Source organism: Streptomyces sp. NBC_00620, from assembly GCF_026341825.1.
Taxonomy (GTDB): domain Bacteria; phylum Actinomycetota; class Actinomycetes; order Streptomycetales; family Streptomycetaceae; genus Streptomyces.
In genome coordinates this window covers 2568173-3490918 of the sequence record NZ_JAPENY010000001.1, presented here as the reverse complement: position 1 = coordinate 3490918, position 922746 = coordinate 2568173, and the positions used below count along the sequence as shown (strand labels likewise).

General features: G+C 69.8%; 826 protein-coding genes, 11 tRNA genes, 3 rRNA genes, 1 other RNA gene, 10 pseudogenes and 3 riboswitches (1 of these 854 running past the window's edge). Of the genes and pseudogenes, 402 read left to right on the top strand and 449 right to left on the bottom strand.

The window, feature by feature from the left end; all coding sequences use genetic code 11:
* Positions 1-140 precede the first annotated feature (140 nt).
* Positions 141-413 (top strand): DUF1876 domain-containing protein, encoded by a 273-nt coding sequence (locus tag OG246_RS16145; RefSeq protein WP_266462051.1) that lies wholly within the window; start codon positions 141-143, stop codon positions 411-413.
* Between the two features lie 141 nt (positions 414-554).
* Here the strand turns inward: OG246_RS16145 and OG246_RS16140 are convergent, their stop codons facing one another.
* The gene (locus OG246_RS16140; protein WP_266462049.1) at positions 555-1202 is read right to left on the bottom strand and encodes a TetR/AcrR family transcriptional regulator; all 648 of its coding nucleotides are present in this window, start codon (positions 1200-1202) and stop codon (positions 555-557) included.
* A 107-nt stretch (positions 1203-1309) separates the two neighbouring features.
* Here OG246_RS16140 and OG246_RS16135 point away from each other — a divergent pair, with 107 nt between their 5' ends.
* Together OG246_RS16135 and OG246_RS16130 are read left to right on the top strand one after the other, a co-directional pair.
* Complete coding sequence (locus OG246_RS16135) at positions 1310-3508, top strand: efflux RND transporter permease subunit (RefSeq protein WP_266462047.1); 2199 nt, start codon at positions 1310-1312, stop codon at positions 3506-3508.
* A gap of 139 nt (positions 3509-3647) precedes the next feature.
* Positions 3648-4673, top strand: coding sequence for a TIGR01777 family oxidoreductase (locus OG246_RS16130; RefSeq protein ID WP_266464245.1), 1026 nt, complete (start codon positions 3648-3650; stop codon positions 4671-4673).
* On the opposite strand, the gene OG246_RS16125 is transcribed toward OG246_RS16130, so the two are convergent.
* Positions 4635-4707: transfer RNA gene (locus OG246_RS16125), tRNA-Arg, on the bottom strand. The two genes, OG246_RS16130 and OG246_RS16125, sit on opposite strands and share 39 nt — an antisense overlap.
* A gap of 311 nt (positions 4708-5018) precedes the next feature.
* On the opposite strand from OG246_RS16125, the gene OG246_RS16120 reads away from it, so the two are divergent.
* Together OG246_RS16120 and OG246_RS16115 are read left to right on the top strand one after the other, a co-directional pair.
* Positions 5019-6626 (top strand): dynamin family protein, encoded by a 1608-nt coding sequence (locus OG246_RS16120; RefSeq protein ID WP_266462043.1) that lies wholly within the window; start codon positions 5019-5021, stop codon positions 6624-6626.
* A 5-nt stretch (positions 6627-6631) separates the two neighbouring features.
* Positions 6632-8671 (top strand): YfjP family GTPase, encoded by a 2040-nt coding sequence (locus OG246_RS16115; RefSeq protein ID WP_266462040.1) that lies wholly within the window; start codon positions 6632-6634, stop codon positions 8669-8671.
* Here OG246_RS16115 and OG246_RS42890 read toward each other — a convergent pair.
* Entirely contained in the window at positions 8640-8747 is a 108-nt protein-coding gene (locus OG246_RS42890; protein ID WP_353962475.1) for a pentapeptide repeat-containing protein, read from the bottom strand. The genes OG246_RS16115 and OG246_RS42890 overlap by 32 nt on opposite strands.
* A 176-nt stretch (positions 8748-8923) precedes the next feature.
* On the opposite strand from OG246_RS42890, the gene OG246_RS16110 reads away from it, so the two are divergent.
* The gene (locus OG246_RS16110) at positions 8924-9370 is read left to right on the top strand and encodes a single-stranded DNA-binding protein (protein ID WP_266462038.1); all 447 of its coding nucleotides are present in this window, start codon (positions 8924-8926) and stop codon (positions 9368-9370) included.
* A 286-nt stretch (positions 9371-9656) separates the two neighbouring features.
* Positions 9657-11069: a Cys-Gln thioester bond-forming surface protein gene (locus OG246_RS16105; RefSeq protein WP_266462036.1), complete on the top strand. Its 1413-nt coding sequence runs from the start codon at positions 9657-9659 to the stop codon at positions 11067-11069.
* Between the two features lie 21 nt (positions 11070-11090).
* Here the strand turns inward: OG246_RS16105 and OG246_RS16100 are convergent, their stop codons facing one another.
* Positions 11091-11435 carry a helix-turn-helix domain-containing protein gene (locus OG246_RS16100; RefSeq protein WP_266462035.1) on the bottom strand — a complete coding sequence of 115 codons (345 nt, stop codon included), beginning with the start codon at positions 11433-11435 and terminating at the stop codon, positions 11091-11093.
* Positions 11436-11489: 54 nt separating this feature from the next.
* Positions 11490-11770: riboswitch (cobalamin riboswitch) on the top strand.
* Positions 11771-11797: 27 nt separating this feature from the next.
* On the opposite strand from OG246_RS16100, the gene OG246_RS16095 reads away from it, so the two are divergent.
* Positions 11798-12901 carry a HoxN/HupN/NixA family nickel/cobalt transporter gene (locus OG246_RS16095; protein ID WP_266462033.1) on the top strand — a complete coding sequence of 368 codons (1104 nt, stop codon included), beginning with the start codon at positions 11798-11800 and terminating at the stop codon, positions 12899-12901.
* A gap of 75 nt (positions 12902-12976) precedes the next feature.
* Here the strand turns inward: OG246_RS16095 and OG246_RS16090 are convergent, their stop codons facing one another.
* Together OG246_RS16090 and OG246_RS16085 are read right to left on the bottom strand one after the other, a co-directional pair.
* A complete protein-coding gene (locus tag OG246_RS16090; RefSeq protein WP_266462031.1) occupies positions 12977-13714 on the bottom strand; it encodes a YcnI family protein in 738 nt (245 codons plus the stop codon).
* 30 nt (positions 13715-13744) lie between these two features.
* A complete protein-coding gene (locus tag OG246_RS16085; protein WP_266462029.1) occupies positions 13745-14326 on the bottom strand; it encodes a hypothetical protein in 582 nt (193 codons plus the stop codon).
* A gap of 127 nt (positions 14327-14453) precedes the next feature.
* Between OG246_RS16085 and OG246_RS16080 the strand changes: the two genes are divergently transcribed.
* The gene (locus OG246_RS16080; RefSeq protein ID WP_266462025.1) at positions 14454-15413 is read left to right on the top strand and encodes a D-2-hydroxyacid dehydrogenase family protein; all 960 of its coding nucleotides are present in this window, start codon (positions 14454-14456) and stop codon (positions 15411-15413) included.
* 43 nt (positions 15414-15456) lie between these two features.
* On the opposite strand, the gene OG246_RS16075 is transcribed toward OG246_RS16080, so the two are convergent.
* Complete coding sequence (locus OG246_RS16075; protein ID WP_266462021.1) at positions 15457-15999, bottom strand: DUF2087 domain-containing protein; 543 nt, start codon at positions 15997-15999, stop codon at positions 15457-15459.
* A 174-nt stretch (positions 16000-16173) separates the two neighbouring features.
* Between OG246_RS16075 and OG246_RS16070 the strand changes: the two genes are divergently transcribed.
* Positions 16174-16449, top strand: coding sequence for a chaplin (locus OG246_RS16070; protein WP_266462018.1), 276 nt, complete (start codon positions 16174-16176; stop codon positions 16447-16449).
* Between the two features lie 155 nt (positions 16450-16604).
* Here OG246_RS16070 and OG246_RS16065 read toward each other — a convergent pair whose 3' ends face one another.
* From OG246_RS16065 to chpG, 9 genes are all read right to left on the bottom strand, one after another.
* Entirely contained in the window at positions 16605-17471 is an 867-nt protein-coding gene (locus tag OG246_RS16065; RefSeq protein ID WP_266462016.1) for a tyrosinase family protein, read from the bottom strand.
* Positions 17455-17988 (bottom strand): tyrosinase family oxidase copper chaperone, encoded by a 534-nt coding sequence (locus OG246_RS16060; protein WP_266462014.1) that lies wholly within the window; start codon positions 17986-17988, stop codon positions 17455-17457. Before OG246_RS16060 ends, OG246_RS16065 begins: the two co-directional genes overlap by 17 nt.
* A gap of 154 nt (positions 17989-18142) precedes the next feature.
* Positions 18143-18661: a hypothetical protein gene (locus OG246_RS16055; RefSeq protein ID WP_266462012.1), complete on the bottom strand. Its 519-nt coding sequence runs from the start codon at positions 18659-18661 to the stop codon at positions 18143-18145.
* A gap of 101 nt (positions 18662-18762) precedes the next feature.
* On the bottom strand, positions 18763-19347 hold the full coding sequence (locus OG246_RS16050; RefSeq protein ID WP_266462010.1) for a vitamin K epoxide reductase family protein: 585 nt from the start codon (positions 19345-19347) through the stop codon (positions 18763-18765).
* Positions 19347-19844: a DUF5949 family protein gene (locus tag OG246_RS16045; protein WP_266462008.1), complete on the bottom strand. Its 498-nt coding sequence runs from the start codon at positions 19842-19844 to the stop codon at positions 19347-19349. Before OG246_RS16045 ends, OG246_RS16050 begins: the two co-directional genes overlap by 1 nt.
* A 217-nt stretch (positions 19845-20061) precedes the next feature.
* A complete protein-coding gene (locus OG246_RS16040) occupies positions 20062-20256 on the bottom strand; it encodes a chaplin (protein ID WP_266464243.1) in 195 nt (64 codons plus the stop codon).
* A 174-nt stretch (positions 20257-20430) separates the two neighbouring features.
* Complete coding sequence (locus OG246_RS16035) at positions 20431-20733, bottom strand: hypothetical protein (RefSeq protein ID WP_266462006.1); 303 nt, start codon at positions 20731-20733, stop codon at positions 20431-20433.
* A 255-nt stretch (positions 20734-20988) separates the two neighbouring features.
* Positions 20989-21801: a hypothetical protein gene (locus tag OG246_RS16030; protein ID WP_266462002.1), complete on the bottom strand. Its 813-nt coding sequence runs from the start codon at positions 21799-21801 to the stop codon at positions 20989-20991.
* 237 nt (positions 21802-22038) lie between these two features.
* Positions 22039-22278, bottom strand: a complete 240-nt coding sequence (gene chpG / locus OG246_RS16025) for a chaplin ChpG (protein WP_266461998.1) — start codon at positions 22276-22278, stop codon at positions 22039-22041.
* Between the two features lie 250 nt (positions 22279-22528).
* Between chpG and OG246_RS16020 the strand changes: the two genes are divergently transcribed.
* The 9 genes from OG246_RS16020 to OG246_RS15980 are packed head-to-tail and all read left to right on the top strand — an operon-like array spanning position 22529 to position 33305.
* Positions 22529-23629: a DUF3344 domain-containing protein gene (locus tag OG246_RS16020; protein WP_266461994.1), complete on the top strand. Its 1101-nt coding sequence runs from the start codon at positions 22529-22531 to the stop codon at positions 23627-23629.
* Positions 23630-23669: 40 nt separating this feature from the next.
* A complete protein-coding gene (locus OG246_RS16015) occupies positions 23670-24866 on the top strand; it encodes a glycosyltransferase family 4 protein (RefSeq protein WP_266461992.1) in 1197 nt (398 codons plus the stop codon).
* Complete coding sequence (locus OG246_RS16010; protein WP_266461987.1) at positions 24863-26299, top strand: exopolysaccharide biosynthesis polyprenyl glycosylphosphotransferase; 1437 nt, start codon at positions 24863-24865, stop codon at positions 26297-26299. Before OG246_RS16015 ends, OG246_RS16010 begins: the two co-directional genes overlap by 4 nt.
* 31 nt (positions 26300-26330) lie before the next feature.
* A complete protein-coding gene (locus tag OG246_RS16005; protein WP_266464240.1) occupies positions 26331-27680 on the top strand; it encodes an O-antigen ligase in 1350 nt (449 codons plus the stop codon).
* Positions 27677-29647, top strand: a complete 1971-nt coding sequence (gene murJ, locus OG246_RS16000) for a murein biosynthesis integral membrane protein MurJ (RefSeq protein ID WP_266461983.1) — start codon at positions 27677-27679, stop codon at positions 29645-29647. The genes OG246_RS16005 and murJ overlap by 4 nt, the downstream gene beginning before the upstream one ends.
* A gap of 49 nt (positions 29648-29696) precedes the next feature.
* Positions 29697-30389, top strand: coding sequence for a polysaccharide deacetylase family protein (locus OG246_RS15995; RefSeq protein WP_323178319.1), 693 nt, complete (start codon positions 29697-29699; stop codon positions 30387-30389).
* Entirely contained in the window at positions 30389-31501 is a 1113-nt protein-coding gene (locus tag OG246_RS15990; RefSeq protein ID WP_266461976.1) for a glycosyltransferase, read from the top strand. The genes OG246_RS15995 and OG246_RS15990 overlap by 1 nt, the downstream gene beginning before the upstream one ends.
* 17 nt (positions 31502-31518) lie before the next feature.
* Positions 31519-32178, top strand: coding sequence for a lipopolysaccharide biosynthesis protein (locus OG246_RS15985; protein ID WP_266461974.1), 660 nt, complete (start codon positions 31519-31521; stop codon positions 32176-32178).
* Positions 32175-33305, top strand: a complete 1131-nt coding sequence (locus tag OG246_RS15980; RefSeq protein WP_266461972.1) for a GNAT family N-acetyltransferase — start codon at positions 32175-32177, stop codon at positions 33303-33305. The genes OG246_RS15985 and OG246_RS15980 overlap by 4 nt, the downstream gene beginning before the upstream one ends.
* A gap of 31 nt (positions 33306-33336) precedes the next feature.
* Here OG246_RS15980 and OG246_RS15975 read toward each other — a convergent pair whose 3' ends face one another.
* Entirely contained in the window at positions 33337-34497 is a 1161-nt protein-coding gene (locus tag OG246_RS15975) for a glycoside hydrolase family 26 protein (protein WP_266464238.1), read from the bottom strand.
* Here OG246_RS15975 and OG246_RS15970 point away from each other — a divergent pair.
* From OG246_RS15970 to OG246_RS15960, 3 genes are all read left to right on the top strand, one after another.
* A complete protein-coding gene (locus OG246_RS15970; protein WP_266464391.1) occupies positions 34400-34639 on the top strand; it encodes a hypothetical protein in 240 nt (79 codons plus the stop codon). The two genes, OG246_RS15975 and OG246_RS15970, sit on opposite strands and share 98 nt — an antisense overlap.
* 182 nt (positions 34640-34821) lie before the next feature.
* Positions 34822-36084 (top strand): ATP-grasp domain-containing protein, encoded by a 1263-nt coding sequence (locus tag OG246_RS15965; protein ID WP_266461970.1) that lies wholly within the window; start codon positions 34822-34824, stop codon positions 36082-36084.
* A complete protein-coding gene (locus tag OG246_RS15960) occupies positions 36084-37331 on the top strand; it encodes an NAD(P)-binding domain-containing protein (RefSeq protein WP_266461966.1) in 1248 nt (415 codons plus the stop codon). Before OG246_RS15965 ends, OG246_RS15960 begins: the two co-directional genes overlap by 1 nt.
* 46 nt (positions 37332-37377) lie before the next feature.
* Here OG246_RS15960 and OG246_RS42780 read toward each other — a convergent pair whose 3' ends face one another.
* The 3 genes from OG246_RS42780 to OG246_RS15935 all read right to left on the bottom strand — a co-directional run bounded on the left by OG246_RS42780 (position 37378) and on the right by OG246_RS15935 (position 39280).
* Positions 37378-38232 (bottom strand): chaplin, encoded by an 855-nt coding sequence (locus OG246_RS42780; RefSeq protein WP_323178299.1) that lies wholly within the window; start codon positions 38230-38232, stop codon positions 37378-37380.
* 137 nt (positions 38233-38369) lie between these two features.
* Entirely contained in the window at positions 38370-38627 is a 258-nt protein-coding gene (locus OG246_RS15940; RefSeq protein ID WP_323178298.1) for a chaplin, read from the bottom strand.
* Between the two features lie 242 nt (positions 38628-38869).
* On the bottom strand, positions 38870-39280 hold the full coding sequence (locus tag OG246_RS15935; RefSeq protein WP_266461963.1) for a rodlin: 411 nt from the start codon (positions 39278-39280) through the stop codon (positions 38870-38872).
* Positions 39281-39532: 252 nt separating this feature from the next.
* Here OG246_RS15935 and OG246_RS15930 point away from each other — a divergent pair, with 252 nt between their 5' ends.
* The gene (locus tag OG246_RS15930) at positions 39533-39943 is read left to right on the top strand and encodes a rodlin (RefSeq protein ID WP_266461959.1); all 411 of its coding nucleotides are present in this window, start codon (positions 39533-39535) and stop codon (positions 39941-39943) included.
* A 222-nt stretch (positions 39944-40165) separates the two neighbouring features.
* Complete coding sequence (locus OG246_RS15925; RefSeq protein WP_266461957.1) at positions 40166-40573, top strand: rodlin; 408 nt, start codon at positions 40166-40168, stop codon at positions 40571-40573.
* Between the two features lie 71 nt (positions 40574-40644).
* Here the strand turns inward: OG246_RS15925 and OG246_RS15920 are convergent, their stop codons facing one another.
* Entirely contained in the window at positions 40645-42564 is a 1920-nt protein-coding gene (locus OG246_RS15920) for a long-chain fatty acid--CoA ligase (RefSeq protein ID WP_266461953.1), read from the bottom strand.
* A gap of 83 nt (positions 42565-42647) precedes the next feature.
* Positions 42648-43475 carry an SDR family oxidoreductase gene (locus OG246_RS15915; RefSeq protein WP_266461950.1) on the bottom strand — a complete coding sequence of 276 codons (828 nt, stop codon included), beginning with the start codon at positions 43473-43475 and terminating at the stop codon, positions 42648-42650.
* Between the two features lie 173 nt (positions 43476-43648).
* Here OG246_RS15915 and OG246_RS15910 point away from each other — a divergent pair, with 173 nt between their 5' ends.
* Positions 43649-44224: a TetR/AcrR family transcriptional regulator gene (locus tag OG246_RS15910; RefSeq protein WP_266461946.1), complete on the top strand. Its 576-nt coding sequence runs from the start codon at positions 43649-43651 to the stop codon at positions 44222-44224.
* A gap of 1 nt (position 44225) precedes the next feature.
* On the opposite strand, the gene OG246_RS15905 is transcribed toward OG246_RS15910, so the two are convergent.
* The 3 genes from OG246_RS15905 to OG246_RS15895 all read right to left on the bottom strand — a co-directional run bounded on the left by OG246_RS15905 (position 44226) and on the right by OG246_RS15895 (position 49489).
* A complete protein-coding gene (locus tag OG246_RS15905; RefSeq protein WP_266461944.1) occupies positions 44226-45818 on the bottom strand; it encodes a VWA domain-containing protein in 1593 nt (530 codons plus the stop codon).
* Between the two features lie 153 nt (positions 45819-45971).
* The gene (locus tag OG246_RS15900; protein ID WP_266461941.1) at positions 45972-46835 is read right to left on the bottom strand and encodes an ABC transporter permease; all 864 of its coding nucleotides are present in this window, start codon (positions 46833-46835) and stop codon (positions 45972-45974) included.
* Positions 46832-49489, bottom strand: coding sequence for an alpha/beta fold hydrolase (locus tag OG246_RS15895; RefSeq protein WP_266461938.1), 2658 nt, complete (start codon positions 49487-49489; stop codon positions 46832-46834). Before OG246_RS15895 ends, OG246_RS15900 begins: the two co-directional genes overlap by 4 nt.
* A gap of 116 nt (positions 49490-49605) precedes the next feature.
* Here OG246_RS15895 and OG246_RS15890 point away from each other — a divergent pair, with 116 nt between their 5' ends.
* On the top strand, positions 49606-50016 hold the full coding sequence (locus tag OG246_RS15890) for a GNAT family N-acetyltransferase (RefSeq protein ID WP_266461935.1): 411 nt from the start codon (positions 49606-49608) through the stop codon (positions 50014-50016).
* Between the two features lie 22 nt (positions 50017-50038).
* On the opposite strand, the gene OG246_RS15885 is transcribed toward OG246_RS15890, so the two are convergent.
* From OG246_RS15885 to iolC, 6 genes are all read right to left on the bottom strand, one after another.
* Complete coding sequence (locus tag OG246_RS15885) at positions 50039-51448, bottom strand: APC family permease (RefSeq protein WP_266461932.1); 1410 nt, start codon at positions 51446-51448, stop codon at positions 50039-50041.
* Between the two features lie 305 nt (positions 51449-51753).
* The gene (gene mmsA, locus OG246_RS15880; protein ID WP_266461930.1) at positions 51754-53256 is read right to left on the bottom strand and encodes a CoA-acylating methylmalonate-semialdehyde dehydrogenase; all 1503 of its coding nucleotides are present in this window, start codon (positions 53254-53256) and stop codon (positions 51754-51756) included.
* 14 nt (positions 53257-53270) lie between these two features.
* Positions 53271-55193: a 3D-(3,5/4)-trihydroxycyclohexane-1,2-dione acylhydrolase (decyclizing) gene (gene iolD, locus OG246_RS15875; protein WP_266461927.1), complete on the bottom strand. Its 1923-nt coding sequence runs from the start codon at positions 55191-55193 to the stop codon at positions 53271-53273.
* A gap of 8 nt (positions 55194-55201) precedes the next feature.
* Positions 55202-56059, bottom strand: a complete 858-nt coding sequence (iolB, locus tag OG246_RS15870) for a 5-deoxy-glucuronate isomerase (protein ID WP_266461925.1) — start codon at positions 56057-56059, stop codon at positions 55202-55204.
* Between the two features lie 7 nt (positions 56060-56066).
* Entirely contained in the window at positions 56067-56942 is an 876-nt protein-coding gene (locus OG246_RS15865; RefSeq protein ID WP_266464231.1) for a deoxyribose-phosphate aldolase, read from the bottom strand.
* 107 nt (positions 56943-57049) lie between these two features.
* Positions 57050-58018 (bottom strand): 5-dehydro-2-deoxygluconokinase, encoded by a 969-nt coding sequence (gene iolC, locus OG246_RS15860; RefSeq protein ID WP_266461922.1) that lies wholly within the window; start codon positions 58016-58018, stop codon positions 57050-57052.
* Positions 58019-58140: 122 nt separating this feature from the next.
* On the opposite strand from iolC, the gene OG246_RS15855 reads away from it, so the two are divergent.
* The 3 genes from OG246_RS15855 to OG246_RS15845 all read left to right on the top strand — a co-directional run bounded on the left by OG246_RS15855 (position 58141) and on the right by OG246_RS15845 (position 60353).
* Positions 58141-59082 (top strand): sugar phosphate isomerase/epimerase, encoded by a 942-nt coding sequence (locus OG246_RS15855; RefSeq protein WP_266461919.1) that lies wholly within the window; start codon positions 58141-58143, stop codon positions 59080-59082.
* 344 nt (positions 59083-59426) lie between these two features.
* Positions 59427-59627, top strand: a complete 201-nt coding sequence (locus OG246_RS15850; RefSeq protein WP_266461912.1) for an AlpA family transcriptional regulator — start codon at positions 59427-59429, stop codon at positions 59625-59627.
* A gap of 135 nt (positions 59628-59762) precedes the next feature.
* Entirely contained in the window at positions 59763-60353 is a 591-nt protein-coding gene (locus OG246_RS15845) for a GNAT family N-acetyltransferase (RefSeq protein ID WP_266461909.1), read from the top strand.
* Here OG246_RS15845 and OG246_RS15840 read toward each other — a convergent pair.
* Together OG246_RS15840 and OG246_RS15835 are read right to left on the bottom strand one after the other, a co-directional pair.
* A complete protein-coding gene (locus OG246_RS15840) occupies positions 60334-61377 on the bottom strand; it encodes a zinc-dependent alcohol dehydrogenase family protein (protein ID WP_266461904.1) in 1044 nt (347 codons plus the stop codon). The two genes, OG246_RS15845 and OG246_RS15840, sit on opposite strands and share 20 nt — an antisense overlap.
* An 88-nt stretch (positions 61378-61465) precedes the next feature.
* Positions 61466-63754: an MMPL family transporter gene (locus tag OG246_RS15835; protein ID WP_266461902.1), complete on the bottom strand. Its 2289-nt coding sequence runs from the start codon at positions 63752-63754 to the stop codon at positions 61466-61468.
* Positions 63755-64045: 291 nt separating this feature from the next.
* On the opposite strand from OG246_RS15835, the gene OG246_RS15830 reads away from it, so the two are divergent.
* Entirely contained in the window at positions 64046-64699 is a 654-nt protein-coding gene (locus OG246_RS15830; RefSeq protein ID WP_266464229.1) for a TetR/AcrR family transcriptional regulator, read from the top strand.
* Positions 64700-64702: 3 nt separating this feature from the next.
* Here OG246_RS15830 and OG246_RS15825 read toward each other — a convergent pair whose 3' ends face one another.
* Positions 64703-65902 carry a cation:proton antiporter gene (locus OG246_RS15825; RefSeq protein WP_266461899.1) on the bottom strand — a complete coding sequence of 400 codons (1200 nt, stop codon included), beginning with the start codon at positions 65900-65902 and terminating at the stop codon, positions 64703-64705.
* Positions 65903-66111: 209 nt separating this feature from the next.
* Between OG246_RS15825 and OG246_RS15820 the strand changes: the two genes are divergently transcribed.
* From OG246_RS15820 to OG246_RS15810, 3 genes are all read left to right on the top strand, one after another.
* Positions 66112-67062: a PrsW family intramembrane metalloprotease gene (locus tag OG246_RS15820; RefSeq protein WP_266461897.1), complete on the top strand. Its 951-nt coding sequence runs from the start codon at positions 66112-66114 to the stop codon at positions 67060-67062.
* Between the two features lie 95 nt (positions 67063-67157).
* On the top strand, positions 67158-67397 hold the full coding sequence (locus OG246_RS15815; RefSeq protein ID WP_266461894.1) for a heavy-metal-associated domain-containing protein: 240 nt from the start codon (positions 67158-67160) through the stop codon (positions 67395-67397).
* A gap of 101 nt (positions 67398-67498) precedes the next feature.
* Positions 67499-69748, top strand: a complete 2250-nt coding sequence (locus tag OG246_RS15810; protein WP_266461891.1) for a cation-translocating P-type ATPase — start codon at positions 67499-67501, stop codon at positions 69746-69748.
* A 542-nt stretch (positions 69749-70290) separates the two neighbouring features.
* Here the strand turns inward: OG246_RS15810 and OG246_RS15805 are convergent.
* Together OG246_RS15805 and OG246_RS15800 are read right to left on the bottom strand one after the other, a co-directional pair.
* Positions 70291-71580 carry a citrate synthase gene (locus tag OG246_RS15805; RefSeq protein ID WP_266461889.1) on the bottom strand — a complete coding sequence of 430 codons (1290 nt, stop codon included), beginning with the start codon at positions 71578-71580 and terminating at the stop codon, positions 70291-70293.
* Between the two features lie 262 nt (positions 71581-71842).
* A complete protein-coding gene (locus OG246_RS15800) occupies positions 71843-74071 on the bottom strand; it encodes an ATP-dependent RecD-like DNA helicase (protein WP_266461886.1) in 2229 nt (742 codons plus the stop codon).
* A 169-nt stretch (positions 74072-74240) separates the two neighbouring features.
* On the opposite strand from OG246_RS15800, the gene OG246_RS15795 reads away from it, so the two are divergent.
* From OG246_RS15795 to OG246_RS15760, 8 genes are all read left to right on the top strand, one after another.
* A complete protein-coding gene (locus tag OG246_RS15795) occupies positions 74241-75257 on the top strand; it encodes a LacI family DNA-binding transcriptional regulator (protein ID WP_266461883.1) in 1017 nt (338 codons plus the stop codon).
* Between the two features lie 62 nt (positions 75258-75319).
* Positions 75320-76843, top strand: a complete 1524-nt coding sequence (locus tag OG246_RS15790) for a sugar ABC transporter ATP-binding protein (protein ID WP_266464226.1) — start codon at positions 75320-75322, stop codon at positions 76841-76843.
* Positions 76833-78779, top strand: a complete 1947-nt coding sequence (locus OG246_RS15785) for a substrate-binding domain-containing protein (RefSeq protein ID WP_266461880.1) — start codon at positions 76833-76835, stop codon at positions 78777-78779. Before OG246_RS15790 ends, OG246_RS15785 begins: the two co-directional genes overlap by 11 nt.
* 100 nt (positions 78780-78879) lie before the next feature.
* The gene (locus OG246_RS15780) at positions 78880-79782 is read left to right on the top strand and encodes a ribokinase (RefSeq protein ID WP_266461877.1); all 903 of its coding nucleotides are present in this window, start codon (positions 78880-78882) and stop codon (positions 79780-79782) included.
* Positions 79779-80168: a D-ribose pyranase gene (rbsD, locus tag OG246_RS15775; RefSeq protein WP_266461874.1), complete on the top strand. Its 390-nt coding sequence runs from the start codon at positions 79779-79781 to the stop codon at positions 80166-80168. Before OG246_RS15780 ends, rbsD begins: the two co-directional genes overlap by 4 nt.
* A 229-nt stretch (positions 80169-80397) precedes the next feature.
* Positions 80398-80778: a DUF937 domain-containing protein gene (locus tag OG246_RS15770; protein ID WP_266461871.1), complete on the top strand. Its 381-nt coding sequence runs from the start codon at positions 80398-80400 to the stop codon at positions 80776-80778.
* A gap of 206 nt (positions 80779-80984) precedes the next feature.
* The gene (locus OG246_RS15765) at positions 80985-82487 is read left to right on the top strand and encodes a subtype B tannase (RefSeq protein ID WP_266461868.1); all 1503 of its coding nucleotides are present in this window, start codon (positions 80985-80987) and stop codon (positions 82485-82487) included.
* 176 nt (positions 82488-82663) lie between these two features.
* The gene (locus OG246_RS15760; protein ID WP_266461865.1) at positions 82664-83653 is read left to right on the top strand and encodes a helix-turn-helix domain-containing protein; all 990 of its coding nucleotides are present in this window, start codon (positions 82664-82666) and stop codon (positions 83651-83653) included.
* Between the two features lie 198 nt (positions 83654-83851).
* Here OG246_RS15760 and OG246_RS15755 read toward each other — a convergent pair whose 3' ends face one another.
* From OG246_RS15755 to OG246_RS15745, 3 genes are read right to left on the bottom strand one after another with little or no spacing between them, the layout of a single operon-like run.
* A complete protein-coding gene (locus OG246_RS15755; protein ID WP_266464224.1) occupies positions 83852-84649 on the bottom strand; it encodes a sugar phosphate isomerase/epimerase in 798 nt (265 codons plus the stop codon).
* Between the two features lie 26 nt (positions 84650-84675).
* Complete coding sequence (locus tag OG246_RS15750; RefSeq protein ID WP_266461862.1) at positions 84676-85830, bottom strand: dihydrodipicolinate synthase family protein; 1155 nt, start codon at positions 85828-85830, stop codon at positions 84676-84678.
* Positions 85827-86978 carry a Gfo/Idh/MocA family protein gene (locus OG246_RS15745; protein WP_266461860.1) on the bottom strand — a complete coding sequence of 384 codons (1152 nt, stop codon included), beginning with the start codon at positions 86976-86978 and terminating at the stop codon, positions 85827-85829. The genes OG246_RS15750 and OG246_RS15745 overlap by 4 nt, the downstream gene beginning before the upstream one ends.
* 302 nt (positions 86979-87280) lie before the next feature.
* Between OG246_RS15745 and OG246_RS15740 the strand changes: the two genes are divergently transcribed.
* The 5 genes from OG246_RS15740 (at position 87281) to OG246_RS15720 (ending at position 93254) form a co-directional block, all read left to right on the top strand.
* Positions 87281-88330, top strand: a complete 1050-nt coding sequence (locus tag OG246_RS15740) for a LacI family DNA-binding transcriptional regulator (protein WP_266461858.1) — start codon at positions 87281-87283, stop codon at positions 88328-88330.
* 312 nt (positions 88331-88642) lie between these two features.
* On the top strand, positions 88643-89677 hold the full coding sequence (locus OG246_RS15735) for a S9 family peptidase (protein ID WP_266461856.1): 1035 nt from the start codon (positions 88643-88645) through the stop codon (positions 89675-89677).
* Between the two features lie 331 nt (positions 89678-90008).
* Positions 90009-90947 carry a GNAT family N-acetyltransferase gene (locus OG246_RS15730; protein WP_266461853.1) on the top strand — a complete coding sequence of 313 codons (939 nt, stop codon included), beginning with the start codon at positions 90009-90011 and terminating at the stop codon, positions 90945-90947.
* A gap of 17 nt (positions 90948-90964) precedes the next feature.
* Positions 90965-91765 carry a sugar phosphate isomerase/epimerase gene (locus tag OG246_RS15725; RefSeq protein WP_266461851.1) on the top strand — a complete coding sequence of 267 codons (801 nt, stop codon included), beginning with the start codon at positions 90965-90967 and terminating at the stop codon, positions 91763-91765.
* A gap of 166 nt (positions 91766-91931) precedes the next feature.
* Positions 91932-93254 (top strand): MFS transporter, encoded by a 1323-nt coding sequence (locus OG246_RS15720; protein ID WP_266461849.1) that lies wholly within the window; start codon positions 91932-91934, stop codon positions 93252-93254.
* 15 nt (positions 93255-93269) lie between these two features.
* Here OG246_RS15720 and OG246_RS15715 read toward each other — a convergent pair whose 3' ends face one another.
* On the bottom strand, positions 93270-93854 hold the full coding sequence (locus tag OG246_RS15715; protein ID WP_266461846.1) for an alpha/beta hydrolase: 585 nt from the start codon (positions 93852-93854) through the stop codon (positions 93270-93272).
* A gap of 50 nt (positions 93855-93904) precedes the next feature.
* Here OG246_RS15715 and OG246_RS15710 point away from each other — a divergent pair, with 50 nt between their 5' ends.
* Positions 93905-94843: a LysR family transcriptional regulator gene (locus OG246_RS15710; protein WP_266461843.1), complete on the top strand. Its 939-nt coding sequence runs from the start codon at positions 93905-93907 to the stop codon at positions 94841-94843.
* On the opposite strand, the gene OG246_RS15705 is transcribed toward OG246_RS15710, so the two are convergent.
* Positions 94836-95480, bottom strand: coding sequence for a GNAT family N-acetyltransferase (locus tag OG246_RS15705; protein WP_266461840.1), 645 nt, complete (start codon positions 95478-95480; stop codon positions 94836-94838). The genes OG246_RS15710 and OG246_RS15705 overlap by 8 nt on opposite strands.
* 106 nt (positions 95481-95586) lie before the next feature.
* Entirely contained in the window at positions 95587-96108 is a 522-nt protein-coding gene (locus OG246_RS15700) for an AAA family ATPase (protein WP_266461837.1), read from the bottom strand.
* A 56-nt stretch (positions 96109-96164) separates the two neighbouring features.
* Here OG246_RS15700 and hemC point away from each other — a divergent pair, with 56 nt between their 5' ends.
* On the top strand, positions 96165-97100 hold the full coding sequence (hemC, locus tag OG246_RS15695; RefSeq protein WP_266461834.1) for a hydroxymethylbilane synthase: 936 nt from the start codon (positions 96165-96167) through the stop codon (positions 97098-97100).
* 95 nt (positions 97101-97195) lie between these two features.
* Here hemC and aroA read toward each other — a convergent pair whose 3' ends face one another.
* Positions 97196-98431: a 3-phosphoshikimate 1-carboxyvinyltransferase gene (gene aroA / locus OG246_RS15690; RefSeq protein ID WP_266461831.1), complete on the bottom strand. Its 1236-nt coding sequence runs from the start codon at positions 98429-98431 to the stop codon at positions 97196-97198.
* Positions 98432-98435: 4 nt separating this feature from the next.
* Positions 98436-99356: an EamA family transporter gene (locus OG246_RS15685; RefSeq protein WP_266461828.1), complete on the bottom strand. Its 921-nt coding sequence runs from the start codon at positions 99354-99356 to the stop codon at positions 98436-98438.
* A gap of 111 nt (positions 99357-99467) precedes the next feature.
* On the opposite strand from OG246_RS15685, the gene OG246_RS15680 reads away from it, so the two are divergent.
* From OG246_RS15680 to OG246_RS15670, 3 genes are all read left to right on the top strand, one after another.
* Positions 99468-100403, top strand: coding sequence for a LysR family transcriptional regulator (locus OG246_RS15680; protein WP_266461825.1), 936 nt, complete (start codon positions 99468-99470; stop codon positions 100401-100403).
* Between the two features lie 474 nt (positions 100404-100877).
* Entirely contained in the window at positions 100878-102713 is a 1836-nt protein-coding gene (locus OG246_RS15675; RefSeq protein ID WP_266461823.1) for a glycoside hydrolase family 3 protein, read from the top strand.
* Positions 102714-102957: 244 nt separating this feature from the next.
* Positions 102958-103521, top strand: coding sequence for a hypothetical protein (locus OG246_RS15670; protein ID WP_266464222.1), 564 nt, complete (start codon positions 102958-102960; stop codon positions 103519-103521).
* A 63-nt stretch (positions 103522-103584) separates the two neighbouring features.
* On the opposite strand, the gene OG246_RS15665 is transcribed toward OG246_RS15670, so the two are convergent.
* The 5 genes from OG246_RS15665 to OG246_RS15645 form a co-directional block, all read right to left on the bottom strand.
* The gene (locus OG246_RS15665; RefSeq protein ID WP_266461820.1) at positions 103585-105033 is read right to left on the bottom strand and encodes a S28 family serine protease; all 1449 of its coding nucleotides are present in this window, start codon (positions 105031-105033) and stop codon (positions 103585-103587) included.
* Between the two features lie 127 nt (positions 105034-105160).
* Entirely contained in the window at positions 105161-105550 is a 390-nt protein-coding gene (locus OG246_RS15660; RefSeq protein WP_266461817.1) for a hypothetical protein, read from the bottom strand.
* 88 nt (positions 105551-105638) lie between these two features.
* On the bottom strand, positions 105639-109358 hold the full coding sequence (locus OG246_RS15655) for an ABC transporter ATP-binding protein (protein ID WP_266461815.1): 3720 nt from the start codon (positions 109356-109358) through the stop codon (positions 105639-105641).
* An 87-nt stretch (positions 109359-109445) separates the two neighbouring features.
* Positions 109446-110477, bottom strand: coding sequence for an esterase-like activity of phytase family protein (locus tag OG246_RS15650; protein ID WP_266461813.1), 1032 nt, complete (start codon positions 110475-110477; stop codon positions 109446-109448).
* Between the two features lie 84 nt (positions 110478-110561).
* Positions 110562-111413, bottom strand: coding sequence for a serine hydrolase (locus tag OG246_RS15645; protein ID WP_266461810.1), 852 nt, complete (start codon positions 111411-111413; stop codon positions 110562-110564).
* 207 nt (positions 111414-111620) lie between these two features.
* Between OG246_RS15645 and OG246_RS15640 the strand changes: the two genes are divergently transcribed.
* The 3 genes from OG246_RS15640 (at position 111621) to OG246_RS15630 (ending at position 115482) form a co-directional block, all read left to right on the top strand.
* Positions 111621-113921 carry a glycosyltransferase family 39 protein gene (locus OG246_RS15640; protein ID WP_266461807.1) on the top strand — a complete coding sequence of 767 codons (2301 nt, stop codon included), beginning with the start codon at positions 111621-111623 and terminating at the stop codon, positions 113919-113921.
* Positions 113922-114163: 242 nt separating this feature from the next.
* Positions 114164-114967, top strand: a complete 804-nt coding sequence (locus OG246_RS15635) for an endonuclease I family protein (RefSeq protein ID WP_266461804.1) — start codon at positions 114164-114166, stop codon at positions 114965-114967.
* Positions 114968-114993: 26 nt separating this feature from the next.
* On the top strand, positions 114994-115482 hold the full coding sequence (locus OG246_RS15630) for an ATP-binding protein (RefSeq protein ID WP_266461800.1): 489 nt from the start codon (positions 114994-114996) through the stop codon (positions 115480-115482).
* A gap of 38 nt (positions 115483-115520) precedes the next feature.
* Here OG246_RS15630 and OG246_RS15625 read toward each other — a convergent pair whose 3' ends face one another.
* From OG246_RS15625 to OG246_RS15615, 3 genes are all read right to left on the bottom strand, one after another.
* Entirely contained in the window at positions 115521-117206 is a 1686-nt protein-coding gene (locus OG246_RS15625; protein ID WP_266461797.1) for a thiamine pyrophosphate-binding protein, read from the bottom strand.
* Entirely contained in the window at positions 117203-118171 is a 969-nt protein-coding gene (gene speB / locus OG246_RS15620; protein ID WP_266461794.1) for an agmatinase, read from the bottom strand. The genes OG246_RS15625 and speB overlap by 4 nt, the downstream gene beginning before the upstream one ends.
* A gap of 63 nt (positions 118172-118234) precedes the next feature.
* Positions 118235-119698 carry a sodium:solute symporter gene (locus OG246_RS15615; protein WP_266461791.1) on the bottom strand — a complete coding sequence of 488 codons (1464 nt, stop codon included), beginning with the start codon at positions 119696-119698 and terminating at the stop codon, positions 118235-118237.
* 202 nt (positions 119699-119900) lie between these two features.
* Between OG246_RS15615 and OG246_RS15610 the strand changes: the two genes are divergently transcribed.
* Both OG246_RS15610 and OG246_RS15605 read left to right on the top strand, forming a co-directional pair.
* On the top strand, positions 119901-121409 hold the full coding sequence (locus OG246_RS15610) for a PucR family transcriptional regulator (protein WP_266461788.1): 1509 nt from the start codon (positions 119901-119903) through the stop codon (positions 121407-121409).
* 244 nt (positions 121410-121653) lie between these two features.
* Positions 121654-122442 (top strand): phosphatase, encoded by a 789-nt coding sequence (locus OG246_RS15605; RefSeq protein ID WP_266461785.1) that lies wholly within the window; start codon positions 121654-121656, stop codon positions 122440-122442.
* Between the two features lie 21 nt (positions 122443-122463).
* Here OG246_RS15605 and OG246_RS15600 read toward each other — a convergent pair whose 3' ends face one another.
* The 4 genes from OG246_RS15600 to OG246_RS15585 form a co-directional block, all read right to left on the bottom strand.
* Positions 122464-123441 carry a cation diffusion facilitator family transporter gene (locus tag OG246_RS15600; protein WP_266461780.1) on the bottom strand — a complete coding sequence of 326 codons (978 nt, stop codon included), beginning with the start codon at positions 123439-123441 and terminating at the stop codon, positions 122464-122466.
* A gap of 10 nt (positions 123442-123451) precedes the next feature.
* A complete protein-coding gene (tesB, locus tag OG246_RS15595; RefSeq protein ID WP_266461776.1) occupies positions 123452-124318 on the bottom strand; it encodes an acyl-CoA thioesterase II in 867 nt (288 codons plus the stop codon).
* Positions 124319-124353: 35 nt separating this feature from the next.
* Positions 124354-125511 carry an acyl-CoA dehydrogenase family protein gene (locus OG246_RS15590; RefSeq protein ID WP_266461774.1) on the bottom strand — a complete coding sequence of 386 codons (1158 nt, stop codon included), beginning with the start codon at positions 125509-125511 and terminating at the stop codon, positions 124354-124356.
* A 170-nt stretch (positions 125512-125681) separates the two neighbouring features.
* Positions 125682-126275 (bottom strand): TetR/AcrR family transcriptional regulator, encoded by a 594-nt coding sequence (locus tag OG246_RS15585; RefSeq protein WP_266461771.1) that lies wholly within the window; start codon positions 126273-126275, stop codon positions 125682-125684.
* 86 nt (positions 126276-126361) lie between these two features.
* On the opposite strand from OG246_RS15585, the gene OG246_RS15580 reads away from it, so the two are divergent.
* Genes OG246_RS15580 through OG246_RS15565 form a run of 4 tightly spaced genes read left to right on the top strand, consistent with a single transcriptional unit; the run spans position 126362 to position 132047 of the window.
* Complete coding sequence (locus OG246_RS15580; protein WP_266461768.1) at positions 126362-127981, top strand: carboxyl transferase domain-containing protein; 1620 nt, start codon at positions 126362-126364, stop codon at positions 127979-127981.
* A 13-nt stretch (positions 127982-127994) separates the two neighbouring features.
* Positions 127995-129923 (top strand): biotin carboxylase N-terminal domain-containing protein, encoded by a 1929-nt coding sequence (locus OG246_RS15575; protein ID WP_266461765.1) that lies wholly within the window; start codon positions 127995-127997, stop codon positions 129921-129923.
* Positions 129920-130876: a hydroxymethylglutaryl-CoA lyase gene (locus OG246_RS15570; RefSeq protein WP_266461762.1), complete on the top strand. Its 957-nt coding sequence runs from the start codon at positions 129920-129922 to the stop codon at positions 130874-130876. Before OG246_RS15575 ends, OG246_RS15570 begins: the two co-directional genes overlap by 4 nt.
* A 4-nt stretch (positions 130877-130880) precedes the next feature.
* On the top strand, positions 130881-132047 hold the full coding sequence (locus OG246_RS15565) for an acyl-CoA dehydrogenase family protein (RefSeq protein WP_266461759.1): 1167 nt from the start codon (positions 130881-130883) through the stop codon (positions 132045-132047).
* Between the two features lie 431 nt (positions 132048-132478).
* Here the strand turns inward: OG246_RS15565 and argG are convergent, their stop codons facing one another.
* A complete protein-coding gene (gene argG / locus OG246_RS15560; RefSeq protein WP_266461756.1) occupies positions 132479-133927 on the bottom strand; it encodes an argininosuccinate synthase in 1449 nt (482 codons plus the stop codon).
* 353 nt (positions 133928-134280) lie between these two features.
* Here argG and OG246_RS15555 point away from each other — a divergent pair, with 353 nt between their 5' ends.
* The 7 genes from OG246_RS15555 (at position 134281) to OG246_RS15525 (ending at position 143487) form a co-directional block, all read left to right on the top strand.
* Positions 134281-136062, top strand: a complete 1782-nt coding sequence (locus OG246_RS15555; protein ID WP_266461753.1) for a tannase/feruloyl esterase family alpha/beta hydrolase — start codon at positions 134281-134283, stop codon at positions 136060-136062.
* A 223-nt stretch (positions 136063-136285) separates the two neighbouring features.
* Positions 136286-137335 (top strand): ABC transporter substrate-binding protein, encoded by a 1050-nt coding sequence (locus tag OG246_RS15550; RefSeq protein ID WP_266461750.1) that lies wholly within the window; start codon positions 136286-136288, stop codon positions 137333-137335.
* Between the two features lie 42 nt (positions 137336-137377).
* Entirely contained in the window at positions 137378-138256 is an 879-nt protein-coding gene (locus OG246_RS15545) for a siderophore-interacting protein (protein ID WP_266461748.1), read from the top strand.
* A gap of 159 nt (positions 138257-138415) precedes the next feature.
* Positions 138416-139858, top strand: coding sequence for a lysine decarboxylase DesA (gene desA, locus OG246_RS15540; RefSeq protein ID WP_266461745.1), 1443 nt, complete (start codon positions 138416-138418; stop codon positions 139856-139858).
* Positions 139842-141125: a lysine N(6)-hydroxylase/L-ornithine N(5)-oxygenase family protein gene (locus tag OG246_RS15535; RefSeq protein ID WP_266461742.1), complete on the top strand. Its 1284-nt coding sequence runs from the start codon at positions 139842-139844 to the stop codon at positions 141123-141125. Before desA ends, OG246_RS15535 begins: the two co-directional genes overlap by 17 nt.
* Positions 141126-141130: 5 nt before the next feature.
* The gene (locus OG246_RS15530; RefSeq protein ID WP_266464220.1) at positions 141131-141718 is read left to right on the top strand and encodes a GNAT family N-acetyltransferase; all 588 of its coding nucleotides are present in this window, start codon (positions 141131-141133) and stop codon (positions 141716-141718) included.
* Entirely contained in the window at positions 141715-143487 is a 1773-nt protein-coding gene (locus tag OG246_RS15525) for an IucA/IucC family siderophore biosynthesis protein (RefSeq protein WP_266461738.1), read from the top strand. The genes OG246_RS15530 and OG246_RS15525 overlap by 4 nt, the downstream gene beginning before the upstream one ends.
* 56 nt (positions 143488-143543) lie before the next feature.
* Here the strand turns inward: OG246_RS15525 and OG246_RS15520 are convergent, their stop codons facing one another.
* Positions 143544-145130 (bottom strand): beta-N-acetylhexosaminidase, encoded by a 1587-nt coding sequence (locus OG246_RS15520; protein ID WP_266461734.1) that lies wholly within the window; start codon positions 145128-145130, stop codon positions 143544-143546.
* 62 nt (positions 145131-145192) lie between these two features.
* Between OG246_RS15520 and OG246_RS15515 the strand changes: the two genes are divergently transcribed.
* Positions 145193-146053: a DUF4429 domain-containing protein gene (locus OG246_RS15515; RefSeq protein WP_266461730.1), complete on the top strand. Its 861-nt coding sequence runs from the start codon at positions 145193-145195 to the stop codon at positions 146051-146053.
* Between the two features lie 67 nt (positions 146054-146120).
* Here the strand turns inward: OG246_RS15515 and OG246_RS15510 are convergent, their stop codons facing one another.
* On the bottom strand, positions 146121-147683 hold the full coding sequence (locus tag OG246_RS15510; protein ID WP_266464218.1) for a metallophosphoesterase family protein: 1563 nt from the start codon (positions 147681-147683) through the stop codon (positions 146121-146123).
* A 164-nt stretch (positions 147684-147847) separates the two neighbouring features.
* On the opposite strand from OG246_RS15510, the gene OG246_RS15505 reads away from it, so the two are divergent.
* On the top strand, positions 147848-148105 hold the full coding sequence (locus OG246_RS15505) for a hypothetical protein (protein ID WP_266461726.1): 258 nt from the start codon (positions 147848-147850) through the stop codon (positions 148103-148105).
* Positions 148106-148132: 27 nt separating this feature from the next.
* Positions 148133-149950, top strand: coding sequence for a glutamine--fructose-6-phosphate transaminase (isomerizing) (glmS, locus tag OG246_RS15500; protein WP_266461722.1), 1818 nt, complete (start codon positions 148133-148135; stop codon positions 149948-149950).
* Between the two features lie 198 nt (positions 149951-150148).
* On the opposite strand, the gene OG246_RS15495 is transcribed toward glmS, so the two are convergent.
* A complete protein-coding gene (locus tag OG246_RS15495) occupies positions 150149-150718 on the bottom strand; it encodes a GPR1/FUN34/YaaH family transporter (RefSeq protein ID WP_266461719.1) in 570 nt (189 codons plus the stop codon).
* Between the two features lie 208 nt (positions 150719-150926).
* Positions 150927-151454 (bottom strand): universal stress protein, encoded by a 528-nt coding sequence (locus OG246_RS15490; RefSeq protein ID WP_266461716.1) that lies wholly within the window; start codon positions 151452-151454, stop codon positions 150927-150929.
* A 324-nt stretch (positions 151455-151778) separates the two neighbouring features.
* Here OG246_RS15490 and OG246_RS15485 point away from each other — a divergent pair, with 324 nt between their 5' ends.
* The 5 genes from OG246_RS15485 to OG246_RS15465 all read left to right on the top strand — a co-directional run bounded on the left by OG246_RS15485 (position 151779) and on the right by OG246_RS15465 (position 156180).
* Entirely contained in the window at positions 151779-152234 is a 456-nt protein-coding gene (locus tag OG246_RS15485) for a hypothetical protein (RefSeq protein WP_266461713.1), read from the top strand.
* 377 nt (positions 152235-152611) lie between these two features.
* Complete coding sequence (locus OG246_RS15480) at positions 152612-153853, top strand: helix-turn-helix domain-containing protein (protein ID WP_266461709.1); 1242 nt, start codon at positions 152612-152614, stop codon at positions 153851-153853.
* 123 nt (positions 153854-153976) lie between these two features.
* Positions 153977-154579, top strand: a complete 603-nt coding sequence (gene orn, locus OG246_RS15475) for an oligoribonuclease (RefSeq protein WP_266461705.1) — start codon at positions 153977-153979, stop codon at positions 154577-154579.
* A 117-nt stretch (positions 154580-154696) separates the two neighbouring features.
* Positions 154697-154769, top strand: a tRNA-His gene (locus tag OG246_RS15470).
* Positions 154770-154890: 121 nt separating this feature from the next.
* Positions 154891-156180 carry a site-specific integrase gene (locus OG246_RS15465; protein WP_266461702.1) on the top strand — a complete coding sequence of 430 codons (1290 nt, stop codon included), beginning with the start codon at positions 154891-154893 and terminating at the stop codon, positions 156178-156180.
* Positions 156181-156264: 84 nt separating this feature from the next.
* On the opposite strand, the gene OG246_RS15460 is transcribed toward OG246_RS15465, so the two are convergent.
* Positions 156265-156573: a hypothetical protein gene (locus tag OG246_RS15460; protein WP_266461699.1), complete on the bottom strand. Its 309-nt coding sequence runs from the start codon at positions 156571-156573 to the stop codon at positions 156265-156267.
* Positions 156574-156760: 187 nt separating this feature from the next.
* A complete protein-coding gene (locus OG246_RS15455; protein ID WP_266461696.1) occupies positions 156761-157210 on the bottom strand; it encodes an XRE family transcriptional regulator in 450 nt (149 codons plus the stop codon).
* A 261-nt stretch (positions 157211-157471) separates the two neighbouring features.
* On the opposite strand from OG246_RS15455, the gene OG246_RS15450 reads away from it, so the two are divergent.
* The 24 genes from OG246_RS15450 to OG246_RS15335 all read left to right on the top strand — a co-directional run bounded on the left by OG246_RS15450 (position 157472) and on the right by OG246_RS15335 (position 171965).
* Complete coding sequence (locus OG246_RS15450; protein ID WP_266461693.1) at positions 157472-157768, top strand: helix-turn-helix transcriptional regulator; 297 nt, start codon at positions 157472-157474, stop codon at positions 157766-157768.
* Positions 157765-158043 (top strand): helix-turn-helix domain-containing protein, encoded by a 279-nt coding sequence (locus tag OG246_RS15445; protein ID WP_266461690.1) that lies wholly within the window; start codon positions 157765-157767, stop codon positions 158041-158043. The genes OG246_RS15450 and OG246_RS15445 overlap by 4 nt, the downstream gene beginning before the upstream one ends.
* An 81-nt stretch (positions 158044-158124) precedes the next feature.
* On the top strand, positions 158125-158889 hold the full coding sequence (locus tag OG246_RS15440; RefSeq protein WP_266461687.1) for a hypothetical protein: 765 nt from the start codon (positions 158125-158127) through the stop codon (positions 158887-158889).
* Complete coding sequence (locus tag OG246_RS15435; protein ID WP_266461684.1) at positions 158886-159452, top strand: hypothetical protein; 567 nt, start codon at positions 158886-158888, stop codon at positions 159450-159452. Before OG246_RS15440 ends, OG246_RS15435 begins: the two co-directional genes overlap by 4 nt.
* A complete protein-coding gene (locus OG246_RS15430; protein ID WP_266461679.1) occupies positions 159449-159757 on the top strand; it encodes a hypothetical protein in 309 nt (102 codons plus the stop codon). The genes OG246_RS15435 and OG246_RS15430 overlap by 4 nt, the downstream gene beginning before the upstream one ends.
* A complete protein-coding gene (locus OG246_RS15425) occupies positions 159748-160359 on the top strand; it encodes a hypothetical protein (RefSeq protein WP_266461676.1) in 612 nt (203 codons plus the stop codon). The genes OG246_RS15430 and OG246_RS15425 overlap by 10 nt, the downstream gene beginning before the upstream one ends.
* Positions 160356-161165 (top strand): hypothetical protein, encoded by an 810-nt coding sequence (locus OG246_RS15420; RefSeq protein ID WP_266461671.1) that lies wholly within the window; start codon positions 160356-160358, stop codon positions 161163-161165. The genes OG246_RS15425 and OG246_RS15420 overlap by 4 nt, the downstream gene beginning before the upstream one ends.
* Positions 161165-162046, top strand: coding sequence for a hypothetical protein (locus OG246_RS15415; RefSeq protein WP_266461668.1), 882 nt, complete (start codon positions 161165-161167; stop codon positions 162044-162046). Before OG246_RS15420 ends, OG246_RS15415 begins: the two co-directional genes overlap by 1 nt.
* Entirely contained in the window at positions 162043-162876 is an 834-nt protein-coding gene (locus OG246_RS15410) for a hypothetical protein (RefSeq protein WP_266461665.1), read from the top strand. The genes OG246_RS15415 and OG246_RS15410 overlap by 4 nt, the downstream gene beginning before the upstream one ends.
* Positions 162873-163100: a hypothetical protein gene (locus OG246_RS15405; protein WP_266461661.1), complete on the top strand. Its 228-nt coding sequence runs from the start codon at positions 162873-162875 to the stop codon at positions 163098-163100. The genes OG246_RS15410 and OG246_RS15405 overlap by 4 nt, the downstream gene beginning before the upstream one ends.
* Positions 163097-163669, top strand: a complete 573-nt coding sequence (locus OG246_RS15400; protein ID WP_266461659.1) for a hypothetical protein — start codon at positions 163097-163099, stop codon at positions 163667-163669. The genes OG246_RS15405 and OG246_RS15400 overlap by 4 nt, the downstream gene beginning before the upstream one ends.
* 122 nt (positions 163670-163791) lie before the next feature.
* A complete protein-coding gene (locus tag OG246_RS15395; RefSeq protein WP_266461655.1) occupies positions 163792-164421 on the top strand; it encodes a hypothetical protein in 630 nt (209 codons plus the stop codon).
* A gap of 24 nt (positions 164422-164445) precedes the next feature.
* A complete protein-coding gene (locus tag OG246_RS15390) occupies positions 164446-166044 on the top strand; it encodes a hypothetical protein (protein WP_266461652.1) in 1599 nt (532 codons plus the stop codon).
* A complete protein-coding gene (locus tag OG246_RS15385; protein WP_266461648.1) occupies positions 166044-166409 on the top strand; it encodes a hypothetical protein in 366 nt (121 codons plus the stop codon). The genes OG246_RS15390 and OG246_RS15385 overlap by 1 nt, the downstream gene beginning before the upstream one ends.
* Positions 166406-166870 carry a helix-turn-helix domain-containing protein gene (locus OG246_RS15380; RefSeq protein WP_266461644.1) on the top strand — a complete coding sequence of 155 codons (465 nt, stop codon included), beginning with the start codon at positions 166406-166408 and terminating at the stop codon, positions 166868-166870. The genes OG246_RS15385 and OG246_RS15380 overlap by 4 nt, the downstream gene beginning before the upstream one ends.
* On the top strand, positions 166867-167394 hold the full coding sequence (locus tag OG246_RS15375) for a hypothetical protein (RefSeq protein ID WP_266461641.1): 528 nt from the start codon (positions 166867-166869) through the stop codon (positions 167392-167394). Before OG246_RS15380 ends, OG246_RS15375 begins: the two co-directional genes overlap by 4 nt.
* Complete coding sequence (locus tag OG246_RS15370; RefSeq protein ID WP_266461638.1) at positions 167391-167627, top strand: hypothetical protein; 237 nt, start codon at positions 167391-167393, stop codon at positions 167625-167627. The genes OG246_RS15375 and OG246_RS15370 overlap by 4 nt, the downstream gene beginning before the upstream one ends.
* Positions 167624-168487 carry a hypothetical protein gene (locus OG246_RS15365; protein WP_266461636.1) on the top strand — a complete coding sequence of 288 codons (864 nt, stop codon included), beginning with the start codon at positions 167624-167626 and terminating at the stop codon, positions 168485-168487. The genes OG246_RS15370 and OG246_RS15365 overlap by 4 nt, the downstream gene beginning before the upstream one ends.
* Positions 168484-169095 carry a hypothetical protein gene (locus tag OG246_RS15360; protein WP_266461632.1) on the top strand — a complete coding sequence of 204 codons (612 nt, stop codon included), beginning with the start codon at positions 168484-168486 and terminating at the stop codon, positions 169093-169095. The genes OG246_RS15365 and OG246_RS15360 overlap by 4 nt, the downstream gene beginning before the upstream one ends.
* 9 nt (positions 169096-169104) lie before the next feature.
* Complete coding sequence (locus OG246_RS15355; protein ID WP_266461629.1) at positions 169105-169428, top strand: hypothetical protein; 324 nt, start codon at positions 169105-169107, stop codon at positions 169426-169428.
* A complete protein-coding gene (locus OG246_RS15350) occupies positions 169425-170375 on the top strand; it encodes a hypothetical protein (protein WP_266461626.1) in 951 nt (316 codons plus the stop codon). Before OG246_RS15355 ends, OG246_RS15350 begins: the two co-directional genes overlap by 4 nt.
* 2 nt (positions 170376-170377) lie before the next feature.
* The gene (locus OG246_RS15345) at positions 170378-170803 is read left to right on the top strand and encodes a hypothetical protein (RefSeq protein WP_266461623.1); all 426 of its coding nucleotides are present in this window, start codon (positions 170378-170380) and stop codon (positions 170801-170803) included.
* Positions 170804-170856: 53 nt separating this feature from the next.
* Positions 170857-171300, top strand: coding sequence for a hypothetical protein (locus tag OG246_RS15340; protein WP_266461619.1), 444 nt, complete (start codon positions 170857-170859; stop codon positions 171298-171300).
* On the top strand, positions 171297-171965 hold the full coding sequence (locus OG246_RS15335) for a hypothetical protein (RefSeq protein WP_266461616.1): 669 nt from the start codon (positions 171297-171299) through the stop codon (positions 171963-171965). The genes OG246_RS15340 and OG246_RS15335 overlap by 4 nt, the downstream gene beginning before the upstream one ends.
* A gap of 11 nt (positions 171966-171976) precedes the next feature.
* On the opposite strand, the gene OG246_RS15330 is transcribed toward OG246_RS15335, so the two are convergent.
* The 4 genes from OG246_RS15330 to OG246_RS15315 form a co-directional block, all read right to left on the bottom strand.
* Positions 171977-172225, bottom strand: a complete 249-nt coding sequence (locus OG246_RS15330) for a hypothetical protein (RefSeq protein ID WP_266461613.1) — start codon at positions 172223-172225, stop codon at positions 171977-171979.
* 98 nt (positions 172226-172323) lie between these two features.
* Entirely contained in the window at positions 172324-172731 is a 408-nt protein-coding gene (locus OG246_RS15325; RefSeq protein ID WP_266461609.1) for a DUF6233 domain-containing protein, read from the bottom strand.
* 62 nt (positions 172732-172793) lie between these two features.
* Positions 172794-173030 (bottom strand): hypothetical protein, encoded by a 237-nt coding sequence (locus OG246_RS15320; protein WP_266461606.1) that lies wholly within the window; start codon positions 173028-173030, stop codon positions 172794-172796.
* Between the two features lie 73 nt (positions 173031-173103).
* Positions 173104-173379 (bottom strand): helix-turn-helix domain-containing protein, encoded by a 276-nt coding sequence (locus OG246_RS15315; protein WP_266461604.1) that lies wholly within the window; start codon positions 173377-173379, stop codon positions 173104-173106.
* A gap of 181 nt (positions 173380-173560) precedes the next feature.
* Between OG246_RS15315 and OG246_RS15310 the strand changes: the two genes are divergently transcribed.
* The 10 genes from OG246_RS15310 (at position 173561) to OG246_RS15265 (ending at position 179443) form a co-directional block, all read left to right on the top strand.
* Complete coding sequence (locus tag OG246_RS15310) at positions 173561-173866, top strand: hypothetical protein (protein WP_266461601.1); 306 nt, start codon at positions 173561-173563, stop codon at positions 173864-173866.
* Positions 173866-174309: a hypothetical protein gene (locus tag OG246_RS15305; RefSeq protein WP_266461598.1), complete on the top strand. Its 444-nt coding sequence runs from the start codon at positions 173866-173868 to the stop codon at positions 174307-174309. The genes OG246_RS15310 and OG246_RS15305 overlap by 1 nt, the downstream gene beginning before the upstream one ends.
* Entirely contained in the window at positions 174306-174524 is a 219-nt protein-coding gene (locus OG246_RS15300; protein ID WP_266461595.1) for a hypothetical protein, read from the top strand. Before OG246_RS15305 ends, OG246_RS15300 begins: the two co-directional genes overlap by 4 nt.
* Positions 174524-174931 carry a hypothetical protein gene (locus OG246_RS15295; protein ID WP_266461592.1) on the top strand — a complete coding sequence of 136 codons (408 nt, stop codon included), beginning with the start codon at positions 174524-174526 and terminating at the stop codon, positions 174929-174931. Before OG246_RS15300 ends, OG246_RS15295 begins: the two co-directional genes overlap by 1 nt.
* A 75-nt stretch (positions 174932-175006) precedes the next feature.
* Positions 175007-176353, top strand: coding sequence for a hypothetical protein (locus tag OG246_RS15290; protein WP_266461589.1), 1347 nt, complete (start codon positions 175007-175009; stop codon positions 176351-176353).
* On the top strand, positions 176353-176526 hold the full coding sequence (locus OG246_RS15285) for a hypothetical protein (RefSeq protein WP_266464389.1): 174 nt from the start codon (positions 176353-176355) through the stop codon (positions 176524-176526). Before OG246_RS15290 ends, OG246_RS15285 begins: the two co-directional genes overlap by 1 nt.
* The gene (locus OG246_RS15280; protein WP_266461585.1) at positions 176523-176840 is read left to right on the top strand and encodes a hypothetical protein; all 318 of its coding nucleotides are present in this window, start codon (positions 176523-176525) and stop codon (positions 176838-176840) included. Before OG246_RS15285 ends, OG246_RS15280 begins: the two co-directional genes overlap by 4 nt.
* 102 nt (positions 176841-176942) lie before the next feature.
* Entirely contained in the window at positions 176943-177101 is a 159-nt protein-coding gene (locus OG246_RS15275; RefSeq protein WP_266461581.1) for a hypothetical protein, read from the top strand.
* 11 nt (positions 177102-177112) lie between these two features.
* On the top strand, positions 177113-177280 hold the full coding sequence (locus OG246_RS15270) for a DUF6257 family protein (protein WP_266461578.1): 168 nt from the start codon (positions 177113-177115) through the stop codon (positions 177278-177280).
* Between the two features lie 87 nt (positions 177281-177367).
* Positions 177368-179443, top strand: a complete 2076-nt coding sequence (locus tag OG246_RS15265; RefSeq protein ID WP_266461575.1) for a cell division protein FtsK — start codon at positions 177368-177370, stop codon at positions 179441-179443.
* Between the two features lie 421 nt (positions 179444-179864).
* Here OG246_RS15265 and OG246_RS15255 read toward each other — a convergent pair whose 3' ends face one another.
* Positions 179865-180407, bottom strand: coding sequence for a hypothetical protein (locus OG246_RS15255; protein ID WP_266461569.1), 543 nt, complete (start codon positions 180405-180407; stop codon positions 179865-179867).
* Between the two features lie 5 nt (positions 180408-180412).
* Entirely contained in the window at positions 180413-180643 is a 231-nt protein-coding gene (locus OG246_RS15250) for a hypothetical protein (RefSeq protein WP_266461566.1), read from the bottom strand.
* A gap of 120 nt (positions 180644-180763) precedes the next feature.
* Between OG246_RS15250 and OG246_RS15245 the strand changes: the two genes are divergently transcribed.
* The 33 genes from OG246_RS15245 (at position 180764) to OG246_RS15085 (ending at position 205276) form a co-directional block, all read left to right on the top strand.
* Positions 180764-181018 carry a hypothetical protein gene (locus OG246_RS15245; protein WP_266461564.1) on the top strand — a complete coding sequence of 85 codons (255 nt, stop codon included), beginning with the start codon at positions 180764-180766 and terminating at the stop codon, positions 181016-181018.
* Between the two features lie 294 nt (positions 181019-181312).
* Positions 181313-181717 (top strand): hypothetical protein, encoded by a 405-nt coding sequence (locus OG246_RS15240; protein WP_266461560.1) that lies wholly within the window; start codon positions 181313-181315, stop codon positions 181715-181717.
* A gap of 5 nt (positions 181718-181722) precedes the next feature.
* A complete protein-coding gene (locus tag OG246_RS15235) occupies positions 181723-182013 on the top strand; it encodes an HNH endonuclease (protein WP_266461557.1) in 291 nt (96 codons plus the stop codon).
* 2 nt (positions 182014-182015) lie between these two features.
* Positions 182016-182444 carry a hypothetical protein gene (locus OG246_RS15230; protein WP_266461554.1) on the top strand — a complete coding sequence of 143 codons (429 nt, stop codon included), beginning with the start codon at positions 182016-182018 and terminating at the stop codon, positions 182442-182444.
* Positions 182445-182446: 2 nt separating this feature from the next.
* Positions 182447-182692, top strand: a complete 246-nt coding sequence (locus OG246_RS15225) for a hypothetical protein (RefSeq protein ID WP_266461552.1) — start codon at positions 182447-182449, stop codon at positions 182690-182692.
* A gap of 2 nt (positions 182693-182694) precedes the next feature.
* Positions 182695-183030: a hypothetical protein gene (locus OG246_RS15220; protein WP_266461551.1), complete on the top strand. Its 336-nt coding sequence runs from the start codon at positions 182695-182697 to the stop codon at positions 183028-183030.
* A 3-nt stretch (positions 183031-183033) separates the two neighbouring features.
* Positions 183034-183369, top strand: a complete 336-nt coding sequence (locus OG246_RS15215; protein ID WP_266461549.1) for a hypothetical protein — start codon at positions 183034-183036, stop codon at positions 183367-183369.
* A gap of 6 nt (positions 183370-183375) precedes the next feature.
* A complete protein-coding gene (locus OG246_RS15210; protein ID WP_266461547.1) occupies positions 183376-183576 on the top strand; it encodes a hypothetical protein in 201 nt (66 codons plus the stop codon).
* 2 nt (positions 183577-183578) lie between these two features.
* Positions 183579-183926 (top strand): DUF6221 family protein, encoded by a 348-nt coding sequence (locus OG246_RS15205; RefSeq protein ID WP_266461545.1) that lies wholly within the window; start codon positions 183579-183581, stop codon positions 183924-183926.
* A gap of 17 nt (positions 183927-183943) precedes the next feature.
* Positions 183944-184384: a hypothetical protein gene (locus tag OG246_RS15200; protein WP_266461543.1), complete on the top strand. Its 441-nt coding sequence runs from the start codon at positions 183944-183946 to the stop codon at positions 184382-184384.
* Positions 184385-184668: 284 nt separating this feature from the next.
* Positions 184669-184956, top strand: a complete 288-nt coding sequence (locus tag OG246_RS15195; protein ID WP_266461541.1) for a hypothetical protein — start codon at positions 184669-184671, stop codon at positions 184954-184956.
* Positions 184916-186523 (top strand): terminase, encoded by a 1608-nt coding sequence (locus tag OG246_RS15190; RefSeq protein ID WP_266461538.1) that lies wholly within the window; start codon positions 184916-184918, stop codon positions 186521-186523. Before OG246_RS15195 ends, OG246_RS15190 begins: the two co-directional genes overlap by 41 nt.
* Positions 186520-186762, top strand: a complete 243-nt coding sequence (locus OG246_RS15185; RefSeq protein ID WP_266461535.1) for a hypothetical protein — start codon at positions 186520-186522, stop codon at positions 186760-186762. The genes OG246_RS15190 and OG246_RS15185 overlap by 4 nt, the downstream gene beginning before the upstream one ends.
* Complete coding sequence (locus OG246_RS15180; protein WP_266461532.1) at positions 186759-188084, top strand: phage portal protein; 1326 nt, start codon at positions 186759-186761, stop codon at positions 188082-188084. The genes OG246_RS15185 and OG246_RS15180 overlap by 4 nt, the downstream gene beginning before the upstream one ends.
* On the top strand, positions 188081-189328 hold the full coding sequence (locus OG246_RS15175) for an HK97 family phage prohead protease (RefSeq protein ID WP_266461528.1): 1248 nt from the start codon (positions 188081-188083) through the stop codon (positions 189326-189328). Before OG246_RS15180 ends, OG246_RS15175 begins: the two co-directional genes overlap by 4 nt.
* Positions 189329-189394: 66 nt before the next feature.
* Positions 189395-190639 carry a phage major capsid protein gene (locus tag OG246_RS15170; protein ID WP_266461525.1) on the top strand — a complete coding sequence of 415 codons (1245 nt, stop codon included), beginning with the start codon at positions 189395-189397 and terminating at the stop codon, positions 190637-190639.
* Between the two features lie 67 nt (positions 190640-190706).
* The gene (locus OG246_RS15165) at positions 190707-191111 is read left to right on the top strand and encodes a hypothetical protein (protein WP_266461520.1); all 405 of its coding nucleotides are present in this window, start codon (positions 190707-190709) and stop codon (positions 191109-191111) included.
* Positions 191111-191785 (top strand): hypothetical protein, encoded by a 675-nt coding sequence (locus OG246_RS15160; RefSeq protein WP_266461518.1) that lies wholly within the window; start codon positions 191111-191113, stop codon positions 191783-191785. Before OG246_RS15165 ends, OG246_RS15160 begins: the two co-directional genes overlap by 1 nt.
* A 10-nt stretch (positions 191786-191795) precedes the next feature.
* Complete coding sequence (locus OG246_RS15155; protein ID WP_266461515.1) at positions 191796-192611, top strand: hypothetical protein; 816 nt, start codon at positions 191796-191798, stop codon at positions 192609-192611.
* Entirely contained in the window at positions 192611-193075 is a 465-nt protein-coding gene (locus OG246_RS15150; protein WP_266461512.1) for a hypothetical protein, read from the top strand. Before OG246_RS15155 ends, OG246_RS15150 begins: the two co-directional genes overlap by 1 nt.
* 14 nt (positions 193076-193089) lie before the next feature.
* On the top strand, positions 193090-193308 hold the full coding sequence (locus OG246_RS15145; protein ID WP_266461509.1) for a hypothetical protein: 219 nt from the start codon (positions 193090-193092) through the stop codon (positions 193306-193308).
* 3 nt (positions 193309-193311) lie between these two features.
* Positions 193312-194298 carry a phage tail tube protein gene (locus OG246_RS15140; protein ID WP_266461507.1) on the top strand — a complete coding sequence of 329 codons (987 nt, stop codon included), beginning with the start codon at positions 193312-193314 and terminating at the stop codon, positions 194296-194298.
* A gap of 7 nt (positions 194299-194305) precedes the next feature.
* On the top strand, positions 194306-194818 hold the full coding sequence (locus OG246_RS15135; protein ID WP_266461504.1) for a hypothetical protein: 513 nt from the start codon (positions 194306-194308) through the stop codon (positions 194816-194818).
* A gap of 9 nt (positions 194819-194827) precedes the next feature.
* Positions 194828-195421, top strand: coding sequence for a hypothetical protein (locus OG246_RS15130; RefSeq protein ID WP_266461501.1), 594 nt, complete (start codon positions 194828-194830; stop codon positions 195419-195421).
* Positions 195422-195488: 67 nt separating this feature from the next.
* Positions 195489-199322 carry a hypothetical protein gene (locus OG246_RS15125; protein WP_266464216.1) on the top strand — a complete coding sequence of 1278 codons (3834 nt, stop codon included), beginning with the start codon at positions 195489-195491 and terminating at the stop codon, positions 199320-199322.
* Positions 199323-199326: 4 nt separating this feature from the next.
* Positions 199327-201777, top strand: coding sequence for a hypothetical protein (locus OG246_RS15120; protein WP_266461498.1), 2451 nt, complete (start codon positions 199327-199329; stop codon positions 201775-201777).
* Positions 201778-201786: 9 nt separating this feature from the next.
* On the top strand, positions 201787-202236 hold the full coding sequence (locus OG246_RS15115; protein WP_266461495.1) for a hypothetical protein: 450 nt from the start codon (positions 201787-201789) through the stop codon (positions 202234-202236).
* Positions 202233-202730 carry a hypothetical protein gene (locus OG246_RS15110; RefSeq protein WP_266461492.1) on the top strand — a complete coding sequence of 166 codons (498 nt, stop codon included), beginning with the start codon at positions 202233-202235 and terminating at the stop codon, positions 202728-202730. The genes OG246_RS15115 and OG246_RS15110 overlap by 4 nt, the downstream gene beginning before the upstream one ends.
* Before the next feature lie 61 nt (positions 202731-202791).
* The gene (locus tag OG246_RS15105) at positions 202792-203055 is read left to right on the top strand and encodes a hypothetical protein (protein WP_266461490.1); all 264 of its coding nucleotides are present in this window, start codon (positions 202792-202794) and stop codon (positions 203053-203055) included.
* Complete coding sequence (locus OG246_RS15100; protein ID WP_266461488.1) at positions 203055-203981, top strand: N-acetylmuramoyl-L-alanine amidase; 927 nt, start codon at positions 203055-203057, stop codon at positions 203979-203981. Before OG246_RS15105 ends, OG246_RS15100 begins: the two co-directional genes overlap by 1 nt.
* Before the next feature lie 60 nt (positions 203982-204041).
* Entirely contained in the window at positions 204042-204356 is a 315-nt protein-coding gene (locus OG246_RS15095) for a hypothetical protein (protein WP_266461486.1), read from the top strand.
* A gap of 12 nt (positions 204357-204368) precedes the next feature.
* Positions 204369-204632: a hypothetical protein gene (locus OG246_RS15090; protein ID WP_266461484.1), complete on the top strand. Its 264-nt coding sequence runs from the start codon at positions 204369-204371 to the stop codon at positions 204630-204632.
* On the top strand, positions 204629-205276 hold the full coding sequence (locus OG246_RS15085; RefSeq protein ID WP_266461482.1) for a collagen-like protein: 648 nt from the start codon (positions 204629-204631) through the stop codon (positions 205274-205276). The genes OG246_RS15090 and OG246_RS15085 overlap by 4 nt, the downstream gene beginning before the upstream one ends.
* Positions 205277-205356: 80 nt before the next feature.
* Here OG246_RS15085 and OG246_RS15080 read toward each other — a convergent pair whose 3' ends face one another.
* Both OG246_RS15080 and OG246_RS15075 read right to left on the bottom strand, forming a co-directional pair.
* A complete protein-coding gene (locus OG246_RS15080; protein WP_266461473.1) occupies positions 205357-205803 on the bottom strand; it encodes a GNAT family N-acetyltransferase in 447 nt (148 codons plus the stop codon).
* The gene (locus tag OG246_RS15075) at positions 205766-207022 is read right to left on the bottom strand and encodes a helix-turn-helix transcriptional regulator (RefSeq protein WP_266461471.1); all 1257 of its coding nucleotides are present in this window, start codon (positions 207020-207022) and stop codon (positions 205766-205768) included. Before OG246_RS15075 ends, OG246_RS15080 begins: the two co-directional genes overlap by 38 nt.
* 88 nt (positions 207023-207110) lie before the next feature.
* Here OG246_RS15075 and OG246_RS15070 point away from each other — a divergent pair, with 88 nt between their 5' ends.
* Positions 207111-207515, top strand: coding sequence for a hypothetical protein (locus OG246_RS15070; protein ID WP_266461469.1), 405 nt, complete (start codon positions 207111-207113; stop codon positions 207513-207515).
* A gap of 279 nt (positions 207516-207794) precedes the next feature.
* Positions 207795-207944 carry a hypothetical protein gene (locus OG246_RS15065; RefSeq protein ID WP_266461466.1) on the top strand — a complete coding sequence of 50 codons (150 nt, stop codon included), beginning with the start codon at positions 207795-207797 and terminating at the stop codon, positions 207942-207944.
* Positions 207945-207994: 50 nt separating this feature from the next.
* Here the strand turns inward: OG246_RS15065 and OG246_RS15060 are convergent, their stop codons facing one another.
* Together OG246_RS15060 and OG246_RS15055 are read right to left on the bottom strand one after the other, a co-directional pair.
* Positions 207995-208234, bottom strand: coding sequence for a helix-turn-helix domain-containing protein (locus tag OG246_RS15060; protein WP_266461463.1), 240 nt, complete (start codon positions 208232-208234; stop codon positions 207995-207997).
* Between the two features lie 480 nt (positions 208235-208714).
* Entirely contained in the window at positions 208715-209218 is a 504-nt protein-coding gene (locus OG246_RS15055; RefSeq protein ID WP_266461460.1) for an FxLYD domain-containing protein, read from the bottom strand.
* Positions 209219-209450: 232 nt separating this feature from the next.
* Here OG246_RS15055 and OG246_RS15050 point away from each other — a divergent pair, with 232 nt between their 5' ends.
* Complete coding sequence (locus OG246_RS15050) at positions 209451-210434, top strand: alpha/beta hydrolase (protein ID WP_266461455.1); 984 nt, start codon at positions 209451-209453, stop codon at positions 210432-210434.
* Between the two features lie 13 nt (positions 210435-210447).
* Here OG246_RS15050 and OG246_RS15045 read toward each other — a convergent pair whose 3' ends face one another.
* Positions 210448-211503 carry a LacI family DNA-binding transcriptional regulator gene (locus tag OG246_RS15045; RefSeq protein WP_266461451.1) on the bottom strand — a complete coding sequence of 352 codons (1056 nt, stop codon included), beginning with the start codon at positions 211501-211503 and terminating at the stop codon, positions 210448-210450.
* A 393-nt stretch (positions 211504-211896) separates the two neighbouring features.
* Here OG246_RS15045 and OG246_RS15040 point away from each other — a divergent pair, with 393 nt between their 5' ends.
* The 5 genes from OG246_RS15040 (at position 211897) to OG246_RS15020 (ending at position 217975) form a co-directional block, all read left to right on the top strand.
* On the top strand, positions 211897-213213 hold the full coding sequence (locus tag OG246_RS15040) for an ABC transporter substrate-binding protein (protein WP_266461448.1): 1317 nt from the start codon (positions 211897-211899) through the stop codon (positions 213211-213213).
* A gap of 5 nt (positions 213214-213218) precedes the next feature.
* Positions 213219-214235, top strand: coding sequence for a carbohydrate ABC transporter permease (locus OG246_RS15035; protein ID WP_266464214.1), 1017 nt, complete (start codon positions 213219-213221; stop codon positions 214233-214235).
* 11 nt (positions 214236-214246) lie between these two features.
* Complete coding sequence (locus tag OG246_RS15030) at positions 214247-215152, top strand: carbohydrate ABC transporter permease (RefSeq protein WP_266461445.1); 906 nt, start codon at positions 214247-214249, stop codon at positions 215150-215152.
* 112 nt (positions 215153-215264) lie between these two features.
* On the top strand, positions 215265-216692 hold the full coding sequence (locus OG246_RS15025) for a GH1 family beta-glucosidase (RefSeq protein ID WP_266461443.1): 1428 nt from the start codon (positions 215265-215267) through the stop codon (positions 216690-216692).
* Positions 216693-216886: 194 nt separating this feature from the next.
* Positions 216887-217975, top strand: coding sequence for a hypothetical protein (locus tag OG246_RS15020; RefSeq protein WP_266461440.1), 1089 nt, complete (start codon positions 216887-216889; stop codon positions 217973-217975).
* A 155-nt stretch (positions 217976-218130) separates the two neighbouring features.
* On the opposite strand, the gene OG246_RS15015 is transcribed toward OG246_RS15020, so the two are convergent.
* Positions 218131-219606, bottom strand: a complete 1476-nt coding sequence (locus OG246_RS15015; protein ID WP_266461438.1) for a cellulose binding domain-containing protein — start codon at positions 219604-219606, stop codon at positions 218131-218133.
* Positions 219607-219838: 232 nt separating this feature from the next.
* Between OG246_RS15015 and OG246_RS15010 the strand changes: the two genes are divergently transcribed.
* Together OG246_RS15010 and OG246_RS15005 are read left to right on the top strand one after the other, a co-directional pair.
* Entirely contained in the window at positions 219839-220519 is a 681-nt protein-coding gene (locus OG246_RS15010) for a TetR/AcrR family transcriptional regulator (RefSeq protein ID WP_266461435.1), read from the top strand.
* Positions 220520-220537: 18 nt separating this feature from the next.
* Complete coding sequence (locus OG246_RS15005) at positions 220538-221755, top strand: NAD(P)/FAD-dependent oxidoreductase (protein ID WP_266461432.1); 1218 nt, start codon at positions 220538-220540, stop codon at positions 221753-221755.
* 29 nt (positions 221756-221784) lie between these two features.
* Here OG246_RS15005 and OG246_RS15000 read toward each other — a convergent pair whose 3' ends face one another.
* Positions 221785-223161 (bottom strand): HAMP domain-containing sensor histidine kinase, encoded by a 1377-nt coding sequence (locus OG246_RS15000; protein ID WP_266461430.1) that lies wholly within the window; start codon positions 223159-223161, stop codon positions 221785-221787.
* A 28-nt stretch (positions 223162-223189) separates the two neighbouring features.
* Positions 223190-223894: a response regulator transcription factor gene (locus OG246_RS14995; protein ID WP_266461427.1), complete on the bottom strand. Its 705-nt coding sequence runs from the start codon at positions 223892-223894 to the stop codon at positions 223190-223192.
* A 178-nt stretch (positions 223895-224072) separates the two neighbouring features.
* On the opposite strand from OG246_RS14995, the gene OG246_RS14990 reads away from it, so the two are divergent.
* Positions 224073-224594, top strand: a complete 522-nt coding sequence (locus OG246_RS14990) for a hypothetical protein (protein WP_266461425.1) — start codon at positions 224073-224075, stop codon at positions 224592-224594.
* Between the two features lie 21 nt (positions 224595-224615).
* Here the strand turns inward: OG246_RS14990 and OG246_RS14985 are convergent, their stop codons facing one another.
* Both OG246_RS14985 and OG246_RS14980 read right to left on the bottom strand, forming a co-directional pair.
* Positions 224616-225536 (bottom strand): spermidine synthase, encoded by a 921-nt coding sequence (locus OG246_RS14985; protein WP_266461423.1) that lies wholly within the window; start codon positions 225534-225536, stop codon positions 224616-224618.
* 68 nt (positions 225537-225604) lie between these two features.
* Positions 225605-226042, bottom strand: coding sequence for a hypothetical protein (locus OG246_RS14980; protein ID WP_266461420.1), 438 nt, complete (start codon positions 226040-226042; stop codon positions 225605-225607).
* A 300-nt stretch (positions 226043-226342) separates the two neighbouring features.
* Between OG246_RS14980 and OG246_RS14975 the strand changes: the two genes are divergently transcribed.
* A complete protein-coding gene (locus OG246_RS14975; RefSeq protein WP_266461417.1) occupies positions 226343-227851 on the top strand; it encodes a hypothetical protein in 1509 nt (502 codons plus the stop codon).
* Between the two features lie 21 nt (positions 227852-227872).
* Here the strand turns inward: OG246_RS14975 and OG246_RS14970 are convergent, their stop codons facing one another.
* Complete coding sequence (locus OG246_RS14970; RefSeq protein ID WP_266461415.1) at positions 227873-228469, bottom strand: histidine phosphatase family protein; 597 nt, start codon at positions 228467-228469, stop codon at positions 227873-227875.
* 286 nt (positions 228470-228755) lie between these two features.
* Here OG246_RS14970 and OG246_RS14965 point away from each other — a divergent pair, with 286 nt between their 5' ends.
* The 7 genes and pseudogenes from OG246_RS14965 (at position 228756) to OG246_RS14935 (ending at position 235396) form a co-directional block, all read left to right on the top strand.
* On the top strand, positions 228756-229781 hold the full coding sequence (locus OG246_RS14965) for a phosphatase PAP2 family protein (RefSeq protein ID WP_266461413.1): 1026 nt from the start codon (positions 228756-228758) through the stop codon (positions 229779-229781).
* Entirely contained in the window at positions 229732-230937 is a 1206-nt protein-coding gene (locus OG246_RS14960) for a hypothetical protein (RefSeq protein WP_266464212.1), read from the top strand. Before OG246_RS14965 ends, OG246_RS14960 begins: the two co-directional genes overlap by 50 nt.
* Positions 230928-232520, top strand: coding sequence for a hypothetical protein (locus OG246_RS14955; RefSeq protein ID WP_266461410.1), 1593 nt, complete (start codon positions 230928-230930; stop codon positions 232518-232520). Before OG246_RS14960 ends, OG246_RS14955 begins: the two co-directional genes overlap by 10 nt.
* The gene (locus tag OG246_RS14950) at positions 232517-233866 is read left to right on the top strand and encodes an AAA domain-containing protein (RefSeq protein ID WP_266461407.1); all 1350 of its coding nucleotides are present in this window, start codon (positions 232517-232519) and stop codon (positions 233864-233866) included. Before OG246_RS14955 ends, OG246_RS14950 begins: the two co-directional genes overlap by 4 nt.
* Positions 233867-234025: 159 nt before the next feature.
* Positions 234026-234418 (top strand): hypothetical protein, encoded by a 393-nt coding sequence (locus tag OG246_RS14945; RefSeq protein WP_266461406.1) that lies wholly within the window; start codon positions 234026-234028, stop codon positions 234416-234418.
* A gap of 305 nt (positions 234419-234723) precedes the next feature.
* Positions 234724-235332: pseudogene (locus OG246_RS14940) on the top strand (bifunctional DNA primase/polymerase); the annotation flags it as partial.
* Positions 235323-235396: transfer RNA gene (locus OG246_RS14935), tRNA-Lys, on the top strand. The pseudogene OG246_RS14940 and the gene OG246_RS14935, both read left to right, overlap by 10 nt.
* 72 nt (positions 235397-235468) lie before the next feature.
* On the opposite strand, the gene OG246_RS14930 is transcribed toward OG246_RS14935, so the two are convergent.
* Positions 235469-236854 (bottom strand): M6 family metalloprotease domain-containing protein, encoded by a 1386-nt coding sequence (locus OG246_RS14930; protein ID WP_266461403.1) that lies wholly within the window; start codon positions 236852-236854, stop codon positions 235469-235471.
* Between the two features lie 354 nt (positions 236855-237208).
* Here OG246_RS14930 and OG246_RS14925 point away from each other — a divergent pair, with 354 nt between their 5' ends.
* On the top strand, positions 237209-239185 hold the full coding sequence (locus OG246_RS14925) for a bifunctional diguanylate cyclase/phosphodiesterase (RefSeq protein ID WP_266461400.1): 1977 nt from the start codon (positions 237209-237211) through the stop codon (positions 239183-239185).
* 27 nt (positions 239186-239212) lie between these two features.
* Here the strand turns inward: OG246_RS14925 and OG246_RS14920 are convergent, their stop codons facing one another.
* The 3 genes from OG246_RS14920 to OG246_RS14910 all read right to left on the bottom strand — a co-directional run bounded on the left by OG246_RS14920 (position 239213) and on the right by OG246_RS14910 (position 242135).
* Entirely contained in the window at positions 239213-240307 is a 1095-nt protein-coding gene (locus tag OG246_RS14920; protein WP_266461398.1) for an LLM class flavin-dependent oxidoreductase, read from the bottom strand.
* Positions 240308-240612: 305 nt separating this feature from the next.
* Complete coding sequence (locus OG246_RS14915; protein WP_266461391.1) at positions 240613-241344, bottom strand: decarboxylase; 732 nt, start codon at positions 241342-241344, stop codon at positions 240613-240615.
* Positions 241341-242135 carry an aspartate/glutamate racemase family protein gene (locus tag OG246_RS14910; protein WP_266461388.1) on the bottom strand — a complete coding sequence of 265 codons (795 nt, stop codon included), beginning with the start codon at positions 242133-242135 and terminating at the stop codon, positions 241341-241343. The genes OG246_RS14915 and OG246_RS14910 overlap by 4 nt, the downstream gene beginning before the upstream one ends.
* A gap of 221 nt (positions 242136-242356) precedes the next feature.
* On the opposite strand from OG246_RS14910, the gene OG246_RS14905 reads away from it, so the two are divergent.
* Together OG246_RS14905 and OG246_RS14900 are read left to right on the top strand one after the other, a co-directional pair.
* Positions 242357-243304, top strand: coding sequence for a D-2-hydroxyacid dehydrogenase (locus OG246_RS14905; RefSeq protein ID WP_266461385.1), 948 nt, complete (start codon positions 242357-242359; stop codon positions 243302-243304).
* A 50-nt stretch (positions 243305-243354) separates the two neighbouring features.
* Entirely contained in the window at positions 243355-244764 is a 1410-nt protein-coding gene (locus OG246_RS14900) for an amidase (protein WP_266461384.1), read from the top strand.
* Here OG246_RS14900 and OG246_RS14895 read toward each other — a convergent pair.
* Positions 244761-245276, bottom strand: a complete 516-nt coding sequence (locus tag OG246_RS14895; RefSeq protein ID WP_266461382.1) for a DUF3830 family protein — start codon at positions 245274-245276, stop codon at positions 244761-244763. The genes OG246_RS14900 and OG246_RS14895 overlap by 4 nt on opposite strands.
* 100 nt (positions 245277-245376) lie before the next feature.
* Here OG246_RS14895 and ehuB point away from each other — a divergent pair, with 100 nt between their 5' ends.
* From ehuB to OG246_RS14865, 6 genes are all read left to right on the top strand, one after another.
* Positions 245377-246309: an ectoine/hydroxyectoine ABC transporter substrate-binding protein EhuB gene (ehuB, locus tag OG246_RS14890; protein ID WP_266461380.1), complete on the top strand. Its 933-nt coding sequence runs from the start codon at positions 245377-245379 to the stop codon at positions 246307-246309.
* On the top strand, positions 246306-246965 hold the full coding sequence (ehuC, locus tag OG246_RS14885; protein ID WP_266461371.1) for an ectoine/hydroxyectoine ABC transporter permease subunit EhuC: 660 nt from the start codon (positions 246306-246308) through the stop codon (positions 246963-246965). The genes ehuB and ehuC overlap by 4 nt, the downstream gene beginning before the upstream one ends.
* Entirely contained in the window at positions 246962-247612 is a 651-nt protein-coding gene (ehuD, locus tag OG246_RS14880) for an ectoine/hydroxyectoine ABC transporter permease subunit EhuD (RefSeq protein ID WP_266461368.1), read from the top strand. Before ehuC ends, ehuD begins: the two co-directional genes overlap by 4 nt.
* The gene (gene ehuA, locus OG246_RS14875) at positions 247602-248387 is read left to right on the top strand and encodes an ectoine/hydroxyectoine ABC transporter ATP-binding protein EhuA (protein ID WP_266461364.1); all 786 of its coding nucleotides are present in this window, start codon (positions 247602-247604) and stop codon (positions 248385-248387) included. The genes ehuD and ehuA overlap by 11 nt, the downstream gene beginning before the upstream one ends.
* 226 nt (positions 248388-248613) lie before the next feature.
* On the top strand, positions 248614-249372 hold the full coding sequence (locus OG246_RS14870) for an IclR family transcriptional regulator (RefSeq protein WP_266461361.1): 759 nt from the start codon (positions 248614-248616) through the stop codon (positions 249370-249372).
* Between the two features lie 99 nt (positions 249373-249471).
* Positions 249472-249545, top strand: a tRNA-Lys gene (locus OG246_RS14865).
* Positions 249546-249612: 67 nt separating this feature from the next.
* Here the strand turns inward: OG246_RS14865 and OG246_RS14860 are convergent.
* The 8 genes from OG246_RS14860 to OG246_RS14825 all read right to left on the bottom strand — a co-directional run bounded on the left by OG246_RS14860 (position 249613) and on the right by OG246_RS14825 (position 259560).
* On the bottom strand, positions 249613-250923 hold the full coding sequence (locus OG246_RS14860; protein WP_266461357.1) for a M18 family aminopeptidase: 1311 nt from the start codon (positions 250921-250923) through the stop codon (positions 249613-249615).
* Between the two features lie 201 nt (positions 250924-251124).
* Positions 251125-251769 carry a response regulator transcription factor gene (locus OG246_RS14855; RefSeq protein ID WP_266461354.1) on the bottom strand — a complete coding sequence of 215 codons (645 nt, stop codon included), beginning with the start codon at positions 251767-251769 and terminating at the stop codon, positions 251125-251127.
* Entirely contained in the window at positions 251763-252956 is a 1194-nt protein-coding gene (locus OG246_RS14850) for a sensor histidine kinase (RefSeq protein WP_266461351.1), read from the bottom strand. The genes OG246_RS14855 and OG246_RS14850 overlap by 7 nt, the downstream gene beginning before the upstream one ends.
* Before the next feature lie 665 nt (positions 252957-253621).
* A complete protein-coding gene (locus tag OG246_RS14845) occupies positions 253622-255319 on the bottom strand; it encodes an AMP-binding protein (RefSeq protein ID WP_266461348.1) in 1698 nt (565 codons plus the stop codon).
* Between the two features lie 49 nt (positions 255320-255368).
* Positions 255369-255884: a DUF3592 domain-containing protein gene (locus OG246_RS14840; RefSeq protein WP_266461345.1), complete on the bottom strand. Its 516-nt coding sequence runs from the start codon at positions 255882-255884 to the stop codon at positions 255369-255371.
* Between the two features lie 152 nt (positions 255885-256036).
* On the bottom strand, positions 256037-256654 hold the full coding sequence (locus OG246_RS14835; protein WP_266461342.1) for a lytic polysaccharide monooxygenase: 618 nt from the start codon (positions 256652-256654) through the stop codon (positions 256037-256039).
* A gap of 197 nt (positions 256655-256851) precedes the next feature.
* Positions 256852-258048, bottom strand: coding sequence for an SPFH domain-containing protein (locus OG246_RS14830; RefSeq protein WP_266461339.1), 1197 nt, complete (start codon positions 258046-258048; stop codon positions 256852-256854).
* Between the two features lie 84 nt (positions 258049-258132).
* Positions 258133-259560 (bottom strand): peptidoglycan-binding protein, encoded by a 1428-nt coding sequence (locus OG246_RS14825; protein WP_266461336.1) that lies wholly within the window; start codon positions 259558-259560, stop codon positions 258133-258135.
* A 177-nt stretch (positions 259561-259737) separates the two neighbouring features.
* On the opposite strand from OG246_RS14825, the gene OG246_RS14820 reads away from it, so the two are divergent.
* The 3 genes from OG246_RS14820 to OG246_RS14810 all read left to right on the top strand — a co-directional run bounded on the left by OG246_RS14820 (position 259738) and on the right by OG246_RS14810 (position 264110).
* Positions 259738-259811, top strand: a tRNA-Lys gene (locus tag OG246_RS14820).
* Between the two features lie 406 nt (positions 259812-260217).
* Positions 260218-262176, top strand: a complete 1959-nt coding sequence (locus OG246_RS14815) for a glycosyltransferase family 2 protein (protein WP_266461333.1) — start codon at positions 260218-260220, stop codon at positions 262174-262176.
* On the top strand, positions 262173-264110 hold the full coding sequence (locus OG246_RS14810; RefSeq protein WP_266461330.1) for a kelch motif-containing protein: 1938 nt from the start codon (positions 262173-262175) through the stop codon (positions 264108-264110). Before OG246_RS14815 ends, OG246_RS14810 begins: the two co-directional genes overlap by 4 nt.
* Before the next feature lie 65 nt (positions 264111-264175).
* Here OG246_RS14810 and OG246_RS14805 read toward each other — a convergent pair whose 3' ends face one another.
* Complete coding sequence (locus OG246_RS14805; RefSeq protein WP_266461327.1) at positions 264176-265180, bottom strand: glycoside hydrolase family 6 protein; 1005 nt, start codon at positions 265178-265180, stop codon at positions 264176-264178.
* Positions 265181-265346: 166 nt separating this feature from the next.
* Here OG246_RS14805 and OG246_RS14800 point away from each other — a divergent pair, with 166 nt between their 5' ends.
* A complete protein-coding gene (locus OG246_RS14800; RefSeq protein WP_266461324.1) occupies positions 265347-266114 on the top strand; it encodes a GAF and ANTAR domain-containing protein in 768 nt (255 codons plus the stop codon).
* Between the two features lie 291 nt (positions 266115-266405).
* Here the strand turns inward: OG246_RS14800 and OG246_RS14795 are convergent, their stop codons facing one another.
* From OG246_RS14795 to OG246_RS14750, 10 genes are all read right to left on the bottom strand, one after another.
* Entirely contained in the window at positions 266406-267071 is a 666-nt protein-coding gene (locus OG246_RS14795) for a class F sortase (protein ID WP_266461320.1), read from the bottom strand.
* 1 nt (position 267072) lies between these two features.
* Positions 267073-267615, bottom strand: coding sequence for a hypothetical protein (locus OG246_RS14790; RefSeq protein WP_266461317.1), 543 nt, complete (start codon positions 267613-267615; stop codon positions 267073-267075).
* A 123-nt stretch (positions 267616-267738) separates the two neighbouring features.
* A complete protein-coding gene (locus OG246_RS14785; protein WP_266461315.1) occupies positions 267739-268518 on the bottom strand; it encodes an HAD-IIA family hydrolase in 780 nt (259 codons plus the stop codon).
* 108 nt (positions 268519-268626) lie between these two features.
* Positions 268627-269709 carry a 2-aminoethylphosphonate ABC transporter substrate-binding protein gene (locus tag OG246_RS14780; RefSeq protein ID WP_266461313.1) on the bottom strand — a complete coding sequence of 361 codons (1083 nt, stop codon included), beginning with the start codon at positions 269707-269709 and terminating at the stop codon, positions 268627-268629.
* Positions 269710-269755: 46 nt separating this feature from the next.
* Positions 269756-270553 carry an ABC transporter permease gene (locus tag OG246_RS14775; RefSeq protein WP_266461309.1) on the bottom strand — a complete coding sequence of 266 codons (798 nt, stop codon included), beginning with the start codon at positions 270551-270553 and terminating at the stop codon, positions 269756-269758.
* Positions 270540-271388 carry a 2-aminoethylphosphonate ABC transporter permease subunit gene (locus tag OG246_RS14770; protein ID WP_266464210.1) on the bottom strand — a complete coding sequence of 283 codons (849 nt, stop codon included), beginning with the start codon at positions 271386-271388 and terminating at the stop codon, positions 270540-270542. Before OG246_RS14770 ends, OG246_RS14775 begins: the two co-directional genes overlap by 14 nt.
* Positions 271389-271629: 241 nt before the next feature.
* The gene (locus tag OG246_RS14765) at positions 271630-272682 is read right to left on the bottom strand and encodes an ABC transporter ATP-binding protein (RefSeq protein ID WP_266461306.1); all 1053 of its coding nucleotides are present in this window, start codon (positions 272680-272682) and stop codon (positions 271630-271632) included.
* Complete coding sequence (locus tag OG246_RS14760) at positions 272679-273338, bottom strand: HAD family hydrolase (RefSeq protein WP_266464207.1); 660 nt, start codon at positions 273336-273338, stop codon at positions 272679-272681. The genes OG246_RS14765 and OG246_RS14760 overlap by 4 nt, the downstream gene beginning before the upstream one ends.
* A 92-nt stretch (positions 273339-273430) precedes the next feature.
* A complete protein-coding gene (locus OG246_RS14755) occupies positions 273431-274555 on the bottom strand; it encodes a TIGR03364 family FAD-dependent oxidoreductase (protein WP_266461302.1) in 1125 nt (374 codons plus the stop codon).
* A 131-nt stretch (positions 274556-274686) separates the two neighbouring features.
* Complete coding sequence (locus OG246_RS14750) at positions 274687-275280, bottom strand: TetR/AcrR family transcriptional regulator (RefSeq protein WP_266461298.1); 594 nt, start codon at positions 275278-275280, stop codon at positions 274687-274689.
* Between the two features lie 98 nt (positions 275281-275378).
* On the opposite strand from OG246_RS14750, the gene OG246_RS14745 reads away from it, so the two are divergent.
* Positions 275379-275801, top strand: a complete 423-nt coding sequence (locus OG246_RS14745) for a nuclear transport factor 2 family protein (protein ID WP_266464205.1) — start codon at positions 275379-275381, stop codon at positions 275799-275801.
* Entirely contained in the window at positions 275801-276673 is an 873-nt protein-coding gene (locus OG246_RS14740) for an NAD(P)H-binding protein (RefSeq protein WP_266461295.1), read from the top strand. Before OG246_RS14745 ends, OG246_RS14740 begins: the two co-directional genes overlap by 1 nt.
* Before the next feature lie 28 nt (positions 276674-276701).
* Here OG246_RS14740 and OG246_RS14735 read toward each other — a convergent pair whose 3' ends face one another.
* The 3 genes from OG246_RS14735 to OG246_RS14725 all read right to left on the bottom strand — a co-directional run bounded on the left by OG246_RS14735 (position 276702) and on the right by OG246_RS14725 (position 279848).
* Positions 276702-277460 (bottom strand): GntR family transcriptional regulator, encoded by a 759-nt coding sequence (locus OG246_RS14735; protein ID WP_266461292.1) that lies wholly within the window; start codon positions 277458-277460, stop codon positions 276702-276704.
* Between the two features lie 168 nt (positions 277461-277628).
* Positions 277629-278477 carry a hypothetical protein gene (locus OG246_RS14730; RefSeq protein WP_266461289.1) on the bottom strand — a complete coding sequence of 283 codons (849 nt, stop codon included), beginning with the start codon at positions 278475-278477 and terminating at the stop codon, positions 277629-277631.
* A gap of 192 nt (positions 278478-278669) precedes the next feature.
* Positions 278670-279848 carry a DUF6183 family protein gene (locus OG246_RS14725; protein WP_266461284.1) on the bottom strand — a complete coding sequence of 393 codons (1179 nt, stop codon included), beginning with the start codon at positions 279846-279848 and terminating at the stop codon, positions 278670-278672.
* An 82-nt stretch (positions 279849-279930) separates the two neighbouring features.
* Here OG246_RS14725 and OG246_RS14720 point away from each other — a divergent pair, with 82 nt between their 5' ends.
* Positions 279931-284451 carry a DUF6531 domain-containing protein gene (locus tag OG246_RS14720; protein WP_266461281.1) on the top strand — a complete coding sequence of 1507 codons (4521 nt, stop codon included), beginning with the start codon at positions 279931-279933 and terminating at the stop codon, positions 284449-284451.
* A gap of 93 nt (positions 284452-284544) precedes the next feature.
* On the opposite strand, the gene OG246_RS14715 is transcribed toward OG246_RS14720, so the two are convergent.
* On the bottom strand, positions 284545-285723 hold the full coding sequence (locus OG246_RS14715) for an ROK family transcriptional regulator (protein WP_266461278.1): 1179 nt from the start codon (positions 285721-285723) through the stop codon (positions 284545-284547).
* Positions 285724-285770: 47 nt separating this feature from the next.
* Here OG246_RS14715 and OG246_RS14710 point away from each other — a divergent pair, with 47 nt between their 5' ends.
* The gene (locus OG246_RS14710) at positions 285771-286895 is read left to right on the top strand and encodes a Gfo/Idh/MocA family oxidoreductase (protein WP_266461273.1); all 1125 of its coding nucleotides are present in this window, start codon (positions 285771-285773) and stop codon (positions 286893-286895) included.
* Positions 286892-287353 carry a heme-degrading domain-containing protein gene (locus tag OG246_RS14705; protein ID WP_266461268.1) on the top strand — a complete coding sequence of 154 codons (462 nt, stop codon included), beginning with the start codon at positions 286892-286894 and terminating at the stop codon, positions 287351-287353. Before OG246_RS14710 ends, OG246_RS14705 begins: the two co-directional genes overlap by 4 nt.
* Before the next feature lie 64 nt (positions 287354-287417).
* Here the strand turns inward: OG246_RS14705 and OG246_RS14700 are convergent, their stop codons facing one another.
* From OG246_RS14700 to OG246_RS14685, 4 genes are all read right to left on the bottom strand, one after another.
* On the bottom strand, positions 287418-288275 hold the full coding sequence (locus OG246_RS14700) for a fumarylacetoacetate hydrolase family protein (protein WP_266461266.1): 858 nt from the start codon (positions 288273-288275) through the stop codon (positions 287418-287420).
* A gap of 140 nt (positions 288276-288415) precedes the next feature.
* Entirely contained in the window at positions 288416-289135 is a 720-nt protein-coding gene (locus tag OG246_RS14695; RefSeq protein ID WP_266464204.1) for a YidC/Oxa1 family membrane protein insertase, read from the bottom strand.
* Between the two features lie 101 nt (positions 289136-289236).
* Complete coding sequence (locus tag OG246_RS14690) at positions 289237-289566, bottom strand: DUF6412 domain-containing protein (RefSeq protein WP_266461263.1); 330 nt, start codon at positions 289564-289566, stop codon at positions 289237-289239.
* A 53-nt stretch (positions 289567-289619) separates the two neighbouring features.
* Positions 289620-290147 carry a helix-turn-helix domain-containing protein gene (locus OG246_RS14685; protein WP_266461258.1) on the bottom strand — a complete coding sequence of 176 codons (528 nt, stop codon included), beginning with the start codon at positions 290145-290147 and terminating at the stop codon, positions 289620-289622.
* Positions 290148-290296: 149 nt separating this feature from the next.
* Between OG246_RS14685 and OG246_RS14680 the strand changes: the two genes are divergently transcribed.
* On the top strand, positions 290297-291694 hold the full coding sequence (locus OG246_RS14680; protein WP_266461255.1) for an MFS transporter: 1398 nt from the start codon (positions 290297-290299) through the stop codon (positions 291692-291694).
* 60 nt (positions 291695-291754) lie between these two features.
* Here OG246_RS14680 and OG246_RS14675 read toward each other — a convergent pair whose 3' ends face one another.
* Positions 291755-292549, bottom strand: coding sequence for a class E sortase (locus tag OG246_RS14675; RefSeq protein WP_266461252.1), 795 nt, complete (start codon positions 292547-292549; stop codon positions 291755-291757).
* A 325-nt stretch (positions 292550-292874) separates the two neighbouring features.
* Here OG246_RS14675 and OG246_RS14670 point away from each other — a divergent pair, with 325 nt between their 5' ends.
* The 3 genes from OG246_RS14670 to OG246_RS14660 all read left to right on the top strand — a co-directional run bounded on the left by OG246_RS14670 (position 292875) and on the right by OG246_RS14660 (position 299113).
* Positions 292875-294350: a glycoside hydrolase gene (locus tag OG246_RS14670; protein ID WP_266461249.1), complete on the top strand. Its 1476-nt coding sequence runs from the start codon at positions 292875-292877 to the stop codon at positions 294348-294350.
* A gap of 193 nt (positions 294351-294543) precedes the next feature.
* Positions 294544-295560 carry an SEC-C domain-containing protein gene (locus tag OG246_RS14665; RefSeq protein WP_266461246.1) on the top strand — a complete coding sequence of 339 codons (1017 nt, stop codon included), beginning with the start codon at positions 294544-294546 and terminating at the stop codon, positions 295558-295560.
* A 412-nt stretch (positions 295561-295972) separates the two neighbouring features.
* Positions 295973-299113, top strand: a complete 3141-nt coding sequence (locus OG246_RS14660) for a DUF3427 domain-containing protein (protein ID WP_266461243.1) — start codon at positions 295973-295975, stop codon at positions 299111-299113.
* A gap of 12 nt (positions 299114-299125) precedes the next feature.
* On the opposite strand, the gene OG246_RS14655 is transcribed toward OG246_RS14660, so the two are convergent.
* A complete protein-coding gene (locus tag OG246_RS14655) occupies positions 299126-299830 on the bottom strand; it encodes an ATP-binding protein (RefSeq protein ID WP_323178297.1) in 705 nt (234 codons plus the stop codon).
* Positions 299831-299977: 147 nt separating this feature from the next.
* On the opposite strand from OG246_RS14655, the gene OG246_RS14650 reads away from it, so the two are divergent.
* Both OG246_RS14650 and OG246_RS14645 read left to right on the top strand, forming a co-directional pair.
* Positions 299978-300826: a helix-turn-helix transcriptional regulator gene (locus OG246_RS14650; protein ID WP_266461240.1), complete on the top strand. Its 849-nt coding sequence runs from the start codon at positions 299978-299980 to the stop codon at positions 300824-300826.
* Positions 300823-301029 carry a DUF397 domain-containing protein gene (locus OG246_RS14645; protein ID WP_266461238.1) on the top strand — a complete coding sequence of 69 codons (207 nt, stop codon included), beginning with the start codon at positions 300823-300825 and terminating at the stop codon, positions 301027-301029. Before OG246_RS14650 ends, OG246_RS14645 begins: the two co-directional genes overlap by 4 nt.
* Here the strand turns inward: OG246_RS14645 and OG246_RS14640 are convergent.
* The gene (locus OG246_RS14640; RefSeq protein ID WP_266461236.1) at positions 301022-301597 is read right to left on the bottom strand and encodes a hypothetical protein; all 576 of its coding nucleotides are present in this window, start codon (positions 301595-301597) and stop codon (positions 301022-301024) included. The genes OG246_RS14645 and OG246_RS14640 overlap by 8 nt on opposite strands.
* Before the next feature lie 101 nt (positions 301598-301698).
* Between OG246_RS14640 and OG246_RS14635 the strand changes: the two genes are divergently transcribed.
* Positions 301699-302739 carry a hypothetical protein gene (locus OG246_RS14635; protein ID WP_266461233.1) on the top strand — a complete coding sequence of 347 codons (1041 nt, stop codon included), beginning with the start codon at positions 301699-301701 and terminating at the stop codon, positions 302737-302739.
* 32 nt (positions 302740-302771) lie between these two features.
* Entirely contained in the window at positions 302772-303434 is a 663-nt protein-coding gene (locus tag OG246_RS14630) for an HAD family hydrolase (protein WP_266461230.1), read from the top strand.
* Here the strand turns inward: OG246_RS14630 and OG246_RS14625 are convergent.
* Positions 303415-304086: pseudogene (locus OG246_RS14625) on the bottom strand (transcriptional regulator); the annotation flags it as partial. The gene OG246_RS14630 and the pseudogene OG246_RS14625 sit on opposite strands and share 20 nt — an antisense overlap.
* 403 nt (positions 304087-304489) lie before the next feature.
* Positions 304490-305554 carry an aldo/keto reductase gene (locus tag OG246_RS14620; RefSeq protein WP_266461221.1) on the bottom strand — a complete coding sequence of 355 codons (1065 nt, stop codon included), beginning with the start codon at positions 305552-305554 and terminating at the stop codon, positions 304490-304492.
* 251 nt (positions 305555-305805) lie between these two features.
* Between OG246_RS14620 and OG246_RS14615 the strand changes: the two genes are divergently transcribed.
* The gene (locus tag OG246_RS14615; protein ID WP_266461217.1) at positions 305806-306864 is read left to right on the top strand and encodes an asparagine synthase-related protein; all 1059 of its coding nucleotides are present in this window, start codon (positions 305806-305808) and stop codon (positions 306862-306864) included.
* A 540-nt stretch (positions 306865-307404) separates the two neighbouring features.
* On the opposite strand, the gene OG246_RS14610 is transcribed toward OG246_RS14615, so the two are convergent.
* On the bottom strand, positions 307405-307743 hold the full coding sequence (locus OG246_RS14610) for a hypothetical protein (protein WP_266461213.1): 339 nt from the start codon (positions 307741-307743) through the stop codon (positions 307405-307407).
* A 232-nt stretch (positions 307744-307975) separates the two neighbouring features.
* On the opposite strand from OG246_RS14610, the gene OG246_RS14605 reads away from it, so the two are divergent.
* Entirely contained in the window at positions 307976-308338 is a 363-nt protein-coding gene (locus OG246_RS14605) for an SCO4225 family membrane protein (protein ID WP_266461209.1), read from the top strand.
* 101 nt (positions 308339-308439) lie between these two features.
* Here OG246_RS14605 and OG246_RS14600 read toward each other — a convergent pair whose 3' ends face one another.
* From OG246_RS14600 to OG246_RS14570, 7 genes are all read right to left on the bottom strand, one after another.
* Positions 308440-308823 carry a DoxX family protein gene (locus tag OG246_RS14600; protein ID WP_266461206.1) on the bottom strand — a complete coding sequence of 128 codons (384 nt, stop codon included), beginning with the start codon at positions 308821-308823 and terminating at the stop codon, positions 308440-308442.
* Positions 308824-308994: 171 nt separating this feature from the next.
* The gene (locus OG246_RS14595; protein WP_266464201.1) at positions 308995-309207 is read right to left on the bottom strand and encodes a HEAT repeat domain-containing protein; all 213 of its coding nucleotides are present in this window, start codon (positions 309205-309207) and stop codon (positions 308995-308997) included.
* Positions 309208-309289: 82 nt separating this feature from the next.
* On the bottom strand, positions 309290-311473 hold the full coding sequence (helR, locus tag OG246_RS14590) for an RNA polymerase recycling motor ATPase HelR (protein ID WP_266461203.1): 2184 nt from the start codon (positions 311471-311473) through the stop codon (positions 309290-309292).
* Positions 311474-311607: 134 nt separating this feature from the next.
* On the bottom strand, positions 311608-312837 hold the full coding sequence (locus OG246_RS14585; RefSeq protein WP_266461199.1) for a glycosyltransferase: 1230 nt from the start codon (positions 312835-312837) through the stop codon (positions 311608-311610).
* Positions 312838-313037: 200 nt separating this feature from the next.
* Entirely contained in the window at positions 313038-313877 is an 840-nt protein-coding gene (locus OG246_RS14580) for an alpha/beta fold hydrolase (protein WP_266461195.1), read from the bottom strand.
* A 487-nt stretch (positions 313878-314364) separates the two neighbouring features.
* Positions 314365-314775 (bottom strand): DUF2267 domain-containing protein, encoded by a 411-nt coding sequence (locus tag OG246_RS14575; protein ID WP_266461155.1) that lies wholly within the window; start codon positions 314773-314775, stop codon positions 314365-314367.
* Between the two features lie 233 nt (positions 314776-315008).
* Positions 315009-315434, bottom strand: a complete 426-nt coding sequence (locus tag OG246_RS14570) for an Hsp20/alpha crystallin family protein (protein WP_266464200.1) — start codon at positions 315432-315434, stop codon at positions 315009-315011.
* A 197-nt stretch (positions 315435-315631) separates the two neighbouring features.
* Here OG246_RS14570 and OG246_RS14565 point away from each other — a divergent pair, with 197 nt between their 5' ends.
* The gene (locus OG246_RS14565) at positions 315632-315937 is read left to right on the top strand and encodes a hypothetical protein (protein ID WP_266461154.1); all 306 of its coding nucleotides are present in this window, start codon (positions 315632-315634) and stop codon (positions 315935-315937) included.
* Between the two features lie 90 nt (positions 315938-316027).
* On the opposite strand, the gene OG246_RS14560 is transcribed toward OG246_RS14565, so the two are convergent.
* Positions 316028-316411 (bottom strand): tautomerase family protein, encoded by a 384-nt coding sequence (locus OG246_RS14560; protein WP_266461152.1) that lies wholly within the window; start codon positions 316409-316411, stop codon positions 316028-316030.
* Between the two features lie 124 nt (positions 316412-316535).
* Here OG246_RS14560 and OG246_RS14555 point away from each other — a divergent pair, with 124 nt between their 5' ends.
* The gene (locus OG246_RS14555) at positions 316536-317024 is read left to right on the top strand and encodes a MarR family winged helix-turn-helix transcriptional regulator (RefSeq protein WP_266461150.1); all 489 of its coding nucleotides are present in this window, start codon (positions 316536-316538) and stop codon (positions 317022-317024) included.
* Here OG246_RS14555 and OG246_RS14550 read toward each other — a convergent pair.
* The gene (locus OG246_RS14550) at positions 316958-317956 is read right to left on the bottom strand and encodes a GlxA family transcriptional regulator (RefSeq protein ID WP_266461148.1); all 999 of its coding nucleotides are present in this window, start codon (positions 317954-317956) and stop codon (positions 316958-316960) included. The genes OG246_RS14555 and OG246_RS14550 overlap by 67 nt on opposite strands.
* A 186-nt stretch (positions 317957-318142) precedes the next feature.
* On the opposite strand from OG246_RS14550, the gene OG246_RS14545 reads away from it, so the two are divergent.
* Positions 318143-318619 carry a DUF2269 family protein gene (locus OG246_RS14545; protein ID WP_266461146.1) on the top strand — a complete coding sequence of 159 codons (477 nt, stop codon included), beginning with the start codon at positions 318143-318145 and terminating at the stop codon, positions 318617-318619.
* An 81-nt stretch (positions 318620-318700) separates the two neighbouring features.
* Entirely contained in the window at positions 318701-319744 is a 1044-nt protein-coding gene (locus OG246_RS14540; RefSeq protein WP_266461144.1) for a hypothetical protein, read from the top strand.
* A gap of 29 nt (positions 319745-319773) precedes the next feature.
* Here OG246_RS14540 and OG246_RS14535 read toward each other — a convergent pair whose 3' ends face one another.
* The 3 genes from OG246_RS14535 to OG246_RS14525 form a co-directional block, all read right to left on the bottom strand.
* Positions 319774-320139, bottom strand: a complete 366-nt coding sequence (locus tag OG246_RS14535; protein ID WP_266461142.1) for a VOC family protein — start codon at positions 320137-320139, stop codon at positions 319774-319776.
* Between the two features lie 13 nt (positions 320140-320152).
* Positions 320153-320623 carry a hypothetical protein gene (locus tag OG246_RS14530; protein ID WP_266461141.1) on the bottom strand — a complete coding sequence of 157 codons (471 nt, stop codon included), beginning with the start codon at positions 320621-320623 and terminating at the stop codon, positions 320153-320155.
* Positions 320624-320736: 113 nt separating this feature from the next.
* Positions 320737-322110, bottom strand: a complete 1374-nt coding sequence (locus tag OG246_RS14525; RefSeq protein ID WP_266461138.1) for a DUF445 domain-containing protein — start codon at positions 322108-322110, stop codon at positions 320737-320739.
* A gap of 228 nt (positions 322111-322338) precedes the next feature.
* Here OG246_RS14525 and OG246_RS14520 point away from each other — a divergent pair, with 228 nt between their 5' ends.
* Positions 322339-323667, top strand: a complete 1329-nt coding sequence (locus OG246_RS14520; RefSeq protein WP_266461136.1) for an SGNH/GDSL hydrolase family protein — start codon at positions 322339-322341, stop codon at positions 323665-323667.
* 108 nt (positions 323668-323775) lie between these two features.
* Here OG246_RS14520 and OG246_RS14515 read toward each other — a convergent pair whose 3' ends face one another.
* Genes OG246_RS14515 through OG246_RS14500 form a run of 4 tightly spaced genes read right to left on the bottom strand, consistent with a single transcriptional unit; the run spans position 323776 to position 327290 of the window.
* Positions 323776-324627 (bottom strand): DUF1707 domain-containing protein, encoded by an 852-nt coding sequence (locus OG246_RS14515; protein ID WP_266461134.1) that lies wholly within the window; start codon positions 324625-324627, stop codon positions 323776-323778.
* Between the two features lie 10 nt (positions 324628-324637).
* A complete protein-coding gene (locus OG246_RS14510; RefSeq protein ID WP_266461132.1) occupies positions 324638-325615 on the bottom strand; it encodes an ATP-binding cassette domain-containing protein in 978 nt (325 codons plus the stop codon).
* A gap of 6 nt (positions 325616-325621) precedes the next feature.
* Positions 325622-326473 (bottom strand): ABC transporter permease, encoded by an 852-nt coding sequence (locus tag OG246_RS14505; RefSeq protein ID WP_266464198.1) that lies wholly within the window; start codon positions 326471-326473, stop codon positions 325622-325624.
* A 16-nt stretch (positions 326474-326489) separates the two neighbouring features.
* On the bottom strand, positions 326490-327290 hold the full coding sequence (locus tag OG246_RS14500; protein ID WP_266461131.1) for an ABC-2 family transporter protein: 801 nt from the start codon (positions 327288-327290) through the stop codon (positions 326490-326492).
* Positions 327291-327493: 203 nt separating this feature from the next.
* Between OG246_RS14500 and OG246_RS14495 the strand changes: the two genes are divergently transcribed.
* Entirely contained in the window at positions 327494-329962 is a 2469-nt protein-coding gene (locus OG246_RS14495) for a transglycosylase domain-containing protein (protein ID WP_266461130.1), read from the top strand.
* A gap of 35 nt (positions 329963-329997) precedes the next feature.
* Here the strand turns inward: OG246_RS14495 and bcp are convergent, their stop codons facing one another.
* On the bottom strand, positions 329998-330465 hold the full coding sequence (gene bcp, locus OG246_RS14490) for a thioredoxin-dependent thiol peroxidase (protein WP_266461128.1): 468 nt from the start codon (positions 330463-330465) through the stop codon (positions 329998-330000).
* Between the two features lie 142 nt (positions 330466-330607).
* Here bcp and OG246_RS14485 point away from each other — a divergent pair, with 142 nt between their 5' ends.
* The 3 genes from OG246_RS14485 to OG246_RS14475 all read left to right on the top strand — a co-directional run bounded on the left by OG246_RS14485 (position 330608) and on the right by OG246_RS14475 (position 332486).
* The gene (locus OG246_RS14485) at positions 330608-330946 is read left to right on the top strand and encodes a DUF3618 domain-containing protein (protein WP_266461125.1); all 339 of its coding nucleotides are present in this window, start codon (positions 330608-330610) and stop codon (positions 330944-330946) included.
* Between the two features lie 43 nt (positions 330947-330989).
* Positions 330990-331349: a co-chaperone GroES gene (locus OG246_RS14480; protein ID WP_266461123.1), complete on the top strand. Its 360-nt coding sequence runs from the start codon at positions 330990-330992 to the stop codon at positions 331347-331349.
* 231 nt (positions 331350-331580) lie between these two features.
* A complete protein-coding gene (locus tag OG246_RS14475) occupies positions 331581-332486 on the top strand; it encodes a helix-turn-helix transcriptional regulator (protein WP_266461122.1) in 906 nt (301 codons plus the stop codon).
* Positions 332487-332583: 97 nt separating this feature from the next.
* On the opposite strand, the gene OG246_RS14470 is transcribed toward OG246_RS14475, so the two are convergent.
* On the bottom strand, positions 332584-333417 hold the full coding sequence (locus OG246_RS14470; protein ID WP_266461120.1) for an SAM-dependent methyltransferase: 834 nt from the start codon (positions 333415-333417) through the stop codon (positions 332584-332586).
* 174 nt (positions 333418-333591) lie between these two features.
* A riboswitch (guanidine-III (ykkC-III) riboswitch) is annotated at positions 333592-333668 on the top strand.
* Positions 333669-333697: 29 nt separating this feature from the next.
* Here OG246_RS14470 and OG246_RS14465 point away from each other — a divergent pair.
* The gene (locus OG246_RS14465) at positions 333698-334018 is read left to right on the top strand and encodes a multidrug efflux SMR transporter (RefSeq protein ID WP_266461116.1); all 321 of its coding nucleotides are present in this window, start codon (positions 333698-333700) and stop codon (positions 334016-334018) included.
* 30 nt (positions 334019-334048) lie between these two features.
* On the opposite strand, the gene OG246_RS14460 is transcribed toward OG246_RS14465, so the two are convergent.
* Positions 334049-334768: a hypothetical protein gene (locus tag OG246_RS14460; RefSeq protein ID WP_266461114.1), complete on the bottom strand. Its 720-nt coding sequence runs from the start codon at positions 334766-334768 to the stop codon at positions 334049-334051.
* 141 nt (positions 334769-334909) lie between these two features.
* On the opposite strand from OG246_RS14460, the gene OG246_RS14455 reads away from it, so the two are divergent.
* Positions 334910-334994 (top strand) — tRNA-Leu (locus OG246_RS14455).
* A 52-nt stretch (positions 334995-335046) separates the two neighbouring features.
* Here OG246_RS14455 and rdgB read toward each other — a convergent pair.
* From rdgB to OG246_RS14435, 4 genes are all read right to left on the bottom strand, one after another.
* Entirely contained in the window at positions 335047-335649 is a 603-nt protein-coding gene (gene rdgB / locus OG246_RS14450) for an RdgB/HAM1 family non-canonical purine NTP pyrophosphatase (RefSeq protein WP_266461110.1), read from the bottom strand.
* A 33-nt stretch (positions 335650-335682) separates the two neighbouring features.
* Entirely contained in the window at positions 335683-336075 is a 393-nt protein-coding gene (locus OG246_RS14445; protein WP_266461107.1) for a hypothetical protein, read from the bottom strand.
* A gap of 106 nt (positions 336076-336181) precedes the next feature.
* Complete coding sequence (rph, locus tag OG246_RS14440) at positions 336182-336916, bottom strand: ribonuclease PH (protein ID WP_266461104.1); 735 nt, start codon at positions 336914-336916, stop codon at positions 336182-336184.
* 96 nt (positions 336917-337012) lie between these two features.
* Entirely contained in the window at positions 337013-337246 is a 234-nt protein-coding gene (locus tag OG246_RS14435) for a glucose PTS transporter subunit EIIB (RefSeq protein ID WP_112449866.1), read from the bottom strand.
* 175 nt (positions 337247-337421) lie between these two features.
* Between OG246_RS14435 and OG246_RS14430 the strand changes: the two genes are divergently transcribed.
* Together OG246_RS14430 and OG246_RS14425 are read left to right on the top strand one after the other, a co-directional pair.
* The gene (locus tag OG246_RS14430; RefSeq protein ID WP_266461095.1) at positions 337422-338708 is read left to right on the top strand and encodes a PTS transporter subunit EIIC; all 1287 of its coding nucleotides are present in this window, start codon (positions 337422-337424) and stop codon (positions 338706-338708) included.
* Positions 338709-338919: 211 nt separating this feature from the next.
* Positions 338920-340170, top strand: coding sequence for a PTS transporter subunit EIIC (locus OG246_RS14425; protein WP_266461093.1), 1251 nt, complete (start codon positions 338920-338922; stop codon positions 340168-340170).
* A 66-nt stretch (positions 340171-340236) separates the two neighbouring features.
* On the opposite strand, the gene OG246_RS14420 is transcribed toward OG246_RS14425, so the two are convergent.
* The gene (locus OG246_RS14420; protein ID WP_266461091.1) at positions 340237-340989 is read right to left on the bottom strand and encodes an MBL fold metallo-hydrolase; all 753 of its coding nucleotides are present in this window, start codon (positions 340987-340989) and stop codon (positions 340237-340239) included.
* A 272-nt stretch (positions 340990-341261) separates the two neighbouring features.
* On the opposite strand from OG246_RS14420, the gene OG246_RS14415 reads away from it, so the two are divergent.
* Positions 341262-341720 (top strand): type II toxin-antitoxin system PemK/MazF family toxin, encoded by a 459-nt coding sequence (locus OG246_RS14415; RefSeq protein ID WP_266461089.1) that lies wholly within the window; start codon positions 341262-341264, stop codon positions 341718-341720.
* A 156-nt stretch (positions 341721-341876) separates the two neighbouring features.
* Here the strand turns inward: OG246_RS14415 and OG246_RS14410 are convergent, their stop codons facing one another.
* The 8 genes from OG246_RS14410 to clpS form a co-directional block, all read right to left on the bottom strand.
* A complete protein-coding gene (locus OG246_RS14410) occupies positions 341877-342827 on the bottom strand; it encodes a PLP-dependent cysteine synthase family protein (protein ID WP_266461087.1) in 951 nt (316 codons plus the stop codon).
* A 22-nt stretch (positions 342828-342849) separates the two neighbouring features.
* A complete protein-coding gene (locus tag OG246_RS14405; protein WP_266461084.1) occupies positions 342850-343128 on the bottom strand; it encodes a MoaD/ThiS family protein in 279 nt (92 codons plus the stop codon).
* Positions 343129-343244: 116 nt separating this feature from the next.
* Positions 343245-343346, bottom strand: coding sequence for a putative leader peptide (locus OG246_RS42775; protein WP_323178296.1), 102 nt, complete (start codon positions 343344-343346; stop codon positions 343245-343247).
* A gap of 127 nt (positions 343347-343473) precedes the next feature.
* On the bottom strand, positions 343474-344535 hold the full coding sequence (locus tag OG246_RS14400) for a LacI family DNA-binding transcriptional regulator (RefSeq protein WP_266461082.1): 1062 nt from the start codon (positions 344533-344535) through the stop codon (positions 343474-343476).
* 28 nt (positions 344536-344563) lie between these two features.
* Positions 344564-344986, bottom strand: a complete 423-nt coding sequence (locus tag OG246_RS14395) for a M67 family metallopeptidase (RefSeq protein WP_266461079.1) — start codon at positions 344984-344986, stop codon at positions 344564-344566.
* A 77-nt stretch (positions 344987-345063) separates the two neighbouring features.
* On the bottom strand, positions 345064-346515 hold the full coding sequence (locus OG246_RS14390) for an amino acid permease (protein ID WP_266461077.1): 1452 nt from the start codon (positions 346513-346515) through the stop codon (positions 345064-345066).
* 320 nt (positions 346516-346835) lie between these two features.
* Positions 346836-347438, bottom strand: coding sequence for a DUF2017 domain-containing protein (locus tag OG246_RS14385; protein ID WP_266461075.1), 603 nt, complete (start codon positions 347436-347438; stop codon positions 346836-346838).
* A gap of 49 nt (positions 347439-347487) precedes the next feature.
* Complete coding sequence (gene clpS / locus OG246_RS14380; protein WP_266461072.1) at positions 347488-347805, bottom strand: ATP-dependent Clp protease adapter ClpS; 318 nt, start codon at positions 347803-347805, stop codon at positions 347488-347490.
* Between the two features lie 183 nt (positions 347806-347988).
* Between clpS and OG246_RS14375 the strand changes: the two genes are divergently transcribed.
* The gene (locus tag OG246_RS14375; protein ID WP_266461069.1) at positions 347989-349317 is read left to right on the top strand and encodes a nicotinate phosphoribosyltransferase; all 1329 of its coding nucleotides are present in this window, start codon (positions 347989-347991) and stop codon (positions 349315-349317) included.
* Between the two features lie 246 nt (positions 349318-349563).
* Positions 349564-350148 (top strand): isochorismatase family protein, encoded by a 585-nt coding sequence (locus OG246_RS14370; protein WP_266461067.1) that lies wholly within the window; start codon positions 349564-349566, stop codon positions 350146-350148.
* Between the two features lie 16 nt (positions 350149-350164).
* Here OG246_RS14370 and OG246_RS14365 read toward each other — a convergent pair whose 3' ends face one another.
* Together OG246_RS14365 and OG246_RS14360 are read right to left on the bottom strand one after the other, a co-directional pair.
* Positions 350165-350560 (bottom strand): hypothetical protein, encoded by a 396-nt coding sequence (locus OG246_RS14365; protein WP_266461065.1) that lies wholly within the window; start codon positions 350558-350560, stop codon positions 350165-350167.
* 123 nt (positions 350561-350683) lie between these two features.
* Positions 350684-353017 (bottom strand): immune inhibitor A domain-containing protein, encoded by a 2334-nt coding sequence (locus OG246_RS14360; protein ID WP_266461063.1) that lies wholly within the window; start codon positions 353015-353017, stop codon positions 350684-350686.
* 480 nt (positions 353018-353497) lie between these two features.
* Between OG246_RS14360 and OG246_RS14355 the strand changes: the two genes are divergently transcribed.
* Positions 353498-353794 carry a hypothetical protein gene (locus tag OG246_RS14355; protein WP_266464197.1) on the top strand — a complete coding sequence of 99 codons (297 nt, stop codon included), beginning with the start codon at positions 353498-353500 and terminating at the stop codon, positions 353792-353794.
* Positions 353795-353885: 91 nt separating this feature from the next.
* Here the strand turns inward: OG246_RS14355 and OG246_RS14350 are convergent, their stop codons facing one another.
* Both OG246_RS14350 and OG246_RS14345 read right to left on the bottom strand, forming a co-directional pair.
* On the bottom strand, positions 353886-354545 hold the full coding sequence (locus OG246_RS14350; protein WP_266461061.1) for an RDD family protein: 660 nt from the start codon (positions 354543-354545) through the stop codon (positions 353886-353888).
* Positions 354546-354660: 115 nt separating this feature from the next.
* Positions 354661-356157, bottom strand: coding sequence for an RDD family protein (locus OG246_RS14345; protein WP_266461059.1), 1497 nt, complete (start codon positions 356155-356157; stop codon positions 354661-354663).
* Between the two features lie 256 nt (positions 356158-356413).
* On the opposite strand from OG246_RS14345, the gene OG246_RS14340 reads away from it, so the two are divergent.
* Positions 356414-356887, top strand: a complete 474-nt coding sequence (locus OG246_RS14340) for an SsgA family sporulation/cell division regulator (protein ID WP_266461056.1) — start codon at positions 356414-356416, stop codon at positions 356885-356887.
* Positions 356888-356898: 11 nt separating this feature from the next.
* On the opposite strand, the gene OG246_RS14335 is transcribed toward OG246_RS14340, so the two are convergent.
* The gene (locus OG246_RS14335) at positions 356899-358305 is read right to left on the bottom strand and encodes an FAD-binding oxidoreductase (RefSeq protein ID WP_266461053.1); all 1407 of its coding nucleotides are present in this window, start codon (positions 358303-358305) and stop codon (positions 356899-356901) included.
* A 92-nt stretch (positions 358306-358397) separates the two neighbouring features.
* On the opposite strand from OG246_RS14335, the gene OG246_RS14330 reads away from it, so the two are divergent.
* Positions 358398-359915, top strand: coding sequence for a lipopolysaccharide assembly protein LapB (locus tag OG246_RS14330; protein ID WP_266461052.1), 1518 nt, complete (start codon positions 358398-358400; stop codon positions 359913-359915).
* 17 nt (positions 359916-359932) lie between these two features.
* On the opposite strand, the gene hppD is transcribed toward OG246_RS14330, so the two are convergent.
* Positions 359933-361078, bottom strand: a complete 1146-nt coding sequence (gene hppD / locus OG246_RS14325; protein WP_266461051.1) for a 4-hydroxyphenylpyruvate dioxygenase — start codon at positions 361076-361078, stop codon at positions 359933-359935.
* Positions 361079-361200: 122 nt separating this feature from the next.
* Here hppD and OG246_RS14320 point away from each other — a divergent pair, with 122 nt between their 5' ends.
* The 7 genes from OG246_RS14320 to OG246_RS14290 all read left to right on the top strand — a co-directional run bounded on the left by OG246_RS14320 (position 361201) and on the right by OG246_RS14290 (position 367842).
* A complete protein-coding gene (locus OG246_RS14320; RefSeq protein ID WP_266464196.1) occupies positions 361201-361671 on the top strand; it encodes an Lrp/AsnC family transcriptional regulator in 471 nt (156 codons plus the stop codon).
* A gap of 23 nt (positions 361672-361694) precedes the next feature.
* Positions 361695-362342: an ABC transporter permease gene (locus OG246_RS14315; RefSeq protein ID WP_266461050.1), complete on the top strand. Its 648-nt coding sequence runs from the start codon at positions 361695-361697 to the stop codon at positions 362340-362342.
* Positions 362335-363600 carry a betaine/proline/choline family ABC transporter ATP-binding protein gene (locus tag OG246_RS14310; RefSeq protein ID WP_266461049.1) on the top strand — a complete coding sequence of 422 codons (1266 nt, stop codon included), beginning with the start codon at positions 362335-362337 and terminating at the stop codon, positions 363598-363600. Before OG246_RS14315 ends, OG246_RS14310 begins: the two co-directional genes overlap by 8 nt.
* Positions 363597-364454, top strand: a complete 858-nt coding sequence (locus OG246_RS14305) for an ABC transporter permease (RefSeq protein WP_266461046.1) — start codon at positions 363597-363599, stop codon at positions 364452-364454. Before OG246_RS14310 ends, OG246_RS14305 begins: the two co-directional genes overlap by 4 nt.
* A gap of 14 nt (positions 364455-364468) precedes the next feature.
* Complete coding sequence (locus OG246_RS14300) at positions 364469-365413, top strand: glycine betaine ABC transporter substrate-binding protein (protein ID WP_266464195.1); 945 nt, start codon at positions 364469-364471, stop codon at positions 365411-365413.
* The gene (locus tag OG246_RS14295; protein ID WP_266461044.1) at positions 365410-365934 is read left to right on the top strand and encodes a helix-turn-helix domain-containing protein; all 525 of its coding nucleotides are present in this window, start codon (positions 365410-365412) and stop codon (positions 365932-365934) included. Before OG246_RS14300 ends, OG246_RS14295 begins: the two co-directional genes overlap by 4 nt.
* 171 nt (positions 365935-366105) lie before the next feature.
* Positions 366106-367842, top strand: coding sequence for a hypothetical protein (locus OG246_RS14290; protein ID WP_266461041.1), 1737 nt, complete (start codon positions 366106-366108; stop codon positions 367840-367842).
* A gap of 94 nt (positions 367843-367936) precedes the next feature.
* Here OG246_RS14290 and OG246_RS14285 read toward each other — a convergent pair whose 3' ends face one another.
* On the bottom strand, positions 367937-368596 hold the full coding sequence (locus OG246_RS14285; protein ID WP_266461039.1) for a cutinase family protein: 660 nt from the start codon (positions 368594-368596) through the stop codon (positions 367937-367939).
* 208 nt (positions 368597-368804) lie between these two features.
* Between OG246_RS14285 and OG246_RS14280 the strand changes: the two genes are divergently transcribed.
* Positions 368805-370331 (top strand): carboxylesterase/lipase family protein, encoded by a 1527-nt coding sequence (locus OG246_RS14280; protein ID WP_266461036.1) that lies wholly within the window; start codon positions 368805-368807, stop codon positions 370329-370331.
* Positions 370332-370393: 62 nt separating this feature from the next.
* Here OG246_RS14280 and OG246_RS14275 read toward each other — a convergent pair whose 3' ends face one another.
* From OG246_RS14275 to OG246_RS14225, 11 genes are all read right to left on the bottom strand, one after another.
* Positions 370394-371623 carry a CdaR family transcriptional regulator gene (locus OG246_RS14275; RefSeq protein ID WP_266461032.1) on the bottom strand — a complete coding sequence of 410 codons (1230 nt, stop codon included), beginning with the start codon at positions 371621-371623 and terminating at the stop codon, positions 370394-370396.
* Positions 371624-371748: 125 nt separating this feature from the next.
* On the bottom strand, positions 371749-372663 hold the full coding sequence (locus OG246_RS14270) for an alpha/beta hydrolase family protein (protein ID WP_266461029.1): 915 nt from the start codon (positions 372661-372663) through the stop codon (positions 371749-371751).
* A 9-nt stretch (positions 372664-372672) separates the two neighbouring features.
* Positions 372673-376812 carry a type I polyketide synthase gene (locus OG246_RS14265; protein ID WP_266461026.1) on the bottom strand — a complete coding sequence of 1380 codons (4140 nt, stop codon included), beginning with the start codon at positions 376810-376812 and terminating at the stop codon, positions 372673-372675.
* Positions 376809-378824: a fatty acyl-AMP ligase gene (locus tag OG246_RS14260; RefSeq protein ID WP_266461023.1), complete on the bottom strand. Its 2016-nt coding sequence runs from the start codon at positions 378822-378824 to the stop codon at positions 376809-376811. The genes OG246_RS14265 and OG246_RS14260 overlap by 4 nt, the downstream gene beginning before the upstream one ends.
* Positions 378825-378867: 43 nt before the next feature.
* Positions 378868-380460, bottom strand: a complete 1593-nt coding sequence (locus OG246_RS14255) for an acyl-CoA carboxylase subunit beta (RefSeq protein ID WP_266461021.1) — start codon at positions 380458-380460, stop codon at positions 378868-378870.
* Between the two features lie 155 nt (positions 380461-380615).
* Positions 380616-381407, bottom strand: a complete 792-nt coding sequence (locus tag OG246_RS14250) for a S16 family serine protease (protein ID WP_266461019.1) — start codon at positions 381405-381407, stop codon at positions 380616-380618.
* 83 nt (positions 381408-381490) lie between these two features.
* Positions 381491-382132, bottom strand: coding sequence for an IclR family transcriptional regulator (locus OG246_RS14245; RefSeq protein WP_266461017.1), 642 nt, complete (start codon positions 382130-382132; stop codon positions 381491-381493).
* A gap of 584 nt (positions 382133-382716) precedes the next feature.
* Complete coding sequence (locus OG246_RS14240; protein WP_266461015.1) at positions 382717-384519, bottom strand: DEAD/DEAH box helicase; 1803 nt, start codon at positions 384517-384519, stop codon at positions 382717-382719.
* A gap of 171 nt (positions 384520-384690) precedes the next feature.
* Entirely contained in the window at positions 384691-385065 is a 375-nt protein-coding gene (locus tag OG246_RS14235; protein ID WP_266461012.1) for a type II toxin-antitoxin system death-on-curing family toxin, read from the bottom strand.
* Positions 385062-385253, bottom strand: a complete 192-nt coding sequence (locus OG246_RS14230; protein ID WP_266461009.1) for a hypothetical protein — start codon at positions 385251-385253, stop codon at positions 385062-385064. The genes OG246_RS14235 and OG246_RS14230 overlap by 4 nt, the downstream gene beginning before the upstream one ends.
* 47 nt (positions 385254-385300) lie before the next feature.
* Complete coding sequence (locus OG246_RS14225) at positions 385301-386746, bottom strand: MFS transporter (RefSeq protein ID WP_266461006.1); 1446 nt, start codon at positions 386744-386746, stop codon at positions 385301-385303.
* 234 nt (positions 386747-386980) lie between these two features.
* Here OG246_RS14225 and OG246_RS14220 point away from each other — a divergent pair.
* A tRNA-Cys gene (locus tag OG246_RS14220) sits at positions 386981-387055 on the top strand.
* Positions 387056-387263: 208 nt separating this feature from the next.
* Entirely contained in the window at positions 387264-387533 is a 270-nt protein-coding gene (locus OG246_RS14215) for a hypothetical protein (protein ID WP_266461004.1), read from the top strand.
* A 76-nt stretch (positions 387534-387609) separates the two neighbouring features.
* On the opposite strand, the gene OG246_RS14210 is transcribed toward OG246_RS14215, so the two are convergent.
* From OG246_RS14210 to OG246_RS14145, 14 genes and pseudogenes are all read right to left on the bottom strand, one after another.
* Complete coding sequence (locus OG246_RS14210) at positions 387610-388767, bottom strand: serine hydrolase (RefSeq protein WP_266461000.1); 1158 nt, start codon at positions 388765-388767, stop codon at positions 387610-387612.
* A gap of 233 nt (positions 388768-389000) precedes the next feature.
* Positions 389001-390179, bottom strand: a complete 1179-nt coding sequence (locus OG246_RS14205; protein WP_266460996.1) for an SUKH-4 family immunity protein — start codon at positions 390177-390179, stop codon at positions 389001-389003.
* A 242-nt stretch (positions 390180-390421) separates the two neighbouring features.
* Positions 390422-390674, bottom strand: a pseudogene (locus OG246_RS14200) (phosphotransferase); the annotation flags it as partial.
* Between the two features lie 24 nt (positions 390675-390698).
* Positions 390699-390848, bottom strand: a complete 150-nt coding sequence (locus OG246_RS14195; RefSeq protein ID WP_266460993.1) for a hypothetical protein — start codon at positions 390846-390848, stop codon at positions 390699-390701.
* 21 nt (positions 390849-390869) lie between these two features.
* Positions 390870-393176, bottom strand: coding sequence for a xanthine dehydrogenase family protein molybdopterin-binding subunit (locus OG246_RS14190; RefSeq protein WP_266460990.1), 2307 nt, complete (start codon positions 393174-393176; stop codon positions 390870-390872).
* Positions 393173-394726, bottom strand: a complete 1554-nt coding sequence (locus OG246_RS14185; protein ID WP_266460987.1) for a 2Fe-2S iron-sulfur cluster-binding protein — start codon at positions 394724-394726, stop codon at positions 393173-393175. Before OG246_RS14185 ends, OG246_RS14190 begins: the two co-directional genes overlap by 4 nt.
* On the bottom strand, positions 394723-395616 hold the full coding sequence (locus OG246_RS14180) for a xanthine dehydrogenase family protein subunit M (RefSeq protein WP_266460984.1): 894 nt from the start codon (positions 395614-395616) through the stop codon (positions 394723-394725). The genes OG246_RS14185 and OG246_RS14180 overlap by 4 nt, the downstream gene beginning before the upstream one ends.
* A gap of 280 nt (positions 395617-395896) precedes the next feature.
* On the bottom strand, positions 395897-397522 hold the full coding sequence (locus OG246_RS14175) for a beta-N-acetylhexosaminidase (RefSeq protein WP_266460980.1): 1626 nt from the start codon (positions 397520-397522) through the stop codon (positions 395897-395899).
* Between the two features lies 1 nt (position 397523).
* Positions 397524-398369, bottom strand: a complete 846-nt coding sequence (locus tag OG246_RS14170; protein ID WP_266460977.1) for a carbohydrate ABC transporter permease — start codon at positions 398367-398369, stop codon at positions 397524-397526.
* Complete coding sequence (locus OG246_RS14165; protein WP_266460974.1) at positions 398366-399310, bottom strand: carbohydrate ABC transporter permease; 945 nt, start codon at positions 399308-399310, stop codon at positions 398366-398368. The genes OG246_RS14170 and OG246_RS14165 overlap by 4 nt, the downstream gene beginning before the upstream one ends.
* A 4-nt stretch (positions 399311-399314) precedes the next feature.
* A complete protein-coding gene (locus OG246_RS14160; protein WP_266460971.1) occupies positions 399315-400610 on the bottom strand; it encodes an extracellular solute-binding protein in 1296 nt (431 codons plus the stop codon).
* A gap of 144 nt (positions 400611-400754) precedes the next feature.
* Positions 400755-401861: a M48 family metallopeptidase gene (locus tag OG246_RS14155; RefSeq protein ID WP_266460968.1), complete on the bottom strand. Its 1107-nt coding sequence runs from the start codon at positions 401859-401861 to the stop codon at positions 400755-400757.
* A gap of 104 nt (positions 401862-401965) precedes the next feature.
* A complete protein-coding gene (locus OG246_RS14150) occupies positions 401966-402265 on the bottom strand; it encodes a DUF3039 domain-containing protein (RefSeq protein WP_266460965.1) in 300 nt (99 codons plus the stop codon).
* Between the two features lie 29 nt (positions 402266-402294).
* Positions 402295-402867 (bottom strand): YqgE/AlgH family protein, encoded by a 573-nt coding sequence (locus OG246_RS14145; RefSeq protein ID WP_266460962.1) that lies wholly within the window; start codon positions 402865-402867, stop codon positions 402295-402297.
* A gap of 281 nt (positions 402868-403148) precedes the next feature.
* Here OG246_RS14145 and murA point away from each other — a divergent pair, with 281 nt between their 5' ends.
* Positions 403149-404495 carry a UDP-N-acetylglucosamine 1-carboxyvinyltransferase gene (gene murA, locus OG246_RS14140; RefSeq protein WP_266460957.1) on the top strand — a complete coding sequence of 449 codons (1347 nt, stop codon included), beginning with the start codon at positions 403149-403151 and terminating at the stop codon, positions 404493-404495.
* A gap of 147 nt (positions 404496-404642) precedes the next feature.
* On the opposite strand, the gene OG246_RS14135 is transcribed toward murA, so the two are convergent.
* From OG246_RS14135 to OG246_RS14110, 6 genes are all read right to left on the bottom strand, one after another.
* Positions 404643-404924: an HU family DNA-binding protein gene (locus tag OG246_RS14135; RefSeq protein WP_016645140.1), complete on the bottom strand. Its 282-nt coding sequence runs from the start codon at positions 404922-404924 to the stop codon at positions 404643-404645.
* A gap of 354 nt (positions 404925-405278) precedes the next feature.
* Positions 405279-406712, bottom strand: a complete 1434-nt coding sequence (locus OG246_RS14130; RefSeq protein ID WP_266460936.1) for an NAD-dependent malic enzyme — start codon at positions 406710-406712, stop codon at positions 405279-405281.
* A 432-nt stretch (positions 406713-407144) separates the two neighbouring features.
* Positions 407145-409640 carry a UvrD-helicase domain-containing protein gene (locus OG246_RS14125; RefSeq protein WP_266460935.1) on the bottom strand — a complete coding sequence of 832 codons (2496 nt, stop codon included), beginning with the start codon at positions 409638-409640 and terminating at the stop codon, positions 407145-407147.
* 150 nt (positions 409641-409790) lie between these two features.
* On the bottom strand, positions 409791-410570 hold the full coding sequence (locus OG246_RS14120) for an anti-sigma factor (RefSeq protein WP_266460932.1): 780 nt from the start codon (positions 410568-410570) through the stop codon (positions 409791-409793).
* A gap of 38 nt (positions 410571-410608) precedes the next feature.
* Positions 410609-411184, bottom strand: a complete 576-nt coding sequence (locus OG246_RS14115; RefSeq protein WP_266460930.1) for a sigma-70 family RNA polymerase sigma factor — start codon at positions 411182-411184, stop codon at positions 410609-410611.
* A gap of 191 nt (positions 411185-411375) precedes the next feature.
* A complete protein-coding gene (locus OG246_RS14110; protein ID WP_266460928.1) occupies positions 411376-411963 on the bottom strand; it encodes an ABATE domain-containing protein in 588 nt (195 codons plus the stop codon).
* Positions 411964-412153: 190 nt separating this feature from the next.
* Here OG246_RS14110 and OG246_RS14105 point away from each other — a divergent pair, with 190 nt between their 5' ends.
* Positions 412154-412711: a DUF1772 domain-containing protein gene (locus OG246_RS14105; protein ID WP_266460925.1), complete on the top strand. Its 558-nt coding sequence runs from the start codon at positions 412154-412156 to the stop codon at positions 412709-412711.
* Here OG246_RS14105 and OG246_RS14100 read toward each other — a convergent pair.
* The 8 genes from OG246_RS14100 to OG246_RS14065 all read right to left on the bottom strand — a co-directional run bounded on the left by OG246_RS14100 (position 412660) and on the right by OG246_RS14065 (position 422061).
* Entirely contained in the window at positions 412660-413820 is a 1161-nt protein-coding gene (locus tag OG246_RS14100; RefSeq protein WP_266460922.1) for a uroporphyrinogen-III synthase, read from the bottom strand. The two genes, OG246_RS14105 and OG246_RS14100, sit on opposite strands and share 52 nt — an antisense overlap.
* A 124-nt stretch (positions 413821-413944) precedes the next feature.
* Positions 413945-415327: a NarK/NasA family nitrate transporter gene (locus tag OG246_RS14095; protein ID WP_266460918.1), complete on the bottom strand. Its 1383-nt coding sequence runs from the start codon at positions 415325-415327 to the stop codon at positions 413945-413947.
* A 114-nt stretch (positions 415328-415441) separates the two neighbouring features.
* Positions 415442-416086 carry a hypothetical protein gene (locus OG246_RS14090; RefSeq protein ID WP_323178295.1) on the bottom strand — a complete coding sequence of 215 codons (645 nt, stop codon included), beginning with the start codon at positions 416084-416086 and terminating at the stop codon, positions 415442-415444.
* Positions 416087-416209: 123 nt separating this feature from the next.
* A complete protein-coding gene (locus OG246_RS14085) occupies positions 416210-416404 on the bottom strand; it encodes a hypothetical protein (RefSeq protein WP_266460915.1) in 195 nt (64 codons plus the stop codon).
* A 98-nt stretch (positions 416405-416502) separates the two neighbouring features.
* A complete protein-coding gene (locus OG246_RS14080; RefSeq protein WP_266460911.1) occupies positions 416503-420924 on the bottom strand; it encodes a DUF6531 domain-containing protein in 4422 nt (1473 codons plus the stop codon).
* Positions 420925-420931: 7 nt separating this feature from the next.
* Positions 420932-421243, bottom strand: a complete 312-nt coding sequence (locus OG246_RS14075; RefSeq protein WP_266460908.1) for a hypothetical protein — start codon at positions 421241-421243, stop codon at positions 420932-420934.
* A gap of 142 nt (positions 421244-421385) precedes the next feature.
* The gene (locus tag OG246_RS14070) at positions 421386-421559 is read right to left on the bottom strand and encodes a hypothetical protein (protein WP_266460905.1); all 174 of its coding nucleotides are present in this window, start codon (positions 421557-421559) and stop codon (positions 421386-421388) included.
* 163 nt (positions 421560-421722) lie between these two features.
* Positions 421723-422061, bottom strand: a complete 339-nt coding sequence (locus OG246_RS14065; RefSeq protein ID WP_266460903.1) for a nuclear transport factor 2 family protein — start codon at positions 422059-422061, stop codon at positions 421723-421725.
* 244 nt (positions 422062-422305) lie between these two features.
* Here OG246_RS14065 and OG246_RS14060 point away from each other — a divergent pair, with 244 nt between their 5' ends.
* On the top strand, positions 422306-422842 hold the full coding sequence (locus OG246_RS14060) for a hypothetical protein (protein ID WP_266460900.1): 537 nt from the start codon (positions 422306-422308) through the stop codon (positions 422840-422842).
* A gap of 47 nt (positions 422843-422889) precedes the next feature.
* Here OG246_RS14060 and OG246_RS14055 read toward each other — a convergent pair whose 3' ends face one another.
* The 7 genes from OG246_RS14055 to OG246_RS14025 all read right to left on the bottom strand — a co-directional run bounded on the left by OG246_RS14055 (position 422890) and on the right by OG246_RS14025 (position 428781).
* Positions 422890-423870 (bottom strand): ADP-ribosylation family protein, encoded by a 981-nt coding sequence (locus tag OG246_RS14055; protein ID WP_266460897.1) that lies wholly within the window; start codon positions 423868-423870, stop codon positions 422890-422892.
* A 54-nt stretch (positions 423871-423924) separates the two neighbouring features.
* Positions 423925-424644, bottom strand: a complete 720-nt coding sequence (locus OG246_RS14050; RefSeq protein WP_266460894.1) for a hypothetical protein — start codon at positions 424642-424644, stop codon at positions 423925-423927.
* A gap of 21 nt (positions 424645-424665) precedes the next feature.
* Positions 424666-425289 carry a hypothetical protein gene (locus OG246_RS14045; RefSeq protein WP_266460891.1) on the bottom strand — a complete coding sequence of 208 codons (624 nt, stop codon included), beginning with the start codon at positions 425287-425289 and terminating at the stop codon, positions 424666-424668.
* Positions 425290-425380: 91 nt separating this feature from the next.
* Entirely contained in the window at positions 425381-426727 is a 1347-nt protein-coding gene (locus OG246_RS14040) for a hypothetical protein (protein WP_266460889.1), read from the bottom strand.
* Entirely contained in the window at positions 426724-427041 is a 318-nt protein-coding gene (locus OG246_RS14035; RefSeq protein ID WP_266460887.1) for a hypothetical protein, read from the bottom strand. Before OG246_RS14035 ends, OG246_RS14040 begins: the two co-directional genes overlap by 4 nt.
* A 43-nt stretch (positions 427042-427084) precedes the next feature.
* Positions 427085-428137, bottom strand: a complete 1053-nt coding sequence (locus OG246_RS14030) for a hypothetical protein (protein ID WP_266460885.1) — start codon at positions 428135-428137, stop codon at positions 427085-427087.
* Complete coding sequence (locus tag OG246_RS14025; RefSeq protein ID WP_266460883.1) at positions 428125-428781, bottom strand: hypothetical protein; 657 nt, start codon at positions 428779-428781, stop codon at positions 428125-428127. The genes OG246_RS14030 and OG246_RS14025 overlap by 13 nt, the downstream gene beginning before the upstream one ends.
* A 563-nt stretch (positions 428782-429344) precedes the next feature.
* Between OG246_RS14025 and OG246_RS14020 the strand changes: the two genes are divergently transcribed.
* Both OG246_RS14020 and OG246_RS14015 read left to right on the top strand, forming a co-directional pair.
* Entirely contained in the window at positions 429345-433916 is a 4572-nt protein-coding gene (locus tag OG246_RS14020) for a DUF6531 domain-containing protein (protein ID WP_266460880.1), read from the top strand.
* A 375-nt stretch (positions 433917-434291) separates the two neighbouring features.
* Positions 434292-434822 (top strand): hypothetical protein, encoded by a 531-nt coding sequence (locus OG246_RS14015; protein ID WP_266460877.1) that lies wholly within the window; start codon positions 434292-434294, stop codon positions 434820-434822.
* Positions 434823-434863: 41 nt separating this feature from the next.
* Here OG246_RS14015 and OG246_RS14010 read toward each other — a convergent pair whose 3' ends face one another.
* From OG246_RS14010 to OG246_RS13985, 6 genes are all read right to left on the bottom strand, one after another.
* Complete coding sequence (locus OG246_RS14010) at positions 434864-435910, bottom strand: hypothetical protein (RefSeq protein ID WP_266460874.1); 1047 nt, start codon at positions 435908-435910, stop codon at positions 434864-434866.
* Positions 435898-436554: a hypothetical protein gene (locus OG246_RS14005; RefSeq protein ID WP_266460871.1), complete on the bottom strand. Its 657-nt coding sequence runs from the start codon at positions 436552-436554 to the stop codon at positions 435898-435900. The genes OG246_RS14010 and OG246_RS14005 overlap by 13 nt, the downstream gene beginning before the upstream one ends.
* A gap of 274 nt (positions 436555-436828) precedes the next feature.
* Positions 436829-438121 (bottom strand): acyltransferase, encoded by a 1293-nt coding sequence (locus OG246_RS14000; protein ID WP_266460867.1) that lies wholly within the window; start codon positions 438119-438121, stop codon positions 436829-436831.
* The gene (locus tag OG246_RS13995; protein WP_266460864.1) at positions 438118-440340 is read right to left on the bottom strand and encodes a glycosyltransferase; all 2223 of its coding nucleotides are present in this window, start codon (positions 440338-440340) and stop codon (positions 438118-438120) included. The genes OG246_RS14000 and OG246_RS13995 overlap by 4 nt, the downstream gene beginning before the upstream one ends.
* The gene (locus OG246_RS13990; protein ID WP_266460860.1) at positions 440340-441038 is read right to left on the bottom strand and encodes a hypothetical protein; all 699 of its coding nucleotides are present in this window, start codon (positions 441036-441038) and stop codon (positions 440340-440342) included. The genes OG246_RS13995 and OG246_RS13990 overlap by 1 nt, the downstream gene beginning before the upstream one ends.
* A 585-nt stretch (positions 441039-441623) precedes the next feature.
* Positions 441624-442628: a LysR family transcriptional regulator gene (locus tag OG246_RS13985; protein WP_266460857.1), complete on the bottom strand. Its 1005-nt coding sequence runs from the start codon at positions 442626-442628 to the stop codon at positions 441624-441626.
* Positions 442629-442711: 83 nt separating this feature from the next.
* Here OG246_RS13985 and OG246_RS13980 point away from each other — a divergent pair, with 83 nt between their 5' ends.
* From OG246_RS13980 to OG246_RS13950, 7 genes are all read left to right on the top strand, one after another.
* Positions 442712-444001 carry an MFS transporter gene (locus OG246_RS13980; RefSeq protein ID WP_266460853.1) on the top strand — a complete coding sequence of 430 codons (1290 nt, stop codon included), beginning with the start codon at positions 442712-442714 and terminating at the stop codon, positions 443999-444001.
* A 401-nt stretch (positions 444002-444402) separates the two neighbouring features.
* Positions 444403-445698 (top strand): extracellular solute-binding protein, encoded by a 1296-nt coding sequence (locus OG246_RS13975; RefSeq protein ID WP_266460850.1) that lies wholly within the window; start codon positions 444403-444405, stop codon positions 445696-445698.
* Positions 445695-446660, top strand: coding sequence for a carbohydrate ABC transporter permease (locus OG246_RS13970; protein ID WP_266460847.1), 966 nt, complete (start codon positions 445695-445697; stop codon positions 446658-446660). Before OG246_RS13975 ends, OG246_RS13970 begins: the two co-directional genes overlap by 4 nt.
* The gene (locus OG246_RS13965; RefSeq protein ID WP_266460844.1) at positions 446657-447478 is read left to right on the top strand and encodes a carbohydrate ABC transporter permease; all 822 of its coding nucleotides are present in this window, start codon (positions 446657-446659) and stop codon (positions 447476-447478) included. The genes OG246_RS13970 and OG246_RS13965 overlap by 4 nt, the downstream gene beginning before the upstream one ends.
* 11 nt (positions 447479-447489) lie before the next feature.
* Entirely contained in the window at positions 447490-449742 is a 2253-nt protein-coding gene (gene yicI, locus OG246_RS13960; protein WP_266460841.1) for an alpha-xylosidase, read from the top strand.
* Positions 449742-450755, top strand: a complete 1014-nt coding sequence (locus OG246_RS13955) for a LacI family DNA-binding transcriptional regulator (RefSeq protein WP_266460838.1) — start codon at positions 449742-449744, stop codon at positions 450753-450755. The genes yicI and OG246_RS13955 overlap by 1 nt, the downstream gene beginning before the upstream one ends.
* Before the next feature lie 11 nt (positions 450756-450766).
* On the top strand, positions 450767-453706 hold the full coding sequence (locus OG246_RS13950; RefSeq protein ID WP_266460835.1) for a glycoside hydrolase family 3 protein: 2940 nt from the start codon (positions 450767-450769) through the stop codon (positions 453704-453706).
* A gap of 76 nt (positions 453707-453782) precedes the next feature.
* Here OG246_RS13950 and OG246_RS13945 read toward each other — a convergent pair whose 3' ends face one another.
* The 7 genes from OG246_RS13945 to ftsE all read right to left on the bottom strand — a co-directional run bounded on the left by OG246_RS13945 (position 453783) and on the right by ftsE (position 463431).
* Positions 453783-454526 carry a hypothetical protein gene (locus OG246_RS13945; RefSeq protein WP_266460830.1) on the bottom strand — a complete coding sequence of 248 codons (744 nt, stop codon included), beginning with the start codon at positions 454524-454526 and terminating at the stop codon, positions 453783-453785.
* On the bottom strand, positions 454523-458983 hold the full coding sequence (locus tag OG246_RS13940; protein WP_266460827.1) for an RICIN domain-containing protein: 4461 nt from the start codon (positions 458981-458983) through the stop codon (positions 454523-454525). The genes OG246_RS13945 and OG246_RS13940 overlap by 4 nt, the downstream gene beginning before the upstream one ends.
* A 437-nt stretch (positions 458984-459420) precedes the next feature.
* Positions 459421-459808, bottom strand: a transfer-messenger RNA (tmRNA) gene (gene ssrA, locus OG246_RS13935).
* Positions 459809-459906: 98 nt separating this feature from the next.
* The gene (gene smpB, locus OG246_RS13930; RefSeq protein WP_266464194.1) at positions 459907-460443 is read right to left on the bottom strand and encodes an SsrA-binding protein SmpB; all 537 of its coding nucleotides are present in this window, start codon (positions 460441-460443) and stop codon (positions 459907-459909) included.
* A gap of 82 nt (positions 460444-460525) precedes the next feature.
* Complete coding sequence (locus tag OG246_RS13925; RefSeq protein WP_266460823.1) at positions 460526-461710, bottom strand: S41 family peptidase; 1185 nt, start codon at positions 461708-461710, stop codon at positions 460526-460528.
* A gap of 67 nt (positions 461711-461777) precedes the next feature.
* Positions 461778-462695, bottom strand: coding sequence for a permease-like cell division protein FtsX (ftsX, locus tag OG246_RS13920; RefSeq protein WP_266460820.1), 918 nt, complete (start codon positions 462693-462695; stop codon positions 461778-461780).
* Positions 462696-462741: 46 nt separating this feature from the next.
* The gene (ftsE, locus tag OG246_RS13915) at positions 462742-463431 is read right to left on the bottom strand and encodes a cell division ATP-binding protein FtsE (protein WP_266460816.1); all 690 of its coding nucleotides are present in this window, start codon (positions 463429-463431) and stop codon (positions 462742-462744) included.
* A gap of 384 nt (positions 463432-463815) precedes the next feature.
* Here ftsE and OG246_RS13910 point away from each other — a divergent pair, with 384 nt between their 5' ends.
* Complete coding sequence (locus OG246_RS13910; RefSeq protein ID WP_266460813.1) at positions 463816-464007, top strand: hypothetical protein; 192 nt, start codon at positions 463816-463818, stop codon at positions 464005-464007.
* Between the two features lie 148 nt (positions 464008-464155).
* On the opposite strand, the gene OG246_RS13905 is transcribed toward OG246_RS13910, so the two are convergent.
* From OG246_RS13905 to OG246_RS13890, 4 genes are all read right to left on the bottom strand, one after another.
* Positions 464156-464992: a hypothetical protein gene (locus OG246_RS13905; RefSeq protein WP_266460811.1), complete on the bottom strand. Its 837-nt coding sequence runs from the start codon at positions 464990-464992 to the stop codon at positions 464156-464158.
* Between the two features lie 304 nt (positions 464993-465296).
* Positions 465297-466403, bottom strand: a complete 1107-nt coding sequence (gene prfB / locus OG246_RS13900; RefSeq protein ID WP_266460808.1) for a peptide chain release factor 2 — start codon at positions 466401-466403, stop codon at positions 465297-465299.
* A 334-nt stretch (positions 466404-466737) separates the two neighbouring features.
* Positions 466738-467982, bottom strand: coding sequence for a serine/threonine-protein kinase (locus OG246_RS13895; RefSeq protein WP_266460804.1), 1245 nt, complete (start codon positions 467980-467982; stop codon positions 466738-466740).
* 126 nt (positions 467983-468108) lie between these two features.
* A complete protein-coding gene (locus tag OG246_RS13890) occupies positions 468109-469818 on the bottom strand; it encodes a serine/threonine-protein kinase (protein WP_266460800.1) in 1710 nt (569 codons plus the stop codon).
* 442 nt (positions 469819-470260) lie between these two features.
* Here OG246_RS13890 and OG246_RS13885 point away from each other — a divergent pair, with 442 nt between their 5' ends.
* From OG246_RS13885 to OG246_RS13860, 6 genes are all read left to right on the top strand, one after another.
* Entirely contained in the window at positions 470261-473893 is a 3633-nt protein-coding gene (locus tag OG246_RS13885; protein WP_266460797.1) for an FHA domain-containing protein, read from the top strand.
* A 570-nt stretch (positions 473894-474463) separates the two neighbouring features.
* Positions 474464-475873 carry an ABC transporter substrate-binding protein gene (locus tag OG246_RS13880; RefSeq protein WP_266460794.1) on the top strand — a complete coding sequence of 470 codons (1410 nt, stop codon included), beginning with the start codon at positions 474464-474466 and terminating at the stop codon, positions 475871-475873.
* Between the two features lie 11 nt (positions 475874-475884).
* Entirely contained in the window at positions 475885-477246 is a 1362-nt protein-coding gene (locus OG246_RS13875) for a carbohydrate ABC transporter permease (RefSeq protein WP_266460791.1), read from the top strand.
* Entirely contained in the window at positions 477243-478124 is an 882-nt protein-coding gene (locus OG246_RS13870; protein ID WP_266460788.1) for a carbohydrate ABC transporter permease, read from the top strand. Before OG246_RS13875 ends, OG246_RS13870 begins: the two co-directional genes overlap by 4 nt.
* A gap of 141 nt (positions 478125-478265) precedes the next feature.
* Complete coding sequence (locus OG246_RS13865) at positions 478266-480539, top strand: bifunctional glycosyltransferase family 2 protein/CDP-glycerol:glycerophosphate glycerophosphotransferase (protein WP_266460784.1); 2274 nt, start codon at positions 478266-478268, stop codon at positions 480537-480539.
* A gap of 339 nt (positions 480540-480878) precedes the next feature.
* Complete coding sequence (locus OG246_RS13860) at positions 480879-482438, top strand: hypothetical protein (RefSeq protein ID WP_266460781.1); 1560 nt, start codon at positions 480879-480881, stop codon at positions 482436-482438.
* A 32-nt stretch (positions 482439-482470) separates the two neighbouring features.
* Here OG246_RS13860 and OG246_RS13855 read toward each other — a convergent pair whose 3' ends face one another.
* Positions 482471-482884 carry an organic hydroperoxide resistance protein gene (locus OG246_RS13855; RefSeq protein ID WP_266460778.1) on the bottom strand — a complete coding sequence of 138 codons (414 nt, stop codon included), beginning with the start codon at positions 482882-482884 and terminating at the stop codon, positions 482471-482473.
* A 124-nt stretch (positions 482885-483008) separates the two neighbouring features.
* Between OG246_RS13855 and OG246_RS13850 the strand changes: the two genes are divergently transcribed.
* The gene (locus OG246_RS13850) at positions 483009-483497 is read left to right on the top strand and encodes a MarR family winged helix-turn-helix transcriptional regulator (protein ID WP_266460775.1); all 489 of its coding nucleotides are present in this window, start codon (positions 483009-483011) and stop codon (positions 483495-483497) included.
* Positions 483498-483579: 82 nt separating this feature from the next.
* Here the strand turns inward: OG246_RS13850 and OG246_RS13845 are convergent, their stop codons facing one another.
* Positions 483580-485073: a glycosyltransferase family 39 protein gene (locus OG246_RS13845; RefSeq protein WP_266460773.1), complete on the bottom strand. Its 1494-nt coding sequence runs from the start codon at positions 485071-485073 to the stop codon at positions 483580-483582.
* A 93-nt stretch (positions 485074-485166) separates the two neighbouring features.
* On the opposite strand from OG246_RS13845, the gene OG246_RS13840 reads away from it, so the two are divergent.
* Together OG246_RS13840 and galE (OG246_RS13835) are read left to right on the top strand one after the other, a co-directional pair.
* Positions 485167-486435 (top strand): glycosyltransferase family 87 protein, encoded by a 1269-nt coding sequence (locus tag OG246_RS13840; RefSeq protein ID WP_266460770.1) that lies wholly within the window; start codon positions 485167-485169, stop codon positions 486433-486435.
* A gap of 75 nt (positions 486436-486510) precedes the next feature.
* Positions 486511-487491, top strand: a complete 981-nt coding sequence (galE, locus tag OG246_RS13835; protein WP_266460767.1) for a UDP-glucose 4-epimerase GalE — start codon at positions 486511-486513, stop codon at positions 487489-487491.
* On the opposite strand, the gene OG246_RS13830 is transcribed toward galE (OG246_RS13835), so the two are convergent.
* Positions 487488-488414, bottom strand: a complete 927-nt coding sequence (locus tag OG246_RS13830) for an oxidoreductase (protein WP_266460764.1) — start codon at positions 488412-488414, stop codon at positions 487488-487490. The genes galE (OG246_RS13835) and OG246_RS13830 overlap by 4 nt on opposite strands.
* 118 nt (positions 488415-488532) lie before the next feature.
* Here OG246_RS13830 and OG246_RS13825 point away from each other — a divergent pair, with 118 nt between their 5' ends.
* Both OG246_RS13825 and OG246_RS13820 read left to right on the top strand, forming a co-directional pair.
* On the top strand, positions 488533-489168 hold the full coding sequence (locus tag OG246_RS13825) for a TetR/AcrR family transcriptional regulator (RefSeq protein WP_266460762.1): 636 nt from the start codon (positions 488533-488535) through the stop codon (positions 489166-489168).
* A 46-nt stretch (positions 489169-489214) separates the two neighbouring features.
* Positions 489215-489931, top strand: coding sequence for a class I SAM-dependent methyltransferase (locus tag OG246_RS13820; protein ID WP_266460760.1), 717 nt, complete (start codon positions 489215-489217; stop codon positions 489929-489931).
* On the opposite strand, the gene OG246_RS13815 is transcribed toward OG246_RS13820, so the two are convergent.
* Both OG246_RS13815 and OG246_RS13810 read right to left on the bottom strand, forming a co-directional pair.
* Positions 489915-490562, bottom strand: coding sequence for a response regulator transcription factor (locus OG246_RS13815; RefSeq protein ID WP_266460757.1), 648 nt, complete (start codon positions 490560-490562; stop codon positions 489915-489917). The genes OG246_RS13820 and OG246_RS13815 overlap by 17 nt on opposite strands.
* Positions 490550-491725: a sensor histidine kinase gene (locus tag OG246_RS13810; RefSeq protein ID WP_266460755.1), complete on the bottom strand. Its 1176-nt coding sequence runs from the start codon at positions 491723-491725 to the stop codon at positions 490550-490552. Before OG246_RS13810 ends, OG246_RS13815 begins: the two co-directional genes overlap by 13 nt.
* Before the next feature lie 192 nt (positions 491726-491917).
* Here OG246_RS13810 and OG246_RS13805 point away from each other — a divergent pair, with 192 nt between their 5' ends.
* Positions 491918-492103: a hypothetical protein gene (locus OG246_RS13805; RefSeq protein WP_266460753.1), complete on the top strand. Its 186-nt coding sequence runs from the start codon at positions 491918-491920 to the stop codon at positions 492101-492103.
* Between the two features lie 14 nt (positions 492104-492117).
* On the opposite strand, the gene OG246_RS13800 is transcribed toward OG246_RS13805, so the two are convergent.
* Positions 492118-492846, bottom strand: a complete 729-nt coding sequence (locus OG246_RS13800; protein WP_266460751.1) for a TetR/AcrR family transcriptional regulator — start codon at positions 492844-492846, stop codon at positions 492118-492120.
* Between the two features lie 179 nt (positions 492847-493025).
* Between OG246_RS13800 and OG246_RS13795 the strand changes: the two genes are divergently transcribed.
* Both OG246_RS13795 and OG246_RS13790 read left to right on the top strand, forming a co-directional pair.
* Entirely contained in the window at positions 493026-493970 is a 945-nt protein-coding gene (locus tag OG246_RS13795; RefSeq protein ID WP_266460749.1) for an ABC transporter permease, read from the top strand.
* 1 nt (position 493971) lies between these two features.
* Positions 493972-494787: an ABC transporter ATP-binding protein gene (locus OG246_RS13790; protein ID WP_266464193.1), complete on the top strand. Its 816-nt coding sequence runs from the start codon at positions 493972-493974 to the stop codon at positions 494785-494787.
* 74 nt (positions 494788-494861) lie between these two features.
* Here the strand turns inward: OG246_RS13790 and OG246_RS13785 are convergent, their stop codons facing one another.
* The 4 genes and pseudogenes from OG246_RS13785 to OG246_RS13770 form a co-directional block, all read right to left on the bottom strand.
* Positions 494862-499799 carry an NAD-glutamate dehydrogenase gene (locus OG246_RS13785; protein WP_266460745.1) on the bottom strand — a complete coding sequence of 1646 codons (4938 nt, stop codon included), beginning with the start codon at positions 499797-499799 and terminating at the stop codon, positions 494862-494864.
* Positions 499800-500573: 774 nt separating this feature from the next.
* Positions 500574-500771 (bottom strand): annotated as a pseudogene (locus OG246_RS13780) (hypothetical protein); the annotation flags it as partial.
* Positions 500772-500801: 30 nt separating this feature from the next.
* Positions 500802-501467 (bottom strand): HAD family hydrolase, encoded by a 666-nt coding sequence (locus OG246_RS13775; RefSeq protein WP_266460743.1) that lies wholly within the window; start codon positions 501465-501467, stop codon positions 500802-500804.
* 202 nt (positions 501468-501669) lie between these two features.
* Positions 501670-502185 (bottom strand): hypothetical protein, encoded by a 516-nt coding sequence (locus tag OG246_RS13770; RefSeq protein WP_266460740.1) that lies wholly within the window; start codon positions 502183-502185, stop codon positions 501670-501672.
* Between the two features lie 337 nt (positions 502186-502522).
* On the opposite strand from OG246_RS13770, the gene OG246_RS13765 reads away from it, so the two are divergent.
* On the top strand, positions 502523-503179 hold the full coding sequence (locus OG246_RS13765) for an Rv3235 family protein (RefSeq protein ID WP_266460737.1): 657 nt from the start codon (positions 502523-502525) through the stop codon (positions 503177-503179).
* 101 nt (positions 503180-503280) lie between these two features.
* On the opposite strand, the gene secA is transcribed toward OG246_RS13765, so the two are convergent.
* Positions 503281-506127, bottom strand: a complete 2847-nt coding sequence (gene secA, locus OG246_RS13760; protein ID WP_266460734.1) for a preprotein translocase subunit SecA — start codon at positions 506125-506127, stop codon at positions 503281-503283.
* 243 nt (positions 506128-506370) lie between these two features.
* On the opposite strand from secA, the gene OG246_RS13755 reads away from it, so the two are divergent.
* Both OG246_RS13755 and OG246_RS13750 read left to right on the top strand, forming a co-directional pair.
* Positions 506371-506940: a GNAT family N-acetyltransferase gene (locus tag OG246_RS13755; protein ID WP_266460731.1), complete on the top strand. Its 570-nt coding sequence runs from the start codon at positions 506371-506373 to the stop codon at positions 506938-506940.
* Positions 506941-507103: 163 nt separating this feature from the next.
* The gene (locus OG246_RS13750; protein ID WP_266460729.1) at positions 507104-508294 is read left to right on the top strand and encodes a winged helix-turn-helix domain-containing protein; all 1191 of its coding nucleotides are present in this window, start codon (positions 507104-507106) and stop codon (positions 508292-508294) included.
* A gap of 57 nt (positions 508295-508351) precedes the next feature.
* Here OG246_RS13750 and OG246_RS13745 read toward each other — a convergent pair whose 3' ends face one another.
* From OG246_RS13745 to mtnA, 7 genes are all read right to left on the bottom strand, one after another.
* Entirely contained in the window at positions 508352-509098 is a 747-nt protein-coding gene (locus OG246_RS13745; protein ID WP_266460726.1) for a response regulator transcription factor, read from the bottom strand.
* A gap of 205 nt (positions 509099-509303) precedes the next feature.
* The gene (gene raiA / locus OG246_RS13740) at positions 509304-510029 is read right to left on the bottom strand and encodes a ribosome-associated translation inhibitor RaiA (RefSeq protein ID WP_266460723.1); all 726 of its coding nucleotides are present in this window, start codon (positions 510027-510029) and stop codon (positions 509304-509306) included.
* A gap of 283 nt (positions 510030-510312) precedes the next feature.
* The gene (locus tag OG246_RS13735; RefSeq protein WP_266460720.1) at positions 510313-511431 is read right to left on the bottom strand and encodes a ComF family protein; all 1119 of its coding nucleotides are present in this window, start codon (positions 511429-511431) and stop codon (positions 510313-510315) included.
* Positions 511432-511567: 136 nt separating this feature from the next.
* Complete coding sequence (locus OG246_RS13730) at positions 511568-513421, bottom strand: LpqB family beta-propeller domain-containing protein (RefSeq protein ID WP_266460717.1); 1854 nt, start codon at positions 513419-513421, stop codon at positions 511568-511570.
* Complete coding sequence (mtrB, locus tag OG246_RS13725; RefSeq protein ID WP_266460714.1) at positions 513411-515489, bottom strand: MtrAB system histidine kinase MtrB; 2079 nt, start codon at positions 515487-515489, stop codon at positions 513411-513413. The genes OG246_RS13730 and mtrB overlap by 11 nt, the downstream gene beginning before the upstream one ends.
* A gap of 1 nt (position 515490) precedes the next feature.
* Positions 515491-516180, bottom strand: a complete 690-nt coding sequence (mtrA, locus tag OG246_RS13720; RefSeq protein ID WP_199820881.1) for a two-component system response regulator MtrA — start codon at positions 516178-516180, stop codon at positions 515491-515493.
* A gap of 8 nt (positions 516181-516188) precedes the next feature.
* A complete protein-coding gene (mtnA, locus tag OG246_RS13715) occupies positions 516189-517334 on the bottom strand; it encodes an S-methyl-5-thioribose-1-phosphate isomerase (protein ID WP_266460708.1) in 1146 nt (381 codons plus the stop codon).
* Positions 517335-517474: 140 nt separating this feature from the next.
* Here mtnA and OG246_RS13710 point away from each other — a divergent pair, with 140 nt between their 5' ends.
* Genes OG246_RS13710 through OG246_RS13690 form a run of 5 tightly spaced genes read left to right on the top strand, consistent with a single transcriptional unit; the run spans position 517475 to position 523115 of the window.
* Positions 517475-518857, top strand: coding sequence for a glycerophosphoryl diester phosphodiesterase membrane domain-containing protein (locus tag OG246_RS13710; RefSeq protein WP_266460705.1), 1383 nt, complete (start codon positions 517475-517477; stop codon positions 518855-518857).
* A 4-nt stretch (positions 518858-518861) separates the two neighbouring features.
* Entirely contained in the window at positions 518862-519614 is a 753-nt protein-coding gene (locus OG246_RS13705) for a DUF4129 domain-containing protein (protein WP_266460702.1), read from the top strand.
* Positions 519611-520816, top strand: coding sequence for a DUF4350 domain-containing protein (locus tag OG246_RS13700; protein WP_266460700.1), 1206 nt, complete (start codon positions 519611-519613; stop codon positions 520814-520816). The genes OG246_RS13705 and OG246_RS13700 overlap by 4 nt, the downstream gene beginning before the upstream one ends.
* Positions 520816-521805, top strand: coding sequence for a MoxR family ATPase (locus OG246_RS13695; RefSeq protein ID WP_266464192.1), 990 nt, complete (start codon positions 520816-520818; stop codon positions 521803-521805). Before OG246_RS13700 ends, OG246_RS13695 begins: the two co-directional genes overlap by 1 nt.
* Positions 521805-523115, top strand: a complete 1311-nt coding sequence (locus OG246_RS13690; RefSeq protein WP_266460698.1) for a DUF58 domain-containing protein — start codon at positions 521805-521807, stop codon at positions 523113-523115. The genes OG246_RS13695 and OG246_RS13690 overlap by 1 nt, the downstream gene beginning before the upstream one ends.
* Before the next feature lie 119 nt (positions 523116-523234).
* Here OG246_RS13690 and rrf read toward each other — a convergent pair.
* The 4 genes from rrf to OG246_RS13670 form a co-directional block, all read right to left on the bottom strand.
* Positions 523235-523351 (bottom strand): 5S ribosomal RNA (gene rrf, locus OG246_RS13685).
* 87 nt (positions 523352-523438) lie between these two features.
* Positions 523439-526563: ribosomal RNA gene (locus OG246_RS13680) — 23S ribosomal RNA — on the bottom strand.
* Between the two features lie 320 nt (positions 526564-526883).
* Positions 526884-528411, bottom strand: a 16S ribosomal RNA gene (locus OG246_RS13675).
* The 16S, 23S and 5S rRNA genes sit together here, the layout of an rRNA operon.
* A 583-nt stretch (positions 528412-528994) precedes the next feature.
* On the bottom strand, positions 528995-530002 hold the full coding sequence (locus OG246_RS13670; RefSeq protein WP_266460695.1) for a stage II sporulation protein M: 1008 nt from the start codon (positions 530000-530002) through the stop codon (positions 528995-528997).
* A 119-nt stretch (positions 530003-530121) separates the two neighbouring features.
* Here OG246_RS13670 and OG246_RS13665 point away from each other — a divergent pair, with 119 nt between their 5' ends.
* The gene (locus OG246_RS13665) at positions 530122-531120 is read left to right on the top strand and encodes an RDD family protein (RefSeq protein ID WP_266460692.1); all 999 of its coding nucleotides are present in this window, start codon (positions 530122-530124) and stop codon (positions 531118-531120) included.
* A gap of 43 nt (positions 531121-531163) precedes the next feature.
* Here the strand turns inward: OG246_RS13665 and OG246_RS13660 are convergent, their stop codons facing one another.
* The 9 genes from OG246_RS13660 to OG246_RS13620 all read right to left on the bottom strand — a co-directional run bounded on the left by OG246_RS13660 (position 531164) and on the right by OG246_RS13620 (position 541421).
* Positions 531164-531784: a hypothetical protein gene (locus tag OG246_RS13660; RefSeq protein ID WP_266460689.1), complete on the bottom strand. Its 621-nt coding sequence runs from the start codon at positions 531782-531784 to the stop codon at positions 531164-531166.
* Positions 531785-531883: 99 nt separating this feature from the next.
* Complete coding sequence (gene ahcY, locus OG246_RS13655; RefSeq protein WP_266460686.1) at positions 531884-533341, bottom strand: adenosylhomocysteinase; 1458 nt, start codon at positions 533339-533341, stop codon at positions 531884-531886.
* A gap of 396 nt (positions 533342-533737) precedes the next feature.
* Entirely contained in the window at positions 533738-534715 is a 978-nt protein-coding gene (locus OG246_RS13650; RefSeq protein ID WP_266460683.1) for a cation diffusion facilitator family transporter, read from the bottom strand.
* Positions 534716-534827: 112 nt separating this feature from the next.
* Positions 534828-535979: a mannose-6-phosphate isomerase, class I gene (gene manA / locus OG246_RS13645; RefSeq protein WP_266460680.1), complete on the bottom strand. Its 1152-nt coding sequence runs from the start codon at positions 535977-535979 to the stop codon at positions 534828-534830.
* A gap of 88 nt (positions 535980-536067) precedes the next feature.
* Positions 536068-537195, bottom strand: coding sequence for an SIS domain-containing protein (locus OG246_RS13640; protein ID WP_266460677.1), 1128 nt, complete (start codon positions 537193-537195; stop codon positions 536068-536070).
* A 27-nt stretch (positions 537196-537222) separates the two neighbouring features.
* Positions 537223-537393, bottom strand: coding sequence for a Trm112 family protein (locus OG246_RS13635; protein WP_266460674.1), 171 nt, complete (start codon positions 537391-537393; stop codon positions 537223-537225).
* A 263-nt stretch (positions 537394-537656) separates the two neighbouring features.
* Positions 537657-539024, bottom strand: coding sequence for a phosphomannomutase/phosphoglucomutase (locus OG246_RS13630; RefSeq protein ID WP_266460672.1), 1368 nt, complete (start codon positions 539022-539024; stop codon positions 537657-537659).
* Positions 539025-539177: 153 nt separating this feature from the next.
* The gene (locus tag OG246_RS13625; protein ID WP_266460669.1) at positions 539178-540794 is read right to left on the bottom strand and encodes an L-lactate permease; all 1617 of its coding nucleotides are present in this window, start codon (positions 540792-540794) and stop codon (positions 539178-539180) included.
* 201 nt (positions 540795-540995) lie between these two features.
* The gene (locus OG246_RS13620; RefSeq protein ID WP_266464191.1) at positions 540996-541421 is read right to left on the bottom strand and encodes a DUF3499 domain-containing protein; all 426 of its coding nucleotides are present in this window, start codon (positions 541419-541421) and stop codon (positions 540996-540998) included.
* Positions 541422-541745: 324 nt separating this feature from the next.
* Between OG246_RS13620 and OG246_RS13615 the strand changes: the two genes are divergently transcribed.
* A complete protein-coding gene (locus tag OG246_RS13615; RefSeq protein WP_266464189.1) occupies positions 541746-542195 on the top strand; it encodes a metallopeptidase family protein in 450 nt (149 codons plus the stop codon).
* 75 nt (positions 542196-542270) lie between these two features.
* On the opposite strand, the gene OG246_RS13610 is transcribed toward OG246_RS13615, so the two are convergent.
* From OG246_RS13610 to OG246_RS13600, 3 genes are all read right to left on the bottom strand, one after another.
* Positions 542271-543755, bottom strand: coding sequence for a DUF5719 family protein (locus tag OG246_RS13610; RefSeq protein WP_266460666.1), 1485 nt, complete (start codon positions 543753-543755; stop codon positions 542271-542273).
* Complete coding sequence (locus OG246_RS13605; RefSeq protein WP_266460663.1) at positions 543752-547441, bottom strand: glycosyltransferase; 3690 nt, start codon at positions 547439-547441, stop codon at positions 543752-543754. Before OG246_RS13605 ends, OG246_RS13610 begins: the two co-directional genes overlap by 4 nt.
* A gap of 241 nt (positions 547442-547682) precedes the next feature.
* Complete coding sequence (locus OG246_RS13600) at positions 547683-547946, bottom strand: WhiB family transcriptional regulator (RefSeq protein ID WP_003975777.1); 264 nt, start codon at positions 547944-547946, stop codon at positions 547683-547685.
* Positions 547947-548646: 700 nt separating this feature from the next.
* On the opposite strand from OG246_RS13600, the gene OG246_RS13595 reads away from it, so the two are divergent.
* From OG246_RS13595 to OG246_RS13580, 4 genes are all read left to right on the top strand, one after another.
* A complete protein-coding gene (locus tag OG246_RS13595) occupies positions 548647-549135 on the top strand; it encodes a cysteine dioxygenase family protein (RefSeq protein WP_266460661.1) in 489 nt (162 codons plus the stop codon).
* Between the two features lie 92 nt (positions 549136-549227).
* Complete coding sequence (gene cofD, locus OG246_RS13590; protein WP_266460658.1) at positions 549228-550187, top strand: 2-phospho-L-lactate transferase; 960 nt, start codon at positions 549228-549230, stop codon at positions 550185-550187.
* An 86-nt stretch (positions 550188-550273) separates the two neighbouring features.
* A complete protein-coding gene (locus OG246_RS13585; protein WP_266464187.1) occupies positions 550274-551605 on the top strand; it encodes a coenzyme F420-0:L-glutamate ligase in 1332 nt (443 codons plus the stop codon).
* A 66-nt stretch (positions 551606-551671) separates the two neighbouring features.
* Positions 551672-552673, top strand: coding sequence for a DNA-3-methyladenine glycosylase (locus OG246_RS13580; protein WP_266460656.1), 1002 nt, complete (start codon positions 551672-551674; stop codon positions 552671-552673).
* A gap of 137 nt (positions 552674-552810) precedes the next feature.
* On the opposite strand, the gene OG246_RS13575 is transcribed toward OG246_RS13580, so the two are convergent.
* Positions 552811-553893: an NDP-sugar synthase gene (locus tag OG246_RS13575; RefSeq protein ID WP_266460653.1), complete on the bottom strand. Its 1083-nt coding sequence runs from the start codon at positions 553891-553893 to the stop codon at positions 552811-552813.
* A 122-nt stretch (positions 553894-554015) separates the two neighbouring features.
* On the bottom strand, positions 554016-555428 hold the full coding sequence (locus OG246_RS13570) for an N-acetylmuramoyl-L-alanine amidase (protein WP_266460650.1): 1413 nt from the start codon (positions 555426-555428) through the stop codon (positions 554016-554018).
* 128 nt (positions 555429-555556) lie between these two features.
* On the opposite strand from OG246_RS13570, the gene OG246_RS13565 reads away from it, so the two are divergent.
* The 4 genes from OG246_RS13565 (at position 555557) to OG246_RS13550 (ending at position 561726) form a co-directional block, all read left to right on the top strand.
* On the top strand, positions 555557-556312 hold the full coding sequence (locus OG246_RS13565; RefSeq protein ID WP_266460647.1) for a TIGR03089 family protein: 756 nt from the start codon (positions 555557-555559) through the stop codon (positions 556310-556312).
* Positions 556313-556507: 195 nt separating this feature from the next.
* The gene (locus tag OG246_RS13560) at positions 556508-557803 is read left to right on the top strand and encodes an LCP family protein (RefSeq protein WP_266460644.1); all 1296 of its coding nucleotides are present in this window, start codon (positions 556508-556510) and stop codon (positions 557801-557803) included.
* 248 nt (positions 557804-558051) lie between these two features.
* Positions 558052-559803: an LCP family protein gene (locus OG246_RS13555; protein WP_266460638.1), complete on the top strand. Its 1752-nt coding sequence runs from the start codon at positions 558052-558054 to the stop codon at positions 559801-559803.
* Positions 559804-559926: 123 nt separating this feature from the next.
* The gene (locus OG246_RS13550) at positions 559927-561726 is read left to right on the top strand and encodes an LCP family protein (protein WP_266460635.1); all 1800 of its coding nucleotides are present in this window, start codon (positions 559927-559929) and stop codon (positions 561724-561726) included.
* Between the two features lie 54 nt (positions 561727-561780).
* On the opposite strand, the gene OG246_RS13545 is transcribed toward OG246_RS13550, so the two are convergent.
* Positions 561781-562809, bottom strand: coding sequence for a glycosyltransferase family 2 protein (locus OG246_RS13545; protein WP_266460632.1), 1029 nt, complete (start codon positions 562807-562809; stop codon positions 561781-561783).
* Between the two features lie 125 nt (positions 562810-562934).
* On the opposite strand from OG246_RS13545, the gene OG246_RS13540 reads away from it, so the two are divergent.
* Complete coding sequence (locus OG246_RS13540) at positions 562935-564395, top strand: LCP family protein (RefSeq protein ID WP_266460629.1); 1461 nt, start codon at positions 562935-562937, stop codon at positions 564393-564395.
* A 36-nt stretch (positions 564396-564431) separates the two neighbouring features.
* Here the strand turns inward: OG246_RS13540 and OG246_RS13535 are convergent, their stop codons facing one another.
* Positions 564432-564980, bottom strand: coding sequence for an acyl-CoA thioesterase (locus OG246_RS13535; RefSeq protein ID WP_266460627.1), 549 nt, complete (start codon positions 564978-564980; stop codon positions 564432-564434).
* Between the two features lie 120 nt (positions 564981-565100).
* Here OG246_RS13535 and OG246_RS13530 point away from each other — a divergent pair, with 120 nt between their 5' ends.
* On the top strand, positions 565101-566372 hold the full coding sequence (locus OG246_RS13530; RefSeq protein WP_266460625.1) for an LCP family protein: 1272 nt from the start codon (positions 565101-565103) through the stop codon (positions 566370-566372).
* Positions 566373-566466: 94 nt separating this feature from the next.
* On the opposite strand, the gene OG246_RS13525 is transcribed toward OG246_RS13530, so the two are convergent.
* Positions 566467-566814, bottom strand: a complete 348-nt coding sequence (locus OG246_RS13525) for a four-helix bundle copper-binding protein (RefSeq protein ID WP_266460623.1) — start codon at positions 566812-566814, stop codon at positions 566467-566469.
* A 130-nt stretch (positions 566815-566944) separates the two neighbouring features.
* Positions 566945-568102 (bottom strand): acyl-CoA dehydrogenase family protein, encoded by a 1158-nt coding sequence (locus OG246_RS13520; protein ID WP_266460620.1) that lies wholly within the window; start codon positions 568100-568102, stop codon positions 566945-566947.
* A gap of 189 nt (positions 568103-568291) precedes the next feature.
* On the opposite strand from OG246_RS13520, the gene OG246_RS13515 reads away from it, so the two are divergent.
* Positions 568292-569635 carry a UDP-glucose/GDP-mannose dehydrogenase family protein gene (locus OG246_RS13515; protein WP_266460617.1) on the top strand — a complete coding sequence of 448 codons (1344 nt, stop codon included), beginning with the start codon at positions 568292-568294 and terminating at the stop codon, positions 569633-569635.
* Between the two features lie 117 nt (positions 569636-569752).
* On the opposite strand, the gene OG246_RS13510 is transcribed toward OG246_RS13515, so the two are convergent.
* Positions 569753-570253, bottom strand: a complete 501-nt coding sequence (locus OG246_RS13510) for a CGNR zinc finger domain-containing protein (RefSeq protein WP_266460610.1) — start codon at positions 570251-570253, stop codon at positions 569753-569755.
* 92 nt (positions 570254-570345) lie between these two features.
* Between OG246_RS13510 and OG246_RS13505 the strand changes: the two genes are divergently transcribed.
* Both OG246_RS13505 and OG246_RS13500 read left to right on the top strand, forming a co-directional pair.
* Entirely contained in the window at positions 570346-570705 is a 360-nt protein-coding gene (locus OG246_RS13505; protein ID WP_266460600.1) for a VOC family protein, read from the top strand.
* Positions 570706-570722: 17 nt separating this feature from the next.
* Positions 570723-571109, top strand: a complete 387-nt coding sequence (locus OG246_RS13500; RefSeq protein ID WP_266460597.1) for a VOC family protein — start codon at positions 570723-570725, stop codon at positions 571107-571109.
* Here the strand turns inward: OG246_RS13500 and OG246_RS13495 are convergent, their stop codons facing one another.
* The 4 genes from OG246_RS13495 to OG246_RS13480 all read right to left on the bottom strand — a co-directional run bounded on the left by OG246_RS13495 (position 571110) and on the right by OG246_RS13480 (position 575265).
* Positions 571110-572252 (bottom strand): dipeptidase, encoded by a 1143-nt coding sequence (locus tag OG246_RS13495; protein WP_266460594.1) that lies wholly within the window; start codon positions 572250-572252, stop codon positions 571110-571112. It abuts the gene before it with no gap.
* A 123-nt stretch (positions 572253-572375) separates the two neighbouring features.
* Positions 572376-573560 (bottom strand): dipeptidase, encoded by a 1185-nt coding sequence (locus tag OG246_RS13490; protein WP_266460592.1) that lies wholly within the window; start codon positions 573558-573560, stop codon positions 572376-572378.
* A gap of 5 nt (positions 573561-573565) precedes the next feature.
* The gene (gene purE, locus OG246_RS13485; protein ID WP_266460589.1) at positions 573566-574129 is read right to left on the bottom strand and encodes a 5-(carboxyamino)imidazole ribonucleotide mutase; all 564 of its coding nucleotides are present in this window, start codon (positions 574127-574129) and stop codon (positions 573566-573568) included.
* On the bottom strand, positions 574126-575265 hold the full coding sequence (locus tag OG246_RS13480) for a 5-(carboxyamino)imidazole ribonucleotide synthase (RefSeq protein WP_266460587.1): 1140 nt from the start codon (positions 575263-575265) through the stop codon (positions 574126-574128). The genes purE and OG246_RS13480 overlap by 4 nt, the downstream gene beginning before the upstream one ends.
* 218 nt (positions 575266-575483) lie before the next feature.
* Here OG246_RS13480 and OG246_RS13475 point away from each other — a divergent pair, with 218 nt between their 5' ends.
* The gene (locus OG246_RS13475; RefSeq protein ID WP_266460584.1) at positions 575484-576035 is read left to right on the top strand and encodes a GtrA family protein; all 552 of its coding nucleotides are present in this window, start codon (positions 575484-575486) and stop codon (positions 576033-576035) included.
* Between the two features lie 9 nt (positions 576036-576044).
* Here the strand turns inward: OG246_RS13475 and OG246_RS13470 are convergent, their stop codons facing one another.
* Positions 576045-577322, bottom strand: coding sequence for an ATP-binding protein (locus OG246_RS13470; protein ID WP_266460582.1), 1278 nt, complete (start codon positions 577320-577322; stop codon positions 576045-576047).
* Positions 577323-577367: 45 nt separating this feature from the next.
* Positions 577368-578045 (bottom strand): response regulator transcription factor, encoded by a 678-nt coding sequence (locus OG246_RS13465; RefSeq protein WP_037748267.1) that lies wholly within the window; start codon positions 578043-578045, stop codon positions 577368-577370.
* A gap of 487 nt (positions 578046-578532) precedes the next feature.
* On the opposite strand from OG246_RS13465, the gene OG246_RS13460 reads away from it, so the two are divergent.
* On the top strand, positions 578533-580029 hold the full coding sequence (locus OG246_RS13460; protein WP_266460574.1) for an oligopeptide:H+ symporter: 1497 nt from the start codon (positions 578533-578535) through the stop codon (positions 580027-580029).
* 76 nt (positions 580030-580105) lie between these two features.
* On the opposite strand, the gene OG246_RS13455 is transcribed toward OG246_RS13460, so the two are convergent.
* The 6 genes from OG246_RS13455 to OG246_RS13430 all read right to left on the bottom strand — a co-directional run bounded on the left by OG246_RS13455 (position 580106) and on the right by OG246_RS13430 (position 585680).
* Positions 580106-581443, bottom strand: coding sequence for a hypothetical protein (locus tag OG246_RS13455; protein ID WP_266460571.1), 1338 nt, complete (start codon positions 581441-581443; stop codon positions 580106-580108).
* A gap of 26 nt (positions 581444-581469) precedes the next feature.
* Positions 581470-582603 carry a hypothetical protein gene (locus OG246_RS13450; RefSeq protein WP_266464185.1) on the bottom strand — a complete coding sequence of 378 codons (1134 nt, stop codon included), beginning with the start codon at positions 582601-582603 and terminating at the stop codon, positions 581470-581472.
* A 26-nt stretch (positions 582604-582629) separates the two neighbouring features.
* Positions 582630-583610, bottom strand: a complete 981-nt coding sequence (locus OG246_RS13445; RefSeq protein WP_266460569.1) for a hypothetical protein — start codon at positions 583608-583610, stop codon at positions 582630-582632.
* 31 nt (positions 583611-583641) lie between these two features.
* Complete coding sequence (locus tag OG246_RS13440) at positions 583642-584331, bottom strand: LPXTG cell wall anchor domain-containing protein (RefSeq protein ID WP_266460567.1); 690 nt, start codon at positions 584329-584331, stop codon at positions 583642-583644.
* A gap of 180 nt (positions 584332-584511) precedes the next feature.
* Complete coding sequence (locus tag OG246_RS13435) at positions 584512-585105, bottom strand: ATP-binding protein (protein WP_266460564.1); 594 nt, start codon at positions 585103-585105, stop codon at positions 584512-584514.
* A gap of 206 nt (positions 585106-585311) precedes the next feature.
* On the bottom strand, positions 585312-585680 hold the full coding sequence (locus OG246_RS13430; protein WP_266460561.1) for an STAS domain-containing protein: 369 nt from the start codon (positions 585678-585680) through the stop codon (positions 585312-585314).
* Positions 585681-585918: 238 nt separating this feature from the next.
* Between OG246_RS13430 and OG246_RS13425 the strand changes: the two genes are divergently transcribed.
* The gene (locus tag OG246_RS13425) at positions 585919-586824 is read left to right on the top strand and encodes an RNA polymerase sigma factor SigF (RefSeq protein ID WP_266460559.1); all 906 of its coding nucleotides are present in this window, start codon (positions 585919-585921) and stop codon (positions 586822-586824) included.
* Positions 586825-587161: 337 nt separating this feature from the next.
* A complete protein-coding gene (locus tag OG246_RS13420; protein WP_266464182.1) occupies positions 587162-588682 on the top strand; it encodes an RICIN domain-containing protein in 1521 nt (506 codons plus the stop codon).
* On the opposite strand, the gene hutI is transcribed toward OG246_RS13420, so the two are convergent.
* The 4 genes from hutI to hutU all read right to left on the bottom strand — a co-directional run bounded on the left by hutI (position 588675) and on the right by hutU (position 594440).
* On the bottom strand, positions 588675-589844 hold the full coding sequence (hutI, locus tag OG246_RS13415) for an imidazolonepropionase (RefSeq protein ID WP_266460558.1): 1170 nt from the start codon (positions 589842-589844) through the stop codon (positions 588675-588677). The two genes, OG246_RS13420 and hutI, sit on opposite strands and share 8 nt — an antisense overlap.
* 44 nt (positions 589845-589888) lie before the next feature.
* Complete coding sequence (locus OG246_RS13410) at positions 589889-591223, bottom strand: formimidoylglutamate deiminase (protein WP_266460556.1); 1335 nt, start codon at positions 591221-591223, stop codon at positions 589889-589891.
* Complete coding sequence (locus OG246_RS13405; protein ID WP_266464179.1) at positions 591220-592422, bottom strand: allantoate amidohydrolase; 1203 nt, start codon at positions 592420-592422, stop codon at positions 591220-591222. Before OG246_RS13405 ends, OG246_RS13410 begins: the two co-directional genes overlap by 4 nt.
* 353 nt (positions 592423-592775) lie before the next feature.
* Positions 592776-594440, bottom strand: a complete 1665-nt coding sequence (gene hutU / locus OG246_RS13400) for a urocanate hydratase (protein ID WP_266460554.1) — start codon at positions 594438-594440, stop codon at positions 592776-592778.
* 117 nt (positions 594441-594557) lie between these two features.
* Here hutU and OG246_RS13395 point away from each other — a divergent pair, with 117 nt between their 5' ends.
* The 5 genes from OG246_RS13395 (at position 594558) to OG246_RS13375 (ending at position 598486) form a co-directional block, all read left to right on the top strand.
* Positions 594558-595976, top strand: a complete 1419-nt coding sequence (locus OG246_RS13395) for a diaminopimelate decarboxylase (protein WP_266460552.1) — start codon at positions 594558-594560, stop codon at positions 595974-595976.
* Between the two features lie 328 nt (positions 595977-596304).
* Positions 596305-596703, top strand: a complete 399-nt coding sequence (locus OG246_RS13390; RefSeq protein WP_266460549.1) for a hypothetical protein — start codon at positions 596305-596307, stop codon at positions 596701-596703.
* Positions 596700-597509 carry a transcriptional regulator gene (locus OG246_RS13385; protein WP_266460546.1) on the top strand — a complete coding sequence of 270 codons (810 nt, stop codon included), beginning with the start codon at positions 596700-596702 and terminating at the stop codon, positions 597507-597509. Before OG246_RS13390 ends, OG246_RS13385 begins: the two co-directional genes overlap by 4 nt.
* A 64-nt stretch (positions 597510-597573) precedes the next feature.
* The gene (locus tag OG246_RS13380) at positions 597574-598095 is read left to right on the top strand and encodes a roadblock/LC7 domain-containing protein (RefSeq protein ID WP_266460543.1); all 522 of its coding nucleotides are present in this window, start codon (positions 597574-597576) and stop codon (positions 598093-598095) included.
* A gap of 16 nt (positions 598096-598111) precedes the next feature.
* The gene (locus OG246_RS13375; protein WP_266460540.1) at positions 598112-598486 is read left to right on the top strand and encodes a hypothetical protein; all 375 of its coding nucleotides are present in this window, start codon (positions 598112-598114) and stop codon (positions 598484-598486) included.
* A 54-nt stretch (positions 598487-598540) separates the two neighbouring features.
* On the opposite strand, the gene OG246_RS13370 is transcribed toward OG246_RS13375, so the two are convergent.
* From OG246_RS13370 to OG246_RS13360, 3 genes are all read right to left on the bottom strand, one after another.
* Positions 598541-599110, bottom strand: coding sequence for a hypothetical protein (locus OG246_RS13370; protein WP_266460537.1), 570 nt, complete (start codon positions 599108-599110; stop codon positions 598541-598543).
* Positions 599111-599229: 119 nt separating this feature from the next.
* Positions 599230-600069 (bottom strand): MurR/RpiR family transcriptional regulator, encoded by an 840-nt coding sequence (locus tag OG246_RS13365; RefSeq protein ID WP_266460534.1) that lies wholly within the window; start codon positions 600067-600069, stop codon positions 599230-599232.
* 53 nt (positions 600070-600122) lie between these two features.
* Complete coding sequence (locus tag OG246_RS13360) at positions 600123-601676, bottom strand: aromatic amino acid ammonia-lyase (RefSeq protein ID WP_266460532.1); 1554 nt, start codon at positions 601674-601676, stop codon at positions 600123-600125.
* Positions 601677-601818: 142 nt separating this feature from the next.
* Here OG246_RS13360 and OG246_RS13355 point away from each other — a divergent pair, with 142 nt between their 5' ends.
* From OG246_RS13355 to OG246_RS13335, 5 genes are all read left to right on the top strand, one after another.
* Entirely contained in the window at positions 601819-602853 is a 1035-nt protein-coding gene (locus OG246_RS13355; protein ID WP_266460530.1) for an ABC transporter ATP-binding protein, read from the top strand.
* Positions 602850-603491 carry an ABC transporter permease gene (locus OG246_RS13350; protein WP_266460528.1) on the top strand — a complete coding sequence of 214 codons (642 nt, stop codon included), beginning with the start codon at positions 602850-602852 and terminating at the stop codon, positions 603489-603491. Before OG246_RS13355 ends, OG246_RS13350 begins: the two co-directional genes overlap by 4 nt.
* Positions 603491-604153, top strand: a complete 663-nt coding sequence (locus OG246_RS13345; protein WP_266464176.1) for an ABC transporter permease — start codon at positions 603491-603493, stop codon at positions 604151-604153. The genes OG246_RS13350 and OG246_RS13345 overlap by 1 nt, the downstream gene beginning before the upstream one ends.
* A gap of 10 nt (positions 604154-604163) precedes the next feature.
* Entirely contained in the window at positions 604164-605099 is a 936-nt protein-coding gene (locus OG246_RS13340) for an ABC transporter substrate-binding protein (RefSeq protein WP_266460527.1), read from the top strand.
* Positions 605100-605206: 107 nt separating this feature from the next.
* On the top strand, positions 605207-605644 hold the full coding sequence (locus OG246_RS13335) for a hypothetical protein (protein WP_266460525.1): 438 nt from the start codon (positions 605207-605209) through the stop codon (positions 605642-605644).
* A gap of 464 nt (positions 605645-606108) precedes the next feature.
* Here OG246_RS13335 and OG246_RS13330 read toward each other — a convergent pair whose 3' ends face one another.
* Positions 606109-607503 carry a cystathionine beta-synthase gene (locus OG246_RS13330; protein WP_266460518.1) on the bottom strand — a complete coding sequence of 465 codons (1395 nt, stop codon included), beginning with the start codon at positions 607501-607503 and terminating at the stop codon, positions 606109-606111.
* Positions 607504-607646: 143 nt separating this feature from the next.
* On the opposite strand from OG246_RS13330, the gene OG246_RS13325 reads away from it, so the two are divergent.
* The 3 genes from OG246_RS13325 to OG246_RS13315 all read left to right on the top strand — a co-directional run bounded on the left by OG246_RS13325 (position 607647) and on the right by OG246_RS13315 (position 611317).
* Positions 607647-608669 carry an SGNH/GDSL hydrolase family protein gene (locus OG246_RS13325; RefSeq protein ID WP_266460516.1) on the top strand — a complete coding sequence of 341 codons (1023 nt, stop codon included), beginning with the start codon at positions 607647-607649 and terminating at the stop codon, positions 608667-608669.
* Between the two features lie 361 nt (positions 608670-609030).
* Positions 609031-610251 carry an acetyl-CoA C-acetyltransferase gene (locus OG246_RS13320; RefSeq protein ID WP_266460514.1) on the top strand — a complete coding sequence of 407 codons (1221 nt, stop codon included), beginning with the start codon at positions 609031-609033 and terminating at the stop codon, positions 610249-610251.
* 283 nt (positions 610252-610534) lie between these two features.
* Positions 610535-611317: a hypothetical protein gene (locus tag OG246_RS13315; protein WP_266464173.1), complete on the top strand. Its 783-nt coding sequence runs from the start codon at positions 610535-610537 to the stop codon at positions 611315-611317.
* Positions 611318-611367: 50 nt separating this feature from the next.
* On the opposite strand, the gene OG246_RS13310 is transcribed toward OG246_RS13315, so the two are convergent.
* Positions 611368-611679 carry a hypothetical protein gene (locus tag OG246_RS13310; RefSeq protein ID WP_266460511.1) on the bottom strand — a complete coding sequence of 104 codons (312 nt, stop codon included), beginning with the start codon at positions 611677-611679 and terminating at the stop codon, positions 611368-611370.
* Positions 611680-611783: 104 nt separating this feature from the next.
* Between OG246_RS13310 and OG246_RS13305 the strand changes: the two genes are divergently transcribed.
* The gene (locus OG246_RS13305) at positions 611784-612014 is read left to right on the top strand and encodes a DUF4287 domain-containing protein (RefSeq protein ID WP_148008763.1); all 231 of its coding nucleotides are present in this window, start codon (positions 611784-611786) and stop codon (positions 612012-612014) included.
* Positions 612015-612161: 147 nt separating this feature from the next.
* On the opposite strand, the gene OG246_RS13300 is transcribed toward OG246_RS13305, so the two are convergent.
* The 3 genes from OG246_RS13300 to OG246_RS13290 form a co-directional block, all read right to left on the bottom strand.
* Positions 612162-613043 (bottom strand): Bax inhibitor-1/YccA family protein, encoded by an 882-nt coding sequence (locus tag OG246_RS13300; protein WP_266460507.1) that lies wholly within the window; start codon positions 613041-613043, stop codon positions 612162-612164.
* Positions 613044-613238: 195 nt separating this feature from the next.
* Positions 613239-614414: a 4-hydroxybenzoate 3-monooxygenase gene (locus OG246_RS13295; protein ID WP_266460504.1), complete on the bottom strand. Its 1176-nt coding sequence runs from the start codon at positions 614412-614414 to the stop codon at positions 613239-613241.
* A 198-nt stretch (positions 614415-614612) separates the two neighbouring features.
* Positions 614613-614695 (bottom strand) — tRNA-Leu (locus OG246_RS13290).
* A gap of 403 nt (positions 614696-615098) precedes the next feature.
* Here OG246_RS13290 and OG246_RS13285 point away from each other — a divergent pair.
* Positions 615099-615869 carry an ABC transporter ATP-binding protein gene (locus OG246_RS13285; protein WP_266460502.1) on the top strand — a complete coding sequence of 257 codons (771 nt, stop codon included), beginning with the start codon at positions 615099-615101 and terminating at the stop codon, positions 615867-615869.
* A 77-nt stretch (positions 615870-615946) separates the two neighbouring features.
* Positions 615947-618475 carry an ABC transporter permease gene (locus OG246_RS13280; RefSeq protein ID WP_266460499.1) on the top strand — a complete coding sequence of 843 codons (2529 nt, stop codon included), beginning with the start codon at positions 615947-615949 and terminating at the stop codon, positions 618473-618475.
* 59 nt (positions 618476-618534) lie between these two features.
* Here OG246_RS13280 and OG246_RS13275 read toward each other — a convergent pair whose 3' ends face one another.
* The 9 genes from OG246_RS13275 to OG246_RS13235 all read right to left on the bottom strand — a co-directional run bounded on the left by OG246_RS13275 (position 618535) and on the right by OG246_RS13235 (position 629228).
* Positions 618535-619821: a cyclopropane-fatty-acyl-phospholipid synthase family protein gene (locus OG246_RS13275; RefSeq protein ID WP_266464170.1), complete on the bottom strand. Its 1287-nt coding sequence runs from the start codon at positions 619819-619821 to the stop codon at positions 618535-618537.
* A gap of 236 nt (positions 619822-620057) precedes the next feature.
* Complete coding sequence (locus OG246_RS13270) at positions 620058-621461, bottom strand: NAD(P)/FAD-dependent oxidoreductase (protein ID WP_266460496.1); 1404 nt, start codon at positions 621459-621461, stop codon at positions 620058-620060.
* Between the two features lie 467 nt (positions 621462-621928).
* The gene (locus OG246_RS13265; RefSeq protein WP_266460494.1) at positions 621929-622870 is read right to left on the bottom strand and encodes a Ppx/GppA phosphatase family protein; all 942 of its coding nucleotides are present in this window, start codon (positions 622868-622870) and stop codon (positions 621929-621931) included.
* Entirely contained in the window at positions 622867-623439 is a 573-nt protein-coding gene (locus OG246_RS13260; RefSeq protein WP_266460492.1) for a DUF501 domain-containing protein, read from the bottom strand. Before OG246_RS13260 ends, OG246_RS13265 begins: the two co-directional genes overlap by 4 nt.
* 105 nt (positions 623440-623544) lie before the next feature.
* Entirely contained in the window at positions 623545-624021 is a 477-nt protein-coding gene (locus tag OG246_RS13255; RefSeq protein WP_266460489.1) for a septum formation initiator family protein, read from the bottom strand.
* A gap of 105 nt (positions 624022-624126) precedes the next feature.
* Positions 624127-625413, bottom strand: a complete 1287-nt coding sequence (gene eno / locus OG246_RS13250) for a phosphopyruvate hydratase (RefSeq protein WP_266460486.1) — start codon at positions 625411-625413, stop codon at positions 624127-624129.
* Positions 625414-625748: 335 nt separating this feature from the next.
* Positions 625749-626444, bottom strand: a complete 696-nt coding sequence (locus OG246_RS13245; protein WP_266460483.1) for a transglycosylase family protein — start codon at positions 626442-626444, stop codon at positions 625749-625751.
* 4 nt (positions 626445-626448) lie between these two features.
* Positions 626449-626613: riboswitch (cyclic di-AMP (ydaO/yuaA leader) on the bottom strand.
* Positions 626614-626796: 183 nt separating this feature from the next.
* On the bottom strand, positions 626797-627753 hold the full coding sequence (locus OG246_RS13240; protein WP_266460480.1) for a transglycosylase family protein: 957 nt from the start codon (positions 627751-627753) through the stop codon (positions 626797-626799).
* Between the two features lie 182 nt (positions 627754-627935).
* Entirely contained in the window at positions 627936-629228 is a 1293-nt protein-coding gene (locus OG246_RS13235) for a cytochrome P450 (protein WP_266460477.1), read from the bottom strand.
* A 158-nt stretch (positions 629229-629386) separates the two neighbouring features.
* Here OG246_RS13235 and OG246_RS13230 point away from each other — a divergent pair, with 158 nt between their 5' ends.
* Positions 629387-630598 carry a globin domain-containing protein gene (locus tag OG246_RS13230; protein ID WP_266460475.1) on the top strand — a complete coding sequence of 404 codons (1212 nt, stop codon included), beginning with the start codon at positions 629387-629389 and terminating at the stop codon, positions 630596-630598.
* A 115-nt stretch (positions 630599-630713) separates the two neighbouring features.
* Here OG246_RS13230 and OG246_RS13225 read toward each other — a convergent pair whose 3' ends face one another.
* The 6 genes from OG246_RS13225 to OG246_RS13200 all read right to left on the bottom strand — a co-directional run bounded on the left by OG246_RS13225 (position 630714) and on the right by OG246_RS13200 (position 638315).
* On the bottom strand, positions 630714-631784 hold the full coding sequence (locus OG246_RS13225) for a nucleoside triphosphate pyrophosphohydrolase (RefSeq protein WP_266460473.1): 1071 nt from the start codon (positions 631782-631784) through the stop codon (positions 630714-630716).
* Positions 631785-631983: 199 nt separating this feature from the next.
* Positions 631984-632643 carry a SurA N-terminal domain-containing protein gene (locus OG246_RS13220; protein ID WP_266460471.1) on the bottom strand — a complete coding sequence of 220 codons (660 nt, stop codon included), beginning with the start codon at positions 632641-632643 and terminating at the stop codon, positions 631984-631986.
* Positions 632644-632839: 196 nt separating this feature from the next.
* A complete protein-coding gene (locus OG246_RS13215) occupies positions 632840-633667 on the bottom strand; it encodes a glycoside hydrolase domain-containing protein (RefSeq protein ID WP_266460468.1) in 828 nt (275 codons plus the stop codon).
* Positions 633668-633911: 244 nt separating this feature from the next.
* The gene (locus OG246_RS13210) at positions 633912-635435 is read right to left on the bottom strand and encodes a serine/threonine-protein kinase (protein WP_266460465.1); all 1524 of its coding nucleotides are present in this window, start codon (positions 635433-635435) and stop codon (positions 633912-633914) included.
* Positions 635432-636052 carry a hypothetical protein gene (locus OG246_RS13205; protein WP_266460463.1) on the bottom strand — a complete coding sequence of 207 codons (621 nt, stop codon included), beginning with the start codon at positions 636050-636052 and terminating at the stop codon, positions 635432-635434. Before OG246_RS13205 ends, OG246_RS13210 begins: the two co-directional genes overlap by 4 nt.
* 142 nt (positions 636053-636194) lie before the next feature.
* A complete protein-coding gene (locus OG246_RS13200) occupies positions 636195-638315 on the bottom strand; it encodes an N-6 DNA methylase (RefSeq protein WP_266464167.1) in 2121 nt (706 codons plus the stop codon).
* A gap of 250 nt (positions 638316-638565) precedes the next feature.
* Here OG246_RS13200 and OG246_RS13195 point away from each other — a divergent pair, with 250 nt between their 5' ends.
* Positions 638566-639261: a hypothetical protein gene (locus OG246_RS13195; RefSeq protein ID WP_266460461.1), complete on the top strand. Its 696-nt coding sequence runs from the start codon at positions 638566-638568 to the stop codon at positions 639259-639261.
* A gap of 137 nt (positions 639262-639398) precedes the next feature.
* Here OG246_RS13195 and OG246_RS13190 read toward each other — a convergent pair whose 3' ends face one another.
* From OG246_RS13190 to OG246_RS13180, 3 genes are all read right to left on the bottom strand, one after another.
* A complete protein-coding gene (locus OG246_RS13190) occupies positions 639399-640208 on the bottom strand; it encodes an N-acetyltransferase (RefSeq protein WP_266460458.1) in 810 nt (269 codons plus the stop codon).
* A gap of 99 nt (positions 640209-640307) precedes the next feature.
* Complete coding sequence (locus OG246_RS13185; RefSeq protein WP_266460456.1) at positions 640308-641039, bottom strand: HNH endonuclease family protein; 732 nt, start codon at positions 641037-641039, stop codon at positions 640308-640310.
* Between the two features lie 190 nt (positions 641040-641229).
* Positions 641230-642150 carry a hypothetical protein gene (locus tag OG246_RS13180; protein ID WP_266460454.1) on the bottom strand — a complete coding sequence of 307 codons (921 nt, stop codon included), beginning with the start codon at positions 642148-642150 and terminating at the stop codon, positions 641230-641232.
* A gap of 105 nt (positions 642151-642255) precedes the next feature.
* On the opposite strand from OG246_RS13180, the gene OG246_RS13175 reads away from it, so the two are divergent.
* Positions 642256-642906, top strand: a complete 651-nt coding sequence (locus OG246_RS13175; RefSeq protein ID WP_266460451.1) for a TetR/AcrR family transcriptional regulator — start codon at positions 642256-642258, stop codon at positions 642904-642906.
* Positions 642907-642952: 46 nt separating this feature from the next.
* On the opposite strand, the gene mfd is transcribed toward OG246_RS13175, so the two are convergent.
* A complete protein-coding gene (gene mfd, locus OG246_RS13170) occupies positions 642953-646483 on the bottom strand; it encodes a transcription-repair coupling factor (protein ID WP_266460448.1) in 3531 nt (1176 codons plus the stop codon).
* A 734-nt stretch (positions 646484-647217) separates the two neighbouring features.
* Here mfd and OG246_RS13165 point away from each other — a divergent pair.
* Positions 647218-648588 (top strand): DUF2079 domain-containing protein, encoded by a 1371-nt coding sequence (locus OG246_RS13165; protein WP_266464164.1) that lies wholly within the window; start codon positions 647218-647220, stop codon positions 648586-648588.
* Positions 648589-648663: 75 nt separating this feature from the next.
* Here the strand turns inward: OG246_RS13165 and OG246_RS13160 are convergent, their stop codons facing one another.
* Together OG246_RS13160 and OG246_RS13155 are read right to left on the bottom strand one after the other, a co-directional pair.
* Positions 648664-651243, bottom strand: coding sequence for an ABC transporter permease (locus OG246_RS13160; RefSeq protein ID WP_266460445.1), 2580 nt, complete (start codon positions 651241-651243; stop codon positions 648664-648666).
* Positions 651240-652028, bottom strand: a complete 789-nt coding sequence (locus OG246_RS13155) for an ABC transporter ATP-binding protein (protein WP_266460442.1) — start codon at positions 652026-652028, stop codon at positions 651240-651242. Before OG246_RS13155 ends, OG246_RS13160 begins: the two co-directional genes overlap by 4 nt.
* Before the next feature lie 468 nt (positions 652029-652496).
* Between OG246_RS13155 and OG246_RS13150 the strand changes: the two genes are divergently transcribed.
* The 3 genes from OG246_RS13150 to OG246_RS13140 all read left to right on the top strand — a co-directional run bounded on the left by OG246_RS13150 (position 652497) and on the right by OG246_RS13140 (position 656601).
* A complete protein-coding gene (locus OG246_RS13150) occupies positions 652497-654092 on the top strand; it encodes an MFS transporter (protein WP_266464161.1) in 1596 nt (531 codons plus the stop codon).
* A gap of 290 nt (positions 654093-654382) precedes the next feature.
* Positions 654383-654967 (top strand): DUF485 domain-containing protein, encoded by a 585-nt coding sequence (locus OG246_RS13145; RefSeq protein WP_266460439.1) that lies wholly within the window; start codon positions 654383-654385, stop codon positions 654965-654967.
* Positions 654964-656601, top strand: coding sequence for a cation acetate symporter (locus OG246_RS13140; protein ID WP_266460436.1), 1638 nt, complete (start codon positions 654964-654966; stop codon positions 656599-656601). Before OG246_RS13145 ends, OG246_RS13140 begins: the two co-directional genes overlap by 4 nt.
* A 191-nt stretch (positions 656602-656792) precedes the next feature.
* Here OG246_RS13140 and OG246_RS13135 read toward each other — a convergent pair whose 3' ends face one another.
* The 4 genes from OG246_RS13135 to OG246_RS13120 form a co-directional block, all read right to left on the bottom strand.
* Positions 656793-657680 carry a cellulose-binding protein gene (locus OG246_RS13135; protein ID WP_266460430.1) on the bottom strand — a complete coding sequence of 296 codons (888 nt, stop codon included), beginning with the start codon at positions 657678-657680 and terminating at the stop codon, positions 656793-656795.
* A gap of 120 nt (positions 657681-657800) precedes the next feature.
* The gene (locus OG246_RS13130; RefSeq protein ID WP_266460423.1) at positions 657801-658823 is read right to left on the bottom strand and encodes an LCP family protein; all 1023 of its coding nucleotides are present in this window, start codon (positions 658821-658823) and stop codon (positions 657801-657803) included.
* Positions 658824-658898: 75 nt separating this feature from the next.
* Positions 658899-661736, bottom strand: coding sequence for an SUKH-4 family immunity protein (locus OG246_RS13125; protein WP_266460420.1), 2838 nt, complete (start codon positions 661734-661736; stop codon positions 658899-658901).
* Positions 661737-661743: 7 nt separating this feature from the next.
* On the bottom strand, positions 661744-662802 hold the full coding sequence (locus OG246_RS13120; RefSeq protein ID WP_266460417.1) for an SMI1/KNR4 family protein: 1059 nt from the start codon (positions 662800-662802) through the stop codon (positions 661744-661746).
* Between the two features lie 228 nt (positions 662803-663030).
* Between OG246_RS13120 and OG246_RS13115 the strand changes: the two genes are divergently transcribed.
* The gene (locus OG246_RS13115) at positions 663031-663534 is read left to right on the top strand and encodes a YwqJ-related putative deaminase (RefSeq protein WP_266460414.1); all 504 of its coding nucleotides are present in this window, start codon (positions 663031-663033) and stop codon (positions 663532-663534) included.
* Positions 663535-663628: 94 nt separating this feature from the next.
* On the top strand, positions 663629-664123 hold the full coding sequence (locus tag OG246_RS13110) for an SUKH-3 domain-containing protein (RefSeq protein WP_266460411.1): 495 nt from the start codon (positions 663629-663631) through the stop codon (positions 664121-664123).
* A gap of 681 nt (positions 664124-664804) precedes the next feature.
* On the opposite strand, the gene OG246_RS13105 is transcribed toward OG246_RS13110, so the two are convergent.
* Positions 664805-666115, bottom strand: coding sequence for a sensor histidine kinase (locus OG246_RS13105; RefSeq protein WP_266460408.1), 1311 nt, complete (start codon positions 666113-666115; stop codon positions 664805-664807).
* A gap of 217 nt (positions 666116-666332) precedes the next feature.
* Between OG246_RS13105 and OG246_RS13100 the strand changes: the two genes are divergently transcribed.
* From OG246_RS13100 to OG246_RS13075, 6 genes are all read left to right on the top strand, one after another.
* Positions 666333-666404 (top strand) — tRNA-Gln (locus OG246_RS13100).
* Between the two features lie 120 nt (positions 666405-666524).
* Positions 666525-667973, top strand: a complete 1449-nt coding sequence (glmU, locus tag OG246_RS13095) for a bifunctional UDP-N-acetylglucosamine diphosphorylase/glucosamine-1-phosphate N-acetyltransferase GlmU (RefSeq protein ID WP_266460406.1) — start codon at positions 666525-666527, stop codon at positions 667971-667973.
* 121 nt (positions 667974-668094) lie between these two features.
* Entirely contained in the window at positions 668095-669069 is a 975-nt protein-coding gene (locus OG246_RS13090; RefSeq protein ID WP_266460403.1) for a ribose-phosphate diphosphokinase, read from the top strand.
* Positions 669070-669301: 232 nt separating this feature from the next.
* The gene (locus OG246_RS13085) at positions 669302-669883 is read left to right on the top strand and encodes a 50S ribosomal protein L25/general stress protein Ctc (protein WP_266460401.1); all 582 of its coding nucleotides are present in this window, start codon (positions 669302-669304) and stop codon (positions 669881-669883) included.
* A gap of 84 nt (positions 669884-669967) precedes the next feature.
* Positions 669968-670570, top strand: coding sequence for an aminoacyl-tRNA hydrolase (gene pth / locus OG246_RS13080; protein WP_266464159.1), 603 nt, complete (start codon positions 669968-669970; stop codon positions 670568-670570).
* 103 nt (positions 670571-670673) lie between these two features.
* The gene (locus OG246_RS13075; protein WP_266460398.1) at positions 670674-671171 is read left to right on the top strand and encodes a hypothetical protein; all 498 of its coding nucleotides are present in this window, start codon (positions 670674-670676) and stop codon (positions 671169-671171) included.
* 64 nt (positions 671172-671235) lie between these two features.
* On the opposite strand, the gene ppc is transcribed toward OG246_RS13075, so the two are convergent.
* The gene (gene ppc / locus OG246_RS13070; RefSeq protein ID WP_266460395.1) at positions 671236-673968 is read right to left on the bottom strand and encodes a phosphoenolpyruvate carboxylase; all 2733 of its coding nucleotides are present in this window, start codon (positions 673966-673968) and stop codon (positions 671236-671238) included.
* Between the two features lie 412 nt (positions 673969-674380).
* Here ppc and OG246_RS13065 point away from each other — a divergent pair, with 412 nt between their 5' ends.
* Both OG246_RS13065 and OG246_RS13060 read left to right on the top strand, forming a co-directional pair.
* On the top strand, positions 674381-675397 hold the full coding sequence (locus OG246_RS13065; protein WP_266460392.1) for a fatty acid desaturase: 1017 nt from the start codon (positions 674381-674383) through the stop codon (positions 675395-675397).
* Entirely contained in the window at positions 675394-676074 is a 681-nt protein-coding gene (locus tag OG246_RS13060; protein WP_266460390.1) for a TetR/AcrR family transcriptional regulator, read from the top strand. The genes OG246_RS13065 and OG246_RS13060 overlap by 4 nt, the downstream gene beginning before the upstream one ends.
* A 28-nt stretch (positions 676075-676102) precedes the next feature.
* On the opposite strand, the gene OG246_RS13055 is transcribed toward OG246_RS13060, so the two are convergent.
* The 3 genes from OG246_RS13055 to OG246_RS13045 form a co-directional block, all read right to left on the bottom strand.
* Complete coding sequence (locus tag OG246_RS13055; RefSeq protein WP_266460387.1) at positions 676103-676963, bottom strand: PaaX family transcriptional regulator C-terminal domain-containing protein; 861 nt, start codon at positions 676961-676963, stop codon at positions 676103-676105.
* Between the two features lie 49 nt (positions 676964-677012).
* The gene (locus tag OG246_RS13050) at positions 677013-678398 is read right to left on the bottom strand and encodes an MFS transporter (protein WP_266460385.1); all 1386 of its coding nucleotides are present in this window, start codon (positions 678396-678398) and stop codon (positions 677013-677015) included.
* Between the two features lie 121 nt (positions 678399-678519).
* Entirely contained in the window at positions 678520-679326 is an 807-nt protein-coding gene (locus tag OG246_RS13045; RefSeq protein WP_266460383.1) for a trans-aconitate 2-methyltransferase, read from the bottom strand.
* A 116-nt stretch (positions 679327-679442) separates the two neighbouring features.
* Between OG246_RS13045 and tamR the strand changes: the two genes are divergently transcribed.
* Positions 679443-679940 (top strand): MarR family transcriptional regulator TamR, encoded by a 498-nt coding sequence (tamR, locus tag OG246_RS13040; RefSeq protein WP_266460380.1) that lies wholly within the window; start codon positions 679443-679445, stop codon positions 679938-679940.
* Here tamR and OG246_RS13035 read toward each other — a convergent pair.
* The gene (locus tag OG246_RS13035; protein WP_266460377.1) at positions 679899-680666 is read right to left on the bottom strand and encodes a response regulator transcription factor; all 768 of its coding nucleotides are present in this window, start codon (positions 680664-680666) and stop codon (positions 679899-679901) included. The two genes, tamR and OG246_RS13035, sit on opposite strands and share 42 nt — an antisense overlap.
* 259 nt (positions 680667-680925) lie before the next feature.
* Here OG246_RS13035 and OG246_RS13030 point away from each other — a divergent pair, with 259 nt between their 5' ends.
* Positions 680926-681381 (top strand): N-acetyltransferase, encoded by a 456-nt coding sequence (locus tag OG246_RS13030; RefSeq protein ID WP_266460376.1) that lies wholly within the window; start codon positions 680926-680928, stop codon positions 681379-681381.
* A gap of 212 nt (positions 681382-681593) precedes the next feature.
* On the opposite strand, the gene galK is transcribed toward OG246_RS13030, so the two are convergent.
* Genes galK through galT form a run of 3 tightly spaced genes read right to left on the bottom strand, consistent with a single transcriptional unit; the run spans position 681594 to position 684766 of the window.
* Entirely contained in the window at positions 681594-682736 is a 1143-nt protein-coding gene (gene galK, locus OG246_RS13025; protein ID WP_266460372.1) for a galactokinase, read from the bottom strand.
* Complete coding sequence (gene galE, locus OG246_RS13020; RefSeq protein ID WP_266460369.1) at positions 682737-683705, bottom strand: UDP-glucose 4-epimerase GalE; 969 nt, start codon at positions 683703-683705, stop codon at positions 682737-682739.
* The gene (gene galT / locus OG246_RS13015) at positions 683702-684766 is read right to left on the bottom strand and encodes a galactose-1-phosphate uridylyltransferase (protein ID WP_266460366.1); all 1065 of its coding nucleotides are present in this window, start codon (positions 684764-684766) and stop codon (positions 683702-683704) included. The genes galE (OG246_RS13020) and galT overlap by 4 nt, the downstream gene beginning before the upstream one ends.
* Before the next feature lie 197 nt (positions 684767-684963).
* Here galT and OG246_RS13010 point away from each other — a divergent pair, with 197 nt between their 5' ends.
* Together OG246_RS13010 and OG246_RS13005 are read left to right on the top strand one after the other, a co-directional pair.
* Positions 684964-686703 carry a sodium:solute symporter family protein gene (locus tag OG246_RS13010; protein WP_266460363.1) on the top strand — a complete coding sequence of 580 codons (1740 nt, stop codon included), beginning with the start codon at positions 684964-684966 and terminating at the stop codon, positions 686701-686703.
* Between the two features lie 21 nt (positions 686704-686724).
* Positions 686725-687051, top strand: coding sequence for a hypothetical protein (locus OG246_RS13005; RefSeq protein WP_266460361.1), 327 nt, complete (start codon positions 686725-686727; stop codon positions 687049-687051).
* A gap of 50 nt (positions 687052-687101) precedes the next feature.
* On the opposite strand, the gene OG246_RS13000 is transcribed toward OG246_RS13005, so the two are convergent.
* Together OG246_RS13000 and OG246_RS12995 are read right to left on the bottom strand one after the other, a co-directional pair.
* Complete coding sequence (locus tag OG246_RS13000) at positions 687102-688007, bottom strand: hypothetical protein (protein ID WP_266460358.1); 906 nt, start codon at positions 688005-688007, stop codon at positions 687102-687104.
* A 33-nt stretch (positions 688008-688040) separates the two neighbouring features.
* Complete coding sequence (locus OG246_RS12995) at positions 688041-688448, bottom strand: ATP-binding protein (RefSeq protein ID WP_266460355.1); 408 nt, start codon at positions 688446-688448, stop codon at positions 688041-688043.
* 234 nt (positions 688449-688682) lie between these two features.
* Here OG246_RS12995 and OG246_RS12990 point away from each other — a divergent pair, with 234 nt between their 5' ends.
* Together OG246_RS12990 and OG246_RS12985 are read left to right on the top strand one after the other, a co-directional pair.
* Positions 688683-689534 carry a helix-turn-helix transcriptional regulator gene (locus tag OG246_RS12990; protein ID WP_266460351.1) on the top strand — a complete coding sequence of 284 codons (852 nt, stop codon included), beginning with the start codon at positions 688683-688685 and terminating at the stop codon, positions 689532-689534.
* Positions 689535-689543: 9 nt separating this feature from the next.
* Positions 689544-689750, top strand: coding sequence for a DUF397 domain-containing protein (locus OG246_RS12985; protein WP_266460348.1), 207 nt, complete (start codon positions 689544-689546; stop codon positions 689748-689750).
* A gap of 24 nt (positions 689751-689774) precedes the next feature.
* Here OG246_RS12985 and OG246_RS12980 read toward each other — a convergent pair whose 3' ends face one another.
* Positions 689775-690212 (bottom strand): glutaredoxin domain-containing protein, encoded by a 438-nt coding sequence (locus OG246_RS12980; RefSeq protein WP_266460346.1) that lies wholly within the window; start codon positions 690210-690212, stop codon positions 689775-689777.
* A gap of 140 nt (positions 690213-690352) precedes the next feature.
* On the opposite strand from OG246_RS12980, the gene OG246_RS12975 reads away from it, so the two are divergent.
* The 3 genes from OG246_RS12975 (at position 690353) to OG246_RS12965 (ending at position 691991) form a co-directional block, all read left to right on the top strand.
* Positions 690353-690748, top strand: a complete 396-nt coding sequence (locus OG246_RS12975; RefSeq protein ID WP_266460344.1) for a hypothetical protein — start codon at positions 690353-690355, stop codon at positions 690746-690748.
* Between the two features lie 53 nt (positions 690749-690801).
* Positions 690802-690984 (top strand): hypothetical protein, encoded by a 183-nt coding sequence (locus OG246_RS12970; protein WP_266460342.1) that lies wholly within the window; start codon positions 690802-690804, stop codon positions 690982-690984.
* Positions 690985-691148: 164 nt separating this feature from the next.
* Positions 691149-691991: an FkbM family methyltransferase gene (locus OG246_RS12965; protein WP_266460339.1), complete on the top strand. Its 843-nt coding sequence runs from the start codon at positions 691149-691151 to the stop codon at positions 691989-691991.
* A gap of 91 nt (positions 691992-692082) precedes the next feature.
* Here the strand turns inward: OG246_RS12965 and OG246_RS12960 are convergent, their stop codons facing one another.
* The 12 genes from OG246_RS12960 to rsmI all read right to left on the bottom strand — a co-directional run bounded on the left by OG246_RS12960 (position 692083) and on the right by rsmI (position 708303).
* Positions 692083-692796 (bottom strand): LuxR C-terminal-related transcriptional regulator, encoded by a 714-nt coding sequence (locus OG246_RS12960; RefSeq protein WP_266460336.1) that lies wholly within the window; start codon positions 692794-692796, stop codon positions 692083-692085.
* Positions 692797-692976: 180 nt separating this feature from the next.
* Positions 692977-694797: a PQQ-binding-like beta-propeller repeat protein gene (locus OG246_RS12955; RefSeq protein ID WP_266460333.1), complete on the bottom strand. Its 1821-nt coding sequence runs from the start codon at positions 694795-694797 to the stop codon at positions 692977-692979.
* 73 nt (positions 694798-694870) lie between these two features.
* The gene (locus OG246_RS12950; RefSeq protein ID WP_266460331.1) at positions 694871-696751 is read right to left on the bottom strand and encodes a PQQ-binding-like beta-propeller repeat protein; all 1881 of its coding nucleotides are present in this window, start codon (positions 696749-696751) and stop codon (positions 694871-694873) included.
* A gap of 337 nt (positions 696752-697088) precedes the next feature.
* Complete coding sequence (locus OG246_RS12945) at positions 697089-698897, bottom strand: ABC-F family ATP-binding cassette domain-containing protein (RefSeq protein WP_266460328.1); 1809 nt, start codon at positions 698895-698897, stop codon at positions 697089-697091.
* Between the two features lie 236 nt (positions 698898-699133).
* Complete coding sequence (locus OG246_RS12940; RefSeq protein ID WP_266460325.1) at positions 699134-701155, bottom strand: nitrate- and nitrite sensing domain-containing protein; 2022 nt, start codon at positions 701153-701155, stop codon at positions 699134-699136.
* 142 nt (positions 701156-701297) lie between these two features.
* Positions 701298-702077: an MHYT domain-containing protein gene (locus tag OG246_RS12935; protein WP_266460322.1), complete on the bottom strand. Its 780-nt coding sequence runs from the start codon at positions 702075-702077 to the stop codon at positions 701298-701300.
* A 232-nt stretch (positions 702078-702309) separates the two neighbouring features.
* Complete coding sequence (locus tag OG246_RS12930; RefSeq protein ID WP_266460319.1) at positions 702310-703215, bottom strand: 4-(cytidine 5'-diphospho)-2-C-methyl-D-erythritol kinase; 906 nt, start codon at positions 703213-703215, stop codon at positions 702310-702312.
* A complete protein-coding gene (gene rsmA / locus OG246_RS12925) occupies positions 703212-704099 on the bottom strand; it encodes a 16S rRNA (adenine(1518)-N(6)/adenine(1519)-N(6))-dimethyltransferase RsmA (RefSeq protein ID WP_266460316.1) in 888 nt (295 codons plus the stop codon). The genes OG246_RS12930 and rsmA overlap by 4 nt, the downstream gene beginning before the upstream one ends.
* 137 nt (positions 704100-704236) lie before the next feature.
* The gene (locus OG246_RS12920; RefSeq protein ID WP_266460314.1) at positions 704237-705634 is read right to left on the bottom strand and encodes a resuscitation-promoting factor; all 1398 of its coding nucleotides are present in this window, start codon (positions 705632-705634) and stop codon (positions 704237-704239) included.
* A 141-nt stretch (positions 705635-705775) separates the two neighbouring features.
* Positions 705776-706648: a TatD family hydrolase gene (locus tag OG246_RS12915; protein WP_266460311.1), complete on the bottom strand. Its 873-nt coding sequence runs from the start codon at positions 706646-706648 to the stop codon at positions 705776-705778.
* Positions 706649-706706: 58 nt separating this feature from the next.
* The gene (locus OG246_RS12910; protein ID WP_266460309.1) at positions 706707-707144 is read right to left on the bottom strand and encodes a hypothetical protein; all 438 of its coding nucleotides are present in this window, start codon (positions 707142-707144) and stop codon (positions 706707-706709) included.
* 301 nt (positions 707145-707445) lie between these two features.
* Positions 707446-708303 (bottom strand): 16S rRNA (cytidine(1402)-2'-O)-methyltransferase, encoded by an 858-nt coding sequence (gene rsmI / locus OG246_RS12905; RefSeq protein ID WP_266460306.1) that lies wholly within the window; start codon positions 708301-708303, stop codon positions 707446-707448.
* A gap of 95 nt (positions 708304-708398) precedes the next feature.
* On the opposite strand from rsmI, the gene OG246_RS12900 reads away from it, so the two are divergent.
* From OG246_RS12900 to OG246_RS12890, 3 genes are all read left to right on the top strand, one after another.
* A complete protein-coding gene (locus tag OG246_RS12900; protein WP_266460304.1) occupies positions 708399-710138 on the top strand; it encodes a dolichyl-phosphate-mannose--protein mannosyltransferase in 1740 nt (579 codons plus the stop codon).
* A 140-nt stretch (positions 710139-710278) separates the two neighbouring features.
* The gene (locus OG246_RS12895; protein ID WP_266460302.1) at positions 710279-711928 is read left to right on the top strand and encodes a penicillin-binding transpeptidase domain-containing protein; all 1650 of its coding nucleotides are present in this window, start codon (positions 710279-710281) and stop codon (positions 711926-711928) included.
* A gap of 97 nt (positions 711929-712025) precedes the next feature.
* Positions 712026-713702 carry a penicillin-binding transpeptidase domain-containing protein gene (locus OG246_RS12890; RefSeq protein WP_266460300.1) on the top strand — a complete coding sequence of 559 codons (1677 nt, stop codon included), beginning with the start codon at positions 712026-712028 and terminating at the stop codon, positions 713700-713702.
* Positions 713703-713882: 180 nt separating this feature from the next.
* Here OG246_RS12890 and tnpA read toward each other — a convergent pair whose 3' ends face one another.
* Positions 713883-714299: an IS200/IS605 family transposase gene (gene tnpA, locus OG246_RS12885; RefSeq protein ID WP_266460298.1), complete on the bottom strand. Its 417-nt coding sequence runs from the start codon at positions 714297-714299 to the stop codon at positions 713883-713885.
* A 25-nt stretch (positions 714300-714324) separates the two neighbouring features.
* Between tnpA and OG246_RS12880 the strand changes: the two genes are divergently transcribed.
* From OG246_RS12880 to OG246_RS12865, 4 genes are all read left to right on the top strand, one after another.
* Positions 714325-715548, top strand: a complete 1224-nt coding sequence (locus tag OG246_RS12880) for an RNA-guided endonuclease TnpB family protein (RefSeq protein ID WP_266460296.1) — start codon at positions 714325-714327, stop codon at positions 715546-715548.
* Positions 715549-715618: 70 nt separating this feature from the next.
* A complete protein-coding gene (locus tag OG246_RS12875; RefSeq protein ID WP_266460294.1) occupies positions 715619-716119 on the top strand; it encodes a YbaK/EbsC family protein in 501 nt (166 codons plus the stop codon).
* On the top strand, positions 716116-716961 hold the full coding sequence (locus tag OG246_RS12870; RefSeq protein WP_266460291.1) for a DMT family transporter: 846 nt from the start codon (positions 716116-716118) through the stop codon (positions 716959-716961). Before OG246_RS12875 ends, OG246_RS12870 begins: the two co-directional genes overlap by 4 nt.
* Before the next feature lie 224 nt (positions 716962-717185).
* On the top strand, positions 717186-718463 hold the full coding sequence (locus tag OG246_RS12865; protein ID WP_266460289.1) for a hypothetical protein: 1278 nt from the start codon (positions 717186-717188) through the stop codon (positions 718461-718463).
* 155 nt (positions 718464-718618) lie between these two features.
* On the opposite strand, the gene OG246_RS12860 is transcribed toward OG246_RS12865, so the two are convergent.
* On the bottom strand, positions 718619-719278 hold the full coding sequence (locus tag OG246_RS12860) for a hypothetical protein (RefSeq protein ID WP_266460287.1): 660 nt from the start codon (positions 719276-719278) through the stop codon (positions 718619-718621).
* 171 nt (positions 719279-719449) lie between these two features.
* On the opposite strand from OG246_RS12860, the pseudogene OG246_RS12855 reads away from it, so the two are divergent.
* Both OG246_RS12855 and OG246_RS12850 read left to right on the top strand, forming a co-directional pair.
* A pseudogene (locus OG246_RS12855) lies at positions 719450-719596 on the top strand (EamA family transporter); the annotation flags it as partial.
* 83 nt (positions 719597-719679) lie between these two features.
* Entirely contained in the window at positions 719680-720165 is a 486-nt protein-coding gene (locus OG246_RS12850; protein WP_266460285.1) for an SRPBCC family protein, read from the top strand.
* Here OG246_RS12850 and OG246_RS12845 read toward each other — a convergent pair.
* A complete protein-coding gene (locus OG246_RS12845; RefSeq protein ID WP_266460283.1) occupies positions 720152-721312 on the bottom strand; it encodes a serine hydrolase domain-containing protein in 1161 nt (386 codons plus the stop codon). The two genes, OG246_RS12850 and OG246_RS12845, sit on opposite strands and share 14 nt — an antisense overlap.
* A gap of 133 nt (positions 721313-721445) precedes the next feature.
* Positions 721446-722315: a helix-turn-helix transcriptional regulator gene (locus tag OG246_RS12840; protein WP_266460280.1), complete on the bottom strand. Its 870-nt coding sequence runs from the start codon at positions 722313-722315 to the stop codon at positions 721446-721448.
* Between the two features lie 357 nt (positions 722316-722672).
* On the opposite strand from OG246_RS12840, the gene OG246_RS12835 reads away from it, so the two are divergent.
* Positions 722673-724367 carry an RNA-guided endonuclease TnpB family protein gene (locus OG246_RS12835; RefSeq protein WP_266460278.1) on the top strand — a complete coding sequence of 565 codons (1695 nt, stop codon included), beginning with the start codon at positions 722673-722675 and terminating at the stop codon, positions 724365-724367.
* 265 nt (positions 724368-724632) lie between these two features.
* On the opposite strand, the gene OG246_RS12830 is transcribed toward OG246_RS12835, so the two are convergent.
* The 4 genes from OG246_RS12830 to OG246_RS12815 form a co-directional block, all read right to left on the bottom strand.
* A complete protein-coding gene (locus tag OG246_RS12830) occupies positions 724633-725079 on the bottom strand; it encodes an organic hydroperoxide resistance protein (RefSeq protein WP_266460275.1) in 447 nt (148 codons plus the stop codon).
* A 180-nt stretch (positions 725080-725259) separates the two neighbouring features.
* Positions 725260-726018: an energy-coupling factor ABC transporter ATP-binding protein gene (locus OG246_RS12825; protein WP_266460273.1), complete on the bottom strand. Its 759-nt coding sequence runs from the start codon at positions 726016-726018 to the stop codon at positions 725260-725262.
* Entirely contained in the window at positions 726006-726767 is a 762-nt protein-coding gene (gene cbiQ / locus OG246_RS12820) for a cobalt ECF transporter T component CbiQ (protein WP_266460269.1), read from the bottom strand. Before cbiQ ends, OG246_RS12825 begins: the two co-directional genes overlap by 13 nt.
* Before the next feature lies 1 nt (position 726768).
* Positions 726769-727821 (bottom strand): energy-coupling factor ABC transporter permease, encoded by a 1053-nt coding sequence (locus tag OG246_RS12815; protein ID WP_266460266.1) that lies wholly within the window; start codon positions 727819-727821, stop codon positions 726769-726771.
* A gap of 192 nt (positions 727822-728013) precedes the next feature.
* Here OG246_RS12815 and OG246_RS12810 point away from each other — a divergent pair, with 192 nt between their 5' ends.
* A complete protein-coding gene (locus tag OG246_RS12810; protein ID WP_266460264.1) occupies positions 728014-728370 on the top strand; it encodes an SsgA family sporulation/cell division regulator in 357 nt (118 codons plus the stop codon).
* A gap of 40 nt (positions 728371-728410) precedes the next feature.
* Here the strand turns inward: OG246_RS12810 and OG246_RS12805 are convergent, their stop codons facing one another.
* The 3 genes from OG246_RS12805 to OG246_RS12795 form a co-directional block, all read right to left on the bottom strand.
* Complete coding sequence (locus OG246_RS12805; RefSeq protein WP_266460262.1) at positions 728411-728851, bottom strand: hypothetical protein; 441 nt, start codon at positions 728849-728851, stop codon at positions 728411-728413.
* A gap of 161 nt (positions 728852-729012) precedes the next feature.
* Positions 729013-729264, bottom strand: coding sequence for a DUF397 domain-containing protein (locus tag OG246_RS12800; RefSeq protein ID WP_266460260.1), 252 nt, complete (start codon positions 729262-729264; stop codon positions 729013-729015).
* On the bottom strand, positions 729261-730106 hold the full coding sequence (locus OG246_RS12795; protein ID WP_266460257.1) for a helix-turn-helix transcriptional regulator: 846 nt from the start codon (positions 730104-730106) through the stop codon (positions 729261-729263). The genes OG246_RS12800 and OG246_RS12795 overlap by 4 nt, the downstream gene beginning before the upstream one ends.
* Positions 730107-730242: 136 nt before the next feature.
* Here OG246_RS12795 and OG246_RS12790 point away from each other — a divergent pair, with 136 nt between their 5' ends.
* Positions 730243-730698 carry an ATP-binding protein gene (locus OG246_RS12790; RefSeq protein ID WP_266460254.1) on the top strand — a complete coding sequence of 152 codons (456 nt, stop codon included), beginning with the start codon at positions 730243-730245 and terminating at the stop codon, positions 730696-730698.
* 65 nt (positions 730699-730763) lie between these two features.
* Here the strand turns inward: OG246_RS12790 and OG246_RS12785 are convergent, their stop codons facing one another.
* Positions 730764-732974, bottom strand: coding sequence for an MMPL family transporter (locus tag OG246_RS12785; protein ID WP_266460253.1), 2211 nt, complete (start codon positions 732972-732974; stop codon positions 730764-730766).
* 147 nt (positions 732975-733121) lie between these two features.
* Entirely contained in the window at positions 733122-733709 is a 588-nt protein-coding gene (locus OG246_RS12780) for a TetR/AcrR family transcriptional regulator (RefSeq protein WP_266460250.1), read from the bottom strand.
* A gap of 199 nt (positions 733710-733908) precedes the next feature.
* On the opposite strand from OG246_RS12780, the gene OG246_RS12775 reads away from it, so the two are divergent.
* Positions 733909-737205 carry a S41 family peptidase gene (locus OG246_RS12775; protein WP_266460247.1) on the top strand — a complete coding sequence of 1099 codons (3297 nt, stop codon included), beginning with the start codon at positions 733909-733911 and terminating at the stop codon, positions 737203-737205.
* 134 nt (positions 737206-737339) lie between these two features.
* Here OG246_RS12775 and OG246_RS12770 read toward each other — a convergent pair whose 3' ends face one another.
* From OG246_RS12770 to OG246_RS12755, 4 genes are all read right to left on the bottom strand, one after another.
* Positions 737340-737567, bottom strand: a complete 228-nt coding sequence (locus OG246_RS12770; RefSeq protein ID WP_266460246.1) for a hypothetical protein — start codon at positions 737565-737567, stop codon at positions 737340-737342.
* Between the two features lie 121 nt (positions 737568-737688).
* A complete protein-coding gene (locus OG246_RS12765) occupies positions 737689-738573 on the bottom strand; it encodes an SDR family oxidoreductase (protein ID WP_266460243.1) in 885 nt (294 codons plus the stop codon).
* Positions 738570-739487: an alpha/beta fold hydrolase gene (locus tag OG246_RS12760; RefSeq protein WP_266460240.1), complete on the bottom strand. Its 918-nt coding sequence runs from the start codon at positions 739485-739487 to the stop codon at positions 738570-738572. Before OG246_RS12760 ends, OG246_RS12765 begins: the two co-directional genes overlap by 4 nt.
* Positions 739484-741028 carry an NAD(P)/FAD-dependent oxidoreductase gene (locus OG246_RS12755; RefSeq protein ID WP_266460237.1) on the bottom strand — a complete coding sequence of 515 codons (1545 nt, stop codon included), beginning with the start codon at positions 741026-741028 and terminating at the stop codon, positions 739484-739486. The genes OG246_RS12760 and OG246_RS12755 overlap by 4 nt, the downstream gene beginning before the upstream one ends.
* Positions 741029-741182: 154 nt before the next feature.
* Here OG246_RS12755 and OG246_RS12750 point away from each other — a divergent pair, with 154 nt between their 5' ends.
* Positions 741183-741812 carry a MerR family transcriptional regulator gene (locus tag OG246_RS12750; protein ID WP_266464156.1) on the top strand — a complete coding sequence of 210 codons (630 nt, stop codon included), beginning with the start codon at positions 741183-741185 and terminating at the stop codon, positions 741810-741812.
* Positions 741813-741854: 42 nt separating this feature from the next.
* On the opposite strand, the gene OG246_RS12745 is transcribed toward OG246_RS12750, so the two are convergent.
* Positions 741855-742331: a DUF4231 domain-containing protein gene (locus tag OG246_RS12745; RefSeq protein ID WP_266460234.1), complete on the bottom strand. Its 477-nt coding sequence runs from the start codon at positions 742329-742331 to the stop codon at positions 741855-741857.
* A 522-nt stretch (positions 742332-742853) separates the two neighbouring features.
* Here OG246_RS12745 and OG246_RS12740 point away from each other — a divergent pair.
* A complete protein-coding gene (locus tag OG246_RS12740; protein ID WP_266460231.1) occupies positions 742854-744182 on the top strand; it encodes a recombinase family protein in 1329 nt (442 codons plus the stop codon).
* A 59-nt stretch (positions 744183-744241) separates the two neighbouring features.
* Here the strand turns inward: OG246_RS12740 and OG246_RS12735 are convergent, their stop codons facing one another.
* Positions 744242-745045, bottom strand: a complete 804-nt coding sequence (locus OG246_RS12735) for an exodeoxyribonuclease III (RefSeq protein WP_266460228.1) — start codon at positions 745043-745045, stop codon at positions 744242-744244.
* 58 nt (positions 745046-745103) lie between these two features.
* Here OG246_RS12735 and OG246_RS12730 point away from each other — a divergent pair, with 58 nt between their 5' ends.
* Positions 745104-745583, top strand: coding sequence for a GNAT family N-acetyltransferase (locus OG246_RS12730; RefSeq protein WP_266460226.1), 480 nt, complete (start codon positions 745104-745106; stop codon positions 745581-745583).
* 91 nt (positions 745584-745674) lie between these two features.
* Here OG246_RS12730 and OG246_RS12725 read toward each other — a convergent pair.
* The 7 genes from OG246_RS12725 to galU all read right to left on the bottom strand — a co-directional run bounded on the left by OG246_RS12725 (position 745675) and on the right by galU (position 751408).
* Positions 745675-745748: transfer RNA gene (locus OG246_RS12725), tRNA-Ala, on the bottom strand.
* A 95-nt stretch (positions 745749-745843) separates the two neighbouring features.
* A complete protein-coding gene (gene glpR / locus OG246_RS12720; protein ID WP_266460224.1) occupies positions 745844-747190 on the bottom strand; it encodes a gephyrin-like molybdotransferase receptor GlpR in 1347 nt (448 codons plus the stop codon).
* A 173-nt stretch (positions 747191-747363) separates the two neighbouring features.
* Positions 747364-748098 (bottom strand): GNAT family N-acetyltransferase, encoded by a 735-nt coding sequence (locus OG246_RS12715; protein ID WP_266464153.1) that lies wholly within the window; start codon positions 748096-748098, stop codon positions 747364-747366.
* The gene (locus OG246_RS12710; protein ID WP_266460221.1) at positions 748095-748607 is read right to left on the bottom strand and encodes a molybdenum cofactor biosynthesis protein B; all 513 of its coding nucleotides are present in this window, start codon (positions 748605-748607) and stop codon (positions 748095-748097) included. The genes OG246_RS12715 and OG246_RS12710 overlap by 4 nt, the downstream gene beginning before the upstream one ends.
* Positions 748604-749116, bottom strand: a complete 513-nt coding sequence (gene moaC, locus OG246_RS12705; protein WP_266460218.1) for a cyclic pyranopterin monophosphate synthase MoaC — start codon at positions 749114-749116, stop codon at positions 748604-748606. Before moaC ends, OG246_RS12710 begins: the two co-directional genes overlap by 4 nt.
* A 61-nt stretch (positions 749117-749177) precedes the next feature.
* Positions 749178-750500 carry a gephyrin-like molybdotransferase Glp gene (gene glp / locus OG246_RS12700; protein ID WP_266460215.1) on the bottom strand — a complete coding sequence of 441 codons (1323 nt, stop codon included), beginning with the start codon at positions 750498-750500 and terminating at the stop codon, positions 749178-749180.
* Positions 750501-750505: 5 nt separating this feature from the next.
* A complete protein-coding gene (gene galU / locus OG246_RS12695) occupies positions 750506-751408 on the bottom strand; it encodes a UTP--glucose-1-phosphate uridylyltransferase GalU (RefSeq protein ID WP_266460212.1) in 903 nt (300 codons plus the stop codon).
* A gap of 93 nt (positions 751409-751501) precedes the next feature.
* Between galU and OG246_RS12690 the strand changes: the two genes are divergently transcribed.
* Positions 751502-752116, top strand: a complete 615-nt coding sequence (locus OG246_RS12690; RefSeq protein ID WP_266460209.1) for a 5-formyltetrahydrofolate cyclo-ligase — start codon at positions 751502-751504, stop codon at positions 752114-752116.
* Between the two features lie 78 nt (positions 752117-752194).
* Here OG246_RS12690 and OG246_RS12685 read toward each other — a convergent pair whose 3' ends face one another.
* Positions 752195-754942 carry a penicillin acylase family protein gene (locus OG246_RS12685; protein ID WP_266460206.1) on the bottom strand — a complete coding sequence of 916 codons (2748 nt, stop codon included), beginning with the start codon at positions 754940-754942 and terminating at the stop codon, positions 752195-752197.
* Positions 754943-755191: 249 nt separating this feature from the next.
* Here OG246_RS12685 and OG246_RS12680 point away from each other — a divergent pair, with 249 nt between their 5' ends.
* The 6 genes from OG246_RS12680 to mscL all read left to right on the top strand — a co-directional run bounded on the left by OG246_RS12680 (position 755192) and on the right by mscL (position 761029).
* Positions 755192-756733 carry a potassium/proton antiporter gene (locus OG246_RS12680; protein ID WP_266464150.1) on the top strand — a complete coding sequence of 514 codons (1542 nt, stop codon included), beginning with the start codon at positions 755192-755194 and terminating at the stop codon, positions 756731-756733.
* A gap of 351 nt (positions 756734-757084) precedes the next feature.
* Positions 757085-758347 carry an MFS transporter gene (locus OG246_RS12675; RefSeq protein WP_266460197.1) on the top strand — a complete coding sequence of 421 codons (1263 nt, stop codon included), beginning with the start codon at positions 757085-757087 and terminating at the stop codon, positions 758345-758347.
* A 68-nt stretch (positions 758348-758415) separates the two neighbouring features.
* Positions 758416-758724 carry an FmdB family zinc ribbon protein gene (locus OG246_RS12670; RefSeq protein WP_266460195.1) on the top strand — a complete coding sequence of 103 codons (309 nt, stop codon included), beginning with the start codon at positions 758416-758418 and terminating at the stop codon, positions 758722-758724.
* Positions 758725-758801: 77 nt separating this feature from the next.
* Positions 758802-759680: an S-methyl-5'-thioadenosine phosphorylase gene (locus tag OG246_RS12665; protein ID WP_266460192.1), complete on the top strand. Its 879-nt coding sequence runs from the start codon at positions 758802-758804 to the stop codon at positions 759678-759680.
* A 170-nt stretch (positions 759681-759850) separates the two neighbouring features.
* On the top strand, positions 759851-760408 hold the full coding sequence (locus OG246_RS12660) for a hypothetical protein (RefSeq protein WP_266460189.1): 558 nt from the start codon (positions 759851-759853) through the stop codon (positions 760406-760408).
* A 141-nt stretch (positions 760409-760549) separates the two neighbouring features.
* Positions 760550-761029, top strand: a complete 480-nt coding sequence (gene mscL / locus OG246_RS12655) for a large conductance mechanosensitive channel protein MscL (protein WP_266460186.1) — start codon at positions 760550-760552, stop codon at positions 761027-761029.
* 106 nt (positions 761030-761135) lie between these two features.
* On the opposite strand, the gene OG246_RS12650 is transcribed toward mscL, so the two are convergent.
* Positions 761136-761321: a hypothetical protein gene (locus OG246_RS12650; RefSeq protein ID WP_266460184.1), complete on the bottom strand. Its 186-nt coding sequence runs from the start codon at positions 761319-761321 to the stop codon at positions 761136-761138.
* Between the two features lie 373 nt (positions 761322-761694).
* Here OG246_RS12650 and OG246_RS12645 point away from each other — a divergent pair, with 373 nt between their 5' ends.
* From OG246_RS12645 to OG246_RS12630, 4 genes are all read left to right on the top strand, one after another.
* A complete protein-coding gene (locus OG246_RS12645) occupies positions 761695-762849 on the top strand; it encodes a low temperature requirement protein A (RefSeq protein ID WP_266460181.1) in 1155 nt (384 codons plus the stop codon).
* Between the two features lie 17 nt (positions 762850-762866).
* On the top strand, positions 762867-763895 hold the full coding sequence (locus OG246_RS12640) for a P1 family peptidase (RefSeq protein ID WP_266460178.1): 1029 nt from the start codon (positions 762867-762869) through the stop codon (positions 763893-763895).
* Between the two features lie 440 nt (positions 763896-764335).
* Positions 764336-765565, top strand: coding sequence for an Ig-like domain-containing protein (locus OG246_RS12635; protein WP_266460175.1), 1230 nt, complete (start codon positions 764336-764338; stop codon positions 765563-765565).
* Positions 765566-765722: 157 nt separating this feature from the next.
* On the top strand, positions 765723-766472 hold the full coding sequence (locus OG246_RS12630; RefSeq protein ID WP_266460172.1) for a DUF6227 family protein: 750 nt from the start codon (positions 765723-765725) through the stop codon (positions 766470-766472).
* 70 nt (positions 766473-766542) lie between these two features.
* Here OG246_RS12630 and OG246_RS12625 read toward each other — a convergent pair whose 3' ends face one another.
* The 5 genes from OG246_RS12625 to OG246_RS12605 all read right to left on the bottom strand — a co-directional run bounded on the left by OG246_RS12625 (position 766543) and on the right by OG246_RS12605 (position 773041).
* Positions 766543-766800 carry a hypothetical protein gene (locus tag OG246_RS12625; protein ID WP_266460169.1) on the bottom strand — a complete coding sequence of 86 codons (258 nt, stop codon included), beginning with the start codon at positions 766798-766800 and terminating at the stop codon, positions 766543-766545.
* Between the two features lie 108 nt (positions 766801-766908).
* Complete coding sequence (locus tag OG246_RS12620; protein WP_266460166.1) at positions 766909-769005, bottom strand: fructose-specific PTS transporter subunit EIIC; 2097 nt, start codon at positions 769003-769005, stop codon at positions 766909-766911.
* A gap of 538 nt (positions 769006-769543) precedes the next feature.
* A complete protein-coding gene (gene pfkB, locus OG246_RS12615) occupies positions 769544-770497 on the bottom strand; it encodes a 1-phosphofructokinase (RefSeq protein ID WP_266460163.1) in 954 nt (317 codons plus the stop codon).
* 79 nt (positions 770498-770576) lie between these two features.
* Complete coding sequence (locus tag OG246_RS12610; RefSeq protein ID WP_266460160.1) at positions 770577-771338, bottom strand: DeoR/GlpR family DNA-binding transcription regulator; 762 nt, start codon at positions 771336-771338, stop codon at positions 770577-770579.
* Between the two features lie 185 nt (positions 771339-771523).
* On the bottom strand, positions 771524-773041 hold the full coding sequence (locus OG246_RS12605) for an MFS transporter (RefSeq protein WP_266460157.1): 1518 nt from the start codon (positions 773039-773041) through the stop codon (positions 771524-771526).
* A 62-nt stretch (positions 773042-773103) separates the two neighbouring features.
* Between OG246_RS12605 and OG246_RS12600 the strand changes: the two genes are divergently transcribed.
* Positions 773104-774078, top strand: a complete 975-nt coding sequence (locus OG246_RS12600) for a YafY family protein (RefSeq protein ID WP_266460154.1) — start codon at positions 773104-773106, stop codon at positions 774076-774078.
* Positions 774079-774210: 132 nt separating this feature from the next.
* Here OG246_RS12600 and OG246_RS12595 read toward each other — a convergent pair whose 3' ends face one another.
* Both OG246_RS12595 and OG246_RS12590 read right to left on the bottom strand, forming a co-directional pair.
* Positions 774211-774942 (bottom strand): TetR family transcriptional regulator, encoded by a 732-nt coding sequence (locus OG246_RS12595; protein ID WP_323178318.1) that lies wholly within the window; start codon positions 774940-774942, stop codon positions 774211-774213.
* Between the two features lie 791 nt (positions 774943-775733).
* The gene (locus OG246_RS12590; RefSeq protein ID WP_266460152.1) at positions 775734-776732 is read right to left on the bottom strand and encodes an RNA polymerase sigma factor RpoD/SigA; all 999 of its coding nucleotides are present in this window, start codon (positions 776730-776732) and stop codon (positions 775734-775736) included.
* A gap of 173 nt (positions 776733-776905) precedes the next feature.
* Here OG246_RS12590 and OG246_RS12585 point away from each other — a divergent pair, with 173 nt between their 5' ends.
* The gene (locus OG246_RS12585) at positions 776906-777424 is read left to right on the top strand and encodes a GNAT family N-acetyltransferase (protein WP_266460149.1); all 519 of its coding nucleotides are present in this window, start codon (positions 776906-776908) and stop codon (positions 777422-777424) included.
* Positions 777425-777455: 31 nt separating this feature from the next.
* Here OG246_RS12585 and OG246_RS12580 read toward each other — a convergent pair whose 3' ends face one another.
* Entirely contained in the window at positions 777456-778223 is a 768-nt protein-coding gene (locus OG246_RS12580; RefSeq protein ID WP_266464144.1) for a dioxygenase, read from the bottom strand.
* Between the two features lie 201 nt (positions 778224-778424).
* Here OG246_RS12580 and OG246_RS12575 point away from each other — a divergent pair, with 201 nt between their 5' ends.
* The gene (locus OG246_RS12575; protein ID WP_266460146.1) at positions 778425-778928 is read left to right on the top strand and encodes a MarR family winged helix-turn-helix transcriptional regulator; all 504 of its coding nucleotides are present in this window, start codon (positions 778425-778427) and stop codon (positions 778926-778928) included.
* 168 nt (positions 778929-779096) lie between these two features.
* Here the strand turns inward: OG246_RS12575 and OG246_RS12570 are convergent, their stop codons facing one another.
* Together OG246_RS12570 and OG246_RS12565 are read right to left on the bottom strand one after the other, a co-directional pair.
* Positions 779097-780644 carry an MFS transporter gene (locus tag OG246_RS12570; RefSeq protein WP_266460145.1) on the bottom strand — a complete coding sequence of 516 codons (1548 nt, stop codon included), beginning with the start codon at positions 780642-780644 and terminating at the stop codon, positions 779097-779099.
* Positions 780645-780806: 162 nt separating this feature from the next.
* Positions 780807-781451, bottom strand: a complete 645-nt coding sequence (locus OG246_RS12565) for a TetR/AcrR family transcriptional regulator (protein ID WP_266460144.1) — start codon at positions 781449-781451, stop codon at positions 780807-780809.
* A gap of 274 nt (positions 781452-781725) precedes the next feature.
* Between OG246_RS12565 and OG246_RS12560 the strand changes: the two genes are divergently transcribed.
* Positions 781726-783000, top strand: a complete 1275-nt coding sequence (locus tag OG246_RS12560) for a M6 family metalloprotease domain-containing protein (RefSeq protein WP_266460143.1) — start codon at positions 781726-781728, stop codon at positions 782998-783000.
* 222 nt (positions 783001-783222) lie between these two features.
* The gene (locus OG246_RS12555) at positions 783223-784926 is read left to right on the top strand and encodes an IclR family transcriptional regulator C-terminal domain-containing protein (RefSeq protein WP_266464141.1); all 1704 of its coding nucleotides are present in this window, start codon (positions 783223-783225) and stop codon (positions 784924-784926) included.
* 55 nt (positions 784927-784981) lie between these two features.
* Here OG246_RS12555 and OG246_RS12550 read toward each other — a convergent pair whose 3' ends face one another.
* The 3 genes from OG246_RS12550 to OG246_RS12540 form a co-directional block, all read right to left on the bottom strand.
* Positions 784982-786172 (bottom strand): flavin monoamine oxidase family protein, encoded by a 1191-nt coding sequence (locus OG246_RS12550; RefSeq protein WP_266460141.1) that lies wholly within the window; start codon positions 786170-786172, stop codon positions 784982-784984.
* A gap of 175 nt (positions 786173-786347) precedes the next feature.
* Entirely contained in the window at positions 786348-787454 is a 1107-nt protein-coding gene (locus OG246_RS12545) for a sensor histidine kinase (protein WP_266460138.1), read from the bottom strand.
* Positions 787455-787495: 41 nt separating this feature from the next.
* The gene (locus tag OG246_RS12540; RefSeq protein WP_266460136.1) at positions 787496-788233 is read right to left on the bottom strand and encodes a response regulator transcription factor; all 738 of its coding nucleotides are present in this window, start codon (positions 788231-788233) and stop codon (positions 787496-787498) included.
* Between the two features lie 401 nt (positions 788234-788634).
* On the opposite strand from OG246_RS12540, the gene OG246_RS12535 reads away from it, so the two are divergent.
* The 3 genes from OG246_RS12535 (at position 788635) to OG246_RS12525 (ending at position 791053) form a co-directional block, all read left to right on the top strand.
* Positions 788635-788778 carry a hypothetical protein gene (locus tag OG246_RS12535; protein ID WP_266460133.1) on the top strand — a complete coding sequence of 48 codons (144 nt, stop codon included), beginning with the start codon at positions 788635-788637 and terminating at the stop codon, positions 788776-788778.
* Positions 788779-788904: 126 nt separating this feature from the next.
* Positions 788905-790683, top strand: a complete 1779-nt coding sequence (locus tag OG246_RS12530) for an ABC transporter ATP-binding protein (RefSeq protein WP_266460130.1) — start codon at positions 788905-788907, stop codon at positions 790681-790683.
* Between the two features lie 294 nt (positions 790684-790977).
* Positions 790978-791053, top strand: a tRNA-Arg gene (locus OG246_RS12525).
* A 55-nt stretch (positions 791054-791108) separates the two neighbouring features.
* Here the strand turns inward: OG246_RS12525 and OG246_RS12520 are convergent.
* From OG246_RS12520 to OG246_RS12510, 3 genes and pseudogenes are all read right to left on the bottom strand, one after another.
* Positions 791109-791228: pseudogene (locus OG246_RS12520) on the bottom strand (oxidoreductase); the annotation flags it as partial.
* 162 nt (positions 791229-791390) lie between these two features.
* A complete protein-coding gene (locus OG246_RS12515) occupies positions 791391-791672 on the bottom strand; it encodes a DUF3027 domain-containing protein (protein ID WP_266460127.1) in 282 nt (93 codons plus the stop codon).
* Between the two features lie 14 nt (positions 791673-791686).
* A complete protein-coding gene (locus tag OG246_RS12510) occupies positions 791687-792475 on the bottom strand; it encodes a GntR family transcriptional regulator (protein WP_266460124.1) in 789 nt (262 codons plus the stop codon).
* A gap of 107 nt (positions 792476-792582) precedes the next feature.
* Here OG246_RS12510 and OG246_RS12505 point away from each other — a divergent pair, with 107 nt between their 5' ends.
* From OG246_RS12505 to OG246_RS12495, 3 genes are read left to right on the top strand one after another with little or no spacing between them, the layout of a single operon-like run.
* Complete coding sequence (locus OG246_RS12505) at positions 792583-792999, top strand: NUDIX hydrolase (RefSeq protein WP_266464138.1); 417 nt, start codon at positions 792583-792585, stop codon at positions 792997-792999.
* Between the two features lie 46 nt (positions 793000-793045).
* Complete coding sequence (locus OG246_RS12500; protein ID WP_266460121.1) at positions 793046-793474, top strand: ATP-binding protein; 429 nt, start codon at positions 793046-793048, stop codon at positions 793472-793474.
* Positions 793474-793842, top strand: coding sequence for a hypothetical protein (locus OG246_RS12495; protein ID WP_266460119.1), 369 nt, complete (start codon positions 793474-793476; stop codon positions 793840-793842). The genes OG246_RS12500 and OG246_RS12495 overlap by 1 nt, the downstream gene beginning before the upstream one ends.
* On the opposite strand, the gene OG246_RS42770 is transcribed toward OG246_RS12495, so the two are convergent.
* The 3 genes from OG246_RS42770 to OG246_RS12480 all read right to left on the bottom strand — a co-directional run bounded on the left by OG246_RS42770 (position 793839) and on the right by OG246_RS12480 (position 798711).
* Positions 793839-794516 (bottom strand): SMI1/KNR4 family protein, encoded by a 678-nt coding sequence (locus tag OG246_RS42770; protein ID WP_323178317.1) that lies wholly within the window; start codon positions 794514-794516, stop codon positions 793839-793841. The two genes, OG246_RS12495 and OG246_RS42770, sit on opposite strands and share 4 nt — an antisense overlap.
* Positions 794517-795236: 720 nt before the next feature.
* On the bottom strand, positions 795237-797924 hold the full coding sequence (locus OG246_RS12485) for an NB-ARC domain-containing protein (RefSeq protein WP_266460113.1): 2688 nt from the start codon (positions 797922-797924) through the stop codon (positions 795237-795239).
* A gap of 259 nt (positions 797925-798183) precedes the next feature.
* Positions 798184-798711 (bottom strand): transposase, encoded by a 528-nt coding sequence (locus OG246_RS12480; RefSeq protein ID WP_266460110.1) that lies wholly within the window; start codon positions 798709-798711, stop codon positions 798184-798186.
* Positions 798712-798788: 77 nt separating this feature from the next.
* Here OG246_RS12480 and OG246_RS12475 point away from each other — a divergent pair, with 77 nt between their 5' ends.
* Positions 798789-800369, top strand: a complete 1581-nt coding sequence (locus tag OG246_RS12475) for an ISL3 family transposase (protein ID WP_266460107.1) — start codon at positions 798789-798791, stop codon at positions 800367-800369.
* A gap of 24 nt (positions 800370-800393) precedes the next feature.
* Here OG246_RS12475 and OG246_RS12470 read toward each other — a convergent pair whose 3' ends face one another.
* A complete protein-coding gene (locus tag OG246_RS12470; RefSeq protein WP_266460104.1) occupies positions 800394-800954 on the bottom strand; it encodes a winged helix-turn-helix domain-containing protein in 561 nt (186 codons plus the stop codon).
* Between the two features lie 125 nt (positions 800955-801079).
* On the opposite strand from OG246_RS12470, the gene OG246_RS12465 reads away from it, so the two are divergent.
* Positions 801080-801262 (top strand): hypothetical protein, encoded by a 183-nt coding sequence (locus tag OG246_RS12465; RefSeq protein ID WP_266460101.1) that lies wholly within the window; start codon positions 801080-801082, stop codon positions 801260-801262.
* A gap of 437 nt (positions 801263-801699) precedes the next feature.
* On the top strand, positions 801700-802152 hold the full coding sequence (locus tag OG246_RS42765) for a VOC family protein (protein WP_323178294.1): 453 nt from the start codon (positions 801700-801702) through the stop codon (positions 802150-802152).
* 125 nt (positions 802153-802277) lie between these two features.
* Here the strand turns inward: OG246_RS42765 and OG246_RS12455 are convergent, their stop codons facing one another.
* Genes OG246_RS12455 through OG246_RS12440 form a run of 4 tightly spaced genes read right to left on the bottom strand, consistent with a single transcriptional unit; the run spans position 802278 to position 805353 of the window.
* Positions 802278-803039: an SDR family NAD(P)-dependent oxidoreductase gene (locus OG246_RS12455; protein WP_266460098.1), complete on the bottom strand. Its 762-nt coding sequence runs from the start codon at positions 803037-803039 to the stop codon at positions 802278-802280.
* Positions 803036-803782: a VOC family protein gene (locus OG246_RS12450; RefSeq protein WP_266460096.1), complete on the bottom strand. Its 747-nt coding sequence runs from the start codon at positions 803780-803782 to the stop codon at positions 803036-803038. Before OG246_RS12450 ends, OG246_RS12455 begins: the two co-directional genes overlap by 4 nt.
* 33 nt (positions 803783-803815) lie before the next feature.
* On the bottom strand, positions 803816-804586 hold the full coding sequence (locus tag OG246_RS12445) for an SDR family oxidoreductase (protein WP_266460094.1): 771 nt from the start codon (positions 804584-804586) through the stop codon (positions 803816-803818).
* Between the two features lie 5 nt (positions 804587-804591).
* Complete coding sequence (locus OG246_RS12440) at positions 804592-805353, bottom strand: SDR family NAD(P)-dependent oxidoreductase (RefSeq protein ID WP_266460092.1); 762 nt, start codon at positions 805351-805353, stop codon at positions 804592-804594.
* A 193-nt stretch (positions 805354-805546) separates the two neighbouring features.
* On the opposite strand from OG246_RS12440, the gene OG246_RS12435 reads away from it, so the two are divergent.
* Both OG246_RS12435 and OG246_RS12430 read left to right on the top strand, forming a co-directional pair.
* Positions 805547-806407 (top strand): helix-turn-helix transcriptional regulator, encoded by an 861-nt coding sequence (locus OG246_RS12435; protein WP_266460090.1) that lies wholly within the window; start codon positions 805547-805549, stop codon positions 806405-806407.
* Between the two features lie 80 nt (positions 806408-806487).
* Positions 806488-806859, top strand: coding sequence for an iron chaperone (locus OG246_RS12430; protein ID WP_266460088.1), 372 nt, complete (start codon positions 806488-806490; stop codon positions 806857-806859).
* 150 nt (positions 806860-807009) lie between these two features.
* On the opposite strand, the gene OG246_RS12425 is transcribed toward OG246_RS12430, so the two are convergent.
* From OG246_RS12425 to OG246_RS12390, 7 genes and pseudogenes are all read right to left on the bottom strand, one after another.
* The gene (locus OG246_RS12425; RefSeq protein ID WP_266460087.1) at positions 807010-808200 is read right to left on the bottom strand and encodes an MFS transporter; all 1191 of its coding nucleotides are present in this window, start codon (positions 808198-808200) and stop codon (positions 807010-807012) included.
* A 108-nt stretch (positions 808201-808308) separates the two neighbouring features.
* Positions 808309-808659: a hypothetical protein gene (locus tag OG246_RS12420; protein WP_266460084.1), complete on the bottom strand. Its 351-nt coding sequence runs from the start codon at positions 808657-808659 to the stop codon at positions 808309-808311.
* Between the two features lie 156 nt (positions 808660-808815).
* On the bottom strand, positions 808816-809571 hold the full coding sequence (locus OG246_RS12415; protein WP_266460082.1) for a hypothetical protein: 756 nt from the start codon (positions 809569-809571) through the stop codon (positions 808816-808818).
* The gene (locus OG246_RS12410; RefSeq protein WP_266460080.1) at positions 809498-810922 is read right to left on the bottom strand and encodes a S28 family serine protease; all 1425 of its coding nucleotides are present in this window, start codon (positions 810920-810922) and stop codon (positions 809498-809500) included. The genes OG246_RS12415 and OG246_RS12410 overlap by 74 nt, the downstream gene beginning before the upstream one ends.
* A gap of 445 nt (positions 810923-811367) precedes the next feature.
* Positions 811368-811817, bottom strand: a pseudogene (locus OG246_RS12405) (hypothetical protein); the annotation flags it as partial.
* 1276 nt (positions 811818-813093) lie between these two features.
* Positions 813094-814104 carry a zinc-binding dehydrogenase gene (locus OG246_RS12395; protein ID WP_266460077.1) on the bottom strand — a complete coding sequence of 337 codons (1011 nt, stop codon included), beginning with the start codon at positions 814102-814104 and terminating at the stop codon, positions 813094-813096.
* The gene (locus OG246_RS12390; protein WP_266460074.1) at positions 814097-814528 is read right to left on the bottom strand and encodes a tautomerase family protein; all 432 of its coding nucleotides are present in this window, start codon (positions 814526-814528) and stop codon (positions 814097-814099) included. The genes OG246_RS12395 and OG246_RS12390 overlap by 8 nt, the downstream gene beginning before the upstream one ends.
* A gap of 114 nt (positions 814529-814642) precedes the next feature.
* Between OG246_RS12390 and OG246_RS12385 the strand changes: the two genes are divergently transcribed.
* Positions 814643-815233 carry a TetR/AcrR family transcriptional regulator gene (locus tag OG246_RS12385; protein WP_266460072.1) on the top strand — a complete coding sequence of 197 codons (591 nt, stop codon included), beginning with the start codon at positions 814643-814645 and terminating at the stop codon, positions 815231-815233.
* 185 nt (positions 815234-815418) lie between these two features.
* Here OG246_RS12385 and OG246_RS12380 read toward each other — a convergent pair whose 3' ends face one another.
* Positions 815419-815751 (bottom strand): hypothetical protein, encoded by a 333-nt coding sequence (locus OG246_RS12380; protein WP_266460069.1) that lies wholly within the window; start codon positions 815749-815751, stop codon positions 815419-815421.
* A gap of 236 nt (positions 815752-815987) precedes the next feature.
* Positions 815988-816152 (bottom strand): hypothetical protein, encoded by a 165-nt coding sequence (locus tag OG246_RS12375; protein WP_266460066.1) that lies wholly within the window; start codon positions 816150-816152, stop codon positions 815988-815990.
* Between the two features lie 299 nt (positions 816153-816451).
* On the opposite strand from OG246_RS12375, the gene OG246_RS12370 reads away from it, so the two are divergent.
* The 3 genes from OG246_RS12370 to OG246_RS12360 all read left to right on the top strand — a co-directional run bounded on the left by OG246_RS12370 (position 816452) and on the right by OG246_RS12360 (position 819644).
* Positions 816452-816778, top strand: a complete 327-nt coding sequence (locus OG246_RS12370) for a carboxymuconolactone decarboxylase family protein (protein ID WP_266460064.1) — start codon at positions 816452-816454, stop codon at positions 816776-816778.
* Positions 816779-816826: 48 nt separating this feature from the next.
* Complete coding sequence (locus tag OG246_RS12365; protein ID WP_266460061.1) at positions 816827-818263, top strand: DUF2252 domain-containing protein; 1437 nt, start codon at positions 816827-816829, stop codon at positions 818261-818263.
* Between the two features lie 223 nt (positions 818264-818486).
* The gene (locus tag OG246_RS12360; RefSeq protein ID WP_266460059.1) at positions 818487-819644 is read left to right on the top strand and encodes an MBL fold metallo-hydrolase; all 1158 of its coding nucleotides are present in this window, start codon (positions 818487-818489) and stop codon (positions 819642-819644) included.
* Positions 819645-819669: 25 nt separating this feature from the next.
* Here the strand turns inward: OG246_RS12360 and OG246_RS12355 are convergent, their stop codons facing one another.
* A complete protein-coding gene (locus tag OG246_RS12355) occupies positions 819670-820824 on the bottom strand; it encodes an alpha/beta hydrolase (RefSeq protein ID WP_266460057.1) in 1155 nt (384 codons plus the stop codon).
* 192 nt (positions 820825-821016) lie between these two features.
* Between OG246_RS12355 and OG246_RS12350 the strand changes: the two genes are divergently transcribed.
* Complete coding sequence (locus tag OG246_RS12350; protein ID WP_266460055.1) at positions 821017-821751, top strand: TetR/AcrR family transcriptional regulator; 735 nt, start codon at positions 821017-821019, stop codon at positions 821749-821751.
* Here OG246_RS12350 and OG246_RS12345 read toward each other — a convergent pair.
* The 4 genes from OG246_RS12345 to OG246_RS12330 all read right to left on the bottom strand — a co-directional run bounded on the left by OG246_RS12345 (position 821739) and on the right by OG246_RS12330 (position 826508).
* Positions 821739-822824, bottom strand: a complete 1086-nt coding sequence (locus OG246_RS12345; RefSeq protein WP_266460052.1) for an acyltransferase — start codon at positions 822822-822824, stop codon at positions 821739-821741. The genes OG246_RS12350 and OG246_RS12345 overlap by 13 nt on opposite strands.
* A gap of 408 nt (positions 822825-823232) precedes the next feature.
* The gene (locus tag OG246_RS12340) at positions 823233-824477 is read right to left on the bottom strand and encodes a DegT/DnrJ/EryC1/StrS family aminotransferase (RefSeq protein WP_266460049.1); all 1245 of its coding nucleotides are present in this window, start codon (positions 824475-824477) and stop codon (positions 823233-823235) included.
* A 113-nt stretch (positions 824478-824590) separates the two neighbouring features.
* Positions 824591-825721 carry a GNAT family N-acetyltransferase gene (locus OG246_RS12335; RefSeq protein ID WP_266460046.1) on the bottom strand — a complete coding sequence of 377 codons (1131 nt, stop codon included), beginning with the start codon at positions 825719-825721 and terminating at the stop codon, positions 824591-824593.
* A 238-nt stretch (positions 825722-825959) separates the two neighbouring features.
* Entirely contained in the window at positions 825960-826508 is a 549-nt protein-coding gene (locus OG246_RS12330) for a cysteine hydrolase family protein (protein WP_266460043.1), read from the bottom strand.
* A gap of 204 nt (positions 826509-826712) precedes the next feature.
* On the opposite strand from OG246_RS12330, the gene OG246_RS12325 reads away from it, so the two are divergent.
* Positions 826713-827621, top strand: coding sequence for a dolichyl-phosphate beta-glucosyltransferase (locus OG246_RS12325; RefSeq protein ID WP_323178293.1), 909 nt, complete (start codon positions 826713-826715; stop codon positions 827619-827621).
* Positions 827622-827721: 100 nt separating this feature from the next.
* Complete coding sequence (locus tag OG246_RS12320; RefSeq protein ID WP_266460040.1) at positions 827722-829875, top strand: glycosyltransferase family 39 protein; 2154 nt, start codon at positions 827722-827724, stop codon at positions 829873-829875.
* Positions 829876-829936: 61 nt separating this feature from the next.
* On the opposite strand, the gene OG246_RS12315 is transcribed toward OG246_RS12320, so the two are convergent.
* From OG246_RS12315 to OG246_RS12300, 4 genes are read right to left on the bottom strand one after another with little or no spacing between them, the layout of a single operon-like run.
* A complete protein-coding gene (locus OG246_RS12315; RefSeq protein WP_266460038.1) occupies positions 829937-831292 on the bottom strand; it encodes a DUF4407 domain-containing protein in 1356 nt (451 codons plus the stop codon).
* Positions 831282-832814, bottom strand: coding sequence for an OmpH family outer membrane protein (locus OG246_RS12310; RefSeq protein ID WP_266460037.1), 1533 nt, complete (start codon positions 832812-832814; stop codon positions 831282-831284). The genes OG246_RS12315 and OG246_RS12310 overlap by 11 nt, the downstream gene beginning before the upstream one ends.
* Positions 832815-832819: 5 nt before the next feature.
* Positions 832820-834997, bottom strand: coding sequence for a hypothetical protein (locus OG246_RS12305; RefSeq protein WP_266460034.1), 2178 nt, complete (start codon positions 834995-834997; stop codon positions 832820-832822).
* A 20-nt stretch (positions 834998-835017) separates the two neighbouring features.
* Entirely contained in the window at positions 835018-835815 is a 798-nt protein-coding gene (locus tag OG246_RS12300) for a hypothetical protein (protein WP_266460031.1), read from the bottom strand.
* A gap of 235 nt (positions 835816-836050) precedes the next feature.
* On the opposite strand from OG246_RS12300, the gene OG246_RS12295 reads away from it, so the two are divergent.
* Positions 836051-836572 carry a hypothetical protein gene (locus OG246_RS12295; protein WP_266460028.1) on the top strand — a complete coding sequence of 174 codons (522 nt, stop codon included), beginning with the start codon at positions 836051-836053 and terminating at the stop codon, positions 836570-836572.
* Between the two features lie 29 nt (positions 836573-836601).
* Here the strand turns inward: OG246_RS12295 and OG246_RS12290 are convergent, their stop codons facing one another.
* Positions 836602-837300, bottom strand: a complete 699-nt coding sequence (locus OG246_RS12290) for a Crp/Fnr family transcriptional regulator (RefSeq protein WP_266460025.1) — start codon at positions 837298-837300, stop codon at positions 836602-836604.
* Positions 837301-837460: 160 nt separating this feature from the next.
* Between OG246_RS12290 and OG246_RS12285 the strand changes: the two genes are divergently transcribed.
* Together OG246_RS12285 and OG246_RS12280 are read left to right on the top strand one after the other, a co-directional pair.
* Positions 837461-838246: a helix-turn-helix transcriptional regulator gene (locus OG246_RS12285; RefSeq protein WP_266464135.1), complete on the top strand. Its 786-nt coding sequence runs from the start codon at positions 837461-837463 to the stop codon at positions 838244-838246.
* A complete protein-coding gene (locus OG246_RS12280; protein ID WP_266460023.1) occupies positions 838243-838482 on the top strand; it encodes a DUF397 domain-containing protein in 240 nt (79 codons plus the stop codon). The genes OG246_RS12285 and OG246_RS12280 overlap by 4 nt, the downstream gene beginning before the upstream one ends.
* Positions 838483-838490: 8 nt before the next feature.
* On the opposite strand, the gene OG246_RS12275 is transcribed toward OG246_RS12280, so the two are convergent.
* Entirely contained in the window at positions 838491-839276 is a 786-nt protein-coding gene (locus OG246_RS12275) for an ABC transporter permease (protein ID WP_266460020.1), read from the bottom strand.
* A 1-nt stretch (position 839277) separates the two neighbouring features.
* On the bottom strand, positions 839278-840318 hold the full coding sequence (locus OG246_RS12270) for an ABC transporter substrate-binding protein (RefSeq protein ID WP_266460018.1): 1041 nt from the start codon (positions 840316-840318) through the stop codon (positions 839278-839280).
* A 136-nt stretch (positions 840319-840454) separates the two neighbouring features.
* Between OG246_RS12270 and OG246_RS12265 the strand changes: the two genes are divergently transcribed.
* The 4 genes from OG246_RS12265 to OG246_RS12250 all read left to right on the top strand — a co-directional run bounded on the left by OG246_RS12265 (position 840455) and on the right by OG246_RS12250 (position 843686).
* A complete protein-coding gene (locus tag OG246_RS12265) occupies positions 840455-841225 on the top strand; it encodes an ABC transporter ATP-binding protein (protein ID WP_266460016.1) in 771 nt (256 codons plus the stop codon).
* A gap of 7 nt (positions 841226-841232) precedes the next feature.
* The gene (locus tag OG246_RS12260; protein ID WP_266460013.1) at positions 841233-842171 is read left to right on the top strand and encodes a TIGR03560 family F420-dependent LLM class oxidoreductase; all 939 of its coding nucleotides are present in this window, start codon (positions 841233-841235) and stop codon (positions 842169-842171) included.
* 9 nt (positions 842172-842180) lie between these two features.
* Positions 842181-842678 carry a glutathione peroxidase gene (locus tag OG246_RS12255; protein ID WP_266460010.1) on the top strand — a complete coding sequence of 166 codons (498 nt, stop codon included), beginning with the start codon at positions 842181-842183 and terminating at the stop codon, positions 842676-842678.
* Between the two features lie 162 nt (positions 842679-842840).
* Positions 842841-843686: a MerR family transcriptional regulator gene (locus tag OG246_RS12250; RefSeq protein WP_266464132.1), complete on the top strand. Its 846-nt coding sequence runs from the start codon at positions 842841-842843 to the stop codon at positions 843684-843686.
* A 259-nt stretch (positions 843687-843945) separates the two neighbouring features.
* On the opposite strand, the gene OG246_RS12245 is transcribed toward OG246_RS12250, so the two are convergent.
* Both OG246_RS12245 and OG246_RS12240 read right to left on the bottom strand, forming a co-directional pair.
* Positions 843946-845919, bottom strand: coding sequence for an MFS transporter (locus tag OG246_RS12245; protein ID WP_266460008.1), 1974 nt, complete (start codon positions 845917-845919; stop codon positions 843946-843948).
* 224 nt (positions 845920-846143) lie between these two features.
* On the bottom strand, positions 846144-848984 hold the full coding sequence (locus OG246_RS12240; RefSeq protein ID WP_266460005.1) for a D-alanyl-D-alanine carboxypeptidase: 2841 nt from the start codon (positions 848982-848984) through the stop codon (positions 846144-846146).
* A 440-nt stretch (positions 848985-849424) separates the two neighbouring features.
* Here OG246_RS12240 and OG246_RS12235 point away from each other — a divergent pair, with 440 nt between their 5' ends.
* The 3 genes from OG246_RS12235 (at position 849425) to OG246_RS12225 (ending at position 851850) form a co-directional block, all read left to right on the top strand.
* Positions 849425-850180 carry a GPP34 family phosphoprotein gene (locus OG246_RS12235; protein ID WP_266460003.1) on the top strand — a complete coding sequence of 252 codons (756 nt, stop codon included), beginning with the start codon at positions 849425-849427 and terminating at the stop codon, positions 850178-850180.
* A 364-nt stretch (positions 850181-850544) separates the two neighbouring features.
* Positions 850545-851402 carry a helix-turn-helix transcriptional regulator gene (locus OG246_RS12230; RefSeq protein ID WP_266460000.1) on the top strand — a complete coding sequence of 286 codons (858 nt, stop codon included), beginning with the start codon at positions 850545-850547 and terminating at the stop codon, positions 851400-851402.
* 238 nt (positions 851403-851640) lie between these two features.
* Positions 851641-851850 (top strand): DUF397 domain-containing protein, encoded by a 210-nt coding sequence (locus OG246_RS12225; protein ID WP_266459998.1) that lies wholly within the window; start codon positions 851641-851643, stop codon positions 851848-851850.
* A 142-nt stretch (positions 851851-851992) separates the two neighbouring features.
* Here OG246_RS12225 and OG246_RS12220 read toward each other — a convergent pair whose 3' ends face one another.
* Positions 851993-852832: a hypothetical protein gene (locus OG246_RS12220; protein WP_266459995.1), complete on the bottom strand. Its 840-nt coding sequence runs from the start codon at positions 852830-852832 to the stop codon at positions 851993-851995.
* A gap of 81 nt (positions 852833-852913) precedes the next feature.
* On the opposite strand from OG246_RS12220, the gene OG246_RS12215 reads away from it, so the two are divergent.
* Together OG246_RS12215 and OG246_RS12210 are read left to right on the top strand one after the other, a co-directional pair.
* A complete protein-coding gene (locus tag OG246_RS12215; RefSeq protein WP_266459992.1) occupies positions 852914-853699 on the top strand; it encodes an SDR family oxidoreductase in 786 nt (261 codons plus the stop codon).
* Positions 853700-853906: 207 nt separating this feature from the next.
* Positions 853907-855472 (top strand): sodium:solute symporter family protein, encoded by a 1566-nt coding sequence (locus OG246_RS12210; RefSeq protein WP_266459990.1) that lies wholly within the window; start codon positions 853907-853909, stop codon positions 855470-855472.
* 203 nt (positions 855473-855675) lie between these two features.
* Here the strand turns inward: OG246_RS12210 and OG246_RS12205 are convergent, their stop codons facing one another.
* On the bottom strand, positions 855676-856791 hold the full coding sequence (locus OG246_RS12205; protein ID WP_266459988.1) for an ADP-ribosylglycohydrolase family protein: 1116 nt from the start codon (positions 856789-856791) through the stop codon (positions 855676-855678).
* Positions 856792-856962: 171 nt separating this feature from the next.
* The gene (locus tag OG246_RS12200) at positions 856963-859587 is read right to left on the bottom strand and encodes an ATP-binding protein (protein ID WP_266459985.1); all 2625 of its coding nucleotides are present in this window, start codon (positions 859585-859587) and stop codon (positions 856963-856965) included.
* A 104-nt stretch (positions 859588-859691) separates the two neighbouring features.
* Between OG246_RS12200 and OG246_RS12195 the strand changes: the two genes are divergently transcribed.
* The 3 genes from OG246_RS12195 to OG246_RS12185 all read left to right on the top strand — a co-directional run bounded on the left by OG246_RS12195 (position 859692) and on the right by OG246_RS12185 (position 862008).
* Positions 859692-860222 carry a DUF2165 domain-containing protein gene (locus OG246_RS12195; RefSeq protein WP_266459982.1) on the top strand — a complete coding sequence of 177 codons (531 nt, stop codon included), beginning with the start codon at positions 859692-859694 and terminating at the stop codon, positions 860220-860222.
* Positions 860223-860381: 159 nt separating this feature from the next.
* The gene (locus OG246_RS12190) at positions 860382-860765 is read left to right on the top strand and encodes a peptidase inhibitor family I36 protein (RefSeq protein ID WP_266459979.1); all 384 of its coding nucleotides are present in this window, start codon (positions 860382-860384) and stop codon (positions 860763-860765) included.
* A 397-nt stretch (positions 860766-861162) separates the two neighbouring features.
* On the top strand, positions 861163-862008 hold the full coding sequence (locus OG246_RS12185; protein ID WP_266459977.1) for a winged helix-turn-helix domain-containing protein: 846 nt from the start codon (positions 861163-861165) through the stop codon (positions 862006-862008).
* A 72-nt stretch (positions 862009-862080) separates the two neighbouring features.
* Here the strand turns inward: OG246_RS12185 and OG246_RS12180 are convergent, their stop codons facing one another.
* From OG246_RS12180 to OG246_RS12165, 4 genes are all read right to left on the bottom strand, one after another.
* Positions 862081-862341 (bottom strand): hypothetical protein, encoded by a 261-nt coding sequence (locus OG246_RS12180; protein ID WP_266459974.1) that lies wholly within the window; start codon positions 862339-862341, stop codon positions 862081-862083.
* Positions 862338-862685: a DUF6247 family protein gene (locus OG246_RS12175; protein WP_266459972.1), complete on the bottom strand. Its 348-nt coding sequence runs from the start codon at positions 862683-862685 to the stop codon at positions 862338-862340. The genes OG246_RS12180 and OG246_RS12175 overlap by 4 nt, the downstream gene beginning before the upstream one ends.
* A 102-nt stretch (positions 862686-862787) precedes the next feature.
* Positions 862788-863546 (bottom strand): helix-turn-helix domain-containing protein, encoded by a 759-nt coding sequence (locus OG246_RS12170; RefSeq protein ID WP_323178292.1) that lies wholly within the window; start codon positions 863544-863546, stop codon positions 862788-862790.
* Between the two features lie 312 nt (positions 863547-863858).
* Positions 863859-864311 (bottom strand): ATP-binding protein, encoded by a 453-nt coding sequence (locus tag OG246_RS12165; protein ID WP_266459967.1) that lies wholly within the window; start codon positions 864309-864311, stop codon positions 863859-863861.
* Between the two features lie 126 nt (positions 864312-864437).
* On the opposite strand from OG246_RS12165, the gene OG246_RS12160 reads away from it, so the two are divergent.
* Positions 864438-865265, top strand: coding sequence for a helix-turn-helix transcriptional regulator (locus tag OG246_RS12160; RefSeq protein ID WP_266459965.1), 828 nt, complete (start codon positions 864438-864440; stop codon positions 865263-865265).
* Complete coding sequence (locus OG246_RS12155) at positions 865262-865474, top strand: DUF397 domain-containing protein (RefSeq protein ID WP_266459957.1); 213 nt, start codon at positions 865262-865264, stop codon at positions 865472-865474. The genes OG246_RS12160 and OG246_RS12155 overlap by 4 nt, the downstream gene beginning before the upstream one ends.
* On the opposite strand, the gene OG246_RS12150 is transcribed toward OG246_RS12155, so the two are convergent.
* Positions 865453-868848: an ATP-binding protein gene (locus OG246_RS12150; RefSeq protein WP_266459954.1), complete on the bottom strand. Its 3396-nt coding sequence runs from the start codon at positions 868846-868848 to the stop codon at positions 865453-865455. The genes OG246_RS12155 and OG246_RS12150 overlap by 22 nt on opposite strands.
* 96 nt (positions 868849-868944) lie before the next feature.
* A complete protein-coding gene (locus OG246_RS12145; protein WP_266459951.1) occupies positions 868945-871533 on the bottom strand; it encodes a bifunctional FO biosynthesis protein CofGH in 2589 nt (862 codons plus the stop codon).
* Positions 871534-871787: 254 nt separating this feature from the next.
* Here OG246_RS12145 and OG246_RS12140 point away from each other — a divergent pair, with 254 nt between their 5' ends.
* Positions 871788-872432 (top strand): hypothetical protein, encoded by a 645-nt coding sequence (locus OG246_RS12140; protein ID WP_266459948.1) that lies wholly within the window; start codon positions 871788-871790, stop codon positions 872430-872432.
* A gap of 177 nt (positions 872433-872609) precedes the next feature.
* On the top strand, positions 872610-874124 hold the full coding sequence (locus tag OG246_RS12135) for a CehA/McbA family metallohydrolase (RefSeq protein WP_266459938.1): 1515 nt from the start codon (positions 872610-872612) through the stop codon (positions 874122-874124).
* A gap of 69 nt (positions 874125-874193) precedes the next feature.
* On the opposite strand, the gene OG246_RS12130 is transcribed toward OG246_RS12135, so the two are convergent.
* Positions 874194-874544: a hypothetical protein gene (locus OG246_RS12130; protein WP_266459935.1), complete on the bottom strand. Its 351-nt coding sequence runs from the start codon at positions 874542-874544 to the stop codon at positions 874194-874196.
* Between the two features lie 366 nt (positions 874545-874910).
* Between OG246_RS12130 and OG246_RS12125 the strand changes: the two genes are divergently transcribed.
* Positions 874911-876299 (top strand): CapA family protein, encoded by a 1389-nt coding sequence (locus tag OG246_RS12125; RefSeq protein WP_266459932.1) that lies wholly within the window; start codon positions 874911-874913, stop codon positions 876297-876299.
* A gap of 78 nt (positions 876300-876377) precedes the next feature.
* On the opposite strand, the gene OG246_RS12120 is transcribed toward OG246_RS12125, so the two are convergent.
* Genes OG246_RS12120 through OG246_RS12110 form a run of 3 tightly spaced genes read right to left on the bottom strand, consistent with a single transcriptional unit; the run spans position 876378 to position 879037 of the window.
* Positions 876378-877382 (bottom strand): hypothetical protein, encoded by a 1005-nt coding sequence (locus OG246_RS12120; protein WP_266459929.1) that lies wholly within the window; start codon positions 877380-877382, stop codon positions 876378-876380.
* Between the two features lie 33 nt (positions 877383-877415).
* The gene (locus OG246_RS12115; RefSeq protein ID WP_266459927.1) at positions 877416-877895 is read right to left on the bottom strand and encodes an HIT family protein; all 480 of its coding nucleotides are present in this window, start codon (positions 877893-877895) and stop codon (positions 877416-877418) included.
* A gap of 2 nt (positions 877896-877897) precedes the next feature.
* The gene (locus OG246_RS12110; RefSeq protein ID WP_266459924.1) at positions 877898-879037 is read right to left on the bottom strand and encodes a hypothetical protein; all 1140 of its coding nucleotides are present in this window, start codon (positions 879035-879037) and stop codon (positions 877898-877900) included.
* 231 nt (positions 879038-879268) lie between these two features.
* Between OG246_RS12110 and OG246_RS12105 the strand changes: the two genes are divergently transcribed.
* Positions 879269-880165 (top strand): hypothetical protein, encoded by an 897-nt coding sequence (locus OG246_RS12105; protein ID WP_266459921.1) that lies wholly within the window; start codon positions 879269-879271, stop codon positions 880163-880165.
* 10 nt (positions 880166-880175) lie between these two features.
* Here OG246_RS12105 and OG246_RS12100 read toward each other — a convergent pair whose 3' ends face one another.
* On the bottom strand, positions 880176-880601 hold the full coding sequence (locus tag OG246_RS12100; protein ID WP_266459918.1) for an ATP-binding protein: 426 nt from the start codon (positions 880599-880601) through the stop codon (positions 880176-880178).
* Between the two features lie 211 nt (positions 880602-880812).
* On the opposite strand from OG246_RS12100, the gene OG246_RS12095 reads away from it, so the two are divergent.
* Genes OG246_RS12095 through OG246_RS12085 form a run of 3 tightly spaced genes read left to right on the top strand, consistent with a single transcriptional unit; the run spans position 880813 to position 882295 of the window.
* Positions 880813-881664: a helix-turn-helix transcriptional regulator gene (locus tag OG246_RS12095; protein ID WP_266459910.1), complete on the top strand. Its 852-nt coding sequence runs from the start codon at positions 880813-880815 to the stop codon at positions 881662-881664.
* A 10-nt stretch (positions 881665-881674) separates the two neighbouring features.
* A complete protein-coding gene (locus tag OG246_RS12090) occupies positions 881675-881857 on the top strand; it encodes a DUF397 domain-containing protein (RefSeq protein WP_266459909.1) in 183 nt (60 codons plus the stop codon).
* A 39-nt stretch (positions 881858-881896) separates the two neighbouring features.
* Positions 881897-882295, top strand: a complete 399-nt coding sequence (locus OG246_RS12085) for a nitroreductase/quinone reductase family protein (RefSeq protein WP_266459906.1) — start codon at positions 881897-881899, stop codon at positions 882293-882295.
* Between the two features lie 26 nt (positions 882296-882321).
* Here OG246_RS12085 and OG246_RS12080 read toward each other — a convergent pair whose 3' ends face one another.
* The 16 genes and pseudogenes from OG246_RS12080 to OG246_RS12005 all read right to left on the bottom strand — a co-directional run bounded on the left by OG246_RS12080 (position 882322) and on the right by OG246_RS12005 (position 899288).
* The gene (locus OG246_RS12080) at positions 882322-882789 is read right to left on the bottom strand and encodes a GNAT family N-acetyltransferase (protein ID WP_266459903.1); all 468 of its coding nucleotides are present in this window, start codon (positions 882787-882789) and stop codon (positions 882322-882324) included.
* A gap of 75 nt (positions 882790-882864) precedes the next feature.
* Positions 882865-883167: pseudogene (locus OG246_RS12075) on the bottom strand (aldehyde reductase); the annotation flags it as partial.
* A 216-nt stretch (positions 883168-883383) separates the two neighbouring features.
* Positions 883384-883977 (bottom strand): GNAT family N-acetyltransferase, encoded by a 594-nt coding sequence (locus OG246_RS12070; protein ID WP_266459900.1) that lies wholly within the window; start codon positions 883975-883977, stop codon positions 883384-883386.
* Positions 883974-884504 carry a hypothetical protein gene (locus OG246_RS12065; protein ID WP_266459898.1) on the bottom strand — a complete coding sequence of 177 codons (531 nt, stop codon included), beginning with the start codon at positions 884502-884504 and terminating at the stop codon, positions 883974-883976. Before OG246_RS12065 ends, OG246_RS12070 begins: the two co-directional genes overlap by 4 nt.
* Positions 884505-884654: 150 nt before the next feature.
* Positions 884655-885494, bottom strand: a complete 840-nt coding sequence (locus OG246_RS12060) for an aldo/keto reductase (RefSeq protein ID WP_266459895.1) — start codon at positions 885492-885494, stop codon at positions 884655-884657.
* 121 nt (positions 885495-885615) lie between these two features.
* Complete coding sequence (locus tag OG246_RS12055; RefSeq protein WP_266459892.1) at positions 885616-887307, bottom strand: methyltransferase; 1692 nt, start codon at positions 887305-887307, stop codon at positions 885616-885618.
* Between the two features lie 105 nt (positions 887308-887412).
* Positions 887413-888576, bottom strand: a complete 1164-nt coding sequence (locus tag OG246_RS12050) for a 4-hydroxybenzoate 3-monooxygenase (protein ID WP_266464129.1) — start codon at positions 888574-888576, stop codon at positions 887413-887415.
* A gap of 176 nt (positions 888577-888752) precedes the next feature.
* Entirely contained in the window at positions 888753-889457 is a 705-nt protein-coding gene (locus OG246_RS12045; RefSeq protein ID WP_266459890.1) for a TetR/AcrR family transcriptional regulator, read from the bottom strand.
* Between the two features lie 28 nt (positions 889458-889485).
* Complete coding sequence (locus OG246_RS12040; protein ID WP_266459889.1) at positions 889486-890382, bottom strand: SDR family oxidoreductase; 897 nt, start codon at positions 890380-890382, stop codon at positions 889486-889488.
* Between the two features lie 46 nt (positions 890383-890428).
* Complete coding sequence (locus OG246_RS12035; RefSeq protein WP_266459887.1) at positions 890429-891184, bottom strand: SDR family oxidoreductase; 756 nt, start codon at positions 891182-891184, stop codon at positions 890429-890431.
* Positions 891185-891296: 112 nt separating this feature from the next.
* Positions 891297-892748: an aldehyde dehydrogenase family protein gene (locus OG246_RS12030; protein WP_266459885.1), complete on the bottom strand. Its 1452-nt coding sequence runs from the start codon at positions 892746-892748 to the stop codon at positions 891297-891299.
* A gap of 22 nt (positions 892749-892770) precedes the next feature.
* On the bottom strand, positions 892771-894501 hold the full coding sequence (locus OG246_RS12025) for an amidohydrolase family protein (protein ID WP_266459884.1): 1731 nt from the start codon (positions 894499-894501) through the stop codon (positions 892771-892773).
* Positions 894502-894515: 14 nt separating this feature from the next.
* Positions 894516-895634: an LLM class flavin-dependent oxidoreductase gene (locus tag OG246_RS12020; protein WP_323178291.1), complete on the bottom strand. Its 1119-nt coding sequence runs from the start codon at positions 895632-895634 to the stop codon at positions 894516-894518.
* Positions 895635-895802: 168 nt separating this feature from the next.
* Positions 895803-896579, bottom strand: a complete 777-nt coding sequence (locus OG246_RS12015; protein WP_266459881.1) for an SDR family NAD(P)-dependent oxidoreductase — start codon at positions 896577-896579, stop codon at positions 895803-895805.
* A 229-nt stretch (positions 896580-896808) separates the two neighbouring features.
* Positions 896809-898062 (bottom strand): annotated as a pseudogene (locus OG246_RS12010) (RNA-guided endonuclease InsQ/TnpB family protein).
* 278 nt (positions 898063-898340) lie between these two features.
* Positions 898341-899288 carry an LLM class F420-dependent oxidoreductase gene (locus tag OG246_RS12005; RefSeq protein WP_266459879.1) on the bottom strand — a complete coding sequence of 316 codons (948 nt, stop codon included), beginning with the start codon at positions 899286-899288 and terminating at the stop codon, positions 898341-898343.
* A 610-nt stretch (positions 899289-899898) separates the two neighbouring features.
* Here OG246_RS12005 and OG246_RS12000 point away from each other — a divergent pair.
* Positions 899899-900813: a hypothetical protein gene (locus OG246_RS12000; protein WP_266459877.1), complete on the top strand. Its 915-nt coding sequence runs from the start codon at positions 899899-899901 to the stop codon at positions 900811-900813.
* A gap of 94 nt (positions 900814-900907) precedes the next feature.
* Here the strand turns inward: OG246_RS12000 and OG246_RS11995 are convergent, their stop codons facing one another.
* Complete coding sequence (locus tag OG246_RS11995; protein ID WP_266459875.1) at positions 900908-902140, bottom strand: amidohydrolase family protein; 1233 nt, start codon at positions 902138-902140, stop codon at positions 900908-900910.
* Between the two features lie 201 nt (positions 902141-902341).
* Here OG246_RS11995 and OG246_RS11990 point away from each other — a divergent pair, with 201 nt between their 5' ends.
* The 4 genes from OG246_RS11990 to OG246_RS11975 all read left to right on the top strand — a co-directional run bounded on the left by OG246_RS11990 (position 902342) and on the right by OG246_RS11975 (position 907318).
* Entirely contained in the window at positions 902342-905293 is a 2952-nt protein-coding gene (locus tag OG246_RS11990) for a BTAD domain-containing putative transcriptional regulator (protein ID WP_266459873.1), read from the top strand.
* A 208-nt stretch (positions 905294-905501) separates the two neighbouring features.
* Entirely contained in the window at positions 905502-905690 is a 189-nt protein-coding gene (locus OG246_RS11985) for a sigma-like protein (protein ID WP_266459871.1), read from the top strand.
* 180 nt (positions 905691-905870) lie between these two features.
* Positions 905871-906017, top strand: coding sequence for a hypothetical protein (locus tag OG246_RS11980; protein WP_266459869.1), 147 nt, complete (start codon positions 905871-905873; stop codon positions 906015-906017).
* 254 nt (positions 906018-906271) lie between these two features.
* Positions 906272-907318 carry a hypothetical protein gene (locus OG246_RS11975; RefSeq protein ID WP_266459866.1) on the top strand — a complete coding sequence of 349 codons (1047 nt, stop codon included), beginning with the start codon at positions 906272-906274 and terminating at the stop codon, positions 907316-907318.
* Here the strand turns inward: OG246_RS11975 and OG246_RS11970 are convergent.
* Positions 907222-908826 (bottom strand): FadD3 family acyl-CoA ligase, encoded by a 1605-nt coding sequence (locus tag OG246_RS11970; protein WP_266459863.1) that lies wholly within the window; start codon positions 908824-908826, stop codon positions 907222-907224. The genes OG246_RS11975 and OG246_RS11970 overlap by 97 nt on opposite strands.
* A 152-nt stretch (positions 908827-908978) precedes the next feature.
* Here OG246_RS11970 and OG246_RS11965 point away from each other — a divergent pair, with 152 nt between their 5' ends.
* Genes OG246_RS11965 through OG246_RS11955 form a run of 3 tightly spaced genes read left to right on the top strand, consistent with a single transcriptional unit; the run spans position 908979 to position 911371 of the window.
* A complete protein-coding gene (locus tag OG246_RS11965; protein WP_266459860.1) occupies positions 908979-910127 on the top strand; it encodes a lipid-transfer protein in 1149 nt (382 codons plus the stop codon).
* Between the two features lie 6 nt (positions 910128-910133).
* Positions 910134-910589, top strand: coding sequence for a Zn-ribbon domain-containing OB-fold protein (locus OG246_RS11960; RefSeq protein ID WP_266459858.1), 456 nt, complete (start codon positions 910134-910136; stop codon positions 910587-910589).
* Positions 910586-911371 carry an enoyl-CoA hydratase/isomerase family protein gene (locus tag OG246_RS11955; RefSeq protein WP_266459855.1) on the top strand — a complete coding sequence of 262 codons (786 nt, stop codon included), beginning with the start codon at positions 910586-910588 and terminating at the stop codon, positions 911369-911371. Before OG246_RS11960 ends, OG246_RS11955 begins: the two co-directional genes overlap by 4 nt.
* A 241-nt stretch (positions 911372-911612) precedes the next feature.
* Here OG246_RS11955 and OG246_RS11950 read toward each other — a convergent pair whose 3' ends face one another.
* Together OG246_RS11950 and OG246_RS11945 are read right to left on the bottom strand one after the other, a co-directional pair.
* A complete protein-coding gene (locus OG246_RS11950; RefSeq protein ID WP_266459852.1) occupies positions 911613-913931 on the bottom strand; it encodes a PQQ-binding-like beta-propeller repeat protein in 2319 nt (772 codons plus the stop codon).
* A gap of 263 nt (positions 913932-914194) precedes the next feature.
* Positions 914195-914962, bottom strand: a complete 768-nt coding sequence (locus OG246_RS11945; RefSeq protein WP_266459849.1) for a VOC family protein — start codon at positions 914960-914962, stop codon at positions 914195-914197.
* A 192-nt stretch (positions 914963-915154) separates the two neighbouring features.
* Between OG246_RS11945 and OG246_RS11940 the strand changes: the two genes are divergently transcribed.
* Positions 915155-915802 carry a TetR family transcriptional regulator gene (locus tag OG246_RS11940; RefSeq protein WP_266459846.1) on the top strand — a complete coding sequence of 216 codons (648 nt, stop codon included), beginning with the start codon at positions 915155-915157 and terminating at the stop codon, positions 915800-915802.
* A gap of 96 nt (positions 915803-915898) precedes the next feature.
* Here OG246_RS11940 and OG246_RS11935 read toward each other — a convergent pair whose 3' ends face one another.
* Together OG246_RS11935 and OG246_RS11930 are read right to left on the bottom strand one after the other, a co-directional pair.
* The gene (locus tag OG246_RS11935; RefSeq protein ID WP_266459843.1) at positions 915899-916414 is read right to left on the bottom strand and encodes a nitroreductase family deazaflavin-dependent oxidoreductase; all 516 of its coding nucleotides are present in this window, start codon (positions 916412-916414) and stop codon (positions 915899-915901) included.
* Positions 916414-917667 carry an acyl-CoA dehydrogenase family protein gene (locus OG246_RS11930; protein WP_266459840.1) on the bottom strand — a complete coding sequence of 418 codons (1254 nt, stop codon included), beginning with the start codon at positions 917665-917667 and terminating at the stop codon, positions 916414-916416. The genes OG246_RS11935 and OG246_RS11930 overlap by 1 nt, the downstream gene beginning before the upstream one ends.
* Positions 917668-917776: 109 nt before the next feature.
* Between OG246_RS11930 and OG246_RS11925 the strand changes: the two genes are divergently transcribed.
* The 4 genes from OG246_RS11925 (at position 917777) to OG246_RS11905 (ending at position 921100) form a co-directional block, all read left to right on the top strand.
* A complete protein-coding gene (locus OG246_RS11925) occupies positions 917777-918976 on the top strand; it encodes an acetyl-CoA acetyltransferase (RefSeq protein WP_266459837.1) in 1200 nt (399 codons plus the stop codon).
* Positions 918977-919357: 381 nt separating this feature from the next.
* The gene (locus tag OG246_RS11915; RefSeq protein ID WP_266464386.1) at positions 919358-919738 is read left to right on the top strand and encodes a hypothetical protein; all 381 of its coding nucleotides are present in this window, start codon (positions 919358-919360) and stop codon (positions 919736-919738) included.
* Between the two features lie 196 nt (positions 919739-919934).
* Positions 919935-920360: a pyridoxamine 5'-phosphate oxidase family protein gene (locus OG246_RS11910; protein WP_266459834.1), complete on the top strand. Its 426-nt coding sequence runs from the start codon at positions 919935-919937 to the stop codon at positions 920358-920360.
* A gap of 71 nt (positions 920361-920431) precedes the next feature.
* Positions 920432-921100, top strand: coding sequence for a pyridoxal 5'-phosphate synthase (locus OG246_RS11905; RefSeq protein WP_266459831.1), 669 nt, complete (start codon positions 920432-920434; stop codon positions 921098-921100).
* Here OG246_RS11905 and OG246_RS11900 read toward each other — a convergent pair.
* The 4 genes and pseudogenes from OG246_RS11900 to OG246_RS11885 form a co-directional block, all read right to left on the bottom strand.
* A pseudogene (locus OG246_RS11900) lies at positions 921078-921260 on the bottom strand (GNAT family N-acetyltransferase); the annotation flags it as partial. The gene OG246_RS11905 and the pseudogene OG246_RS11900 sit on opposite strands and share 23 nt — an antisense overlap.
* Positions 921261-921264: 4 nt before the next feature.
* Positions 921265-921867 (bottom strand): GNAT family N-acetyltransferase, encoded by a 603-nt coding sequence (locus OG246_RS11895; protein ID WP_266459828.1) that lies wholly within the window; start codon positions 921865-921867, stop codon positions 921265-921267.
* A 63-nt stretch (positions 921868-921930) separates the two neighbouring features.
* A complete protein-coding gene (locus OG246_RS11890; protein ID WP_266459826.1) occupies positions 921931-922338 on the bottom strand; it encodes a Zn-ribbon domain-containing OB-fold protein in 408 nt (135 codons plus the stop codon).
* Positions 922335-922469, bottom strand: a complete 135-nt coding sequence (locus tag OG246_RS11885; RefSeq protein WP_266459823.1) for a hypothetical protein — start codon at positions 922467-922469, stop codon at positions 922335-922337. Before OG246_RS11885 ends, OG246_RS11890 begins: the two co-directional genes overlap by 4 nt.
* Positions 922470-922713: 244 nt before the next feature.
* Here OG246_RS11885 and OG246_RS11880 point away from each other — a divergent pair, with 244 nt between their 5' ends.
* On the top strand, positions 922714-922746 hold the 5' end (the start) of the coding sequence (locus OG246_RS11880) for an NAD(P)/FAD-dependent oxidoreductase (protein WP_266459820.1). It continues 1176 nt past the right edge of the window; only the first 33 of its 1209 coding nucleotides appear in the window; its start codon is at positions 922714-922716; its stop codon lies beyond the right edge, outside the window.

Here is a 922746-nt window from a genome sequence, read left to right as displayed (position 1 = left end):
TACACCCCATCTTGCCTGACTGCCAGCCCTCGGGGGAAACCCGTTTGGTCGGCCCTCCGTGACCTGGCCGTTCCCCCGGGTGTGGGAGGACACTCGTAGACAGGGGACCGTCGACGGGCAGGGACCCGGAGGTGATCGTGATGACGCAGACCGCTGTCGGATGGCACGTGGAGCTGGAATTCGAGGAAGACGCTCACCGCACGCGCGCCGCCGCACTCGTACGGCTCCCGGACGGGAGCGAGGTGCGCGCCCACGGGTACGCGAGCCGCCACCCCTCCGACTCGAACCAGCCGAGGGTCGGCGAGGAGGTCGCGGGTGGCAGGGCGCTCAACGAACTGGCGATGAAGCTGCTGACCAAGGCGCACGACGAGATCGACGAGGAGTCGGGCAGGACGTCGCATCCGTTGACGTGAGGTGATGTCGCGTGACGTGACGTGAGCCGGTCCGGGCCGGGCGGGCACAGGAACCTCGACCGGTCCGACCGGCTGACGCGTGGGCCGCGCTGCCCAAGCGCGCGAGCCCCGCTGCTCAACGCGTGAGCCAGCCCCCGCCGCCTAACGCGTAAGCCCCGCGACGATGGCCGTGAGCGTGCGCTCGATCACCGCGTCGCGCTGGTCGGCGGGCAGGTGGGCGAGCGGGCCGTCGAGGATGAGCAGCGACAGGCCGTGGACGGTCGACCACGCGGCGACCTCGGCCGCGGGCCGGTTCTCCGGCCGCATCCGGCCCGTCGCCGCAAGCACGTCGAGCGTCTCCGAGAGCAGCACGAACGCCGCGAACTCCGGTCTCTCCTCGGGGATTTCGAGGCCGGCGAAGTCACCGTCCTCCGGTGTCGTGCGGCAGAAGGCGGTGCGGTAGAGCCCGGGGTGCTCGATCGCGAACCGTACATACCCGCGCCCGATCGCCTCGGTCCTGCGCACGGCCTCCTCGCCCGGATCGTCGAGTGCGGGCAGTGCACGTACGGCCTCGACCATCGAATCGGCGAGCGCCAGCTGGCCGCGGGTCTTCACGGCCTCCAGGAGGTCCACCTGGCCGCTGAAGTGGCGGTACGCAGCGGTGGGCGACACTCCGACGCTGCGGGCCGCCTCACGCAGCACGACGCGTTCGGGGCCGCCTTCGGCCGCGAGTTCGAGGGCGGCCTCGATCAGCGCGTTGCGCAGGTCGCCGTGGTGGTAGCGGGACTTGCCGTCCGTGATCGATCCCATGACCCCATCCTGCCCGAAGTCGAAGTGGCCGACATCTTAAAGTTGACGCCGTTAACATCATGTGCCATCGTCAATGTTAATAGCGTAAACATCAAGAGGTGAAGACCATGTACGACCGGATTTCGGAGCTTGCCCTCCGCAGGGGGCGGCTCGTACTGATACTCACCGCGGTGGCTGTCGTCGCCATGGCGGTCATCGGCTTCGGGGCGTTCGGCAAGCTCCTGGGCGGCGGCTTCGAGGATCCGAGCGCGCCCTCGACGCGCGCTCAGCAGCTCATCGACGAGAAGTTCGGAGGTGAGAGCAACCTGGTCCTGCTGGTCCGGGCCGACGACGGCGACATCGGCTCCGGCGCCGCCGAGCGTGCCGGCTCCGCCCTCACCTCGGACCTCAAGGGCGAGCCGACCGTGGCGAACGTGATCTCGTACTGGGACACCGGCGCCTCCTCGCTGACCTCCCGGGACGGGAACGAGGCGCTGGTACTGGCCCACATCAAGGGCGACGAGACCGAGCAGGCCGACAACGCCTCGGCGATCATCGACGAGTACACCGGCGAACGTGACGGGCTGACCGTGCAGGCGGGCGGAGCGGCCGCGGTCGGCAACGAGATACCGAGCCAGGTCGCCAAGGACCTCGCGGTGGCCGAGGCGATCGCCGTGCCACTGATCCTCATCCTGCTCGTGATCGCCTTCGGAAGCGTCGTCGCGGCGCTGATTCCGCTGGTCATCGGGCTGATCGCGATCGTCGGCACCTTCGCCGAGCTTTACGTCCTGGGCAGCCTCACCGACGTGTCGGTGTTCTCCATCAACCTCACCACCGCCCTGGGCCTCGGCCTCGGCATCGACTACGCGCTGCTCATGATCAGCCGGTTCCGCGAGCACCTCGCGGAGGGCGCCGAGGTCCCCGAAGCGCTCCGGCACACGGTGAGGACGGCCGGGCGGACCATCACCTTCGCCGCGGCGACCGTCGCCATCGCGCTCTCCGCCCTGCTGGTCTTCCCGCAGTACTTCCTGCGCTCGTTCGCCTACGCCGGCATCGGCGTCGTGGTCATCGCAGCCGTCAGCGCCCTGCTGGTCGTACCGGCACTGCTCGCCGTACTCGGCCACCGGGTCAACAACGGCCGGCTGCCCTGGGCGAAGACCGTGCGCAGCGCCGAGGCACCGCTCTGGGGCCGGCTGGCCCGCACGGTCATGCGCAGGCCCGCCCTGACCGCACTGCCGGTCCTCGCGATCCTGCTGCTCGCGGCGAGTCCGCTGCTCGGCGTCGTCTTCGGCACGCCGGACGAGCGGGTGCTGCCGGAGAGTGCGCAGAGCCGGCAGGTCGCCACCGCGGTGCAGAACGACTTCACCGGCAGCGACGAGTCGGCGGTGCAGATCGTCACGACCGGGCCGGTGGCCCCGGCCGCGCTGAGCGCGTACGCGACCGACCTGTCGCGGCTCGACGGCGCGGCCCGCGTGGAGACCTCCGCCGGCACCTTCAGCGACGGCCGGTCCACCCCGCCCGGCCCGGCCGCCGCAGCGCTCGGCCGGCCCGACGCTCAGCGGATCGCCGTGATCAGCGACCTCACTCCCCACTCGGACGAGGCGCAGAACCTGGTCACGGACATTCGGGCCATCGACCCGCCCGCCGGGACCGAGGCACTGGTCGGCGGCAACGACGCGCGACTCATCGACGCCAAGGCCTCGATCGCCGACCGGCTCCCGTTCGCCATCGGCCTCGTGGCGGGCACCACGTTCGTGATCCTCTTCCTCTTCACCGGCAGCGTGGTCCAGCCCCTGCGGGCACTTGTCCTCAACGGCATCAGCCTCACCGCGGCGATCGGCGTCATGGTGTGGATCTTCCAGGACGGCCATCTGTCCTCGCTGCTCGGCTTCACTCCGCAGCCGATGGACACCTCGATGACCGTGCTCATGTTCTGCATCGCCTTCGGACTGTCCATGGACTACGAGGTGTTCGTGACCAGCCGGATCAAGGAGCTGCACGACGCGGGCGCCGACACGGAGACCGCCGTCACCAGCGGGCTCTCCCACACCGGCCGCATCGTGACCATGGCAGCCGGCCTGCTCGCGGTGAGCTTCTTCGCCTTCGGCACGGCCAATGTCAGCTTCATCCAGATGTTCGGGCTGGGCAGCGGACTGGCGATCCTGATCGACGCGGTGGCCGTACGCGGGGTCCTGGTCCCGGCGGCCATGCGACTCCTTGGCCGCACGGCCTGGTACGCGCCGAAGCCGCTGCGCGCGGTGCACGAGCGGCTGGGCATCTCCGAGGGCGGGCCCGCCGAGGAGAGGCGGACACCGGCCAAGGTCTGACCCTGCTTTACGCGGAAGGCCCGGCCGGGGTGTGCCGGCCGGGCCTTCCGCGACTCTCGGGCTCATCCCATTTTTGAACATGTTCAATTATCTGGGATATGCTCGCCCCGCACGCCGTCGCGCAACGAGGGGGAGCCCGATGAAGGTAGTCATACCCGGAGGGACCGGGCAGGTAGGAACGATCCTGAACCGCGCCCTGACCGCCGCGGGCCATGAGGTCGTGGTCCTGACCAGACGGCCGGCGCGCGACCGCGAAATCCGCTGGGACGGCAAGACCCTGGGCCCCTGGGCCAAGGAGATCGACGGCAGCGACATCGTCATCAACCTCGCCGGACGCAGCGTCAGCTGCCGCTACGCCCCGGCCAACCTGCACGCGATGATGGACTCGCGCGTGCACTCCACCCAGGTCGTCGGTGAGGCCATCGCGGCCGCCGAGCAACCTCCCCCGCTCTGGCTGCAGATGAGCACCGCCACCATCTACGCCCACCGCTTCGACGCACCCAACGACGAGGCGACCGGCGTGATCGGCGGCACCGAACCCGGCGTCCCGGACTACTGGGCCTACAGCGTCGAGATCGCCAAAGCCTGGGAACGTACGCAAGAACAAGCCGAAACCCCGCACACCCGCAAGGTCGCCCTGCGCTCAGCCATGGTCATGAGCCCCGACCGCGGCGGCGTCTTCGACATCCTGCTCCGGCTGGCGCGACTCGGCCTCGGCGGCCCGGTCGCAGGCGGCGCCCAGTACGTCTCCTGGATCCACGACCGCGACTTCGTCCGCGCCGTCGAATTCCTGGCCGCCCGGGACGACCTCGCCGGCCCGGTGAACCTCTCCGCCCCCGCCCCGCTCCCGCAGCGCCCGTTCATGCGCGCACTGCGCGCCGCCTGGGGTGTCCCCGTGGGCCTGCCCGCAACCAAGTGGATGGCGGAACTGGGCGCGTTCGCCCTGCGCTCGGACACCGAGCTCCTGCTGAAGAGCCGCCGCGTCACCCCCGGCCGCCTACTCGAAGCCGGCTTCGCCTTCGACCACCCCCAGTGGCCGGAAGCCGCCGCCGACCTCACACGCCGCCTGCGCGGAGGCCCCACCCCAACCACCAAAAAGCCCTCCCGGAGGGAGGGCGGAGACTTGCGCCCCCGGCAGGACTCGAACCTGCGGCCAAGCGCTTAGAAGGCGCCTGCTCTATCCACTGAGCTACGGGGGCCGGGTGTGGCGGCCTTTGTCCTGGTGCCCGGGTGTGGGCTGATCCCTGACCTTGCCGGGGACAAGGATAGGGCTCCCGAATCCCTGACCCGCTCGCTTCGCCTCCGTGGCTCGATGTGGAGGTTCAGTGAAGCGGTCCTGATAATCGCAGGCGGGTACGAATCGTGCACCGCTTTTGGCGTCTCACGCATCGGGTGTTGTGCACTCGTTATGCCTGCGCCCCCGGTCATCCCTTCCGTCCCGTGTGTCCTGTCGGCGCGCAGACATACCCATATGCTTCAGAAAGACTCCAAAATTGGGCATTCTTCGCATGTGGTGACCTTGGACGTACGGCCTCAGCTGCTCGACGCACTCTCCGCCCTGCGCGACCGTGTCGCCGCCGCACGCTTCCCGCTGCCCCTGGCGGGGGCTCCACGCGCGCGTGCCAACCGCGACGAACTACTCGCACAGCTCGACGACTATTTGGTGCCCCGGTTGAGAGAACCCGAAGCACCCCTCCTCGCCGTCATCGGAGGTTCGACCGGCGCCGGGAAGTCGACGCTGGTCAACTCCCTTGTGGGGCGCCGGGTCAGCGAGGCGGGCGTGCTGCGGCCGACGACCCGCACGCCGGTGCTGGTGTGCCACCCGGAGGACCATCACTGGTTCAGCGGGATGCGGGTACTGCCCGACCTCACGCGCGTGTGGGTGCCCCATCAGGAGCCCGGCGACGACCTGCCCGCACTCACCGAACGCGGGGAACGGGTGCTGCGGATCGAGACCGCGGACACCCTCCCCCGCGGTCTCGCTCTCCTCGACGCCCCCGACATCGACTCGCTGGTCGCCGACAATCGCGTACTCGCCGCCGAACTGATCTGCTCGGCCGACATCTGGGTCATGGTCACCACTGCCGCCAGGTACGCCGACGCCGTGCCGTGGCATCTGCTGCGTACGGCAAAGGAGCACAAGGCGACCCTGGTCACCGTGCTCGACCGGGTGCCCCACCAGGTGGTGTCCGAGGTCTCGCGGCAGTACGGCGCGCTGCTCGCCAAGGCCGGACTCGGCGAGGTGCCCCGGTTCACCGTGCCCGAGCTGCCCGAATCGGCATGGGGAGGCGGCCTGTTGCCCGCCACCGCCGTCGCCCCGCTGCGTACGTGGCTCACACACCAGGTGGAGGACCCGGGAGCCCGGCACGACGCGATGGCCCGTACCGCCTACGGAGTCCTCGACTCGCTGAAGGCGCGGATGCCCGAACTGGCCAGCGCGGCCGCCGCGCAGTACGCCGCCGCGCTGCGGCTCACCGCGGCCGTCGACGGGGCGTACGACAGCGAGCACGCGCGCGTGAGGGGGCGTCTGCAGGCCGGGGCCGTGCTCTCCGGGGACGCGCTCAAGCGGTGGCGCGCCTATCCGCTCGACTGCACCGCGGGCGAACTGCTCGACGCGCTGGTCGAGAGCCTGAGCGCGCTGCTGCTGTGCTCCGTGACAGCCGCCGACGAGCGCGTGGACGAGGCCTGGCGGCGCGAACCGGCCGCGGGCGCTCCCGGGCTGACCGACCGTGATCCCACGCTGGAGAGCGCCGAGCACAGGATCGGGATGGCCGTACGACGCTGGCGGCGCGTCCTCGAGGAGTACTCCGAGGAGGAGGTGCGCGACCTCGACAGGAGTGTCGCGCAGGACGCGGAGGTGGTCGCCGCGCTGGTCGCCACCGCGCTGCTCGGCGGCCGCAGGGCGCGATCCGCGGGCGAGGGGCTCGCGGAGCGGATCGGGGCGCACAGTGCCCTGCGGCTGCGCGACCGCGGCGGACGCCTGCTCGCCGATTACCTCGACAAGGCCCTGCAGACCGAACGCGAACGCCGTCTCGCCCCGCTCGACGCACTCGACGTACATCCAGAACCCCAGGCCGAACTCATCGCCGCGCTGTCCGTACTGCAGAAGGAGAGGTGACCGCGGTGACTGCCGTCACTGACCACACGGATCACGCCGATCGCCCAGACCAGCCCGGGGAGGACCACCTCGAAAACACCTCCCCCGAAGAGGGCACATCCGAGAACGACCTCTCCGGGGACGCAAGTTCCGAGGACGAGAGCAAGGGCGAGGACAAGAACGAGGGCGACCAGGACAAGGACCATGCCAAGGCCGAGAAGAGCACCGGCGACGGCGAGCCCCCCGCCGAAGAGGGGCTTCCCAAGAACACCCCCTCGGGGGACGTCCACGCGCGCGTGGAGCCTCAGGAAGCGGAGCACGCACGCGTGAAGGACGACGACCCGTCCGCGCGCGCGGAGGGCGGCCCCGCCTGGGACGACGGGCTCATCGCGCGGCGCGTGTCCGAGACGGCCACCGCGCAGGCGGCACCGGTGGAGACCAAGCCTGCCGTTCAGGACCCGCCCGCCCCTCTCGCGTACGACGGAGCCCTGCGCTCACGCCTCGACGCGCTGCGCGAGCTGGTGGGACTGTCCCGCACGCGGCTCGACAGCAGGACGCTCGCCGAGGCGGGCCGGGTCCTCGACGAGGCGGCGGCGCGGCGCAGGCTCTCCGGGCAGCACACCGTCGTCGCCATCGCCGGGGCCACCGGGAGCGGCAAGTCGCAGCTCTTCAACGCGCTCGCCGGTGTGGCCATTTCGGAGACCGGCGTACGCAGGCCCACCACCGCGGCACCCATCGCGTGCAGTTGGAGCGACGGCGCGGCGACGCTCATCGACCGGCTCGGCATCCCCGGACGGCTGCGCAGACGCCCGTTGCAGAGCGCGGAGGCGGAGGCACAACTGCGCGGCCTCGTCCTGGTCGACCTGCCCGACCACGACTCCGCGGCGGTCCAGCACCGCGAACACGTGGACCGCATCCTGGCGCTCGTCGACGCGGTCATCTGGGTCGTGGATCCGGAGAAGTACGCGGACGCGATCATCCATGAGCGCTATCTGCGGCCCATGGCGGGTCACGCGGAGGTCATGTTCGTAGTCCTCAACCAGGTGGACCGGCTGCCCGGTGAGGCCGCCGACCAGGTCCTCGACGACCTGCGGCGGCTCCTCGACGAGGACGGGATCGCGCTCGGCGAGTACGGCGAACCGGGCGCGACCGTGCTCGCGCTGTCGGCGCTCACCGGGGACGGCGTCGGCGAACTGCGCGAGTCCCTCGGCCAGTTCGTGGCCGAGCGGGGCGCCGCCGCCCGCCGGATCTCCGCCGACGTGGACGCCGCCGCGGCGCGCCTGCGGCCCGTGTACGCGACCGGGCGGCGGACCGGCCTCAGCGAGGAGGCGCGCGACGAGTTCGCGGCCCGGCTCGCGGATGCGGTGGGCGCGGTCGCGGCAGGCGACGCGGCCGAACGCGCGTGGCGCCGCAACGCCAACCGCGCGTGCGGCACGCCCTGGCTGCGGCTGTGGCGCTGGTACGAGGACCGGCGCGAACCACCGACCGGACGGCTGCCCGTCCGGGCCCCCGCGGACGAGGAGGCCACGGCACGCCAGCGCGTCGAGCAGGCCGTACGTACGGTGGCGGACCGGGCGGCGTACGGGCTCCCCGCACCCTGGGCGCAGGCGGTGCGCGAGGCGGCCGCACGCGGGGCGCAGGGGCTGCCCGAGGCCCTGGACGAGATGGCGGCGCGCGCCACGGCACCGGTGGGCCGGCCACCGCGGCCGGGCTGGTGGCCGGTCGCCGTGTTCGCCCAGGCTTCGATGACGATCCTCCAGGTCATCGGCGGGCTCTGGCTGCTGGGACAGATCATCGGCGTCACGTCACCGAATCTCGGGGTGCCGGTGCTGCTGATGGTGGCGGGCATCATCGGCGGTCCGGCCGTGGAGTGGAGCAGCAGGATGGCGGCGCGCGGGCCCGCCAGACGCTACGGGCTCGAAGCGGAACGGCGGCTGCGGGAGGCCGCCGCCGGGTGCGGAAGGGCCCGCGTGCTCGATCCGGTGGCGGCGGAACTGCTGCGATACCGGGAGGTCCGGGAGCAGTACGTACGGGTCACGGGGGCGGCGTCCGCCTCCGTCGGCTGAACCGAGAGCCGCTGAACCGAGACCCGCTGAACCGACACCCGCGGAAGCGGCACCCGCTGAAACGCTGAACCGGCACCACCCCGTCGGGTGACGCGGCTGTCCACAACCGGCCGGTGGCACACAGCGCTCAGCGGGCCCGGCCCGGCGAAGGCAGTCTGAACTCGCGGCGATCGCAGCGCATGCGGTCGCCGCGAGAGGCGCGGGAGGCGCCGCAGACGCATTCGTGCGGGAGATACGGGAGAGGTGTTCGGGATGAACGAGACGATGGTGTGCGCGGTGGGCAACGTGGCGACGCCACCGGTGTACCGGGAGCTGGCCAACGGGGCGTCGGCGAGGTTCCGGCTGGCGGTGACGGCGCGGTACTGGGACCGCGAGAAGAGCGCGTGGACGGACGGACACACCAACTTCTTCACGGTGTGGGCCAATCGGGCGCTCGCCACGAATGTGGGGGCATCGGTGTCGGTGGGCGATCCCGTCATGGTGCAGGGCAGGTTGAAGGTGCGCACCGAACAGCGCGACGGCCAGAGCTGGACGTCGGCGGACATCGACGCGGTGGCGATCGGCCACGACCTCTCACGAGGCACGTCGGCGTTCCGACGTGCCTCCAAGGGGGACACCGGATCGACTCCGAGCCCCCAGCCGGAGCCCAGTTGGGAAACGGAGCCACAGACTCAGCCCGAGCCGGCCGGAGTGACGTGATGTCAGAGCCGGAAACGACCTGACCGAACTGCGGCTTATCGACAAGTACATTCCGAACAGCTTTCGTGGATTTGTCGATAAGCGCAGCTCACAGGCGTGTTGAGCGATAACGATTCCGAGTCGGATCGGTTATCGGATGACATGACTGGGGAGCGTGGTGCGCCGCGTCCTTAGGATGCCGGACATAGCTCATGGATCACGGGGCTTCTGATTCTGCTGCCGGGACCGTCCCCCCATGTCAACGGGTCCTGCTCGAAGTCAACGGGTCCTGCTCGAAGGGAATTCTGTGCTTTCTTCGTTCTCTGCGTTGTCCGCGCGCAGGCGAGGCGCCGCCCGCCTCGCCGCCGCGGCGTTGGTGTCGGGGCTCGTCGCCGCGGGGGCGATGGCCGCCGCCGGTACGGCCGTCGCCGACGAGACGCCGCGGAACCAGGGTGGCGCGACCGCCACCATAGGCGGCCTGAAGACCTACGGAACCGCCGTGATACACGACGCCAACGGCGAGGACCAGCAGGTGTCCGCGGGCCTGTTCGAGATGTCCGTCGACAACGGCGGCACCCTGCAGACCTACTGCATCGACCTCCACAACCCGACGCAGAAGGACGCCAAGTACCAGGAGACCTCCTGGAGCGGCACCTCGCTGAACGGCAACGCGGACGCGGGCAAGATCCGCTGGATCCTGCAGAACTCCTATCCGCAGGTGAACAACCTCGTGGCGCTGGCCGAGAAGGCCGGAGCGGACGGTCTCACCGAGCAGGACGCGGCGGCCGGCACCCAGGTGGCCATCTGGCGGTACTCGGACGGCGCCGAAGTGGACGCGGTGGACCCGCAGGCGGAGAAGCTCGCGGACTACCTGGAGAAGAGCGCGCAGAACCTGGCGGAGCCCGCGGCCTCGCTGACCCTCGACCGGCCCGCGGTCTCCGGCCACGCCGGCGGGAAGCTCGGCCCGGTCACGGTGCACACCAACGCGGACGGCGTGACGGTGATTCCGCCCGCGGACTCCGCCACCAGCGGAGTGGAGATCGTGGACGCGGAAGGCAAGGTGATCACCTCCGCGGTCGACGGCAGCCGGCTCTACTTCGACGTGCCCGAGGACAGCACGGACGGTTCGGCCGCGCTGACCGTGCAGGCGTCGACGACCGTGCCCGTCGGCCGGGCCTTCGCCTCGGAGACCCGCAGCCAGACCCAGATACTCGCCGGCTCCAGCGAGTCGACGGTCTCCGCGACGGCGACCGCCACCTGGGCCACGGAAGGCGCGATACCCGCGCTGTCAGCCGAGAAGAACTGCGCCAGGGGCGGCGTTGACATCACGGCTGCCAACGAGGGCGACGAGGCGTTCACCTTCGAGCTGGCGGGGATCGAGCACACCGTCCCGGCAGGCGAGTCCCGGGTGGTGACGGTGACGCTCCAGGAGGACCAGGCGTACGACTTCACGGCCATCGGCGCGAACGGCTTCGAGAAGCGTTTCACCGGCATGCTCGACTGCGAGACGCAGGGCAGCACGAGCGACGTCACGACCCAGACGGCCGGTGAGCCGAGCCCCGCCACGTCGGTCAAGACCTTCAGCGACGGCACCGACCTCGCCGAGACCGGCAGTTCCAGCGCCACCCCGATCATCGGGGGCGTGGCGATCGCCCTCGTCGTGATCGGCGGCGCAGCACTGGTCTTCGTCAACAAGAAGAAGGCACCGGAGCAGCACTGAGCGACACAGCACCTTGGCAACTCAACAGTGCTCGAGGAGTTCGGCGGTCGGGCCGTCGGTCACCCGGTAGCGCACGACCCGCCCGTCCTTGTCGCCCTCGACCACCCCGGCGGTACGGAGCAGACGCAGGGCCTGGGACACGGCGGGGTCGTTCATGCCGGTCGCGACGGCGAGGTCGGAGACTGCGAGGGGGCCGGCCCGGTGCAGGGCCAGGAGCAGGGCGAGGCGACGCGGGTCCGCGAGGAGGGAGAAGCGGTCGGCCCAGGCTCGTACGTGCCCTGGTTCACCGATGGCGGCGACTGCGTCGCAGACCCGGTGGCCGTCGATGGTCCGGCGATCGGCGCGCTCGGCGGGGACGAGGTGCATGAGGTCATCTTCGCAGGCACCGCTATGTGATCTTCAATACCTGCGCACCTGTGCAGCTTTGCAGGGGAGAGTGGCCACGCCTACGGTTGGTGGGCCGTGGTGTTCGGGAAGACCGGTGACGGCCTCTTCGTCCTCGAAGGGGCCCAGGCCGGAGCGGCCCTCGCCACTGTGATCGGGCCTCGGACCAGGTCCGTACGCGGCGTACTCGTGTACGGAGCAAACGGCTTGAGGCGCCCCGTCCCACTTCGGCCACTGGTCGCCTCCCGGCGGCCGGGAAGGCGGGACGGTGCGGACCCCCGTCAGCCAGGAGACCGGCCACGGCATCTCACGAAGTGATCCACGAGGTGCTGGAGCGTGACCCCATGACCCTGCCCACGCAGTCGTCCCCACCCGCCGCCGGATTCCGCTGGCGACGCGAGGACACCGTGCGCACGGCCGTACTTCTGGCAGTGATCGCGGCGCTGCATGTCGTCGCGTTCGGCATCCTGTTCCTGCTCGTGGTGCCGGAGCACTACGAGGTCGGCTCCAAGGCCTTCGGCATCGGCCTGGGCATCACGGCGTACACCCTGGGCATGCGGCATGCCTTCGACGCCGACCACATCGCCGCGATCGACAACACCACCCGAAAGCTGATGGCCGACGGGAAGCGGCCGGTGTCGGTGGGCTTCTGGTTCGCGCTGGGGCACTCAAGCGTGGTGGTGCTGCTCGCCGCGCTGATCGCCGGAGGCACCCAGCTGGCCGGGCGGATCATGAACGAGGGCTCGAGTACGCACCAGGTGCTCGGGGTGATGGGCACCACGGTCTCCGGGTCGTTCCTCTACCTGATCGCCGCCCTCAACCTCGTCGCGCTGGTCGGCATCCTGCGGGTCTTCAGGGCGATGCGGGCCGGTACGTACGACGAGGCCGAGCTCGAACAGCACCTGGATTCCCGGGGGTTCATGAACCGGATCCTCGGCCGCTTCACCAAGTCCATCACGCGTCCTGGGCAGATGTACCCGCTGGGCTTCCTCTTCGGCCTCGGCTTCGACACGGCCACCGAGGTCACGCTGATGGTGATGGCGGGCAGCGGCGCGGCGGCCGGCCTGCCCTGGTACGCGATCCTGTGCCTGCCGCTGCTGTTCGCGGCGGGGATGAGCCTGTTCGACACGCTGGACGGCACGTTCATGAACTTCGCCTACCAGTGGGCCTTCTCCAACCCGGTGCGCAAGGTGTTCTACAACCTCACCATCACCGGCCTGTCCATCGCGGTGGCCTTCTTCATCGGCACGATCGAGCTGGTGAGCGTCCTGCACGAGAAGCTCGACCTGACCGACTCGGTCACCGGCTGGATCGCGGGGCTCGACCTGGGCAACGTCGGGTACATCATCGTGGGCCTGTTCGTGGCCGTCTGGGCCGCGGCCGTGGCGTACTGGCGACTGGCCAAGGTGGAGCAGCGATGGGCGGTCCGCCCCGCCGAGGGGAGTTGAGACCGGCGGGGCGGCAACCGCTCGCGGACTGGGAGCGGAACAGGACGGACTAGGACGGACCAGGAACGGGACGGACTACGAGCGGGCGCTGCGGGCTCGCGCGAGGGCGAAGCCGGCCGCGGCCAGGCCGAGGACACCCACGACCAGGCCGGCGATCCCCAGGCCACGAGCAGTCGAGTCACTGCTCGCGGCCGAACTCTCGGCGGCAGGAGCCGAGCCCGAGTCCGAGTCCGAGCTCGACGACGCGGCCTCCTCGGAGTCGGCCGCGGTCTTGGCCGTGAGCGTCAGCACCGGCGCCGGGTTCTCCGGCTCGTCCCCGCCCTGTTCCGCCTCCTCGATCCAGCGGGCGACGCTTCCGTCCGAGTAGGTCTGCAGCGTCTTGAAGGTCAACTGGTCCACGTCGTCGGGCAGTTGACCGAAGGCGACGTTGAAGTCCTGGTACTCGCCGTGGCGGATCCTGCCGCCGGTCCAGGTGATCTCGGAGACGGCGTCGGTGATCGTGCCGTCGTCCGTCTTGACGGGGGTCTTCAGCTTGGTCGTCGTCACCTCCGGGGTCCAGCCCTCCTCGGGAGTGACCAGAACGCCCAGGACCGGATGGTCGGTGGGCAGGAAGACCTGCACCTTCGTGGTGCTGGCGGTGTCCTCCTCGTTGGGGACACGGAAGGTCAGAACGCCGTCCGTGGCGCCCTTGGCGTAGCTCTCGGGGTGAACCGTCACATGGGCGAAGGCCGCGCCCGCGGCCGCCAGGACTCCGGCCGCGGCAAGACCGGCGACGAGGCCGGCCCGGCGCAGGGTGGTGCGTATCGGGGACATCAGGGAAGCTCCGTACTGGTGGGGATGGGGTCAGGGCGTGTACACGAGCCCTGTCGGCGGTCCCCGGCGGGAGACGGCGTGCCGCAGCAGCACCTGTCGAAGTGGCCGCGGCTCGGCCGCGTTCCGGCATACGGCGTTCCAGCGCGGCTGGGCGTGGGACGGTCCGGTCCGCACCCGCCACCATGCCGCGAGCCCCGGGACGAGCGTCGCGGCCCTGCGCAGCAGGGACCACAGCGCCGCCTCACCGCGCCGCAGCCACCAGGTCGCGAGGAGAGCGGCCGTCAGGTGGGCGGCGGTGGCGTGGGACGTCATCGCATGCGGGTGCGTCATGTGCGCGCCGTGCATGTTCATCGCCATGCGGGGCCGGGTCGCCGCGAACCCGATGTGCAGTCCGGCCTGCGCGGCGAGCATCCCGCCGCCGATCCCGAGGAGCGACCGCTCCCGACCGCTCAGCAGGCAGCCGGCCGCGAAGAGGGCGAGGACCCCGGCACCGTCCGCCCACAACGGCGGCGCCTCTCCCGTCGCCAGCCCGTGTCCCCCGGCGGCCAGCAGCACACACAGCACGGCGAACACCGCCGCGCGCAGGCTCCGTACCGCCAAGGTCGCACTCATGGGTGCCCAGACTGCCATGGGGAGCGAGCGGCCGTCGCGGCTTCCGGAGCAGCAGGTTCCCTGGGCCCCGCCCCGCCGCCCTTCCTTCGCTCGGGTAGGGTCCGGTCGAGCCTGGAAGGGACCTGACATGCGACTTCGGTGTGCCGTGCTGGACGACTATCAGGGCATCGCGACCGAGGTCGCCGACTGGTCGCCCGTCGCGGACGACGTGGAAGTCGTCGGTTTCGCCCGGCACTTCGCCGACGAGGACGCGCTGGCCGCCGCGCTGGCGGACTTCGACATCGTCGTCACCCTGCGGGAGCGGGTGCCCTTCCCGGCGTCGCTGCTGGCCCGGCTGCCCCGCCTGAAGCTGCTGATCGCCTCCGGGATGCGCAACACGGTGATCGACTACGCGGCCGCCGAGGCGCAGGCCGTGACCGTGTGCGGCACCCCGAGCGCTTCCACTCCCCCGGTCGAGCTGACCTGGGCGCTCCTGCTCGGCCTCGCTCGGGGCCTCGTCACGGAGAACGAGGCGCTGCGCGCGGGCGGTCCCTGGCAGAGCACCGTCGGAGCCGATCTGCACGGCCGCCGGCTCGGTCTGATCGGTCTCGGGAAGATCGGCAGCCGGGTGGCGCAGGTGGGCCTCGCGTTCGGCATGCGGGTGAGCGCGTGGAGCCGGCACCTCACCAAGGAGCGCGCCGAGGAGGTCGGGGTGGAACTGGCCGCCTCCAAGGAGGAGTTGCTCGCGAGCAGCGACTTCGTCTCCGTCCACCTCGCGCTCGGCGACCGCACCCGCGGCCTCATCGGCGCCGCCGAACTGGCCCTGCTCAAGCCGACGGCCTACCTCGTCAACACCTCGCGCGCGGCGATCGTCGACCAGGACGCGCTGCTCACCGCCCTGCACGAAGGCCGGTTCGCCGGAGCGGGCGTCGACGTGTTCGACGTCGAGCCGCTCCCCGCCGACCATCCGATGCGCTCGGCCCCGCGCCTGCTGGCCACCCCGCACCTCGGCTATGTGTCGCGGGCCAACTACGAGGCGTACTACTCCGGCGCGGTCGAGGACATCCAGGCGTTCCTGGCCGGCTCACCGGTACGCCGACTCGGCTGAGGCTGAGCAACACCGAGTCGGCGTACGGACGAACGCCGCCGCCTCACACTCCCGCAGGGCGCCAGTAGAACCCGTACTGCCGCCGCAGATGATGCAGGTCCACCAGATACCGCCGCAGCGTCACATGGTCGACCGGCGCGTCCTCGCACCAGGCGCGCAGCTTCTCGTTGACGGTCCGCTCCGGGTACTCGACGCCCGGCTCGAAGGTCCGTTCGGCGATGTGCCTCAGGACGACCAGCTTGCGCTGCCACTGGGCCGGCAGCCGCACCAGACGCCCGTCGCGTACGAAGGTCCGCAGGACCGCCTCGGTGTGCTCGTCCCCGGAGCCGTGGTTCTCGGCGGCCGGAGTCCGCGAGGCACGGGCGAGTTCCCTGAAGCGGTCGTAGGCGACGCTCAGTCCCCCGTCGCCGCCCGCCGCGATCGCGCCCTGGTCCTGGAGCCGTCGCAGCGCCACGGTCGCGTCCTTCGGGGAGAGCCCCGCCTTCTCCATGACTTTCGCGGGGGTGTCCGCGCCGAGGGCCACGGCGGCGAAGGCGCGGGCCCGGGTCTCCTCGGCGAACAGGCCGATCAGTTGGTCGGTTGGCATGCCCGGCACGCTAATCGAGGGCATACCGCGAGCCGAAGCGATTTTCCTGCGCCCGCGGCGCGGCCCAAGAGTGATCGCCCGATGAAACGCCGTGACCAGCGGTGGGTGAACGCGTTGAAGGGTGAGTGCGGTCGCGGTCGTGCGGTCGCACTCACCAAGTCAAAGGAGAACGTGATGTCTCGCATCGCGAAGGTAGCCGGTGTCGCTCTCGGCACGGGTGCCGTGGTGCTCAGCGGAGCCGGTCTGGCCATGGCGGACGCCGGTGCTCAGGCCGAGGCCGTCGGCTCGCCCGGCGTTCTGTCGGGCAACGTCGTCCAGCTCCCGATCCACGTGCCGGTCAACGTGTGCGGGAACACCGTCAGCGTCATCGGTCTGCTGAACCCGGCGTTCGGCAACACCTGCGTGAACGCCAGCGACCACGACAAGGGCCACGGCGGCTACGGCGGCTGACCCGACGCACGTACGGCGAGGCCCCCGGCAGTGACCACTGCCGGGGGCCTCGCCGTTCCACCCGAGCCGCCCACGCGACCCGACAACCGTTCATGCGACCCGACAGCCGTTCGCTTCACGCGGTGCGACAACCCTTCAGGCGCACCGGTGGAGGTTCAGGCGTACCGGTAGATCCGGCTGTGGTCCTCAAGCTCGTCCGGTGTCACGCGCCACGGCGGCATCTTCTCGTGCCGCGCGACGATCCGCCTGTACTGCTCGTCGTCCGGCCCCGGTGGCCGCGCGGGCAGATAGCGCGCGCCGCGGTGCCGCTTCTGCCAGCGGGACCACTGAAGGTCCACGAAGGCGTGGTGCAGCCAGAAGACGGGGTCGTTGACCGAGGCGCCGCCGAGCATGTGCCCGCCGACCCAGCGGTGCACGCGGTTGTGGTTGCGCCAGGCCGCGGTCCCGGACCCCGACCCCCACCCTTCGAGCCGGTTGCGGAACCCCTTGGAGGACGTGGAGTTCCAGGGCGCCGTGTCGTAGACGGGGTCGGCCAGAGCGGAGTCCAGCTCACGCTTGGTGGGCAGCTCGATCGGGGCCTGCGGGCGGCCGAACTCGCGTGTGAGGAACTCCCCGTCGGTCACGGCTTCCCTGATCCGCCACTTGCCGTGCGCGTAGGCGAAGGGCCCGGTCATGACCTGCCGGTCGGAGCGCCGCCCGTTCCCTCCGAGCAGATCCTGCGTCCACGGCGCGGATGAGGTCGTACGGTCCCGCGTCCAGTCCCAGTACGGCACGCTCACCGCGGAGTCCACGCGGCGCAGGGCCCGCTCCAGGTCCAGCAGGAACCGCCGGTGCCAGGGCAGGAAGGAGGGCGCCATGTGTGCCGTACGTAGTCCGCCGTCGCCGTCGGAGACGTAGTACTCGATGTGTGTGCGGACGAACTCGTCGTACTCGCCCCTGCGTTTGACCTCCAGCATCGCGCCGACGAAGCGGCGCCGCTCCGCTCGCGTCAGTGTGCTGACGTTCTTACGGGTGTACACCATGCGCGTGACCACTTCCCTCCGCGGCACTCTCCTCCGCGTCCGTGCCGCGCAGTTGCTCCGAGGGGCCCAGTTCGTCGACGGCCGCGCGGGCCGCCTCGAGCGCCGTCGGATACGACCGGTAGTGGTCCACCATGCTCAGATAGGTGCCGTCCGCGCGGCGCATCAGGTGCAGCGGCCGGCCGTCCACGGTGACCTGCCACTCACCGCCGCCGGCCGCGGCGCGGCGGCCCGCGTCGGTCTTCGCACCGAGAAGGTGGCGGCCTCGGTACATCTCGTCGAACGGCGAGTCCTCGGAACGAGCGGGCCGAGGGGGGTGCGGGGGCCGTGAGGCGGCGACGACCGGGGTCAGCGCCACGGCGACGGCCGACGCGAGCAGGCCGCGCACGACGTCCCGCCGGGTCCCGCGCCGGGAGGCCACCGGGCGGCCCGGTTCCCCCGCACTCGCCGGGACGACCGGCTGCACCGGCCTCACCGACACCGCGCTCGACACGCTGCTCGGCACTCTGTTGACGAACATGGTTCTCTCCTCGCCGGATCAGCCGGATCAATCGGGTGCGAGTACGGATGCAGCTGATGCGGATACAGGTGCGGTCGATGACGGTCGGGATCAGTCGCGGGAAGGTGTGGGCGGCAGGCCCGGGCCGGGCGCCCGGACCTCGCCCGTATGGCCGTTACGCCCCAGCCCCCATGACCACGTTCGCCCCGGGCACCGTCTGCAGCAGCGGTGTGAGCACGGCGACCTGAGGCAGTTTCGGCTCCGGCAGGCCGAAGTTGTCCGGGTTCGGCGCGGTGAGCGGGGTGTCCAGGGACAGCCCGGGGGTCAGCGTGCGGAGATCGGCGGCGGGCGCTCCGACTCCGAGGTGGTCGAAGCCGTCCCCGAGGACATGCGGAAGAGGCGTGCGCACGTCCGCCCCGGGCAGCCCGGCAGTGACCGGGAGCTGCGGCAGAGCCCGATCGGGGAGCAACCGACCCTCGACGTACCGCGGGCCTTCGGGGCTGCCCGGCATGGGTACCGGCAGCTGCCCGGTGATCCTGGGCGTCTGCAGATTGAGGGCGCTCTCCACACCGTCCAGCGGCACGGGGACGGGGACCGTCTCGGCCGCGACGGCGGGGGCCGCGGCGGCGGCACCCACCGCTGCCGCGACGCCGGTCAGGACAGCGGCAAGAGTTCCTCGAGTGGTCGGCTTCATTTCAGGTACGGTCCCTTTCAGGATTCGGGGGGTCAGCGTCCGTACCGCGTAACGATGCTGAGAACCTCATCAGCGCAAGATTCCCCCAACAAGCCCAATAGTCAGCTCGTCCAGAAGTCCCACCATCGGGTCAGGATCAGCATCCCGATGATCCCGATGTGCAGCACCGGCAGAACCCAGGTGAATTCCCCGAGGAATCCCCTCAACCAGCCGGGCGCGGGCAGGAATTCATTCCGTACGTTGAACGACGTCACGTACCAGAACATGATGATCGTGGCGACCCAGGCCAGACAGCACCACAGGCACAGCGAGTTGATGCGGTAGAGCGACTGGAATTGCAGCCAGGTGCAGAATCCGACGCCGAACAGCGTGCCCGCGTCGAAGAGCAGCCAGTACCAGCGTGGAAAGGCCGCTCCGGCGAGCAGGCTCACGCCGACGCAGATCACGATGCCGTACGCCACCAGGCCCAGCATCGGGTTGGGGAACCCGAAGGCCGAGGCCTGGTCACTCTTCATGATGTTGCCGCAGGAGACGACCGGGTTCAGGCTGCACCCGGGCACGAAGTCCGGGTTCTCGAGGAGCTTGAACTTGTCGATCGTGATGATCCAGGAGGCGAGCAGGCCGGCCGCCCCCGTGAGCACCAGCAGCAGGGCGAGCGCACGGCTGCCACCCGCGGTCCGTGCCATCAGCCGCGCAGGCGGCGCGCGGGCAGCAGTACGTGCGCCGCGCTGTTCAGGGTCTCCTCGTCACCCGCGAAGGCGGCCAGGTTCTCCGGGTCGACGGGCTTGCCGGGCTCGGCGTCGGGCCAGGCGCGGGTGGCGAACAGGAAGTAGGCGTAGCCGCGTTCGCCGACGGCGGCGAGCCACTCGGGCGGAACGACGCACTGGGCGTTGAGGGACGGCATGGTGACGACGGCCTGGCCCGCCTCGACGAGGAGGGTGAGCGGCAGGCTCGGGTACTGCGAACCGTCGAGGAGCGTGTCTCCGACGGGCAGACCGTTGTCGCTCAGCAGCCGCTCGATGGCGGCCGAGGTGGCCTCCGGGCCGCCCTCGCTGTCGCCCAGGGAATAGGCGAGGAGGTACGGCATGTCGCCGTCGGGGGCGTCACCGCTGAAGGCCATGACGGCGAGCGTGCCGAGATCGGCGGCCCGGAAAGGGCGCGTTTCGCTTGAGGTTGAGGTCACCGCGGAACCTTATCGACGCACCCGAACGGGCCCGCCCCTTTCTCACCCGACCGGGCGACAACCGCCCGGCCGACCACACGAACGAGGGACGCGAATCGAACAATGCGCAGCCGGCAACGCGGCAGCGCGCGGCCGGCAAACGCGAAGGGCCGACTCCGCGGGATGCGGAATCGGCCCTTTCAGCGCGCGTACGAATGTCGATGGTCGACGTACGACGTCACTTGTTGACGCAGGTGTTCCCGAACGCCGGGTTCAGCAGACCGATGACGTTGACCGTGTTGCCGCAGACATTCACCGGAACGTGCACCGGGACCTGTACGACGTTGCCGGAGAGGACACCCGGGGACTTGACCGCGGCTCCCTCCGCGCCGGCGTCGGCGAAGGCGCTGCCCGAAGCGGCACCCGCTGCCATTCCGGCAGTGGCGATAATCAGAGCGGCCTTCTTGGCAGTGTTCATCGTCAGCCCTTTCCTTGGAGATTTGCTCCAGCGTATGGAGGTGTCCGTGGGCCTCGCGGAAAAGACACGCGATGAAATGAACCGATTAGCTCGATTCAAGCCCTGACTCGGGTCAGCCCCTGACTCGGGTCAGCCCTGAAGGGGAAGTCCGCCGAGGAGCGCCGTGGGACCACCGGGCGAGTTGAGCGCGTCCGTCGCGCTGCTCACGGCACTGAGCGGTGAGCTCTGGTTCTCGGTGTTGAGCGCGTCCGACTGGTGCTGGAGGGGCTGCACGTCCTTCAGGCTGAGCGAGCGCTGGCTGGTGATGGTCTCCAGGGCGCCGTTGAGGCTGGTGGGCGTGAGGTCGGAGGCCTCGTAGGCAAAGGCGGGCGCGGCGGCACCAGCGATGGCGATGGACCCGGCAACGACAGCGGCGGCCTTCAGGGACTTCATCGTGTTCCTTTCTTCGGCAACTCATGTCACCGGTTCGGCAACTGATGTCACCAGAGGGAATGTGCATACGCCCTGGCTAACGATGGCCGGACGCGACGGAAACCCCGTGTGCAGAAATTTCCTGCACCCCACCCGAATGAACGGCGCGTCGCATTCTCATATAAGAGCGAATGCAAAACAGCCGTCGTGCCGACCGGGACGGTCGGCACGACGGCGGGGTGGCGACTGTTTCGCCTCAGGCACCGCTCCCCGTGATCAGGAGGGCAGAAGACCGCCCGTCGGGAGGGCCGGAACCGCCGGGACCGCGGGAACTGCGGGAACCGCGGGGACCGCCGGAACTGCCGGGACCGCGGGGACCGCCGGCAGTGAGGACAGGCTCGGCAGACCGGGCAGGTCCGGCACGGGCAGGCCGCCGCCGAGCACCACGGCGACGACGAGGTTGACGAGACCCGTCACCACGGCCGTCGCGGCGGGGACTACTCCTGCGGGGTCGCCGGAGGTGACCGCCGCGAGCAGCGTGTCGACCGCCTTCTGCAGCGCGGCGAGCGCGTCGGCCTTCAGGTCCGCCGGAGCCGCGGCACGCGAACCGCTCGTAGCGGGAGCCTTGTCGTCCTCGGCGGCCTCGTCGCTCTTGGGCAGCGCGGGAACGGCCGGGACAGCAGGAACGGCCGGGACCGCGGGAACAGCCGGCACCGTCGGCGTCGCGGGCACAGCCGGCACCTCAGGGACCGACACCGGCGGCGTCACCGGGGCCACCGCGGTGAGCTTGGCGATCGCGTCCTTCACGGCCTGGCCGAGCGTGGCCGCCTGGTCGGCGGAGAGCTGGCCGTCGTCGGCCTTGAGCGCGGCGTTGAGGAGATCGGTGACCGGGGTCAGCACGGTGCCGATGTCGGCCAGGGACTGGACCTGCGCCAGAAGCGCGTCCGCGCCGGGGACGGGTGCCGCCGCAGCGGAGTGGCCACGCGCCGAGTCGCTGTCCGCCGCGATGGCGGCCGGTGCGGCGATCCCGAGCAGAAGCGTGGCGCAGAGTGCGGAGGACGCTATGCGCCGTGCGGGCAGAGCACGCATGGATGGTTCCCTTCGATGGTTCGTTCGGACTTTGACCTTGTTCTCACCGTGGAAGTGGTCATCGCCGTCTGCAACCGATCGAGCGCTCCGCGTAGCGGCCCGGGGTCCTTGCCACCGACGTCCTCCCTGGTGAGGAGCCATGCCGGGAGCAGGAACCCGCTTCCCCCCATTCGGGGCAACGCGAACCGGCCGCCCTCCCGTTGGGGAGGACGGCCGGCAGAAGGGGCCGCGCTGACGTCAGTCGTTGACGCAGGTGTTGCCGAACGCGGGGTTCAGCAGACCGATGACGTTGACCGTGTTACCGCAGACGTTCACCGGGATGTGGATCGGAGCCTGCAGGACGTTGCCCGACAGGACGCCCGGGGAGTGGGCCGCGGCGCCGTGTGCGTCGCTGTCGGCGGCGGCGATGCCGGCGGTGCCCGCCACGGCGGCGGCGGCAACGGAGGTCAGGGCCAGGCCCTTCGCGATACGCGACATGGAGAAGTGCTCCTTGGAGTCGACACAACATCCGGGCGGGGATGCCCGGCTCTGGAATCAACGCGCGGCGCCCGCGCGGGTTGTGCCTCCGAAAGGGTGATCTCGTAAACCGCCGGGCTTTCACCATTCCGACACACTTGTCAGCTTTCACCGATAAATACGGATAGAGGCTAGTGTGGCGCTCCTCCCGAGGCCGCTTGGAAGCAGGCCTGGTCCCGAACCTTTTCCTCCCGAAAGGGCACCGCCGGTCATGCGTATTTCCCCGGGTCTTCTGCTGCGCCGTGCGTTGGTCGGCTGCTCTGCCCTCGCCACTGTGCTGGCGCCTGGCTGCCCCGCGACGGCCGCGCCGTCCGCCGCCGAGGCGGAGAGCGTCAACTTCACCCAGCGGTACCGCGCGCTGCAGCACGGCGGAATCGTCCGGGCGGCCAACTCCTCCATCAGCTGCCGTACGACGGTCACCCGGGCGGCGGCGCCGTCCTGCTCCGCGGCACGCGCGGGCGGACAGGCGGCCGTGAACAGCGACTTCGACATGTTCTACGTGGATGTCGACAAGGACCCGAACACGTACAACTCCAGCCTCGGCGAGGTCCGTCTGCCTCAGGGCGCGCGCGTCACGTACGCGCGGCTGTACTGGGGCGGCAACCTCCGGGTCGGTGAGCAGAAGCCGCCGAAGGACAACGGGCGGGTGCTGTTCGCGGAGCCCGACGGCGAGTACAAGGCCGTGCTCGCGGACACCGTGGTCGGGCACCGGGTGGCGCGCGGAGCCGATGCCTTCCAGGCCTCGGCGGATGTCACGAAGCTGGTGCGGGCGAGCGGTTCGGGGCTGTACACCGTGGCGCAGGTCAATGTCGCCATGGGCCGCTCCGCCGCCGGTGCCTGGGGCGGCTGGACGCTGATGGTGGCGTACGAGAAGGAGTCGGAGCCGCTGCGGCATCTGGCGATGTGGGACGGCTTCGACTCGCTCGGCCCGCGCGAGGACCAGGTGATCCGGTTGCGCGGCCTGCGGTTCCCCGCGGGGGCCGGCGGGCGTGCGGGCCTGGTCGCGTACAACGGCGACCGCGGGAGCCGGGGCGACTCGCTGACCGTGTCGACCGGGCGCGGCGGGCCGACGGCGCTGGGCGACGGGGCGAACCCCCGTGACGACGTGCTGAATTCGACGATCAGCGAGCCGGCGTCGGCCGCGATGAAGCGGGTGCCCGCGTACCCGAACACGCTCGGCTACGACTCGGACGTCCTCGAACTTGGTAAGGGGATCCGGCGCGGGGGTGACCAGTTGACCTTCCGGCTCGTTTCGCAGCGGGACGCGGCGTGGGTCGGGGCACTGTTCACCGCCGTCGACGCGAAGCAGTGACGCGCGCGCCCGCGCGCCACCCTTGAGCGAGGAACCGCGCATGCAACTGTCAACCGACCCTCCGCCCCAGGTCCTTCACATCACCCAGCCGGTCGACGGCGGAGTCGCCCGGGTCGTGACGGACCTGGTGAGGGCCCAGCTCTCCACCGGAACGCACGTCACCGTCGCCTGCCCGGACGGCAGCGGCCTCGCACGGACGCTCCGGGCGCTCGGCGGTGACGTACGCGACTGGCAGGCGACGCGTGCGCCGGGGCCTTCGCTGCCTCAGGAGGTACGGCGGCTCGGGCGGGTGATCGCGGATGTGCGGCCCGATGTGGTGCACGCGCACAGCGCCAAGGCAGGGCTCGCCGCCCGGCTCGCCGTACGGGGGCGGGTACCGACCGTTTTCCAGCCGCACGCCTGGTCGTTCGAGGCCGTCGGCGGGGTCACCGCCGGGCTCGCGTTGAAGTGGGAGCGGTGGGGGGCGCGTTGGGCTTCCCGGGTGGTGTGTGTCAGCGAAGCGGAGCGCACCACCGGCGTACGCGCCGGAGTGCGCGCCCCCTGGCGCGTGATCCCCAACGGCGTCGATCCGGCGCGCTTCCACCCCGCGGCCGTGGACACCGTACGGGCCGGGATCCCGCTGCTCGCCGAATCGGGAGTCGGGCCGGTGAGCCCCCTGGTGGTCTGCGTGGGGCGGCTGTGCCGGCAGAAGGGGCAGGACGTCCTGCTCGAGGCGTGGCGCGAGGTGGTCCGGCGGGTGCCGACGGCCCGGCTCGTGCTGGTCGGGGACGGGCCGGACACCGGGCGGCTGCGTGCCGAGGCGCCCGCCGGGGTGCTGTTCGCCGGTGCCGCCGACGATGCCGTGCCCTGGTACCAGGCCGCCGATCTGGTGGTGCTGCCGTCCCGTTGGGAGGGCATGGCGCTGGCTCCGCTGGAAGCGATGGCCTGTGGACGTCCGGTCGTGCTGACGGATGTGGACGGCGCCCGCGAGAGCCTGCCGCCGGCGCTCCGATCACGTTGCCTGGTGCCGTCTCAGGCGCCCGGCCCACTCGCCCACGCGATCTCCGAACTGCTGTCCGATCCGCTGCTGCGCGAGTCCCTCGGCCACCAGGGCCGCCGCCACGTACTGACCACGCACGACGTGCGCCGCACGGCCGACGCGGTCGCGGACGTCTACCGCGAGCTGCTCACTCCGGGGCTCGGCGGACAGGCCGTGAGCGGGGAACACACCGAGTGCAGGGAGTCCATCCACTCGTGACTGCGGAAAGCACCGTTCCCTCCCCCGGCGGACAGCCCCGGGAGTACGGATCCTCACCCGTCTCGGTCATCCCCCCGCGCGGGGCCGCCGACGGCTTCAGATTGCCGGCCGGACAGCGGCCCTCCGTGCGGCGGGCCTCCCGCCTGCCGCTGCTCGCCGTGGACGGCGGTGCGGCGCTGCTGGCCGGCCTTGCGCTCACACAGACGCAGCGGCAGCCGCTCCTCGTCGTCGCGCTGGTGCTCGGAGTGGTCTGGCTGAACGCGCACGCGTCGCTGTACCGCGCCGAGCCCATGCCCGCCGTACTGGACGAACTGCCCGCGGTCTGCGCGCGGATCGCGGTCGCCTGGTGCGTGCCGGCGGCCCTGCTCGCGGCGCTCTTCCCCGCCGCCGCGCTGTCCGCCCGGACCCTGGCCATCGGCTGCGTCCTCCAGTCGGCGGCGAGCTGCGCGAGCCGGGGCACGCTGCACTGGCGGCGGCGCCGGGCCCTCGTGCTGCGCCCGAGTGCCGCGCTGGTGATCGGCCCCGCCGCGACGGCGCAGCGGGTGGCCGCGGCCTTCCTGCGTCATCCTGCGTGCGGAGTGCGGCCGGTGGGCATCGTCGCCGACCAGGCGACCGGGGGTGACGGGCTGCCGGTCCTCACCACGGGCGAGGAGGTGCAGCGGGCCCTCATCCAGAACAGTGTGCGGGCCGTGCTCGTCGTGAAGTCCGGCGGCGAACGCGGGCCGCTGCTGCGGGCGTTGGCCGAGGCGGGCTGCGCGGTCTGGGAGGTCGACGCGGACTCCCCGTCGTACGACAGCGGGCAGCACGGGCAGCTCGCGGGCTTCTCCTGCCGGCAGCTGTCCGCGCCGAGGCGGCATGGCAGCATCGGCAAGCGGCTCCTCGATGTCGCCGTCTCCGGAACACTGTTGCTGCTGGTCAGCCCGTTGCTGCTGGTGTGCGCTGTCATGCTGCGGCTGAGCGACGGCCCCGGCGTGGTGTTCCGGCAGGAGCGCATCGGCAAGGACGGGCGCCCCTTCACGCTGCTGAAGTTCCGCACGCACCGACCGGTCGACGCGCACGAGGCCGCGACCCGCTGGAGTGTGGCGAACGAGCGGGAGATGAGCCGGTTCTGCCACTTCCTGCGGCGCAGCTCGCTGGACGAGCTGCTCCAGCTGTGGAACGTGTTCTGGGGCGACATGAGCCTGGTCGGGCCGCGCCCCGAACGCCCGTACTTCGTCGGCAAGTTCAGCCAGACCTACCCCGGCTACGCGGCCCGCCACCGCATGCAGACCGGCATCACGGGCCTGGCCCAGATCCACGGGCTGCGCGGCGACACCTCGATCGAAGACCGCTGCCGCTTCGACAACGCCTACATCGACAACTGGTCGCTGTGGCAGGACATCTGCATCCTGCTGCGCACGGCCGCCGCGCTCGTACGTCCGACGGGGAGCTGACCCGGTGAGTCAAGCCCTGCCCCTCTCGCCCCTGGGCACCCTGACGTCCGCCCTCGGGCGCGCGCTGCCCGTCCTGCCCGTGGTCGCCGTGATCGCCCTCCTCGGGCTGCCGGTCGCGCCCGGCGGCGAGGGCGGTGCGACCGTGGCCGACGCCGTCTCCGGGCTCGTCGTGCTGTGCTGCGCGGTGCGTCTCCTGCGAGGCAGGCGGCGCCCCCTGTCCCGTACCGCCGCCCTGGTCATCGGACTTCCCGTGGTCGGGATCGCGGTCGCGGCGGCCGGGGCGGCGAACGCGGGGGCCGGGATCACCGGCCTCGCCCGCTATCTCCAGATCTTCGTGCTGGTCCCGGCGGCGGTGCTGCTCCTTGTGCGGGACCGGCGCGACTTCCGGGTGCTGGCCTGGTCGTTCGTCGGGCTCGCGCTCTGGCAGGGGGCGATCGGGGTGCAGCAGTACGTCACCGGGACCGGTGCCACCTACCAGGGCGAGGACATCCGCGCGGTGGGGACGTTCGGGCCGACGGACATCATGGGGATGGCGACCGTGGTGGCGTTCGGCCTTGTGTGCGCGGTGGGGCTGGCGCTCGGGGCAAATACAGCCCGGCAGCGGACGGCCGCCGTGGTGTGCTCGCTGGTCCTGCTGCTGCCGCTCGCGCTGTCGTTCAGCCGGGGCGCGTGGATCGCCACGGCGGCGGCGTGCGGCGCGCAGCTGGTGCTGGCGGGGCTGCGGCGGGCGGTGAAGGTGGGTGCGGCGGTGGCCGCGGCGGTGGTGATCCTCGTGGGCGGTTTCGGCGTCGGCACCGCGATGCTCCAGGAGCGGATCAGCAGCATCACGCAGGTCGCCGACGCGCCGGACCAGTCGGTGACCGACCGCTACACGATGTGGGCGGCGGCCGTCGACATGTGGCGCGAACACCCCCTGACCGGCGTCGGGTTGAAGGGCTTCCCCGACCACCGCGACGGACACGCCTCCCTCGCCCTCTCCTCGGGCAGCGACACCGGAGGCGCAGGCGCCGCCTTCCGCAAGCAGCCACTGCTCTCCCCGCACAACATGTACCTGCTCATCCTCAGCGAACAGGGTCTGATCGGCCTGCTCGCCCTCGCGGGCAGCTGGCTGGCGCTCCTGGTGTGCGCGCTGCGGGGGCTCGTACGGGTGCGGCGGACTCCGTCGGGCGCCGACTGCGCGCTCGTCGCGTGCGGGCTGCTCAGCTGGCAGTTGATCGACTTCATGTACGCGGACATCGGCGGGCCCTCGACGGTCCTGACTGCTGTCTGCTTCGGGCTCGTGGGGTGGTGGGCGCTGGTGGATCCGGCTTCCTCGACCCCTGAGCCGGCGCCGGACCCGGTGGCAGCACCCGGATCACTGGAGGAGGCCTCGGCGCGATGACGGTGACGCCGCCTCGGGCCGGGGCCGAGGGTGGGGCGGGTGGCGTGGCCGGGGGCGAGGTCGGCGACGTGGCCGGAGGAGCGGGCGACGGTACGGCCGGATACACGGTCAGCGGTATGGGCGGGAGCATGGTCGGAGCCACGGCCGGGGGTACGAGCGGACACACGGCCGGCGGCGCGAGTGCCCACCCGGCCGGTGCCACCGCAGGCGGTACGAACGGACACGCGGGCGGCGGTACGAGTGGCGGCCCGGCCGGCGGCACGGTGGCAGGTACGGGCGGTGGCGCGATCGCACGTACGGGCAGTGGCCGCCGCGATCGTGCTCCCGGAGCTGTCCGCGGCGGCGCCCCCGCAGGCCCCGTTCCGCTGCCCGCCGCGCGCACCGCGCCCCCCGCGCCCCCGCACCCCGACGACCCGCCCTCCAGCCGCTTCCTCGCCAAGGCGGCCCTGGTCACCGTCGCCCTCTCCATCGCCGGGGCACTGCTGGGCCTCGGCCGGGACCAGGCGCTGGCGCATCTCTTCGGGGCCGGGTCGGAGACGGACGCGTTTCTGGTGGCGTGGACGGTGCCGGAGTTCGCCTCGACCCTGCTGATCGAGGACGGGCTGGCTTTCATCCTCATCCCGGCGTTCAGCATGGCCGTTGCCCGCCGGGCGCAGGGGGCCCCGGGCGATCCGGTCCGTGCGCTGGTCGCCAGTACCCTGCCCCGGCTGTCGCTGGCCTTCGTGGCCGCCTGCGCCCTGCTGATCGTCGGGGCGCCCTATCTGGTCGAGGGCCTCGCACCCGGCCTGCCTGATCCCCAACTCGCCGTGGACTGCACCCGGTTGACCGCGACCTGCGTCCTGGGCTTCGGGTTCGCCGGGTACTGCAGTGCGGTGCTGCGGGCGCACCGGCGGTTCGTCGCGCCCGCCGTCATCTACGTGGCGTACAACACCGGGATCATCACGGCGATGTTCGTGCTCGGCGGCCACTGGGGCGTGCGCTCGGCCGCCCTCGGTGTCGCGCTGGGCAGCGGGCTGATGGTGGCGGCTCAGGCGCCCTCGGTGTGGCGGCAGCTCAGGCGGAAGAAGGTGGCGGAGGACGCGGGCGGCGTCGAGGAGGCGCGTCCGATGGACCTGAGCCTCGTCACCACGGTGCTGCTCTTCGCCCTGTGCCGCCAGTCCCAGGTCCTCATCGAACGCTTCCTGGCCTCCTCGCTGCCCGCCGGCGCCATCTCGCATCTGAACTACGCCCAGAAAGTGGCCCAGATGCCGATGGTGCTCTCGCTGATGCTCTGCACCGTCACCTTCCCGGTGGTGGCGCAGGCGATCGCCGAGGGGGACACCGAGCGCGCCCGCACCCGCGTGGAGCGCGATCTCGCGCTGGTCTCCTGCACGGTGCTCCTGGGCACGGCGGTGGTCGTCGCGTGCGCGCCCCAGATGATCCAACTGCTGTTCCAGCGAGGCGCGTTCAACGCGCACGACACGGCGGCCACCGCGTCCGTCATGCGCGTGTACGCCCTCGGACTGCTCGGCCACACCCTGGTCGGCGCGCTCGTCCGCTCGTACTTCTCGGGCGGGCGGCCCACCTGGTACCCGCTGTTCGCGATGACCGCGGGGATCATCGCGACCTCCTGGATCGGCGCACTGACCGTCGGCTCCTGGGGCGTGCTCGGGATCGCCGCCGCCAACGCCCTCGGCATCACCATCAGCGCCGCGCTCCTGCTGTACGGCATGGGCCCGCGCAGCGTGCCGATCCACACCCGTGAGGTGCTGGCCGAGCTCAGCAAGCCGGTGCGCGCCGCGCTGGTCGCCGCAGTGGCGGGCGGGCTCTGCGCGAGCCGCATGGACTCCCCCTTGCTCGGCCTCCTCGCCGGCGGCACAGCCGTGACCGTCGTGTTCGCCCTGCTCGCCTGGGCCCTGGGTGTCCAGGGCTTCGCACCCGCCCTCCGTTCGCTCACACAAAGGCTCCCGCATGTCCGTTTCCGCTGACACCGCATCCGCCACCAGACGCCTCGACACGACGCCCCCGTGGGTGGCGATGTACCACTCGGTGGGCGACCCCACCGACGACCCGTACCGCATCACGGTCTCGCCTGACCGCCTCGACCAGCAGCTGACCTGGCTGCGGCGGCGAGGCCTGCGCGGTGTGAGCATGAGCGACCTGCTCGCGGCGCGCGCCCGGGGCAAGGGGCGCGACCTCGTCGGCCTCACCTTCGACGACGGGTACGCCGACTTCGTCGAGACCGCGCTGCCCCTCCTGCAGCGCCACGACTGCGGCGCCACCCTCTTCGTCCTGCCCGGCCGGCTGAGCGGTGACAACGCCTGGGACCCGCTCGGCCCCCGCAAGCCGCTGCTGAGCAAGCAGGGCATCCGGCTCGCGGCCGCCTCCGTGGGCATCGAGATCGGCTCGCACGGGCTCACCCACGTCGACCTGACCAAGGCCGACGACGCCCTCGTGTACGCCGAGGTCGCCGAAAGCAGAGCGGTGCTCTCGGAGTTGATCGGTGCTCACATCGCCGGCTTCTGCTATCCGTACGGGACGATCGACCAGCGGGTCGTGGACGCCGTACGGGACGCCGGATACACGTACGCCTGCGCCATCGACCCCGGCCCGCTGACCGGCCCGTACGCCCTGCCCCGCGTCCACATCGGCGACAACGACACCGCCGTACGCCTGCTCCTGAAGCTCAAGCTGCACCGCCTGCGCCGGCGCCCGGCCGAGGGGGTCTGATGAAGGCCCTGCACATCATCACGGGCCTCGGAGTGGGCGGTGCGGAGCAGCAACTCAGGTTGCTGCTGCGCCACTTGCCCGTCGACTGTGATGTCGTCACCCTCACCAACCCGGGCTCGGTCGCCGACGGGCTCACCGACGACGGCGTACGCGTCACCCACCTCGGCATGGGCGGCAACCGCGACCTCGCCGCGCTCCCCCGCCTGGTGAAGCTGATCCGCGCGGGCCGGTACGACCTCGTGCACACCCACCTCTACCGGGCCTGCGTGTACGGCCGGATCGCCGCACGCCTGGCGGGAGTCAGGGCCGTGGTGGCCACCGAGCACTCCCTGGGCGACTCGCAGATGGAGGGGCGCAGGCTGAGCACGGGCGTCCGCGCGCTGTACCTGGCCAGCGAGCGGCTCGGCCGGTCCACGGTCGCCGTCTCGCCTACCGTCGCCGACCGGCTGCGCCGCTGGGGCGTGCCCGGACCGCGCATCGACGTCGTGCCGAACGGCATCGACCTGGCCCGCTTCCGCTTCGACCCGGTGCTGCGCGAGCGCACCCGCCGCCGGCTCGGGCTGCCGGACGGCGCGTACGTCGTCGGCGGCGTCGGCAGGCTCACCGCGGGCAAGCGGTTCGACGTACTGGTCCGCGCCCTGGCCGAACTGCCCGACGACTACTGGCTGTTGCTCGTCGGCGGCGGCGCGGAGGAGAGCGTGCTGCGGCGGGCGGCGCAGCAGGCCGGGGTCGCGGACCGGGTGCTGTTCACCGGCGAGCGCCCCACCGGCGGCTTTCCCGGGGCCGATCTGCCGTCGCTGATAGCGGCCATGGACGTCCTCGCCTCGCCGTGCGCCGAGGAGGCGTTCGGCCTGGCCGTCGTCGAGGCGATGGCGGCCGGTCTGCCCGTGCTCTATGTCTCCTGCCCGGCCGTCGAGGACCTGCCAACCGGCGCCACCCTGGGCACCCGCCGGGTGCAGGGCGGCTCGGACTCGTTCGCCCGCGCCCTGAAGAAGGTCCGCGAGGAGGGCCCCGCGCCCCGCTCGGTACCGGACGCCGCGCACCACTACTGCATCACCCGCAGCGCCGCACAGCTCATGGACGTGTACGCGGCCGCTCTGTCCCGCACCTGACTGGGAGTGAGTTCCTCATGACCGAAAACCCCACCAGAGGCCACCGCCCGAACGGCTCGGCGGCCCTCGCCCGTGCCAAGGTCCTGCCGCCGTGGTCCCTGCTCGCCGCCGGCGCCGTGCTCGGCGGGCTGGTCGGCGGCGCGTACGGCGTCGTGAAGCCACCGGCGTACACGGCGACGAGCTATGTCGTCGCCGTACCGACCGAGCAGTCGGACCCGGCCGCCGCCCTCGGCTTCGCGCAGGCGTACGGCCGGGTCGCCACACAGCTCGCGGTGCTCGGGGACGCGCAGGTGTGGGCCGGTGTGCCGGTGAAGACGCTCCAGCAGAGCGTGTCGACCGCGACCTCGCCGGACGCCCCGATGGTCTCCATCTCGGCCACCTCTTCGCGCCCCGACCTCGCCGCCGACATGGCCAACGCGGTCTCGCGCGCGCTGACCCGGCACGCGAACGACGCCAAGGCCGACACGAACGTCGAACTCGAGCAGTTCGCCCGGGCCACGAAGCCCACCCAGGCGTCCTCGGCCTCGCCGACGGTCACCGGTCTGGTGGGCGCCAGCGCGGGCGGCCTGCTCGGCGGTCTGGTGCTGCTCGTCCGCCCTCGGCGCACCGCGGACACCGCCCGCCCGGCCTCGGTGCCGAGCCCCGCCACGGCCGCCGATGTGCGCGGGCAGATGTGAGCGGCACGCTGCAGACCGCTCCGGCGGGCACCCTGGTGGCCGAACTCGTCACCGACGAGCGCGAGTTCGCCGAACTCGGTCCGGCCTGGGGCCGCCTGTACCGGAGTTGCGCCGCGGCCACCCCGTTCCAGAGCCACGCCTGGCTGCACTCCTGGTGGCTCTCGTACGGCACTCCCGGCCGGCTGCGTCTGGTGCTCGTGCGCGATGACGGCGGCGAACTCCGGGCGGTGGCCCCGCTGATGCGGGTACGCCGTCCGCTGCCCGCGCTCGTACCGCTCGGCGGGGCGATCTCCGACTACGGAGACGTCCTCATCGACGACGAGCACGCCGACCGGGCGGCCGCCACGCTCGCCGAGGGGCTGTCGGCGGCGGCCCGTACCGCGCTGATCGACTTCCGTGAGGTGCGACCCGGCGGCGCGGTGGAGCGGATCTTCGAGTGCTGGCGCGGGCCGCGCAGCCGAGTGCGTGACTCGCTCTGCCTGGAGCTGCCCGCCACGTCGATGGACGAACTGGTGAGCCGACTCCCCTCGTCGAAGGCCCAGCGGGTACGGGCCAAGCTGCGCAAGCTGACCGCGCTCGGGGTCGAGCAGCGCGTCGTACACCATGACGAGGTGGACGCGGCGCTGCGGCGGCTGCTCGAACTGCATCAACTGCAGTGGCAGGGCCGGAAGGTGACGTCGGAGCATCTTCAGGAGCGGTTCGCCGAGCATCTGGTCCGGTCGGTGGGCCCGATGGTGCGCTCCGGGGACGCCGTGGTCACGGAGTTCCGGCTCGACGACACCGTGATGGCCGTGGATCTCACACTGCTGTCGCGGCGCCTCGCGGGCGGCTATCTGTACGGCGCCCACCCGCAGCTGCGGGAGCGGAAGGCGGATGTCGCGGTGATACTGCTGAACGCCTGCGCCCAGCACACCGAGGCGGGCGAACGCGCGGCGCTGAGCCTGCTGCGCGGCGACGAACCCTACAAGCGCCACTGGCGTCCGGAGCCCGTCGTCAACCAGCGTCTGCTCCTCGCCCGGCGGCGTACGGCCCCGCTGATGTCGGCGGTCGTCTGCGACGTCGCCGCGCGCAGCCGGGGCAAGGAGCTGTTGCGACGCTGGAAGGAGCGCGGTGGCGGCAGTCCCTGAACGACCCGCCGCCACCGTTCTCATCCCCGGGTCATCGGCTGCGCGACCACCAGTCGAAGCGGAGGCAGAGCTTCCCGCCGATCCAGTACTCGACCCAGTCGCCCAGGTCCAGCGGCGAGCAGTTGGGCGGGGGTACCGGCTTGGACGGAGGCGTCGGTTCGGGTGTGGGAACGGGTGTGGGAACGGCCTGGCCGGAGAGCGCCGCGCGGTAGATCTCGGACGCCTTCGGGTTGTCCGAGCACTGCCACACACCGTGCGGGCAGTAGTCGGTGACCGTGTTGTACAGCGGCTTGTGCTCTGTCATCCAGGCGAGCATGCGCCTCATGTACGTCGCATTGTCGCCGTTGCGGAAGAGTCCCCATTCAGGATAGGAAATGGGCTTGCCATGGGATTTGGCGAAGTCCACGTGCGCCTGAAGGCCGTAGGGCTCTTTCACCTGCTCGTCGAATGACAGCCCCGTCGGCTGGTCGTACGAATCCATACCGATGATGTCGACCGTGTCGTCCCCCGGATAGCACTGCGTCCAGGGGATGGCGTCCCGGCCGCGGTTCGGGGTGAAGTCGAACCGGAATTTCTGTCCCGGCACCGCCCGCATGGTGGTGACGATTCTGTTCCAGTACTTCTTCCAGGCCTCCGGGTCGGGACCGCAGCGATGGGTGTAGGTAATGCCGTTCATTTCCCAGCCGAGCACGATGACGGTGTCCGGCACGTTCAGCTCGACAAGGCGTTCGGCGAGCGCACGGAAGTGCTTGTCGAACATTCCTGCCGCGGCCTGGCGCAGCAGCAGCCGGACCTCGGCGTCGGATACGCCCTCCTCGTTGCGCTCCATCATCGGCACGTTGAGGACGAGCATCCGGTCGTCCTGCTCGAGCCGCCAGTCCGCCCAGACGTCGAGGAATCCGTGGGCGCCCTCGATGTTGCTCCAGCGGTCACCGGGCAGATACGTGTGCCCGACGCGGAGTTCGGTGCCGCCCAGCCACCTGCTGAGCTCGGCGATCCGGGCGACCCCGCGGGCGCCGTAGTCCAGGTAGGCACCCACGGCGGGGGCCTTCTCGGCGGGCTTCGGTTCCACGGAGGGTACGGCGGGCGCGGTCGTGTCCGTGGGGGTCGCGGGCGTCGTGGGCGTCGTCGCCGGTGGTGTGAGCGGTGTGGGTGTCACGGGTGTCGTCGGCGGGGTGACTGACGGGGTCACCGTCGTCGGTGTCGGCGCCGGAGGATCGGCGACTCGCACCGCCCCGGCGCCCACGGCGTATCCCGGACCCGACGCCAGGGCGACCGACGCGACGATTCCGGCCGCGACGCACGCCAGCCGCCTGCTCCGGGGCCGTTGCTGATGTGGGGCCATGCCTGACCTCTCTCCACTCTGCTGATCCGACGGCGCTTTCCGTCTTCCGTTACTCCGATTTGCCCTCTGTCTACTGACACTCAGTCATATGAATACCCATTCCGCCAACCGAGGCTCCGGCCTTTGAGTGCGCCGATCACCCGCACGGGTGACCGACCCGAAGGAAATTCCGTGCCGTTTCTCGACACCCGAGTCCCCGCAGTCCTTCTGCGGATCGACCGGAACCCCTTTCACCACGGAACGCTGGGGGCCGTACGCTCACTCGGAAGAGCGGGCGTGGAGGTGCATGTCGTCGCCGATTCAACGGGAAGTCCCGTCCGCAGGTCGCGTTTTGTCTCCGAGATGCATCCCCCGCCACCGCCCGGCGCATCCGCCGGAGAAATCGTCGCCGCATTGCGCCGAGTGGCCGCGCGCGTGTCCCGTCCCGCCGTACTGATCCCTATGGATGACGCGAGCGCCGTCGCGGTGGCCCAGTGCCGTGAGCACCTCGCACCCTCCTATCTGCTGCCGCAGCAGCCCGGCGCCCTCGCCGAGCTCGTGGCCGACAAGGCGGAACTGGCCGCCCTGTGCGCGAGCGCGGGCATTCCGCACCCGGTGACGCTCATCCCGGACAGCCCGGCGCAGGCGGCCGCGGCGGCCTGGCAGTTGGGGCTGCCGGTGGTGGCGAAGTGGAGCCGCCCGTGGCTGGTGCCCACCGGGACGGGGCTGCGCAGCACGGTGGTGGTGCACTCGGCGCAGGAGGCACAGGCGCTGTATCTGCGCGCCGAGGAGGCGGGCAGCCGACTGCTGTTGCAGGCGTACCTGCCGCCGGGGCCCGACCGCGACTGGTTCTTCCACGGGTACGTCGACCGGTCGGGGGCGGTGTGCGGTGGCGGCCCCGGCCGCAAGCAGCGCGCCTGGCCGCGCGGCGCCGGACTGACCGCGGTCGGCCGCTGGACCCCCAACCCGCAGCTCCAGTCGCTCGTCGAACGGCTCGTCGGAACACTGGGCTACCGCGGCGTCTTCGACCTCGACTTCCGCAGGGACGGCGCGAGCGGCCGCTACCACCTGCTCGACTTCAACCCCCGCCCCGGCGCCCAGTTCCGGCTCTTCGCCGACGGAGCCGGCCTGGACGTCGTACGCGCCCTGCACCTGGACCTCACCCACCGTCCGCTGCCGGCTCCGGCCCCGCTGCCGGGCCGCGCGTTCGTGGTGGAGAACTACGCCCCGCTCAGCGCCCTGCGCCCGCAGGCAAGCGGCTGCGAGCTGGCCTGGCACGCACGGGACGACCTCGCGCCCGGGCTCACGATGTGGGCCCTGTGGTGCCGCCATGTGTTCCGGCGCCTGCTGGACCGCGTACGGCGTTCGGCCCCCGTCGCGGCCCAACCGCGGGTCGTACGGCAGCCGGGCGAACCGAATCCCCTGACCGACGACGAGAAAGCGAGCAGCTGCTGATGTACGACCTCCTGGTGGTGGGAGCCGGCCCGTACGGCCTGTCCGTCGCCTCCCACGCCGCGGCGGCCGGGCTGAGCCTGCGCGTGCTCGGCAGGCCCATGGCGTCCTGGCGGGACCACATGCCCGACGGAATGTTCCTGAAGTCTGAGCCGTGGGCGTCGAACCTCTCCGACCCCGAGGACCGCTGGCGCCTGGACACGTACTGCGCCGGTCAGGGTGTCCGGGCCCGGCACGGCGAGCCCATCCCGGTCGAGATGTTCGCCTCGTACGGCCTGTGGTTCGCCCGCAATGCGGTGCCCGAGGTCGACGAGCGCACCGTGGTCCGGGTGAGCGCAGTCCCCGGCGGCTTCGAGGCGGTCCTGGCCGACGGCGAGATCCTGCACGTTCGCACGGTCGCCCTCGCCGTCGGCGTCCTGCCCTTCATCGAGGTACCGGCCGTCCTGCGCGAGCTCGGACCCTCGTACGTCTCGCACAGCAGTCACCACGGCGACCTCGACCGTTTCCGCGGCCGGGACGTCACGGTGATCGGCGGCGGCCAGGCCGCGCTGGAGACGGCCGCCCTCCTCGCCGAACAGGGCAGCCGCGTCCGGGTCCTGGCCCGCGCCGGCCGGCTGAACTGGAACGACGTGCCGCCCGCCTGGGAGCGCCCGTGGTGGGAGTCCGCCCGCACCCCGCACAGCGGCCTGGGCTGCGGCTGGCGCAACTGGTTCTACGCCGAGCGCCCCGGCCTCTTCCGCCGCCTCCCGGAGACCACCCGCGCCCGGATCGCGGCCACGGCACTGGGCCCGGCGGGCGCCTGGTGGGTCCGCGACCGTGTCGAGCCGGCCGTCGAGTTGCTCCTCGGCCACGAGGTCGCGGCGGCCCACGCGTCGGACGGCGCCGTACGGCTGGAGACGGTGAGCCGCGACGGCGAGGCGACATCCCTGGAGACCGAACACGTCATCGCGGCCACGGGGTTCAAAGCCACCCGTGAGCGGCTCGGCCTGCTCTCCGACGAACTGCGCGGGGATCTCGCGGCGGTGGCCGACGGTTCCCCCGAGGTCGGCCGGGACTTCGAGTCCTCGGTGCCCGGCCTCTTCATGGCGGGCCTGGTCACGGCGTCCGGCTTCGGTCCCGCGATGCGTTTCGTGCACGGCGCCACGTTCACGGCGGGCACGCTCGTACGGGGCGTACGGCGGCGGCTGGGCACGATGCCTGTGCCGGTACGGCAGCAGCGGCGCGAGGCCCTGGACCCGGCCCGGCGGTGACGCGGGCTCGGGTGCCGGGCGCGTGAGGCGTCCGGCACCCGGGGTGCTACCGACGGGACGCGGCTCGGCCTCGTCGGTACAGGGCGGTTCCGCCCGCGAGCAGGGCGGCGCTTGCGGCCGAGGTCGCGAGCAGTCCCTCACTGCCGGTGTGCGGCAGGGTGGGCGGGGGCCCGGGGGGAGCTACGGGCGGGGTTGTCGAAGGAGTGGACGGTGTCGTCGTGGGTGGCGTCGTCGGCGGCTTGGTGGGCGGGGTCTTCGTCGGCGGCGTCGTGGTGGGCGGCGTCGTCGGCGGCTTGGTCGGCGGCGTTGTGGGAGGCGTCGTCGGCGGGGTGTCGCCGTAGCCTCCCGGGCCGTTCTCGCAGTCGTTGCCGAACGCGGGGTTGCCCACGCCGACCACGTCCGCCGTGTTGCCGCACGCGTTCACCGGAACGTCGACCGGCGCCGCGACGTTGTTGCCCGACAGGATGCCGGGCGAACCGTGCGTCTCGCCGTACGCCGAGGATCCGGAGCCACCTCCGGAACCACCGCCGTGGTCGCTGCCAGGCCCGCCGCCGTAGCCGCCCCCGTGGCCGCCGCCCGAGTCGTCGGAGCCGTAGCCGGACGAGTCGTCATGGCCGGAAGAGCCATGCGAGCCGTTCGACCCATGCGACCCGTTCGACCCGTGCGATTGGTTCGACCCGGACGAATCCGCGCCGTTCGCACAGGAGTTCCCGAACGCCGGGTTGAGCGCGGCGATCACGTTGAGGGTGTTGCCGCAGGCGTTCACCGGTGCGTTCACCGGGAGCTGGAGGCTGTTGCCCGAGCCGACTCCCGGCGAGTCCTTGGCCGTTCCGTTCGCGTTCGAGTCGGCGAGGGCGGGGGTGGCGTACAGGGACAGGATGCTCGTCGCGGCCGCGGCCACGACCACTCCCCTACTCAGGGTCTGTCGCAATCTCGTTGTCTTCCTGCTTGATGAAGTGAGGAAAGCCGGCCTTGGAACCGAAAATGCGTTCCAAGGCCGGCCGTGACACAGCCGAAGCGGCTGATGTGCCGTCTGCGTCAGTCGTTGATGCAGGTGTTGCCGAACGCCGGGTTCAGCAGGGCGATGACGTTGATCGAGTTGCCGCACACGTTGACGGGAACGTGGATGGGAACCTGGATCACGTTGCCCGAGAGGACACCCGGCGAGCCGATGGCCGCACCATGGGCGTCGGCGTCCGCGAAGGCGGGGGAGGCGAGTCCCAGGGCCATGATCGCGCCGGCGACGACAGCAGCGCTCTTCTTGAGCTTCACGTGCTTTCCCTTCTCTGCGGTCATGCCCCTATGACGGCCGAAGCCGAGCGAGCACAGCATGAAAGGCTCGCACCATGACCTGCAGGCTGTAAACGAGGGACAGCCGATCGAGAAACTACACAACGTAATCCACTTGGTAATTCACTCGAATTGCCCTGCACCAAAGCTCGATTCACCCTGCACCGAAGCAGGAAGGAAATCACGGAAAAGCCCGGGCCCGCCCATTCGTCAACGCGACGGGCGGCCCGAGCCTTTCGAGACAGCGGTCAGTGGTTGCCGATGCCGTTCCCGGAGAGAACCGGGATGTTGCTCAGGATGTGCGACAGCGGCTCGTCACCCTTGGCCTGGGTCGAGTTCTCGGCGCACTGCTGGTTCTGCGGGGCCGACAGGATCGGGATGTCCTGGAGCGCCACACCGCCGATGAGGGCGGCTCCGCCCACGTTGCCCTTGACGGGCACGCCGAGGCAGAGCTTGTTCAGCGAACCCTGAGCCAGGCTCAGTTGCGGGCTCTTGTCGCCCTTGGTCACGGAGTTGCCGAACTCCTGGACCGCACCGTTTCCACTGACGGAGTTGGTGCCGTTGCCGTCACCGATGGCAAGCGCCTGAGGGGCGGCCGCCGCCGAGATACCGACCACGGAAGCGGTGACCGCCACCGCGGCCATTGCCTTCTGAAGCATTTCGCGTTCCTTTCCTGTGCAGACACACGTGTTCCTGCTCTCGCATCAACCCGGCGCGAACGGATTGGTTGCGGTGATTCACCCGAATGGCCCGTTCGGAACGAGGAAACCCATGGGACTCCGAATTGGCGCGCGCACGCCGGAATCACTCTTCGACGTGGGCCATCGGAGTGAAACAGAGCAACCAAGAGCGGCCGGGGCAGTTGACCAGAGCGCTCCGGTGGACGGGGTTTCTCCAGAAGGGACTAGCTAGTGATCAAGAAGGTTATGGCTGCTGCGGCGGTCGCCGCTTCCGTCGTCGGTGTGTCCGCTGCCGCCGCGACGCCGGCGATGGCGATCGGCAACGACAACGGCACGACGTCCACCAGCGGCAACGGTGCCGTGCAGACGTACGGCAACTCGGCCACGTACGGCAAGATGAGCCCCCAGATGGCGCTCATCCAGGGCTCGCTCAACAAGCCCTGTGTCGGCCTGCCCGCGAAGCTCAACCTCGGTGGAGCCGCCCTCATCGGCGGTGTCGCGCTCCAGGACATCCCGGTCCTGTCGGCCCCGCAGAACCAGCAGTGTGTCGAGAACTCGACCCAGGCCAAGGGCGACGAGCCGCTGTCGCACATCCTGAACAACATCCCGGTCCTGGCCGGCAACGGCGCCGGCAACAAGTAGTTCTCTTCTGAGTTCCCGTCAGCGGGCCGCCGATTCATCGGCGGCCCGCTGGCTTGTGTTCACGGCAGCGGCTTGTGTTCACGGCAGCACGGGCGCGCCCCTGCGCGGCGTTCCCAAACACACGCTGGGCCAAACGGGGCATAACCCGCAACCCCGGCAGGCGCTACGCAGTTGATCATTACGCAGCTCCTCACTGGAGTCCGCTTTCTGAAGGGAATGAACATGAAGAAGCTGTGGGCAACCGCCGCTATTGCCGCTTCCGTCGCCGGCATCTCGGCCGGGGTCGCCCCCCAGGCCCTGGCGATCGGCAACGACAACGGCACCCAGTCCACCAGCGGCAACGGCGCGGTCCAGGAGTTCGGCAACTCCAAGACCGAGGGCGACATGAGCCCGCAGCTCTCGCTCATCCAGGGTTCCCTGAACAAGCCCTGCATCGGCCTGCCCGCGAAGGTCAACGCCGGCGGCATCGCGGGCATCGGTGGCGTCGCGCTCCAGGACATCCCGATCCTGTCGGCCCCGCAGAACCAGCAGTGTGTCGAGAACTCGACCCAGGCCAAGGGCGACGAGCCGCTGTCGCACATCCTGAGCAACATCCCGGTCCTCTCCGGCAACGGCGCCGGCAACAAGTAGTTCTCAGCACCGGGAGAGCGGGCCGCCGAGCACATCGGCGGCCCGCTCTTTTTCATGTCCGGCGTACGTGCTCAGCTCCCGTACAGCGCCTCGATCTCGTCCGCGTAGGCCGCCGTCACCGCATGGCGCTTGACCTTCAGGGACGGGGTGAGCAGTCCGTTGTCCTCGGTGAACTCGCCTGCCACCAGGGTGAACCGGCGGATGGATTCGGCGCGCGAGACCGCGTCGTTCGCATGGTCGACGGCCCTCTGGACGTCGGCGCGCATCCGGGGATCGTCCGTGAGCGCGGACAGCGGGGTGTCGGCGGGCAGTTGGCGTACGGCGAGCCAGTGGGCGACGGCCTCGGGGTCCAGGGTGATCAGGGCGGCGATGTACGGGCGGTTGTCGCCGACGACGATGCACTGGCCGACGGGCGGGCGGCTGCGCAGGCGGTCCTCCAGGACGGCGGGCGAGACGTTCTTGCCGCCGGAGGTGACGAGGATGTCCTTCTTGCGGCCGGTGATGGTGAGGTAGCCGTCCTCGTCGAGGGCGCCGAGGTCGCCGGTGGCGAACCAGTCGCGGCGCAGTACCGCGTCCGTGGCCGCCGGGTTGTTCCAGTAGGCGCCGAAGACGACGCCGCCCTTGATGAGGACCTCGCCGTCGTCGGCGATGCGGATCGCGGTGCCGGGGACCGGGAGGCCGACCGTGCCGGGGCGGGGGCGCAGGGGCGGGACGATCGTCGCCGCGGCTGTCGTCTCGGTGAGGCCGTAGCCCTCGTAGACGATGATTCCGGCGGCGTAGAAGAAGAGGTTGAGGTCTCGGTCGAGCGGGGAGCCGCCGCTGATGGCGTAGCGGGCGCGGCCGCCGAGTTCCTTGCGGATACGGCGGTAGACCAGCAGGTCGTAGAGCGCCCAGGCGGCGTACAGGCCCGGTCCTGGCCCCTTGCCCGTGTCCAGGAACTTGTTCAGGTACGCCTCTCCGAAGCGGACGCCGATGCGGTGGGCGCGGTCGAAGGAGGCGCCGCGGCCGATCTTCTCGGCGGTCGCACGGCCGGTGTTGTGGATCTTCTCGAAGAGGTACGGGACGCCGACCAGGAAGGTCGGCCTGAACTCCCTTAGGGCGGGGCGGAGTTCGTCGGGCTTGATGCTCGGGCAGTGGCCCACTTCGATGCGGGCCATCAGGCAGGCGATCTGGAGGGTGCGGCCCATGATGTGGGCGAGCGGGAGGAAGAGGAGGGTCGAGGCGGTCTGGCCGGTGACCTCCTTGAAGATGGGGTGCAGCAGCTCGACCGTGTTGGCGGCTTCGGCGTGCAGGTTGGCGTGGGTGAGGACGCAGCCCTTGGGCCGGCCGGTCGTTCCGGAGGTGTAGCAGAGGGTGGCGATGGTGTCTGGGCTGAGGGCGGCGCGGCGCTTGACCACCTCCTCGTCGGGGATGTCCCGGCCCAGGGTGGCGAGTTCGGCCAGCGCGTTCGCGTCCAGCTGCCAGACGCGCGGGAGTTCGGGGTGCCGGGCCGTGCCGGTCGCAACGGTGGCCGCGTTCTCGGGGGTCTCGACGATCACGAAGTGGGCACCCGAGTCCCTGACGATCCACTCCACTTGCTCGGCGGACGAGGTCGCGTAGACGGGTACGGACTGGCCGCCGGCCGCCCAGATCGCGAAGTCGAGGACCGTCCACTCGTAGCGTGTCCGGGACATCACCGCGACCCGGCCGCCCGGTTCGAGTCCTGCCGCGATCAACCCCTTTGCCGTGGCGGTGACTTCGCGGGCGAAGGCCGTCGCGGTGACGGGGTGCCAGGTGCCGTGTTCCTGGCGGCGCAGGACGACGGCGTCCGGGGTCTCGGCCGCGTTGGTGAAGGGCAGGTCGGCGGTGCTGCCGGTGGTGGGGCCCGGGGCCAGCCGGGCGGTGCGGGCCTCGCGGACCTTGCCGGTGTCGTCCCTGGTCAGCTCGACCTTGGTGCGGGACGCGAGGTCGGTGCGCTTCTTCGCCCGTTTCAAGTCCTTGCGTACGCCCATGGTGGCTCCCGGTCGCAGGGTTCCTGAACGGGGGTCAACTTACCCGCGCGTAACGGAAATTCAACGGGTCGTGCGTGACCGGTTCACGCGGCCGCCAGTTCGGAGGGCTTGCGCTCCGGCTCCAGCACCTTGCGCGTGACGCGCTTGGCGATCGCCGCCACCAGGGTGCGCGGGCGGCGGGGGGTCAGGTGGGCGCCGAGTGCGTTGCCCAGCCCCGGGGTGACGTAGGCGCGGTCGCGGTCGAGGGCCCGCAGGGCTGCGCGGACGACCGGTTCCGTGGTGGTGAAGGAGCCCGTCACCGCGGCATTGCGGGTGCCGATCGCGTCGAAGAAGCCTGTCTCGACCGGGCCCGGGCACAGGGCCGTGACGCGGATGCCGCGGCCTCGGTACTCCTGGCGCAGAGCCAGCGAGAAGTTGAGGACGAAGACCTTGGTGGCGCTGTAGACCGCGAAGTACGGGCCCGGCTGGTAGCCCGCCGTGGAGCCGACGTTGAGGACGGCTCCGGAGCCGCGCTCCAGCATGCCGGGGAGCAGGGCGTGGGTGAGGTCCACGGGGGCGACGACGTTGACCATGATCTCGTCGTGCTCGCGCGCCGGGTCGATTTCCTCGAACCGGCCGCAGGTGCCGAAGCCCGCGTTGTTGACCAGCAGGTCGACGGTGAGGCCGCGGGCGGTGAGGGCATCGGCGATGCGGGCGGCGGCGTCGGGCTCGGCGAGGTCCTGGGGCAGGACGTGCGCCTGGACGCCGTGCCGGGTGTGCAGGCGCTCGGCCAGTTCTTCGAGGCGGTCGCGGGAGCGGGCGACGAGGACCACGTCGTGGCCGCGGGCGGCGAGCTGAGCGGCGAATTCGGCGCCCAGTCCGGAGGAGGCACCGGTGATGAGGGCGGTGCGGGCGGTGGATGTGGTGGTCATGGCTGTTCCCCTTCGGAAGGTCGGGTGAAGGCGAGCCGGCATCTAACTAGGACACCACTGTAGCTCTTATTCTCTTATCTGCAACAGCCATGATGCAGATAGTCGAGGAACCGCGACTCAGGCGTACCATCTACGTCCACTGGGGGTCTGGAGCCGACTGAGTGGAGGAGCCCATGGGCCGAGCACTGCGGGCCGATGCCGAGCGCAGTGTGCGCGCGATTCTGGAGGCGGCCGAGCGGGTGCTCGCCGCCGATCCGGGCGCGTCCATGGAGCAGATCGCCGAGGCGGCCGGGGTGGCCAGGACGACGGTTCACCGGCGCTTCGCCAGTCGGCAGGCGCTGATCGACGCGCTCGCCGAGTCAGCGGTACGGCAGCTCACCCAGGCCATCGAGGACGCGCGGCCCGACACCACACCGTCGCTGGTCGCACTGCATCGCGTCACCGCCAACGTGCTGCGGATCAAGGGGGCTTGGAGCTATGCCCTGGGGCAGCCGGCCGACGAGGGCGGCGCCGCGGCGGCGGGCTGGGACCAGTTGGGGGCACGCTGCCTCGAACTCCTGGCGCGGGCCAGGGACGAGGGGCTGCTCGACCCGGCCGTGGACCTGGAGTGGGTCCGCCGCGTCTACTACGCCCTGATCGGCGAGGCCCTGCACGGCGACGACCGGCCGGACCCCGATCCCGACGTCCTGGCGGCGCTTGTCGTCGACACGCTGCTGCACGGCGCCGGGCGGCGGCCCGGCGCCGGCTGACTCAGCGTTCCGCGCGGGTGGCCGCCTCGATGGCGTCGGCGAGTTCTCGTACCGCCTTGTCCTCCGTGCTGTTGGCCAACTCGTCGGCGCGGGACTCGAGTTCGCTCAGTGGCAGGCTGCCCGGGAGCCGGGGCCAGCGGTCGTCTCCCTGACGGAGCGCGTCGGCGAAGTACGCCGCCACGGCGGTGACCTGGAAGCGGTCGGAGGAGTTCCACAGGCTGCGTTCGAGGGCCGTCGCCTCCACCTGGCCCGATTCCTCGTGCGGGGTACGGGTGTCGGGGTCCTGCCAGCGGACGCTCGCCGTGGCGAGGTGGCCGGAGGCGCCGGGCTTGGTGCGGACCGCGTAGAGGGCGGTCACCGTGTGGCCGGGGCCGATCTCACCGCCGTCGACCTGGTCGTTGCGGAAGTCCTCGTCGGCGACCTGGCGGTTGTCGTAGCCGATGAGCCGGAACTGCTCGACCGTCTGAGGGTCGAAGGCGACCTGTGCCTTGGCGTCGCGGGCGGTGAGGTCGATGTTCTGCGGGAGTTCCTCGCAGAAGACCTTGCGGGCACCCTCGGTGTCCGAGACGTACGTGGTGTGGCCGTCGCCCTTGTCGGCGAGGCGCTCCATCAGGGCGTCGCCGTAGTCGCTGCCGACGCCGACTCCGAAGAGCGTGATGCCGTGCTCGCGGCGGTTGTCCTCGATGCGCTCCAGGATCGTGTCGGCGTCGGTGTCGCCGGTGTTGGCGAGGGCGTCGGAGACGAGGACGACTCGGTTGGTGGCGCCCTTGCGGAGGCCTTCGGTGGCCGTGGCGTAGCCGGTTTCGACGCCGGCGCCGAGGTTGGTGGAGGACTGGGGTTCCAGGCTGTCGATCGCGTAGTGGACGCGGCCCCGGTTGTCGCCGAGCCGGGTCATGGGGAGGACGGTCTCGGCCTCGTCGCTGAAGGTGACCAGGGCGACCGAGTCGTCGTCGCGGAGCCGGTCCGTCATCACGCCGAGGGAGTCCTTGGCCAGGTCGAGGCGGCCCGGTTCGTCCATGGAGCCGGAGACGTCGATGACGAACGTGAGGGCGGCGGGCGGGCGTTCACCGTCCTCCTCGTCGGCGCGGGTGGCGAGGCCGACGCGGACCAGGGACCAGTCCTCGTCCTCGGTGCGGGCGCCGTCGATGGTGACCGAGAAGCCGTTGCCGTCGGGGCGTTCGTAGTCCTGGCGGAAGCTGTTGACGAACTCCTCGGGGCGGACCGTCGAGGGGTCGGGCATCCTGCCGTCCGCGAGGGTGCGCTTGGCGTAGCCGTACGAGGCGGTGTCGACGTCCAGGGCGAAGGTGGAGAGGTAGTCGGGGGACGGGGCGAACTCGCGGCCCTCGTCGTCCTGTTGCTCGCCGCTCTGCTCGCCGTTCTGCTCGCCCTGTGCGGAGCCCGACGGGTAGGCGGGGGCGGGCAGTGGGCCCGTGGCGTCGTTGCGGGACTTCGAGCCGTCCGGCGAGTCACTTTCGCCGTTCGATCCGCAGCCGGTGAGCAGCATGGCGCCCGCGGCTGTCAGGGCGAGCAGTGTGGCGCGGAGTCGACGGCCGCGTGTGGTGACCGCCGCCGTGCGTATGTGGTCCTTCCCCATCTGTGCCCCCTCGGTGAGCGGCCTGTGTTTGGGCCGACGTCTGTGACTGTGACGTCCGAGGGGGCCTGGATGTGCGCTACGGAGCGTTGCGGATGGATCTCGAAGCGGCCACGGTGGGCGTCCGTCGAGACCGGTAGGTGATCCTCCGGAGACCTACGACACGATGTCCTTGCGCCGGAAACCCCGGAAGGCCAGGGCAAACAGGACGAGCGCGTACGTTACCGAAATCGCGGTGCCCTGGATCATGCCCGACCACTCCATTTGCGGCTGGACGGCGTCCGCCCAGGCGAACTGCCAGTGCGCGGGCAGGAAGTCGCGCCAGTCGCCGAGGGCGGTGACGGCGTCCAGTACGTTCCCCACGATCGTCAGTCCGACCGCTCCGCCGACCGCGCCCAGCGGGGCGTCCGTCTTGGTCGAGAGCCAGAACGCGAGCCCCGCGGTGACCAGTTGGGAGACGAAGATGTACGCCACCACGACCAGCAGGCGCTGTGCCGCGGTGCCCGCGGAGAGCGCGCCGCCGGTGGGGATCTCCAGCGGGCCCCAGCCGTAGGCCGCGGTGCCGACCACCAGCGCGACGATCGGCAGCAGCACCATCGCGGCGAGGCTGAGGCCCAGCGCGACGGTGAGCTTGGACCAGAGCAGGCGGGCCCTGGGCACCGGGGCCGCCAGCAGGTATCTCAGCGAGGACCAGCTCGCCTCGGAGGCGATCGTGTCCCCGCAGAACAGCGCTACGGGGATCACCAGCAGGAAGCCGGCGGAGACGAACAGGTTCACCGCGGCGAAGTTCGCGCCCGACGCGGTGGCCGTGTCCATCAGCGTGATCTGGTTGCCCCGCCCGTCCGGCGTGCCCCCGATCGCGAACGCCGCGACCAGCACGAAGGGCAGCGCCGCGAGGATCGCACCCATGACGAGGGTGCGGCGCCGCTTCAGCTGCCGGAGCAGTTCCACCCGCAGCGGCAGCGTCCGCCGCGCGCGGTATCCATCGGCCGTCTCGGCCCGCTCGACGAGGGTGCTCATGCGTTGCCCCCGATCAGGGTGAGGAAGGCGTCTTCGAGCCGGCGGTGGGGGCCCACCGATTCCACGGGTACTTCGAGCCGGACGAGCTCCACGACCAGGCGCTGCGCGCTTCCGTCGGGGTCGAGCCGGACCAGCAGCCCGCCCTCGGCGACGGCGGCCGAGGCCACGCCGGGCAGCGCACCGACCTTCTCGGCGATCGGCTCGTCCACGGGCGAACCCGTGCCGACGAGGAGGGTGTCACCGGAGCCGATGATCTCGGACACCGGGCCCGCCTGTATCAGCCGTCCGCGGTCCATGACCACCAGGTGGGTGCAGGACTGCTCGACCTCGGCCAGGAGGTGGCTGGAGACTATGACCGTGCGGCCCGCGGCGGCGTAGCGGATCATCACCTCACGCATCTCGCGGATCTGTGGCGGGTCGAGGCCGTTGGTGGGTTCGTCGAGGATCAGCAGGTCCGGGAGGCCGAGCATGGCCTGGGCGATGGCGAGGCGCTGGCGCATGCCCTGGGAGTAGGTGCGGACCGCGCGGGACAGCGCGTCGCCGAGGCCCGCGATCTCCAGGGCCTCCTCCAGGTGGGAGTCCTCGGCCGGACGGCCCGTGGCCCGCCAGTACAGCTCCAGGTTCTCGCGGCCCGAGAGATGCGGCAGGAAGCCCGCGCCCTCGACGAACGCGCCGACCCGGGAGAGGACCGGCGCCCCCGGCTGGATCTCGTGGCCGAAGACGCGGATGTCGCCGCCGTCCGGCTTGATCAGGCCCATCAGCATGCGCAGGGTGGTCGTCTTGCCCGCGCCGTTCGGCCCGAGGAGGCCCAGGACCTGGCCCTTCTCCACGCGGAACGACAGCTCCCGGACCGCGTACCTGTCCGCCGACTTCGCGTACCGCTTGCTCAAGTCCGTGATCTGGAGCGGGACTTCGGCCATCTCGGGGTCCGGCGGGCCCGCGGTCGTACGGCGGCGGCCGGTCAGCAGCAGGGCCAGCGCGAGCAGTGCTCCGGCGAGCGGCAGCCACCACACCCAGGCGGGGAGCGGCGCGGCGGCCGTCGTCACGGCGGGTGCGGTGGGGACCTGCAGGTCGCCCTTCAGGGAGACGGTGTACGTCGCCGGGGCCGCCGGTGACGCGTAGCCGAGGTCCGTCGAGGCCAGGACCAGGCTCAGCCGGTGGCCCTCCTGCACCTCGTAGTCGATGGCCGGAAGGGTGATGGTGACGTCCTTGCCCGTCTTCGCTCCCTCGACCCGCAGCGGAGTCACCAGCTGCGACGGCAGCACCTGCTGCCCGCCGCCGGGGCCGACGTCGTACACCTTCGCGAAGAGGACGGCCTCGTCGGAGCTCGACTCGACGTGCACTGTCACCGTCGGGGATCCGGTGATCCGCAGGTCGCTGCCGAACGCCGAGGACTCGAACCGCGCGTACTGGCCCGGGAAGTCGAGCGACACCCCGACTCCGAGGGAGGAGAGCTGTGACAGGCCGCCCGCCCCACCGAGTCCGGGGAGGGCGGAGATGGCGGGCGGGGTCGCGCCCGCCGGGTTGTCGAAGCTCTGCTCGCGTCCGGCCAGCGCAACGGCGCGCTCGCCGTTCTCCAGGCCGGGGTACGTGTCGCCGCTCGCGCCCCGGAGCTGGGCGGCGCCGTCGGTGGAGTCGATGCCTCCGGTGCGGGTGACGCGGAACGCGGGACCGGTGTCGACGCCCGCCTCGTCCTTCAGGTACCGGTCGAACCAGGAGCCGACCCGGGCCTGGACGCGGTCCGCCTCCAGGTCACCGCCGTCGTGCCCGCCGGAGATCCAGTCGACGTCCACGGGTGCGCCGTTGGCACGGATCTGCTTGGCCATCGCGTCGGCCTGGCCGAGCGGGAAGAGGGAGTCGGACTGGCCCTGCACGATGAGCGTGGGCACCTTGATGCGGTCGCCGACCGCGGAGGGGCTCCGCTCTTCGAGGAGTTTGGTGGCCGCCGCGTCCGGCTTTCCGGACTCCGCGACCCGGTTGTACATCTCGCACAGCTGCGCCTCGAACTTGTCGCAGCCGCCGCCGGAGTTGATGAAGATGCCGGCCCAGAGCTTCTTGAAGACGCCGTTCGGGAAGAGGGCGTCCGACAGGTTCCAGTACGTGATCGCCGGGGCGATCGCGTCGACCCGCTGGTCGTACGCGGCGGCCTCCAGGGCGATCGCCCCGCCGTACGAGGCGCCGGTGACGCCCACGCGCGGGTCGCCGCTCTTGTCGAGCTGGACCTCGGGGCGCTTCGCCAGCCAGTCGATGAGCTTGGAGACGTCGGCGACCTCGCCCTCGGGGTCGTTCAGCCCGATCTTGCCGGTGGACTCGCCGAACCCGCGTGCCGACCAGGTCAGCACCGCGTATCCGTCACGCGCGAGCTGCTCCGCCTGCGCCTTCACGTCGTCCTTGCTGCCGCCGAAGCCGTGCGCGAGCAGTACTGCGGGGCGGCGGTCCGAGGTCGAGCCCGCGGTGAAGTACGAGGTGTCGATGTCCACCCCGTCGCCCATGTCCATGACGCGGTCGGCGCGGTGCACGGGCGGGGCGTCGTCGGAGGCGACAGCCGTCCACGTCCCGGCGCCGGCGAGCACCACAACAGCGGCCGCGGCGGCGATCCACCGTCGCGGCCTCCGCAGTGCGGGCCCCCGGAGTCGGGGCAGTCGAAGATCCATGCGTCAACGGTACGGCCCACCACGGACAACCGATGCCGCCACCGGTCTGAACCCCCGCCCCTCCCACGGGAGTACGGTCCCCTCCCGGCATACCGCGCCCGTGGTACGAACGGCCCATGGAAATCCGCCGCGCCACCACCGTGGCCGAACTGACAGCCGCCCAAGACCTCTTCGACCAGCCCGTACGCCCCGAATGGGCCCAGCGCTTCCTGGCGGCACAGGGCCACCATCTCTTCCTCGCGTACGAGGACGAGGGCCCCGTCGGGTTCGTCAGCGGCGTCGAGACGCTCCACCCCGACAAGGGAAATGAGATGTTCCTCTACGAGCTGGCGGTAGCCGAGCCGTTCCAGCGGCGCGGTATCGGGCGGGCGCTGATCCGGACCCTCGCCGCTGTCGCCCGTGAGTGCGGCTGTTACGGGATGTGGGTGGGCGTCGACACGGGAAACGACGTCGCCCTTGCCGCGTACCGCAGCGCGGACGGCAAGGACGACGGGACGTGCACGGTGGTGACCTGGGACTTCACCTGAGGCCGACTGACCGGTTGACCGGTCAGGCCTGTGCGTCCTCCGGGATCGACACCAGCCAACGGGTCTCGCGGCGCGGCCGCAGGTAGAAGGCCCAGTACAGGGTGGCGACGGCCACGATGCCGCCGGTCCACAGGAGGTACTCGGTCTCCTGCTGGCTGAGGATGTACGCGAGGACCGCGATCAGCAGGACCGGCACGGCGGGCCACAGGGGCATGCGCCAGGCAGGTGTCTGGGTGTGCCGGCCGCGCCGGGCGAACAGTGCGGCGACCGCGACGAGCAGGTACATGCCGGTCACCGAGACGCCCGTGACGCCGTACAGGGTGTCCAGGTTGACGAAGCAGAGGGCCGCGCCGGGGACGCCCACCAGGAGTGTGGCGACCCACGGGGAGCCGAAGCGGCCGAGCTTGGACAGGACGCCGTTGACCGGCTCGGGCCAGGCCTTGTCGCGGGCCGAGGCGAACAGGACGCGGGAGTTCTGGATGACCATGACGATGCCGGCGTTGATGATCGCGAGGGCCACGCAGAGGCTGACGAAGGTGCCGACCGCGGAGTTCGACCAGGCGGTGACCATGGTGCTGATGTCGCCGCCGGTGAGGGCGGACAGGTCGGGGGCGCCCATGGTGATCGCGACGACCGGGACCAGGATGATCACCGTCGAGATGGCGAGGGTGGCCAGGACCGTACGGGCGACGTTGCGGCGCGGGTTCTCCAGTTCCTCGGAGAGGTAGACCGCGGTGGAGAAGCCCTGCGTGATGAAGAGGGCGATGGCGAGTCCGGAGACGACCAGCATGGCGGTCACGGTGTCCGTGTGGCCGCCGGAACCGGCCACCTCCATCGAGGTGAGGCTGGAGAGGCCGCGCTCGCTGTGGGAGAAGCCGAGGACCGCGACGACTGCGGCCGCGATGACTTCGAGGACCAGGAAGACGCCGGTGATCCAGGCGTTGGCCCGCAGGTCGAGGAGGCCCGCGAGGGTGGCGAGCAGCATCACGCCGGCGCCCGCCATCGAGGGGTTCAGGTGCACGATCGGCGCCAGGTAGTCGGCCGTGCCCATGGCGATCACCGGCGGCACGATCATGACGACCAGCAGGGAGAGGACGAAGACCAGCCAGCCCGCGAGGCGTCCGGCCATCGTCGAGACCATGGCGTACTCGCCGCCCGCGCTCGGGATGAGGGTGCCCAGCTCCGAGTAGCAGAACGCCACCGCGATACAGAGCAGCGAGCCGATCGCGATGGTGAGCGCGGTCGCCGTACCGAGGGACGAGAAGAGGTCGGGCACGACCACGAAGAGTGTGGAGGCCGGTGTCACGCAGGAGAGCGTCAGCAGGGTGCCGCCGACGATGCCGATGGAGCGCTTGAGCTTCTGGGGGCCGCCGGACGCCGTGGGGGCGGTGTCCGGGGCGGCGGTCTCGACAGGGCGGAGCGTGTCGGTCATGCGGCGGTTCCGATCGACTCGTGTCGTGCGTCAGGTGTTTCGGGCGGGAGCGTTATCGCCTCCGGCGGCTCGCTTCGTTCATCTCTTCGTCCGCTCCCGGCGTTGATGGAACCTTGACGGAAACCGTTGCGTCAATGGTTGTTCACCAACGGAATCCGCAGTCATACAGCTCCGCGAATACCCATCAGGGCACAACAGGTCATACAGAAGGGTTCTCTTCCTCCCTACGGGAACCGCAGCGCGAGGGAAGAAAAAAGTGAGGCCGTCCGCAATGCGGACGGCCTCACAAGCCCTGCCGGAGGGTCTCAGTGGTTGCGCGGGAACCCGAGGTCGACGCCGGTCGGGGCGTCGGCCGGGTCGGGCCAGCGGGTCGTGACGACCTTGCCCCGGGTGTAGAAGTGGGTGCCGTCGTTGCCGTAGATGTGGTGGTCGCCGAAGAGCGAGTCCTTCCAGCCACCGAAGGAGTGGTAGCCGACCGGGACCGGGATCGGCACGTTCACGCCGACCATGCCCGCCTCGATCTCCAGCTGGAAGCGGCGGGCGGCGCCGCCGTCCCGGGTGAAGATCGCGGTGCCGTTGCCGAACGGCGAGGCGTTGATGAGGGCCACGCCCTCCTCGTACGTCTCCACCCGCAGCACGCACAGCACCGGGCCGAAGATCTCGTCCTTGTACGCGTCCGAGGTGACCGGCACCCGGTCCAGGAGCGAGAGGCCGATCCAGTGGCCGTCCTCGAAACCGTCGACCGTGTGGCCGGTGCCGTCGAGGACGACCTCGGAGCCCTGCGCCGCCGCGCCATGGACGTACGAGGCGACCTTGTCGCGGTGGGCGGCCGTGATCAGCGGGCCCATCTCGGAGGTCGGGTCGTTGCCGGGGCCGATCTTGATCTTCTCGGCGCGCTCGCGGATCTTCTCCACCAGCTCGTCGCCGATCGCGCCGACGGCGACGACCGCGGAGATGGCCATGCAGCGCTCGCCCGCCGAGCCGTACGCCGCCGAGACAGCCGCGTCAGCCGCCGCGTCCAGGTCGGCGTCCGGCAGGACCAGCATGTGGTTCTTGGCGCCGCCCAGGGCCTGGACGCGCTTGTGGTTCGCGGCCGCGGTGGTGTGGATGTAGCGGGCGATCGGGGTCGAGCCGACGAAGGAGACGGCCTTGACGTCCGGGTGCTCCAGGAGGCGGTCGACGGCCACCTTGTCACCGTGCACGACGTTGAAGACACCGTCCGGCAGACCGGCCTCCGCCAGCAGCTCGGCGATCTTCATCGCGGCCGACGGGTCCTTCTCCGACGGCTTCAGCACGAAGGTGTTGCCGCACGCGACGGCGAGCGGGAACATCCACATCGGCACCATGGCCGGGAAGTTGAACGGCGTGATGCCCGCGACGACGCCCAGCGGCTGCCGGATCGACGACACGTCGACCCGCGAGGCCACCTCCGTCGACAGCTCGCCCTTCAGCTGCACGGTGATCCCGCAGGCCAGGTCGACGATCTCCAGGCCGCGCGCGACCTCGCCGAGCGCGTCCGAGTGGACCTTGCCGTGCTCGGCGGTGATCAGCTCGGCGATCGCGTCGCGGTTGGCGTCGAGCAGCGCGCGGAACTTGAAGAGGATCGTGGTCCGCTTGGCCAGCGAAGACTGGCCCCAGGTCGCGTACGCGTCCTTCGCGGCGGCGACCGCGGCATCGACCTCCTCGACGGTCGCGAAGGCGACCTGCGTGGTCACGGCGCCGGTCGCCGGGTCGGTGACCGGCCCGTACGTACCCGACGCACCCTCGACGGTCTTGCCACCGATCCAGTGGTTGACAGTCTTCGTCATGGCCAAAAACTCCTTCACAGATGGCGGCGTCGGGCAGCGACGTGCCGGTCGTACTCCTCGCGCGCCTTGACCGCCGACGATCGGGTCGCGGTCTCGGCCACAGGTACATCCCACCAGGCTTGGGCCGGAGGCGCGCCCGACACTGTGTCTGCCGTTTCGGTCTCCACGTAGACACATGTGGGAGTGTCGGCTGCCCGCGCTTCCGTGAGGGCCGCGCGCAGGTCACGGACGGTCTTCGCGCGTAGGACGCGCATCCCCAGGCTGGCCGCGTTGGCGGCGAGATCCACCGGCAGCTTCGCCCCCGTGTACGTACCGTCCTCGGACCGGAAGCGGTACGCGGTGCCGTACCGCTCGCCGCCCACCGACTCCGAGAGGCCGCCGATGGAGGCGTACCCGTGGTTCTGCAGGATGAGGACCTTGATCGCGATGTTCTCCTGCACGGCGGTGACGATCTCCGTCGGCATCATCAGGTACGTGCCGTCGCCGACCAGCGCCCAGACGGGACGGTCGGGGGCGGCCATCCGCACCCCGATCGCGGCCGGGATCTCGTAGCCCATGCACGAGTAGCCGTACTCGACGTGGTACTGGTCCCGCGACCGCGCCCGCCACAGTTTGTGCAGGTCGCCGGGGAGCGAGCCGGCCGCGTTGATCAGGATGTCGTCCTCGGTGACCAGCTCGTCGAGGACGCCGAGGACCTGCGGCTGGGTGGGCCGGATGTCGATGTCCTCGGCCTCGTAGGCCGCGTCGACGCGGTACTCCCAGCGCTCCTTGTCGTCGCTGTACTCGGTGGCGTACGCGGGCTCGGTGCGGTGCTTGTGCAGCAGCAGCGCCTCCGTGAGGGCTTCCAGGCCCGCCCGCGCGTCGGCGATCAGCGGGATCCCGGACAGCTTGTGCCCGTCGTACGGCGCGATGTTGAGGTTCAGGAAACGGACGCCCTTGGCGGTGAAGAGGGTGCCGGAGGCGGTGGTGAAGTCGGTGTAGCGGGTGCCGACGCCGATCACCAGGTCGGCGGTGCGGGCGAGTTCGTCGGCCGTCGCCGTGCCGGTGTGGCCGATGCCGCCGACGTCCTGCGGGTGGTCGAAGCGCAGCGACCCCTTGCCGGCCTGCGTGGAGGCGACGGGAATGCGGGTGGCGGTGGCGAGTTCGGCGAGCGCCTCCTCGGCGCGGCTGTGGTGGACGCCGCCGCCCGCGACGATCAGGGGGCGGCGGGCCTCACGGATCGCCCTTACGGCGGCGGTCAGTTCACCCTGGTCGGCCGCCGGGCGGCGCACCGTCCAGGTCCGCTCGGCGAAGAACTCCTCGGGCCAGTCGTACGCCTCCGCCTGCACGTCCTGCGGCAGCGCGAGCGTGACCGCGCCCGTCTCCACGGGGTCGGTGAGCACCCGCATCGCCTGGAGGGCGGCGGGGATCAGGGCCTCGGGGCGGGTGATCCGGTCGAAGTACCTCGACACCGGGCGCAGGCAGTCGTTGACCGACACATCGCCCGCGTACGGGACTTCGAGCTGCTGGAGGACCGGGTCGGCGGGGCGGGTCGCGAAGGTGTCGCCGGGGAGGAGAAGGACCGGGAGGTGGTTGATCGTCGCGAGGGCGGCGCCGGTGACGAGGTTCGTGGCGCCGGGGCCGATGGACGTGGTGACGGCGTGCGTGGAGAGCCGGTTGGACTGGCGCGCGTAGCCGACCGCCGCGTGGACCATGGACTGTTCGTTACGGCCCTGGTGGTACGGCATCTCGTCCGCGTACTCGACGAGTGCCTGGCCGAGCCCGGCGACATTGCCGTGGCCGAAGATGCCCCAGGTGGCGCCGATCAACCGCTGCCGCTCGCCGTCCCGTTCGGTGTACTGGGCTGCCAGGAAACGCACGAGCGCCTGGGCGACCGTCAGCCTGGTCGTCGCGTCTGGCGTCTTCGACACCTTCGTCGCCTCTGGCACCTTTGCCATCGGATCGGTCATTGGTACCCCTCGGTGTGCTCTGGGTGGAAGCAGATCCGCCACTCCCGCTTCTCGCCCGGTCCGGCCATCACATTCAGGTAGTACATCGTGTGGCCGGGCTGGGCGATGGACGGGCCGTGCCATCCGTCGGGGACGAGGACGGCATCGCCGGTGCGGACCTCCGCGAGGACGTCGGATCCGCCCACGCGTGAAGGGAATACGCGCTGATAGCCGAAACCGTTCGGGCCGTCGATCTCGAAGTAGTAGATCTCTTCGAGCCGGCTCTCCTCCCCCGGCCGGTGCTCGTCGTGCTTGTGGGGCGGATACGAGGACCAGTTGCCGCCGGGGGTGATGACCTCGACGGCGATGAGCCGGTCGCACTCGAAGGCGTCGGCGGAGGCGAAATTGCGTACCTGGCGGGCGTAGTTGCCGCTGCCCCGGTCTTCGACGGGTACCTCCGGCGCGGGGCCGTAGCGGGCGGGGAGTAGGCGCTCGCACTTCGCTCCTGCCAGGGCGAAGCGGCCTCCCGCGCCGGAGGCGATCTGTGCCCGGGCGTCGCGGGGCACGTACGCGAAGTCCGTGACTCCGCTGAACACGCTGTCCCTGCCCAGGATTTGAAACTGTTCGTCCCCTGTGTTCACGGTGCAGCCGCCGCTCAGGGGCAGCACGATCCATTCGCTGTCACCGGTGGTGAAGATGTGCGTCCCGCCGGGGGCGAGTTCGACGACGCGCAGGCTGCTGTGGGTCCAGCCGGCCCGCTTTGGGTCGACGTCGAGGACGTACTGCGCGTTGGCGGTGCTGCCCTTCGGGACGTACAGGGCGTTGCTCGCCGTCGGGTCGGGGTCGGCCATCGGAACGCTCGTCCGGTCGCTCATCCGGCCCTCACAGCAGTCCGACGGCGGTGTCCACGGCCGCGGTCACATCGCCGTCCGCCGGGTAGAGCAGCGAGCGGCCGACCACCAGGCCCTGGACGGTGGGGAGTTGGAGCGCCCCGCGCCACTTCTCGTACGCGCCCTCCTGGTCCTCGCCGACATCGCCGCCGAGGAGTACGGCGGGCAGCGTGGACGTCTCCATGACGCGGGCCATGTCGTCGGGGTTCTCGGTGACGGGGACCTTCAGCCAGGTGTACGCCGAACTGCCGCCGAGGCCGCTCGCGATGGCGATGGACTTGGTGACGGCCTCGGCGCTGAGATCGTTGCGGAGGGTGCCGTCTTCGCGGCGACGGCAGAGGAACGGCTCGACGAACACCGGGAGTTGCCGCTGCGCCATCTCGTCGATGACACGGGCGGTGGACTCCAGGGTGCGCAGCGAGCCCGGGTCGTCGTAGTCGATGCGCAGCAGCAGTTTGCCCGCGTCGAAGCCGAGCCGTTCGATGTCCTGCGGGCGGTGCCCGGTGAACCGGTCGTCCAACTCGAAGGAGGCGCCCGCGAGTCCGCCGCGGTTCATCGAGCCGAGGACGACCTTGTGGTCGAGCGCGCCGAGCAGCAGCAGGTCGTCGAGGATGTCGGCGGTGGCGAGGACGCCGTCGACTCCGGGGCGGGAGAGGGCGGTGCAGAGCCGCTCCAGGAGGTCGGCGCGGTTCGCCATGGCGAACTTGCGGTCGCCGACCGCGAGGGCGCCGCGGGCCGGGTGGTCCGCTGCGACGATCATCAGCCGGCCGCCGTCGTCGACGAGGGGCCGGCGGGGCCTGCGGGCGGCGGCCTCGGCGATGGCTTCGGGGTGGTGGGTGCGGGTGCGGACGAGGTCCGCGACGTCCACTCGCCTGTACGGCGCCGGGTCGCCGCCTTCGTGCGCGGCCGTGCCGCCGCCTTCGTACGTCGCAGGGTCGCCGCCTTCGTGCCTCGCGCCCCCGACCTGACCCGCCCTCACAGCACCGCTCCCGCCGTGAGCGCGTCCTCGACCTCACGCGGGGTCGGCATCGCGGAGGAGCACTCGAGGCGGGACGCGACGATGGCGCCCGCTGCGTTGGCGTACCGCATGATCCGCTCCAGGTCCCAGTCGGCGAGCAGGCCGTGGCAGAGGGAGCCGCCGAAGGCGTCGCCGGCGCCGAGGCCGTTGAGGACGGTGACGGGGAGGGGTGGGACCTCGGCCGTCGTGCCGTCGCGGTGGACGGCGAGGACGCCCTTGGGGCCCTGTTTGACGACGGCGAGTTCCACGCCTGCGTCCAGCAGGGCGCGGGCGGCGGCGTGCGGTTCGCGCTCGCCGGTGGCGATTTCGACCTCGTCGATGTTGCCCACGGCGACGGTGGTGTGGCGGAGGGCCTCGGCGTAGAAGGCTCGGGCGGAGGCCTCCGGGTCCTTCCAGGCTGTGTCTTTCCAAAACATGGGGCGCCAGTCGAGGTCGAAGACCGTCGTACCGGACTTGGCGCGGTGGGCCAGCGCCGCGAGCGTCGCCGTGCGGCTGGGCTCCTCGCTCAGGCCGGTGCCGGTCATCCAGAGGATGCGGGCCTCGCGAAGAGCGTCGAGGTCGAGCTCGTGGGCGTCGATCTCCAGGTCGGGGGCCTTGGGCTGCCGGTAGAAGTACAGCGGGAAGTCGTCCGGCGGGAAGACCTCGCAGAAGGTGACCGGGGTGGGCAGGCCGGGGACCGGTGTGACCCAGCGGTCGTCGACGCCGAAGTCGCGCAGGGCCTCGTGGAGGTAGGTGCCGAAGGGGTCGTCGCCCGTACGTGTGATCACCGCCGTACGCCGCCCGAGCCGGGCCGCGGCCACCGCGACGTTCGTCGCCGAGCCGCCGAGGAACTTCCCGAAGGTCGTCACCTGCGCCAGCGGGACCCCCGTCTGCAACGGGTAGAGGTCCACGCCGATCCGCCCCATGGTGATCAGGTCGTACGCCATCGAGTTCCCTTCGCTTCGGCTGCACCTAGGTCTAGCCGTGTCCGTGGAGCCCTGTCAATGTTTTGTCCAGACATTCGGACCAGGCCTTGACACCCCTTCCGTGCCGCCGGAAGCTGACGCTCATGACGTCGTTGTCACCGCGGCCGTCGCCGCAGTCCTCACCTCCATCCTCACTGTCCCGTATCCGGGTCGGTTCGGCTCCCGACTCCTGGGGCGTCTGGTTCCCCGACGACCCGCAGCAGGTCCCCTGGCAGCGGTTCCTCGACGAGGTGTCCGGGTCCGGGTACGAGTGGATCGAGCTGGGCCCGTACGGCTATCTCCCCACCGATCCGGCCGTCCTCAAGGAGGAGACCGCGCGGCGCGGGCTCACGGTCTCGGCCGGCACGGTCTTCACCGGACTGCACCGTGGTCCCGACGTGTGGGAGTCCACCTGGGCGCACGTCTCGGACATCGCGGCTCTCACGCAGGCGATGGGCGCCGAGCACCTGGTCGTCATCCCCGCGTTCTGGCGGGACGACAAGACGGGCGAGGTGCTGGAGGACAGCACGCTGACGCCGACGCAGTGGCGCAATCTGACCGCTCAGACCGAGCGGCTCGCGCACGAGGTGCGGGAGCGGTACGGGCTGACGATCGTCGTCCACCCGCACGCGGACACACACATCGACAGCGAGGAGAACGTCACGCGTTTCCTCGACGCGACGGATTCCTCGCTGGTGTCCCTGTGTCTGGACACCGGGCACTACGCGTACTGCGGCGGCGACAGCGTCAAGCTCATCGAGACGTACGGGGAGCGCATCGGGTACCTGCACCTCAAGCAGGTGGATCCGGCGATCCTGGCCGACGTGCGGGCGAACGAGGTGCCGTTCGGGCCGGCCGTGGCCCGCGGTGTGATGTGCGAACCGCCGTCCGGCATACCGGCACTCGAGCCCGTCCTCGCCGCCGCGCAGAAGCTCGACATCGACCTCTTCGCGATCGTCGAGCAGGACATGTACCCGTGTCCACCCGACAAGCCGCTGCCGATCGCGCAGCGGACGCGGGCGTTCCTGAGGTCCTGCGGGGCGTAGTGAGGTGCTGCGGGGCGTAGTACGGGGTGATCGTGGCGTGGGCCCACCGGGCGCTCGGGGCTCGGCGGGCCTCCCCGGTCTCCCCCGCCTCCCCGGCCTCCCCCGCTTCCCTGGTCTCCTGGTGGCCGCCTGCCAATTGCGGCACTCGTGTCACAAATACCCCCTTCCTGTCACACATGTCGCGTGTACGCGGGTCTTAGGTCACACCCAGTCCACAGGCACTTCCCGGCGCTCACTCTGTGTCGTTCACGGGGCACAGGCTTTGTTGATCGCCAGCGCAGTGCCCGGCTCCCCCGACGGCCGCCCCCGGCCGCCGCCGCGGTACGCGCAGGGAGGTGGCACTCATGACCGACCGCAGGCTTTGGTCGTACAAGGAGATCGCGGCGCACATCAAGGTGCAGCCGGACACCGTGCGGTCGTACCGCAAGCACGGTCTGCTGCCCCCGCCCGACCATGTGGAGAGCGGCAAGCCCTACTGGTACGCGGACACCGTCCGGGCCTGGGTCGCCTCCCGGCCGGGCAACCGGGGCCGTAGAGAGGACTGACCCGCTCTCGTTCCTCCCCCTGTGCCCCGCCGTTCGCGTGCGGGGCACAGCCGTTATTCGGTTGCACAGCCGTTATCGGGTTGCACAGCCCCTATTCGGTTGCCCGTCCGTCGGCCCGCCGCCGAGGATCCTCAGATGAGCCACTCCTTCTCCGACAAGCCCGTCCTCACCGGTGAGAAGACCGTGCTGCGGCCGTTCACCAGGGCGGACGCGGACGGGATTTGGGAGATCCTGGACGATCCCGATGTCATCCGGTTCACCTTCGAGCCCTCCACCGAGCTGACCTTGGAACGGCTGCGTTCCTGGTACGGCTCCCGGGCCACGCAGCCAGACCGGCTCGACCTCGCCGTCACCGACCGCGCGACCGGTGAACTCCTCGGCGAGGTCGTCCTCCACGAGTGGGATCCCACGGGCCGCAACTGCACGTTCCGTACGCTCATCGGCCCCCGCGGACGCGGCCGGGGGATCGGCACCGAGGCGACCCGGCTCATCGTCGGCCACGGCTTCGAGCAACTCGGCCTGCACCGCATCGCCTTGGAGCTATACAGCCACAACCACCGGGCCCGCCGTGTCTACGAGAAGGTCGGCTTCGTCGAGGAGGGTGTCCGGCGGCAGACCCAGCTGCGTGACGGCGAGTGGGCCGACGAGACGCTCATGGCGATCCTCGCCCACGAGTGGGCCGACCACCGCGGTCACCCGGATCTGGTCAGCTCCACGGCTCGATGACCGTCACCCCCGCTCCCGGCGCCGTCCCCATCGCCGCCAGCGCGGCCGGTGCGGCGTCCAGCGGGATGGTGGAGGTGACCAGGAGGTCGGGGCGGAGTACGCCGGCCCGGACCAACTCCAGCATTCCCGGGTAGGCGTGTGCCGCCATTCCGTGGCTGCCGAGGAGTTCGAGTTCGAGACCGATCACGCGGGCCATGGGGACCGGGGTGGAGCCCGTCGGTGAGGGCAGGAGTCCGACCTGGATGTGGCGGCCCCGACGGCGCAGGCTGTTCACCGAGGCCGCGCAGGTGATGGGGGAACCGAGGGCGTCCAGGGACAGGTGGGCGCCACCGCCGGTCAACGCGCGTACCGCCTCCGCCGTGTCTTCGACCCCCGACGCGTCCACGGCCTCCGTCGCCCCGAACTTCCGTGCCAGGTCCAGCGCCTGGGGCGATACGTCGACGGCGACGACCCGAGCCCCGGCGGCCGCCGCGATCATCACGGCGGACAGGCCGACGCCCCCGCAACCGTGTACGGCGACCCACTCCCCCGCGGCCACCCGGCCCTGCGCGACCACCGCCCGGTAGGCCGTGGCGAACCGGCAGCCCAGCGAGGCCGCGGTCGCGTAGGACAGTCCGTCCGGCATCGCGACCAGGTTCACGTCGGCGTGGTCCAGCGCCACGTACTGGGCGAAGGAACCCCAGTGTGTGAACCCCGGCTGGGTCTGGCGCTCGCACACCTGCTGGTCGCCCGCCGCGCACGAGGGACAGCTTCCGCAGGCGCACACGAACGGCACGGTGACCCGGTCGCCGGGGTGCCAACCGTTCACCTGGGCGCCCACCGCCTCGACGACCCCGGCGAGTTCGTGTCCGGGGACGTGGGGCAGCGTGATGTCCGGGTCGTGACCGATCCAGCCGTGCCAGTCGCTCCGGCAGAGGCCGGTGGCCTCGACCCGCACCACGACCCCGTGCTCCGCGGGCGTCGGGTCCGCCACCTCACGCACCTCGGCCGGCTCCCCGTACCGCTCGAACACCACTGCCCGCATCAGCTTCGCCCTTCGCGTTTCGCGTTCGCCCGTCCCGTCTTCGCCCGGCGCGTTCCGCCGCCCGGAGATCACGGTTCCGGAGCGAACGCTAGCCGCGCGCCGCGGCCTTGTCCCGGTCCCGGTCGTCCTCCGCCGGGGCCTCGGCCTTCTGCGGTTCGCCCTCGCTGAGCCCGAACCGGTCATGGAACCGCCGCAGCGGCCCCGGCGCCCACCAGGTTGCCCGCCCCGTCAGCCTCATCACCGCCGGGACCAGCAGGCTGCGGACGATCATCGCGTCCATCAGTACGGCGAGCGCGATGCCCAGGCCGAGCATCTTGGTGTTGGTCACGCGTGAGGTGCCGATCGCGACCATCACCACCGCGAGGATGACCGCGGCCGCCGTGATCAGTCCGCCGGTACGCTGGAGGCCGAAGCGGACCGCTTCCCGATGGTCTCCCGTCTGGTCGTACTCCTCCTTTATCCGGGACAGCAGGAAGACCCCGTAGTCCATGGACAGTCCGAAGGCGACGCAGAACATCAGGACGGGGAGGGTCGTCTCGATCGACCCCGAGCTGGTGAACCCGAGCAGGCCGGAGAGATGGCCGTCCTGGAAGACCCAGACCACCGCCCCGAACATCGCCGTCAGGCTGAGGGCGTTGAGCAGCACCGCCTGGATCGGGATCAGCACGCTGCCGGTCAGCAGGAAGACCAGGAACAGGGTGACGATCGCGATGAACGCGGCGGCCCAGGGCAGCTGCTCGGCTATCGCGTGTTTCGAGTCGACCAGGACGGCCGCCGTGCCGGTCACCGCGGTGTCGAACGGGGCGTTCGTCGCGCGGAGTTCACCCACCAGGCGCTGGGCTCCCTCGTCGACGGCCTCGCCCTTCGGCAGCACCGTGAAGTACGCGGAGTCGCCGTTCACCAGCGGCCCGTCCACCCGCAGCACCTCGGGCAGGGCGGCGATCCGCTCCTTGTACTGGGCATACTGCGTCTCGGTCGCGCGCCCTTCCGCGAGCACCTCCAGACCGCCGCCGGGGCTGCCCGGGAAGCCCTCGCGGATGTGCTGCTGCACGACGTGGGACTCGGCGCCCGAGGGCAGCTGGCGGTCGTCCGCCGTGCCGAACTTCACGCCGAGGAAGGGCAGTCCGAGGACCACGAGCCCGACGGAGGTCGCCACCGCGAAGACCGGCGCCCTGCGCATGACGAGGTTGGCCATCCGCCCCCATGCGGCCCCTCCGGCCGCGTCGGACGACGCCCGGGGCTTTCCACGCCGGAACAGCCGCCGCAGATCCAGGGAGTTCACCCGATGTCCGAGGAGCACCAGCGCCGCCGGGAGCAGGATCAGCGCGGCGGCCGCGGCGAGCAGCACCACGGCGATGCCCGCGTATGCGAAGGACCGCAGGAAGTACTGCGGGAAGAGCAGCATCGCGGCCAGCGACACCGCGACGGTGAGGGACGAGAAGAGCACCGTGCGCCCGGCGGTGCGCAAAGTCGTGCCGACCGCGGTCAACGGCTCGGCTCCGGTGGCCAGTTCCTCGCGGAACCTGCGCACGATGAACAAGGCGTAGTCGATGGCGAGGCCGAGTCCCAGTGCCGTGGTGAGGTTGATCGCGAAGACCGAGACGTCGGTGAACTCCGTGAGGCCGCGCAGCACCGCGTTCGTGCCCAGGATCGCGAAGATGCCGACCAGGAGCGGGAGGAGGGCGGCGACCGCGCTGCCGAAGACCATCACAAGGAGTACGAGGGTCACCGGCAGGGCGATCAGCTCGGCCCGGGTCAGGTCCTCGCGGATGGTCGTCTGTATCTCGTGCCGCACGGCGACGGGGCCGCCGACCTCGACCTCGATGGGGCCGTGCGTCCCGCGGAAGGAGGGGGCGATGCGGTCCAGGGTCTCGCCCGCGGCCTTCTCCTCACCCGTGATGCGCGCCGCGACGAGCGCCTCGTGCCCGTCCTTCGCCCTGAGCGCCGGCGAACCCGACTGCCAGTACGAACCGACGCCCGTGACGCCCTTCTCGCCGGCGAGCCGCTCCACCAGCCGCTTCGCCTCGGCGGCGACCGCGGGATCGTCGACCGACGCGGACCCCGAGTCGATGAGTAGCAGCAGGTTGGGCTGCGAGGCCGGGAACTCCCGCTCCAGCGCCTCGGTCGCGTAGGTGGACTGGGCGCCCGGGTCCTCCCAGCCGCCGCTGCCCAGCCGGTCGGCGACCCCGCTGCCCGCGACCACGGCGAGCGCGGTGAGCACGAGCGCGACGAGCAGCGACAGCCGCGGCCGCGCGGTCACGAACCGGGTCCAGCCACCCACCCCCGGACCGCCGCCCGATCCACCGCCCGACCCGTCGTCCGGTCCTCCGTCCGGCCCCACCCTCGCGCCGCCACCTGCGCTGTTGACTTCGGACATGATGCGGTGTCCCCTTCACCGTGACCCCTGCGTCCCGCACATCCGCGTACGTCTGCGCACGTCCGCGTACATCCGTGCAGGCAGCATGGGTCGCCCATTGCCATAGAATGGCAAACACGAGCCATCGCTCGCATTTCCCAAGAATGCGAGCGACCACTCGTGTTTGTCAATCGCGTCCCGAGAAGCTGGGGATAACCCGTGCCCGAGAAGCAGCGAACAGAGGAGCAGGCGCAGGCCCCGCGGAATGCCGGGGCCCCGCAGACCGCCGCCCCCGCCGACCCCGCCGACCCAATCGGCCCCACCAGCCCCACCGGCCCCACCGAGGAGAAGCCGCGCCGTCGCCAGGCCCGCGGTGAGCGCCGTATCGCGCAGCTCCTGGAAGCGGCGGCGTCGGTGTTCTGCCGGAGCGGCTACACGGCCGCGAGCACGAACGCCATCGCCCGCGAGGCCGGCGTCTCACCCGGCACGCTGTACCAGTTCTTCCCCAACAAGGAGGCCATCGCGGTCGGCCTCAGCGACCAGTTGCTCCACGACTGGCGCGCGATGCACGGCCAGGCCCTCGCCCCGGAGAACATCGGCCTCCCGCTGGACGCGATGCTCGACGCGGCCCTCGACCCGATGATCGCCTTCAACGTCGAGAACCCCGCCTTCGCCGTCCTGATGCACGGGACCGACACCCCGGGCCGGATCGCGGAGGACATCAGCTCCCTGCACGACACCGTCTTCACCCGGGTCGAGGAGATCGTCGCGGGCTATCTGCCGGACGCCCCCGCCGACGAGCTCTCGCGCATGGCGAACATGGTGCTCGCCCTCTTCAAGGCCGGACTCACCCTGATCCTGTCCCACGAGGGCGCCGAACGGGACGCGTACATCGCCGAGTTGAAGGCGGTCATGTACCGCTACCTCAAGCCGCTCGTCGAGGACGACTGCCCGGCGGCCCGCTGACTCTCACCACGACTCCGCCCCCTGCGCGGCACCTTCGCTCCCCACCCTCTCCCCCCGCAACTTCAGCCCCATCAGCGGAAACACCAGTACGGACACCATCGCGGCCCCCACCAGCGCCGCCGCCTCCTCGCTCTTCAGTACGCCGTCGTCCACACCGATGGTCGTGATGGCCACCGCCAGGGGCAGGGCCGTCGAGGCGAAGAGGGTGAGGGCTCTCCGGTCGCGCCCGAGAAGATCGCGCGGGGCCAGGGCGTACACCGGAAGGCCGCGCACCAGGAGGAACAGCAGTAGGAAGACGGGCAGCAGGAGAAGCGCCCGGCCGCCGGAGAGGAGGGCGTCGAGGTCGAACTCGATTCCCGTGACGACGAAGAAGATCGGCACCAGGAATCCGAATCCCATCGCCTCGATCTTCGCCAGGACCTCGCCCGCGCTCTCCGGCGCCGCCCCCTGCAGCACAAGGCGGGTGATCATCCCGGCGGCGAAGGCGCCGAGCAGGGTGTCGAGGCCGAGGGCGTCGGAGGCGCCGAGCATCAGGGCCAGCAGGAGTACGACGAGACGGACGGCGAACTGCCCGCTGCTGTGCAGGGTCTTGGCGATCACGTTCGAGAACCAGGGGCGCCGGGGACGCATCGCCCAGAACACCGCCCCGGCGGTCAGCAGCGCGAACGCGGCGAGCAGCACGGTCGACTTCCCCGGCGAGCGCCCGCTCAGCAGCAGGGCCATCGCGATGATCGGCCCGAACTCCCCCACCGCACCCATCGCCATCATCACCGAGCCGAATCGGGAGCGCAGGTCACCGGCGTCACGCAGAACGGGCAGCACCGTGCCGAGCGCGGTGCTGGTGAGGGCCGTACCGATGTAGACGCCCTTGGACGCGCCGGTGAGCAGCATGCCCAGCGCCAGGCCGACCGCCAGCGAGATCAGCCAGGCCCCGACCGAGCGTTTCAGCGTGTCCCCGCGGACCTTGTCGAACTCGATCTCGTACCCGGCGAGGAAGATCAGCATCGCCAGACCGAGGTTGGAGAGCGTGTCGATGACCTCGCCCGCGCCGGCCCAGCCCAGTACGTCGGGGCCGACCAGGACGCCGAGCACGATCTCGAAGATGACGAGAGGGACCGGCAGCCAGCGGCCGATTCCGTAGGACAGCAGCGGGGCGAGCACCGCGATGGACATGATCAGGATGAGCGTCCCGGACTGCGACATAGGGGGTATTTACCATAGGGTTCGGACAAATCGACCCGCCCGGGCAGCGCCTGCCCGAGCGGGCGGTCTCCGTCCGAGCGGACACAACAGCGGACAGCGTCCGTCCGGACGGACGAACGCCCCCCCGCCCAGCGGACGGACGCCCTCCGCCCAAGCGGCCCGACGTCCAAGCGGACGCACAGCCCCAGTCCAAGCCCGAGGGATGAGCAGTGACCCACAATCAGCCGCCCGGTGCACCGCAAGCCCGCATTCCCGGACCCCAGCAGCCCCCGTCCCCGTATCTCCCGATCCGTGCCGGACTCTGGAAGCGCTGTCTGTGGGGCGGGCTCGCGCTCTGGATGCTGACCGCGCTCGTCACGTACGCGACGAAGAACACCACGCTGCTGCCGACCCTGATCCTGCTCGGCAGCTTCCTGGTGCCTGTCACCTTCGTGCTCTGGGCGTACGAGCGGCACGGCCGCGACCTGGGCGTGCATCTGATCCTCGGCTGCTTCCTGACCGGCGGCACCCTGGGCGTGCTTGGCGCCTCGGTCATGGAGTACTACCTGCTGCACCCGTCCCTGTGGATGTACATCGGCGTCGGGCTCATCGAGGAGGCGGTGAAGCTCGCCGCGCTGATGTTCATGCTGCGCAGGCACCCCCGGATCCACGGGTTGCGGGCCGGTCTCGTGCTCGGCGCGACCGTCGGTTTCGGCTTCGCGGCACTGGAGAGCGCGGGGTACGCCTTCAACGCCGCCGTCTCGCTCAAGGGCGTCGATCTGCGCGCGCTCCTGGAGACCGAGATCCTGCGCGGGGTGCTCGCCCCCTTCGGGCACGGCCTGTGGACCGCGATCGCGGGTGCCGTGCTGCTCGCACACCGCCACCCGAACGGGCGCTTCCAGTTCAACGGACCCGTGCTCGGCACCTACCTCGGCGTCGCGGTGCTGCACGCGCTGTGGGACTCGACGCACGGCATCGCGCTCTGGCTGGTGGCGCGGCTGACCAGTACGGGGCTCGACAAGGCGCTGTTCGCGCAGGGCTACATGCCCCGGCCCACCGGCGAGCAGAAGCATCTCTTCACGCTGTTCTCGGTCGGCGCCATGGTCCTCGTCTCGCTCGCCGGGGTCGGCTGGGTGCGCTCGCTGGCACGCCGGGACCCCACTTGGAGAAGTACCCCCTAGGGGTATAGCCTGCGTAGCAGGAGGCAACCCTGGAGTCGCAGGATCCCTCCTGTGTACGTACGCACGCCCGACACGCCTCGATGAGGAGTAACGCCATGACCGCGCAGACCGACACCCCCGGTTCCGTCACGACCGTCTACCAGGTGAGCGGGATGAGCTGCGGGCACTGTGAAGGCTCCGTCTCCGGTGAGCTCTCCGGGATCGACGGGGTCAGCTCGGTGAAGGCCGTGGCCGCCACCGGCGAGGTCACCGTCGTCTCCGCCGCCGCCCTGGACGAGGACGCCGTGCGCGCGGCGGTCGACGAGGCGGGCTTCGAGCTCGTCGGCAAGGCCTGAACAGACCTCTCCGTATCGCTGATACCTAGCTCTCCACACCGGGCCGTACCGACCAGCTGATACTGGATCCGTACGGCCTGGTTCGTTCCTTGGAGCCGGACATGACCACCGCAGCACCCGAGACACCCATAGCCGAGAACGCCCCCGCGTCGGAGATCGAACTCACCATCGGCGGAATGACCTGCGCCTCCTGCGCGGCCCGCGTCGAGAAGAAGCTCAACCGCATGGACGGCGTCACCGCCACCGTCAACTACGCGACGGAGAAGGCGAAGGTCTCGTATCCGCAGGGGGTGCGGGTCGCCGATCTCATCGCCACCGTGGTGAAGACCGGGTACACGGCCGAGGAGCCCGCGCCACCCCTGCCCGAGGCGGACGCCTCTGAGGAGCGCGACCCCGAACTGGCCTCGCTGCGCGAGCGTCTCGTCGTCTCCGCCCTCCTCGCCGTCCCCGTCGCCCTGCTTTCGATGATCCCGGCTCTGCAGTTCGACAACTGGCAGTGGCTGGCGCTCACCCTCGCCGCGCCCGTCGTCGTCTGGGGCGGACTCCCGTTCCACAGGGCCGCGTTCACGAACGCGCGGCACGGCGCGGCCACGATGGACACGCTCATCTCGATCGGCACGCTGGCCGCGTTCGGCTGGTCCCTGTGGGCGCTGTTCTTCGGGGACGCGGGGATGGAAGGGATGCGGGAGGAGGGCTTCCGGTTCGCCGTCTCGCGTGCGGAGGGGACTTCGGCGATCTATCTCGAAGTGGCCGCGGGTGTCATCGCGTTCATCCTGCTCGGCCGCTATCTGGAGGCCCGCTCCAAGCGGCAGGCGGGGGCTGCGCTGAGGGCGTTGATGGAACTGGGCGCGAAGGACGTGTCCGTGCTGCGGGGCGGCCGTGAAGTACGCGTCCCGGTGGACCAGTTGGCCGTCGGGGACCGCTTCGTCGTGCGGCCCGGCGAGAAGATCGCCACCGACGGAACGGTCGTCGAGGGCGCCTCGGCCGTCGACGCCTCGATGCTGACCGGCGAGTCGGTGCCGGTGGACGTGTCGGCCGGCGATGCGGTGACCGGCGCGACCGTGAACGCCGGGGGCCGGCTGGTCGTCGAGGCGAGCCGGGTCGGCGCGGACACCCAACTCGCGCGGATGGCACGGCTCGTCGAGGACGCGCAGAACGGCAAGGCGGAGGTGCAGCGGCTCGCCGACCGGATCTCCGGGATCTTCGTGCCGGTGGTGCTGCTGATCGCGCTCGGCACGTTCGGGGTCTGGCTGGCGGTCACGGGTGACACGGTCGCCGCCTTCACCGCGGCCGTCGCGGTGCTGATCATCGCCTGCCCGTGCGCGCTGGGCCTTGCCACGCCGACCGCCCTGATGGTCGGCACGGGGCGCGGCGCCCAGCTCGGCATCCTCATCAAGGGGCCCGAGGTCCTGGAGTCCACGCGCCGCGTCGACACCGTCGTCCTGGACAAGACCGGGACGGTGACGACGGGACGCATGAAACTTCAAGAGGTGTACGTCGCCGAGGACATCGCCGAGAACGAGGTTCTGCGGCTCGCCGGCGCCCTGGAGCACGCCTCCGAGCATCCAGTTGCCCAGGCGATCGCCGCGGGCGCTCAGGAGCGCGTTGGCGCGTTTTCGCCGCCGGAGCACTTCGAGAACGTTCCGGGGCGCGGTGTGCGCGGGCGTGTGGACGGTCACGAGGTGACGGTGGGCCGGTTCGAGGACGTGCTCCCCGCCGAGTTGGCCCGCGCCAAGGCCGCGGCCGAGGCGGAAGGGCGTACCGCCGTCGTGGTCACCCGGGACGGTGCGGCCGTCGGTGTGCTGACCGTCGCCGACGCGGTGAAGGAGACCAGCGCCGAGGCCGTCCGCGAACTGCGCGCCCTCGGGCTCAGGCCGGTCCTGCTCACCGGTGACAACCTGGCGGTCGCCCAGTCCGTGGCGCGTGCCGTCGGCATCGATGCCGGGGATGTGATCGCCGAGGTGCTGCCCGAGGACAAGGTCGGCGTCGTCAAGCGGCTGCAGGGCGAGGGGCGGAGCGTCGCGATGGTGGGCGACGGGGTCAACGACGCGGCGGCGCTCGCGACCGCGGACCTGGGTCTGGCGATGGGTACGGGTACGGACGCGGCGATCGAGGCGAGCGACCTGACACTGGTGCGCGGGGATCTGCGGGCGGCCGCGGACGCGATCCGGCTGTCGCGCAGGACCCTCGCCATCATCAAGGGGAACCTCGTCTGGGCCTTCGGATACAACGTGGCGGCGCTGCCGCTGGCGGCGGCCGGGCTGCTCAACCCCATGATCGCGGGAGCGGCGATGGCCTTCTCGTCGGTGTTCGTGGTGACGAACAGCCTTCGGCTCAAGGCATTCTCATGATGTTCGGGTGAGAGCCCCCCTAGAGTCCGGGGAGAGCCTCACATAAGCTCTTCACAAGGCTCGCGCATCTTCCTTACGCTTGGGCCCCGATTCGCATTTGGGTCTCTTGCCTATCTTCAGGACATAAGCAAGAGACGCAGGTCACAGTGATGTGAACGTAACCATCGAAGGGGTTCGTGAGTCTAAGTTGGCGATGTCAGAAGCGTCTTGGGGGGCGTGACTGGCATCTGGGGATGTCTTGGGGGACGTTCCTGGAACTGCGTTGCCGGGACACGTACGCCGGGGAGCTTTGAGCGGCCCTCCCGTCGGTACGCGTCCCGGCCAACCGCACCGTAGTAACCGCAGTTTTGCTCGTTTTGCTCGCAAGTCCACAGCGGTTCAGGCGCTGTCCACAGACGCCCGGCCGGATCCCGTGGGGGGAATCCGCACCGGGACAAGGAAAGCGCCCTGACTGCCGGCCCGTGGGGGGACCGGTAGCAGGGCGCTTTCCGTTTTTTACGTGTATGCCGCTACGCGCGCGGCTGTTCAGCGAGTTCCGGTGCTCAGCGGCTCTCGACGGGAACGAAGTCGCGCAGGACCTCGCCCGTGTAGATCTGGCGCGGGCGGCCGATGCGGGAGCCGGGCTCCTTGATCATCTCGTGCCACTGGGCGATCCAGCCCGGGAGGCGGCCGAGGGCGAAGAGGACCGTGAACATCTCGGTCGGGAAGCCCATGGCGCGGTAGATCAGGCCGGTGTAGAAGTCCACGTTGGGGTAGAGGTTGCGCGAGACGAAGTAGTCGTCGGAGAGCGCGTGCTCTTCCAGCTTGAGGGCGATGTCCAGCAGCTCGTCGGACTTGCCGAGGGCCGAGAGGACGTCGTGCGCGGCGGCCTTGATGATCTTCGCGCGGGGGTCGAAGGACTTGTACACCCGGTGACCGAAGCCCATCAGGCGGACGCCGTCCTCCTTGTTCTTCACCTTGCGGATGAAGGAGTCGACGTCGCCGCCGTTGGCCTGGATGCCTTCCAGCATCTCCAGGACGGACTGGTTGGCGCCGCCGTGCAGCGGGCCCCACAGGGCGGAGATGCCGGCGGAGATCGAGGCGAACATGTTCGCCTGCGAGGAGCCGACCAGGCGGACCGTGGAGGTCGAACAGTTCTGCTCGTGGTCCGCGTGCAGGATGAGCAGCTTCTCGAGCGCGGAGACGACGACCGGGTTGAGCTCGTACTCCTGCGCCGGGACCGAGAACGTCATGCGGAGGAAGTTCTCGACGTACCCGAGGTCGTTGCGCGGGTAGACGAAGGGGTGGCCGATCGACTTCTTGTAGGCGTACGCCGCGATCGTCGGAAGCTTGGCGAGAAGGCGGATCGTCGAGAGGTGACGCTGCTTCTCGTCGAACGGGTTGTGGCTGTCCTGGTAGAACGTCGACAGGGCGCTGACCACCGACGACAGCATCGCCATCGGGTGGGCGTCGCGCGGGAAGCCCTGGAAGAAGCGCTTGACGTCCTCGTGCAGCAGGGTGTGCTGCGTGATCTCGTTCTTGAAGGTGGCGAGTTCGTCCACATTCGGCAGTTCGCCGTTGATCAGCAGCGAGGCCACCTCAAGGAAGGTGGACTGCTCGGCCAGCTGCTCGATCGGATAGCCGCGGTACCGGAGGATGCCCTCCTCACCGTCGAGGTAGGTGATCGCGGATTTATATGCGGCGGTGTTCCCGTATCCGCTGTCCAGCGTCACCAGACCAGTCTGTGCGCGCAGCTTCCCGATGTCGAAGCCCTTGTCGCCGACGGTGCTGTCGATCACCGGGTAGGTGTACTCGCCATCGCCGTAACGCACTACTACAGAGTTGTCGCTCACGTCATCCCTCACCGACGTTGTCCCTCTTCTTCGAGGTGCCCTGACTGTCTCTACCATCCCCCATTTGGCCCTGGAGAGTGCACTCGGGGTCGACCATTGGGCCTATTGGCGGCACTGAGTGCCGCCAACCTACTCATCCTGCCCCCCTTCGCCCTGGTTCCGGAAGTGCTCTGTGACCTTTGCGACTCGTTTGATCGATCATTTTTTCCAAGGGGGCGTTCGGGGGGCTCTCCGGAGGCTTCCAGGGGAGATCGAGGGGTCGTCAGAGGTGTGCCCCGGACAGGCGGAAGTCCAGGGCCGTGCACCGCCGTCCGGCGGAGACCGTGCGGACCGCCTGGCCTATCGCCTTGCGGGAGCCGACGAGGACGACCAGCTTCTTCGCGCGGGTGACGGCCGTGTAGAGGAGGTTGCGCTGGAGCATCATCCACGCGCCCGTGGTGACCGGGATCACCACCGCCGGGTACTCGCTGCCCTGGGAGCGGTGGATCGTCACCGCGTACGCATGGGCCAGCTCGTCGAGTTCGTCGAAGTCGTACGGCACCTCCTCGTCCTCGTCGGTCAGCACGGTCAGGCGCTGCTCCTCCGCGTCCAGCGAGGTGACGACGCCCACGGTGCCGTTGAAGACACCGTTCTTGCCCTTCTCGTAATTGTTGCGAATCTGGGTGACCTTGTCGCCGACGCGGAAGACGCGGCCTCCGAAGCGCTTTTCGGGGAGGTCCGGGCGGGCGGGTGTGATGGCCTGCTGGAGGAGGCCGTTGAGGGCGCCCGCGCCCGCCGGGCCCCGGTGCATCGGCGCGAGCACCTGGACATCGCGGCGCGGGTCGAGCCCGAACTTGGCCGGAATCCGCCGCGCCGCCACGTCCACCGTGAGCCGTCCCGCCTCCTCGGTGTCGTCCTCGACGAAGAGGAAGAAGTCGTTCATGTTGTCCGTGTGCGGGTGCTGCCCCGAGTTGATCCGGTGTGCGTTCGTCACCACCCCGGACTTCTGGGCCTGGCGGAAGACCTGGGTGAGGCGGACCGCCGGGACCGGGCCGCCGTCGGCGAGCAGATCGCGCAGCACCTCGCCGGCGCCGACGCTGGGGAGCTGGTCGACGTCTCCCACGAAGAGCAGATGCGCACCCGGAGGCACCGCCTTCACCAGCTTGTTGGCGAGGAGCAGGTCGAGCATCGAGGCCTCGTCCACGACCACCAGGTCGGCGTCCAGCGGCCGGTCCTTGTCGTACGCCGCGTCGCCGCCCGGCTTCAGCTCCAGGAGCCGGTGCACGGTGGAGGCCTCGGCCCCGGTCAGCTCGGCGAGCCGCTTGGCGGCGCGTCCCGTCGGCGCCGCCAGGACGACCTTCGCCCGCTTGGCGCGCGCCAGTTCCACGATCGAGCGGACCGTGAAGGACTTGCCGCAGCCGGGGCCGCCGGTGAGCACGGCGACCTTCTTGGTGAGCGCGAGCCGGACCGCCTCCTCCTGCTCGGGCGCCAACTCCGTGCCCGTACGCCCCTTCAGCCAGGCAAGTGCCTTGTCCCAGGCCACGTCATGGAAGCCGGGCATCCGGTCCTGGTCGGTGCGCAGGAGGCGCAACAGCTGGGCGGACAGGGAGAGTTCGGCGCGGTGGAAGGGGACCAGGTAGATGGCCGTCACCGGGTCGCCGCCGTCCGGGCCCGGCACCTTCTCCCGTACGACACCGGGGTCCTCGCCGTCCTCGGCCGGTGCCGCCAGCTCCGCGAGGCACTCGATGACAAGGCCCGTGTCCACCTGGAGGAGCTTCACGGCGTCCGCGATCAGGCGCTCCTCGGGGAGATAGCAGTGGCCCTGGTCGGTGGACTGCGAAAGGGCGTACTGGAGGCCGGCCTTGACGCGCTCCGGGCTGTCGTGCGGGATGCCGACGGACTGGGCGATCTTGTCGGCGGTGAGGAAGCCGATGCCCCAGACGTCGGACGCGAGCCGGTAGGGCTGGTTCTTGACCACCGAGATCGACGCGTCGCCGTACTTCTTGTAGATGCGGACCGCGATCGACGTGGACACCTCGACGGTCTGGAGGAAGAGCATGACCTCCTTGATCGCCTTCTGCTCCTCCCAGGCGTCGGCGATCTTCTTGGTGCGCTTGGGGCCGAGCCCCGGCACCTCGATGAGCCGCTTCGGGTCCTCCTCGATGATCTGCAGGGTGTCCAGGCCGAAATGCTGGGTGATCCGGTCGGCGAAGACCGGGCCGATGCCCTTGACCAGGCCCGAGCCGAGATAGCGGCGGATGCCCTGGACGGTGGCCGGCAGCAGCGTCGTGTAGTTCTCCACCGTGAACTGCTTGCCGAACTGCGGATGGGAGCCCCAGCGGCCCTCCATGCGCAGGGACTCCCCCACCTGCGCACCGAGCAGCGAGCCGACGACGGTGAGCAGGTCGCCGCCGCCGCGGCCGGTGTCGACCCGCGCGACCGTGTACCCGTTCTCCTCGTTGGCGTACGTGATCCGCTCGAGTACGCCCTCCAGGACAGCCAGCTGAGACATGATCCGACGCTACCGTCCGGCTCTGACAGCCCGGGACGCGTGTAAACAACTCCCCTCGCCGCTCCGCTCCGACCTCCTTCATCACGATCCGGTCTCGGGGTCTTGTCAACTCGCGTGTAATCGATTCCAATCCTCCATGTAATCGATTCCACGAGGAGGTGGATCGGCGATGGCGAGCATCAAGGACGTTGCTGCCGAGGCCGGCGTGTCCGTCGCCACGGTCTCGCGGGTCCTGAACGACCATCCGTCGGTCAGTACCGACGCACGCAGCCGCGTGCTGGCCGCCGTGAAGACTCTGGGCTACCGCCCGAACGCCGTCGCCCGCTCCCTGCGCACCGACCAGACCCGCACCCTCGGCCTGGTCATCAGCGACGTGATGAACCCGTACTTCACCGAGCTGGCCCGCTCCGTCGAGGAGGAGGCCCGCGCCCTCGGCTACAGCGTGATCATCGGAAACGCCGACGAGCGGCCCGACCTTCAGGACCACCACGTACGGACCCTGCTGGACCGGCGCATCGACGGTCTGCTCGTCTCCCCCACCGACGGCGGCTCCCCCGGAATGCTGGACGCCGCGCGCGCGGGGACCCCGATGGTCTTCGTGGACCGCTGGATCCCGGGTCTGGACGTGCCTGTCGTACGGGCCGACGGGCGCGCGGCGATACGCGATCTCGTCGCCCATCTGCACGGGCTCGGCCACCGCAGGCTCGCCATCATCGCGGGCCCGGCGGCGACCACCACCGGCAGCGAGCGGGTCGAGGCCTTCAGGGAGGCCATGGCCGAGTACGGGCTGCCCCTCCCCGACGCCTACATAGGGCAGGGCGATTTCCAGGCCGAGAGCGGACGCCGGGCCACCGAGCGGTTCCTCTCACTTCCCGAGCCGCCCGAAGTCGTCTTCGCCGCCGACAACCTGATGGCGCTCGGCGCGCTGGACGCCATCCGCGCGCGCGGGATGCGGGTTCCCGAGGACATCGCGCTCGCCGCGTTCGACGACATCCCGTGGTTCGTGCACACCGATCCGCCGATCACCGCGATCGCCCAGCCGACGGGCGAGCTGGGCCGGGCCGCCGTACGCGCCCTGGTCGACCGCATCGAGGGGCGGCCCCCGCAGTCCGTCACCCTCCCCGCCCGTCTCGTCGTACGCGCCTCGTGCGGCGAGGCCACTGCCACAGAGAGGAGCAACCCGTGAGCCGCCCTGACGAGTTGCCCGGTACGGATTCAGGCGCATCGCCTCGTGCCGATTCAAGCAAGGTGCCTTCTGCCGATTCAGGTGAACTGCTGCGTATCGAGGGCATACGCAAGACCTTCCCCGGCGTCGTCGCGCTCGACAGCGTGGACTTCGATCTGCGCCGGGGCGAGGTGCACGTGCTGCTCGGCGAGAACGGCGCGGGCAAGAGCACCCTCATCAAGATGCTCTCCGGCGCCTACCACCCCGACGCCGGGCGCGTCCTCGTGGACGGCGAGGAGGTCCGCATCCAGGGCGCGCAGGACTCCGAGCGCCTCGGGATCGCGACCATCTACCAGGAGTTCAACCTCGTCCCGGATCTGACGGTCGCCGAGAACATCTTCCTGGGGCGGCAGCCGCGCCGCTTCGGGATGATCGACCGGAAGGCCATGGAGACGGCCGCCGCCACCCTCCTTGAGCGGGTCGGGGTGAACGTGTCCCCCCGCGCGCGGGTGCGTGAACTCGGTATCGCACGTCTCCAGATGGTCGAGATCGCGAAGGCCCTCAGCCTCAACGCCCGCGTGCTGATCATGGACGAGCCGACCGCGGTGCTCACCTCCGAAGAGGTCGAAAACCTCTTCGGCATCGTGCGCCAGCTGCGCGAGGACGGTGTCGGCATCGTCTTCATCACGCACCACCTGGAGGAGATCGCCGCCCTGGGAGACCGTGTCACGGTCATCCGGGACGGCAGGAGCGTCGGCCAGGTGCCCGCGTCCACGCCCGAGGACGAACTAGTACGTCTGATGGTGGGCCGTTCCATCGAGCAGCAGTATCCGCGTGAACGCGCGGACGCCGGGGCCGCGTTGCTGACCGTCCGGGGGCTCACCAGGGACGGTGCGTTCCACGACGTGTCCTTCGAGGTGCGGGCCGGTGAGGTCGTCGGTGTCGCGGGGCTCGTGGGGGCCGGACGTACGGAGGTCGTCCGGGCCGTCTTCGGGGCCGATCCGTACGACAAGGGGTCGGTCGAGGTCGCTGGGGCACGGCTGCCGCGCCACGACGTCCCCGCGGCGATGAGCGCGGGCATCGGGCTCGTTCCCGAGGACCGCAAGGGCCAGGGGCTCGTCCTCGACGCCTCCGTGGAGGAGAACCTCGGGCTCGTGACCATGCGGGCGGCCACCCACGGCGGTCTTGTCGACCTCAAGGGGCAGCGGGTCGCCGCCGCCAGGGTCGCCGAGCAGCTGGGCGTGCGGATGGCGGGACTCGGCCAGCATGTGCGCACCCTGTCCGGCGGCAACCAGCAGAAGGTCGTCATCGGCAAGTGGCTGCTCGCCGACACCAAGGTGCTGATCCTCGACGAGCCGACCCGCGGTATCGACGTGGGCGCCAAGGTCGAGATCTACCAGCTCGTCAACGAACTGACCGCCGCCGGCGCCGCCGTCCTGATGATCTCCAGCGATCTGCCCGAGGTGCTCGGCATGAGCGACCGGGTGCTGGTGATGGCGCAGGGCCGGATCGCGGGCGAACTCTCCGCCGACGAGGCGACGCAGGACTCGGTGATGGCCCTCGCCGTCAGCACGAACACAGAGAAGGAGGCCCCCCGTGGCCACTGACACGCTCAAAAGCACCTCGGGCGCGAGTGGCGCCTCGGCGGTCCGCCGGCTCCTGCTCGACAACGGCGCGCTCACCGCGCTCATCGTCCTCGTCGTCGCGATGTCGGCGCTGTCCGGCGACTTCCTGACGACGGACAACCTGCTCAACATCGGCGTCCAGGCGGCCGTGACCGCCATCCTCGCCTTCGGCGTCACCTTCGTGATCGTCTCGGCGGGCATCGACCTGTCGGTCGGTTCCGTCGCCGCGCTGTCCGCCACCGTCCTTGCCTGGACGGCGACTTCGGAGGGCGTGCCGGTCTGGATCGCGGTGATCCTCGCGATCGCCACCGGCATAGCGTGCGGCCTGGTCAACGGCGTGCTGATCTCGTACGGGAAACTGCCGCCGTTCATCGCGACGCTCGCGATGCTCTCCGTGGGCCGGGGGCTCAGCCTGGTCATCTCGCAGGGCAGCCCGATCGCCTTCCCCGACTCGGTGTCCCACCTCGGTGACACGCTCGGCGGCTGGCTGCCGGTGCCGGTCCTGGTGATGGTCGTGATGGGGCTCATCACCGCCGTGATCCTCGGTCGTACCTACATCGGCCGCTCCATGTACGCGATCGGCGGCAACGAGGAGGCGGCGCGGCTCTCCGGCCTCCGGGTGAAGAAGCAGAAGCTCGCGATCTACGCGCTGTCCGGTCTCTTCGCGGCAGCCGCGGGCATCGTGCTCGCCTCCCGGCTCTCCTCCGCCCAGCCGCAGGCCGCGCAGGGTTACGAGCTCGACGCGATCGCCGCGGTCGTCATCGGCGGCGCCTCCCTCGCGGGCGGTACCGGCAAGGCGTCCGGCACGCTGATCGGCGCGCTGATCCTTGCGGTGCTGCGCAACGGGCTCAACCTCCTTTCCGTGTCGGCCTTCTGGCAGCAGGTCGTCATCGGTGTTGTGATCGCCCTCGCGGTGCTCCTCGACACGGTGCGGCGCAAGGCGGGGGCGACCCCGGTGGCCGCGGGCGCCTCGGGCGGCGGCAGGGGCAAGCAGGCGGCGACGTATGTCATCGCGGCCGTGGTCGCCGCGGCCGTCGTGGGCGCCATGTCCTTCCTGCACACCGGCTCGTCCTCGACGACGCCGAAGGTGGGCCTGTCGCTGTCGACGCTGAACAACCCCTTCTTCGTACAGATCAAGGCGGGTGCGCAGGAGGAGGCGAAGAAGCTCGGCGTGGACCTGACGGTGACGGACGCCCAGAACGACGCGTCCCAGCAGGCCAACCAGTTGCAGAACTTCACCAGCGAGGGCCTCGGGGCGATCATCGTCAACCCGGTGGACTCGGACGCGGCGGGCCCCTCGGTGCGCTCCGCGAACAAGGCCGACATCCCCGTCGTCGGCGTCGACCGGGGCGTGAACAACGCCGACACTGCCGCGCTCGTCGCCTCCGACAACATCGCCGGCGGCAAGCTCGCCGCGAAGACCATGGCCGAGAAGCTGGGCGGCAAGGGCACGATCGCCATCCTCCAGGGCCAGGCGGGCACGTCCGCCAGCCGTGAGCGCGGGGCCGGTTTCACCGAGGGTCTGAAGGACTACCCCGGCATCAAGGTCGTCGCCAAGCAGCCCGCGGACTTCGACCGCACCAAGGGCCTCGACGTCATGACCAACATGCTCCAGGCCCACCCCGACATCCAGGGCGTCTTCGCCGAGAACGACGAGATGGCGCTCGGCGCGGTCAAGGCGCTCGGCTCCAAGGCCGGCAAGTCGGTCTCGGTCATCGGCTTCGACGGCACCCCCGACGGACTGAAGGCCGTCAAGGACGGCACGATGTACGCCTCCGTGGCCCAGCAGCCGACGGAACTCGGGCGGATCGCGGTGGAGAACGCGCTGAAGGCCGTCGAGGGGAAGACGGTCGAGAAGACGGTGATGGTGCCGGTGAAGGTGGTCACGGCTCAGAACGTGGCCGAGTTCAGCGGATGACACCGGTGAGCGTGGACAGCATCAGCGGGTGACCCGTGAGCGGCCGGACAGACAGCGCGTCTGTCCGGCCGCTCAACTGACTTTCCTTGGGAGACAGTTCATGTACGACTACGACCTGCTGGTCGTCGGATCGGCCAACGCGGATCTGGTGATCGGTGTCGAGCGGCGGCCCGCGGCCGGGGAGACGGTCCTCGGCTCCGACCTGACCGTCCACCCGGGCGGCAAGGGCGCGAACCAGGCAGTCGCCGCCGCCCGGCTCGGGGCCCGTACGGTTTTGCTGGCGCGCGTGGGCGACGACGCGTACGGGCGGCTGCTGCTCGACTCGCAGCGGGCGGCCGGTGTCGACACCGTGGGCGTCCTGGTCGGCGGCGCGCCCACCGGGGTCGCGCTGATCACGGTGGATCCGTCCGGGGACAACAGCATCGTGGTCTCGCCCGGCGCGAACGGGCGGCTGATGCCGGAGGACGTCCGCGCGGCGGGGAGCCTGTTCCAGGCCTCCCGGGTGGTCTCGGCGCAGCTGGAGATCCCGTTGGAGACGGTCGTGGAGGTCGTACGGAATCTCGCCGAGGACAGCCGTTTCGTACTCAATCCCTCGCCGCCGAGGCCGCTGCCCCGCGAGGTACTGGCGGCCTGCGACCCGCTGATCGTGAACGAGCACGAGGCACGTGTGCTGATCGGCTCCGGGGCGGGTCCTGAGCCGGAGGACTGGGCGCGGGATCTGCTGGCTTTGGGCCCGAGTTCGGTCGTCATCACGCTGGGCGAGCAGGGCGCGCTGGTGGCCCAGCGGGCCGGGGCCCGGGTCCGGGTGCCGTCCGTGCGGGTCGAGGCCGTGGACACGACCGGGGCGGGCGACTCGTTCACCGCCGCGCTGGCCTGGCGGCTGGGGCGCGGCGAGTCGCTGGCCGAGGCCGCCGGGTACGCCGCCCGGGTCGGGGCCGTCGCGGTCACCCGGCACGGCGCCCAGGAGTCCTTCCCGACCGCCGAGGAAGTGGCCGCACTGTGAAGAAGGCCGGAATTCTGAACCGCCATCTCGCGGGCGCGCTGGCCGAGTTGGGCCACGGGGACGGGGTCCTGGTGTGCGACGCGGGGATGCCGATACCGGCGGGGCCGCGCGTCGTGGACCTGGCGTTCCGGGCCGGGGTGCCGTCGTTCGCCGAGGTGCTCGACGGGCTGCTCGACGAGCTGGTGGTGGAGGGCGCCACGGCCGCACGTGAGGTCCAGGAGGCGAACCCAGACGTGTCGGCGTTGCTGGAGAAGCGCTTCCCGGGCCTGTGGACGGTCTCGCACGAGGAGCTGAAGTCGCTGTCGGCGGGCGCGCGCCTGATCGTCAGGACCGGGGAGGCCCGGCCGTACGCGAATGTGCTGCTGCGGTGCGGGGTCTTCTTTTAGCCGTACCTTCGGTGCGCCAGACCGTTGGCGGGAAAAGCTTCGAGGGAGCCCGGTCCGTCGACCGGGCCCCCTCGGGTTCCCCTCCGCATCAGAACCCCCGCGATCCCCCCAGATCCCCCTCCAGAAGTCCTGATGCCAAGTACGACCCGCCATGTGCGGGGAGGGTTGTACGGACTTCTGAGATTTTTTTGGCGTGCGGGCGAAACGGGGCAGACGTAGCGTTTTCGTCATGAGCGAAGATTCCGGTACGTCCCTGGAGGCCGAGGTCCTCGACGAGCTCGGCGAGGACAGGCTCCAGGAGATCGCGGGCCTGCTGGGAACGGACGGCAGCGAGGCCCGCGAGATGGTCGGAACGACGGTGTCGGCGCTCTCCGGCGAGGTGCGCGAGGCGCCCGTTCCGGAGGAGGAGGCGCCACTTCAGGGCGTGTCGACGCTCGGCGGATTCACCGCCGGCGGCCTCCTGGCCGGTGTGCTGGCCAAGGCGAGCAAGCCGGTCGCGAACGCCGTCGCCAAGAAGACCGGCCTCCCCGCGGCGACCGTCACCCGGGTCGTCGAATTGCTGATCCCGGTGATCCTGACGGTACTGGCGAAGCGGGGCGCGAAGAAATAGCGGCAATCCCCCACCCCCGTAGCTCCGGGGTGGGGCATTGGGCGAGCGCGATCACGCCCGACCGTGGACCCTCCGGGGGCGACGTCCACGCGCGGCCGAAAAGTTGACGAAATTGTTGACGATCTCTGGGTGGGCGCATACCTTCGCATGCGCCGGAAGCGGTTCCTCGCCTTCCGGGCCGCCCCCCAGTGGAGAGAGAAGACGCGATGCAGCGCAGACACATGGTGAAGGTTCTGGCCGCGACGGCCGCCATACCGGCGGTTGTCGGCTCGGCCGGCGGGGCGTGGGCCTCGCCCGCCGCCAAGGTGCAGGGCAAGGCAACCTCGGCAGCGGACCTCTCGGCATCGGACCCCTTGGTGTTCGACCCCGCGACCTACACCACCCTCACCACGTCCGTCACCACTGCCGACGGCGTCAAGGCGGTCACGTACCGCTCCTACAAGGCGATCCCGTATGTCGCCGCCCCGGTCGACGTGACGTACCAGACCCTCAACGTCAGCGTCCCGGTGGAGATCGACGGCGTTGCGGTCGACGCCTCGCACGCGCCGATCCTCTTCAACAACGCGGTCGGCGGCTACATGCCGTCCTCCACGGCCAACAACACCGGCATCGGCCGCGGCACCAACCCGGGCCTGGCGCTGGCGTCCGGCTACGTCGTGGCGGAACCGGGCGCCCGCGGCCGGTCCCTGGTCGACTCCACGGGCGTCTACTACGGCGTCGCCCCGGCGGCGATCGTGGACCTCAAGGCCGCGGTCCGCTACCTCCGCCACAACAAGGGCCGTGTCCCGGGCAACACCGACCGCATCGTCGCCACCGGCGTCAGCGCGGGCGGCGCCCTCACCTCGCTGCTCGGCGCCACCGGCGACAGCCGCCTCTACGACTCCTACCTGAGCGAGTTGGGCGCGGCCGACGCGAGCGACGCCGTCTTCGCCGCCGCCCCGTACTGCCCGATCACAGACCTCGAACACGCCGACATGGCGTACGAGTGGAACTGGGGCACCAACCCGCTCTCCAGTGGCGCGCAGGTCGACCAGGCCCTGTCCAACGAACTGCGGAGCAACTTCGCCGAGTACCAGGCCTCGTTGAAGCTCAAGGGCAAGGGCGGCTTCGGCCGCATCACCGCCCGCAACTATGACGAGTACCTGGTCAGGACGTACCTGGAGCCCTCGGCCACCAAGTACCTGGCCGCTCTGTCCGACGCAGACCGCACCGCCTACCTGGCCGCCCACCCCGGGATCTCCTGGTCCGGCGGCAAGGCGTCCTTCGCCTGGAGCGACTTCCTCACCCACGTGGGCGCCCGGAAGAAGAACGTCCCGTCGTTCGACCTCTTCGACCTGTCCTCCGGCGAGAACAACCTGTTCGGCGTGGACACCACCAAGGCACGGCACTTCACCGAGTGGAGCCTGCGCAAGGCCACCGGCGACGCGGCCGCCCGCCTCGACGCGGACCTGCCCGAGAAGATCGAACTGCTCAACCCGATGCCCTTCATCGAGCGCAAGAACCCGCACCGGGCCCGGAACTGGTTCATCCGCGTCGGCACCAAGGACAGCGACACCTCGCTGACCGTCGTCGGCAACCTCGCCGCGAGCCTGGAGAACCTCGGCGACAACGTCGACACGTACATGTACTGGGACGGCGCGCACGGCGCGAACCAGGACGCGCCCGCCTTCATGACCTGGATCGGCAAGGTCACCGGCTACAGGAAGTGACCCGAGCGGTTCCGATCCGGAAGGCCCGGCGCGCGGGAAGGGCGCCGGGCCTTCCGGATGCGGGGCCTTCCCCCGCGCACCCGGCCGACGTTCACCGAGCGAGGATAAAGTTCCCTCCGCGTTCCCTCCGCGCCGACGGGAGCGCCTGACGGGGGCTTAGGGGGGAACGGGGCGGGATGATCGGGACGGTGTTCCGGAGCGAGGACGTGCCTGCGGAGCACAGGTTCGAGTACTGGCGGGAACTGATCGACCGGACGATCGCGCCGAGCGAGATCAGCAGTGAGTACGCCGCCGACTTCTGGGCGGAGCAGCGGTTGCTGGAGCTGGGGCCGGTGATCGTCTGGCCGACGTCGCTGCTGCCGGCGCGGTTCCGGCGAACCGCGCGGATGATCCGGCAGTCCGACCCCGAGCAGTACCACTTGTCGCTGGTGCTCGGCGGCGAGTTGGGGTTCGACCACGCCGGGCGGAGCGACATGTACGGCCCTCGCGACCTGTGGGTCTCCGACACCTCGCGGCCCTACGACGTGCGGCCGCCGGACGGCCTGGGCCGCCGCACGGTCACCGGGGTGGGCGTGGAGGTCCCCAAGGCACTGCTGCCCGTGTCACCTGACCGGGTACGGGAGTTGCTGGGCAGACGGCTGTCGGCGCAGGAGGGGGTGGGCGCCCTGCTGACGGGGTTCCTCACCGGCCTGGAAAGGGAGTCCAACTCCCTCCAGCCGTCGGACGCGCCGCGCCTGGGCACGGTCGTGCTCGACCTGCTGGCGGCCTGGTTCGCCCAGATGCTGGAGGTGGAGGCCGCTCTCCCGCCGGAGACCCGTCACCGGGCCCTGACCGAACGCATACGCGCGTTCATCCGCCAGAACCTGCACGACCCTGAGCTGACACCGCCCGTGATCGCGGCCGTGCACCACATCTCGCTCAGCTATCTGCACCGCATCTTCCACGAAGAGGTGCGCGGCGAAACGGTCGCGGCCTGGATCCGCAGCCAGCGCCTGGAGGGCGCCCGCCACGACTTGGCGGACCCCGCGCTGCACGCCACCCCGATCCACGCCATCGCCACCCGCTGGGGCCTCCCCCACAGCTCCGGATTCACCCGCGTCTTCCGCACCGCGTACGGGCTCTCGCCCAGGGAGTACCGGTTCCAGGCGCTGGCCGTACGGGAGTAGACGCAACGTCAACCATCTGTGGACCCACTGGCAACGACAGCCACAGGGGTCACCGGGCATCCTGGTCAGGCACGGTGCCCTGACCTCGGTGCTCCATCCCAACCGGGGAGGGATGGAGCACCAGGGCGCTTCCGAGGCTTACCGCGACCCGGACCGCTACTCCACGTGCTCCACTCCGCGTGCTCTACTCGGTGTGCCCTACTCGGCATGCTCCACGAACCGCGCCGCCGTCTCCGCCAACACCTCGCGCCCGTCCCGCGCCCACAACCCTTCGTTGAACAGCTCGACCTCGATGGGACCGGTGTAGCCGGCCGCCTCGACGTACGAACGCCACTCCCGCATGTCGACCGAACCGTCGCCGATCTGACCGCGCCCGTTGAGCACACCCTCGGGCAACGGGGTTGTCCAGTCGGCGAGTTGGAAGGTGTGGATGCGCCCGGAGGCACCCGCGCGGGCGATCTGAGCAGGCGCCGTGTCGTCCCACCAGATGTGGTACGTGTCCACCGTCACGCCGACCTGGTCCGCCGGGAAGCGCTCCGCCAGATCCAGCGCCTGGGCCAGGGTCGACACCACGCACCGGTCCGAGGCGAACATGGGGTGCAGCGGCTCGATGGCCAGGCGTACGCCCCGTTCCGCGGCGTACGGGCCCAACTCCCCCAGCGCGTCGGCGATGCGCTCCCGCGCGCCATGCAGATCCTTGCTGCCCGCCGGCAGTCCACCGGAGACGAGGACCAGCGTGTCCGTGCCGAGCGTGGCCGCCTCGTCGATCGCCGAGCGGTTGTCGGCCAGCGCGGCGGCCCGCTCGGCCGGTTCGATCGCCGTGAGGAAGCCGCCCCGGCACAGGGTCGTCACCGCCAGGCCCGCGTCACGGACCAGCTTGGCGGTCGCGTCGAGCCCGTACGACTGGACGGGTTCACGCCAGAGACCGACTCCGGGGACACCCAACTCCACACAAGCATCGACCAGTTCGGGCATAGACAGCTGCTTCACCGTCATCTGGTTGATGGAGAAACGCGACAGGTTCACTGGGCCACTCCGTACAGGGACAGCATCGTCCTCATCCTCGTCTCGGCCAGCTCCGGGTTCGGGAACAGACCCAGCCCGTCGGCCAGTTCATAGGCACGGGCGAAGTGCGGAAGCGAGCGCGCCGACTGAAGCCCGCCAACCATCGTGAAGTGCTCCTGATGGCCGGCCAGCCACGCCAGGAACACCACACCCGTCTTGTAGAAGCGCGTAGGTGTCTGGAAGAGATGCCGGGACAACTCCACTGTGGGATCGAGGAGTTCGCGGAACCCCTTCACATCACCCGTGTCCAGAACCCGGACCGCCTCCGCCGCCAACGGCCCCAGCGGATCGAAGATGCCGAGCAGGGCGTGACTGAAGCCCTGCTCGTCACCCGCGATCAGTTCGGGGTAGTTGAAGTCGTCCCCGGTGTAACAGCGCACGCCCTGCGGGAGGCGGCGGCGGATGTCGATCTCGCGCCCGGCATCCAGCAACGACACCTTGATGCCGTCCACCTTGTCCGGGTGGGCCGCGATGACCTGAAGGAACACCTCCGTGGCGGCGTCCAGGTCGCTGGACCCCCAGTAGCCCTCAAGGGCCGGGTCGAACATCGGTCCGAGCCAGTGCAGGATCACGGGGTCGGACGACTGCCGGAGCAGATGGCCGTACACCTCCAGATAGTCCTCGGGACCGGAGGCGGCCGCCGCCAGCGCGCGCGAGGCCATCAGGATCGCCTGGGCACCCGATTCCTCGACGAGGGCCAGCTGCTCCTCGTAGGCCTTCCGGATCTCCTCGAGGGAGCCCCCGCCGAGCTGGTCCGTGCCGACACCGCAAGCGATCCGCCCACCGACCGCCTTGGCCTCGGCGGCCGACCGCCGGATCAGCTCCGCCGCGCCGCCCCAGTCGAGGCCCATCCCCCGCTGGGCGGTGTCCATCGCCTCCGCGACACCGAGCCCGTGGGACCACAGGTGACGGCGGAAGGCGAGGGTCGAGTCCCAGTCGACGGCGGCGGGCGAGTCGGGGGACACATCCGCGTACGGATCGGCGACCACATGCGCCGCCGAGAAGACCGTACGAGAGGTGAAGGGCGAGCCGGTCGTGAGGGCAAGGGGCTCGGAGCGCGGGGTGTACGCGCGCAACCCCCCTCCAACTCCTGGCAGTTGAATGGTTCTCACAGCGAGATCTCCGGTACGTCGAAGCGGCGACCCTCGGCCGAGGACTTCAGGCCGAGTTCGGCGAGCTGGACGCCGCGGGCGCCGGCGAGGAGGTCCCAGTGGTAGGGCGCGTCGGCGTAGACGTGCCGGAGGAACAGCTCCCACTGGGCCTTGAAGCCGTTGTCGAACTCGGCGTTGTCGGGGACTTCCTGCCACTGATCCCGGAAGGAGTAGGTGGCCGGGATGTCGGGATTCCAGACCGGCTTGGGCGTCGAACTGCGGTGCTGCACACGACAGTTGCGCAACCCGGCCACAGCCGACCCCTCCGTCCCGTCGACCTGGAACTCCACCAGCTCATCACGATTGACGCGCACGGCCCACGACGAGTTGATCTGGGCGATCGCACCACTCTCCAGCTCGAAGATGCCGTACGCGGAGTCGTCGGCCGTGGCGTCGTACGGCTTGCCCTGCTCGTCCCAGCGCTGCGGGATGTGGGTCGCGGCGATGGCCTGGACGGAGGTGACCCGCCCGAAGAGCTCATGGAGCACGTACTCCCAGTGCGGGAACATGTCGACGACGATGCCGCCGCCGTCCTCGGCGCGGTAGTTCCAGGAGGGCCGCTGGGCGGACTGCCAGTCGCCCTCGAAGACCCAGTAGCCGAACTCCCCGCGGATGGACAGGATCCGACCGAAGAAGCCGCCGTCGATGAGGCGCTTGAGCTTGAGCAGGCCGGGGAGGAAGAGCTTGTCCTGGACCACGCCGTGCTTGATGCCCTTGGCGGCGGCCAGCCGGGCCAGTTCCAGCGCACCGTCGAGCCCCGTGGCCGTCGGCTTCTCCGTGTAGATGTGCTTGCCCGCCGCGATGGCCGCCTTGAGCGACTCCTCGCGGGCGGAGGTGACCTGCGCATCGAAGTAGAGGTCGATGGTCGGGTCGGCCAGAACGGCGTCCAGGTCGGTGGACCACTCCTCGAGGCCGTGCTGCTCGGCGAGCGCCTTGAGCACGTGCTCGCGGCGGCCGACGAGGACGGGTTCGGGCCACAGCACGGTGCCGTCGCCCAGGTCGAGGCCGCCCTGGTCGCGCAGGGCGAGGATCGAGCGGACGAGGTGCTGGCGGTAGCCCATGCGCCCCGTCACGCCGTTCATGGCGATACGCACCGTCTTGCGTGTCACGTCATTCCCTTCGTACGCGGTTTCCGCGCCTCGTACGCCCTCTGAGGAACTGGTGAGCGTGCCAGCAAGCGCTTTCTATCTACGGAGAAGCTAGCCTCTGTCGAGCCCATTGGACAAGACCACACGGGGGACGAGATGTTCGATCGGTCGGACGGGTGGACGCGGAGGGCATGGTCAGGATCGGATGTACCCGGATATGGGGGCCGTACGAACACCCGGATCCCGGGCATTGTGTGCCCGCGCTCCCCTGACGAACAGCACGACGTAGACGACAACGAGTTGCGCGACCGGAGGACGACGAGATGACCGTGACCCTGGCGGACGTGGCGGCGCGTGCGCAGGTCTCGCCCGCGACCGTGTCCCGGGTGCTGAACGGGAACTATCCCGTCGCGGCGTCCACGCGCGAGCGGGTGCTGCGCGCGGTGAACGAGCTGGACTACGTACTGAACGGGCCCGCGAGTTCGCTGGCCGCGGCGACGTCCGACCTCGTCGGAATCCTCGTGAACGACATCGCCGACCCCTTCTTCGGGATCATGGCGGCCGCGATCCAGTCGGAGATCGGGGGCCCGGGGGGCCGCGCGGGCGGAGAACGGCTCGGCGTCGTCTGCAACACGGGCGGCTCCCCGGAACGCGAGCTCACCTACCTCACCCTCCTCCAGCGCCAACGTGCCGCCGCGGTCGTCCTCACCGGCGGGGCGATCGAGGACAGCGCGCACGCCACGGCCGTCGCCGCGAAGCTGCGCAGGCTGGCGGAGGCCGGAACCAAGGTCGTCCTCTGCGGACGGCCGCCCTCGCCCGAGGCTCCCGAGGCGATCGCCCTCACTTTCGACAACCGCGGGGGCGGCTCGCAGCTCACCGAGCATCTGATCGGCCTCGGCCACCGGCGGCTCGGCTACATCGCAGGCCCTGAGGAGCGGACGACGACCCGGCACCGCCTGGAGGGTCACCGGTCCGCGCTCGCCGCGCACGGCATCGAGGACGTTCCGCTGCGCACCGTGCACGGGCGGTACGACCGCCGGTCCGGGTACGAGGCGACACTCGAACTCCTCCGGCGCGACCCGTCGTTGACCGCTGTCGTCGCGGCGAACGACACCGTGGCGCTGGGGGCGTGTGCCGCGCTGCGGGACTCGGGGCTGCGGATTCCCGACGACGTGTCCGTCGCCGGGTTCGATGATCTGCCGTTCAGTATTGACGCGGTGCCTGCGTTGACGACGGTGCGGTTGCCGCTGTCCGAGGCGGGGGCGCGGGCCGGGCGGATCGCCATGGGGCGGGAGGAGCCGCCGCCGGGCGGGATCGCCACGGTGCGGGGGGAGTTGATGGTGCGGGGGTCCACCGGAGGGCCGCGGTTGTAGGTGGGCGTCGGTTTCGGGGGCGCGGGGTTTGAGCGTGCCTTGGGATTGAGCGTGCCTTGGGTTCGGGGTGCCCGGCGTTGGGGCTGAGGTGGGGGTGGGTGCGCTTGCCGGCGCTTGCAGGGTGCCGCTGTGCCCACCCGTGCCGCCCCTAGCGGCACGCATGCCCACAGCGGGGACGGTTGTAGAGCGGGACGCATGCCCACAGCGGGGACGGTTGTAGAGCGGGACGCATGCCCGCAGCCGGGGAGGGGGCGTTGCATGCGGCACGCATGCCCACAGCGGGGGCGGTTCGGTTCGGGGGATACTGGTTCCATGCGGCTGCTTCGGGGTGGTGTCTGTGTCGCCGCCGGGATCGTGCTCGTGGCGGTGGTCGGGTGCACCGGGGGTGATGGCGCCGACCCAGTGCCCACCGAGGTGCCGGCGTCGACCAGTGCCGCCACCAGGACGCCCACTCCCTCCCTCTCCCCCTCCCCTGCCGCCGACCCTGTGTCGATCCCTGGCCTGATCCAGCGCGAGCACACAGGCTCGAACCTCCGACTCCGCTCCGTACTCGCCCGAACCACCGCCTACACCCGATACGCGGTGACGTACGAGGCCAACGGGCTGACGATCTCGGGGATCATGAACATCCCCACGGGCAAGGGGCCCTTCCCAGCCCTCGTGCTGGCGCACGGATACATAGACCCGGACGTCTACACCACCGGCCGCGGTCTGGCCCGGGAACAGGACCTCCTCGCCCGCAACGGCTACGTCGTCCTGCACACCGACTACCGCAACCACGCCACCTCCGACGACGACCCGGACAACGACGTCAACCTCCGCCTCGGATACACCGAGGACGTCATCGGCGCCGTACTGGCCCTGCGCTCGTCCACCCGCCCGGAGATCGACGGCGACCGGATCGGCCTGCTCGGCCGGTCGATGGGCGGCGGAGTCACGTACAACACGCTGGTGGTGGAACCCGGGCTGGTCGACGCGGCCGTGGTGTTCGCACCGGTGAGTTCGCGCCCCGCCGAGAACGTAGACCGTTTCCAGCGCAGCGAAGGCGACCCGATCGTCAACGAGATCGAAGCGACCCACGGCACACCCGAGCAAAACCTGAAGTTCTGGCGGGAGGTCTCCCCCATCACCTACGCAGACCGCCTGACCGAGCCACTCCTGATCCACCACGGCACAGCCGACGACACCTGCCCCATCACCTGGTCGCGCCAGACCACAGCCGCATTCAAGGCGGCGGGCAAGAACGTACAACTCAAGGAGTACGAGGGCGATGCCCACGCCTTCGGCCCCCAGTGGCCGGCCTCCATGGACACGACGATGGCCTTCTTCGCCCAACACCTCCGCTGAGCAGCAGAAGCAGCGCAAGCCCCCACGCACCCGCAGCCGCCGAAGCACGCGAGGGGCCGTGTCGGTACATCAAATGCCCGCATCCGGACGGATCCAAAGCAGACGGCACCTTCCATCCTCACAGTCGATCCGTCCGGATGCGGGCGGATGTACCGGCGCGGCCCCGACCCACCCCCCGGCGGCAAGCGCTGGACGTGCGGCCGCCGCCCCTTCCAGCGCACCCGCGGCCGAAGGGCGCAAACCCGTGGACGACGGGCCGAACGCGGCTTACGCTCGACTCAGGAACCTCTGACTGAGTCAACTATCCAGACCCGACCACCCGGGGCAGATCATGACCGTCCAGGACATCCGCTCCTTCAACCGCTTCTACACGAACGTCATCGGCGCACTCGACTACGGCCGCCACCTCTACGCCCCCTACACGCTCACCGAGTCCCGAGTCCTGTACGAACTCGCGCACGCCTCGCACACGGACGCCGCCGACCTACGAGCCGAACTCTCCCTGGACGCGGGTTACTTGAGCCGCATCCTGAACAAGTTCGAGCAGGACGGCCTGATCGAGCGCGCCCCGTCCGAGAAGGACCCGCGGCGCCGTCGCGTCACACTCACCACCCGGGGCCGGGAGGCCGCCGCCCTGCTGGACGAGCGCGCGCGGGAAACCGTCGGCTCGCTGCTCGCCACGGTGCCTCCGGCCGACCGGCCACGGCTCGCGGAGGCGATGCGCACGGTGCGCACGATCCTGGGCGACGGCAAGGGGCAGGCCCCCCGCCGCGAGGACGTCGTCCTGCGCGAGCCCGGCCCGGGCGACCTCGGCTGGATGGTGCAGCGCAACGCAGCGCTGTACACGGCGGAGTACGGATGGAACGCGGACTACGAGGGCCTGGTGGCGAGGATCGTCGCCGACTTCGCCGAGGACCACGACCCGCACCTGGAGCGGGTGTGGATCGCGGAGCTCGACGGCCGGCCGGTGGGCTGCGTGATGTGCGTACGGGACGACGCGCCCGGCGCCGCCCGCCTCCGCCTCCTCCTCGTGGAACCGGAGGCACGCGGGCTGGGCATCGGCGACCAACTGGTCACAACCGTGGCCGACTTCGCCCGCGGCGTCGGCTACCACGAACTCGTCCTGTGGACGAACGACGTCCTGGCCGCCGCCCGCCGCCTCTACCAGCGCCACGGTTTCGTCCTGGTCTCCGAGAAACCCCACCGCTCCTTCGGCGCGGATCTGGTCGGCCAGGACTGGCGCCTGGACCTGCACGGCAACGGTGAGTGACGGGTAGTGTCCACTTCATGAAGCTGGCCTTCTCCACTCTCGGCGTCCCCGGCCTCCCCGTCGCCGACGTCGTACGCCTCGCCACCGCCCACGGCTACCACGGCGTAGAACTGCGCGCCCACCCCGAGGAACCGGTGCACCCCGGTATCGGCCCGGCCGAACGGGCCGACGTGGCCGCGGAGTTCAAGGCGGGCGGGATCGAGATCCTGGGCCTGGCGGGATACGCACGGGTGGCGGCGCCGGGCGACGACACCGCCGTACTCGCGGAGATCCGTGAACTCCTGGACCTGGCAAGGGACTTGGGCGCACCTTTCATCCGCGTCTTCCCGGGCGCGGGGACCGACCAGAGCCCCGAGGAGGCGGACGCCACGGCGGCCCGGCGCCTCGGCACGGCGGCGGAGTACGCCACCGAGGCGGGCGTACGGATCCTGCTGGAGACGCACGACTCGCACCGCACGGGCGCGGACGCGATCCGTGTCCTCGGCCCGGTCGGCCACCGGCAGGTGGGTTCGCTGTGGGACGTCATGCACACCTGGCTCGGCGGCGAGCAGCCGTCGTCGACGTACGCGGCACTGTTCCCGTACCTCGGGTACGTCCAGGTCAAGGACATCGCGTCCGCCGAGGACACGACCCCGCTGCCGCTCGGGGCGGGGGTGCTGCCGCTCACCGAGTGCGTGGAGCTGCTCTCCCGCGCGGGCTGGGACGGCTGGCTGTGCTGGGAGTACGAGAAGCGCTGGTACGAGGAGGCCGCGCCGCTCGCGGGGCTGCTGGGCCCGGGCCGCGAACACCTCGCACGGCTGCTCAACGAATCGGCGTAGCCGCTCCCGGGCGTCGGCGTAGCCCCCCCCGGGGCATCGGCGTAGTCGGGCGACGGGCGGCCGCGGCCAGGTAATTGATTGGCCGCACCCGGGGACGAGAGGTTAGCCTCCGCCCGGTGAATCCACCCGCGCGCCCTGCCGCCCTCACCCCCGCCCTCCCCCTCTCATGAACCTGCTGTCCCGCACGCTGCTCGACGTCCGTCCGCTGCGCACGTCCCCCGCCTTCCGAAGGCTGCTGATCGGGCGGACGGTGTCCATGTTGGGCGCCATGATGACCATGGTCGCCGTCATGTACCAGGTCTGGCAGATGACGCACAGCACGGTATGGACCGGTGCGGTCGGGCTGGCGCAGGCGCTGCCGATGGTGGCGTTCGGGCTGTTCGCCGGTTCGCTGGCCGACCGGCGGGACCGGCGGCAGATCTACCTGGTGGGCACCGTCGGCCAGGCGGCCGTCTCGCTGCTGCTCGCAGTGCAGGGGTTCCTAGGCAATGTGCCGGTGGCCGGCGTGCTCGCGCTGGTCGCCGTGCAGTCCGCCTTCGGCGCGGTCGGCGGCGCCGCGGCGGGCTCGTTCGTCCCGCGCCTGCTGCCAAAGGACCAGGTGGGAGCTGGGCTCGCGCTCAACCAGGTCTCCTTCCAGGGGACGATGCTGGTCGGCCCGGCGCTCGGCGGACTGCTGGTGGGCTGGCTGGGCGTCGGCGGCTGCTATCTGCTCGACGCGCTGAGCTTCGGGATGGCCTTCTACGGCGCTTTCGGCCTGCCCAAGCTGCCGCCCGAGGGCGAGCCCGCCCGGGCCGGGCTGCGCGGGGTGGCGGACGGGCTGCGTTTCCTTGCCGGGCACCGGGCGGTGCGCGGCGCGCTGCTCACCGACCTGGCCGCCACCGTGCTGGCAATGCCGATGAGCCTGTTCCCGCTGGTCAACGCCGAACGTTTCGGCGACAACCCGCGCACCCTCGGCCTGTTCCTGTCCGCCGTCGCGGTCGGCGGCATCACCGCCTCGGCGCTGTCCGGATCCGTCACCCGCCTCAACCGCCCGGGCCTGGTGATGCTGTGCGGCGCGGCGACCTGGGGGACCGCGCTGGCCCTGTTCGGCCTGGTGACCAACCCGTGGGCGGGCCTTGGCCTGCTGGTCCTGGCCGGCGCCGCCGACACGACCTCCGTCATCTCACGCAGCACGATCGTGCAGACCCATACGCCGGACGCGCTCCTCGGCCGGGTGACGGCCGCCGAGCAGATAGTGGGCCAGGCCGGGCCCAACCTCGGCAACCTGCGTGCCGGCCTGGTCGCCGGGTGGACGTCCGGCGTGACCGCACTGGTCAGCGGCGGCGTGCTGTGTGTGCTCGCGGTAGCCGCGGTGGCCGCGACCACGCCGGAGCTACGGGGCTCCGAGTCCGCCGGGTCCGACGAACCCGGCACGCCACACGAGCCCAACGAACCCGGCACGCCCAACGAGCCCGACGAGCCTCCCGAGAAGAACGTCGCCGTCAGCTGAGCCTCCAACCCGGCCCTACGCCGGCCGAGCCGTGAACTTCGTCGAGCCGTCGAGGCACCAGTCCAGTACGGCAGGCCAGGACCCATACCCGGCGACCAGGTCAAGATGCCCCACCCCCGGGATGATCTCGGTGGGAATGCCCAACGGATCCCCATAGACGGCGAGCGCACCCTCCGGGCAGTACGGATCGTCGTCGCCCGCCACCAGCCGCGTGGCCCCGGGCAGGGCGAGCGGAAACGCGGGCGGGGCGAACGCCACGACCTCAGGGAACCCCAGGAGTACAGGCCCGGACGGCGGCCCCACGAGCAGCACCCGGTCGACGTCGAGGCCCGTGACACCGCGGGCGACCGCGTGCAGCCACAACAGAACGGACGCACTGTGGGCGATCACCACGCGCTCCCCGCCACCCGGAAGCCCTTCGAGGTGACGGGTCAGCTCCGCCAGCCACACGTCCAGATCCGGGTCGTCGGGGTCGGGCAACTGCGGGTACACGACGAGGTGCCCGAGCTCGGTCAGCCGGTCGGACAGCCAGTGCTGCCAGTGGTCGTGCGGCCGGTGGTTCTGCCAGCCGTGGAGAATGAGGAAGCTGCGGGAGGTCATGGGGTGATGGTTTCCGATCACTGGTACGACGGTCCAGTTAATCTTTCGGAGTGGAACAGGTAAGCGAACCCTTCACTGTCGACCTCCGCCGCCTCACCGTCCTGCGCGAACTCCAGCGCCGCGGCAGCCTCGCCCGGGCCGCGGAGGCCCTGCACCTCACGCCCTCGGCGGTCTCCCAGCAGATCGCCGCACTCGCCCGTGAGGCGGGCGTCCCGCTGACCGAGCGGGACGGCAGAGGCGTACGGCTGACCGGTCAGGCCCGGGTACTGCTCGCGCACGCCGATCTCATCGCCGCCCAACTGGAGCGTGCCCGCGCCGACTTGGCGGCGTACGGAGAGGGCGGCGGGCGCGCGTCCGTGACCATCGGCGCACTCTCCAGCGGCATCCTCGGCCTCCTGCCCGGCGCACTGAGCCGCCTGGCCGAGCGCCTGCCCCACGTCCGTATCGACGTCGTCGAGGCCCAGCCGCCCGACCTGTTCACCGCCTTGGACGCGGGCCAGGTCGACGTCGCCGTCGCCGTGGACTTCCCGGCCACACCCCCGCACACCGACCGCCGCTACGCCCGCACCGACCTGCTGACCGACGTCCTGGACCTCGCCGTACCGGCCGGCCACCGCCTCGCCGGCCGCGACCGGGTCGCCCTCCGCGACCTGGCCAGGGACCCCTGGATCGTCGGCGACGCCGACAGCTGCTGCGGCGCGGTCGCCCGCACGGTCTGCGCGGCGGCCGGTTTCACGCCCGACATCCGCCACGCCGTCAACGACTGGGCCGCACTCGCCGCCCTGGTCGAGGCGGACCAGGGAGTCGCCCTCGTCCCCCGCATGGTGCGACCCCTGTACGCCCACCGCCGCCTCACCCTGCTGACCACCGACGGAACACCACCGTCCCGCAACGTCTTCATGGCCTTACGAACGGGCTCGGAGAGCGACCCCGTACTGACCGCCGTACAGGAACAACTACGCGCTACGGCAGCAGAGTTGGTCAGCTGAGCAGCCCGCCGCGCACCCCCGGGATCACCGCCAGGCGGTCCTCCAGCCGCACCCGGCACTGCGGCCACTCCGCCGTCGTGACCGAATAGATCGCGGAGTCGCGGAGGCGGCCGTCCTCGCCCGGCGCCCATGAGCGGGACCAGTTCCGCAGCACGCCCTCGAAGCGTGCCCCCGTGCGCTCGATCGCCGCGCGGGAACGGCTGTTGCGCGCGTCCGTCTTCAGGTCGACGCGTGCCACGCCCCACTCCTCGAAGGCGTGCCGGAAGAGGAGGAACTTGGCCTCGGTGTTCAGCCCCGTCCCCTGCGCACGGGACGAGAGCCAGGTGAACCCGACCTCGATGGCGTCGAGTTGATCGTCCGTACGCCAGCTCCGCGGTTCCCAGAACGAGGTCGCGCCGACGGCCCGCCCGGAGGCCCGGTCGATCTGCGCGTACGGCGCGAGCTTCCCGGTCGCGGCCCGACCGAGCTGCGCGTCGATGTACGCGTCCACCTCGTCGGCCCTCGGCACCCACGTGAACGCGTACGTGCCACGGTCCTCCTCCGCCGCCACCGCGAGGTCGGCCGCATGACGTCGGTCCAGCGGCTCCAGTCGCACGAGCGCACCTTCGAGAACCGGCCCCTCCAGCATGAAACCCAACGCCCGACACTCCTTCGCGCAAGCCTGTGAAGTCCGGGAGAGTCTCCCCCCACACACCTGCACCCGTCGAACGAAATACCAGGCACCCGGGCTCAGCGGCGTCAGCTCACTCGTCGCCCAGACCGGCGATGACGAGTTCCGCGACCCGGGAGGGCGGGATGCCGGTGGTGTCGACGGTTTCCGCCTGCTCGCGGAGCCAGGGCAGGGCGCGTCGGTAGTCGGTGAGGTGGTCGAGGCGCCATTGCCGGGCGCCGATGCTGTCGGGGTCGGTGTCGGTCTCGATGCGGTGGACGAGGGTGTCGTCGTCGGTGTGGAGGAGGTAGTGGCGTACCGGGATGTCCGCCTTCGCGAGGCCCGTGCGGATCTCGTGCCAGTACTCCTCGTTGAGGACTGTCTGCGGGACGACGAGCGTGCCGCCCACGTGGTCCAGGACCTGGCGCGCCGTCTCGACCACCAGCCCGCGCCACGGTGGGAAGTCCTGGAATTCTCGCGGCTGCCCGAGGACGTGCCACAACATGTAGCCCACCTGTTCGGGGTCGAAGAGCCTGGACTCCGGTATGCGGGCGGTGAGTTCCTTGGCGGTGGTGGTCTTGCCCGCGCCGAAGGTGCCGTTCAGCCAGAGGATCATGGCGGACGAGCGTACGTGGATCCCGGTGCGGGTGTCAGGCGGTTACCGTGGATGCCATGACCGTCCCGGAACTCATCCGTATCGTCTCCCGCGACTCGCCGATGGCGCTGGCCCAGGTGGAGCGGGTCCGAGCCGAACTGGCCGTGCTCCACCCCGGCATCCGCACCGAGGTCGTCCCCGTGAAGACGACCGGGGACAAGTGGATGGGCGATCTGGCCCAGGTCGAGGGCAAGGGGGCGTTCACCAAGGAGGTGGACGCCGCGCTGCTGGCGGGCGAGGCGGATCTCGCGGTGCACTGCGTCAAGGACATCCCCGCGGACCGGCCGCTGCCGGCCGGGACGATGTTCGCCGCCTTCCTCGCACGGGACGACATCCGCGACGCCCTGATCCACCCCGGCGGGCTCACCCTCGACGAGCTGCCGCCGGGTACCCGGATCGGCACCTCCTCCGTGCGTCGGGTCGCGCAGCTCGCCGCCTCCCATCCGCACCTGGACTGTGTGCCGTTCCGGGGGAACGCCAACCGGCGCCTGGCGAAGCTGGCGGCCGGTGAGGCGGACGCCCTGCTGCTCGCGGTGTCCGGCCTCGAACGCATCGGGCGAACGGACGTGATCACCGAGATCCTGTCGCCCGAGACGATGATGCCGCCGATCGGCGCGGGCATTCTGGCCCTGCAGTGCCGGGAGGGCGACACGGCCGTGATCGAGACCGTCAGCGACCTCGGCGATCCGGCCACCCACCGTGAGGCCACCGCCGAGCGCATGTTCCTGCATGTCCTCCAGGGCCACTGCAACTCACCGATCGCCGGCTACGCGAAGTCCGAGCGCAGCGGCGAACTGTCCCTGCGGGCCTGCGTGTTCACCCCGGACGGCAAGACCGTGCTCAACGCCCACGAGTGGGCGGGCCGCCTCGACCCCGCGACCCTGGGCACGTCAGTGGCCGTTGCCCTGCTGCGCCAGGGGGCGCGGGAACTCATCGACAACATCCCCCACTGAGCGCTCCGCTGGAATTCCGGTGCGTCGCCTGCGGGTTCGTTGTGGCTGGTCGCGCAGTTCCCCGCGCCCCTATGGGGCGCCATCACCGGAGCCCCTCAGCTCGTCGCGCCCGCCCACGCCGCGAACGCCTCGTGGAACCCCGGGAACGTCTTCCGTACGCAGCCGGGGTCGTCGAAGGAGATGCCGGGCGCCCGAAGTCCGGTCACCGCGAAGGACATGACGATGCGGTGGTCGCCGTATGTCGTGACCGGAGCCGCGGCGACGGGAGTGCCCGGGTGGATCTCGATCCAGTCCGGGCCCGTCTCCACCCGGATCCCCAGCCGCCGGAGGTTCTCCGCGCAGGCCTCCAGGCGGTCGCACTCCTTGACCCGTGTGTTGGCGACGTCCTCGATGCGGACCGGGCCCGAGGCGAAGGGGGCGAGGGCGGCGAGGGTCGGCATGGTGTCGGAGATGTCGCGCATGTTGACCGTGAGGCCGCGCAGCTCGCCGGTGCCGGTGACCGTCGTACGGTCGGAACCCACGTCCACGCGCGCGCCCATCCGCCGCAGTACGTCCACGAAGCCCAGGTCGCCCTGGAGCGCGCCCTCCCCCAGGCCCTTCACCGTGACCTCGCGGCCGGTCAGCGCGGCCGCCGCGAAGAAGTAGCTCGCGGTGGAGGCGTCGGGTTCGATGGCGTAGGTGGTGGCGCGGTAGCCGCCGGGCTCGACGACGAAGACGTCGCCGTCACGTCGTACGTCCGCCCCGAACGCCCGCATCATCGCGAGCGTGATCTCGACGTACGGCGCCGAGACCAGGTCCGTGACCGTGATGCGCAGGCCCTTGCGGGTCAGCGGGCCGAGCAGAAGCAGGGCCGTCAGGTACTGCGAGGACTGGCCCGCGTCGAGGACCACGTCACCGCCCTCGACGCCCGCCGCCGCGATCCGCAGCGGGTGGTGGCCCTCCGCCTCCTCGTGCCGGAGGTCGACGCCGAGGTCGCGGAGCGCGTTCGTCAGCGGGGCCAGCGGGCGGCGGCGCATCTGCGCTGAGGCGTCGAAGCGGTAGGTGCCGTGGCCCGCTGCGGCCAGGGTGGGGAGGAAGCGGGCGGTGGTCGCGCCGTCCCGGCAGTACACGTCCGCCTCCGTGGCCGCGGGGCCCTGCGGGCGGCCGTCGACGTGCCAGGCGTCCGGGGTCCGGCCGACGCGGTAGCCGAGCCGCAGCAGGCCCTCGGCGAAACCCTCGGTGTCGTCCGAGCGGAGCGGGCGGGTCAGTGTGGTGACACCGTCGGCCGCCGCGGCGAGGAAGAGGGCGCGTGCGGTGATGGACTTGGAACCGGGAATGTCGACTGCGGCCATGGGGTCATGCTGGCTCCTTGACCTGCCCCGGCGCTGGAACGTCCGCCAAGTGGACCCTCGCGCTCCGGCTCTTCCCCGTCGCCAGCGAGGTCAGGCCCACCCCTCCCACCAGCAGTGCGGCCGCTCCCCAGCGCAGCGGACTGATCGACTCGCCGAGGAAGACCGCCGCGGACGACATCCCGAAGACCGGGACCAGGAGGGAGAAGGGGGCCACCGTGGACGCGGGGTGGCGGTGCAGCAGCCAGCCCCAGGCGCCGAAGCCGAAGACCGTGGTGATCCAGGCGACGTAGACCACGACGCCCGCGCCCTGCCAGTCCAGGGCGCGCAGCGCGGCGAGGTCGCGGGACGGGCCCTCGGCGAGGAGGGAGAGGCCGAGCAGGGGCAGTACGGGGACGGCGCTGACCCACACCATGAAGTTCAGCGCGTCCGGTGGGGACGCCTTGCGGGTGAGGACGTTGGACAGGCCCCAGCAGGCGGCGGCCGCGATGACCAGGGCGAAGGCGCCGAGGGGGCCGGCCGCGCCCTCGTCCACGGCGGCCAGGCACACCCCGCAGAGTGCCACCGCCATGCCCAACAGCCGTACGCCGGTGAGGCGTTCGCCGAGGAACGTGATGGCGATCAGCGCGGTGAACACCGCCTGGATCTGGAGTACGAGGGAGGACAGGCCGGCCGGCATGCCCGCGTCCATGCCGATGAAGAGCAGGCCGAACTTCGCGACGCCCAGTACCAGGCCCACCGCCACGATCCACTTCCACGCCACCTTCGGGCGGCCCACGAAGAAGACCGCGGGCAGGGCGGCCACCAGGAAGCGGAGGGCCGAGAAGAGAAGGGGCGGGAAGTGGTCGAGGCCGATCTCGATGACCGTGAAGTTCACGCCCCAGACGGCGGCGACGAGGACGGCGAGGACGGTGTGGGTGGGTCGCATGGTTCGAGCATCGGGCTTGCGCACCGTGTAGCACCAGCGCGGATATCTGCATGGTCGGATGTAGCGATGCTTACGTAAGGTGGCTGCGTCGCCGCACCCCCGGGAGTCCCCGTGCTCGATCTCCAACGCCTGCGCGCCCTGCACGCCGTCTCCGTCCACGGCACCGTCGGTGCCGCCGCGGCCGCGCTCGGGTACACGCCGTCCGCCGTCTCCCAGCAGATCGCGAAGCTGGAACGGGAGACCAAGACCGTACTTCTGGAACGGCAGGGGCGGGGCGTACGGCTCACCGAGCAGGCGCATCATCTGGCCGCCGCCGCACAGGAGTTGCTGTCCATCGTCGAGCGCACCGAGACCGAGCTGGAGGAGCGGCGGGGGCTGCCGGCGGGGCGGCTGACTGTGGCCGCGTTCGCGTCGGCGGCGCGGGGGCTGCTGCCCGGCGTACTCGCGGATCTCGCGCGGCGGCATCCGGCGCTCGACACCCGGCTCAGCGAGGTCGACCCGCACCTGTCCATCGGGCTCGTCGCCAAGGGAGCCGTCGACCTGGCGGTCGTTCACGACTGGGACATCGCGCCGCTGCCGACACCCGAGGGGGTCGACCAGGCGGTGATCGGGGACGACGAGTGTTCTCTGCTCGTGCCCGCCGGGCATCCGTTCGCCGGGCGGGCCGCCGTGCGGCGGGAGGAACTCAAGGGCGAGCGGTGGATCTGTCAGCCGCCCGGACGGGTCTGCCACGACTGGCTGTTGCGCACACTTCGCGCGGCTGGGTGCGAGCCGGACATCGTCCACCAGGCCGAGGAGAACCCCACGCTTGTCGCGCTCGTCGCGGCGGGGCTCGGCGTGTCTCTCATTCCCCGGCTGGGGCGCGGGGCGCTGCCCGACGGGGTTGTCGAGATCGCACTCGACCCTGTGCCTGCGCGGCGGCTGTACGCGCTGTGGCGTACCGGTGCGGCGCGGCGGCCCGCTATCGCGGAGATGGTGCGGACGTTGCAGGGGCACTGGCCGTCCGTGTCGGACAGGGGTCCGGCCGAGGCTCTGCTTGCCGGTTGACCGGCGTTGGGGCTGGGGTCGGGTGGGTCGCGCGGCCCGGCGCTTGCGGGGTGCCGCTGTGCCCACCCGTGCCGCCCCTAGCGGCACGCATGCCCACAGCGAGGGCGGTTGCAAGCGGCACGCATGCCCACAGCTGGGACGGTTGCATGCCCACAGTTGTCTCCTCCGTCCCAACTTCCGGGGTTCCGGTGAATCCGGGGAACCCGGATCCCCGTCGGCCCGTCCAATCCGCACGCTGTCGGATGAGTCTCCGCAGAGCGGTGTCGGCATCGCTGCTGGCTGCGAAAGCTGACTTACCCTCTCCGCCGCCTGCGGCCGGCAGCATGTCGTCACCGGCGCGCCCCCCTCCAACAGCGCCGGTGACGACCCCCACCGCGATCCGCCGCGCGTCAATGCGCACACCCTTGACTGGAAGAAACTTCCCGGATATTCGTGACTCCTCGGAAGTTTCCTTCATGAGGGAAGGAGCGCCACGTGCGCGACTCCAGCACGGGAAGCACCACCCCCAGCAGGACCAGACCGTCCAGACGTACCGTTCTCGCCGCCACGGCGGGCGTCACCGCCGCCCTCGCCACCGGCACGAGCGCGTACGCCGGCCCACCCGACGACAAGGAACTCCGCGCCCTCATCTCCCGTATGACGCTGGAGGAGAAGGTCGGACAGCTCTTCGTGATGCGGGTGTACGGCCACTCGGCGACCGCGCCCGACCAGGCCGACATCGATGCCAACCTCAAGGAGATCGGCGTCAGGACGGCCGCCGAGCTGATCGCCAAGTATCGCGTCGGCGGGATCATCTACTTCGCGTGGGCGCACAACACCCGTGATCCGCACCAGATCGCGGGCCTTTCGAACGGGATCCAGCGGGCCTCCCTGGAACAGCCCCGCGGCCTGCCCGTCCTCATCTCGACCGACCAGGAACACGGGATAGTGGCACGGGTGGGCAAGCCCGCGACGCTGCTCCCGGGTGCGATGGCCCTGGGTGCGGGAGGCTCGCGGGGCGACGCCCGTACGGCCGGCCGGATCGCGGGCGCCGAACTGCGCGCGCTCGGCATCCGCCAGGACTACGCCCCGGTCGCCGACGTGAACGTGAACCCGGCCAACCCGGTCATCGGCGTACGTTCCTTCGGTGCCGACCCGGACGCCGTGGCGGAGCTGGTCGCCGCCCAGGTGAAGGGGTATCAGGGCGCGGACGTCGCGGCCACTGCCAAGCACTTCCCGGGGCACGGGGACACCGCCGTCGACAGCCACTACGGCTTCCCGGTCATCACGCACAGCCGGGAGCTGTGGGGGACCCTCGACGCCACGCCCTTCCGGGCCGCCATCCGCGCCGGCATCGACTCGATCATGACCGCGCACATCATGGTCCCGGCCCTGGACGACTCCGGTGACCCGGCCACGCTCTCGCCGGTGATCCTCACCGGCATCCTGCGCGGCGAACTCGGTTACGACGGGCTCGTGGTGACCGACTCGCTCGGCATGGAGGGCGTACGCACGAAGTACGGCGACGACCGCGTCCCCGTGCTCGCCCTCAAGGCCGGTGTCGACCAGCTCCTCAACCCGCCGTCCCTCGACATCGCCTGGAACGCCGTCCTCAAGGCCGTACGGGACGGCGAGCTGACCGAGGCCCGCCTCGACGAGTCGATCCTGCGCGTCCTGCGTCTCAAGTCGAAGCTGGGGCTGCTCAGGGACCCGTACGTCACCGACGCGGGTGTCGACCGCTCCGTCGGCACGGCGGCGCACCTCAGGGCCGCCGACCGGATCGCCGAGCGTACGACGACGCTGCTGGTCAACAAGGACGACCTGCTGCCGCTCTCCCGTCGCCGCTCCCCCAGGGTGCTGGTCGTGGGCGCCGATCCGGCCTCCCCGTCCGGCAGTGACGGACCGCCCACCACGGTCCTCGCCAGGGCCCTCACCGAGCTGGGCTTCACGGCGACGGCACTGTCCACCGGGACGGCGCCCTCGGCCGCGACGATCGCCCGCGCGGTCACGGCGGCCGACGAGGCGGACGCGGTGGTCGTCGGGACGTACAACGTGTCGGCGACGAGCTCCCAGAAGACCCTGGTCAGCCAGCTTCTCGGCACCGGCGTCCCGGTGATCGCGGTCGCCGTCCGCAACCCGTACGACGTGGCCCAACTCCCGGATGTTCCGGCCTACTTGGCGGCGTACTCCTGGACCGACGTCGAACTGCGGGCGGCGGCCCGGGTGATCGCGGGCCGCGCGGAGCCGCGGGGCGAGCTGCCGGTGCCGGTGCAGCGGGCGGACGATCCGACGCAGGTGCTGTATCCGATCGGGCACGGGTTGACGTATTAGACGTACGCCGCACACCCGGCGCACCCCACCCAAGTGGCGCAAAGCCCCCCACATGCCTGGCGTGGTCCGCTGTCGCGGGTCACGCTGGGCAGGGGTACCGGGGGGATTGCCAATGCGAGCCATGCGGGGTGCACATACCGTGCTGGGCCGGAGCGCGTCGGGGCGGGGCGTGCTGGGACGGAGAGGGCTGGGCGCGCTGTCCACGTGCGCGCTTGCGGTGTCGATACTCACCGGCTGCGACGCGCTGTCGAGTTCCTCCGGACCCACGGAGCCCTCCGCGTCCGTGGCCGCCGGAGGTACGGCGTCGGTCCGGCCCTCGGGCTACGGCGCCGTGTTCCTCGCGGTCGGCGAGTGCAGCTCGTTCGGGACGACCAGCTTCACCGAGGTGCTCTGCACCAGCGAACGGGCGGCCGCGCGGGTCGTCGCCCGCTACGACGGCAAGGTGGCGGACGGCCCCTCCTGCCCCGCGAACACGGACTTCGTCCTGCACATCAGCGAGACGCGGCCCGCCTCGGACGAGGACGGCGACGGCGCGGTCCCGCAGGGCTACGCCTGTATGCGCAAGCTCGAACCGCCGCACCCCGGCGACCCGGGCGGCGGAGGAGGCCCCCGCACCCTCGTCGGCGACTGCGTCTACAGCTCCGGCAGTGGCAAGGTCCGCGAGACCGCCTGCGACGGCACGGGCAGCAAACCCCCGGAGTACAAGGTGACTTCGGCGGTCGAGGACCGCTCGAAGTGCCCGCCCTCGACCGAGCTGTACGTCCAGCTCGGCGGCGTCAAGCCGGTGGGCTGCGCCCGCCCGGTGTAGCGAACGGGCGGGCGCAGCAAGGGAGTTGCGGCCACGGACGGAAGTGCGTCCGCGGCCCGGGAGTTACGGCCGCAACGCGGGCTCGCGCTCCACATCACGCTGGTCGAGCTTCACGTCGAACTTGGCCAGCGGCTTGGCCGCCGCCGGGTCCGACTGGACCGCCGCCGAGGCGACGCCCGCCCACTGGAGGATGCGGGCCGTGGCGAGGGCCTTCTCGTCGGCGACGAGGCCCGCGACGTTGGCGCCGTGGTTCAGGCCCGGCGCGGTGAAGACGTAACTGTCGTGCGCGCCCTTGCCGAGGCGGAAGCGCTCGGCGCCCCACGGGTCGTTCTGGCCGTAGACGTACAGCATGTGGCTGGCGTTGTTCTTGACCCAGGAGTCCACGTCACGCATCGCCGACGGCTGGAACTTCATGGGGATGTCCCGAGGCACGAAGTTCCGCGGCGGCTGGTAGCCGTAGCGGATCAGGCTCTTCTCGATGTGCGGGAACCCGATGGTCGGCGCGCCCAGCTGCGTACCCGCCTGGTAGTAGTACGGCGTGTACGGCTCCAGGCCCTGGTCCGTGTAGAAGGAGAACCCGGAGATCGTGTCGATGGAGGTCCAGATCTCCTCGTCCGTGGCGTTCACCGCGTCCGCCGGGATCGTGTCGCAGTCGGCCAGCAGGCTGTACTGCCAGAAGCCCCAGACGTAGTCGAGGACGACCGCTTCGTACGCCTTGTCGAGGCTGCCGATCGTGGTGAAGGTGTACTCGTTCTCGGCCGCGTAGGCCGCGTACGTCTTCTCCAGCGGCTCACGGCGCACGAGCGCCTCGCGCTGCACGGCGTTGAGCCGGTCGCGGCACTCCTTGGTGCCGACGCCGGCGAAGAAGCGGTCGTAGGCCGAGTCCTCGTTGTTCACCACGTCGTTGGGGGCGACGTACGCGACGACGCCGTCCATGTCACGCGGGTAGAAGCGCTCGTAGTACGTGGCGGTCATGCCGCCCTTCGAGCCACCCGTGGAGATCCACTTCTTGTCGTAGATCGGCTTGAGGGCCTTGAAGATGCGGTGCTGGTCGCTGGCCGCCTGCCAGATGTCGAGCTTGGACCAGTCGGCCGGGTCGGGCCGGGACGGAGTGAAGAAGCGGTACTCCATCGAGATCTGGTTGCCGTCCACGATCTGGGTCGGCTCGCGGCGGCTGGGCGTCGTGGAGACGAAGTAGCCGCCGGTGTAGAAGACCGTCGGGCGCGCGGTGTCCTTGTGCAGCACGGTGATGCGCTGCTGGAACGTGCCCTTGGACGGGTGCCGGTGGTCAATCGGCTGGGTGTAATTGAGAACGAAGTAGCGGTAGCCGGTGTACGGCTTCTCCTGGACCAGGCTCATCCCGGGTATCGCGAGAAGCCTGTCCAGTATGTCCGCACTGGTCGTGCTGGTGCCGGTGGTGGCCTCCGGCTGGGCGGCGGTGGCCGCCCCCGCCGTGCTCAACGTGCCTATGAGCACTGTGAGCGCCAGCAGCCATCTGAGCGCCTTGCGCATGCACCCTCCCCTGGAGTTACGCAGATGTCCGCCGGAACCTAGCGGAGCAACTCGCGTGACACCAGGGGTGATTGAGCAATCCCTGTGGGAATGCGGTGATTCGGCTGAGAAGGTTCCGGAAGGTGCTTCAGCACAGGATCCAGCCCGAGCTCACCGAGCCCCGGCCGACGGAGCCCGTGATCCACACGCAGCGGCGTCCCGCGTGCACCTTCGCCGGGCCCGCGTGGTGCGAGAACAGCCCCTCGTCCTTGTCCGGCCGGCCGCCGCGGGCCCGCACGCTGACGGACATGTACTTCCGGGCCCCCTGCCTCTTCGGGAAGGTCACGGCGCAGACGTAACCGCGGCTCTTGTAGACCCGTACGGTCCCGGTCGAGAAGGGCAGCTTGCGGACCTCGCGGCCCGAGCAGTACGAGGCGGCAGCCGCCGCGCTGCCGGGGCTCATCAGCGCGAGCAGCCCGGACGCGGTGAGCACGGCCAGACCGAGCGCCACCCGTCGGCGTAGCGCACCAATGTCCACTGTCGTCCCTCCCGTACCGCAGCCCATGAGCGTACTGGTGTACGGACGCACGAGGTACGTCGAATGGTTGCGCGAAGGGGAGAGAGGTTCAGACCACGTGGCCGACGGGCTCCCCAGGCTCGGCCGCCCCCACGAAGGTCCGCCACAGCTCCGCGTACTGACCGCCCCGTGCGAGCAGCTCCTCGTGGGTGCCGTCCTCGGCGACCCGCCCATGGGCCATCAGCACGACCCGGTCCGCGCGGGCGGCCGTGGTCAGGCGGTGGGCGACGACGAGGGTCGTACGGCGGCCCGCGATGCGGTCGGTGGCCTGGTTGACCAGTGCCTCCGTCGCCAGGTCCAGGGCGGCGGTGGCCTCATCCAGGAGCAGGATGTCCGGGTCGACGAGTTCGGCGCGGGCCAGCGCGATCAGCTGGCGCTGTCCGGCGGACAGGTTGCGGCCGCGCTCGGCGACCTCGTGGAGGTAGCCGCCGTCGAGCGTGGCGATCATGTCGTGCGCGCCGACCGCGCGGGCGGCGGCCTCCACCTGGGCGTCGGTCGCGTCGGGCCGGCCGTAGGCGATGGCGTCCCGGACCGTCCCCTGGAAGAGGTACGCCTCCTGCGGGACGACGCCGAGGCGATGGCGGAAGGAGGTGATGTCGAGGTCGCGAAGGTCCGTGCCGTCGACCGTCACCCGTCCGCCGGTCGGGTCGTAGAAGCGCGCGACCAGTTTCACGAGTGTCGACTTGCCCGCGCCGGTCTCACCGACGAAGGCGACGGTCTGGCCGGCGGGGATGCTCAACGACACCTGGCTCAGGGCCTCTTCGTCGTCGCCGTATGCGAAGTCCACGTCCTCGAAGGCGATTTCGCCCCGCAGGGACAGCACCTCGAGGGGCTTGTCCGCGGCCTCCGTCGATGTCGGCTCCTGGAGCAGCTCCTGGATCCTGCCCAGCGACACCGTCGCCTGCTGGTAGCCGTCGAAGACCTGCGAGAGCTGCTGCACGGGCGCGAAGAACAGGTCGATGTAGAGGAGGTACGCCACCAGCGCGCCCGTCGTGAGCGTCCCGGCGTCGACGCGGTTCGCGCCCACCACGAGCACCGCCGCCCCGGCCACCGACGCCAGCAGCTGCACGAACGGGAAGTAGACCGAGATCAGCCACTGGCCGCGCGTACGCGCCTGCCGGTAGCTGTCGCTGCCCGCCGCGAACCGCCGCACGCCCGAGCCCTCGCGCCGGAACGCCTGGAGGATCCGCAGCCCGGAGACCGACTCCTGGAGGTCGGCGTTGACCACCGACACCCGCTCGCGGGCGAGTTCGTACGCCTTCACACTCGCCCGGCGGAAGAAGAACGTGCCGACGACCAGCACCGGCAGCGTCAGGAAGACGACCAGCGCCAGCTGCACGTCGATCACCAGGAGCGCGGCCATGATGCCGAAGAAGGTGACGACGGCGACGAAGGCGGTGACAAGACCGGTCTGCAGGAACGTCGACAGCGCATCCACGTCCGTCGTCATCCGGGTCATGATCCGCCCGGTCAACTCCCGCTCGTAGTAGTCGAGTCCGAGGCGCTGCAGCTGCGCGAAGATCTTCAGCCGGAGCGAGTACAGGACCCGCTCCCCCGTCCGTCCCGTCATCCGCGTCTCGCCGATCTGCGCCACCCACTGGACGAGCACGGTGATCAGCGCGAACCCGGACGCCGCCCACACCGCGCCGAGCGCGACCTCGGAGACGCCCTGGTCGATGCCGTGCCGGATCAGCACGGGCAGCAGCAGGCTCATGCCGGCGTCGACGGCGACGAGCCCGAGGCTGAGGAGCAGCGGCGCCCCGAAGCCGCGCAGCAGCCGCCGCAGCCCGTACGACTCCTCGGGCCTGACCGCGCGCGCCTCGTCGATGCCGGGGGTGTCGGTGGCCGGGGGCAACGCCTCGACCTGGGTGAGGAGTTCGGGGGTGGCGGGCATCCCGGCGAGCGCGTTGTCCTTGGGCTCGCGGTCGCCGGTCCACAGCCGTGGGGTGACCCCGCGCTCGGCGTCGAACTCGGCGTCCAGCTCGTCCCGTACGGAGGTGTCCTCCTGCGGCACCGCGGGCAGGGCGTGTCCCGGGGAGACGCCGCCCAGCTCGTCGGGGTCGGTGAGCAGCCGCCGGTACAGCGGAGAGCGCCGCTGGAGTTCCTCGTGCGTGCCGATGTCGGCGAGGCGTCCGTCGTCGAGTACGGCGATGCGGTCGGCGAGGTTGAGGGTGGAGCGGCGGTGTGCGATCAGGAGGGTGGTGCGGCCCTCCATGACCTGGCTGAGCGCCTCGTGGATCTCGTGCTCCACGCGGGCGTCCACGGCGGAGGTGGCGTCGTCGAGGACGAGCAGGCGCGGGTCGGTGAGGATGGCGCGGGCGAGGGCGACGCGCTGGCGCTGGCCGCCGGAGAGGGTGAGGCCGTGCTCGCCGACCGTGGTGTCGTAGCCGTTCGGCAGCTCGCTGATGAAACGGTCCGCCTGGGCGGCGCGGGCGGCGGTCGCGATCTCCTCGTCACTCGCCTCCGGGCGGCCGTACGCGATGTTGGCGCGGACGGTGTCGGAGAAGAGGAAGGAGTCCTCGGGGACGAGCCCGATCGCGGCCCGGAGCGACTCGGTGGTCAGCTCGCGCACATCGTGGCCGCCGACCAGGACGGCGCCGTGCGTCACGTCGTAGAAGCGGGGAAGCAGCAGCGAGACCGTCGACTTGCCGGACCCGGAGGAGCCGACGACGGCGAGGGTCTCGCCGGGCCGGATCTCGAAGCTCAGCCCGTCCAGGACCGGCCGCCCCTCCTCGTATCCGAAGGACACGTCGTCGAACTCGACGGTCGCGGGCGCGTCGGCGGGAAGGGTCTTCGTCCCCTCCTTGATCGACGGCTCGGTGTCGATGAGTTCGAGGACGCGCTCGGCGCCGGCCCGGGCCTGCTGCCCGACGGTCAGCACCACGGCCAGCATGCGCACGGGCCCGACGAGCTGCGAGAGGTACGAGGAGAACGCGACGAACGTACCGAGCGTGACCTGTCCGCGCACCGCGAGCCAGCCGCCGAGGGCGAGCATCGCGACCTGCCCGAGGGCGGGTACGGCCTGAAGCGCCGGGGTGTACTTGGAGTTCAGCCGGATCGTCCGCAGCCGCCCCGCGAAGAGCCTGCGCCCGACCTCCCGGAGCTTCCCGGTCTCCTGCTCCTCCTGCCCGAAGCCCTTCACCACGCGTACGCCGCTGACGGCGCCGTCGACCACACCCGCGACGGCGGCGGCCTGGGCCTGCGCGTACCAGGTGGCGGGGTGCAGTCGGGAGCGGCTGCGCTTGGCGACGACCCACAGGGCCGGGGCGACGGCGAGCGCGACAAGGGTGAGCGGGAGGGACAGCCAGGCCATGATCCCGAGCGAGATCAGGAAGAGGAGCACATTGCCGATGGTCATCGGCAGCATGAAGAGGAGGCCCTGGATCAGCTGGAGGTCGCTGGTGGCGCGCCCGACGACCTGTCCGGTGGACAGCTCGTCCTGGCGGCGGCCGTCGAGCCGGGTGATCGTCTCGTACATCTCGGTACGGAGGTCGTGCTGCACGTCGAGGGCGAGGCGGCCGCCGTAGTAGCGGCGGATGTAGGTGAGGACGTAGACGACGGCGGCGGCGGCGATCAGCGCGCCCGCCCAGGGGGCCATGTCCTTGGTGTGGCCCACGACCACGTCATCGATGATCACCTTGGTGATGAGCGGGACGAGCGCCATGATCGCCATGCCGCCCAGCGAGGAGCCGAGCGCCAGCACGACGTCCTTCGGGTGCCGCCATGCGTACCCGGCGAGTCGCCGTGCCCATCCCCCTTGCGCTGCCACGCGGGTGCCTTCCGTAGATCTCAGTCCGCCGGAAGGCACCAACGCTCAGCGAAGCGGATTTCATCCCTCCGCAACAAAAGGGGCGGCTTATCGGGGCAGCCGGACGCGCAGAGAGTAGAAGCGGGTGATCTGGGCCGCGTTCTGGTTGTCGTCGCTGACCAGGAGGAGGTCCAGGCGGCCCTTGGTACGGCCGGTGATCGTCAGGCCCTCGATGTTGTCGAGGAGCGGGTTGGGCTGGGGCTGCTTGGCCGTGGCTCCCAGTGACGGGCAGTTCACCAGGTCGGCGAGGAGGGTCTTCTTCACCAGTCGTACGCCGTCCTGGCCTGTGAGCGTCGCTTCATCGGCGGTGTCCGTGGCGTGCCGCAGGTCGGCCAGATAGAGGCGGACGGTGTTGCCGACGCCCGCGGTGAAGCCGCGCTCCAGGACGAGGAGGCGGCCGTCGGGGGTGGCGGTGGCCTCGGAGACACCGAGGCCGGTGTCGGTGCGGTAGCCGTACTGGGCACCGAGGCGGAAGGTCCCCTTGCTCCGATCCCAGGTCTGGAAGCGGACGATCTCCTTGCTGTCGCCGCTGATGCTGTTCTCCATCGAGGCGAGGAGGGTGCGTCCGCCGGGCAGCAGGGTCAGGCCCTCGAAGGTCTGGTTCGCGGTGGCGCGGCCCGCGGGGGCGACCCTGAGCGCGTCCGGTACGGGGAGACGGTCGAGGATCTTGCCGTCGCGGGAGTAGCGGCGTATGGACGGCTCGGTCTCGGAGGAGATGAGCCGCGTGCCGTCGCGGTCGACGACCAGGCCCTCGGAGTCGAGCGCGGCACCGTTCTCGTCGGCGAGCGGGACGACACCGGTGGGCTGAAGGGTCTTCGCGTCGAGGGTGAAGAGTGACGACCGGTCGGATACGGCGGCGATCTGGCCGTTCCGGTCCACGGCGAGCGCGGAGAAGTTGCCGACGAAGGTGCCCTCGTACGTCGTCTTGTCGAGCGCGTCGGAGAAGCCGGCGATGGCGACGGAGGGCGAGCAGGCGTTGGCGCGGGTGCTCGAAGCGGCGGTGGCGGGCCCGGCGGCGGTCAGGGTGGTGGCCGCCGCCAGGCCGGCGGTGACGGTGGCGAGTACGGTTCGCAGGCGCATGGCGACACGGTAGGCGGCTGCTGGTTTAGGGCAGGCGTACTGGTCGTGAATTCCGGGGAGTTGGGTCCTCCCTGGAAGCGTCGCTCAGCTGGCCGCCAGGTCCTTGTGGATGACCTTGGCCACGGCCTGGATGGTGTTGATGCCGTACTGCATGGTGCTGTTGCCGTGCGTCAGGACCGTGATCGTGTAGTCGTGGCCGCCGCCCTTGAAGGTGCCGACGCTGTGCACCCGCCAGCCGTGCGTGGCCCGCGACAGCCAGCCGTTCTTGACGTGCACGGCGACACCGGCGGGCGCCCCCGCCGGCGTACCCCAGCGCTGGGAGGAGACGACCTGGCCCATCAGCTTGAGGATGTACGCGCGGGCGTTGTCGCTCAGGACCGAGTTCTTCGCGGTGGTGAGCGCGAGCAGCTTCTGCTCGTCGCGCACGGTGATCTGGGTCAGGCCCCAGTAGCCGTCCGCGCCCGGCTTGGTCTGGGTCATCCCGGCGGCGGTGAGGAAGCCCTTGATCTTCGTCAGGCCGAGCTGACGCCACAGGGTGCTGGTCGAGGCGTTGTCCGACTTGGTGATCATGGCCTTGGCGAGGTCGGCCTCGCGCTGCGTGAGGTAACGGTTGTGCTTCTTGGCGTCCCACAGCAGCGTGGCGAGGACGGTGACCTTGACGACGCTGGCCGAGTCGTACGCGGTGGACGATCTGAGAGAGCAGGTCGTCTTCGTACTGCGGTCGTAGAGGCCGACCGCGATGGTGCCCGTACGGTTCGCGAGCGCCGCGGTGATGTCCCGCTGGAGCTTCGTGGCCAGCCCCGCCTTCGCGGACGTACAGCTGACCTGCGGCGTGGCTGCGGCAGCGGGCGTCGCGGCGGCCACCAGCGGTATGAGCATCCCGGCGCCGATGCCTGCGCCGAGCACGCGGGCGCGCCGCGATATGCGGTGAGTCATGAAGGCTTCCCGTCCCCTTGGGTGGATACGAGCGCACCCCCGGCACGCTCGCCCCCTTTGACTCACCTGTGTGTACGAATGGTTGTACGGCTTGCCGAACGTGTTGGCGAACCGTTGTACGGGCCGTGACCGACAGTTGCCGGGATTCACAGGTCGCCCCCAGGTAGGCCACAGCGCGCGCCCACCGCCTGTTCGCAGGATGCGCTGGTGACATCTGCCACCGACCCACACCCCCACGCCCCCGTGGCCCCCGACTCGCCCGCTCCGACGCCGCCCGGACCGCCCGGGCCACCGGAGAAGGCGCCGCGCTGGTCACTCCCCGCCCTGATCGCGATCATGCTGCTGGCCGCAGTGCTGTACTCCTGGAACCTCTCCTCGTCCGGTCTGAACAGCTTCTACAGCGCCGCCGTGCTGAGCGGCACGCAGAGCTGGAAGGCCTGGTTCTTCGGCTCGCTGGACGCGGGCAACTTCATGACCGTCGACAAGCCGCCCTTCGTCCTGATGGTGATGGGCCTGTCCTGCCGCGTCTTCGGCTACGGGACCTGGCAGATGATGGCGCCGCTGATCGCGTCCGCGGTCGGCACCATCTGGATCCTGCACTCCTCCGTGAAGCGGGTCTTCGGACACGCGGCGGCCACCGTGGCCGCGCTGGTCCTCGCGCTGACCCCGATCACGGTGGCCATCAACCGGGACAACAACCCCGACACGCTGCTCGTCCTCCTGATGGTGGCGGGCGCGGCACTCGCGCTGCGCGCGACGCGGGACGGCAGGCTGCTGCCGCTCATCGGCTCGGCGGTCTGCTTCGGGCTCGCGTTCAACACGAAGATGCTGCAGGGCTACATCGCACTGCCCGCCGTCTTCGCCGTGTACCTGTACGCGTCCCGGCTCGGCCTCGTGAAGCGGATCGTGAACCTGCTGATCGCGGGCGTGGCCCTGGCGGTCGCCAGCTTCTGGTGGCCTGCCGCAGTGTCGCTGGTGCCCGCCTCCGAGCGGCCGTACATCGGCGGCTCGACGGACGGCACCGCCTGGAACCTGATCATGGGCTACAACGGCCTCGGCCGGGTCTTCGGCGGCGAGGGCAACGGCGGAGGCGGCGGGGGTGGTGGCGGCGGCTTCTCCGGGACCGCCGGTATCGGCCGGATGTTCAACGACACGCTGGGCGGCCAGATCTCGTGGCTGCTGCCGTTCGCGGGCATCGCGCTGGTCGGCGGCCTGGTGCTGTGCGGGCGGGCGCCGCGCACGGACCTGACGCGCGCCGCGCTGGTGATGTGGGGCGGCTGGACCGCGCTCCACTTCCTCACCTTCAGCATGGCCGAGGGCACGATGCACCCGTACTACACGACCGCCCTCGCGCCCGGTATCGCGGCGCTCTGCGGTGGCGGCGGCGTCATGCTGCTGCGCGCCTTCCGGGCGGACAAGCGGTGGGCGTGGGTGCTGCCCGCCGCCATGGCGGTCACCGGCATCTGGGCCGTCGTGCTGCTGCGCCGGGCCTCCGGCTGGAACACCTGGCTGTGGCCGACGATCGCGGTGGTCATGGCGCTGGCGATCGTGGGTCTGCTGGTCTTCCGCTCCGGCCACCGGGCACGGCTCCTCGCGGTCTCCATCGCCGCGGCGGTCGTCGCGTCGGTCGCGGGGCCTGCCGCGTACGCCGCCTCGGTGCCCGCGGGCACGGCCGGCGGCATGGGCGGCACCAACCCGACTGCCGGGCCCACGACGGGTGGCGGCGGTTTCGGTGGAGGAGGCGGGGGCGGTGGCGGCCGGATGGGCGGCGGTGCCGCGATGGCCGGTGGCCAGCAGCCCGGCGCCGAACAGGGCGGCCAGGCGGGTGGCACGGGCAACGCGCCGAGCGGCATGCCCAGCGGGGCGCCGGGCGGTACCGCACCCGGGGGCCAGCAGGGCGGCGGTCAGCAGGGCGGCGGCATGGGTACGCCCCCGAACGGCGCCGACGGGACCGGCGAGGCGGCCGAAGGAGCTGCCGGAGGCGCAGCCGGCGGGGCTGCCGGCAGGGCTGCCGGCCAGCGCGGTGGCGCGGGCGGCGGTTTCGGTGGCGGTGGCGGCGGCATGGGTGGCGACACCAGCAGCGAGCTCATCACGTACCTGAAGAAGAACCAGGACGGCGCCGAGTGGCTGCTCGCGGTGTCCAGTTCACAGACCGCCTCGTCGCTCATCCTGAGCAGCGGGGAGCCGGTGATCTCCATGTGGGGCTGGTCCGGCACCGACAAGGCGATGACGCTCGCCAAGCTCAAGGAGCTCGTGAAGAACGGCGAGTTGCACTACATCCAGCTCGGTGGCGGCGGAGGCGGCGGCATGGGCGGCGACTCCAGCATCAGCTCGGAGGTCACCGCCTGGGTGGAGAAGAACGGCACGGCGGTGAAGGAGAGCGAGTACAGCAGCAGTTCCTCCTCCACGTCCGAGTCCGATTCCGCTTCCGATTCCACTTCCGACTCCGCGACCGGAACCCAGAACACCCAGTCGCTCTACCGGCTCGACCCGTCGGACGTCAACTAGGGGAAACCCTCCTCCAGTTGGGGTAAACCCTCGCGCAGAGCAACCCCTGACCGTTCTCACGGTCAGGGGTTGCTCTCTATTCCATAACGTCACACAAACGCCTCTCACTGGTTACACGGCCGACCCCCAACACATGCCACGCTCCCGGTTACCAAAAAAGTCAACACGCGTAGAACGCAGCATCGTTGAGGCGAACGCAGCCGCGTTCACAAGCGTGCCGATCCCGGGAAAGGGCACCCCCCATGTCCGTTGCGCAGATAGGCAGATGGAAGGCGCTTGCGGTGGCCACGTCCGCCGTTCTCGTCGGCGTCACCCTCCCGACCTTGGCAGCGTCCCCCGCCGCTGCCACAACCACCGCGTACGACAGCACGTACTACAAGAACGCGATCGGTAAGACCGGCACGAGCCTGAAGTCCTCGCTGCACACGATCATCGCCCCCCAGACCAAGATCTCGTACTCCGCGGTCTGGAACGCGCTCATGGTGACCGACCAGGACCCGAACAACAGCAGCAACGTGATCCTGCTCTACAGCGGCGTCTCGCGTGCCAAGTCCCTCAACGGCGGCGACGTGGGCGACTGGAACCGCGAGCACACCTGGGCCAAGTCCCACGGCGACTTCGGCGAGGCGACCGGTCCCGGCACGGACCTGCACCACCTGCGTCCCGCCGACGTCCAGGTCAACAGCATCCGTGGCAACAAGGACTTCGACAACGGCGGCAGCACGGTCACCAACGGCGGCGGCAGCCTCACCGACTCCGACTCCTTCGAGCCGCGCGCCGCGGACAAGGGCGACGTCGCCCGCATGATCCTCTACATGACGGTCCGCTACGAAGGCGACGACGGCTGGGCCGACCTCGAGCCCAACCAGCTGGTGAACAACGGCAGCAACCCCTACATGGGCAAGCTCTCCGTCCTCAAGGCGTGGAACGAGGCGGACCCGCCCAGCGCCTTCGAGGAGAAGCGCAACCAGCTCATCTACGACAACTACCAGCACAACCGCAACCCGTTCATCGACCACCCGGAGTGGGTCGAGGCGATCTGGTAGCCACCTGCCGACCGGTTGAACTCCCCGTGTCCAACGGGGAGTTCGACCTCGGCAACCTGCTCGGCCAGGAGGGGACCCGCATGCCCGAAACAGCCACCGACTCCGCTGTCACCGACGCTGCTGTCACCGACGCCACCTGGCAGCTCCCGCGCACCCCGCGCAGCGCCCCGCACGCCCGACAGCTGCTCCGCGCCCAGCTCACCGACTGGCAGATCGACGGTGAAGTGGCCGAAACGGCCGAGCTGTTGCTCACGGAGCTGGTCACCAACTCACTCCAGCACGCCTGCACCGCGCCCGGCGTCGGGATCGGCCTGCGCCTCGCGACCTACGACGGTCTCCTGCGCGTGGAGGTCGCCGACGCGGACGACCACCGCCCCGTGCCCCGGCAGGCCGCCGCGGGAGACGAGGGCGGCCGGGGACTCACCCTCATCCAGGCCTTGGCCCAACGCTGGGGCTACTGCCCCCGGTTGGGCGCCGCCGGCAAGGCGACCTGGGCGGAACTGGCGCTGCCCTAGCGAACCCGGGGTGCCGTGGCCGTCAGCCCAGGTGACCGTCAGTCCAGATGCGTCGGCGCGAACATCCGCAGCACCGCCGGGAGCAGCACCACCGAAGGGCCGGGTGTCGCCAGGGCCTTCGACAGGTCCGTCTCCAGGGTCTCGGGGGTCGTGCGCACGCCCGGCACCCCGAAGGACTCCGCGAGGGCCACGTAGTCGGGGCGGGCCAGCTCCGTCGCCGTGGCCTGGCCGAAGGCGTCCGTCATGTACTCGCGGAGGATGCCGTAGCCGCCGTCGTCGACGATCAGCCAGGTGACGTTCAGGTCGTACTGCCTGGCCGTGGCGAGTTCGGCGATCGAATACAACGCGCCGCCGTCACCGGAGACCGCGAGGACCGGACGGGTCGGGTCGGCGGTCGCCGCGCCCAGTGCAGCGGGGAAGCCGTAGCCGAGGCCGCCCGCGCCCTGGGCGGAGTGCATGGTGTTCGACCCGCGCGGGTCGAAGGCGGACCACGCCCAGTACGCCAGGATCGTCATGTCCCAGAAGGACGGGGAGCCGGCCGGCAGCGCCCGGCGGACGGACGCCAACACGTCCTGTTCCAGGGTGAGTTCCTGGGCGGCGATACGCTCCCCGACCCGGGCGAGCACCGTACGCACCCGCTCCCGTGCCGTGTCGTCCGCGCGGTCGGAAACCGTCTCAAGGAGCGCCGAAAGGGCCAGGCGGGCGTCCGCGTGGATGCCGAGCGCCGGGTGGTTGGACTCCAGTTTGCCGAGGTCCGCCTCGATCTGGACGACGCGGCCCCGGGGCTTGAACGTGTGGTAGTTCGACGACAGTTCACCCAGGCCCGAGCCCACCACGAGGAGGACGTCCGCGTCCTCCAGGAAGTCCGTGGTGTGGCGGTCCTCCAGCCAGGACTGGAGGGAGAGCGGGTGTTCCCAGGGGAAGGCGCCCTTTCCGCCGAAGGTGGTGACGACGGGGGCGTTCAGCTTCTCGGCGAGTTGGCGGAGCTTGCCGGACGCGTCGGCTCGTACGACTCCGCCGCCCGCGATGATCGCGGGGCGGGCGGCGTTCGACAGCAAGTGGGCCGCCACCGCTGTGAGTTCGGGGCGCGGGACCACGTCCTCCGGCGTCGCGTCCATCGCCGTCACGACCGGCAGGGACGTCTCGGCGAGGAGCACGTCCTGAGGGATCTCCACCCACACCGGGCCGTGCGGGGCCGTCAGCGCCGACTCCCACGCCGCCGCGATCGCCGACGGGATCTGGGACTGGCTGCGGACCGTGTGCACGGACTTCACCACTCCCCTGAACGACGCCTGCTGGTCGGGGAGTTCGTGCAGATAGCCGTGGCGTCCGCCGCCGATCCCGGCGGTGGGGATCTGGCTGCTGATGGCGAGGACGGGGGAGGAAGCCGCGGCCGCCTCCTGGAGTGCGGCCAGCGAGGTCAGCGCGCCCGGGCCCGTCGACAGCAGCAGCGGGGCCGCCTCACCAGTGATGCGGCCGTACGCGTCCGCCGCGAACCCCGCGTTGTTCTCGACGCGCAGGCCCACGTACTGGAGGGAGGATCGGCGCAGGGCGTCGAACATGCCAAGCGCGTGCTGGCCTGGCAGGCCGAAGACGGTCGTCGCGCCGAGACCGGTGAGGGTCTCCACGACCAGGTCTCCGCCGTTGCGCCCGGGGGGCGGGTTCAGGGCGGCTGCGGTCTGGGCGGCCGTGGGACGGAGCTCCAGGTCGTGGTCGTGGGTCACTTCGCGCGTGCCTCTGCAATCTGGCGGGACATGATGGTCGTGAGTTCGTACGCCGTGTGGGACGCGGCCACCGCCGTGATCTCGGCGTGATCGTACGCGGGCGCGACCTCGACGACGTCGGCCGACACCAGGTTGCAGGACGACAACCCCCGCAGGATCTCCAGGAGTTCGCGGGAGGTCATGCCGCCCGCCTCCGGCGTGCCCGTGCCGGGCGCGTGCGCCGGGTCGAGGCAGTCGATGTCGATGGAGATGTAGAGGGGGCGGTTGCCGATGCGCTGGCGCAGCTGGTCGGCGACCTCGTCGGCGCCGCGGCGGTAGATGTCCGCCGAGGTGACGATGCCGAAGCCCATCTTCTCGTCGTCGGTGAGGTCCTGCTTGCCGTACAGCGGGCCGCGGGTGCCGACGTGCGAGAGCGCCTCGGTGTCGAGGATGCCCTCCTCCACCGCCCGGCGGAACGGCGTGCCGTGCGTGTACTCGGCGCCGAAGTAGGTGTCCCAGGTGTCGAGGTGCGCGTCGAAGTGGAGCAGCGCGACGGGGCCGTGCTTCTTGGCCACGGACCTCAGCAGCGGCAGCGCGATGGTGTGGTCGCCGCCCAGCGTCATGAGGCGGGCGCCGGTGCCGAGCAGTTCGTCGGCCGCCGCCTCGACCGTCTCCACGGCCTCGTTGATGTTGAACGGGTTCGCCGCGATGTCACCGGCGTCCGCGACCTGCGCGAGGGCGAAGGGCGAGGCGTCCTGGGCCGGGTTGTAGGGGCGCAGCAGCCGGGACGCCTCGCGGATCGCGTTGCCGCCGAAGCGGGCGCCCGGCCGGTACGAGACGCCGGAGTCGAACGGCACCCCGACCACGGCGACGTCGGCGGTGCCGACCTCGTCGAGGCGCGGCAGCCGGGCGAAGGTCGCGGGTCCTGCGTACCGCGGGATGCGGGACGAGTCGACGGGGCCGCGGGGCGTCTCGTTGCTGCTCATGATGAAATGCCTTCTTTCCTACGCAACATCGCGTATGTACAACTAAGTACCGCTGATACGACTCTACTGGTGAGCCGGGACTGGTTCGGACAAGGGTTCGGCGACCCGGCCCGCGAGGCGCTCGCGCCAGGCGGCCAGTACGGCGGCGTCGGTCGCGGGCGTGGCCAGCGAGACGATCACATAGACGGCCAGCGAGGAGAGCAGCCCGTAGTACACGGGCTCGTTCGCGAGGATGCCGTACGTCGCCATCAGGCCGATGACCGCGACGCCGCCGACCACGACGGAGGCGAGTGCGCCCTGCGCGGTGCCGCGCTTCCACAGCAGTCCGCCGAGGATCGGGACGAGGAGCCCGCCGACGAGCAGGTTGTACGCGACGGTCAGCGCCTCGACGACGTTGTTGAGCGCGATCGCCGTACAGATCACCGCGATGCCCATGACCAGGATGAAGACGCGGTTGTCCCTGACCTCGTCGCGCTCCTCGCTGTCCTTGTCCGCGGTGGCTCCCCGCAGCCGCGACCAGATGTCGTTGTTGGCGACGGTGGCGCAGGCGATGAGCGCGCCGGAGGAGGTCGACATCACGGCGGCGAGGGCGGCGGCGAGCACCAAGCCCCTCACCCCGACCGGGAGTTCGTCCTTCACGATGGTCGCGAAGGCGGTGTCGGCGCTGGGCAGCGTCGGGTACATGACCTTGGCCGCGGTACCGATGACGGCGCCCGCGACGGCGTACACCAGGCAGTACGTACCGGCGACCGTGCCGCCCCACTTCGCCGTGGTGTCGCTGCGCGCGGTGAACACGCGCTGCCAGATGTCCTGCCCGATCAGCATGCCGAAGGTGTAGATGAGCACGTAGGTGAAGATCGTCTCGCCGCCGATGCCCAGCGGGTCGAAGTACTCGGTCGGCAGCTTCGCCTTCATCTCGCTGAACCCGCCGGCCTTGACGACCGCGATGGGCAGGAGCAGGAGCAGCACGCCGATGGTCTTGACGACGAACTGCACCATGTCGGTGAGCGTGATCGACCACATGCCGCCGAGCGTCGAGTACGCCACGACGATCGAGCCGCCGAGGACGATCGCGAGCGTCCGGTTCATGTCGAAGAGGACGTCGAAGATCGTGGCGTACGCAATGGTCGAGGTGACCGCGAGCATGAGGGTGTACGCCCACATGACGACACCGGAGATGACTCCCGCGCGGCCGCCGTAGCGGAGGTCGAGCATCTCGGAGACGGTGTAGACCTTCAGGCGGGCGATGCGCGCGGAGAAGAAGATCGACAGCGCGAGGAGTCCGAGGCCGATGGCGAAGACCATCCAGGCGCCGGAGAGCCCGTACTGGTAGCCGAGGCCGACCCCGCCGATGGTGGACGCGCCGCCGAGCACGATCGCGGCCATGGTCCCCGAGTACATGGCGGGGCCGAGACGCCGCCCCGCGACGAGGAACTCGCTCTTCGACTTGGCACGGCGCATGCCCCACCAGCCCATGGCCAGCATGCCGGCCAGATAGACGACGATCACTGTGTAGTCGACGGCCATGGGGGTCTCCTCCGAGCGCTCGGTGGCGTGTCGTGCAGGTGGGTGTGGGGCTCTGTCCCTGAGGACCGGCCGGTGACTGATCGCGGGGACATCCGCCCGTACCCGCTGCTACCGGCGGTCACGACACTAGGTGGCCGGAAAGCGACTCTGAAGTGTACGTTTCATCCACTGCCGCTGAACCGGATGGAGGGAACGTCCACCCATGCCGGACGCATCCGCCCCGCCTGTCCCGCCCACCCCGCCCGTCCCGCCGACTCCGCCCGTACCGCTCTCCGCGCTCCTTGCCCGCGAGGATCTCGGCCTGCATCAGATCGCCGGCCCCTCCGACCCGGACACGGTGATCCACTGGGCGCACACCTCGGAGATGGCGGACCCGTACCCCTACTTGCTGGGCGGCGAACTGCTCCTCACCGCCGGCGTCCACATCCCGGAGGCGGCAGGCTCGGGCACCTACTTCGACGACTACGTCTCCCGAATCGTCGCCGCAGGCGGCACAGCCCTCGGCTTCGGCCTGGCCCCGGTCCACGACACGGTCCCGCGCGCCCTGGTCGCCGCCTGCGACACATACGGCCTCCCCCTCCTGGAGGTCCCACCCCGCACCACCTTCTCGGGAGTGGCCCGAGCCGTCTGGCAACTCATGGCCCAGGCCCGCCACACGGAGCTGCGGCGGGTCACGGAGGCCCAGCAGAGCCTCGCGGCGGCTGCTGCCCGCCCGGATCCGGTACCCGCGGTGCTGCGGCAGCTCGCGCGGCGGGTGGGGGGCTGGGCTGTGCTGTACGGGCCGGAGGGGGCGGAGCTTGCGCGGGCGGGGAGGGTGGCGGGGGAAACCGCCGTGCAGGCCCTCGCCGAGTTGGCCCGGGTCGTGCGGCCCGGGGGGACCCAGAGTGGCCCCTCGCCCGCCTCCGCCACCGACACCGTGGGTGGCACGCATCTCGCCGCCTACGCCCTGGGGGCCGGACAGGGTTTCGTGCTCGGGGTCGGGGCGCCGCGGCGTGAGCCCGGGGATCACACCATCGCGTCTGTGGCGGCCGTGCTGCTCTCCCTTCTCACCGGGGAGCACCAGAGCGGCAGTGGGGCGGCGCGGTCGGCGGCGCTCGTGCGGTTGTTGCTGGGGGCCTCGCCGGAGGCGGTCGCGCCGTTGCTGGGCGGCGGGGAGCGGTGGATCGTCGTGCACGCGCGGCCCGCCGGGGACGGCCCCGCGCCGGACGCCGTCGCCGCCTCCGCGCTGGGTGCGGCGCTGGGCTCCGCGCTGGTCGACACGGGCCGCGACGTCGTACGCGTCCTCGTGCCCGGCGACCGTGAGCCCGCCCCGCAGGCGGGCTGGACCTGCGGGGTCAGCGCGCCCGTCGGCCCGCACGAGTGGGTGGCGGCCGACGCACAGGCCGCCCGTGCCCTGGCCCGCGCCCGTGCCACCCGTACGGCGCTGGTCCGCCACGGGGAGCGTCCCGCGCTCGCCGATCTCGTGCCCGCGTCGGACGCGGAGGCCCACGCGCGCGCCCTGCTCGCCCCGATCGCCGCGAATCCCGCGCTCACCGAGACCTTGCGCACCTGGCTCTCCCTGCACGGGAGTTGGGACCGTACGGCGGTGGCGCTGTCCGTCCACCGCAACACTGTGCGCCAACGCATCGCGCGGTGCTCGGCGTTGCTGGGGGCGGATCTCGATGATCCGGATGTGCGGATGGAGTTGTGGTTCGCGTTGCGGGAGGGGTGAGTCGAGGTGTGCCCTCCAAGAGGCCGAGACGGGTGGGTGGGTGGGAAACCCGCCGCGGAGCGGCCGGGAGTGTTCTGCCGCGGAGCGGTCGGGGAAAGCCCGTCGCGGAGCGGCGGAGCCCGGTCACGCCGGCCGGCGGCAACACGGCACCCGGGGCCCACAGGACCCCGTACACACAAGTGACCCGTATCCCAGGGTTCGGGACATCCGGGTCGCCCGGCGGCGCCGACGGCACAATGGACCTATGCCGATACCCGGGATCCCCAGCCGCCAAGAGCTCGTCGACCACCTCGTCAGGACGCGTATCGCGGGCGACGTAGCCACTCCCCGCGAGAACAACCTCTCTCACTACCGCAAGCTGGCGAACGGCGAGCGCAACTGGTGGCTCGGACTCGAGCTCGGTGACCGCTGGAGCGACGAGCAGGACGTGCTCGCGGTGATGGCGGAGCGCTGCGGTGTGAACGACGACCCCGAGTACCGGTACGGGCAGGACACCATCGACCCGGAGCTGACGGTCGACGCCCTGGACCGGGCGGCGGCACGGCTGCGCAAGGCGGCCGACGGCACCCAGAGCGTGCTTTTCGCGACCGGCCACCCGGGCGGCCTGCTCGACGTGCACCGCGCGACCGCCGGGGCCCTGCGCGCGGCCGGCTGCGAGATCGTGGTCATCCCGGACGGGCTGCAGACGGACGAGGGGTATGTGATGCAGTTCGCGGACGTCGCGGTCCTCGAACACGGCGCCACCCTCTGGCACACCCATTCGGGTGAGCCGATGCGGGCGATCCTCACCGGCCTGGAGCGGGAGGGCCGGCCGCTGCCCGACCTGGTCTTCGCCGACCACGGCTGGGCCGGCTTCGCGGGCCAGCAGGGCATCGACTCCATGGGCTACGCCGACTGCAACGACCCCGCCCTGTTCCTCGCCGAGTCCGAGGGCACCCTCCAGGTCGCGATCCCGCTGGACGACCACGTGACCAGCCCGCGGTTCTACGACCCGATGACGGCGTACCTCCTGGATGCGGCGGGCCTGCTCTGACCCCACCCGCTCAATCCGTGGTCACGGCCACGGATTGAGCCCCTCCTCCCGCCGCTGCGCGTACCCCGGCGTCGGGTCCAGATACACCCGGCTCACCCCGGGGAACACCTCCCGCAGCCGCGCCTCCGCCTGTTCGCAGGCCCACTCGATCTGCGCGGCCGTCGACACGTCCCGGAAGTCGACCTTCGCGGCGACCAGTGCCTCGTGCGGCCCCTGCACCAGCGTCGTCAACTCCAGTACGGCTTCCACGTGTTCCACCGCGAGGAGTTCGGCCCGGATCCGCTCCCGCATCGGCTTGGGCAGCGGCCGCCCGATGAGCAGCTCGGCGTTGGAGCGGCCGAGGACCCAGGCGACGTACAGCAGGAGCAGGCCGATGCAGAGGGAGGCGACGCCGTCCCAGACCCCGGAGCCGGTGAGCTGTCCGCCGAGCAGGCCGCCCGCTGCGAGCAGCAGGCCCACCAGCGCGGCCGAGTCCTCCATGACGACGGCCTTCACGGCGGTGTCGGGCGTGTGCCGGAAGTAGAGCTTGAAGGAGGCTCCGAAGCGCTCCGCCTCGCCCCGCGCCTGGCGGACGCCGGTGCGCAGCGAGTAGCCCTCCAGGAGGAAGGCGACGGCAAGCACGATGTACGAGATGAGCGGGTCGCCGAGTTCCTCGCCCGCGACGAGGGTGTGGATGCCGTCGTAGATCGAGAACACCGCGCCGCCGACGAAGGTGGCGACCGCCGCGAGCATCGCCCAGATGTAGCGCTCGGGCCCGTATCCGAGCGGATGGTCCTCGTCCGCCGGTTTCTCGCTGCGCTTCAGCGCGGTCAGCAGCAGCAACTCGGTGACCGTGTCCGCCACCGAGTGCGCCGCCTCGGACAACATCGCGCTGGATCCGCTGATCACGCCGGCGACGGCCTTGGCGAGTGCGATCCCGAGATTGGCGACGGCGGCGACGATCACCGTGAAGGTGCTCTCGCCGCCGCCCTGTTGTTCCGCCTGTGCAGCTTCAGCCATGCCCCAAGTGTTACCGGGGGACGCGGACCACGCCTTCCTGGATCACCGATATGGCGAGTTGTCCGTCCTGCGTGTAGATGCGGGCCTGGCCCAGACCCCGCCCGCCCGACGCGGACGGCGACTCCTGGTCGTACAGCAGCCATTCGTCGGCGCGGAAGGGCCGGTGGAACCACATCGCGTGGTCGAGGGAGGCGCCGACGACGTCGCCGACGGCCCAGCCGCCGCGCCCGTGGGCGAGCAGGATGGAGTCCAGGAGCGTCATGTCGGAGACGTAGGTGGCCAGGCAGACGTGCAGCAGGGGGTCGTCGGCGAGTTTGCCGTTGGTGCGGAACCACACCTGCGAGCGCGGTTCGCGCGGCTCCCCGAACCTGCCGTACGGCGGGTCGTCGACGTAGCGCAGATCGACCGCGGCGCGCGACTCCAGGAACTTCTCCACGACGTCGGGGTCGAGGTGCTTGTACGCGGGGAGCCGCTCCTCGGCGGTGGGGAGCGTGGCGGGGTCGGGCGCGTACGGCATCGGCGTCTGGTGGTCGAAGCCCTCTTCGCGTTTCTGGAAGGACGCGGAGAGGTGGAAGATCGGCTGCCCGTGCTGGACGGCGACCACCCGGCGGGTGGTGAAGGAACGGCCGTCGCCGATGCGGTCCACGGTGTAGACGATGGGCGCGCCGGGGTCGCCGGTGCGCAGGAAGTACGAGTGGAGGGAGTGGGCGAACCGGTCGTCGGGGACCGTACGCCCCGCGGCGACGAGCGCCTGTGCCGCGACCTGTCCGCCGAAGACTCGTGGGACGACGGCGGACCGGGACTGGCCGCGGAAGATGTTCTCCTCGATCTGCTCGAGGTCGAGCAGATCGAGGAGAGACTGAAGTGCCTGACTCATGGAGCCATTTCTACTGGCCAGTAATTTCGGGAACCTTACAGGCCCATGTCCTTCGCGATGATCATCTTCATGACCTCGCTGGTGCCGCCGTAGATCCTGTTCACACGGTTGTCCGCGTACAGGCGGGCGATCGGGTACTCGTTCATGAAGCCGTAGCCGCCGTGCAGCTGGAGGCAGCGGTCGATGACGCGGTGCGCGACCTCGGTGCAGAACAGCTTGGCGCTCGCGGCCTCGGCCGGGGACAGCTCGCCCGCGTCGAGGGCCTCCAGGGAGCGGTCGGCGACGGCCTGCGCGGCGTCCACCTCGGCCTGGCAGGCGGCCAGCTCGAACTTGGTGTTCTGGAAGTGGGCGACCTGCTTGCCGAAGACGGTGCGCTCCTGGACGTACTCCTTGGCGAACCGGACGGCCGCCGCGGCCTGCGCGTACGCGCCGAACGCGATGCCCCAGCGCTCGGAGGGCAGGTTGCCGCCGAGGTAGTAGAAGCCCTTGTTCTCCTCGCCGAGCAGGTCCTCGACCGGCACCTTCACGTCGACGAACGCCAGCTCGGCGGTGTCGGAGGTCTTCAGGCCGAGCTTGTCGAGCTTGCGGCCTATCGAGTAGCCCTCGGACTTGGTGTCCACGGCGAAGAGGGAGATGCCGAAGCGGCGGTCCTCGGCCGTGGGCGCGGAGGTGCGGGCGCAGACGATGACCTTGTCCGCGTGCACACCGCCGGTGATGAAGGTCTTGGAGCCGTTGAGGACGTAGTGCGTGCCGTCCTCGGAGAGCTTCGCGGTGGTCTTCATGCCCGCGAGGTCGGAACCGGTGCCCGGCTCGGTCATCGCGAGGGCCCACATCTCCTCGCCGGAGACGAACTTCGGCAGGAAGCGCTTCTTCTGCTCGTCGGTGGCGAGCGCCTTGATGTAGGGCAGGCCGAGCAGCACGTGCACACCGGAGCCGCCGAAGGAGACACCCGCGCGGGCGGTCTCCTCGTACATCACGGCCTCGAACTTGTACGAGTCGATGCCCGCGCCGCCGTACTCCTCGTCCACACGGATGCCGAAGACGCCCAGCTCGGCCAGCTTGTAGTAGAAGTCGCGCGGCGCCTGGCCCGCGGCGAACCACTCGTCGTAGACGGGGACGACCTCGGCCTCGATGAAGGCCCGGAGGGTCTCCCGGAACGCCTCGTGGTCCTCGTTGAACACAGTACGGCGCACCGCCGACACCCTCCTTTGCGGCTAAACCGCCGCCGCTCTCGCGTATGTGGTTGCTCGCCGTGGGGGTTGCTCAATTGATGGTTGCGGTCCCTGCGGCTAAGCGCTTGCTCAGAATCTAGGTTACCCGGCAGTCACGACTGCCGTCCAGAGCAACCGTCCCGAGACGCTCGTCACTCCCCTGCCGCCTCGAAGGCACCCCGGGCCATCCGGTGCAGCAGAGCGGCACTGGTGGCGCGGCCCGGCAGTGAGCCCGGGCGGGCCAGGTGCGGTGTGGAGTTGAGCAGGCCGAAGACCGAGTGCACCGCCGAGCGGGCCGTGGGTTCGGCCAGGGCCGGATAGACCTCGCGTACGACCTCCACCCAGAGCTCGACGTACTGGCGCTGGAGCTGCCGTACGAGCTTGCGGTCGCTGTCGCGGAGGCGGTCCAGCTCGCGGTCGTGCAGGGTGATCAGGGGGCGGTCGTCGAGCGCGAAGTCGATGTGCCCCTCGATGAGGGAGTCGAGGACCTGCTCCGAAGGGTTCCCGTCGGCCTCCGCGACGCGCCGCTTCGCGCCGGTCAGCAGCTGCCCACTGATCCCCACGAGGAGCTCGGCGAGCATCGCGTCCTTGCCGGGGAAGTGCCGGTACAGACCGGGGCCGCTGATGCCGACCGCGGCCCCTATCTCATCCACTCCCACACCGTGGAAGCCGCGCTCGGCGAAGAGCCGGGCGGCTTCCTTGAGGATCTGCTCGCGACGGGTGGGTGCGTCGGTTCTCGTGGCCATGAAAGTAATTCTAGACAGGAAGGTTAGCGGTCGTTAACCTGAAGGAAACGCGTTAACGCTCATTAACAAGGTGAGGGGTCCGCGCAATGCACCACGAGGCACCGGAGCTGACGAGCGCGGCAGACCCCGCGTCGGAGGCCTGGCGAGCCAATGAGGCGGCCCATCGCGCGCTGGGCGAGGAGCTGCGGCAGAAGCTGGCCGCGGCCCGCCTCGGCGGCGGCGAGCGGGCGCGGGACCGGCACACCGCGCGCGGGAAGCTGCTGCCGCGCGACCGCGTGGACGCGCTCCTGGACCCGGGCTCGCCCTTCCTGGAACTGGCTCCGCTGGCCGCGGACGGGCTGTACGACGGGCAGGCCCCGGCCGCCGGAGTGATCGCCGGGATCGGCCGGGTGAGCGGCCGCGAGTGCGTGATCGTCGCCAATGACGCGACCGTCAAGGGCGGCACGTACTACCCGATGACGGTGAAGAAGCACCTGCGCGCCCAGGAGGTGGCGCTCGAGAACCGCCTCCCCTGCATCTACCTGGTGGACTCCGGGGGCGCCTTCCTCCCCATGCAGGACGAGGTCTTCCCCGACCGCGAGCACTTCGGGCGGATCTTCTACAACCAGGCGCGGATGTCGGGCGCCGGCATCCCGCAGATCGCGGCCGTCCTCGGCTCCTGCACGGCGGGCGGCGCGTACGTCCCCGCGATGAGCGACGAGGCCGTGATCGTGCGCAATCAGGGCACGATCTTCCTCGGCGGCCCTCCCCTGGTGAAAGCCGCCACCGGCGAGGTCGTCACCGCCGAGGAACTGGGCGGCGGCGAGGTCCACGCGCGCGTGTCGGGCGTCACCGACCACCTCGCCGAGGACGACGCTCACGCGCTGCGGATCGTACGGAACATCGCCGCGACCCTCCCCGCGCGCGGGCCCCTGCCATGGACGGTCCAGCCTTCGTCCGAGCCCAAGGTCGATCCGTACGGGCTGTACGGCGCCGTGCCGGTCGACTCCCGGACCCCCTATGACGTACGCGAGATCATCGCGCGCGTGGTCGACGGTTCGCGTTTCTCGGAGTTCAAGGCGGAGTTCGGGCAGACCCTGGTCACCGGCTTCGCGCACATCCACGGACACCCGGTCGGGATCGTCGGCAACAACGGCATCCTGTTCTCCGAATCGGCTCAGAAGGGCGCCCACTTCATTGAGCTGTGCGACCAGCGGGGCATCCCCCTGGTCTTCCTGCAGAACATCTCGGGGTTCATGGTCGGGCGGCAGTACGAGGCCGGTGGCATCGCCAAGCACGGCGCCAAGATGGTCACGGCCGTCGCCTGCACACGCGTGCCGAAGCTGACCGTGGTGGTGGGCGGGTCGTACGGAGCGGGCAACTACTCGATGTGCGGCCGGGCGTACTCGCCGCGCTTCCTGTGGATGTGGCCGAACGCCAAGATCTCCGTGATGGGCGGCGAGCAGGCCTCCTCCGTCCTCGCGACCGTCAAGCGCGACCAGTTGGAGGCGCGCGGGGAGTCCTGGCCCGCCGAGGACGAAGAGGCCTTCAAGGATCCGATCCGCGAGCAGTACGAGCGCCAGGGGAACGCCTACTACGCGACGGCCCGCCTCTGGGACGACGGCGTGATCGACCCGATGGAGACCCGGCAGGTGCTGGGGCTCGCCCTGACCGCTTGCGCCAACGCGCCGCTGGGTGAACCCCAGTTCGGCGTCTTCCGGATGTGAGGGACCTCTGACGATGTTCGACACCGTTCTTGTGGCCAACCGGGGCGAGATCGCCGTCCGGGTCATCCGCACGCTGCGCTCGCTCGGCGTGCGCTCGGTGGCCGTCTTCTCCGACGCCGACGCCGACGCCCGGCATGTGCGCGAGGCGGACACGGCGGTACGGATCGGTCCGGCGCCGGCCGCCGAGAGCTATCTGTCCGCCGAGCGGCTCCTCGAGGCCGCCGCGCGTTCGGGAGCACAGGCGGTGCACCCCGGGTACGGCTTCCTCGCGGAGAACGCCTCCTTCGCCCGGGCCTGCGCGGCCGCCGGGCTGGTCTTCATCGGGCCGCCCGCGGAGGCGATCGCGCTGATGGGCGACAAGATCCGCGCCAAGGAGACGGTCGAGGCGGCCGGCGTCCCGGTGGTCCCGGGCTCGTCCGGCAGCGGGCTCACGGACGCGGAGCTGGTCGACGCCGCCCGCGAGGTCGGTATGCCGGTGCTGCTGAAGCCCTCGGCGGGCGGCGGCGGCAAGGGCATGCGGCTGGTGCGGGATGCGTCCCTGCTCTCCGATGAGATCGCGGCCGCCCGGCGCGAGGCCCACGCCTCCTTCGGCGACGACACCCTCCTCGTCGAGCGGTGGATCGACCGCCCCCGGCACATCGAGATCCAGGTCCTGGCGGACGGCCACGGGAACGTGGTCCACCTCGGCGAGCGCGAGTGCTCCCTGCAGCGCCGCCACCAGAAGATCATCGAGGAGGCGCCGAGTGTGCTCCTCGACGCCGGGACCCGCGCCGCGATGGGCGAGGCGGCGGTCCAGGCGGCCCGGTCCTGCGGTTACCGGGGCGCGGGCACGGTGGAGTTCATCGTGCCGGGCGTGGACCCCTCCTCGTACTTCTTCATGGAGATGAACACCCGCCTCCAGGTGGAGCATCCGGTGACCGAGCTGATCACGGGGCTCGACCTGGTGGAGTGGCAGCTCCGGGTGGCAGCCGGTGAGCAACTCCCGTACGGGCAGGGTGACATCACGCTCACGGGGCACGCGGTGGAGGCGCGGGTGTGTGCCGAGGACCCCGCGCGCGGTTTCCTCCCCTCCGGGGGCACGGTGCTCGCGCTGCACGAGCCCCAGGGCGACGGCGTACGCACCGACTCGGGGCTGACCGAGGGCAGCGAGGTCGGTTCCCTCTACGACCCGATGCTGTCCAAGGTCATCGCGTACGGGCCGGACCGCCCGACCGCGCTGCGCAAACTCCGGGCCGCCCTCGCGGACACGGTGACACTGGGGGTGCAGACGAACGCGGGGTTCCTGCGGAGGCTGCTCGCCCACCCCGCCGTGGTGGCCGGGGAGTTGGACACGGGTCTGGTGGAGCGGGAGGCGGAGGGGCTCGTCCCCGTGGAGGTGCCGGAGGCGGTGTACGAGGCGGCCGCGGCCGTACGCCTCGATGCGCTCACCCCTCGTGCGAGCGGCTGGACCAATCCCTTCTCGGTGCCGAGCGGCTGGCGGCTGGGGGGCGAACCCAAGCCCGTGGGATTCCATCTGCGTGTGCTCGACCCCGTGGAGTACGTTCCGCGTGGCACCCACACCGTCACCGCCGGCCAGGTGTCGGTGGTCCTGGACGGCGTGCGCCACACCTTCCACCGGGCCGGCGACTGGCTCGGCAGAGACGGTGACGCCTGGCAGGTCCGCGACCACGACCCGGTCGCCGCCTCCCTCACCGGCGCCGCGCACGCCGGTGCCGACTCGCTCACCGCGCCCATGCCCGGGACGGTGACCGTGGTGAAGGTCGCCGTCGGGGACGAAGTGGCCGCCGGGCAGAGCCTGTTGGTCGTCGAGGCGATGAAGATGGAGCACGTCGTCTCCGCACCGCACGCCGGGACCGTGAGCGAGCTGGACGTCACACCGGGCACGACGGTCGCCATGGACCAGGTCCTCGCCGTGATCGCACCGCACGAGGAGGCGGAATGACCGTATCGGGACTGCCCATGGCCGTACCGGCCCAGGACCTGCCCGCCCGGGTGAGGATCCACGAGGTCGGCGCACGCGACGGGCTGCAGAACGAGAAGGCGACCGTGCCGACCGAGGTCAAGGCGGAGTTCATCCGGCGCCTGGCCGAAGCGGGCCTGACCACCATCGAGGCCACCAGCTTCGTCCACCCGGACTGGGTGCCCCAACTCGCGGACGCGGAGCAGCTGTTCCCCCTCGTACGGGATCTGCCGGGCGTCCACCTCCCGGTACTCGTACCGAACGAACGCGGTCTCGACCGGGCCCGCGCACTGGGCGCCACCCGCGTCGCCGTCTTCGCCAGCGCCACGGAGACCTTCGCGAAGGCCAACCTCAACCGGACGGTCGACGAGGCGCTGGCCATGTTCGATCCGGTCATCGCCCACGCCAAGAAGGACAAGCTCCACGTCCGCGGCTACCTCTCGATGTGCTTCGGCGACCCCTGGGAAGGCGCCGTCCCCATCCACCAGGTCGTCCGCGTCTGCAGGACGCTGCTCGACATGGGCTGCGACGAGCTGAGCCTCGGCGACACCATCGGCGTGGCGACACCCGGCCATGTACAGGCCCTCCTCGCCGAGCTCAACGAGGAGGGTGTGCCGACCAGTTCGATCGGCGTGCACTTCCACGACACCTACGGCCAGGCGCTCGCCAACACCCTCGCCGCGCTCCAGCACGGTGTCACGACGATCGACGCCTCCGCCGGCGGCCTCGGCGGCTGCCCGTACGCCAAGTCCGCGACCGGCAACCTGGCCACCGAAGACCTCGTATGGATGCTCCAGGGCCTCGGTATCGACACCGGGGTCGATCTCGGCCGTCTCACCGCCACCAGCGTGTGGATGGCCGACCAGTTGGGCCGACCCAGCCCGTCCCGCACCGTCAAAGCGCTCGGTGGAACACCACAGCAGCACAAGGAGTGACCCCATGTCCCTCGATCACCGCCTCTCCCCCGAACTCGACGAACTCCGCCGTACGGTCGAGGAGTTCGCCCACGATGTCGTCGCACCGAAGATCGGTGACTTCTACGAGCGGCACGAGTTCCCGTACGAGATCGTGCGGGAAATGGGCCGGATGGGCCTGTTCGGGCTGCCGTTCCCGGAGGAGTACGGCGGCATGGGCGGCGACTATCTCGCCCTCGGTATCGCGCTGGAGGAACTGGCCCGCGTCGACTCCTCCGTGGCCATCACCCTGGAGGCCGGCGTCTCACTCGGCGCCATGCCGATCCACCTCTTCGGCACCGACGCCCAGAAGGCCGAGTGGCTGCCCCGCCTCTGCTCCGGCGAGATCCTCGGCGCGTTCGGGCTGACCGAACCGGACGGCGGCTCGGACGCGGGCGCGACCCGCACGACGGCCCGCCTCGACCCGGCGACGGACGAGTGGGTGATCAACGGCACGAAGTGCTTCATCACCAACTCGGGCACCGACATCACGGGCCTGGTCACGGTCACCGCGGTCACGGGCCGCAAGGAAGACGGCAGGCCGCACATCTCCTCGATCATCGTCCCGTCCGGCACCCCGGGCTTCACGGTCGCCGCCCCGTACTCCAAGGTCGGCTGGAACGCCTCGGACACCCGGGAGTTGTCCTTCGCGGACGTCCGCGTCCCCGCCGCCAACCTCCTCGGCGAGGAAGGCCGCGGTTACGCCCAGTTCCTCCGCATCCTCGACGAGGGGCGCATCGCCATCTCCGCCCTCGCGACCGGGCTCGCCCAGGGCTGCGTCGACGAGTCGGTGAAGTACGCCAGGGAACGGCACGCGTTCGGCAAGAACATCGGCGCCTACCAGGCCATCCAGTTCAAGATCGCCGATATGGAGATGAAGGCGCACATGGCCCGCGTCGGCTGGCGCGACGCCGCCTCCCGGCTGGTCGCCGGAGAACCCTTCAAGAAGGAGGCGGCGATCGCCAAGCTCTACTCCTCCACCATCGCCGTCGACAACGCCCGCGAGGCCACCCAGATCCACGGCGGCTACGGCTTCATGAACGAGTACCCGGTGGCCCGGATGTGGCGCGACTCCAAGATCCTGGAGATCGGGGAGGGGACGAGTGAGGTACAACGGATGCTGATCGCCCGGGAGTTGGGGCTCGTGGGCTGATCGACGCAGGGGCGGGCCCCGGCGGGTGAATCCGCCGGGGCCCGCTGCCCGGGTGCGTACGAACGGCGCTTGGCGCCCACCACCGGTGACCGGCGCTGGTGACCGGCGCTGGTGACCGGCGCTGGTGTTCTGCGACTGACGCTGGTGACCGGCGCCGGTGTTCTGCGACCGGCGCCTGACTCCCGCACCGGTGATCGGCGGCTGGTGGTCTGCTACCGGCACTTGACTCCCGCCGCCGAGCCGACGACTGGTGGCCTACGGCGGGACACCGACGGCCGATCACCGGCGGCCGGTGATCTCCTACCGGCACCTGCCTCCCACCACCGGTGACCGACAGCTGGTCCCCGACGACCGGTGACCGGGCGGCCCGGGTGACCGGGGGCCGGGTGACCGGGCGGCCCGGGGCCGGGTGACCGGCCGGCCTGCCGGACTCAGTCCGTGCCCGACTCCATCGCCGCCCGGTCCAGCATCGTCTCCTCGTCCGTGGCCTCGCCGCGCGAGGCGATCGCCTCCGCGCCGCCCGTGTCCATGGCGCCGATCAGACCGGTCGAGGCCGCCTGCGCGGCGCCGATCGGCGTCGGGTGGGCGGTGCCGACCAGGCCGAGCCCCACGTACTGCTCGAGCCGGGCACGGGAGTCCGCGATGTCCAGGTTCCGCATGGTGAGCTGGCCGATCCGGTCCACCGGGCCGAACGCCGAGTCCTCGGTGCGCTCCATGGAGAGCTTGTCCGGGTGGTAGCTGAGGGCCGCGCCCTGGGTGTCGAGGATCGAGTAGTCCTCGCCGCGCCGCAGCCGCACGGTCACCTCGCCGGTGATCGCCGCGCCGACCCAGCGCTGCAGCGACTCACGCACCATCAGCGCCTGCGGGTCCAGCCAGCGGCCCTCGTAGAGCAGCCGGCCGAGCTGCCTGCCCCGGTTGTGGTACGCGGCCACGGTGTCCTCGTTGTGGATCGCGTTGACCAGGCGCTCGTAGGCGATGTGCAGCAGCGCCATGCCGGGCGCCTCGTAGATGCCGCGGCTCTTGGCCTCGATGATCCGGTTCTCGATCTGATCGGACATGCCGAGGCCGTGCCGGCCGCCGATCGCGTTGGCCTCCATGACGAGGTCGACCGCGGAGGCGAACTCCTTGCCATTGATGGTGACCGGGCGGCCCTGGTCGAAGCCGACCGTCACGTCCTCCGTGGCGATCTCCACCGACGGGTCCCAGAACCGCACGCCCATGATCGGGTCGACCGTCTCGATGCCGGTGTCGAGGTGCTCAAGGGTCTTGGCCTCGTGCGTGGCGCCCCAGATGTTGGCGTCCGTGGAGTACGCCTTCTCCGTCGAGTCCCGGTAGGGCAGCTCGTGCGCGAGCAGCCACTCCGACATCTCCTTGCGGCCGCCGAGCTCCGTGACGAAGTCCGCGTCCAGCCAGGGCTTGTAGATCCGCAGGTGCGGGTTGGCGAGCAGCCCGTACCGGTAGAACCGCTCGATGTCGTTGCCCTTGAACGTGGAGCCGTCGCCCCAGATCTGGACCCCGTCCTCGAGCATGGCCCGCACCAGCAGCGTGCCGGTCACGGCACGCCCCAGCGGCGTGGTGTTGAAGTACGGGCGCCCGCCCGACTTGATGTGGAACGCGCCGCACGCGAGCGCCGCAAGACCTTCCTCGACCAGCGCAGCACGGCAGTCGACGAGCCGGGCGATCTCGGCGCCGTAGGCGAAGGCACGGTCGGGCACGGACGCGATGTCGGGCTCGTCGTACTGGCCGATGTCGGCGGTGTACGTGCACGGGACGGCGCCCTTGTCACGCATCCAGGCGACGGCGACCGAGGTGTCGAGCCCGCCGGAGAAGGCAATGCCGACGCGCTCGCCGGTGGGGAGGGAGGTGAGGACCTTGGACATGGCAAGATTATGCAACAGAACGCATGATCATGCAACGCCGGGTGGTGAGGGCACCCATCGGCGGAAATCCGCTTTCAACCTTTGACGTACAAGCAGGCCCCCACCGCCGGCGACTGAAGACAGGCGGCGGTGTCGAAATCCGCCCCCTCCCCCGGAATGCGGGACCGGACCGAACCGGCCCGCCAGACCCGGTAAACCTCTGACGAAATCGTCGACAATCTCGTCGACATCTATTGCGCCAGGATTAACGCCGGGCTACGTTCCTTCGCTGTGCCGTCGCTGAACGCACCCCCCTCCCCGGGGCGGTGCGGCCGGCCGGCGTCCCGTGCCGCCGATCGAATGGAGACCCGAGCATGCCCACGCTGTTCAGATGGCACCGGTGGAAATCAGCGACCTTCATGGCCACCCTCGCCGCCGGCCTCGCGCTGGTGACCGGCGGGAGCATGGCGCTCGCCAACGGCGCGACCGGCAGCACGCAGGCAACGGCCTCCACCTCCGCCTCGGTCAACGCCACCACATCGAGCAGCACTTCCTCCGGCATAGCGCCGGCCATGTCCTGCACCGGTATCGCGTCGCAGGACCTGGCCGCCGCCGTCCCCGATGTGCCCTTCGAGATCACCTCGGCCACGGAGCTGGCCGCCGGCAGCAACACGCTCGGCAACTGGGCGGCGTGCGTGGTGAAGGGCGTGATCGCCCCGCAGATCCACTTCGAGCTGCGTCTTCCGCAGACGGGCTGGCAGGCCAACTACCTCCAGGTCGGCTGCGGCGGTCTCTGCGGCAGCGTGAACGTGAACAGCGCCCCCGCCTCGGCCGGTTGCGTCCCGCTGACCAGCGGCGCCTTCGCCGTCGCCTCCAGCGACGAGGGCCACTCGCAGGGCGGCGGACTGTTCTCCACCGACCCCACCCTGCGCGCCGACTTCGGTTACAAGTCCGACCACCTGCTCGCCCAGGCGGCCAAGGTCCTCATCAAGACGTACTACGGGCAGGCCGCCACCCACTCCTACTTCGACGGCTGCTCGCAGGGCGGCCACCAGGCCCTGACGGAGGCTCAGCGCTACCCGACCGACTTCGACGGCATCATCGCCGGCGCCCCGGCCAACAACTTCACCGCGCTGAACACCTTCTCGCACGCCTGGACCGCCCAGTCCGTCTACCTCAACGGCGGCCCGGCCACGATCACCAACGCCGACCTCGCGGCGCTGCACGAGGCCGTGCTCAAGGGCTGCGGCGCACCCGCCGACGGCATCATCGCCGACCCGCTGAGCTGCACCTGGGACCCGGCCACCATCAAGTGCGCGGCCGGACAGACCTCCACGTCCGCCGACTACTGCCTGACCGCGGACCAGGTCACCACCCTGCGCCGGATCTACGCAGGGCCGACCGACGAGAACGGTGAACTGCTGTACCCGGGTTACCAGTTGCGCGGCTCCGAGCTGAACTGGGCCGGGATCATCACCCCCGCCACGGCCACCGGCGCCTCCGGCGACATCAGCTTCGTCCGCGAGACCATCCGGTACCAGATCTTCAACAGCCCCCAGCCGACGCTGACTTACAAGGACATCAAGTTCACGGCGGCCTACTACAAGAAGGTCATGGCGCTGGGCGAGGGCATGTACGACGCCACCGACCCGGACCTGAAGGCGTTCAAGGCGGCTGGCGGCAAGCTGATCCTCTGGCACGGGCTGGGCGATCAGCACATCCCGGCCGTCGGCACCATGGCGTACTACAAGGCCGTACAGAAGGTCATGGGCGGCGCCGCGGCGACCGAGAGCTTCGCCCGGCTGTTCCTGCTCCCCGGCGTCGCGCACTGCGGCGGCGGCCAGGGCCCGAACACCTTCGACGCGCTGACCGCCATGGTCGACTGGGTCACGAAGGGCGACGCCCCGAGCAGCCTGACGACCAAGTCCGTTGACAGCAGCGGGAACACGACCGCCACCCGCCCGGTCTACCCGTTCCCGTACATCGCCGAGAACACCACGGGCGGCCCGGCCGACGAGGCCGGCAGCTACACCCCCGTCAGGTCCACCGCCGAGGCCGGTCTCAAGCTGAACTGGCTCGGTTCCTTCCGCTCCGGCTACGAGACGGTCGGCAACTGGGTCAACGGCAAGTGGGTGGTCAGCAAGGGCAAGGTCTGATCGTCCGAGGCGATCGGAATCAGCCAGTGACGTCAGGCGTCGCGGCTCCCGGCTTCCGCCGTGGACCGCGGCGCCGTCGTACGTGTGGACCGCCGTCGGCCTTACGCACTGCGGGCATTCCGGCAGATGGGACCCACCTCTGGACAACTGCTGAGGTTAGGCTAACCTACCTTCGAACTTGTCAGGCGGGCGCTCCCGCCCCGTGCCGAAAGCAGCCACACACATGTCCAACGCCCGTGCCACCCACGTCACCCGTCGCGGCATCCTCGCCGCCGGCGGCGCCCTCGGCCTCGGTGCCGTTCTCGCCGCCTGCGGAGACGACGACTCGACCAGCACTGGCTCGGCGGACGAGACGAAGGCCGCCGCGTCGGCCGGCCCCTGGACGTTCAAGGACGACCGCGGCACCACGGTGAAGCTGGACAAGATCCCGGCGAACATAGTCGCCTTCACCGGTGTGGCCGCCGCACTCTTCGACTACGGCATCGAGGTCAAGGGCGTCTTCGGCCCGACCACGACCGCGGACGGCAAGGCCGATGTCCAGGCCGGCGACATGGACGTCAGCAAGCTGACGGTGCTCGGCAACGAGTGGGGCCAGTTCAACATCGAGAAGTACGCGGCCCTCACGCCCGACGTGCTGATCTCCACGCTGTTCGACGACGCGGGCACCCTCTGGTACGTCCCCGAGGAGTCCAAGGACAAGATCCTCAAGCTCGCCCCGAGCGTCGGCATCTCCGTGTACGACCGTCAGATGCCGGTGTCGCTGGAGCGCATGTACGCGCTCGCCGAGTCGCTCGGCGCCGACGTGAAGGCCGCCAAGGTCGTCGAGGCGAAGAAGAAGTTCGAGACGGCCGCCGAGCGGCTCCGCGCGGCGGCCAAGGCCCGCCCGGAGATCAAGGTCCTGGCCGGCTCCGCGAGCCAGGACATCTTCTACGTCTCCGGCTCGAACCTCTCCATCGACCTGGAGTACTTCAAGGCGCTCGGCGTGAACATCGTCGAGCCCTCGGCCAGCGCACTGAAGGCCAGTGGCGGCTGGTTCGAGAACCTGAGCTGGGAGAACGTCGACAAGTACCCGGCGGACATCATCATCATGGACGACCGCAGCGCGACCATCCAGCCGGCCGACATCACCGAGGCCACCTGGAAGAAGCTGCCCGCCGTCAAGGCCGGCCAGGTCATCGCCCGCTCCCCCGAGCCGATCGTGTCCTACGCCAAGTGCACCCCGCTTCTCGACAACCTCGCCGAGGCCATCGAGAACGCCAAGAAGGTCGCCTGACACCCCCTGTCGTGATCCCCTGACGCAGACTCAGGAGCACTTATGCCGACGGCCGTAGCCGCCCCGTTCCGTTTCTTCTCTCTCCAGGTCGTACGGACGAGGCGGCTCGGCCCGTCTCTGGCCCGGGTGACCTTCGCGGGCCCGGACCTGCGCGCGTTCGCCTCGGGCGGCCTCGACCAGAGCCTCTCCCTCTTCCTGCCGCACCCGGGCCAGACCGAGCCCCGCGTCCCGATCGAACTGGGCTGGGGGTCCCCCCGCTCGAGCGAAGCCGAGAGTGGGGGAGGCTGGTGGCAGGCCTGGCGCGAACTCCCGGACGACGTACGGGCGGTGATGCGCTCGTACACGCTGCGGTCGCTGCGGCGGGACCCCGACGAGATCGACATCGACTTCGTGCTGCACGGCGTGGAGCCGGAGGCCGAGACGCCCGCGGGACCCGCGTCCCGCTGGGCGTCCGAGGCGGCCCCCGGTGACCGCGTCCTGCTGCTCGGTCCGGCGATCGAGGACAACAGGGCGATCCGCTTCCGCCCGCCGGAGGACACCGACCTGGTGGTCGTCTGGGCCGACGAGACCGCCGTGCCCGCCGCCTCCGCCATCCTCGAATCGCTCCCGGCCGGCACCCGCGCACGGGCCTGGCTGGAGGTCGAGCACACCGAGGACATCCAGGACCTGGTGATCGCCGCCGACGCGGACATCACCTGGCTCGTGCGCGACGACAGCTCCCCCATGGCCGTCGACGCCGTGCGAGCCGCACAACTCCCGCCCGCAGAACGACCGTACGTCTGGATCGCGGGCGAGTCCGGCCAGGTGAAGGAGTTGCGCCGGCATCTCGTGCGCGAGCGTGAGATCGACCGCAGGCGGATCACCTTCGTCGGCTACTGGCGGCGCGGGCTGACCGAGGAGCAACTGCGCGAGCAGGAGTAACCCGCGGTCCTGGACGAGGCGTTCGTCACTCATGGGACAGGAAGACACCACTGGGGCAGGGTCGCACGATCGACTTAGGTTAGGCTAGCCTAAGTTGAACGCGCGATTCCGCCCTCACTCATGTCCCGCCCGGACGCTCCCCGCACGGAGGACCCCCACATGCGCTCGCACCTGCTCAACGACACGACCGCGGAGCGGTACCGCCGCTCCGCGACCGAAGGCATAGAGCGGGTGGCGGCCAAACTCGCCACCGCAGACCGTCCGTTCACGGGTGTCACGGTCGACGCCCTCGCTCCCCGTATCGAGCGGATCGACCTGGACCGCCCGCTGCACGACACCACGGCGGCCCTCGACGAACTCGAAGAGGTCTACCTCCGGGACGCGATCTACTTCCACCACCCGCGCTACCTCGCGCACCTCAACTGCCCGGTCGTCATCCCGGCCGTGGTCGGCGAGGCGGTCCTCTCGGCCGTCAACTCCTCCCTGGACACCTGGGACCAGTCGGCAGGCGGCACGCTCATCGAGCGCAAGCTCATCGACTGGACGAACGAGCGGATCGGCCTCGGCCCGGCCGCCGACGGCGTGTTCACCTCCGGCGGCTCGCAGTCCAACCTCCAGGCACTGCTGCTCGCCCGCGAGGAGGCCAAGTCCGACAGCCTCGCCAAACTGCGCATCTTCGCCTCCGAGGCCAGCCACTTCAGCGTCAAGAAGTCGGCCAAACTCCTCGGCCTGAACGCGGACTCCGTCGTCTCGATCCCCGTCGGGAACGACAAGCGCATGCAGACGGTCGCGCTCGCGCACGAGCTGGAACGCTGCAAGAGCGCCGGCCTCGTCCCCATGGCCGTCGTCGCCACCGCCGGCACCACCGACTTCGGCTCCATCGACCCGCTGCCCGAAATCGCCGAGCTGTGCTCCCAGTTCGGCGCCTGGATGCACGTGGACGCCGCCTACGGCTGCGGGCTGCTCACCTCCCTGAAGAACCGTGACCGCATCGACGGCATCGAGCGCGCCGACTCGGTCACGGTGGACTACCACAAGTCCTTCTTCCAGCCGGTGAGTTCGTCCGCCATCCTCGTCCGGGACGCCGCCACGCTGCGCCACGCCACCTACCACGCGGAGTACCTCAACCCGCGCCGCATGGTGCAGGAACGTATCCCCAACCAGGTGGACAAGTCCCTGCAGACCACGCGCCGTTTCGACGCGCTCAAGCTGTGGATGACGCTGCGTGTGATGGGCGCCGACGGCATCGGCGAACTCTTCGACGAGGTCTGCGACCTGGCCGCCGAGGGCTGGAAGCTGCTCGCCGCGGACCCGCGCTTCGATGTCGTCGTGGAGCCCTCGCTCTCCACCCTCGTCTTCCGCTACATCCCGGCCGCCGTCACCGATCCCTCGGAGATCGACCGCGCCAACCTGTACGCCCGCAAGGCCCTGTTCGCCTCCGGTGACGCCGTCGTCGCGGGCACGAAGGTCGGCGGCCGTCACTACCTGAAGTTCACCCTGCTGAACCCCGAGACCACGACGGACGACATCACCGCCGTACTCGATCTGATCGCCGGCCACGCCGAGCAGTACCTGGGAGAATCCCTTGACCGCGCTTCCTGAATCCCCCGCCAAGACGTACGACTTCGTCGGGATCGGTCTCGGCCCCTTCAACCTCGGCCTCGCCTGCCTCACCGAGCCGATCGTCGAACTCGACGGCGTCTTCCTCGACTCCAAGCCCCACTTCGAGTGGCACTCCGGGATGTTCCTGGAGGGCGCGCACCTCCAGACCCCCTTCATGTCGGACCTGGTCACGCTGGCCGACCCGACGTCCCCGTACTCCTTCCTCAACTACCTGAAGGAGTCCGGCCGTCTGTACTCGTTCTACATCCGGGAGAACTTCTATCCCCTCCGGGTCGAGTACGACGACTACTGCCGCTGGGCCGCCTCCAAACTGTCCAGCGTCCGCTTCAGCACGACGGTCACCGAGGTGACGTACGACGAACGCGCCGAGGTGTACGTCGTCCGCACGGACGGCGACGAGGTGTTCCGCGCCCGGCATCTGGTCCTCGGCACGGGCACCCCGCCGTACATCCCCGAGGCCTGCGCCGGACTCGGCGGCGACTTCATCCACAACTCCCGCTATGTGCACCACAAGCAGGAGCTGCAGAGCAAGGAGTCGATCACGCTCGTCGGCAGCGGCCAGTCCGCCGCCGAGATCTACTACGACCTGCTGAGCGAGATCGACGTCCACGGCTACCAGCTGAACTGGGTCACGCGCTCGCCGCGCTTCTTCCCGCTCGAGTACACCAAGCTCACGCTGGAGATGACCTCCCCGGAGTACATCGACTACTTCCACGCGCTGCCCGAGCCGACCCGCTACCGCCTCCAGACGGAGCAGAAGGGCCTGTTCAAGGGCATCGACGGCGAGCTGATCGACGCGATCTTCGACCTGCTCTACCAGAAGAAGGTCGGCGGCCCGGTCCCCACCCGGCTGCTCACCAACTCCTCGCTCAACACGGCGAATTACTCGGACGGGACGTACACCCTCGGCCTGCGCCAGGAGGAGCAGGGCAAGGAGTACGAGCTGGACTCCCAGGGTCTGATCCTCGCCACCGGCTACAAGTACGCCGAGCCCGAGTTCCTCAAGCCGGTCCACGAACGTCTGCGCTACGACTCGCGCGGCAACTTCGACGTGGCCCGCAACTACGCTATCGACACGACGGGCCGCGGCATCTTCCTCCAGAACGCCGGCGTCCACACGCACTCGATCACCTCGCCGGACCTCGGCATGGGCGCGTACCGCAACGCGTACATCATCCGGGAGCTGCTCGGCACCGAGTACTACCCCGTCGAGAAGGCGATCGCGTTCCAGGAGTTCGCCGTATGAACCGTATGAACCGTATGAACCGTATGAGCGGCACGACCGCCACCGACATCGGCACGCTCACCATCCGCGCCCTCGACCCCCTCAAGGACGCCGAGCTGCTGCACAGTTGGGTGACCCACCCCAAGGCCGCCTTCTGGATGATGCAGAACGCGAAACTGCAGGAGGTGGAGCGGGAGTACATGGCCATCGCGGCCGCCGAGCACCACCACGCGTACCTCGGGCTGCGCGACGGCGAACCCGCGTTCCTGATGGAGAAGTACGACCCCCGCTACATCGAGCTGGTCGGCCTGTACGAGCCCGAGCCCGGCGACGTAGGCATGCACTTCCTGGTCGCGCCGACGGACACCCCCGTGCACGGCTTCACCCGGGCCGTGATCACCGCCGTGATGGCGGAGCTGTTCGCCGACCCGGCCACCCGGCGGGTCGTGGTCGAACCCGATGTGACCAACAAGGCGGTGCACGCGCTCAACGAAGTGGTCGGATTCGTCCCCGAGCGCGAGATCGAGAAGCCCGAGAAGCGCGCGCTGCTCAGCTTCTGCACCCGTGAACAGTTCGACGCCGCGATACGAGAAGCACGGAGTGTGGCGATATGACCCTGTCCGACGCCGTGGCCCACCTCTCCCCGGAGCGCTGGGACCGCGCCAACCGCCTGCTCGTCCGCAAGGCGCTCGCCGAGTTCGCCCACGAGCGGCTGATCACCCCGGAGGCGCAGGGCAAGGACCAGTACACCGTCCGCAGCGACGACGGGCTGACCCGCTACCGCTTCACCGCCCGCCTCCGCGCACTCGACCACTGGCAGGTCGACGCCGAGTCGATCAGCCGCCACCGCGACGGATCCGAACTCCCGCTCGCCGCCCTGGACTTCTTCATCGAGCTGCAGAAGACGCTGGGCCTGAGCGACGAGGTCCTGCCCGTCTACCTGGAGGAGATCTCCTCCACCCTCTCGGGCACCTGCTTCAAACTCACCAAGCCGCAGATCCCGGTCGCCGAGCTCGTGAAAAGCGGCTTCCAGGACATCGAGACCGGCATGACCGAGGGCCACCCCTGCTTCGTCGCCAACAACGGGCGACTCGGCTTCGGGGTCCACGACTATCTGTCGTACGCCCCCGAGACCGCGAGCCCGGTCCGGCTGGTGTGGCTGGCCGCGCACCGCTCACGCGCGGCGTTCACCGCGGGTGTGGGCATCGAGTACGAGTCCTTCCTGCGCGAGGAGTTGGGCGCGGAGACCGTCGAGCGGTTCGCCAGGATCCTCACGGATCAGGGCCTCGACGCCGACGACTACCTCCTCATCCCCGTCCACCCCTGGCAGTGGTGGAACAAGCTCTCGGTGACCTTCGCGGCCGAGGTCGCCCAGCAGCGTCTCGTCTGCCTCGGCGAGGGCGACGACGAGTACCTGGCGCAGCAGTCGATCCGGACGTTCTTCAACAAGTCCCACCCCGAGAAGCACTACGTGAAAACGGCGCTCTCGGTCCTCAACATGGGCTTCATGCGCGGACTTTCGGCCGCGTACATGGAGGCGACCCCGGCGATCAACGACTGGCTGGCCCAACTCGTCGAGAACGACCCGGTGTTGAAGTCGACCGGTCTGTCGGTCATCCGCGAGCGCGCCGCCGTGGGCTACCGCCACCTGGAGTACGAGGCCGCCACGGACCGCTACTCCCCGTACCGCAAAATGCTCGCCGCCCTGTGGCGGGAGAGCCCGGTGCCCGCGCTCCAGGAGGGCGAGACCCTGGCGACGATGGCCTCGCTCGCCCACGTCGACCACGAGGGCAGGTCCTTCGCGGGCGCGCTGATCGAGCGGTCGGGGCTGAACCCCGTGGAGTGGCTGCGCCGCTATCTGCGCGCCTACTTCACCCCGCTGCTGCACAGCTTCTACGCCTACGACCTGGTGTACATGCCGCACGGCGAGAACGTCATCCTGGTCCTGAAGGACGGCGTCGTGCAGCGCGCGATCTACAAGGACATCGCCGAGGAGATCGCGGTCCTGGACCCGCAGGCGGTGCTGCCGCCGGCCGTCGAGCGGATCCGGGTCGAGGTCCCCGAGGAGAAGAAGCTCCTGTCGATCTTCACGGACGTCTTCGACTGCTTCTTCCGCTTCCTCGCCTCCGACCTCGACGCCGAGGGCATCCTCGACGAGGACCTGTTCTGGCGGACGGTCGCCGAGTCCGTCCGCTCGTACCAGGATGCGACGCCCGAACTCGCCGACAAGTTCCGGCAGTACGACATGTTCGCGCCGGAGTTCGCACTGTCCTGCCTCAACCGCCTGCAGCTGCGCAACAACAAGCAGATGGTGGACCTCGCCGACCCGTCCGGAGCCCTCCAGCTCGTCGGCAACCTGAAGAACCCGATCGCGGGTCTCTGAAACCGGGGGTGGGGCTCAGGAGACGGTCCTCCTGAGCCCCACCTCTGTATCCGTAACTACGCAGTTGGCCAGGGAACTTGGGGCGACTTGTAGTAGCCGATCCCCAGCGCGTCCCACCGCGGCCCCTGTGCCGCGAGCCGCACCTTGTACGCGTCCCAGTCGTGCGTGGACACGGGCGACCAGCCGAGCTCGGCCACCCCGGGCAGCCGCGGGAACACCATGTAGTCGATGTTCGCCGAGGTCACGATCGTCTCGGTCCACAGCGGCGCCTCGACGCCCTTGATCGCCGAGCCAGGGGCTCCGGGAAGGTAGTTGCCCGGATCCCAGTCGTAGGACCGCTGCACCTCCACAAGGCCCGCCCAGTCCTGCCCCAGCGGGGTGTCCGCGGTGTACTTCATGTCCAGGTAGACCCGGTCGGCGGGCGACAGCACGAGACCCGTCCCGTTCTGCGCGGCCTTCGCCACCTGCTCCTTCTCCGCCGCGCTGGTGTCGTCGAGCCCCCAGTACTGGGCCAGTGCGCCCTTCGCGGGAGTCGCCCCGGTCAGCTGGTGCCAACCAACCACTGTCTTGCCGTACTTGGCGACGACCGGCTGCACCCGGTCCATGAAGGCCACATAGTCGGCGTGCGTCGTGGAGTGGGCCTCGTCCCCGCCGATGTGCAGGTACTTGCCCGGGGTGATCGCGGCCAGCTCGCGGATCACGTCGTCCACGAAGTCGTACGTGATGTCCTTCGACACGCACAGCGAGCTGAAGCCGACGTCCGTGCCGGTGTACAGCGGCGGCGCGACTCCGTCGCAGTTCAGCTCCGCGTACGAGGCGAGCGCGGCGTTCGTGTGCCCCGGCATGTCGATCTCGGGGACGACCTCCAGATAGCGCGAGGCCGCGTACTGGACGATGTCCTTGTACTGGGCCTTCGTGTAGTAGCCGCCCTGCCCGCCGCCGACCTGCGTGGAGCCGCCGTACGTGGTGAGCCGCGGCCAGGAGTCGATCGCGATGCGCCAGCCCTGGTCGTCGCTGAGGTGCAGGTGCAGCTTGTTGACCTTGTAGAGCGCCAACTCGTCGATGTAGCGCTTGACTTGATCGACGGTGAAGAAGTGCCGGGAGACGTCGAGCATCGCGCCCCGGTAGCCGTAGCGCGGGCTGTCCTCGATGGTGCCGCCCGCGACGAGCCAGGGGCCGGGCTGCACGGAGTCCTTCTCGACGGCGGCCGGGAGCAGCTGGCGCAGGGTCTGCACGCCGTGGAAGAGGCCGGCCGGCTTGGCGGCGGTGATGGTGATGCCGGACCTGCCGCTGTCGAGGCGGTAGCCCTCGGCGCCCAAGTCCTTCGCGCCGATACGGAGTTGGATGCCGCCACCGTGCGAGGACGTGACCGGCAGGCGGTAGCCGGTGGAGGGCCGCAGGACGTCCGCGAGGTACTCGCCGACCTTGCGGGCCTCGCGCGAGCCGTCGACACGGATGCGGGTGTCGCCGGTGATCCGGTACGCGGATCCGCCCGCTTCGACCGAGGCGGGCGCCGGAATCACCTGGCCGAGCGGGGTGACAGCCCGGTCGGCCGCGGGGGGTGCCGCGCCGACGACGGAGATGGAGGCGGCCGCCACGAGCAGCAGCGTGCTGAGCAGACGGGGCGTTCTGTGCTGTCTCACATGCGCTCCCTTCGAATGGGTATAGACCACTCTCCCGTACAGCCGGTGAAACAATCCCCCTCATGGCGGAAATCATCCAGAAGGACGGCACCTGGATCTTCGACGGTGACGCCCTGCGCCTGACACCCGGGCGCGACAAGAACGTCAGCCTGCTCCGCAAGACCTTGGGTGAACTGACCGTCCCGCTCGGCGCGTTGGCGGGGATCTCCTTCGAACAGGGCAGGAAGAGCGGGCGGCTGAGGCTCAGACTGCGCGACGGCGCCGACCCGCTGCTCCAGGCGACCGGCGGCAAGCTCGCGGAGCCGAACGACCCCTACCAGCTCACCGTCGAGTCCGACCGCTACGGCGTCGCCGAGTACCTCGTGGACGAGGTCCGCAACGCGCTGCTCCTGGACGAGGTGCCGTCCGGCCCCGTCGACGGGTATCTGCTGCCCGGCCCCGCCCTGCCGCTGTCCGTCTCCGCCGGGGACGGCACCGCGAGCTTCGACGGCGAACACGTACGGCTGGAGTGGAACTGGAAGACCGAGGACGCGAAGGCTGCCGCCGGGGTTCGTTCACTGGCCCTGGGAGACATCACCGGCGTCGAGTGGCATCCGTCGGCCGGCCTGGAGAACGGGTGCCTGCGGTTCACCGTGCGCGGTGCGGGGACGAAGGCTCCGCCCAAGTACGACCCCAACTCCGTTGAGCTGTGGGGGTTCAAGAAGGATCCGCTGATGGCGCTGGTGGCGGCGGCGGTGCAGGTGCGGTTGCCTCACCCTGCGGGTTCTTCCCCGGAGCCGGTGAAGGAGCCGGCCCCCGTCACCGAGGCCGACCATGACGCCCTGTTGCGCAGGCTGCGGGAGCTCGGGGAGCTGCACAAGTCCGGTGTCCTGACGGACGATGAGTTCGCTCTCGCGAAACAGGCGGTCCTCAAGAGGATGTGAGGACCGCCTGCCGTCTGCGGGCCGTGTGTGGCTGGTCGCGCAGTTCCCCGCGCCCCTAAAGGGGCGCTCAGCGAACCCGGCGTGCCACCGTGAACGCGTCTACCTCTTCGCCCGTCTCCGCGATGCCCCGTACCTTCAGCGTGGCCAGGTGGCCCTTCGCTGCCGGCTTCACATCCACGCGCAGGAACGAGTAGTTGAGGTAGCGCACGCGGGACCACGCGACCGTCTCGGCCTCGTGGACGTTGCCCTTCTGGACTACGAAGGAAGCCACGGACTCGTTGTCCTTGACGTGGCCCTCGTAGGACTCGTCGGCGCTGAACGCGTACAGGCTGCGGCCGGCCGCGCCCGCCGTGACGTAGACGATGCCGTCGGTCTCCGGGTAGGCGGTGGCACCGATCGGCAGTTCCTTGGCGACCTTGTTGCCCTTGATGACGTCGGTGCGCTCGTAGACGTGGTTGTGGCCGTTGATCACCAGGTCGACGGTGTACTTCTCGAAGAGCGGCACCCACTCCTGCCGTACGCCGCCCTCGGAGGCGTGCGCGGTCGAGGTGCAGTAGGCGCAGTGGTGGAAGAAGACCACGATGAAGTCGATGCCGTGGGCGGCCCGGTACTTCTTGAGCTGGGCCTCCAGCCACTTGGTCTGGGTGCCGCCGGAGATGCCGAGGTTGGCCGGGATCTCCCAGGAGATGTCGTTGGCGTCCAGCGAGATGATCGCCGTGTTGCCGTGCGTGAAGGAGTAGACGCCGGGGAGGTTCTTCTTGTCGGGCCCGTTGTCCGGGAGCTGCCAGCGGGCCTCCTCGCCGCCGTAGCCGTTGGGCGAGTACCAGGCCTCCATGTCGTGGTTGCCGTACGCCACCATCCACGGCACCTGCTTGGCGACCGTCTCGGTCTGCGCGAGGAACTGGTCCCAGGTGCGCGAGTCGAAGCCGGTGTCGGCGGTCTGGCCCGCGCCGGTCGGGTCGGCGTAGCAGATGTCGCCCGCGTGCAGGTGGAAGGCCGGGTTCTGGCCCAGGATCAGGGCGTCGTTGGCAAGACCGTGGTAGCTGACGCCCTGGTCGCCGAAGGCCGTGAAGGTGAACGGCTCGGACTTGGCGGGCGCGGTGGTGAAGGTGCCGAGGGTGCCCGCGAGGTGTGCGGACGCCGGGTCGAAGCCGTCGTGGCCGACGCCGTAGTAGTACGTCTGGCCGGGGCGCAGGTGGGTGAGCTGCGCGTGCACGTAGTACTGCGTGTGGTCGGCGCTCGCTCCGACGCCGGCCGGGGTGTAGAGGCTGCGCACCTCGGCCCCGATCTTGCGGGAGAGGTCCCAGGGGTGGGCGCCGATGCGGATGTACGGCTTGCTGACGGCGGCCGGGACCTGCCAGGAGACCGTCATCTCGGTCTTCGGGTCGGTGCCGTAGGCGAGGTGGCGGCCGAAGGGGGCGACGAGCGCGCCGTCGACCTTCTCGGTGCCGGTCTTCTGGGTCGGTACAGCGGCCTGTGCGACCGCGCCCGGCACGAAGGCGCCGCCCGCGACGGCGCCCAGGGTCACGGCGCCGCCTCTGATCATCGTGCGCCGCGAGAACTTGGTGCGGAGGTATTCGTGCTGCTCGGCCATGCTCATGCGTCCGGCGAGCTTCTCCGGTACGCCCATGCGAGGAGTGTCCATGGCTGAAAAAGGTGCTCCTGGCATCCATCGATACGCAGGACACAGCATGAACAGGCCCCGAACAGGGTCCCATAAGAGTTTCAACAGCCTCTTGCCCGATATCGGGCAGGATTCTTGCGATTGCCAGCGCTTTACCTCAGGATCAACGGGTGCACGACGAACTTGTTGATCATCTGACGCGCTCCTCGCCCCTCAACCGGGGCGAGGCGCTGCGTGTGGTCCAGGACGTGCTCGCCTACTTCGACGAGACGACCGAGGAGTACGTCCGTCGCCGCCACCGCGAGCTCCAGGCACAGGGCCTGGTGAACGCGTCGATCTTCGAACGGATCGAGGCGGACCTGAAATACCGCGCGGTCGCGCCGCCGGAGCTCACGCTCAGGCAGCTGCGCCGCATCGTCTACGGCTAGATCATCTACGGCTAGGAAACGTCATTTATGTGCGGAATCGTCGGATACATCGGCAGGCGTGACGTCGCCCCCCTCCTCCTTGAGGGCCTGCAGCGACTGGAGTACCGGGGCTACGACTCGGCGGGCATCGTCGTGACGACCCCCAAGTCCTCCGGCCTGAAGATGGTCAAGGCCAAGGGCCGGGTCCGCGACCTGGAGGCCAAGGTCCCCAAGCGCTTCGCCGGCACCACCGGTATCGCCCACACCCGCTGGGCCACCCACGGCGCCCCCTCCGACGTGAACGCCCACCCGCACATGTCGGCCGACGGCAAGGTCGCCGTCGTCCACAACGGCATCATCGACAACGCCTCCGACCTGCGGAAGAAGCTCGAAGCCGACGGCGTCGAGTTCCTCTCCGAGACCGACACCGAGGTCCTCACCCACCTCATCGCCCGCTCCCAGCAGGAGAAGCTGGAGGACAAGGTCCGCGACGCGCTGCGCGTGATCGAGGGCACGTACGGCATCGCGGTCCTGCACGCCGACTTCCCCGAGCGCATCGTGGTGGCCCGCAACGGCTCCCCGGTCGTCCTCGGCATCGGCGAGAAGGAGATGTTCGTCGCCTCGGACATCGCCGCCCTGGTCACCCACACGCGTCAGATAGTGACCCTGGACGACGGCGAGATGGCCACCCTCAAGGCCGACGACTTCCGTACGTACACCACCGAGGGCACCCGTACGACGTCCGAGCCCACCACCGTCGAGTGGGAGGCCGCCTCGTACGACATGGGCGGCCACGACACGTACATGCACAAGGAGATCCACGAGCAGGCCGACGCCGTGGACCGCGTGCTGCGCGGCCGCATCGACGACCGCTTCTCCACCGTGCACCTCGGCGGCCTGAACCTGGACGCCCGCGAGGCCCGCCAGATCCGCCGCGTGAAGATCCTCGGCTGCGGCACCTCCTACCACGCGGGCATGATCGGCGCCCAGATGATCGAGGAGCTGGCCCGCATCCCCGCGGACGCCGAGCCGGCCTCCGAGTTCCGCTACCGCAACGCCGTGGTCGACCCCGACACGCTGTACGTCGCGGTCTCCCAGTCCGGTGAGACGTACGACGTCCTCGCCGCCGTCCAGGAGCTGAAGCGCAAGGGCGCGCGGGTCCTCGGCGTGGTCAACGTGGTGGGCAGCGCCATCGCCCGCGAGGCCGACGGCGGCATGTACGTGCACGCGGGCCCCGAGGTCTGCGTCGTCTCCACCAAGTGCTTCACGAACACCACGGTCGCCTTCGCGCTGCTCGCGCTGCACCTGGGCCGCACCCGCGACCTGTCGGTGCGCGACGGCAAGCGGATCATCGAGGGCCTGCGCAAGCTGCCCGGCCAGATCTCCGAGATCCTGGAGCGGGAGGACGAGATCAAGAAGCTGGCCGCCGAGTACGCCCAGGCCCACTCGATGCTCTTCATCGGCCGGGTGCGCGGCTACCCGGTGGCCCGTGAGGCCTCGCTGAAGCTCAAGGAGATCACGTACATCCACGCCGAGGCCTACCCGGCCTCGGAGCTGAAGCACGGCCCGCTGGCGCTGATCGAGCCCTCCCTGCCGACGGTCGCGATCGTCCCCGACGACGACCTCTTCGAGAAGAACCGTGCCGCCCTGGAAGAGATCAAGGCCCGCAGCGGCAAGATCCTCGCGGTGGCGCACCGGGAACTGGAGAAGGCCGACCAGACGATCGTCGTCCCGAAGAACGAGGACGAGCTCGACCCGATCCTCATGGGCATCCCCCTCCAACTCCTCGCCTACCACGCAGCATTGGTACTGGGCCGCGACATCGACAAGCCGAGGAACCTCGCCAAGTCGGTAACGGTGGAGTAGAAAACCCCGGTGCACGGGAGCGCCCCGTCAGGGGCGCGGGGCTGTGACAACATGCGGCTCCGCCGCGGGGCGCGAGCAACCCCCACGACCCGCAGCCGAAGAACACACGAAGAACGGGTCCCTGCGCGTGCCACCAGCACGCAGGGACCCGTTCTTTTCAGGAGCCGGGGCCGCCCAGTTCCCCGGCCCGCGCCAGCTTCAGCCGGTGGCCGTCACCCCCCGGCCGGCGGCGCGCCTGGGAAGAGCGGTAGGCCAGTGGGCCAGCGCAGCAGTCGCCGAGTACCAGGCAAGCGCACCCGCGGCCGCGGCGAACCAGCCCCCGACCTTGGCAAGCCCCTCGGAGTCACCGAACTGCCCGATGGCGAGGAGCAGCATCGCCACGAAGAGCAACCCGTATGCCCCGCGGGTGAGTTGCGAGGCGCCGGACGCCCCGAGCGTCAGGCTGAGCGCGACAAGGGCGAACAGCAGCAGGAAGAGCCCCGCCGCGTTCGCGGAGAGGGTCGCATCGGCCGAGACACCCCAGGTGAACCAGAGCGCCCCGAGCGCGGAGAACGCCGTACCGGTGAAGGCGTCACGGTCGCGGAAGGCGAACAGCCCGGCGACGAAGAGCGCGATGCCACCGACGTACGTGGCGAGGGAGACGGAGTCGGCTGCCGTCACGCTGTCGATGACCTCGGTGTGACCGAGGCCGAAGGCCAGCAGGGTGAGTCCTAGCGCGAGTTGGCCGAGGATCGAGGTGGTGCTTCCCGCGGAGACGTCATTGTCCACGGCGGGCTCCCTTCGTGCATGTGCGGTTGTGCGGTGACCGATATATGCCCTTCACAAGCGCACAAACACATCTACGCACGAGTAGATTTGAGCGGCTTTCTACCCGGCGTCAAAAGGGAGTTGACCGCGCCGAAGGCTCATCTCACCTGGGACAACAAGGAGTTGCGGAACGGCAACGACAGGGTTCGCCCGGCGCTCGGGGAATCACTCAGGGAATGACGACAACAGGACGCTGCGCGCGCTTGGCGAGCCGGCCCGCGACCGAGCCGAAGATGCGCCCGACGATGCCGTGCGTGGAGCCGACGACGATCGCGTCCGCCTCGTACTCCCGCCCCACCTCTTCGAGTTCGTGGCAGATGTCGCCGCCGCGCTCGACGAGGATCCACGGGACCTCGGCCAGATACTCGGCGCAGGCGAGCTCGAGTCCGAGCACCTCGGTGCGATGGTCCGGAACGTCGACGAAGACCGGGGGCTCGCAGCCCGCCCACACGGTGGTGGGCAGCCGGTTGGCGACGTGGACGATGATCAGGCCGGAGCCGGAGCGATGGGCCATGCCGATCGCGTAGGCGAGGGCACGCTCGCTGGACGTCGAGCCGTCGAAACCGACGACGACGCCGTGCTTGAAGGCGGGATCGCAGGACTGGCGGAGTTCCTCCGCCGCCAGGGGCTCGGCCGCCGTGGGATCGGCGAGCGGGCGCTGGCGGTCCGCGGGATCGAAGTATTCGTGACCGGCCATGGGTATCTCGGCGTTTGGATCCTCGTGGTGGGACGACGTCAACGTGCGGCAGAGCTGTGTCCGGGAATCATCTTCCCAACCCCATACCCCCAAGGGTACGGCGCCACTCCTCCTCTGCCCAGATCCCGCGTGCGCTACGCGGCGTTCATCGGAGCATGCATGAGGAGGCGCCCGTAACGCAATGGTTGCTGCCCCGTACAGGCGGTTTGCACAGGGTTCACCCAGGCATGCCGCTGAGTGACCTGCCGGTCGAGCACGCGTTGAACTGTTCAGCCGCCGCCAGGGGGAGCAATGGAGTACTAGGTACGTACGAGGGAGCACACCGTGCCCGGACCCGAGACCGTGTCCCGCCCCGCCCCCCGGGCGCACACCGCGGCACCCCCCGTCCCGGACACGGCGAGCGATGTGGTGCGCTGGGCGGCCTTCAGCTGCGTGCTGGTCCCCGTGGTCCTCGTCTGGTACGGCACCTCACTCGCCGGCGCGGCCGGTACGGCCCTTGGCCTGGCGGCCGTGACCGCGGCCTGCCGGGTGCTGCTGAGGCAGTCCGAGCGGGGTGCGGCGCAGTTGCTCGCCGAGGAGTGCGCTCCGGCCCGCGGACGGCACGGCGCGAGCGGAGCGCACGGGGTGCCGGCGTCGCGCGGGGTGCCGGGCCCGTACGGGGGCGCGTACGGGGTACCGGCCTCACGCGAAGCGGAATGCGCGAGCGGCCCGCACGGCAGGAATGGCGTGGGGGCGCGCAGAGGCGGTCGGCACGGCGGAGGAAACAAGCCGGTCGACTGACCGGTTTACGCGCACGCGCCCGCTTCTTTTCAGCCAACTTCTGCGTATGGCGCATTCCTTGGTCGAACGACCCCCCAACCCCCGTTCGACCTGCGCTGAAAGGGCCGCAGAGGGCGCGCGCACCCTACGTGGATTGGCCACTGCCACGAGGCGCACTTCCCTGTAAGGCCCGTGAGTGCAACGCTTCGTGATCGAATGCTTCACGCCAAGTTGCCATGTCGACATTCCACCGAGTGCCGAACTGGTCACCTTGGCGCCATGGGACACAGTAGATTCGATCTTGACGTCTTACGGCGGGGGACTCGTGCAGGACCGAGGGGAAACGTGCAGGAGCGACACAACCGAGGAGCCGCGACCACCGAGGGGGGCTTAGCAGTATGAGCCACGACTCCACTGCCGCGCCGGAAGCCGCGGCCCGGAAACTTTCCGGGCGACGCCGCAAGGAGATCGTCGCGGTGCTGCTGTTCAGCGGCGGCCCCATCTTCGAGAGTTCCATACCGCTGTCGGTGTTCGGGATTGACCGCCAGGACGCCGGCGTACCGCGATATCGCCTCTTGGTGAGCGCGGGCGAGGAAGGCCCGCTGCGGACCACAGGGGGCCTGGAACTCACCGCGCCACATGGCCTGGAAGCGATCTCGCGGGCAGGCACGGTGGTCGTGCCCGCCTGGCGGTCGATCACCTCGCCGCCGCCGGAGGAGGCGCTCGACGCACTGCGCCGGGCGCACGAGGAAGGCGCCCGCATAGTCGGGCTGTGCACCGGCGCCTTCGTGCTGGCCGCGGCGGGTCTGCTGGACGGCCGTCCAGCGACCACCCACTGGATGTACGCGCCGACGCTGGCGAAGCGCTACCCGTCCGTCCATGTCGACCCACGAGAACTCTTCGTGGACGACGGAGACGTACTGACATCGGCGGGTACGGCGGCCGGAATCGATCTGTGCCTCCACATCGTGCGGACGGACCACGGCAACGAGGCGGCCGGCGCGCTGGCCCGTCGTCTGGTGGTCCCGCCGCGCCGCAGCGGCGGTCAGGAGCGCTATCTCGACAGGTCTTTACCTGAGGAGATCGGCGCCGACCCCCTCGCGGAGGTCGTCGCCTGGGCGCTGGAGCATCTCCACGAGCAGTTCGACGTGGAGACGCTGGCGGCTCGCGCGTACATGAGCCGGCGGACCTTCGACCGCCGTTTCCGGTCGCTCACCGGGAGCGCTCCCCTGCAGTGGCTGATCACGCAGCGGGTGCTCCAGGCGCAGCGTCTTCTGGAGACGTCGGACTACTCGGTCGACGAGGTCGCGGGCCGCTGCGGCTTCCGTTCGCCGGTCGCGCTCCGGGGTCATTTCCGGCGCCAGCTCGGCTCGTCGCCGGCCGCGTACCGGGCCGCGTACCGGGCCCGTCGTCCGCAGTCCGCCGACCGGCCGTCCTCGGACTCGGACGGCGCCGCGGGTCCGGCGGGACCGCCACCGGCCATCCACCAGGAGAACCCGGTTCCGCCGCAGACCCGGCGTACGGCGGCCGCGGGCATCGTCGGGCAGTCCACGTCAATGTCGACGGACCCGGGCAGGGCGGGCGCTGAGCTGTACGCGGCGGGACGGCCGAGCCTGCCGGGGCAACGCAGCGCCCCGTAGTCCCCGCAGGTCGCGTCATTCGCACCAATCCCGCCGTTCTCACCGGGCGGGGGCCCTCGGGTCCCCGCCCGGTGGCACGCACGGGCGGTTCACCTGGGCGTAGTGGGCCGTAGGGTGAGGCACATGAACGATCGCATGGTGTGGATCGACTGCGAGATGACCGGTCTCTCGCTGTCGGATGACGCGCTCATCGAGGTGGCCGCGCTGGTCACCGACTCTGAGCTGAACGTACTCGGTGACGGGGTGGACATCGTGATCCGCCCGCCGGACGCGGCGCTGGAGACGATGCCGGACGTGGTGCGCACGATGCACACGAAATCCGGCCTCCTCTCCGAGCTGGCCGAGGGTACGACCCTGGCGGACGCCGAGGCGCAGGTCCTCGCCTACGTACGCGAGCACGTCAAGGAGCCGGGCAAGGCCCCGCTGTGCGGAAACTCGGTGGGCACGGACCGGGGTTTCCTCCTCCGTGACATGTCGACCCTGGAGGAGTACCTCCACTACCGCATCGTGGACGTCTCCTCCATCAAGGAGCTGGCCCGCCGCTGGTACCCCCGGGCGTACTTCAACAGCCCGGACAAGAACGGCAACCACCGCGCCCTGGCCGACATCCGCGAGTCCATCGCCGAGCTCCGCTACTACCGCGAGGCGATCTTCGTCCCGCAGCCGGGACCCGACTCGGAGACCGCCCGCACCATCGCCGCGAAGCACGTCCTGCCCACCGAATAGCACCGGACACGCCTTTGACGGGGCCCTGCTGGGCCCCCGAAAAAGCGGTGCGCGAGCACCCCTTCGGACCCTGTACACTTTTTCTCGGCCGGTCGGAGAAACTCAAGACCGGACATGGTGGGTGTAGCTCAGCTGGTAGAGCACCTGGTTGTGGTCCAGGATGCCGCGGGTTCAAGTCCCGTCACTCACCCTGAATGATCAAGGCCTGACCTGCGGAAGCAGGTCAGGCCTTCGTCATGGTCGGCGCTTTGGGAACATCACGGGAACACACCCCCCTCCCCCGCGCCCGATTAGGGACGTATCTTCCCTCCATGGCGAGCATCGTTGAACGCCCCAAGAAATCGGGCGAGACCACGTATCAGGTGAAGTGGCGCCAGGACGGCGCGTGGCAGACCGAGAACTTCGGCGGCGACCAGGGCGCCGAACAGGCCGAGCAGTTCAAGGGCCTCGTCGAGGCGCACGACAACAAGTGGCCGTTCGGCTGGATCCGCGGCAAGGGATTCGTCGAGCCCGAAGTGCACCCCGACGACGCCCCGTTCCTCGCGTGGGCGCACCGCTACGTCGACCGCCTCACGGGCGTCGAAGCTCGCACAAAAAGGGACTACCGCCGGGACATCGACAACCACTTCGCCGGCCTCTTGCACACCGGCCCTGACGGCGTCGAGCGCCGGCACGGCGGCCTCGTCCACACCCTCCGGGACGGCACGTCCAACCCGGCCACTGTGTGCACCACCACGGAGGACGACATACAGGACTGGGTCCGCGTCCAGGAGGAGGGCGTCCGGGACCCGGGCCACCCGGACAGGTGGCTCGTCCGGAAGGCCAGCCCGAAGAGCATCGCCAACCGGCACGGCCTGTTGTTCTGCATCTTTCAGGCGGCCGTGGACGCACCTCAGCCACTGCGCATGACCAACCCCTGCGCCAAGACCAAGCTGCCGCGTACAGACGACCAGACCGAGGAGGAGATGGTCTTCCTCGAGCACGATGAGTACGCCCGCATCAGCACCGAGCTGCGCGCGTTCGACCCGAAGGCGGCCGACTTGTGCGACTTCCTCGTCGGCACCGGTCTGCGCTGGGGTGAGATCACCGCGCTGCAGGTCCGGGACGTCAGCACCCGGCGGAAGACGATCAGCATTCAGCGTGCGTGGCGGCGCCAGGAGGACAACACATTCGCGGTCGGCCCTCCGAAGACGAAGAAGGCTCGCCGGTTGATCGCTCTGTCCGAGGGGCAGATGGAGTTGCTCCGTCATCACATGCTGGGGCGCCGGCCCGAGGACTGGATTTTCCGCGGGCGGGACGGCGCGGCGTGGCGGCACAGCAACTTCTACAACCGGAAGTGGAAGCGGGCCCTCGATGAAGCGATCAAGAAGGGGCTGACGAAGCGGCCTCGGATGCACGACCTCCGGCACACACACGTGGCGTGGCTGATCGGTGCGAACATCCCACTGCCTGCCATCCAGGCCCGGTTGGGGCACGAGTCCATCACCACGACGGTCGACAGGTACGGGCACTTGGTGCGCTTCCTCGACGTCGAGATCGCGTCCGCGGTCGAGGCGGCGATGAGTCTGCCGGCACCGCGGAAGCTGCGGCAGGTGAGTTAGCGGCGGTACAGCGCTGGGGGCGGCGAGAGATTCTCGCCGCCCCCAGCGCTGATCTTGCCGGAACGTATCTGCCCAGCTTGGCAACTACGTCGTTCCGTCGGCCGGTGGATCGCCGTCCCACTTCTGCTGCCACATGCCGCTCCCGACGATGTGGTCGAGATAGCCCTTCATCTCCTGGAAGCACTGCCTGGTCATCGCCCCTTCGGCGACGAGCCAGACGAACTTGCCTTCCCGTTCCGCAGGGAAGACTGCCCGCCCTTCGGGCAGGCTGGGGACGAACTGCATATCGAACTGGGCGCTTGCCGCGCCGCCGTCCGACTGCTCGCCGTCCGGTTGCGCCTTGCCCTTCTCCGGTACCGCTGGTTGCTGATCAGACTCCCCGTCGTGTGCCAATGGCCTAAGCCCCTTTGCATGGACACGCACCCCATCCAGACGCAAGCCGTTGGCTCCTGGGCATGGGTGACCTATCGAGTGATGGCGCTTCCCAGGCGGATCATCGACTGTGCCACGGGGTTCCGCGTGTGACCAGAGTTGAACGGGAAGTAACTGAAAGTAGTACTAACTAGAGGCCCACGCTGCGTTAGTCCTGGCCAGAGCCTTGGCCAGAGCCTGACTGCTCTCGTCGCCTGAGGACGATGTCGGCCATCTGAGAGAGGTCCTCGAGCGCCTCGTCGTCCATCTCGTCGATGCGCGCCACGAGGACGCGCGCCTTTTCGCTGCGGTTCCAGCGCTCGGCGACGAAGCCCTGGTACTGGGCCGCGACGGCGCGCTGTACGGCAACGTCCGGGAGCCGGAAGGCGGCTGCCAGTGCGCGGCATTGCGCCTCGCTGGGCGCCCGCGCGACCTGGTTCTTGAGCAGGTTGTCGAGGGTGCCCTTCTTGTAGAGCGGGCCGTTCTCGGGGTGCCGGCGGTCGATCGTGGCGTCGGCTGCCGCACGCAGGGACAGGTCCAGTTCGGCCATGCGGTCGCGCAAGAGGTCCGACAGATCGGTCCTCTCGGTCCCCTCAGCCGCATCTTCGGCCGTCACCATTCTCGTCTCCCGATCGCGTAGGCCGTGGGGTGCCCATGTGGCGGATGAGGTGAGTGAGGCATCCACCCTGATCAGACCGCCACAAAGCCAAGATACATGGCCACAGTGTCCAAGATTTCGGGCCAGTCACGCCAGTGTCCGCGGAGACCTTGACCGAATCCATGCCGCCCGAGTGTCCAAGAATTCTGGACAGTGCGTCCAAGTTCATGCCATGGTGGGCCTGTCCAACTTTTCTGGACAGATTGCCCAGGAGGTATGCCCATGACGCGAGAACCCCGATACCGGCTGGTCAAGCCGGGGACGTTGAGGGACCTCATGGGTCGCACGGGGGACGGATCCGAGATCAGCGGCCGCGCTTTGGCCGAGGAGGTCGGGGTCCCCCACGGCACCATCGAGGGACTCCTCAACGGCAAAACCAAGACACAGCCGCAGCGGGTCGCACGTGCGATCTGCCGTGTGATCGGCGTCGACGTCGGGTGTCTGTGGGCGGAGACCGGGCGCAAGGTGCCCGACGACCAGCCCGTCGGCGCTCCCGCCCGGGATGCGGTCTGCGTATGAACCGCCGTCACACGTACCCCGAGGCTGCGGAGATCCTCCGCGTCGAGGAGACGTGGCTGCGCCGGCACATCAAACAGCTCCCGCATTCCAAGAAGGGGCGGGTCGTCACGTTCTCCGACGAGGACCTCGACCGCATCGACGCCCTGAAGCACCACGAGCCGACGACCGGCCCTCTCGCCATCGTCACCGCGCCCTCCGCGGGCGCCAGCTCCCACCCCATGAACCACCTGCGCCCCCTACCCAGCCGCGGCAGCAAAGCCCTGCAGCGCGCCTGAACGGGGGCGGGGCCGCTCCGGATCGCACCCGGAACAGCCCCACTCAAGAGCGACACCTCACCACTGACGAATGAGGTTCACGTGGAACAGGCTACCCAGACCACCGCCCCCGCGCCCACCGCGCAGGAGCCAAGGCCCCCGACGTTCGACGACGCACACGCCGTCGTCCCCTTGGTCGTCAACCCGCTCGAGCAGCAGCCGTTCGCCGTGGAGACAGAGGAGGACTGGCCCTCCGGCTACCGCGTCCACCTGAAGTTCCGTGAGACGCGCGGGGCCGGCCTCCTCGAGTTCGCCGCGCTCGTCGACGTCCCCGTCACCCGGGCCGACACCGCGTTCGGTACCCACCTCGACGCCATCACCCGCGTCCGCGGTATCGAGGTCCGCGGCAGCGCACTGGTCAGGCCGTGGGAGGCAGACCGCCTGCTCGGCACGCCCACCCCGGAGCCGATGCGGTCGGCGCTCGCAGCCGCGGACCAGGCCGCCGCGCAGCCCGTCCCCCTTGGCACCGGCACCCCAGCCGATCTGCCCGCCATCGTCTCCGTCCTGCCGCACCCGGGCGCCGAGGACGAACCCGCCTGCGTGCGGTGCGGCTGCACCAACAACGCGGCCTGCCAGGGCGGCTGTTACTGGGTCCCCAACCTGCAGATGCTCGACCTGTGCAGTGCGTGCGCCACCGCCGATGAACTCGCCGCCATGTCGTTCATCCCGGCGGAACTCCCCGACGGCGAGCAGGCGCCGGCCGCGGCGGACACCCCGGAACCGGCACCCATGCCGCGTCTCGCCTCGCCGCTCATGGACCGCATCGCCGTGACCCCCGCCGTTCCGGCCGAGGACGGCCAGGCGTGAGCCGCGACCTGCAGCAGCAGCTGCTCACCCGTATCGACCTCGCCGTCACCATGCTGGACCTGCCGCTCACCCGCGACCACATGGAGCGCCTGGCCGTCGAGCTCACGCCCGCGGTGAAGGCGATCCTCGCGCAGGACCAAGCCGTCGACGTGGTGCCCGTGGCGTACGCGGTGGTGGCCGGGGTCGCCGAGACTGCGACCCACGAGTACGCGGCGTGCGCCGGCCTGGTCGAGGGGCAGGTGGAAGCCTCCGACGTCGACTCGCCCGCCGCCGTCCTGGCGCAGAGGCTCCGCTCGAGTCAGCCGGATGTGACCGCGACCGACGTACTGGACGCGACCACGCTCGGCCTGACCGTGCGGCCGCAGTCGATCGACTGCTGGCGCTGGTGGATGCACCGCCTGAACATCGCCATCAACTCCGTGCAGACGCACGGTGATGCGGTCACGGCGACCGGCCACCTCAAGGGCGTCCGCATCAACCTCCGCGGCGACGGCGTACCCGCACTCCTCACGGACAAGGCCGCAGCCCGCCTAGCGGGTGTCATCGCCGGGCACCCGTGGTGACCGCCACCAGCGCCCCGGAGTACCTCGGCGCTGGCGTCCTCGGACTCTGCGCCCTGGCCCTGGTCTGGGCCGCCGCCCGCCTGGGCGAGTCGCAGGCCAACGCGTCCGCGGACGCGGCCCTGGCGGCCCACCGCGACCAGCAGTACGCGCCCGCCCCGGCGCACGCCCCCTCGTTCCCGCCGCTGGACATCCCGCCCCTGCCCGTCAGCCCTCCGGCCGACCCCGCGTACGTCGAGACCCTGCAGCTCCACCAGGTGCAGGCCTTCCGCCGCGCGCGTCACCGCAAGGAACCCGCATGCACCTGATCGAAGACCTGTACCTGGGGTGGCAGCCGCTCACCCACACCGACACCTGCCCGCGCCCCGTCTGGGACACGGTGGAGCTCCGCCACGACACCGGCGCCCACATCGTGCAGACCGGCGCCGAACACCACGACTGCGCCAACGCCGACTGCAGCCACGCCAACGAGTTCGGCCGCGTCCAGCTGCGCCTGCTCTGCACGGACTGCGGCACCGTCCGCACCATCAGCGGCGAGGGACTCACCGAGGTCTGCACCCACACCTCCCTCACCGGCTGGGGCCAGAAGCCCACGCGGGTGGGCGGTGTGTGGCTGTGGCCCGGCCAGCCCGCCATCCCCGGCGGCGAGCCGCACGACTACCTCGTCACCCGCGACCAGGCCGAGGCCGTCACCACCGACAACTTGCACGGGCTGATCACCAAGTACCGGGACTCCGAAGGAGCTCCGCGCTGGATCGCCGGCGCGCTGCCCGACCCGGACGGCGCCCACCACGTCAGCAGCCTCCGTTGGAAGCACCGCTCCGCCGGCCTTTACGACCTGGCCGAAGCCGCCGCGTGGATCGCCGACGCCGCAACCCGTAAGCAGCGCCCGCTGGAGGTGGCCGTATGAACATCGTCGAACTCGCCCTCACCACCTACGCCGAGAGCACGGCCGAACGAGTGGACACCGAGGAGGAGTTGGCCGAGCAGGCTCGCGCCGAGTTCCTCGAAGCCGCCCGCTCCTGCGCCGGCAGCACCCTGGACGTGACCGCGACCGACCTCGACTGGACTTACGTCCCGGCCGACAGCCTGCCCGACCAGGTGGAAGAAGCCCGCGCGCTCCTCGACCCGCACCGCCCGGAGTACCTGCGCTACCGCGTGAACCACGCAGCCAGCCCCGACGTGACCGTGAGCCTGGACCTGGTCGAGCCGCGCAAGGCCGACCGCATCTCGCCCGTGTCCAGCCTCTACCACCTCGGCCAGCTCCTCACCCCAGCCCGGCCCGCCACCACCACCGCACCGGACGAGGACCAGCCGGAGAAGCCGGGCCCACTCGCCGCGATCGAGCAGGCGGAGCAGCACACAGCGCGCGTCGCCGCAGTCGCCCGCCAGCTCCTCGCCGATCACCCGGACTCAGGCCTCGCCGTCCAGAACGTTGTCGTCTTCGGCCACGAGAACAGCGGCAGCGCGGAGATTGGCTGCCGCGTCGAGGGCTTGGACGCGGTCCACCGGGTCGCCGCCTCCTTCGGGGCAGAGGTAGCGGTGAGGGTGACCGGCAGCGGCCCCGACATGGTTCTCGAGCACGGGAGCGCGACCGTCACGGTCGACGGCATCGACGTGAATCTCGCTGGCTACAGCAAGATGCCCAAGGACGAGGCCGCCGCTTGGCTCGCCCAGCAGAACCAGGCCCCTGCCGCTGACGGCGGTGACGTCTGATGGGGAAGTCCCGCCGTACGCAGGCCGTGGCGATCGTGCAGCGCAGGGTCCTCGCCCTCCTCCCGCGCGCCACCGCCGAGGGCACCACCGTCACCGTCGAACGCCACTACACGCAGCTCGGCAAGCCCGCGTCCGTCTCGTGGACCGGCGACGTCGCCGGGTTCGCGCAGCGCATCGCGACCGCCCTGTACGGACACGGTGAGCAGGACGAGACCGACGATCTGAACACCTCGCTGCGCGACCAGCTCGGCGACGCGCTGATCGCCGCGGGCGCTGTGCCCGCGACCCTGCCGGTGGAGATCCTCGCGCAGGCCGGAGTCCTCGCCGACGCCGTCCTGCCCGTCGCCCTGCGGGCCGCTCAGTCCGCCGCCCACGATGCGGTCCAGCAGGCGGCCGCGCTGTTCGAGGCCCGTCACCGTGCGCTCCTGGACGGCGACATCACGACGTCCGCCGAGGCAGCACAACTCCTGCGCGAGCACGCGGCAGAACTCACCGAGGAGAAGGACACCCCGCCTGGCGGGGCGGAGTTCACTCCCGGCGTCGACCGCGACCAGGTGCTGCGCGGCATGGCCAGGCAGGTCCGGGCGATCGCCAAGGTCAAGGGCTGGTCCCTGTGGGCGGCCGACTACATGGACCCCGACGTCGAGTTCATCGACACCAGCATGCCGTCGACCAGCGACATCGTCGCCGAGCTCCGGTGCCTCGACCGGTCCGACGTACGGGCCGCTGCCTTCCGTGAGGCCGCCGCCTTCGTCGGCAACGACGACGACTGCGGCTGCGGCGGCTGCGACTCCTGCGTCCCCAACAAGCTCGCCGCCGAACTGCGCCGCATGGCGGACGAGGCCGAGCTTCCCGCCCGAACGAACGGTGCATCGTCATGACCGACACCACCCCGAGCCCCGCTCTCCCGGGCCCCCCGACCCCGGAGGAGATCGAGGCCGCCACCCGCATCCTCATGCGGGCCTGGGCCCCGGGCCTCCTCCTGCCCGGCGGTCACCCCAAGACCGACGAGCGTGCAAACGACGAGGACGACCCGGACGAGTACTGCGGCTGCGCGGGAACCGACGACGACGGCGAGTCCCTCGGCTGCAACTGCGGTGGCGGCTGCGTCTGCGACAACTGCAGCTACTCCGACTACGCCAGGTACGGACGGTGCTGGACCAAGAACTGCGGTAAGAAGCCCGCGTTCCGCGTCGTGCGCTTCGGCCTGGTCGACCAGCACGTACAGGAGCCCACCCGGCTCGGCGCCGTCTGCCCCCACACCGACGGCGAGAAGCACTTCTGCACCGCCGACACCGTCTACGTCGCCGCCGGACCGCAGCTGCAGATCTTCGACTACCAGCCCGCGTGCAGCATCGCCCACGCCGTCCAGCTGCGCGACACCGGCCAGCAGCACAACACCGACGGCCGCGACCAGTACTCCATCGAGGCCTGGACCTACACCCCGCACGACCGCGAACTCCCCACACCACTGCCGCAGTTGCGCGACCACCTCCGCAGCGCCCACGACTCCACCCGCTTCGCGGTCAAGGCCGTCGCCACCAACGGCGACCCGGGCTACTGGCTGACCTCGGTACGCCAGGCCCTCGCGCTCGCCGCATGGCACGCACGCCGCCCCCTCGAACAGCCCGATGCCGACGACGCCGACTTCGACGACGAGCCGAGCACGCCCGTGCAGGAAGAGCCCGACTGGCCGGACGCCCCCTGGTGAAGGAGCCCACGGTCCCGGAGTGCCGGCACTGGATCGGATCCGAACGCCGCCACTGCCGGTCCGTGGACCACATCCACCCCTATCTCACCGGCCCCTGCTGCCCCCTCCACACACCTGCTGCTCTCGCCGGGAAGCCGGAGCCCCCGCCCGGGCCCGGCCTCCCGCCCGGTGGCCTGGACGACGCCCAGGCCACCGTCGATCACCGAACGGAGCTGAACCTGTGACCACCCACATCCCGTCTCCGGGCGACCTCGCCCGCCGCCCCGCGCCCCGCCCGCCCACGCAGCCCGCGGCCAGGCCCGAGCCCAAGCCGCAGCCGGATGTGCGCAGGCAGGAACAGCCCACCCGCCACACGGCCAAGCCCGAGCCGACGCCGGAGCAGCCGTACGAGCCGCGGCAGTTGACCCCTGCCGAGGCCATCGCCCCCGGGGAGCTGACCAAGCAGGAGCACTTCCGCAAGTACTTCCTGTTCGGGATGCGCCGTAGCCGCATGCACCCGAGCACCCGCCTCGTGGGCCTCGACCTGCTGTGGCGTGCCAGCCACGCCACCGGGCGCATGAGCGCCAACCTGCACCCCAGCTCTGAGCACCTCGCGCAGGCCACCGGCCTGACCGTGGGCCAGGTCGAGGTCGCGCTCAACACCCTTCACACCCGGGGCTGGCTCCGCTACCGGCTCGTTCAGGAAGGCCCGCGCGTCGGACAGCAGGTGTTCGACCTGGTCATTCCCGCTGCGGCGCTCGAAGACATCCGAGCCATCGGCCGCACCCACGCCAACAACCGCGTCTCCCGCTGACCGACCACCACCCTCCCGGCGGCCGCCACCCCGGGTCCCGCCCGCACTACCCCCGAGCGAGCAGGACCCGGCCCCGAACCAAACCCACCGGCACCACCCATCAATCCGCACCGGAGACATACGTGTCCATCAGGAACACCCAGGACCCGAGCGATATCCACGCCACGGCTCTCCTCGCCCTCGCCACGGGCGACACCAACACGATCGTCGAGGAGCAGGAGCGGGCCGGGCAGCGCCAGCTCGTCAACTCCGACCGGCTGCCCGTCGAGATCCAGTCCGGATGCGGAGACACCGCCGCGTTCGAGGCCCTCGGATTCACCTTCGGCGAACCCGACCGGCATGACCCCCTGTTCCGGCCGGCCACCCTGCCCGACGGGTGGAAACGGGAGGGCTCCGACCACGACATGTGGTCCTTCATCGTCGACGAGCTCGGCCGCCGCCGCGTCGCGGTCTTCTACAAGGCCGCCTTCTACGACCGCCGCGCCAGCATGCGCCTCAACGCCCTGTCGGTCTACGTCTTCGACTGTCGGCAGAAGGGCGTCGACGTCGTCACCGACGACACCTGGGCCACCCCGGCCGCAGTCGCCGAGGCAGCGTCCGCCATGGCGGATACCGCCCACAAGCAACTCGAAGAGTGGCAACGGATCGCCGACGACAGCGGACCCAGCTCGAGCACCGAGCGCTACATCGCCGAGTTCACGGCCGAGCGCGACGCCTACTTGGCGATCGCCGCCCACCACACCACTGCCTGACTCTCCCTCCGAAGGAACCCCCTGATGTCCGTCGTCGCGCACGCAGCCAGCCTGGCTGCCGAGCACCCCGAGCCGCACACCGCGGCTACCGGGGCGCTCCCGCGCGGCGGCGGACAGACGGTCCGTGTACCCCTGCGTCTGGTCGTAGGTGCTCAGTACTGCGATGCGGCCCTGAGTGTCTACGTCAAGACCGCAGCACTGTCACAGCGCGCCGAGGGCTGCACCGCCAAGGTGGCCGTGATCGCTGAGTACCTCGGCATGTCCAAGGCCGCCGTCGAACGCGGCCTTCGGCACCTCAGCCAGCCCGACATCATCGACGGCCTGGTCGAAGTCCCCACCGTCCGGCGCACACTGCGCGGCGGCCGCGGCCAGTCCGCGCACCGCATCACCCGCGAGCTCGCCGACGACGAGCTGTGGGTCCGCATCCCGGTCCGCGCGGCCGAGGCCCTCACGCCCCGGCTGCTGCGCCTGTACGCGCTCCTCGCCTACGCCACCGCCCGCCGCATCCCGGTGACCGCGGCCGAGCTCGGCGAGCAGCTGCACCACCACAGCGGCAAGCGCGCCGGCGAACACCTCAGCGAGCGCCACGCCCGCCGCCTGGTCGACGAGCTCGCAGACACCGGCTGGCTCACGGTGCACCGCCGCGAGGGCGAGCAGGGCCGCCACGCGTACGAGACGCACCGCCACCCGCTCCACTCCGTCCCCGCCCCGGCCGCCGCGGTGGCGGTCGACGAGCAACTCCCGCTGTGGGATGGCGAGTCACCGGTCATTAGTGACGGATCGGGTTCGGATCTTGGTGACGGATCCCTCGCGTCTAAGGAAGACCTGCAGACTGACCGACTTTCCTTGACGGAGCTGGGTGGGGGTATCCGCCGTAGGCGACCTGACCGTAAGTGGGCCGGGCGATCTGTGGATAACTCCGTGCCGGACACCTTCGGCCCGGGCAATCGCGTGCTGCGCACGGATCACGAGACCTCGTCATCGAGCGGCATCGCCGCCCGCCCGTACACCGGCCCCGCCCTGCAACTGTCCCCTCGAATCTGGCGCGTCCTCGAACCCGTACGCCACGAACTCCCGCCCCTGCGGACGTTCGTGCTGCGGCAGATCGCCCGCGCCATCGGCGCCCAGCTCGACACCGGCACCGACGAGGAACGCCTGACCGACCGGATCACCCGCCGCTACGCCCGCACCACCACCGTCCGAGACATGGGCCGCTGGCTCCTCGGCGCCGCCCTGCCCCGCCACGGCTGCGGCCTCGACTCGTGCGAGTCCGGCACCGTCTGGGACACCGGCGAGCCCTGCGAGACGTGCATGACCAACACCGCCGTCCGCCGCGCCCGCGCACAGCGGGAGGCCGAACTCACCCGCAGCGAGCAGCAGCTCGCCAGCGCACGCCGGCACCGCCTCGAGCAGGCCCGGGCCAAGGACGAGGAACGGCAGGCGGTACGGGCTGCGGTCCGCCCCGCCGCCGCTCCGTGCCCGGTCGCCTCCTGCCGGGCCCGGTCGGGCGAGCACTGCACCACACCGCGCGGCCGCCGACGCCACACCTCCCATGACGCACGTACCGATGCCGTCCCCACAGCGGCCGGCTATGCCGCCGCGAGCGGAGAGGACACCGCCTGATGCCCACTACCCCTCACCCCACCCGAGGCGTCACCACCTGCAACCGCTGCGGCGCCCAGATCCGCTGGGCCAGCGGCCCGAGGAAGGGCGAGCGCACTCCGATCAACGCGCTGCCGTCCCCGGTCGGCGGACTCGCCGCCCGCACCAACGGCCTCGGCGGCCTGCTCGTGCGCGAGTTCACCAGCGAGGAGCCGGACTGCGTGGACGCGCTCCTGGAATGGAGGGCTGTCCCCCACTTCTCCAGCTGCGCGCCGACCGCCGCACAGCCGCGGCCGGCAGCGCCGAGGTCCCGGCCCGCGCGGCGCAGGCCCATCGTGCAGCCGCCCCTGTGGGGGCAGTCCGGCGGACCGAGGACCAGCCGATGAACAACTACACGTCCCGCGAGGACGTACAGCGTGTGGCGGAGCGGCTGCGCGAGGGGGCGACGTACGAGGAGATCAGGCAAGAGGTCGGCGTGAGCCGGACCACGATCGGCCGCATCCGCCGGCGGCTGGACATCCCCAAGACCAAGCGGACCCGGCCGTGCAGGACGGTGGCGGAGTCCCTCGCCCTGTACGTGGAGCCATACGGCGACGGCCACGCCCGCTGGACCGGCACGATGGCCGGCGCCATGCCCGTCGTGTGGGGCGACGGGCGCAACCACAACGCCCGCCACGTCGCATTCCGTGCCCGCTACGGGCGCGAGCCCATCGGCTACGTCCTCACCTCCTGCGACGAGGCGGGCTGCCTCGCCGGAGACCACGTCACCGACGACCTGATCCGCGAGCGCACCGCAGACACGTACGAGGCGATCTTCGGTAACTCCCGTGCGGGGAGCGGCTCATGAGCGCGCCCACCGCAGAGAGCGTCCCGGACGAAGACCACCCCACCGGCACCGCATGGCGGACACCGCAGGTGCACCGCACCATGCCTGCCCTGCCGCCCCGCTATGAGCCCTGCGTCCCGGAGGAGCAGGCCCGGCACAGGGCCGCGCTCTGCGCAGGCATCGCCGGGTACGTCGTCGGCCGCCCCCTGTCCCGCCCAGCACACCAGGAGCAGCACGTCATGCCCATCCGTAAGCGCACCCAGCCCGTCTACTCCCTCGTCTGCAGCACCGATACCTGCGAGGCCGTCGCCAGCCACGACGACGGCATGCCCTGGTACTTCGAGTCGCGCGACGCTGCTGCCAGTTGGGCCCACGACCACGAGTGGGAAGGCCCCTGGATCCTCAACGACGGCGCACCCGCGTACTGCCCCGACTGCGCGCGCGAGCGGGCTGAGCAGAAGGCACGCGAAGAGTCGGACCAGGAGCACCACCAGGCCGAGATCAACGCGGCCATCACGTACGCGCTCGAGGGCGTGCAGCTGTGAGCGAGCCCGTCGAGTGCCAGCTGTGCCGCCAGCCCGTCCGGTCCGGCCTCGCCCGCCGGCGCCGGATCGGCGGCCGCTGCTGGCGCAAGCTCACCCGCGCCGAGCGCAATGCCGTCCGCCAGCTCCTCGCCCTCACCGCCATACCGAGCGCCGCCCGCGTACGCGCCGCCCTCAACCAGCCCGCCCCGGCCGGTGACGGCCAACTCCCCCTGGAAGAAACGGACATGGCATGACCGACACCGACGAGCCGATCCGCAAGAGCCTGCTCCCCTGCACGCCGCCCCCGGAGTGGGAGTTCCACAGCGTCTTCGGCGCACCGAGCGGCTGCATGCTGCTGCCCAGCGACGCAGGCCCCGTCGTCGTCCGCCGCCGCGTTAGCTATGGCGACTGGGAACCCGTCCGCCCCGACCACTGGGCAGAGGAGACGACGAGCGACGCCCACCCGGCCGCGCCTGCTGTGCCGTCTGCACCTGCCGACCGGGCCGCGCTGCGCGAGCAGATCGCCGAAACGATGGCGCGCGCCGACGGCTGGGAGTGGGCCGCCGCCAACTTCAGCAGCCTGTCGACGCCGACCTCGGACCGCTACCGCAAGCTCGCCGACGCGGTGTTGGCTGTCCTCCCCGCGGACGCTGGCCGGGCCACCGTGCTCGCCGAAGTGATCGCCCGCGTCGAAGCCATGCGGGGCTACCCGGGGTTCGTACTCCCCGAGGAGATCGTGGCCGAGCTGCGCCGTGTGGCCGACGAGGCGCAGCCCACGACCCGCAACCCGAGCGTCATCACCGACCGCGTCCTGTCCGAGGTCCTCGCCGAGCGCATCCGGCAGGACGGCGAGTGGGGCGAGCAGAACCACCCCGACGGCACCGGCGGTTACGAGGCCCGCAGGATCGCCGAGGACGCGCAGCGCAACTGCCAGGCAGCTGCCGAACGGGGCACCGTCACGTGGCTGCTCATCGCCGACGAGGAGCACTGCGAGGCGCTCGCCGAGTCGGACCCGGCGAAGCTGCGCGCCGAGCTGATCCAAGACGCGGCGGTGAAGGTCGCGTGGATCGAGGCCATCGACAGGCGCGCCGCGGTCGCCGAGGAGCCGACGTGATCGCCACCGCTGTCGGCGCTGCGTGCCCGCTCATGTTCGCCGCGGCCGCCGTCGTCATGCCCGTCCTCATCCACCGCAACAACCGGAGTACCCAGATGCCCGAGCAGCCCCAGCCCGACCATGTGACCGGCAAGTACGGCACCGTCACACGCGTACCCGCCGAGACACACGCCGACAACCCTGCCGCCCTCGACCAGTGGATCCTCACCGCCCCGGAATGGCACCCCATCTGGGACCAGTACGTGATCGGCCTCATCTCCCTCGCTGACCTCCCCAACACACCGCCTCCCTTCAGGCAGCGCCCGGGCGTCACCCACGAGCTGGTCGTGTTCGCCCTCAACCCCGAGCACGGCCCGCACGAAGCGGCCACCTTCAACAGCCGCAGCCTCGCCGAGGCGGTCCTGACCCCGGTCAACGTCGTCGAGCAGTTCACCTGCACCGACGACCAGGCACGGGACCTGGTCCGCCTGTGCGCGACGGCATGTGTGAACGGAGTCCTCACCCCGGAGACCGGCGACGCCCCCGACCGGTACCGCGCGGCCTGGCGCCAATCCATCCACCAGACCCTCAACCACCTCCTCGACCCGCACCACGGCCGAGCGAACTAGGGGACCCGGGTGACACACCGCCGCTACCAGTACGGCGCAGCCGCCGGCACCCTGCTCCTCGCCGTGGCCGCCACCGTGTGCGTCTACCGCGGGATGCACGTGGTCGCCGTCGTGTTCGGGGTCGGCGTCCTGGTCCTCCTCGAGGCTGCCGCTCGCGAGACACGCAGGCTTCGGCGGGCCCGGACCGAGTGCGATTGGGCCAGACGCAGGGCCCTCGGTGAGAACCCGGCACCGCTGAAACCGTGCTGCCTCCTCGGCGCCGCCTCACACGGCCAGGTCCACCGCAACTGCACCGACCCCACGAGAACCAGCCTCACGAGGGACACCCCATGAGCAGCACCTTCCACATCGCCTGCCTCTCCCACGACCCCGCTGTCGACGTCACCGATCTCGGCCACAACACGGCCGCGGAAGCTGAAGACAGCATCCGCGCCGGCATCAACGGACACGCGGACTGCGACCTGGTGATCGTCCGCTGGTCGGGTGCACCAGTCGAGTTCGGCTGCCCGGGCCACCGCTTCGATGACAAGGCGCGGCCACCGGCGCACTGGTGCCGCAGCCGCCACGCGCACACCGAGTGGATCGACGGCGTGTGGCTGCACGTCCTGGCCCACGCCCGTATGGCCAAAGCGCTGCCCGAGAAGGTCGCCAAGCGCTACGAACTGGGGTGCTGGACGGGGCAAAGGATCTGGCGGCTGCGCCATGAACTCGACCTCGAGCTGCCGCCGACGGACGACACGCCGACCGGGCTCCCAGCCGCTGAGGGGGTGGACGAGCCCAGCCCCTCAGCTGAGGAACTAGTCCACCCCGCCGAGGAGCAGCAGGCCAGCGCCCCACAGCGGGTGGACGACGCCCCACAGCCCTCGCCCTTTCGCCCCCTCTACCCGACCGCGAACCCGCTCGGCGAGTTCGCCGGCTACATCACCGCCGACGTCGTCCTCAGCCGGGAGGAGGCCGAGGCGATCCGTGCGGCACGCTTCACCGAGGGCACGCACCTCACCCGCGAGATGGTCGACGAGGCAGTCCGCCTCCACACCGAGTCCCTCGCCGCTGAAGAGGACACGCCCGCCCTGCCCGAGCAGCGTCTGCGCGCCGCCGACTTCACTGCCCGCCACTGGCACCAGGCGGCCATCGACCGGAAGGACATCCCGTCGGCGCACGCCATCGGCTGCATCCTGGCGGCGCTCAAAGGCGAGACGCGCCCCGACGAGCTCGGCCTGGACGACGCCGTCCACGACGAGTTCCGTGCTGCCCTCAAGGCCAGCGAGACGGGGGGCTGATCGTGGAGGCAGAGACCACGGAGTGGAAGGGCTGGACACCGATCTTCTACATCCTCGACGAGGCCCTCGAGCCGTGGGATGTCAGCTTCGGCCCGGGCGTCGCGGACATCAGGCTCGAGCACCAGCCCCCGGAGCCGTCCCCCTGGCCCTACCTGCTCAAGTACAGCTTCACCACGGAGTTCACGTCCAAGGTCCCGCTCTCCGACACCGGACGCACCGCAATGCACCCGCTCTTCGCGGAGCTCCTCGTCCGCCAGCTCCGCACGGTGCACCGCCTCGCACGCCAGCTCGGCATCCGCCCCAGGGAGGCGCAGCGCCAGTTCGACCAGGTCCAGCGCGTCCTCGAGGAGACCGGCATCGGCGACGGCTACGGGTGCCTCACCCTCAGCCAGCCCGTACGGCCGCCCGTCATCTGGAGGGCACGGTGAAGCCGCTCCCGCGAGCAGCCGCACTCCTCAGGGACGGCTATACGCCAGGCTCCGTGGCCGCCGCTGTCGCCGGCAACGATCCGGAACTCCTGCGCCAGGCCTGCTGCAACCAGGCGCGCACTCTGTACTTCGACAACCGCCGCGAGCTCCACGAGGGGTTCGCCCTCTTCGTCCAGGCGTACGAGGGTGACCGCCACGTCCGGCGTGTAGTGCGCGCCTACGGCGACGAGCGGATCGACTTCCACAACCACACGTCGATCCTCTTCCGCGTCGGCCCCGGCCAGGGCCGGCACTTCCATCTGCACCTGCACCACCACGTCTTCGACGGGTGGGAGCTGGAAGACGGCCAGGCCCTCGTCGTCGACGACCCCATATACGGGCTGACCTCCGCCGCCCCCACCCTCGCGGACCTCATCCGCGGCTACGGAGGCGGCCACATCGAGTGGCCCGACCACGACCCCGAACAGCACGACCAGCAGGAAAGGGGCGCACCATGATCTGCACCCTGTGCACCACGAACCACCTCAGATACGGCACCCTCTGCGCCGACTGCACCCTCACCACCCGCGAGCTCCTGCAGCGGCTGCCCCGCATGTGGGCCTCCCTCGAGGTCTGGCTCACCCCCGGCACGACCGGCACCGTCCAGTACGGCGGCCGCGTCCGCCCCGCCGAAGCACCCCTCCCCGTCAGCGCCGAGGTCCTAGACCTGCGCGCGGCCGGCGGGATCGCCGGCGTCCTCGAGGACTGGAGCGACGCCATACGCCAAGCCCGCCGTATGCAGCCCCGGCCACGCACCGGTGGCCTCGCGCACCGGGTCCGCGCCGCGGCCGCCGACCTGCTCGGCCAGATCCACTTCATCGCCCTGTGGGACCAAGGCCCCCAGCTCGGCCGCGAGCTCCAGCAACTCGTCCACCGCATCCAGGCCGCCGCCCAGCCCCCCGAGCCCCACAAGAAGGGCACGCTCCTGGGCACGTGCATCGCGGTAGACCAGTCCGGCATCGTGTGCGGCGCCGAGCTCTGGGCCCAACCCGGCCAACGCGTCAGCTGCAGCTGGTGCCTGTGCCCGTACCCGCCGGAGCGCTGGCTCGCCCTGCTGCACCACCAGCCCGGCAACGACCACGACGACAGTGCTGAGCCCATCGGGCAGGCGACCGCGGCCTGACCCGGCCGGACTCACCCAGCCCACCCGATCTCCCGGACTTCGACGGCCCCGGCATGCGGCATGTACTGGATCCAGCAGAGCGGCCCGAACGCCTCGCGGATCTCCTCAACGCTGCCGGGGTCCCGTACGTCCGGCCACGCCCACGGATCCGCCCGTACGACCTCGATGAGCGCGAGCACCTCGCGCCGCGCATCGTCGCTCGGCAACTGGGCCATGACCTCGACAGCGAGGTCCTCGAACACGGTGCCGTGCCTGTGCATAACGCCCCCCTTGTGATCAACAGGAGCGCCACGGTAGAGCGGATGCCGAGATCCCGCTCCGGCCTGTGGATAACTCAGAGGCCACCGGTGGACCGCCGTCAGGCGGACACTTCGTCAAGCCGTTCCTGAGGCTGGCAGAACTCGCACAGATGGAACGCTTCCGGATCATGGAGACTGGTCCGCAGCTCCGCCTCGGTGATCACGCGCGTCGGCCCGTTGGCCATCGGGCAGTCGTCGACATGCAGCGCCACATGCCGCAGGGGGCGCATCACCTGCTCCGCCATGAAGCCCTTCCCGTCACCGAGGCGGCGATCCCGCTTCCCGAGGCCGCGGTCCTCCCGCTGCCGGGTCCGCTGCTGCTGGCCGACGGCGGCGAGAGCACGCTGGACGGCGTCGCGCTGGAGCCGCAGGTAGGTGACCACGGTCTCTTCGTTCGCGAGCTGCTGCTCGAGGTGCGCCAAGATCACGCGCAGGCGCGCAGGATCCGGGGGCAGCATCTCGTTCATACGTTCGATTCTTACATCGGGCCCCCGCCCCGTCGAGCCGGGGGCCCGACAGTCAGCGGCGCCTACCCGGCCGGGTCCTCCTCCGCGTGCCGCACCGCCGCCTTCACTGCCTGCTCCACCTCGTACCGGTTCTGGTCGGTCGCGGTCGCATGCTCGGTGATCGCCGCTTGCACCGCCTCGGACGCCCGCCGCCAGGCACGCCACTGCTCCTCATACTCCGGCCCCATGAGACCCGCGAGCTTGGCGCGCTCGGTCTCGGCGGATCGCTCCAGCAGGATCAGGCGTTCGATGTCGGTCACGGGCACGGAGCTTAGGTCGGACAGCAGTGAGCCCCCACCTCGACCCGCGAGGCGAGGGCTCCCGTACGTCTAGCTACTCCTCGGCCTCGCCCTTCTTCGGCCGCACCGTCCCTGAACCCGTGTAGCCGCGGAACACGTCCTGCACCGTCGACAGCTTGATGCTCAGCCGGTCAGCGATCTGCCGGTAGGACAGCCCGTTCCCGCCGTCCCACAGCTCACGGATCAGCGCACTGCGCTCCTGCGACCACTCCCTGTTGCGCCTGATCTGCTCGGCCATGATCTGACTCTGAGCCCTGACCCGCTGCTCCCGGTCCGCGATCTCCTCGACCGCATCAAGAGCGTCCGACACGCGGCGCACCTCCTCTTCGCCCATCCCGGCCCTTTCATCCGGTGGGCCGCTTGCCCTGAGCGTAGGGGACCCCTACAGTCGGGAGCAAGCAGTCCGCACTGCTGATGCAAGACGGCCCCGGCAGGAGTTGCTGCTCCTGCCGGGGCCAGCCGGATCACCTGAGCCACCAGGAGAAACGACCGTGCCCGACCTTACCTACGCGCCACGACCCCTGGCAGCCCTCCCGGCCGCCGTCAGAGAGCCGTCGTACGCCGCGCAGATCCTGACCGTGACCGCCTGGGTCCTCGAGCAGGACCCCGCCCGCGCCGTCACCGAGACCGGCCTGCACCGCGCGCTACAGACGGCGGCCGCCACGATCGTCGGCACGCTGCCGGCCGTCGTCGCCGAGACCGCCACGCTCCGAGCCCGCGCCGAGCTCCCGCCGTACACCGGCACCAGCCGCGGCGAGTACGCCCTCCGTCTCCGCGCCGCAGCGAAGGGCATCTGATGAGCGACCGCCCCAGCTACCGCCTGTCCTCCGGTCAGACCGAGGACCTCGTCCGCCGCCTGCTCCTGGAGATGGCCGACCACCTCGAGACACACCGGCCCGACAGGATCCTCACCGCGACGGGACGCATCGCGCTCATCCAGGTCACCACCATGAGCCCGCCCCTCGGCACCGCCCTGCGCGCCAAGGCCCCAGAGATCGACGGACCCATCAGCCGCAGCGCGTACGCGGCCCAGCTCCGCGAGACCGCAGGCGGCCACGGAGGCCAGAGCAGCAGACAGCCGAGCACCCCGGAGGAAGTTGCCGAGCTGCACGGCCTCGCCGACCAGGACTACGACGGTGCGGCGCTCCAGCGCGAGAGCCACCGCGACGACGCCCACCCCGTCCCGTACACCACCGAGGCCCAGCCGGAGCCGGACGAGGACACGGAGGGGCAGCGATGAGCGGCAAGTACCCGTACCCCCACACGTACGACGACAACGGCATCCAGCGCCAAGCGATGATCCACCAGTCCAACACGGGTGACGAGCTGGTGTGGGACCCGCGCCGCCCAGGCGATCCCGAGCCCTGGGTGAACCTCGAACACGACAACGTCCGAGCAACCGACGACGAGGTCGACGACGACTTCGACCCGGACGAGGACAGGGACGGCTTCTGATGAGCCGCCTGCGCACCACCGCCCGCGTCGCCGGCGCCGGCCTGCTGATCGCCGCCCTGTCCAGTGCCGTGGCCGCCGGCACGTCGTGGCTGCTGCTCAACGACTCCTCGCTCAGCGACACGCGCGCCCCGGCGCGCACCACAGCACCGCCGACGAGTCCGGCCGCCAGCCCCACCCCGGACACGACCACCAGCACCGCACCGCAGGGGACCACATCCCCCTGGCCGCTCGGCTCGTGCGTCACCAGCTGGCAGCCGACCACGCCGAGCAGCTGCACAACACCCGGCGTGCTGCGGATCGTCGGCTCGCTCCACCGCACCCGCCGTGCCGAGCCGTGCGGAGACCTGCCGGAGACCACGACGGTCCGCCGCGTCGACAGCTACACCCTGTGCCTCTCCACCCTCTGACCACCTGACCGCCGTCCCCCGCGACCTTCCCCCCCCCAGCGCGGGGGACGGCCCCCGCTCCCGGAGGAGCCCCACGTGAACGCTGACCAGCTCACCCAGTGGTCGGTCGCCAACCCCTGGCCGGCCGCCATCGCAGCCATGGCCGTGCTCGTCATCGCGGCGGGCGCCCTGTGGGCCCTCGCACTCGCCGTACGCGGCACCACCCGGCCGCCGCTCGCCATCACAGCCGCAGCCATCGCCGCCGCCGGATGCACCGCCTACTCAGGGGACACCTCCTGGCGGTTCGCCGCCGACCACCTCGACATGAGCGACCCCACCGAACGCGCCGCCATGTTCGCCGCCGCCGAAGTCGCCCTCGTCGCCTGCGGCCTGATGGCCCGCCAAAGCCTCCGCGAGCGCGGCACACCTGGCGCGGCCGGGGTCCTCGTCTGGGTCATCACCCTCGTACAAATCATCCCCGCCTACGCCGAGTCCGGGATGATCGGCGGCACAGTCCGGGCGTTCATCGGACCCGTGCTCGCCGCCGTCATGTGGCACCTCGCCATGGGCCTCGAGCTCTGGCACGCCAAGCCCGGCGCCCTGTCCGCGTCCCTGCCCGCCGTCATCGCCCGCGAGCTCCGCGAACGCCTCCTGTCCCGCCTCGGCCTCGCGACCCGGGACCGTACCGCGGAACAGATCACCCGCGACCGCTGGACCACCCGCGCCGTCGAACACGCCGCCCGCCTCGCCGACCTCACACCCGGCGGCCGCGGCTACACCCGACGCGCCCGCCGCCTCTCCCACGCCATCGACCGCGCCCAGGTCGGCGCCCACCCCGCCCAGCGCCGCCAGCTGCTGCAACTGCTGTCCGCCCGCCTGCACTCGCGCGCACTCGCCACCCTCGACCTGCCCTCCCCCTGGGAGATGCGCGAGCCCGCCACACCCCCGCGCCCGGCCCCCGTCGTCGCCTATCGGGAGCTGCGTGAGATGCAGCCCGTCGACGCCGTCGTCGCCGTCGCGGGTGCGCACCCGGGCGCCGGCCCCGACGAGGTGCGCGCCCTCCTGGCCGACCACGGCGTCGTCGTCTCCGACACCCAGGTCCGCGTCGCCCTCCGCCTCAGCGCACCCGCGCAACCGCCCGCACTCAGCAGCGCATCCGCCGCAGCTCAGACCCTGTTCGGGGTCCACGCCCTGTGGGATCAAGTCGACACCGGCGAGCCGTGCGAGGACGAGGCGGATGCACCCGACCCGGATGCGGATGCGGACGAGCCCGACGCCGCGGCCGACCGCGCGCTGCTCCCCGACGCGCGCCGTGTCGACGACGACCACCGCACCCGCCATGGCCGCCCCGCCGGACTGCGCATCCTGCAGAAGCAGTTGCGCATCGGCCAGTCCCGCGCGCAGCGGATGCGCGCACTCCTCGACCAGAAGGACTCACCCTGATGCGTCTGATCTTCGGAGCCGTCCTCGGGCTTCTCATCGCCTACCCGGCGCTGCTGGCCCTCGTCCTGGCCGTGGTCGCCGCGCTCGTCTCGCAGCCCCCGGTCCTCGTGTTCGCCGCCGGTATCTGGCTGTGGCCGCGGATCACCCGCCGGGTACGGGCGTGGTCGCCGTGACCGAGCCCGTACAGCGGCAGCAGATCGGCTACGACCTCGCGGGCAACCCCATGTACGCCGCGCCCGTCCAGTACGCGCCGGCCCCGGCCCCGGTTGCTCAGGCGCCGTTGCAGCCGATCGTCGCCCGGCCGTGGGGTGCGTACCTGGCCGGCGGATGCCTCGCGCTCGTCGCCCTGGTCGTCGTCGGCTTCGTGGTCGTGGCCGTCCTGATCGGTCTGTCGATCGCGCTCGTCGTGCTCGCCATCGCCGTGGTCGCCCTCGTGATCTGCCTGCTCGTCCTGCGCGACATGTGGCGCACCTCCCGCAAGGGCTGACCTGCCCTTCCGCCCTCCGTCAACCACGGTCGTCACGGCCGAGGTTGCGGGGGCGCGGTGGGGCCGGCCAGCCCGGCAGGCCCGATCCGAAAGGACCCGACCATGCGCTACCGCTACGGCAACGGCACCGTCTCCGACGAGTTCGACCACCCCGACGACCACGTCCCTACCGTCGCAAGCACCGTCGAGACCGAGCCCGACGGCGACTACACCGTCACCTTCTCCATGACGGTCTCGACGCAGCCCGCCGACCCCAGCTAGGAGACCTGACCGTGGCCAAGGAACCGAAGCTCACCGCCTGGGAGAAGGCCCGCATCGTCGCCATCGAGGCGCACGGCATCAAGCGCGCCATCGCCGGCATCACCGACCAGCCGGACATCGACCGACGCATCAAGCGGATCAAGGACAGGGCCCGACGCCGGGCCACCGGCAGCAAGTAGCTACACCCCGGGGACGGCCTCAACCGCCAAGTCAACGGCCGTCCCCGGGCCCCGGACCGCCCAACAGAACGACCGGAGACCCACAGCATGACGGACACGCTCGCCCCACCCCAGACTGAGACCGCCGAGGCCCAGGCGCCCCCCGCGCCCGCCCCTGCTCCCGAACCGGTGGACAATCCCAAGCTCCCCGAGCCTGGCGTCACCACGGAGAAGCGCCGCCCGGTCATCGCCCCCTGGCTGCGGTCCCGCCGCGACCTGGCCGCCACCGTCGAACGCGCCGCGGGCCACGCCGGATACGCCACCGCCTACCACGGACTCCGCACGCCCTGGTACGGCATGCAGCTCACCCTCATGGCCCCGCGCGGCGCCGCCCGCGTCACCGCCTCGACGAACCGGTGGGTGTGGGACCGCGAAGCCGCCCCGCTCCGCGACCACGCCGTCCGCCAGGAGGACGCCGAGGAGTACATGCGCCTCGCCCGCCTGCGGGCCGGCCGCGTCCGCCTGCGCGGCTTCGTCACCGTCATCGCCGCGGTGTTCGGCCTCGGCTTCGCCCTGTGGCTGTACGTCATGGCCCCCGAGCTCCTGTACTTCTTCGCCGCCGGCGGCATCCTCACCCTCGGCTACTTCGGCCAGCAGCCCGACGCCCCCGTCATCGGCCCGGCCGTGATGCGCACCGAACTCCAGAAGCTCACCGGCCTGATCGTGCTGCGCGCCCTCGACTCGATCGGCAACCCGAAGATCTCGGCCGCGGTGAAGAAGGGCGGCGACATGAACGGCATGCGCTTCACCAGCGAGATCACCCGCGACGGCCCCGGCTACCGCGCCGACCTCGACCTGCCCTACGGCGTCGTCCCCGAGGACGTGATGGAGGAGCGCCAGGCCCTCGCCTCCGGCCTGCGCCGCAAGCTGGGCTGCGTGTGGCCCTCCGGCGACCCCGACGAGCACGAAGGCCGCCTGATCCTGTGGGTGGGCGACAAGCCCATGAACGAGACCACCAAGCCGCCGTGGCCGCTGCTGAAGGAGGGCGAGGTCGACCTGTTCAAGCCCGTCGTCTTCGGCAACGACCAGCGGATGCGGGACATCGCAGTCTGCCTCATGTTCGTCTCCGTCGTCATCGGCTCCGTCCCCCGCATGGGCAAGACGTTCCTCCTGCGGCTCCTGCTGCTCATCGCCGCCCTCGACCCCCGCGCATCGGTCCTCGGCTTCGACTTCAAGGGCACCGGCGACCTCGGCCCCCTCGAGCCCGTCTGCCACCGCTACCGGTCCGGTGAGGAAGACGAAGACCTCCTATACGTCCTGCACGCCATGCGGGAGCTGAAGGAGGAGCTGCGGCGGCGGGCGAAGGTGATCCGCAGCCTGCCCAAGTCCCGCTGCCCCGAGTCGAAGGTCACCCCCGCCCTCGCCAGCGACAAGAGCCTCGGACTCCACCCGATCGTCGTGGGCTTCGACGAGTGCCAGGTCCCCTTCGAGCACGAGAAGTACGGCGCCGAGCTGGAGTCCATCTGCACCGACATCGCCAAGCGCGGCCCGGCCCTCGGCATCATCGGCATCTTCGCCACCCAGCGCCCCGACGCCAAGAGCCTGCCGCCCGGCATCAGCGCGAACGCCATCCTGAGGTTCTGTCTGAAGGTCATGAGCCACACCGCGAACGACATGGTGCTTGGCACCGGCGCCTACAAGTCCGGCATCCGCGCCACCATGTTCAGCCGCTCCGACCGCGGCATCTGCTGGATGTCCGGCGAGGGCGACGACCCGCTCATCGCCGCGTCCGCGTTCGTGGATGGCCCGGCGGCCGAGCTGGTCGTGGCACGCGCCCGCCAGCTCCGCGAGGCCTACGGCAACATCACCGGGCACGCGATCGGCGAAGGCCCCAGCGAGAGCCGCGGCATGGACGTCCTCGGCGACATGCTGAAGACGTTCCGGCCGGACGAGGAGCAGCTGTGGTGCGAGCGGATCGCCGCCCGCCTCGCCGAGTCCTGGCCGGACGTCTACGGCGAGTGGACGACCGCCCGCGTCGCCCCGGCGCTGAAACCGTGGGGGGTCACCACGGCCGACGTGTGGGCCACCGACGACGACGGCAGGGGCACCACCAAGCGCGGCATCAAGCGCGCCGACGTCGCCGCCGCGCTCACCCGGCGTGACGCCGACCGGATCGCCGCATAGCCCACGGACGGCCACTAGGCCTAGCACCCCATGGTGCTAGGCCTAGCACCTCTGCTAGCACCACAACACGCCCCTGACCTGTTACCTAGCGCCTAGCAGCAGCGGCCCGGGAAACGGGAAACAGGCAGCCCAGACAGTAAGAGGACCCCCATGCTGACCGCTAGCGCCGCCCTCATCGCCGCCCTCGGCTGTTACGCAGTGCTATGCGCCGTGAAGCCGTTCGGCCCCTGCCGCAGGTGCCGCGGGACCGGCGGCATCCTGCGGTTCGGGAAGCCACGGACATGCCCCCGCTGCCGCGGACACAAGCTCCGGCTGCGCATCGGCCGACGAGTCCACAACGCCAGCCGACGCACCTACGACGCCGGCACTCGCTGACGCATCGCGAAGGCCCCGCCGCCCAGCATCCGGGCGGCGGGGCCTCTCATGCCTGGCTGCGCCTGTGTTCCTTGCGGCCCTTCCACCAGCGGGCCACCCGCCGGTGTACCTGCCACGGCTGCGGCAGGTACCAAAGGTCGTACTGGCACACGTCGGTGAACACCCGCTGCGCCTCCACCGCCCGCTCCGCGGCAGCGTCGAAGTCCTTCCGCTTCCGGCTGGGCAAGCCCTCGAGGAGCTCCGCGGCCGCCGTCATCGCATCCTCGCCCGCGCTGAGCGGCACAGGATTCGCCACCAGCCGCAACTCGAAGTAGGCGGCGAACAGTTCGGCGCGGCGCTCATGCGTCATCAGCGCGAGCTCGCGCATCCGGCGCGCGCCCATCAGCGGCCACGAGTGCTTGGCCTCCACGCGCAGCAACGCGGCGTACGAGACGGCCTCCATGGTCGCCGCCTGGAAACGGGCGTACACCTGCCGGCGCTCGTCGCGGCCGCCGAGCCGGGTGCCCGTGTTCGAGGTCAGCTTCTTCGCCACCACGCCGCTCACGACCTTCACGAGACCGGAGGCAGCGGCGGTGCTGGGCTCAACCACGCGCGTCAGCCGTAGTACTGGTCGGTGTACGCCGGGCCGCCTGGCTCGTCCTCGCAGCCCTGGTCCTGGTCGGGGCTCCCGCCGTGGCTGATCACGAACACGTAGCCCTGAGGCATCGAGCAGCCCTTGTCCGTCCAAGAGCCCGCCATCGCGGTCCAGACGATGAGGAGCAGCAGTACGGCAATGATCTTCTGCGTACGCGAGGGTCGCCAGCCTGTGGCGACGGTGTCTGACATGCGCGTGATTGTGGCGGGCGCACCGTATGCGCCGTGTGGGAGTGACGAGTTCGTGACCGAACGTATTCCACCCCGGCAGCCCCCAGCGCACCTCACCGCCTCTGCTGCACCATGGATCACATGCCCCAGCACGTGCCGCCCGGCCACCTCGACGCCGAACAGACCGCCACCCTCCTCGGCGTCACCCGCGGCAACCTCCGCATCCTCGTCCACCGAGGCCACCTCAAGCCCAGCGGCGGCACCGACCGGCACCCCCTCTACAAGATCGACGACGTCAAACGGCTGCACAACGAACGTGCCACCCGCTCCGGCCACCCAGGCAACCTCGAACACCCGTCCGCGAGTTCGCTTGACGCGCAGGTCAGCGCGGTGTAACGATCTCTGCGCACAACCATGTCCACAACACGGACACCACACACCGCACAGCGAAGGCCCCGGAGACCTGAACTCCGGGGCCTTCGCCGTGCCCAGACACCCGCCACCCAGCAGGCCGCTCAGCTGGGACACCAGCAGCCCGGCGGCGGGCCCAACAGTCCAGGAAGGCACTCCGGCCCTCCCGTACCTGGTGCACCCCGGAGCAGCTCCTGGTCGCGGTATCCGCAAGGACCGTGACGGCGCCCCAGGCCCAGCCCGGGGCGCCGATCAACCCCACCCCGCAGGAGCAACCCCATGCCCGAGCCCACGCACACGCACGCCGACTGGCAGGCCGAGCAGCACCGCACCGCCCAAGAGTCCGCTGTCGCATGGGCCTTCAAGGCCGAGGCTGCTGCCGACGACGCCCTACGCAGCGAGGCCTACGTCACGGAGCACGGGGCCAGCGACTACCTGCGCTCACGCGTGGCCGAGGAGCGCGTCAACACCCAGGAGCACCAGGCCCGTTCCACCACCGCCCGGCAGCTCGCCGAGATGTGGGCACGCGTCGCCGCCGCCCTCACACCCGGCCAGGCACCCGCCAACGGCGAGCCCGCGACGTACGACGTGCACCTCGACCTCGGCCCCGACGTCGCCGTGGGCCAGGAGATCAAGCACCAGATGGACAAGCTCCGGCAACGCCCCGACCCGGGATCGGCGTAGTCCGCGTGGCCGCCAACCCGCGCAACGGCCGCCCCTACCGCAGACTCTGCGTCAAGCAGCGCGCCCTCCTGCTCCCGTGCTGGCTGTGCGGCGGCGCCATCCGCTACGACATCACCGGCCGCCTCGCCGGACGCCACCGCGACGCCTTCACCCTCGACCACCTCGTCCCCCTCAGCCGCGGCGGCGACCTCCTCGACCCCGCCAACGCCCGCAGCGCACACCGCCGCTGCAACAGCAGGCGCGGCAACCGCACCACCGCCGTACGCCAGCCCGTACGCGCCTCACGGAGGTGGTGACTATGGCCCTGCCACTCCTGACGCTGTTCAGCAGCAGCCTGCTCTCCAAGTGGGGCTTCAACGACGGCAGCACGCCAGACGACTGGCTGGACTACTGCGAGGCCCGGCACATCGACCACACCAAGGTCGCCTTCCCGCTCGCCCCGCTGGTCCGCCGCCACCTGCTACCTGCCCTCGAACAGCAGGTCACCCTCGTCGACATGGAGTCCAGCCACAACCCGATCCGCGCCCTGACGGTCGACGGCCAGGACATGACCGAGGTGTGGCACGGCAGAGAGCCAGAGCCCACCCTCACCCCCGAGGCCGTTCACGTACCCATGGCCATCGTCCTGGACCTCGCCCTCACTGAAGCCAGCCTCACCGAAGCGCCCCACCACGCACCGCCATTGAGCACCATCAGCCCCGGCGAGCAGACCTCACGAGAGTGGTGACCATGGCCACACCCGATCAGGCCCACGCGGACCTCGTACGCCGCATCCGAGCCGCCCTACGGTCCAACCGCATCATCGTGCTCCGCTGGTACCGGCCCGAGGCGACAGGCCTCGAGCGCTGGCTCCGCAACGCACTCGACGACCCCAGCTCCGTCGCAGCCCGCGCACCCGGCCGCCTCGCCTGCCGCCTCCTGCGCCGCCACAACTGGACCTGCATCGGACACCGCACCCACCCCCGGAGCTGGTAGCCGTGAGCGCCACCGACCCCACCGCCATCGACGTACGCCTCACCGCCGACCTCACCGTCATCCGCCCCGGCGACACCCTCCTCGTACGCCTGAACACCCCCAGGATCAGCCAGGCCGAAGCGCACGCCATCAAGGAGCGTCTGCACACCCAGCTCCCCGACGTCACGGTGCTCCTGCTCACAGGCGTGGACGGCATCGACGTCTACCGCCCCACCCCCGAGTCCACCGTGCAGTGCTGGCACACCGAGGCCAGCTCACCCTGCGACGTCGACGCCTGCCGCCAGCCCGAACGCCTCGCGGCCGGCGACACCGGCACCGACCCCGCCACACAGGCGTAAGCCATGGGACGGCCCATCGCATACCCAGAGCACGACGGCCGCTCCTGGCGCTGTGACGGCTGCGGCTCCCACGGCCGAGCCTGCGGCGGCAACGACAGCGACGGCACCCGCAGGGCGGCCGAGACCATCGCCATCCACATCGACGACTGCACACCCGGACGCACCGACCGGCAGCGCATCATCGACGCGCTCCGAGACATCGCCCCACACCACCCGGTCACCCGCATCTGGGGACGCCTCGAGGGAGCCACACCCGAGCAGGCACAGGAGGGCAACGCCTGGGCCGCGGACGTCGAGGACATCGCCGACATCGTCCTCCGCGCCATCGGGAAGGCATGACGCACCGTGCTGTACGCCGTCAGCCAGCTCCTGCACCGCATCACCCGGCGCTGCCCGACCCACGACCGCGCGTCCTACTCGAAGACCCGGCGGCTGGAAGAGAGCCTCGGCATGCCACCGAGCCCACCACCCACCAGCTTCACAGACACGTACAGTGACCCCGACCTGATCGAGTGCGGCAACACCTGGTGCAGGACGCGGAGGTGACCATGGTGGAACTGACCGCATGGCTGTACGAACAGCTCGATGTCGACGCAGCCGAGATCGCCGTCGAGTACGGGGACAAGACCTGGCACGCCCGCAACTGCGATGCACTGCCCGACATCCTCTACCCGGACCGCGAGACCTACCCGTGCGACTGCGGCGTCCCTGCCCGCCTGCTCCGCGAGATCGAAGCGAAGCGCGGCGCGCTCGCTCACTACGAGCAAGTCCGGCAGCACACTCGACAGGGTGACGCGGCCTACGTGCTCGCCGAAGGCGCAGTGGCCAAGCAGATCCAGTTCATGGCCACGGGCTACGACCAACGGCCCGGCTACCGCGAGGACTGGCGGCCATGACCCGGAGGTGACGCGCCGTGCTGTACGTCATCACCGGCCCGCCGGCCGCAGGTAAGAGCAGCTGGATCCAGGCCCGCGCCTCAGCCCGCGACATCATCATCGACCTGGACCGCATCACCCTCGCCCTCACCGGCCCCGGCGCACCCCAGTGGAACCACGACCCGATCGCCAACCAGGTCGCACGCCGCGCCCGCTATGCCGCCATCGACGAGGCCGTCAAGCACCTGGACGAGGTCGACGTGTACCTCATCCACACCATGCCCAGCCCACAGGCGCGCACCAACTACCAGCGACTCGGTGCCGAGATCATCACCGTCGACCCAGGCGAGGCAGTCGTGCGCGAGCGCGTCAAGGCCATGCGATCGCCAGCGATGGACCGGGTCGTCAGCCGCTGGTACGGCAAGTACCGCAAGGGCGGATCACGCCCCATCACCGGCCAGGCCTCCCGCTCCTGGTGACCCGGCTCCATCACACAGTGCTACGCCTGCCGGTCACCGGGCCGCGGCACGGTCGCCGGCTGCGCGCGCTCGGTCCGAGCGGCTGGGGGAAGAGAGTGGGTCAAAACTCGGGACGGGAGCGGGCGACCCAAAAGCCCTTGTCGCTCCCGTCTCTCTCCCCGCGCCGATCGCTAATCCGCCAGAGCGGGCTTCAGCCGATTAGCGGACCATGATCACCCCGCCCCTCACACTCCGTGACAGCCGCTCCCGTCACGCACCGTGACGCCCTTCGGCCGGAGGTGATCATGGACGACGGGCCGAAGCGGCGCTCCCTCCGAGCGGGCGCAGTCACCAAAGCCACCCGCGCGGAACTCACTGACCTGGACGTATCCCCCGACTCGAACGCCTCGGCCGCGGCCGCCATGCGGCTGGCCAAGGTGATGGATTCGGCGCAGGACCCCAAGGAGATCGCCGCAGCGGCGCGCGAGCTCCGCCAGGCCATGCACACAGTGCGAGGCCTGGCCGCACCGAAGGAGCGGGGGGACAAGATCGATGAGCTCGCTGCTCGCCGCCCCCGCCGTCCGACGGGATGACGACTCCCCGATCGGCTGCCAGACACCGCGGATCATCTCGACACCGCACTACCGGCGGATCGAGAAGGGCCGGTGGAGCGGCGTCGAGGACCAGGAGGCCCTCAGGTTCCGCTCCCCGGCGGGCCAGGAGGCCGTGGAGCTGGCCGAGGACTCGGGCCTGAAGCTCGACCGGTGGCAGCAACTGGGCCTGCACCACAGCCTCGCCGAGGACCGCGAGGGCCTGTGGACGTCGTTCGAGGTCGTCCAGAACGTGACGCGGCAGAACGGCAAGGGCGGCTTCCTCGAGGCCAGGCAGGTCGCCGGCGTGATGCTGTTCGGCGACAAGCTGGTCATCCACACGGCGCACGAGTTCAAGACCGCGCGGGAGTCCTTCCGCCGGCTGGACCAGATGATCGCGGGCTCGTACGCGCTGAGTCGCCGCGTGAAGCGCGTCCTGCGGTCCCACGGTGAAGAGGGCTTCGAGTTCCACAACGGCGCCCGCATCCTGTTTCTCGCGCGCACGGGCGGCTCCGGGCGCGGCTTCTCCAGTGACCTGCTGGTCATGGACGAGGCGATGAGCCTGAGGGCGGCACCCATCGGTGCGCTGCTGCCGGTCATGTCGGCGCGGCGCAACCCGCAGATCGTGTACACGTGCTCCGCCGGTATCGGCGAGGAGAGCGAGCAGCTGGGGACGCTGCGGGCCCGGGCGCTGGCGGAGACGCCGGAGCCGGATGAGTCGCTGACGTATCTGGAGTGGTCGATCGTGCCGCACGTGCGGGAGTGCCCTCGGGATGACAGCGGACGGATTGTGTGTGACGAGCACGATCACCGTGATGACGTGAGGGCGTGGCTGCGTTCGAATCCGGCGCTGGGAATCCGGATCCGCGTGCAGGCCGTACAGCGCGAGATAGCCACGATGCGCGCCGATCTGTTCGACCGTGAGCGGCTGGGTGTGGGTGAGTACCCGGCGGTGGCGGAGGACAGCTGGCAGGTCATTGACGAGGCGACGTGGAGGGGCTTGGCCGCTCCGCGTTCGGAGCTCGAGGACCCGGTGGCGTTCTCCATCGACACGAACCCTGAGCGGACGTGGACGGCCATCAGCGTGGCCGGCGCGGCTGGCGAGGGGCGGCACGTCGAGGTGGTCGCGCACCGGCCCGGTACGGACTGGGTGATCGAGTGGGCTGCCGAGCGGGACGTGAAGTGGAAGCCGTGCGTGTGGGTGGTCGACGAGGGCGGGCCGGCCGGATCTCTGGCGAGCGAGCTGCGGAAGAGGCTCGCCGGTGAGCATCCGGTGGGCAGCGGCGAGGGGCGTGACCACCTGGTCGTAGCGCCGAAGGTGCGGGAACTGGCCCAGGCCTGCGGTCAGTTCTACGACCGCACGCAGGACGGCAGCCTGCGTCACCTGAACAACGCGCCTCTGACCAGCGCTGTAGCGGGCGCGAAGAAGCGGGACCTGGGCGATGCCTGGGCGTGGACCCGGCGTAGTGAGGGGACCGATGTGAGCCCGCTGGTGTCAGCGACGTACGCGCTGTGGGGCTGGGAGCAGTACCACGACGTGGAGCCGGAAGGGGCGCCGAACCTGTGGTGAACAAGGACGAGACGGAAGAGGAGACCAGCGACCAGGGCGGCGTCCAAGTGCCGTGGCTGGTGGTCCTCGAGACGGTGTTCGTCCTGGTCATCGTCGCAGGGCTGGGGCTCTGGAGTGTGCCCGTGGCGCTGGTGGTGGGCGGGCTGCTGGGTGTGCTGGCGTGCGAGCGCGCGCTGGCTGACTGGCGTGCCGCTGGGGTGCGGCGCGGTGGGGAAGCGGCGGGAGGTGAGCGGCAGTGACGGGACTGTTCGGCCTGTTCGACGGACGGACCAGGCGGGGGCTGGAGAGCCCGGCACAGCCGCTCACCTCCTCGTCGCTGCTGGACTACCTCGGCGGGGCGCAGTCGGACGCCGGGGTGTCGGTATCCGAGACCACGGCGTTGCGTGCGTCGCCGGTGTGGCGGGCGGTCTCGCTGATCGCGGGGGTGTCGTCGGCGCTGCCGCTGCCGACGTACAAGGAGGGGACCCGGGAGAGGGCGCCGTTCGAGCTGCTGAGGAATCCGCACCCGGACTTGACGCCCGTGGAGTTGTGGCGCTTCGCGTACCTGTACCGGGTGTTGTGGGGCGATGCCTATATCCAGAAGGTGCGCGATGGGGCGAAGCAGATCCGGGAGCTGTGGCCGATCTCCTCGGAGCGCGTGCAGGTGGTGCGGGAGAAGCCGGACGAGGCGAACCCGACGGGCAAGATCTTCTGGGCCACGGACGACTGGGGTGTGACGCACCGCAAGACGCCGTACGACATCATGCACATCCCGGGCCTGGGGTACGACGGCTTGAACGGCTGCTCGCCAGTACGGCTTGCGGCTCAGGGCATCGGCCTGGCGCAGGCCGCGGAGCTGAGTGCGGCCCGGCTGTTCGGGTCGGGCAACATGATCGGCGGCATCCTGCAGACCGAGCAGAAGCTCGACCAGGACCAGGCCGCCCGGCTGAAGGCTCGCTGGAACGCCAAGATGTCCGGGGTCCGCAACTCGCATGAGGTGGCGGTGCTGGACTCCGGCGCGTCGTTCCAGCCGGTGGCGATGCCGAACGTCGACGCCCAGTTCCTCGAGTCCCGGCAGTTCCAAGTCACCGAGCTCGCCAGGATGTTCGGTGTCCCGCCCTTCCTCCTGATGAGCACAGAGAAGAGCACTTCGTGGGGCACGGGCCTGGAGCAGCAGGCGCAGGGCTGGGTCACTTTCGATCTCAACCCCACGTGGCTGACGCCGACGGAACAGCGGATCACCAAGGAGCTGCTGCCGCCAGAGCTGTACGCGAACTATCAGATGGCCGGCCTGCTGCGCGGTGACAGCGCGGCGAGGGCCACGTTCTACCGGGCGATGCGGGACGTCGGTGCGTACAGCGCGGACGACGTGCGTGCGCTCGAGGAGATGCCGCCGCTGCCTGAGGGCAAGGGCGGGGACGTCTACCTGCAGCCCATGTACATGGCGCCGCTCGGCTCCAACCCGCTCGCGCCAGACGGCGAGCAGCCGGCCGCGGGCTCGAATCGTGCCCGGGCGGCTGCGCTGATCGCTGAGGCGAAGCGCCTGATGGACACCCCCGACGATGCCGAGGAGGGCACATGAGGACTCTGACGAGGACAACGGCGGAGGAACGCCGTCACCTGCCGCTGTCCACGGCAGACGTCGCGATCCGGGCAGCCGAGGGCGACGACAGCGGGGAGCGGTTCGCCGGGTACGCCGCGGTGTTCAACTCCCGCACGGCGATCGGCAATCCGCTGCGCTGGGGCTTCTACGAGGAGATCGCACCGGGCGCGTTCACGAAGACCCTGAGCGAGGGCGATGCGCGGATGCTCGTCGACCACGACAGCTACTACGTGGTGTCGCGGGTGTCCGCCGGCAGCCTGGCCCTGGCCGAGGATGCGCGGGGCCTGGCGGTCGACTCGGCGCTGGACACCGGCCTGTCGTACGTGTCGGACCTGAAGGCGAACATTCGGAACAAGAACGTCACTGGTATGAGCTTCGGTTTCTACGTGGTCAAGGACGACTGGCAGCTCGAGCAGGTCGAGACGTCCGACGGGCAGACCGTTGACGTCGAGGTCCGGCGGATCCTCGAGGCCCGCCTGGTCGAGGTGTCCGCGGTGACGTTCCCTGCGTACGAGGACACGGAGGCGGAGCTCGCGTCGGTGGCGAGCGCGCTCGTCAGCCGCGGCGACCAGGCGGCGATCGAGCAGCGCGCCAAGTTCCGCCCCGAGTTGCGGGACCTCCTGCAGCTGGTCGGCAGCGCCTCGAGCGACCAAGCCGCCGAGGATGTGGTGCCGGTGAGCCGGGCGACTGCGGTCGTCGAGGAGCGGGGCGGCCTGGCCGTCCACTCCACCGACACCTCGGATGCGGCGTGGGACGGGCCAGCGAACGCGGGTGACCTCCCGGCCGAGGAGTCGGCGCTGCGGCAGGCGCACGCCTGGGTGGACCCCGACGGCGACGCGAACACCAGGACGGCATACCGGTTCATCCACCACTTCGTGGGTGTGGACGGCGACGTGGGCGCGGCCTCAACGGTCGCGTGCACCACGGCGATCGGCGTCCTGAACGGGGCGCGCGGCGGCACCACCCTGGCGGAGGAAGACCGCCAGGCGGTCTACAAGCACCTGGCCCGGCATCTGAAGGACGCCGGCCAGAAAGCACCAGAGCTGAAGGCAGTTGGCAGCGAGCCGGGTGAGTCCACTCGCGAGACCAGCACCACGGAGACCGCATCCGCGGACGCGGACGGCACCGAGCCGGCAGAGACCACTCGGACCGACCAGGACGCGATCGCACTCCGCATGAGGGGACTGGCCGCACGCTACGGCCTGCAGCTCAGCTCCTCGTAACCCGTACTCACCCCGAAGCCCTGACCACCCTGGTCGGGGCTTCTCGCATGCCTGGGAAGGACAGACATGCCCGCACAGCTCGACAGGCTGATCGAAGAGCAGAACACCACCTGGCAGCGGATGCAGGACATCCAGGCCCTCGCCGAGCGCGAGGCGCGCGACTTCACGACTGAGGAGCGCACCAACTGGGACGTCGCTGAGAAGCGGCTGACCGAGGTGTCCGGAGACATCGAGCGCCTCAACAAGATGGCTGCGCTCGACAAGATCGACCGGAGCCAGATCGTCAGCACCACCGGCGAGCCTGCGGGCCGCCGCGGCGGTGACGCGGACGAGCAGGCCAAGCGGTACAGCGATGCGTTCGGCCGCTACCTGCGCGGCGGCATGGACCGGCTCACCCCGGACCAGCGGAACATGATGATGGACCACGAGGTCGACCTGCGCGCGATGGGCGCGGGCATCGACACCGCCGGCGGGTTCACCGTCCCGGACGAGTTCCGCAACATCATGACCGAGACGATGAAGGCCTTCGGCGGCCTGCTCGGTCTGGCCGACGTCATCACCACATCGACGGGCACGGACCTGAAGTGGCCGACGAACGACGACACCGGCAACGAGGGCGAGATCCTCGGCGAGAACCAGCCCGCCAGCGAGCAGGACCTGACGGTCGGCGGGAAGACGCTGAAGGCGCACATCTTCTCCTCCAAGCAGGTTCGGCTGTCGCTGTCCCTCCTGCAGGACTCCGCGTTCGGCCTGGAGACGTGGGTGCCGAAGAAGCTCGGCGAGCGCATCGGCAGGCGCTCGGCCCGCGCGTGGACCACGGGTACCGGCGTCGACCAGCCCGAGGGCCTGACGACCAGCGCGGTGGTCGGCAAGCAGGGGGCGGGCGGTCAGACCACGTCCGTCATCTACGACGACCTGATCGACCTTGAGCACTCCGTCGACAGTGCGTACCGGGCGGGCGCCCGGTACCTGATGCACGACTCGACGCTGAAGGTGATCCGGAAGCTGAAGGACAGCCAGAACCGTCCGCTGTGGGTGCCGATCCCCGCGCCCGGTTTCCCGTCCACGATCAACGGGTTCGAGTACACCCTCGACAACTCGATGCCCGTCCCGGCCGCCTCCGCGAAGACAATCGCGTTCGGCGACTTCAAGGCCGGCTACGTCATCCGCCAGGTCCAGGCCGTGCAGACGCTGCGCCTGGTCGAGCGGTACGCCGAGTACCTCCAGGTCGGCTTCCTCGGCTTCGCCCGCCTGGACGGCGGCATCCAGGACTCGTCCGCGATCCGCCTCTACCAGCACGCCGCCAGCTGACCGACCGCACGCACGGGCCCAGGACTTCGCGCCTGGGCCCGTCGGCATTCACAGAGAGGAGCGCGTCATGAGGGACGCGTACAGCAACGTCACCGTGCGGGAGACCCTGGCGATCGTCGCCCGCACCGCCTCGGCGAACGGGACCGGCGTCGACCGGTACCTCAGCGGGGCTGCATTCCAGGACGCCCTGGTCATCGTGCACACCGGCACGATCACCGACGGCACGCACGCCATCGACGTCCAGGAGTCCGACGACAACACGAACTTCACGTCGGTGGCAGCCGCCGAGCTGCAGGGCACCGAGCCGTCGATCGTGGCGGCCGACGACAACAAGATGTTCGTCGTCGGCTACAAGGGCACCAAGCGGTACCTGCGCGCGATCGTGACCGCGTCGGGTACCACGTCGGGCGGTATCTACGGGGCGTCGGTGCTGCTGGCGAACCCGCGCAACGCGCCGGTGGTGCACGTCTGATGACGCGGATCCGCGTCCTCGAGGCGATCGCCGGGTCCGACTTCTCGTGGGCGCCCGGCGACGTCGTCGAGGTCAGTGCGAAGGAGGCCGCGAGCTGGGCGGACGGCCACCGCGCGGTTCTCGCCGACGACGGCCAGGAGCCTGACGCCGGCAAGCCGGTCCGGGAGATGGCCATGCCCCGCGTCGTCACCGTCGACGGGCTTGAGCTGGAGGTCCTGGAAGCCGGGGTCGAGGAGATCGATCCTCCGCCCGGCAGAGAGGACGAGACGTGGGGCCAGTGGGTCGTCACCATCGCGCTGCCCGCGCCAGCAGACCCGGACAGCGATCTGACGGTCCCGGCCGTCACCGAGGAACCACCGGCCACGGACGGCGACGGCGTCCAGGACGCAGACAACCTCGTGCCGGTGCAGCTGCCGTTCGACCCGAGCGAGCACAGCAACCGCGAGGTCCTCGCCTACCTCGACACCGTCGGAGAAGAGGAGGCACTTCGGGTGCTGGACGAGGAGGCCGCCGGCGAGAACCGGGCCGGTATCCGCAAGAACCGCGATGCGGTGATTGAGGCCGCGCGCCTGCGTGACCCGGCGCCCCGCAGCCAGCCGGACGCCGCCGAGGTGGCGGCTGATGACTCTCGTGGCGGCGGCCGCGGCGAGCAGCCCGAGACGCGCGACTGGTAGGGGGTGAGCGGTGCCGTACGACCTCGGCGCGACCGCGCGCCTGACCGCAGACTGCCGGGACCCCGGCGGCACCCTCACCACCGCGGCGACCGCGACCGTCACAGTCACGCTGCCCGACGGGACCACCGCCAGCCCGGCGGCGGCGGAGACGGCCACGGACGGCGTCTATCAGGCCGACTACGTCACCGAGCAGCCCGGCAGGCACACCGTGCGCTGGGTGTTCACCGGTCCGGCGCACGCCTACACGGATGCGCTCGATGTCCGTGAGGAGGCGCCTCCGACGGTGCTGCCCCTGGCCGACGCGAAGGGCCTGCTGAAGAAGCGGGACGGTGATGACGACGCGCTGGTCCGCTTCTGGAACGAGTCGACCACCAGAGCGGTGGAGTACTTCGTCGGACCGGTCGTCGTGCGGACCGTCAGCGAGGGCCACTACGTAGGCCTGGCCAACGCGATCGCCCTGCGCAAGACCCCCGCGCTTGAGCTGGTCTCCATGACGTCACTGCTTGCAGGTGGCGTGACGTACGACGTCGCCGACCTCGTCCTGGACGGGGACCTGGGGATCGTCATCCGCCGTGACGGCGGGTGCATCAACGGCCCGGTGCGCATGGTCTACAGGGCCGGACGGATCGTGATCCCGGCGAACATCCTGGGTGCATCGCAGCTGATCCTTCAGCACCTATGGCGGACCCTCGCGGGCCCGGGCAGGCCACAGCGCGGAGTGGACGACTACGACGTCACCGAGCCCATCCCGGGCCTGGGCTACGCGATCCCCAACCGGGCCGTCCAGCTGATGAACCCCGACAACGATGGGCCAGGGATCGCGTAATGAAGACCTCAGCCGTACCCGCGGCGATCACCCAGCTCGTCGCCATTCTGCAGACTCCGAAGATCGACAACGTGGACGTCATCGACGGTCCGCCGACCGATGACGTGGCAATGCAGGACGTCATCGCGATCGGCTGGAATCCCGAGGCGGACCAGGCGGCCGAGCTCCAGCAGACGTTCAGCTCGGCCGGCGCCCGGGACCGCAACGAGGACTTCGTGATCACCGGCTGGATCGATGTCTGGTCCGGAGACACCGTCTTCGCCACCGCACGTGATCGCGTCTTCGAGCTGCTCGGTGTCATCGAGGAGCGGCTGCGGGCCACTGACCTCAACCGTGAGGCGCCCACCCTGAACGGGACCGTTCAGTGGGCGCACCTCACCGGCGGCGCACTGCGTCAGTCCCACACCAACCAGGGCGCACGGGTGGCTCTCGGTTTCACGGTGTCCTGCCACGCCCGGATCTGAAGGAGGAGGAAGAGATGGCGCGTGTGCGCTTTATCGGCCCGGAGCCGGTAACGGTGCCGGAGCTCGGCGGCCGGGAGGTTCAGCCCGACGAGGTGGTCGAGGTGCCCGACGCCCGGTTCGAGGGCTACGTGTGCCAGCCCGGCACGTGGGAGTCCGTCGAAGAGCCGAAGAGCGAGGTGCTCCCGGCGCCGAAGAAGACCGCGGCCAAGGCGCCGCAGAAGACGGAGGGCTGATCCATGGCGATCGGATCCGGGCTCGGCGCCCAGCTCGGCATCAGCGCCGAGTCCACCTACGGCACGTTCGTCGCACCCAGCAAATTCATCGAGTTCACCAAGGAGGGCTTGGTCCTCAAGAAGACGACCGCGCAGTCCGCAGGGATCGCGGCCGGCCGTCTGCTGCCGCTGTCGTCCCGGCGTGTGCTGACCCGCAAGGAGGCGGCCGGGTCCATCGACCTGGAGATCGCCAACAAGGGCATGGGTCTGCTGATCCAGGCCCTGATGGGTACGACCGTCACACCGGTGCAGCAGGGCGCGGGCCCGGCGTACCTGCAGACTCACACCCTGGCCACCGTGGCGGGCAAGAGCCTGACGATCCAGAAGGGCGTGCCGTTGACCAGCGGCACGGTGACGGACAAGACGTTCGTCGGCTGCAAGATCACGTCGGCTGAGTTCGCGTGCGGTGTGGGCGAGATGCTCACCGGCAGCTTCGAGATCGACGGCAAGGACTGCGACGAGACCCAGACGCTGGCGACGGCCTCGTACTCGAACATGGCGCCGTTCCACTTCATGCAGATGGCGCTGAAAACGGGCAGCTTCGGGACGGAGGCGGCACTCGACGGCATCCGCAAGGTGTCCTGCAAGATCGAGCGGCCGCAGGATGTCGAACGGTTCTACGCCGGGCAGGCCGGCCTGAAGAAAGAACCGATCGAGAACGATCAGGTCAAAATCTCGGGAAGCCTGGAGTCGGACTACGTCGCCACCACCCTCGATGACCTGCACACTTCGGACGGCGCAACGTCGATGGTGTGGGAGTTCGTGGGCCCGCTGATCGCTTCCACGTTCTTCGAAACATTCCGCATCACGCTCCCGGCGATCCGCCTCAACGAGGGACCTCCGGCCGTCGACGGCTTCGGCGTCGTGAAACCGACCTTCCAGTACGAGGGCCTCTTCGACGGCACCAACCAGCCGAAGATCGAGATCATCTCGACCGACATCACCCTGTGAGCCTGCCGTGCCGCAGAACATTCGCGTGATCGGCACCGGCCAGCTGCTCGAGCTGCAGGCCAAGCTGCGCCGGGCCGGTCACGAGAACCTCCGCGCCAGCATGCAGCGCCGTATCCGGCGGGCCGCCGAGCCGCTGAAGAGCGACCTGCAGACGTCCATCCGCACCCTCACCATCACATCCGCCGGACGCAAAGCGGGCAAGCGGGGCGGGCCGTCGCCGACGACCCGCCCACTGCGCGAGAACATCGCCCAGGCCATCCGCATCTCCGTGCGCACCACCGGCAACCCGGGCGCCCGCGTCTGGATCGACCGCAGCGCGCTGCCGTCCGGCATCACCAACGGTGTCCTTGCCCGCCTGGACGACGGCCGCCTGCGCCACCCGACGTTCGGCAACAGAAGGCGCTGGGGCCAGCAGAACGCCCCCGCCGGCTGGTGGACCAAGACCCTGCGCGCGCACCAGCCGCGCATCACCCGCGAAGTCGAGCGCGTCCTGGACGACGTGCGCCGCCACCTTGAGTAGGAGCACCACGTGATCGTTGTCTACACGCCCAAGGGCGGCGAGCCCCAGCACTACGACGCCAGCACCCTGAAGGTGTCGGAGGCGTCGATCGTGCAGCGCACTGTCGACATGAAGTGGCAGGCCATCCTCGCCGGGCTGGGCGAGGACGACCTCGACGCCATGCGGGGCATCATCTGGGTCATCAGGAAGCGCACCGAACCCAGCCTGAGGTGGGGGGACTTCGACCCCGGGGTGCTGGAGATGACCTCCCGCATGGACGACGGGGAGATGGAGCGGTGGATCACCGCCTTCGTCGCCGCGTCGGACTCCGATCTGGAGTGGGAAACGATCCACAAGATCATCGACAGTCGCATCGATGATGTCGCTGCCGATCCGGAGCACGCCCGTGTGCTGCTGGCAGCGCAGGCGCCGAGCCCAAAAGCGGAGGCCCCCGAACAGGGCAGCGAGCCGGAGACAGCGGCGGAGCCGGAGACGGGCGAGGACCCGAGCCCGAGCCCGACATCGTCCGAGCCCGAGACTCCTACCTCGGTCTCTTCGGGCACCTCCTCCACATCCCGCCGCAGGCGGTCGACGACCTCCGCGTCGGCGACTTCTACAACCTGACCGCCTGGATCGACCGGCATCAGGCCACGCAGCAAGCAGCACAGTCAGGGGGATAGCCGTGCCCTCGATGTCGTTCCTGCTGACCGGGCGTGACGCACTGTCCGACGTGTTCGACGACGTGGGGGATGCGGCCACCCGCATGGCCCGCCGCATGCACGCCGCGAGCATGGACGCGGACCGCAACGTCCGTACGTTCACCCGGAACACGCAGGACCGCATGGCCGGACTGCGCCGGGACACGAGCGCCGGCGGCAAAGCCCTCGAGGAACTCGGCAAAGTCACCAAGCTCCTTGCCCCGGCAGCGATCCCGGCGGCAGCCTCGCTGGCGCCGATCGCAGCCGGCGCAGGCACCGTCGCCGTGGCCACGCTGGCGATGACCGCGGCCCTCGTCCCACAGATCGGCGCACTCTCGGACGCGGCCGAGGCCGAGAAGGAGTGGGAGGACGCGGTCGCCAAGAGCGGCGCCCGGTCCCAGGAGGCGGTCGCCGCCCACACCGCCTATGTGGAGTCGGTGTCCAAGCTGCCGCCGGAGACCCGGGAAGCAGCCGCAGCGCTCGGCCTGCTGAAGGACTCCTACAAGCAGTGGTCCGACTCTCTGGCCGGCGACACGGTGCCCACCGTCACCAAGGGCATCGCCATCCTCAACGGGCTGCTGCCCAAGACAACGGGGCTGGTCCGGGCGACGGGTGCCGAGACCGATCGTTTCATGACGATCATCGGCGGGGAGATGGAGTCCCCCGGCCTGGAACGCCTGAACAGCCAGTTCACAACGTTCACGCAGAAGACGCTGCGAGGGGTGAACGACCAGCTCGTCCACCTGCTCCGCGTCAGCAACACGGGTCAAGTCGGGGGCAAGGCCTCCGAGTTCATGACGTGGGCGCGGGCGCAGGGGCCCACCGTGGCGAGCGTCCTCAACTCCGTGGCCACCGCTCTGATCCATGTCCTCGACGGGGCGAGCGGCGTCGGTGTCGGCCTGCTCCAGGTGGTCGAGGTCGCGGCCCGTCTGGTGTCGGCTGTACCGCCCGAGGCCATCGCGATGTTCCTGCAACTGGCCATCGCGATGAAGCTCACAAAGGCGGCCGCGCTCGGCATGGCAGCCGGCCGCACCGCGATCGCGATGTTCGGGGCGCAGCTGGTCGCGATGCGCACGGCGGCCGCGGCCACGCCCGGCACCCTGGCCGCGGTGCGCGCCAGCATCATGGCTCTGTCCCGCACTGCCAAAGTCGCGATCGCAGGCACGGGCATCGGGCTGCTGCTCATCGCCCTGTCGGAGCTGTCGCAGCGCGGGCGCCAGGCGCCGCCGGACGTCGACAAGTTGACGTCGTCGCTGCGCGAGCTCGGCACCACCGGCAAGGTCACCGGCGAGGCCTCGAAGCATTTCGGTACCGACCTCGACGGCCTGTACGGCAAGGTCCGTTCCCTGACCGACCCGACCACCACAGACAAGGTGCAGCAGTTCCTCGTCGGCTGGACGGGCTGGGACTCGACCCCGGTCAAGGAAGCGACGGAGAACATCGGCGCGGTCGACGACGCCCTCGCCGGGATGGTGAAGGGCGGGCAGTCGGACCTGGCCGCCGCCGCACTGAAGCGGCTGACGGCCGAGTACGGCAAGGGCGGCCGCGACACCAAGGAGTTCACGAACAAACTCGGCGACTACAAGGCGGCGATCGCCGACGCCAAGTTCGAGCAGCAGCTCTCCGCCGACAGCATGGGCCTGTTCGGCGCACAGTCGCAGGCCGTCGCAGCCAAGCTGGCCGCGCAGACGAAGAGCGCGGACGGGCTGAGGCAGAGCCTCCAGAAGCTCAACGACGTACAGCGCCAGGGCCTCGGCGGGATGATCGGTTTCGAGGCGAGCATCGACTCCGCGGCGAAGGCTGCGAAGGAGAACGCCGGCGCGCTCGACATGTCCGGCGGCAAGCTCAACCTCAACTCGGAGAAGGCACGCACCGCGGCGACTGCGCTGAGCGACCTGGCCGGGAAGACGGACGAAGCGAGCGCGAGTGCTCGCGAGTCGGGGGCGAGCTGGGAGACCGTCAACGGGATCTACAAGCGGGGCCGGACGGCGTTCATCGAGTCCGCCCGCGCGATGGGGCTCAGCCGTACCGAGGCGTCCAGCCTCGCCGACCAGCTGCTGAAGATCCCGGACGCGAAGGTCCGGGTCGATATGTCGGCCGAGGACGCGACCGCAGACCTGGAAGCCTTCAACGCGAAGGTGAAGGGGGCGCCGGGCGCGAAGTCGGTGACGCTGTCGACGCTGTCGAAGGGCGCCGAGCAGATCCTCGAAGGCTTCGGCCTCAAGGTGAAGCGGCTGCCGGATGGCAGCGTGACGGTGTCGGCCAAGACCGGCGCGGCGCTGTCCGGGGTGAAGAACGTGGGCGCCGCGGTCGCGGCCCTGCACGACAAGAGCATCACCATCTTCACCAAGAAGACCACGCGGATCATCACCGAGTACCAGACGAACTACCTGTCCGGTCGCTCGCAGCACGACATCACCGGTGCGACCGGCGGGCTGTTCACGGGGAGCGGGTTCGCTCACCGGGGCAAGGGCTACTCCGTCGGCGGTCTGGTCGAAGGACCAGGCACCGGCACGTCCGACTCCGTGTTCGCACCTTGGCTGAGCGCCAAGGAGTTCGTGGTCAACGCGAAGCAGACGGCGCGGAATCTGCCGCTGCTGCGCGCGATCAACGACGGCAAGGCCGGCGTCGGCTCCCTGCTCGGCGGCCGCGGTGGTGGCAGCGCAATGTCCGGGGCCGGCGCGGATGCTGCTCGCGGGCTGGCCGACGGCATGACGGGCAGCACCGGCCTGGTGGTGGCGGCCGCCCGGAAGATGGCCTCGGGTGTCGAGGCCGGGATCCGGGAAGAGCTGGAGATCGCGAGCCCGTCCAAGAAGACGAAGGCCTTGGCGGCGGACACAGGCAAGGGCCTGGTCGTCGGCCTGACCGGATCCCGCGACAAGATCAAATCGGTGGCGGCCGACCTCGCGAAGGACATCAAAACCGCGTTCAGCGGGCGCAAGGAATCCAGCCTCCTCGCCTACGTCAACGCGCAGACCAACAAGCTCCTTGCGGCCGCGACGAAGCGCGACGCCGTCGCCGCGAAAATCGCCGAAGCGAAGGGATACAAGCGGGAGCTCAGCACCAACGCCCGCCAGGGCGCGGGCCTGTCCAACCTGGGCATGGAGCCCGAGCAGGTGACCGCGGGCGGCATCAAGGCGGGGCTCGCGGCGAAGCTGGCGCAGATCAAAACGTTCACGAGCTACATCGGCATCCTCGCGAAGAAGGGCCTCAACAAGTCCTTGCTGCGGCAGATCCTCAACATGGGCCCCGAGGCCGGGTACGCCTACGCCTCGGCGCTGGTCGGTGCGGACAAGATGACGTTCAACTCGATCAACGTCATTCAGTCGACGCTGGACAAGTCGACGACCAAGTTGGGCGAGGCCGGCGCCGACGCGTTGTACGACTCGGGGAAGAACGCCTCGAAGGGCTTCCTGAAGGGGCTGGAGTCCCAGCAGGACGCCATCGAGGACCTCATGGTGAAGATCGCCAAGGGGATGCAGAAGGCCCTGCGCAAAGCCCTCGGCATCAACTCACCCGCCAGGAAGCTGATCCCCGACGGGATCAACACCGCACGCGGTATCGGGGTCGGCGTCCTCCAGGGACTGCCCTACATCGACAGCGCCATGAACATCGTCGCCGGCCGGATGACGGGTGTGGCCGGCGTCGGCGCTGTCGCGGGCCGGGCGGCAGTGGGAGGTACGGGCGGCGGCGGCGTGGTCTACCACGTCAGCGTCGTCGTGGAGCAGGCGATGGATCCCGTCGCGGTCGGCCGCGAGCTCCAGCGGGTCCTGGTCCAGCTCGGCCGCGCGCAGGGCGCGACGGTGGTCTTGCAGCCGGGGAGGTGACGGGATGACGCTGCTTGTGGAGGTGGGGTGGGGCGGCCTGGTCCAGGCGCCCACCACCATCACCTGGACGGACATCACGCAGCGCGTTGACCAGGTGCGCGGTGTGGTCATCAACCGGGGCGCCGCGGACGAGTTGTCGGAGACGCAGCCCGGAACGGCGACGCTGTCCCTGGACAATCAGGATGGGTGGCTGACTCCGGGTAACTCCGCATCGCCATGGTGGCCGTTCGTGCGGGAGAACGCGCCGATCCGGGTCTCGCAGGCCGTCATCCCTGCGCGGTCCGGATCGTCGCCCTACCCGACCGCGATGCTCGGCGACGACTTCGACGACAACCGCGTGAACACCACCTTGTGGAGCACGCCCTTCGGCGGTGCGAGCGAGACCGGCGGACGCATGCGCGTCCCCGTCACTACGGTCTCGACTGCCGGGTTCCAGACCGTGCGTGAATGGGCGCTGGCCGGATCGAAGCTGACGGCGAAGCTGGTCACTCTTCCTGGGGCCAACGGCTCCTCAGCTGCGCTCGCCTCGATGTGGGTCAACTCGACCACGGGCGGGACGCGGCTCGGCTGGCGGTACAACGCGGTCACCGGCGTGATCAGCGCGGAGACGCAGACCGGGTTCTTCGACGGCACTGCCGTCGGCTTCACGTACTCCGCCATCAACCATGTGTGGCTGCGGGTGAGGGAGTCCGGCGGCACCGTCTACTGGGAGAGCAGCGGTGACGGCTTCGGCTGGACGGTGCGCCGCTCGCTCGCCACACCGGCCTGGGTGACCTCGCAGACGCTGGCCGTTGAGTTCCCCACCACCCGCACGGGCGGCACCAACGACTTCGTGGAATGGGACCTGGTCGGCGCCGAGGTCCGGCCCCGCTTCTACGGGATGGTCAACGAGTGGCCCGTCGACTGGGAAGGTCTGGTCTCCAAGGTCACGATCTCGTGCACCGATCTGTTCAAGCGCCTCAACAAGCTGCCCGTCCTGCGCTCCATGGTGGCCGAGGAGATCATCGAGCGCGGCCCGGTGGCGTACTACCCGCTGACCGAGCCCGCCGACTCGATCAGTGCCGGCGACCTGTCCGGCAACGGCCTGTCCTCGATGGCCATCACTCAGGCCGGAGCGGGCGGCACGCTCACCATGGCCACCGCCGAGGGTCCGACCGCCACTGGCGACAGCACCCCCCTGTTCACCCCGTCGACGGCGACGGCTGGGAAGTACCTGACGGTCGACCTGGGCTCGGCGGCTCAGGACCGGCTGACCGCCAACCGGCCCGCGTTGGAGGCCTGGTTCAAGACCGCCACGACCGGCCGGGCGATCCTCGGCCTGTACTCGCCCGACCTGCAGTACGTGCACGTGCTGTCCCTGTCGGCCGGCGGCGCCCTGCAGATCGAGTGGACAGACACCGGCGCGAGCTCCCTCACCGTGGAGACCGTCGGCGGCACAAGCGGCCTGGCCGACGACAACTGGCACCACCTCGTCTACGACCAGCACTTCGGCACCTTCTGGGTCGACGGCGTCAACGTCGACTCCGTCCTCGCCCCCACCCCGGGATCCGACCAGCGCTTCCTGCACATAGGCGGCTACCGCGGCACCCGCCTGTGGAATGGCGCCCTGGCCCACGTCGCCGTCTACGCGGCGGGCGTCTCGATCGGATCCGCGCTGGCCACCCACTACGACGCGGGCGCGAACGGGCACGCGGGCGAGGCCGCGGACATCCGGATCGAGCGGTTTGCCCAGTACGCGGGTCTGCTGTCCGTCACCGTCTGGGGCAGCACCCACGACCCGATCGACTCTCAGGGACCCGGCGGATCCGGGGTCGTGGCCCGCATGCGGGAGGTCGAATCCACCGAGAGTGGCAAGCTGTTTGCCGAACGCGACTGGTTCGGGCTCGCGTACCAGTCCCGCGATGTGCGCTACAACCCCGACCCGGCGTCCGAGACGTTCACCATCGACTACGCCGATCTCGAACCCGGCACCAAGCTCGCGGCCGACGACCAGAAGAAGATCAACTTCGTTGAGGCGAGCCGGCCGGGCGGCGCGACACAGCGGGTGACCGCGCCCGAATCCATCCTGGCGTTCGGCACCTACCCTCCTGCCGGCGGCACGCTCAGCCTGCTAAAAACCTCCGACAACTCGGTCCTGGACGCGGCGGCCTGGCTCGTGTCCCGCTACGCCGCCCCGGCCCCGGAACTGCGCGAGGTCGCCATCGAGGCCTACACGATGCCCAACTTCCTGGACATCCTCGACGCGGAGATCAGCTCGTACTTCACCGTCTTCAACCTGCCCTCTCAGGCCCCGGCGTCCAGCATGCGCGTCACCGTCGAGGGCTACACCGAGACGCTGAAAGAGAAGTCGCACCTGATCGGGTTCCACACCTCGGCGTCCGCGACCGACTCGGTGTGGGTCCTCGATGACGCCGTCTACTCCGTCCTCGACTCCACCACCCGCCTCGCCTACTGAAGGAGCATCGTGGCCATCGCCGTCGTGCGCGCCGAGACGTACTACCTGCCCCCGCCCCGGCTCCCCCAGGACGCCTGGGCGGACGTCCCTGGCGCCGAGCTGATCTACCGCTGGATCGAAGAGCGCATGGGGCGCCGCGTCCCCCTGCCCGAGGGCACCCTCGACGGCGTGCCGCCCGTCTACGCCCGCGTCAACCAGAACCGGTGGCTGGCCGACTGCGTGTGCGGATCCGCCGCGATCGTCTCCCTGGTCGACCCGCGCTGGGGCTGCACCCAGTGCGGGTACGGCTGGGCCACCCTGGTCGTCCCCACCGCCGAGGAGACCGCGGTGATCGAGGCGGAGCTGCTCACCATCCCGCAGCCGCACCTGCGGAATTGGTGGAACCCCCTGGATCCCAACAACCCGGACTGGCAGGCCGAGCCTGCGCCCGACCCTGGTCCGCTGAGTGAGCCGGTATGACGTTCGCACCGCGCACCTGGGCGGTGGGCGAGGTCGTCCCCGCTGCCATCATGAACACCGAGATCCGCGACCAGTTCAACTCGATGTTCGCGGCGTGGACGTCGTACACCCCGGTGTGGACCGCAGCCACCACCAACCCCGTCATCGGCAACGGCGTCATCCTCGGCCGGTACATGAAGATCGGCCGTACCGTCCTCGGCCACATCAACGTCACCATGGGCTCCACCACCACCTACGGCGCCGGCGACTACTCCTTCACCCTCCCGGCTGCCGGGGCAGCGTCAGGCGCCAGCCTCATCGGGGCGGCGCAGCTGCTCGCGGGCAGCCGGTGGGCCGGACACGTCGTCCTCGGCTCGGGCGGTAGCACCCTCTCGCCGTTCTTCTCCACTACGTCCACCGACACGCGCCTCGCGTGGATGGGCCCGACCGTCCCGGTCACTCTCGCCGCGACCCATCAGCTCCGCATGACCTTCATCCAGGAAACCGCCACCTGACCTGCCCCGTTCCGCCCGCCCCGCGCCGTTGGCCGGGGCCTTCGTCATGTCTGGAGTCTCAATGACCGAGCAGCCCGCGCCGTCCGTCGGACGGATCGTCATCTACCGAGCCAAGACCCGCGGCTACCCGTTGCCCGCCGTCGTCACCGCAACCCGCGACACCCTCGACCCGATAGGCCTCGAGCGCGGCGACGTGCCGCCGCTCGACGCCGACACCACCGTGCACCTGCACGTCATGACCCCCGGGGCGCAGGGCTCGTACACCGAGCACGCGATCCCGCAGGGCGACGGGCCGGGCACCTGGTCCTGGCCGGAGCGTGTGTGATGGCGACACCTCTGACCGCCTTTGAGACCCTCGCCGCGCTCGAGGCCGAAGGCCTCACTGTTCGCGAGCACGCGGGCTGGAAGACTCACAGCCGGGATGCGGCGACGGGTAAGAAGTTCGGGCCCGTGGTCGGTGTGCTGATCCACCACACGGCGGGGCACGACGACAGGGAGCTCTGCTTCAAAGGCAGGTCCGACCTACCCGGCCCGCTGTGCCACGCCTGGCTGGGCAAGACCGATGGCTTGTGGCTGCTGAGTGCCGGCCGCGCGAACCATGCCGGGTCCGTCGACCTCGACGTCCTCAAGGCACTTCACGACGAGGACTCCCCGCTACCGAAGGACAACCAGGCCAATGCCGACGGCAATGACGCGCTGTACGGCCTGGAGATCGAGAACCGCGGCAACGGCAAGGACCCCTATCCGGACGCGCAGTACCGCAACGCGGTCCTGTGGGCCGCTGCCCTGTGCCGGGCCCACGGCTGGTCCGAGAAGTCGATCGCCGGGCACAAGGAGGTCCAGCCCGGCAAGATCGACCCCAGCTTCGACATGGACGACTTCCGCGCCGATGTGAGGAAGCAGCTGGCAACGGAGCCCGACGGAGGCTGGATCCCGGAACCGCCCAAGCCGTCGAAGCCGCGCGTCGACCTCTCCCTCCTCATCACAGCGGCCAGGACCGACCCCCGGGCGAAGCAGGGCCACGTCACGTACATGACGGGCACGAACCTCACCGAGGCCGCCCTGGTCAAGCTCGGCTACCTCGCCAAGACCTACGCGGGCGACGGCTCCTTCGGCTCGAAGACCATCGCCGCCTACGCCAAGTGGCAGCGCCACCTCGGCTACACCGGCGACGACGCCAACGGCATCCCCGGCACGAAGTCACTCACCAAGCTCGGCTCCCAGAGCGGCCTGTTCACCATCGTCGCCTGACACCGCCGTCGACCTGGCGCCGCGGCAACTCCACTCCACTCCACAGGAAGGGGGCTGGCTATGCCTGCCTCTCTGTTCCCCTCGATCATGCGTACGCTCATCCCGCTCATCGCCGGATGGCTACTCAGCCTCGCCGTCCAGGCCGGAGTCGAGATCGACTCCGAGAAGGTCACCAGCGCGGTGACGATCGCCATCGTCCTGGCCTACTACCTGGCGTTCCGCCTGCTCGAGTTCCTCGGCACCAAGCTGCGCGGCACCGCCCTGCAGAAGGCGGCCGGGTTCCTCCTCGGCTGGGCGCGGCCGCCGGCCTACCCCGACACCGGTGGCGCGCTCCCGCCGGTCACCGCCTACACCAGCGGACCCCGCGCCCAGTAGGGAGCAACCACCTTGGACGCCACCACCCTCGGCAGCCTGCTTGTGGGCGTGGGCGCGGTCGCCGCGGCGTTGGTGGCGTACCTCGGCAAGAGGGGTGAGACCGCCCTCACCGGCTACAGCTCGCTCACTGGCACCCTGCAAAAAGAACGCGAGCGGCTCGATCAGAAGGTGACCGAGCTGAACACCCGGCTCGCTGAACAGGCCGAGCTCCGGGCTGCTGACCAAGCGGAGATTGCCCGGCTCCGCGCACTCATCCCACCCGGAGGACAACCGTGACCCGTACAGAGCGGGCACTCGCCGGACACTGGCGGGGTATCGCCGTCGTCTGCTGGCTCCTCGTGCTCTCCGGCATGGCTGTCATCGGCTGGTCCTGGTACAGCCAGTTGGCCGACGAAGCGGACAAGCGGGGCACCGCCGTGTCGACGCTCGCCGGGGATGTGCGCGTGCTGCGCGCGCAGGTCCAGTCCGAGGGCGGAACTCCGCAGGCACCGGATCCGAGTAAAGCTGTGGAGGACCTGGACGATCGGGCTGAGGTGCCCGTCCCGATCCCGATCCCCGGGGCGAAGGGCGACAAGGGAGACCCTGGGAAACCGGCGCCCACCATCACCCCCTCGCCGGGGACGCCGGGTGAGAAGGGTGAGCCGGGCGACACAGTGACCGGGCCGAGTGGCGCGCCGGGGGCGGTCGGGCTCACGGGCCCGGCTGGAGTCCAAGGTGAGCGTGGCGAGAAGGGCGCCACCGGCGAGCAGGGACCACCCGGCCCGGCCGGAGCGTCCTGCCCGGAGGGGTATTCGTGGCAGACCCCGTCCTACGACGAGTACGCGCGGGTGTGCCGGCAGGATGGTGCGCCCGACCCGGAGCCCACTGGCGGGGGTGGTCTGCTCTCGATGGGCCTCGACCCCCGCCGCCAGTACCCATAGCCCGACAACACAGCGCCCCCTCTCGCCTTCGGGCGGGAGGGGGCCCTTCGTCATGCCCGGGGGGTACGACAGCGCGACGCTCAGACGTCAATGCGGTAGAACACCTTGCCCTCGTGAGGCGGGGCCCCAAACGCCTCGTAGAAGGCCAGCGCGGGAGGATTGTCGGCATCTCCCTGCCACTCGACGCGCGAGCAGCCGGCCGCCACCGCGGCTTCCTTCACTGCACCCATCAATGCGCCGGCCACACCACGGCGGCGGGCACTCTCGCGGACGTACAGCTCCTTAAGGAACAGACTCGTGTCCGCGCCGGCCGCGGGCCACAGGAAGGAGTACGACGCGAGGCCGAGCACAGCATCGCCGTCGCGGGCGAGGAGACAGGTTGCGGCTGGCCGTTCGGAGAACAGCGCGGCACGGATCTGGTCGAGGTCGCCGGGGGTTTTATCGCCGCCGTAGTAGGCCTCGATCTCTCCGAGGATCTCGGAGATCGTCTCAGCGTCTGCCTCCGTTGCCGGGCTGATCTGCACCACTGTTGCTGTCCCTCTCGCCGGGGGGTAGCGCCAACACCTCACGCAACACCCGTACCTCTGACACCGCTCGTGCCCGAGGCACCCTAGCTGCGACGTCGCGGGCGCGGTAGATGATCAGAGCGGACCGGTTGCCGGGAGGCAGGTCGACGATGGTGTTCGTGGCGTGCACGGCAGCACCAGCGGGATCGCCGTCCGTTGCAAGACACATGGCCTGATCGAGACGGATGAGGGCACGGTCGGTGCGGTCCGACTCCGGGTACAACTCCAGGGCTCTCGCCTGCTGCTCACCTGCGCGGGAGGTCTCGCCGAGATGCGTCAGCGCGTTCCCCGAGTGGAAGCGCAGGGACGCTTCGGAGTACCCGAACGCGGACCCGATCTGATCCTCATCGGGGAGTCGTCCCAGCGCGACCTCGGCCGCCGCGAGCGCACGAGTGGTGTCTCCTGGGCGGCCGAGCAGGGCGTGCGCGCGGGCTTCGAGCGGCGCGGCGAGCGCATCGCCGACGCAGGGCAGGCCGCCCGCCAGCTGCTGCGCACGCGCAGCCAGTTCAACGGCGCCTTCGAGATCGTGTCCGTAGTACAGCTGGTACGCCTCCTGCGCGTACATCCAGCTGAGAGTTGCCCGGTCCTCCGCCGCAGCCGCTGCAGCGCGCCCAGTTCGCCACCAGGCCCGCGCTCGGTCGTCGCCGAGCTTGAGGAGCGTGAGCGCCATCAGGCCAGACATCTGCGCGACAGCGATCGTCAGCCGCTTCCTCGAGGAGGCCGGCTGTCGGTGCGTCAGCAGCAGCCGCAGGTCCTGGAAGTCGGCCAGCAGTTCCGGGAGCAGCTCGCGCTCGGACCTGTAGCGGGTGGCCCGGCCGTGGCGCGCGACCATGTAGGCAATCTCATCCAGCGAGGAGTCCGTGAGCGGTCCGGCGGCGAGCGCCTCGTGCAGTCCCTGCTGCAGGGCGTCGGCCTGCTCGAGCGGATCCATGCCCGGCCGGACGTCGGCGAGGGCGATCAGTTCGCCGCGGGCTCCGAGCGCCTGGTCGAGCGCGGCAACCATCTGCGGGGTCGGCGTCTTCAGGCCGCGTTCCAGGTCACTGAGGTAGCTCTTGCTGCACGCGGCAACCGAGGCGACGTCCCGAAAGGAGCGGCCGCCTCGCAGCCGCCGTAAGCACTGGCCGAACGTCTCGTCCACGATCTCCCCCGGCGTCCGCTGTGTCCGCCGCACAGCGGACACCAGCGGACACGTCACTCCTGTAACTCACAGCCTGTGTTGGAAACGCTACTCCCATGCACCTTCCGTAGTAAGGCGACAGGGAGCACCCGTGCACAGGAACAGAGCGGCCACCGCAGAGAGCACCGCGGGCATGCACATGGTGGCGGCTGGCGCCGAGTGGGACGCCATCAAGGTCAGCCAGACGTTTGCCCTTCAAGCCCTGCAGCGCCTCGCCGAACCCGGTGCCGTCCTGGTCGATCCGGGCGGGGCCGTCATCTACTTCTTCGTAGCGCCAGGCAGCACCGCAGGGTGGGAGGTGCCACAGACCACGGCGTTGAGTGAGACCGCGTACGTCGTCCTGCCACCCGACGGAAGGGAAAACCCGCCGGGCCCGTACTGGCTGATCCCGCCGAGCCGTGGCCGCCTCCACACGAACCTGGACGCGTTGCGTGCGGCTCTCGATGTTGCGATCGGCCCGCGGCCGTGGGCTCCCCGGGCGGAGCACTTCGGATGAGCCAGCCTGAGGCGGCTGTGCCGGCCTGCAAGCCGTGCCGCGAGGCGTACCGGCTCGTACCGGTGGCCGACCAGCCCATGCCCGGGGCGGGGGTCGACGCGGCATGATCCGACCCCTCGTCATACGGCCTATCGCGCCCGCCGAGTACGACGCGCTCCTGCGCCACTGCGTCCGCTGCGACTCGTGCCGCTCGGTTCCTGATCGCGAGTGCCCGCGGGCCGGGGCCCTGCGCCGCGAGTGGCAGAGCAGGCGCCGCCAGATCGTCCGCGCGAGGAGGTCATGGTGAGCACATCCACCCTGCCCCGCTGGCGCGGCGGCATGTCGGGCTACTGCTGGGCTGAGCACCCGCGCGGCGGCCGTCGCTGCTACCTGCCACACGGACACCGCGGCACGCACTGGCACCCGTACAGCAAGACGAGTTGGCCATAGAGCTCTCGCCGCCAGCCCCGTGGCCGACCGCGAGGAGGGGCGGCCGCCCGTCACTGCAGGAGTTCACCGATCCGTATGTCGAGGATGCGGGCGATGCGCAGCAGCATGGAGAGCGTGGGGTTACCCAGGCCGGATTCGATCTCCTGGAAGAAGCTCCGGCTGGCCGGGATCGCGAGGAACACCTGCTCCTGGGTGAGGTTCCGGTGCATGCGTGCGTCGCGAATACACCTGCCGATCCGCTGGCGTTCCTGGAGGAGCCATTCGTCGTCGTCGGGCAGGTGGCTGGGCACTCGACAAACACTTTGACCTGCTTGATCATAAGTCAGCCCGGTGACAGCGGGCTTTGTGTGATCTTGAAGTGAGTGGGTATGACATCGGCCCACCCCCTTCACCGAGACGCCCTCCCTGGAAAGCTGCCCAGGCGGACAGGAGAGGGCAGCGGCGCCCCCGCCCACGCGGGGGCGCCGTCACGTTTCCTTGGCTGTCGGTAAGGGTGCTTTGCACTCAGTCGCATCGCAGCCTGGAGGATCACCGGACCCCCCTGTTCCCACGGGAACAGGGGGCATGATCCAGCGGCACTCAGCGCCATTGAGCGTCATTGAACCGGGGTTGTTTGTCCGCATTCTCGGTATCACCGCAGGTCGGATGTGTAACAAAATCCGGTTCAAGTCCCGTCACTCACCCTGAATGATCAAGGCTCGACCCGCGAAAGCGGGTCGGGCCTTGATTCGTTTCCCGACGACGGTCCATGACGATCTACGACCTATGGCTTATGAAGCCCACCGCGTCACCTCGGTCACCTTGCACTCGATCTTCACCGAGATCTCGTTCAGGCCCTGCGCGGTCTCCTCCGCCTTCTGCCCCGGCGCCAAGTTGCTCGTCCCTGCGGACGCCTCGCCCAGCCGCTTCCCCGAGTTGTCCACGAACTCGACGTCGATGAAATAGGTCGACTCCTTCGAGCTGCGGTTCGTGATCAGCAGTTCGGCGGCCGGCCAGGATGTCGTGGAGTCCACCTCGCACTTCGTGATCTTCACGTCTCCCTCAGGGCCGGACGTCTCCTTGGGGCTCGCCTTCGCCGTCGACTCCTCGACCACCGCGCCGCTGTCCTTCGACGAGTCGTCCCCGCTGCCGAACACGAGGCCGATCACGCCGAGGACCACGAACAGCAGGAAGACACCGAGGCAGCCGAAGCCGACGATCTTCCCGGTGTTCCTCTTCGGCGGCTGTGGGGGCGGCGGAGCACCCCATCCCGACCCTGGAGATCCGTACGGCATGAGGCCCCCAGGTCTGCTGGATGAGGGGTCAACGGTCACTGTCCAGCCTGCGCCGGGGTGTCCGACGGCGCACCTCCGGGGCGGTCGCCCCCGGCGCTGTTGCCGAACCGGCAACAGGCTTCGCGTCGGTCGTGTCGGGCGCCGCAGGATCGGCGGTGTGCCGTTGTCCGGTGTGTTGCGCCGGTGCGGCCGTTGGCAGCAGGTAGACGCGGAGTGACCCGGGAGGAACCCCATGCCGCAGACCCACGCAGCAGAGCGCACGCACCGTCTGGTGTCTTCGCCCGCCGGACGGATCCACCTGGTGGAGGAGGGCACCGGCCCGCTGGTCCTGCTCGTGCACGGATTCCCCGAGTCCTGGTACTCGTGGCGCCACCAGCTGCCGGTGCTGGCCGCGGCCGGCTACCGGGTGGCCGCCATCGATGTCCGCGGCTACGGGCGCTCCTCCAGGCCCGAGGCGGTGAGCGCGTACCGGATGCTCGACCTGGTGGAGGACAACGTCGCCGTGGTGCGGGCGCTGGGCGAGGAGACCGCCGTGCTCGTCGGGCACGACTGGGGTGCGACGATCGCCGCCGTCTCGGGCCTGGTCCGGCCCGATGTGTTCCGGGCGGTCGGGCTGCTGAGCGTGCCCTACGCCCCGCCCGGCGGCCCCAGGCCCAGCGAGGTGTTCGCGCGGATGGGCGGGGACGAGGAGTTCTACGTCTCCTACTTCCAGGAGCCCGGACGGGCGGAGCGGGAGATCGAGCCCGACGTCCGGGGCTGGCTGGCCGGTTTCTACGCCGCCCTGTCCGCCGACACCATGCCCGCGCCCGGCGCTCCCGACCCGCACTTCCTGAGCCCCGGCGGGACGCTGCGCGAACGGTTCCCCGCCGGACGGCTCCCGGGCTGGCTCGGCGAGCGCGAACTCGATGTCTACGCCGGGGAGTTCGAGCGGACCGGGATGAGCGGGGCACTGGGCCGCTACCGGAACATGGACCGCGACTGGGAGGATCTGGCCGCCTTCGAGGGTGCCCCCGTCACTCAGCCCTCGCTGTTCATCGGCGGCGGCCTGGACGCGTCCACCACCTGGATGGCCGACGCCATCAAGGCGTTCCCCGTCACCCTGCCCGGCCTGACCGCCTCGCACATCCTCGACGCCTGCGGCCACTGGGTCCAACAGGAACGCCCTGAGGAGACCAACCGGCTGCTGACCACCTGGCTCGCGTCCCTGCCGGCCTGACCGAGGGGGCGCCTCACGAAGACGCCCGGGCCACCAGCTCCGTGGGCAGCACGACCTGCCGTCTCTCCAGGCCGCGCGACACCGCCGGACGGCGGTCCGCGATCTCGTCCAGGAGGAGGTCGATCATCGCGCGGCCCATCAGCTCGATCGGCTGACGCACGCTGGTGAGCGGGGGGTCCATGTGGCGGGCGATGGCGGAGTCGTCGTAGCCGACGAGGGCCACGTCTTCGGGTATACGGCGGCCCGCCTCGCGCAGGACCTGGCGGGCGCCGGCCGCCATGACGTCGGAGCCGGCGAAGACCGCGTCGAGGGAGGGGCAGCGGTCCAGGAGTTCCGTCATCGCACGGCGGCCGCCCTCCTCGGTGAAGTCGCCGGGGACGATCAGCCGGTCGTCGGGCTCCCGGCCCGCCTCGCGCAGGCCCTCGCGGTAGCCGTCGACGCGGCGCTGGGCGCCGAAGACGTCGAGGCGGCCCGCCAGGTGGACTATGGTGCGGCGGCCCTGGGCGATCAGGTGCTCGACGGCCGCGCGGCCTCCGCCGTAGTTGTCGGAGTCCACGGACGGCAGCGTCTCGCCCGCCGAGCGGCGGCCGCTGATGACCGCCGGGATCTCCAGCTGGGAGAGGAGATCGGGGAGCGGGTCGTCCGCGTGGACCGAGACCAGCAGGACGCCGTCCACGCGGTGCGCGGCCAGGTACTGGGCCAGTCGCTGGCGCTCACGATCGCTGCCCGCGAAGATCAGCAGCAGCTGCATCTCGGTGTCGGACAGCGCCGCGCCGACCCCCCGCAGCATGTCCGAGAAGTACGGTTCCGCGAAGAAGCGGGTCTCGGGTTCGGGGACGACAAGGGCGATCGCGTCGGTTCGGTTGGCCGCGAGGGCACGGGCCGCCGTGTTCGGGACATAGCCGAGTTCCGCGACCGCGGCCTCGACGGCGGCGCGGGTCGCGTCGCTGACCCGCGGGGAACCGTTGATCACCCGGGACACCGTCCCGCGGCCCACTCCGGCCCGCGCGGCGACCTCCTCAAGGGTCGGCCGCCCGCCGCTCCGGCCCCGCGCTCCGTGGCCTGCCATGGTCGCCTCCCGTCACACCGCGGATCACTCCGCGACTGGCCTGGAATCTAACAGCCCTGCTCATGAACTCGAGCCCGGCCCGAGCGCCGCCCGCACCGGAGGCCGCGCCCTCGGCCCCCGCGACGGACCGAAAAGCCTCCGTCCTGACCCGAGTTCGTACCGCCTCTCGCAGTTAGCTAACGGCCCGATAACTGAACGCATCTCTCCGCGTCCGCTCCCTTGACACCCCCGCGCGAACCGACGACTCTTCAACACATCACTTGTGGGAGCGCTCCCACGGTACCTGACACATACACATCCCGCACGTTCCCCGCCCGAGCCGCAGCGTGAACTAACGGGCCCAACAATGCAGTTGGCCGGGGGGTCGGCACGTCAGGGCAACAGGAGGACGCAATGCGAGCACGTACCCGAACCGCCCGCAAGGTGGTAGTCCTCGCGACGATCGCGTCGCTGGGCACCGGGCTGCTGGCCGGCTGTGCCGACGACGGCAAGGACAGCTCCGGTTCGTCGTCGGAAGGCGGCGGCAAGGGCAAGACCAAGATCACGCTCGGCCTCTTCGGCACCGCCGGCTTCGAGGAGTCCGGCCTGTACAAGGAGTACGAGAAGCTCCACCCGGACATCGACATCCAGCAGACCGTCGTGGAGCGCAACGAGAACTACTACCCGGCGCTCGTCAACCACCTCACCACCAACAGCGGCCTCCAGGACATCCAGATGGTCGAAGTCGGCAACATCGCCGAGATCGTCGAGACCCAGGCCACCAAGCTGCTCGACCTGTCGAAGTACGGCAAGGAGAGCGACTACCTCGACTGGAAGTGGAAGCAGGCCACCACCAAGGACGGGCAGACGATCGGGGTCGGCACCGACATCGGCCCGATGGCCATCTGCTACCGCACCGACCTGTTCAAGGCAGCCGGTCTGCCCACCGACCGCGAGGAAGTCGGCAAGCTGTGGGCGGGCAGCTGGGACAAGTTCGTCGACGTCGGCAAGCAGTACCAGGCGAAGGCCAAGGGCACCACCTTCCTGGACTCCCCCGGCGGTCTGCTCCAGGCGATCCTCAGCAGTGAGACCGAGCGGTTCTACGACTCCGCAGGCGAGGTCATCTACAAGACGAACCCGGCCGTGAAGGCCGCGTTCGACCTCACCTCGCAGGCCGCCGAGGACGGACTGATCGGCAATCAGACGCAGTTCCAGCCCGCCTGGGACACCACGATCGCCAACAGCAAGTTCGCGGCGATGTCCTGCCCGCCCTGGATGCTCGGTTACATCAAGGGCAAGTCGAAGCCCGAAGCGGCCGGCAAGTGGGACGTCGCCCAGTCGCCCGTGTCCGGCAACTGGGGCGGCTCCTTCCTGACCGTGCCCAAGTCCGGCAAGAACACCGAAGAAGCCGCGAAGCTGGCCGCCTGGCTGACCGCGCCCGAGCAGCAGGCCAAGCTGTTCGGCGTGCAGGGCAGCTTCCCGAGCACCCCGGCGGCGTACGACTCGACCGAGGTGACAACCGCGAAGAACGACATGACTGGTGCCGCGCCGATCGGCACGATCTTCGCCGAGGCCGCCAAGAACATCCCGGTCCAGACGATCGGCCCGAAGGACCAGATCATCCAGCAGGGGCTGACCGACAACGGCGTGGTTCTCGTGACCCAGGGCAAGTCTCCCGAAGAGGCCTGGAAGAACGCCGTGAAGACCATCGACAACAACCTGGAGAAGTGACCGGTATGTCCCCCCGGCACGACACCGCCGCGCCCCCCGAGAAGGAGGGGGGCGCGGCCCCGGCCGACCGGATCCCGTCAAGTACGCCCGCTGAGGCGGACGTTCGACGCCGGGCCCGGCTCTCCCGCCGATGGCAGCGGGACATGCGCTGGAGCCCGTACGCCTTCGTCTCCCCGTTCTTCCTGCTCTTCCTCGCCTTCGGCCTCTTCCCGCTGATCTACACGGGCTGGGCCTCGCTGCACGCGGTGGAGCTGACGGCGCCAACCGACATGGACTGGGTGGGCCTGCGCAACTACACCCGGATCTTCGACGACGACTTCTTCTGGAACGCGGCGAAGAACACCCTGACCATCGGGATCATCTCCACCGTCCCGCAGCTGATGATGGCGATGGGCCTCGCCCACATCCTCAACTACAAGCTGCGCGGCTCGACCTTCTACCGGGTCGCGATGCTCGCGCCGTACGCCACGTCGATCGCCGCCGCCTCGCTGGTGTTCGTGCTGCTCTTCGGCCGCGACTACGGCATGATCAACTGGGCGCTGAACGCCGTCGGGTTCGACAACATCGACTGGCAGAACGACAAGTGGCCCTCGCAGATAGCCGTTTCGTCGATCATCATCTGGCGCTGGACCGGCTACAACGCGCTGATCTACCTGGCGGCGATGCAGGCCATCCCGCAGGACCTCTACGAGTCGGCGGCCCTCGACGGGGCCTCGCGCTGGAAGCAGTTCCTGCACGTCACGCTGCCCTCGCTGCGGCCGACGATCCTGTTCACCGTCGTCGTCTCGACGATCGGCGCCAGCCAGGTGTTCGGCGAGCCGCTCCTCTTCGACGCCAACAAGGGTGCGTCCGGCGGCGCCCAGCACCAGTTCCAGACGCTCGGCCTCTATCTGTACGAGCAGGGCTGGGTCAACCAGCACCTGGGCCGGGCCTCCGCCATCGCCTGGACCATGTTCTTGATCCTCATCGTGATCGGGATCGTCAACTACGTCATCTCGCGCCGGCTGCGCGCCAGTAGTTAGGAGTACAGGCCGTGACGACGACACTGACGCCCCCCACCGACCCTGTGAAGGAACCGCCCAAGCGCACCCGGCGCCCCAAGTCGGCCCGTGCGGGCGGGCAGTTGCACGGCGGCCCGATCGCGTACGCCGTGCTCGTGCTGTTCACCATCGGCTCGCTCTTCCCGCTGGTGTGGACGGCGATCGCCGCCTCGCGCGACAACAACCGGCTGGCGCAGACGCCGCCGCCGTTCTGGTTCGGCTCGGGCCTGTTCGACAAGCTCGAACTCGCCTGGAAGGACGCCAATCTGGGCGAGGCGATGCTCAACACCACGATCGTGGCCGGGATTTCGGCGGTCACTGTCGTCGTCCTCTCCACGATCGCCGGGTTCGCCTTCGCCAAGCTGCGCTTCAAGGGCCGTAACGCCATGATGCTGATCATCATCGGCACCATGATGATTCCGCCCCAGCTCAGCGTGATCCCGCTGTACATGATGGTCGCCAAGCTCGACTGGTCCGACCAGCTCCAGGCAGTGATCTTCCCGTCCCTCGTGAGCGCCTTCGGTGTCTTCTTCATGCGGCAGTACCTGATCCAGGCGCTGCCGAACGAGCTGATCGAGGCGGCCCGGGTGGACGGCGCGAGCAGCTGGCGGGTGATCTGGCACGTGGTGTTCCCGGCGGCGCGCCCCGCGATGGCCGTGCTCGGCATGCTCGTCTTCGTGCAGACGTGGAACGACTTCCTGTGGCCGTTCCTCGTGCTGACCCAGATGGGCAACCCGACCGTGCAGGTCGCGGTCGCGGGCCTCGGCCGCGGCTTCACCCCCGACCAGTCCCTGATCATGGCGGGCGCGCTGCTCGGCACGCTGCCGCTGCTGCTCGTCTTCGCGATCTTCGGCAAGCAGATCGTGGGCGGCATCATGCAGGGCGCCGTCAAGGGCTGACGCCCGTGTGGGGGCCGGGTCACCGCCGCCTCGGCCCCCCTCGCCCCCATCCTCCTTGTCCCCGTCCCCCCTCTTACCGTCGGCCTCCACGACCCCCTATGGGAGCGCTTCCATGCCTGAGCCTGTGACGCCCGTGACCTTTCCTCCCGCCTTCCTCTGGGGCGCCGCGACCTCCGCGTACCAGATCGAGGGGGCGGTACGGGAGGACGGCCGCACGCCCTCGATCTGGGACACCTTCAGCCATACGCCGGGCAGGACGGCGGGCGGCGAGACCGGTGACGTGGCCGTGGACCACTACCACCGCTACCGCGACGACGTGGCCCTGATGGCGGACCTCGGCCTGACCGCGTACCGCTTCTCGGTCTCCTGGTCCCGGGTGCAGCCGACGGGCCGCGGCCCCGCGGTCCAGCGCGGCCTGGACTTCTACCGCCGGCTGGTGGACGAACTGCTCGCGCACGGCATCAAACCGGCCGTCACCCTCTACCACTGGGACCTCCCGCAGGAGCTGGAGGACGCGGGCGGCTGGCCCGAACGCGACACGGCGCTGCGTTTCGCGGAGTACGCGCAGATACTGGGCGAGGCGCTCGGCGACCGAGTCGAGCAGTGGATCACCCTCAACGAGCCCTGGTGCAGCGCCTTTCTGGGGTACGGCTCCGGGGTGCACGCTCCTGGCCGCACCGACCCGGCGGCGTCGCTGCGTGCCGCGCACCATCTGAACCTGGCGCACGGCCTGGGCACTTCGGCCCTGCGCGCCGCGATGCCCGCCCGCAACTCGGTCGCGGTGAGCCTCAACTCCTCGGTCGTCAGGCCGGTTTCGCAGGACCCGGCCGACCTGTCGGCGGCGCGGCGCATCGACGACCTCGCCAACGGGGTCTTCCACGGTCCGATGCTGCACGGGGCGTACCCGGAGAGCCTGTTCGCGGCGACGGCATCGGTCACGGACTGGTCGTACGTCCTGGACGGCGATCTCGCCCTGATCAAACAGCCCTTGGACGCGCTCGGCCTCAACTACTACACACCGACGCTGGTTTCGGCGGCGGAGAACGTGACGGACGGCCCGCGAGCGGACGGCCACGGCGCGAGCTCGCACTCCCCCTGGCCGGGCGCGGACGACGTCGCCTTCCACCAAACGCCGGGCGAGCGTACGGAGATGGGCTGGACGATCGACCCGACGGGCCTGCACGACCTGATCATGCGCTACGTCCGCGAGGCCCCCGGCCTGCCGATCTACATCACCGAGAACGGCGCCGCGTACGACGACAAGCCGGACCCCGACGGCCGGGTCCACGACCCCGAGCGGATCGCGTACCTCCACGGCCACCTCGCCGCCGTACGCCGCGCCATCACCGACGGCGCGGACGTCCGCGGCTACTACCTCTGGTCCCTGATGGACAACTTCGAGTGGGCGTACGGCTACGGCAAGCGCTTCGGAGCGGTGTACGTGGACTACGCGACCCTGGAACGTACGCCGAAGTCGAGTGCCCGGTGGTACGGGGAGGCGGCGCGGACGGGGGTGCTGCCGGGGGTGGCCACCGAGTAGGGGGACCGGGGGACGGGGCGCGGCGCGGTGAGGGGAGTGCCGCGCCCCTTGGGGCTTGAGCACAGGCCCCTGGCTGGTCAGGCCCCTGATTCACAGGAAACCGAGTACAACCAACCCCCGCGATCACAAGTCCAGTTCGTCGGCGGCGCCACGCCTGTGCGCCGCCGACGAACCGCTCCCTGGGGGGAAGCACCGTGAGACGTTCCACCATCACCACCCGCGTACTCGGCGGCTCGGCACTCGCCTGCGTCGCCGTCGCCCTGTCACTGGTCTTCGTGCGGTACGACGCACCGGCCCCGCGTACCGACATCCTCGCGGCGCTCGGGCTGGCGGCCGTCGCCGCGGCCGGCTGGGCGTTCGCGTGCCGTACGGCGCCCGCGCTCGGACCGGCACCGGAAGCGGCGTCCAGCAGCGCGCTGCCCGGTCGACTCCCGCTGCCCAGGTGGGACTTGGGCACAGTCATCGGTTTTCTTCTCCTGGCCCTGACGCCGTACTCGGCGCACCGGCTCGCGCAGGGGCCCGGCGGCGGAGGAGTGTTCCTCGGCCTTGTGGGGCTCCTCCTGATCGTGGTGACGGTGAAGGCGATGCTCTTCGCGCGCAAGCAGACGAGCATGAAGCAAAGGCTGCTGAAGCTGAAGGTGCTGGCCGAGGACGCGGCACACGGCGAGGTGTACGCGGTGCGGGTGCAGGCCGGAGAGCCCGTGCGGATGCGGCTCAGTGAACGGGGCGACAAGCCCGGCGCGGTGGACGTCTCGTACTGGCACTGGATCGTCCTGCGGGAGGGCGCGCACGAGATCAGGCTGGCCGCACCGCGCGAGGATGTGGCGCGGGCCGCCGTACGGTTCGGCGGCCAGGAAGGGTGGCTTTACCTGCCCAAGCGCTGGAAGCTGATCGACGACGAGCTGCCCACGGCGTTCGTCGCGGACGGCGGCGAAGCGCTGCTGGGCCTCACGGATCCGGACGAGGTCCGCGCCTACCTGGTCAAGGACCTCCGTACGACATCGTCCGACCGCAGCGCGCGACGCGTACCGTCAACCGCCAAGTTCCGCATGCCGGTTCACCTCTCCACGTTCGGCGGGGCCCTGCTCGCCACCCTCCTGGCGCTGCCCGTACTCCTTCTCGGCAACGACCTGCCCACTGCGGCGGCCTGGTTCCTGTGCGCCCTCGCGGCGGGCTCGGCCGTGACGGGGGCGCTGCGCGGTGCCGGCGACGGGGCGACGCGGGCGGTCATGTCCGATGTGAAGTGGACTGAGCGGGACGAGACGGATCCGTCCATCGCGTAGGCCGCGAGGTGCCCGCGAGATGCCCGGGAACGCGCCGCGCGCCCCGGCCGGGTGGGGGGATGGTCCGGCCGGGGCGCGCAGCCCCCGTGCGGAGATGGCTGGTTGGCGAATTGGCTGACTGACTGGCTGACTGGCTGACTGGGCAGGCGAATTGGCTAGTTGTTGGCGGCGAAGGCCTTCGAGAACGCGTTCGCGTCCTGGACGATCGAGCTGCACGTCGCGTCGGCGAAGTTCTGCGCACCGCCCGCGCACTGCTTGTCGCGGGTGGCGGACCACATCGAGAGCCAGCCGAGGCCCTTCGACTTGGCGAAGGCGACCAGCTGGGTGGCGTCCTCGACCTTGAAGATCTCCGTCGTCACGTCGTTGACGCCGATCATCGGGGTGACAGCCACGGCCTTCCAGGCGGCACTGTCGGAGAGCCCGAGGACGCTCTTGACCTGGGCCTGTGTCGCGGTCGCGGCCTGCTCGGCGTACGTACCCATGTCACCGCTGTACGCGGGGCCGTAGTCCATCGCCATGATGTTGACGGTGTCGATGGAGACGCCGTTCGACTTGGCGTTGGACAGGAGGTTCACGCCGTCCTGGGTGAGGCCCTCGGGCATCACCGGGAGCGTGAACGACACGTCCAGCGACGGGTGTTGCTGCTGGAGCTTCGCGACGGCCTGGGCGCGGCGGGTGTTGGCGGCCGTGTCGGGCAGCGCACCGCCCTCCACGTCGAAGTCGACCTTCGTGAGGTCGAACGCGTCCACGACCTTGTCGTACGCCGACGCCAGCGCGTCCGCCGACGAGCACGTGGTCGCCAGCTCCGAGCCGGACGCCCCGCCGAAGGAGACGCGGACGTCGCCGCCCTTCGCCCGCAGGGCACCGATCTGCGAGGCCACCCCGTCACTGGCGAGGTCGGTCACACCGCCCCACTTGGGTGTGCAGCCGCCGCCGTCCGTGATGAAGGCGAGGTTGTAGTCCTTCACTCCGGTGGCCGTGGCGGCGGCGAGCAGGTCGAAGGCGGGGTAGAGCGAGGTGTCGACGTAGGGCGCGAAGCCTGCGCTGGTGGTGGTGCCGCTGCCGGAGGTCTCGGAGGCGGAGGGGGTGGGGGTCGGCGTGGGCGTTGCCGACGCGGTGGGTGACGCGGTCGCCGTGGCACTCGGGGTCGCCGTCGGGGTCGCCGTCTCCGTCGGGCGGCCGCTCGGTTCCGGCGTCGCGCCGCTGTCCACGGAGCAGTCGGCACCGTCGATGAGACAGCCCGTCGGGTTCGCGGAACCGTTCACGACGAACCCGACGGTGACGGTCTCACCGGCCGCGAGGCCGTCCTTGTCCCAGGACGGCGGCCGCACGGTGACGTGCTGCCCGCTCACCGTCGACTCGCCGTTCCACAGCGAGCTGAGCGTGGCGCCGGACGGCAGGTCGAACTCCAGCGTCCAGTCCCCCTTCGTCTGGTCGCTGTCGTTGGTGATGACGTACTGCGCGGTGTAGCCGGTCGACCAGTCACTGGTCTTGGTGTACGCGGCTCCGACGCCGGCCGCCTGTGCGGTCCCGGAGAGCAGGACGGCGCCACCGCCGACCAGGGCCGCGGAGATGATGCCGCCTATCGCCTTGTTCCTGGCACTGATCCTGCGCCGGTGCGTACTGCTCATCGCGTGTGCCTGCCTTCGCGGTTCACGGGGGTGGGGTGCGGCAGCACGCTAGCGATCCGGAATCGGGCAAAACGCTTCATCCGGACGGCCGTTGGCGATCTTAGGGTGCGCTTAAGGGAGACATCGGGGGCGGTTAAAGGTCGAGACCAATTTGAGGGCCGAGCACTGGAACATCAACGAACATGTTCGCTAGGAACTTGTTCGTGACGAACATGTTCGTTATGGTGGATGTATGGCACCCGATACACCCCACAGTCGCCGGGAACGCCCGGCCAAGCCGGCCCTGTCACGGGACGGCATCGTCGCCACCGCTGTCGAGATCATGCGCGCCGAGGGCCTGCAGAAGGTCACCATGCGGCGGCTGGCGCAGGAGCTGGACACCGGCCCGGCCTCGCTTTACGTGTACGTCCGCAACACCGCGGAGCTGCACGCGGCCGTCCTGGACGAGCTCCTGGGAACCGTCGAGTCGCCCCCGGCCGACGAGGGCGACTGGCGCGAGCGCCTGGAGAAGGTCCTCTCCTCCTACACCGAGGTGCTGTTCGAGCACCGGGGCCTCGCCCAGTCCGCTTTGGTGGCCCGCCCCAGCGGAGAGCACTACCTGAACCTCGTCGAGAGGCTGCTGGCTCTGCTGGACGAGGGCGGCGCGCCGCCCGGACAGGCGGCCTGGGGTGTGGACCTGCTGCTGCAGGTCGCCACCGCGACCGCCGCCGAGCACGCCGTCCAGGACCGGGCCGTCGGAGCCCAGGACGACTGGGACGCCCTCGCCCGCGCCCTTCAGAACGCTTCCGGCGACACCCACCCGCACATCGCCTCGCTCGCCGACGAGCTTCTGTCAGGCGCCCCGAAAGCACGTATGACCTGGGGTTTCCAGATGCTGATCAACGGCATCCTGCACACCCCCACGCCCACCTAGACCCAAAGGAGCACGACCATGACCACCACCACGCCCACTCACCACCCCGTAACCGTCATCGGCGCCGGGCTCGGCGGCCTCACCCTCGCCCGAGTCCTGCACGTCAACGGCATCGAAGCCGCCGTCTACGACCTCGACGCCTCCCCGGCAGCCCGCGCCCAGGGCGGCATGCTCGACATCCACGAGGAGTCCGGGCAGGCGGCCCTGCGCGCCGCCGGCCTCTACGAGGAGTTCCGCACCCTCATCCACCCCGGCGGCGAGGCCACCCGCATCCTCGACAAGCACGCCGTCGTCCGTATGAAGCAGGACGACGACGGCGACGGCGGCCGTCCCGAGGTCGAGCGCGGCCAACTGCGCGACCTGCTGCTCGGCTCGCTGCCCGAGGGCACCGTCCGCTGGGGCACGAAGATCACCGGCGCACGCCCGCTCGGCGACGGCCGCCACGAGGTCACCCTCGCCGACGGCTCCGTCCTCACGACCGACCTGCTGATCGGCGCCGACGGAGCCTGGTCCCGGATCCGACCGCTGGTCTCCGCCGCCACTCCCGCCTACTCCGGCCTGTCCTTCGTCGAGGCGGACCTGCCCGACGCCGACACCCGCCACCCCGGCAGCGCCGCCGTCGTCGGCGGCGGCATGCTCATGGCCCTCGGCGCGGACAAGGGTTTCCTCGCCCACCGCGAGACCGACGGCAGCCTGCACGTCTACACCGCGCTCAAGGTCCCCGAGGAGTGGCTCGACGGTATCGACTTCACCGACACCGCCCTGGCCAAGGCGGCCGTCCTCGATCACTTCCCCGACTGGGACAGGAGCCTGCGCGCGCTGATCGCCGACGCCGACGGCCCACTGGTCCCCCGCCGGATCCACACCCTGCCCGTCGGCCACCGCTGGGACCGCGTCCCCGGCGTCACCCTGCTCGGCGACGCCGCCCACCTGATGTCACCGTTCGCCGGCGAGGGCGCCAACCTCGCCATGCTCGACGGAGCCGAACTGGGCACCGCCCTCGCGGCACACCCCGGCAACACGGAGGCCGCGCTCGCCGCCTACGAGCAGGTGATGTTCCCGCGCAGCGAGTCCGCCGCGGCAGAGTCCGCCGAGAGTCTCATCGTCTGCTTCCGCGACGACGCCCCTCAGGGTCTGCTCGACATGTTCGCCGGATTCCAGGACCAGGCGGAAGCCCATGCGGAGGACGGGACAGAGGCTCGAGCAGAGGACCAGGCACAGCCCCAGGCGGACTGACCCGCCCGGTCGGCCGGGAGGGACGGGCGTCAGCCCACACCCACACCGCGCCGACGCCGCCGTACGGACCCCCGGTGCCCCCGCCGAACGGGCGCCCGCCCGTCCAGCTGGATCCAGATCCGCACCTCCGTCCCCCCGAGCACCGACGATCCGATCCGCACATCCCCGCCCGTCGACTCCGCGAGCCGTCGCACGATGTCCAGGCCGAGCCCCGTCGAGCCGTCGCTCCCGGACCCGCGGCCCCGCGCCATCGCCGCCTCCGGGTCCACGATCCCGGGACCCGCGTCCGACACCAGCACGATCACCGCGTCCTCGCCGTTGTGCACGTCGACCGCGAAGGCGGTGCCCTCCGGGGTGTGCCGGAAGACATTGCCGAGCAGCGCGTCCAGGGAAGCCACCAGGTCGGCGCGCGCGACCGGTATTCGTACCGGCCGGTCCACACCCGCAACCCGCACCTTGCGCCCCTCGTCCTCCGCGAGCGCCGACCAGAAGTCCATCCGCTCGCGCACGACCTCGGACGCGTCGCACCCGGCGACGGCGGCTATCGCCGCCGTCTGCGGCTTCGCCTCGCGGGCCGTCCGGATGATGGTGTCGACCTCACGCTCCAACTGCGCGACGGCCGCCCGGGTCTGCTCGGCGGCCGGTCCGTCGCCGAGCGAGGCCGTGTTGAGCCGCAGCACGGTCAGCGGTGTGCGCAGGCGATGGGAGAGATCGGCCGCCAACTCCCGCTCGTTCGCAAGCAGTTGTACGACCTGATCCGCCATCGAGTTGAACGCGACCGCCGCGAGGCGCAGCTCGGTCGGCCCCTCCTCGGGCACCCGGGCCCCCAGCTTGCCCTCCCCCAACTCGTGCGCGCCCTCGACCAGTCGCTGCGCGGGCTGCACCATCCGTACGCCCAGCCGGTCGGCCACCGCGACGGAGCCGATGATGAGCGCGACGCCGACCGCGGCGAGCACCGCCCAGGCCGTGCCGATGCCGTTGCTGACCTCGGACTCGGGGACGTACACCTCGACGACCGCGATCTCGCCGGAGCTCAGCGCGACGGGCTGGAGCAGGGTGGAGCCGCCGGGGACCTCCGTGGTGGAGGCGCGGCCCAGCTTCCGGGTCGTGGCGATGTCCTCGTCGGCGGCGCGCTCCTTGCCGATCTCGACCGCGGCCGCGCCGTCGGCGGCCGGTATGTGCACGGCCATGCCCTCGTCCGAACCCGCGGACGCGACGACCCGCTCCAACTGGTCCCGGTCGGTGGTGATGGAGAGCGCGGGCGCGATCGCCGCGGCCTCCCGCTCGGCGTTCGAGAACGCCCGGTCTCTGGCCATCTCCTTGATGACAAGCCCGAGCGGCACCGCGAAGGCCACCACGACCATCGTGGTCACCGCCACACACACCTTGACCAGCGCCCACCTCATGGCGCCCACCCCTCGCCCCGTGCCCACCTCATAGCGGCGGCTCCGCCCTCGGCGGCTCCAGCTTCACACCGACACCCCGCAGGGTGTGCAGATAACGCGGCCGCGCCGCCGTCTCACCCAACTTCCGCCGCAGCCAGGACAGATGGACGTCAATGGTCTGATCGTCCCCGTACGACTGCTGCCACACCTCGGCGAGCAGTTCCTTGCGTGCCACGACGACACCGGGCCGCCCGGCCAGGAAGGCGAGCAGGTCGAACTCACGCCGGGTGAGATCCAGCCGTACGCCGTCCAGTTCGGCCTGCCGGCGCAGCGGGTCGATGGCGAGCCCGCCGACCCTGATGACCGTCGACGGAGGCGCGTCCCCCGCGGGCACCCGGGCGCGGCGCAGGACGGCCGCCATCCGCGCCGACAGGTGCTCGACCGAGAACGGCTTGGTCAGATAGTCGTCCGCGCCGTCGTTCAACAGGCGGACGATCTCGGCCTCGTCGTCGCGTGCGGTGGCGATGATCACCGGGACGTCGGTGATTCCGCGCAGCATCTTCAGCGCCTCGGCCCCGTCCAGATCGGGCAGACCGAGGTCGAGGATCACGACGTCGAAGGAGAAATGGGCGACCTCGCGCAGCGCCTCAAGGGCGGTGCCGACGCTGCGCACGGTGTGCGCGGCATCGGTCAGATGCCGGATGAGGGCTGAGCGCACGAACTGGTCGTCCTCGACCACGAGCACACTTGCCATGGGCAGGACCGTACGCCATCCGGGCGAGCCGCTCCGGTGCCTGTGGATAACTCGGTACGAGTGCGTACGAGGTGGTTGTGGACAACCGACTGAGCAACCCGGCCGAACAACCCGGCTGTGCGCAAAGCCTGAGACACCCGTGGGACGCGTGGGGCGGTCGTGAGGCAGTATGGCCGCGATGCGCAGAGGACTCGTACACGTACTGGCTTGGTCGCTCGCCACGGGCGCGGCGGTCACGCTGTCGTGGTGGGGTGTCCACACGGTGATGGCGGGGACGGCCTACGACCCGCCGCGCGCCCTGCCCATCACGGCGGGCGACGCCACGACGCAGGAGTCGAAGCCGCTCGCCTCCTCGACGGAGCGGGCCAAGCCGTCGAAGAGCCCGTCGAGCAAGGCGCCGGAGAGCCCCGAGCCGAGCTCGACGCCCTCCAAGACTCCCGGTGCCAGTCCCTCTCCGAGTTCGTCCGGCGCCTCGTCCGGCCAGGTCAAGAGCTACGACACCGAAGGCGGGCGGGCGGTCTTCGCCCTCGACAAGACGTACGCGACGCTCGTCTCGGCGACCCCGGCCTCGGGCTGGTCGATGCAGGTGTGGAAGACGGAGACCTGGATCCGGGTGGAGTACGCCTCGGGCGCGGACCGGGTGTCGGTGTTCTGCACGTGGCACGACAGCGCGCCGCGGGTGCAGATCGGGACGTACTGAGCGCTGGTTCGGGGCCCCGGCTCAGCGGAACACCGAGGGTGGCGGTGCGGGCGACGCCACCGCCGCCGCGTCCGTGACCGGTGCCGCTCCCCCGGTGAAGTCGGCGAGTTCCCTGCCGTGTTCGACGCGTCCGGGGTGCGGGTCGGAGGCCGCTCGACGGGTCAGTTCGGCCAGCGGGAGGGGCCTTGCGGAGCCCACGAGGACGGCGTTCCCGAAGCGTTTGCCGCGCAGTACCGTCGGGTCGGCGATCAGCGCCAGTTCGGGGAAGACGGCCGCGGCGGTGGCGATCTGGCCGCGCAGATGCGCGAGCGGCGGCCCGTCGGCGAGGTTGGCGGCGTACAGGCCGTCCGGTTTGACGGCCCTGCGGACATCGGTGAGGAACTCGACCGAGGTGAGGTGGGCCGGCGTGCGTGCCCCGCTGAACACATCCGCGATCACCAGGTCCGCCCAGCCGTCCGGCACCTTCGTGAGCCCTTCGCGGGCGTCCATGGAACGCACCCGGATACGGGCACCGGGGTCCAACGGCAGTTCGCGGCGGACCAGTTGGACGAGGGTCGCGTCGCGTTCGACGACCTGCTGAGTGGAGCGGGGGCGGGTCGCGGCGGTGTAGCGGGCGAGGGTGAGGGCGCCGCCGCCGAGGTGTACGGCGTGCACGGGTTTGCCCGGCGGGGCGACGAGGTCGATGACATGGCCCAGGCGGCGCTGGTACTCGAAGTTCAGATACGCGGGATCATCCAGGTCGACGTGCGACTGCGGGGCGCCGTCGATCAGCAGGGTCCAGGCGCGCGCCCGGTCCCGGTCGGGCATCAGCTCGGCGAGCCCGCCGTCGACCGCCTCGACGACGGCCTCGGCGGCGGCCGCCTGCCCGCGCCGTGCACCACGCCCGCCGTCACGTCCCGCGTCGCGCCCGTCGTCGGACCGCTTGTTCCTCGCCCTTGCCATCCCGCCATTATCGGGGCGTACGAGCGGGTCGGCTCAGCAGCGGATTCACCGGCGGTTCTTCGGACGGCTCAGCGGCAGTTGTCCGCGGCCTCGATGAGCCGCGCCGCCTCGCCGAGGGCCGCCCGCAGCACCGCCGGGTCGGTCGCGAGGTCGGCCTCGCCGGGCGGAAGCAGCCAGTCCGAGCCCTCGACCGGGGGCTCGGGGGCCAGCCTGAGGCCCGCGCCGTTGGTGTGTGTACAGGTACTGCCCGGCACGTCCCACGCGTCCGCGGTGCCTGGCGGCACCAGGAAGCCGAGGGTGTCGCAGCCGTCGTCGTGAAGCACGGGTCCGACGGCGTCGCCGGAGCCGCGGCGCAGGATGTCGACCGCCTCCAGGCCCTGCCGCGTCGGCACCGTCACCAGGTCGCAGTCGGCGACCGGCTCAGGTGGGGCACTGCACTCCGGCGACGGCCGGTGCTGCGCGGTCGACAGCGACGTACGGAACTCGGCGCTCTGCGTGGTCTCCATCCCGGCCTCCAACACGGAACCCCTCCTCCTGACGAGTGGGTCGGGAGTTCGGGCGGCTCCCGGTCCACAGGGTTCAACGCACCATCGCGTCAACGGCTACGGCATAACACCGCCGCAAAGGATGGCAGTTCATGGCAGATCGTGGATGAGATATCCGGTTTGTAGCCAAACCCAGCGTGCGGGGTCCGTCACAGCAGGTACGTTCTTGCCCCGCCGGACGCATGGCACCCATAGGGCACAACCCGGGTAACTCGCCTTGATTCCGGCACGGTTCGACGGTTCGCAAGAGAGGGCCCCACCATGGCGTCGTCAACGGTGACCTCGTCCCAGCCCCCCAGGCCATCGCGGCCGAACCTCGCCTTCCGGCGGCTGCGCGCACAGCGTTCGCCGGGCGAGTTCGCCGCGGCGGTGCGGCGGGCCGCCCGTGAGATCGGCGAGCGGGTCAGCTGCGACGCGCGCTACATCGGGCGCGTGGAGGCGGGCGAGATCCGCTGTCCCAACTACGCGTACGAGCGGGTGTTCCTGCACATGTTCCCCGGCCGCACGCTCACCGACCTGGGCTTCGCACCCCGCTCATCGGTACGCGGGCGCGGGGCGCGCGACACGGACGAAGCGCCCCCTCCGCACACCGCGAGCCCTTCGCACGCCTCGCATGAGACGGAGGGGGCGTACGAGACGTATGAAGCGCAGGAAAACCCGTACCACCCGCATGACCCGCACGATCCGTGCCACTCGTACGACCCGCACGATCCGTACGAGAACCACGAACAGAACGACGAGGAGAGCGACGTGCAGCGTCGCGCATTCATGACCGGAGGCACCGCCACTGTGGCGGCCGCCTCGATGGTGCCCTTCGGGGTCGCGTTCGGCTCCCCCGCCGCGGCCGTAGACCGGCGTGTCCACCGGGCGGGAACGTCCGAGGCCGGCGCCCTCGAAGAGGCCGTACGCAAGATCCGGCTGCTCGACGACCGGCACGGGGCCGACGGCCTCTACCGGCGGGCCGCGGCGCCGCTGCGGACGGCGTACGCGCTGCTCGACGCGGGCACCACCCGGCAGGCGACCGCCGACCGGCTGTACGCGGGGGCAGGTGAACTGGCCATCTCTGTGGGGTGGCTGGCGCACGACTCCGGGCGCTTCGACGACGCGCGCTCGCACTACGCGGAGGCGCTGGCGACCTCGCGGATGTCCGGCGACCCGGGCCTGGAGGCGCACGCCTTCTGCAACACCGCGTTCCTCGCGCGCGACGCGGGGCGCCCACGTGAAGCGGTGCGCGCGGCGCAGGCCGCGCAGCGCGCCGCGCGCCCGCTGGGCTCCCCGCGGCTGCTCTCGCTGCTCGCGCTGCGCGAGGCGGGCGGCTGGGCGGGGCTCGCCGACCGCGCGGGCTGCGAGCAGGCGCTGGCACGCGCGCAGGCCCTCTACGAGCGGGGCCCTTCGGAGACGGACCCCGAGTGGATGACCTTCTACGGAGAGGCCGAACTGGAGGGTCTGGAGGCGCAGTGCTGGTCGACGCTGGGCGACTGGCCCCGCGCGGCCCGCCACGCACGCCGCGCCGCGGCCCTCCAGGACCCGCACTTCACCCGCAACCTGGCCCTCTACACCGCCGAACTCGCCGACGACCTCGCCCGCGGCGGCCGCCCCGACGAGGCCGCCCTCGCGGGCCTGCGGGTCCTCGACCTGCTGAGCGAGGTCCAGTCCTCCCGTATCCAGACCATGCTGGCGGGAACGGCGCGGGTACTGCTGCCGCACCGCAGGGCGTCGGGAGTCTCGGCGTTCCTGGACCGGCACGCGTCACTGCCGCGTACTGCGTGAGGGGGCAACCGAGAGCGCCTACTACGGGGTCAGGTGTCCGCAGTCGTTCCACGACTCGATCGCGGGCTCCCCGTAGGCCCACCCGAGTACCGACAGCGAGGTCGGGTTGAGGCGGATGCGGGCCGCGAAGTCCAGGGGGAGGCCCAGCCAGCGGGCGCCTATGGAGCGCAGGATGTGGCCGTGGGCGAAGACCAGCACGTCACGGTCGGCGGAGCGGGCCCACGCGACGACCTCGTCCGCGCGCGCGGAGACCTGTTCCAGGGTCTCGCCCTCGGGAACGCCGTCGCGCCAGATGAACCAGCCCGGCCGGACCGCCTGGATCTCGGCCGGGGTCATGCCCTCGTACGCGCCGTAGTCCCACTCCATGAGCGTGTCCCAGGTGGTCGCACGGTCCCCGAACCCGGCGAGTTCGCACGTCTCACGCGCGCGTGCCAGCGGACTGGTGCGCACCTCCACCCCGTCAAGACCGTCGAACGGCGTCCGGTGCAACCGCTCGCCGAGGAGCTTGGCGCCACGCTTTCCCTCCTCCAGGAGCGGGACGTCGGTCCTGCCGGTGTGCTTGCCGGACAGCGACCATTCGGTCTGTCCGTGCCGGGCCAGCAGGATGCGCGGTGCCATGGAGGGATGCCTTTCCGATAGGTACAGGGAGAGGGTCGTTCAGATGACGGAACGGGTCATTGAGGTGTGCGAGGTGGGTCATTCCATCATCGCGCACCCGCGCGGTGGGCAACCCGGGGGGCGATCTCTGCGTCTTTGACGACCGAGGGGCGCCCCTTCGGGGAGTTCACATACACCGTAAAATCGAATGTGGCCACGGATCGTCGTGAGCAGACTGTGCAGACTTGGCCGTCGGCAGACTGAGCAGACCGGCGGGTCACCGCACAGATGGGGGAGGGCGATTCGGATGCCGCAGGCCGATGCACCGCGTACCGAGGCGGCACCACGCGCCCGGCTCCGCCGGTGGACCGAGCCGCGTACCTCCCGGGCATCGCGGGCCCGGCTCCGCTGGTGGACAGAGCTCCCACTGATCCTGCTGGTGTACGCGTCGTACTCGGCGGGCCGGCTGCTCGCCCGGGGCGACGAGTCCGGTGCCGTCGACCACGGCCTGGAGATCCTGCGCATCGAGAAGGCCCTGCGCCTGAACGCCGAGCACCCGCTGAACCGTCTTTTCACCCGCGAGGCCTGGCTCGGCGTGCCCGCCGACTTCTGGTACGCGTCCCTGCACTACCTGGTCACGCCCGCGATCCTGATCTGGCTCTTCCGGTCCCGCGCGGTGCGCTATCGCGCGGCCCGCACCTGGCTGATGACCTCCACGTTCATAGGCCTGATCGGCTTCACGCTGCTGCCCACCTGCCCCCCGCGGCTGCTCGCGGCGGGCCACGGCTTCACCGACACGATGGCCCAGTACAGCGACTACGGCTGGTGGGCGGGCGACGCGAGCGCGCCGCGCGGCCTCGGCGGCATGACGAACCAGTACGCGGCGATGCCGAGCCTGCACGTGGGCTGGGCGCTGTGGTGCGGAGTGATTCTGTGGCGGTACGGCCGCACACCCCTCGCCAAGGCCGCGGGCATCGCGTATCCGCTGATCACCACGATCGTCGTGATGGGCACCGCCAACCACTACTTCCTCGACGCGGTCGCGGGCGCGGCGGTGATGGGGGCCGGGCTGCTGCTGACCCCGTTCGTGATGCGGGTCGCGGACCGTGCGAGGACCGCGCTGAGCGCGCGGTTCAATGCGGTGCTCGGCGCCCGTTCCGCACGGGCCCCGGGCGCCTCGCACGGCGCAGGTTCCTCAATTGTCAGTGCGGGGTGCCAGACTTCCACGGGTGAACGATTTCCCCGACAGCGCGAGTCCCGAACCGGGCCGAGAGCCGAGCCGGGTGCCGCCCCCACGGACGCGGGGGACGGCGCTGCGGCAGCGGCTCGCTGACCTGCGCGGCCCGTCCGTACCCCCCAAGGCTCTCGACGCGCGCGCCCTCGCGGCGCTCGCCGCGAACCCGGGGTGCGAGCGGCGCGCCCTCCTGGACGGCGCGGGGGTCGACAAGGCGAAGCTGGCGGAGGGGCTGGGCTCGCCGTCCGCCTTCGGGCAGTCGCAGTTCGCCTTCATGCGGGGCAACGCCTTCGAGGCGCGGGTGAAGGCCGACGGGGGCGCGGAGTTGCTGCGGCTCGTGCACGAGAAGCTGGACCCGGGTGCCGAACCGCCCGGCTCCGGGCGCGTACCCGACCTGTCTGCGGTCGGCCCCGAGGGGCGCGCGGCCCGTACGGCGCTCGCGTTGCGCGAGGCCACCGAAGCCGGGGTCTGGACCCTGCTCGACCACCCCATGGTCGCGCTCGACGTCGCCGGCTCCCCCGCGTTCCTGGAGCCCGACGCGGTGGTCGTGCACCCCGACGGCGGCTGGACCGTCGTCGAGATCAAGTCCTTCCCCATGCTGGACGGTTCGGCCGACCCGGCGAAGGTGGGCGCGGCCGCGCGCCAGTCCGCCGTCTACGTACTGGCGCTGGAGGAGATCGCCGCCCGCCTGGACCAGCCGGGCGAGGTCCGCCACCGCGTCCTCCTGGTCTGCCCGAAGGACTTCTCCAACCTCCCGACCGCGTCCGCCGTCGACGTCCGCAAGCAGCGCGCGGTCACCCGCCGCCAGCTCGCCCGCCTCACCCGGGTCGAGGACATCGCCGACGCCCTCCCCGAAGGCACCTGTTTCGCCCCCGACCTCCCGGCCGACTCCCTGACGGCCGCCGTCGAGTCCGTCCCGGCGACGTACGCCCCGGAATGCCTCGCCGCCTGCGAGCTCGCCTTCCACTGCCGCGACCACTCCCGCGCGGCGGGCGCGGTGACGTCCTTGGGGCGCTCACTGCGCGCCGAGCTGGGCGGGCTGACGACGGTGGGGGACGTGCTGGCCGCCGCCCGCGGAGAGGCCGGGGACCCGGCCGATCCGGCGGTCGCCGCGCTGCGCAGGGCGGCGGAGCTGCGAGCCGAGGCGCTGGGAGCCCGGCCCTCAGCAGTCCAGCCGTCGGGACTCCAGTCGTTGGGAGCCCAGCTCTCGGCAGTCCAGTCGTCGGCAGTCACGGAGGGGGCCGTATGTCGCTGATCGCCACCCTCGCCCGCCTCGAGGCCGTCGACAGCGGCCGGGCCCAGCCCACCGCCACCGTGCGGCACCGGCATCTCACCGAGCGGCCCCTCGTGTTCGTGCCGCTGATCACCGCCGGTGAGGCCGGGGCCCCGCTCGGAGCGCTCGTCGGAACCGAGCGGGACGCGCCGCGGCTACTCGTCGTACCGCAGCCACGCGACCGCGACCTGCGGTTCGCGTTCCTGGCCGAGCTCGCGGACGTCGTCCTGCCGTACATCGACTCGTACGCGGACGTGGTCGAGGCGGCCGAGCGCAGCGAGACCGATCCGGGGACCGGGAAGCGCGTCAAGGTCGAGGTCGAACTGTGCGCGGACGCCCCGCAGTTGATCGTGCCGAGCCGGTCGGGAGTCGAGTTCGTACGGCTGCTCGGGCGCTCCATGCGGTTTCGTCGCACCGCCGAGCAGGAGCCGGAGGCGCCCCATCCGGCGCCGCCCCGAGTGCCGTTGCTCGGGCGGTGGATGACGCACTTCGGGGAGCGGGCCCGGGTGCCCGGCTCCTCGCTGCTGCTCGCCCTCACCGACGTGCTGTCGCGGCACTGGGCCACCGGGCAGAGCAGTCTGGAGGACCAGCACCTGGGGGCGCTGCTCGCCTGGATCGACCCGGCGGACGGTGCGTCGGGCGCCGAGGCGGCGCTGCGGGCCGAGTTGCTGCGGGACTCCCGGGGACAGCTCGTCTGCCCGCCCGCAGGGCCGGCGACCGACCCGGCCTTCGACAACAAGCTGCTGGCCCCCGCCATCGATCGCTACGACCGTGCGCGCACCGCGCTCGCCGCCGCCGAGGACGGCGTCGAGGCGGACGACCGGCTCGGTGACCTCACCGCCGCCGAGCGGGAGATCCGCGCCCTCGTCGGCGGTGTCATGCTGCCCACCTGGGACGCGGTGTGGCGCGGCCTCGACCTGCTGCGGGAGCTGCCCGAGGGCGCCCGCGCGGCCGACCGCTGGACCCGTGACCGCTGGTCATTCACCGGCCACCGGGACCGGATCACCGCGGGCGAACCCCCGCAGCCGCGCCGCGACGACGCGGTCACCGCGGCGAACAAGCTCGCCACCCGCGAGCGCGAACAGGCCCGCCTGGAAGCCCAGGAGGCCCTCGACGACCCGCTCGTCATGGCCGGACGGCGGCTCGGCGGCGAGGCCTTCGCGGGCGAGGTCATGGATGTCGTGATGGCGTACAGCGAGGGCAAGCGGCCGAGCCCGCGCCCGCTGGTGACCGTGCGCACGGACGACCGGCCGCATCTGGGGGAACGGGCGAAGGTGTACCGGTCGTTGGGCGGGAAACCGCAAGCGGCCGAGTTCGTCGCCGCCGAGGAGGACGGCGCCCTGCTCGTCCTGCGGGTGGTCGACAAGATGGGGCGCGGCAAGGAACCCGAGGCGGGGTCCGTGCCGGAGAAGGGCGACCTCGTCTGCTTCACGCTCTTCGAGCACGAGCAGCGCGGCGGGGCGAAACTGCCCGACCCGGAGGAGACACCGTGGACACACGGCGGGCCGCCCGGTGAGGCCGACGTGCCCCGTCCGGACCCGGTGACGGAGGAGGACGTCCTGTGACCCCGCCCCTGACGACCCCCGTCTTCGATCCGGGCGCCGCGGCGACCAGCGCCACCGACGCGATCCTCCGCGACACACTGCACGGCACGCACCGCGGAGTCGTGGTCGACTCCCCGCCCGGCGCCGGAAAGTCCACCCTCGTCGTTAGGGCCGCGCTCGAACTGGCCGCCGCGGGACGCCCGTTGATGGTCATCGCGCAGACCAACGCCCAGGTCGACGACCTCGTGCTGCGGCTCGCCGAGAAGAACCCCGAGCTGCCCGTCGGAAGGCTGCACAGCAGCGACCCCGACCCGTACGACAAGGCGCTCGACGGCCTGGGACACGTACGCAAGTCCACCAAGGCGGCCGACCTGGCGGGCCTCGACGTAGTCATCTCGACCGCCGCCAAGTGGGCCCACGTCAAGGGCGTCGAGCCGTGGCGGCACGCGATCGTCGACGAGGCGTACCAGATGCGCTCGGACGCACTGCTGGCCGTCGCGGGGCTCTTCGAGCGGGCGCTGTTCGTGGGCGACCCGGGGCAGTTGGACCCGTTCGCGATCGTCGGATCCGAGCAGTGGGCGGGCCTGTCGTACGACCCGTCGGCGTCCGCCGTGACGACGCTGCTCGCCCACAACCCCGAGCTTCCGCAGCACCGCCTGCCGGTGTCGTGGCGGCTGCCCGCGTCCGCGGCGCCGCTGGTCTCGGACGCGTTCTACCCGTACACCCCGTTCCGCAGCGGTACGGGCCACGGGGACCGGCGGCTCGACTTCGGTGTGCCGTCGGACGGTTCGGGCCCCGACCGGGTCATCGACGAGGCCGCTGAGGCGGGTTGGGGGCTGCTGGAGCTGCCGGCCCGGCACACGCCTCGTACGGATCCGGAGGCGGTTCGGGCCGTGGCCCAGGTCGTACGCCGTCTGCTGGACCGGGGTGGCGCGGCCACGTCGGAGCGGGCCGCCGAACCGGTGCCGCTGACCGCCGACCGGATCGCCGTCGGGACGGCGCACCGGGACCAGGCCGCCGCCGTACGGGCCGCGCTGACCGAGCTCGGCGTCTCGGACGTCACCGTCGACACGGCGAACCGGCTTCAGGGGCGGGAGTTCGATGTGACGGTGGTGCTGCATCCGCTCTCGGGGCGGCCCGACGCGACGGCGTTCCACCTGGAGACGGGGCGGTTGTGCGTGCTCGCGTCGCGGCATCGGCACGCGTGCATCGTGGTGTGCCGGGCGGGGGTGACGGACCTGCTGGACGATCATCCGTCCACCGAGCCGGTTCAGCTGGGGGTCACGGTCAAGTTTCCCGATGGTTGGGAGGCGAACCATTCGGTGTTGTCGCATCTGGGGGAGCATCGGGTGGCTTGGCGGCCTTAGCCCCCCGGGGATCCGGCTCCCGAGATCGGCTCCCGAGCTGTCACTCGGTCGGCGCCGGCTCGGTTCCCGCCTGGCCTCGGGCCCTCTTGCGCCGTCGGGGGACAATAGACGGTGGCCCGCTCACAAGGCGGACCCTGAACCGTACGAGGAGGAGAAGACATGGCGGAGCCCACGCCGCGTCGGAACGAACCGCGGCTACGCCCCGCGCCCCTGCTCTTCGAGCCCGCGGAAGCCGCGAGCGATCCGGAGCACTTCTTCGACCTGGAGTCGATCGACGATCCGCGGGCGCTGCTGGCGCGCGCGACGGAGCTGACGCAGGCGTTTCGGGCCGCGGCCGACCGGGCCGTCGAGTTCCAGGCGATGGCTGCGGCGCAGCTTGCCGATCCTCGGCGATTCGATCGGCTCACCGCGGCTGCGGTGGCGGAGCGGGCCGAGTGGACCGAGGACTATGCGAAGAAGATGATCGAGTTCGGCCGTGATCTGCTTCGGGGAGTGGAAGGGGCGAGCGGGCGGGCGCATGGGCTGGGGCATGGGGTTGGGGACCATGCGTGAGGTTCGGGAGTCCGGGGGTGCGTGGGGTGAGCTTCGGGTTTTTTCGCCCCCTCCGCCCCTGCCCGTCCCTTGTTCCTGGGGGCTTCGCCCCCAGACCCCCGTATCGGCCTGAACGGCCTCGTCCTCAAACGCCGGACGGGCTGAAATCCCATCCCCTGGCATATGCCAGGGCGGCAAGATACTCCTCCCCGCCCCCTCCTGTCCCGGTTTCCTGCAACCCTCTGAGATCGCGCACTCACCGCCGGTAGATGTAGTTGCCATGAGCGTCTCCCCCCCCCCCCGCCGGACCGTCGCCCGACCAGTTCGACGTCTCGGGTGTCACGCCCGCGGGGGTCGCCTGGCTCGCCTCGGCAGGAACATACCCGCGCAGTACTCTCGCGCTCTGGGAGGAACGGCCGGGCGCCCCGGTCGTGCTGCCCTGCGGGAGCACCTTCGACATCGTGAACACTCCGGTGATCTTCGGGCGGCGGATGCTCGACCTCCTGTGGGACGAGGGGCCCGGCTCGGGCCCGGTGGCCACCTACCGGGGGCGGATGCTGCTGTTCGCCGCGCCCGGTACCGCGCAGCGGCTGCCCTCGCTGCTCGACTGGGAGGAATGGGGTTCCCGTTCGAGGATCGAGGGCTCCGGCCGGAGCGGCGGGATTCCGCCGCTGCTCTGCCACGGCACCGGCGACGCGGTCACCGTCCCCGCGCCGGGCGCCGACGACAGCAGGGGGCCGAGCCCCGCGAACCGGCTGGAATCCCGCTGGCTCGTCGCTCCCGACACCCGGCAGCCCTGGCTCCCCGGACCCGAGATCCTGCTCTGGGCGGCGGTCCGGGCGGCCCGCGCGGCGGCCTCCGCGGCGGTGCGGATATCGATTTTTCCTCCCCGCGATCAGGATGCTAAGGTCTACGACGTCAGCAGGCGCCGCTAGCTCAGTTGGTTAGAGCAGCTGACTCTTAATCAGCGGGTCCGGGGTTCGAGTCCCTGGCGGCGCACAGACGGTGAGAAGCCCCTCGCGAGAGCGAGGGGCTTCTTGCGTATCCGTGGAAAGTCTCTACCCCGCGTACTCACCCCGTCGTGATCTTCACCGTCCACGCCCCCGTGGCCGTCCGGTCCTCCACCTCGATCCGCACGTTCTCGCCGGGCACGGTGAAGCTCTCCCCGAGTGCCACCGGCGCGTCCGCGAGCGGCGGGTAGACCGAGTCCTCCCAGCAGGACTCGGAGTGGGGGTGCGCGTCGAGGACCTCGATCGGGCCACGGCCGGACTCGGCCTCGCTGCGGACGCGGTAGACGAGGACGCCCTGCGTGCACGTCGAACCGTCGTTGCCCGCGGAGCCGCGCGCCTCGAAGGCCAGCACGGTGTCGGGACCCGTACGGGCCACCGCCAGCTTGGTGCCCCGACCAGACCCGAAGGTCCGCGCGCCGGAAGCGCTGGAGCTGCCGGAGCCGCCCGAGCCACTGAAGCCCCCCGCCCCTGCCCCTGCCCGGAGCACGGACGCGGGCGCCCCCGCCTCCCCGACCGTCGCCGGCCCGGCACTCAACGGCTCCAGCGTCAGCCGCGTACTCCCCCGGCCCCGCACACACTCGACCTGGCGCGGATCCAGCCAGCCCAGTTTCCACTTGTGCCAGCCGAACAGGTCGGGGGCGAGGCCGAACTGGCTGCCCATGAGGTCCCAGTCGCCGACGTAGGTGTCCCAGTCGCCCTTGCCGTCGACGGGGCGGTGGTAGAGGTCGGGGAGGTCGAAGACGTGGCCCGTCTCATGGGCGAGGACGAGGCGGTCCGGCGGGTGCTTCTCGAACACGGTGACGACACGGCGGATGTCCTTGCCGTCGGCCCGCATGGGGGTGTCGAGGTTGACGACCTTCGTCGCGTCCGAGTCGACGCCCGGCGCGTCCGGGTCGGCGACGAAGTAGACGATGTCGTAGCGCGAGAAGTCGACCCGCGCGTCGGCCACGGCGAGCGCGTCGCGCAGATAGGCGGCGCGGTGCGCGGAGCTCCAGTCGCGCTGTATGGCGTACGACGTGGAGGGGTGCGGCATCCGGATCCAGTCACGCTGTGGGTGCGGGCGCAACGCGAACCTGCCGTACGAGGCTCGCTCGAAGAAGTCGCTGGTGGCCGGGAAGTAGTCGGCGGTCAGTTCGGCGGGCGTGGTCTGCGGCTCCGAGTCGGGGAAGGACAGGAAGACCATCACGGCGTCGAGGGCGCGGGTGGGGCGCGTATAGGCGGCGTTCCAGGTGTCGACGCCCTCCGAGTGGTGCGCCGCGGTCCGCTTCAGGGCGCACAGCTCCGAGCGGGGTTCGGCGAGCGCGGGGCCGGGCAGCAGCGAGGTCGCGGCCAGCGCCGACATCGAGGTGAAGACCGCCGCGGTGCTGCGCCAACGGGGCGACCCGTCACGGGTGAAGGCTCGCAGGGCCTCACGGGTGAGCTCCTTCAGGGGGAGCGGACGCGGCACATCGACCTCCGGATGCGGATTTCAGGACACCGCACCCAGCCTGTGATGGTTTGTCATATTTCGCCCTGTTTGTCTACACCAGAAGGGTGAGAGGCCGCGGGAGGGCGACACCCCGAACACTCACGGAACGTCACAGGCGATCGGAGGGGGAAGGAACCCGTCCAGATGCAGGCAGAAACGATCTGTCAGAAGGGGTGGTTGTTCCGGGACACTGGACAGTGGCTGCAACTCCCCGGGGCCAGCCTCTATGATCGGCACACTTTCCTGCACGGACACGGCTTGTGCGGCCGTCCAGCACCGGCCGACCACCCCGAGAGACCCATACGAAGAACGAGTGCACTGCGGGAGCGAGCGGTGAGCGGAACGTCCGAAGGGCCGGCGCCCGCGGCAGACCTCGTCCGGCCGGCCGTCACAGAGCGTCACATCGAGACATCTCCTCGTACGTCCGCCGGGTTGCATCCCGGCACATCCGTATCCCCCGGGCCACCTCCCGGCACACCGGTCCCTTCCGAACCGGCCCCCGGCACAGCCGTATCGACCCGGGCGCCTTCCGACACCACGGTCTCGGCCCACGCGTTTTCCGACGCGACGTCACCCCGCACCTTCCAGGCCGCGTTCGCCACCGCGCCCCTCGCGATGGCCGTCGTCGACCGCGAAGGGCTGGTCGTCACCGCCAACGAGTCGCTGGGCGAACTGCTCGGCAGCGACGCCGACGCGCTCACCGGGCGGATCGCCTCCGACCTGGTGGACCTGGCGTCCGACACCCGCACCTGGCACGCGTACCGCGAGGTGCTGCGCGGCCGGCAGGCCCGGCTGCGCTGCACACGCCGGCTCAAGCACCCCGACGGGCACTCGCTCTGGGTCCAGGTGACGGTCGCGCCGCTGCCCGCCCAGGAGCGGGCGGTGCTGATCTCGGTCGCCGACATCAGCGCCCGGCGTGAACTCCAGGCGCGGCTGCGGCACTTGCAGATGCACGACGCGGTGACCCGGCTGCCCAACCGCACCCTGTTCTTCGAGCGGCTGACGGCCGCCCTGGAGGCGGAGGCGTACGAGGAGGGCGGCACCGGCCGGATCGGGCTCTGCTATCTCGACCTGGACGGGTTCAAGGCGGTCAACGACACCCTCGGCCACCGGATCGGCGACCGGCTGCTCGCGGCCGTCGCCGAGCGTCTGACGCGCTGCGCCGACGAGGCCGGTTACGCGCGGGCGGCCACTCCCCTGGTGGCGAGACTGGGCGGCGACGAGTTCGCGCTGCTCGTCGAGGACTCCACGGGAACCGAGCAGTTGGCCGACCTCGCCGAGTCCGTCCTCAGATCACTGCAGGCGCCCTTCGACCTCTCCGGTCAGCGGCTCTCCGTCTCCGCGTCCATCGGCGTCGTCGAGCGCCGGGCCGCCGGGACCTCCGCGACCGGGCTGATGCAGGCCGCGGACACGACGCTGTACTGGGCGAAGGCGGACGGCAAGGGCCGCTGGACCCTCTTCGACCCGGAGCGCAACGCCCACCGGATGACCCGCCAGGCCCTCTCCTCCACCCTCCGCGCGGCCGTCGAGCGCGGTGAATTCACCCTGGAATACCAGCCGTTGGTGGGCATGGAGGACGGCGGCGTACGCGGGGTCGAGGCGCTCGTCCGCTGGAACCACCCCCAGTTCGGAATGCTCACGCCGAATCGGTTCATCGGACTGGCCGAGGAGGACGGCTCGATCGTGCAGCTCGGCCGCTGGGTCCTTGCCACCGCCTGTCACCAGGCCCGCCGCTGGCAGCTGGACCACCCCGACGCCGTACCGATCTTCGTCAGCGTGAATGTGGCGGTGCGTCAGGTCTGGGACTCCGACCTGGTAGCGGACGTGGCGGAGATCCTGAAGGAGACCGGACTCCCGCCCCATCTCCTCCAGTTGGAGCTCACGGAGTCCGCCGTGATGGGCTCGGCGGGCCGCCCCCTCCAGGCTCTGCAGGCCCTCAGCGACATGGGCGTGCGCATCGCCATCGACGACTTCGGCACCGGGTACTCGAACCTGGCGTACCTCAGCCGGCTGCCGGTGTCGGTGCTCAAGCTGGACGGCGCCTTCGTACGGGGCTTCCAGTACGAGAACCGCGACGGCACCGACACCCACCCCAACCCCGCCGACGAGGTCATCGTCGAGGCCCTCATCCAACTCGCCCACCGGCTTGGCCTGACGGTCACCGCCGAGTGCGTGGAAACCGCCTCCCAGGCCTCCCGCCTGCGCGGCATCGGCTGCGACACCGGGCAGGGGTGGCTGTACTCGCGGCCGGTGGCGGCGGATCGTATCTCCGCACTGCTGGAGGCGGCGGCCACCTGCGGGCAGGTCTGAGCAGCGGGTTCGGTCCGAGCGGCGGGTTCAGGACGCCTGCGGCAACCCGTACGCGTCCGCGATCAGTTCGTACGAGCGCAGCCGTAGGTCGCCGCTGTGGGCGTGCGAGGTGAGCATCAACTCGTCGGCGCCCGTGCGCTTCTGGAGGTCGTCGAGGCCCGCGCGGACCTCGTCCGAGGTGCCGTGGATGACGTTGGAGTTCCAGGTGTCGATGAACTCACGCTCCATCGCGCTGAATTCGTACGCCTCGGCCTCCTCCGGGGTCGGGACCAGGCCCGGTCGGCCGGTGCGCAGGCGGACCATGTTCAGGGCGGCGGCCAGGACCTGGCGGCGGGCCTCCTTCTCGTCGTCCGTGGCGAGGGCGGAGACGCCGATGAGGGCGTACGGGGCGTCCAGGACTGCGCTCGGGCGGAAGGACTCCCGGTAGAGGTCCAGGGCCGGGATCGTGTTCTGGGCCGAGAAGTGGTGGGCGAAGGCGAAGGGGAGGCCGAGGGATCCGGCGAGGCGGGCGCTGAAGCCGGAGGAGCCGAGGAGCCAGATCGGGGGGCGGTGCGGGGACTGGACTCCGCCGGGGGAGGTCGACTGGATCGGGCCCGGGACGGCGTGGATACGGGCGTATCGGTGGCCGGGCGGGAAGTCGTCGTCCAGGAAGCGGGTCAGCTCCGCGAGCTGTTCGGGGAAGTCGTCGGCGCCTTCGTTCAGGCGGTCCGTGCGGCGGAGGGCCGCGGCTGTGGCTCCGTCCGTGCCGGGGGCCCTGCCCAGGCCCAGGTCAACTCGGCCCGGGGCCATCGCCTCCAGGGTGCCGAACTGCTCCGCGATGACCAGCGGGGCGTGGTTGGGGAGCATGACGCCGCCCGAGCCGAGGCGGATGCGGGTCGTGTGGGCTGCCAGGTGGGCGAGGATCACCGCTGGGGACGATGACGCCACGCCCGGCATGGAGTGGTGTTCGGCCACCCAGTAGCGGTGGAAGCCGCGGGATTCCGCGAGGCGGGAGATCTGGACGCTGGTGCGGAGGGCTTCGGTCGCTGTGCGGCCTGCGCCGACTGTGACCAGGTCCAGTACGGAGAGAGGCACCGGGGCGGTGCCCTCTGCCTTGCCGCGGATCTCGTCCGTCTCGTTCACCGGGGTGCCTCCTGTTTTCGTGCGTCGCGCTGTCCGCGGGGTAACAGGAGGGTGTCCCCGGTTATTCCCGGGGGTGGGGTGGGGTGGGGGCTGGGGCAAGGCGTTTTTCGCCCCCTCCGCCCCTACCCGACCCTTGTTCCTGGGGCTCCGCCCCAGACCCCGCTCCTCAAACGCCGGAGGGGCTACCCCTAGCCCGTCCGGCGTTTGAGGACGAGGCCGTCCAGGCCGACAAGCGGGGGTCTGGGGGCGGCAGCCCCCAGGAACGGGACGGGTAGGGGCGGAGGGGGCGAAAAACTCCCCACCCCTCACGCCTGCACCAGCGGTTCCTTCGTGAACAGCGTGCCCAGTTCGGGGGCGTTCACGCGGCGGCTCGTCAGCCGTAGTGCCTCCCAGACCGTGACCTGGTTCGCGGTGAGGACCGGCTTGGCCAGGGCCGTCTCCAGGGCCGGGATGTGGGAGGCGGTGTGGAGGGCGGTGTCGGGGAGTAGGACGGCGTCCGCGTCGGGGTGGTCGGCCTCGCGGGCCAGGGCGAGGACCTCGGCCTCGCCCCAGGTGCCGACCTCCGCGGCGGTGACGATCCCGGAGGCACGCACCGAGACCACCTCGACACCGGCGTCGCCCAGGAACGCGGCGAAGAGCGCGGTCACGTCGTCCGGGTACGTCGCCGCGATGGCAACCCGACGCACCCCCAACTCCCTTACCGCGTAGGCGAATGCGAAGGAGGTGGAAGAAGCGGGCAGCCCCGCCGCACGGGCGAGGGAGCGGACCTGTTCGTGGGCGCCCTCCCAGCCGTACACGAAGCTCCCACTGGTGCAGGCCCACACCACCGCCTCGGCCCCCGAGAGCCGCAGCTCCTCGACCCCCGCCGCGAGCCGCGCCGCCGAGCCCATCTCGAGGAGCGCGTCCACCCGGTGCGCGTCCTCGCCGATGTCCGTGTGGACGACGGGCAGGCGGATGTCGCTGCCGAGGAGCTGCTCCATGCGCGGGTAGTCGTCCTCGGCCGAGTGGCCCGGGTAGAGGAATCCCAGTGCGGTCATGCCCAACCTTCCTGCTGGTTCCGTTCCGGCAGTACGGGGCCGCTCTGGCGAGGGCGAGCCGATTCGTCCAGCAGCGCCTGATAGGGCCCCACCGCCCGGGTACCCAGATGCCGCAGGGCTGCCCACATCGTCACCTGGTTGGCCGAGATCACCGGGATCCGCAGCTCGGCCTCCAGCTGGGGGATGACGTCGTACGTCGGAAGGTTGGTGCAGCTGATGAAGAGCGCTTCGGTGGAGTCCCGGACGCTGCCGCGGGCCATTTCGACCACCTCGCGGTACGGGACCTTCCAGATGTGGCTGGTCAGGCCGAGCGAGGCGCGGCCCGTGACCGTGATGCCGGCCTCGGCCAGGTACTCCTCCAGGGACTGGGTCACCGAAACCGTGTAGGGGGTGACGAGCGCGATTCGGCGGGCGCCCAACTCCCCCAGCGCTTCGAGCAGGGCGCCCGAGGTGGTGACCGACGGGACCGCGCCCGCCCGTGTCATCGCCTCGCACATCGCCCGCTCGCCCGCCACTCCGCCCACGAAACTGCCCGAGGTGCAGGCGTACGCGACGACCTCGGGCGCGACCGCGTTCAGCGCGCGTACCGCGTTGCCGAGCGTCTCATGCTCGGATACCAGGCGGGCCAGGTCCAGGCTGACCTCGACCGGCACGAACGGGGTGCGGGTGAGGTGCAGGGAGACGTCGTCCGGGACCCAGCGCCACAGTTCGCGGTCGAGGGCGAAGTCGAACGGGGCGACGACGCCGATGCCGCGTTGCGGCCGGGGTCCGCCGAGAAAGGAGACGTCCATGGCAGGCACCGGCCTCACTGAGGGAAACGGGTGAGCAACGGTCCGTACTCGGATCCGTGTTGACGAAGGTAGGTTCGGGTGCGAGCGTGGTCAATCCGCGCATCTCAGACGGCTATGACCCACCCTCAACTCTTCGGAGAAGCATCCCTTCGAAGAGACACCTCTTCAGACGAGCACCCCTTCAGAGAAGCGGACCCGTATTGCGAAACGGTTTCCCGACGATGCCCGGTACGACTCTGCTTGTCCTCGACGCCGAACCGCTCCCCCGCCTCGGCAAACTCACTGGGCGGGTCCGGATCGAGCACGCCGACGCGTCCACGCTGGCCGAGCTGCTGCCGCGCGCCGACGTCCTGCTCGTCTGGGACTTCACCTCGCACGCCGTGCGCGACGCCTGGCCCGGTGCGGGTCCGCGGCCGCGCTGGGTGCACACGGCGAGCGCGGGTGTGGACCATCTGATGTGCCCCGAACTCGCCGCGTCCGACACGGTGGTGACGAACGCGCGCGGAGTCTTCGACGAGCCGATCGCGGAGTACGTCGCCGCGCTGGTCCTCACGATGGCCAAGGATCTGCCGAGGACGTGGGACCTGCAGAGGCAGCGGGCGTGGCGGCACCGGGAGTCGCAGCGGGTGGCGGGCACGCGCGCCTGCGTGGTGGGTTCCGGGCCGATCGGGCGGGCGATCGTCAAGTCCCTCAAGGCACTTGGCATCACGACGGCCCTGGTGGGACGCACCCCGCGTACCGGCATCCACGGCCCCGAGGAACTGGACCGGCTGATGGCGCGCGCCGACTGGGTGGTGTCCGCGGCGCCGCTCACCGAGGCCACGTACGGCATGTTCGGCGCGCGGCGCTTCGGGATGATGCAGCCGTCGGCTCGCTTCATCAACGTCGGACGCGGGCAGCTCGTCGTCGAGGACGCGCTCATGGAGGCGCTGTCGAAGCGGTGGATCGCTGGGGCCGCCCTCGATGTCTTCCAGCACGAACCGCTCGGCCCTGACAGCCCGTTGTGGGAGGTGCCGGGGCTGATCGTGTCACCGCACATGAGCGGGGACACCGTCGGCTGGCGCGATGAACTCGGCACGCAGTTCGTGGAGTTGTACGAGCGTTGGGAGGCGGGGAAGCCGCTGGCGAACGTCGTCGACAAGAAGCGTGGATATGTACCGGGGCACTGAACTCCCCAGCTCCCTCTGGCCGTGACACTGAACTCCCTTTGGAGGGGCCGATGTCGGAACTCACCGAGCTGACCGCCATGCAACTGGTCGACGGCTACCGCAAGGGCGAATTCAGCCCCGTGGACGCGACGCGCGCGGCCCTCGATCAGGCCGGTCGCGTCCAGCCCGCCGTGAACGCGTTCGTGCGGGTGGACGCGGACGAAGCCCTCACCCGGGCAGGGGAGTCGGCGGAACGCTGGCGGCGGGGCGCGCCCGCGGGCCTGCTCGACGGCGTCCCGGTCACCGTCAAGGACATCATCCTGCTGCGCGGCGGCCCGACCCTGCGCGGCTCCAAGAACGTGGATGCGCAGGGCAGTTGGGACGAGGACGCGCCGTCCGTCGCCCGCCTGCGCGAACACGGCGCCGTCTTTCTCGGCAAGACGACGACACCCGAGTTCGGCTGGAAGGGCGTCACGGACTCGCCGCTCTCCGGAGCGACGCGCAATCCCTACGACGTCTCGCGCACCGCGGGCGGCTCCAGCGGCGGCAGCGCGGCGGCCGTCGCGCTCGGCGCGGGTCCGCTGTCGCTGGGCACGGACGGGGGTGGCAGCGTCCGTATCCCGGCCGCCTTCTGCGGGATCTTCGCGCTGAAGCCGACGTACGGGAGGGTGCCGCTGTATCCGGCGAGCGCCTTCGGGACGCTCTCGCATGTGGGGCCGATGACCAGGGACGCCGCCGATGCCGCGCTGATGATGGACGTGATCAGCGGGCCCGACGCGCGGGACTGGTCGGCGCTCGGGCCGGTGACCGGCTCGTTCGTGGACGCGCTGGCGGGCGGGGTGCGGGGGCTGCGGGTCGCGTACTCGCCCTCGCTGGGCGGGCAGGTCGCGGTCCAGCCGGCGGTCGCGGCGGCGGTACGGGGGACGGTGGAGCGGCTCGCCAGGCTCGGCGCGTACGTCACCGAGGCCGACCCCGACTTCACCGATCCGGTGGACGCCTTCCACACGCTCTGGTTCGCGGGGGCGGCCCGTGTGACCCAGCGTTTCGGGCCCCACCAGCGGGAGTTGCTCGACCCCGGCCTCCGCGAGATCCGCGACCTCGGCGCCCGCGTCAACGCCCTTGAGTACCTGGCTGCGGTGGACGTCCGTATGGAGCTGGGCCGGCGGATGGGCCTCTTCCACGAGTCGTACGACATCCTGGTCACGCCGACGCTCCCGCTGACCGCGTTCGAGGCGGGCGCGGAGGTGCCGAAGAACTCCGGCCACCGCCGCTGGACGGGCTGGACCCCGTTCACGTACCCCTTCAACCTGACCCAGCAGCCGGCGGCGACCGTCCCGGTCGGGCTGGACCCGGACGGCCTCCCGATCGGCCTGCAGATCGTGGCCGCCCGCCACCGCGACGACCTCGTCCTGCGCACGGCACACGCGCTGTACGAGGCGGGAGCCGCGGGGGTGGCTCGCCCTGAGCCAATCGAGAACTAGATCCGGCGGAAGCTGAGCGTCTCCCCCAGCGCCCCCGAGCGCCACAGGTCGTTGCAGGCCTCGGCCATCGTGTCGAGGCCCTCGGTCACCTGGCCCCAGACGATGCCCGGCACCCAGCCGACATCGCCGTTGAGCAGCAGGTTGTTGCGCTCGTAGAAGAGGGCGAGGTCGACGACCGTGGCGCCCGACTTCACCTCGGTGTCGTAGCCGTACGCCTTGGTGCCCAACTCTGTGCCCTCGAAGGCGAAATAGCATAGATCGCCGGGTATCGGGGTGACTGTCGGGTTCTCCAGGGGTGGTTCCGTGTGTGCGAAGGGTGGGAAGAGGGCGTAGATCTCGTTGCGGGCGTACTTCGCGTGGTAGACGTCGCCGCTCAGCGGGAGGGCGTCCCACACCGCCGCGCAGGTGATCGGCGCGCGGTCGTCGAGCAGCTTCGCCGTGCAGTGGACTCCCCGCTTGACCAGGGAGATCTCGATGTGGCGGTCGGAATCGCGGTGGGTCATGCACTCCATGGTCCCGCCGCGGTCAAGAGGGCCTGCCCCGGGATCAGGGAGGCGTACGGGGCTCAAATCGATCCGCATAAGTCGGATCGGCTCGGGTAGCCGCGCGGCCATGGCTCCATCACTGAGAAACGACACGAAGAACGCGAGGGACGCGGAGAAACGAAGTCCCAGCCGGCGGGCGCTGCTCGCCGGCGCCTCGGCACTCGGTGCCGTCGGCGCGCTGGGCGCGGCCGGTTGCAGCCGGGTCGCCACGGCGTCCGGCGTGGACGGCGGCGATCTCCTGGACCGGCTCAAGGCGCAGGGCGTCGTACGGCTGGGTATCGCCGGTGAGATCCCGTTCGGCTACATCGACACGGACGGCAAGCTGACCGGTGAGGCGCCGGAGCTCGCGAAGGTCATCTTCAAACGGCTGGGAGTGGATCGCGTCCAGCCGGTTCCGATCGAGTTCGGCTCGCTCATCCCCGGGCTTCAGTCGCAGACCTTCGACGTCGTGTCCGCGGGGATGTACATCAACCCCGAGCGCTGTGCGCAGGTCATCTTCTCCGACCCGGACTACCAGATGCTCGACGCGTTCATCGTGCGCAAGGGCAACCCGAAGAACCTGCACGACTACAAGGACGTCGTCGCGGCCAAGGCCAAGTTCGCGACCGGGACCGGCTACGCCGAGATCCAGTACGCCGTCGAGGCCGGGTACAAGGAGAGCGACATCCTGATCGTGCCGGATCAGGTCGCCGGGCTGAACGCGGTGGAGGCGGGGCGTGCCGACGTCTTCGCCGGAACCGCGCTGACCGTCCGTGAAGTGGTGAAGAAGTCCGCCAAGGCCGAGAGCACCGAGGCCTTCGCGCCGCTGGTGGGCGGCAAGCCGCACATCGACGGCGGCGGCTTCGCCTTCCGGTCCACCGAGACGAAGCTGCGGGACTCCTTCAACGTGGAGCTGAAGAAGCTGAAGGACAGCGGCGAACTGTTCCGCATCCTTCAGCCCTTCGGTTTCACCAGGGCCGAGATGACCGACATGACCGCGAAGGAGCTCTGCCGCGGATGACCTCGGGACTCTGGGAACTGGTACTCAAAGGGGTCTGGGTCACCGTCCAACTGCTGTTCTTCAGCGCCCTGTTGGCCGGTGCCGTCTCCTTCGTCGTGGGGATCGCGCGCACCCACCGGCTGTGGATCGTCCGCTTCCTCGCGGGCTTCTACACCGAGGTGTTCCGCGGCACCTCCGCACTGATCATGATCTTCTGGGTGTACTTCGTGCTGCCGCTCGCCTTCGGCTGGCAGCTGGTGCCGATGTGGGCGGGCACGCTCGCGCTGGGACTGACGTACGGGGCGTACGGCAGCGAGATCGTGCGCGGCGCCCTGAACGCGGTCGATCCCGCGCAGCGCGAGGGCGGTGTCGCGCTCAGCTTCACGCCCTGGCAGCGGATGCGGCTGATCCTGCTGCCGCAGGCGATACCCGAGATGATCCCGCCCTTCTGCAACCTGCTGGTCGAGCTGCTCAAGGGCACCGCCCTCGTCTCGATCATGGGGATGGGCGACCTGGCGTTCAGCGGCAACCTGGTGCGGCTGGCCCTGCAGGAGAGCGCGGAGATCTACACGTACATCCTGCTGGTCTATTTCGTGATCGCCTTCCTCCTCACGCGGGTCATGCGCGGTCTGGAACGGCGGCTCAAGGCCGGGGTCGCGGGCGGAGGTGCCTCATGAAGTGGGACTGGAGCGCGGTGAGTGACTTCATGCCGCATTTCTGGGACGGGCTGCTGGTCACCCTGCAGGCGCTGGCCCTCGGCTCGGTGATCTCCTTCGCGCTCGGCCTTGTGTGGGCGCTGCTGATGCGTACGCCCAGCAGGTGGGTGCGCTGGCCCGTGGGTGTCATCACGGAGTTCGTCCGGAACACCCCGCTGCTGGTGCAGTTGTTCTTCCTCTTCTACGTACTGCCCGAGTGGGACATCACGTTCTCCGCGCTGACCACCGGTGTCGTCGCGATCGGGCTGCACTACTCGACGTACACGATGCAGGTCTACCGGGCCGGTATCGAGGGTGTGCCCGCCGGCCAGTGGGAGGCGGCCACCGCGCTCAGCCTGCCCCGGACGCGCACCTGGACCGCGGTGATCCTGCCGCAGGCCGTCCGGCGGGTGGTCCCGGCCCTTGGCAACTACGTCATCTCGATGCTCAAGGACACCCCGCTGCTGATGGCGATCACCGTGCTGGACATGCTCGGTGAGGCGCGGCTGTATTCGCAGCAGCATTTCCAGTTCACCGAGCCGCTCACGGTCATCGGTGTCGCCTTCATCCTCATTTCCTATCCGGCTTCCCTGCTTCTGCGAGCCCTGGAGCGACGTCTTGTCCGCTGACCCGAATTCCGCCGCCACGAAAACCACCGATGCGAATCCCGGCGAGCTGATCCGTTTCGACGGCGTCACCAAGCGCTTCGGGGACAACACCGTTCTCGACGGCCTGGACTTCACCGTCGATTCGGGGAAACACGTCACGCTGATCGGGCCCTCCGGCTCCGGCAAGACGACGATCCTGCGGATGCTGATGACGCTGACCCAGCCCGACGAGGGCACGATCGCGGTCGCCGGGGAGCGGCTCTTCCCGGCCGGCGAGAAGGAGGTCCGCGAGGTCCGCAAGAAGATCGGGATGGTCTTCCAGCAGTTCAACCTGTTCCCGAACATGAAGGTGCTCAGGAACATCACGGAGGCGCCCGTCACCGTCCTCGGCATGTCCAGGGACGAGGCCGAGGCGCGCGCCCGTGAGCTGCTGGACCTGGTGGGTCTCGCGGACAAGTGCGACGCGTATCCGAGCCAGTTGTCCGGCGGCCAGCAGCAGCGCGTGGCGATCGCGCGGGCGCTGGCGATGCGGCCGCAGGTGCTGCTCCTTGACGAGGTGACGTCCGCACTCGACCCCGAGCTGGTCGCGGGTGCCCTCGATGTCCTCCGTGACATCGCCCGCACCACCGACATCACGATGCTCTGTGTGACCCACGAGATGAATTTCGCCCGGGACATCTCGGATCAGGTCCTGATGTTCGATTCCGGCCGTGTGATCGAGTCCGGGCCGCCGGAGAAGATCTTCAGCGATCCCGGCCAGGAAAGGACCCGGGAATTCCTCAGTGCGGTCCTTTGATTGCGGGGAGTGAACAGGGCCGAATAAGGTAAGGGGCGAGGTCCGGATCGTGGGGCATGCCTTACGCATATTGCCTTCGGCATATGCCAGAGTGGCGCGTTCCTGCTGAGCGGCTTGGAGCGCGCCACCAATCTCGTCAACAGACGCTCACAGCAAGCACTTTGACGGCTATCGTGGTGGAAGCTCAGCTGTCCGAAACAGGGCCCAGAAAGCGCAGGGGGAAACCGTGGCGCTGAAGAACGAGCCGACCGCGCCGTACCACTCGGCCCAGGACGCCCTCCGCGTCCTGGAGACGGTGTCGCGGCACTCCACCGGCGTCCTCGACACCGAGATCGCCCGCCGCACCGGCCTCGGCCCGGACCGCCTGACCAAACTGCTGCTGATGCTGCGCCGGGAGGGGTACGTCGAGCAGGTCGCCGACGGTGCGTACGTCAGCGGCGCTGCCCTCAACCGGCTCACTTCCGCCCATGGCCGCGACCGGGCACTGCGCGAGAAGCTCCAGCAGACCATCGACCGGCTGCGTGACACGGTCGGCGCCGCGATCTACATCAGCCGGTACGTCGACGGTGAGATCCACGTCACCCAGTACGCGGACGGACCCGCGACCCCCGCGGTCAACGAATGGGTCGACTTCCGCTCCTCCGCCCACGCCAGCGCGATCGGCAAGAGCCTCCTCGGCCAGCTCGACCACAACGGCCGCCGCGACCACCTCTCCCGCCACAAGATGGCCCGCCTCACCTCGCGCACCATCACCAACGAGCGGCTGCTGCTGTCCCATCTCGAATCCCAGCCGGCCACCGTTCCCGTGCTCGACCTCCAGGAGTACGCGATCGGCACGGTGTGCGCGGCGGTCCCCATCACGGCGGGCTCTTCCGTCGGCTGCCTCGCCCTGTCACTGCCCGTCGAGCACGCGCACCGGCTTCGCGCGGCGGCGGACTCACTGAACCGCGGGGCGGGCCCGGTGCTCCTCTCCCTGGCCATCTAGGGCGGCGTCCGGGGGCCAGGAGCGTGGTCCGGAGCACCCCGGCGGACCAGGTAGTATTTCTTTTGTCGCCGCCCGCCGAGCGCGGGAGGCGAGAGTCATGCGCCGCTAGCTCAGTTGGTTAGAGCAGCTGACTCTTAATCAGCGGGTCCGGGGTTCGAGTCCCTGGCGGCGCACAACTGATGAAGGCCCTCCACGATGTGGGGGGCCTTTCACGCATGCCCGGCACCTGTCGGTGCGGGCTCAGCCGGCCGTGACGAACTCCGTGAGCACCCGGGTGAGCAGCCCCGGATCCCGCGCCCCGCACAGTTCGCGCGCCGAGTGCATCGACAGGCCCGGCACGCCCACGTCGACGGTGGCGACGCCGAGGCGGGCCGCGGTGATCGGGCCGATCGAGGTGCCGCACGGAATGGCGTTGTTGGAGACGAACGGCTGCCACGGCACCCCGGCCCGTTCGGATGCGGCGGCGAAGGCTGCGACGCCGGTGCCGTCGGTGGCGTACCGCTGGTTGACGTTGACCTTGATGACGGGACCCCCGTTGGGGAGGGGGCGGTGGTCGGGGTCGTGGCGCTCGGCGTAGTTGGGGTGGACGGCGTGCGACATGTCGGAGGAGACGCAGAAGGCGCCCGCGAGTGCCCGGTTCCAGTCCTCGCCGCTGCCGCCGCGCGCCGTGACACCGCGGCTCAGCACCCGTTCCAGCAGGGGGCCCTGGGCGCCGGACTCCGAGCCGCTGCCGACCTCCTCGTGGTCGAAGGCGGCGAGTACGGGGATGTGCGCGGGCGGCCGGGAGGTGGCGGCGGAGACCAGCGCGGTGACTCCCGCGTGCACCGAGATGAGGTTGTCCAGGCGCGGGGAGACGATGAACTCCTCGTCCGCGCCGAGGTATCCGGGCGGCTGGATGTCGTGCAGCATCAGGTCCCAGCCGAGGATCTCGGCGAAGGCGGTGTCGGCCTCGTCGGCGATCCGGCCGAGCAGGGCGCCGGGTTCGGTGCCGCCAAGGCCCCACACCGGGGTCATGTGCCGCTGCCGGTCGAGGGCGAGCCCCTCGTTGACGGTCCGGTCGAGGTGGATGGCGAGCTGCGGCACACGCAGCAGCGGCTTGTCGACGCGGACCAGCCGGGTCGACCCGTCGCGCAGGGTCAGCCGCCCCGAGACACCGAGGTCGCGGTCGAGCCAGGTGTTGAGCGGTACCCCGCCGTAGATCTCCACGGCGATCTGCCGCCACCCCGCCGAGCTGGTGTCGGGCGAGGGCTTGATCCGCAGGTTCGGCGAGTCGGTGTGCGCGCCGATGATCCGGAACGGCGTGCGGGCCGGGGCGCCCCGGGGGACGTACCAGGCGATCAGCGCGCCACCCCGGACGACATAGCGGCCGCCCTCGGCGCCGGTCCAGTCGTCCGTCTCACGCAGTTCTTCGAAGCCCGCCTTCTCCAGTCGCTGGGCGGCGCTCGACACCGCGTGGTACGGCGAGGGGCTGGCGTTGACGAAGGTGAGCAGGTCGTCGCTGTGACGGCGGGCGTCGACGGGGTCGTTCGCGGTGTCATGCGTGGGGGACATGAGTGCCTTTCAGGTGCTGTTGAGGGTTGTCACGACAGGCAGGCACATGACAACCGCCTATGCGGGAAGGCCCGGCGCCGACGCGGTTGTCCGGTGCATCCTCCCCCCGTGGAGCGCGGGGGATTCCTCGCGGGCGCATGGATATACGGAGCCGTGAAGTATCGGTCCAGGGAGGCGGCAACCGTGACGCCCCGGGCGCCCTCAGCCCCGCAGATATGCCAGTACGGCCAGCACCCGTCGGTGCGTGTCCTGGGCCGGAGGCAGGTCCAGCTTCCCCAGGATGTTGCCGATGTGCTTGCCGACGGCCGCCTCGGAGACGACCAGTTCGCGGGCGATCGCACCGTTGGACCTTCCCTCGGCCACCAGGCCGAGGACCTCGCGCTCGCGCGGAGTCAGCGCCTCCAGCGGATCGCGCCGCCGACGCAGCAACTGCCGTACGACTTCGGGGTCCACGACCGTGCCACCCTCGGCGACCCGCCGCACCGCCTCCGCGAACTGCTCGACCTGGCCGACGCGGTCCTTGAGGAGGTAGCCGACTCCGGTGCCGTCCCCGGTGTCGAGGAGTTCGGCGGCGTAGGCGCGCTGGACGTACTGGCTGAGGACGAGCACCGGGAGCCGCGGGTCCGCCGTGCGCAGAGTGAGGGCGGCGCGCAGGCCCTCGTCCTGGAAGCCCGGGGGCATCCGTACGTCGGTGACGACGAGGTCGGGGGCGTGCGCCGAGACGGCGTCGCGGAGTGTGTCGGCGTCGCCGACCGCCGCGACGACCTCGTGCCCGAAGCGGTTCAGCAGCCCGACGAGCCCCTCGCGCAGCAGCACACTGTCCTCGGCGAGTACGACTCTCAGCAAGGGATCTCCATCGTCAGGACGGTCGGCCCACCGGGCGGGCTTTCGACGGTCAGTGTCCCATCGAGGACGGCCAGCCGGTCGGCGAGTCCGGTGAGCCCGGAGCCCGACCCGGGGTCGGCTCCCCCGCATCCGTCGTCCCGCACCTCGATCCTCAACCGGACCTCCTCGTACCGCCCTTGGATCCACGCCCGCCCGGCCCCGCTGTGCCTGCCCACGTTGGCGAGCGCCTCCCGCACCGCGAAGTACGCGGCTGACTCCACCGGTTCGGCGAACCTCGGCAGCTCCACGTCCACCTCCACGGGTACGGCGGACCGGTCGGCGGCGTCGGCTATCGCGTCGCCGAGCCCGTAGTCGGCGAGCACCTGCGGATGGATGCCGTGGATCAACTCCCGTAGCTCGACGAGGACTTGATCCGCCTCCGCGTGGGCCTCCGTCAGCCGCGCCGCCAGCTCGGGCGGCGCGTCGAGGCGGGCCAGGCCCAGCCTCATGCTCAGCGCCACCAGCCGCTGCTGCGCCCCGTCGTGCAGATCCCGCTCGATCCGCCGCCGCTCGGCCTCGAACGCCGCCACCAGGCGGGCCCGGGACTTCGTCACCTCGGCGAGCTGCCCCTCGGCCTGGCGCGGTGCGAGCAGCAGCCGGGTGAGGGCGGCACGGGCATGGGCGTACCGCACGAGGGGCCACCGGAGTAGGAGGATGAGGGCGAGGCCGCCCGCGGCGCACAGGAACGCCTGCCCGTACGTGTGGATCAGCCACAGCTTGACGCCCCGGGTTTCGTCGCCGCCGACGATCGCGAGTTGTGCCGGCGTCCCGATCATCGCGCCGGGGATCCCGAGGGCGACGGTCAGTACCACCACGTCCAGCGGCCACAGCACGACCGCGAGCAGTAGGGCGTACCCCAGTTCGCGCCAGGTCGCCGGCTCGGTGAACCTGAGCCTGGCCCAGGCGGCGGGGCCGGGCTCGTCCGGGGTTCGGTGGGGGGTGGGCACCCGCGCCGGGTGGACGAGCTGCAGCCGCCATCGCTCCAGCGCCCCTACGGGTACGCCGGTCAGCGCGAGCAGTGCAAGGAGCGGCAGCCCGACGAGCACGGGGGTCAGCCCGGCCCCGACGATGCCGAGCAGCAGCATCCCGACGAGCAGCGGGGCGCCGACCAGGACGCCGCTGATGAGGTAGCGCACGGAACGGGTCACGCGCTCACGGTAGGCGGGGCGTGACCTCACGGAACATGGGGTCCGTGGGTGTACCAGGGGTAGGGCTGGGCATACCTTGCCGCCGGTTCGGGCCCGCCCTGGCCACGCCGCCAGTTCGGGCCCCGCCCCGCCCTCGCCGCCGGGCCGGGGCCGCGCGACCCCACCGCCGGACCGGGCTGGCGACCCTGACCGCCGGGCCGGGCTCGCGGCCCTGACCGCCGGGCCGGGCTCGCGACCTCCACCGCTGCGTCGGGCCTCGCCACCCTCACCAGCGAGTCGAACTCGCCACCGTCACCCCCGCTCTACGGCAGGTGTGGGCCGGCTCACTCCTGACGCGTACGGTCCCCTGGGGCCGGCCTTGGCTGATTTCGCCCCCTCCGCCCCTACCCGTCCCGTACCTGGGGGCTGCCGCCCCCAGACCCCCGCATCGCGCTGACGCGCTCGTCCTCAAACGCCGGACGGGCTGACACCGGGCGTGCCGAAGCCGCCACCCTCACCATCGGGCCGAACTCGCCACCGTCACCGCCGCGTCACCCTCACCACCGAGCCGAACTCACCACCTTCACCGCCGCGTCAGGCCCCGCCACCCCCACCACCGAGCCGGACTCACCACCGTCACCGCCAGGCCAAGCCCGCCACCCTCACCGTCAAGCCAGGGGCCGGCCCTACCTCGTCAGCAACTCCTCGCGCCCCCGCGCCCGGTACTCCGCGACCAGCTCCTCGACCTCCGCCTCCGCCAGCCTCCGGTAGGCGCACTCCCCCGGTGGCCGCCACCAGACCGGGTCCGCGCATCTGAAGCCCTCGCGCCGGAGCCCGACCCGGTGGACCTTGTTCGTTGCCGTGACGGGCATCCGCTCCACGATGCGTATGAAGCGAGGGGTCATCTTGGTTCCCAAGTCGGGCTGGGACAACAGGAATTCACCGAAGTCGAGCGGATCGAAGGAGACGGCGGACCGGAGCGCGAGGGCCGCCATGACCTGGTCACCCGCGACCGCGTCCGGCACGGCGTACACCGCCACAGCGGCAGCGCCCTCGTACCGGGCGAGGATGTTCTCGATCACGGCGGCGGCGAGGTTCTCGCTGTCGACGCGCAGCCGGTCGTCGGTGCGGCCGGCGAAGTACAGGTATCCGTCGGCGTCCCGGTAGAAGAGGTCGCCGGTCCAGTACCAGCCTCCCCCACTCTCGGCTTCGCTCGAGCGGGGGGACCCCCATCGCCTGCGGTCGGCGTCCGCGGCCGGGTTGCGCCAGTAGCCCTCGAAGGGGTTGGGTCCCCGATTTACCAACTCCCCTATCGACTCGGCCCCGTTGAGCAGCCGCCCGTCCCCGGCGAAGACGGCGGCCGGGCATTCGCGTAGCGTGCCGGGGTCGACCACGGCGAGGTCGTCGTCGGGTGCCGCCCGTCCGATCGCCCCGGCCGGGGTGCCGGAGGTCCGCTGGATGGCCGCGCCGCCCTCCGAGGAGCCGTAGCCCTCGACGAGGCGCACCCCGAAGCGCCGCTCGAAGGCGGCCGCGTCGACCGCGCCGGCCTCTGTTCCGAAGCCCATGCGCAGTGGGTTGTCGCGGTCGTCGGGGTGGGCCGGGGTCGCCAGGATGTACTGGACGGCGCGCCCCACATAGGTGAAGTACGTGGCCCGGCAGGCCCGTACGTCCGCGAGGAACCCGGAGGCCGAGAAGCGCCGCCGCAGCGCCACCCCCGCGCCCGCGGCCAGCGCGGGTGCCCAGTCGGCGATCACCGCGTTGCCGTGGAACATCGGCATGCAGATGTAGTGCGTGTCCTCCCGCCGCACGCCGAAGTGGTCGACGAGCGACTGCCCCGCGGCGGCGAGCCTGCCCTGGGTGCAGATCGCGGCCTTGGGGGCGCCGGTCGAGCCGGAGGTGAAGTAGAGGAGCAGGCGGTCCTCGGGGGAGGCCGAGGACGCGTCGGGCTTCGTGCCCTCGTACGGCGTGAGGAGGTCGGCGTACGCGTCCGTGTCGGTCACCAGGACGCGTACGCCCGGGAGTTCGAGACCGTCGAGGAGCGGCAGGTGGGCCTGTTCGGTGATCAGGACGCGGCACTCGGTGTGCAGGATGTCGCGGGCCAGTTCGGGGCCGCGCCGGGTCGGGTTGATGCCCGCGACGGCGGCACCCGCGAGGGCGGCCGCGCTCAACCACATCGGGTACTCGGGGGTGTTGTCGAGCAGCACGCCGAGGTGCGGCGGCTCGGCACGTGGCGGCAGCAGGTCGGCGAGCAGCGCCGCCCGGGCCGCCGCGCCCGCCGCCACCCGGTGGTGGCTCAGGACCCGCCCCTCGAACCACAGCCCCGGCCTGTGGTCGTTCCACCGCTCCTGCACGAGCTCCGCGACGGTACGCCTCATGGATCCCATGGGGGCGCACCATAATTGACGTACCGTCAGATGGGGAGGGTCGCGGGACCTACGGCACCTCGTCGTAGGGCACGTCCGGCTCCTCATAGGTCACGTGCGACCCCCCGAAGGGCATGTCGAACGATGAGCTCATCTGGTGATACGTGACCATGAAGCCGATGCAGAAGGCGGCGGCCACTCCGAGGAAGACCAGGATGCCGATCGTGCCCGCGGCGGCCTTGACCGGGCTCGGCGCGTGGGCGGTGGCCTTCTCGGGTCGCTCGGCGGTGTAGTGGACGGTGACGATGTCGCCTTCGACGATCGTGGAGGGACCGCTGCTCTCGTCGAAGCGGACCGCCCTGCCCTCGCGCGTCCGGAACTCGTAGACATGGTGCAGCGTCGTGGACACGGAGCTGTCGCCACCGCCGCCACTGGTCGTCGTGTACGAGCGCAGACAGCGCGCCTCGGCGGTCAGCCCGCTGTTCCAGGCGCTGCGCAGCTCCAGTGAGCGGCGGATGATCCTGACCGCCGCGAATGCCACCAGGGCGATGATCAATCCCGGTACGGCGTAGAAGAACACGTCCATAGCGATTCCCCGTTGTTCGGTGCAGTTGCAGTTCCCCGCACGTCGACCTGGTCTTGTCGGCGTGCGGGGAACCTACCCGCTGGGGATGTCGGTGCAGCTCAAGGGAGCCTCAGAAAACAAGGTCCCTTCAGGTCGCCCTGGGACGTGACGTTCTAGAACGTGACGTCCGAGCAGGCGTAGAACGCGTTGGCCGTGTCGGCGATCGTCCACACCGCGACGATGACGTGGTGCCCGGTCCGGCCCGTGGGAATCGTGCCACTGTGCGAGATCGTGGACGGCGGGCGCGCGTTGTTGTAAGGGACGGTGAGGAACGGCGTGGTGTTCAGGTCCGAGCGCGCGAGCGCGTGGTTCTGATTCCAGCCCTGCTTGGTGAGGTAGTACTTGAAGTCGGTCGTGGCGTGCATGGCGGTGAACTGCCAGCGGAACGTGTAGCTGGCCCCGCCGGTGACCCTGGTCGTCGGCCAGGCGCCGCCCGACGGAGTCGTCGGGCTGTTGAGCTGACCGAATTCGGTGTGGTTGGCCGAGCAGATCTGGCCGTCGGCCGCACCTGCCGCGGGGAAGCCCTTCGGGCCCTCCACGCTCTGCGGCTCCCACTGGATGTTGCCGCAGTTGGTCACCGTGCCGTTCTGACACAGCTTCTGCCGGCTGATGGGGAGGTCGGTGTAGCCGTGGCCGCTGGCACCGCCGCTGGAGAGCACGAGCGCTCCCGTCGTGGCGAGGCCGACCATGCCCGCGTACCACTTCGCTTTCCTGGTCGCACGTATGCGCATCCTGCCGCTCCTGAGGACGTGGGGGAGGTTCACATGAGCTGAGCGCGAGATGTTTCAGGTCTAGACCAAGCCTCAGATTATTACCAGGACTTGAACATGTCCAGACCAATTTCAGAAATGGCCGACGCCCGCTTCCCGCCCGTCCCGCATCAACGACTACGGCTACTCCCCGCTCCGTCCCGTGCGGACAATCACGGCTACTCCCCGCTCCGTCCCGTGTAGAACGCCACCGTCAAGTCCTTCACCAGCGCCTTGCGTTCGTAGTCGTCGAGCTCCACCAGGCCTCGCATGGTCAGCCGGGTCACCGTGTCCTCGACCGAGTCGACGACTGAGGTGAGCACGGTGTCGCGGTGCTGGGCGTCCAGCGCGGCGATCCGGCGGCGCTGCATCACGGCGGCCACCTCGGGCGCGTACTCGATCTTCGTCGGCTGGGCCGAGAAGACCTCGAGGCCGACCGGCGCCGTGTCCGCGGCCACCAGCCGGGTCAGCGCCTCGCCGACTGCCTCGGTGTTGCGCAGACTCGCGTCCTTGACGACGGCGGGCGGCAGTTCGGCCGGGAGCCGCGAGAGCACCCGCGACAGCGCCGCCTCCACACACTCGCGCAGATACGTCTGGTGGTCGTCCACCCCGAGCGTGGCGCGCGCGGTGTCCCTGACCCGCCAGACCACGAGCACCACCACCCGCAGCGCGACCCCGTTCGCGTCGACCGCGGACATCGGCTCACTGCGCCAGTGCCGCAGGCGTACGTCGACCCGGCGGCGCAGCACCAGCGGGTTGACCCACATGAGCCCGGTGCGCCGGACCGTGCCGCGGTACCGGCCGAACAGACCGAGCACCCAGGCCCGCCCGGTCCGCCCCCGCGCGAGACCGCCGAAGCCGAACAGACCGAGCGCGCCCGCTCCGGCGTACGCCGCCCACTGCGCCGGTCCGAGCCCGGCGCCGCCGTGTCCGGGCAGTCCAAGCGCCTGCGTCACCGGGGGCGGCAGGACGCCCGCCCACCACGAGGTGAGTACACATCCGGCCATCCCACAGGCCCCGGCCAGCACTCCCACCGCTCCGGGCAGCACCCGTGCGGGGCGCTCCACCAGCTCGGGGTCGATCTCCGGCACCGGGCGCGGGGCGGCCCTGCCGGGCACGGGACGCCGGACGCGCGGCTGCTCGCCCGTGCCGCGCCGCCGGCCCACGACGGCGGGCGCCAGCGGGACGGACACCGGCTCGGGATCGTCCCTGAACAGCAGGTGCACGGGGATCTCGGTGGTCGCCTCGTTGTGGATGAGCCTCGTGGAGCGCGCGCCGCCCTCGCGCGCGCCCCCGCCCTCTGTTGCCGGTTCCGGCCCGGGCACCTGGGAGGACTGCCCTTCGGAATCCGGGGTGTGTGAAGTCGTCGTACTCATACCTGCCTCCATGCCTCCGCGCCTGGAAGATTCATGAGAAGTCGAGAAACGGTGAAGCCGGGAAACGATGAAGCCGGGAAGGATTCAGGAGAAGAGCCGCCGCCAGGTCTCCGGCCCCGGGTAGCCGTCCGCCGCCCCGCCGCGCCAGCCCTGCGCCCGCTGGAACGCCTCGACGTTGCGCCGGTCCGCCTCGCCCCAACGGGGTCCCGGACCCGAGCTGTAGTACTTGCCGAACCCCTTCTTGACCAGCTGCTTTCCCAGCCGGCTGACGTGTGCGTTGTTCGCCCCCGGCCGGAACATCCCGCGCCCCGGATAGCCGGGCACCCCGTGCGAGGAGGCGCCCGATCCGTGCGGTCCCGGGCCGTGCGCCCCCGTCTGCCCGGGGCTGCCCCCGAGCGGAATGTCCTCCGGGGGAATGTCCTCCTGAGGAACGTCCGCCGGAGGAATGTCCTTGCCCTTCTTGCCCACCAGGTAGGACCAGGTCAGCTTCCCCGGCAGCCCGTCCGCCGCCGCTCCCGTCCAGCCCTGCGCCCGCTGGAACGCCTGGGTGGCCCGCCGGTCCGCGGTCGACCAGCGGGGGCCGGGACCCGAGGTGTAGAAGCGGGCCGCGCCGCGCTCCACGAGGAGCCGGCCCAGCTGGGTGACGTACTTGTTGTTCGCGCCGGGCCCGAAGTAGACGGCCCCCGGGTAGCGGCTGGGCGCCTTGGGCGCCGACGGCTTCGCCCCGCTCGCGCTCTCCGTCAGCCCCTTGTAGCGGTAGGCCAGATAGCGGTCCTCGTTGCTCCAGTACGGGTACGGGGTGGCCTGCTTCCGGGCGTGCGGGGGTGCCGCCTCGTACGCGACGTAATAGGTGTGCGTGTAGTCCGTCCAGCCGCCGAAAATGACGACGTGCGAGCCTTTCTCGGGGTTCGCCGGATTGTGGAAGAGAAGAATGTCGCCGGGCTGGAGCTGCTCACGTTTAATGCGTACGCCGAGCGTGTCGAGGCTGCCCGTCCATTCGTTGCCCGGCAGGTTCCAGGCCATCGAGACAAAGCCGGAGCAGTCCTGCCGGTAGCCGTCCGACCAGTACTCGCTCATGCTGTACGGCACTTCCGCGTCGATCCATGTCTTCGCCCGGTTGATGATCTCGGCCCGGGTGGTCGCGGGTGCCTTGGAGACGGTGCCGGGCTTTCCGTGGGCCGCCGGTTTTCCCGCCGGACCGTGCAGCGGGGCCTTGCTGCCTTGCGGGGTGTCGGGCTCGTCACCTGCGGGGATGCCGGGCCGGGCGGGTCCATGGGCTGCCGCGACCGCCGTCATCGGCGGGCCCGCGCCGAGGACGGTGCCGGCCGCCGCGGCCAGGACGAGAGCCCTGCGGGCCGCCGGACGGCCCACGGGACCGGAAAGGGAGGAAAGGAAAGAGGGAGGGGAAGAGGCAGGGGAAGAGGAATAGGGCATGACGCGTCGCCAGTGCACGCATCCGGGGCAGTCGCAGTCGCTCGCGGCATCGAATTCCTCGAATACCGGAGCCTTCATGCGATTCCCCTCACACTCCAGGTCGAAATCTCCGCGCTTCTGCACAGGCGCAGTTTCTCAACTGTCATCCGGTGTCGCATGTTGACGGTCCGAATGATGTACAGGGCGTGCACGCCAAGGGGACCGCCGGGGTCCGGGGCACCCATCCCGGTCGGGTAGAGTTCCCCGGGTCGGCGCGCGCCGCTAGCTCAGTTGGTTAGAGCAGCTGACTCTTAATCAGCGGGTCCGGGGTTCGAGTCCCTGGCGGCGCACAGACCGGAGGGCCACTCGCAGCAGCGAGGGGCCCTCCGTCATATGCCACTACAACCCCTTCGTCGTACACGCGTCCCAATTAGCGCGTATGACCGGTTAACACCGCGTTTCGCATCTTGCGATCATGATGTAAGGCGTAGAACCCTGGGCTTCAAGGGACTGTCGATAACTGACAGTTGGGGGCAAGGTCGGTTGCGTATATGACGGGGAAGTTGGGGGCCCCGGTTCATGAACAGATGCCGAGGGGGGCATCATGCAACCGGAAGGTCGTCGTTCCATGTCTGTCTTATGGAGATGATGTGGTGACGCTGGCCTGCCAGTGATGCGTCCGGGACGGTCTAGGGGGACCCGAGCGGACGACTGAACCGACGAACACGCGGGCATCCGCGTGCGGGGGGATGACTCATGACGTCGACGCCGACCGGCGCCCGGCAGAACTTCGACCCGTCCGAAACAACCCAGCTCAGGGTGCCGTCGCACCGGACCGGCGGCTTCCGCAGGATCAAGAAGACGCTGCCGAGATACGACTACGAGCACTACAGCCGGCTCGCGGGACCCCTCACACAGCCCGATCCGAACAAGCCGTACAAGGTGCAGTACCGCTCACTGCTGTCGCAGGAGCCGCACCGCATACGGGCCGCGCTCATGCTGGGTGCCGCTCCGCTGCTCTCGCTGGTGCTGCTGACCTGGCTGCTCCAGCCCGCGCACTGGACGGAACGCGACTATCCCGCGTACGACTTCCTGCCGGCCCTCGACATCGTGATGCTGGTCTCGATCGGCCTGATCGAGCTCTTCCGCTGCCTGAACGTGCTGTCGAACGCGCACGCCACCCTGGTCGCCCGCGACCCCATCCCGGTGGTGCCCGAGACCGGCACGAGAGTCGCCTTCCTCACCTCGTTCGTACCCGGCAAGGAGCCCCTCGCCATGGTGACGAAGACCCTGGAGGCGGCCGTCAAGATCCGCCACCGGGGTCTTCTGCACATCTGGCTCCTGGACGAGGGGGACGACCCGGAGGTGAAGGAGGTCTGCGCGCGCCTGGGTGTGCACCACTTCTCCCGCAAGGGCATCGCGAAGTGGAACATGCCCAAGGGCCCGCACCGCGCCAAGACCAAGCACGGCAACTACAACGCCTGGCTGGACGCGCACGGCGGCGACTACGACTTCTTCGCCTCGGTCGACACCGACCATGTGCCGCTGCCCAACTACCTGGAGCGGATGCTCGGCTTCTTCCGCGACCCGGACGTCGGCTTCGTCATCGGCCCGCAGGTGTACGGCAACTACGACAACGTCATCACCAAGGCCGCCGAGTCCCAGCAGTTCCTCTTCCACGCCCTGATCCAGCGCGCCGGAAACGCCTACGGCTCCCCGATGTTCGTGGGCACCTCCAACGCCGTACGCATCAAGGCGCTGAAGCAGATCGGCGGTCTGTACGACTCGATCACCGAGGACATGGCGACCGGCTTCGAGATCCACCGCGCCAAGAACCCGGCCACCGGCAAGAAGTGGCGCTCGGTCTACACGCCGGACGTGCTCGCGGTCGGCGAGGGTCCCAACGCCTGGACGGACTTCTTCACCCAGCAGCTGCGCTGGTCGCGGGGGACGTACGAGACGATCCTCAAGCAGTACTGGAAGGGCTTCTACTCGCTGCCGCCGAGCAAGCTCTTCAACTACACGATGATGATCATCTTCTACCCGATGTCGGCCCTCAACTGGATCCTCGCGGCGCTGAGTTGCGCCCTGTTCCTGGGCCTGGGCGCATCGGGTGTGAACATCGACCCGACGGTCTGGCTGATGCTGTACGGCAACGCGTCCGCGCTGCAGATCGGGCTCTACATCTGGAACCGCCGCCACAACGTCTCGCCGCACGAGCCCGAGGGCAGCGGCGGCGTGGCGGGCATGATGATGTCGGCGCTGTCCGCACCGATCTACGCCCGCTCGCTCATGGACGCCGTACTGCGCCGCAAGAGCAAGTTCGTGGTGACCCCCAAGGGCGACTCGGCGAGCCCCGACACGCTGTTCGGGACCTTCCGGATCCACCTGTTCTTCATCCTGGTCTTCGCCGGCTCGATCACCGCCGGCGTCCTGCTCGGGCACTCCCACCCCGCGATGATCATCTGGGCCACCTTCGCCCTGCTGATAACCGCCTCGCCGATCTTCGCCTGGCGCTGGACGATGCGGCAGGACAGGAAGAAGCCCAAGCACGCGGCGGAAGCCGCCGAGCCGGCACCGCTGCCACCGCAGGCCTCGGTTCCCCAGCAGGAGCAGCACGGCCCGCACGCCCCGCAGCACAAGCCCCACTGGGCCGCCGCGAACGGTGGGAACGACCAGACCATGCAGATTTCCCTTGGGGGACATAAGAAATGAAAGACGGTGCCAGCCGCCGCCGTGCCCGTCGTCTTGCGATAGGCGCGGCGGTGGTTCTCGCGCTGGCCGGGATGAACGGCCCGTGGCTGTATCGCTTCGGGACGGAGCAGTACCACCAGTACAAGATCAACAAGCCGGAGTACAAGGCCGAGAACGGCCACTGGGACGTCATCGACTTCCCCGAGGAGTTCCGCCAGAACACCATCCACGCGGCCCTGCTGCACACCGGCAAGATCCTGCTGATCGCGGGCTCCGGCAACGACCAGGACAACTTCGACGCGAAGAAGTTCGACACCCGGATCTGGGACCCGGTCGAGGGCACCATCAAGAAGGTCCCGACACCGGCCGACCTCTTCTGCACCGGCCACACCCAGCTCGCCAACGGCAATCTGCTGATCGCGGGCGGCACCAAGCGCTACGAGAAGATGAAGGGTGACGTCACCAAGGCCGGCGGCCTGATGGTGGTGCACAACGAGAACCCGGACGAGCCGATCACCCTGCCCGCGGGCACCAAGTTCACCGGCAAGGAGAACGGCAAGACCTTCGTGTCGAAGGACCCGGTGCTCGTCCCGCGCGCCAAGAAGGTCTTCGACCCGGACACCGGCGAGTTCCTGCGCAACGACCCCGGCCTCGGCCGTATCTACGTCGAGGCGCAGAAGAGCGGCACCGAGTACGAGACGGGCACCCAGGACAACTACCGCGTCCAGGGCCTCACCGGCACCGACGCCCGCAACACGTACGGCATAGCGGAGAAGCTCGCCCTGGACAAGAAGGACTTCCAGGGGATCAAGGACGCCTACGAGTTCGATCCGGTCGCCGAGAAGTACATCAAGGTCGACCCGATGAACGAGGCCCGCTGGTACCCGACGCTGACCACCCTCTCGGACGGCAAGATCCTCAGCCTCTCCGGTCTGGACGAGATCGGCCAGCTGGTACCGGGCAAGAACGAGGTCTTCGACCCGAAGACCAAGAAGTGGACGTACACCGAGGGCATCCGGCAGTTCCCGACCTACCCGGCGATCTCCCTGATGCAGTCCGGCGAGCTCTTCTACTCCGGCTCGAACGCGGGTTACGGCCCCGATGACGTGGGCCGCGACCCCGGTATCTGGGACGTGGACACCAACAAGTTCACCAAGCTGCCCGGTATGAGCGACCCGAACCTCCTGGAGACCTCCGGGACGGTGTTGCTGCCGCCCGCGCAGGACGAGAAGTACATGGTCATCGGCGGTGGCGGGGTCGGCGAGTCCAACAAGTCCAGTGAGAAGACCCGGATCATCGACCTGCTGGCGGACGACCCGAAGTTCGTGAACGGGCCGTCACTGGAGAAGGGCACCCGCTACCCGCAGTCCTCGATCCTCCCCGACGACAGCGTGCTGATCTCGGGCGGCTCGGAGGACTACCGCGGGCGCGGCGACTCCAACATCCTCCAGGCGCGGATCTACGACGCGAAGTCGGGCGAGCTGAACCGGGTCGCCGACCCGCTGGTGGGCCGCAACTACCACTCGGGCTCGCTGCTGCTGCCCGACGGCCGCGTGATGTTCTTCGGCTCGGACTCGCTCTACTCCGACGAGGCCAACACCAAGCCCGGCGTGTTCGAGCAGCGCATCGAGATCTACACGCCGCCGTACCTGTTCCACGGCTCGCAGCCCACGCTCTCCGACGGCCCGGAGACGATCGCCCGCGGCGCCTCCGGAACCTTCAAGACGCAGCACGCCTCGTCGATAAAGACCGCCCGGCTGATCCGGCCGAGCGCGTCCACCCATGTCACCGACACCGACCAGCGGTCCATCGCGCTGGACCTGAAGAAGACCAAAGACGGCATCACGGTGACGGTGCCGAAGAACCGGAACCTGGTCGAATCCGGCTGGTACATGCTGTTCGTGACGGATGATCAGGGGACGCCCAGCAAGGCTCAGTGGGTCAAGGTGCCCTGATCTCCTGAGAGTTACGTGACTGGGGGCGCCCTTCTCCTCGAAGGGCGCCCCCAGTCACGTACGAACTACTTGGAAGCCTCGGCCAGCTTCAGGGCGTAATCCGCCCACCACTCACCGGCCTTCGGCCCGCCCTTGCACTCGCCGTCCGACTCCCCCGGCCGCTTGACCCACAGATACGCGTCGACGAGCGGATCCACGGTCTTGGTCGTCGGAGTCTCGCCCAGCGCGCGGCCCGGCGGATTGCACCAGTTCTCGTCGGCCTCGCCCTCCGTGTACGGCCCGTTGCCGTTGCGGCTGGTGTCGATGACGAAGGGCTTGCCGCCGACCTTCGCCGAGAGCTGTTTGCCGTACGCGACGGAGGCCGCGGTCGTGTAGAAGTTCGAGACGTTGACCGCGAAGCCGTCGGCCGTCTCGATGCCCGCCCACTGGAGCGGCTCGAAGATCTGGTCGGGGTGGCCCCAGCCCGCGTTGCCCGCGTCCACGTACACCTTCGTGTTCTTCAGGGCCTTGAGCGTGCTGATGGCGCCCTTGAGAAGGTCGTAGCGCTCCTCGTGGAACTCCTCCGGGGTGCACTGGTTGACCAGGTGCAGGACGGCGTCCGGCTCCAGGATCACCGTGGCGGGCCGGTCCTCGATGCCCTTGGCGACCCCGTCGATCCAGGTCCGGTAGGCGTTGCCGTCGGCGGCGCCGCCCTGCGAGAACTGGCCGCAGTCGCGGTGCGGGATGTTGTAGAGGACCAGGATCGCGTCCCGGTCGGCCTTCTCGGCGGCCTCGGTGAAGCCGCGCGCCTCCTGCTCCGGGTTCTCCGGACCGATCCACTCACCGGTCGGCTGCTGGGCGATCTTGCGGATCTGCTCGGCGTCGTCGTCCTTGCCTGCCTTCACGTACGCGGCGACCTGCGCGGCCGCGTTCCCGTCCGGGTTGACCCAGAACGGGTCCGAGTTCTTGGGCTGTTGTGTGACCTTGGCACCGGAGCCGTTTTCCTTCTCGCCGTCGCCCCCCGAGGAGAAACACCCCGCGAGCAGCAGTGCCGCCCCCGCCACTGCCACCGCCTGCCTACTGCCGTACATCCAACTCCCCCTTGGGTGTACTCGTCCGAAGGGTCAATCCTGACATAGGTCTCGCGCCGCCCACGAGATCGCCCACCCCTTGGTGGAGAGCTGTTACAGCTCCGGGCCTCCGGGTAGGCACGGGCTGAGCGGGAAGGCGCGGGACAACGGAATCGGGGTAGGGCACATGCACCTGAGTACCCGGGAAACGCTGCTGGCATCGGCCCTTCTTGAGGCCTCGGACACACTGTCCGACAGTTTCGACGCCGAGCACTATCTGCAGCGCCTGTCCGATCACGTCGTGGAGATCCTGGGTGCGCGGGCCGCCGGTGTCATGCTGATCGACGGCGGCCAGGCGGTGTCCCTCGCGGTGAGCAGCCGCCGGCAGGAGATCGCGCTCGACCTGATGGCCGTCCAGCACCAGGGCGGACCCTGCCTGGACAGCTACGGCACGGGACGGCCGGTCCCGCCCGTCGCGATCAGCGTCGCCCATGCCGCCTCCCGCTGGCCCGACTTCACGGAGCGGGCACTGCGCCACGACATCGCCTCGACCTTCGCGGTCCCGCTGCGCCGCCGGGAGACCCTGCTCGGCGCGCTCAACGTCTTCGTGCCCACCCTGCCCGAGCACACCGACCCGCCCGAGGACGACTGGAGTGTGCGGCTGGCCCAGGTCCTCGCCGACGCGGCGGCCGTCGGGCTGCAGAACCACCGGGTGTACGACCAGTACCGCACCCTGGCGGGGCAGTTGCAGGGCGCCCTGTCCAGCCGCGTACGCATCGAGCAGGCCAAGGGCATGCTCGCCGAGCGCTGGAGCACCGGGGTCGATCAGGCGTTCCTCACGCTGCGCCAGTACGCGCGCCGGCACCGGCTGCCGCTCGACGAGGTCGCGACGGGAGTGATCGAGGGGTCGGTGGACCGCGACGAGCTGGGCGGGGGCCCGGAAACGGCCCGATAAGGCACGGTCCACCTGCGCGGATTACGCAGCGACACCGGCTGTCGACTTGGCGTCAAACAGCCTCTAGGCCGGAACGCTGATCCCCTCTACAGTTGCCTCAAACGGCCCCAGCCCCCGGCCAGTTGGCCGGACCGCGATATTCGCGGATTGGTCCCAGTACCTCCCGTGCCGGACGCCGGGTTACTCCCGCAGCCCGTGCGCGCGCGGTCGAGGACCAGCCCGGTCGGCGGCTCCGGGGGAGCGGTCGTCGACCGGGCCAGGTAATTCGCGGGCCTGGTGACCCTGGTGGGCTCAGAGTCCGCTTCCGGTGAGGTACGCCGACACGATCACGTTCGCCGTATAGGTGCGGCTCGTCGCGTCGAAGGTGCCGCCGCAGGTGATCAGCCTCAGCTCCGCGCGGCCCGACTGCCGTGTCCCGTAGGCCTGTTGGGCGTCGAACTGGTCGCGGGAGAGGACCCGTACGTCGTCCACCGTGAACTCGGCGACCGTCCCGTCATCGCGGATCACCCGGACGGTCTCGCCCGGCCGTACCGCGCTGAGCTTGTAGAAGACCGCGGGCCGGGTCTCGGTGTCGACGTGCCCCACAAGGAGCGCGGTCCCGGCCGCCCCCGGTTTCGCCCCGGCGCCGTACCAGCCGACCACACCCGGCTGGTCGAAGGGCGGCGGATCGATCGCGCCCTGCGGATCGAGTCCGCGGGCCACGACGGGCGCCTGCACCCCCATCGAGGGGATGTCGAGGCGCTGCGGTTTCGCGTCCCCCAACGGCCGCTTCGGGGGCGGCAGTCGCACCTCGGGCGGCCTTCCGACCGCCGCCATGTCCCCGGTGGTCGGCGCCGATATCCCCTGCCGTACGTCCGTCACCTCGCGGCCCCACAGCCAGAGCCCGAGCAGCAGTACCGCCCAGGCGACACCCGTGAGCAGGCGCCCGGCAGCGGAGGAGCGCTCCTTGTCGGACATGTCAGTCGCGGGCGTCGCCGTGGCGGCTCCGGCGGGCGCTGCGGACCGCCACGGCCACCGCCGCGACACTCGCGAGGACCAGGCCGATCACCGCCTGCCGGGTGCCGGGACCCGTCTCACGGGCGTCCACCAGGGCGAGGTGCGCGGTACCGCCGCCGCCCGCGTGCACGGGTGCGACCGGCGAGGCGGGGGCGGAGGGGCTGGGGCCGCCGCCTGCCGCGACGGTGACCGTGCCCTTGACCTTGTCGTCGTAGCCGTCGCAGCTGACCTTGATGTCGTAGGTGCCGGGCTTGAGCGAGGTGGGCACGCGGCTGTCGCCGACGAGTGCGCCGTCCTTGCCCGTGAGCTGCACGTCCGCGACGAACGCGGCCGATTTCGCGGTGCCGGTCTGCCCCGCGCACCCCGTCGCCCGCAGCTGGATGTCGCTGCCGGGGGCCGGGGAGGCCGGGGTCACCCAGACGCCCGCGTCAGCCGCGTAGGCGGCGGGAGCGAGCGCGGCCGCCACCACCGCACCGGCACAGAGAGTGATTCGCAGTGAGCGCATCGTGAACCTCCAGATACCTGGAGACTCCTCCTCGGGGCACCGGGGCGCATCTCCAGAGGGTCACGACTGCTCCGTACGGGTCCTGAATGGTTTAGATCGCCCAGGTCACGCCGGGGTAGTGGTTCAGATCCGGTCGACCAGATCCGCGATCGAGTTCACGATCTTCGAGGGGCGGTACGGGTACTGCTCGATCTCGGCGGGTGTGGTCAGCCCCGTGAGCACCAGGAACGTCTCCATCCCCGCCTCGAGGCCGGCCAGGACGTCCGTGTCCATCCGGTCGCCGATCATCGCGCTGGTCTCGGAGTGCGCCCCGATCGCGTTCAGGCCGGTCCGCATCATCAGCGGGTTCGGCTTGCCCGCGAAGTACGGCTGCTTGCCGGTCGCCTTGGTGATCAGCGCGGCGACCGCGCCGGTGGCGGGCAGCGGGCCCTCCGCGGACGGGCCGGTCTCGTCGGGGTTGGTGGCGATGAAACGGGCGCCGCCCTTGATAAGGCGGACCGCCTTGGTCATGGCCTCGAAGGAGTACGTACGGGTCTCGCCGAGGACGACGTAATCGGGTTCGTGGTCCGTCAGCACGTACCCGATGTCGTGCAGCGCCGTGGTCAGGCCCGCCTCGCCGATGACGTACGCCGTGCCGCCGGGCCGCTGGTCCTCCAGGAACCTGGCGGCGGCCAGGGCGGAGGTCCAGATGTTCTCGACCGGCACGTCCAGGCCCATGCGCTGGAGCCTGGCGTGCAGGTCACGGGCGGTGTAGATCGAGTTGTTGGTGAGCACCAGGAAGGGCTTCCCGGACTCCCGCAGCTTCTTGATGAAGGCGTCGGCGCCGGGGATCGGCACACCTTCGTGGATGAGGACACCGTCCATGTCGGTGAGCCACGATTCGATGGGCTTGCGCTCTGACATGTGGCGGTCTCCTGACGTGCGCGTGCTTGTGCGCTTGCGCGGTGCTTGACGTGCGCGGTGCCTGCTGTGCGCGGTGCTGCGTAGCCCCAGGGTAGCGATCGTCCGCGATCAGCTGCCGGTCGCGGTCTTCCAGTCCTCGACGTACGACGTGAGGTTCTTGTCGATGTCGGTCCAGTCCGGTTCGAAGATCTCCACGCCGTCCATCAGCTTGGTGAGGGCGATGGCGTTCGCGTCGGTGGCCTTGATGTCCTTGCGCGCGGAGAAGCCGCCGCCGATCTCGCTGACCTGCTGCTGCGCCTTCGCGGTCAGCATGTAGTCGAGGAGCTTCTTGCCGTTCTCGGTGTGCGGGGCGCCGGTGACGAGTCCGGCGGCGTACGGCAGCGCGAAGGTGGTCGGCTCTCCCGCGTCCGAGGCTGCCGTGCCGGTGGCCCGCGGGAACCAGATGGCCAGGTTCGGCATGGACTTGGACTGCGCGTAGTTCATCTGGACGTCACCGTTCGCGACGAGCAGTTCGCCCTTGTCGACCTTGGGTGCGAGCTTGCCCGTGGACGCGGAGGGCCCGACGTTGTTCGTCTGGAGCTTCTTCAGGTACTCCAGCGCCGCGTCCTTGCCGCCGAAGTCGTGGATCGCCTTGATGAGTACGGCGGTTCCGTCGCCGGCGACGCCGGGCGTCGAGTACTGGAGCTTGTTCTTGTACTCGGCGTCGAGCAGTTCGTCCCAGGTCGTGGGCGCCTGGCTCAGCTCCTTCTTGTTGTAGACGAAGCCGAAGTAGTTGTTGACGACGGAGGTCCAGGTGGCGTCGGCGGCCTTGTCGGCGCCGTCGACCTGGTCGGAGCCCTTGGGCGCGTACGTCTGGAGCAGCCCCTTGCCGTCGGCCTGCTGGATGAACGGGGGCAGCGTCACGAGCACGTCGGCCTGCGGGTTCGTCTTCTCCCGGACGGCGCGCTGGACCATCTCTCCCGAACCGCCCTCGACGTACTCGACCTTGATCCCGGTCTCCTTCTCGAAGTCCTTGAAGACCTGGTCGTACCAGCCGTCGCCGTTCTCGCCCTTGAGGCCGTCCGCGCTGTACACGGTGACGACCTTCTCGTCGGAGGCGGCGGAGTCGCCGCCGCAGGCGGTGAGGGTGGCGGCGAGGGTGAGAGCGCCGAGAACGGCGGTGACCGGCTTGAGGTGCGTGTTTTTGAGCATGGCGAGGTGAACTCCCTGCAGATTGTCGTGAGTTGATGGGTGAGCGTCAGCGATAAGTCGCTTTGGTGCGGATCCTGGAGACGGCGAAGAGGACGAGCAGCGTGGCGGTCATGAGGACGACCGCGAGGGCGGAGCCGGTGAAGAGGGCGCCGCGGTCGGTGGCCGCGTAGATCTGGACCGGCAGCGGGGTCCAGTCCGGCGGGTAGAGCATCATCGTGGCGCTCAACTCGCCCATGGACAGGGCGAAGCAGAGCCCCGCTGCAGCGGTCAGCGAGGGCAGCAGCAGCGGCAGCCGCACCCGCCACAGCACGTACGAGGGCCGGGCGCCGAGTGAGGCGGCGGCCTGTTCGTACGCCGGGTCAAGGCGCACGATCGCCGCCGAGACCGACTGATGGGCGAACGCCGTGACAAGAACGGCGTGCGCGAGGATGACGATCCACCGGGTGCCGTTGAGCAGCAGCGGCGGCTTGGAGAACGCGACCAGGATCGCGAGCCCGACGACGACGGACGGCACGGCGACGGGCAGCACGAACAGCGCGTCGAGCACCCGTCGCGCCCGCCTCGGCAGGGCGTGCGCCGCGAGAGCGGCCCAGGTCCCGACGGCGAGCGCCAGCAGACTCGCCGTGACGGCCGTGACCAGGCTGGTGGTGAGGGCCTGGAGGGACTCACCGCGAGTGGCGGCGGAGTAGTGCCCGGTCGTGAACCCGGACGGCAGCACGCTCGACCAGTTCGTGGCGAACGACGCGGCGAGGATCACGAGGAGCGGAAGCGCGAAGAGCGGCAGGAAGAGGAGGAAGAACATCCCCCACGTGGCCCACTTCCCTCCACGGCTATGCACCAGCACGACGGCTCACCACCCGGTAGATCCCGTAGAGCCCCACGGATATGAGGACGTTGACGACGGCCACGACACACGCGCCGGGGTAGTCCGACTCGAGCATCGCCTTGCTGTAGACGAGCATCGGCAGCGTCGTGACGCCCTTCGCCCCGGTGAACAGCACGATCCCGAACTCGTTCAGACACAGCACGAGTACGAGGCTGCCGCCGGCCGCGAGCGCGGGCCCCACCTCCGGAAGGATCACCCGCCCGACGATGCGAGCGGGCCGCGCACCGAGCGAACTCGCCACCTCCACCTGCGCGGTGTCCATCTGCGAGAACGCCCCGAGCAGCGGACGCATCACGAACGGCGTGAAGTACGTGATCTCGGCGAGCAGCACCCCCCAGGGAGTGGCGAGGAACTGAAACGGCCCGTCGGCCGCCCCGGTCGCGTCCGTCCACAGCCCGTTGGCCATTCCGACCGTGCCGTAGATGAAGAGGAGGGCGAGCGTGATCAGGAAGGACGGGAAGGACAGAAACACGTCGATGAACTTGGCGACGGCTTTCCCGCCGGGGAACGGCACGAACGCGATCACCAGCGCGAGGACGAATCCGAGGACCAGACACCCGACGGTGGCGGCAACGGCCAGCCAGACGGTGGTCCACAGCGCCTCCCGGAAGGCGGAGGACGCGAAGACATCGGCGTAGGGCTGGAGGGAGGTGCCGCCGGTATCGGGGTGGAGGGACTGCTGGATGACAAGGGCGAGGGGGTAGAGGAAGAGGAGGGAGAGGGTGGCGATGGGGGGTAGGGCCCAGAGGTACGGCTGGCCCCAACGGTTCCGGAGGGCCTGCGGGTCCCGCAGGCCCTGCGCGTCCCGCAGGCTCCCCAGGCCTCGCGGGTTCCGCAGGCCTCGCAGGCTCCGCAGGACCTGCGGAGCCCGCCCGTCCCGCTGGCCCTGCTCGTCCCGCTGGTCGCGGCTGGCCCGCTGGTCCCGCCCGGCTGGCCCGGCCGGCTCGTCCTGCTGTGGGCAATCGTTCCGCAGGGCGGAACGGGTGGGCACAGCCACCGGCGCCGGGTCACTTTCCATCGGAGGGTCACTGGACCTACCCATGGGCCACCCCTGCAGACAGCAACACCGCATCCTCCGGCGCGAAGTGCAGCGTCACAGAGTCCCCGTACGCCGGAGGCTCCCGCAGCTCACGCAGGTCCGCCATCACCCGGTGGCCCCCCACATCGACGTACAGCCGATGTGTGGACCCCCTCCACTGAACCTCACTGACGGTCCCGACGATCTGGTTGGGCCCGGCCCCCAGCCCGACAAGGTGAGGCCGTACACAGAGGGTGGCCGAGGCCCCACTCGCCGCGTCAACGGTGTCGACCTTGAGCTCGGCACCGGCAAAGGCGACGACACCCGAACCGACGGTCACGGGAAGCAAGTTGGCGTTCCCCACGAACGACGCCGTGAACTCCGTACGCGGACTGCGGTACAGCTCACGCGGCGTACCGCAGTCCCTCAACCGAGCCCGATCCATGACGGCAATCCGATCCGCCAGGGTCAACGCCTCCACCTGGTCATGGGTGACGTACAGAATCGAAACGTCGGGCAACTCCCGGTGCAGCCGGGCAAGTTCCCCCAACATCCCCGACCGCAGCTGCGCGTCCAGCGCGGACAGCGGCTCATCGAGCAGCAGCACCCCCGGCCGTACGGCCAACGCCCGCGCGATAGCGACCCGTTGCTGCTGCCCCCCGGACAGCTCACGCGGATACCGCCGCGCGAACTCCCCCATCCCGGTCATCTCCAGCGCGTCGGCGACCCGCGCGGGAATCTCGGCCCGGGCGACCTTCTGCGCCTTCAGCCCGAAGGCCACGTTGTCCGCGACCCGCATGTGCGGGAACAGCGCGTACTGCTGCACGACCATCCCGATCCCCCGCCGGTACGGCGGCTCGTCGGTGACGTCACGCCCGCCGAGGAACACCCGCCCGGAAACAGGCCGCACGAACCCGGCGACCGCACGCAACGCGGTCGTCTTCCCGGACCCGGAGGGCCCGAGCAGCGCCATGACCTCGCCGGGCTCGACGGTGAGGTCGAGCGAGTCGAGGACGGTGGTCCCGCCGTACGCGACGGACACGTTCTCGAAGCGGATGCCACCGCTCATGACCCGACTCCCCCGAGCAGGGAGGGCAGTTCGGCGACCGACCCGAGGACGGCCGTGGCCCCCGCCGCCCGCAGCGCCGCGCCCCCGTGCGCCCCGGTGAGCACTCCGGCGACGACCCCGGACCCGGCGCGTACTCCGCTGAGCATGTCGTACGAGGTGTCGCCCACGACCGCGACCTGCCGCACGCCCTCCGCGGCCCGCGTACGCAGGAACGCCTCGAGCACCATGTCGGGGTACGGCCGCCCGCGCCCTCCGGCGTCGGCGGGACACAGCGTGAGCGGCACCAACTCCCGCCATCCCAGGGCGTCGAGGATGGCGTCCTGGGTGACCCGGGCGAACCCGGTGGTCAGCACGACCGTCCGCCCGGACCCGGCGAGTTCCTCGATCGCCTCGCGCGCCCCGTCGATCGGTGCGATGAGCCCCTCGTCGACGAGCTCCCCGTATGCCTTCTCGAAGGCGGAGTTGGCCCGCTGGGCGAGCGACTCCTCCCCGAACAGCTGCCGGAAGACGGAGATCTTGGACTCGCCCATGGTGGCGCGGACGTATTCGAGCTTCGCCGCGTGGTCGGCGGAGTCCGGCTCGACCCCCAACTCCCGCGCGGCTGTGGCGAATGCCCGCTCGACGAGCCCGCCGTCGGCGACGGTGGTGCCGGCCATGTCGAGCACCACGAGTCGTATGCCCGCAACTTCCGCGGCGTCCGCGGCTTCCTCTGAAGTCTGTTCCGGGGTCTGTTCCGGGGTCAATTCCCTCACCATCCCAGTTCGTCGGCGGTCGTCTCGGCAATGGCGGGTGAGCAGGTCATGCCGCGCCCGCCGGGCCCGGTGACCAGCCACACCCCGTCCCGCACCCGCTGCCGGTGCACCACCCGGCCGGTGTCGGTGCACTGCGCGTACACCCCGGCCCAGCGCCGCCGGATCTTCGGCAGCGGCCGTCCGAGGAAGGACTCGACGACGCCGGTCAGGTGCTCGTACGGCTCCTCGACGGTGTCGAAGGCGAAGGGGTGCTCGTACTCGTGGGTGTCGCCGATGGTCAGCCCGCCGTCCGCGCGCTGCACCATGAGCAGCTGCATACGGTGGGCGGCGGCCGTCTCGGCCTGCGGCTGGCCGGAATTGAGCAGGTCGAGCGCGTCGCCGCGGTAGGCCGGGTAGTAGCGGAAGCTGTCCGCGTCGGCGACGGAGGTGGTGAGCGGTTCGCCGAGCGGCTCGGTCTGCATCATCTGCAGCCGTACGCGCCGCACGGGAAGCTCAGGACCCGCCAACTCCCGTACTAGACCGCCCAGCCAGGCCCCCGTGCACAGCACCACCACGTCGCCGTGGTGCACATCCCCGTGGTCGTCACGGACCGCGTGCTCACCCACCACGTCCCGGACCTCACGCCCCGGCAGGAAGGTGTAGCGCGGCGACTTCAGCAACTCCTCCCGGAGGGCGAGTTGGGCGACGCGCGGTTCGACGGCCGCGTCGCGCTCGCAGTAGAGGGCGGCGTCGTACGTGCCCCGCAGCGCCGGGTTCACGGCGAGCGCCTCGCCCGCCGTCAGCAGTTTGTAGCCGCGCGCGGCGGCGTCGGGGCGGGCCACGGCCGCCTCGGCGACGGCGAGTTCATGCTCGCCGCGTACCGGGGTCAGGGACCCGTTCGCCCGGAAGCCGATCCCCGGGACGCGCGCCCCGATCGACTCCCACAACTCCCTTGCCCGCAGGGCGGTTTCGAGCTCCTCTCCTCCGGCGCGACCACTGACCCAGATCTGCCCGAAGTTGCGCAGGCTGGCCCCGCGGGCCTCCGCCTCACGCTCGATCTGCACGACCTCGTGGCCGCGCTCCACTGCGTGCCAGGCATGCAGGGTGCCCACCACGCCGGCTCCGACGACTATCACTCTCACAACGGCAACGCTCCTCGGGAGGGGGGAATCAGAAGGGACCGCCCAGCATCCAGATGGTGAACTGCCCATCACGTTTGGGCTAGACCCGTTATGTTGTCGTTATAAAAATAAGCCGAGGGGGGCTCGGGCACTCAGCCCAGCGACGTCCGGGACCCCAGGACCCTCGCGGTGAAGGCCGCCAGCTGGGCCCGCATCTCCTCGCGAGTCACCCCCTGCCGGCCGACGAGGTGTTCGACGAGGTCGGCGCGGGTGGCCGCAAGCAGGGCGTGGGCCGTGAAATCGCTGCCGTCGAGTCCGGGAATCTGCTCCAGCGCGGCCCGGAGCGTGCCGTGCCACCGCTCGTAGTGCTCGGCCGCATAAGGGCTGTCGCCGCCGGTTCCCTCCAGCGCCAGGGCAAGGTGGCGGTTGTCGAGCTTGAAGCACAGGACGGCGTCGAGGAGGGCGGGGACGCGCTGGAGCGGCGGGGTGGCCGGTCCCAGAGGCGGCGCCCCCTCTTCGGCGGCGAGCCTGATCGGCGCGAGCCGCGTCTCGTACAGCGCGTGGATCAGGCCCGTGCGGTCACCGAAGCCACGGAAGAGCGTCGCCTTGCCGACGCCGGCCGCTGCCGCGATGTCGGCCATGGTGACCGACTCAGGGCTCTCGCAACGGGCGAAGAGTGCGTCGGCGGCCACAAGGACGGCCTCCCTGTTGCGAGTTGCGTCGGCGCGGGGCTTGCGCTCGGGCATCGGTTCCTCCTCTTGCTAAACGGACCCCGGGTCCGTATCGTCCTCCATATGAAACGGACCCAGGGTCCGTATCGTACGGGACGGAGCACCCCATGACCATGACCACGAACACCGCACCGGCGGACCTGTACCGCCACAGCCTGCGACTACTGCTGGACAAGGACATCCCCGCGTGGGTCGACCTGTGGCACGAGGACGGGATCCTCGAGTTCCCCTTCTCGCCGGAAGGCTGGCCAAAGCGGCTGGAGGGCAAGGCGGCCATCGCCGAGTACATGCGCGACTACCCCGACCACATAGACCTCCACGAGTTCCCCTACGTCGAGATCCACCAGACCATCGCGCCGGAGACCATCGTGGTCGAGATGCGCGGGGTGGGCCGCGTGGTGGACACCGGCAACCCCTTCGACATGACCTACATCGCCGTTGTCACCATCAGGAACGGCCTCATCACCAGCTACCGCGACTACTGGAACCCGCTCGCCGTCCAGGACCCCGCCACCAACTTCGCCGGGAGCAACTGATGGACGCGTCACCGGAGTTCACCCTGGTCATCGGGGCCACCGGCACCACCGGCAGCCGTGTCACCGCCCAACTGGCCGCCGCGGGACGGCGCGTGAAAGCCGCCAGTCGTCGTGCCGCACCTGTGGACGGGGCAACTCCCGTGGACGGGACCACTCCCGTCCGCTTCGACTGGGACGACCCCACGTCCTTCGACGGCGCCCTCGAAGGCGCGGACCGGGTCTATCTCATCCCGCCGCTCGGCTCTCCTGACCCGGCAGCCGTCATGCTGCCCTTCCTCCGGCAGGCCCGCGCCGCGGGCGTCCACCGCGCGGTCCTGCTCAGCTCGTCGGCGATCCCCGCCGGAGGCCCCGCGGTGGGACAGGTTCACCAGGCCCTGCCCGGTCTGTTCTCCCAGTGGGCGGTCCTGCGGCCCTCGTGGTTCATGCAGAACTTCACCGGCGACCACGCACACGCCATGACGATCCGAGCGGACGGAACCATCCGGACGGCCGCCGGTGAGGGCCGCGTCGGGTTCGTCGACGCCGACGACATCGCCGCCGTCGCCGTACACGCGCTGACCGAGCCGCAGGCCCCGAACACCGACCTGGTCATCACCGGCCCGCAAGCACTGGGCTACGACGACATCTCTGCCACCCTCACCCAGGTCACCGGCCGGACCATCACCCACCACCGGCTGACCTACGAGCAGATGCGCGACCGTCTCGCCGCCGACATGCCCGCCGAGTTCGCCGCGATGCTCGCCGGCATGGACCGCACCATCGCCGAAGGCGCCGAGGACCGCACCACCGACACGGTCCAGCGCCTCACCGGCCGCCCACCGCGCAGCTTCCAGGCTTTTGCGGAACGGGAGTTGGGCCTGCTCCGGAGCTGACACCCGGCGACATCCAGCCCGGTCGCCATCAGCTGCCCAGATGGGCCGTGAACGAGAAGCGATCCCCCCGGTACAGCGTCCGCACCCGCTCCAGCGGCATCCCGGCCGTGTCCCGCGAGACCCGGTGGATCAGCAGCATGGGCAACGCGGGCGGCGTACCGATGAGCAGCGCCTCGCGCGGAGTGGCAAGGACCGTCTCGATGCGCTCGTCTGCGTCACCGAACGCGATGCCGAGCCGGTCGTGGAGGTAGGCGTAGAAAGAGGAGTCGGGAGTGAAGTCGCGGTCGAGGTGCGGCACGCGGGCGACAGCGACGTACGTACTCTCGAGCCCGACCCGCTCGTCATCGGCGAGCAGGACACGCTCCATGTGCCAGACGGGTTCGCCGCGTGTCAGCCCGGCCTCGGCGGCGAGGGCCTCGGGGCAGGGGAAGCGGTCGAGGCTGATCAGGGTACGGCCGGGGGTGCGCCCCTGCCGCCGTACGCCCTCGGTGTAGCTGGCGAGTGAGAGCGGCTGCTCCAGCTTCGGCCCGGCGACGACCGTCCCACGCCCCTGCCGCCGCAGCTTCCCCTCCAGCAACAGCTCCCGCAGCGCCTGCCGCACGGTCTCCCGCGCGACCTCGTACTTCTCCGCGAGATCACGCTCGGTCGGCAGCGGGCCGCCCTCGCCCAACTCCTCGATGAGCAGGGCGATATGCGCCTTCACCGCGTAGTACTTCGGAATGCGGCCGTGCTCCGGGATGCCGGAGCGGACGGGGGCGCCGGGGGCCTGGTCGTTCGGGTAGTCCACGGGGAGGATCGTCGCAGACGGGGTGCTCGCGACGGGCTCCAGGTGCCGACCGTGGCGATCAGAAGCGCGAGCGGCGCCGGCACCCGGCGAGCACGGACATGGGCGTCGCGCGGATGGCCGTACCGGTCGGTGATCCGCCCGACGAGCCCGGGCGGCAGCCCACGGGGGTCACCGGCGCAGCCGTACCCACCGCCGGGACACGACAAGGAGGACGGCCCCCGCGGCGAACAGCCCGACGCCCACGGTCACGCCGAGCCCGTGCGGTGCCCGCGGACCGGTACTGGCCAGCTCGTCCGCACCCGACGCCGCCCCCTCATCGCGTACGCCGCCCCCGTCGCCGCTGCCGGCCAAGATCTCACCGTCGCTGTTCCCGCCCGAGTCCTCTCCTCCTACTTCCCCTTCTGCTTCTGCTACGTCCCCGTCCTCGTCCTCGATGCGGAACCGGTAGTCGTTCGACTCCCCCACCCAGTCCCCGTCGTCGTCGTGCCGCTGGACGACGGCCGCGTTCGCGACGACATCGTTCGGCGCGGCCGCGTCGGAGGTGACGGAGAGACGCACCTTCACGGTGAGCGTCCGTCCGGGGCCGACCGTGAACCCCGGGAACCCGTCGTCGAACGCCCCCACGTTCTCGTCCTCGTCACTCTTCTCGAACTCGACCGGATGCGGATCCCGGCCCTGCCCCCCGCTCCGGCCGCCCTCGTAGAACTCCAGCCGCGCCTGCTCGGGCCGCAACGCCCGCTTCTCGTCGACGAGGACGACGATCGGGTGGATGTTGCCGCAGGTGTGCGCTGTGGTGTTGGTGAGGTCGATGTACCAGGTCCGGAAGTCTCCCCCGACGTCGTAACTGGCGGGCCCCCCGTGGATCCGGGTCTTCACCGGAAAGGTGCGGCTGTCGGGCGCGGCACAGGTCGGGCGGGGGTTCGCCACGGCCGTACCGGGCGCGGCGAGCATGAGGGGAAGAGCGGCGGCCGCAGCTGTAACGGAGAGGGGCAGGGACGTGCACAGTCTCAATCGCATTCGCGTTCGCGTTCGCATGAAGAGCCTTTGCCGATCGGGAGCGTAAGCGGTACCGGGCAGCGGCCCGTGACCCTGCCACACGCGAGCGCCGGCACCGGGACGCCGCGCCCGTCGTGGGCCCCGATCGGCCGTGCGGGTCCCCTCGATCAGCGGAAACGATTTAGCCCTTCCGGCGCCTGAGCTCCGCGCTGATCAGTCGGCGTCGGCATCGGTGTCGGTCGCCGCCAGCACCGTGACCCGAGTACGGGTGGGATCGAGCACGGCGAAGGCCACGTCCGACGTGTCGTGGTGGAACCAGTCCGTGAACGCGATGAAGCGCAGCCACCGGTGGTCGGCGGCGAGCAGCACCGCTTCCAGGAACGGGATGTCGACGGGCAGCCCCATCAGCGCGTACAGACTGTTCCAGGCGTACAGCCTGGCGTACGCGCCACCCTGCGCCTGACCGTTCACTCCGCCGTTGTAGGCCGCCGAGAACAGTTCATTGAGTACGTCGTCGGGCGTCGTCCGGCAGGTGACGGCGACACCTCGGCGCGTGCCTTCGCCCGCCAGGCAGTCCAGGGGCAGTTCCTTGATGAGTGAGATGGCGAAGTCGTCCGGGGCGAGCGGGCTCGGCAGCGTGAAGAACCGCGCCTCGGGCTCACGCACCCATCCGCTGACGGTGAAAGGTTCAGCGGCCGCCCGTGCGCGGCGGCCGTCGGGGGTCTCACTGGCCCTGCGCCCGGCTGCCGCACCGTTTTCGGTGGCGGGGATCTCCGGAAAACGCGACCGGAGCTGGTCAGCGGTCTTGATGGACCCGAGGCCCCGGACACGCACCCCGAACCGGTGCTCGATGTCCAGCCGCGTCCTGGGCAGCCGGGCCAGCGGGTGCCCCAGCTCGCGCAGCGTCTCCGCGTAGGCGTCCAGGACGGGCCGGCCGCGCCCTGCGCCGATCAGGGCCAGCTCGCCGAGAACGCAGGCGCGCACCTCCACCGCCGTGTCCTGCACTCCATCCGGAAGCTCCTCGAACAGAGCCTCCAAGTCCCGCAGTTGCTGGACCTTGACCAGCTTCGCGGCCACCGAGCGCCGCAGCCGGTCGCCTTCCTCCCGGTACGCGGACCCGGGCGGCAGCAGTCTGCCCACGATGTCCGCGGCAAACCTCACGCAGTCACCGGAGCGCGTGTCGGCAAGGGCCTCGGCAATCCGCCCGACAGTGCGCGCCGCAGCGGATCCGTCGGGCCCTTCACCGGCCGCCCGGAGACACAGCTGCTCCGCCGCTTCGTACAGCTCCTCCGGGCCGGACTCGGCAAGCTGCTTCAATTCCGCCGGGCCGAGCCGCTCCCAGAGATGCCGACGGGAAGCGTCGTCGCCGGGCGTCACATGGTTGTCGTTCACGCCCGAAGTGTACGAGCGGAGGATCCAGTAACTTTGCTGCGGCATACGTGCGTTGAGCGAAGCGGTGCAACGGGGGACGAACGTGGGAAATCGGCCGAGTGATTGGCATGTCCTGGATCTGGAGAGGGATCCGACGCCGGGTGATCCGGACCGGGTGCGCCTGCTGTCCAAGAATCTCCTCGACTTCGCCGATGACGTGGGGGACGCGCTCCGCCTCATCAAGGGGATGGCGGACGAGGAAGCGGTCCTGCAGTGGGCGGGTAAGTCGGCGAAGGCGTTCCAGGATCAGTTTTCGGGTGTGCCGAAGCAGCTGAAGAAGCTGAGGACGTCGTACGACATGGCGGGGGGTGCGCTGGCGGCGTACTGGCCGAAGCTGGAGCGTGCCCAGGCCCTCGCCGACCGGGCGCTGGCCAACGGCCGTACTGCCCAGAGCGATCTCACTTCGGCCAAGTCCCGTCTGTCCTCGGCTGATTCGTGGGTGACGAAGGCCGGCAAGGAAGCGGACAAGTACAAGGACGATCCGACCGGCAGCAAAAGCACCGAGAAGCCGGACGAGGCGAAGGTCCGGGCCGCCACCCGGGACGCCCAGCACGCCAAGACCGCGCAGACGTCCGCCCAGTCGGACGTGTCCACCGCGCAGGACGCCCTCGACGCGGCGAAGAAGATGGCCGCCGACGCCCGGAAGATGCGTGAGGACGCGGCGCGGGAGGCCAAGACCAAGATCGATGAAGCCTCCGACGCGGGGATCCGCAATCGGAAGTGGTGGGAGGAGGTCGGGGACTGGTTCACCGACAACTGGGACACCATCGTCACGGTCTGCAAGGTCGTCGTCGCGGTCGTCGGCATCATCGCGCTGATCATCGGGGGGCCGATCCTCGGCGCGATCCTGCTGGTCGCAGCCCTCGTGGTCCTCGCCGACACCCTCAACAAATACGCGAAGGGGCAGGCGTCCCTGTGGGACGTGGCGTTCGCGGCACTGGACTGCATACCCGGCGGCAAGGGCATCACCAGCCTCGGCAAACTCGCCAAGGGCATGAAGGGTCTGGGCAAGATGGGACTCAAGGGCATGGCCAAGGCGGTGAGGGGCGGTCTCCGCAGGGGGGCCGACGACGCGGCCGGCGCGAGCAAGCCCGCCAAGGCGCGCTGCAAGAACGGCGACCCGGTCGACATGGTCTCCGGCGAGATGCTCATGGAGGAGACCGACGTCGAGCTCCCCGGCCTCCTGCCGCTCGTTCTGCGACGTACGCACCTGTCGACGTACCGGTGGGGGCAGTGGTTCGGCCCGTCCTGGGCCTCCACGCTCGACGAACGCCTGGAACTGGACAGCGACGGGGCCGTCTTCGCGGCCGACGACGGCATGATCCTCCTCTACCCCGTCCCCACACCCGGCACCTCGGTGATGCCGCTGGAGGGTCCGCGCTGGCCGCTGGACTGGGACGGCGCACCCGGCGCACCCATCCGCATCACCGACCCAACCACGGGCCACATCCGTCACTTCGCGCCACTCGGCCAAGCCCCCGCGGCCCACGACGTGTTCACCCTCCCCCTGGCCGCGGTGACCGACCGCGCCGGACGGCGCATCGACTTCGACCGGGACGAGAGCGGCGCGCCCATCGCCGTCCACGACTCCGGCGGCCGCCACCTGCACGTCGACACCGAGGGCGACCGCGTCGTCGGGCTGCGGCTGCGCGACCCCGCCGCGGGCGAAGAGGGCACGACGCTGCTGCGCTACGGATACAGCTCCGACGGGCATCTCACCGAGATCCACAACTCCAGCGGCCTACCGCTCAGGCTCACCTACGACGACCAGGCACGCATCACGTCCTGGACCGACCGCAACGGTTCCTGGTACCGCTTCACCTACGACGACCAGGACCGCTGTATACGGGGCGAAGGCGCCGACGGCTACTTGTCCTGCTCCATCGCCTACGACCCGGAGGCCCGGGAGACCCGCTACACCGACTCGCTGGGCCGCACCACCACGTACCGGCACAACGAGCGCCGGCAGGTCGTCGCCCAGACCGACCCGCTCGGCAACACCACGTACGCCGAGTGGGACGCGTACAACCGGCTGCTCTCACGGACGGATCCGCTCGGCAACACGTCCCGCTTCACCTATGACGAGCGCGGTAACCTCATTTCGGTGGTCAGGCCCGACGGCACGGCCACCACCGCCGAGTACGACCCCTTCGACCGACCGCTTTCGATCACCCTGCCGACCGGCGGCCGGCGTGGCTACGCGTACGACGAGCAGGGCCGCCCGACGGCGACGGTGGACCCCGACGGTGCCGTCACCACGTTCGCCTACGACGCTTCCGGCGGGCTCCTCAGCGTCACCAACGCGCTGGGAGCGGCCCACCGCGTCGAGTCCGGCCCGCTGGGCCTGCCCGTGTCCACCACCGCACCGCTGGGCGGTACCACCCGCGTCAGCCGCGACGCCTTCGGGCGCATCGTCGAGTCCGTCGACGCCACCGGCGCGACGACGCGCACCGTCTGGACTGTTGAGGGCCGCCCCGCCGAGCGGACCATGCCCGACGGGAGCAGCGAGCGCTGGTCCTACGACGGCGAGGGCAACACGGTCCGCTACACCGGCCCCGACGGCCGCAGCGTCACCCACGCGTTCACGCACTTCGACCGGCTCTGTGCCCGTACCGACGCGGACGGTTCGACCGTGCGGTTCGTCTACGACACCGAGCTGCGGCTCACCTCCGTGACGAACGCGTCGGGCGCGGTGTGGTCGTACACGTACGACCCGGCGGGCCTGCTCGTGGGCGAGACCGACTTCAACGGCCGTACCGTTTCCTACACTTACGACGCGGCAGGCCGTCTGCTCGAACGCACCAACGGCGCGGGCGAGACCACCACCTACGTGCGCGACGCGTGCGGGCGGATCGTCGAGCGGCGCTCCGGCGACGCGGTCACCACCTTCACCCATGACGCGGCGGGCCGGCTGGTCGGAGCCGTCACCCCTGACACAGCTCTCACCCTCACCCGGGACGCGGCGGGCCGGGTTGTCACCGAGGAGTGCGACGGCCGCGCGCTGCACACGACGTACGACATCCTCGGCCGGCGGGTGGAGCGACGCACTCCTTCGGGCACCGTCAGCCGGTGGGACTGGGACGCGAACAACCGCCCCGTCCGGGTCCAACTCGCCGACAACGAACTGTCCTTCGGATACGGGGCGTCCGGGCACGAAACCGAGCGACGGCTCGGCGAGACGGCGGTGCTGACCCAGGAGTGGGACACCGGTCACCGCCTGACCGGCCAGACGGTCGTCGGGCAGGCCGCCCACGGTGCGGACCCGTCCGGCGAACCGCTGCTGCACCGCTCGTACACGTACGGGCAGGACGGCGGCCTGACCGCCATCGAGGACCAGACCCACGGCACGCGCCGATTCGCCCATGACCGTCTCGGCCGGGTGGAGGGAGTCTCCGCCACCGGATGGTCGGAGCGCTACGCGTACGACGCCGCGGGCAACCTCAGCCGGGCCGACGCACCCGAGGGACCGCAGGGGGAGCGTGTCCACGACGGCACGCTCGTACGCCGGGCCGGTCACGTCACGTACGTCCATGACGCGCAGGGGCGCCTCGTCCGGCAGTCGCGCAGGCTGCTGTCCGGCGGCGCACGGGAGTGGACGTACACCTGGGACGCCGAGGACCGGCTCACTCAGGTCACCACCCCGGACGGGCGCCGCTGGGCGTATGTCTACGACGGTCTCGGCCGGCGTACCGCCAAACGCCTGCTGTCCGACGACGGCCGGTCGGCCGAGGAGGAGACCGTCTTCACCTGGGACGGCTCGCACCTGGCGGAACAGAGCAGTTCCGCCGGTGGTCCCACCCGAAGCTGGGAATGGGCCCCCGGTACCGACCGCGCGCTGCTTCAGGTCGACCAGGACACCGACCAGGACGAGGTCGACCGCCGCTTCTACGCCATCGTCACCGACCTCGTCGGCACCCCCACCGAACTGGTCGACGAGAAGGGCCGCGTCGCCTGGCGGGCCCGCACCACCCTTTGGGGCACGGCCCTCGGCGGCTCGGGCGACCTGGTCGACTGCCCGCTGCGTTTCCCCGGGCAGTACCACGACGCCGAGACAGGCCTCCGCTACAACTTCCGGCGTTACTACGACCCCGAGAACGCCCGTTACATCAGTCCCGACCCGCTGGGCCTGGCCCCCGCGCCGAATCATCACGCGTACGTCAGCAACCCGCTCCGCTTCACCGATCCCTGGGGTCTGGTGAGCTGCGAGGGCAATCACGGGATCACCACGGCACGCGAGAACCACATCGAGGGCCAGCACGGCCCCGGCGCCCAGGACCGGGTGCGGGAGAACGCGGACCCCACCGGCCCCGAGCCCTCACTGCCCGGTGAGTTCAACGACAACTTCCTCTGGGACGGCGACGACTTCGCGCTGGGCCGACGGCTCCGGGAAGGCATCGACGGAACGCCCGCCCTGCCCAACCCACGGGCACGGGCCGGACAGGACACCCACCTGCACCGCTTCGACTACGGCAGCCCCGTTGGCGTGAACGGCAGCGGGCAGACGACCAATGTCGTCGAAGTCGTCATCCGCGACGGCAACATTCACACGGCGTATCCGATCTGAACCGTCCGCGGAAGCGGCGCCCCGCCCACCCGTGGGGGCGGCGCCTCCAGGTACGGGAATGGATGGCGGCGGAGGGGGCGAAATCCCGCCCCCTCACCCCTCCCCCCACCCGAACAACGGCCCCAACAACAACTGCGCAGCCCCCTCCGCAACCCCCCGTTCCCCACCCGGAGCGACCCGCACGGGAACCCCCGCCGCCACGCCCTCACGCCGGGCCCGCTCATCCAGGACCGCACCGACGCCCCGTACGAAGTCCTCCTGGTGCGCTGCCACCGTGCGCCCGCCCAGCAGCACCACGTCAATGTCCAGCAGCCCCACCAGGTTCGCCGCCGCCACTCCCAGCACGCGCGCCGCCTCGTCCACCGCGCCCCGTGCCACCGCGGCCAGACACAGGACCTCGACACACCCTCGGTCGCCGCACCCGCACAACGGCCCGTCCAGCTGAATGACCTGGTGTCCGAACTCCCCCGCCCCCGTGCGGGCTCCCCGATGCACGGCCCCGCCGATCACGAGCCCGGCCCCCAGCCCCGTACCGAGATGCAGATACGCGAAGGACCCGGAGCCGTTGCCGGTGGCCCCGAGTCCGCCCCCGACCGCAAGCCCCAGCGCGGCCGCGTTGGTGTCCTTGTCGACGACCACCGGGACCCCGAGCCGCCTCGCCAGGGCATCCCGCAGCGGAAACCCGTCCCACTCCGGAAAACCGGTGACCCGGTGCAGCACCCCTCGCGTGTGATCGAGAGGTCCGGGCAGAGCGACCCCCACGCCCAGCACAGACGCCACGCCCGCGAGCAGCGCCTCGACCTCTCCCGCGGCGTCCTCGACCACCGCGTCCGCCCCGCCCCCCAGATCGAGCGGGGCCTTCCGCTCCCCGACCACCGCTCCGGTGAGATCGCAGAGCACGGCCGTCAGCTCGTCCCGGTCGAGGTGGAGCCCGACGGCGTGGCCGGCGTCCGGTACGAGCCGCAGCACCGTGCGGGGCTTGCCGCCCGTGGAGGCGCGGCGGCCCGCCTCCGCCGCGAACCCGTCGGCCCGCAGCCGGGCCGTGATCTTGCTGACGGCCTGGGGGGTCAGCCCGGTCCGCTCGGCGAGTTCGAGACGGCTGATGCCGGCGGGCCCGGCGGTGCGCAGCAGGTCGAGCACGAGCGCGGCGTTGTGGCTGCGCAGGGCGAGCAGGTTCACTCCCGCGCCGCCGGCCTCCACACCACGACCCCGACCTCGTACACCTGGCAGACCCGCTCCCGACCCCGCATCGTTCCTGTTCACGTACGCCATTGTCCTCCGCGCTTGCACTTTGGCAACAGCGTTGCGAAAGTGGACGTATGACTGGCACAGGTTCTGATCCCGGCACGCCCGCCGCCCCCCGCACCCCGGGTGGCCCCCTCCGCGTAGCCCTCGTCGGCTACGGCCTCGCGGGCTCCGTCTTCCACGCCCCCCTGATCGCGGCGACCGAGGGCCTGGCCCTCGACACGGTCGTCACCTCGAACCCGGAGCGGCAGGAGCAGGCCCGCGCCGAGTTCGGCGACGGGCTCCGCTTCGCCGCGACCCCCGACGACCTGTGGGCCCGCGCCGACGAGCTGGACCTGATCGTCATCGCGTCCCCGAACAAGACCCACGTCCCGATCGCGACCGCCGCCCTCAAGGCGGGCCTGCCGGTCGTCGTCGACAAGCCCCTCGCCGGTACGGCGGCGGAGGCCCGCGAGCTGGCCGCCCTGGCCGACGAACGCGGCCTGCTCCTCTCCGTCTTCCAGAACCGCCGCTGGGACAACGACTTCCTGACACTCCGCAAGCTGCTCGCCGAGGGCGAGTTGGGCGACGCCTGGCGCTTCGAGTCCCGCTTCGAGCGCTGGCGTCCGCAGCCCAAGGGCGGCTGGCGCGAGTCCGGCGACCCGGCAGAGATCGGAGGTCTCCTCTACGACCTCGGCAGCCACGTCGTCGACCAGGCACTGGTCCTCTTCGGCCCCGCGACCTCGGTGTACGCCGAGTCGGACATCCGCCGCCCGGGCGCCGAGACGGACGACGACACGTTCATCGCGATCACCCACGAGAACGGCGTGCGCTCCCACCTCTACGTCTCCGCGACCACCGCCCAACTCGGCCCGCGCTTCCGCGTGCTGGGCTCCCAGGCGGGTTACGTGAAGTACGGCCTCGACCCGCAGGAGGCGGCCCTGCGCGAGGGCAGGCGCCCCACGGACACCGACGAGGAGTGGGGTATCGAGCCCGAGTCCCTGTGGGGCCGCGTCGGCGCCGGCGAGTCCCCGCTCACGGGCGGCGGCCGGCCCGAGCCCACCCTCCCGGGCGCGTACCCCGAGTACTACGCGGCCGTCGCCGCCGCCCTCCGCGACGGCGGCCCGAACCCGGTCACCGCGCACGAGGCCGCGGCCGCCCTCGACGTCCTGGAGGCGGCCCGCCGCTCCGCCGCCGAGGGAGTGGTGGTGTCCCTGTGAGCGCCCCCAGCATTCCTGAACTGGAGGAACAGGAGCGCCGGTTGACGCTCCCGCACTTCACTTACGACGACGCCTGGGCACTCGGCACACTGCTCGTGGACATGGCCCGCGAGCAGGCCGCCCCCGTCGCCATCGACATCCGCCGCGGCGGCCAGCAGCTCTTCCACGCGGCCCTGCCCGGCTCCACCCCGGACAACGACGCCTGGATCGACCGCAAGCGCCGCGTCGTCGAGCGCTACGGCTCCTCCTCCTACCTCGTCGGCTCCCGCTTCCGGGCCAAGGGCACGACGTTCGAGGAGTCCTCGCGCCTCGACCCCGACACGTACGCGGCGCACGGCGGCGCGTTCCCGATCGCGGTCGAGGGGGCGGGAGTTGTCGGCACGGTGGTGGTGTCGGGGCTGCCGCAGGTGGAGGACCACGCGATGGTGGTGGCGGCGCTGGAGCGCTTTAAGGGCTGAGAAGTCGCTGAGTACGTACGGGGTTGGGGGCGCCCCAACCCCGTACACCTCAACTTCCTACAGCTCAGGCGTCCTTCAGCTCCTGGCGCTGACGACCCAACCCCTCGATCTCCAGCTCCACCACATCCCCGGCCCGAAGGAACGGCTTGGGCTCCGGCGCCCCCAGGGCAACCCCCGCCGGCGTACCGGTGTTGATGACGTCACCCGGGTACAGCGTCATGAACTGGCTTACGTACCGGACCACTTCGGCGACCGGGAAGATCTGCTCGGCCGTCGTCCCGTTCTGCTTGAGCTCGCCGTTGACCCAGAGCTTCAGCGCCAGGTTCTGCGGGTCGGGCACCTCGTCCGAGGTCACCAGCCAGGGGCCCAGCGGGTTGAACGTCTCGCAGTTCTTGCCCTTGTCCCAGGTCCCGCCGCGCTCGATCTGGAACTCGCGCTCGGAGACGTCGTGCGCCACCGCGTACCCCGCGACGTGCGCGAGCGCCTCCTCGTGGGACTCCAGGTAGCGCGCGGTGCGGCCGATGACGACCGCGAGCTCGACCTCCCAGTCGGTCTTCACGGACTTGCGCGGCACGAGCACCGTGTCGTTCGGGCCGATCACCGTGTCCGCCGCCTTGAAGAAGATCACCGGCTCGGCTGGCGGCTCGGCGCCGGTCTCGCGGGCGTGGTCGTGGTAGTTCAGCCCGATGCACACGACCTTGCCGATACGGGCGAGCGGCGGCCCGACGCGCAGCCCGGCCGCGTCCAGCGCGGGCAGTTCACCGGCCTCGGCGGCGGAACGGATCCGGCCGAGCGCGGCGGCGTCGGCGAGCAGCGCCCCGTCGATGTCCGGGACGACCCCCGAGAGGTCCCGCAGGGTCCCCTCGGCATCGAGCAGCGCGGGCCGCTCAGACCCCGCCGTACCGACTCGCAGCAGCTTCATGATCACAATCTCCCTCGATCGCGGCAGTCGTCCGACAGGTGCAGCCATCGGATGACTGGTCGATCGTCCAAGCTCGGCGTCCAGTCCGCAAGACCCTGATCACGGACTGGGACCACCCTCACGTCTTCAAGCGACCACCCTCACGTGTTGAGGGGGTACAGGAACGCCCGTTCCACCGCACTCCATGTCGTGCTGGTCACCATGTACAGCGCGGCCGCCAGCGGCATCACCGCCACGCTGACGAGGGTGATGAAGGACATGAACGGCATGACCTTGGTGATCGCGCCGAGTCCGGGCACCGGCTGGTCGCTGTCGGCCACCGGGGCGTTCGCGGCCACCATCCGCTTCGTACGCCGGTAGTTGAAGGTCGCGACCGCGGCGACGATCGCGAAGAGGGCGAGGTAGACGAGCCCCGACGCCCCGAGGACCCCGCCGTCGCCCAGCGCGTCCGCCCAGCGGTCGCCGAGGGGCGCGGCGAAGAGCTTGTGCGCCAGCAGGCCGTTGGCCTCGCCGCCGATCGTCGAGCTGGAGAACAGGTGGTAGAGCAGGAAGAAGGCCGGCAGCTGGAGCAGGCTGGGCAGGATCCCGGACAGGGGCGACACCTTCTCCGCCGTGTGCAGCTCCAGCACCGCCGTCCGCAGCTTCTCGGGATTCTTCGCGTGCTTCTTGCGCAGCTCCGCGATCCGCGGCTGGAGTTTGGTGCGCGCCCGCTGTCCGCGCGCCGCCGACCGGGACAGGGGATGCACGAGAAGTCGTACGAACGCGGTGAACAGGACGATCGCGGCGGCCGCCGCGGAGGCGTGGAACAACGGTTGGAGCAGGTCGGCGAGCTGCTCGACGAGGCGTGCGAAAGCGGACAGGAACGTGGACATGGGTGAGCCCTCCGAGGGTCTCGTCGTGCCGGAAGTACGAGATGGCGGCATGACGACCCACGCGGGGTCTGCTCAGGGAAAGAGGTGCCCTACGCGGCGGCCGTCAGGAGGGCACGCCCCGGCGCCCGGGGACGTGAACGCCCCGCCGCGTCGGGATCACGCTGGGGCAGGAACGCCGTACGGTGCTCGCGGTCGCGGATGGCCGTCCGTACGCGCGTACGCGGCACGGCGGGCGCGCAGCGCGAGCCGATGAGCGCACAGACGGCGAGTGCGGAGCCGGCCGCGGCGGTCGCGGTGAACGCGACGGCGACGGCGGCGACGAGGCTGCCGGAGTCGAGCAGAGCGACCTCGACGAGCAGCAGGAGCAGCAGGGAGGCGGGACGCATGATGCCCCGGGCTCGGGCTCGCGCTCGGATCATCGGCTGCTCCCCCTCTCGGTTCCCTGTGCGTTGTTCCTGCCTGTTCTTGCCTGTTATACGGGATCCGTCTCGATCGGCTCAAGGAGGCGCTTGGGCTTGAGCAGTGCCCGGCTTACGGGATCCGCCGGCCGCTGATCGAGTCCGGGTCCCGGTGTCATTACTACGTCCGGGACCGGTACGAGGGTTCCGCAGGCGGGGCATTCGCCGTACGGCCCGAGTTCCGTACCGCAGGCCGCGTGCCGGAAGTAGCGCAGCTGGGTCTCCGCGTATTGCTCGCGGCCCCACAGGCCCAGGGACCGCAGGGTGGGCCACAGGGCGGCGCCGCGGTCGGTCACGACGTACTCGTCGCGCGGGGGTGACTCCTGGTAGCGGCGTTTTTCGAGGATGCCCTCGGCGGTGAGCGTCTGGAGGCGGGCCGCGAGGACGGCGCGCGGGATGCCGAGGTGGACGAGGAAGTCGTTGTAGCGCCGTACGCCGTAGAGCGCGTCGCGCATGACGAGGAGTGTCCATCGCTCGCCGACGACCTCGAGCGCGCGGGCGATCGAGCACTGCTGCGTCGGATAGTCCTTGCCCAGAGCCATGGCCTCACTGTAACCAATTTTCGCCGGGTTGGTTCAATGACCGAACCTAGATGCTATGGTCGGCACACATGCCTCGGTTCAGTGAACAGACCTACTGAATCCCGGCTCACCTTCCGTCCTCTCCACTCGCCCGAAAGGCAGGGCAGGTCATGTCAGAGCTCGACCGCGGCGCCGTCGCCACCGTGGAGGCAGCGCCCACCCGGGAGAGCACGCCGCCGTCCGCGGGCCGCACCCTCGCCCTCACCAGCGCCGCCACCGCCGTGACCCTGATGAACTACACGGCGCCGATGGTCACCCTCCCCGCCACCGCGGCCACCCTGCACACCCCGGTCTCCGCCCAGGCCTGGCTGATCAACGGCACCCCGCTGGGCCTGGCCGCACTGCTCCTGGTCGCGGGCAGCCTCGCGGACGACTACGGGCGCCGCCGGATGTTCCTGGCAGGCACGGTCGCACTCGGCATCACCACGGCACTGGGCGCGCTCGCGAACTCGACCCTCCTCTTCACGCTGGCCCGCGTCATGCAGGGCGCGGCGAGCGCGGCGATCCTCGCGAGCAGCCTGGGCCTGCTGGTGCACGCGTTCCCGACCCCGCGCGGCCGGCTGCGCGCGACCGGCGTGTGGGGCGCGTTCGTCAGCGGCGGGATCGCGGCGGGCCCGCTGCTCGCGGGTGCGATGGCGCTGGCCGACTGGCGGGTGGCGTACGTGGTCCTGGGCGCGGCCGCGCTGGCCGTCGCCGCGCTGGGCAGCCGGGCGCTCACGGAGTCCCGGGCGCCGCGCGGCGGCCGGCCGGACCTCGCCGGGGCGTTCACCTTCGGTCTCGCTCTGGTGGCGTTGGTGGCCGCGCTCACACTCGGCCGGGACGGCTGGCTGCGGGCGCCGGTGTGCCTCCTGCTGGCGGCGTTCCTCGTCCTGACCGCCCTGTTCGTCCTCGTCGAGCGCCGTACCCGTACGCCGATGATCGACCTCGGCCTGCTCCGCCACCGCCGCTTCCTCGCCTCGTCCGCGGGCGGTCTGTTCACGGGCCTCGCGGTGATCGGCCTGTTCAGCTTCCTGCCGGCGCTGCTCCAGCAGACCCTCGGCCTGTCCGCGATGGACACGGCCTGGCTGTTCCTGCTCTGGTCCGGCCTGTCCTTCGTGGTCGCACTCCAGGCGCGGCGCCTCGCGGGCCGGGTCTCACCGCGCCACCAGCTCGCCCTCGGCTTCGCACTGCACGCGACCGGAGCCCTGACGATGCTCGGCGCGTTCGACGCCGGCTCCTGGACCCGCCTGCTCCCCGGCTTCGTCATCTCCGGCATCGGCAGCGGCCTCCTCAACGCCGCCCTGCCCCTTCTCTCCGTCGAGTCCGTCCCCGCCAACCGGGCCGCGATGGGCTCCGGCGCACAGCAGACGTTCCGGTACATCGGCTCCTGCGCCGGGGTCGCCCTGACGATCGCGCTGGTGACGTCGACGGGGGGTCTCGCGCACGGGGCGGACGTCGCGATCGGGGTCTCGGCGGGGCTGGCGCTGGTGGCGGCGGTGAGTGTGGGGGTGTTGCGGGAGCGGGGGTGACGGGTCGGGCTCGGGTGGGGCGGCATCGTGGCTGCGGGGGTTCACCGTGGCCGCGGGCCTTCATTTCGGCCGCGTCGATGTGAGCTTCCCCCACACCACCAGTCGGTACTTGGAGGTGTACTCGGGGGTGCAGGTGGTGAGGCTGATGTAGTACCCGGGCTCGCTGTACCCGTACGCGGGCCGGGCGGTGCTGCGCGGCACCGTGCCGATGACCCCGCCGTCTCCGGCCGAGGTCTGCGGAAGGGTCTTGTCGACGGTGTACGTGTAGAGGGCGGCCTCGGTCTCTACGCTGATCTCGTCCCCGCGCTTGAGCCGGTTGATGTACCGGAACGGTTCGCCGTGGGTGTTGCGATGCCCGGCGAGGGCGAAGTTCCCTGCCTGGCCGGGCTGTTGGGTGTCCTTGTAGTGGCCGACGTACCCCTTGTTGAGAACGCCCTGCTTGCTGACGCCTTCGGCGACGGGGACGCGGAGCCCGAGGCGGGGGATGGTGAGGATGGCGTAGGCCTGGGACCAACTGGGCTGTGTGCGGGTGCTGTTGAGCGCGGACTTCCGCTCCTGCCCGTCGGAATCCTGCCCGGCGTCCTCCGTAGGCGCGGCACTCGGCGCGGCCTCCGTCGCCGGCGCCGAGGGGGTCGCGGCCCCCCACTCCCTCTCCAGTGCCTGTACCTCGCGCGCGGCGTTGTGCTGGGCCTGCCGGTTGGTCCACCACAACTGGTGGGCGACGAGTAGCAGCAGGACGACCCCGAGGGTGACGAGGAGTTCGCCGCCGGTCCACAAGGCGCGCCTGCGCATGGCCTGCCGCCGCCGAGTGCTGTGCCGCACCACGGAAACCCGCGCTGCCCGCGTGACCCGCATGCGTACGCCTCCTTCGCCGGGGCGGCACGCACGATAAGGGGTGCGCCTTGAAGTCACCAGAGAGGTACCCCTTCAAGTCACCGGAGGGGTGAGCCTTCAGGTCACCAGCCCCACAATCCTCCCCGCGCACTCCCCATGTCCACATCCGAATATCCACATCCGACGGCTTCATAAACTGGTTTTAGAAAGGGCTGTCACAACCCTCGACAACCTCACGCGCCACCCCCGATGCTTCCTGATGGCATCAGCGGGACAGGCCTTCACAGGCCGCGGCAGCCCAACGCCAGTGGGACGACTGGCAGTTGAGCGGGATGGACGGAGAGCCATGATCCGACGCAGAACACTGCTGGCCGCCACGGGCGGCGCGCTCGCCGGCAGCGCCCTGGCGACAGGCACCGCGCACGCGGACGCGACCATCGCCGTCAACCCGGCCACGACGTACGGGAAATGGGAGGGCTGGGGCACCTCACTGGCCTGGTGGGCGAACGTCTTCGGCGCCCGGGACGACTTCGCCGACATCTTCTTCACCACCAAGTCGGTGGCGTACAGCGGCAGGACGCTGCCGGGCCTGGGCCTGAACATCGCCCGCTACAACCTCGGCGCGTGCAGCTGGAACAGCGTGAACGGCGAGTCCATGGTCGCCTCCGCCAACATCCCCGGCTTCAAGCAGATCGAGGGCTTCTGGCAGGACTGGAACAACGAGGACCCGACGTCCACGGCCTGGGACTGGACCGCGGACGCGGCGCAGCGAGCCGCACTGGTGAAGGCCACCCAGCGGGGCGCCGTGAGCGAGCTGTTCGCCAACTCCCCGATGTGGTGGATGTGTTCGAACCACAACCCGTCGGGCGCGTCCGGCGGCGGCAACAACCTCCAGACCTGGAACTACCGCCAGCACGCCTCCCACCTGGCGGCGGTGGCCCTGTACGCGAAGTCGAACTGGGGCGTGAGCTTCGCGACCGTCGACCCCTTCAACGAACCCTCCTCCAGCTGGTGGACGGCCACCGGCACCCAGGAGGGCTGCCACATGGACGCCGCCGTCCAGTCGGCCGTACTCCCGTACCTGCGCACCGAGTTGGACAAACGAGGCCTGACGGCGACAAAGATCTCGGCATCGGACGAGACGAGCTACGACCTGGCCCGCACCACCTGGAACTCATTCAGCTCGACCACGAAGGCCCTGGTCAGCCGCGTCAACGTACACGGCTACCAGGGTTCGGGCGGCCGACGTGACCTCCTCTACACGGACGCGGTGACGACCGCCGGCAAGGGCCTGTGGAACTCCGAGTACGGCGACGGCGACGGCACCGGCCTCACCATGGCGAGCAACCTGCTCCTCGACTTCCGCTGGCTGCACCCGACGGCCTGGGTCTACTGGCAGGTCATGGACCCGTCGTCGGGCTGGGCGACGATCGCGTACGACGCGAGCACCCTCCAGCCGGGCGCCGTCCAGACGAAGTACTACGTGCTCGCCCAGTTCAGCCGCCACATCCGCCCCGGAATGACGATCGTGAACACGGGAGTGGACTACGCGACAGCGGCCTTCGACCCGACGGCGAAACGCCTGGTGATCGTGGCGGCCAACAAGTCCACCTCCGCCCAGACCCTGACCTTCGACCTCTCCCGCTTCACCACGGTGGCAGGCGGCACGGGCGGCCTGGTCCCCCGCTGGAACACGGTGACGTCGGGCAGCGGTGACCTGTACACGGCACGCTCGGACACGTACCTGAGCGGGAAATCTGTGAGCGTGCCGTTCGCGGCGGGGGCGGTGCAGACGCTGCAGATCGACGGGGTGGTGGTGTGATCGGTGCCGTGTGAGCCGTGCCGTGTGATCGTGCCGGAGCCGTACCGAGTGAGCCCGCGCGCGCCCGGCAGGCAGTGCGTGCCTGTGTCTGCCGGTGCGTGCCGGTGCGTTCCTGTGTGATCCTGCACGCCTCTGACGCCTCTGGCCTGCGGATCCCTCTCGTCCGCAGGCCTGCGGCAGTACGGTGTCCACCATGCGCCCCGACACGCCTGCCGAGAACGTCGACCACACCGGCGAAGCAGCCCGCCTGGAACGTACTGCCGGCCTCTACCCGGAGGACGCCGAACACCTGCTCGTGCAGGCCGCGGCCCACCTCGAACTTGCCGGCGACCGCCCCGGAGCCACCGCGCTCTACGACCGCCTGCTGTCATCCGTTGACTCTCTGGAAAACCCCCACCTGGTACGAGCCCTGAAGGCCTCCAACCTCTGGGAGTACGGCCACGAGGCGGAGGCCCGCGCGATCATCGACGGAGTCCGCGCCGCCGCCCCCCGCGACCCGGCCCCCTGGGTGATCGTGGCGGAGTCCCTGGAGTCCCACGACGAGCTGGAGTCGGCCCAGGAAACGTTCACGCAAGCGGCCACCCTCCTGCTCACCGACGTGGCCGAACCCCCGTACTCCACCCGCCCCGTCCTCTTCGGCCGCCACCGCGTCCGCCGCATGCTCGGCGCCACCCACGACGACTGGGACACCCTGGCCGACACCCTCCACTCCTCCCCGATCTCCCTGGACGAACTCCACGACCCGAAACGCGTGTGGTCCCTGGGCTCGGACAACCCCGCCGAACTCCAGGCAGAGATCTCCCGCCTACGCGCAGAACTCGGCACGTTCCGCGAGGCCCTCTCCCGCCCCTTCCCGGTAGCGGTCCTCCACTGGCCGACCGAAGAACTGACCGAACTCCTGGCCGCGTATCCGCCCCTCGAATCGGAGTACCCCTCCCACGAGGAACACCTCGCGACCATAGAGGCGTCACTACGGGAGCTCGCGTCCTCCGGCACCCCGAACCTGGGCATCGTCACGGGCACGGTCCCCTCGTACGAGGCGTTCGCTGCGTCCGAGGCCTCGTCCCCGGCAGACCCGACGTTGCTGCCGCAGTATGCGACGACGTTGGCGGCGCGGGGGCTGGCTGTGGCTTGGCCTCCGCAGCGGGGGGCGGATTGTTGGTGTGGGTCGGGGCGGGTTTATGGGGAGTGTCACGGGGACGCCGCCTGACCGACCGGCGATCTTCCCGTCCGGTGCCATCCGGACCAGGTCCGGACGGGACCGGACCCGTACGCTCTCCTCCACTCTCATCCGGTTGCCTGCGTAAAAGCGTGGGATCGGCGTGTCCGGGTTGATGGGGCGAGGGGCGAGGGGCGGCGAACAGAATGCACGGGCCTTCCGCCCCGCAATCCGCGCATTCCGCAATGCCGGGCCACTCGCTTCTCACCGGTGCTGGAGCGGCCCGTGACACCGGTTGCGGAAGCACAACACTGCCAAAGAAGCGGGACGCCTAACATCCTCTTCAGATCAGGCTTGGCGGCCTGGTCCCGAGTACTGATCACCTTTCGGCACAAGGCCTTCGAATGTCAGTGACTCCTGTTAGAACTGATCCATATCGACACTGGGGATCAGAGGAGCGGGCGTGGCTGAGTCGGGGGAACTGAAGCATCCAGGCGTCTACGAGAAGCTCGTCACGCATGACCTGCACGATCAGCTAGCCAAACTCGAGGCCGCGGGATGGAAGGCCATCGACGCGGAGGTCAGCGAAGAGTCAACACCGAATGTGCTCGCCCGACACATCGGCGAGGCCGTCGGGCGCCGGTTGACTCAGCTGCCGCATGCGCAGCAGGTGGCAGCCGCCAACCAGATCATGCAGTCGCTGGCCGCTAACGCGCCCGACCCGGATGCAGACGGGATCGACAGCACCATCACCGATGGCCCTCGCCAACTGCTGGCACTCGCCAAGCAGGAGGCTCCCGGCGTCTACGCGATCCGCCCCCTCACGCCTCTCTCCGAAACCTCGCTGATCACAAACTCCCCGGGAGACCCCAGCCTGGGCGCGGAGTTGAGAGCCGAGCTGGCCACGGCAGACCGCATCGATCTTCTCTGCGCCTTCGTGAAGTGGTACGGCATCCGAGTCCTGGAAGACTCCCTGCGCGCCGCGAAGGAGCGGGGCGTACCGATCCGTGTCATCACGACGACCTACATCGGTGCCACTGATCGCCATGCCCTCGACCGGCTCGTCCGCGATTTCGGCGCCGAGGTCAAGGTCAACTACGAGCTCCGGTCTACGCGACTACATGCGAAGGCATGGCTGTTTCGCCGGAAGAGCGGCTTCGACACCGCGTACGTGGGCAGCTCCAACCTGTCGAAGGCCGCGCTCCTCGATGGCCTGGAGTGGAACGTACGGCTGTCGTCCGTCGCGACGCCTGCGGTACTCAACAAGTTCGAGGCGACCTTCGAGGCGTACTGGAACGACATCGCCTTTGAGTCATACGACCCCGACAACCACGGCGAACGCCTTGACCAAGCCCTAGCGCAGGCAAGCGGAACAGGACCCAAAACCGACCTCAAGATCAACCTCTCGGGCTTGGAAGTACGCCCCTTCCCGCACCAACGGGACATGCTCGAACGCCTCCGCGTCGAGCGAGAGATCCGAGGGCGGAACCGCAACCTCCTCGTCGCAGCCACCGGCACTGGTAAGACCGTGATGGCTGCCTTGGACTACCGAACCCTGTCCAAAAAGCATGGCAACGGTCATCCGCGACTGCTGTTCGTGGCCCACCGCAAGGAGATCCTCAAGCAGTCCTTGCGCATGTATCAGGAGGTCCTCGATGACGCCTCCTTCGGAGAACTGCTCTATGGCGGCCAGGAGCCACAGACTTGGGACCACGTATTCGCAAGCGTCCAGTCCCTCAACGTCCGACGCCTGGAACAGCTGGCACCTGACCACTTCGACATCATCGTCATCGACGAGTTCCATCACGCCACCGCCGCCACCTACCGGCGAGTCATCGACCACTTCGAACCGAAGCAACTACTGGGCCTCACAGCCACTCCTGAGCGGATGGACGGGCTCAATGTCCAGGACGAGTTCTTCGACGGTCGCATCGCTGCAGAGATGCGCCTCTGGGAAGCCCTGGAGAATGACCTCCTCTGCCCCTTCCACTACTTCGGAATCCCAGACGGCACGGACCTGACCAACCTGGGGTGGAGCAAGGGAACCTACGCCGACAACGAGCTCGGGAACCTCTACACGGGCGACCACGCCCGCGCCCGCATCGTGGTCAAGCAGATCCGGGACAAGGTGTCCAACCCCGGAGCAATGCGCGCTCTGGGCTTCTGCGTGACCAAGTCCCACGCTCGCTTCATGGCCGACTTCTTCCGGGAGGCTGGCTTCCAGGCCGTGGCGCTGGACAGCGACTCACCGGCCGCCGTACGCGCCCAGGCACTCGCCGACCTACGCGACGGCAAGCTCCAAGTCATCTTCTCCGTCGACCTGTTCAACGAGGGCCTCGACATCCCTGACGTCGATACGCTGCTGCTCCTGCGGCCCACCAACAGCGCCACGATCTTTCTCCAGCAGCTCGGTCGAGGGCTACGCCGCACAGAGACGAAGCCGGTGCTCACCGTCCTCGACTTCATCGGCCAGCACAGGGCGGAGTTCCGCTTCGAGGAGCAGTTCCGGGCCCTGACGAACCTCTCCCGCAACCGGCTCGTCGATCACATCGAGCACGATTTCCCGCAGCTCCCCTCCGGATGCCAAATCATCCTTGAGGGCAAGTCCAAGGACCTCGTACTCGACAACATCCGCACCCAACTGGGCGCCACGATCAAGACTTTGGTCAACGAGGTCAGGGCATACAGCACGCACCGCCTGGCTGACTACCTCCACGAGAGCCGCCGTGAGATCAAAGAGCTGTACAAGAGCGACAACTCGTGGACGTCCGTCCTCCGGAGGGCAGGCCTGGTCAAGGACCCCGCTCCCTCGGAAGAAGCGGCCCTCCTCAAACGTGTCCACGCCTTCCTCCACGTCGACGACCCCGACCGAGCCGAGGCCTACCTCCGCCTCCTCTCCGACGACGCTCCGCCCTATGACTCACTGGGTCCAACCGACCGGGCATACGCCCGCATGCTGTTCTTCAACTTGTGGGACAACGCGGGTGGCTTCACGAGCTACGAGGAAGGCCTCGGATCTCTGCGCTCCCAGCAGGTGTTCCGCGACGAACTCCGGCAGGTGCTGTCGTACGTCATCGAGCAGTCCGACCACTTCCCGATCGCCCTGTCGGGCCCTCACAGCCACATCCCCTTGAAGGTCCACAGCGCATACAACCGCTCCGAGATCCTCGCCGCGCTCAGTGTGGCCCGCTTCGGAGGCCAAATGCCCAGGTCCTTCGCACAGGGAGTGCAGTGGGTCGAGGACATCAAGACCGACGCCCTGCTCATCACCTTGGAAAAGAACGAGAAGGACTTCTCCCCCACGGTCCGCTACAAAGACTTCGCTCTGAGCCCCACGCTCTTCCACTGGGAGTCCCAGAACGCGACTGCCGCCAACTCACCAACAGGTCTGCGCTACCAAAACCACAAGCAACAGGGCAGCCACGTCCTCCTGTTCATGCGCCGCTACAAGAACACGGACATCGGCAAGTCCCAGCCGTGGATGCTCCTGGGCCCTGCGGCCTATGACGACCACACGGGCAGCAAACCGATGGCGATAACGTGGCAGCTGGAGCACGAATTGCCGGCTGATGTGTGGACGTATGCTGCCATCACAGCGAGCTAAGCGGCTTCCCACTCAGACAACCTCACTGATCTCGGCCTCGAAGTGAGTCTGTGCCCGGTCGAGTACGTCATCGGGGTCATAGCCGTGTGCACGCAGCCAGTGCAACACGTCGGCCATCATCCCGATGGCAGCCTCTTCTGCCGCCGCCACGCTCAGCGCTCTGCCGCTACCAGAGATAGCTCCACCGTGTGGGAGTTGCCACGCCCCATAGAGGTCAAGGATCGCCTCGGCCCGCGTGACACGGGGGCCGTTATTCCGGCCACACTCAGCGGACGCATCAGTAGCAAGCTCACACCACACCACCTTGGAACCGCCTCGAAGGAATACACCCCACCGGTGATCCGTCAAGGTATCGACGAGGGCCATTCCTCGGCCCGACTCCAGCGCACTACTGGCAGCGAGCAAGGTGGGCAATGCCCGCGCATCGGGGTCCTCAACTTCCATCCGCAGATACGGCTCACTGAGCGCCACGCGCAGCGTCACGGGCGTTCCCTCGCCAACATGTTGGATGACGTTGGTTGCCAGCTCTGATACGCAGATCTGCGCCGCGTCAACGTGATCGTGCAGCCCCCACAGAATGAGCCGGAGCTTCAACATCCGCCTCAACTGCGAGAGTTCGCCTGGTTGGGCAACGAACTGGTGCACCCAGGGCTCTCGTCCGACGCAACCGCTCACGTAGATCATATTCGACCACCCTTCACGCGCTTCGTCGCGCACTGTGGATCCATCGATGACTCTCAGTGAGAGGATTGCAGCGACCATCTCGACATGCAACGTGCACGAAGGGATTCCCCCTTTAGGGTGATTGGACTTTCGAGCCCCTTCCGGTGGGATGGAACATCCGCTAACTCACAAGGAGTTGACATGGCCGGATCCCCCACAGCTCGCCGTCGCCGTCTTGCGATCGAGCTCAAGCGGCTGCGAGAAGACAGCAGCCTGACCTGTAGCCAGGTAGGCAAAGAGCTGGACTGGAGCAGCTCCAAGGTCAACCGCATGGAGACGGGACAGGGGCGTGTCCAACCCTCAGACGTCGACGCCCTGTGTCGTTTCTACGGCACTCCCGATGAGCTGCGTGATCTCCTGAAGTCGCTGGCCAAGGAGTCCAAGACAAAGGGGTGGTGGCACGCGCACGGCGATGCGATCCCCGCTTGGTTCTCGGTGTACGTCGGCCTCGAACAGGCAGCTTCCCACTTGCATACCTATCAATCCGAGTTCATCCCCGGCCTGCTGCAAACCGCTGAGTACGCAGCCGAGCTGAGTCGCGCCTGGGTCGACCACACCGCCGAGGACATTCAGCGCATGGTCGATGTCCGGATGCGGCGCCAAGACCTGCTCACCAGCGAGGGTGCGCCTGACCTGTGGGCAGTTGTCCACCAGAGTGCGTTGCTACACACGGTCGGCAGCCGGCAAGCCATGGCCCACCAACTCGAACGTATGCTGGAAATGCAGAAGTTGAAGAACGTGACCGTCCAGGTCCTGCCGTTCGACGCGGGCGCCTATCCCACCCCGGGGTCGTTCACGATCCTCAGCTTCCCGGAGCAGGAAGACCCAGACTTGGTCTACCGAGAGGGACTTACCGATTCGGTCTACCTCGAAGAACCCAAGGACGTGACCCTCTACACGAAGGCGTTCGACCATCTCAGGGCCTTGGCGCTGAGCCCTCAGCGTTCGACATTGCTGATCACAAGACTCTTGGAGGAGAACTCCCGATGATCCCGCCGTCGAGCATCCCGTGGCGCAGGAGCAGCTACAGCAACGGCATGGGGGGTGAGTGCTTGGAGGTGGCCGCACTCGCCAGGGCAATCGCGGTACGCGACTCCAAGGCCCCCTCCGGACCGCAACTCATGTTGAGCACTGCTGCATGGCAGAGCTTCGTCCACACTCTGCCGCCAAAGAACCAAGAACCCACTAGCTGACCGGCTGCCGCGGGTCACGGACGATTTCTCCAGCTCTCTGAAGGAAGGCGGCATGGGCCTCCGTCATCTCTTCTCTAGCCCGGTCAAAGCTGGACCAAGCTGAACTCAAGCCTGCAGACCCCACACCCTCCACCTGCAGCAAGGAGCTCACCGCCGCCACCGACTTCCCCATCAGCGCGTAAGCCAATATATTTGCCTCACTTGGCCCCCATAGTGCCAATTGGCTTATTTTGGCCTGCAGTTCAAGTGCGCGCTCCCGCAACTCGCGCCCCGCCGCCTCATCAAGTCCAACTCCGTTTCGCACCTCGGGTGCGATGCGTGCTAGCACTTCATCGAGAGCGGCATAAGCCGCAAAGAGGGCACCAAAGGACTGGTGTCGCTGACTGCGCACCCACTGCCAATGCTCCGCCGCCGCTTGGCCATGTACCTGCGCTAGCGCTGCCTCAACTGCCTTACGACCGCCGGCTTCTGCTCCGCGTTTGGCGTACCTACCGGCAATCACAGCCCCGACGACTGCGGATGCGAAAGCGATAACACCCGCGATGACCGTACCTGTCACCTCACCCATCACACCATCCTCACCTGAGCCTGCCACTGCCACAACGCCCGCTCCGGCGACCTACGTCACTTGCCGCACTTCGCGAGCATTGAAACCATTAGCCTCGAGTCATGACGACGCCCACGTCCGGGTTCCAACCCGGCGACATCCTCACGCGCGCACAGATCCACCCCGCACTCGGCGGCAGCGGCTACGCCGGAATCTGTCCAGCAAAGGAAAAGCGGAACGTTTTAATTTTCTCCGACAGCAAAATCGGTGAGCGTTACGGATATCGTGACGGATGGCTTGCCGAGAACGACGACCGGGGTCCCATATTCACCTATACCGGAGCCGGAAAGCGGGGCAATCAGACCTTCGAGGGCGGAAATTCTTCAATTCTGGAGCATGCCGAAAAGGGGCGCACCCTGCATTTATTTATCGCTGTGGGCAAGGTTCCAGGAAGCGACACACGAACCCACAGATATATAGGGAAGTTCAAGGTTGATGAGCGTAAGCCATTCGAGATACGAGAGGCCAAAGACGAACTAGGTCAAGATCGCAACGTAATTGTCTTCCGACTGCGCCCCATCGACCCTTACATCCGTGAAGCTTTCGACACTCTTCAACCGGCACCCGAATCCCTGTCTCGGTTCAATCGCACCGCAGGCCGCTTCGCCCGGGCGACTCGACGTCAGAGGCGCGAACGCCAGCATCAATCCGACGTCGACCAGCTGGGAGCAACCCGCGATGATCTGGCGGACACCTTCGAGGAAGGTAAGGCCGCTGCAGGGGAAACGATTGGCCAACTGGAGTTGTCGATGCGCAACTCGACAACTCAGCTCTTATTCGACCTCTACAACAAGACGAACAACACTGTCTATGAGCCGACGGGCAGTACAGCAAGCGAGTCGATCACCCAAGCTCTTGCTCAACTCCTCCTTGCAAGGCGCTATTTGAGCAGCCTCGCACACGATCAGCCCCTCCACCTCATGGTGCTCACACCAGCGCTCCCCCGCGAGGATCTCCGTGACCTGCTCGCTGAACACGGGATTGGCCTCGTGTACCGCAACGACGGCGGCGGCTTCTCTGAGTTCGAGGGAAGCGCCACCGCCTCAAGCAGCGCTCCTCAGTCCGTCCGCTGCTTGGATTGCCCAGTGCCCACCTACCGGTAGTTTCTGCATTGTGCTCTCGCTACCCTGCCCTCATGATTCGCGCAGTGGTCTTCGACGTTGGTGAATGCCTCGTGGACGAGACCCGTGAGTATGGGACTTGGGCCGACTGGCTGGGTGTGCCGCGGCACACCTTTCATGCGATGTTCGGGGCCGTCATCGCGCAGGGGCGCGACTATAGAGACACCTTCCAGGAGTTCCGTCCTGGGTTCGACCTCTACGAAGAGCGCGAGAAGCGGTCGGCAGCCGAGCAGGCGGAGACGTTCGGGGAAGAGGACCTGTACGCGGATGTGCGTCCCGCCCTCGCCGAGCTCCGGGCCGACGGGCTGTGGCTCGGTATCGCGGGCAACCAGACCGTGCGAGCCGGGCGCATTCTCCGCTCGCTGTTCTCCGATGACGTCGATCTGATCGGGACGTCGGACGACTGGGGTGCCGGCAAGCCCGACCCGGAGTTCTTCAAGCGCGTGGCTGCCGTGGTGCCCTTCGACGGTGACGAGATCCTTTACGTCGGGGACCGCTGCGACAACGACATCCGCCCCGCTGTTGAGGCCGGGATGCACACCGCGCTCGTACGCCGTGGTCCCTGGGCCACGATCCAGTGGAACAGTTCTGAGGCTCGGGAGCTGCCGCCGTTCCGTATCGGCAGCCTCCTCGAACTGTCCGGTCTCATCGTCGACTTCAACGGCTCAGCGCGCTGACCGTCGTCGACCATCCGTAGAGCCGGTCGTCGAGGTCTCGTACGCCGCGCTCGTGCTGATGCGGCGCGAGCGCGCGCCGTACCTCGCGCACACGGTCCATGCCAGTGGCGTACCACGTGAGCGCCAGCTGATCGAGAGCCTGTCCCGCGTATGTACACGCCTGCTCCGGATTTCCGGAAGCGGCCTCGACGGCGGCCAGATCCCCGAACACGACACTTCGCCGCTCGTCCTCGCTCGACGGCATTTCGTCCAGGACGCCGAGCAAGGAGTCGCGCGCCTGAGGAAGGTGTCCGGCGATCAGCTGCGTTTTGCCCTTGAACGCCGCCAGTCTGGCCAGGGAGAACCAGTCCATCCACTCGGGCGAGGGGTGCTCGTTCCCGGTGGCGAGGACATCCTCGGCGTGCCCGATCAGGTGGAGGGCAGTGCGAGTGTCGCCACACCGTGTCTCGCACTCCGCTTCCACGGCGTCGAGCCAGGCACGAAACTCCGCGGAAGCGGGCGCACGGCGGGCGTATGTACGTGCCGCGATCATCCGCTCCAGAGCCGCGTCGCGGTCGCCCGCCCAGCCCGGGATGAACGCCATGTGCGCGAGGATCGCCGAGCCGAGCAGCGGGTCGTCGGCTTCGCCTGCGGCTTGGAGAGCGAGCAGAAGTGCGTCGCACGCGCTGCTGGGTTCTCGGCGACGTCGCGTAGGACCCTCGATGACGCCCGCTTCTGCGCCCGGCAGGACTCCCGGCATGCTGCTGCGTGCCGGTCCGTCGGAATTTGACGAAACTACGGACAGAACCATGAGATTGGTTGTGACCGCGCCTCCGTGACGGCTATGCGCGGGAGCGGATCCACGCTGCACAGCTGGACCGAGGACTCACGAATGGGCGTCCAGAACACCGACGTTGGTTGTGGCCGCTCTCCGTGATGACTACGACAGAGGGACGACAGCTGCCCTGGGCGGGCAGTCGTCTTGGAGCTGTCTGAACAGGCATGGCCGTTCTTCCGTCTGGACTCCCTCCGAAACCGGAGAACGCGCCGAGGCGCCCTCGTCTTCGGTGCTGAGGTCAGGATCGCCGGAAGGCCGAGGAGGTGACTCCGTTGATGGTGGTGTTGCCTTGCTGGTAGCCGATGCCGACCTCGTCCATGAAGGGATGGGGATAGTTGAGGGACGGGGCCGTGAGGTCGTCGAGCTCGGCGAGATGAGCCGCGTCCAGGGTTACCTCTGCTGAGGCGAGGTTGTCCTCCAGCTGTGCCGGAGTGCGGGCCCCGATGAGAACGGAGGTGACGGGCCGCTGCTGGCGCACCCAGGCCAGGGACGCCCGGGCGACGGTGGTGCCGAGGTCTCGGGCGATGCGCTCCAGTGTGTCCAGAAGGACGTAGGTGTTCTCCGTCAGGAGTGGCGCAGTGTATCCGGTGCGCCTGGAGTCGGTGTGCCGGCCACTGGTACGGGTGTACTTGCCCGAGAGGACCCCGGAGGCCAGCGGGCTCCAGGGCGTGACGCCCAGGCCGAAGGCGCGGGCGGCGCCGAACTGCTCGCCCTCGGCGGTCCGTGCGAGCAGCGAGTACTCCACCTGGACGGCCGCGATGGATTCCCAGCCGCGCAGCTGCGCGGTCGTAGCGGCCTGGGCGACCCACCAGGCGGGGGTGTTGGACAGGCCGAGACTGCGGATCTTGCCCGTACGGACGAGGTCGTTGAGTGTGGAGAGGGTCTCCTCCAGGGGGGTGTGCCGGTCCCATTGGTGCATCCAGTACACGTCGATGTAGTCAGTGTTCAGCCGCCGCAGAGAGGCATCCAGCTGCGCGAGGATGGCTTTGCGTCCGGCGCCGCCGGCGTTCGGGTCATCGGGGTGCAGGGTGCCGCCGAACTTCGTCGCGAGCACGATGCGGTCGCGGACGCCGGGGCGCTGTGCGAAGTACGCGCCGAGGGTGGCCTCCGACACTCCGCCGTTGTACTGGTTGGCGGTGTCGACGAAGTTGCCGCCCTCCTCCAGGTAGCGGTCGACGATGGAGAAGGACGCCTCCTGTGCCGAACCCCAGCTGCCGTCGTCAAAAGTCATCGTGCCCAGGGCCAGCGGGCTCACCTTCAGCCCGGTGCGGCCGAGCGTGAAGTACGTGCTCAACATGGTCATGCTGCGCCATCTCCTCTGCTGTGGGCGGGGCGGCCTGGTGGCCTGCCATCAGCAGCTTCGACCACGCGAGAGCACCCAGGAAGGCCGCACCAACCTAGGTGCCGCACTCCTAGGAAGGCGTATCGACCTCACCGGCGACCCGTCCGGAATGAGACGAGCAGTCCGGTCCGGGCCACTCCACAGTTGAGGGTCCGGGTACTCCACGCCGAAAGCCTCAGGCCCACAGTCACAGCCCGGCACAGGCCCACCGGATGCCGCAGCCGTCACCGAAGAGCGGTCAGAACGCCCTGCACTCCCGGCCCCGCATCCTGCTGGCCGACGCCGATCCCGTGGAGGCATTCAGCGCCCTGTTACGGAGCGAGATCTCAGCCCGGCCGCTGTCCACCGACGACTGCGTGGTGGAGCTGTCCGGCGGCATGGACAGCTCCATGACCGCACTCGCCCTCGCCGAGACCGTCGGACCGGTCCGTACTGCGGCGCTCACGCTTGGCGGGAGTGTCGGTGAGCAGCAGCACCGGCGGCGCAAAGAGATCGTCGCACGCGCCCGCCTCGGCCCCGATCTGACCGTACCCGTCGCAGAATTCGGGCCCTTCCACCCCAGCGGGCCCCGCGCAAGTGGCCTGCCCACAAGCCCCACGGACGGCACCTACGCCGAAGCCATGAACGAGTTGTACAGCCGCTTGAGCGCTGCCGGTGCTCGGTGGGTGTTCACCGGAGTCGGCGGCGACGAGCTGTGCTTCCAACGGCCAGAGGAACGAGCCCTCACCGGCGACCCATGGAACCTGCACCCCGTACCCGACCACCTCGGCCCCCGCGCCCGGGACACCCTGCCTCACATCGCGGACGACTTGGCGCCCGCTTCCGTACTCCACGCCTCCACTCTCCTCGCCCTCGCTGTCCACAGCGCGACCGCCATGCGTCACGGTCTGTGGCCCATCAGCCCTTTGGCCACCCCACTCGTGCTGCGATTCGGCGAATCGCTGCCATTGGCATGGCGGCGTGGAAAGCAGCTGATGCGTCTCCGCCTGGAACAGGCCGGGTACTCCCGCGAGGTCGTCTGCCCTCCGCTGCGGGAGAACTTCGCAGCCACCTGCGAAGCGGCCATGCTTCAGAACGGCCTGCCGCTCCTGTCCCAATGGCTGCCCACATCGATCCTCACCCGTCAGGGCTTGCTGGACCCCGCCGAGCTGATCTCGGAGTGCGCGACCGTAGCCACTACTGGGCGTGGGGCCAGCGAGCTCTACCGGCCTCTGGCCATGGAGGCCGCCTTACGCTCCCTGCCCACACCGGCTGCGGTGCCGGCACCATGATGCAGGCGGTTCGTATCCGTCTTCTTGTACGGCACAGGCCGTGGCCTCTGTGGTTGAGACCGGTCGGCAGCGGCTCATCCAGTCAGCGGAGTTGTCGCTAAGTGAGAGGCCTGCGATTCCGTAGCAGTGGCGATTCCTGCCCAGCTGAACAGGCGTGTGACAGGCAGCGTCTGTCTATCGGGCACCCAAGGCCGCCCGGGTTTGCCGAGTGTGGCGGTTCCGGGGTGAGCGTCAAGAGCGCCCTTCGGGCGTCGGCTGCGCCGATTCCGCTTCGCTCCACTCCTGACTCTCGCCCCTGCACCGCGAGTTGAGCTTGGCCGGGCGGCCGAAAGGGGGCGGCGGGGGAAGCAGGGGGCAGGGTTTCTCTGTAGTCCCGGGTGCAGGAGGGTTTGTGGTTTCGGGGCGCATTCGACCGGCCGCGCACGCCGGGTTGGCTCGGCGGCTTGCGGCTGCGGGTGGGACGCGGCTCGGTAGCCGGGGGGCAACTCACGGTCGGTACAGGGCAACTCGCGGCTTGGCCCTACGTGGAGCGCTGCCGGATCAGTCCGCTGTCTCAGGTTCTCCCTGCTCAAACGCGAGGCGGCAGCGCTCAACTTGCTCTGCCACGTGCTCCATGAACCAGCGCACGATCTCGTAGGGGATGACGTGCTCGTCGTGGCTGTGGAAGTGGACAGTCGGCTCCAGACCCGGATCCTCGTCGGGTATCACCGCCACCACGAAGGCAGTTCCTGGAAGGTGAGTCTCTGCGTTGGGAATCTCCGCCCACGCGGCCGGCGCCGGTACGGCCTCGCTCAGTTCCACACACCATGCGTCGTCCGGCAAGGCGTAGTGGAACTGGATCGCGTAGTGACGGCCTGCATGTACGCGCAGTTCTGCCATGTCCGCAGGCTGACACAGCTGCCCTGCCGGAGTCCCGCGGGTATGGGCACTTCCGTACTCCCACGTTGTGACTGAGCGTGCTGCTGGAAACGGTGGCCAAGTACACACCGAGTTGTCTGAGCAGCGTGGTAGGTCCTGCAGTCCTGCCGATGAGTACCCGTACTCATGCCTTGGCGCGCCCGGCAATCCATCGTGGAGATCGCCAACCCGGACCGACTCGAAGGAACACCCGATGCCGAATGCTTCCCGCCCGCGTCACCTCCCGCGCCTGCGCCAGTTGCTGGTGCCCGCGGTGGACAACTGGCTCGCGCGTGGGTATCTCGTTGTGGTTGTGGCGTCGCTGGGGTTCTTCCTGGGCGCCTGGTACGTGGGGCCGGACCCGGGGCTCTCGGGGGCCTACCCGCTCATGGCCACGGCGCCGTTCAGCTTCCTCGGCCTCCTGGTGTCGATACCTGCGGAGTACTCCTCGCTCACCTGGCTGAGCCCGTTGATCTTCGCCGTCGGTACGGCCCTGTCCGGCCTGGTCAACGCCGTGCTCCTCGGCCGGTTCGCGCGCAGGCAGCGGGTGCGGGAGCCGCAGCCGGCCACCAGCTGATCGACACCGCGAACACCGCTTCACTTGGCCACTTGAGTAGTCAATGGCCAAGTGAGAACGGCGCTCCACCGCAGGCCGGCATCCCTGAGCGTTAGCGCCGGTCAGCCGTGGAACGGGTTGGGGCCGAAGCGGCCCCACGCGATGAAGACCGCGAGCGCCAGATAGATCAGGTTCACCAGCACGAACTTGGATTCGCCGAGTCGGCCGTGGGTGACCATCGCGCCGATCATCAGCAGGACCCAGCAGACGGCGGTCACCGGCACCATCACGGGTGCGATGTCGACGACAGCCGGCAGGATCAGGCCCACCGCGGCCAGGAGTTCGAGGACGCCGAGGGTTTTGATGAAGCCGACGCCGATGTCTTCGGTCCATCCCCCACCGTTGGCCGCTGCCAGTTTCTCCTTGGGCACGAATGCTTTGGTGATGCCACCGCCCAGGGCTACGGCGGCCAGCAGTCCGGCACCTATCCACAGTGCGAGGTTCATGAGGGCACGCTCCTGATACTCAACGTCTCGTCTCCACCTCTCCGGTGGGGTTCCGACACTTAGACGAGGGAGGGCGGTGGATTGTGACATGGTCACCGCCACCATCATCGCCATCGCCACCGCCACCGCCGCCACCATCGCGATGCCGTGATGCCTTGCCCCCTTGACCGCCTACCGGGCCCCGCGCCGGGCCGTCTTGCGATAGATCGTCCCGCCCGGGGCGTACCAGCTCGCCACCTTGCGGACCGCCGGGCTGGAGTCGTTGAGGCGGGTGTGTTCCAGGGCTGCCGTGGCGGAGGGTTCTGTGTGGGCGAACTTGCCCAGCAGTTCGGCTGCCATCATGCGGACCCGGGGTTCGGCGTCGTCGGTCGGCGCCGGTGACAGCGCGGGCCGGGACGGACCTCGTCCCCGTCCCGGCCCCGCACCAACTCACGTCAGCACGAACGCTGTTCTTACGCCCCCGACGTCACGCGCTCGTGAGGATGACGAGCTGCTGGGTCGCCCGCGTCATCGCGACATAGCGGTCGACGGCTCCCTCGATGCCCTTGCCGAACGTCTCCGGGTCGATGACGACGACCAGGTCGAACTCGAGCCCCTTCGACAGTTCCGGGGTCAGCGACCGGACGCGGGACGTCGTACGGAATGTGGGGTCGCCGATGACGCAGGCGATCCCCTCGGCGTGGGCGGCGAGCCAGGTGTCGAGGATCGAGTCCAGGTCGGCGACGGATCCGTGTACGACGGGGATGCCGCTGCTGCGGATGGAGCTCGGCACGTTGGCGTCCGGGAGAGCAGCCCGGATGACCGGTTCGGCTTCCGTCATGATCTCTTCCGGCGTCCGGTAGTTGATGCTCAGGGAGGCCTGGTTGATCCGGTCGAGTCCGACCCGCTCCAGGCGTTCCTGCCACGACTCCGTGAACCCGTGCCTGGCCTGGGCGCGGTCCCCGACGATGGTGAAGCTCCTGGACGGGCACCGGAGCAGCAGCATCTGCCACTCCGCGTCGGTGAGTTCCTGCGCCTCGTCGACGACGATGTGCGCGAACGGGCCGGCGAGCAGGTCGGGTTCGGCGGCGGGCAGTGCGCTGTCGTCGATCAGGCTGTCCTGGAGGTCCTGTCCGCGCAGCATCCCCATCGCGCCTTGGCTCTCGTCGATCTCGCTGTCCCGCAGCAGGATCTCGATGACGTCGGCCCTGCCCGCCCGTTCGGCGGCGACGGCGGCTTCGTGCCGACGCCTGCGCCGCGACGCCTCCGGGTCGCCGAGCCGCTGCCGTGCCGCGTCCAGGAGCGGCAGGTCGGACACGGTCCAGGCCTGGGCGTCCTCGCGTTGCAGCTTCCGTACGTCGTCGGGGCCGAGCCAGGGAGCGCACTTCCGCAGGTAGGCGGGTACCGACCACAGGTCTCCGACGAGGTCGGCCGCTTCGAGCAGCGGCCACGCGCGGTTGAAGGCCGTGAGCAGTTCCCTGTTCTGCAGCAGTGATCTGCGGAGCAGAGCAGAAGAGACGCCACCGTCGCCGTCGTCTTCGTTTTCGTGCTTGTCGATGAGGATCGTGACCAGCTCCTCCAGGACCTGGTCGCGCGCCTCGTTGTGCGGAGTACCGGGTACCGCTTCGAACGCCAGGGCCCAGTCGTCGGCGCTGAGCCAGACTTCGGACCAGTGGGTCGTGACCGTCATCCCCTTGGTGGGCGGCTCCTCGTAGAACCTGACGGCCGTCTCGATCGCCTTCACCAGGTCCGCGGACGACTTCAGCAGGGCCACGTCCGGGTCGGCCTCGACCGCTGCCGCGGCTCCCTCGGCGACTAGGTTCCGCAGGGTGCAGGTCTGCACGCCCTCCTCTCCGAGGCTGGGGAGTACGTCGGCGACGTAGGCCAGGTAGGGCTGGTGCGGGCCGACGAACAGCACGCCGCCCCTGCGGTGACCGAGGCGCGGGTCGGAGTAGAGGAGGTAGGCGGAGCGGTGCAGGGCGACGACCGTCTTGCCCGTACCCGGGCCGCCGTCGACGACGAGAGCGCCGCGGGAGCCCGCGCGGATGATGGCGTCCTGGTCGGCCTGGATGGTGCCGAGTACGTCTCGCATCCGCGGTGACCGGTTGCTGCCCAGGCTGGCGATGAAGGCGGACTGGTCGTCGAGCGCGGCGTGCCCGGCGAACCCGTCCGAGGTGAACACCTCGTCCCAGTAGTCGCTGATCCGGCCGCCGGTCCAGCGGTACCTTCGGCGGCTCGCCAGGCCCATCGGGTTGCCGTGGGTGGCTCCGAAGAACGGCTCGGCCGCCGGGGAGCGCCAGTCGAGCAGCAGCCGACGGCCGGTGCTGTCCGTGAGGCCGAGTCGTCCGACGTACACGGGCGTGGCGTCGGGGCCGTCCGCGCCGACCATGTGTCCGAGGCACAGGTCCAGGCCGAAGCGACGCAGCGCGCGCAGGCGCGTGGTCAGCCGGTGGATCTCCATGTCCCGGTCCATCGCCTGCCGGCCTATGCCGCCGGGCGCCCTGCGCTCGGCATCCAGACGGTCTGTCAGCTCGGCGATCGACTGCTCGAGACACTCCGCGATGGCCGCGAAGTGCTCCTCGTCGCCGGCGATCAACGCCGGGTCGGCCTTGGGAGAGAGACAGTCGGGAAGGTCGAACGCGCTGGTGGTCAACGGGTTGAGTGGGTTCACTTAAGCAGCTCCGATCTGGGGTCGCTCGGCGACCATTACGTGCGGCAACTTGGCGACCACTACGTGCGGCAAGGCGTCGTCCGGACTGGCGTGACGAACCTGGTGCTGGTGGCTGTGACGGGCAGCGCCGCGTCTCACGCGGACACCGGCGGCCTCTGCCGGCCGACCTCGTCGAGCAGCAGCTTCGCGGCCACCGCCGCCCCGTCGGGGCGGATCGTGGCGGCCACGGCCCTCGCCCGTGCGTGGGTCTCGGGGGTCAGGGCCGTCTTGAGCGCGGTGGACAGGGACTCGAAGGTCGGAGTCGGGCCGTCGTGTGCGACGCCGATGCCCAACTGGGCCACCCGGGCTGCCCAGTGCGGCTGGTCCACGAACTGGGGGACGACGACCTGGGGCGCCCCGGCTCGGGCGGCCGTCGTCGTCGTGCCCGCGCCGCCGTGGTGCACGACGGCGGCCACCCGGCCGAACAGTGCCTGGTGGTTGACCTCGCCGACGACGAAGCAGTCGTTGCGGTCGTCGATCAGGCCCAGGTCCGCCCAGCCGCTCCCGACGAGTACGCGGCGGCCCTGCGCGCGGACCGCCTCGACGGCCACCCGGGCGATGTCCGTCGAGCCGCGCAGGGCCATGCTGCCGAAGCCCACGTACACCGGCGGTTCACCGGCGTTGAGGAACGCCAACAGCTCGTCCGGCAGCGGGCGTTCGTCCGGCCGGATCCACGCGCCGGTCTGCACGACGCGTAGGTCCGTCAGCTCCTCCCACGGCAACAGGACCGGGTCCGCCGCCAGCCACGGCTGGTCGGTGAAGACGTGGTCGCGGACGTTGTCCACCGGCGGCAGGCCGATCGACGCCCGGTGGGTGTTGAGCGCCCCGCCGTACAGGGCGTTCACCTTCTGGGCATCCAGGTCCCACAGCACCCGGTTGTCGGTCACGTCCGGTGGCAACGGCGGGCCCGGCCGAGACGACGGTGAGCGGTGCGGCGACGGCAGCTCGAGCGTGTGGAAGCACCCGTACACGTAGCGGATGCCCAGTTTCTCGGCCACCGACCGAGCACCGGCGGGCATCAAACCGGTCGCCACCAGCGCATCGCACCCCTCGGCCGCCGCGCCGATCGTGTCGAAGTGCGCGGCGACCAACTCGGCGGCGATCCCGGGCGGTCCCTCCGCCGGCATCTCCCCGGTCACCAGCGCGCGCACCGGCCGGCCGAAGGGCACGAACTCCGCGCCGACACCGGCCACCAGCTTCGCGAACTCCTCGTCCGGCGGCGCACACACCCGCACCTCCGCGCCGAGTTCCCGCAACCCCACCGCGAGTCCCGCCAGGGGTTCGACATCCCCGCGCGACCCGTACGACATCAACAACACACGCACTTAGCGACTCCCGTTTCCGCAGGTCCTGGCCTGAGGCCAGTGATTCTGCGGTACGACGGGGGCCTTGCCGCAAGCCCCCCAGTGCGCTATACCTTGAGCATGGCAAGGAGTTCAGAACTCCTTGCCTTTGCTTTTTTGTCACCCCGCGCGCAATCACTGCACTGCGCTTCAGGGGACCCGTGCTTCAGAGGACCCGTGCTTCAGGGGCCCTGGCCGATGCCCGTCAGAAACGCGCTCACCGTCGCGTGCAGCTCGGCCGGCTGATCCAGGTGGACGTCGTGCGACGCGTCGGGGATCACGTGGACTGTCGTCGTGGTCGGGCGGCGGTCCTTCATTCGCGTGGCCTCCGACTCGGGCATGGTTCCGTTGGCGCCCCGGATGACGAGCGTGGGGCATCGGATCCTGTCCCACTCGGGCCAGTACGAGTGGGTCGCGAGCTCCGTGACCGCGGAGACCATCGTGTCGCGGTCCACTCGCGGGCGCCAGCCGTCCTCGCGCTCCTCCAGACCTCTCGCCCAGGCCTCGTGGCCGAAGAACTCCGCTGCTGCGGAAGGGGAGTTGAAGGTTGTTGGCCAGCTGTCCAGCCAGGCGGCTATTTCTGAGGGGACGGCGGGGTTCGCGCCCGCTGGGCCCGCCTCGATCAGGATGAGGGCGTGGACCAGGTCAGGGCGGGCGGCTGCGGCGAGGAGTGCGGTGTGGCCGCCGAGGGACTGGCCCAGGAGGGTTACGGGGGCCAGGGACAGTTCGCGGACCAGCGCCAGGGCGTCTTGGACACAGGCCGCTCGGGTCATGCTCCGAGGACGGCGGGTGCTGGCGCCGTGGCCTCGGGCGTCGTAGGTGACCACTCGGTGGCCGTCCGCCAGGAGGAGCGGGAGGACGTCGTCCCACTCACCCATGTGGCCTGCCAGGCCGTGCATGAGGAGGAGCGGGGGCTGAGCGCGTGCCGGGGTGCCTGCGTCCGGGGCCGACGGGCGGTGATCTCGGCAGGCCAGCCTTGTGATGTCCGGGGTCGTGACGAATTCAGGCTGGGGGATGTTCACGGTTCCGCTCTCTCTGCCTCGCCCGTGTGGCTGCTCGACGGAGTCTGACGCCCATGGCTTCATGGTCCGCATATCCTCCGCGAGCCGGCTGCGGGCGCCGAGGTCGTCGTAGATGGTCCGAGCGGCGACAAGCCTCGCCGCTGCATGCGCCCGATGGGCTGGGCGGTCGGCTCCTAATGCGGTCAGGTTGACTTCAAGAAGGCCGCGATCACCTCGTACAGGCCGTCCGGCTGGTCCAGGTGTACGTCGTGCCTCGTGACCCAGGAAGACTTCTGCTGCCGTCGGGGGTGGTGAGCCGGGCGGGGGCGTCAACTGAGGTTCGTCTCCCGGGCTTTGGCACGTCGATGGTGTGGAATGCCGGCCTCTCCCTGCCCCGCCGTCGCCGCGAGCGAATTGAGAGGGAGAGGGCGGCCGTCGGCCGGTGGCGACTGCGGTCAAGGATGGTTCCCGGGCCGCCCGTCCCGTCAGGTGACCGGCGTATACGTCGTCAAGCTGATGTCGGGGCCAGTTCCGCCCGGCCGAACAACAGGGCGTAGCCGGAGGGAAGTTGCTTCAGGATGCGATCGATGAGGTCGTCGCCGACGGCCGTGGGGAGGACGCTCAGGACTGAGCTGACGTCCCAGCGGGCCTTGGCCGGGGTGGCTCCCAAAATGCTGGACGCGATGCTGTCCACGAACTCCGCGGCCGACAGGGAGCGGGTGACCGGGATCTGGGAGGCGATCAGACGGGCCGCCTCGGTGGGGAGTCGGCGTGCCAGATCGACGCGTTCGTCGCCGACCACGTGGCAACCCAGGGCGGACAGGACGAGGCGGGTGACGCGTTCCGCTTCCGCCTTGGTGGGGTACTGGCCGGATTCCCTTACCGCCTCGATGAGTTCGTTCCATGTCATCGAGGGCATCCGGCTTGGGGTTCCTGGTGACGTCGTCAGCTCGTTCGTCCGGCTGGCGGGGTTCATCGTTCCTGGGGTGCTCAAGGAGCTCATCGTTCGGGCTCTCCTGGTGTTCGTGTCCAACTCGCGTCTGCTCCAACGGCCTTGAGCCGCCCGCGCCCGGCAACATCCGTTCCCCCGAAGGGCATTGCCCCTGCCCCGCGAGCGCACGTGCCCGCAGGGCAGGGCCAGTCGTGCGGTGGTCAGCTGCTGAGCTGCTTGGGGTTGTCGCCGTTGCCGCGGCTGATCTCGATGCGGCGGGGCTTGGCCTGTTCGGCCACCGGGATGCGCAGCGTCAGTACTCCGGCGTCGTACGAAGCGTCGATGCGCTCCGTGTCGAGGGTGTCACCGAGGAACAGCTGCCGGGTGAAGGTGCCGGAGGGTCGCTCGGTGACGATCATGTCCACACCCTCGGGGGCGGGGGAACGGCGCTCGGCGCGGACGCTCAGGACGTTGCGCTCGACGCCCAGGTCGATCGTCTCCGGGTCGATACCCGGGAGGTCGAAGTGGACGATCAGGTCGCCGTCGGACCGGTACGCGTCCATCTGCATCGCCTCGGGGCGAGCGGGGCCGAAGAACTGCTGCGTGAGGCGGTCGAAGTCGCGCAGAGAGTCGGTGCGCATGAGCATCACGGGTCACTCCTTCCCTACAGGTGCTGGGTGCGATGCCCTACGGCTTCTTATATAACTCCGGGGAGGAAATCTGACAAGCCCCGGCTCAACCTCGGCGTGAGGGTACGTACGGGACGGGCAGGCGTCAGGCGGCCGGCCCGTGCGCGTTAGCCTCGGACAGACACAGCAGACAGACGCAGCAGCGGGAGGCAGTAGTGGCGAAGGTACCGGCCGCGGCGGTGGCCGCCGGTGGGCTCATCGGCGGATACGGCGTGGCCCGCTGGACCAAGAAGCGGCAGCTCGGCGGGGTCGTACTGGCAGCCGCCGGGGCCACGGCCGCGCAGCAGTGGCGGCAGCAGGCCGGCGGGAAGGCCGCCGGGGCGCTGACCGTCGCGTACGTCGCCGCCTTCGCCGGGTCTCATCCGCTGGCCAAGAAGGTGGGCGCCTGGCCGGCCGTGTTCGGCGTCGCAGGAGCCGTCGCCCTCGCCTCGTGGGTCGTGTCCGACCGACGGGCCGCCTGAGCGGCGCAGCGGCCGGGGCGGGCGGCCCCGCCTTCGCCAACCTCAGGCCACGTCAGACAACCTCACCCCCTCAGGCAACCTCAGGCCACCTCAGACAACCTCACCCCCCACCCCCGACCGCCCCGCCGGAACCCCCACGATCAGCACGGTCACGTACTGCCGTACACCCTCACCGAGGACCGAAACCACCGCCTCCGTAAGGGACTTGACGAGCCGCGCGGGAGCGTCGGGGATCTGCGGGTGGGTCAGGCCGCCCTCGCGCATGTTCAGCGTGACGATCGGTGCGGGAGCCTCGCCGGGGATGCCGCCGCTCCCCCAGCGGTGCTCCGGTACGCCGAACAGGTCGACGACCACGAGAGGTCGCGCCCACTCGCCGACCACGGCGACCACCGCCTCGCTCAAGGCCCTGATGATCTTCGGTTCGACCGATCCGTCGAGCGTCTCTTCGCGGATCTGCACAGCGAGGTGCGGCATGGAGATCTCCGTTCACGCGGAACACGGGGTGAGGATCACGGTCGCGGGTCGTAACATGACGACCTACGATTCCTCTTTGCCAGCAAAGCATCTTTAGAAGCAAAGCTATTTACAGGGATGGCTGATGTCAACCGATCCGGGCGTCGACGACGCCGTTCGCGACCTCCTGCTGCTCATGCCCCGCATGGTCGGCCGGGCCAAGCGCATCCCCGTACCCGAGGAACTTCAGTCGCTGGCCCTGGCTCCGCGGCACCTGTCGCTGCTGGCGTATCTGCTCTTCGACGGGCCCCTGACCGTGAACGACCTGGCCGCCCGCCTCGAGGTCGCGCCGACCACCGTCAGCCTCATGGTCGGCGAGCTGAGCGGGAAGGGAATCCTGGAGCGGCGCGAGGACCCGACTGACCGGCGGCGACGCATCGTCAGCATCACCGACGCCCAACGGCCCTCCATCTCCGCGTGGTTGTCACGCGGGGCCACCGCCTGGCGTCGCGCACTGGAACCGCTGACGCCCAGTCAGCGGCAGCTGGTCGTCGACACCTTGCGCGCCTACGAGGCAGCAGCCGCCGACCCCGAGGCAGACCCCGAGCCCGAGCCCGGCGTTTCCACTCCCTGAAATGCCCGCCGATACGCGTACGGACTCGTCCCCACCACCCTCTTGAACCGCTCTCGGAACGCCGTAGGTGAGCCGAACCCCGCCTGGGCCGCGATGCGTTCGACCGGGTACGTGGTCGTCTCCAGGAGGTACTGGGCGCGCCGCACCCGGGCCAGGTGCAGCCACTGCAACGGCGTCGTGCCGGTCTGCTCGCGGAAGCGGCGGTTGAGTGTGCGGGTGCTCATGCCGGCGTGGGCGGCGATGTCCTCCAGGGTCAGTTCGCGCTCGGCGTTCTCCTCCAGCCAGTTGAGGAGGGGCTCCAGGGTGGCGCCGGACGGTACCGGTGGCTGGGTCTGGATGATGAACTGGGCCTGGCCGCCCTCCCGTTCGAGCGGCACGACGCACATCCGGGCCGCGTGCGCGGCGACGGCCGAGCCGTGGTCCCTGCGGATCATGTGCAAGCACATGTCGATCGCGGCGGCCGCGCCCGCCGAGGTGAGGAACTGGCCGTTGTCGACGTAGAGGACGTTCGGGTCGACGGTCACCGCGGGGTACATCTCCGCCAGGTCCCGGGCCGCGACCCAGTGCGTCGTCGCGCGCAGCCCGTCCAGCAGGCCGGTGGCGGCGAAGACGAAGGCGCCCACGCAGATCGAGGCGATCCGGGTGCCGTTCGCGGCAGCAGCGCGCACCGCCTCCGCGACGCCCGGCGGAAGCGGGACCGTCGGGTCGGCGACCCCGGGCAGGATGATCGTGTCCGCCTCGGCCAGCGCCTCCAGCCCGTACGGGGCCCGCAGCGCGAACGGGCCCGCGCTCACCTCCTCCGACGCCGAGCAGACCCGGATCCGGTACGCCGGGCGCCCGTCCGGCAGCCGAGCCCAGCCGAAGGCGTCGATCGGGGCGGAGAGGTCGAACGGGATGACCTGATCGAGCGCCAGGACGGCCACGGTATGCATGGCAAAAGAGTAGGGGTACGACGGGATTCAGTCAGGGTGCAGTCAGTGCGGATACGAGCCGCACACACCCGGAAGCACCGAGAAACCCCGAGTTTGAGCCGCTCACCCCCCCCCTGGCGAGAATCCGTTGAGTACTGGCAAAACCGCCACTTCTGCAAGATCCCCGCCGCCCCCTACCGTCACCCCGTGACCAAGTTCCTCCTCGCCGTCCACGTGATCGCCGCGATCGTCGCCATCGGGCCCGTCACGGTCGCCGCCAGCATGTTCCCGCCCACCGCGCGCAAGGCGCTCGCCGAGCCGGGAGACGCGCAGGCCCTCGCGACCACGCGTCTGCTGCATCGGATCTGCCGGGTGTACGCCACCGTCGGCGTCGTCGTCCCCGTCTTCGGGTTCGCCACGGCGAGCAACATGGGCGTGCTCGGGGACACCTGGCTGATCGTCTCGATCGCGCTGACGGCGCTCGCGGCTGTCGTGCTCGCCGCGCTGGTCCTGCCCAGGCAGGCCGCGATCATGGAGGGCATCGAGGATGTCGGGGGCGGCGAGATCGCGGTGACGACGAGGGCGACCGCACGGCTCGCCATGTTCACCGGGATCTTCAACCTCCTCTGGGCCACCGTCACAGTCCTGATGATCATTCGGCCGGGGTCCACTACAGGGGCTTGAGGGAGTGGTGGGGCCGGCTGCGGAAAATGCCCGACGGGGGTGCTTCGCGACCCGGGCTGCCAGCCGTTTAAGGTCGCGTCCATGACGAGGACCACGCCCCCGCGCCCTCTCGACGTCGAGGCGCTCTTCCCGGGACTGGCCGCCTTTCGCGGGACGACGACCCGGCTCCATCCGCGGCCGGGCAGACCAGACGTTTCGGCCAGTTCCGTGGGCGGTCCGATGCTGTGGCCGGCGGACGAGCCGTGGCCGGTGTGCGGCGAGGCACACGGCCGTGGGCGTGGTCTGCGCCCGGCCGACATCCGCCGCTCTCGGCAGGTCCTGGCCTCCGCATGGGCCCGAGAGCAGGCTCCCGGCCCGACGGACGAGGAACGAAAGCTCCTGGGCGAGCTGGGCCGGAAGCACCGGATCCCCGGGGCGTCCGAGACCGACCCCCTGCCGATGATCGGCCTCGCGCAGCTGTACCGGCGGGATCTGCCCGACCTTGCGGCGGGGCCGGACGACTGCGATCTGCTCCAAGTGTTCTGGTGCCCCTTCAACGCGCACGGCCCGGGCCGGTACGGCCTGGAGCTGCACCTGCGCTGGCGGCGGTCGTGGGAGGTCGGCGACGTGCTGACCGCGCCTCCGCAGCCGCTGGTCGTCGGGTCCGACGGCTTCGTGCCCGAGACGTGTGTGCTGCACCCGGAGCAGGTGATCACCTACCCGTTCGCCGGCCTTCTGCCCGAGGAACTGTGCGCCCGGATCGACGCCTGGGAGGAAGCCCTAGAAGAGGAAGCCGAGGAGTCGGCGGACGAAAGCACGCCAGAGCCGCTCGGCTACCAGTACGACCTGTCCATCCCGCCCGGCTGGCGCGTGGGCGGCTTCGCCTCCTGGCATGCGACCGACCCGTCCCCCATGGACTGTCTGACCTGCGCGACACCGATGCACCTGCTGCTGACCATCGACAGCTCGGAGTGGGACGGCGGCAGCGGCAGCTGGAAGCCGCTGGAGGACCAGAACCAGGACCAGAATCAGCCCACTCACGCTTCCGCCACTCCCACGGAAATCACGGTGGGCCGCTGGGGTGAGCTCAACATATTCGCCTGCCCCGCCGGGCCCGAACATCCGCACCGCTGGAGCATCCAGTAGCCTGCCGTGCCCGAGTGCCGGTCCGTCGGCTACTCCGCCCGCCGGTGCCCCAGCACATTCACCACCCGCCCGTTCGGATCCCGTACGAAAAAGCGCCGTACGCCCCACTCCTCGTCCCGCAACTCCCGTACGACCTCCGCGCCCGAGGCGACGACCTGGGCGTACACCGCGTCGACGTCCTCGACCTCCACGCTCAGGTCGGGGACGGCGGGGGCGGTCCGCTCCTCGGTGAAGAAGCTGATCTGGGCGGTGGGGTTGGAAGGGGAGGCGAGGGTCATGGCCCAGCCCAGGTGCATGACCTGCTCCAGGCCGAGCAGGCCGTAGAAGTCACGGCTGGTCGTCATCGACTCCTCGGAGTCGACCTGGATGTCCGGCACGATCCTGCGGACGGTCATCGGGAGCGGCTCCTCACGTGGGGTGCGGGTACAGCAGTCCGTCCAGCGAGTCTTCCTCCTGCGGCCTGAACCGGCGGGCCAGCGCCGCCGCGACGAGTACCCCGGCGCCGATCAGGAACGTGAAGAACCCCCACGCCAAGGGCCACAAGTGCGCCATGCCGTCCGGTGGTCCGGAGTGTGTCCGGAAGGAGATCTGCATCAGTACCGCCGGAGGCACCGCCACCAGGAGCAGCGGCCAGCCGAGGTAGTCCCGGAGGCCGAAGTAGGCCGCAAGGGCCAGCAGGACCAGGGCCAGGCCGATCACGCCGATGCCCGTCACCGGGGTCGTCTCCTGGTTGGAGCCGGGCGTCTGGACGCGGTTGGTCAGATCCCACGGGATGCAGACGAGGTACGCCGCTGAGGCGAGGGCGGCGCCGAGTACGCGCGTCAGCCAGCGTTGCGGCCAGGGGCGCGTTCGCAGAGGGCTCAACAGCTTCTCGGTCATGCGTACGAGAGTTCCGCGGGCGCGGGCGGCCCGACAGAGTACGGATACTCAGACGCGCCTGAGCCCGCTCGCCGAGGTTCACGCCCCCAGCGCCTGAGCCCCATCGCCGACGATCACGCCCCCAGCGCCCTCGACACCGCGTAGATCGCCAGCCCCGCCAGCGAGCCAACCACCGTTCCGTTGATCCGGATGAACTGCAGGTCGCGCCCGATGTTGGCCTCGATCTTCCTGGTCGTGTGCTCGGCGTCCCAGCCCGCGACCGTGTCGGTGATCAGGGAGGTGATCTCACGCCGGTACGTCGTCACGACGTACACCGCCGCGCCCTCGACCCAGCTGTCCACCTTGGCCTGGAGTTTGGGCTCCACCGCCATCCGGGCCCCCAGCGACAGCAGAGACGCCCGTACCCGCAGCCGCAGTTCGCTGCGCTCGTCCTCCGCGGCGGACACGATCATCGACCGTACGGCGGTCCAGGCGGAGGCGATCAGGTCCTGGACCTCGCCGCGGCCGAGGACCTCGCCCTTGAGGCGCTCCACCCGGGCGCGGGTGTCGGTGTCGGACTGGAGGTCGGACGCGAAGTCGGTGAGGAAGCGGTCGAGGGCGCCGCGGGCCGGGTGGGAGGGGGCGTCGCGCATCTCGGTGACGAAGCGGAGCAGCTCCTTGTAGACCCGCTCGCCGACCCTCTTGTCGACGAACCGGGGGGTCCAGCCGGGGGCGCCGCCCTGCACCGCGTCCATGACCTGCTCGTCGTGGAGTACGAGCCAGTCGTGGGCGCGTACGCAGACCAGGTCCACGACCCGTTTGTGACCGCCGTCCGCGACGACCTTCTCCAGCATCTTTCCTATGCCGGGCGCGATCTCGGCGGCGTCGGCGCGCCGGGTGATCGCCTCGCCGACCACCGCCTGCACGTCGGAGTCGCGCAGGACGGTCAGCGCCCCCCGGAGCGCGGTGGCCAGCTCCGCCGTCACCCGGTCGGCATGGTCCGGTTCGGCGAGCCAGGCACCGAGACGGCTGCCGATGCCGACGGCGCGCAGCCGGCCTCGTACGACCTCCTCGGAGAGGAAGTTCTCCCCGACGAACTCACCGAGCGAGACGCCCAGCTGGTCCTTCTTGGTGGGGATGATCGCCGTGTGCGGGATGGGCAGGCCCAGCGGGCGGCGGAAGAGGGCCGTGACCGCGAACCAGTCGGCGAGCGCGCCGACCATGCCGGCCTCGGCTGCCGCGGCGACATATCCGGCCCAGGGCCCCGCGCCCTCGTTCGACGCCCACTTGGCGAGGACGTACACGACCGCCACGAAGAGCAGCAGGCCGACGGCCGTCAGCTTCATCCGGCGCACGCCCCGCTGTTTCTCCTCGTCGGCGGGGCTGAAGGTGGTCATCGTGCGGCGCGCGCCGACGCCGGGCGTGCCCTGTCGGTTAGTGGCGGCGTCCGGCAGGGCATGCTGCTTTTCTGCGTCCGCGCCCGCTTCTTCCGGTTTCGTACGTTCCATTCACTCCACCCGTTCGCGTCCCCCGTACACATTGTCCCTTCCTGACCGACTCCTGGAACGGAACAGGAGTTCCCGGCGTCTGTCCGGTGGGAGAAGTTCCGGGGAAACCCCGGGGCGGGTATCAGGGGAATTTACGGGGGCGTCGCAGTTTCGCCCCATCCCATGACGCATCATGGGGTGATCACACCGGAGCTTCGGGCTCCACTTGCCCGAGGGGAAACGCACCGCATGACCAAGCGTCACGGTTATGCCTTGCTGGCCGCGATCGTCGCCGTGATCGTGGTCATTTCCGCCGCCATATACATCGGCGTCGCGGCCGACGACGGCAGCGGGCAGAGCAACCTCGCCGGCGGCCGCACCCCGCGGGGCTCGGCCGCCCCCGCCTCCACCGGCCTCTGGGTCGGCGCCTGGTCGGCCTCCCCCGCCCGAGCCGAGCCCGGCACCGAGACAAACGGCATGGCGGGCAGGTCGGTACGCAACATCGTGCACACGAGCGCCGGCGGTACGAGCGCCCGGATCACGCTGTCCAACCTCTTCGGGCAGCAGCCGCTCACCATCACGCACGCCACGATCGCCGTCGCCGAGACCGCGAACAGCGCCGCGGCCAGGGCCGACACCATGACCCGCCTCACCTTCGGCGGCAGCACCTCGGTGACCATCCCGTCCGGGCAGCAGGTGATGAGCGACGCGGTGCCCGTGACGATCCCGCACGACTCGGACGTACTGGTGACCACGTTCTCGCCCACGCCGTCGGGCCCGGTCACCTACCACCCGCACGCACGGCAGACCTCCTACCTCGCCGAGGGCGACCTCGCGGACGACGTGAGCGGCACCGCGTACACCGAGGAGACCCCGTACTGGCGCTACGTGACGGCCGTCGACGTGCTGAGCGAGGAGTCGGCGGGCACCGTCGTCGCCTTCGGCGACTCCCTCACCGACGGCGACGACTCCACCGTGGGCGCCAACCACCGCTACCCGGACTACCTTTCGGACCGGCTGCGCGCCGCCGCCGGCACGGACGGCGTGCCCCTCTACAGCGTCGTCAACGAGGGCATCGGCGGAAACCAGATCCTGGCCTCGGGGACCGGCCGGCCCTCCGACAACCCGAGCGCCCTGTCCCGCTTCGGCCGCGACGCCCTCGGCCATGCGAACGTCAAGGCCGTCGTCATCGACCTCGGCATCAACGACATCCTGCGCAACCCGAACCAGGTCGACCCCGCCACGATCACCGACGGCCTGCGCACGCTGGTCCAGCAGGCGCACGCCCACGGGGTGCGTGTTGTCGGGGCGACGCTGATGCCGTTCAAGGGGCATGGCGGGTACTCCGCCCAGCGTGAGGAGGTACGGCAGGCCGTCAACGCGGAGATCCGGGCGGGGAAGGTGTTCGACGCGGTGGTCGACTTCGACAAGGCGGTGCGGGATCCGTACGATCCGCGTGAGCTGCGGGGCGATTACGACTCCGGGGATCATCTGCACCCCAGTGACAAGGGGTATCAGCGGATGGCTGAGGTGCTGGACCTGCGGTCGCTTACTGGGGCGGTGTCGGCTGCGCTGTAGGTTGCCGGTCGTTTGTCGGCTGCGGCGCCGTCGTGGCTGGTCGCGCCCCGCGGCGGAGCCGCACGAAGACACAGCCCCGCGCCCCTAAAGACCCCCGGTTGACGTCAGTCAGTGGTCCCCGTGCCGTCGCCGGTGGCGCTCGTCGCGGCGCGCCTGATGACGTTCCCGGCGTTCCTCGTGGCGCTCACGGCGTTCCTCGTGACGTTCGCGGACCAGGTCGTGGACGTCATCGAGCGCGTCGAGCATGTCGCCGCCGTCCCGTGAGGCCCCCAACTCCTTGCGGGCCTCCCGTCGTTCCAGCTTCTCCTGGCGGCGCTCCTCCTTCAGCCGTTGCCGCTCGGCGCGGGTCAGTTTGCGTTCCACGCCGACGCCGCCCCAGAAGGCGAAGCCTGTGACGATCACGCGCGGGGCGCCGGGCTCGCCCGGGACTCCCTCCTCGCGGTGGTCGAAGCCGCCCATGATGCCGATGCCGCGGACGACGACCTCTACGCCGGGCGGTACGACGACGTTCATGCCGCCCATGATCGCGACGCAGTTGACGACCACCTCGCGGTCCGCGAAGTACGCCTCGCGCAGGTCGATCTCACCGCCGCCCCAGAACGAGAAGGAGTTGAACCGCTTGGGCACCGTCCAGCGCCCCTTGCGCTGGAAGCCCGCCATGATCGCGACACCCCACGTGGACGAACCCTCACCGCCGACGATCCGGTCCGCCCAGGCCCCGGTCCCGCCCTCGGCAGGCCCCTTGACCATGTTCACCACGGGCGGGGCGACACCCGGCGCGGGCAGATCACGGGTGATCGGCGCCAACTCCCCGTACGTACGCGCCTTGTACGTCGCCTCCAGCCGCTCCTCGAACTCCTCCATGTCGAGGCGGCCCTCCGCGAGGGCGTCCCTCAGCACCTCGGAGACTTGCTCGCGGTCGGCGTCTGAAGCCCGGAGTTCAGGAAGTTCCTCGCTCATGTACAGCAGCCTACGAGACCGCCTTCTCCGCGTACATGCGGCTGATGACCGCCTCGATGTCCGGCTCCCGCACCGAGAGGTCCACCAGCGGATACTCCGCCGCGATCCGAGCCACGAGCGGAGCCGCCGACTGGGCCGCGGGGAACGCCAGCCACTGCCGCGGCCCCTCCACCTTCACCACCCGCGCCGACTCGACCTCGATCGGCGGCAACTCGCGCTCCAGGTCCACCACCAGCGTCCGCTCGCTCTCCCCCACCTCGTGCAGCCCCGACAGCGCCCCGTCGTACATCAGCCGCCCGTGGTCGATGACCATCACCCGCTTGCACAGCTGCTCGATGTCGGTGAGGTCGTGGGTGGTGAGCAGGACGGTCGTACCGCGTTCGGCGTTCAGGTCCCGCAGGAACTCCCGCACCCGCGCCTTGCTGATCACATCGAGGCCGATCGTCGGCTCGTCGAGGTACAGCACCTCCGGATCGTGCAGCAGGGCCGCCGCAATGTCGCCGCGCATCCGCTGCCCCAGCGAGAGTTGCCGCACGGGCACGTCCAACAGGGCGCCCAGCTCCAGGAGTTCGACACACCGGTCGAGGTTCGCGCGGTAACGGGCGTCCGGGATCCGGTACATGCGGTGCATCAGCCGGTAGGAGTCGATCAGCGGGAGGTCCCACCACAGGGTCGTACGCTGCCCGAAGACGACCCCGATGCGCTGCGCGAGCCGGGTCCGCTCCCGGGAGGGGTCGATGCCCGCGACCCGCAACCGGCCGCCGCTCGGGGTGAGGATGCCGGTCAGCATCTTGATGGTGGTCGACTTGCCGGCGCCGTTCGGGCCGATGTACCCGACCATCTCGCCGCGCGACACGCTGAAGGAGAGGGAGTCGACGGCCCGCACCTGCCTCCGCTCACTGCGCATGAACCCGGTCTTCTTGCGCACGTCGAAGACCTTCTCGACCCCGTCGAGCTCGATGAAGGCACCAACCCGGTCCGTTTCCAAGTGAGTTCAGCTCCCCGTACTGCGATACGAACGAAGTCCCGCCCGCCAGGCGAGCCCTGCCAGCGCGCAGCAGCCGGCGGCCACCAGCGGCGGGGCGAAGGCGACCCACGTCGGCAGGTCGATCGGATAGGGCCGCCCCAGCACATACAGCGCGGGCAGCCAGTTGACGAAGGCCAGCGGGAACACGAAGGTCACCCCGCGCACCAGGTCCTTGGCGAAGACGGTCGGCGGGTACTGCAGGAGCGTACTGCCGCCGTACGTAAAGGAGTTCTGCACCTCGGAGGCGTCCTGCGCCACGAACTGGAAGGCCGCGCCCGCCACGAACACGGCCGCGAAGATCGCGCTCCCGCTGAGCAGCGTCAGCGGGATCAGCAGCACCTTGAGCGGCGTCCAGGAGAGGTCGAGCACGACGAGGGCGTACCCGAGGACCAGCAGCCCCTGGGTGACCCGGCCGATGCGGCGCACCGCGAACCGGTCCGCCGCGACCTGCGCGAGGACGGGCACGGGGCGCACGAGGAGCGTGTCGAGCGTGCCGTCGCGCACCCGCCGTCCCAGCCGGTCCATCGTGCCGAACGCCAGGTCCGCGAGCCCGAAGGCGGTGCCCCCGAGGCCGTACAGGAAGGCGACCTCGGGAAGCGAGTAGCCGCCGAGCCGGTCGACCTGCGAGAACATCAGCAGGATCGTGGCGAAGTCGAGGCCGGTCAGCAGGAAGTTGCCGAACAGGGTCATCGCGAAGGAGGCGCGGTAGGCCATCGTGGAGCGGATCCACATGGCGGCGATCATGCGGTAGGCACGCAACCCGTCGCGCACCCGCTCGTACGCCCCCTGCCTGGGCGTGGGCCACCCGGTGTCCGCCACCCGCTCGTCGACCTGGCTAACCACCCTGCACCACCACCCTCCGCGTCGCCGCCGACTGCACGAGCCGCCCGGCCGCGAGCAGCGCGAGAGCCCAGGCGGCCTGGAAGGCGTACGTGCCCAGCGGATCGGCCGTGCCAAGGAGCACGTCCGCGGGTGCCTGGATCAGCGACGACCACGGCAGAGCCCGTACGACCTCGCCGAGCACGCCCGGGAAGACGTTCAGCGGCAGCACCATCCCCGAGCAGAAGATCCCCAGGATCCACGCCATCTGCGCCACGCCCGCCCCGTCCATCAGCCAGAACGCGGACAGCGCCACCAGATAGCGGATCGAGAAGCTGACGAGCACCCCGAGGGCGACCGCGACCAGGAACGCGATCCACGTCAACGGGTCCCCGGGCAGCGCGAGTTCGAAGAAGAGCGCACCGAACGCCAGCGGCACCGCGCCGCGCCCCAGCAGTTGGAACAGCGCCCGGCCCATGTCCTGCGCCAGCCACCACAGTTGCAGATCGACGGGCCGGTACAGGTCGATCGCGATGTCCCCCGTACGGATGCGCTCGATGAGCTCGTCCTCGAAACCGCCGCCCATCACCGACACCACCGTGAGCAGCGCCTGCCCCACCCACACATAAGTGAGCGCCTGCGCCTGGTCGTAGCCGCCGAGATGCGGCTTCTCGTCCCACAGCGCGATGAAGGTGTACGCCAGGATCAGCCCGAAGACGGTGTTGGTGAACAAGCCCGCCGCCGTGGCCACCCGATAGGTGGAGTACCGACGAAAAGCGCCGGCCGCGACGGCCGCGTACAACCGCCCTGTGCCCACGAAGAGGCTCCTCCCCAGCACGTCAAGGCCGAAGCGCAGGAGCCTAGCCCCCGGGTGACACGCCCCGCCAGGCATTTTCCGGGCGCGACGCGTGCCGAGGTAAGGGAACGGAACGCATGGTGCGACAGTCTTCAAGAGGGGGCGCAACAGGCGTACGAGGGCGTACGGCAACGTACGACGCGAAACGGGAGTCCGGCGAACAAATGAGTGACGAGCCGCAGCCGCAGCCGCAGCAGAGCGACCAGGGCTGGGCGCCCAGGGAACCAGGACAGGGACCGGGACAGGGACCGGGACAGGGACCGGCGCCGATGGCACCCGGCGGGAAGCAGAAGAAGCAGAAGCGCAAGCGCACCGGCTGGCGGCGGATCATCCCGACCTGGCGCATGGTGCTCGGCACCTTCGTCACCGTGATCCTGCTTCTGATCGGCCTGTTCGCGCTCGGCTACTACCTGGTCAAGATCCCGCCCGCGAACGCCGCCGCGACCAAGCAGAGCAACGTCTACCTCTACGCGGACGGCTCCCAGCTCGCCCGCGACGGCGAGGTCAACCGCGAGAACGTGACGCTCGCGCAGATCTCCAAGGACGCCCAGCACGCGGTACTCGCCGCCGAGGACCGGGACTTCTACACCGAGTCGGCCGTCGACCCCAAGGCGATGATCCGCGCCGGCTGGAACACCGTCACCGGCAAGGGCAAGCAGTCCGGCTCGACGATCACCCAGCAGTACGTGAAGAACTACTACCTGGGCCAGGAGCAGACGGTCACCCGGAAGGTGAAGGAGTTCTTCATCTCCATCAAGCTCGACCGCGAGAAGAGCAAGGACGACATCCTCGAGGGCTACCTCAACACCAGCTACTTCGGCCGCAACGCGTACGGCATCCAGGCCGCCGCCCAGGCGTACTACGGCGTCGACGCCATCGACCTGACGGTGGGTCAAGGCGCTTACCTGGCCGCGCTGTTGAACGCGCCGAGCGAGTACGACGTGATCGCGCACCCCGAGAACAAGTCCGCGGCGGTGGCCCGCTGGAACTACGTACTCGACGGCATGGTCAAGAAGAAGTGGCTGACCGCCTCGGACCGCGCCGCCGTCAAGTTCCCGGCGCCGAAGGAGGCCAAGGGCTCGGCGGGCATGTCGGGCCAGCGCGGCTACCTCGTCCAGGCCGTCAAGGACTACCTCACCACCAACAAGATCATCGACGAGGACACCCTCGCCACCGGCGGCTACCGCATCACCACCACCATCCAGAAGCCGAAGCAGGACGCCTTCATCGAGGCCGTCAACGACCAGGTGATGGACGACCTCGACAAGAAGAACCGCAAGGTCGACACCTACGTCCGCGCGGGCGGCGTCTCCATCGACCCGTCCAACGGCAAGGTCGTCGCGATGTACGGCGGCATCGACTACACCAAGCAGTACGTCAACAACGCCACCCGCCGCGACTACCAGGTCGGCTCCACCTTCAAGCCCTTCGTCTTCACCTCGGCCGTCCAGAACGACTCGGAGACCCAGGACGGCAGCACCATCACCCCGAACACGTTCTACGACGGCACCGACCGGCGCCCGGTGGAGGGCTGGGACGGCGGCACGTACGCGCCGGAGAACGAGGACGGCGTCTCGTACGGCGACATCACGGTCCGCACCGCCACCGACAAGTCGGTGAACTCGGTGTACGCGCAGATGGCGGTGGACGTCGGCCCCGACAAGGTCAAGCAGACGGCGATCGACCTCGGTATCCCCTCGAACACCCCCGCCCTCACCGCCACCCCGTCCATCGCGCTCGGCCCGGCGCAGGCCAGCGTCCTCGACATGGCGGAGGCGTACGCCACCCTCGCGAACCACGGCAAGCACGGCACGTACACCCTGGTCGACAAGATCACCGACGGGGCGGAGGACGTACCGCTGCCGAAGCAGGAGACCAAGCAGGCGGTGACCCGCGAGGCCGCCGACACGACCACCTCCCTCCTCCAGAGCGTCGTCGACGGCGGCACCGGCACCGCCGCGCAGGAGGCCGACCGGCCCGCCGCGGGCAAGACCGGCACGGCAGAGGAGGACCAGGCGGCCTGGTTCGCCGGCTACACCCCGGACCTCGCCACCGTCGTCGCCGTCATGGGCCAGGATCCGAACACCGGCGCCCACAAATCCCTGTACGGCGCCCTCGGCCTGCCCCGCATCAACGGCGGCGGCCCCCCGGCCCAGATCTGGGCCCAGTTCACGAAGTCCGCCCTGGACGGCACCGACGCGACCGACTTCGACCTCCAGCTCCAGCCGGGCGCGGAGGAGCCGGAGGTCCCGTCCTACGAGCCCCCCGCCGAGCCCACCGACACCGGCGGCCAGGACAACGGCGGCACCACGACAGGCGGCTCCGAGACCCCGGGCCAGACCGAAGGCCAGACGAACGGCCAGACCCAGGGCCAGACGGACGGCGGCACCACCACTGACGGCGGCACCACCACTGACGGCGGCACCACGACCACCGGCGGCACCACCGACGGCGGGACCACCACCGATGGCGGCACCACCGACGGCGGCACGACCACCACCGGCGGCACCACGGACGGCACCACGACCACCACGGGCGGGACGACGGACGGCGGCACGGACACCGGAGGGACGGACGCGGGGACGATCGCGGGGGCGGGTCCGCTGAACCGCCCCGCGTCAAGAAAGCCCTGACCCCCGAACGGGGGCCCGCTCGAGTGGCTCGGCGCTCAGATCCCCAGGTCCTTGATGATCTTCGCGACGTGGCCCGTCGCCTTCACGTTGTAGAAGGCGTGCTCGATCTTGCCCTGCTCGTCCACGACGAGGGTGGAGCGGATGACGCCGACGTAGGTCTTGCCGTAGTTCTTCTTCTCGCCGTAGGCGCCGTACGACTCGATGACCTTGGTGGACGGGTCGCCGACCAGGGTGACCTTCAGGTTCTCCTTCTCCCGGAACTTGGCGAGCTTCTCGGGCTTGTCCGGGGAGACGCCGATGACGTCGTAGCCGGCGGCCGCCAGGACGTCGAGGTTGTCGGTGAAGTCGCAGGCCTGCTTCGTGCAGCCGGGGGTCATGGCGTTCGGGTAGAAGTAGACGATGACCTTGCGGCCCTTGTGGTCGGCGAGGGAGACCTCGTTGCCGTCGGCGTCGGGCAGGGTGAAGGCGGGGGCGGTGTCGCCGGGCTGGAGTCGCTCACTCATCGGTACCTCACGTGGCCGGGGGGTGGATGCGGGTTACGGAACTACGGAACGAGCGTAATGGGGGTGCCGAGGGGTGCGTCGCCGCCCGAGCTGACAGACTGTCGGAAGTAAAGGGCCAGAACACGACCACGGAGGCAGCGCGGTGCCGGACACGTCGGACACGTCGGATACCAGGACTCCGGCGCAGATCGAGGCGGACATCAAGCGCCGCCGCGAAACCCTCGCCGAGACGCTCGACGAGATCGGTGTGCGCGTGCACCCGAAGACGATCGTCGGGGACGCCAAGGCCAAGGTCGCCTCCAACATCGATCACACGCTCGGGCGCGCGTACGTCGGCGTCAACCGGGTCGTCAGCGATGTGAAGGGGCAGTTCGTCACCGAGGAGGGCGCACCGCGGCTCGAGCGCGTCGTGCCGGTGGCCCTGGTCGTGGCCGGAATCGTCGGGCTGCTCGTCGTCGGCTCGCGTCGGCGCAAGCGCTGACCCGACGGCGTACGGACCGCTCGAAGGCAGGTAGGTTCGGGGCGTGAGCGCCAACCGGGACAAGCAGAGCACCCACCACGACGACAAGTTGCCCATCCGCATGCTGCACGATCGCGTGCTGGTGCGGCAGGACGCCGCCGAGGGCGAGCGGCGTTCCGGCGGCGGCATCCTGATCCCCGCGACGGCGGCCGTCGGCCGCCGTCTCGCCTGGGCCGACGTCGTGGCGGTCGGACAGAACGTACGGACGGTGGAACCGGGCGACCGCGTCCTCTACGACCCCGAGGACCGCGCCGAAGTCGAGGTGCGCGGGACCGCGTACGTGCTGATGCGCGAGCGGGATCTGCACGCCGTGGCCGCGGACCGTTTCGAGGGATCAGAGGACTCGACCGGCCTGTACCTGTAGTGCGCGGGCCCTGCGTGGACTGTGTGTGAGTTGTGCGTGGGCCGTCGGCTCGAATCCGCCGGAGGGCTCCGGAAGAAACCGCATGTCAGACATCTGACCTGCGGTTTCTTTGTGCCCCTTGCGACCTTGGAAAGTGGGGAACGGGGTTCCCCTTGGACTCGGTCAACTAGGATGACAAGCCGCAGCGTTCGGGGGCGGGCAGAGCTGCGTCCACCGCCAGGGAGCATGCCCATGGACGCCGAAGAAGCCGTGCGTACACCCACCGTCAGCCGCGTCCTGGACGACCGGTCGGCGGGGCCCGCGGTGCCGCGCATGGTGCTGGGCGCACGGCTGCGCCGACTGCGGGAGCACCAGAACATCTCCCGCGAGGTCGCGGGCGAGGCCATCCGCGCCTCCCAGTCGAAGATCAGCCGACTGGAGTGGGGCCGCCACGGATTCAAAATGCGCGACGTGGCCGACCTGCTCACTCTCTACGGAGTCACGGACGACGCCGAGCGCGCCACCCTGCTGGCCCTGGCCGAGCAGTCCAACACCTCCGGCTGGTGGCAGCCGTACAACGACGTGGTGCCCGCCTGGATGCAGGCCTACCTCGGGGCCGAACAGGCGGCGAGTGTCATCCGCTGCTTCGAGCCCCAGGCCGTTCCGGACCTCCTGCAGACCCCCGACTACGCCCGCGCCGCCATCCGGCTCACCCACCCGGGCGCCGACGCGGAGGAGACCGACCGGCGGGTCACCTTACGGATGAAGCGCCGGCAGACCCTGCACCGGCAACGAGGGCCTCAACTGTGGGCCGTGATCGACGAGGCGGCACTCCGTCGCCCGGTGGGCGGCGCCGGCACGATGCGCGCCCAGCTCCGGCATCTCCTGGAGATCTGCCAACTCCCGCACGTCACCGTCCAGATCATGTCGTTCCTCGCCGGCGGCCACGCCGCGGCCCGCGGTCCGGTGACCATCGTCCGCCTGCCCGGCGGCCAGCTGCCCGACATGGTCTACCTCGAACAGCTCGCGAGCGCCCTCTATCCCGACAAGCCGGCCGAGATCGAGTACTACTGGGACGTCATGAACCGCCTGGTCGTCGCGGCCGAGTCACCGGACGCGACTCGAACGATCCTCCAGCGCATCCTTCAGGAAACCTGAGTCGTCCCGCCCGGCCAACGGCGCGCGCCCGGCATCCGCCGCGTCAGCGGCGGACGCCGAGTGGGCCGAGAGCCACCCCGCCTGTCGGCGGCGGGTTTCAGCGCTTGAGGGCCACGCCGCCGTACTGATGCACCTCCGCGGGGAGCCCCAGCGCTTCGGTGTCAGGGCGCCACCGCGAGCACGATGCCACGCCCGGTTCGAGCAGCTCCAGACCGTCGAAGTAGCGCGCGATCTGCTCGGGGCTGCGGAGGATGTACGGGATCGAGCCGCCCTCGTTGTACTGCTGGATGGCGTTCACGTAGTCGTCACTGGTGTCGGTGCTGTCGTACTGCACGAGGTAGCTGCCCGAGGGCAGCGCGTCCACCAGCTGCCGCACGATCGCGCGGGCCTCGTCATGGTCCTCGATGTGGCCCAGGATGCCCATCAGCATGAGCGCGACGGGCTGGTCGAAGTCCAGCGTCTTCGCGGCTTCCCGCACGATCGTGTCCGGGTCGCGCAGATCGGCGTCGACGTAGTTGGTGACGCCTTCAGGGGTACTGACGAGCAGCGCACGGGCGTGTGCCAGCACCAGGGGGTCGTTGTCGACGTAGACGATCCGGGAATCGGGGGCCACCCGCTGGGCGATCTGGTGGGTGTTGTCCACGTTGGGCAGTCCGGTGCCTATGTCGAGGAACTGGCGGATCCCCTCCTCGGCGGCCAGATGACGGACGGCGCGGGCGAGGAAGTAACGGGCGGCGCGGGCGCCGGTCTCGATGCCCGGGAAGATCTCGCGGAACGCGTCACCGGCGATGCGGTCGACCTCGTAGTTGTCCTTCCCTCCCAGCCAGTAGTTCCAGATCCGGGCCGACTGCGGCACCGTCGTGTCGATCTTGGAGAGCGCCTCCTGGTCGGAGATCTCGGGCTTCTCGGAGTTCGCTGATTCGTCAGTCATGGACACTCCTGTGTGTACGTCTGTCACGTCTGTGTACGTCGTGGTCCCCGGGGCTGGGATCAAGTAAATCCCAATGCTGGCAACGGAGTTGAACGGGTGGTGATTTGCAGGCCACCGGGGCCCGCTGCGCACCACAGGAGCTGGTGACCATCGTCACCAGCCCCTTTTGCCGGTGATTTGCTACCTTTGAAGAACCCCGACGAGACGCGCCGTACCGGGACCGGTAAAAACACCAGCAAAGACGACGCACCCCTGTTGTTCCATCACGGAGGTGCCTCTCATGGCTTGGGTTCTGCTGCTCGTCGCCGGTCTGCTCGAAGTCGGCTGGTCGATCGGGATGAAGTACACGGACGGTTTCACGCGGCTGGTGCCGAGCGTCCTCACCGGCGCGGGCATCGTCGCGAGCATGCTGCTGCTGTCGTACGCCGCGAAGTCCCTGCCCATCGGAACCGCCTACGGCGTGTGGGTCGGGATCGGTGCGGCCGGGGCGGCGGTGCTGGGCATGGCCGTACTCGGTGAGCCGGCGACCGCCGCCCGGATCTTCTTCGTGTGTCTGCTGCTGGTGGCCGTGGTGGGGCTGAAGGTGACGTCGGGGCACTGACCTCCTCCGGGCTTGCCCACGGCCGACTCATCACGAAGGCCGGTTGATCCAGTCGCCGGGGAGCAGTTCGCGTACGGCGTCCAGGGCGGGCGCGGTCCGGCCCAGGGCCCACAGCCAGTCACCGGCGTCCACGCGGAGCAGAACGTCGGGTGACGCGAACCAGCGGACCGTGCCTCCCTCTACAGCCCACATCGGATAGTCAGGCAGAGCCAGACGCTCGAATCCCCGTGGTGCCTCGAAGGTTTCGGGCTCCTCGACAGGGCGATTGTCCGCGCGCGTCCCGTCGTATGCGACGAGCGACTCGGACAGCACCATCTCGATGCAGGCGAGCGAGAACCGGTCGAGGAAACCCGACCAGTCACGTGCGTTGGAGTCCATGCGGCGGAAGACCACGGGCGGGTCGTCCGTCTCCAGGTCCTCCCGCCGGACGGCCCACTCGGCGACCGACTGGTTCTCCCGTCGGAACACCAGAGCGCCGTCCTCGATACGCAGCTGCTCCAAGGAGAGCAACTGGTCCTGGACACTGGTCAGGTCCGTACGTTTCCCCAGTAGCCCGTACGCATCCCACAGTGCGATCGGCAGCGGCGTGCCCAGCCGCCATTCGGTGTCGGTCAGCTCCTCGAACGAGCAGCCGTCGCCGGCACCGATCGGCTCACGCCAGTGCCGGGCGAAGCCCTCGATGAACCGCCGGACGCCCGCCTCATCCGCAACAGCCGCCAGTTCCGCACCGACGTCGAACTCCACCGTCATGCACCGAACGCTAGCCGCCGCCCCCTCTTCCGGTCCTGAAATACGGAGTGGGTGCAGGGGAGGCAGTCGAAGCCGGGAAACGGCGTGACATAAACCCCCGCGCACCGGGAGCCGCCCGCCCGGTACGATGACAGGCGTCTAGCGGCGGTGGCGCAACAGGCGACGCAGCAGACTTAGGATCTGTGGCCCGTGAAACGGCTTGAGGGTTCGAATCCCTTCCGCCGCACAGTAAACGGCCTGCGAATCGAAGGATTCGCAGGCCGTACCCGTATCCGCCTTCAGCCCAGCAACTCCCGGACCACCGGCACCAACCCCCTGAACGCCTTCCCCCGATGGCTGATCGCGTTCTTCTCCTCGGCCGACAGCTCCGCGCAGGTCCGTGTCTCCCCCTCCGGCTGGAGGATCGGGTCGTACCCGAACCCGTTCGTGCCGACGGGAGCGTGCCGGAGTGAACCCCGCAGCCGGCCCTCGACCACCCGCTCCGTGCCGTCCGGCAGGGCGAGGGCCGCCGCGCAGGCGAAGTGGGCGCCGCGGTGCTCGTCGGCGATGTCGCCCAGCTGGGCCAGGAGGAGGTTCAGGTTGGCGGCGTCGTCGCCGTGGCGGCCCGCCCAGCGGGCGGAGAAGATGCCGGGGGCGCCGCCCAGGACGTCGACACAGAGGCCGGAGTCGTCGGCGACGGCCGGGAGGCCCGTGGCCTGAGCCAGGGCGTGGGCCTTCAACAGGGCGTTCTCGGCGAAGGTGACGCCGGTTTCCTTGACGTCGGGGATGTCGGGGTAGGCGTCCGCGCCGACGAGGTCGTGAGTGAGACCTGCGTCGGCGAGGATCGCCTTCAGCTCGGTGAGTTTTCCGGCGTTGCGGGTGGCGAGGATCAGGCGGGTCATGCCCATCAGTATCCCCAAGCCCCCGCGTGACGGTTACGGCGTGCAGACCTTCGTCAGTTCGCCGGCCGCGTCGGTGACCGGGCTGATGTCGGGCGTCTCGTCGCCGTTCTCAATGGCCGTACGGACGTTGTCGACGGCCTTGTTGAGGTCGTCGACGGCCTTGTTGACGTCGGTGTTGTCGGTCTTGTCGCCGATCTCGTCGAGGTTCTTGTCGATCGCGTCGAGGGACTCTGCGGTCTGCGTCGGGTCGTTCGCCGCGTTCTCGACGGCCTGCTGGAGGTCGGTGACGCTGTCGGCGATGGCGTCGGCGGTCTGGACGCAGTCCAGGGCCTTGTTGACGGCGTCGCAGCCGGTGGCCGCCGGTATGGCGACGAGTGCGGCGATGACGGCGAATGCGGCGGTGCGGCGACGGTGGCGCGCGGCCATGGAACGGTCCCTCCCCGTGGGCATGATGGATGCGCTCGACCCCGTGTCGGGGTCGGCTGGGGCGCACGGCTGGACCGTACGCCCGTACCTCTTAGAACGCGAAGGGTTAAGGCGTGGTTGCCTCAAGTGCCGCGCGCTGTACGGCCGCGAGCTCGTCGCAGCCCGCGACCGCGAGGTCGAGGAGGGCGTTGAGTTCCTTGCGGTCGAAGGGCTCTGCCTCGGCGGTGCCCTGGACTTCGACGAAGCGGCCGTCGCCGGTGCAGACGACGTTCATGTCGGTGTCGGCCCGTACGTCCTCTTCGTAGCAGAGGTCGAGGAGCGGGACTCCGCCGACGATGCCGACGGAGACGGCGGACACGGTGCCGGTGAGCGGCTGACGGCCGGCCTTGACGAGCTTCTTGCCCTGGGCCCAGGTGATGGCGTCGGCGAGGGCGACGTACGCGCCGGTGATCGCCGCGGTGCGGGTGCCGCCGTCGGCCTGGAGGACGTCGCAGTCGAGGACGATGGTGTTCTCGCCGAGCGCCTTGTAGTCGATGACGGCGCGCAGGGAGCGGCCGATGAGGCGGGAGATCTCGTGGGTGCGGCCGCCGATCTTGCCGCGGACTGATTCGCGGTCGCCGCGGGTGTTGGTGGCGCGCGGGAGCATCGAGTATTCGGCGGTGACCCAGCCCTCGCCGCTGCCCTTGCGCCAGCGCGGGACGCCTTCGGTGACGGAGGCGGTGCAGAAGACCTTGGTGTCGCCGAAGGAGACGAGGACGGAGCCCTCGGCGTGCTTGCTCCAGCCACGCTGGATGGTGATGGGGCGCAGCTGTTCGGGGGTGCGGCCGTCGATTCGAGACATGGCGATGAGCCTAGCCGTATACGGGTGAGGGGCTGCCGCCGGTTAGGGAAGCAGCCCCTCAGGGGTGAGCCGCGTGGGCTCACAAATCGTGGTGGTTCACATCATGTCTTCGATGTCCGCCGCGATCGGGTCGGCGTCGGTGCCGATGACGACCTGGATGGCGGTGCCCATCTTGACGACGCCGTGGGCGCCGGCGGCCTTCAGGGCGGCTTCGTCGACCTTGCTCGGGTCGATGACCTCGGTGCGGAGGCGGGTGATGCAGCCTTCGACCTCTTCGATGTTCTCGATGCCGCCGAGCCCGGCGACGATCTTCTCAGCCTTGGTGGCCATGTCCTACTCCCTGATCCGAACCGCTTTTTCGCAGTAACCCACAGTTGGCCCATCTTCGCGAGCGGTCATGTCGTGGGTGCCGAATCATGGCGTTCACGACAGCGCGACCGTTCGCAGACTGGTCTACACCAGTTGACGAACGGGCGCCAAACCCGGTTCCGTCCGGAGGACGCCGATGAGTGCCAGCAGCGCCGCCGTACCCGCGCGCACCCGCTGGAACAACCTGTTCCAGGGTTTGCAGAAGATGGGCCGCAGTCTCCAACTCCCCATCGCCGTACTGCCGGCCGCTGGCATTCTCAACCGACTGGGCCAGCCGGATGTGTTCGGCGCCGACGGCCTCGGCTGGACGAACGTGTCCAAGGTGATGGCGGGTGCCGGTGGCGCGCTGCTCGACGGGTCGCTCGGTCTGCCGATGCTGTTCTGTGTGGGCGTGTCCATCGGGATGGCGAAGAAGTCGGACGGGTCGACCGCGCTGGCGGCGGTCGCGGGGTTCCTCGTCTACTACAACGTGCTGCGCCAGTTCCCGATCGACTGCGTGAGCGGGGCGCAGAAGGTGGCGGCCGGCTGCCAGGCGTCGGACGGCGCGGTGGCCACCTTCTCGTACCAGAACCCGGGGGTCTTCGGCGGCATCATCATCGGGTTGCTGTCCGCGTACTTCTGGCAGCGTTTCCACCGTACGAAGCTGGTCGACTGGCTCGGCTTCTTCAACGGCCGCCGGCTCGTGCCGATCATCATGTCGTTCGTCGCGATCGCGTTCGCCGCGCTGTGTCTGTGGGTGTGGCCGCCGATCGGTGACGGTCTGGAGAACTTCAGCGACTGGCTGGTCGGGCTCGGCGCCTGGGGTGCGGGTGTGTTCGGTATCGCCAACCGGGCGCTGCTGGTGATCGGTCTGCACCAGTTCCTGAACGTGCCCATCTGGTTCCAGTTCGGCAGTTACACCAAGCCGGACGGGACGATCGTGCACGGTGACATCAACATGTTCCTGGCGGGTGACCCGAACGCGGGCCAGTTCACTTCGGGCTTCTTCCCGATCATGATGTTCGCGCTGCCGGCCGCCTGTCTGGCGATGACGCACTGCGCAAAGCCCCATCGCCGCAAGGAGGTTGGCGGTCTGATGCTCTCGGTCGCACTGACCTCGTTCGTCACGGGTATCACCGAGCCGATCGAGTACTCGTTCCTGTTCATCGCGCCGCTGCTGTACGCGGTGCACGCGGTGCTCACGGGTGTGTCGATGGCGGTGACCTGGGGCCTGGGGGTCCATGACGGCTTCAGCTTCTCGGCCGGTCTGATCGACTACGTCATCAACTGGAACCTGGCGACGAAACCCTGGGCGATCATCCCGATCGGGCTGTGTTTCGCCGTCGTGTACTACGCGATCTTCCGCTTCGCGATCACCAAGTTCGACCTGAAGACGCCGGGGCGGGAGCCGGACGACGAGCGCGAGGACGTCACGAAAGCGTAGCGGCGAACCCTCGAAGGGCCCCCGGACCTGCTGGTCCTGGGGCCCTTCGTCATGATTCGAAATTGGCGGGTTCCTTATCTCACCTTCACCGTGCTAAAACAGGTCTACACCACTTAATGGTGTAGACCACGTGGACGCTGCCCACCCTTTTTCTTCACCCCTGCTTCCCCCTTCCCGTCCCCCCCCGGCAGCTCCGGTACATGGAGGAACTATGAGCACCGCCACCACATCGGCGGCCCCCGCAAAGAAGCGGGGATCCGGTCTGTTCCAGGGCCTGCAGAAGGTCGGCCGCAGCCTGCAGCTGCCGATCGCCGTGCTGCCGGCGGCGGGTCTCCTGCTGCGGTTGGGGCAGGCGGACGTCCAGGAGAAGCTGAACCTGCCAGACAAGGTGACGGCGGTCTTCGCCACCGCCGGCGGCGCCATCTTCGACAACCTGCCGATGCTGTTCTGTATCGGCGTCGCGATCGGCTTCGCCAAGAAGTCCGACGGCTCCACCGCTCTCGCCGCCCTCGTCGGCTTCCTTGTCTACAGCAACGTGCTGAAGGCCTTCCCGGTCTCCGAGGCCAAGGTCCAGGCGGGCGCGGACATAGCCGCGACGTACAACAACCCCGGTGTCCTCGGCGGCATCCTCATGGGTCTGCTGTCCGCCGTGCTGTGGCAGAAGTTCCACCGCACCAAGCTGGTCGACTGGCTCGGCTTCTTCAACGGCCGCCGTCTCGTCCCGATCATCATGGCCTTCGTCGGCACCATCATGGGTGTCTTCTTCGGCCTGGTCTGGGAGCCGATCGGTGAGGTCATCTCCGACTTCGGCGAGTGGATGACCGGTCTCGGTTCCTTCGGTGCCGCCCTGTTCGGTCTGATCAACCGCGCGCTGATCCCGGTCGGCATGCACCAGTTCGTGAACACCGTCTCCTGGTTCCAGATCGGCGACTTCACCAACCCCGCCACCGGCGCCGTCGTCCACGGCGACCTCAACCGCTTCTTCGCCGGTGACCCGACCGCCGGACAGTTCATGTCGGGCTTCTTCCCGATCATGATGTTCGGCCTGCCGGCTGCCGCAATCGCCATCGCGCACAGCGCCCGCCCCGAGCGCCGCAAGGCCGTGATGGGCATGATGATCTCGCTCGCGCTGACGTCCTTCGTGACGGGTGTGACCGAGCCGATCGAGTTCTCGTTCATGTTCATCGCGCCGGTGCTGTACGCGATCCACGCGATCCTCACCGCCCTGTCCATGGCGATCACCTGGGCGCTCGGAGTGCACGCGGGCTTCACGTTCTCCGCGGGCTTCATCGACTACGCACTGAACTGGAACCTCGCCACCAAGCCATGGCTGATCATCCCGATCGGCCTGGTATTCGGCGCCATTTACTACGTCGTCTTCCGCTTCGCGATCACCAAGTGGAACCTCCCCACCCCGGGCCGCGAGCCCGAGGAGGAGATCGAGGACCTCACCAAGGCGTGAGCCATACGGCATGACGAAGGCCCCGGAACCCATTGGGTTCCGGGGCCTTCCTCGTTACCGCCGGCTCTAGATCTCGTACGACGCCCTCGGCGCCGCCAGTTCCAGCGGACCGTCGTACACCTCGCGTGCGTCCGCCAGGTTGATCTGGGGGTCCGTCCACGGCGGGATGTGGGTGAGGAGGAGACGGCGGGCGCCGGCGCGGGTGGCGGTTTCGCCTGCCTCGCGGCCGTTGAGATGGAGGTCGGGGATGTTCTCCTTGCCGTGCGTGAACGCGGCCTCGCAGAGGAACAGGTCGGTGTCACGGGCGAGTTCATCGAGGGACTCGCTCACTCCCGTGTCCCCGGAGTAGGTCAGGGAACGTCCACCGTGCTCCACGCGGATGCCGTACGCCTCCACCGGGTGGCGCACCCGCTCCGTGTGCAGGGTGAACGGGCCGACCTCGAACGTGCCCGGCTTGACCGTGTGGAAGTCGAACACCTCGCTCATCGACGAGGCGCTGGGCGTGTCCGCGTACGCGGTGGTCAGGCGGTGCTCCGTGCCCTCGGGTCCGTAGACCGGGATCGGGTCGGCGCGGCCGCCGTCGTGGCGGTAGTAGCGCGCGACGAAGTACGCGCACATGTCGATGCAGTGGTCGGCGTGCAGATGGCTGAGGAAGATCGCGTCGAGGTCGTAAAGACCGCAGTGGCGCTGCAGCTCGCCAAGGGCACCGTTGCCCATGTCGAGAAGCAGCCGGAAGCCGTCGGCCTCTACGAGGTAGCTCGAACAGGCCGATTCCGCGGACGGGAACGACCCCGAGCAGCCGACGACGGTGAGCTTCATAGAGCTGGAACCTCCGCGCTGACAGGAAGTGCAGAGAGTAGATGCGGTGAGCAGATACTCAGCGCAGACACTCGGAGCAGGTACGGGAAACGGGGGTCGTGCGGTCCGTCGAGCGTAAGGCGCAAAAGGGCCGGTCGCTCCTCCGCCAGGGGCCGTTGTGGGCGAACTCACCTGTGCTGTCACCGGTTCGGATGGACCTGGGGCGGGGTCCGGGCGGGCGGCTCCGGCCGGGCGGGGGGCGGGTGGCGGTACGCACCGGTACCTTCATTGGTATGGACACGTCCTGGTGGCTCGCGCTGGCGGCTGTGGTGCTGCTCGCGTTGGTCGCCACGCTTGTGGACGGGTGGGGGCGGGGGCATCGGGCGGCGCGGCGTACGCGGCCGCCCGGGCGGCCGCCGCGTGGGCCTCGGCGGCGGGTGCCTCGGCCGCGGGCGGCGGAGATCTGGTGGGCGAGCGTTCCCTACGAGGACGGGCCCGGGGGCAAGGACCGGCCCTGTCTCGTGCTGGGTGTGCGGGGTGATGTGGTGACCGTCGCGAAGATCACCAGCAAGTATCACGACGAGCGGGCCGGGGTGATTCCGTTGCCGCCGGGGGCGGTCGGGGACGCCCAGGGGCGGGCGAGCTTTCTTGAGACGGATGAGCTGCGGGAGGTGCCTGTGTGGGACTTCCGGCGGCGGGTGGGGGTGGTGGATCCGGTGCTGTGGGATCAGGTGCGGTATCTAGCGGGCTGAGGGTTGGGGTTTTTCGCCCCCTCCGCCCCTTCCCGTCCCGTTCCTGGGGGCTCCGCCCCCAGACCCCCGTATCGCGCTGACGCGCTCGTCCTCAAACGCCGGACGGGCTGAAACCGGCCGGCGGGGGCGAAGAACCCACCCCCGCCCGCTACACCCCTACGCCCACAACTGCCCCTGCAACGTCTCGATCGCTTCCTCCGTCGTCGCGGCCGTGTAGACCCCCGTCGACAGGTACTTCCAGCCCCCGTCGGCGACGACGAACACGATGTCGGCGGACTCGCCCGCGGCGAGGGCCTTCTTGCCGACGCCGATCGCGGCGTGCAGCGCGGCGCCGGTGGAGACGCCCGCGAAGATGCCCTCCTGCTGGAGCAGCTCGCGGGTGCGGGTGACCGCGTCGGCGGAGCCGACGGAGAAGCGGGTGGTGAGGACGGACGCGTCGTACAGCTCGGGGACGAAGCCCTCGTCGAGGTTGCGAAGGCCGTACACGAGGTCGTCGTAGCGCGGCTCGGCGGCGACGATCTTCACGTCGGGCTTGTGCTCACGCAGGAATCGGCCGACGCCCATCAGGGTGCCCGTGGTGCCGAGCCCGGCCACGAAGTGGGTGACGGAGGGGAGGTCGGCGAGGATCTCAGGGCCGGTGGTCGCGTAGTGGGCGCCCGCGTTGTCCGGGTTGCCGTACTGGTAGAGCATCACCCAGTCCGGGTGCTCGGCGGCGAGCTCCTTGGCGACGCGGACGGCGGTGTTGGACCCGCCGGCCGCGGCGGAGGGGATGATCTCCGCGCCCCACATGCCCAGCAGGTCCCGCCGCTCCTGCGAGGTGTTCTCGGGCATGACGCAGACCATGCGGTAGCCCTTGAGCTTCGCCGCCATGGCCAGCGAGATCCCCGTGTTGCCGGACGTCGGCTCCAGGATCGTGCAGCCGGGCGTCAACCGGCCGTCCTTCTCCGCCTGTTCGACCATGTGCAGCGCGGGCCGGTCCTTGACCGAGCCGGTGGGGTTGCGGTCCTCCAGCTTGGCCCAGATACGCACGTCCAGGGACGGCGAGAGCCGCGGCAGGCGCACCAGAGGGGTGTTGCCCACCGCGGCGAGCGGGGAGTCGTAGCGCATCAGAGATCAGAGCCCGATCAGATCAGACCATGCCGCCGGCCACGGCCGGCAGGATCGTCACGTTGTCGCCGTCGGTCAGCTTGGTGTTGATGCCGTCGAGGAAGCGGACGTCCTCGTCGTTGAGGTAGACGTTGACGAAGCGGCGCAGTTCGCCGCCGTCCACGATGCGGGCCTGGATGCCCGTGTGCCGGGTTTCGAGGTCGGCGAACAGCTCGGCGAGGGTCTCCCCGCCGCCCTCGACGGCCTTCTGACCGTCGGTGTAGGTGCGGAGGATGGTGGGGATGCGGACCTCGATGGCCATGGTTGCGGGCTCCTGTCGGGAGGAAAGTCAGGTCGGTGGGCGCGCGGCAGCGCGGTGGAGAAAGGTGTACGCCGGTTGCGGAGCCGCGGCTCACGGCCGTACGGCGGCGGCAGGGTTCAGCGCGTACAGATGGCGCTCTGCAGCCTGCACAGGTCGACGTGCAGCCGCGCCACGAGCATCATGCCCGGCGTCTTGTCGCTCACGTCGTGGGAAACCATGGGGTCATCGTATCGATTCCCGGTCCGGGTCCCGGAATGTGATCCCACATTCCGGACAGATTGCGATCGGGGAATGAGACCGGACAGCTCAGGCCCACAGCTCGGGCCCCCGACTGCGGCCCACGGCTCAGGCGGACTCCCGCCTGACAAGACGCGTGGGGGTGACCACGGAGGAGAGCGGGTGACCGCCGGTCGCCTCTTCGTCGATGCCCGCCGCGGTCCCGCTGAACAGCAGCCGGGCCAGCAGGCGCCCCATGCCTTCGACGTCCTGGTGGACGGTGGTGAGCGGCGGGTCGGTCGACTCGGCGATGGGCGCGAGGTCGTCGAAGCCGACGACGGCCACGTCCTCGGGCACCCGGCGGCCGTGCTCCCGCAGCACCTGCAGCGCGCCGGACGCCATGAGGTCCGAGGCGACGAAGACGGCGTCCAGGTCGGGGCACCGGTCCAGGAGGACGGCCATGGCGTCGGCGCCGCCCTGCCGGGTGTAGTCGGCCCGTTCGATCAGGCGGGGCGAGGCGTCCAGGAGGACGTCCCGGTAGCCGTCGAGGCGGTCGACCGCTGAGGCTTCCTGGTCGTAGGGCCCGGTGATGGTCGCGATGCGTTCACGGCCGATCGAGACGAGGTGGCGGACGGCTTCACGGGCCCCGCCGCGGTTGTCGGCGTCGACGTATATCTGGCCGCGCACGGTCTCGCCCTCACGCAGCAGCGGGCGGCCGCCGAAGACGGCGGGCAGGCCGAGCCGCTCGATCATGCCGGGCAGCGGGTCGTCGGCGCGGAGGGAGAACAGCAGTGCGCCGTCGACGTGGCCGCCGCCGAGGAATTCGCCCACGCGCGGATAGTCGTCGGGTTCCTCGAGGAACAGCAGGACGGGCTGGACGCCGTGCGCGATGAGCTCCTTGCGGATGCCGCGCAGGTGGCAGTCGAAGAACGGGTCGATGAAGACCCGGTCCTGCGGCTGGGTCGCCACGACGGCGACGGCGCCCGTGCGGCGGGTGACCAGCTGGCGGGCGGCCTGGTTCGGTACGTAGCCCAGCTCGGCGATCACGTCCCGGACGCGGTCGACGACCTCCGGGCGCACCTTGAGCTCGCCGTTGACCACTCGCGACACGGTGGACTTCGAGACACCCGACTGGCGGGCGACGTCCTCCAGCGTGGGGCGTCGTCTGTTCGTCCGCTGCGTCAACACCATCTCCGATACGGCGAGTTGGTCGGGGCAATCAGTATGCCTCGACCACCTTGATCTCCTCCTCCGTAACCACGCCCTCGACGATCCGGTACGAGCGGAACTGGAAGGGTCCCGCGTCGTCCGAGTCGGCGGTGGAGACCAGTACATAGTGCGCGCCCGGCTCGTTGGCGTACGAGAGGTCGGTGCGGGAGGGGTAGGCCTCGGTCGCCGTGTGGGAGTGGTAGATGACGACGGGTTCCTCGTCGCGGTCGTCCATCTCCCGGTACAGCTTCAGCAGGTCGCCGGAGTCGAACTCGTAGAACGTGGGCGAGCGGGCGGCGTTGAGCATCGGGATGAACCGCTCGGGGCGGCCGGTGCCCTCCGGGCCCGCTACGACGCCGCACGCCTCGTCGGGGTGGTCCTGGCGCGCGTGCGCGACGATCTGGTCGAACAGGGCCTGGGTGATGGTCAGCATGCTGGCCAGGATAAGCAGAAGGGCGGCCCCGTACCGAGGAGTGGTACGGGGCGGCCCACATCATGAGACCTGGGAGGTCAGCCGACCTTTTCGAAGACCGGGTCGTCGCGCTCGGCGACCTGCGGGTTCCTCGACTTGAGGACGGCCCAGCCGATACCCAGCGCGGCGGCCCAGCCGGCCATCACGTACAGGCAGACGCGGGAGTCTGCGTCGTAGGCGATCAGGCAGGTCACGAAGAGGAGGAACGCGACCGCGACCCAGCTGAACCTCGCGCCGCCCGGGGCGGGGAAGGAGGACGCGGGCAGGCGCCCGGCGTCGACCGCGCGGCGGTACAGGATGTGGCTGATCAGGATCATCAGCCAGGTCCAGATGCCGGCCGCGGTGGCCACCGAGACCACATAGCCGAACGCCTTCTCCGGGACGATGTAGTTGAGGATCACGCCGATGCCCATGAAGAGCACGGAGATGGTGATGCCGAACGCCGGGGTCCTGGTGGAGGAGAGCTTGTTGAAGATCTTCGGGGCCTCGCCGTTGTCCGCCAGGGTGCGCAGCATGCGTCCGGTGGAGTACATGCCGGAGTTGCAGGACGACAGGGCGGCGGTGAGGACGACGAAGTTGACGATACCCGCGCCCGCCGGGATGCCGATCTTCGCGAAGGCCTCCACGAAGGGGCTGACTCCCGGTGCGAACTCCGTCCACTTCACGACGCAGAGGATGACCGTGAGGGCGCCGACGTAGAAGAGGGCGATGCGCCAGGGCAGGGTGTTGATCGCCTTGGGGAGGGTCTTCTCGGGATTCTCGGACTCGCCCGCGGTGACGCCGACGAGTTCGACGGCGAGGTAGGCGAACATGACGCCCTGGAGGGTCATCAGGGAGGAGCCGATGCCCTTGGGGAAGAAGCCGTCGAACTGCCAGAGGTTGGCGACGGAGGCGGTGTCACCGGCCGAGCTGAAGCCGAAGGTGAGGACGCCGAGGCCGATCACGATCATGCCGATGAGCGCGGTGACCTTGACCATCGAGAACCAGAACTCGATCTCGCCGAACAGCTTCACCGAGATCAGGTTGGCGACGAAGAGGACGACCAGGAAGACCAGGGCCGTCACCCACCGCGGGACCTGCGGGAACCAGAAGTTGACGTAGATCGCGGCGGCGGTGAGTTCCGCCATGCCGGTGACGACCCACATCAGCCAGTACGTCCAGCCGGTGAAGAAGCCGAAGAACGGGCCGAGGAACTCGCGCGAGTACTCCGCGAAGGAGCCCGACACCGGGCGGTAGAGCAGGAGTTCGCCGAGCGCCCGCATGATGAAGAAGATGATCACGCCCGCGAGGGCGTACATGAGGATGAGGCTGGGCCCCGCCTTGGCGATGTTCGCCCCGGCGCCCAGGAAGAGGCCGACGCCGATGGCGCCGCCGATCGCGATCATCTGGACCTGACGGCTGCCGAGCCCGCGCTCGTACCCCTCTTCGGGGGCGTCGCCGCCCACGGCCTCACTGCCGTCGTATTCCTTGCCGACCTGCGATGAGGTCACGTCGTGCGCCTTTCTCCATGCCGCTCCGAGCCAGTGACTTGGCTTCGGATCGGGTTCCGATCCCCCCGGATGGTGGAGCTTTCCGCCTGGCCGGCGATCCGCCGGCTCGGTGGCGCACCCGACCGGACATGGGTGTTGTCCTGTCGGGCGGTCGTGAAGATTTATCACGGCCGCAACGTTGATCGACTGGGGGATTCGTGGCACACACCACAGGAAGAACCGGACAAAAGTCTGACCGCGCCCCATAGGACGCGGTCATGGTGACGTGATCGTTATCCGGATTTGAGTGTCCTCTGAGCGAACGCCGAAAGCGGGGTGGATCAGGGCATAAGGGTCTCGACGAGCGTCTCCTGAAGCCCGCCCAGCCACAGATACGCCATCACCATCGGCTTGCGCGGGTCCTCGTCCGGCAGCCGGTAGAGGAGGTCGGTGTCCTCCTCGTCGACGACGTCGAGCCGGGAGCCGATCGCCAGGCGCAGGTCGTTCAGGGCGCGCAGCCACTGCTCGGACTCGTCGGCGGTGAGCTTGAGGACGGCGCCGTCGTCGCCGGACGTCAGCCCGTCCAGGCAGCGGATCACCGTGAGGGCGTTCTCCCGCTTGCCCGCGCGCAGGTCGTTCTCGGTGAAGCGGCGGAACTCCGAGGAGTGGGCGCGCTGCTCCTCGGCCTGTTCGGGCGAGTTGGCCTCGACGTCGGGGCCGCTGTACGCGTCGGGGAAGAGGCGCTGCAGCACGGGGTCGGAGGGCGGCTCGCTTGGGCCCTCCGCGAACAGCTCGGCGAGCGGGTCGTCGGGGGCGTTCTCGGCGGGTCCGGGACCGATGAGCTCCAGGAGCTGGACGGCGAGGGAGCGGATGATGGAGATCTCGACCTCGTCGAGCGCGACGGCCGCGCCGCCGCCGGGGATCGGTTCGAAGTGTCCTGGCATGGAGTGAGTTCGCTGCTTCCGGTCCTGCTCGCGGTTTCCAGGGCTCGGGCTATTTCCGGTCCTGCTGAAGGGTGGCCCACAGACCGTAACCGTGCATGGCCTGTACGTCGCGTTCCATCTCCTCGCGGGATCCGCTGGAGACGACGGCCCGGCCCTTGTGGTGGACGTCGAGCATGAGCTTGTGGGCCTTGTCCTTGCTGTAGCCGAAGTAGGCCTGGAAGACATACGTCACGTAGCTCATGAGGTTGACCGGGTCGTTGTGCACGATCGTCAGCCAGGGAACGTCCGGCTCGGGTACGGCGAAGACCTCCTCCGCCGACTCGGTCTTCTCGGTCTCTAGGGGTGCGGGAGCCGTCACACCGCCCATGCTGCCACCAGAGGGGGGTGCTCGCACAAATGGACCCCGCAGCACAGCACTCGACCACCCACAAATCGTCAGTGTGACGAGATGGGGGTACGATCCGTTCCTATGCAGCATCCCCCGGGGGACAACCCCCGGACCCCCGGCCGACACTGGGGGCGTCCGGAGCGAAATTGCGAGGAGAACACAGTGAATCCAGCGGACCTCGGGCTGCCGGTGGACGTTCCCTCGACGGCGCTCTTCACCGACCAGTACGAGCTGACGATGCTGCAGGCCGCCCTGGCGGCCGGGACCGCCGAGCGGCGCTCGGTCTTCGAGGTCTTCACCCGGCGGCTGCCCGAGGGGCGGCGCTACGGGGTCGTGGCCGGAACCGGGCGGGTCCTCGACGCCGTCGAGAACTTCCGCTTCGACGCGGACGTCCTCGGCTTTCTGCGCGATCGCAAGATCGTGGACGAACCGACCCTGCAGTGGCTCGCCTCGTACCGCTTCGGCGGGGACATCTGGGGCTACCCGGAGGGCGAGGTGTACTTCGCGGGCTCGCCGGTCCTGCGGGTCGAGGGGTCCTTCGCGGAGTGCGTGCTCCTGGAGACCGTGATCCTCTCCATCCTCAACCACGACTCGGCGATCGCGGCCGCCGCCTCCCGGATGGCCTCGGCGGCGGGCGGGCGTCCGCTGATCGAGATGGGCGCCCGGCGCACCCACGAGCTGGCCGCCGTGGCCGCCTCGCGGGCCGCGTACGTCGGTGGCTTCACGACCACCTCCGACCTGGCCGCCGGTTTCCGCTACGACATCCCGACGGTGGGGACGTCCGCGCACGCCTTCACCCTGCTCCACGACACCGAGCGGGACGCGTTCCAGGCCCAGGTGAACTCCCTCGGCCGGGGCACCACGCTGCTGGTGGACACGTACGACGTCGCCGAGGCGGTCCGGACGGCCGTCGAGGTGGCCGGGCCCGAGCTCGGCGCCGTCCGCATCGACTCCGGGGACCTCCTCCTCGTCGCGCACCGGGTGCGGCAGCAGCTGGACGAGCTGGGGGCGACCCGCACGAAGATCATCGTGACCTCCGACCTGGACGAGTACGCGATCGCCTCGCTGGCGGCGGCGCCCGTGGACGCATACGGCGTCGGCACCCAGCTGGTGACGGGATCCGGCCATCCCACCTGCTCCATGGTCTACAAGCTGGTCGCCCGCGCCGAGTCCGCCGACCTGAAGGCCCCGCTGGAACCGGTGGCCAAGAAGTCCACCGGCGGCAAGACCTCCATCGGCGGCCGCAAGTGGGCCGCGCGGCGCCTGGACGAGCACGGGGTCGCCGAGGCCGAGGTGGTCGGCATCGGCCCGGTGCCGGGCGAGCTGGCCGACCGCCAGCTCCTGGTGGAGCTGGTCAAGGGCGGCCGTATCGTCGCGCGCGAGCCCCTCGACGTCGTACGCGACCGGCACGCGGCGGCCCGCGCCAACCTGCCGCTGTCGGCGACCCAGCTCTCGCGCGGCGAAGCGGTCATTCCGACCGAGTACGTCTGAGGTACGGCTGCTGCCGCTGACGTACGGCTATCGCGCGGGCGCATGAACAACCGGTGAGCGGGAATGCAACGGCAACGCCCCCTCCGCACCACGCAAGCGTCCCCTCCGCACTCCGGGACACGGCGCAGCAGCCAAATGCCCCCTCCCGGAGCGCACTTGAAGTCTCTAGGCTCGGTAGCTCAAAGGCCGGGCCCGCACCCCTCCATCAACACCACCGACCTCATGCCGAGCCTAAGGACACCCGCCATGCGCCCCGCCTTGATCGTCGTAGACGTGCAGAACGACTTCTGCGAGGGTGGCAGCCTCGCGGTGGCCGGGGGTGCCGATGTGGCCGCCGCCATCACGGAGCTGATCGGGCAGGCGCCCGCCGGCTACCGCCATGTCGTCGCGACCCGCGACCTCCACATCGCCCCCGGCGGCCACTTCGCCGACAACCCCGACTACGTCCACTCCTGGCCCGCGCACTGCGTGGCCGGCACGGAGGGCGTCGGCTTCCACCCGAACTTCGCCCCGGTCGTCGCCTCCGGCGCGATCGACGCCGTCTTCGACAAGGGCGCGTACGCGGCGGCGTACAGCGGCTTCGAGGGCGCCGACGAGAACGGGGTGACGCTGGCGGACTGGCTGCGGGCCCGGGAGGTCGACGAGGTGGACGTGGTGGGCATCGCGACCGACCACTGCGTACGCGCCACCGCCCTGGACGCCGCCCGCGAGGGCTTCCGTACGCAGGTCCTCCTCGACCTCACGGCCGGAGTGGCCGAGGAGACCACGGACCGGGCCCTGGAGGAGCTACGGAGCGCGGGCGTGGAGCTGACCGGCAAGCCGGTGGTCTGAGCCTCCCGGGGAACTCCTACAGGCCTTGGGGCGCCGCGGGCAGGCCTTGGGGCGCGGGTCTGCGCATGAGCGCCCTGATCGGGTGCCACAGCTCCTGGACCAGCTCCGGGCCGATGTCCGGGCTGACGCTGACACCGTTGTCAGGGGCCGGGGCCGTACGCCATATCAGGCCGTCGGGGTGGTGCAGGACCGCGGTGATCTCGTCCGGGGTGGGCGGCTGGGCGTTGCCCCGCAGGTACACCGCGCGCAGGCCCAGGTTGCGCAGCCGGGTCAGGGCGCGGGCCCGGTTCTGGGCCAGCACGAGCACCCGCACACAGCCGGCGGCCGAGCTGTACGGGCCGGACGGGCTGGGCAGGTTCAGCGCCACCACCACGCTGCCGTTCGGCAGCTTGCAGAAACCTCCTGCGGCCATGAAAAGTCACACCCCCGTGCGGTCCGGTGTCAATAAGAGAATCACAGGACGCACCTAAACACGATCGGCCGCGACCCGCCAGGGGGTCGCGGCCGATCATGCTCTGACCTGCGGAAATGCCTCTTACTTCACTGCGGGGCCGACCTGGAGCGAGATCGTGGAGCCGTTCAGGGCCTCCTTGACGATCTTGATCTTGGTGTTGGTGTCAGTGATCTTGACACCGGCCAGCGGGGTGCTCGTGTCGTAGTAGGTGTTGGTCCGGTCGTTGAAGACCGAGACACCCTTCTGCGACGCGATCTTGGTCGCGACGTCCGCCTTGTGCAGCGTGAGACCGTCGGTGCGGAACAGGCTGAAGGGCGAGTCGTAGGCCTGGATACGGCTGCGCATCACCGTGCCGTCCGCCCACTTCAGGGCGGTCGGGTGGGCGTCGATCGGCAGCACCAGACCAGCACCCGGGTGGACGCTGGTGTTGTTGTCCGGCTGGGAGGTGTCCCACTTCCAGATCAACAGGCCGTTCTGGTACGGGAAGTGCTCCACCCAGTCCGGACGGGTCGTCGAGAAGCCGAAGTTGTACGGGCCGACCTTGAGGGTCTTGTCGTACGACACGTACTGGCGGTTCTCGGCGATGTAGTACTGCGCGTAGTCGTCCGTGATGGACGCGCCGATACGGGAGAAGCCGTCCGCCGTCCAGGCGGCGTCCGCGGTCTCCGCGTCGTCCGAGAAGAGGGCGGTGCCGTCCGCGGTGACGCTGATCTCGTCGGCCGCGAAGCCCTTCTGGGCCACGCCGCCGTCGGTGGCGTAGCGGAAGCGCAGGCCGATGTTCTGGCCCGCGTAGGCGTCCAGCGGGTACGACAGCTTCTTGTACGCCTCGGTCGTGCCGTCGAGCGCCGGCTTGCCGCTGCCGTCACGGCTGATGGCCGCGCCGTCCGCGGTGCCGTCGATGGCGGTCCAGTTGGCGCCGCCGTCGGTGGACACCTCGGTGTAGAGGTAGTCGTAGCCCGCCTCGATGTCCCACCAGCCGTCAAGGGTCAGCGTGGCCGAGGACTTGCCCGTGAGGTCCACGGAACGGGTCAGCGTCTGCGAGAGGTTGTCGCCGCTGCCGCTCCACCACTGGGTCGCGCCCTGCGCCGGTTCGACGATCTCGTTGGTGACCGTCTTCTCGGGCAGTTCGACGACGAGCGCCTGCGCGTTCTTGGTGTTGTACTCGGCGACGCCCAGCGTGTGCGAGGACTTGGTGCCCGCCTTCGCCGTGTCGTAGTTGAGCCAGCCGAGCTGCAGCTTGTCCCAGGCGGTCATGTCGCCGGGGAGGTTGCCGATCTCTTCCTCGCCCGTGCCGAGCCAGGAACCGGACGACATCAGCGTCCAGAAGCCCGTGGAGTTGTCGCCGCCGTTGGTGTCGTAGAGGTCCGGCAGACCGAGGTCGTGGCCGTACTCGTGGGCGAAGACGCCGAGTCCGCCGTTCTCCGGCTGGATGGTGTAGTCGCCGACCCAGATGCCGGTGTCGCCGATCGCGGCGCCGCCGAGCTTGTTGCCCTCGGGTCCGGTGGAACCGGCGTCGGTGCCGAACGCGTACCAGCGGTGGGCCCAGATGGCGTCCGCGCCCTGGGCGCCGCCGCCCGCGGACTCGTCCTCACCGGCGTGCACGATCTGGAAGTGGTCGATGTAGCCGTCGGACTCGTTGAAGTTGCCGTCGCCGTCGAAGTCGTAGCGGTCCCACTGGTCGTACTCGGCCAGCTGCGCCTTGATCTCCGCGTCGGTCGCGCCTGCCGCCTCCTGCGCCGCGACCCAGGCGGTGACGCCGTCCTGCACCGCGTACCAGGCGCCGGTGCTCGCGTCGTTGGAGCCGTAACGGGCCTCGTTGTAGGGGACCTTGACCCAGTCCGAGACCTCGCCGTCGACCGAGTAACGGCCCGACGACTGCTTCTCGTAGTACGTCTTCATCGAGTCGACACCCTTGCCGGTGCCGAAGTAGAGCTCGTTGAAGTGCTCCTGGTTGTAGTCCGCCTGCCAGGCCGTGCTGTTGTCCTTGGTGCGGTCCGGCTCGGCTATCGCGTTGTGCAGCGGGCCGACGGTGCCGCCGTAGCGGCTGTCGATCTGGTCGCCGAACTCGACCAGGATGGTGAAGATCTTGTCGGTCTTCTCCCGGGCCAGCTCGACGTACTTGCCCTTGCTGAGCTGCACGACCTGCGAGCCGTTGCGCTCCTGGGCCGTGGCCTCGCCGGATATGACCTGCTGGAGCGCCTCTTCGCGCTGGGCCGCCTCGCTGTCCGTGAACGGGCCCTTGAGGTCGTGCTCGGTGTCGCTCGCGGCGGGCGATGCCGGGTCACGGCGGTCCACCGTCGGGGCCGACGCACCGGCGTCGGCCTGCGCCACGGCGAACGTCGAGAACGTGGCAGTGGCCGCGGCGAGGGCAACGCCCACCGCCGCCCCTCTGAACGTCCATGATCTGCTGGTCACTTGATGTCCTCCCTCGCGCGCGCTCACGCGGATGGAGGGGTCCAGGTCATGGGGTCCGCGGGCGAATACGCGTGTCAAGTGACGACATTGGACCGGAGTTACCAAAGAAAAGACAGATCTTGACTTGAACCTGGCAACTGCACTATGTAGAGCGGGCGTTCGCTCTGCGGAGCGCCACCACACCGCTCAACAGGCGCGCCGGGACGTCCACTTCATGGACGTGATGACTCCGTGCGCCCCCTGTGCACCGGCACCGTGGGTTAGGTCACGCTTACCGGCCGTTCCACTCGGGCATGCAGGCGAATAGAGTCGATTGGCGGCACGTCGGAATGTCGATGGATTGCCAAGTCGACACCGTTGTCGGCCCCCGATTCGCAGCCTCACCCCCAATGCTCTATCCGCACCCTCCCCCATCGCGAGAGGCACCCGGGGGGAGCACCCCCATCCGAGGAAACGATTGCCATGCCTCGAACGACTGCCATGCCTCGTCCGACCGCCGCACAGCTCGCCTACGGTTCCTGCACCGTGATCCTCTCCACCCTCGCCATGCTGCTGCTGTCTCAGACGAGTTCGGGCCCGGGGATCGTGGCGATCACCCTCTCGGCACTCGTTCTCGGACTCCTCGTCGCCCTGACGGTCCCGCTGCCGAAGCCGGCGCGCACCGTGAAGGTGCCCGTCGTTCCCGTACTGGAGGGGCGCGTCCCCGCACAGCGCGAGACCGCGTCGGTGGCCGCCTCCGTGACGTCCGAGCCCGTACGCGAGCCGGCGAACCCCTAGGTCACCGCAGAAGCGTCAGCACGTACGCGAACCGGCGGGCCCGTGTCTCACGGACCCGCCGGTCGTCGTTTCCCGTCCCACCGCCCGACGGTCAACCGGTGCTGACCACCACCGTCTTGGCCGCCTTGTCGTGGAGGCCCTGTTTGTAGGGCTTGTCGAAGAAGCTCCAACCACCCGCGATCGCGGTCCAGATGCACGCGCAGCAGAACGCGAACGGGATCCACAGGACCAGCGAGCGGATCAGCGTGGTCTGCACGGACGGCGTGGAGCCGTTGTCGAGGTTGGCCACCCGCAGCTTGAACAGCCTCTTGCCGAGGGTCTGCCCCGACTTGCTGATCATGAAGGTGTCGTACCCGACGTAGAGCACGGCGGCGACGAGCGACTGCGCGAAGGACTTGCCGGTGTCGATCTTGTCCGTGTCCACGTCGTACTCGGTGACCCCGAACGCCCATGACAGCAGCCACACCACGATGCCCACGAGGATCATGTCGAGGATCCGCGCAAGGACCCGCTTGCCGCTGTCCGCGAGCGGCGGCATACCGGCGAGCGGATCGCCGCCGTAGGGGCCGCCGGAGCCGTAGGGATCGCCGCCACCACCGTAGGGGGGCGGCTGGGCGCCGGACGGCGGGGGCTGGGCGCCGTACGAGGGGTCGTACGGGGAGCCGCCGCCCTCGGCGGGCGGGGGCTGCTTCTTGAACGGGTCGTCGTCCGGTGGCTGGCCGGAGCCCGGAGGCGGCGGTTCGCTGCTCATGGCCCGAGTGGACCGCGAACCCTCCCCGTCCGCATCCGGCGAGCGGCCGTCCGGGCTACCGGGTTGTGTACGTCCGATGACGCGTGGCTCTGTACGCCCTCTGCGCCGGCGTTCCTTACGTCCGCGCCGCCACGAAGGTGTGGGCCGCCTTGTCGTGCCAGCACTGGCGCCACGGCTTGTCGAACAGGCACCACAGGACACCGATGACCCCGACACCGAGGACGCCCGTGACGCCGTAGACGAGCCAGCGGCGCAGGGCCGAGCCGAAGGACGGGGGTTCGTGGCCCTCGATGTCGCGCACCTCGATGCCGCACAGCTTCTTGCCGAGGGTGCGGCCCCACTTGGCGGTGGGCAGCGCGTCGTAGAGGACGCCGAAGAGGAGCAGGACGGCGAGGATCACACCGAGGTAGCCCGCGGTCGTGCCGTCGAGCAGCCAGACCGTGACGGTCTCGCCGGAGAGCTTGGCCGCATCGATCTTCTCGTTGACGTGGTCGACCGCCTTGGTGCCCAGCGGTACGGCGGCCACGGCGGTGACCCCGGCAAGGACGACGGTGTCCACGAGCCGGGCGGCCAGCCGCTTGCCGAGGCCCGCGGGACGGGCCGCCGACTGCCTGCGCGCGGCCGCCGTGAAGATGTCGTCGACCGGCGGCTTCCACGGCGCGACGGGCTGCCCCTCCTCCGCCGGGTCCCCCGCGAGCCGGTGCACCTGCTGCGCCCAGGAGGGCTGACCGCCGCCGACACCGGGTGCCATGGGGGCGCCGGCTGCCTGCTGGGGGACGGAGGGGGTCACCGGGGTGGCCGGAGCTTGGGCCGCTGGGGTTTGGGCCGCCTGGGCAGCGGCGGCCTGCCCGGCGCCGAAGCCGCCCCCGGCGGACGCGGCGGGCGCACCGGCGGCCGGGGCCGTGCTCCCCGGCTGCGCCCCCTGCTGCGGCGTGCGCGGGCGGAAGGTCATGGTGCCCTCGGAGGGCAGGTCCTCGGCACCGGGTCCTGCGGACCGCCCGCTGCCGCTGCCCGTCCCCTCGACTCCCGCGGGCCGTACCGGTCCCGTCGGGCGCCGGAACACCACGGTGCCGCCGGACGCCGGAGGCTGGGGGCTGCCCGAGTCCGCGGGCGGGATCGTCGCCGTGCCGTCCGTACGTGAGGAGCGGCCGTCGGGCTGGACCACCGGGTCGGCCGGTTCCGACGCGTGGGGTACCCGCGGGTCGGCGGCGCTCGGCGGCGTACCCCAGGCGACGCGGCGGTCCCGCTCGCCGCCGAAACCGGTCTGCCGGGAGCGGTCGGCGCCCCACGCTGCCGCGGGCTCGGGCCGGCTGCCGTGCTGGGCCTCGGCGGGGCTCACCTGCCGGGAGCCGCCGGACGGTTGCGGGTCCTCGTCGAAGAAGTGCGGCCCGGTCTCCTCGGCGGGAGCCGGCGCCTGCGCCTGGGCGGGCACGGACGCCGGGTGCGAGCCGGGCGGCGACGCGAGCGGCACGCCGTCCAACGGCGCCGGACGGCTCGTACCCGGTACCCAGGAGGCACCGTTCCAGTACCGGACATATCCAGGAATGGAGGGATCCGGGTAATACCCTTCGCGGGGCCTGTCGTCACCGGGTGCCGGGGTTGGGGCGCTCATGTCCGTCGTCCCGTATCTGCTCGGGGGTCTTTTGGGGGCTCCACATCTATCAGACCGGCGCACCCGCCACTGCCGCTCCCGCCGTACCCGCCCCATTCGGGCAAGGTTCCGCCACGTCCGGACACCACTGGGCACACCGCTGGGAGCTCAACCCGAAAAAACTTCTCGGAACCCGCGTAATGCTTCCGCCTGAACGCGCTCTCCACTCGTACGGGCCCGCCCACAGGGCCCCGTACGAGAAAGGAAACGCACCGACATGCACACCGTGGTGGAACGCGAACTCGAGCTCAAACTCGTCCTGTCGCCCGAACGCAGCATCCCCGTCCCGGCGCGGCTCAGTTACCGCACCGACGATCCGTACGCCGTCCACATCACCTTCCACATCGGCTCCGACCATCCCGTCAGCTGGACCTTCGCCCGCGAACTGCTCGTGGAGGGGGTGTTCCGGCCGTGCGGGCACGGTGATGTGCGGGTGTGGCCGACGAAGGTCTCGGGCCGCAGTGTCGTGCTGATGGCGCTGAGTTCGCCGGACGGCGACGCGCTGCTCGAAGCACCCTCCGCGCAGGTCTCCGCCTGGCTGGAGCGAACCCTGCGGGCGGTCCCGCCGGGCTCTGAGGCTGAGCAGCTCGGTATCGACGACGGCCTCGCCGAGCTGCTCGCGCCCACTCCGGCCGACGACCTGTGGCTGCGGGATCCGTGGCCGTCGGACGAGTCCAAGGACGGGGAGTAGATCTGGGTGCGTCAGAAGAGCTTGCCGGGGTTGAGGAGTCCCAGCGGGTCGAACGCCGTCTTGATCGCCCGCTGCATCTCCACGCCCACCGGGCCGATCTCGCGCGCCAGCCACTCCTTCTTCAGGACGCCAACGCCGTGCTCGCCGGTGATCGTGCCGCCGAGTTCCAGGCCGAGGGCCATGATCTCGTCGAAGGACTCGCGGGCGCGCCGGGACTCGTCGGGGTCGGAGGCGTCGAAGCAGACGGTGGGGTGGGTGTTGCCGTCGCCCGCGTGCGCGCAGACCCCGATGGTCAGCGAGTACTTGTCGGCGACGCGCTCGATGCCTTCGAGCATGTCGCCGAGCCGGGAACGCGGCACGCACACGTCGTCGATCATCGTCGTGCCCTTCACCGCTTCGAGCGCGGTGAGCGACAACCGCCGCGCCTGGAGCAGCATTTCGGACTCGGCCGCGTCCTCCGCCGGTACCACCTGGGTCGCGCCCGCGGCCTCGCACAGGGCGCCGACCGCGGCGAGGTCCGCGGCGGGGTCGTGGGTGTCGAAGGCGGCCAGGAGCAGGGCCTCGGTGGTCTCCGGGAGGCCCATGTGGGCGAGGTCGTTGACGGCCTTCACCGTCGTGCGGTCCATCAGTTCGAGGAGGGACGGCACATGGCCGCCCTCCATCACCTTGACCACGGCGTCGCAGGCGGCCCGCGCCGACGCGAACTCGGCCACGAGGACCAGCTGTTGGGGCGGCTGCGGCCGCAGCGCCAGGATCGCCCGTACGACGATGCCGAGCGAGCCCTCGGAGCCCACGAAGAGGCGGGTGAGGTCGTACCCGGCGACGCCCTTCGCCGTACGGCGGCCGGTGGTCATGAGCCGCCCGTCGGCCAGCACGACCTCGAGGCCGAGGACGTACTCCGCCGTCACCCCGTACTTGACGCAGCACAGGCCGCCGGAGGCCGTGCCGATGTTGCCGCCGATCGTGCACATCTCCCAGCTGGAGGGGTCCGGCGGGTAGTACAGGCCGTGTTCGTTGACGGCGCGGGAGAGGGTCGCGTTGATGACGCCCGGTTCGACCACCGCGATCCGGTCGACCGGGTTGATCTCGAGGATCTTGTCCATCTTCACCAGGGACAGCACGATGCAGCCGTCCGAGGCGTTGGCGGCACCGGAAAGGCCGGTGCGGGCGCCCTGCGGGACGACGGGGACGCGCAGCTCGGTGGCGATGCGCATGACGTGCTGGACCTGTTCGACGGTGCGCGGAAGGACCACGACGGCCGGGGTGCCCGCCTCGCAGAAGCTCGCCATGTCGTTCGCGTACGAGGCCGTGATGTCCGGGTCGGTGAGAACGGCTTCGGCCGGCAGGCCGCTCAGCAGACGGTCCACGAGGTTGCCGGTGACTTCGTCGCGCGGCGCTTCGATACGACTCATGATCACAGCCTCGCACCCGGGGCCATCGGTGTGAACCCCGTCTGCGGCACCCAACGCGTGCCGTGATGTGGTCTTCGTATTGACGCACAGTGAGCGGCATGGAGATCGAAGAGCAGCGACCGGCCGCGCAGCCACAGGAGCCCGAGCCCTCCGGGTCCCGCTTCTCCCCCTTCGCCAAGTGGGCGCTGATCAGTGCCGCCGCGGGATGCGTCGTACTCGGCGGTGTACTGGTGCTGCTGCCCTCGGCGGAACGGGACGCGGCGCCGCCCGCGCCGGGCCCGGTCGCGCGGGCGCAGACGGCGGTGGGGGCCGGGGTGCCCGCCTCGCTGCCCGACCTGGCGGCGCTCATCGGCGACCGCGAGGCACATCTGCGGGCCCATCCGCGCGACGTCCAGTCGTGGGCCGTGCTCGGTACGGCGTACGTGGAGCAGGGGCGGCGGACCGCGACGCCCGCGTACTACCCGAAGGCCGAGCAGGCGCTGCGTACGTCGCTGAAGGCCCGGCCGAAGGGGAACGTGGAGGCCCTCGACGGCCTCGCGGCGCTCGCCAACGCCCGCGGTGACTTCCGGGCGGGGAAGAAGTGGGGCGAGGCGGCCGTGAAGCTGGCGCCCAAGCGCTGGACGACGTATCCGCTGCTGCTCGACGCGTACACCGGCCTCGGCGACTACAAGGCCACCCGGAAGGCCCTCGACAAGCTGCTCGAGCTGCGCTCCGGGCCGACGGTGACCGCGCGGGCGGCGCGGGTCTACTGGGACCGCGGCTGGCGCGAGGACGCGGCGGCCGCGGTCGCCGACGCGGCGGCGCGCGCGGCCACCCCCACGGAGCAGGCGGCCTTCCTCCAGCAGGCCGGCGAGCTGGCCTGGGAGCGCGGCGACCGCGAGCAGTCCCTCGGCTACTACGAGCGCGCGCTGCGCACCGACCCCGACGAGCACAGCGCCCTCGCCGGGCAGGGGCGCGCGCTGGTGGCGCTGGGGCGCACGTCGGAGGCGCTGCGCGCGTACCAGACGGCGCTCGCCAAGCGGCCCGAGCCGCGGTACGCGCTGGAGCTGGGCGAGCTGTACGAGAAGCTCGGCGTCGACGGGGCCGCGCGCGTGCAGTACGACCTACTGCGGGAGCGTGCGCGGGAGGAGGCCGCCGGGGGTGTCGACGACGCCCTGGTACTCGGGCTCTTCGAGGCGGACCACGGCGATCCCGCGGCGGCCGTGCAGCTGCTGCGCACCGAGTGGAAGCGGCACGGCGGGATCGCCGTCGCGGACGCGCTGGGCTGGGCGCTGCACCGCGTCGGGGAGCACGAGGAGGCCCTCAAGTTCGCCACCAGGGCGATGGACAAGGAGCACGGCGGCGCCGTACGCAGTGCGCTGTACGCCTACCACCGCGGCCAGATCGAACGCTCCCTGGAGCAGTACGGCCCGGCCCGCCGCCACCTCGCCGAGGCTCTGCGCATCAACCCGTACTTCTCGCCGCTGCTCGTGCCGCAGGCGGAGGCGGGGTTGGAGGCGCTGGGCGAGCCGTCGGCGGAGGAGGGGCCGGGGGAATCGGCCGAGGAGGAGTCCGGCGAGGCGGGCGAGTCGGCGGATGAGCCATCGGAGGAACCGTCGGCGGAGCCTTCGGCGTAGCTCCGCGCAGGGTGCCGCTACAGGTTTCCGCGCCTCTCCTGCTCCCGCTCGATCGCCTCGAACAGGGCCTTGAAGTTGCCCTTGCCGAAGCCCATCGAGCCGTGCCTTTCGATGATCTCGAAGAAGACGGTCGGGCGGTCCTGGACCGGCTTGGTGAAGATCTGCAGCAGATAGCCGTCCTCGTCGCGGTCGGCGAGGATCTTCAGTTCGCGCAGGGTGTCGACGGGGACGCGGGTGTCACCGACCCACTCACCGAGGGTGTCGTAGTACGAGTCCGGGGTGTCGAGGAACTGGACGCCGGCCGCGCGCATGGTGCGTACCGTCTCGACGATGTCGCCGGAGTTGAGCGCGATGTGCTGGACGCCCGCGCCGCCGTAGAACTCCAGGTACTCGTCGATCTGGGACTTCTTCTTGGCGATGGCGGGCTCGTTGATCGGGAACTTGACCTTGAGCGTGCCGTCGGCGACGACCTTCGACATCAGCGCGCTGTACTCGGTCGCGATGTCGTCGCCCACGAACTCCTTCATGTTCGTGAAGCCCATGACCTTGTTGTAGAAGCCGACCCACTCGTTCATGCGGCCGAGTTCCACGTTGCCGACACAGTGGTCGATGGCCTGGAAGGTGCGGTGGGCGGGCGGCTCGACGATCGGCGCGGCGGCCGTGAAGCCGGGGAGGTAGGGGCCGTCGTAGCCCGAGCGGTCGACCAGGGTGTGCCGGGTCTCGCCGTAGGTGGCGATCGCGGCGAGTACGACCGTGCCGTGCTCGTCCTTCAGCTCGTACGGCTCGGCGACCGAGCGGGCGCCGTGCTCGATGGCGTACGCGTATGCGGCACGTGCGTCCGGGACCTCGATGGCGAGGTCGACGACGCCGTCGCCGTGCTCGGCCACGTGCTCGGCGAGGAAGTGGCCCCAGGTGGTGGCGGGCTTGATCACGGAGGTGAGGACGAAGCGCGCCGAGCCGTTGGTGAGGACGTACGACGCCGTCTCGCGGCTGCCGTTCTCCGGTCCGGAGTAGGCGACGAGCCGCATGCCGAAGGCCGTGGAGTAGTAGTGCGCGGCCTGCTTGGCGTTGCCGACGGCGAAGACGACCGCGTCCATTCCCTTGACCGGGAAGGGGTCTGCCTGCCGGGCGGTGTCGGGAGTGTGGTCTGTGGTCTGGGTCATGTTCGCAGGCTCCCCCTGCGTGGCAAGGTGCGCAATAGTTTGCGTATTCGCTGGACATTGTGTTCATGCGATCGCCCGATTCAGCGGGCGTTATGTACAAGATGACCATCCCGGAGGCCCGTATGGCGATCGATCATCTGGACGGCCGGCTCATCGTGCTGCTCGCCGAGGAACCGCGTATCGGCGTCCTTGAGATGTCCCGGCGGCTCGGCGTCGCGCGCGGCACCGTGCAGGCGCGGCTTGACCGGCTTCAATCGAATGGAGTGATCCGCGGATTCGGGCCGCAGGTGGATCCGGCCGCGCTCGGCTACCCGGTCACGGCGTTCGCGACCCTGCAGATCAGGCAGGGGCAAGGTGCGGACGTACGGGCGCACTTGACGACCGTCCCCGAGGTGCTCGAGCTGCACACCACGACCGGCGGCGGCGACATGATGTGCCGGCTCGTCGCCCGCTCGAACGCCGATCTCCAACGTGTGATCGACCGGGTTGTCGGTTTTGATGGCATCGTCCGGGCCTCCACGGCGATCGTCATGGAGAACCCCGTTCCGCTGCGGATCATCCCTCTGGTGGAACAAGCGGCGACCGAGCACTGATCAACCGACCGGGGTGACGTGGCGTGAACTTCTGGGAGTACCTGAGCAGCCGCCACCAGCAGCTGCTCACGGACGCGTACCAGCACGCCAGCGCGGTCTTCCAGTGCATGGTCGTGGCGACCGTCATCGGCGTGGTGATCGGTGTCGTCACCTACCGCAGCGAGTGGGCCGGCGGCGTCGCCACCACGACCACGTCCATGATCCTCACGATCCCGTCGCTCGCCATGATCGGTCTGCTGATCCCCATCGTCGGACTCGGCGTCCCGCCGACCGTCATCGCGCTGACGCTGTACGGGCTGCTGCCCATCGTGCGCAACTCGATCGTCGGCCTGCGCGGGGTCGACCCCTCGCTCGTGGACGCGGCGAAGGGCATCGGGATGTCGCGCCTGGCCCGGCTCCTGCGGGTCGAGCTGCCGCTGGCCTGGCCGCCGATCCTCACCGGTATCCGGGTCTCCACACAGATGCTGATGGGCATCGCGGCCATCGCGGCGTACGCCTCCGGGCCCGGCCTCGGCAACGAGATCTTCCGCGGGATCGGCTCCCTGGGCAGCAAGAACGCGCTCAACCAGGTACTCGCGGGGACGCTCGGGATCATCATCCTGGCGCTGCTGTTCGACGCCGCGTACGTCCTCATCGGGCGGCTGACCATCCCGAGGGGGATCCGTGTCTGAGACGACCGAGGTCGAGAGCGCGCACGCCTCCACGTCCGGCGCCACCATCGAGCTGGAGAACCTCACCAAGCGCTATCCGGGCAGCAGCGACCCGGCGGTCGACAACGTCAACATGGAGATCAAGGCGGGCGAACTCGTCGTCTTCGTGGGCCCGTCGGGCTGCGGCAAGTCCACCACCCTGAAAATGATCAACCGGCTGATCGAGCCGACGGGCGGGCGCATCCGCATCGGCGGCGAGGACGTCACCGACATGGACCCGGTGAAGCTGCGCCGCAAGGTCGGGTACGCGATCCAGTCCTCGGGGCTCTTCCCGCACATGACGGTCGCTCAGAACATCGCCCTCGTACCGAAGATGACCGGCTGGTCCAAGTCGAGGATCAAGTCCCGGGTGGAGGAGATGCTCGACCTGGTCGGTCTCGACCCGGGCGAGTTCCACGGCCGCTATCCGCGCCAGCTCTCCGGCGGCCAGCAGCAACGCGTGGGCGTGGCCCGGGCGTTGGCCGCCGACCCGCCCGTCCTGCTGATGGACGAACCCTTCGGCGCGGTGGACCCGATCACCCGGGACCACCTCCAGGACGAACTGATCCGGCTCCAGCACGAGTTGCACAAGACGATCGTCTTCGTGACGCACGACTTCGACGAGGCGATCAAGCTGGGCGACCGGATCGCGGTGCTGCGCGAGCGCTCGCACATCGCGCAGTTCGACACCCCGGAGGCGATCCTCACCAACCCGGCCGACGACTTCGTGTCCGGGTTCGTGGGCGCGGGCGCGGCCCTGAAGCGGCTCAATCTCAGCCGCGTACGGGATGTCGCGATCACCGACTATCCGACGGTCACCGTCGACGACCCGCTCCAGGACATCTTCAACAAGCTCCGCTCCAGCGGCACGAACGAGATCCTGCTGCTCGACAAGCGGAGCCGCCCCTACAAGTGGCTGCGGCGCGGCGACCTGATGCGGGCCAGGGGCTCGCTGGCGCGGGCGGGAACGCTGGTGCACGACACGGTGACGAGGGATGCGACTCTGCGGGACGCCCTTGAGGCCGTACTCACGGACAACACGGGCCGGGTCGCGGTGACCGGGCGGCGCGGCGAGTACATCGGCGTCGTCGACATGGAGACACTGATGAACTCCGTGCACGAACTCCTGGAGGCCGACCGGCTGGACGCCATGGAGCACCAGCACGAGCTGGAGGAGGCGCGCGCCCACCAGACCCACTTCGAGCAGGAGGGCGTGGACAGCGGGGAGGCGAAGGCGTGAGCACTCCCCCGTCCAAGCAGCGCCCCGAGGGCGAGCACGAGGTCAAGGGGCTCGCCTTCCGTGACGAGGGCGCGGCCGAGCAGGAGGCCCCGCCGCCGGCCGCCGCCACGGTGAAGCGCCGGATCAGCTGGCAGAAGCTGACCTTCCTGCCGGCGTTCCTGGCGGCCGTGCTCCTGGCCACCTGGCTCTGGTTCGAGCAGGCGGACCTGGACTCGATCTCCGAGAACGCGATCGCGGGCGACCTGGTGTGGAAGGCACTGCGGCAGCACATCCAACTGACCGTGATCTCCACGTTCTTCGTGCTGATCATCGCGATCCCGCTGGGCATCCTGCTGACCCGCAGGGCGTTCCGTATGGCGACCCCGATCGCGATGACGTTCGCCAACATGGGCCAGGCCACCCCCGCCATCGGCCTCCTCGCGCTCCTGGTCATCTGGCTGGGCATCGGCGAGAAGGCGGCCCTGATCGGCATGATCGCCTACGCGGTCCTGCCGGTCCTCTCCAACACGATCGCGGGCCTGAAGGCGAACGACCCGACGCTGCTGGAGGCCGCGCGCGGCATCGGCATGTCACCGATGGGGGTCCTGTCCCGGATCGAACTCCCGCTGGCCGTACCGCTGATCCTCGCGGGCGTCCGCACCGCGCTCGTCCTGAACGTGGGCACCGCGACCCTCGCCACCTTCGGCGGAGGCGGCGGTCTCGGCGTGCTCATCACCACCGGAATCACCACCCAGCGCATGCCGGTCCTGGTCCTCGGCTCGGTCCTCACGGTGGCCCTCGCGCTGCTCGTGGACTGGCTCGCCTCGCTGGCCGAACTGCTTCTTCGGCCACGGGGGTTGGAGGTGGAGTCGTGAGGCGTACGTGCCTGATGCTGGCCGGGGTTCTTGTCGCGGCGTCCGGCTGCGGGCTGACCAGCGGCTCCCCCATGGTCGACGACGTCGAGCCCGGCTCCATCGGCCAGGGCAAGCCCCTCGACGGCGCCGATCTGACGGTGACGTCAAAGGAGTTCACCGAGCAGCTGATCCTCGGCGCGATCATGGGCATCGCCTTCCAGGCGGCCGGCGCGGAGGTGCTCGACCGCACGGGCATCCAGGGTTCGATCGGCGCCCGCGAGGCGGTGAAGAGCGGGGACGCGGACGGCATGTACGAGTACACGGGCACCGCCTGGATCACGTACCTCGGCAACAGCGAGCCCATCGCCGACCCGCAGAAGCAGTGGGAGGCCGTGCGCGACGCGGACGCGAAGAACGGCATCACCTGGCTGCCGCCGTCCACCCTCAACAACACCTACGCACTCGCCATGAACCAGTCCAACTTCAAGAAGTACGGCACGAAGACGCTCTCCGACGTGGCCGCGCTCGCCAAGTCGGACCCGGGCGCGGTGACGCTGTGCGTGGAGAGCGAGTTCGCCAACCGGGCAGACGGGCTGCCGGGCATGGAGAAGGCGTACGGGATGAACATCCCCACCGGGAACATCACCCAGATGGACACCGGGATCATCTACACCCAGGTGGCGAAGGGGACTTGCACCTACGGGGAGGTGTTCACCACCGACGGGCGCATCAAGTCGATGAACCTGGAGGTGATGGCGGACGACAAGAAGTTCTTCCCCAACTACAACGTCGCCCCCGAGATCAACTCCAAGGCCTTGAAGAAGTGGCCGGCGATCGCCGAGGTCCTCGACCCGATCACCAAGAAGCTGAACAACAGCGTGGCCCAGACGCTGAACGCAAAGGTGGACGTGGACGGGGAGGACCCGCATCAGGTGGCGTTGGACTGGATGAAGGCGGAGGGGTTCGTCAAGGGCGGGTGAGTCTCCCCCGGGTGGCGGGCGAGCTCACCGCGCTGCGGCAGCGGGGGCCCTCCACGGCGTCGATGCTCGCCGCGCGCCTGGGCGAGTCCAGCGGCGCGACCAGCTACCACTTGCGACAACTCGCCGCGCACGGCTTCGTCGAGGACGCCCCGGATCGGGGCAAAGGGCGGGAGCGCTGGTGGCAGGCGGTCGTTCAGGCCCTGGGCTTCGACGAGACGCTACTCAAAGACCCCGACCCGAGCGTGCGCGGTGCGGCCGACATGTACCTGCACGAGATCGCCACCACCCACGCCCGTGAGCTGTCGACCTGGCTGGGCACACACGACGACTGGCCGGAGTGGACCCGCGCCACCGACATGAGCGACTTCACGCTACGGCTGACACCGGAGCTCTCCCGCGAACTCATCGCGAAGATGCACGACTTGCTCAACAGCTACCGCGCCCTCGCCCCGGCCGAGGACGACCCCGAGGCGGCGCAAGTGCGCTTCCACACCCACTCGTTCCCCATCGACAAGGACTGAGAGGCACTGCGATGACCGACCCCACAACCCACCTCGCCCTGCACCACACCCGCGCCGGCTCACTAAGGGCAAGCCGCAAACTGTCCGCTGCTGACAAAGGCGCGGCCAGTCGTACGAAATCTGCTCAGCGGTGCCTGAAACGCCGCCAGGTGCGGTCCTACTGTCCGGTACATGACTACGAGCCGCACGAGACGTCCGAAGTGGCGGAGCGCCGCGATCGCGGGGCTGCTCGCCGTAGGGGGCCTGACGGCATTGCCCGCCGCGCAGGCGGCCACCACGCGAGTGGAGACACCCGTCGTGTCCTCATCACCCATCACTGGTGTCACCGAGTCCGTCGTCAAGGTGAGGATGCCGCTGCCCGCCTCCGTGGGCAGCCATCCGGCGGCCTGCGACTGGCTGTCGTATCTGCGCTACAGGGACAGCGAGGGCCCGGCCGCCTCGGCCGACGCCGACAAGATCCTGGTCGCGCAGCCCGGGATCCTGGAAGGTGCCGGGGCCTTCGACAGCGTGGCCCGCAACACGATCACGCAGGCCGCGAAGGAGGGCCGGCACATCGAGTTCTGGGCCCTCGACCGGCGGTCGAACTGCCTGGAGGACCGTACCGGGGTCCAGGCCGGTCTGGACTCCGGCGACCCGCACCAGGCGATCGACTACTACTTCAACGGCAAGGCGGTGGGCGGTAAGAAGTTCGCCGGCTGGCTGGACAACAGCCAGGTCGGGTGGCTGTCGAAGGTCGGCCTTGAGCAGACCGTACGCGACGAGTACGACCTGCTGGCCGCCGAACTTCCCTCGCAGGCCCTGCGCAAGCAGAAGGTGCTGTGCGGCGGCCACTCGCTCGGCGGGGTGCTCACCGGCTACTTCGCCACCTGGGACTTCGACGGGAATCCGGCCACCACCGCCGACGCCGGGTACAACCAGTGCTCGGGCTACTTCGCCCTCGACACCACCATCTCCACCTCGCTCGACGACCTGCAGGGCAGCATGCCCGGCGACATCAACCTCCCGGACATCGGCATCGGCTACGCCGCCGTGCAGGCGGGCCTGGACACCGGGCTGCTGCCCCGTGCCGTCCAGGCGCCCGTCGTGATCAACGCGGCGACGATGACCCTGCTGTCGGTGGCCGGACTGTGGGCCACGGTCAACCCGGACGGCGAGTCGGATCTCGCCCTGTCGGTGCCGCCGAACACGAACGTCGACGCGACCAACCGGCTGCTGTTCTCCAAGGACGCCGCCACCTTCCTGGTGGGGACGCCGGCGATCGAGGACTTCCGGCTCACCAACGAGGCCGCGCTCGGCGCGCTCATGGACGACAACTCGGTGCCGCTGTCCTTCATCCAGTCCAGCGTCGGCTTCTTCGACGGCGGAGGAACAGGGGAGATCGTCGACAAGAACTTCCCGGTGGCCAACGGCGACGACAGCGCGTCCGCCCTCACCGGCACCGAGTACAAGGCGATACCGGCCGAGCCGAACGGCCCCCTCTACACCTGGCGCAACTACGACCGCGTGGGCGCCGCCGACGACCCCGGCTACACGTCCGCCGACGGCACGCCCTTCACCGACGCCGGCAAGGAGGTCACCGACATCCAGGAGCTCGCCCGCAGCCTGTCGGAGCAGCCGCTGGACTTCACCGAGAACTACTTCCCGACCAAGCTCGTCACCGACATCGAACTCGGCACCTCCCCACAGGTGAGCAGGTTCATCGTGCATCCCGACGGGCTGACCGCCAATCCCACCATCACGCTGCTCGCGGGCGACGGCCTGCTCGGCGACGACCCGCCCGCGGAACTCGACCCGGTCATCGCGCCCGGCTATCAGCACCTGGACGTGCTGACCGCCGCGCCGGAGCAGAACAACGGCGAGCCGGAAACGGTGTCCGCGAACCTCGCGGAATTCGCCGTGGAGAACTGAGCGACAACTCGGACCTGACAAAGGACCTGACAGAGGGGGCCCGGAGAGCTGCAGCTCTCCGGGCCCCCTTTTTTTGTGCGGCTCTTTCTATCGGTCACACCTTTCCGGCGGCGAAGGTGGCCGCGGCGTCGGCGTCATCGCCGTACGTGAGGTGGGCCAGGGTGTCGTCCCCGCCGTTCTCGCAGATGGGGTCGCCGTCGGCGCAGAAGTCGATGGTGCGGCTCTGGTAGGTGCCGGTGACGCTCTTTCCCAGCGCCCGGATCGGGTTGCCGAACAGCAGTACGGCGGCCACCTTCGGCTCCAGTGCGCCGGGGATGGTGGCGACGATCGGGCTGCCGACGACCGCGCCCGCGCTGCTGATGCCGATCGAGTTGTCGACGACGTTGGCGCCCTGTGAGTAACCGACCAGGATGAAGCGCTGGTTGGGGCAGGAGGCGGCCTGACTCCTGACGTGGTCGACGAGGTCGGCGTTGCCCGTGGCCGCCGAGGTGAGGGACAGGTTGGCCGGGTAGTCGACGGCGTAGCTGCTCAGGGTCTTGCCGGTGATCTTCTCCTGGAGCGCCGAGAAGACCGGGTCACCGACGATGACGCCGAGGGTGCCCGGCTCGAAGGTGCCCCGGGCGGCGACGACGTCGATGTCCGCGCAGGCGGCCGACGCGGTCGGGGCGGCCACCACGACCAGACCGCCACCGGCGGCCAGTGTGGCGGCGACGACGGTCAGCCGGAGTAAAGAGGATTTCTTGTGGGGGAACATGAAGGAGGAGTCCTCCGCATGTAGTGCGCATGACAGCGCAGGCGAATGGGATGACTCCGAAAGTAACGGCCCCGTATTGGCAGGTGTTAGCGACGGAAATGACAAAGCGATGGCGGATTCCACTCCGGGATTGAGTAGGTGAGCCTCCCTGTTTTTGGCAGAGTCGTCACAGGTGAGTGGCCATTCTTGAGAACGGTGGGAAGTTTCGATGAGTTTTGCCGAACCGGAAGTCCGTACCGCCGCCGGACTGTTGCGCGGACGCGAGGAAGGCGGCCTCGCCGCCTTTCGCGGTATACCTTTCGCGCAGCCGCCACTGGGCGAGCTGCGTTTCGCCGCGCCCCGGCCCGTGCTTCCGTGGAAGGGCGTGCGCGAGGCCGTCACGTTCGGGCCGCCGCCCCCGCAGTCCGCCGCACTGGGCGCGCCGGGCGCGCCGCCGGCTCCGCCGGTCACGGACTCCGACTGGCTGACGGTCAACGTCTGGTCCCCGGGCGGCACTTCGGACGGTTCGGACGGCCTTCCGGTCATGGTGTGGATCTACGGCGGTGCTTATCTGCTGGGCGAGGCGGGCGACGTCGCGTACGACGGCGCGGTGCTCGCGCGGCAGGGCGTGGTCGTCGTGAGCTTCAACTACCGCCTCGGCATGGAGGGATTCGCGCACATCGAGGGCGCCCCCGCCAACCGCGGCCTGCTCGACCAGGTCGCCGCGCTCGAATGGGTGCGGGACAACATCGCGGCCTTCGGCGGTGACCCCGGCCGCGTCACCGTCTTCGGCGAGTCCGCGGGCGCCGGCTCCATCGCCTCGCTCCTGGCCATGCCGCGCGCCGCCGGACTCTTCCACCGGGCCATCGCACAGAGCGTGCCCGGCACCTTCTTCTCCGCCGGGCTGGCCGCCGACATCGCCCGGGCCGCCGCCGCCGAGCTCGGACTGCGCCCGACGGTCGCCCACCTCGCCGGGGTCGAGCCCGGGCGGCTCGTCGCCGCGGGTGACGCGGTCGCGGCCAAGATGGTCCAGTACCAGGAGCGCTGGGGCGCCGTGGCGCACACCCCTACGCCCTTCTCACCGGTCGTCGACGGCGATGTGCTGCCGCTTGCTCCCTGGCAGGCGCTCGCCGAGGGCTCGGCGCGGGATGTCGAGCTGATCGTCGGTCACAACCGTGACGAGTACCGGCTTTTCGTCGCCCTGGCCGACCGGCTCGGCCGGATCACGGAAGAGCAGGCGACCACCGCCCTGCGTGTCTTCGCCCCCGGCCCGGACGGCCCCCGCGCCTATCGCACGGCCTTCCCGGATGCCGACGCCGCCGAGCTGTACGAACGCGTCCACACCGACTGGCTCTTCGCCGCCCCCTCGCTGCACCTCGCGCAGGCCCACGTCACGGCCGGCGGCCGGGCTCATCTCTACGAGCTGACCTGGTCCTCCCCCGCCTTCGGCGGCGCGCTCGGCGCCTGCCACGGCCTCGACATCCCCCTCGTCTTCGGCACCCTCGGTGTCGGCCTCGCCCTTGTCCTCCTGGGCGAGGAGGTCCCGCCCATCGCGACCGACCTGTCCCGGCGCATACGTACCGCCTGGACCGCCTTCGCCGCCCACGGCGACCCCGGCTGGCCTCCCTACGACGCCGAGCACCGCCTCACCCGGGTCTGGGACGCGGTGCCCTCGGTCACCGCCTACCCGGAGGACACCGCCCGGCTCATCTGGCGCGACCACGCGTTCGGCGCGCTGCCGCTGCTCATTCCCTGACGCCATGCCCCCTGGCCCCCTCGTCCGGCCTTCACGAACCGGAGGGAATCGCATGCCCGCTCTCACTCCACAAGCGGGGCGGCAGGACGCAACGAGGCGCCCTGCAGGGCGAGTTCGAGGTCGAAGCGGGCTTCGGGGTCGCGGAGGCGGTCACCGAAGAGCTTGTCGAGCTGGCGGAGGCGGTAGCGGACGGTCTGCGGGTGGATGTGAAGGAGGGTGGCGACCTCGCCGACGCTGCTGCCGCTCTGCAGCCAGGCGAGGAGCGTCTCCGCGAGGCGGTCGCGCTGCGGGCCCGGCGCGGAGTCGAGGGGTGCGAGCACCTGGTCGGAGAGTCGCAGCAGGAGCGCCTCGTCGCCGTAGAGCAGCAGCGTGGACAGGTGGTCCGTGCAGCGGACGACCCCGCGGCCCGGGAGGATTCCGCGACCCATCAGGGAGAGCGCCCGGATCGCCAGGCGCAGGGAGTCGGCGGCCTCGGCCAGGGGGACGGTGGGGCCGACGGCGGCGGGGCGGCCGCGCAGGGCGAGGGCGAGGCTGCGACCGCGCGGGCGGCTGAGCTCCTCGGGGTCGGGCACCACCATGCGGGGCGGGCGGCTGTCCATGCCGACGAGCACGCCGGTGGGCACCATGATCCGGTCGGCGGCGGTGGCGTCGTCGCCGTCGGGGGCCGCCGCGAGGGCGACGACGGCCACCTTCTGCGGCACGGGCCACTGCGCGCTGTGCGCGAGGTCCTGGACCGCCTCGGCCGAGGCCGCCGGGTCGCCGAGGAGCAGGTCCATCAGGCGCTTGCGGCGGCGTTGCAGTTCGCCGGTGCTGCGCAGCTGCGCCTCCGTGTAGCCGGCGGTGGCCACCTCGGCGACCTCGTGGATGGCCACCATGGCCGCCTCGGCGAGCCCGGCCAGCACGGTGGCGTCGAGCTTCTGCTCCTCCGCCACCTGGCTCAGTAACCGCCAGGCCACCCGTCCGCCGATCCGCAGCGCGGACTGGAGGGCGTCCAGGCTGCGGCCTTCCAGGGCTTCGCCGCGGCCGATCTCGTAGTACGTGGCGGCGACCGACTCCCAGTCGCGCAGCGGGTCGGCGACCAGGTCGACGAAGAGCGTCAGTGCCTGTACGACGCCGGTTCTGAGATTCTTGACGTAGTTGTCGCCGTGTCTGGCGTACTCGGGGATGCCGACGCGTACCTCTCGCTCGACCTCGTCGGCAGTCTCCTCGAGTTGGTCGCGCAGCAGTTTGACCAGCTCTTCGGGTACGGCGGTGAAGGGATCGCTTGTGATGCCCTGGGGGATGGGGATCATCGCGGACGCTCCTTCCGCTCGGCGGCGGCTTGGGCCGTAGACGATATCCGGTGCGGGTGTGCGCCGGTCCTGTCCTGGCGCACAGCCCCGTCACCGGTATTTGTCCTTCCGTGACAATGTCCTCGCTAAAGCCCCAGCGCGGAGGCGAGAATTGGCCATGATGCCCTGAACTCCGGCTGCCAGTAAGCCCAGCTGTGCCCTCCCCCCGAGTAGTAGTGAGTCGTCACCGGGATGCGGAGCAGGTTCAGCGCCGAGGTGAAGCTGTGGGCGGACGGCCACAGGGCGCTTTCCAGGGCCTCGGGCAGCAGGTCGCCGGTGCCGCCGGCCAGGCCGCTGCCGTTGGAGACGTACAGCGGTGTGCCGCTCAGCGCCGACGCGCGTACCCGGGGGTTGTAGTCGCGCCAGGTGGCGTACTGGAACACCGGGTTGCCCCAGAGCGACCACGCCGCCACGTTCTCGCGGGCGACGATCGCGTCGACGAGCGGCGGCACGCCGAACAGCGTCGTGTCGAGGATGCCGCTGTACGAGGCGGCTGCGGCGAAGGCGCCCGGGTGGCGGGCGGCGTGGGCGATCGCGCCGTAGCCGCCGGTGGAGACCCCGGCCACGGCCCGGACGGTGGAGGCCCGGTAGGCGCCGCGCAGGACGGCGTGGACCTCGGCCAGCTGGAAGGTCTCGTAGTCCGTGCCGTCGCGCCACTTGGTGGGGATGCCGGTGGGGCCGCCGTCGGGCATGGCGACGATGAGGCCCAGCCCCTCGGTGAATGCCTCGATGTCGGTCTCGCGGGTCCAGGAGTTGTAGTCGTCGTGGGCGCCGTGCAGCAGGTAAAGCACGGGCCAGGTGCGGGTGGGCTGGGCATCGTAGGCGGTGGGGAGGATCAGCCGTACGGGTGCGCTGCGGCCCAGGGCGGCCGAGGCGATGGACAGGTCGAACACGCGCTCGCTGATCTGCGTCGCGGCGCCCGCGCGAGTGGTGGCGACGGCTCCGAAGAGCGCGGCGAGGCCGGTGGCGGCCGCGGCCTTGACGACGGTACGGCGGTGCATGGCGGCTCCTCAGAACGTGCGGTCGAGGTGTTCGGCGATGGCGTTGACATGGGGCGGGTCGAGCAGGGACAGATGGTGGCCGCCGATGCGAACGACCTCCAGGTCGGGGCAGACCTCGTCCCAGCCGAGCGCGTCGTCCTCGCGCTCGTACGCGGGATCGCGCACGGTGTGCGGCGCGGGCTCGGTGGCCCGGTAGAGGATCACCCGGCCCGCGTAGGGCCCGGGCGTGTGCGCCTCGCCGATCCGCAGGTCGAGGTAGGAGGTCCGCTGGTGCTCCAGCGCGGCGGGCGGGATGTCGGCGGCCTCGCGGAGGATGCGCAGGACGCGCTCGATCCGGCCCCGGTCGTCCATCGCGGCCAGGACGTCGTACGGAAGGTCGAGGCGCGCTCCGTAGGTGTCGGCCACGTACTGGGCGAAGCCCTCGAAGTGCGCCCGCGTCCTGTCGCCCCCGACCGGCAGCGGCCGTACGGAGTCGATGAGGATCACCGCGTCCACGTCCTGCCCCGCGGCGGTGAGCAGTCGCGCCGTCTCCTGCGCGACGAAGCCGCCGAACGACCAACCACCCAGGCGGTAGGGGCCGTTGGGGTACGCGATCCGGATGGCCTCGGCGTAGCGCCGGGCCTTGGCCGCGACCGTGCCGGCCTCCTCGATCCGTTCGAGGCCGATGACGGGCTGGTCGGGGCCGAGGAGTTCGGCGAGATTGCGGTAGACGGTGGTGGGGCCGCCGGCGGCGTGCGCGAGGAACAGCGGCGGGCGGGTGCCGGTGCTGCGCAGGGCGCGTAACTCAGCCCGTCCGGCGATTTCGGGAAGGGGCGGGGTCCGGAGCGAAACCCCGGCCTCGGGCACCCCGGGCTCCGGCGCAAGCCCGAGCTGGGCCGCCACGTCGTGAATCGTGGTGGACCGTAACAACTCGCGCAGCGGCAACTCCACCCCGAACTCGGCCTCGACGGCGACCCGGATACGGGCCGCCATCAGCGAGTCCAGGCCGAGGTCGGCGAGGGCTGTCGCCGGGCCGAGGTGCTCAGGCAGATGGCCGGTTACGGCCGCGAAGTGGTGGAGGAGGCGTCGTACAGCCGACGACACCTCCTCCTCGCCGTCCGTCGCGGCGCCCGCCGACGCCGTCGCCGTCGCCGGGGCGGGCCGGTCGGTCCACCAGTGGCGGGTGTGGCGCCAGCGCGGGCCGGGGACGTCGATGACGCGGCCGGGCGGGGCCGGGAGCGGGTGGCCGGCGGCGTGCAGGGCGGCGACGTGGCCGCGGAAGGTGAGCGGGGCGTCGGTGCCGCGGCGGAGAGTGGGGAGGGCGAGGGCGTCGGGGAGGGTCTGGGCGAGGGGGTGGAGGAGGGTGGGGTGCGGGGAGATCTCGACGAAGGCGGTGTGGCCGTCCTCGGCGGCGGCCGCGAGGGCCTGGGCGAGCCGTACCGGGCGGCGGAGGTTGGCGGCCCAGTGGGCGGCGTCGTAGGCCGTGGGGGCTCTGGGGTCGTCGTGGACGGTGGAGTAGCCGCGTACGGGCGCGGCCTTGCCCCGTACGTCGTCCAGCCGGGCGGTCAGTTCGGGAAGCAGCGGGTCGACCTGCGGCGAGTGGCCGGCGCCCTGAACGGGCATGGTGCGCGCCGGGCGGCCGAGCGCGGTGAGACGGTCGGCGAGGCGGGCGACTGCGGCGGCCTCGCCGGTCACCACCTTCTGGCCGGGCGAGGAGTGGACGGCGACGTGGACGCCGGGGAAGTCGCTTGAGATCGCGGCGAGTTCGGTGTCGTCCAGGTCGACGACGGCCATCGCCCCACCGCTGAGCGAGGTGAGCAGCCGGGAGCGTACGGCGATGACGCGGGCGCCGTCCTCGGGGTCGAGGCCGCCCGCGGTGACTGCGGCGGCGACCTCGCCCATGGAGTGGCCGATGACCGCGGCGGGTTCGACGCCGTACGCACGCCAGAGTTCGGCGAGGGCGACCTGCATGCCGAACAGGACGGGCTGGGCGGTGTCCAGGCGGTCCAGGCCGGTGCCGCGCTCCAGGCTCTCGTGGAGGGAGATGCCGCAGGCGGCGGCGAGGGCGGGTTCGAGTTTCTCGACGGCGGCGGCGAACGCCGGTTCGGCGGCGAGGAGTTCGCGGCCCATGCCGGGCCACTGGCCGCCGTAGCCGGAGAAGACCCAGACCACGCCGGGGCCGATGCGGTCGCGGTCGCCGGTGACGACCCCCCGGTCGGGCCGGGCCTCGGCGAGGGCGCGCAGCGACGCGGTCAGGCCGGGGCGGTCGCGGGCGGTGACGGCGGCGCAGGCGGGGCCCCGGCCGGTGCGGCCGGCCAGGGTGCGGGCGAGGTCGCCGAGGCCGGCGGTGCGGCCGTCGGGGGTGTCGAGCCAGTCGGCGATGCGGCCTGCGGTGTCACGGACCCGGGCGGCGTCGGCGTCGCTGAGCTGCAGGATGTCGGGCGGCGCGGGGGTGGCGGGCGGCTGGTCCGACGGCTGCCATTCCTCCAGTACGGCATGGGCGTTGGTGCCGCCGAAGCCGAAGGCGGACACCCCCGCGACGGCCGTGCCGCCGTAGCGGGGCCAGGGCTCAGGCTCGGTGACGACGCGCAGCCGGGGGTCGGCGGGGGCGGGCCGCTCGCAGTGCAGTGACGGCGGTATCCGGTCGTGGTGCAGCGCGAGCACGGTCTTGACCAGCCCGGCGATCCCGGCGGCCGATTCGAGGTGGCCGAGGTTGCTCTTGGCGGAGCCGAGCAGGAGTGGCTGGTCCGGATCGCGTTCGCGGCCCAGTACGGCGGTGAGCGCGTCCGCCTCGATCGGGTCGCCGAGCGGGGTGCCGGTGCCGTGCGCCTCGACGAGGTCGACGGTGGCCGGGTCGAGGCCGGCCCGGCCGTACGCCGCCTCCAGAAGGGCCCGCTGCGCTTCGGGGTTGGGCGCCATCAGGCCGTTGGAGCGCCCGTCGGAGTTGACGGCGGTGGCCCGGATCACGGCCAGCACCCGGTCGCCGTCGCGCAGCGCGTCCGGCAGCCGCTTGAGCACCGCGACGGCGCAGCCCTCGCTCCGGCCGATGCCGTCCGCGTCGGCGGAGAAGGACTTGCAGCGGCCGTCGGGTGCCAGGGCCCCGGCCCTGCTGAAGGCGACGGTGACGGCCGGGGCCAGCAGAAGGTTGACCCCGGCCGCCAGCGCCATGTCGCTCTCGCCGGTGCACAGGCTCACGCACGCCTGGTGGACGGCGACCAGCGATGACGAGCAGGCGGTGTCGATCGCCACGCTCGGGCCGCGCAGATCGAGTACGTAACTCAGCCGTCCGGCCGCGATGCTCGGCGCCGCACCGGTGGGGGCCCGGTGGTCGACGGCGGCGGGGTCGGCACCGGTGAGCTGCCCGTACTCGTTGGACGAGATGCCGACCCAGACGCCGGTAGCGGTCCCGGCGAGGGACGCGGCCGGGATGGCGGCGTGGTCCAGCGCCTCGTGGACGACCTCGAGCAGCATGCGCTGCTGCGGGTCCATCACGGCCGCCTCGCTCGGGCTGATCCGGAAGAACTCGGCGTCGAATCCGGCGATCTCGTCCAGCGAGCCGAGGTAGCCGCCCTGCCGGGCGGTGTCCGGCGGTGCCGTGAAGTCGCTCCAGCGGTCGGCGGGCATGGTGGAGACGGCGTCGGTGCCGTCCGTGAGCAGCCGCCAGTAGTCGCCGGGCCCGCGTACGCCGCCCGGCAGCCGGCAGCCGACGCCGACCACGGCGACCGGCTCGTCGGACGGTTCGGGCAGCGTCGCCGGCAGACCGCGTTCTCCCGAGAGGGACTCCCCCGGCCTTCGGCCGGTGGGGGCGCCTCCCAGCCGCCAGGCCGGTGGAGGACCCCCACCCGTGCCCCCACGAGGAGCCCGGCCCGCGCGGCCGGACCGGAGCGGCATCGCGTGGCCGGACGCGGTGATCAGCGGTGCCTGCTCGGCCACCGCGCTCAGCCGCCTCACCAGGCCGTCCACCGTGCTGGTCTCCCACAGCAGCGTCGCGGGCAGCGCCCGCCCGATCTCCCGGGCCAGCTCGCCGGTGAGTGCCACCGCGTCCCGCGACGACATCCCGTAGTCCGCCAACGGCCGGTCCCCGGCGACTTCGGCCGGGGCCGTCCCGGCCCACGAGGCGACGCGTTCGGTGATCAGCCGCCGCAGCGCCTCGGCGTCGGCGGCCGTCACGGGGCACCACCGCCTGCTGCAGGCACACTGCGGTGCGGCGCACCCGGTGCGCCGCCTGGCCCGCGATCCTCCGGCGCATCCGATGCCGGCCACGCAGCGATACCGCCCGGCACGGCGCCGGACATCGGCCGCGTGATGGTAGGCGCGCCGGGGGTCGCCCCTGCGGAGGCATGCGGCCCGGGCGCGGTGACGGTGTGCCGGCTCGACCGGCTGAGGGCCTGCTCGCCGGACGGCCCCGGCGTCCGCGTCACGGTCCCGGCCTCGCCGGGTTCCGGTGCGGCGTACTCACCGTCCAGGTACCGCGTCCGGGTCAGGGACCGCGAGACCTTGCCGCTGGACGTACGCGGGATCGTGCCCGGCGGGACCAGGGCGAGGTCGGCGAGGCGCAGGCCGTGGCGGGCGGACAGGGCGGCACGGACGGCACGGCTCACCTCGGCCGGATCGCGGTCGGGGGCGGCGACGGCACGGCCGTGCTCGGCGACCACGACAGCGCCTTCCGTGCCGTCGGCCAGGAGGACGGCGAAAGCGGCGAGGCGGTCGCGGCGGATGGCGGGGTGGGCTGCCTGGGCGGTGGCTTCGAGGTCCTGGGGGTAGTGGTTGCGGCCGTCGACGATGACCAGGTCCTTGAGGCGTCCGGTGACCAGGAGTTGGCCGTCCAGGGTCATGCCGAGGTCGCCAGTGCGCAGCCAGTTGCCGGACGCGCCGTGCAGGGCGGCGTGGAAGACGCGCCGGGTCTGCGGGTCGCGGTTCCAGTAGCCGCGGCCGATGTTGGGGCCCTGGACCCAGATCTCACCGACCTCGCCCTCCCCCAGAGCGGTGCGGGTGGCGGGGTCGGCGATCCTGACCCGCTGGCCGGCCGGCGCGCCGCAGCCGGCGAGGTGGACGGCCCCCGGGTTGCCGGGCGGGACGGGCAGGGCCTTGCCCGCGGCCAGCGCCTCGCGGTCGAGGGCGAAGCTGCGTACCGGGTCGCCGGGCCGGGCGGCGCAGACGAAGACGGTGGCCTCGGCAAGTCCGTACGAGGGGCAGTGCGCGCCAGCCGGCAGTCCCTGCGCGGCGAAGGCGGCGTGGAAGCGCTCGGCGGTCGCGGGGCGGACCGGCTCGCTGCCGTTGATGAGCGCGGTGACGCGGTCGAGCCGGAGCCCGGCCTTCTCCTCCTCGCCGATCGCCGAAGCGCAGTAGTCGTACGCGAAGTTGGGTGCCGCGCTGATCGCGCCCGGGTGGTCGGCGAGCAGCCGCAGCCAGCGGGCCGGCCGCTGGAGGAAGTCGGCGGGGTCCATGAGGACGGACAGCAGTCCGCGTACGACGGGGGCCGCGACGCTGAGGACAAGCCCCATGTCGTGGTAGAGCGGCAGCCAGCCGACGGTGGTGACGGGGTGCTCGTCGGCACCGTAGGCGGTCAGCGCCTGGCGGGCGTTGGCCACGACATTGGCGTGGGAGATCTCGACGCCGGCCGGAACCCGGGTGGATCCGGAGGTGTATTGAAGGTAGGCGGTGGATCTCTCCGCCACCTCGGGCGGCTGCCAGCCTTCGGCCTCGCTGTCCGGGACGAGGTCGGTGGCGAGCAGCGTTGTCAGTATCTGCTGGTCGTCGAGAAAGGTTCGTACGGTGTCGAGGCTGTCGCGGGTGGTGAGCACGGCGGAGGGGCGCGCGTCGCCGAGCACGGCGGCGAGCCGGTCGCCGTGTCCCGGCAGGTCGGGGGTGAACATGGGGACGGCGACGCGGCCGGCCGCCAGTGCGGCCAGGAAGCCGATGACGAAGTCGGGGCCCTGCGGGCAGAGCAGGGCGACCCGGTCGCCGGGGGCGGTGCTGCGGGCGATCCGGGCGGCGACGGCCCGGGTGCGCAGGTCGAGGCGGCGCCAGGTGAGGGTGCGGTGGACGCCCCTGGAGTCGTACGTGGGGTGGTCGACGAAGGTGAAGGCACGGCGGGCCGGGGTGGCGGCGGCCCAGTGCTCCAGCAGGGCGGGGAGGGTGCTGGGAAGGGGGTCGGCGTCGGTCAGGGGGTGCGCGGGCATGGGGCGGCTCCTCATGTCACTGCGGTCACGGCGGCCAATGCGGTTACAGCGGGATGTTGCCGTGCCGCCGCTCGGGGACGGCGGCACGCTTGGTGCGCAGGGCGCGCAGCGCCCGGTTGATGTGCGCCCGCGTCTCGTGCGGCGGGATGACGGCGTCGATGTAGCCGCGCTCGGCGGCGGCATAGGGGGTGGCGTAGGTGGCCTCGTAGCGCTCGACGAGGCGGGCGCGCAGCGACGCCGCCCTCTCCTCACTCTCGGCGGCGGCGTCGGCGAGTTCGCGCCGGTGTATGACGCTGACCGCGCCCTCGGCGCCCATGACGGCGATCCGGGCGGTGGGCCAGGCGACGTTGACGTCGGCGCCGAGGTGCTTGGAGCCCATGACGGCATAGCCTCCGCCGTAGGCCTTGCGCACCACGACCGTCACCTTGGGCACGGTGGCTTCGGCGTACGCGTACAGCAGCTTGGCGCCGCGCCGGATGATGCCGCCGCGCTCCTGCCGGGCCCCCGACAGGTAGCCGGGGACATCGGTGAAGGTCAGCAGCGGGATGCCGAAGGCGTCGCAGAACCGGACGAAGCGGGCCGCCTTCTCGGAGGCGTCGATGTCCAGTACGCCGGCGGAGTGGAGTGGCTGGTTGGCGACCACGCCCACCGACCGGCCCTCGACCCGGGCGAGGGCACAGAGGATGTTGGGCGCGAAGAGCGCGTGCACCTCGCAGAGTTCGCCGTCGTCGACGACCGTGCGGACGATCTCGCCCATGTCGTAGGCCAGGCCGGGGCGGTCCGGGACCAGGTCGTCCAGCCGCAGATCAGCGGGCGTCGGGGCGAGGCCGGTGTAGGCCGGGGCGTATTCGGGCGGCCGCTCGCGGTTGTTGGCCGGGAGGTACGACAACAGGTCGCGTACGGTGTCCAGGGCCTCGTCCTCGTCGTCGGCGAGGAAGTGCGCGTTGCCGTTGTCGGTGTTGCTGGCCCGGGCGCCGCCGAGCTCCTCGGCGGTGGTGCGCTCCCCGGTGACCGCCTCGATGACGTCCGGGCCGGTGACGAACATGTGCGAGGTACCGTCCACCATCACCGTGAAGTCGGTGATCGCCGGCGAGTACGCGGCTCCGCCCGCACACGGCCCCATGATCACCGAGATCTGCGGGATGACCCCGGACGCCTCCACATTGCGCCGCACCAGCTCGGCGTAGAGCGCGAGCGAGGCCACGCCCTCCTGGATGCGGGCACCGCCGGAGTCGTTCAGCCCGATGACCGGGCAGCCTGTCTTCAGCGCCAGGTCCATGACCTTGACGACCTTCTCGCCGAAGGCCTCGCCCATGCTCCCGCCGAACACGGTGGCATCCTGGGCGAAGACACAGACCTGGCGCCCGTCGATCGTGCCGAATCCGGTGATCACCCCGTCGCCGTACGGCCGCTTGTCGTCGTCCCCCGCGCGCGCCCGTACGAAGACGTCGGTCTCGGTGAAGGAACCCGCGTCCATCAACCGCTCGATCCGCGCTCGCGCCGTCTGCCGCCCGCGCTCCCGCTGCCGGTCCACCGCCCTGGCCGGCGCCGCGGCCAGGGCCTGCTCCTGTCGGCGCGCCAGGTCGGCGACACGACGCGCCGTGCTGTCGGCAGGGGACGCTTCCGCGATACTCATCAATGCCACCTCCGAAGGGGCTTTCGAATATCGCAGCCATCGGAAGCGGGACGGGGCAATCACCGTTCCCTGTGGGTTAGTTGAGCGTCAGGGGCCGCCGTTTCGTCGCGGCATGACAACGGCTCGGCCGGTCCGCGGCCCACAACGGACAGGCCCTAGCAGCTCGGTACCGAGCCCTTCCCCGTCTCCAGCGCCACCAACGCACTCACGGCACCCTTCAGCGTGGTCACCGGAACCAGCCGCAGCCCCTTCGGAAGCTCGGACTTGGCGTCGGAGCACTCGGCCTTCGGGACCAGGAACACCGTCGCCCCGTCCCGCCGCGCGGCCTGCGTCTTCAGGGCCACGCCACCCACCGCGCCCACCGTCCCATCGACGTCGATCGTGCCCGTACCGGCGATGGTGCGGCCGCCCGTGAGGTCGCCGCCGGTGCCGTCGCCGTCGAGCTTGTCGATGATCCCGAGGGTGAACAGCAGGCCGGCGCTGGGCCCGCCGACATCCGCGAGCTCCAGGGTGACCTTGACGTTCTTGTCGCTGAGGTCGAGGTAGTTCAGGGCGGCCTCGGTCGCCGCGTCCTGCGACTCCTTCATCTGGGCCTCGTTGTGCTGCTCGATCTCCTTGACGCTGTCCCCGGTCGGATAGACGGAGTCGCGCGGCATGACGGCCTGGTCGGTGCGGAACCAGCCGTCGATCACCGCACCGAGCGAGACATGCGCGTCAGGACCGGTCGCCTCGATGGTCGTCATCCGCAGCTGCCCGCTCGTGTCCCGGGTGGCCGCCCCGGAGATCGTGATCACCGGGGTGTCCTGGTCCGCACCGAGAACGTTCGCCGTCATCCCTGGCTGCGCCACCGAGAACGGCAGCGGCGCGAACAGGGCCGTGGCGATCAGACCCACGACGGGCAGAGCACAGACGGCGACGGCTTGGGGGCGCGTGAGGCGAGAGAGCACGGGATCAATCTAACGGGACGGGCTGACACGCTCGGCCGCGGGCAGTCGTACAGCTGATGCCACGGTTGCTGTCGGGGCCGCCGTCAGCGCAACGCGTCCGCGACCTCCCGAGCCGCATCCAACACCCGCGGCCCCACCCGCTCCGGCACGGAGTCCGCAAGCATCACCACACCCACACTCCCCTCCACCCCGGTAACCCCGACAAGAGGAGCCGCGGCCCCACTGGCCCCCGCCTCCAACTCCCCATGCGTCAAAGTGAACCCGCACTCCCCCACCGGCGCCTGCCGCGCGGCAAGAATCGCCCGCCCCGCAGCCCCCCGGTCCAGCGGATGCCGGAACCCGGCGCGATAGGCAACGTGGTAATCCGTCCACGTGGGCTCGACAACAGCGACGGCAAGCGCCTCGGTCCCGTCGACAAGCGTGAGATGGGCCGTCGCCCCGATGTCCTCCGCGAGCGAGCGCAACGCGGGCAGCGCGGCCTCCCGCACCAGCGGATGCACCTGGCGCCCGAGCCGCAGCACCCCGAGCCCGACCCGGGCACGGCCGCCCAGATCACGCCGTACGAGAGCGTGCTGCTCCAACGTGGCAAGCAACCGGTACACAACGGTCCGGTTCACTCCCAGTTTGTTCGAGAGTTCGGTGACGGTCAGCCCATGATCGGTGTCGGCAAGCAGCTTGAGGACGCGCAGTCCCCGGTCGAGCGTCTGAGAGGTCTCCGCGGTCACGACGCCCACTCCTTAGTGGTGAGGTCGACGGCCCCCTCGCGGCGGTTGCGACACCGAGTCCCGTCGGCGACGCGCTACAGAGGCCGCCGGTCGGCTGGCGACCCGGTTCTCCCGGGCGGAGTCGCTTCACGGCTGCGCTCCGCGGCGGCGCTGCCACGGGGCGTGTGCGTAGCGGGACAGTAGCGAGCCGGTTCGCTCAGCGGAAGGCACCGTCCAGAATCCGGTCATCGGCTGGTACGGACTGATTTCGTTTGCCCCGATTCGCACGGCGCCCGCCACCCGGCGTGCACGCCCCTTGCACAGAGCGCACACGCCACAGCACACGCCGGCACCCGGCTTAACACGCCCGCACGCACCCGCGGCCACGTGCCGCACTCCGGTCCACACGCCCCGCACAGGCACGAACACACGCGCCGATTCCCGGACCGCACGCCCCGCGCGGATACGTACGCGCGCCGGTCACTCGGAGCACACGCCCGGCGCAGACCCGAACACCCACGCCGGCTCCCCATGGCACACGCCCCGCACAGGCACGTACACCCACACCGGTCCCCACCCTCACCGCCCAGGCACAGCGCCCAGCGTCACCGCATCCGCGTGGCCCACTCCTGCACCTTGGCGATCCGCTGCCGCAGCTGGCCCGCCGTCGCCTCCGCGCTCGGCGGCCCCCCGCACACGCGCCGCAGCTCGGTGTGGATGACACCGTGCGGCTTGCCGCTCTGGTGGACGTACGCGCCGACCATGGTGTTGAGCTGCTTTCTGAGCTCCAGCATCTCCTTGTGGGAGACCACGGGCCGACGCTCGGCGGGCAGTTCGAGAAGGTCCGCTTCCTCATCCGGCTTCTTGCGGCTGTGCGCAATCTGCCGGGCCTGCCGCTTCTGGAGCAGGAGCTGCACCTGGTCGGGTTCGAGCAGCCCCGGAATCCCCAGGTAGTCCTGCTCCTCCGCGCTCCCCGGGTGGGCCTGCATGCCGAACTCGGCGCCGTCGTACAGCACGCGGTCGAAGACGGCCTCGGACTCCAGCGCCTCGAAGGAGAACTGCTCCTGCTCCCCGGTGTCCTCGTCCTCCTCCCGGTTCGCCTCCTCCATCTCCTTCTCGGAGTCGGCGTACGGGTCCTCCTCGCCCTCCTTCTTGGGCTTGTCGAGGACGTGGTCGCGCTCGACCTCCATCTCGCTCGCGAAGCCGAGGAGGTTGGGAATGGTCGGCAGGAAGACGGAGGCGGTCTCGCCGCGGCGCCGGGAGCGCACGAAGCGTCCGACGGCCTGTGCGAAGAAGAGGGGCGTGGAGATGGTGGTGGCGTACACGCCGACGGCGAGCCGCGGCACGTCCACGCCCTCGGACACCATCCGCACCGCGACCATCCACCGGTCCTCGCTGTGGCTGAACTCGTCGATACGGTTCGAGGCGCCGGTGTCGTCGGACAGGACGAGGGTGGCCTTGGTCCCAGTGATGTCGCGGATGAGCTTGGCGTAGGCGCGGGCCGACTCCTGGTCGGACGCGATGACAAGAGCGCCGGCGTCCGGAATGCCCTTCCTGACCTCCGTCAGCCGCTGGTCCGCGGCGCGCAGCACGCTCGGCATCCACTCGCCGCGCGGGTCGAGCGCGGTGCGCCAGGCCTGCGAGATGGCGTCCTTGGTCATGGGCTCGCCGAGCCGGGCGGCGATCTCGTCGCCAGCCTTCGTACGCCACCGCATGTTGCCGCTGTAGGAGAGGAAGATGACGGGCCGCACGACCCCGTCGCCGAGGGCGGACCCGTACCCATAGGTGTAGTCGGCGGAGGACCGCCGGATCCCGTCCCTCCCCTCCTCGTACGTCACGAAGGGGATGGGGTTGGTGTCGGACCGGAAGGGCGTACCGGTGAGCGCGAGGCGCCGCGTGGCGGGCTCGAACGCCTCCAGGCACGCCTCGCCCCACGACTTGGAGTCACCGGCGTGGTGAATCTCGTCGAGGATGACGAGGGTCTTGCGCTGCTCGACGCGGTTCCGGTGCAGCATGGGCCGCACACCGACACCGGCGTACGTCACGGCGACGCCCTGGTACTCCTTGCTGAGCGGCCCCGCGCTGTACTCGGGATCCAGCTTGATCCCTATCCGCGCGGCCGCCTCCGCCCACTGCTTCTTCAGATGCTCGGTCGGCGCGACCACGGTCACCTGCTGGATGACATGGTGATGCAGCAGCCAGGACGCGAGCGTCAGCGCGAACGTCGTCTTGCCTGCGCCGGGTGTGGCGACGGCCAGGAAGTCGCGTGGCTGCTCCTGGACGTACCTCTCCATCGCCCTCTGCTGCCAGGCACGCAGCTTGCCGGCGGTGCCCCAGGGGGCGCGGCCGGGAAAGGCGGGTGAGAGGTGATGGGACGAGGAAGCGGCACTGGCGGCGGTGGTAGTCACGGTCTCCGTGTGTGGGGTCGAATCAGAGGGGCCGCGCGTAGCGCGTCAGGTAGGGCGGTGGTGGGAGACGGGCGGGCGGCTCGGCTACGTATGACAACCGGGCCACCCTACCGGCGCCCCGACCACGTCAACGCGCGGACGACGCCGGGTCACCCGTGGATGGGACTCAGGTCACAGCGCGCGCAGCCGCCCCGCGATCACACCGATGTCGTTCTGCTCACCGGAGGCCACGCCGATGACCAGGTCGTACGCCGCGTCCTGGTCGCAGGCCGCGAGATCGACCCCGTTCGCGGCGAGGAAGGTCGCGGCGGCCAGCCAGGCGGTCCGCTTGTTGCCGTCGACGAGAGGGTGATTGGTGGCGATGGCGTGCAGCAGGGCCGCGGCCTGGTCGTGCAGGTCCTGGTAGGCGGCGACGCCGAGCATGCGGGCACGGGGCCGATGGACGGCCGAGGCCAGCAGCCCCGACGCACGCGTCTCGGGCACCCGCCCGCCGAAGGCCACCGCGGCGAGGTCCGTCACTTCGGCGACGGTGAGGTGACGGGTCATTCGCCCAACCTCCGCAACAGTTCGGCGTGCTCGGCCGCCAACTGTGCGGCGAGCGAGCGGATGAGCGCACCCTCCTCCTGCAGATACCTGCGTACGGCCTCCTCCGCGACTTCCTCGGGCAGGCGGTCCTGCGCGTCGGCGAGGTCGGCAAGCGCCCGCTCCAGGGTGGAATCGAGACGGAGTTCCATACGGAGAACGTAGGGCACGACCCCAGCCGATTACGACCGGTTTACGATCACCGCTCCCGCACCCGAGTAGTCACCCACGCCCCCACCAACGCCACCCCCGCCATCGGCAGGAACACCGCCGCGAAGGCGGCCGGATGCGAGCCGGACGCCGAGGTGGCCGCATGGCTCACCGTGCCCCCGCCCAGCGCGGCGAAGGCGGCGCCGCCCGCGGCGAGCAGCACCACGTTGGCCAGACCGTCGGAGATCTGCAGTGAGGCGGAGTTGGTACCGGCTTCCTCGGGCGCCGAGAGGTGCAGCAGCAGCACGCTGGTCGAGGCGATCACCAGCCCCATCCCCAGGCAGCCGAACGCCCAGGCGACGGCGACGATCCACACGGGCACGGCGTGGATCAGGACACTCGGCGCGGCGGCGATCGCTGCCGCGACCAGCACCATGCCGAGGAACATCAGCCGCTCGCGGTACGGCTCCACACGCGGCCTCGACTGGATGTACGAGCCCAGCGCCCACGTCCCGCCGCCCGCCGCGAGCGAGAAACCGGCGAGCGTCGGCGACAGCCCCCGCTGGGTGACCAGCATGAGCGGCACGAAGGACTCGGCGGCGATGAAGGAGCCGGCCGCGACCCCGCGGAGCAGCACCACGGACGGCAGTCCGCGCGCCGCCCGGTAGGTGCCGCGGGGCAGCAGCCCGAGGACGGCCGGGACGAGCAGCGCGACGCCAATGACGGCGGGGACGAGCGAGAACCAGGTCAGGTCCTGGGCGGCGTACTGGAGGATCCCGGCACCGCACGAGATCCCGAGCGCGAGCCGGATCCGCCGCCGGTCGAAGGGCACACGCCCCTTCCCCTCCGCCCCCTCCTCGGGGCTGGACGTCCGCCGCCGTATCTGAGGCAGCGCGAGGCCCAGCGGCAGAAAGACCAGGACAGGTATGCCGATGAACACCCACCGCCAGCCGAGGTGTTCGGTGACCGCGCCCGCGGCGAGCGGTCCGACCACGGACGGGATCACCCAGCTCGCGGCGAACGCCGCCATGATCGACGGCCGCAGCCGCTCGGGATAGGCCCGCCCCACGACCACGTACAAGGCGACGATCACCAGCCCACCGCCGAGCCCCTGCACCGCCCGCCCGAGGATGAACAGCCACATGGTCCCCGCGCTGCCGCACAGCAACAGCCCGGCGGCGAAGGCGGATATCCCCGCGGTCAACGAGGCGAGCGGCCCGTCCCGGTCCGACCACTGCCCGGCGAGCACCATCCCGAACAGGCTGGTCGTGAAGTACCCGGAGAAGGCGAAGGCGTACAACGACACCCCGTCCAGCTCCCGCGCCGCCACCGGCATGGCGGTCCCGACCGCCGTCGCCTCGAACGCGATCAGCAGCACGACGGAGACGATCCCGATACTGAGCGCCCGATAGCCCCGGCCCAGAACACCATCATCGGCATCGGAACCGGCCCCTGCCGGAACCGTCGTGGCATCGCGCGCACCCAGGCTTGTCATGCCCGTCAGCGTAAGGGTCACAACCGACCCTGACCCCTGTCCGGAGTCCGTGATCGACTGAGCCTTTGGTCGTACGACCACTGCTCACGCGGAACCCCCGCGCTCCCGCCCGTTCATGAACGGCACATGGCAGTCCCATTGCAGCGCCCGCCCACCCCTTGAGCCCCGTCCCCACCCCCGCCTACGGTCAACCCATCAGGTTCGGAACGAGTGAGCCGTGCCGCACCTGAGAACGGCCGTGTGCCCGAGTGGTTTAGGGACTCGCCTGCAAAGCGAGTTACGTGGGTTCGATTCCCGCCACGGCCTCCACAGCCTGACCAGGCAGAACGAAGGGGCGGCATCCTCGACAAGGGTGCCGCCCCTTCGGGTGACTCCGGGCCCCCGGAACGCTGTTGTTCCTGCTTTGTTCCTCCGCGACCACGGTGACCGGAACGTCGGCGGCGGCTACCGTTGGGAGGCGCCAACTTAGCTGGGCGGCAACCGAGTTGGACGGCGAATGCCGAGGTGGGGGCGAGGGATGAGACGGCTGTGGGGGCTCGGCGTGGCGGTGACCGCCGGGGCGGCGGCGCTGCTGATCGCCGGATGCGGCACTCCGACGGATTACAGCGAGATCGTCACGTTCACCGACGAGCACGGCCGCGTCTGCACCGCGGCGGTGGTCGTCGACCAGGAGCAGAACGAGGGCGACGACTACGAGATCTCCAGCCTCGACTGCGACTACCCCCCGGAGGGCCGGACGCCGGGGCCCACCCGCTACTCGCCCCTGCCGGAGCGGGATACGGAGTAACCGGCGTCGGCCACACCCTCACCGGACGGAGCCAGGCCAACAGAGCCGGGACGATCGCCCGCACCAGCATTGACGATCACCGCGTGCGCAGCAGCGTGCACACAGCCTCCTCCTCGAACTCGCGGAGCTTCCGCAGCAGCTCCGGGGTGTCGCGGTTGATCTGGCTGGTGAGGGAGACCGTGAGGGAGCGTCGGCCGTCCGGGGTGGCGGCGATCAGCTGGGTGTATCCGGGGGTGTTCCCGGTGTGTCCGAGGACCGTGCCGCACCGGGTGGCGTAGCGGAAGATGCCGAGGCCTGCGGTGTTGCGGCCGGGGCCGGCCGGTTCGGAGGCGCCGTCCACCCAGCGGCGTTGCTCGCGCAGTACCGCCCGCGAGGTCAGTTCGCCGCTCGCGTAGCCGCGGACGAACCGGTTCATGTCGCGCGGTGTGGAGATGATGCCGCCCGAGGCCCACACCCCTGAGGTGCCGATCAACTCGCTGACGTCCTCCGGTGGTTCCGGCGGGCTGACGGCGTAGCCGTGCATGAAGGGCTCGGGCATCTCGTATCCCTGCGGAAGGCTGGTGTGGTGCAGGCCTTGGCGCTGGTAGACGGTCTTGCTGAGCAGTGTCTCGTAGGGCTCCCCAGTCACGGCCTCGGCCATCAGGGCGACGGCGATGTTGTCCGAGTTGGAGTAGAGGTACTCGGAGCCCGGGCGGAAGTGCAGAGCCTCGTCCTTGACGAAGTCGAGCAGTCGTCGCGAGTCGAAGTGGCGCCGGGGGTCGGCCACGATGAGACGGAGGAATTCCGGATCGGTGCTGTAGTCCGGCAGCCCGCTGGTGTGCTGCAGCAACTGACGGAGAGTCACCCGGCCCCAGGCGCGTGGCAGCTGAGGCAGGCGCTTGCGGATCGTGTCGTTGAGGCCGAGGGCATGGTGCTGGACCAGGTACAGCGCTACCGCGCCGCTCAGGGCCTTGCTCGCACTGGCGGTCCTCGTGTGGTCGCTCGGCTCGATCTGCCGGCCGGTCGTGACGTCGGCGACGCCCGCCCGCAGGACCTGGCTCCTCTGCCCGCTCTGCAGCATGACCACCGCTCCGGGCGGGCCTCCCCGAACCGCGACCAGTGCGTCGAGCTGCCGCTGGAGCGAGTCCAGGTGGTCGAAGGCATCGTCGTCGGGAACAGCAGGAACAGCAGGACCAGCGGGAAGAGCGCGATCGGCGCGAGCATCGGGAACAGCGGTGGCCGGTTGCGGCACCACGCTTCCGACACAGACAGCGGCCAGCAAGGTGAACAGTCCAAGGCGCAGGCGAGGGCTGTGTGGACGCGGATGCGGATGCGGATGCGGCACGGTGACTCCCTAGGGCGGACGGAGACAGGGCACGCTCAGCATCGGCAGGTGATGGTGTCGAGCGCGCGCGTTCCTGCTCCATACGGCCGATACCGAGCCCGGCATCGGTCACGAGGACGGTCTACCGCCCCGCCGGTCCGCGTTCACGCGTACAGCATTCCGCCCGCCCGGTCCTCGAATATCTCCGGCCAGTAGCGCCAGCCGTCGTCGCCGGGTGCGGCCGGGGTCGGGTCGCAGGCGAGGGGGTCGACCGTGGCGAGGGTCTGGGTCATGGTGGCGGCGAGTTGTTCGTAGGCGTCCGTGAGGTCGTGGGCCGCGTCCAGGGACTTCTCCCGGTGCAGTAGCCAGAGAGTGAAGGCGAGTGTGGAGATGTCGGCGTTGAGGGGGCGGAGGGTGAGGTCCGGTTCGCTCCAGGCGAGGACGGCACCCGTGGTGCCGTCGACGACGAGGTTCGTGTCCTCCAGCAGATAGCCGAGGCGTATCAAACGGTCGGCGGCGTCCGGGAGTTGGTCGGCGGTGAAGTCGCCGGGGCGCTCGTCCGCGTAGTACTCGCTGAGCGCCGGCAGGGGAACCTCCGTGTCCAGCTGGAAGACGAAGCCGTCCTCCGGGAGGCCCGTCTCGCGCAGGAAGCGGCGTGTCGGCTCGTGCGTGAGCGCGGTCGGGAAGTCGACGTCCTCGAAGCACATGATCTCGCCCGTGCCGAACTCCTCGTCCAGCAGCCGCTTCGGCAGGTCCAGGACGAGTCCCTCACCGGGGCCCGCGATCCGGGCCAGCGGCCGGATCAGCGCGGCCATCCTCCAGAACGCCGGCACCTCGTCGCCCGCCGCGCCCTCGAAGACGGCGGCCAGCCGGTCCGACGCCTCCGTGACCGCCTTCGGGCCGAACCCCGCCCGCTGGGACGCGGACTGCCCGCGGGAAGCCGTCAGCTCCTCCGTGGCCGCCGCGAAGCGCAGTAGCGCCTCCAGAGAGGGGGCCAGCGGTGAGAGGTCCATCGGTGTCGGGTTCGGGTGCAGGTGCGCCGTGGAGACCTTCCCCGTCGCCCCGTCGAGGACGATCGCCTCCAGGTCCCGGTCGAAGCTCCGCAGGGCGCCTATGACCAGCTGGTCCTGGAGCTCCCCCGCGAGTCGCTCCGCGTCGACCGCCAGGTCCGCGACCCTGCGCAGCCCGTGCTCCCGCAGCGTGCCGAACCCCACCAGCGTGCCCTCGCAGGGCAGTCCGGGGCCCGACAGCCGGCGCCGCGTCCCGTCGTGCGTGATGTACGGATACAGCTCGTCGTCGGTCAGTGTGATCGCGCCGCCGACATCGGTGTCAGTCGTGCTCATGGCTCCCCCGCGCATGTGAACGCATCGTGCTTCCCCCGAGCAAGGAACGCCCCGTCGTCCAGGGGCAGTTCCCACTAAGTCAGAACCATACGCCGCACCACTGACAACGCCGGAAACATGCAGGCACAGACGATGCACAGGCGGAGCACAGACCGGAAACACCCGGGTACGCACCGATCCCAGGCCCGGAATCACCCGGTTCGCACCAGCCGCCTCACGTACCCGGTTCACGCCACCCGAGCCCGCTCCCGCCCCGCCTCACGCGCCGCCACGGCCTCGGGACGAGGGGCCAGGACGACGACGTACAGGGGCGGGTGCGGACCAGTCCGTCGTACGCCGTCAACTGCTCGCCCAGGACGACGTCCTGCACGACGACCGTGAAGCCAGCCTGCGCGTAGGCGTCCGCGGCAGCCGCTCCGCGAGTGCCTGCGCCACGGTGGACTTCCCCGAGGCCATGATTCCCTTGATCAGGACAACACCGTCCAACCCATCCATGGACAAGCCGAAACGCCCCCCGCCTCAGGCGAAGTACACGCCACCCACGACAACCACCACAGCCGCCACCACGAACAGCAGCACCCACAGCGCCAGCTTCCCGACACCGGGAGCGGGTTCGTAGCGCGGCGGCTCGGGCTCGCGAGAGCTCGTCGGCTCGTGCGCGTCACTCATGACGTCGTCACAGTGTCGTCGTCACGGAGTAGTCACCACAGCCGCCTGCGGCCGGATCGGCAGCCGGTTCACCGGCCGCCCGGTAGCCGCCCGCACCGCCGCGGCGACCGCCGCCGGAGACGTCACGACGGGCACCGCGCTGGCCGCCTTCGCACCGAAGGGGGCGACCACGTCGCGCTCCTCGACCAGCTTGACGATGCGGATGTCGGGGGCGTCCAGGGAGGTGGGGAGGGCGTAGCCGGTCAGGTCGGGGTGGCGGACAAGCCCGCGCGCGGTGCGCAGGTTTTCCGTCAAAGCGGCGCCCACGCCCTGGGTGACGCCCGCCTCGATACGGGCCGCGAGCTGGGCGGGGTTGAGGATCCGGCCCACGTCCTGGGCCAGGGCGAGTTCCACGACGCGGACCGAGCCCAGCTCGATGTCGACGTCGACCACCGCGCGGATCGCGCAGAAAGCGAGGCCTACGAAGGCGTCGCCCTGGCCGGCCGCATCCAGGGGCTCGGTCGGATGGGGGCGGCACTGGGCGGTGGCCCAGAGCTCCTTGCCGTCCATCGCCTCGGTGACGGTCGTGGACAGCACCCCGTCGTACGAGGTGATCTTGCCGTCGGTGATCTGGAGCAGCTCGGTCGACATCCCGAACTTGTGCGCCAGGGGCTGCAGCAACTGCGTACGGACCATTTTCGCCGCGCGTTCCACCGCTCCGCCCGACACCCAGGTGTGGCGGCCGCGGCAGCTCGGGCCCGCCGGGGGCTGGTCCGTGTCGACCGGCGCCACGTGCACCTCGTCGATGCCGAGCGTCTCCTGGACGATCTGCCGGGCCAGCGTGGTGAAGCCCTGGCCGGTCTCCACGGCCGCGCAGAGCACCGTGGCGACCCCGTCGTGGACCTTCACGGTGGCCGTCGAGACCTCGTCCGCGCCCTCGGCACCGAGCATGTGCACCATGCCGAGGCCGTAGCCGACACCCCGGCGTACGGCGCCGGGTTCGCCCGCGCCTTCGGGGCCGCCCGGGAGCAGCCACTCGTCCTCGGGTGTGTCCTTGGGGAGGGCGGGGAGCGGGAAGTCCCGTACGGCCTGGAGGAGTTCGGCGACCGGGGCCGGGCAGGTCACCGTCTGACCGGTGGGAAGTACGTCCCCCGTAGCCATCACATTGCGCAGGCGCAGCTCCGCCGGGTCCATGCCCAGCTTCTTCGCCAGCTTGTCCATCTGCGCCTCGTAGGCGGCGCAGACCTGCATGGCGCCCTCGCCGCGCACGTGGCCGGAGGGCGGGTTGTTGGTGCGTACGGCCCAGCCCTCGATGAAGGCGTTGGGGACGACGTACGGGCCGCAGGCGAAGGAGACCGCGGCGGCCAGCGACTCCGACGAGGTGTCCGCGTAGGCGCCGCCGTCCAGGAGGATCTGCGCCTCGACCTTCACCAGCTTGCCGTCGGCGTCCGCGTGGTGGCGGTAGCGCAGCAGCGTGGGGTGCCGGTGGGCGTGGCCGAGGAAGGACTCTTCCCGCGTAGCGGTGATCTTCACCGGGCAGCCGGTCTTCAACGCCAGCAGGCCGAGCGGGAGTTGCAGGCCCTGGTCCTCGCGGTCGGCGGTGGCTCCGGGCACGCCGGTGACGACGACCTTCACGCGCTCGGGCTCCAGGCCGTAGCAGGCGGCGGCCGTGTCGCGGTCGGTGTGCGGGTCGGTGGACGCCACGTAGAGCTCGACTCCGCCGTCGGGGCGGGGCACGGCGAGGCCCGCCTCGGCGCCGACGGGGGCGGGGTCCTGGCGGCCGATGCGGTACTGGCCCTCGACGACGATCTCGCCGGTCGCGTCCGGGTCGCCGTGGCGCAGCGGGATGTGCCGGATCAGGTTGCCGTCGGGGTGCAGCGGCTCGGCCTCGAAGGCGAGCTCCGGGTCGGTCACCGCGTCGAGCATCTCGTACTCGACGATGACGGCCGCGGCGGCCATCCGCGCGGTGTCCGGGTGGTCGGCGGCGACGGCCGCGATGGGCTCCCCGTGGTGGCGTACGACCTCGGAGGCGAACACCGGGCGGTCGGCCCTGCCCCGGCCGTGCACCGGGGTGCCGGGCACGTCCTCGTGGGTGATGACGGCCCGTACGCCGGGCATCTCGCGCGCGTGGCTGGTGTCGATCGACACGATGCGCGCGTGCGGGTGGGGTGATCTGAGCACGGCGGCCCACAGCAGGCCCTCGGCCCACAGGTCGGCCGCGTACGGGAAGGTGCCCTCCGTCTTGGCGCGGGCCTCGGCGGCCGGCAGTGAGACTCCGAGCCCGTGCGGGAGGGGCTCGGAGCCCGCCTCCGGCGCCGCGGGTGACGCGGTCGCGGTTTCGTTGCTCACGCCTGGCCTCCGTCCTGGCCGTACGGCTGCTCATGCGGCGCCTGGGGGTCGTACGACGTGTCGTACGGGGGGTTGTACGCAGAAGTGTCCCCGTACGCCGCGGGGTTGACGCCGCCCGCGCCCGGACCCGCCTGGTGCGGGATGCGCGCCTCGTCGACGTCCGGCGCGGATTCGGCGGCTGCCGCGGAGTGCGCCTCGCGTTCGGCGACGACCTCCTGCACGGCGTCCAGGACGCCGCGGTAGCCCGAGCAGCGGCACAGGTTGCCGCACAGGGCCTGGCGGGTCTCCAGCTCGTTCGGCGCGGGGTTGCCCTCGAGCAGGTCGTGCACGGTCATGGCCATGCCGGGTACGCAGAAACCGCACTGCACGGCGCCGCACTTGGCCAGCGCGCGCTGCACGTCGGAGGGCTGTCCGTCAGTGGCCAGGCCCTCGACGGTGCGCACCTCGCTGCCCGCGGCGGTGACGGCGGGCACCAGACAGGAGGCCACGAGCCGCCCGTCCACCTGGACGTTGCAGGCGCCGCACTCGCCCTGCGAGCAGCCGTCCTTGGCGCCCGCGAGGCCGAGGCGCTCGCGCAGTACGTAGAGCAGCGATTCGCCGATCCAGGCGTCGGTCACGGGGCGGTCGGCGCCGTTGACGCGCAGGACGTAGGAGGCGAGGGGGTGTTCGTCGTGCCGGGCCGTGGCGGGGGTCCCGGCGTCCTCCGCCTCTTCGGCGGCGACGGCCTCGGAGGCCTCGGGCACCCCGGAGGCTTCGGAGTCCTCGTGAGCCTGGTCCGCGCCTGGCGCCTCAGGAGCCTCGTGAGCGGGCTCGGCGGCCTGCTGGGCGGCCTGCGCGGGCAGTTCGGCGGATGACTGCCCCGGCGGCCGTACGAGGCCTTCAGCGGGCGTCTGCGCCGACGGCCGTACGGCGTCCTCGGCGGCCTGGTCCCTCGGGTCGGCGGACCGTTCCCTCGGGTCGGCCGACCACGCCTGCCCGATGGCCTCCGTCGCCCAGGGAGCGGCCGCTCCGCCGGGGAGTGTGGCGGGCGGCGTCCCGCCCCACTGCTCGACGAGCGCCGAGGTGGTGAACTCGCCCGATTCGTCCGGAAGATCCCCACCGGCCACCGGAATCGACCACTGCCCGGTCACGTCGTGCCCGGAAGGTCCAGAGGGTCCGGCCTGACGGGGTTGCCCGCCACCGCCCTGCGTCTGCGTGACGTCCCCGAAGTCCCACTGCCCGGTGACCGGCGGCTGGTACGTGAACCCGTCGCGGCCGGCTTCCGGGGGGACGGCGTTCGGATCCGGCCAGTCGACGGCGCCGGCCTGCGCGGCCCACGCCCCCGCCTGCGCCGGGTCCGCAGCGGCGGGCGCCGCGGGCGGCACGTCTATCTGCGGCGGCACGTAGCCGTGCCCGGGGGCCGCGAGCGGCTCACGCTCGGCGAGGAGGGCCTCGATACCGCCTTCGGGGAGCTTGACGAAGGCCGTGGCGCCGTCGTCGTAGTCACCCTGGGGCAGCGGATCCCACCGGCCGCCCTGAGGGGCGCCCTCTCCGTGCTGGTCGTCGGTCACGACAGTGCCCTCCCCAGTGCTCGTCGGGCCAGCGCGGCGACGGTGCGACGCAGGTGCAGTACGGCGGGCGGAAGCGGTTGGACGGAGCCGTCCTCGGCGGGGACGGGGTCGGGGATGCAGGCCGCGGCGACGTACTCCCCGAAGGCGTTGAGCGCCTCCGGCACGAGCGTGCGCTCCCCGTCCCAGTCGATCAGCTGGGCGACCCAGGCCTCGGCGTCCAGGGGCCGCAGCGGCATCGGCGCTATGGCCCCGACCGCGCACCGCACTCCGCGCCTGGCGGGGTCCAGGACGAGCGCCACGGACGCGATCGCACGCCCGGGCCCGGTACGTCCGGTCGCCTTCAGGAAGACCTGCGGCGCGTGCAGCAGCGGCACGCGCACGTAGCCGATGAGTTCGCCGGCGCGGAGCATCTCCACGCCCGCGAGCAGGTGCGAGACGGGGATCTCGCGGCGGGCTCCGTCAGGGCCCGCGATGATCAACGCGGCTTCCAGGGCGGCCAGTACCGGCAGCGCGTCCCCGGTGGGGGACGCCGAGGCGATGTTGCCGCCCAGGGTGCCCGCGTTGCGGATCTGCGGCGGTCCGGCGGCGCGCGCGGAGGCGGCGAGCGCCGGGATGAGGGCCGCGAAGTCGGGGCGGCCCATGCGTGCGTGGGTGAGCCCTGCGCCGAGCAGCGCGTGGCCGTCCTGGTACTGCCAGCCGCGGATCTCGCTGATCCTGCCGAGACCCACGAGTGCGGCGGGCCGCAGCTGTCCGGAGTTGACGGCGGCCATGAGGTCGGTGCCGCCCGCGACGGGAACGGCGGCGGGCATGGCGGCCAGAGCCGCGACCGCCTCGTCCAACGAGCCGGGCAGCGTCACGGCCTGCGCCGCCTGCGGTGCGTGCGTGGTCAAACCGGCTGCCCCTTCCCGCTGCCCCACCTGGTCCCACCTGTGCTGCCGTACGGTACGTGCTGACAGGGCGGACGTGGCAACTCTGGCACATCTTCCCCGGCCCTCGACGCGGGGGTCCGCTAGGAGGCATTCGCCCCCCTCACCAGGGAGATGGTCCGTTTTCGTACGGCATCACCGGTGAGCCTGAAATGCCACTCTTCGGTGATCCGTGGGCGTCTTGTTCCTCATGGGGCCACGGTTACGGGACGAGGGCACCGGGACACCCGTTTCCGGGGTCACCTCACACGTTCGGGGGTTCCCCCTCGATCGGGCGTCCGAGCACCCCGGGGCGCTGCTGCCACGGCAACGGCCCCGTGGGCGGGCGATACGCCACTCCCAGGGCGTCAAGTCGCCCGTAGTGCACGGCCATCCGCCGCTCGAAGTCCGCGAAGTCCCGTTCGCTGGGCGCGGGCAGTGCGCTCCAGGCGACCTCGGCGAAAGCCGCCAGCCTCGGGAACGCCTGGTAGTCCACGCGCGCGTGATCCTCCATCACCTCGGTCCACACGTTGGCCTGAGTGCCGATCACATGCCGTGCCTCCACCTCGGTGAGCTGCGGCGGCACGGGCTCGAAGCGGTAGACGTCCTCCAGGGTGCGCACGTAGCCGATGGGCACCGGCTCGTCCTCGCCCGCGTCCTGACGGTGGTCCAGGTACACCTGCTGCTCGGGGCACATGACGACGTCGTGGCCCGCGCGGGCGGCGGTGATGCCGCCCGCGTAGCCGCGCCAGGACGAGACGGCGGCGCCGTCGGCGAGGCCGCCCTCCAGGATCTCGTCCCAGCCGATCAGCCGACGCCCGCGCGCGGAGAGCCAGTTGTCGAAGTGCCGGATGAACCAGGACTGCAACTCGTCCTCGTCGGCGAGCCCCAGCTCCTTGATACGGGCCTGCGCGGTCGGCGACTGCTTCCACTGGTCCTTGGCGCACTCGTCGCCGCCCACGTGAATGAACTCCGAGGGGAACAGCTCGAGGAGTTCCTCGAAGACCCCCTCGTAGAAGCGCAGGGCGTTGTCAGTGGGGGCGAGTACGTTTTTGGAGACGCCCCAGGTGTCCCAGACGGAGAGCGAGGTCGTGTCGATGGCATCGGTGTTGCCCAGTTCCGGATACGCGGCGATGGCCGCCTGGCTGTGCCCCGGGATGTCGATTTCGGGGACCACGGTGATATGCCGCTCGGCCGCGTACGCCACGATCTCGCGGATGTCGTCCTGCGTGTAGAAGCCCCCGTGCGGCTTCTCCTCCCACAGGGGCGAGGCCCGATGGCCGAATTTCGTGCGCGCCCGCCAGGACCCGACCTCCGTCAGCTTCGGGTAGCGCTTGATCTGGACACGCCAGCCTTGGTCGTCGGTGAGGTGGAAGTGGAAGACATTGAGTTTGTGGGCGGCCAGGAGGTCGAGATAGCGCAGGACCCCGTCCTTGGGCATGAAGTGCCGGGCCACGTCGAGCATGAGACCGCGCCAGGCGAATCGGGGTCCGTCTTCGATCGTGACGTGCGGCACGGCCCAGGTGCGCTCGAGGCTGAGCGGGGCCTTTCGGTACGCGTCCGGGCCGAGGAGCTGCCGCAGCGTCTGGGCGCCCCAAAAGACGCCGGCCGCGCTGCCACCCTCGATGAGAACGCCGGTCGGGTCGCTGACAAGGCGGTACTCCTCGGGGCCGAGTTCGGGGTCGATCTGGAGCCCGATGCCGTCGCCGTCGGTGTCGTCGAGTTCCCGCCCCTCGCGCAGCGGCAGGCCCGTGGCCTGCCAGAGGACGGTGCGCAGCCAGTGACCGACACCGTCCAACGCGGTGCCGGCGTAGAGCTGGGAATGCGCCGTCAGCCGCACCTCGCCGGAACCGGCGACGACGCTGCGGGGCGCGGGAATCAGTTCAGTCACGTCAGTCCTTTACCGCTCCACCCAGCCCGGAGACCAGCCGTCGCTGTACGAGTACGAAGAAAATCAGCACCGGAATCGTCATCACCGTGGACGCCGCCATCACACCGCCCCAGTCCGGCTCGTCCGGCTTGTAGAAGACGAGGAGGGCCATCGGCAGGGTGGACTGCGCGGTGTCGCTGATGATGAAGGACTTGGCGAACAGGAAGTCGTTCCAGGCCGAGATGAAGGAAAACACGCTCGTGGCCACCAAGCCCGGGAAGACGAGCGGGAAAAGGATCTGCCAGAGGAATCGCGCACGGCTCGCCCCGTCGATGTACGCGGCCTCTTCCAGCGCCTCCGGAACCGCCTTCACAAAACCCCGCAGCATCCAGATCGCGAACGGCAGCGAGAAGGCGATGTGCGGCAGGATCAGCGAGCCCAGGGTGTTGAGCTGGCCGATGTCCCGCATGAGGAAGAAGAGGGGGATCGTCAGCGCTTCCACGGGCACCATCTGCGCCACCAGGAACATGATCAGCAGGGTGGTCCGGAATCGGAAGCGGAATCGTGTCACCGCCGTCGCCGCGAGAAACGCGATCAGCGCCGAGACGAGGACCACGGAGCAGGCGACCACAAGACTGTTGAGGAAGTAACGGCCGAATTCCTGCTGCCCGAAGACGCGCCGGAAGGAATCCAGGGACGGCGCCAGCGTCCAGGGCCGCGGCTGGGTCGACTCGATCTCGCCAGCCGGTTTGAAGGCGCTGAGCACCATCCAGTAGAGGGGGAAGGCGACGACGGCCGCGATCAGCAGCGCGGACACCTCGGCGGCGAGCCGCCACGGACGTCGTACGAGGCCACTCATGAGGTTCACAGTTCCTCCCCCTGCCTGCGCAGCAGCCGCAGATACACCAGCGTGACCGCCATGAGAATCACCAGCATCACCACGCCGATCGCCGAGCCGAGGCTGTACTGCGAGGAGGCGAACGCCTTCTGGTACGCGTACACGTTCAGCACGAGGTTCTGTCCGGCGATGCCGCCACCGTTCGTCATCACGTAGATCTGCGTGAAGACCTTGAAGTCCCAGATGACCGACTGGATGGTGACGACCACCAGGATCGGCCGGAGCATCGGCGCGAGCACCGAGCGCCAGATCCGCCACTGCGAGGCGCCGTCCAGGGAGGCCGCCTCAAGGACCTCGGACGGCACCGCCCGGATCCCCGCGTACACCGTCACCATCACGAACGGGAAGGAGCACCACACGACTTCGAGGAGTACGAGCGCGAAGGCGCTGAGGCGGTCGTACGTCCATGAGTGGTCGCCGAGCCCGAGGACCCGGTTGACGGGGCCGAAGTCGGGGTCGAAGAGCAGCAGCCAGACCGTGGAACCGGTGACGGCCGGGGTCGCCCAGGCCCCGAGCGCCGCCAGCATCAGTGCGAGCCTGGGCAGGGCCCGTACGCGTGTGAGGAGCACCGCGAGCGCGCAGCCGACGGCCAGCGTGGAGACCACGCAGGCCGCGGCGAACACGACCGTGGCGAGCAGCACCTGCCAGAACTGCTCGTCGGCGAAGAGCGTCGCGTAGTTGCCGAAGCCCTCGAAGGTGGTCGGTTCGCCGCCGCTGACCTGGGCCTGGGTGTACTCCAGGAACGAGATCAGGCCGAGCTGGTAGATGGGGTAGACGAGCAGGCCGCCGAGGACGACCAGGGCGGGGGCGAGGTAGAGCCAGGGGGTCCAGCCGGGGCCGTGCCGCCCTTGGCGGGCGGGTCGAGCCTTGGCCACTGTGCCGCGCTCGGCGAGCGCGTCGTGCGTTGTCATCCGCTCAGCCCACGGTGCTGAACGCGTCGTTCATCTTCGTCGCCGCGTCCTTCGAGGCCGCCGCCACGTCCTTCTTGCCGCTGACGATCTCCTGGAACATCGTCGGCAGGACGAGCGAGGCGTCGATCTGCGCCCACGCGGGCGAGGCCGGCACGAACTTGGCGCCCGCGGCAAGCGTCTGCACGAAGGGCTTCACGAACGGCTCCTTCTTGGCGACGTCGGCGCGCACATCGGTGTACGTCGGCAGGAAGCCCATGGCGTCGAACAGCTCGGCCTGGGTCTTCTTCGAAGCCAGCTGCTCCATCAGGTCGATGGCGAGCGTGCGGTGCGAAGTGCTCTTCAGCACGCCGATGTTGTTGCCGCCCGCAAAGGCCGGCGCTATCTCGCCCGACTTCACGCCCGGCAGCGGCACGACGGCGTACTTACCCTTGACCGACCCCGCCTCGATGGCCGCGTGGCTGAAGTCACCGCCGATGGCCATGCCCGCCTTGCCCGACGCGAAGGCCGTCACCGTGTCGTTGCCGCCCATGCCCGCGCACTTGGCGGCCGGACAGTTGTCGTCGCCGAAGAGCGAGGTGTAGGCCGCGATGCCCTTCTGGGCGGCCGCGCTGTCGATGGCGGAGGCGTACGAGCCTCCCTTGCCGTTCGCGATCTCGCCGCCGTTGGACCAGATGAACGGCATCGCGCCGTACGTGTAGGCGCCGCCGACCGCGAGGCCGTAGAGCTCCGGCTTGGCGGCGCGGATCTCCTTGGCCGTGGAGATCAACTCGGCCTGCGTCTTCGGGACTTCGAGACCGAGCTCCTCGAAGACGTCGGTACGGTAGTAGAGGGCGCGTACGCCTACGAAGTAGGGGGCGCCGTAGATCTTCCCGTCCACCGTCACGGACTGCTTGGCCGTCGGGTCGGTGTCCTTGGCCTCGCTCCAGTCGGCGAAGTCCTCGGTGATGTCGGCGAGTCCGCCGTCCTTCACGTAGCCGGCGGTGTCCGTGTTGCCGTACTCGATGACGTCCGGGGCGCTCTTCGGGTCGTTGAAGGCGGCCTTGATGCGCTGGGCGCGGGTCTCGACGGGGATGTACTCGACCTGTACGTCGGCACCCTCATGGGCCTTCTCGAAGGTGTCGACGGCGGCGTCGACGACCTTCTCCTTCGGTGCGTTACTGACCTCCTGGAAGAGCCAGACGCGCAGGGTGCCGGTCTTCTCGTCCTTCTCGGAGGAGGAGTTGTCGGAGGTCTGGGGGGCACAGGCGGTGACGACCGCAAGGGCGGTGACGGCGACGGCTGTTCGGACAGAGAGCTTCATGGAGCATCCTCCGATGGGGGTGCGTTGCAACATACGCAATGGCTGTTTCGCTCTGCACAACACATCGGAGGCTATGGAGTACATGAACATGCCCACAAGAGGTCTCAACCACTTCGTGACCAGGTGACGCACTCCGTGCAACGGTCAGCTGTCGGCGGGCTCCTTCTCCGGCCCGCCCGGCCCCTGGTCAACGGCCTTCTGCTCCGACTCGGGCAGCCCCTGAACGAAGAGCGCGGAGATCATGCCGAACAGGAACCACACCACGGACCAGATGAGCAGCACCCGCCACGGCCCCGGGGGCGCATCGCCGAGCGTCAGCAGCACGACGCCCCCGCCGAGCACTCCCGCCGCGACCAGATGGACGCGCACGAAGACGCTCGGTACGAACACGTCACGCAGGAAGCGCTCCCCGTACCAGAGGCGTACGGTGCGCCGCGCGAGGATCACCAGCGCACCGCCACCGATCAGCACCGCCGGCACGACGACCGACGCGGACAGCGGGTCCCCGTCGGCAGCGGGCACTGCGAGCAGTCCGGCGCCCACGGCCAAAGCACAGCCCCAGGGCATCGCCGCCGGCCCGGCCCGTCTGCGCGCCGCGCGACCCCCGTCGCCGTACCGCTCCTCGTTCACGGCCCGTAGCTCCGCGATCCGCTCGGACCAGGTGAGGCCGGCCCGGCTGGGCATGACGATGAGCAACAGAACCAGCACGGGAGGCACCACACGGGCCAGCAGCATGAGGTCCTCCACTGCGTCCGGCCAGTCGCCCACCGCCGACAGCACGACAGCGACCGCGAGCGGCGCGACGATCGGCAGGAGCCACCACGGGCTACGTCGCCCAGGCGTCCGCAACGCCCCCCTGCCCCCCAGCTCCCTGGCGCGCTTCACTTCCCGTCTCGCCTCACGGCCGCCGCCGATCCGTCGGTTCAGTGCGACACCCAGCGCCCGGTGCGCCGCCGCCTCCTCCGGCGCCAGCGCCACGGCCCTGCGGGCAGCGGCGGCCGACTCACCCCACCACCGCAGCTGAAAAGTGGCGTCGGCGACCGCCAGATGCCCCCGCCAGTCGTCCGGCGCCAGCGCCACCGCCCGCCGCGCCAGCGGCAACGCCGCCTGCGAATCCCGGAGTTCGACCAGCACCGACGCCGCGAGGCTCAGCTCCTCCGCGCTCCCCGGCTCAGCCCGCTCCACCAGCGCCCGGCTCTCACGGCGCTTCCGCGCCACCGCCAGTTCGCGCGCCCTCAGCAACAACTCCATGCCCCACCCCCGGGTACGACAAGACCGCGGCACCCCTCACCAGGGATGCCGCGGTCGTGCACGGTCTGCCTACGCGGCGTACTGCGCCGAAGGACCGGTCGGCGTTACTTCTTGTCGCCGTCCTTGCCCTTGTCGCCCCCGCCGGCGCCCATGGACTCGTAGATCTCCTTGCACATGGGACACACGGGGTACTTCTTCGGGTCACGCCCCGGGACCCACACCTTGCCGCACAGGGCCACGACGGGCGTGCCGTCGAGGGCGCTCGCCATGATCTTGTCCTTCTGGACATAGTGGGCGAAGCGCTCGTGGTCCCCGTCACCGTGCGACACCTGCGGTGCCGGCTCTACGAGGGTCCCCGTCCCAGTGCCTCGCTGGGGCTGGGTCTCAGGCTCAAGAGTGCTCATAACGCCAAGGGTACTGAAGGTCACAGGCATCAGTTCAGGGAAGGGTCGTCCGGATACGTGGCCACCATCGCGAGCTCGTTGCGCTGGCGGCGCAGGACCTCGCGCCAGAGGCGTTCCGGGGACGGGGAAGAGACGTCTCCGGGTTCGGACTCGACGACGTACCAGGCGCCCTCGGTCAGTTCCGACTCCAGTTGGCCGGGGCCCCAGCCCGCGTACCCGGCGAAGATGCGCAGCGAACCGAGGGCGGCGGCGAGGAGTTCCGGCGGGGCCTCCAGGTCGACGAGGCCGATCGCGCCGTGCACGCGGCGCCAGCCGAGGGGGGTGCGCTCGCCGGACGCGCCGCCGGGGATGACCGCCACGCCCAGCGCGGAGTCGAGGGAGACCGGGCCGCCCTGGAAGACGACGCCGGGTTCGCCGGCCAGGTCCGCCCAGGCCTCCAGGATGTCGCCGACGTCCACGGGCGTGGGCCGGTTGAGGACGACGCCCAGTGAGCCCTCCTCGTCGTGGTCGAGGAGCAGCACCACCGCGCGATCGAAGTTCGGGTCCGCCAGGGCGGGCGTGGCCACGAGCAGCCGCCCTGTGAGCGAGGACACCTCGGTCATGCCAGACATGATCCCGCATCTTCCCCGTGAGCGGGGAGCCTATGCGGGTACCTGTGTGAATGCAGCTCAGGGCGCAGAGAAGCGCCCCCCGCGCACGCCGGGGCCGGTGACCGCGTGTGCCCGATTAGGAACGGTTCGTGTTGTGGCAAAGCTATGACGCAGCTGAGTGGTCCTTGGGCTTACTGAAGGGGGGTAGGCGGCGATTACCCTTACTCTCCGGCCCAGCACGACGTGCCCGCCGACGAAATCACGCCTGCCCAACTCATCGGATCGCGAGATACATGACCGTCAACGGCTCTGACGACGTACTGCTTGTCCACGGCGGAACTCCGCTCGAAGGCGAGATCCGTGTCCGCGGTGCGAAGAACCTCGTACCGAAGGCCATGGTGGCCGCCCTGCTGGGCAGCGCGCCGAGCCGACTGCGCAACGTCCCCGACATCAGAGACGTGCGGGTCGTGCGCGGACTGCTCCAGCTGCACGGGGTGACGGTCCGTCCGGGCGAGGAACCGGGCGAGCTGGTGCTCGACCCGTCGCACGTCGAGAGCGCGAACGTCGCGGACATCGACGCGCACGCGGGTTCGTCCCGGATCCCGATCCTTTTCTGCGGCCCGCTGCTGCACCGCCTGGGCCATGCCTTCATCCCGGGCCTCGGCGGCTGTGACATCGGCGGCCGGCCGATCGACTTCCACTTCGAGGTGCTGCGGCAGTTCGGGGCGACGATCGAGAAGCGGGCGGACGGTCAGTACCTGGAGGCCCCGCAGCGGCTGCGCGGCACCAAGATCCAGCTGCCGTACCCGTCGGTGGGCGCGACCGAGCAGGTCCTGCTGACCGCCGTGCTGGCGGAGGGCGTCACCGAGCTGTCCAACGCGGCCGTGGAGCCCGAGATCGAGGACCTCATCTGCGTACTGCAGAAGATGGGCGCGATCATCGCCATGGACACCGACCGGACGATCCGCATCACCGGTGTCGACTCGCTCGGCGGCTACACCCACGCGGCCCTGCCGGACCGCCTGGAGGCCGCCTCGTGGGCTTCCGCGGCGCTGGCGACCGAAGGCAACATCTACGTCCGCGGCGCCCAGCAGCGCTCGATGATGACGTTCCTGAACACCTACCGCAAGGTCGGCGGCGCCTTCGAGATCGACGACGAGGGCATCCGCTTCTGGCACCCCGGCGGCCAGCTCAAGTCGATCGCCCTGGAGACGGACGTCCACCCGGGCTTCCAGACCGACTGGCAGCAGCCGCTGGTCGTCGCGCTCACCCAGGCGACGGGCCTCTCGATCGTCCACGAGACGGTGTACGAGTCCCGCCTCGGCTTCACCTCCGCGCTCAACCAGATGGGCGCACACATCCAGCTCTACCGCGAGTGCCTCGGCGGCTCCAGCTGCCGCTTCGGCCAGCGCAACTTCCTGCACTCCGCGGTCGTTTCCGGCCCCACCCGGCTGCAGGGCGCCGACCTGGTCATCCCCGACCTCCGCGGCGGCTTCTCGTACCTCATCGCGGCACTGGCGGCGCAGGGCACCTCACGGGTGCACGGCATCGACCTGATCAACCGCGGCTACGAGAACTTCATGGAGAAGCTCGTGGAACTCGGGGCGAAGGTGGAGCTGCCCGGGAAAGCCCTCGGGTAACTGACACAGACACAAACACAGTCGTACGTACGACGATGGGGCGGCCACCCGGTGAAGGGGGCCGCCCCATTGGCGTATTGCTCTGCCGTACACCGTCTGGCGTACCGCTGTGCCGTGCGCCGTCCCGTAACGCGGGCGGCGTAGGCCTTACTTGCCCTTGGCGGCTTCCTTGAGCTTGCTGCCCGCGGAGACCTTCACGCTGTAGCCGGCCGGGATGTTGATCGGCTCACCGGTCTGCGGGTTGCGCGCGGTGCGAGCGGCACGGTGGGTGCGCTCGAAGGTCAGGAAGCCGGGGATGGTGACCTTCTCGTCGCCCTTGGCGACGATCTCGCCGACGGTCTCGGCGAAGGCGGCCAGAACGGCGTCGGCGTCCTTGCGAGTCACCTCGGCGCGGTCGGCCAGCGCGGCCACCAGCTCACTGCGGTTCATGTCGTTACTCCCGTGTTCTTCTTGCTGTTGAGGCGTGCCACGCGGCGGAGCCGCATAATCGGGCACAGTGAAGCCGATGCTGCCAGGGTCCTCGATCGGTCCCCGGACCCGGGTCCGTCGCCGGACCCTCGCGCCCGAAGACGCATCCTGCCCCCACCTGCGGCGGGAAAGCCAATCCGGCACCCCTGGGGAGTCACAGGAACACCCTTGGGGGTCACACGAAAAGGCCTGCGCAAGGCGGGAACAAGGCCCGAGCCTGGCCGCCACCCTAAAGGCGGCCACAGGCCCCGCCTTCCACGACGCGCCGGGGCTCCGGCGGTCGTGGCGACCATCACAGCGGCTTCACGGCCGCGTTCACACGCTTGTGCTGCCCGACTCCGTCGCCCCCGCCGCCTTCGCGGCGTTGCGCACCGCTCCGGCGACCGCGCCCGCGACCTTGTCGTTGAAGACGCTGGGGATGATGTAGTTCGGGTTGAGCTCGTCCTCGGTCACCACGTCCGCGAGGGCGGTCGCGGCGGCCAGCATCATCTCCGTGTTGACGGTACGCGACTGGGCGTCCAGGAGGCCACGGAAGACGCCCGGGAAGACCAGGACGTTGTTGATCTGGTTGGGGAAGTCCGAGCGGCCGGTGGCGACAACTGCCGCCGTCTGGCGGGCGATTGCCGGGTCGACCTCGGGGTCGGGGTTCGCGAGCGCGAACACGATGGCGTTCTCTGCCATCGCGGCCACATCGGTGCCGTCGAGCACGTTCGGGGCGGAGACGCCGATGAACACGTCGGCGCCGCGCACGGCTTCCTTCAACGTGCCCGTGAGGCCCTCGGGGTTGGTGTTGTCGGCGATCCATCGCAGCGGCGAATCGGCGGCGGCGTCCACGAGGTCCGTGCGGTCCGCGTGCACGACGCCGTGGATGTCGGCGACGACCGCGTTCTTGACGCCCGCGGCGAGCAGCAGTTTGAGGATGGCCGTACCGGCCGCGCCCGCGCCGGACATGACGACACGGATGTCGCCGATCGCCTTGCCCGCGACACGCAGGGCGTTCTTGAGGGCGGCGAGGACGACGATCGCGGTGCCGTGCTGGTCGTCGTGGAAGACCGGGATGTCGAGGGCCTCGCGCAGGCGGGCCTCGATCTCGAAGCAGCGGGGCGCCGAGATGTCCTCGAGGTTGATGCCCGCGAAGCCGGGGGCGATGGCCTTCACGATCTCGACGATCGCGTCGGTGTCCTGGGTGTCCAGGCACAGCGGCCAGGCGTCGATGCCGGCGAAGCGCTTGAAGAGCGCCGCCTTGCCCTCCATCACCGGGAGGGCGGCCATCGGGCCGATGTTGCCGAGGCCGAGAACGGCGGATCCGTCCGTCACGACCGCAACGGAGTTGCGCTTGATGGTCAGGCGGCGGGCGTCCTCGGGGTTCTCGGCGATCGCCATGCACACGCGGGCCACGCCCGGCGTGTAGATCATCGAGAGGTCGTCACGGTTGCGGATCGGGTGCTTGGACTGCATCTCGATCTTGCCGCCGAGGTGCATCAGGAACGTACGGTCGGAGACCTTGCCGAGCGTCACGTCCTCGATGCCGCGCAGCTGCTCGACGATCTCGTCGGCGTGCGCCGTGGAGGTCGCCGCGATGGTGACGTCGATCCGGAGCTTCTCGTGGCCGGAGGCGGTCACGTCGAGGCCGGTCACCGAGCCTCCGTGGGACTCCACGGCCGTGGTGATCTGGGAGACCGCGGTTCCGCTCGCGGGCACCTCCAACCGGACCGTAATCGAGTAGGAGACGCTGGGCGCCGTTGCCATGGCCGACTTCCTCTGCTTTCACCGTGTACTGCCGTGCCCCGCTGGCTCGCGGGTATGCCGTCCGATCGTCGCACCTACCCCTGAGTACGTGGTAGCCGCCCCGGATTGCGAACGTTTTGTTCGCGGGCGCTCGACACTTTCGGAAAACAGATTCCACCATACGAGAACCAAGGTGGCGGCGGAAGGGGTGATCCCGGTGGGAGGCCGGTGGGAGGCCGCGCCGCGGAAATGAACTTTCGGGACGGGAATTGCCTTGCGGGGATCGTTTGTTACCGTGGACGTGACACCGGCCCGATCCAAGCCCCCGGGCCCAACCTTCGTCGCTACGAGCGACCACTTGCCGCGAGGCGAGCATGGCGGGTCGGTGTCACTGAACGAACGAGAGGCCCACGTCACCTGGTGACGTGGGCCTCTCGGCATCAGCGCCTGCGGTCAGTCCCGCAGCAGGTCAGGCACCCCGTTCCCGTCCGGCTCGTCCCGGTCCGCCGAGACGATGGTCAGCTGCTGGGTCGCCCGGGTCAGGGCGACGTACAGCACACGCAGCCCCGCCGGAGACTCGTCGGCGATCTCCGCGGGCGAGACGACGACCGTCGCGTCGTACTCCAGGCCCTTCGCCTCCAGGCTGCCAAGGGCCACCACGCGGTCGCCGAGCCCCTTGAGCCAGCGGGCGGCCTCGTCGCGCCGGTTCATGGCCACGACGACGCCCACGGTGCCGTCCACGCGGTCGAGGAGGCGGGCGGCCTCCGCGCGTACGGTCTGCGCGAGTGAGTCCCGTACGACGGCGAAGTGCGGCTCGACGCCGGTGGACCGTACGGCGGACGGGGATTCCGCGCCCGGCATGGCGAGGGCCAGGATCTTGGCGGCCAGTTCGGCGATCTCCGCCGGGTTGCGGTAGTTGACGCTGAGGGTGAAACGGCGCCGGGGGCGGCTGCCCAGGGCCTCGTCCCGGGCCTCGGCGGCCTCGTCGGGGTCGGACCACGAAGACTGGGCGGGGTCGCCCACCACGGTCCAGGTGGCGTGCCGGCCCCGGCGGCCGACCATCCGCCACTGCATGGGCGTGAGGTCCTGCGCCTCGTCGACGATGACGTGCGCGTACTCGGTCCGCTCCTGCGCCAGCCGCTCGGCGCGCTCCCACTGCGTCTCCTCGCGGGTGGGCATGAGCTCCTCGAGGCCGGTGAGCTGGTCCAGCGGGTCCAGCTCGCGCCGCTTCCTGGGGCGGGCGGGGCTGCCGAGGATGGCGTTCAGCTCGTCGAGCATGGCCACGTCGTGCACGGAGAGCCCGTCCCGCTTGAGGGAGCGCGCCACCCGGCGCACCTCTCCGGGGTTGAGGATCCGCCGCGCCCACCGCCCGAGCCGCCGCTCGTCGGCCATCGCGGCCAGCACACCCCGCGGGGTCAGCTCGGGCCACCACACGTCCAGGAACTCGATGAAGCTGTCCTCGGACGTGATGTCCTCGTCGAACGAGGAGCGCAGCTCGGCCGCCAGCTCCGGGTCCGAGTGCCGCGTACCGGCCCCCGACCGCGCCCACAGGGCGTCGAGCAGCAGCTTGCGTGCCCGGGGACGCAGCAGGTTCACGGGCGCGGTACCGCTCAGCGCGTTGTTGCGGATCCGGTCCAGCTCGGGGGCCTCCAGCTCCAGGCGGCGCCCGAAAGCGACGACGCGGAGGCGGGTGGGGGCGCCTGCGGGGGCCTGCGGCCGGGCGTCTCCGTCGTCACCGGAGTCCTCGCCGAAGCCTTCACCGAAGGAGAGCTGCTGGTCCGGGGCGCCCGCGGCGGACCGGCCGCCGTTGGACGACCGGCCGGGGCCGCCGCCGTTGGACGACCGGCCGGCGCCACCGGAGGACCCCGACGGTGCCTCCAGCGCCCCCCGTGCCGCCTTCCGCAGCACCTTCAGCATCCGGTACGAGCCCTTGGCGCGGGCCACCGCCGGAGAGTCGTACAGGGCGGCCTCGGCGCCGTCGACGAGGGAGCCGATGGCGCGGATGGCGACCTGGCCCTCCTCGCCGAGGGACGGGAGGACGCCCTCGGTGTACGCGACCAGCAGAGGCGTGGGCGAGACGATCAGGATGCCGCCCGCGTAACGGCGGCGGTCCTGGTAGAGGAGGTAGGCGGCGCGGTGCAGGGCGACCGCCGTCTTGCCCGTGCCCGGGCCGCCCTCGACGTACGTCACCGAGGCGGCGGGGGCGCGGATCACCAGGTCCTGTTCGGCCTGGATGGACGCCACGATGTCCCGCATGGTGTGGCTGCGGGCCTGGCCGAGGGCGGCCATCAGAGCGCCGTCGCCGATCACCGGGAGTTCGCGGCCGTCGAGGGTGGCCTTGAGCTCCGGGCGCATGAGGTCGTCCTCGACGCCGAGGACCTTGCGGCCCTTGGAGCGGATGACCCTGCGTCGCACCACCCGGCCCGGTTCGACCGGGGTCGAGCGGTAGAACGGGGCCGCGGCGGGCGCCCGCCAGTCGATGACCAGCGGCGCGTAGTCCGTGTCCAGGACACCGATACGGCCGATGTGCAGCGTCTCCGCGATCTCCGCGGTGTTGTTGTCGCGCACGGCGCCCTCGGCGGGTTCCACCGCCGTGTACGCGCCGTCCGGACCCTTCTTGCCGTCCTTCCCCAGGAGCAGGTCGATGCGGCCGAAGAGGAAGTCTTCGAACTCGTTGTTCAGGCGGTTGAGGTGAATTCCCGCCCGGAACACCTGGGCGTCGCGCTCGGCGAGCGCCCCCGGTGTCCCGACCTGACCGCGCTTGGCGGCGTCGTTCATGAGGAACTCCGCCTCGTGGATCTTCTCCTCGAGGCGCCGGTATACCCGGTCGAGATGTTCCTGTTCGACGCTGATCTCACGGTCCCGTACGGAGTCGTCCCTGAGGGACTTCTGCCGTACGGAATCGTGGACCGAACCGAGCGCGGTTTCCTGCTGAGCCTGAGCGGCCACCGGGCCCCCTTCTGACGTGCTGGGCAGCCGTCAACCGTACGCGAAGGGGGGCCCTTAAGCTACGCGTGCGCTCCGGTTCGCTCACGCGTCCATTTGTGCGTCCACTGCTTACACGAGTTATCCGTCTGCTGACACGAGTTACGCGCCCGCTTACGCGTCCACTTCCACGAGCTGCTTCCCGTCGAAGGTCATGACCTCGAAGTGGTCGATCTCGTTGGGGGTGAAGGCCGCGCCACCGTGTACGTAGAGCGGAGCTTTCGACTCGTCCGTCTTGGCGTTCGGGAGGCCGTAGCCCCACGTCGGGACCGACCAGGAGGTCACGGTCTCGCGCTCGCCGTTCTTGCCGACCGCGATCAGTGAGCACTTCTCCGGGCCCGCGACGTTCTTGAGCTCCAGGACGGCGTGGGTGCCCCAGGCCTTGGGCTCCATGGCGACGACGGCGGTGACCTTGGTGCTCGCGTCCGTGGCCGTGACCTTGTCGGTCATGACGTCGAAGGCCGCCTTGGCGGGACTGGTGGCGTGTGCCTGGGGCGTGGTGGTGCCCTCGTTGCCGCCGTTGACCGCGAGCACGGTCAGCGGGCCGCCGACGATCAGCGCGGCCGCGGCCGCCACCATGTAGAAGCTCCGCCGGCGCTTCTGGGCGCGCCGCTCGGACACCTCGTCGACCAGGCGTTCCGCGAGCTGTGGGCTCGGGCGGGCGGACAGCGACTCGCCGATCGCCGGGGTGCCCATCGAGGCGGGCAGATCCGCGAGCGCGGCGAGCATCGGCTCCATCCCGGCGAGCTCGTCGAGCTGCTGGGCGCACCACTCGCAGGTGGCGAGATGGCCTTCGAAAGCGGTTGCCTCGGCGTCGTCGAGAATGCCGAGGGCGTACGCGCCGACCGTCTCGTGAATGTCACCGGGACCCTGCTGCCCCTGTGGACTCTGCATGGCTCCCGGACCACCCGTTCCGTATCCCCCGTATGTGTTCATGCCGTCACCCCCCGCTCCTCCAGAGCCAGCTTCATCGACCGCAGGGCGTAGAACACCCGTGAGCGCACGGTGCCACTGGGGATGCCGAGCGTCTCGGCCGCCTCATTGACCGTACGCCCCTTAAAGTATGTTTCGACCAAGACTTCCCTGTGAGCAGGGGTCAGGTCGTCCAGCGCGTCCGACAGTGTCATCAGCCACAACGCCTTGTCGATCTCGTCCTCCGCGGGGATGACCTCCAGCGGTGACGGGTCCACCTCCTGCGGCCGGGCCTGCCGACTGCGGTGTCCGTCGATGACGATGCGTCGTGCCACCGTCACCAGCCAGGGTCGTACCGAACCGGTTGCTCGATTGAGCTGCCCGGCATTCTTCCAGGCACGGATGAGGGTTTCCTGTACGACGTCCTCGGCACGCTGCCGGTCGCCCGCGACCAGCCGCAGCACATAGGCAAGCAGGGGTCCCGCGTGTTCTCTGTACAGCGCACGCATCAGTTCCTCGTCAGGCTCAGAGGACTGAGACGCGCGATGTCGTGCCCTTGGCGGGCGTTCATCAGCCACGGCGGAATCCTTGCGCACGCCTACCTCCGGTGTCCGGGGGTTCCCCCAGTCGGTCGCTCACCCCGGGGTACGGATCTCAGCGCGCGTGTGTTCAAAGGGGTCGCACATATTTCTTGGGCAGGATGTGAAGACGGTTACCTGGTCACCCCCTGCGATTCCTTGATCACTACCAGCAGTTGGGCGTGACCGCTGCCGATGCTCGTCGAGGTTCACGCGCGGGCGAGTGCCGCCCGACGCCGGTGCCGGGCCACTCGCTCCCGGTTGCCGCACACCTCGCTGGAACACCATCTTCTGCGCCGGCCCCTGGATGTGTCGAGGTAGACGATCGGACAACTGTCACCCTCGCACTGGCGCAGGCTCGCCCGCGCCGCCGGGTCGGTGAGGAGTTCGAGGGCGTCCCGGCCGATCAGGGAGAGCAACTCGGCGCGGCCGGGCGGCGAGTGCAGCCGGCCGCGCAGCGAACCGTCGTCCGCGCGTACGGCCCAGGGCGCGGGCGGCGCTGCGAGGGCGGCCGCGTTGACACGGGCGAGCGCCGCGTCGGCGGGCCGGGCGTCGAGCTCGCCGCGCACCAACCGGTCGACGTGCCCGCGCAGTTCACGGAAGCCGACGAGCCACGAGGGGTCGGCGCCCGACAGGGGTGTGCCCGCGGGGACGAGCCCGGAGCGGGCGATCCAGGCGCGCAGGTGGTCCACCGAGTCGAGCCGTTCCTCGGGGTGGGTGGTCGCCAGCAGGTCCAGGCAGATCCGCCCGGAGTCGAACCGCAGCTCGTACGAGGCCGTGGCCATGCCCGATGCCATGTGCCTGTCACCACCTAGGGGTTACCGCCATGAGCCTTCAGGGGAGCTTTTAGGGAGTAGGTACCCCCTACAGTGCACGCGCGCACCCCCCGCCGGAAGACTTCCCACCGCCCGCGCCCTGGACGTCCGCTTATGGGACCGCGCGGCTCGGCCATGTCACCCGTGCCGGAGCGCCGGTTGACTGATTCCCATGACGGACAACAGCAGCACGGGGCGGCGGACCACCGCCGGAGGTGTACTGGTTGCGGCCACGGTCGCGATGGGCCTGATCGCCGGGGTCTTCTACATTTACGCGTGCAACATCATGCCGTCGCTCTCCCGCAGCGACGACCGCGTCTTCATCGAGGTCATGCAGAACATCAACGACCAGATCCAGAACCCGGTCTTCTTCCTGAGCTTCCTGGGCGCCCTGCTCCTCGCGGCGGTCGCCGCCTGGCAGTCACGCAGGTCGCCGCACCGCTGGTGGGTGTTCGCGGGCCTCCTCGCGTACGCGCTCGTCTTCCTCGTCACCGTCGCCGTGAACATTCCGCTCAACGACGAGCTCATGGACGCCGGTGACCCCGCGAAGATCGCCGATCCGGCCGCCGTACGCGAGGAGTTCGAGGACCCGTGGGTGGCCTGGAACGTCGTACGGGCACTGCTGTCGACGCTCGCGCTGGCCTGCCTGGCGCGTGCCCTGCTGCTGTACCGCGGGCCTCAGGCGTCGGCGTACTTGGAGTCCGCGGCCGGGTCGAGCGCGAGCCGGTAGCCGCGCTTGACCACCGTCTGGATGAGCTTGGGAGCGCCAAGTGCCGTACGCAGCCGGGCCATCGCCGTCTCGACGGCGTGCTCGTCCCGTCCGGCACCCGGCAGCGCGCGCAGCAGTTCGGAACGGGCCACCACCCAGCCGGGCCGCCGCGACAGAGCGCGCAGCAGCGACATCCCGGCGGGCGGTACGGGCCGCAGCGCGTCGTCGACCACCACGGCGTGTCCGCGGATCTCGACCCGGTGGCCGGCGATGGGCAACGTGCGGGCCCGGCCGGGGAGTTCCTGGCACAGCACCTGTACGAGGGGGCCGAGCCGGAAGCGTTCCGGCTGGACCGTGTCGATGCCGTGGGCCTGCAACGGCAGGGCGGTGACCGGGCCGACGCAGACGGGCAGTACGTCGTGGTGGAGGGCGGCGAGCAGCTCGGGCAGCAGTCCGCGTTTCTCCGCCCTGGTCAGCAGGGACGCGGCGGCGGGCGCGCTGGTGAAGGTGATCGCGTCCAGGCCGCGGGTGATGGCCGCGTCGAGCATCCGGTCGACGGGGGCGATGTCCTCGGGCGGCATCCACCGGTAGACGGGGACGACGATCACGTCGGCTCCGGCGGCCCGCAGCGACTCCACGAAACCGGGCAGCGGCTCCCCGTGCAGCTGGAGGGCGATACGGCGCCCCTCGACGCCCTCCTCGAGGAGCCGGTCGAGCACCTCGGCCATGGACTCGGAGGAGGGGGACCACTCCTCGGTAAGCCCCTGGGCCCGTATCGCGCCCTTGACCTTGGGGCCGCGGGCGAGCAGTTCGACGCCGCGCAGCCGCGCGAGCAGATCCTCCCCGATCCCCCACCCGTCGGCGGCCTCGACCCACCCCCGGAACCCGATGGCGGTCGTGGCCACCACGACGTCCGGGGCCTCGTCGATCAGCTCCTTGGTGGCGACCAGCAGTTCGCTGTCGTCGGCGAGCGGCACGATGCGCAGAGCGGGCGCGTGCACGACGGAGGCGCCGCGCCGCTGGAGCAGTGCCCCGAGTTCGTCGGCCCGGCGGGCGGCGGTCACGCCTACGGTGAACCCCGCGAGGGGGCCGTGCGGCAGGGGTTCTGGTCGCTGCTGTTCGTCGTACATGAGGGTCGTCCCGGCTCTCGTCTTGCACTCGAGTCGTCGTGCACTCAGGGCTGGCCTTACGGCTGACCGAGCCTGTCAACGCCCCGTGACAGGCCCGGTTCATCCGCATGTCGCCAGTGTTACGTCACACCTGGGCGTAGCTGAGCTGCACCTTCTCCTCCGTAGCCGGCGCGGAAGCCTCCTTGGCGGCTACCGGGTGGCGAAGGTATACGGCCCAAGTGACCGCGAAGCAGAGCGCATAGAAGGCGAGGAAGCCCACGAAGGCACCGGTGCCGGAGCCGACGCTCAGGAAGGACTGCCGGAAGGCGAGGTTGATCCCGAGCCCGCCGAGCGCGCCCACCGCTCCGATGAGCCCCATGGAGGCGCCGGAGAGCCGGCGCCCGTAGGCGGCCGCTTCCTCCCCGCTCAGCCCCTTGGCCATGGCCTTGGCCTGGAAGATGCCGGGGATCATCTTGTACGTCGACCCGTTGCCGAGCCCCGTCAGCACGAACAGCACGATGAACGCGGTGGTGAACAGGGCCAGCGACTCCTCCATCGAGGCGAGGATGATGACCGTGGTCGCGGCGCCCATTCCGACGAAGTTCCACAGGGTGATCTTGGCGCCGCCGTAGCGGTCGGCGAGCCAGCCGCCGACGGGACGGATCAGGGACCCGAGCAGCGGCCCGATGAAGGTGACGTACGCGGACTCCAGCGGCGTACGCCCGAACTGCGTCTGAAGCACAAGACCGAACGCGAAGCTGTATCCGATGAAGGACCCGAACGTCCCGATGTAAAGGAAGGACATGATCCAGGTGTGGGCGTCCTTCACAGCCTCCTTGGCGGCGCCGGTGTCGTTCTTCACGGACGAGATGTTGTCCATGTAGCGGGCGCCGAGGACGGTGGCGAGGACGATCAGCGGGATGTAGATGCCGAGCAGGACCCTGGGCCCGCCACTCGCCCCGATGACGGCCAGCCCCACGAGCTGCACGACCGGCACGCCGATGTTGCCGCCGCCGGCGTTGAGCCCGAGGGCCCAGCCCTTCTTCCGCAGCGGGAAGAACGAGTTGATGTTGGTCATCGAGGAGGCGAAGTTTCCGCCTCCGACGCCGGCGAGCATCGCGCAGACCAGGAAGGTCCCGAACGAGGTGCCCGGCTCCATCACGACGAACGCGGCGATGGTCGGTACGAGCAGCATGCTCGCGGCGATGATCGTCCAGTTCCGGCCACCGAAGCGGGCGACGGCGAAGGTGTAGGGGACCCGCACGATCGCGCCGACCAGCGTCGCCATCGACACGATGAAGAACTTGTCGGCCGGGGTGAGCCCGTACTCGGGCCCCATGAAGAGCACCATCACCGACCACAGGGTCCAGATCGAGAACCCGATGTGCTCCGAGAGCACGGAGAAGAAGAGGTTACGGTGCGCAACCTTCTCGCCGCCCTCATTCCAGAAGGCCTCGTCCTCGGGATCCCACTCGTCGATCCAGCGGCCTCCCCTGCTCTGTGCGGGGGCTGTACTAGGGGCTGTCATGACGCCTCCACGGTTCTCCGGTGCTCAGGTCTGGTACTGGGGGGATGAGAACCGAAGGTAGGTAGGGCGCGTTTCCGGCCTGTGGCTGTGGGTGACCGGAATGGAACGTTGCTCTCACTCGGGGCGGGGGCGGTGGTGAGGTTGCCGTTCGGCTTGGCCCGGGGGTCGGCGGGGCTGGTGCCGCGAGGTACCGGGTGTGTGGCTACTGCTGCGGGGGCCGGCTGTAGGGGTTGGGGTATGGGGGTAGGGCTGGAGCTGCGGTTGTCCGTAGGGGGTGGGCTGGCTGTGGGGGCCGGGGATCTGCTGGCCGTATGGGCCAGGTGCCTGTTGCTGACCGTACGGGCCGGAGACGGGCGGAGCGTATGGGCCGGGCTGCTGACCGGCGGCCTGCTGGGCGTACGCGGTCGGTGGCAGATACCGCACCCGGCCGCCCTCCTCCGTCACCGGCGTGAACCCGGCGGCCCGCAACCGCGCCGCGAACTTGGCGTTGCGCTTGCGCGTCACCACGAACCCGATGCCGAAGACGGCCATCACCAGCACCCACAGAGCGGCGGCCACAGAGAAGGCGACGGCGTCCCCACCAGTCCGTACCGACAGGACCACGCACGCGACGGTGACACCGAGCACCCCGTACAGCATCCGCTGCTGGGCATTCTTCCCGGTCCGGTCGAAGTTGATCCGGGCCTTGAGGAGCTCCAGCGCGTCGGGGACGACGGGCGGCAGCGACTGCCCGTCCCCCGCCTGCGGAAACTGCGCCACCGCTTACTCACCGCGCCAACTCCCCGCACACTCAACAGCCTTCACTTACGCAACCGGCTTACGGTGTCACGGTCCCGCACGAGGGCAAAACCCTCGGAGGGTCCACTTGCCCGTGAACGGAAATCAGGCCTTGAGGTAGAGCTGTTCGGCTTCCAGGACCATGGCACCCAGCGCACTGTCGAAGGGCCAGGAGTCAGCGACGGCTCGGCCGGCCCCCCGCACACGCTGCTCCTTGGGCGGAAGCTGAGATGACGACAGCTGCGTCTCCATCAGCGTCAGCTGCTCGCGGATGGCGGCCAGCTGCTTGGCATTGCTCACCCGGCCCTGCCCCACACCGTGTCGTTGCAGCTCCTCATCCACACCGGACAGAGCCCGCGCTGTCGCGGTGAGAGCTTTTCTTATGGCCAATTCGGACACTATGGCTCCAGCAAATCCCTGTCGGGGTCCAGTACATATGTCTGTTTTCCGCCGCCAGGATACCCGACACCCTGCGGAGCAACCCGGCCCTCGATGATGGGTGCGCCAGGCCGGATCTTCCATTGCTTAAGGTACGAGAACTGATTCCAGCCCGCCTTGACAGCGATCTCCTCACGAGTGGCCGGCCATTGCGTGGTCAGGTAGCGTCCGCGTGCCCAGGCATTCTCATTGTCGTAGAAGCGCATTCCGTAATCACTGCTACCGGCTCGGCGCACGCTTATGGTGCCCTCTTCGAAAGACTGCATGACCTGGACTCGGAACGCGCGTGGAACACCTGCGTCGCGTAGCAATTGCGAGGCTTCCTTGGCGCCGAGGTACGGATCCGGACTTCCGGTCTTGCACGGCGCAAGGCCTAGCGGATCGCTCCAGGAATACGGGTTGGTGACATAGGTTACCGGGTTCGGGGCCGGGGCAAGACCGAGAGGGTCGGGAGTGAGATATCGGGCTGTTTCGGGATCGTAGTGACGGAAATAGTTGTAGTGGAGCCCGGTCTCAGGATCATGGTATTGGCCGGGAAAACGCAATGGTGTGTACGCGGTGCTGCCGACACCCCAAGAGGTGGTGCCCCACAACGTGGAGCGGGCACGCCAAGCTATGCCGCCGGTTTCACCGATGAGTTCCGTCGGAGTTCCGACGAGATCGGTGACGATCGCGAAGAAGCGGGAGTCGATCTCCTCCTGTGGCGCCTCAAGGGCCGTGCCACGTTCCGTCTGGGCTATCGGGTGCAGACCCTCGTGATCCCAGGTGACCGTGACGGGATTGGGCAACTCGGCTGCGTGCGTGGTCTGTTCGCAGAGGGTGTCGCCGTCCCAGGTGAAGTGGGTCTGCTCAGCGATCGTTTCGCCGTCGGCCGCCAGGCGCTGCTTGGCGATGCGGCGGCCGAGCGGGTCGTAGCGGTATTGCCAGCACGTGCCGTCCGGTGTGATGACGGAGACGAGACGGTCTTCGGCGTCCCAGGTGTAACGCCAGGTGTCCGGCTTACGGGACAGTCGCGTCTTCTGCCGCAGTGTGATGCGGCCCGCCGCGTCGTGCTCGTAGCGGACGTTGCCGGCGCGGACCAGACGTGTGCCGACGTAGTCGCGGGGACCGGTGGCTTCATGGCCGGGCTGTGTGGCAGGCCAGGAGGCATCGGTTTGGTTGCCCGCCTCGTCATATGCGTACCGCTCGGTCCAACCGCGTGCGTGGACAGTCGTCACCCGGCCTGTGGTGTCGAGTTCGAATCGACTCGTACCGCTCAAGTGATCGTCGATCGCGGTGAGATGCCCGTCGGCACGGTAGCCGTAGACGCGCCGCTGGACGCTCTTTCCAGTGGTGCGATCTGTCACCGACTGCGCGGTCAGACGGCCGAGGTCGTCGAAGGTGTTCGCCAGAGTGAGGAAGGCACCGACATGGCGGTTCACCTCTCGGCCCGCCGCGTCGCGGTCGAAGCCGATCGTGCGGTCCGCGCTGGTACGTTCGACGCAACTGCCGGCCGCGTCGTAGCGCCATGTGCTGGTCAGACCGGTGGGGGTGGTGCGCAGCGTACGACGCCCCATGGCGTCGTAGTCATACCTGACCGTGCGCCCGTTGACCGTTTCGGACAACAGCCGACCGGCGGCATCATGATCTCGAACCAAGGTCGCGTCCGGGGTGACGGCCTTGGTGAGTTCGCCGACGGCGCTATAGGTGAAGGCCGTGGCCTTGACCTCGTCCGTCTGGCGGGTGATCTGGCCGAGTACGTCTCGCTCGAAGCGAAGGGTCTGGCCGAACGGGTTGGTACGGGTGGTGAGGCGGCCCGCCTGGTCGTGGGTGTAACTCACGACTCGGTTGTCGAAGTCCGTCTCGGATATGAGGCGTCCGGCCGGGTCGTGTTGATAACTCCAGGACAGGCCCTGGGGGTTGGTCACCTTCGTAAGGCGCAGCTCGGAGTCGTGTGTGAAGGTGTGCCGCGCTCCGTCCGGTCCGGTGCGCGCAGACAGCAGATCGAAATGGGTGTACTCGAATCGGTGGACCGCACCCATGCTGTCGGTGTGGCTGGTGCAATTGCCCTCGCCGTCGTACGTCCACAACTCGACGCTGCCGTCAGGAGCGGTACGGCGGGCGGGCTTGCCTTCCACCGTCCACGCGAAGTGCGTCACGTTTCCGAGAGGGCCTGTCAGCGTAACGGGCCTTCCGAAGGCGTCGCGTTCGTAGCGAGTCTCCGCGCCGAGCGGGTCGACCACAGCAAGAGGCAGGCCCACAGGGTCACAGCGGAAGCGGGTTCGGTGACCGAGCGGGTCGGTGATCGATGACAGATGCCCGGAACCGTTGTAGGAGAAGTGGGTTGTCGCGCCAAGGGCGTCGGTGATCGCGGTGCGGTTGCCCCGTTCGTCGTACGCGTAACAGAACACGACGCCGTCCGGGCCGGTCACCGTCGTCGGCAGACCGAGATCGTTGTACTCGGCGCGCGTCTCACTGCCGTCCGCGCGGATGACCGACGCCGTCCGCCCTGTCTCGTCGTAGCGGAAGCGGGTGGTGTTTCCGAGCGCATCGGTGACGGCGGTCAGCTGATGCGCTGCGGCCCATTCCTGGCTGGTGCTGTGGCCGAGCGGGTCGGTCTCCCTGATCAGGCGGAATGCGTCGTTGTGTTCGTAGCGGGTGGTGTGGCCGAGGGAGTTGGTGACGGTCGTGGTGCGGGTGAGGCCGTCGTAGGCAAGGCTGCCGGAGAGGAAGCCGTCGCTGCCCTCAGTACGGACGACTCGGCCCCACTCGTCGTAGAGGTACTCGTACGAGGTGTCGGTGCGGTCGGTCCATGATGTGATCCGTCCTGCCCCGTCGTAGGTGAAGCGCGCAGGCAGTGCCGAGGAGTTGGTGACCTCGGTGAGATGACCTTGGTCGTCGTAGTCGTAGGAGAGCAGGATCGTCCCGCGGCCGTTCGGACGCTCCGGGTCCAGCAGGCGCAAGGAGCTGATGCGGGGAAGCGTGGGGTGGCGGTCGAGGGCGATGCGGTAGCCGCCGGAGTGCGTGACTCCTGTGGGGGTGCCGTCATCGGCGTACTGAACGGTGATGCGCCGGCCGTTACGGTCCACGATGGCCTGCAGACACAGGTCCACGGCATCGCCGTCATCGACGAGCTGTGGCGTGTGAAAGACATAGGCGAGTCCGGACGCCGGGTCGCTCACACGCAGAGCGCCGTCCGTCTCGGTGTCCCAAGTCAGCGGCAGACGCGCGCCGTTGTCTGGATAGGCGGGCTCGTTGGCGTCTGGAGCCAGGAGGGGGTAGGTGAGCCGGGCGCCGTCTGCTGTCGCGTAGGTGATGCCGTCGTCCGCGGCCTGCAGGCGTTGGTCGAGGGTGGAGGCCCAGGAGGGGCCGAACCAGCCGCCCCACCGGTAGGAGGAAATGTGGGTGCGCTGCAGGATCAGCGGCAGGACGCCCGGGAGTTCGACGTCGGTCTGCGGCAGCAGCATGTCGCCGGTGGCCACATCGATCGGGTCGAGCTTGCATTCCTTTTCCGCCGCCCGGATACCCGCTTCGAGCTTCTCGGCCTCGGCGGGCCGCAGTTTGAGCCTGGAGAGGTCGGAACCGCCAAGCTTCAACGCCTTGCTCAGCTTGGCGAGTTCGCTGGGCTTGAGACTCTTCAGCCCCTTTCCCAACGCCTTGCCCAGCACCCCGAAGCCGACGCCCATGACTGCGCCCTCGGTCAGGATGCCGGCCAGCTTCTCCGGATCCTTGAAAGCGCCCGGATCCTCCAGCGCGGTGGCGAACGCGCTGAACTTCGCCCCTTCCACGGCCATCTTGGACATCGACGCGATCGCCTTGATGTCCTTGAGCGCCTTCAGAGCACGCTCCAGGCCGCGGATTGCCTCCATCACCGTGCGCACCGCGGCCCCCAGCGCGGTGCCCTCCTCCTCGATCCGCGCCACCAGCGCGACGACCTTCACGGCCCGCTCCCCGGCCATCAGGCTCGCGGCCACCGAAGACGCGCCCGCCGTGAGGATGTCCAGCGCCAGCCCCGCGAGCTCGTACTCTGCGATCTCCGCCAGCATCACGCCGATCTCGGAGAGCAGTTCATGGGCCTGGTCGGCGAACTTGTCCAGCGCCTTGGCGCCCTCACGCAGCGAGTCCGCCATGTCGGCGGCGTTCTTCCGAGTCCCCTTCGCCCGCTTGTGGAAGGCCTTGGCAGTCTTGCCCTCCCACACCACGCCCACGAGCGCCCGCTCGGCATCATCGGCCGCGTCGTCGAGCCCGGAGGCCAGGTCCCGCCACTTCTTCGCGATCTCGCGCACCCCGTCCGGGTCCACCGCCGGATCGGAGATCCCGAGGAACTCCAGCCCGCTGGCGATGCTGTCGCCGAACATGTGGTTGAACTTGTTGACGTAGTGCAGCGGGTTGAGGTCGACCACGAGCGGCTCAGCCCTTCTCGCCGCGAGCCGCCGCGGCCAGCAGCACGTCCAACAGGTCGAAGGCATCGGACACTTCACCCATCAGCTTCGCCTCGGCGTGCCACTCCTCGTCGAGGGCGCGGGTGAGCTTGGCGAGCGTGCGCATACCACCGCGTATGTCGTCCGTCGCACTCATCAAGGACCCGAGCGCGCCGAGCGCCGACAGATCATTCGACTCTGCCTTGAACTCGTGCAACGGCTTGGTCGTGTGATGCGACACCTTGCGCAATGCGGTAGCCGCCTTGTCCAGCGACTCCGCTTCCTTCTTCAGGTCCGCCATGCGGCCCGCCCCCGTACTTCACTCTGTGCACATGCCAACCCTATGACCGTAGTGAGGTGGGCTATAAGGCTGGCATCGGAGGCGCCAAGGGCCGGTAAAGATTGCCCCACCTCCCCCTACGGCGGCCTGCTGAGAGCCGCTGTCACCCAGCCTCAGCCTGCGCGGCCCCGGACCTGCCGCCCTCGAGCACCTGCACCCGCACCCGCCCCCCACCGAGCCCTGCCGGCCGTAGAGAGGCGTTCCCCTTCGCGTACTGGTAGGTGTTGGCGACCGACTCCGACGTCAACAACTCGACCACGTCGGGCACTTCACGCATACCGTGCCGTGCCGTTGAGCGTGGCCCGCACGGCGTCATTGACGCAGCGAGAAAGGCAGCGCTGGAGCGGCAGGCCAGAGCACTGGAGCGGCAGGCCAGTCCGCGCAGCAGCTTGACCCGCGGAACACTGTTCCTCGATCGCAGCACCAACCGGAACGGCTTGTCATACCTTGCCGCCGAAGAAGACCTGCACCTCCTGGATGAGGCCGTCCCGGACAGTGATCGCCTCGATGTTGCGATACCTGCCGCCCGTCGTGAGCTCGTACTCGTAATAGACGAAGACGAGTTCTTCGTCTGCCGGGGTGACGTGCAGCAACTGCTGCTCCTTGAACCGGTCGGCGGTCGGGAAACACCGCTCGAAGAACGCCGCCTTGTCGATGTGATCGTCCCGCGGACTCGTGAACGAGAAATCATCGGCGTAGAGAACGAAGGCCGCGTCGCGGTCCTGTGACCTGTAGTACCGAAACGCCGCTTCGACGACGGCTGTAGGACTGTTGACCATTCGGGCTCCTGGGTCGGACGACTGGCACTGTTCCGCCACGGTATAACCAGGTTTCGCACACTCCGATAGGGAGACGCGGCGGAACCCGGTCATCGCTCGACCCCGTCCAGACGTAGCACCTGACCAATTGGCAGACTCGTCCCGCGCGACGGGCCCTCGGACGCGGCAACCAACGGCCGCCGCCCCGCGCCTGCTGGAACAAAGCTGCCAATTGGAGCCGAGGCACAGGAAAGGGAGAGTTTTCATGTCCGCTGGACCACGGGCAGGCCGCCCCGAGACGGCTCGGCAACCTCAACGTTCGACGGCCGGAAATATCGCCTTCACGGCCGGATTGATCCTCGTCCTGGCGACCACGTTCCTCGGCGCATTCGCGGGGATCTATCTGACCCTCAAGTTGGCGGACGAGTCGTTCCTGTCGCCTGCGATCCCGGAAGACGGACGTATCGCCCTGGTGATCGGTGGCATTGGTTTTGGTGCCGTGGTCGGAGGGTTCCTGCCCCTGACCATATTGGGGCTCTTTGGCGGGACTGATGAGAAGCCGAGGCTTCGACCCATCGAGGCTTCCCGCAAGATGCTCGGTGTCCTTCTCTTCGGCATCTATCTGGTGGTGGTGTCCGTAATCGCCGCGCAGCTCGGCTGGATCCTCCCCGAGGGCCTCGTTGCCCTCGCCGGCGTCTTCGCAGTCGGCTTCGGGTGGATCCCTCTGGCGCTGCTCCCCTGGGAGCGATTCGGCCTTGAGGGCGTGAGAAGTCGGTTCGCGTCGAGCAGAAAGGCAAGCTGAGTGGGCACGAGGAGCGAGTCGATCCTGCAAGTCTGTCCATGCGGCTGCTACGCCTTCTTCGTCTCCAAGACGGTTACGCGCGGCATGGAACGGTGGCGGTGGTGGGCGTCGGCAATCTCCGCGAGCGAGGGGCGGTCCAGCGCGCGATAGGCCACCACGAGGAGTTCGTTCGCGAGTGTCTCGCGGACCGGGTCACCATGTGACGCCCAGTGCAGGTCGCGGCCCAGGACCAGGGCCTCCGCCGGATCGCCCGCCGAACAACGGCCGCGGGCGTCCTGCACGCTCGCGTTCAGGGCCGCGGGCTCCTCGAACAGGGCATACATGTACGTCGCGAACTTGTACTCGTCCGCCTGATTGTGGGCAGGGCGGTCCAGCGCGGTTTCGCCCGTCACGAGTGCGCCCGCGCCGTCCAGCGTGGTGAGCCGGCCGAGGTTCACTGGCGGGACGAACCCGTCGTAGACCATGGAATAGGCGATGCCTACCTCAGGCCGGTCCCCGGTCTCGTGGACGGTCAGCGCATCGCGCAGCAGACCCAGACGGGACCTGCGCGCGGATGTCTCCTCGTCCTGTATGTCATCGTCATCGAGGTCCCGCCAGCAGCGTTCGAGGATCGCGCGCAGCGCCTCCAGCGGAGTGCCCGAACGGGTGTCGATTCCACCGCCGTCGTTGTTGTAGTAGGAAGCGACCCCATTGCAGGTGCGGCCGTCGTCGAACCACAGGCCGTGGTGCAGGCCGTCTGAGCCGCCGTGCATGAAGGTCAGGAACTCGGGCGGGTCACGGTAGTAGCGACCATGCACCCGTACGTCGATCCCCTCACACGGCCGCAGGCCGGCGTCGGCGAACAAGTCCATGATGCCGACGGGCGACACGTCCAAGTCCCGGAGCGCCTGGCGTTCGACCGGCCCCAAGGACTCCAGGAACGCCCAGAACCGAAAGATCGACTCCGGAAGTTCGAACCCCCAGTCCCGCAGGAAACGCTCTTCGATGCCGGCCCGGCCGGCGAGGCTCTCGGTCTTCTTACCCTGCATCGAAAGACCCCCGGTCTCATGGCGCATACATGACCACTGCTACGAAGGCCGAGGCTACCGAACCGCTGGCATCCCCTCTCCCAGTCGACTTGCCTCACTTTTGTCCGACTCCAGCGGACTGTCGAAACTGACCGTTTCGGCAATCTGTTGGAGGACCGCGCGGTATTCCTCACGCCGGATCACGGCCGTCGTGCTCAGTGTGAGGACGACCAGTCGCTTGCAGTCCGTGTGGGGCAGGTGGGCGTGGATCTGGAGGAGGGGAAGCCGCGGGAGGCCGCTGTCGGCGGAGGCTGTGCGCACGGTCTCGCTGAGGGTGGCCGGGCCGCAAGGCAGTTCGAGGTACTCGATGTGGGTGTGGCCCGCGGCGGAGGTAACGGCGCGTGCGGCGGTGACGGCCCTTGGGGCCACGGCCGTGTCTCGCCAGGAGAGGGTGAAGAGGGAGATCAGGGGTTGGCCATCGCCACTGGCAGTTTCGTCTACGTCGTCGCGGTGCAGGCCGATTGAGCAGTGGACGGTGCCGACCTCACACAGGGCCCCGAGCATCTGTTGGCTTGCGGCAGCTTGAGCGACGAACTGCTGGCGGATCAGCTCATCGGGCGCAGCCTCCAGAAACGGGGTGAATACCGTGCGCAGCTCGTCGGCGACCGGAGAGCCGGGCGGGGCAACCAGGGACTCCAGTGGCAGCGCGGTGAAGCCTGCGGGTTCGGCGAACCAGATGTCGGCGGCAGGGTCCTTGGCCGAGTCGGTGACGACGAAGTGGGGTGCTGCGGTCATCGGGTCCTGTCCTGTATCGGATCAGTACGGGCGCGGCGGAGGAGGCGCCGAGTCGGGAACGTGGGCTCCGGCGCGGCGGGCACGGTCAAGGGCGGCGGGGCTCGCGTTCCAGTCGGTCGGTTCGATCCCTCGACGGCCCGTGGCCGTGCGCTGATAGAGGAGATGCAGCCGCCGAGGGGACTTGCTGCGGCGGCTGGTGGCCGCGATGACGGCGATGAAACGGGGGTCGCCGGCGAACCAGAGGGGCTCGATCTGGGCTTTCAGTTCCGGTTTGGTCTTGGAAGTGCCGAAGCGTCGCATCCACCAGAAGGTGCGCATGTTCATGAAGAAGAGCAGGGGGATCTGCTCCTCAGGCTTCTCCGGGTTGGGGAACTCGTACCACATCTCGTCGTACTCGACCTGAGGGTGCTTGTTCCGGCCGCGGGGGACGTCCGTTAGGAACTGCCAGGGGTATTGCCCCAGGACACGCTTGATTTGGAAGGAGGGACGGAAGTAGGCGAGTTGGAGGACGGCGCGGAAGGTCGAGTAGAGCAGGACGGGAAGGAAGAGATAGGTGTAGCCCGGCGTCAGAAATGACACCAGTACGCCCAAGGAGCCGATCCAGACGGCGATCCATCCGACCAGCCTCCCGACGATCATGAGCATGTGCATGATCCAAGCCCGCCTGGTCGGTAGATGGTCCCAGGCAGTGGAGTAGTCGGTGGGGTGCATGCGATGGGCTCTCTCTGTTCGGGGCTCAGAAGACGTGCTGGGCGATATCGACAAGCCCTCCAACGTCGAGGCCAAGCCTTGCTCCGTCGACGCCCGCCACGGAGCCGTCCTTCACGCCGTCGTCATCGGTGTCCACGGCGGTCATGACCAGGCCGAAGCCTGCAGTGACCACGCCGACTGAAGCCGATGTGATCTCGACCGTTCTAATTACCTGTGGCGCGCGGGCACCATGAACGGTCAGATGGAGCAGGGAATTGTCCAGGTCCGCGATTGCGCCAGCCTCGTCCAAGGTGGCGGTGCCGAAACGGGAAACTCTTTGGCCGATCGTGAGTACCTCCCCCGCCTCGCTGGTAGCCCTCACCGCAGTCGAAGCACCCTTCCACGCCGCGCCGAGGCCAGGCAACGCGCCCAAGGCGTCCCCTCCCACCGTGACGAGATTGCTCCAGAAATCCGTGTCGAACTCGCCTTTGGTGAACCCGTCCTTCAGCGACTCCCAGACCGCGGGGTCTTGGGCGAGTCGCGTAGCCAACGCTGTAGCACTCAACGCCGCAGCAGCAAGCAGCAGTACCGCAGCCGCCGTCCCACCCGTCACAACGAACAGCGCCACCAGCCCGACCACGGCAGCCACAGTGCTGAGGATGTCCGGCAGATTCTCGGTGACCCAGTCGAGCGCCGAGTCGAACCATCCTGGTTCGTGCGGCGCCAGCTTCTTCGTCGCGTCGCGGATTTTGCCCGCCCGGTACTGAGCTTGATGCTCGTGCTCGTCCGCGAGTTTCCGGGCCTTGCCCCGGATCTTCTCCAGTGCGTCCTCGGCATCGTCCACCGCCGTGTTCGCCTGAGTCAGGGCCTTCTGTGCGTCGTCGTGCTTGGCGCCCTTCTTGGCCAGGTCAGGACTGTCGCCTGCCTTGCTGGCGTGGCCCTTGGCCCGGTCCACGGCGGCCTGCGCGTCCTTCGCGTCTTCCTCAAGGCGCTTCGCCCGGCGTTGGAAGTCATCCAACTCGCCGTCCCAGCGATCGAGTTGCTTGGCAGCCTTGCGAATGGAGTGAGCGGCGTTCTTCAAGTTCAACGGCAGCGGACCACCGTCGAGCTGCTCACGGAAGGCGACGGCCGCATCGCCCTCCCAATAGCTGCCGTCCAGCAGCTTGGTGACAAGCTCATGCGTCTCTTCGAGAACCTTGGCGCACCCAACGAGCTTCTTGTGCAGACCGTTCACTGTCTCGGTGCTGCCCGGCACAGGGTTGAAGCCCAGGTGCGGGTAATCAGGGTTCGGGATGTGCGGGGCGGACTTGAGTCCCTGGGGTTTGCCGATGTCAGCTCGGGACTGCGGGTCGAGAGCGGCTCCTGAATCCCCGGTACCCGACGGGTGCGTCACTTCGAACCCCCGCCTTTGCCCTCGCTGGGTTTCTTGAGCGCTTCCTCCAAGGCCTTGTCGACCTCGCGGTAGCTGTCCCTGCTCTTTCCGATGATCTTGGCCAGATCCTCGGTCTGCTCACCGATCTGATCGGCTCCGTACTTCCAGTCGTCCTGGAAGTCCTCACAGGCGCGGTCGAGATCGTCGGTACCGAGGCCGGTGACGGTCGCGTCTTCCAACGCCCTACGCAGACCCTTCAGTGAGTCGGTCGATTTCCTGAGCATCTTCATGAAGTGCGTCAACTCATCGCCGTCAACTGCCAGCCGATCCGCCACGCGTCTCTTCCCGGATTCTCTTCGTATGCCGGTTGCCCCAGAGTCAGCGGTTGACGGCCTGGATCTCCTGCACGACCACGTCCTGCTCAGCCCCGAACTCCCCGTCCGGCAACGGCTGATCCTGGGCCACACCCGTGCCAGTCCAGTGGATCTTCCAGGTAATGGTCGCCCTCAGCTTGTACGAGTCCTCGCCCGAAGAACGCAGGTACTTCACGCCGCACGGCGGAGTCTCATCCGCCTTACCCGCGGCGTACGACTCACCGATCGAGCCGTTGTTGATCTCACACACACCCGACGCGGGGTAGGTCGTCGCATCGCCCGTGCCCGGCTCGATCTTCACGGAGACCGGCTCCGCGACCGTCGTCGCCTCGACCCCGAGCAACGGCACCGACGCAGTCACCGACACCGGCTTGAACTCCGCCGTGTCCAGCCACGCCCACGTCGGCAGATTCACCTTCGTCGTACCGGCCGGAGCCAGGTCCACCTTGGTCGAGGGGACACGGATCTCCGCGTACGCCAACTGCGCCAGAATCTCAGGCGTGATCGCCTCCGGGATGTCCGCCGGCGGGGGTTCGCCTGTGTCCACCCAGAAATAGGGCTTGTCACAGTCCAGCGCGCCCGGATCACCCGCACGCCCCTCCGCGACATACCCCGACCACCAATACCCGTCCCCGGCCTTGTCCTTGTTGAAGTCCGTGTACGGCTCACCGTCGACATACCGCTTACGCTGCGAAGCGTCCCACTCGTAACCCGTCGACTCCGCCTCCCAGACCGGCTCCAAATGCTCCTGCAACTGAGCCGGCGAATACATCGGGGCGTAGTAACAGGCAGGCGGGGTCCACGTGCTGGCGGTCGACGCCACTGGACCTGCCGACTCACCCGAACCGTTCTTCGAACGGTCAAAGACAACAGCACCCGCAGTCGCCGACAGATTGCCCTCGCCGTCAGAGTCGCCGGATGCATTCCCACTGGGAGGAGGCGCCTGGGCGCCACCACCGATGTTGTTGTCTGCCATGGCGGGAGCAGTGCCCATGACGACCGAGCCGAGCAGCAGAGAAGCGATCAAGACTCGTGAACCAACACTCAGGGCTGGCACTTGGTACTCCCCCTCTGGGAAAGAAGCTTCTCGATCACCCAGACGCCGTCGGTGTTCTTATGCAGCTGAGTGTTGTAGAGCACGTAGCTGTTCTTGGTGACGGCGGTCTTGTCGACCTTCTTCGTCTCCAGGTACATGTCGTACGCCTTGCCCTGATCCTCGCAATACACAAGCGACGCACTGTCGGAGTCGCTGACGTTGACCACCGCGTCGTAGAAGCGATAGGCACCGGTCGTACGTGCCTTGGCCTCGACATACGCCTCGATGAACGTCTGTGTGTTCGCCGCCGCCTCCCCCTCGTAGTAGAAGAGGTACGCCTTGTCGAGAGCGTCCTGGTTGGCGATGGCGAGGTCCACCGCCTTGATGGACTGCTCGCTGTCACTCAGGACCGCATCCTTGTTCTCGTCGCCGGTCTTGGGCCAGTCGAAGGTGTACGTCAGATCCGACGGCAGCTCGACCTTCGGCCGGTCGGCGGCTGCCGCGGCGGAGGCACTTGGAGACGCCGACGTCTCGCTTCCCGTATCGGCCCCGGCAATCTTGTCGTTGCCCGTGGAGTCACCGTCACCGCCCCCGCAGCCGGTCAGAAGGAGGGCCGTGGCCGCACCTAGGGCGGCCGTGGCGAGCAAGCTGGGGCGGCGGTTCACGGCAGACTCCTGTGCGGCGTGGGGTTCGGGAGGGCAGCGACACGGTATCGGGGGCTCGTGTGACGACACCAGAGCGAATTACGTCAACAGGGATCACAAGTCGGGCATAGCGCTACAGAACATGCCTATCCAACAGCGCGGAACCTTCGATTGAGTGATGTTGGAGGTCGGAAAGCGTCACCGCGTTGGCCACCGCAAAGAGCGATAATCGCTACCCAAAGCTCCGCGGTCGCTACCGTCCCGCTTGCGACCGACTCAATCCCCGCACCTTCGGCTCGCACCCCGCCCGCACCCAACTCGGCACCGTCGTCCTGGACGCCGACGTCGGCCGCGAATTTCCTCGATGCAGAAACGCGGTTGCCCCTCCGAGGTCGCCAACTACGTCAACATGACCGCGGCCCGCTCCCGACACCGTCCACCTGCGCACCGCCAGCCTGTGCAAACTGATACGCGCTCAGGACCCCCGCTCAACTCACTGACGGTCCTTCCCTCCTCCTTGAGCACCTAGTAACTTCGCTCGCGCGTACGGTTATTGGTGAGACGGGCGTGACGGGGGTTGCGGCGTGGCGGGGAATCGGCCGAGTGACTGGCATGTCCTGGACCTGGACAAGGACCCGACGCCGGGTGATCCGGACCGGGTGCGCCTGCTGTCCAAGAACCTCCTCGACTTCGCCGATGACGTGGGGGACGCACTCCGTCTGATCAAGGGGATGGCGGACGAGGAAGCGGTCCTGCAGTGGGCGGGGAAGTCCGCCAAGGCGTTCCAGGATCAGTTCTCGGGTGTGCCGAAGCAGCTGAAGAAGCTGAGGACGTCGTACGACATGGCCGGGGGCGCACTGGCGGCGTACTGGCCGAAGCTGGAGCGTGCCCAAGCCCTCGCCGACCGGGCACTGGCCAACGGCCGCGCCGCCCAGACCGACCTGAGCTCCGCCAAGTCCCGTCTCGCGTCGGCCGATTCATGGGTGACGAAGGCCGGCAAGGAAGCCGACAAGTACAAGGACGATCCGACCGGCAGCAAGAGTACGGAGAAGCCCGACGAGGCCAAGGTCCGGGCCGCCACCCGGGACGCCCAGCACGCCAAGACCGCGCAGACGTCCGCCCAGTCGGACGTGTCGAATGCGCAGGACGCCCTCGACGCGGCGAAGAAGATGGCCGCGGACGCCCGGAAGATGCGTGAGGACGCGGCGCGGGAGGCCAAGACCAAGATCGATGACGCTTCCGACGCGGGGATCCGCAACCGCAAGTGGTGGGAGGAGGTCGGGGACTGGTTCACCGACAACTGGGACACCATCGTCACGGTCTGCAAGGTCGTCGTCGCCGTCGTCGGCATCATCGCGCTGATCATCGGCGGCCCGATCCTCGGCGCGATCCTGCTGATCGCCGCCCTCGTCGTCCTCGCCGACACCCTCAACAAATATGCGAAGGGGCAGGCGTCCCTATGGGATGTCGCCTTCGCGGCACTCGACTGCATACCCGGCATGAAGGGGCTGACCACCCTCGGCGGCCTCGCAAAGGGCCTGAACGGCGGGGCGGCCGCTCTCAAGGGACTCAGGGGCGGTCTGAAAGGCATGGGCCTTGCCGCGCGCGGCCTCGGGAAGTCGGCCCGCGGCGCTCTCGGCGACAGCGCCAAGGGTGCCTACAACCGGCTCAAGAACGTGGTCCGTTCCAAAGGCAGTGACCCGGTGGACATGGCCACCGGCGCGATGTACCTGCCGCAGACTGATGTGGAACTGCCCGGTATCCTGCCGCTGGCCTTCACTCGCCGTGTCGCCTCCGACTACCGCACCGGCTGGTGGTTCGGCCCCACCTGGGCCTCCACCATCGACCAGCGCCTCGAAGTCGACGAACACGGCGTCGTCTTCGTCACTGAGGACGGCCTACTGCTCGCCTACCCCCACCCCACCGGCCCAGGCACCCCCGTCCTCCCCGCGACCGGACCCCGCTGGCCCCTCACCCGCCTCGAAGACGGCGGATACCGCGTCGACGATCCCCTCAACGGACACGCCCGCCACTTCACCCACCCCGCCGACGACATAGCCCTGCTCACCCGCATCGTTGACCGCAACCACAACACGATCACCTTCGACTACGACGAGCACGGCACCCCCTGCGCCATCCGCCACTCCGGCGGCTACCACCTCGTACTCACCACCGACGAAGGCCGCATCACCGGCCTCGCCTTGGCAGGCGCCGCCGAAGACGGCTCCGACGTCACCGTCAAGCGCTACGGCTACACCGATGGCAACCTCACCGAGGTCATCAACTCCTCCGGCCTGCCCCTGAAGTTCACGTACGACGAACGCCTGCGCGTCACTTCCTGGACCGACACCAACCACAGCCGCTACGCCTACACCTACAACGACCAGGACCGCTGCATTGCCGAAGGCGGCGAAGCCGGCCACATCACCATCACCCTCGACTACGACAGCACTGACCCCGCCTGGCCCGACTGCCGCATCACCACACTCACCACCGCCGAAGGCGCCACCACTCGCTTCGTCATCAACGACAACAGCCAGGTCATCGCCGAAATCGACCCGCTCGGCCACGCTACCCGCACCACCTACGACGAACACCACCATGTTGTCTCGTGGACAAATGAACTCGGCCAAACAACGGTTTTTGACAACAACGAGACCGGGCAGCCCATTTCAATCACGTACCCCAACGGGGCAACCACGCAGTATGAGTACGACGAGCACTCAAGGCCCCTAGAAATCATTCTGCCCAACGGAGCGACCTGGGGGTACACATACGACGAACGCGGCAATTGCGTCTCGTCGACCGACTCGGCAGGCTCAGTGACGCGCCGAACCTTCGATGTCGTCGGCGGTTTGGCGACCGTCACGAACGCACTTGGCAATCTGACACATGTGCGATGCACGGCAGTTGGTCTGCCCAGTGAGCTGACCGATCCGCTGGGGCACCGTCGTGTCCGTCAGTATGACGCGTTCGGCAGAGTGACCTCGATGTCAGACGAACTGGGATCGGTGACGCGCATTTGGTGGACGACAGAGGGCAGGACGGCCCGGGTACTCACTGCTGATGGGTCCGAACTGTCCTGGGAATACGACGGTGAGGGAAATTGCACTCGTCACATCGACGCCACTGGAAGTACTACGGCCTTCGAGTACACGCACTTCGACATGCTCAGCGCACGTGTCGACCCCGGCAACGAACGCTACGAGTTCGAATATGACGCGGCCCTCAGGCTGAAGAGGGTCATCAATCCGCAGGGCCTCACCTGGACATACGACTACGACGCCGCCGGAAATCTTATGTCCGAGTCCGACTTCGACAACCGCACGGTTACTTATGACTATGACGCTGCCGGTCAACTGAGATCGCGCACCAACGCTCTCGGACAGCTGGTCCGGTTCGAACGAGACGAACTCGGCAAGGTGATCCGAAAGGACGCCGACGGGTTCGCCACCACATATGAATGGGACGCCACCGGTCACCTAACCCGGGCAAGCAGCCCTCACGCTGCTCTCACTCCCACCTACGACCTCAACGGCCTCGTCACATCGGAGACAGTCAACGGACGCACCACGACGTATACGCATGATGTTCTTGGACGCCGCACCGGGCGCACCACTCCGATCGGCGCGACCAGCGCGTGGACCTATGACGCGGCCGGACGCCGCAGCTCGCTGCGGACCTCGGGTCGCACACTCACCTTCGAGTTTGACGCAGCCGGCCGAGAGACCCATCGTCAAGTTGGCGCCGACCTAGCATTGGGCAATACGTTCGACGAACTGGGGCGTCTGACAGCACAGTTGGTTACAGGACCTGCTGGACGCCAAGTGCAGCATCGCTCCTACACCTATCGCGCAGACGGCCACCTCACTGCATCCACCGATCTGACAGAGGGAGCCCGCCACTTCGGCTTGGACTCAAGTGGTCGAGTCACTGCGGTGCACGCTCGCGACTGGGCGGAGACCTACGCCTACGACACAGCCGGCAATCAGACCCTGGCGACCTGGCCGGCCACTCACCCTGGCCACGAAAGTACAGGTCCGCGCGACTATGTCGGCACACACCTGACCAGGGCGGGAAGCGTCCGCTACGAATACGACGCTCAAGGCCGCGTCGTCCTACGTCAGAAGTCCCGGGTTTCTCGCAAGCCGGACACCTGGCGATATAGCTGGGATGCCGAGGACCGCTTGGTCTCAGTAATCACACCGGATGGGACACAATGGCGCTATGCGTACGACCCAGTCGGCCGCAGAATTGCCAAGCAACGCCTCGCCCCGGATGGCGAATCAGTGACAGAGCAGGTAGACCTGACGTGGGATGGACCGACGCTGTGCGAACAGACCACGGCTGGCGTCGACTTGCCAAACCGCGTTACCCTGACCTGGGATCACCAAGGGCTGCGCCCCGTGACACAGACCGAGCGTCTCACCGCGGCTGATATTTCCCAGAGCGAAATCGACTCACGTTTTTTCGCTATTGTCACCGACCTCGTCGGCACTCCGAGCGAACTTGTAGACGAGTACGGCGTTGTCGTCTGGCGCACTCGGACGACACTTTGGGGTAACACCACGTGGAACGCCACAGCTTCTGCGTACACACCGTTGCGATTTCCGGGGCAATACTTCGACCCGGAAACTGAACTCCACTACAACTACTTTCGGCATTATGATCCGGAGACCGGACGCTACACCAGCCCCGACCCTCTCGGTCTCATACCGGCACCCAACCCTGTCACCTACGTAAAGAATCCCCACACGCAGGTGGACCCGCTCGGGCTCTCGCCGTACCCCAATGCACATCTGGCGGACCTTCCCATTCACTCTCGCTACGACAGGTTCTACGTCAGAGCCGGCGAGCTGGTCGACAACCGGATAGCCAGCCACCCGCTGACAGAAGCCCAGATGTATGGTGGCGAGATAGCTGGGCACGGAGGTGTCAGGAATCTTGCCAACGACGACCTGACGAGATTCGGCGGGCCCCAAGGAAACGACCCCATCAGCGGCTACCGCAACTTTGGGCCCGGGGATTCCATCAACTTCCCCGGCTCTCGGATTCACATAACCGGAGGCCATCACCGGACGGCGGAAGTCGTTCGACGAATCGGGACCGGAGAGATGGATCCGAACACCCTCATAGAGTTCGCCTTGCGGGAGTGATGACTTTGCCACAGGTTCTGCTCGACAGGACACACAAGTTGATCGCGGACGTATTTCGGGGTAGCACCAGCAGCCCAGGCCATGTATGGGTATGCGTGAGATCTGAGGATCAGGCCGGAGACGCAAGCTGGCTCGGCTGTTGGAGCAGCGAGGAGGCCTCACCGACGGAAGAGTCCGTGAAGAGCTTCCTGTCTTCCTTGGCCGACTTCTCCAGAGAGAGATTCACGACAGGGCCGCGGGGCCCCGTACTGACGGATCACTACTTCAAGAGTGGATGGCAAACATGGGGCCCGGGCATCCCCGGCCCGTTGAGTGAATCAGCGTCACACCCTGCACCGAATTCCCCATCTCCCATCGGTATTCAAGACTTCAGGATTGACTGATCGAAGAGAGGTCTTCACAGAAGTGAAAGAGTACGAATACGTTGGACCTCCAGAGATCAAGGAATCCATTCGACAGAGCGGAGGGTTCCCTGTCCGAACAGCGAGCGACCTGCAGGAGTTCCTGGCCTCGCGCGGTCCCGAAGAATTGAATGAGCCGTTCACTTTCATCGTGGATACCTCGGGCGTGCTTCGCCTCGCGCCGCGCCGGTCAGAACATGTGGCGTGCGCGGATGGCTGTGCGGTGTGGGCTGCCGGTGAAATCGGTTTCCATCAGTCCCGGAACAGGGGACAATGGGAGGTTTCAACCGTCAGCAATCAGTCCACAGGTTACTGCCCGGATACCGAATCCTGGGAATCAGTTGCCCGAAGCCTCGATCACGCAGGAATCAACCACGGCTCCGGATACACCCACCCAATCATCTTTCGCTGCTGCCCGTCCTGCCGCGAGTGGAACTCCGTGAAGGATTCCCATTTCTTCTGCGTCTTCTGCGACAACGAACTTCCGGCGAAGAACCGTCGATAACGCAACAGCACCAGGCAGGCCCACCCAACTCAACTCCAGCGTCAGCGGTTGACGGCCTGGATCTCCTGCACGACGACGTTCTGCTCAGCCCCGAACTCGCCATCGGGCAACGGCTGTTCCTGGGCCACACCCGTGCCGGTCCAGTGGATCTTCCAGGTAATGGTCGCCCTCAGCTTGTACGAGTCCTCGCCCGAAGAACGCAGGTACTTCACTCCACACGGCGGAGTCTCATCCGCCTTGCCCGCCGCGTACGCCTCACCGATCCGGCCGTTGTTGATCTCACAGACACCGGAGGCCGGGTACGTCGTGGCATCGCCCGTGCCCGGCTCGATCTTCACGGAGACCGGCTCCGCAACAGTCGTCGCCTGGACGTCAAGCAACGGCACCGACGCCGTCACCGACACCGGCTTGAACTCCGCCGTGTCCAGCCACGCCCACGTCGGCAGATTCACCTTCGTGGTACCGGCCGGGGCCAGATCCACCTTGGTCGAGGGGACGCGGATCTCGGCATACGCCAGCTGCGCCAGGATCTCGGGCGTGATCGCCTCCGGAATGTCCGCCGGCGGCGGTTCACCCGTGTCCACCCAGAAATAGGGCTTGTCACAGTCCAGCGCACCCGGATCACCCGCGCGCCCCTCCGCGACATACCCCGACCACCAATACCCCTTGCCGGCCTTGTCCTTGTTGAAGTCCGTGTACGGGTCGCCTTCGACATAGCGCTTACGCTGCGAGGCATCCCACTCGTAACCCGTCGACTCCGCCTCCCAGACCGACTCCAAATTCTCCTGCAACTGGGCCGGCGAATACATGGGAGCGTAGTAACAGGCAGGCGGCGTCCACGTGCTGGTCGTGGAAGCCACCGGACCTGCCGACTCACCCGAACCATTCTTCGAACGGTCGAAGACGACAGCGCCCGCAGTCGCCGACAGATTGCCCTCGCCGTCGGTGTTGCCGGAAGGGCCCGTGGTACCGGATCCCTGTCCGTCGCCCGGACCGTACGCCTCAGCGGTGCCGGACAACCCGGCGACGCAAACCGCAACTATCACGCTCAGGGCCAAGGTGCGCCCCCGTCTGCTCACGCGGCGCATGTCTTGTCTCCCCGTTTTGAGATCAGGTTGGTCGCTTGCCAAACGCCCTGCTCGTTCTTCTCAAGGCGCGTGTTGTACAGCACGTACGGGCTTTCGTCCGAGGCCGTCTTGTCGACCTTGTTCGTCTTGCGGTTCTTGCTGAACCCCTTGCTCTCGTCAGCGCAATAGACGACATCCGCCGACTTCTCACCGGACAAGGTGACTTTGGGGGCGTAGTAACGAGTCGTGCCAGTGAAGGACATGTTGGCGTCCACATACGCCTGCACCCACTCCACCGCATCGCTCAACGCCGTGTCCCGGTAGTAGAAGGAAAGGCCCGGCGCACCGGTATCGCCCTGCAGGATGGCGTCGTTCGTGGCGTCGATACGCCCGGCGGTGTCCGCCAGGACCGCGTCCTTGGCATCGTCGCCGGTCTTCCAGTCCTCGTACTTGTCCGTGACGTCCGACGGCAACTCGATCTTCGGCCGGTCGGCGGCCGCCGCGGCGGAGGCACTCGGCGATGCCGACGTCTCAGCCCCCGTATCGGCCCCGGCGATCTTGTCGTTGCCCGCAGAGTCACCGTCACCGCCCCCGCAGCCAGTCAGAAGGACGGCCGCGGCCGCGCCAAGGGCGGCCGTGGCGAGCAGGCTGGGACGGCGGTTCACAACGGACTCCTGTGCGGCGTGGGGTTCGGGAGGGCAGCCACACGGTATCGGGGGCGTATGTGGTGACACCAGAGCGAATTGCTTCCAAGGGGAAGTCAAGTCAGGCATAGGCCTACAGAACATGGCTAACTCGCGGTGCGGAACCTTCGATTCAGTGATCTTGATGGTCTGAATCTGTCACCACATTGGCCCCTGCAAAGCCGGGACCGCCAACACCGAACCCCTCACGCTCGTGGGTGCGTACTTGAGTACGCACCCACGTACGACCTCCACATCAACCCTTCCGCCGCCCCCACGCAGCCCCCCGCTTCACCCCGTTCGGCCACAACCTCGGACTCCGCTGTGCCGCCAGATCCTCGACCCAGCCCACCGAGACGATCGCGAGGCCTATCAACGGCCAGACCAGCAAGAACATCCACACCATGTACGTCGAGTCCAGCAGCCCCGTGGCTGCCTCGCCCTGCATGAACGGCAGGTTGTAGGCGAGGTCGATGATCGGGACCGTGGCCATGATCAGCATGTTGTGCCAGAGGTAGATCGTGACGGCTCGGTTGTTGGACAGGGTGATGAGTTTGTCCCACTTGGCGAGGCGGCCCGGGAGTTCCTGCCATGACGGGGCGTACTGGAGGAGGATGACGACGAAGCCGAAGGACCAGGTCGCCTGGGCCAGCGGGATGTCGTTCAAGTCCCAGCCGTCCGGGCCCAGATGGCCGGACGCCCACCACAGGCCGAAGGCCATGATCAGGACCGAGCAGGAGACCGCAAGATAGCGGGGAACCTTCGCCAGTACGCCTTCCTGGTGGGCGAAGCCCAGGACCCAGCAGCCGCCGAAGACCGCGAAGTCCGAGACGGCGTTGCCCGTTTCGCCGGGGATCGACACCACGCCGGTGCCGACGACCGCCGTCAGGGCGAGGGGGGCGAGGAGCGTGGGCCAGGGTGCACGGCGGAACGCCCACAGCAGCAGCGGGGAGGCGATCACGAACCACAGGTAGGCGCGCAGGTACCACAGCGGGCCCGCCGCCTGGACCGCCCAAGTGTCCTCCAGGAGGCCCGACTTGGAGCCGATGTTCCAGGGGAACGGCGGGGCGCCGAGCGGGATGATGTAGTTGATCATCTCGACCAGGCCCCAGGTGCCGCCGTGGTCCGGGTCCTCGGACAGGTTCCAGCCGCCCGCGAACAGCAGGACCAGTACCACCGCGCTGAACACCCAGAGGGGTGGCAGGAGTCGGCGGATGCGGCCACGGATCACACCCCACGCCGGGCGGCTCAGCGAGCGCGCCATCAGCGAACCCGCCAGCGCGAACATCACGCCCATGGAGGGGAAGAGGACCGTCAGCCACGCCCAGCCGAAGAGGTGGTACGCGACCACGCGGACCAGGGCGATCGAGCGCAGCAGGTCCAAGTAGCGGTCGCGGCCCGGCCTCTTCCCGCTCGCAGCCGCCGCACCCGCAGCCGCAGCCGCAGGCGGGGCCACACCCGCAGGCGGAGCGAACCCCCGCTCAGGCGCGGCAACCCTCGGCGCCCCCAACGGCGGCGTCGCCCCCGCCGCATAGTCGTGCGTCGTCATCCGACCGGCCTCCGATCGTTCGAGTTCCGGTCACGCGAATCCCGGTCAGGCTGGCGCGGGATCGCCCCCGGCGCCCCCACGACACCCGTGCGCCGCAGTTTCTGCCAGCGCAGCCGGCCGCCGGTGAGCGCGGTGATCCAGGACTGGAGCAGGACCACGTACATCAACTGCCGGTAGAGGATCTGCTGGAGCGGGAGGGATATCAGGTGCGTCATGCGTTCCCGGTCGAGGCGGAAGGCGTACGCCGCGCACACCGCCTGGATGGCCAGGACGCCCAGCCAGGCCACGATCGTCTTCTGCGTCGGGCCGAAGACGAGTCCGTAGAGGAGGAACACGTCGATCAGCGGGGCGAGGAGCGGGGCCAGGATCATGAAGAGGGACACCAGGGGCATGCCGACCCGGCCGAAGCGGCCCGACGGGCCCCGTTCGATGACCGCCCTGCGGTGCTTCCAGATCGCCTGCATCGTGCCGTACGACCAGCGGTAGCGCTGGGACCAGAGCTGCTGGACGGTCTCCGGTGCCTCGGTCCACGCTCGGGCGTTCTCCGCGTACACGACCCGCCAGCCGTCGCGGTGCATCGCGATGGTGATGTCGGTGTCCTCGGCTAGCGTGTCGTCGCTCATGCCGCCGACGCGTTCCAGGGCGGAGCGGCGGAAGGCCCCGACGGCGCCGGGGATCGTCGGCATGCAGCGGAGCATGTCGTACATACGGCGGTCGAGGTTGAAGCCCATCACGTACTCGATGTGCTGCCAGGCGCCGATGAGGGAGTCGCGGTTGCCGACCTTCGCGTTGCCGGCGACGGCGCCGACGGTCGGGTCGGCGAAGGGCTGGACCAGTTCGCGTACCGTCGCCGGTTCGAAGACGGTGTCGCCGTCCATCATCACGATGAGGTCGTGACGGGCGTTCGAGATGCCGCGGTTGAGGGCGGCGGGCTTGCCGGCGTTGAGCTGCCGTACGACGCGTACGTTCGGCAGGCGCAGGTCCTCGACGATGCGGGCCGTGCCGTCGCTCGAGCCGTCGTCGATGACGATGATCTCGATGGGATGCTCGCTCGCCATCAGCGAATGAACCGTGTTTTCAATGCACTTGGCCTCGTTGTACGCCGGGACCAGCACCGACACCGGTTCGGTGATCGGTACCGGGCCCCAGCGGAAGCCGGCGCGCCGCACCCGGCGGGCGTGCAGGACGGAGAGCAGCAGCATCAGGCCGAAGCGGGTGAAGACCAGGACGCCGATGACGGCGATGCCGACGACGAGGGCGTCGGTGGTCCTCTCGGAGGCCTGGACCAGGTTGACCCAGGCCTTGCCCTTCCACAGGTCGAGCCCGGTGACCTTGGTGCTCGCGCTGGGGGCGTCGAGCGCCTCGGTGAGGTTCTGGAATTCGTAGCCCCGGTCCTGGAGCTGGGGCAGGAGCCTGTCGAGCGCCTGGACGGTCTGGTGGCGGTCGCCGCCGGAGTCGTGCATCAGGACGATCGCGCCCTTGCCGCGCTTGGGTGTGGCGTTTTCGATGATCGTGCGGACGCCGGGCTTCTTCCAGTCCTCACTGTCGGTGTTGTTGACGACGGTGATGTAGCCGCGGGTGCCTATGTACTGCGTCACGGGCCAGGACTTGTTGTCCATGGCGTCGGAGAACGACGAGTACGGGGGGCGGAACAGGGACGTACGGATGCCCGCGGCGCCCGCCAGGGCCAGCTGGTTCTGGGACAGCTCCCAGTCGATGCGCTTCTTGGACTGGTAGGAGAGGTCGGGGTGGTTGAAGGTGTGCAGGCCGACCTCGTGGCCCTCGTCCACCATGCGCTGCACCAGGTCCGGGTAGCGCGAGGCCATGGTGCCGGTGACGAAGAAGACGGCGTGCGCGTCGTACTTCTTCAGGACGTCGAGGACCTTCGGGGTCCACGTCGGGTCCGGGCCGTCGTCGAAGGTGAGGACGAGGCGGTGGTCCGGGACTCTCAAGGTGGTCGTACGCCCGCTGCGGGTGTCGATGACCGGGCCGCCCTTGAGGATCTTGTCGGGCACCTGGTCGTAGGAGACCGGGGGGCGGACGCGGTGGTCGGCGAGGATCTCGCTGTGTACGTAGCCGCGCAGCATCAGCATCGCCATCAGGGCGACGAGGATGAGCGAGGGAAGCAGATAGCGCATGGGCAGCCGTCGGCGCCCGGCGCTGCGTTCGGGTCGCCTCGCGCGGGGCGCTGAGGCGTGACGGCTGGTGCGGGATGCCATCAGAGGTTGTTCTCCGGGGACGAGGAGCTGGTGGTGCTGGGCTGGGTGTCGATGGTCGCTACGAGGTTCTGCTCGACGGCGCCCTCGGCAACTGCTCCCGTGTCGCCGCCGGTGACCGGGCTGTCCGACGGGGCGGGCGTCGTGGCGGTGTCGGTCGGAGTGGGATCCGGGGAGTTGGTCGCCGTGGCCGTGGGCTCCGGGTCCGGCGAGGTGCTGGTGCCCGGGTCCTGCGAGGTCGTGGCGGACGCCGAGGGCTTCGGGTCGGTGGACGTGCCCGGGTTCGCGGCGCTGCCGGAGGCGTCGGGTGTCGGGTTGGCGCCCGGTGCCGGCGTCGTACCGTCGCTGGCCGTCGCGGACGCGCCCGGTGAGGCGCTGCCCGTGCCGGTCGGGCTCACCGTCTCGGCGGGCAGCGGTGACGTGTCGACCTGGCCGGCCGGCTGGTCCTCCTGCTGGCCCGGCATCGGGATCCAGGGCGCGTTGGAGTTGCCCGAGAGCAGCGTGACGACGATCACGACGGCGTAGACCGCGCAGGCCAGGCCCACGAGCATGCCGAGGCGGCGGTATCTGCGGCTGCGACGGCCCGACTCGTCGACGAAGACCGGACCGTCCGAGCCGTCCTGAGCGGTCGGCGCGTCCTTGGCCTGCTGGACCAGCCAGTCCTCGAGCTGACGTCCGGCGCCGTCGAGCTGGATCGTCACCTCGTGGGGGTCATGGGTGTGGCCGGGGTCGTCCTGCTCCCAGATGGGCCCTGACTGCTCCGGGCCGGGGTCGCGTTCAGAGCCCGCCAGGAGCTCCCCCTCTGGTTCCGGCGCGCGCTCCGCGCTCGACCCCTGCCGCTGAGTGAGCGGCCAGGACGACGTTCTACCGGCAGCCTCCGGCCAAACCACCGCCCCGCCAGGCTCCTGCCGCGGAAACCGACCGGTTCCACGCGACTCGGCTCCACGGGACTCGGTGTCACGCGGCTCGGTGTCACGCGGCTCGGTGTCACGCGGCTCGGTGTCACGCGAGTACGGCTGCGGCTGCTGATGCGGCTCGGGATACGACGAATCGGCTCCGCGCCCACTTGGCTGATCGACATCTCGTCCGACCAGTTGGGCGTCTTTCCGCCAGTTTTCTACGTGCACGCGTATCCCCCCACGGGACAGTTGCGGGAGCGCACACGACTCCCGGGCCTTGCTCAAATGTCGTCCGGAACGGGCCCCCACCCGCCCCAGCGCCCCCCACTACCACACTGCGCCCGGACTCAGAATGTAGCGCACGCCAGAGACACGCATCGCTTTGTCTCACCTGTGGCTCATCATGATGAGTGCATCTGCGGCCGGAATCCACCCGTCCTCGGGCCGCCGCAGCCATGCTGTCTCGCCCGCAAGTTCGACGGCTGCCCGGCGGAGGGCATCAATCCCCGGATGCACCAGCCCCTTGCGCCACACCAGCGACACCGGTGACAGGGGGACGGGGTCGACGAGAGGTCTCAGGACCGTTTCAGGCATGGCCGGAAAATCCACCACGGCGAGAACGGGGGTCCGCGTCTTGGCCATGATCCGCCGGAACTCCTCCGCTCCGATTGCCACCGGCGCCGGTGCCGCGAGCTCGATGCCGCGTCCCTCGAACAGGTGGCGGGCCAGGTCGGTCCACTCCAGCGTGCGCGGATTTCCCGCCCCCGCGTACACGGTCTCGCCCGAGAGCGCGGCCAGCGGCACCGCGTCCAGGGCGGCGAGGTGATGGTCCTCGGGCAGGATGACGGCCATCGGCTCGTACCGTACGGGCTGCTGCTCCAGCCGGGCCCGCAGCACCGGGTCGAGCCCGGCGAACCGCCCGAACGACGCGTCCAGACGACCCGCGAGCATCTCCCCCGCCGCACCGGTGAGCCCACTCTCGAAGCGGGCCATCAGCTCGCTGCCGGGCGCGAGCGCACGGGCCCGCTCGAGAACCCGGCCGGAGATCAGCCCTGGGGAGTTGATGTCGACGAGGAGAGGACGTTCGCGCTGCCCCCGCGTGAACGCGGCCAGCAGCTCGTCCTGCGCCTCCAGCACACCCACCGCATACGGCAACAGCCGCTCGCCGTCCCCCGTCAGCGTCACCTGGCGGGTCGTGCGTACGAAGAGTTCGGCGCCCAGCTCCCGTTCCAGGCGCCGGATGTCCCGGCTCAGCGCCTGCTGGGCGACGTAGAGGCGGGCGGCCGCACGCGTGAAGTGCAGCTCCTCGGCGACCGCCACGAAGGCACGCAGAAGGCGGGGGTCGAGGTGGGACGGCGTTCTCCCGTGCGACCGGGACTGCTGAGCGGACATCACGCGAACTTACAACCCAGACGCGTCAATCGCCACGGAGTAGGTGTTGGACCCCGGTCACCACCCCGGCCGATGCTTGATCCATGCCGCAACACCCCTCTGACCAGCCACACTTGCCGCTCCTCACCGTCACGGGCGACACCCTCGTAGCCGTCGACTTCCGCCCGCGCTTCAAGCAAAGACGCCCACCGGGCCCGTACCGCCGCCTCTTCCTCACCCCCGGCACCCGCGCCTTCACCCTCGGAAATCTCCTCGCCCGGCTCCCCATGGGCATGTTCAGCGTGAGCGCGGTCATCATGATCGCGGGAGCGCGTGGCTCGTACGCGCTCGCCGGTGCCGTGACGGCGACGGGCCTGGCGGCAACGGCGGTGGTCGCCCCCTGGACCGCGCGTCTCATCGACCGCCACGGCCAGGCGCGCATCGCCGTGCCCGCGACGGCCTTCGCCCTCCTCGGCACCATCGCGCTGATGCTGTGCGTGCACTACGGGGCACCCGACTGGACCCTGTTCGTCTCCTACGCCGCCACGGCCACGATCCCCAACACGGGCGGCATGTCACGCGCCCGCTGGGCCCACCTCCACAAGGGCGACGACAAGACCCTGCACACCGCCAACTCCTTCGAACAGGCCGCGGACGAGCTGTGCTTCATGCTGGGCCCGGTCCTCGCGGCCTTCCTGTGCGGAACCTTGTTCCCGGAGGCGGGCACGCTGGTCGGAGGCGTACTACTGATGACGGGCGTACTGCTCTTCGCCGCCCAGCGTTCGACAGAACCGCCACCCCACCGACGTACGAACGCCAAGTCCCCTGTCCGGGCCCCCGGAATGCCCCCGCTGCTCCTCGGATTCCTCGCCACTGGCGCGATATTCGGCTCAATGGAGGTCGTGACGATCGCCTTCGCGGACGCGCAGGGCCACAAGTCGGCAGCGGGAGCGGTCCTAGCACTCCAGGCCGCAGGCTCCTGCGCGGCAGGACTCCTGTACGGCGCCCGCAAGCCGACCGCCCCCGCCGAACGCCGCTACCCCCTGTGCGTCGCCGCCATGGCGGCGCTACTGACCCTCCCCCTCCTCGCCGCCTCCCTGACCAACTCCCTCCTCCCCCTCTCCGGCGCCCTCCTCCTAGCCGGCATGGCAACAGCCCCGACCATGGTCACCGGCATGGCCCTGATCCAACACCGCACCCCCGAGGGCCGATTGAACGAGGGCATGACCCTCGCGGTGACGGGCCTGCTGGGCGGTATCGCCTGCGGCTCGGTCGCTGGCGGATGGGTGGTGGAGGCCGTGTCGACAACGGCGGGCTACGGCGTTCCGGTCACCGCGGCAACGCTGGCGCTGCTGATCGCGCTGGTCCCCTACCGGGGCCGCCAACGCATCTGACCGCGACCACAGCCGGGACGCCACGCACGCACCCGCACCCGCCAGATCACCGAAGGGGACGTGCCGGAACGTCCGCCCGCAGCGGCTGGCGCGTCAACACCGCCCGCTTCCTGAGCAACCCATTCCGCGCCAGACCGAGGACGGATGCTCCGGCACGGCCCCGACCCCTGCATGCGGGCTCGCGCTCACGACGAAACCCGGCGGCCCGCGACGATCCGGCCCCCGAACCCGCCCCAATTCCCGCGCCCCCCATTGACGCACCCCCAACCCCCACATACCTTCCCCCGTCGAAGCGCTTCGACGTCACGCATCGAAACGATTCGACGACCGCTGCGTGACGCCCCCACAACGAGCACAGCTCACCGGCAATGCGAACCATCCGACTCCCCCGGAGGCACTGGATGTTGACGGCACAAAAGCGTGTGGTGGCGACAGCCGCGGCGGTAATGAGCGGGGCCTTGCTACTGGCCTCCTGCGGCGGCTCGGAGAGCAGCGGATCGGACGGCAAGACCCTCAAACTGTGGCACTACGAGGCCCCCGACAGCGCGATGGGCGCCGCCTGGAACGAGGCGATCAAGGAGTTCAAGAGGACGCACCCGGGCGTCACGGTGAAGTTCGAGTCGAAGGGCTTCGAACAGATCCAGAAGACCGCACAGATGGTCCTCAACTCGGGCGACGCACCCGACCTCATGGAGTACAACAAGGGCAACGCGACGGCGGGCCTGCTCTCCAAGCAGGGCCTCCTCACCGATCTCACCGACGAGGCCACCGAACGCGGCTGGGACAAGAAGCTCAGCGCCGGTGTGCGCACCACGAGCCAGTACGACGCGAACGGCGTGATGGGCTCCGGCAAGTGGTACGGCATCCCCAACTACGCCGAGTACACGATGGTGTTCTACAACAAGGAGCTCTTCAAGAAGCACGGCATCACAGAGCCCACCACCCTCGACGAACTCACCACCGCGATGGACAAGTTCGTAGCCGAGGGCATCACCCCACTGGCCAACGCCGGCTCCGAGTACCCGGCCCAGCAGTACCTGTACCAGCTCGCCCTCTCCAAGGCCGACCGCCCCTGGGTCGACAGCTACGAGCTCTACAAGGGCAAGACGGACTTCCACGACGCGGCCTGGACCTACGGCGCCGAAACCTTCGCCGACTGGGTGAAGAAGGGCTACATCAGCGAGAAGTCCAGCGGCCTGAAGGCGGAGGACGCCGGGATCTCCTTCATCCAGGGCAAGAGCCCGATCCTGTTCTCCGGCAGCTGGTGGTACGGCCGCTTCAAGTCGGACGCCAAGTTCGACTGGGGCACGTTCCTGTGGCCCGACTCGAACCTCACGCTCGGCTCGGGCGGCAACCTCTGGGTCGTCCCGAAGGGCGCCAAGAACAAGGACCTGGCGTACGACTTCATCGACATCACCATGTCGAAGAAGATCCAGAACCTGCTGGGCAACAAGGGCGGCGTTCCGGTGGCCGCCGACCCCGCCGCCATCACCGACCCGCAGGCCAAGTCGCTCATCGCAAACTTCAACACCCTTGCCGACAGGGACGGTCTGGCCTTCTACCCCGACTGGCCGGTCCCCGGCTTCTACGACGTCCTCGTCTCCGGGACCCAGAAGCTGATCACGGACAGCGAGAAACCGGACGCCTACCTCAGCGCACTGCAGGAGGCGTACGACAAGGACGTACCGACCAAATGACGGTCACCGTCGAACGGGGCGGCCGGGTGGTCGAGAAGCGTCACCACGCGAAGAGCCCGCGCCGCCCCCGCGACTCCTACGCCCTGTTCCTGCTCCCGGGAGCCCTCGCCTTCACCGCCGTCATCGTCGTCCCGTTCCTGATGAACACCGGGGTGAGCTTCACCGACTGGCAGGGCGTAGGGAGCCCGGAGTGGTCCGGGCTCGCCAACTACCGCGAGCTGATGGACGATTCGGAGTTCTGGGCGTCCTTCCGGCACAGCCTCTTCATGGTCGTCGCCATGGCCGCCGTACCGACCGCGCTCGGACTCGTCCTCGCCGCAGCCCTGTTCGACTTCGTCGGCAAGCACTTCGGGTCGGCCACGGCCTCGCTCCTCCGCGCCTGCTTCTACCTCCCGCAGGTGCTGCCGATCGCCGTCGCAGGCATCGTGTGGAGCTGGATCCTCGCCCCCGACAACGGCTCCCTGAACGAGCTGTTGAAAGCAGTCGGCCTCGGATCATGGCAGCAGGACTGGCTCGGCGACCCCGACATCGCGCTCTACAGCGTCATGGGGGTGATGGTGTGGGTGCAGATCGGCTTCCCGCTGGTCATCTTCATGGCGGGGCTGCAACGGGTAGACCCGCAGCTGTACGAGGCCGCCGAGCTGGACGGCGCCGGCTGGTGGCGCCGCTTCTGGCACATCACGCTGCAGCAGATCAGGCCGGAGATCTACGTAGTCCTCCTCTGGTGCACGATCGCCGCGCTCAAGGTCTTCGGCGCGGTGTACGTCCTCACGAAGGGCGGTCCCGGCGGCGCGACGAACGTCCCGTCGTACTTCTCCTTCACCACCTTCTTCGAGAAGACGCAGGTCGGCTACGGCGCCGCGATCTCCACGGTCCTCACCGTGATCATCCTCGCCCTGGCACTCATCGGCCTCAAGCTCCAGACCCGCGCGGAGGACAAAGAGGAAGGGCTCGCCCGATGACAGCGATCCGCCGCTATCCCGTCCTCGCCGCCCTGGTCATCGCGGCCCTCTTCATGGTGCTGCCGTTCGCGATCGTCGCGGTCAACGCGGTCAAGTCGCCGACGGAGTACGCGCAGAACGGTCCTCTGAGCCTCCCGGACGGCCTCTACCTCGACGGAATCAAGGACTTCTGGCAGCGCGTCGACTTCGGCCAGAAGCTCGTCAACTCGGTGCTGATCTCCGGGTCGGTGGCGGTCCTCGCGGTAGTCCTCTCCGTCCTCAACGCGTACGCGATCGGCATCGGGCGCGTGAAGGGCCGCACCTGGGTGCTCGCCTTCTTCGTCCTGGCGAACATGCTGCCGCAGGAGGCGCTGGTCTACCCGATCTACTACCTGAGCAAGGAAGCCGGCCTGTACGACACCCGGTTGAGCGTGATCATCGTCTTCACGGTCGTCCAGGCCGCCTTCGGGACCTACCTCCTCGCCTCCGTGCTCGGTCAGTTCCCGCGCGAGATCATCGAGGCCGCCCGGATCGACGGGGCGAACAAGTGGCAGGTGCTGTGGCGGATCGTGGTACCCGTCAGCCGGCCGACCATCGGGGTGCTCCTCGTCTTCTTCTTCATCTGGACGTGGAACGAATTCCTGCTGCCGCTGGTCATGTTGATCTCCAACGACAACCAGACGGTGTCGGTGGCCCTCGGTGTCCTCCAGGGCCAGCGCCTGATGGACGCCACGATGACGAACGCGGCCGCGCTGCTCGGCGTGCTCCCCGCCATCGTCTTCTTCCTCGTCTTCCAGCGGACGCTCACCCGCGGTATCGCCGTGGGCGCGGTCAAGTAAGGGGTGCGGGCGTGAAGTTCACCGACGGCTACTGGCTGCTGCGCGAGGGTGTCACCGCGGCCCACCCGGTCGAGGTCCTCGATGTGACGTCCGGGCCGGGGAGCCTGGAGATCCACGCGCCGACCCAGCCCATCCGCCACCGCGGCGACCTGCTGAAGGGACCGGTCGTGACGATCACCGCACACGCGCCGATGCCCGACGTCATCGGCGTCACGTTCACCCACTTCGAGGGCGAGGAGCCCCGAAGGCCCCAATTCGAGCTCTCCCACGACGAATTCGGTACAACGCACGTGTCGTACGACGACGACCACGCCGTACTCACCTCGGGCGCCCTCTCCGTAAGGGTCGCCCGCACCACCCCCTGGCACGTCGACTTCCTCGCCCACGGCCGCACACTCACCACCAGCGGCCCCAAGGGCATGGGCATCATGCGGGACGCGACCGGCGCGCACTTCCTGCGCGAGCAGCTGAACCTCGGTGTCGGCACCCAGGTCTACGGCCTCGGTGAGCGCTTCGGGCCGCTGGTCAAGAACGGCCAGGTCGTGGACATGTGGAACGCGGACGGCGGCACGGCGACCGAACAGGCCTACAAGAACGTGCCGTTCTATCTGACGGACGCGGGGTACGGCGTCTTCGTCGACCACCCCGGCCGGGTCTCCTTCGAGGTCGGCTCGGAGGCGGTGTCCCGGGTGCAGTTCAGCGCCGAGACACAGCAGTTGACGTACTACGTCATCCACGGCCCGACCCCGAAGGACATCCTGCGCAAGTACACGGCCCTCACCGGCCGCCCGGCCCTCCCGCCTTCCTGGTCCTTCGGCCTGTGGCTGTCGACCTCCTTCACCACCTCCTACGACGAAGCCACCGTCACCTCCTTCATCGACGGCATGCGGGAGCGCGAACTCCCGCTCTCCGTATTCCACTTCGACTGCTTCTGGATGCGCGAGTTCAACTGGTGCGACTTCCAGTGGGATCCGCGGGTCTTCCCGGATCCGGCGGGGATGCTCGCGCGGCTGAAGGAGAAGGGCCTGCGGATCTGCGTATGGATCAATCCGTACATCGCGCAGCGCTCGCCGCTGTTCGCGGAGGGACGGGCGCTCGGACATCTGCTCAAGCGGCCGGACGGAAGCGTCTGGCAGTGGGACCTGTGGCAACCGGGCATGGCACTCGTCGACTTCACCAACCCGGCCGCGCGCGAGTGGTACGCGGCCAAACTGGAAGCACTGCTCTCCCAGGGCGTCGACTGCTTCAAGACCGACTTCGGTGAGCGCGTCCCGGTGGACGTCGCGTACGCGGACGGCGCCGACCCCGAGCGGATGCACAACTACTACACCTACCTCTACAACCAGACCGTGTTCGATGTGCTCCGCAAACACCGGGGCGAGGCGGAAGCCGTCGTCTTCGCCCGCTCCGCCACCACCGGGAGCCAGAAGTTCCCCGTGCACTGGGGCGGCGACTGCGAGGCGACGTACGAGTCGATGGCCGAGTCGCTGCGCGGCGGACTGAGCCTCGGGATGTCGGGGTTCGGGTTCTGGAGCCATGACATCGGCGGGTTCGAGGGGACGCCGACGCCCGCGCTGTTCAAGCGGTGGATCGCCTTCGGGCTGCTGTCCTCGCACAGCAGGCTGCACGGCTCGTCCTCGTACCGCGTGCCCTGGCTGTTCGACGAGGAGGCCGTGGACGTACTGCGGCTGTTCACGCGGCTGAAGCTCGGCCTCATGCCCTATCTGTACGAGGCCGCGCGCGCCGCCCACGCCGAGGGCGTGCCGGTGATGCGGGCGATGGTCCTGGAGTTCCCGGACGATCCCGGGTGCGCGCATCTGGAGCGGCAGTACATGCTCGGTCCCGACCTGCTGGTCGCGCCGGTGTTCTCCGACGAGGGAGACGTGTCGTACTACGTGCCCGAGGGCACCTGGACCCATTTCCTCAGCGGGCGGACCGTGACCGGGCCGCGCTGGGTGCGGGAGCAGCACGGATTCCTGAGCGTGCCGCTCCTTGTCCGGCCCGGGGCGGTGATTCCGGTGGGGGCCGTGGACGACAGGCCGGACTACGACCACGCCGACGGGGTCACCCTGCGCGCGTTCGGCCTGGAGCGCGGCGCGCAGACGACGGTGACTGTGGGCGGCGTGACCTTCACGGTCGTACGGGAGGGGGACACCCTGCGGGCCTCGTCCAGTGATCCGGGGGCGCCGTGGGGGCTTGCGGCGGGCGGGCGCGAGGTGCGGGCCCGGGCCGGAACCGGGTTCCTGACAGTGGAGCTGGGCTGATGGTGAAGATCACCGATGTGGCGCGGCACGCCGGGGTGTCCCCCAGCACCGTGTCGTACGCCCTCAGCGGCAAGCGTCCGATCTCCGAGGAGACCCGGCAGCGCGTCGAGGCGAGCATCCGCAAGCTGGGATACCGGCCGCACGCGGGTGCGCGGGCCCTCGCCAGCAGCCGGTCGAACGTGGTGGCGCTGGTGGTGCCGCTGCGGGGCGGGGTCCATGTGCCGGTCGTCATGCAGTTCGCGGTGTCCGTGGTGACGGCGGCGCGACGGCACGACCACGACGTGCTGCTGCTCACGCAGGAGGAGGGCGAGGACGGGCTGCGGAGGGTCGCGGACACGGCGCTGGTGGACGCGCTGATCGTGATGGACGTCCAACTCCACGATCCCCGGCTGCCGTTGCTGCGTGCGCTCGACCGGCCGTCCGTGCTCATCGGGTTCCCCTCCTTCGCCGAGGGGCTCACCTGTATCGACCTGGACTTCAAGGCGGCGGGCGAGCTGTGCGTGGAGCATCTGGCGCGGCTCGGGCACCGCGTGGTCGCGCTGGTCGGGTCGCCGCCCGAGGTGTATGTGCGGGAGACCGGGTTCGCGCAGCGCGTGGTGCGGGGGTTCACGGCCGCGGCCGACCGGGGCGGGCTCGCGTCCTCCGTCCACCCCTGCGAGGCGACACCGGCCGCCGCACGCCGGGTCGCCGAGCAACTGCTGCGCGAGTACCCGGCGTTGACGGGTGTCGTCGTGCACAACGAACCGGTTCTGGAACCGCTGATCGACGCCTTCGAGCAACTCGGACTGCGGGTCCCCGGTGACCTGTCCGTCACCGCCATCTGCCCGGACGAGCTCGCCGAGAACGTCCGCGTCCCCGTCACCTCCATCGCCATACCGTCCGCCGAAGTGGGCGCGCAGGCGGTCGAGTTGCTGATGAAGAAGCTGGACGGCACGCCCGTACCGGAGGCGACGCTGCTCGCCCCCCGGCTGACGGAGCGGGCCAGTACAGCGCCGCGCACACTGACCCCTTGAGGAGCCGTGTCATGAGGAAAGGCAAGAGAGGAACAGGCAAGAGAAGACAAGGCAAGACAAGACAGCGAACCACGCTCGTCCTGGCCCTCGCGCTGATCGCGGGCCTGGTCGCCACCGCCCCCGCCGGCGCGGACACCCCGGCGTACGCCTTCCGCAATCCGAACCTCCCCGTGGACAGACGGGTCGACGACCTGCTCGGGCGGCTGACGCTCGACGAGAAGGTCTCCCTCCTCCACCAGCACGAGCCCGCGATCCCCCGCCTCGGCATCCAGTCGTTCCGCACCGGCACCGAGGCCCTGCACGGGGTGGCCTGGCTCGGCGAGACCACCGTCTTCCCGCAGGCGGTCGGGCTGGCCTCGACCTGGGACCCGGAGCTGATGGAGCAGGTCGGTTCGGCGGTCGGTGACGAGGCGCGCGGCTTCCAGCAGGAGCGCCCCGACGGCTGGGGCCTCAACCTGTGGGCGCCCGTGGTGAACCTGCTGCGCGACCCGCGCTGGGGACGCAACGAGGAGGGCTACTCCGAGGACCCGTACCTCACGGGTGCGATCTCGACGGCGTACGGCAGCGGCCTGACCGGCGGCGACCCCGACCATCTCAAGACGGCACCCACCCTGAAGCACTACCTCGCCAACAACAACGAGGTGAACCGCACCACCACCTCCTCCGACCTGCGCCCCCGCGTCCAGCACGAGTACGACGAGGCGGCGTTCAGGCCGGCCGTCGAGGCGGACGCGGCGACCGGCGTCATGTCCTCCTACAACCTGGTCAACGGCCGCCCCGCGACGGTGAATCCGGACCTGGACGACACCGTGCGCGGCTGGACGGACCAGACCCTCCTGAACGTCACCGACGCCTTCGCCCCGGGCAATCTCGTCGGCGACCAGCAGTACTACCCCACCCTCGCCGAGGGCGACGCGGCCGCTCTGAAGGCCGGCATCGACAGCTTCACGGACAACAGCGCGTCCCCGGCCCCGACGATCACGGCGATCAACTCGGCCTTGCAGCAAGGCTTGTTGGTGGAGTCGGACATCGACGAGGCGGTGTCCCACATCCTCGCCATCCGCGTCCGCCTCGGCGAATTCGACCCGGGCGGCGGCAGGTTCGGCGCCATCGACGGGTCCGTCATCAACAGCCCGGCGCACCAGAAGCTGGCCCGCGAGGCCGCGACCGAGGCAGCGGTCCTGCTGAAGAACGACAAGGCACTCCCCCTGGACGCCTCCACGCAGAAGAACCTCGCCGTCGTCGGCCCCCTCGCCGACACCCTCTACACCGACTGGTACTCGGGCACCCTCCCCTACTCCGTCACCCCCAAGGACGGCATCGCGGCGAAGCTCGGCACCTCTGTTGCGAGCAGCGAGGGCGTGGACCGGATCGCGCTGAAGAACACAACGACGGGCAGGTACGTCACGGCGGGCACCGGCGACTCGGGAGCGGCCCTCAAGGAGAGCGCGGACACGGGTACGGCCGCCCAGTTCGACGTGTTCGACTGGGGCTCCGGCATCGTGACCCTGCGCTCGGCCGCCAACGGCAGGTACGTCGGCTACAACTGGTCGAACTTCGTCAACGACCAGGTGCAGCCCGGCGGTTGGTACGTGCAGCAGCAGTTCCAGCTGGAGCGGCAGGACGACGGGACGTACCTCCTCCGGTACGCCGGATACGAGACCGGCGAGCCATGGTGGTCGAACCCCGTCTACCTCGGCCCCACCGGCGACGACGGCACCCTCGGCCTGGTCGCCGAGGAGCAGGCCGCCCACTACACGAAGGACGTCGTCCGCAGCGGGGTCGAGGAGGCCGTGGCCGCGGTGAAGGGCAAGGACACGGCGATCGTCGTGGTCGGCTCGATGCCGGCGATCAACGGCCGCGAGGCCCACGACCGTACGGACATGGGCCTGGCGCCCGCACAGGAAGCCCTGGTCAGGGCCGTCCACGCGGCAAACCCGAAGACCGTCGTGATCGTCGAGAACAGCTACCCCACCACCCTCGGCGCCCTCCAGCAGGAGGTCCCCGCCCTGCTGTGGACCACCCACGCGGGCCAGGAGACCGGCAACGCCCTCGCCGACCTCCTCTACGGCGACGCGAACCCGGCGGGCCGCCTCACCCAGACCTGGTACCGGTCGGCCTCCGACCTCCCGTCGATCCTCGACTACGACATCATCAAGTCCGGGCGCACGTACCAGTACTTCGAGGGGCGGCCGCTGTACCCCTTCGGCTACGGGCTCTCGTACACCTCCTTCCGCTACACCGGCCTGAAGCGGGTGACCGGCGGCTACGAGGTGAAGGTCACGAACACCGGCGGCCGGGCGGGCGACGAGGTCGTCCAGCTCTACACCCACCAGCGCGCCTCCCGCGACGAACAGCCGCTGAAGCAGCTGAAGGCCTTCCAGCGGGTGTCGCTGAAGCCGGGCGAGACGAGGACGGTCCGGCTGAAGGTGGCGCGGAACGACCTCGCCCACTGGGACGTCACGCGTGCGAAGTGGGTGGTGGAGAACGGGACGTACGACGTCCTGGTCGGCGGCTCGTCGGCGGACATCCGCGCCAGTGACGCCTGGCAGGTGAAGGGCGAGACGATCCCGGCCCGGAACCTGGCGAAGCCGACCCGCGCGGAGAACTTCGACGACTACGACGCCATAAGACTGGTGGACGAGTCGAAGGCACGGGGAACGGCGGTGGAGGCCTCCGCCGACGGCGCCTGGTTGAAGTACGCGGACACCCAACTGGGTTCCGGCGCCACCGAGTTCAGCGCCAGGGTGGCCGGCCCGTCCGGCACGGTCCAGGTCCGGCTCGGCTCCCCCACCGGACGGCTCGTCGGCACGGCGACGACTGCCGGCACCTCATCGCCGTACGCCTACACGACGGTGACCACCGATCTGTCGGCCTCGGCGAAGGGGCGCATGGACGTGTACCTGGTCCTGTCGCGGGGCCTGCGCCTGTCGACGTTCAGCCTGCGCTGATCCCAGGCGTGTACTCACACGGCAAGGGCCCGCACCCACCCGGGTGCGGGCCCTTGCCGTCCACATCTGCTCGCGCCTACAGCTGCCGGTCCCCTTGCCAGGTGACGGACGTCAGCGCGGCCAGGCCACCATTGGCCACGCCTTTGTAGGTCACCTTCCGGTCCGGGCCCAGTTCGTGCGCGACCCGTTTCGCCAGTTCCGCCCCTTCGTGGAACAGCCGCTGCCAGTCGGCGTCGTACTTGCCGTCCTCCCGGTCCCGCAGGTGCAGGTTCAGCGTGGTGTCGATGCTCTCCGCCCACCTGTACAGATCGGCGACGAGGTCGTCGGACAGGGCCAGCGCGGCGGCGGGATCATCCGGGAAGAAGTCCCCGAATCCGTCGGAGCGCAGCGGACCGAACTTGAACTCGCCTTCGACGGTGATGTCGACCGGGTGCGGGGGTGTGCCGTGGCTGTCGCGCTCCCAGTGGAAGCGGTCGCAGCCCCAGCACACCCACTTCGCCGTCCTGTGCTGCTCGTCCCAGTAACGCACCACCCACGACGGCCCGAGCCGCCTCGCCAGCCGCTGGGCGAGCGCCAGACCCTGCTTGACGTGCTTGCGCAGGTCCGGGCGGGAGGTGAACCCGCCCGGCGGGCGGGTCAGCGACCAGGAGCGCAGCGCGTCCGCCAGATCGGCCGGGAGGGCCGGCCGGTCGTCGTCGAGCGGGACGTTGCGGGTGAAGGCGCCGAGGTCCTCGTGGGCCCGGGGATCCTCCGGCTCGTACAGGGGAGACGGCTCGCCCCGGGCCTGCACGAGCATGTCCCGCGGTTCTTCGGCGGTCATGCGATGTTCGCTCCGATCACGTATCCGTTGTCGCCCACGCTGATGGCTACGCGCTGGGTCTTGCCCTGGAAGGCGACCTCGAAGATCGGCCGTCCGTTCTGGCTGCCGACCCTCGCACCCTCGGTCAGGGCCGTCTTCACGAGGGCCGGGATGTCCTCCACCCGGACACCCGCGCTCGCGAACTCTCCGGCGTGCCGGAACATGATATGGGTCAGGCCCGCGTAGACGTCGCCCTTCTCCAGCCAGGCGAGGGGCACACCCGGCTTGGCGTACTCGATGATCCAGATCGTGTCCGCCTTGCTGAACTTCACGCCGGCGTCCTTGAGCCGGTCCAGCAGCTTGGGGTCGAGGGTGCCCCGGGCGATCTTCGCCCGTTCCACCACGGCCTTCGCGATACGCAGCCCCATGCCCGCGGCGCTGGTGGCGTCGCCGACCTGGAGGGCGCCCTTCTCCCCGTAGATCTTCTTCAGGTCCGCGAGCACGTCCGCGGCCTTCTCACCGGTCTTGACGGCCAGTTCGACCCGGCCGGCGAGCTTGACCGCCTCGGCGAGCTTCTCGGCGACCCTGCCCGGTACGACGATCGCGGCGGCCCAGGCGCAGCTGGACTTGTCGCCGTGGTAGCAGCGGGCGACGTCACCCAGCACGATCTCGTACAGGATCGCACCGGCCTTCTCTCCGAAGAGGTTCTGCCAGCCGATCCGGGTGATGTCGCCGAAGCTGAAGTGGTGGGTCCACTCCTGTGTCTGGTCCTTGAAGATCTCCGTGCCGAGGAACACCGCGTCCGCCTTCGGGCAGCCGGACTCGGTGGCGGGGACATCGGGGTTGACGCAGAAGTAGAAGCTGGCCGTGACATCGAGGGTCAGCTCCCACGTCACCGTGCAGCCCTGCGGCACGTAGTCGCACGTGTTGAGCTGCTTGGCCGGTCCCGACTCGGTGACCTTGTCGACGATGTAGAAGACACCCTCCTCGCCGGTGGCGCCGCCCGTGGCGACCTGCTGGTTCGCCTCCTTCCTGCCGGCTTCGTCGGCGGCCTGCTGCGCAGAATCGGCGTACTTCTGCGCGTCCTTCGCCGCCTCCTCCGCCAGCGTGGCCTCGGTGTCCGCGCGGTCGGCCGCCGCGCGGGCGTCCTTCGCCGCCTGCTCGGCCTCGGCCGCCGCGGTGCGAGCCGCTGCCGCGTCCAGGGCCGCCTGGTCTGCCGAGTCGCGGGCGTCCTTGGCGTAGCCCTCGGCACGTCCGGCCGCCTTGTCGGCCGCGTCGGCGTCCTCGGTGGCCTGCTGGTCGTACTCGATGGTGCGGGCGAGTGACTTCTGCGCCTCCGCCGCGTACTTGGCCGCCTCGGCGGCGTAACCGAGCGCCTCCTTCGCCGACTTGCGGGCGTTGGCGGCGAATCCGGCGGCCTCGGCCGCCAGCGTGTACGCCGCCTTCGCGTCCCCGGTCGCCGCGTTCGCGACACTCTGCGCCTGCTCGGCGGCCTTCTGGGCGTTGGCGGCGTGCGCCTCGGCGACGGCCTGCTGCTGCTCGGCGAGCGTCTTCGACGACTGCCCCGTCAGCACCACGAGCCCCGCGGCGGAGTCGGTGGTGACATAGGGCGAGCCGAGCTGGATCGCGTCGTTCGCCGGAGCGGCGACCTGCTTCGCCGAGGCACCGGCGTCCTCGGCCGCCTGCGCGGTGACGTACGCGTGACCGACGGCGTCGGCCGCACCCGCGACCGCCTTGACCGCCTCGGCCTGCGCCGCGTCGGCCTGTTTCTTGGCGTCGGCCGCGGACTTCTCCGCGTCGTCGGCCAGCTCGACCGCTGTGCGTGCCGCCGATGCCGCGGCCTGGGAGGCCTTGATGGCATCCGCGGCGGCACTGGTCGCCGTCCGCACGGCGGCGTCCGCCTTCAGCTTGGCGGCCTGGGCGTCGTCGGCGTCGGAACGGGCCCGCTTCGCCGCGGCCTCCGCGCGCGTCGCCGCGGCGTCGGCATCGGCCGCCGCCTGGGTCGCCGCGTTCGCCTCGGAACGGGCCGAACCCGCAGCCGACTCGGCGTCATCGGCGGCCTTGTCGGCGTCGTTCGCCGCCGCCCGCGACTCCGTCGCGTCGTCGGACGCGTCGTGGGCGTCGGCGTAGGCGTCCTTGGCGTCGGCCTTGGCACGGGCCGCGTTCGCCTTGCTCTCGGCGTCCCAGGCGTCGTCCCGCTTGCCCTTCGCCCGGTCCCGGGCGGCTTCGGCGTCGATGCGCCGGTCGCGGGCGGTGCCTTCGGAGGTCTCCGCCCTGCCCTTGGCCTCCGTCGCGGTCTTCGCGTAGCCCTGGGCGTTGTTCTTGTGCTGGGCGGCCTCGGCCTGCTTCTGCGCGGCGGTCGCCTTCTCCGCCTTCGCGGTGGCTTCCTCCGCCTCCGCCGAGAGCCGCTTGGCGTGCGCGGTGGCGGCCGCCGACTTCGCGTCGGCCTCCGCCTTCTGCGTCTCGGCCAGCTTCGCCTTGGCGAGATCCCTGGCAGTCTTCGCGTTCTGCGCCTGTACGGCGGCCGCGTCGGCGGCGGCCTTCGCCTGGGCCCTGGCCTCGTTGGCGGCGGCCGTACGGAACGCGGCCTTCGACTGCGCGGCCTGCGTCACGGCACGGGCGGCGATGGTCGCGCTGTCACCGGCGGCGGCGCGGGTGGCCGCGTAGGCGGTGTCACCGGCCTTGGACAAGGCGTCAAGGGCGGCGGCCGAGGCCTTGGTGACCTGGGCCTTCTGCTGTCCGACCAGCAGACCGCGGCCTCTGGGGGCACCCGCCTTGTCGGCGACCGCGTAGGCCGCCTGCGTCGCGGTGTCCGTGGTGGTCGCGGCGGTCTTCGCTGCGGTGGCCTGGGCCTTGAGCAGGTCGAGCTGCTTCTTCGCCGCGGCCTGGGCGGCCGTGACGCCCGCCTTCGCCTGGTCGAACTGGGCCTTGGTCGGGTAGTCCAGCTTCTCGGTGCCGTTGTGACCGGAGGGCGTCATGTCGAACTTCTGCGGGTCGGTGCCCCTGCAGTCCCACATCCGCGCGTCACGGCCGTTGTCGTACGTCGCGAGGTCGAGGCAGTTGCCGGTGCCCGGGTTGAACATGCGCGTGGCCGCGTGGGTGTTGTGCTCCCACTTCTGCGCGGCGCTGTTGTTGCAGGTCCAGATCTGCAGCGTCGTACCGTTCGCGGCGCCGGCGCCCTTCACTTCCAGGCACTTGCCGGAGTTGACGTTGACGAACGCGTCGTCGCGGATCTCCCACTTCTGCCCGGCGCTGCCGTTGCAGGTGTAGATCTGCACCGGCGTGCCGTTGTCCTTCTTGCTCGCCCCCACCTCGAGGCACTTGTCGGCGGCGCCGTGCGCGTGCACGACCATCGGGCTGTCGCCGATCCAGCCGGGGCCTCCGGCGGACCAGTAGTCCTGCCAGCGCGCCAGCCGGTCGGCGATCCACGACTGGCCGAGCATCTCGCCCAGCGACTTGGAGCCGGCGGCGAGCGCCTTGGTCGCGTCGCGGTTGGAGTTCAGGATCTGGTTGCGCTGGGTGGCCTGGGCGGCGATCTCCTGCTGCCACTCGGCGGACGCGGACGCGACCTCCTTGCCCAGGACCTTGCTCGGGTCGACCGGGGTGCGCCAGGCGCAGGAGGCGAACCGGGTCTTCAGGTCCTCGACCGCGAGGCGGTACTCGACACTGCCGGGCTCGGGCGCGGTGCGCGGGAAACCGCCGGAGGAGAGGAACAGCCGGGCGTTGTCCGCGCCGGTCGGCTCCATGGACCAGTTCACCAGGCCGTCCCACGCCTGGTGTTCGGCGAAGGCCTGCTGCCACTGCTGACCGGGCAGCGACGGGTCCGGGGTCTTGCCGTAGACCGGGGTGCCGAGGTCCTTGACCGCCTTGACCGTCGCCTCGTCGGCGAGCGGGGTCGGGTCCTCGTAGAAGTCGCCCTCGGACTTCCAGAACTGGGCCGCGGTCCACTGGCTCAGGCCGGTCTGCTCGAAGAAGCCCGGGCCCGTGCCGGTGGTCCCCGGAGGCCAGTGGAAGCCGGTCACGGTGAACCCGGCGGGGGTGCTCAGGCCGTCAAGGGGCTTCTTCCATACGTCGACGTAGGCGTTGAGCGCGTCCCCCTCCTTGTCGGCGACGGCCTTGTCCTGGACGAACGCCGTGGAGAGCGGAGTGGTGTTCCAGTACTCGCGGTTGGCCGTGGTGCGCAGCTTGTCCGGAGTCTGGTTGAGCCCCGCCTGCGCGGTCGTGTACATCGACGCACCGCCCATGCGCAGCACGTCGGCCATCAGGCACTGGTCCTGGCGGAGTTGCTCGGCGGCCTTGGCGTCGAAGCCGTCGTAACTGTCGGCCACCGGGCTGAAGTCGGTGGCCCGGTCGTCGGGCAGGTCGGTCCGGGCGGCGACCGTGGCCAGCACGGCGAGCGCGAGAACCGACGGAACTATTCGCGCGAAGTGTCCGGATTTCCGCGTCGGGGGTATGAAGAACCCTGGTCTGGAACGCAAGAGAAGATCCCGTTTGTCGTGAGGAGGGCAGGCGGGGGCCCGTACGAGGAGGTGGAGGCGCCGGCGAGAAGGTGGAGGCGCCGCGAGGCGGTCAGGACTCGCGGTCAGGAGCCTGTACGGCTCGGATGCGTCCTCAGATGCGTCAGGCATCGCGGCATGACGGTGTACCCCTCCCCCTAGCGACGGTGTTCCCCCGGTCGCTGATTGACGTGCGCGGGCAACGGAGTGGTCAACTCCGCCGAGCGCGGCGGCCACCATGGGCGCGACGCGGGTGCGCAGGACAAGACCCGCGCGCTCGCGGCCGAAAGCCGACGGTGCGACCGAACAGTAGCCAACATGTGCGGCGTCTGTGAAGGGTGAGCCCCCGGAGGCGAACATGGAAAAGCCCCGCCGCTCGAAAGCGACGGGGCTTTTCCATTCAATGCAAAACATGGGATGAGTGGAGATGGCGGGAATCGAACCCGCGTCCAACGGTGCAGAATCAGGGCTTCTCCGAGCGCAGTTCGCTACGCTTTTCTCGGCCCCGGAGTTCTCGCGAACAAGCCTCCGACAGGCCCAGTCACTGTTTGATTTCCCACCGAACCCCGTGACCGGGCTCGGCGGTTTAGTTCCCTAGATTATGCCAGGATCCGGGTCGGGAACACTCCCGGGCTGACACCCTTTTAGGGTCCTTCAGTCGCTGTTATTAGGCAGCGAGGGCGAAGGACTGGGAATCGCTCTTAGAAGTGGCGATTATTGTTTGCGACATATGGTTTACGAGATCATTGCCGCTTCCTCGGCTCGCTTCCCCTGCTTCGACAGCCGCTGTCGAAACCGATCATCCCCATGTTTATTTTTCAAAACGCGCACCTGCTGTGAGGTGCACGACCCATCGTACGTGAACAACGCACGACGACGCCAACCTATTTCCGGGGACCGGCCACCTACTCGCCCCGCTGCTTCCGCTTGGCTGCCGCGATCGCGCGGTCCGACTCCCGCCGGTCCTGCTTCTCCCGCAGGGTCTGCCGCTTGTCGTACTCCTTCTTGCCCCTGGCGAGCGCGATCTCGGCCTTCGCCCGGCCGTCCTTGAAGTACAGGACGAGGGGCACGATCGTGTGACCCGTCTCCTCGGACTTCGACGCCAGCTTGTCGATCTCCTCGCGGTGCAGGAGCAGCTTGCGCTTGCGGCGCGCGGAGTGGTTGGTCCAGCTGCCCTGGCTGTACTCGGGGATGTGGGCGTTGTGCAGCCACGCCTCGTTGCCGTCGATCTGGACGAAGCCGTCGGCCAGCGAGGCGCGGCCCTGCCTCAGCGACTTCACCTCGGTGCCGGTCAGGACGAGCCCGGCCTCGTAGGTGTCGATGATCGCGTAGTCGTGCCGTGCCTTCTTGTTCTGCGCGACGATCTTGCGCTTGCCGTCCTTGGCCTTGCCGGAGCCCGCCTGACCGCCCTGCTTCGGCTGGGACTCCTTCGGTACGTACATTCCCTTGCTCATAGTGCTGGCCATTTTCGCACTACAGGGGGGTGAGAGGGAAAGCCGATTACGCGAGAGATGCCTCAGTCGGCTACGACGGGTCCCCGAGCCCGCTGAGTACGGTCTCGGCCTGCTCCATCGCCTTTGCGTCCACGTCCAGGTCGGGGGTGATGCCCTGCCCGTCGACGCCGCGCCCGGACGGAGTGCGGTAGTGCCCGACGGTCAGCTCGGCGACGGAGCCGTCGGGCAGCCGGCTCGGCATCTGGACCGAGCCCTTGCCGAAGGTCTGGGAGCCCACGACGACCGCACGGCCGCGGTCCTGGAGGGCGCCGGTGAGCAGCTCGGCCGCGCTCATCGTGCCGCCGTCGACGAGCACGACCAGAGGTCTGGTGGTGTCGCCGCCGGGTTCGGCGTGCAGGGCGCGCTGATCGCCGTCCACGTCGTACGTGGCGACGAGGCCGCCGTCGAGGAAGGCGGAGGCGGCGGTGACGGCCTCGGTGACCAGGCCGCCGGAGTTGCCACGCAGGTCGAGAGCGATCCCGGAGCCCTGCGGTGCCTGGGCGACCGCGGCCTGTACGAGATCGCCCGCGCCCTTGGTGAAGGCGTCGACCTTGATCACGGTGACGCCGTCGGCGAGCTTGCTCACGGTCACGGAGTCCGTGGACAGCAGCGCCCGGCGCAGAGTCTCGCTCCACGCGCGCGTGCCCCGCTGCAGACCGAGCGAGACCTCCGTACCGGCGGCGGCGTCCTCCGCGTCACCGCGCAGTAAGGAGACGACCTCGGTCACCGGGCGGCCGTCGACCTTCTCGCCGTCGACGCTGCGCAGCAGGTCGCCCTTGCGGATGCCCGCGGCGGCCGCGGGCGAGCCGCTCTGCACGCGGGTCACTTCGATACGTCCGTCGCTCTCGCGCCTGGCCCACAGCCCGACGCCGGTGTACTGGCCGTCGAGGGCTTCCTCGAACTCCTCGTACTCGCCCTGGGAGTAGACCGCGCCCCAGCGGTCGCCGCTGCGGCTCACCGCGCGCTCGGCGGCCTCCATGGGCGACTTCCCGTCGGCCATGGCCTTCTCGGCGGCCTCGGTGACCTCTTCCTGGTCGCTGGCCGGCGTCGAACGGTCCCCGGAAGAAGCGGAGGAAGGAGAGGAGGTGGTTTTCCGGCCGGGGTCGGGAAAGGATCCCGTTGCCGCGCCGGCGACGAAGACGCTGGCGAAAAGCAATGTCAGGGCGGCCCCGCGGCGGATGCGGCGGGGCTGACAGAACAGGTCACGGCCTGACATGCCGGTGAGTCTAGGACAACGCGAAGGGCCGCACCGCCGGTTGGCAGTACGGCCCCCTTGGCATGCGTCACACCTTCAGGTACTTGCGCAACGCGAAGAACGCGGCAAGCGCCGGCATCAGCAGACTCGTCGCCAGGATGAGCGGCAGCTTCGTCAGAACGGCGTCCCAGCCGATGAAGTTGATCAGATTCAGCTTCTCGGACAGGGCCAGACCGTGGTCGATGATGAAATACCGCGCGATGACCAGGAAGCCGCACGCGACCCCACCGCCGATGAGCCCGGCGACGGCGGCCTCCATGATGAACGGGGCCTGGATGTAGAAGCCCGAGGCGCCGACCAGGCGCATGATGCCGGTTTCGCGCCGACGGCTGAACGCGGAGACGCGCACCGTGTTGACGATCAGCATCAGCGCGACGACGAGCATCATCGCCATGACCGCGCGGGCGGCCCAGTTCATGCCGTTGAGCAGCCCGAAGAGGTTGTCCAGGATGCCCTTCTGGTCCTGCACGGACTGCACGCCGTCCCGCCCGTCGAAGGCGGTCGCGATGACCTGGTACTTCTCCGGGTCCTTCAGCTTGATCCGGTACGACTCCTGCATCTGGTCCGGCGTGAGGGACGCGGCCAGCGGGGAGTCGCCGAACTGCTCCTTGTAGTGCTTGTAGGCCGCGTCCGCCGACTCATAGGTGACGTTGTCGACGACCGTGGACTTGTCCAGGTCGGCGAGGATCTCCTTCTTCTGGTCGGCGGTGACCGCACCCTTGGCGCAGTTGGGGTCGGACTCCGCGTCGCTCTTGTTGCAGAGGAAGATCGAGACGTTGACCTTGTCGTACCAGTAGCCCTTCATGGTGCTCACCTGGTCGCTCATCAGAAGCGAACCGCCGAACAGGGCGAGCGAGAGGGCGACCGACACGACGACCGCGAAGGTCATGGTCAGGTTTCGGCGGAGACCGACTCCGATCTCCGACAAGACGAACTGGGCGCGCATGGCGTCTACTCAGGCCTTTCCATGGACAGGTGCGGGAGAGTCGCGGTCAGTGCTGGTAGCCGTAGACGCCACGCGCCTGGTCGCGGACGAGACGGCCCTGCTCCAGCTCGATGACGCGCTTGCGCATCTGGTCCACGATGTTCTGGTCGTGCGTAGCCATCAGCACGGTCGTGCCCGTCCGGTTGATGCGGTCGAGCAGCTTCATGATGCCGACGGAGGTCTGCGGGTCGAGGTTTCCGGTCGGCTCGTCGGCGATGAGCAGCTTGGGCCGGTTCACGAACGCTCTCGCGATCGCGACGCGCTGCTGCTCACCACCGGACAGCTCACCGGGCATCCGCTCCTCCTTGCCGCCGAGCCCGACGAGGTCGAGCACCTGGGGCACGGACTTGCGGATCTCGCCGCGCGACTTGCCGATGACCTCCTGCGCGAAGGCGACGTTCTCCGCGACCGTCTTGTTCGGCAGCAGACGGAAGTCCTGGAACACGGTCCCCAGCTGGCGGCGCATCTGCGGCACCTTCCAGTTGGAGAGACGCGCGAGGTCTTTGCCCAGGACGTGCACCTGGCCGTGGCTGGTCCGCTCCTCGCGGAGGATCAGCCGCAGGAAGGTGGACTTTCCGGAGCCGGAGGACCCCACGAGGAACACGAACTCTCCGCGCTCGACCTCAAGAGAGACATCCCTGAGTGCAGGGCGGGTCTGCTTGGGGTAGACCTTGGAGACATTGTCGAATCGGATCACGGATGCACCACGGGTCGCCGGGGGTAGGTGTGCGTGACCATACGCGAACCGGGTGTGCCAGCGCAGTCGCCGGTCGGGGTTGCGCGCGGCTTGTGCGTTTTTGTACGTCTCTTTGGTACCGGGGCGCCTCCTGCGAGGCACCTCGCAGGAGGCGCCCCATAGGGGCGCGGGGAACTGCGCGAGCAACCACATCCGCGCCGCAGCCGCGGGACGAAGCCCAGCCACCCCGATGAGAGTGTTCTTTTCACGGCTAAGGCGCGGAGCGCCGGGGCAGGATAAGGCGAACCGCGCCGAAATCCGCGGAACCTGGCACAGTGGAGGGGGAACGGTTGCGTTCCCCGCAGCGTTATGTACGCGGAGAGCCGGCGCAAGGAGGGCAAGCGCATGACGTACGACCGACTGGTGTGCGCGAACTGCGCGGCGCCCGTGAGCGAAGGGCGCTGCCGCGTCTGCCGGGCGAACCGGGAGCGGCTTCAGCAGGAGAGCCCCTTCGCGGGCATGAACCCCATGGCACTGATCTCACTGCTGGCCGTGCTGATCGCGGCACTGGCACTGGTGGCCCACCAGACGGTGTGAGACCCGCGGATTCCGGCGTTACGGCGGCCATCGCGCCCCCGGCCTGAAGGGGGCCCGGAGCGCCCGCTGACACGAGAGCCGGACACTAGAGACGATATGAGAAGGGCCCGGAGCATGACGCTCCGGGCCCTTCTTACGCGCGTGTGCGTCAGGCGACGGCACCGCCGCGGCCGGCCATGAGGCGCGGCAGCAGACGGAAGCCGATACCGCCGGCGATCATCGTCGCGGCGCCGATCAGCAGGAAGGTGGTCTCGGCGGCACCCGTCTCGGCGAGCTCGCCGCCCGAGCCCTGGGCCGAGGTGTCCGAGCCGGTGTCGGTCAGGGACGAGGAACCCTCGCCCTGCTCGACCGGGGTGTTGCCGCCGCCGTCGGGGTCGGTGCCGCCGGTCGTCGTGTCCCCGGTCGTACCGCCCGTGGTCGTGTCACCCGTCGTACCGCCGGACGTCGTGCCACCGGTGGTGCCGCCCGTGGTCGTGTCACCGGTCGTACCGCCGGTGGTCGTGTCCCCGGTGGTACCGCCCGTGGTCGTGTCACCAGTGGTGCCGCCGGTCGTGTCACCGGTCGTACCGCCGGTGGTCGTGTCCCCGGTCGTGCCACCGGTGGTCGTGTCACCAGTGGTGCCGCCGGTCGTGTCACCCGTCGTACCGCCGGTGGTCGTGTCCCCGGTCGTGCCACCGGTGGTCGTGTCACCAGTGGTGCCGCCGGTCGTGTCACCCGTCGTACCGCCGGTGGTCGTGTCCCCGGTCGTACCGCCCGTGGTCGTGTCACCGGTCGTACCACCGTCGGTGCAGACACCGATGGGGCAGTCGTCGTCGGTGCCACCGTCGTCACCGGTGCCGTCGTCGCTCACGCTGACGCTGAGCGGTCCTGCTTCAACATCGATGTCCAGGGCCGAAGCGGCTCCGGCTGCGGTCAGCGAGGCGCCGGCGGCGATCACGGCACCAGCGGCTATCCGTGCCACACGGATCCGCGTCTTCTTCGTCATTCGGCTGCTACCCCCAGTAGCTAATTCGTCAATGGAACAGCGCCCGGGGCCACGGCGTCACAGGTGGCTTCGTTCAAGCCCCCCGGTTCACATGCGCCCCAGAGATACGCATGCCACGCGTTACCATCCCCACTTTTCAAAGCAACGTCAAGGTCGTTGCGCGCGCGATGTCCGGATCAACATCATTTGCCTGCCGTGAGTCATGTGACTGTGATGTAAGCCCCAGACATCCCACACACAAAAGGCAACTGCCGTCCATGAGACGGCAGTTGCCTTGTCGACAAAGCGGTGTTGATGAACCCGCTTACTTCTCCTGCTGCTTGCGCCAGCGAATTCCGGCCTCGAGGAAACCGTCGATCTCACCGTTGAACACGGCCTCGGGGTTACCGACTTCGAACTCCGTGCGCAGGTCCTTGACCATCTGGTACGGGTGCAGGACGTACGAACGCATCTGGTTTCCCCAGGAGTTGCCGCCGTCGCCCTTGAGCGCGTCCATCCTGGCCTGCTCCTCCTGGCGGCGCCGCTCGAGCAGCTTGGCCTGGAGCACGTTCATCGCGCTGGCCTTGTTCTGGATCTGCGACCGCTCGTTCTGGCAGGACACCACGATCCCGGTGGGGAGGTGGGTCAGGCGGACCGCGGAGTCGGTCGTGTTGACGCCCTGGCCGCCCGGTCCCGACGACCGGTACACGTCCACGCGCAGCTCGGACTCGTCGATCTCGATGTGGTCGGTCTGCTCGACGACCGGCAGGATCTCGACGCCGGCGAACGAGGTCTGGCGGCGTCCCTGGTTGTCGAAGGGCGAGATCCGGACAAGGCGGTGGGTGCCCTGCTCCACGGAGAGCGTTCCGTAGGCGTACGGGACGTGGACGGCGAAGGTGGTCGACTTGATGCCGGCCTCTTCCGCGTACGAGGTCTCGTAGAGCTCCGTCTTGTAGCCGTGGCGCTCCGCCCAGCGCAGGTACATGCGCTGCAGCTTCTCGGTGAAGTCGGAGGCGTCGACGCCGCCGGCCTCGGCGCGGATGGTGACGACGGCCTCGCGGGAGTCGTACTCGCCGGAGAGCAGGGTCCGGACTTCCATCTCGTCCAGCGCCTTCTTGACGGCCGTGAGCTCCGTCTCGGCCTCGGCACGGGTGTCCGGGTCGTCCTCCTCCTCGGCCATCTCGAAGAGCACGCTCAGATCGTCGATACGCCCGCGCAGCGCCTCGGCCTTCCTGACCTCCGCCTGGAGGTGGCTCAGCTTGCTGGTGATCTTCTGCGCCTCGTCCGGGTCGTCCCACAGGGACGGCGCGGCCGCCTGCTCCTCGAGCACGGCGACATCTGCCCTCATCTTGTCGAGGTCCAGGACGGCCTCGATCGACTCCATGGTCGAGGAGAGGGACTTGAGCTCTTCGGATACATCGACGACTGCCACGCCTCCAGCGTAACGGCTACGACAACCGGGGCCGGCCCCTCGGTCCGGGGCGGGGCTGGGGGGTGGGTTTTCGCCCCCTCCGCCCCTACCCGTCCCTTGCTTCCTGGGGGCTCCGCCCCCAGACCCCGCATCGCGCTGACGCGCTCGTCCTCAAACGCCGGACAGGCTGAAAGATCTCCCCCGGCCGGGACTGAAAGGTTCTCCGGCCGGGGCGAAAGATTTCAGCGCCGGCCGGGGAAAGATTCAGCCCCTCCGGCGTTTGAGGAGCGGGGTCTGGGGCGGAGCCCCAGGAACAAGGGACGGGAAGGGGCGGAGGGGGCGAACAACCCCACGGTCACGGAGACGCCGGCGCCGAGTTCTTAGTGTCCGGAGGTGTGGACCCAGCCTCGTCTCCCGAGGTCGCGAGCCAGGTACCGACGCCGACGGCCGCGACAAGGGCGACAGCCGCCGCCCCGAGAGTGATCCGCCGCCGCCGAGCGGAGGCCCGATGCCGCGCGGACCCGGGCCGCGGCGCCCCCGCAGCCCGCGGAACGCGAGCAGTACCCCGCGCCCCACCCGCCAGCTCATCCGGCCCCGGCACCCGCATCGACGTATGGGTGTCCCGGTTCGAGTCGGACACAGCCCCGGGCACAAGCGGAACGGCCCCCCGCCGAGCCCCCGCCGGGGCACGCGGGGCGGAAGGCTCGGCGGCCTCCTCGTACCCCTCGTCGTCCCCGGACTCCGCATCCGGCGAATCCACGTCCAGCGGCGGCATCCCCGCCAGCAGAGGCAGCTGCTCCCGCAACCGCTCCCCCAGCTCGGACGCCCGCAGCCGAGACGCCGGCGCCTTCGCCAGACACTGCACGAGCAGCTGCCACAGCTCGTCAGGGATCCCCGGCAGCGGAACGACCGTCTCGGTCACATGCCGCCGCAGCACCGCCCCGGGGTGTCCGCCGCCGAAGGGCGTGAACCCGGCGAGGAGCTCGTACAGGACGGTCGCCAGGGCGTAGATGTCGACCGCGGCCCGGGGCGGCAGCCCCTCGATGATCTCGGGCGCGAGATAGTCCGGTGTGCCGATGATCTTCGTCGCGCGGGTCCGCCGGGGCGAGTCGATGAGCTTGGCCACACCGAAGTCGGTGAGGAGCGCGGGGTGCGAGCCGCCGGGCCCGAGCGGCCCCTGCATGTCGAGCAGCACGTTCTCCGGCTTCACGTCCCGGTGGACGACCCCCGCGGCGTGCGCCGCCGCCAGCCCGTCCGCTACATCGGCCACGATCGCGACCGCGGCCTCGGGGGCGAGCCGCCGCTCCCGGTCGAGCCGGGTGCGCAGATCGGTGCCACGGACGAGATCCATGACGAGCGCGAGGTCGTTGCCGTCGACGACGAGATCCCTCACCGCGACCACATGCGGATGATCGAGCCCGAGCAGCGCCGTGCGCTCCTGCACGAAGCGCCCCACGAGCTCCTGGTCGGACGCAAGGTCCTCGCGCAGCAGCTTGACGGCGACGGGCCCGTCGGGCCCCTCGCCCAGCCACACCGTGCCGGCGCTGCCCCGCCCCAGGATCTGGTTGGCGGTGTACCGGCTGCCGATCTTCCGTGCCAAGGCTGCTCCTACAGACGCGTGTTGTCGCTAAAACTACGCGTCCGAAGAGCCAACCTTCACTCCCAGGACGGAAATCACCCGCCAGGTGTCGACAAATCCCCAGACTCGGTTCCCAGAAGTCCCGAATTACTGCCCGGAACTACCGCCGGAACTACCGCTGGAACCTCCGCCGAGATCCCCGACCCACCCGGAGACGGTGTTGTACATCTCAGTCAGCTGGCCCCAGAAACTCCGGGTGCTCCCAATCCATTCCTGAAGGGGACTCAACTCCCAGATCAGCCACGCGGCGACAAAGAGGATGACGACGGTGAACAGGCACCCCTTGAGGCAGCCGAGCCCGGGAATCTTCATCGGGTTGGCACTGCGCTGCCGGGGCTCGCGCGGTTCACGCGGCGCGGGCTGCTGGGGCTGCTGCGGCGCGGGCGCGTACCGCTGCGGCTGTTGGTGCTGCGGCTGAGGCTGCTGACGCTGGGGCTGCTGGTGCTGAGGCGCGTACTGCTGCGGCTGTTGCTGCTGCGGATATCCGTATCCGGGCGGCGGCTGCTGTCCCTGCGGCGGTCGCTGCTGCTGCGGGCGCTGCTGGGGCCGTGCCACCTGCCGCTGGGGGCGGCGGCGCAGCGGGTCCTCGTTCGGGTCGAGGTACTGGACCTGCGTCGCCTCGTTGCGGTCGCGGGCCGCGCGCAGCTGGTTCTGCCAGGGGTGCGGGTCCTCGGGACCGCCCTGCCCGCCCGGCTGGTTCTGCGGCACGGGCGGCATGACGGCGGTCGGGTCGGCCGCGCCGCGGTTGGGGAGTACGGCGGTGGGGTCGGCGGCACCGGTGTGCGGGAGGTAGCTGGTCGCGGCGTTCGGGTCGTACGAGCCCGCGCCGTGCGGCAGCACCTGGGTGGGGTCGGCGGCGCCGGGCATGCCGGGGACGGTCGCCGGGGACGGGTCGGGGACGAGGAGTGCCCCCACCCCCTCGGCGGCCATGATCTGCGCGGAGTTCGCGTGCACGCCGATGCCCGCGGCGACCGTACGCAGTCCGCGGGCGAGGTTCTCGGCGCTGGGCCGCTCGTCCGGGTTCTTGCGCAGGCAGCGCTCGATGACGGTCCACAGGGGGTCGGGGACGGTCGACGGGCGGCGCGGCTCGGCGCTCAGGTGCTGGTGCAGCACCTCGAGCGCGGACCCGCCGCCGAACGGCGGACGCCCGGTGACCAGCTCGTACATCAAAATGCCCGCCCCGTAGATGTCGACGGCGGACGTCTGCGGACGCCCCTCCGCGGACTCGGGCGCGACATACGCGGGCGTGCCGACGAACTCGTGGGTCCGGGTCAGCCCCGGGGAATCCGCGAGCCGGGCGATGCCGAAGTCCGTCAGCATCGGGTGCATCTGGCCGCCCTGCTGCATGAGCAGGACGTTCGCGGGCTTCAGATCCCGGTGGACGACGCCGTCGGCATGGCTGGCGGCGAGCGCGTCGGCGACCTGGGCGGTCAGGAGGGCGGCGGCGACGGGGCTGAGCGGCCCGTTCTCGCGGAGGTAGCGGTGCAGGTCGGGACCGTCGATCAGGTCCATGACGAGCGCGAGCAGATCGCCTTCGACGACGAGATCCCGTACGCGCACGATGTTCGGGTGGGTCAGCCGGAGCAGCACGGAGCGCTCCCGCAGGAACCGCATCACGATGTCGGGGTCGCCGGCGAGCTCTTCCTTGAGGACCTTGATCGCCACGGTCTCGCCGGGCTGGCCCTGGACGGCCGCCTCGGCGCCTGCCGTCTCCCGCTGGCGAGCGCGCCAGACGGTGCCTGTGGCGCCGCGTCCCAACGGCTCCTCAAGGAGGTACTTGCTCCCTACCGGCCGCACGTCATGCGCTCCCTGTTGCTTGCTGGTCGCCTGCTGATTCCGACCCACTGTAGTGCCGGGATACATAGCACTGGACTGTCGTCTTCCTGTGCCGCCCCCCGCATCCCGTGCGCCCCATAGTCGCTTACGTACCAGTTGCCGTACATGTTCGATGGAAAGACGCTCGGTCCGGTCGGTTGGTTGCCGAGACGTGAACGTGACCGATCTCAAGCAGGCACCGCTCGGGCACGGGTAGGGCACTGGTCAGGAACTTTTACGGGCAGAGCCGACCAATCAAGATCACTTACGGGTGGGGGGCGGGCGTGTTGTCAGTGGCAGGTGCGAGGATGCCTCCAGTACTGGCCGACGTGCCCGTGTGCGGTGGGGGAATCTGCGGTGGGGGGACCACAGCGCAGCCTCGTCCTCGTCGCGGACACCCGCGCGGAAGGGACCGCTGACGGCGATGCAGATCCGGCTGACCGTCGTAGACCCGTTGGGCCCGCCCTCGGAGCCGCGGGGGCGAGCCGCGGTCTGCGATGTGCTCGTCACGGCCCCGGCCGGGACGGCTCTGGCCGCGGTGGCCTCGGCACTCGCCTCGGCGGTCGGCGGGAGTGACAGCCAGGTCGTGCTGTACGCGGGCGCCGAGCGCCTCGACGCCCAGCGCTGCACCGTGGGCGAGCCACCGCTGACCGACGGCGCCGTGCTGTCCCTGGGCTCCCCCGCGGAGCCCGGTCCCGACGTGGACGACGTCGCCGCCCAGCTCCAGGTGATCGCGGGCCCCGACGCGGGCGGCGTCCACCTGCTGCACGGCGGCCAGATCCGCATCGGCCGCTCCGCCGACGCGGACGTACCGCTGGACGACCCCGACGTCTCCCGCCTGCACTGCGCGGTCACGGTCACCCCCGAGGGCCGCGTCTCGGTCGCCGACCTCGGCTCCACGAACGGCACGACGCTCAACGGCACCCGTGTGGGCACCCGCCCGGTCCGCTTCGCCCCGGGGGCGCTCCTGCGCGTCGGCGAATCGGCCCTGAGGCTGGCTCCGCCCGAGGTCACGGGGTCCGTGGGGACGACACCCGACGGCGAAGGCCACGTCCGGGTGACGGTCCAGGGCGATACGCGGGATGCCGCTGCTCCTGCCGACGCCGCCGAACGCACCCGGCCCGCACCGACGGCGAACGTGCCCCACGCGCGCGTGGGAGGCGCCTCCCAGACCCGGACGTCGTTCTCGACCGCCACCGGGACGGCCGGAGCCGGCGCGGTCCCGCCCGAAGGAGAGACACACCACGGCTACGGATCGGCGGAGTGGGGAGCCGCGGGCGGCGTCCCCGCAGCGCAGGACCATGGTCCGGTCGTACCGGAACAAGGCGGGGCGCCCCGGATCGAGACCCGGGGATCCTCCAGCGCAGCTGAGGCCCCCCGCGACAGGGACAGCGCCCCCGGCAGCTCGACCGCTTCCGACACTTCTGCCACTTCTGCCACTTCTGCCACGGGCACGCGAAAGGGCACCCCACCCCGGGGTACGGACGTGCCGTCGGGCGTACGCAAGCGGGGCGGACTCGGCGCATGGGCCCGGCGCCTGACCGGCGGGCGCGCGGAGCCGTCGGAAGCCGGGCAGGACCCGTACGACGACGGGGAAGCCGCTGCGGAGGAGAACCCCCCGGTGGTGACGCGGTCGCCGGAGAGCTGGCCCGACCCCGCGGCACTGCTGCTCACCGCGCTGGGTCCGGGACCGAGGCTGTGGGAACGCGGCCCGGGGCACCCGGAGGCGCTGACGGTCCGGCTGGGCACGGCGGACCGGGCGGCGCCCGACGGTTCCGGCCTGCTGCCCGCCGTGCCGGTCACCGCCGACCTGCGCGAGGCAGGCGCACTGGGCCTCGCCGGACCGAGGGAACGCCTCACGGGGCTGGCCCGCGCGGTCGTGGCACAGCTCGCCGCGCTGCACTCGCCGGACGCGCTGGAGATCGTCCTGATCAGCACGGACCGTTCCCGCACGGTGGAGGAACGCACCGCCGAGTGGTCCTGGCTCGGCTGGCTCCCGCACCTCCGCCCCACCCACGGCCAGGACTGCCGCCTCCTGCTCGCGTACGACCGCGAACAGGCCACAGCCCGCACCGAGGAACTCCTCCGCCGCCTGGACGACCACCCGCAGACGCCGGGCGCTCCCCGTGACGACGCAGGCCGCGCCGGAGCCCGACGGCCCTCGTGGGCGCGGGACGAGGACCCTGCGGACGGCGCCTTCGACGGGCCGTACACGGTCGTGATCGTGGACGGCGACCCAGGCGGAGCCGACGTACGCGAGTCCGTGGCACGGCTGGCACACGAGGGTTCGCGGGCCGGCATACACGTCATCTGCCTGGCCGAGACGGCATCCGCGTCACCGGCGTCACCCGTGAGGGACACGTACGAGGCGGCATGCGAGACGTCACCGGCGTTCCGGGAGTGCGGGGCGGTCGCGCTGCTCAGCGGCGATGTGGCCACGGCGCTGCGGTTGCTGCGGGTGGCACAGGGCGCCCCGGAGGGACCCGAGCCCACGCACTCCGGGTCGACCCGTCCCGGGTCCACGGACAGCGGCCCCGCACACGACAACCCCTCCCAGGACGGCTCGGCACGCACCGGGCGCAACAACAACGGATCCCCGCACGGATCCACACAAGGCGGCGCGGCGCACACCGAATCCACCCACACCGGATCCCTCCGCCCCCTCCGCCCCTCCCCTGCTCACCCCAACTCCTCTCACCCCAACTCCTCTCACCCCAACTCCTCTCACCCCAACTCCTCTCACCTCACCCCCTCTACCCCCCACTCCCCCGGACACCTGCCCCGTGGCCCCGTGGGCCGTGGCACCGTCGCCGCGGTGGACGCGGTGTCGGTGGCATGGGCGGAGCGGTTCGCACGGGCGTTGGCTCCCTTGCGTACGGATGGTGCGCAAGGGGAGCGGCACACGCGGGTGTCCGTGCCGTTGCCTCATGTGGCGCGGCTCCTCGACGAGTTGGGGCTGGCGCGGGCCACCCCGGCGTCGCTGATGGCACGTTGGGCGGACGCGGGCGACGACGCGGAGGCGCTGGGCGGGCGCGGCTGGGCCGTGCTCGGTGCCGGGCCGCGCGGACCCGTCTGCGTGGACCTCGCGGCGGAGGGCCCGCACCTGCTGATCGAGGGCCCGTCGGGCAGCGGCCGTACGGAACTGCTGCGCTCCATCGCCGCGTCCCTCGCCGCAGCCGAGCGCCCGGACCGGCTCGGGATCGTCCTGATAGACGGCCGGGACGGCACCGGGGGCAATGGCGAGGGGCTGCGGGTCTGTACGGACCTCCCTCATGTCACCACGCACCTCGCCGCCAACGACCCCGTACGGATGCGGGAGTTCGCCCAGTCCCTGAGCGCCGAACTGAAGCGACGGGCGGAGTTGCTCGGCCGGCTCGACTTCACGGAGTGGCACACCCGGCGCGAGGTGTCGGGGCGGATGGTCACGCAGCGCTCGGCGGGCGGGGGGTCCTCCGGTGCCGGGGATCTCGACGCGCCGCCCAGTTCGACGCTGCGGCTGCGGCCGGCGGCGGCGCGGGAGCGGGCGGAGCCGGGGCCGCCGCTGGCCCGGCTCGTGGTGGTCGTCGACGACCTGGATGCGTTGCTCTCCCCCGCGTTGGGGTCGCTGGGGCGGCCTTCGGCCGGGTCGGTCGTACGGGCGCTGGAGGCGGTTGCCCGTGAAGGGGAGCGGCTCGGGGTGCATCTCGTGGCTGCCGCCGGGGTGGAGGGGCGTACCTCGGATTCCGAGCTCGCCCGGGCCGCGGCGATCCGGGTCACGCTGGACGAGGTGTCGTCGGCGCAGGGGCCGGACGAGCCCGCGCCAGGCCGAGGCCACCTTCTCGGCCCCGACGGACGGGTCACGCCCTTCCAGGCAGGCCGGGTCACGGGCCGTATCCCCCGTACGGCGACCCTCCGCCCGACGGTCGTCCCCCTCGAATGGCACCGCATGGGCGACCCCCCGGCCCGCCGCCCCGTCCGAGAACTCGGCAACGGCCCCACAGACCTGGCCCTCCTGGCCAGCGCCCTGGAACGAGCCGCCCGCTCGGTATCCGCCACGGAGGTCCCGTCCCTCCTCTAACCCCTAACCCCTAACCCCAGGCACCGGTGCCGACCTCGATTTCTTTCGCCCCCTCCGCCCCTACCCAACCCGTACCTGGGGGCTCCGCCCCCAGACCCCCGTTCGCCCGAAGGGCTCGTCCTCAAACGCCGGACGGGCTGGAGATACCTGCCCCGAGCTGAAAAGCGCAGCCCCCACGGGCGGGTGGGGGATCGGGACGACACCGCCCCGCCCACCGGACGCCGTAGGCGTTCGAGGAGCGGGCCCCCACCGGACACCCCGCAGCCGCCCACCGGCGTGGGTCGGGGGCGTGCCGGTACGTCCAAAGCCCGTCGCGTACGCCCGCGTCACCGGACGTTTCACTGCCCGGCCAACGTCTGATCCGGCGGCGACGGGCGGACGTACCGGCACGCCCCCGACCCACCCACCGGACAGCAGGCGAACCCCCCACCCGCCAGAACACGTCACGACGCGGTCACGATCGCTCCCTTGACAGCGTCGGCGCTCTTGCCGCCCTCGCAGACACGGGCGTAGACCAGACCGCACGGGACAGCGCAGAACGTTCGACGAGGAACGATGAACGGGGCAAAGATGCGCAGCAGGATTCGTACACGCAGGTCGCCCGAGAGCTCGACACACCACAGGTCGCGCAGAGTCGCACAAGCAACCGCGGCCACGGTCATCGCAGGCGCCCTCACTCTCACCGCATGCGGCGGCGACAGCGACGACAACACGGGCGGCACGGAAACCAGCGGCGCCCCGGAAAGCGCCGCCTCCGTCCAACTCCCCAAACTGAACGGGCAGACCCTCGAAGTCGCGGCCGTCTGGACCGGCCCCGAGCAGGCCAACTTCACCAAGGTCCTGGACGAGTTCGAGAAGCGCACCGGCGCCACGGTCAACTTCGTGCCGACCGGCAACAACACCTCCACCTTCCTCGGTACCAAGATCGAGGGCGGCAAGCCGCCGGACGTGGCGTTCCTCCCCCAGGTCGGCGTCCTGCACCAGTTCGCAGAGAAGGGCTGGCTGAAGGACATCGGCACCGACGCCCAGGCCCAGCTGGACAAGAACTTCTCAGCGGGCTGGAAGGACCTGGGCGCGTACGAGGGCAAGCAGTACGGCATCTATGTGAAGGCCGCCAACAAGTCCCTGGTCTGGTACAACACCGCGGCGTTCGAAGCCGCAGGCATCACCGACACGCCCACCACCTGGAAGGATTTCATCGCCACCGCGCAGACACTCTCCGACGCCGGCTCCCCCGCAGTCTCCATCGGCGGAGCCGACGGCTGGACGCTCACGGACTGGTTCGAGAACGTGTACCTCTCCCAGGCGGGCCCGGAGAAGTACGACCAGCTGGCCGCGCACGAGATCAAGTGGACGGACCCGTCGGTCAAGGCCGCGCTCACCACGCTCGCCGAGCTGTGGGGCAAGGACGACCTGATCGCGGGCGGCCGCTCGGGCGCGCTGCAGACGGAGTTCCCGAAGTCGGTGACGCAGACGTTCTCGGGTGACACCCCTGCGGGGATGGTCTTCGAGGGCGACTTCGTGACGGCGAACATCAACGCGGACACGAAGGCGAAGGTCGGCACGGACGCCAAGGTCTTCCCGTTCCCGGCGGTCGGCGACCAGGCCCCCGTGGTCAGCGGCGGCGACGTCGCCGTGGCGCTGAAGGACGGAGCGGGCGCCCAGGCGCTGCTGACCTTCCTGGCTTCGACGGACGCGGCCGAGATCTGGGCGGCACAGGGCGGCTTCCTCTCCCCCAACAAGGAGATGGACCAGGCCAGTTACAAGGACGATGTCACCCGGGACATCGCCAAGGCCCTGCTCGCCGCGGGTGACGACTTCCGCTTCGACATGTCCGACCAGGCCCCGGCGGCCTTCGGCGGCACGCAGGGTGTCGGCGAGTGGAAGGACCTGCAGGACTTCCTGAAGAACCCGTCGGACGTCGCGGGCGCCCAGAGCAAACTCGAGGCCGACGCCGCCAAGGCGTACAAGAGCAGCTGACGGCGCGCGGCATGTCGTCTTCGACAGCGAAGGCGGACGGCACCGGCGAACTCCCGGTGCCCTCCGTCGGAAGAACGCGCAAGAGCGTGACCGGGACGAGGCTGTGGGTGGCGGTGCTGTTTCTGCTGCCCGCCCTCATCCTGCTCGGTTCGCTCGTGGTCTACCCGATCGGGTACTCGGTCTGGCGCAGCCTCTACGACGCCGCCGGTTCAGGCTTCGTAGGCCTGGACAACTACATCGACATCTTCACCACCGACTCGACACTGACCGCAGTGAAGAACACCGCGATCTGGGTCGCCGTCGCCCCGGCACTGGTCACGGTGCTCGGCCTGATCTTCGCCGTGCTGACCGAACGGGTGCGCTGGGGTACGGCGTTCAAGCTGATCATCTTCATGCCGATGGCGATCTCGATGCTCGCCGCGGGCATCATCTTCCGGCTGGTGTACGAGCAGGACCCGGAGCAGGGCGTGGCGAACGCGATCGTGACGTCCGTGCACGACGCGTTCGTCGACTCCTCCGTCTATCCGAAGGCGAGGCCGAACGCCCAGGTGAGCGACCTGAAGGCGTCCGGCGGCGGTTCCTTCACCAGTACGGGGACCGTCCAGGCGGGCTCACCCGCGCTGCTCCCGCTGGTCGGCATCGCACCGAACAAGCTCCCCGGCACCCCCGAGGACGCGAAGTCACCGACACCCGGCTCCGAAGGAATCACCGGCACGGTGTGGCTGGACTTCAAGCTCGGCGGAGGCGGCGAGAAGGGCAAGGTCGACCCGGGCGAGAAGGCCCTGAAGGGCGTGAAGGTCGAGGCCGTGAAGGACGGCAAGACAGTCGCCTCTGCCACCAGCGGCGCCGACGGCACCTTCACCCTCCCAGCGGACGCCGACGGAGCCCAACTCCGCCTGCCCGGCTCGAACTTCGCGGCCCCCTACAACGGCATCGACTGGCTCGGCCCGACGCTCGTGACACCGGCCATCATCGGCAGCTACGTCTGGATGTGGGCGGGCTTCGCGATGGTGCTGATCGCCGCCGGACTCGCGGGAGTGGACCGCAATCTCCTCGAGGCGGCGAGGGTGGACGGCGCGAACGAGTGGCAGGTGTTCAGACGGGTCACCGTCCCGCTCCTCGCTCCGGTCCTGATCGTCGTCCTGGTCACGCTGATGATCAACGTGATGAAGATCTTCGACCTGATCTACATCATCGCGCCGCAGCCCAGCCAGGACGACGCCAACGTCCTCGCCCTGCAGCTGTTCCAGTCGTCCTTCGGCGGCGGGGGCAACTACGGCGTGGGCAGCGCGATCGGCGTCATCCTGCTGCTGCTCGTCCTGCCGATGATGTACGTCAATCTCCGCCGTCTCAGGAAGGAGCGCCAGCGGTGACCGCACTCGACACGTCCGTACGCGCCAAGCGCTCCCTCGCCGCCCGCGTGGCGAGCGGCGCGGCCGGCGGCGCGCTGCGCGTCTTCCTGTTCCTGGTCGCGCTGTTCTGGCTGGTGCCCGCCTTCGGCCTGCTGGTCTCGTCGTTCCGCGACCCGACCGACATCGCCGCGTCGGGCTGGTGGAAGGTCTTCTCGGCCCCCGCCCAGCTGACCTCCAAGAGCTACCAGTCGCTCCTGGAGAACGGTGACATCACCAACGCCCTCTTCAACACCATCTACATCACCGTTCCGGCGACCCTGCTGGTCATCATCATCGGCGCGATGGCCGGATACGCCTTCGCGTGGATGGACTTCAAGGGCCGCGACTGGTGGTTCATGGCGGTGGTGGCGCTGCTCGTCGTCCCCGTGCAGGTGGCGCTGATCCCGCTCTCCAGTCTCTTCGGGAAGATCGGGATCTTCGGTGACATCATCGGGGTCGTCCTCTTCCACGTGGGCTTCGGACTCCCCTTCGCGATCTTCCTCCTGCGCAACTTCTTCGCGGAGATCCCGCGTGAACTCCTGGAGGCGGCACGCCTGGACGGCGCGGGAGAGGCGCGGCTCTTCGCGACCGTCGTGCTTCCGCTGGGCATGCCCGCGATCGCGTCCCTGGGGATCTTCCAGTTCCTCTGGGTGTGGAACGACATGCTGGTCGCCCTGGTGTTCTCGGACTCGAACTCGCAGCCGCTGACGGTCGCCCTGCAGCAGCAGGTACGGCAGTTCGGCAGCAACATCGAGATCCTGGCGCCCGGCGCCTTCATCTCGATGGTGATCCCGCTGGCCGTGTTCTTCGCGTTCCAGCGGCAGTTCGTGTCCGGGGTGATGGCGGGCGCGGTGAAGTAGCGGCAGACGCATCGCTGAAGCAGCGGCAGACGCACCGAGTTGCGGCACCCGGAAATTCCCCCGGATGCCGCAACTCGCGTAACCAGGTGCCCCCTTCGGCCGTTCCCGGGCAGTCTGCCCGCGCCGACCCATGGATGTGCCTTGCCCAGGTTCAGTGTCATCGTCCCCGCGTACAAGGTTCAGGCGTACTTGAGCGAGTGCCTCGAATCCGTCCTCGGACAGTCCTGTCCGGACCTCGAACTGATCGCGGTGGACGACTGCTCGCCCGACGCCTGTGGCGCGCTCATCGACGAGTTCGCGGCCCGCGACGCCCGCGTACGCCCCGTACACCTGCCGGAGAACGCGGGCCTGGGCCGCGCCCGCAACGCGGGCCTCGCACACGCGAGCGGCGACTACCTGATCTTCCTGGACGGCGACGACACCCTCACCCCGGACGCGCTGCGAGCGATCGCCGACCGCCTGAAGGAGACCTCCGAACCGGACGTCCTGGTCCACGACTACGCGCACACGTACTGGTCGGGCGAGGCCCTCCGCAACCAGTCGGCGCAGCAGCTGACGGAGGAAGGCCCGGCCCCCTTCCGGCTGGACGACCGGCCGGCGCTGCTCACGGCCCTGCCGGTCGTGTGGAACAAGGCGTACCGCCGGGAGTTCGTCGAGCGCGGCGGCTTCACCTTCCCGACCGGCCGCTACGAGGCCACGCCCTGGACGTATCCGGTGCTGATGTCCGCGGAGACGATCGCCACCCTCGACCGGGTCTGCGTCCACCACCGCCGACGCCGCCTCACCATGAGCGGCACCCGCACCACCACCGGCGTCAGGCACTTCGACATCTTCGAGCAATACGACCGTGTCTTCGCGTATCTCGACTCGCACCCGGAGCTGGCCCACTGGCGCCCGGTCCTGTTCCGCCGCATGGTCGACCACGTCTCCACGGTGTTCGTCGAGCGTGGCCGGCTGCCCCGCGGCTCCCGCGCCGACTTCCTGCGCAAGTCCCGTGACCACTACCGCCGTTACCGCACCCCGGGCGCCCGGATCCGCGTCCGTACCCGCCTGCGGCACGCGCTGGTCCGCCTGGGCACCCACCGCATCTACCGTCTCCTCTCCCTGGCGTCGAGCATCAACAGGCGTGCCCTCAAGCTCAGTTCGAAGCTGATCCACCGAGCACGCGGCGCCGCCCTCCGGCTCCACTACCGCGTACAGCGCCGCCTCCCCCTGCGTGCCGACCGCGCCGTCTTCTCCAGCCACCGGGGCCGCGGCCACGGCTGCAACCCGGGCGCCCTGGAGTCCGCGTTCCGCACCTTCGCGCCGCACATCCGCACCACGTGGATCGCGCGCCCCGAGCACCACCACACCATCCCGGCCTCGACACGCAGGGTCCGCCCCGGTTCGGCCGCGTACTGGACGGCGCTCGCCCGCTCCAAGTACCTCGTGAACAACGTCGACTTCGACGGCGGACTGGTCAAGCGCCCCGGCCAGATCATGGTCCAGACCCAGCACGGCACCCCGCTCAAGCACATGGGCCTCGACCTCCAGGACCGCCCGGCGGCGGCCCGCGACACCGACTTCGCCGAGCTGCTGCGCGGCGCCGACGACTGGGACTACTGCCTGTCCGCCAACCGCCACTCCACCCTGGTCTGGGAGCGCGTGTTCCCGGCCGCGTACACCACGCTGGAGTACGGCCTCCCGCGCAACGACGTGTTCCAGCAGGCGACTTCGGCGGACGTGGCCCGGCTGCGCGAGTCGCTCGGCATCCCCGAGGGCACCGTCGCCGTCCTGTACGCGCCGACGTACCGCGACTACCGCCGCACCCAGCGCCACACCCTCGACCTCGAGCGCGTACTGCGCCAACTCGGCCCGCGCTTCGTGGTGCTGACCCGCGCGCACCACTCGTACGACGCCCCTCTCACGCACGCCTCGGGCGGCCGCCTGATCGACGTCACCGACCACCCGAGCATCGAGTCCCTGTGTCTCGCCTCGGACGCGCTGGTCACCGACTACTCGTCCCTGATGTTCGACTACGCCAACCTCGACCGCCCGATCGTGGTCCACGCCGACGACTGGGAGGCGTACGAGGCGGCCCGCGGCACCTACTTCGACCTGCGCGCCTTCCCGCCGGGCGCGGTCGCGCGCAGCGAGGACGAGCTGATCGACATCTTCGCGACCGGCCACTGGCGCGGCTCGCGCTCGACGCAGCTGCGGGCCGCGTTCCGTGAGCGCTTCTGCCCGTACGACGACGGGCGCGCCGCCGAGCGGGTCGTACGCCGGGTCGTGCTGGGCGAGAGCGGGGTGCCGGTCGTGCCGCTGTCCGACAGGCACCCGGTCCCGTCGGCCGCCGCGGCCCTGCAGCTCGCGCCCCTCGCAACCGTCCCGGGGCCCGCCGGGCCCATGTCCGTCCCCGTCGCCGAGACCCTCTGAACCGGAACGCCCATGTCCTCCAGCAGGCCCACACCCAATCGCCCGGTCACCTGGCGGCCGGCCGGGCGGCCGGGGCGATGAACGCCCACCTCGGCGCACGCTCATGGAGCCGCCGAGCGCACCCAATGAGGTGACGGACCGCTGAGCAGGGCGGATGAAGTCCGCTGCGGTTCGCCGGCGCCCTGAAGGGGCGCGGGGAACGGCGCGACCAGCCACGACGGTGCCGCAGACGGTCGACGGCACGTCCCGGCACCGCCGGCGGAGCGCTTAGGCGGCCGACGTCGGCGGGAATAGACGACAAATGCCCCGAGCCACCGCCCAGCCCCGTCCCTCCACCCGGTGAGCGCCGACGTCGTCCTCCGAGGGGCCGTGCGCGGCGCCACCGCACTGCGCGGCGGTGCCTCCTGGCGCCCGACCCCGTACCAGGTCTTCGGCGGCCTGTTCTGGCTGGTGATGTCGCTCGCGTACTGGCGCGTCCCGCTGTGCTGCGACGCGGGCCTGCACGCGGCGGTCGTCGAACGGCTCAGCGCAAGCCTCCTCCACCCTCTCCACCCGACGGCGGACCTGCCCGGCGCGGGCAGCCCGTACTACTCGCCGTACGCCGTGGCGCAGGGAGCCTTCGCCCGGCTGTCGGGCCTGGGCGGCTGGGAGGTCGTACGGCTGTCGGGACCGCTGAACCTGCTGGTCCTGCTGACCGGCATCGGCCGCTTCGTCCGCGTCCTGGCCCCGCGCAGGCCCTGGGCACCCGTGCTCGCACTCGCCGCGATGACGCTCCTGTGGGGCACCGAGCGTGTCTCGTGGAGCGGCTTCCTCGCAATGATGCCCATGACGGGGAACCTCGGCGATCCCTCGACGTTCGCCGTCGGACTGGCCTTCTGGGCCTGGGCGTTGACGGGTACGCGCGCGGGAGGTGGTGGCCGCGGGGGCAGCCGTGCGATCCGGTACGTCGGCCCGAGCGGACTCGGGAGCTTCTCCGGGTACGCCGGGCTCGGCGCCCTGTACGGGCTGATCCTGCTGGTGCACTCGATCACGTTCATCGCGGCGGTGCTCGGCGCGGTGGCGCTCGTCGCGGGATGGGAGCGCGGGTGGCAGGCGGGCGTGGTGGGGCGGTGGGCACTGGCGGGCGGGACGGCCCTGCTGGTCGCCGCCTGCTGGCCGTACTTCGATGTCGTGGCGCCGGCGGACGCGACGTACGAGCGGCTGTACGAGGGGATGCCGGGGCACTTCTGGCTGGCGCTCGCCGGGGTGCCCGCGCTGTGGCTGCGGGCGCGGAGGTCAAGACGGGATCCGCTCGTGCTCATGTTCGCGCTGGAGTGCGCGGCGGTGGCGTACGGCCGGGTGAGCGGGCACTACGCGCACGGCGGGATCCTGGGGCTCACGCTGGTGCCGGCGCAGTTCGCGCTCGCAGTGGAGCTGGCGGCGCCGCGGCCGTGGCCCGCCCGGCGGCGATGGCTCGGGGCGGTGGCGGCCGCGGGGGCCTGCGTCGGCTTCCTCACCGTGCAGGCCGGGGCCGTCGTACCGCGCTCGCTCGACCCGGTCGGCTTCGAACAGCCGCCGCGCTGGCCGACGTACGCCTGGGCGGCGCGGCACATCGAGCCCGGCGAGGCGGTCATCGCCGACGGGTACTACGCGGTCCGTCTGATCCCTGGCCACGGCGTCGACCTCGCCGCGCCCGCCCTGCCCGATCCCGCCCTCGACGAGGGGGAACGGCAGCGGCGGCTCGCGGCGGTCCGCGCCTACCTCGCCCCGTCGTCGACCCGCGCCGAGCGCACCGCAGTGGTCCGCCGCTACGACGTGCGCTGGCTGCTGCTGACGCGCAGGCAGCGGGTGCCCGAGGAGGCGGTGGTGGTGGCGTGGAGCGAGGAGACGGGCGAGGTGCTGGCGCGGGTCGGACGCTGAGCAGTCCGGGGACTGCTCGATGACTCCGGGGACTACTCGATGACGAGGTCGACCGGGATGTTGCCGCGGGTCGCGTTGGAGTAGGGGCAGACCTGGTGGGCCTGCTCGACCAGCTTGCGGCCGGTGGCCTCGTCCACGGTGTCGGGCAGCTCGATACGGAGCGTGACCTTCAGGGCGAAGCCCTCGCCCTGCTTGCCTATGCCGACCTCGCCGGTCACGGCGGACTCACTGACGTCGACCTTCGCCATACGGCCGACGACGGCGAGGGCGCTGGCGAAACAGGCGGCGTAACCGGCGGCGAAGAGCTGCTCGGGGTTGGTGCCCTGGCCGTTGCCGCCCATCGCCACCGGGATGCCCAGCTGGAGGTCGAGCTTGCCGTCGGAGCTGACGGCGCGGCCCTCGCGGCCGTGGGTGGCGGTGGCGACAGCGGTGTAGATCGCGTCCATGGGGAGCATCCCTCTCGAGTCAAGATCTTGCCGGAGCGGCCGGTCCGGCCGCCTCACGGACTCAATTAGAGCACGCAATTCAATTGTGCACAACTAAATGGCGGACTAGAGCTATCCTGGACCCATGACCGCCATGCAGACCCCGACGACTACGAGCGCCCAGGCCCCGCCCGACGGGGACTTCCTGCGCCTCGACAACCAGATCTGCTTCTCCCTGAACGCCGCGTCGCGCGCCTTCGGCGGCGTGTACCGCGTGCTCCTCAAGGACCTCGGGCTCACCTACCCGCAGTACCTGGTGATGCTGGTGCTGTGGGAGCAGGGCGAGCTGCCCGTGAAGAAGGTCGGCGAACATCTGCGGCTCGACTCCGGGACGTTGTCGCCGCTGCTGAAGCGGCTGGAGGTGGCGGGGCTCGTACGTCGTGAGCGCAGTGCCCTCGACGAGCGTTCCGTGCACGTCCACCTCACCGAGGAGGGCGTCGCTCTGCGCGAGCGTGCGCTGCTCGTGCCGCGGCGGATCGCTGCGGCGACGGGGGCGAGTTTCGAGGAGATCCGTGAGCTGCGGGAGCGTCTTGACCGCCTGACGGCGGCGCTGGACGATGCCGCGCTGGACTAGACGCCGGGCTGCGTCCGAGCTTCGCAAGGGGCGGTTCGAAGCTGCGGGCCGGTGGGGGCTGGTCGCGCAGTTCCCCGCGCCCCTAAAGGGCGCCTCTGCGGACGTAAAGCCGCAGCGTCACGCCCCTCCGAGCTACCTCCTCCCTAGGCACGAACTCCTCGCCGACCACGGCGAGTTTGAGTCGCTCGGTCGCGCTGCCCGGATACCAGGCCGGCCGGAGCGCGAACGGCTCGGCGACCACCCAGACCCGGTCGAGGCGGTCGAGGCGCCGGCGCAGTTCGCCCGGGTTCGTCTCCTGCCCGTACAGGGTGCCGGACACCGGCCCGGGCTCCCTGAGCGCGATGTCCCGCACGCCGCGGAAGCCGTTCGGGTACGCCAGCGCGGAGCGCCTTACGAGCGAGGGCAGGAAGAGCACCGGGTCACCGGGCCGCAGTTCGCGTCCCGCGACGGCGGAGACGACGGCGAGGTTGTCGGGGCGGCGGTCCGGGATGCGGTCCTTCCGGAGGAGGGGGAGCTGCCAGACGAAGACCAGGGCGATGGCGAGGACGCCGGTGAGGACGCCGGAAAGGCTACTGAGGGCGAGTCGCGGCACCATCGCCACCAGGCGTTCCGCTCCTGCGGCGGCCAGTAGCGGCGCCCCGGCGAGGGCGTACAGCACATAGCGCTCGTCGTACAGCGGCCAGAAGCGGGACACCGTCATCAGCACAGCGGGCGGGACGACCATCAGGGGCAGGGCGACCGCCCGGAGCGTCAGCTCGCCCCGCCGCGCGAGCGGGGACCGCAGGGCCAGGGCGATGAGGACCAGGTACGGCACGAAAACCAGCTGCCTCGGGCCCGCGAAGGCCCGTAACAAACGGTCCGCGCTTCCGAATCCGGGCATCGGCAGCCATGCGACCTGCGCGGACTGGCCCTGCGAGACGAGGGCGAGCGGCAGCAGCACCAGCAGCGCGGCGCCGGCCGCGCACCCCCACCTCCACCACACCCGTCGGGGCACCCGCGCGAGCGCCAGGGTCCCGGCGTGGGCGAGCAGCACCAGCACCGCGAACTCGTGCAGCAGGCAGGTGACGGCGACCGTCCCGCCGTACGCCCACCAGCCCCCCGTCCGCAGGGCCCTCACCAGAAGCAGCGTCGCCCCCGCCACCCCCGCCGCGACCAGCGCGTACGACCGTCCCTCCTGCGCGAAGTGCCCGGTCATGGGCGTGACGGCGTACAGCAGACCCGCCCACAGGCCGACCCGCGGGCGGCACAGGCGGACGCCCATGGCGGCGACGAGGCCCGCGGTCGCGGCGGCCCCGCAGACCGACGGGAGCCGGAGGGCGACCTCGCCGGGGTGCGGGGTAAGGACGACGTGCATGAGGAGGTAGTAGAGGCCGTGCACCGCGTCCACGCTGTGCAGCAGCTGCCAGATCTGCGGAACCGAGCGCCGCGCGACCTGGAAGGTGACGGCCTCGTCCCGCCACATGCCGCCGCGGTCGAGGCCCCAGAGCCCGATCGCGAGCATGACGGTCACGGGCATGAGCACGGCCACGGCCTCGGTACGTCCGGCCTCCGGCCGCCTCGCCCACGAGCTCACCATGGGCAAGATCTTGTGCGATTAAACAACCTTTGAAGGTCATTGACGGCGTATCAACACTTTTGCCCCATCCATGCGGCTTACGATCCGGCCTTGATGAGCACCTTGACGAGCACCTTGCCGAAACACATCCGCCTGCTCCTCCTGGCCGCCGCCTGGCTCGCCACCCGCGCCCTGATGCTGTGGCTGCTCGCCCACGACCACCTCCGCCCGCTCGGCCACGGCGGGGTCTCGCGCGAGGTCGGCAACCTGTACTTCCGCTGGTACGGCGTGCTGTCCCACGGCGCCTTTCCGACGGACGACCGGCTGTGGCAGTACCCGCCGGGCGCGGGCCCGGTGCTGCTCGCCCCCGCGCTGCTGCCGGCCCTGACGTACTTCACGGCCTTCGTGACGCTGACCCTCCTCACGGACGCCGCGATCACGATCGCCCTCACGCGCGCGGGCACCCGGCCCGGCCGGACCCTGCGCGGCGCGGCCCTGTGGGCGGCGGGGCTCCCCCTCCTCCTGCACCTCCCGCTCGTTCGCTACGACGTGCAGGTCACGGCCTTCGCCGTCATCTCCCTGTTGACGTTGTCGCGCTCCACGCGCGCGTGCGGGGCGTTCGCCGCGCTGGGCGCCCTGGTGAAGGTCTGGCCCGCGCTGGCGCTCATCGGCACACCGAGGGGCCGTACGACACGAGGGGCCTGGACGTCGGCGGTGGTCACGGCGGTGGCCATGCTCACGCTGCTGACGGCCGCCTTCGGCAACCCCTTCGGTTTCCTGCGCCAGCAGGGCGGCCGGGGCGTACAGATCGAGTCGCTCGGCGGCACGGTCCTCGGCCTCGCGCGCCACGCCGGGTGGCCGGGCACCGTGCGCTACCAGTACGGCGCGATGGAGTTCGTCGGCCCGTACGTCTCCGCCGTCGCGGCCCTCTCGCTCGCCCTCACGGTCGCCGCCTTCGGGCTGTTGCTGCTGTGGCGGGTGCGCGCACGGCACTGGACGGCGGCGACCCCGTACGACGCCGCGCTCGCCGCCGTACTGCTCTTCACGGTGACCAGCCGGGTGATCAGCCCCCAGTACATGGTGTGGCTACTCGGCCTGTCCGCCGTGTGCCTGACCTCGCGGCACACCACGCAGCGCCCGGTCGCGGCGCTGATCGTGGCGGCCACGGCGGTCAGCTCGGTCGTGTACCCCGTCATGTACGAGGAGGTCGTCCACAGCACCTGGACGGGCTGCCTGCTGATGCTCCTGCGCAACGGCCTGCTGGCGTCCGCGGCGGCGCTGTCCTTCACACGGCTGTGGCGATCGGGCCTACCACCCATGACGGGTTCGGCGCAGTCGAACGTTCCGGCCCGGAACCCGGAGCCCCTTCGCCTGATTCACTGAGACGCGACCGAACAACACGGGCGGGACCACCGGTTCACGGGCCCACCCAGCTCACCCACGAGGGGACGGCCGCACATGACCTGGCTGATCACCGGCGGCGCCGGCTACATCGGGGCGCACGTCGTCCGCGCGATGCTCGACGCGGGCGAACAGGCCGTGGTCTACGACGACTTGTCCACGGGGATCGCGGAGCGGGTGCCTTCCGGTGTCCAGCTGGTGGTCGGCTCGACCCTGGACGCCGAACTCCTGGCCCGCACGATCGAGGAACACTCCGTCACCGGCGTCGTACACCTGGCGGCGAAGAAGCAGGTCGGCGAGTCGGTGGAACTGCCCCTGCACTACTACCGGGAGAACGTCGAGGGTCTGCGGGTGCTGCTGGAGGCGGTCACCGCCGCGTCGGTCCCGTCCTTCGTCTTCTCGTCGTCGGCCGCGGTGTACGGCATGCCGGATGTGGACCTGGTGACGGAGGAGACGCCGTGCCTGCCGATGAGCCCGTACGGCGAGACGAAGCTGGCGGGTGAGTGGCTGGTCCGCGCGACGGGCCGCGCCACCGGTCTGTCCACCGCGTCCCTGCGCTACTTCAACGTGGCGGGAGCGGCGACGCCCGAACTCGCGGACGTCGGCGTCTTCAACCTCGTCCCCATGGTCTTCGAGAGGCTCACCGATGACGCGCCGCCGCGTATCTTCGGCGACGACTACCCGACCCCCGACGGGACCTGCGTCCGCGACTACATCCACGTGGTGGACCTGGCGGAGGCCCATGTGATCGCGGCCCGCGCCCTGCAGTCGTCCCCGGGAAGGAACCTGACCCTCAACATCGGCCGCGGGGAAGGCGTTTCGGTGCGCGAGATGATCGACCGGATCAACGCGATCACCGGTTACGACCGCCCCCCGGTGACCGCTCCCCGCCGTCCCGGCGACCCGGCCCGCGTGGTGGCCTCGGCCGACCGCATCGCCGTGGAACTGGGCTGGAAGGCGAAGTACGACGTCCAGGACATGATCACGTCGGCGTGGGCGGGGTGGGTGCGGCTGCATCCGGAGGCCGCGCGCGACTAGACACTCACTACCAAGCTGCTCAGCTGCGGGAAGGTGACGCCGGTCAGCTGCTCCGAGGCCGCCCACAGGCGGACGGCGGACTCCGGGTCGCTGGCCGCGGCCGAGCGGCCGACGAGGGCCGGTCCGCCGCGCATCTCGGCGAAACCGTCCGGTCCGAGGTAGCTGGCGCCGGGCAGGTCCTGCGTGGCGGCGTACAGCGTGGGCAGGGCGCCGGCCGTGTTGTCCTGGGCGATGAAGCGGTTGCCCACCGCCATGAAGGCGCGCCGCACGGCGCTTCCGTCATGGCTCTGGAGCTGGGTGGCGGCCCAGCCGGGGTGCGCGGCGAGGGCCCGCACGGACGATCCCTCGGCGGCCAGCCGGCTCTGCAGCTCCAGGGTGAAGAGCAGGTTGGCGAGCTTGGACTGGCTGTAGGCGACCGTGGGTGAGTACTCGCCGGTCAGATTCAGGTTGTCGAAGTGCATGTGGGGGCTGCCGGGGAACCGGTGGGACCCGGAGGACACGGTGACCACGCGGTCGGTGACGTACGGCAGCAGCAGGTTGGTCAGGGCGAAGTGCCCCAGGTGGTTCGTCCCGAACTGCATCTCGAAGCCGTCCTTGGTGCTGGCCTCGGGGATGTTCATGACGCCGGCGTTGTTGATCAGCAGGTCCAGGTCGCCCTGCCAGGACTCGGCGAACTCCCGCACCGAGGCGAGATCCGCGAGGTCGAGGCGGCGCACCTCGACGGTGCCCTTGGCGCCCTGGACGGTGCGGGCGGCGTCCTCGCCACGCTTCACGTCCCGTACGGCGAGTACGACGTGCGCGCCCGCACGGGCCAGGGCGTCGACGGTGGCGATACCGAGCCCGCTGTTGGCGCCGGTGACGACGGCGGTACGGCCGGTCTGGTCGACGATGTCGCTTGCGTTCCACGTCTGCTTGGTAGCCATGACTCTGAATGTAGGCGTCGACAACAATGCTGTCAACGCCAACAATGCTGCCAATGCCAACAATGATGACGTCGACAACAATGTAGCCAGCGTTCACATGGCCACTACACTGAGGGCCATGCAGACTCGCCAAACACGCCGCTACCACCACGGAGACCTACGCGCCGCCCTGCTGACCCGCGCCGAGGAGACGCTCAGGGAGAAGGGCCCCGCCGCCCTGTCCCTGCGCGAACTGGCCCGCGACCTGGGCGTCAGCCATGCCGCGCCGAGCCGTCACTTCAAGGACAAGCAGGCTCTGCTGGACGCGCTGGCCCTGGTCGGTTTCGAGCGCTTCGGCGAGACGCTGGCCGCGTCACAGGAGACGGCGGACGAGACCTTCGCCGACCGCCTCGGCGCCCTGGCCCGCTCCTACGTCGGCTTCGCCACCGCCAACGCGGAACTCCTCGACCTCATGTTCTCGATCAAGCACGACCCGGCGGCCTCCGCGGCCCTGGTCGCCGCCTCCCAGAACATGGGCGTACTGGCCACCCGCCTCATCGAGGAAGGCCAGCGCCGCGGCGAGGTCCGCGAGGGCCCCATCGAAAGCATCGCCCTCCCCCTCTTCACCACCCTCCACGGCTACGCCAGCATCGCCGTAAGCGGCACACTCCCCACCGAAACCCCGGACGTGGACCTGGAGAACGTAATCGCCTTCACCCTCAGGGGCAGCGCCCCGGACACTCCCCGGCCGGGCGGGCGCCCGCCAAAGCCCTGAGCGAACAGACCCCGCAGCCCTGTCCGCCGTCCCTAGCGTCGGCGGCATGGGATCCGATACGGGCACGACCGCGGGCGTGGGGACCAGGGCGACAGCGACCTACGACGAACACGCCGACTGGTACAACGAGTTCATGTCGGCCGGCAGGGCCGGTGAGTACATCCAGCGGGTGCACGCCACGCTTGAGGATCTGCTGGGTGCCGGTGAGGGGACGTGCCTGGACGTCTGCTGTGGGACGGGGGCTCACGCGTCCGTGCTGGGCGGGCTGGGGTGGGCGCCGGTGGGGGTGGATCTGTCGGGTGGTCAACTCCGGCATGCGGTGGGCAGGTTGCCCGTCGTCAGGGCTGACTCGACGGCGCTTCCGTTCGCGGATGGCTCGCTGCCCGCCGCCGTCTGCGTCCTGGCTCATACCGACGTGCCCGACTACGCGGCCGTTCTGCGCGAGATCGCCCGCGTTCTGCGGCCCGGCGGACAGTTCGTGCATCTGGGCGTACACCCCTGCTACATCGGCGCGTTCGCCGACTGGAGCGACCGGCCGAGGATCGTCGTCGACGAACGGTACGCCGACCGCTCCCGCTCCTTCGACGCGTGGAACCCCGCGGGGGTCCGTGCCCGGGTCGGCGCCTGGCACCTCCCCCTGGGGGACCTCCTCAACGCCACCACGACAGCCGGCCTGCGCCTGGTGCGCACCGTCGAGGCAGGCCCCGGCGGCATCCCTGACCTGTTCGGATTCCTCTCCGTGAAGCTCACAACTCCCTGTTGAGATACGCCAGTACGGCCAGCACCCTCCGGTGTCCGCTGTCGCTCGGTGGCAGGCCCAGTTTCAGGAACACGTTGCCGATGTGTTTGCTGACCGAGCGTTCCGTGACGACGAGGGTCTTGGCGATGGTGGCGTTGTCGTGGCCCTCGGCCATCAGCTCGAGGACCTCGCGTTCGCGGGGGGTCAGGGAGTCGAGGGGCGAGTCGCGGCGGCGGGTGAGGAGTTCGGTGACGACCTCGGGGTCGAGAGCCGTGCCTCCGGCGGCGACCCGTTCCAGGGCGTCAAGGAACTCGTCGACCCGGCCCACCCGGTCCTTGAGCAGGTAGCCGACCCCGCTCGCACCACCGCCGAGCAACTCGGCGGCGTACGACTCCTCGACGTACTGGGAGAGCACGAGCACCGGCAGCCCGGGGATCTCCTTACGGGCGGCGAGCGCCGCGCGCAGGCCCTCGTCGCGGAAGCCCGGCGGCATCCGGACGTCGAGGACGGCGACGTCCGGCCGGTGTTCGAGGAGGGCGGGCAGCACCTCGGGCCCGCTGCCGGCCACCGCCACGACCTCATGGCCGGAGGAGGTGAGCAGCAGCACGAGCCCCTCCCGCAGCAGGGCGTTGTCCTCCGCAATCACCACACGCACGGCAGCTCCACTTCGATCACGGTCGGCCCCCCGGCGGGGCTGGTCACCAGCAAGGTCCCATCGAGCGCGGCGACGCGGCGCCGCATGCCGAGCAGCCCGGAACCGCCCGCCTCATCGGCCCCGCCACGCCCTTCGTCCCGTACGACAACCCTCAACCCCGCAGGCAGCCGCACCAGTTGGACCGACGCCCGCTCCGCCCCGCTGTGCTTCGCCGCGTTCGTGAGGGCCTCGGCCACGACGAAGTACGCGGCCGCCTCGACCGCCGCCGGCGGCCGCGGCCCGTTCTCCGCACCGCCCGCGTGACGGTCCTCAAGGCCGTCCACCCATACGGTGACATCGAGCCCGCTGCTCGCGGCCAGCGCCCGTACCGCCCCCGCCAGACCCCGGTCGGTGAGGATCGGCGGATGGATGCCGCGTACGACGTGGCGCAGCTCGGTCAGGGCCTCCTCGGCCTGGTCCTGGGCGTCGTCGAGCAGCTTGCGCGCGGCCTCCGGGTCGCGTTCGTACGCCCGTTTCGCCAGCCCGATCCGCATCGACAGCGCGACAAGGCGCGCCTGCGTACCGTCGTGCAAGTCCCGTTCGATACGGCGTAGTTCGGCACCGTGCGCGGCGATCGCACCCGCCCGGGTCTCGGTCAGCTCCTCGACCCGCTCGACGAGCCGCGCCTTCGGCGAGGGCTTGAGGAGGGCGGTCGACCAGGCCGCGTCGAGGTCCGCGACACGGCTGATCAACGGGAGTACGACCGCCTCCCGGCCCAGCAGCCCCTGCCACACGCCGTCGACGAGCAGACCGACGAGCCACAACGGCACTGCCAGGAACCCGAGGCAGCCGTACCCGTAGTACGCGACCATCCAGCGGAGATCGGCATGCGTGCCGGGGTCGCGGACCGCCGTGCGCAGCCGCTCGCGCAGCGGGCCCTCGATGGGCAGATACGCCTCGGGGATCTCCCGGCCCGACCACGCGGCCACCGCGCGTCGCTTGGCCCCGGCCATACGCCGTATCAGCAGCACGGTCTCCGGCAGCAGCCCGGCACCGACCACGGCGAGCGTGGCGACGGCCGTGATCAGCAGCACGGTGATGAAGATGATCGAGAAGAAGGCCAGCACGACAGCCCCGGCCAGCTGGACCGTGGCCCGGGCCGCCTGCCGCACCGTGTTCCGCATGGTGATCAGGTTAGGCGACCGCCCCGGGCACGGGCCCTCGCGGATCTCCTCCGCCCGCCGTGGTGTAGCCCGCTACACCACCACTTCGGGAGCGCACTCCCTCGAAGCGCCGAGCGGACGACGGGATCGTTGAACTCAGTCGGTCCCCGGGTCCCTGGGGTTCAGGGCCCCCCGAAGCGAAGGAAACCCGTCATGAAGTCGCTGCTCTCCTCGAAGCCCGTCCTGTGGTTCCTGTTCCTGTTCAACCTCGCCGTCGCCGCGCTCGCCCCCTTCGCCGTGGACGGCTCGCAGGGGATCATGACCGCCGTCGGCATGGGCGTCGTCTCACTGGGAGCGGGCGTCAGCCTGGTCCGGGGTCGTGGTCAGCAGCGAGCCTGACGGCTCAGCGACCGTCACAGCGCCTTGAGCGCCGCCGCCGTGGCCCGGGCCAGACTCGCCAGATACCCCTTCGGCAGCTTCGGGCCCCGGACCACCACGGCCCGCCAGTACAGCGGCCCGGACATCAGGTCGAGCGCGAGGTCGAGGCTGATTCCCTCGCGGACCTCTCCCCGGGCGGCGGCCGCCGCGACGATCCCGTTCGCGACGCCCTGCTGACCCTCGCGCAGGGCCTTCTGCATGGCGTCGGCGATCTCGGGGTTGCGGGCCGCCTCGGCCTGCAGGTCGGGGATGATCTGGCCGGCGACCGGGTGGCGCAGCGCGCGGGACGTGACCTCGTACAGCAGCCGCAGGTCGCCCTCGAGGGAGCCGGTGTCCGGCGCGGGCAGGCCCTGGACCGCGACGGCCGAGACCAGGTCGAGGACGAGGTGGAGTTTCGAGCGCCAGCGGCGGTACACCGCCGTCTTGCCCACGCCCGCGCGGCGCGCGATGCCCTCGATGGACATCCGGGCGTAGCCGACGGCCGCGAGCTCCTCGAAGACGGCGAGACGGATGGCTTCCGTCACATCTTCCCGGAGGACGGCCGCCCCGGCGGGAGCCCGGCGGCGCGGGACCTTACCCGGAACGGTCCCGGCCCCGGGCCCGGTTCCGGACCGCTTTCCGCCCTTCGCCGCAGCCCCGGCACCGGTCACGGCCCCGGTCACGGTGCCGTTCATGGTCCCGGTGGCGTCGGCGTTCGTCGTCATGCGCTCCAGCATAGGGCGTTACGACGAAACGGTTGCGTTCCGACGTGGAAAAGGCCTACTCTCACGTTGCGACGATACGGTCCCGTCCCGACGTAAGAAGACGGTAAAGACGGCGTATGAACAGGTCAAGGACGGAACCGAGCGACTCGCACCCCACCCCCCGAGCGAAAGCAGCGGATGTGAGCCAGGTCCTCGACACACCGCCCCCGACGTCGGTCTCCCCCACCCGCGAGACCACCGCCGGCCAGACCGCCGACGAGTCCGCCGAGGCGCTCGCCGCCCGGTACGGCCTCACCGTCAGCGGTGCCCGCCCCACGCTGCCCGAGTACATCCGCCAGCTGTGGGCGCGGCGCCACTTCATCACCGCCTTCGCCACCGCGAGGCTCACCGCCCAGTACAGCCAGGCGAAGCTCGGCCAGCTCTGGCAAGTGGCGACCCCGCTGTTGAACGCGGCGGTCTACTACTTCATCTTCGGCATCCTGATGGGCACCAGTAAGGGGATCCCCGACTACATCCCGTTCCTGGTCACCGGCGTCTTCGTGTGGACCTTCACGCAGAGTTCGATCATGGCGGGGACCCGGGCGATCTCCGGCAGCCTCGGGCTCGTACGGGCCCTGCACTTCCCGCGGGCCGCGCTGCCGGTGTCGTACTGCCTCCAGCAGCTCCAGCAGCTGCTGTTCTCGATGTGCGCGCTGGTCGTGATCCTGCTCGCCTTCGGTGTGCCGGTCAGCATGTCCTGGCTGCTCGTCATCCCCGCCCTCACGCTCCAGTTCGTCTTCAACGCGGGCGTGGCGATGGTCATGGCCCGGATGGGCGCGAAGTTCCCCGACATCTCGCAGCTCATGCCGTTCCTGCTGCGCACCTGGATGTACATCTCGGGCGTCATGTGGAGCATCGAGCACGTCCTGAGGCACCAGGACCTGCCCGGCTGGGTCCTGGTCGCGCTGCAGTCCAACCCCGCCGCCGTCTACATCGACCTGATGCGGTTCGCGCTGATCGACAGCTTCCACGCCAGTCAGCTGCCGCCCCACGTGTGGGCGGTCGCGACGGGCTGGTCGCTGCTCGCCGGCGTGGGCGGTTTCCTGTACTTCTGGAAGGCTGAGGAGACGTACGGCCGTGGCTGACATCATCACGAAGAGCACCCCTGAGACCGCCCCCGTGGACACCCCCGGCGAGCTGGTCCCCACGGTCATCGTCGACCAGGTCGACATCGTCTACCGCGTCAACGGCACCGGCGGCGGCCGCGGTTCCGCCACCGCCGCCCTCAACCGCATCATGCGCCGCGAGAAGTCCGAGAAGGCGTCCGGTGTCCGCAAGGTGCACGCCGTCAAGAACGTCTCCTTCACGGCGTACCGTGGCGAGGCCATCGGCCTGATCGGCACCAACGGCTCCGGCAAGTCCACGCTGCTCAAGGCGTGCGCGGGTCTGCTCCCGGTGGAGAACGGCAGGATCTACACCGACGGCCAGCCCTCGCTCCTCGGCGTCAACGCGGCCCTGATGGGCGACCTCACGGGCGAGCGCAACGTCTACCTCGGCGGCCTCGCGATGGGCATGTCCAAGGAGCAGGTGCGCGAGCGCTACCAGGAGATCGTCGACTTCTCCGGCATCAACGAGAAGGGCGACTTCATCACGCTCCCCATGCGGACGTACTCGTCCGGCATGTCGGCCCGTCTCCGGTTCTCCATCGCCGCCGCCAAGGACCACGACGTCCTGATGATCGACGAGGCCCTGGCGACGGGAGATCGCTCCTTCCAGAAGCGCTCCGAGGCTCGCATCCGGGAGCTGCGGAAGACTGCCGGCACCGTCTTCCTGGTGAGCCACAACAACAAGTCGATCCGGGACACGTGTGACCGGGTGCTGTGGCTGGAGCGGGGGGAACTCCGCCTGGACGGACCCACGGAGGACGTCCTCAAGGAGTACGAGAAGTTCACGGGCAAGTAGAGCCCGGCGCTCGGCAGGAAAAAAGGGGGCGCCCCCGGCCGTAAAGGCCAGGGGCGCCCCCAACTGCGTACGGGCTACGAATGCGTCCGCAACAGCGTCCGCATCGTCCGCATCGCCACCGACAGATTCGCCAGGTCGAACGCGTCCGAGCTGCGGATCTCCTCCAGCGTGGTGCGGGCCCGGCCGAGGATCGCCGCGTTCCGCTCCTCCCAGGCCTTGAAGCGCTGCTCGGGAGTGGAGCTTCCGTTGCCGACCGAGAGGACGTCGGCGACGAGCGCCGCGTGGGCCGCGTACAGGTCCTCGCGGATGGAGGCGCGGGCCATGGACTGCCAGCGGTCGGCGCGCGGGAGCTCGATGATGCGGTCCATCAGCTGGGTGATGCCGAGTCGGTCGGCGAGGTCGTAGTAGACCTCGGCGACGCCCATCGGGTCCTTGCCCGTGCGGTCGGCCACCGCGACGATGTCCAGCGTCGGGAAGGCCGAGGAGAACCCGGCCACCCGCGTGGCGAGTTCGTCCGGGACGCCCGCGCCCGACAGCTCGTCGTAGATCTGCTGATACCACTCCAGATCCGCGCCGCGCAGCAGCTTGGGCAGCTCGGACCAGACCTGCTCGACCCCGTCGCTGAAGAAGCCGATCGTCTCGGCGAGCTGGAGCGGCTGCGGCCGGTTGTTGAGCAACCAGCGTGTGCCGCGCTCGACGAGCCGGCGCGAGTGGAGCCGGATCCGGGTCTGGACATCGGCGGCGACGACATTGTCGAGCGCCTCCACCGAGTCCCACACCTTGCTCGACTCGAAGATCGCGCGGGCCGCGGTCTGCGCCCGGACGATCTCCTCGAGCGAGGCGCCGGTCTCCTCACGGAGGCGGTGCAGGAAGCTCGTACCGCCCGTGTTGACCGTGTCGTTGACCAGGACGGTCGTCACGATCTCGCGGCGCAGCGCGTGCCCGTCGATCTGCTCGCGGAACTTCTCGCGCAGCGCGGTCGGGAAGTACGCGTGCAACAGGCGCTGGAGGTACGGGTCGTCGGGCAGCGAGGTGGCGAGCAGCGCGTCGGAGACCGTGATCTTCGTGTACGCGAGGAGGACGGCCGTCTCCGGACCGGTCAGCCCCTGCCCGGAGTTGAGCCGCTCACGGATCTGCCGGTCGGTGGGCAGGAACTCCAGGGCCCGGTCGAGGTGGCCCTCCCTGACCAGGGTGCGCATGAAGCGCTGCTGGGCGTGGAGCATGTCGGGCGACTGGGCCAGCGCGTTGGCGATCGCCACGTTCTGCGCGTAGTTGTTGCGCAGGACCAGGGCGCCGACCTCTTCGGTCATCTCCGCGAGCTGCTTGTTGCGCTGCTTGACGGTCAGGTCGCCGTTGGCCACCGTCGCGTTGAGCAGGATCTTGATGTTCACCTCGTGGTCGGAGGTGTCCACGCCCGCGCTGTTGTCGATGGCATCGGTGTTGATCTTGCCGCCGTGCTGGGCGAACTCGATCCGGCCGAGCTGGGTGAGCCCCAGGTTGCCGCCCTCGCCGACGACCTTGACCCGCAGGTCGGCGCCGTCCACGCGGATCGCGTCGTTGGCCTTGTCGCCGACGTCCGCGTGCGTCTCGGTGGACGCCTTCACGTACGTACCGATGCCGCCGTTCCACAGCAGGTCGACCTGCGCCTTCAGGATCGCCTTCATCAGGTCGGCCGGGGTCATCTTGGCGACGCCGGACTCGATGCCGAGGGCCTCACGGATGTGCGCGTTGATCGGGATGGCCTTGGCGGTACGCGGGAAGATGCCGCCGCCGGACGAGATCAACTCGCTGTTGTAGTCGGCCCACGAGGAGCGCGGCAGCTCGAAGAGACGGCGCCGCTCGGCGTACGAGGTCTCGGCGTCCGGCTTCGGGTCGAGGAAGATGTGCCGGTGGTCGAAGGCCGCGACCAGCCGGATGTGCTCGCTGAGCAGCATGCCGTTGCCGAACACGTCACCGGACATGTCACCGACGCCGACCACGGTGAAGTCCTGGGTCTGGGTGTTCACGCCCAGCTCCCGGAAGTGCCGCTTCACGGACTCCCAGGCACCGCGCGCGGTGATGCCCATCTTCTTGTGGTCGTAACCGGCCGAGCCGCCGGAGGCGAAGGCGTCGCCGAGCCAGAAGTTGTAGCTCTCCGCGACCCCGTTGGCGATGTCCGAGAACGTCGCGGTGCCCTTGTCGGCGGCGACCACGAGGTAGGTGTCGTCCTCGTCGTGCCGTACGACGTCCGCGGGCGGGACGACCTCACCGGCCACCATGTTGTCGGTGATGTCGAGCAGCGCGGAGATGAAGGTCTTGTAGCTGCGGATGCCCTCGGCGAGCCAGGCGTCGCGGTCCACGGACGGGTCGGGCAGCTGCTTGGCGACGAAGCCGCCCTTGGCGCCGACCGGCACGATGACGGTGTTCTTGACCATCTGCGCCTTGACCAGGCCGAGGATCTCCGTCCGGAAGTCCTCCTTCCGGTCGGACCAGCGCAGCCCGCCGCGCGCGACCTTGCCGAACCGCAGGTGCACGCCTTCGACGCGCGGCGAGTACACCCAGATCTCGTACGCCGGCCGAGGCGCCGGCAGATCGGGGATGGCCTGCGGGTCGAACTTCATGGAGACGTACTCGTGGGGCTTCGCGCCCAGCGCCTCCTGGAAGAAGTTCGTACGCAGGGTCGCCTTGATGACGGTGAGGAAGGACCGCAGGATCCGGTCCTCGTCCAGGCTGGCCACCTGGTCGAGAGCGGCGTCCAGTTCCTCGAGGAGGGCGTCGGTCAGCTCGACACCGGCGCGCTGCCGGTCGGGCGACATCCGCGCCTCGAAGAGCGAGACGAGCAGCCGGGTGGTGTGGACGTTGTTGCGGAGGGTGTCCTCCATGTAGTCCTGGCTGAAGGTCGAGCCGGCCTGGCGCAGGTACTTGGCGTACGCGCGCAGCACCATCGCCTGCCGCCAGTTGAGCCCGGCGCTCAGCACGAGGGCGTTGAAGCCGTCGTTCTCGGCCGCGCCGGTCCAGGTGGCGGCGAAGGCCTGCTGGAACCGCTCGCGGCCGTCGTCACCGAGGTAGTCGCCGTTGCCGTTCAGGGACTTGGGCAGCCGCAGCCCGAAGTCGTAGATCCAGGCGGTCGTACGGTCCGAGCAGCGCAGCTCGTACGGACGCTCGTCGGTGACCTCGACACCCATGCGGTTGATCGCGGGGAGGACCGCGGAGAGCGAGACCTGCTCGCCGGTGCGGTAGATCTTGAAGCGGCGCTCGCCGGGGCCCGCGCCCACCGGCTCGTACAGACTGAGCGCGAAGTCCTTGGTGTCGTCCCTGGTCAGCCTCTCGAGGTGGACCAGGTCGGCGACGGCGGCGCGCGGGTTGTGGTCCGCCTTGTACCCCTCGGGGAAGGCACCCCCGTACCGGCGCAGCAACTCGGCGGCGCGCTCCTCGCCGAACTCGGCGGTCAGCGCCTCCCCGAAGCCGTCGGCCCAGGAGCGGGCGGCCTCGACGAGCCTGGCCTCGATGCGTTCCTTGTCGGCGTCGGACAGCTGCGGCAGCTCGGTGCCCGGCTCGACACGGACCACGAAGTGCAGCCGGGAGAGGATCGACTCGGTGTTCCAGGCCGTGAAGTCGACGCTGGTGCCGTTGAGCTCTTCCTTGAGGATGTCGATGATCCGCAGGCGTACGCCGGTGGTGTAGCGGTCGCGCGGGAGGTAGACGAGGGCGGAGTAGTAGCGCCCGTACTCGTCCTGGCGCAGGTAGAGCCGCAGCCTGCGCCGCTCCTGGAGGTACAGGACGGAGGTGACGATGGACCGCAGCTCGTCCGCGGGCGTCTGGAACAGCTCGTCGCGCGGGTACGTCTCCAGGATCTGGAGCAGGTCGCGCCCGTCGTGGCTGTTGGGCGAGAACCCGGCGCCGCGCAGGACTTCCGCGACCTTGCGGCGCACCACGGGAACCCGCCGCACGGACTCGGTGTACGCGGCCGAGGAGAAGAGCCCGAGGAAGCGCCGCTCACCGATCACATTGCCTTCGGCGTCGAACTTCTTCACACCGACGTAGTCGAGGTACGACGGCCGGTGCACGGTGGACCGGCTGTTGGCCTTGGTCAGCACCAGCAGCTTGTGCTCGCGGGCCTTGGCGCGGGCGTCGGCGGGCAGCCGCTCGAAGGACGGGCTGACCGGGTGGCTGTCCTCGCCGCTGTGGTGCGGGTCGGAGCGCAGGATGCCGAGCCCGGTGCCGGCCACGGCGGCGAGCGAGTCGTCGTCCCGCAGCTCGTACTCGCGGTATCCCAGGAAGGTGAAGTGGTCGTCCGCGAGCCAGCGCAGCAGCTCCCGGGCCTCCTCGACCTCCTGGTCGCGCAGGTCGTCCGCGGTCGGCTCCTTGGGCAGCTCCTCCGCGATGCGCAGCGCGGCGTCGCGCATCTTCTCCCAGTCCTCGACGGTCTCGCGGACGTCGGAGAGAACGCGCAGCAGATCGGCGGTCATCTGCTTCAGATCCGCGCGGTCGGTCTCGCGGTCGACCTCGACATGGATCCAGGACTCGACGGCGGCGTCGTGCGGGAGCTCGCCGGTGGGCCGCGTCGGCAGCACCTCGATGAGCTTGCCGGTGAGGTCACGCCGTACGACGACCTGCGGGTGGATGACAAGGTGGATGCCGCGCCCTTGGCGCGAAAGCTCGTTGGTGACCGAGTCGACGAGGAAGGGCATGTCGTCGGTCACGACCTCGACGACGGAGTGGCTGCAGGTCCAGCCGTTCTCGTCGACGGTCGGGGTGTGCACCCGCACGTTGGCCGTGCCCTGGGGGCGGTTCTCGGCCAGGCGGTAGTGCGAGAAAGCGGCTCCGAAGATGTCGACCGGGTCGCGGTCGGTCAGGTCCTCCGCTGCGGTGTGCAGGTAGTACCGCTGGAGGAACGCGAGCACGGTGTCCCGGTCGGGGGTGCCCTCGCCCGTCGTCCCAGTCGGTAGGTGCCCCCCGACCGGGCTGTTCTCAGCTACCCGGGCGGCCCGTTCGAGCAGCTCGGCCTTGGCTTCGTCCAGCTTGGTCTGCATTGTCCTCTGGCTCCTGTCGCGCGCCGTTGCGTGACGTTGAAGGAAGTACGGTCTCTTCTCCGACGTAACGTCTTGACGCGGGGTGTCCGGTCTGGTTCGACGCTATGCCGCACGGAGAGATGAGCGGGGGGTTATCGGCCATTCTCGGCACCCGCGGCGACTGTGACGCTGCTCTCGGCACCGCCTGTGCCTCGGGTGCCCCAGGCGCTGCCTCGGGTGCCCTCGGCGCTGTGGATGTCGCTCCGGGTGTCCGTGCTGCCCTTGACTCCCCGACCCGCCTGCGAAGATCAGCGACCGCCGCCCGGTCACGGATGTCGTCCGTGCTCTCCGGGCGCGGGGCAGGGGCGTCAATGCCCCCGCGAGATATCGCGCTGATCACGCCACCAGGCTATCGCTCCCCACCCGGGGGTCGTCATGAGCCGTATGTGTACAAAAGCAGGGGTCGAACTTTGACACTCTGCACAGGGACGAAAGGGGCGGGGGCGTGCAGTGCGGGCGGATTCCCTGCCGGCCGGGCCCTTGGGGAGGCAGGTTCGCCACTGGCCCCGGGCCCTTGGGGAGGCAGGTTCGCCACTGGCCCCGGCTCCTTTGGGAGGCAGGTTCCCCACTGACCCCGGCCCTTGGGTAGGCGGCTGCCCCGCCGACGAGGGCAGCCGCCGTGACACCGCCCGGGGCGGAACGGCAGGGCGCCTGCCATGCCAGCCAGGGCCCGCAGGGACCGGACCCAACACTGCCGACACCCAACCGCTCTCGGAGGATCCCTCACCCCATCCCCAGCGGGCGGCGCCCATGGAGATGTGCGACGACCGCGTCCAGCGGCTCCATGCCGGACTGCTCCGGCAGTTCGCGTACCGCGGCAAGCGTCGGCGGTATCAGCTCCGGGTCGCGCAGCGCCGACAGCCAGGCAAGTCACACCCCGCCGGGGAACCCCTCCCCGAATCCGGCCGCCGCCCGAAGCGCCGTACGGCTCTGCGGAGCGTTAACGGCTTCGCATCAAGTCGGTCAGGCCGCCAGCCGCTCGGCCTCCACGACCGCTTCCGCCAGGCTGTCCACCACGGGCACGCCCACCTCCTCCAGGCTGGCGCGGCCGTGCGAACCGCCGGTGTAGAGGACCGCCTGCGCACCAACGTGCCGGGCGGCTATCGCGTCGTCGGCCGCGTCACCTATCACCACCACACGGGCCGGCTCCACGCCGGCGAGCACGCCCAGGTGCCGCACCATGTGCTCGGCCTTGCTGCCGCCGGAGGGCCCGGTCCGCCCGTCGACACGCATGAAGTGCGGCTCGATCCCGAACCCCCGTACCAGCGGGACCAGTTCGTCATGCCCGTACATGCTGAGGATCGACTGGCTGTGCCCCGCCGACCCCCACTCGGCCAGGAGTGTCGGCACACCCTCGGTGAGCTCGCACCCTGTCCGGTGCTCCGCGTAGTACCGATGGAAGGTCTCGTCCATGACCTGCCACTCGGCGTCGGTCGGCAGCCGCCCCATCAACCGCTCATAGAACCTCGGTACCGGAACGCAGTACAACGCCCTGTACCGCTCCATGGTGATCGGCTCAAGCCCCAGCTCGGCGAACGCCGCATTCGTCGCCCCGATGATCGCGGCATTGTCATGGAACAGAGTCCCGTTCCAGTCCCACACAATGTGCGCTGCTCCGTACTTCCCCATACACAAGAAAATACCCGCCCCCACTGACACCCATCCGTCATAGCTGCGGGCATGCGTGCGCTCCGCAACCGCCCCAGCTGTGGGCATGCGTGCCGCTAGGGGCGGCACGGGTGGGCACAGCGGCACCCCGCAAGCGCCGGGCTCCGCGACCCACCCCGACCCCAGCCCCAACGCCGGGCACCGAACCCAGCGAACCGACCCCTCAGTCCCCCAACCCCACCAGGTTGGGAATCTCCTGCGTGGCGAACCACAACAACTCGTGATCCTCAGCCCCGTCCACGACGAACTGAGCGTCATCGTCCCCGTGATCAGCCGCCCCCAGCGCCTCCACGGCAGCAGCGACATCACCCTCCGCATCCGCAAGATCGACATGCACAGCGGCCGCCTTGGCCAAAGGCACAGCCCCAGAAACCCGAACCTCACCGAGCGCCCCGGGATCCAGCCCCCGATCGGGATCCCCGACCGCGTCCCGGTCGGCCACATCAACCGCGACGACCACCCGCCGCCGCACAGCCCCCGGATCAACCGCCAGCAACCGCAGCGACGCCACAGCCGCACGGTTCAGCGCCGCGTACTCGAGCTCCTCGATGTCGTCGGAGAGATACCACTCCCGCAACGCGGGCGTGACGGCGTAGGCGACGAACGGTCCCGCCCCCAGCTCCCCCGTCTTGTACGCCTCGGCGAGACCGGAGAGGGTCAGGGGGACGTAGACGCGCATGGCTGGCCACTTTCGTAGTCGGGGGGTCTCGTGGTCGGAGGGCTCCGGGAAGGGCGGTCCCGCGCCTCCCGGGAGGGCTTCAGGATACGTGCGGGCGTCCCCTTTCGAGTCCCCGACCGCACCCTCCGAGGCGTCCACCCCGGGCCCGCGATTCACCCGGTACACCCCGGCCCCGCCAAGCCTCCCGCACCCCCCGGCCACCCTGATGAGTGAACTTTCCGGCGGCCCCGACGCGCACCCCGCGTCCTTGCGAAGGCCCGCCCCCGCCTCGTACAAGATCCCCAACGCAAAAGTTACTGCCCGGTATCAAACCGGGCCCGTCGAGCGGGGACCACGCATGAACAAGGTGATGACCAGGACGACGCGCCACCCGGGCACCCGCCCGCCCGGCCGCCAGGACTCCCGCCGCCCCGGCAGCACCCCACCCCGCACACCGGGCGGAGGCACCCCTCGTACGACCCCGGGAGGCAGCCCACCCACGACGTCCCCCGGCGGAGGCGCATCCCGCACCGCACGACCCGCGAACCGCCCGCCGACGGCACCGCCCACAACCCGCCCCCCAACGGCGTCGGCCGGAGCCACGACCCTCACCGCGCCCCCTGAGGCCCCACCCGGGCCGGTCCCAGCTCAGGCCCCCCACAGGCCCGCTCCCCGCCCCCGTCCCACCGACCTCTTCGCCGACCTCCTGCTCGCCGTACTGAGCGGTCAGCGCCCCGTCCACTGCATGCTGCGCCACACCGCGGGCCGCGCCTACGACGAACTGGCCTGGCTCGCCGAACGCGGCCTGCTGCGCACCCGCGGCACCCGCCCGGTCGTCCGCGACATCGGCTACTACGTGCCCCGCCCCGGCGCGATCGAGGCCTTCGCCCGCATCGGCGCCGGCGACCAGCTCCGCGCCATGGCCTTCCGCCTGGAGCAGGCCGCCGACCTCCGCTGGCGCTGCACGGCGGTCGAACTGGGCGGCCCCCGCATGCCGCACACGAACGACGACTGAGCCCCGGGCCACCTCGCACGCGACGCAACAGGCAACGCGAAGGGCCGGGCACCCAAAGGTGCCCGGCCCTTCAGCCGAACTCTGGACCGCCGAACCGCGGGTTACTTCTTGCGGCGACGCGTGCCCTTCTGCTGCTTGCGGCGCTCCGCGCGCGTGAGGCCGTCCGACTCGGAGCGCACCGGCTCGTCGTCGTCACTGGCGAAGTCGCCCTCGACGATGCCGCCCTCGCCGTCCACGGTGGGCGCGGAGAAGTGCAGCCGGTCCGGCCGCTGCGGGGCGTCGAGCCCCTTGGCGCGGATCTCGGGACGCGCGCCCGCGGGGACCGCGTCCGTCTTCTTGTCCAGGGACGGCCCGGCGGCGTCCTCGACCGGGACCTCCTCGACCTGCTGCTCGACCTGGACCTCCAGGTTGAACAGGTAGCCGACGGACTCCTCCTTGATGCCGTCCATCATGGCGGTGAACATGTCGAAGCCCTCGCGCTGGTACTCGACCAGGGGGTCCTTCTGCGCCATGGCGCGCAGGCCGATGCCCTCCTGGAGGTAGTCCATCTCGTAGAGGTGCTCGCGCCACTTGCGGTCCAGGACCGACAGCACGACCCGGCGCTCCAGCTCACGCATGATCTCGGAGCCGAGCTGCTCCTCGCGGGCCGCGTACTGCTCGTGGACGTCGTCCTTGATGGACTCGGAGATGAAGTCGGCGGTCAGACCGGCACGGTCACCGGCGGCCTCCTCGAGCTCCTCGACGGTGACCTTCACCGGGTAGAGCTGCTTGAAGGCGCCCCACAGCCGGTCCAAGTCCCATTCCTCGGCGAAGCCCTCGGCGGTCTCGGCCTCGATGTACGCGTCGATCGTGTCGTCCGTGAAGTGCTGGATCTGCTCCTTCAGGTCCTCGCCCTCCAGGACGCGGCGGCGCTCGCCGTAGATGACCTCGCGCTGCCGGTTGAGGACCTCGTCGTACTTCAGGACGTTCTTACGGGTCTCGAAGTTCTGCTGCTCGACCTGCGACTGGGCGGACGCGATCGCGCGCGTGACCATCTTGTTCTCGATCGGTACGTCGTCGGGAACGTTCGCCATCGACATGACCCGCTCGACCATCGCGGCCTTGAAGAGGCGCATCAGGTCGTCACCCAGCGACAGGTAGAAGCGGGACTCGCCCGGGTCGCCCTGGCGGCCGCTACGACCGCGCAGCTGGTTGTCGATACGACGGGACTCGTGCCGCTCGGTGCCCAGGACGTAGAGCCCGCCGAGGTCCTTGACCTCCTCGAACTCGGCCTGCATCGCCTCCTTGGCCCTCTCCAGGGCGGCGGGCAGCGCGGCGGCCCACTCCTCGATGTGCTCCTCGGGGTCGAGGCCGCGCTGGCGCAGCTCCGCCTCGGCGAGGTCTTCCGGGTTGCCGCCGAGCTTGATGTCCGTACCACGGCCGGCCATGTTCGTGGCCACGGTCACAGCGCCCTTGCGGCCGGCCTGGGCGATGATCGGCGCCTCACGGTCGTGCTGCTTGGCGTTGAGCACTTCGTGCTGGATGCCGCGCTTGGAGAGCTGCTGCGAGAGGTACTCGGACTTCTCGACCGACGTCGTACCGACGAGGATCGGCTGGCCCTTCTCGTGCTTCTCGGCGATGTCGTCGACGACCGCCTCGAACTTCGCGACCTCGGTGCGGTAGATCAGGTCGGACTGGTCCTTGCGGACCATGGGCTTGTTGGTCGGGATCGGGACGACGCCGAGCTTGTAGATCTGGTGGAACTCGGCGGCCTCGGTCATCGCCGTACCGGTCATGCCGGAGAGACCCGGCATTTCCTTGCCCTGCTGGTCGTGGCGCTTGTAGAGGCGGAAGAAGTTCTGCAGGGTGATCGTGGCGAGCGTCTGGTTCTCGTCCTTGATGTCCACCCCTTCCTTCGCCTCGATCGCCTGATGCATGCCCTCGTTGTAGCGGCGGCCGGCGAGGATACGGCCGGTGTGCTCGTCGACGATCATGACTTCGCCGTCGATGACGACGTAGTCCTTGTCCTTCTTGAAGAGTTCCTTGGCCTTGATGGCGTTGTTCAGGTAACCGACGAGCGGGGTGTTCACCGACTCGTACAGGTTGTCGATACCCAGCCAGTCCTCGACCTTGGCGACACCGGACTCGTGGATGGCGACGGTGCGCTTCTTCTCGTCGACCTCGTAGTCCCCGGTCTCCTCGATGCCCTTGAGGGTGTTGCCCGCCTCGCCCTTCTTCAGCCGCGTGACCAGCTTGGCGAAATCGCCGTACCACTTGGTGGCCTGGTCGGCCGGGCCGGAGATGATCAACGGCGTACGGGCCTCGTCGACGAGGATGGAGTCGACCTCGTCGACGATCGCGAAGTGGTGGCCGCGCTGGACGAGCTCCTCCTGGGACCACGCCATGTTGTCGCGCAGGTAGTCGAAGCCGAACTCGTTGTTCGTGCCGTACGTGATGTCGCACGCGTACTGCTCGCGACGCTGGGCCGGCGTCATGTTGGCGAGGATGCAGCCGACGGTCAGGCCCAGGAACTTGTGGACGCGGCTCATCAACTCGGACTGGCTCTCGGCCAGGTAGTCGTTGACCGTGATGAGGTGAACGCCGTTTCCGGTGAGTGCGTTCAGATACGCGGGAAGCGTGCCGACCAGAGTCTTGCCCTCACCGGTCTTCATCTCCGCGACATAGCCGAGGTGGAGCGCGGCGCCGCCCATCATCTGCACGTCGTAGTGGCGCTGGCCAAGGACGCGCTTGGCAGCCTCACGGACGGTCGCGAAGGCCTCGGGCAGCAGGTCGTCGAGGCTCTCGCCGTCGGCGTACCGCTGCTTGTACTCATCGGTGAGGGCCCGCAGCTCGGCGTCGGAGAGGTCGACGAAGTCCTCTTCGATGGAGGTGACCTGGTCCGCGATGCGGTGCAGTTTGCGCAGGATCTTGCCTTCGCCTGCACGCATGATCTTTGAGAGGACGGACACTGGGCTATGTCTCCTTGCCGGTCGGGCCTGGGACGGTCGGTTGCAATGAAGATTCAATTAGCAGCTTGAGCAACGGCCATCGTAAGCGAGGACCCCACCGCGCCGGGAGGTCTGCCCGTGACAGCCACTAGGACAACGGGCAGGGGTTGCGGAAGGTGCCGCGTTCGCGTCGCGAAAAGTAATGAGGCACTCACTCTCAGCAAAAGAATGGCGTCCTTCCGCTCGCCCGAGCAGAATCGGCCGATGGACCCCGTCACTCTGACCACGGACCGTCTCCTGCTGCGCACCGTCGGCCCGCACGACACGGACGCCGTGTACGACGCCGTCCAGGACCCCGACATCCAGCGCTGGACCACGATCCCGTCGCCCTATCTCCGCGAGCACGCGGCGGGCTTCACGGACCAGATGGTGCCCGACGGCTGGGCGGACGGCTCCATGTTCACCTTCGGCGTCTTCGTCCCCTCCGGAGAACTGGTGGGCATGCTCGCCATCACGATGCGCTCCCTGGGCACCGGCGAGATCGGCTTCTGGGCGAAGAAGGAACACCGCGGCAACGGCTACATCACCGAGGCCGCGATCGCCGCGTCCCGCTGGGCCTTCACCGACATCTCCCTCGACCGGGTGGAGTGGCGCGCCCAGGTGGGCAACACGGCCTCCCGCGCCGTAGCCGAAAACGCCGGCTTCACCCTGGAAGGCACCCTCCGCTCAGCCATCAACAACAAGGGCGTACGCAGAGACTGCTGGGTGGCTTCCCTGCTCCCTTCGGACTTGGGCCTCCCCTCGACGGCCCCGTACTTGCCGACGCCGACGTAACAACCCTCCTCGCTGTGGGCATGCGTGCCGCTAGGGGCGGCACGGGTGGGCACAGCGGCACCCCGCAAGCGCCGGGCCACGCGACCCACCCCGACCCCAGCCCCCACCCCGGGAACCATGAGGCAGGCCCCCCACTGTCAGTGGCACCGCCTACCGTGAGGACATGACGAGCCTCCCGCGTCCCACCACCGAACTCTCCACCGACGAAGCCCGCCGCATCGCCCTACGCGCCCAGGGCTTCCTGGGCGCCCCGGACCGCAGGAGCGGCGTACGCGGAGTCCTGCGACACCTCGGCGCGGTCCAACTCGACACGATCTCCGTCCTCGCCCGCTCCCACGAGCTCATCCCGTACGCCCGCCTGGGCGCGGTAGGCCGCAAGACGGTCGACCAGGCGTACTGGACACCGGGTTCCGACGGCGCACCCCACGCCTTCGAGTACTGGTCCCACGCCGCCTGCATCCTCCCCGTGGAGGAGTGGCCCCACTTCGCCTTCCGCCGCCGCTCCTACCGCGCCCGCCCGCACTGGAACCACGACCTGCCGGACGGCACCTACGACCAGGTCATCAAGCAGCTCCGCACCGAAGGCCCCCTCACGGCCACGGACTTGGGCGGCGCGAAGAAGACCAGCGAGTGGTGGGACTGGTCGGGCACCAAGGTCGCCGTGGAACGCGCGCTGATGTACGGCGAGGTGGTGTGCACCGAACGCCGCGGCTGGAAGCGGGTGTACGACCTCGCAGAGCGCGCGATCCCCGACGCACTGCTCCATGACGAGCTGGACGACCCGGAGTGCCTGCGCCGCCTCGTCCGCCTCGCGGGCCAGTCCCTGGGCGTCGGCACACGCGCAGACATCGCCGACTACCACCGCCTCAAGGGCGAACAGGTCGACGCGGTGATCGCCGACTCGGGCCTGGTCCCGGTGACGGTGGCGGGCTGGGGCAAGCCCGCGTGGGCGGACCCGGAGTCCCTGGAAACGACCCCGCGCGGCCGCCACCGTACGACGCTGCTGTCGCCGTTCGACTCCCTCATCTGGGAGCGGGCCCGCACGGAGCGGATCTTCGGCTTCACCCACCGCCTGGAGGCGTACACCCCCAAGCCGAAGCGGGTGTACGGCTACTTCGCGATGCCGGTCCTCGCCGGCGGCCGGCTCGTCGGCCGCGTGGACCCCGCCCGCGAGGGCCGCACCCTGGTCGCCAAGCAGGTCACCCTGGACGGCCCCAAGGCCGTCCCCGCGGTGGCCCAGGCCCTGGTGGAGGCCGCGAGCTGGGTGGACTGCACGGACGTACGAGTGGAACGGGTGGACGCCCCGGAGCTGCGCGCCCCACTCACCAGAGAGCTGTCACGCGCACTCGCGTGACCACCCGACGAACCCGACTCCCCCAATTCACGCAAGCCACCCAACTCACCCGAGTGACTAGCGAATCTCGAGGATCTTCTCCCGCATCGCGTACACCACGGCCTCCATCCTGGAGTGCAGCTGCAGCTTCTCCAGGATGTTGCGCACATGGTTCTTCACCGTGTTCTCGGAGATGAACAACTCCTTGGCGATATCCCGGTTGTTCATCCCCGTGGCGACGAGCTTGAGAACCTCCAGCTCGCGCTCCGTCAGCCGGGGCGCGGGCACCAGCCGACGCTCGTCGGTGCGCTGGATCATCGACTTGAACTCGGTGAGCAGTTTCGACGCCATGGAGGGGCTGATCTGCGACTGTCCGTCGGCCACCGCGCGAATGGCGGTGGCCACTTCGTCGGTGGAAATCTCCTTGAGGAGATATCCGGTCGCGCCCGCCTTGATCGCGTCGTAGAGATCGGCTTCCTCGTCGCTGATCGTCAACATGATGATCTTCGCGCTGGGGGCCACCTCCTTGATGGAGGTGCACGCCTCGATTCCGCCCCGCTTCGGCATCCGTACGTCCATCAGCACGATGTCCGGCAGCAGATCGGCCGCTTTGTCGACCGCCTCGGCCCCGTCACCCGCCTCACCGACGACCTGGATGTCCTCCTCGGCCGCGAGCACGATCTCCAGACCGCGGCGGAAGAGGGCGTGGTCGTCCACCACCAGGACCCGGATGGGCTCCTTGCGTGGAGACCCCGCGTCCGGGCCCATGGCGACTACGCCGTCGCCGGCATCCGCGTCACGCATCGGTCCGAAGCTGTCCGCCATCGTTCCTCCCCCTGAAGGCCGTGGCCTGTGTTTCTTGTGCCATCGCCAACCCAAGGCAGCGGCCCACGGGTTGGGCCGGTACGGCCATGATTCCATGCCCGGGCGACAGCGCGGTGACAGCGCGGGGCGCGAAAGGTCGCACACCGGTGCCCCTGGGGGCGCACGAGCGCTCCAGGGGCACCGGCTCAGCCGTCACCGGGGTGGGTCAGCCGCCGAGCGCTCCGCCCGGCCCGGCCGACCCGGCCTGGGCGACCATCGGGTCCGTGTTGAGGTGGATGACGCCGTAGTCGTACGCGTGCCGCCGGTAGACGACACTCGGTTCCTTGGTCTCGGAGTCGACGAACAGATAGAAGTCGTGCCCGACCAGTTCCATCTCGTAGAGGGCCTGGTCAAGGGACATGGGTGCGGCCACGTGGGTCTTCTCGCGGACGACGAGGGGGCCTTCGCCCATGACCTCGAGGGGGCCGACCTTCTTGGTCGGCACGCTGTCGGGTTCCTCGTCGTGGACGACGCTGCCGTCTCCGTTGAGCGTCGCGGCGCCCGGCACGCGGTCGGCGACCTCTGCGGCCGAGATCCTGCCGGTACCACGGCGGGTGTAGCGCTTGTCGTGCTGCTTGCGCAGCCGGGCTTCGAGTTTGTCCGCCGCCAGGTCGAGTGCTGCATACGGATCGTTTGCCGAGGCCTCCGCCCGGATCACCGGACCGCGGGAGCGGAGCGTGATCTCCACTCGGTCACAACGGTCGGCCTGACGGGGGTTCGGCTCCTTGGACACCTCGACGTCGAGGCTGATCACCTTGCCATCGAGCTTCTGGATCTTCTCCAGCTTCAGCTTCTCGGCCACGTGCTTGCGGAACCTCTCGGGCACCTCGGTCTTGCGGCCCTTGACGACGATGTCCACGCAGAACTCCGTTCCCGGATAGCCCCACTCCACTGGCGGGGCGTCTCCCTTTTGCACCAGGCTCCGGTGAGTCCCGGAACCTCGGACTCGGTGACTTTCACCTCCTCCTCCCCCATGGGCAAGATCTACACCCCAACCGATGCGGGTGATTGCAAAAAACCCGCGGCACGGCATTCCGATATACGAGGTACGGCCTGCGCCATTGCCTCACAACCGAACATATCTCGCCCGGACGGATGTCGTCACCCTCTACTGCGGCGTACCTCCGTTCAGGTGAATTGGTCGAGTCATTACCTGCAACGATGCAAGTTCCCGGTCAGTTCCGGTTTATTTCGAACGAGTCAGGTGGCGCCGCGATCACTGCCGCGCAGATCATGACTCCCGCTCCGCCCATAGCCGTCACGCCTCCCGTTTCGCGCCTGTCCGCCACTCCCTGGGCCGCCCGTGATCGGTCTGCCCTCGCCGCCGCTTCCTCTGCCCCGCAGTCCCCTGCCGGTGCCCGTACCGCCACCCGGCAAACGTCGTCGGCGTCGCTGTCCGGCACCGCCGTCCGCACGGCACGCGCCGCCTCCGTCAGCGAGGCGCCCGTCGTCATCAGGTCGTCCACGAGCACGATCCGGCCGCCGTCCGCCAACAGCCGTTCACCCCCGGCAGCCACCTCCAGGGCGCCCGCGAGATTGTCCAGCCGCTGCCGGGAGTTGAGCCCCGACTGGTCGGCCACCACGCGCCGCTGCCGCAGCACGGCGAGCACCCGGGCCGGAGTCCCCGTACGACGCAGCTCACCCGCCGCGGCGAGAGCGATCCGCCGCGCCGGATCATGCCCTCGTGCCCGCACCGCCTGCCGCGAGGACGGCACGGGAACCAGCAGCACGCCCCCACGTCCGACTCCGCCGGCAGCTCCCGGCGGCACCCGCCCACTCCCCGCCGACGGCTGCCCGCCACCGACTCCCGTTCGGTCGTCCCGAACCCACGGCCGTCCCCCCTGCTCCCTTCGCGACCCGCCCGCCCCCGACCGGCCACCCGCAGTCCCCGGCAACCCGCCGCCCGCCCCCGACGGAGGCTCGGTCCACAGCTGCCCGTTCCCGCCCCTCAGCGAGCCCTCCGAGGCCATGAGCCGCCTCTCCTGCACTGGGAGGCGCGCGTACCCCAGTCCCGCCCGCACAGCCCCGGCCAGGGCCGCGCCGAGAGGCCCCGCGAGCATCAGCGCCCCCCGTTCCTTGTGGGCGAGGAGAACCGCCCGCACCTCGTCCTCATAGGGAGCCGCCGCGTGCACCACAGGCAGCCCGAACGGCTCCGGCACCGGTCGCACCCGGCTCGGTGCGGCCCCGGTCAGAGCGGCACGGCACTCGGTACAGAGCACCATGCGAGGCCTCCCGCAGCCTCCGCACTCGGCCGGCAGCACCAGATCCGTGAGGTCCTGCCACCACCCCCGCATGCCCACCACTGTGCCAAGGCACGGGCCGACCGGCCACCCCTGTGGATAACTCCCTGTGGATAACCGACGCGGCCGTCGGACAGCCCCGTCCACCCTGCGGAGACGTCACCCGCACAGCCGTCATCCGCGGGCAGGGCTACCCGGGATAGACCGGTGCCGTCCCGTCCTTGACCACTTGCTGCCACTGCTCTCCGGACGACAGCCGCACGATCCCGTCCTCCTCCGAGTGCGCCACCAGCGGCAGCCGCTCGTCCTCGGACGCGGCGATCTCCTTCACGCCCGTCAGCGCGGAGGGCGCCGTACCCACCGGAGTGGAGCCGTCGACCTGGACGTACCCCATCTGCTGCACGCCGCCTTCCTCGCGCCCGACCACCACGAGCCGGCTGTCCCCGGCCCACGACATGGCCGTGACCTCCTCCAGCTGCGGTGCCGCGGCACGCAGTTCGAGGATCGAGACCACGGGCCGCTCACCGGACTTGGTGTCGCGCTCGATACGCCCGATCTGCAGCGAGCTCTTGCCGTCCTTCTCGACGATCAGCGCGATCCGCACCCCGTCGGCGGCGACCCGTACGGCCTCGATGCGCCCGTCGAGACCCGGCGCCGAGACCACCAGCGGTTCGCCCGCGCCCTTCTCCAGCAGAAGAAGCCGGGGCTTCTTGGTGTCGCGGTCGGCCACCCACAGGTCGCCCCGTCCGTCCCAACTCGGCGTCGTCAGCCGGTCGTCCGCGGTCTTGCCCTCGCTGTGCAGCACCGCCTCCCCGAGCGAACTGCCCGACACCAGCGACCCGACGTACAGCGAACTCCCGTCGGTCGAGACCCCGGCCGCGATGTCCTCGTCCCGCGACACCGCTGCCGCCCGCAGCTTCGTGTCGCCCTCGCCCAGCGCACCGGGCACCGGCTCGGGCAGTTTGTCCCCGTTGCCGCTGGGCATCCGTACAAGACGCTGCTTGGCATCGATGAAGTACTGGTACTCGGGAGACTGTCCCGTGCCGTGCGAGGCCACGGTCTGCGCCTTCTCCTCATCGAGCGCACACAGCTGCGAGCCGTCCGACTTCTGCAGCTCCACCTCCTCCACCCCCGTGGGCGTCAGGTCCTGGAGCGTGAAGAAGAGTTGGGCCGCCATCTTGTTGCACTGGGCCTGTCCGACACGGTCGGCCTTGCTGTTCAGCGGAACGGTGACCCAGTTGCGGTCATCGGGCGACAGGGACTTGACGCCCTTCTTGAGCTCCGTACCGGAGGGGAAACTCGACGTCACCACGGGGTCCAGCCAACTGGTGGGCCCTTCCAGGAGCGTGCGGACCATCTCCGTCATCGGATCCACCTCCCCGCGTACATAGACCGGGTCGGCGACAGTCCTGAGCTGTCCGCCCTGTCCGCCTGTCCCGGAGGACACGTCCGAAGCGAAGTAGTACTTGTTGACGGAGTCGTAGTTGCGCTCGAAGTCGGACTTGCCCATCACCACACCCGGGGGCAGCCCGTCGATGCGCCACTGCTTGTCCTTCTGCTGAATGAGATGCACGCCCGCGGTGTACGCGCCGGACTCCGGCGCGTACGCGTGCTGCGCGTCCACCGTGGCGACCTTGCTGCCGCTCAGCTGGTACAGGAAACCGTCGTCGGCGCCTTCTCTGCTCGCCGAGTGCACCAACTCGGTGTTCGGTCCGTCCGCGAGCACTGCCGTGGACTGGTAGGGATCCCACGTCTTCCGAGCGGTCGCCGTCAGGTACTTGAACGCAGTCTCGTACTGCGCATCGTCGCTGGTCAGCGCCTCCAGGAAGCCCCGCACGATCTCCGCCGGCTGGGCGTCCTCCCGCGGTGGCACCGCGAAGACCCGGACCTGCGAGTCCGCTCGCGGCGTCGACTCGACGTCACGCAGATCCCCGCTGTCCGGCATCGAGGCGCACCCGGCCAGCAGCAGCGCGCCGCAGCCGACGTACGCCCCCACTCGCACCGGACGCCGTCGACCGCCTCGCCGCTCGCGGTCAGCGCCCACGAAATGCCTCCCCTTGTCCGAGCCCCTCCGGCTCCCCGCCGGCCCGCTCGCGCTCCTGCACGGTCCGCTCCCCGCCCGCGGCAGGTGCGTCGTCCGGACGTCGTACGGCGCCGGTGGGCCGCGGCACCACGCGCGCGCCGTTGCCCGGCAGCGCCGTCGGATCGGCCGTGGGCGACACCCCGGTCATCCGCGGCACGACCGGCGTCCGCTGCGGCGCACTCCCGCCCGTGGGCTGCTGCACCGGCACCGTCGCGAGCTTGCCACTGCCTCCGAGCGGCAAACCGGCCTCATTAAGTCCACGATTACGCCGTGAGTCCTTGGGCTCCAGCGGTATCGGCGACCCCCGCAGCGGCTCGTCCGCCGTCCGGGGCAGCGTGAGCCGGAACTGCGAACCGCCACCCGGCTCGCCCCAGGCCTGCAGCCAGCCGCCGTGCAAACGCGCGTCCTCCAGGGCGATGGACAGCCCAAGGCCGGTTCCGCCCGTAGTACGCGCGCGTGCCGGGTCCGCCCGCCAGAAGCGGCTGAAGACCCGGGTCGCCTCACCGGGCTTGAGTCCCACCCCGTAGTCGCGCACCGCGACCGCGACCGCGCCGCCCGCCGCGGCCAGCTTGACCACGACGTCCCTGCCCTCGCCGTGCTCCACGGCGTTGACGACGAGATTGCGCAGCACCCGCTCCACCCGCCGGGCATCCGCCTCGGCGATCACCGGCTGCTGGTCGCCGACGACCCGTATCTGTGTGCCCTTGCGCTCGGCGAGCGGATCGGCCCCGCTGACGACTCGCCGTACGACCTCACGAAGGTCTATCGGCTCGGCCTCCAGCGCCGCCGCACCCGCGTCGAAGCGGCTGATCTCCAGCAGGTCCGCGAGCAGCCCCTCGAACCGGTCGAGCTGGTCGGCGAGCAGTTCGGCGGACCTGGCGGTCATCGGATCGAAGTCCACGCGCGCGTCGTGGATGACGTCGGCCGCCATTCGCACGGTCGTCAGCGGCGTACGCAGCTCGTGCGAGACGTCGGACACGAACCGCCGCTGCATCCGCGACAGGTCCTCCAGCTGCTGGATCTTCAGCTGCAGGTTCTGCGCCATCTTGTTGAAGGCCTCGCCGAGCCGCGCGATGTCGTCCTCGCCGGTGACCTTCATACGTTCCTGGAGACGCCCCGCGGACAACCGCTCGGCGATGCCCGCGGCCATCCGTACCGGCGTGACGACCTGGCGCACCACGAGCCAGGCGATGGCCCCGAGGAGCACCACGACGAACAGCCCCGCCGTCGCGAGCGTCCCCTTGACCAGGCTCAGCGACTTCTCCTCCTGCGTCAGCGGGAAGAGGTAGTAGAGCTGGTACCGGTCGCCGTTGGGGTCGGTGACCTGCTTGCCGATGACCAGCGCCGGCTGCGAGTCCTTGGCGTCCTTGTAGACGACCCGCGTGTAGCTCTGGGCCGCCGCCGTGCTGCTGTCGACACGGGCGCGCAGGTTCTCCGGCACGCTCAGCGTCGGATCGACGTTGCCGGAGGAGCGCGGCCCCAGTCCGGCGCCGCCGTCACCGGCCGCGGTGGAGCTGAGCGTCACGACGTCGAAGGCGCCCTGGCCGCCGCTGGAGAGGGACACCACGAGGTCGCTCATCCACTGGCTGACGTTCTTGGAGGGGCGGCCGTCCGGGCTCGAGGTGTCGGCGCCGTTCGCCGTGGCCGCCGAGTCCGCGTTCTGCGCGGCCACCGAGAATCCGCCGGTGGCCTGGCTCTGCGACGCCTTCACCTTGGCGTCCAGCAGTCCGTTGCGCACCTGCCCGATGACGACGAAGCCGAGCAGCAGCACCACGCCGAGCGACATCAGCAGCGTGGTGACGACGATCTTGAGCTGGATGTTGCGCCGCCACAGCCGCATCACGGGCAGCAGCGGACGGCGCACCCAGCGCATGAACAGCCGAAGGACCGGGCTGCCCTGGACTCCGCCCTGGAGCAGCCCGCCCTCGACGAACTGGGCCCAGCGGGAGCCCGTCACTTTCCGGCCGACAGGCCGCCCCGACCGGACCCCCGGCTCACCGGGCGCCGAAGCGGCACTGTCCCGGGACATGTCAGCTCGGTCCGGCCTTGTAACCGACGCCGCGGACGGTCACCACGATCTCCGGCCGCTCGGGGTCCTTCTCGACCTTGGAGCGCAGCCGCTGGACATGGACGTTGACCAGGCGGGTGTCCGCCGCGTGCCGGTAGCCCCACACCTGCTCGAGGAGCACCTCACGCGTGAACACCTGCCACGGCTTGCGGGCCAGCGCCACCAGGAGATCGAACTCCAGCGGCGTCAGCGCGATCGACAGCCCGTCCCGCTTCACAGAGTGACCGGCCACGTCGATGACAAGATCACCTATGGCCAGCTGCTCCGGCGCCGGCTCCTCGGAACGGCGCAGCCGCGCCCTGATCCGCGCAACCAGCTCCTTTGGCTTGAACGGCTTCACGATGTAGTCGTCGGCGCCGGACTCGAGGCCCACCACGACATCGACGGTGTCGCTCTTCGCCGTGAGCATCACGATCGGCACCCCGGACTCCGCCCTGATCAGGCGGCACACCTCGATACCGTCCCGGCCGGGAAGCATCAGGTCCAGGAGCACCAGATCGGGCTTGCTCTCACGGAAAGCGGCCAGCGCCTTGTCGCCGTCGGCTACGAAAGACGGCTCAAAACCTTCACCACGCAACACAATGCCGAGCATCTCGGCCAGTGCGGTGTCGTCATCGACGACAAGGACTCGTCCCTTCATAAACGACATCATCCCATTAACTAAATCGTTACCTGGCGTGACCTGTCACACAGCTCGGCAAGCGCCTCAGCTGTCACGGGCGACACAGCGCCCCCTTCGGTCACGATCGCCGTCACCAACTCGGGCGGCGTCACATCGAATGCCGGGTTGTACGCCTGGGTCCCCAGGGGTGCCACCGGTATCCCGCCTCCCGCTTCCACTCCCGCCACCTGCACCTGAGGTGCTGTGATCTCCGTCACTTCATGACCTGCGCGCTGCTCGACCTCGATGGACGCCCCGTTCGGAGTGTCCAGGTCCACCGTCGTCACCGGCGCCACCACGATGAACGGCACATGGTGGTACCGGGCCAGCACCGCGAGCGGATAGCTCCCCACCTTGTTCGCGACCGAACCGTCGGCCGCGATCCGGTCGGCCCCGATCAGCACCGCGTCCACCTCCCCCGCCGAGAACAGCGAACCCGCCGCGTTGTCCGTGAGCAAGGTGTACGCCATTCCGGTGCGCGCCGCCTCGTACGCCGTCAGGCGAGCACCTTGCAGCAACGGCCGCGTTTCGTCCACCCACAGCCTGCGAAGCCGCCCGGCCCGGTGCGCCGCGAGGGCCACCGCGAACGCCGTGCCCTCCCCACCGGACACCAGCGCCCCGGTGTTGCAGTGCGTCAGGATCCGGTGTCCGCCGCCCGGCAGCAGCTCGTCGAGCAGAGCCAGTCCGTGCGTAGCCATCCGCGCGCTGGCCTCGGCGTCCTCCCGATGAAGCGCCCGCGCCGCGGCGAGCGCCGCCCCGGCCGCCCGCTCCGGATCGCCACCACCGGAGAGCACGGCACTGTACGCCGCCTGAGCCCTCCGTACTCCCACGGCGAGGTTCACCGCGGTGGGCCGGGCACCGGCCAGCGCCCGCGCGGCATCATCCACGTCGAAGCCGCGTACGGCGGCGAGCGCGACGCCGTACGCCCCCGCGATACCGAGCAACGGCGCCCCGCGCACGGCGAGCGTCCGGATCGCCTCCACCAGCGCGGGCGCGTCCGTGCACACCAGCTCGACTTCCTCGGCCGGCAGTCTCCTCTGGTCGAGAAGGACCAGTACGGGGCCTTCGGGTGGCTCGTCCCAGCGGATCGCCGGTATCTCCACCGGCCCACTGTCCTCGCGGTATTGCGCGTACTGATCAGCCATTCGCCCAGTCTGCCCCTTCCCGGGCGGACAATTGAAGGTGTGCAGCTCATACGACCCCCGGTCCCCAGTCGCGCACACCGTGGCACGATGGCTGCCAACCTGCCGCCGCGCCTGCGGACGGGCACCGTGAAGGAGCGACGATGAACGACACTCCGGGCTGGGCCTCGCCCGGATCTGCCCCCTCCGACGGGCAGGAGCCGGACACCTCCGGCACCGCTCAGCCCACGGAGCAGCCCTCGGACCAGGGCAGCAAGGACCAGCCCGACACCCCCTCGAAGTGGTCCAAAGAGCAGCCCCCGCCCGGCCAGTGGTCCGCCCCCAGCCCCCAGGACGCCGCCCCCGGCCAGGCCCCGCCACCACCTCCGCCCGGCCCGGGCTGGGGCGGCCAACACCCCGGCGGCCCTGGCGGATCCGGAGGCCAGGGGGGCTACGGCGGTGCCGGATACGGCAGTTGGGGCGGCCAGGGTCCCGGCTACGGAGGCCCCGGTGGTCCCGGCGGCTGGGGAGGCAACTGGGGCGGCCCGCCGCCCGCGGCCAAGCCCGGCGTGATCCCGCTCCGTCCGCTCGGCGTCGGCGAGATCCTCGACGGCGCGGTCTCCACGATGCGTACGTACTGGCGCACCGTCCTCGGTATCTCGCTGACCGTCGCGGTCGTCACGCAGATCGCGGTCATCCTGCTCCAGGGCTTCGTCCTGGACGACAGCGCCACCTCGGACACCCTTAACGACTCGACCGCCACCGTCAGTGAGCTGAGCAGCGCCCTGGGCACCACCCTGGCCAGTTCCGGTGCCGTCCTGCTCATCACCCTGCTCGGCACCATCATCGCGACGGCCCTGCTCACGACCGTGACCAGCCGCGCGGTGCTCGGCAAGCCGGTGACCACCTCCGAGGCCTGGCGGGATGCCCGTCCTCAGCTTGCGAAGCTGTTCGGCCTGACCATCCTGCTGCCGCTCATCGCCATCGTGATCATCGGCGTCGGCACCCTGCCCGGCGTACTCATCGGGGTGACCGCCTCGGGCGACGCGGGCATCGCGGTCGCCGTCATCGGCGGACTCGGCGCCGGCGTCGTCGCCCTCTGGCTGATGATCCGCTTCTCGCTCGCCTCGCCCGCCCTGATGCTGGAGAAGCAGAGCGTCTTCAAGTCGATGAGCCGCTCCGCGAAGCTCGTCCGCGGCTCCTGGTGGCGGGTCCTCGGCATCCAGCTGCTCGCCACGATCATCGCCAACATCATGGCCTCGATCATCGTCATCCCGTTCGCCGTCATCGCCGCGGCCCTGAGCGGAGACGGCCTCTCCGGCTTCTTCAGCAGCGACAGCGGCTCCCTCGGCTGGACGTTCCTCATCGTCAGCGGCATCGGCTCGGTGATCGGTTCCATGCTCACCTTCCCGATCACCGCCGGCGTCACCGTGCTCCTCTACATCGACCAGCGCATCCGCCGCGAGGCCCTCGACCTCGACCTCGCACGCGCGGCCGGCCTCCAGGACTACGGCTCCAGCGCCCCCGGCGCCACCCCGGGGAGCTGATGCGGTGAGCCTGGCGGGGGGAGTTCTCACCGCGGTACTGACACTGCCGCGCAACGGTGCCACAGCCGTCCTGGCACTGCCGCTCACCGGCGACGAACCGCCGGTGACGATCCCACGCGACCCCGCGCGGGAGGCGGCCGAACGCGAGCTGTCCAAGCCGATGTACCACGAGAACGACCCCAGCCTGGCCCAGCGCGCCCTGGATGCCGTCTGGGAGTGGATCGACAAACTGTTCGGCGCGGCCTCCACCGCAACTCCCGGGGGAGCGCTCGGACTTGCCGTCATCGTGCTGGCCGTACTGGCGGTCGGGGCCGCGCTGTGGTGGCGCCTGGGCACCCCGCACCGTGCACCCGCATCGGCCCCGGCACTCTTCGACGACCGTCCCCGCAGCGCCGCCGAACACCGCGCTTCGGCCGACGCGCACGCCGCCCAGGGCCACTGGAACCAGGCCGTCCAGGAACGCATGCGCGCCATCGTCCGCTCCCTGGAGGAGCGTGCCCTTCTCGATCCGCGCCCCGGCCGCACCGCCGACGAGGCAGCCGCCGAAGCGGCCCGAACCCTGCCCTCCCACACGGACCGACTGCGCGCCGCGGCAAGGGACTTCGACGACGTCACATACGGCGGACGAGCCGCGAGCCCAGCCACATACGACCGCCTCTCCGAGCTCGACCGCGACCTGGAGCGCACCAAACCCGTACTCGCGAGCAGCACCGCCCAGAGCACGGCCCACAACACCCGCCAGGGGGCCGCCCCATGACCGAGGCCACCCTCCCGTCGACCTCCCCGACCTCGGCCTCGCCCACCGCCCGCCAGCTGTGGACGCGCACCCGCGGGATCGTCCTCGCGTTCGTGATCCTCCTGGCGGCCGCCATCGCGATCGCCGCGGTCCGCTCCAACTCCCAGCACGGACGCCTCGACCCGCGCTCCGCTGACCCCTCCGGCAGCCGCGCCGTCGCCGAACTCCTGGCAGACCGAGACGTCTCCACGCGCGTGGTCACCACCCTGGCCGAAGCCCGTGCCGCGGCCGGCCCCGACACCACTCTCCTGATCGCCGCCCCGGACCTGCTGACGGACCGACAGCAGACGCTCCTCCAGGCGACGACCGAGAACTCCGGCGGCCGTACGATCCTGATCTCCCCGGCGTCGCCCTCCCTCGGCATCCTCGCCCCCGGAGTCACCGCCGACCCCGCGATCAGCTTCGACTCGACCCTCTCCCCGAGCTGCGACCTGCCCGCCGCCCAGCGCGCGGGCACCGCCGACACGGGCGGCATCCGCTACACCACCACCGATCCCACCGCCGACGAGTGCTACCCCAGCGGCGGCCTGCCCACCCTGCTGCGCATCCCGGCACCCGAGGGGGACGGCGACACCGTCGTACTCGGCGCCCCCGACATCCTTTACAACTCCCGCCTCGACGAGCACGGCAACGCCTCGCTCGCCCTGCAACTGCTCGGTTCCCGTCCCCACTTGGTCTGGTACCTCCCCTCGCTCTCCGATGCCTCGGCCACCGACGCGGGCGACCAGAGCTTCTTCGACCTGCTCCCCTCGGGCTGGCTCTGGGGCACGCTCCAGCTCTTCATCGCGGCAGGCCTGGCCGCCCTCTGGAGGGCACGCCGACTCGGCCCCCTCGTACCCGAACGACTCCCCGTGGCGATCCGCGCCTCCGAAACCGTCGAAGGCCGCGCCCGCCTCTACCGCAAGGCCAACGCCCGCGACCGCGCGGCCACCGCCCTGCGCTCCACCACCCGCACCCGCCTCGCCCCCCTCGTAGGCGTCCCCGTCACCCAGGCGCACGCGCCCGAATCCCTGCTCCCCGCCCTGTCCGCCCAACTCCGCGGCCAAGGCGACGGACAGGCCCTGCACTCCCTCCTCTTCGGGCCGCCACCCCGCGACGACGCAGCCCTCATCTCACTCGCCGACCAACTCGACGCCCTCGCAAGAGAGGTACGCCATTCATGATGGACCCGACCACTGACAACGCCGGGAACACCGGGGACCAGGGCGCCGCCCGCGCCTCCCTGGAGGCCCTGCGCACCGAAATCGCCAAAGCCGTGGTCGGCCAGGACCCCGCCGTGACCGGCCTTGTCGTCGCCCTCCTGTGCCGCGGACACGTTCTCCTCGAAGGAGTCCCCGGAGTCGCCAAGACGCTGCTCGTCCGGGCCCTCGCATCAGCGCTGGAACTCGACACCAAGCGCGTCCAGTTCACCCCCGACCTGATGCCGAGCGACATCACCGGCTCCCTCGTCTACGACTCGCGCACCGCGGAGTTCTCCTTCCAACCCGGCCCGGTCTTCACGAACCTCCTCCTCGCCGACGAGATCAACCGCACCCCGCCCAAGACCCAGTCCTCCCTCCTCGAAGCCATGGAGGAGCGCCAGGTCACGGTCGACGGCACCCCGCGACTGCTCCCCGAGCCGTTCCTGGTCGCCGCCACCCAGAACCCGGTCGAGTACGAGGGCACCTACCCGCTCCCCGAAGCCCAACTGGACCGTTTCCTCCTCAAACTGACGATCCCTCTCCCCTCCCGCCAGGACGAGATCAGCGTCCTGACACGCCACGCCGAGGGCTTCAACCCCCGCGACCTGCGCGCCGCCGGCGTACGCCCCGTAGCGGGCCCGGCCGACCTCGAAGCAGCCCGCGCCGCGGTCGCGAAGACTTCCGTCTCCCCCGAAATCACCGGCTACGTAGTGGACATCTGCCGCGCCACCCGCGAATCCCCGTCCCTCACCCTCGGCGTCTCCCCGCGCGGCGCGACGGCCCTCCTCGCCACAGCCCGCGCCTGGGCCTGGCTGACGGGCCGCGACTACGTCACCCCGGACGACGTGAAGGCCCTCGCCCTCCCCACCCTCCGCCACCGGATCCAACTCCGCCCCGAGGCCGAGATGGAGGGCGTGACCGCCGACTCCGTCATCAACGCGATCCTCGCCCACGTCCCCGTCCCCCGCTGATGGCACTCACCGGACGCGCCGCCCTCCTGGCTGCCCTCGGCGCACTCCCCATCGGCATCTGGGAACCGAGCTGGACGGGCATCCTCGCCATCAACGCCCCCCTGGCCCTGGCCTGCGCCTGCGACGCCGCCCTGGCAGCACCCGTACGCCGCCTCGGCCTGACCCGCTCCGGAGACACCTCGGTACGCCTCGGCGAAACCGCCGACGTCACCCTGACCGTCACCAACCCCTCCGGCCGCCCCCTGCGCGCCCAACTCCGCGACGCCTGGCCGCCCAGCAGCTGGGAACCCGGCACCGAAGTAGCCGCTTCCCGCCACCGCCTGACGGTCCCGCCCGGCGAGCGCCGCCGCCTGACCACCCGCCTACGCCCCACCCGCCGCGGCGACCGCCAGTCCGACCGCGTCACCATCCGCTCGTACGGCCCCCTCGGCCTCTTCTCCCGCCAGGGCAGCCACAAAGTCCCCTGGACGGTACGAGTCCTGCCGCCCTTCACCAGCCGCAAGCACCTCCCCTCCAGGCTGGCCCGGCTCCGCGAACTCGACGGCCGCACCAGCGTGCTGACCCGCGGCGAGGGCACGGAATTCGACAGCCTCCGCGAGTACGTCCCCGGCGACGACACCCGTTCCATCGACTGGCGCGCCACAGCCCGCCAGACCACGGTCGCCGTACGCACCTGGCGCCCGGAACGCGACCGCCACATCCTTCTCGTCCTCGACACCGGCCGCACCTCCGCAGGCCGTGTCGGCAACGCCCCCCGCCTCGACTCCTCCATGGACGCGGCCCTCCTCCTCGGAGCCCTCGCCTCCCGAGCCGGCGACCGAGTGGACCTCCTCGCATACGACCGCCGTGTACGCGCCCTAGTCCAGGGCCGAGCGGCAGGCGAGGTCCTTCCGTCCCTGGTCACAGCGATGGCAACCCTGGAACCGGAACTCGTCGAGACGGACGCACGCGGCCTCGCCGCCACAGCACTCCGTACGGCCCCACGCCGCTCCCTGATCGTGCTGCTGACGAGCCTGGACGCGGCCCCCATCGAAGAGGGCCTGCTCCCCGTACTCTCCAGCCTGACCCAGCGCCACACAGTCCTCGTGGCATCAGTGGCGGACCCACACATCGCCCACATGGCGACGGCCAGGGGCAACGCCGAAGCGGTGTACGAGGCAGCAGCCGCAGCCCAGGCCCAGACGGAACGCCATCGCACAGCCGAACAGCTACAACGCCACGGCGTCACTGTCGTCGACGCAACTCCGGACGACCTGGCGCCTGCTCTTGCGGATGCCTATCTGGCACTGAAGGCCGCGGGCCGACTATAAGCAGGCACAAAAGAACGCGGCGCAAAGCAAAAACAGGGGGTCTCTCGCTTCCGAGAGACCCCCTAAACGCAGAAAACCCCTGTACCGGTTTCCCGGTACAGGGGTTTTCTCTAAATTTAGTTCGGCGGCGTCCTACTCTCCCACAGGGTCCCCCCTGCAGTACCATCGGCGCTGTGAGGCTTAGCTTCCGGGTTCGGAATGTAACCGGGCGTTTCCCTCACGCTATGACCACCGAAACACGGTGAAACTTGTCAACCGGAGCCGTGGCATGGCTACGACGGTTGTTCGTGGTTTCAGAACCAACACAGTGGACGCGAGCAACTGAGGACAAGCCCTCGGCCTATTAGTACCAGTCAGCTTCGCCCATTACTGGGCTTCCACATCTGGCCTATCAACCCAGTCGTCTACTGGGAGCCTTAACCAATCTAGTTGGTGGGAATACTCATCTCGAAGCAGGCTTCCCGCTTAGATGCTTTCAGCGGTTATCCCTCCCGAACGTAGCCAACCAGCCATGCCCTTGGCAGGACAACTGGCACACCAGAGGTTCGTCCGTCCCGGTCCTCTCGTACTAGGGACAGCCCTTCTCAATATTCCTGCGCGCGCAGCGGATAGGGACCGAACTGTCTCACGACGTTCTAAACCCAGCTCGCGTACCGCTTTAATGGGCGAACAGCCCAACCCTTGGGACCGACTCCAGCCCCAGGATGCGACGAGCCGACATCGAGGTGCCAAACCATCCCGTCGATATGGACTCTTGGGGAAGATCAGCCTGTTATCCCCGGGGTACCTTTTATCCGTTGAGCGACGGCGCTTCCACAAGCCACCGCCGGATCACTAGTCCCGACTTTCGTCCCTGCTCGACCCGTCGGTCTCACAGTCAAGCTCCCTTGTGCACTTACACTCAACACCTGATTACCAACCAGGCTGAGGGAACCTTTGGGCGCCTCCGTTACTCTTTAGGAGGCAACCGCCCCAGTTAAACTACCCATCAGACACTGTCCCTGATCCGGATCACGGACCCAGGTTAGACATCCAGCACGACCAGACTGGTATTTCAACGACGACTCCACCTGAGCTGGCGCTCAAGCTTCACAGTCTCCCAGCTATCCTACACAAGCCGAACCGAACACCAATATCAAACTATAGTAAAGGTCCCGGGGTCTTTCCGTCCTGCTGCGCGAAACGAGCATCTTTACTCGTAGTGCAATTTCACCGGGCCTATGGTTGAGACAGTCGAGAAGTCGTTACGCCATTCGTGCAGGTCGGAACTTACCCGACAAGGAATTTCGCTACCTTAGGATGGTTATAGTTACCACCGCCGTTTACTGGCGCTTAAGTTCTCAGCTTCGCCACCCCGAAGAGTGACTAACCGGTCCCCTTAACGTTCCAGCACCGGGCAGGCGTCAGTCCGTATACATCGCCTTACGGCTTCGCACGGACCTGTGTTTTTAGTAAACAGTCGCTTCTCGCTGGTCTCTGCGGCCACCCCCAGCTCAGAGAGTAAATCTCATCACCGGTGATGGCCCCCCTTCTCCCGAAGTTACGGGGGCATTTTGCCGAGTTCCTTAACCATAGTTCACCCGAACGCCTCGGTATTCTCTACCTGACCACCTGAGTCGGTTTAGGGTACGGGCCGCCATGAAACTCGCTAGAGGCTTTTCTCGACAGCATAGGATCATCCACTTCACCACAATCGGCTCGGCATCAGGTCTCAGCCTTAATGTGCGACGGATTTACCTATCACACGGCCTACACCCTTACCCCGGGACAACCACCGCCCGGGATGGACTACCTTCCTGCGTCACCCCATCACTCACCTACTACCAGCTCGGGTCACCGGCTCCACCACTTCCCTCAACTCCGAAGAGATCAGGACGGCTTCACGGGCTTAGCATTACTGGATTCAATGTTTGACGCTTCACAGCGGGTACCGGAATATCAACCGGTTATCCATCGACTACGCCTGTCGGCCTCGCCTTAGGTCCCGACTTACCCTGGGCAGATCAGCTTGACCCAGGAACCCTTAGTCAATCGGCGCACACGTTTCTCACGTGTGTATCGCTACTCATGCCTGCATTCTCACTCGTGAACCGTCCACCACTAGCTTCCGCTGCGGCTTCACCCGGCACACGACGCTCCCCTACCCATCCCAGCCCCCGTTGGGGGTATGTGCTGGAATGACACGACTTCGGCGGTACGCTTGAGCCCCGCTACATTGTCGGCGCGGAATCACTAGACCAGTGAGCTATTACGCACTCTTTCAAGGGTGGCTGCTTCTAAGCCAACCTCCTGGTTGTCTGTGCGACTCCACATCCTTTCCCACTTAGCGTACGCTTAGGGGCCTTAGTCGATGCTCTGGGCTGTTTCCCTCTCGACCATGGAGCTTATCCCCCACAGTCTCACTGCCGTGCTCTCACTTACCGGCATTCGGAGTTTGGCTAAGGTCAGTAACCCGGTAGGGCCCATCGCCTATCCAGTGCTCTACCTCCGGCAAGAAACACACGACGCTGCACCTAAATGCATTTCGGGGAGAACCAGCTATCACGGAGTTTGATTGGCCTTTCACCCCTAACCACAGGTCATCCCCCAGGTTTTCAACCCTGGTGGGTTCGGTCCTCCACGACCTCTTACAGCCGCTTCAACCTGCCCATGGCTAGATCACTCCGCTTCGGGTCTTGAGCGCGCTACTAAATCGCCCTATTCGGACTCGCTTTCGCTACGGCTTCCCCACACGGGTTAACCTCGCAACACACCGCAAACTCGCAGGCTCATTCTTCAAAAGGCACGCAGTCACGAGAGTGCATGCAAGCATGCACTCCGACGCTCCCACGGCTTGTAGGCACACGGTTTCAGGTACTATTTCACTCCGCTCCCGCGGTACTTTTCACCATTCCCTCACGGTACTATCCGCTATCGGTCACCAGGGAATATTTAGGCTTAGCGGGTGGTCCCGCCAGATTCACACGGGATTTCTCGGGCCCCGTGCTACTTGGGTGTTTCTCAAACGAGCCGTTGACGTTTCGACTACGGGGGTCTTACCCTCTACGCCGGACCTTTCGCATGTCCTTCGCCTACATCAACGGTTTCTGACTCGTCTCACGATCGGCAGACCGTGAAAGAGAAATCCCACAACCCCATATACGCAACCCCTGCCGGGTCTCACACGCATATGGTTTAGCCTCATCCAGTTTCGCTCGCCACTACTCCCGGAATCACGGTTGTTTTCTCTTCCTGCGGGTACTGAGATGTTTCACTTCCCCGCGTTCCCTCCACATACCCTATGTGTTCAGGTATGGGTGACAGCCCATGACGACTGCCGGGTTTCCCCATTCGGAAACCCCCGGATCAAAGCCTGGTTGACGGCTCCCCGGGGACTATCGTGGCCTCCCACGTCCTTCATCGGTTCCTGGTGCCAAGGCATCCACCGTGCGCCCTTAAAAACTTGGCCACAGATGCTCGCGTCCACTGTGCAGTTCTCAAACAACGACCAACCACCCACCACCCCACCCCGAAGGGCGAGTTCACTGGGGCCGGCACTGAAGATCCAGACTCAAAGTCCGTACCCTCAGACACCCAACAGCGTGCCCGGCACCCTCGCCACTCATGATCAACTTTCCACGCTCCCTTGCGAGAGCAGTACTTGCAGCCCGAGATGACTGAGAGTGCCGAATAATCAACGTTCCACCCATGAGCAACCAGCACCGGACGTACGCCGATGTACTGGCCTCTGACCTCACCCCGGAGGGATCGGTAAGAAGTGCTCCTTAGAAAGGAGGTGATCCAGCCGCACCTTCCGGTACGGCTACCTTGTTACGACTTCGTCCCAATCGCCAGTCCCACCTTCGACAGCTCCCTCCCCACAAGGGGGTTGGGCCACCGGCTTCGGGTGTTACCGACTTTCGTGACGTGACGGGCGGTGTGTACAAGGCCCGGGAACGTATTCACCGCAGCAATGCTGATCTGCGATTACTAGCAACTCCGACTTCATGGGGTCGAGTTGCAGACCCCAATCCGAACTGAGACAGGCTTTTTGAGATTCGCTCCGCCTCGCGGCATCGCAGCTCATTGTACCTGCCATTGTAGCACGTGTGCAGCCCAAGACATAAGGGGCATGATGACTTGACGTCGTCCCCACCTTCCTCCGAGTTGACCCCGGCAGTCTCCTGTGAGTCCCCATCACCCCGAAGGGCATGCTGGCAACACAGAACAAGGGTTGCGCTCGTTGCGGGACTTAACCCAACATCTCACGACACGAGCTGACGACAGCCATGCACCACCTGTACACCGACCACAAGGGGGGCACCATCTCTGATGCTTTCCGGCGTATGTCAAGCCTTGGTAAGGTTCTTCGCGTTGCGTCGAATTAAGCCACATGCTCCGCTGCTTGTGCGGGCCCCCGTCAATTCCTTTGAGTTTTAGCCTTGCGGCCGTACTCCCCAGGCGGGGAACTTAATGCGTTAGCTGCGGCACCGACGACGTGGAATGTCGCCAACACCTAGTTCCCACCGTTTACGGCGTGGACTACCAGGGTATCTAATCCTGTTCGCTCCCCACGCTTTCGCTCCTCAGCGTCAGTAATGGCCCAGAGATCCGCCTTCGCCACCGGTGTTCCTCCTGATATCTGCGCATTTCACCGCTACACCAGGAATTCCGATCTCCCCTACCACACTCTAGCCTGCCCGTATCGACTGCAGACCCGGGGTTAAGCCCCGGGCTTTCACAACCGACGCGACAAGCCGCCTACGAGCTCTTTACGCCCAATAATTCCGGACAACGCTTGCGCCCTACGTATTACCGCGGCTGCTGGCACGTAGTTAGCCGGCGCTTCTTCTGCAGGTACCGTCACTTTCGCTTCTTCCCTGCTGAAAGAGGTTTACAACCCGAAGGCCGTCATCCCTCACGCGGCGTCGCTGCATCAGGCTTTCGCCCATTGTGCAATATTCCCCACTGCTGCCTCCCGTAGGAGTCTGGGCCGTGTCTCAGTCCCAGTGTGGCCGGTCGCCCTCTCAGGCCGGCTACCCGTCGTCGCCTTGGTGAGCCACTACCTCACCAACAAGCTGATAGGCCGCGGGCTCATCCTTCACCGCCGGAGCTTTTAACCCCCGCCCATGCGGGCAGGAGTGTTATCCGGTATTAGACCCCGTTTCCAGGGCTTGTCCCAGAGTGAAGGGCAGATTGCCCACGTGTTACTCACCCGTTCGCCACTAATCCACCCCGAAGGGCTTCATCGTTCGACTTGCATGTGTTAAGCACGCCGCCAGCGTTCGTCCTGAGCCAGGATCAAACTCTCCGTGAATGTTTTCCCGACTGCGTCTAATTAAAGACTGCGGGGCGACACCACGAGAGCGGAACCGAAGGGAGGAATAATCCCCACGGTCCACAGCGTCCTCGCTGATGTTTTACTTCAAAGGAACCTCGTCCCGGCCGAATGGCCGGAGACGGGGTATCAACAAACTTGGCGTTGATTTTTGGCACGCTGTTGAGTTCTCAAGGAACGGACGCTTCCTTTGTACTCACCCGAGAGACTCTCTCAGGCTTTCCTCCGGGCAGTTTCCCTTCGGTCTTGCGTTTCCGACTCTATCAGACCGTTTCCCGATCCGATTTCCTCGGTGCTTTCCAGGTTTCCGCTTTCGCGTTTCCCTTTCCGGCGGTTCCGACTTTATCAGAGGTTTTGGGCCGGACTGACCGGCATCCATTTCTGAATCATCGGGAGGGGCCTCTCGGAAAACGACGTTTCCAGAAGCAGGCAGACCCTAACCGCTGCCACTGGAGCTGTCCAGTTCTAGGCAACTGTTCGAATCTACCTCCCCGCTCGTTCCGTGTCAACGGTTCTTGTGGGGCGAAGAGGAGACTAGCAGGTCAGCGAGGGGGGTCGCACATCAGGCAGCCGTCGGGAGGACGGCGCTGCGCTCGGCTTCGTCGACGTCGCCGGTTTCACCGGCGCGTGCCGCACGACCGCCCAGTACATAGACGTACGCGAGGAAGGCCAGTTCAGCCGCGATTCCGATGCCTATACGGGCCCAGGTGGGGAGTCCGGACGGTGTGACGAAGCCTTCGATGGCGCCTGAGACAAAGAGGATCAGGGCCAGGCCTATTGCCATGCCCAGGGCGGCTCGGCCTTCTTCGGCGAGTGCCGTGCGACGGGGACGGGGACCCGGGTCGATCAGGGTCCAGCCCAGTCGCAGACCTGTGCCGGCGGCAACGAAGACGGCCGTCAATTCCAGGAGGCCGTGTGGGAGGACGAGGCCCAGGAAGGTGTCGAGGCGGCCGGCCGAGGACATCAGGCCTATGCCGACACCAAGGTTGAGCATGTTCTCGAAGAGGATCCAGATGACCGGCAGGCCCAGGAAGACGCCCAGGACCAGGCACATCGCGGCGGCCTGGGCGTTGTTCGTCCACACCTGGGCCGCGAAGGACGCGGCCGGGTGGCTGGAGTAGTAGGTCTCGTACTGGCCACCGGGGCGAGTGAGCTCGCGCAGGTCGCTGGGCGCCGCGATCGAGGACTGGACCTCGGGGTGCGTACCGATCCACCATCCCAGTAGGGCCGCGACCAGGGTGGACAGGAGAGCGGTGGGAACCCACCAGTGGCGCGAGCGGTAGACCGCTGCCGGGAAGCCGTGCGTCAGGAATCGGGTGACATCGCGCCAGGAGGCGCGGCGGGTGCCTGTCACTGCACTACGCGCGCGTGCCACCAGTTGACTGAGGCGGCCCATCAGCTGAGGGTCCGGGGCGCTGGACTGGATCAGGGAGAGGTGGGTGGCGGTGCGTTGGTACAGGGCGACGAGTTCGTCGGCCTCGGCCCCGGTGAGGCGGCGTTGGCGGCGGATCAGTGCGTCGAGCCTGTCCCACTCGGCGCGGTGGGCGGACACGAAGACGTCGAGGTCCATCTGGTTGGCTACTCCTCGGCTGCTCGTCGCAAGTGTCAGCTTGTCGTACTGCGGCGCGATGTGCCCTCAGCTTGGCAGACTGGCCGTTCTCGAGGCAGGTCAGGGGAAGGACGGCAAGCGTGAGTGAGCTAGTGACGGGCGAGGCGGTGGCGCTGGAGCTGCGCCCCGCGAAACTGCCGAGCCGGGCGCTGGCCGTCTTGCTGGACCTGGTCGTGACGATGACCGTCTATGTCCTCGTGACCATCGGCTTGGTGGCCGCGACGGCTGCGCTGGACGAAGCGGCGCAGGTCGCGGTCTCGATCGCGGCTTTCCTGCTCGTGCTGGTGGGCGGGCCGATCGCGGTGGAGACACTCAGCCACGGGCGTTCGCTGGGGAAGCTGGCGTTCGGGCTGCGGGTGGTGCGGGACGACGGCGGGCCGATCCGGTTCCGGCATGCGCTGGTGCGCGGTGCCGTCGGTGTGGTCGAGCTTCTGATGACGTTCGGGGTCGTCGCGTGCATCGCCTCGCTCGTGTCGGCGCGCGGGCGGCGGCTGGGTGACGTGTTCGCGGGGACCCTTGTCGTACGGGAAAGGATTCCGGCCGGCCGCACGTCTTTCGTGCCTCCACCGCCGCCCTGGCTGGCGGGGCGATTCTCCGAGCTTGATCTGTCCGCGGTTCCGGACGGCTTGTGGTTGGCCATCCGGCAGTACCTGACGCGTATGCAGCAGCTGGATCCGCAGGTCGGTGGGGCGATGGCGGAGCGGCTCGCGATGGATCTGGCCACCCGTACGGGGACTCCGGCGCCGCACGGGGTCCCGCCGGCCGCGTATCTGGCGGCCGTGGTTCAGGAGCGGCAGGCGCGGGAGGCTCGGCGATCCTTTGGCGGTGGCCTCGCCATGGCCGGCCATGGGGGCCCGGGTGGACCGGTGATGGCGATGCCGGGCGCGGTCGGACCTGCGCCGGTGCAACCAGGCATCTACCCCTATCCGCCGACGATTCCGGGAGCCCCGTCACCACAGGCATCGCCGACGCCGCAGTCGCCGCAGAACATCGCACCGCTGCCCGTCCCAGCGCCGCCCGCGGCACCGCAGCAGGACCAGGCCGACCGTCCCTCGACCGGCTTCGCGCCGCCCGCGTAACCACCGGTGTCGGCGCCGAGCGGCGAACGGCGCCGACGTCTCGTCAGGTGAAGACCGACGGGGGCGATTCGAGGTGTTCCAGTTCGATGCCGGGTGCCGCGAGCACCACGTCTCCCGCGATGTGTACGGCGTGCTGTTCACCGGTGTCCAGGGCTGTGACCTGGTATTCGTCCACGGTCAGGGGGCCGTTGTCAGTGGCGTGTGTTTCTCTCGAGATCAAGGCCCAGGACTGGTCGAGGGTGCGCGGGGCGAGGACCGGGTCGGTGAAGGCGACGAGGCGTACACGGGTCGCGGAGGCGGGGGGGGAAGGGGTGAGGCGAAGGAGACGTGCGGTGGCGATGAGGAACGCCGGGGACGAGCCGGTGAAGGCGTGGGCGCGGACGTTGCCTTCGGTGGCCTGCGTGCCGGTGGGGTCGGTGCGGACCCAGGTGACGCCGTCGAGCGCGGCGCCGCGGATCTGCCAGCTCGCGGCGTTCAGTTCAAGGCGGATGGGGCGGCCGAGGTCGTCGAGCGCGAGGTCGACGGAGCCGGCATGGTCGCCGGAGGGGGTGGTGAGTTGGGAGACGTAGCGCCAGCCGGAGGGGCCGGGCGCGCAGTGGAAGTGTTCTTCGGCGAGGGGGGTGTGATCGTGCGGATCATGGAGCGAATAGCGGCCGCGGGGCATGGGGGTTCAGGTCCTCATCGGGGACAGGCCCCCGCCGTGACGGCGAGGGCCTGCTGACATCCGTACGCCGAGCGGTGGTACCGCTGCTCGGCGGGGAACTCAGTAGCGGTAGTGGTCCGACTTGTACGGGCCCTCGACCTCGATGCCGAGGTAGGAGGCCTGCTCCGGGCGCAGCGTCGTCAGCTTCACGCCGAGTGCGTCCAGGTGGAGGCGGGCGACCTTCTCGTCCAGGTGCTTGGGCAGCACGTACACGTCGGTCGGGTACTCCTCGGGCTTGGTGAACAGCTCGATCTGGGCCAGCGTCTGGTCCGCGAACGAGTTGGACATCACGAACGAGGGGTGACCCGTCGCGTTGCCCAGGTTCAGCAGGCGGCCCTCGGACAGCACGATGAGGACCTTGCCGTCGGGGAACGTCCAGGTGTGGACCTGCGGCTTGACCTCGTCCTTGACGATGCCCTCGACCTGCGCCAAGCCCGCCATGTCGATCTCGTTGTCGAAGTGGCCGATGTTCCCCACGATCGCCTGGTGCTTCATCCTGGCCATGTCCGCGGCCATGATGATGTCCTTGTTGCCCGTCGTGGTGACGAAGATGTCCGCCACCTCGACGACCTCGTCGAGCGTCGTGACCTGGTAGCCGTCCATCGCCGCCTGCAGCGCGCAGATCGGGTCGATCTCGGTGACGATGACCCGGGCGCCCTGCCCGCGCAGCGACTCCGCACAGCCCTTGCCCACATCGCCGTAGCCGAAGACGACCGCGGTCTTGCCACCGATCAGCACGTCGGTGGCACGGTTGATGCCGTCGATCAGGGAGTGCCGGCAGCCGTACTTGTTGTCGAACTTCGACTTCGTCACCGCGTCGTTCACGTTGATCGCCGGGAACAGCAAGGAGCCGTCCCGGTGCATCTCGTACAGACGGTGCACGCCGGTCGTGGTCTCCTCGGTCACGCCGCGGATCTCCGAGGCGAGCTGGGTCCACTTCTGCGAGCCCTCGGTGATGGTGCGGGTGAGGAGCTCGAGGACGACGCGGTGCTCGTCGGACTCGGCGGTGTCGACGGAGGGGACCTTGCCGTCCTTCTCGTACTGGACGCCGTTGTGGACGAGCATGGTGGCGTCACCGCCGTCGTCCAGGATCATGTTCGGGCCGCCGGTGGGGGTGTTCGGCCAGGTCAGGGCCTGCTCCGTGCACCACCAGTACTCCTCCAGGGTCTCGCCCTTCCAGGCGAAGACCGGGACACCCTGCGGGTTCTCGGGCGTGCCGTTCGGGCCGACCGCGATGGCGGCGGCGGCGTGGTCCTGGGTGGAGAAGATGTTGCAGGAGGCCCAGCGGACCTCGGCGCCCAGGGCGACGAGGGTCTCGATGAGGACGGCGGTCTGCACGGTCATGTGCAGGGAGCCGGTGACGCGGGCACCCGCGAGGGGCTGTGCCTCGGCGTACTCCTTGCGGATCGACATCAGGCCGGGCATCTCGTGCTCGGCGAGGGTGATCTCCTTGCGGCCGAAAGCGGCCAGGGAGAGGTCGGCGACTTTGAAGTCCTGTCGGTTGTCGACAGTCGTCATGTCGAGCTGCTCCTCAAGATCGGGATTGGGGCGAGGTCGTGCGGCTGGTCTGCGCGGCGGCGGGCACACGCGTGCCCGGCTGGACACAGGAGTGCCCGGTGCGCGCAGCGCAGTCCGTCGGAGGCCCTCTCTCCCTCGGCCGGTCCGCGGTGGGACCGCCCGACCGCCATCAGCAGCGACGTCTGGCTCAACCACCAAGCTACACCGGTGTGCCCGGCCCTCCCCAGTCCACCTCCGAACACAGGGGCGCTCAGCGGAACGCGTCAGGTGGGCCGCGCTCGACGGAACCGTGGCCGAGCCGGTCTTGGTGATCTCCGGGGCGGAGGGATCGGGCAGGTCCAACGGAACGGGGCCCGTCCGAACTTCAGGCGGGCCCCGGTGACGTACAAGAGGGAATCAGTGCTCGGCGGGATGTGCCGGGCCGCCCGGTGTCGCTTCGCGGTCCGGGCCCTTCGCCGCCTCTGCCTCGTTGTAGATGTCGGGCTCGAGGTAGATGACGCGGGCGATCGGGACGGCCTCGCGGATGCGGGACTCGGCGGCGTTGATCGCGGAGGCGACCTCGGTGGCGGTGTCGTCGTGCTGGACCGCGATCTTGGCCGCGACCAGGAGCTCCTCCGGGCCGAGGTGGAGGGTGCGCATGTGGATGATGCCGGTGACCGTGTGGCCGTCGACGATGGCGGCCTCGATCTTCTTGACCTCTTCGAGGCCCGCGGACTCGCCCAGCAGGAGGGACTTGGTCTCCACGGCGAGGACCAGCGCGATCACGATGAGCAGGATGCCGATGCAGAGCGTGCCGATGCCGTCCCAGACGCCGTCGCCGGTGGCGAGGGCGAGACTTACGCCAAACAGCGCCAGGACCAGACCCACCAGTGCGCCGAGGTCCTCCAGGAGCACGACCGGCAGTTCGGGGGCCTTGGCATGGCGGACGAACTCCTTCCACGACTTCTTGCCGCGCAGGGGGTTGGACTCCTTGATGGCAGTCCGGAAGGAGAAGGACTCCGCGATGATCGCGAAGACGAGGACGCCCACCGGCCAGTACCAGGCCTCGATCTCGTGCGGGTGCTTGATCTTCTCGTAGCCCTCGTAGATCGCGAACATGCCGCCGACCGAGAAGAGGACGATCGAGACGAGGAAGGCGTAGATGTAGCGCTCGCGGCCGTAGCCGAAGGGGTGTTGCGGGGTCGCCTCGCGCTGGGCCTTCTTGCCGCCGAGCAGGAGAAGGCCCTGGTTGCCGGAGTCGGCGAGCGAGTGCACGGACTCCGCGAGCATCGACGACGAACCGCTGAAGAGGAACGCCACGAACTTCGCTACCGCGATCGCGAGATTGGCGGCGAGTGCCGCCACGATCGCCTTGGTGCCGCCTGAAGCGCTCATGTGCTCCTGCTGTCCCTTCGTACGCCGTCCAGGGCTTTGCCTGCCTTTTGCCAGTGGGCCATTGTTGCAGTCCGCTCGGACAACGGCGCGTCAGGCCGCCACAGTGGTCACATCAGGCCACTACGGTCGCCCGGAAAATCGTGCCAGGGCCAGACACTTCGGCCTTTTCGCCTGCGGGTACGAAGACGGACTCGCCGGGGCCGAGCGCGATGCCGTCCGCTCGTACGGAACCCGCCGTGCACAGCAGGATCTGCGGGGTCGCGGCGGTGAGGTCGTGCGGGGCGGTGTCCTGGGGCAGGACGAAGCGGGAGAGGCGGAACTCGTCGATGGGGGTCGCGTAGACCTCCTCGCCATCGGGGGACGCCTCCGGGCGCAGTACGCCGGGGTCGCTCGCCTCGAAGCGGACGACGCGCAGGAGTTCGGGGACGTCGACGTGCTTGGGGGTCAGGCCGCAGCGCAGGACGTTGTCGCTGTTGGCCATGATTTCGACGCCCAGGCCGTTCAGGTACGCGTGCGGGATGCCGGCTCCGAGGAACAGGGCCTCTCCGGGCTGCAGTTGGACGTAGTTGAGGAGCATCGCGGCGATGACGCCGGGGTCGCCCGGGTAGTGGTGGGCGAGGTCGGCGTACGGGGCGTAGGAGCCGCCGAGGCGGGCGCAGGCCGTCGCTGCCTCTCTGACCGTGTGGGCCATGTCGTCCGGGTCGGCGGTCAGCAGCGCCGTGAGGACCTCGCGCAGGGCGGCCTCTTCGGGGTGGGCGTGCAGCAGGTCGGCGTACGGCTTGAGGGAGTCGACGTCCAGGCCCGCGAGCAGTTCGGCGGCCTCGTCGGGGGCGCGGAAGCCGCACAGGCCGTCGAACTCCGTGAGGGCGCAGATCAGTTCGGGCTTGTGGTTGGCGTCCTTGTAGTTGCGGTGCGGGGCGTCGACCGGGATGCCGCGGCTCTCCTCGTCCTCGTAACCCTCTCTCGCCTGTTCGAGGTTGGGGTGCACCTGGAGGGAGAGGGGGGCGCCCGCGGCGAGGATCTTCAGCAGGAACGGCAGGCGGGGGCCGAACTTGGCGACGGCCGCGCGGCCGAGTTCCTTCTCGGGGTCCTCGTCGATGACCTCGGTGAGGGGACCGCGTTCGGTGCGCGAGGGTGCGCCCGGGTGGGCGCCCATCCACATCTCCGCCTGCGGTTCACCGGTCGGCTCCACGCCGAGCAGCCGCGGGATGGCGGTGGTCGAACCCCAGGCGTAGGGGCGGATGGTGTTGTCGAGGCGGTCCATAGTGTGTCGTTCTCTCCATACGTACGCTGGTCAGCGGGCGTTTGTCGCCGTGCGGGGTCCGGTGCGGGCTGCCCCGTGTGCGTCCAGATCAGGCCCCTGAAGCGAGCGCCAGGTAAACGGCGGCGAAATCCGTGATGGCGATCAGTTCCGCGAGGGTCTCCAGCTCGCCGCCCTCCTCGGGTTCGAGCTCGCTGATCGCGGTGTCGTGGCTGAGGGCGAGTTCGCGGGCGGCCGGGGCGGCGGTGAGGCCGCCTGTCGGGCGGTCGCGGAGGAGCACCACGCGCGCGTGGATGGCCTGTTGCTCCTCGACGCGGTCGCGGAAGAAGTCGTCGGGGTCGGCGCCGGCGGCCAGCGCGCCGGCCAGCAGCGCGGTGTGCGCGGCGAGCGCCTCGGGCAACTCGCCGGTGAGCGCGGGGCGTCCGGCCAGTTCGGCGAGTGTGGCGGCGAAGCGGCGGCCCGCCGGGCCCGCGGACGAGCCCTCGGTCCAGATCACCGGGAGCGCCTCGGCGAGTTCGGCGGCCAGGGTCTTGGCGGGGTTGCTGTACGTCGCGATCGCCGGGCCACAGCGCTCGGCGACGGCGTCGAGGCGGTCGGCGACCTTCTGGATGGCCTCCGGGGGCGCCGTGAGCAGGCCGGTGCGGTCGAGGAGCGCGAGCAGCGGGGTGAGCAGCGCCCACAGGACGCCGGGGGCGGACGCGGCCGCGGGCTCGTCCTGCTCGTACGGGGTGGTCGCCAGGGCTACGAACAGGCCGTGCGCGCCTTCCACCGCCTCGGACAGCGGGGACTGGGGCGGGGCCACGGCGGCTACGGCGCAGCCGCGGCGGTAGGCCTGCTCGATCAGGAGCGAGAGGCCCGGCTCGGAGCCGTCGGGGGTGGCGACCAGGAGCAGGTCCACGGGGCCCGCCCAGCCGGGGAGTTCCCAGCGCAGGGCGCCGGCGGCGGGGGCGACGCCGGTGGGGCTCAGCCGGGTGACCGGGCAGCCCGCGCCGGCCAGGGTGCCGAGCAGGTCGGCGACGCAGGTGGCCGCGGTGCCCGGGCCCGCGATCAGGACGCCGCGCGGGCGGCCGTCCGGCTTGAGCTCCGCGATGCCGGCCTCGGCGGCGTGCCGGGCGGCGGTGCGCACATGGGCGCCTGCTTCGGCAGCCCCCCTGAGGAGGCCCCGGCGGTCCGCCTGGGCCAGTGCCTCGGGGGTGTCGAGCAGCGATTCGTCGAGCATGGGCGGCAGCCTCCGATCGCCGGGTCGTTACGCGGGGCGGCGGGCCTCGTCGACGAGCAGTACGGGGATGCCGTCACGGACGGGGTACGCGAGGCCGCAGTCGTTGCCGGTGCAGATCAGCTCGCTCTCCTGCTCCTTGAGCGGGGCGTGGCAGGCCGGGCAGGCGAGGATCTCCAGGAGGCCGGCTTCGAGCGGCATGGTGTGTCCTTCCGAACAGGTGGATGCGGCCTGGTCAGGGTACCGCTGTGGGGGGCTGTGTGCGGGGGCGCGGCGCTGGCTTGGAGGGGGTGCGCTCAGGGGTGCTGACTGGGTGCGGGCTGGGGTGGGTGGGGTTTTCGCCCCCTCCGCCCCTACCCGTCCCGTACCTGGGGGCTGCGCCCCCAGACCCCCCTGTCGCGCTTGCGCGCTCGTCCTCAAACGCCGGACGGGCTAAAGACTTCTAGCGCCGGCCGAGGGAAGGCTCAGCCCCTGATGATGCCCAGGACCTCGTCCCGCATCTTCTCCATCGTCGCCTCGTCGCGCGCCTCCGCGTTCAGGCGGAGCAGCGGTTCGGTGTTGGAGGGGCGGACGTTGAACCACCAGTCCTCGGCGGTGACCGTGAGGCCGTCCAGTTCGTCGAGGGTGATGCCCTCGCGGCCCTCGTAGGTGGTCTTGATCGCGGCGAGGCGGGCCTTCTGGTCGTCGACCGTGGAGTTGATCTCGCCGGAGCCGGCGTAGCGGTCGTACTGGGCGACGAGGGCGGAGAGAGTGCCCTCCTGGCCGCCGAGGGCGGCGAGGACGTGGAGGGCTGCCAGCATGCCCGTGTCCGCGTTCCAGAAGTCCTTGAAGTAGTAGTGCGCGGAGTGCTCGCCGCCGAAGATCGCGCCGGACGTCGCCATCTCGGCCTTGATGAAGGAGTGGCCCACGCGCGTGCGTACCGGCGTGCCGCCGTTCTCCCGGACGACCTCCGGGACCGACCAGGACGTGATCAGGTTGTGGATGACCGTGCCCTTGCCGCCGTTCCTGGCCAGCTCGCGGGCGGCGACCAGGGCCGTGATCGCGGACGGGGAGACCGGCTCGCCGCGCTCGTCGACGACGAAGCAGCGGTCGGCGTCGCCGTCGAAGGCGATGCCGAGGTCGGCGCCCTCCTCGCGGACGCGCTTCTGGAGGTCGACGATGTTCGCCGGGTCGAGCGGGTTCGCCTCGTGGTTCGGGAACGTGCCGTCCAACTCGAAGTACATCGGGACCAGGTCGAGGGGCAGTCCGTCGAAGACCGTCGGGACCGTGTGCCCGCCCATGCCGTTGCCCGCGTCGACGACGACCTTCAGGGGGCGGATGGAGGTCAGGTCGACGAGGCCGCGGAGGTGCGCCGCGTAATCCTTCAACGTGTCACGCTGCGTGATCGTTCCCGGCGTCACGTCCGAGGGCGCCGGGGCACCCGAGTCGAGCCAGGACTCGACGAGGCCGCGGATCTCGGAGAGTCCGGTGTCCTGCCCGACCGGGGCCGCGCCCGCCCGGCACATCTTGATGCCGTTGTACTGGGCGGGGTTGTGCGAGGCCGTGAACATGGCGCCCGGCAGGTCGAAGGCGCCCGACGCGTAGTAGAGCTGGTCGGTCGAGCACAGCCCGATCTCGGTGACGTCGACACCGCGCGCCGCCGCACCGCGCGCGAAGGCGCGCGACAGGCCGGGCGACGAGGGCCGCATGTCGTACCCGATCACGATCGCGTCCGCATCTGTCACCTGGACGAAGGCCGCTCCGAACAGCTCGGCCAGTGCCTCGTCCCACTGGTCCGGGACCACACCGCGTACGTCGTACGCCTTCACGAGCTGCGACAGATCAGCAGTCACGACCAACCCTCCATAAATCCAATTCGGTCGGCTCAAACTACCTGGCCGGACCGACAGCCCTGCCTGCGGTGGCTGAGCGGATGCCCATCCGTCATCTGCGGGCTCGCATTGTCACCTGGGGGTAACACGCCGCGGCAAGCCGACCCCGCCCTGTCACGGCAGCATCCACCCCAGGACCGGCGTGCTCTGCCCCGCCACGATCAGGCACATGATCAACAGCAGCCCGATGCTCCACGGCAGCACCTTGCGCAGCACGTCGCCTTCGCGGCCCGCGAGTCCGACCGCCGCGCAAGCGATGGTCAGGTTCTGCGGCGAGATCATCTTGCCGAGGACGCCGCCCGAGCTGTTGCCGGCGGCGAGCAGTTCGGGGGACAGTCCCGACTCCCTTGCCGCGCTCACCTGGAGGGCACCGAAGAGGGCGTTCGCCGAGGTGTCGGAGCCGGAGACGGCGACGCCGAACCAGCCCAGAACCGGTGACAGGAAGGCGAGCCCCGCGCCGGCCGCCGCTACGAAGTGGCCGATCGTGGCGGCCTGTCCGGAGAGGTTCATGACGTAGGCGAGGGCCAGCACGGACGTCACGGTGAGGATCGCGAACCTCAACTCGTGCACCGTCGCGGCCCATTCCCTGACCGCCACGCGCGCGTGCACCCCGAGTACGACGGCCGTGCACAGCCCGGCGAGCAGCACGAGTGTGCCGCCGGTCGACACCAGCGGCAGCGTGAAGACATTGCCGCCTACCGGCTCGCCGTCCGGATTGACCACGTTCAGGAACGGCCAGTCGAAGACGCGTGTCGCCTGGGCCAGCCAGTCCTTCACCGCGGGGATCTGGGCGATGGAGAAGATGACGACGATCAGCGCGTACGGGGAGTAGGCGCGCACGACTTCGGGCCGCGGGTCCTCCTCGTCCAGGTCCTCGCTGCGTACGCCGGTCAGGACCGCCACGCGTACGGGCTCGGCGGCGGGCCTGCGCGCGTGCGGTACGGCGACCAGGGCGCCCGCTCCGGCCAAGGCGGCCCCGATGTCGGCGAGTTGCGGAGAGACATAGTTGGAGGCGGCGAACTGGGCGGCGGCGAAGGCGATCCCGCACACCAGGGCGGGCACCCAGGTCTCGCGCAGCCCGCGCCGCCCGTCGACCAGGAAGACGAGCACGAGCGGTACGACGAGGGCCAGCAGAGGCGTCTGACGGCCCACTACGGAGGCGACGGAGTCCAGTGGCAGACCGGTGACTTGGGCGAGTGTGACGACCGGCGTGCCCATCGCGCCGAAGGCGACCGGAGCGGTGTTGGCGACCAGCGCGACCACCGCGGCGCGCACCGGGTCGAAGCCGAGGGCGACCAGCATCACCGAGCAGATCGCGACGGGCGCGCCGAAGCCCGCGAGGGCTTCCAGGAGCGCACCGAAGCAGAACGCGACCACGAGGGCCTGGATGCGCGGATCGTCGGACAGCCGCCCGAAGGAGCGGCGCAGGATGTCGAAGTGCCGGGTGTGGACCGTCATCCGGTACACCCACAGGGCGTTGACGACGATCCACAGGATGGGGAAGAGGCCGAATACGGCCCCTTGGGCGGCGCTGGAGAGCGTCTGTCCGACCGGCATGCCGTACGCGAGCCACGCGACCAGTGCGGCGGCCAGGAGCCCGATCAGTCCTGCCAGGTGCGCCTTCATGCGGACGCCGCCGAGCAGGATCAGGACAATGACGAGGGGCAGGGTCGCGACGAGGGCGGACAGGCCGAGCGAGCCGGCCACGGGTTCCAGTTCCTGGACGTACACGGGCGCCTCCTCGGATTCCGCGATGCGGAAAGCGGTTTCTCGCTGGCGGAGGCATAGTCCGTCCATGACAGGTTCGCGTCAATACTTGTACGCCGCTGAGTGAAACGTGCACGGAACATGCACCGAGGTGAAGTTCCCGTCAGGGAGGGGGAGTTCAGCCAGGTCAGGCAGGGAAAGGGCGTGCGGCCGGGTAAGTGGAGCTCAGGAGTCCGGCGAGCGCAGCACCCGCAGATGGCCGCGGCGCGCGACCTCCATCGGGTCCGCCGTACGCGCGCTGCCACCGGCGCCCGCCGCGCGCTGCTGCGGACGGGCCGCCTCACGCACCGCGTTGGCGAGCGCTTCCAGATCGTCACCGGTGGGGCGGGAGGGAGCCGAGGAGTCGGCGAGCCGGACGACCTCCCAGCCGCGCGGCGCGGTGAGGCGCTCGGAGTGCTCGGCACACAGGTCGTAGCAGTGGGGTTCGGCGTAGGTGGCGAGCGGGCCGAGGACCGCGGTCGAGTCGGCGTAGACGTACGTCAGCGTCGCGACGGCGGGACGGCCGCAAGCGGTGCGCGAACAGCGACGTACAGGGCTCACGACGTTGGACGGTACCGCACTCTTGAGCGGGCCGCGACGACTCTCTCCCAGGTCACCCCACCGTGTCGTGCTGTGAGGCCGCCCACATCAACGTCCGTACACGCGGCCCTGACCTGGGGTGACATCACGTGTCACGGTGCCGAACAGACCTGAAACCGGTCACCACTTGGCGCAAATCATGTCAATTGCCATGTGAGTGACGGTCTTGAGGGATACGGAATCGAGCCCAAGCTTGGCTGGAATGGTCATCCAGCGACATCCGGAATGTCACGGAGCGAGATCCCCATCGATCACAGAGCAAGATCCCGCACCGCTTCCCGTCCACCGCGTGGGGGTCGGGCACACCACCCTGACGAGGACTACTCTTCGTCAGTGATGGACAACCCCGTACCTCCCCGTGCCGCCGCACCAGGGCCCCGCCGTCGTGACCGCCATGGCAGGGGCATGCGTGGCCCCGTCGCGCCACCCCAGGTGCCGCTGGCCGCGAGCCGTGCCGAGGTGTTCGCGGACCTGGTGCAGGACTCCGTGGAGCGGCTGGAGCGGCGCTGGCCGCAGCTCGCCGACATCGACTTCATCGTCCTGGAGGTGCCCCGCCTGGAGGGCTCCGGAGACGGCTGGAGCGACGAGGCGGTGCCCCTGGGCGGCACGATCCAGGCACGTGAGGGCCATCCCGCGCGCGTGGTCGTCTACCGCCGCCCCGTCGAGATCCGCACCAAGGGCCGCGACGAACGCGCCGCCCTGGTGCACGAGGTCGTCGTGGAGCAGGTCGCGGAGCTGCTGGGGCTCACTCCGGAGACGGTGGATCCGCGGTACGGCGAGGACTGAGGTCCACCGGGGCCGTGCGCACCCCGGCGGACCACCGCTGGATCACCACCTGCTGGATCACCACCTGCCGGAGCACTACTTCTGCAGCACCGAAAGATCCTGCTCGGCCTCCGGCACCGCCACCGTCCCGCGGTCGTCCGGAAGGGTCTGGATCGTGAAGCCCGGGACGCCGTTCTCGGTGGCGGTGAGCATCCGGGAGGCGTAGACGGAGCCGCCGGAGACCGGCTCCACGGTCAGCGCGTACGTCCCCTTGAGGCCGCTCGGGACCGGCGCCTCGATGTTCTCCGTCGTCCCGGCCTTGATGGTGAACGTCTTCGTCACCGCCGTACCGCCCTCGCTGCCCGCGGACGCGGTGACCTTGACCTCGGCGGCCTTGCCTGCGGCGGTCAGGGTGAGGGTGGAGGCCTTCGACGTGTTGTCGGCGACCGTCGCGCGGGCGGCCACCGGGCCGGTGGCGGGGATGAACGCCGTCTCCTGCTTGTCGCCCTTGCCGCGGACGACCCGCAGGGCGGCGACGACCGGCACCGACGTACTGGTGGGCGTGAGCACCAGGGAGCCCGCCTCACCGCGCGTCAGGTCACCGAGGTCCACGGCGGCCGTCATGCCGGACTTCACGTGCAGGGTCTCGTTGCCCGCGGGCGTGATCAGGCCCGAGGGCGCGGCGAGGCGCACCTTCAGATCCGCGTCGGTGTCGCCGGGCACGAAGGCGACCAGGCGCACGGACGTGGCGTCCTTCGGGATGCCGGGCAGGACGAGGCTGCCGGCCGGGTCGGTGGAGGCGGCCAGCCAGTCACCGCCGATCTTGTCGTCCAGTGCCTGCACGGCGGCTCCCACGCGGCCGCTGCGGACCGTCACGTGCACGGTGAGGTCGGTCTGCGGATCGCCCGTGAGCGTGTTCAGGAGGATCGCGTCGCTGGAGTGCGGCTGGACCGTGATGCCCTCGCCCAGCGGGGACTTGAGGGTGCCGTCCTTGTCGTACAGCTCGATGTCGACGACGGCGGCGGAGTCGTCGGGGTTGGTCAAGTGCACATAGTCGGTGCGGGCGTCGGCGGTGCTGGCGCCCGGGAACCAGAACTCGGTGTCCGGAGCGGTGCAGTTGGTGCCGAGCAGGCCACGGCCGGTGCCCGCGGCGACCTCCGTGGTCTCCTGGACGGTCCAGCCGGACGCGAACTTGCCCTCGGCGGTGCCGACCAAAGCCGGGGCCTCTGCGCCCGAGCTGTCGCCGGTGGCCGGCTTGCCGGGCTCCTTGACCTCCAGAACGGGCTTTTCGGCCTTGTCGTCGGCGCCGCCGTCCGCCGACTCCTCGGTCGCGACCTGGAGTTCGGCCTTGCCGCTGTCGCCGGTGCCCTCGGAGACGGGCGTGAAGGACGTGTACGCGGTCTCGGCGAGGTCGGAGGTGCTCGGCTGCGGGCAGAGCAGGCTGGTGCGCTCGACGGGCAGCCGGGCGGCCGTCTTCACGGTGCCGTCGCCCGACGCGTCCGGCGCGCTGAGCGCGGCGAAGCCGGTGACGGCGGCCAGCGCGGTGGTGCCGGCGATCAGGGACAGGGTGGTGCGGTTCACTGCTGGCTCCCGTCGGGGCGCTCACTGTCGGTGCCGTGCGGCGGCTGCGGGGGCATCGGGGGCTGCGCCGACGGGTCGTACGCGGGGTCGTAGCCCTGGCCGTTCGTGTCGTAGCCCTGGTTGTACGTCTGGTCGTACGGCGCCGTGCCCCCGTAGGCGTACGGGTCGTACTGGCCGCTCTGGTACGGATCCGCCTGGTAGGGCTGCTCGTACGTGCCTGCCTGGTACTGCTGCTGGCCCTGGTACTGCTCGCCGCTGTAGGTGCCGTACTCGGCGCTTGCGTAGCTCGGGGTGTCCCACTCGCCGTACGCCTGCTGCTGCGGGACGGCGGCCGAAGCGACCGGGACCTCCTCCTCCTGCTGCTGCTCCTGCGGAGGAAGGCCGTCGGCAGTACCGGTGTCCTGATCGGCCTGTTCGGCTTCCGCCTGGGCGCGCAGGCGGCGGGCGCGGCGGCCGTCGCCTGTTACCTCCTGGGCGGAGACGACCTCCTCCTCGGGGAGGTCGTCGTCGACGTCACGGCGGCGTCCGGGCAGAGCCATCACCACGAGGACGACGGCGAGGGCACCCTGCGCCCACAGCCATGCGGTGTGGCTCAGCGGTGCGTCGAAGGTGACGTCCAGCTTGCCGCCGCCGGTGGGCAGTTCGAAGCCCTGCGCCCAGCCGTCGACCGTGGTGCGGGTGAGCGGCTTGCCGTCCAGGGTCGCGGTCCAGCCCTCGTCGGCCGTGTCGGCCAGGCGCAGGACGCGGCCGTCGGCACCGGCGGGGATGGTGGTGTGCAGTTCGACGGGTCCGGCGGCGATGGACTGCGGGTCACCGGACTTGGGGACGATGGCGGCGCGCGAGACCTGCTGGTCCACACGCCACAGGGCGCTGCCGTCCTGCTGGCTGAGCCTGCTCAGGCCGGGCGTCGCGTCCAGGACACTGGTCATTTCAGTGGGCGCGCCCTTGTGGACCAGGACATAGCGCACGGCGAAGCCGCCGAGCTCGTCGGCCTGGTCGGCACCGGAGCCCGCCACCAGGTTGGCGACCACCTTGCCGAGCTTCTCGTTCTCACCGTCCGCCACCGCGAGTTCGGCGTCGCCGAGGCGGGCGCCGGAGCCGCGGACGAGGGTGTAGCCGACCTCGGCGGTCGACCGGCTGTCGAGGACGAGGGTGCGGGCCTGGTCGCGGGTGCCGCTCTCCTCGGCGACGAACGCGGGCACCTGCACCGGGTCGCGGCGCTCCAGGGGCCCGTCGGCGCCGCCGATCATCCAGCCGGCCGCGACGAGCAGGGGGCCCGCGGCGGCGGTGAACGCGATCAGCGCGGCCACCGGCTGACGCCAGCCGAAGCTCTGCTCGGCCACGCGCGAGCGTGCCCCGTCGGCGCCGAGCGCGGCGGCCGCGAGCAGTGCCAGGCCGTAGACGAGGGTCGCGGGGCCGGCCCAGGCGGAGCTGTTGGACAGCACGGCGAAGACGAGCGCCACCAGGGCGACGGCCCAGGCCGCCCAGATCCCCGCCTGGCGCTGGGTGCGCAGCAGGGCGGCCAGCGCGGCCAGGAGCACGCCGATCAGCATCAGTCCGCTGACGGTCCCGGGGCCGCCGGGGCTGGCGCCGAGCAGGTCGAGCGCGGAGGCCGAGCCGGTCCCGTACTCCAGACCGGCTTCCTTGAAGAAGCCGAACGGGAGCAGCGTCAGTGACCAGGGGGCGAGGACCAGCAGCGGAGTGCCGAGCTGGGCCAGAAAACGCAGTCCGTAGGCGGTGATCTCGTTTCGGCGCACTACGAGGAGTGCGATTCCGAGAACCAGCGCGATGGGCCACACGATCGGCGTGAAGGCCGTGGTGAACGTCAGCAGCAGGGCGTACGCCCAGGTGGCACGCCAGCTGCCGCGCGTGCCGGAGGAGTTCGTCAGCCCGCTCGCGGCGATGCCCGCGCGCGCGAGGAGCGGCAGCAGGATCGCGAGGACGGAGGTGCCGATGCGGCCGCCTGCGAGCGCGCCCGTGGCGGCGGGCAGGAAGGCGTACACGACGGACGCCCAGGCGCGCAGCAGGCGCGACTCGACGAGGGGCCGCGAGGCGAAGTAGGCGGTGAAGCCGGCCAGCGGTACGGAGGCCACCAGGAGCACGGTGACCGCGAGCCCGGTGGAGCCGAGGAGCAGGGAGGAAAGCATCGCGACGATCGCCAGATAGGGCGGCGCCGTCTGTGTCCCGCCCGTGCCCACCGCGTGCCAGCCGTCGAGATAGCGCGACCAGAGCTCGGAGGAGTCGCCGGGCGCGGGCAGCAGCGCGCCGCCCGCGAGCGCCCCGCTGTCGAACAGCGAGCGGCAGGCGATGAGCGAGACGAAGAGCAGCACGACGAAGAGCACGGGTCCGGGCTTGCGCGCGACGCGCTTGACCCGGCCGAACTGCTCGACCTCCAGGAAGTCGGCGTCGTCGCCGCCGGGCCCGGACTCGACCGCGCCGCCGTGCCGTCCGGCGCCGGCGGTGGCCTCGGCGTCGGAGCGGCTCACGAGACTGCCCGCGGCCTGCTCGATGGTGGCCCGCACGGTCGCGCCCGGTGGCGGGAACAGCGGGCGCAGCTCGTCCTTGTCGACCTGCGGGCGGCCGCGCCTGCGGCGGCCCGCGAGGATCCGCTCGGGGCGCAGCAGCGTCCCCAGGAGGCCGCGGATCTCGTCCACGGCCTGTCCGGGGACCTTGCCGACGAGATACGCGACCGTGCGCAGCAGAGTGCCGAGGACCAGCCGGAACAGGATCCAGGGCAGCTGTGCCGTACGGGCGTTGACGAGGAGGGTGTAGACGGCGCCCGCCTTGTCGACCTTGTGCGGGGAGGCGGCGGTGCGGCCCACGCAGTCGACGGTGCGGCGCTCGCGGGAGGAGGCCTCTGCGTGCCGGACGACCGCTTCGGGGGCGACGAGGACGTGGTGCCCGGCGGACTGGGCCCGCCAGCACAGGTCGACGTCGTCGCGCATCAGGGGCAGCCGGCGGTCGAAGCCGCCGAGTTCCTCGAAGACATCGCGCCGGATCAGCATTCCGGCGGTGGAGACGGACAGCACCGGGTGTACGTGGTCGTGCTGTCCCTGGTCCTGCTCGCGGCGGTCCAGGCCGGTCCAGCGGCGGCCGGAGTTGGCGATGGTGACGCCGACTTCGAGGAGCGCCCGGCGGTCGTACCAGCCGCGGAGCTTGGGCCCGATGACGGCGACTTCCTTGCCGAGCTCCGCCTCGTTCTCCACGACCCGCAGCAGCTGTGCCAGGGCGTCCGGCTCGGGCGCGCAGTCGTCGTGCAGCAGCCACAGCCACTGCTCGGGCTCGCCGTGCGGGAGGTCCGGCATGTCGTACGCGTCGTCGCGCCAGGTGCGGGTGACGGGGTCCCAGCCGCTGGGGCGCTTCAGGTAGGGCAGGTCGTCCGGGGTGAGGACACCGGCGGTGCGGGTGGCCTCCTCGACGGCCTGGCCGAAGCCGGTGCGCCGGGCGAGGTGCACCACGCGGTCGGCGCCGAGCGCTTCGGTGAGCAGCTGGGCGGAGTCGTCCGCGCTGCCGGTGTCGGCCGCCACCGCGTTCTGCACGGGGCGCTCCTGGCCGAGCAGCCCGGCGAGCGCCTCGGGCAGCCAGCGGGCGCCGTCGTGGGAGACGAGCACCGCGGTCACCACGTGGCGCGGGAACTCAGGAGTGGCAGCGTCGTGTTGGCCTGCCGTATGGCTCTGCACGGACATCGAGGTACGGGCCCCGGTTCGGTGGACTGCGGTGGACGTCTGTGTCCGGCGGGGACAGCGTGACGTCTCGGACGAGGGCCCACACTAACGGCTGGGCAACACAGCGGCCCGCCGCCTGTGGATAACCCACCTGCGACGGGCCGTTCGTTACGTATCGGTACGTAGGGGTGTGCGCCGTTCGGTCGGACGGCGGTCCTCTTCGGTCAGCGTTCGGTCAACATGCGGCCGGCGTCGGTCACTCTCAGACGGCGGCTTTCTTCAGACGACGTCGTTCGCGCTCGGAGAGACCGCCCCAGATGCCGAATCGTTCGTCGTTGGCGAGCGCGTATTCGAGGCACTCGGAACGGACCTCACAGGCGAGGCAGACCTTCTTGGCCTCGCGGGTGGAGCCGCCCTTCTCGGGGAAGAAGGACTCGGGGTCGGTCTGGGCGCACAGCGCGCGCTCCTGCCAGCCGAGTTCCTCGTCCGCGTCGTCGACCAGCAGTTGCTGCACCAGCTCGGTCATGTGCGCCCCTCGTCTGTCTTTCGCGTCCCCGTGATGCTGCCGTAACCGATTTCGGCTGAACGACACGAGTGAAATTACAAGTGTGCCGATCCGGGCCAGTCAAGCCGAGATCTGCTATTGGGCCCCTTATTCACTCTGCGGAACCAAGGCTATGCGGAAAGTGTTCAAATCGGCATAAACCCTGACAGCCGAAGGTGCCCAGGCCAGACCCCCGCCCCCTTCACAGGGAAGGACGCGCATAAGTTCGATCTCGTTCCGACGCGAACAACGAAGCGAACCGGATCACATTCGGATCACGGGCTCGCGGCGAGGTTTGTGCGCCCGGTTGTGCGCCATGTGTCCGGGGCGGCTACTGAACAAACCTTTCGCCTCACAGATGAACCGGATGAGGTGAAACATCTCCCACATGGCGGGCATGAAGTTGACAGTCGAGGTGTGACCCGATGTCCTTGTGGGCATGCTCGCGAACTTGGCGCTCACCTCGACCCGCACCGCCGGGTCCCACGGTGCTGTCCGCGCTCGCTGTAGCTGTTGTTGCTGTCCCAGCTGTTGAGCCACACCGCGCTCCGGCTGACGTCCGCTCCGTAGATCCGTACGGCGCGACTCCCCGCCCGTAACCGGGCGACACCCCCGCTCGTAACCCGGGCGGTAATGGTCCGCGACACCCCAGCACTCTCCCGCCGAGGAACCACCGCACCCCATGAACAGCGACAACGACCTCCAGATCGCCGGCGACATCCTCGAAGTACCGCACCTGCTCCAGCCGCCGCGCGAGCACCCCGCCACCGTGGCCGAGTTCGTCGGCCTGGCCCGCTCCATCGCCGCCGACCGCTCCCAGTGGGAGCACCTCGTCCAGTACGACGCCACCTCCCGCTGGTACCACCGGCTTCGCACCGGCCCCGGCTACGAGGTGTGGCTGCTCTCCTGGGTGCCCGGGCAGGGCAGCGGGCTGCACGACCACGGGGGCTCCTCCGGCGTACTGACCGTCCTGGACGGCGCGCTGACCGAGCGCACGGAGCGGGGCACGCGCGCGTTGGGCACGGGTGCACAGCGAGTGTTCGCGCCCGGTTACGTCCACGAGGTCGTCAACGACTCCCTCGAACCGGCGGTGAGCCTGCACGTGTACTACCCGGGTCTGACCGAGATGCCGATGCACGCCGCGCGCTGCGCCGTCGCCGAGGTCTCGTAGTCGTCCAGGTCCCGTACAGCTGAGGTCTCGCACAGCTAGAGGTCCCGTAACCGCCTGACGCGTTGTCGTACCCGCCTGCAAGACTGATTCCCATGCGCATTGTGGTTCTGGCAGGCGGCATCGGTGGTGCCCGGTTCCTGCGTGGTCTTCAGCGGGCCGCGCCGGACGCGGACATCACGGTCATCGGCAACACCGGGGACGACATCCACCTCTTCGGGCTGAAGGTCTGCCCGGACCTCGACACGGTGATGTACACGCTCGGCGGCGGCATCAACGAGGAGCAGGGCTGGGGTCGGGCGGAGGAGACCTTCCACCTCAAGGAGGAACTCGCGGAGTACGGGGTCGGGCCCGAGTGGTTCGGACTCGGCGACCGCGACTTCGCGACGCACATCGTGCGGACGCAGATGCTGGGGGCGGGTTTTCCGCTCAGCGCGGTCACCGAGGCGCTGTGCGACCGGTGGAAGCCGGGCGTCCGCCTCATCCCCATGTCCGACGACCGCGTCGAGACGCATGTGGCCGTCGAGGTCGGCGGCGAGCGCAAGGCGGTCCACTTCCAGGAGTACTGGGTGCGGCTGCGGGCCTCCGTGCCGGCCGAGGCCATCGTGCCGGTCGGCGCCGAGCAGGCGAAGCCCGCGCCCGGGGTGCTCGAAGCCATCGCCGAGGCGGACGTCATCCTCTTCCCGCCGTCCAACCCCGTCGTCTCCATCGGCACGATCCTCGCCGTGCCCGGCATCCGGGAGGCGATCGCCGACGCGGGCGTTCCCGTGGTCGGCCTCTCCCCCATCGTCGGGGACGCTCCCGTACGCGGCATGGCCGACAAGGTGCTGGCAGCGGTGGGCGTGGAGTCCACGGCCGCCGCGGTCGCCGAGCACTATGGCTCGGGGCTCCTCGACGGCTGGCTCGTCGACACGGTGGACGCGTCCGTCGTGGAGCGCGTGGAGAGTGCCGGGATCCGCTGCCGGGCCGTGCCGCTGATGATGTCCGACCTCGACGCGACGGCGCAGATGGCGCGTGAGGCGCTGACGCTGGCGGAGGAGGTGCGGGCGCCTTGAGCGGTCTGGTGCCTCCGGAGGAGGGGTTTGCGGAGGGCGAGGGTTCGGAGGGGGTCGCCGCCGGTGACAGCCTCGCGGCTCACGCCGTGTCCGGGCGTCCCGACACGGACGTCTCCGCCGCGCCTCCCGGCTATCGGGTCTGGGCGCTGACCGGCTTTCCCGAGGTGCGCGAGGGCGATGACCTCGCCAAATTCGTCGCCGCTGCCGAGCCCGGGCTCATCGACGGTGACGTGCTCCTCGTCACCTCCAAGATCGTGTCCAAGGCGGAGGGGCGGATCGTCGAGGCCGTCGACCGTGAGGCCGCCATCGACGCCGAGACCGTACGGGTCGTGGCGCGCCGCGGGACCCTGCGGATCGTCGAGAACCGGCAGGGTCTCGTGATGGCCGCCGCCGGAGTCGACGCCTCCAACACCCCCGCCGGGACCGTGCTGTTGCTCCCCGAGGACCCCGACGCGTCCGCGCGGACGATTCGGGACGGGGTGCGGGACGCCCTCGGCGTGGACGTCGGTGTCGTGATCACCGACACCTTCGGACGGCCCTGGCGCACCGGGCTCACCGATGTCGCCATCGGCGCCGCGGGCGTACACGTGCTCGACGATCTGCGCGGCGGCACGGACGCCCACGGCAATCCGCTGAGCGCGACCGTCGTCGCCACCGCCGACGAACTGGCCGCCGCCGGTGACCTGATCAAGGGCAAGTCCGCCGGGCTGCCGGTCGCCGTCGTGCGCGGGCTGCCGCACGTGGTGGCCGAGGACGACGGTGAGGGAGCGCGGGCGATGGTGCGAGGCGGGCGCGACGACATGTTCCGGCTCGGCACGTCGGAGGCCGTACGGGAGGCCGTGACCCAGCGGCGCACCGTTCGGGCCTTCACCGACGAGCCCGTCGACCCCGGTGCCGTACGACGGGCAGTGGCGGCGGCCGTCACGGCGCCCGCGCCGCATCACACCACTCCCTGGCGGTTCGTCCTCCTGGAGTCCGAGGAGTCCAGGACGCGGCTCCTCGACGCCATGCGGGACGCCTGGATCGCGGATCTGCGCGGGGATCAGAAGGCCGAGGAGTCCATCACCAAGCGGGTCCGGCGGGGGGATGTGCTGCGCAAGGCCCCGTACCTCGTCGTGCCGTGTCTGGTGATGGACGGGGCTCATACGTACGGCGACGTACGGCGGGACGGGGCCGAGCGCGAGATGTTCGTGGTCGCGGCCGGGGCGGGCGTACAGAACTTCCTGGTCGCGCTCGCCGGGGAGCGGCTCGGCTCCGCGTGGGTGTCGTCGACGATGTTCTGCCGGGATGTCGTACGAGAGGTGCTGGGGCTGCCGGAGGGGTGGGATCCGATGGGGGCCGTGGCCGTGGGGCACGCGGCGGAGGAGCCCAGGGCTCGGCCCGAGCGGGACGCGGGGGCGTTCATCGAGGTGCGGTGAGTCAGGCCTTCCGGGGAGTCGGACCGCCTACCCTCGTAGGGCACCCCAAGCGCTAGGACCTCATTCGTGGCTGGACGCTTCGCACCTCGGCCGACGCGTACGACAGTGCGCGGCGGGCATGTCGTGGTGCCCGGCGGGGTGCCCCTGCCCGCGCCGGCGCCCGGCCGCAGTCGTACGTGGACGCCGTCCTGGCCTCTCGATCTCGGGCTCGTGCTCGGGCCGCTGCGGCGTGGGCCGGGCGATCCGACGTTCCGTACGACGCCGGACGGGTCCGTCTGGCGGGCCTGCCGGACTCCTGCCGGGCCGGGGACCCTACGGGTCGCGCTGCGGGGCGGGGCGGTCCACGGCGAGGCGTGGGGGGCGGGGGCCGAGTGGCTGCTCGATCAGCTTCCGGAGCTGCTCGGGGCCCTGGACGACCCGGATGCCTTCGAACCGCGGCACCGGCTGGTCGCGGTCACCCGGCATCGGCGGCCGGGGTTGCGGCTGACGCGTACCGGGCTCGTGCTGGAGTCGCTGATCCCGTCCGTGCTCGAGCAGAAGGTCACCACCGATGAGGCGTACCGGGCCTGGCGGTTGCTCGTACGGAAGTACGGGGAGCCTGCGCCGGGGCCCGCGCCGGAGCGGATGTGTGTCATGCCGGCGGCGCGGACCTGGGCGTTGATTCCCTCCTGGGAGTGGCATCGGGCCGGGGTGGACAACAAGCGGGCCTCGACGATTCTGCGGGCCGTGCGGGTCGCTGCGCGGCTCGAGGAGGCGGTGTCGTTCGAGCCCGTGCGGGCTCAGGCTCGGCTGGAGCTGGTGTCCGGGGTGGGGCCCTGGACCTCTGCGGAGGTTGTGCAGCGCAGTCATGGGGCGGCGGATTCCGTGACCGTGGGGGATCTTCATCTGCCCGGGATCGTGGGGTACGCGCTGGCGGGTGACCGGGACGCGGACGACTCCGTGATGCTGTCGTTGCTCGCGCCCTATGCGGGGCAGCGGCATCGGGCGGCTCGGTTGATCCTGTTGTCCGGGCGGACGCCGGCTCGGCGGGTGCCGAAGATGCCTCGGGGGGATATCGGGCGGCTTTGACCGGCGCCCGGCGCCGGTGCCGGGGCCGAGGGGTTTTCGCCCCCTCCGCCCCTGCCCGTCCCGTACCTGGGGGCTGCGCCCCCAGACCCCCCTTCGGCCTGAACGGCCTCGTCCTCAAACGCCGGACAGGCTGAGAGCTACTGGTCCGAGGAGAAGCGCACCGCGCCTGCTGGGATTCTGGCGTCGCACCAGACCCGTACGCCGTCGCGGAGTTCGTTGTCCGGGCCGATGTGTGCGCCGTCGCCGATTACCGCGCCTTCCAGGATGGAGCGTTCGCCGATGCGGGCTCGGGCGCCGATCAGGGAGTCGGTGATGACGGCGCCGGGTTCGATGACTGCGCCGGGGAGGATGGCGCTGCCTGTGATGCGGGCGCCTTCGCCGATGTGTGCGCCCTCGCCGACCACCGTGCCGCCGGTCAGCTTGGCGTCGGGGGCGACGGTGGCGGTGGGTAGGACCAGGCGGTCGCCGCAGCGGCCGGGGACGGCCGGGGAGGGGGCTCGGCCGAGGACGAGGTCCGCTGAGCCGCGTACGAAGGCCTGGGGGGTGCCGAGGTCGAGCCAGTAGGTGGAGTCGACCATGCCCTGGAGGTGGGCTCCGTTGGCGAGGAGGTCCGGGAAGGTCTCGCGTTCCACCGAGACCGGGCGGCCCGTGGGGATCGTGTCGATGACCGAGCGGCGGAAGACGTATGCGCCCGCGTTGATCTGGTCGGTGACGATCTCCTCGGGGGTCTGGGGCTTCTCCAGGAAGGCCGTTACGCGGCCGGTGGCGTCCGTGGGGACCAGGCCGAACGCGCGCGGGTCCTCGACACGGGTGAGGTGGAGGGAGACGTCCGCGCCCGTCGTCTGGTGGGTGCGGACCAGGGCCGGGATGTCGAGACCGGTCAGGATGTCGCCGTTGAAGACCAGGACCGGGGCGTCGGGGCCCGAGTGCAGGCGGGAGGCCACGTTGCGGATGGCGCCGCCGGTGCCGAGGGGCTCCTCCTCGGTGACGTACTCGAGGTGGAGGCCGAGCGAGGAGCCGTCGCCGAAGTACGGCTCGAAGACCTCGGCCAGGTAGGAGGTCGCCAGGACGATGCGCTCTACGCCCGCTGCCTTCGCCCGGGCCAGCTGGTGGGTGAGGAACGGGACCCCGGCCGCCGGAACCATCGGCTTGGGAGTGTGCACCGTGAGCGGGCGCAGTCTGGTGCCTCTGCCGCCGACCAGGAGGATCGCTTCTGTCACCTGTCGTCTCTGCTTCCTGCCGGGACCGGCCGAACTGTGTTTCGGCCGGCCAGTGTATGCAGACCGTTCGATGGCGCTTTCGACGGCCGACGGTGCGGGTCCTCCCGTGCTGCCCGGCCGTGCTACCTGCCCTGGTACTTGGCCGCCGTCTTCCGGGCGGAGCCGAGCTTGCTGTACAGCTGCCAGCCCGGGCACTCCGTGCTGAACCCGTCCCGGTGGCCGGAGATCACGTTCAGTCGCACGTTCTTTCCCTTTTTGTAGAGATTGCCACCGCCGGACTTCAGATATGTCTTTCCGTTCGGATTGGCTCCGAAGAGGCCAAGCTTCCATGCCGTGAGCTTCGCGATGGCTGTTACGGCGGATCCGGACGGCTTCGTCTTGCCGAAGCTGCCGAGGACGGCGATCCCCATGCTGTCGGTGTTGAAACCGAGGGTGTGGGCGCCCATGACGGCCTTCGCCACGCCCCCGGCCCGGCCTTCGTAGATGTTTCCGCACTTGTCGACGAGGAAGTTGTAGCCGATGTCCCGCCAGCCACTGCTCACCACGTGGTAGCGGTAGATACTGCGGATGACCGAAGGGGCTTGGGCGCAGGTGTAGTTGTTGCCCGAGGCGGTGTGGTGCACGAAGGCCACCTTGACCTTCTTCGTGTAGACGAAACCGCGCTCGCGCAGGTCCTCGTTCGCGCCCCAGCCCTTGCGCGTGATGATGCGCGGGCGTGGGCCGATGTACGGCTTCACGCGCTGCTCATCGGGGCGCTCGGCAAAGAATTCGCGCTCCGTCTCCTGCTGGGAGAGCTCGGGGATCTCGTCCGGGGAGAGCTCGGGGATGTCGGCGGCGCTCGTGGGCTCCAGACCGGTGTTGTCGGCGTTTACGGCGGCGTACACGGCGGACAGTGCGCCGGCGCGCGGGGCGCGTACCTGCGCGTCGGCTCGCGGCAGGCTCTGTTGTGCACCGGCGCGCGGAACGTCCGGCTGCGCGCCTGCGGAGCGGGCGTCCGCGCCGGGCGCGACGAGTTCGAGACGCAAGCCCCTGGGGAGCGGCGAGTCGCTCACCACCGGTGCGCGCTCGTCCATCTCCGCCTGGACGCGTACCTCGACGCCGTCGGAGTCCCCCACCCACAGCGGTGCGGTGGATCCACGCAGCCGGCCCGACCCGCCTTCGGCGCTGTCCGGGTCGGCGCCGTGCTCGTGGTTGTGCGTCTCGACGTCCTGCCAGCCGGACCACTGGCCGGTGGCGGCGCCGCGGGTACGGACCTGGACGCGGCCGTGCAGTTCGCTGTCCGGGTTGTCCCAGACGACGCCGACGAGCGAGAAGGGCCGTACGTCGCGTCTGACGAGCCCCTGTTCGGGAGCGGCGGAGCCGAGGGAGCGGTCGCCCCCGAGCGGGACGAGCGGCAGGGACTGGGTGCTGCCGGGGGCGGCGGGCTCGGACGTCACCGCCGGCAGGCCGGCCTGCGCCGGAGCGGACAGGGCCAGCGGAAGGGCGAGAGCGGCCGCGCAAGTGACGCCGACCGAGGAAGCAAGGAATCCACGCATGCCCCTGATCCTGGACATAGTCATACATATCTGTCTATCGGGGAATTGACGGACCGTCGGGTTCCACTCGGCCGAACCGGTGGCCCGGCGGGTCCGCCGGGCGCTCCGCCCCGCGTACGCTTGCCCGCGTGAACGCCACCGACCGCACCCCCGCCGACCTGCTGCGATCCGCGCTCGCCGCGGACCCCGCGCGCCCCCTGGTGACCTTCTACGACGACGCCACGGGCGAACGGATCGAATTGTCCGTGGCCACCTTCGCCAATTGGGTGGCCAAGACCGCCAACCTGCTCCAGAACGAACTGTCGGCCGAACCCGGCGAACGGGTCGCGCTGCGGCTGCCCGCGCACTGGCAGACGGCCGTCTGGCTGCTCGCGTGTTCGTCGGTGGGTGTCGTCGCGGATGTCGGGGGCGATCCCGGCGCGGCGGATCACGTCGTCGCGGGGCCCGGCGAGTTCGAGGCCGGGCTCGCGTGCTCCGGCGAACGTGTCGCGCTGTCGCTGGCTCCGCTGGGGCGGCGCTTTCCGACGCCGCCCGCCGGGTACGCCGACTACGCCGTCGAGGTCCCGACGCAGGGGGACCGGTTCCAGGCGTACGCGCCTGTGGACCCGGAGGTGGCGGCGCTGATCGTCGCCGGGGCGGAGTACACGAGCGCGGAGGTTGTCGAGCGGGCGCGGGTGGATGCGGGTGCGCTCGGGCTCACGGGGCCCGGGTCCCGGATTCTGTCGGCGCTGCCGTACGACACCTGGGAGGGGCTCAGCGCGGGGTTGTACTCGGCGCTCGCCACCGGGGGGTCCGTGGTGTTGTGCCGCCATCTTGAGGAGCTTGGCGAGGACGCGTTGGCCAAGCGGATCGAGAGTGAGCGGGTGACGGCTACGGCTCGGTGAGCCTTCGCCAGGAGGCCGCCGGTTGTCTGCGGGCCGTCTGTGGCTGGTCGCGCAGTTCCTCGCGCCCCTGAAGGGGCGCTGCGGTCGCCCCCCGTGTCATCCGTTCGGCCCATCAGCGTCCCGCCCCCACCCCCGCCCCGCGCCATGGTCGTAGGAGCACGACACGCTCGTACGCCATGAGGGGTGGACTCAGACGTGACCGACACCGCAGGCACGGCCTCCGGACGTGGTGCGCTGGGTCCGGAGCTCGGTGCCACCCCTACCGGCGCCGGGCTCATACGTCGGCGTAGGCGCTGGCTGCGTTACACGGCGATCGGTGCCGCGGTCGTGGTGCTCGGTACCGCGGGAGTGGGCTGGGCGGCGTACGAGAAGCTGAACGCGAACATCACGGCGGACAACGACGCGGCGACCGAGCTGGCCCGGTACGAGAAGGAACGGCCCACCGCGCTGGTGCGCGACGCGCAGAACATCCTGCTGATCGGGTCGGACTCGCGGGCCGGGGACGGCAACGCGAAGTACGGGCGGGACTCCGGCACCGAGCGGTCCGACACCACGATCCTGCTGCATCTCGCCGCGAACCGGCGCAGCGCGACCGCCGTCTCGCTCCCCCGCGACCTGATGGTGGACGTGCCCAGCTGCCGCCGCCCGGACGGCACCCGTACCGAGCCGATGTTCGCGATGTTCAACTACGCCTTCCAGGCGGGCGGTTCGGCCTGCACGATCCGTACCGTCGAGAAGCTCACCAACATCCGCGTCGACCATCACATGGTCGTCGACTTCAACGGTTTCAAGGAGATGGTCGACGCGGTCGACGGCGTCCGGGTGTGCCTGAAGGAGCCGATCGACGACAAGGAAGCCCAGCTGAAGCTGCCGGCGGGCAAGGTGACGCTCAACGGCGAACAGGCCCTCGGTTATGTCCGCGCCCGCAAGAGCATCGGCGACGGCAGCGACACCGACCGGATGGACCGTCAGCAGCGCTTCCTCGGCGCACTCGTCAACAAGGTGCGCAGCAACGACGTACTGCTCAATCCCACGAAGCTCTATCCCGTGCTCGACGCGGCCACCTCCTCGCTCACCACGGACCCGGCGCTGGCGAACCTGCGCGGGCTGTACGACCTCGTGCGCGGCATGCGCAACATCCCCACGGAGCGGGTGCAGTTCCTGACGGTGCCCCGGACGTCGTACGTCTACAACGCCAACCGCGACCAGCTCGTGGAACCCGAGGCTGAGAAACTCTTCACGCGGCTGCGTGAAGATGCGGCGATCGCGGTCACAAAGGACCTTCCGGAGGTTTCCGCCACAAACAGCTCGTACGACTCCTCTTTCGGGGAGTCCTACGACGAGTCCGAGGGCGAGTCCGAGGGCGAGTCCGAGGGCGAGTCCTACGAGGACGGAAAACCGGGCGGAAAGGGACCCGCCGGAGTCCCGCGGAGTCCCGATCCGGCGCCGACTTTCCGGGGGAACACGGCGGCCGAGGACGAGTGCGGGTAAAGCCCACGTCAAGGCGGGGAACTGCTGAGCTAAGAACTCTCTGAGAAATAGGGCGGATTGCCCAGTTGTAGGCAGGTGGAATTTGTCACTGCCGTCGCTTGACGCTGAACTGGGCGGATAGTGTGAGCGATCCGGTGCACCCGGCCTTCAGGTCTGTCCTGCGGTCGCGCACTGCTGGACCGACTGACCGAGCGCCTTTTGTAGGGGGAAAAGGCGCCGCGTGGCCCCGACGGAGGACTTAAGCAACCGTGGACGCGCAAGGCCGTGGGCGGGCGGACGATATCGACCCCGCAGACCAGTGGGTACTCAACCCGAACACCGGCGACTACGAACTGCGACTGCGGCCTTCCGCACCGCAATCACCAGTCCCCGGTCCTCGCAGATCGGCCCGTGGCGCGGGGGGCGTCCCAACGGGCTCACGCAGCACGCCGGTCCGCGAACCCGGCGAAGCTCCGGGCCGCGTTCCCGACACCGATGTGCCGGGGCCGCGCAGGCGCCGTGGCGCACCCGCCGAACCGCCTCCAGGGCGTCGGCGGGGGCGTACGAAGCCGAAGAAGTCGAAGGCGAAGAAGATACTGCTGTGGACCGGCGGCACGATGGCCCTCGTGCTGGTCGCCGCCTCCACCGCCGGGTACTTCTACCTCAAGCACCTCGAGGGCAACGTCACCACGACGGACGTCGGCAACGCGGCCTCCAGCAGCTTCAGCAAGGACGAGGCCTTCAACATCCTCATCATCGGTACGGACAAACGCACCGGTGAGGGCAACGAGGAGTACGGCGACTCGGGCAGCGTGGGTCACGCCGACACCACGATCCTGCTGCACGTCTCCAAGGACCGTACGAACGCGACCGCGTTGAGCATTCCGCGCGACCTGATCGTCGACATCCCGGACTGCGAGACGAAACAGTCGGACGGCAGCACCAAGGTCATCCCGGGCACCACCGGCGTCCGCTTCAACACGAGCCTCGGCCAGTCCGGCCGGGACGCGGGCTGCACCATGCGCACGGTCAAGGAAGTCACCGGCATCACGCCCAACCACTTCATGATGGCCGACTTCAACGCGGTCAAGACGCTGACCACCGCGGTGGACGGCGTCGAGGTCTGCCTCGCCAAGGACGTCGACGACGACGACTCCAAACTCAAGCTCTCCGCCGGCAAGCACACGATCGAGGGCGAGACGGCGCTCGCCTTCCTCCGCACCCGGCACAGCTTCGGCAACTCGGGCGACCTCGACCGCATCAAGGTGCAGCAGCAGTTCCTGGCCTCGCTGATGCGCAAGATGTCCTCCAGCGACACCCTCACCAGCCCCAGCAAGCTGCTGAAGCTGGCCGAGGCCGCCACCAAGGCGCTGACGGTGGACACCGGTATCGGCAAGGTCAGCACGCTCAAGGACGTGGCCCTGGAGCTGAAGAAGGTGCCGACGAAGAACATCACCTTCCTCACGACGCCGGTCATCGACAACCCGGCCGAGGAGACCCCGGTGACGGTCGTCGTCTCCCCGACGGATTCTCAGCCGGTCTTCGACATGATCAGGGACGACGTGTCCTTCACCGAGGTGAAGGCGCAGGAGAAGAAGGAGGCCGCCGCGGTGGCCGCCCGGCTCAAGGGCACCCAGTCCGCGGCCGCCGATGTCCGGGTCAACATCTACAACGGCGGCGCCCCCGCCGGCTCCGCACAGGAAACACTTAACTGGCTGCAGAATGATGAGGGCGTGACCAAGTCCAGCCAGCTCGGCAACGCCGAGGAAACGCTCAGCAAGACGACCCTCGAGTACTCACCCGACCAGGCCGATCAGGCGCGCAAGCTGGCGGATCTCATGGGGTTGTCCGGTTCGGCGATGAAGCCTGGCAAGAGCGAGACGAACTCACAGGGTCTGCCCGCGATCGTGCTGACCCTGGGCAAGGACTTCAAGGGCGCGGGGGTCTCCATGACCGCTGCGACAACGGCGCCCTCGACGGTCGAAAAGTCCACGGCGGACAAAACTGTGTGCGCCAGCTGATGACCTAACGGGTCCGTCATGCGTCCAACAGGACGTGAGTGCGTCCGACTTGGGCGCCACAAACGTTCAACTGGACGCGGGACGGGCCCGTTTGTCAGGCGCAGGGTGGGGAGGGGCAGCAAGATGGCGCAAAGTGGTGTGCGCGGGGAGGGAAGACGCTCAAACGGCCGGGGGGCCGGTGAGCTGGGCTGGGACGACAGCCTGTACGACGAGAGCGGTGAGCCCGTCCGGGGGACCGACGGCGATTCCGGTCAGGGCGCCGAGAGCGTTCCCGGCCCGAGGGCCGACGGAGAGCCGGCGGCGGCCCCAGTGGCGGCCGACGGCGATCCTGTTCCGGGAGCCGACGGCCGGACGGCCGAGGACACGATGCCCCTCAAAGCGCAGGGGAGCAGCGGGAGCGGCGGCGGCGCCCGTAAGCACGGGGGCGGGGCGCGCCCGCGCCGCAAACGCCGAATACTGCGCTGGTCGGCGATGGTCCTGGCAGTCCTGATACTTGGCACCGCGGGTGCCGGATATCTCTACTACCAGCACCTGAACGACAACATCCAGAAGGACAAACTGAACATCGGCGACGAGAAGGACCGCGCCGCCAAGTCCGAGGCGAACGCGGCCGGCCAGACCCCGCTGAACATCCTTCTGATCGGCTCGGACGCCCGGGACACCGAGGAGAACCAGGAACTCGGCGGCGCGAAGGAGACCTTCGGCTCCACCCCGCTCGCGGACGTCCAGATGCTGTTGCACCTCTCCGCCGACCGCACCAACATGTCGGTGATCAGCATGCCGCGCGACACCCTCGTGGACATCCCCAAGTGCACGGACCCGGACGACGGCGAGGTGTACGCGGCAACCACCGTTCGCACGTTGACCAACCGGACACTCGGCCGCGGCGGCCCCGGCTGCACGGTGGCCACCTGGGAGAAGCTGACCGACATCCACATCGACCACTTCATGCAGATCGACTTCTCGGGTGTGGTCTCGATGGCGGACGCGATCGGCGGCGTCCCGGTCTGCGTGGACGCCAACGTCGAGTCCAGGGACAGCCAGGGCCACGGCTCCGGGCTGAAGCTGGAAGAGGGCACCACGTACGTCAAGGGTGAGCAGGCCCTGCAGTGGCTGCGTACCCGCTACGGCTTCGAGGACGGCAGCGACCTGGCGCGCGCCAAGGCTCAGCACCAGTACATGAACTCGATGGTCCGCCAGCTGCGCGAGAACGCCACGATCACCAACCCCACGAAACTGCTCAAGCTCGCCAACACGGCCACCAAAGCGCTGATCGTCGACGAGAGCCTGGACGAGGTGGGGAAACTCTACGACCTCGGCAACGAGCTGAAGAAGGTCGAGCCGAAGCGGATCACGATGACCACGATGCCGAACCGGTACGTCGGCGTGCACGTGGAGCCCACGGACGACGCGGCCAAGCTGTTCCGCCTCGTCCGCGAGGACATCGCGCTGGACGGCAAGGACAAGAAGAAGACGACCACGGAGAAGGCCTCCTCGGATCCGGCCGCCGCGGACGACAAGATCGGCGTGGCCGTGCTGAACGGCACCCGGACGTCCACGCTGGGCCCGGTCAGCGGGCGGGCGAGCGATGTGAGCGAGCTGCTGGTCGGCAAGGGCTTCACCCAGGCCTCGGCGGAACAGACGGAAGCGACGGCCGAGGACAAGACGCTGATCAAGTACCCGAGCGCCGACCTGGAGGGTGACGCCCAGCGGGTCGCCAAGGCCCTGGGGATTCCGACGAGTTCGGTGGAGAAGTCGACGAACGTCTCGGGCGTCACGCTCGTGGTCGGCGCCGACTGGCGCGAGGGCACGACGTACAAGGCCGAGGTGGAGGACAACACGATTCCGGACACGGCGGAGGCGCTCAACGGCGCCAACGACGAGGCCTGCATGCACGTGAACCCGAACTACACCTGGTCGTAAGCGAGTTGGGCCCCTCTCCATGCCGAGAGGGGCCCAACTCGTGCACCTACAACCTCAGTTGGAGCTGAGCACCGCCGGACGCCGCGACGCGATGACCTTCTTCGCGAGCGCCTTCGGGCTGGTGAGGAAGCCCCAGCCCCACGACATGTGCATCGTCGCGAGGGCGAGGGGAATCTGGAGCCGCGCCTTCAGCGGCAGCCCCTTGCCCGCGGGCAGCGACCCGAGCGCGATGGCCGCGAGATAGCCGCCGGGGATCACGAACCCCCAGGGGGTCAGCGCCGCGCCCACCACGACACCCAGCGTGATCGCGCAGACGGCGGTCGGCGGGGCGAGGTAGCGCAGGTTGATGGAGCCCTCGTGGAAGCGGGCGACGACATGGCGCCAGCGCCCGTAGTCCTTGTACTGCCTGGCGAGGGCGCGCATGGAGGGCCTCGGGCGGTACGACACCCGCAGCTCGGGCGAGAACCAGATGAGGCCGCCCGCCTCCCTGATCCGGAAGTTCAGCTCCCAGTCCTGGGCGCGGATGAACTCCTCGTTGTAGCCGCCCTGTTGCTCAAGGGCCTCACGCCGGAAGACACCGAGGTACACGGTATCGGCGGGCCCGGCCTCGCCTCCCGTGTGGAAGGCCGCGTTCCCCACGCCGATCTTCGAGGTCATCGCGGCGGCGACCGCGTGCTCCCAGTCGTTCTCACCCTCGGCGTGCATGACCCCGCCGACGTTCTGCGCGCCGGTCTCCGCGAGGAGGCGTACGGCGGTCGCGATGTAGTTGGGCGAGAGCATGCCGTGCCCGTCGACGCGTACGACGATGGGGTGGCTGGACGCCTTGATCGCCGCGTTCAGCGCGGCGGGCGTGCGACCGGCCGGGTTCGGCACGGTGTGCACGCGCGGATCCTCGCCCGCGAGCTCGGCGGCGATCTCCTCCGTACGGTCCGAGGACGGGGCGATGGCGAGCACCACCTCCATCTCGCCGTCGTACTCCTGCGCCAGGATCGCTTGGACGGACCCGCGCAGGTGCCGCTCCTCGTCGAGGACGGGCATGATCACAGAAACGGCGGGGGACCGCACGTCAGACTTCTCGCTCATCGGTCGCCACGTTACCGCGAATGGGGGACACGGTCGCGCGCCGCCCTCTCTCCGCCCCGGGCCGCAGATCGTATGGGCCTACGGTGCTCACGGATCCCACGGCCGGCCTTCGCGGAGGTGCCCCCTTGCCCACGCCGCCCCGCTCCCCCGCACGCCCTCCACGCCGACCGGGGTCTTCCCCCGCCCGGCGGCCGCCCGTACGGCGCAAGAAGCCACGCTGGGCCATGCGGGCGGTGACGACGCTCTCGGTGGTGGTGCTCGCCGCGGCGGGCATCGGGCACGCGGTGGTCACCAGCCTGGACGCGGACATCGCCCGGGTCGACCCCTTCAAGGACATGAAGAACCGTCCCGAGGCGGGCCACGGCATGAACGTGCTGCTGGTCGGCACCGACGGCCGGGACAAGATCACGGAAGCGGAGCGGCGCAAGTACCGGCTGGGCGGCGCGCCCTGCCACTGCACCGACACGATCATGATCGTGCACATCTCGGAGGACCGGGAGCGGGCCAGCGTCGTGAGCCTGCCGCGCGACTCGTACGCCGAGACGCCCGCGCACACCGACCAGATCACCGGCAAGAAGCACGGCTCGCACCCCATCAAGATCAACGCGGCGTACGCCGAGGGCGGTCCGCAGCTGACCGTGCGCACGGTCGAGAGCATGACCCGGGTGAAGATCGACCACTACCTGGAGGTCGACTTCACCAGCTTCATGAAGACCGTCGACGAGCTCGGCGGTGTCGAGATCTGCACGACGAAGCCCCTCAAGGACTCGTACACCGGGCTCGACCTCACGGCGGGCTCGCACCGGCTGAACGGCGGGCAGGCACTCCAGTACGTCCGCTCCCGCCATGCCGACGGTTCCTCCGACCTCGGCCGGATGCAGCGCCAGCAGCGTTTCCTGGCGGCGCTGATCGCACGGGCCACCTCGTCCGGGGTGCTGCTGAACCCGATGAAGTTCCGTGACGTCACCCGGGCCGTGCTCGGCTCGGTCCGCGCGGACAAGGGGTTCGGCACGGACGAACTGCTCGACCTCGGGCGGGCGATGCGCGACTTCTCGCCCTCCTCGTCCGAGTTCACGACCGTGCCGATCGGGCAGATGGGATACGCCGTGAAGGGCGTCGGCTCGACGCTCAAGTGGGACCCGGTCAAGTCGAAGAAGCTCTTCCAGGCCCTGCGCGACGACCGGCCGCTCGCGGCGCACAAGCCCCGCAGCAACGCCCTGCGCGTCGATGTGGCCCCGCAGCAGATCCGCGTCCAGGTCGAGAACGGGACGCCCACGGCGGGCCTCGGCATGCGGGTCGACAGCGCGCTCGCCGCCACCGGGTTCCGTACGACCCGGCAGCCCGTCACCGCACAGGACCGCACCCTCCGCCGCACGATCGTCTCGTACGACCCCCGCTGGGACCGCTCCGCGAAGTCCCTCGCGGCCGCCCTGCCCGGCTGCGAACTGCGCGCGGTCAAGGGGCGGGGGCCGCTCCTGAAGGTGACCGCTGGGGCGGACTTCAAGGGGGTGCGGAAGGTGCGGGCGGACGATCCGTATCAGGGGGAGTTCGGGGTGACTACGGGGGATCAGGTGATTTGTCCGTAACGGTCACCGTCACCGTCGCCGTCACCGTGAGTGCCGTTACTCGTCCAGACCCTCCGCCGCGCGCTTCTCACGCAGGTCCATGATCGCGCGGCGCCTGGCCAGTCGGTGGGTGCGGCGGATCTGGGCCTCCTGGTACCGGCGTTCGTCGCGCTCGGTCTCCGGGAGGACCGGCGGCACCGGTCGCGGCTTGCCGTCGGCGTCGACCGCGGCGAAGACGAGGTAGGCCGAGCCGACCTGCTGGGGTGGCGTGGACTCGTTCCACCGCTCGGCCAGGACGCGGACGCCGACCTCCATGGACGTACGACCGGTCCAGTTCACCTGGGCCTTCACATGGACCAGGTCGCCCACGCGGACGGGTTCCAGGAAGGCCATCTCGTCCATGGAGGCGGTGACGGCGGGCCCGCCGGAGTGCCGTCCGGCCACCGCGCCCGCCGCGTCGTCCACGAGCTTCATGATCACTCCACCGTGCACCGTTCCCAGAAGGTTGGTGTCGTTGTGGCTCATGATGTGGCTGAGGGTGGTCCGGGACGCTGAGGTGGGCTTGCCCGGAATATCGGATTCCGGGGTGGGGGCCTGGTCTGTCATGGCGTCCACCTTATGCGGGGGTCACACAAGGGTTGCTTTGCATCAGGTCTGCAACAGGCATGGCATGAATCTCCTCACTCTCTTGTATGGCGCACAGTGCGGCACTGCACACTGGTCCGCATGAACGATTGGCCCGACGAGAACCGCAACGACCGGTACGGACGCGGCAGCGCCGGCGCGCAGCCCGAGAGCGCGCGCGTCATGCGGCAGGTCCGCCGTGGCCAACCGGGCCCCGGTCCGTCCGCGCCGCCGTACGGCGGGGTGCCCCAGCAGCCGACGTACGTCGACGGGCAGGGGTACGACGACCAGTACGGCAACGGCTACAACTCGGGCCAGGTCTACGGCACGCCGAACGGCGGCGGACCGCAGGGACCGGGCGGGCCGGGCGGCGGACGGGGTCCGCGCCGCGCGCCGAACTGGGGCCGCCGGATCAAGTGGACCGCCATCACGCTGGTCACACTGCTCGTCGTGGTCTCCGTCAGCACGTACTTCTGGGCCGACTCCAAGCTCAACCGTGACGTGGATCTCTCGAAGGTCATCGACCGCCCCGACGCGGGCGAGGGCACGAACTACCTGATCGTCGGTTCCGACAGCCGCGCCGGCATGACCGCCGAGGAGAAGAAGGCGCTGCACACCGGATCCGCCGAGGGCAAGCGCACGGACTCGATGATGATCCTGCACACCGGCGACAACGGCTCCACGCTGATCTCGCTGCCGCGTGACTCCGACGTCGAGATCCCGACCTTCGTGGGCTCCGAGTCCGGCAAGACGTACAAGGGCACGGGCCGGCACGTGAAGCTGAACGCGGCGTACGCGGAGGACGGGCCCGAACTGCTCGTGCGTACCGTCGAGTTCAACACCGGGCTGCACATCGACCACTACGTGGAGATCGGCTTCGCGGGCTTCGCGGACATCGTCGACTCGGTCGGCGGCGTGGAGATCGAGATCCCCAAGGGCGGCATGAAGGACACCAAGTCCGGCGCCGACTTCGAGGCGGGCAAGCAGACCCTCAACGGCGAGCAGGCCCTCGCGTTCGTCCGTACCCGCTACGCGCTCGCGGGCAGCGACCTCGACCGTACGAAGAACCAGCAGAAGTTCCTCTCGGCGCTGGCCAACCAGGTCGCGACGCCGGGCACCGTCCTGAACCCGTTCAAGCTCTACCCGACCATGGGCGCGGGCCTCGACAGTCTCATCGTCGACAAGGACATGGGCCTGTTCGACCTCGCCGACATGTTCTGGGCCATGAAGAGCGTGAGCGGCGGCGACGGCACGTCGATGAACATGCCGATCTCCGGCTCCACCGGCGGCAACCTCGTCTGGGACGAGGCCAAGGTCAAGACGCTGGTGAACGAGCTGAAGAACGACGAGAAGGTGACGGTCACGGGCGACTGAGCCGGGCGTTCCGGGCGACTGAGCCAGGAAACGAGTGAAGGGCACCCATCGGGTGCCCTTCACTCGTTTCAGACGGAGGTCACATCGAGGCGCACTACATCGCGCGGCACATCTCGGCGGCGCGGCGACAGGACTCCGCGCAGCGCATCATCTGGGGGTCGTCCGGCATCGTCATACACGCCTCGGCACACATGTCGCAGGCCTTGGCGCACATGACGCACATCTCGGCCGACATGGGTGAGCGGCGCATCATCATGTCGGCGCACATGCGAGTCATCTCGGAGCAGTCCATGAGCGCGCGCATGACCTGCATCTGGGCCTGGCCGCCCATCTGCATGCAGGAGCTCATGGTCTCCTCGCACACGGCGTGGCAGGACATGCAGGCCTCGACGCAGTCCTGCATCGCCTTGCTCATCGCGGTCATGTTTCCGGTCTGGGTCATGACTTCTCCCGGGGGTGGGGGCCCCTGAGCGGGGTCCCGTGCCCTTCCGTCGTACGCCGTCCCGGCCGACCTCGCCATCGGACGGCAGGCGGAAGAGGGGCTCGGGGAGGCCCCTCCCCCGCATCCGCCTTTACGGCAGGTTGCGGGCCATCACGATGCGCTGGACCTGGTTCGTGCCCTCGTAGATCTGGGTGATCTTGGCGTCGCGCATCATGCGCTCGACCGGGTAGTCGCGGGTGTAGCCGTAGCCGCCCAGGAGCTGGACGGCGTCCGTCGTGACCTCCATGGCCACGTCCGAGGCGAAGCACTTCGCCGCGGCGCCCTGGAAGGTGAGGTCCTTGTCGCCGCGCTGGGACTTCGCCGCTGCCGCGTACGTGAGCTGGCGGGCGGCCTCGATCTTCATGGCCATGTCGGCGAGCATGAACTGGATGCCCTGGAACTCGGCGATCGCCTTGCCGAACTGCTTGCGCTCCTGGACGTAGCCCTTGGCGTAGTCCAGCGCGCCCTGGGCGATGCCGAGGGCCTGGGCGGCGATCGTGATGCGGGTGTGGTCCAGGGTCTTCATGGCGGTGGCGAAGCCGGTGCCCTCTTCGCCGATCATGCGGTCGGCGGGGATGCGGACGTTGTCGAGGTAGACCTCGCGGGTCGGGGAGCCCTTGATGCCGAGCTTCTTCTCCGGGGCGCCGAAGGAGACGCCCTCGTCCGACTTCTCGACCACGAAGGCGCTGATGCCCTTGCTGCGCTTCGTCGGGTCGGTGACCGCCATCACCGTGTAGTACTCGGACTCGCCCGCGTTGGTGATCCAGCGCTTCACGCCGTTGAGGACGTAGAAGTCGCCGTCGCGGACCGCCTTCGTCTTCATGCCCGCCGCGTCGGAGCCCGCGTCCGGCTCGGAGAGGGCGTACGAGAACATCGCGTCGCCCTTGGCGAGCGGGCCCAGGTACTTCTTCTTGAGGTCCTCGGAGCCGGAGAGGATCACGGGGAGCGAGCCCAGCTTGTTCACCGCCGGGATCAGCGAGGAGGACGCGCAGACGCGGGCCACTTCCTCGATCACGATCACCGTGGCAAGGGCGTCCGCGCCCGCGCCGCCGTACGACTCGGGTACGTGCACGGCGTGCAGGTCGGAGGCGACCAGGGCGTCCAGGGCCTCCTGCGGGAAACGGGCTTCCTCGTCCACCGCGGCCGCGAACGGCGCGATCTTCGCCTCAGCCAGCGAACGGATCGCGTCACGGAGCATGTCGTGCTCCTCGGACGGGCGGTACAGGTCGAAATCAGCCGATCCGGCCAAGGTCTCTCACGCTCCAAGGATGCTGTGACGATGGTGCTAACTACCGTTAAGTAACCCAAATTTTAGGGGCCTGCTCACCACAGGGATACGTGAGCTTGGCGACAGAGGGAAAGTTGCCCGTTGAGGGGCCGTCGCATGCCCCGGTTATGCTCGGGCGCGCACCCCGCCGTACACCTCAGGAGTACACCCATGGCCCTCAAGATCACCGTGATCGGCACCGGGTATCTCGGCGCCACCCACGCCGCGGCCATGGCCGAGCTCGGCTTCGAGGTCCTCGGGCTCGATGTGGTCCCCGAGAAGATCGAGATGCTCAAGCGGGGCGAGGTCCCGATGTACGAGCCGGGTCTCGAGGAGCTGCTGCGCAAGCATGTCGCGGGGATCGAGGGGTCCAGCGGGCGGCTGCGCTTCACCATGGACTGGGCCGAGGTCGGGGAGTTCGGCGACGTCCACTTCGTCTGCGTGAACACGCCGCAGAAGCACGGCGAGTACGCGTGTGACATGTCGTACGTCGATGCCGCCTTCGAGTCGCTCGCCCCGCACCTGCACGGCCCCGCCCTCGTGGTCGGCAAGTCCACCGTGCCCGTCGGCTCCGCGGACCGCCTGGCCGCCCGGCTCGTGGAGCTCGCGCCCGCCGGTGAGGACGCGGAGCTGGCCTGGAACCCGGAGTTCCTGCGCGAGGGCTTCGCCGTGAACGACACGCTGCACCCCGACCGCATCGTGGTGGGCGTACGCAGTGAGCGGGCGGAGAAGCTGCTGCGCGAGGTGTACGCGACGCCGGTCACCGCCGGATCGCCGTTCGTGGTGACCGACTTCCCGACGGCCGAGCTGGTGAAGACCTCCGCGAACTCCTTCCTCGCGACCAAGATCTCCTTCATCAACGCCATGGCCGAGGTGTGCGAGGCCGCCGACGGCGATGTCGTCAAGCTGGCCGAGGCCATCGGGCACGACGAGCGGATCGGGAAGAAGTTCCTGCGGGCCGGGATCGGGTTCGGGGGCGGCTGTCTGCCGAAGGACATCCGCGCCTTCATGGCCCGTGCCGGTGAGCTGGGTGCCGACCAGGCGCTGACCTTCCTGCGCGAGATCGACTCGATCAACATGCGCCAGCGCGGGCAGATGGTGGAGCTGGCGCGGGAGGCGCTCGGTGGCGGGTCGTTCCTGGGGAAGCGGGTCGCCGTGCTCGGTGCCGCCTTCAAGCCCGACTCGGACGACGTCCGGGACTCGCCCGCGCTGAACGTCGCCGGGCAGATCCACCTCCAGGGCGGCCAGGTCACGGTGTACGACCCGAAGGGCATGGCCAACGCGCGCCGGCTCTTCCCGACGCTCGCGTACGCCGACTCCGCCATAGAGGCCGTGCGCGGCGCCGATGTCGTACTGCACCTGACCGAGTGGCGCGAGTTCCGCGAGCTGGACCCGGCGGTGCTTGGCGAGGCCGTGACGACGCGGCTGATCCTCGACGGGCGCAACGCGCTCGACCCGGAGGTGTGGCGGCGGGCCGGGTGGACGTACCGCGCGATGGGGCGGCCGACGGCCTGAGACTCCGGCCCACCGACTGAGGCTGTCGGGTGACGCCGATCCGGCCGAGGCTCAGTCGGCCGGATCGGCGTCGTCGCACATTCTCCACCGTCCTGCCGCCTGGTGTGGCCGGACGGGCTACTTGGCCCGGTACCTGCGCATCTTCGCGCGTGCCCCGCAGACCGACATCGAGCACCAGCGGCCGCGTCCGGCCGGGGAGCGGTCGTAGTAGGCCCAGTGGCAGTCGACGGCCTCGCAGGCCTTCAGTCGGGTCCAGGTGCCCTCGACGAGGGCCTGGGCGACGGCCGCCGCCACCCGCGAGAGCAGCGGGCCCTCGTCCGCCGGGGCGAGGGCCGCCGAGCCGTCGCCCGCGTCGACCGTGACCACCAGGTGCGCCCGCGCGAGCAGCTCGCCCAGCGGGGTCACCGTGCCGTGCGGCGGGTGGCCCGCGTGGGCGAGCAGGGCCGCGCGCAGGGATTCACGCAGCTCGCGGGCCTGTTCCAGCCCGCCCTGGGGGACGCCGAACCGCGCCCGGCCCTCCGCCCCGTCCAGCGAGTCGGCGCCCGTCTCGATGTCCAGCGTGTTCACCAGGGACTGGACCAGGGCCAGGCCTCCGGGTGCGGGCGATCTGTCATTCACGCTTGCGACGTTACCTCCAATGCGGGAGCATGCAGTAACCGTTACCTCTTAATGAGATCTACGGGTAACTCGACGCTTCCTGGGAGGAAGTCATGGCTCTCGCCGAATTCGGCGTCGTCGTCCTGGACTGTCCCGACCCCCGCGCTCTCGCCGGGTTCTACGCCGAGGTGCTCGGCGGCACGGTCGAGGGCGAGGGGGACTGGATCGACCTGAAGCTGCCCGGCGGGCGGTCGCTGGCGTTCCAGGCCGCCCCCGGACACGTACCGCCGAAGTGGCCCGCGGGCGAGGCCTCGCAGCAGTTCCATCTGGACCTGACCGTGGCCGACCTGGACGCGGCCGAGAAGGGCGTGCTGGCGCTCGGGGCGCGGACACTCGACGCGGAGGACCGGTCGCGCGGGTGGCGTGTGTACGCCGATCCGGCGGGGCACCCGTTCTGCCTCTGCGCATGCTGAGCCCGAAGGAGATTGCTGTGGAGCCTGTCGTACGTATGCGGTCCGTCGTACTCGACTGCCCCGACCCCCGCGCGCTCGCCGCGTTCTACGCGGGGGTGCTGGGCGGCACCCCCTGGGGCGAGGACGACGAGTGGGTCGTCCTGCAGATCCCGGACGGGCCACGGCTCGCGTTCCAGCGGGCCCCGGGGTTCGTCCCGCCCGAGTGGCCGCGCGCCGACCTCAACTCGCAGCAGTTCCATCTCGACTTCGACGCCGGAAGCACCTGGGAGGCCCTCGAAGCCGCCCAGGAGGCGGTGCTCGCGCTCGGCGCCCGGCTGTTGCACCAGGAGGACAAGGAGGACTTCCGGGTGTACGCCGATCCGGCGGGGCATCCGTTCTGCCTCTGCCGGATCGACCCGGCGTAGCTATCCGTCCAGCTCCGCGATCTTCGCCGACGAGGGTTCGCGGCGCTGCCGGGCCGCGCGGGCGGTGAAGTCCGCGCTGCGCAGCACGCGTTGGACGTTGCCCCAGGTGAGCAGGGCGAGGTCGGTCTCGGACCAGCCGCGGGTGAGGAGTTCGGCGATCAGGTGCGGGTAGCAGGAGGCGTCGGCGAGGTCCTGGGGGTGCGCGGTTCCGGAGTCGTAGGTCCCCGAGAGGCCGACGGACTCCGGGCCTGCGAGGGCGCGGACGTGGTCGAGGTGGTCGGCGACGTCCCGTACGGAGGGGCCCGTCTGCTCGGCGGTGAGCGGGACGAGGCACAGGCCCTTGGCGGCGCCGAGTTCGGCGAGGACGCCGTCGGGGAGGTTGGCCGGGTGGGGGCGCAGGGCGCGGGCCGCGGAGCGGGTGAACAGGACCGGGGCCTTGGACGCGGCCATCGCGCGGGCGATCGTGGCGTCCGAGGTGCCGGAGAGGTCGGCGAGCACGCCGAGCCGGTTCATCTCGCGGAGCACCTCCTCGCCGAACCGGGTCAGGCCCGCCTCGCTCGCCCAGGAAGCGCCGGAGAGGGTGAGGACGCGCAGGCCGAGCGCGTGCATGGAGCGCAGGATGCCCATCGAGTCGCCGAGCGCGCCGGCTCCGGCGGGGCCGAGTACCACGGCGACGCGGCCGCAGTGCTGGGCGTCGGTGACGTCCGCCGCGTTGCGGGTCATGCGCAGACCCTCGGGGTGGGCCTGGACCACCGTATGCACCAGGTCGAGCTGCTCCAGGGTGGCTCCGACTGCACGGTCCCCGGCGAGCCCCTCGGGCAGGTGCAGCGACCAGAACAGGGCGCCCACATGCCCTTCCCGCATCCGCGGCACATCCGTGTCCACCGCGCTCTCCCCCAGCTCCAGGTCGAACCAGGGCAGGTGGCGCAGCGCCCAGGGCAGACCGCTGTAGCCGTCGGCGACGGGGTGGCCGGCGAGGAAGGCGTGGGCCCGCTCCAGCGGGTCGCCCGAGGGCTCGGGCTCGGGTGCCGTCTCGAGGTCACTGGTGTCGAGCGGCAGCGGCTCGGGCTCCGGCCAGGCAGCCGGCCGGTCCAGCTTGCCCACCTCAGCGGTCGTGTGCAGTTCGTCCTGCAGGTCTGCCATGACAGGGCTCCGTTGGGTGGACGGTGATCGCAGTACCACCACCGTTCCACGGAGGCCGGGGCGCTTCCTGGTGGGTGGGGCGTTTGGGGGTACGCCCCACCCACCGGGCACGCTCCGGAGGTGTCAGCAGTCCAGTTGCTGCAGCGTCGCGTTCGACGGTCCCCGCCGCGCCTGGAGGTCGCGGGCGACGTCCTCGGCCGCGCCCAGCACCCGTACCGCGTTCTGCCAGGTCAGCTTGGCCAGGTCGGCCTTGGACCAGCCGCGGTCCAGCAGCTCCGCGATGAGGTTCGGGTAGCCGGACACGTCGTGCAGGCCGTCCGGGGTGAACGCCGTGCCGTCGTAGTCGCCGCCGATGCCGAGGTGGTCGATCCCGGCGACCTCGCGCATGTGGTCCAGGTGGTCCGCCACCGTCGACACCGTGGCGACGGGGCGCGGGTTGGACTCCTCGAAGACGCGGTGGACCTTCATGCCCTCGGGGGTCGTGTCGAGGTGGTGGAAGCCGTTGGCGCGCATGTTCTCGTCGGCCGCGGCCGTCCAGTCGACCGCCGCCTGGAGGACGAACTTCGGTACGAACGTCACCATCGCCACTCCCCCGTTGGCGGGCAGCCGCTCCAGGACGTCGTCCGGGATGTTGCGCGGGTGGTCGCACACCGCGCGGGAGGAGGAGTGGGAGAAGATCACCGGCGCGGCGGTCGTGTCGAGCGCGTCGCGCATGGTGGTGGCGGCCACGTGGGAGAGGTCCACGAGCATGCCCTCGCGGTTCATCTCCCGTACGACCTCACGGCCGAAGGACGACAGGCCGCCGACGGCGGGGTGGTCCGTCGCCGAGTCCGCCCAGGCGATGTTGTCGTTGTGGGTGAGGGTCATGTAGCGGACGCCGAGCGCGTACAACCCCCGCAGTGTGGCGAGGGAGTTGTCGATCGAGTGGCCGCCCTCCGCGCCCATCAGCGAGGCGATACGGCCCTCCGCTCGCGCCGCCTCCATGTCGGCGGCGGTCAGCGCGGCGCGCAGGACGGACGGGTGCCGGTCGATCAACTGCCGTACGCAGTCGATCTGTTCGAGCGTCGCGGTGACCGCTCCCGGCAGGTCCGAGCGGACGTACACCGACCAGAACTGGGCGCCGACCCCGCCCTCGCGCAGCCGCGCCAGGTCCGTGTGCAGGTGCGCGCTCTGGTCGGTGGCGATGTCGCGGGCGTCGAGGTCGTAGCGGACCTGTTCGCGCAGCGCCCAGGGGAGGTCGTTGTGACCGTCGACGACAGGGAACTCGGCGAGCAGTTCGCGGGCCTGCGCGAGCGAGGCGGAGGTCATCGGCGTCACTTCCCGAAGCCGAAGCCGCTGCCCGCGCCCTCGACCTTGGTGCGCAGCCGCTTGCCCTTCTCGGTGGCCTGCTCGTTCAGCTCCTGCTGGAACTCCCGCATCCGGGCGAGGAGTTCCTCGTCGTGCGCGGCGAGCATCCGGGCGGCAAGGAGGCCCGCGTTGCGCGCGCCTGCGACGGAGACGGTCGCGACCGGGACACCGGCCGGCATCTGCACGATGGAGAGCAGGCTGTCCATGCCGTCGAGGTACTTCAGCGGGACCGGGACGCCGATCACCGGCAGCGGCGTCACGGACGCCAGCATGCCGGGCAGGTGGGCTGCGCCGCCCGCGCCCGCGATGATCGCCTTGAGCCCGCGGTCGGCGGCCTGCTCGCCGTACGCGATCATCTCGCGCGGCATGCGGTGCGCGGAGACGACATCCACCTCGTACGGGATCTCGAACTCGTCGAGGGCCTGTGCGGCGGCCTCCATGACGGGCCAGTCGGAGTCGGATCCCATGACGATGCCCACCAGAGGTGCGACGGGGTTGCCTGGTGCAGCGGGTTCAACGCGGTCGGTCATTCGGTGATCGTGCCTCTCAGATATCCGGCTGCGTGCCGGGCGCGCTCCAGTACGTCGTCCAGGTCGTCGCCGTAGGTGTTGACGTGGCCCACCTTGCGGCCGGGCTTCACGTCCTTGCCGTACATGTGGATCTTCAGCTGGGGGTCGCGGGCCATGCAGTGCAGGTACGCGGAGTACATGTCGGGGTAGTCGCCGCCCAGGACGTTGGCCATGACCGTCCACTTGGCGCGGGGGCGCGGGTCGCCGAGCGGGAGGTCGAGGACGGCCCGTACGTGGTTGGCGAACTGGGAGGTGATCGCGCCGTCCTGGGTCCAGTGGCCCGAGTTGTGCGGGCGCATGGCCAGTTCGTTGACGAGGATGCGGCCGTCGCGCGTCTCGAAGAGCTCCACGGCGAGGTGGCCGACGACTCCGAGTTCCTTGGCGATGCGCAGGGCCAGCTCGCCGGCCTGGAGGGCCAGCTCCTCCGCGATACCGGGGGCCGGGGCGATCACCGTGTCGCAGACGCCGTCGACCTGCTGGGACTCGACGACGGGGTAGGCGACGGCCTGGCCGTGCGGCGAGCGGACGACGTTCGCCGCGAGTTCGCGCACGAAGTCGACCTTCTCCTCGGCGAGGACGGGGACTCCGGCGCGGAAGGGGTCGGCCGCTTCTTCGAGGGAGCGGACGAACCAGACCCCCTTGCCGTCGTAGCCGCCGCGGACGGTTTTCAGGATCACCGGGAAACCGTCGCCCTCGGCCGCGAAGGCGGCGACGTCGTCGACGTCGCTCACGATCCGGTGCCGCGGGCACGGCACGCCGAGTTCGTCGAGCTTCGCGCGCATCACGCCCTTGTCCTGGGCGTGCACGAGTGCGTCGGGCCCTGGGCGGACGGGGATGCCGTCCGCCTCCAGGGCACGCAGGTGCTCGGTGGGTACGTGTTCGTGATCGAAGGTGATCACGTCGCAGCCCCGCGCGAACTCACGCAGCGTGTCGAGGTCGCGATAGTCGCCGATGACGACATCGCTGACGACCTGCGCCGCGGAATCCTGAGGGGTGTCACTGAGGAGCTTGAACTTGATGCCGAGCGGGATGCCCGCCTCGTGTGTCATACGAGCGAGCTGCCCCCCGCCGACCATGCCGACTACCGGGAACGTCACGCTCCAAGAGTATCGGCCACGCCACGGCGGCCGGTTTCCGCACCGGTATGCCGGTGTCTCCACGTCGACAAGCCGGTAATTCCGCATCGAGATGCCCACGGTGGCGGCCATTTTTCTTACCTGTGAGTCTGTACACACAGGCGATGCCGAGGACCGCTGGTTAGCATGGCTGAGTTGATATATCCGACTGACGGCAACCTACGGGGGCTGGCGACACCATGGGCAGTGGTTCTTCGGGGCTCCATACCGAGCAGCCTCGCGGCGCGGTCCGCCGTCGTTTCGACCGGCTCTTCCGAGAGGTCGTCAAGTTCGGCGCGGTCGGCGGGGTGGGGCTGCTCGTCAACCTGCTCGTGTTCAACCTGGTGCGCCACGGGACCGGTCTGCAGGTCGTCCGGGCCAGTGTCATCGCCACCGTCGTGGCCATCATCTTCAACTACGTCGGGTTCCGCTACTTCACGTACCGTGACCGGGACAAGGGCGGCCGCACCAAGGAACTGACGCTGTTCCTGCTGTTCAGCGCGGTGGGACTGGTGATCGAGAACGGCGTGCTCTACATGGCGACGTACGGCTTCGGCTGGGACAGCCCGCTGCAGAGCAACGTCTTCAAGTTCCTGGGCATCGGCGTCGCGACCCTGTTCCGCTTCTGGTCGTACCGCACCTGGGTGTTCCGTACGCTGCCCGCGCGGGAGGCGGTGGCCAGTGCGGAATCGTTCCTCGAAGCCGAGCCCGGGCCCGAGCAGCGCCCCAGGCCCGCACAGCACGTGAGCTGAGCCCTACCGCTACCTGACCGTCGGCTCCGGCTCCTCGCCCGTCGGCGGCTTCTTCAAGGGCGTACGGGACAGGAACAGGCCGAACACCGGCGGCTTCACCTGGAGCATCTCCAGACGGCCCCCGTCGGCCTCCGCGAGGTCACGGGCGACGGCGAGGCCGATCCCCGTGGAGTTGCGGCCGCTGATCGTGCGCTCGAAGATGCGGGCGCCGAGGTCCGGGGGAACGCCGGGGCCCTCGTCGGTGACCTCGACGACGGCCTGGTTGCCGGTGACGCGGGTGCGCAGGGCGACGGTGCCGCCGCCGTGCATCAGGGAGTTCTCGATGAGCGCGGCAAGGACCTGGGCGACCGCGCCCGGGGTGCCCACGGCCCGCAGATGCCGCTTGCCCGAGCTGACGATGGCGCGGCCCGCACTGCGGTAGGCCGGGCGCCACTCCTCCAGCTGCTGCTTGATGACCTCGTCGAGGTCGAAGGAGACTGCTGAGCCGGTGCGCGGATCGCGGGCGTTGGTGAGCAGCCGCTCCACGACGTCCGTGAGCCGCTCGACCTGCGTCAGCGCGATCGTCGCCTCCTCCTTCACCGTGTCCGGGTCGTCGGTGAGGGTGATCTCCTCCAGGCGCATGGAGAGGGCCGTGAGGGGCGTACGGAGCTGGTGGGAGGCGTCGGCGGCGAGCCGGCGCTCCGCCGTGAGCATCCGTGCGATGCGCTCCGCGCTGGCGTCCAGGACGTCCGCGACGCGGTCCAGCTCCGGGACGCCGTACCGCTTGTGGCGCGGGCGGGGGTCGCCGGAGCCGAGCCGTTCCGCGGTCTCCGCGAGGTCGGTGAGCGGGGAGGCGAGGCGGTTGGCCTGGCGTACGGCGAGGAGGACGGCGGCGATGATGGCGAGCAGGGCGACCGCCGCGATGATCAGCAGCGTACGGCCGATTTCCTTCGTCACGGACGAGCGCGGCTCCAGGACGGTGACCGTCTCGCCCTCCTCGCCCTTGGACGTGTAGTGGGTGACCTCACCGCTGGGCTTGGTCCCGATCTCGATCGGCTCCCGGCCCGGGATCCTGATCACGGCGTACCGCTCGTCCGTGACCTGGTTCTTCAGGATCTCCGCGGTGATGTCCTCATGGCCGATGATCCGGCTGTCCACGATGCTCGCGAGTCGGAGCGCCTCGGACTCCACCCTCTCCTGGGCGCTGCTGCCGATCGTCCGCGTCTCGACGATCACGAGGGAGACGCCGAAGACGGCGATCACTACGAGCACCACGGCGAGGGTGGACTGGATGAGACGGCGACGCACGGTGCCCTCCGGGCGGGTTGCTTGGAGCCTGGCGGGAGGGCTCCGTCAGCTCTTCTCGAAGCGGAATCCGACGCCTCGTACCGTCGCGATGTAGCGGGGGTTCGCCGCGTCGTCGCCGAGCTTCTTGCGGAGCCAGGAGATGTGCATGTCGAGGGTCTTGGTGGAGGACCACCAGGTGGTGTCCCAGACCTCGCGCATGAGCTGGTCGCGGGTGACGACGCGTCCGGCGTCCCGGACGAGGACCCGCAGGAGGTCGAACTCCTTGGCGGTGAGCTGGAGTTCCTCGTCGCCCATCCAGGCGCGGTGCGACTCGACGTCGATGCGCACCCCGTGCGTGGCCGGCGGCTGCTGGGGCTCGGCGGCACCGCGCCGCAGCAGGGCCCGTACGCGGGCGAGCAGTTCGGCGAGCCGGAACGGCTTGGTGACGTAGTCGTCGGCGCCCGCGTCGAGGCCGACGACGGTGTCCACCTCGTCGGCGCGCGCGGTCAGGATCAGGATGGGGACGGTGTGCCCCTCGGCACGCAGCCGGCGGGCCACTTCCAGGCCGTCCATACCGGGCAGGCCCAGGTCCAGGACGCACAGGTCGATGCCGCCCTGGATGCCGGCGTCGAGCGCGGTGGGTCCGTCTTCGCGCACCTCGACCTCGTAGCCCTCCCGGCGCAGGGCACGGGCCAGTGGCTCCGAGATGGACGCGTCGTCCTCGGCGAGCAGTACACGGGTCATGGGGTGATGGTAGTCCGCCGCGGACGACACTCGCGGGGTGATCGGCATCCGTGATTCTTACCTACGGCCCTGGAGATACCGACCTGCGACTGCGAGGGGCGATCTTGATAAACACCTTCGAATAGGTTCCTGTGGTTCCATTACCGCCTGTGATCCATCTCTCAAGTCCTTCCATATGCGGCATTGACATGTCGTATGGTGACCAGACGCCTGTAGCACTGCAGGGACCTTTGGCGGGCATTTGACGCTGAAGGTCTCTTTTATGTGCGGGCTGGTATTCGCCAGCCTTGAAAGGAATGACCTGTGGCCGGGCCCGAGCGCGTCAAAGCGCGCGGGCGTGGATCCCGGTGGTCGGCCTCCGCCGCTTCGCAATCCGGAGCGGACTCCCCGTGGGCGTGGGGACGGACGGCCGGAACCCGCCGGTGCCGGCCGCCCCCACCGGGCGCGCAACCCCACTTCCGCGCGTCCCGACCAGCAAGGAACGACCATGGCGTCCAGCCTGACGAAGGGTTCGGCAAACCCGGGCACCCCCGGTTTCGAACGCACCTTCTTCGGCCACCCCCGGGGACTGGCCACTCTCTTCATGACCGAGATGTGGGAGCGTTTCTCCTACTACGGCATGAGGGCTCTGCTCCCGCTGTACCTGGTCGCACCGGGTGGCCTGCACCTGAGCGTGGCCACCGCGACCGCGATCTACTCCGTCTACGTGTCGATGGTGTACCTGCTCGCCCTGCCCGGCGGCTGGTTCGGCGACCGGGTCTGGGGTCCCCGCAAGACCGTCGCCGTCGCCGGCGGAATCATCATGCTCGGCCACCTGACGCTGGCGCTGCCGTCGTCGGGCACCTTCTACGCCGGTCTCGGCCTGGTCGCGATCGGCTCGGGTCTGCTGAAGGCCAACATCTCCACGATGGTCGGCCACCTCTACGACGGCCCGGACGACCCGCGCCGCGACGGTGGCTTCACGGTCTTCTACATGGGCATCAACCTCGGCGCCTTCGCCGCGCCGCTGATCATCGGCACCATCGGTGAGAACGTCAACTGGCACCTGGGCTTCGCGCTCGCCGCGCTCGGCATGGCGCTCGGCCTCGGCCAGTTCCTGATCGGCAGCCGCAACCTCGCCGAGCGCTCCACCATCGTGCCGACGCCGCTCTCCGCCGCGGAGAAGTCCTCGACGCTGCGCAAGGCCGCGATCTGGGCGGGCATCGCCGTCGTCTTCTACGCGATCGTCGGCACCACCGGCCACTACACGCTGAACTGGGTCCTGGTTCCGCTGACCCTGCTCGGCGTGATCATCCCGATCATGGTCCTGGTGCGGATCAAGCGCGACAAGGACCTGGACCGCGCCGAGCAGTCGAAGATGTCCGGCTACATCTGGTTCTTCGTCGCCGCGGCCGTGTTCTGGATGATCTACGACCAGGGCGGTTCGACGCTGTCGATCTTCGCCGACGGCTCGGCGCAGAACACCGTCTTCGGCTGGGAGTTCCCGGTCTCCTGGTACCAGTCGGTGAACCCGGTGCTGATCATGGCGCTCGCGCCGGTCTTCGCCTGGTTCTGGCTGGCGCTCAACAAGCGCGGCAAGGAGCCGAGCACCATCGTGAAGTTCGCGTCCGGACTCGTGCTGGTCGGTGCGTCGTTCTTCCTCTTCCTGGCTCCGCTGTCCATCGCCGAGGGCGGTCACAAGGCCGCCGCGATGTGGCTGGTCGCGATCTACTTCGTGCAGACCGTCGGTGAGCTGCTGCTCTCCCCGGTCGGCCTCTCCGTCACCACGAAGATGGCGCCCGCGAAGTACGCCTCCCAGATGATGGGCGTCTGGTTCCTGGCCGTCACCGCCGGTGACGCCACGACCGGTCTGCTCTCCATCGCCGGGGTCGACCTGAACAAGATGGGCATCGTCGCCCTGGAGGCCACGCTCGCCGTGGTCGCCGGTGTCGCGGTGTGGATGTACCGCAACAAGGTCAAGGAACTCATGGGCAACGTCCGCTGACGTACGCCTGAGGCTTCTGTACGAAGGGCCGCCGCACCGAGTGGTGCGGCGGCCCTTCGGGTTTTCCCGCGTCGGCTCAGCGCACGCGCCGACGGGGCATGAAGGTGAAGACGGCGCCGCCGAGCAGGATCACGGTGCCGGCCACCAGGCCGAGGGCCCGGAGCCCGCCGTTGTCGTTCGCGCCGGTCTCGGCCAGGCCGCCACTCGAAGAAGAAGACGAGGACGAGGACGAATCGGAGCCCGACGTCGTCGCGCCGGAGACGCCGCCGTCCTGCTTCTCGACGTCGAGTTCCAGTGAGACGCCGGTCTTTGTCGCCTTGCAGGGAATCGTGATCGGGTCGGCCCCGGCGCTCAGCGTCACGACGATCGTCAGATCGCCCGGGCTGAGCGTGGCCTTGCCGTCCGCTCCGGGCTTGTACGTGCCCGTCATGTCCTCGAGCGAGACCGGGTCGCCCGCGTTGAGGGCCTCCTTGTTGGCAGGGCCCTCGACCTCCAGCGAGCCGCTGTCGTCACCGCCGACCGTGATAACCATGGAGGGCTTCAGCGCGCCCGCGGGCAGCGGTGCGGGGCTGTCCATCACGCCCTCGGCGGTCTTCACCGTGAGATCGTAACTCCCGCCGTTCTTCTTGGCGTTGATCGTCGCCGTGGATTCGATCTTCTCGGGTCCCGGCGAGGTGCAGGCGAAGGACGTGGTCACCGTCTTGCCCTCGAAGTCGGTCTGACCGTCATCGCCGCCGGAGGTCGAGCCACCGGTCGTGGTGCCGCCGGTCGTCGTGCCGCCATCGGTGGTCGTGCCGCCATCGGTGGTCGTGGTGCCACCGTCGGTGGTCGTCCCGCCGTCGGTGGTCGTCCCGCCCGAGGTCGTCGTACCGCCCCCGTCGTCCGTCACCGTGATCGTCGCCGCGGCCGGCACCGCCTCCTGGGGCGTGCACACGGTGTCCGTCGAGTAGGCGGTGATGGTGTACGCGTCCGGGGTCAGCGTGACCTCGCCCGCCGTCGTCAGCGTGACCTTGCCCGTCATGTCGGACAGCACCATGTCGCCGCCCTTGGGTATCGCCGGGTTCTCCTGCGGCCCCTCCATCGGGACGTCCGCGGTCTGCGCACCGGCCGCCTTGACGGTTCCGGTGGGCTTGACCGAGTCCTCCGGCAGGTCGATGAGGTCGGGGTTCTTCGAGGCGGCCTGCGTGAACTTCCAGACGATCTCGACCTCGTCACCCACCTTCGCCGTCGCCGGTGCGGTGATCTCCACCTTTGTGGTGCCCTCGACGGGGTCGAGGCCCGAGGCCGCGGGCGGGATGCACTTGGTCGCGTACGACACCTCGGCGGCCTGCGCCGGTGCCGCGGCCACCCCGAGCAGGATGCCCGCGCCGCCGAGTACCAGCGCGATCCCGGCCGCGCCGGCTCTCCGCCCCACCGTTGGTGCCACTCTCCGTTGCGTACTCACGTATTGCCCTTCCTCGTGGGAGTCGTAGGACTGTTCTCTTGCGGTGCGGAGAGCTGACCGGCCGCCGGGATCCCCGGATCGCTGTCCGGCGTGAACCACGGAAGGGTCCGCGTCGAAGCCGGGGCCGGAGTCGGAGTCGAGGCCGAGGTGGAGGTCGTACGGGATTCGGGTGCCGTCGATGCCTTCGTGGCCGACGGCATGCTCAACCTCGGCATGCGCAGGGTGAGTTCGGGCAGCCGCAGGCCGCGCCGACGGCCACTGCCGCTGCGCCGGTACGGCCTGCGCGGCCGCAGCCGGTCCACCACGGCCATGCCGATACGGAACACCGCGGCCGGCACGACCACGGCGAGCAGGATCCAGAACAGCGTCACGCCCCAGGGGCGGCCCACGCCCCACGGCTGCTCGGCGAGCATCTTCCCGCCGTACTTGAGCGAGACCGTGTAGTCGCCGTGTGCCCCGGCCGCGAGTTCGACGGGGAGTTCGATCTGCGCCTTCTTGCCGGGTTCGACGGTGCCGCGCCACTGCTGTTCCTCCCACGTCGGGGCGAACACACCGTGGGAGGTGCCGACTTGGAAGACGGGGTCCTTGACGGCGGCGGTGCCGACGTTGCCGACCGTGAAGACGAGCGTGCGGGAGGGCGGGGCGCCGAACGAGGTGAGCAGCCCGCTCGAACCGTCGAGCCGGGTGTCCGTGAGCACCGAGAGCCGTCCGCCGCTCTCCTCCTCGGGGAGCGGCTCGACCGAGTGCCCGGCGACCATGAAGATGGCGTCCGCCTCCGCCTTCTCCCCCGTGACCGTGGCGACGTGCACCACGCACGGGCACGGCTCGGGCGGTTCGGCGACCGGCAGCTCCTTGCTGAAGTCGCCCTTCGCGTCGGTGGTGACGGCCCGGCCGTCGGCGTTGGCACAGGAGTTGGTGCCGCCGATCACACCCCGGGACGGCACCGACTGGCCGCAGATCAGCATCATCAGCAACGTCTTCGGCCGCCATCCACTGCCGGTGACGGTGATCGAACCCCCCGTCCCGGCCTGGGACTTGGACAGTTTGACGGAGGGCTTCTCCGCGCCGACCGCGGGAGCCCCCGCGAGGGGCAGCACGAGGAGCGCGAGCACCGCCGCCAGCACCGTCATCCGCACCTTGCCGCCCACGACACCGCTCACGACACCGCTCCCGTCAACTCGACTTCCGCACGCGGCTGTTCGCACGCCTCACCGCCGGGCGTGCGATGCCCGTGACGCCGTACTCCGCCCGGCGGACGACGCCTGTGACGCCGTACGACGAGAAACGCGGCGACCGTCGCGAGCGCGCCCCCGGCCCCCGCCACCGCGCCCCACGGCACGAACGTCGCCGACGCGGCCCCCGTGTCGCGCGCCCCGCCCGCCGCCGTCACCGTCAGCCGTACCTCGACCGAGTCCAGCGCCGGGGTGTCGGGCCACGGCTCGCTGAGCGTGACGCGGCGGCCCGGCAGGAGTTCGACGGGGAGGGTGCGCGGGGCGCGATCGAGGACCTCGCCGAGGGCGCCGTCGGCGTGGACGGCGAGGCGCGGGGTGAGGGCGGTGGTGCCCCGGTTGACCAGCTCGTACGAGATGCGCCCCGCGCCCACCGTGACGTGTTCGACGGTGAGCGCGGACAACGTCGGTCCGTCCACCCGCAGTTGGATCCGGACGGCCGAGGTCCGCCCGCCGTCGCCGCTCGCCACGATCGCGCCGGGGTGGTCGCCGGGCGACGCGCCCGCCGGGACGCTCAGCGTGAAGGGGACGTCGGCGCGGGTGTGCGCGGGGACGCGTACGGACAGCTCCCGTACGGGTACCCGCCGTCCGTCCGCCTTCCCCGCGAAGTTGATCCACGCGCCCGCGTCCGTCGGCTTCTCCCGGATCGTGAACCCGCCGCCCGCCGTGTTGTCCGCGTCCGCGCCGCGCAGTCGGACCGTGAGCGGCTGCGCGCCCGGGTTGAGCACGGACACCGAGTCCTGGAGGACCGTGCCGGGCGCGCCCTCCGCGTAGACGTACGGCCGGCCCTCCGGCGCGCTCGCGGACGGCACCACGGACCAGCCGTCGTCGGCCACGGCCACGGGTGCCATGCCCAGCAACAGCAAGGTCAGGCCCAGGACGCGGGCGGCGGGCAGTGCGTACGGCATCAGCGGCTCCTGCTTGTCGTACGAGGGCCGGTCAGCGGCGTACCGCCTGGTTCCTGCGCGTCAGCCACAGCACACCCGCCGCGCCCGCGAGCAGGACCGTGCCGCCGAGCGTGCCGAGGGCGATCGCCGAGTCCTCGGGGCCGGTCTGCGGGAGTTCGCCGCCGGAGTCCGAGCCGCTCTGGGTCTCGCCCGAACCGCCGCCCGCGGCCGTGACGTCGAGGGTGAGCGAGGGCTTGGGGCTGTTCGAAGGGGTGCAGGTGGTCGTGGTGCCCAGCGCCTTGATGGTCAGCACGCCCGCGGTGAAGGTGACCTTGCCGGTCTCCTTCGGCGTGTAGGTACCGCTCAAGTCACTGATTTTGATGGGGGTGTTGGCAGGGATCGCGGCCGCGTTGGCCGGACCGCTCACGGCCACCGTCCCCGTGTCCGCACCGCCCAGCTTGATCACGGCACTCGGCTTCATCGAGCCCTTTCCGAGCTCCACCGGGCTGGACGAGACGCCCTTCTGCCAGGACATGGTGAGTTTGTAGCCGCTGCCGCTCTTGACGCTCTTGATGTCGATGGGCGACACAGCACTCTTGTCACCGATCGGTGTCTTGCACTCGTAGTTGACGTCGACCACGTCGGCATGGGCGGCGGGGGCGGCCATCAGCACCGCGGAGCCGGCCAGGGCCGCGGCGAACGCGAGCGCGGCGGTTCGTTTCTGGTACGTCCGGTACGACACCTCGGGGCCTCATTCCTGACGGAACATCAGATCGGCCGTCAAGGTACGCCCGGGGACTTGTGGAGGGAAGACAAAGCGCGCGCCGGATGTGAGGAGATCCGGCGCGCGTTCGATGACGTACGGGAAAGGCGCGAATGGGGGTTCGAACCCGGGGTAACACAAGGTGGGAGTCGCCAGGCGCTATGCGGGTGCCCCGAGTTCGGCCCAGACGGTCTTGCCCACGCCCCCCGGAGTGCGGACAACTCCCCAGTCCAGGCACAGTCGCTGCACGATGAACATCCCGTGGCCGCCGGGGCGCCCGGCGCGGTGCGGGGTGCGCGGGGCGGGCTGTCCTGCGCCGCGGTCGGAGACCTCTACGCGGAGCACCTTGTTGTCGCAGGCGATCCGGAGTTCCTCCGGACCCTCGGCGTGCAGGCAGGCGTTGGTGACGAGTTCGGAGACGACCAGCAGGACGTCCTCGGCGGCGGCGCGGCGGTCGGCGGTCGCGGCGGGCAGCCAGCCCCACGCGTGCAGCGCCTGGCGGGCGAAGTCGCGGGCGAGCGGCACGACACCGCTCTGGCCGTCGAAGCTGAGGCGGCGGGCCTGGCGGCCGGTGCCGGTGGCACTGCCGGTGCCGGTCGCAGTAGCACTGCCGGTGTCCGTGTCAGTGGCACTGCCCGTGCCGGTACCACTGCCACTGTCGATGCCACTGCCGGTGCCGGACACCGCGGAAGCGCCGCCGTCGCCCGACTCCGGGCCGCGGTCTCCCGGCGGGTAGGGCCGGGTGGTGCTCATCAGCGCTTCACCTCACCGATTCACCCATTCACAATTCAAGACTTCACTACTCAGTACGTTGCGGCGGCGGACGCAGTCAGAAAGTCTCCTGCCCGACCGAACCGTCCGAACACCCAATTATTCGACCCGAAACCCGTGACGCGCGTAACCCGCCGATCACGCAGGGACAACTGGGGTATCACTGTGACGCGATCCACCCGGTCCGCCTAGACGGCCAGGGCCGCGGCGAGGCTGTCGTGGACCGTGAAGACGGCCTCCGCCCCGGTGATCTCGAAGACCCGGGCCACCACCGGCAGCATCGCGGCGAGATGGACCGCGCCACCCGCGGCCTCGGCCTTCAGCCGGGCGCCGAGCAGCACATTGAGTCCGGTGGAGTCACAGAACTCGAGGCGCGAGCAGTCGACGACCAGGCGGGCGTACCCCTTCTCCAGGCATGCGTCGAGTGGTTCACGCAACAAATCGGCCGTGTGGTGATCGAGCTCACCCGCGGGGGTCACGACGGCACTGAGGCCCTCTGTCCGCACTTCGACAAGAAGCCGACCCGACTGCGCGCTGCCGACCGTCCCGCGGTCCATGCCGTCTCTCTCCTGAGCGTCGTGACTGCTGATGTAGGCACTCGAACACTACGCCTTCTCTACACACCCCGACACCCGAACAACCGCCATTAAACGGACATTTCACAAGTAAGCACACTTGCAACAACCGCGCGGGAGCGGGTAGGGCTAGTAGAGACACCTTTTCGACACGACCGGCTTTGGAGGCGCCGCACACCGCAGTGCACGCATTGGCATCGGCGGCCATATGCCGAGAACGATGGAGGACACCATGTCACCCCGGCTCGACGAATCGCATACCCAGACGGCGACGTCGGCTCCCCCGCCGGAACACCCGCGACTCATCGGGAAACCCGACGGACTAGAAGGCCTTCCGGAGATCCCCCCGTACGACCAGGTGGGGCCGGTGGACGCCCGGGCCCTGTCCAAGACACTCTTCGAGCGGCTGGAGTCCCTCGAAGAAGGCACCTACGAATACTCGTACGTTCGCAACACGCTGGTCGAACTCAACCTCGCACTGGTCAAGTTCGCCGCCTCTCGGTTCCGCTCCCGCAGCGAGCCGATGGAGGACATCGTCCAGGTCGGCACCATCGGCCTGATCAAGGCGATCGACCGCTTCGAGATGAGCCGCGGCGTCGAGTTCCCCACCTTCGCGATGCCGACGATCGTCGGCGAGATCAAGCGCTTCTTCCGCGACACGTCGTGGTCGGTGCGCGTACCGCGCAGGCTGCAGGAACTCCGCCTCGACCTGGCCAAGGCGGGCGACGAACTCGCCCAGAAACTCGATCGCGCGCCGACGGTGGGAGAGCTGGCGGAGCGCTTGGACCTCTCCAACGAAGAGGTCGTCGAAGGCATGGCCGCCTCGAACGCGTACACGGCCAGTTCGCTGGACGCCCAGCCCGAGGAGGACGACTCCGAGGGCGCGCTCGCGGACCGCATCGGCTACGAGGACCACGGGCTCGAAGGCATCGAGTACGTGGAATCGCTGAGGCCGCTGATCGCCGAACTCCCGTCCCGCGACCGGCAGATCCTCGCCCTCCGCTTCGTCGCCAACATGACCCAGTCCGAGATCGGCGACGAACTCGGCATCTCCCAGATGCATGTCTCCCGGCTGCTCTCGCGGACGCTGGTGCGGCTGCGGAAGGGGCTGACCGTCGAAGAGTGACGGTCCCCCGCGGCCACCGGCCGCGTGCGACAGCTGTAACCAGGTCGGGCGCCCCCAACTACCGGGGCGCCCGACCTGGTTACAGCTTGGCAGCGGCCGCGGTTACCCCGGGAAACCTCTTTCCCCACAGGTTGCCTTCCACCACGATGGGCACCCCCGTACCCGCCGGTACTCCAGGACACCGGCGGGCGGAGAGCACGGGGTGCGAGGAGGCACGGGGATGGCTGGGGCCGGCCGGACCGACGGAGAAGACGGGTACGGCGCGGACGGCGGCTTCGGCGGGCGCGGCGGGGATGACGGGTACGGCGGGTACGACTCCCAGGACGCCGGGAGTGGCATGTACTCCACGGCATCCGACGCGCAGCTCACCGAACTGCTGCGCGCCGACACCCCGACCGCGTATCCGGCGCTGCGCGAACTGCGCCTGCGGCACCGGCCCGCGGTCCTCTCGTACGCCCGTCTGTGCACCGTCGGCGAGTCCGCCGCACGGCAGCTCACCGCGCAGGCCTTCGCGCTCGCCGCCCGCGACACGGCACGCGGCATCGACCCGCCGGGGCCCTGGCGCCACCAACTGCTGCTCCTGGCAGGCCGGGTGGCCGCTTCCTGGGCCGCGCCCCTGGACCATCGCGCGAGCCGCCTCGATCCGGGTCTGCTCGCCCTGCTCCGCCGGACGAGCAGCCCCGACGGGCCCGTCCCGCCGATGCTCGACGCGTTCCAGTCGCTCCCTAGCCGTGTCCAGGGCCTCATCTGGTACGGCGTCGTCGACGAGGAGCCCGACGCCAGGACCACCGCTCTCCTCGGGGCCGTGCCGCAGGACGTGGCGTACGGCAAGCAGCCCGCGTTCCAGGCCCTGCGCCAGGCCTGTCTGAAGACCCGCCTCGCCCGCTCCGGCAACCCGCGCTGCCAGGACTTCCGGCGGCTGATCGAGGAGGCGGCGCACCCCGAGAACCCGCGCTACAGCCCCGACTTGAACGCCCACATGACGCACTGCGCGCACTGCGCCGCCGCCTACGAGGAGCTGGGCGCCCTGCGCGACACTCCGCGCACGGCGCTGGCCGAGGGGCTGCTGCCGTGGGGCGGCGCCGCGTACGTCATGGGCCACGGGGGCGAGACGGTTCCCGCCCGGAGTCCGGCGTCCTCCTCGTGGCCGCCTTCCCGGCGCTTCGTCCTCGCCTCGGCCGCGCTCGGCGTCGCGGTGGCGCCGCTGCTGCTGTTCCTGCTGACCTCGGGCGGATCGGAGCCGAAGGAGGCGGCGAGCGCGGTGAGCACGCCGGCGGCGCCGCCCCCGGTCACGGTGACCGCGACGGTGTCGGTGACTCCGTCGCCGTCCGCGTCCCTGTCTCCGTCTCCCTCTCCGTCGCCCAGTCGTACGACCAAGTCCCCGTCTACCAGGCCCACTTCGACACCCTCGAAGACGCCGAAGCCGTCGCCGACTCCGCACCCCCCGAACGGCACCTACGCCCAGGTCGTGAACGCCGGTTCGGGGCTCTGCCTCGACATCCGCGACGGAGTCATGGACCTGGGCACGGACGTCGTCACGGCCCGCTGCACCTCGTCCCGCACCCAGATGTGGCGTGTCGACGCCGGCCGCGGCGTCCTCCAGTCGTACGCCGACGACCGCTTCTGCCTGGACAGCCGGGGTTCCACGGACAGGGGTGTCGGCATCTGGGAGTGCGCGGCCGCCGACGACTACGAGCCCAACGGCAAGAACCTGCACTTCACGGTGGACTCGCGCGGCACGATCCGCCCGGACATCGCCCGGGACCACGTGGTCACGCCGTACGGCGACCGGCTTGCGCTGGCCCGGGACCAGGGCCGCGACGACCAGCGGTGGCTGGCCGGTTCCACCGCTAGGTGACCGGAGCCCCGCGCCGCCAGACCTGCGACACCAGGGGAACGCCCGGCCGGTAGGCGAGGTGGACATGGCTCGGGGCGTCGAGGATCGCCAGGTCGGCGTAGGCGCCCGGGGTCAGGCGGCCTATGTCCGTACGGCGCAGGGCCTGGGCTCCGCCGGCCGTGGCCGACCAGAGGGCCTCGTCGGGGGTCATGCCCATGTCCCGTACCGCCAGCGCGATGCAGAACGGGACGGACGAGGTGAAGGACGAGCCCGGGTTGCAGTCGGTGGAGAGGGCCACGGTGACGCCCGCGTCGAGCAGGCGGCGGGCGTTCGGCCACTCGGCGCGGGTGGAGAACTCGGCGCCTGGGAGCAGGGTCGCCACGGTGTTGCCGCTCGCCAGGGCGTCCACGTCGGCGTCCGTGAGGTGCGTGCAGTGGTCGGCGCTCGCCGCGTCCAGTTCGACCGCGAGCTGGGCTCCGGGGCCGTAGGAGAGCTGGTTGGCGTGGACGCGCGGGTGCAGGCCCTTCGCCTTGCCCGCCGTGAGGATCGCGCGGGCCTGGTCGCCGTCGAAGGCGCCCTTCTCGCAGAAGACGTCGACCCAACGGGCGTACGGGGCACAGGCGTCGAGCATCTCGCCGGTCACCAGGGCCACGTAGCCGGCCGGGTCGTCGGCGTAGTCCGGGGAGACGATGTGCGCGCCGAGGTAGGTGACCTCGTCGGTGTGCGCCGCCGCGATGCGCAGTGCCCGTGCCTCGTCCTCGACGGTGAGGCCGTAGCCCGACTTCGTCTCGAAGGTGGTGGTGCCCTGGAGCAGGGCCTCGCGGAGGTAGTGCGTGAGGTTGCGCTCCAGGTCCTCGTCGGAGGCGGCGCGGGTGGCGGCGACGGTGGTGCGGATGCCTCCGGCCGTGTAGCTGCGGCCCGACATACGGGCGTTGAACTCCTGCGTGCGGTCGCCCGCGAAGACGAGGTGCGAGTGGGAGTCCACGAAGCCCGGGATCACCGCCCGGCCGCCGGCGTCGACCCGATTGTCAGTGGCGGGTGCTTCTCTTGAATCACCGGTCCACGCGATGCGGTCGCCGTCGATGACGACGGCCGCGTCCTGGATCAGACCGAGGGGGGAACCGTCACCGAGGGAGGGGTCGTTGGTGACCAGGCTGGCGATGTTGGTGATGACGGTGGTCATGGCGATGTCCTCGTGGGGGCTCGGGCTGCGGGGGACGGTCGGGCTCAGGCGCGCAGGGCTTCGATGGCGTCCGCGAGAGCTGTCGGCACATCGGGTACGAGGGTGTGCGCGCCGTCTCGTACGACGTGCCGGCCGCCCACGACCGTGTGGCGTACGTCGGCCGCCGTCGCGGCGAATACGGCTGTCTCGGCACCGAGGCGCGGCACCGGTCCCGCTGTTCTGACCGAGTCGAGTGCGATCGTCGTGAAGTCGGCGAGCGCGCCCGGCTCAAGGATGCCCGCGCCGTCCCAGCCCAGGGCCGCGTGGCCGTCCGCGGAGGCGGCGCGGAGGAGCGCGGCCGCCGTCCAGTGACCGCGGGTGCGGGTGCGCAGGCGCTCGTTCAGCTCCATGGCGCGGGCCTCTTCGAGGAGGTCGATGACGGCGTGGCTGTCGGAGCCGAGGGAGAGCGGCGAGCCCGCGTTCTGCAGGGCGGCCGCGGGTCCGATGCCGTCGGCCAGGTCCCGTTCGGTGGTCGGGCACATGCAGGTCCCGGTCCCGGAGCCGCCGATCAGGGAGATGTCCTGATCCGTGAGGTGCGTGTTGTGGACGCCGGTCGTGCGCGGGCCGAGGACGCCGTGGTCGGCGAGCAGCTGGGTGGGGGTGCGGCCGTGCGTGGCCTGGCAGGCGTCGTTCTCCGCCGTCTGCTCGGACAGATGCACATGCAGCGGGGCCCGCCGCTCCTCGGCCCACCGCGCCACCGTCGCCAACTGCCGGGCCGGCACGGCTCGTACGGAGTGGATGGCCGCACCGATCCGCGCGTGATCTCGGTCCTTGAGAAGTGAAGAGCGTTCCGCCCAGGCGTCCGCGCTGCCGTCGGAGAAGCGGAGCTGGTGCCGGTTCGGGGGCTGTCCGAAGCCGGAGGAGACGTACGCGGTGTCCAGCAAGGTGATGCGGATCCCGGCGTCGGCCGCGGCCGCGATGAGCGCCTCGCCCATCGCGTTGGGGTCGGCGTACGGGGTGCCGCCCGGGGCGTGGTGCACGTAGTGGAACTCGCCGACGGCCGTGACCCCGGCGAGCGCCATCTCCGCGTACACCGCGCGGGCGAGCGCGTGGTAGGTATCCGGGGTCAGCCTGTCCGCGAAGGAGTACATGATCTCGCGCCAGGTCCAGAAGGTGCCCGAGCCGACCTGGACTGTGGAGCGCAGGGCGCGGTGGAAGGCGTGCGAGTGGGCGTTGGCGAGCCCGGGGAGGGTGAGGCCGCGGAGGGTCTCGGCGCCGGGGGGCGGGGTGTCGACGCCGGTGCGGACGGCGGTGATGCGGCCGTCGTGGACGTCGAGGGCCACGCCCGGCTCGACGTTGGTGTCGAGCCAGGCGTGTTCCAACCAGTACGTCTGCGTCACCTGCGGACCAGCCCTTCGAGTACGTCGGCGAGTGCGGTCACCCCGGCCACGCAGTCGTCCTCGGCGGCGTACTCGGCCGGGGAGTGCGAGACGCCCGTGGGGTTGCGTACGAACAGCATGGCGGTCGGGACGGTCCCGGAGAGGATTCCGGCGTCGTGTCCGGCGCCGGTACCCAGGACGGGGACCCTCAGGTCCGTCTCCTTGCCCAGGATGCGGGCGAGCTCGTCACGCAGGGCGTGCTCGAACTCGATGACGGGGGTGAACGACTCGCGGACGACGTCGAGTTCGACGCCCTGCGCCTCCGCGTACTCGCGGGCCGCCTTCTCGATGCCGGTGACGACCGTGTCCAGGCTGGCCTGGTCGGCGGCGCGGGAGTCGAGCCAGCCGCGGACGAGGGAGGGGATGGCGTTCACGCCGTTCGGCTCGACGGCGATCTTGCCGAAGGTGGCGACGGCGCCCGCGAGTCGGGCCTCTCGTCTCGCGGCCAGCACCGTCTCCGCGTACGGCAGCATCGGGTCGCGGCGGTCCACGAGCCGGGTGGTGCCCGCGTGGTTGGCCTCGCCCCGGAAGTCGAACCGCCAGCGGCCGTGCGGCCAGATGGCGCTCGCGATGCCGACGCGGTCGCCGGAGAGGTCGAGTGCGCGGCCCTGTTCGACGTGCAGTTCGACGAAGGCGCCGATGCGGGCGAGCCGCTCGGGGTCCGGGCCGATGGTGTCCGGGTCGTATCCGGCCCGCTCCATGGCCTGCGGCAGCGTGATGCCGTCGGCGTCCGTCAGCCGGTGCGCCTGCTCGACGGTGAGCTGCCCGGCCGCGAGCCGCGACCCGACACAGGCGAGCCCGAACCGGGCGCCCTCCTCGTCCCCGAAGTTCACGATGGCGAGGGGCCGGGTGAACTCCACGCGGCGTGCGCGCAGTTCGTCCAGCGCGGCGAAGGACGACACGACCCCGAGGGGCCCATCGAAGGCCCCGCCGTCCGGCACGGAGTCGAGATGGGACCCGGTGACTACGGCGTCCCCCGCCCCGGAATCCCCGAGCCAGGCCCACTGATTCCCGTTCCGGTCGACCTCATACGCAAGCCCACGAGCCTCGGCCTGCCCCCGGAACCAGTCCCGACAGTCGCCATCGGCCCCACTCCAGGCGAACCGGCGGTAGCCCCCGGAGTCGGGGTGCCGGCCGATGGGCTTCAGGTCACGCCACATCTCGTGGAAGGAGGCGGCGGCCGGTACGGGGCGGCCGGGTAGGGACGCGCCGCCGGATGCGGCGGGCTGCGCGTGGGCGCCGAGGACTGCTGTCGCGGACTGCGGACGGTCTCCGGCCGCTGCGGCCACGGGCTGCGGACCCTCGCCAGCCGCAGCCACCACAGGCTGGGAGCAGTCACCGGCCGCTGCCACCACGGACTGCGGACGGTCACCAGCCGCAGCCGCTACAGGCTGTGGGCAATCGTTCCGCAGGGCGGAACGGGTGGGCACAGCCGGGCCCGCGGGCGGGGACGAGGCGTCCGCCCCCACCGGGGGGTTGCCGCCTCGCGCCGCAGGCGCGCCTTCACGCTGGGTCACGCGGACTCGCCTTCCCGCATGGGGATCCGCACACCGCGCTCGTCCGCCACGGACTCGGCGATGTCGTAGCCCGCGTCCACGTGCCGGATGACCCCCATCCCGGGGTCATTGGTCAGCACCCGGCGAATCTTCTCGCCGGCGAGCTCGGTGCCGTCGGCGACGCAGACCTGACCGGCGTGGATGGAGCGCCCCATGCCGACGCCACCGCCGTGGTGGATGGAGACCCAGGACGCACCCGACGCCACGTTCACCATGGCGTTCAGCAGCGGCCAGTCGGCGATCGCGTCGGACCCGTCGAGCATGGCCTCGGTCTCGCGGTACGGCGAGGCGACGGAACCGCAGTCGAGGTGGTCGCGGCCGATGGCGAGGGGCGCCGCGAGCTCACCGGAGGCGACCATGTCGTTGAAGCGCTCGCCGGCCTTGTCGCGCTCGCCGTAGCCGAGCCAGCAGATACGGGCGGGCAGTCCCTGGAAGTGGACGCGCTCGCCGGCCAGCTTGATCCAGCGGTGCAGGGACTCGTTCTCCGGGAAGAGGTCGAGGATCGCCTTGTCGGTCTTGTGGATGTCGGAGGCCTCTCCGGACAGGGCGGCCCAGCGGAAGGGGCCCTTGCCCTCGGAGAAGAGCGGCCGGATGTAGGCGGGGACGAAGCCGGGGAAGGCGAACGCCCGCTCGTACCCGGCGAGTTGGGCCTCGCCACGGATCGAGTTGCCGTAGTCGAAGACCTCGGCACCGGCGTCCATGAAGCCGACCATCGCTTCGACGTGACGCGCCATGGACTCACGGGCACGGGTGGTGAACCCGGCCGGGTCCTTCGCCGCGTAGGAGGCCATGTCGTCGAAGTCGACGCCGACGGGAAGGTAGGCCAGCGGGTCGTGGGCCGAGGTCTGGTCGGTCACGATGTCGATCGGGGCGCCCTCGGCGAGCATGCGCGGCAGCAGGTCGGCGGCGTTGCCGAGCAGACCGATCGACAGCGGACGCCGGGCGTCCCGGGCCTCGACGGCGAGCTGGAGGGCGTGCTCCAGGGAGTCGGCCTTCACGTCGAGGTAGCGGTGCTCGATGCGGCGCTCGATGGCACGAGGGTCGACGTCGATACAGATCGCGACGCCGTCGTTCATCGTCACGGCGAGCGGCTGGGCGCCGCCCATGCCACCGAGACCGGCGGTCAGGGTGATCGTCCCCGCGAGCGTGCCGTTGAACTTCTTCGCGGCGACGGCGGAGAACGTCTCGTACGTGCCCTGCAGGATGCCCTGCGTGCCGATGTAGATCCACGAACCGGCGGTCATCTGCCCGTACATGGTCAGGCCGAGGGCCTCGAGGCGCCGGAACTCCTCCCAGTTCGCCCAGTCGCCGACCAGGTTGGAGTTGGCGATGAGGACGCGCGGGGCCCACTCGTGGGTCTGCATGACACCGACGGGGCGGCCGGACTGGACGAGCATCGTCTCGTCCTGCTTCAGGGTCCGCAGGGTGCGCACCATGGCGTCGAAGGAGCGCCAGTCACGGGCGGCCTTGCCGGTGCCGCCGTAGACGACGAGCTTGTCGGGGTGCTCGGCGACCTCGGGGTCGAGGTTGTTCTGCAGCATCCGCAGGGCGGCTTCCTGCTGCCATCCCAGGGCACTCAGTTCCGTACCGCGCGGAGCTCGTACGGGGCGGGGTCCTGACATGGTCTGCCTCCTATGCGGACTGTTGCAGTAGATATTCACATCCTGGCTTCTTGAATAGAGCTAGTCAATAGCCCCATGGGCCAGCGCGGGCACGCGGTGGATGTTTGGCTGGTACGTATGGGCGCAGACAGGGACAGGGCGGGGGATCCGGTGAACGACGGGGCGGACGGGGCGGCGGGTCCTTCGGGTGGTGCGGGCGACGAGGACGGCGGTCGCGTCCTACGGCGTGACGATGCCGTCCGGGCCGCCGTCGAGCAAGGACTCCTCACGCCGGGAACCCCCATCGTCGCGCTCCTCGACGTCCCCGGCATCCGGGCCTCCGCCGCCGCACTGCGGGCCGCCTTCGACGCGGTGACCGCTCCCGGCACCCCCGTGCTGCACGCCTTCGCCGTGAAGGCGACCCCGCTCGTGCCCGTCCTGCGGCTGCTGCACGAGCAGGGCATCGGCGCGGAGGTGGCGAGCCCCGGAGAGCTCGCCCTCGCCCGGGCGGCCGGAGTACCGCCGACGCGCACCGTGCTCGACTCCCCGGCCAAGACGCCCGCCGAGCTGCGCGAAGCACTGGCGCTGGGCATCGCGGTCAACGCGGACAACCCCCAGGAGCTGGACCGCATCGACGCGCTGGTGCGGTCCGCGGCCACCGGCTCCCCGATCGGAATCCGGGTGAACCCGCAGGTCGGCGGGGGTTCGATCGAGGCGCTTTCCACCGCGACGGCGACCTCCAAATTCGGGGTCGCGCTGCGGGACGAGGGGGCGCGGGAGTGGATCGTCCGGGCGTACGCCGACCGCCCCTGGCTGACCCGGCTGCACGCGCACACCGGGTCGCAGGGCATCCCGCTCTCGCTGATGGCGCAGGGCGTGGCGGAGACGTACGCGCTGGCCGAGGAGATCAACCAGCGCCTCGGGTGCCGGCAGATCGACACGATCGACATCGGCGGCGGGCTGCCGGTCAACTTCGGTTCCGACGCGACGGCCCCGACGTACGCGCAGTACGCGCGGCTGCTCGCCGAGGTGGTGCCGGGGCTGTTCGACGGGCGGTACGGGCTGGTCACCGAGTTCGGGCGGTCGCTGCTCGCCAAGCACGGGACGGTCCTCGCGCGGGTCGAGTACACCAAGTCCGCCGGGGGCCGGGCGGTCGCGGTCACACACGCGGGCGTGCAGATCGCCGCCCGCACGGTGTACGCGCCCGCGTCCTGGCCGCTGCGGATCGCGGCGTACGACGCGAAGGGGCGCCCCAAGTCGGGGCCGGATGTCGTCCAGGACGTCGCGGGCCCCGCCTGCTTCGCGGGCGACCTCCTCGCCGAGGGACGCGCGCTGCCGCTGCTCGAACAGGGCGACTACGCGGCCGCGCTGGACACCGGCGCGTACTACTTCGCCCACCACTACGCGTACAACTCCCTCGCCCGCCCGGGCATCCACGGCTTCGCACCCGACCGCGAGGGCGGCATCCACTTCGCCGTCGTACGAGAGCCGCAGACCCTCGACGAGATCGTCGCGGAGTCGGGCGGGGCGCACCCTTCGGCGCTCACGGGGCTCTAGCGCGCCGGAGCGCGCAGACCATTTGGCCGCGTCCGACGGACCACGCCCGCGGGGTGTCCTGACCCCCGCCCGGCAGTCGGCACCCTCCCGAGCAGCCAAGTCACCCTGACTCGGCGCTGAATACACTCCGCGCGCCCCGGCGCACCCGCACGCGCCCCCGGCCAAGACTTCGCGACGGCTTCAACCGGCCAGAAAATATGGTCAGTTGACCCACCTTAGTCACCTCGCGGCATGTTCCTCAGGAAAATGCCAGAACCCTCACCCCCGGCGCACACGTTGCGTAACTTCGGCGTCACTCGGCCGAACCCTTGGCGGGAGGGGAGACACGGTGCCCGGAATCGACGAGTGCCTACTGGAAGCCATGACACTGCCCGGTGCCCGGGGTGCCGCGGTGGTCGACTGGACCAGCGGCCTGGCCCTGGGCACCGCGGGGGACGCTCCGGGCGGTGACCACGAGACGACCGCGGCCGAGGCCGCGGAGCTGGCGCGGCTCGCCGCGGAGCACCGCGCGTTCGCCCCGGCCGACGGCTCCGACTGGTCCGACCGGGAGACACCGGTCGAGGACCTGATCGTCAGCAACCGGGACAGCTACCACCTGCTGCGCTTCGTGAGCACCACCTTCGACAGCAGCGTGTTCCTGCACCTGTGGCTGGCCCGCGCGGACGGCAACCTCGCACTGGCCCGCATCCGCCTCGGCGAGCTGGCCGGACGGCTGGTGCTCGGGTGACGACGGTCAGGACACCACCTCCGCCCCGACTCCCCCTGCGGGACAGGGCGGCCGACACCGGCGGCGTCTCGCCGATGCTGAGCCGGCTCGCCGCCGAGCGGGCCACCGGCGTCCTCATACGCGAACGCGGCACGCTCTACCTCGCCGACGGCGACGTGGTGCACGCCGAGAGCCCCGCCACGCCAGGGCTCGACGTGCTGTTCGCCGCCCGTGGGGTGCTGGACGCCGAGGTCTGGCGGGAGGCCGTCGCGGCAGCCGGCGCACGCCACCGGGTCGGACGTTTCCTGGTCGACACCGGCCGGATCGCTGAAGGGGCGCTGGAACTGTGCCATCTCGGTTCGCTGTACGACGCGGCGTACTTCGTGCTCGGGGCGAGCAGCACCCCGACCCGCTTCCGCTACGGGGCCGCGCACTGGCTCGGCATCGTCCGACCGGTGCCGGTGGCCGCGCTGGAGCGCGAGACCGTGCGCCGCCGTGAGCTGCTGCACCACATCTGGCCCGACCCGGCGACGGACACCGCACCGCTGGTGCGCGCCCACCTCGCCGCCGGGCCGTCGGTGCCGCTGCGCCAGGAAGCCGTACTCGTCCGGGTGGACGGCGTGCGCACCGCGGCGGACGTCTCGCTCGCCCTGGGGCGGCCCGCGTTCCACACCCTGGTCGACCTGCGGCGGCTGGCCGCCGCCGGGCTCGTGACGGCGGCGGCCCCGGCGCAGCAGCCTCCCGTGCCCAGTGTGCTCACGCAGCCCTCGGCCGATCCCGACGTGGCTCTGCTGCGGCGACTCAGAGACGCATTGGAGGCCCTGTGAGCACCGACGAGCGGGAGGCCTAGTGATCCGCGCGCTACGACAGCGTGCCGAGAGGAGACTGCTGATGGCGGCGGAGCCCGAAGTCCTCGACGAACTCCACCGGTTGAGGGCCCGAGTACCCCAGCTGACCGGGGCGCTGGCGGCCAGCGCCGACGGTCTCGTCCTCGCCCACGACACCCCCGGCGTGGAGCCTGACGGCCTGGCCGCGCTCACCGCGGCCGCGCTGGGCGTCGCCGTACGCATGGCGGACGCCACCGGGCAGGGCGACTTCCGCGAGCTGCTCGTGCGCGGCGTCCACGGCTATGTGGCGACGTACGCGGCAGGCACCTCCGCCGTGCTGACCCTGCTCGCCCAGGACCGGGTGAACGTCGGGCGGCTGCACCTGGAGGGGCGCCGCTCCGGCACCCGGATCGGGGAGCTCGTGGACGCCGCGACGGCGCGCGGCGAACCGGTCACCTCGGCGAGGGCTCCGGCGAAGACCGCCGCCGCCCCCTCGCGCAACCGGACGGCGCGCGGCACGGCGAGTCAACGCACGGCCACCGCCACGACCCGAACCCCCAACACCCCCACCACATCGGAAAGTTGAAAGGAACCAAGACACCATGGCAAATACCGAAACCGCGCTGAAAGAGGCGCTCGCCTCCATCGAGGGCGCGACCGGAGCCGCCCTCGTCGACTACACCAGCGGAATGGCGCTGGGCACCATCGGCGGCAGCAAGAGCTTCGACCTCAACGTCGCGGCGGCCGGCAACACCGACGTCGTACGCGCCAAGCTGCGCACCATGGAGCACCTCGGGCTGAAGGGCGAGATCGAGGACATCCTGATCACGCTGTCCGACCAGTACCACCTGATCCGGTTGATGAAGGGGCGCGGCGGCAACGGCCTCTTCCTGTACCTGGTGCTCGACGTCAAACGGTCCAACCTGGCGATGGCCCGCCACCAGCTGCGCAAGATCGAAGCGGACCTGGAGGTGTAAACCGAGCCGACGGCCGACGGCTGCTACAGCTGACAGCTGCCGCAGCCAGGGCCGTCAGTGGCGCCGCGCTCCGCCGGGCGCGGCGTCGCCCGCCGCCACTCCGGTGGCCCGGCAGGCCTTGACCGGCTTGCCGGCGGGGGCGCCCGCGCCCCTGCCGAGCCAGTCGACGCGCACCCAGATCAGCTCCTGCCCGGCGCGTTCACGGCGCCCGAGCCAGCCGGCCTTCACCCACAGGCCGGCGCCCGCACCCGCGATCAGCATGCCGCCCGCCGCGGGCACCGCGAACGAGCTGCCCAGCGCGCCCGCGAAGGCGAGCAGCAGCCACCAGCGATGGCCCCGGCGCCAGTTCCGTACGGTCACCGCACGGTCCTGGAGCACGTCGTGCTTGCCGGCGCGCGCGGCGGAGCGGGCCAGTGCGACGTACCGCTTCCTGCGTGTGTACGCCACGACGACGGCCGTGACGATGAACAGCACAGCTCCGGCCATGACCCCGATCCGGCGCCCGGTCAGCCCCGGCAGCAGCAAGCCGATACCCGCCGCGAACACCCCGCACCACCACAGCGGTGCGGCACCGGCCCTGACGACGACAGCCACCCGGGCCAGTCCCTGCCCTCCGCGCACCACGTTCCGCCTCCTCGTGTGTCCCAGCTCTCCGGGCGGGCACGCTAGCGAGCGAAGGTGAGACGAACCTGAGAAGCACGGCCGCTCAACCAAACCGTGACTACCGCACGGCAGGTCCGGGCCTACTCCACGAACAGTCCCCGGGCCGTGGCCCGCACGTCGAACTCCTCGAGGCGCGCCTGCGCGTCCGGCAGGTCGTCGCACATCGCTTCCAGGAGGACGCGGCCCAGCAGCATCGGCGCGCAGGCCGTGTCGAAGGCGAGGCCGGTGCCGACGGCGGCCGGGAGCAGCAGGTCCGACACCTTCGCCACCGGCGCGAACGCCGAGTCCGCGACGGTGACCACCGTCAGTCCCGCCTCCTTCGCGTACGCCAGCGAGTCGACGACCTCACGCGGGTGCCGGGGCAGCGCGAAGCACAGCAGGGCCGTGGCCCCGGCGCGTACGGCCGCGTCGATGCGGTCGTGGAGCATCGTGCCGCCCTCGTGCAGCAGCCGTACGTCGGGGTGGACCTTGGCGGCGAAGTACGCGAAGCCGTACGCCTGGGAGGCGGCGGCCCGCAGACCGAGTACGGGGAGGGGCCTGCTCGAAGCGAGGAGACGCCCGGCGCGCGCCACCGGACGCGGGTCCGCCAGTACCTCCGCCAGGTGCTTCAGGTTCTCGATCTCGGCCTCGACGGCCTGCTGGTACTCGTTGTACGAGGCGGAGGCCGCGGTCTGCTCGGTGGGCGCGACCTCGCGCAGGTGCTTTCGCAGCGCCGGGTAGCCGTCGAAGCCGAGCGCGACCGCGAAGCGGGTGACGGAGGGCTGGCTGACCCCGGCCAGTTCGGCGAGCTCGACGCTCGACAGGAACGGCACGTCGGCGGCGCGCCGCACCATGCTGTGCGCGATGCGCCGCTGGGTCGGCGTCAGCCGGTGCCCCTCGAAGAGCGCCTGAAGCCGTGCGGCGGGACTGTCCGTCGTCATACCGCTGCTCCCGTCAACACCCTTGGTCCCGTCCGCACTTGCGTCCACGCCGTTCATGACGCGCTCCCCCTCCAGATGTCCGTGAACCGGTCGAGCAGTGCGGCCGCCGTGCCCACGTCGTCGGTGAGCGGCCGGTCGGCCTGTTCCGGGTCGAGCACCGACTCGGCCAGCTCCAGCGCCCGCCCGGCCGGCAGCTCCGGGTCGGGCCGCAGACCGCGCTGGCGCAACGCCCGTACGGCGGCGACCAGTTCGCAGCCGACGACAAGACGGTACGCACCGCACGCCCGCAAGGTCTGACGTGCGGCGAGCGAGGCGAAGCTCGCCTGCTCCTCGACGCCCCGGGAGAGTACAGCGTGGCCGAGCGAGGCGGGCGCCGAGAAGGCCCGCAGGTCACCGAGGGCGGCCGCGGCGGCGTACTCCAGGATCATCACGCCGGAGGACGCGGGCTCGCTGTCGGCGAGGAAGGGGCGCAGGCGGGTGTAGGCGGGCTCGTTGAGGGTGGAGAGCCGGGAGGTCGACAGTCGGGCCACCTGGGTGACGGCCAGCCTGAAGTGGTCCAGGGCGAGGGCGAGTTGGGCCTGGTAGAAGCCGCCGTGGTGGTAGGCGGCCATGTCCTCGGGGCAGATCAGGGGGTTCTCGGCGGCGGCGTTGATCTCGACGGTGAGGACGTCCTCCAGTGCGTCCGCCGCGTCCTGCGCGGGCCCGTGGATCTGCGGGACGCACCGGAAGCCGTACGGGTCCTGGATCCGCCCGAGCGGCGGCACCGGCCGGTCCGCCGCACCGATCAACTCCCGCATCCGCCGGGCCACTTCGACCGATCCGCGGTGCGGGCGGGCGGCGTGCACGGGCTCCGCGTACGCCTCGTGCGACCCGTCGACGGCGAGCAGCGACAACGCGGCGACGACCTGCGTGGCCCCGATGAGCCCACGCAACTCGTCGAGGGCCAACGCGGCCTGCCCGAGGGTGAGCGCGTTGCTGCTGATGAGCGCGAGGGCATCGTTGTTGTCGAGCGGCTGAGGCTCGGGGCCCAGCCCCTCGGGGGACCGCCCTTCAGGGAACTGCCCGGCGCCCGCCTCGGCGGACCGCCAAGGATGCTCCCCCGCCAACGCCAGCCCCACCTGTGCCAGCGCCGCGATATCCCCCGTGCCCACGGACCCGAACTCGTTCACCACCGGGTACGCCCCGGTCTCCAGCGCCTCGCAGAGCGCCGTGACGACGGTGGGCCGGAGCCCGGCTCCGCCCGCGAGGAGCTGGTTGGCGCGTACGGCGAGCATCGCGCGGACCTGCCGGGCCGGCAGTTCCTCGCCGATGGCCCCGGCGTGGCTGCGCAGGAGCCGCAGACCGTGTCCCGCGGCGGACGCCGTCGGCACGTCCTCGTTCCGGTTGGCGCCCACTCCGGTGGAGCGGCCGTACACGCGGCCGCTCGCGGCGATCTGCCGGGCCGCGTCCCAGGATTCCTCGACGCGCTTCATCGCTTCGGTGCCGGGAACCGGCCGCGCGGCCCCGTCGGCGAGCCGGACGACGTCCGCGACGCCGGTGCTGCAGCCGTCCAGCACCACGAGGCCGGCCGTCACCCCACTCGGCACGTCCACATTCCGAGACGACATAGAGCGCTAACTCCCCTCAATCCGGACATTGGATCTTGCCTGGCGGTCATAAGTAACCAGCGATTAACACCGGACCGTTGACAACCTATTCAGGTACAGAGAACTCTGCATGACGATATGCAGACCGGGCAAGGGACACCTCATGATCCAGTTCGACACGGTCCACAAGCGTTTCCCCAACGGCACCACAGCAGTCCACGACCTCTCCCTGCAGATGCCGGAGGGCGGCGTGACCGTACTCGTCGGATCTTCCGGTTGCGGTAAGACGACCACCCTCCGGATGATCAACCGAATGGTCGACCCGACCTCCGGGACCATCCGGGTCGGCGGCAAGGACGTCCTGGAGCAGGACGCCGCCGAGCTGCGCCGCTCCATCGGCTACGTCATCCAGCAGTCGGGGCTGTTCCCGCACCGCACGGTGCTCGACAACATCGCGACCGTGCCGCTGCTCCTCGGCTGGGGCCGCAGGAAGGCCCGGGCGAGGGCGGCCGAGCTGCTCGAGACCGTCGGCCTCGCCGCCGACGCCGGCAAGCGGTTCCCGCACCAGCTCTCCGGCGGCCAGCAGCAGCGCGTCGGCGTGGCCCGCGCCCTCGCCGCCGACCCGCCGGTCCTCCTCATGGACGAGCCCTTCGGCGCGGTCGACCCGGTCGTCCGCACCCAGCTCCAGGACGAACTGCTGCGGCTCCAGAAGGAGTTGAGCAAGACCATCGTCTTCGTCACGCACGACGTGGATGAGGCGGTACGCCTCGGCGACCAGATCGCGATCTTCCGCACGGGCGGCCATCTCGTCCAGTGCGCCGAGCCCGCCGAGCTCCTCGCCCGCCCCGCGGACGACTTCGTCGCCGACTTCCTGGGCGCCGAGCGAGGCCTCAAGCTCCTCTCCCTGAAGACCCTGGCGGGCCTCCCCCAGGCCCCCGCCCCCGAAGGCGGCACCTGGGAACTCGTCCTCGACGGCGCCCGCAGGCCCCAGCACTGGCGGTCCAAGGAAGCCGAACTCCCCGTACGGCCCCTCAAGGACACCGACACCCTCCTCGCCGCGCTCAACGAGTCGATCGCGTCGCCGACCGGCCTGGTGGCACGTGTCGACGCCACCGGCGTCCTCACCGGCGTCACCTCCCGCGACGACATCCACCAGCACGCGGGCAACGCGCACACCGAAGCGCGAGTGGCCATATGACCATCGACTGGTCGTGGATAGGCGACCACACCGACGACCTCACCACCCTCACCGTCTCCCACCTCCAAGCGGCCCTGTCCGCGGTCTTCTTCGGGCTGCTGATCTCCCTCCCGCTGGCCGTGGTCGCGCACCGGATCCGCCCCCTGCGCGGTCTCCTCCTCGGCCTCTCGAACGTCCTGTTCACGATCCCGTCGATCGCGATCTTCGTACTCCTGCTCCCGGTGTCCGGCCTCACCCGCACCACCACCGTCATCGGCCTGACGATCTACACGCTGGTCGTCCTGCTCCGGAACACGGTCGAGGGCCTCGACTCGGTCCCCGCGAAGACCAAGGAGGCCGCGAAGGCGATGGGCACCCGCCCCCTGCGCACCCTCCTCACCGTCGAACTCCCCCTCGCCCTCCCGGTGATCATGGCGGGCGTCCGGATCGCGACGGTCATGTCGATCTCGCTGGTCTCGGTGGCGACGTACATCGGCGACGGCGGACTCGGCCAGCTCTTCACCGACGGCTTCCAGCGCAACTTCCCCACCCCGGTGATCGTCGGAGTGGTCCTGACGCTCCTCCTGGCGCTGGTGGCGGACGCGCTCCTGGTGGCCGTGCAGTACGTACTCACCCCGTGGACGAGGCGGCGAGCCTGATGTTCGAACTCTTCAAGAACCTCGGCAGCTGGCTGACCAGCGGCACGATGTGGTCCGGCACCGACGGCATCGCGCACCGCCTCGCCGAGCACCTCCAGTACTCACTCCTCGCGACGCTCGTCGCCACCGCGATCGCCCTCCCCGTCGGCCTGCTCATCGGCCACACCGGCAAGGGCGCCTTCCTCGCGATCAACCTGTCCTCCTTCGGCCGCGCGCTGCCCACCGTCGGCCTGGTCGTGCTCGTCTTCCTGGCCAGCGGCCTGTCCATGTGGCCGGTGTACATCGCGCTCGTCGCCCTCGCGGTCCCGTCGATCGTCACGAACACGTACGCCGGCATGACCGCCGTCGACCCGGACGTGAAGGACGCGGCCCGCGGCCAGGGCATGCGCTGGCACCAGGTCCTCTTCCAGGTGGAACTGCCCCTCGCGCTCCCCCTGATCATGACGGGCCTGCGCCTCGCGCTGATCCAGGTGGTGTCGACGGCCACGGTCGCCGCGTACGTCAGCTTCGGAGGCCTGGGCCGCTTCGTCTTCGACGGCCTCGCCCAGCGCGACCTCGTGCAGGTACTCGGCGGCGCCGTCCTGGTCGCCGCGGTCGCCGTGGTCCTGGACCTCGCCCTCTCCGCGCTCCAGCGCATCCTCTTCCGCCACCGCCCCGCCTAGGAGCACAGCCATGAACCGTCGTACTCTCCTCGGCGCTCTCGCCGGAGCCGCCGTCTCCGTCCCCGTCCTCTCCGCCTGCAGCAGCGGCATCACCTCGCTCGACGGCGGGGGCAGCGCGGGCTCGGGCAGCGGTTCCAGCGCGGACGGCGTCACCATCGGCACCGCCAACTTCACCGAGAACCAGGTGCTCGGCTACCTCTACGCGGCCGTCCTGGAAGCGGCGGGCGTCACGACGAAGGTCCGCCCCAACCTCGGCACCCGCGAGATCCTCATCCCCGCGCTCAAGGGCGGCGACATCGACCTGCTCCCCGAGTACCAGGGCGCGCTGCTGCACTACCTCGCCCCGAAGGCGACCGCCACGGAGGAGGGCGAGATGCAGAACGCCCTCGCGATCGCGCTCCCCGCGGGCCTCCAGATCCTCCCGTACGGCATGGCCGAGGACTCCGACGCCTTCGTGGTCACCCGGGAGACCGCGAAGAAGTACGGCCTGACCTCCCTCGCCGACCTGAAGAAGCAGAACGGCAAGCTCGTCATCGGTGCCGCGCCCGAGGTGAAGAAGCGCGAGGTCGGCGCGGTCGGCCTGAAGGAGGTGTACGGGGTGGAGTTCAAGGAGTTCAAGTCCCTCGACTCCTCCGGTCCGCTGGTCAAGGGCGCGCTGAAGAAGGGCGACGTGGACGTGGCGAACCTCTTCACCACGGACACGGACATCGTGGCCAACGACTGGGTGGTGCTGACCGACCCCAAGAACCTCATCCCCGGCCAGCACATCGTCCCCCTGATCGCCGACCGCAAGGCCGACTCCACGGTCCGCAAGGCCCTCGCCGAACTCGGCAACGTCCTCACCACCGCCCAGCTCACCGAACTCAACCGCCAGGTCGACAAGGACAAGAAGGACCCCGAGGACGTGGCGAACGCGTACGCCAAGCAGCACGGGCTGGCCAAGTAGGGGCGGACGCCCTCCTGAGCCCTCGTGCCGGACGGGGGTGGAGCCCACTTCGAACAGGGGGGCTAACCCCAGTGCGACGGGGGCTGCGGCTCCCTAACGTGGGCATCATGACCGGTATGGATGCCCGCGGCGACGCCGAACTGAAGAAGGAACTCGACGCCACCTTGCACGCACGCAAGGAGTTGGGCGAAGAGTACGAGCCCGCGCTGATCGACTCCTTCCTGGAGAAGGTCGAACAGCGCGTCGATGGCGCGGTCGACCGCCAGGTACGCCGCCAGCTCGCGGAACAGCAGATGGTGGTGGCCCGCGGCGCGCGCTCACCCCAGTCGTCCGATTCCTTCGGGGAGCGGTTCGGCTTCGGAATCGTCTCGCTCGTTCTCGCGATCCCCCTGTCCGGAATCGGCGGCGGTGTCGCGGGCCTGCCCGGCCTCCTGGTCGCCTGGGCGGGCATCGTGGGAGTCAACGTGGTCCAGGCCGCGCGCCTCTCCCCGAACTTCTTCGGCAGGCGCCGCAAGTCCTCCCAGGACAGCGACTGGGAGGCCTGACCCGTCTTCGAAGCGACGACGGCCGCAACCGTCAATTGAGGAACCACGACCGTGAGCAACCAGCTCCGCGAGAGCGGCGCCGGTTTAGGCGCAAAAAGGGGCCCGGCACCTATTGCAGGTGCCGGGCCCTTCGAGGTCTTGCGCGGGGACCGCCGCACCCCCGATACCGGGGGGCGGGACGACGGCGGTCCCCGCGAGGGACGCGTGCCGGGTCAGGGCCAGGCGTGCGCGTCCGTGGCGTCCATGGAGGTCCGGGAGCCGCTCCGGAGGTCCTTGACGCCGTTTTCGGTGCCGGCCGGGGCGGGGAGCCGCTCCCGCCCTTGCCGACACCCACTAATGTGCCGGACCCGTGTTAAGCGGGTGCTGCGCGGACGTGACACGCTCGTACCACTTCCGCGAAGTTCCCCGCCGAAACCGCCGTTCAGAGGATTTCTCGCAGCTCGGCCCCGGACAACCGGCCACTCTTACTTCCTGGCCCCGCCCTTGGCGAGGAAGGACAGCAGGTCCTGGCGGCTGACGACGCCGGTGGGCTTGCCCTCGACCAGGACGATCGCGGCGTCGGCAGCGCCGAGCACGGTCATCAGGTCCCCGACCGGCTCACCGGAACCGACCTGCGGCAGCGGCGCCGACATGTGCTTCTCGAGCGGGTCCTCCAGGGAGGCCCGCTTGGTGAACAGCGCGTCGAGCAGCTCCCGTTCGACGACGGACCCGATGACCTCGGCGGCCATCACGTCCGGGTGCCCGGCGCCCGGCTTCACGATCGGCATCTGCGAGACGCCGTACTCGCGCAGCACCTCGATCGCCTCGCCGACCGTCTCCTCCGGGTGCATGTGGACGAGGGAGGGGATGTGGCCGTGCTCCTTGTCGTCGAGGACGTCGGCGACACGCGCGTTGGGACCCGAGTCCTCCAGGAACCCGTAGTCGGCCATCCACTCGTCGTTGAAGATCTTGCTGAGGTATCCGCGCCCGCTGTCGGGCAGCAGGACGACCACGACGTCGTCGGGCCCGAGCCGCTCGGCCACCCGCAGCGCGGCCACGACGGCCATGCCGCAGGACCCGCCGACGAGCAGCCCCTCTTCCTTCGCGAGCCGGCGCGTCATCTGGAAGGAGTCCTTGTCGGACACGGCGACGATCTCGTCGGCCACGGTCCGGTCGTACGCGGTGGGCCAGAAGTCCTCGCCCACGCCCTCGACCAGGTACGGCCGCCCGGAGCCGCCGGAGTACACGGACCCCTCGGGGTCGGCGCCCACGACCTGCACCTTGCCGTCGCTCACGTCCTTCAGGTACCGCCCGGTCCCGGAGATCGTGCCGCCGGTGCCGACGCCCGCCACGAAGTGGGTGATCCGCCCCTCCGTCTGCTCCCACAGCTCGGGGCCGGTGGAGTGATAGTGCGAGAGGGGATTGTTCGGGTTGGAGTACTGGTCGGGCTTCCACGCGCCGGGCGTCTCACGCACCAGCCGGTCGGAGACGTTGTAGTACGAGTCCGGGTGCTCGGGGTCGACGGCGGTGGGGCAGACGACGACCTCGGCCCCGTACGCCCGGAGCACATTGATCTTGTCGGTGCTCACCTTGTCGGGGCACACGAAGATGCACTTGTACCCCTTCGTCTGCGCCACGATGGCGAGCCCAACTCCCGTGTTTCCACTGGTCGGCTCGACGATCGTGCCCCCCGGCTTGAGGGCGCCGCTCTCCTCCGCGGCCTCGATCATGCGCAGGGCGATGCGGTCCTTCACAGACCCGCCGGGGTTGAAGTACTCAACCTTCGCCAGGACCGTCGCCTGGATACCTGCGGTCACGTTGTTGAGCCTCACCAGCGGGGTGTTGCCGACGAGGCTGATCATCGAGTCGTGGAATTGCACCGTTGTCTCCGGAGCTGTGTTTCAAGAGGGATGGTTCCGTCAGCGTAAGGCGTCGGATGACCGTTCACGCACAGTTGAGATTGGGGGACGGCCTTCACGGGGCAAGCACTGGATGTACGGCTATGAGGAGGTGGCGGCGGCACATGGCGGGCTTGTCTAGGGCGAGGGTGGCACGCCGGATCGCGGCGGGCGCGGCGTACGGCGGCGGCGGGATCGGTCTGGTGGGCGCGGCCGCGATCGGTCTGCTCCTTGCCGAGGTGCAGATGGCGAAACGCGTGGTGGGCAACGGACACACGCCTCACGCACCGCGCGGAGAGGGCCTGTACGGGTACGGGTACGCCGGGCAGGACGGTCCGCCGCTGCGGCTGACCATGCTCGGTGACTCCACGGCCGCGGGCCAGGGTGTGCACCGGGCCCGGCAGACTCCCGGCGCGCTCATCGCGTCCGGGCTCGCGGCGGTCGCCGAGCGTCCGGTGGAGCTGAGCAACGTGGCGCTGCCCGGGGCGCAGTCGGACGACCTGGACCGCCAGGTGGGGGTGGCCCTCTCGGACACCTCCCGGGTGCCCGACATCTGCGTGATCATGATCGGCGCGAACGATGTGACGCACCGGATGCCGCCGACGCGTTCCGTACGCCACCTGTCATCGGCGGTACGGCGGCTGCGTACGGCCGGTGCGGAGGTCGTGGTGGGCACCTGTCCCGACCTGGGCACGGTCGAGCAGGTGCAGCAGCCGTTGCGCTGGCTGGCGCGGCGGGCCTCGCGTCAGCTCGCCGCCGCGCAGACGATCGGTACGGTCGAGCAGGGCGGCCGCACCGTCTCGCTGGGCGACCTTCTCGGCCCCGAGTTCGAGGCGAACCCGCGGGAGCTGTTCGGCCCCGACAACTACCACCCCTCGGCGGAGGGGTACGCCACCGCCGCGATGGCCCTGCTCCCCACGGTCTGCGCCGCCCTCAACCTCTGGCCTGCGGAGGACGAGCGTCCGGACGCCTCGCGCCGCGAGGGCTTCCTGCCGGTCGCCCGCGCGGCCGCGGAGGCCGCCTCCGAGCCCGGCACCGAGGTCACGGCCGCCATGCCCACGGGCCCCCGCGGCCCCTGGGCCCTCCTGAAACGCCGCCGCCGACGCCGCGTCCCGGCGACGGACCCGGCCCCGGCGCCGTCGACGTAAGGGGCAGTTTTTCGCCCCCTCCGCCCCTACCCATTCCCGTCACTTGGGGGCTCCGCCCCCAAACCCCCGCTCCTCAAACGCCGGAGGGGCTATCTCCAGCCCGTCCGGCGTTTGAGGACGAGGCCGTTCAGGCCGACAGCGGGGGTCTGGGGGCGGCAGCCCCCAGGAACGGGACGGGTAGGGGCGGAGGGGGCGAAAACAGCTGGCCGCACCCCCCGATGCAAAGGGCGCCCACGCCAGAAAAAAGCAAGCGCTTAGAAAGTGCGTCCGGAGTCACACCCCCACAGCCGTGACCTCGACGGTACGTACGGGTAACTTCCCACTCAGCCATGCCAACCCCCGTACGCCAATGGAGCCGTCGATGCCCGAAGCCGTGATCGTCTCAGCCACCCGCTCCCCGATCGGCCGCGCCTTCAAGGGCTCCCTGAAGGACATCCGCCCCGACGACCTGACCGCCACGATCATCGAGGCCGCCCTCGCCAAGGTCCCCGAGCTGGACCCGAAGGACATCGACGACCTGATGCTCGGCTGCGGCCTCCCCGGCGGCGAGCAGGGCTACAACCTCGGCCGCATCGTGGCCGTGCAGATGGGCATGGACCACCTCCCGGGGTGCACCATCACCCGTTACTGTTCCTCGTCGCTGCAGACGAGCCGCATGGCCCTGCACGCCATCAAGGCGGGCGAGGGCGACGTCTTCATCTCGGCGGGCGTCGAGATGGTGTCGCGCAGCATCAAGGGCTCCAGCGACGGCCTCCCCGAGACCCAGAACCCCTTCTTCGCCGAGGCCGTGGCCCGCACCGCCGCGGTCGCCGCCAGCGAGGGCGCGACCTGGCACGACCCGCGCGAGGACGGCCTCGTCCCGGACGCGTACATCGCGATGGGCCAGACCGCCGAGAACCTGGCCCGCATCAAGGGCGTCACCCGCCAGGACATGGACGAGTTCGGCGTCCGCTCGCAGAACCTCGCCGAGGAAGCCATCAAGAACGGCTTCTGGGAGCGGGAGATCACCCCGGTCACGACGCCGGACGGCACGGTCGTCGCCAAGGACGACGGCCCCCGCGCCGGCGTCACCCTCGAAGGCGTACAGGGCCTCAAGCCGGTCTTCCGCCCCGACGGACTCGTCACCGCCGGCAACTGCTGCCCCCTGAACGACGGCGCCGCCGCCCTCGTGATCATGTCGGACACCAAGGCCCGCGAGCTCGGCCTGACCCCGCTCGCCCGGATCGTCTCGACCGGCGTCACCGGCCTCTCCCCCGAGATCATGGGCCTCGGCCCGGTGGAGGCGTCGAAGCAGGCCCTGAAGCGCGCGGGCCTGACCGTCGACGACATCGACCTGTTCGAGATCAACGAGGCCTTCGCCGCCCAGGTGATCCCGAGCTACCGCGACCTGAACATCCCGCTGGACAAGCTGAATGTGAACGGCGGCGCCATCGCCGTCGGCCACCCCTTCGGCATGACCGGCGCCCGCATCACCGGCACGCTCATCAACAGCCTCCAGTTCCACGACAAGCAGTTCGGCCTGGAGACGATGTGCGTCGGCGGCGGCCAGGGCATGGCGATGGTCATCGAGCGCCTCAGCTAGTACCGCTCCTGTCACGGGAGTTGAACCCAGCGTGACCGAACTGGCCCAGATCCCAGCAACCACAGGGATCTGGGCCGATTTGTGATCCAATCCCCCCCAAGATGTGACCTATCTCCCCCTGGAGAGCTATTTACGCAGGTCAGAGCCGTTACGCGACTAAACCCCGGGCCCAAAGTCCTGTCCCTTTCGTGACGTTACGCACTGACAGCGGGATGGTTCGCCCTTCAAGCTGATGTAGGAAGTCGGGGGTCGACTTTGAACCGGGAGTACGTCAGTGAGCGCCATGCCGATTGCTTTGCTGCTCACCACGGCCGCCACCGCGGCCGTGGGCGTCGCCGTTCTGCGCACCCTTAACGGGCTGCGCCGGCAGGTCGCGGCCCTGCACACCGAACTCGCCGCGAACCGTGCCACGGCCGCGCGAGGCCTCGTGCCCGCCGCCCGCGCGGCCACGGACACGGACGAGATACGCGCCGCAGTGGCCGAGGCGCTCGCCGAGGAGCGGGAGCGGGAGCTTGCCGAGGCGCGGGCGTTCTGGGCCGCCCAGGAGGCGCGTGACGCCTCTGACATGCCCTCCCTGCTCGGTCTGCCCGACAGTGAACCGTTCCTGCCGCGCCACTCGGACTTCATCGGCCTCGAGTACCTGGAGCCGGTGACCGAGCCGGGCATGGACTCCGAGGAGTTCGCCGGCGACTCCCCCGAACTGGCCGCGGCCCGCCGCCGCCACCCGTCCCACCCGGACTTCGTACCGGTCCAGTCACCTGTAGTGAACGACCATGACCGCACGGTGGCCTGCCTGGAGGAACTCGCCGAGTCCCGCACGGAGCTGGCGGACGTCCGCCCCGGCCCCCTCGGCACCCTCGACGTCTACGTCTTCGCCGACGGTACGACCCTGTGCATGACCCCGGGCCACCGCGAGACCGCGGAGCAACTGGCCGCGGCCCTGCGCGCGGGCGCCGCCCCGGTCCTCCTCGGCGGCTCCGGCGTATCGGGCGCGTACGCACTGACGTTCGCGTGCGGCGAGGAGAACGTCTACATCCTGGCGGACCGAGTCATAGCGTCGCTGTAGGAGCTTGTAAGAGCTACGAGCCGTACAAACTCTTAACGCGCCGGAGTCGATCAGACCCCGGCGCGTTTCTGCGCCTCCGCCACGAGCCCCACCGCTTCCGCGAGCTCCCGCTCGTCTTTCAGTACGAGCGCCAAATCGTGCGCGGCGACGGTGATTTGATCGGCGGCGGCGAACATGCCCGCGTCGGGCATCTCGCGAGGCTCCCCGGACGGGTCCTCCACACGCTGGGTCCACAGGGCCAACTCCCTGGCCAGACCCAGCGCCTCGGCGGCAGCCCCCCGCTGCAGCCGGCTCTGCGGCGCGGCCCGCAACCGGTCGGCGAAGTGATCCACGGCACGGGTCAAAGACGTCGTATCAAGCACGCGGCGAGCGTACGCGCCGCGGCAGGACTGTTGCCAACAACCCAACCCTCAGGCACGGTGGCGTGAAGGACCGGCTTACATCCCCATTGCGTCCGGAGGCGCCGATGTCCCAAGTGTTCTCCCAGGAGACCCATCGCAACCTGCTCGCCCGCATCCCCCATTGCACCGGTCGTGAGATCTCCGACTGGCTGCGCACCGTCGATGAAGGCCCCGCGCTCTTCCGCTTCGAGGAAAAGGTCAGCTGGCTCCGCGCCGAGCACGACCTCGCGTACGGCCACGCCAAGGCGATCATTCACGAGTACGACCTGAGGAGGGCCGCGCGCAAACTGCTCTGAGCGCGCACCACCGGCACCACAGGCATCCGAACCACAGACACCGTAGACATCCGACACCGCAGGCATCCGCACACGGCAAAGGGCCCGCGAACCGGTGGGTTCGCGGGCCCTTCAGTCAGTCGATGCCGGCCGGAGCCGGCGGCCCGACTAGTCGTCGCCGCTGAAGATGGCGACCAGCCGCAGCATCTCGACGTAGATCCACACGAGGGTCATGGTCAGGCCGAACGCGGCCAGCCAGGCTTCCTCGCGGGGCGCGCCGTAGGCGATGCCGTCCTCGATCTGCTTGAAGTCGAGGGTGAGGAAGAACGCGCCGAGGATGATCGCGATGATGCCGACGATCGCGCCCAGCGGGCCCATGCTGCGCAGTCCGCCGTCCTCGGCGACACCGAAGGCGACCAGCAGCAGGTTGACGGCCATGACCACGATGAAGGCGATGGCGATGGCCATGCCGATGCGCGCGTACCGCGCGGTCACGCGGATCCAGCCCGCCTTGTAGATCAGCAGGGTCGCGCCGGACACCGCCATGGTGCCGAGCACGGCCTGGAAGGGAGCGCCCGACCACCGGCTGTTGTACATCTCGCTGATGACCCCGAGGAAGACGCCCTCGAAGGCGGCGTAGCCGAGGATCAGCGCGGGCGAGGCCTTGCGCTTGAAGGACTGCACCATCGCCAGTACGAAGGCGATGAGGGCGGAGCCGATGGCGAGCCCGAAGCTGGTGCTGGTGACCGGCAGCAGGGCCCAGGCCAGGATGGCGCCGACGGCGACGGTGCCGAGCGTCATGGCCGAGCGCATGACGACGTCGTCCATCGTCATCCGGCCGGTGGAGACCGGGGCCTGCGGCGGAGCGCCCTGCTGGAGGTCCTGCTGCGCGTAAGGGTTCTGCGCGTAGGGGTTGGCGCCGCCCTGGGCGTACGGGTTGGCCTGCGTGCCGACAGCGGGTCCCCCGGCCTGCGGCGCCGCGTTGAATCCCGCGTAGCCGTTGTCGCGGCTGAACCCCCGTCGCGAGAAGACCGGGTTGCTGCTCCTCATTTCACTCCTCCATGGCCACCGTGCGTGGCGTTGGCTCAAGAGTAATAGGTAGGCAAAGGAAAGAGCCTAGTGCTTGGGGAGGATCTTTCCCTTGTCATGACGCGGAACACGCTACGTGCTGCCCTCATTCCCTGCGACGGAGCACCCAATCCATGACCAACCCGGGACACGGCCGAGACCGGCCGGACGACAGGTTCAGTCCAGCGGGAACCCGGTGTACCCGTCCGCGAGGTCCGTCTCCGCCGCCCGTGAGCCGACGACCCGTTCCAGCCGGGCGAGCTGGAGGCGGTTCTCGAAGGGGGTCGCGTCGGGGGCGGGGTGCAGCATGGTCGTCATGTCGTACGAGAACCGCTCGGCCTGCCAGACGCGGCGCAGGCAGGTCTCGGAGTAGGTGTCGAGCAGTTCGGCCGATCCGGTGTCCCGGAGCCGGACCAGGGCGCGGGCGAGGGTGACGACGTCGCCGACGGCGAGGTTGAGCCCCTTGGCGCCGGTGGGCGGCACGATGTGCGCGGCGTCACCGGCGAGGAAGAGCCGCCCGTGCCGCATCGGCTCGTGGACGTAACTCCGCATCGGGGTGACGGACTTGGAGGTGATGGGCCCGCGCTCGAGCTGCCACCCGTCCTCGGTCTCGAACCGCCGCTCCAGTTCGTCCCAGATCTCCTCGTCGCCCCATGCCTCGGCGTCCGTTCCCTCGGGCACCTGGAGGTAGAGGCGGGAGACGGTGGGCGAGCGCATGCTCAGCAGGGCGAAGCCGCGGTCGTGGCGGGCGTAGACGAGCTCGTCGTGCGAGGGGGCCACATCGGCGAGGATCCCGAGCCAGCCGAAAGGGTACGTCCGCTCGAAGACGCGGGAGAGGCCGGCGGGTACGGCGTTCCGCGCGACGCCCCAGAACCCATCACACCCCACCACGTAGTCACACTCGAGCACGTCCTCGCGCCCCTCGTGCGTGAACCGGATCCGCGGCCGGTCGCTCTCGGCCCCCTCCACCGCGAGCGCCTCGGCCTCGAAGAGCAGCGGCCCGCCCTCCTTGAGCTGGAGGGCGATGAGGTCCTTGCACACCTCGGTCTGCGCGTACACCATCACGGAGCTGCCCCCGGTGAGCCCGGGAAAGTCGACGCGGTGCCGCTTTCCCTCGAACCGCAGCTCGATCCCGTCGTGCCGCAGCCCTTCCCGGTCCATCCGCTCACCGGCGCCCGCGGCCCGCAGCACGTCGACGGTCCCCTGCTCCAGGATCCCGGCCCGCTGCCGATGCTCCACATAGGCCCGGTCCCGGCTCTCCAGGACCACGGACTCGATCCCCGCGTTGTGCAGCAGCCGCGCCAGCAGCAGCCCGGCCGGCCCGGCCCCGATGATCCCGACGGTGGTACGCATCGGCACGCCCCTTCGCGTTCCTCGACCCAGATACGTTCGCGTTATGTTCGCGTAGTGAAATTTACTTCACCAATTCCTGGACGCGAGTCTCCGACGACGTACGCCCTCTGTCAAGGATTCGGCCGCGCACCGGACTCGGCGGGCCCCGGTCGGAATGTCGCCCGTCGAGACCCGCACCCGTGTCGCAAGTGCGGGAAGTGCCCGGAACCGGACTTGAACCGGTACGCCCGCGAGGGGCAGCGAGGTTTAAGCTCGCCGTGTCTGCATTCCACCATCCGGGCAGGCCATGGGCTCCGCATCGAGGTTCCGAGCCTATCGGGACGCATCGCCCGAACAGCGGGCGGGCGGACCGATGTTGTCTTATTTTATTGATGTCTGAGGGTGCATCAGCACTCGGTACGGACCATCCGCACATGCCAGATAGCCTTTCGGGTGACTTTCGGCTGCGCATGCGGAATGACGGAATTTCACCGTCCGAACAAGCGGCCTCCACGACATTCACCGCACCGGCGGCCGGCGACCCTCAGGGACGGGCCTCATCCCCAGGTATGACACGGGCGCTCCCGGTGCGACCGAAGTCGCCCCCCGGAACCGGAACAGCGGCTGACTACATCGCCCCGAACGGCCACGACGATGGACACACGTCCCCGGAAATCGTCGTCGTCCCGACAGGAGCACCCTCCCGTGACCACCACCCCCATTGCCGACCGGACCACCACGGTGGCCGCACGCGCCACGGAACTCTCCAAGGTCTACGGACAGGGAGAGACCCAGGTGGTCGCCCTCGACCGGGTCACCGTCGACTTCCGGCAGGCCGAGTTCACCGCGATCATGGGCCCCTCGGGGTCCGGCAAGTCCACGCTGATGCACTGCGTGGCCGGACTGGACAGCTTCTCCTCCGGCTCCGTGCGCATCGGCGAGACCGAGCTCGGCTCCCTCAAGGACAAGCAGCTCACCAAGTTGCGCCGGGACAAGATCGGCTTCATCTTCCAGGCGTTCAACCTGCTGCCGACCCTGACGGCCCTGGAGAACATCACGCTCCCGATGGACATCGCCGGCCGCAAGCCCGACAAGGAGTGGCTGGACACCGTCATCAAGATGATCGGCCTCGCCGACCGCCTCAGCCACCGGCCCTCCCAGCTCTCCGGCGGCCAGCAGCAGCGTGTCGCCGTCGCCCGCGCGCTCGCCTCCCGGCCCGACATCATCTTCGGCGACGAGCCCACCGGAAACCTCGACTCCCGGGCCGGCGCGGAGGTCCTCGGCTTCCTGCGCAACTCCGTACGTGAACTGGGGCAGACCGTCGTCATGGTCACCCACGACCCGGTGGCCGCCGCCTACGCGGACCGCGTCATCTTCCTGGCCGACGGCCGGATCGTCGACGAGGTGCACGAGCCGACCGCCGACTCGGTCCTGGACCGCATGAAGCAGTTCGACTCGAAGGGCCGTACGAGCTGACGCCCGCCGGTCCATCGGACCGAGCACCCCTCGTGCCGCCCCGCAGACCTCCTACCTCCCTGGACTGAGACAACCCCATGTTCCGTACCGCCTTGCGCAACGTGCTCGCGCACAAGGCCAGGCTCCTCATGACCGTGCTCGCCGTGATGCTCGGCGTGGCGTTCGTGTCGGGGACCCTGGTCTTCACCAACACCATCTCGGACGCCTACCAGAACAGCTCCGCCAAGGGCTTCGACCAGATCGACGTCGTCATAGAACCGGAGAGCCAGGAGTCCACGGGCGACACGGTCGGCAAGGAGCAGAAGCTCACGCAGGCGCTGCTCGACAAGACCGCCGCGGTCCCCGGTGCCGCCTCCGCCGTCGGCGTCGTCAACGGCTTCACCGCCATCGCCGACAAGGACGGCAAGCTCGTCGGCAGCGGCTTCCAGTCCCAGGGCGGGAACTACTGGCAGGAGAAGGACCCCCGGTACCCGCTGACGGGCGGTCAGGCCCCGCGCGGCCCGAACCAGGTCGCCCTCGACTCCGAGACCGCGAAGCGGGCCGGGTACAAGGTCGGCGACACCGTGCGCCTGTCCGTCGACGGGCCCGTCCTCACGCCCACCATCAGCGGCATCTTCACCACCGACGACGGCAACGTCGCGGCCGGCGGCAGCCTCGCCCTCTTCGACACGGCGACCGCGCAGAAGCTCTTCGACTCGGTCGGCACCTACGACGAGATCGACGTGAAGGCGGACGCCGGCACCAGCCAGACCGCCCTCCTTGCCGCGCTCGACAAGGTGGTACCGAAGGACGTCGCCTCCACCACCACGGCCGACAAGGCCGCCGCCGACCAGGCCGAGCAGATCGCCTCGGCGATGAGCGGGATGAAGACGGGGCTGCTGGTCTTCGCCGGTATCGCGCTGTTCGTCGGCACCTTCATCATCGCCAACACCTTCACCATGCTGGTCGCCCAGCGCACCAAGGAACTCGCGCTGCTGCGCGCCGTCGGCGCCTCCCGCAGGCAGGTCACCCGGTCCGTGCTCGTCGAGGCGTTCGTCGTCGGCGCGGTCGCCGCCGTCGCGGGCCTGGTCGCCGGTATCGGCATCGGCGCCGGGATGCGCGCCCTGATCGGCACACTCGGCGCGCCCGTGCCGGACGGCCCGCTGGTGATCTCGCCGGGCACGGTCGCCACGGCCCTGCTCGTCGGCGTCCTCATCACGATGCTGGCCGCCTGGCTGCCGGGCCGCCGCGCGGCGAAGATCCCGCCGGTCGCCGCGATGAGCAGCGTGCACGCCCAGGCGACCACGAAGTCCCTGGTCGTACGGAACACGATCGGCGCCCTCTTCGCCGGAGCGGGCATCGCCGTCGTCCTCTACGCGACGACCATGAGCGGTTCGGACGGCCAGGCCCCGATGGGCCTCGGCGCGGTCCTGCTCATCCTCGGCGTCTTCATCCTCACGCCGCTGCTGTCCCGCCCGCTGATCGCGGCCGCCTCACCGGTCCTGCGTATCTTCGGGGTCTCCGGCAAGCTCGCCCGCCAGAACTCCGTACGCAACCCGCGCCGCACCGCCGCGACCGCCTCCGCGCTGATGATCGGCCTCACCCTGATCACCGGCATGACGGTGATGGCGGGCAGTCTGCAGAAGTCGATCGACAAGATGGCCAGCTCCGCGATCAAGGCGGACTACGTCGTCTCGATGGCGAACGGCAACTCGCTCTCGCCGGACGTCGAGAAGAAGCTCGCCGGCGTCGACGGGGTCACCGACACCAGCGCGCTGCGCAACTCGCCCTCGCGCATCGACCAGGAGACCGAGTACCTGACGGGCGTCAACGGCGCGTCCATCGCCAAGCTCACCGACCTCACGATGGAGGAGGGCTCGTTCAAGGTCGGCGGCAGCCAGGTCGTGGTCGACGAGGACACCGCCAAGTCGCACGGCTGGAAGGCCGGTTCGGACTTCACGGTCTCCTACGAGGACGGCACGAAGCAGCAGCTGACGGTCGCCGGTGTCTACCAGGGCAACGAGATGATCTCGGGCATCATGCTCGACAACTCGACGCTCACCCCGCACACCACGGACGCCTTCGACATGCAGGTCATGCTCAAGACGTCGAGCGGCGCGTCGGACGCGACGAAGGGCCAGCTGGAGAAGGCCCTCGGCGACAACCCGGCCATCCAGGTCCAGGACAAGAAGGACATCTCCGACAGCATCGCGAGCATGTTCACCCTGATGCTGAACATGCTCTACGGCCTGCTCGCGATGGCCGTCATCGTCGCCGTCCTCGGTGTCATCAACACCCTGGCCATGTCGGTCTTCGAGCGCTCGCAGGAGATCGGGATGCTGCGCGCGATCGGCCTCGACCGCAAGGGCATCAAGCGGATGGTCCGGCTGGAGTCCCTGGTCATCTCGCTCTTCGGCGGCGTACTCGGCATCGGCCTGGGCGTGTTCTTCGGCTGGGCCGCCGGTGAACTGCTCGGCAGCAGCATGGCGACGTACGAACTGGTCCTGCCCTGGGCCAGGATGGGCCTCTTCCTGCTCCTCGCGGCGACGGTCGGCATCCTCGCGGCGCTGTGGCCGGCGCGGCGGGCGTCCCGCCTGAACATGCTGTCGGCGATCAAGTCGGAATAGCAGTACGGCAGATGGGGCCCCGTTCCGCCATGGAACGGGGCCCCATCGCCGTACGCGGATCAGTTCCAGTCACGCGCCCTCAGCGGCATCCCGGACGCGCCGGACGCCTCCGGTGTCCTGACCGCCAGCACCTGGTTGACGCCGATGCGGTTGTGCTCGAAGGCGAGCGCGGAGGCGGCCATGTACAGGCGCCAGACGCGGGCCCGGCCGGGGCTGGTGAGCCGTACGGCCCGCGTCCACTGCTCCTCCAGGTTGGCGACCCAGTGGCGCAGGGTGAGGGCGTAGTGCTCGCGGATCGACTCCACGTCGCGGACCTCGAAGCCGGCCCGCTCCAGCTGGGTCACCGTGGTGCCGACGGGGGCGAGTTCGCCGTCGGGGAAGACGTACGCGTCGATGAACTCGTCGACGGAGTACGCCGATTCGTCCCGCCGCGGCGGACGGGCGATCTGGTGGTTGAGCAGCCGGCCGCCGGGCCTCAGCAGCCTGCGCAGCGTCTCGGCGTACTCCAAGTACCGTTCGGCGCCGACGTGTTCGGCCATCCCGATCGACGAGATGGCGTCGTACGGCCCGTCCGTGACGTCCCGGTAGTCCTGCACCCGGATCTCCACCCGGTCGGTGAGCCCCTCGTCCGCGACCCGCTTACGGGCGTACGCGGCCTGCTCCTGCGACAGCGTCACGCCGACCACGCTCACGCCGTGCTCACGGGCCGCGTGGATGGCCATGGAACCCCAGCCGCACCCGACGTCGAGAAGCCGCTGGCCCGGTTTCAAGTCCAGCTTGCGGGCGATGAGTTCGAGCTTGTCGCGCTGTGCGTCCTCGAGGGAGCCGTCATCCTCCCAGTAGGCGCACGAGTAGACCATCGACGGGCCGAGGACGATCTCGTAGAAGTCGTTCCCCACGTCGTAGTGGTGGCTGATGGCCCGTTTGTCGCTGCGCTTGGTGTGCAGGTGGCGGCGTCTGCGCACCTCCTCGGCGGGCGGGGCGGGCGGCAGTGGCCCGGCCAGCTTCACCAGGCCGCGCAGGGCGGCGCGCACCTCGGAATCCCGCAGCGCCTCCCCGACCCCCCTCGCGTCCTCTCCCCGCTCCCACAGGAGCCCGGACATCAGGTCGAGGGCGGCGTACAGGTCGCCCTCCACTCCGAGGTCTCCGGCGACCCATGCCCTCGCGAGGCCCAGCTCCCCCGGCTTCCACAGCAGCCGGCGCACGGCCCGTCGATTCCGTACGACGAGTACCGGGGCGGCGGGCGGCCCTGCCTCCGAGCCGTCCCAGGCGCGGATGCGCAGCGGTAGTGGGGCTCCCAGCAACTGTTCGACAAGGCTCTTCAGCCGCAGCGCGGCGTCCTGCATGGCGCACACCTCCGTGACGACACTCCCGAACGCTCCAACACCCACGTAAACACCAACATGGTCTTCGCGCAGTCCCCCTTCCGCGTTACGGCTTCGCAAAATACGTGCATGGGCCATGTTTTTGGTGATGCCTCTGCCGTCGCGAAAACGCCGAAGGGGACGCCGGGGGAACGCCGAAGGGGCCTCCCGCACCACGGATGGCGGGAGGCCCCTTCGGGGCGTTCGGTGACCGGAGGTCAGGAGGCCTTGGCCTTCTCCTCGGTCTTGGCGGGCGCTGCGGGCGCGGCAGCAGCCGCCGGGGCGGGCGCGGGCTTCGCGGCCTCGTAGAACTCCTCGCGGGGAGTCTCCATGGCACCGAGCGAGACGACCTCACGCTTGAGGAACATCGCCAGCGTCCAGTCAGCGAAGACGCGGATCTTCCGGTTCCAGGTCGGCATCGCCATGCCGTGGTAGCCACGGTGCATGTACCAGGCGAGACGGCCCTTGACCTTGATCTTCATCTTGCCCATGACGATCATCGCGACGCCCTTGTGGAGGCCGAGGCCCGCCACCGCACCCTTGTTGGCGTGCGAGTACTCCTTCTGCGGGAAGCCCCGCATACCGGAGATCACGTTGTCGCCGAGGACCTTCGCCTGACGCAGCGCGTGCTGGGCGTTCGGCGGGCACCAGGCGTTCTCGACACCGGCCTTGCGGGCGGCGGCGTCCGGAACCTGGGCGTTGTCGCCCGCGGCCCAGATGTAGTCCGTGCCCTGCACCTGGAGCGTGGTCTGCGTGTCCACGTGACCGCGCGGGCCGAGCGGCAGACCGAAGCGGGAGAGAACGGGGTTCGGCTTGACGCCGGCCGTCCAGACGATCGTGTTGGAGTCGACCTCGAGGCCGTTCTTGAGCACGACGTGGCCGTCGACGCAGGAGTCCATGGAGGTGGAGAGGTAGATCTCCACGCCGCGGCTCTCCAGGTGCTCCTTGCCGTACAGGCCGAGCTTGGGGCCGACCTCGGGAAGGATCTTGTCCGCCGCGTCGACGAGGACGAACCGCATGTCCTCGCGGGACACGTTGGTGTAGTACTTCGACGCGTCGCGGGCCATGTCCTCGACCTCACCGATGGTCTCCGCACCCGCGAAGCCACCGCCGACGAAGACGAAGGTCAACGCCTTGCGGCGGACCTCTTCGTCCGTCGTGGAGTCAGCCTTGTCGAGCTGCTCGAGGACGTGGTTGCGTAGGCCGATGGCCTCCTCGATGCCCTTCATACCGATGCCCTGCTCGGCGAGGCCGGGGATCGGGAAGGTGCGCGAGACCGCGCCCATCGCGACGACGAGGTAGTCGAAAGGCAGCTCGTACGCCTCACCCACGAGGGGGGCGATCGTCGCGACCTTGCGGTCCTGATCGATGGTGGTGACCCGACCGGTGAGGACCTCCGCCTTGGGGAGCACGCGTCGCAACGGGACGACGACATGCCGCGGGGAGATGCTGCCGGCGGCGGCTTCGGGGAGGAAGGGCTGGTAGGTCATGTACGACCGGGGGTCGACAACCGTGACGGTCGCCTCTCCGTAGCGCATCTTCTTGAGAATGCGCCGAGCTGCGTACAGGCCTACGTACCCACCGCCTACTACGAGGATCCTGGGACGCTCCGTGGTGCTCATGCCATCGAGTATCCACCTGCCCCAGGGGGGTCGCTCGTGAGCCCCTTCACAAGCATGGGTGGACCCTCTGCTACACTCCGCCGCCCACGTGACTCAGGTCATGGCGCCAGGGGGGAACCACCGTGTGGTGCGGACCGTTGTCAACACCGCGTGAGCTGCCACTCCGCCCCTGCGAGGCCCCTGTGAACCAGCCGATCCGGCCCCCGTTTCACACGCCCGAAACACGCCCCGAACGCTCCGGTGAGCACCCTTCCCTGCCTGGTGAGCCCCCCGGAAGGGCCCTGGGGAAGAAATCCTCGCCCAACAGGGCCGTTTTCCTTGTGAAGAACTTCACGAACTTTTCCGACGGCGCGTCGCCGAGAGGTTTTCCAGGGCCCTGAAGTGCGCTCATACGTTGTCCGACCTGCTCAGGAGAGGCGGATCGAGGGGCCGCAGAGCCCCCCTCGCGCCACCGCTGAGCACCACCGCTAAGCAATCGACCAGGCGATCCCGTCGAGGATGTCGTGCTCGCTGACCACGACCTCCGTCGCGCCGATCCGCTCCATGATCGAGAGGAGCACGAGGGCCCCGGCGGCGATGACGTCGACGCGACCCGGATGCATCGAGGGGATCGCGGCGCGTTCGGCGTGCGTCGAGCCCACCAGCGACTCGGTGATCTCACGGACGCGGTCGTACGGGACCCGGGAGTGGTGGATGGCGACCGAGTCGTACTCGGGGAGGTTCTGCGCGATCGCCGAGACCGTGGTGACCGAGCCCGCAAGACCGACCAGCGTGCGCGCCTCGCGCAACGGCACGGTCAGCTCCGCGAGGTCCAGGGCCGCCCCGATGTCGACGCGGATCGCCTCGACCTCGGCGGACGTCGGCGGGTCACTGACCTTGCCCTCGTGCACGAGGTGACGCTCGGTCATCCGTACACAGCCGATGTCGACGGAGCGCGCGGCACGCACATGCTCCTCGCCCACGACGAACTCCGTGGACCCGCCGCCGATGTCCACCACCAGGTACGGCTTGGCGAGGTCGTCCCGGCCGGTCAGCTCCTTGGTGGCGCCGGTGAAGGAGAACTCCGCCTCCTGGTCACCGGTGATCACCTCCGGCTCGACACCCAGGATGTCCAGCACCCCGCGCACGAACTCGTCCCGGTTCTCGGCGTCACGGGAGGCGGAGGTCGCCACGAACCGCAGCCTCTCCGCCCCGTGCTCCTTGATGATCGCCGCGTACTCACGGCAGGCGGCGAAGGTCCGCTCCAGTGCCTCCGGGGCGAGCCGCCCGGTCCGGTCGACGCCCTGGCCGAGCCGCACGATCGTCATACGGCGGTCCAGGTCGACGAGTTCGCCCGTCTCCGGGTCCGCGTCGGCGACGAGCAGCCGGATCGAGTTCGTACCGCAGTCGATGGCGGCGACACGGGTCACTTGGCGGCCTCCTCTGCGGCGGGGGACGCCTCGGCGCCGGGCTGCCGCGAGTCCTCCGAGGACGTCACGCAGGGCCCCTTGCGCCACCACTCCGGCAGCATCGCGATCGCCTCGTCGCCCAGCGGGTTCACGCCCGGACCCGCCGCCAGGGAGTGGCCCACCAGCACATGGAGGCACTTCACCCGGTCCGGCATGCCGCCCGCGCTGGGGAAGCCCTCCAGGACCTCGATGGAGTCACGCCGGGCGATGTAGTCCTCGTGAGCGGCGCGATACGCGGCGGCCAGCTCCGGATCGCTCGCCAGACGGTCCGTCATCTCCTTCATGACCCCGTTGGCCTCCAGCGTGCCGATCGCGGAAGCGGCACGCGGGCACGTCAGGTAGTACGTCGTCGGGAACGGGGTTCCGTCGGGCAGGCGGGGCGCCGTCTCCACCACGTCCGGCTGACCGCAGGGACAGCGGTGCGCGATCGCGCGCAACCCGCGCGGCGGTCGCCCCAGCTGCTGCTTGAAGGCCTCGACGTCCGCGTCGGTCGGCTCGGTGCGCGGGGTGGGCGGCGGTGGCGTTTCCATGCCGTGAGTCACATGTCTTTCTGGTCGGTCGGTCAATCGGTCGGTCTGCCGATTCAGTCAGTCGATCGGCCGGTCGGCCCGCCGATGAACTGTCGATCGGTTCGTTCACCGGTCGGCGGCGTCGGCCTTGTCCACACCGTCCCAGACGTTCGCGTACCAGGGACGGTCGGCCGCCCCCTGGCCGGCGCGGGACTGCTTCGCCGCGTCCGGGTCGATCACGATGTAGCCGGTCTCCCCCGGCATCACATAGTGCAGCCGGTCCCGGATCTGCTGCTCCGCGTACGCGTCGTCCTGCCACCGCGCCTTGAGGTCACGCAGCTGCTCGACCCGCGCACGGGCCTGCTCGCGCTGCTGCTGCAGATCGGCGATCTCGGCACGCTGGGACACGTACTGCCTTATCGGGTACGCGAGGGCCACGACCAGCGAACAGAGGACGAGGGCGAGGAGCGCCGCCCGCCCGGTGAGCCGCGAGCGGCGCGCCTGACGCTTGGTCTGGGAGCGGTAGACCCGGGCCGCCGTCTGCTCGCCGAGCAGCTTCAGCCTGGTCGCGGTGGAGAACCGGTCCCGGTCCTTCACGGCCATGAGTCCCGCCTCCCCGGTACAAACCCGTCACGTGCGTACGTCCCCGCACACGGTACGGGACCGAGTACGGGGACGTACGTACGACGCTTCCTAAGCCGGTACGGCTCAGCCCTTGAAGCGGGGGAAGGCGCTGCGACCGGCGTACACCGCGGCGTCGTCGAGGATCTCCTCGATGCGCAGCAGCTGGTTGTACTTGGCGACGCGGTCCGAGCGGGCCGGGGCGCCGGTCTTGATCTGACCGCAGTTCACCGCGACGGCGAGGTCGGCGATGGTGACGTCCTCGGTCTCACCGGAGCGGTGCGACATCATGCACTTGAAGCCGTTGCGCTGCGCCATCTCGACGGCGTCCAGGGTCTCGGTCAGCGAGCCGATCTGGTTCACCTTGACGAGCAGGGCGTTGGCCGAGCCCTCCTCGATGCCACGGGCCAGGCGCTCGGGGTTGGTGACGAACAGGTCGTCACCGACGATCTGGACCTTGTCACCGATCTTCTCGGTGATGACCTTCCAGCCGGCCCAGTCGTCCTCGTACAGCGGGTCCTCGATGGAGACGAGCGGGTACGCGGAGACGAGCTCCTCGTAGTACTCGGTCATCTCGGCGGCCGAGCGGGACTTGCCCTCGAACTCGTACTTGCCGTCCTTGTAGAACTCGGACGCGGCGACGTCGAGCGCGAGCGCGATCTGCTCGCCGGGGATGTAACCGGCCTGCTTGATGGCCTCGACGATGAGGTCGAGCGCGGCGCGGTTGGACTCCAGGTTCGGGGCGAAGCCGCCCTCGTCGCCGAGGCCGGTGGACAGGCCCTTGGTCTTCAGCACCTTCTTGAGGGTGTGGTAGACCTCGGCGCCCCAGCGCAGCGCCTCGGAGAAGGACTCCGCGCCGATCGGGGCGATCATGAACTCCTGGATGTCGACGTTCGAGTCCGCGTGCGACCCGCCGTTGAGGATGTTCATCATCGGAACGGGCAGCAGGTGCGCGTTCGGGCCGCCCAGGTAGCGGAAGAGGGGGAGGTCGCTGGCCTCGGAGGCGGCGTGCGCGACGGCGAGGGAGACGCCGAGGATGGCGTTGGCGCCGAGCGAGCCCTTGTTGTCGGTGGCGTCCAGGTCGAACATCGCCTGGTCGATCAGGCGCTGCTCGGTGGCGTCGTAACCGACGAGCTCCGGGCCGATCTGCTCGATGACCGCGAGGACGGCCTTCTCGACACCCTTGCCGTGGTAGCGGTTGGGGTCACCGTCGCGGAGCTCGATGGCCTCGAAGGCGCCGGTGGAGGCGCCGGACGGGACGGCGGCACGACCGGTGCTGCCGTCATCGAGGCCGACCTCGACCTCGACGGTGGGGTTGCCTCGCGAGTCGAGGATTTCCCGGGCTACGACGACGTCGATGGACGGCACGAGCATCTCCTTCTGGGATGTGACGCGGGTACGCGGGGCTTTTTGGAACCCTGCGGGATGAGCCTAACCGGCTCGGAGCGATCGGCCAGCCGGTCGACCACCCCTTGGGCAGAACACAGGGTAAACATTGTTCCAGAACGGAACAAAAAAGGAATGAAAAACCCCGCCCCGGTGCGTACGGGGGAACACGCACCGGAGCGGGGAGCCCGTGGGGACGGGGGTGACCCACACGAGGCCTTCAGTATGGAGACCACGTATAGGAGAGAGCTGAGGTTCAGCTACGAGCCTGGTGTCAGCCGACCGCCGTGGGCCGACAACCGCTGTCCCTCAGCTCTCGGACCTCAGCTGAGGTGCAGCTGCTGACCCGGGTAGATGAAGTCCGCGTCGTCGATGATGTCCTTGTTCAGCTTGAGCAGCTGCTGCCAGCCGCCCTTGACGTTCTTCGCCTCGGCGATGGCGCTGAGGGTGTCGTTCTTCTTCACCTTGTACTCGCCGTCACCCTTCTTGACCTTCTTGCCGGTCGGGGTCTCGACGGTCTTCGCCTTGGCGGTCTTGGTCGTCGCGGTGGACGTGTTCGACTGCTGCGAAGGAGTGGTGCTCTGCTCGCTGCTCGACGACGAGGAGGACGAGGACGACGACGAGTCGCTCGTACCACCGTCGTACGCGGCGCTCGACAGGCCCGTGCCGCAGGACGGCCAGGCACCCTTGCCCTGTGCGGCGAGGACCTTCTCGGCGACCGTTATCTGCTGGGACTTGGAGGCCTGGTCGGCGGTGGCGGCGTAAGCGCTGCCGCCGTACGCGGACCAGGTGGAGGAGGAGAACTGCAGACCGCCGTAGTAACCGTTGCCGGTGTTGATGGCCCAGTTGCCGCCGGACTCGCACTGGGCGACGGTGTCCCACTCGGAGGTGGTGGCGGCGGAGGCGGTGCCGGACGCCATCAGCGGGGCGGCGACGGCGACGCCGGTCACCCCGGCGAGCGTGGCAATGCGGGTGACCTTGGACGGGCGACGGTGCTTGCCCTTGCACGAACGCAGCATGAAGTGATCCCCTCACCGACGCCTGCGAGGTGAGCTGTCGGGTTCGGGCGGGTGAGTGCCCGGTCGCGCACCTCTCGGCGCACGTCTTCACCCCAAGCCGCTCCCGGTCAACCACCGGGCTCGGCACTTACCTTGGGTCCCCCGCTCCTGCCTACGGCGCTTGACGCGACGACTGTTCCCGTACGGCCGCTGGCAGGATTCGGCGTTGCGATCGTCGGGGCCCGCTGTGGCGAGCGGTCACGACCGTAAGCAGGCGATCGGTGGAATTTCAAAGACGATCAGGGGGTCTGAGATCCATCTCTCATTCTCACCAAACCGGACATTCCATGGCGAACCATGACGCGAACTCCCGCTACTTTTCGCCCGGTTCGGCACCAACTGCAAGGCTCTGACCGGGGAGGATGAGGTTCGCGTCGGTGCCCACCGTCGCCACGTTCTCGGCGTACAGCTCGGTCCATCCGCCTTCGAGGCCAAGGGCGTCGGCGATGGCCGAGAGACTGTCGCCGACGCGGACGACGTACGAACCGTCGACGACGCCGCGAAGGCCGTCGGAGTCACGCGAGGCATGCCGCCCGGCCGTGCTGTCCGTACGGCCGTCGGTCGTGCCCTCGGTGGCGGTGTCGCCGCGGTGTCGCCCGGCGCCGGTCGTCGCACTGTCGGACGCATCCGAAGAGTCGTCACTCTGGGCCGACTTGTCCGAGTCGTCATCGTTTGTCGCGCTCGAGTCCGCACCCTCATCCGCGCCCGAAGTGTCGGACTTGGTCGATGTGTCGGACGAGGACGAGGCGGACGGAGAGGGGCTGGACGAAGCAGACAAGTCGAGCGAACCGGATGAGTCGGTCGATTCCGAGCTCGAAGAGTCGGAGGAGTCCGAAGTGGAGGCGTCGGACGACGAGTCGTCCGACACACCCGTGTCGACGTCCGCCGAAGCCGAGTCCTTGCTGAGCCCGGAGAGGGGTCCGCAGGTGGGCCAGGCGACGACTCCCCGGCCGTCGAGGATCTTCTCGGCGACGGCTATCTGCTGCGAGCGGCTGGCCTGGTCGGCGCTCGGGGCGTATTCGATGCCGCCGTAGTTCTCCCAGTCCCACTGGGTCAAGTGCAGCCCGCCGTAGTACCCGTCACCGGTGTTGTCGCTCCAGGAGGCGCCCGTCTCGCACTCCGCGACACGGTCCCAGGTGGTGGCGTCGGCCGCGCTCGCACTCGTGGCACCGAGCAACGGGATCGCGATGGCCGATCCGGTCACTCCTGCCGCGACGATGAGAGCCGGAGCCTGACGGGGGCGACGATGGCGGCCGTTCCCGGAGAGCATGCGGAAGCCTTTCACGTGACAGCAGGTGACTAAAGCGACGTACGGAGACGTCTGCGACGGATGATCCGCGCTGGTCATTGAACGTATCGGCACTCGAACGCTTGTCACAAGTCGATGCAGCGTAGATCACGTGAAGATCACAATGTTGATGGACCGTCAGCTTTTCGCGCCCCCGAAGTGCCTTACGAAGGCCCGGTGGACAACTGGAGCGGAGGCGCGAACTCCACTGGAAGTGTGCGCAATCCGCGCATAATGAGCCCACCGCGCCATCGCAAATCGTCGGAATCTCCCGCGAGTTGGAGGTCGGGGAGGCGGGTGAGGAGGGTTGCAAGCGCGGTCTGGCCCTCCAGGCGGGCGAGGGGGGCGCCGAGGCAGTAGTGGATGCCGTGTCCGTAGCCGAGATGCTGGTTGTCACGGCGGGAGAGGTCGAGGGTGTCCGGCTGCGCGAAGCGTTCGGGGTCACGGTCCGCAGCCGCCAGTACGACGAGGACGGGGTCGCCGGGTGCGATGTCCTGTCCGCCGAGCCGGACGGCCTCGGTCGCGAACCGCCAAGTGGCCAGCTCCACAGGGCCGTCGAAGCGAAGGAGCTCCTCGACACCGGTTTCGAGCAGTCCACTCTCCCCGGCGGCAAGGGACTTCTGCAGTCGCTGTCGCTGCTCGGGGTGGGTGAGGAGGGCGTACGTGCCGTTGCCGATCAAGTTCACGGTCGTCTCAAAACCGGCAAACAGGAGGATGAAGGCCATGGCCACCACCTCGTTCTCCGTGAGGTGCTCGCCGTGGTCGGAGGCGCGGATGAGGCCGGAGACGAGGTCCTCGCCGGGGGCGGGGTGATCGGGCAGCGCCTCGCGCTTGCGGTGGATCAGCTCGGCCAGATATCCGCGCATCTTCTTGACGGACCGTGCGACACCGCCCCGCGGCCCTCCCCCGTGCCGGATCATCATCCCCGCCCAGTCCCGGAAGTCGTCCTGGTCCTCGCGGGGGACGCCGAGGAGCTCGCAGATGGCGTAGATGGGGAGCGGGAAGGCGAACTCGTGGATCAGGTCGGCGGACCCCTTCTCCGCGAACTGGTCGATGAGGTGATCGGTGATCTCCTGCACGCGCGGCGCGAACTCGGCCACCCGGCGGGGCGTGAACGCCTTGCTGACGAGCCGGCGCAGCCGGGTGTGATCCGGCGGATCGATGTTGAGCAGATGCGTCATCAGCTCGGCCTTGCGCTCACCCGGGATGCCCGTCTTGCCCTTGGCATGGGCGGGTTCGTCGTGATGCGCCGGGTTCTTGCTGAGCCGTCCGTCGGCGAGAGCCTGCTTGGCGTCGGCGTACCGGGTGACGAGCCAGGCCTCCACACCGCTGGGCAGCCGGGTCCTGTGCACGGGGGCGTGCTCGCGGAGCCAGGCGTACGCCGGGTAGGGGTTGGTGGCGAACTCCCAGCTGAAGAGTTCGGGGGCAGGGCCTGCGGGGGTGGGGTGCTCGGTCACACCTTGACCGTATCCGGGGACGGTGTCCGGGCAGGCGAGGAGGCCTTGTCCGGCCGACCCGGACCACGGTGCCGGCCGCCCCGCACACTTCACCCCAGGCTGTCCGCAAATCACCTGCTGTTTGACTCTGCGGCTCGACAAGTCCCTACATTCGCGAAGTGGACCCCGAAATACTCAGATCCAGCTTCGCGGTCGTCGAGAGACGGGCCGAGTTCGCGGTCAAGTACTTCTACTCGCATCTGTTCCGGCACAACCCGGAGGTACGCGCGCTGTTTCCGCTGGACTTCCCTGAGGACATGGAACGGCAGCGGGATCGGTTGTTCGCGGCGCTGACGTATGTGATGGAGCGGTTGGGGGATCCGGCGCTGCCGGAGTATCTGCGGGAGCTGGGGCGGGATCACCGGAAGTATCTGGCGGAGCCGGATCACTACGCCGCCGTGGGGGCGAGTCTGATCGCCGCGTTCACCGTCGTCGCGGGGTCGGCGTGGAACGCGGAGGTCGAGAAGGCGTGGTCCGAGGCGTACGGGGCGATCGCCAATGTGATGCTCCAGGGTGCGTGGGAGGCGCAGCAGGAGGGTGAACCGCCTTGGTGGGATGCCGAAGTGGTGGCCCGGACGCGGCACGGTGACGATCTCGTCGTACTGACCCTTCAGCCCGACCGACGGCTGCGGTACTCCCCCGGCCAGTACGTCAGTGTCAACGCCCCGCATCTGCCGGGTATTTGGCGGCCGTACTCGCTGGGCAACGCGCCCCGCGTCGACCACACCGTCGACCTGCACATCAGCCGGGTCGAGGGCGGGGTGCTCTCCACGGCCCTGGTCCGGCAGACGCGGGAAGGGGACGTCCTGCGGCTCGGGGCACCCGGTGGCGGGCTGACCCTGCGGACGCCCGGTGAGCGGTCGCTGACGTTCATCGCAGCGGGCACAGGGTGGGCGCCCGTCAAGGCGCTTCTGCAGCAGCTCGGCGACTCGCACGAGGCCCGGCTTTTTCTCGTCGCCCGCGACACCTCCTATCTGTACGACCGGTCCGCCGTCGAACGGCTTCAGGCCCGACTGCCTCTGCTTTCGGTCACGTTCATCACCCCCGCGCCCGGCCGGCCCAAGGCCCAGGCGACCGAGCGGCTGCTGACCGCGCTGGGCAACCGCGCGGGCTGGGAGCGGAGTGACGTCTATCTGGCCGGCCCGCCCAAGCTCGTCGACGAGATCAGCGGCGAGCTTCCGGCGCTGGGTGCTCCGGCGGAGCGGATCTTCCACGACCTCCTGGCGCCGACCGGTGAGGGCCGGACCCGGCCGCTGGGCACGGCGGAGTGGTTGCTCGACCGTCCGCCGCCGAACTGGCACAACCCGGCCGGCCGCGCGCCGGGCGCGTGACCCTCATTCCTCTGCGGGCCCGCTCGGCTGCGGCTTGCATCTCTCCGCCGGAGGCTCCTGCTCGGCTGCGGCCCTCGTCCCTCTACAGGCCCCCGGTCTACAGGCGCCCCGGCCGTCATCCCTCCGCAGGTCCCTCCGTCGCGCGGATCGCGTCACGGTACGCCCGTGCCGCCGCCCGTAGCGCCGCCTCCGGGTCCACGCCCTCGGCCTCGGCGCGCGTGGCTATGGCCAGTAGTTCGTAGCCGACGCCCTCGCCTCGGGGAAGCTCGACGTCAAGTCCTGCCGTACGCACCCGGGATGCCAGTTTCGCCGCCAGTGCCAGGCCCGGCTGCCCCAGCGGGATTCCCTCGGTCACTGATGTGCGCCGCTTCTCCTCGGCCTTGGTGCGCAGCCAGTGCTCCTTGACCTCCTCGGGGGTCGTGGCCGTCTCGTCTCCGAAGACGTGCGGGTGGCGGTGGATCAGCTTGGTGACGATGCCGCCGGCGACGTCGTCGATGGAGAAGGGGGCGTCCTCGTCCTCCGGACCGCCCTCCTCGGCGATACGGGCGTGGAACACGACCTGGAGCAGGACGTCGCCGAGCTCTTCCCGCAGCTCGTCGCGGTCACCCTCCTCGATCGCCTCGACCAGCTCGTACGCCTCCTCGATGCCGTACTTCGCCAGGCCCTTGTGGGTCTGCTGGGAGGACCAGGGGCATTCGAGGCGGATACGGTCCATGACCTGGACGAGGTCGAGGAGGCGGGCGCCCGGGAGGTCGTACGAGGCGGGGAGCAGCTCCAGGTCCGGCATCTGTATGCGGCCGGAGCCCGCGAGCCTGGCCAGGCCGTCGGTCAGCCGCGGCTCGCCCTCGCCGGTGGCGACGACGACCACCGTGCGGCCACCGGCACAGGCGTCGACCAGTTCCTGGGCGTTGGGGGCGGTCTCGTCGACGGTGACGCCCGCCTCGCGGAGGTAGGGCAGCTGCGGGTGCGTGCCGTCCGCGCACAGGACCTGGTCGGCGCCGCGCAGTGCCTGCCAGGCGGGCCAGGACAGCAGTCCGGGGGCGACGCGGTGGCTGGTGGTGAGCAGGACGATACGGCCGGGAGCCGGGGCAGCGGCGGGGGCGGCGAAGTCCGAGCCGGTGGCGGTCGGGTCGCCGTCGGGGCCGGTCGTCGCGTTCGGGTCGCCGTCGAAGCTGGTTGCGTTCACCCATCGAACGTAACCCACGCCGCCGACAGCCCCCGCGGTTATCCACAGGCCGGGTCGCCCGCCCGTTCCCGGGCCAGGTCGCCGCCCGCCTGTTCCCAGGCCGGACGGCCGCACCAACGTGTCCGCGAGTACCGGGACCCTATCCGCGAGCCCCGCGGCCGAACCGTTTATCCACAGCCCCCGCCCGCGGCGAAACCCGTTACGTCGTCTCCTGTGTCTGGTCCGCCGTGACCTCCCGCAGCCACGGCGTCTTCACGTCGACGCGGCTGCTCTGCTTGACGTCCCAGGCGCCGTAGCGCGGGTTCAGGTCGACGTCCAGTGTCTTGGAGGCCTCGGACATCGCCTTCCAGAAGGTGGCCTGGCCCTCGGTGGTGTTCATGTCGGCGCCGATCGCGGCGGCGAGCTTCTGGGCCTCGATCTCGGTGCGGAGGCTTTCGTCGAGACGCTTGGGCGCCACCCCGTACTGGGTCAGCCAGGCCGCCTCCAGCTCCTTCGCGCCGCCCGCCTGCTGCTCCAGGGACGTGCGCAGTTGCTGGGTGTCCTTGCGGGTGACGCTGACGCCCGCGTTCTCCGCGGCCTCGTCCAGGACCCGGTCGAGGACCATGGTGTGCAGGGTGTTGCGGGTGAGGCCGGAGGTCTTGGCGACGGCCTGCTCGTACTGGGCCTCGTCCGTGGTGGCGGCGCGCTGTGCCGTACGCACCTCGTTCACGCGGGTTTCCAGCTGCGCGATGGTGATCCGCTGCCCGCCGACGACGGCCGCGGCACCGGGATGTGCCTCGCTGCCGCAGGCGGTGAGCAGGGGGGCCGCGGCAACGATCGCGGCGGAGAGGACGAGCGCGGTGCGACGGCGGCGGTGCAAGGAAGCCTCCCGAGGAGATTGTGCGGCGGTGCACAAAGTCTTGCGGTGATCGATGTTAGGCAGTGGCTCAGCTCTCGGCCACCCATTCGACCAACGATTCGCAAGCAGTTCAGGCACCGCCGCACCGACAGATCGCCCTCAGCCCACTCCAGCTCGCCCCAGCCGGTGATCGCTGCCGTCGCTGCGGCGCATGTCCTCAGCCGGTGATCGCCACCGGCGCGTCCCACGCGTCCCGGTCCACCGTGATCGTGTAACCGCCGCGGGTCTCCTTGCTGTTCACCATGTACTGGTGGGCGCGGCTGTGGTTGGTCCACAGAGTGGCGGCGAACGGCCAGTCGGTCGTGGTGGTGTTCTGCTTGTCCCACAGGGCGTACCACATGTTGCCCGGCAGGTCCGTGCGGTCGGTCGCGTTGGCGATGGCCTTGGCGCTGGAGCTGGTGAAGCCGTAGTAGCCGCTGCGGTACGTCTTGGCGCGCAGAGCCTTGTCGAAGGCGCGTACGTACGTGAGTACCGCCTTGTTGCAGGCCGCGTTGGTGATGTCGTACGCCTCCATGTCCAGGTAGACCGGGCTGCCGGCCTTCATGCCGAGGGCCGAGGCCTTGGCCACGGCGTCCGCGGCGTCGGTGGCGCCGAGTGAGGCGGCGGTGGCGGCGGTGATCTTCTCGGGGCTGGAGCCGGTCTGGCAGGGCGGCTGGGCGCCGACGTACAGCGGGATGAGTTTCCAGCCGACCGTGCTGACCGATTTCACCCAGGACGCGGTGAGGTTGGGCTGGGCGCAGCCGCGGTTCTTGCCGCCGATGTAGACGGCGGCGGCGCCGTAGAGCCCGCCGTGCCAGGCCTTCATCGCGTTGAGCGAGGGGGCGGCGCAGGTGTCGAAGGCGCGGCCGGTGTACGTCCGTTGGGCGGGCCAGGTGGTGGCCGCCATGGAGTTCTGCGCGGCGATGCCGGCTCCGGCGACCACGGCGGCGCCGGCCGCGGCCCAGGCGGCGTATCTGCGCTTCTTCGACTGACGATGGTTGGACATGCGTGACCCACCCCTGGTTGAGCTCCGATTGCGTGCCGACTCGCACACCGACCTGCGCGTTGAATCGCGCGCCGGCTTGTGCGCTGCTTTTGCGCCGACTTTGCGTCTCCTTCGTTGCGGAGACGGATCGCAACGTATCCGGTGTCGCATCCGCGTTCGGGAAACCCCGGGCCTTGATCACCACATGGTTCGGCCAAGCGGGAGCAAAACCTGTGCGCGTTCGGGCTGCGGGGCCAGCCGCGGTCTAGCCCCGCACCTGTCCCAGCCACTGCAGCGTCCGCCGGATCTCCGCCGCCATCGGGTGTCCGGGCCCGCGCAGGCGTTCCACGTCGTGCAGCAGCCGGGCCAGTGTGTCGTGGGCGGCGGCGCGGTCACCGAGGGCGAGGAGCAAGTGGCCTATGCGGCGGCGGACTTCGAGGGAGAGTTCGGGGTCACCGGCGACGTACTGGTTCTCGTAGTACGGCAGCAGCGCGCGGTACTCCGCGAGCGCGGCGGCGGGTTCCCCGAGCTGTTCCAGGCACTGCGCGGCCTCGTAGCGGAAGCGCAGGGACTGCGGGTCGGACTGGCCTGCCTCGGAGGCGCGTTCGTCGGCGAGACGGCGCAGTTCGGGCAGCGCGCGCCGGTACTGTCCGTCGTCCATGAGCGTGGCCGCGTACTGCTTGCGCAGGGTGCGCACGACTGGGGAGTGCGCGCCGTGTTCGGCGGCGGCCGCCGGGAGGATCGCGCCGAGGATGTCGACGGCCTGCGTGATGCGCCCTTCGCCGAGGAGGCGCTTGACCTCGTCGACGGCGCCCACGACGTCGGCCTTCTCCACGGCGGGCGCGGCCTGCGGCTGTGACGCGGGCGTGCGCGCGCGGTCCGGCCACGGGGCGTGCGGGCGCAGGAAGGGGCGCGTGGGGTCGAGTGGGGCGCCTGTGGGCATGCCGCGCGCCGGAAGCAGCGGGAGCAGCTGCTCGTACGTCTCCTGCGCGGACGCCGGCCGGTGCTGCGGGTCCTTGGAGAGCAGTCGCAGGACGAGACCCTCCAGGGCGGGCGGGACCTCGGGGCGCAGCCGGCGCACCGGGAGCGGCGGTTCGTAGAGGTGCCGGTGCAGCACACCGAGGGCGGTCGAGCCCGCGAACGGCACGTCTCCGCTGAGGAGTTCATGGAGGAGTACGCCGAGTGCGTACAGGTCCGTGTACGGGCCGACCGCGCCGCCCATCGCCTGTTCGGGCGCCATGTAGGCGGGGCTGCCGATGGGTGAGCCGGTGTGGGTCAGGCGGGTGGTGTCGGTGTCCATGACGGAGGCGACGCCGAGGTCGAGGACGGTGACCGTGCCGTCCTGCTTGACCATCACGTTCCGCGGTTTCAGGTCGCGGTGGACGATCGGAACGGCATGCACGGCGCTCAGCACGGCGCACAGTTGCGCGGCGACCGCGACGGCCCACTGCCACGGGTAGGGGTCGTGTTCGGCGAGGTGGTCGGAGAGGTCGGCCCCGTCGACGTACTGCATGACGAGGAACAGCTCCTCGTCGTCGCTGCCCGCGTCGTGGACCGTGACCAGGCCGGGGTGGTCGACCTGCGCGGTGACGCGGCACTCGCGCACGAAACGGCGGCGCAGTTCGTCGGCCTCCTGGCCCGCGACCTTGTCGGGGCGCAGCAGCTTGACGGCGACACGCCGGTCAAGTCGCTGGTCGTAGGCCGTCCACACCTGGCCCATGCCGCCCTGCCCTATGAGCGTGGACAGCTCGTAGCGGTCGGCGACCACACGCCTCGTCGCGACGCTCATCTGCCGTCCTCGTGGTTGCCCTCGTGCTTGCGCAGGTAGTCACTGAGCTCGTCGAGTTCGGCACGCACCTGGTCGATCCGGACGGGCGTGGGGCGCTGCGGCGGCGCGGGCGGCGGAACGGGGGTCTGGGGCACGGGGGCCTGAGGAACAGGGGTCTGAGGAACGGGAGCCTGGGGAACGGGAGTCGACTGCATCGGCGTCTGCGGGTGCGTGGCGGTGTACGGGGACGCGGGCTGCGGGTAGCCGTATCCGGCCGGGGGCGGCTGCTGCGGCACGTAGCCCGGGAACGGGGGCCGCGCACGGTGGTGCTCGATGTCCACGGACAGGAAGTACACGGCGCTGAACGCACCCAGCAGGAGCACGACGCCCAGCGCGACATCGGTCCTCGGGTCCGACTCGGGCAGCGAGCCGATCACCATGAGACCGCCGATCGCCAGCGGCAGGCTCACCCAGGCCAGCGCCCAGTCGAACCACTTGCCGCGCAGCACGGCCACCCGGAACAGCGGGATGCACGCGAGCATGCCGCAGGTGAGGAACCCGGCAGCGGTGAACAGCACACGGAGGGTGATGACCGTACCCGAGCTGCGGGAGGGCGGCGCCGCGCCGTGGCCGTACATGACTGCTCCCGGTGACCTGATGAGGACGGACGTACAAGTTCGAAGTCCGAGCGTATAGGCCGACAAGGACAACCGGTCCCGGGTTGTACCGAACCGTTGTCGTGACGATCACATCGTCCGCCCCGCGAGACTCGACGAGGGCTCAGCCGGGCGCGACCGTCCCGTCCGTCAGCCCGTCGTACATGCCGCGCACAAGCTGTTCGCCGAGGCGGCCCGCGCGCCTGAGCGCGTCCTCGAACTCGGCTAGCGCGCGGAACCGTTCGCCGTACGTGCGCTGTTCCTCGAGCGACAGCCGGGGCACTTGGAGGCGGCGCACGTCGAGCCTGGTGGCGGTGGACGCATAGCTGCTGGCCTGGCGGTTGTTGGCGGTGCCGCGCAGGAATCCGGCCAGGAACCACGGGTCGAGGGCGGCCGGATCGGGGCGCAGGAGGGCGAGGTTGCGCCCCAGGGCGGCTCCGGCCGTCCCGTCGTCGACCACGCGCGCGGTGGAGCCGCCGCCGAGTACGGGGACGACGACATCGCCCGTCTCGACCAGTACCGCTTCCTCGCCCCCGTCGGTTTCGGGGAGGCTTCCGGAGGGCGCGGTTCCGGCGAGGACGTCGTGGTCGGTGAGTACGGGCACGCGCGCGGGGGCGTTGTTTCCGCCCGTACGCATCAGCAGTGCGCCCCCGCGCACGAGTTCACCGACGGTGATGAGGGGCCAGCGCGCAGACGGAGCGTATGCGGGCGCGGGGGGCGTGAGGCCGGCGGTCAGGCGCAGGGTCGCGCCGAGGCGCTCACGTACAGTCGCGAGCCCCTCGGTGCCTCCCCCCGCGCCGGGCGGCGGCAGATGACGGGCGGGCGCCAGGTCCACGTCGTCGTCGAGGAGTTCGATGACGGGCACCGCGCGGCTGAACCCCGGCTCCCCCTGCGCGGTACCGGTGCGCTCGAAGGGCCGCCAGGCGTCGAGCACGGCTGTGCGCACGGCCCCCCAGTCGAGGCCGCCCCTGCCTTCGGCGGCCAGCGCGCCGGTGTCGACGAGCAGCAACTCGGGCTGCACCGGCGTCTTTTCGGGGCGGCGCAGCACCCACACGTGGAGCGGGATGTTGTACGGGGGTGCCGCCCCGATCGGGAGGGCGATCACGGCGCGCAGCGCGCCGCGGCGCAGCAGGTCGGCACGGATGCGGCGGCCCGAGCGGCGCGAGGCGGCGGCGGGCGGCATGAGGACGACGGCGCTGCCGCCCTCCTTGAGGTGGGCCAACGCGTGCTGGACCCAGGCCAGTTCGGACTCGGTGCGAGCCGGGAAGCCGTACTCCCAGCGGGCGTCGTAGGCGAGTTCGTCGTGGCCCCAGTTGCGTTCGTTGAACGGGGGGTGGCACAGCACGGCGTCGGCCCTGAGGTCTCCGTACGCGTCCTTACGCAGGCTGTCCCCGGTGGCGGTGCGGATGCCGGCGTTCGCGTGCAGGGCGAGCCGCAGCCCGGAGAGCGCGGCCAGTTCGGGTGCGCTGTCCTGGCCGTACAGCGCCTGGTCGGGCTTGGGCGCGACGGCACGCAGCAGTGCGCCGGTGCCGCACGCCGGGTCGAGCACCCTGCGGGCGGGTCCGGCGAGTTCGGCCATGAGTTCGGCGAGGCCGCCCGGGGTGAGCGTGTACTGGCGCGGGTTGGCGTCGAGATGCCGCCCGAGCAGGAACTCGTACGTCTGCCGCGCACCCAGCCCGGCCGCGAGTTCGGCGGCACCGCGCAGGAGCGGGACGGAGGGGAGGAGCTCGGGACCGGTCGGGGTGTTCACAGCACGCGCTGGGCCGGGGCCGGGGGCGGTGTTCGGGGTGTTCACAGCGCGCGGTGGGCCGAGGTGGGTGTTCGGGGTGTTCACAGCGCGCTCGCGGGGTGGGCCGAAACGGGGGGTGATCACCTGGTCCAGCGCGGCGGGCAGCAGGGCGGCGAGGCGCTCGTCGGAGCCCGCGCTCAGCTCCAGCCAGTCGGTGGGGCGGTCGTGGATGAGCAGGAGGGCGCAGCCGGCGTGCACGAGGGCGGTGACCGGGCCGTCGGGGTGTCCGGCGAGCTGCTGCCAGACGCGTTCACGCAGCGGGACTTCGGCGAGTTTGCCCTGGTCGCGGAGCCATGATTCGACTTCAGCGAGGGCGAAGGAGGGGCTGGTCTCGGTGCCGCCGACCGGCTTGGGGAAGTCGGCGTGGCGGCGGCGCCAGTTACTGACGGCAGCGCGGCCGACCCCGGCGAGCCGCGCGATCCCGGCAGCGGTCACCTCTGTCGCGTTGTCCTGCACCACCCAACTCCTCTCGCCCTGCTCTGCGACGTCGTCCCGGTCCGCGGTCTGTCGCGGTCCGCGGCGTCACCGCCTGCGCCGTCTGTGACGCCGAGCATACCGGCGTACACGAGATCCACCCCTTCACACGCGTGTACACAACCTTCCTCGTGAATCGTGTTGACTCGGTTCACAAGCTCTGTTGTTATTGACCCATCGAACGAGCGGTCGCCGAAAAAGAGGCGACAGCCGCCTTGGGGAGGGAACTGTCATGGGTACGAAGGGCAAGATCGCACTGGGGGCCGTGGTTGGCATCGTCGTCATCGGCGCGGTGTCGGCGAACGCGGGCGGCAACAGCGACAGCGGTTCCGGCGACAAGAGCAAGGACAGCTCCGCCTCCGCCAAGCGCGAGTCCGGCAAGCCGGACGACGCCAAGAGCGACGAGGCCGAGCAGGCGGCCGAGAAGAAGATCGCGTTCAAGGGGGAAGGCGACTACGAGGTCGGCACCGACATCAAGCCCGGCACCTACCGGACCACGGGCAACACCGACGACATGTGCTACTGGGAGCGCGCCAAGGACTCCTCGGGCGAGGTGGACTCCCTCCTTGCCAACGACAACGTCAGCGGCACCAGTTACGTGACCATCGCGGCGAGCGACAAGCTCTTCACGTCCAGCGGCTGCAAGGACTGGGAGGCCGTCGACGCGAAGGCGTCCGGCACGCCCGCCTCGCAGATGAAGGGCAACGGCGGCATGTTCAGAGTCGGCGCCGACATCGCTCCCGGCACCTACAAGTCCACCGGCAACACGGACGACATGTGCTACTGGGAGCGCACCAAGGACGCCTCGCAGTCCATGGACTCGATCATCGCCAACAACAACGTGTCCGGTACCGCCGTCGTCACCATCGCCGCCGGCGACGCCTACTTCAAGACCGCCGGCTGCAAGGACTGGAAGAAGACCGCCTGACGGCAGCGGGCCCGCCCATCTCCACCCTCACCCCCCACACTCCGCCACCCCCCACTCTTCTTCTCTTCTTCGCCGCAGCGCAGACCGGCGCCCATCAGCCGATCGGCCGGAGCAGATACGTCAGCCATACGTCGAGCTCAAAGGGTGTGCCGCACCCACACATTGGGCTCGACGTATACGGCGTATCCGCGCCCCGTTTCGCAGTGCACCGGCACCAGCGCACCGGGCACCTGGACAAGGCCTTCGGTGTCGAAGGGCAGCCCCGTCCAGGCGCGCCACTCCTCCAGCGAGGCCGCCACGGTCATGGACGCCGGTGCCACCGCCTCGATGACGCCGCCGGCCCGGACGTGGACGCGCAGCCACGGGTCGTGCGGCAGCCCGTCGGCACGCTTCCGGAACGCGTACTCCTGCATCGGCGTCCGCGGTTCCAGGTGCTTGGCGCTGGGGCGGACCGGGGCGACGACCTCGCCGAAGCCGTGCGCACGGGCGTTGTCCCGCATCGCCGAGAGCATCCGGCCCGACAGGCCACCGCCCTGGACATGCGGGGCGACCACGATCGAGATGGCGCTCACCGTGTCAGGCGGTGTGCCGCGACGCCGATCGGCGAACGCCCGGGCCAGCACTTCGTCCCAGCCCCGCGCGGGCAGCATTCCCCGGGCGCCCCCGGCCTCCTCGTCGACGTAGGCCTCGCGCTCCTCGTGCTCATCCTCCTCATCGTCCTCATCCACGTCGATGAGTGCGAAGGGAACGCTGTACGCGTGCGCGACCACGTCCCCGTGCTCGTCCTCGGCGAACAGCACGTACTCAGGGAGTTCGGTGGCGATCCGGCCGTAGTGCGCGTTGCCCACCGGGTCGTGGAGCAGGAACTCCGGCCAGGTGTTGGCCATCCCGACCACCTGGCCGAGCATCTCCGGGCGCTCGGCGAGACTCGACACCGTCAGCTGCATGCCAGTCACCGTAGGCGGCGGCGCTCCACAACGAAACGGTTTTGCACCCACCTCGGGCGCCCGGCGGTGGTGCTGACTGTGTTGCTGCCGGTGATGCCGTCAGCCCGCGTGAAAGCGTGTCGGCGCGTTGGTCGGGTTGCCGCCCGAAGGGATCTTCTGGTCGGGGCAACTGGCCAGCACCCGCTTCATCGCGGCCTTCTCGCTGCTGGTGACCCACAGCTCGTACTTCTTCTTGACGGCCACCTGGGCGGCGACATACGTGCATCGGTACGCCTTGCTGGGCGGGAGCCAGGTCGCCGTGTCGCCGTCGCCCTTGCTGCGGTTGGTGCTCGAGTCGACGGCACGGAGGTTGAGGGGATCGTTGGCCAGGGCTATCCGCTTGCTGTCGTCCCAGTACTTGGCGCCCTTCTGCCAGGCGTCCGAGAGCGCGACGACGTGGTCTATGTCCACCAGGCTGCGGCCGCGGGTGAACTTCACGTCCTTGCCGGTGTACAGATCCGGGTCGAGAACTCCAGAGGACACCTTGCAGTCGCCGTCGCTGAACTTCACGTCCTTCAGGTCCCGTTTGAGGATGTCGTCGCGGGTGTCGCAGTGGTTCGAGTCCGTGTCGGCCCAGGCCGTGCCGAACTTCTCTCTGGTGTATCCCGTCTTGGGCGCGCGCCCCTTCACGGTCAGCGAGTCCACGGCTGTAAGAGCGGCGCCGCCGACCGTCGTCTCCTCCGGGCCTGCGGAACCCTCCTCGGGCTCGATCTTGCAGCCACTGACACCGACGCTCACACCGACCACGAACAGCACCAGCGCAGACGCGGCACCCCCACCCCTCAGACGCACAACGACGCCCCTCCCTTTGCCTACCCGGGTGGCACCCTGTTCGAGCGCGTGTCCCATGGCCTCAAGGTAGCTGCCGGGGAACCGCGGCCATACCCGCCCTCAAGGGGCAAGAGGTGCACGCCGGGTGTATCGATGGTGGTGAGTGAGCCACCTCCACGCCGGATACCCCCTCTTCCGCACTTCGTGCACGTCAGACCTTGCCAATTCCCAGCGTCGTCTCCGAGGGCAGCAGACCGGAGCCGAGCACCGCGACCCAGAACTCCCCGACAAGGTCGGCGAGTTGTCCCACGGCGTCCGGGCCGAGTGCCTGCCAGGGAGCGGCGGCCAGTTCGTCCGTGTGCTGTTCGACCTGGCGGCGCAGTTCGCGGCCGGCGTCCGTGGCGGTGCCTTCCTCGGTCAGCAGGCCGCGCCCGACGAGCCGTTGGCGTGCGGCGGTCCACTCCTCAGGGGTCCACCCGCGGCTCTCGAAGCGCTCCACTGAGGCCGCGCCGATCGCCGCGAAGGAGACGAGGGACTCGACGGGGTCCAGGCCCGCGACGAGCAGGGCCGCGAGGTGACCGTCTCCCCGGTGTTCGCGCAGGATCGTCGCGGCATGCCACAGCTGGAGGTGTGGGGCCTCGGGCCAAGCCAACTCCGCGTTGGCGGCGGCCAGTGGGCGGCCGGCGGTGTTCGCGGCCTCGGCGGCGCGACGGGCCAGCGCGGCGGCCTGCGCGAGTTCGGGAATGGATATGCGATCGCCGAATATCGCGCGGTACGCCCGGTCGACGGCCCGCTCCCGCGCCTTCAGCACCTCGTCCGGGCTCGCGGTCCGCCACGCGGACTCCACGTGTTCGGCGACCATGCGCGGACTGAAGCTGTAGAAGGCGGAGGTCACACGTTCACTCCTGACCGCGCCCAACGGCGCGGCGCGGTACGGGAAGTAGCTCGGCCAGCGCTCCTCGGTCCCGTATCCGAGCGCGGCGGCCTCCTCGAAGGCCTCCGGCGCGTAGTAGAGCACGGCGTGCAGGGGCTCCAGCAGGTGCCACATCTGGCGCACCCGGCCGAGCTCGACACTCGCACCCACATCGGCACTCTTTGCCGTCCCACTTGCCCCGCTGGCATTCCCCGACATGACCCACCCCTCGTCAGATTCCAACCCACCCACAACTTGACACTGACAAGATTGCCGGAACCCGCGCAACTTGTCAATGCCTAGATTCCGCGTACGCTGCTGACTATGGCCCCTGCCAATACCGATGCCGATGCCAACCCCAACGCCAGTGCTGGCGCCGGCACCACCGCCAGCGCCAAGACCGGCGACACCTCACGCCCCTACCACCACGGCGACCTACGCCGCGCGATCCTCAACACCGCGCTCGACGTCATCAGCGCCGACGGCCCGTCCGCGCTGAGCATGCGCGACCTGGCCCGCCGCGCGGGCGTCTCGCACGCGGCGCCGGCCCACCACTTCAAGGACCGCACCGGCCTGCTCACCGCGATCGCGGCCGAGGGTTACGGACTGCTGGCGGCCACGCTGGCGCAGGCCGCGGACCTCAAGGACGCGGGCGTCCACTACGTACGCTTCGCGCGCGAGCACCCGGCGCACTTCCAGGTGATGTTCACGCCGGAGCTGCTCCGCGCGAACGACCTGGAGCTGACCACCGCCAGGACCCTCGCGGGCGAACGCCTGCGCACCGCCGTCTCCGGAGTCCCACCCGAGGGCCGCGGAACCGACCCCCGCCTCGCCGGAGTAGCCGCCTGGTCCCTGGCCCACGGCTTCGCCACCCTGCTCCTCAGCCACAACCTGGACGGCCCGGTCGGCGACCAGGACCCCGAGGGGGTCTTCCGGACGCTGACGGGGATGCTGTTCCAGCCCAAGTCACCCTGAACGGAACGGACCGGAGCGGACCGGAGCGCACCCGACCCGACCTGGCCTACGACCCAAGAACCGTAGCCAAGAACTCCCCCGTCCACCCCAGCAACTCCCGCCCCACCAACGGCTTCCCCCCGACCTTCGCCGTCTTGGGACGCGGCACCAGCACCTGATGCGCGGTCGGCTTGATGACCGTGCCCGGGTACAGCCGCTTCAGCCGCAGTTCCTGGGACTCCCTCAACTCCACCGGTGCGAAGCGGATGTTGTTGCCCTGGAGGACGACCTCGCCGACTCCGCAGGCGCGGGCGAGCATGCGGAGGCCTGCGACGAGCAGCAGGTTCTCCACCGGCTCGGGCAACTTGCCGTAGCGGTCGACGAGTTCCTCGCGTACGGCCTTGACGTCCTCCTCCGTGTTGGCGGAGGCGATGGAGCGGTAGGCCTGGAGGCGGAGCCGCTCGCCCGGGGCGTAGTCGTGCGGGACGTGGGCGTCGACCGGGAGCTCGATCTTGACCTCCAGGGGCGGCTCTTCCTCGACACCGCCGTCCAGGGAGGCGCGGTAGTCGGCGACCGCCTCGCCGACCATGCGTACGTAGAGGTCGAAGCCGACGCCCGCGATGTGGCCGGACTGCTCGCCGCCGAGCAGGTTTCCCGCGCCGCGGATCTCCAGGTCCTTCATGGCGACGTACATGCCCGCGCCCATCTCGGTGTGCTGGGCGATGGTCGCGAGCCGCTCGTGCGCGGTCTCGGTCAGCGGCTTCTCCGGCGGGTACAGGAAGTACGCGTAGCCCCGCTCACGGCCACGCCCGACCCGCCCGCGCAGCTGGTGCAGTTGCGAGAGGCCGAAGTTGTCGCCGCGCTCCACGATCAGGGTGTTGGCGTTGGAGATGTCGATACCCGATTCGACGATGGTCGTCGATACGAGCACGTCGAACTTGTTCTCCCAGAAGTCGACGACGACCTGCTCCAGGGACTGCTCCGACATCTGACCGTGGGCGGTCGCGATACGCGCCTCCGGGACGATCTCCCGCAACCTGGCCGCCGCCCGGTCGATGGACTCCACCCGGTTGTGGATGTAGAAGACCTGGCCCTCGCGCAGCAGTTCGCGGCGGATGGCGGCGCCGATCTGCTTCTCCTCGTACGGGCCGACGAAGGTCAGGACCGGGTGCCGCTCCTCCGGCGGAGTGGTGATCGTCGACATCTCGCGGATGCCCGTCACCGCCATCTCCAGAGTTCGCGGGATCGGGGTGGCCGACATCGTCAGCACATCCACGTTCGCGCGCAGCTTCTTCAGCTGCTCCTTGTGCTCGACGCCGAACCGCTGTTCCTCGTCGACGATGACCAGGCCCAGGTCCTTGAACTTGGTCTCCGCGGAGAAGAGCCGGTGGGTGCCGATGACCAGGTCCACCGAGCCCTCGCGCAGGCCCTCCAGGACCGCCTTCGCCTCCGTGTCCGTCTGGAAGCGGGACAACGCCCGTACGTTCACCGGGAATTGGGAGTAGCGCTCGGAGAAGGTCCCGAAGTGCTGCTGCACCAGCAGGGTGGTGGGCACGAGCACCGCGACCTGCTTGCCGTCCTGGACCGCCTTGAAGGCGGCGCGGACCGCGATCTCCGTCTTGCCGTAGCCGACGTCACCGCAGACCAGACGGTCCATCGGGACCGTCTTCTCCATGTCGTCCTTGACCTCGGCGATGGTGGTGAGCTGGTCGGGCGTCTCCGCGTACGGGAAGGCGTCCTCCAGCTCGCGCTGCCAGGGGGTGTCGGGACCGAAGGCGTGCCCGGGAGCGGCCATCCGCGCCGAGTACAGCTTGATGAGGTCCGCGGCGATCTCCTTGACCGCCTTCTTCGCCCGCGCCTTGGTCTTCGTCCAGTCGGCGCCGCCGAGCCGGTGCAGGGTCGGGGCCTCGCCGCCGACGTACTTGGTGATCTGTTCCAGCTGGTCGGTGGGGATGTAGAGGCGGTCGCCCGGCTGGCCGCGCTTGGCGGGGGCGTACTCGACGACCAGGTACTCGCGGGTCGCGCTCTGGACGGTGCGCTGCACCATCTCGATGTAGCGGCCGACGCCGTGCTGCTCGTGGACGATGTAGTCGCCCATCTCCAGCGTCAGCGGGTCGATGGTCTTGCGGCGGCGGGCCGGCATCCGCGCGCCGTCCTTGCCTGCCGCCTTCTGGCCGGAGAGGTCGGTCTCCGTGAGGACGGCGAGCTTGAGGGCCGGTTCGATGAAGCCGAAGTCGATGGAGCCGCAGGCGACCTGCACCACCCCGGGCGTCAGCTCCGCCACGTCGGTGTCCAGGCGGGCCGCGATGCCCTCCCCGCCCAGGACCTCGACGGTACGGGCGGCGGGACCGTGCGCCTCGGTGACGTACACCGTGCGCCAGCCGTCGGCCAGCCAGCCCTTGGTGTCGGCCAGCGCCCGGGCGGTGTCGCCGCGGTAGGTCTCGGGGGCGTGCATGCCGAGCTTCAGCGTGTCGGCGTCCAGCTCGTCGTCCGCCGCGAAGGGCGAGACCGACCACCACATCATGTCCAGCTCGCGCGCCCGGTCCCGTACGTCCGCGATGGCCCACAGGGATGCCGCGTCGACGTCGATGGGTGCCTCGCCGCCGCCCGCGGTGGCCGCCCAGGACGCCTGGAGGAACTCCTGCGAGGTCGCCACCAGGTCCGCGGCCCGCGTCCGCACCCGCTCCGGGTCGCACACGACGGCCATCGAGCCCTTGGGCAGTACGTCGATCAGCAGCTCCATGTCATCAACGAGGACCGGAGCCAGCGATTCCATTCCCTCTACGGCGATGCCTTCGGCGATCTTGCCGAGCAGCTCACCCAGCTCCGGGTGCTCCTCCGCCAGCCGCGCCGCCCGCGCCCGTACCTCGTCCGTGAGCAGCAGTTCGCGGCAGGGCGCGGCCCACAGCCCGTGCGCGGCGACCTCAAGGGACCGCTGGTCGGCGACCTTGAAGTAACGGATCTCCTCGACGTCGTCGCCCCAGAACTCCACCCGCAGGGGGTGCTCCTCGGTGGGCGGGAAGACGTCGAGGATGCCGCCGCGGACCGCGAACTCGCCGCGCCTCTCGACGAGCTCGACCCGGGAGTACGCGGCTGCCGCGAGCGCTTCGACGATCTCGCCGAGGTCGGCGTTCTGGCCCGTGCGCAGGGCGACGGGCTCCAGGTCGCCGAGGCCCTTGACCTGCGGCTGGAGCACGGAACGGATGGGGGCGACCACGACGGAGACCGGACCCGTCTCCGGGTCGTCGGGACGCGGGTGCGCGAGGCGGCGCAGCACGGCGAGACGGCGACCCACGGTGTCCGACCTCGGGGACAGCCGCTCGTGCGGGAGCGTCTCCCAGGACGGGTACTCCACGATTCCCTCGGACGGGAGGAGGGAGCGCAGCGCGGCGGCCAGGTCCTCGGCCTCGCGGCCGGTCGCCGTCACCGCCAGTACGGGCCGGCCGGCCTCGCGGGCCAGCGCGGCCACCGCGAAGGGGCGGGCGGCGGGCGGGCCGACCAGGTCGACGTGCATCCGGTTGCCGTCGGCGGCGGCCTTCACCGCTTCCGCGAGGGCGGTGTCCTTGACGACGGCATCGAGCAGACCGTGCAGGCTCATGAAGGAGTTCCATCCCGGGGAGTGGGCAACGCGAACCACCCGACACGTGTTCCGGGCCGGGGGGCCTCCAGCGTACGTCGGTGAGCTCCACGGCGCCGTGCCTGTGGATAACCCCGGCGCCGGAGCGGGCGTGTCCCTGGGGGCTCCGCCCCCAGACCCCCGTATCGGCCTGAACGGCCTCGTCCTCAATCGCCGGACAGGCTGAAGATCACCCCCGCCCGAAAGGCACCCGGCGCAGGGTGCGGGCGTCCCCAGAGGCTCCGCCCCCGGCCCCCCGATCGCCCGAAGGGCTCGTCCTCAAACGCCGGACAGGCTGGAGATACCTGCCCCGAGCCGAAGCGCAGCCCCCACGGGCGAGCGGGGAATCGGCACGGCACCGCCCCGCCCACCGGACGCCGGAGGGGCTGAAAAATGGGGCCCCACGGCTAGGCGGGAGATCGAGCCGGGTCCGGAGCCGGAAGAGATGCGACCCGCAGCCGCCCACCGGCGGAAGGGGACGTGCCGGAACGTCCGCCCGCAGCGGCTGGCGCGTCAACACCGGCACCTTGGTAAGCAACCCATTTCGCGCCAGACCGAGGACGGATGCTCCGGTACGGCCCCGACCCACCCACCGCGCACAAGGCGCACACATCCCCCATGCCTATGCTCACCCCGCCGACGCCCGCCACCCGCCGCCCAAGGACCCGCACGTGCCCGCACCCCTCACCGCGACCCCGCCCGACCGCGCCCCCTGGATACCCTCGCCGGTCACGCCCACCCGTGACCGGCGCCTCCGCGACCCGTACCTCCTGGCAGCCGTGCTGTTCACGGCGTACGCGGCGCTCTCGGTCTGCCGCTACCGGCATCTCGCCACCCGTTCCTGGGACCTCGGCATCTTCGAGCAGGCCGTCCGCGCGTACGCCCACCTCCAGGCCCCCGTCGCCGATCTCAAGGGCCCGGGTTTCAACATCCTCGGCGACCACTTCAGCCCGGTCATCGCACTCCTCGCACCCGCGTACCGCCTCTTCCCCACCCCCGTCACCCTCCTCGTGGCGCAGGCCGCGCTGTTCGCGCTGTCCGCCGTGCCGGTCACCCGGGCCGCGGCGGGCCTCCTGGGCCGTGCGCGGGGACTCGCCCTCGGGGTGGCGTACGGGCTGTCCTGGGGAATCCAGCGCGCGGTGGACTTCGACTTCCACGAGATCTGCTTCGCGGTCCCGCTGATCGCCTTCTCGCTGGAAGCGGTACTCGCCCACCGCTGGCGACGGGCCCTGCTGTGGGCGCTCCCGCTGGTGCTGGTCAAGGAGGACCTCGGACTGACGCTGGCCGCGATCTCCCTGGTGGTGGCGTTGCGCGCGCGACGCCCGTCACCCCGGGCGGCGCTGTACGCGCTCACCGTCGCCGCCTTCGGCGTACTGGCCGCAGTGCTCACCTTCACCGTGCTGATCCCGGCCTTCAACACCACCGACAGCTACGAATACTGGGACAAGGTCGGCGGCGGCCCCCTGACCGGCATCGGCGCCAAGCTCCACACCCTCGCCTGGCTGCTGATCCCCACCACCGGCCTCCTCGCCCTGCGCTCCCCGCTCCTCCTCGTCGCCCTGCCGACCCTCACCTGGCGTTTCCTGTCCTCCGACGAGCACTACTGGGGCACGGACTGGCACTACAGCGCGGTCCTGATGCCGGTGTTCTCGCTCGCCCTCGCCGACGCGCTCGCCCGCACCCGTTACAGCCCACGCCCGTGGCTGCGTTCGTACGCCCTCCACCTCCCGGCCGCCTCCGTCGCGGCCGCCCTCGCGCTCACGACCACGCTCCCGCTGTCCGTGCTGACCGAGCCCGACGCCTATCGCAAGCCCGAGCGCGTGAGTGCCGTCGAACGGATGCTGGCGCTGATCCCGGACGGGGCGAGCGTCGAGGCGAACACCGGCCCGGGCAGCCGGCTCACCTCGCGCTGCCGGGTCTTCTGGGTCGGCCGCACCGACGGGATCGCACCGGACTTCATCGCCCTCGACAACAAGTCGGGCTGGGTCAAGGACGTCCAGGCGTACGCCCGCCAGCTGCACCCGCACGCGGAGTACGAGGTGACGGGCGCCGCCTACGGCTACGTACTCCTGGAGCGGCGGAGATAGCACGGCGGGCCCGGTGGCCGGAGGACATCTCCTCCGCCCACCGGGCCCGTTCCCCGCGACCCCCGTACGCGGTGGCTATTCGGTGGCGATCGCGTTGAGGACGTTCATCCGCCCCGCCCGGAACGCCGGGATCAGCGCGGCGAACAGACCCACGAACGCGGAGCCGATGAAGACGGAGATGATGGTCGGCCAGGGGATCTCCAGGATCTTCAGGCCTTCCAGAGCCAGCAGCTTCTGGGCGGTGGCGCCCCAGCCCATGCCCAGACCGAGCCCAAGGAGAGCGCCGAAGAGAGCGATGACGACTGACTCCAGGCGGATCATGCGACGCAGCTGGCGACGCGACAGCCCGATGGCCCGCATGAGGCCGATCTCCCGGGTCCGCTCGACGACCGACAAGGCAAGGGTGTTCACGACGCCCAGGATCGCGACGATGATCGCCAGGGCCAGCAGCCCGTAGATGATGTTGAGGAGCTGGCTGATCTGGTCCTTCATCGCCTCCTTGTAGTCGGTCTGGTCGCGGACCGTGTACTGCGGATAGTCGTGCAGCGCCGACTTGAGCGACTTGTAGGCGGCCGCTTCCTGGCCGTCCTTCGCCGAGGCGAAGACCATCTCGTCGAGGGGCATCTTGTCGGCGGGGACGTACTTGGCGAGCGTGTCGATCGACGTGTACATCGCACCCGCGTCGATGACGACATCGCTGCTGGTGATCGCGCGGACCGTCAGCTGGGCCTCGGAGCCGTCCTCGAAGTCGACGCCGATCTTGGACCCGAGCGTGATGCCGTGGTCCTTGGCGAACGTCTCGTGGACGGACATCGAGTTGGGCTTGTAGGCGTCCGCGAGATTGCCGGCGACCGTCTTGGTGGCGAGGTCCGTCGCGTACGACGGGTCGGCCGCGGTGATCGCCGTCTTCTTGAGGGTCTCGCCGTCGGGGGTGGTGAAGTCACCCTTGGTCCACTTGTACTCGGTGACCCCCTCAAGACCCTCCGTCGCCTTCACGGCCTTGACCGCCTGCGGGGTGATCAGCTGGCCGCTGTCGGACTGGATGATGAAGTCCGTGCCGACGGTCTTGTCGAGCTGGTCGGTGGCGGAGGCCACCATCGAGGAGCTGACCACGGAGAGGCAGGCGACCAGCGCGAGGCCGATCATCAGGGCCGCTCCGGTGGCGCCGGTGCGGCGCGGGTTGCGCAGCGCGTTGCGCTCCGCCATCCGTCCGACCGGGCCGAAGGCGCGCAGCACCACCACGCTGAGCACGCGGACCACGGCGCTCGCGAGCAGCGGGCCGATGATGACGAACCCGATGAGGGTCAGCACCACACCGGCACCGAGGACGAGCGAGCCCTCGCTCGCCTTGTCGGCGGTGGCCGCCGCGTAGAGCGAGGCGGCTCCGGCGCCGGTGAGGACCAGGCCGATCAGACCGCGGATGAGGCCTGCCTTGCCGTCGGCCGGCGTACCGGCGTCGCGCAGCGCGGCCATCGGAGAGACCTTGCCGGCGCGCCGGGCGGGTACGTACGCCGCGAACACCGTGACCAGCACGCCAAGCAGCAGCCCGGCCACCGGGGTCGTCCAGGCGACGGTCAGGTCGGACGTCGACAGCTGCATGCCCATGGAGCCCATGAGCTTCATCAGCCCGACTGCGATGCCGACGCCCGCGCCGACCCCGAGCACCGAGCCGAAGAAGCCGAGGAGCAGCGCCTCGACGAGCACCGACAGGTTGACCTGCCTGCGGGAGGAGCCGATGGCGCGCATCAGGCCGATCTCGCGGGTGCGCTGGGCGACCAGCATCGAGAAGGTGTTGATGATCAGGAAGATGCCGACGAGGAAGGCGATCCCGGCGAAGCCGAGCATCGCGTACTTCATCACGCTCATGAAGCCCTCGACGTCACTGGCGTTGGCGTCCGAGAGTTCCTTGGCGGTCTGCACCTGGTAGCCGCCGCCGAGTTCGGCTACGACGTTCTGCTTCAGCTGCGTGTCTGTGAACCCGGAGGCCGCGGTGACGTTGACGTTCGTGTACACGTCGGACTGCCCGACCAGGGTCTGCTGGGCGGTCTTGGTGTCCAGGTAGAAGATCGCGGCACCGGGGTTGGTGACGGTGAAGTCGGCGATCCCGGAGATCTTCGCGAGGTGGGTGCCGACCGCGGTGATGACGCCGATCTCGTCACCGAGCTTCAGGTGGTGCTTGTCGGCGGTGTCGGCGTCGACCATGACCTGGTCCGCGCCCTTGGGCGCCGCACCGGAGGCGATCTTCATGGTGCGGGCGTCGTTGCTGTTCCAGCTGCCGACGATGGTCGGTGCGCCACTGGAGGGCGACAGGCTGTCCTTGTCCGCGTCGACGACGGTCACCGAGGTGGAGAAGACGGTGCCTTCGGCCGACTTCACGCCGTCGGCCTTCTTCACCTCACCGAGCACGGAGGCGGGTATGACGGGCGGCTTGCCGTTGTCGGACTGGGTCTCGCCGGTGTCCGAGGCGTCCTTGGCACTGACCGTCACATCGGCGGAGGTGGCCGCGAACAGCTTGTCGAACGTCGTGTTCATCGTGTCGGTGAAGACGAGGGTGCCGCAGACGAACGCCACCGACAGCATGACCGCCACGGCCGACAGGGCCATTCGCCCCTTGTGCGCGAAGAAGTTGCGCCTGGAGGTCTTCATGACAGTCATGACGTACGCCCCCGGGCGTCGAAGTCCTTCATGCGGTCCAGGACCTGATCGGCCGTCGGCTGGTGCATCTCGTCGACGATCCGGCCGTCCGCGAGATACAGCACGCGGTCCGAGTACGAGGCCGCCACCGGGTCGTGCGTGACGATCACGATGGTCTGGCCGAGCTCGTCCACGGAGCGCCGCAGGAAGCCCAACACCTCGGCGCCCGCACGGGAGTCCAGGTTTCCGGTCGGCTCGTCACCGAAGATGATCTCGGGCCGGGCGGCCAACGCCCGTGCCACGGCGACGCGTTGCTGCTGACCGCCGGAGAGCTGGTTGGGCCGGTGCTTGAGGCGGTCGGCGAGCCCGACGGTCTCCACGACCTGGGCCAGCCAGCCCTTGTCGGGCTTGCGGCCTGCGATGTCCATCGGCAGCGTGATGTTCTCGATCGCGTTGAGCGTCGGCAGCAGGTTGAACGCCTGGAAGATGAACCCGATCCGGTCCCGGCGCAGCTGCGTGAGCTTCTTGTCCTTGAGGCCGGTGATCTCGGTCTCGTCGAGGTGGATCTGCCCGCTCGACACGGTGTCGAGCCCGGCGAGGCAGTGCATCAGCGTGGACTTGCCGGACCCCGAGGGGCCCATGATCGCGGTGAACTGGCCCCGCGCGATGTCCACGTCGATGTGGTCCAGGGCGACGACGCGGGTCTCTCCGGACCCGTACGCCTTCACGACCTGCCGCGCCCGTGCGGCAACGGCCGTACGCCCTCCAGTGCCCCCGTGCCTGGGAATGGTTACAGCCGAAGTCACGGTAAGTCTCCTATGTCGGTCAGCGGGTGAATCGCGTGAAGTGCTTCATGGATGAGTCTGCTTGCGGGAGGGGGTCCGGCGCGCTGGTGCCCGGCCCCGTCTTCTGCGGGGGAAAACCCCACCCTCGGAGGTGCGGTCACCGCCCTCAGCGGTGCGGTGACCGTCCCCAGCCGTGCGGGTCCGCCGTCCTCGGCGGTGCCGTCGCACCGCCGCCCTCAACGGCGTAAAGCCAGGTTAAGGACGCACCCCGACCCGTCTCATCCTCCGTCGGTACGACCCCTCCCCGAGCCCTGGTACGGAGGTACCCCTAGGGGCAGTCCACCCTGCGGTGGAGTACGTCTCAGGGATGCCTCCACCTCCGGACCCCGCCCAGCGTCCACCCTGCCGCGACGTGAGGGTCAAGTGGCAGAGTGTCCCCGGCAGATAGATGCAGGGGGAAGGAATCCAGTGGGCCGTACCCGACCTGCGATACGCGACGCCGCCGAGCACCCCGGTACCGGCAGCGGCACCGGCAAACGCGGCCCCGTCGTCGCTGCCCTCATGCTCTCCATGGCGCTGGCCGCACTCGACGCCACCATCGTGTCGACGGCCGTCCCGCAGATCGTCGGCGACCTGGGCGGTTTCTCGGTCTTCTCCTGGCTGTTCTCGGGCTATCTGCTGGCCGTGACCGTCACGCTCCCCGTCTACGGCAAGCTGTCCGACACCTTTGGCCGCAAGCCGGTGCTGGTCGCGGGCTCCGTCATCTTCCTCGTCGGCTCACTGCTCTGCGCCACCGCCTGGAACATGGCCGCGCTCATCGCCTTCCGCATCATCCAGGGCCTGGGCGGCGGCGCCCTCCAGGGCACGGTGCAGACGCTCGCCGCCGACCTCTACCCGCTCAAGGAGCGCCCCAAGATCCAGGCCAAGCTGTCCACGGTGTGGGCGACTTCGGCGATCGCGGGCCCCGCGCTCGGCGGAATCCTCGCGGCGTACGCCGACTGGCGGTGGATCTTCCTCATCAACCTCCCGATCGGCGCGCTCGCCCTGTGGCTGATCGTCCGCCACCTGCACGAGCCCCGACGCGAACCGGCCCCCAGGCCCCGCATCGACTGGGCGGGCGCACTCGCCGTCTTCGCCTGCGGCGGCGTACTACTGACCGCGCTGGTGCAGGGCGGGGTCGCCTGGGACTGGCTGTCCCCACCGTCGATCGCCCTGTTCGGTACGGGACTTGCGCTGGTCGCGGTCGTCGTGGCCGTCGAGCGGCGGGCCGCCGAACCGATCATCCCCGGCTGGGTGTGGCGGCGGCGCACCATCGCCGCGGTGAACCTGGCGTGCGGCGCGCTGGGGCTGCTGATGGTCGCCCCGACGGTCTTCCTCCCCACGTACGCGCAGGCGGTCCTGGGCCTCGCCCCGATCGCCGCCGGATTCGTGCTCTCCGTATGGACGTTGAGCTGGCCGATCTCGGCGGCACTCAGCCAGCACGTCTACCGGCGCATCGGCTTCCGCAACACCGCCATGATCGGCATCGGCACGGGGACCGTCATCCTGCTGGCCTTCCCCTTCCTTCCCTACCCGGGCGAGCCCTGGCAGCCGGCCCTCCTCATGCTCCTGCTCGGCGGCGCCCTGGGTCTCTTCCAACTCCCCCTGCTCATCGGCGTCCAGTCGACCGTCGGCTGGGACGAACGCGGCACCACCACCGCGTCCGTCCTCTTCTGCCGCCAGACAGGGCAGACCCTGGGCGCCGCCCTGTTCGGCGCGATAGCCAACGGGGTACTCGCCGCGCGACTCGGCGGCGCGGGAGACCTCGACACCGTGACCCGCTCCCTCGAATCACCGGGAGCAGCCACCGAAGAACTCCGCCACGCGGTCGCCGAAGCGGTCCACGCCGTCTACTTCGGCGCGGCGATCGCAGCCGGACTCGCCTTCCTGGTCCTGCTGTTCGTGGCACCGAGACGCTTCCCGGTACTGGCGAGCGAGACGAAGGAGGCGGACGACACGGGCGAAGCGGTCGAGGCGGTCGAGGCGGTCGACGAGGACGCGGAGAACGCCAGCCGGCCATCGCCTGCTCCACGTGGCGCACCCTGATGCACTCCTTCACGGCGAAGCGGTGCCGCAGTCGGTGCCACTGGTCCAACTCCGTTAAGCAGGCGGCCACTTGAGCCCTCGCCCCGCCACGGCTCACCTTTCCGCCACAGGGAACCCACCGTTACAGGAGGGAAAGGAGTGAAGCCGCAGGTCACCGAAGCAAGCGCATACCGACCACTCAGTTGGGTGAAAGACTCCCGCACCCCGTCTACCTGCGAGTAGCGTGCCTCGCCCACCCCCAAGCTCCCTGCGGTCCGCACCGGAACCCGCACCACGCAAGGAGAAACGGGATGCCCGACTCGTTCTCGTCCCCGGAGCACCAACCACCGCACCAGTACCCGGACCAGCATCAGCACCCCGACCAGGACCGGTATCCGGACCAGGATCCATATCCGGACCCCTATCCGGATCCGTATCGGGACCAGGATCCGTATCCGGACCAGTACCCGTATCCACACGATTTCCCGCCCGAGCCGCCCCGCAACTCCTCGCCCTCCCGCCTCACTTACCCCTGGCAGCCACCGCCGCCGCCGGAGCCCGTGAGAAGGCGCACGCCGCGTCACCGCGCGCTGGGCCGGCACAGCGACATGCGCCTGCTCCGGACCGCGTACCGCAGACAGCGGCGCGTGGCGACGCTCACGGCGCTCGGATACTTCGTCCTCTTTCTGGTCCTGTCGGCGTTCGCGCCCGGCCTGATGACGAGCAGGGTGTCCGGCGGGCTGTCGACCGGGCTGCTGCTCGGTCTGCTCCAAGTCCCCGTGGCCTGCCTGGCGATCGGGCTGTACGAGTACACGGCGCGCCGGAGTGTCGACCCGATAGCGGACCGGATCCGCAAGCAGACCGAGCTGGACGCCAAGCGGGAGGCGGCACGATGAGCGGGTTCAGCAGTTCGGCGCAGGCGATGTCGCTGGTGGCGTTCACGACGGTGGTGACGATCACGATGCTGCTGTGCGTACTGACGGGCCCCGACCGCGACGACCTCGACGAGTTCTACACCGGCTCCCGGTCGCTGTCGCCGATGCGCAACGGCCTTGCCATCGCCGGGGATTACATCTCCGCGGCGACAGTGCTGAGCGGGTGCGGGGTCATCGCGCTCGCCGGGTACGACGGGGTCGTACTGACGCTGAGCGTCTGCCTCTCCCTCGTGCTGCTGATGTTCCTGCTGGCCGAACCCCTGCGGAACGCGGGCCGGTTCACGATGGGGGACGCACTCGCACGGCGAATGCCGGGCCGCGCCGTGCGCATCGCCGCCTGCGCCACGACGATCATCGCGCTGCTGCCGCTGATGCTGGTCCAACTAGCGGGTTCCGGCGACCTGTTGGCCTTCATCCTCGGATTCTCCAACGAGTCCCTCAAAACGGGCTGCGTCATCGGCCTTGGCGCGCTGATGATCAGCTACGCGGCCGTCGGCGGCATGAAGGGCACCGCGCTGATCCAGATCATGAAGATAGTGATGCTGCTCGGCTCGGGCGCCGTCGTCGCCGTACTCATCCTGAACCGCTTCGACTGGAACCCGGGCGCACTGCTGGACGCGGCGGCGCAGGGCAGCGGCGCGGGACCGGCCTTCCTGGAGTCCGGACTGCAGTTCTCGGGCGGTGCCAACCCCCGCCTGGACATGATCAGTTCAGAACTCACCGTGGTACTCGGCGGCGCGTGCCTGCCGCACGTCACCATGCGCATGTACACCGCGAGGAGCGCCCGTCAGGTGCGCCGCTCACTGTCCTGGGCGGTGCCGTGCGTGGCGCTGTTCGTACTGGTCATCACGGTCATCGGCTTCGGCGCCACGGCCCTGATCGGCCGCGCGGCGATCGCCGGCGCCGATCCGCAGGGCAACACGGCGTATCTGCTGGGATCGCAGGCCGCGTTCGGCCCGGACGTCTCGACGGCCGAGACCCTCGTCTTCACCACCGTCACCACGGCGATCTTCCTGACCCTGCTCGCCTCGGTCGCCGGAATGATCCTGGCCTGCGCCAACTCCCTGGCCCACGACCTGTTCGCGCACGCCCGGCTCTTCCGCGGGAGCCGCCGCCGCACCGACGAACTCTCCCCGCGCCGCGAGATGCTCCTGGCCCGCGTATCCGCCCTGGCGGTCGGCGCGGTCGCCATCCTCCTGGCCACCCTCGTCCAACACCGCAGCCTCCAGCCCCTGATCACCCTCTCCTTCTGCCTCGGCGCCTCCGCCCTCGCCCCCGCCCTGATCCACACCCTCTTCTGGCGCCGCTACACCCGAACCGGCCTCCTCGCCACCCTCATCGGCGGCACCCTCACAGTCCTCCTCCTCATGCCCGGCACCAACCTCGTCTCCGGCTCCCCCACCGCCGCCTTCCCCGACGCCGATTTCAACTGGTTCCCGTTCACGACGACCGGGCTGGTGTCGATCCCGCTGGGGTTCGCGTACGGCTGGCTGGGGACGGTGGTTTCGGGCCGGAGGAAGGCGGAGGAACAGAGGAAGCAGTACGAGGCGGTGGAGGGGTGGATTTTGGCGGGGGCGGTGAGGAGGAGGGAATGATGCCGGGGAAGGATTGGCGAGCTGCGCCTGCCAACGGACCGAGACGGGCGGGTGGGCGGGAAACACGCCGCGGAGCGGCGAAGAGGAGCCCGCGGAGCGGGCAGAGCCGGCCCTTCCAACAGGGCGAGCCGGGTGGGCGGGTGGGCAAACCCGCCGCGGAGCGGCGAAGATCCCCCCAACAGCAACCCCGCCTACTCCGCCGGAGCCCGCCCCGTCAGCGTCGTCAGACTCGTCCGTACGTGGTCCATATGGGCCCGTACGTCATCCCACCGCTCCCCATGCTCCCGCAGCACCCGCTCGGTCTCCCGAGCAATCCGATCCTCCCGCACCTGAGCCTCCGCAAGCACCTCCGCGGCCCGCGCCCCCGCGTCCTCCTGCCCATGCCGAGCCGACTCCTCGGCCTCGGCAAAAGCCCGCTTGGCCTCGGACAACGCGGCCTCGGCCCGCGCAACCCGCTCCACATGGTGCGCATCGAGCGCGGCCTCCCGCTCGGCGGCAGCCCGCCCGGCCTCCTCCCAGCGCTCCGCGTGCTCCTTCTCCTGCTCGGCGAGCAGCCCCTCCGTGCGCTGCCGCACCTCCCGCAGCGCGGCCAGGGCCTCGCCACGGTTCTCCTTGACGTCCCGCCGGGCCGAGATCCGCATGTCGTCGGCCTCGGCACGGGCGGCGAGAAGCCGCTGCCGGGCGCGTTCCTCGGCCTCACCGCGCACTTCGTCGGCGTACGCCGCCGCGGCCTCGCGCACGCGCTGCCCCGCCGCCTCGGCCTCGTCGACGACCCGCTGGACCTCCAGGCGTGCGGTGTCCCGTACGGACGCGGCCTCCTCCTCACCGAGCGCGAAGATCTGCCGGGCGCCTTCACCGAGCGTCTCGTAGGTCTGCGGGGCGAGCGTCGCCACGACCTCCCGCAGCCGCTCCGCCTCCGCCTCCATCTCCCTGGCCAGCACGGTCAGCCGGGCGGCCCGCTCCCAGGCGGCGTCGCGATACCGGGAGAGCGCCGCGGCGTACGCGTCGACCTGCTCGGGACGGTAACCACGCCCCCGTACGGCCATGAAGCCGTACGGCGGCTCCGATGCGCTGCTCATCCTTGAACCCCTCTCCGCCGGACACACACGAAATGACGAACGATTTCGCGCACATCTTGATGGATCACACGGAAGTGTTCATAACGCGACACTCCGCCCATCTGTCCGGTCAAAGATGAGTCATTTGAGGTCAGAAGCCGGAATCGTCGTGTCGTCGCGAAGTGCGGAGAAAAGCTGTTCGGCCTTCACGGAGTCCCACTCGACAACATCGCCGACCCCGTCGACGGTGGTCTCCTCCCCCACCGGAACGGTCGTCGTGGCCCCGTCCCCGCCCGCGAGCTCCTTCATCCGCCACCCCATCTGCGCCAGATCCCGCACCCCGGTCCCGTCATCCACGGTGAGCGCGTCGAACGAGGCCCCGAGCCACGGAATCAGCCGCCACGGCGGCACCACCACAGCCGCGCTCATCGCCTTGTCCGCGACCGCGCTCACCAACTGCCGCTGCCGCTTCACCCTCCCGAGGTCTCCCAGCGGATCGGAGTACCGGGCGCGGACGTACGCCAGTGCCTGCGTACCGTCCATCCGCCGGCACCCGGCGTCGAAATCGGCCCCCGACTTCTCGTCGTGCAGCCCGCCCTTCGCCACGCAGATGGTGACGCCGCCGAGCGAGTCGACCACGTCGACGAAGCCGAGGAAGTTCACCTCGGCGTAGTGGTCGAGTTTCAGCCCGGTGGCCTGTTCGACGGTGCGGGTGAGGAGTTTGGGACCGCCGAGCGCGTACGCCGCGTTGATCTTGTTCTTCCCGTGCCCCGGGATGGCGACGTACGAGTCCCTCGGGATCGACACCAGATACGGGCCGCTGTCCCCGTAGTGCAGGACCATGATCGTGTCGGTGTTGAACACCTCGTTGTTGCCGACGTGCAGCTTCTTTCGCTGCTCGGAGGTCAGCTCGGAACGGCTGTCGGACCCGATCAGCAGCCAGTCCGCTCCCGGGTCCGCGCTCGGCTGATCGGCGTACGTGTCGAACGCGTCCGTGTGCCGCAGACGTGAATCCCCCCAGAAGTACAGGCCGATGACGTACGCGACGACGACCAGCACCAGTGTCAGCAGCGCCAGTGCCAGCCGCTTGGGCCACCGGCGCCCGTGCCGACTCTCCCGCAGGCGATCCTGCCCGCGCTCCCGCTGTCCGGGCCGCATACCCATGACCGCATGATCGAGGCGCCCGACCTTTCCCGCAGGTCGAGCGCCTCGTTCGTACGTACGCCGGCTCCGGCCGCCCTACAGCAGGCCGTCCCACATCTGTTCGAGCAGGACCGACCACCAGCTCTCCGGCGACCCGAGGGCCGCCGGGTCGAGGGAGGCGAGCTGGGCCTGGAAGTCGACGGTCCAGCGGCCCGCCTGCTCCTGGTTCAGCCCGAAGCGCAGCCGCCACATCCGGCCGAGGAGGGCCAGGCAGCGCGCGAACTCGGGCAGCCCCGTGTTCACGAACTGCGGCGCCACCGGGGCACCGCCCGGACCTGCCTCCACCGGCACGGCCACGATGTTCGCCGTGCCGTACTGGACACAGATCGCCTTGCCGAAGTCACTGCCCATCACGAGGTACGAGCCCGCGTCCGAGGCCGGCTGCACCCCGCGCTCCGCCGCCAGCTCCGCCAGCGTGGGCACCGGCCGGCCCGGCTGGGCCTGCGCCCAGAAGAACGGCCCCATGTCGACCGGCAGCCCGGCCACCACCAGCGTGTGCGCCACGATGTTCGGCACACCCTGCCGCGACACGGCCACCTGGTCGAACCGGAACACCCCCGGCCCGAACGCCGCCGCCAGCTCCTGCCCGATCGCCTCCGGCGGAATCGGCGGCGCGGGCTGCACCGGCGGAATCGGCGCCCGCACCGGCGCGGGCCGCGCCGGCCCGTCCGCCACCTGGTGCAACTCCCCCTGGTGCGCGAGCAGTTGCCCCATTCCCTGCTGCCTGCTCGCGTGATCCGTGCCGTACGGCGCGATGCTCGTGATCCTCGCCTGCGGCCAGGTCTCCCTGATCATCCGCGCGCAGTACGCGCCCGGCAGCTCACAGGACTCCAACTCCGTGTGCAACTCCAGCACCTGCTGCGGCGGCACATTCATCGCCCGCAGCTCATGCAGCATCTGCCACTCCGGATGCGGCGTCCCCGGCGCCGAACGCCGGATCAACTGCTGCTCGGAACCATCCTGCGCCCGATAACGCAGCACGGCCTGATACCCGGGCCCGACGGTCGGCTGCCCCGCCTGCGGATAGCCGTACGCCGGGGGCTGCTGACCAGGGGCCCCGGGCTGACCCGGCATGGGCTGACCGCCCAACGGCTGTCCGGGCAGAGGCTGGGGCGCACCCGGAGGCATTCCAGGGGCGTGCGGAAGCGGCGGTGCGCCAGGGCCCCCGACGGGCGGGCCCGAGAGCATGGTCGCGGCGTGGTGAACAGCGCCGGGGGGCGTACCACCAGCGGGGTTCGGCGCCCCGGGCACACCAGGGGCGCCCGGCGCACCCGGCGGCTGCGGCGCGCCGGGACCCCCGACAGCCGGCCCCGACAACATCGTCGCGGCGTGATGAACACCGCCCGGAGTGTTCGGACCACCGGGCGCCCCGGGCACGCCGGGCTGCCCCGGAGCGCCAGGTGCCGCGGGCGCGCCAGGCGCACGCGTCCCTGCAGACCCCTCAGGCCCGCCCGGCCCGTCCGGCCCGAGCTGCGAGACAAGCTGCGTCGGCACGTACCCACCCGCGGGCGTACCCGGAGCACCGGGCCCCGACTGCGGAGGCGCACTCCCGGGCCGCGCGCCCGGCACTCCCGGCGCACTCGGCGGAGGCGGGGCGCTCGCCCCACTCCGCGCGCCCCTCGGAGGCTGCGCCTTGCTGGTCGCGGCGTCGGCGATGTCACCGGCGCTGGGGCGCGAGGGCGCGGCGGGCGGCGTCGCACCAGGAGCGCCCGGAACCGGCGGCACGCCGGGCGGCGGAGTCCCGGGCACACCACCCGGCCCCTGCGGGAACCCGTACGAAGGCGCACCCGGAGGAGGCGCGCTCTGCGGAACGCCGGGAGGCGGCGTCCCCGGTACTCCGCCCGGCGCCTGCGGATAGCCGTACGAAGGTGCGCCCGGAGGGGGCGTGCCCTGCGGACCGCCGGGACCCTGCGGATAGCCGTACGAGGGCGGAGCGCTGGGCGGCGCACTGGGCGGCGTACCCGGACCCTGCGGCGCGTTCGGCCCCTGCGAGAAGGCGGACGGCCGCGGGGAGTTGGGGTCGCCGACCGCCGGAGCCTGAGCCGTGGGCGGAAGTTGGCTGCCCCCGGACATCAGGGCGGTCTTGGCATCCGGCGCCGGGCCGGGCGGGGTACCGGCGTCGTTGACGTCGGTCAGCGGCGGCGCGAACACGGTCGCCGGCAGAGGTACGGAACGGTCGTCGCCGGAGTCCGCGTTGGTGTCGGTCCCAGCCCAGGGGGTCGCGTCGGCGGGCATGCCCGGCGCCCCCGCGTCCTGAGCGCCGCCGGCCGCGGGCCACGCCGTCCCCCCACCGGGAGCCGAAGGCGCACCCGGCACGAAGTGCGCAGGCGGCGCATCAACCGGTGGCGCATCGGCCGGAGAGGGCACGGAGTGCACCCCAGCCCCAGAGGACCCGTTCGGCACTCCACCCCCGGCAGCCGCGCCCGAACCCGCAGCGGCACGAGCCCCCGCCCCGTCCGAGGCCCCACCCCCACTCCCACTCCCACCCCGCCGATCCGGAATCCCCAACTTGTCCGCGGCCTCCTGCAACCACTCAGGGGGACTCAACAAGAAGGACGTCTGGTTCAGGTCGACGCGAGCGGGAGGAGCCGGCGCCGTTTCCGGAGCAGCGTCCGGCACCCCGTACTGCTCCTCGTACCGGCGGATGACCTCACCCACCGGCAGCGAGGGCCACAACGTGGCCTCCCCGCTGTCGCGGGCGATGACCAGCCGCTGCGCGCCCCCGTCGGAACGCGGACCGTCGGCCCGGTCCTCGGCCCACACCACGAACCCGAGTTCGAACTCCCGTACCCGCACCTCACGGTGCTGATACGAGACCACATCCCCGTTGATCCACTCTTCCGCACGCTCCTGCGCCTGCGCGAAGGTCACCATCGAAAGCTCACTCCCCCACCGAAGACGCAGAAGCCACCGCAGACCCCGAACCGGCCGCAGACCCCGAACCGGCCGCGGACGCCGAAGCCGCCGCGGAGACGGGAACAGCGCGCGCGAAGCCGCCGTCCACCATCAGGTTCGCCACCGTCTCCAGCTCAGGCGGATTGCCCGCGAGCCGGGACAGGAACTGGTCGAAGTCCGCACCGCAGGGCAGCAGCAATCGCGCCACCCGCTCCGCCGGCGGCCAGGCATCCTGATCGCGGACATCGTCGTACGCGCAGAACCAGACCGAACCGATCGCGTCGCCCTTGACCTTCACGGCGAGCAGACCGCCCTGCACGAAGCCGACGCACAGGTAGTCCTTGGTCAGATGGTCGCGCAGGCACTTGTTGATGTAGACGAGGTCGTTGAGGGCAGCCTCGTCGCGCACGGTGAAGAGGGGCTGGTCGACGAGCAGCCCCAACTCGGCGTCCAGCGCGGCGCCCACCGGCGCGCAGCCCCCGGCCGCCTTCAGGAAGGACCGATACGCACCGGGCAACCGGTAGCCGAGGTCCTCCTCAACTCCCTGCACCTGCTGCTCGGTCACCGCGACCAACGACTTCTGCAGCCCGAAATGCACGGGCCGCGTCTCCTGCAACGGTCGCGTACCCCGCTTGTCCTGATCCACCAGCGCGGTCGCGAGCCCACCGTGGTGCCGCAGCAGCGCCTTCACGTCCACGGGGACGAGTTCGAGCCGCCGGGTGCCCGGCACGTGGTGCCAGGTCCAGCCGTGCGGGGTCGCCACCGCGGGGATGGTGTCCCACAGGTCGTGTCCTGAGGCGGCGAGCGCGGCGTTCGCGGAGACATAGTCCGTGAGCCTCAACTCGTCCACGCCGAAGCCCTCCGGGGGCTCGGCAATCTCCGCGGCGGCACGCGCGTACGCCGAGAAATCGGGATAGCCGTACTCGTCGATCCGCACCCCTCTGGGGTGGCGGGCCGCCCGGACCGGGTCCGGGAAATGTACGACCTGCCCGGCGTATGCCGCGTTCGGCGGCGCGGCTTGCTGCCCGAGCCGACCTGTCGTCATGGCGGTTGCCCCCTGCGGCGTCGTCAATAGCGGTATGGATCGCGGATGTCGACAGCCTATGCGGTTGTACGACACCGGTCACCGGGCCTCTGGTTCCGTGACCTGCCGTCACCCCGCCGTGACGGTGCGACGAAGACCGGGCGTGTCGCGTAGCCCCAGCTTCCCCACCGACCACGCCATTTGGCAGTCTGTCTCCGCACCGGGGGATGCACGGGAGGGAAAACGATCATGAGCGCGACGCATATGGGCACGTCCGGGGACCCACGGGTCGGCTGGAGCAGCGCCGAGACACCGCACGCCCCTACCCTCTTGCACCGCCGCGACGGCATACTCCCCACCGTGGCCGCCGCCCTCTCGGTACGCGGCGAGACCCTCACCGGCACAGCGGCTCGCGGCGACCAGCCGCCCACCCTCCACCCGCTGGTGCAGGACTTCCTCGACACCCTCACCAGCGCACAACGCGACCGCTTCACCGGCCGCTGCGCCGAGGCGATCCTGATCTCCCGCCACATCGCCTCCGCCGACGCCACCCGCAGCAAGCGCGCCGGACGCAAGCCGATGACGAACGGCGAGGCCCGCAAAGCGCTCAAGCAGGCCAAGCTCACCGCCCGCCGCATCCGCGAGGACGGCGACCCGCTGCACGGCAGCTTCGCCGCGCCCTGCCGCTCCTGCACGGCACTCAGCGACCACTTCGGCGTACGCGTAGTCGACCCGACAGCGCCGGACGCCTGAACCACAACCACTCCACCGCTCACGTACGACAGCGAAGGCGCCCGCTCCCCGACGGCCGCCCCCGCCTCCCTGACACTCGACGAACGAAGGGCAGATGCACGCCGACCGCACCTCCACCACACGCTTCTCCGTCCCCGTGGACGCCGCGCTGCGCTCTGCCGGGTGGCAGCCCGGGCGCTGGGACATAAAGCAGGCCGAGTACTGGGCCGACGCCCTGCGCGGGCACGAGTCGCCTGCCGGTCACCAGCACGCCGTGTTCCCCGCGGCGGTGGAGGCATGGGCGGAGTTCGGCGGCCTCCACGTCACCTCACCAGGACCCGGCCGCCAGATCGCCCCCGCCGCACTCCACTTCGACCCCCTGCACGGCCTCCACCTGGCCCGCACCCTCGGCGACCTCGGCCGCGCCCTCGACACCGAGGTCTGCCCCCTCGGCGAGGAGTCCGACAGCCGAGCCCTCCTGGCCATCGACGCGGAAGGCCGCGTGTACGCCCTGGATCACACCGGCGACTGGTTCCTCGGCCCCGACATCGACACCGCCCTCACCACACTCCTGTCAGGCACCACCCCAGCCCGCCTGACCGCCGGCTAGCCCACCCCCGGCACCGGGGCCCGACAAAGGCGCTTCTTCGCCCCCTCCGCCCCTACCCATCCCTTGCTCCTGGGGACTCCGCCCCCAGACCCCCGTATCGCGCTGAACGCGCTCGTCCTCAAACGCCGGACAGGCTGAAAGATCTCCCCCGGCCCGGGACTGAAGAGCACAGCCCCCACGGGTGGGTGGGGGTTGGGGACGGTGGCGCCCTCCACAAACGGCGGAGAGGCTGAAAGATCTACGGGCACGCTGAAGGGCACGGCACCCCACGGGTGGGTGGGGGATCGGGATGGTGCCGCCCTCCTCAAACGGCGCAGAGGCTGAAAGATCTACGGGCACGCTGAAGGGCACGGCACCCCACGGGTGGGTGGGGGATCGGGATGGTGCCGCCCTCCTCAAACGGCGAAGGGGCTGAAAGATCTGCGGGCGCGCTGAAGGATGCGGCCCCCCACGGGTGGGCCGAACGTGCGCGCGGGATCGGGACGGTGCTGCGGGAGGGTCGCCCCCCCCCGGGCCGAGAACGCGCCCGCAGCCACATACGCACGGGAGGGGCCGGGGGCCGGTACATCAAATGCCCGTCGCGTACGTTCGCGTCACCGGACGCTTCCCTGCTCGGCCAAGGTCTGATCCGTCGGCGACGGGCGGATGTACCGGCCCCCGGCCCCGACCCACCCACCGCCGTCACCGACCCGCCGGAATCACCGCCGAAACCCGAAACCCACCCGCATCCGTAGGCCCCGAAACAAAAACTCCCCCCAACGCACTGACCCGCTCCTTCATCCCCAGCAACCCGTTCCCCCCACTGGGCAGATGCACAGAAGAAGCCGCCCCCGGCTCCGGCGGACACTCGTTCTCCACCTGCATCGCGATCTCAGCGACCCGGTGCGCCAACCGCACATGCGTCTTCGCCCCCGCCGCATGCTTGTGAACGTTGGTAAGCGCCTCCTGGACAACCCGGTACGCGGTCTGCTCGACCTCGGCGAGATACCCCGGCGAGTCACCCTCGACCGACAGATCGACCACCATCCCCGCAGCCGCCGACTGCCCGATGAGCTCATCGAGCTCCGCAAGCGACGGCCCGTCCACGGAATCCTCGGCAACCCGCGACGCCGCAGCGGCAGCCGCCACGGCCACCGCGGCAAGCGGCATCGGCTGGACCCGCGAGTCCAGCCCCTCCCCCGTACGCAGCACCCCCAGCATCTCGCGCAGCTCGGTCAGCGCCTGACGCCCCATGTCCCCCACAAGCGCCGCGTTCCGCACGGCCTTCTCGGGATCCTTCCGCGCGACGGCCTGAAGCGCGGCGGCGTGCACGACCATCAGACTCACCCGGTGCGCGACCACGTCGTGCATCTCACGAGCGATCCGCGTCCGCTCCTCGTTACGCGCCCACTGCGCCCGCTCCTCCGCCCGCTCGGCAAGCAACTGCAGCTCACGTTCCAGCGAGTCCGCCCGCTCCCGCAGGCTCTCCATCAGCCGCCGCCGCGCGCCGACGTACAGCCCGAGCAGTACGGGCGGGGCGGTCATCCCCAGGGCGGTGGTGAGCGAGATGAAGGGGACGAACCAGTCCCCCATCGTCACATCCCCACGCACCACACCCTGGTGCGCCCGCACGAACGTCACGATGAGCGTCCCGGCGAAGGACATCGCCGCCAGCGCCCCGATGATCCGCCGCGGCAGCTCGGACGCGGCCAGCGTGTACAGCCCGACGAGCCCCATCACGAAGCCCATCTGGGCGGGCGTGATGGCGATCGACACCAGGACGACGGCGATCGGCCACTTCCGCCGCAGCAACAGCGTCAGCCCGGCGAGTACCCCGAACCCCACCCCGACCGGAACCGGCAGCCCCGCGTCGTGTGCGAACCCAACCCCCTCGATGCCGCACTCGGCGGCCGACACCCCGGCGAGCCCCGCATCAAGCACGGCACTGCGCCACCTGACCCACCACCACGGCCCGGTACCGGCCGCGGTGTGCTCTTCCCCCGTCGTGGTCATGCCTCCAGCCTACGGTCGCCCCCCGCCCCTTTTCCGGTGAGTTTCGGCTACTGGCCTACACCACACCCAGAAATCGAACAGAAGCGAAACCGCCTGGTATCACGCAGCGCAGGTGAGGGGCCCCGAGTTGTACCGTCGCACGGAAGGCGCCTGGTACGGCATAGTGTTGGGTGCCAACTCGGCGACCTGACCAAATATCCGGTTCGGTCGACCTTGATCCCCCGTGGTGTAATCGGCAGCACTGTGGCTTTTGGTGCCATATGTCCGGGTTCGAGTCCTGGCGGGGGAGCAATAGCACGATTCGGGTCCTGACAGCTCAGTCAGGGCCCACTCTCATATCCCCCCTGAAACACCCCGGTATCCTGCGGATGTCCACACCCCAGCCATCCGTAGCCGAAGGACATACCCCGTGAGCGCCAATCGCCCGGCAGCCGTCGTCGTACTCGCAGCGGGTGAGGGCACCCGTATGAAGTCGGCCACACCTAAGGTTCTGCACGAACTGTGTGGCCGTTCCCTGGTGGGTCATGTGCTCGCGGCAGCGCGCGAGTTGGAGCCCGAGAACCTGGTCGTCGTGGTCGGTCACGCCCGCGAGAAGGTCGTCGCGCACCTCGGTGAGATCGACCCGGGTGTACGCACCGCCGTGCAGGCGGAGCAGAACGGCACCGGGCACGCGGTGCGGATGGGCCTGGAGGAGCTGGGCGGCGGCGTCGACGGCACGGTGGTCGTCGTGTGCGGTGACACCCCGCTGCTCACCGGGGAGACACTGAAGAACCTCGCCGCGACGCACACCACGGACGGCAACGCGGTCACCGTGCTGACCGCCGAGGTCCCGGACGCGACCGGCTACGGCCGCATCGTCCGCGACGGTGCCAGCGGCGCGGTCACCGCGATCGTCGAGCACAAGGACGCCGACGGGTCCCAGCGCGCCATCCGTGAGATCAACTCGGGTGTCTTCGCCTTCGACGGGCAGCTCCTGGCGGACGCCCTCGGCAAGGTGCGTACGGACAACAGCCAGGGCGAGGAGTACCTGACGGACGTCCTGGGCATCCTGCGCGAGGCCGGGCACCGCGTCGGCGCCTCCATCGCCGGCGACCACCGCGAGATCGCCGGCATCAACAACCGCGTCCAGCTCGCCGAGGCCCGCCGCATCCTCAACGACCGGCTGCTCACGCAGGCCATGCTCGCCGGGGTGAGCATCATCGACCCGGCCTCCACCTGGGTCGACGTCACCGTCACCTTCGAGCGGGACGCGATCGTGCACCCGGGCACCCAGCTCCAGGGCGCCACGCATCTCGCCGAGGGCGCCGAGGTCGGCCCCAACTCCCGTCTGACCGACACCAGGGTGGGCGCGGGAGCCCGGGTCGACAACACGGTCGCGAACAACGCCGAGGTCGGCCCGCAGGCGAACGTCGGCCCGTTCGCGTATCTGCGCCCCGGCACCTGCATCGGTCTCAAGGCCAAGGTCGGCACGTACGTCGAGACGAAGAACGCGACGATCGGCGAGGGCACGAAGATCCCGCACCTGTCGTACGTGGGTGACGCGACGATCGGCGAGTACTCCAACATCGGTGCGGCCAGCGTCTTCGTGAACTACGACGGCAAGGACAAGCACCACACGACGATCGGCTCGCACTGCCGTACCGGTTCGGACAACATGTTTGTGGCGCCTGTCACCATCGGGGACGGCGCCTACACCGCGGCGGGCTCGGTCATCACCAAGGACGTGCCGCCCGGTTCGCTGGCCGTGGCCCGTGGCCAGCAGCGGAATATCGAGGGTTGGGTGGCCCGCAAGCGTCCGGGGAGTGCGGCCGCGAAGGCGGCCGAGGTGGCTTCCCGGGAGCCGGAGGGCGAAGCCTGACCGGAAACCGGCACGTCCGACACGGCGTACCGTGATAAATGCACTTCCGCACCGTGCACCCACACGCCAGCTGAGACCACCTCTCAACACCCAGCTGAGACACCTCTGAGGAGACAGTGCTGTGACCGGGATCAAGACGACCGGCGAGAAGAAGATGATGTTCTTCTCCGGCCGCGCCCACCCCGAGCTTGCCGAGGAGGTCGCCCACAAGCTGGGTGTCGGGGTAGTCCCGACGAAGGCCTTCGACTTCGCCAACGGCGAGATCTACGTCCGTTACGAGGAGTCGGCGCGTGGCGCGGACTGCTTCGTGATCCAGAGCCACACGGCCCCGATCAACCAGTGGATCATGGAGCAGTTGATCATGATCGACGCTCTGAAGCGGGCCTCCGCCCGGAGCATCACCGTGATCGTGCCCTTCTACGGTTACGCCCGGCAGGACAAGAAGCACCGTGGACGTGAACCCATCTCGGCGCGCCTGATCGCCGACCTGATGAAGACGGCCGGTGCCCACCGCATCCTCACGGTCGACCTGCACACCGACCAGATCCAGGGCTTCTTCGACGGCCCGGTCGATCATCTCTTCGCGCTGCCGATCCTCGCGGACTACGTGGGCGCGAAGGTCGACCGTTCCAAGCTGACCGTCGTCTCCCCCGACGCCGGCCGCGTGCGGGTCGCCGACCGCTGGTGCGACCGTCTCGACGCTCCCCTCGCGATCGTGCACAAGCGCCGCGACAAGGACGTCGCCAACCAGGTCACCGTCCACGAGGTCGTCGGTGACGTGAAGGGCCGCGTCTGCGTCCTGGTCGACGACATGATCGACACCGGTGGCACGATCTGTGCCGCCGCCGACGCCCTGTTCGCGCACGGCGCCGAGGACGTCATCGTCACGGCCACGCACGGTGTGCTCTCCGGCCCGGCGGCCGACCGTCTGAAGAACTCCAAGGTCAGCGAGTTCATCTTCACGGACACCCTGCCGACCCCGGGCGAGCTGGAGCTCGACAAGATCACGGTGCTGTCCATCGCGCCGACGATCGCGAACGCGGTCCGCGAGGTCTTCGAGGACGGTTCGGTGACGAGCCTCTTCGAGGAGCAGTAGGCCCCCGCTGCACCGGTCGCTCCCGTAGATCGATTTCTGATACGGCCTTCCCGCCCAGTAAGCTGTCACAGTTGCTCGGCGAGGGAGGCCGTACCGCTTTCAAAAGCGTACGGCGGTCCGTTATCGACGCGCTCTTCGTAGCAGGCCGATGTTCGGCCGGGTGACCTCCCCCACTCTCGACTTCGCTCGAGCGGGGGGACCCCCATCCCCAATTGATCTACGAGGAGTGAACATGGCTGACGTCAAGCTCGCCGCCGAGACCCGCACCGAGTTCGGCAAGGGCGCCTCCCGCCGTATCCGTCGCGAGAACAAGGTTCCGGCCGTTGTCTACGGTCACGGTGCCGACCCCGTCCACGTCACGCTGCCGGGCCACGAGCTCCAGCTCGCCCTGCGTACCGCGAACGTCCTGCTCACCCTGGACATCGAGGGCAAGACCGAGCTGGCGATCCCGAAGGCCGTCCAGCGCGACGCGATCAAGGGCTCCCTCGTGCACGTCGACCTGCTCACCGTGAAGAGCGGCGAGAAGGTCACCGTCGAGGTCTACGTCCACACCGAGGGCGAGCTGGCCCCGGGCGCGTACCTTCTCGAGCACGTGCTGAGCACGCTGACGGTCGAGGCCGAGGCCACCCACATCCCCGAGTCGGTCACCGTCTCCATCGCGGGCCTCGAGGCCGGCGCGGCCATCCTCGCCAAGGACATCCCGCTTCCCGAGGGCACCACGCTGGTGATCGACGAGGACGCGGTCGTCCTCCAGGTCCTGGCCGCCCAGGCGGAGGAGGCCTCCGCGGACGAGGCCGAGACCACCGAGGCCTGATCCTCACCTGGTCATCGTTCGTCGGCCGCCGCTCCTCCGGGAGCGGCGGCTGACGCGTATCAAGGACACATGGGAGACACGGACGTGACGACGACGACCGACGCAGCCGCCCCCTGGCTGATCGTGGGGCTCGGCAACCCAGGGCCCGAGTACGCCATGAACCGGCACAACGTGGGCTTCATGGTGGCCGATCTGCTGGCGGAGCGGATCGGCGGGAAGTTCAAGCGGGCCGGGAAGGCGCAGGCGCAGGTGATCGAGGGGCGCATCGGCCCGCCCGGACCGGCGAACCGGCGGGTGATCCTGGCCAAGCCGATGTCGTACATGAACCTGTCCGGCGGCCCGGTGAACGCGCTGCGCGACTTCTACAAGGTGCCGCTCGGGCACGTCGTCGCGATCCATGACGAGCTGGACATCGACTACGGCGTCCTGCGTCTCAAGCTCGGCGGCGGCGACAACGGCCACAACGGGCTCAAGTCCATGACGAAGGTGATGGGCCCGGACTACCACCGGGTGCGGTTCGGGATCGGGCGCCCTCCGGGGCGTATGCAGGTCGCCGATTTCGTCCTGAAGGACTTCTCGTCGGCGGAGCGCAAGGAGCTCGACTACCTCGTGGACCGCGCGTCGGACGCGGTGGAGTGTCTGGTCATCGACGGTCTGGAGCGGGCGCAGAGCTCGTACAACTCCTGAGAGGGCGACTGCCCGGCGTGCCGCGCCGAAAGGTACGTACAACTCGGGACTTGTCCCGCACCGGAGTTGACCGAGCGCACGGCCATGGCCAATGATCCCCGCCATGCCCGCCGTCACCTCAGATCAAAGCTCCCGCCAGAACGCGTACGCGGCCCTGCGGTTCGGACAACTCGCGACGATGGGTACGGTCGCGGCGCTGATCCTGATCGCGGGCATCTGGGGCTCCTGGGGCACGGCTCAGCACGTGATGCTGGGCAAGGGCCGGGAGCAGGGGACGATGACGGTCACGGCGTGCTCGGGCGAGACCTGCACGGGTCCGTACACGCCCGCGTCGACGGGATCGGAGGCGCGGGCCCGCGTCACGATCGAGGAGTCGGTCGCGGTGAAGAAGGGTCAGATCTACTCGGTCACCGTGAAGCCGGGCAGCAACGACGTAGTCCGCTCGGGCCCCGCCGGACTCCTCTACGCCTGGATCCCCCTCGGCGGCGCCCTGCTGCTCGCCTCGGTGGTGGTCGCGGGCGGACTGCGGCTCACGCGACTTGCGTGGGTGCTGGCGGGGGCGGGGTTCGTGCAACTGACGGTGACGTTCCTGGCCTTGTGACCTGGATGAACGACGGCGCCCCCGTGTTTTCACGAACACGGGGGCGCCGTCGTGGAACCGGCGGTCAGCCGGTGTTGCGCAGTCCCGCCGCCACACCGTTGACCGTCAGGAGCAGGGCCCTGGACAGCAGCGGGTCGGGGGCGGAGCCGGCCGCCGCCTCGTCGCGCTGGCGCTTCAGCAGGGCCACCTGGAGGTAGGAGATCGGGTCCAGGTAGGCGTCGCGGATGGAGAAGGTCTGCTGGAGGACGGGGTGGGTGTCGAGCAGCTTCTCTCCGCCGGTGATGCGCAGCACCTCGCGGACGGTGAGCTCGTGCTCGGCGCGGATGGCGTCGAAGACGTGCTTGAGCTCGTCCGGTACGAGGGTGTCGACGTAGTGGCCGGCGATCCGCAGGTCGGTCTTGGCCAGCGTCATCTCGACGTTGGAGAGGAAGTTGCGGAAGAAGTGCCACTGGTCGTGCATCTCGTCGAGCACGGTGTCGAGGCCGGCCTCGCGCAGGGCCTTGAGGCCGGAGCCGACGCCGTACCAGCCGGGGACGATCTGCCGGGACTGGGTCCAGCCGAAGACCCAGGGAATGGCGCGCAGTCCGTCGAGCGAGACGCCCGAGCCGGGGCGGCGGGAGGGCCGTGAGCCCAGGTGCAGGTCGGCGAGCTGGTCGACCGGCGTGGAGGCGAGGAAGTAGGTCGGCAGGTCGGGGTCCTCGACGAGCCGGCGGTACTCCTGGTGCGCCGCGTCGGAGACGACGTCCATCGCCGCGTCCCAGCGGGCCAGCGCCTCGTCCGACTGGCGCGGGGAGGTGTGCAGGGCGGACGCCTGGAGGGTGGCCGCGACGGTCAGCTCCAGGTTCTCGCGGGCCAGCGAGGGCACCAGGTACTTGTCGGAGATGACCTCGCCCTGCTCGGTCACCTTGATCTCGCCCTCCAGGGTGCCCCAGGGCTGCGCGAGGATCGCGTCGTGCGAGGGGCCGCCGCCACGGCCGACGGTGCCACCGCGGCCGTGGAAGAGACGAAGGCGTACGCCGTAGCGGTGGGCGACGTCGCGCAGGCGCCGCTGCGCCCGGTGGATCTCCCACTGCGAGGTCGTGATGCCGCCGAACTTGGAGGAGTCGGAGTAGCCGAGCATGACCTCCTGGACGTCTCCGCGCAGCGCGACGAGGCGCCGGTAGGAGGGGTCGGAGAGCATGTCCTCCAGGATGGTGTCGGCGGCCTTGAGCTCGTCCGTCGTCTCCAGGAGCGGCACGATGCCGATCTTCGCCCAGTTGCCGTGCAGGTCGAGGAGCCCGGCCTCACGCGCGAGCACGGCCGCCGCGAAGACGTCGTCCGCGCCCTGGCACATCGAGATGATGTACGACTCGATGACCTCGGGCCCGAAGATCTTCAGGGCCCGCTTGATCGTCTCGAACACGCCCAGGGTCTTCTGGCCCGCGGCGTCCAGCGGAGCCGGGGTCGGGGCCAGCGGGCGCCGGGACCTGAGCTCCTTGGCGAGGAGCTTGGTGCGGTAGTCGCGGGGCATGTCGGTGTAGCGCCAGGACTCCTCGCCGAGGCGGTCGAAGAGCTGGCCGAGCGCGTGGTGGTGGGCGTCCGCGTGTTCGCGTACGTCCATGGTGGCGAGCTGGAGACCGAAGGCGGCGAGCGTACGGATCGTGCGGTTCATCCGGCCGTCGGCGAACAGCGCGCCGCGGTGCTCGCGCAGCGAGGACTGGATCTGGGTCAGGTCGTGGAGGAGCTCGGCGGTGCCGAGGTAGTCGCGTCCGGCCTCGTGGGGGGTCCCCAGGGCCAGCCGCTTCTTGGTGTTCTCCAGCTTCTGGCGGATGCAGGTGGCCTTGAGCCGGTAGGGCTCCTCGGCGTTCAGCCGCTTGTAGCGGGGGCTGATCTCGGGGAGCCGCTCCAGGTCGGTCTGGAGGGAGGTGAGGAGCTCCTCGGTGGCGCCCGTGTACCTGATCGAGTTCGACAGGAAGCCGCGGAGTTCGTCGATCAGCTCCAGGGCGTCGTTGATGCCGTGCTCGTGCTGGAGGATCAGGACGTCCCAGGTGACGTCCGGGGTGACGTTCGGGTTGCCGTCCCGGTCGCCGCCGATCCAGGTGCCGAAGGTGAGCGGCCGGGTCTCGTCCGGGAGGGTCACCCCGACGCGCTCCAGCTCGGCGGTGAGGTCCTCCAGTACGTCCCCGACGGCGCCGGCGTGCAGCTCGTCGAGGTAGTAGATGGCGTTGCGGGCCTCGTCGGCGGGCTCGGGGCGTACGACGCGCAGCTCGTCCGTCTGCCACACCAGGTCGATGTTCTCGGCCAGGCGGGTGTCGTAGCGGCGGCGGTCGGCCTCGATGACCGGGGTCTCCAGGAGCGCGGCGATGCGGCGCAGCTTGTTGAGGACCGAGCGGCGTGCGGCCTCCGTCGGGTGCGCCGTGAAGACCGGGCGCACGTTCAGGTTCTTGACCGTCTCGCGCAGGTGGTCGGGGTCGGCGTCCTTGAGCCGGTCCGCCGTACGGGCGAGGAGGCTGCCCTCGGCGGCGCGCTTGGCGCGCAGTTCGCGGCCGCGGTGCACCTGCTCGGTGACGTTGGCGAGGTGGAAGTACGTCGAGAAGGCGCGGACCAGCTTGGCCGCGGTCTCCAGTTCGGTGCCGCGCAGCAGTTCGGCGGCGGCCTCGCCGTCCTCGCGGGTGAGTCGGCGGACCTTCTCGACCAGTTCGAGGAGCTCGGGACCCTCCTGGCGGACCAGGGTCTCGCCCAGCAGGTCACCCAACCGGCGGATATCGGCGCGCAGCTCACTGCTGGTCGTCGTGGTCTGGTCGTCGGCACTGCTCACAGGTGCGGCTCCTTGCAGTGTTGAAGCTCATCTGAAGAGTGGAAGCTCGTCTGAAGCTCGTCTGGGAGGGAACCCGGGTGGCGACCGCGCGGCGGGTGCCGCTTAGGAACGTGGCATCCGGGAATTAAACAGAACGGACCGCGCTGTCCGACCGACTCCAAGGATAGGTGTCCACACGGACGCGCAGGCTCACGGGCTCTTGCCGCCGGGCTACGCGCTGCCATACTTACGACGCCGTAGGTTACGGAAGCGTAGGGAATCCCGTCAGATAGAGGGAGGACCCTGGGTTCCGTTTCCCGGTACCGGGAGGACCTGAGGACCCTGAAGGCCCCGGGATCCGCACCCCGGACATCTGGCTCAACTCTCACCCCGGACATCTGTCTCCACCCTCGAAACCCCACAGGGGACGCCCATGACCACGAGCTCCGATGTGATCGACGACGCCCCGCAGGCGAACAACGACGACGGCCCGCTTCCTCCCGCCACGCTGGGCGGCGAGAAGAAGGGGTCGCTCGAGCAGCTCGCGCTTCTCCTCTTCATCGTCGTCCCGTTCCTCGCACTGGTGGCCGCGGTGCCGCTGGCCTGGAACTGGGGGGGAGTGAGCTGGCTCGACCTCGGCCTGCTGGTCTTCTTCTACTACCTGGGTTGCCACGGCGTCACGATCGGCTTCCACCGCTACTTCACCCACGGCGCCTTCAAGGCGAAACGCCCGTTGCGGATCGCGCTGGCGGTCGCCGGTTCGATGGCGGTCGAGGGGCCGGTGGTCCGCTGGGTCGCCGACCACCGCAAGCACCACAAGTTCTCCGACGCCGAGGGCGACCCCCACTCGCCGTGGCGCTTCGGGGAGACGCTTCCGGCGCTGATGAAGGGCCTGTGGTGGGCGCACATCGCCTGGATGTTCGACGAGGAGCGGACCCCGCAGGAGAAGTACGCACCGGATCTGATCAGGGACCCGGCGATCCGTGCGATCTCGCGCCACTTCCTCTACTACACGATCCTCTCGCTGGCCCTTCCGCCGCTCATCGGCGGTCTGGCGACGATGTCCTGGTGGGGCGCGTTCACCGGTTTCTTCTGGGGCTCACTCGTCCGAGTGGCGTTGCTGCACCACGTGACCTGGTCGATCAACTCGATCTGCCACGCGGTGGGCAAGCGCCCCTTCAAGTCGCGTGACCGTTCGGGCAACGTGTGGTGGCTGGCCGTGCTCTCCTGCGGCGAGTCCTGGCACAACCTGCACCACGCCGACCCGACCTCGGCGCGGCACGGTGTGGAGCGCGGCCAGCTGGACTCCTCGGCCCGGATCATCCGCTGGTGCGAGCAGCTCGGCTGGGCGTACGACGTGCGCTGGCCGTCACGCTCGCGTATCGATTCCCGCCGGAATACGGACGGGTCCGACTCCCGCCGCAAGACGGAAGCAGCCGAAGCGGCATGATTGACGGCGTGGCGACCGACTCCAGCAGCACCCCGAGCAGCAATGAAAAACCGCGGCGCGCTCGCCGCACCCGCATGACCGGCGCCGAGCGCCGTCAGCAGCTGCTGGAGATCGGCCGCACCCTCTTCGCGGCCAAGGGTTTCGAGGGCACCTCGGTGGAGGAGATCGCGGCGAAGGCCGGCGTCTCCAAACCGGTGGTCTACGAGCACTTCGGTGGCAAGGAGGGCCTGTACGCGGTGGTGGTGGACCGCGAGATGCGCCGCCTCCTCGACATGGTGACCAGCTCCCTGACGGCGGGCCACCCCCGTGAACTGTGCGAACAGGCGGCGTTCGCGCTCCTCGACTACATCGAGGAGTACACGGACGGCTTCCGCATCCTGGTCCGCGACTCCCCGATCCCCCAGTCCACGGGCTCCTTCGCCTCCCTGATCTCGGACATCGCGACGCAGGTCGAAGACATCCTGGGCCGCGAGTTCAAGAGCCGCGGCTTCGACCCCAAGCTCGCCCCCCTGTACGCCCAGGCCCTGGTCGGCATGGTGGCCCTGACCGGCCAGTGGTGGCTGGACGTCCGCCGCCCCAAGAAGTCGGAAGTGGCGGCCCATCTGGTGAATCTCGCCTGGCACGGCCTGGACGGCCTGGAGGCGAAACCCCGGCTGATAGGCCACCGCAAGGCCTGACGAGCCCGCCTCGGCAAGAGGGAGGTTCCTACGCGTCCCGAAGCGGCGTGGTCTCCAGCAGCTCCCGCGCCAGCCGGTCCGCGGACTCGGCGGTCTCCTCGGCGACGCGCCGGAAGGTCTCCTGGGCCTGCCGGGCCGGCCAGCCGGGCGGCAGGTGCTGGACCGGGAGCCTGGGATCCGTACGGATGATCCGCAGCCATTCGCCGACCAGCCGAAGCCGGGCCGTGACCGGGTCTCGGGAGCCGGAGCCGGCGTCCTGGTCGGCCGTCCAGCGCTTGTCGAAGGCGACGTACCGTGCGGCGATGGACTCCAGGTCCCAGCTCTCGCGGATCATCAGACCGATGTCGGTGGCCTGGTCCGCCTGGGCGTGGAAGACCTTGACGTGGGCGGCGAGGCCGAGCTCGGAGACGATTGAGTGGACGTCGACCCGGCCCGGCGCGACCCACAGTCCGCTGTAGAGGGCGCCGAACCCCGACCAGCTGAGCTGGGAGCGCAGATCGTGGCGCTGGCGCTGCCAGGACTCGGGCAGGGAGAAACCCAGCAAAGTCCAGGTGCCGTCCCAGTCCTCGTTGACCGCGCCGTCCCGCCAGATCCGCCGGCCGCCGTCCCGCAGGATCCGCGCCGCCTGCGGGGTGAGCCCGAAGAACATCTTGCGGCCCTCGCGCTGGCGCAGCAGCAGTCCTCGGTTGACCATGCGGGTCAGGGTGGAGCGCACGGCCTGCTCCCCCGTCCCCGCCCGGGCGAGCACGTCGATGATGCTGCCCGAGTAGACGCACAGGTCGCCCTCGTCGAGCACGTGGTTGCCGAAGAAGGCGAGTACGAGTGACTGGGGGCGCAGTTGCGTGCCGTCCGGCGCGTCCACCGGCTCGACCGGGTTGTCGTCCTCCACGGAGGTAAGCGTACGACCGCCCGCCGGAGGTCCGGCGGGCGGTACGAGGTCACCGGTCACTGAACGTCGAGGCGACTTGCTCCCTCTCCGCCGCGGTGGCGGGGGTGCCGCCCTCGGTCAGCGAATCCCGGTGGGTCTCGCGCAGGAACCAGACGGTCAGGGCGGTGACGGTGGCGCCGCCGCACAGCAGCAGTGCGACCGGCGTACTGCCGCCGCCGTCCGCGGCGACCAGGCTGCCCGCGATCAGCGGCGAGAACCCGGCACCGACCAGAGTGGCCAGCTGGTAGCCGAGTGAGGCGCCGGTGTAGCGGACCCGGGTGCCGAACATCTCGGTGAGCAGCGCCCCGAGCGGGCCGTACATCATGGACTGGGCGACGCCGTGGCCGAGGGCGACGGCCAGGATCAGCAGCCCCGGGGACTTCGAGTCGACCAGCGCGAGCACGGGGAAGGCCAGCGCGGCGGAGGCGACGGCACCGGTGAGGACCACCGGGCGGCGCCCGATCCGGTCGGACAGCGCGGAGGCGCAGGGCAGTACGACGAGTGCGACGCACGCGGAGACGGTGAGCGCCGTCAGCACCTGCGAGCGGGCGTAGCCGATGCCGGTGGCGTACGCGATCATGTAGCTGGTCAGCAGCGACTGGGCGGTGAAGGCGCCGATGCCGACGCAGCAGGCGAGCAGCAGTGCCCGCGGACGCCGCAGCACCTCGACGACCGGCAGCCGGGCCTCCGTGCGCTCCTTCTTCACCTCGGTGAACAGCGGGCTCTCGACCACCTTCAGCCGTACGAAGAAGCCGACCGCGAGCAGGACCACGCTCAGCAGGAACGGCACCCGCCAGCCCCAGGCGGCGAACTCGTCCTTGGGGAGTGTGACGACGAGGGTGACCACGGCCGACGACAGCAGCGAGCCGAGCGGGGCTCCCATCTGCGTGAAGCTGGACCAGAGTCCGCGCCGCCGCTCTCCGGCGTGCTCGACGACCATCAGGGTGGCGCCGCCCCATTCCCCGCCGATGGCGAGGCCCTGCACGACGCGCAGCGTGATCAGCAGCACGGGTGCCCAGACGCCGACGGTGTCGTACGTGGGCAGCACCCCGATCAGGAAACTGGCGCCGCCCATCAGTCCCATGGTCAGCAACAGCATGGACTTGCGGCCGAGCCGGTCCCCGAAGTGACCGAACAGGATGCCGCCGAGCGGCCGGGCGACATAGCCGGCGGCGAAGGTGCCGAAGGCCGCGATGGTGCCGACGGCGGGGTCGGCACCGGGGAAGAACAGCTCGCCGAAGACGAGGGCGGCGACCGTTCCGTAGACGAGGAAGTCGTAGAACTCCACGGCGGTACCGAGGAGTCCGGACAGCGCGACGCGTCGCAGCTGCCGGACGGATTCGGGGGTTCGCGGGGGATGTGAAGCGGGCGGGAAATCGGTTGGGGACGAAGGCATCGCGGTCTCCCTTGACCGGGGGAAGGACACCGCGAAGATAGGCGCCTGAATGACGGCGGTCAATAATGTGCACAACATCGACAGCATCGACAGCTCGTCGCGGCACCGCGCGCCCCGAGCGTCAGGCGGCGCGCCTCGCCACCGCGAAGATGCGGCGGAACGGGAACATCGTGCCGTGTTCCGTGGCCGGATAGGCCTCGCGCAGTGCGGCCCGGTACTCGTCGACGAAGGCGCCCGCGTCCGCGCCCAGTTCGGTGAGGACGGGCCGCAGCCCCGTCCCCTTCACCCAGTCCAGGACCGGGTCCTCGCCGTCCAGGAGATGGAGGTACGTCGTCTCCCAGACGTCGGTCTCGCAACCGAGGGCGGTGAGGTGTCCGAGGTAGGCGGCCGGGGTGTGCACCGCGTCGTCGTGGCGCAGGGCGTCGGCCAGGCGGTCCTTCCAGCGGGCGGAGTGGGCGAGTTCGCGCATCAGCCGGTGGCTGGGGGCGTCGAAGTTGCCGGGGACCTGGAAGGCGAAGGTGCCGCCGGGCGCCAGGCCCCGCACCCAGGCGGGGAAGGAGTCGGTGTGCCCGGGGACCCACTGGAGGGTCGCGTTGCTGATGATCAGGTCGTACGGGTCCGAGGGCGTCCAGGTCCGGGCGTCACCGGGGGCGAAGTCGAGGCGGCCGCCGCCGGAGGTGGGACCGGCCAGCGGCTCGGCCCTGGCCAGCATCTCCGGGGAGTTGTCGTAGCCGGTGATGTGCGCGGCGGGCCAGCGTTCGGCGAGCAGGGCCGTGACGTTGCCGGGTCCGCAGCCGAGGTCGGCGATGCGGGCGGGGTCGCGGGGCAGTGCGGGGACGCGGGCGAGGAGGTCGGCGAAGGGGCGGGCGCGGTGGTCCGCGTGGCGGAGGTACTGGCTCGGGTCCCAGGTGGGGGTGGTGGCGGGCATGGACGGGCCTCCAGGAAGTCACCGTTGGGGATCATTCGGGCAGGCCTTCACCCTCACACCCAAAGTATCTTGACGTCAAGAGACTTCATGTCGACACAACCACTACACTGATCGTCATGGAGGACGAGGTCGATCGGCTGGTCGCAGCATGGCGCCGGGAGCGCCCTGACCTCGACGTGGAACCACTCGAGGTGCTCAGCCGGGTGAGCAGGCTGGCGCGGCATCTGGACCGCGCGCGTCGGCTGGCGTTCTCCGAGCACAGCCTGGAGCCCTGGGAGTTCGACGTCCTGACCGCACTCAGGCGCGCCGGGAGTCCCTACCAGCTCTCCCCCGGCCAACTGCTCACACAGACCCTCGTCACCTCCGGCACGATGACCAACCGCATCGACCGGCTGACGAAGAAGGACCTGGTGGAGCGGCTCCCCGACCCGAGCGACCGCCGGGGCGTGCTGGTACGCCTGACGGACGAGGGCCGCGACCGCGCCGACCAGGCGCTGGCGGGCCTGCTGGAGCAGGAGCGCGCGATCCTGGCGGAACTGAGCAGGGCTCAGCGCGGAGAACTCGCGGGCCTGCTACGCCAGTTGACCGCCCCGTTCGACAACATCCCCGGTTAGGTCGACGGGCCCGACCCCCGCACGGCGGGCGAGCGCGACGGCGGCGAGGGTGGAGTGCACGCCCAACTTCCCGAGCACGTTCTGCATATGGGTACGGACGGTGTGCGGGGAGAGGAAGAGCCTCTCGGCCACGGCTTTCCGCCCCAGCCCGGCGACCATGCACCGCAGTACTTCCCGCTCCCTCGGCGTGAGCGACTCGACGAGCCGCTCGCTCTCGGTGCGGTGCTTGCGGGCGGCGGTGAGTTCGCGCAGCACCCCGGTGAGCAGGGCGGGCGGAAGATGGGTCTCGTCGCGCAGCACACCTCGTATGACGGTGAGCAGCCGCGACAGTGAACAGTCCTTGGCGACCCAGCCCGAGGCTCCGGCCTGCAGGGCGAGCGCGGCCCGGCGCGGATCGTCCTTCTCGGCGAGCACGACGGTCCGTACGGACGGCTGGCCTGACCGGACACCCGCGACGAGCGAGATCCCGTCCACGAGCCCGTCCTCGTTGCTCTCCTGGACGGGCACGGCCGGACGCATACCGGGCACGTTGCCGCCCAGGTCCGCGTCGACGAGCAGTACGTCGAATCTGCGGCCTTCCGCCGCCGCCCGCTCCAGGCAGCGCAGCGCGGCGGGACCGCTGCCCGCGGCGGACACGTCGACGTCGGGCTCGGCCGCGAGGGCGGCTGCGAGCGACTCGGCGAAGATGCGGTGGTCGTCGACGACCAGTACTCGGATGCGAACCACTGAAACCCCCACTGTCGGGGGACGACCGGTGCGGGTACGGCGCCCGAAATGATCCCGAAGCCGCATGTGCGACCCCGGAAGGCGGGGTGCCGCAGCCGCACGGCCGCCGCCGTGCCGTAACTGCTACCCCCACTTCGGGCGTCGTACCCGACTGTCTCGCCCCCTGATCAGCACCGGCCCCCACCGGCACTGTTCACAGAGTAAGGCCGGGGGCAGGGAGGGGAAGGCAATTCACAGAACTGATTGGCCAGGCCCGTTTATGGTGAGCCGTATGTTTCGTATTGAGACAGGAGTCGACAAAGAACGCCGCGAACTGCTCCGCAGGCAGCTGCTGGACGCCAACACGGCGGCGTCTCCCGTGCTCCGCGCGCTGCGCGGGACCCCGGGTGAACGTGAACTTCCGCTCCATATTTGGGCGTTGGACTCCGCCGGTGCCCTCGCGGGCGGGCTTGTCGGTCACACCTGGGCGACCTGGCTGCACGTCACCTACCTCTGGGTCGACGCCCGCCACCGCGGCACCGGTCTCGGCTCCCGGCTCCTCGCCGAGGGCGAGCGTCTGGCCCGCGAGGACCGCGGCTGCCGTGCCGCCCGCCTGGAGACCTGGGATTTCCAGGCCCCCGACTTCTACAAGAAGCAGGGCTACGAGGTGGTGTGCGTGATCCCCGACTATCCACCTGGGATCACGGAGTACACGCTGACGAAGCGGTTGGGCTGACCGGAATGGTTTTTCGCCCCCTCCGCCCCTACCCGTCCCTTGTTCCTGGGGGCTCCGCCCCCAGACCCCCGTATCGGCCTGAACGGCCTCGTCCTCAAACGCCGGACGGGCTGAAGGTGTTCAGCCCCTCCGGCGTTTGAGGAGCGGGGGTTTGGGGGCGGAGCCCCCAAGTGACGGGAATGGGAAGGGGCGGAGGGGGCGAAAACCCAACCTCAGCTCACACGCCGGGCGCCCTCCGACGGCACCGCCGGGAACACCCGAGGCGGGGTAAAGCCCGCGGCGGCGAACGCCTCCGTCACCGCCTTGGTGACCGTGTCCACGTCCGCGGCCTCCACGAGGACGATCGCCGAACCACCGAAGCCGCCCCCCGTCATACGGGAGCCGAGCGCCCCGGCGGAGTTGGCCGTGGCGACCACGAGATCCAGCTCGTCGCAGGAGATCCGCAGATCGTCCCGCAGGGACGCGTGCCCCTCGGTGAGAACAGGCCCGATCCCCCGCACGTCACCGGCGTCCAGCAGCCCGATGACCCGCTCCACCCGGTGGTCGTCGGACACGACATGGCGCACATAGCGGCGGACACGCTCGTCGGACAGCCGCGCGAGAGCCGCGTCGAGCCCCTCGTACGCAACATCCCGCAGATGCGAGACCCCGAGCACCCGCGCGCCCTCCTCACACCCCTCACGCCGCTCGGCGTACGCCCCGTCGCCCAGCGCATGCTTGACGCGCGTGTCGACGACCAGCAGCGAAAGCCCCTGAGCCGCGAGGTCGAAGGGAACCTGGCGGATGGTCAGGTCGCGGCAGTCGAGGTGCAGTGCGTGCCCGTCCGTGCAGCACGCGGACGCCGTCTGGTCCATGATTCCGCAGGGCACGCCGACGAAGTCGTTCTCCGCGCGCTGGGCGATACGGGCCAGCTCGGGACGGGTGAGGCCGAGTTCGTACAGGTCGTTCAGCGCCAGCGCCGTCACCACCTCCAGCGCGGCCGAGGAGGACAGACCCGCGCCCGTCGGGACGGTGGAGGCAAGGTGCACATCGGCACCCGCCACGGCATGCCCCGCCGCACGCAGCGCCCACACCACACCCGCCGGGTACGCGGCCCAGCTGGTGTTCGTGAGCGGCTCGAGCCCGTCCACGTGGAGCTCGACGACGGGCCCCTCGATGTCGGCCGAGTGGAGCCGCAGCACGCCGTCGTCGCGGCGCGACACCGCTGCCACCGCTGTGTGCGGCAGCGCGAGCGGCATCACGAAACCCTCGTTGAAGTCCGTGTACTCGCCGATCAGGTTGACCCGGCCCGGTGCCGCCCAGACGCCCTCAGGGGCAGCCCCGTACAGCTCCTCGAAACCCTCGCGAACCCCCACCTACTGCTCCCTTGCGATGTTCTGCGCGAACGCCCACGCGTCCGCGACGATCCCCGCGAGATCCGCGCGGGACGGGTTCCAGCCGAGCCGCTCGCGGGCGGTCGCGGCCGAGGCGACCAGCGCTGCCGGGTCACCGGCCCGGCGCGGGGCCAGGACCTCGGGGATCGGGTGCCCGGTCACCTGGCGGACGGTCTCGATCACCTGGCGGACGGAGAAGCCCTCGCCGTTGCCGAGGTTGCAGATCAGGTGCTCGCCCGGCTGAGCGGCGGTGAGGGCGAGCAGGTGCGCGTCCGCCAGGTCGGCGACGTGGATGTAGTCGCGTACGCAGGTGCCGTCCGGCGTCGGGTAGTCGTCGCCGAAGACGGAGATCGCCTCGCGGCGGCCCTGCGCGACCTGGAGCACCAGCGGGATGAGGTGCGACTCGGGGTCGTGCCGCTCGCCGCAACTGCCGTAGGCGCCCGCCACGTTGAAGTAGCGGAGCGAGACCGCACCGAGGCCGTGGGCATTGGCCTCGCTCGTGATCATGTGGTCGACGGCGAGCTTGGTGGCGCCGTAGGGGTTGGTCGGGGAGGTGCGCGCGGTCTCGACGATCGGGACCTCCTCCGGCTCGCCGTACGTCGCGGCCGTGGACGAGAAGACCAGCTTGCGGACGCCCGCCTCGCGCATCGCGGCGAGCAGCGCCATCGTGCCGCCGACGTTGTTGTCCCAGTACTTCTCGGGCTTCACGACGGACTCGCCGACCTGGGAGGAGGCGGCGAAGTGCAGGACCGCGTCGTACGAGGAGTCCAGCCACTTGGCGGCGTCGCGGATGTCGCCCTCGACGAAAGTCGCCCCGGCGGGGACGCCCTCGCGGAAGCCGGTCGAGAGGTTGTCGAGGACGGTCACCTCGTGTCCGGCCTCGATCAGGTGCTGCGCGACCACGCTGCCGACATAGCCCGCGCCACCCGTGACCAGGTACTTCCCACTCATGAACTCGCTACCTCTCGCAGTCGCTGAGCCGCGGACTCCGGCTGGATGTCGTTGATGAACACGCTCATCCCCGACTCGGAGCCCGCGAGGAACTTCAGCTTGCCGGACGTACGGCGAATGGTGAAAAGCTCGAGGTGGAGCGCGAAGTCGTCCCGGTTGACGCCTTCGAACTCCTCCAGCGCGCCGAACGGTGCCTGGTGCCAGGCGGAGATGTACGGCGTCGCCGGCTCGCCCTCACCGAAGATCCGGTCGAAGCGTCTCAAGAGTTCCAGGTAGACCTTGGGGAACTCTGTGCGGGCGTCCTCGTCGAGCCCGAGGAGGTCCGGCACTCGGCGGCGCGGGTACAGGTGGACCTCGTACGGCCAGTGCGCGGCGTACGGCACGAAGGCCACCCAGTGGTCACTCGACAGGACGACCCGCGAACCGTCCGCCAGCTCCCGGGCGACGACCTCGTCGAACAGGTTCTCGCCGCCGGTCGCTTCCTTGTGCGCGGCGAGCGAGCGCAGCATCAGGGCCGTACGCGGGGTGGTGAAGGGGTAGGCGTAGATCTGCCCGTGCGGATGGCCGAGCGTGACGCCGATCTCGGCGCCGCGGTTCTCGAAGCAGAAGACCTGCTCGACGGCGGGCAGGTGCGACAGCTCGGCCGTCCGGTCCGTCCATGCCTCCAGGACCAGGCCGGCCTGCTCCTCCGTCAGGTCGGCGAAGGAGGAGTCGTGGTCGGAGGTGAAGCAGACGACCTCGCAGCGGCCGGAGTCACCGGCCAGGGAGGGGAAGCGGTTCTCGAAGACGACGACGTCGTACGAGGAGTCCGGGATCTCGCTCAGCCGGTCGCCCTCGGAGGGGCACAGCGGGCACTCGTTCGCCGGCGGGTGGTAGATGCGGCCCTGCCGGTGCGAGGCGATCGCGACCGAATCGCCGAGCAGCACGTCGCGGCGCACCTCCGAAGTGGTGACGGTCGGGTCCAGTGGACGCCGGTCCACCGCGTCGCGCACCGCGTCGTCGCGTGAGTCGTAGTAGATGAGCTCACGACCGTCGGCCAGCCGGGTCGAGGTCTTCTTCACAGTCGGACTCCCCATCCGCGCCCATCAGAGCTTCGAAGCCCATCAAAGCTTCAAACAGAACCGAACACAACAAACCATTAAACACCACCTACGTCAACATCACAATCAAACAAAGGACACCATCAGAAGTGTTCATTTCTTGAAGGTGGAGGCGTAGGTTCCGCTTGGATCAGTTCGCGCAACGAAGCGAGTTCTCTATGCAGTCCCCCACGCATCTGCAGCCCCCCACCCATCTGGCCGCGTCCGGCATCGACCGTCTGGCGTCAGGCATCGACCTGGCGGCCGAACTGCGGCTCCCCACCAACGCACTCGACTACACAATCCTCGGCATCTACTTCGTCGTCGTCCTTGGCATCGGCTTCGCCGCCAAGCGCTCGGTGAAGACGAGCCTCGACTTCTTCCTCTCCGGGCGCTCACTGCCCGCCTGGATCACCGGTCTCGCGTTCGTCTCGGCCAACCTGGCCGCGACCGAGATCCTGGGCATGGCCGCCAACAGCGCGCAGTACGGCGCGTACACCGTGCACTGGTACTGGATCGGCGCCATCCCGGCCATGGTCTTCCTCGGCCTGGTGATGATGCCCTTCTACTACGGCTCCAAGGTCCGATCGGTCCCCGAGTTCCTGCTGCTGCGCTTCGACAAGTGGGCGCACCTGCTGAGTTCGGCCCTGTTCGCCTTCGCCGCCGTGCTCATCGCCGGCGTGAACCTGTACGCCCTCGCAATCGTCGTCGAGGCGCTGCTCGGCTGGCCGCAGTGGGTGGCCATCGTGGTCGCCGGCTTCTTCGTGCTCGCCTACATCACCCTCGGCGGTCTGTCCTCGGCGATCTACAACGAGGTACTGCAGTTCTTCGTCATCCTCGCCGCGCTCATCCCGCTCGTCGTGCTGAGCCTGAAGAAGGTCGGCGGCTGGGGCGGTCTGACCGACGCGCTCGACGCGAGCCACGGCCACGACTTCACGACCGCCTGGGGCGGCACCGGCATCGGCAGCGCCAACCCGCTGGGCGCCAACTGGCTGACCATCGTCCTCGGCCTCGGCTTCGTGCTGTCCTTCGGCTACTGGACGACCAACTTCGCGGAGGTGCAGCGCGCCCTGTCCGCGAAGAACCTCTCGGCCGCCCAGCGCACCCCGCTGATCGCCGCGTTCCCGAAGATCTTCATCGTGTTCCTGGTGATGATCCCGGGCCTGGTCGCCGCGGTCCTGGTGCCGAATATCGGCACGTCCGGCTCGGATCTCCAGTACAACGACGCGATCCCGTACCTGATGGAACAACTGCTGCCCAACGGCGTGCTCGGCATCGCGGTGACCGGTCTGCTCGCCGCCTTCATGGCGGGCATGGCGGCCAACATCTCGTCCTTCAACACGGTGTTCACCACCGACATCTGGGCGAGGTACGTGGTGAAGGACCGCGAGGACTCGTACTACGTGCGCTTCGGGCGGCTCATCACCGTCATCGGCGTCATGGCCTCGATCGGCACGGCGTTCCTGGCCTCGTCCTTCTCGAACATCATGAGCTACCTCCAGACGCTCTTCTCCTTCTTCAACGTGCCGATGTTCGTCGTCTTCATCGTCGGCATGTTCTGGAAGCGCGCGTCCAAGAAGGCCGGCTTCTGGGGTCTGCTGGCCGGTACGACGGCCGCGATGGTCAACTACTTCGTCCTCTACAAGCAGGACATCGTCGGCATCCCCACCGACCAGGGCGCGAACTTCGTGTCGGCGATCGCGGGCTTCGTGGCGGGCGCGGTGGTCATGGTCGCCGTATCGCTGTTCACCGCTCCGAAGACGACCGAAGAGCTGCAGGGCCTGGTGTACGGCACCGTCTCCCCCGGCATGACCGAGCCGCCCGCCCCCGGCGACGACGCCTGGTACCGCAAGCCGGCTCTGCTGGGCTGGAGCGCGATCGTCCTCGCGGCCCTCTGCTACATCCCGTTCTCGTTCTGATCGAGGAGGATTGGAGAAACCATGTCCGAGTTTTCCGAGAAGGACGTCCAGCGGGAAGTCACCGAACTTCAGGGCAAGTCCGCGACGGCCTTCCGCCTCTTCGACATCCGCCGCATCATCGGCGGCCTCTTCGTCGTCTACGGCATCATCGTCACGATCGCCGGCATCTCCCCGTCCGACGCCGACCTGGAAAAGGCCCAAGACGTCAACATCAACCTCTGGACGGGGCTGGCGATGCTTGCCCTGGGGGTGTTCTTCCTGGTGTGGCTGAAGCTGCGGCCGACCGTGCCGCCGGTGGTGGTTGAGGGGGCCGAGCCGCCGCCGTCGTCCTCGTCGCCGTCGGAGTAACTCCCTTGTGCGGGGCCGGGGTTCACTGCGGTTACTCCGGCCTCGTACGGTTATTCGGGCTGATCAGGGGTGAAGAGGTCGCCGGGGTCAGCCACGCCAACGGCCCGTTCCGACCAGATCTTGAGCTGGTCCAGATCGGTGCAGGCCCGGACGCGAAGCCGGACGGAGTCGGGGACCTGGAGGCCGCGCAACTCCAGGATCTTCACGATCATCTCGATGCGATCCTCAATACGCCCTTCGATACGCCCCTCGTTACGCCCCTCGTCCCTCAGCTGATCCGCGACCGGATTCTGGAAGAAGTAGTTCACCGGAGCCATCAAGTCCCTCCAAATCTCCTTCGCCTGGGAGTCCACCAGGCCAGACGTCACGAGCTGCGCCAACAGAGCCGCGCTTGCCGGGTCAATAGTCTCCAGAGCCACCGCGAGTGGTCCCAGTATCGCAGCGACACCCGGCCCTCTACCATGCGTAATCGCCGAGAGCACCGCGAGCGACGGGTCCCGCACGGCCTCCTTCTCATCGGTGATCACCGGCACCTGGTCCGGCCCGAGAACCATCGGCCGCACGACGAGCGAGGACCAGCCAGGCAGACCGAACCGGATGGGCTCGGCGGCCCAACGTGCGGTGGAACTGCTCTGGGTCATGACGACCAGCACCGGCTCACAGCGGTACTTCTCGTAGAGGTACGAGAGGTAGTACGGCCAACTCCCCCGTTTCCTCTCGTCCTTCTTACCCTGCGACTCCAGCACCAGCAGGAAGTCACCGTCCTCGGTGTGCACCCGCACCAAACTGTCCACACGCCGCTCGACCGGCTCGATCTCGGTCAAGTCGGTGTTCACCACCGTGAAGCCGCACGGTTCGGGGAACGGCACGTGGAACAGCCTCTGGAAGTTGCGGATCAACCCGGCCGTGTCCTTCTGACCGTAGTGATGCATCGCCTCATGCGACGAGCTGACCATCGGACCTCCTTTCCATCTGACGTGATCAACGAACTACGCCGCACCGAGGTCACACCACACGTACTTGCCCGTGTCGCCGCCCTGCCGCAGCGGATGCCAGCCCCAGTTGTCGGCGCAGGCCCGGACGAGGGCGAGGCCGCGGCCCGCTTCGCCATCGGGGGTCACCGTCAGCTCGTACGGGGGTGGTTCGGGGCTCGCGTCCCACGCGCCGATGCGGAGCACTCCGTTTCGGTACTGCAGGCGTAGGGCCGCGGGACCCTTCGTATGGCGTACGGCGTTGGAGACCAGCTCTGCTGCCAACAGCTCGGCGACGTCCGCGAGGCGGATCAGGCCGTGCAGGGTGAGGACCAGACGGACGGTGCGGCGGCAGACGGGGACGGCGCGGGGGTCGTGGGGGATGTGGAGTACGTACTCCCAGGGTTCGCTCTCTGTTTTGGGCATGGGTGAACTCCGGTTGGGGTGAGGGGGTTAGGGGGCGCTACGGGTAGCGGGCGGTGGCAGTTTCACCGCCGCCGTGGCATGGCGGGGTGGTGCGCTTCCGGGGTCCCGGGGTTCCGCAGTGTGTGCGTCGCGTCACTGACGGTAGAGCCACAATTTGGGACCGCGCAAGCCGCTGCCGTAATCTGCCCCTCGAACGAGTCACTGCCTCACGGCAGTTGGGGCAAGGAGGAAGTCATGGCGCGCAGGCAACAGCCGACCGCACGTCAGCAGCGCCTGGGCGCTGAGCTGCGGAAACTGCGTGAGGCTGCGGGACTCAAGGGACTTGAAGCCGCCGCACTGCTCGGTACGGACTCGGCACAGGTGAGTCAGATTGAGTTCGGCACGGCGGGCGTGAGTGCTGAACGCGTGCGCCGTCTCGCCGCCCATTACGCGTGCACGGACGAGACGCTGGTCGAAGCCCTGACGGCAATGGCGACCGACCGCACTCGGGGCTGGTGGGAGGAGTACCGAGGGGTCCTCCCGCCGGTGTTCCTGGATGTCGCCGAGTTGGAGCACCACGCAACTTCCCTGCGGGAGGTGGTCATCACTCACGTACCTGGACTTCTGCAAACCCCGGACTACGCCCGGGCCGTGTACTCGTACATGGTTCCGGGGCTCCCCGAAAGCGAATTGGAGCCTCGCGTGCAACACCGGCTGAGACGACGAGCTGTCATCGAACGCGACAGCCCCACCCCGTACGAGACGCTCGTCCACGAGTTCGCCCTGCGCATCCGGGTATCCGATCGCCCCACCGCCCGCGCTCAACTCCAGGAAATCCTGAACCAGATCGAGTGCGGTCACGCCACCGTGCGCGTCATCCCCACCGACCAGGACGGCTTCGCGGGCGCCGGAGCCTCGATGATGTACACCGGCGGTCCGGTATCCCCGCTGGACACTGGACTGCGCGATGCCCCGACGGGCACCGCGTTCATCGATGCCGAACCCCAACTGAAGCAACTTCGAACGCTGTTCCGTAGGGTGGAGAATGCGGCGCTGGACCCCACGGCGTCGCGGGACTTCATCCACCGTCTGTCGAAGGAACTGTGAGGCGCTTCCATGACCCAGGGCGTGCGCTGGCAGAAGTCCACCTTCTCCGACGGCGGCGACGGCAACACCTGCGTGGAACTGGCCACCACAGCCGCCCAGTTCGTCCACCTCCGCGAAAGCGACACCCCCACCACCCACCTCACCACCACCCCCGTCCCCCTGGCCCACCTCCTCCACCACATAAAGTCCGGCACCCATGCCACGCCCATGAAGTGAACTCGCCCTCGTTTCCCACCGGGATCACGCGGGAGGGACGAGCTGTTCGCGCACCCAGTCAGGATCGGGGTTGACGTGTGGCCGGCCCGCCACGAAGACCGTCGGTACGGTCTCATTGCCACCGTTGACCGCCCTGACCGCTGCCGCTCCAGCCGGGTCGCGCCAGATGTCGACCCAATGCAACTGGCGGGCGCTACGGCCCAACCGGATACGCAGTCGCAGACAGTACTTACAGCCCGACCGCCAGAAGACGACCGGCCGGCCGTCGACCGCGCTGCGGCGTTGCGCCTCCAGCGCACCGATCGACCTCGGGAAGATCAGAGGCGAGTTCACGCCTGCGAGCGGTACAAACACCAGCAGGAGTACTGCGGCCGCACCGGGGTTCCCCTTGAGGACTTGCGCAGTCGCAACGGCTGAGCCGCAGAGCACAAGCAGCATCGGCAGGATCCAAGCGCGCATCATGACGACGCAGGCTATCGGTGAGCCGAAATGCTCCTCGAACCAGACCGCACGTCCAGCGAATCCCCAACCGGGCAAACCCGTTCGAGAAATCGTTCGAGATCGTGGCACCCTGTGCGGCATGACTACGAACCGAAAGGTCCATGCCGCGTAGACGGCCAGGGCACATCCGGGCCGGCATCCCCCGCCGTACGACACCTGACGCGAAGCCGGTCATCGACGGCTTGTCCTCCCGTGCGATGTTCGAGATCTCCCATCTCGAGCGCACCCGCAATTACCTGCAGCCGGGAGACATCGGCAAAGCCGTGCGCCTGTGGAAGGACTACGTCCACCGCCCCCAGGGCCAGCTGTGGCACGACCACGAGTGGGGCAACTCGGACTGGGACTGCTGGGGCAGCCCTTTCGAAGCCCGCGCTCTCCTCGACACCGCGATGCGGGCCATGACCCCCCGAAGCGCCCGTGAACTCCGCCGGATCATCAGCCGCTTCGACACCGTCTGGAACCAGCCATCACCGCCGTACGGCGCGGACGGAGGCTAGCCTGGAGCTTCAACCCTGCACAGCCGGGACCGACGCCATTTCCGGAGGTCAGCGTGTGTGCTCTGGTCCTGATACTGGCATTTGGTGCCGCGTTGTTGATCATCGGCATCATCCAGGACAACCTCACGACGGCGATCTTCGGTGGCGTAGTACTCGCCTTGGTCGTGTGGGCTCTTCTGAGCCACCCCAAGGGCGACGCGGACAGCGACTACGCCGATGATGACGGCGAAGCCTGATACTCATGGACGGCAGCATCGCGAGCGGAATCAGGCGGTCCGCCGACAAGGCCGCGTGAGCCGCGAACCGTTGGTGAACCCGTCACCACGGCGACCGTTTACGTTCATCTCCTGGGATTCCTGAAGCAGGCGACAGGCCATGGCCACAGCCCTACGATCGCGTAATGCGCCTCTCCGAGCTCGAAGAAGCCAACGCCCGTACGTTGGCCCACTCCACCACCGTCCGGCCGGTCGCTGCGGGCGAGATCATCCGTACCCATCGCAAGAAGCACCCGTTCCGGGGCTTCGTCGAGATCGACTCCCCGTACTGTCCGCCGTTCGTCATGTTCTGCGTGAACGACGACGCGGTCGCCCTCGAAACGTTGTGGAACGGGCATTTCGGGTACGAGCCCGGCACCCTCGGCACCTGGGCACGGCTGGCCGAGCAGAGCGCGACGATCGCCGACGTCGGTGCGCACGTCGGGTACTTCTCGATGATCGCCGCGCTCGCCAACCCCGCCGCGAAGGTGCACTCGTTCGAGCCGGTGGACCAGGTCCACGCCCGCCTCGCGGTGAACGTGCGGGCGAACGGCGCGCAGAACGTGAAGCGCTACCAGGCGGGTATATCCAGCGAGGCCGGGTGGGCCGACATCAGCGTCCGCTTCTCGGCGAACCTCCTGTCGACGGGCTCGTCCCTGGAGCAGGTCCCCGACGGCGCCGAACTGAAGCGCATCCAGCTGCTGACCCTCGACGAGCTGTTCGCCGACACCAAGCTGGACCTCATCAAGATCGACGTCGAGGGACACGAGATGTCGGTCCTGAAGGGCGCTCGGCAGGTGCTGAAGCGCGACCGGCCGAACGTGATCCTGGAGGCGCTGGTCAACGCGCCGCTGGACCCGCTCCTCGAGGAGTTCGGCCCGCTCGGCTACGAGTGCAACTGGATCGCCGAAGCCGACGGGTCACTCGTTCCTTCGACCGAGCCCCGGCCGAAGGGCACGCGGAACCTGCTCTTCACGCCCGTCGAGTAGGACCCCGGGCCGCCCACCACGAGTGCCGGGGAGGGCCGGACGCATCGTCCGGCCACGCCCCGGCGTGGCTACCGCTCCCCCTACCGCGCGGCTACGGCGTATGCCGCGGATCCTGCGCGAGGTCGACGGACGACAGCGTCACCGGCCCCGCCCGGTCCAGCAGCCCCGTACGGGCCGCCAGCGCCGCCGCCTCCAGCCGTGACCCCACCCCCAGCTTCATCAGCACCCGCTGGACATGGGTCCGTGCCGTGGACGGCGCGATCCCCATGCCGGCCGCGATGAGCCGCGTATCCTCGCCGTCCGCGACCCGCACCAGGACCTCGACCTCCCTCGGCGTCAGCATCTGGAGCAGCCGCTGACCTTCGTCGTCGGGCTGCGCCGCCGGGTTGAGCAGTTCACTGAAGGCGCCCTGGAGCAACTGCGGGGCGACGGCCGCCTCCCCCGCTCTCGCCTTCATGATCGCGCGCTCGACGCCCTCTATGCGCTCGTCGTGGCGTACGTATCCGGAGGCGCCGGCCGCGAACGCGGCAGCGATGCCACGCGGGTTCGGGACCGGGCCCAGCACCAGGACCGCCACCTGCGGGCGCTCCTTCTTGATCTTCACCACCGGGTCGAAGATTCCCGGCTCGGCGGGCGTCGCCGTACCGATCAGGCACACCTCGGGTGCCCGTGTGATCACCAGCTCCGCCGCCCCCGCGGCGGGCGCGGCCGCAGCCAGCACCCGGTGCCCGCGCAACTTCAACGCCGAGGCCAAGGCCTCGGCGAGCAGTCGGTGGTCGTCGACCACCATGAGCCGCACTCCCATCGAGCAACCCCCCAGTTCCCCCAAGCATCCCCACTGGTTCCCCGTGGATTAGGAGCCCCCCGGCTCTCCATCACCCGGAAGCTACACGCTTGTTCGACGTTGCGCTTCCCCTACAGGAGAGAAGTGCCCCGGATTACCGAAATTCCTCGCATTCGGGAGTGATGAGAGGTTAGACCTACGCTAGTCGGTGCCGAATCCGAGCGCCGTGTACTCCTTCTCGTCCGCCGAGTACGGCTTGCTGATCAGGTCCTTGCCCATGAAGAGGCGGCCGCTGGTGTACAGCAGCTCGGAGCTCTTGGGGACCATGCCGCTGATGGCGCTCAGCACGCTGTCACCTGCCGGGGTCTCCAGAAGCGTCGTCTGCTTCAGCGACTTGCCGTCCACGGAGATGACCTGGGGGCCGACGTCGCTCGAACCGTCCTTGTACGCGAGGACGTTCCCGCCGTCCATGCGCATCGGGAAGATCTCATTGCCGTCGCCCGCGTCGATCTTGTCGCCGGTGGTCTTACCGGTGGCCAGCGAGAACGAGATGATCTCGTTGGTCAGGCCGTACTCGCCGGTGCCGTCGTGCTGCCTGGTCGGGACGTAGAGCTTGTCGTTGCCCACCACGATCGCCTTGCAGGCGTACACCTCTCCGACACCGCAGTCGTGGTCGTACTTGCCGTCCTCCAGCGTGATCTTGACCCGCAGCTTGCCGTTGTCGTCCAGCGAGAAGACGTCCGAGGCACCGGAGGCCGTGATGTCGGCGGAGTCCACGCCGAACACGACGGGCTTGGTGGAGATCACCTTGGCGTTGTCGATGCCACTGGGCAGCTTGTACGTCCACTTCACGCTGCCCGACTTCGGGTCGAGCAGCTGAACCTCGTACGTCTCGCTGCCGTAGTCACCGCACTTGCGGACCGCGACCAGCTGTTCCCCGCCCGCGTAGCCGACGTCCGCGCACGTGTCGACCTTCGGCTGCCACAGCGCCTTGCCGGACTTCACCTCGAAGGCGGCTCCGCCGTCGTAGCCGCCGCCGACCGCGACGGTGGTGCCGGAGATGGTGACTTCCTCGAACGCCGCCTTCCGGCCGCTGATCGCCGCGGTCTTCGTCCAGAGCTGCTTGCCGGTACTCACGTCGAAGGCGGTGACCTGCGTGCAGTCCTGGTGATCGCCCTTGCTGTTGCGCTTGGCCCCCTCGGTGACCACGGCGGCGATCCCGTCCGCGGTGACCTCCCGCGAGCCCGCGCAGGTCTGGCCGGACAGCGGGAGCGTCCACTTCTCGCTGCCGGTGTCCGGGTCGTAGCCCACGATCTCGTTGACGCCGCTCTTGGCGTACACCGAGTCGGTGAGCCAGGAGCCCACGACGCTGTCGATCTGGTCGTCCTTGACCTCCGGCGCGGGCACCTGGAAGAGGACCTCGGCGGCCGGGTCGGCCGGAGCCTTCTCCAGGCCGGTGCCGCCCGAGGTGTCCCCGCCCGTGTCGTCCTTGCCGCCGGTGCCGCCGGTGGTGTCCGAGGAGTTGTTCTTGCTGTCGTCCCCGCCGTCCGTGCCGGAGGAGTTCGCGTACCAGACACCGCCGCCGACGATCAGCGCGACGGCCACCACGGCCGCCACGATGATGACCACCGAGCTGTTGAACTTCCGCCCGCCGCCTCCGCCTTGGGGCGGCTGCGCGTAGGGAGGCTGCTGCTGCGGATAGCCGTACTGGGGCTGCTGCTGGCCCGGGTAGCCGTAGCCCGGCCCCGGCTGGCCTGCCGGGGGCGGGGTCTGCGGATAGCCGTACGACGGCTGCGGCGAGGCGGGCGGGGCCGCCTGCGGGTAGCCGTACCCCGGGCCCTGCGCGGGCGGCGGGGGCGTCGGGGAGCCGAAACCACCCGGAGGCGGGCTCTGAGGCGCGCCGAAGCCTCCCGGCGGCGGGTCCTGCGGTGCGCCGAAACCACCCGGGGGCGGGTCCTGGGGCGCACCGAAGCCGCCCTGCGGGGGCTGGTTCGGGGGCGGCGGGGGCGGCGGCTGGGTCATGACGTGTGTACCTCGGAAGTGGGGACGATGGAGGAGGTGGGCGGGGAGACCTGAGAGGTGATGCCGAGGCCGGTCACTCGCCGAACGCCAGCATCAACTTCTCCTTCTCCTCGCCCGTGCCCGTCAGCCGGGTGGTGGAGATGTAGAAGCGCCCGTCCACGTAGTCGACCGTCTTCGAGTAGAAGCCGTTCTCGATGTCCGCGGTGCCCGCCGGGTTCTGCAGCAGCTTGGTGGTCTTGTGGCTGCTCCCGGTCGTCGGGATCGACACGACCTGGCCGCCTCCGTCGTACGACGGCTGGACGTACGCGATGAGATTCGTGCCGTCCATCTTCAGCGGCAGCATCGACTCGTCCGCCGGGGACTTGACGCGCCACTTCTCCTTGCCGGTGTCCAGGCTGATCGCGACGATCTCGTTGGCGCCGGTCGTCGCCTCGGTCGGCAGGTAGAGGGTGCTCGCGTCGGCGGCCGTGCCCACGCAGCCCTGGAGGTCACGGGCGAGGATGGCCCAGCCGCACTCCGGCGCGAAGGACTCGTCGACGTCGACCTGGGAGCGGAGTGTGCCGTCGTTCTTCAGCGTGGAGACGTTCCACTGGTCCTTCTCCTCGTTGGTGAGGTAGAGGACGACGGGGTCGACGGAGTAAGTACGCGCGACCGTCCAGCCCTTGGGGATCGTCTTGGTCCACTTGACCTTGCCGGTCTTCGGGTCGAGCTCCTGCACCTCGTCGTGCTCGTTGTCGTTGCCGGCACCGCAGGAAGCGACGGAGAGCAGCTTGGTGCCGCCCGTGAACCCCGAGGGGTAGCAGGCCTGCCCGTACTTCTCCTTGTCCCACAGCTTCTTGCCGGTGGCTGCGTCGTACGCGGTGCCCGACATCGAACGGCCCACCATCAGGGTGTCGCCGACGAGGGAGAGTTCGATGGACAGGGCGCTGTCGAAGAGCGCGCCGTCGGCGACCTTCGCGGTCCAGCCCTTCGCACCGGTGGCGAGGTCGATCTCCTGGAGCTGGTTGCACTTGGCGCTGTCGCTCGCACCGCTCATGTAGGCGATGACGATCTTCTCGTCGGACGTCTTCTGCGTGGTGACCGCGCAGATCTTCTGCGGGAACGCAAGCGCGTCCCAAGCGGGCTGCCCGTCACCGACGTTGTACGCGAAGATCTGCTTGTACGCCGCCTTCACCGCGACCTTGTCGGTGATCCACAGGCCAGGAGCGTCGGCGCCGGAACCGGGCGCGTCGGGCGCCTCCTTGTACCAGAGCACCTTCGACTCACCGGCCTGCCGGCCCTCGTTGAGGTTCTCGGGGTCGTCGCCGCCGTCGCCACTGCCGTCACCCGGGTTGACCGGGCCGTCGGAACCCGTGGCCTTGCCGTCGTCGGCACTCTTGTCCGCGACCGGCTTCTTGCCGTCGTCACCGCCACTGCTGCTGACGGCGAACACGGCGCCGCCGATGACGAGCAGCGCGGCCACCGCGGCACCGATGATCACCGCGGGCTTGCCGCGGAAGGGGTTCTTGGTACCGCCGCCGGGGGGCGGGGTGCCCGGTGCGCCCGGGTACTGCGCCTGGGGCGGGTAGCCGTAGCCGGGGTGCTGGCCGTAGGGGCCGGACTGGCCGTACGGGCCTGGCTGTTGGGGCTGGCCGTAGGGGCCCGGCTGCTGCGGCGGCTGGCCGTACGGGCCTGGTTGGCCGTAGGGGCCGGGCTGTTGGGGGTAGCCGTAGCCGGGCTGGGGTGCGCCGGGAGGCGGCGGGGTCTGCGCGGGCGCGGGGGCGTGCGGGGGTTGCGCGGGGGACGGCGGAGCGCCTTGGGGCGGGCCCGGAGGGGTGCTCGGCGGCGTGTTCGGGGGCGCGCCGAAACCGCCCTGCGCCCGCGGGTCCTGCGGTGCGCCGAATCCACCTTCCCCCGGCTGGTCCTGCGGTGCTCCGAAACCGCCCTGCGGCGGCTGACTCGGCGGCTGACTCATCAGCGCGTCCCCCTCTTCACTGATGTGGCGCCCCACCGGCGGCGCTGGATTCCCGCCATACCCGGTGGTTCTCAGACTTTTCTCAGACGGCTCTTTCTATCACTGTGGCGGCCTATGACACCGGGCCGGTGCTCCCCCTGTTCCCAAGGGAGGACCGGCCCGTGATGCCCTCGTTACGCGCCTTCACGGGGCCTTCACGCCCCGCGCGCGGCACCCTCGCGAGGGCGTACGCGTGCAACAAGCGCGGGTTTCGCAGGGCACGAGCGGGGTGCGGTCAAGTACCGCGCGCGGCACGCGAATTGCGCACGCCCGGCGTGCACGGCGCACGCGCCGCGGCCTACGCGTCCTCCGCCAGCTCCAGCCAGCGCATTTCCAGCTCCTCGCGCTCCCCCACCAACTCCCGCAGCTCGGCGTCGAGTTTGGCGACCTTCGCGAAGTCCGTGGCGTTGTCGGCGATTTGGGCGTGCAGCTTGGTCTCCTTCTGGGAGACCTTGTCCAGCTGCCGCTCGATCTTCTGGAGCTCCTTCTTGGCGGCGCGGGCGTCGGCGGACGAGGCGGCCTTGGCGGTGGGCGCCGGCGAGGAGGCGAGTACGGCGGCGGCCGCGACCTCCTCCATCTTCTTGCGGCGTTCCAGGTACTCGTCGATCCCGCGCGGCAGCATCCGCAGCGTGGCGTCGCCGAGCAGTGCGAACACGTTGTCCGTCGTCCGCTCGATGAAGAACCGGTCGTGGGAGATCACGATCATCGAACCGGGCCACCCGTCGAGCAGGTCCTCCAGCTGGGTGAGGGTCTCGATGTCGAGGTCGTTGGTGGGCTCGTCGAGGAAGAGGACGTTCGGCTCGTCCATCAGCAGGCGCAGCAGCTGAAGCCGCCGCCGCTCACCGCCGGAGAGGTCCCCGACGGGCGTCCACTGCTTGTCCTTGTTGAAGCCGAACGTCTCGCAGAGCTGCCCCGCGGTCAGTTCGCGCCCCTTGCCGAGGTCGACCCGGTCGCGTACGGCCTGGACGGCCTGCAACACCCGCCAGGTGGGGTCGAGTTCGGCGACCTCCTGCGAGAGGTAGGCGAGCTTGACGGTCTTGCCTGTGACGATCTGTCCGGCGACGGGCTGCTTCTCGCCGTCGCTGCGGGCGGCGTCGGCCATGGCCTTCAGGAGCGAGGTCTTGCCGGCGCCGTTGACACCGACCAGGCCCACCCGGTCGCCCGGGCCGAGGTGCCAGGTCAGATGCTTGAGCAGCACCTTGGGACCGGCCTGGACGGTGACGTCCTTGAGGTCGAAGACGGTCCTGCCGAGCCGGGAGCTGGCGAACTTCATCAGCTCGGAGCTGTCCCGCGGCGGCGGCACGTCCGCGATCAGTTCGTTGGCGGCCTCGACGCGGAAGCGCGGCTTGGACGTACGGGCGGGGGCGCCGCGCCGCAGCCAGGCAAGCTCCTTGCGCACCAGGTTCTGCCGCTTCACTTCCTCCGTGGCGGCGATGCGCTCACGCTCGGCGCGCGCGAAGACGTAGTCCGAGTAGCCGCCCTCGTACTCGTACACGTCGCCCTTCTGCACGTCCCACATGCGGGTGCAGACCTGGTCGAGGAACCAGCGGTCGTGGGTGACGCAGACGAGGGCCGAGCGGCGCTCGCTCAGGTGCCGGGCGAGCCAGGAGATGCCCTCCACGTCCAGATGGTTGGTCGGCTCGTCGAGGATGACCAGGTCCTGGTCCTCGATGAGCAGCTTCGCCAGGGCGATGCGGCGGCGCTCGCCGCCGGAGAGGGGGCCGATGACGGTGTCGAGTCCCAGCGGGAAACCTGGCAGGTCGAGGCCGCCGAACAGGCCCGTCAGTACGTCCCTGATCTTGGCGTTGCCCGCCCACTCGTGGTCGGCCATGTCCCGGATGACCTCGTGCCGGACGGTGGCCTCGGGGTCGAGGGAGTCGTGCTGCGTCAGTACCCCGAGGGTCAGGCCGCCGGAGTGCGTGACCCGCCCGGTGTCCGCCTCCTCCAGCTTGGCGATCATCCGGATGAGGGTCGTCTTCCCGTCGCCGTTGCGGCCGACCACGCCGATGCGGTCGCCCTCGCTGACGCCGAGGGAGACTCCGTCGAGCAGTGCACGTGTGCCGTACACCTTGCTGACGGACTCCACATTGACCAGGTTGACGGCCATTTCTCTCCTGACAAGGGGGACGATCGACCCTCAAGGGTAGTCCGCGCGTCGGCGTGGGCTGAGCCGCGGTTTTTTCGCCCCCTCCGCCCCTACCCGTCCCATGCTTCCGGGCTACGCCCGGTGTCAGCCCGTCCGGCGTTTGAGGACGAGCGCGTCAGCGCGATGCGGGGGTCTGGGGGCGGCAGCCCCCAGGTACGGGACGGGTAGGGGCGGAGGGGGCGAGAACCCGTAGTTCCTCAGACGCCCCCGTCGGCAAGCCGCTGTCGCGGGATCAGCGCCGACGCCGGGGCCAGGGACCGTCCCTGCCCGCCGCCCTCGGCGATGGAGCGGTCGTGGACCGGCATGTCGTCCCGGAGCAGGGGCTCCGGGATGAAGACGGCCGCGGTCACGCCTCCGCTCGGCGTCTGCCGGAGTTCGACCCGCAGACCCTGCCGCTCGGCCAGCCGGTTCACCACGAACAGCCCGATCTGCTTGGCGTCGAGGAGATCGACCCGCTGGGCCTGGATCTTCCGGTTCGCCTCGGCCATCGCCTCCTCGTTCATGCCGAAGCCGCTGTCCTCGACCTCGACGAGGACACCGTCCCGCAGCCGGGCGGCCTTCAGCTGCACCTTGGTGCTGGGCGGCGAGAAGGCCGCGGCGTTCTCGACGAGCTCGGCGAGGAGGTGGATCACGTCGGCGACCGAACCGCCGGCGACCGAGACACGGGGTACGGCCCAGATCTGGACGCGGGTGGCGTCCTCGATCTCGGCGACGGCGGCACGCAGTACGTCGGACAGCGCGATCGGCGTACGCCACCCACGCCCCGGCGCGATCCCGGAGAGGATGAGCAGGCTCTCGGAGTGCCGCCGCATCCGGGTGGCGAGGTAGTCGACCCGGTACAGGTCCTGCAACTCCATCGCGTCCCGCTGCCGTTGCTCCATGGCGGACAGCAGATCCAGCTGCCGGTGCAGCAGCACCTGGCTGCGCCGGGCGAGGCTGACGTACACCCCGGAGATCCCGCTCAGCAGCTCGGCCCGCTCGGACGCGGCCTTGAGTGCGGCCCGCTGCACGGCGGTCAACGCGGTGCCCACCTGGGCCAGTTCGTCACCCACGAGCCGTCGCATGGGCGCCTCGGCGTCGATGTCGACGCCCTGCCCGGCGTGCAGCCGGCGCATGGCCTGCGGCAGCCGACGGCCGGCGACCTCCAGCGCGGAGTTCCGCAGATCGAGCAGTTCGACGATGAGCCCGCGTCCGACGAGCACGGACACGAGCAGCGACAGCAGTACGCCGATCAGTCCCAGGAGCATCGCGACGCCGGACGCGCCGAGCGTGGCCCAGCCGAACGGGTTCGCCTTCGCCGCGGCGGCGGTACCGGCCCCCGCCTCGGCCTTGGCCAGCCCCTTAAGGACGGCGGAAACGGAGTCGTCCCAGCCCGCCAGCAGACCGGCCGACACACCGGAGGCCCCGGGCCCTGCGCTGCGCACCCGGTTCTCGACGGCCTGCAGCTTCCCGTAACTGTCGCCCGCCAGAACGGTGTTGTACGCCGTCCGGTGCGCGGCCTTCAGGTCGGCGACCGCGGGCTTCAGCAGCGCCCGCTGCGTGGCGACGGCCCCGGTGAACAGCGCGTACTGGTCGGTCGTCAGCGACCCGGCCCCGCTCCCGGCGACGAGCAGCGCCTGTTCCTGGGCAACTGCCTCGCGGGCGCGGGAGAGTTCGAGGACGACGCGGGCCTCGGAGGTCGCGTCGGTGGTCTCGTCGCCGGTGAGCGCGCCGGTGACGGAGAAGCCGTGCTCGATGATCGCGGAGTACTTCGTGAACGCGGCGGAGGGCTTCGCCCCCTCCACACCGACCTCGGTGCGCAGGGCCGAAAGACCGCCCGCGTCGGATTCGAGGTGGTCGAGACGGCCGGGCAGCGCGGCGTTGAGCAGCTCGGCGTCGGAGCCGCTCGCGTCGACACCGGTGAGCAGCGTGGTGGAGGCCTTGTCGGTGGCGGCCCGCGCGGTCTCCAGGGCGGCGAGGCTGCGGGCACCCGGTGCGGCCACGTACCTCAGGGTGGCGGTCCGCTCGCCCTGCAGGGTGGTGACGAAGTCGCCGACGGGGGTGAGGAGTTCGGAGTTGACGTCCTTGGCCCGTTCCAGGTCGCCGATGCTGGACGCCGTGGTCACGGCGGCGAAGCCCCACAGTGCCATCAGGGACACGATGGGCAGCATGAGCAGGGCGACGATCTTCGCGCGAACGGATCTGGGACGCAGCCGGTCGGGCGTGCGGGGGACACGCATGGGGGGACCTCGTTCAGGGGGAGTTCAAGCGACGTACGGAAGGGGGCGGTTCAAGGGACGTGCGGGCGGTGCGGGCGCCCGGACGACGGGGAGCTCAAGTGCTGGACAGCTCAAGTACTCGACAGCTCAAGCGGTGGACAGCTCAGGCGGTGGACAGCTCGACCTGGCGGAGCAGTTCGGCGGCGGCGGCCGACTCGCGTCGCTTGCCGGTCGGGGACAGTGCGACGTACGCGGAGGTCAGGAAGAGGAACGAACCGAGCACCACGGCGAGCGGGAAGATGAACTCGGTTGCCGTGGCCCCGGAAAGCGTCGCGCTGCTGGGCGCGAGGCTGATGCTCACGGCCCACATCCCGGTGTAGTGCATGCTGACGACCGCGAGACCCATGACGAGGGCCGCGAGGGTGGCGAGGACGGGCCCGCGGACGATGAGGGTGAGCGTCAGCGCGGCGGTCGCGGCGACGACGGCGATGATGACGGAGGCGATGACGAGCGTGGGGTCGTAGTCGACCGTGGCGTTCAGGTTGAGCGCGGCCATGCCCGTGTAGTGCATGGCGGCGACGCCGAGCCCGGTGCCGATCCCGCCGAGCGTCACGGCCCGTACGCGGGAGCGCCCGTACCCGGCGGTGAAGACGCCCGCCCCGACGACCGCGACCGCCATCAGCAGGCTGAGCACGGTGAGCGGGACGTCGTACCGGATCGGTGTCCCGTCGACGGCGAAGCCCATCATCGCGATGAAGTGCATGGTCCAGATGCCGGAGCCGATGGCGATGGAGGCCATCAGCAGCCAGTTCCGTTTCGAGGCTCCGTCGGCCTCAAGTGCCCTGACCGTGCAGCGCAGTCCGAGCGCCGAGCCGACGCAGGCCATCGCGTAGGACAGGACGGGAGTGACCCATCCGGCGCTGAAGTGGTCCATGTGTCCCATGGGGAACCCCTCTCGTCCGGCGAGCGGGCATGGCCGCGCACACGGAAGTACCGCCGGTAACAGGAGACCGGGGAGGCCTGATCATGCCAGCCTCCGCTGAGGGGCAGACCGCACGAAAGGGACCATGGGGGGCGATAGATCAGAATAAAGTTACCGTGACGTAGGTTACACGTGGACCTTCACATTTATGCAGGTCAGGTGAAGGTGGGGTGAGGTCGGTGCCCGAGTCGGGTCAGTGACCGAGCACCGTGGCGCCCGGCGCCGCTCCCGACGCCGTGCGCACTGTCCGGCAGGTGCCGGAGGCCGACAGCGCCTCGGCCACCTCGGCCGCCGATTCCGGATCACGGGCGAGGAACGCCGTGGTCGGACCCGAACCGGAGACGAGCGCGGCGAGGGCGCCGGCGGCGCGGCCGGCGGCCAGGGTCTCGGCGAGCTCCGGGAAGAGCGAAAGGGCGGCGGGCTGAAGGTCGTTGGAGACCGCGGCGGCGAGCGCGGCGGCGTCTCCCTTCGCGAGGGCGGCGAACAGTTCCTGCGAGGCGACGGGCTCGGGGATCCGTACGCCCTCGTTCATCCGGTCGAACTCCCGGAACACCGCCGGGGTGGACAGCCCGCGCCCGGCCATCGCGAACACCCAGTGGAAGGTCCCGCCGACCTCGAGCGCCCGCAGCCGCTCGCCCCGTCCGAGGCCGAGCGCCGCCCCGCCCACCAGGCTGAACGGCACGTCGCTGCCCAACTCGGCGCAGATGTCGAGGAGTTCCTCGCGCGAGGCGTTCGTACCCCACAGGGTGTCGCAGGCGAGCAGCGCGCCGGCGCCGTCGGCGCTGCCGCCCGCCATGCCGCCCGCGACGGGGATGTCCTTGGCGATGTGGATGTGCACGTGGGGGTCCACGCCGTACCTGCGGCCGAGCTCGATGGCCGCCCGCGCCGCCAAATTCGTACGGTCGAGAGGGACTTGGTCGGCGTCGGGGCCCGAGCAGGTGACGCTCAGCTCGTCCGCCGCCGTCACCGTGACCTCGTCGTACAGGCCGACCGCGAGAAAGACGTTGGCCAGGTCGTGGAAGCCGTCGGGGCGGGCGCCGCCCACCGCGAGCTGGACGTTGACCTTGGCGGGGACACGTACGGTCACGGACTCGGTCACTTGGCCGCGGACTCCTCGTTCTCGACGACACGGTTCTCGGCGATACGGGCGAACTCCTCGACGGTGAGGGACTCGCCGCGGGCCTGCGGCGAGACCCCGGCGGCGACGAGCGCGGTCTCGGCCGCCGCGGCGGAACCGGCCCACCCGGCGAGCGCGGCCCTGAGCGTCTTCCGCCGCTGCGCGAACGCCGCGTCCACCACCGCGAACACCTCGCGCCTGGACGCCGTGGTCTTGATCGGCTCGGTGCGCCGGGTGAGCGCCACGAGCCCGCTGTCGACGTTGGGCGCCGGCCAGAAGACGTTGCGTCCGATGGAACCGGCCCGCTTCACGTCCGCGTACCAGTTGGCCTTCACCGACGGGACGCCGTACACCTTCGAGCCGGGCGGGGCCGCGAGCCGGTCCGCCACCTCGGCCTGCACCATCACGAGCGTGCGCTCGATGGTCGGGAAGGTCTCGAGCATGTGCAGCAGCACGGGAACGGCGACGTTGTACGGCAGGTTCGCCACGAGCGCCGTGGGAGCGGCGCCGGGCAGCTCCCGTACCTGCATCGCGTCGGAGTGCACGAGCGAGAAACGACCGGCGCGGGTCGGCATGCGCGCGGCGATGGTCGCGGGGAGCGCTCCGGCGAGTACGTCGTCGATCTCCACGGCGACGACCGCGTCGGCGGCCTCCAGCAGCGCGAGGGTCAGCGAGCCGAGCCCTGGGCCCACCTCGACGACCACGTCGTCCGGGCGTACGCCGGCGGTGCGCACGATACGACGCACCGTGTTCGCGTCGATCACAAAGTTCTGGCCGCGCTGCTTGGTGGGCCGCACGCCGAGGGCTCCCGCGAGTTCGCGGATCTCGGCGGGGCCCAGGAGGGCGTCGGGGGTGGGGCTGGTCACGGAGTAAGGGTACGGGCTGGAGATTTCCAGCCCGTCCGGCGTTTGAGGACGAGCGCGTCAGCGCGATACGGGGGTCTGGGGGCGGAGCCCCCAGGAACAAGGGACGGGTAGGGGCGGAGGGGGCGAAAAACCCACCCTCACCCCCGCAACCGCGCCCCACAATGCGGCCAAGGACTAGCCCCCCGCCGCACATAAAGCTTCTTCGCCCGAAACGTCTGCTCCGCCGCAGGCGCGTCCTGCGGCCGCCCCGCACCCCCGAGCCCCTGCCACGTCCGCGTGTCGAACTGATAGAGCCCGCCGTACGTACCGGAGGGATCCACCGCCCCGGGCCGCCCCCCCGACTCACACGCAGCAAGCCCGGACCAGTCCAGATGATCGGCCCCGCCGACGGACGTAGGCAGCGGCTTCGTCCCGACCTTCACCACCTGCGCCCGCGGCTCCCGCACCACCTCGGACCTCACCCGCCGCGGCTTCTGCTTGACCCCGTTGACGGTCCGCAGGAGGTACGTGACCCGCCGCACCCCCGGCTGCCCGGCCCGCTCGACCACCTCGGTCCCCCGGAACAGCGAGGAATCCTGGCTCCGCTCCACCGCGAACGGAATCGGCTCCTCGCGGACCTCCTTGGTCCCGGTGACCCGCATGACGGTGACGGTCTGCCCGTCGCGGGGGAAGCTCCCGGGCGCGACGGAGGTGGTGTCCTGCCCGTGCAGCGTGATCCCGGCCTCGTCGAGGGCCTCGCGCACGCTCGCCGCGTTCGTACGGATCGTCCGCGCCCGCCCGTCCGCCATGATCGTCACCGTGCGCTCGGTGCGGACGTCGAGCTCCAGCCCGGCGCGGCCGATCCGCTGGGAGCGCGAGGTCGACAGATACGCCCCCTCCGCGCGCACTCCGAGCTGCCTGAGCGCCCCGTCCACCGTGTGCGCCGTCGTCCACACCTGGCGCCGTTGCCCGTCGAGGGTGAGGCGCACGGGGCGCCCGTAGTGCACCGCGACCTCGTCGCCGCTCGCGAGCGCCGTGCCGGGAGCGGGCGCCACGACGTCGTGCGCCCCCACGTCCACGCCCTCGTCGGCGAGCAGTTCGGTCACGTCGTCCGCGAAGGTGTGCAGCGTGCGCGGCTTCCCGTCGACGCTGAGCTCGATCGCCTTGTCGTTGGCGACGAAGGCGGAGGTGCCGCCTGCCAGGAACGCGACGACCAGCGCCTGCGGGAGCAGCCGCCGCAGCGGGTCGGGACGCTCGCCGGTGCGCCTGCGCCGAGCCGCGCGCCGGGCTTCGGCACGGCCGCCGGGCCGCGGAGCGGCACCCTCGGGGGCCGCCTGCCGAGGCAGCAGGGGCTCGGTGGGAAGGTCGGACTCCGGCACGTACGCCTCGTACGCGGGCTCGTACGTGTCCGGGTACACCGGAGCGTCCGAGGACTCCGGGAAGTCCGGGTAGCCGTGGCCGGCAGACGGCTCATAGTCCTCGTACGACGGGCCGACCGCCCCCGTCGTACCGGCTGTTCCAGTCGTTCCGTACGTCTCGTACTGCGAGTTGCTCACGACGACACGCTCCAGGGGGAGTCCGGATCGGGCGACCAGAACCTAGCGGAGCGGTCGTCACTCTCCAAAGCAACGCGGCTACGCTGTGTCGCGACACTGCCCTGAGGTGCGGTCGGGAAGAACCCCCGGAAGCGTTATTCGTCAGTAATCAAACGCACGCGCGGTGTTCGCGGAGATCGAGGTCGCCAGCTCGTCCTCGCCGATTCCCCGCACCGCGGCCATGGCGCGGACCGTGACCGGAATGAGATACGGAGCGTTAGGCCGTCCGCGGTACGGCACGGGGGTCAGGAAGGGCGCGTCGGTCTCGACGAGGACGAGCTCCAGGGGCGCCACGGCGAGCGCGTCACGCAGCGGCTGGGCGTTCTTGAAGGTCATGTTGCCGGCGAAGGACATGAAGTAGCCGGCGCGGGCGCACACTTCGGCCATCGCGGCGTCACCTGAGTAGCAGTGGAAGACGGTCCGCTCGGGGGCGCCCTCCTCCTTGAGGATGCGCAGTACGTCGGCGTGGGCGTCGCGGTCGTGGATGACCAGGGCCTTGCCGTGCCGCTTGGCGATCTCGATGTGGGCCCGGAAGGACCGTTCCTGCGCCGCCTTGCCCTCGGGGCCGGTGCGGAAGTAGTCGAGCCCGGTCTCGCCGACACCCTTGACCTGCGGCAGAGCTGCCAGCCGGTCGATCTCGGCGAGCGCCTCGTCCAGCGCACCGTCGCCGCCCGGCCGCCGCTCGCCCTGCCGGGACCAGCCGTCGGGGTCGCCGTGGACGATACGGGGCGCTTCGTTGGGGTGCAGCGCGACCGTCGCGTGGACGGCGTCGTACGCGGCAGCCGTCTCGGCCGCCCAGCGTGAGCCGTTCACGTCGCAGCCGACCTGGACGACCGTCGTCACCCCGACCGAGGCGGCCTTGGCGAGGCCCTCGTCCACCGTGCCGGACTGCATGTCGAGGTGGGTGTGCGAGTCGGCGACGGGCACGCGCAGCGGCGCGGGGAGGGGCGGAGCTTCGGCAGCGGAGGAGGGCATGCCCCGATCCTACGAAAGGGGCATGCCCTGCCTCACCGGAGCCCGGGCTCTCGCCGGGTCATCCGGCCTTGCGGTGCGCGAACGGGTGCAGCAGATCCGAGAGGTGCCAGTGGTGCGGCTCCTTGGATGCCGACCGCGGCTCCGACTGGGGCTCCCCAAAGCCCTCGTCGTGCGTCACCTCGGGCTTGCGCCGCTGCTCGGTTCGCTGCATGCGGTGGATGGAGTCCTGGACGGAGGACACCTGACCGGCGCGCATGATGCGCACCACATGGTTGTCGCAGTTCAGGCAGGTGGGCCGGCTCAGCGGCGAAGGCACGACCTGGCCGTTCGCGACGTACATCACGAACTCGCTGCCCTCGGCGTCGAGGTGGTGCTCTATCTCGTACGACTGCTCCCACCCGTGCCCGCAGCGCATGCAGGCGAAGGAATACGACTCGTTGACGACGGCGGTGGCCGCGGCGCTGCGGGGACCGGTCTGTCCTGCGATCTCACTCATGCCAGCTCCTTTGTCCGCTGGACAAGCGCCTCCGGCTTGCGGAGGCGGAGGGACGGTGCGTCCCTTTACCCAGTGGACGCTTCTCCCGGCGCGAGTGCACGAGACCTGTCGACTGTTGGAGACGTCTTGGCCGTTCCTTGCCACAACGCTCCTGGTGGCGGGCCTGCGCTTTGCCTTCCACGGTAGCCCTTTGCCCGCTTATGGGGGAGTACTAGCAGCGCGCTTATAGGGGTCTGCGGGGCGGGCGCTTCCGGGGTGTTTCCGATGGTGCCCACGGGACCTACGAGGTGCCGGTCCGGACCTACGAGGTGCCGGTCCGGGCCGCGTTCTTCGCCGCGACCACCGCGTCGAAGACATCCCGCTTCGGGAGCCCCGCCTCCGCCGCCACCACGGCGATCGCCTCCTTGCGCCGCTCCCCCGCGTCCTCGCGCACCTGGACCCGGCGCACCAGCTCGGCGGCGTCCAGCTGCTCGGCCTTCTCGGGGGCGCCCTCGACGACGACGGTGATCTCACCGCGTACGCCCTCGGCGGCCCAGGCGGCCAGCTCGGCCAGCGGGCCGCGCTTGACCTCCTCGTACGTCTTCGTCAGCTCGCGGCAGACGGCGGCGCGGCGCCCGGCGCCGAAGGCCTCGGCCATCGCGGCGAGGGTGTCGTCGAGGCGGTGCGGTGCCTCGAAATAGACCAGCGTGCGACGCTCGTCGGCGACTTCGCGCAGCCGGGACAGCCGCTCGCCCGCCTTCCGGGGCAGGAAGCCCTCGAAGCAGAAGCGGTCGACGGGCAGCCCGGACATCGCGAGCGCGGTGAGCACCGCGGACGGGCCGGGTACGGCGGTGACCTTGATGTCCTTCTCGACGGCGGCGGCGACCAGCCGGTACCCGGGGTCCGACACGGAGGGCATCCCGGCGTCGGTCACCAGCACCACCCGCGCCCCGCCCACCAGCGCCTCGACCAGCTCGGGAGTACGGGCCGCCTCGTTCCCCTCGAAGTACGAGACCACGCGCCCGCCGACCTGCACGCCCAGCGACTGAGTGAGCCGCCGCAGCCGCCGGGTGTCCTCGGCGGCGACGACATCGGCCCCGGCCAGTTCCTGGGCGAGCCGGGGCGGCGCGTCCGAGATGTCACCAATGGGGGTGCCTGCCAACACAAGGATTCCTGTCACGGCCCCATCCTCGCAGGGCCCCGCCGGGACAACCTCATCCGGACGGAAGGGCCCGGGCGCGGGACTCCCACAGAAGGGTTCCCTACGATGGCGCGGTGACCAGTACCGCGTCCTCCACGGACACCCGGCAGGGCCAGGCCGCCGAAGACCAGCGGCCGTCGTGGCAGCAGCGGCTGCGCCGCTTCGGATACACGGCGAGGCCGCCCATCGACGTACGCGACAGGCTGGTGCCTCCGTACGCCGAGCCCAGCCCGCGCATCTGGGCCACGCTCGGGCTGCGCCACGAGCTGGCCGAGCGCGTCACGCGCTGGTCGGGGTGGGGCGGCCCGCTCCTGGTGACGCTGCTCGCCGGGCTGATGCGGTTCTGGAACCTGGGCAGTCCCAAGGCGGTGATATTCGACGAGACGTACTACGCCAAGGACGCCTGGGCGCTGTTCAACCGCGGCTACGAGGTCAACTGGGCCAAGGACGCCAACGACCTGATCCTCCAGGGCAACGGCAACATCCGGATCCCCACCGACGCCGCCTATGTCGTGCACCCGCCGGTCGGCAAGTACGTCATCGGGCTCGGCGAGTGGATGTTCGGCTTCAACCCCTTCGGCTGGCGCTTCATGACGGCGGTGCTCGGCACACTGTCGGTGCTGCTGCTGTGCCGCATCGGGCGCCGCCTGTTCCGCTCGACCTTCCTCGGCTGCCTGGCGGGCGCGCTGATGGCGGTCGACGGCCTGCACTTCGTGATGAGCCGCACCTCGCTGCTCGACGGCGTGCTCATGTTCTTCATCCTGGCCGCGTTCGGCTGCCTGGTCGTCGACCGCGACAAGGCCCGCGCGAAACTGGCGGCGGCGCTCCCGCCGGACGCGGACGGCCTCGTACGCCCCGACGCGCACACCGCCGAGACCACCCGCCTCGGCTGGCGCCCCTGGCGCTGGGGAGCCGGCCTCATGCTGGGCCTGGCCCTCGGCACCAAGTGGAACGCCCTCTACGTCCTCGCAGCGTTCTGCCTGATGGCCGTCCTCTGGGACGCCGCCTCGCGCCGCGTCGCCGGCGCCCGTCACCCGTACGCGGCGGCCCTCAAGCACGACACGGGCATCACCTTCCTGGCCACGGTCCCGGTCGCACTCGCCACCTACCTGATCTCCTGGACCGGCTGGATCCTCTCCCCGTCCGACGGCACCGGCGGCTACTTCCGCAACTGGGCGGCGACCGAAGGCAAGGGCGGCAGCTGGACCTTCCTCCCCGACTGGCTGCGCAGCCTGTGGCACTACGAGCACGAGGTGTACGAGTTCCACGTCGGCCTCTCGTCCCCGCACACCTACCAGTCGAACCCGTGGAGCTGGCTCGTCCTGGGCCGTCCGGTCTCCTACTTCTACGAGTCACCGGCCCCTGGCACCGACGGCTGCCCCACGGACGCGGCCGAGAAGTGCGCCCGCGAGGTGCTGGCCCTGGGCACCCCGCTCCTGTGGTGGACGGCCTGCTTCGCGATCCTCTACGTCCTGTGGCGCTGGGCCTTCCGCCGCGACTGGCGCGCGGGCGCGATCGCCTGCGGCATCGCGGCCGGCTACCTCCCCTGGTTCATGTACCAGGAACGCACGATCTTCTTCTTCTACGCCGTCGTCTTCGTACCCTTCCTCTGCCTGGCCGTCGCCATGCTGCTCGGCGCGATCATCGGCCCACCGGGCTCCACAGAACGCCGCCGCGTCATCGGCGCCACAGCAGCGGGCGTCCTGGTCCTACTGATCGCCTGGAACTTCATCTACTTCTGGCCGCTGTACACGGGCCAGGCGATCCCCATCGACAGCTGGCGGTCGCGTATGTGGCTGGACACCTGGGTCTGACGGTCGACCCGTCGACCGGGGTTAACAATCAGGGAACACCGCTCCCACGCGTCACTTCGCCCGCATAGAGTGCCGACAGGACCACCTTTCTGAACGCGTTCAGAAGTTTGGGGAGGGGTTCACGGGGAGGGGAACGACCGATGCGCAAGGGGGCGAAGGCCGCCATCGTCGGCAGTGTGTTCGCGGTGATGGTGGGGGGTGCCGGGTACGGCGCCTACAACGTGGTGACCGCGATCAGCGGGGACGAGGGGACCAGCGGGTCGTCCGGGCCGGCGGCGGTGAAGACCGGGCCGCCGAGTGCCGACGAGGTCAAAGAGGCGTCGGAGAAGTTCTTCGCGGCCTGGGAAAAGGGCGACGCGGTGACGGCGGCGGCGCTCACGAACAACGACGCGGACGCGGACCCGGTGCTGAGCAGCTACAGCGGCGCCGGACACATAGCCAAGGTGCAGATCACGCCGGGCACGCCGTCCGGTGCGTCCGTGCCGTTCTCGGTCAAGGCGACGGTGTCGTTCGACGGGAAGAGCAAGCCGCTCTCGTACGACTCCGAACTGACCGTCGTACGCGGGCTCACCACCGGGAAGGCGCTGGTCGACTGGAAGCCGTCCGTCGTCCATCCCGAGCTGGCGAAGGGCGACACGTTCGTCACGGGCGAGGCGGCGAACCCGCCGATCGAGGCCGTGGACCGGAACAACGTTGTCCTGACCGCCGAGAAGTACCCGTCGCTCGGCCCGATCCTGGACGAACTGCGCGGAAAGTACGGCGAGTCCGCGGGCGGCACGGCCGGTGTCGAGCTGGCGATCCGGCACGAGGACGAGAACGCGGGCGACACCACGCTCCTGACCCTCGCCAAGGGCGAGCCCGGCAAGCTGCGGACGACGCTCAGCGCGAGCGTGCAGGCGGCGGCCGAGAAGGCGGTCAAGGAGTACGACCAGTCGTCCCTGGTCGCCGTGAAGCCGAGCACCGGTGAGGTGCTGGCAGTGGCCAACAACCGCAAGGACGCCTTCAACGCGGCGTTCCTCGGCAGGGTGGCACCCGGCTCCACGATGAAGATCATCACCGCGGCGATGCTCATAGACAACGGCGTGGCCTCGATGAACGGCCCGGCGCCCTGTACGCAGACCGCGATCTGGCAGAGCCAGACCTTCAAGAACCTCACCAACATGCAGCCCAACGAGAACGCGACCCTCCTCAACGACTTCATGCGGTCCTGCAACACCGGCTTCATCAATCTCATCGACGGCACCGAGGCGAACCCGCTCACCGACGAGTCGCTGACGACCGAGGCGCAGAGCCGGTTCGGCCTGGGCCAGGACAACTGGAAGACCGGTATCGCGTCCTTCGACGGCAGCGTCCCGGCCTCCGGCGGCCCGGACCGCGCGGCGAACGCGATCGGCCAGGGCCAGGTGCAGATGAACCCGCTGAACCTGGCCTCGGTGACGGCGACCGCCATGACCGGCACCTTCCGGCAGCCGGTCCTCGTGTCGCCCGAGCTCGACGACCGCCGGCTGGCCACCGCCAAGGGGCTGCCCTCGAACACGGTCTCGCAGCTCCGCTCGATGATGAACGCCACCGCGGTCAGCGGCACCGCGGCCAAGGCCATGGCCGGGGTCGGCGGCGGCAGCATCGGCGCCAAGACCGGCTCCGCCGAGATCGACGGCAAGGCCGTGTCCGACAGCTGGTTCACCGGCTACCGCAACGACATCGCGGCCGCCGCGCTGGTCCAGGGAGGCGGCCACGGAGGAGACGCGGCCGGTCCGATCGTCGCAGCTGTGCTACGAACTGGTGGCTGAAGTCACTCCTCACAGGGCGGGACCCTAGGGTGGTGCCTCTCGTTGAGGAGCGTGTGGGCACGGGGGCACCAGGGGAACCAGCGGAGGATTGTTAGCTGTGGGCAACAGAAGACGTGTCGCCGAGCGCAAGAGCAAGAAGCCGAAGCCGGCCGTCCTCGGCGGAGTGATCGCCGTGGTCGTCGCCGGCGGGGCGTTCGGCGCCTACGGCCTGTACGGCGGTGACGCGGCGGCCGAGGGCAGGACGTCGACGGCCGCCGACCAGAAGGCCGTGAAGACCGGCCCGCTGTCGGCCACCGAGGTGACCACCGCGGCCACCAAGTTCCTCACCGCCTGGCAGAGCGGGGCGGTCGCGACGGCCGCCGCCGCCACGGACGACTCGGCCGCCGCGAAGACCCTGCTGACCGGCTACACCAAGGACGCCCACATCACCGGCGTGACCCTGACGAGCGGCACGCGGTCGGGGGCCGTCGTCCCGTTCTCCGTCAAGGGCACCGTCACCTACAAGGGCACCAGCAAGCCGCTCTCGTACGAGTCGAAGCTGACGGTCGTACGACGGGCCAAGGACGGTGTTCCGCTGGTGAGCTGGAAGCCGTCCGTCGTGCACCCGGACCTCCAGGACGGCGACAAGCTGGTCACCGGCGAGTCCGGTACGCCCCCGATCACGGCCCTCGACAAGCACGGCGGCGAGCTGACCACGGCCAAGTACCCGTCCCTGGGCACGGTGTTGGACGGGCTGCGCGAGAAGTACGGCAAGACGGCGGGCGGCAAGGCGGGCATCGAGCTCCAGGTGATCCGCAAGGCGGCGGCGAAGGGCGAGGAGAAGACCCCCGACAAGTCGCTGCTGACGCTCAGCAAGGGCACGCCGGGGACCGTGAAGACGACGCTCAGCCCGACCCTCCAGGCCGCCGCCGAGAAGGAAGTGGCCAAGAAGGCCAAGTCGTCGGTGGTCCTGATGGTCCCGTCGACCGGCGAGATCCTCGCGGTCGCCAACCAGAGCCACGGCTTCAACACCGCCTTCCAGGGCTCCCTCGCCCCCGGCTCCACGATGAAGGTCATCACGGCGTCGCTGCTCATCGACCAGGACCTCGCCTCGGCCGACAAGCAGCACGTGTGCCCCAAGACGTTCACGTACGGCCACTGGAAGTTCCACAACGACGACGACTTCGAGATCAAGAACGGCACGTTCAAGGCGAGCTTCGCGCGCTCCTGCAACACGGCCTTCATCAGCCAGGCCCCCGAGCTGGAGAACGACAGCCTCACCAAGCAGGCCCAGCAGGTCTTCGGCCTCGGCATGAACAACTGGGTCATCGGCGTGCCGTCCTTCGACGGCGCGGTGCCCGTGCAGTCCGCGGCGCAGATGGCGGCCTCGCTGATCGGCCAGGGCGGGGTCCGCATGAACCCGCTGAACATGGCCTCGGTCGCCTCCACGGTGGCGGCGGGTGTGTTCCACCAGCCGTACCTGGTGGCGCCGTCGGTGGACGACCGCAAGCTGGCCACGGCTTCCCGCACCCTGTCGGCGGACACCCTCTCCCAGCTCCGCGAACTCATGCAGTACACCGCCGCGTACGGCACCGCCGCCGAGGCGATGTCCGGCCTCGGCCCCGACTACGGCGCGAAGACCGGCTCCGCCGAGGTAGACGGCCAGGACAAGCCCAACGGCTGGTTCACCGCGTACAAGGGCGACTTGGCAGCAGCGGGGGTCGTACAGCAGGGCGGGCACGGGGGCGACACGGCGGGGCCGATCGTGGCGGCGCTGCTCAAGGCCGCGAGTTAGGCGTCGTCGTGGCTGTGGGTGGCCGAGGTCCGCTCCCTGGAACTCGGTCGCATGCCCCGTACACCGACCGCTACCGGGATTCCTTCGCAGTGCATCTGGCTTCAGCCCGATGGTGAAGCGAATCCGAGGGTTGCGAGGCGGAGCGTCGCGAGGGCCGGTCCCGGCGGAGCCAGGCGACGCTCACACCGGCCGGTTCTGCTGCTCGATGTACTGCCTGACCACGGAGAGTGGGGCGCCACCGACGGTTCCGGCGAAGTAGGAGCCGGACCAGAGTTTGTTGGCCCGCCAGTAGTGGCGTACCAGGTCGGGGAACTCCTGGCGCAGACGGCGGGAGGACACGCCCTTGAGTGAGTTGACGAGCTTGGTCACGGCGATTTTGGGCGGGAAGTTCACCTGGAGGTGGACGTGGTTGTCCCTGCCGTTGAACTCCACCAGCTCGCACTCGAAGTCCGCGCACACCGACCGCATGATCTCCTCCAGCCGCGCCAGATGGGCATCGGTGAACACTTCATGCTGGAACTTGGTCACGAAGACCAAGTGGACATGCATCACGAAAACACAGTGCCGACCAGTTCTGATCTTCCGATTCTCGCCCATAACCCAAGTATGTAGCGTGGCTGCCATGCAGCTTCGGTACAGCTTCCGCCTGTACCCGGACATCGCCCAGGCAGCGGCTCTGGCGAGGGCGTTCGGGTGCGCCCGCGTCGTATTCAACGACGCCGTGCGCGCCCGTGAAGACGCCCGCCAGGCGGGCGGGGCATTCCCGAAGGCGGCCGAGCTGTCCAGGAAGCTGATCACCGAGGCGAAACAGACCGACGCACGATCCTGGCTCGGCGAGGTCTCCTCGGTGGTGCTCCAGCAGTCCCTGCGCGACGTGGAGGCCGCCTACAGAAACTTCTTCGCCTCCCTCAAGGGCGAACGCAAGGGCCCGAAGACCGGCGCTCCCCGGTTCAAGTCCCGCAAGGACAAGCGGCAGTCGATCCGCTTCACGGCCAATGCCCGCTGGTCGATCACCGATTCCGGGAGGCTGAGTCTGCCCAAGGTCGGCGCGGTGACAGTGAAGTGGTCCCGCACCCTGCCCGCACGGCCCTCCTCGGTCACCGTGATCAAGGACGCGGCCGGACGGTACTTCGCCTCCTTCGTCATCGACACCGACCCGCACGCCGACGCCGCACGGATGCCCGACACCGACCAGGCCATCGGCATCGACCTGGGCCTCACGCACTTCGCCGTCCTGTCCGACGGCACGAAGGTCGACTCCCCGCGGTTCCTGCGCCGCGCGGAGAAGAAACTGAAGAGAGCCCAGCGCGAACTGTCCCGCAAGCAGAAGGGGTCCAGGAACCGCGAGAAGGCCCGCCTCAAGGTCGCCCGCGCGCATGCACAAGTGGCCGACGCCCGCCGTGAGTTCCATCACCAGCTCTCCACCCGGCTGATCCGCGACAACCAAGCGATCGGTGTGGAGGACCTGGCGGTCAAAGGACTGGCGCGCACCAGGCTGGCGAAGAGTGTGCACGATGCGGGCTGGGCGCAGTTCGTGCACATGCTGGAGTACAAAGCGGTCAGGTACGGGCGGTCCCTGGTGAAGATCGGCCGGTTCACTCCGACCAGCCAGGTCTGCTCGGAGTGCGGGGCCAAGGACGGTCCCAAGCCCCTGCACATCCGGACCTGGACCTGTGCCGCCTGCGGTGCGGTCCATGACCGGGACCACAACGCCGCGAAAAACGTGAAAACGGCCGCCGGACTGGCGGTTACAGCCTGTGGAGCGCAGGTCAGACCAGGACTCGTCCTGGCACAGCGCAAGGAAACAGGAAGCCACGGATTCCCACCCGAACCCCGTGCCGCCTAGCGGCACAGCAACGGACGAGAAGGCCAAAATCCCCGGGCGTCAGCCCGAGGAGCATGTCAAGGTGCCTTTCATGACCACAGCCGAAGAGAACGCCGCCCACCCCCGCTTCGCCGAAGCCCTGCGCGAGCTGGGCCTCGACGACCTGATCCCGCAGGTCCGGCGCTTCCCGGACGCAACCCGCACCGCCGCCGAGGCCGCCGCAGCGATCGGCTGCGACCTCAGCCAGATCTGCAAGTCGCTGATCTTCGCGGCGGACGGCGTCCCGGTACTGGTCCTGATGGACGGCGCGTCCCGGGTCGATGTGGAGCTCGTACGGCGCGAGTTGGGCGCCGAGAAGGTGACGCGCGCGAAGGTGGACCTGGTGCGGGAGACGACGGGGTACGCGATCGGCGGCGTACCGCCCTTCGGGCACGCTTCCAAGACCCGTGTCCTGGCGGACCGTTCACTGCTCGACCACGAAACGGTGTGGGCCGCCGCGGGCACCCCGTACGCCGTCTTCCCGATGGACCCCAAGACCCTGATCGCCCACGCGGGCGGCACGCTGGTGGACGTGCGCGAGCAGACGCAGTGACCCCGCTGGTCACCGCGGCCGTCCTGCTCGCCGCGGTCACCCACGCGTGCTGGAACGCGATCGCGCACCGCATCACCGACAAGCTGGTCGGCTTCACGCTGATCGCGGGCGGCGGCATGCTGATCGGCCTTGTCATGGTGCCGTTCGTCGCGTTCCCGGCGCCCGGGGCGTGGCCGTACCTGTTCGCGTCGGCCGTGATCCACGTCGTGTACTACGTGCTGCTGATGCGGTCGTTCCGGCTCGGCGACTTCGGGCAGGCGTACCCGATCGCCCGCGGCACCGCTCCCCTCATCGTCACGGCACTCGCGGCGGTCTTCGCGCACGAGGTGCCCGACGGGTGGGCGGCGGCGGGGATCGCGTTGTCCTGCGCGGGGCTGACGGGTGTCGCGCTGTGGGGGCTGCGGGGGCGTCGGCCCAACTGGGCAGCGATCGGCGCGGCGTTGGCGACGGGGGTGTCGATCGCCGCGTACACCGTCGTGGACGGCCTCGGCGTGCGCGCCTCCGGCTCCTCGCTCGGCTACATCGCCTGGCTGATGGCCATCGAGGGCTTCGTGATCCCGGTGTACGCGCTGCACCACTGGCGCGGCGAACTCCTCACCGTCCTGCGCCCGTTCGCCGGGCTCGGCCTGCTCGGCGCGGCGCTCTCCGTAGCGGCGTACGGGCTGGTCCTGTGGGCCCAGACCCGGGCCGAACTCGCGCCCATCGCGGCCCTGCGCGAGTCCTCGATCATCGTCGGCGCGGCCATCGGGGCGATCTTCTTCAAGGAACGGTTCGGGGCGCCCCGGATCGCGGCGGCGGGGCTGCTGGTGGTGGGGATCGGGCTGATGTTGCACACGGGGTGAGCTGCGTCGACTCTGCCGGTCGCCGACGCCGTCCCACGCTTGCCCGCGCCCCGGCCGGCCCCGCCCGGCCCCGCCCGGCCCCGTCAGCCCGAGCACGGGACGGTCGCATCCCGTGGCCGAGCGGTGCAAACGGCAGGTGCCGGGAGAGCAATTAGGGGCCGCCGGTGTCGAGTTACGGTCAAGCCTGCTTGTGCTGTTGATCGAGTGCGCATACTTTCCGCGTCATGACCATGACACGAAGAGCGATCATCAAGGGCATGGCTGCCGCACCGTTCGTCGGAGCCGTCGGCAATCTCCTCTCCCCCGCAGCCGCCCATGCGGCCACGATCGCCGCCGGCCAGTTCGCCCTCACCAGCCGGTCCTCCAACAGCTACGGCGAGTTCAACGATCTGGCCGCCGGCTTGGCGACCAAGCTGACCAAGGTGGACGCGACCACCGTCATAGCCGACACCAACCGCAGTGCCACCCACCTCACCAGCGCCCCCAGTACAGTGCAGGCCTTCTCGACCGGTTTCGCCTGGGACAGCGACGACCAGACAGTCGACTACTGGATACCTCAGGGCGTCACCACCAGCGCGGATGCGTACGGCAACGGGCTCTACCCCGAGGGCGGAAGCAACAAGGTCGTCCTCGCCTCCTGGTACTTCGAGACCGACCCCGACAACGACGGCGTCGACGAGTACGCGCTCGACAAGGGCCTGCGGCTCACGTTCGTCGACAACAACACCCCGTCGGCACCGACGTACCGGCATGTGCTGCTGGTCGAGCCCGTCATGACCAGCACGGGCAAGTACTCCTTCAACCCCATCCGCAAACACGCGGGCGGCATCATGTGGTACGGCAACCTTCTCTATGTCGTCGACACCTACAAGGGACTCCGGGTGTTCGACCTGAACACCCTCTTCACGGTCGCCACCGCCGAGAAGGACGTGTGCGGTCTGCACACCGACGGGTCGTACCACGGCTACGGATACCAGTACGTCCTGCCGCAGAGCCACGCCTACGACAACGCGGGAACTTATCTGCGCTACACGGCGATCGGGCTCGACCGCGCCAGCACCCCCGACAGCCTGGTCGTGAGCGAGTACTCCTACTCCGGCACCGTCGACTACACGGACGGCACCTTCAACGGCACAGGCCCCGGCACCACCACGCCCAAGGTGGTCCGCTGGAACCTCGACCACACCGACCGGCAACCGGCCTCGCTCACCGCGACCGAAGCCGTCACCGTCAGCCAGCAGAAGATCCAGGGAGTCGTGTCCCGCAAAAGCAAGCACTATCTCGCGGTCAGCGCCGGCACCTCCACCAAGGGCACGCTGCGCACCTTCACCTCCGGCGACTCGACCGCAAGCACTGTGTGCGACCTGGCCATCGGTTGCGAGGACCTCAGCTACCACAGCAGCGGGGCGTCAGGCTGGGCCTACAGCGAGTCCGTGATCTGGAACGCCAGCGAATACGTCGGCAAGCGCTACGTCTACGCGGTCCACGCGGACGGCTCGTAGCCGCAGCAAGGCGATGCCGGCTGACACGCAGGAGCCACCGACCTCGACGGCTGACGCCGTAGGAGCCATCTCCCTGCGTGCAGGCGCCCGCGGACCAAAAGTCATGCCCTCGGCCCGGCGGCTTGCGGGTTTGACCACCACGGCCAGATGCGCTGCTAGGACTCGTCCGGGGGCAGGCTGCTCAGGTCCAGGACATCGGCTGCCGCCGGGGGCTGAATGTCCACCGGGTTGTTGAAATCGCTGAACTTCGTGACGCGGTGGGAGCGAGGGTCTTTGTAGTCGATCCTCAGTAGGTACGGCTTGCCCTCGGCGGCCACGTAGAAGGTATAGACGCCCCCCTTGAGTTCGTCGTCCGTCACTTTCACCGAGATGACCGGCTTGCCGTCAAGCTCGGTCGGGTCGGCCTTCGTCGCCTCGCCGAAGGAGGAGAACGGCCACGCGCAATCGACCAGGTCGTCTGCTCCCTTCGCCGCGCTCACGGGGCTCTTCAGCCAGGGGCTGTTCCGCATCGCGGGTACCGTCTTCCGCCCCCACATGTCGAGGTACACGTCGTTGGGGTGGATATAGTCCGTCTCGCCGATCCGGATCTGCTCCATCTCTGAACCGTGGGACGAGGTCGCCTTCAACGCGCACCGGCTCTTGAGATCGGTCGTCAGACGGCCGGAATACCGGTCGCCGCCCGAGGTGACATCCAATCCGATGGTCACCGACGTGAGCGCATTCATGGTGCGGTAGGCCTCGCCGAGCAGTTGGTCGGCGGAGCGTGTGTCAGTCGTGCCACCGTCGTCGGCACAGCCGACCGTGACGGCACCCATGAACAGGCACAGCGCAGCGGTGCTCGCCTTCGTTCGCACAATCCCCCCTGGTGTGTAGGGCGGCAGAGTACCGGAACGATGATCACCCCGCCCCGGGCCGCGGACGAGCGCGCCGACCTCACCTCAAGAGCCCGCGTCACCTGGTCTTGCGACCCCGGATCAGGCCACCAATCCAACGTCCCAGCCCCGAGAACGGCATCGATCGTCGTCGGCGCCACCATCGGGGCGATCTTCTTCAAGGAACGGTTCGGGGCACCCCGGATCGCGGCGGCAGGACTGCTGGTGGTGGGGATCGGGCTGATGCTGCACACGGGGTGAACCGCGTCGACGCTGCCGGTCGCCGACGCCGTCCCACGATTGCCGCGCCCGCCCCGGCCGAGGTCCGGTCCTAGACTCGCCCCATGGACAGGACCGACCGCGCCAGTCGGCTGATCGCCGCACCACCGGGGGCCGTCTACCGCGCCCTCCTAGACCGGGAGTCCCTCGAGGCCTGGTTGCCGCCGGACGGTATGCGCGGGCGGGTCGAGCGGTGGGATCCCCGGCCTGGTGGCGGGTTCCGGATGGTTCTCACCTATCTCGACCCCAGCGGCAGTCCCGGCAAGACCTCGGACGCGACGGATGTCGTCGATGTCGCCTTCGCCGACCTGGTGGCATCGGAACGCGTGGTGACGCGGGCGGTGTTCGAGGCCGACGACCCGGCGTACGCGGGCACCATGACGATGACCTGGCACCTCTCCGCCGCCGGTGACGGGACCGAGGTGACCGTCACGGCCACGGACGTGCCGCCCGGTATAGACCAGGCGGCACACGAGGCCGGGATCGCCTCCTCGCTGGCCAACCTGGCGGCGTACGTCGAAGCCCCAACCCCGGGGCTCAGCGCGCCGTAGCCGCCCGCACCGCCCCTACCAACGCCTGCGCCCGCGCATCCGCCGTCACGCTCTTGCGGAAGCCGTTCGTCACATACCCGAAGGCGATCCCGGACTCGGGGTCGGCGAAGCCGAGGGCGCCGCCCCGGCCGGGGTGGCCGAAGGAGCCGCCGCCAAGCAGTGGGGACGCGCTGCCGTGCAGCATGTACCCGAGTCCGAAGCGGGTGCTGACGACCAGGACGCGGTCGGGGCCTGCGGAGTGTTCCGTGCGGGCCGCCGAGACGGTGGCCGGCGAGAACAGCCGCACCCCGTCCACCTCCCCGATCAGCGAGGCGTAGAAGCGCGCGAGGCCCTCCGCCGTGGCGATCCCGTTGGAGGCGGGGAGGACGGCCGCCCGGTACGCGGCGTCGTTCTCGTCCGGCAGCGGAGTGATCGCGGCGAAGGCGCGGCGGGTCAGCGAGGAGGGATCCGCGTACGCCTCGGAGACCGACCGCTTGGGCCGGGTCCGCAGACCGCCCGCCGCGGACGGGGCCTCGATCTGTCCGACCTTCCCCACGCGCCCCGCCACCGCGTCCGGCAGCCCGACCCACAGGTCGAGGCCCAGCGGCCGGGAGATCTCGTCGGCGATCCAGTCACCGATCGAGCGCCCGGTCACCCGCCGCACCAGCTCCCCCGTCAGCCAGCTGTACGTCTGCGCGTGGTACCCGTGGTCCGCGCCCGGCTCCCACACGGGCGCCTGCGCGGCCACCGCAGCGGCCCCGAGACCGGGATCCGCCGCCTCGGCCGGCGTCAGCGGGCGGTCGAGGACGGGTACGCCGGCCCGGTGCGCGAGGACATGCCGTACGAGCGTCCGTTCCTTGCCCCGCGCCTTGAACTCCGGCCAGTACGCGCCGACCGGGGCGTCGAGGTCCAGCTGACCGCGCTCGGCCAGCATGAGCAGTACGGCGGCGGCCACGCCCTTCGTCGCCGAGCGCATGATCTGCGCGGTGCCCCGCTCCCAGGGCTCGGTGCCGTCGACGTCCCGCGTGCCGCCCCACAGGTCGACGACCTTGTGCCCGTCGCGGTACACGGCGACAGCGGCACCCCGGTCCCCGAGCACCTCGAAGTTCGCTGCGAACGCCTCCCTGACCGGCTCGAAGCCCTCGGCCACTGTGCCGTTCACGTCCACGCCCGTACTCCCTGTCGCCGCACACCTGCCAACAGTGCGTGCAACACGCACGTAGAGGTCGCGATTCCCAGACCTGTCCAGCCGATCACGGCGGAGACGCGAGGTGGCCGTGACATCCCCCGCTCGCCGGTGCTCAGGCCCGGCTCTCTGCGCCGATGTACGACTTGGTGGCGTCGGTGATGAAGTCGCGGCTGCTGTCGGATTCGAGGGCCTGGGCCTGGAGGTGGTCGTACATCACGCTGTAGTGCTGCACGTCGAATGGTTTCTCCAGGTAGAGATCGCTGGTGAAGCGTTCCAGGTGCACCACTGCCTCGGGGCTGTCGGCGAACCTCAGGATGCAGAACCGTCCTCCGAGGCCCGGATGAGCGCCCACGGTGTACGGGAGGACCTGCACGGTGATGTGGGGCTCCGCGCCGAGTGTGTTCAGGTGCTCCAGTTGTTCGCGCATGATGTCCGGGCCGCCGACGACGCGGCGCAGTGCCGATTCGTCCACGATGGCCCAAAGGCGCAGGGGGCGGGCCGGGTCGTAGATCCGGTGCTGACGGCGTAGCCGCACCTTGAGGCGGGTGGCGGCCTGTTCGGTAGTGAGCAGAGGGATCGTTTCCGCAATGACGGCGTGGGCGTAGGCGGGGGTCTGCAGCAGGTCGGGGATCACCATGGGCTCGTATGCGTGGACGGTGGCGGCGTCCGCCTCCAGGCCGACATAGACGCTCTGGGGAATGTCGCCGTAGACGTTCCACCAGCCCTGCTGGCCGGATTCCTTGGCCATCCGCATGAGTGAGTCGATGACCTGCTGGTCCGTCACTCCGTAGATCGCGCACAGATCGCGCACATCGCGGGGGCTGGCGGTGCGGCGGCCGTTCTCCATGTGACTGATCTTGGGCTGGGAAACCATGAGCCGCTCGGCCGCTTCTGTGCTCTTCAGCCCGCTGGCCTGACGGAGCCGGCGGAGTTCGGCTCCCAGGCGGCGCTTTCTGACCGTGGGATTACTGTTCGCCGCCACGGCGGTCCACCTCCGGCTCCAAGTCATCGTGCTGACCCGGAGATTGCCATGGAACGAAGCTTGTTGATCATCCGCCATGCCGTCTTCTTCGCAGCGCTCCAAAAACGGACCGTGCCCATGCCACGCCTCACCCGCGGATCCACCCCGAACTGGCGCGACACCTGAACCTCGAACGGCAAATGCCAGCGTAAGAGTCCTTTTCAGCTGCCTGTGATCAGGACGGTATGGCGCGTGACAAGCAAGCCTTGCCCCGTGGCAACCTGCGGCCCAGCACAGCGACTTGGAACCGGAGGTATGGCGCGCGTGGCGGCGAAATCCAATTCCGCAGAGCCAGGGCACGGCCCCGCGGCCGCGACCATGCCCAGAACGGAGGTGTTGCGGGCGTACCGGTTCGCCCTGGACCCCTCCGACGCCGAGCGTGCCGCCCTGTCCCGCTACGCCGGCGCTTGCCGGTGGGCCTACAACTACGCCCTGGCCAAGAAGACCCAGGCCCACCAGGCATGGGCCGATCGCCGGACCGCCTACCTCGAGGCGGGGCTGAGTGAAGCCGAGGCGAAGCAGCGGATCAAGGCCGACGGCGCCGAGCTCACCGACCGCATCAAGGTGTGGGACCACCACCGCAAGAACCTCACGCTCACCATCGCCGGCAAGCCGCCGCTGCCCGAGATGCAGCCCCCGGCCGGGCAGGAGACCCTCGTCCACCGGCTGGTCGCCGTCCGCGCGGACGCCGCCGAAACCACCCGTGAACGCGAGCTCCTGGCCGAAGCCCGTGCCACGGTGAACGCGCTCAAGACCAAGGCGTTCAGTGCCGGTTTCCGCACACCGACCGCCACCGACACCAGCGCCCTGTGGCGGGTGGAACGGGATCTGCCCAAGGAGCAGCGCGGCAGCCCCTGGTGGAGGGAGGTCAACGTGTACTGCTTCACCTCCGGCTTCGACCGCGCCCAGGTCGCCTGGAACCACTGGCAGGACTCGCTCGCCGGCCGCCACGCCGGTCAGCGCCACGGATACCCCCGCTTCAAGAAGAAGGGCCACGCAGAATCGTTCACTCTCTTCCATGACGTGAAGAGGCCGATCATCCGCCTGGAGGGCTACCGGCGCCTGGTGATGCCAGGCCTGGGCAGCATCCGCATCCACAACTCCGGCAAGCGCCTCGCGCTGCTCGTGGACGGCGGGCAGGCCGTCATCCAGTCCGTGACCGTCACCCGCGGCGGCCACCGCTGGTACGCCTCCGTGCTGGCCAAGGTGCAGCAGAACGTGCCCATGCTGTGGGAGCACGTCCACGACGACGGCACCCGCACCCCGTACCTGAGCCGCACCCCGGCCGAGGAAGCCGCCGAGAACGGCGGACGCGTCGAGCGGATCGGCCGCCCCACCGCCCGCCAGCGCGCCGGCGGGCTCGTCGGCGTCGACCTCGGCTCCCACTACCTGGCCGCCCTGTCCAGCCCCCTCGACCCGGCCGACCCCGCCACCGCCCTCGTACAGCACCCCCCTCTGCTTGCCGACAGCCTGGCCAAGCTGTCGAAGGCCCAGCGTGCGATGTCCCGTTGTCAACAGGGGTCGGGGCGATGGAGGAAGGCCACCGCCCGGGTCTCCCGCGTCCACCAGCAGATCACCGTGCGACGCGCCTCGTACCTGCACGGCCTGTCCAAGAAGCTCGCCACCGGATTCACGCACGTGGCGATCGAAGACCTGGACCTCACAACCAACCGGCACCTCCTGGACGCCGGTCTGGGCAACCTGCGCAAGAAGCTCGCGTACAAGACCGCCTGGTACGGCTCGCAGCTCGTCGTCCTCGACCAGGGCGAGCCCGTCACCAGCACCTGCGCGAAGTGCAAGAAGCGAAACCCGAGCTCCGACCCTTCGTGCAGCACGTTCCACTGCCCCTCGTGCGGTGCGGTCGTACACCGGCACCAGAACAGCACCGCGAACATCGTCGACGCGGCGCACAGACAGCTCGAGACGGTCGCCTCCGATAGGGGGGAGACCCAAAACGCTCGCCGAGCCCCCGGAAGTCCCAGAGCCCGCAAGGCTCCCGGGCAGGGGGCGTAGAAGCGAGAAGACACCGGCTGACGCCGGTGCCACCCCCGGGGAGCGATCCCCGGGCGTCCCACAACAGCAACACAACCAACGGACGATCCGTGTTCTGGCAGACCGACAGTTGCACCACGATGCTTCGGACGAGTGCCTCTCACGCACTCACCGTCGCGAAGAAACACGCACTCCCCGTCGTGAAGAAAGAGGTACTCCCAATCGCGAAGAAACAGGTACTTGCAGGGCGCCGCTGCTTCCGCCACCGTGATCGGCCGGACAGGTCCTAGCCCAGCAGGATCGTGACCTCGATGTTGCCGCGGGTGGCGTTGGAGTACGGGCAGACGTCGTGGGCCTCGTCCACGAGCTTGGCGGCGACGTCCTGGTCGACGACGGGGAGCGAGACGCTCAGGGCGACCGCGAGGCCGTATCCGCGCCGCTTGTTGGGGCCGATGCCGACCTTCGCGGCGACCGTGGAGCCGGAGAGGTCGAAGCCGGAGCGGCGGCCCACCATCACCAGCGCGTTGTGGAAGCAGGCGCTGTAGCCGGCCGCGAACAGCTGCTCCGGGTTCGTGCCGTTGCCGTCCCCGCCGAGAGCCGGCGGCATCGCGACCTTCAGTTCGAGCTGGCCGTCCTGACTGGTGACATAGCCGTCCCGGCCGCCGTGGGCGGTGGCCTCTGCGACGTACATGATCTTCGTCGGGCGGGTGTCGACAGCGGTGCCGTCGATCATGGCGGGACCTCCCCCGGGGCGGGCGGCACAAGTGTGCAAGTGCATCCCGCTCAAGGTATCGACTGACACGCGACACCTTGTTACCAGGGGGTAGAAACCGCGGGTAACCCGAGGTCGGCGCAGGTCAGCGGGGATTCTCGGACCGATCCGCCCGGTTCGTCACGCGCCCATGGTCGTTCGTCACGCGCCCATGGTCACGGAGCGCGGGTCGAACCCGAAGGGCAGCTCCAGGCGGTGGCTGCGCATCAGCTCGTCGTCGGAGAGCAGCTCGCCGGTCTTGCCGTCGGCCGCGATCACGCCGTCGCTGAGGATGAGGGCGCGGGGGCAGAGCTCGAGGGCGTACGGCAGGTCGTGCGTGACCATCAGGACGGTCACGTCCAACGACCGCAGGATGTCGGCGAGTTCGCGGCGCGAGGCGGGGTCGAGGTTGGATGAGGGCTCGTCGAGGACGAGGATCTCCGGCTCCATCGCGAGGACGGTGGCCACGGCGACCCGGCGCCGCTGCCCGAAGGAGAGGTGGTGCGGCGGGCGGTCGGCGAAGTCCGCCATGCCGACCTGCTCAAGCGCCGTACGGACACGCTCCTCCAGCTCGGCACCCTTCATCCCGGCCGCGGCCGGTCCGAAGGCGACGTCCTCGCGCACGCTCGGCATGAACAGCTGGTCGTCCGGGTCCTGGAAGACGATGCCGACCTTGCGCCGGATCTCGGCCATGTGCCGCTTGCCGACGGGGAGTCCGGCCACCGTCACGGTCCCGGCGCCGCCGTTCAGGATGCCGTTGAGGTGCAGTACGAGGGTGGTCTTGCCGGCGCCGTTCGGCCCGAGCAGCGCGACGCGCTCGCCGCGCCCGACGGTGAAGTCGACGCCGAAGAGGGCCTGATGCCCGTCGGGGTAGGCGAAGGCAAGTCCGGAGACTTCCAAAGAGGGGGTCACAGCATCCATCCCAGCAGACATACGACAAGGGCGGCGAACGGGAGGGCGAAGGCGTACGACCACTGCGCCCGGGACGCGGTCGCCTCGTCGATGACCGGCATCGAACCGGCGTACCCCCGGCTCACCATGGCGAGATGCACGCGCTCTCCGCGCTCGTAGGAGCGGATGAACAGCGCGCCCGCGGATTTCGCGAGCACCCCCCAGTGCTTGATCCCGCTGGCCTCGAACCCGCGCGACTCCCGCGCGATCCGCATCCGCCGCATCTCGTCGGTGATGACATCGCCGTACCGGATCATGAAGGACGCGATCTGTACGAGCAGCGGTGGGAGCTTCAACCGCTGGAGGCCGAGGAGCAGTTCGCGCAGTTCGGTGGTCGAGGCCAGGAGTACGGAGGCGGCGACGCCCAGGGTTCCCTTGGCGAGGACGTTCCAGGCGCCCCACAGGCCGTTCACGCTCAGCGACATGCCCAGGACGTCGACGCGCTCGCCTTCCGCCACGAACGGCATGAGCACCGCGAAGGCGACGAACGGCACCTCGATGAGCAGCCGCTTCAGCAGGAAGGGGGCGGGCACCCGGGCCTGGTACGCGACTCCCGCGAGGAGCACGGCGTACAGCGCGAACGCCCACATCGCCTCGCGCGGGGTGGAGACGACCACGACCACGAAGGCGAAGGTGGCGGCGAGCTTGGTGTGCGGCGGCAGCGCGTGCACGGGCGAGTGCCCGTGCCGGTAGAGCTTGTGGGCGTGGCCGGCGCCCATGTCAGGCGACCTGCGAACGTGACACTTCGGGCGCATCGGCCGTACGGCGCCTGCGGACGGCCCAGAAGACTCCGGTGCCCGCGACGACGGTGACGCCGACACCGATCACGCCCGCGAGGCCGCCGGAGATCCGGGCGTTCGAGACGTCCTTGACTCCGTAGTCCGCGAGCGGGGAGTCGGCTGCGTCGTGCTCCTTCGCCGCCTTGGCGATGCCCTGGTCCTCGGCGACCTTCTCCAGGCCGTCGGGGCTGGCGGAGGCGTAGAAGCTGACGAACCCGGCGAGGATCAGGGAGGCGACGAGCCCGGTGATCCACACCTTGCGGTGGGAGGTGCGGGCGGCGACGGGGGCCGGGGCGGCCGTGGGCGCGTCGACGAGTTCGCCGTTGACGCGCAGCTTGAGCTGCTGGGTCAGGCCCCGCGCGCCGTACACGAGATCCGGTCGTACGGCGATGACGGCGCCGACCGTGAGCGCGGTGATCGCGGCCTCGCCGAGGCCGATGAGGATGTGGACGCCGACCATGGCGGTGGCGACCTTGTCGATCGAGACGTCGGTGGTGCCGCCGACCGCGTAGATGAGGGTGAAGGCGACGGCGGCGGCCGGCACGGAAAGGAGCGCGGAGACGAAAGCGGCGGCCGTGATGGAGCGGCGCCCGCGCGGGAGCACCTTCACCAGGCCGCGGAAGACGGCGTACGCGACGACCGTCGTGACGATCGCCATGTCCGTGATGTTCACGCCGAGCGCGGTGAGACCGCCGTCCGCGAAGAGGATGCCCTGCATCAGCAGGACCACGGAGACGCAGAGGACCCCTGTGTAGGGGCCGACGAGTATCGCCGCCAGCGCACCCCCCAGCAGATGTCCGCTGGTCCCGGCCGCGACCGGGAAGTTCAGCATCTGTACGGCGAAGATGAAGGCGGCGACCAGGCCGGCGAGCGGCGCGGTCTTCTCGTCCAGCTCGCGGCGGGCCCCCTTGAGGCTCACGGCGATGGCACCGGCGGCGACTACTCCGGTGACCGCGGAGACCGGGGCGTTGATGAATCCGTCAGGCACATGCACCGTACGAGGATAGCGCCTTGTTGCGAACCTCTTGCAAGAGCGAGGAGGTTACGAATAGCCGAGCGGAGGCTGGGCAGGAGCACCGGGGAGGTCAGGCATACGCCCGGGAGCGGAATCCGTGGAGTGTGCGACATTGGAGAGGTGACGGATTCATAGATTCCGCACAGGTTACGCAGCGTAAGGAGTCGGCCCATGTCCGCTGTCGAACAGTACGCACGCGCCCATATCGTCACCGACACCGCAGACACCGCCGCCGACGAACACCGGGCCGTCCCCATCGCCCTCCGCTACGACCCCGAAGCCGACCCCCGCCAGGTGCACGTCACCCTCCCCGGCCCCCACGAGTGGGTCTTCGCCCGCGAGTTGCTGGAACAGGGCCTCCGCGCCCCGGTCAGCAACGGCGACGTACGCGTCTGGCCGTGCGGCCGAGTGCAGGCGGTCATGGAGTTCCACTCGGCACAAGGAGTGGCGGTCGTGCAGTTCGAGTCGAAAACGCTGCTGCGGTTCCTTCGCCGTACGTACATGGCGACGGCGCCGGTGGCTCACTGACCTGCCGCACGCACCACCCTCTCATTCCATCTGCCATGCCCTACAGCCGAATGGCAGGATCAATAGTTCTTGCCACATGACCGTCTGCAGTTCCTCCCTTGCATTTCCAGACCGCGGTCTCATGGAAATAACCTACGTGCAGGCCGCGGCCGTGCTGACTGCAGACGGGCCAGACCATGTGGTAGTGGCCCATGACGAATTCCTGGACTCCTTCCGCCACAGCGCCCAGGACCTCTGCACCATCCGGCGTCGAGACCTCCATGGACTTGATGCGGACCACGCCGACCGGCCCTAGTTCCGGGTCGCGCAGGTAGTCGAGGTAGCAGAAGTCCTCCCCGGTGACCTCTTTCCCGGTTTCCTCCTCCACCGACCTTTCGATCAGCTCGAAGGCCGATCTCGCCATGGAAAATGTTCGCGCGGTCCACAATTCACAGAATTCCCTTTCCGGAATTTCTCCGAATTCGGCATGCAACTCAGCCATCCATGACAGCACTTCTTGCGGGAGATTCTCGCCGTGCCGCCAGACCGCTCGCAGCATTCTGTCCTGCCAGGGCGAAAAGCCCGACACCCTCGCCGCCTTCCGATTTGGAGTCATCCGCTCAAAGTTCACTCACGTTCTGGACAGATGAGGGCGCTGCGGGTCTACATCCCCGACACGTACGCCACGAAGTCCGTCCACGTGGTGGGTCCCACGGCGAGGCGGGAGCCTTGGGTGTTCTTGGAGTCACGGACGTGGATGACGGCGGGGGCCACGGCTATCTCGACGCAGTCGCCGGGTTCGCTGCTGTCGCTGTAGCTGCTCTTGAACCAGTCGTGCGCAACTTCGACACAGTCGCCGGCTTCGCTGCTGTCGCTGTAGCTACTCTTGAACCAGTGGAGTTCCGTGGTGCTCATAGTCTCCCCAGCACGTGCTCGATGAAGGCCTGAGACTCCCTCGGCGTGAGAGCCTGCGCCCGGATCATGCCGTAGCGCAGTTCAAGGATACGAAGATCTCTGGGACTTGAGACCGGGCGGCCGTTGAACGCCCCGTCGGAACGCCCGACCGCCGTGCCGTCCTGAAACTTCAGCACGTCGATCAGGCCGTCCATTCCGGCGTGGTCCTCCCGGTCGGTCGGCATGACCTGAAACGTGACGTTCCGCAGCTGCGCCACCTCCAGCAGGTGTTCGAGCTGCCGCCGTAACACCATCTTGCCTCCGATGGGGCGCTCCAGCGTCACCTGTTCCTGGACAAAGCCAAGCGTCGGGGCAGGCTCCCGTTCGAAGATCACCTTTCGGGCCATCCGCGCATCGGTCTCCCGGGCCACCACGTCCGCAGAGTACGCAGGCTGACGCGTCTCGAAGAGCGCCTTCGCGTACTCCGGCGTCTGCAACAGTCCATGGATGTTGTGGTTGCGATACCACGCCGACTCAACAGCCCGTGCCTCCAGTTGAGCCAACTCCCGTACCTTCTTCGGATACCGGGCCTTGTCCGTGTGCACCCGCAGCGCCTTGATCGCCCCGCTCGCGTCAAGCACCTCATCCGCCTGGTACAGGAACTCGAGCCGGGGAATCCGCGCCCCACGCTCGATCTTGCGGATCATGTCCTCGCCGTACCCCATCGCCTCCCCGAAGTCGGCCGCGCCCATCCCCGCGGCCTCCCGGTGGAACTTGATCACGCCGCCGACGACCTCGATCATCGGCGCCATCTCGTCCCCAGGCTCGATGCCCCAGCCCGCCTCGTCCGCACCCTCGCTCATCGCCCACCTCCAACGCGCACCCCTACCCGTACGGCACGGAGACAGCCGAGACAGCCCGAGACAAACGCCGGACAGTAACGGTACGCACACGCGCAGCGACTCCCTACCGTACGCAGAGTCGGCCACGCTGAGTGATGTGAATCAAGAGACTGCGGCCCCTCACCTCCAACTCGACCACCCCATCCGCAACTTCAGCGTCCTCCTGTCCCCCACACCCCGCGGCGCCCGCCTGGCCCGTCTGCTCGCTGCCGAGCAACTCCGCAGCTGGGAGGTGCCGTTGGACGAGCCGAGCCAGATCGTCGCCGAACTCGCTGCCAACGCCGCGACCCACGGCCGCATCCCGGGCCGCGACTTCCGTCTGACGCTGTACGTCGTCGGCGACACGCTCCGTATCGAGGTCACGGACACCCGCGGTGACCGCCTCCCCCGGCTCAACCAGGCGGAGGCGCACGCGGAGTCGGGGCGCGGCCTGCTGCTCGTGGAGGCACTGGCGGACCGCTGGGGCGTGACATCGGGACTGCCGCCGCGCAAGACGGTCTGGGCAGAGGTGGACGTGGGCTGGGCCCGTCACCCACAAGACCATCAGCCGTAAGACTCGTACACACGACAAGGCGCCCCACTCGCAAGTGGGACGCCCTGCCAACCGCTACGCGAGCCTCAGACCCGTACCAACTCCCGGTCCTCGTCCCGCCGTTCCTCGTCCAGCTTGCGGAGCCCCTCGCCCTCGACGTCGACGTTCGGGAGCGCGCGGTCCAGCCACTTCGGCAGCCACCAGGCCTTCTTGCCGAGTAGGGAGAGCACTGCCGGGACGATCGCCATGCGCACCACGAACGCGTCGAAGAAGACGGCGATCGCGAGGCCGAAGCCGATCATCTTGATCATCGACTCGGTGGAGCCGATGAAGCCTCCGAAGACGGCCATCATGATGACGGCGGCGGCGGTCACGACGCGGGCGCCGTGGTTGAAGCCGGTCACGATCGCCTGGTTGGGCTTCTCGCCGTGGACGTACGCCTCGCGCATGCGGGTCACGAGGAAGACCTCGTAGTCCATGGCGAGTCCGAAGACGACGCCCACCATGAAGATCGGCATCATCGACATGATCGGGCCGGTCTCCTCGACGCCCAGCAGGCCGGCGAGCCAGCCCCACTGGAAGACCGCGACGACTGCGCCGAGCGCGGCCATCACCGAGAGCAGGAAGCCGAGGGCCGCCTTCAGCGGGACCAGGATCGAGCGGAAGACCACGATCAGGAGCAGGAAGGCCAGGCCGACGACCAGCGCCAGGTACGGCAGCAGCGCGTCGTTGAGCTTCTGCGAGAAGTCGATGTTCATCGCCGTGGTGCCGGTGACCAGCACCTCCGCGCCGGTGTCCGCCTTGATGTCGCCGGCCTCGCCGCGGATGGCGTGCACCAGGTCCTCGGTGGTGATCGAGGAGGGCTTGGAGTCCGGGATCACGGTGATCGTCGCGGTGTCCCCGGCCTCGTTGAGCGGCGAGGGAGTCACCGACACGACGTCGTCGAGACCCTTGATCCGGTCGGTCACCGTGGTGACGGCGGCGTCCGGGTCGTCGCTCGCCTTCACGTCCGCGACGATCATCAGCGGGCCGTTGAAACCGGGGCCGAAGCCGTCGGACAGCGTGTCGTACGCCCGGCGCTGGGTCGTGGACGTGGGCTGCGAACCGTCGTCGCCCAGGCCCAGTTCGAGCGAGGCCGCCGGGATCGCGGCGGCGCCGAGCGCGACGACACCGAAGAGCAGGACGGCCACCGGACGGCGTACGACGAAGCTCGCCCAGCGGGTGCCCATGTTGGGCTTGCCCTCCTTCTTGGCGGCCCGGCCCCCGCCGAGCAGCTTGCTCTTCTTGCCCGCGGGCTGGACCTTCTTGCCGGCGTAGCCGAGCATCGCCGGGATCAGGGTGAGGGCGATCAGTACCGCGATCACGACCGTGCCGGCCGCCGCGATACCCATCTTCGTCAGCACCGGGATGTTCACGACCGACAGGCCGACCAGCGCGATCACGACCGTCAGACCCGCGAAGACCACCGCCGAGCCCGCCGTGCCGACGGCCCGCCCGGCCGCTTCCTCGCGTTCGCGGCCCTCGGCCAGTTCAGCTCGATAGCGCGAGACGATGAACAGCGCGTAGTCGATGCCGACCGCGAGCCCGATCATCATCGCGAGCGTGGAGGTGGTGGTGCCGAGGTCGAGCGCCTTCGCCAGCGCGGTGATGGTCGAGATACCGATGCCCACGCCGATCAGCGCGGTCAGCAGCGGCAGCCCGGCCGCGATCAGCGAGCCGAAGGTGATGACGAGGACGACCGCGGCGACCGCGATACCGATGATCTCGGTGGACCCGGTCTCGGGCGTCGCCTGGAGCGCGTCACCGCCGATCTCGACGGTCATCCCGCCGGACCGCGCTTCCTTCGCCGCGTCCTCCAGGGCCTCCTTCGAGGAGTCCTTCAACTCCATGCCGGAGACCTTGTAGGAGACCTGCGCGTACGCGACCGTCCCGTCGTCGGAGATCGACTTGGCCTTGTACGGGTCGGTCACGGAGGTGACCTCGGAGCCGTCGCCGAGTGCCTCGACGGTCTTCTCGACGGTCGCCTTGTTGGCCGCGTCCGCCATCTTCTCGCCGCTGGGCGCCTTGAAGACGACGCGTGCGGTCGCTCCGTCGGCGCTCATGCCGGGGTTGCGCTGTTCCAGCAGGTCGAAGGCCTTCTGCGCCTCGGTGCCCGGTATCGAGAACGAACTGGTGCCCGCGGCGGGTGCGCTTGCCGCGCCGACGCCCGCGAGCGTCAGCAGCGCAACCCAGATCAGGGCGACGAAGTGCCGTCGCCTGAAGGCGAGTCGGCCGAGTTTATAGAGAAATGTAGCCACGAGGGCGTACTCCCGGTCAGGTCGTTGGATGGCAAGGGGCTGGTGCGATCACCCGCTGGGGAACGGGGGAGGGCAGGGGGGATCAGCCCGACGACGTGAGCGGTCGCGTCAGGTGCGATGGAAAGGATTTCGGGGAGGGCTGAGGGTTCAGGCGCAGAGGGCGGGAAGGACCACTGCGTCGACGTACGAGGTGAGGAAGTCCTGGGTCGGCGGCAGCTCGTCGATCATGGTGCGGGCCGCGAAACCACCGATCATCATGTGCATCACGTAGTCGATCGCGGGGTTGTCCGGACGGATCTCGCCCCGGTCGACGGCGCGTTGCAGCACGCGCCGCATCTCCGCCACCTCCGGCTCGATGAGCAACTCCCGGAAGGCGCGCAGGAGATCGGGGTTCGCGTGCATCGCCATGGCAAGACTCCGCATCAGCGCGGAGTTCTGCTCCATGTGACAGTCGTCGTCACGGGTCACCATCGCGTGGAAGTCGCCCCGCAGGGACCCGGTGTCGACATCGGCGTGACCCCGCTTCTGGTGCCGCATCGCCCTGGCCACGAGCTCGGCCTTGCCACCCCACTGGCGGTAGAGGGTGGCCTTGCTCGACTTGGTGCGGGCGGCGACGGCATCCATGGTCAGGGCGTCATAGCCGACTTCCCGGAGCAGATCGAGCACAGCCGTGTACAGCTCGGCCTCACGCTCGGGCGTGATCCGACTGCGTCGCACCGTTGCGGCTTCAGTCATCCCACTCACCTTCTCCTGCTCCGACGGATTCATGCGTCATCTTCGTACATCGCCTTCGTACGTCTCTGAAGATACCCTGAGAGCGAGCGAAACGAAACCGTTTCGTACGTGTCCTGTGTCACGAGTCTTCGGCTCAACCCCCGCAATCGACACCCACGCACAAGTTGCCGAGGCCCTCCCAGCGGAAAAGCATGGGTAGGTGAGCGACGAGTACGAGAACGCGACCCCCGGGGAACACGCCCCCGGATACCTGCGCTTCCCGCACCTCAGCGGCGACCGGCTGTGCTTCGCGGCCGAGGACGACCTGTGGGTGGCCCCCCTCGACGGCCCGGGCCGCGCCTGGCGCCTCACCGTCGACCGCACCAAGGTCGGCCACCCCCGCTTCTCCCCCGACGGCCGCCACATCGCGTACACGAGCTGGCGCAGCATCGCCCCGGAGATCCATCTCGCGCCGGTGGACGGCGGCCCCGGCAAACGGCTCACCTACTGGGGCAGCGCCGACACCCAGGTCTGCGGCTGGTCCCCCGACGGCGACATCCTCGCCGTCGCCTCACACGGCCAGCCCTTCTCGTACTTCACCTGGGCCTACAGCGTCCCCACCAACGGCGACCCCGGCGGCAAGCTCCCCTGGGGCCCGGTCTCCGACATCGCGGTCGCCGACATCGGCGGGGAGCGCCAGACCCTGCTGCTCACCGGCACCCCGCCGCACGAACCGGCCGCCTGGAAGCGCTACCGCGGCGGCGCGACAGGACGGCTCTGGCTGCACGGCAGACGCCTCCTCGCCGACCTCGAAGGACACCTCGACACCCCCATGTTCGTCGGCGGCCGCATCGCGTTCCTCTCCGACCACGAAGGCGTCGGGAACCTCTACTCGTGCGCCTACGACGGCTCCGACCTGCGCCGCCACACCGACCACGACGCGTACTACGCCCGGCACGCCTCGAGCGACGGCACCCGGGTCGTCTACCAGTGCGCGGGCGACCTGTGGATCGTCGACGACCTGTCCGTCGACTCAGTCCCGCGTCGTCTCGACGTCCGGCTCGGCGGTCCGCGCGCGGGACGCCGTACGTACCAGGTGCCCGCCGCCCAGCACATCGACAGCATCTCCGTGGACGAGACGGGCCGGGCCAGCGCCGTCGTCGTACGCGGCAGCCTGTACTGGCTCACCCACCGCGACGGCCCCGCGCGCACCATCGCGGACACCCCCGGCGTACGGGTCCGGCTCCCCGAGATGCTCGGCTCCGGCGGCCAGGTCGCCTACGTCACCGACGCGGACGGCGAGGACGCCGTCGAGATCGCCTACCTCCCGCGCGCGAGCGGTGAACGCGAACCGCGCCGCCTGGCCTCCGGCGAACTGGGCCGCGTACAGGAAATGGTCTCGGACCCGCAGGGCGAGCGCCTCGCGATCGCTTCGAACGACGGACGGCTGCTGGTCCTGGACGCGTCCGAGGAGTCTGGGGGCACCTCCCGGACGAAGTCTGGGGGAGGAGAGGTCATCGAACTCATCCGGTCCATCAACGGACCGGTGCGCGATCTCGTCTTCTCGCCGGACGGGGCCTGGCTGACCTGGGCGCACCCCGGGATCGGCCGCTCCCTGCGCCAGATCAAGATGGCGCGGATAAAGGACCGCCTGATCGTCGACGTCACGAACGGCCGCTTCGAGGACGAGAATCCGGTGTTCACCAGCGACGGCCGCTATCTGGCCTTCCTGTCCTGGCGCGGCTTCGACCCGGTGTACGACGTCCACACCGGGGACCTGTCCTTCCCGCTCGGCTGCCGCCCCTACCTGGTGCCCCTGTCGTCCGCGACGCCCTCGCCCTTCGCGCTGAACCCCGACGGACGGCCGGTCGCCGGCGGCCTGGACCCGGTCGAGGACGAGACCGGCGACGGCAGCACGGTGACCGTCGAGGTCGAGGGCCTGGAGAGCCGGGTCACGCCGTTCCCGGTCACCGCCTCCAAGTACTCGGCGCTGTACCCGGTCTCGGGCGGCGGCCTGGTGTGGCTGCGCTGGCCGATCTCGGGCGCGCTCGGCGAGACCTTCGCCAACCCCGACGACACCTCCGGCCGACCCACCCTCGAGTACTTCAACATCGCCAAGGCGAAGAAGTCCGAACTCGTCGACCATCTGGACTGGTTCGCGGTGAGCGGCGACGGCAGCCGTCTTGTCGTGGTCGACGAGGGCGACCTGCGCGCGGTCCCCTCCACCGAGTCCGGCGACGGCGACTCCACCGTCTGGATCGACCTGCGCCGCATCCTGCACGAGGCGGACCCGCCCGCCGAGTGGCGCCAGGCGTACGAGGAGGCGGGCCGCATCATCCGCGCGTTCTACTGGGAGCCGCACATGTGCGGCATCGACTGGGACGCGGTGCTCGACCAGTACCGCCCGCTGGTCGAACGGGTCGCGTCCCCCGACGAGTTCGCGGATCTGCTCCGCGAGGTGCTGGGCGAACTGGGCACCTCCCACGCGTACGTCTCCGCGGCCCGCCGCAACGAAGGCCCGGCGCACTACCAGCGCTGGCAGGGCCTCCTCGGCGCCAACTTCGTCCGTCGGGACGGGAGTTGGATGCTCAAGCGGATCCTCCCCGGTGACTCCTCGGACTCCAAGGCGCGTTCACCGCTCGCCGGTACGGGGATCCGCGAGGGCGCGGTGCTCACCCACGTCGACGGACGGCCGGTGGACCCGGTCACCGGCCCGTATCCGCTGCTGGCGGGAGCGGGCGGTACGACGGTGGAGCTGACGTTCACACCGGCGGAGGGCGAGGGACGGTCGCGCCGGGTCGCCGTGGTCCCGCTCATCGACGAGCGGCCGCTGCGCTACCAGGACTGGGTGGCCAAACGCCGCGACGTCGTACGGGAGTTGAGCGGCGGGCGCTGCGGCTATCTGCACATCCCCGACATGGGCGGCTCGGGCTGGGCCCAGTTCAACCGCGACCTGCGCCTGGAGGTGTCCCGGCCCGCGCTCATCGTGGACGTGCGCGGCAACGCGGGCGGCCACATCAGCGAACTCGTCGTCGAGAAGCTGACCCGCAGGATCCTGGGCTGGGACCTGACACGCAACGCCCAGCCGGTCTCGTACGCCTCCAATGCCCCGCGCGGTCCGGTGGTCGCCCTTGCGGACGAAGCGACCTCCTCCGACGGCGACATGATCACCGCGGCCTTCAAGCTGCTGAAGCTGGGCCCGGTCGTCGGCCAGCGCACCTGGGGCGGAGTCGTCGGCATGACCGGGCGCCACCGCCTCGGCGACGGGACGGTGATCACGGTCCCGATGAACGCCGCCTGGTTCGACGCGTACGGCTGGTCCGTCGAGAACAAGGGCGTCACGCCCGACCTGGAAATCCTCCGCACGCCCCTGGACTGGGCGGAGGGCCGCCACGCCCAACTCGACGACGCCGTGCAGCTGGCCCTGGACCTGCTGGGCACGCAACCGGCGGCGTCTCCGCCGGACTACTCGAACGTGCCGGATCGGACGCGGCCGAAGCTGCCGCCGCGGGGCTGAACGCGCGCGGCTGAACGCTCAACGCGGCTGAGCGCGCACGCTCAACGCGAGAGTGGGGCGCCCTCCTTCAAGAGGGCGCCCCACTCTTCGTACAGCTCGTGCCGCTCAACGACCAGACGGTCAGACGTCAGACGTCAGACGTCGTAGTCCTGGTCGAAGCGGTCCTGAGCCTCCTGCTGCATGCGGTCCGTGTCCTGCTGGCCACGCTCACGCTCCTGCTGGCCACGCTCACGGTCCTTGCGGCCGGGCTCACGCTGCTGCGAGGAACGCTCGCTCGCCTCGTCCTGGTTCTCGCCCATCTTCTTCTTGGCCTGCTGCTTCATCTCTTCGGCCTTGTCCTGGAACTGGTCCTTCATGCCCATGAGGTTTCACTCCCGTTTGTGGGTGAGGGGATCGGGGCTCGACCAGACTTACACGGGGGCACAAAGCACGCATTTCGATCAATAACTCACGGTGAGCTACGACTGGGACGCGACCGATAACTCAAGGTGAGGTGCCCTGTCGCTCCTGCTCGTCCGCCACTCCACCGGCCCCCACGAGCCCCGTACCCACACCCTTGAGCCGCGGCTCGAACCGCCGCATCTCCCGCTCCCCGACCGCCGCGATGATCCCAGGCAGATAACCGCGGACGCCCTGCATCCCCCGCAGCCACCACTGCGCGTACACATGGCTGGACCGCCGCTCGATCCCGGCGACGATCCGGTCGACGGCAGGACCCAGCGGATACGTCTTGTTGGCCGGCCACGGCAGCCGCTGCCGCAGTTCGCGCATCACCTCGTCCTGGTCGGCCCCGCGCACCATGTCGGTATCGGTCCAGGACAGGTAACCGACCCCGACCCGCACGCCCTTGTACCCGACCTCGGCACGCAGACTGTGCGCGTACGCCTCCACGCCCGACTTGGACGCGCAGTACGCGGTCATCATCGGGGCCGGCGTGATCGCGGCGAGCGAGGCGATCTGGAGCAGATACCCGCGGCTCTCCATGAGTACGGGCAGGAAGGCGCGGGCCGTCACGGCCGAGCCGATGAGGTTGACCTCGATCACGCGCCGCCAGGCCACGGGATCGGAGTCGAGGAACGGCCCGCCACTCGCGACCCCGGCGTTGGCGACGACGATGTCCACCTTCCCGAACCGCTCCTTCACCTCCCCGGCGACCCGCGCCATCGCCTCGTGGTCGGTGACATCGGCGTACCAGTGACCGCTCTCGCCGTGCAGCCGCTCCGAGACCCGCTTGAGCTCGTCCGCCTCAAGACCGACGAGCGCGACCGTCGCACCGCGCGCGGAGAGCTTGCGGGCGAGGAGTTCACCGACACCGCGCGCCGCTCCCGTGACGACCGCGACCTGCCCTTCGAGACTCACCCTGCTCATGCGCCCTCCTTGATCTGCACATACGTGGACGTCAGTTCGCGTATCCGCCCGGTCACCAGCTCGGGCGCCTCCACCGGCGTCATGTGCCCGAGCCCGGTCAGCTCGGTGAGCCCGACACAGTTCGGCAGCGCGGCGACCAGGGCACGCGCGTGCACGGCCGGCGTCATCCGGTCCGCCGTACCCACCACCACAGCGGTCGGCACCGCCAACTCCCGTACCCCGTCGTCGAGATCGAGCAGATCGAGCACGACCGACCAGGCGTGCCGCACCCGCCGCGGACACGCGTGCACGATCCGCGCGCACGCGTCGACCATGCCCGGCGACGAACCGGGGCCCATGGTCGCGTACTTGAGGATCCTCCTGGCGAGCGGCGTGACCGGCCCGAGCGGCGCCCGCGAGCCGAGAACCGACTTGGTGATCCTGGTCCGCAGCCGCCCGGCACGCATCGGCACCACCCGCGATTCGGCGACCAGCCTCGAACTGCCCGTGCTGCACAGCAGAACCGCCGCCGCGTGCTCCCGGAATCGCGGCCGCGCCGAGGCCGCCATCAGCGTCATCCCGCCCATGGAGTGCCCCACGAGCACGGCCTTCTCACCCGGCGCGAGCGTGGCCGCGAGCACCGCCTCCAGGTCGTCGGCGAGCGCGTCCGTACCGCACGCGTCACTCGCGGGACTCCGTCCGTGCCCGCGCTGGTCGTACGCGATGACCCGGTGGTCGGCCGCGAGGTCCCGAATCTGCGCCGCCCAGAAGGCGGTCGAACAGGTCCAGCCGTGCGCGAGGACGACAGCGGGCAACCCCTCGGGCCCGTGCACCTCGACGTGCAGCCGCGCCCCGTCGGCGGAGACGGCGGTCAGCTCGCGCGCGGGCACGGGCGGGGCGTAAGGCCCGTGCGACACATGCATCAGTCGGCTCATGCTCCGGCCTCCACCTTCTTGTCCGTCTGCTTCTTGTCCGTCTTGCTGTCCGTAGGGGACTTTTCTGCCACCGGGGGTCGCAGGACGTCGTACTCCGCCAACTCGATACGCCGCGTCGCCCTGCGGAACTCGGTCGTGGTCCCCGGCCAGACGGTCGTGTTGACCCCGTTGGCGTCGAGGTACCAGCTGTCGCAGCCGCCGGTGTTCCAGACCGTGCGCTTCATGCGCTCCTGGACCCCGCGGTTCCAGGCGTCCACGGCGCCGGGCCGGGCGTCGAGCGCGGCCCGGCCGCCGAGTACGCCCAACTGCCGTACGAAGTCGGCCATGTAGTTCAGCTGGGACTCGATCATCAGGATCATGCTCGAGTTCCCGAGACCCGTGTTGGGCCCGATGATCGTCATCCAGTTGGGGAACCCGGCGGCGGAGGCGCCGCGCAGCGACTTCATGCCGTCCTTCCAGGACTCGGCGAGCGTCCGCCCGTCCGCGCCGACGACCCGGTCGGCGATCGGCATGTCGGTGACGTGGAAGCCGGTACCGAAGACGATCGCGTCGACCTCGGCCTCGCTGCCGTCGGCGGCGACGAGGGTGGACCCCCTGATCTCACTCAGGCCGCTCGCCACCACGTCCACATGGGGCTGGGCGAGCGCGGGATAGTACGTATTGGAGAGCAGGATCCGCTTGCAGCCGATGCGGTAGTCCGGGGTCAACTCGGCCCGCAGCGCGGGGTCCTTGATGGCGCGGGCGATGTTCCGCTTGGCCAACTTCTCGATGAGCCCCAGCTCGTTGGGACGCTTGGTGAACGCCTGGACCTGCAACTCCCTGATCCCCCACAGCAGTCCACGCCTGGCCTGCGCGGTGAACGGCAGCTGCCGGTGCAGCCACCGCTCGGCGCCGCTGATGGCACGGTCGACGCGCGGCATCACCCACGGCGGGGTCCGCTGGAAGAGCGTGAGGTGCGCGACCTCCGACTGGACGGCCGGCACGATCTGAATGGCCGAGGCCCCCGTACCGATCATGGCGACACGCTTGCCGCGCAGGTCGTAGTCGTGGTCCCAGCGGGCGGAGTGGAACACCTTCCCGGGGAAGGTGTCGATCCCGGCAATGTCCGGAATCTTGGGATCGGACAGCGGCCCGGTGGCCGAGACAACGACATCGGCGGTCAGGAACCCGCTACTGGTCTCGATCCCCCACCGCAGCTTCTCCGCGTCCCAAGTCATCATCTTCACTTCGGAGTTGAACCGAAGATGCGACCGCAGCCGGAAGACGTCCGCCACGTGCTCCAGATAGGCCCGGATGTGCTCCTGCCCGGAGAAGGTGCGCGGCCAGTCGGGATGGGGCGCGAACGAGAACGAGTACAGATGGGACGGTACGTCGCAGGCGCACCCGGGATAGCTGTTGTCCCGCCACGTGCCACCCACGCTGTCGGCCCGCTCGAGGACGACGAAGTCGGTGACCCCTTCACGCCGCAGCCGCACAGCGGCCCCCAGCCCGCCGAACCCGGACCCGACCACCGCGACTCGCACATGCTCGTGCTCGGTCATCCCGACGCCTCCCTAGCCGTACGACCATGCCAGTGAACACTGGCGCAATGGGGAGAGTAGAGCAGGTTCGTACTCATGGGTAGGGGTCGCGACAGCGAAAGTTACCGTCGGTACGTCGTAGGGTGCCGACGTGACGGAGAAGCACGAGTACCGGATGGCGGAGCTGGCCAAGGAGGCCGGCATCACCGTGCGCACCCTGCGCTTCTACCGCGAGCGCAAACTGATTCCGCCACCGCGCCGCGAGGGCCGTATCGCCTGGTACGACGACACCCACCTGGCCCGCCTGCGCACGATCTCGGCCCTCCTGGAACGCGGCCACACCCTGAACGGCATCGCGGAACTGGCGGAGGCCTTCGACCACGGCCGCAACGTAGGTGAGCTGCTGGGCCTGGGCGAGCCCACCGAGGAGACCCCGGTCCGCCTCTCCCCCGAGGAACTCGCCGACGTCTTCGCCGGCCAGGCCACCCCGGAGAACCTCGCCGCCTCCCTCGACCTCGGCTACCTCGGCACCGACGGCGGCGAACTCGTCCACATCAGCCGCCGCCTCCTCGACGCCTCCGCCGCCCTGGTCCGCGAGGGCATCCCCCTCACGGACGTCCTGGCAACAGCCCGCCGCGTACGCGACCACGCCGACGCCCTCGCCGACCTCTTCATCACCCTGGTCCTCACCGAAAACCGCACCCCGGAGGACCTCCAACGCCTACGCCCACTGGCGAAGAGCGTGGTGGAGGCAGAACTGTCGATGGCGCTGGACAGGCGGCTCAGCCGTCGGCCGGGGGCTTGAGCAACCACCGCGGATCCGGCGCCGCACGGCCTGGCCGGGGAATCAGGTGTCCCGCTGGTCCGCATGGCGCTGATCGAGCCATCGGCGACTGATGTCGGCCCACACTTCTTGCGCTCTCTGGAAGAACGGGTCGACGTCCTCGACGCGTATGAGGTCGGGCGCCGTCCGTACGAGGAGGTAGTCCAGTTCGTCTCTGATGCGGCGCAACCTGACCTCCGACTCCTCCATGAGGACCCACCGAGCCCTCCAGTTGAAGAAGGGTTCGACCGCGTTGACAGCGACTCCGACGGCCCCCAGGGAAAAGGCCAGACTGGCCCAGAAGTTGAGGTCCTGCAGCCCCAGGATGACTGTCGAGGCAACGGAGAAGGCCAAGGACAGCAACTTGACCAGCGAGGCGGACCGACGGAAGCGCGCTCTGCGGCTTTCGGACCACTCCATCCCGGCTGTGAGCTGACCCTGAACCCAGCGGGCCAACTCCACCGGCGGAAGCCCAGCCGGAGATTGCGGGTTCTCAGCCATCTCAGCGTCCTCACGTCGTCAACTCGCGCCTGGTCCGCTCCGATGCTCATCTTCCCCACGGCTCCGGCGGTCGACTCGTCGCCGCCTTCGGCCTCGCTCTTGCTGCGACGTGGCTCTACGTCGGCCACCGCCATCTCCGCTATTGCGAACTTCTACGCGAGCGCACCCGAAACCGGCTCCCCTGGTACGCCGAGACCCGTGCGGCATAGGACGAGAGCGGACCTGGGTCTCTTCCGCTCATCACATACGTACTGCCATCGCTCGCTACTGTCATGTGGGTCTTCTTCCTCGTCGAGGTGTGAGCCGAACTTCTGACTAGTTCACGATCACGGTCACAGCTGAGGCCCCACATCCAGGTTTTCACGAGATCGCTGACAGAACCCTGAACGTTCACACCATCGAGGTACTTTCCGGTCAATCGAAGACAGACACCAGTTCGCACTCCGAGAGTGAGACCGAATAGACCCCGGCGGCTGTCCTACCAGCCCCGGGGCACGGCCGACACTGTCGAGGAGTGCCAACATGCTCAAGCCTAGTTCCCTGCAGGCTCCACCGACTTCGCTTTCCGCCGGGCAACCGGGAGCGCTCGCGGCCCTGCGCCTGAGCTGCCTGACGAGTGTGACGACCTCGCCCGGCCGACAGCGCTCCGCCATCCAACTCTGCGCCGAGCAGCTCGGCTTCACGCTGATCGGCGAGGCATCGGACCTTGGCATCTCGGCCCGCAAGACGTCCCCGTTCGAGAGGCCGTCCCTGTCCTCGTGGCTACGTCACCCCCAGGAGTACAACGCCATCGTGTGGTCCCACGTGGACCGTGCCGTCCGATCCGTGGCACACATGGCCGAGTTGATCGCTTGGGGGCGGCAGCACGACAGGACACTCGTCTTCGGGATGACTGAGGCAGAGCACCCGCTCGAGGTAACCCCGCAGGCGGACAGCGCCACCATCCGACGGTGCATGGATCTGGCCTACGCCGCCGAGCAAGAGGCCCGCACCATTTCCAACCGGCTCACCGACAGCCACGAAGCCCTGCGTGCGGCCGGTCGCTACGGAGGCGGTCTAGTCCCCTTCGGCTACCGAAAGGCGTCGCACCCTTCCGGCAGCGGCTGGTGTTTGACCCCTGATCCCGAAACCACACCTGTCGTCCGCATGATCGTGGAAGAAGTGCATGCGGGTCACTCCTTGCTCGCCATCGCGCGCAAACTCAACGAGACAGGTGTACTGGTGCCGCGCGACCGCCACGCCCAACTCCAAGGACGGCCACTGGGGGGCCGCCGTCACGGACGCGACTTCGAACACTTCCGCTGGACGTCCGGAACCCTGTCCAAGGTGCTGCGCAGCCCGTCACTGATGGGCCATCGCGTGCACCGGACACAGACCGTTCGCAACGTCGAGGGTGCGCCCGTGCTGATCGGTCCGCCGCTGCTCACCGAGGACGAGTTCAGCGCCCTGCAAGACGTCCTTCTGACACGTTCCAACGGCACTCGCAGCAAGCGCGGGACGACCACGGCCCTGCTCACCAGGGTGGCGCACTGCGCAGGCTGCGGGGGACGCATGTACTTCGCCGCGCGGAAGGGGTATCCGTACGGCGACTACGCGTGTCGTGCCACCGCCCGAGGCGAGGTATGCCCCGCCCCCGCCGCCATGCGCTCCGACTGGCTCGAGGAATACGTGGTCAACCGCTACCTCCAGACACTCACCGCCGAAGCCGAGGTGACCCGGGAACACCTTCTCCTCAGCGCTGTCCGGGTCACCGTCAGCAAAGGCCGCCCAGGGGGCGGCCCCAGTCGACTGGCCGGGCCGGATACCTCGCGCCTGACCTTCACGATCGGGGAATGTCACACCGCGAGGTGAGGCAACTGAGGACTCGGCGGGGCTTGCCATGTCGACCGGGGCGGCGCGCCCCGCACCCGTCAGGTCTCAAAAACCACGGTCACGGGAGCGTGGTCCGACCACCGCTCCTCATGCCGGGCGGCCCGCTCCACAAACCCCTTGACCGCGCGCCCGGCGAGACCCGCCGTAGCGACAGCCAGGTCGATCCTCCACCCTGAATCGTTGTCGAAGGCCCGCCCCCGATACGACCACCACGAGTACGGCCCCTCCACGTCCGGATGCAGCCCCCGCACGACATCGACGTATCCGCCCTCGGCCGCGTCGAAGACCCGCCCCAGCCACTCCCGCTCCTCGGGCAGGAACCCGGAGTTCTTCTTGTTCGCCTTCCAGTTCTTGAGGTCGGCCTCCTGGTGGGCGATGTTCCAGTCGCCGCACACGACGACCTCGCGCCCGTCGGCGGCGGCCCGCTCCCGCAGCCCCTTCAGATAGGCGAGGAACTCCCCCATGAACCGGATCTTCTCGTCCTGCCGCTCGGTCCCGACCTCGCCCGACGGCAGATAGAGGCTGGCGACGGTGACACCGGGCAGATCGGCCTCGACGTACCGCCCGCTGGAGTCGAACTCCTCGGACCCGAACCCGACCTGCACACGGTCGGGCTCGCGCCGCGTGTACAGGGACACACCCGCGCGCCCCTTGGCCGCGGCGGGCGCGTGCACGACGTGCCAGCCGTCGGGCGCGCGGACCTCGTCCGGCAGCTGCTGCGGCTCGGCGCGCACCTCCTGGAGGCACAGCACATCCGCGGAGGTCTCCGCGAGCCACTCCACGAAACCCTTCTTCGCGGCGGCCCGGAGCCCGTTCACGTTCACAGAGGTAATAGTCAGCACCCAGGCACGATACTTAATGCCTACCACCCACCCCACGCATAGAAGTACGATGGTTCGCATGAATATCCGCCGGGTCCCCTTCGACCACCCCGACGCCGTCAAGCTCAACGACCAGGTACAGGCCGAATACGCCGAGCGCTACGGCGACGAGGGCGACGTCACACCCCTCGATGCCACGATGTTCGAGCCGCCGCTGGGCATGTACCTCATCGCGTACGACGAGCAGGACCGGCCGGTGGCCACGGGCGGCTGGCGCACCCAGGACGAGAACGACGAGGGCTACTCGGACGGCGACGCCGAGCTCAAGCGCATGTACGTGGTCCCGCAGGCCCGCGGCCTCGGCCTCGCCCGCCGCATCCTGGCCGCACTGGAGTCGGACGCCCGCACGGCGGGACGCACCCGCATGGTCCTCGAGACGGGCACCGAGCAGCCGGAGGCGATCGCCCTGTACACATCGAGCGGCTACGAGCCCTGCGCCAAGTTCGGCCACTACCGCGACTCACCCATGAGCCGCTGCTTCGCAAAGCCGCTGCACTGACAGCCCGACAGACAGAAATCCCGCCCAGTTCATTGAACTGGGCGGGATTTCAAGATCTGTTGACGATCTGACTCATCAACAGGTCGCAGTGTGGACCTGTGGGGATTTGAACCCCAGACCCCCTCGATGCGAACGAGGTGCGCTACCAGACTGCGCCACAGGCCCTTGCAACGAGAGAAACTCTAGCATCCCCATCAGGGTGCCCGGAAATCCGTTCCTGGCTGGTCAGCCAGTGGCCCCGAGTGCCCGTCACGGCACCGTCACTCGTTGGCCGCGCGCGGCCGGTCCCCGTCCTCGTACTGGTCGAACAACGGGGTGCGGCCACGCTCGCGGGCGCGCCGGGCGGACGCGGCGCGACGGGCGTCGCTGCGACCGTCGCCGTCGGCGCAGTCCGCGGCGTCGCCATCCGCGTCGTCCTCGCACTGCTCCTCGGCGACGCGCTCCGCCTCCGGCGCGCTCGGCTCGACGGCGCTGGACCGCGCGGAACTCCACGCGTCCGGCGCCCCCAGGTCGACGCTGGACGTGGCCCGGGGCGCGACCGGCGCGGTCACATAGGTCGGCAGCGGAACCGGCACCGGGTCCCAGCTGTCACCCCGGCCGGGGCCCCGCTGGCGCTCGCGCTGCTGGTCGACCCACTCCGCGTGGTCGGTCTGCTCGACGAGCGCGCGGCGGTCGGCCGCGAGCGCGGAGAGACCGGGGTCGGTCGCCGGCTCCGGTCCCTCGTCCGGCTCGTCGGCCCCGGGGTCGACGGCCGGCCGCCGTCGCGGCTGCCGTTCCCGCAGCCGCTGCGCCGCGGCCTCGGCCCGGCGCCGGTCCATCGTGTAGGTGAAGCGGCGCCGCTCGTGGGTGCGCAGATACACGATGTACCCGCTCAGCATCACGGCCGGTACGCCGGGCGCCCACAGGAGCGCGAGCCCCCCGACGGCCGCCACGATCGCGCCGAGCGTGAAAGCGATGAAGAGCATCACCGTCGTACGCCGCCGGCGCGCGAGCACCTTCGAGCGCCGGGCGCGCGCCGCGGCCTCCGCCGAGGAAGCGCGCCGCGCCGCAGGCGTCTGCCGGGCCGCGGACTTGGGCTCCGGCTCGGACTTGGGCCTGGCCGACTGCTTCGGTACGGGTCTGGGGGCGGCCTGCGCCGAGTGCGCCGTGCGCGCCGGTGCCTGCGCCGCGTGCGCCGGTGCCCCGTGCTGGGCGTCCGGTCTGCCCGCGCCCTGCGACGCCGAATCCGCCTTCGGCTGAGCCGGCGGCTGCCCCTGAACCCGCTCCCGCACCTGCGGTCGGGACCGGGCCTGCGCGTGCGCCTGCGGCCGCTGTTGGGCCGGCGCCTGCGACTGGGCCGGGGGCATGGCGAAGGACCGGACGTCCACCGAGTCGGTGACACCGTCCGGATCGGCGCTGGGCTCCCCCTCTTCGGTGGAGCGCGCCCGCAGGTCCTTGGCGTATCGGCGCTCCATGCCCGCCCGTCCGGACAGCAGCCGGATGGCGGTGCTGAAGCGTTCCGTCGGACGGGCTTCGTTCAGCTCGTCCTGCCTACGGAGCCACATCGGCACCAAGTAGGCGGCCCAGGCCCCGACGATGACTGCGTAGATGAGGCCGCTGCTGCTCACGCCTCACACGGTAGAGGGGTTTGCGTGAGGCCATCTGCCAATTGAGCCGGTGTGTCGCACGATCTGGCTGATATTTCGAGCTTTTTTTGTGACCGATGCGATCAACAGGCCGCCGGGACCGCGAATTTAATGCCCGGAGACGATCGCCGAGCGATCAATTTCGAACACCCATTTCATTTGCTCGCGTTGCCGGGCTTACTCGGGTTCTGCGCGCCCGTCTGCCCGGGTCGCACCTGTTCGTGCCCCATCTGACCCGGCCTGGTCTGGTCCAATCGCGCCTGTTCGGAGCGCGCCCGCTCCGCGCGCGCCCGTTGCCAGCGCCCGAGCAACCCCTCCGGTACCTCTTCGGCGGTGAGTGCGAAGACAAGATGGTCGCGCCAGGCTCCGTCGATGTGAAGATAACGTGGACGAAGTCCTTCCTCGCGGAATCCGAGTTTCTCCACGACCCTGCGACTGGGCCCGTTCTCGGGGCGAATACAGACTTCGATGCGGTGCAGTCCGACGGTCCGGAAGCAGTGGTCGGTCACGAGCGCCACGGCCGTCGGCATCACTCCGCGCCCCGCCACCGACTGGTCCACCCAGTAGCCGATGTGCCCGGAGCACATCGAGCCCCAGGTGATCCCGGCGACCGTCAGCTGCCCGACGAGCCGCCCCTGGTACTCGATGACGAAGGGCAGCATCCGTCCCGCGTTCGCCTCGGCGCGCAGGTGCCTGACCATCTGACGGTAGGTCGGCCGGTGCGCGATCGGACCACTGGGCGTGGGCGGCGGAATGGTCGCCTCCCAGGGCCGCAGCCAGTCCCGGTTGCGCCGGTTGACCTCGCGCCAGACCCGCTGGTCGCGCACCTTTATCGGCCGGAGGACGACATCGCCGTCCACCAGCTCGACGGGCCAGGATGGGCTGTTCAGCTCACACCCCCGGTGTCGCCGGGTCTGGGGTGGTCGCCGCCGCGGATCTGGTCGACGGCGTGAGTCAGCAGAGGCTCCAGAACGGCCAGTCCGTCCTTCACCCCGCCGGAGGAACCGGGCAGGTTGACGATCAGTGTCCGTCCCGCGACTCCGGCGAGCCCCCGGGACAACGCCGCCGTCGGAACCTTCTCTCTTCCGAACGCCCTGATGGCCTCGGGAATGCCCGGCACCTCGTGATCGAGAACACGACGCGTGGCCTCCGGGGTCCTGTCGGTGGGCGAGATCCCGGTGCCGCCGGTGGTGACGATGACGTCGTACCCGGCATCGACACCGGCACGCAGCGCGGCCTCGACCGGGTCACCGTCGGGCACCACCCGGGGACCGTCCACCTCGAAGCCGTACGAGGTCAGCCCCGCGGCGATCAAGGGTCCGCCCTTGTCCTCGTAGACCCCCGCGGCGGCCCGGTTGGAGGCGGTGACCACAAGGGCACGGTACGACGGTCCCGTCATGCCCGACTCCAGTGGCCCGACTTTCCGCCCGTCTTCTCCTCCACGCGTACGTCCGTGATGACCGCTCCCTTGTCGACCGCCTTGACCATGTCGATCACGGTGAGGGCCGCCACGGTGACCGCGGTGAGGGCTTCCATCTCGACGCCCGTACGGTCCGTGGTCTTCACGGTGGCGAGGATCTCGACGGCGTCGTCCGTGACCGACAGATCAAGCTTGACACCCGACACCGACAACGGGTGGCACAGCGGGATCAGGTCCGGCGTGCGCTTGGCGCCCATGATGCCCGCGATGCGCGCGGTCGCGAGGGCGTCGCCCTTGGGGACGCCCTCACCGCGCAGCAGCTCGATCACACGCGGTGAGACCAGGACACGGCCGCTGGCACGGGCGGTGCGCGCGGTCACGTCCTTGCCTGACACGTCGACCATGCGGGCGGCGCCCGCCTCGTCGATGTGCGTCAGCCGGTCCTGTACATGGGGTCCGGGGGTCTCCCCCCGGGCTGGAACTGTCATGTGCTGCGGCGCTCCCGGTCGGGCCTGTTGTGCGCGACACGGTACCGCCAACTCGGGGCGCTCAGCCGAGCAGGACCACGTCGACCTCGGTGCCGGGCTCGACCGAGGTGTCGTTCTCGGGGACGACGATGAGGGCGTCGGCGTGTGCGAGGGCCGCGACCAGGTGGGATCCGGCGCCGCCGACGGGCGTCACCCGGCCGTCGGCGTACTTCCCGCGCAGGAACTGCCGGCGTCCCGCGGGCGAGGTCAGTGCCTTGTCGGTCGCGAGCGCTGCCCGGACGGTCGGGCGGTGGACGTCCGTCAGGCCCATCAGGGTGCGGATCGCGGGGCGTACGAAGAGCTCGAAGGAGACGTACGAGGAGACGGGGTTGCCCGGGAGGGCGAGCAGCGGGGTGTGGTCGGGGCCGATGGTGCCGAAGCCCTGGGGTTTGCCGGGCTGCATGGCGAGCTTGCGGAACTCGATGCCGCTGCCTTCCTCGTCCTCGTCGCCGACGGAGGAGAGGGCTTCCTTGACGACGTCGTACGCGCCGACGCTCACCCCGCCCGTGGTGACCACCAGGTCCGCTCGGATGAGCTGGTCCTCGATGGTGGCGCGGAGGGTCTCGGCGTCGTCGGCGACCGCGCCCACCCGGTAGGCGATGGCTCCGGCGTCGCGAGCGGCGGCGCAGAGGGCGAAGCTGTTTGAGTCGTAGATCTGGCCGGGGCCCAACTCCTCGTCGGGCTGGACGAGTTCGCTGCCGGTGGACATCACGACCACGCGCGGGCGCGGGCGTACGCGTACGGTGCCGCGGCCGATCGCGGCGAGCAGGCCGATCTGCGGCGGGCCGAGGACCGTGCCCGCGTCGAGGGCGCGGTCGCCGGCCCTCACATCGCTGCCTTTCGCGCGCACATGCGCGCGTGCCTCGGCCGGGCGGTGGACCTGCACCTGTCCGTAGGCGCCCTCGGGGTCCGCGCTGTGGGCGCGCATCCCCGAGACCGGGCCCTCGCCGAGGCCGCCGTCGGTCCACTCCACGGGGACGACGGCCTCGGCGCCGGGAGGCATCGGGGCGCCCGTCATGATGCGGGCGGCCTGGCCGGGGCCCACGTGGAGCAGCTCGGCCTGGCCCGCCGCGACATCGCCGACGACCGTCAGAGCGGCCGGGAACTCCTCGCTCGCGCCCGCGACATCCGCGACCCGCACCGCGTACCCGTCCATCGAGCTGTTGTGGAACGGCGGCAGGGAGACCGGCACCGTCACGTCCTCGACCAGGACGCAGCCCTGGGCGTCGAGGAGTTGCAGCTCGATGGGTTCGAGGGGGCGAACGGTCGCGAGGATGTCCTCCAGGTGCTCGGTCACCGACCAGAGGTGGTCCTGGCCGGTGACGCGGGTCGCGGCGGTGCTCAAAATCGCTACATCTCCTCGGCTACGTAACTGCGAAGCCAGGTCCGGAAGTCCGGGCCCAGGTCTTCACGTTCGCATGCGAGTCTGACAATGGCACGCAGGTAGTCGCCGCGGTCACCGGTGTCATAGCGGCGGCCCCGGAAGACGACGCCGTGCACGGGGCCGCCGACCTTCTCGTCCGTGGCGAGCTGCTGGAGGGCGTCGGTGAGCTGGATCTCGCCGCCGCGGCCCGGCTCGGTCTTGCGCAGTATGTCGAAGACGTGCGGGTCGAGGACGTAACGCCCGATGATGGCGTAGTTGCTGGGCGCGTCCGCCGGGTCCGGCTTCTCGACCAGGCCCGTCACCTTCACCAGGTCGCTTTCGTCGGTGGACTCGACGGCGGCACACCCGTAGAGGTGGATCTGCTCGGGTGCGACCTCCATGAGCGCGATGACGCTGCCGCCGTGCTGCTCCTGGACCTCGACCATGCGCGAGAGCAAGGGGTCGCGCGGGTCGATCAGGTCGTCTCCGAGAAGCACCGCGAAAGGCTCGTGGCCGACGTGCGGGGCCGCGCACAGGACTGCGTGGCCGAGTCCCTTGGGGTCGCCCTGGCGCACGTAGTGCATGGTGGCGAGGTCGCTGGACTCCTGGACCCTGGCGAGCCGGTCGGCGTCGCCCTTCTTCTGGAGGGCCGACTCGAGCTCGTAGTTGCGGTCGAAGTGGTCCTCGAGGGGGCGCTTGTTGCGGCCGGTGATCATCAGGACGTCGTCAAGACCCGCGGCCGCGGCCTCTTCGACCACGTACTGGATCGCCGGCTTGTCGACGACCGGCAGCATCTCCTTGGGAGTGGCTTTGGTCGCCGGCAGGAACCGGGTACCGAGGCCTGCTGCAGGGATGACAGCCTTGCTGATCCTGGGGTGCGACTCAGTCATGCCCGCAACCATATCCGGTGGCTATGTGCGGAATCTGTAGCTCCGGTTAATTCACTCTCATATGAGCGTATTAGGAAGTTACAGGAGAGACCTGTGAGTCACGTTGGGTCCGAGTCAGAGCCTGACAAGAGAACGTTGCGGCGAGAATTCCTCACGGTGAGAAACGGGTTGACAGACGATGACGTGCGGGAGACAACCGCAGCTCTCGCCGCCCGCGCCCTGGAACTGCCCGAGCTGGCGCACGCGCGCACAGTGGCGGCGTACGTCTCGGTGGGGAGCGAGCCCGGCACCCTCGCACTCCTGGACGCGCTCCACGCGCGGGGCGTGCGCGTGCTGCTGCCGGTGCTGCTGGCGGACAACGACCTGGACTGGGGGGCGTACGCCGGAGTGAGCTCCCTCGCGCGGGTCCAACACGGCGGAAAGATGGCCCTCTTGGAACCGGCGGGCGAGCGACTGGGGCCCGCGGCCGTCCAGGAGGCCGACGCGGTCCTGCTGCCCGGTCTCGCCGTCGACGCGCGCGGAATGCGCCTGGGGCGCGGCGGGGGCTCGTACGACCGCGTGCTGGCCCGTCTGGAGCGCGCGGGGGCCGATCCCGCGCTGGTGGTGCTGCTGTACGACTCCGAGGTCGTCGAGCGGGTCCCCGAGGAGCCGCACGACCGGCCCGTCCACGCGGTGGTGACCCCGTCGGGCGTACGCCGCTTCCGCTGAGGTCTTCCACCTGCGCCTCCGGCAACGCGAAAGGGCCCTCCACGCGCGCGTGGAGGGCCCTTTCGACAGGTCAGCGCGTCACGGTTTCAGGACCAGTGTGTCGCTCGTCCCCTTCTCGACCGCTTCCTTCGAGAAGGACCAGTCCAGCAGTTGGCCCTCGGCCCAGATGTCCGTCTGGTCGGTGTAGTGGGCGCTGTAGGCGTGCCCGGAGGCGCCGGTGAGGTTGATCCACTTGGACTTGTCGAGGTCACCGAGGTTGACCACCATCCGCATGGACGGCACCCAGACCACGCCGTAGCCGCCCGCCGCGTTCCAGCCGGTCGCGTTGACCGTCGCCTCGCCGCCGCTGAGCTTCCAGGGGCCGCGGTTGAGCATGTACTGCAGGTAGGCGGGGCCTTCGGTTCCCAGGGTCTGGTTCTTCAGGAACAGGCGGTGCAGCCGGCCCCAGTTCCAGGTGTCGATGTCCTTGCCGAGCTTGGCGGTCAGCTCCCAGCGGGCGTCCTTCAGAGCCCGCCCGAACAGCTCGTCACGGGTGTCGGTCGCCTTGTCGAGGCGCGTCTTGGGCGACTTCCACCAGTCGCTGTCCTCGTCGTCGATGATGTTGCGGACCACCTCGAACCAGCGGTCGCCGCCGTCCGGCTGCGCCTTGTCCGCGGCGCGCTGGCCGCACTCGCGGACCGTCTGGTCCTCGTCGGCGGGACCGGTGGTGTCGACCGGGGCCACGTTCAGGCACTGGCCCTCGACGCGCAGCTCCTTGGGCAGCTTGTTGCCGAATGCGAGCTTGAGGATGTTGCGCCAGACCGAGTTGAAGTAGGCGGCAGCGGCGGAGTCGGCGTCCTGGGTGTAGTCCCAGCCCTCCAGGAGCTTCTGCGCCTCGCGGACGTCAGGGTCGTCGACGTCGATCTTGAGCAGTTTGGGCACCAGCAGCTTGGCGATCTCGCTGCTGTTGTCGAGCTGCATCTGGCGCATGTCCTCGGTCGAGATCTTGCCGCCGTCCTTGATCTTCGACTCGATCAGGTCGGTGATCCGCTGACTGCGCGTTCCGTAGCCCCAGTCCGTGGTGAGCGTGTAGGGGTACTTGTCCTTGTCGACGACAGCCTGGTTGGCGGTCACGATGTAGCCGCGGTCCGGGTTGTACTCGTAGGGCAGCTCGGCCTGCTTGATGTAGCCGGTCCAGTTGTACTTGGAGTCCCAGCCGGGCGCCGGGAGCGAGCCGTCGCCCTTCCCGCGCGTGGGGATCTTGCCGGGCAGCTGGTAGCCGATGTTGCCCTTGGTGTCGGCGTAGATCAGGTTCTGCGAGGGCACGTCGAAGGACGCGGACGCGTTACGGAACTCGGTCCAGTTGGAGGCCTTGTCCAACTCGAAGACGGCGTCCATGGAGTTGCCCGGATCCAGCGCGGTCCAGCGCAGCGAGATGCCGTAGCCGTCGCCGCGGTCGGGCGCCGCGGAGTCGACGGTGGCCTTCTCGCCGACCTTGACGAGTTCGTCGTTGCGGTCGGACACCAGGGGCCCGTTGTCGGTCTCCCTGACGACGATCGTCTTGGAGTCGCCGCCCGCGACCTTGATGGTCTCCTTGCGGGTCGTGAAGGGCTTCACCTTGCCGTCGACCTGGTAGCCGTCGCCGGTGAGCTTCTCCAGGTAGAGGTCGGTGACGTCGACGCCGGAGTTGGTCATGCCCCAGGCGATGTCCTGGTTGTGGCCGATGATCACACCGGGCATGCCGGCAAACGTGTAGCCGGAGACGTCGTACTGGCAGGTGGCGGAGACGGTGGTGCAGTGCAGGCCCATCTGGTACCAGACCGAGGGCAGCGAGGGCGACAGGTGCGGGTCGTTGGCCAGCAGCGGTTCGCCGGTGATGGTGTGGTCGCCGTCGACGACCCAGGAGTTGGAGCCGATGCCGTTGCCGTTCACTCCGACGGCCGTCGGCAGGTCGTCGAGGACGTCGTAGAGCCCCGACAGCTGGCTCTCCAGGCCGGCGGGAGCCGTGGTGTCGCCCGCGAGCCCGGTGCCCGCGGAGTCCGTCGTGGTGCTGCTGCCGCCCTGGACGTACGACTGGGTGGCGCTGTCGTACTCGCCCTCCTGGACGATCGTCTGGTTCCGGCTGTACGGGTACTCCGGGTACAGGTCCGCGATCTGCTGCGGGCCCAGGCGGCTCGTCATCAGGGAGCGGTCGATCTCGTCGTCCATGTTGCCGCGCAGGTCCCAGGCCATCGCCTTGAGCCAGGCCACCGAGTCGACCGGGGTCCACTCCTGGGGCTTGTAGTCGTTCTCGAAGCCGAGGGCCGCGTACTCCAGGGAGATGTCCTTGCCGTCCTTGCCCTTCAGGTAGGCGTTGACTCCCTTGGCGTAGGCCTGGAGGTACTTCTTCGTGGAGTCCGACAGTTTGGTGTCGTACTCCTCCTTCGCGACCCGGTCCCAGCCCAGGGTGCGCAGGAACTCGTCGTCATCGACCGTCCCGGAGCCGAACATCTCGGACAGCCTGCCCGAGGTCATGTGACGGCGTACGTCCATCTCGTAGAACCGGTCCTGCGCCTGGACGAAGCCCTGCGCCATGAAGAGGTCCTCGTCGGACGAGGCGTAGATCTGCGGGATTCCGTAGCTGTCCCGCTTGACGTCCACGGGTCCTGACAGGCCGTCGAGCTTGATCTCGCCCGTGGTTTGCGGGAAGGAAGCGCGCACTGTGCTGACGGTCCAGAACCCGCCGAAGGCGACGCCGCCGATGATGGCCAAAACCAGGACGATCAAGAACAGTCGGGCTTTGCGCCCCTTCTTCCTGCCGGACTTGCCGGGCTTTTGGCCGGAAGAGGCGGTGGTGTTGGGGGGCATCGCTGTCCTTGCTGTCCTAACGCGAGCGGCAGGCGGTCCTGGAGTGCTGGAGCAACCATAGGCGCAGGGCCCACCGCGCCTTGACGCGGAGTCGGGTACCCGAACGGACGGGCGTTCGATCTTGCCCCCGGGAACGTCAAGAAAGCGTCAAGAGTTAGGTAAGGTAACGAAGTACTTGCACTGAAGTGCTCGGCTTCCGGTGTTCTGATCCGAGGGTTCCGATCCGCGTGTGCCGATCTGAGCGTTCTGATCCGAGTGACCGGATTGACGAGGAAGGAACGGCCGCTGACTGTCCACCACCTCAACCAACTCCTGCTCGTGTGCTCGCTCGTTCTGCTCGTCGCGGTGGCAGCGGTTCGGATCTCTTCGCGCAGCGGGCTCCCCACCCTGCTCGTCTACCTGGGCATCGGCGTCGCGATGGGCCAGGACGGGATCGGCGACGTCCACTTCAACAATGCCGAATTGACCCAGGTCATCGGGTACGCGGCCCTGGTCGTGATCCTGGCCGAGGGCGGCCTCGGCACGAAGTGGAAAGAGATCAAGCCCGCCCTTCCGGCCGCCACCTCGCTGGCACTGGTCGGCGTCGCGGTGAGCGTCGGAGTGACGGCCACAGCCGCTCACTATCTGATCGGGCTGGAGTGGCGGCAGGCGCTCATCATCGGGGCGGTGGTGTCCTCGACGGATGCGGCGGCGGTCTTCTCGGTCCTGCGGAAACTGCCCCTCCCCGCGCGCGTGACGGGCGTTCTGGAAGCCGAGTCGGGGTTCAACGACGCTCCGGTGGTCATCCTCGTCGTCGCGTTCTCCACGGCGGGCCCGGTGGAGCACTGGTACGCGCTGCTGGGCGAGATAGGCCTGGAGCTGGCCATCGGCGCGGCCATCGGCATCGCGGTGGGCTTCCTCGGCTCGTACGGGCTGCGGCATGTGGCGCTGCCCGCCTCCGGTCTCTATCCGATCGCCGTGATGGCGATCGCGGTCGTGGCGTACGCCGCCGGCGCGCTCGCCCACGGCAGCGGCTTCCTCGCCGTGTACCTCGCGTCGATGCTGCTGGGCAACGCGAAGTTGCCGCACTGGCCCGCCACGCGCGGTTTCGCCGAAGGGCTCGGCTGGATCGCCCAGATCGGCATGTTCGTGCTGCTCGGCCTGCTGGTCACGCCGCACGAGATGGGCGACGACATCTGGCCCGCGCTCGTCATAGGCCTGGTTCTCACCATGGTGGCGCGGCCGCTCAGCGTCGTGCTGAGCCTGCTGCCGTTCCGCATACCGTGGCAGGAACAGACGCTGATGTCCTGGGCCGGACTGCGCGGCGCCGTGCCCATCATCCTGGCGACCATCCCGATGGTGAGCGGCATCGAGGAAAGCCGCCGCATCTTCAACATCGTCTTCGTACTGGTCGTCGTCTACACGCTCATCCAGGGCCCCACACTGCCCTGGCTGGCCCGCAAGCTGCGGCTGGGCGAGTCCGGCGAGGCCGCCGACCTCGGCATCGAATCAGCCCCCCTGGAGCGGCTGCGCGGCCATCTGCTGTCCGTCGCGATCCCGAAGGGTTCGCGCATGCACGGCGTCGAGGTGGGCGAGCTGCGCCTGCCGGCGGGCGCTGCCGTCACCCTCGTCGTACGCGACGGGAAGTCCTTCGTACCGCTGCCCACGACCGTGCTGCGGCGCGGCGACGAGCTCCTCGTGGTGGCCACCGATCCCGTCCGGGACGCGGCCGAGAGGCGACTGCGCGCGGTGGGCCAGGGCGGCAAGCTGGCCGGCTGGCTGGGACCGGAAGGCGAAGGTCACAACCATTGAACGGAACGTCGAGCGAGACGGCGAACGAGACATCGGCCGGGACATCGGCTGGGGTATCGGCTGGGGTATCGGCTGGGACATCCAGGCGAACAGGGCCTTAAGCGTCGATATGCATTCGCAGGCGAACGATGCCATGGTGCTCGTTTTCACAGGCAGTGGACCGTTCATCCCTGTACGATGAAGGCATACCTAGATCGAACCAACTCTGCCTGACGCAGAGCTGGCGCGACCGTATGGCGGCCGCGGTGCCCTCGCAGTGGGCAGCCGGTATCTACCGCAGTTCCGCGCAAGAGGACAGCTCTCGGCGCCCCCCGCACGGGCGCGCTACCAGGTGGCAGAAAGGCACGGGCCGTGGCATCCACGGTCACCTCCCGCCCCGGGTACGGGCAGCTGCTGCGCACGCGCGGCGCCTGGACGTTCCTGCTTCCCGGCTTCGCCGCACGCCAGCCGTTCGCGATGCTCACCATCTCCATCGTGCTGCTCGTCCAGCACACCACCGGCTCGTACGGAACCGCCGGCGCCGTCGCCGCCGTGACCGGTGTCTCCATGGCACTGTTCGCGCCCTTCACGGGGCGCCTCGCCGACCGGCTCGGGCAGCGGGCGGTACTGCTCCCCGGCGTCCTGGTGCACACCCTGTCGGGCCTCTCCCTGACCGCGCTCGCGCTGGCGGACGCCCCCTTGTGGGTCCTCTTCGTCGCCGCCGTGCCGACCGGCGCCTCGGTTCCGCAGATCGGCCCGATGGTGCGTGCCCGCTGGGGCGTCAAGCTCCAGGGCTCGCCGCTGATGACCACCGCGGCGGCCTTCGAGTCCGTCACCGACGAGCTGACCTTCGTGTTCGGCCCACTGGTGGCGACCGCGCTGTGCACGACCGTGGACCCGGCCGCCGGCCTGCTGACCGAGGCCGCGCTGACGCTGGTCGGCGGTCTTCTGTTTGCCGCGCAGAAGAGCACGCAGCCCGCTGTCGCTTTTGACGGGCACGCGCGCGTGGAGCACGTTTCGGCACTGCGCGTCCCCGGTGTGCGCGTTCTGATCGTGGCCTTCCTGGGAATCGGTTCCGTCTTCGGCGGCATGCAGGTCTCCCTCGCCGCGTTCAGCGAATCGATCGGCGAGCCCGGCCTGAACGGTGTCCTGTACGGCGTCTTCGCCGCGGGCAACATGCTCTCCGGCGTCGCCTTCGGCGCCATCGCCTGGAAGGTGGCCCCGCAGCGACGGCTCGTCCTCGGGTACGCGGCCCTGGCGCTCACCGCCTCCGGCCTGTGGGCCGCCCACTCCGTGATCGTGCTCGCCGGGATCGGTCTCCTGGTCGGCATGTGCATCGCTCCGGCCCTGATCACCGGCTACACACTGGTCGAGAGCCTGGTGCCCGCCGGCGCCCGCACCGAGGCCTTCACCTGGCTCACCGGCGCCGTCGCGCTCGGTCAGGCGGCGGCCGTCACGGTCTCCGGACAACTGGAGGACCGCTTCTGGGACGGCGCCGGTTTCCTGGTGCCGATGGCCGGTACAGCACTGGCTCTGGCGACACTGGTGGGCCTGCGATCACGGCTGGCGACGCGGCCCGCGAGCCGCACCGTCGCACGTGGCGTGGGTCACCGAGTGCCGGTGGCGGTGGACTGATCTCTCGGAATACGTCACTATGGACCGTCGTTAGCACTCATTGAGTGAGAGTGCCAGGAGGAAGACCAGTGCCGACCTACCAGTATCAGTGCACCGAGTGTGGCGAGGGCCTCGAGGCGGTGCAGAAGTTCACCGACGATGCCCTGACCGAATGCCCCAACTGCGGTGGCCGCCTGAAGAAGGTGTTCTCGGCCGTCGGCATTGTCTTCAAGGGCTCCGGCTTCTACCGCAATGACAGCCGCGGTTCGTCGACGAGCACCTCGCCGGCGTCCACGCCTGCTTCGAAGCCGTCGTCCACACCCTCGACCACTTCGTCGTCCTCTTCGGACTCAAAGTCGTCGGGCAGCGGCTCGTCCAGCAGCAGCTCCGCCGCGTAAGGCTTGTTCTTACGGGACCCCGTCGTCGTACGACGACGGGGTCTTCGGCGTTTCCTGGCCCGGCTAGGGTGCGGTCCATGGCGAACACGGAGAATGCGCAGAGCCCGGCCGGAGAACAGCCGGCGGACAGGGCCGAGATCGGGGTCATCGGCGGCTCGGGGTTCTACTCCTTCCTCGATGACGTGACCGAGATACAGGTCGACACCCCCTACGGGCCGCCCAGCGACTCCCTGTTCCTCGGCGAGATCGCCGGGCGGCGGGTCGCCTTCCTGCCCCGTCACGGCCGCGGCCACCATCTGCCGCCGCACCGCATCAACTACCGGGCCAACCTGTGGGCGTTGCGTTCCGTCGGCGCACGACAGATCCTCGGGCCCTGCGCGGTGGGCGGTCTGCGACCTGAGTACGGGCCGGGAACACTGCTGGTGCCGGACCAGCTGGTCGACCGTACGAAGGCGCGGGCACAGTCGTACTTCGACGGTCTTCCCCTGCCGGACGGCACGGTGCCCAACGTGGTGCACGTGTCGCTGGCCGACCCGTACTGCCCCGTCGGTCGCAAGGCCGCGCTCGAAGCTGCGCGCGGGCGGGACTGGGAGCCGGTGGACGGCGGCACCCTCGTGGTGATCGAGGGCCCGCGGTTCTCCACCCGTGCCGAATCGCTCTGGCACCAGGCGCAGGGCTGGTCCGTGGTGGGTATGACCGGCCACCCCGAGGCGGCGCTCGCGCGCGAACTGGAGCTCTGCTACACGTCGTTGACCCTCGTCACCGATCTCGACGCGGGGGCCGAGACCGGCGAGGGAGTTTCGCACGACGAGGTGCTGAAGGTGTTCGCGGCGAATGTGGACCGGCTGCGGGGTGTGCTCTTCGGCGCGGTCGCGGGGCTGCCGGCGAACGGAACGCGGGACTGTCTGTGCACTACGGCGCTGGGCGGGATGGATCCGGGGTTCACGCTGCCGTAGCGCGGGACCCCTGCAGTCGTTCAGCGCGTCGCAGGAGGGGCGGAACTTCCCGTTCGGGTGAGGGAGTTGTCCACAACCCGTCGGTGGTCCACGGGCTCCGGCGGGCTCGGCCGTGAGGCCTCATCGTGGGATCGCAAGCAGCCGATCTCTCGTCGCAGGTGGTGGTCACCATGGCACAGCCCTCTCAGCTCGCTCCTCTCACTCCTCCCGTACGCCCGCCGGGCGCGGACGCGCCTCCGACCTGCGAGGTACCTCACTTCGCTCCCGTACGCGTGCGCGGCGGGCGGTATCAACTGCGGCGCCTCACCCGGCACAAGCGGCGGGCCGTGGCCGCGGGGCTGGCGGTCACGGCGGCCGCGCTCATCGCGGCCGGCCCTCGTGACGCCGAGCGGGCACGCGGGCATCCCGCGGGCGCTGCCCGTTCCTCTTCCGCATCCGCGTCGGCTCCCGAACGCGAGCGCCGCGCGGCCGAGATGGTGACTGCGCCGGTGCGGATCGCCGACGCGGCCACGGTGCGGTTGTTGCGGCGCGGGGACCGGGTCGATGTCGTCGCCGCGGACAACGGCGGCGAGGCACGGGTGGTCGCGGCCGGGGTCCGGGTGACCGAGGTGCCGGAAGTCGATACCACCCAGGCCGGGGCGCTGGTCGTCCTCTCCGTCCCGCGGACCACGGCGACGCGGCTGGCCGGCGCGAGCGCGACCTCACGGCTGGCGGTGACGGTGTGCTGAACAACGTGCCCGACCGTGACGCCGTAAGTGACGAATCGGTGTCAAGTCCCTCGTTCGAGCTGCCGAATTGGACAGGCCCGGCACGCCCTGACGTAGGTTGCGGAGCTGTTTGTTCCACAACTTGTGCAGAAGGGCCCCTCGGTGAGCGAGAAGAAGAAACCCGGTGTGCTGGAGGGCTTCAAGGCCTTCCTGACGCGGGGGAACGTCGTCGACCTGGCAGTCGCGGTGGTCATCGGCGCGGCCTTCACCAACATCGTCAACTCGGTGGTGAAGGGAATCATCAACCCACTGGTGGGCGCGTTCGGGACCAAGGACCTCAACCAGTACAGCTCGTGCCTGAAGTCGCCGTGCCATTTCGACGAGGCGACGGGCACGGCCACAAGCGGCATCCCGATCATGTGGGGCACTGTCCTCAGCGCGACGCTCACGTTCTTGATCACCGCGGCCGTCGTCTACTTCCTGATGGTCCTGCCCATGTCCAAGTACCTGGCCCGGCAGGCGGCCCGCCAGAAGGCGAAGGAGGGCACGCAGGAGGTCATGGAGATCACCGAGCTGGAGGTGCTCAAGGAGATCCGCGACGCCTTGGTGGCGCAGCGCGGTTCGGGGCACAGCGAGAGTTAGCGGCACGGCTGTGGGCCGGGGCCCGGCGGTGGTGGGGCGGGGCCAAGACACGCTGGGGCGAGGCTAAGACGTGGTGGGGTGAGGCTAAGGCGTGGTGGCGCGGGGTTCAGATGTGGTGGGGCGGCTTCTCGTCGAGGAAGCGCTTCAGGTCGGCCGCGCTGTCGCTGTCGCTGCCGGACCGCTCGCCCCACCCGCGGTCCGTATCGTCCGAGGACTGCTGGCTCAGCGGGTCGTCGAAGACCAGCGCGGCAGGCTTGGGATCGCGCGGTTCGGGGGCGGGGGCGGTACTCATGCCTTCAGGGTACGCCGAGGGGGACGGCGGCCCACCCCGGCTCAGCTGGGGGCCTCGGCACCCCGGCGGGCACGCCCGCGACGAGGAACTGACCGGCCGCGTCGGTCCCCCAGCGGAGACCGAAGGTCCTCCCGTACGGCGGGCGCGGGTCGCCCTGCCCCGTCTGACCAGGTCATCCCCGGGGGACGTTGGACCCGAGTCTGCTTGTGAACGCATTCACAAGAATTTCCGGGACTTTTCTGCTGTGCTTGGCCGTATGACGTCCCGTGCCAGTTCCAGTTCCAGTTCCGGCTCGAGCCCCGGTGCCGGTTCCGCATCCGCATCCGCATCCGCACCGACCTCACGGCCTGCCGGTCGTGGGCCGTTGCGCACCATGGCCGCTCGTGGCCGCGACGAGGCACACCGGGTCGCGTCGCCGCTGGAGCTCTTCTTCGACCTGTGTTTCGTCGTGGCCATCGCCCAGGCGGGCATCCAGCTGGTGCACGCCGTGGCCGAGGGACATGCGGGTGAGGGCATCCTCAACTACGCGATGCTCTTCTTCGCGATCTGGTGGGCCTGGATGAACTTCACCTGGTTCGCCTCGGCGTACGACAACGACGACGCGCTCTACCGGGTCGTCACGTTGGTGCAGATCGCCGGTGTCCTCGTACTCGCCGCCGGGGTGTCGCGGGCGGCCGAGGACCACGACTTCCTGCTCGTCTGGCTCGGGTACGCGATCATGCGGTTCGCGATGATCGCGCAGTGGCTGCGGGTGGCACGGTCCACCGAGGGGGCCGAGAGAACCATGGCACTGCGGTACGCGGGAGGCGTGCTGTTGTGCCAGGTCGGCTGGCTGGGGCTGCTGGTCCTGCCGGAGTCCGCGCGGCCCTGGGTGTTCCTGGTGATGGCCGTCGCCGAGTTGTGCGTCCCTCTGTTCGCGGAGAAGGATGCCAAGTCGTCCTGGCATCCGCACCACATCTCCGAGCGGTACGGCCTGTTCACGATCATCGTCCTGGGCGAGACGATCGCCGCGGCCACGGTCGCCGTGAAGTCGGGCGCGGACGAGAACGAGGCGCTCGGAGAACTGCTGCCGATCGCCGCGGGCGGGCTGCTGATCGTCTTCTCCGCGTGGTGGATCTACTTCGTGGTGCCGATCCACGGACATCTGCGGACCAACAGGCAGGCGTTCCTGTGGGGCTACGGCCACTACCTGGTCTTCGCGTCGGCGGCCGCGATCGGAGCGGGGCTGGAGGTCGCGGTCGAGCAGGCGGTCGGCAAGGCGCACATCTCGACGCTCGCCGCGTCCGCCGCGGTGACACTGCCGACGGCGCTGTACCTCCTCACCGTGTGGCTGCTGCATTCTCGCTACTTCAAGGTGGGCATCGCGCAGCAGGCCGTCCTGCCGACCACCGCCTTGCTGGTCATCCTGTGCACGTTCCTGGGCGACTGGGCGGTGCTCGCGGCGGGCGTCGTATCGGCGCTGTCGGTGGCGGTCGGGGTGACGTTGACGGCGCGGATGGTCACGCGGGAGGAAGCGCGGGCCGCGTAGCGGGAAACACTGTCGCCATGACAGTTGACGCTCTGACGGATGTCGCGGGTCTGCGGGTGGGGCACGCGACGTGTACCGGCGACGGTTGGCTCACCGGCACCACGGTCGTGCTCGCCCCTCCGGGCGGCGCCACCGCGGCCGTGGACGTGCGCGGCGGCGGGCCAGGCACCAAGGAGACCGACGCGCTCGACCCGCGCAACCTGGTGCAGAAGGTCGAGGCGGTCGTACTGACCGGCGGCAGCGCGTACGGACTGGACTCGGCGTCCGGCGTGATGGCCTGGCTGGAGGAGCGCGGACGCGGGGTGCGGGTCGGTCCCGATCCCGCGCACGTCGTGCCGGTCGTTCCCGCCGCCGCCGTCTTCGACCTGGGCCGCGGCGGCGACTTCCGGGCCAGGCCGGACGCTTCCACGGGGCGCGCGGCGGTCGAGGCGGCCGACGCGAGCGAGCCCGGCACTGCGGTGCGGGAGGGCTGCGTGGGCGCCGGTACCGGGGCGGTGGCCGGCACGGTCAAGGGCGGCATCGGCACCGCGAGCGTCGTGCTCGACTCGGGGATCACGGTGGCCGCGCTGGTGGTGGCCAACGCGGCGGGGTCGGTGATGCAGCCGGAAACGGGGGCGCTGTACGGGGAGTTGCTGCAGGGGCGTACGCCGTATCCGTCGGCGGAGGTGCACGAGGCGGCGCAGCGGCGGCTGGCCGAAGCCATCGCGAGGAACGGAACTCCCCCGCTGAACACCACGCTCGCGGTCGTCGCCACCGACGCCGACATCTCGCGCGCGCAGGCGCAGAAGCTCGCGGGCACGGCGCACGACGGCATCGCGCGCGCCGTGCGTCCGGTGCACCTGCTGAACGACGGGGACACGGTGTTCGCACTGGCCACGGGTGCCCGGCCACTCGCCGACGAGCACCCCCTCGCGCTCAACGCCGTTCTTGCGGCGGGCGCGGACGTGGTGACGCGGGCGATCGTACGGGCGGTGCGGGCGGCGGAATCGGTGGACGGGGCGGGTGGGGTGTGGCCGGCGTACGAGGAGCTGTACGGAGGTCGGTAGGCGGGAGGCGTGCCGGGGGCGGCATTTGGCGGAGGTGCTGGCGGAGGGCTTGGAGGGGCTGGAAGGGCGGGACCGGGGCTGATGCCGGGTGGGTGGGTCGGGGGCGTGCCGGTACGTCCGCCCGTCGCCGCCGGATCAGACGTTGGCCGGGCAGGGAAGCGTCCGGTGACGCGAACGTACGCGACGGGCTTTGGACGTACCGGCACGCCCCCTCCCGCCGGTGGGCGGCTGCGGGGTGTCCGGTGTGTCTGGGGTGTGTGGAGGGGGCGGGCGGTAGGGGCTAGGAGCCGGGGCGTTTCGGGGGCGGGCGTTGGGGGATTGTCCCGGTTCTGTCACGTGATGGTGTTCACCGGCGACGGAGGGAACCCTTCCCGGCGCCGGTCGCTCTTTCTCGACGTACTGGAGCGGATCACGCACATCACAAGAATCTGGAGCAGCCCGTGGCAACGCCGGACAATACAGCGCGGCGCGCACTGGGGGCCTGTGCCGCCCTGATGGTCGGCGCCCTCACCCTCACCGCCTGCGGTGGCAGCGCGAACGCCGACAGCAAGAACGGCAAGGACGCAGAGAACGGCGGGAGTTCGGTCAAGACGTCCACGGCGAAACTCGTCATCTCCGCCAAGGACGGTTCGACGGACGCGTCGATCAACGCGACCGGCGTGAAGGTCAGCGACGGCAAGCTCACCGACGTGAAGATGACGGTGTCGGGGACCGGGGCAGCCGTACCCGGCGCGATATCCGCGGACGGGAGCTCCTGGAAGCCGAAGGAGCAGCTGGAGCGTGGGACGAAGTACCAGATATCGGCCACCGCGAAGGACTCGAGCGGGCGCACCTCCGCTGCCAACTCCATCTTCACGACGGTCACTTCCAGCAACAGCTTCATCGGGACGTACACGCCCGACAACGGCACCACGGTCGGCGTCGGGATGCCGGTCTCCTTCAACTTCGACAAGGTGATCAGCGACAAGAAGGCCGTGCAGTCGCACATCACGGTCTCCTCGAGCAGCGGGCAGCAGGTGGTGGGGCACTGGTTCGGGGCGCAGCGGCTCGACTTCCGGCCCGAGGAGTACTGGAAGGCCGGTTCCAAGGTCACAATGAAGATCGACCTGGACGGCGTCGAGGGCGCGAACGGCGTCTACGGCGTGCAGAAGAAGACCGTCACCTTCACCATCGGGCGTTCCCAGGTGTCCACCGTCGACGTCAACACGCAGACCATGACGGTCGTGCGGGACGGGAAGACCCTCAGGAAGGTCCCGATCTCGGCGGGCAGCCCGGATCACACCACGTACAACGGGCAGATGGTGATCTCCGAGAAGTTCACGCAGACGCGGATGAACAGCCGGACGGTCGGACTCGGCGGCGAGTACGACATCCCGGACGTGCCGCACGCGATGCGCCTGACCACCTCCGGCACCTTCATCCACGGCAACTACTGGTACAACAAGGGCAATCCGCCCTTCGGCCGGGAGGGCACCAGCCACGGCTGTGTGGGGATGGCCGATGTGCAGGGTGCTCAGGGGGACACGACCGCCAAGTGGTTCTACGACAACTCCCTCATTGGGGACGTCGTGACCGTCGAGAACTCCCCCGACAAGACCGTCTCGCCGGACAACGGGCTCAACGGCTGGAACTTGTCGTGGAGCGCGTGGGCCGCGGGAAGTGCCGTCTGACGAGGGCTTTTTGACGCTCGGGCGGGCCGCGTGGGAACTTGCCGCGCGGCCCGTCCGTTTTCCAACCGTACGTTTTCTCGGTTCGCGGACATGATGTCCGACCGAGGGGCTACGGTATGCACCCACAAGGTGACATGCAGCAACGCCGGGAGAAACCTTGAGCGTTCCGTACGAGACAGCAGCGTACGAACCACCCGAGTCGCCCGAGTCTCCGGAGGAGCATCTCGCGCGACTCCTCGGTCGCGCCCTGAACTCCTTCGAACTGCCGGACGAGACGATACGGCGGCTCGACTGTGCGCTGGCGCACGACAGTTCGCTGCACTCCGCGCACCACAGTGCGGGGCTGCACCGCGAGACGTACCGGCACACGTGGCTGCTCGCCGACGGCTCGGCGGTCACGCTGTGGGAGCTCGTGCACAACACGGCGCCCGGCAGCGATCCGCAGCACGAGGTGTACGTCGACGACGACGAGCTGCGCGCCGCCACGGCCCGCCTGCCGCTCCCGGCGGACGCTCCGGACTTCGAACTGGCCGTACTGATGCAGCTGTCGCCGATTCCCGCGCCGCGGCACGAGTACGTGCCCGACGACTCGCCGGATCACGCGCGACGGCTGCTGCGGCGGGCGGAGAACCCGGACCAGCCGGGGGCCGACCTCGCGACACTGCTGATGCGCGAGGCGTTCGCGCACCAGATCACCCAGGCCTTCGGCCGCCCCTGCCGGACAGGCCGGCCCGGGATGTCCTTCTCGCTCTACGAGCACGCGTTCCTGCTGCGGGACGGGCAGGAGATCTCCCTGTGGGAGGTCGAGCACACGGCGACGCCCGACCGGCGGCACATGTGCGAGGTGTACGACACGGAGGACGCGGCGCGCGATGCGATCGAGCGGCGCGCGGCCCGGCTCGGCTGAGACCGGCTCGACTCGGCCGAGACCGGCCCGGCTCGGCTGACATCACCACCGGGGAGCAGCCGCAGGGCAGTTACGGGCGGCTGTCGCTGAACTGGCGTACCAGGCCGGCGAAGGCGGCGTGCTCCTCCGGGGTCAGTTCGACGGACTCGGTGTCCGGACCCGACTGTCGCTGGCGGGGCATGGCCCGGAGCGCGTCGCCATGACGCCGGAGCACGGCTTCGGAGCGGTCCCGGCGCAGAAGGCGTACCAGGCCGACGACCCAGATGACGGTCGCCAGGGCGAGGGCGGCCACGCCTGTCAGCTGGAGGATCGACACGTGATCGGGCATGCGCCCCAGTAGACACCACGGTCCGGGACTTTGGTCCCGGACCGTGACGCATCTCGCAGATGCGGTGAACAGCTCACCAGTGCCCTAAAGGGGCAGGCGGTTGGCTCTTCAGGCGGCTGCCACCGGCTCCTTGCGTTCGGCCTTCGCCGATATCGGAGCGTCGGCAACCCCTGCGCCGGCGACCCCGGGAGCCTGCTTGCGCATGCCCTTCAGGACGACCACCAGGGCGGTGGTGACGCAGACGCCCGCGGCGATGGCGACCAGGTAGAGGAACGGGTTGCCGATCAGCGGGACCACGAAGATGCCGCCGTGCGGGGCGCGCAGGGTGGCGCCGAAGGCCATCGACAGCGCGCCGGTGACCGCGCCGCCCACCATGGACGACGGGATGACGCGGAGCGGGTCCGCCGCGGCGAAGGGGATCGCGCCCTCCGAGATGAAGGAGGCGCCGAGGACCCAGGCGGCCTTGCCGTTCTCGCGCTCGGTCTGGGTGAAGAGCTTGCCGCGGACGGTCGTGGCCAGGGCCATGGCGAGCGGCGGGACCATGCCGGCCGCCATCACCGCGGCCATGATCTTCATCGCCGAGTCGCTGGGGCTCGCCACCGCGATACCCGCCGTGGCGAAGGTGTACGCGACCTTGTTGACCGGGCCGCCGAGGTCGAAGCACATCATCAGGCCGAGCAGGGTGCCCAGGAGGATGGCGTTGGTGCCGGTGAGGCCGTTGAGCCAGTCGGTCATGCCCTTCTGCGCGGAGGCGATCGGCTTGCCGATGACCACGAACATCAGGAACCCGACGATCGCCGAGGAGATCAGTGGGATCACCACCACCGGCATGATGCCGCGCAGCGACTTGGGGATCTTGACCTTCTGGATCCCGATGACCACCGCACCGGCGATGAGACCGGCGGCCAGACCGCCGAGGAAGCCCGCGTTGATGGTGAGGGAGATCGCGCCGCCGACGAAGCCGGGGACAAGACCTGGCCGGTCCGCCATGCCGTACGCGATGTAGCCGGCGAGGACGGGGACGAGGAAGCCGAAGGCCACGCCGCCGATCTGGAAGAACAGCGCACCCCAACTGTCCGCCTGCAGCCACATGAAGTGGTCCATGACGGACGGCGCCTTGTTGACCTGGTAGCCGCCGATCGCGAAGCCCAGGGCGATCAGCAGACCGCCCGCGGCGACGAACGGCACCATGTAACTCACGCCGCTCATCAGCCACTTGCGGAGCTTGCTGCCGTAGCCCTCGCCGGACTCACCGGTGCGCTCCACGGGTGTGCCGGGCGCGGAGCCCGCGGTGACCTCGCCGCGCTCCGCCTTGCCGCGGACCTCGGAGATCAGCTCGGTGGGACGGTTGATGCCCGCCTTCACGCCGACGTCGACGGTCGGCTTCCCGGCGAAGCGGTCCTTGTCCCGTACGGGGACGTCGTGCGCGAAGATCACGCCGTCCGCCGCCGCGATGACCGCGGGGTCGAGCCGGGTGAAACCGGCCGAGCCCTGCGTCTCGACGACGAGTTCGATGCCGGCCTCGCGTCCCGCGTTCTCCAGCGACTCGGCCGCCATGTAGGTGTGCGCGATGCCGGTGGGGCACGAGGTGACGGCGACGATGCGGAAGGGTTCGCCGCCCTCGGTGGCGCCCGGCGCCGGGGCGGGTCCGTCCTCGACGGTCGCACCCGGTGCCGGGGCCGTGCCGCCCGCGGCGGAGTCGGCGGAGGCCGCCGCGTTCGACTCCGCCGCGGAGCCATCGGAGGCGGCCGGGGCCGCCGCGGGCTCGTCGCCCCGGATCAGCGCGGCCGCGGCCGCCGCGTCGTCCACGGCCCGCAGCGCGGACGTGAACTCGGCGTTCATCAGGTGCCGGGCCAGCGACGAGAGGATCGTGAGGTGGGCGTCGTCCGCGCCCGCCGGGGCGGCGATCAGGAAGATCAGGTCGGCGGGCCCGTCCGGCGCGCCGAAGTCGATCCCCGCCGCGCTGCGCCCGAAGGCGAGCGTCGGTTCGGTGACGTGTTCGCTCCGGCAGTGCGGGATGCCGATGCCGCCGTCGAGGCCGGTCGGCATCTGGGCCTCGCGAGCGGCCACGTCGGCGAGGAAGCCGTCGAGGTCGGTCACCCGGCCCAGTGCCACCATGCGCTCTGCGAGGGCTCGGGCCGCCGCTTCCTTCGTTTCGGCGGACAGGTCGAGGTCGACCAGGTCCGCGGTGATCATCTCGCTCATCGCGGGCTCCTTCGCACGCGTATCGCCCGGGGGAAATTGTGGGCGGGGGCGGGGGTGGGGACAGGGGTGGGGACAGGGGTGAAGCTGAACGTGGGGAAGGGGGTACGGGGACTGGGGCAGGGACTGGGGCGAATCGCAGGGGCGGTGGAGGCGGGGCGGGGGAAGCCCCGCCTCCCCTCGGCGGCGGGACCGGGCCAGTCCCTTCGCCGTATGGCTGCGGCGGGGAAGGGGAGACCCCGCCGCTTCAGGGCCTGTTCAGGGGGTCCGCCGGAGCCATTGGGCTCGGGACCGACGGGGCCGGGGCCAGTGCGTCCAGGACCGGTGAGCCCGGGACCAGTGACTCCGGAACCGGTGAGCCCGGGACCAGCGACTCCGAGACCGGTGAGCCCGGGACCAGTGACTCCGAGACCGGTGAGTCCAGGTCCAGTGACTCCGAGACCGGTGAGTCCAGGTCCAGTGACTCCGAGACCGGTGAGTCCAGGTCCAGCAAGCCCAGAACCGAATCGAGAGCCGGCCCATCGTCCGGTGGCGCGCGCCGTCATGACACGGGCTCCGTCAGTACGCGGTCCACCGGGATCTCCGCCGTGACCGTCACGGCGGAGGGGTCGAGGTCGGCCGGGCCCGGCATCACGCTGCCGGGGAGCTGGACGGCCGCGGCGCCGTGGGCGACGGCGGAGGCCAGGGCCTTCGGGCCGCTGCCGCCGGCGATCAGGAAACCGGCGAGGGAGGAGTCGCCGGCGCCCACGTTGCTGCGTACGGCATCCACCCGCGCGCTCGCGAACCAGGCGCCCGAGCCGTCCACGAGCAACTGGCCGTCCGCGCCCAGGCTCGCGAGCACGGCGCGCGCGCCCAGCTCGCGCAACTCCTCGGCCGCCTTCACCGCGTCGCCCACCGTGGCGAGGGGGCGCCCGACGGCTTCCGCGAGCTCCTCGGCGTTGGGCTTCACCACGTCGGGCCGCTCGCGCAGCGCCGCGAGCAGCGCCGGACCTGAGGTGTCCAGCGCGATCCGGGCGCCCGCGGCGTGCGCCCGCGCGACAAGATCGGCGTACCAGGAAGGTGCGAGCCCGCGCGGCAGGCTGCCGCAGCAGGTGATCCAGTCGGTGGCGTCGGAGCGGTACTGGCCGCGGACGGTCTCCAGGAGCAGTTCGGCCTCGGCGGCGGAGAGTTCGGGGCCGGGCGCGTTGATCTTCGTCATCGTGCCGTCGGGTTCGGCGACCGAGATGTTCGAGCGGGTGGCTCCGGCGATCGGGACCGGCGCGACCTCGATGCCCTGGGCGTCGAGCAGGTCGGCGACGAGCGCGCCGGGCGCACCGCCCAGGGGCAGGACGGCGATCGTGCGCTGTCCGGCGGCGGCGACCGCGCGCGAGACGTTCACGCCCTTGCCGCCCGGGTCCATGCGTTCGCCGGTGGCCCGGATGACCTCGCCGCGGTCGAGCGACGGGACCTCGTACGTACGGTCGAGGGAGGGGTTGGGGGTGACGGTGAGGATCATACGCACTCGTTTCTCAACACACGGCGGCCGGATGCCGCTTGCAGCTCAATACACACAGCGCCTCGGAACACGGGGCGCTCTACACACACAGCACTTCGGTGCCGCCGCGCTCGATGGCGGTGGCGTCTTCCGGGCTCAGCCCGCGGTCGGTGATCAGCAGGTCCACATCGCTCAGGTCGCCGAAGCGGGCGAAGTGCTCCTGGCCGTGCTTGGAGGAGTCGGCGAGCAGCACCACGCGGCGCGCGGCGCGCATGGTCGCGCGCTTGACGGCGGCTTCCGCGAGGTCGGGGGTGGTCAGGCCGTACGAAACGGAGAAGCCGTTGGCGGCGATGAAGAGGACGTCGGCGCGGATCTCGCTGTACGCGCGGAGCGCCCAGGCGTCCACGGCGGCGCGCGTACGGTGCCGCACGCGCCCCCCGACGAGATGGAGCTGGATGCCGGGGTGATCCGCGAGGCGGGCCGCGATCGGCAGGCTGTGGGTGACGACGGTGAGCGTCGCCTCCAGCGGGAGCGCTCCGGCGAGCCGGGCGACCGTCGAGCCGGCGTCCAGGATCACTGTGCCGTCGTGGGGCAGTTCGGCGACGGCGGCCTGGGCGACGCGGTCCTTCTCGTCGGCCGCCGTGTACTCGCGTTCGGCGAGGTCGGGCTCGAAGTCCAGGCGCCCGGCCGGTATCGCACCGCCGTGCACCCGGCGTACGAGACCCGCACGGTCCAGGGTCTTCAGGTCGCGGCGGATGGTCTCCGCGGTGACCTGGAACTCCTCGGCCAGTGACACCACGTCCACCCGGCCGCCGTCACGGGCGAGCCGGAGGATCTCCTGCTGCCGCTCCGGTGCGTACATGTCCGTTCGCCTCCGACTTATGCCCGAACCTGTGGTTTCACTCGGAGGCTACGCCCGCATTTCCAGAAAGTAAACAGGTTCGGGCGTGATCCGGGCATGAACGGACTTTCGTTGCCGAAGGCAATACAAGGAGGGCCACACGAAGGGGCCCGGCACCTGAGGTGCCGGGCCCCTTCGGTCCTGGTTCACGAAACGAGCTCGGGCTCCTTCGTGAGCTCGTCGGAGGACGCGTCCTCCACGCCCTCCAGATGCTGCGCCGGCCGCTTCGGCAGCGCGAACATCAGCAGGAAGATGACCGCCATCACCGCCGCGACCCAGCCCAGCGCGTGCTGGAAGGCGTTCACGAAGGCCGGGCTGACCTCGGCCGGTGTCAGCCGGTCCCCCATCGTGCCGAAGAAGACGACGGACACCAGGCCGAGGCCCAGCGCGTTGCCCATCTGCTGCACGGTGTTGATGAGGCCGGACGCCGAACCGGCGTGCTCACGCGGCACGTCCGACAGCACCGCGTCCGTCAGCGGCGCCACGATGAAGCCCATCCCCGCGCCCATGACCACCAGCGGGAGCGCCATCTGCCAGGAGGCGATGGACATGCCGTACCGCTCGGACTCCCAGATGTAGAGCAGTACGCCCGCCGCCATGGTCAGCGCGCCCGTCTGGAGCACCTTGCGCCCGAAGCGCGGGACCAGCAGCTGCACCGACATCCCGGCCGCCGCCGACACCGCGATCGAGAACGGAACCCCGGTCAGGCCGGCCCGCAGCGGGCTCCACCCCAGTCCGATCTGCATGTACAGCGTCCACACCAGGAAGAAGATGCCGAGCGCGACCCCGAAGACGGTCTGGACGGCGATGCCCGCGGCGAAGCTCTTCGCCTTGAAGAGGGAGAGTTCGACGAGCGGCGAACCGTCGATCCGCGCCTTGCGCTTCTCGTACGCCACCAGCGCCGCGAAGACGACGAGCGCGCCGATCATGGACGCGTACCCCCACAGCGGCCAGCCCAGCTCCTCGCCGCGCGTCAGCGGGTAGAGCAGCATCAGCAGCCCCAGTGTGACGAGGGCGACGCCGACGAGGTCCAGCTTGAGGGCCCGCGGGGCCTTGGACTCGGTGATGAAACGGCGGCCCAGGATCAGGCCCGCGATGCCGACCGGCAGGTTGATGAGGAAGATCGGCCGCCACTCGAGCCCGAACAGGTTCCACTCGGTGAGCAGCGCGCCGAGCAGCGGTCCGGACACGGCGCCAAGGCCCACGACCGCGCCGAACAGACCGAACACCTTGCCCCGCTCGTGCGCCGGGAAGGTCGCGTGCACGATCGACAGCACCTGCGGCACCATCAGCGCGGCCATCCCGCCCTGGAGGATGCGGGAGGCGACGAGCATCTCCGGGTTCGCGGCGAAGCCGCACAGGGCCGATGCCATCGTGAATCCGCCTATGCCGACCAGGAAGAGTCGCTTGCGGCCGTGGATGTCGCCGAGCCGCCCACCGGTGATGAGTCCTGCGGCGAAGGCCAGCGCGTAGCCCGCGGTAATCCACTGGATCTGGCTGAACGAAGCCCCCGCGTCCCGCTGGATCGACGGGATCGCGATGTTGACGATCGTGACGTCGACCAGGTCCATGAAGGCCGCGGTCATCACGATCGCGAGTGCGAACCAACGACGCCGGTCGGCCACGGGGGCCGGGCTGTTGAGAGTGGTCTCGGTGGAGGTCATGGAACGAAGTTAGTGCGGCAATAGGTCAGATCGTGTCCTAGTTCTACGGCACTCTGGAAAACATGACTACGGATACGCCGGCCCGGCTGCTCCAGCTCCTCTCCCTGCTTCAGACGCCCCGCGAGTGGCCCGGCGGTGAGCTGTCCGAGCGGCTCGGGGTGTCCCGTCGTACCGTCCGGCGGGACATCGACCGGCTCCGCGAACTGGGCTATCCGGTGCAGGCGACCAAGGGGTCCGACGGCGGGTACCGGCTGGTGGCGGGGAAAGCGATGCCGCCGCTCGTGCTCGACGACGAGGAGGCGGTGGCGATCGCGGTGGGGCTGCGGGCCGGCGCCGGGCACGCGGTCGAGGGCATCGAGGAGGCCTCCGTACGGGCGCTCGCCAAGCTGGAGCAGGTGCTGCCGTCGCGGCTGCGGCACCGCGTGTCCACGTTGCAGGCGGCGACCACCCCGCTGACCAGCGGGGACGGGGCGAGCATCGCGCCCGAGACGCTGACCGTCATGGCCTCCACGGTGGCCGGCCGGGAGCGGCTGCGGTTCGCGTACCGAGCCAAGGACGGGACGCCGTCGCGACGGCTGACCGAGCCGTACCGGCTCGTCTCCACCGGCCGCCGCTGGTACCTCGTCGCCTACGACCTCGACCGCGAGGACTGGCGTACGTTCCGCGTCGACCGGGTCGCCGAGCCCTTCGCGACCGGGGCGCGCTTCGCTCCGCGCGAGTTGCCGACGGGGAGTGCGGCGGAGTACTTGCGGCAGTCGATGTACCGGCGCCAGGTGACGTACGACTTCGACGTCACCTTCGCCGCGCCCGCCGCGTTCGTCGCCGCGCGACTGCCCGCCTCGCTCGGGGCGCCCGAACCGATCGACGACCACAACTGCCGGCTGCGTTCCTCCGCCGGGGACGCCGTGGAGTGGCTGGCGGTGCGGCTCGCGACGGTCGACTGCGAGTTCACGGTGCGGGAGCCGGCGGAACTTGTGGTGTGTCTACGGGAGTTGGGGGCGCGGTTGACTCGGGGGGCGGGCGGGGGCGCGTCCTGACGTACGGAACACGCGGCGCCTGGTTGGCGTACGGGACTCGCGCCGTGCGGTGGCGCTGGATCCCGTACGTCAACCTCCCTGGCCTGTCACGTACTTGGCGCCTCCGTTGAGCCACACGTACGGCCGTGCGGGTCAGTTCGTCGCTTGCTCGGCGTGCCACGGAAAGTCGCGGAGGGACCCGAGATTGCGCAGCGCGAGCGCGACGGGCCCGGCCGGTCCGGTCGCCGGGGCGTCGCCGGCGGCCCATGCCTCCACCGCGACGCGCACCGCCGCGCTGGCCACGGCGGCGCTGAGACGGAGCTCGGGGGACAGCTCGAGGTAAGGCAGCGGGTGGCCGCCAGGCGCCCGGTCACCGGACTCGGGCACCCCGGCGGTCTGAGCCACCGCCCCGGGCACGGGCGCCCCGGCGGCCTCAACCCCCGCCCCGGGTACGGCGGGGATCCGCGCCGCCAGCACCTCCGCCAGCGTCCGCTCCGCCGTATGGCAGGCCTCGCCCCACACCCTCAGCAGGGCCGGGCTCTCCTCGGCCAGCCGGAGCAGGGAGCGGACCCACTGCAGGGACTCCTGGCGCACCCCGACGCCGGGCGTCAGCGTCTGGACGACGGCGTGGTGGAGGGCCTCGGGAACGGTCAGGTGGGCCGGGGCGTCGCGGACCATCTCGGCCCATCTCTGGGAACCGGCGGCGAAGAGGGGGCCGAGGGACTCCTCCTTGCTCGCGAAGTAGCGGTAGAAGGTGCGCGGGGCGATGCCGGCGGCGCGGGCGATGTCCTCGGCGCGGGTGGCGCGCAGGCCGTGGCGCATGAAGAGCCCGGCGGCGGCCCGGGCGATCTCCATACGGGTGGCGGCCTTGCGCCGCTCGATCAGCGTGGGGCGCTGCCCATCGGGCGGGGAACTCGGGGCGCGTTCACCGGACGGCGCCCGGCCGGCAGCGGCGCGTGGCGGGCGTTCGACAGGGAGCGGGCCGGCGGAGGAGGACCGGGCTGTACCGTCGGCGGACAGCGGCTCGGAGGACGAGGCCGGGGCATCCGCGGACGCCCGAGGGCCGGAAGCCGGGGCCGTCGCGTCGGCTGAGGCGCTTGCCGCGCGTTTGGTACCGCTCACGGACGGCAGGTTATGCCCCTGTGGCAGAATCTGCCATTCGGGTCACCCCGGGGTTCAGGTTCGGGGTGGCCCGTCAAACAACCTGCCCGGAAACAGCCTCCCATGCGCGAGCCACCCGGGCCTCCGCCCCTGTCCACGCGGCATGCGGCACTCCTCGTCGGGCAGGACCACACGCACCCCGCCGCATGCCCCGCACCCCGGACAAAAATGGAGCCGAGCCCCGGCGCCAGGGGGGGAAGGCGCCGGAGCTCGGCTCTGGAAGAGTCCCGGCGCGGGGGGGGTGTGCGTCGGGACTCGGCTTAGGGGGGCCAAGGGCGTATGCCCGGGGCCCTGATGCCTAACCCTGGGCCCTGAAGTCTTGTTCCCAGAGCCCAGCGAGTTGAAGCGGCCTTAGACGGCCATGTCCGGTCGACTTGTGGCCGACATCTGTCGGTTCCAAAGCGCCGGGCAAGGTCCGACCGGGCGATGCGGCGAGGATCCGAGCCGTAGGGACCGTACGAACCCTACGGACCTGACGGACCCTACTGCGAGGACCGCCCCCGTACGGGGACGACTCACGCCGCCGCGTCGAACCCGGTGTCACGTGCCAGCTTCTTCAGTTCGAGGAGCGCGTGCTTCTCGATCTGGCGGATGCGCTCGCGCGTGAGGCCGTGCTCCTTGCCGACCTCGGTGAGCGTGCGCTCCCGGCCGTCCTCGATGCCGTACCGCATCTTGATGATGGAGGCCGTGCGCTGGTCGAGGCGGCCGATCAGGTCGTCCAGCTCCTCGCTGCGCAGCAGCGTCATCACCGACTGCTCGGGTGAGACCGCGGAGGTGTCTTCGAGGAGGTCACCGAACTGGGTGTCTCCGTTGTCGTCCACCGCCATGTTCAGCGAGACCGGGTCGCGGGCCCAGTCCAGGACGTCGCCGACGCGCGCCTCGGTCGTGTCCAGCTCGGCGGCGATCTCCGCGTGCTCGGGCTCCCGCCCGTTCTTGCGGTTGAACTCGCGCTGCACGCGCCGGATCCGGCCCAGTTCCTCGACCAGGTGGACAGGAAGGCGGATCGTGCGGGACTGGTCCGCGATGGAACGGGTGATGGCCTGACGGATCCACCAGGTGGCGTACGTCGAGAACTTGAAGCCCTTGCGGTAGTCGAACTTCTCGACCGCGCGCACCAGGCCCGCGTTGCCCTCCTGGATCAGGTCGAGCAGGGGCAGGCCGCTGCGCGGATAGCGCCGGGCCACGGCGACGACAAGGCGCAGGTTCGAGCGGATGAAGACGTCCTTGGCCCGCTCGCTCTCGGCGACCAGCGCCTCCAGCTCCTCGCGGGACGCGTCCGCCTTGGCATGCTCCCCGCCATCGAGGATCTGCCGTGCGAACACACCCGCCTCAATGGTCTGGGACAGCTCGACTTCCTTGGCGGCGTCGAGCAGCGGTGTACGCGCGATCTCGTCGAGGTACATGCCGACCAGGTCGCGGTCGGCGATCTCGCCGCCTACGACGCGAACACTGCGTGCGCGGTCGCTGGTCTCGCCGGAGGCGGACTTACGACGGGCGACGGCACGGGTTGCCATGCGTGCTCCCTTGCGATGGTGGGCTTGCGGGTCGGTCCGGACACTTGGGCTCACCCTCCAACGGGTGCCCTGCATCCGAAGGAAACAACGACTGGAATCCGGACAGAATTCCCAACCCGCCCCTCGATTTTTCTGATCATGCAGTACCCTGTGCCGCCACAGAGAGGTGGCAGATGACAGCAGAACGTATAGATGTGCAGGTCAGGCCGGGATTCGAGGGTGACCTCGAGGCCCTCACGGCCATCTACAACCACTACGTGCGTGAGACGCCCATCACATTCGATACCGCTGTCTTCACTGCGGAAGAGCGTCGCTCGTGGCTGCTCTCCCACCCTGAAGACGGACCACACCGGCTGATGGTTGCCGCCGACGCGAACTCACAGGCGATTCACGGGTACGCCACCAGCAGCCCGTTCCGCGCGAAACCGGCGTACGCCACCTCGGTCGAGGTCACGATCTACCTCGCGCCCGACGCGGCAGGCCGCGGCATCGGCACCCTCCTCTACAAGGCCCTCTTCGAGGCCCTGGCCGACGAGGACCTGCACCGCGCCTATGCGGGCATCGCCCAGCCCAACGAAGCGTCCGAGCGGCTGCACGAACGCTTCGGGTTCCGGCACGTCGGCACGTACCGCGAGGTGGGCCGCAAGTTCGGCCGCTACTGGGATGTGGCCTGGTACGAGAAGGAACTCTGACCCGCCAGGCACGGGCTGGGCTGGGCTGGGCTCAGCCGAACTGCACCGACCGCTTCGCCATCCCCATCCAGAACCCGTCGATCACCGACTTCTGCCCGTCCAGCTCGCCGGCCGCGTCCGCCGCGCCCATGGTCACGAAGAGGGGCGCGAAGTGCTCGGTGCGCGGGTGGGCGAGACGGCCCGCCGGGGACTTGCGCTCGAAGTCGAGCAGCGCGTCCACGTCACCGGCGTCCAGTGCGCGGTGGCCCCAGTCGTCGAACTCGCTCGACCAGGACGGCACGCCGCCGCCGGTGTGCCGCAGGGCCGCGAGGTTGTGCGTGAAGAAGCCGGAGCCCACGATCAGGACGCCCTCGTCGCGCAGCGGCGCCAGCTTCCGGCCGATCTCCATCAGCCGGACCGGGTCGAGGGTCGGCATCGAGATCTGCAGGACCGGGATGTCGGCCTCGGGGAACATCTCGACGAGCGGGACGTACGCGCCGTGGTCGAGTCCGCGGTCCGGGATGTCCTGCACCGGGATGCCGGGGGCGCGCAGCAGCTTCCGTACGGACTCGGCGAGTTCGGGGGCGCCGGGAGCCGCGTACCGCACCTGGTAGTAGTGCTGGGGGAAGCCCCAGAAGTCGTAGACGAGGGGGACGGTCTCGACGGCGCCGAGGGCGAGGGGGGCCTCTTCCCAGTGGGCGGAGACCATCAGGATCGCCTTGGGGCGCGGCAGGCCGGCGGACCAGTCGGCGAGCTGGCCGGGCCAGACCGGGTCGTCGGCGAGCGGCGGGGCACCATGACTGAGATAGAGGGCGGGCATGCGCTCCAGCGGGGCACGCTCCTCGGTGGCGACGGACGTGGCAGCGGACACGGCGGCGGCTCCCTCCCAACGGGTTCGATCACACGCCCTCGGGGGTCGATCAGCGACCCGAAGGACTCGATACTTGAACTCTCAATATCAACATCTCACCTTAGTCCCCATTTGTTTAATTTTCAAGAAGGGGCTCGTACAGTGGAGTACATGAACACGGCATCCGCTCAAGAGACGCGCTGGCTCACCGAAGAGGAACAGCGCACGTGGCGCGCCTACATGCACGCCTCCACACTCCTCGAGGACCACCTCGACCGCCAGCTCCAGCGCGACGCGGGCATGCCGCACGTCTACTACGGCCTGCTCGTGCAGCTCGCCGAGGCGCCGCACAGGCGGTTGCGGATGACCGAGCTGGCCATGAACGCGAAGATCACCCGCTCCCGTCTCTCCCATGCGGTGGCCCGCCTGGAGAAGAGCGGCTGGGTGCGGCGCGAGGACTGCCCCTCCGACAAGCGCGGACAGTTCGCGGTCCTGACGGACGAGGGCTACGAGGTCCTGAGCCGGACCGCGCCGGGCCATGTGGCCGCCGTACGCCAGGCCCTCTTCGACCGGCTCTCCCCCGACCAGCAGAAGGCCCTCGGCGAGGCCATGCGGATCATCGCCGAAGGGCTCCAGCCGAAGGATGCGGGCGCGGACCTGCCCTGGCTTCGCTAGAGCTCTCTCGTGGGGAGCTCTCGCGCGGCAGGGCGGCAGGGCCCGGACGCAGGTCCGCCCCGGCTCCGATGAACTCGGAACCGGGGCGGACCCTGGGATTCGTACGGGCGAGGCGTCCCCACCCCGCGCCCGTACGCGAAGTACCCGGAATACCGGCGGTACGGGTGATCAGTGGGCGATCACCGGCACCTTCACCTCGTCCTCGGCGCCCTCGCCCGCACCCTCGCCGGAGGCCGAAGTGACGTCCGGACGGCCGGTGTTGATGAGGGTCGCGGCGACCGTCGCGGCGAGCACGAGGATGCCGACGGCGAACCAGATCGCGTTGGTGTAGCCGTGCACCTGGCCCTCGAGCTGGACCAGCTGCTGCTGGGCCTGGGAACCGGCGCCGCCGATGTGGTCCTTGATGTACGAGGTCGTCGCCGAGGCGGCGATCGTGTTCAGCAGGGCCGTACCGATCGCGCCGCCCACCTGCTGCGAGGTGTTGACCATCGCGGAGGCGACACCGGCGTCACGCGGCTCGATGCCGAACGTGGCCAGGGACATGGCGGGCATGAACGCCGTACCCATACCGAGACCGAGCAGCACCATGCCGGGCAGGATCACGCCGGCGTACGAGGAACCGATCTCCAGCTGGGTCAGGAACAGCATGCCGAGCGCGGCGACCAGGAAGCCCGGGCCCATCAGCAGGCGCGGGGCGACCCGGGTCATCAGCCGGGTGCCGATCTGGGTGGAGCCCACCATCATGCCCGCGATCATCGGCAGGAAGGCGAAGCCGGTCTTGACCGGCGAGTAGCCCTTCACGATCTGCAGGTAGTAGGTCAGGAAGAGGAACAGGCCGAACATCGCGATGATCGCGAGGCCGAGCGAGAGGTAGACGCCGCCGCGGTTGCGCTCGGTGATGACACGGAGCGGCAGCAGCGGGGCCTTGACCCTGGACTCGGTGAAGACGAACCCGGCGAGCAGGACCACCGAGGCGGCGAACAGGCTGAGCGTCACGGAGTCGCCCCAGCCGTCGGACTCGGCGCGGGTGAAGGCGTAGACGAGCGTGACCAGACCGAGGACGGACAGGACGACGCCGGGGATGTCGAGCGGCGAGCGGTTGCGGCCACCGGCCGGCTCACGGATGACGAAGTACGCGCCGACGGCGGCGATGATCGCGAACGGGATGTTCACGAAGAACGTCCAGCGCCAGTCGAGGTACTCGGTGAGAACGCCGCCGAGGATGAAGCCCACGGCACCGCCACCACCGGCGATCGCGCCGTAGATGCCGAACGCCTTGGCGCGCTCCTTGGGCTCCGTGAACATCACGGCGAGCAGCGAGAGCGCGGCGGGCGCGAGCAGCGCGCCGAACGCACCCTGCAGGGCGCGGGCGCCGAGCATCATCGCCTCGTTCGTGGCCGCGCCGCCGATGGCGGACGCGCCAGCGAAACCGATCAGACCGGCGACAAAGGTGCGCTTGCGGCCCCACAGGTCGGCGATACGACCGCCGAAGAGCAGCAGACCACCGAAGGCGAGGGCGTAGGCCGTGATGACCCACTGCCGGTTACCGTCCGATATCCCCAGGTCCTGCTGGGCGGAGGGCAACGCGATGTTCACGATGGTGGCGTCGAGGACGACCATCAGCTGGGCGAGCGCGATGAAGGTGAGCGCTTTCCAGCGGTTCGAATGTGCTGATCCGGCGTCGGACATTGCTGTCGACTTTCCTGTTTCAGACATGGGGATACCCACTCCGGGACTTCGTAGCGAAAATTAAGGATGAGAAGGATGAGAGAGAGTTCTGAGGACTGAGGGACTTGGTTCTGCAGTCTTTTGAGGTCTGCAGTCTTTTGAGGTCTGAGGTCTGAGGTTCTGACCGGCGCTCCGCGCGGGACTAATCGCTCACGCTCGTCGCATGTCCTCCACGGTCGCGGCCACTCCGGTGAGTTCGGAGCGGGCCGGAGCCCGCATACCGTCCAGGAACAGCTGCAGGTGACGGTGTACGAAGCGGTCGATGCCCTGGCACGCTCCCCCGGGCAGCGGCCTGGTGAGCTGGGTGACTGCGATCATGAGGTCGCCGAACTCGACGTCGGGGCGCAGTTGGCCGGACTCGCGGGCGCGGGCCATGAGCTCCTCGATCAGTCCCGTGGTCCGGTCGCGCGCGGCGACGAGGTCCGGGTGGTTCTGGTCGAAGCCCTCGGAGAGCATCGGGCACAGGGCGCCGATCCGCTCGTCCGCCGAGAAGTGCACGAAGTCGCTCAGCGCCTCGAAGGCGTCGCCCCCCGCGGCGATCGCCGACTCGGCCCGCTCCGACGTGCGGTCCATGACCGAGCAGACGACCTCACGTGCCAGTGCGTCGCGGTCGGGGAAGTTGCGGTACACCGTGGCGTTGCCGACACCGGCCCGGCGGGCGATCTCGTCGAACGGCACCTCGGGGCCGAACTCGACGAACATCTCGCGAGCGGCGGCGACGATCCGCTCCCGGTTGCGCAGGGCATCGGCGCGCGGCCGGGGCACTCGACGCTGCACTCGGGTTGCGGTCTCCACGGCGTACTCCTCGTAGGTAGTTGGACGGCCGTTCACGTAGATGACGGCCGGATTGCGATCCGGGGATTCACTCCCCGCTTCGCTCGGACACATGGCTAAACGGGGAAACGATCCCCGGTTATTTCCCACCTTCGATGTGACCTGAGTCACATCTCTTCCGGCAAGAAACCCACGATCGGACTCATCCAGCGCGCGCCCGCGCACCCCTCGCCACAGGGTGATCGAAAGGGTGCAGCCGGTGACCGGCGGCTGCCGTCGCGCGAAGGGGTCACGTATGCCGCCGACCAGCCGTCGGATACGCCCGCGCCGCGTGGTCGCGCTCGCCTCGGTGGCCGTTCTGACACTGGCGGTCAGCACCTCCGCCGGCACCGGACATCTGACGGCGGGCTCCACGACGGCGGGCTCCATCGCGCTGGCCCGCTCCACGGCGCTCGGCCCCTGCATGATCAACGGCGCACTGGGCGTACAGATGGGCGAGGGCGTCCCGACGCCCCCCGGGTACGCCCGCTCCACCGGCACCGTCCGCGCCCTCACCCTGATGATCGACTTCTCCGACGCGCACGGCCAGGGCAGCGCGCTGGACCGCCTCGCGGAGTTCTTCCCGCAGACCCAGGAATGGTTCAGGACCGGCTCCTACGGCCGCCTCGACTACCGTCCCGAGACGCCCGTACGGCACTGGCTGCGGATGCCCAAGCCGTTCAAGGCGTACGGCATAGAGCGCGGCGCGCCCTTCGACCCCGGGTACCGCGAACTGGTCCAGGACATCGTGGCCGCCGCCGACCCGACCGTGGATTTCAGCTCGTACGACCTCCTGAACGTGCTGGTCACACCGAACGCCGGGCCCTCCGCCCTGGACACCGTCCTGTCCGTGACCTTCGCCGGCAACACCGAGGCACCGGTCGCCGACGGCGTCGCCGTCTCCAACGCGTCCTTCGTCTACAGCCGCCAGGACGACGGCTCCGGCTCCTACGACGAGACGGGCTACCGGGTACTCCCCCACGAGAACAGCCACACCTTCGGCCTGCCCGACCTGTACACCCAGGACGGCGGGGGCGCGGTCGGGCACTGGGACATCATGAGCGAGGACTGGGGGGCCGGGAACGATCTGCTCGGCTGGCACAAGTGGAAGCTCGGCTGGCTCGACGAGACGCAGGTCGCCTGTGCGGCGTCGCCCGGCACGACCGAGTACACGCTCACCCCGCTGGCCAAGCCCGGCGGCGCCAAACTCGTCTTCGTGCCGACCAGCAGCAGGACGGGGTACGCCCTGGAGCTGCGCACCCGCGACGGCAACGACGCCGCCGTCTGCCGCCCCGGCATCCTCATCTACAAGGTCGACGCGAACATCGACACCGGAAACGGCCCCGTCACCGTGTACGACTCCCACCGCGACAGCGGCGGCTGCACCCGCTCCCCCAACGTCCACGCGGAACTCTCCGACGCGCCCTTCACCCCCGGCGAGTCCTTCAAGGACCCCAAGACCGGCGTCGCGATCACGGTGACGGGAGTGGATCTCTCAGGGAACTACCGGGTGTACGTCACCCGACGCTGAGCCGGCCGGGCCCGCTGCTGCGCCGGTGACCTGCTCAGGACCTGCTGAGGTGGCCGGGCAAGCACTACCGTGTCTCTTCTGAGAGCCGCAAACGGAGAGCCCATGCCATCGAACGTCGTGCCGGCACCCGAGGACGAGAACGAGGACGGGAACGGGAGCGAGGACAGTAACGAGGACGGGAGCGGCAACGGGAGCGCAAGCGGAAGCGGAAGCGGAACCGTGATGACCGGGACCGTCGTGCCCGCGGAGGCCGTGGCCCCCCTCATGCGCGGTATCGCCGTCCTGCAGCGGCTGACCGTGGCCGACGGGGTGTCCAGTCTCAGCGGGCTCGAGCGGGCCACCGGGCTCGCGCGTTCCACCGTCGACCGGATCACCGCCACGCTCGCGCGCATGGGGTACGTACGACTCGACGGCCGGGACGCCGTACTCGCCCCGCGTCTGATGGAACTCGGCAACGCCTACCTCGGCGCCCTCCGCCTCCCCCGCCTCCTGGACGCGCACGCCGACGCCCTCGCCGACGAGCTCGACGAGTCGGTGTCCCTCGCCGTCGGCGACCGGGACGGCATCCGCTTCATCCACCAGGCGACCAGGCGCCGCGCCATGTCCCTGAGCTTCCGCATCGGCGACCTGCTGCCCGCCGAACGCACCGCCCCCGGCCCGCTGTTCGCCACCGAGTGGGGCGAGACGGAGTGGGCGCGGTGGCACGAACGCCGGGCGGCCGATCCGGAGGACCGGGGGTTCCCCGCCGTACCGGCACGGAGCCGGCCGTTCGCCGAAGTCCCGTCCGGGCCGGGCGAGTCGGGGGACCGTGATCGAGCGCCCCGTGGCGCCCCGCCGGTCCAAGTCGCCACCGTTGGCGAGGACTTCGAGGTGCGTACGGAGGAGGCGCGGAAGGACGGATGGTCGCTCGACGACCAGCTCATCGAGCCGGGGCTCGTCGCCCTTTCGCTGCCCGTACGGGCGGATGGGCACATCGCCTGCGTGGTGAGCGTGGTGAGCCACACCAGCCGGCACACCGCGGCCGGCCTGCGGGACACGCTGCTGCCCCGGCTGCGGGTGGCGGTCGCCGCGATGGAACGGGAACTGCGCGAGGCCCCGCCCGCCGCACCGGCCGCTCCTTCCGGTCTCGCCGCCTGGACCGGCGCTTCCAAGCAGGAACTGGGCCGGGAGTTCATCGAGTCGCTGGCCCGCGGCCTGACCGTGATCACCTCCTTCGGCGAGGGCCGCGCCGAGCTGACCCTCACGGAGGTCGCCCAGGCCACCGGCCTCGCCCGCGCGACCGCCCGGCGCGCCCTGATCACCCTGGAACACCTCGGCTACGTCACCACGCACGGCCGCGTCTTCCGGCTCACTCCGCGCGTCCTTGGCCTCGGCTTCCCTCCGCTGTCCCGGACCTCGCTCCCCGACATCGCGGCCCCGCACCTCACCGAACTCGCGCACCGGCTGCACGAATCGGCGTCGCTGGCGGTCCTGATCGGCGACGAGATCCAGTACACCGGCCGCGTCGCCACCACCCGCGTGATGAGCGTCAACATCACCGTCGGCACCCGGCTGCCCGCGTACGCGACCTCACTCGGCCGCGTGCTGCTCGCCGACCTCCCCGACCCCCACCTTCCGGAACTGCTCCCGCTGACCCCTCGTACGATCACGGATCCCGCACGACTGCGGGCCGAACTGGACCACGTACGGGAAGCCGGATACGCCCTGGTCGACGAAGAGTTGGAGTATGGGTTGCGGTCCGTCGCCGTTCCGGTGCGGCAGCGCGGCGGGCAGGTCGTCGCCGCGGTGAACGTCGCCCTGCACAGCAGCCGCCGTACCGCCGAGGAGTGCGTCCGCGACATCCTGCCCGAACTCCACGCCACGGCCGGCCGGATCGAGGCGGACCTGCGGGTCGCGGGCAGCTTCAGACGCGTACCGCTGGGCTGACTTCGGAAGAGGGCTATGAGGGCTATGAGGGCTATGAGTGCCATTGGGAAGAGGCCTATTTTGCGGGCCGACCCAGCCGCTTGAGCAGTTCGGTGGCGGTCTCCTTGCCGCTGTCGTGGGAGTAGTCGACCTGGTCGGTGATGACGCCGGCCCAGAAGAGGGTGTCGTCGACCGGCTCGTAGATCTCCCGGGCGCCCGGGGCGTCCTCCTCCGAGAAGGCGGCGCGGGCGAACGGGTCCTTGGCCCATTCGTGCTCGATGACCTTGACGGGTTCGAGCCTGCGGTCGCCCGCCACGCCCCGGATCACCTCGAGGACCTCCCGGTGCCGGCGGTCGGCGGGCAGCGCCAGCAGGCGTCTGGCCTCGTCCCCGTCCGCTCCCATGTCGACCACCTGCCCCGAGAAACCGGGCACCCCCTTGGAGGCGTTCCACAGGTACCAGGGCACGCCGGCCTCGACGATGTCGTCGGCGTCCTCCGGGATCACCGGCCTGGCGAATTCCATGAGGACCTTCGACACCACGATCGGCTGTACGGCCTTGAAGGCGTCCACCTTCGCGGCCGGCAGCGCCGGGGAGAACTCGACGGCGCCGGCGGCCAGTACGGCGACCGGCAGGGCCACCACCGCCGAGCGGGCCCGGTAGGTGACGGGGCGCCCCTGCCGCTCGGCGTGGACGACGACTCCGGCGGTCGAGTGCTCCACGCGCCTTACCACCGTGCCGAGTTGGATGGACAGCTTGTCGGCGAGAGGGACAAGGACCTGGTTGTAGCCGCCGATGACGCGGAAGTTGACGTAGGAGGGTTCTGCGGGTTCGGTGCTCTTGTGCCAGGGGCCGCCCGGTCGCGTACGGGAGATCGTGACGGTGTGGCCGTGGGTCTTCAGTCCCTGCTCGCGGACCAGTTCCCAGGTCGAGGCCATCGTGCCGTGGATGAACTCCGGCCCGCGCTCGACCGGTACCGACATCGTGCTCCGGTCGGTCCACATGCGGCCGCCGATACGGTTCCGGGCCTCGACGACCACGACTGACTTCCCCGCGTCCGCCAGGACCCGGGCGCTGCTCAGCCCGGCGACTCCCGCACCGATGACGACGACGTCGAGGTCGGCGCCCCGGCTTCCTCCCCCGTTCGGCGTCGCCGGGGCGGCCCGTACCGCGTCGGCCGAGCACGCGGCGAGGGAGCCGGCCACGAGGCCTGCTGCGGCACCGATGAGGATGCCTCGACGGCCTACCAGGGGGCGTTCGTTCTGCACGTCGTCTCTGCCCTTCCATTTGTGAACGGTGTGCGCGCCGCTCGTTGCGCGTGCCGTCCACGCTGGTCGACCAGGCGTTCAGGTCGCCATCCCCCGACCGGCGGTCGGACCCCCGCCGGTCGGGGTTGCGGGGTCTGTTAGGTGGCCTGCCGTCGGTGTCGATCCGGCCGGCTGTTCAGGCGGTGTGGGTGGGCAGGCGCAGCCGTACCCGGTAGCCGCCGTCCTCCGTCGGTCCGCTCTCGAAGGTGCCGCCGAGCAGTTCGGCGCGTTCTCGCAGACCGATGAGGCCCTGCTGGGAACTGGGCAAGGCGAGAGCGGGGCGGGTGGGGGCGGTATTGGTGACGGTGACCTCTGTGCCCTGGCCGGTGCGGCGGATCTCGATGCACGCGGTCGCTCCGGGGGCGTGCTTGCGTACGTTGGTGAGCGCCTCCTGCACGGTGCGGTAGACCGCCCGCTGGCTGGGCGCGGCCATGTCCGTCGTGGGCCCGACGCCGCTGAACTCCACGTCGATACCGCTGTTCGCGATCAGCTGCTCCAGCTGGGCGAGGGTGGGCTGTGGGGTGAGCTCGGTCGCTCCGCTGCCGGAGGCACGCAACAGGGTGACCATGTGGCGGAGTTCGTCGAGGGTGGCGACGCTCAGGGTGCGGATCGAGTGGGCGGCCTCGCGGCTGGGGGCGTCCTTGGAGGCCACTTGCAGGGCGCCGGCCTGCACGGCGATCAGACTCACCTGGTGGGAGACGACGTCGTGCATCTCGCGGGCCAGCTGGGCGCGTTCACGGGCCAGTACGGCCTGGGCGTGCAACGCCCTCTCGTGCTCGCGCGCTTCCTCGATCTCCGCGAGCCGCTGCTTCAAGTCGCGCCGCGCCTGGACGAGTTGTCCCACGAGCACGGGCGCCAGCGTGGCGGCCAGGAGGTATCCGAAGTAGATCAGCGTCCATGTGTGGCCCGTCTCGGCGAACCCGTCCCCGTCCAGCGGCCATGGGAGGGCCAAGGCGGTGGCCGAGACAACTGCACAGCCGGCCAGGAGTCGGCGGTTCCGGGAACGCTCGGCGAGTGTGTACAGGACGGCGATCGGGGCGACCACGACTTCCAGGACCAGGGTGGCGGGCAGAGTCAGCGCGAACACCGTCAGCGGGAAGCGGCGCCTGAAGGCGAGCGCCGCGCATGCGACGGCCGCCAGGACCAGGGCGGTGGGCGAGACGGTCTCCATGTTGACTGAGGCGTCGAAGGCGGCGAGAGCGACGAGGCCTGCGTTCCGCACCCAGGCGGGGACGGCTGGCATGGCTGGCACGGCGGGCACGGCGGGCACCGACCATCGGCGCATTACGCGTCGCCCGCCTTGTGCCTCGCGTCCCTCGTGTGGTGTGTGTCGCGCGTGTGGTGTGTGTCGCGCGTGTGGCTCGTGTCCCTCGTGTCGTCCAGCAGGCCCGTGCGCTGGGCGATGAGGGCGGCCTGGACCCTGCTGCCGACGCGAAGCTTCGTGAGGATGGCGCTCACGTGGTCCTTGACGGTGCCGGCGCTGAGGTGGATCCGGGCGCCGATGTCGGCGTTGGAGAGGCCCTCGGCGATGAGGGTGAGCACCTCCCGCTCCCGGTCGGTGAGCCGGCCCACCCGGGTGGCTTCCGCCGTGTCGACCGGCGCCGGACCATTGGGGCGTTCCCGCAGGACCGCACGGGATGCCCTCGGCGAGAGGACGACGCCGCCTGCCGCCAACGTCCTTACCAGCTGCGCCAGTTGGTCGGGTTCGGTGTCCTTGAGCAGGAACCCGGCCGCTCCGGAGTGCAGTGCGGTCATGACGTACTCGTCGGTGTCGAAGGTCGTCAGCATCGCCACCACCGGAGCCACCGGCAGCGCCTGCAACTCGGCGAGCACGGTCAGTCCGTCCACGTCCGGCATACGGATGTCGAGCAGGACGACATCGGGGTCCTCACGGCGTACCGCATCGACCGCCTGAGCACCGACCGTGGTGGCGACGACCTGGATGTCGTCCGCCGAATTCAAGATCAATTCGAAGCCGGACCGCACCAGGGCCTCGTCGTCCACCACAACTACCCGGATCACAGTCGTTCCTTCGCACTCGTACGGCGGCTCGCGACCGCTGGGCTGTCGACCCTAGGCCGTGACCGGCGCTGCGTGGGTCCGGCGGCGGTCGAGGGCAGTCGACCGGCGGGGCCGTTCCAGCCGGTTGGGGGAAGTGCGCGACCACTGGGTGGCGGGGGTGGTCCCGCTGGTCGGCGGAGTGATCCGAGACGGACGGAGCGGTGGGATGGGGGCACAGGCCGACACCGTGAAGAGGGAACGTGCATGAACACAGCGAGGCCCAGGGCTGCGACGGCGCCGGTCGGCGCCTCGACAGCAGGAACCGGCCGTACGTCGGCAGCAGTAACCGGCCGTACGTCGGGGGCAGTTGACGCGCTGTCCGGCAGCGAAGCTGCCAGGGGTGCCGGCTCGGCGGGGGTCAGGTGAACGGGCACCTCGGTGGCGGTGGGGAAGCCGCCCTCATCGTGTTCCTGATGGCGGCCGGGATCCTGGCCGTTCTCCGCCCGGATCTGTACGCCGGGACGGCCCGGCACATCGCCGATCTGCTCGCAGCGCCGACCCGCTGAGCGATTGACGGGACCCATGCAGAGCACGTCCCTGAACACCGCCTCCGCGTCTCCGCACCGCAGCGGCCCGCACTACTGCCACCCGCCGAAACCCAGCGACACCCAACCCCGCCAAGGAGTCCAACGATGACGAGCGCCCGCGCAGAGCGTCGTGCGCGGTGGTCGAACGCTCGCCTGTTGTGGTCGTTCGTCCGCCCCTACCGCGGACGCCTCCTGCTGTCCCTGCTTCTCGGTCTCGGTGTGACCGCCGCTTCGCTGGCCACGCCGATGGTGACGAAGTGGGTGCTGGACTCGATCGAGGCGCCAGCCTCGATCGCGGGTCCGGTGATCGTTCTGCTGGCGCTGCTCGTGGTGAGTGCGGGCCTGGGGGTGGTGCAGTGGGTGCTGCTCGGCGCCCTGGCGGAGAACGTGGTGCTCGACGCGCGGCGTTCGCTGGTGTCCCGCTTCTTCCGGTCCGTGCTGGGCGATCTGCACACACGGTCCAAGGGCGAACTCGTCACGCGCGTCACCTCCGACACCGTGCTCCTGCGGGAGGCGGCGTCATCGAGTCTGGTGAACCTGGTCAACGGAACCGTCTCACTGGTCGGCACGATCGTGCTGATGGCGGTCCTCGACGTGCCACTGCTGATCAGCACACTCCTCGCGATCGTGCTCGTCGGTGTCCTCGCCGCTTCCCTGATGCCGCGGATCGCCCGAGCGCAGCGCGAAGCGCAGGAATCGGTCGGGCAGCTCGGCGGCCTGCTAGAAGGCGGTGTCGGGGCGATGCGCACGGTCAAGTCGTCCGGCGCGGAGGAGCGTGAGATCTCCCGGATCATGGGCCACGCGGACGATTCGGCCCGCCACAGCATCCGAGCGGTCAGGACCGAGGCCATCGCCTGGTCGGTCGCCGGCTCCGGAATGCAGCTGGCCGTCATCGCCATCCTCGCGCTGGGCGCCTGGCGGGTCAGCACCGGAGGCCTCGAGGTCTCCACCATGATCGCGTTCCTGCTGTACGCCTTCGGTGTCGTCGAGCCGATCACGGAACTGACCGAGGACCTGACCCATATGCAGGCCGGCGTCGCCGCCGCGGAACGGCTCCGGCAGGCCGAGGAGATCCGCACCGAGGACGTCACAGCCGGCGCGCCGGTTCCGCCGGGCGTGGAAGGCGAGCAGCTCATCACCCTCAACGACGTGTCCTTCACCTACCCCGGCGCCGCGGAGCCCGCCCTGCGCGGACTGACCGCGTCCATCCCCCGCCGCGGGCACATCGCGATCGTCGGACCGTCCGGGGCAGGCAAGACCACCGTCATGTCGCTGCTACTGCGGTTCGTCAGCCCCGACCACGGCACCATCACCATGAACGGGGCACCCTACGAGAGCCTCGCGATCAGCTCCGTACGGCAGCGGATCGCCTACGTCGAGCAGGAATCCCCGTTGCTGCCCGGCACCGTTCGCGACAATGTCGCGTACCGCCACCAGGACCTGACCGACGACGAGATCTGGGCCGCCCTGACCGCGGTGCACCTCGACGAGACCGTACGACGCCTCCCGGCCGGCCTCGACGAACCCGTGACCGGCACCAGCCTGTCCGGCGGTCAGCGGCAACGCATCGCCCTGGCCCGAGTCATCGCAACCCCGCCCGACCTGCTCCTCCTCGACGAAGCGACAGCCCAACTCGACGGCCTCACCGAGGCCGCCGTACACGAGGTCATCTCCCGCATCGCTCAACAGGGCACCGTCATCACCATCGCCCACCGGCTCTCCACCGTCATCGACGCCGACACCATCCTGCTCCTGGACGCAGGAACACTGCGCGCCGCAGGCACCCACACCGACCTCCTCGCACACGACGACCTGTACCGAAAACTCACCACCACACTGAAGATCACCACACCCGCCACGACCGAGCCCGCCGGACAGCGATGAGCCTGCGCAGCGGCGAACACTCTCCGACGACCACGAACCCGGGGGCGTCACCACGACCGCCGGGGAGCGGGGGAACGAGGGGGAGGGCACGACCGCCGGGGAACGGGGGAAGCCCGGAGCGACCCCGAGCCGGTGCCCCGCCGAGCTGATCACCTACCCCCACCCCAGCCGCCCCACCACCCAGCCCGCATCCGCTACCCTGTCGGAAGCTGTCCTTTAACGGCAGCGCAGACCTTGCAGAGACCTGGCTGACCTCTCACTCAGAGCCATCCGCCACGTTTCCCGCAAGGCCCCGCCTTCGTAGCTCAGGGGATAGAGCACCGCTCTCCTAAAGCGGGTGTCGCAGGTTCGAATCCTGCCGGGGGCACCAGGCAAAAGGCCCCGGACCGATCATGGTCCGGGGCCTTTTACATCTACTTCTGGCGTCAACGAGGGCGGTCACTCGCAACCGGCCGCCGCTTGAGCAGCCGGTCCATGCGGCTGCTGGCCTCGCGCTCCGCGTCCTGCACGACGTACGTGCATACGTCCATGGTGCGCGAGATTTCTTCCCATCTACTCGTCCGTACAAGATGCAGCCCTTCGAACCCGATCTCCAGGAACGGCGGCCACCCTGCCGCACAGCTTGCCCACTCGTCTATATGAGTATGCCTATTGGGGTGTATGAGTCCGAAGAGGTTTCCCCCTGCACTGCCCGAACCGACGCGAACTCACCCGAAGGAACCGTCTTCCCGGATGGCGAACAACTCGCAGCCGTCGTGTTCGAAGCGGGCTCGCCCATCGAACGTCGAGCCTGGACGGGTGCAGACTCCCCAGTCCCGGCCCAGCTCTCCGCTCAGCGCGACCCAGAACCGGCAACCGCCGCACTGCTCGTCGAACCAGTCATCCCGGTAGTCGGGCTGATGAGTGCGCCTGTTCTGCGCCCGCAACCAGCGCTCGTGACACGCGTCGTTGTGTTCGCGGTCGTCGCCTGTCCAAGCTCCGCCAGGCATCAGGTGATCCACACTCACGTCGCCGGGAGCTGGTACGACAGCACGTACGCATCCGCCGCCATCACGGTGTCGCAGACTTCCACGGCCCGCCCTTCCGTATCGAAGGCGGTACGGATGAGGTGGATCACCGGCACACCTGCGGCCAGCCGGAGCGTTTTGACCTCGGTCGGCGAGGGCATCCGGGCGCGGATCTCTTCCTCGAAGTGGTCGAGGCGGTGGCCGAGTTCCTCAAGGCGGGCGTAGATGCCGCCGGGACCTGGGTTGGGTTTGGCGATCGGGGTGTCCCGCGCGATGTCGAGCGGGAGGTAGGAGGTGGCGAACTCGACCGGCTTTCCGTCGAGCAGATACCGGCGCCGCCGAGCGAGCACGCGTCGCACGGAGCCGAGCCGCGCGGAGATGTCCTGGCTGGCCTTTTCCTCCTTGACCTCAAGGCTGTCGACCTGAGGATGACTTCCCGCAGCGTCGGCCTCGACGATGAACGCGGACTTCCCCTGCTCGCGGTGGCGCCGGGCGAACCGGTCGGAGGCCAGCCGGCGGACGGGCGGGCGCGGCCGTACGAAGACGCCCTTGCCGTGCTCCGCGTGCACCAGGCCCTCGCCCTGGAGGATGGAGAAGGAGTTTCGGACCGTCATACGGGATACCCCGTAGTGGTCGACGAGCTCGGCTTCCGAGGGCAGCTTTTCGCCTTCGGTGAATCGCCCACGGTCGATGGCCTCGCGCAGCTGGTCGGCGATCTGCCGGAACACCGCACGATCGCTCGTGGGGTCCAGATCGCCGAGCTGGCTGGTCGGGAGTGAGGTCACGTTTACTCCTTTAGGTATCTAGACGAGTGGGCGAGTTTTGTTGCTACGGTGGAGAGCCTAGCCACCTGAGAGGGCCGAGGAACGTGAGCACTGACCGTCCGCACTCCGTGAGCGTTGCCGGAGTCATTGTCGACGACCAGCGCCGGGCCCTTTTGATCAAGCGCCGCGACAACGGCCAGTGGGAACCCCCGGGCGGCATCCTCGAACGCGACGAAACCATTCCCGAGGCACTCCAACGAGAAGTCCTCGAAGAAACCGGCATCAAGATCATGCTTCCCGCGACCCTCACCGGCGTCTACAAGAACATGACGGGCTTGATCGTCTCTCTGGTCTTCCGTTGTGAGGCCGCCGACGGCACGCCCACCACCGGCGATGAGACCCGCGCACTGCGCTGGGCCACCCGCGAAGAAGTCACCGAACTCGCCGACGAGGCATACGCGATCCGCGTCCTGGACGCACTCGACTCCCTCGACGGGGCATCCCCGCCGGCCATCCGCGCCCACGACGGCGTGAAACTCGTCTAGCCCGAACCCGCTGCACACGGCGGCCTACCAGCATAAAGGAACTTGTATGCACGAGTATACGAGCACTGCGCGGGTCTGGGGGCTCACTTGCCCAGGTTTCCCTGAAGAGGTCAGCCGAGCGCGCCGCTGGACGCGGGACATCCTCAGAGGCTCACCCCTGGCCGAGGACGCGGAGGTGATCGTGAGCGAGCTGAGCACGAACGCGATCCTCCACACGGCAAGTGGTCAGGAGTCGGGCAGTTTCCATCTGGCACTCGCGGTGTCCTCGCAGATGGTCGCCCTCTCGGTCACGGACGACGGGGGTAACGGCACTGCCCCGAAGGTCGAGCACCAAGGCGACGACGCCGAGCACGGCCGGGGCTTAGGCATGGTCAGCGCGATCGCCCACCGGGTCGTGGTCCACGACAGCAACGGCGGCTACACGGTCACCGCGGAACTCTTCATCGACGCTCGGCCAGGAGGTCACCCGTGCTGATGGACAAGCCCCGCCGCGGCTACTGGTGCGAGTGCTGGACCGAAGACATTACCGAGCCGGGACGGCCGTCCCTCCTGGCATCCTTCGACGCCTACTCGGCACCCCAGGCAGACAGATGGGTCGCAGTCGCGCTCCGCACCATCTCACCAGCACTCGACCCAGAAGCCTCCGACGAGGCATGGGCCTGGCTGTACGAAGGCCGCGCCGAGACAAGGAGAGCCCTCCTGTGCTCCGAGCCCTGCACCGTCTCCGTCACGCACACCAACACCCGCATCACATGGACGATCCGCCCCGTGCTCTTCCTGCCGCTCGCACATCGCTTTGCTGGAGAACTCCCGGACTGCGTAACGGAGTTCAAGCCTGGCTAGCGATGGCGTCGGGCCGCAGCTTCGGACGTCTCGACCCAGTCGAGGTACCAACCCGCAAACTCGACCGGCACGTGCGGCGCTCCGAGGGGATGGAAGGTGCCGTCTCCCGCACGCTCATCAAGCCACATACGGCCACGCTCCGGACCAGAGACGACCAGCCAGGAGCAGTAACCGCAACCCTCGTGACTGAGGTTCACCGCACCGGACGTCGACCAGTCGAAGAGCGCCTCATCCTCCTCCAGCCAGGCTCGATAGGCCTCACGGAACGCGTCCTCAACCGCAAAGGCAGACTCCACAGGTTCCTTGGCACTGTGCTCGGCCTGGACCCGTGCGCTTTCCTCCGCGGCAGAGAAAGGGACCCGCAACCGGTCATGCGACATGCCGCCATCTACTTCGGTCCACAGCCACCCGGCGTCGCTCCGGCTCAAGGAGCTCACTCCGTAGCCCGGCCCAGCACCGCCAGCACCAACCTCAAGCAGAAACCCCCGGTAGTCCTCCGGTAGCAAAACGCCCCGCTGAGCCTCAGCTTCACTGACGTCCGACTCTGACAGCGGATCAGCAAGCCGGAAGTGATGACCACGGGCCCCGTACCGGTCCCAGGCTCCAAAGACTTGCCGTGCCCGATCCGCACGCGCCAACTCCGCAACTCGCTTACGGACACCGCTCCAGTTCATAGCCCCCATGAGCCGAAGCGTAGGCCAAAGCACCTGAACCCCAGCGAGCATCACGCACCAGCTGCAACCGCTGCGCCAAGCATCAACCGAGACACGACAAGCCCCACTCGCCCGACTGAGTTACAACTTTCTCTACTGGTTCAAGGCGGCTCGCTCCGCTCCCCGCGCGCGGCACGGCCCCCGGCCGGGCCTGCGCTCCTGCCTGCGTCCCGCTCCAGCCCGGCCGGCGCCCGTGCCGCGCGCACAGCAAACAGCCGCTTGCTGACAAAGAAGGGGAACAGACTGCCCGACGCGCCGGAAGCTTGCGGCCATGATCACCGCGCCAAAGCAGCGCCACCTTAAAGCCGCTACACCGACCTTGAGCAGCTCGAGTATGGCAGGGAATCACGGAAAACGGCCCACCAACGAGGACTCTCGTCGACGCCACAAGCCAATTGCGTGGCTGAGGCCAATGGGGGTACAGCGAGGCATACGCGTGCGTGGTCGGTCGGCCTACCCGCCATCGTGGCTGACTGTCGTCGGCTGAGGTTCGTGCCACAGCCGTGCCAGATACAGAGGTCAGCCACGGTCAATGGGATTTCTCTGCGGTCCATTTGCCGAGTGCCGTACTGGGTATCGAAGCCTAAGCTCAGCGGTCCCACTCCCCCCCGTGTCTCTCCTGAATCGGATGCCGCAGGTTCAAATCCTGCCGGGGCGCCAGCCTACATTGCGCCATGGCCGTCACTTGAGATCACCTCGAATAATTTGTACCCAATTGGACCGAACCCGCCCATCAGCTTCGATTTTGGGAATGAATCGAACTACCTGGCCGGTCAGGTCACCCAAGCCTTCCTCCGGGCGATTCTCCACAGATGATCCATGAAAGAATACATCCTTAGGGAACCGAGGATGAGCGATAAACCCGTAGGTCTCACACCACGCTTTCACCACCCCCTCGGCTATCTCGTCCCGCTGCGACTCCTGAGTAGCCGCTTCTGAGTCGGTTGCAGGTCGAGCATATTCCAAGATTCGATCGCACAAATCCTGAATTTCAGGATTGCTGGATGTACGCCTCAGTTTCACTACGTGACCCGGGAAATGACGCCACCCTCGACAGGCCTCGAAAGCAAAAAGTTGCGTACTGACGCGCTTTATCATGCGCGCAGTCTGCTGGTCCCTCACAGCGCCATCGACACCCGGCGAAGTAACACATCGAATATAGTGGGAGAAACTTTCCAACACGGCATCGAAAAGGCGTAGATCAGAAATCCCGCCTCGGATTTCTTGATCCCCGATTGAAAACCCAGCTTGAGCCTTGTCCGCGGCTTCCAATGCCCGATGCTCGTGATCAAGAAGGTATTCAGACCAACGGCGCCAAGAGTCGACCAGAGCCGTGAGGGTGATTAGTTTAATCCTGCCTTCAGCTCGCTCCAGGGCCCATTCAAGGAAATGTTGGCCCTCACTGAACTCCAGCATCCAGGTCAGATACGAACCGAGAGTTTGGGCAGTCTCCGGACTATTGAAGTATCCGTGAGCGATCCGGGCATAGTCCGTGGCTTTCTGAACTTCGTGAGCTTTTCTCGCGAGATGACCAGCAAAGAAATACGCTACAACAGCCTCAGCAAGACTATCGTCGCTCGCCCTAACTTTTCGAAGTGCCGCGAGGTAGGCAGAGGTAGCCGCATCAACGTTACCCTGAGCCGAAAGAATGAAGCCTTGGACTCGATCCACTTCCCAAAAGTCAGGGCTCATGGATCGCGCCCGCTCAACCAGGTGAAGACTAGGCCCGAAAACGCCGTCCTTCGACTCTGACAGTGCTTTTCTAAGCAGGTGCGCAACCGGTTCATCATTGCTTGTGCGCGTACGCACCACATTGGGTGCAAGCTTTCGCGCCTTTTCATCATTCCGTCGACGCTCGGCGGAACGTCTGAATTCTTGCTCTTTCTCAAGAATAGCGTTGACCGCAACGGGGTTCGGCGTATCAACTCGCCTCAGATAGGACTTCGCTGCTTCTGTGAGGCTTACCCTCGAAACAAGCGAGCCATCTGGATCATTGTCGAGCCGAACCATAGAACCATTTAGAAGTTCATGGATCGACCGACGCAACGAATCAATTGAGACATCTGTAAGGATGGCCAATTCATCGAACGTAACGTCCCTCTCGAGCGCAAAAAGCGTTAAGAGGACACCTTGCGTGTTCGGCGTCATCCCCTCATATACTGACCTTACACAGAAATCCAAGAGGTCTTCCTGGTTCTCCAGTGCAAGGTTGGGTTGCTCTCCGGCCTCTACAGAGAGAACGTACCACCTAATAGCCAACGGGCTAAACCTGAGCCTCTTAACCACTTCTTTGACCGTATTAGGAGCCAGACGTACCAGTCGAGAGACATCCCTAGAACGTGCGAATTGACGGAATAGGCTCGACGCGTCCTTCTCTTTCAACGGACCAAGAGGGATGCGACGCTCAAATTGCCCCACTCCGACTCGACTTGTGAATAGGTAATTCACGCTATCCGGGAGCCGCTCATAGAGTGCAATGACCTCTTCGCCGTCAACGGTCTCCAGGTTGTCAATAATGAGAAGAGTTTCAATTCCCTCCAGAGCTTCTGCAAGTTCATTTACCCCTCCTCGAAAATCAGTATCGAACGCCTGCCCCAGTTTCCTCGCGGCACCGGTTAGATCTCTAATGGAGTTCACGATTCCAACTACACCAGAGGCGGTGAGCCGTTCCGTCTTGAGTGATACCCAAAGTATGCATTCATAGGGCGACTCGACGTCATCGACAAGCGAGTAAGCCACTTCCAGAGCTGTGGCTGTCTTTCCGATACCTCCTTCACCGGTGATCGTTAGCATCGATTCCCGCCGCTTGACGAGATGAGAAACGATCTTCTTGCAGTCTTCGGCTCGACCGATCAATCCAGTCTCGTCATACTCTGACAATGGCAGGTTGTGAAGAATTCTGTCTGAACGTCGACTCTGATTCTCAAAAGCTGGTTCCCAGGTTGGATCTGCGTCTAGGTGATCCACAATACCTTTGAGCGTATTCCAATATCGCGTCTGAAAGTTCCTGCAAACACTCACGGCTGTCTCAGGGTCGCCAGCTTGCAGAGGCCGGCCATGCATGACTCGGTTCCTGATGGGAACAAGCGAATCCATGGATGGCGTATTTTCTCGCAGTTCTCGACCGAGATCCGTTGGAAGAACCTCCCGATGCCTATTCAGTACGTCATAGGCTTCGCGCATGTCCAGATATTGAACTGCGCTAACAGACTCGCTCAGCCCATCAGCTTCGCGACGCAAGTCGGCTTTCCCGTAATTGGGACCCAGCGCAGACTCTTCGTCCATATGGTCGAGGACATAACGGACTAGAAAATTCCGCATATCGGATTCAACCGAGTCCACCAGAACGTAAAGTCTGGAACGCGTCATTCGAGTATGCGGAATCACTCAGTCTCCCAGGTTCGCGCCAGCACACTTTAGATGTTGCCACTGGACAGTGCTCATGTCACCCGAACGTGCAGAAGTCGCCTCCTTGCGGGTGAGGGTGGACCCAGCTATCGGGAAGCAAGATGGCTAGGCTTCGTGGTCAACCGGTTCAAACAGGTGGCCAGCTCGCATGGGGACCGGGTCGAAACGCAATGGACTCTTGTGTCAGACGCCTGCTACTGACCTTCAAAGCGTGATGTCGTTACGGCGGGGTGCGGATGAGTCCGGTGCCTGCGAGGCAGCCGTCGAGTATGTCGCTGCGGTACTGGAGTCGTCGTAGGCCCTGTCGGACGGTGGTGATGAGGTCCTCGGGGTCGGCGAACGCGCGGTTGGCCAGGATGGTGCGGCGGAGGACGGACCAGATGCCTTCGACCGGGTTGAGGTCGGGTGCGTAGGAGGGCAACTGGTAGACGGTGAGCCAGTCGTGCTCGGTTATGTAGCGGCGCATCCCTGCTGCGAGGTGGGTGTTGAGGTTGTCCCATACCAACACGATGGGACCGTCGAGTTGGTGGTGGGCGGCCTGGATGAGGTCGCGGTAGTCGGTCCAGGCAAAGGACTTGCGTCCGTCCGGGCGGGTATCGGGGCGGGGGCGGTAGATCAGCCGGGAAGACCGGCCGGGCTTGTAGCAGGTCAGGGCGGCGATCGATAGGCGTCGGCGGGAGCGGCCGCGGACCCGCACAATGGGCGTGTGGCCACGGCGGGACCAGGTGCGGGTGGTGGGCGGCGTCATCGAGAGGCTCAGTCAAGATTTCCGTGACGAGGTGACGTTGCGTCACGCTGGTGGCATGGTCAGGGGTGTGTGCTGATTTGCTGGGCATCGTGTTCCCGCACCTGGAAAAGGTGCTGGTGGAACGGGTGAGTGTGGAGGACGGCGTGGTGCGGGTTGTGGCCCGCTCCCGAGAAGGCGTGCTTCCGTGTCCGAACTGCGGTCTTCCTTCTGGGCGGGTCCACAGCTGGTATCGGCGGCATCTGGCCGATGCCGCCGTCGGCGGGCGCCAGGTCGTTATCGACTTGTCCGTGCGGCGGTTGTTCTGCGATGCCGCAGTTTGCGCCCGTCGCACGTTCGCGGAGCAAGTCGACGGGCTGACCATCCGTTATGGACGCCGCACGGTGGGACTTGCGGGCGTGGTCCAGGCGATTGCCCTTGCACTGGCCGGCCGGGCCGGGGCGCGTCTTGCCGCCGTGCTGCACATTGTCGTCAGCCGGGTCACCTTGCTGAATGCCGTGATGGCGCTGCCTGATTCTCGTCTGCCCACGCCCCGGGTTTTGGGCGTGGACGACTTCGCGACCAGGCGCGGACGCAGATACGGGACCGTAATGGTCGATGTGGAATCGCGTGCTGTCGTTGATCTGTTGCCGGGTCGGGAGAAGGAGACGGTGGCAATCTGGCTTTCCGGGCATCCCGGTATCGAGGTGATCTGCCGGGATCGCGCGGGTGGTTATGCGGAGGCGGCGCGCAGCGGGGCTCCGGGTGCCGTGCAGGTGGCTGACCGCTGGCATCTGTGGGACAACCTCCGCACGGCCGTCGAACGGGCTGTGATCACACATCGTTCCTGTCTGTCCGCACCGGAGTTGGACCTGGCCTCCGACCGCCGCATGGCCACAAGTCCGCCCGGTAATCTGAATCCGGATACCGGCTTGGAGAAATGGCTTGTCACCCGGACACGCGAGCGCCACCGGGAAGTTCAGCGATTATTGGCCCGGGGTTGGACGATCAGCGCGATCGGGCGGGAACTGGGCCTGGCCCGACACACCGCGGGCCGTTATGCCAACTGCGAGAACCTCGAGGGGCTCGTCGAGCGGGCGATTCGTCGCACGAGGCTGGATGACTACAAGCCGTACCTGATCCGGCGCTGGAACGAGGGATGCACTGATGCAGCGCGCCTGTTCCGTGAAATCCAGGCCCAGGGCTATCCGGGACGCACCCCGCAAGCGGTCCGCCGGTATCTGCGTCCTTTGCGCACCTCGCTCGGTTCGATCCGTTCTCCGGCACCGGTTCTCAAGCCCCAGCAGGTCGCTAACTGGATCATGTGGAATCCCGAGCGACTGCACCTTGAAGAGCAGCTGCAACTCACTGATGTACTTCTGCACTGCCCGGAGTTGAATGCGGTGCGCGGCCACGTGCACACCTTCGCCCAAATGGTCCGCGACCTTGCTGGCGACCGCCTGCCGGCGTGGATGGATGCCGTCCACGCCGATGACCTGCCCACGTTGCATGCCTTCGCCGATGGACTGCAGCGTGACCACGACGCCGTCATGGCTGGTCTGACGCTTCCTTGGAGCAGCGGCCCAGTCGAAGGACACGTCAACCGCATCAAGATGCTCAAGCGACAGATGTACGGCCGGGCGGGCTTCGCACTACTCCGCAAACGGGTCCTCCTGGCCTGACCGATATAACGCAACGTCACCTCGTCACGGAAATCTTGACTGAGCCCATCGAGAAACCGGCCTCGTCCTCGAACACGAGCCAGGCGTCGAGCGCCGCCACGGCCATTCCACGTGCGGCCAGGTCTTCTTCACCCAGCCGGCCGCTGCTTCGTCGTCCCGCTCGACGGCCCGGCGAGCGGGAACCTGGCAGGTCCATCCGTGCCGCTTGAGCAGGGCCGCGACGCCCTGGACCGTGTAGCTCTTGTGGAACCGGCGCCCGATCAGCGTCTTGATCCGCGACAGGGTCCAGGTCTGGTCCGGCCAGCCATGCGCGAGGGGACCCTTGTCCAACTCGCGTTCCAGGACAGCGAACAGCTCGTTGCTCAGCAGCGGCAGTGAGGCAGGGCCCTTCGACGCCAATGCCTGCGGACCGCCTTGGGTCCACACTTTCCGCCAGCGTTGCACCGAGCGGACAGTAACCCGCAGGTTCCGGGCGACGACGGCGTTGGCGTCACCCCGGGCGAACCGCTCGGCCGCTTCTCTCCGCAGTCGCTCACGAAACGCCCGGCGCTCGCTGGTCAGCCCGCCACCCTGCGCGTACCTCATGAGCACGGCATACCGCCGTGTGACTGAGCACGCTAGTTGACCGCTGCGAGCAAGACTTGACCATGGTGCTGGGGCCGGTGATGCTGTGCGGGCCCGTGGGGAGCGGGAACTTCAGAGGGGGTTACATGAGTGAGCGACGTCTGACGGTGCCCGACTTCTGGGCGCATATAGCGGGTGTGGTGGGGCTGATCGTGCTCATCGTGGCCTTCCTCACCGGCCGGCCATTGTGGCTGATGGTCGTGGCGACCCTCATCCTGCTGCCGAGCGTCGTCGTCATGTGGAAGGAGAAGCCGAAACGGCGCCCTTGACTCCGAGCGAGGTACGCAGGCTGTGACGGGCAGAGGCAGCTTCTGAGCACCCAAGGGGCCAACTCCGGTGCTCAGCAGCCAACTAGCGTGCTCAGTCACACGCCGGGGTCGCTAGCTGTCAGTCCCCACGACACCACGCTTTGAAGGTCAGTAAGCGTGTGGATCCTGGCTAGCCGCACCTGACTTGATGAGGGTTGAAGCCCAACCGACGCAAGCGGGCAAGCCACGGTCAGAACGGTGGCTCCGGCGGGGATCGGCTGGCGCAGGGAGGGAGGGGCGCCGTTCGCGACTGCTGGCCCGAATTCGCGTGCGCGGGGAGCTCCCCTCCCGGCTTCGGCCTGTCGCTTGATGCGCGTTCCGAAATCCACCGATGAGTTCCGCAGGCTGGGCCGGTCTACCCCGTCGTACATCATCGAACCTCGGACTGGAGACCCACCATGGCCACTCCCGCACACGCCGGTCGCATGCTGTTCGTGAACATTCCCGTGGCGGACGTCGAGCGCAGCAAGGCGTTCTTCGCGCGGCTCGGGTTCAGCTACAACCCGATGTTCACCGGCGAGACCGCCGCCTGCATGCTGGTCGGCGAGCAGGCCTCCGTCATGCTGCTCAGCCACGAGACGTTCGCGCAGTTCGCGAAGCTGCCGATGGCCGATCCCACCACGCACACGCTGGCGCTCTACTGCTTCAGCGTGTCAGCCCGCGATGAGGTCGACACGGTCGCTGAGGCTGCGCTCGCCGCGGGCGGCTCCGAGGCGGACGGCCCCGAGGACCACGGCTTCATGTACTCACGCAGCTTCTACGACCTCGACGGCCACGGCTGGCAGGTCATGTGGATGGATCCGTCGAGCACCTCGGACAGCTCGACCTCCTCCACGCCCGCCAGGGCGTGATCCTGCTCGGACCACCGGGCACCGGCAAGACCCGCCTCGCCGTCATAGGGCGGCGCGGGCTTGCGGATCACGTCGATCGCCGCGGCCCATGTCGCCGCGTCGGCGCCCTTCCGCCCATGCGGCGTTCAGAGTTGGGTCTGGCCGCCGTTGACCTCGTAGACGGAACCGGTGACGAAGGCGGCTTCGTCGGAGAGCAGGAAGCCGACCACGGCTGCGACCTCGTCGACTTGGCCCACACGGCCCATCGCGGTTTTCGCGGCGATCGAGGCTCGGACCTCCGGCGGGAGTGCTCGTGCCGATGGGGCGTCGATCGGACCGGGTGCGACGGCGTTGACGCGGATGCCGCGCTTCGCGTATTCGACCGCGGCGGAGCGGGTGAGTCCGACGATGCCGTGTTTGGAGGCCGCGTATGCGGACCGCCCGGCGTGGGCCATCACTCCGGCGGTGGAGGCCATGTTGAGGATGGCCCCACCGCCGGCCTCGAGCATGTGGGCGATCTCGGCCTTCATGCTGTGGAAGACGCCGGTCAGGTTGACGGTGATGACGTCGTTCCAGTCGTCGAGGGCGATGTCGTGGACCTCGGCCAGGGCGGGCGTGATGCCGGCGTTGTTGAAGGCGAGGTCGAGGGCGCCGTAGGTCGTGACGGTGAAAGCGACGAGCCGCTCGGTGTCGTCGAACGACGTGACGTCTGCGGCGAACGCGGTGGCGAGGTGTCCGGCGGTACGGAGTTCCGCGGCGACGCGTTCGGCTGCCCCCGCGTCACGGTCGGCGACGACGATACGCGCGCCGTCCGCGGCGAGTCGTCCGGCGGCCGCTTCACCGAGGCCGGATCCTGCGCCGGTGACGAGCCCGACCTTGCCGGTCTTGTCGCGCGAGTTGGTCGTCATACGGCAGCCTCCTCGATGGTGAGTTGGACGAGGGTGAAGACGGCGCCCGCCGGGTCGAGGAAGACCGCGATCGTGCCGATCCCGACCGGCGTCGGCGGCATGAGCAGGGTGCCGCCGTGTTCGGTCGCGGCCTTCGCCGCGACCTCGATGTCATCGACGGCGAAGTACACGTCCCAGTACGCGGGCGTCTCGGCAGGCATCGCCGGCGGCCGGGGCAGGAGCCCGGAGAACGACCTGCCGTACGCCTGCCACTCACGACGGCCGAGGGGACCGCTCGGCTCCGTGAGCTCCCACCCGAAGGCCCCGCGGTAGAAGGCTGCGGACGTGTCGACGTCGTCGGTGATCAGTTCGGCCCATGCGAGGGTGCCGGGCGCCGGGCGCCGCTCACGGTGCTGTGGGGCGGGGGCGCGGAGCGCGAACCGGGTTCCGTTGGAGTCGGTGACGACGGCGGAGCCTCCGGTGACCGTGCCCGCGGCCTTGGAGACGGCGGTCAGCGCGGTGTCGAGCTCGTCGACGTCGAAGTGGACGAGCCATCCAGGGGGCCCATCAGCCGTGGCGATATCGCTGATGTCGGCAACCGGCGTGCCCTCGGCGGATGCGATCAGTCGGCCGTCGGTCTCCGTGACGGCCCAGCCCAGCAGGGCCTCGTAGAAGGAAGCGACGGTCCGCGGGTCGGCCGAGACGAGGCTCGCCCAGCCGGGCCGGGCGGGGGTGCGAAACGCGTCAGTCACGGTCGCGGTCATGGTCGGACTCCGATCGGTGGGTGTTCGGAAAGGTCACTGGAGTGCACCCCCGCTGATCAGGAGGCTCTGCCCGCTGACCCAGGCCGCGAGGCCGGAGGCGAGGTACTCGGCGGCGTCCGCGACGTCGTCGACGGTCCCCATCCGGCGGCCGATGCGCCCGGGCTGGGCGACGAACTGCCGTACCGGGTGGTGCGGTTGGTCCGGGTTCGGGTCCGGCTCGGTGAACACGCCCGCGCCCTCGATCGCTGTGGGAAGGATCGTGTTGACGGTGATCCCGCGGTCGGCGAGTTCCTGCGCCAGGACCTGGACGGCGTAGCGCGGTGCTGTCTTGCTCGACCCGTACAGTCCTTCGCCGCGGACCGGCACGGCCGTCGTGCTCGAACCGACGTAGATGATCCGGCCGCCGTTCACGACGTGCCGCGCCGCCGCCTGGAGCGTGAAGAAGGTGCCCTTGGTGTTGATGGCGAAGAGACGGTCGAACTGCTCCTCGGTGATGTCGAGGAAATCGATGCCGATGAGCTCGACACCCGCGTTGGCGACAGCGATGTCGACCTGTCCGAAACGGTCGGCGGCCTCGGTGAAGAGGCGCTGGATGTCAGGTACGACGGACACGTCGGCCTGTACGGCGATCGCCGCCGCGCCCAGACGTTCGATCTCCGCGACCGTGGCGTCGGCCTCCTTCGCGCTGGAGGCGTAGTTGACCACGATGTTGGCGCCGAGGCGTGCGTAGCGCAGGGCGATCGCCTTGCCGATGCCTCGGGCGGAGCCCGTGACCACGGCCGTCCTGCCGGTCAGGTCGGTCATGGGACTCACAGGCTCTGTCCGCCGGAGATCTCGATGCGCTGCGCGGTGACCCACTGGTTCGCATCCGAGAGGAGTGCCGTCACCGCGCCCGCGATGTCGTCGGGTTCGCCCACGCGTCCCAGGGCGACCTGCGAGGTGAGGTAGTTGCGGACCTGTTCGTCGTGCATCATGCCGCCGCCGAAGTCGGTCGCGGTCGCCCCGGGCGCGACGGTGTTCACGCGGATACCGCGGCTGCCGAGCTCCTTGGCCTGGTAACGGGTGAGGACCTCGACCGCGCCCTTCACGGCGCCATAGGCGGAATGCCCCGGGACGGCGAAGCGGGTCAGACCGCTGGAGACGTTCACGATCGCGCCGCCGTCGGCAAGCGCCGGCAGCAGGGTCTGCGTCAGGAAGAACACGCCCTTGAGGTGTACGTCCACCAGGTCGTCGAAGTCCTTCTCGGTCGTCTCGGCGAACGGGGCGGTCAGGTCGGTGCCGGCGTTGTTGACGAGGAAGTCGAACGTGGTCCGGCCCCAACGCGCCTGGAGCTCGGTGCCGAGCCGCTCGGCGAAGTCCGCGAAGGTGTTCACGACGCTGGTGTCGAGCCGCAGCGCGACGGCGGAACGTCCCAGGTCGGTGATGGCGGACACGACTTCCTCGGCCTCGGCCCGGTTGTTGCGATAGGTCACGACGACGTCGACGCCTGCCCGGGCGAGATGCAGCGCGTAGGCGCGTCCGAGACCTCGGTTGGCTCCGGTGATGACGGCGATCTTCTGGGTGGTGCTCACGATGACTCCTTGGTCGCTCAACAGGGGTTCGCTCCGAAACGGGGATGCTGTGCCGAACCCGATGACCAGTTGACGCGCGATCCGAGAAGCCATCCAGTGCCTGCCTGTCCACTGTCTGCCGGTCCCAGGCTGAGGCTCAGCCTGGGACCGGCAGACAGTGGATAGCCGTATCCGGGTGAGGCACAGTGTCGATATGGATCAGAGCGGCCTGGCGACATTTCTCCGTAGGCGTCGAGAGGCGCTGCAACCCGACGACGTCGGCGTTCCTCCGGGACAGCGCCGACGTACGCCCGGGCTACGACGCGAAGAAGTGGCCGCGCTGTGCGGAATGTCGACGGACTACTACAGCCGTCTCGAACGCGGCCGCGGACCACAGCCCTCGGAGCAGATGATCACCGCGATCGCCCGCGGGCTCCGGCTCACCCTCGACGAACGCGACCACCTCTTCGTCCTCGCCGGCCACAACGCACCGGCCCGCACCACACGCGACGACCACGTCAACGCCGGCATGATGCGCATCCTCGACCGGCTTGAGGACACCCCCGCGCAGGTCGTCACCGCCACCGGCGAGACGATCGTGCAGACCCCGCTGGCAGTGGCCCTGCTCGGCGACCAGACACGATTCACCGGGCTCGCGCGAAGCATCATCTACCGCTGGTTCACCGACCCGGACGAACGTACGAACTATGCGCCGGACGACCACCCGACGCACAGCCGCGTCTACGTGGCCCAGCTCCGCACGATCGCCTCACGCGAAGGCCGCGGCTCACACGCCACCGCGCTCGCCGACCGGCTGTGCGCGGAGAGCTCCGAGTTCGCGGAACTGTGGGCCCGGCACGAAGTCGGTATCTCCTACACCAACCGCAAGAGAATCCTGCACCCGCAGGTCGGAATGATCTCCCTGCACTGCCAGACCCTCGTCGACCCGGACCAGGCCCAGTCGCTGCTGGTGTTCACGGCGATCCCCGGCACGGAAGACCACGACAAGCTCCGGCTGCTCTCCGTCATCGGAAGCCAGCGGCTCGGGGCGTCCACCACGGCGACCTCCGACTGAGGACTACGTGTCCTCTGCCGTGCCGTGAAGACGTGCCGTGAAGACGCGCCATGAAGAGTGGGCGGTGCCACACTGCCGCCATGGCAAAGCCGCAGACGATCGGTGAGTACATCGAGGGTTTCGCGGGGCCGGGCCGCGAGGTGCTCGAGCAGGTACGGGCGCTGGCCCTCGAGGCGGTCCCCGCGGCGAGCGAGGCGATCAAGTGGGGTCATCCCGCGTGGGTTCACCCGTCCGGGACGATCCTGTTCATGGTCAGCGGCCACGCGAAGCACGCGAACGTCGTGTTCACCCCCAGCACCCGTGAGGCGTTCGACGCCGACCTCGCCGACTTCGCCACCGGCAAGGGCTCGGTCAAGCTCCCGTACGGCCGGCCTGTGCCGGGCGAGCTGCTGCGCCGGATGATCGCGTTCCGCGTGCGCGAGCACGAGGACGACGGCGTGCTGTGGATGTGACGGCCGCGGAGGCGAAGCGAGGCTTCTGACGGCGCGGCCGCTGTGGGGTTGGCGCGCCGCCGGACAGCACTCGGCCCGGCACTCCGTCCGGGTCACGGCCGCATCCGCGGACATGTGCATGTGTACGTGGGTCACCGCGTCCGTACGCGTTCACGGCCTCGTCGGTACCGGTCGCCGGAGCAGGTAGACGGCCGCGGTCGAGACGAGGACGGCCATGCATGCGATGAACACCAGCCCCGCGCCCTCGAGGCCGATCGGACCTGCCAGTACCCCCACGCCGATCACCGGTACCGAGATGCCCGCGTAAGCCACCACGAACAGCGTCGAGATGACCGCCGCGCGCCGGTCCGCGGGAGACGCCTCGGCCACGGCGGACAGCGCCCCGCGGAATGCCAGCCCCTGCCCGCATCCGCCGACGATCGCGCTCAGCACCACCAGAAGCAGCAGGTCCCACCGGAGCGCGCCCGCGAGCAGTGCAAGGCCGGCGAGGAGTGCGGCGCAGCCCAGTGGCAGCGATCGCTCCAACCCGACCCAGCCGACGGCCAGTTGACCGGCGGTCGAGGCGAAGAAGGCCAGCGCGACGACCAGCCCGCTCACGGCGTGGTTGTGCACGTCCAGGGACTCTGCGAGGAACGCCGGGCTGACCGATGTGAACACCCCGAACAAGGCGAACCCCACGAACGAAGCGATCGCCGCCGGCCCGAACACCGCCCGCACCTGCGGGGGCAGGCCGGGCCGCTGCGGCCGTACGGTGCTCAGCGGGCGCCGCTCCCGTACGGTCTCCGGAAGCCACAGCAGGACGGTGGCCGAGCAGGCCACCAGGGCGAGGTGCACGACGAACGGCAGGTAGAGCGGCCAGGGAGCGTACTGCGCGAGCACTCCGGCGAGCAGCGGACCGCAGCCCAGCCCGCCCATGTTGGCCGCCGTCGCCACGAACGTGGCCCGGGAGGCTCCGCCGGACGGCGCCAGTTCCATCACGTACGCCGTGGCGGCCCCCGTGAACAGACCCGCGGACAGTCCCGACAGCAGGCGCCCCGCGTACAGCCAGCCCAGCCCGGTGGCGCACAGGAAGCAGACGGCGCTGGCCGCCGCGAACCCCAGGCCCCACAGCAGCACCTGACGCCGGCCCACGGCGTCCGACGCGTTGCCCGCCAGCAGCAGCACGCCGATGACCCCGAAGGCGTACACGGCGTACACGACGGTGACCGTCAGTTCGGAGAACCCGAACTTCTCCTGGTAGAGGCCGTAGAGGGGAGTCGGCAGCGTGGTGCCGGCCATGCACACGGCGAACACGGCCCCACCGAGCAAACATTGGCGCCACCCTCGGCGATCACCGTCCATGCCGCCGACGGTATCCCCGCGCACCGCCCCGGTCCGGCACGGCGTGCCCGGCGAGCCGCCGGTGAGCCGGACACCACTTGCCTCGTGGGCATCCCAGAGACGCTGGTGTCATCTGATGGGGACGATGCGGTCGGGCCTGCCGAGCCCGCCGGTTTGGACCCATCCTTTGCCCGTCACGTGCCCATCTGCCGCCAGGCTTTCCGCCTGTCCGTCAGGGGCCAGGGAATGGTTGTAGCTCTGGCTGAGGCCTTGCCCGCTGTCCGCGAACAGGTACCTGCCGGCATAGACCCGGCCGTTGTGCTCCCACTCGTAGCGCACGATGGGCTTGCGCAGGACGGCTTCGAACCACTGGGCCGCGTGATCGGCGAGTTGCTGCGGGGAGCCGGCAGCTTCCGTGGCGAGGCTTGTGGGTCTGTCCGGCAGGAAATAGAGCTGGTTGTGGAGTTGGTCGCCTCGCATGGTCGATCCGATTCATTCTCAGGATCATCGATCTCGAACCAGGGGTTCCCCGACATGAGGGGCACTGTAGGCCGGCTGCCACTCCGCCTGACGGCCGGCCGACCGGCCGACCGACCGGCCCAGCCGGCGTCGGCGGACTGCCGTGGCGTTAATTCCTCAACGAATCCCCGGATGGATCGACGGAAATCTGACACCGTCCGGGTCAAGGAAAGCAAGGAGAGTGGACAATTCATCCTTGACTTTCACCATTCTGTCCAGGTATCCGGGTGGGGCATCGGCAAGTCCATCGATTTCGCCACTCAGCCGACCGAACCATCGAGAGAAGGTCGGGTTGCTCTCCAGCTCTTCCACAAATTGAACATAGCTCATGCATTGAAGCTCGCGAGCGGCACCGGGGGTTCGCTCTATCATCAGCTCGCCGAGTGCTCGCTGTTCATCACGGTAGAGCCGGAATGCGGAATTCTCGGGATACCTGGAGGTTTCAGCGAAAGCCAGACCAATGCGGTCCAGTCTGTCCGACAGCTGTCTGGTCCGCTCCTGGTCTCCCAGGTCCAAGAATTGAACACTTTTTCGCAGAATTTCGACCCAGCCGAAATACTGAGCCAGTCTGAACAACGTGCTGGAGCGGACGTATCCCGGCTCCCCGTGGCTGCCGTCGCCGGACACGCGCGGCACGAAATCAGTATCTACAATATTGTGAATGCGAGTCTGCAATTCGAAGGCGGCTCTCAGGAAAGGTTCCCTGAACCGACTCATGACGTTTTCTATTTCTTCTTCTTTTCTTACGCGGTGGCGGCGTACCTCCATCTCGCGCTGTATTCGTGCCGACAGGACTGCGCTATAGGTTCCAACCGTCGCGCTGGTCAACGCCACAGCTCCCGAAATGATCGCTACCCATATCTCGATCGTCACACGAAGACTGTGCCAGCCGGCGGAGCGTTGTGACAGCCTCCGTGCGGTCGGCGGGGGCCAGGTCCGCGATCGTGACGTGGTGGTTGCCGCCCGGTACCCACAGCGTGCGGGCGTCGCGAGGGCCGGGCCGGAAGTGTTCGGCGACGGACGGGTCCTGGGTGCCGTTGACGAAGAGCATCTGGCCGCCGCGCCGCCGCACCCAGCGGTCGATGTCGGGCATGGCTTCGGCGTCGAAGTGCATCGGGATGTCGGGCGGCACGAAACTGCGGGGTTCGATGGCGTCCGGGTACTGCAGGAGTCCGTCCAGATGATCGGTGGGAACGTTCAAGTAGCCCATTTGTGTGCCGAGTTGATACCAGTAGGGGATGTAGTCCCGGGCCGTGGAGTCCGCGTAGACGGGCAGGGCGGCCGTCGCTTCCAGCCATGCGTACAGCGCGTCGGTGGAGGCGTCCGGGCCGGGGACGGCGGTGGCGTCCGCAGCGGTGCGGTTCTGCCAGAACATGAACGGCACCCGCAGGACGGCGATCTCCAGTGCCTTGTCGGCACTGCCGACGATCCGGAAGGTGTCGCCGGCGGCCGCCGCCCAGGCCTCGTAGCGGGCGACCATCTCTGTGCGGCGCAGCAGCATCTGTCGCTGTGCCGTCTTCAGGGCGTCGCGGGCGGTGGCGGTGCCCACGTGCTCCAGGAACCGCACGTAGGCGGAGTCCTCGCGGTCGTCGACGTTGTTCGGGGCGGAGTAGGCGACGGTGCCGTCCACGTCGTAGGGGTGGAAGCGGCGGTGGTACACGCTGGCCATGCCGCCCTTGCTGCCGCCGGTGGAGATCCACGCGCCGGGGTACAGCCGACGAAAGAGGCGGACCACGCGGTGGTGGTCGTCGGCGGCCTGGCGGATCGTCAGGTGGGTGAGGTCGAGGGCCGCCGGACGCGAGGTGCCGAAGAAGCGGTGCTCGACGCCGAGTTGGTTACCGCCCAGCAGGACGGCCGGTTCGGTCCGCCGCGGGATGAGCGGCACTTCGTATCCGGTGCTGAACAGGATCGTGGGTCGGTCGGTGGCGGTATGGAGCAGGGTGAGGCGCTGTTCGAAGGTCCCGGCCCCGGGGTCGTTGTGGTCGACCGGTTGGCGCAGGCCGAGCACAAAGAAGCGGTATCCGGGCTCGGCTCCCGGCCGTTCCTCGATGATCCGCAGGCCCGGAAGCGCCCGCAGGGCGTCCACCACGTCATCGGCCACCGCGCGGGTCCGGTCCGCGGCCCGCGCGGGCACGGCGGCCAGGCCCGCGGCCGAGGCCGCCGATACGGCAGTGGTGAGCAGACGTCGTCTCGTGAGGCTCGTAAAGCTCGTGAGGGTGCGCATGCAATTCCTTTCCGGTGCCGACTGCCTCAGTACAGCGGCCGACGGCACCGGGAAGATCCCGCGCGCGAGGGAACCCTCTCCCCCAGCCGGGGGAGAGACCACATCACGAGGACTCCTCAGTCGCCCCGGCGGCCGCCGCCCCTCCTGCCACTCGTTCCATACGGCGGGTGAGTGGGCGCATGCTGTGCGGACTCAACGGCGCCATGGGCCACGGCTTTCCGGTGTCCCGGCCGATTGCGAGTCGGCCCAAGTCCTGCCCGCCGGCGGCGTACCTGTTGTCCGGGAGTTGTTGGAGGTAGCCCTGCCGGATCAGCATCGACAGGGCCGCTGCCTCGACCGTGCCGAACGTCCTCAGGGAGCGGGCGATCTGTGCCCGAGACGCCACCCCATGCGGTGCACGCGTGACAACTTCCAGGATCTTGAGGGCTTCCCGGGTCGTGCGATGTGCGGTTCCCGCGGCGAGCGAGGCGCCCGCACCCACCGAGCCGCGTCGGTTGAGCACGAGATCCGTTCCCGTGAATTCGGTGAGGACCGCGGCAGTCCGCTCGGGCGCCCACGGCACACCTCCGGGATATTCCGTACTCCCGCCGCCTTGCCGTTTCCCCGAGCGCCCGCGCCTGACCAGTCCGAGGTCCTCGATGGTCACGACGCGGCCGAGACGCTCGGTGAACAGGGCGGCCAGCGCCCGCGGTACGGGATCGCGCGGGATCTCTCCCATCTCGATCCAACGCCTCACCCGCGAGGTGTCGGTCGACAGCTGCGGGCGTCCCATGGCAGCCGCCTGCCGGTTCACCAGTCTGGCGAGTTCGCCCCTGGACCAGCCGGTCAGGCCGAGCAGGTCTTGCAGGCGGGTGTTGGGAGTGAAGTGCTGTTGACGCGGAGGCCCGCCGGACAACTCCAGGCGAACGACACGGCCGAGCTTTCGCTCCATATGGAGGGAGACCCGTTGCATGCCCTTCGATACGGCGTCGAAATCGGAGTCGCCCGGCGCCGTGAAAACGATGACGTCGCGGGTGATGCTGCGCGCGATGAAGGGCATTCCGAGGCGGCTCGTGGCGCTCAGCCACACCCGCCTCGTTCTCCGTACGCTCAGCCACCTGCCGAGAAACGTCCCGGACCCACTGGGCAGGCAGCGCCGCCAGACCCACCAGAGGATGCCGCACGCGGCCAAGCTCGACAGCACAGCGACCTCGGGCCAACGCTCGTACAGCGCAAGCAGCATGGCCCGCCCCTCGTACCACCACCGAGCAGGCGATGTGCCCTCCCCCTCACCGGGTTCCCGCGCCGGATCAGTGCGTTGCAGCCGACCGCCGATGAGTCGACTCGCCACACACACGATGGCGGCGACCACAGCAGGGCCGAGGCTCGCGCGCAGCAGATCCATGCCGCGGGAGACGTGAGTGGCGACCGTGCCCGGGGCTCTGTCCATGAGGGTCGCGGCCTCGCTCTGGGTACAGTCCAGCGCTTTCGTCACCCATACCGAAGTGCGCTGCGCGAGAGACAGCCCGGCCAGGGCCTGCTCGATGGCACAACGGTTGGCGACCAATGCGGAGAAGTCCGCGCACTCCACTGGGTCGAAGCGCGAAGGGTCGGCCGCACGAAGGGCTTCAATTCGCCTGTGATGAGCCTGCTTTCGGGCCCGGTTGGCCACCTCGGTGCGGATCACCACACGCAGGTAGCTGATCGGATGTTCGATGGATGCCGGATTGCGCAAGGCCTTGGCGAAGGCGCTCTGCACGATGTCCTCGGCCGAGACAACCGACTCCGGCACGCCGCGAGCAAGGAGCGCCTGGCGAGCGGTCGCCGTCAGACTGACCCGGTACTTCTCGTACAGAGCGCCCAAGGCCTCGGCGGTCACCGCCTCCCGCTCAGCCATTGCCTTCCTCTCGGTTCCGGTGCCCATCCGACGAGTCGCTCGGACTTGCCGGCCGGGCCCGGATGATCTCGGCCCGGGCCACGGACCGGTTGCGACGCGCCACGCTGTCGAGCCAGCCCTTGATTGCAGGGGCCAGAGGGGCGACCACGGACAAGAGTGCAGCAGCGAGCTCCACCGTCCAACCTCCCTTGCGATGTGGGCCGTTGGCGCCCGGGAGGCGCGTGGCCGTTCACAGAAGAGAGGTACGGGCACGCCGTTCTCATGACATGCCGTCCAAGATCTTTCAATCGTGTCGTCAGCCGTCGGTGCGGACGAAGACGGGCTTGAGGTGGTTCTCGGGGAGTGCGTCGGGGAGTTGCTCCCAGTCGAGGACGTGGGAGACGACCCGGGCGGGGTCGACCTGGCCGGAGCGGGCGAGGTCGAGGGCGTCGGGGATGTGGGCGCGGACGTTGTCGCGGGCGATGCGCAGTGTGACGCCGGTGAGGTACATGTCGAGCAGGGGCAGTTCGCCGGGACGGAAGTGGTTGCCGGCGGACTCGCAGATCCCTTCCGGGGCAAGGGACTTGACGGTGAGGGCGAGCTGGTCGACGCGGCCGGTGGCCTCGACGGCGAGGTCGAAGCCATGCCGTACGGGCTCGATCGCCTCGGCCGTACGGGCGCCGTAGCTCTCGGCGATCCGGCGGTGTTCGGGGTCCGGGTCGACGTAGAGGACGTCGGAGGCGCCGAGTGCGCGGGCGATGTCGCACACGTACAGGCCGATGCTGCCGCGGGCGACGACCAGGACCCGGGCCCCGGGCCTGCTCTTCAGATGGGGTGCGACCAGGCGCCAGGACAGGGACCAGTTGTCGCTGGCCGAGGCCATGGCGACCGGGTCGAGGCCCGCGGGCAGGGGTACGAGCATGGCGTCCGCGAAGGGCACGCGGACCAGGTCGGAGAAGAGACCGCCCCAGCTTCCGCCGATCGGTGCGCCGTACATGGCCATGTGCGGTACGGCCGTGCAGTGGGCGGTGAGTCCGGCGCGGCAGTTGTCGCAACTGCCGCAGTTGATGGACCAGGGGACGACCACCAGGTCACCGGGGGCTACGGCGGTCACCGCGTCGCCGGTCTCGACGACCCTGGCCACGCATTCATGGCCGAGGGCGAAGGGAGGGTCGATGAAGCCGTGGCCCGCCAGGATCATCGAGTCCACGTCGCAGGAGGTGGCCGCAACCGGGGCGACGATCGCCTCCTGGTCGGACTGGAGCTTGGGGTCGGGCGCCTCGCGCCACTCGACGGTGCGCTTCGCGACGTAGGTCAGTTCACGCATCGGCTCGGGGCCCCTTCGCCAGTGCCACCAGGTCGGCGTAGCGGATGACCGAGCCGCCGGCGCCCCAAGTGCCCTCAGGCTGCTCGTGCACCAGCACCCACACCCTCAGCGCGTCGTTCGGGGAGAGTCCGGCGGCGTCGAGCACGGTCTTCGTCACGTCCTCGACCAGGCCCGCCTTGCGGCGCTCGGACAGGGCGCCCTGCGGAACAGTGACGTCCACCAGGAAGCGCGGCTCGTCGTCCTCGGCGGTGGTCCCCGCCCCCTCGGGCAGCTCGATCAGGTAGCTCCACGCCTGGGCTCGGAAGAACGCCGTGTCGGGCGCTCCCTCCCAGCGCAGAAGTACGGCGGCAAGGTCGCTCTGGACGCTCGCGCGTCCCCCTTCGGTGAGCGAACCGGCCGGAACGGTGAGCCGGATCATCGGCATGACGGAGTCTCCCTCGTCCCCTTGGGCTGTCCACACAGCCGCTCTATAACGGTCGTTATAACGGGAGGTCACGCTAGACTATGACGAGCGTTATAGCCAGAGGAGAGCACGGCCTTGACCAAACCCAGCGCGCCGTCGCGCGAGCGCATCGTGGCCGGTGCCGCCGACATGATCAGCAGGCGCGGCCTGAACGGCACCAGCATCCGTGACCTGGCCAAACACGCCAAAGCACCGCTCGGCTCGACGTACCACTACTTCCCCGAGGGCAAGCAGCAACTGGCCACCGAGGCGGTGCGGTACGCGGATGCGGCAGTCGCCCGCATCCTGCGCAAGGAGCTGGACGCGGGCCCGGTCGCCGGGCTGCACGCCTTCCTCGCCCTGTGGCGCGGCATCGTCCTCGCGAGCGACTTCCGCGCCGGCTGCCCCGTGCTGGCCGTCGCCGTCGAGGAGCCGCCGGCCGACGAGACCCCGCCCGCTCTCGTCGCCGCCACCGAGGCGTTCGACCGCTGGGAGGAGCTGCTCGCCGAGGCGCTGCGCGAGCACGGCGCCGCCCCCGACCGGGCTCCCGGGCTCGCGACCCTCATCGTGGCATCCGTCGAAGGCGCCATCGCCATGTGCCGTGCCAAGCGCAGCATGAAACCCCTGGACCAGGTCGCACAGCAGCTCGAAGCCCTGATCGTCAGCGCGCTGGACCGGTCGGCGTGACAGGCGTCCCGGCCTGAGGACTTCGGGACGCCCGCCCGGACTCAGGTCCTGACCGCCGTAGGGATCTCCTTGCCCTTTCACGGCTCGCTCCCGGGCGTCTCGCTGCGATCACGCCCGCAGACGCAAGCCTCCGGCCGGGAGAAGGCGTCGCAACATCGGCTTCTGTTGCTCGACGGCCACGGCAACTACCGCTCCCCGGGATTCTCGGCAGGCTCGGCTTTGCGACCGTCGGCGGCCAGCAACGCGAGCACGGCGAGTACGGCGAGGAGGATGAGCACCAGCAGCAGCACGGTCAGCACCGTGGGGTGGTTCCAGAGCGCGAACACCAGCGCAAGGACGAGCAGCACCCCGATGGTGAGCCACCGCCGGTGGGCGTCCACCCAGGTTCCGGCCTTTCCGGTGCGCACTCCGTGAGCGCCGCCCCAGCGCGCGACGGAGTCGGCCGTACGCTCGGCTGTTCCGCGCACGGCGCGCGGCAGGCGGCCCGTACCGGACAGATAGGCGCCGATGGCCACCACGACCCCGAGGACGAGTGCGGTGCGACGTCGGATGGCTCGGGCGGCGTACTCATGACACTCCCGGGGTGGGCTGCGGTGAGACTGCCGGCTGCCACCACTAGGCACTCAGGGTAGTGATACACGCACTCCGAGTAGCGCTTCCGGAGTATGAGACGCCCTGTGGGCGGGGGACGAAGAACACCCTCTGATGGCGCGGGAGCAGAACCACAACCTCCGCAAGGCACCGGCCGTCCGTGTCAGTCGGCGGGTTCCACCTCGCCCGGCCGCCACGTCTTGTCGAAGAACGGCTGCTCGGGGCTGTAGAAGCGCAGGATGCCGAGCCAGGGCACGACGCCGCGAAGGCCACCACCCCCGACCTGCGCGAGGCCCAGGACGCACCGGAAGGCGCCGGGAAACAGCACAGCGGTCCGCGACGCCTGCGCTGAGCCGGGCGGGATCTGCCGTCGCGCTCCGCCAGAGCCGCTTCCCGTCGCCGCACGCCCTGAGGTGCACAACACGCCCTACAGGTCGAGAGTGGAAGTAACCCGATCAGCCGAACAGGTACCCCGGTTGTGAGGAGCCGTGCGACATCAGGGAGCCGGCAATGACGACTCATGTGAGCGGGGCGCGCTCGGGTGCGGCAGTGCGGATTCCCGCGAAAACCGGCATCGGGAGCGGCTGGGTCGTCTTCGCCGCCGGCCACACTTAGGAGGCATTCGACATGGCCACTGCATCTGAAACTCCTGTCCTGGACACCCTCGCCGCCATGACGGTCGACTCGATCGAGCGATGCGGGCTGGCCCCGGACATGCTCATACTCACGCGTATCGCGGCACTGGCCGCCTCGGACGCCCCGCCGATCTCCTACGTTGCCCATATCGACCCCGCCCTCCAAACCGGCCTGACCGCCGAGCAGTTGCAGGATGTCCTGGTCGCCATCGCGCCCATCGTGGGCACGGCCCGCGTCATGACGGCAGCAGGCAACATCGCCACGGCACTCGGCATCGCCATCGCCGTCGCCGATGCGGAGATCGAGTCCCAGGGCTGAGAGCGGACGCCCACCCGGCGGCCGCAGGATCAGGCAGGAGGGTCCTCGATGGCCCAGAACGCGACCACGGCGATGCGCGCGGCACTCCGCGGCACGCCCGAGGAACGCGCGGCTCTCGGAAAGGAGGCGCGGCGCCGCTCGCCCCGGTCGGGTCACGCCGAGTACAAGCCGTCTCCGGACCGGCCGGACCCGCTGGCGATCCTGGAGGCGCAGTCCGCGGCAAGGCTGCCCGAACTCGTCCCGATCCGCTACGGACGGATGATGGAAGCCCCGTTCCGCTTCTACCGGGGCGCCGCCGCGATCATGGCGTCCGACCTGGCCGACAGCCCGGCCTCGGGACTCACGGCCCAGCTGTGCGGGGACGCGCACATGCTGAACTTCCGTCTACTCGCCTCGCCCGAGAGACAGTTGATGTTCGACATCAACGACTTCGACGAGACACTGCCGGGTCCCTGGGAGTGGGACGTCAAACGGCTGTCGGCGAGTCTCGTCATCGCGGGCCGGGCCAACGGCTTCGACGACTCCGAGCGCGCCCGCATCGTGAGTTCCACGGTCCGTTCGTACCGCGAGGCGATGATCCGCTTCGCGGGCACGGGCAACCTCGACGTCTGGTACGCGAAGATCGACGCGGGCCTCCTCGAGTCCCTCGCCGGCGGCGGACTCCACGGAACGAAGCGCGGTCGGGAGAACCTGACCCGCGCCATGGAGAAGGCCCGCACCCGCGACAGCCTGCAGGCCTTCGACAAGCTCACCGAGACGGTCGACGGCCGGCCCAGGATCGCGGCGGACCCCCCGCTGCTCACCCCGGCGGGCGACCTGCTGCCGGACGTCGAACGCAACGCGCTGGAGCGGCAGTTCCGCGGACTGATCGAGCGGTACGGCCGCACTCTCGCTTCCGACCGGCGCACGCTCCTGGAGGACTACCGGCTGGCGGACGTCGCCCGCAAGGTGGTCGGCGTCGGCAGCGTCGGCACCCGCTGCTGGATCTTCCTCCTCCTCGGCCGGGACGGCCAGGACCCGCTCTTCCTCCAGGCCAAGGAGGCCGACACCTCCGTGCTCGCCGAACACGTCGGCGCCAGCCAGTACCGCAACCAGGGCGAACGCGTGGTCGCGGGCCAGCGGTTGATGCAGGCCACGAGCGACATCTTCCTCGGCTGGGAACGCGTGGACGGGATGGACGGCAGGCAACGCGACTTCTACATCCGCCAGTTGCGTGACTGGAAGGGCATCGCCATGCCGGAAAGGATGCGGCCGAAGGACATGCAGGCGTTCGGCGAACTGTGCGGGGTCACGCTGGCCCGTGCGCACGCCCGGTCCGGCGACCGGATCGCGATCGCCGCGTACCTGGGCAACGGCGACCCGTTCGACCGAGCACTCGCCACATTCGCGGAGACATACGCCGACCAGAACGAGCGCGACCACCAGGCCCTGGTCGACGCGGTGCACGCGGGCCGGCTACACGCGGAGGAACTGCCGGCGACCTGACCCGGACGAGGACGCCCGGCGCTCGCCCTGCCCGTCGGGCCCGCGTCGGGCCGGCGCAGGCGGAACCCGACCTGGCATCCCGCCTCCGCAAGCAGCTCGTTCGCAGTACGCAATCTCATGCTGCACGCCGCGAAGCCCGAGTTCGTACCGGGCTGTGGACAGGCATTCGCGTCCTGGTGAGGGTGGCTCCGCGTACCAGGAGCCGCGAAGGAGCAAATGCCTCATGTGTGAATCCTCGATCGAGTGCACAGGCGCGTCAGCGTCGGCGTCGGCGTCGGCGTCGACAACTCGTAGGACCCTGCTCGGCGCGGTGGCCGCGTCCGCCGCGGCTGTCACCGTGCCGCTGCTGAGCCGGGAGGCAGCGGCGGCTGCGAACTCGGACGCCTCCTCCGATACGAGGCTGTCGCTCACCCTCCTCGGCACCAACTCCGGGCCGCCGCCGCTCGCGGCCCGGTACGGGATCTCGCAGGCGCTGGTGGTCAACGGCCGGACGTACGTGGTCGATTGCGGGCGGGGCGCGGTGAGCCAGTACATGCGTGCCGGGCTGTCGATGCCCTCACTGGCGGCCATCTTCCTCACCCACCTGCACGCCGACCATGTCGTCGACTACTACGCCTTCCCGATGCTCGCGGCCGGCGCCGCCGGCGCGCAGGGCTTCCGGAGTCCGATCGACGTGTACGGTCCCGGCCCGGCAGGCATCGCTTCCACCGTCGCCGGAGCCCCCGGGCCCGTTCCCGGCACCGTCGACATGACCAGGCTGGCAGGACAGGCGTACGCCGCCGCCCCCACCTTCTTCATGACCGAGCACATCGGTATCGACCCGGCTTCCCTGCTACGGGTGCACGACGTACTTCCGCCTGCGGGCACCGGCGCCTCCGCCACGAACACCGCCCCCGTGATGGCGCCGTTCACGGTCATGGAGAACGACGATGTGAAGGTCACCGCCGTGCTGGTCCCGCACGGCGCGGTCTACCCCGCCTACGCGTACCGTTTCGACACCGATCACGGCAGCGTCGTCTTCTCCGGCGACACGACCCCGACGCCGAACGTCATCGGGCTCGCCCGGGGCGCCGACGTCCTGGTGCACGAAGCCCTCCACCCCGACGGGCTCGCGGCCCTCGGCCTGCCGCAGTACCTCATCGACCACATCCTGGCCACACACACCGACGTGTCCGAACTCGGGCGGATCGCCGCCGAGTCCGGGGTGCGGACACTGGTCGCCACCCACCTCAGTCCCGGAAATCCGGCCGCCACCTCGGACGCCACCTGGCGCCGGCTCCTGCGCGACAGCGCGCGCCGCGCCGACTTCGGTGGCCGGATGATCCTGGGCGAGGACCTGATGCGCGTACCGGTGGGGCGAAGCAACACTCGCGGCCGCTGAACCGCCCGGCCCCAGTTGCTGGAGGTCAGCCGCCGATCCGCTCGTCGAGGAAGCCCGTGATCGTGCCCATGACCTTCTGGGTCGACCAGGGGATGCCCGCCTCGGGGTCGCCGAGGAAGGACATGTCGCCGTGGTTGGCGCCCTTGACCACGTACCTGGTCGCGTCGACGCCCTTGGCCTTGAGGGCGTCGGCGAGGATGAGCGACTGGCCGGGGGAAATGATGTGGTCGTTGTCGCCCTGGAGCAGGATGAACGGCGCGGTCCTGGAGTTGCTGTAACTCGCCGGGTTCGCGGCCGCGTTGGCCGCCGCGTCACTGGTGACGGTCTTCTTGGAGCCCGGCCCGAAGACGTACGCGTTGACGAAGCTGCCCGGGGCGTTGTACGCCTTCTGCGTCGCCGCGTCGAGGTCGTCGGCGATCTTCGACAGGTCACCCGCCCCGAACTCGTCGACGACGGCCTGCACTTCGCTGCTCTGGTCGAGGTTGTCACCGATGTCGAACTGCTTGTCGCCGTTGGTGGTGCCCGCCATGGCCGCGAGGTATCCGCCCGCGGACTGGCCCCAGACGGCGACCTTGGTGCCGTCGATGCCGTACTCGTCGGCGTGCGCGCGGAGATAGCGGATGGCCGACTTCACGTCGGCGACCCCGTCCTTGTAGGTCGCGCCGTTGCCGATCGTGCGGTATTCGATGCTCGCCACGGCGTAGCCCTGCTCGGCGACATAGGTGCGCTGCGCGAGGTTCGCCGTCTTGTCGTCCGTGACGAAGCCGCCGCCGGTGATGTACACGACCAGGGGCTTCGCCCCGGAGTCCTTCGGCACCTGGAGGTCCAGCTTGAGGTCGGTCTTCTTCCCGCCCGTGGTCGGCGAGGAGTAGACGATGTCCTTGTGGCTCGTGAGGTCGACCTGCCCGCACTGGATCGCCGGTCCCGTCGGATCGATGACCGTGCTGGTGCTGGTGTCCGTGGCCTTCACCGTCTTGGAGATCTGGATCGCCGCTCCCGACGATGTTCCACCGCCCTCGGGGGCCGCGGTCGACGTGGATTCCTTGGGGCAGGCGCCGAGCGCCGACGACGAGGAAGAGCTGGAACCCGTGCTGCTCGAACCCGAGGAGCAGGCGGTGAGCAGCAGCCCCAGGGCAACGGCTCCGGTGACAGTGACGGCGAGGCGGCTCCGAATGGCCATGACTCGCTCCTTCCGTGTATTCAATGTGCAGCAGCAAGGAAACGGATATCGGATATCCGCTTCACTCGGAGTCTAGCAACTAAGTGGATAGATCGCATCCACTTACTGTCTGCGGTGCACATGCCTCACTCGGGTGCGCGGCTACCATGAGTCAGCCCGATCTCCCACTGCCCGCTGCCACGGAGCGAAGCCATGACCGCCGACAAGCCCCGGCAGCCGCCCCTGCGCAAGGACGCGGAGCGCAACCGCCGGCTGATCCTGGCGGCGGCACGGGAGGTCTTCCGCGATCGCGGGGTCGCTGCGACGCTCAATGACGTCGCCCATCACGCGCATCTGGGCGTCGGCACGGTGTACCGGCGCTTCGCCAACAAGGAGGAGCTCGTCGACGCGCTCTTCGGCGACATGGTCGACACCGTCGACCGATACCTCACCGAGGCACTGGCCGAGGAGGATGCCTGGCTGGGGCTGACGCGCTGCTTGGAACAGGTCTGCGAAGTCCAGTCCTTCGACCGGGGCCTGCGCGAGGTCATGCTGGGCACCGGGCATGGGCCGGCCCGGCAGGCACAGATACACGGGCGCTTGAATCCCGCCGTGCAGCGGCTGCTGGCGCGGGCGCAGGAGCAGGGCAAGCTCCGCGCCGACGTGGTCCCCTCCGACTTCCCGGTCCTGCAGCTGATGACCGCCGCGGTCAGCGAGTTCGACGCGGGATCCGATGCCTGGCGCCGCTACCTCGCCATCCTCATCGACGGCCTTCGGGCCAGGCCGGACGTCGACACACTTCCCCCTGGAATCGCCGACGTGGAAGGCGTCGACCAGGCCCTCGTCGACGCCAGCGCACACGACGCGCGATCCCGTCAGAACCAGAACCCGGACCGGGACCAGGACCAGGACCAGGACCAGGGCCCGAACCAGAATCAGCGGGTCTGAGGCGATGCCGCCTTCGGGCGGCTCTTCCTACCGCGGCGCATCAGCGGCTCCTCCACCAGGACGTACGACAGCAGGGCCATGACGACGGTCAGCACCAGCGTCGCCGCCAGTCGCCCCTCCTCCACACCGAGGGAGGCCAGCAGCCGCACGACCGGGTAGTGCCACAGATACATCCCGTAGCTGAGGTTGCGGCCGACCCAGGCCAGCGGGGCCACCGCCAGCAGCCGGGACAGCCGTCCGTCCTGCCGCAGTTCGAGCCCCGCCACCAGCGTGGCGGACACCACCGCCACCGCCAGGAATCCGACGGTGTACCAGACCGGCGTCCACCAGCCCACGTGGCCGGTGATCGGCACGTACCGGGCGATCAGCAGCAGCGTGCCGAGGGCGGGCAGGGCCAGCCGTCCGGCCCACGTACGCAGCCACCGCAGCCGGGGATCGTCCGCGCGCAGCCGGGCCAGGACCACCGCCACGAGGGCGCCGGCGAGCAGCTGGTCGGCGCGGGTGTCCGTGCCGTTGTAGATGCGGTGGGCCGCGTCGGGGTTCCACAGCACCCACCGCCACAGCACCGGCAGCGCGCACAGGACCGCCGTGCAGATCAGCACCGTGCGGGCGCGCAGCCACCTCAGCAGGACCAGCAACAGGAGCGGCCAGAGGAAGTAGAACTGCTCCTCGACGCCGAGCGACCAGGTGTGGCCCAGCGGTCCGGTCAGGTCGGAGTAGGTCCCGGGCTGCGCGGCCCGCACGATGTTCACCACGAACAGCGCCGCCAGTCCGGCGGCCGTCCACGAGCTGTCGAAGGACCACAGCGAGGTGGTGAGCTCAAGGACCGCACACACCGCGCAGACCACGAGCAGGGCGGGGACCAGTCGCAGCCAGCGGCGCCGGTAGAAGCCCAGGAGGTCGAGGCCGCCTGTGCGGGCGTACTCGGCGAGCAGCAGTCGGGTGATGACGAAGCCGCTGATGGTGAAGAACACATCCACCGCGACGGAGCCGCCCGGCAGCAGGCCCGACTCCACGTGGTAGACGATGACCATCAGCACCGCCAGGGTCCGCAGGCCGTCCAGCCCGCCCACCCGGCCGCTGCGCGCGGCCGCCGACGGGAAGCCCCCGCCCGAAATGCCTCTTCTCGAGGACTCCGGCGCAGGTGAATGCCCTGCGGAATGCCCCGGGGAATCCTCCTTCACCTCCCCTTCCCGGTCTCCGGTCGTCACTTGCCCGCTCGGTGCCCTGCCCATGAAGAGGATCGCCTTCCGCCTGCCCACTGCGTCGCCCGGAACAATTCGGTGTACTCAGCAACCTGTAGGTCCACAAACCGTAGAAGTGCTCGACTACCCGATTGCGCGGTGGGCAAAAGTACGGCCGACGGGTCGGTCGAGACTCCCGGGTACCGATCCGACCGCGCGCGACTGTGCCCCCTCTTCACGTCTCCTGTGTTCCCACTGTGAAAGGGGTGACGATGGACGGGAGGGCAGCAGGACAGCTCAGTCGGCGTCCGCCCGCTGGGCCTGGGGCTGGGTCTCGGACTGGGCCTGGGACTGGGCCTGCCAGGACGCGGGGGTCGTCCGTTCCTTGGCCAGCGCCCTGGCGATCTTGCGGGCCAGGAGCGGGTCGGCCGGGAGCACGTGGGAGGCGAACCAGCGGGCGGCCGACGGGTCGGGGGACGGTTCGACGAACTCCGCGCCCGCGTAGTCGTCGAGCGGGGGGTCGTAGACGTATCCGGAGACCACGCCGTGGCTCACCAGGCGGTCTATGAGGGCGTCGCGGTCGTGTACCAGGAGCGGCGCCCGGAAGAGCGGGAGAGGGCCGGTGTCCGCCACCCGGTCGCGGAGTGCCGGGGAGGCCCAGGGGGTGCCCGCGAGGAGCGAGACACCGGCGTCGCGCCGGGTGAGGTTGCCGTCGAGAGCCGCCATCCGCAGCTCCAACTGCCCGCGCACCAGGGCTCCGTGGCGGGATCGGAAGCCGTGCAGGTCGACGCGTACCCAGGGTTCGTACGCGGCGAGGCTCGGGGCCTCACGCGTGCATTCGGAGAGCTGCGGCGCGCGCAGGGCCATGCGGTAGTCGTCGCGCTCCAGCAGTCCGAGGCGCTGCAGCGTCCGCCAGACAGGACGCACCAGGTGGAGGCCGCGTACCGTCGAACGTGCCAGCGGCCGGAGTGTCGCGGTGAGGTCGTCGTGGAGGCGGCGCGGCGCGAGGAGTTCGTCGCGCAGGGTCTCCAACTCCCGCCGGGTGCGCGCGTCTTCGACGGCGAGGAAGCCGCCGGCCGTCGATGCCACGTGCTTGGACAGGCTGAACACCGCCGCCTTCCCGAACGTCCCGATCGGCTGCCCGTCCACTCGCGTGCCGATCGCGTGCGCCGCGTCCTCGAACAGGGGTATCCCCAACTTCTCGCAGCGCAGGCGCAGTTCCGCGACCCGGTCGGGCATCCCGTACAGGTTGGTGGTCAGGACGGCGTCCACGTTCCGCCAGGTCGACTCGGGTACGGCGGCAGGGTCGATGTTGCCGTCCCATGCGGACACCGGGGCCGTCACAGGGCGCAGCCCGGCCGCGAGGACGACGAAGAGGATCACGTCGTCGTTCACCGGCGACATCAGCACCCGTGCGCCCGGCCTGCACCAGCGTCGCAGCGCCAGGTACAGAGCCAGCCGTGCCGAGGGCGTGTAGACGCATTCGCGTCCGAGCCTCCGTGACATCGTCGCGGCAAGCCGCGATCCGTACGACGTCGTCATCGTCACCTCTTCCGTTGCTTTGGGCAGGGCGGGCCTCGCCGCGGCATTTCGGCGGGGCGTGAGGTGGGGGGAGAGGTGGGGGAGAGGTAGCCGGGGGGGGGGCGGAATCCCGCTCAGCGCGGGCGGGGTTCCGCTCCGGCGGAGCCCGGGCGGCCCGAGGTGCGCAGCGTGCCGGCCGTCTTCAGCAGGCGGTCGGCCGGTTCCCGCAGTGTGGGGTGGGCCAGGACCGTGTTCCGCAGGCCGCGCACGGGTCTGCGCCACAGTCGGTGCGCCGCCGCCACGGGGCTGGGGCGGGTAGCGAACCCTTCGCCGACGCGCAGCTCGCGGGTCTTGAGCCAGTCCTTGTACTCCTTGTCGCCACGCCCCATGTCCATGAGCCGCACGCCCTGCCGGCCGGCCGCCTCGGCCATCCGGAGGTGCATGATCAACCCGGGCGAGTAGTAGCGGAGTTCGGGGTCGTACGTCGTGAACCAGGCCGCGAACACCGTGCGCGAGGTCGGGCCGAAGTGCGCGGCCACCGGCCGGTCACCGGCGTACACCACGGACAGCACGCCGGTGAAGTGCTCCTCGCGGACGTGGAACAGATGGTCCACCAGGTCCACGATCCACGGCCGCGCGAACCGGTCCATCCGTCCCGTCCTGCGGTACTGGGCGGACTTCCACTCCATGAGCTGATGCAGCATCTTCGGGTCACGCTCGTCGTAGACGAACCGCATCTCGCCCAGGTCGCGGCCCAGGCGGCGTTCCTTCTTCAGCGTCGTCTTGGCCAGCCCCGGGTAGGCGCCGCGCAGCCATTCCGCGTAGCTGCCGTCGCCGACCTTGAGGTCGAGGACCGGTGAGGCGAACGTCCCCGTGACGTATCTGCCGAAAGGTCTCTGCTCCTCGACGAGGTGGTCGAACTCGAAAACGGAAAGACCGCAGGCCTTCAGCAGTTGCTGGGGGTCCCAGGTGACCCCGGGACGGTGCACCAGGGCCTGGCAGTCGGAGAGTCCGAGGCCGATGGCCCGGCCGACGCCGAAGGCGTTGCGTTCGTACGGGAAGAAGCCGACGGCCTCCCCGTTCTGGTGGAGGACCGCCACCCGCGCCCCGCTGCGGTGTCTGCCGATCCCGGCCGCGAACTCCGGTGCCAGGAACGGGTTGGCGTAGTCCGGTGACTCGTCCATCGCCCGGTGCCAGTCCTGGCACAGCGAGGTGCTCAGCTCTTCCGGTCTGTGGATCGTGATTGCCGTATCAGAAGATCGCATAGACGATCGCTCCCCCAATTCCCCCATGACGCCCAACTCCCCTTTGACGCCCAGCTCCCCCATGAGGCGCACTCCGCGTCCGTCCCACCACATCCTTGCCCCAGGGGCTCAAACGTCGCGAAAGGTACGCACACTGTCAAGGGTGCCTGTCGTAACGGAAGTGTGCGGATCGGATGTCGCGGTCGTCCTCTCCCAAGAAGTCACTTCCGTCTCGCACAGGGAGTCGCTTTCGCCCCTTTCAGAAAGTCACTTCCTTCGCGTCCGCGGTCCCCCCGGTCCGTCCGGGCGCCGCCTGCTCCTGCCAGTAGAGATTGGTGTGCGCGATGACCTGATCCGGAGGCGGTGCGCCGTACGCGGTGAGGTCCTCCGTCGTGTGGGCGTCGGCGACCAGCGTCACGTCGTACCCCCGGACGAAGGCGCCGTGGATGGTCGAGCGGATGCACATGTCGGTCTGGGCGCCCGCGACGACGAGCCGGCCCACACCGCGCTCGGCGAGCAGCGCTTCCAGTTCGGTGCCCTCGAAGGAGTCGCCGTAGTTCTTGTGGACGAGGGGTTCCGTGTCGCGGCGCACCAGCTCCGGCACGTACTGCCAGCTCTCGCTGTCCCGTTCGAGGTGGTCGTCGAATTGCTGCACCCAGACCACGGGCACCTGCTCCGCGCGGGCCCTGTCGACCAGGGTGTTGATGTTCGCGATCACGCGGTCTCGGTCGTGGGCGTCCGCCATCGGCCCGTTCTGGACGTCGATGACGAGGAGCGCGGCGTTCGGCCGGTCGTGCAGGGTCGTCATAGGAACCTCCCACTCACCACACTAGGCCGCACCACTGACAGCGGCACAGGGTCGCGCGGACGGCCGTACGCGACCGCCGATTCCCGCCGGAGCCTTGGCGTTCCACCTGGCCGCACTGTGCGCTTCCTGTGAGTTCCCTGATTCTCATTCTTCCCTCAGAGCGCGCTCACCGATGCCCCAGACGGGGGCCGGATGGTCGCCGCTATGAACGAAACGAACGCAGGAGGCGTCCGGCGGCGGTCGGTCGAGATCGTGGTGCCGGTTCACAACGAGGCTCACGTCCTCGACGACAGCGTCAACCGTCTCCACGCCTATCTCGAGAGCTCCTTCCCGTTCCCGTTCCGGATCACCGTCGCGGACAACGCGAGTACGGACGGCACTTGGCAGGTGGCCGTCGGCCTGACGCACCGGCTTCCCCATGTGCACGCCGTCCGCCTTGACGCCAAGGGGCGTGGCCGGGCCCTGAAGTACGTGTGGAGCCGGTCGGCGGCCGATGTGGTCGCGTACATGGACGTCGATCTGTCCACGGGGCTCGACGCGTTCCTGCCGCTCGTCGCACCCCTGCTGTCCGGTCACAGCGACATCGCCATCGGCAGCCGGCTGCACCGGCAGGCCGACGTGGTGCGCGGGCCGAAGCGGGAGTTCATCTCGCGGTCCTACAACCTGCTGCTGAAGCTGGGGCTCGCCGCCCGCTTCTCCGACGCGCAGTGCGGCTTCAAGGCCGTACGCACCGATGTCTTCCGGGCGCTCGCCCCGCACATCGAGGACAACGCCTGGTTCTTCGACACCGAACTGCTGGTGCTGGCCCAGCGCAACGGGCTGCGCGTCCACGAGGTGCCGGTCGACTGGGTCGACGATCCCGACAGCCGGGTCGACCTGGTGCGTACGGCCGTCGACGACCTCAAGGGCATGGCCCGGATGCTGAAGCGGACCGTGAACGGGCGCGCCAGGGTCGCCGCCGTACCGCGCCGGGTCGGACTCCCGCGGGTGCCGGGCGCGGTGCGTGAGAGCGCCGGCCGGACGCCGGATGCCTCCTCCAATGGCACACCAGCCACACCGCCCACATCAGCCGCGTCACCCCATGCCACACCGGCCGGCGCGGGCTCCCGATGAGCAGGCCCGGCAGAACCAGCAGACCCCGCAGAACCCGCAGAACCACCAAGCCCCACAGCTCCACTCCCAGCCGTCCCTCTCCCACCTTGGAGTGCCTGTCATGACGACCCTTGCCCCGCCGACCCGCGACGAAGGGGTCCGGCAGCACTCGCACCGGGCCGGGCCGCCCGCCGACGGCGGTATCAAGGCCCGCACCCGCAGGCTCTTCACCGGCCCGCCGGACGACCCGCGCTGGGCCAGGCCCACCCTGTGGGCGGTGCTGGTCCTGGCCGTCGGCCTGTACGCCTGGAACGTCTCGTCCATCACCGGCAACACCTTCTACAACGCCGCCGTCTACAGCGGCACCAAGAGCTGGAAGGCGTTCTTCTTCGGTGCCCTGGACTCGGGCAGCTTCATCACCGTCGACAAGCCGCCGTTCGCGCTGTGGGTGATGGGCATCTCGGCCCGCGTATTCGGCTTCGGGACCTGGCAGTTGGCGCTGCCGATGGTCGCGCTGGGCACGGGATCCGTGGCGCTGCTGTACCGGATGGTCAAGCGGGACTTCGGGGCGGTGGCGGGAACCGTCGCCGCACTCGCGCTCGCCCTGACCCCGATCACCGTCGCCATTACACGTGACACCAACCCGGACCCGGTCCTGGTCTTCCTGATGCTGCTCGGCGCGGCCGGGCTGATGAAGGCCGTGCGGGGCGGGCGGCTGATGCCGCTGGTGTGGTCGGCGGTCGCGATCGGGTTCGCGTTCAACACGAAGATGATGCAGGCGTACGTCGTCCTGCCGGTCTTCTTCCTCGTCTATCTCTGGGCCGCCAACGCCTCACTCGGCAGGCGGATCCGCAACCTCGCCGTCGCCACGGTCGCGCTCGTCGTCTCCAGCGCCTGGTGGATGGTGGTCGTCGACCTGTGGCCCGCGTCCTCGCGCCCCTACATCGGCGGCTCGACCGACAACACCGTCTGGGACCTCGTCATCGGCTACAACGGCTTCGGCCGTATCTTCGGGGCGAGTTCGTCCACAGGCTCGGCAGGGAACGGCGCAAGCTTCGGCGGCACCGCGTCCGTCTACCGCATGTTCAACGACATCATGGGCGGCCAGATCTCCTGGCTCATCCCCTTCGCCGCGATCGCCCTCGTCGGCGGGCTGGTGCTGCGCGGGCGGGCTCCGCGTACGGACGCCAAGCGCGCGGCGCTGATGCTGTGGGGCGGCTGGTTCGTCGTGCACTATCTGACCTTCGCCCTCGCCGAGGGCACCTTCCACCCGTACTACGTCACCGCCATGGCCCCGGGTATCGCGGCCCTGGCCGGTATCGGCGGCGTGATGCTGTACCGGGCGTTCCGTGAGGGCTCGGCGGCGAAGTGGGGCTGGGTCCTGCCGCTGGCCGTCGCGGTCAGCGCGGTCTGGGCGGTCGTCTTGCTCCAGCGGGTGTCGGGCTCCGGCGCCCTCTACACCGTCGCCGAGATCGTGGCCGGCGTCGCGGGCGCGGTCTCCGTACTCGGGCTGCTCGCCGGGCGGTTCCTGAAGCGGCAGCGGCTGCTGGGCTTCGCGGCGCTTGCGGCGGTGGTGGCCCTGCTGGCCGGTCCGGCGGCGTACTCGGTCTCTGCCGCCACGAGTGCTTCGAACAACGGCACCAATCCGACGGCCGGTCCGAGCACGGGCGGCGGTATGGGTGGCGGCGGAGGCGGTGGCATGGGCGGCGGTGCACCGTCCGGTACCGGCAGCCGGAGCGGCAGCGCACCGACCGGCACCGGCGGCCAGTCCATGGGCGAGCCCCCGGCGGGCGCCAACGGCTCGTCGTCCAGCGGTAGTTCGTCCACCGAGTCCGGCACCGAGGCCTCTGGCGCCGGATCCGGTACGCAGTCCAGCGGCGGCCAGATGGGCGGCGGAGCCGGCGGCGGCACTCAGGTCTCTTCCGAGATGATCACGTACCTGGAGAAGAACCAGGACGGCGCCACCTGGCTGCTGGCGGTGGCCACCGACCAGACCGCGGCCTCGATCATCCTGGAGTCCGGCGAGCCCGTCATCTCCATGGGCGGCTGGTCAGGCACCGACAACGCCATGACCCTCGCCAAGCTCAAGAGCCTGGTGAAGTCGGGTCAGTTGCACTACATCATCGTCAGCAGCGACGGCGGCCAGGGCACGAACTCGGAGATCACGGCGTGGGTCGAGGCGAACGGCACGGCCGTCAACTCCTCGGCGTACAGCTCCGGTTCCACCAGCTCGTCCACCGGCCTGTACCGCCTGGACGCGTCCGACGTCGGCTGAGCCGACCGTCCACCCATGTGGGGCGGGCCGCCGGAGATCCCCTTCCGGCGGCCCGCCCCTTTCAGTCGCCCCGCTCCTCAAGGATCCGGGCCGTGCGGGCATCGAGTTCGGTGCGGAAGCGCAGGGCGCGCTCGGCGTGGGCGAGGCGGTAGTCGTGTTCGAGGTGCTGCATGCGGTCGGTGGTGTCCAGTTTCGAGCGGTGGCGCTGCACCTCGTGCTCCATGGTGGCGCAGGCGTGCTGGACCTGGAGGTCGTCGGCGTGCAGTCGACGGCTCGCTTCGAAGCGGGCGGTGACCAGGCGGTCGTACGTCGTGGAACCGCTCATGAGTTTGGCCAGGATGGGCATGGCGTCGACGACGAGGAGCAGGAGATGCAGTACGAGGGCCACTGAGCCGGCGTACCAGTCGGACCAGGCGACGGCCTTGAGCGCGTGCGCCCTGGTGAGGATCCCGTCGTCGTCGAGGTCTGTCTCCCGCTGCCGCGTCTTGGCGTCGATGGCGCGCTGCAGAGCGGGCTGGTACGCGTCGGCGGCCGTGTCCTTCTTCCCGGCCAGGGTGTGGCCCGCCGCCACCAGCGCCGCCAGGTCGCTCTCGTACTTCTTGATCTCGCTGGTCGTGCGGTAGGCCGAGGAGTCCTCGCGGGCACGCTCGCACGTCTGGCTGACGTCGGCGTAGCCACCCCACCAGATCCACTTGTCCCGGGCGCACTCCCGCTGCTCGGTGGCCATCTTGCCGTTGAGGGTCTTGTTGATCCCGTCGACCTGGGTCCGCATGGCCTTCGTCCGGGCGGTGTTGCTCTTGATCTGTTCGCCCAGCTCGACCGGTGAGCCCGGCACCTTGAGCTGGTACTCCCCGCATTCGGGGCGGTCGGTGGTCCGCTCGCCGTCGGTGGGGTTGCAGGACACGAGCATGCCCCGGTAGTCCGCGACCTGCCGCTCGTTGCCGACGGCGATCTCCTGCCGGATCTCCCTGTCGAAGATCTGGAAGAGGAGCGGCTCGGCGATGAAGATGCCGAGGAGCACGGAGAGCGCGAGGCGGGGCAGCAGCACCCGTAGAGGGCTCTTGGCCGCCAGTGTGCCGTGGGTGCTGGACACCAGCCAGCTGTCCAGGGCGAGGATCAGCCAGAACCAGACCACGGCCACCACGATCACGGCGGGGAGCGGAAGGTCGGGCCGGATGGTGGCGAGCGCGACGGCCATGGAGACGCCGGCGAGCAGCGCGGTGTTGACGACGATGACGCCGTACCAGGTGTAGCGGGGGCGTTCCTCCGGCACCCAGTCCAGTACGTCCTCGCGGATGCCGATCACCCGGCGCAGCCGGACCGCGGGGCCCGTGTCGGAGCGCTCCGGGCGGAAGGGCACGGTCATCTCGGAGAGTGGAGCACGGTCGGCGGGGTGGACCGGCAGGTCAGTGGCCAATGTGCGCCTCCATGTCGCCGGTGCCGAGGTCGAGGTCGCTGTCGTCGCCGCTGTCCGGGTCCGGATCCGTCTCCTTGTCGCTCTCGTGATCCGCCTCGCCGTCGACCACGTCGGTGTCCGCGGGCCGCTTGTCGAGCCGTTCGGCCGACGCCTTCTGCGGCGCCGGAGCCTGGCCGAGTGCCTGGGGCCCGTACTGGGGGATCTCCCCCACGCTGTTGATGAAGGCGCCCGGGTCGACGATGGTGTTGTCGACCAGGCCGCGGTCGATGAGCCGCTTGCCGATGTCGTGGTTGACCACGAGCCGCCGCTCCGCCCACTCGCGCTGCTCCTGGCTCAGCCGCTGGGCGTCCTGTCGGCGCTCCTGGTGTTCGCGCAGCTTGTCGTCGCGCTCCTGCTCCCAGCGGCGGCTTTCCGCCTCCCGTCCGGCGGCATGTTCCTCGAGCCGGTCCGCGCGCTCCAACTCCTTGCGTTTGTCGTCCCGTTCGACCTGCCAGCGCTGATCGTCCCGTTCGAGGGTGGCCCGCCGCTCCAGGTATTCCTGCTCGAGCTTCGTCAGGGCGTCCGCCCGGTCGGCGCGGCGCGCCTCGGCCGCGCGCAGCCGGTCGGCGAGCGTGTCGGCGGAGATGTCCCCGTTACGGTAGGCGTTGAAGTCGGCGGCGATGGGGTCGTTGCCGATGAGCCTGAGGTCCTCGGTCATCTCGTTCCGGACGAACCCGTTCTGCCGCCCCTTCAGCATCAGCTCGTGTTCCTGGTCCTCGGCGCTGACGACGTGGTCGTACCGTGTGCGCAGCGTCTCGTACTCCTGGCGGTTGCGCTCCTTGCGCAGTGCCTCCTCCCGCCGGATCTCCTCGCGCTCCCGCTCCTTCTCGGCCAGCGCCAGGGCCCGTTCCCGCTCCAGCTGCTCCCGGAGGCGGTCTTTCTCCCGCGCGCGCCTGGCCTCCTCGACCTCGCGTACGTGAGCGGCGAGTTCCTCGGGCGACAGGACCTCCACCGCGCGGGGGTACGCCTTCAGACCCGAGAAGACATGCGGCCGCATCTCCTGGTACGCGGTCAGCCGCGCGTCGATACGGCGGCGCACGACGGCAGAGTCGACGATCGGCAGATCACCGCCCTGCTCGGTGAGGCCCGGGACCGCGCGGAGATAGTCCAGGAGCAGCGCCTCCACGTCGGTGACCCCGTCCCGTACGACCGTGCGCGCGTCCGCGACCGTGCAGTGGAAGGTCGTCCGCACGGTGAAGTCGCCCGCCTCCGCGGACGGGATGCGCATCTCCACGACGACGGGCACGCCGACGCTCCGGTCGACGACCGTGACCGAGCTCGCCGCGACCACCACCGGGTCGTCGGGCCGCAGCCCGCCGTGGTCCTCGATGTACTCCTCGCCGACCCTGAAGATCCGCACCTCGTGCGCGGCCAGCAGCGGCAGATCGTCCTCGCCCCTGACAGGGCGCTTGTGGAACCATCCGCCGCCTTGCTGCGGCCGCCCGTACTCCCGCTGTTCGACGAGCGGGTAACTCTCAGCCATGTGCGTCAGTCCTCCGTGCTCAGTACGGTGGTGAGGAAGGTGTCGATGAGTGCCGCGGTGGTTTTACCGGAACGGTCGGCGGCGGGGCGCAGGGCCGCGGCAAGGAGCGGGCGTTCGTCCGGTGGGAGCGCGGCGCCCACGCTGCGGCCGAACCGTCCGGCGGTGGCCCGGGGCTCCTCGCCCACGGCCGCCAGCGTGCGCAAGGTGTCGTACAGAGCCCGCAGCGCCAAGGTCCGCCTCGGCCGGTTGCACAGCACACCGGCCCACAACTCCCCCAATTTGCCGATCAGTTGGGGCTGCCGCTCCATCAGCATGGCGCACACGGGCTGTCCCGTACGCAGGTCGCCCACCGTCAGAACGGCCAGGACGGCGTCGAAGGTGCTCTCCCTCAGCCGGGTGGCGACGGTGGTCCTCCGCTGGACACCCAGCCGGTGCGCCAGGGCGCGGAAGACCACGCCCGCGTCCTCCCGGCACTCCGCGAGTACGGCGACGAGATCGGCCAGGGCGAACATCGCCTCCTTCGACTGGCCGCTGCGCCGGCTGATCAGATGCCACAGCAGCTTCACGGCGTCGGTGGGGAAGCGAACCCCCAGTTCTCCGCCGAACGCGGCCGCCGCTGTCGAACGCAGTTCCGGGTCGCGTGACAGGACCCAACTGCGGGCGAGAGTGAGCGCGGTGGCGTCAAGATTCTCGTCCAGGCACATCCAGCACAGGACCAGGGCGGCCATGGACTGCCCGGCGGGGCCCGCCTCGCCGCGTGCCCAGGGCTCCAGATAGGACTCGGCGACCTCGTCGAAGGCGGGCCTGGCGAGCAGGGCCAGACCGGAGGCGACGGACAGGTGGAGGCCGGGTCCTGGGTCCGTCAGGATGAGGTCGGTCAGCCAGTCCTGCACACCGTCCCAGTACGACTTCGAGTGGTTCGTCCACAGCTCCTCCAGGACCCACTGGCGGTACTGCGGACTGGGGAGGACGAGCACGGTCCGGGTGAGCGCGCCGTGCTTCTGCTCCTCGGTGGCAGCCAGCCGGTTGCGGGTCAGGGAACGCCGTCGGTCGACGGCGGGCCGGGCGTCTTCGGGCTCGGCCGGTTTCGGGAAGGCCGGTGCGATACGCGGCTCCAGTCGTTCCTGCCACGACTCGAACTCCCGGTACCCGGTGCCGATGGCGAAGGCGAGTACCGTCACCTCGGCCGTCTCCTGGAGCGAGCGGTCCACCGCGAACCACTCGCGCACGGGCCGCGCCGCACTGCTTCCGTATTCCTGCCAGACTCCGGCGGGGTCGGCACCCCGCGCGATCCGCGCCGCCGCGGCAGTCACCTCCGTGATCAGGCACTCGGCGGGCAGCAGTTCGACGGCCTTCTCGACGACGGTTTCGGCGCAGCCCGCCTTCCGCAACCGCAGCCGCAGCACGTCCGCCAGGTCGGGTGCGCGCCAGGGCACATGGCGTACGGACTCGGGGGGCTTCCCCGCGACGCTGTGCACGGTGGTGACCACCAGGTGCGCGCCCTGCTCGCGCACCGCGTCCCGTACCCGCCTCCAGTCGAAATCCGCGGTCCCGGACGCGCCCTCGTTCATCCGGTCGAGCAGCACATAGCCGACGCCCTTCTCGAAGGCGGGGCGGCCCGTGGCGAGTTCCTCCAGGCTCCGGCCCGGCGAGAGCACCACGTATTCCGTTCCGTCGGCGACCGCGTTGAGGAGGGCCACGGCGCCCGAGCGCTTGCCCACTCCGGGCGGCCCGACCAGCACGACCACGCTGTCCCGGTCGAGGTCCGCCACCGCCTCGTCGAAACAGCGCGGTTCGACGTACGACTCCAGGATCGTGTCCGCCTCGCCGGCGTCGAGCCGCCCGACGGCCGTACGGCGGGCGTTCGGGGTGTCCGCGCCGCCGGGGCCGCCGATACCGAAGTGGGCCTGACGGGCGTCGAGGGCGCCGAGGAAGTACTGGTTGACGTTGTTGTGAGGCGCGTTGTTGTGAGACGCGTTGTTGTGAGGTGCCGGATTCGGCCGGTCGGTGGTGCCGGGCTGTCCGGGTGGGGGCGTGTCGTCGCGGGTGCCTGCGCCCTCCGCGTCGGCGGTGCCGGGTCCGGGCCGCTCGTCCTTGGACCTCTCGTCTCCGGGCTGTTCCTCTCCGGCCGCGCCCTCGGGTTGTTCCTGCTCCGGAGGTTCTTCGCGCTGTTCCTGGTTCATCCTCTGCCGTCAATCGGGGGTCACTTGGAGATTCCGAAGACGGCGCCCTCCGCGTTCACGGTTCCGTGGAAATTCTGAACGACCGTGTCTGACGGGGTAGTTGGAGCACTTTGGGGGCGCGCGGCCACTGATTCACCACCCTCCGCAGCTCCCGCGCCCCCCTCAGGCCCCGAAGCGCTCCCCGCGCCGCCGTGCAGCGAGAGCCCCCGCACGTCATGTCCGGGCACCCAGATCCAGGCCCGCCCCGCGTACTCCTTCTCATCGATCCGTACCTGGAGGAACTCCTGTGACCGGATGGTGGTGTACGCCTCGCGGACCACGTCGTTGAAGACGGTGGCCGAGACCGCCACGGCCAGGCAGGCGTCCGGCGCCGCGGCCAGGGCGGACTTCAGCATCGCGCTGTCGCAGATCCGGCCGATCTCGACCGGCGCCCTGCCGGCGAACCCGTTGGCCGCGGGCGACGCCGTACCGAAGTGCACGGCCGCCCTGAGCCGCAGCCACGCCTCGGGCACCCGGCCGTGGTTGAAAGCCCGCAGTCCTGCGTCGAGGTTGCGCATGAACGTGTCGACGAGGGCCGGTTCGGAGGCGCCCTCGGGCAGCACCGCGAACACCGAGTCCCCGGCCTCCTGCGTGACCCACCGCTCTCGTTCCAGCCCTGCCGCGTCGGCCGCCTGTCGGAGCAGTCGCTGAATCGCCTCCTGCAGCTGTGTCTGCGTCAGTACGTCGACGCCGCCGTATCCCTTCGCGTCGACCGCCAGCAGCAGTCTGCGTCCGAACGTTCCCATGCCGCCCGGTCCGCCCGCACCGTTCATCGTCATGACACCCCTCGTGTCCGTACTCACATACCGTTCAAGGCTCTTCTCGTGGGCACCGGCGTCCGCTCCCCCACAGGCGGACGCCGGTACACGCCAGTCGTACACGGCCCGCGCGGGCCGGACCCCGTGGAAGTACGGGATGCAGCAAGATGCGGGAATCCATAGAAGTGACTGGTTCGCATACCGGAGCAGGTCCTTACTGGAGGGGTCGCGCCCGCCGGCCCCAGGAGGGACCCGTATGCCGCCCAGCGGTGCCACCCCCGACAACCGTCCCGCGCAGTACATGTTCACTGCCCTGCAGACCACCCATCAGCACGCGGACACCAAGGCCGGGATCCTGGCGGCCGCGCAGGCGGCGCTGGTCGGCACGGCGGACTCATGGAGCCGGCAGGCCCTGCAAGCTGTGGAGCGGGGCGGAGCGGCGGGCGCGCTGGCCGGGACGCTGTTCGCGCTGTTCGTCTGCGGGATGTTCGGTGGCGCGGTCTGCCTGGCGGCGACCCTTCGACCCCGTGTGCTGCACCCTTCCGGGGCCAACAGATACAGCTTCGTCCATCTCTCCACCGGCCCGGACATCCTGCCCGCCGAGAACCCGGCCGGCGCCGACGAGACCGTGGACCGGCGGGAGTTGTCACAGACGGTGCGGTTCCTCGCCCGCGTCGCACTGCGCAAGTACCGGTTCCTCACCGGCGCCGTGGTGTGCACGACGGTGATGGGCGCCAGTGCCGGGCTGTTCGTGGTCCTGCGCCCGGTACTGACCTGACGCCGCACCCGGCCGCCGGACGGGCTGCCTCACTCCTCGTGCGCCAGATCGGCCACCTGCCGGAGCCGGGGCAGATCACGGATGGTCGTGGACCGGTATCCGGTCTCCAGCAGGCCGTCCTCGCGCAGTTCGCGCAGCCCCTTGTGGATGGTCGTCTCCGCGGCTCCGGTCAGCGCGGCCATCTCCGGCTGTGTCAGCCGGCAGCCGATGACCACGCCGCTGTCCCCCGTACGTCCGTACGCGGTGGCCAGCTCCACCAGGAGCCGGGCCAGCCGCACCTTGGCCGGGTAGCCACGGAAGTCCAGCCGCCGCCGGTTGGCCCACCGCAACCGGTCCGAGACGATGCCCGTCAGCGCCATGGCCACTTCCGGGCGCCGCATCAACAGGCCATGCAGAATGCCTTGTTGCATCAGGCGCGCGGTCATCGACCCGCACGCCGTCACCGTGGCCGAGCGCGGTGCCCCGTCCATCGCCGCCATCTCCCCGACCGTGTCACCGCCAACACGAACCGCCAACAGCGATGTCTCGCCGTTCTCCACCGTCGCGGTCACCTTGGCGAACCCGGAGAGGAGCAACAGGACGTGCCGGTCCCGGGCGCCCTCGCTCAGCAGCACCTCCCCCGCCTCGAACCGTGTCTCGACGCCCAGACCGAGCAACTCCTGCCGCGCCACCGGCGGAAGCACACCCAGCAGACTGCGCGCGGGCCACTCCTCGGAGTTGTGCGACACGGTTCCCCCCGGCTGGTCGGCGACGGCATCTCAATCCTGCCGCGAAACCCGTACGGATTCCGTTGTACGGGTGTGCCGGGGTGAACGTACGGCTTTGGGTGGGGAGTTCATCATCGTGAACAGCGGGAGCGGCAAGAGCCGCAGGAGGAACGCGTCGGCCATGAAGATGGTGGGGGCGTTGATCAGCGTGTTCCGGAGAACAGCCGGATACACCCAGCGGGAGCTGGCCGAGCGGTTGCGGGTGGACGAGCAGACCCTCGCCTCCATCGAGCAGGGCAGACGGTCACTGAGAACCGAGTACGCGGTGTTTCTGGATGAACTCCTGGACACCAAGGGGGCGTTGTCGGTCGCGGTGGAGAACATGCCCGAGGTGGATCTGTTTCCGCGGTGGGCCGAGGAGTACATCGATCTTGAGCGGGAGGCGTTGGCGCTTTCCTGGTACGACAACCAGGTGTTGCCGGGGTTGCTTCAGACTCCGGCGTACGCTCGGGCGGTCTTCCTGAACGACGTTCCGGCCCTCAGCGAGGACGAGGTGGAACAACGAGTCGCGGCGCGGGTCGAACGCCAGGAGGTCCTGCACCGGAAAGTGCCGCCGACCATCAGCTTCATCATCTCCGAGGTGACCCTGATGGACCGCTTGGGCGGAGACGAGGTCCACCACGAGCAGCTGCGGCGCCTGCGCGAGTGGGCCGACCTTCCAGGTGTCACCCTCCAAGTCATGCCGGTCGGGCGCGACTTCCACGCCGGGCTCGTCGGCCCGTTCACGGTCATCGAGACTCAGGACCACCAGCGCCTCGCCTACACCGAAGCCCCTCGCAGAGGCTGGCTGATCGCGGACCCCGACGAGGTGTCCTATCTGGAACGACGGTATGCGATGCTGCGGACTCAGGCTCTCAATCCCCTGGAGACCAAGGGCCTGTTGGACCGTCTGCTAGGAGAGCAATGAGCACCGCACTTCAGTGGTTCAAGTCGAGCTACAGCAGCGACCAGGGTGGCCAGTGCCTCGAAGTCGCATACGCCTGGCGCAAGTCGAGCTACAGCAGCGAACAAGGCGGCGCCTGCCTAGAAGTCGCCGCCTCCCCCCGCACCATCCACGTCCGTGACTCCAAGGACACCGACGGCCCCGCCCTCGCCGTCACCCCCACCACCTGGACGGCGTTCCTCACGCTCGCCCGCGGCTGACGGCAGTCCTACCGCTGGGACGTCGTCTCCCTCACCCACGGCAGCAGCGTCCGCTCCGCCAGCACGAGGGCGTAGAACAGTGCCACGCTCATCACCCCGAGGAGCGCGATCGCGGCGAACGCCAGTGCCGTGTCCGAGTTCGCCCCGGACTGCATGATGACGAAGCCGAGGCCCTCGTCGCCTGCGCTGAACTCGCCGATGACCGCGCCGACGGCCGCGAGCGGCATGGCCACCTTCAGCCCGACGAAGATCTGCGGCAGCGCGCTGGGAAAGCGGAAGCGCAGGAAGGTCTGGGCTCGGGAGGCACGCAACGACCTGGCCAGTTCCACGAGTTCGACCGGCGTCGAGGTGAGTCCGCCCGCGACCGACAGGACGACGGGGAAGAAGCAGACGAGCAGGGCCATGACCACCTTCGGCTGTGACCCGAAGCCCATCCACACCACGAGGAGCGGGGCCAGCGCCACCTTGGGCACCGCGTTGAACGCCACCAGGAGCGGCGCGAACATCAGCTCCACGATCCGTGACGCCGCGAGCGCCACCCCGATCACCAGCCCCGCTCCCACGGCCAGCGCGAAGCCCAGCACGATGACCAGGAGCGTGCCCATCGCCTCGTCCAGCAGATAGCCGGGGACGCGGAGGAAGGCGTCGAGGACGTCCGCGGGGGACGGCAGGATGATCTCCGGTACGTCGAGGACGGCCGCGGCGAGCGCCCAGGCTCCGACCACCGTCGCCAGCCCGAGCACCGGCCAGCCGAACTTCCCGACCCGCCTGAATACTTGTGGACTTCGCGTCACTTCAGGACTTCGGCACCAGGTCGAAGGAGACCAGTTTCTCGGGCGTCAGCCCGGGCTTCACGGCTCCCGCGTCCTCCAGCGCCTTGATCGCCCCGGCCACGCGCTCGCGGTCCATGGTGCCGATGGGTGCGCCGTCCTCCTTCGGCTGTACGGCGGTCCCCACGAGCTCGATCTCGGCGGCGGCTGTCTCCTTGTTCAGCGTCGGGAACTTCTCGGCCATCAGCGCCGCGGCTTCGTCCGGGTGGTCGATCGCGTACCGCATGCCCTTGAACAGCGCCCCGGTGAAGCGTTTCACCAGGTCGGGATCGTCCTCGGCGATCTTCGTGGTCGTCGTGATCGCGGCGCCGTAGCTCTCGGTGAGGTACTCGCCGAAGGGCAGTACGACGACCTCCTTGCCCTTGACCGCGTTCTCGATGTTGGGGCGGCCCACCCGGTACTGACCGACGGCGTCGACGGAGCCGGTCGCCAGGTTGACCCCGAGCTGCTGGGCTTCAAGGGCGACGAATTCGACCTTGTCGGCGTCGATGCCCGCGAGCTTGGCGTACGCGGGGAAGAGGGCCCCGATGACCGACCCGGCCGGGTCCGCGATCTTCTTGCCCTCCAGGTCGGCCGGCTTGCTGATGCCGCTGTCGGCGAGCGCCATGACGGCCGCGTCCGTGGTCTGGTGGACGGCCGCGACCGCCGTGACCCCGGAGACCTTGCCGTCGCCGAGCTGCATGATGGTGCTGCTGAGGTCGACGGGGGCGAACTGCGCGCTGCCGCCGGCGAGCGCGGCCAGGCTGTTGCCGCTGCCCTGGCCGGGCTGGATGGTGACCGTCACGCCCGCGTCGCTGAAGTAGCCCTTGTCCTGGGCCACATAGGCGTACGCCTCACGGCCGAAGGTGCCGAAACCGGTGATGTAGGTGACCTTGTCCGGAGCGGAGCCGCCGCCGCTCCCGCTGTCGTCGTCGGAGCCGCAGGCCGTGGAGAGCGCTGCCGTCATCAGGACGGCCAGGAGCGCAGCGAGCAGCCGTGATGTCCTTTTCGAAATGCAAAGGCTCATGGAACTCAAGTGGAGTCGTTCAAGGGGAAGTTGTCGAGACCACAGAGCCGGTTGTCATGTAACAAACATCGATCAACCGGTTGATCACAGGATGCGCCGACCTATCCTCGGGTGAACCGGTATTGGGGGGGCTCCCGTGATCCGAGTACGCGGTGTGTCGAAGACCTTCGACGGCCGCAGGGGGACCGTGGAAGCCCTGCGCGGTATCCAACTGGACGTTGACAACGGGGAGTTCGTCGCGGTTCTGGGCCGCTCCGGCTGCGGCAAATCCACCCTGCTGAGGGTGATCGCAGGGCTGCTCCCGGCCACCTCCGGCGAGGTACGGATCGCCGGTGAGCCGGTGCGCGAACCCCGCCGGGACGTCGCCATCCTCTTCCAGCGCCCAGCCCTGCTGCCCTGGCGGTCGGCGCTCGACAACGTGCTCCTGCCCATCGAGGTGCACGGCCGCCCCCGCCCCGAACACCGGGAAAGCGCACACCAGTTGCTGACAACGGTCGGCCTGGACACCCCCTTCCACAAACGCCTGCCGCACGAACTGTCCGGCGGCATGCAGCAACGGGTGGCACTGTGCCGATCCCTCATCCAGCGCCCCCGCGTCATGCTGATGGACGAGCCCTTCTCGGCCCTGGACGCCCTGACCCGCGAGGAGTTGTGCGAGGTGCTGCAACGCGTGCACATGGAGCACGGCTCCACGGTCGTCCTGGTAACCCACTCCATCGAGGAGGCAGTACTGCTCGCCGACCGGGTCGTGGTGCTCAGCCCGCGCCCCGGCCAGGTCCGTACGGTCCTGGACGTACCGGTCCCCCGGCCCCGGTCCCTGGGCCACGACGCCCACGCCACCGAACTCGCCCGCTGCCGCGCCGAACTCCACGACCTGCTGCTGGCCAGCCACAAGACAGGGGTGTGAGCGGAAGATGGAGCTGCGCCTCTTCACCGAGCCGTACCACGGAGCCACGTACGACGAACTGCTGCGCGCCGCCCGGCACGCGGAGGAGTGCGGCTTCGACGGCTTCTTCGTCGCCGACCACTACCACCCCATGCACTTCACCGACGCCCTGCCCGGCCCCACCGACGCCTGGACCACGCTGGCCGGACTGGCCCGCGAGACCTCGACGATCCGCCTCGGCACGCTGATGTCCTCGGCCACCTTCCGACAGCCCGGCGCGCTCGCGGTCATCGCCGCCCAGGTCGACGCGATGAGCGGCGGCAGGCTCGAACTCGGCCTGGGTGCCGGGTGGTTCGCCCTGGACCACAGCGCGTACGGCATCCCGTTCCCGCCGCCCGCCGAACGCTTCGAGCGGATGGAGGAACAGTTCCAGGTGATCACCGGTCTGTGGGCCACACCGCCCGGCGAGCAGTTCTCGTACGAGGGCCGCCACTACCGCCTGACGGACTCGCCCGCCCTGCCCAAGCCGGTGCAGCAGCCCCGGGTGCCGCTGATCGTCGGCGGCCGGGGCCCCCACCGCACACCGGCCCTTGCCGCCCGCTACGCCGACGAGTTCAATCTGCCGTTCACCTCACCCGCGCAGAGCGCCGAGCTGTACGCCGGGGCGCGCGCCGCCAGAGCCGCCACCGGCGGCCCTCCCCTGATCCTCTCGGTGTGCCTGGGCATCGCCTCCGGCCGCACCGAGGCGGAGATCGACGCCCTCCTCGCCCTCCTGGACGAGCCGTCCCGCCTCCCGCCGGAGGAGCCACTGCACGGCTCCCCCGCGCGGATCGTGGACCTGCTCGGCGAGTACGCCGACCTCGGCACCTCCCGCGTGTACGTACGCCTGCGCGATCTCTCCGACCTCGACCACCTGGAACTGCTGGCCACCGAGGTCGCGCCGCAGCTCCGAGTTAAACGGAGTTAGCATCCGTTTATGACTACTGACAACTCTGTGCTCAATGTAGAGATCGATTCCCTGCAGGGCGGTTCCGCGGATCTCGGGCAGTACCGGGGCAAGGCCGTGCTCATTGTGAACGTGGCCTCCAAGTGTGGGCTGACCCCGCAGTACGCGGGCCTCGAGCGGCTGCAGGAGCGGTATGCCGGCCAGGGGTTCACCGTCCTCGGGGTGCCGTGCAACCAGTTCATGGGGCAGGAGCCCGGGACCTCCGAGGAGATCGCCGAGTTCTGCTCGGCGACGTACGGCGTGACCTTCCCGCTGACCGAGAAGGTCGACGTGAACGGGGACGGGCGGCACGGGCTGTACGAGCGGCTCGTGGGCACGGAGGACGCCGACGGGCACAGCGGGGACATCCGCTGGAACTTCGAGAAGTTCCTGATCGGTCGGGACGGTGCCGTTGCGGCGCGGTTCTCGCCGCAGGCCGAGCCGGAGTCGGCGGAGGTCGTGGCCGCGGTGGCGAAGGCGATCGGCTGAGCTGTCGGTCGACCTGCCGGTTGACCTTGCCCCTGGGGCAGGGACCACCGTCCTGTGTCACCGGGTGGAAGGCGCCCGGTGACGGAGGATGAGGATGGGGTCGTGGACGACGAACGCCCGGAGCACCCGGAGCACCCGGAACGCTCTGAAGACGCTCAGGGCCTGAGCGAGCTGCTCACCATCGGTGCGTTCGCCGCACGGGCGCGGCTCTCGCCCAAGGCGCTTCGGCTGTACGACCGGCTCGGGCTGCTCGCCCCCGCGTACGTCGACGAGGTCAGCGGCTACCGCTACTACCGCGCCGACCAGGCCGAACGCGCCCGTGTGGTCGCGCTTCTGCGCCAGCTCGACATGCCCCTCTCGCGTATCGCCGAGATCGTCGACGCGGAGGGCTCTTCGGCCGGTGCGCTCCTCGCCTCGTACTGGGCGGACGCGGAGGCGCGGTTCGCCTCGCAGCGGACGCTTGCCGAGTACCTCCGTGGACGGCTGTCGGGAAGGAGTTCCGAGATGTACGGGAAGTTCGTGGTCGAGACGGTGGACGTACCCGAGCAGGTGGTGCTTGCCGAGACGCGGCATACGCTCGCCGCCGAGTTGCCCGCGTGGATCGGGGCGTCGCTGGGGCGGCTGGAGGAGGGGGCCCGGGCCTGCGGTGGGGTCACCGCGGCGCCCTTCGTCGTCTACCACGCCGAGGTCTCCCAGGAGAGTGACGGGCCCGCCGAGTCGTGCGTGCCCGTCGCCGACGAAGCCGCTGCGCGGGCGTGGGCGTCTTCGGCCGGGCGCGCCTGGGAGACCCGGGTGCGGGTCGAGCCCGCTCGGCGGCTCGCCTACGCCCGGATCACCAAGGCGCAGGTCGCTCATCCGCAGATCCTCGCGGCGTTCGAGGCGGTCGAGGCGTGGATGTCCGAGCAGGGGCTGTCGTACGACGGTCCCTGCCGGGAGGTGTACTTCGCCGACTGGGATGCGGCGGGGCCGGAGGATGTGGTGTGTGATGTGGCGTTTCCGGTGAGGTGACGGGCCCTCGGGGGGGTGGGGGGTGGTTTTTCGCCCCCTCCGCCCCTACCCGTCCCTTGTTCCTGGGGGCTCCGCCCCCAGACCCCCGATCGCCCGAAGGGCTCGTCCTCAAACGCCGGACGGGCTGAAAACCTCTATCCCCGGCCGGGGAGATATTCAGCCCCTCCGGCGTTTGAGGAGCGGGGGTTTGGGGGCGGAGCCCCCAAGGGACGGGAATGGGTAGGGGCGGAGGGGGCGAAAAACCCACCCCCAACCCCCACTACCGCAACTCCTCCGGGCAAGGCGTCCCCCGCGGAAGTTGGTACGGCGCCGCCAGGCGATAGGTCCCCGGCGTGGGAGCCAGTAGCTCCGTCCACTTGTCGCCCGTGGCGTTCTCCGGGGCCTGCATCAGGCAGCCGTTGACGTTCTCGTACGTCTTCGGGGTGTCTTCGTCCTCGCGGTTCTTGGACGCCTCCGTCTCCTGCGGAGCCTTGAGGCTCTTGCCGTCGGCGTCGACGACGCTCAGCCACGGGGAGTACGGGATGCGGATGAGGATGCGGCCGGCCTTCTTCACCTGGAGGGTCATCTCGCCCTGTTCGGCCCGCTCGACAACGGCGTTGGGCTCGGCGAGCGACGCCGGATCGGTCACGGCGAAGAGCTGCCAGTTCGCGTCGCCCCAGATCTGCTCGAGGTAGGGCATCCCGCGCTGCACGAGCTCACGTTCGCGTTCGGCGCCGTCCCCGTCGGGCTCCCCCTTCGGCACCACCACGTAGTGGACGGCCCAGCGCTGCAGCCACTCGTGGTAGTTCGCGGAGTTGAGGGTGTCGTCGTAGAAGAGGGGGTTGCGCTCCATGTCGGCCTGGCGGTTCCAGCCGCGGGCGAGGTTGACGTACGGGGCGAGAGCGGAGGCCTCGCGGTGGGAGCGGGCCGGGACCACCTCCACCCGGCCCTTCTCGGCACCGACGACCTGGAGCTGGTTCACCAGCGGCGCGAGCTCGCGCGCCCAGGACGCCGCCGGTGTCGTATGCACGACGTCGTCGACCGACTTGAAGCCGATCCACCCGGTGAATCCGGCGAAGGCGAGGACGATGGCGTACCACTTGCGCGAGCGCGGCACGGTGTACGGCAGCGCGGCCAGCAGCACGACACCCGCGAACAGCATCGCCAGGCGCGTGATGTTGGAGCCGATCTGGGAGCTGATCAGCCACACGAGGAGTACGGAGAGGCCGTACACCGCCGCCGTGATCCGTACCGTCTTCCACTCCTTGGGGACGAGGAGGAAGACGACGACCGCGGACAGGAAGGGCAGCGAGGCCGAACCGATGGCCATCGGCTGGGTGCCGGAGAAGGGGAACAGCCAGGCCGAGAGGGCCACTACGACGGTCGGCGCGATACCGAGGGCGTACGCGCCCGGGCGGCGTTTCTGGAGGAACAGAGCCACCGCGACCAGGCCGACGAACAGGCCCGCCACCGGCGACGAGGCGGTCGCGAGCGCGGCGAGCGGCGCCGCGCACAGGGCCTTCGCCCAGCGTTTGTAGCGCCAGCGGTACGGCCAGCAGAAGACGACGGCGGCCGCGGCGAGCGCGAACACCATGCCGAGGCCGTACGTCACCCGGCCCGAGGCGGCGTTGCAGAGGAGGGCGAACACGCCCGCGAGAGCCGGCCACAGCGGCTGCCGCACCGCCTTGCTGCGGATCAGGATCAACGTCAGCAGGCCCGCCGAGATCGTCCCCGCGATCATCATCGTCGTACGGACGCCGAGCACGGACATCAGATACGGCGACACCACGCTGTACGACACCGGGTGCATTCCGCCGTACCAGGCGAGGTTGTACGCCGAGTCCGGATGCTGGCCCACGAACTCCGCCCACGCGTCCTGCGCCGCGAGGTCCCCGCCACTGTTCGCAAACGTGAAGAACCAGACGACGTGCAGTACGCCCGCGAGGGCGGTGGCGAGGATGATGGGGTGCCGGAGGAGGAGACGGGTCAGCGGGTTTTGCCGGGTGCTGGACGTCTCGTCGTGCGCGTCGTTGTGCGTGTCGCCGTGCGCGTCGTTCTGTGCCTCGTTATGCGCGCCGTTGTGCGTGCGGGACTCGTCGCTGTGCGCAGAGGGCTCGCTGTCTTGCGTACGGGACTCGTTGTCCCGCGTAGGGGACTCGTCGAGTTGCGTGCGGGCGGGCAGTGGTATTCGCGGGCCTGATCCTGGGCTGCCCGGATCGGCGTCATCGGCGTGTGTCGGCTCCGCTGTCGCCACTGCAAGGCACTCCCAGTGTCCCGTTTTCCGCTCTTCGGCCGGGACCCGCGGCCCGCGACCAGGCCGCTTAGCGACGCTAGCACGCACCCCGCCGGTGAGCGCCCGGGTGGGGCGTCATCGGCGGGGTACGGGGCGTTCGGAGGGCGTTCACGCGGTGTTCCCGCGATTCGCGGGCGCCCTCCGGCGTACGCCCGTTCCGCTGGTGCGAGCCGGTTTCGCGCCGGTCAGCCGACTCGGGTCAGCTTGGCTCCGAAGCCCGGTTCGGCGAGGTCCGACTGAAGCGCGACGGGGATCTTCACGGCGTGACTGGAACCGTCGCCGACCGTCAGCTCGCCGACCACCGTGCCCGCCTTGCCCGAGTGCGGAACCGTATCGCCACCGGCGGTGCCGATCGAGAGCTTCGTCTTCAGACCGGGCCAGCCGACCGCCGTCATGTTCTTGGTGGCGACGACAGGCGTCTGGCCGCCGAGCTGGTCGTCCACGTAGCCGACGACGTCGCCCTTCTTCACCACCGTGGCCGCCGTCAGGCTCTGCTGGACCGTGTCGATCAGCTTCTGGCTGTTGGTGAGCGCCAGTTTGAGGCTGTCCCAGACCTTGCCCGTGCCGGCGTTCTGGCCGAGGACCGCGCCGTAGACGGTCTGTGTCTTGCCGTTCACGGTCTTGGTCGCGGCCCACACCAGGTTGCCGCCCGCCGGCGTCGACGAGCCCGTCTTGAGACCGATCACGCCGACCTGGTTCACCAGCAGGTCGTTGTTGTTGTAGATGGTGCCGTCGAGCCCGGGGATCTTCGCGCTGGCCATCCCGACGATGCTCGCGAACACCGGGTTCTGCATGACCTCCTTGGCCAGCTTGAGCTGGTCGGTGGCGGTGCTCACCGTCGTCTTCTCCAGACCGCTCGGGTCCGTGTACGTCGAGTTCGTCATGCCGAGCTTCTTGGCGGCGTCGTTCATCTTGGCGACGAAGGTGTCGTTGTCGGAGTCCCAACGGGCCAGCAGGCGTGCCGCGTTGTTGCCCGACGGGATCATCAGCAGCTGGAGCATCTGGCGCTCCGTGAACTGCTGTCCCTTCGTCATGGGCGCCGTCGACTCGTCCACGTTCTTCGACTCGTCCTCGGCCTGCTGGTCGACGGTGATCTTCTCGCCGCCCTCGTCCCCCTTCAGCGGGTGGTCCTGAAGGATCACGTACGCCGTCATGATCTTCGCGACGCTCGCGATGGGGGCGGCGGTCTGCTTGCCGTCGGTACCGAGGCTGCCGACTCCCTCGACCTCGATCGCCGACTGGCCCTGACCGGGCCAGGGCAGGTCGAGCGTGCCGCCCTCGAAGGTGTAGGTCGCGTCCGCGGTGAGCGTGAGGCCCGTCGCCGGGAGGGGGCGCACGGCCTGTACGACTGCAAAGATCACCGCGAGCAGCAGGACCAGCGGGGTCCAGATCTTGACCCGCCGCACGATCGTCCGTACCGGGGTCTGCCGGGGCGGCGGCGTGTTCGTCAGCTCGGCCAGCAGGTCCAGCGGCGGCTTGGGCGGCAGAGGCTGCTGGGTGGTGCGCTCGGGACCGACCTGCGGAAGCGCGGCGGTGGCCCCGGGGGCAGGGGGCGGGGTCGCCTTCGGCTTCGCCGGTGCGGGTTCGTCGAGCGGCTTGAGCGCGACGAACTTGCTGGTGCGTTCGGCGGGGGGCACGGGCGTGTCGACTGGCTTGTCGGTGGGCGGCTTGGTGCTGCCCAGCTTGAGCATGGTGGTGGGCTGGTCCACCGCCGGGCGGCGGGGGGTCCTGAAGACGCCGGTGGGCTGGTCCACGAGGGGCGGCTTGGGGGCCTTGGGCTCCTCGGCGGGGCCCTTCGGGGAGTCCTTCGGGGAGTCCTCCGGGCTGGGCTCCGTGCCCTCGTCAGAGGGTTCGCCGGAGTCGCGCTCGGCGGCCTTGGGGGCGGCGTCGGCGTCCCGCGCGGAGACGACCTCGGCAGCGGGCGGCTCGGCGTCCGCCTCGGGCTTGGCGTCAGCGCTTGCGGCAGGTTCGGCGTCAGCATCCGCGTCGGGGGCGGATGCGCTCTCCGCAGCGTCAGCGTCCCGCTCGGCGGCCACCCCAGGCTCGGTACTGGGGCTGGGGCCGGCGGCGGGCTCAGTGCCAGCACTGGTGCCGGCGGCAGGCGCCTCGCCGGCATCCGCCTTACCCCCGGACGCGCTCTCCGCATCGGCAGCGTCAGTGGCCCGCTCGGCGGCCACCCCAGGCTCGGTGCTGGGGCCGGCGGCGGGCTCAGTGTCAGCGCTGGGGCTGACGGCAGACGCCGCGCTGGCATCCGCCTCAGGCGCGGTGCTGGCACTGGCACTGGCGGCAGTCTCGGTCCCACCGCTCGCGCTCGCGGCAGGCTCCGCGCCGGCATCCGCCTCACGCCCGGACGCGCTCTCCGCAGCGGCAGCGGAACGCTCGGCGTCAGCAGGCACCACGTCGACATCCGTGTCGCCCTCGGTCGCTGTCGCGGACGTGGACACGCTCCCGGAGCCGACAGCAGCCCGCGGCTCATCGCCCCCGCCGGACTCCCCAGCGCCCTCCGCCGCGGCACCCGCCGCACTCGCGGTCCCGTCGGCGTCCTCCGCCTCGGCGCCCGCCTCGGACGGGGTATCCCCCTCCGGCTCCTCACCGACGTCCGTCGCACCGACAGACGTGGAGGCACCGCCCTGGGAGAACCGGCCACCACCAGCCACATCGCCCGCGGCGTCCGCCTCCTCACCAACGCCATCCGCACCGGCCGTGGAGCCCTCACCGGAAGCGCCACTCACCGCAGCCGCATCGGCGTCCCCGTCCTCGGCGTCACCCGAGGACGCCTCCGCATCCGGGTCCGCTTCCGGGTCCGTATCCGCCCCCGCAACCCACGCGGCAACCGCCGCCCGAAGCCGCGCGTCACCCGGCAACCCACTCTCGGCCGCCCCCGTACCGGCGTCTCCAGACCGCTCCGCCCCCGACGAACCGTCGGACCCGGACGAACCACCGGAACCCGACAAACCCTCGGCCCCCGTCCCGACCGCCCCGTCGGTCACCGCCCGCGTCGAGAAGACCGCCGTGGCCTGATCCACCCGCACCGTGGCCGCCCGCTCTCGGGCCAACCCCAAACGCGGGTCGGCCGGGGCCGAGGACGCAGCCGAGGCCGAAGCCCCGCCCCCCCGCGTCGGACCCGGAACCGCGGCCGCCGTCCCCGGCGTCGGTTCTCCCGACGACGCCGATGCCGACGACTCGTGTTGCTTCGACCTGTCGGGGGACTCGCCCGCCACCGATGCCTCCTCCTGCGGCGCACACCCGCAGTGCGCCAACCGAACCGTGAAAACCCGTGAAAACCCTTGACCCGCCGCCCGGACACCGCTGTCCGAACCATGTACCAGTGTCCTGTGTGGGGGCTTGTCCTCCGCGGTAGACGAGAACGACATACCTACCGGTTCCACTACGAACCGGTCACGCCCTCTCGACAGATGAATGTGAGAGGGGTCACCCTGTCATTCATCCACGCGGGGAGGCATGGATGGGCAGGAGCCGCAGATCAATTCCGGAAGAGCTTCTTCTGCTGGCGCTGGACCCGACCACGGGTACCACCGCACAGCCGCAGTCGCTCGACCTCGGTCTGGCCGGAGCACAGCTAGTGGAGCTGGCGCTGGCCGGACGGATAGCCCCGGACGGGGATCGTATCGCCGTGGTCGTACCACGGCCGACTGGAGATCCAACACTGGACTGTGCGTTGGAACTGCTTCGCCGACGCGGAGCACCCGTACGCGCAGTGAACTGGATTGGCGGACCCCGACTGGGGCTGCGCCAGACCTATCTCTCGCATCTGGAGAGGTGCGGCATGGTCCATGCCGTGGCCGGCCAGATGTGCGGGGTGCTTCCGACGACTCGCTACCAAGCGACGGACACGGAAATCAGCCGGGAGATCAAGGCCCGGCTGGACAGCGCGATCCGCACCGGCGTCCCGCCGGACCCGCGGACCGCGGCGCTCGCCGCACTGGCCCACGCGGTCGGACTCGGCAAGCACCTGTATCCGGGTAATGAGGGACGCTCGTCCCGCTCCCGGCTACGGGATCTGATCAGGCACGACCCCATGGGCGGCCTCGTGGCACACGCGGTCATGGACGTCCAGAACGGTGTGGCCGCTCAGCCACGCCGCAGCCCGGCACCGGCAGGCCGTCCGGCCACCGCCGGAGTCAGGTCCGCACCGGAACCCGCCCGCGGTGTTCCGATGCAACCGCGCCACAGTTCCATGGCGCGCGCCGTGGCCCACTGAGCCGCAGTCCCACGGCACAACGCACGAACAGCAGGACCCGCACCACCAGCGCCGCACCGCAGTCCCCAGGATCCGGTTCGGGAGCCGCTGGCTCGCGCGGGGCGATGAGACCGTACGTCCGGACGACGACACGGCCCCACCGCCCCGCGCGGCCGCATATGCAGGCCTTCTATGCAGGCCTCAACCATGACCTGTCGCGGCCGCACATACATGCGCTCTTACCAGCCAGATACCGGCCGGAAGTCCGAACTGGCGTGTACCCAGCGCATATCCGCTGTTTCCCAGCGGTAGAAAGCACCTTGGTGGCAGTCTGCTCAACAGCAGATACGCAAAGTAGAGGCCCGCAGCCGGAGGTGCACGTCCCGTGGCGTCAAGTGTCAATCCCACCGTCCGGCGGCGCCGGCTGGGCCAGGAGCTGCGCCGGCTCCGTGAGCTCAAGGGCATGACGGCCGAAGAGGTCGCCGAGCGACTGCTGGTCTCCCAGTCGAAGATCAGCCGCCTGGAGAACGGGCGGCGCAGCATCAGCCAGCGCGACGTCCGCGACCTGTGCGGGGTCTACGAGGTCGAGGACGTCCGCATCGTCGACTCCCTGATGCAGATGGCCAAGGACTCGCGCCAGCAGGGCTGGTGGCACTCCTTCGGCGACATCCCGTACAGCGTCTACATCGGGCTGGAAACCGACGCGGCGAGCCTGCGCGTGTACGACCCCCAGGTCGTCCCGGGCCTGTTGCAGACCCGGCCGTACGCGGAGGCCCTGATCGCCGGTGCGCTGCCGGAGACCGCCACCGGCGACATCGACAAGCGCGTCCAGGTGAGACTCCGCCGACAGGAACGTATCTCCGCACCGGAGAACCCGCTCCGGCTGTGGACCGTCCTGGACGAGGCCGCCCTGCGCCGCGCCGTCGGCAACCGCTCCCTGATGCGCGAGCAGTTGGAGCACCTCGTCGAGCAGTCCCAGCTCCCGCACGTCACCGTGCAGGTGATCCCCTTCGACATGGGCGCGCATCCGGGACTGAACGGGCAGTACGCGATCCTGGAGTTCCCCGACGCGGCGGACTCGAGCGTCGTCTACATCGAGGGCGTCACCAGCGACCTGTACCTGGAGAAGGCGAACGACGTCCAGAAGTACAGCGTGATGTATGAGCATTTGCGGGCGCAGGCCCTCAATGTGGAGCAATCGCGGCAATTCATCGCGGATATCGCCAAAGAGTACGCGCGCTGAGGCTCACTGAGCCACCTCCGTCGCGAGGGTGCCGGACTGTACACCTTCGTCACACCGGAGCGGAAGACCCAATGGAATATGCCATCCGGTCGAGTGAATACTTCATTCGCCTGCCGATGTTGGCGAGTAGCGTCGATCACGCCATCGAGCAACAACGTTGGCGCAAACCGAACCGCGGGTTCCGGAAGGAACCCGCTGTGCGGTGACAGCAACTCAACAACTGGCTACCGGAGCAAACATGGCAATCCAGCAAGGCGCCCTGCAGACCTGGACCAAGTCCTCCTACTCCACCGGCAACGGCGCGTGCGTCGAGGTCAAGTCCCCGGTTCTCGCGGCGATGGCCGTACGGGACTCCAAGGTCCCCGAGGGCCCCACGCTGGCGTTTCCCGCGAGTTCGTGGAACGCCTTCGTGGCTGAGGTGAGCCGGGGGGCTTCCCACCTCGACTGATGCACAGATACCGCCCACCACCACAACTGCACCGACCAACCGCATACGCACCACCGACAGAGCCCTCTCGACTGGCCCGCCGTCCTAGCCGAGGGGGCTCGGCCTTTTCCCGCCACGCCGGCTCGCCACCGACCCGGTCGCGCTACCTGAGCCGGTCCACGTACTTGTCCGTCCCCGGCACCGTGGGAATGAACGGCGCCACCAACTCGACCTTCCCCAGGCCCACTTCCTCGACGGCCGCGTCCAGCCCCGCGAAGTACCCCTCCCAGCAGTCCCGCGGGTCCGCCTCCAGGAACCACAGCAGCGTCAGCCGCGTGTCCACGCCTTCGACCTGCTTGACGTACGTCATGCGGTCGCCGGGCAGCGGCGTCGGGCGGAAGATCGTGACCAGGGCGGCCGGGGAGCCCGCGAGCCGTTTCGGGAGGTGGCGGGAGCGCAGCCACTCCAGCAACTCGGCCCGCTGTTCGGCCGATTCGGCGTCGATGACCTGCAACACCAGGCCCGTGTACAGGTGGTCCAGGGCGTGGAAGTCACGGGGGCCCGCGGCTCCGTCGCGGTACACCGTCGCCTCGTGGTCCTGGAAGGCCGTGAAGACGTGCGTACGGTCCTGGTAGACCCGGCCGTCGCGATTGAGCCGCTTGTTGATGCCGACGGTCCACTTCATGTGGTCGTCGTAGCGGCCCTCGGTGACCCAGTACGTGGAGAGGTAGCAGCCGGCGGTGACGGGCTGGGCGACCGCCGACTTCTCGGGCCGGCGCAGGAGTTGGAGGTCGCGGGTGGCGACCCAGCGGCGGCCCGCGTACATCCAGGGCATCGCCATCGCGCCGGCGTAGTAGTGGTCGTCCTCGTACCAGCGGTTGTACGCGTACTCGTGGCCCGGATGCGGTTCGACCATGGTGATCAGCGCATGGCCCGGGTGGACACCGTACGGGCCGACGGCGGCCAGCTCCGCGTACACCTCGCTGCGGGTCTCCTCACTCACGTCGCTCCCCTTCCTTCCTCCGGTCGACGCAAATACTCTGACGCCCCGTCAGACAATGCGCCAGAGCCGGGGAGGCCTCGGATGTCACTGCTCACGGGCAAGACCGTCGTCGTGTCGGGAGTCGGGGCCGGGCTCGGCCATCAGGTCGCGGCGGCCGTCGTACGGGACGGGGGGAACGCGGTCCTCGGGGCGCGTACGGAGGCGAATCTCGCCAAGTGCGCGGCCGAACTCGATCCGGACGGCGCGCACTCGGCGTACCGGGCGACCGACATCACCGACGAGGGTCAGTGCGAGGACCTGGCCGCGCTCGCGGTGGAGCGCTTCGGGCGGATCGACGGCGTCGTCCATGTGGCCGCCTGGGACAGCTACTTCGGCGGTCTCGAGGACGCCGACTTCGCCACCTGGCAGTCGATCATCGACGTCAATCTGCTGGGGACGCTGCGGATGACGCGCGCGTGTCTGCCCGCACTGAAGGCGGGCGGCGGCTCTGTCGTCATCATCGGGACGCAGTCGGCGGTGGCCGCGCCGTCGCAGGTGTGGCAGGCGGCGTACGCGGCGTCGAAGGGCGCGCTGACGAGCGCGATGTACTCGCTGGCGCGGGAGCTCGGCCCGCACCGGATACGGGTCAACACCGTGCTGCCGGGCTGGATGTGGGGCCCGCCGGTCCAGGCGTTCGTCCAGTTCACCGCGCACACCGAAGGCGTACCGGAGGCGGAGGTCCTTGCGCGGCTCACCGAGCGGATGGCGCTGCCCGAGCTGGCCACGGACGGGGACGTCGCGGACGCCGCGGTCTTCCTGGCGTCCGACCGGGCTCGGGCGATCACGGGACAGTCGCTGCTGGTCAACGCGGGTGAATTGATGCGGTAGCGGCCGATGTGACACCCCCCGGTTGTTCATTCATGTGAACAGAGGTCACCAACCAGAACTTTTTTACTCCCTCTTGACCATACGGGCTGTTGTCGCCGCCATGCCAGCGAACTCACGATGAGCGGGCACTTCGCGGCCTCCTTGGGCTGCGCCGGAAGTGCCGTGCACGTCATCGCAGTTCACAAGGCGGACCCTGGGAGGGGGCATATGAACAGTCTCGACTGGGCCGTGCTCATCGGCTACTTCGGCGTGATGGTCGCGATCGGTGTCTGGTCCCACAAGCGGGTGGACAACGTCAGCGACTTCTTCACGGCCGGAGGAAAGATGCCGTGGTGGCTGTCCGGCATCTCGCACCACATGTCCGGCTACAGCGCGGTGATGTTCACCGGGTACGCGGCGATCGCCTACACCTACGGCGTCACCTCGTACGTCACCTGGTCCTTCCCCATCGCCATCGGTATCGCGATAGGCGCGAAGACCTTCGCGCCCCGCCTCAACCGGGTGCGCTCACGGCTGCATGTGTCCTCGCCGCTCGAGTACCTGAAGAACCGCTACAACCTGCCCACCCAGCAGGCTCTCGCCTGGTCCGGTGTGCTGCTGAAGATCGTGGACGTCGGCGCCAAGTGGGCCGCCATCGCGACCCTGTTGTCCGTGTTCACGGGCGTCTCGCTGAACATGGGCATCCTCATCACCGGTGCGGTGACCGCCATTTACTGCACGGTGGGCGGGCTGTGGGCCGACGCGCTCACCGAACTCGGCCAGTTCATCATCCAGTTCATCGCCGGTATCGCGATGCTCGTCGCGGTCCTCGCCGAACTCGGCGGCTTCAGCCAGCTGTGGAACGTCTGGGACGCCCCCGCGCTCGACGGCCACACCAAGCCGCTGGCCGGCCCGTACATGATGGTCTTCCTGATCGCCTACCTCTTCATCAAGACCTTCGAGTACAACGGCGGCATGTGGAACCAGGCCCAGCGCTACATGGCCACCGACTCCGCGAAGTCCGCCACGCGTTCGGGCGTCCTGTCCGCCTCGCTCTGGCTGATCTGGCCGCTGGTGCTGTTCTTCCCCATGTGGGTCGCACCGCTGATCATCAAGACGGACGTGCCGGCGGACTCGTACGCGCTGATGGCCGAGAAGCTGCTGCCGCACGGTCTGTTGGGGCTCGTCATCGTCGGGTTCTTCTCCCACACGATGGCGATGTGCTCCTCCGACGCCAACGCGATCGCGGCCGTCGTGACCCGCGACATCGCGCCCGCGGTCTCGAAGAAGGTGCGTGAGTGGGATACCCGGGCCGGGCTGCTCGCCGCGCGCCTGACCACGCTGCTGTTCCTCGGCCTGTCGATGTCCGTCGCGACGCAGGTGAACTCCGACTTCTTCGGAGACATCATCACGGTCGTCATCAAGTGGGTGGCCGGGCTGATGGGCCCGATCGCGATCCCGCTGATGCTGGGGCTGCTCCCCTGGTTCCGCAAGAGCGGTCCCACGGCCGCCCTGGTCAGCTGGGGCGTCGGCCTGGTGACCTTCTGGCTGGTCAACTACCCGATCAGCTGGAACGTCGACGGTGGCGTCCCGCTGCAGTACCAGGTGTCGATCCCGCTGGCGGTCTCACTCGTCCTGTACATCCTCATCGGCTACGTGAAGCCGGAGGACACACCGGAACGGGATGAACTCATCGCGAAGATCAACAGCGACGACGGCGGTTCGGGTTCGGCAGCGGCGGCGATCCCGTCCCAGGCGGGCACGGCCAGCCCGTCCGGCGCGGGAAGTCTTTAAGCCTTTGTGATCCGGGGCTGGGGGGTTGGGGGTGGGAGGTTTTCGCCCCCTCCGCCCCTTCCCGTCCCGTTCCTGGGGGCTCCGCCCCCAGACCCCCGTATCGCGCTGACGCGCTCGTCCTCAAACGCCGGACGGGCTGACACCGGGCGTAGCCCGGAAGCAAGGGACGGGTAGGGGCGGAGGGGGCGAAAAACCCTCCGCCCTCACGCCCGCGGGTATCGGGTGAGCCACCCGGGCGACGACCCCCCGGGCCCGTGCAACGCGGGCCCCTGAGTCATCTCCATCGCGAAGTCGTCCGCCAGGACCAGCATCGTGGGACGGCCCTCCAGCTCGGCCAGCCAGGCCGGCGGAAGGGCCGTTTCGCCGTGCAGGGCACCCAGCAGCCCCCCGGTGAGGGCACCGGCCGCCCCCGAGGGCCCCCCGTGGTTCACCGCGAGGCAAAGCCCGTGCCGAACGTCCTCGCCGACCAGAGCGCAGTACACGGCGACGGAGAGCAGCCCCTCCGCCGTACCGTCCCCGGCGAGCTCCTCGACCCGGCTCGGCGTGGGCATGCCCTGCCGTACGGCACCCAGGGCGTGCTGGAGCGCCTCCGTGACGGGCTGGTGCCCCGGACGCGCGGCGAGCATCCCCAGGGCCCGCTGGACGGCCCCGTCGAGGCTGTCGCCGCGGGCGAGGCCGTGCACGATGACGGCGTACGCGCCCGCCGACAGGTACGCCGTCACATGCCCGTGGGTCTGCGCGGCGCACTCGACGGCGAGCTGCATCACGAGCTGCGGCTCCCAGCCGACGAGGAGCCCGAAGGGTGCGGAGCGGGCGGCGGCCTCGGGACCGGGCTCGCCCGGGTTCTTGGGGGCGTCCAGGGTGCCCATGGTCTCGTCGCCGAAGCCGAGCAGGCAGGAGCGGGCCGGGTCGCGGCGGGCGTACAGCCACTCCTCGCGGGCCAGCCAGCCGTCGTCCTTGCGGCGCTCGTCGGGCCCCCAGTCGCTCTGGGTCGCCGCCCAGCGGCGGTAGGCCCGGTGGAGGTCGGTGGGCGGGTGCCAGGCGCCGGTGTCACGGCGTACCTGGGCGCGGATCAGCCCGTCGAGGGTGAAGAGGGTGAGCTGGGTGAGGTGTGTGACGGAGCCCCGCCTGCCGTGCCCGAAGGCCAGATCGGTGAGGCCCTCGGCGCCGTACGCCTCCCGGATCTCCTCCAGGGTGAGCCCGTCGAGCGGCGCACCGAGCGCGTCGCCGACGGCCGTACCCAGCAGCGTCCCGCGCACCCGGCTACGGAAGTCCTGCTGTTCGGCACGGCCCCAGACGGCACCGGCTGTCGCACCCACCGAGACCTCCCAGGCACCGTCCGTACGTCCGACTGCCCAGCACTGTAATCGAACGGGAACGGTCGGTTGAGAGGCGGAACGTTATGCGAAATGTGAACCCACTGATCACCTTTGACCGGCGTTCGGTGGGGTTTGCCGGTGCGGTGAGGTGTGCCGAAGGTGGGCTGGGGACTACCGCGCATCCCGTTGCGCCGCGTCGATCCGGTCCAGGAGTGGAGCCAGGCCGGCCCACTCCGGCGACATGGACCGGATGAGTTCGACCGCGCGGTCCAGGTCGGCACGGGCCTCGGCGAACCGCTCCACGCCGATCAGCGCCCGGGCCCGGCATACGAGGATCTCCGCGTTGTCGGGCTGGAAGGTTACCGCCAGGTCGGTGTCGGCCAACGCCCTTACGTAGTCGCGCTGTTGGAGATGGATCTCCGCCCGCTTCCACAGCGCCCAGGGGTATCCCGGCCTGAGTGCGATGGCCCGGTCCAGGTCGGCCAGGCCCTCGTCGAGCCGGCCCAGTTCACCGAGGCAGGCACCCCGGCTCGCGTGGGCCGACGCGTAGGCGCTGTCGAGTTGGATGGCCCGGTCGAAGTCGGCGAGAGCCTCCTCGTAGCGGCCCACGGAGCAGAGGGCGTCTCCTCGTTCGCCGAAGCCCCAGGTCCCGTCGGGATCCAGGCGGACCACGTGATCGAGGTCCGCGATCTGGCGTTCCTGCTCGCCGAGAGCCCGCCACACGCGGGCCCTGCGGATCAGCGCGAAGGGGTAGTCCGGCCTGATTCCCAGCGCACGGTTCAGGTCCGCGAGAGCGTCGTCGAGCAGTCCGAGTGTCTGACGGATGGCTCCCCTGGAGGCCCAGGCGAAATGGTGTGACGGGTCGAGCTCGATCCCCCGGTCCAGGTCCCTGACCGCCTCGTCGTCGTGGCCCAGGGCGCGGTGGTACTCGCCGCGCAGGGAGACGGTCTCGGCATGGTCGGGTGCGAGCGTGTCGGCCCGGTCCAGGTCGGCGATCCCCGCCTCGAAGTCGCCGAGGCCGCCGCGGCTGAACGCCCTGCCGCGGTAGGCCCGCGCCAGTTCCCGATCGAGGGCGATGGCCCGGCCGTACTCCGCCACCGCCTGCTCGTACGCGCCGCTGTGCCGCAGCGCGCGGCCCCGCACCGTCCGGGCGAGCGCCTGTCGCGGTTCGTCGAGTCCTCCGGGCCGGTCGAGGAGCAGCCCGAGCGCGGTCACCACCCCGCCTTCGCCGAGCGCCCCCAGCAGGTCGCGCCCCCACTTCCGTACTGCCTCCGCGTCCGCGTCCTCGCCCGCTTCCACCATGGCCACGGCCCAGCGGCGGGCGGAGACGTCACCGGCGTCGCAGGCGTCGACGAAGTCCCGCAGCACCACCGGCAGCGCGGCCCGCGCTCCCGCGCACAGCAAGTGGTACGACTCCGCGAGCCGAAGCTCGCGCCATGCCGCGTCCCCCCACAACTCCTCCTGTTCCACGCCCGCTTCGGCCTCGTCCCGCCACTGACCGAACGTCTCCGCAAGCCGCGCGTGCCGCTCCGCCCACCCCCGTGGGGAGTGCCGCCGCTGCAACCGCAGCATCGGGGCGCGTACGACGTCGTGGTACTGGACCCGGTCCCCGCGGTCGCTGACGAAGGGCAGCGACCGCAGCCAGCCGAACAGCGCCTCGGCCTCTTCCTCCGGGCAGCCCACGGCGGCCCGGAACACGTCCGCGTCGAGGCGCCGGGGCAGCGCGCAGGCGAGGGCGGCCCCCCGACGTACCGGATCCTGCTCCCACTTGAGGAACCGTTCGACGGCCGTCGCGCTCGGGTCGCCGATGTCGTCGGGGTCGGTGGGCCGTGCCTCGGCCAGCGTGGACACCAGCACCGGCAGCCCGCCCGTGAGCCGCAGCACTTCCTCCACGACCGGCTCGGCCACCACGCCCCTGTCGGCGAGCAGCCCCCTCGCCTCGGCCTCCGTGAAAGGCCCAAGCGGGAGGTCCGTAACAAAGTCCGCGAAGCCGCCCCAGCGGGCGGTGTCGAAGGCCCGCTGCCCGGCCGTCACGACCACGGTGTTGGCCGGCAGCGAGCCGCCGTACCGGTCCGTCGTCATCACGTCGTGCAGCCAGCCGTCGAGGAAGGGCCCGGTCCGCTCGTACGTGTCGAAGAACAGCACGAGCCAGGGGGCCGCGTCGGCGGCGTCGGCGAGTTCGGTGAGCAGGACGGGTGTGAGGACGCGCTCGGGCGACAGCACCAGCTGTACGTCCTCCTGGTTGCGGAAGCGGGCACTCAGCCCCGCGCGCAACCGGTCGGCTCCTTGGGCGAGTTGGGCGGGATCGATGGCTCCGGCGAGCGCGCCGACGCCGGGCACGAGACCCAGCCCGACGAGTCCCGCGCGGGCGGCGGTCATGCCGGCTGCCGAGGGCTGGGGTCCGAGCGTCTCGCCGGTCTCCACGACCGTCGACTCGGCCTCGTGCCGCCGCTCCCGATGCGTGGCCAACAACCGGTCGAGTTCCTTGAACCGATGCCCCTGCCGCGCGAACCGGTCGCTGATGGCCGCCATCGCCTCGGGCACACTGCCCGCAATCTCGTCGACGTAGGCGGTCAGCGCCCCGCGCTCCCGCGCAAGCTGCTCCAACTCCCGTACCAGGAAGGACTTTCCGACCCCCGCGTTGCCGTGCACATGGAACAGGAACCGGTGCCGCTCGTCCTCCGGCGGCAGTTCGAGGTTCTCCCGGAACGCGGCGCGCTCCGCACCCCGCCCGACGAACCCGCGCCGCGTGCGGCCCGTGATCAGCTCCCGCATCGAGGGCCGCGCCCGCACCATCCGCCCGTCTCCTCCGCAATCGCCTGCCCGGACCGGCTCCAGTCTGGCCCAACCCACCTGAAGAGGCATGGTTGTTGACCGTCCCACAGGGCCATATTGGGATCATGCCTGTATCCAGAACCCCCCACTCCACCGTCCTCCACCTCACCTACACCCTCCTCACCGCAACGGTCGCGCTCTACATCTCCCTCGTCGCCTTCAGCAACATCACTGACTTCGGCACCAACCAGCAGTTCGTCCGCCATGTCCTCGCGATGGACACGACGTTCAAGGACGACGACCTCATGTGGCGGGCCATCACGTCACGCACCTGGCAGGACGCCGCGTACATCGCGATCATCGCCTGGGAGACCCTCGCGGCCCTCGTCCTCATCGCCGGCACCTTCCTGTGGACCCGCCGCGACCACACCCGCGCCCGCTCCGTCTCCACCCTCGGCCTGCTGATGCTCCTGCTTCTCTTCGGCGCCGGTTTCATCGGTATCGGCGGCGAGTGGTTCGTCATGTGGCAGTCGGGAGACTGGAACGGACTGGACGCCGCGATGCGGGTGTTCCTGCTGAGCGGGGTTGTGCTGGTCGTCATCAATCTGCCGTTCGGCGCGCGGGCGACCGCGCCCGGCTCAAGTACCACCGACTAGCACTCCCCAGCACTCACCGGCAATCGCCGACACCCGCCGCACCATTCGACCCAGGTCGAATGGAGGCGCGCACGCAAACGTTCCCTCTCCAGACTGGTTCTGCTTGACCGGCGCGGGTCGACCACCGTGCCGGACGAATCACGGGGAAGGAAGAACACCATGGTCATCCGTAATCGTCACCTCGCCATGGGGCTGGCATCGATCCTCGGAGCCGCCGCCATGTTCGCGGTGCCCACGTCCGCTCAGGCGGCCGCGGCCTCGGACCCGGCCACCTGGCCGTGCGACCCGTCGGAGTTCTGCATCTACCACGACACGCAGGGCGACGGCGCGCACTACTCGCTGGCGGACGGCGCCTCCAACCTGAGCGTGCTGACAGGCGGCCTCGACGACCACGTGTGGTCGGTGAAGAACATCTCCGGCGACGACTGGTGCCTGTATTCGGACTCGAACTACCGGAACCAGCTCCTGGTGGTCCTGGACGGCCAGGCCTTCGACGTGGCCTCACCCGTCCGCGACCAGGTCACCTCCGTCACGGAGTGTTGAGGACGATCTTTCGGTCTGCGGCGCCACCGGCCAGGTGGCGCCGCATCCGGTGCGTGCCGCATCCGGCGTGATCGTCGACGTATACGGACGCAAACGGTCCCATTAGTGCCGACTCTGTGAATGTGCGCCAGCCCGGTGGCTGCAGTCCCCACCGTTTTCCCACTATGGAATGAGGCGCGGAAACACAGTGCACGTGGGCGCCACCGTGCCGAACGGGGATGGTTCACATGGTGGTTCGCATTCATTTCACCGACGACGACCTGGCGCACATCCGGCTGGCACACGCCCCGGATCCCATGTGGGAGGCGCTGCTCAGCATGCACATGCTTCAGACGAACGATGCTTCGGCCGCTGGCGGCGCGCGGTACGCCGCGAACTGCACGCTCCAGATACTCCGGTGCGCGAGTTACTCCGCCTCGCGCCGCCCGTCGGTTACTCGGCGGACTTCCTCACGCCGACCGGCGGCGCAGGCGGCTTGGACGCGGGAATCGGCGCTCTGCTGTCCACTCCGCGCCGACGCCTCCGACGCGACCTGCTGGAACTGTCCGGTACAGGCCGACGGCTGCCGGTCTGGTCGAGGTCACTCGCCGACGGCGACAAGGAAGCCATCACTCACCTCGCACGCACGCTCCGGACGTACATCTGGATTGCGCTGTCTCCTTGGTGGGGTTCCATCCGTGCCCGCTTGGACACCGAACGCTCCGTCCACAGCCGGTCTCTGGCCAATGGCAACCTCGGCGGGTTCTTGAGCACGCTGCACCCCGGGCTCGTCTGGCAGCCGCCGGTTCTCGAAATCACCGGCTTGCGCACCGACCGCGACATCCGTCTTGACGGACGCGGACTGCTCGTACTCCCGTCGTATTTCTGCTGGCGGAAACCAACACTGCTCAGGGATCCCACGCTGCCGTGCGTCCTGGTCTACCCGATGACACACGACACCACCCTGGAGGCTGCGCCCGGAACGCCGGGGACGCCCGGGACCGGACACGTGCGGCCCCGACCCCTGAACGCGCTCCTCGGCCACAGCCGTGCCGAGATCCTCGAGTCAGTCGCAGCCCATGGCATGACGACCACGGAACTCGCCCACGGCGTGAAGATCTCCCCCGCCACCGCCAGCCACCACGCCGGCGTCCTACGAGAGGCGGGCCTGCTCAGCACCTCCCGAGCGGGCAAGGCAGTCCTGCACACTCTCACCCCACTCGGACTGGCACTGCTGGACGGGCGCCTTGTGATGTCCGTCTAGCGAGTCGAACGGGCCCACATCGCCGTGCCGGCGGTGGATGGCCGGGCCGCCGGAAAGTCCGGTCGCGAAGACCTAGCCGTACCAGGTGACGTTGCAGACATAGACGCATTCGTGTCGTGGCACTGCAAGAAAACTGATGAACCCCCGACCACCGAGGAGGTCGAACTCACGCAGTCCGCCCTCCTTGTCCACAGGCCTGCCGACCCGTACGGCGTCATGCCCGAGCGCGGCCAACTCGGTCGCGAGCCGTTCGACCTCCGCCACGACTCCGGGCGGCAGCCCTTCGGTGATGTATTCGGCACTTGGGTTGTAGTCCCAGGACCAGTCCGTCACAGACCCGCCTCTGCCTCGGCCGCCGCCCGGATCCCGCGGATCTCGGCGATGGCCTTGGCCGGTTCTTGTTCGCCCGCGTCCACGATCCGCTCCAGTTCGTGGAGGCGGGCGGCGCGCTGCGGGTGCCGCTCGATCGCCACGAACACGGCCCACGAGTGCACGAAGGCCCGCAGCGGCGCGAGACTCTGCGTCTGCTGCGCGTTCGTCGTCGCCTCGAAGAGGTGCTGGGTGAGCGCCGGAATCCGACTGGGGGCGATCCGGGCGACCGCCGCTCGCAGTGCGTCAGGGGTGAGCTCAGGCATGGGGATCAGTGGTCCGTACGGGCCGTCGCTCTGAGCACTCACGGTGACCTCCGGTGCGGGTGGGGCGCTCCTCGTACGGTACCGGCGGCGGCCCCGGTGAGCGGCCGAGACGGCACTGGTCACGTGACTCACTTCCGCCATGTCCTACGCCGCTGCCGCTCGGGCCGGGCGACAGTCCCGGCAGCGGCCCGGACCCGGGGCGCGGAACGCACGGTCGCAGCCGTCGCAGTTCTGGAGAGGGTCGGGGCGGGCGGCCTCCGGCCGGGTGGGCAGGGGTGGGGGCAGCAGGGCGGTGAGGCGGTGGGCCAGGAAGCCCGCCGGATGACGTACGCCCTCCCGTGGCATCCCTGCCGCAAGAGTTCGCTGTACGTCGTCCGGGGTGACACCCCGTTCAAGCCAGGCGGCCACGGCGGGGGCGAGGCGGCGTACGTCTGCCTCGGCGAGGTGGAGACGGGGGTCGCGGATGCGGAGGCCCGCAAGGACGTCGCGGGCGGTGCGGTGCGTGGGCAGGTCAGGGCTGCCCGGCGCGGGAGTTGACCTGGCCGGGGCCGGATGTTCCGGCTCCTTGGGTTCCGGGGCCGGTTCGCGGCGGGGCGCGGGGGCCGAACGGGCCGTACGGGTCTGGGGTTTGTTGTACGAGATGGTGCGCGTCACGATCCGCCCCGACGGCAGGCGCTCCTTGGTGCGCGACAGGTAACCGTGCTGCTCCAGCTCCCGCAGGGCGGCGGCGATCCGCGTCTCACCCTCTGGGAACTTCGCCGCCAGGGCCTTGATTCCGACCAGGGTTCCGGTCGGGAGCGACTGGATGTGGGTGGCCAAGCCGATCGCCGTCAGCGACAGATCGGGATGCTGGGCCAGATGGTTTCCGACAACAGTGAACTCTTCGTTGTGGCGTTCGTCCATGTGGCCAACTCCGAGGTGGGAATGGGCGGACCGGGCGCGCGCATGCGCGTTAAAGTGCTGCTCAGTCATCGGGAAGGTCTCTTCTTCCTGGGTGATCAGGCCCTCGTTCGGGATTGCAGTCCCGGCGGGGGCCGTTTCATGTGCGGTTGTGTGTCGGGAGCGACGCTGCCCGATCAATTCGCCTTGGCGCCAGCCGAATTGGCCGTGATCACTCGTCCGAGTGACCAGGGGTGCGGTGGGAGACGGGCTGGGTGGGGTGGGGTTTGGTTCTTTCCCCCGGTTCTTTCTTCTTTGGCGTCGGGCCCGACCGGGTCACAACGCCCCACGATCCGGAGTCACCTCGGCCCAGACCGTCTTGCAGCGGGGCCCCGGGCCGTCGACGACACCCCAGCGGTCCGCGTACGCCGCGACGATCGCTAGACCGCGCCCCGACTCCCCACCGTCACCGACCGGATCCTTGATACGCGGGATCCGGTCACCCCGGGCGTCAGCCACCTCGACACGCAGCGTGTCCGGACACCCCGGCGGCCCGATGGCGAGCGTCAGCCGGAAGTCCCGGCCCGGTACGCGGCCGTGGAGGACGGCGTTCGCGGCGAGTTCGGCGACGACGTGCAGCGCGGGCTCGGACTCGGCGCCCCATTCAGCGAGTTGGCGTTCCGTGAGGAGTCGGGCGAGGCGGGCACCGCGACGGGTCGAGGAGAGCAGGACCGTGAAGTAGCGGGTGGCGACAGTCGGTTGGGCGGTCGCACGGATTCTGTTGTTCACGTCACTCAGCGTGGCCGCGCGTGGCTACCCTGAACAGCGGTGGAGGCGGTACGCAGCGTGACTGTCCGGGTGCGGTACGGATGCGACCCGAGGCTGTCCGGCCCTTAGTGTGAGAGTCAGGTGGGCATGGAGACGGACATCGAGTACGACGACGAGTCGAGCGGCAGGCTCCGGACGGTCGGCCGCCAGATCAAGCTGTGGCGGGAAGCCGCGGGGCTGCGGCAGGCGGAGCTCGGGGCGGCTATCGGGTACAGCGAGGAGCAGGTGTCGTCCGTGGAACGCGGACGGCGCGTGCCGAAGCCGGAGTTTCTGGACAGGGCCGATGAATTACTCGGCGCGGGCGGCAAGATCTCGGCGATGAAGAAGGATGTGGAGGAGGCCCGGTATCCGAAGAACCTGCGGGATCTGACCAAGCTGGAGGCCGACTCCGTCGAGATGGGCGCGTACAACACGCACACGATCCATGCGCTGTTGCAGACGGAGGAGCACATGCGGACGCTCTTTGGGATGCGGCGGCCCCTCTACTCCGAGGAGGTTGTCGAGCGGGAGGTCTCCGCACGGATGGCGCGGCGGGAGATCATCGACCCCGCGCGGCCCCATCCCGTCTTCAGCTTCGTCCTGGAAGAGGCGACTCTCCGGCGGCCCGACGGAGGGAGAATGGTGCAGCACCGCCAGCTCGAACATCTGCTGGAGGTCGGCCAGTTGCGGAACATCGCCATCCAGGTGATGCCGATGAACATCGAGAACCATCCCGGACTCGGCGGATCCTTCCGGCTGTTCAAACTGAGGAACGGCGCCACCCTGGGCTACACAGAGGCACAGCACGTGACCCGGCTCCTCTCCGCTCCCAAGGAAGTTCAGTCCTTGGAGATGCAGTATGGGAACATCCGGGCGGAAGCTCTCCGGCCTGGGGAGTCGCTGGCGTTCATCGAGAAACTGCTGGGAGAAAAGTGAACATCAACTCCGGTGCCATGGACGGTTCCGAGCTGCAGTGGTTCAAGAGCAGCTACAGCACCAACGAGGCCGGCTCCGACTGCGTCGAGGTCGCCCCCTCCCCCGGCACCGTCCACGTACGCGACTCCAAGGATGCGCAGGGCGGGCGGCTCGCCTTCGCGGGCGCCTCATGGAGCGAGTTCGTCGCCTACACCGCGTACCGCGCCTGAATCGCGTTGCGCGCGACGATGACCGCGGCCAGCCGGGGGGCGAAGCGGGAACGGTCGGCGCCGTGGCTGTCGACAAGGATGGTGAGGACGTCAGCGAGGTCGGCAAGGTCGTCCCAGCCGGGAGCCGAAGACATTGCGGACGTAAGCCAGACGTCCACGGCGGACCAGTCAGCAAGGCCCGCGGAACTGATCACCCGGAAGAACGCAATGTCACTCGCCCCAAGATTACTGTCGGTGGAGAGACGGTCCACCTCTCGCCACAGTGCGTGAGCTGCGGCGCACCCATATTGACCGGCCACGCTCAACGCCTGCACGAATACCCTGTGTATATCGTCGTCCTCCGCACGCAGTCGCTCACTCGACGCACGCGCCGCAGTCCAGTTCTTCAACACTAGGTTGACGATGGCAAGTTCGTGAAATAGGTCGTTGTCCAATTCTCCATTCATCCGGATCTCGCCCAGCACAGCCAGGGCCTGTTCTGGCCGACCCTGTATCCGATGAAATGCAGCGAGCATGCACTGCCCCGCGGTCTGCTCCTCTGTGAGTTCCAGGTACCGCAAGACATCGGCACCGACCTGTTCGAGGCGCCCCATAGCCAAGTTCACCCTGAATCGCTCCCGCACCGACCATGCCTCGTTCAGGCCCAGTTCGACAGCCTGATCGAGGTCGGCCATCGCATCCTCGAATCGCCCCAGCCAGCGGAGAACCCTGGCGCGCTCACCTCGCGCCCAAGCCCAACTCTCGTCGATGTGGAGCGCCTTGCTCAGGTCGGCCAGCGCTTGGTCTCCTTGATCGAGGAGGGCATGGGCCACACCGCGCCCCGCGTACGCCAACTCGTCGTTGTCGTCCTCCCGAATAGCGCGATCGTAGTCGGCCACGGCAGCCTCGTACCGCCTCGCTTGGCGTAGCGCCTCAGCGCGCCAGTAAGCCACCCATCCGCTATCCGGAGCCGCCTCAACAGAAAGGTCCAAGTCAGCCATCTGGGCAACGTGCTCGCCTCGCTCGCGCCTCAAGAATGACCTCTGCACAAGAGCCCAGACATAGTCCCCGTCGAGCGCCACAGCCCGGTTCAGGTCTTCCAGGGCCTCATCGTCCCGGCCGAGACTGCTGTACGCCACGCCGCGACTCGCATAGGCCTTCGCATAACTGTCATCGAGCCGAATAGCACGGTCGAAGTCGGCAAGGGCCTCTTCATGCCGGCCCGCCAAGCGCAGGGCTTCACCCCGTTCGAAGGCACCGGTACGGAAGTCCGGGTTCACTTCAACGGCCCGGTTCAAGTCCTCCATCTGCCGAGTACAGTCTCCCACTTGAGCCCACACACTTGCTCTGATCACCAGCGCTGATGCGGAATCGGGATTGAGTCGAAGAGCCGCACCGAGGCTCTCCAGGGCTTCAGCTTCACGGCCGAGACTCTTGCAGCAGTCTCCCCGTATAACGTGCGCGAGGATGTACGTCGCATCGAGCTCTATCGTCCTGTCGGCGTCGCTGACCGCCTCGGGATGCCGGTCCATGCACCAGTACACAAAGGCCCGTTCCTCCAGGTATTCGGCATCCGTGGGAACAAGCCGCACAGCACAATCCAAGTCAACGAGTGCTTCCTCGTACTGATCCTGCTTCCGACGAGTCCTCCCTCGCCCGTAGTAGGCACGATCCAGCTCCGGATCCAGGTCGAGTGCCCGGTCGTAGTCGGCGACGGCCCGCTCCAGCTCCCCGCTCTCCCGCAGATCCCTCCCCCGCACCGCCCGCGCCCAGGCCTGTGCGGGGCCGTCGAACCCGGCCCGGTCGATCAGCAGGCCAAGCGCGCCGATCGTCCCCTCGTTCTCAAGCGCACTCAGCAGTTCATGGCCCCACGTCCCCAGCGCCACCGCATCCGCGTCCTCTCCCGCCTCCAGCAGCATCTGGGCCCATCTGCGCCCCACAGCCTCGTCCTCGTCAAGCGCGTCGACGACATCCCGAAGTACATCAGGAAGCACCCCTCGCCGCCCCGAGCACAGCAAGTGGTACGACTCGGACAGCCGCAGCTCACGCCACCCCTCGTCGCCCCACAACTCAGCTTTGACCAGGCCGGCTTCCGCCTCCCGCCGCCACGCACCGATCGTCTCTGCGAGCCGTTCCTGCCGTTCCCTCCATGCGCGCGGCGACTGCTGCCGAAGCCAGCGCAGCATCTGGGACCGCACGACACCGTGGTACTGAACCCGCCCACCCCGGAGCTGCACGAAGGTGAGCCCGTTCAACCACCCATATAGCTGCGTTGCTTCGCTCTCCGGACACCCCACAGCGGCCTGGAAGACGTCCGCGTCGAGCACCCGCGGCAACGCACAGATCACCGCGACGGTGCGTCGGTCCCCGTCCTGTTCCCACTTCAGGAACCGGTCGACGGCCGTCGCGCTCGGGTCGCTCACGTCCTCGGGGTTGGCGGGCCGCGTCTCGGCGAGGAAGTCGACAAGTACGGGCAGTCCGTCGGTGAGCCGCAGCACCTCGTCCACGACTGGCTGTGTCGCCGTGCCACCCTTCATCGCGAGCAGCCCGCGCGTTTCGTCCTCCGTGAAGGGTTCGAGCGGCACATCGGCGACAAGACTCATGCTGCCGCTCCAGCGGGCGGCATTCAGTGAGCGCTGTCCGGCTGTCACCACCACGGTATTCGTCGGGAGCCACCCGTACCGCCCGACGGTCACCACATCGTGCAGCCAGCTGTCGAGGAACGGCCCTGTCATCTCGTACGTATCGAAGAAGAGAACCACCCAAGGCACGTTCTCCGCCACATGGCTCAGCTCATCGAGCAGTAAGGGTGTGAGGACCCGCTCCGGAGCGAGGACCAGCTGCACGTCATCCTGGTTGTGCAGCCGCGCGCTGAGCCCTGCCCTCAGCCTGTCAACGCCTTGCGCCAGCTGGGCCGGATCAAGGGCCCCGACGAAAGGAGCAGCACCCGGAACGAAGCTCAGGCCGGCGACGCCCATGCGCGCCGCCGTCATACTGCCCGCCGATGGGGACGGGACGTCCTGGTGTGGCTCGGGGAGCTCGGCCGAGGCCGACTCCACCTCGTGACGCCGCTCACGGTGCACGGCGAGCTGCCGGTCCAGGTCCTTGAACCGGTGTCCCTGCGCCTTGAATTCGGCGCAGAGCACCGCCATCGCCTCGGGGACACTGCCGACGGCCTCATCGACGTACGCGGTCACCGCGCCCTGCTCTTGGGCCACCTGCTTCAACTGCCGTAGGAGCTGGGTCTTGCCGACCCCCGCGTCGCCGTGGACATGGAAAAGAAACCGGTGCCGTACGTCGTCAGGTGCATGGTCGAAGTTGCTCCGGAACGCGTCGAGTTCGGCCTGCCTGCCGACGAACCCGGCGCGCGTACGGCGACGTACAAGATCCTCCATGGACGGCCGCGACGAGACCAAGGACCTCTCCCCCTCCCCCGTTACCCCATCCGCTCCTGCCGGACAGTGTTCCACCGTAGGGCGGTGCCGCCCCCCTCAATCCCCCAACACCGGCAACAGCTCCGGCAGATGCCCGTCCGAAGCCGCCGCCGCCCGCTGCCGTTCCTCCGGCACCTCGCCGTACAGGGTCGTACGCGGCTTCGCCGGGCGCCCCGCCGCCTCGGCCACCGCGATCAGGTCCTTGACGGACTTGTACGACCCGTAACTCGACCCGGCCATACGGGAGATGGTCTCCTCCATCAGCGTGCCGCCGAGGTCGTTCGCACCGGAGCGGAGCATCTCCGCCGCGCCCTCGGTCCCCAACTTCACCCAGCTGGTCTGGATGTTGGGGATGTGCGGGTGGAGAAGGAGGCGGGCCATGGCCATGACCGCGCGGTTGTCGCGCATGGTCGGGCCGGGGCGGGCGATCCCCGCCAGGTACACCGGTGCGTTGGTGTGGATGAACGGGAGGGTCACGAACTCCGTGAAGCCGCCGGTCTGTTGCTGGATGCGGGAGAGGGTGCGGAAGTGGCCGAGCCAGTGGCGGGGCTGGTCGACATGGCCGTACATCATCGTGGACGAGGAGCGGATGCCGAGTTCGTGGGCCGTGGTGACGACCTCGATCCACGTCGCTGTCGGCAGCTTGCCCTTCGTCAGGACCCAGCGGACCTCGTCGTCGAGGATCTCGGCCGCGGTGCCGGGGATGGAGTCGAGGCCCGCCTCCTTCGCCGCCGACAGCCATTCGCGGATGGACATGCCGGTGCGCGTGGCGCCGTTCACCACCTCCATGGGGGAGAAGGCGTGCACATGCATCCCGGGGACACGTTCCTTCACCGCCCGCGCGATGTCGAAGTACGCCGTCCCGGGCAGGTCGGGGTGGATCCCGCCCTGCATGCAGACCTCGATCGCACCGACGTCCCACGCCTGCTGGGCCCGGTCGGCGACCTGGTCGAGGGAGAGGGTGTACGCGTCGGCGTCCGTGCGGCGCTGGGCGAAGGCGCAGAAGCGGCAGCCGGTGTAGCAGACGTTGGTGAAGTTGATGTTCCGGGTGACGATGTAGGTGACGTCCTCGCCGACCACCGACTTGCGGACGTCGTCGGCGATGCGGCAGAGGGCGTCCAGGGCGGGGCCGTCCGCGTGCAGCAGTGCCAGGGCCTCGTCGTCGGTCAGGCGGGTCGGGTCGTCGGCGGCCGTCGCGAGCGCGGCCCGGACGTCCGTGTCGATCCGCGACGGCACCATCCCGGGCGCCGCCGCCTCCCGCAGCGACTCCCAGTCGCCGTACACCAGGTCGAAGTCCTCGCGGCGGTCGCCGGTACGGCCCTCGGTGTCGATGGACACGTGCAGATCCGTACGCCCGGACGAAGTGAACGCCTCCTCGGGCTCCTGCCAGGGGTGCCCCTCGACGACCGCGTCCGGCAGGGCGAGCCCCGACGACGGGTCGGCGAGCGCGCGTACGTGCGGCAGCAGCCGCGGGTCCAGCCACGGCTCGCCGCGCTGCACGAACTCCGGGTAGACACAGAGGCGTTCACGCAGTTCGAAGCCGGCGGTCGCGGATTCCGACTTCAACAGGTCGATCTGCGGCCACGGACGCTCCGGGTTCACATGGTCGATCGTCAGCGGCGACACCCCGCCCCAGTCGTCGATCCCCGCACCGATCAGCCGCCCGTACTCGGAGTCCACCAGGTTCGGCGGCGCCTGGAGGCAGGCGGCGGGACCCATGATGTGCCGGGCCACGGCGACGGTGGCGACCAGCTCGTCCAGCTCGGCGTCCGGCATACCGCGCATCGCCGTGTCCGGCTTGGCGCGGAAGTTCTGGATGATCAGTTCCTGGATGCCGTGGTACGAGCGGGACACGCGGCGCAGCGCGAACAGCGACTCCGCGCGCTCCTCGTACGTCTCCCCGATCCCGATCAGGATCCCGCTGGTGAACGGGACGGAGGAACGGCCCGCGTCCTCCAGCACCCGCAGTCGTACGGCGGGCTCCTTGTCCGGCGAGCCGTAGTGCGGACCGCCCGGCTCGGACCACAGGCGGGTCGCGGTCGTCTCCAGCATCATGCCCATCGACGGGGCCACCGGCTTCAGCCGCTGGAAGTCCGTCCACGACATCACACCCGGGTTCAGGTGGGGCAGCAGCCCCGTCTCCTCCAGGATGCGGATCGAGATGGCCCGTACGTACGCGATCGTGTCGTCGTACCCGTGCGCGTCCAGCCACTCGCGCGCCTCGGGCCAGCGGTCCTCGGGCTTGTCGCCGAGGGTGATCAGCGCTTCCTTGCAGCCGAGTTCCGCGCCGCGGCGGGCGATGTCGAGGACCTCGTCCGGGGACATGAACATCCCGTGGCCGGCCCGGCGCAGCTTGCCGGGGACCGTGACGAAGGTGCAGTAGTGGCATTTGTCCCGGCACAGGCGGGTGAGCGGGATGAAGACGCTCTTCGAGTACGTGATGACACCGGGGCGGCCCGCCGCCTCCAGGCCCGCGTCCCGCACCCTGGCCGCGGACGCGGTGAGGTCGTCGAGGTCGGCGCCGCGGGCCTGGAGCAGCACCGCGGCCTCGGTGACGTCGAGGGCGACGCCGTCACGGGCACGTTTGAGGGCGCGACGCAGCGAGTTCTCGGTGGGACCGGTTCCGGAGGTCGCGGAAGTCGTCATCCATTGAGCATACGTTCGGGCGATCACGGCTGACTTGAGTGCCCGATTCGTCCCGCACCGCAGGTCGTTACACGGTGGCACTGGAACCGGCGGCTCCGGGCACGTAGGCAGCAGTCGCGGGTCCGGTGAACGTCCCGGAGGGCGGCTCCGTCGTAGGGGTGATGAGGGGGGCGGCCAGGGACATCGGTGGGAGCCGGCCGCACCACGCCGTGGCGGCGCTGCGAACCGGACTGGGCAACGTGGGGGGATCTGACATGGCGGAGCCGACGGCATGGGAGGAGGAGCGGCTTCGGGCCGCCCTCGCGCTGATCGGGGACGCCGTGGCGGGCCCGGATCCGGTGACTCCGCCCGCGCCCTCCGCGACCCCGTCCCGGGTACGGCCGCCCGAGCGCGCGTCCCACCGGCGCCGGCGCCACGCCCTCATCGGCGGCGCGCTGGCCGCGGGGGTCCTGTGCGCGGCCCTGCTGACCAACGGCGGCTGGTTCCGCGACACGCGGTCCGGTACGGCCGGTGCTGCAGCGGACGAAGGCGGCGTGGGCCAGACCTACGCCGAGGGCATCGCCTGCGCACGCCTCATCGTCGAGGGTGACGTACTCGACGTACGTCCGGCTCCGCGGACGGGCCGGGTCCTGCTCACCTTCGCCGTCGACGACTGGATCAAGCCCGGTCGGGGCAGGAGCACGATCGAACTCGACCTGGTCGATCCGACCGTGGCAGAGGTCGAGGAGCCCTTCGGCAAAGGGCAGCATCTGCTCCTCGTGGTCCCGGTCCGCGAGGACCTGGAGGCGGACGCCTCCAGCGGGACGGAGCTCACCCGCATGCGCAAGATCATCGACAGCAACTGGGCCGAGGCCGCCAGGACCGAGTGCCCGCCCTATTGGAAGGGCACGCAGAGCTGAGGGCACTCCCTCCGCGTCCGAGCGAAAACTCTGCGTCTAAAACTCTGCGTCTGACCGAAAGCTGTCCATCCCCTTCCCTTGCACCGCAGTTCACGGCCGGATAGAAGCCTTGTACATGCCACCCGCACGCCATCCCCCCACCACCCATGTCACTCACGACGTCTTGGGAGCAGCAGCATGTGTGAGGACGACCACGGCATAGGCAGACGCGCTCTGATCGTGACGGGAGCGACCGCTGCGCTTACGTTGGGAAGCGTGACCTTCTCACCCGGGTACGACGCGGAAGCGGCGAACGAGCTGGAGACGAGGACGGTGCGCGGCACGCTGCCCACCGGTTCGCCGGACTTCGTGTACCTACCGGTGGAAGTCCCGGCCGGGGTACGGGAGCTCAAGGTCGCGTACTCCTACGAGAAACCGGCCGTCCCGGTCGGCACGCAGGGCAACGCCCTCGACATCGGCATCTTCGACGAACGCGGCACCGCACTGGGCGGCAAGGGCTTCCGCGGCTGGTCGGGCGGCGCCCGCACGGAGTTCTTCATCCGCGCGGACGACGCGACGCCGGGCTACCTCCCCGGACCGGTCCGCGAGGGCACCTGGCACATCGCCCTCGGCCCGTACACCGTGGCTCCGCAGGGACTGCCGTACGAGATCACGATCACGCTCGCGTACGGGGAGCCGAGTCCCGCCGTGAAGCCGACGTACCCGCCGGCGCGTGCCAAGGGCAGGGGCCGCGCCTGGTACCGCGGCGACTGCCATCTGCACTCCTGGTACTCCGACGGCCGCCGCACCCCGGCCGAGATCGCGGCCCTCGCCCGTGCCGCGGGCCTGGACTTCATCAACACCTCCGAGCACAACACCCATTCCGCGCACGCCCATTGGGCGGACCAGGCGGGTGACGACCTGCTGATCATGCTCGGCGAGGAGGTCACGACGCGCAACGGTCACGTTCTCGCCCTCGGCACCGACCCCGGCACCTTCATCGACTGGCGTTACCGCGCCCGCGACAACCGTTTCGGCAAGTACGCGCGGGAGATCCGCCGCTCCGGCGGCCTCGTCGTACCCGCCCACCCGCACGCCACCTGCATCGGCTGCAACTGGAAGTTCGGGTTCGGGGAGGCGGACGCGGTCGAGGTGTGGAACGGCGCGTACACCCCCGACGACGAGGTCGCCCTCGCCGACTGGGACGGCATGCTGGTCGCCTCGGTGCGGGAGGGCCGCGACTGGATCCCGGCGATGGGCAACAGCGACGCCCACCGCGACCCCGACCCGGTCGGCCGCCCCCAGACCGTCGTCCTCGCCGACGACCTGACCCGCGAGGCCGTCCAGGAGGGCATCCGGGCGGGCCGCTCGTACGTGGCCGAGTCCCAGTCGGTGTCGCTGGCCTTCACCGCGTCCGGCGCGAAGGGCGAACACGCGGGAATCGGCGAGCGGTTGAAGGTCGACAAGGACACCCCGGTCACCATCCGCCTGGAGGCCACCGGCGCCCCCCGCTGCACGGTCCGCTTCGTCACCGACCAGAGCGTCCTGTTCACCAGCGACCCACTGCCGGTGGACGGCTCAGGCACGGTCGAGTGGCGTACGACGGCTTCGTACGCGGCGTACGTACGGGCCGAATTGCGCCATGAGGTGGTGCTCGCGCCGTTGCCGGGAGCGTTGGCGGCGTTCACGAATCCGATCTTTCTGGGGCGTTGACCTTGGCTGTATGAGGGCAGCATGGAAGGGATCCCGCCGGTGATTCCGGCGGCGCCCCTTCCTCGCCACTCAGCTCTCCGTGCGTACCGCGCGCCAGGCCGTGTCCAGGGCGGCGAGAAATGCCGCCTGGTTCGAGCGTTGGAACCAGTTGAAGAGAATCAGCTGCGACTGTCTGCCGATCTTCCACTTCGGGGGGTCCGCCCAGTAGCTCAGGTGCGCGGGGTCCGCGTCTGTCGCCAGGTAGACGTAACCGTTGACCCACACGGTGGGAGGCTTGGACACCGGTTGGACAAGATCGGTCAGAGCGACGACGGACCCCTTGACGCCGCCGATCCTGGCAAGCAGGTCCCACTCGATCTCGATCCGGTCGTCGTACAACGTGGCCTTGGCATTGAAGCCCTTGAACGTCTGCGGGTTCACGATCTCCTCCATGTCCGAGCACGGCAGGGGAAGCCGACTGTGGCGTCACCAGGACTTCACGGCGTCCCAGTTCGACCTCGCCCGCGCTGCCGACGGACGAACGGACACCGCTCGTTGAGCTCCAACCCGACTCTATGTGTCCCCAAGTAGCCAGGACGGCAAGCAACTTGAACAGAACGCCGAATCCGACGCTGCCGCACCCACACGTCCACTCTCGACCGACCCGGCCACCTTCGGTACCTTCCTCCGCGCCCCTCAAGCGGACCCACGGCTGAAGGCCGCCAGGGCTACCTTGGCCATGTGAGGAGGTGCTCCGTGGGAATGCGGTCACGGCGGGAGGTACTGGCATGGGGGGCCGCTGCGGCGATGACCGGATGCGCCGACGGTTCCCCGGACCGTCGACCACAGCCGAGTAGGCCCTCGCCCGTACCGTCCCCTTCTGCCCCTCCCCGGCTCCCGCTCGTCCTTGCCGTCCATCCGACACGGGCCGCAGGCCTGTCCGCCGACCCGGCGCTCCTGGGCCACGTACGGTCCGGCCGACAGCTGACCTGGCAGCAACTCGGCGGCACGGGCGGGGTCGCGCGGGTGGTCCGCGGACCGCACGCGGAGGACTCCGGCGCCTCCGCGCCCTCCGACACGGACGCGGTACTGGCCGTACAGCGCGACCCCGACACGGTGGCCGTAGTACGGGCGGACGCGCTCGGCCCGGGCGTCGCGGCGCTGCCCGTCGACGGCCGCGACCCCGTGACGGACCCGCGCGGCTACCCCGTGACGGTCGACGCGGAGGCCGGTCCGGGCGCGGTCGCCACGACTCTCTGGACCGGCGACATCATGCTGGGCCGGCGGGTCGGCATCGAGATCGCCGCGTCCGGCGACCCGGCGCTCCCCTTCTCCCGGACCGCGCGCCGCCTCGCAGCGGCCGACCTGACCGTGGGGAACCTGGAGTGCGCCCTGTCCCGGGCGGGGCCTGCCACCCAGGGCGGCGACTCCTTCGCCGCCGACCCGGCCTCCCTCTCCGGCCTGCGCGAGGCCGGTTTCGACGTCCTGACCTTGGCCAACAACCACCTCGGCGACTTCGGCGCGGAGGCCCTGCGACGCACGGTGAGCAGCGCCCGGTCCGCCGGGTTCACGACCGTAGGCGCGGGCGAGAACCTGACCGCCGCCCGCGAACCGGCCATCGTGCGCGTGGGAGCCGTACGTTTCGGAATCCTCGTCTTCAACGCGATCGGCGAGACCCCGGCGGCGGGCCCCACGAGCGCGGGCGCGGTACGGCTGCGGATGCCGCCCCGCACCGGCCCCCTCTCCGCCTCCGACCTGGCCGCGCTGGAAACCTCGGTCCGCGCCCTGCGCGCCCGCGCCGACGTGGTGGTCGTCTGCCCGCACTGGGGCGAGCAGTACACGCACCGCCCGGTCGCGGCCCAGCACACGGTGGCCCGCCGGCTCGTCGACGCGGGCGCCGACGCGGTCATCGCCTCGCATCCGCACTGGGTGCAGGGCATGGAGCTGTACAAGGGCGCACTCGTCGCCCACTCACTGGGCAACTTCATCTTCGACATGACCTTCTCCCGCGAGGTCCAGCAGGGCGTGGTCCTTGAGCTGGTGTTCTGGGGAGCGAAGGCGATGGCGGCCCGGCTGCTGCCGGTGGCGATCGGGACGCGACACGTGCCGTACTTCCTGGAGCCGGCGGGCAGCGAGGCCCGCGAGATCCTGGCCGACGTGTGGCGAACAAGCGGCGAGCCTTACAACGCCCTATAAGGAGTGCCCCGTTAGGGGCGCGGGGAACTGCGCGAGCAACCACAACCGACCCGCAGTCAGCGAACGACCGAAGCACCCCTACACGTCACTGTCGAAGGCAACGTGCAGATGATCCCGATGCACCCGGTCAGAGAAGAACCCCGGAAGCCCGAGCTGCCGCGGCCCGCCCACGTTGTACGCCCCCGCCTTCGCCGCCGCCCGCATGAAACCGTCGACGAGCGCGTCGGAGGTCGCGGGGTCGATCACCGCGTGCCCGTCGACGGCCCACACGTCGAAGGCGCGCATACGGGTGTGGTCGCTGAGCCGGTCCGTACCGAAGACGTTGCGCGGGTGCCCGGTATGGACGACGCTCACGTCGATCTCGTACGTCTCCGCCAGCGTCAGCAGCGCCCGCAGCGGCTTGGGACGCAGCTGCCCGGCCCGGATGTCGGCCTCGGCGGCGGGCGGCAGCCGGATCCGGTCGTGCGCGACGACCTGCTCGATCAGCGTGCCGGGCCGGGCGAGCGGCTTCGCGGCACGGGACGGGTACAGCTCGCTGACCTCCCACCCGGAGGCCGCCCGGGTCAGCCGTACGTCGACGGTGACCCCGCCGTCCTCTACCTTCCCGTCCGCCGCCCTCCCCCACTGCCGGAGCGCGACCAGGACACTGGCCCGCGCGCTCAGCAGCCCTCCGTACTGGGCGGCGATCACACGGGTGGTGGCCTCGGGCCCGGCGTCGAGCAGGGGCCCCGCCTGCGTGACAAGGTGCGGGACGGAACCGGCGGGCACGTCCTGCGCTGCGGCCCGCTCCGTCGCGGCGGCGGCCCCCTGCTGCCCGCGCGGCCAGGTGCCGAGTGCCTCCAGAAGTCGTACGGCCGCCCCTTTGACCTGGGGTTCGACCTCGGTACGGACGAAGGGCCAGGGAGACGCGGAGGGGAGGGGGTCGGGCGGGGAGGGGGATGGGGTGTTGCCACTGCTCGGAGCCCGCGTAACCGGCGAACTCCCTGTCGGCGTGGGCTCCTTGCCACCGCTGGTACAGCCCGCGATCGCGGCCGCGGCCCCCGCGACGGCCGCCAGCAACACCCGCCTGGCTGGTTCGGTCACCCCTCCAGCATGACCCCGCGTCCCGACGCACTGTCAAGGCGACTGGGGAGTGGCGCCGCCGAGGCGAAGAAGCTGAGCGCGAAGAGCATGGGCCACGTGGTCTGCCTGGTCAGCTGTGACTCGCTCGTGCTCTGGGCCCCCAAGCAACTCGAAGACCCCCGGCCCTCGTTGGGCTTCCGGCAGATTCGCCATACGCGGCACGATGTGGAAGTGCACGTGGGCGAAGCCTTCGGTTTCTGCGAACTGCACGACGCAGGTCTTGACGCAGCCGGTCACCCCGCGGAGGGCCCGGGAGAGCTTGACCTGCCAGGTTCCCAGAGCGGCTGCCTCGGCATCGGTGAGGTCATGGACGGCCGTGACGTGGCGTCGGGGCAGCAGCACCAGCCAGCCGGGCAACGCGGTGTCGAAGACATGGGCCACCCGCCAGTGCTGGTCGAACACGACGCACTCGCGGGGCGGAAGCTCGTCGAACCGCGCTTCCTTGGCGCACGCATAGCAGTCGGGAGCCGTCATGCTCACCGCAGCGACGGATGGGACTTCTCGCGCACGGTCCACCCTTCCTTGTCCATGCTGACGCTGTCCATCGTCCCTCCCGCGAGGAGCCCCACGGCCCCCGAGAGCACGCCCAGCAGCAGGGCGGCCCAGTACGGGACGACATCCAGCAGGAACGGTACGGCGAGGAGGGCGCCGACCGCCGCGATGCGCAGGTGGTAGGCGTGCTCGTTCGGGAGGTACCGGGACGGACGGGGAAGCGGTGCGACGGCGACCGAGGGGTCCGTCTCGCACACGGGTGCGGCACCGGCGCGCAGGTAGTACGAGTGGTCGTCCTCCTGCGTCATGCCCCAGACCACGTGACCGGAGTCGGAGACGAAGGCTGCCGAGACCGTGCGCTCCTTGTTCGTGCCCGCGATGTCCCGCCACCGGGTCGGCCAGCACAACCAGCCGTCGTGGCCCACGAGTCGGGCGGCGGCATGGACGAGGTGCTTGTTGCCGACGGTGTCGCTGTGGCCGGCCCCCGTCATGGCCTGGAGCCGGACGGTCCGTTGTGTGTCGGTGGCACCCTCGTCCACCAGATCGACGCCGTAGGTGGTGGCGGCGGCGATCTTGCCGACACCCTGCCCTGTCGGGTACCGGTACGTCTCAAGGACCGGGGTACCGAACCGGACGCGGACCGCGTGGACACCGCCCGCGGCGGCGTCCTCCTTGAGCATGCGCTGCATACGGCCGAGGTTGCTCTGAACCAGGATGAGGTTGACCACGGACAGCACAGCGCCGAGGACGAAGGTGAGCAGGCAGTACACGGCGCCGAGCTTTGAACCCCGGCCGCCGTAGGCGCTGTTGGCCGCCACGAACGGTGTCCAGACGATGAGGTAGGCCGTCGCGATGAGCCCCCAGTCACGGCGCAGCACTCCCAGCTTGCCGGGGATCGTCGCCCGGGGAGGAGCGGTCGTCGGCAGCAACTTCGCGGGTGGTGCCGACCGAGAGGCCAGCAGCCAGCCCACGACGGACACCGCCGCCAGGACCAGCGGCACGAGAACGTCCCAGCGGGGGCCGTGCAGGTCGTACCGGAAGGCGGCCGCGCCCCATGCGACGGCTGTCGACAACAGGGCCGTCGCCCCCAAAGCCCTTGCGAGCGGCGTGGAACTGCGCTGCATGCGGCCTCCCCCTGACCGTGGCGTGAAGATCTTGTGTGGCACGGAGATTACGCCCAGTTGATCAGCTTCCGGAAGGCCTGTGGACAAGTACCGCCGCCATGCATGAGCTGCCTCGGGCGGCTCCGAAAAGCATTCTGAAACGATCAGTAAAAAGAAATTGGGTGGCACCGGCAACTGGCAGTATTCGGCGGCAGCGAGCGAGTTGAGGCGGCATACCGGCAGGGGGAAGACATGGCGACGGACGTTGTGGAGGCTCAGCAGGACCGGCCGCCCGGTCCCGGGGCGGTGCGGAAGCGCGGCGCCGCGTTGCAGGCTCTGCTGTTCGCGGTGACAGCGCTCGTCGCCGGGGCCGCGGGAGTGGGCGGCACCTTGCTGTACCAGAGGGGCGACGCTCCGGACACGTCCGCCGTCGACGGACAGGCCGCCGATGTCGCCGAGGCCCTCCGCCAGGACCTGAACGCAGGTTTCTACTCGGGGGGTGGGACCTACGGGGGCCAGTTCACCGAGGGCACGATCGTCGCTCAGGTCGAGGCGCACGGCGGAGCGGTGCTGAGCTCCGGCACGGCGCAGGGTGAGCCCGGCAGCCTCAGCGTGCACACGGCGACGGTGATGCTGGGGCTGGTGCCGCCGAGCAAGGAGACCGTCGCCGCCGACGCCTACCCCGTCCGCTGCTACCGCTACACCTTCAGTCTCGGCTCGCACAGCGTGGAACAGTCCCCCATGGCCTGCCCGGCCGCGCGCGCCGACGGCACGCCCGGCAGCCTCGCGGCGCAGATGGGCGTACTGCTCTCACGGCAGCCCACCGGCACGAACGCGTACCGGGCAATGACGACCTCGGGATATCCCCATACCCCGCAGGGCGCCACGGACTTCCTGAAGGACAGGGGGCTGGTCGGCGCCGGGGACACCGTGAGCAAGGTCTCCGGCAAGGCCGAGAGCGATGACCTGTACCTCGTCGCCCTGCGTATCAACGACGTCTGTCACTACCTGCGTATGGACTCCTCGTCCTCCGCGTCACGCCTCATACCGCTGTGGGCCGCCCCGGCGGACGAGCAGGAAGCCTGCGCTGTGCAGCAGGCCGTGGCCGCCGCCACCCTGCACGGGATCGACCCGGCGAAGGCGGGGTGACACCAGACCGTCACCCCGCGCCGCATTCGGCCCACAGCAGCTTGCCGCCCTTCGACGCGCCCAGTTCGCGCAGCACGGACGCGCCCCACGTGTCGGCGCAGGCCCGTACGAGGTGCAGGCCTCGGCCGTGCTCGGCGGTTTCCGCGGCCTGCGGGGGTACGTCGCTGAAGCCGGGCGGGACTCTCGGGTCGGAGTCCCATACGGCGACCCGCAGCCGGTCCGACTCGGTCGACAGGACCCGCAGGGCGTACGGGCCACTGGTGTGACGGTGCGAGTTCGTGAGCAGCTCCGTCGCCAACAGCTCTGCCGTGGGGGCGAGTTCGGACATCTCATGGGCGGCCAGAATCAGCCTGAGGGTTCCCCGGGCGATGCCCGGAGCCCGCGGATCGTGCGGAAGTTGCAGGGTGTAGGACCAGGGCGGGGATACGGTTGCCATGGAAGTTTCCGATCACGAGAGGGAGTTGGGGTCGTTGGTCTGCGGAGCCCAGTGACGATGCCGCTCCGTCGAGCGGGGTACTCCCGGGCGGGGCGCCTGAGTCAGTAAGCTAGCGGCTCACGACTTAATACATTTCCCATTTCGGCAATCACATGAGGTTTTCCCTCGTGTGGGTGACCCCAACGCTCGCCCGTTCAAGGAGAGTTGAGTCATGGCGCCCAGGACCGCCACCACCGCCCGTCGACTGCGCCTCGGCACGGAGCTGCGGCGGCTGCGCGAGCGCGCGGGGCTGACCGTCACAGAGGGCGCCCGCCAACTCGGGGTCAGCCAGGCGCAGCTCAGCAACATCGAGGCCAGCCGGTTCGGCGTGAGCCCCGACAGGTTGCGCGCGCTGGCCCGTATCTACCGCTGCTCCGACAGCGCGTACGTCGACGGGCTGATCGAGTTGGCCACGGAGCGGAAGGGAGGCTGGTGGGAGACGTTCCGGGAGGTACTGCCCACCACGCTTCTGGACATCGGCGAGTTGGAGCACCACGCCACACGGCTATGGTCCGCCAACACCGCGCACGTCCCGGGCCTGCTCCAGACCACGGACCACGCCCGCGAGATCTTCCGTCAGGTCGTACCGGAGTTCTCCCGCACCGATATTGAGCACCGCGTGAACCACCGGCTTCAGCGCCAGGCGCTACTGGACCGCGCCGAACCGATCCCGTTCCACGCGATCGTCCACGAGGCGGCCCTGCGCGTACCGGTCGGCGGCCCATCGGTCGCAAGGCGCCAACTCGAGCACCTCGTCGAGCAGAGCGAACGCGAACACATCACCCTTCAAGTGATCCCGTTCTCCATCGGCGCCTATCCCGGCTCGGGCCAGACGATTCTGTACGTCTACGGCCCCGTGTCCCAACTGGACACCGTCTCCCTCGACCAGTCGCACGGACCCGCACTCGTGGACGCCGAAGCCCAGTTGCAGATGTACCGCGTGCTCCTCGACCGTATGGAGTCCGTGGCGCTCCCACCTGAGAAGTCCCGCGACTTCATCCACACCATCACTCAAGACCTGTGAAGGGAACGAGATGCTTGAGCACCCCTGGCAGAAGTCGTCCTACTGCGGGCAGGGCGAATCCTGCGTCCACGTCGCCCGCACCGCAAAAACGATCCATCTCACCGAAAGCAGCGACCCCACCCGAGCCATACTCTCGGCCCACCCGGAAACCTTCACCACTCTCCTCCGGGCGCTCAAGAAGAACCGCACCTGAACTGCCCCTCCCCCGGTCCCCCAACGAAAGCGCCCCCACATGCCCCGCGATCACGATCTCAAGTTCCGGCTGGTCACGTCGTTCCAGCGGCGGATCGGCAACCCGGTCACGAAACTGCTGCCGTTCCAGACGCTCCTGGAGACCACGGGGCGTAAGTCGGGGCTGCCCCGCCGAACCCCGGTCGGCGGGCGCCGCGTCGGGACGGAGTTCTGGATCGTGTCCGAGTACGGCGACAAGTCGCAGTACGTGCGGAACATCAAGGCCGACCCGAGCGTCCGGGTCCGCGTAAAGGGACGTTGGCACCACGGCACGGCCCACCTGCTGACCCAGGACGACGCTCGCGAACGGCTCAGGTCCCTGCCACGGCTCAACAGCGTCGCGGTGGCCGCGCTCGGGACGAACCTGCTGACGGTACGGGTGGATCTGACGGACGGCTGACCGGGCCGGGGCGAACGGCTTCGGCTTCAGTTCAGGGTGAGTACGGATTCGTCGATCTCACCGTCGCGAGCCTGGGCAAAGCCTTTGTCGTGCCCGGTGAGGACGAAGCCGGATTTTTCCAGTACGCGGATCGAGCCGGCGTTATCGGCTGCCGCGCGGGCGTACAGCGGCCGGGTGCTGACGAGTTCGAGCAACGCCGTGAGCGCCGCCGTGGCGATTCCGCGTCCCCAGTGCGCCCGGTCGATCCAGTACGTGACCTCGCGTTCGTCCGGCGGCCCGTACACCGAGACGTGGCCGACCACCTCGTCGTCGGCAAGCACGGTGCGTATCAGGTTCTCGGGGTTGGAACGGATCTTCGCCCAGTGGCTGTCGAAGAGCCCCCGGTCGTAGTGGTACTTCCCGGTGAACGCGGCAAGCTGCTGTGCCGCGGGGTCGGACAGGTGCTCCCAAAAGGTGGACAGGTCGCTGTCACGCACTTCGCGGAGAGAGATCATCTCGTTGGTGGCTCCTGAGGCCGGTCGAGAACCCGGCGCTGAATCTCAGTGCCGGTTTTCGATCCTCGGTTTTATCTAGCTTTGGACCCTAGGGCCTGTCCCGATGCCGTGGGCGAGGAGGCTCTCGGCGGTTTCCGCAATGGTGTCCTCGATGGGACGCGCTCGCCACCCGAGAAGCTTCTCCGCTTTGGCGCTTGTGGCGTCGAGATCCCGGCCGAGCTGGTGCTTGAGCAGTCGCAGTTCCGGGTTCACGAGGCCCAGTGCGCGTGCGAGCCACACGGGCAGTTCACGGTTCGGGGCCTTCGCGGCGCGCTCACCCAGGCGGTCATGCAGAATGCGTGCGATGTCGATGACGCGCAGGCTGTGCCCGGCGATTGCCGAACAGAGCTACGGGCCGGTCATCGCCGCGATCACGGAACTCCTCGACGCCGGCAAGAAAGACGGAAGCATCCGCCCGGACGCCGACCCGGGCGACTTCCTCCAGCTCACCGGCGCACTGCGGCCGGCCCCGTGGACCGGGCACCCCACATGCTCGCGCTCATCCTCGACGGACTCCGCACGCACCGGTAGACACCGCGCACGAGACAGGACCTGTCAAATACGAGTTGCGTTGGACGCGGAATCCAGCTGCCCGCTCATCGAGTGCAGCCGCGTGAACTCGTCGGCGAGCATGCCCAGCATGACGACATCGTGGTAACGACCAGCGAAGAAGACGTGATCACGGAGGCGCCCCTCCTCGACGAAACCGAGCCGCCGATGAAGGGCCAACGATGCCTCGTTGTGTGCGAAGACCCGCGCCAGGCACTTGTGATAGCGCCGCTCGGCGAACATGAAACGCAGCAGCGTCACCACGGCTTCTGCCGCGTAGCCCTTGCGCCGATGATCAGCGCCCATCGTGACCCCGTACTCGAACCAGCCCGCACGTGGATCAGCGTGATGCGAGCCGACAGTGCCGACTATTTCCCCCGTCTCGACGGCTTCGACAGCCAACCTGAAGCATTCGCCGTCGGACTTGGAAGTGGCCTGCTCCGTCGCCCAGGTACGGAAGCCCTCGGCGGAGCGAGGTGGCTGCAGCAGGTCTCCCAACCGCTCCTCGTCCACGGCGAAGCGCATGAACGCGGTCCAGTCGTCGGGCTCGATACCGCGCAGACGTACCCGCTTGCCCGTCCAGAACGATGTCGGCGTCAACTGTCCTCGCAAGCCTTGGCTTTGAACTCCGCCAAGGGGACGGTGACCGCGGATTCGTCGCCGTCGCCGGAGCCGTCCTCGTAGCGGACCGTTCCAGGGGTGAGCAGGTCCCGGTCGGTCAGAGTGAAGGAGACGCTGCTCGACGAGGACGAGTTGTCCTTGGTCCAGCCGTAGAAGGCGTAGGTGGTCTTGGCGGTGAGCGGTTGGAGAGACCGGGTCGCGGTCCACCCGGCGGAGGGAGAATCGAGGTTCCAGGTGGCGAGACCGTCCTTGAGGGGCCGGTCGGCGTCCCATGAACCGACCGTCACCTCGTCGTCGACGTCGGCGCTGTCCACGTAGAGGCTCGCGCCGTCGATCTGATGCCCGCAGACCATCATGACGCCGAGCAGTTGGCCGTCGTCGGTCACGGAGATGCCGGCGACGGCATCGATGGGCACCGTGCACCCTGAGGTTGCGGCCAGGGCCACGCCGACGGCGACAGCGCCGACGAAGCGGCGCAACACCGGTCGTAAAACGGTCGACTTCACAGACCCCCCTGCCCGGGGGAACCGTGCTTGGCCCCCCTGCACACCGAATGGTAGGGACGCCCCACGTCGAACCGCGGCGCCGCCGCCCACTCGTTGCGCCCTCGTTGTGGCCTCGTAGCCGCTGTCCCTGCTCGAAGCTCGAAGTAGCCGCTATCCCCGCTCGAACAGCCCGTCCAGGCGCGCCAGTTGCTCCGGAGTCGGTCGGAGGCGTGTGGCGGCGAGGTTCTCCTCCAGGTGGTCGATGCGGGCGGTGCCCGGGATCGGGAGGATGACCGGCGAGTGCGCCAGAAGCCACGCGAGGGAGAGTTGCGTGGGGGTGGCGTCGAGTTCGGACGCCACGGCGGCGATCTCGGCCCGCGCGCCGAAGTCCCCCGCCGCGACCGGCCGCCACGGCAGGAACGCGATCCCCGCCGCCTCGCAGGCCGCGAGCACGGGCTCGTACTCGCGGTCGAGCAGGTTGTAGCGGTTCTGGACGCTGGCGATGTCGACGATCTCCCGTGACCGGTCGAGCTCGTCGACGGTCACCTCGGACAGGCCGATCCGGCCCACCTTGCCCTCGGCCCGGAGCTCCCGCAGCGTGCCGAGCTGGTCGGCGAGCGGGGTCTCCGGATCGATGCGGTGGAGCTGGAGCAGCTCGATCCGGTCGACGCGGAGCCGGCGGAGGGCCAGGTCGACCTGAGCGCGCAGCACCGCGGGGCGGCCGTCGAGACCCCACTCCCCCGTCGACTCCGAGCGCGCCACACCGACCTTGGTGGTGATCAACAGCCCGTCCGGGTAGGGGTGAAGGGCCTCGGCGAGGAGTTCCTCGTTGGCTCCCCCGCCGTACAGGTGGGCGGTGTCGATCAGCGTGACGCCCAGTTCGACGGCCCGCCGGGCGACCCCGATGGCAGCCTTCCGGTCCGGTCCCGGACCGGTCGGCAGCCGCATGGCCCCGAACCCGAGCCGCCCCACGGTCAGGTCCCCGCCGATACGAAACGTGGTCTGTGTCATCCGACGCCTCTCCCCCGTCACCCGCGCCCTCACTCGTTCGAGAGGCGGTTCAGCCACTCTGCCAGGAGAGTTGATTCGGCCGGGGTGAGGAACGCAAGCGATCATCCGACACCGGCAAGGGCTACTCGGATCCGGTGTTCACCGCCCCGGTCCTGCGGACGTGCAGCACGCTGCCGTCCAGGGGCAGCGGTGCCCGGCCCACCAGGGTGAGGCCCGCGTCGGCGAACAGCCGGGCGTAGTGGTCGGCGCGCCGTTCGCGGCCTCCTACGTTGCACATCATGTGCAGGTCCCAGGCCGTGGCCAGCGAGGCCGAACCGTCGGCGGGCAGGACGCGTTCGACGACGAGCAGGTCGGCGGTGTCGGGCATCGCGCGGGCGCAGTGGCGCAGGATCTCGCGGCAGCGTTCGTCGTCCCAGTCGTGCAGGACGCGCGACAGGACGTAGACGTCGCCGCCCGCGGGTACGTCCGCGAAATCGCCGGCCCGGAAGGTGCACCGCGCCGTGTGGCCGGCCGCACCGAGGAGGCAGCGGGCGGCCTCGACGGTGTGCGGGCGCTCAAGGAGTACGCCGTGGAGGCGGGGGTGCGCGGAAAGGATTCGGCCGAGCAACTCCCCGTTGCCACCCGCGATGTCGACCACGGTGGCCCCTTCGGCCGCCGCGTTGAGGACCGGGTGGGTGGGCAGCGGGTCGAACATCCGTGAACCGGCGGCCATCGACCGGTCGAAGAGTTCGGCGAGTTCGGGATCGCGGGCGAAGTGGTCGAAGTGGTTCTCGCCGAAGCGCTGCTCGAAGGCGACCTGCCCGGTGCGCACGGTGTGATCGAGCCCGGCGAAGGACTCGTAGAACGGTCCCCCGTACATCAGCGCCAGCGCCCGCATCGACCCTTCGGTGTCTGCGCGGAGCAGGGCGCCGGTGTCCGTGAGCCGGAAACCGTCGCGGTCCTCGCTCACCGCGCCGAGCATGGTGAGGTAGCGCAGCAGGGTGGCCAGGTTCGGCGCGCAGGCACCGACGTTCCGCGCCAGTTCCGCCAGGCCGACACCCCGCTCCTCGTCCATCGCGTCGGCCACCTCCAGGCGCGCGAACGCGGCCAGGGCCTGCGTCGTCCACGCCCCGGTCAGCAGGCGCAGCAGGGTCTCGGCGGGCTGCCGCTCACGGTGCTCGTCGAGGTGGGCGGCGAGGACGTCGCGGTGGTCGCCGGGGACGTACAGCTCCACGCGCCGGTAGCCGGCCTCGGCGGGCGCGGTGAAGTAGAACACCGTGCCGTTCTCGTGCGGGTTGTAGCCGCCGCCGTCGGGGGTGGCGCCGTACCGTCCGAAGACCGCGCACAGGCCGCGCAGCACCAACGGGTCCGGTGCCTCGACCTCGAAGGCGACATGCGCCTCGTGCTGCCGCTCCCGCTCGTGCGCGGCGACCGTGTCGAGGTCAGCCCCCGGCGGCACGGTCAGCGCGAACACCTCGACCCAGCGCCGCGCCCCGTCCAGGCACTCCACCGCGGGGCGCAGAATGCCGACGTCGAGCTCCGCCGCACACCGCTTGTGCCGTACGGCGAGACGCTCGCGCACGACGACGCTCGGCCGCGGTGGCGCGTCCGCGACGAGCCCGCAGTCGGCAAGCGTGGCGTCCAGCGCCGCCTCGTCGGGCGGGAAGACGAGCAGCGCCGCGTGCGAGAAGTCGCAGCGCTCCACCAGGGCCCGCAGCTCCGGGCCGTCGAGCCCGGGGAGCAGCAGCCGGAGCAGCGTGGCGGTGTCCTGTTCCTTGACGAAGTCGACCGTCGCGCGCAGGCGGGACGTATCGCCCGACAATGCCGTGATCATTGCGGGGGGATCCTCATTCCGGGGTTCGGATGTACGCATACGGATGCAGGCGTACGGACGCGGGCGTACGGATGTACGCGGGTGCGGAGTTGGGGGGATGACGGGCTATACGCCGACGTAGTGCTCGGCGAACCAGTCCTGGTGGCTGCGCGAGGTGCGCAGCGAGGTGAGGCGGGAGCGGCGCAGGGAGTTGTGGAACAGCGACTCGCCGTCCGCGCCGGACGGGCCGTGCAGGAGCCCGATCATCCAGTGCGAGAACTCCTGCGCACGCCAGATGTGCGTCAGGCACCGCGCCGAGTAGGCGTCGAGGCCCCGGGGGTCCCCGGCAGTGAGGTCGTCGGTCAGGGCGTCGGCGAGGACCGCCGCTTCGAGGACCGCGAGATTGGCGCCCTTCGCGGCGGACGGGCTGATCAGACCTGCGGCGTCGCCCGCGAGGAACAGCGCGCCGTGGCGCAGCGGTTCGAGCACGTCGGACTCAAGGTCTACGACGGAACGCTGCACGACGCGCCCGCGGCGCAGCGGGCCGTACTCCCGCGCGCGCATCCGCAGCTCCAGCTCGTCCCAGATCCGCTCCTCGGACCAGGTGTCGGCCTGGGTACCGCGCTCGCACTGCAGGTAGTAGCGGGTGACCTCGCTGGTGCGGGCCATGTGCCCGGCGAACCCGCGCTCGTGCACCGCGTACCCGACGGCGTCCAGACTGGGCGGCGCCTCGGCGAGCAGACCGAGCCAGGTCACGCCGTGATCGCGGTGGTGGCGAACCGTTCCGGCGGGCAGTGAACGCCGGGCCGCGCCGTGCCGCCCGTCGCAGCCGGCCACGTACCGCGCCCGCCACAGGCCGGGCCGCCCGTCGGCCTCGCGCACGGCCACCTCGGGCCGCTCGGTGTCGGCGTCGCGCACGACCAGGGCCTCGGTGCCGAAACGGATCTGTCCGCCGCGTTCCAGGAACCGCGCCAACAGGTCGGTCACCAGCTCCTGTTGGGGGTAGACGGTGTGCCGCTCGCGCTCCCCGAGCCCGCTGTAGTCCAGCCGGAACCGGCCGTCCTCGGTACGGAACTCGCAGGTGCTGTGGATCTGCCCGTTCCTATGCAGCCCCTCGGCGAGACCGTGCCGTTCCAGGATCCGTACGGTGTTGGCGGCCAGGAACCCGGCACGTGCCCGCGTCTGCACATGCGTGCGCTCGGCCCGCTCCAGGACGACGCAGTCGATCCCCCGGTCCACGAGGATGTTGCCGAGCACGAGCCCGGCCGGCCCGGCCCCGAGGACGACCACGTCGGTCGTGTGGTCGTCCGGTCGCCGCCGGATCTTCCCGTCTGTCACGGAACCAGATACTAAGTAGCCCCAAATCCGTGGTCATACCGAAATCACCTGAATGCCCGGCTCGAACGGCAAAGATCATTGGGCACGACCGTGGGGGCCTTCTCGTTCTCACTCGTTCTCACTCGTTCTCACTCGTTCGAGAGGCGGTTCAGCCACTCTGTGAGGAGAGTCGTTTCGGCGGGGGTGAGGCCCGGGGGCGTGGACTGGCTCAGGAGGGCGCTGAGGCGGGCGGCCGTGGCGGGGACCCGTACCTCCTGTTCGGCCTCGGGCGACTCGCTCGAAGCCATCACCTCCGGTGTGAAGACCACCGCGTGCACCGCGTCCCGTACCCGCCGCGACACCGTCTTGTCGGTGAAGGTCGCCGGGCGCGAGACCAGCATCAGGGCGATGCCGACGTTGGCGGACATGATGATCTGGGCGGCGAGTTCCGGGGCGAGGCGCAACCTGCCCTGCTCGGCGGCGCGTTGGAGGTCCGAGGTGAGGATCTGGTGGGCCTCCAGGGCCGCGGCCGGGGGTGTGCGCATCGCCGGGGAGTTCATCAGGCGGTAGAGGTTCGGGTTCTGGAGGGCGAACTCGGTGTGGGTGTCCCAGCCGTCACGCAGGTCCTGGACGGGGTCCGTGCCGGGGTCGCGGTGGCGTTTGGTCGCCAGGTACTTGTCCCAGCCGTGGTCGACGACCGCCGACAGCAGGCCCTCCTTGTCCCCGAAGTGGCGGTAGAGCGCCGGGGCGCCGACCCCGGCGGCCTCGCAGACCGCCCGGGTCGAGACGTCCCCGTCCGGGGACTCGGCGACCAGCGCGGCCGCCACTTCGAGAATGCGCGCTTTCGTACTCACGGTAGCGACGCTAACGGATGCCACGTGTTCAGACCCCCTGATGGGGGGCGAGGAGGTCTTCCAGGCCGATCCGCTTCAGGAACTCGGCGCGGATGCGGTCCGCGACCAGGCTGACCTCTTCGGAGCCGTCGTTCGCCGGGTCGATGTGGACCCGGAAGGGCCGCTCGCCGTGCGGGGTGTCGACGATCCCGACGATCGCGTCGGCCACCTGGGACACGTCCGCGTCGGCGGGCGCGAGGGCGGCGAGGCGCTGGGACACCTGGTCCATCAGGCCCGCGTAGCGCTCTTCGTACGCGGGGATCACGGTCTGCTCGGCGGGGTGTCCGCCGGTGGCGAAGTGGTTGGTGCCGGAGGTGAAGGAGCCCGGCACGACGATGGTGGTCTCGATGTCGAAGCGGGCGAGCTCGGCGGCGTACGACACGGCGAGCGAGTCCATCGCGGCCTTCGCGGCGAAGTAGGGGGCGAGGTACGGCGGGGTGCCGCCCCTCGTCGACGTGGAGCCGACCCACAGCACCAGGCCGTGGCCCTGTGCCCGCAGGTGCGGCAGTGCGGCCCGGTTGACCCGCTGGGTGCCGAGCACGTTCGTGTCGTACACCGCGGCGAGCTCTTCCGGCGTGAATGCCTCCGTGGGGCCGGTCACCATGTGGCCCGCGTTGTGCACGAGCACGTCCAGGCGGCCCGCCTCGGCGAGGATCGTGGCGACGGCGGCGTCGGCCGACTCCTGGGAGAGGACGTCCAGTTCGACCGTACGCAGGTCCACCTGGTGCTCGGCGGCGTACGCCTCGGCCTCCTTGACCCGGTCCGCGTTGCGGCCGGTTATGTCACGCATCGCGGCGTAGACGGTGTGCCCTGCGCGGGCGAGTGCGCGGGCGGAGAGGGCGCCGAAGCCGGAACCGGCGCCGGTGATGACGATGACCTTGCTCATGGCTGAACTCCTGAGTGACTTGGGTGACTTGAGGGGCTTGAGGGGCTTAAGCGATGCCGCCGTTGGCCCGGAGGACCTGGCCGTTGACCCAGCGGCCGGCGGAACCGGCGAGGAAGGAGACGACCCCGGCGATGTCCTCGGGGGTGCCGAGGCGCTCCAGCGGCGGCTGGGCGGCCATCCGCGCGATGGTCTCCTCGTCCTTGCCGTCCAGGAACAGGGCGGTGGCGGTCGGGCCCGGGGCCACCGCGTTGACGGTGATGTCCCGGCCGCGCATCTCGCGGGCGAGGATCAGGGTGACGGCCTCGACGGCGCCCTTGGTGGCGGCGTACGCGCTGTATCCGGGGATCGCGAGCGCCAGCACGGAGCTGGAGAAGTTGATGATCGCGCCGCCCGCGCGCAGCCGGCGTGCGGCCTGCTGATCGACGACGAACGTGCCGCGGATGTTGGTGCGGTGCATCCGGTCGAGGGCGTCGAGGTCGAGGTCGACGAGCGGGGCCAGCGCCATGACACCCGCCGCGTGGACGACGACGTCGACCCCGCCGTACGTGTTCTCCGCCGCGTCGAAGAGGGCCGCGACCTCGTTCTCGTCGGCCACATCGGCACGGACGGCGACCGCCTGCCCGCCCTTCTCGGTGATCGCGGCGACGGCCTTGTCGGCCTCGGCCTCATTGCCCGCGTAATTGACGACGACGGCGAATCCGTCGGCGGCGAGGCGCTCGGCGGTCTCACGGCCGATCCCACGCGAACCGCCGGTGACGACGGCGACACGGAGGGTAGGGCTACTGGTGGACTGCTCACTCATGACGTTGCTCCCTGTCGAGACTGGGGTAGCGGTCTTCGCTTCCCCACCGGAACAACGCTAACACTGAAACGGTAGCAACGCTACCTTTGCCCGTAGCATCGCTACGGGCAGGTCACCCCGGCCACACGATCGCCTGCACCTCGCTGTACGCGTGCAGGGCGTACGACCCCACGTCGCGCCCCACCCCGCTCTTCTTGAAGCCGCCGAACGGTGCCTCCATGTTGCGGCCGACGGTGTTGACGCCGACCCCGCCTGCGCGGAGCCGCCGGGCGACGCGGAAGGCGCGGGCGACGTCGCCGGACCAGACGTAGTCGATGAGGCCGTAGTCGCTGTCGTTGGCGAGGGCGATGCCCTCCTCCTCGTCGTCGAAGGGGACGACCACGACGACAGGGCCGAAGATCTCCTCGCGGACCACCCGCATGTCCGGGGTGCAGTCGGCGAGGAGGGTGGGGGCGACGTAGAACCCGCGCTCGTACGGCGGCCGTTGACCGCCCGCGACCACCCGCGCCCCCTCCTTCCGGCCGAGTTCGACGTACGACTCGACCCGGTCGCGATGGGCCGCGGAGATCACCGGGCCGACGACCGTGCCCGGTTCTCGCGGATCCCCGACCTTCAAATGGCCGGCGTACGCGGCGAGTTGCTCGACCAGGCGGTCGTGCACACCCCGCTGCACCAGCACCCGAGTCGGCGCGGTGCAGATCTGCCCGCTGTAGAAGGAGAACGTCGTCCCGATCCCCGACACCGCCGACTCCAGGTCGGCGTCGTCGAAGACGACCGCCGCGCCCTTTCCGCCCAGCTCCATCAGCTGCCGCTTCATGCCGCGCCCGCACACCTCGGCGATGCGCTGCCCGACGGCGGTCGATCCGGTGAAGCTGACCATGTCGACGTCCGGGGAGTCGACCGCGGCCTCGCCGACCTCCGTCCCGGTACCGCTCACCACGTTCACGACCCCGGGCGGGACACCCGCCGCCTCCAGGGCCTCCGCCATCCGGTACACGGAGAGGGGGTCCTGCGGGGCGGGCTTCACGACCACCGTGTTGCCCATGGCGAGAGCCGGGGCGATCTTGCCGGCCGGGTTGGCCCAGGGGTTGTTGTAGGAGGTGATGCAGGTGACGACGCCGACGGGCTGGCGTACGGCCAGGGCGCCCATCACGGCCGCTCCACCGAAGGGCCCGGCCTCGTTGATCTGCGGCGGCAGCGGCTGCTCGACGGGTTCGACGCGCGCGTAGCGGTGGAAGCGGGCCATGCCCACGCCCACCTGCATCGCGCGCGCCGTCCCGGTGGTGGCGCCGCTCTCGGCCTGGGCGAGTTCGGCGTACGGAACGAGGTTGCGCCGGATGATCCCGGCGGCCCTTTCGAGGACGGCGGCGCGTTCCTCGGCGGGTGTGCGGGACCACGGCCCGAAGGCCTCGCGGGCCGCGGCGGCGGCCGCCCGCACCTGCTCCCGCGAGGCCTCCGGTGCCAACCCGACGACACCCTCGCTCGCCGGGTCGATCACCTCGTAGAACCCGTGGTCGGGCACCACCCACGAGCCGCCGATGAACAACCGCTGCTCGTCGGTCACTTGAACCTCTCAGGGGCGTCGCTCACTTGGTGCTCACCGTCCGCGTGTCCCGTCCGGACCGGAGCACCTTCCCCGGCACCGAACCCGTCACCACATCACTCCTGATCGCCTCAACGCCGTTGACCCACACGGCCGTTATGCCGATCGCCTTCGAGTCGAGGCGCGGACTCTCACCCGGCAGGTCGTGCACCAGGGTGGCCTTGCCGGCGTCGATCCGTTCCGGGTCGAAGAGGACGAGATCCGCATGCCAGCCCACCTCCAGGCGCCCTCGCTCGCGCAGCCCGAAGAGCCGCGCCGGGTCGTCCGTCAGCATCTTCACGGCCTGCTCCAGCGTCACGAGCTTCCGCCCGCGCAGGCAGTCACCGATGAAACGGGTCGTGTACGGGGCTCCGCACATGCGGTCCAGATGGGCGCCCGCGTCGGAGCCGCCGAGCATGACGTCCTCGTGCCGCCAGGTCTCCTGCCGCAGGGACCAGGAGTCGGGGTCATTGTCGGTCGGCATCGGCCACAGCACGGTCCGCATCTCGTCGGCCGCGCAGATCTCCACGAGGCACTCGAACGGCTCCTGCCCGCGCTCGGCGGCGATGTCTTTCACGACCCGCCCGGTCAGGCCCTCGTTCGCGGCGCTGTAGGTGTCCCCGATGACGTACCGCCCGAAGTTGGCGAGCCGCCGGAAGACCCCGGCCTCCTTCGAAGTGGCCCTCCGCAGCATCTCGGCCCGCACGTCCGGATCGCGCAGGCGGGCGATCCGCTCGGGCACGGGGAGCGCGAGGACCTCGCCCCAGCCGGGGATGAGGTTCAGCGCGCAGAAGGTACCGAGGGACATGTTCATGGGGGTGAGGATCGGCATGGTGAGCGCGACGATGCGGCCGCCGGACTTGCGGGCGCGGTCGCTCGCCTCCAGTTGCCGGGGGACGCGCTCGGGGACGGCGGCGTCGATGGTGAGCACGTTCCAGTTCAGGGGACGGCCGGCAGCCGCGCTCATCTCCACGAACAGATCGATCTCGTCGTCGCTGAACTGGTCGAGGCAGCCCGCGACGATCGCCTCGATCTGGGTGCCCTCGTGCTCGCCGACGGCACTGCTCAGCGCCAGCAGCTCCGCCGGTTTCGCGTGCCGGGAGGCGACCGGCTTACCGTCGCCGTCGGAGTGCGTGGAGGACTGGGTGGTGGAAAGGCCCCAGGCTCCGGCGGCCATCGCGTCATGGAAGAGCCGCAGCATCTCCTGGAGTTGCATCTCGGTCGGCTGCCCGCCCACCGCGTCCGCGCCCATCACATACCGCCGAAGCGCGCAATGCCCCACCATGAAGCCCGCGTTGACGGCGATCCGCCCCTCAAGGGCGTCCAGGTACTCCCCGAAGCTGTGCCAGCTCCAGGGCGCCCCCTCTTCGAGCGCGACCAGGGACATGCCTTCGACCTTGGACATCATGCGCCGCGTGTAGTCGGCGTCCTCGGGCCGGTCGGGGTTCAAGGGGGCAAGCGTGAAGCCGCAGTTGCCGCCCGCGACGGTCGTCACCCCGTGGTTCAGGGACGGGGTGGCGTACGGGTCCCAGAAGAGCTGGGCGTCGTAGTGCGTGTGCGGGTCGACGAAACCGGGGGCGAGGACGAGCCCGTGCGCGTCCTCGCTCGTCCTGGCGTCCTCCGTCACCTCGCCGATGACGGCGATACGGCCGTCGCGTATCCCCACATCCGCGGTGTACGCGGGGGCGCCCGTGCCGTCCACGACGGTCGCGCCCTTGATCAGATGGTCGAGCATCGCGGAAGAACCCCCTAGACGGTTTGACGGAACCGAGTCGTCCGGTGCACCGGATCCGTGTCGATCTTCGGAATCACGTGCTCGCCGATCAGCTTGATCGTCTGCAGCGTGTACTCCCGCGAGACCCCGACCGGCAGACCGAAGGAGAGCTGGTCGGCGCCCGCCTGCTCCCACCGCTTGCACTGGGTGAGCACCTCGGCCGGGTCACCGCAGATCAACAGCTCCTCCTCGATGAGGAGTTCGACGAACTCCTCGTTGTACTCGGGGAGCGTCTCGGGCCACACCGGGAAGCCCTCGGGCCGCGGGAAGGTGTCGTGGTAGCGGAAGACGAGGGAGGGGAGGTAGTGCAGCCCGCCGCTCACCGCGATCCGTATCGCTTCCTCGTGCGTCGGCGCGCAGATCGCGGTCGTCGTCACCATCACGTTGTCGTTGACGAAGTCCCCGATCGGCTGCGCGTCGACGACCGCCGTCTTGTACTGCTCCAGGACCCACTCCATGTCGGAGACCTTCTGCACACTGAAGCCGAGCACCCCGAGCCCCTTGCGGGCGGCCATGGCGTACGAGGGCGGCGACCCGGCGGCGTACCACATCGCGGGGTGCGACTTCCCGTACGGCTTGGGGAGGACCTTGCGCGGCGGGAGCTGCCAGTGCTTGCCCTGGAACCCGACGTACTCGTCCTGGAGCCACATCTTCGGGAACTCGGCGATGGTCTCTTCCCAGATCTCCTTCGTGTAGTTCATGTCCGTGATGCCCGGGAGGAAGCCGAGGATCTCGTGGCTTCCCGCGCCGCGCCCGCTGCCGAACTCGAAGCGGTTCTCGGTGAGATGGTCGAGCATCGCGACCTTCTCGGCGACCTTCACCGGGTGGTTGACCTGGGCGAGCGGGTTGAAGATCCCGGACCCGAGGTGGATGCGCTCGGTGGCGTGCGCGAGGTAGCCGAGGAAGACGTCGTTGGCCGAGAGGTGCGAGTACTCCTCCAGGAAGTGGTGCTCGGACGCCCATGCGTACTTGAAGCCGGACTTGTCCGCCTGGATGACGTACTCGGTCTCCTCCATCAGCGCCTTGTGCTCCGCGAGCGGGTCGGTCTCGGCCCGCTTACCCACGTATCCCTGTACAAAGAGCCCGAATTCCAAGGAGGTTCACCATCCCCAAGAGTCTCTTCCGAAGAGATCTGACGTACCGTCAGATCCACTCAGTCGACTGTTCCACCGAGCCCCTTGAGCGTCAATAGTTGACGTTCAGTCAGAAACAGGGGTCGTCGGAAACGAGGTCATCGGCAACGAGGTCATCGGCAACGGGGGTCAGAAGACACTGACGCCCGCGAGCCAGCCGCCGTCGATCACGAATGGCTGCCCGGTGATGTACGAGGAGTCCTCACCGGTGAGGAAGAGCGCGAGCCGCGCCACCTCCTCCGGCCTGCCGATCCGCCCGAGCGGCACGAGCTTGCGGTAGAGGCCGTCGATGGCCCGCGCCATCTCCTCGGTGTCGGCCTCCGGATCGAGCTGCGCCGGGTTGCTCATGGCCGTGTCGATCGCCCCGGGGCACATGGCGTTGACCCGTATCCCCTTGGGCGCCAGCTCCAGTGCGGCGACCCGGGTGAGCCCGAGGATCGCGTGCTTGCTCGCCGCGTACGCGCCCACGGCCGCCATGCCCGTCACCGCCGTGTACGAGGCGGTGTTGACGATCGTGCCGCCGCCGGCCTCGGCCAACTCCCCGGCCACGGCCTTGATTCCGAGGAAGCAGCCGACCTGGTTGACCTGCACGACCTGCATGAACTCGTCGAGCGGGGTGTCCACGAGGGTGTTGAACCGCAGGATGCCCGCGTTGTTGACCAGCCCGTCGACCTTCCCGTACGCCTCCTTCGCGGCGGCGACCGCGGCCATCCAGTCGTCCTCGCGGCCCACGTCGAGATGGACGTACAGCGCACCGAGCTCCTTGGCGAGATCCTCGCCCTGATCGTCGAGAACATCGGCCAGGACGACCCTGGCACCCTCGGCCACGAACAGCCGGGCCTCCTGCTCCCCCTGACCGCGCGCCGCTCCGGTGATCAGGACGACACGTCCGTCGAGCGTGCCCATGCGGGCCCCCTTTGGCATCGATGGGCTCAGCATCGTACCGCCATATCTGACTAAGCGTCAGATGAGGGTTGGGTGATTGCGCGAGCACATGCGCAGTGACCCAGGTGACATCAAGTGACGGACAAGTAGGGACATTTGACTCGGTCGTCGGTACCTTCGCGGCCGAACAATCCTGATCGCAAGGAAAAGAAGCCATCAAGGACGGAGCAAGGCATGGCCAAGAGGAGAGTCAACTACCCGGGGCCAAAGGTCCCGGGCTTGCACAACGGGCATCACTGGCGGTGGTGCGTCGTTTGCGTCCGGCCTCACGCCCGGATGTCCGGGGTGGGGTGGGGGCCGTTGACTGGGCCCCGCGTCGCCACAACTCCCACGGGCGGGCGCGGATGTTGCGGGAGCTGTTCCGGTCCGCGTGATCAACGAATCCGCAGTTCCGGCACGCGAACCAGGCCTGACTGACCCGGTTTGCTTTGTCGATGTGGCCGCATTCGGCGCAGGTTCGGGAGGTGTACGCAGGATCGACGTACACCACCGGCACTCCGGCCTTGCGGGCCTTGTACGCGATGAACTGCCCCAGCTGGGCAAACGACCAGCTGGAGTGGGTGGCCCGTTGGGGCTTGCGAAGCCGTACCCGCTCGCGGATGCCCGTCAGGTCTTCCAGGGCGACTCCGCGACCGGTGCGTTCTGCCTCGGCCACCGCATGTATCGCGATCTTGTGGTTGATGTCCTTCGCCCGCCGCGCCTCCTTGTGCCGCCGCTTCTACAACCGGCGCTTGGCGGATGGGGTGTTCTTCTTCTGCAGCTTGGCCCGCAGGCCCCGCTCCCGGACCCGGATGCGGTTGAGTTCGCGTCCGGCCATGATTTCGCCGTCGGAGGTGGTGGCGATGTTCACGATGCCCAGGTCGATGCCGAGGAAGTCCACCGGATCCGTATTCGGCACGGCTTCGGGGATCTCGCAGGTGGCGATGAGGAACCACATGCCGTCCCGCTCCAGCAGGTCGGACTCGCCCCTGCGATACAGGGCCAGCGTGGCTAGTTGCTCCACCGAGGCAGTGAACGCCACGTGTTTGATCCGCCCGCCGGTGGTCCAGATCGATACCGTCCGGTCCGGGATCTGCCAGGACAACATTCGGTCGTCGTAGGGCTGCGCACCCTGGGGACGGAAGGTGATCGGCTTCTCGGTGGCCTGGCGGTAGCGGCGGGAGCCGGGCTTTCCCAGGTTCCCTGCCTTCAGGTTCGCCCTCAGCGTGGTGTACGCGTCACACGTCTTCTTGATCGCGTGCTGGGCGGCCTGCGCGCCCAAGCCCCAGCGTGACTTGACGGTGTCGTAGGTGTGCTTGCGCAGGGCGAAGTTCTTGAACTGTCCGCGCTCGAAGGCGACCTCACTCACCCAGGTGGCGGCCTCGTTGCAGGCGTGCAGGGTCGCCTCGAGTGCCGCCGCCTGCATGGGCGTCGGCAAGAGCCTGACCTGCACCACCATCTTCACGATCACCGAACGTACGCACCCACGCGAGACACCACCACACGTTCGAGATCGTTCACCCGATCGAGCGACCAGACGGGCCCTTAATCGGCGGTCTCCGTCAGACGTGACACTCGGCCGCTCCGTGGCCGGACCACCACAACGCCCATGCGGCGCTCCGCGCCGCATCCTTGAGGCAACTCGACGTGGGCATGTTCAAAGATTCAAGAAGGAAAAGCCGGACTGTCTGGCAGGTTGGCCCACGACCCCCACCGGTTGGGCCACGACTCCCACCGTTTGGCCTACGCCTCCCCCAGCAGCGGTCCCACCTCGGTGCCGAACGCGGCCATCTGGTCGGTGAGTTCGGTGCGGCTGCGGCTGCGGAACCGCACCTGTATCTGGTGCACGCCCATCGCGCGGTACGCCCGCAGCGACTCGGCGAGCGCCTCGGGCGCCCCGTGCAGGGTGCGCCGCCCGACGTCCCAGCCGGGCTCACCGACGTACAGCGGCTCGGTGATGGCACCGATGGTGAGGGGCTCCTCGACACCCGCCTGCGCACGCAGGCTCTTCAGCCGGTCGATCTGCTCGGGCAGCCGGTCACGCGGATCCCCCTGCGGCAGCCACCCGTCACCGCGCTGCGCGGCCCGGCGCACGGCGGCGGGCGAGGACCCGCCGACCCAGACGGGCACCCGCTCCTGCGCGGGCCTGGGCAGCTGCCCGAGCCCCTCGAAGTCGTACAACTTGCCGTGGTGCACGGGGAATTCATCCGGCCCGAGCGCGGCCCTGAGAGCATCGATGGACTCGTCGAGGACAGCCCCCCGCCGCTCGAAGTCCACCCCGAGCACCTCGAACTCCTCCTGTACGTGCCCGGCCCCGACCCCGAGGATCAGCCGCCCCCCGCTCAGGTGGTCGAGGGTCGCGTACTGCTTGGCGGTGATCAGCGGATGCCGCAGCCCGACGATCGCGACATGGCTGAGCAGCCGTACGTGCTCGGTCACGCCCGCCAGGAGGGCGAGGGTGGCAACGGGGTCGTACCAGACGGTGCTCATGGCGCTCGCAAGCCGGCGCGGGATGGCGACGTGGTCGCAACTCGCGAGATACGCGAACCCGGAGCGGTCGGCGGCACGGGCGATCTCGACGAGGTCACCGGGGCCCGCACCCGCCTCCCACGGCTCGGCGTAGATGGTGCTCTGCGACTGGATCGGGAGCTGCATCCCGTAGGCGAGTCGCCCTTCCGGCAGTATGTGCATCGGCACCCCTTGGCTGACGGGTCGTCATATAACGACCAGGCCATCGTCGTAGCTGACGGTTCGTCAGACAAGGGGTGGGGTGGTCGAAGTCGGCGGGCGGTGGGTGGTGGATGAGTCGGCGGCAGGAGGCGGGCCGAGCGGGGCCGGCGCGGTCCGGCGCGGTCCGGCAGCAGCACCGCCAGGGGCGCGGGGAACTGCGCGACCAGCCACGACGCACCCGCAGACGACACACCGGCCTCCCAGCGGAGCGCGCCGACGGACGCAGGCGGGCAAAGCAGAGCCGACGAAGTCCGGCGCGGTTCGGCAACGCCCCCAAAGGGGCGCGGGGAACTGCGCGACCAGCCACGACGCACCCGCAGACGACACAGCGGCAGACGACGCACCGGCCTTCCAGCGGAGCGCGTCGGCGGAGCGCGTCCGCGGACGGCCGCGCCCGAAGCCCTCGAACTGTCCGCGTCCCGCGCGCAATTGCCGGGAGTGGTCCGTAATTGCCGGGAGCCGTCGCGGCCTCGTCCCAGGCGCGTAACCGGGTGAGGTCGGCCCGGAAAGCGGCCCGTACTGCCCGGCGAGGTTCCGGGGAGGCCGGGGCCGACGACCCGAGGAGAGCCCGATGTTCCGCAACAGCAGTCGCAACCGCTTCGCGATGATCGCCGCTTCCGCCGCCGCCGGTGTCATGCTCCTGACCGCCTGCAACGGCACCGACACCGCCGGCTCCACGAGCCAGGGCGCGGCCGACTCCGTCGCACAGAGCCTGAACTTCCTGAACGGCACCGCCGAGCAGAACAGCGCCCAGCCCAAGACCGGCGACTGGGCCAACGCCCCCGGCAAGCCCGCCGCCAAGCCGGTGGCACGCAAGTGGGTGCAGCTCAGCGCCGCCCGCGCGGGCGACCTCGACCCGGTGGTCGTCAACGGCGCCGGCTTCACCCTCCACCGCTTCGACAAGGACACCGCCGACCCCTCCAAGTCCAACTGCGACGGCGACTGCGCCACCACCTGGCCGCCCGTCCTCGTCGCCCCCGGCGGCAAGATCTTCATCGACGGCGTCGACAAGTCCGCCGTCGGCGTGGTCAAGCGCACCGACGGCACCCTCCAGGTCACGATCGGCGGCTGGCCCGTCTACCGTTTCAGCAAGGACCTCAAGCCCGGGGACACCAACGGGCAGGGTGTGGGCGGGACTTGGTTCGGCGTGACGCCGGACGGACAGAAGGCGGGCGTGACCGAAGCGCCTGATGAGGCTGACGCGGACCAGGGGCAGGAGCAGGGCGAGGCCGAGGGGCAGGCCGCCACCAGCGCCGTCCTCTTCGACGACCCCGGCTTCGCCGACAACGGCTCCCAGGGCCTCGCCGGCCAGGGCTGCAAGAACGTCTTCCGCGACGACGTGGCCTCCTCCATCCAGGCGGCCGGCTCCCTGAAGATCTGGACGGGTGCCGACTGCACCGGCAAGTCGAAGGTGATCGAGGGCGACGTGGCGGACCTGGCGGCGATCGGGTTCAACGACGATGTGTCGTCGGTGTTCTTCGGCTGAGGTCCTGGCTTCTACGGGACTTCTACAAGGCTTCTACGAGCGAGGCCGCACCCCTGGTCGGGGTGCGGCCTCGCACCCGTATGCCCGCTGATGGCTACTTGGCCCCCGGCCACAACCCGTCACCCGTGAGCCCAAGGAGCTCGATCGCGTTCCCCCGTACGATCCGGTCGACCACGTCCGCGTCGAGGTGCCCCATCTGGGCCTCGCCGACCTCCCTGGACTTCGGCCAGGTCGAGTCGGAGTGCGGGTAGTCGGTCTCGTACAGGACGTTGCCCACCCCGATGTCGTCGAGGTTCCTGAGCCCGAAGGCGTCGTCGAAGAAGCAGCCGTACACGTGCTCGGTGAAGAGTTCGGACGGCGGCCGGTGGACCTTGTCGGCGACGCCGCCCCACCCGCGGTTCTCCTCCCACACGACGTCGGCGCGTTCGAGGATGTAGGGGATCCACCCGATCTGGCCCTCCGCGTACATGACCTTCAGATTCGGGAAGCGCTCGAACTTCCCGCTCATCAGCCAGTCCACCATCGAGAAGCAGCAGTTGGCGAAGGTGATGGTGGAGCCGACGGCGGGCGGGGCGTCGGCGGACGTCGACGGCATCTTGCTGCTGGACCCGATGTGCATGGCGATGACCGTGCCGGTCTCGTCGCAGGCGGCGAGGAAGGGGTCCCACTCATCGGTGTGGATGGAGGGCAGTCCGAGGTGGGGCGGGATCTCGGAGAAGGCCACCGCGCGTACGCCACGGGCGGCGTTGCGGCGTACCTCCGCCGCGGCGAGCCGGGGATCCCAGAGGGGGATGAGGGTCAGCGGTATCAGCCGTCCCGCGGCCAGCGGCCCGCACCACTCCTCCACCATCCAGTCGTTGTAGGCCTGCACGCACAGCAGGGCCAGCTCACGGTCCTTGGCCTCGGTGAAGGTCTGTCCGCAGAAGCGGGGGAAGGTCGGGAAGCAGAGGGCGGACTGGACATGGTTGACGTCCATGTCGGCGAGGCGCAGCGGCACGTCGAACGAACCGGGCCGCATCTGCTCGTACGTGATGACCTCGAGCTTGATCTCGTCCCTGGCGTACCCGACGGCGGTGTCGAGCCGGGTGAGGGGCCGGTGCAGGTCTTCGTACACCCACCAGTCCCCTATCGGTCCGTCGTCGCCCGGGTCGCCCATGACGGGCGCGAACTTGCCGCCGAGGAACGTCATCTCCCTCAGCGGGGCGCGGAGGATGCGCGGGCCTCGGTCCTGGTACTTGGACGGGAGCCGGTCCCGCCAGACGTTGGGGGGCTCCACCGTGTGGTCGTCCACCGAGATGATCTTCGGGAAGGTCGGGAGGGTCTCCATGTCTTTTACGGTAGCGCCGATCTGACGGTCCGTCAGCTCCCTGGTGGCAGACTGCTGGATTGCGGGGGCCACGTGTGGGCATTGTGAGAGCCTGCGGAGCTAGGCACGGCGGCCTGTGATCGACGTCTCCCGAAGCTGACGCATCCGCCATGAACAAGGCAAACTGGCTTCCTAGTGTTAGCAGTTCGGCAGGGGGCAGCGATGGACGGTGTGCCGCGAGTACCGGAGCAGTGGCGTCGCGAGGAATCGGCGACTCTGCGCTTCAGCGTGCTCGGTCCGGTGCGCGCCTGGCGCGGGGAGGATCTCCTTCCGGCGGGGTCCCCGCAGCAACGCGCCATGCTGGCGGCCCTGTTGCTCCGCGAGGGCCGTACGGCCACCGCCTCGGAGCTGATCGACGCGCTGTGGGGCGACGAGCCCCCGGCCCAGGCCCTGGCCACGGTACGTACGTACGCCTCACGGCTCAAGAAGACGCTGGGCCCCGAGATCCTGGTCGGCGAGGCGGGCGGCTACGCGATCCGGCTGTCCGGCACCGGCGGGACGCTCGACCTCGCGCAGGCCCAGGAACTCGCTGCCGACGCCGAGAAGGCCCGCAGCGCCGGGGATCTCTGCCACGCCCGTGAGGTGCTGCGGCGCGCGCTGAGTCTGTGGGACGGGGAGCCGCTGGCGAGTGTGCCGGGTCCGTTCGCGGAGACCCAGCGTGCGCGGCTGGAGGAGCTGCGGCTCCAACTCCTCGAATCCCGCCTCGACATGGACCTGGAGCAGGGCTGCCACGCGGAGGCCGTGTCGGAGCTGACCGCACTCACGGCCGCGCATCCGCTCCGGGAGCGCCTGCGCGAGCTGCTGATGCTCGCGCTGTACCGGAGCGGGCGGCAGGCGGAGGCCCTGGCCGTGTACGCGGACACGCGGCGCCTGCTGGCCGACGAACTGGGAGTGGACCCGAGGCCGGGCCTGAAGGAACTCCAGCATCGGATACTTCAGGCGGACCCTGGCCTCGCAGAGCCGTCCGCTCCGGCCGCGGAGCCCGCGACAGCCCCGGTCCGTCCCGCCCAACTCCCTGCCACGGTCACCGACTTCACCGGCCGCGTCTCCTTCGTGAACGAACTGAGCGACGTCCTGGCAGCCGCCTCCTCCGAGGAGGGCCGGGTCATGGCCGTATCGGCGCTGGCGGGCATCGGCGGCGTGGGGAAGACGACGCTCGCCGTGCACGTGGCCCATCAGGCGCGGGGCGCCTTCCCGGACGGTCAGTTGTACGTGGACCTCCAGGGCGCGGGGTCGCGCGCCGCCGAGCCGGAGACGGTACTCGGGGCGTTCCTACGGGCACTGGGAACCGCCGACTCGGCCATCCCCGACTCCCTGGAGGAGCGCTCGGCGCTCTACCGGTCGGTGCTGGACGGGCGGCGGGTACTGGTCCTGCTCGACAACGCCCGGGACGCCGCCCAGGTGCGTCCACTGCTCCCCGGGACGGAGGGCTGCGCCGCGCTGGTCACCTCCCGGGTGCGGATGGTGGACCTCGCGGGCGCGCATCTGGTGGACCTGGACGTGATGTCCCCCGAGGAGGCCCTCCAGCTCTTCACGAAGATCGTGGGCCGGGAACGGGTGGAGTCGGAGCGCGAGGCCGCGCTGGACGTGGTGGCGGCCTGCGGATTCCTGCCCCTCGCGATCCGCATCGCGGCGTCCCGGCTGGCCGCCCGGCGTACGTGGACCGTGTCCGTACTCGCGGCGAAGCTCGGCGACGAACGGCGCCGACTGGACGAGTTGCAGGCGGGCGACCTCGCGGTCAAGGCGACGTTCGAGCTGGGCTACGGGCAACTGGAGCCGGCACAGGCCCGCGCCTTCCGGCTGCTGGGGCTGGCGGACGGGCCGGACATGTCGCTGGCGGCGGCGGCTGCGGTGATCGACCTTCCGGTCGAGGACACGGAGGACCTCCTGGAGTCCCTCGTCGACACCTCGCTGCTGGAGTCGGCGGCGCCCGGGCGGTACCGGTACCACGATCTCGTACGGCTATACGCGCGTTCTTGCGCGGAGCGGGACGAGGAGCCGCCCAGTGAGCGGGGTGCGGCCATGTCGCGGCTGCTGGACTTCTACCTGGCTACGGCGGCACGGGTGTACGCGATCGAGCGGCCGGGGGACCGGACGGTCGCGCACCTCGAGAGGAGCCAGTACGAGGGTCGTGACTTCGCCGATGCCTCGGATGCCCTGGACTGGCTGCACGCGGATGCCGAGCCCCTGTTGGCGTGCGTGCAGCAGTCCCTCGATGCAACCACGCTGCGCCGCGCCGTCGACCTTCTCCTGACCGCCATTGATCTGGCGGAGTCCGGAGCCGGCTCGCGCCGGTTCGAGACGATAGCCATGGCGGCACGCGACGCCGCTGCAGCGCAGGGTGATGCGCATGCCGAAATGCGAGCGCGCATCACCTTGGCCCAAGTGCTGAGCCAGGCCGGGAGGTTCGACGAAGCCGAGCAGGAAGCAAAGCGCGCGGATCTGCTCAATGAATCCGCCAACGATCCCTGGACAAGCAGCACAGCTCCGAACCAGCTGGGCATCATAGCCATCTGCACAGGCCAATACGCCGACGCCGAGGTCTACCTGCTGAGGGCTCTCGAAGCCTTCCAGGCGGACAACAACAAACCGGGCGAGGCAAGTGCGGTGTGCAATCTGTCCCGCACACTCGCCTCGATGGACCGTAGTGCCCAGGCTGTCGAGCTCGCGCAACGAGGCATCGAGATCTACGACGAACTCGGTCTGTCGGTGCGCCTGGCAAACGCCAGATACGCCTCAGGAATCGTCCTCACTCAGGCAGGCCGGCTCAAAGAAGCCCTGGAGCAACTCAGCGAAGCCCTGCGGATCTTCGTCGAAAGCCGACAGCGGCTTTGGGAAGGCACCACCCACTTCCGCATCGCACAGGTGCATCTGGCAGCGCGCCGGTCAGCCCAGGCGGCCCAGCATGCCGAACAGGCCCTTGCTATCGGTTGCATCGGCGGGGATTGGATGCGAGCCAACGCGCTGACCATGCTTGGCAAGTCGCTGGCGTCGCTCGGACAAACGGACAGGGCACGCGCCTGTTGGCGTGACGCCCTGGCGATGTACGAGGCATCGGGATCGCCGGACGCCAGTGAGGTCCGTAGCCTGCTCTCGCCTCTCGCAGCAGCCTGAACTGCACCCTGGCGACGACGTTCATCGAACGTTTATGACCGACTGTCACTCTCAGCGAGTCGATCCGTCACAGCGGGGGGCAGACGGATCTCGCAGGCCTCACAGCTACCCTGAGGCCGCCCGGAACGCCCGTTCGGCGACCCACGGGGGAGTTGCCGAACGGGCGCTTCCACCCCGATATGCCCTTTATTTCTTGGGAGTTCCCGCCATGAGCGAAGACAAGAAGGCCGAAGAGATCACCACGCTGGACCAGCACGCGCCCGCCCCGCCCACGCTGGACGAAGAGATCACCACTCTGGACCAGCACGCGCCCGCCCCGCCCACGCTGGACGAAGAGATCACCACTCTGGACCAGCACGCGCCCGCCCCGCCCGCGCTGGGCCTGGACAACAAGTAGACCTTCATCGACGGGGATCGGCCGCGGTGGCGCGGAGGGGGAGCCACCGCGGCCGAGGCATGTCCGGTTGCCCGGTTCGCGCCAATCCACGGCGGGAACCGTTCGACTCTCTCGAACAATCGCCCCTCCTGCCGCTAGCGTCACTCGGTGTCCGGCAGTCCCCTCTCCCACAGGAGCTGGATGACCCGTACCAAGAAGATCGTCGCCACCATCGCCCTGGTGCTCGGCGCCACCGCCGCCGCCGCGAGCCCGGCACTGGCCGACAACCACGCGCCCGTGAGCCCGCAGGAAACCGTCGTGGCCCCGCTGGACTCGCACGCCCCCTGACACCGAATCTCACCGATGGGGCTGAGCCGAACAAGCTCGGCCCCATCGCCACGTCCAGCCGCACCCGCCCCGAAGCCTCCCCCCTCATACCCCACCCGGCATTTGGCAGATCCGTCCCACCCTCCTGACGCATCTCCCCAGGTCCCAGCAGCCGTCACTGGGACACATCTGCCAATTACCCATCCCCCCAAGGACCGCCGACCAGTTATCCACAGGGTGAACCAGAGCGGCGGGGCTTCCGGGACAGTAACCACATGGAGCGCATGGAGTTGGGGGTGCTCGTCGAGGGAGGTGTTCTGCTCGTCTCGCGGGCTCTGGGGGCCGGATGGGCTCGGGGGTCGCTCTTTCGGAGGCTGGGCTCTGAGGGGTGGACCCGGGTTCAGGGCGGGGCCTGGGTCGAGCCGGGGCGGGAGGTGGATCTCTCGACGCGGCTCCGGGCCGTGCAGCTGCTCAAGCCGCGGCTCGTCGTGAGCCACCGGTCGGCGGCCGAGCTCTGGGGGATCGAGACGCTCACCCCGGTGCCTCCCACCGACGTGCCCCTGGAGTTCATCGACCCCGAACTCACGCTCCGCCGCGAGGGGAACGGAGTACTCGTACACCGCATGCCCCTCGACGAGGCAGGCGTGGCCCGGCGAGACGGGCTCCGCCTCACGAGCGTCGGCCGTAGCCTCGCCGACCTCCTCCGGGCCGGCCCCCGGGACGAGGCGCTCGTCGCCGTCGAGTCGGCCCTCACCTGGCGGAGGGTCAACCATGCACGCCGCGCGCCCGTCACAACCACCTCTACGATCGCCGTCGCGCTCGAAGCGCCCCTTCGCGGGGCGGAAAGCGCCCGCCGCCACCTGAAGCTCGCCGACCCGAACTCCGGGTCACCCGCCGAGACGATCGCCCGCCTGCGCCTGCACGACGCAGGTCTCTATCCCACGAGCCAGGCCGAACTCCGTACCCCCGACGGCCGCCGCCGCTACCTGGACTTCCTCTTCCGAGCCGAGGGGCTGGCCATCGAGATCGAGGGGTACGCCTACCACGGCACCCGCGACTCCCACCGCCGGGACATCGCCCGCTTCAACCAGGTCCTCCAGTGCCCGGAGGTTCGCCTTCTGCTCCGTTTCACCGCCGCGGACGTCTTCCACCGCCCCTCGACGATGATCGGGGAGATCCGCAGCGCCCTCGTCAAGCTCGGCAGGGGCCTACCAGCGCACCCCGGTCAGGAAGCCCGCCCCCGCAACTCCCCCTTGACCACCTTCCCACTCGCGTTCCGAGGCAGCTCCCCCACGAACTCCACCACCCGCGGCACCTTGTAGTTCGCCATCTCGCGTCGTGACCAGGCGATCAGGTCGTCGGCGGTGACCATGGAGCCCGGTCGGCGGACCACGTACGCCTTGCCGACCTCGCCGAGGCGGCCGTCCGGTACGCCGATCACGGCGATGTCGGCCACGTCCGGGTGCAGGCCGAGGAGTTGTTCGATCTCGGCGGGGTAGGCGTTGAAGCCGCCGACGATGAACATGTCCTTGATGCGGTCGGTGATGCGGAGGTTTCCGGCGGCGTCCAACACGCCTACGTCGCCCGTCCGGAGCCAGCCGTCCGTTCCGAGGACGGCTGCCGTCGCTTCCGCGTCTTCGAAGTAGCCCTGCATGACGTTGAAGCCGCGGACCAGGATCTCCCCGGGGGAGCCGACGTCGACCGGGTCGCCCGAGGGTCCGACGACCCGTATCTCCGTGTCCGGGATCGCGCGTCCCGACGTGGAGGCGATGACCGTCGGGGCGTCTCCCCGGCGGCACATCGTGACGATGCCGCTCGCCTCCGAGAGCCCGTACGCCGTCAGGACCGTGTCGATCTTCAGCTCCGACTTCAGGCGCTCGACGAGCCGCAGAGGGACCACGGCCGCGCCCGTCACCACCAGCCGCAGTGCCGAGAGGTCGTGCGCGTCCCGGGACGGGTGGTCCAGCAGGGACTGGTGGAGGGTGGGCGGGCCGGGGAGGACCGATATCCGTTCCGAGGCCACGTTCGCGAGGACCGTGTCGACGTTGAACACCGGTTGCGGGACCATCGTCGCGCCGCGCATCAGGCAGGCCACGATCCCGGCCTTGTAGCCGAAGGTGTGGAAGAAGGGGTTCACGATCAGGTAGCGGTCGCCCTCGCGGAGGCCCGACAGTTCGCTCCACACGGCGTACGCGCGAAGCGTCTGCGCGTGGGTGATCACCGCACCCTTCGGACGGCCCGTCGTCCCGGACGTGAAGACGATGTCGGAGGGCGAGCTTCCGGAGAGGGCCGCCTCCCGCTCACGTACTTCCTCCGCCGCCACTCCCTCCCCACCCGCGAGGAAGTCCTTCCAGGTACGGAAGTCGGCGGGAGCGTCGTCCGAGAGCACGACCACCTGTTCGAGGTGCGGGAGGCCGGGGAGCGGGCCCGTGCCCTCCCCCTCCCCCGCGGCCCGCCGCAGCGACGCCACGTACGACGTGCCGAGGAAGGTGCCCGTCACGAACAGCAGCCGGGCCCGGCTGCTGGCCAGTATGTACGCCGCTTCCGTCCCCTTGAAGCGCGTGTTCAGCGGGACCAGGACGGCCCCCGCCGACACCGCGCCCAGGGCGGAGACGATCCAGTCGAGGGTGTTCGGCGCCCAGATGGCGACCCGGTCACCCTGCCGCACCCCGCTCGCGAGACAGGCCGCCGCCGCGCGTTCGACGCGGGCGCCCAGCTCCTCGTACGAGATGCGCGTACGGCCGTCGACGACCGCCTCCACGCCGGCGTACCGTTCGGCCGCCGACCGGACCAGTCCCGGGATGCTGCCCCACTCCAGGTCTCCGCGCATCTCACGCCTCCCTGCACCCGAAACGCACTAGCTGACTGACCGTCAGATTAGCTGTAGCCTGACGCCCTGTCAGCAGTCGGGACTCCGTGCGGAGGTGCGCGCACATGGCAAGGACCGCGACAAGAGCAACGAAAAGGGCCATCCCCAGGAGCATGCCGGGGATCAAGGACGCCACCGCCATCGTCGGGATCGGCCAGACCGACTTCGCCAAGCAACTCCCCGAGTCCGAGAAGACCTTGGCCTGTCGTGCGATCCTCGCCGCCCTCGACGACGCCGGGATCGCTCCCGCGGAGGTCGACGGGCTCGCCTCCTACACGATGGAGGAGACGGACGAGGTGGAGGTGGCGAAGGCCGTCGGGCTCGGCGATCTCAGCTTCTTCAGCAAGGTCGGGTACGGCGGCGGGGGTTCGTGCGCCACCGTCGCGCATCTCGCCGCCGCGGTCGCCACCGGGCAGGCCACGGTCGGCGTCGCCTGGCGATCACGGAAACGGGGCTCCGGCCCCCGCCCGTGGAAGAACACCACCGTCCAACTCCCCACCCCCGCCCAGTGGACGCGCCCCTTCGGGCTCCTCAGACCGGCCGACGAGATCGGCATGCTCGCGCGCCGCTACATGCACGAGTACGGCGCGACCCGCGACCACCTCTTCAACGTCGCCCTCGCCTGCCGCAACCGCGCCAACCAGAACCCGGCCGCGATCATGTACGAGCGGCCCCTCACCCGCGAGATGTACATGACCTCCCGCTGGATCAGCGAACCCCTCTGCCTCTTCGACAACTGCCTCGAGACGGACGGTGCGTTGGCGTGCGTCATCGTCTCCGCCGAGCGGGCCAGGGACTGCCGGCGCAAGCCCGTATACGTCCACTCCGCCGCCCAGGGCCTGCCCGCCCAGCACCACGGCATGGTCAACTACTGGAACGACGACCCCCTCACAGGACCTGCCTGGACCGCCGCCCGACACCTGTGGAAACACGCCGACTTCACGCCGGAGGATGTGGACGTCGCGCAGATCTACGACGCGTTCACGCCCCTCATCCCGCTCTCCCTGGAGGGGTACGGCTTCTGCGGGAAGGGCGAGGGCGCGGGGTTCACGGAGGGCGGGGCGCTGGAGATCGGGGGGCGGCTGCCCATGAACACGGGGGGAGGCGGTCTCTCCGAGGCGTACGTGCACGGCTTCAACCTCATCAACGAGGGCGTGAAGCAGCTGCGGGGTACGAGTACCGCCCAGGTGCCGGGCGCCGCCACCTGCCTGGTCACCGCCGGTGAAGGCGTACCAACTTCCGCTCTCCTCCTGAGGAGTTGACCGACCATGAGCGACGACGAGACCACCCTCCTCTCCCCCGTCCCCGACGACGACGGCGCCCCCTTCTGGCAGTACGCCGCCCAGGGCGAACTCCGGATCCAGGCCTGCGCCGACTGCGGCGAACTCCGCTTCCCGCCCCGCCCCTGCTGCCCGCACTGCCACTCCTTCGCGAGCGAGTGGCGGAAGATGAGCGGGAGGGGGCGGGTCTGGTCCTACGTCGTCCCGCATCCGCCGCTCCTTCCCGCCTACGCCGCGCAGGCCCCGTACAACGCGATCGTGGTGGAGCTCGCGGAGGCGCCCCGGATACGGCTCGTGGGAAATCTGGTGAGCGGGCCCGGCGCGCCGCTCAACTCCGTCGCGGTGGAACGGATTCGGATCGGCGCGCGGGTGCAGGCCGTGTTCACCGAGGTCACCGACCTCGCCGGGGTGTCCGTGCCCCGCTGGGTCCTGGAGCGGTCATGAGCGGCAGCGACGGCGGTCTGCGCATCAGCATCGACAAGGACTCCGGGGTCGCCGTCCTCACCCTCGACCGGCCGGAGAAGCTCAACGCGATCGATCTCGGCATGGCGGCGGAACTCGCCTCGGCGTGGCGGGAGTTCCGGTTCGACGACTCGGTACGAGCCCTGGTCATCACCGGGGCCGGCGAGCGGGCCTTCTCCACGGGGATCGACCGGGGGGCCGACGTTCCGCAGCCCAACTCCCCCTACATGGTGGACGATCCGCTCGTGGCCATCGGGCCGAAGGCGAACGACCTGTGGAAGCCGGTCATCGCCGCCGTGAACGGGATGGCCTGCGGGGGTGCCTTCTATCTGCTGGGGGAGTCCGAGTTCGTCGTCGCGGACGAGACGGCCACCTTCTTCGATCCGCACACCACGTACGGCATGGTCAGCGCGTACGAGTCCATCTACATGGCGCAGCGGATGCCGTTCGGGGAGGTGGCGCGGATGGCGTTGATGGGGACCGCCGAGCGGGTGTCTGCGCGGCGGGCGTACGAGGTGGGGTTGGTGTCGGAACTCGCCGCGTCGGGTGGGGCGTTGGCGGCGGCCGTGGAGTGTGCCGCGGTCATCGCCTCATATCCGGCCGAGGCGGTCCAGGGCACCGTCCGGGCCCTGTGGTCGGCAACGGAGGTGGCCCGTGCGCAGGCCCTCGCCCACGCCCCGTACCTGGTCTCCCTCGGCAACCTGCCGAACGAACACCAGGCGGACCTGTTCACCGCCCGCCGCTCGGCCTTCAGGACCCGCTGACGGGTCGGGGCTGGGGGTGGTTTTTTCGCCCCCTCCGCCCCTACCCATTCCCGTCCCTTGGGGGCTCCGCCCCCAAACCCCCGCTCCTCAAACGCCGGAGGGGCTGAATATCTCCCCGGCCGGGGATAGAGGTTTTCAGCCCGTCCGGCGTTTGAGGACGAGCCCTTCGGGCGATCGGGGGTCTGGGGGCGGAGCCCCCAGGAGCAAGGGACGGGTAGGGGCGGAGGGGGCGAACAAACCCCTACACCGTCCGGGCCGTCCCCGTCCCCTTCTCCGCGTCCAGTGCGTACACGCACCGGTCCTTGCTGCACGCGTACACGACGCCGTCCTTCACCACCGGAGCTCCGGTGATCTCACCGCCGGTGGCCAGCTTCCACCGCAGACGCCCGTCGTCCGCCTTCAGCGTGTACAGCAGATGGTCGGTGGAGCCGAAGTGGATGCGCCCCTCGGCGACGGCCGGGGCGCCCACGAGGTCGCCGCCCGCCTGGAAGCGCCACTTGGGGGTGCCGGTGACGGCGTCGAGGGTGTAGAGACCCTTGCCGCTGCCGACGTGGACGTGACCGGCGGCGACGAGGACCGGCTCGATCGAGGCACGGGACTCGGTCGCGATACGCCAGCGGTCGCGACCGTCGGTGGCGTCGAGGGCGTACACGGTGCCGAGGTAGTCGGCGAGGTAGACGCCACCGCCGGTGACGGCGGGGCCGGGCGCGAAGGCGGGCGGGCAGAGGAAGACCGCGGGGGCCTCGAAGTGCCAGCGGACGTGCCCGTTCGCCACGTCGATGGCGAGGACCCGGGTGCCCGCGGAGACGTACACGTACCCGTCGGGCGCAGACGCGATCCGCACCGGCACACCCCCGCAGGAGGCCGCGTCACCGATCGGATAGGACCAGCGCTCCTCGCCGGTACGGGCCTCCAGGGCACGCAGCCGGGCGTCCTGCCAGACGTACACGGTGCCGTCGTGGACGGCGGGCCCGGCCTCCGGGGACTCGAAGTCGGTCTGGGCGCCGGAGATCTCCCACAGCTTGTGGCCGTTGGCGGCCTCCCAGGCCTGTACGCCGCCGCCGCGCGTGCCGGTGACGACGGTGCCCCGGTCGGCCTTGAGGGAGTACACCCAGGCGTCGGTCGACAGACGCCACAGGTCACCGCCCTCACGGGCGTTCAGGGCGAAGAGGGTGGGGCCGTCGGAGGCGTGGATCCGGCCGTCCGCCACCGACATGGACCAGGCCACGTCACGCGTCTTGAAACGGCGCCGGCCGGTCGCGACGTCGAGGGCGTGCACCTCGAAGGAGGTGACGTAGACGAGGTCGTCGGCGACTGCGGGCGTACCCCATACGTCGTTCGACATACGGAAGCGCCACGGCCGCCAGCCGGCCGGGGAGTCCGGCGCGGGGGGCGCGGCGACGGGCGCGGGGTCCGCGCCGTTCACGCCGGTGCGCGGCCGGGACCAGGACGCGGCGAGGCCCGCCTCCGGAGGGGGTGCCTTGACGGCGGCGGCGCGGGCGTCGGCAACGCGCGGACCTGGGCCGATGGGCACCTGGGCGCCCGCGAGGCGCACGGGGCCCGTGTCGGGCGCCCCGACGGGCACGGGGGCGTGCGAGGGCGGGGGTGGGACGACTCCGCGCCCCCCGCTGCGGCCGCCGGACGGCGACGGCTTCGCGGGCGGCCGGCCTCCGCGGCGCGCCTCGATCAGGCTCACCGCGCGCTCGGGCAGCCACGCCGACGCCGTACCGCTGTCGTCGGATCCGGAGCCGAAGAGGTGGGGTGCCAGCTGGGCCTGGAGGTCGGCGGGGTTGGGGCGGCCGGTCGCCTCCATCTGCATACAGGACTCGATGAGGGGGCGCAGTTCGGCGGGCAGGCCTTCGAGGTCCGGGCCCTCCCTGAGCAGCATGAAGACCGTCTCGACGGGGTTCGCGCCGTGGAAGGGGGCGTGGCCGGTGGCGGCGAAGACGAGCATCGAACCGAGCGAGAAGACGTCGCTCGCGCCGGTCACGCTGCGCGAGTCCTTCGCCTGCTCGGGCGACATGTACGCGGGCGTACCGACGGCGACGTTCGTCATGGTCAGACGGGTGTTCGAGACGCCGGACGCGATACCGAAGTCGATCACTCGCGGTCCGTCCTCGACGACGAGGACGTTCGAGGGCTTCAGGTCGCGGTGGACGAGCCCCGCGCCGTGGATGGACTGCAGCGCCTCCGCCACGCCCGCCGCGAGCCAGCGCACCGCCTGGGCCGGCATCGGCCCGCACTCATTCACTATTTCTTCCAGTGAGGGCGCGGGCACGTACGCGGTGGCCAGCCACGGGACGGCCGCGCGCGCGTCGGCGTCGACCACGGCCGCCGTGTAGAAGCCGGACACGGCCCGGGCCGCCTCGACCTCACGCGAGAAGCGCACCCGGAACAGCTGGTCCTCGGCGAGCTCCGTCCTGACCGTCTTGATCGCCACGCGCCGGCCGGAAGCCGAGCGCGCGAGATAGACCAGCCCCATGCCGCCGGCACCCAGCCGCCCCAGCACCTCGAACGGCCCGATCCGACGCGGATCGTGCTGCGTCAGCTGATCCACCACTTGCCTGCCACCTCCCCGTACGGGCCACGTCATCCACGTATGAACGCGGCCCCGTGCAGCGTCTCACCACCGCACCGCCATGGCGGCACGCACCCCGATTCTTCCTGTCCGAGCCGATGGTTGCGAACCCGGGGGCGGATCGGGGTGTCTTGGGGCAAAATGACCGCACGTTTCGGGCACCGCCCGCTCATGGCCCGGTCAGGACCCGGTCAGGACCCGCTCACAGCCGATGCACCACGTCTATTACAACCGCCGCGCCACGGCTAGGACCGCTGAAGTACGGCGAACGACGCCCCCTGATTGTCCGTGACCACCGCCACCCGCCCGTACGACGTGTCGAAGGGTGTCACCTGGACACGGCCGCCGAGCCGGTTCACCGTCCCGAGTACGGCGTCGCAGTCCTCCACGCCGAAGTGGACGAGGAAGTGGGGCGGCATCTCGGCCGGGAAGACGTCGGTCACCGGGGCCCGGCCGAAGTCGGGGGAGGCGTCGGCGCCGAAGAGCGCCTCCAGGAAGAGGGTGCCGTAGAACTGGTCGACGGCCGCCATGTCCCGGGCGTACAGCTCGGCCCAGCAGAAGGTGCCCGGCTCGTGCCGTTTGCCGAAGCCGGGGTGGGTGTCGGCCTGCCAGAGGCCGAACACGGCGCCCTCCGGATCGGCCGCGAGGGCCCTCGTGCCGAAGTCGCGCACCGGCATCGGCGCGGTGATCACCTGGCCGCCCTCCGCCGTGATCCGGGCGGCGAGCGCGGTGGCGTCCGGCGTCGCGAAGTACACGGTCCATACGGTGGGCATCCGGCCGTCCCGCTTGGGTACGAGGGCGGCGACGGGCACACCGTCACGGTGCGCCCGCACGGCCCCCACTGCCCGGGCCCCGGGTTCGTCCGGGTGATGCCCGCCTTCGAAGGTCCACCCGAACAGCTCGCCGTAGAAGCGCTTGCCCGCCGCAACGTCGGGGAGCTGCGCGTCGACCCAGCAGGGGACGCCTTCGGAGAAAACGGCGGGGCCCTCGGGCAAAGCGGCGGATTCGGCCATGCGGCCAAGCTAACGGGCCTGCACGCATCCCGCAGAGCATGCGCACCCCTTTGTGCACGGGCACACGCACCCCCGCGTGAACAGCCACCCGCACCCTGTGTGAACAGGCACACCGACCCCTGTGATGAGCAGCCGCACCCCATTTGCAGTCGGCCGAATCGCGCTCCGATCACCCCTCGGTAAGCTGACGGCATGACAGGACAAGTGCGTACCGTCGACGGCCGCGTGGCCGGGCGGCGTGGGCAGGCGACCCGGCAGAAGCTGCTGGACTGCCTCAGCGAGATGCTCAGCTCCTCGCCCTACCGTGACGTCAAAGTCATTGATGTCGCCCGTAAGGCGGGCACTTCACCCGCGACCTTCTACCAGTACTTCCCGGACGTCGAAGGCGCCGTCCTGGAGATCGCCGAGCAAATGGCCGCGGAGGGCGCCGAGTTGACCCAACTGCTCGACGGGCGTTCCTGGGTCGGCAAGGCCGGCTGGCAGACCGCACAGGAACTCGTCGACGGCTTCCTGGAGTTCTGGCGACGCAACGACGCGATCCTCAGGGTCGTCGATCTGGGCGCCGCCGAGGGCGACAAGCGGTTCTACAAGATCCGCATGAAGATCCTCAACTCCGTGAACAACTCCCTTACGGACACGGTCACCGAACTCCAGTCCAAGGGCAAGGTCGACAAGGACGTGAACCCGGCGGCGATGGCCGGTTCCCTCGTCGCCATGCTCGCGGCGGTGGCCTCGCACCAGAAGGGCTTCCAGTCGTGGGGCGTCAAGCAGGCTGAACTCAAGCCGAATCTTGCGCTGTTGGTACACCTTGGTGTGACCGGCAAGAAGCCGACGAAGTAGTACGTTCCCCTTTCTTTCAGGACCTCCTGTCATGCAGGCGGCAGTCCACCGAGGTGGACTGCCGCCTGCTGCGCTGTGGGTCCGACAGGGATCAGTTCAGCGCCGTACGATCCGGAACAGCCGGATCTCCCGGTCGACCCGCTCCTGATACGTGACGTACGGCGGCCAGAACGCCACCGCCGCCTTCCACGCCGCGGCCCGCTCATCCCCGTCGAGGAGATGGGCGGTTACGGCGATGTCCTCGCCCTTCCAGCTGATCTCGGCGTCCGGATGCGCACGGAGATTGGCGGTCCAGGCAGGGTGATCCTGCCGCCCGAAGTTGGAGCCGATGAGGATCCAGCTCACCGGACCGGCGCTTTGGGTGGTTCCGGCGCCTCCGGAGTCCTCGGGCATACACGCCAACGGCGTACGCCGCTCCACCCCGCTCCTGGCGCCACGCACGGTGAGGATGATCCCCGGCAACATCTGCGCGCTGAGCAGCACCTTGCCGCGGGTAAGCCGGTGCACCACACGGTCAAGCGCGGGGATGAGATGCGGAGCAATCCGCGCGAACATCGGGGTCGAGGAGACCTTCTGCACCAGCCGAACCCCTGGAACCCTGCGTGCGGCCATCAGACGGTCACCTCCGCGCGACTGCCATCACCCTTACGGTCGAACAGGCGTGCCACTTCGGCGGCGTACCCCCGTAGCCGATGCACCGGCCCGAAGAGCGACTCATCGCCCGCCGCGCGCTTGAAGTACAGGTGGGCGTCGTGTTCCCAGGTGAACCCGATGCCGCCGTGCAGCTGGATCCCCTCCCCTGCCGCGCGGCGCAACGCTTCCAGGGCCTGCGCGAGCGCGAGCCCGCCGACCCGCTCACCACCGGTGCCGGTGGCGGTGGCGGTGGCGGTGGCGGTGGCGGTGGCGGTGGCGGTGGCGGCAGCCCAAGCCGCGTAGTACGCCGCCGACCGCGCCGCCTGCACCTCCACATACACATCCGCCAGCCGGTGCTTCACCGCCTGGAACGACCCGATCGCCCGCCCGAACTGCTCCCGCTGCCGCACGTACTCGACCGTCCTCTCCAGTGCCCGGTCGGCGGCGCCCACGGCCTCGGCGGCGAGCACGGCGGCAGCCATGTCCCCTACGCCGGCGAGCGCGCCGGCCACATCGGCGTCCTCGTCACCGAGCAACTCGGCCTCCACATCACGAAGTTCGATCCGCGCCTGGGGCCGCGTCTCGTCCAGGGAGGTCTGCCGCACCCGTACGAGCCCCGCACTCCCGTCCCGTACGAGATACAGCAGTGTCCGCGACCGTGCGAACCCTCCTGTGTGCGCAGCCACCACAAGGAGCCCCGCACTATGTCCGTCGAGCACCTGTGCCGCCTGCCCATAGAGGCGCCACACACCATCGACCTGCCGCGCCTGTACGCCACCCGCACGGCCGCCGCCTGCCCAGTCGCCGCTGTTGTCGCCCACCAGCCCGAGCGCCGTCGCGAGCACAGCGCCCGGCACGGCGAGAGCGGCGGTCAGCTCGCCGGAGGCGAGGCGGGGCAGCAGCTCGGCGCGCTGGGCCTCGGCGCCCAGGGCCAGCACCAGCGGGACCCCGAGTACGGCCGTGGCCAGGAGCGGAGAGGGGGCCAGCGAGCGCCCCGACTCCTCACAGGCGAGGGCGAGTTCGGTCACCGAGCAGCCGACACCGCCGTACACCTCGGGGAGGGCGAGCCCGGGCAGCCCGAGCTGTCGCGCGAGCGCCTCCCAGAGCGCGGGGTCGTACCCGGCGGGCGTCAGCACAGCCGCCCGCAGGTCCTCCGGACCACAGCGCTTGAGCAGCAACTCCCGCAAGGTGCGGCGGATCTCTTCCTGTTCGGCGGTGAAGCGGGCATCCATGGGGGGCTCCTCCGGATCTGACGGAGCGTCATGTTAGGACTGCGGCAGCCAGATGCACAGGCCCGCGACGACCTCCCCCGCCCACATTGTCTGATGTACCGTCAGATTTATGACGCCAGGAACTCCAAGGACTTCCGGTGAGGGCAGACGCAAGGTCGCCGTCGTCGGCGTTTCCCTCTCCGACTGCGGCCGCGTCGAGGAGGCGACCCCGTACGCCCTGCACGCCCAGGCCGCCCGCCGCGCGCTGGCCGACTCGGGGCTCGGACGCGAGGTGGTCGACGGTTTCGCGTCGGCGGGACTCGGCACGCTGGCGCCCATCGAGGTGGCCGAGTACCTGGGACTGCGCCCCACCTGGGTGGACTCCACCTCCGTCGGCGGCTCCACCTGGGAGGTCATGGCCGCCCACGCGGCCGACGCGATCGCGGCCGGCCACGCGAACGTCGTCCTGCTGGTCTACGGCTCCACCGCCCGCGCCGACGTCAAGGCGGGCCGCCGCACCGGCAACCTGTCCTTCGGCGCCCGGGGCCCCCTCCAGTTCGAGGTCCCGTACGGCCACACCCTCATCGCCAAGTACGCGATGGCCGCGCGCCGCCACATGCACGAATACGGCACGACGCTGGAGCAGCTCGCCTCGGTCGCCGTGCAGGCCCGCGCGAACGCGGCGGCGAACCCGGAAGCGATGTTCCGCACCCCGGTCACCGTCGACGAGGTCCTGTCGGGCCCGATGATCGCCGACCCCTTCACCAAGCTCCACTGCTGTATCCGCTCCGACGGCGGCGCGGCGGTCCTGCTGGCGGCCGAGGAGTACGTACGGGACTGCCGTACCGCTCCCGTCTGGGTCCTCGGCACCGGCGAGCACGTCTCGCACACCACCATGTCCGAGTGGGCGGACTTCACCGTCTCCCCGGCGGCGGAGAGCGGCCGCCTCGCCTTCTCCCGCGCCGGGGTCCGCCCGGACGAGATCGACCTGGCCGAGATCTACGACGCCTTCACGTACATGACGCTCGTGACGCTGGAGGACCTCGGCTTCTGCGAGAAGGGCGAGGGGGGCCCGTTCGTGGACGCCGCGAAGGGCCGGTTGCTGGTGGGCGGGGAGCTGCCGGTCAACACGGACGGAGGCGGGCTGTCGGCCCAACACCCCGGGATGCGGGGGCTGTTCCTCCTGGTGGAGGCCGTACGCCAGTTGCGCGGAGAGGCCGGGGAACGCCAGGTACGGAAGGCCGGCGGGCGCCTTCCGGAGCTGGCCGTCGCCTCCGGGACCGGCGGCTGGTTCTGCTCTTCGGGGACGGTGGTGCTGGGGCGGGGGTGAGTCCGGCCCGGCTCCTCGATCCGGTTGATCCGGTCGGTCCGGTCGGTCCGGTCGGTCCGGTCGGTCCGGTCGATCCGGTCGGTCCGGTCGATCCGGTCGATCCCGTTGATCCGGTTCCGGCCGCTCGCGAAGACGAACAGGCGCAGCACCAGGAAGCGCCCGATTCCGGCGAGCCCGGAGGCGCTGAGGTAGACGATCTGCTCCGTCAGCAGCCCGGGCGAGGCCTGCACCAGGTGCAGTACGAGTATCGCCACGGAGGTCACCGCGTAGGCGGCCGCGGCCGATCCCGCGGACTGCCAGTGCTGGCGCCATTCCGCATGCCGCCCGGCCCCGAAGGTGAAGCGTGCGTGCAACTCCGTGCAGAGGAGGGTCGAGGCGACAGTGATCACCGCGTTCGCCAGGGCCCAGGGCAGCACCCCGGCGAGCCCCGCCACGGCGGCGCTGGAGAGGACCCCGACACCGCCGCCGAACAGGACGAACCGGGCGAAGGAGGCGAGCGGTCCCGGTCGTGCGGGAGCTGCCGGGGTCACCGGGGTCTGTGAGGGCACTGGGGTCACCGGAACCGCCTGGGTCACCGGGGTCACCGGAAGCCGGCGTACGCCGATCGGGTCGGTCTCCTTCGTCGGCTGGGAACCCCGCGCCGCGAACGCCGTCTCCGGCTTCGACAGGAGCAGCGCTGTCATGGGGGATTCCTTCCGGGCGATGAACCTCTGGGACCAGCTGGGTTTCGGCTGGGATCAACTGGGTTCAACGATGTCGTGACCCGCTCCTCAGCACGAGGAGGCGGGCTCCCGAACCAGTGGTGGAGCTAGCCCCACCATGGGCCGGGGGTCACCCCAGAAGTTCCTGTTACAAGCCAACTCCGTCGGGCACCCATCGATTCCGGAATACGAAGTGGTGCAGAGCACGCTGACCCGGACATCCGTCATCCACTGTGCGCAGCCTGGAGGAGACCGACATGGCCCTGCCCCGCAAGGAGCGCGAAGCCTTTCTCGCCGAGCCGCACGTCGCCGCGTTCGCGGTCGACGCGGGGGCGGGTAGGGCCCCGCTGACCGTGCCGATCTGGTACCAGTACGAGCCGGACGGCACCGTCTGGATCATGACCGCGCTCGACTCCCGCAAGAACGAGCTGATCGAGGCGGCGGGCCGGTTCTCCCTCATGGTCGACCGGCTGGAACCCACCATCCGGTACGTGTCGGTCGAGGGGCCGGTCGTCGGCACGGCCCCCGCCACCCGCGAGCAGCTCCATGAGATCTCGGCCCGCTACCTCCCGGCCGACAAGGTCGATGCCTACGTCGACTCCGCCTGGAAGGAACACGGCGCACAGGTGGTCGTCCGCATGCGCCCCGAGCGCTGGGTCTCCTCCGACCTCGGCTCGCTGTGAGACCTCTCAGTGAGCATCTCGGTGAGTAGGGGTGTGAGCGGGGCACGCGGGTCGCACGTGACAATCAGGGCATGAGTGCCGACGCATCCTCCGAGTTCGTACGCCTGCTCCGGTCCCAGCGGGTCTGGGACACCGAGCTGCCCCCCTTCGATCCGGGCGCGGCACCCGACGAGCCGCTGCCGCTGTTCGAGCGGTGGTTCGCGGAGGCGGTGGCGGCGGGCCAGACCGAGCCGCACACGGTGTCCCTCGCCACGGCGGGCGAGGACGGGCTGCCGGACGTCCGTACGGTGATGCTGCACGGGGCGGACGCCGAGGGCTGGTCCTTCGCGTCCCACGCGACGAGCCGCAAGGGCCGGCAGCTGGCGGCCCGCCCCTACGCCGCCCTCGGCTTCTACTGGCCTGCGCAGGGACGCCAGATCCGCCTCCGCGGACCTGTCACCGTCGCCCCGGCCGAGGCGGGCCAGGCGGACCTGCACGCCCGCTCCACCGGCGCGCTGGCCGCCGCCCTCGTCGGCCACCAGAGCGAAGTCCTGCCGTCGCAGGAGGAGTTGGAGCGCCGCTCGGCCGCGGCCTGGTCACAGGCCGAGCGCGAACCCGCCACCCCCGTCCCCACCTGGACCCTCTACCACCTCCGCCCGGACGAGGCGGAGTTCTTCCAGGGAGACGCCCACAGACGCCACGTACGCCTCAACTACCGTCGCGTGAACGGGGCTTGGGTCACGGAGCTGCTGTGGCCGTGAACTCGTACGTCGCGAAGTCCGCCACCGGCCGGTAACCGATCCGCTGATACAGGCCGTTGCTGGTCGGGTTGGCAAGGTCGGTGAAGAGCAGCACCTCGTCGGCGCCGGAGGCGAGCGCGGCACGGCCGACCTCGGCGGTTGCGGCACCGGCGTAGCCACGGTCGCTACGGAACGACCGGCTCCGCATCCGCCGCGATCCGCCCATGCAGATGCACATCGCGGAACGCGTCATGTCGCCCCGCCTCGAACATCGCGCCCCGCAGCGTCCCCTCGTACCGGAATCCGCAGCGCTCGGCGACGTGGCAGGACGCGTCGTGGCCGAGGGCGTGGCCCAGTTCCAGGCGGTGCAGGCCGAGGTCGGTGAAGGCGAAGCGGGTGGCGAGGAGCAGGGAGCGGGTGGCCACCTGGCGGCCGCGGGCCTCGGGGAGGACCCAGTAGCCGACGCGGGCGCAGCCCATGACGTGGTCGATCTCGTTGACGCCGATGTGGCCGAGCAGCTCGCCGGTGTCCGCGTCCGTGACGCAGAAGGACACCCCGCTCCCGTCCACCGCAGCCTCCGCACGCGCGCGGAGCGACTCACGGGCACCGTCGATGTCCCGGATCATCCTCAGCGGCGTGTTCCACCGCTGGAACTCCGGGTCGGACAGCCCACGCAGCCACGCCGCCGCATCGACGTCGGACTCCGCGTTCCAGGAACGCAGCCGAAGCCCGTGCCCGTGCTGCTCGGGGAAAGGCTGGATGACGTAATGCTCGTGGACGTCGGCCATCAGTCCATTGAAGCCCCTCGGCGCGTACGACTCCCACTCGGGGCGCAACCGTCGACCACTCGGTCACGCACGGGGCCGGAACACCGGCACGCACACACCCCCCGCCCCCCGGAACGTCACCTCAAGCTCCATCCCCACCCGCAGCGCCCCCTCCGCGCACTCCACGACCTCGGTCATCATGCGCGGCCCCTCCGCGAGGTCGACGACGGCGGCGACGTACGGGACGCGCTCGCCGAACGGCGGGAGGTCGTTGCGGTGGACGACGGACCAGGTGTAGAGCGTGGCGCGGCCGCTCGCCCGCTCCCACTCCACGGTCTCGCTCCAGCAGTGCGGGCAGAACTCCCGGGGGTAGTGGTGGGCCCGCCCGCATCCTCCGCAGCGCCGGACCAGCAGCCGGCCCTCCGCCGCCGCGTCCCAGTACGGCCGCGTGAAGGCGTCCACCTCGGGCAGATCGAAGCGCGCGTCACTCACGAGAACAGCCCGATCGCCTCGTCCACCGGCCGTGTCCGCCCCGCCGTCCCGAGCGGCCCGGGATCGGGATCGGGCGGCCCGATACGGAGTACGGCCGGCCACTCCGCCCCGCTGAGCCAGATCGTGTCCACGAACGCCCACGCTCCCCTCGATTTCTGACGGTACGTCAGTTCAGCGCACCCGGGAGCGCCCGCGCAAGAGGCGTACGCCCCCACGCGCGCACTCCGGCACGAGCGCCTCCCTCCACGCTCCATGCACAACCAGGTGACCTACGCCACCAGCCCCACCCACTCCTCCTACAGCCGTGATCAGTTCGCAACCGATTCCGGGCTTGACCGAGACCTATCAAGTGACCACGTGATTACGCTCGCGCTCATGGCCGACTCCACTGCTTCCTCGACGCCCCAC

Bases quoted from the DNA above. Each gene is read 5' to 3' on its own strand.
- OG246_RS16145 (WP_266462051.1), top strand. From the start codon at position 141: ATGACGCAGACCGCTGTCGGATGGCACGTGGAGCTGGAATTCGAGGAA.
- OG246_RS16140 (WP_266462049.1), bottom strand. From the start codon at position 1,202: ATGGGATCGATCACGGACGGCAAGTCCCGCTACCACCACGGCGACCTG.
- OG246_RS16135 (WP_266462047.1), top strand. From the start codon at position 1,310: ATGTACGACCGGATTTCGGAGCTTGCCCTCCGCAGGGGGCGGCTCGTA.
- OG246_RS16130 (WP_266464245.1), top strand. From the start codon at position 3,648: ATGAAGGTAGTCATACCCGGAGGGACCGGGCAGGTAGGAACGATCCTG.
- OG246_RS16110 (WP_266462038.1), top strand. From the start codon at position 8,924: ATGAACGAGACGATGGTGTGCGCGGTGGGCAACGTGGCGACGCCACCG.
- OG246_RS16100 (WP_266462035.1), bottom strand. From the start codon at position 11,435: ATGCACCTCGTCCCCGCCGAGCGCGCCGATCGCCGGACCATCGACGGC.
- OG246_RS16095 (WP_266462033.1), top strand. From the start codon at position 11,798: ATGACCCTGCCCACGCAGTCGTCCCCACCCGCCGCCGGATTCCGCTGG.
- OG246_RS16090 (WP_266462031.1), bottom strand. From the start codon at position 13,714: ATGTCCCCGATACGCACCACCCTGCGCCGGGCCGGCCTCGTCGCCGGT.
- OG246_RS16085 (WP_266462029.1), bottom strand. From the start codon at position 14,326: ATGAGTGCGACCTTGGCGGTACGGAGCCTGCGCGCGGCGGTGTTCGCC.
- OG246_RS16080 (WP_266462025.1), top strand. From the start codon at position 14,454: ATGCGACTTCGGTGTGCCGTGCTGGACGACTATCAGGGCATCGCGACC.
- OG246_RS16075 (WP_266462021.1), bottom strand. From the start codon at position 15,999: ATGCCAACCGACCAACTGATCGGCCTGTTCGCCGAGGAGACCCGGGCC.
- OG246_RS16070 (WP_266462018.1), top strand. From the start codon at position 16,174: ATGTCTCGCATCGCGAAGGTAGCCGGTGTCGCTCTCGGCACGGGTGCC.
- OG246_RS16065 (WP_266462016.1), bottom strand. From the start codon at position 17,471: ATGGTGTACACCCGTAAGAACGTCAGCACACTGACGCGAGCGGAGCGG.
- OG246_RS16060 (WP_266462014.1), bottom strand. From the start codon at position 17,988: ATGTTCGTCAACAGAGTGCCGAGCAGCGTGTCGAGCGCGGTGTCGGTG.
- OG246_RS16055 (WP_266462012.1), bottom strand. From the start codon at position 18,661: ATGAAGCCGACCACTCGAGGAACTCTTGCCGCTGTCCTGACCGGCGTC.
- OG246_RS16050 (WP_266462010.1), bottom strand. From the start codon at position 19,347: ATGGCACGGACCGCGGGTGGCAGCCGTGCGCTCGCCCTGCTGCTGGTG.
- OG246_RS16040 (WP_266464243.1), bottom strand. From the start codon at position 20,256: ATGGCAGCGGGTGCCGCTTCGGGCAGCGCCTTCGCCGACGCCGGCGCG.
- OG246_RS16035 (WP_266462006.1), bottom strand. From the start codon at position 20,733: ATGAAGTCCCTGAAGGCCGCCGCTGTCGTTGCCGGGTCCATCGCCATC.
- OG246_RS16030 (WP_266462002.1), bottom strand. From the start codon at position 21,801: ATGCGTGCTCTGCCCGCACGGCGCATAGCGTCCTCCGCACTCTGCGCC.
- chpG (WP_266461998.1), bottom strand. From the start codon at position 22,278: ATGTCGCGTATCGCGAAGGGCCTGGCCCTGACCTCCGTTGCCGCCGCC.
- OG246_RS16020 (WP_266461994.1), top strand. From the start codon at position 22,529: ATGCGTATTTCCCCGGGTCTTCTGCTGCGCCGTGCGTTGGTCGGCTGC.
- OG246_RS16015 (WP_266461992.1), top strand. From the start codon at position 23,670: ATGCAACTGTCAACCGACCCTCCGCCCCAGGTCCTTCACATCACCCAG.
- murJ (WP_266461983.1), top strand. From the start codon at position 27,677: ATGACGGTGACGCCGCCTCGGGCCGGGGCCGAGGGTGGGGCGGGTGGC.
- OG246_RS15995 (WP_323178319.1), top strand. From the start codon at position 29,697: ATGTACCACTCGGTGGGCGACCCCACCGACGACCCGTACCGCATCACG.
- OG246_RS15990 (WP_266461976.1), top strand. From the start codon at position 30,389: ATGAAGGCCCTGCACATCATCACGGGCCTCGGAGTGGGCGGTGCGGAG.
- OG246_RS15985 (WP_266461974.1), top strand. From the start codon at position 31,519: ATGACCGAAAACCCCACCAGAGGCCACCGCCCGAACGGCTCGGCGGCC.
- OG246_RS15960 (WP_266461966.1), top strand. From the start codon at position 36,084: ATGTACGACCTCCTGGTGGTGGGAGCCGGCCCGTACGGCCTGTCCGTC.
- OG246_RS15940 (WP_323178298.1), bottom strand. From the start codon at position 38,627: ATGACCGCAGAGAAGGGAAAGCACGTGAAGCTCAAGAAGAGCGCTGCT.
- OG246_RS15935 (WP_266461963.1), bottom strand. From the start codon at position 39,280: ATGCTTCAGAAGGCAATGGCCGCGGTGGCGGTCACCGCTTCCGTGGTC.
- OG246_RS15925 (WP_266461957.1), top strand. From the start codon at position 40,166: ATGAAGAAGCTGTGGGCAACCGCCGCTATTGCCGCTTCCGTCGCCGGC.
- OG246_RS15920 (WP_266461953.1), bottom strand. From the start codon at position 42,564: ATGGGCGTACGCAAGGACTTGAAACGGGCGAAGAAGCGCACCGACCTC.
- OG246_RS15915 (WP_266461950.1), bottom strand. From the start codon at position 43,475: ATGACCACCACATCCACCGCCCGCACCGCCCTCATCACCGGTGCCTCC.
- OG246_RS15910 (WP_266461946.1), top strand. From the start codon at position 43,649: ATGGGCCGAGCACTGCGGGCCGATGCCGAGCGCAGTGTGCGCGCGATT.
- OG246_RS15905 (WP_266461944.1), bottom strand. From the start codon at position 45,818: ATGGGGAAGGACCACATACGCACGGCGGCGGTCACCACACGCGGCCGT.
- OG246_RS15900 (WP_266461941.1), bottom strand. From the start codon at position 46,835: ATGAGCACCCTCGTCGAGCGGGCCGAGACGGCCGATGGATACCGCGCG.
- OG246_RS15895 (WP_266461938.1), bottom strand. From the start codon at position 49,489: ATGGATCTTCGACTGCCCCGACTCCGGGGGCCCGCACTGCGGAGGCCG.
- OG246_RS15890 (WP_266461935.1), top strand. From the start codon at position 49,606: ATGGAAATCCGCCGCGCCACCACCGTGGCCGAACTGACAGCCGCCCAA.
- OG246_RS15885 (WP_266461932.1), bottom strand. From the start codon at position 51,448: ATGACCGACACGCTCCGCCCTGTCGAGACCGCCGCCCCGGACACCGCC.
- mmsA (WP_266461930.1), bottom strand. From the start codon at position 53,256: ATGACGAAGACTGTCAACCACTGGATCGGTGGCAAGACCGTCGAGGGT.
- iolD (WP_266461927.1), bottom strand. From the start codon at position 55,193: ATGGCAAAGGTGCCAGAGGCGACGAAGGTGTCGAAGACGCCAGACGCG.
- iolB (WP_266461925.1), bottom strand. From the start codon at position 56,059: ATGAGCGACCGGACGAGCGTTCCGATGGCCGACCCCGACCCGACGGCG.
- iolC (WP_266461922.1), bottom strand. From the start codon at position 58,018: ATGGCGTACGACCTGATCACCATGGGGCGGATCGGCGTGGACCTCTAC.
- OG246_RS15855 (WP_266461919.1), top strand. From the start codon at position 58,141: ATGACGTCGTTGTCACCGCGGCCGTCGCCGCAGTCCTCACCTCCATCC.
- OG246_RS15850 (WP_266461912.1), top strand. From the start codon at position 59,427: ATGACCGACCGCAGGCTTTGGTCGTACAAGGAGATCGCGGCGCACATC.
- OG246_RS15845 (WP_266461909.1), top strand. From the start codon at position 59,763: ATGAGCCACTCCTTCTCCGACAAGCCCGTCCTCACCGGTGAGAAGACC.
- OG246_RS15840 (WP_266461904.1), bottom strand. From the start codon at position 61,377: ATGCGGGCAGTGGTGTTCGAGCGGTACGGGGAGCCGGCCGAGGTGCGT.
- OG246_RS15835 (WP_266461902.1), bottom strand. From the start codon at position 63,754: ATGTCCGAAGTCAACAGCGCAGGTGGCGGCGCGAGGGTGGGGCCGGAC.
- OG246_RS15825 (WP_266461899.1), bottom strand. From the start codon at position 65,902: ATGTCGCAGTCCGGGACGCTCATCCTGATCATGTCCATCGCGGTGCTC.
- OG246_RS15815 (WP_266461894.1), top strand. From the start codon at position 67,158: ATGACCGCGCAGACCGACACCCCCGGTTCCGTCACGACCGTCTACCAG.
- OG246_RS15810 (WP_266461891.1), top strand. From the start codon at position 67,499: ATGACCACCGCAGCACCCGAGACACCCATAGCCGAGAACGCCCCCGCG.
- OG246_RS15800 (WP_266461886.1), bottom strand. From the start codon at position 74,071: ATGTCTCAGCTGGCTGTCCTGGAGGGCGTACTCGAGCGGATCACGTAC.
- OG246_RS15795 (WP_266461883.1), top strand. From the start codon at position 74,241: ATGGCGAGCATCAAGGACGTTGCTGCCGAGGCCGGCGTGTCCGTCGCC.
- OG246_RS15780 (WP_266461877.1), top strand. From the start codon at position 78,880: ATGTACGACTACGACCTGCTGGTCGTCGGATCGGCCAACGCGGATCTG.
- OG246_RS15770 (WP_266461871.1), top strand. From the start codon at position 80,398: ATGAGCGAAGATTCCGGTACGTCCCTGGAGGCCGAGGTCCTCGACGAG.
- OG246_RS15765 (WP_266461868.1), top strand. From the start codon at position 80,985: ATGCAGCGCAGACACATGGTGAAGGTTCTGGCCGCGACGGCCGCCATA.
- OG246_RS15760 (WP_266461865.1), top strand. From the start codon at position 82,664: ATGATCGGGACGGTGTTCCGGAGCGAGGACGTGCCTGCGGAGCACAGG.
- OG246_RS15755 (WP_266464224.1), bottom strand. From the start codon at position 84,649: ATGACGGTGAAGCAGCTGTCTATGCCCGAACTGGTCGATGCTTGTGTG.
- OG246_RS15740 (WP_266461858.1), top strand. From the start codon at position 87,281: ATGACCGTGACCCTGGCGGACGTGGCGGCGCGTGCGCAGGTCTCGCCC.
- OG246_RS15735 (WP_266461856.1), top strand. From the start codon at position 88,643: ATGCGGCTGCTTCGGGGTGGTGTCTGTGTCGCCGCCGGGATCGTGCTC.
- OG246_RS15730 (WP_266461853.1), top strand. From the start codon at position 90,009: ATGACCGTCCAGGACATCCGCTCCTTCAACCGCTTCTACACGAACGTC.
- OG246_RS15725 (WP_266461851.1), top strand. From the start codon at position 90,965: ATGAAGCTGGCCTTCTCCACTCTCGGCGTCCCCGGCCTCCCCGTCGCC.
- OG246_RS15720 (WP_266461849.1), top strand. From the start codon at position 91,932: ATGAACCTGCTGTCCCGCACGCTGCTCGACGTCCGTCCGCTGCGCACG.
- OG246_RS15715 (WP_266461846.1), bottom strand. From the start codon at position 93,854: ATGACCTCCCGCAGCTTCCTCATTCTCCACGGCTGGCAGAACCACCGG.
- OG246_RS15700 (WP_266461837.1), bottom strand. From the start codon at position 96,108: ATGATCCTCTGGCTGAACGGCACCTTCGGCGCGGGCAAGACCACCACC.
- hemC (WP_266461834.1), top strand. From the start codon at position 96,165: ATGACCGTCCCGGAACTCATCCGTATCGTCTCCCGCGACTCGCCGATG.
- aroA (WP_266461831.1), bottom strand. From the start codon at position 98,431: ATGGCCGCAGTCGACATTCCCGGTTCCAAGTCCATCACCGCACGCGCC.
- OG246_RS15685 (WP_266461828.1), bottom strand. From the start codon at position 99,356: ATGCGACCCACCCACACCGTCCTCGCCGTCCTCGTCGCCGCCGTCTGG.
- OG246_RS15665 (WP_266461820.1), bottom strand. From the start codon at position 105,033: ATGCGCAAGGCGCTCAGATGGCTGCTGGCGCTCACAGTGCTCATAGGC.
- OG246_RS15650 (WP_266461813.1), bottom strand. From the start codon at position 110,477: ATGCGCCTGCGAACCGTACTCGCCACCGTCACCGCCGGCCTGGCGGCG.
- OG246_RS15645 (WP_266461810.1), bottom strand. From the start codon at position 111,413: ATGACTCACCGCATATCGCGGCGCGCCCGCGTGCTCGGCGCAGGCATC.
- OG246_RS15635 (WP_266461804.1), top strand. From the start codon at position 114,164: ATGTCCGTTGCGCAGATAGGCAGATGGAAGGCGCTTGCGGTGGCCACG.
- speB (WP_266461794.1), bottom strand. From the start codon at position 118,171: ATGAGCAGCAACGAGACGCCCCGCGGCCCCGTCGACTCGTCCCGCATC.
- OG246_RS15615 (WP_266461791.1), bottom strand. From the start codon at position 119,698: ATGGCCGTCGACTACACAGTGATCGTCGTCTATCTGGCCGGCATGCTG.
- OG246_RS15610 (WP_266461788.1), top strand. From the start codon at position 119,901: ATGCCGGACGCATCCGCCCCGCCTGTCCCGCCCACCCCGCCCGTCCCG.
- OG246_RS15605 (WP_266461785.1), top strand. From the start codon at position 121,654: ATGCCGATACCCGGGATCCCCAGCCGCCAAGAGCTCGTCGACCACCTC.
- OG246_RS15600 (WP_266461780.1), bottom strand. From the start codon at position 123,441: ATGGCTGAAGCTGCACAGGCGGAACAACAGGGCGGCGGCGAGAGCACC.
- tesB (WP_266461776.1), bottom strand. From the start codon at position 124,318: ATGAGTCAGGCACTTCAGTCTCTCCTCGATCTGCTCGACCTCGAGCAG.
- OG246_RS15585 (WP_266461771.1), bottom strand. From the start codon at position 126,275: ATGGCCACGAGAACCGACGCACCCACCCGTCGCGAGCAGATCCTCAAG.
- OG246_RS15580 (WP_266461768.1), top strand. From the start codon at position 126,362: ATGCACCACGAGGCACCGGAGCTGACGAGCGCGGCAGACCCCGCGTCG.
- OG246_RS15575 (WP_266461765.1), top strand. From the start codon at position 127,995: ATGTTCGACACCGTTCTTGTGGCCAACCGGGGCGAGATCGCCGTCCGG.
- OG246_RS15570 (WP_266461762.1), top strand. From the start codon at position 129,920: ATGACCGTATCGGGACTGCCCATGGCCGTACCGGCCCAGGACCTGCCC.
- OG246_RS15565 (WP_266461759.1), top strand. From the start codon at position 130,881: ATGTCCCTCGATCACCGCCTCTCCCCCGAACTCGACGAACTCCGCCGT.
- argG (WP_266461756.1), bottom strand. From the start codon at position 133,927: ATGTCCAAGGTCCTCACCTCCCTCCCCACCGGCGAGCGCGTCGGCATT.
- OG246_RS15555 (WP_266461753.1), top strand. From the start codon at position 134,281: ATGCCCACGCTGTTCAGATGGCACCGGTGGAAATCAGCGACCTTCATG.
- OG246_RS15550 (WP_266461750.1), top strand. From the start codon at position 136,286: ATGTCCAACGCCCGTGCCACCCACGTCACCCGTCGCGGCATCCTCGCC.
- OG246_RS15545 (WP_266461748.1), top strand. From the start codon at position 137,378: ATGCCGACGGCCGTAGCCGCCCCGTTCCGTTTCTTCTCTCTCCAGGTC.
- desA (WP_266461745.1), top strand. From the start codon at position 138,416: ATGCGCTCGCACCTGCTCAACGACACGACCGCGGAGCGGTACCGCCGC.
- OG246_RS15530 (WP_266464220.1), top strand. From the start codon at position 141,131: ATGAACCGTATGAACCGTATGAGCGGCACGACCGCCACCGACATCGGC.
- OG246_RS15525 (WP_266461738.1), top strand. From the start codon at position 141,715: ATGACCCTGTCCGACGCCGTGGCCCACCTCTCCCCGGAGCGCTGGGAC.
- OG246_RS15515 (WP_266461730.1), top strand. From the start codon at position 145,193: ATGGCGGAAATCATCCAGAAGGACGGCACCTGGATCTTCGACGGTGAC.
- OG246_RS15510 (WP_266464218.1), bottom strand. From the start codon at position 147,683: ATGGGCGTACCGGAGAAGCTCGCCGGACGCATGAGCATGGCCGAGCAG.
- glmS (WP_266461722.1), top strand. From the start codon at position 148,133: ATGTGCGGAATCGTCGGATACATCGGCAGGCGTGACGTCGCCCCCCTC.
- OG246_RS15490 (WP_266461716.1), bottom strand. From the start codon at position 151,454: ATGGCCGGTCACGAATACTTCGATCCCGCGGACCGCCAGCGCCCGCTC.
- OG246_RS15480 (WP_266461709.1), top strand. From the start codon at position 152,612: ATGAGCCACGACTCCACTGCCGCGCCGGAAGCCGCGGCCCGGAAACTT.
- orn (WP_266461705.1), top strand. From the start codon at position 153,977: ATGAACGATCGCATGGTGTGGATCGACTGCGAGATGACCGGTCTCTCG.
- OG246_RS15465 (WP_266461702.1), top strand. From the start codon at position 154,891: ATGGCGAGCATCGTTGAACGCCCCAAGAAATCGGGCGAGACCACGTAT.
- OG246_RS15455 (WP_266461696.1), bottom strand. From the start codon at position 157,210: ATGGTGACGGCCGAAGATGCGGCTGAGGGGACCGAGAGGACCGATCTG.
- OG246_RS15450 (WP_266461693.1), top strand. From the start codon at position 157,472: ATGACGCGAGAACCCCGATACCGGCTGGTCAAGCCGGGGACGTTGAGG.
- OG246_RS15445 (WP_266461690.1), top strand. From the start codon at position 157,765: ATGAACCGCCGTCACACGTACCCCGAGGCTGCGGAGATCCTCCGCGTC.
- OG246_RS15425 (WP_266461676.1), top strand. From the start codon at position 159,748: ATGCACCTGATCGAAGACCTGTACCTGGGGTGGCAGCCGCTCACCCAC.
- OG246_RS15420 (WP_266461671.1), top strand. From the start codon at position 160,356: ATGAACATCGTCGAACTCGCCCTCACCACCTACGCCGAGAGCACGGCC.
- OG246_RS15415 (WP_266461668.1), top strand. From the start codon at position 161,165: ATGGGGAAGTCCCGCCGTACGCAGGCCGTGGCGATCGTGCAGCGCAGG.
- OG246_RS15410 (WP_266461665.1), top strand. From the start codon at position 162,043: ATGACCGACACCACCCCGAGCCCCGCTCTCCCGGGCCCCCCGACCCCG.
- OG246_RS15390 (WP_266461652.1), top strand. From the start codon at position 164,446: ATGTCCGTCGTCGCGCACGCAGCCAGCCTGGCTGCCGAGCACCCCGAG.
- OG246_RS15385 (WP_266461648.1), top strand. From the start codon at position 166,044: ATGCCCACTACCCCTCACCCCACCCGAGGCGTCACCACCTGCAACCGC.
- OG246_RS15380 (WP_266461644.1), top strand. From the start codon at position 166,406: ATGAACAACTACACGTCCCGCGAGGACGTACAGCGTGTGGCGGAGCGG.
- OG246_RS15375 (WP_266461641.1), top strand. From the start codon at position 166,867: ATGAGCGCGCCCACCGCAGAGAGCGTCCCGGACGAAGACCACCCCACC.
- OG246_RS15365 (WP_266461636.1), top strand. From the start codon at position 167,624: ATGACCGACACCGACGAGCCGATCCGCAAGAGCCTGCTCCCCTGCACG.
- OG246_RS15350 (WP_266461626.1), top strand. From the start codon at position 169,425: ATGAGCAGCACCTTCCACATCGCCTGCCTCTCCCACGACCCCGCTGTC.
- OG246_RS15335 (WP_266461616.1), top strand. From the start codon at position 171,297: ATGATCTGCACCCTGTGCACCACGAACCACCTCAGATACGGCACCCTC.
- OG246_RS15330 (WP_266461613.1), bottom strand. From the start codon at position 172,225: ATGCACAGGCACGGCACCGTGTTCGAGGACCTCGCTGTCGAGGTCATG.
- OG246_RS15325 (WP_266461609.1), bottom strand. From the start codon at position 172,731: ATGAACGAGATGCTGCCCCCGGATCCTGCGCGCCTGCGCGTGATCTTG.
- OG246_RS15305 (WP_266461598.1), top strand. From the start codon at position 173,866: ATGAGCGACCGCCCCAGCTACCGCCTGTCCTCCGGTCAGACCGAGGAC.
- OG246_RS15300 (WP_266461595.1), top strand. From the start codon at position 174,306: ATGAGCGGCAAGTACCCGTACCCCCACACGTACGACGACAACGGCATC.
- OG246_RS15295 (WP_266461592.1), top strand. From the start codon at position 174,524: ATGAGCCGCCTGCGCACCACCGCCCGCGTCGCCGGCGCCGGCCTGCTG.
- OG246_RS15285 (WP_266464389.1), top strand. From the start codon at position 176,353: ATGCGTCTGATCTTCGGAGCCGTCCTCGGGCTTCTCATCGCCTACCCG.
- OG246_RS15275 (WP_266461581.1), top strand. From the start codon at position 176,943: ATGCGCTACCGCTACGGCAACGGCACCGTCTCCGACGAGTTCGACCAC.
- OG246_RS15265 (WP_266461575.1), top strand. From the start codon at position 177,368: ATGACGGACACGCTCGCCCCACCCCAGACTGAGACCGCCGAGGCCCAG.
- OG246_RS15250 (WP_266461566.1), bottom strand. From the start codon at position 180,643: ATGTCAGACACCGTCGCCACAGGCTGGCGACCCTCGCGTACGCAGAAG.
- OG246_RS15245 (WP_266461564.1), top strand. From the start codon at position 180,764: ATGCCCCAGCACGTGCCGCCCGGCCACCTCGACGCCGAACAGACCGCC.
- OG246_RS15240 (WP_266461560.1), top strand. From the start codon at position 181,313: ATGCCCGAGCCCACGCACACGCACGCCGACTGGCAGGCCGAGCAGCAC.
- OG246_RS15230 (WP_266461554.1), top strand. From the start codon at position 182,016: ATGGCCCTGCCACTCCTGACGCTGTTCAGCAGCAGCCTGCTCTCCAAG.
- OG246_RS15225 (WP_266461552.1), top strand. From the start codon at position 182,447: ATGGCCACACCCGATCAGGCCCACGCGGACCTCGTACGCCGCATCCGA.
- OG246_RS15215 (WP_266461549.1), top strand. From the start codon at position 183,034: ATGGGACGGCCCATCGCATACCCAGAGCACGACGGCCGCTCCTGGCGC.
- OG246_RS15205 (WP_266461545.1), top strand. From the start codon at position 183,579: ATGGTGGAACTGACCGCATGGCTGTACGAACAGCTCGATGTCGACGCA.
- OG246_RS15195 (WP_266461541.1), top strand. From the start codon at position 184,669: ATGGACGACGGGCCGAAGCGGCGCTCCCTCCGAGCGGGCGCAGTCACC.
- OG246_RS15190 (WP_266461538.1), top strand. From the start codon at position 184,916: ATGAGCTCGCTGCTCGCCGCCCCCGCCGTCCGACGGGATGACGACTCC.
- OG246_RS15175 (WP_266461528.1), top strand. From the start codon at position 188,081: ATGAGGACTCTGACGAGGACAACGGCGGAGGAACGCCGTCACCTGCCG.
- OG246_RS15170 (WP_266461525.1), top strand. From the start codon at position 189,395: ATGCCCGCACAGCTCGACAGGCTGATCGAAGAGCAGAACACCACCTGG.
- OG246_RS15165 (WP_266461520.1), top strand. From the start codon at position 190,707: ATGAGGGACGCGTACAGCAACGTCACCGTGCGGGAGACCCTGGCGATC.
- OG246_RS15160 (WP_266461518.1), top strand. From the start codon at position 191,111: ATGACGCGGATCCGCGTCCTCGAGGCGATCGCCGGGTCCGACTTCTCG.
- OG246_RS15150 (WP_266461512.1), top strand. From the start codon at position 192,611: ATGAAGACCTCAGCCGTACCCGCGGCGATCACCCAGCTCGTCGCCATT.
- OG246_RS15145 (WP_266461509.1), top strand. From the start codon at position 193,090: ATGGCGCGTGTGCGCTTTATCGGCCCGGAGCCGGTAACGGTGCCGGAG.
- OG246_RS15140 (WP_266461507.1), top strand. From the start codon at position 193,312: ATGGCGATCGGATCCGGGCTCGGCGCCCAGCTCGGCATCAGCGCCGAG.
- OG246_RS15125 (WP_266464216.1), top strand. From the start codon at position 195,489: ATGTCGTTCCTGCTGACCGGGCGTGACGCACTGTCCGACGTGTTCGAC.
- OG246_RS15120 (WP_266461498.1), top strand. From the start codon at position 199,327: ATGACGCTGCTTGTGGAGGTGGGGTGGGGCGGCCTGGTCCAGGCGCCC.
- OG246_RS15110 (WP_266461492.1), top strand. From the start codon at position 202,233: ATGACGTTCGCACCGCGCACCTGGGCGGTGGGCGAGGTCGTCCCCGCT.
- OG246_RS15105 (WP_266461490.1), top strand. From the start codon at position 202,792: ATGACCGAGCAGCCCGCGCCGTCCGTCGGACGGATCGTCATCTACCGA.
- OG246_RS15100 (WP_266461488.1), top strand. From the start codon at position 203,055: ATGGCGACACCTCTGACCGCCTTTGAGACCCTCGCCGCGCTCGAGGCC.
- OG246_RS15095 (WP_266461486.1), top strand. From the start codon at position 204,042: ATGCCTGCCTCTCTGTTCCCCTCGATCATGCGTACGCTCATCCCGCTC.
- OG246_RS15065 (WP_266461466.1), top strand. From the start codon at position 207,795: ATGGTGAGCACATCCACCCTGCCCCGCTGGCGCGGCGGCATGTCGGGC.
- OG246_RS15055 (WP_266461460.1), bottom strand. From the start codon at position 209,218: ATGCCGTACGGATCTCCAGGGTCGGGATGGGGTGCTCCGCCGCCCCCA.
- OG246_RS15050 (WP_266461455.1), top strand. From the start codon at position 209,451: ATGCCGCAGACCCACGCAGCAGAGCGCACGCACCGTCTGGTGTCTTCG.
- OG246_RS15045 (WP_266461451.1), bottom strand. From the start codon at position 211,503: ATGGCAGGCCACGGAGCGCGGGGCCGGAGCGGCGGGCGGCCGACCCTT.
- OG246_RS15040 (WP_266461448.1), top strand. From the start codon at position 211,897: ATGCGAGCACGTACCCGAACCGCCCGCAAGGTGGTAGTCCTCGCGACG.
- OG246_RS15035 (WP_266464214.1), top strand. From the start codon at position 213,219: ATGTCCCCCCGGCACGACACCGCCGCGCCCCCCGAGAAGGAGGGGGGC.
- OG246_RS15025 (WP_266461443.1), top strand. From the start codon at position 215,265: ATGCCTGAGCCTGTGACGCCCGTGACCTTTCCTCCCGCCTTCCTCTGG.
- OG246_RS15015 (WP_266461438.1), bottom strand. From the start codon at position 219,606: ATGAGCAGTACGCACCGGCGCAGGATCAGTGCCAGGAACAAGGCGATA.
- OG246_RS15010 (WP_266461435.1), top strand. From the start codon at position 219,839: ATGGCACCCGATACACCCCACAGTCGCCGGGAACGCCCGGCCAAGCCG.
- OG246_RS15005 (WP_266461432.1), top strand. From the start codon at position 220,538: ATGACCACCACCACGCCCACTCACCACCCCGTAACCGTCATCGGCGCC.
- OG246_RS15000 (WP_266461430.1), bottom strand. From the start codon at position 223,161: ATGAGGTGGGCGCTGGTCAAGGTGTGTGTGGCGGTGACCACGATGGTC.
- OG246_RS14995 (WP_266461427.1), bottom strand. From the start codon at position 223,894: ATGGCAAGTGTGCTCGTGGTCGAGGACGACCAGTTCGTGCGCTCAGCC.
- OG246_RS14990 (WP_266461425.1), top strand. From the start codon at position 224,073: ATGCGCAGAGGACTCGTACACGTACTGGCTTGGTCGCTCGCCACGGGC.
- OG246_RS14985 (WP_266461423.1), bottom strand. From the start codon at position 225,536: ATGGCAAGGGCGAGGAACAAGCGGTCCGACGACGGGCGCGACGCGGGA.
- OG246_RS14980 (WP_266461420.1), bottom strand. From the start codon at position 226,042: ATGGAGACCACGCAGAGCGCCGAGTTCCGTACGTCGCTGTCGACCGCG.
- OG246_RS14975 (WP_266461417.1), top strand. From the start codon at position 226,343: ATGGCGTCGTCAACGGTGACCTCGTCCCAGCCCCCCAGGCCATCGCGG.
- OG246_RS14970 (WP_266461415.1), bottom strand. From the start codon at position 228,469: ATGGCACCGCGCATCCTGCTGGCCCGGCACGGACAGACCGAATGGTCG.
- OG246_RS14965 (WP_266461413.1), top strand. From the start codon at position 228,756: ATGCCGCAGGCCGATGCACCGCGTACCGAGGCGGCACCACGCGCCCGG.
- OG246_RS14955 (WP_266461410.1), top strand. From the start codon at position 230,928: ATGTCGCTGATCGCCACCCTCGCCCGCCTCGAGGCCGTCGACAGCGGC.
- OG246_RS14945 (WP_266461406.1), top strand. From the start codon at position 234,026: ATGGCGGAGCCCACGCCGCGTCGGAACGAACCGCGGCTACGCCCCGCG.
- OG246_RS14915 (WP_266461391.1), bottom strand. From the start codon at position 241,344: ATGACCGCACTGGGATTCCTCTACCCGGGCCACTCGGCCGAGGACGAC.
- OG246_RS14910 (WP_266461388.1), bottom strand. From the start codon at position 242,135: ATGGACGTCTCCTTTCTCGGCGGACCCCGGCCGCAACGCGGCATCGGC.
- OG246_RS14905 (WP_266461385.1), top strand. From the start codon at position 242,357: ATGCCCGGTACGACTCTGCTTGTCCTCGACGCCGAACCGCTCCCCCGC.
- OG246_RS14900 (WP_266461384.1), top strand. From the start codon at position 243,355: ATGTCGGAACTCACCGAGCTGACCGCCATGCAACTGGTCGACGGCTAC.
- OG246_RS14895 (WP_266461382.1), bottom strand. From the start codon at position 245,276: ATGGAGTGCATGACCCACCGCGATTCCGACCGCCACATCGAGATCTCC.
- ehuB (WP_266461380.1), top strand. From the start codon at position 245,377: ATGGCTCCATCACTGAGAAACGACACGAAGAACGCGAGGGACGCGGAG.
- ehuC (WP_266461371.1), top strand. From the start codon at position 246,306: ATGACCTCGGGACTCTGGGAACTGGTACTCAAAGGGGTCTGGGTCACC.
- ehuD (WP_266461368.1), top strand. From the start codon at position 246,962: ATGAAGTGGGACTGGAGCGCGGTGAGTGACTTCATGCCGCATTTCTGG.
- OG246_RS14860 (WP_266461357.1), bottom strand. From the start codon at position 250,923: ATGTCCCCCACGCATGACACCGCGAACGACCCCGTCGACGCCCGCCGT.
- OG246_RS14845 (WP_266461348.1), bottom strand. From the start codon at position 255,319: ATGGGATCCATGAGGCGTACCGTCGCGGAGCTCGTGCAGGAGCGGTGG.
- OG246_RS14840 (WP_266461345.1), bottom strand. From the start codon at position 255,884: ATGGACGTGTTCTTCTACGCCGTACCGGGATTGATCATCGCCCTGGTG.
- OG246_RS14835 (WP_266461342.1), bottom strand. From the start codon at position 256,654: ATGCGCATACGTGCGACCAGGAAAGCGAAGTGGTACGCGGGCATGGTC.
- OG246_RS14830 (WP_266461339.1), bottom strand. From the start codon at position 258,048: ATGAGTACGACGACTTCACACACCCCGGATTCCGAAGGGCAGTCCTCC.
- OG246_RS14825 (WP_266461336.1), bottom strand. From the start codon at position 259,560: ATGAAGGCTCCGGTATTCGAGGAATTCGATGCCGCGAGCGACTGCGAC.
- OG246_RS14815 (WP_266461333.1), top strand. From the start codon at position 260,218: ATGACGTCGACGCCGACCGGCGCCCGGCAGAACTTCGACCCGTCCGAA.
- OG246_RS14810 (WP_266461330.1), top strand. From the start codon at position 262,173: ATGAAAGACGGTGCCAGCCGCCGCCGTGCCCGTCGTCTTGCGATAGGC.
- OG246_RS14805 (WP_266461327.1), bottom strand. From the start codon at position 265,180: ATGTACGGCAGTAGGCAGGCGGTGGCAGTGGCGGGGGCGGCACTGCTG.
- OG246_RS14800 (WP_266461324.1), top strand. From the start codon at position 265,347: ATGCACCTGAGTACCCGGGAAACGCTGCTGGCATCGGCCCTTCTTGAG.
- OG246_RS14795 (WP_266461320.1), bottom strand. From the start codon at position 267,071: ATGTCCGACAAGGAGCGCTCCTCCGCTGCCGGGCGCCTGCTCACGGGT.
- OG246_RS14790 (WP_266461317.1), bottom strand. From the start codon at position 267,615: ATGCGCTCACTGCGAATCACTCTCTGTGCCGGTGCGGTGGTGGCGGCC.
- OG246_RS14785 (WP_266461315.1), bottom strand. From the start codon at position 268,518: ATGTCAGAGCGCAAGCCCATCGAATCGTGGCTCACCGACATGGACGGT.
- OG246_RS14780 (WP_266461313.1), bottom strand. From the start codon at position 269,709: ATGCTCAAAAACACGCACCTCAAGCCGGTCACCGCCGTTCTCGGCGCT.
- OG246_RS14765 (WP_266461306.1), bottom strand. From the start codon at position 272,682: ATGAGCGGTGGCATCCGCTTCGAGAACGTGTCCGTCGCGTACGGCGGG.
- OG246_RS14760 (WP_266464207.1), bottom strand. From the start codon at position 273,338: ATGGCCGGCACCACCGTCGCCGACGGCGGGCTCGTCGAGCGGGCATTC.
- OG246_RS14750 (WP_266461298.1), bottom strand. From the start codon at position 275,280: ATGCCCGAGCGCAAGCCCCGCGCCGACGCAACTCGCAACAGGGAGGCC.
- OG246_RS14745 (WP_266464205.1), top strand. From the start codon at position 275,379: ATGACCACGAACACCGCACCGGCGGACCTGTACCGCCACAGCCTGCGA.
- OG246_RS14740 (WP_266461295.1), top strand. From the start codon at position 275,801: ATGGACGCGTCACCGGAGTTCACCCTGGTCATCGGGGCCACCGGCACC.
- OG246_RS14730 (WP_266461289.1), bottom strand. From the start codon at position 278,477: ATGCGATTGAGACTGTGCACGTCCCTGCCCCTCTCCGTTACAGCTGCG.
- OG246_RS14715 (WP_266461278.1), bottom strand. From the start codon at position 285,723: ATGGCGTACGTGAACAGGAACGATGCGGGGTCGGGAGCGGGTCTGCCA.
- OG246_RS14710 (WP_266461273.1), top strand. From the start codon at position 285,771: ATGACTGGCACAGGTTCTGATCCCGGCACGCCCGCCGCCCCCCGCACC.
- OG246_RS14700 (WP_266461266.1), bottom strand. From the start codon at position 288,275: ATGAAGCTGCTGCGAGTCGGTACGGCGGGGTCTGAGCGGCCCGCGCTG.
- OG246_RS14690 (WP_266461263.1), bottom strand. From the start codon at position 289,566: ATGATCCGAGCGCGAGCCCGAGCCCGGGGCATCATGCGTCCCGCCTCC.
- OG246_RS14685 (WP_266461258.1), bottom strand. From the start codon at position 290,147: ATGGCTCTGGGCAAGGACTATCCGACGCAGCAGTGCTCGATCGCCCGC.
- OG246_RS14680 (WP_266461255.1), top strand. From the start codon at position 290,297: ATGTCAGAGCTCGACCGCGGCGCCGTCGCCACCGTGGAGGCAGCGCCC.
- OG246_RS14675 (WP_266461252.1), bottom strand. From the start codon at position 292,549: ATGCGGGTCACGCGGGCAGCGCGGGTTTCCGTGGTGCGGCACAGCACT.
- OG246_RS14670 (WP_266461249.1), top strand. From the start codon at position 292,875: ATGATCCGACGCAGAACACTGCTGGCCGCCACGGGCGGCGCGCTCGCC.
- OG246_RS14665 (WP_266461246.1), top strand. From the start codon at position 294,544: ATGCGCCCCGACACGCCTGCCGAGAACGTCGACCACACCGGCGAAGCA.
- OG246_RS14650 (WP_266461240.1), top strand. From the start codon at position 299,978: ATGGCCGGATCCCCCACAGCTCGCCGTCGCCGTCTTGCGATCGAGCTC.
- OG246_RS14645 (WP_266461238.1), top strand. From the start codon at position 300,823: ATGATCCCGCCGTCGAGCATCCCGTGGCGCAGGAGCAGCTACAGCAAC.
- OG246_RS14640 (WP_266461236.1), bottom strand. From the start codon at position 301,597: ATGGGTGAGGTGACAGGTACGGTCATCGCGGGTGTTATCGCTTTCGCA.
- OG246_RS14635 (WP_266461233.1), top strand. From the start codon at position 301,699: ATGACGACGCCCACGTCCGGGTTCCAACCCGGCGACATCCTCACGCGC.
- OG246_RS14630 (WP_266461230.1), top strand. From the start codon at position 302,772: ATGATTCGCGCAGTGGTCTTCGACGTTGGTGAATGCCTCGTGGACGAG.
- OG246_RS14620 (WP_266461221.1), bottom strand. From the start codon at position 305,554: ATGACCATGTTGAGCACGTACTTCACGCTCGGCCGCACCGGGCTGAAG.
- OG246_RS14615 (WP_266461217.1), top strand. From the start codon at position 305,806: ATGCCGCAGCCGTCACCGAAGAGCGGTCAGAACGCCCTGCACTCCCGG.
- OG246_RS14610 (WP_266461213.1), bottom strand. From the start codon at position 307,743: ATGGCAGAACTGCGCGTACATGCAGGCCGTCACTACGCGATCCAGTTC.
- OG246_RS14605 (WP_266461209.1), top strand. From the start codon at position 307,976: ATGCCGAATGCTTCCCGCCCGCGTCACCTCCCGCGCCTGCGCCAGTTG.
- OG246_RS14600 (WP_266461206.1), bottom strand. From the start codon at position 308,823: ATGAACCTCGCACTGTGGATAGGTGCCGGACTGCTGGCCGCCGTAGCC.
- OG246_RS14575 (WP_266461155.1), bottom strand. From the start codon at position 314,775: ATGCCCTCGATGACATGGAACGAACTCATCGAGGCGGTAAGGGAATCC.
- OG246_RS14570 (WP_266464200.1), bottom strand. From the start codon at position 315,434: ATGCTCATGCGCACCGACTCTCTGCGCGACTTCGACCGCCTCACGCAG.
- OG246_RS14560 (WP_266461152.1), bottom strand. From the start codon at position 316,411: ATGCCGCACCTCGCTGTGCAGATCCGCGAAGAGACGCTCGACGGATCG.
- OG246_RS14555 (WP_266461150.1), top strand. From the start codon at position 316,536: ATGTCAACCGATCCGGGCGTCGACGACGCCGTTCGCGACCTCCTGCTG.
- OG246_RS14550 (WP_266461148.1), bottom strand. From the start codon at position 317,956: ATGCATACCGTGGCCGTCCTGGCGCTCGATCAGGTCATCCCGTTCGAC.
- OG246_RS14540 (WP_266461144.1), top strand. From the start codon at position 318,701: ATGACGAGGACCACGCCCCCGCGCCCTCTCGACGTCGAGGCGCTCTTC.
- OG246_RS14535 (WP_266461142.1), bottom strand. From the start codon at position 320,139: ATGACCGTCCGCAGGATCGTGCCGGACATCCAGGTCGACTCCGAGGAG.
- OG246_RS14530 (WP_266461141.1), bottom strand. From the start codon at position 320,623: ATGACCGAGAAGCTGTTGAGCCCTCTGCGAACGCGCCCCTGGCCGCAA.
- OG246_RS14525 (WP_266461138.1), bottom strand. From the start codon at position 322,110: ATGGAACGTACGAAACCGGAAGAAGCGGGCGCGGACGCAGAAAAGCAG.
- OG246_RS14520 (WP_266461136.1), top strand. From the start codon at position 322,339: ATGACCAAGCGTCACGGTTATGCCTTGCTGGCCGCGATCGTCGCCGTG.
- OG246_RS14515 (WP_266461134.1), bottom strand. From the start codon at position 324,627: ATGAGCGAGGAACTTCCTGAACTCCGGGCTTCAGACGCCGACCGCGAG.
- OG246_RS14495 (WP_266461130.1), top strand. From the start codon at position 327,494: ATGAGTGACGAGCCGCAGCCGCAGCCGCAGCAGAGCGACCAGGGCTGG.
- bcp (WP_266461128.1), bottom strand. From the start codon at position 330,465: ATGAGTGAGCGACTCCAGCCCGGCGACACCGCCCCCGCCTTCACCCTG.
- OG246_RS14475 (WP_266461122.1), top strand. From the start codon at position 331,581: ATGGACGCCGAAGAAGCCGTGCGTACACCCACCGTCAGCCGCGTCCTG.
- OG246_RS14470 (WP_266461120.1), bottom strand. From the start codon at position 333,417: ATGACTGACGAATCAGCGAACTCCGAGAAGCCCGAGATCTCCGACCAG.
- OG246_RS14465 (WP_266461116.1), top strand. From the start codon at position 333,698: ATGGCTTGGGTTCTGCTGCTCGTCGCCGGTCTGCTCGAAGTCGGCTGG.
- OG246_RS14460 (WP_266461114.1), bottom strand. From the start codon at position 334,768: ATGACGGTGGAGTTCGACGTCGGTGCGGAACTGGCGGCTGTTGCGGAT.
- rdgB (WP_266461110.1), bottom strand. From the start codon at position 335,649: ATGACCCGCCTGATCCTCGCCACCCGCAACGCCGGAAAACTCACCGAG.
- OG246_RS14445 (WP_266461107.1), bottom strand. From the start codon at position 336,075: ATGGCCGCGCGCCACCGTCGCCGCACCGCCGCATTCGCCGTCATCGCC.
- rph (WP_266461104.1), bottom strand. From the start codon at position 336,916: ATGTCTCGAATCGACGGCCGCACCCCCGAACAGCTGCGCCCCATCACC.
- OG246_RS14435 (WP_112449866.1), bottom strand. From the start codon at position 337,246: ATGGCCACCAAGGCTGAGAAGATCGTCGCCGGGCTCGGCGGCATCGAG.
- OG246_RS14430 (WP_266461095.1), top strand. From the start codon at position 337,422: ATGAGTGCCAGCAGCGCCGCCGTACCCGCGCGCACCCGCTGGAACAAC.
- OG246_RS14425 (WP_266461093.1), top strand. From the start codon at position 338,920: ATGAGCACCGCCACCACATCGGCGGCCCCCGCAAAGAAGCGGGGATCC.
- OG246_RS14420 (WP_266461091.1), bottom strand. From the start codon at position 340,989: ATGAAGCTCACCGTCGTCGGCTGCTCGGGGTCGTTCCCGTCCGCGGAA.
- OG246_RS14415 (WP_266461089.1), top strand. From the start codon at position 341,262: ATGGACACGTCCTGGTGGCTCGCGCTGGCGGCTGTGGTGCTGCTCGCG.
- OG246_RS14410 (WP_266461087.1), bottom strand. From the start codon at position 342,827: ATGCGCTACGACTCCCCGCTCGCCGCGGTGGGCAACACCCCTCTGGTG.
- OG246_RS14405 (WP_266461084.1), bottom strand. From the start codon at position 343,128: ATGGCCATCGAGGTCCGCATCCCCACCATCCTCCGCACCTACACCGAC.
- OG246_RS42775 (WP_323178296.1), bottom strand. From the start codon at position 343,346: ATGGTTTCCCACGACGTGAGCGACAAGACGCCGGGCATGATGCTCGTG.
- OG246_RS14400 (WP_266461082.1), bottom strand. From the start codon at position 344,535: ATGGTGTTGACGCAGCGGACGAACAGACGACGCCCCACGCTGGAGGAC.
- OG246_RS14395 (WP_266461079.1), bottom strand. From the start codon at position 344,986: ATGCTGACCATCACCCAGGCCCTGTTCGACCAGATCGTCGCGCACGCG.
- OG246_RS14385 (WP_266461075.1), bottom strand. From the start codon at position 347,438: ATGCCAGGACACTTCGAACCGATCCCCGGCGGCGGCGCGGCCGTCGCG.
- clpS (WP_266461072.1), bottom strand. From the start codon at position 347,805: ATGGGCGGTGTGACGGCTCCCGCACCCCTAGAGACCGAGAAGACCGAG.
- OG246_RS14370 (WP_266461067.1), top strand. From the start codon at position 349,564: ATGCGCCCCGCCTTGATCGTCGTAGACGTGCAGAACGACTTCTGCGAG.
- OG246_RS14365 (WP_266461065.1), bottom strand. From the start codon at position 350,560: ATGGCCGCAGGAGGTTTCTGCAAGCTGCCGAACGGCAGCGTGGTGGTG.
- OG246_RS14355 (WP_266464197.1), top strand. From the start codon at position 353,498: ATGCCTCGTCCGACCGCCGCACAGCTCGCCTACGGTTCCTGCACCGTG.
- OG246_RS14350 (WP_266461061.1), bottom strand. From the start codon at position 354,545: ATGAGCAGCGAACCGCCGCCTCCGGGCTCCGGCCAGCCACCGGACGAC.
- OG246_RS14345 (WP_266461059.1), bottom strand. From the start codon at position 356,157: ATGAGCGCCCCAACCCCGGCACCCGGTGACGACAGGCCCCGCGAAGGG.
- OG246_RS14340 (WP_266461056.1), top strand. From the start codon at position 356,414: ATGCACACCGTGGTGGAACGCGAACTCGAGCTCAAACTCGTCCTGTCG.
- OG246_RS14330 (WP_266461052.1), top strand. From the start codon at position 358,398: ATGGAGATCGAAGAGCAGCGACCGGCCGCGCAGCCACAGGAGCCCGAG.
- hppD (WP_266461051.1), bottom strand. From the start codon at position 361,078: ATGACCCAGACCACAGACCACACTCCCGACACCGCCCGGCAGGCAGAC.
- OG246_RS14320 (WP_266464196.1), top strand. From the start codon at position 361,201: ATGGCGATCGATCATCTGGACGGCCGGCTCATCGTGCTGCTCGCCGAG.
- OG246_RS14300 (WP_266464195.1), top strand. From the start codon at position 364,469: ATGCTGGCCGGGGTTCTTGTCGCGGCGTCCGGCTGCGGGCTGACCAGC.
- OG246_RS14290 (WP_266461041.1), top strand. From the start codon at position 366,106: ATGACTACGAGCCGCACGAGACGTCCGAAGTGGCGGAGCGCCGCGATC.
- OG246_RS14285 (WP_266461039.1), bottom strand. From the start codon at position 368,596: ATGTTCCCCCACAAGAAATCCTCTTTACTCCGGCTGACCGTCGTCGCC.
- OG246_RS14280 (WP_266461036.1), top strand. From the start codon at position 368,805: ATGAGTTTTGCCGAACCGGAAGTCCGTACCGCCGCCGGACTGTTGCGC.
- OG246_RS14275 (WP_266461032.1), bottom strand. From the start codon at position 371,623: ATGATCCCCATCCCCCAGGGCATCACAAGCGATCCCTTCACCGCCGTA.
- OG246_RS14270 (WP_266461029.1), bottom strand. From the start codon at position 372,663: ATGCACCGCCGTACCGTCGTCAAGGCCGCGGCCGCCACCGGCCTCGCC.
- OG246_RS14260 (WP_266461023.1), bottom strand. From the start codon at position 378,824: ATGCCCGCGCACCCCCTGACCGACGCCGACCCCCTTCCCAGCACCCTC.
- OG246_RS14255 (WP_266461021.1), bottom strand. From the start codon at position 380,460: ATGAGTATCGCGGAAGCGTCCCCTGCCGACAGCACGGCGCGTCGTGTC.
- OG246_RS14235 (WP_266461012.1), bottom strand. From the start codon at position 385,065: ATGACCCGTCACCTCACCGTCGCCGAAGTGACGGACCTCGCCGCGGTG.
- OG246_RS14230 (WP_266461009.1), bottom strand. From the start codon at position 385,253: ATGGAACTCCGTCTCGATTCCACCCTGGAGCGGGCGCTTGCCGACCTC.
- OG246_RS14225 (WP_266461006.1), bottom strand. From the start codon at position 386,746: ATGACAAGCCTGGGTGCGCGCGATGCCACGACGGTTCCGGCAGGGGCC.
- OG246_RS14215 (WP_266461004.1), top strand. From the start codon at position 387,264: ATGAGACGGCTGTGGGGGCTCGGCGTGGCGGTGACCGCCGGGGCGGCG.
- OG246_RS14205 (WP_266460996.1), bottom strand. From the start codon at position 390,179: ATGAGCACGACTGACACCGATGTCGGCGGCGCGATCACACTGACCGAC.
- OG246_RS14195 (WP_266460993.1), bottom strand. From the start codon at position 390,848: ATGAGTGACGCGCACGAGCCGACGAGCTCTCGCGAGCCCGAGCCGCCG.
- OG246_RS14165 (WP_266460974.1), bottom strand. From the start codon at position 399,310: ATGACAACGCACGACGCGCTCGCCGAGCGCGGCACAGTGGCCAAGGCT.
- OG246_RS14160 (WP_266460971.1), bottom strand. From the start codon at position 400,610: ATGAAGCTCTCTGTCCGAACAGCCGTCGCCGTCACCGCCCTTGCGGTC.
- OG246_RS14155 (WP_266460968.1), bottom strand. From the start codon at position 401,861: ATGGAGTTGTTGCTGAGGGCGCGCGAACTGGCGGTGGCGCGGAAGCGC.
- OG246_RS14150 (WP_266460965.1), bottom strand. From the start codon at position 402,265: ATGAGCACTCTTGAGCCTGAGACCCAGCCCCAGCGAGGCACTGGGACG.
- OG246_RS14145 (WP_266460962.1), bottom strand. From the start codon at position 402,867: ATGACCGAGGTGTCCTCGCTCACAGGGCGGCTGCTCGTGGCCACGCCC.
- murA (WP_266460957.1), top strand. From the start codon at position 403,149: ATGACCGTCAACGGCTCTGACGACGTACTGCTTGTCCACGGCGGAACT.
- OG246_RS14135 (WP_016645140.1), bottom strand. From the start codon at position 404,924: ATGAACCGCAGTGAGCTGGTGGCCGCGCTGGCCGACCGCGCCGAGGTG.
- OG246_RS14130 (WP_266460936.1), bottom strand. From the start codon at position 406,712: ATGGCAACGGCGCCCAGCGTCTCCTACTCGATTACGGTCCGGTTGGAG.
- OG246_RS14120 (WP_266460932.1), bottom strand. From the start codon at position 410,570: ATGCAGAGTCCACAGGGGCAGCAGGGTCCCGGTGACATTCACGAGACG.
- OG246_RS14110 (WP_266460928.1), bottom strand. From the start codon at position 411,963: ATGGCATCGGGCATGGCCACGGCCTCGTACGAGCTGCGGTTCGACTCC.
- OG246_RS14105 (WP_266460925.1), top strand. From the start codon at position 412,154: ATGACGGACAACAGCAGCACGGGGCGGCGGACCACCGCCGGAGGTGTA.
- OG246_RS14100 (WP_266460922.1), bottom strand. From the start codon at position 413,820: ATGTACGACGAACAGCAGCGACCAGAACCCCTGCCGCACGGCCCCCTC.
- OG246_RS14095 (WP_266460918.1), bottom strand. From the start codon at position 415,327: ATGACAGCCCCTAGTACAGCCCCCGCACAGAGCAGGGGAGGCCGCTGG.
- OG246_RS14075 (WP_266460908.1), bottom strand. From the start codon at position 421,243: ATGGCGGACCTGAAGAAGGAAGCGGAGTCGCTGGACAAGGCGGCTACC.
- OG246_RS14070 (WP_266460905.1), bottom strand. From the start codon at position 421,559: ATGCGTGAAGTGCCCGACGTGGTCGAGTTGTTGACGTCGGAGTCGGTC.
- OG246_RS14065 (WP_266460903.1), bottom strand. From the start codon at position 422,061: ATGGTCAACAGTCCTACAGCCGTCGTCGAAGCGGCGTTTCGGTACTAC.
- OG246_RS14060 (WP_266460900.1), top strand. From the start codon at position 422,306: ATGTCCGCTGGACCACGGGCAGGCCGCCCCGAGACGGCTCGGCAACCT.
- OG246_RS14055 (WP_266460897.1), bottom strand. From the start codon at position 423,870: ATGCAGGGTAAGAAGACCGAGAGCCTCGCCGGCCGGGCCGGCATCGAA.
- OG246_RS14050 (WP_266460894.1), bottom strand. From the start codon at position 424,644: ATGACCGCAGCACCCCACTTCGTCGTCACCGACTCGGCCAAGGACCCT.
- OG246_RS14045 (WP_266460891.1), bottom strand. From the start codon at position 425,289: ATGCTCATGATCGTCGGGAGGCTGGTCGGATGGATCGCCGTCTGGATC.
- OG246_RS14010 (WP_266460874.1), bottom strand. From the start codon at position 435,910: ATGCGCCGCGTGAGCAGACGGGGGCGCACCTTGGCCCTGAGCGTGATA.
- OG246_RS14000 (WP_266460867.1), bottom strand. From the start codon at position 438,121: ATGACGACGCACGACTATGCGGCGGGGGCGACGCCGCCGTTGGGGGCG.
- OG246_RS13995 (WP_266460864.1), bottom strand. From the start codon at position 440,340: ATGGCATCCCGCACCAGCCGTCACGCCTCAGCGCCCCGCGCGAGGCGA.
- OG246_RS13985 (WP_266460857.1), bottom strand. From the start codon at position 442,628: ATGTCCGCTCAGCAGTCCCGGTCGCACGGGAGAACGCCGTCCCACCTC.
- OG246_RS13980 (WP_266460853.1), top strand. From the start codon at position 442,712: ATGCCGCAACACCCCTCTGACCAGCCACACTTGCCGCTCCTCACCGTC.
- OG246_RS13975 (WP_266460850.1), top strand. From the start codon at position 444,403: ATGTTGACGGCACAAAAGCGTGTGGTGGCGACAGCCGCGGCGGTAATG.
- OG246_RS13970 (WP_266460847.1), top strand. From the start codon at position 445,695: ATGACGGTCACCGTCGAACGGGGCGGCCGGGTGGTCGAGAAGCGTCAC.
- OG246_RS13965 (WP_266460844.1), top strand. From the start codon at position 446,657: ATGACAGCGATCCGCCGCTATCCCGTCCTCGCCGCCCTGGTCATCGCG.
- OG246_RS13955 (WP_266460838.1), top strand. From the start codon at position 449,742: ATGGTGAAGATCACCGATGTGGCGCGGCACGCCGGGGTGTCCCCCAGC.
- OG246_RS13950 (WP_266460835.1), top strand. From the start codon at position 450,767: ATGAGGAAAGGCAAGAGAGGAACAGGCAAGAGAAGACAAGGCAAGACA.
- OG246_RS13945 (WP_266460830.1), bottom strand. From the start codon at position 454,526: ATGACCGCCGAAGAACCGCGGGACATGCTCGTGCAGGCCCGGGGCGAG.
- smpB (WP_266464194.1), bottom strand. From the start codon at position 460,443: ATGTACGTACCGAAGGAGTCCCAGCCGAAGCAGGGCGGTCAGGCGGGC.
- OG246_RS13925 (WP_266460823.1), bottom strand. From the start codon at position 461,710: ATGTCAGGCCGTGACCTGTTCTGTCAGCCCCGCCGCATCCGCCGCGGG.
- ftsX (WP_266460820.1), bottom strand. From the start codon at position 462,695: ATGCGCGCCCAGTTCGTCTTGTCGGAGATCGGAGTCGGTCTCCGCCGA.
- OG246_RS13910 (WP_266460813.1), top strand. From the start codon at position 463,816: ATGACGTACGACCGACTGGTGTGCGCGAACTGCGCGGCGCCCGTGAGC.
- OG246_RS13905 (WP_266460811.1), bottom strand. From the start codon at position 464,992: ATGACGAAGAAGACGCGGATCCGTGTGGCACGGATAGCCGCTGGTGCC.
- OG246_RS13885 (WP_266460797.1), top strand. From the start codon at position 470,261: ATGCAGATCCGGCTGACCGTCGTAGACCCGTTGGGCCCGCCCTCGGAG.
- OG246_RS13880 (WP_266460794.1), top strand. From the start codon at position 474,464: ATGCGCAGCAGGATTCGTACACGCAGGTCGCCCGAGAGCTCGACACAC.
- OG246_RS13875 (WP_266460791.1), top strand. From the start codon at position 475,885: ATGTCGTCTTCGACAGCGAAGGCGGACGGCACCGGCGAACTCCCGGTG.
- OG246_RS13855 (WP_266460778.1), bottom strand. From the start codon at position 482,884: ATGGACGCGATCTACACCGCTGTCGCCACCGCCACCCACGGCCGCGAG.
- OG246_RS13850 (WP_266460775.1), top strand. From the start codon at position 483,009: ATGACCGCCATGCAGACCCCGACGACTACGAGCGCCCAGGCCCCGCCC.
- OG246_RS13845 (WP_266460773.1), bottom strand. From the start codon at position 485,073: ATGGTGAGCTCGTGGGCGAGGCGGCCGGAGGCCGGACGTACCGAGGCC.
- OG246_RS13840 (WP_266460770.1), top strand. From the start codon at position 485,167: ATGAGCACCTTGACGAGCACCTTGCCGAAACACATCCGCCTGCTCCTC.
- galE (WP_266460767.1), top strand. From the start codon at position 486,511: ATGACCTGGCTGATCACCGGCGGCGCCGGCTACATCGGGGCGCACGTC.
- OG246_RS13830 (WP_266460764.1), bottom strand. From the start codon at position 488,414: ATGGCTACCAAGCAGACGTGGAACGCAAGCGACATCGTCGACCAGACC.
- OG246_RS13825 (WP_266460762.1), top strand. From the start codon at position 488,533: ATGCAGACTCGCCAAACACGCCGCTACCACCACGGAGACCTACGCGCC.
- OG246_RS13820 (WP_266460760.1), top strand. From the start codon at position 489,215: ATGGGATCCGATACGGGCACGACCGCGGGCGTGGGGACCAGGGCGACA.
- OG246_RS13810 (WP_266460755.1), bottom strand. From the start codon at position 491,725: ATGCGGAACACGGTGCGGCAGGCGGCCCGGGCCACGGTCCAGCTGGCC.
- OG246_RS13805 (WP_266460753.1), top strand. From the start codon at position 491,918: ATGAAGTCGCTGCTCTCCTCGAAGCCCGTCCTGTGGTTCCTGTTCCTG.
- OG246_RS13800 (WP_266460751.1), bottom strand. From the start codon at position 492,846: ATGACGACGAACGCCGACGCCACCGGGACCATGAACGGCACCGTGACC.
- OG246_RS13785 (WP_266460745.1), bottom strand. From the start codon at position 499,799: ATGCAGACCAAGCTGGACGAAGCCAAGGCCGAGCTGCTCGAACGGGCC.
- OG246_RS13775 (WP_266460743.1), bottom strand. From the start codon at position 501,467: ATGGGGAAGTACGGAGCAGCGCACATTGTGTGGGACTGGAACGGGACT.
- OG246_RS13770 (WP_266460740.1), bottom strand. From the start codon at position 502,185: ATGCGCGTCTACGTCCCCCTGACCCTCTCCGGTCTCGCCGAGGCGTAC.
- OG246_RS13765 (WP_266460737.1), top strand. From the start codon at position 502,523: ATGAACAAGGTGATGACCAGGACGACGCGCCACCCGGGCACCCGCCCG.
- OG246_RS13755 (WP_266460731.1), top strand. From the start codon at position 506,371: ATGGACCCCGTCACTCTGACCACGGACCGTCTCCTGCTGCGCACCGTC.
- OG246_RS13750 (WP_266460729.1), top strand. From the start codon at position 507,104: ATGACGAGCCTCCCGCGTCCCACCACCGAACTCTCCACCGACGAAGCC.
- OG246_RS13745 (WP_266460726.1), bottom strand. From the start codon at position 509,098: ATGGCGGACAGCTTCGGACCGATGCGTGACGCGGATGCCGGCGACGGC.
- OG246_RS13735 (WP_266460720.1), bottom strand. From the start codon at position 511,431: ATGCGGGGGTGGTGGCAGGACCTCACGGATCTGGTGCTGCCGGCCGAG.
- mtrB (WP_266460714.1), bottom strand. From the start codon at position 515,489: ATGTCCCGGGACAGTGCCGCTTCGGCGCCCGGTGAGCCGGGGGTCCGG.
- mtrA (WP_199820881.1), bottom strand. From the start codon at position 516,180: ATGATGTCGTTTATGAAGGGACGAGTCCTTGTCGTCGATGACGACACC.
- mtnA (WP_266460708.1), bottom strand. From the start codon at position 517,334: ATGGCTGATCAGTACGCGCAATACCGCGAGGACAGTGGGCCGGTGGAG.
- OG246_RS13710 (WP_266460705.1), top strand. From the start codon at position 517,475: ATGAACGACACTCCGGGCTGGGCCTCGCCCGGATCTGCCCCCTCCGAC.
- OG246_RS13700 (WP_266460700.1), top strand. From the start codon at position 519,611: ATGACCGAGGCCACCCTCCCGTCGACCTCCCCGACCTCGGCCTCGCCC.
- OG246_RS13695 (WP_266464192.1), top strand. From the start codon at position 520,816: ATGGACCCGACCACTGACAACGCCGGGAACACCGGGGACCAGGGCGCC.
- OG246_RS13690 (WP_266460698.1), top strand. From the start codon at position 521,805: ATGGCACTCACCGGACGCGCCGCCCTCCTGGCTGCCCTCGGCGCACTC.
- OG246_RS13670 (WP_266460695.1), bottom strand. From the start codon at position 530,002: ATGGACCTCGACGTCTTCGTGTCCGCCCACCGCGCCGAGTGGGACAGG.
- OG246_RS13660 (WP_266460689.1), bottom strand. From the start codon at position 531,784: ATGCCCCGCGGCCGCTATTCGCTCCATGATCCGCACGATCACACCCCC.
- ahcY (WP_266460686.1), bottom strand. From the start codon at position 533,341: ATGACGACTGTCGACAACCGACAGGACTTCAAAGTCGCCGACCTCTCC.
- OG246_RS13650 (WP_266460683.1), bottom strand. From the start codon at position 534,715: ATGAGCGCTTCAGGCGGCACCAAGGCGATCGTGGCGGCACTCGCCGCC.
- manA (WP_266460680.1), bottom strand. From the start codon at position 535,979: ATGGACCGCCTCGACAACACCATCCGCCCCTACGCCTGGGGTTCGACC.
- OG246_RS13640 (WP_266460677.1), bottom strand. From the start codon at position 537,195: ATGCTCGACGAATCGCTGCTCGACACCCCCGAGGCACTGGCCCAGGCG.
- OG246_RS13635 (WP_266460674.1), bottom strand. From the start codon at position 537,393: ATGCCGCTCGAAGCCGGCCTCCTGGAGATCCTCGCCTGCCCGGCCTGC.
- OG246_RS13615 (WP_266464189.1), top strand. From the start codon at position 541,746: ATGGACAACCCCGTACCTCCCCGTGCCGCCGCACCAGGGCCCCGCCGT.
- OG246_RS13605 (WP_266460663.1), bottom strand. From the start codon at position 547,441: ATGTCCGTGCAGAGCCATACGGCAGGCCAACACGACGCTGCCACTCCT.
- OG246_RS13600 (WP_003975777.1), bottom strand. From the start codon at position 547,946: ATGACCGAGCTGGTGCAGCAACTGCTGGTCGACGACGCGGACGAGGAA.
- OG246_RS13595 (WP_266460661.1), top strand. From the start codon at position 548,647: ATGAACAGCGACAACGACCTCCAGATCGCCGGCGACATCCTCGAAGTA.
- cofD (WP_266460658.1), top strand. From the start codon at position 549,228: ATGCGCATTGTGGTTCTGGCAGGCGGCATCGGTGGTGCCCGGTTCCTG.
- OG246_RS13570 (WP_266460650.1), bottom strand. From the start codon at position 555,428: ATGCGTGGATTCCTTGCTTCCTCGGTCGGCGTCACTTGCGCGGCCGCT.
- OG246_RS13550 (WP_266460635.1), top strand. From the start codon at position 559,927: ATGGCGCAAAGTGGTGTGCGCGGGGAGGGAAGACGCTCAAACGGCCGG.
- OG246_RS13545 (WP_266460632.1), bottom strand. From the start codon at position 562,809: ATGAGCGAGAAGTCTGACGTGCGGTCCCCCGCCGTTTCTGTGATCATG.
- OG246_RS13535 (WP_266460627.1), bottom strand. From the start codon at position 564,980: ATGACAGACCAGGCCCCCACCCCGGAATCCGATATTCCGGGCAAGCCC.
- OG246_RS13530 (WP_266460625.1), top strand. From the start codon at position 565,101: ATGAACGATTGGCCCGACGAGAACCGCAACGACCGGTACGGACGCGGC.
- OG246_RS13525 (WP_266460623.1), bottom strand. From the start codon at position 566,814: ATGACCCAGACCGGAAACATGACCGCGATGAGCAAGGCGATGCAGGAC.
- OG246_RS13515 (WP_266460617.1), top strand. From the start codon at position 568,292: ATGGCCCTCAAGATCACCGTGATCGGCACCGGGTATCTCGGCGCCACC.
- OG246_RS13505 (WP_266460600.1), top strand. From the start codon at position 570,346: ATGGCTCTCGCCGAATTCGGCGTCGTCGTCCTGGACTGTCCCGACCCC.
- OG246_RS13495 (WP_266460594.1), bottom strand. From the start codon at position 572,252: ATGGCAGACCTGCAGGACGAACTGCACACGACCGCTGAGGTGGGCAAG.
- OG246_RS13490 (WP_266460592.1), bottom strand. From the start codon at position 573,560: ATGACCTCCGCCTCGCTCGCGCAGGCCCGCGAACTGCTCGCCGAGTTC.
- purE (WP_266460589.1), bottom strand. From the start codon at position 574,129: ATGACCGACCGCGTTGAACCCGCTGCACCAGGCAACCCCGTCGCACCT.
- OG246_RS13475 (WP_266460584.1), top strand. From the start codon at position 575,484: ATGGGCAGTGGTTCTTCGGGGCTCCATACCGAGCAGCCTCGCGGCGCG.
- OG246_RS13465 (WP_037748267.1), bottom strand. From the start codon at position 578,045: ATGACCCGTGTACTGCTCGCCGAGGACGACGCGTCCATCTCGGAGCCA.
- OG246_RS13460 (WP_266460574.1), top strand. From the start codon at position 578,533: ATGGCGTCCAGCCTGACGAAGGGTTCGGCAAACCCGGGCACCCCCGGT.
- OG246_RS13450 (WP_266464185.1), bottom strand. From the start codon at position 582,603: ATGACGGTGCTGGCGGCGGTGCTCGCGCTCCTCGTGCTGCCCCTCGCG.
- OG246_RS13445 (WP_266460569.1), bottom strand. From the start codon at position 583,610: ATGCCGTACGCACTGCCCGCCGCCCGCGTCCTGGGCCTGACCTTGCTG.
- OG246_RS13435 (WP_266460564.1), bottom strand. From the start codon at position 585,105: ATGAGCACCACCCGGCCCTACCCGCCGGGAGACCGCGGCCCGGAGTCG.
- OG246_RS13430 (WP_266460561.1), bottom strand. From the start codon at position 585,680: ATGGACCGCGGGACGGTCGGCAGCGCGCAGTCGGGTCGGCTTCTTGTC.
- OG246_RS13425 (WP_266460559.1), top strand. From the start codon at position 585,919: ATGGAGGACACCATGTCACCCCGGCTCGACGAATCGCATACCCAGACG.
- OG246_RS13420 (WP_266464182.1), top strand. From the start codon at position 587,162: ATGTACTCCACGGCATCCGACGCGCAGCTCACCGAACTGCTGCGCGCC.
- hutI (WP_266460558.1), bottom strand. From the start codon at position 589,844: ATGACCACCGTCATCACCAACATCGCCAGCCTGGTCACCAACGACCCC.
- OG246_RS13405 (WP_266464179.1), bottom strand. From the start codon at position 592,422: ATGTGGCGTGACCTGAAGCCCATCGGCCGGCACCCCGACTCCGGGGGC.
- hutU (WP_266460554.1), bottom strand. From the start codon at position 594,440: ATGTCAGGACCCCGCCCCGTACGAGCTCCGCGCGGTACGGAACTGAGT.
- OG246_RS13395 (WP_266460552.1), top strand. From the start codon at position 594,558: ATGGGCGCAGACAGGGACAGGGCGGGGGATCCGGTGAACGACGGGGCG.
- OG246_RS13380 (WP_266460543.1), top strand. From the start codon at position 597,574: ATGGCGGCGGAGCCCGAAGTCCTCGACGAACTCCACCGGTTGAGGGCC.
- OG246_RS13375 (WP_266460540.1), top strand. From the start codon at position 598,112: ATGGCAAATACCGAAACCGCGCTGAAAGAGGCGCTCGCCTCCATCGAG.
- OG246_RS13365 (WP_266460534.1), bottom strand. From the start codon at position 600,069: ATGACGACGGACAGTCCCGCCGCACGGCTTCAGGCGCTCTTCGAGGGG.
- OG246_RS13360 (WP_266460532.1), bottom strand. From the start codon at position 601,676: ATGTCGTCTCGGAATGTGGACGTGCCGAGTGGGGTGACGGCCGGCCTC.
- OG246_RS13355 (WP_266460530.1), top strand. From the start codon at position 601,819: ATGATCCAGTTCGACACGGTCCACAAGCGTTTCCCCAACGGCACCACA.
- OG246_RS13350 (WP_266460528.1), top strand. From the start codon at position 602,850: ATGACCATCGACTGGTCGTGGATAGGCGACCACACCGACGACCTCACC.
- OG246_RS13345 (WP_266464176.1), top strand. From the start codon at position 603,491: ATGTTCGAACTCTTCAAGAACCTCGGCAGCTGGCTGACCAGCGGCACG.
- OG246_RS13340 (WP_266460527.1), top strand. From the start codon at position 604,164: ATGAACCGTCGTACTCTCCTCGGCGCTCTCGCCGGAGCCGCCGTCTCC.
- OG246_RS13335 (WP_266460525.1), top strand. From the start codon at position 605,207: ATGACCGGTATGGATGCCCGCGGCGACGCCGAACTGAAGAAGGAACTC.
- OG246_RS13325 (WP_266460516.1), top strand. From the start codon at position 607,647: ATGGCGGGCTTGTCTAGGGCGAGGGTGGCACGCCGGATCGCGGCGGGC.
- OG246_RS13320 (WP_266460514.1), top strand. From the start codon at position 609,031: ATGCCCGAAGCCGTGATCGTCTCAGCCACCCGCTCCCCGATCGGCCGC.
- OG246_RS13315 (WP_266464173.1), top strand. From the start codon at position 610,535: ATGCCGATTGCTTTGCTGCTCACCACGGCCGCCACCGCGGCCGTGGGC.
- OG246_RS13305 (WP_148008763.1), top strand. From the start codon at position 611,784: ATGTCCCAAGTGTTCTCCCAGGAGACCCATCGCAACCTGCTCGCCCGC.
- OG246_RS13300 (WP_266460507.1), bottom strand. From the start codon at position 613,043: ATGAGGAGCAGCAACCCGGTCTTCTCGCGACGGGGGTTCAGCCGCGAC.
- OG246_RS13295 (WP_266460504.1), bottom strand. From the start codon at position 614,414: ATGCGTACCACCGTCGGGATCATCGGGGCCGGGCCGGCCGGGCTGCTG.
- OG246_RS13280 (WP_266460499.1), top strand. From the start codon at position 615,947: ATGTTCCGTACCGCCTTGCGCAACGTGCTCGCGCACAAGGCCAGGCTC.
- OG246_RS13275 (WP_266464170.1), bottom strand. From the start codon at position 619,821: ATGCAGGACGCCGCGCTGCGGCTGAAGAGCCTTGTCGAACAGTTGCTG.
- OG246_RS13270 (WP_266460496.1), bottom strand. From the start codon at position 621,461: ATGAGCACCACGGAGCGTCCCAGGATCCTCGTAGTAGGCGGTGGGTAC.
- OG246_RS13260 (WP_266460492.1), bottom strand. From the start codon at position 623,439: ATGGAAACGCCACCGCCGCCCACCCCGCGCACCGAGCCGACCGACGCG.
- OG246_RS13255 (WP_266460489.1), bottom strand. From the start codon at position 624,021: ATGGCCGTGAAGGACCGGGACCGGTTCTCCACCGCGACCAGGCTGAAG.
- eno (WP_266460486.1), bottom strand. From the start codon at position 625,413: ATGCTCGTGCCGTCCATCGACGTCGTCGTAGCCCGGGAAATCCTCGAC.
- OG246_RS13245 (WP_266460483.1), bottom strand. From the start codon at position 626,444: ATGCTGCGTTCGTGCAAGGGCAAGCACCGTCGCCCGTCCAAGGTCACC.
- OG246_RS13240 (WP_266460480.1), bottom strand. From the start codon at position 627,753: ATGCTCTCCGGGAACGGCCGCCATCGTCGCCCCCGTCAGGCTCCGGCT.
- OG246_RS13215 (WP_266460468.1), bottom strand. From the start codon at position 633,667: ATGTCCAACCATCGTCAGTCGAAGAAGCGCAGATACGCCGCCTGGGCC.
- OG246_RS13210 (WP_266460465.1), bottom strand. From the start codon at position 635,435: ATGAGCGTCGCGACGAGGCGTGTGGTCGCCGACCGCTACGAGCTGTCC.
- OG246_RS13205 (WP_266460463.1), bottom strand. From the start codon at position 636,052: ATGTACGGCCACGGCGCGGCGCCGCCCTCCCGCAGCTCGGGTACGGTC.
- OG246_RS13195 (WP_266460461.1), top strand. From the start codon at position 638,566: ATGGGTACGAAGGGCAAGATCGCACTGGGGGCCGTGGTTGGCATCGTC.
- OG246_RS13190 (WP_266460458.1), bottom strand. From the start codon at position 640,208: ATGCAGCTGACGGTGTCGAGTCTCGCCGAGCGCCCGGAGATGCTCGGC.
- OG246_RS13180 (WP_266460454.1), bottom strand. From the start codon at position 642,150: ATGTCGGGGAATGCCAGCGGGGCAAGTGGGACGGCAAAGAGTGCCGAT.
- OG246_RS13175 (WP_266460451.1), top strand. From the start codon at position 642,256: ATGGCCCCTGCCAATACCGATGCCGATGCCAACCCCAACGCCAGTGCT.
- mfd (WP_266460448.1), bottom strand. From the start codon at position 646,483: ATGAGCCTGCACGGTCTGCTCGATGCCGTCGTCAAGGACACCGCCCTC.
- OG246_RS13160 (WP_266460445.1), bottom strand. From the start codon at position 651,243: ATGACTGTCATGAAGACCTCCAGGCGCAACTTCTTCGCGCACAAGGGG.
- OG246_RS13145 (WP_266460439.1), top strand. From the start codon at position 654,383: ATGCCCGACTCGTTCTCGTCCCCGGAGCACCAACCACCGCACCAGTAC.
- OG246_RS13140 (WP_266460436.1), top strand. From the start codon at position 654,964: ATGAGCGGGTTCAGCAGTTCGGCGCAGGCGATGTCGCTGGTGGCGTTC.
- OG246_RS13135 (WP_266460430.1), bottom strand. From the start codon at position 657,680: ATGAGCAGCGCATCGGAGCCGCCGTACGGCTTCATGGCCGTACGGGGG.
- OG246_RS13130 (WP_266460423.1), bottom strand. From the start codon at position 658,823: ATGGGTATGCGGCCCGGACAGCGGGAGCGCGGGCAGGATCGCCTGCGG.
- OG246_RS13125 (WP_266460420.1), bottom strand. From the start codon at position 661,736: ATGGTGACCTTCGCGCAGGCGCAGGAGCGTGCGGAAGAGTGGATCAAC.
- OG246_RS13120 (WP_266460417.1), bottom strand. From the start codon at position 662,802: ATGACGACAGGTCGGCTCGGGCAGCAAGCCGCGCCGCCGAACGCGGCA.
- OG246_RS13115 (WP_266460414.1), top strand. From the start codon at position 663,031: ATGAGCGCGACGCATATGGGCACGTCCGGGGACCCACGGGTCGGCTGG.
- OG246_RS13110 (WP_266460411.1), top strand. From the start codon at position 663,629: ATGCACGCCGACCGCACCTCCACCACACGCTTCTCCGTCCCCGTGGAC.
- OG246_RS13105 (WP_266460408.1), bottom strand. From the start codon at position 666,115: ATGACCACGACGGGGGAAGAGCACACCGCGGCCGGTACCGGGCCGTGG.
- OG246_RS13085 (WP_266460401.1), top strand. From the start codon at position 669,302: ATGGCTGACGTCAAGCTCGCCGCCGAGACCCGCACCGAGTTCGGCAAG.
- OG246_RS13075 (WP_266460398.1), top strand. From the start codon at position 670,674: ATGCCCGCCGTCACCTCAGATCAAAGCTCCCGCCAGAACGCGTACGCG.
- OG246_RS13065 (WP_266460392.1), top strand. From the start codon at position 674,381: ATGACCACGAGCTCCGATGTGATCGACGACGCCCCGCAGGCGAACAAC.
- OG246_RS13060 (WP_266460390.1), top strand. From the start codon at position 675,394: ATGATTGACGGCGTGGCGACCGACTCCAGCAGCACCCCGAGCAGCAAT.
- OG246_RS13050 (WP_266460385.1), bottom strand. From the start codon at position 678,398: ATGCCTTCGTCCCCAACCGATTTCCCGCCCGCTTCACATCCCCCGCGA.
- OG246_RS13045 (WP_266460383.1), bottom strand. From the start codon at position 679,326: ATGCCCGCCACCACCCCCACCTGGGACCCGAGCCAGTACCTCCGCCAC.
- tamR (WP_266460380.1), top strand. From the start codon at position 679,443: ATGGAGGACGAGGTCGATCGGCTGGTCGCAGCATGGCGCCGGGAGCGC.
- OG246_RS13030 (WP_266460376.1), top strand. From the start codon at position 680,926: ATGGTGAGCCGTATGTTTCGTATTGAGACAGGAGTCGACAAAGAACGC.
- galE (WP_266460369.1), bottom strand. From the start codon at position 683,705: ATGAGTGGGAAGTACCTGGTCACGGGTGGCGCGGGCTATGTCGGCAGC.
- OG246_RS13010 (WP_266460363.1), top strand. From the start codon at position 684,964: ATGCAGTCCCCCACGCATCTGCAGCCCCCCACCCATCTGGCCGCGTCC.
- OG246_RS13005 (WP_266460361.1), top strand. From the start codon at position 686,725: ATGTCCGAGTTTTCCGAGAAGGACGTCCAGCGGGAAGTCACCGAACTT.
- OG246_RS13000 (WP_266460358.1), bottom strand. From the start codon at position 688,007: ATGGTCAGCTCGTCGCATGAGGCGATGCATCACTACGGTCAGAAGGAC.
- OG246_RS12995 (WP_266460355.1), bottom strand. From the start codon at position 688,448: ATGCCCAAAACAGAGAGCGAACCCTGGGAGTACGTACTCCACATCCCC.
- OG246_RS12990 (WP_266460351.1), top strand. From the start codon at position 688,683: ATGGCGCGCAGGCAACAGCCGACCGCACGTCAGCAGCGCCTGGGCGCT.
- OG246_RS12985 (WP_266460348.1), top strand. From the start codon at position 689,544: ATGACCCAGGGCGTGCGCTGGCAGAAGTCCACCTTCTCCGACGGCGGC.
- OG246_RS12980 (WP_266460346.1), bottom strand. From the start codon at position 690,212: ATGATGCGCGCTTGGATCCTGCCGATGCTGCTTGTGCTCTGCGGCTCA.
- OG246_RS12975 (WP_266460344.1), top strand. From the start codon at position 690,353: ATGCCGCGTAGACGGCCAGGGCACATCCGGGCCGGCATCCCCCGCCGT.
- OG246_RS12965 (WP_266460339.1), top strand. From the start codon at position 691,149: ATGCGCCTCTCCGAGCTCGAAGAAGCCAACGCCCGTACGTTGGCCCAC.
- OG246_RS12960 (WP_266460336.1), bottom strand. From the start codon at position 692,796: ATGGGAGTGCGGCTCATGGTGGTCGACGACCACCGACTGCTCGCCGAG.
- OG246_RS12955 (WP_266460333.1), bottom strand. From the start codon at position 694,797: ATGACCCAGCCGCCGCCCCCGCCGCCCCCGAACCAGCCCCCGCAGGGC.
- OG246_RS12950 (WP_266460331.1), bottom strand. From the start codon at position 696,751: ATGAGTCAGCCGCCGAGTCAGCCGCCGCAGGGCGGTTTCGGAGCACCG.
- OG246_RS12945 (WP_266460328.1), bottom strand. From the start codon at position 698,897: ATGGCCGTCAACCTGGTCAATGTGGAGTCCGTCAGCAAGGTGTACGGC.
- OG246_RS12940 (WP_266460325.1), bottom strand. From the start codon at position 701,155: ATGCGTGTCCCCCGCACGCCCGACCGGCTGCGTCCCAGATCCGTTCGC.
- OG246_RS12935 (WP_266460322.1), bottom strand. From the start codon at position 702,077: ATGGGACACATGGACCACTTCAGCGCCGGATGGGTCACTCCCGTCCTG.
- OG246_RS12915 (WP_266460311.1), bottom strand. From the start codon at position 706,648: ATGCCCTCCTCCGCTGCCGAAGCTCCGCCCCTCCCCGCGCCGCTGCGC.
- OG246_RS12910 (WP_266460309.1), bottom strand. From the start codon at position 707,144: ATGAGTGAGATCGCAGGACAGACCGGTCCCCGCAGCGCCGCGGCCACC.
- OG246_RS12895 (WP_266460302.1), top strand. From the start codon at position 710,279: ATGCGCAAGGGGGCGAAGGCCGCCATCGTCGGCAGTGTGTTCGCGGTG.
- tnpA (WP_266460298.1), bottom strand. From the start codon at position 714,299: ATGGGCGAGAATCGGAAGATCAGAACTGGTCGGCACTGTGTTTTCGTG.
- OG246_RS12880 (WP_266460296.1), top strand. From the start codon at position 714,325: ATGCAGCTTCGGTACAGCTTCCGCCTGTACCCGGACATCGCCCAGGCA.
- OG246_RS12875 (WP_266460294.1), top strand. From the start codon at position 715,619: ATGACCACAGCCGAAGAGAACGCCGCCCACCCCCGCTTCGCCGAAGCC.
- OG246_RS12865 (WP_266460289.1), top strand. From the start codon at position 717,186: ATGACCATGACACGAAGAGCGATCATCAAGGGCATGGCTGCCGCACCG.
- OG246_RS12860 (WP_266460287.1), bottom strand. From the start codon at position 719,278: ATGGGTGCCGTCACGGTCGGCTGTGCCGACGACGGTGGCACGACTGAC.
- OG246_RS12850 (WP_266460285.1), top strand. From the start codon at position 719,680: ATGGACAGGACCGACCGCGCCAGTCGGCTGATCGCCGCACCACCGGGG.
- OG246_RS12835 (WP_266460278.1), top strand. From the start codon at position 722,673: ATGCCCAGAACGGAGGTGTTGCGGGCGTACCGGTTCGCCCTGGACCCC.
- OG246_RS12830 (WP_266460275.1), bottom strand. From the start codon at position 725,079: ATGATCGACGGCACCGCTGTCGACACCCGCCCGACGAAGATCATGTAC.
- OG246_RS12825 (WP_266460273.1), bottom strand. From the start codon at position 726,018: ATGGATGCTGTGACCCCCTCTTTGGAAGTCTCCGGACTTGCCTTCGCC.
- cbiQ (WP_266460269.1), bottom strand. From the start codon at position 726,767: ATGGGCGCCGGCCACGCCCACAAGCTCTACCGGCACGGGCACTCGCCC.
- OG246_RS12810 (WP_266460264.1), top strand. From the start codon at position 728,014: ATGTCCGCTGTCGAACAGTACGCACGCGCCCATATCGTCACCGACACC.
- OG246_RS12805 (WP_266460262.1), bottom strand. From the start codon at position 728,851: ATGGCTGAGTTGCATGCCGAATTCGGAGAAATTCCGGAAAGGGAATTC.
- OG246_RS12800 (WP_266460260.1), bottom strand. From the start codon at position 729,264: ATGAGCACCACGGAACTCCACTGGTTCAAGAGTAGCTACAGCGACAGC.
- OG246_RS12795 (WP_266460257.1), bottom strand. From the start codon at position 730,106: ATGAGCGAGGGTGCGGACGAGGCGGGCTGGGGCATCGAGCCTGGGGAC.
- OG246_RS12780 (WP_266460250.1), bottom strand. From the start codon at position 733,709: ATGACTGAAGCCGCAACGGTGCGACGCAGTCGGATCACGCCCGAGCGT.
- OG246_RS12770 (WP_266460246.1), bottom strand. From the start codon at position 737,567: ATGGGCATGAAGGACCAGTTCCAGGACAAGGCCGAAGAGATGAAGCAG.
- OG246_RS12765 (WP_266460243.1), bottom strand. From the start codon at position 738,573: ATGAGCAGGGTGAGTCTCGAAGGGCAGGTCGCGGTCGTCACGGGAGCG.
- OG246_RS12760 (WP_266460240.1), bottom strand. From the start codon at position 739,487: ATGAGCCGACTGATGCATGTGTCGCACGGGCCTTACGCCCCGCCCGTG.
- OG246_RS12755 (WP_266460237.1), bottom strand. From the start codon at position 741,028: ATGACCGAGCACGAGCATGTGCGAGTCGCGGTGGTCGGGTCCGGGTTC.
- OG246_RS12750 (WP_266464156.1), top strand. From the start codon at position 741,183: ATGGCGGAGCTGGCCAAGGAGGCCGGCATCACCGTGCGCACCCTGCGC.
- OG246_RS12745 (WP_266460234.1), bottom strand. From the start codon at position 742,331: ATGGCTGAGAACCCGCAATCTCCGGCTGGGCTTCCGCCGGTGGAGTTG.
- OG246_RS12740 (WP_266460231.1), top strand. From the start codon at position 742,854: ATGCTCAAGCCTAGTTCCCTGCAGGCTCCACCGACTTCGCTTTCCGCC.
- OG246_RS12730 (WP_266460226.1), top strand. From the start codon at position 745,104: ATGAATATCCGCCGGGTCCCCTTCGACCACCCCGACGCCGTCAAGCTC.
- OG246_RS12710 (WP_266460221.1), bottom strand. From the start codon at position 748,607: ATGACGGGACCGTCGTACCGTGCCCTTGTGGTCACCGCCTCCAACCGG.
- moaC (WP_266460218.1), bottom strand. From the start codon at position 749,116: ATGACAGTTCCAGCCCGGGGGGAGACCCCCGGACCCCATGTACAGGAC.
- galU (WP_266460212.1), bottom strand. From the start codon at position 751,408: ATGACTGAGTCGCACCCCAGGATCAGCAAGGCTGTCATCCCTGCAGCA.
- OG246_RS12685 (WP_266460206.1), bottom strand. From the start codon at position 754,942: ATGCCCCCCAACACCACCGCCTCTTCCGGCCAAAAGCCCGGCAAGTCC.
- OG246_RS12665 (WP_266460192.1), top strand. From the start codon at position 758,802: ATGGCGAACACGGAGAATGCGCAGAGCCCGGCCGGAGAACAGCCGGCG.
- OG246_RS12660 (WP_266460189.1), top strand. From the start codon at position 759,851: ATGGCACAGCCCTCTCAGCTCGCTCCTCTCACTCCTCCCGTACGCCCG.
- OG246_RS12650 (WP_266460184.1), bottom strand. From the start codon at position 761,321: ATGAGTACCGCCCCCGCCCCCGAACCGCGCGATCCCAAGCCTGCCGCG.
- OG246_RS12645 (WP_266460181.1), top strand. From the start codon at position 761,695: ATGGCCGCTCGTGGCCGCGACGAGGCACACCGGGTCGCGTCGCCGCTG.
- OG246_RS12640 (WP_266460178.1), top strand. From the start codon at position 762,867: ATGACAGTTGACGCTCTGACGGATGTCGCGGGTCTGCGGGTGGGGCAC.
- OG246_RS12625 (WP_266460169.1), bottom strand. From the start codon at position 766,800: ATGCCCGATCACGTGTCGATCCTCCAGCTGACAGGCGTGGCCGCCCTC.
- OG246_RS12620 (WP_266460166.1), bottom strand. From the start codon at position 769,005: ATGAGCGAGATGATCACCGCGGACCTGGTCGACCTCGACCTGTCCGCC.
- pfkB (WP_266460163.1), bottom strand. From the start codon at position 770,497: ATGATCCTCACCGTCACCCCCAACCCCTCCCTCGACCGTACGTACGAG.
- OG246_RS12610 (WP_266460160.1), bottom strand. From the start codon at position 771,338: ATGTACGCACCGGAGCGGCAGCAGGAGATCCTCCGGCTCGCCCGTGAC.
- OG246_RS12605 (WP_266460157.1), bottom strand. From the start codon at position 773,041: ATGACCTCCACCGAGACCACTCTCAACAGCCCGGCCCCCGTGGCCGAC.
- OG246_RS12600 (WP_266460154.1), top strand. From the start codon at position 773,104: ATGACTACGGATACGCCGGCCCGGCTGCTCCAGCTCCTCTCCCTGCTT.
- OG246_RS12590 (WP_266460152.1), bottom strand. From the start codon at position 776,732: ATGGCAACCCGTGCCGTCGCCCGTCGTAAGTCCGCCTCCGGCGAGACC.
- OG246_RS12585 (WP_266460149.1), top strand. From the start codon at position 776,906: ATGACAGCAGAACGTATAGATGTGCAGGTCAGGCCGGGATTCGAGGGT.
- OG246_RS12580 (WP_266464144.1), bottom strand. From the start codon at position 778,223: ATGCCCGCCCTCTATCTCAGTCATGGTGCCCCGCCGCTCGCCGACGAC.
- OG246_RS12575 (WP_266460146.1), top strand. From the start codon at position 778,425: ATGAACACGGCATCCGCTCAAGAGACGCGCTGGCTCACCGAAGAGGAA.
- OG246_RS12570 (WP_266460145.1), bottom strand. From the start codon at position 780,644: ATGTCTGAAACAGGAAAGTCGACAGCAATGTCCGACGCCGGATCAGCA.
- OG246_RS12560 (WP_266460143.1), top strand. From the start codon at position 781,726: ATGCCGCCGACCAGCCGTCGGATACGCCCGCGCCGCGTGGTCGCGCTC.
- OG246_RS12555 (WP_266464141.1), top strand. From the start codon at position 783,223: ATGACCGGGACCGTCGTGCCCGCGGAGGCCGTGGCCCCCCTCATGCGC.
- OG246_RS12545 (WP_266460138.1), bottom strand. From the start codon at position 787,454: ATGCCAGCCGTCCCCGCCTGGGTGCGGAACGCAGGCCTCGTCGCTCTC.
- OG246_RS12530 (WP_266460130.1), top strand. From the start codon at position 788,905: ATGACGAGCGCCCGCGCAGAGCGTCGTGCGCGGTGGTCGAACGCTCGC.
- OG246_RS12515 (WP_266460127.1), bottom strand. From the start codon at position 791,672: ATGCCTGGCGGAGCTTGGACAGGCGACGACCGCGAACACAACGACGCG.
- OG246_RS12500 (WP_266460121.1), top strand. From the start codon at position 793,046: ATGCACGAGTATACGAGCACTGCGCGGGTCTGGGGGCTCACTTGCCCA.
- OG246_RS12495 (WP_266460119.1), top strand. From the start codon at position 793,474: ATGGACAAGCCCCGCCGCGGCTACTGGTGCGAGTGCTGGACCGAAGAC.
- OG246_RS42770 (WP_323178317.1), bottom strand. From the start codon at position 794,516: ATGAACTGGAGCGGTGTCCGTAAGCGAGTTGCGGAGTTGGCGCGTGCG.
- OG246_RS12485 (WP_266460113.1), bottom strand. From the start codon at position 797,924: ATGACGCGTTCCAGACTTTACGTTCTGGTGGACTCGGTTGAATCCGAT.
- OG246_RS12480 (WP_266460110.1), bottom strand. From the start codon at position 798,711: ATGACGCCGCCCACCACCCGCACCTGGTCCCGCCGTGGCCACACGCCC.
- OG246_RS12470 (WP_266460104.1), bottom strand. From the start codon at position 800,954: ATGAGGTACGCGCAGGGTGGCGGGCTGACCAGCGAGCGCCGGGCGTTT.
- OG246_RS12465 (WP_266460101.1), top strand. From the start codon at position 801,080: ATGAGTGAGCGACGTCTGACGGTGCCCGACTTCTGGGCGCATATAGCG.
- OG246_RS42765 (WP_323178294.1), top strand. From the start codon at position 801,700: ATGGCCACTCCCGCACACGCCGGTCGCATGCTGTTCGTGAACATTCCC.
- OG246_RS12455 (WP_266460098.1), bottom strand. From the start codon at position 803,039: ATGACGACCAACTCGCGCGACAAGACCGGCAAGGTCGGGCTCGTCACC.
- OG246_RS12450 (WP_266460096.1), bottom strand. From the start codon at position 803,782: ATGACCGCGACCGTGACTGACGCGTTTCGCACCCCCGCCCGGCCCGGC.
- OG246_RS12445 (WP_266460094.1), bottom strand. From the start codon at position 804,586: ATGACCGACCTGACCGGCAGGACGGCCGTGGTCACGGGCTCCGCCCGA.
- OG246_RS12435 (WP_266460090.1), top strand. From the start codon at position 805,547: ATGGATCAGAGCGGCCTGGCGACATTTCTCCGTAGGCGTCGAGAGGCG.
- OG246_RS12430 (WP_266460088.1), top strand. From the start codon at position 806,488: ATGGCAAAGCCGCAGACGATCGGTGAGTACATCGAGGGTTTCGCGGGG.
- OG246_RS12425 (WP_266460087.1), bottom strand. From the start codon at position 808,200: ATGGACGGTGATCGCCGAGGGTGGCGCCAATGTTTGCTCGGTGGGGCC.
- OG246_RS12420 (WP_266460084.1), bottom strand. From the start codon at position 808,659: ATGCGAGGCGACCAACTCCACAACCAGCTCTATTTCCTGCCGGACAGA.
- OG246_RS12410 (WP_266460080.1), bottom strand. From the start codon at position 810,922: ATGCGCACCCTCACGAGCTTTACGAGCCTCACGAGACGACGTCTGCTC.
- OG246_RS12395 (WP_266460077.1), bottom strand. From the start codon at position 814,104: ATGCGTGAACTGACCTACGTCGCGAAGCGCACCGTCGAGTGGCGCGAG.
- OG246_RS12390 (WP_266460074.1), bottom strand. From the start codon at position 814,528: ATGCCGATGATCCGGCTCACCGTTCCGGCCGGTTCGCTCACCGAAGGG.
- OG246_RS12370 (WP_266460064.1), top strand. From the start codon at position 816,452: ATGGCCACTGCATCTGAAACTCCTGTCCTGGACACCCTCGCCGCCATG.
- OG246_RS12365 (WP_266460061.1), top strand. From the start codon at position 816,827: ATGGCCCAGAACGCGACCACGGCGATGCGCGCGGCACTCCGCGGCACG.
- OG246_RS12360 (WP_266460059.1), top strand. From the start codon at position 818,487: ATGTGTGAATCCTCGATCGAGTGCACAGGCGCGTCAGCGTCGGCGTCG.
- OG246_RS12355 (WP_266460057.1), bottom strand. From the start codon at position 820,824: ATGGCCATTCGGAGCCGCCTCGCCGTCACTGTCACCGGAGCCGTTGCC.
- OG246_RS12350 (WP_266460055.1), top strand. From the start codon at position 821,017: ATGACCGCCGACAAGCCCCGGCAGCCGCCCCTGCGCAAGGACGCGGAG.
- OG246_RS12340 (WP_266460049.1), bottom strand. From the start codon at position 824,477: ATGACGACGTCGTACGGATCGCGGCTTGCCGCGACGATGTCACGGAGG.
- OG246_RS12335 (WP_266460046.1), bottom strand. From the start codon at position 825,721: ATGCGATCTTCTGATACGGCAATCACGATCCACAGACCGGAAGAGCTG.
- OG246_RS12330 (WP_266460043.1), bottom strand. From the start codon at position 826,508: ATGACGACCCTGCACGACCGGCCGAACGCCGCGCTCCTCGTCATCGAC.
- OG246_RS12325 (WP_323178293.1), top strand. From the start codon at position 826,713: ATGAACGAAACGAACGCAGGAGGCGTCCGGCGGCGGTCGGTCGAGATC.
- OG246_RS12320 (WP_266460040.1), top strand. From the start codon at position 827,722: ATGACGACCCTTGCCCCGCCGACCCGCGACGAAGGGGTCCGGCAGCAC.
- OG246_RS12310 (WP_266460037.1), bottom strand. From the start codon at position 832,814: ATGGCTGAGAGTTACCCGCTCGTCGAACAGCGGGAGTACGGGCGGCCG.
- OG246_RS12305 (WP_266460034.1), bottom strand. From the start codon at position 834,997: ATGAACCAGGAACAGCGCGAAGAACCTCCGGAGCAGGAACAACCCGAG.
- OG246_RS12300 (WP_266460031.1), bottom strand. From the start codon at position 835,815: ATGACGATGAACGGTGCGGGCGGACCGGGCGGCATGGGAACGTTCGGA.
- OG246_RS12295 (WP_266460028.1), top strand. From the start codon at position 836,051: ATGCCGCCCAGCGGTGCCACCCCCGACAACCGTCCCGCGCAGTACATG.
- OG246_RS12285 (WP_266464135.1), top strand. From the start codon at position 837,461: ATGAAGATGGTGGGGGCGTTGATCAGCGTGTTCCGGAGAACAGCCGGA.
- OG246_RS12280 (WP_266460023.1), top strand. From the start codon at position 838,243: ATGAGCACCGCACTTCAGTGGTTCAAGTCGAGCTACAGCAGCGACCAG.
- OG246_RS12270 (WP_266460018.1), bottom strand. From the start codon at position 840,318: ATGAGCCTTTGCATTTCGAAAAGGACATCACGGCTGCTCGCTGCGCTC.
- OG246_RS12260 (WP_266460013.1), top strand. From the start codon at position 841,233: ATGGAGCTGCGCCTCTTCACCGAGCCGTACCACGGAGCCACGTACGAC.
- OG246_RS12255 (WP_266460010.1), top strand. From the start codon at position 842,181: ATGACTACTGACAACTCTGTGCTCAATGTAGAGATCGATTCCCTGCAG.
- OG246_RS12235 (WP_266460003.1), top strand. From the start codon at position 849,425: ATGGGCAGGAGCCGCAGATCAATTCCGGAAGAGCTTCTTCTGCTGGCG.
- OG246_RS12225 (WP_266459998.1), top strand. From the start codon at position 851,641: ATGGCAATCCAGCAAGGCGCCCTGCAGACCTGGACCAAGTCCTCCTAC.
- OG246_RS12215 (WP_266459992.1), top strand. From the start codon at position 852,914: ATGTCACTGCTCACGGGCAAGACCGTCGTCGTGTCGGGAGTCGGGGCC.
- OG246_RS12210 (WP_266459990.1), top strand. From the start codon at position 853,907: ATGAACAGTCTCGACTGGGCCGTGCTCATCGGCTACTTCGGCGTGATG.
- OG246_RS12200 (WP_266459985.1), bottom strand. From the start codon at position 859,587: ATGGTGCGGGCGCGGCCCTCGATGCGGGAGCTGATCACGGGCCGCACG.
- OG246_RS12195 (WP_266459982.1), top strand. From the start codon at position 859,692: ATGCCTGTATCCAGAACCCCCCACTCCACCGTCCTCCACCTCACCTAC.
- OG246_RS12190 (WP_266459979.1), top strand. From the start codon at position 860,382: ATGGTCATCCGTAATCGTCACCTCGCCATGGGGCTGGCATCGATCCTC.
- OG246_RS12170 (WP_323178292.1), bottom strand. From the start codon at position 863,546: ATGGACGAACGCCACAACGAAGAGTTCACTGTTGTCGGAAACCATCTG.
- OG246_RS12160 (WP_266459965.1), top strand. From the start codon at position 864,438: ATGGAGACGGACATCGAGTACGACGACGAGTCGAGCGGCAGGCTCCGG.
- OG246_RS12150 (WP_266459954.1), bottom strand. From the start codon at position 868,848: ATGGAGGATCTTGTACGTCGCCGTACGCGCGCCGGGTTCGTCGGCAGG.
- OG246_RS12145 (WP_266459951.1), bottom strand. From the start codon at position 871,533: ATGACGACTTCCGCGACCTCCGGAACCGGTCCCACCGAGAACTCGCTG.
- OG246_RS12140 (WP_266459948.1), top strand. From the start codon at position 871,788: ATGGCGGAGCCGACGGCATGGGAGGAGGAGCGGCTTCGGGCCGCCCTC.
- OG246_RS12135 (WP_266459938.1), top strand. From the start codon at position 872,610: ATGTGTGAGGACGACCACGGCATAGGCAGACGCGCTCTGATCGTGACG.
- OG246_RS12125 (WP_266459932.1), top strand. From the start codon at position 874,911: ATGACCGGATGCGCCGACGGTTCCCCGGACCGTCGACCACAGCCGAGT.
- OG246_RS12115 (WP_266459927.1), bottom strand. From the start codon at position 877,895: ATGACGGCTCCCGACTGCTATGCGTGCGCCAAGGAAGCGCGGTTCGAC.
- OG246_RS12110 (WP_266459924.1), bottom strand. From the start codon at position 879,037: ATGCAGCGCAGTTCCACGCCGCTCGCAAGGGCTTTGGGGGCGACGGCC.
- OG246_RS12105 (WP_266459921.1), top strand. From the start codon at position 879,269: ATGGCGACGGACGTTGTGGAGGCTCAGCAGGACCGGCCGCCCGGTCCC.
- OG246_RS12100 (WP_266459918.1), bottom strand. From the start codon at position 880,601: ATGGCAACCGTATCCCCGCCCTGGTCCTACACCCTGCAACTTCCGCAC.
- OG246_RS12095 (WP_266459910.1), top strand. From the start codon at position 880,813: ATGGCGCCCAGGACCGCCACCACCGCCCGTCGACTGCGCCTCGGCACG.
- OG246_RS12090 (WP_266459909.1), top strand. From the start codon at position 881,675: ATGCTTGAGCACCCCTGGCAGAAGTCGTCCTACTGCGGGCAGGGCGAA.
- OG246_RS12085 (WP_266459906.1), top strand. From the start codon at position 881,897: ATGCCCCGCGATCACGATCTCAAGTTCCGGCTGGTCACGTCGTTCCAG.
- OG246_RS12080 (WP_266459903.1), bottom strand. From the start codon at position 882,789: ATGATCTCTCTCCGCGAAGTGCGTGACAGCGACCTGTCCACCTTTTGG.
- OG246_RS12060 (WP_266459895.1), bottom strand. From the start codon at position 885,494: ATGACACAGACCACGTTTCGTATCGGCGGGGACCTGACCGTGGGGCGG.
- OG246_RS12055 (WP_266459892.1), bottom strand. From the start codon at position 887,307: ATGATCACGGCATTGTCGGGCGATACGTCCCGCCTGCGCGCGACGGTC.
- OG246_RS12040 (WP_266459889.1), bottom strand. From the start codon at position 890,382: ATGAGCAAGGTCATCGTCATCACCGGCGCCGGTTCCGGCTTCGGCGCC.
- OG246_RS12035 (WP_266459887.1), bottom strand. From the start codon at position 891,184: ATGAGTGAGCAGTCCACCAGTAGCCCTACCCTCCGTGTCGCCGTCGTC.
- OG246_RS12025 (WP_266459884.1), bottom strand. From the start codon at position 894,501: ATGCTCGACCATCTGATCAAGGGCGCGACCGTCGTGGACGGCACGGGC.
- OG246_RS12015 (WP_266459881.1), bottom strand. From the start codon at position 896,579: ATGGGCACGCTCGACGGACGTGTCGTCCTGATCACCGGAGCGGCGCGC.
- OG246_RS12005 (WP_266459879.1), bottom strand. From the start codon at position 899,288: ATGCACATACTGCCGGAAGGGCGACTCGCCTACGGGATGCAGCTCCCG.
- OG246_RS12000 (WP_266459877.1), top strand. From the start codon at position 899,899: ATGTTCCGCAACAGCAGTCGCAACCGCTTCGCGATGATCGCCGCTTCC.
- OG246_RS11995 (WP_266459875.1), bottom strand. From the start codon at position 902,140: ATGGAGACCCTCCCGACCTTCCCGAAGATCATCTCGGTGGACGACCAC.
- OG246_RS11990 (WP_266459873.1), top strand. From the start codon at position 902,342: ATGGACGGTGTGCCGCGAGTACCGGAGCAGTGGCGTCGCGAGGAATCG.
- OG246_RS11985 (WP_266459871.1), top strand. From the start codon at position 905,502: ATGAGCGAAGACAAGAAGGCCGAAGAGATCACCACGCTGGACCAGCAC.
- OG246_RS11980 (WP_266459869.1), top strand. From the start codon at position 905,871: ATGACCCGTACCAAGAAGATCGTCGCCACCATCGCCCTGGTGCTCGGC.
- OG246_RS11975 (WP_266459866.1), top strand. From the start codon at position 906,272: ATGGAGCGCATGGAGTTGGGGGTGCTCGTCGAGGGAGGTGTTCTGCTC.
- OG246_RS11970 (WP_266459863.1), bottom strand. From the start codon at position 908,826: ATGCGCGGAGACCTGGAGTGGGGCAGCATCCCGGGACTGGTCCGGTCG.
- OG246_RS11965 (WP_266459860.1), top strand. From the start codon at position 908,979: ATGCCGGGGATCAAGGACGCCACCGCCATCGTCGGGATCGGCCAGACC.
- OG246_RS11960 (WP_266459858.1), top strand. From the start codon at position 910,134: ATGAGCGACGACGAGACCACCCTCCTCTCCCCCGTCCCCGACGACGAC.
- OG246_RS11955 (WP_266459855.1), top strand. From the start codon at position 910,586: ATGAGCGGCAGCGACGGCGGTCTGCGCATCAGCATCGACAAGGACTCC.
- OG246_RS11945 (WP_266459849.1), bottom strand. From the start codon at position 914,962: ATGGCCGAATCCGCCGCTTTGCCCGAGGGCCCCGCCGTTTTCTCCGAA.
- OG246_RS11940 (WP_266459846.1), top strand. From the start codon at position 915,155: ATGACAGGACAAGTGCGTACCGTCGACGGCCGCGTGGCCGGGCGGCGT.
- OG246_RS11935 (WP_266459843.1), bottom strand. From the start codon at position 916,414: ATGGCCGCACGCAGGGTTCCAGGGGTTCGGCTGGTGCAGAAGGTCTCC.
- OG246_RS11930 (WP_266459840.1), bottom strand. From the start codon at position 917,667: ATGGATGCCCGCTTCACCGCCGAACAGGAAGAGATCCGCCGCACCTTG.
- OG246_RS11925 (WP_266459837.1), top strand. From the start codon at position 917,777: ATGACGCCAGGAACTCCAAGGACTTCCGGTGAGGGCAGACGCAAGGTC.
- OG246_RS11910 (WP_266459834.1), top strand. From the start codon at position 919,935: ATGGCCCTGCCCCGCAAGGAGCGCGAAGCCTTTCTCGCCGAGCCGCAC.
- OG246_RS11905 (WP_266459831.1), top strand. From the start codon at position 920,432: ATGAGTGCCGACGCATCCTCCGAGTTCGTACGCCTGCTCCGGTCCCAG.
- OG246_RS11895 (WP_266459828.1), bottom strand. From the start codon at position 921,867: ATGGCCGACGTCCACGAGCATTACGTCATCCAGCCTTTCCCCGAGCAG.